Consider the following 922,746-nt stretch of genomic DNA (forward strand, 5'->3'; position numbering starts at 1 on the left):
AAATAGACCAACCATGAGAAACGCACTCGTGACCAACTTTCCCCACTGTTCAAGCTGCTCGTAACCCGTTTGCGATTTTGGGTTGCCAGTCAAGCATCTAGGAGGCTTTCAGCAATCTTAATTCATTGCTCTATTTACTCTATCTATCTTTATCTACTTGGGAGAATTGACATAACGGGCTGCCGGTTCTGTTTGGCTGATGCCCGATTGAGCATAGACCCGATCGGCGACCTGCGCGAGTCGGCGCATCGCCTCAGCCAGCTCCGACTCGGAGGCAGTCAGGCTGATCCGGAAACATTCCTGCGTGTGCGTCCAGTCCTCTTGCAGACCGGGGAAAAACGGGCTACCGGGTACGACGATCACTCCCGCCTGCTTCAGATGCTGATAAAACTCCCAATCGCTCATTGGCAAATCCTTGAGCCAGAGCCAAGCAAAGATCGCCCCTTCGCCCCGATGCAAGAACCAGGGCAAATTAGCGGGCATGGCCTCGTCTAGCGCAGCCTCTAGGGCGGCAAATTTCTGCTGATAGTGGGGACGGATGACCTGTTCAGAAATCGCTGCCAGCCGACCAGAGCGGATAGCGCGGGCGGCGATCGCCTGTCCATAGCGTGGCGAATGCAGGCAAAGATTCGTGAGAAATGCCTCCAGGTGTTGAATCACCCGCTCGTCGCCAATGGCTATGCCCACGCGCTCACCGGGCAGCCCTGCTTTCGACAGGCTCGTGCAGTGGACAATATTGGGGCCAAAAATCGGGGTCATCTCGGTGAAATTCAAACACGGGAACGGCGGCGCATAGGCCGAATCGACAAACACAGGCACATCGTAGGGTTCCGCCATTGCCGCGATTTTCCGCACCTCGTCATCCGTCAGCACGTTGCCCGTGGGGTTGCAGGGCCGCGAAAACAGCACAAACCCTGAGGTTTCGTTGATTTCAAGCTGGTCAAAGTTGGGGCGATACTTGAAGCGATGGGCAGTGGCATCAATCTCTAAACGGGGGCGATAGGCCCGCAGCGCTTCGGGAATCAGCGTCACACCGCCATAGCCCGTATAGTCGGGGCTAAGGGGCAGCACGATCTGCTTCAGCCGTCCGTCGGTGGTATAGCCGCCTAGCGCGTTTGCTGCCAAAAAGTAGAGCGACTGGCTACCGGGGGTGATGAGGATGTTGCGATCGCCCAAATTCAGCCCATATCGCTGGTTGTATTCCGCTGCCACTGCATCGATCAGCGGCTGATAACCCTGGCTGGAGCCATAGCGACATACCACCTCACCATATTCTGGGCTGTCCAACAGTTCCATCGTACAGTCGCGCCAAAGCTGTTCCACCTCTGGCAAAATCACCGGATTGCCCGCACTCAGGTTAATAAACTCGCGTCCCTGGGCAGTTCGCAGCGTTTCGATGATGTCTTTCATAATCGCCCGCACCCCGGTCAGGTGGGACATCTGTTCGCCAAACTGAGTGAGAGCAGGAAGCATAGGCGGGTATGGGATGAGGAAGATGGCTCCGAAACGCTGAGTTGGAAAGGGATCGACGGGATGTAGAGAGAGGCAAGGTGCAACGGATTCCTCGCGCCTGATTCTCGACTCCAGATTTATGTCCAGATTTATGTAATGTGCGCGACAAAAGGGCTTCTGTCAATCCGACAGTTGGGGCGATTTTTGGATGGAATTGTGCCAGGCGGCGGGCAAACTTGAGAGGGAAGAGGGCGATCGCCCCTGTTTCTAACCCAAACCGCCCAGCCCAGCCTGTTCCACCAAAGCGTAGGCCAGCAGGGCGCTGCCGATGGGCACGGTGAGATTATCGATGCCCCATTTTGAGAAAGTTTCAAGAACCGTAGCGGCGATCGCCACCAGGGCCGCCACGCCCCACAGCGCCGAGGTTCCCTGAGAAATTCCCAGCACCAGCCCGCCAATCACAAAGCTCACCAGCGCCATCGTCAGCGTGCCTTCCCAGCTTTTCTCGATGTCGCCAATTTTGTAGCGATGCTGCCCAAAGGACTGGCCCACCAGCGCCGCCAGCCCGTCGCCCCACGCCATGATCAAAATGCCGAGCGCAGCATAGTGCGGACGCGCCTGCCAGAACAGGGCAATCAGCACGCCGATGCTGACGGCATAGAAAAAAGTGCCTAGGCTCTTGCGCCCGACGCTGTTGATCCCAGGCAGAATCGGGAACCGATAGGACACCAGCGCCACCAGGCTAAACAACACCGAAAAGCTCAGCCCCACCCAAGGCGGAATCTTGAGCCACCAGGCAATCAGAATCACGTTACCGGTGCCGATGTGGACGATTTTGCGGACGGTTTCCGGCTCGACTAGCTGAAACCGATTTAGCCCTTCTGCCAGCAGCGTAATGCCCGCCACCCACAGCGCCGCCGCCGCCAGTTGCAGCCACAGCGGCGGAGCAGATGCATACCAGGGGAGGGCACTCAGCAAGGGTTATCCTTTGGTGGAATATCTGGTGGAGTATCCATCCGGCGAGCCACGCGGCAACTAGGCCATGACCTGATGGGCGATCGCCTCCACCACGTTCGTCAGCGGGTTGTTGGGATACTTCATTGTAAAAATACCCGTGCTGGCCAGCACCATCATGTCGTCCGAGTGGGGCAAAATGCCTGCCACAGGCGCATCGTAGGTTTCTTCAATGCGCTGTTTAAGCTGGTTGAAATCCAGCACTTGTGGAGCCTTGTTGACCACGATCAGCAGCTTGGGGACTTCTAGCTTGCGGGCAACGTCTACCGTCACGGCAGTTCCCTGATAGTCTTGCTGGTCGGGACGCAGGATCAGCACCAGCACATCGGAAATCGTAATCGACAGCAGCGTTTCCTCGTTTAAGCCGGGGTGCGTGTCAATAAACAGATAGTCGAGCTTTAGCGTTTCGATCAGCTCACGAAAGCCCTCATTCAGCAGCCCCACGTCGTAGCCCTCGCGCAGCACGCGGGCGATTTCTCCTGCTTTGACGCTGGAGGGAACGAGGTAGACCTTACTGCGATCGCCCCCTTTGCCCTCCAGCACCGAAGTTACGTCATGGGCAACATCCGAAATCGAGCGCCGCCCCCACAGATAGTCGTTGAGCGATCCTTCTATGTCGTCTTCGCCAAAGCCAAACAGGACGTGGATTCCGGGAGACTGAATATCGGTATCTACAATGCCCACGCGATAGCCCTGCCGCGCAATCATGGTGGCCAGATTAGCGGTCGTGTTGGACTTTCCGGTGCCGCCTCGATAGGAGTGAACGGAAACCACTTTGGACATGAAAAACCTCGAAAGAAATCGTCTGCGGAGCGGATAGAGGACGGGTTAATGCTGCTAGTATCCGTCTGATTCGGCAAGGTGGAGGGTTTGACCTTGATAATTTTCTAGCCAGTAGCCCTGCTCGTCGGCGTGAACCTGAGTCTCCCAAAGGGGAATCTTACCCAGCTTCGTGGTGACGATATATTGCGGTACGGCAAACCCAGTGGTATGACCCAATAATCCTCGCATGATTTCCCGTCCTTTTTCCACACTGGTGGCAAAGTGCGATACGCCCGTCACGTTGTCGCAGTGATAGAGATAGTAAGGCCGGACGCGGATTTTGAGCAGTTCGTGCAGGAGCGATCGCATGGTTTCCAGGTCATCGTTGATGCCCTTCAGCAGCACGCTCTGATTTTGCACCGGAATGCCGTGCCGCAAGAGGCGATCGCACGCGGCTGCCGCTTCTGGCGTGATCTCCTTGGGATGGTTGAAATGCGTATTCAGCCAGATCGGGTGATATTTCTCTAGCATGGCGCAAAACTCTGGCGTAATCCGCATCGGCAGCAGCACCGGATAGCGACTGCCAATCCGAATAATCTCTACGTGGGGAATCTTGCGTAATCGGGAAATAATCAGCTCTAGCTTTTCGTCAGAATAAGTGAGCGGGTCGCCGCCCGTCAGCAGCACATCGCGAATTTCGGGGTGGCTGGCGATGTATTCAAAATCCTGCTCCCAGGAGGCGGCTTCGCTGGTTTCAAAGTAGGTGCCTTCCAGGTCGGTGGTGTGAAACTTGCGGGTGCAGTGGCGGCAATACACGGCGCAAACCTCCGTCACCAGCAGTACGATGCGGTCGGGATATTTGTGAACGACGCGGTTGGTTTTGCGGTATTGAGTATCGCCCACGGGGTCTGGGTCTGCGCCAGGAAAAGACTGAAACTCTTGTAGCGCAGGCACCGACTGGAGGCGGATTGGGCAGTTTGGGTCGTTGCGATCCATCAGTGAAGCATAGTAAGGCGTGATGCTCCAGCGATATTTCCCCGCCGATGCCTGGATTGCCGCTGCCTCTTCGGGTGTGACGTTGATCCACTGCTGCAACCCTTCGAGGGTGCTGATGCGGTGCTGGAGCTGCGATCGCCAGTCTGACCAAACCAAATCCTGTGTTTTCGGCATGGATGAATTCCCCCGATTTCAGCCAAAATTTACGACAAGGAGCTTTAATCACGCAGACTTGCGCGGTTAATCCCTGAAAATCGAAATTTCTACACTTTGCTGCCCTGTCGCTTAGCCTGTTGCTTTTAGAGAGACAGTCGAGCTGTGAGCGTGTGTTGGAGAGCCAGCGCATCAGCCTGATTGGCCGCCAGAATGGCGTAGCCGATTTGATGCCGGGCTAGCCCGGCGCTGTTTGTGATCACCACGCCCCAGCCCGACAGGTTTGGAAACAGCAGATCGGCGATCGCCCGCTCCAGCTCGGCCCAATTTCCCACCGCAGGACAGGGCGCACTGGTGCAACTGAGCAGCGTCGCCGTTTGCGCCCGCCGCTCTCCCAGCAAAAACTGGGCCAATTCATACACATGCGTTCCCCCGGTGCGCCGAGCGTTGACCTCCAACAGGTATAGGGTTCCCGCATCATCCACAATTCCATCGAGATCGAAGTGCCCAATGTAGCCCATCGCTCGAAGTTTTTGAGCAACTTCTAGGGCGGCCGCGCTCAGGTCGGCATACCAGGGCGCGTTTCTCCAGGCCGGGCTGACCATTTCTCCGGCATAGGCCCCCGACGGCAACACCTGCTGAGCGCAAATGGCAATTAGGTAGGGCGGTTCCGACGGGTTAGCAGGCACAACCACCTCCGCCGAAGGCGAAAGCCCCTGAGCGCTGGGAATGAGCGCTTCTACAATCAGCAGATCCCCAGCGTAGTAAGGGTTCTGCTGGAGGGTGGCGCAAATTTCCGCTAGTTCGAGAGCAGCTTCCGGGCGAAACACCGTATGCCCAATGCCCAAAAAGCCCGTATTGGCCTTGACGATGCAGCCCTGACCGCGCTGAAGAAAGGTGTGGGCGATCGCCCCCGCTTCTTCGACACTCCGCGCCGCATAGCCCTCCGGCAGCCGACCCGCCAACCACTGCCCCACCAGCATCCGAAAGCCCAGCTTGGTTTGCACATACTCCCGCAGCCAGAGCCGATCTGGGGCAGGGCTTTCCGGCAGATACACCGTCAGCCCGTGTTCTTGCCGCAGCGCATCGGCTAGCTTGTGAACCGCAGGCGTGGTGGCGTAGGGAACGAGCTGCACCGCGCCCGCATCGCCCGCATAGTTTACTATCTTCTGGAGCAGGGCAGGTTCTCGCAAAATGTCAGCACAAATGGAGTCTGAAGGACGCTCCGGGCAGGCGTGCTGAAGCTGTGAGTAGCCCAGCCGATCGCGCAGATAGTCTAGATGAGCGATGGGTGCTTCGGTGATCACCAGCTTGCGATCGCCCAGCCATAAGAGCGATCGCTCATTTGCCACCCGAAACCCACGAATCAGCACCTCCCGCTGCGCCAGATCTGGCTCTCGATATAGCAAGTAGCCGTTTGCCTCCAGCGTGTTGCCGAGAATGACCAAGGGAGGGGGAGATGCCAGCATCATCTGGATTAAGCAGGTGAATGGTAATGCAACAACAGAGATGCCCCCATCATTTGGATTCAGCAGGGAGATTCAGCAGGGAGATTCAGCAGGGAGATTCAGTAAAGAGACTGTGACGCAGCCCAGCCACACAACCATTCACATCCGTCACATCCGATTGATTTCACATCGGATTTTATTTTTCCATTGGCCGATTTCGCAGCTTCCGCGCCTTAACGACCAAATCCTGAAAGAAATCGGTTTCCACAATTTCTTTCACCTGCTTTCGGCGTTTTACCTGATCAATTTCGATTTTGAGGCTGGCGACCTGCTGTTTGAGGGATTCTTCCCGTTGGCGCACCTTATCCACCATGAGTTGAAACACGCGGGCGAGGGTAGAAATTTCGTCTTGAATGGCGCTTTTGCTGAGCGTGTTGAGATCCTGACTATAGTCGCCTTCGCCAATACGCTCGGCAGCGGCGGCTAGTTCCTTTAGCGGGCGCGACAAAATGCCCGACAGCAGATAGACCAAGCCGAACAGCGTGCCGTAGGTTGCCAAGAACGACAGCAGGAGGCGATCGCGCAACTGCTGCTGTACCTCAAAGACATGGTCGGCTTCGATGTCGGCTCCCAGCACGGCGACGATTTTTCCGCTCTTGTCACGAATCGGGGTGTAGGCAGAAATCCAGCTTCCCCACTGGTCAGTGTAGAGGTCGCGGTTGACCGTTTCACCCTGCTGAAAGGCCCGCAGCGAATAGGGTGAAGGCTTGTCGGGTTCCAAAAACGGCAGCGCCCGTTCTGGCAAAAATCGCCAGAGGGAATCGACCAGATATATCACCTCCAGTTCATCACCTGTCGTGGCCGGTTTTCCGATGCGGCGGTTTTCGCTCGGCTTGCCCAAAATGAAGCTGTAGGCGTAGACGTTGGGGGAAATGCGGTGGGCGGTTGCAAACCATTCCAACTGGTGCAGGTAGCGTGGATCGTCTGAAAAGCCCTCTGCGTTTCGCTGCCCGGTCTGATACAGCGCCAGCAGTTCCTCGGCATTGACACCATAGGCAGTGCCGATGGCGGTGCTTTCCAGGTCTTGTTTGAGGCGGGCGATCGCCTTTTCGGTTGAAAAGTTATAGAACCACCAGTACACCACTGCAAAAACGGCGCTGAATACGAGCGTAAAGCCCGTGAGCAGTTTCCAGCGGAGGCTCCAAAAGCGCTGTTTCTCCGCCAAATTGGCAGCAGATGCAGAGGAGACAATCTGGCTCATGGCAACCTTTTGCACGCTAAAACTCCAGTTTATCGAGGACGCTCTTGCCTCGCTGACGACGCTTTAGCCGCCAGTTGAGCAGGCTTTTGTCATACACGGCTCGCATTTGCAAAACGGCCCATAGCGATAGCAGCGCCATCAGCCCCGCAACGCCCAGATATAGCAGGTGAGAGGGCAGGCGATCGCCCCCTCCTAAACGCCCCACTAGCAAGATAGTTCCCGTAATCAGCGCCCCAAGAATACTGCCCAGGGAAACCAGATAGCTGTCCAGAAACAGGCTGACTCGCCCCCGCCGCTCTTCGGGAACCAGTCCGGCAAAGGCTTTGCGGGCAGTTTCGTCGATGCTGTACTGGGGCAGCTTTTGCAGCGATACGCCAGCGATCGCTCCGCCCAGCCCCGGAGCTGCCAGCATTGTCGAAGCGCCCAGCAAACTGCTGACAGGCTGAATCAGAAACAGGTCTTTAAGCTGGAGATTGGCAATGAGGCGCTGAGTAATGAACGTCTGGATGCCCAGATAGGCGACGGTGCGCCCCAGCGTGAACAGGCTGAGGAAGGTTTGGTAGGTGCCTGCATCGGCGATCGCCCCGCCCGACACGGTATAAAATCGGTATTCGACAATCGTCTCGCTGACAATCATCGCCAAAATCGAAATCATCAAATAGCGAAACGCAGGCACCTGATTCACAAACTCCCATCCTTCAGACAAGGCTTCGCGCATGGTTTCTGGCTTTTGATGAGTTCGCCGCAGCTTGATGTCCTTTAGCCCAATTTCCAGCCCCACATACATCAGGAAATAGAGCAGGATATTCAGCATTAGCAGCTCTTCCGGCTTGACCTGCAAATGCACAAACAGCCCCGGCGACAGCGCTGTAACCCCGATTCCCACCAGGCTGCCCGCAAAGCCCAAACTGCCCAGCAGCGGAAACAGGCGCTTGCTCTGCGCCACGTCGAACACATCGCTAGACAGCACCCAAAACGCCATCGGAAAGAAAATCAACTGCTGATCCGACAGCAGGTAAAACAGCCCGTAGTTTAGCCAGCCAGGGGTTCTCAGCAAAAACATCAGCCGCAGCACCATAAACGACAGCGCCAAAATTGCGCTGATGCCGCGTACCATCGTCAGCCGATCAAACCGATCGACCCAGAGGGACTGCAAGCCCGTCATAGCAATGGTGACCAGGCTGCTGAGAATCAGCACCACCAAAAATTGCGACGGCCCCACATCCACCAGAAAATTGCTGAGGGAGGCGATTTCCGAAACTTTTTGAGCGAGGGCATTGGCAAACAGCGCAAAACCCAGCATCAGCACCAGCCGGGTTTCGTCGAGTCGCACGTTCAGAAATTGATTAATGTTCAAGGGCATGGGTGATTCCGCAGGGCTGGAAGAATAGGGATGCACCCCTCTCATCGCGACGCTGCGTGTTGTGCGGTTCGCAGTCTTTCTTATTTCGTAGGTTTCCCGGAATCAGAGAGAGTCCACCAGCCGATTGACAAGCTTTCGTGAAGGAACACGGCCTCAGGAGGGATGGTTTAAGGACTGCTATTTGAGGACTGCTATTTAGAAATTGGTTTAGAAATTGGTAGTTTGGAGACTCCTTGCCGATTTCAGCCAACTCCACAGGCGCGGATCGGTGAAGTCCTGAATCACCAGCCGCGTGCCCAACTGGCTCAGCTCCTCGGCTGAGTGGGTCGCCGCCACGCCCACCGTGGGAATGCCCGCCCCCACTGCCGAGCAAATGCCAGAGGGTGAATCTTCAAAGGCGATCGCCTCTGTCGCTGACACGCCCAGCCGTTCCAGCGCCGTTTGGTAGGGCAGCGGATCGGGCTTACCTTTGGGCAACTCGTCGCCCAGCACCACCACAGGAAACAGCGGCTTTAGGGCCAGCGTTTGCATCAGGAATTCTGCATTTTCCACGGGTGCATTCGTCACCACGGCCCGCCGCAACTCATGATGCTGCATCCAGTGCAGCACGTCCCACAGGCCCGGCGTTGGCTCTAGACTCGTTGCCTGCTGGCGAAACCGCGCTTCTTTTTCAGCACTCAGCTTTGCGCCCTCTTCTGCCGACAGGTGCGGCAGCAAATCGCGGACAATTTGCTCATTTAGCCGCCCGCTGAAGTTTGCGTCATAAAACTTGCGGTCGATTTCCATGCCCAACTCCGCCATCACCGCTTTCCAGGTCTGGTAGTGCAGTGGGTCTGTGTTGGCCACAGTTCCATCTAGATCGAACAACAGCGCTTTCAACATGCCAAACGTCCTTCTGCCTGCGTCTTGTCACCCGCAGTATGACAGAAAGAAGAGGGATTAGAATTTTGGGATTTTGGATTTTGGCGAGGCGAGTCCGCAATCCAAAATCCAACATTAGGAATCTAAACTCCAAGCTCCTTCACGCTTCGCTGGAGTCGGCCAGCACGCCGTGGAGAAAGATATCGGCGATGCCTTCGGCCATTTCCTGCATAGCGGCGGGGGAAGACTGTTCGGGCATGATAGTATCGCGGCTAAAGCCTGCCACCGTGAACATTCCCAGAAACACTTGCGCGACGGTGCGCGGGTTCATGCGGCGATAGATGCCATTGTCCATTGCGGTTTGAAAGAAGGCTTCGGCGACATCGGTCATTTTGCTGATGACTTCGGTCTGGATGCGATCGCGCAAATCGGGGTGGAACTGTGCTTCCAAAAAGCACACCCGCAGCATGTCGGCGTTTTGATGCAAGTTGAGCATTCGCTTTCGCATGACCTGGGCGATCGCCCTAGAGCTGCCCATTTCGCTCAGTTCCGTCAGCAAATCAGTGAGCAGTTCCACCCAGCCCTGCGTTACGACTTCGACCAAAATTGCTTTCTTGTTTTCGAAGTGTCGAAACAGCGTCCCCTCGGCCACACCTGCTTCGATTGCCAGATCGTGTGTCGTTGTGCCGTCATAGCCCCGCCGCGCAAACAGCCGCTGCGCCGCCCGCAGGATGCGCGTGCGCGTTTCGCCTTCGGTCTGGGGGGGTCGCTGAAACAGAGGCATAGCGCCAGTCGGAGGGGACGGGGAGCGGGGAGATGGAGGGAGTCGCGGGGTAAGTGGTCAAGAAATGGAAGACGGAAGGGCGATCGCCCCACCGCTTACCGCTTATCCGTATGCAACATTGTCGATCGGGAAACCCAGAAAAGACGCACCTGTTACAGAAATTAGAGATTAGGGCACTGATAAAGCCGCTTCTCCTCAATGTATTCACGCACGGCATCGGGGACGAGCGTGTCGATAGGCAGACGATCGCCCACGCGCTGCCGAATTTGGCTAGAGGAAATGTCTAGCGGCGACAGGTCGAGCTGCTGCCAGCGGATGTCAATTCCCTGGGACTGGAGAATCTGGATGGTGGCAGCGGGAGTGGCAGCGGGAGTGGCAGCGGGGCTGAGGGGACGGCGCGGCGCAACCAGCCAGGTGCAGCGGGGAATGAGATCCCGACGACGATACCAGCGGGGCAGCGTGGCAAAGGCATCCTGCCCGATAATCCAAAACCATTGATTATCGGCAGATCCGATTTCATGATTGTTACTTATATATTGCGTGTATTGCGTTTCTAGTTGGTGGAGCAGGTCGATGGCGTAGGAGCGATCGCCCGCTGTTTTGGGATCGACGCAGCAGAGCGCAAAGGACTGGTGAGGCGCGATCGCCCGCTTCACCAGTTCCAGCCGATGGGCGATCGCCAGCACGTCCTGTCCCTTGCGATGCGGCGGCACCACCGCAGGAATCCACAACACCTGGTCAAGCTGCACCTGGTGCAACGCCGCCTCCGCAATGTGCAAATGCCCCCAATGGGGCGGGTTAAACGTGCCGCCAAAAATGCCCAGGCGTTGCATAGAGGGTTGAAATTGCAGACAAAGTTTCAGAGGCAGAGTTTCAGAGGCAGAGTTTCAGAGGCAGAGTTTCAGAGGCAGAGTTTTAGGGGCAGGTTGTTTCTAGCCTGTTCGACTTGTCCCGAAATCAGGGGGATGCGCGGTGTATTCATAGGGTGTACTCATAGGGTGTTAGTAAATTGCAGCGCCGCCGAACGGTGGTTCAACCCACGCCTGCCGTTATCAGAGTAATGGATGGGTGTAACGGATAGGCGTAATGAATGGGTGAGTCGGGTCGAATCCCATTGCTTTGCAGCCAAGTGCATCAGGGCGATCGCCCAATCAAGTCGCATCACCAAGTCTCAGCGCACTCCAAGACGCGCTCAGGAATCAGTGATTTCAGTAATTACTGTAATAAATTCGGAATCTTAAGTAAGATTGTGTAAATTCCAGGCCGGCTTTGAACAATCAGCAGTTTTTCACGTCTTTGTAGTGTAACGAAACAGTGGTGTAACAAAACAGTGGTGTAACGAAACAGTGGTGTAACGAAACAGTGGTGTAACGAAACAGAATGCTCTAAAGCAGAGTTCTCTGGTAGGTTTCCCAAAGCATTAGGGGTTGCATCAGATGTCAGCTTAATCGGCGATGCACAATTCATGCATGGTTTCGGAGTTTACTGAATTAGGGACTGGGAAGATTGAGCAAAGCTGATTTTAATCCGCTTCGTAGGGGCAAAAATCAGAGCAAACTTTCATTGACTTGAATGTTTGTTAATCGCTCTATCACTCACCAGCCAAGAGCTGCAAATGGCTTGTCGAGGCTGACTTTATGCTGATTTTATAAAGTGTCTGGCTCGGACTGAATGAGTTTATGAACTAGACTTTTTGCAGTTATTCAAGGCAATATCTAAAGGCAAGTTTTAGAGCAGCAGGCAGGCGCTTTACTAGACTCTGTTTACACAATCCTGCAACTTGGCAGTCATGCAATGAGGGGCTAACCGACTCAGTTCTCGCAGACGATTTATCCATTTCAATTATCACCCCCTTTGGCTTGCAAAATTAATCAATCGGCCATTTGAGCCATTCAGCCTCTCGATAAACACCTCTGGACAGGATGCTGGACAGGATGTGAATTATCACCTTAGCTATCCCGAAAAAGTAATTCTTGCTATGATATCGCGTGACATTGTGTGGTGTGGTGTAGAAGGAGTGAGGACGTTGAATCCTGTTGATTTTAGCGGTATGCCGTTCCATTTCATTGGCATCGGCGGTATTGGCATGTCGGCGCTTGCCTATATCCTAGCCAAGCGAAACCTGCCTGTTTCTGGGTCAGATATCTGCCTGAACGACATTACTCGACGATTGCAGGCAGAAGGCGCTCACATCTTTTTGAGCCAAGATGCTTCTAACCTAGAATTTTTTGGAGCGGATGCCAACGGCAAAGCAGTGGTGCGGGCTGTTCCCGAAGAAGCTGGCAATCTGGCCGTTGTTAGCATTGGTGCAGAACCCGTTGCTCGTGGGGCGATCGCCCCGCATCCCTTGCCTGTTTCCCATCTGTTGCCGCAGGTCATCTGTTCGACCGCAATCAACCCCAATAACTCTGAATATCGGGCAGCGCTGGACTTGGGCTGTCCGATTTTTCATCGTTCTGACCTGCTGGCGGCGCTGATGCAGGAGTATCGGGGCATCGCCGTTGCGGGCACCCACGGCAAAACCACCACCAGCAGCATGATCGGCTATCTGCTGCTGCGGGCAGGAATTGACCCGACGATTGTGGTCGGGGGCGAAGTTAGCGCTTGGGAAGGCAATGCGCGGTTAGGGCAGGGCGAATATCTGGTGGCTGAGGCAGATGAGTCGGACGGGTCGCTGGTGAAACTGGCGGCTGAGATCGGTGTGATTACCAATATCGAGCTGGATCACCCCGATCATTACGCTACGGTGGATGAGGTCGTCAAAACCTTCCAGGCGTTTGCTAACAATTGCAAGGTGCTGGTGGGCTGCTGGGACTGTGACCTGCTGCGGGCAGAAGTGCCGCCCCATATCAGCTATAGCCTCAATCCTGCATCGGGCGCTGATTACACCGTGGATCAGGTGATGTATGGAGCCGCAGGGACGACAGCCCGCGTATGGGAGCGGGGCACGCTGCTGGGCACGTTGAAGCTAACGGTGCTGGGTCGCCACAACCTGAGTAATTCGCTGGCGGCGATCGCCGTGGGTCGCTATCTCAATCTAGAGTTTGATCAGATCGCCACAATCCTCAAGAGCTTCCAGGGGGCGCGTCGTCGGTTCGAGCTGCGCGGCGAAGCCAACGAAATTCTCTTTATCGACGACTATGCCCACCACCCCAGCGAAATTCAGGTGACGCTGGCAGCGGCGCGGCTGCGGGTCGAGTCGTTTGCCAGCGAGCAGCGGCGCGTGGTGGCAATTTTCCAGCCGCACCGCTACAGCCGTACCCAGGTCTTTTTGGAGGAGTTTTCCCGCTCCTTTAGCGATGCAGATCTGGTCATTACAACCGACATCTACAGCGCAGGCGAAGTCAACACGACGGGCATTTCTGGAGAAGACCTGGCAGGGGCGATCGCCCAACACCATCCAAATGTCATCTACCAGCCCACGCTCAACGATGTGTCAGCCTTCCTCACCCGTGCCCTCAAGCCGGGAGATCTGGCGCTATTCCTGGGTGCAGGCAACTTGAATCGGATTATCCCAGAACTGGTATCTGCCCATCAAACCCTGGAAACCCAAAACGCTCTGGCAACTTACCAGTCTGCCTAGCAATATCGTCTGCTAGCCGTACAACGATCGATGCTGGTGCAGATTTTGGGAAATTCTGGGTGCAGATTCTTGCGGGGTGGTTTGAATCCGGCCCAATCCGGGTTCAATCCCGATTTAAACTGATAGGCGGCACAATCAGGACGGTATCGCTAGAAACCGCCTGCGCTTGGGCCGCGCTCGGAGTGGTATGCGCTCTAGCACCCGCACTGCGTTTTTTCAGGTTATGACCTTGGCCAACCCCGTTCCTCAGTCCAGTTTTGAACATCGCCTCTCCTTTACGCCAGTCGGCGCGACCTGTGCCGTTCGCCCACTGGTGTCGCTGGCAGGGTTCACCTCTTACCGAGTGGGTGGGCCAGCAGAATGGTTTGTCTCGCCGCGCACGCTAGACGATTTGCGGGCCTGCTTTGCCTGGGCCACATCAGAAGGGCTGCCCATCACGCTGCTAGGGCTGGGGTCTAACCTGCTGGTGAGCGATCGCGGCTTGCCGGGATTAGTAATCTGCACACGCCGCTTGCGCCAGACTCAGTTCGATGACGCAACGGGGCAGATCATTGCGGCGGCCGGAGAGCCGATCGCCCGTCTGGCCTGGAAAGCAGCCAATCGGGGCTGGGCGGGGCTAGAGTGGGCCGTGGGCATTCCGGGAACCGTGGGTGGCGCAGTAGCCATGAACGCGGGCGCACACCAGGCTTGCACCGCCGATATTTTGGTGAAGGCTCAGCTGGTGACGCAAACGGGTGAAACGCAGGAACTCTCGCCAGCGGATCTAGGCTTTCGCTATCGTACGTCCATTCTTCAAGGCGACACCAGCCGCCTAGTGACCCAGGCAACCTTCCAGCTTCGTCCCGAGGTAGGCGCAGCGGCGGTGACGGCTGAAACTCGCGCCTGCCAAGAGCGCCGCCACTCTACCCAGCCTTACCACTTGCCCAGTTGCGGTAGCGTCTTTCGCAATCCAGAGCCGCATACATCGGGCTGGCTGATCGAGCAAACGGGGTTAAAGGGGTTTCAAATCGGTGGAGCGCAGGTGTCGCCCATGCACGCGAACTTCATTGTGAATTTGGGCAATGCCACCGCCAGCGACGTGTATCGCGTGATTCGGCACGTCCAGGAAAAAGTGTCTCAGCGCTGGGACATTACGCTGGAGCCAGAAGTGAAGATTTGGGGAGAATTTTAGCGGCTCGCGACACGCTAGAACCCGTCAGGGTCGGTCGGGGCGATCGCACTCTTCAGCGGCGACGGCAACTGCGGATTGGTTGCACCGGGCAGCCCATTACCCAGATCAGGATTTGCAGTGCGGATCTGGCGCATCAGCGTCGCCATCTCGATCGCGCTCATGGCGTAGTCCCAGCCCTTATTACTCTTGATGCCTGCCCGCTCTAGCGCTTGCTGCATCGAGTCCGTTGTCAACACGCCAAACACGACCCGGCACACCCGTTTGAAAACGAGGCAGCCGCGATGCCCTTTGACACTTCTCCTGCCACATAGTCAAAATGCGGCGTTTGCCCTTTGATGACTGCGCCGATGCAGATGATCGCGTCATAGCGGCGAGTTAGCGCCAGTTGCCGAGCCACCTGCGGAATCTCAAAAGAACCCGGCACCCAGGCATAATCGACCTGAGTGCCCTGCGGATCTGGATTAATGCCGTGGCGCTTCAGGCAGTCCTGACAGCCCTCCAGCAGCTTACCCGTCACCAAATCGTTGAACCGCCCAATCACGATAGCAAAGCGCAACGACTCGGTTTGGGTAAACGTTCCCTCAAAAACGGCCATGAATTTACCAGACTTGGTTTTCTACACCACGAAATAATTTAAGACACCGACCACAATCACCAGCGCCACCCAGGCAAAAGACCCCAGAAATAGAAGCTGCTTGGACTGATCCCAGTTGCGGGGCGAAGCGTAGGCCACAGGCACGCCCACCACCATCACAAACGACAGCAAGACCAGAGCCGCAAGCGCAAGCTGGAACAAAATGGACATCGCGTTTCCTCCCAACACAGCTAAAGATGAAATGTTATAAGGCAGACTAGAAGCAAACCCCGTGCCCCAATAGCCCCAGTAGTTAAGCTATCAGAAATTGAACCCTCATGGATCTCATCCTCTGCCATACCACGGCTGATTTTGACACGCTGGGTGCGGCGGTGGGCCTGTCGCGGCTGTGGGCAGGGGCGCGGATCGTGCTGACGGGGGGCAGTCATCCTGCGGTCAAACAGTTTCTAGCGCTACACCGAGATGAGTATGCGCTCATCGAGCGGCGGGCGGTGAACCCGCAAAATATTCGGGCGATCGCCGTTGTAGACACACAGTGGCGCGATCGCCTCGGTAAAGCAGCAGAATGGCTGGATCTCCCGGTTGAGATTACAATTTACGACCATCATCCAGAGGGGGGCGGCGATATTCCCGCCAAAACACGGCTGGTCGAGGCCGTCGGGGCAACCACGACGCTGATCGCGGAAGCTTTGCAGCAGCGCCAAATTCGCCTCACGCCTGCGGAAGCAACGGTCATGGCGCTGGGGGTTCATGTCGATACGGGGTCGCTGACCTACGACCATACCACCGTGCGCGATGCGGCGGCGCTCACCTGGCTGATGCAGCAGGGAGCCAGCCTCCAGGCGATCGCCGCTTATGTGGAACCGGGTCTGTCGCCCCAGCTTCAGGACTTGCTGGCGATCGCCCTCGAGCAGATCCACACCGAAACCGTGCAGGGCTACCGATTGGCGTGGGTGCTGCTGCCCACGGCAGACTATATTCCCGGCCTCTCCAGCCTGGCCAGCCACCTGACCACGCTGACGGAAAGCGACGTGCTGCTGCTGGCGGCGCAGTATGGCCAAGTCGAATCGGGCAGGTCGGAGGAACACCTGAACGAGTCGCGTCTGACGGTGATCGGGCGCAGTCGCGGCGCAGTGGCAGACCTGGGGGCACTGTTCAAGCCGCTGGGTGGCGGGGGGCATCCCACGGCAGCGGCGGTAACGCTGCGAACGAGCGCTCCTCAAGCCACGCTAACGGAACTGGTGCAGCAGCTACGCACTGCGATTCCAACCCCGCCCACGGCCCGCAGCCTGATGTCGTCCCCCGTCCGCACCATTCGTCCCGATGTCACCATTGCCGAAGCCCAGCGAATTCTGTTGCGCTACGGGCATTCTGGTCTGTCGGTGGTAGACGAGCAGGATCGGCTGGTGGGCGTGATTTCTCGGCGCGACCTGGATATCGCCTTTCACCACGGCTTTGGCCACGCCCCAGTGAAAGGCTACATGACCACCAATGTCAAAACCATTACGCCCAGTACGCCGCTGCCAGAAATCGAGTCGCTGATGGTGACCTATGACATTGGGCGGCTGCCCGTGCTGGATGAGGGACGGCTCGTGGGCATCGTCACCCGGACAGATGTGCTGCGACAGGTGTGGCAGCAGCGAGAAGCAGAAGCACTGAACGGCGCAGTCGGACGCGGCGGCCTATGCCCGCTGCCGGATGCGATTTGGGAGATGCTGGGCGATCGCCTCGTGCCTGCCCTGTGGGATATTTTGCGAGACACAGCCGACCTAGCCGCAGCGCGGGGCTGGCAGCTCTACATGGTGGGCGGGTCGGTGCGCGATTTGCTGCTGCAAACCGATGGGCCGCTCCTGTTGCCAGACATTGATCTCGTGGTAGATGGCTGCCATCAAGCGGCGGATCAGGCGGCGGGCGTGGAACTAGCGCGATCGCTCCAGCAGCAGCACCCCGAAGCCCGCCTCCAGGTCCACGGCAAGTTTCAAACCGCCGCCCTCACCTGGCATCACCATCCCCAGCTTGACTCCCTCTGGATCGACATCGCCACCGCCCGCACCGAATTTTATCCCTACCCCGCCGCCAACCCCGAAGTCGAAGCCAGTTCCATCCGCCAGGATCTCTATCGCCGCGATTTCACCATCAACGCAATGGCAATTCGCCTGACCCAACCGCGCCGGGGAGAATTGCTCGACTTCTTTGGCGGTCTTCTCGATCTGCGCGATCGCCAGATTCGAGTCCTCCACGCCAACAGCTTTATCGAAGACCCCACCCGCATCTATCGAGCGGTGCGCTTTGCTGTGCGTCTGGGGTTCACCCTCGACCCACAAACGGAGGCGCAAATTCGCCATGCGATCGCCAGCGGCGTGTATTTCCGCATTCAGGAAGAAATGAACCGGGCCCCAGCACTGCAAACTCGGCTGCGACGCGAACTCAAGTTCATCCTAGAAGCGCCCTACTGGAAAGCCGCAATTCGGCAACTGGCTGACCTGGACGCGCTGCGCTGCCTGCATCCTGCCCTGACGCTGGATGCAGAACTGTGGCGACAACTGCGGCTGGGCGATCGCTGGCTGACCCGATTTGACCCTAACCATCGGCTAGAACACTGGCTGCTGCTGCTAGAAGTGGCGATCGCCCACCTGCCCGCCGACTCCTCCACAGACCCACCAGAACCCGCCATGCCAAATGATCCGTCCAGCGTCCGAGAGCGGATCGCCACTGGCCTTCAGCTTCCTGCCGACAGCATCCAGCGCCTCGCCAGCCTGCACGCCATTGAAACTGCCCTGTCCAACTTCGAGCAATTGATGCAGCACGCTACCGAGCCGCCACGTCCCAGCCAGATCGTGCGCCATTTCGCCGCCTATGACCTGCCCACGCTGGCCCTGCTAACGGTTCGCAGCCCCCGCCCCCGCCGCCGCCTGATCTGGCACTATCTCACCGTCTGGTCGCAGGTGAAGCCGCCCCTCGACGGCAACGACCTCAAGCGCCTTGGATACAAACCCGGCAAGCAGTTCAAGCCGATGTTAGACAGGCTGCTAGCAGCGACCCTGGATGGCGAGTTGCAGGGCGACCCAGAAACCCTGCGCCAACAGGCAGAACATCTCCTAGCTCGCCAATTTCCCCAGCGCTAGCGCTGCAAATCGCTGTAAATCGCTGTAAACATAGGAGCATCCCGGTCACGGTAGGATGGTAGGGAATGGTGAAGTATTCTAAACAACACGGCGGCTGTCCTTCACAAGCAATCCATGTCCATCCTCTGGAAATGACTACCTAACAATCCGCAGTGATCCTCCCCACCACTCCGCCTATGACTCCACCTAACGACTCTGGCTCCAATCCCATCCCCTTATCCGACAGCCTCGACGTAGAGATGAACGGCAGCGGGGCCAGCCGCAATGGCAGCCAGTTGCCTCAGGAGCCATCTCAGGAAACGCTCCAGAAAACGCCTCAGGAAACGGCTCAGGAAAGGACTCAGGCAGCCTCCCAGAAGCCACATGAGAAGCTGCATCAGGGGGCGATCGCCCATGCAACAGGTAGAAAGCCCAAAACGACGATTATAGTTTCGCCAACCAATGCTTCTCCCTCGCCTGGCAAGGGCAGACAGGGCTGGCTAATCGCGTCGCTGCTGCTAACCTCTGTGGTCGCGGGGTTGGGGGGGGCAGCCTTGGGCTGGGCCATCCGCCACCAAGCTCAAAATCCTCATGCCGGAGAGCCACCGGCCTTGCTCGATCCGTTCGTGAATAATGAGCAATCCTTTCCGCCGATCGAAGGCTGGGTGGGGGATGATCCAGTCAGGCGGTATTCCCCAGAAGCTTTTTCGGAAGAGGTGCTACCCGAAGCGCCACCGCACACAGCACCAATTCGAGAACGACAGTTCCAGGAATCTCCTCCAATCCAAAGCCGTCGCCAGATTCCGGAGGAGTTCGCCGACCCGCTGAGCCCTCCCCCGGTCGATGAACCGGCCTGGACTGCTCCAGATGCGGTTCCCGTAGAGCCACCTTCTCCAGTTTCACAGCCCCCAACCCCCGCCGGCTTTTCGTCTGAGCCTGCTCCACCTGAACCTCCCCCTCCTGTGCAAGCACCTCCCCTTTCAGAGAGCATTCAAAAAAACAAACCCAGTTCTGACATACCCGAACCCCCTCGACAAACTCAGTCCGTCGAAATCCCGGTTTTGCCAGCCCCCTCGTCGCCGCCATTCCCCTAGCCCCTCCGGCCCCTGCCTTTTTTGGACTGCTCAGAGAGAGTACGCAATTGCCACAAGCTGGATGTTCGGGAAATAACAACGAGTGGATGCTCTGGGATTCGAGTTTTTCGCGGACTATTCTGTTAAACGGTTGAAAAATCGGGCATCTTAAGTAGTGAGATCCATCGCCAGATTCAGCACATCCCAGCGCTGGCCTTCCTAGCCTGGATTGAGACCTGGATCGAGATTGTGCCAGTTATGTCCTTAGACTTTTTGCCTCGCAGCGCTCGCTTTAGCTACTCTCCTTCACAGCCTCGCCATCCTTTTATGAGCCTCCAATTCAAGCTCATGCTGGGCTTTGCGATAGCTAGCGGGCTGGTTTTTGTCGGGTTATACGGCTGGCTTTATAGCAAAGCGCTAAATCGGGTGAGGGAGGGGCTAAGGCAGGACATGGTGAATACGCTCGACGGGGCGATCGCCGGTGTTGATGCGACCGAGTTTTCCCAGCTTTCCCAGTTGCCTGTGCCGCAGGATGAGCCAGTACCCGCCTCAAACCCCCTCTATCAGCGCCATCAAGAATGGCTGATGAGAATTCATAATGTAGAGCCACGGGCTAATCCCTATACCCTGGTGAAGGGAGCCAAACCCTACGAGGCTCTTTGGATTGGGGACAGCCTGCGAGTTTTGCAGCCGGAGAACGCCACGAGCTTTCGGGAAGCCTACCTCGCCACACCGGACAAAACGCGCCTCTATCAGGGATTTTCGGAAGTGACGCTGACGCTCTCGCCCTACACCGACGCTTGGGGAAGCTGGATTTCTGCCTATGGCCCGATTAAAAATGCTGAGGGGCAGGTGATTGGGCTGCTGGGGATCGATTTTCGGGCCGACGAGATCCGAAATCTTGAGCGAGAAGTTCGCAGAAGCTTAGCAATCGCCTTTGGCAGCACCTATTTGCTGCTGCTGGGTCTGGTGGTGCTGCTGGCCCGCTCCTTTACGCGACCGATTATCGACCTGACCGATGCTACTGAGCAAATGAGCCGGGGCGAATATGATCGGGCGCTGACGCAGTTTCATCGTCGCTATGTGCGAGATGAGATTAGCCAACTGGCAAGCAGCTTTGAGCGAATGGTAGAGCAGGTGCAGCAGCGCGAGGCAGACCTGGCCAGTGCCAACAGCAGTCTGGAAGAACAGGTGCGGCAGCGCACTCAGGAGTTAGTAGACAACAACGCTCACCTCGAACAGGCTTTGCAAGATCTTAGGGCAACTCAGTCGCAACTGATTCAAACGGAAAAGATGTCGAGCCTGGGACAGCTTGTGGCAGGGCTGGCCCATGAGATTAACAATCCCCTTAGTTTTATCCGCTCCAATTTGCTCCACGCTCAAGAGTATATGCAGCATATTCTAGAAATGCTGCATCTTTACCAATCCCATGTTCCTGATCTGCCTGCTGCTTGTGAAAAGGCAGAGGAACTGGGGCTGGAATTCATTCAGGATGATCTGCCCAAGCTGCTGGGGTCAATGCAGGTCGGCACGCAGCGGATTAGCGAAATCGTGCGATCGCTCCGCGTGTTTGCCCGACTGGATGAGTCCGAGGTGAAGTCTGTCGATTTGCACGAAGGGCTGGACAGTACGCTACTTTTGCTCAACAGCCGCCTCCGGGGTACGCCAAACCGCGCCGATATCCGCATTGTCCGAGAATATGGCGACCTGCCGCTTGTCGAGTGCTACGCCGGACAGATCAACCAGGTGTTTATGAACCTTCTGAGCAACGCAGTCGATGCTCTGGAGCCGATGAGAGAACAGGCAAATTCCAGCAATACCGCTGGAGAGGGTGGAAATCTGGCCTATTGTCTGGACTGTGCCAAGGATTTATTGCTAGAAGAACACGACGAGATTCCCACCATCTGGATCAGAACCTGCCTGGTCGAAGGGGATCGCGTCTCTGTGTGTATTACAGACAACGGTATAGGCATGACGACGGACGTGCAGCAGCGCATCTTTAATCCCTTTTTCACCACCAAACCTGTGGGACGCGGAACCGGCCTAGGGCTATCGATTTGCCATCAGATTATTGCCGAGCGTCATGGTGGCACGCTGAAATGCACCTCAGCTCCAGCGGAAGGGTCGGAATTTTGCTTTGAGGTCCCTCTGAAGCTGCCCTCCAACCAGCCCCAACAGGCCCAGGCTTAGTCAAAGGCACAGAGTAGAGAGTTCGGCTCACTGAGGGAACTCTGAATTAGGCCGTAGCTGCTCAGGCTTGCTAAAAGATGAGCAATCAGATTAACAGGCTGTCGGCGCGGCTCATTCCCTCTACTTTGGAGACATTGCTATGGGTTTGTTCGATCGAATGTTTGGCGTACAAAACACAGTTCAGGAAACCTTTAGCCCCGCCGAAGCCTACGCAGCGATCGCCCTGGCCGCAGTTGCTTCTGACGGCTATCTGGCAGACGAAGAGCTGTCGGGGCTGATGAGTACGCTGAACCGGATGCAACTCTTCCGCAGCTATTCGAGCGACATTATGCGGCGGATGTTTGACAAGCTGTTTAGCATCCTACGGCGAGATGGGGTTGGGGTTTTGTTTGCGATCGCCAAAGACTCTCTCCCCTTTGAACTGAAGGAATCGGCCTTTGCCGTTGCCACTGATCTGGTTTTGGCCGATGGTCTTGTCACCCAGGAAGAGCGGCAATTCCTCAATGACCTCTATCAAGCCCTGGACATTTCCGACGCTGTGGCCGAGAAGATTGTAGACGTGATGCTCATCAAAAATCGCGGCTAGTGCTATGTCACAGCTAGAACTTAGGTTGGTAGTAAGCGCTTTAGCGCTGAAGCGCTTACTACGAGCCAAGGCATCACTTCCAAACAACGATCTTGACTTCATGGGCGTTGAGGCGCTGAAGCGCTTACTACGAGCCAAGGCATCACCCTAAAACTAAACCATGACACCACTGCACTAGGTTGTAAGTCGGTTCATCGTGAGAGGCGATCGCTTGGCGCAAGAGGCGATCGCCCTTTTTCATCGCTCTACTCCTGACACCCGGCTGCACGAAACTGCTCCATCAGCGCTGCGGGCCAGGTAGGGGCGATCGCAGGCGGACGCTGGGCAGCATACACCTGCATATTTCCCGTTGGCTCCACCGTTGCCAAAAACTCGCTCTCGTAATCCATCACCGGCGCTTGCCGCAAGAGCGATCGCGCAGATTGCGTGTTGCTGGCCAGCAGTTGCCCCTCCACCACCTGCGCCACAGAAAATTCCAGCGGCGTGTCATACACCTCAAACGGCACGGTTACGGTTTCCTGCTTGCTATAGCGCACCAAGCACACGCGCCCTGGTACTTCCGACGGAAACACCGTCATAAAGTAATGGGGCAGCATATCCCACTCTTTTTCCCAGGTTCCCAGAAACGGTGCAATGTCTGGGTCTGTTTCTGCCCAGGTCTGTCGGTAGGCAAGCAAATCTGGAGAAATCGGCGACCCCACCGAGCCGATCTTGCCCAAACCCAACAAGTCCAGATCAGCCTGAATCCGCTGCTGCATCTCGGCTTCTGCCTGACGGAGCGCGGCTTCTGTCAGCGGCGGCCGCAGCGGTGCATCTACCGGATGCAGCACCACATCAGGGTCGGGAGTAGCTGGGTTGGGCGCAGACGGCGTACACGCTACGGCTGCCCCCAGTCCCGCCGTCAGCACCAGGGCCGCCGCCCACTTCACCCGCATTGCACAAGTCATCCATCGTTTCACCATAGACCTCATAACCCAGACCATCAATCTCTGGGGCCTTCTCTATAAGGTCTACAATTCCTGACATCAGGTTCCGCACCCCAAAAAAGCCCCACCTCACCCATCGGGAAGCGGGGGCAGTCTGTTCTATTTGAGAGCCAACTTGTTAAGAGCCAACGTCCCTCAGACTTAGACAGACGGGCAGGTGCCTGGCTTGAGACAGTTGTTAGTAAGGACGCAGCACGCCGCGCAGCTCGCCTGCCCGGTTGCGCGTGGTGTGAATATCCAGATAGAGATTGCCGCTTTCCAGCGCTTGCCGTTGTTCTGGCGTGAGGGTGTATTCTCCCGCAAAGCGACCGTCGCGATCGCCCCTCATCGTCACCGTCAGCGCGTACTGGAAGGGGCCGTTGGCTGTGGGTTCGCCCCGGTGAATGTGAACTGCTGAGGTGATGTTGGGATTGGGCGGATCGGTGGGGTCAACCGTGTAGTCGCGCAGGGGGCCGGCCAGGTTGCGAAAGTCCCCCCGCACCACCAGGCGATCGCCCACCAGTACGGCTCCGGCCGCGCCCGTCGCCCGCCCAGAAGGAGACGCGCCCACCACCGCATCTCGGCTCAAGGTTGCCGCAAAGCGCTGGAAAGAGCGACGGGTCATGCCCTGGGCCAGCAGCACGGTTTCTGCCTGACGCACTTCTGCAATAAGGGCGGGGTCGGCTGGACGCACCCACCCAAAGACGGCTTGGGCCAGGGACGGCGTAGACAGACCCACCAGAGACAGGCATGTCAGCACACCCAGCATGAAATGGAAAAGAATCTTTTTGGAGTGAATCATGGCTTTGAAGCTTACGATAGCGCTTGCAGTGTCGCGATGAATCCTAATGAACACTACGCCCAATGCCGAAGCTTGGATTCATGATTCAATCCTCCAGCTTGAATTTGCGCCGGAAATCTGTACCCAGCCCGACAGAATTTATCAAAAGACGGGGGATAATGCTCTCTGTTCTGGGTGAGGCGATCGCCAGTATTTGAACCCATCACAACTGGTCGTGCGCTACTCAAGCAAAGGCGCTGCTTAGATTTAGGAAGGCTGCTCATGAAAGTGCAAGATTTAAAGGGAAAAACCGTCGCGTTTGCCGGGTCGGGCGGGCTAGATAGCTGCACCATTACGCGCTGGCTGACAAATCAGGGTGTGAATGTGGTGTGCTTTACAGCCGATCTGGGGCAGCCGGATGAGGAAGACATGGATGCCGTGCGCCAGCGGATGCTGAAGGCGGGTGCGGTGGATTTTGTGCTGTTGCCCGTGCGAGAGGCGATCGCCGAAGATGGTCTGAAGGTGATCCAGTCGCAGGCCTGCTACGAAGGGCGCTATTGGAACACGACGGGAATTGCGCGGTGTTCCCTGACCAAAGCGATGATCTTGGAAATGAAGCAGCGCGGGCTGACAGTGTTTAGCCACGGCGCGACCGGACGCGGCAACGACCAGGTGCGGTTCCAACTCATCACCAATATGCTGGCTCCAGAGTTTGAAGTCTACGCCCCCTGGCGAGACGAGAGCTTTCTGGCGCGGTTCCCCGGCCGCAGCGAGATGATTGATTTCTGCGAGGAAAACGGGCTGCCCGTCACGGCGACCAAAGACAAGCCCTACTCCACCGATGCCAACCTGCTGGGGCTGACACATGAATCGGGAATGCTGGAGTCGCTGACCACGCCCGCCCAGTTCGTAAAGCCGATTATGGGCTGCTACCCGCAGGATGCGCCCGACTCGCCAGAAGCCTTTACCGTGCGGTTTGAAAAAGGTCGCCCGGTGAGCGTGAATGGAGAATCGGTGAATCTGGTGGATGCGTTTTTGAAGACGAATGCGATCGCCGGAAAGCACGGCATCGGCATCGGCACGCACCTGGTGGAAAACCGCTTTGTGGGCATCAAGTCACGCGGTGTGTACGAAAGCCCCGGCGTAGAAACCCTTGGCACTTGCTACGCTTACCTGCTGCAACTGATTCTGGATCGGCGGGCGCGGGAGTTTTATGACCAGCTTTCGCTCCTGGTGGCCAAGCAAATCTATCAGGGCTACTGGTTTGACCGGGCAACGCAGATGATGCTGGCGGCGATCGCCAACACGGCCGAACTTGCCACCGGAACCATCGGCGTGTCGCTCTACAAGGGCAATATCTCGTTTGTGTCTGCCGACGACGTGCCCCACATCCTCTATTCCGAAGAAAACGCCTCAATGGAGGGCGTGGGCGACTATAACCACGGCGACTCGGAGGGGCTGCTGCGGGTCTTTGGCGTGAGCGCCCGCGTGCTGGCCACCAGCGGCCAGGTCGGTCTTTGAAGAACTGGGGACTGCGTTGAACGTGGCCCGAAACTGGGATGCGAGTTGATTGTTCGTGTGCGACGCACCCAAGCAGTCAACTCGCATCTCCGGGGACTTGCGCTTTGGCAGGCAAAACAGCAGCAGGCGAAACCCTAACGTTTTAGCACAATCCGATACCGCGCCTTGCCCGATACCAGATGCTCAAGGGCTTCATTAAGCAAACTAAGCAAACGGTGAATGAAGAACTGGAGTGGTGGATAAATCACCAAACAGATGAACAGGATTCACCCATGCTGCCGCTGATGATAGGGGCTTTCTAGGGTGGCAACAATCCTATGTCTGGGTGATTCCGTATCCTCTGCGCCTTGTCGATCCCCAGTTGGGCGGCTAGAGTCTTAATGAGTGCATCCAGCTTGGGCATTTTGCAGATGGGGATGGAGTTGCGCGATCGCCCCTTGGTAGGATAAACACGAGGGCGATCGCCCCCTCAAAACCCTGTCGGATGGTTCTCCTAAGCCCTCATTGCATGGTTCGTTGCATAAGATGCACAGGAGATGCATAGGACTGTCGAATTCATTGGCTGTGAATCCGTAATGGCGTTTGGGTAACTTGAAAGAAGTTGAGTCAAACGCATCGCCCTGTTTCTATCTGGAACTGCCATGAGTGCCCCTTCCTCGCATCTACATTCCGCGTCCTCCCCATCGGCCAACCCGCTTGATGGGGACAATGCAACGGTTACGGTAGAGGTGGAGGTAGAAGTCCTCGCCGATGGTTCGAGTGATGGGCAACTGACTGGGCGATCGCAGCCACCAGAATCACCCGCTTCCCCCCCCGTCCCTCCCCCCAATCCAAACAGCGATCCAAACGCCACCAGCCCCTCCAGCAGCGCCAACCCCGGCAGCGCCCTGGCCACCACCAAGGGATCTTTCTCGTCCTTTCTCGCGCCGCTGACCCAGGATACGTTCAAGCAGGTCGTCACCGATGTTGAGCAAAAGCTAAGAGTGGTCAATCAAACCCTCTCGATGCTCGACAACCTGATGGATTCTCAGGGATTTGATGCCATCTTGAACGAGATGCTGCATTCCATCACCCTAAAAACCGGGGAACTGCTGAATGCCGATCGCACCACAATATTTTTACTAGACGAAGAAAAAGACGAACTCTGGGCGATCGTCGCTGAAGACGAAAACGGCAACAACCTGGAACTGCGAATCCCCAAGCATGTTGGCATTGCAGGCGAAGTCGCTACTACCCGGCAGGTCGTCAATATTCCCTACGACTTTTATGACGACCCCCGCTCTGAGGCGGCTCAGGCGCTCGACAAGAAAAACCACTACCGCACTTACACCATGCTGGCCATGCCCCTGCTGAACGATCAGGGCGACTTGGTAGCAGTGGTGCAGTTGATTAACAAACTCAAGCCCAACTGCGACCCGCAGGCCCATCTCGACGAGCGCATCGACCTGAGCGGCTTTACCGCGCAAGACGAGCAGGTGTTTGAAGACTTTGCACCCTCGATTCGGCTGATTTTGGAATCTTCTCGCTCGTTCTACAAGGCAACCCAGCAGCAACGAGCCGCCTCAGCGCTAATGAAAGCGACCAAATCTCTCAGCCAGAGCAGCCTGGATTTGGAAGAAACGCTGAGCCGCGTGATGGAAGAGGCTCAGGAGCTAATGCAAGCAGATCGCAGCACACTCTGGCTACTGGATCGAGAGCAGCACCAGCTCTGGACGAAGCTACCCATTAACGGCGTGCTGCAAGAAATTCGCATTCCGATGGATGCAGGCTTTGCGGGGCAGGTGGCGATGTCGGGTGAGCCAGTCCTCATTCCCTACGACCTCTACAACCATCCCAACTCCGACACTGCCAAGGAAACCGACAAAAAGACGGGCTATCGCACATGCAGCATGTTGTGTATGCCCGTGTTCAACGCAGATGGCGAACTGATCGCCGTCACTCAGTTGATTAACAAGAAAAAGCAGGGCGACCATCCACCCTATGACCCGGCAAACTATCCGGAAGCACCTGAGATCTGGCGTGCCAGCTTTAATCGCAATGATCAAGAGTTCATGCAGGCGTTCAACATTCAAGCCGGGGTGGCCCTGCAAAACGCCAAGCTGTTTGCCACGGTGAAGCAGCAGGAACAGCTCCAGCGCGATATTCTGCGATCGCTCTCCAATAGCGTCATTTCCACCGACAAAGAAGGTCGCATCATCGCCGCCAACGAAAGTGCCCGCAAACTGCTGGGGCTAAGCGACACCGATCCGCTGGAGGGACTGCACGCTGAGGAACTGATTGGGCTAGAAAAAGGCGATTTTTCCAAGTGGTTCAAAATGGCGCTGGCTCCGACAGATGAAAAATGCCGTCAGCAATACTATCCTGATCAAACGCTGAACGCGGCTAAGGGTGTAGAGCAGCACAGCATTAACCTGTCGATTAACACGATTGCCGATGCTAGCGACCCGGAGCAAGTGTCGGGGGCGCTGGTGGTAATGGACGACATCAGCGGCGAAAAGCGGCTAAAAAGCACGATGTCGCGCTATATGTCGCAGGAAGTCGCGCAGTTGCTGTTTGAAAACCCCGACGCGGCCAAGATGGGGGGCGATCGCAAGGAAGTCTCCGTTCTCTTTTCCGACATTCGCAGCTACACCACGCTGACCGAAAGCATGACTGCCGAAGAGGTCGTCGAAATGCTCAACCAGTATTTCGAGAGCATGGTGGACGCTGTGTTTACCCACAAGGGCACGCTGGATAAATACATCGGCGATGCCATTATGGCGGTGTTTGGTTCGCCCTTGCCCCTGGATGACCACCAGTGGATGGCCGTGCAAACGGCGGTCGAAATGCGGCATCGCCTGGCTGCGTTTAACGCCGAGCGAGTCGAGCGCCAAAAGCCACCGATTCGCATTGGCATTGGTGTCAATTCTGACATCGTAATCAGTGGCAACATCGGCTCTAGCCGCCGCATGGAGTTCACTGCGATTGGCGACGGAGTAAACCTGGGATCGCGCTTGGAAAGCGCCAGCAAGCAATACGGCACCGACATCATCATCAGCGAGACCACCTACAAGCCCTGCGCCGATCGGATCTGGGCACGAGAGCTAGACTGTATCCGGGTAAAGGGCAAGACGCAGCCCGTCAGTATTTACGAACTCGTCGGGCTACGTGACGAAATCGTTCCCGATGAGAAAAAGCGGCTGATCGATCTTTATCACGAAGGGCGAAAGCATTACCTGAACCGCGATTTTGTCAAAGCGATGAGCGCTTTTGCCACGCTGCTGCAAGACGTGAACAACGAAGACAAAGCCGCCAAGCTCCACCTCGACCGCTGCATGCACTGGCTCAGCCATCCGCCCAACGACGAAACCTGGCAAGACGGCGTGTGGACGATGACGGAGAAGTGAGGATTTAAGGGGTCAGGAGCCAGGGGTTGGGGGCTAGGGATTCGGGCATTCACCTAGCACCTGAAACCTGATCCCTGAAACCTGAAACCTGCCCCCTCAATCCTCTTCTTCTAACGGGGTAGGCAGCGTCAGGTTGTAGCGCAGCGCCAGCATTCGGAGCAGGACAATGGTGCAAAACCCGGCGACGGTGGCGATCGCCACATCGACCTGCCAAGCCACCAGCAGCAGATAGACCCAGCAGCCAACAAACGCGCAGGTGGCGTACAGCGTGGCGGTTTTCCGGAATACGACTGGAATCTCCACCAGCAAAATGTCGCGCAGCACGCCGCCCACTACGCCCGTAATCACGCCCAGCAGCGATGCAGTAAACGGCGGCATCCGATATTCCAGCGCAAAGGCCGTACCCGAAATGCTAAACAGCGCCAGCCCAAACGCATCCAACAGCGCAAAGACTCGATAGGCAGGCGCTTTGACCGGCCTCAGCAGGCGCGACCCATAGACATACAGCGCCGCCAACAGCAGCACCAGCACTGCATAGCCCTCATAGCGCACCCAAAAGAACGGTCGCCGATCCAGCAGCACATCGCGCAATGTCCCACCCCCGAAGGCGTTCACAAAGGCGATCGCATACACGCCCACCAAATCCAGCCCCTTCTTGCGGGCAGCGATCATCCCCGACAGCGCCGAGGTGATCACGGCCGACACTTCTAGCGGAGGTAGTGCCATTAGGTAAAGGATGGGGAAAAATCAGTTGTTTGCTCTCGTTGCAGTTTCTCTCGAATCTTTTGGTTGTAGTGATGGATGAAGTTCCAAATCGCCCCAATGTGATTTTCGAGCTTCTTTGAAAATGACAAACTCCGTCGCACTAACCGGGAGATGCGCTGGCGCAACGTATTATTTAATCGCTCAATATGACTCGTTAAACCCGAATCTTTATCCACTGCAAAATGCCGTTTACTGGGCAGTACACTCCTATAAGCCTCCCAATGGTCGGTGTAAATCCGTGCATACTGACGGTATTGACGAGGTAGAGACTGCCATAACGCTTGTGCCGATTGAGCAGAACGGTTTCCCACATGACACCCGATAATTTCACGGCTTGCTCTATCAATCGCCAGCCAGCCCCAGTGTTTGTTGCCCTTCTCATCCACAAATGAGCACAACTCATCCATCTGCACCACCAGTCGGCACGTTGGTTTGGCAACCACCTCCGCTTGCTGAGGTACCTCGGCATAGCTAGCATTCACGTACTGTTGCAACCAACTCTCGGACAATTGCAGCACCCGGGCAATGCCAGCAAGGGGAATGCGTTCGAGCAGCATGCAATCAATCAGCGCACAGGTGTCCTTGTCTTTCGGTTTCCATTGAGGATTCTCCACAAACTGACGACCACAATCGCGACATTTATAGTTTTGTTTGCCCCGACGAGTTGTGCCATTTTTCATGATGTCATCGGAATCACAGCTCGGGCAGAGGAGATACGGCTTCATGATGGATCAAGTTCGTGAGTGGGTACACAATCAGGGCTGCTCTATGATATCGACTCCTAATTTTCTCCGTCCTTTATTAAAAGGCACTACCCATCACTCCGTAAGCAAGTGCTGTATCGAGCTTTTCTCAACAAGCATCCATATCTTTCAAGGCTCCTCAAATTTAGTGACGCTGAGTAATGCTCAGCCCTACAGAGCTTTGTTCAGTAGAGGATTGAGTTAGGATTTATACCTGGATTCCCGCTAGTAGAAGCGTCGAGTTAAATCTCCTTTTGACACAAAATTTAAGAAGATAAGTAACACTACTGACCCAGTGTAATCACGTGTCCTGAGAAAGGCTTCATCAAATCTTCATGAAAAATTGGCTAAGACTTTATAGTTGAGTGTCGCTTCGCTTCTTGCTGCTCCTTATCGTTCCTCAAGTCTTCTCAGAGGGGATGAGTTAGGCAAGATTTGCGCTGAAATTAACGAGTAGGATGTAAGCGTATGTTTTAGTAGTCGCAGGACGTGGGGTAAGCGTGACACATCTCGAGATGTCCCTAGAAACGGCAGTTGTTTTAGATCATCTGGAAACCGAGTTTGCGGCGTTGACCGAAGCGATCGCCGATCAGCTTTTGCCGGAGGAGCAGTTTACGCTGGGGCTAAATGCCGAACAGAGCCAGTTTGTACGGTTTAACCACGCCCGCGTGCGGCAGACGGGGGGTATTGTGGACTGCCAGGTGGGGCTGACGCTAATGGCAAACCAGCGCACCGCATCCTGGCGGTTTCCGCTGACGGGCCATTGGGACACAGACTGGGCGATCGCCGCCGATGCGTTGGCCGACCTGCGGGCCGACTTGCCTCATTTGCCGCTCGATCCCTATCAGGTGTTGCCGTCGGGCAATGCCACTAGCCGCGAGGTGCATTCCGGTCGCCTGCTCGATCCGAATGCGGTCGTGGATGCTGTACTGCCGGAGGTCGATGGGCTGGACTTTACGGGCATCTACGCAGGTGGGCGAATGCTGCAAGCCTATGCTGACTCGGTGGGGCAGCGGCACTGGTTTGCCACGGAGTCTTTCTCGCTGGATTATTCACTATTTACCGCCGACGGGCAGGCTGTGAAGGGCACAATGGCAGGCAGTGAGTGGGATGCGACGGCCTACACTACCAAACTAGCCGATTCTAAACAGCAACTCGATCGCCTCGCCTGCACCCCTAAACCCATTCCCAAGGGCGGCTATCGCGTTTATCTGGCTCCAGCGGCCTTAGCAGACATTGTGGCAATGTTCTCTTGGGGCGGGGTCAGCGAGGCATCGCTACAGCAGGGCGAAAGTGCCTTGGGCGCGTTGCAGCGGGGCGATCGCACGCTGTCCTCTCAGTTCACCCTGGGCGAAAACTTCGCTTCTGGTTTGGTGCCCCGATTCAACCACTTGGGCGAAATTGCGCCAATGGAGTTGACCATTATCGACCGGGGCAAGCTGGTGAATACCCTGGTCAACTCGCGCACGGCAAAGGAATATGGCAAAGCCGCCAATGGTGCAAACAGTGCCGAATCGCTGCGATCGCCCGAAGTGCTTCCGGGCAGTTTGCTGGCTGCCGATGTGCTGAAGGCGCTGGATACAGGGCTATACCTGTCAAATTTGCATTATCTAAACTGGAGCGATCGCCCCACGGGCCGCATCACAGGCATGACCCGCTACGCCTGCTTCTGGGTGGAGCAGGGCGAGATCGTTGCTCCGATTGAAAACCTCCGCTTTGACGAAAGCCTCTATCGCTGCCTCGGCGACAACTTGGTTGCTCTGACACAGCAGTCTGAATTTATCGCCGATGTGGACACCTACAATCGTCGCAGCCTGGGTGGCGTGCGGGTTCCCGGTGCGCTGGTAGAGGATTTCACCTTCACACTTTAGCGGGTTGTCGATGGGGCTTCATATCGATTCTTGCCCATATCGATTCTGGATTGTGGACTTACTTTTGGCTTGCCTGTTGGAGATTTGCAAGGCTTTCAGCCATCTCACTTGTGGCTCTGCTCAGAAGACTTGACATCAGAAACTGCAAAAGACACTACGAACGTTAGCGAGTCTCTGGGCAGAGCAGCCCACCAGCGACTATTTGGGCAAAAGTAGAGACTTTCTGGCTCGTATCTTTCACAACATGGCAAACCCATCGCGCTGGCTTAGACTAGGCGCTAGTTTTTGCACCGTTTCACAGTAGATTAAAACACTCCAAAAGCTTTGAGAGAATTTCCGCTTCTTCTGGTTCAATGCTATGGGAAGCGCAACGTGTAACCTTCACGTCCATTTTACGAATTGCGAATTCACGAAATTATTTGAGGATTAATCACTATGGCGGCGATCGCATCCATTAAAGCCCGCGAAATTCTGGACTCTCGCGGCAACCCAACGGTAGAAGTAGACGTGACGCTGGAGGATGGCAGCTTTGGGCGGGCGGCGGTGCCGTCGGGGGCTTCAACGGGTATCCGCGAAGCGCTGGAACTGCGCGATGGCGACAAGAGCCGCTATGGGGGCAAGGGCGTGCTGAAGGCGGTGGCAAACGTGAACGGGGCGATCGCCGACAAGCTAAAGGGCGCAGATGCCTCCAACCAGCAGGCGATCGACCAGGCCATGCTGGATCTAGACGGCACCGAGTTCAAGAGCAATCTGGGGGCAAACGCGCTGCTGGGCGTGTCGATGGCGGTGGCGCGGGCCGCGGCCGCTTCGGCCAAGCTGCCGCTCTATCGCTACCTGGGCGGCGACGCGGCGGTGCTGCTGCCGGTGCCCTGCTTCAACGTGCTGAACGGCGGCGCACACGCCGACAACAGTGTGGACTTTCAGGAGTTCATGATTGCGCCGGTGGGAGCAACAAATTTTCGCATGGCGATGGAGATGGGAGCCGAAACCTATCATGCGCTGAAGTCGATTCTCAAGGGCAAGGGCTACAGCACGGGCATTGGCGACGAAGGCGGCTTTGCGCCCAACCTGAAGTCCAATGTGGAAGCGGTAGACCTGATTCTGGAAGCCGTCACGAAAGTGGGGCTGAAACCCGGCGACGACATAGCGATCGCCCTCGACCCCGCCACCAGCGAGATGTATCGCGAAAACGGCACCTACCTCAACTTCAAGTCAGACAACGCGACTCGCACCACCGAAGACATGATTGCCCTGTGGGAAAGCTGGGTGGCGCAGTATCCCATTGTGTCGCTGGAGGACGGTCTGGGCGAGCAAGATTGGGAAGGCTGGAAGGAACTCACCAAGCGCCTAGGCGACAAGATTCGGCTAGTCGGCGATGATGCCTTTGTGACCAATCCCGCCATCATCAAGCAGGCGATCGCGCCGACGGCGTGGGCAACTCCTCGCTGATCAAAGGTAAACCCAGATCGGCACCATCAGCGAAACCCTCAGCGCCATTGAGCTGTCGCGCAGCGCGGGCTACACCGTGATGATCAGCCACCGCTCCGGCGAAACGCCCGACGACTTCATCGCTGATTTGGCCGTCGCCACCAACGCCGGACAAATCAAAACCGGCGCACCCTGTCGGGGCGAGCGTCTGTCGAAGTACAACCAGCTTCTGCGGATTGAGGAAGACCTGGGCGATCGCGCTCAATATCCTGGGATTGCAGCCTTCAAGAAGTAGCAATGGCTGAAAAACTCTGCCAACATCTCTCAGCTATTGCTACAAGCTATTTCTACAATCGGCTGACTAAAAATTATTCCGTCCCTGTTCTGTCCCTATGCGATGGACACAGGGACAGAATGCCTCTAAGCCCACTCAACCTGTGCTGCCGCCAAATTCTAGGGAGACGACCTGGGATGTGGCTGACAGCACGGGTCATTTTTGTGGAGTATGGGGGAAGATCCGAAAACTGGAGCGCCCCTCAATGCCTTTAGCTGCTCTTGTAGCAATACGCAGGTTAGTTAGGACGTTTGCAATGAGGACTTAAGTCCTCACTACTAGCCTCAACAGCAACTATGTCCGTCCCATATGTCCTAACTAATCCTAACTAACAAGTTAGCTACCATAGCTTTGACAAGCCGTCTTTTGACAAGCTTTCAGCCGATTTTTATATTAGACATGAGTGGCTTTGTAAACTTTTGTATAGCGCCAGCCTTGAATTATGAAAAGCGTTAGGTGTGTAGCGGCTGTTATTTTGGCAATTGTTTTGAGCGTCGCCTTTCCCCAGAAGGCTCTTGCGAGTGATTTGGCTCGTGGGGCACAGCTCTTCTCTGCAAACTGTGCTGTATGTCACTTGGGCGGTGGTAACAGCATCATGAGCATTAAAACCCTGAAAAAAGATGCCTTGGAAAAGTTTCTGGCAGGCTACGGCCCGAACCACAACGAGAATGCAATTGTGAAGCAGGTCACCTATGGCAAGGGCATGATGCCAGCTTTCAAAAATCGTCTAACAGAAGATCAAATTGCTGACATTGCAGCTTATGTACAGTCCCAAGCCGAAAAAGACTGGGAGGGATAAGTAATTTTGTAAGTCGGTAACGTTAGCAACTTTTAAGCAACTTTACATTTACAAATCAATCAATTTTCCATCGCCGCCGCCAACTTGTGGTCGATTCTAGCGGAGCCTGCTGCTGCTCCTGATAGTGTCGCGTCAGGATGGCGGCGGCGCTGTCGTTGAGGTTGGGATCGCGGTAGGGCACAGCGGCGCGGGTGTGTAGATGCTCTTCCTCCATCGGCGAGAGAGGCGGCAAGCCATCGGGCAACCAGGCGGCGACCGTCCCCTGGGACCACTCGTGGGGACGGCGTGCGGCTCCGGCGGGCAGGGGAATGTTGCCCAGATGCAGTCCAGCGGTTCGCATCGCCGCTCGCACCGAGGCCGAGCGCGAATAGGTGGCTAAAATTCCCGTCGGGCTGAGGCATTTTGCCACCTGTGAGAAAAATTCCACCGTCCAAAGCTGGGGGCAACGGCGCGGCGAAAACGGGTCGAAGAAGATTGCGTCTGCCTGGAAGCCCTGTGTCGCCACATGCTGAATCGTCTGCCGGGCATCGCCGATTAGCAGGCGGGCACTGAGTCGAGAATCCTGGAATTCGCACGTCTGGGCGATCGCCCTCAGCACGTTTTGCACTGGGGGCGACCAGGCGGTGAGCAGATCCGGGGCGATCGCCGCCTGGGGCACGGTCGGGTCTAGCTCTAGGGCGATCGCCTCCACTCGACAGTCCGGATTCTCTGCCCACAGCGTTTCCAGCGCAGCGGCCGTGTTGTACCCCAGCCCGTAGCACACATCGAGCAGGCGGATCGGCGGCGCAGCAGGTTCGGCAAACTGCCGCGCCAGCAATGCCAGCCGCGTCACCTGGGCAAACTTTTCAAACGCCTCGGCCCGTGCGCCCAGCCGACTGTGAAACGTTTCGCCAAAGGCTTCCGAAAAAAAGGTAAACGAACCGTCTTCGGTGCGCTGGGGCACCCAAGCTGGTTCCTTTGGCAGGCTGTCAGTCGGCTGCAACGCTCGTCAATCTGGGAAAAACTGCCTGGTGAAAAACTGCCGCTAAACCCGCGCTTCCATCGACTGGAGCTTGAGAAACTCGGTATTCACGCCCGACTCACGCACCAGGGCGATCTTGCCCGTGCGGGCCACTTCGCGGATGCCAAATCGTCCAAGCTGCTGCACGATTGCCACCATTTTGCCAGGGTCGCCTACGACTTCCAGTGTCAGTGAGTCTTCGCCCACATCCACGACCCGCGCCCGGAAAATCTGCGCCAGCTCGATAATTTCCGACCGGGTGACGCTGGTGGCGTTGACCTTGAGCAGCATCAGTTCCCGCTCAACACAGGGCGTTTCAGTAATATCTTGCACTTTGAGGACGTTGACCAGCTTGTAAAGCTGCTTGGTCAACTGCTCGATAATCGCGTCGTCGCCAGGAACAACCATCGTAATGCGCGAAATGCCAGATTGTTCCGCCGGGCCAACCGCCAGACTTTCGATGTTGAAACCCCGTCGGGCAAACAGGCCCGCAATCCGGGTCAACACGCCCGCTTCATCTTCGACCAACACAGAGATAGTATGCTTCATGGGATGCGATGGGACTGCGAACCGCCACCAAGGTTAGCGTTTAGGAATTGGATTAAACGTAGTGTTTATCAATGGGTTTATCAATCTTAGCCCGACCCATGCGCTCTATTCCTGTCTGAACGTTAAGGGATTGCGAGAATTTTTGCACCAGTCTATTCAGAGCGAGTTCAGAGCGTATGATGAAAAGATGTTAAGAAATACAGGAACACAATCTCATCCGCGTTTTGGATAAGCTGTCTTAAATCACTCTTACGTAATCACTCGTCTTGAATACCCGTCTTAGAATAACCCGTCTTAAATAGGTTGAGAGACCCCTCTATCGAGCCTTTTTCGCAACTACTCATCTCAAACGGCGACGGCGTATGCATGGGGACGCACTCAAAGACCTCTACGGGTTGGGGCAGATCCAGCCTGCTGACCGAACGGAGGTCGGAGACAAAGCCTACTATTTGGGACTGCTGGAGCAGCGGGGATTCCCGGTCTTGCCGGGGGTTGTGGTGGGGGCGCGAGTGCTGCGGCGGTTTCTGTCAAGTTTGGACTGGCAGGAGCCGCTATTTGCGGATTTGCCTGATTCGTCGCTGCATGTGGATGTCGATCGGCCGCAGCAGCTTCAGGCGATCGCCCAAACCATTCGCCAGTCTATTCTCTCTACACCGCTCTGGGACGACTGGCTGGCGGGGGTCGAGGCGCAGGTACGGCAGTGGCAGTCGCCGATGGTGATTGTGCGGCCGTCGCTGGGGCTGGCGGCAGGACTCGACCCGACCTTCAGCGGACGGATGCGGGGGCTATTGGGGTCGCAGATTTGTGAGGCAAACCGAGGGGCGATCGCCCTGGCGCTGCGGCTGGTGTGGGCAGAGCTGTTTCGGGCCAAAAGCCTATTCGTTTGGCAGCGATCGCGCCTCCAGCTTCATCAGCTCCATCTGGGCGTGCTAATACAGCCGATTTGCGACGGGGTGGCGGCAGGAACGGCTTGCGTCAGTCCGACAAACTGCGAAATTCAGTCGATTTGGGGATTGGGAACCGCTCTGACCTGGGGAGAACTGGTTCCGGATCGCTTTTTGTTCACAAACCCTCCTGTCAGCCAAGAACCCGCCGCAGAGGCAACTGTCAATCGAAAACTTCTGCCAGTGGTTCGGCAGGTTCACCCCAAGCCCTATTGCTATCGGCTGTGTCAGAAGTCGTCTGCTTCTGTCCCCAGCAGCCTGCGCTCTTCTGCATCGGCTCTACGGATCGAACTGCTAGAGCCGTCCCAACAGCATCAACCTAGCCTGAGTGACTCGCAACTTCAGGCATTGCTCGCACTGTCGCACCAGATTCAGCAAACGCTTGGCAGTAGCGTCGATCTAGAGTGGACGCTGGGGCCGCTTGAGTCGGGCGAACTGCCCCAGTTTCAACTGACCCAACTAAATGTTGTATTTCCCCGTGCAGTGGGGACTGCTCCGGGGTCGTCTATTGCCACGACTGTTCTAGCAATCGATGCTCAAGAGACTAATGCTCAAGAGACTAATGCCCAAGCGACTGAACCATTACCATTGTGCGGGCTGGCGGCGGCAACGGGTCGGGTTTCGGCTGAGGTCTGGGTGGTGGAGGATGTGAATCAGCTACCGCCAGACTTTCCAGCAGGGCAACTGTTGGTGATGTCGCATGTGCCGCCGAGGTGGTTGGGGTTGATACAGCGGGCGGGTGGCATTGTGACAGAGCAGGGTGGCATGACCAGTCATGGCGCGATTTTGGCGCGAGAACTCGGCATTCCGGCAGTGGTGGGCGTGGCGGGCGTGACGCAGATTTTGCGGACGGGCGAATGGGTAACGGTAGATGGCGATCGCGGTTTGATTCATCGCCTCCCAGTTGCACCCAATGAGTTTCAGGAAACACGCTATCCAGAACTGGCCCCAGTGTCTACGTCTGACCTGGATGCCCTAGGAGCCTCCCCTCTACCCAGGACTCACACGAAACTGCTGCTAGCGCTAGGGCACGCTGCTGATTTGAATACGCTCACAAACTTGCCCAGCGAGGGGGTTGGGTTGCTGCGGGCAGAGCATCTGCTGATGCCGCTGTTGCATCAATGGAGCAGCCAGACCAGGCGCGAGGGGACGATTCCTCAAGGTGAGAGAGCGCGCGCTGAAATATCCGCAAACAGGACTGGCGCGTTTCCGGCAGAATTCGGCAAGGAGGTGGCAGAGGAAGTGGCAGAGGCGATCGCCCAAAAAATCCTTCCCATTGCCGCCGCCTTTGCGCCCCGCCCCGTGTTTTATCGGTCGCTAGACGTGCGATCGCAGGACTTTCTGGGTGCTTTCTCCAGTTCCCAGCCTGGTTCTCCGGAGCCAAACCCAACCCTGGGAATGCACGGTGCCTTTAGCTACAAAAACAGCCCCGCCTGGTTTGAGGCGGAGCTTTTGGCGCTGCGACAGGTACAGCAGGCTGGCTATGCCAATCTTCGACTTATTTTGCCCTTTGTGCGCGGGGTCGAAGAGGTGCGCTTTTGCCGCCAGCGGACGCTGGAAGCGGGGTTATGGAATGCGCCCGACTTTCAGCTTTGGAGCATGGCAGAGGTGCCATCGGTGCTGTTTTTATTGCCGGAGCTAGTGCAGGCCGGGGTGCAGGGCATTGCCATTGGCAGCAATGACCTGGCGCAACTGCTGCTGGCGGCCGATCGCGACCTGCCGCACCTCTCCGAGGCGTTTCCGCCGCGCCATCCCGCTGTGCAGCGTGCGATTCGACACTTGGTTCAAACGGCTCGCCAGCTTGGGATTCCCTGCACGCTCTGCGGCGAATTGCCCAGTCAGCATCTTGATCTGGTAGAAGAATGGGTGCGCTGGGGAATCACCGCGCTCTGCGTAGCGCCGGGTGCAGCCCGCAGTGTGCAATGGGCGATCGCCCGCGCCGAAACCGTCATCGCAGAGCGCGAACTGCTGGGATGAGCGTGAACTGAGGCAATTCACTGGGGCAATCGGAAGGTGCAATCAGACGAGATGCAGGCGGACGGTGCCATTCGGTGCAATTAGATGCACTTAGAAAGTGCAGCTAGAAAGCGACGGAGTGACGGAGGCGCAAAATCGCTTCAGCAACTTGCTCTAGCCCTCCAACACTCCAATCACTCCAATCACCCAACGCTACTCTTGCGCTCGACTATACTTCCTGATTCAGCTTTTCCTCATGCTTCATCACGGCCCAGAGTCCGTGAATCGCCCCCGGCACAAAGCCCAGAAGCGTCAACAGGATATTGATCAGTAGCGTGGAGCTGAAGCCATAGGTCAGATACACGCCGACGGGGGGCAACAGAACCGATAGGAGAATGCGTACTAATTTCATAAGCCACCTACTCAATCAAGGGAAACGGAAACGTTGCTAGAGCAGTCGTATGAACCTGTGGCCCATGATTTTAGAGCCAAGTTCAAGACTTCAGAAATCTAAAGAACTTTGAACAACAGGTGCAGTGAACTGTACTTTTCCATAGTAGCGAACTATTATCTTTGGAAACGGTTCCAAAAGTAGATTTAGCGGGTAAAATCCGAACCTGAATGTTACGGAGATCACATTCATTAATTTCGTGATTATTCGTTTCTATTTCTTTAGAAGTGGATGGTCGGTATTCTCTTATGTCAAAGGTCGGAAATTACCCTTTTTAGCGGTTCGGCTGCGAATGATTAATGTGCTGAGTTTTACATTGTGGAGTTTTAATATTCGTCAATATTCATCGAGCGATCGCCCGAAAAAAGCTCTAAGTCGCTTTAATGGCAAGCTTTTTGAGGGTCACTTCGCAGGCAGGATGTGGAGATCTGAGAGTAATAAGCATAAATTTTGACGTTGTGTGATTGGAAACAGGTCGTATTTTCTAAATCAATTGAGTAGAGATGACCATAAAGACAGATGCTTTAGTGTGAAATTAATCGGTACTATACTGAATCTATGAGATGAAGTGACGTGAATGGAGTGAATCAAACGTTCACTAGTCAATGGTTATCCACACCAGTTATCCGTCTAGTTATTCATCCTGTTGAACCATTGCGATCGCAGGATGTACGAGATAACAAAAAGCAGATAACAAAAAGCATTAGTGAAACGGCGGTTCACAGATTCGATGAAGGCTTCAAGTTGTTTTGATTCAACCTGGATGGAACTGCTATGTTGGGATACTTGTTGACGACTTTGATTACAGCCCTGAGCCTGCTGGTGGTAGACATCGTAGTGCCAGGGGTAACTTTGGCTAACTTTCCTGCGGCCCTACTCGCTGGGGTGTCGATTGGTGTGGTGAACACGCTGGTTAAACCGGTTCTGTCGCTGCTGTCGCTGCCAATTAACTTCTTGACGCTGGGCCTATTTGGCTTTGTGGTCAACGGGTTCTGCTTCTGGCTGGCATCGCTGTTTGTGCCTGGATTTGCGGTCAGTGGTCTGCTGGCCTTCCTGTTGGGGCCGGTGGTACTCACCTTCGCCAGCACCTTGCTAAACCGCTACTTTGCTGAGAAGCAAGCGGCTAAGACGCTGAATGCTGGCTCTACGCCTGCGGTGACGCTGGAAACCAAAGAAGTTGAGAAGGCAAGCTAGACCACTGTTCTGGCAAGGGGTGAAGCGTTGAGTGGGGGCGATCGCCCTCCCTGCTTCCCCAGCTTGAGGATTCGCGATAAAGCTGAAAAGCGGGATGGTTCGAGGCGCTGTGCCTGGCCGTCCCGCTTTTCGTTCCCAAGTTTTAATTCTCCAACTCGAATCGCTAAACCAGCGTCACCTGCTTCAGATGCTCCGCCAGACGGATGGCCATTGCTGCCAGCGTCAGCGTTGGGTTGGCGGCGGGCGACGAGGGAAATACCGACAGGTCGCAGACATAGAGATTGTCGTACCCCAGAAACTTGAGGTTTGTATCCACCACGCCATCGTTGAGCGCTACACCATCCTGTGTTTCGCCGCTCATTCGCAGCGTGCCGACTTCATGGGCAACGCCGCCCAATCCGGCGGGCTTGAGGCTGAGGTCGTTGCCCACCAGCGGCTGTCCCCCCAGCGCGGCAATCAGCTGATCTTTGAGTCGATTCATCTCGGCAAACAGCGCCCCATCCACCGGGCAGGGCTGCATCTGCACCACAGGTCTGACGTAGGACGGCCCCAACTGCCGCACGGTATTTTGCTCCATCAGCGGCGCATCCAGCAAAAACACGATTTCGCAGAGCATGACGTTGCCCCGCTCGCGCCGATGCCGCTCCAGTAGTTCCAGATCCACATAGCGCCCCTGGTTAAAGTCCGCGCCAAACTCCAGCACGATATTGAACGGATTGGGCCCTTCGCGATATTGACACAGCACCTTGCTGGAAGAGGTGGGGTCGTAAAGCTCGGCAGTAGCAGGCAGGACAAAATGCGTGAAGAAAATGGGATGGTCGGTGATGCCAACGCCGATTTTGCCGTTGGGGTCGCTGAGTCTGCTGAGTTGGGCGATTTTAGCGCTTTCGATTGTCCCTGCGGCAAGCACCACTTGCTTTGCTTGATAGCGGCGCTCTTGCTGGGCGATGAGGTCGTAGGCAACCACCTGCGTGACCGATGTGCCTGCCGTTTCGACCCGCACCACGGGATGGTTGAGGTTGATGGAGAGGTTTTGATTGCCCTGGGGACCGTTGGTTAGCATCGACTCCATCAGCAGATCTGCCGTAGAAAACATGCCCGTGGGAATAGTGCTGAGGTCTTGCGTGTTGGAATATTGCACCGCCATTGGCGCGTCGAAATGGTTGAACTGGTCGAGGGTCTGCTGCAAAAAGCGCTTGACCCGGCGGCGGTAGGGCGTAGGCGGCAGGGGCACGCGGTTCATCAGGTCTTCGGCCTGCTGATAGCCGCCGTCTTCTAGGAACCAGCGGACGCTGCGGGGCCAGGACTCCATTTCCCAGGTGGTCATGCGCGGAATCAGCCCGCCCCAAAAGAGCGATCGCCCGCCCAAGCTAAAGGCTTGCCCTCCGTCGAACTGGGAGCCGTAGCCGTTGGCGTAGTTGGTGACTTTGAACTCGTCGTAGAGGCTCCAGACGTGCTTGTCAAACTGGCCGATGCGATGCTGGCGTGGCAGGTTGGCGGTATGCGTAGGAAACAGATAGCTGCCCGCCTCCAGCACCAGCACATCCATGCCGCGATTGGAAAGCTGATCGGCCAGGATGCCGCCGCCAATGCCAGAGCCAATCACAATCACGTCAAATAGATGGGCTTCGTCCAGGTTGGGCGGAAAGAACATCTGCTGGACATGACCGTTTTCCACGACCATTTCCTGAATCGGCGGAAACTGAATGTCTGGCTCTTGATAGAAAAAGTCGCTCCCCGCTTGGGGCTGGATGAACCGATCGGCTCCAGTCATCCAGTAGGTGCGCTCTAGCACAAACTTGAAGGTGAGTCCGTTGGGGTAGCGGGCTTCCGGCAGCTCAAACCGCCATTCGCCGCTGTCATAGATGCCGGGGAGGTCTTTGTCCCAGCCGTCGATGTTGTTTCGCAGCGTAATCAGGCGATCGGGGCGATAGTTAACGGTTCTAAAGCGGATGGTGAACATGGGGGCTTGTTTCCTCTAAGGGGGCTTGCATAAAAAGGCGGCGCTAGCCAGCGACGAACCCTTTCATGCAGATCTCCAGCGCGATCGCCCCAAAATCCTGAAAGATAAGATAGGTCTATGTCAAAAAGCAAAGACATTAGATCGACCCCAGCCTCAGGAGATTGCTCAGCGCTGCACAAAGGGGCGATCGCCCTTCCCAGACCTCCCGGATATTCTTATCCCACAAAATTGGGCTGAGAAAATCGTGCTAAAAAATATGGGGCGGTGATGCTTGGCGATCGCCCGTCCTATGCTGTAATACATTGCGCCATAGCTGTCGTGCGAGCAGCTTGTTTTCCCCCGAAATTTTGGTCGTTTAGTCACTTACGGCGCTGGCAGGTGCGACCAACACCCACCAACGCCTGACCCCTCGACAGATCCAGGCTGTCTCAGGGCTGCGTCCATTGTAGGCCGCCCTGTCCCAGCGCTTCACCTCCGGGGGCGGCCAACATTTCGGGGTTTCCTACCCCACTTGTTTCCAGGAGGAAACCCCAAATGCTAACAATTCAATACACCTGGTCGTCCCCACGCTCGGAGGCGACCCAGTTTTCGCTGCCCCCGCTCACCTGCGAACTGCCCCACCGTCGCCGCCTGCGCCACTACATCATCGGCCTGCCCGAAGACGCGCAACTGGCGATCGACCGGCTGCACCTGCTCCGCTACGCCGAACGCTTCGAGTGGACTCGCGCCCTGGAATTCCCACCCAACGGCATCGTCCTCAACGCCGAGCAACCCGGCGAAGTGCTGCGCTGCCTGCACCGCGAAATGCGGAGCAACCCTGGCGTGAATGAGTAAGAACAGATAAGGGAGATTTTGGGTTTTGGATTTTGGTGGTTCAATCCCCCAATCCAAAATCCAAACTCCCCAGTCTAAAATCCCCAATCCCCAATCGAAAATTTCAAACAGGTTACACAGGGCATCTCTGCCATTGCCTCTCCAGCTACAGGCTTGATGCCAAAATGCCCGGAGTTTGTCAAGCTTACTGATAGTCAGGTGATTTGAATCTTCCTTAGCTATTAGCGATTTTTAGAGAAGTTCTAGGATTACGATTTAGGCGGATCTGTAGGCTTCGGCTCTCGTGCCGCGGGTCGAGGTTCAGAAACAGCGCCACTCCGCTCCCGTGTCGTTGGTGTAGGTGTCCCTCCCTGAGCGGCCATCGCAACTGCTTCTAAGCTGAGGCTGGCATTGATGATTGCCCCTGCGATGGAGACGTTAGTCGGCAAACTTGATAACTTAACCGCATTATCCAGCTTGGCTTGTCCAGCTTCCAATGCCTTGAGCGCCTGATCGGGTTGACTGGCAGGTGCAGCGGACGCATCGCCGCCAGGAGGTTTTGCAGACTCCCCTGGCTTGGAGGCATCTCCCGGCTTGGGTGTATCCCCAGTTTTAGCTGGAGCGGGCGGTGGAGCCAGAGCAGACTCAGTCGCTTTGAGTGCAGCAGCGGCACCAGCGCTACTGGCGGTGCTAGTGCTCTTACCTAAATCTTGAGCCAGACCTACAACATTCGATAGGCCGGATGCATCGCGGAAGAGGTTGGCTGTTGCTAACGCCTGGATTGCAGCAAAGTTTGGATCAGGCATAGCAGAAGGGTTGATGAGGTTAATCGCGGGGGTGCCAACTGCCCAGATGTGGTGTTGTCTGCGATCGCCCGACTACCTGGTTTAATTCCTTCAATGTTAGGGGCTTGGATTGGAATCGGCGAGTCCTGCCAGTTCCAGAAGCGAGTCAAATCCAGTTTTTCTGACGCATTAAATCGACCTAGCACTGCTTCGGCAAAAGTACCCCCTGTCCCAATTGCCACCGTTGACTGCTCAATTTTGGCAAAGTCAACATGTTTCCTCTTCCAGGCTTTCCACTTTTGTAGATCTTGCTTTTTCTCATCCGACAAGGCATCCATCTCGGCCTTGGTGTAGCTGGCATCATCAAAATGATAGGGAAACACCAAATAATTGCCGTAAATAGTCAGAGAGAAGCATTAAATCTTAAGGGATTCCAGACTTCCCCAGCCGCTATGCCAAAATAGGCTCTGATAGCGGCGCTGGTTGCCCGTTAGCCTGGTCTGGAGGTCTTTATGGAGCCGAAACGAGAATTTCCTGCGTCTACCGTATTGGGGCTGGTGGCGATCGCCCTGCTGCTGGCGGTGGCGGGCGTAGGCGTGGCGCTTTGCAAAAGCCTGTTTGGCGCGGGCACGGGCGCAGAGATCGAAACGCTGACTGCGGGCAATCTGTTGGGAATCCTGCTGCTGGCGCTGGGTTTGCTGGCGGCGCGGGGCTTTTTGACGGTGCAGCCCAACCAGGCGGTGGTGCTGGTGTTTCTCGGCAAATATATCGGAACCGTGCGAAAAGAGGGCTTTTGGTGGATCAATCCGTTTGCGGCGCGTCGATTTGTGTCGCTGCGGGTGCGAAACCTGAACAGCGATCGCCTCAAGGTGAATGATTCGGTGGGCAACCCGATCGAAATCGGCGCGGTGGTGGTGTGGCGCGTGGCGGATTCGGCCCAGGCCGTGTTTGACGTAGACAGCTACGAAAAATTTGTCGAAATCCAGAGCGAGACGGCCATCCGCACGCTGGCGATTCGCTATCCCTATGATGCGGGCGATGCCGACACGCCCTCGCTGCGGAGTAGCCAGGACGAAGTGGCGATCGCCCTGCGCGAAGAACTGCAAGCCCGCCTGCAAGTGGCCGGAGTCGAAGTGATCGAAAGCCGCTTATCTTATCTTGCTTATGCGCCCGAAATTGCTCAGGTGATGCTGCGTCGTCAGCAGGCGCAAGCCGTGGTCGCCGCCCGCCAGCAAATCATCGAAGGCGCACTGGGCATGGTAGAGCTGTCGCTGCAACGCCTCAACGACGGCAACCTGATCGAACTCGATCCTGCGACTAAAGCTGCCCTGATTAATAACTTACTGGTAGTGCTGACTTCCGAGCAAAACGTACAGCCCATCATCGATACGCGAATTTAGCTGATTGCTGAGAGAGATAAGATAAGCTTGCGCTAAATCGGCACCTGCACTCGCGTTGTTACCGTAGTCATGGGCGGTGCTTCAGGGGCTTGCTCATGCTGGGTAAATTTCCAGCCGACGATCGCCCGATAATCGACCATCATCGTCAGCAGACCAATGCCGGAAGCGGTGTGTTCGTCGCTGAGGGCGTTTTGCTCTAGCTGCTGGATATAGAGTTCCAGCGGTTGGGCCGCGAGAATTTCCTGGATAAAGCGCTGAAAGGGGGCGATCGCCTCTGGTTTGACGCTGTTCGTCACCCAAAACACCAGGCGATCGGGGTGGAGTTGTAGCTTGATGCTGATGGGTTGGCGGGAAGCGTCGTCGTGAAACTTCATCGCGTTTTCCAGCAGCTCGTTGGCAATGTAGCGGACGGCATCCTGCATTTCGGTGCGGCGGTTCAGCGTTTTGGGGTCGCGCTCGTCGGCAGGAAAGAACGTCACCATGTAATCCGCCAGAAAATTAGCGGACAGCCCGTTATTGCGCCAGCGCTGGCGAATCGATTTGGCGCTGGGCGAAAAGCCCAAAATCAGATATTCCTGATTGGGCTGTAAAGCGTCGTCAAATTCTCCAAAAATTTGATTCATGCAGGAGGCCGGGGGCGGATCATTGAGGACGAATCATGCAGGAGCAAGTTGCAGGCTCATAGGCAAAGTTACCAAATCCACAGAAATGAGCAAAAATGAGGAAACACGATCGGAATGAATGCACAAAATTCTAATTGGCTTTTTCGATTTTGATCCACAAACAAGCGGGATTTAGCGAACTATCAAGCAGCCTCCTAGCGCTGTTTCACAATTAAAAGCGTGATGTCATCAAACACTTTTTGCTGTCCGATGTGACGACGCACATCGTCAATCACCGCCTGCCGAATCTCAATGGCTGAGCGCTGCCAGTGCTGGCTAATCACCTGACACAGCCGCTCAATGCCATATAGCTCATGGATTTCGTTGGCGGCTTCGGTGATGCCGTCGGTATACAGCACCACGCCATCGCCCGGTTGCAGGTGAATGTGGGTGTGGGTGATGAAGTCGGAAATATCTTCCACTAGACCCACCGGAAAGCCCAGCGTCATGGTGTTAATCGACTCGATTTCGCCATTCGCCCGCACGACCAACACTTCTTCATGCTGTCCGCTGAGGCGCAGTTGTCCGGCTTCGTAGTCCAATAGGGCCAGGGTTAGGCTGCGATCGCAGTTCATGCGCTGCACGTTGTCGTAGATCACGCGATTGAGCGTGCTGAGAAAGCGCACTGAGTCGGTTTCCTGCGTGGAGAGCAGCGTTCGCACTGCCGTCTGCACCATGAGCATCAGCATACCGCTTTCCAATCCGTGACCCGTGATATCGCCAATCCCAATCTTGACCGCGCCGTTGTCGTGCAGCACGTCATAATAGTCGCCGCCAACTTCATCAGCGGGTTCCATAAACCCAGCAATTTCCAATCCTTCGATTTGATCTAGCTCGTGATCTTTGGGCAGCATCATTTGCTGAATTTGGCGGGTAATGGCCAGTTCTGCGCCCATTCGCAGGTTTTCTGACTGCAACTGCTGGTTCAGCAGCGTAATTTCGTCGTTGGCGCGGGCAAGCTGGGCGGTACGCTCTTCAACTTTTTGCTCTAGCGTGCGGTAGAACTGGGCATTTTCCAGGGCGATCGCCGCTTGCGCCGAGAGAATATTTAGCACCGTCACCCGCTCTGGTGTGAAGGTATCGGTGGCCAGGTTGTTTTCCAGATACAGCAGCCCAATCAGATTGCCCTGGTTCAAAATGGGCGAACACAAGACAGAACGCAACTGGTGCTGCACGATATATGGATCGGTGGTGAACAGACCCTCCTCCACCGCATCCCGCAGCACCACGTCTTCGCGGGTGCGCTGCACATAATAGATCAGCGACAGCGGCAGGGTTTGCTCGTCGGGCGATCGCGACTGCACCCGCACCAATTCCTCCTCCTCCAACTGTCCTTCTGCCTCAATTCGCAGTTCATCGCCCTGAAGCAGCAGCAGACAGCCCTTCTGTGCGCCTGCATTTTCGATGGCCAGCTTTAGCAACTTCTCCAGCAGGTTCGCCAGCACAATTTCCCCAGAAATCGCCTGCGCCGCCTTGATCACCGTATCCAAATCCAGGTTTAGCCCCTGAGTTCCGCCTGTAGAACTGCTCGACCCCAGCACTATTGTTTGGTTCATTAGCTCAGTTCTGGACGAGGCTTCCATCCGTCGGTCCAGCAGTTGCGGATAGAGCGTGTTGAGCGCGTCTACTTTGTAAGTTGCGCCCCAGCGCAGGTAAGTATAGCGGGCATCGATTAGATAAGATTGGGCCAGTCGTTCTTTACCTAGCGCCAGATAAAACTTGCCCGCTAGCTCCTGGGCTAGCGCCAGGTCGTTGATAAAGTTATTGTCTTTAGCAGCCTGAATTGCCTGATCGTAGGCATCGATGGCTTCGGCCGTGCGCCCCAGCACCCGCAGCCGCTCGGCTTCTAGCAGCAGATGGCGATGCAGGTAGTTGGCAGGGCAGTAGGTCGCCCAGCGTTTGGTCATTCGCAGAAATTTGTTAATCTGGCGCAGATATTGCCGCTGCACCTTGGGCGAAACGCTGTTGTAATGCGCCAGGTAGGCCAGCGGCCAATAAAAATAGAAGAGGGCATAGAGGGAGGTCATGGGCGACGATTCTTGATATGCCACAGCCTGTTTTCCGGTTTTGATCGCCGTGGCATAGTCGCCGATGTGATACGCCCAGATCACCTTGGCAATAGAGCCGTAGAATAGTGGCACTCCCAGTTGCCTGTCTATAAACTGGGGCATCATTTCGTCTTCGTTGTAGATGCTGCCAACCAGGCGATTCGCGTAGTGATCTGTTCCAGAATCGCCCTCGATACCCTGGCCGCGCAGGTGCAGCACGAGCTGATGCCACGGCAGCATGGAATAGACCACCTGCTCCTGTCCAAAGCTGAGAAGCTGGGTTTCATATTGCTGAAAGGCTTCGGCCACCTCATACAGCGGTTCGCCCAGCAGCAGTTGGTGAAAGCAGTAGACCGAGGCAGCCAGCGAAGCCGCCTCCTGGTTGCCCAGTTCCAGCCCTTCGGCATAGGCGGCGAGGAGTTCAGGGGGCGATCGCCGCAGCGGTTCTTTCCAGTGGCGCAGGCAGGTTTCAAAGCCGACAATGACGATCGTTTTGAACTGGCGGGCGTTGAGCCGTTCTACGACGCGCAGACTGAGCTGGCCAAAGTCATAGGCCCGGTCAATATCGCCCAGCCCTGCCCGCAGCATCACGCCATAGGCCACGCCCTGTGCCGCCGTTTGAGGCGAGCTGCCATATTTCACCATCAGGTTGATCACGCGCAGCGCCGTGACTGCAATCAGATAAGGGGCAGCATTGGCAGCCGCCATGATGGGTGAGCTAACGAGCCGCATGATGCCTTCTTTGACCGGATCGGTCATCGGCGGCAGCGCTTCCAGATCGCGAGAGGAGCGATTGCCAATCACCCAAAAGCGCGTCCGCATTAGCTCCAGCCCGACCTGGAGGCGGCTGGGATGGCGCGGAATTTTCAGCCCCAGGCGATTGATCGCCGTCACGAAGACATCGAGCGCCGCGTCCATGTTGTTTTGGGCGGAATAGGCGGAGATTTGCGTTTGGTAAGCCTTCACGGTGTCTAGGTTGGCGCGGGCGTGATGCAGGATCATGTCGGCAAGCTGGTTGACCAGATCAAAATCGCCTTTCAGGTAAGCGGCTTCGGCAGCCTCTTCGTACAGCGCCAGAGTGAGTTCGTATTGATTTTGCCAACTGTGCTGGTCGAGCAGGTCGGCTCCGACCCGCAGATAGCGCAGCGCCGTGTCGTAGGCGTTGGATTCTTTGGCTTTGGTGCCTGCTTTCAGGTTTAGCCGAGCCAACTCGTGCCGCTCGACGGGGTTGGCAATCAGCCCGATGCCTGTGTTCAGGTGATTCACGATGTCAAACAGGCGCTCCTCCTGCTGGTCTGCGGAACTGTGGGTGAGGAGCGATCGCCCAATGCGATAGTGGATCGTTTCGCGTTCGGCTTCGGGAATTAGCGAGTAGGCCGCCTGCTGCACCCGGTCGTGTAGAAATCGAAACACCAGGTCGCGATTCCACGCCGGATCGCTCTGCAACTCGTCTGCGCTGGACGACTCCTGCCCATTCTGCTCCAGGCTGGCAAACGGATAGCCACCGCCCAGCGGCATCACCAGCCCTTCCTGCACACTCTGCCAGAGGTCGGCCGCCACTGCGCTCTGGGACAAGTCGGCGGCGATCGCCAGTGTAGGCACGTCGAACTGGTTGCCCAGGCAGGCCGCCAGCCGCAATACGCGCTGGGTGTCTGGCTCTAGCTTTTGGATCTTGTCGGCCATCAGCTCAACGACATCTTCGGGTAGCCCCGTATCGCGAATCTGGCTCAGATCCCACTGCCAGTTTCCCGACGACGCATCGTAGTTGAGTAGCCCTTCGGCATACAGCGACTTGAGAAATTCCGTCAGAAAAAACGGGTTGCCTTCGGTAATTTGCATCACATAGTTGGCCAGGGGGGCGATCGCCTGGGGCGCGACACAGCACGTATCGGCCACAATCTGCTGCACGGTGTCTGCATCCAGCGGAGCCAAGTCGATCTGGCTAATCCGCACGCCCTCCTGCCGAATCTGATCCAGCGTCAGCATCAGCGGGTGGGCCGGGCTGACTTCGTTGCTGCGATAGGCCCCCACCAGGAAAAGATAGCGGCTATCCGGCGCAATCAGCAGGCGCTCGATCAGCTTCAGCGAGGCCACATCTGCCCATTGCAAATCATCCAGAAACATCACCAGCGGGTGTTCTGCCTGGGTGAACACCTGAATGAAATTTTGAAACACCAGGTTAAAGCGGTTTTGGGCCGCCTGGGGAGCCAGCAGCGGCACCGCTGGCTGTGGGCCGATGATCAGCTCCACTTCGGGAATCACCTCGATCACCACCTGTCCGTTGCGCCCCAGCGCCTTCGACAGCAGCGTTTTCCAGCGGTCGATCTGCGTCTGGCTCTCGGTCAGCAGTTGCCGCATTAGCTCTTGAAAGGCCTGAATCAGCGCGGAGTAGGGAATATTTCGCTGAAACTGGTCATATTTGCCCGCGATGAAATAGCCCTTGTGGCGCGTAATGGGTTTGTAGATTTCCTGCACCAGCGACGACTTGCCGATGCCGGAATAGCCCGCCACCAGCATCACCTCGCTGCGTCCGGCGGCCGTCATCGCGGCCCGTAGCGCTGGCAGTTTGGACGGAGTCATCGGCTCTCCGTCGAGGACGCGCCCCCGCTCTGCGGCTCCGGCGGCGATCGCCTGCCCCGCTGCCACCCGCTCAAACCCGTCGAGCAAAAGCTGCACCTCTCGCTCTCGCCCGTAGAGCTTTTGGGGAATCTGGAAGCGACCGGAAGCGTCGTCTTGCCCCAGCGGAAAGGGGGCGATCGCCCCAGTGGCCCGCAGGTCTACCAGACAGCGCTCCAGATCGGTTTTGAGGCCATAGGCGCTCTGGTAGCGGTCTTCAGCATTTTTGGCCAGCAGCTTTAGCACGATCTGCGACAGCACAGGCGGCACGGTTGGGTTGACCTCGTGGGGCGGGTCGGGCTGCTTGGCCAGGTGGCTATGGATTAGCTCCATTGGGTCAGACGTGCTAAAGGGCGGATTGCCCGTCAGCAGTTCATACAGGGTCGCCCCCAGCGAGTAAAAATCAGTACGATAGTCTAGCGAGCGATTCATCCGCCCGGTCTGCTCTGGCGACAGGTAGGCTAGCGTGCCCTCCAGTCGATTCAGCGTTTGCAGGGTGGGGTTTTCGCGCGACAGCACGGTGGCATTGCCAAAGTCGATCAGCCCAATGCGGCCCGTATCTGCGTCATACACCACGTTGGCAGGGTTCACGTCTTTGTGAATCACGCTGGCGGCATGAACCTGGCCCAGAATCTCCGCCAGGGCGATCGCCACCGACAGCGCCTCTGGCACATCGAGCGATCGCCTCAGCAGCAGCCGTTGCAGCGACTCGCCGCCAAAGTCCTCCAGCACCAGCACCACGCCGCTCTGGTGTGGCTCCAGTCCATAGACGCGGCTGATCCCGTCCACCGCCGACAGCCGATTCAAAATCTCATGCTCCAGCCGAAACCGCGCCAGCTCCTCCAGGCTGGGATATTCCGACTGAGTTGCTTTAAGAATCACAGGCACTCGATCCAACTCGCGCTCAGCCCGATAGACCACCGAGCGACTGCTCATGTGGAGTTGGGTCAGCACTTCATAACCTGCAATTACGACCATGCCGGATAAGCGCTAAAACAAAAACTGGGTTCTCAGGATGATACTGTAGACCGGCGGATTTTCGCTGAAATTATTCGGGTTAAACGACACAAAAAACATCGGCACCAGCCCCACATTGTCATTCAGCGGAAAGTAGTAGCTGGCCAGCACATCGACCTGCGTGCCGCCATCGCCATAGCCCCCTACCAGAAACTCCTCACCATCCGTCACGTCAAACGGAATCGTCGCCGCCAGCGTGCCCAGCGCTCCTGGCTTGCCCAGGTCAGGAAAGGCAAAGCCCAGTTGGACCGCCTGCACCTCCACATTGCCGCCGTCGCGCAGGGGATTGATCGGGTCAATCTCCGACGTGCTAAAGGAGTAGCGCCCAAACACGGCAAACCCCGGCGACAGGGCCCAGTCAAAATTCAGCACAAAATTGTGGGCGATGATGTCGTCTACCGTGCCGCCGAAGCCGTCATCTACCGCGCCCCGCAGCGAAGTCAGCAAAAAAGGAAACACCGCCAACCCTTCGGGCACACCCGGAAACGGCGGCGGCGCTTCTAGCCGACTGCGGTTATACAGCAGGCGAATGTTGGCGTTAAAGCTTGGGGAATAGGTCAGCTCCGCCAGGATGTTGTTGTTGCCGTTGAAAAAGCCCCGGCTGGGGTTGGCTGAGCCGTCGCCACCGGGGGAAATAAAGGGTTCGTCAAAAATTCGCTGCGATCGGTCATTGCGAGACAGATAGCCTGCCCGCAGCAGCCATTGGGGGCTGAGCGTCCATTCAAACAAGCCGCCCGCCCCCGACAGCCCGTTGCCCGCCAGCGTGCTTTGGTAGAAATTTAGCCCGCTGGAGCCGAAAACGATGTTGGTAAACGGGTTTTGGTCGAAATGGCGAAACGGCAGGATTCGGGGCCCCACCACCAGCCGAAAGTCTTCGCTAAACAGCGGAAAGGCGTATTTTAGCTCAAATAACCCGACGGAATTGGGCGACAGCGGCGTAACGGGGTTGGAATCGGCGTAGGGGATGCCAAAGCTGCTGGTGAATCCGGCGGAACTAAAGGTGCTGGCGGGCGGGTCGCCGTTGCCCATTGCCAGGATCATCGTCAGTTCGTCGGTCTGCTGAAAAGACCCCGTAAAGACGAAGTAGGTCGAATAGCTGAAGGTGGTGGAGGGATCATCTCGCACGGTTTCCACCACCGGGTCGCCAAACTGCCCCGTTTGCAGGTCAAACTGGCGGGCCGGTCGCCGAGATGCCGGACTCACGCCGGGGACGGTGATGCCTTCGGCCAAAATGTCGCCACCCGCAAAGGACTGACTGAAGTTAAAGGAGGCCAGCGTGTTGAACCGCAGCGTGGTGGAAAACTGATTGGCTTCCAGTTCAGAGGCGGCGGCCTCTAGTTCATCCAGGCGATCGCCCAGGGTGGCCAGTTCGGGTGCAAACTCGCGCTGGAGGGCTTCGATGCGGGCGATCGCCTCCGGATCAAGCTGCTCCAGTCGCCCCGTCACTGCGTCCAGACAGGCCGCCAGCCCCGCCGCAAACTCGTAGCGCGTCATCGCCTGCCCGCCTAGATACCGCCCGCTGGGGTATCCCTCCAGACAGTCCAACCCGCCCTGGGCTTCGTCATTGGACAGGTAGGCCAGCGCCTCGTAGGCCCAGTCGCCCGGACTCACGTCCGCAAGCTGCGAGACAGCAGTGACCTGTGCCATCTGGTCTACCGAAAACCCGTCCAGCCCTGGGTACAGCGCGGTTGGTTCGGCAGCAAAACCAGTTTGCTGTGCTGTGTCGTCGAGGAAGACTCCATCAAGGGTTTGCGAGAGGGCGGGAACCCCCAGCGCCACCAGTCCAAGCGACAGTCCCAGCGGCACCAAAAATTCGTGGCAATGTCGAGGGGCGAGTTGATGGCTAAGGGGTGTACCAAGGTGGGCGATCGCCCGCTGTGTCGAGACCAGAGCAGAATTTAAACCCACGACCTTAAATCCTCACACACTTCAAAATCTGATTCAGAACTCCCTGCAAAGACCTGTTCAAATACTGTTCAAATATTCAAATCAAATATTCAAATCAAATGTTCAGATACTATTCAAATACTGTTCAAATACCGTGCAAACACCGTGCAAACACCGTGCAAACACTGTTCAAATGCTATTTGAATTTCTTGGAAGGATTTCTGCAAAAGTTCCTGCAAAATCAGTGTGAGAAGCCATTAAAACCAGGTTTGGGGCTACATTTACAATCTTGTTCGGAATAGCTAGACCAAGTGCCATGTGGCTTTCCAACTCAGTTTCGTAGCCAGCATTTGCGGTCTCACTAAAACCTTGTCCAACTCTGGTCAATCTCTGGTCAATGATCACACTCTGCACCACGGCAGACTTTAGAAACGCCTCTAAACCGCTCTACATACGCAGATGCACACTTACCGCCGCAAATTTTCATTGCAGACGAATAATCTACGAGTACTATATAGTAAGTCCGAGTCAAAAACTAGCCGTCTATCAAAATGGGATTCTAAGTAGAACCTTGTGAGTCTAGCCTGGCTGTTTATCCCAATCTCTCTGGTGGCGCTGAGCATAGCAGGCGGTTATTTTCCTCAGTTGCGCCGCGCTGTGGCGGAGTTGCCTCGTCCCCGGACGGTTCAAACCGATGCCGAATGGATCACTGCACCGCCGCGGATTTCGGTGGTGATTCCGATGTACAACGAGTCCGAAAATCTGGCGGGCTGCATTCGCTCGGTGCTGGACTGCACAAGTTTGTCTGCCGATTATCTCCGGGTGTGGGTGATTGATGACCAGTCTACCGACAGCACACTGACGCAGTTGTATGACCTGCAAGCCCAGCTTGCTGATCCCCGGCTGCATATCCTGGCGGGGCAGCCCCAACCTCCCGACCAACGCTGGTCGGGCAAAAACTGGGCCTGCTTTCAGGCGGCACAACACGCAGACGGCGACTGGCTGCTGTTTCTTGATGCAGACGTGCGGCTAAAGCCAGGGGCGATCGCCTCGATGGTGCAAACGGCGATCGCCCTTCATGCAGACCTACTCACCTGCATTCCGCAAATTGTCAACGGGTCGTTGGTGGAGTGGCTGGTGCAGCCGCTGATGTTTGTCAACGCGATGGTCACATTTAACTCTGAAGTCGTGCGCGATCCGAAATCGCCGACGACCTACGCGCTGGGCCCCTGCCTGCTGTTTTCGCGGGAGAGCTACGGAGCGGCAGGTGGCCACGGCAGCATCGGCGCAGAGGTTGCGGAAGATGTCGCTTTTGCCCGCAGGCTAAAGCATCAGGGCTTTCGAGTGGTGCATGTTATCGGCCGCGACCTGCTGAGCCTGCGGATGTATCGCTCTTTTGGAACCCTCTGGGAAGGCTGGACGAAGGTGCTATACGTCGGCGCAAACTACAGTGTGCCGCTGATGCTGCTGCTGGCGCTGGTGATGCTGTCGATTTACACCGTGCCCTGGCTGGCGCTGGCGATCGCCCTTGGTTCTCTGCTCACGGCTGGCAGTATTGCTGGCTGGATATTGCTGCTGCTGGCGATCGCCGGCCTGGGGCTGCAATATGCCATTCGCGCTATCGGAGCCCATGCCCTGGGCACAACGACGCGCTACTGGTGGCTGCATGTCCTCAGCGGCCCGCTCATCACCGCGCTGGCGATCGCCTCTATTGTCAAAGCCGAAACGGGCTGGGGCTGGACTTGGCGGGGGCGATCGCTGAAGCCGCTGCGCCGATAGCTGGGGGAGAGAGGGAGGGAGGGGGGAGAGGGAGAGAGGGGGGAGAGGGAGTGACGGGGTGATGGGATGATGGGGTGACGGGGTGATGGAAACCTATCTGAACCTAGATTGTTGGCAATCCAAAATCGGCAATCTAAAATCCAAAATCAGCATCACTCATTCAGCAGCAGGTAATACAACTGCCCTGGATGGTTGATCAGCCCAGCGCGATCGCCCGCCCGTTGCCCGCTGCCCATGTAGATATCGACGCGGCCGGGCCCGCGAATCGCGCCGCCGGTGTCCTGATCCAGCACATAGCGGCTGACGCGGCGCGGTGTGAGCTGTCCTGCTGCCTCGACCTGGGGAATGTCCGTGCGGATGAGCGCCAGGGCACCGGGCGGAAACACGGTCTTGTCGGTGGCGATCGCCCGCTCAGCGGTGACGGGCACATTCAGCGACCCCAGCGGTGGCGCACTGGCCGTTTCTCGGAAAAACACAAATCGGTTATTGCGCGGAATGTAGATATCTAGCTCCGCTGGGTTGCGCCGAAAATAATCCAGCACCACGGGCAGGCTCAGCCCCGCTTCGGGCACTTTGCCGTCGTTAATCAACTCTCGCCCCAGGCTGGTGTAGGCATAGTCCGTGCGGCCGGCGTAGCCAATGCTGAGGGTCGTGCCGTCAGTGAGTTGCAGCCGCGCCGACCCCTGCACCTGGATCAAAAACGCTTCTAGGCGATCGCGCAACCAGGCAATTTCCAGCCCCCGCAGCGGCCCGACCGCCCCCTGCAAGCCGTCGATTCCCTCTAACTGGGCGCGGGTGGGGTGGGGCTTGGGCCAGCGGTCGAGGTCGGGCGGCAGGCGATAGACGGGATAGCGAAACTCGGCAGTGGGGCGGCGGCTGGCGGTGTAGGTCGGCTCGAAATATCCGGTGAAATCGACCGTGCCCTGGCCGTCGCGCCCGATGGATTGATACAGCGAAAACTCCCGCAGCACCGCCGTCCGCAATTCTTCGGCAGAACGGGTGGATTGCAACAACTGGCGAAACCGCACCAGGCTGCGCCGGACGCGATCGCGCGTGAACTCTGGCACAGCAACGGTGCGATAGGCTTCGGCCGCGGCAGGCGTGTTCAAATACCGCAGCGAATAGTCAATGGCGCGAATCATCGCCGGGCGATCGCCCCCAAATCGCCGCAGTTGCTCATCCAGCGTCGCTGCCGCCTCTAGCTGCGCCGCTTCCACCCGCCGCAGCGGCACGGTCTGCGCCGCCGCCAGTTCCCCGCCGCCCAGCCACAGTCCCAACGTCAGCGCTCCACCCGCGATCAGGTTTCTCCAAAACCGGGGGCGATCGCCCCGCTGCCGCTCCACCACCAACCGTTCCATCACTATCCCACCCAACTCCAGCGCAACGTCCAGCCTAAAGCGGGTCACAAGACCCAACCTTTAGACCAATTATGACCCCCTATTTATAACGTCAAACCTAAACACAAGGTTCCACCCGCCCCTCACCCCCAATCCCTAACCCCTGAAACCGAATCCCCAACCTTGGGCATAATGGAGGGTGCTGATGCAGAGAGCTATGGCATGACTTCAGAGCCGTTTTTGACGATTGATGATCAGCCGATCACCGTATCCCAGGTGTTTCGCTACTTGCAGGCGGGGGGCAAGCTCGACGGGTTCATTGGTGAAATCGTGCGGCAGTACGTCATCGAGCGATCGCTCACCCAGGAACCCGACCTCCAGCCCAGCCCCGCCGTGTTGGAACAGGCCGTCGTCGATTTTCGGCTCAGCAATAAGCTGACGGATGCCCAAGTCTTCCAGCAGTGGCTCAGCACCAACGGGCTAACCTACGAAGCCTTTCACGAGCGCATTGCGATTGGCTTCCGCATGGACAAGCTGCGGCAAAACGTGACGGAGCCGAAGCTCCAGGAATATTTCATCGAGCGCAAGATGTTTCTGGATCGCGTGGTGCTGTCGCGCATTATTGTAGACAGCAAAGATCTGGCAGAAGAACTGCGCCTGCAACTCTCGGAGGGAGCCAGCTTTGAGCAACTGGCGCGGGAGCATTCGCTGCTGGAAGACCGCGTGATGAATGGCATGATGGGGCCCGTCAGTCGGGGCAGTATGCCGGATCTGCTGCGGGCGGCGATCGACCTGGCAGAAGCGGGGCAGATCGTGGGCCCGCTTGAGATAGAAGGGCGCTGGGCGCTGTTTCGCGTGGAGGAGCATCTGCCCGCCTCGCTGGAAAATCCCCAGGTGCGCCAAACGCTGCAAAATGAGCTATTTGACCAGTGGATCGCCGAAAAAGTTCAAACCCTGCCCATTAAAATTCAAATTGAAGAATAATGCCCCAAGACCTCCTCGCCAGCATTCCCTGGGATGCCCCTCCCCTGTGCTGGCTCAATGCAGATCAGCAAATCTCTGTCAAAAACCAGGCCGTCGTTCGCTCTTATAAACTGGGCGAGGTGATCTGGTCGGCCGATGCGCCGGGGGAGCAATATCTGGTGCTGGTGGGCAATGTGCGGCTGGTGCCGGAAGATGGCAAGCCGACGCTGCTAAAGCCGGGAGACTGGTTTGGCGATTTTCCCAGCCTGACGGGCCCGTGGAAAGCGCGGGCGGCGGGCAAAGAGGTGCAGGTGCTGGCGTGGAGCAGCGACCTGTGGGATGAGGTGTCGGCGCGGGTTCCCGAAGTGCGCCAGTTTTGGCTGGAGGGGCGATCGCGCTATCAGCCCGACTATTCCGACGCGCCCCAGCCCGTGGCTGGCTATCCCTTTGTGGGCGGCGTCAATTCGGCGGCGGCCTGTCTGACGATGGTCGCCCAGGTGCTGAATGCGCCGACGCAGATCGACTGGGTGCAGCGGCAGCTCCGGGGTCAGCTCCCCAAGGATTTGATCAACGCGGGCGAAAAACTGGGCCTGCAAATGAAGCGGCTGCTGCTGACCGAGTGGCGCGACTTGCAGACCGTCAGCTATCCGGCGCTGATGCTGTGGCATCGGGAGCATTGGGTGGTGGCCTACGGCGTGAAGGGCGATCGCCTGCTGATTGCCGACCCGCTCGACCCCGACCGTACCTGCAAAAGCGTCCCCAAGCCCGTCGTCCAATCGGCCTGGGACGGGCAACTGTGGACGGTAGAACCCGTTCAAAAGCAGGACAAATTTAGCCTCAAGTGGTTTTTGCCTGCGGTCTGGAAATATCGCGTGCTGCTGGGGGAGGTGCTGTTTGCCTCGCTGACGCTGCAACTGCTGGGGCTAGGGACACCCGTGATTACGCAAGTAATCATCGATAAGGTGATGGTGCAGGAAAGCATCCCCACGCTGGACGTGATGGGCATCGCGCTGCTGATCATCGCCGTGTTTGAGGCAGTGCTGGGCATTCTGCGGCTATTTATCTTTACCCACACGACCAATCGGCTGGATATGGCGCTGTCGGCGCAACTCTTCCGCCATCTGCTGCGGCTGCCCTTATCTTACTTTGAGGCGCGGCGCGTGGGCGACACTGTGGCCCGCGTGCAGGAGCTAGAGGAAATTCGCCAATTCCTCACCAGCACGGCGCTGACGGTGATTCTGGATAGTATCTTCTCTGTCGTGTATCTGGGGATGATGGCGTACTACAGCATCAAGCTGACGGGCATTGCGCTGGCGGTGATTCCCCTGTTTGCCATCCTGACGCTGATCAGCACGCCAATCCTCCGCAACTGGCTAAACGAAACCTTTAACCGCAGCGCCGATAGCCAGTCTTATCTGGTGGAAACGATGACGGGGATTCATTCCGTCAAGGCCCATGCAGCAGAACAAACCACGCGCGATCGCTGGGAAGGGTTATACGCTCGCTTCGTCCGCACTGGCTTTCGCGCCACCACCACGGCAAACATCAGCAACCACCTGGGCGATTTTCTCACCAGCCTGTCGGCGCTGCTGATCCTCTGGTTTGGCGCACGGCTGGTGATCAATCAGGATCTCACCATCGGTCAGCTCGTTGCGTTTCAAATGTTGTCGGGTCGCGTTACGGGGCCGCTGCTGCGCCTGATCCAGCTCTGGCAAAACTTGCAGGAAGTGCTGCTGGCGGTCGATCGCATTGGCGATATCCTCAACGTCGCTCCCGAAGCAGAACCCGGCACAGGACTTACCTTACCTCCCCTGCGCGGCGAAGTCGTGTTTGAAAACGTCTTTTTCCGCTATCAGCCCGACCAGGAAGCGATTCTCAAGGGCATTTCTTTCCGCGCTGAGCCAGGGCAGTTTGTCGGCATTGTGGGGCGCAGCGGCTCCGGCAAAAGTACCTTATCTAAATTAATTCAGCGACTATATCCGGCAGAAGCAGGACGAATTCTGGTAGACGGCTTCGACATCAAGAGCGCTGACTTATCTTCCTTGCGCCCGCAGATTGCTGTGGTGCTGCAAGAAGATTTCTTATTCAACGGCTCTGTGTTGGAAAACATTACCCTGGGCAATCCCAATGTCACAGCGGAGCAGGTAATCGAAGCGGCAAGACTGGCGGTGGCCCACGATTTTATCTGCGATTTGCCCCACGGCTACGAAACCAGCGTCGGCGAGCGGGGCACGGCCCTCTCTGGCGGACAGCGACAGCGCATCACCCTGGCGCGGATGTTCCTGTCGGATGCGCCCGTGCTGATTTTGGACGAGGCCACTAGCCACCTGGATGCGGAAACCGAGCAGCAGGTTCTCGAAAACCTGAAGCAGGTGTCGAAGGGACGGACGCTGTTTCTGATCGCTCACCGCTTTGCGCCGCTGAAACGCGCCGATTTGATCCTGACGATGGAAAAAGGCGTGATCGTCGAGCGGGGCACGCACGATTCGCTGTTGCAGGAAAAAGGGTTGTATTACTCGCTTTATCAGCGCCAGCAAATGTCCGTCTAGACCCGTCGTGCGACGCACCCCAAGAGTATCTCAAGGGCGTTTCAAGGGATTGCACAGCGGTGGCACGAATTTCAAATTTTGCTGATTCTTGATTGCTAATTGCGTTTGCAAATCGAGGAGCGATCGCCCTGCTTTGGTCGCATTCGCAAATAATCCCGCACCCATTCACACCCCGCGTCTAGGATCTGTTCCATATCGAATACCCGATCGAGTTGCCAGAGAATCACCACATTATCCAATCCCGCAGATGCCAGTAGTGCCTTTTGATTTGCAGCAGCAGGATAAAATGCCACATCTAGCGCTCGCTCTTCATGTCCTTCTAGCGTGTGCAATAGCGTTCCGTCTAGCTTCCAAAGCTTAATCGTTTTATCCCAACTGGCAGAAGCAATGACGGTGCCCCACGCTGCCGGGAGTCCAGAATTTGCGGGAATAAAGGTGAGCGCATTGACGCGATCGCCATGTCCTTTTAGCGTGTGAATCAGCGTTCCATCTAGTGTCCACAGCTTGATCGTATTGTCTTCACTGGCGGTTGCCACCTGTTGCCCATCCGGGCTAAAAGCCACATCCCAAATGGTGTCTTCATGACCGCTCAGCGCCCGCTGCGGCTGAGACGAAAACTGCCCATTTGCACCGCGTTGCCACAGGTAAAGGATCTGATCTCGACCGCCCACGGCAAGCCACTGATTGTCGGGACTAAAGGCAACTGCATTGAGGCGATCGCTGAGTTTGTCTAACGACGGTTCCGTGCTTTTTTTCAGGGTTTGCATCAGCGTGCCATCCAACTGCCACCGTTTGAGGGTGCCATCCCAGCCCACAGACGCAATTTCGGTGCCGCCGGGGTTAAACGCAACATCAAATGCTGTTTCTGCATGGGCATTGATCGTTTGGATGAGGGTGCCGTCTGGGTTCCACAGCGCCAGGGTGCCGTCGTTGTGGGCAGTGACCGTCATTTGCCCATCCGGGCGGGTGTCCACGGCCCAGACTTCGCCACGGGCAGCGGGCAGCGTTTGCAACAGTCGTCCCTGAGGCGTCCAGCGCTTAATCGTGCCGTCGGTGCTAGAAGACCACACGACTGGTTCTGCTGCTGGAGCAGGGGTGCCATTAGGGGTGCCGCGAGGGGTGCTGCGATTGGGCGCAACCGTGACGCTCCACACAGAGGCGCGATGGCCCCGCAAGACCGTCGTAAAACGAGAGGACAACTGCCAAACCCGAACCAGATCATCTTCTCCCCCGGAAATCAGGCGATCGCCATCCGGGCTAAACGCCAGCGCCAGTGTGCCGCTGGGATGCCCTGGGAGCGATCGAATCACCGTTCCTTCTAGATTCCACAGTTTGATGGTGTTGTCCCAACTGCCCGACGCCAGGGTTTGCCCATCGGGGCTAAAGACCAAATTTCCCACCGCATTGCGATGCTCGGACGTAGTGTTGAGTAAGGTGCCATTCGGGTTCCACCAGAGGATGTTGCCATAGGAATCGCCTGCCACCAATTTCGTACCGTCGGGGCTAAAGGCAACGCTCAGGAGTCGATTTTCCCCGTCGGTGGAAGGCGTGGGATTGCGGAAGGTGCGACGGGGAGTGCCGTCCAGATCCCATAGCATCACCGTGTTGTCGGCACTGGCCGAAGCGAGCGATCGCCCATCCGGGCTAAATGCCACCTTCCAGATCACCCCCTGATGTCCGCTCAAGGTACGGACAAGTTTGCCGTCGATGTGCCAGAGTTTGATCAGCTTGTCTTTGCCAGCCGAGGCAATCCACTGTCCATCGGGGCTAATCGCCACCGACAGCACGCGATCTGAATGTCCTTTGAGCGTTGCCAGGGGTGTGCCCTCGGCGCGCCACAGCCGCACGGTGGCATCGTCCATTGCCCCCACCAGGGTTTCACCATCGGGGCTGAAGACAACCTCCCGCGCCTTTTCTGGAATCGTGTTCAAGGTCGTCCCGTTAGGGTTCCACAGGACGATAGTGGACTGATCATAGGTTGCGGCAATGCGCTGACCATCAGGACTGATCGCCAATCCCCGCACTCGCCCTTTGTTGGCGTTTAGGCGATCGCACTCCACCACTTGAACGGTGTTGCGGTGCAGCTCTCGCTCAACTTGGGTCGCTAGTTCGGCGGGCACCCGGCCAATCCGGTCTAGCTGCGTATAGGCTTGAATCGACGTGACGAGTGCATCCAATCGATTGCCCGAAGCAAATTGGGCCTCGGCGGTGTTGGCGATCGCCTCAATTTCACGCAGCGAGGCCTGCCGTTTTTGGGCAGCGGCATACAGCCCCAAGCCACTGGCAATCACAAATGCAGCGCTGATCGTGCCCAAGAGCCAGCGCTGCAAGCGCAGACGCTTCTCCGCTTCGCGCAGTCGTCGAGTTTCCTCCTCCCGTTTGAGCGTGTCGAGGTCAGTGCTGGTGCCAAACCATTTGACAATAGTCCCCGCCCCATCGCGAATGGGAATGGCTCGGTTGAGAAACCAGCGATAGGTTCCCTCAGCGTCCATCATCCTGAGCTGAAGTTCATAAGGTTCGCCGGTCTCTAGGGAATGCTTCCAGGCAGCCAGGCTGAGGGGACGATCTTCGGGATGAACGATATCCAGGCGTTTCCAATCTTGCACATCGCCTAGCGTTAGCCCTGAAAAGTCGTTGCCCTGCTGGTTGGTATAAGACAGGCTGCCGTCGGGTTCCACAATCCACACAATCTGCGGCACCGCTTCTGCCAACTGGCGAAAGAAGCGCTCGCTCTCGGCTTTGGCGGTGAGCTGCTGCTGAATAGACTGCCGCTCCATATCCTGGCTCGCTGCCAAAAATTGATAGTCCAGGTCGCTGAGGCTTTTATTCCGGGCCCATTGCTCCACCTCTAGCAAGGTTTGCCCGCGCAACAGGCAAGCGTTGTCCTGTCGTCCTGACTCGACCCAGGCATCCAGGTTGACCGCGTAGGGGCGCAGCCGGTGCAGTTGTTGCTTGACCCAAGCCGGGGTAAACACCTGGCGATAGATGCGGTTTTTGATGGCGAGCTGATTGTCCCGCCGCACCACCAACCCCGACAGCAGCAGGTCGATTTGCTCGCGACTGTCGTCGGTGTAGACGGGCTTTCCTTGCAGCAATTGCTGATACAGTCCGAGCAATCGCGCAACGCGGTTTTCGTGCCAAAACAGATGGTCGTGAATAGTACGCAGGTGGATGGGTTCGTCCTGCGATTCCCAATGGCTGAGGATGTGCGATCGCACGAGTTCGTCGATCCACATATCCGCCGCGCCCACAGGCAACCGCAGTGGCAGCGTTTCCGCCTGTTGCGCCTGTTTGACGACAAGCTGGCACAGCTTTTGGGTCAAAAACGGTTGCCCGCCTGTCCAGCTCAAAATGGCTTGCAGCACTGCGGCAGGATGGTCTACAAACGGCTCTAGTCCCGGCAGTAGCGGGGCGCTTTCGGCGAAGGTGAACCCCTCTAGCTGAATCGCCTGACCAATGTTGAACGGCGTAAGCTGCTTGTCGGCAATTAAATCGGAGGGGGTGGCGACGCCAAACAGCGCAAAGGTCAGGCGGTGATACTGCTCATCGTGCGATCGCTGGTTATAGCACGCCCGCATCCAGGCAAAAAACGCATCGGTGGAAAACGGTAGCCCCAGCAGGCTGTCGATTTCGTCAATCAGTATATAAATGGGGCGATCGCCCCCCGACGGTAAGATCACCTCTTCCACAAGCTGGCTCAGGCGCTGCATCAGCGGCAGGGCTTCTCGCGCTTTCCACCAGTGCAAAAAATCAACCTGCGGCGGCAGTTTCAACCCCTGAATCAGGCTAATCCCAACGCCTGCAATCCACTGCTGCTGGGTAAGATCGGTGCCACCCAGGCGCGTCATATCGAGATAAATGCAGCAGGCTCCCTCGGCTTGCAGTCGCTCCTTCACCCGCACCAGCAGCGACGATTTCCCCATTTGGCGCGAACTAAAGACGTAGCAAAATTCGCGCGATCGCAATGCGTCGTACAAATCTGTATCTGCCTGGCGTTCCACATAATTGGGAGCGTTGGCATGGAGGCAGCCGCCAACTTTAAAGCGGGGGGAGGTAATCACTGGGGGATGCCCTGATTTGCTGTTGCCGTTGCCCTATTATGAACGACTTCTTGAACCAGGGCATCGAAATCTCAGGAAAACGCATCACTCGGCCAGAATATAGCGTTTCAAATAATAGCGATACAACTCGCAACTGAGTCGCCAACCGTTGGGTGTTGGGGTGACTAATCCTGCGCCTTCTAACTTAAACGCCAGCAGGGGGGTCTAAACACTCACGCCTTGAGTCTGAAGCAGGGGACTTTAGCGGCTCCATCGTCCAGGGCAGCTCTTGCAGCGGGGCAAACATTGTCTGTAAATATCTCTGGTACACCCCTTGAGGCGTTGTAGCGGCCTCTAGAAACACATCTAACGAAGACCGTTGATTGGCAATGTGGTAAATCGCGAGATGCACCAGGGTGGGATGTCCGCCAACCCATGCCATCAGCCGATTAGCGTCTGACTCACTCCACGACAGGGCATACTGCTGCGCTAGCTCCAACACTTGGTCTGGCGTGAATTCGGGCAGTGCCAGCGGCAGCCCAACATTAAACGGCGAAAAGATGATGTCGAGCGGCAAGTAGCAGTCGGTGGCATAGGTGACGACGAGGCGCAGGTGTTGCCAGACGGCATCATGTCCGGCTTCCTCATGCCAGGAGCGCAGCAGCGGCAAGAAGGCTTGTGCAGTGGCAGGATGAGCAAACACGCGATCGATCGCGTTGATCGCCAGCAGCACGGGACGCTGAATCGAAGACAGGAGTTGATCTCGCACATAGAGCGTAGTGCTAAAGCTGATGCCGATCGCCTCTCCCCAGGGGTTTTCGGGAGGCGGCACCAGCCCCAGCTTCATCGCCAGCGACCTGCTAAACCATTGCAAAAATTGATTGGGATTTTCCAGAATGTCGGTTTCGGCTTGCTGGAGGTCGATCGAGGCGATCGCATATCCCAACTGCTGAGCCTGGTCGAGCATCCGCAGCAGCAGCGACGTTTTGCCAAAGCCCGGCGGCGCTTTGATCCGCACCACACAGCCAACTTGGGTGATTTCGCGAAAGGCTAGCGCTTCGATCGGCTCTCGGTAAATGTAGAGCGATGACTGGAGCGGCAAGGGCCCGCTGGGATAGCGGCGGAGCGATCGCGCTAAGGAACCGTCCGCCTGCGGTTGGGAAAGCGCCTGGGAAAACGGTTGGGAAAGCGTTGCTGGACTAAAACCGTCAACCGGCTGGAGGTCGGCATCTGTAAGCGTCAACCCAAAGGTGCTGAAAATCTTTCGCAGTGTCTTTTGATCCACCCCCGCCTGCGCCGCCCACAGCCGACGAATCGACGATGGAGACACGTCCGCCAGTTCGCTCAACGCTTCGGCACTGTAGCGATCGCCGCCGTTTTTCTCTGCCTCAAGACGGGCGATCGCCGCTTGCAAACGACTCAGCCCATGCTCACTCAGAACGATCCCGCGTTTGCGTTTAGCAATTCGCCGTTTTTCAAGATCTTGTTTTTCAGGATCTCGGTTTTCAGGATTCATAGTGTGTCCCTTACCCTCATTGAGGATACACGCTCATCCAGCAAAAAATCGTCCAACTCAAGCCGAGTTCGACTTACTTAACATCGAACTTCCTATCGAACTTCTCGATGCTGAAGCTGCTAATTATAAAGACGATCGCTAAAGTCTGGTTTTGTTTGATGATTATTGATGATCAAGACTGAACCATTGGATGTGATTCATTTGAACTAGATACTGTCTAAAGTCAGTTAGCGCTTAAACATTACTCGTTAAATGATTTAGCAGTGATTCTTGAGGCTTTTTAGGCAGATCCAATCCAGATAAACACTGATTGAACATTTTTTTATACCTGGAAGAAGCTGTTTCTAAGTAGTTTTATCTGAGAACTAAACAACTTGCCGCTTTATCTGAAATACCTGAATTCATTGAGTTTGGCTTAATTCTTAAACTCAGCTTTAGAACCTTGTAAAGGTCAGACTTGGCTGATATACTCCATCCCAGATTGATAGTTGATTGGCGAAATACATGGGGCATCATTGCTCGAAGATGCGAGCCTTCTTTTTTGAGTTGATCTACAGCGTAAACAATCAATCGTTTGACATTTGACACTCACGGATACGTGTTAGAGCATGAAAGTTCAAATCGTTTTATTATCAGCAGCAACATCCTTAATGACGCTAGGGTTGGGTTTAGCTGCCAAAGCCGATACCGTTCCTGCCCACTGCGATCTCTACGCACCGGGCGAAGACTACGCTTCCCTTTCTAGTAATTGCACCTTTTCTCAGCGACAAGGCTATATCGGCATTCAGCTACAGGCCAACGGTCGGCGGTACGAGTTGTCGCCCGTGCCAAATAGCCAGCCGGGAAACTTTACGGATCAAAATGGCAACCGCGTCTATCGTCAGAGCGGGCTGGGCAATAACGGGCAGATCTTTCGACTGGGCGATGGCTCGGCGCTCTATGTTTATTGGGACACCAGCAGTTCCTACGGCAGTGCGCCCGTGCAAACCACCGGACAGCGCATTGGCACGCTAGTCGCGCATGATCGCGGCTCACAGATCAATCTGCGGAGCGCGGCGACGGTTCGCTCTCGCGCAGTTGGCTATGGACTGGCGGGCGATCGCGTCAACATTTTGGAATGCGTGCAAGATACCGACACAGCAGGCAGCACGTTCAACTGGTGCCGGGTGCAGTTTTTAGAATCAGGGGCGATCGGCTGGATTCGTAGTGACTTTATCGTTTTCCCTAGCGATGGACTGTAGGCTGACTTGATCCAAAGCTGACCGTTAATCACAACCCATCTTTTTGCAGACCAAACCACATGAAAATTCAGATTCCGCTCTTGGCAACTGCCTTACTTTTGGGAGCGTCCAGTTTTGGGCTGACTGCCCACGCTGACAGCCTGGGTGCCGCTCCGGTTCAACTAGCGCAGAGTGCCACACCAGAGCGCACCTACATGACACCTCGCAATGCCGATCAAATTGCCGTCCAAATTTCGGATGGAGAGTTCTTCTTTCGGGGCATCCTCACCCGCAGCTCTGGCAACTTCTACATTGCTCAGGATCGACAGGTGCGCGTGATGTATGACCGCGAAGTCGGGCGGGTGGTGGTCATTAACGTGGTGACGGGGACTGAGTTTTATAACTATCCCTATCGCGATAATCAGCGCAACACGAGTGAAGGGGCGCTATAGCCTGCGCTGTTGCGATACCAATCAGGTCATTGTGATTAGCATCCCGACGGAAAGCGAGTGCTATAACGACTTCTTTTCCACTGCAAAGGAAGCCGCTCTCTAAATAGAGATACGACGATTCACTGCTTGTCAAAGCGCTCACTGATGTTTGATTTTGAGGTCTTTTATAAAGGTGAACATGATGAAAATGAGATCAAGTTTTGCTGCCTTGTTTGCGATGGTTGCATCCGGATTCATGATGGTCGGTATTGCTCGTGCAGCAGGTATGCCACAGCTCAACTTTACTTGCCCCACAGGTATTGACGTACATGCCGATGAAGGAGGTTACGTCTATATCAATGGAGAGGAGGCAAGGGTTCAGAAATTCAACGATAACTATTACGAGGCGAGGCTCCGGGGTATTACTGTTTCTATCACTTTAAATCCTGATGGGACTGCAACTGTGACTTACACAAGGCGGAATGGGGCTAATGGCATCTGTTCCCCTCGCTAATAGCCGACCGTTTCAGTGCTATGCCTTTCTCACCTCTCACATGAATTCTTTTCTGAATTCCTTGACTTGTTGGGTTTGAGAGAATTGGATTGATTTTGATTGTGTGTAAGAGGATGTTTGGAAAGTCCTACTGTTTGTAGCAAAGCGTGCAAGATCCCCCTAAATCCCCCTTAAAAAGGGGGACTTTAAGGCGGTTTCCCCCCCTTTTTTAGGGGGGGCTGGGGGGGGATCTCTGAGTGCTTAACATTACAGGCGATACCTTTTCAAACATCCTCTAAATGCGTGGGGAATGCTTGTGTCTACATACAATCCCTACATTCCGCAGGTTGAGACTGAGCGAAAAGTGACAGCCTGGAAGCCTTGCTCACCAAGCATCCCAGAAATCTTGCTCACCAAGCATCCCAGAAATACAGCTTGTCTCACGGGTGAGACAGTCTTGAGACTCAGGCGCTTATTTAAAGCTAGCTGAAAGTGGCTGAAAGTCTTTTCAGACAAAGCTTTCAAAAATCAAATTTCTTAAAAACTCTGTCTCACCTGCGGAACGTCGGAATCTGGACAAACTTGAGATTTAACAATGAAAATTCAGTACCTTCTTGTTGCAGTAATAACTGCCGTTGCGTCTGCGATTCCCTTTGCAGCAAAGGCGGATACGGTCGATGCCCGTTGCGATATTTATCCCCGTGGTGAAGATCGAGCTTCGGCGGTGACGGCCTGCACCTTTTCCCAGCGCCAGGGCAATGTGGGCATTCAACTGCAAGACGGGCGGCGTTATGACCTGACCCCCGTGGGCAACCAGCCCGGAAACTATGTGGATCAAAATGGGCAGCCGGCCTATCGGCAATCGGGATTGGGCGATCGCGGTCAAATCTATCGCTTCGCGAACGAGTCGATCTACGTGTATTGGGACACCGCAGGCATTCCGTCTGCCAGCGCCAGCACCAGCGGCAATCCCGTTACTTACACCACAGTCATTGACTACAACCACATCAACATTCAGATTACTGAAGGCGAATTTCGCTTCCGAGGCACGCTGACCAAGCTGCCAGGGCCCGATTATTCTGGCACCGATGGGCGTGTGCGCGTGGTGCTGACTCCCAGCACAGGTCGGGTGCTTGTCTTTAACGAAGTCACCGGAACGACTTTCTACGACTACACCATTCCGCCGGTGTCGGTTGGCGAAGACCCCAGCACCATGTGCGACCCGACCCGCGAACCCTGCTAGAGTTCCGGTCACCCAAAAGCGCTCAGCCTTTGACTGAGCGCCTTTTTTGCTACTTTTTCAGACTTGTTCGCGTCGGCGTTGCCTCTATCCAACTGAGCCATGTTAAATCCAGCCAACCCGCAGCCTCAGGCTCCAGACTATGAGGCTCCAGACTATGTTGCCAACTTGCAGGCGATCTACGGCCCTCCCAGTCAGGCTGGATTTGGCAGCGCTGTATTCTATGAACCTCTCAACAATGCAAGTGCGCTAGAGCAGACGGCGCTCAAATACTATCGATATTTCGTGGGCGACCTCTGGGAGCGCTGGGGCGAAGCCGCTTGGATGATGCCGTGGAAACAGGTCTATCGCCGACAGCCAGGGGATGCCCACCAGATTATTGCGGAAATGCAGGCGATCGCCCCCTCGGACGCCGCCCAGTCATTGTCGCTGGTGTTGACCAGTGGTGACGACTTTGAAGCGACCCACCGAGCGCTGTCGGCCGCCTACGACGATGCAACAGTGACGGAGTTGGTCATCTACACCCTGGGGGATGGTGCCGCCATGTCGGGTGTGTTGGTGGCCGGATACCGTGAAACAGGCGACGCGACGTTTCTGACCCTTTTGCTGGATTAATGCTGGATTGATGCTGGATTGATAGTTTCGCTTCATCAGCCCTATCGCTTTATTCCCTATCGCTTTTATCCATACTTTCTATACTTTCTATACAACTTATGCAGCGAAACTTTTCTATTGTTCTGATGGCGATCGCCTCGATTTCTACAGGAATTGCTGCCTGCCTATCGACTCAGCCACGTGCGATCGCCCAAACCTCCCGCCCCTATCCCACCACCGAAATCCCCTGCCCCACGGTGCTGCCCCCCAACGAAGTGGAAGGCGAAACCATCACCTGCGGCATTCTCACGGTGCCCGAAAACTACGCCCAGCCAAACGGTCGCCAGATTGACCTGACCTACGCTGTGCTGCACAGCCGCAGCCTTTCCCCTGCGCCAGACCCGGTGATGGATCTGCGCGGCGGGCCGGGGGGCAGCACTCTGGAGTCGAGCGCGTTGGAAGTGCGGACGAAAATCTACGAACCCCTGCGCCAAACCCGCGACATCATTGTGCTGGATCAGCGGGGTACGCAATTCTCCAATCGGCTGGGCTGTGCCCCGGTGGTGCTGGTCACCACTAAGGTGCTTTTGGATCCCAATAGCCAGTATGCGGGCACGCTCGATCCGCTGCGGGAGCAAATGCGCGCCCGCTTTCCCAATGCCAGTGACGACCTCATCACGCTCTATGCCGCCTTCGATCTCTGCGCCCCGCATTTTTAGAAAACCACGGCAACGACCTCAGCAACTACAGCACCCCCAACAGCGCCCAGGATGTGGTGAACCTGACCGCTGCTCTGGGCTACGACCAGATCAACCTCTACGGCATTTCCTACGGCACTTACCTGGCCCAGCGGATTATGGCCAACCACCCCGACCGGGTACGCAGCGTGGTGCTCGACTCCACCGTGCCCGTGCAGGCCAATAAGTATGAAGCGATCGTCCGCGACCTGGAGGTCAGCTTTCTCAACCTGGTGGAAGACTGCGAGGCCGATGCCGCCTGCCGGGCCGCCTACCCCAACCTGACGGATCGCACCGTCGCCCTGCTCAACCAGCTCGATCAAGCTCCCCTGCCCCTGGACGAGCCGATCACCCCCCTGGAGCGCACCACCCCCATCGAGCGCGTCACCGCCGCCGAGTTTGCCACGCTGATCGAGCTGATGAACCACCACCCCGGCCAGATTGCCCCCTACCTGCCGCTGATTATCCAGGAGCTAGAGCAGGGCATCACCACTACCTTTGCTGGGGTGATCACCGGGGCGCTGTTCAGCAGCGAGGCTAACACACCCGCTTTTGAATCCTCGCCAGAGGCCTACCGCCTGCAAGCCCGCGATTTTGAGGCCAAGGCGGAAGATATTCTGCGGGCCAGGGCCACCGCGGCCGAAACCCGCCGCCCCGCCAGCCGCTGGGTACAGCAGATCCAGGCGATCGCCAACACCCTGCCCGAATCGGAGGGGGTGCTGCTGTTGGTCAACCTTTTGGGGGTAGGTTATACCGATGCCCCCCGCAACCGGGAAACCCTGCTCGCCTTTGTGGCCGAAGAATTTGAGGGCGACACCGCTGCCACCTTGACCGAGGCTGTCAACGCTATGTCTGAGGTCGAGGTGCGCCACGTGTACGACGTGGTATCGGCCCTCACCGACTCCTTCTCCGGGGTCGATGCCGACATCACCACAGGCATGTTTCGCAGTCTAGACTGCCGCGAACTAGTGCCCTTTAGCGACCCGGCCCAAACCCAGGCTAACTACGAGACCCTGCTGATGCCCCAGCTCGGCGCAGGTCGGTTGGTGGCCGCCCAGCAAGCCTACGACCTCTGCTCCTTTTGGCCCGTCGAGCCTGCCCCCGCCAGCGAACACGCCCCGATTAACAGCAGCATCCCTACGCTGGTGCTGCAAGGTCGCTACGACGTGCAAACCAACACCGAAATGGGCATCGGGGTAATGGAAGGGCTACGCAACGGCACCTTTGTAGAGTTTTCCAGCACGGGCCACGGGGCGATCGTGGCCTCCCAGTGTGCCAAAGACATTGGCGTGGCGTTTGTGAATCATCCCACCCAAGTCCCCGACACAAGCTGCACCGCTGATTTATTTCCGCAGTTTGTGCTGCCACCGGCTGAGTAGCGATCGCCCGCGTTCACATCACATCTTTACCAAGCAGAACACACATGAATCACTATATTGCCCGTTATGCTGCCCGTTTTTGGGGTTTCACTGTTCTGACCGCGGTGGCGATCGCCATTCCACATCCAGCGATCGCCACTCCCCCCACCAGCCCCGCCTGGGAATCTACCGACTGCTCCACCTTTGGTCTGAACGCGCTGCTGAGCGCCATGTCTGACTGTGGCTATGTCACCGTGCCCGAGCGCCACAGCCAGCCCGATGGGCCGACCATTCAGGTGGCGGTGGTGAGAACCCGCAGCATTGGCAACAACCCTGCCCCCGACCCCTTGTTTATGGAAAATGGTGGCCCTGGCAGCACTACCATTGACACCTTTGCGGTCGGTGTGTTGCCCAATTGGCCGGTGTTGCCCGCCTTGCTGCAAGGGCGCGATCTGGTGTTTGTCGATCAGCGCGGCACTGGGCATTCACGCCCCTTCTTTAACTGCCCCGAGAAAACCGGGCACAATATAGCGGTGGCTCGCGACGAGATGGCCCCGACCGATACCCAGTGGATGGTGGCCTGCCGCGATCGCAGCCTGGCCGAAGGCATTAACCCCAACGCCTTCAACACCATCGAAAATGCCGCCGATATCTATGCGGTAGCCGAAGCCCTGGGCTACGACCAGTTTAATTACTACGGGGTATCCTACGGCACGCTGCTGGGGCAATACGTGCTAGAGCAGGCGGAAGAACACACCGCCCAACTCCGCAGTGCGATCATCGACGGGGTGGTGACGACGAATATCGACTTTAACCTGGCCGCCACCTATACCTTGAGCGGGGCACTTCGCAACCTGTTTGCCGCCTGCGCCGCCGATGCCCAGTGTAATCAGACCTATCCCAACCTGGAAACCGTTTTTCTGAGCGTGCTGGATCATCTAGAGCAAACCCCCGTGCCGCTGACGCTCAAAATCCCCGGCACCCAGGAACCCCTGGAAACCACGCTAGATCGAGACGAATTCTTGATGTTTTTTGAACCCTATATCGCCAACAGTGGGAATGCCTCAGCCCTGCCCCAGAACATTTACCAGGCGGCTGAGGGAGATTTTAGCTGGGCCGTATCCGAACTCTCGAAGGCGCTCCGGGACGATGATAGTGCTACAGGCATGTATCACGCGGTGCTCTGTTCGCGGGTCGATTCCATAGCAGTAGATCCGTCTACCGTGTTTCCCGCCCCCTACGAGCAGCTGATCGCAATCGGGGAGAATGAGAGTGCTTCCTATCAGCACTTCTGCGACCTGCTTCAGGTTGAGCGAGAGCCAGTCTTCGCCTACGACAACACCGAGATTCCCGTCTTAGTTCTCAATGGCGGCTACGACCCGGTCACGCCCCAACGCTACGGCGAGACTGTTGCCCGCAATTTTCAGAATGCCCATGCCTACACCTTCCCCGGTGTGGGTCACGGCTCGATGCTGGCACCAGCGGGCACCCCAGCCGCGACCTGTGTGGAGGCGATCGCCCTCGATTTTCTCTCCGACCCGAAGCAGAGTCCTGACGGTCGCTGCCTTGCCGAGGTCAAGCCCATTTTTGTGTACGAATAAATGCTTTGTTACTGAGCGCCATCTGTATGGGAGACGTGCCAGGCATGTCTGATTATGGGGGGCGCACCCCACTCAACCAAAAATTTCCGCCGGAGTCAGCGCAAAGGCAGGCACCACCGTCGATTGAATGGCTTCTGCGTCACTGTAGACCCGGTCTTCGTACTGACCATTCACCCAGAGGCACAGCGTCACCTGTCGGGTTTCAGGATCGACAATCCAATATTCCGCGATGCCGCGTGCTGCGTATTCCGTGCGTTTGTGACGATAGTCGCGGTCACGGTTGACCTGGCCCGGGCTGACCACCTCCACCACCAGCGCCGGGGGCGGCATATCGCGGGTCAGGGTGGCGCGGGAGGCAGCCGCCACAGCCGCTTTTGAGTCTGCCGTATGCACTAGCAAATCGGGAATTCGAGCTGTGGCCCGCCGCCCGGTCACTTCGATTTCTGTGTCTTTGTAGGCTAGAAGCGCGATGGGCAGATGTTTCGCGAATTCAAACAACAGCCTGCGGGCGATATCGTTGTTTGCTTCAGATTCTGGGGGCATTTCGACCAGCGCTCCGTTGACCAATTCGTACCGAGTATCTGTGCCGTCGTTATGGCGCAAATAGTCCTCAAAGGTCAGGCATTGGGATTGGGTGGAGGTGGCTTGGCTCATGGATGCAGCGCTCCGCTTGCACAGGATCGTTGGGGCTATTTTAACGAGATTTCTTAAGCGTCGGGCGATCGCAGCATCGCATCTCCTGTACCGCTGTTTATAAAATTGCTCGCGCTTTTGGTATCCCTATCGAAGATCGGGTAGAAATTCTGGAAGAGTAGACTTGCTGCCTCTGTCCCGCAGGGTTCCCTCCAGGGCAACGATTGCCCGTCGGGGCGATCGCCTTAGAGACAGCTTCATCTCGCCGCGCTGCGAGCGCATCGCCCCACACTCCTCCCTCACTACCCAATCAGTTAGGCAAAGCCCCAGCGCCAGCAGCACCCCGCCGACCCCTGCCACAAACACGCCCAGCGAAAGCTGAATCAGCCAGTTCGCCTGCACCAGCGTCCGCAAGGCCAACAGCAGCGTGCTGGAAACCAACAGTAGCAGCGATCCGTGGGCAACTAGCAGGCTCACGGCAACCATCTGGTGGTGTCGCTTGAGACGGCGATTGCTCCGCCGCAGCGCCAGCAGTGAGCGCTCGGCCCCCCGACCCCACGACTGTTCCAACCGCCAGGGGCGATCGCCCAATCCCTTCAGATCATCTCGCAGCACCTCTCCCCCTGCCCCCCGCAGCAGACTATCCAACCACACCCAGCGCAGCATCAACCCAAGCCACACTGCCGCCCCCACCGCCACCATCAGCACGCTGTTCAAAATCAGTTGGATGAGTTGGGTTGTTTGCTCAATGCTCATTGGCTTGTCGGGAATTGAGGGTTGCCAGGAATCAGGGTTTGTTGAAAATCTGAGAGCAGGAACCTCTGAGAGCAGGAACGAGCCGCAAAACTGACGAAAAAGGAGCTAGGATGCTGACTTTGCCTACCCTTGACAGGTTTAAGGCAGCAGGCAGGCGCAGAAACGAGAGCGAAAACGGAAAAATAAAGTCGGCCTCTGCCTGAGCAAAAACCGACTGTGGCAAGAAGTTGGTTAGTTCAATAGTACTACTCAACTTCAAGTAATGCAACTGTTTTTAGGAACCAGGATCAAGCCCTAAGTTCCGTATTCTAGAGCCTGGATTCTAGAAAAAGGCGGGCTGATGGCGGATCAAGCTGAGGAATTCTTCTCGCGTGCGCTGATCTTCCTGGAACACACCCAGCATGGCGCTAGTGACTGTCCAGGAACCAGGCTTTTGCACCCCGCGCATCACCATACACATATGAGTCGCTTCCATGACCACCGCCACGCCCTGGGGTTCTAGAATGGTTTGCACCGCTTCGGCAATCTGGCGAGTCAGGCGTTCTTGCACCTGGAGGCGGCGAGAATACATTTCCACGATGCGGGCTAGCTTGCTCAGCCCCACCACTTTTTGATTAGGGATGTAGGCGACATGCACCCGACCCATAAAGGGCAGCATATGGTGTTCGCACAGGCTGAAGGCGTTGATATCGCGCACCAGCACCATTTCGTTATGTCCTTCGTCAAAAATTGCGCCGTTCACCAGTTCTTCGAGCGACTGGTTATAGCCACTGGTGAGAAAGCGCATGGCTTCGGCGACTCGCTTGGGGGTCTTGAGCAAGCCTTCCCGCTCCGGGTCTTCGCCTACGCCCAGCAGCATCGTTCGCACTGCGTCGATCATGTCCTCTTGCGACACTTCGGTATGCTCTTGGGCATAGGAGGTTGTGCGATCGGGGCGCACTTCCAGCGTTAGCGTTTCGCCCTGCTTGGGTGTATCAATCGTAGTGGGTGAGGAGTTGGCTCCATTAGATCCGTTCGTAAATCCGTTAGAAGAAGCAATCGTCATAGGTCTTGGGATAAACTCTCCAAAGAAAACAATGAAACTGTTGAAAGAATCAGCCAGTGCCGAACGGCTTGTTCAGCAATCTCTCTGTAAAGCAGTCCCGGTAAAGCAGTCCCGGTAAAACCGTGCTGCTTGGGGGCTGGCTCGGATCTTCACAAGGCTCCCGCACTGGGAACCAGCGTGATTTCTTCAATCACTGCACCAGGGGGGAGCAGGGCAGTATGCACAATCGACTGGGCGACCACGTCGGCAGTGAGCATACGAGAGCGATCGAAGTCGGCTTGCACCGTATCGGTGTCCCAGATTGGCGTATTGACCGATCCGGGCGAAAAGGTGACGACGCGAATCCCGTGGGAGCGCTCCTCGGCTGCCAGGGTTTTGGATAGGGCGATTAGCCCCGCCTTGCTGACGTTGTAGGCTCCCCATCCGGGAAACGCATGGTAGCCTGCGATGGAGGCGATGTTGATAATCACACCCTGGCCGCGATCGCGCATGGTTGGCAGCACAGCCTGAATGCACTGAAAGGCGCTGGTGAGGTTGAGATTGATCACCCGCTGCCAGTCGGCGAGGGGAGTCGTCAGCAAGTCTCTGGTGTAGCCGATTCCGGCGTTGTTCACCAGAATGTCGATGGGGCTGGCGGTGGCGATCGCTCCAATTTTTTCGGCAACCTGATCCAAAACTTCCAGGTCAATGGGGTAGCTGTTGGCCTCTACACCCAGTTCCCGGGCCGCAGCGGCAACTGGCTCCAGCGATTCGGCGGAGCGGGCCACCAGAGCTAGGTTTACCCCCGCTTTGGCAAAGGCGATCGCCGTGGCTGCGCCAATGCCCCGACTGGCTCCGGTGATCAGGGCGCGGGTGGGAAGAGCGTGAGACATGAGTAAAATCCTGAACTGATGGATCAGCGTGAATGGAATAGAAAAAAACAATGGTTAAGCCAGCCTGTAGCCAAAACTTAAAATCGCAGGTGGGTAGCGAACTGGGAGAAACTCCAGTTCCAAGCAGCGGTATGAAGCGGTTGATTAAAGGAACGATTGGTTAAAAGCAGTTGGGTTAGCAGGTGGGTTAAAAAAGTTAGAAAACTGGATTGCTAGCGTCAAAGAGTCCCGAGCTCAAGTCAGGCGTGGGTCTTGGATGAAGCGGCATCTGGCTAATCCGTGCCGTCAGGCATTGCAGTGAGGCGATCGCACGGCGAGTGTCCAGAAGCCAGACCGAATCCATCAGCAATAACTCTATCCAAATCAAAGCCAAGCCCTAATGCCTATGATTAGCATGACCGAAACAGGGCCCTATTAACGAGTATTAAGCGCTACACACCAGAATCGGCTCCAAAATATTAAAAAATGTTACGGATTTGATTTTAACACTCATAAACCGGACTCGACCAATTTCCTCTGCTACGCTAACTGATTTTGTCAAAGGGAGCAGTGGGCAAATCCGTCCTGCCATCTGGCTCCAGGTTCATTCAGAAATCGGGGGGCTGGGCCTATCAGTTCAGCCTCCCCAACTCCTTCCACTCGCTCAAGCCGACATCTCCTGAAAGATTCCAATCTTGCGAAACTTTTGGTAACGCAGGTCACGCCGCTGGGCGTTGGTGAGGCTATCAAGCTGGGCCAGGTTTTCTAAGATAGCGGCCTTGAGAGTAGCGGCAGCCTGAAGCGGGTTGGCGTGGGCCCCGCCCAGCGGCTCCGGCAAGATTTGATCCAGAATGCCAAGCTGTTTCAAATCTTGGGCGGTAATCCGTAGCGCCTCCGCCGCCTGAGGCGATTTGGCTGCGTCTTTCCACAGGATGGCGGCGCAGGCTTCGGGGCTGGCGACCGTGTAGACCGAATGCTCGAACATCATCAGGCGATCGCCCACGCCAATGCCCAGCGCCCCGCCCGAACCGCCCTCGCCGATGACAGTGCAGAGGATCGGCACGTCCAGCCGAAACATTTCGCGCAGGTTATAGGCGATCGCCTCCCCCTGGCCCAGCCGCTCTGCCTCCAGCCCCGCGTAGGCCCCCGGCGTGTCGATAAACGTCAGAATGGGCATCCCAAACCGATTGGCGTGGTTCATCAGCCGCATTGCCTTGCGATAGCCCCCCGGCGAGGCCATGCCAAAATTTCGCGCTACGTTGTCTTTTGTGTCGCGCCCTTTTTGATGCCCTAGCAGCACCACGGGCCGTCCGTCCAGCCGCCCAATGCCGCCCACCAGCGCCCGATCGTCTGTCCCTGTCAGGCGATCGCCATGCAGTTCGATCCATTCATCGGTCATGGCCTGAATATAGTCCAGCGTGCTGGGTCGGCGAGGATGCCGCGCCACCTGGAGCCGCTGCGCTGGGGTCAGGTTTTGAAAAATCTCCTGCCGGAGCTGATCGGCCCGCTCCTCTAGCTTTTGAATCTGATCGGACACGTCTACCTCACTTTCCTCTGCCAGGTCACGGATTTGCTTGATACGCTCCTCCAGATCGACTAGGGGTTTTTCAAAATCCAGCAGCAGGCGACGTTCCGATGTGGGCATGGCTCAGGGTTAGAGGTTGAGAACTAGCTTGGGGTTGAGAACTGGGCTGATCACCCAAGGGTTCATTTTAGCAATCCGTCGTTCTCCACAGTTGCCCCAACAGCTGCGCCAAGGGATTTCAGACATCAAAACTATTGAGCTTTCCTGAGTTGGCCCCAGAAAAAAATTGATGGTAGGACTTACGCAGTTGGACGATTTTTCGCGGGCGCAGCCGGCGAGAAATCGTCCAAAACCTAGAAAACTTATCGCAAGTGCGTAAGTCCTGGATGGTTCTAATGGTTCTAGCTGAGGGATCTGCGGATTGTTCCACGCCGTCCCCTCTTACCTGATTCCCGTTCACCCAATCGGGTGAGCCAGGTAGGTGAGGTAAGGATTGGGGCGATCGCCCTACGATAGGCACGACACTTCTGACAGCTTGGCTAGAGGAGGCAAAGCAGATGCTCAAACACAGCGGCGTTCGTACCATTCCAAATATTCGAGTCGTTGTGGTTGCTTTTGTCGCCGGCCAGTCCCAACGTCTCCAAACTAAAGTTCAGATCTTTCTGATCATTCAGATTTTGCGGCAGTTGCCCATTCTGCGGCAGTTGCTCAGCCCCCCACGCGGAATGCAGCCGGGGCTGCTGATGCGACGAAGCGGCCGATGGGGCGCAGCAAGCTTTTCCAAAGCCCTTTTCAAAGCCTCTGGGCTAAAGGGCGCGGAGGAGTTTGCCCATTGCGGATAGCCCGCGAATAGTCCGTGCAATGGTTCAGCGTTTTGTTTGGGATCGCTGGGCCCTGCGTCCCCTCAGGCGACTTCAAGATTTAGCCAGGTCTAGAGGCTTCTCTGACCTGCATTTGCTTCCGGTTTTAGACACGGTTTGGCGCTTCATCCGCCGTGCCCGCAGGTTGGTTTATAGGCGGGCGGTTGAGGAATCGGCGTTGGGGCAGTTGCCAGAACAGTTGCTAGAGCAGTTGTCGGAACGGTTATAGGAACACTTGTCGGAACGGTTACTGGAACAGTTGTTGGAACGGGCAGGGTGAGTTTGGTTTGCCAAAAGCGGGCGATCGCCCTAGCTCATGCTCTAAATATTCGCCCCCGTTCAAACTCTGGTTGATGCCTTTACCGGCCGCATCGCGGTTACCTCTGGTGCTTCGCTAGTCGAGCCTTGCCACCGCAGCGTGAGCCAAGTTTCGCAGCACATGCAGTGCCCGCAATAGGTTCCTGATACTCTCTACAACTCCGCAGCGCGATCGCCCTAGTGGTGTTTGCCAAGGTTCCAACCCGCTGATTTTACCTCCTCTGAGGGTGCAGATCAGCATTTCCCTCGACGGATGGCGATGGTTTGACCCGGTTTGAGGTTTGACCCGATTTAACGACAGCGACGGGCAGGCAAGCTGGCTTTTGCTGCACCGTGCCCAAAGTCGCCCCTTCATCTCACCATTCACCCCTGGAGTCTTGCTCATGAAAACGATTCATAAACCCGGCGACCTAGAGCCGAAGCCGGGTTCTGCAACCAGTCTGGCAATTGACGGCAGTTGTTCCCGCAGATCTCGCTGGGCAAGGCTCTGGGACAGCTTGCTGGATCATCTATTGAGTCCTCTCCTGAGCTATGCAGGCGACCCTGGCGAACCGCGTGTTTGGTTCGAGCGCGATCGCAATGGGGAAAGCTGGTGGTGTGCCCATGACCCGGTGACGGGCGATCGCGTCCGCTGCCACACGGGCACAGAACTCCGTGCCTGGTTGGAATCTCGGTACAATCGCCCCTCTAGCCGCTCGACTCACACCGCCCGCAGCATCGTGCCACCGATTCATCGCTGGTAGGCTGCTGGGAGATGGGAACGCAAGCGTCAGGACTGAAGGCCCTGATCCGTGACGCTTGCGCCCAACTCTTCCCGGCTTCTATTCACCCAACGGCGGCCATCGCTCGACCTCCCCATCTTTGAAATTTCCAGAATTTCCGCAATTTCCAAAATCTCCGAATCTCTGACACCCAAATCTCTCAAACCTATGAAACCCTGGCTTACGAAAAACACGATTTCAGCCGAATCGCGGGAGTTATTTTGGCTGGCGCTGCCGCTGGCAGGGGCGCAACTGTCGCAGTCGGCGACGGGCTTTGTCGATACGGTGATGATGGGTCGGCTGGGCAGCGAGTCGCTAGCGGCGGGCGGGTTGTGTGCGACCTATTTTGTGGCGCTGCTGCTGCTGGGCGGGGCGATCGTGGCGGCGGTCAGCCCGCTGGCGGCGGAGGCCTACGGGGCGAATAATCCACAGCGGGTCGGCGCGGTGAATCGGCAAGGACTCTGGCTGGCGCTGCTGCTGAGTCTTCCCATGACGGTGCTGATCTGGCATGGCGACGCGGTGCTGAGCCGCACGGGGCAGTCGGCAGAGATGCTGGATCTGGGGCGGCCCTACTTGCGGGCGATCGCCCTCGGCTATCTCCCCGGTGTGGGCTTTGCGGCGCTGAAAAGCACCGTGTCGGCCTTGTCGCGCCCCCGGCCGATCATTCTGATCATGCTGGGCGGAATGCTCATCAACATGACGCTAAACTATACGCTAACGCTCGGTAAGTTTGGGCTGCCGCAGTTGGGGCTAGCAGGCATTGGCTGGGCCAGCGCGATTTCGCTGTGGAGCATGTTTGGGGCGATCGCCCTCTACATCCTGCGGCAAGCGTCGCTGCGCCCCTACGCCCTACTCAATCATCTGCATCGGTTTGAACCCAAGCTGTTTCGGGAACTGGTGCGAATTGGGTTCCCCATCGGCATTCTGGCTGCCATCGAGGTGGGCCTGTTTACCGTTACCACGTTTCTGATCGGGCAACTGGGAACCGTGCCGCTGGCGGCCCACCAAGTAGCGCTGCAAACGGCCGCCGTCACGTTCACCATTCCGCTGGGGATTTCCTTTGCCACGACCGTCCTCGTCGGTCAACGCCTCGGCCAGCGCCAGTTTCCTCTGGCTAAGCTGGCCGGATACCTGGGCATTGGCATGGGCAGTCTATTTATGGCCATCATGGCGCTGATTTTCTGGCTGATGCCGGAAACCATCGTGTCGCTTTATATCGACGTGCGCGACCCGGCCAACAGGGAAGTGGTAGAACTTGCCAAAAAGCTGCTCTGGGTAGCGGCTATGTTCCAACTGGTAGACGGCATCCAGGTCACGGCGACGGGCGCACTGCGGGGACTGAAGGATACGCAAGTTCCCATGCTGATTGGGCTGCTTGCCTACTGGGGCGTAGGGCTGACCAGCGGCTACTGGCTGGGTATCCAGGCGGGATTGGGAGCGGTTGGTCTGTGGTGGGGGCTGGCCTTGGGGCTGACCGTCGCGGCGATTATCCTGCCCTGGCGATTTAGCCGCGCCAATCCGCTCAAGCTAGAGGACGGTCTGGCGAGTTCAGGCTCCTGAGGCGATGGCGGATTACGGCTCTACGCGCACGGGCGTTCCCACTTCCACCAGGGCATAGAGCGCCAGCACGTCTTCGTTTCGCAGGCGGACGCAGCCGTTGGATGCCGCCTGCCCGATGGAGGAAACCGTCGGCGTGCCGTGGAAACCGATCACGCCGTTGGGCAGTTCTGCAAAGCCAATCCAGCGTAAGCCCAGGGCGCTGTCTGCTCCTGGCTGGCGAATTTCGCCTGTCCAGGGGTTCTGCCAAGTCGGGTCTTCGATCATTTCAAAAATGGTGAACTCGCCAGTTGGGGTGGGGGTGCTGGGCTTGCCAACCGCAACCGGAAAGCTGCCTAACATGGTGTCGTATTGATAGGCAAACACGCGCCGCTGGCTGATGCTGAGGACAAGATGGGTCGCTTTGGTGCGGGGTGCGGGCGTGAACTGCTCCACATCCCACAGCGGCGGTAGCTCCGGCAGCGTCGTGTTGTAATAAATTGGCAGGGGAGCAGTGGGAATCGCTTGACCGGAGGTCGGGCCACTGGTGGAAACGGGATAGGCTTCAGCGGCGGGTTTGCTGGCAGCAGGAGAGGAAAGGAGGGCGATCGCCCCCAACACCAGCGCACTTGATAACCCCCTGCCTCCTCGCGATCTGATCCACCGCGGGCTATTCTGTCCAGATCCCCAGCCTGGTTGATTCCAATGCATAACACGCTCCTCATTCCACACGTTCACACTATCCTGCCCAGGAATTCGCAAAAGATTTCGCTGCTACGCCGCTGGACGGGAATCATGGCACAGGATTTCTGCACAGGATTTCTGTACATGATTATGGTCAAGAATCAGCGATGCTGCCAAGAGCAAGGGGCTGCCAAACACAGGGGTTCGGCGGTCAAGAGTATATCGATTTTGGATTTTGGGTTTTGGGTTTTGGATTTTGGCTTGCTAGTCAACTGTCTATGGGGCCTCCAGTCATTTCATTCGTGGCGCTGCTCAGGAACATTGATGTTACAGATCAGCGATTTTGGATCAAGAATGCAACAAAGCTGTAAGCTTTCAGGTCAAACGGGGGCGCTGCCTGTATAATTTCAAGACTCGTCAGGCTTAAGGTGTTTAAGGCGGGTAAATGGAGAATTGCAAGGGCGATCGCCCGCAGTTCGCGCTAGTTTTTTAATTTTTTCTGCTTGTTTTTATTTGCTTGTTTTTATAGGCTATGAATCACGACCCCTTTATCGTCAAACCCGGTTCAAAAGTTTCTTTGAAAAAAGACTACGACCCTGGCTATACCGGAGACTATACCGAAAAAGCCGCAGCACAGGAAAAGCTGAAAAAAGGCGTAGAGCGGCTGGCAAAATATCAGGATGTCCTCTATGCCCAAAATATCTATGCGCTGCTGCTGATCTTTCAGGCAATGGATGCGGCTGGCAAAGACAGCACGATCAAACACGTCATGTCGGGGGTCAATCCCCAGGGTTGCCAAGTCTATAGCTTCAAGGCTCCGTCAGATGAGGAACTCGACCACGACTACTTGTGGCGATCGTTTAAGGCGCTGCCAGAGCGGGGACGGATTGGCATTTTCAACCGATCGCACTATGAAGAGGTGCTGGTGGTGCGGGTGCATCCCGAAATTTTGCAAAAGCAGCAGTTGCCCAAATCGGCCCTCACGAAAAATATTTGGAAGCAGCGGTTTGAGGAGATTAATAACTTTGAAAAATATCTGGTGAACAACGGCATTATTGTCCTCAAATTTTTCCTAAATGTGTCCAAAGAGGAGCAGAAAAAACGGTTTCTGGAACGTATCGAGCGTCCAGAGAAAAACTGGAAATTTTCTGCGGCGGATGTCAAAGAGCGGGGGCTTTGGAACGACTATATGCGGGCCTACGAGGAGATGTTTTCCCACACCAGCACCGAACACGCGCCCTGGTACATTATTCCTGCGGATCACAAGTGGTTTACGCGGCTGGCGGTGGCAGAAATTATTGGCGATCGCCTCTCACAACTCGATCTGCACTACCCCGTGCCCACAGACGTTCACATGAAAGATCTGCTAGAAGCTAAAAAGATTCTCGACGCAGAAGAGTAACCCACCCCATGCCCACGCTCCTCCTGGTTGACGGCCACTCCCTCGCCTTCCGCTCCTACTACGCCCATGCCAAAAACCGCGACGGCGGGCTGCGAACCAAAACGGGCATTCCCACCAGCGTTTCCTTCGGGTTTATGAAGGCGCTGCTGGACACAATGGAGCAGGAAAAGCCAGACTATGTGGCGATCGCCTTTGACCCCGGCGAACCCACCTATCGCCACGAAGCTGACCAAACGTATAAAGAAGGGCGACCCGACGCGCCGGAAGATTTTCTGCCGGATTTATCAAACTTGCAGGAACTCTTGCAGGCGCTGAAGCTGCCTGTGATCGCAGTTCCCGGCTATGAAGCCGACGACGTGATCGGCACCCTCAGCCGCAAGGCCGTGGCCGACGGGTTTCGGGTGAAGGTGCTGACGGGCGATCGCGACTTGTTTCAACTGATCGACGACGAGCAACTTACCGTCCTCTACCTCAGCACCACCTTCGGCAAAGGCACACCCCCGCCCCGCGAGTTTGGCCCCCAGCAGGTGAAAGACAAAATGGGCATCACGCCGCAGCAGGTGGTCGATTACAAAGCCCTCTGCGGCGACGCTTCCGATAATATCCCCGGTGTCAAGGGCATCGGCGACAAAACCGCCGTCTCTCTGCTGACCGACTTTGGCTCCCTCGCAGAAATCTATAGCCACCTCGACGACCCCCGCATCAAAAGCGCCGTCCGCAAGAAGCTAGAAGAGGGCCGCGATGCCGCTCTGCATTCACAATACCTGGCACAAATTCACCTGGACGTGCCCCTCGCTCTCCGCCCCGAAGACTGCAAACTGCAAGCCTTCGACGATGCCGATGTCGTCCCGCTTCTAGAAAAACTCGAATTCCGCTCCTTCCTCAACCGCCTGCAAAAGCTCCACAGCCAGTTTTCTGGTGATGGCGCGACCCAGCAGCCTAGTGCCCCAAACGCCGCCCCAGCGCTCCAGCACTCCAGCACCCCAGCCTCCTCCGAAGACGACGATCTCTGGTTCTTTAGCGCCGAAGACACTGCCACCTTCCAGGGCTACGCCACCACGCCCGTCCAGCCGCAAATCATCGACACGCCCGACAAGCTCAGCGCCCTGGTGAACACGCTGCAAACCTGCACTGACCCCGCCGCGCCCGTCGCCTGGGACACGGAAACGACCGCCCTGGAACCCCGCGATGCTGTGCTGGTGGGAATTGGCTGCTGCTGGGGGCCGGGCGAGGCGGACGTGGCCTACATTCCCACCGGGCACGCCCAGGGAACAAATCTGGATGTGGCAATAGTGCTAGAGGCGCTGCGCCCGATTTTGGAGAGTGCGGACTATCCCAAAGCCCTGCAAAATGCCAAGTTTGATCGGCTGGTTCTGCGCTGTCAGGGCATTCACCTGGCGGGTGTGGTGTTTGACACGATGCTGGCTAGCTACGTGCTGAACCCCGAAGGCAGCCATAATCTGACCGATCTGGGGCGCAAGTATCTAAACCTAAACGCTCAGAGTTACGATGACCTAGTGCCCAAGGGCAAAACCATTGCCGATGTCTCCATTCCCAAGGTCGCCAACTATTGCGGCACGGATGTTTACTCTGTGTTTCACCTTGTCCCCAAGCTGCGGGCAGATCTGGCGCAAATTCCCCGGCAGACGGAACTGCTGGAAACCGTGGAGCAGCCGCTCGAACCCGTGCTGGCAGAGATGGAATACACAGGCGTTCGCATTGACCAAGACTATCTCAAGGCATTTTCCAAAGCCCTGGAGCAAGACCTGAAGCGGATCGAGGAGCAGGCTTACGAGGCAGCGGGGCAAACTTTTAATCTGGGGTCGCCCAAACAACTGAGTGTGCTGCTCTTTGACACGCTGGGGCTGGACAAGCGCAAGTCCAAAAAGCGGGCGACGGGCTACTCCACGGATGCCTCTACGCTCGAAAAGCTCCAGGGTGACCATCCCGTGGTAGACCTGATCCAGGAACACCGCACCCTGTCGAAGCTGAAATCGACCTATGTAGACGCGCTGCCCAGCCTGGTGCGCCCCGACACGCAGCGAGTGCATACCGACTTCAACCAGACGATTACGGCAACAGGGCGGCTGTCGTCGTCGAACCCCAATTTGCAAAATATCCCGGTGCGAACGGAGTTTAGCCGCCAGATTCGCAAGGCGTTTATTCCGGCCGAGGGTTGGCTGCTGGTGGCGGCCGACTATTCGCAGATTGAACTCCGCATCCTGGCGCACCTGAGTAGCGAGCCGATTCTGATTGAAACCTACCAGAACAATGGCGATGTGCATACCGTCACCGCCCAACTGCTGTTTGAAAAAGAGGACATCACACCGGACGAACGGCGGATGGCCAAGACGATTAACTTTGGCGTGATTTACGGCATGGGGGCACAGCGGTTTGCGCGAGAGTCGGGCTTTAGCCAGGCCCAGGCAAAGACGTTTATCGATCGCTTCTATGAACGCTACTCCCGTGTGTTCGGTTATTTGCAACAGATGCAGCAAGAGGCGATCGCCCGTGGGTATGTGGAAACCATCCTCGGTCGCCGCCGCTATTTCAACTTTGGCAGCGAAAGCCTGAAGGCATTGCGGGGAAGAAGCCCCAGCGAGATCGATGTAAACAAAATTCGCCTGCGCGACCAGTACGACGCACAGTTGCTCCGCGCCGCCGCCAACGCACCGATCCAGGGGTCTAGCGCCGATATCATCAAGCTCGCTATGATCCGGCTGCACAACCTGCTAACGGATCGCCGGGCCAACCTGCTGCTGCAAGTGCATGATGAACTGGTGTTTGAAGTGCATCCCGACGAGTGGGACGACTTGCAGCCGCAAATCCGCGCCGCGATGGAGTCTGCGGTTGACCTGAAAGTGCCGCTCAAAGTGGAAATGCACGCCGGACAAAACTGGATGGAGGCGAAGTAAATCTGCGGTAGGATTCTGCAAGATTTTTCCAATTCACCCACCCCATCCACGACTTAAAGAGATTGCACTAATGGGCAACGGCTGGAAACACTGGCAACGGCGATATCGAGCAGCTTTGGCAGGGGCGATCGCCCTTCTGGGAATCACCACCTCCGCCCAGGCAAACCCCACCAGCCATCTCAGACCTGTTGAACTGCGCGGGGTTTGGCTTACCAATATCGACAGCGAGGTGCTGTTTTCCAGCCGCAACCTCGTTGTGGGGCTGCGTCGCCTGTCTCGCCTGCATTTCAACACGGTTTATCCCACCGTCTGGAACGGTGGCTACACCCTCTATCCCAGCCCCACTGCCCAGGCGACCTTCGGGATTGCCCTCGATCCCTATCCTGGCTTGCAGGGGCGCGACATGCTGGGCGAGGTCGTCGTCGAAGGTCGTCGGCTGGGCATGGCGGTGATTCCCTGGTTTGAGTTTGGGCTGATGGCTCCGGCGGGGTCTGAACTGGCGGCCCAGCATCCCGACTGGCTCACCCAGCGGCAAGACGGCACGCAGGTTTGGATGCAGGGCAACGAACCCCGCGTCTGGCTCAATGCCGCCCATCCCGGCGTGCAGGACTTTATGGTGAATCTGCTGTCGGAAGTGGTGGAGCGATATCGCGTAGACGGCATTCAGCTAGACGACCACTTTGGGATGCCCGTGGAAATGGGCTATGACCCCTACACCGTGGCGCTCTATCGGGCAGAACACAACGGCGCAGACCCGCCTGCCGACCCCGAAGACCCCGACTGGGTGCGCTGGCGAGCCAACCATATTACTCGCCTGTTTCGCCGCATCGTGGCCGAGGTGAAGGCGCGAAACCCCAACGCGATTATTTCTCTGTCGCCCAATCCCCGCGAGTTTGCCTACGAGCGCTACTTGCAAGACTGGGGCACCTGGGAGCGGCGCGGCCTGGTCGATGAGCTAATCGTGCAGGTCTATCGCAATGACCTAGGGCGCTTTGAGATGGAGCTAGACCGACCAGATGTGCAGGTGGCGCGGGAGTATCTGCCCGTCAGTATTGGCATCCTGGCGGGGCTGAGGGGGCGCATCACGCCGATCCGCCTGATTCAGCGGCAGGTCAGGGAAACGCGCGATCGCCACTATGCTGGGGTCGCTTTCTTCTTTTATGAAACCCTGGGCGATCGCGACCGAGAATTTCAGCGCCTCTTCCCCTTTCCTGCCCGTCGCCCCATCCCGCCAGATTTGGGATTTTGAGGATTAGTGGCGGTAGGGCTTACTCCGAAAACCCTGGGCCGACTCTCCAACCCCGAACCCCAAACCCCTAAACTGAGGAAAGTACGCAAGAACATTACGCTGGGAGCAGACCCGATGCTGTCGAAGGGCTTTGAAATCGAGATGTACACAGGCACGCCCCAAGGCGACATTGTGGGATTCTCTGACAAGATTGTGGCTGCCCTAGACGGGTTTATGCGAGAACCAGACACGCGCAACGTGGAATACACCACGCCGCCGCTGCATCGCTACGAGCGGCTGCTATGTGAGCTGGTTCGTCCTCGGCTGCGGCTGCGATCGTTTCTCAAGCGGCTGGGCAACTACACGCTGATTCCCGGCAGCACCCTGTCTCTGGGTGGCAGCGACCAGTTTCACCGATCTGATCCGGCTAACCCCTACCACAGCTTTATCGAGCGTACCTACGGCACAACGGTTGTCACGGCTAGTGTGCATATCAACGTGGGGATTGCTGATCCAGAGGTGCTGATGCGGGCCTGTCGCCTGATTCGCGCCGAGGCTCCGCTGTTTCTGGCGCTGAGTGCTGCTTCCCCATTTCTAGACGGACAGCCGACAGGCAACCACTCTAGCCGCTGGCGCGTGTTCCCCAAAACGCCGCAAGAGGTGCCCCTGTTTGAAAGCCACGCCCACTACATCCGCTGGACAGATGAACAGCTTAAGCTAGGCACTATGCAAAACGTGCGCCACCTGTGGAGTTCGGTGCGGCCGAATGGCGATCGCCGTCCCTATTCTCTCAATCGGCTGGAACTCCGTATCTGCGATCTGGTGAGCGATCCGGTGGCGCTGCTGGCAATTTGCGCCCTGCTGGAAGCCCGGATTCTTCAGGTCATGGAAAATCCCGACCTCGACCCACTGGTGCAAAGCGACCTGCCCAGCGCCACGCGGGCCGCCGACCTGGTAGAACTAGCCGATGCCAACGAAGACGCTGCCGCGCAACACAGCCTGGATGCGGAACTGCGGCACTGGCAAGATGGGCGGGTGCTGCTGGCGCGAGACTGGGTAAGCCTGCTGCTCGAAGAAACCCTGCCCACAGCTAAGCAAAACGGCTTCGGCTGCTTCCTCCAGCCGATTCACAAAATTTTGCGGGAGGGCAACGAAGCCCAGCGCTGGCTGCGGCTGGTCGATCAGGGCTGGGATGCACGTCAGGTGATGGTGCAGGCGATCCGCGACACCGAAGCCGTGGAAATGGCACTGGCGGAGGAGTTGTGCGAGCCGGGCGTAGATCTCAGCGTGCCAGACGATGAGCCGTGTCTGGCGCTGGTTCCTTAGGACACGACCGAGTCATTGCTAATCCAGATTGCGCCCGGTCAGCTCCACAAAGATATCCTCCAGGTTGGACGGGCGCACCATCATCCCGGCTTTATTTGGCTGCGCTTCAAAAAAGGCGTTGGCCTCTGCCATTGTGGGAAAGAACTTGTAATCCCAGCGATCGCCATCCTGTTTCATCACCAGCCCCTCGCCGTGCTGGTGGCGCAGTTCTTCCAGCGTGCCCAGAGCGATTAGCTTGCCGCTGTCCATAATGCCGATGCGGTTGGGCACGGCGTAGCTGCCAAAGCTGGAGCCGCAGAGATATTCCACCTCTTCCATGTAGTGCGTCGTCAGCAGAATCGTCATGCCCTGCTGATTCAGCCCTTTGATGATTTCCCAGAGGCGGCGGCGGGTTTGTGGATCGAGTCCGACAGTCGGCTCGTCCAGAAACAAAATGCGCGGCTCGTGCAGCAGGGCGCGGGCGATTTGCAGTCGGCGCTTCATGCCGCCAGACAGCGTTTTCACCAGGTCATTGCGGCGATCGCTCAGTTCCACATACTCCAGCCAGCGGTCGATCTCGCGCTGGCGGCGGGGATTGGGGATATGGTGCATCCGACCGTGAAATTCCATGTTTTCCCACACGGTCAGATCCACATCCACGCTCATCTGTTGTAACACCACGCCAATTTGCTGCTTCACCAGCACGGGCTGCTGCGCTACGTCATAGCCTGCCACTTCGATGCGTCCGCTCGTGATTCGCGTCAGCGTGGTCAACATACGAATCGTGGTCGATTTGCCCGCGCCGTTTGGCCCCAGCAGCCCAAAGATTTCCCCCGGCTGAATCGTAAAAGACAGGTCGTTGACCACAGGCGTATTGCCGTAGACCTTGGTGACGTGTTGAAGGGCGATCGCCGCTGTCATAGTTCAGGGTTGGAAGTTGAAGATTGGAGGTTGGGCAGGAAACATGATGCGCGTCAGCGTTTCTTTACATAAGGTAACATCCCTAGTAGCCTCAAATCCTGGCTATAAAACCCTGACAATTTGGCAAAATTTCTCAGGCTGGGGGTTGACGAGGTTTTGCAAACTTCGTTACAGTTAGCGATAAGTTGAAATGAATTCAACTTGCAAGCATCTCGTTTTCAAACATCTTGTGCTGAGCAACCTGGTTCTACAGCTACTGAGCTTTGTTATGTCGATTCAAGTCCGCTACTTTTACTTTTGGTTTAGCAAGGTTCACCTGGGGTGAGTCCAGCTTGACCTGGAACCTTGGGTGAACCGCAGAGCGCAACCTCTGCGGTTTTTGCATTTTAAGCGGTCTTTCTTAAGCAGCCAGTCTCCCCTTGCATCCCCAACTTACGTTCAAACCCATGAGCCATACGCCCCGCTACTTTTACTTTTACTTTTTTTGGACCAGGGAACGCCCCGGGTAAGTTGCTCATGCGCGATTATGCGACCATGCAACCCGGGGCCTCTAGAGGTTCCGGGTTTTTGTTTTGGACTTTAGATTTTGGGGTTTGGATTTTAGATTTTAGGTTTTGGATTTTGGTTCGCTCCCATTTACGGTCTAGTTCTCTTCTCATCTTTTACGTCTAACCAGGAGATTCTTCCCATGCAAAAAGCAAAGCTGACCCTTAAGACCGAACCCAGCCACAGTAGCGTCATTCAGATTTCCGACCAGGTTTCGGCGGGCGGGTCAGAACTGCTCCTCATCGGCGGGCCCTGTTCCGTCGAAAGCCGTGCCCAGATGGATGCGGTCGCCAGTCGCCTTTCGGTGGCGGGCGTGCAGGCGCTAAGGGGCGGGGTCTACAAGCCGCGCACCTCGCCCTACGATTTCCAGGGCATGGGACGCGAAGGGCTAGAAATTTTGGCGGCAGTGCGCGATCGCACGGGAATGCCCGTCGTCACCGAAGTCATGGCGGTTTCCCAGATCGAAGAAATTGCCGCCTATGCCGATGTGCTGCAAGTGGGCAGCCGCAATATGCAAAACTTTGACCTGCTGAAGGCGCTGGGTCAGGTAGACAAGCCAATTTTGCTGAAGCGGGGCCTAGCGGCAACCATTGAAGAATTCGTGATGGCGGCGGAATATATCCTCGCCCACGGCAACGAGAAAGTGATGCTGTGCGAACGCGGCATCCGCAGCTTCGACACTTACACGCGCAACGTGCTGGATCTGGGGGCAGTCGTGGCGCTGAAGCAAATCACCCACCTGCCCGTGATTGTAGACCCCAGCCATGCCGCTGGAAAGCGGGAACTGGTGCCGAACCTGGCCCTGGCGGCGATCGCCGCTGGAGCCGACGGGCTGATTATCGAGTGCCACCCCGACCCCGAAAAATCTGTTTCCGATGCGCGTCAGGCATTGTCCTTCGATGAGATGGTGACAATTGTGGAAAAAGTGAGAGCGATCGCCCCCGTTGTCGGCCGCACCCTTCCCCCCGTTCAGGAGCCGCTGCCGCAAATTGTCGTTGCATAGTCAGGAAAAAGAGAGAAGAACGAAGAGGGAAAAACGAAGAGGTTCTGTTTTTCGTTCTTCGTTCTTCGTTCTTCGTTCTTTCCGCCCTATCACTCTCCCACCACCGTCACATCCACCAGCGTATTGTCGCTGGGACGCGCAATCCCGCTATCTAGGGCTGGGCGGAACTGCAAGCCAGCCTGCGCTAAACATTGCACCAGCTCCGTGTAAGCATAGTTTGTGGGCGCGGGCTGCTGCACCTCGGCGCGAGACACGCGCCCGTCTGCCTCAACCGCCAGCCGCAGCGTCACGGGTGCGCCAAAGCCCGCCACACTGTCGGGAAACAGTGGGCAGGAGTTGGGCTGAGTCGGGTCGGCGAGGACGCTGATGCGGCTGGTCAGCAGTTCGGCATTTTCTTCGGGGATGTCGGCTGTTTCCTGCGGCGACAAGTGGCGCACGGTCACCACGCTCAGCGTCAGGCTAGTAGGCGTGGGCTGGCGACCAATCACCACTTCGCCCAGGTCGTCTTCTGGGCCGGTGTCTGGGCCGCTGGCGGGTGTGTCGATGCCCGGTGCGCCACTGCCCGGAACCGGATTTGCAGCCGCGTCTCCAGGGTTATTGACCGGGTTGCCGCCCTCAGTTGGGTTTTGTCCTGGCGTGGGGAAGGGTGGCTCGGTGGACTCGCTGGGCTGGCTCACGTCAGGAAAAGGGCGTGGAGGCGGCAAAGGCTCTCGCCCCAAGACGGGCGGCGGCTCCGGCGGAATAAAGGGAGACGGCTGCACCGGGACGGGCGACGGCCGCTGGGGCGCTGGCGTGGGGATGGGCGTAGGTGTTGGGATGGGCGTTGGAGGTGACACCACTGGAGGTGACGCGATCGGGCTAGGCGGTGGTGTTTCCACGGGCGTAGGGGCAGGGGCAAGCACCGCAGGCGGGATGGCAGCAGGCGCAGGCGGCGGTGGGTTCACCGGAAGAGGGGACGGCGCTGGTGTCGCAGCAGGGGGCGGGGCAGGCACTTCAGCCGGGGCTGGGGCGACAGGGCTGGCAGGCACGGTTGCAGGATCAGGAGTCGTATCTGGGGCGATCGCCCCTACATCCACCAGCTCGATCGGGGTCGCCGTGCCTCCCCCTCTAGACTGCTCAGCGACAGTCTTCAGCGAGGGCAGCACTGCTAGCAGCAAGAGAACATGCAGCACCACCGACCCCGACCACACCCGCGACCACAGCCCAGACGGGTCTTCATGTCGCCGCTGCACGGGTACTGGAAACGGAGAAAAATCGCTGGTGGCGGGGGAATGCGTCATGGGGAATGCAGGGGGCGTGCATCATCTGGGAAGTGTAGGAGGGCGATCGCAAAACGCTTCAGCCGAATCACTTAAATGCCCAGCATCGTCAAACTGGAGCTTCAGGACGAAAAAGGAGGCTGCAATGTCCCAGCCGATCATAACGAGTTGTAACAAAATAGACGGCTTGTCGGCTCAAATGGCTTCACCGAGCTTTTGCCTGCATCGGGTGTATACTACGGAGCCGGAGCAGGACAGGACTTTGCGATTGCTCGCGGCTGCCAAAAATCTTAAAAAACAGTTAATAACCTTTAGAAATATAAATGCATGTTATCGAGAGGCCAAGAAGTTTCAACTTTTAGCTTATTGAATCGGTTTCATTCCCTGATATATTTTGTCTTGAACCCGTGATCAGGGCAGTTTGCAGGTCGCTCAACGTCAAGTCTGTTCAACCCTTTGCCCTGAACATAAAGACTTTGTTAATGCCAGTCCGCTGCGCTGAGATTATGCCCTGAGAGCGCGGCTAGCGGTATGTCGCCTGTGCCGTATTGCACAGGCAGGGTTTTGTACGCTCTGAAAACAGTGATTCACAGGAAGGGAAACGATGTCTTATTCGCAAACCAAGACCCAGGCAAAAGCTGGGTACCAGGCTGGGGTTAAGGACTACCGCCTGACTTACTACACCCCCGACTACACGCCCAAAGACACGGACATTCTGGCCGCCTTCCGGGTCACCCCTCAGCCCGGTGTGCCGCCCGAAGAAGCGGGTGCAGCCGTTGCGGCTGAGTCCTCGACTGGCACCTGGACGACCGTGTGGACTGACCTGCTAACTGACCTCGATCGCTACAAGGGTCGTTGCTACGATATCGAACCCGTTCGCGGTGAAGACAATCAGTTCATCGCCTACATTGCCTACCCTCTGGATCTGTTTGAAGAAGGCTCTGTTACCAACATGCTTACCTCCATTGTGGGGAACGTATTTGGTTTCAAAGCTCTGAAGGCCCTGCGATTGGAAGACTTGCGAATCCCTGTAGCCTACCTCAAGACTTTCCAGGGACCGCCCCACGGCATCCAGGTCGAGCGTGACAAGATTAATAAGTACGGTCGTCCCCTGCTGGGCTGCACCATCAAGCCTAAGCTGGGTCTGTCGGCAAAGAACTACGGTCGTGCAGTGTACGAGTGTCTGCGCGGCGGTCTGGACTTCACCAAAGACGACGAAAACATCAACTCTCAGCCCTTCCAGCGCTGGCGCGATCGCTTCACCTTCGTCGCTGAAGCTATCCACAAGGCACAAGCTGAGACTGGTGAAATCAAGGGGCACTACCTCAATGTGACCGCCGCCACCTGCGAAGAAATGCTGAAGCGGGCTGAGTATGCGAAAGAACTCAATATGCCCATCATCATGCATGACTTCTTGACCGCAGGCTTCACAGCTAACACTACTCTCTCCAAGTGGTGCCGCGATAACGGTGTCTTGCTGCATATCCACCGTGCCATGCACGCTGTGATCGACCGCCAGAAGAATCACGGGATGCACTTCCGCGTACTGGCAAAATGCTTGCGGATGTCCGGTGGTGACCACATCCACACCGGAACCGTGGTGGGCAAGCTAGAAGGCGACAAAGCCGTGACGCTTGGCTTTGTGGATCTCTTGCGTGAAAACTACATCGAGCGTGACCCCTCAAAGGGCATCTACTTCACCCAGGACTGGGCCTCCATGCCGGGTGTGATGGCAGTTGCTTCTGGCGGGATTCACGTCTGGCATATGCCCGCGCTGGTGGAAATCTTCGGCGACGATGCCGTGCTTCAGTTTGGCGGCGGCACGCTGGGTCACCCCTGGGGCAACGCACCTGGTGCAACGGCAAACCGTGTTGCTCTGGAAGCCTGCTTACAAGCTCGCAACGAAGGTCGCGACCTGATGCGCGAAGGCGGCGACATCATCCGCGAAGCTTGCCGCTGGTCGCCCGAACTGGCTACCGCTTGCGAACTGTGGAAGGAAATCAAGTTCGAGTTTGAGGCGGTGGATACCGTCTGATGAGAAGGGCTGACAGGTGAGGAATAGGGAATGGAATTGATGCTTGGTTTACGCTCTCAACCCCGAATTGAGGGTATAAGTATTAGCACTCATTCTTTATTCCTCAGCGTTCAACCTTTCACCCCCTCGGGGTCAACTGCATGGATCTTAGACAGATCGCAAAGGAAACGAGCAAGACGCTAATCAGCTACCTGACGTTTCAGGCAATGCGGACGGTGATGGCTCAGCTCAGCGAGACTGATCCACCCCGTGCCCTACGGCTGCATGAGTTCTCTCGCCGCGAACGGATCGAAAACAGTGAGTCCTACCTCCAGGCTCTGTTCAAAGAGGATCAGGCCCTTGCCTTTCGGATTTTGACCGTGCGAGAGCATATTGCCGAGGAAATTGCTGACTTTTTGCCAGAGATGCTTCGTACAGGCATCCAACAGGCAAATACGGAGCGACGCTGTGAGCAGCTTGAGCGAATGACGCAGCTTGACCCCGGTGCTACAAGTACCCATCCAGAACAAGATTCAACGTCTGAAGACTAGAGAATAGAGGAATCCATGAAGACTTTACCCAAAGAGCGCCGTTACGAAACCTTTTCCTATCTGCCTCCGTTGACCGACGCACAAATTGCCCGTCAGATCCAGTACACGCTCGACCAGGGTTATTTCCCTTGCATCGAGTTTAATGAAGATTCTGCGGCTGAGATGCACTATTGGACGATGTGGAAGCTGCCATTGTTTAATGCGACTTCTCCTCAAGAGGTGCTGAATGAGGTGCAGCAATGCCGTTCAGAATTCCCGAACTGCTATATCCGGGTGGTTGCGTTTGACAATATCAAGCAGTGCCAGGTGATGAGCTTCATTGTTCATAAGCCTGGTAACAACAACAACTACGGCGGTGGCTATCGCTACTAATGCTGGATTGGTCAATGCCTGGTTGATTGGTGGCTAGAGTTGCGAATTGGTAGAGAGGTGTTGCGTGGGTTAGTCCATGCAGCACCTTTGCTTTTGTGGAGCGACATCGCCCCACGATCGAACGCTCCTCATCCCACCGTTACATCCAGCACCATCATCAGCACAAAGCCCACCATCACGCCGACTGTTGCGGCTTTTTCATAACCCAGACGGTGCGATTCGGGAATAATTTCATCGCTGATGACAAACAGCATCGCGCCCGCTGCAAAGCCCATCGCCAGCGGCAAGATTGCTGAAAACAGAGAAACCGCCATTGCCCCCAAGATGCCACCTACCAGTTCCACCAAACCCGTGAGCAGGCTGATGAATAGCGCTCTGGGCTTGGAATAATTTTCAGACAGCAGTGAAATAGCGACCACCAGTCCTTCTGGAATATTTTGCAGCGCGATGCCCAGCGCTAGCGCAATGCCGTTGGAAATATCGTCGCCGCCGAAGCCGACACCCACTGCTAAACCTTCAGGAAAATTGTGAATGGCGATCGCCATCACAAATAGCCACACCCGCTTCAGGTTCACAGCGCTGCTGCCCTCGCGCCCCTTAAAAAAGTGTTCGTGCGGAAAGTAACGATGGCTCAGCCAGAGGAAGAGTCCGCCCAGCCCGATGCCCAGCGACACAATCAGTGCCGCGTAGGCATTGCTACCCGTCCTTTCAGTCGCCGCCTCCAGCCCTGGAATCACCAGCGAAAATGCCGTTGCCGCCAGCATTACGCCCGCCCCAAAGCCCAGCATGATGCCCTGGGTGTTTTTGGTGATTTTTTCAAACAGGAAAATGGGCAGTGCGCCTAGACCTGTAGCGAGGCCCGCGATGCCGCTGCCAAGGATACCGAGGGTAATGGTGTCGAGGGAGTCGAGCATGGGAAAGAACGGTAGAGATTGAGGAAGGCAATGGGGCGATCGCTGTTGGTCATTTCAGCCTCTCCTCGTCATTCCAACACCTCAAATCTCTGTCACTCGTACCGTCGGCCGCGCCATTGTGTGGGTTTGCGGCTGGCAGAGCGGAGGATGCGGAGGGCAGCCAGCGGATCGGCGAGGGGCGAAAGCCAAAAGGCAAGGGGGAAACGGCTGCCGGGGCGATCGTAGGCGGTGCGGATGCCGAACTGGGTGCCGAGGCGCAGCAGGAGCAAACAGAGGTTGAGTGCCAGCAGTGCGAGGAACGTTGGTGAGGCAGCGGTGGGACGGATAGCCAGAATCGTTAGCACAGTCGGAACCAGCAGCCAGGGCAGCGCCTGCACCACAAGCAAAAATGCCACGTCGCTCCAGGTTTGGGCGGGGGTGCTGGCATCTTTGAGGTCGAGCGATCGCCCCCATTCGCGCCAGGTTTCGCCTATACCCTCGTACATACGGACTTTTAGCACACTGGAGCCGTCGAGAAACCCAACCTTTGCGCCGCGTCGTGCTGCCTCGCGCACCAGCGTCACATCATCACAAAAGGACTGGCGGGCGCTGGTGTAGCCGTCGAGGGATTCCAGGAGCGATCGCCGAATCAGGCAACACTGACCATTCGCCATCGTGCGCTCAGGCCCGTCTGCTGGACTTCCCGCCGCCCCAAACCGATAGATCAGCGTCATCAGCAGCGCGGGTTGCAGCCACCACTCCCCAGGCTGCTTCAGGATAAATTGTGGCGCGAGAGTAATCAGGTCGTAGCCCTGTTCCTGAGCGGCGTGAAGCAGAGCAGGAATCAGCCCTGGCTGCGGCTGCGTGTCGGCATCGATGCCGAGAACCCAGTCGCTCTGAGGGCTACTGTGGAGAAATCCGGTGTGCAGCGCCCAGGGGCGACCGACCCAATCCGCAGGCAGCGGATCGTCATACACGACGCGAAATCGCGGGTCTCGCTGAGCCGCCGCTTTCACCAAATCCACTGTGCCGTCCTGAGAATGGCTATCGACGACGATCGCCTCTCGCAGCTCATAGCCCTGGCGCGTCAGCCCGTCGAGGCAAGGCTGGAGGCGATGTGCTTCATTCAGTGTGGGAATGATGACGCTGACGGTTCCCAGCATGGCAGGCGTGGCGTTCTGGGGACGCAGCGGGGAAGCGCGACGGGCAGCGCTGAGCAGACGGGTCAGCAGCAGCGCCAAGGCTGGAATCTGAACCACGAGAAGCACGAGGGCGATCGCCCCCAGCCAGCCCGCCAGTTCAGCTTGCGACGGTGCCAGGTTCAGATCGCTCAATTGGCACTTGCTCCGACGCGGACTGAAGACTTGAGGGAGGCCTCGGCGGCTGCCGATTTTTCACTTAGCAGATAGCTCTGCCGCCAGCACAACACCGCCGGAATCACGCCCAACAAAATGCCCAGCAGCACTGGAATCCAAAACCCAAAGGCGAGGCTCATCACCATTGCAAAGGCAAAATTGCCCAGATAAACCGTCAGCGGAAAGTTCAGTTGGATCGCCTGAGGCTTGGCGACGTTCCGCCCCCAAAGCAGCACTGCAACCGTCATAAACACCGCCCCCGTGCCGAGCCAGCCGACAAAGTTCTGGTACGGCATTCCAAAAAACGCACCGGGCTGATGCCAGTACCAAAAGGGCATGGCGGTCTGACTCATGGCAGGATCTAGCACAAAGTCCCAGGAGGTGAGCAGCAGCGCACCCAAAAACACGGCCGCCGCGCCCCGTGCAACGGTCAGCAGTCCAGAAGTCGGCTTGTCGGTTTCCAGCCCAGCCCGCGCCAGCAAATAGGACGACAGCCCCAGGTAATACCAGGACAGGGGAATGGTGAAGGGAACCAGTCCGTTGATTTTGTAGCCCAGTCCGCTGAGATAGCTGTAGTGCCCAAATGGAAAGCCCGTGCTGGTGCCCAGCAATTCACTGGTGAGAGACAACCCCACAGAGCAGACCAGGAACGTGAGCCACGCCCGCAGACCCAGCGTGCGATAGGCATAGATCGAAACGGCGATCGCCCCCAGCAAGATGTACACCACACCGCCGCCCGCCATGCTCCAGCGAAACAGCGTTTGCCCAGCAGGCACATGGGTCAAAAATTCGGGATGGGGCATGACCAGCAGCAGCCCTGCCAGCCCAAACGCCATCGCTACAAGATGCCCAATCAAACACGCCCGCTCAATTCCAACCAATCTCTGCATAGTTGCTCCGTGTAGGCTTGCGCTCAGTCTAGTAGGCTTAACGTACTGCTTGAGCTAATCAATCGACCATCAACTGAACCGATAGAGTACGCAAGAATCCGCCGTCTACCAAATCCTAGAATCCAAGCAGCGTGGGCGGATTACAGCGCTAAAGAATTCTGGAGGGAATACGGGACGCAGGAAATCTGACACTTACGATTCTGCGACTACGACTTTGAAGATTTAGGGACAATTGATAGCAATAACAGCTTTTATAAAAATTAAAAAATTAGGAATTCCGAGTGCATCCTAACGCAGAATAATAAGGTTTGTAAATTTATCTCTGACCTAAGACGATTGCTTCAAGGAACCGGGGTTGTCCAGTCTTCTGGTGTAGTCTTCTGGTGTAATAGTCTGAAGAGTCTGAAGGGCGATAGTTGGGAGCATGACGGACGTGGGAATCATCACAACGGGATTGGGGATTGCAGCAGGGCTGGTGGGACTGGGGGCGATCGCCTGGGAGGCACAGTTTCGCCGTCGTCCGGGCAATGCACTGGTACTCACTCCCGGCGAGTGGAACCTGGATGTCTACGAGCCGGATCGCTACGTGCTGGTGGGCGATGTGGAGTTTCGCAACCTGACCGAGCGGCTGGAGATCATGGTGCCGCACGTAGAAGCCGAGGTGACGCTGCTTTCCAAAGACTCCCTCGACGGCATCACGCACCGCATCTGGGTCACGCCGAAACACGCCGACGCGCCCGCCCGCGCCGATGGCTACTGGTTCGGCTATATCGTCAAAGTGGGCAAGACCACCCACGCCGAAGTAACGCTGGAAATCAAGGGCCCCGACCTCAGCAGCCTGCAAGCCGCCTGGGTACGCATTCACTATGTCACCTACGGGCCGCAGGGCCGCATTCCCAAAGTGCGCCATATTATGGTGCCGCTGAAGTTTCCCAGCAGCGAAGACTCGCACCGCTGGCGACCCACCGCCGCCGCCGACGTGCTGCCCATCCGCACGCACCTGCTGACGCACCTGGACGACCCCATAACGGTGGTGAAGCGCTATGTCATGCCCCACGCTCAGCCCGGCGACGTAGTGACCATTGGCGAAACGCCCGTCGCCATTATGCAAGACCGCTTTCACCATCCCTCGGACATCAAACCCGGCTGGCTGGCCAAGCGCCTGTGCTATTACTTTTTGCCCACCTCCAGCCTGGCCACCGCCTGCGGAATGCAAACGCTGGTGAATATCGTCGGGCCGTGGCGCGTGGCGGGGGCGTTTTTGGTGGGGGCGATCGCCAAAAAATTCCTCAAGAAACCCGGTCTGTTTTACCAGCTTGCGGGCGAACAGGCGCGGCTGATTGACGACGTGACGGGCACGCTGCCGCCCTACGACCAGTTCATCGTGCTGGGGCCCGAAAATCCGCAGCGGGTGGTTGACCAGATCAAGCAAGAAACCGGACTCTCAGCGGCGATCGTAGACGTAAACGACCTGAAAGCCGTAAAAGTGCTAGCCGCCACCGCCGGACTCACCGATGAATTTCTGACGCAAGCGCTGATCAGCAACCCCGCCGGAAACGCCGACGAGCAAACCCCCGTCGTCCTCATCCGCCCCATGAAAAGCTAGTTGAGTGCTGTATCTTGTCAGTATTGCTGTATCTTATCGGTATTGTTATAAACACAGTAAGTGAACAGAACTTGATCGAAGTTCATAGTCTTCACCAAGTCCTATGATATCAGAAGTGTTGAATCTCGATACACAACTTTACAAACCTGGAGATTTTTGGCGAGTTTGAGCTTCTGTTAATGAGAATGGGGTCAGTAGTCAGACCAATTCGGTATCACCAGCACCAACGCACAACTTGGCACTACCCGCCAAAATCTTAAGATTCAACACTTGTGCTATGATATGTCTACTCCAAGACATACAGCCTTGATCACATAGAATAATCAAGTAGATTCATTTGACCAGAAATTGTGTTTTTAGAAAATACAGCCAATCAACCACCAGGGCTGTTTGGTCTGAAATATTCAAATAGGGATTTTACTCAGAAGAAAGCCTGGGGGAAAAACTGCTTCAACTCTTCTCTACCTGCTTCTCTTTGTGCATATTTGCACAATCGCAGCTTGGAAAATATATACATTAAGCTCAATTCAAGTCTAAGGGTTGAACATTCAAATATCAGCACATCTAGCTTTTACGGAATCGATCCACAATCGGAAGATCTTTTTTATGCGTTTGAGGCTCAATTTACACCTTATCAACAATATTTAATTGGAACACTTCCAGGAGTTGACCTGGTTACACAAGCGAGGGAAGGAAGGACGAGTGCATCCCACTTTTGCGATGAGTAAAAGTGCTTAGTTCTAGACTTTGGCGATAGCGATAAACTTTGAGTATTGTACTTTTACCCGATACCTGTCATGGACGCTGAGAAAAAAGCCCAAATCCAAGCCCATGCTCGTGCCCTTGCCGCTCTGCTATACGAGGAAACTGACCCAGAGCAAGTGAAAACGTTGGCAGGGATTGAGGCGGCAGTGCGAGGACATCTGCTCGAACATGTCAGCCCAGAGATCGGGGATTTTTTATTGCAACAAGTAGCGGCACGACAAGTGGACGAAAGCGTCGCATCGAGAGCATCCTTGGACAACTGCAAGTGAGTGAGAAACAAGCTCAAATTCTGGAGGTGAAAGCGTACACACGATGGAGTCCTTACCTGGAGCGGTGTTGTTTGTTGGTGAGTGCCAATGAATCGTATGAGCGGGCGGCAGAAGACATTGAAGTGTTGACTGGGATAAAGGTTTCTCACAGTACTCAACAGCGATTAGTGCATCGTCAAATCTTTGAGTTACCGCAAGTGGAAGAAACGGTTGAGGAGATGAGTATCGATGGAGGTAAAGTGCGATTGCGAACACCCGAAGGAGAACCGAGTGAATGGCGAGATTACAAGGCAGTGAATCTGCACGAGTCCTGTGTTGCTGCCTTCTTTCAAGACAATGAGCAGTTGGTCAACTGGGTCAATGTTCAGTCTTTATCTGACCCATTGACTTGTATTGGAGATGGGCATGATGGGATCTGGAATGTCTACACCCAGATTGGCAACCAGACCCAAAGACGGGAGATTTTGGACTGGTATCACTTGGTTGAGAATTTGGGCAAAGTGGGTGGTTCTGTGCAACGTTTAGATGCCGTGGAAACCTGTTTGTGGCAAGGCGATGTCGAGGGCGCAATTGCACAGTTTGAGGATTGGCAACACGAGCGGGTTACGAATTTCGTTAGCTACCTTAACAAGCATCGACAGCGGATTGTCAATTATGGCTACTATCAAGCTGAAGGAGTCTCCATTGGTTCCGGGGCAATTGAATCGACCGTTAAACAACTTGGGCGGCGAATCAAGATATCGGGGCGCAGTGGGACAAAGATAACGTTCCGCAGGTGCTGAAGCAACGTTGTGCCTACCTCAATGGGCAATTCTCAACATGAGTCTTGCAAAATTGGGATGCACTCAGGAAGGACTTGCTTACAGGCAATAGAGATCAAGCTAACAGCCTTACCTGATAACACAACCTGTGACTTATCAGAAGATTTTTACGGTTGCGAAATCGTTGTAAGACCAGATAGCATTGTCTACTTGGCTTGTAGTATTGCAGAAACTTTTAGACACTCTCCATCTTATATGAAGGATCTTATAGGAGAGCATTTTTCAGGAGTTTCCGACTGGACAGAGCCAGATTGTGTCATACCCTATATCCCACAGATGATCAGTGTCATAGACTCAATAGCTCTTTCGATTTTGGATAATCAAAAGCCTTTTTTGATGCAGCCTATATGGAAGACTGAGGGGAAATCATCTAAGCTTTCAGAGAATTGTTTAGATGTTTTTGTTTGGAGCAATCTTGCCTTCACAAGATTATTCATCGACTTAGCCAAGCTAGAGTTAAGGACATTTGGCCGAATACGATTGATTGCAAGACACACTCGAACTGTTGTTTGGCTATTTAGAATGCTGTATGACTTCAGTACTAATGGCTCATTCAGCCACAGAAGAATTATAGATGCATTGTCGTACAACACTAAGAATGACAAGGCATTTGCGGTGAGTGGTAGAGTCACTCATGCCTACATGAAATCTGAAGCACTAAGACGACCAAGAATTCAAAAAAGTGAAATAAAAAGAATTATTTTAGGTGGAGGTCAAAATCTCTTAAGTCCTGAGAGAAGACTTGATGCTATAATTTATGGCTCTCCTGACTTGTTTAATTAGCAGAGTGGATTTCTAAATTGTGATTCTTTAGTGATGAGAACAGTAGACTTATTCTGTGGCTGCGGGGGTTTGTCACTTGGATTTCAAAACGCTGGATTTGATATAGTTGCTGCTTTTGATTCTTGGCTTCCAGCAATTGAGGTCTATAAAGATAACTTTCAACATCCTGTATTTAAGAAAGATCTTGCAGAAACCGAAGCACACCTGGATATAGCTAAATTGAATCCAGACGTTATTATTGGTGGGCCTCCATGTCAAGATTTTTCAAGCGCAGGTAAAAGAGATGAGAGCCTTGGTCGAGCAGACTTGACTCTAAGTTTTGCAAATATTGTTTCGCAGGTCAAACCGCGTTGGTTTGTCATGGAGAACGTTGAGAGAATTGCAAAAAGCCATGTTTTAAAAACAGCTTTAGAGATTTTTAGAGCGGAAGGATATGGCTTGACTTGCTCAATTTTGAATGCCAGCTATTGCGGTGTCCCCCAGGTTAGAAAGAGGTATTTTTTGATTGGGCAACTTGGCAGTGAAGATAGCTTCCTGGATTCCTATTTAACCAAGAATCAGTCAAAAAAACCTATGACTGTTTTTGAATACTTGGGTCATAGTTTAGGAATCGAGCATTTTTATCGCCATCCAAGAAGCTACAAGAGAAGAGCTGTTTTTAGTATTTACGAGCCTAGTCCAACAATACGAGGTGTAAACCGTCCTATTCCTAAGACATACAAGAAGCACCAAGGGGATGTTTGTGAAATCAATGAGAACTTACGTCCTTTAACGACAATCGAGCGAAGTTACATCCAAACATTTCCCAACAACTTCAAATTTAGAGGCAGTAAATCAGATCTGGAACAAATGATTGGCAATGCGGTTCCCGTGAAGCTCAGCGAATATGTTGCCCGCTGTATACTTGAGTACATTGAGGACTCTTCCAGGAATGCTTATTCTTTACCTCCGGTTCAGTTAAAACTATTTGAGAAAGCATCCAACTATCAGGGTACGTTTGCAATTTAGAGACTTTCAAACAAGGGTTGAATTTAGATTTTGCAATAAGCAACGCTATTGTAGATAGCATAAAAGCGGCATAAAAGCTTGGTGATGAGATTTCAAGATCACCTCCTGAGCAACTCACTGTTAGTGAATATAGTGAATACTATTCAACAAACTTTATGCTCTCTGCCAGTGGTTCAAACAGTTGCCGCGCTTCGGGTGTGCCGACGTAGCGCCAGTGCCAGGGTTCATAGTTTACGCCCTGCGGGTTGTTTTCAGGAAAAGACAGCTCAAAGCCGAACTCGGCGGCGCGGCGCGTCAGCCACGCATAGGCCGCTGTTTTGCCAAAAGCCTCGCTGATGTCCATCGCCCGCGCCAGCCCGTCTGACAGGTCAACGGCGTAGCCTGTGTGATGCTCACTGTGGCCAGGAGGAGCCACCGCCCGTGCTGCTGCTTCGGCTGAGCCGTATTGCTGCGTTTTCAGGCGAAACAGGCGAGTTTGCCGCTCATAATCCCGAAAGCCTGACACGGGCACAATCCACACGCCATCCAGCCGGGCCGCGTCGATCATCTTCAGCAGTGCCAGCCCCGCGTCGGTGTGCAGTTGCTCAAACCGCTGGGCTACATCCTGGGAATAGCTGGCGACGACCATCAGATCGGCTGGGTCGGCTTCGGCAAAGGCGAAGTGTCCGTAGCGGGGCAGCGGTCGGGGGGCCCGACCTTCGTCACGGTCTTCGGTCAGATCTCTGGCAGGATTCGCTGAAGTGGAAAGGGCGATCGCCCCTTCTGCCCCTTGCATCACGGTCTGACCAGTCTGGCTCTCCGACCAAGGCAGACGACCAACGTGCAGCGCCAACGGATTCCAGACCGAGGGGTTCCCCAGCGAATGCAGACCCAATGCCCCTAGCAAAACCCCTAGCCCCAGCAACAGCGGCAGCCAGAACCGCCTAACCCACCGCCTCAAAGCATGGGGCGATCGCCCCCAGAACCAGCCCAGTGGTCGCGAGCGCACCCAGACAGTCGGCTTGGGCGGTTCAGCAGTGGGTTGAGAGGAGGAGGTTGCAGGCTGAGTCATGACATATTCCAGGAATCATGGGGGGCAGGAATCATCGCGGAACAGAATCCAGCGGCGCAGTGCCCGGTAAAAACGCGGTGAGGGCATCCAAACAGCGATCGCGCCCATTGCAAGACGGCTCGGCAGCGGCCGTCGGAAACTCACCACAGCCTTTTGCCATCCAGGTTTCGACAGGCGGAAACAGAGCAACCACATGGGGCACAGGGCGCGGCGTATAGTCCACCAGCAACTCATCTCCGTAGGCCAGCGACGCGCTCGCGCCGGAATCCAGCATCACCACCTCCCGCAGCCCCGCCCGACTCAGCAATTCACCCAGCGCCACGGAATCGATCCGCTCCTTGGACACGCCCACCACGGGTTGCCCTGCCTGGTCGATGCCCCAAAATGCCCGGTGGCGGGGCACGTCAAACCCAAACAGGTCGCGGAACGTTTCGGGCGATCGCCCTTTGCCGTCTTTCACCAGCCACGCTCCGGCGACAAACGCATCCGTCACGTCGGGCATCAGCTTGCGAAGGCCTGCCAGCGTGTTGTGCTGCTGCGGGTCAAAAGGCACAAATTTCACCGCATCAGGGCTAACCAGCACCAGCGGTCGCCCGACGATATTGGCGAGATCCCAGGCGCTTCCTGGCACAAACTGCCCCGTGTTTTGGCTGTAGACCGGGCCGATCATGATGTTGGAATCGAGCTGCTTCATCGAAAAGAAGCCGCCATCTACCGCAGCAACGGCGGGCGTGTCGGCAATAATTTCAGACACTTGATAGCGGCTGTCGGCGTGGAGCGTTACCGGGCGACCGCCAGCAAACAGCACCAGCGATACGCCATCCAGCGCGATCTGCCGCTTGCGAACCGGAGCCGTGAAGTTAAAGGCGCTGCCCAGTGGCGGCAATGGCGCACCGCCATCGGCCTGGGCGATCGCCAGCGACAGTTTCGACTGCCCCAATCGGTCGATGCTCAGCAAATCCGCCGACTCGCTGGCAAACCGATCGACCTGGTTGCTCATCGTCAGCGCCGAGCGATAGCCCGCCCGCCGCACGGCTGCCTTTACCCGCTCGTCGTAGTTGCCTTCGGGATAGACAAAGTGCTTCACCGAAACGCCCAGCTTTTCTTCCAGAATGCGCTTGGATTCCGTCACTTCCCAGCGCAGTTCGGAATCGTCCAGGTCGGCCAGATTTTTGGGATGGGTAACGCTGTGAGCGGCGATCGCCACCAGCGGGTCGGCTGCCATCTCCCGCAATTGCGCCCAGGTTAGTCCCGGTCGCCCATAGTTGCGCTCAACCTTGCCCGTGTAGATCGAAAACACGCCCGGATAGCCATACTGCTTCAGCAGCGGATAGACATATTCGTAATGCCCCAAATAGCCGTCGTCAAAAGTCAGCAGCACGGGCTTCGGTGGCAGCGGTGCGCCCGTGGCCAGGTGCGCCACCAGTTGATCTAGATGAATCGGAGTCAGCCCATTGTCCCGAATCGCTCGCAGGTGCGCTTCAAACTCTGCCGGGGTGACATCAAAAAACACTTCCTTGCGAGGCAGCACGTCATGATACATCAGCACAGGCACACGCCCCAGCCGCACCTGCGGGTGAATTTGGGGAAAGGGAGCCGCCAGCGGCAGCGCCGTCAGCACGTCACCCAAACTAGAGAATAAAGGCCCAGCATCAGCCGCAGAGTCAGCCCTGAGACGTGCCAAATGCCTTGGATTCGCTTCTGGGTTCGCTTCAGTGTTTTGGGCAACTAGCGCTTGGGCAACGAGTTGATCCACCGGGCACTCAGTTCTAAACCGCTGCGCTTCTGTCTCTAGTGCCCTATCTGACGGCTCCGCAGCGCTGCCTACGCCCAGCCCACCCAGCGACAGGCTGCCCGCCAAGGGTAGGGCGATCGCCCGCGTAATCCATCTCCGTGTCACTCCTCGAACCCTGGCCAGGGAGCGATCCCTCAGCCCAACGAACCCGCCACTCCCGCGAGACCGCGCCATAGAGATTGAATGATAAAAAGACCTCTGCCGCTATGTGTAACGGATTGCGAAGCAGATTCTAGGTGCGCTAGCCAACATCCATCAAAGCTTCACCTGTTGCTAATTTTTTCTTAATCTTTTTCAGAAATTGCTGATTCGTGGCTTTTCGGTATGTCTACTGAATCTAGATTGCATTCGTTAACAATCGAAACTCATCGGGCATTCTAGGGCTGTGCTGGCGTAATTCGCGCATGACTAAGTGACATGAATGGGTATAGCCAGATACACCTGAATCAATTGCGTGCGATCGCGCTAGGCGAATGCAACCGAGTAAAATGCGAGAGGCTTGAATGAACGTCGTTCCGACCGAAATTCCCGACGTGCTGATCCTGGAACCCAAGGTGTTTGGGGACAGTCGCGGCTTTTTTTTTGAGAGCTACAACGAGCAGGTTTTTCAGGATAAAACCGGGCTAAACGTTCGGTTTGTGCAGGACAACTATTCCCGCTCCGCCAAAAACGTGCTGCGGGGAATGCATTATCAAATTCAGCAAACTCAGGGAAAGCTGGTGCGCGTTACTGTGGGCGCTATTTTCGATGTGGCGCTGGACTTGCGGAAATCATCGCGCACCTTTGGGATGTGGGTAAGCTGCGAACTGAGTGCGGAGAACAAGCGCCAGCTTTGGATTCCGCCAGGTTTTGCCCACGGGTTTGTGGTGGTGTCAGACGTTGCCGAAGTGCTGTATAAAACGACAGACTATTATGCGCCGCAGCACGAACGCAGCATTTTGTGGAATGACCCTGATTTGGCGATCGCCTGGCCACTGGATGGTGAACCAATTCTCTCTGCCAAAGACCAGGCAGGCACGCCGTTTTGCAAGGCGGAGGTGTTTGCATGAGCCGGATTTTGATTACGGGCGCAACCGGGCAGGTGGGGCAAGAACTGGTGCGATCGCTCGCGCCCATTGGTGACGTGATTGCGTGCGATCGCACTCGTATAAACCTCGCCGCGCCAGACACGCTCAAGCAAACGATCTACGAACTCCGGCCGGACGTAATCGTGAATGCGGCTGCCTACACTGCGGTAGATAAAGCAGAACAGGAAACGGATTTGGCAAATACCATCAACGGCATGGCTCCAAAAATCCTGGCGGAATGCTGCAAGGAAATAGGTGCATCCCTCATTCACATTTCCACAGATTACGTATTTGACGGCACGAAGAATACGCCCTATCTCGAAACCGATGCGCCCAATCCCGTTGGTGCGTATGCCAAGTCGAAGCATTTAGGAGAGGTAGGGATTCAAGACGTACTGGGCGATCGCCCCAATCAGTACATGATTTTGCGAACGGCCTGGGTCTACGGTGTATCTGGCACTGGGAACTTTGTGAAAACCATGCTGCGCGTGGGCAGTAACCGCGAAGAACTGCGCGTAGTCATGGATCAAATCGGCAGCCCCACCTGGGCAGCGGATCTGGCAAGGGCGATCGCAGGTTTCACCGTCCGCGCCCTCAATGCATCTACCGTACCCCCCGCAGAACCCATCGGCGGCATCTACCACGTTACGAATACGGGCGTGATTAGCTGGTATGACTTTGCGGTTGCCATCTTTGAAGAAGCCGAAGCCCTGGGCTATCCGCTCACCGTGCAGCGCGTCGTCCCCATCACCACCGACGAATATCCCCTGCCCGCGCCCCGCCCTGCCTATTCCGTGCTGTCGGGCAAAAAGACTGCCGCCCTGCTAGGCGACTACCTCCCCTACTGGCGGCAAAGCCTGCGGCGAATGCTGGTAGATCTGCACGCTTCTGTTCCCGCTCATTCCTGACCCCCATTCCTAACCTTTGGTGAACCCCATGAAAGCCATCGTCCTCTCTGGCGGCAAAGGTACGCGCCTGCGACCGCTGACCTACACGGGTGCAAAGCAACTGGTTCCTGTGGCAAACAAGCCGATTCTCTGGTATGGACTGGAGGCGATCGCCGCCTGTGGCATCACAGAAATTGGCATCATCATCAGCCCCGAAACGGGTGAAGAGGTGAAAGCCAAAACGGGCGACGGCAGCCAGTTTGGCGCACAGATCACCTACATTCTGCAAGATCAGCCTGCGGGTCTGGCCCATGCGGTCAAAATCGCCCAGCCATTTTTGGGCGACGCACCGTTTGTCATGTACCTGGGCGACAACCTGGTGGAAGGCTGCCTGGGTGGACTGGTGGATCAGTTCAAGACCAACACGCTGGACGCGCTGACGCTGCTGTGCGAAGTGCCGAACCCGACCGCCTTTGGCGTGGCAGAAGTGGATAGCAACGGACGCATTATCCGGCTGGTGGAAAAGCCCAAAGTTCCCCCGTCAAACCTGGCGCTGGTAGGCGTTTACCTGTTTTCGCCCAAGATTCATGAGGCGATCGCCCAGATCCAGCCCTCAGCCCGTGGCGAGTTGGAAATTACCGATGCCATCCAAAAGCTGATCGATCTGAATCATAAAGTCGAGGCCTTTAAGCTCCAAGGCTGGTGGCTCGACACTGGGAAAAAAGACGACCTGCTAGAAGCCAACCGCCTCATTTTGGACAATTACTTGCAGTCCAGCATTCGCGGCGCTGTGGATGAGAGCAGTCAGATTTCCGGTCGCGTTGAGATTGGCGAAGGTTCCAAAATCGTGAACTCTACCATTCGCGGGCCGGTGTCTATTGGCAAGAATTGTCATATCGAAAACTGTTTCATCGGGCCATACAGCAGCATTGCCGACGGCGTAACGCTGGTCGAGACCGATCTGGAACACAGCGTTGTGCTGCAACAGGCAAAAATCGTGGGCATTCACCAGCGCATCGTGGATAGCGTTATCGGACAGCGAGCCAACCTGCGCGTTGCGCCCCAGCGTCCCAAAGCCCTGCGGTTTATGATTGGCGACGATTGCCAGATCGACCTGGCTTAGTGAATTGATAAGGAAATGATGAGATAAGGCGATGATGAGACGTACTCACTCGGCTCCTCATCACCCCCTCCCCTCATCCCTCATCCCTCCCCTCATCCCTCATCCCTCATCCCTCATCCCTCCTATGACCTCTACCCCTCGCTCTCCCCGCCGCATCCTGATCACTGGCGGTGCTGGCTTTATCGCGTCAAACCTGGTCTACCACTGGGCGGAAAAATATCCGGGCGATCGCCTCATCGTTCTAGACGCACTCACCTACGCGGGCAACCGCAAGACTCTAGAACCGCTAGAGACCAATCCAAACTTCCGGTTTGTGCAGGGCAATATCTGCGATCGCCCTTTAATCGATTCACTGTTGCGAGAAGAGGCGATCGACACGGTGGCGCACTTGGCAGCGGAGTCCCATGTCGATCGCTCGATTTTGGGGCCTGGCGCGTTTGTGCAGACTAATGTGGTCGGCACGTTCACGCTGCTGGAGGCATTTCGGCACTATTGGGACGGTCTGGGTCAGCCCGAACACTTTCGATTTCTGCATGTTTCGACTGATGAGGTGTATGGCAGCCTCAATCCCGATGACCCGGCGTTTAGCGAAACCACGCCCTACGCGCCCAACAGTCCCTATTCTGCTTCCAAAGCGGGCAGCGACCATCTGGCGCGGGCTTATTTTCATACCTACGGGATGCCGACGTTGATTACCAACTGTTCCAACAACTACGGCCCGTTCCATTTTCCCGAAAAGCTGATTCCCTTGATGTGCATCAACATTTTGATGGGGCGATCGCTGCCGGTGTATGGCGATGGGCAGAACGTGCGCGACTGGCTGTATGTGGGCGACCACTGCCGGGCGCTGGATACGGTGATTCACAATGCCGCGCCCGGTGAAACTTACAACATCGGTGGCAATAATGAGGTGAAAAATATCGACCTGGTGCATAAGCTCTGTGACCTGATGGCAGAACTCGCGCCCAGCCTGCCCGCCGATCCCCGTTCGCTGATTACTTTTGTGAAAGACCGTCCGGGGCATGACCGCCGCTATGCGATCGATGCGACCAAAATCAAGTCTGAACTGGGCTGGCAACCCGCCGAAACCCTGGAAACCGGACTCCGCAAAACCGTGCAGTGGTATCTGGACAACACCGCCTGGTGGCAGCCGCTGCTCTCGGCTGAGTATCAAAACTATTACCAAAAGGTATACGCAGCAAGGCTCGTGCAGGCGGGCTAGGATGATTTAGGCTGGCAGCAAAGAACAAGATAAGAAAGGCAACATGCAGGGTTTGCCGTAACGCTGTAGTGGCGGTGAGGGTTTGCCCTGAGTAAGGAACTCCCGCACTGCCACACGGTGCTTTTCACATTCAATGGACTATTGCCTCAGCTTGGGATGGTTTCGCAGTTGTTTGTGAATTTGCTTCCAGCGTTGTTTTTCGGCGAGTTGGGCTTGCTGATCTTGTCGCCGTTCCAGATAAGCTAGCTCGCCTTGTAGCTTTTGGTAGCTGGCGAGCCGTTTGGGGTCAAGCGTTCCGCTGGCGATCGCCCCTTGCACTGCACAGCCCGGTTCCTGATCATGCCGACAGTCGCGAAAGCGGCACTGAGTCGCCAGCGCTTCAACATCCTCAAAGGTTTGGCTGAGGCTGTCTTCGGTGGCCCAGGGCTGCAATTCACGCATTCCTGGCGTATCCAGCAAGAGCGTGCCAGAGGGCAACAGCCAGAGCGATCGCCCAGTGGTGGTGTGTCGTCCCCGGCTGTCGTCGGCGCGCACGGCTTGCGTGGATTGGACAGCGTGGGCTAGCAAACTATTGGTCAGCGTAGATTTGCCCACGCCAGAGGAGCCAAGCAGCGCCACCGTGTGTCCGGGTTGCAGGTAGGGGATGAGCGCATCAATGCCCTCGCTATGCAGAGCGCTGATGGCCACGATCGGCACGCCAAACGCCACCTCTTCTAGCTCAGCAAGGCGATCGCCAAAGTCAGGACACAGATCTGCTTTATTTAGCACGATCACAGGCCGTGCGCCGCTATCCCACGTCAACATCAGGTAGCGCTCCACCCGCCGCAGGTTAAAGTCGTGGTCTAGCCCAGTCATGAGAAACACGGTGTCTACATTCGCCGCGATCACCTGTTCCTCGGTTTTGCTGCCAGCAGCCTTCCGCACAAACTCGCTCTGGCGAGGCAGCACGGCGTGGATGATAGCGTGACGGTCTGATGAGGAAGCGATGCCGTCTGGCGAGGCGAACGCCAGCGCCACCCAATCGCCCACCGCCGGAAAGCTGCGCGGACTCGTTGCCAGATGGCGAAATTTGCCGGAGACTTCAGCCGAGTATTCTCCTGTTTCGCAATAAACTTGATAGCGGCCGCGATGCTCTTGAACCACGCGAGCAGGCCCATAACCCGCCGCTCGATACGGCGAAAAGTGGGGCGCAAAGCGATCGCTCCAGCCCAAGGCTGGAAGTGTCAATTGAGTTGTCATTGGATTTCTCTGTGATTCTGAGATTCTGAACGTTGAAGTGATGGTTCAAACCATCAGAGGTAAAACATCAGAGGCTCACAGAGGACAAGTCCAATCGCTTGAAAATCCAATCGCTTGGAGTTTGGGTTCCTCTAGAGCCTGTATGAAAGCTGTGTAGTGCGATTCCATACTGACTCAGGCATACCTGACATCCTCCAAACGAAATTTTCTATGCAGCTCAAGCTAAGCTTCTATACCAATGTAACACGCTGTAATACAAACTGACAACACAGAGTTGCCGTCCAGGATTTCAGCAGATTGTATTCAAGCAAATCAATCCCAAAAAATAAGGATGCGCCGCATGATACGCAGCACATCCTTGTTTCATACTTAACTTCATGTCACTTCACATGAGATCTCTTGCATGAATGCTTTCATGAATGCTTTGTCTGAGAGCGTGAAACGCTGAGCAGCGGTGCCACCCAACGATTCACGCAAAAGGTCTATAGTTGCTTCAACGGTCTTCAGCGGCACTCCGCCCGAAGCTGACGTAGCTTAAACCTGCACCTCAAAAGAGAGGCTCAAACAACCTCTCAAGAAAACGGAGCAGGACTCTGGATGGGAAAAACCACCTCAAAACCCTACCCCGACCCGGATATTGCGCTCTCGAAAGGAACGTCTGATTTAGATATAGCAAGGTCTCCGGGAGGGAACTGTGTTGTGAGTCACGATCTGAGGGCGATCGCCACTCCTACAATCCACCAGCAGTCTGCCTAGCCAACCTTGACCTGGCTGCTGTCTACTTCCGTTGCGCCATTCACGCCACGAGCAATCGACACAGCACGGCTCAGGAAGTCCTGGCTGGGCACTTCACCCTTCAGCACGACCTTGCTGCCTAACTGCGCCACCCACAGGCGACCCAGGTCATCCAGTTGGGGATCTTCGTCGAAGGCCAGCGCCACACGCTTTGCCAAACCGCTCTCATCGAAGGCACCATCCAACCCAACTTTTTCGGGAGGGATGCCAACCTCTGCGGGCGCAGGAGAAGCAGAGGCATTTGCGGGCTTCTTGCTGCCGGGGAAAAGTCTATCTAGCCAACCCATAGTCTAGGCCTCTCAAAAATTTCAAAAGAGTTCAATTTCAAGTGAATTCACGGCTTCTGGAAATATCCAAAGTCGATTATGGGGTGAGTCCTCTGTTTTTGGGAGGGAAGCAAGGTTAATTTAATAATCTGTGCCAGTGTCCATCAGGCTTTGCAATCTGAAGGAGTGTTTTTCAGTGTTCAAGCAGGCTTGCTGAAAGTAGAGAGTTTCTGATATGCACGATTGGTTTTGAAACTGAGATATTACGTTGTTTGAAGTTTTTCGAGGGTTTTCTGAATCTGGCAAAAGCGCTGCTGTAAACTAGTTTCGACTGCAAAAGGTTATGGTTCGGTCTGGTCAAGGGATTCAGCGTTTTGCGATCGCCCTGCCACAGCCCGAACAGCATTACTCTGATATAACCCTGTCGCTAGATCGTTTGGAGCCTCTATATCCATGTCGCATTCAGTCAAAATTTACGACACCTGCATCGGCTGCACCCAGTGCGTCCGCGCCTGCCCGCTAGACGTTCTGGAAATGGTGCCCTGGGACGGCTGCAAAGCCGGACAAATTGCCTCCTCGCCCCGCACCGAAGATTGCGTTGGCTGCAAGCGCTGCGAAACGGCTTGCCCGACTGACTTCCTTAGCATCCGCGTTTACCTGGGTGCAGAAACCACCCGCAGCATGGGGCTGGCTTACTAGGTTCTACTGATTCCGCTAGAGTCTTGTTACAGCATTTTCTTGCGGGGTGAGGCACATGCTGCCCTCACGAGGCAAGGACTTATTGACCATCCGTGTGCCTCACTAGCTTCAAAAATGCTGTAGCTGGATTCTAGTTAATCAGGTTTTGTCTAGTTAATCAGGTTTTGTCTAAAACTTGTCTAAAGCAGGTGGTTTAAGGGGCATTGCGCCCGCTCCATCGGTTTTTGGATACGCATAGCAACCACGTGCAGGAGGGCGATCGCCCTCCTGTTTTTGTTGCCGATGGCTCCTAGCGCGATCGCCGGTCAAGCGATTATGACCAGCGCTGCATCCCTAGCTGCACTTTCTCCTAAACTAGATTGAGCATTATGAGCATGGGCAACCCCAAACACGTTCGGACAAGCCAGGAGACCAAAAACCATGTGCGGAATTGTGGGCTATATCGGGACGCAGACAGCCAGCGGCATTCTCCTGGAAGGACTCCGAAAGCTGGAGTATCGGGGCTATGATTCGGCCGGCATTGCCACCGTGTGGGAAGGGAAGCTGCATCGCGTGCGGGCCAAAGGGAAACTATTTAACCTCCAGTCCAAGCTGGAGGGCGAAGAATTGCCAGGATTCGTCGGCATTGGGCACACCCGCTGGGCCACCCACGGCAAGCCCGAAGAACACAACGCCCATCCCCATTTCGACATGGCAGGGCAAGTGGCAGTGGTGCAAAACGGCATCATTGAGAACTACCGCGAACTGCGCGAAGAACTGAAGCAGCGCGGCTATGAATTCGTCACCGAAACCGATACGGAAGTGATTCCTAACCTGATTGCCGAGTGCCTGCAAACGATGCGGCAGAGCGGCGAAGCAGAAAGACTGTATTCTCCGCTGACAGAAGCCGTGCGGCGCGTGGTGCAGCAACTAGAGGGCGCGTTTGCCATTGTGGTTTTGGCAGCAGACTATGCGGATGAGATTGTGGTGGCGCGACAGCAGGCTCCGCTGGTGCTGGGGTTTGGGCAGGGCGAGTTTTTCTGCGCGTCGGATGTGCCTGCGATTTTGCCCTATACCCATGCCGTCGTGCCGCTGGAAAATGGCGAAATGGCAACCCTGTCGCCACTGGGGGTGGAGGTGTATACCTTCGCGGGCGATCGCCTCAAAAAGCATCCCCATCGTCTGGCCAGCACCGCCCTCACCACCGAAAAGCAGGGCTTCAAGCACTTCATGCTCAAGGAGATCTACGAGCAGCCCAGCGTCGTGCGAACCTGTTTGGAATCCTATGTCAACAGCGCGTGGACGGCCGCCAGCAGCACTAATCCGATTAACCTCGGCTTGCCGGACGATCTCTATACTGACCTGGAGCAGATTCACATCGTCGCTTGCGGCACCAGTTGGCACGCCAGCCTCGTCGGCAAGCACCTGCTTGAGCAACTGGCGCAGGTCCCCAGCCAGGTTCACTACGCCTCAGAATTTCGCTATGCCCTGCCGCCGCTGACACCCAATACGCTGCTGATCGGTGTGACGCAATCTGGCGAAACCGCCGACACACTTTCTGCTATCCACAGCGAAAAAGACCGTCGCGCCAGTTTGTCCGAAGCCTACCAGCCGCGCTTGCTGGGCATTACCAACCGCCTGCAAAGCACCCTCACGCGCCTGGTCGATAGCGTCATCGATACCCACGCCGGAATCGAGATCGGGGTCGCCGCCACAAAAACCTTTATTGCACAATTGATGGCGTTTTACTGCCTGTCGCTGGATCTGGCCTATCGCCGCCAGACCGTTTCCCTGACGCGACTGGAGGAGTTGCTAAAACAACTCTGGCAACTACCTGCCCAGCTAGAGGCGCTGCTGGAAACCCAGGAAAAGCGGATCGAGGAACTGGCCCATGAGTTTGTGGAAACGCAGGACTTTATCTTTTTGGGGCGCGGCATTAATTTCCCAATCGCCCTAGAAGGCGCACTAAAGCTGAAGGAAATTAGCTACATCCATGCGGAGGGCTATCCCGCTGGCGAGATGAAGCACGGCCCGATCGCCCTGCTGGATGAAAAAGTGCCCGTGGTGGCGATCGCCATGCCTGGAAGCGTTTACGAAAAAGTGCTGTCTAACGCGCAGGAAGCCAAGGCCCGCGATGCCCGACTGATCGGCGTGATGCCGCCCAGCGATCCGCACGCCGCCGAAGTGTTTAACGACCTGCTGCCTGTACCGGAAGTGGATGAACTGCTATCGCCGCTGCTGACGGTGATTCCACTGCAATTTCTCGCCTATCACATTGCTGCCCGCCGGGGGCTGGACGTAGACCAACCGCGCAACTTGGCCAAGTCGGTGACCGTGGAATAGTCACGGAAAGCGTCACGGCTCAGAGCCTGGAACCGGAGCGTCATTTCACGGCGACTTAACGGCGACTTAACGGCGACTTAACAGCGACTCCTGCGTCTGCGTTTGCGCTAACTCAGCGGCGAATGGTCAGGCCTGTCTCGAATCCAGACGGGGCGCGATATTGCTCCGCAACGCTGGCGCGATCGCCCCCAAAATTCCGCCCAACCCGCTTCCCCAATCTCCCTTGCCACGCCTGTCCCCTGGTTTTGCAGCAGCACCGTAAACGCGCCCGCCCCCAGCCCGCCTTGAGGAAACATGCGGTAGCAGGGCACCTCCGCCAGGCACGACTGAAACGCCGCCAGCGGGGGCACTGACACAGGCGCAAACTGGGGAAACCGTTCCAGTAACCAGTCCATCACGCCCTCATTTTCGGCGGGAGAATAGGCGCAGGTCATGTAGGCAAGGTGTCCACCGGGGGCGACTAGCCGCGCTGCATTTGCCAGAATCCGCTTTTGCCGATTGGCATTTTTGTTGATGGAAACCGGATGGAAGCAGCCCGGTGCGGTTTCGCCCTTTGCCAGGAGCGACTGCCCCGTGCAGGGCGCATCGACGATGACCAGATCCGCCGCCTGGGGCATTGCTTCGGCGAGCGCTTGCGAATCCAGGCTGACGGCGGCCACTCGCTGCGGCGCAGTGTTTTCGGCGGGGGTAAAACATCGCCGCAGGTTCGACACCAGGGCCCCCATGCGCTTGCCGATGGTTTCGTTGCTCAGCAAGAGTGCGGGTTGCAGCGTTGTGCCTGCAAAGATGCCCTTGCCGCCAGGGGAAGCGCAGAGGTCGATGATGACCTGGGGCGGCCCACCTGCCTGCTCCCTCAGCAGCGTGATGGGGAAAATAGCGAACACCGACGAAAAATCCAGGCAGTAGAAATACCCCGCCTCGTGCCACGGATGAGCGCCCGGCCGCTCTCCCAGCGCCAGTCGATCGACCAGGGCAGGCTGCCAGGACACGGTGGGGGCGATCGCAAACGGCAAGGCCTCCGGCCGCGGGCGACACCAGAGAATGCACGGGTGAAACGGCTGCGGCTGCGTTAGCGCAGTGACAAAGCGCCCCTGCTCCAGCGGATCATCAAATAACTGGCGGCTGAGCTTGAGCAGAAGGTTTGAGGGCTTTTCCACGGTGTCGATTTTGGATTTTAGTTTGGATTTTAGATTTTGGATTTTTGGGTTGGGCATTTTCAGGGCTTCTGGCAATTTTATTTGTAGGAGAACCTATTCGGAGAACCGACAATCCTGACGACATGCCAACCAAAATCCCCAATCCGAAATCCCCAATCCAAAATTAAGCATTGGGAGTCACAGCGAGGTTGGCAACAGCAGACGGATCATCCAAAACCGTAGCGGGTAGGGTGCGGGCGAAGGTCAGGAGGCGATCGCCACATTCATCTGCCGAACAGCCAGCTACATCAATGGGATAGCGAGGAACGGAACGGCGCGTCAGGTCGTAGGTGTAGGTTTTGTCGTAGTAGGTGAGCAGCAGGTCGAAGGCTTCGGGGAGCCGCCGCGCTTGCAAGAGGGCGATCGCCTCTTGAGTTCGTAGTCCGCCCAGGCGCTTGCGGATGCGCTCGGTGGCGGCGATCAGGTCGTTGGTAGAAAAATCGCCATAGTCTCTGACCAAAATTTCCAGCCGCTCTGCTTTGGGGCGCACCAACTCCAGCACGGCTGCCCGATCCATCTGGCGAAACAGCGCCTCCGGCACTCGGCAGAGTCCAATGCGCTTGCTTTCGGCTTCGATCCACACGGGGCGTGTGGGGTCAAACGCCGCCCAGCGCACAGCAATCTCGTTTTCAAATTGCTCATTGGTGGGCTGGGGCGGCTGTCCCAACATGCCGAAACTGCTGCCCCGGTGGTGGGCGATCGCCTCCAAATCCAGCACTTGTTCGCCGCGTTCCGCCAGCGCGTGCAGCACGGCCGTCTTGCCTGTGCCGGTCATGCCGCCCAGAATCCAGATTGGCCGCATCCATGCGGGAACCGTCAGCGCCCACCGCCGAAAGGTTTTGTAGCCGCCCACCAGCGTCTTCACGGACAGCCCCCCCATGCCCAGCACCCAGGCCACGGCTTCACTCCGCATTCCGCCGCGCCAGCAGTGCAGCCGCACCGGGCCACTTCCGGCGAGCGATCGCGCCTGGGCAATAAACCCAGCAAACTTTGGCCCCGCCAGGGCAAAGCCCAGTTCCACGGCAGCATCGCGCCCCTGCTGCTTGTAGCAAATCCCCACCTGCGCCCGCTCGTCATCGGTAAACAGCGGAAAGCTGATTGCGCCGGGAATGTGTCCCTGGGCAAACTCGGCCGGGCTACGGACATCGAGCAGCACTCCGGGCACAGCCAGAAAATCGGATAGAGCAAGCGCTTGGGTCATGAATACAGCTCAAAGGGAGCCAGAAGAAACCTGAAGGGGGAGCAAAAAGAGTCGCAAAATCCAGAGAATACCTGGCATTTTGTCCAGATGCCTGCCATACTTCCAAACCAGATTGGAAGTGGTATTATGCCGGAGTTCTTAAGCAATTTTATCGGAGCTTTTATATGTCGTTTTCTCCTGAGGAAGGTGCGGCGATTCTCAAGGCGGTGACCATGAGCGGCATGGCAGTGGCGATCGCCGATATGGGAATCGTGTCTACAGCAATCGAAGCGGCGGCTCTAGCAAAGGAAGTCGTGGGTGCAGCCGCCAAGTACCCAACAAACTCGATTATCCAGGGTGTGTTTACCGAAGAAGCGCTGAAGACCTTCAAGCCCGAAACGCCTAAAGACGTAACGCCCGACAATGCGGTAGACATGGCGATCGCCGCAGTGAACGACGCTCTGACGACGCTAGAATCCAAAGCCACTCCTGCCGAAATCGCTGAGTACAAACAGTTTATCTACAGCGCCGCAACCCATGTGGCCGAAGCCGCTGGCAGCGGTCTGTTTGGCTCTGGAGCTAACAAGATTAGCCCTGAGGAAGCTGCTACGCTGGCGAAGCTCAAAACGGCGCTGGCGATTTAAGCTGGCAATTTGCTAGCAATTTTATAGAAAATTGCTGAAAGCCTTACAGACACTTGACTGGCAATCCAAACAAAATCACAAATCTAAAATCGGGAATCGCTAGCAGATTACACTTGCTTGATCGCCAACTCGCTACAGGCCGCCATAGATCGATTGCAATAGCCCCGATTCAGAGGACTGTCCTAAAATCTTTTGCTGCAATAGGCTGATTTGCCAGGCATAGCGCGATCGCCCTTGCTCAAGCGTGCCATGAGCTAACTGACCGACCTGCGCCAACAGACTCGCGGCGGCCGTGGGGTCGCGTTGCATCCAGCCTGCCAGCGGATGCTCCCAGGTTTGCAGAAACTCCGTAACCTGATAGCGGGCATCCGCTGCGGCTTCGTCGTCGGGGTTGCCTGCTGAGACGTAGAGATCCACAGCGGCGGGTTCCAGCGGCATCTTCAGCGCGGATTCTCGAATGGCTTGCCAAGTGGGCGCAAGGAGCATCGCCAAAATATGCAGGGCGTTGGGCGTTTTGAACTCCTCTGGATCGAGCGAAAGGTCGCCAAGCTGCGTGTCGCCTGTCTGCTCTAGCCAATATTCACCCAGCGCGGCGATAAACGGCTCGACGACTTCCCGCAGCACAACCGCACAGAGCGATCGCCCCACGGCAGCATAATCGGCAGCAGCATAATCGGCATAATCCGCTGCGGCAGCGTCCGTTTCTCCCCCAGACTCGCCCATCAGCCGTTGAGCCGTTTGTAAGTCCTGCTGGCTTTGGGCATTGAGGCAATACCAGACTTTCTTGCCAAGGTGCGCTTTTATGTTTTTGGGAAATGCAGGTTTGGGGAAAGCAGGTTGAGGAAAGACTGGGGCGCTGGGCGTTGGGCTTGCAGAACCCGCCTGCTGATTCGGTAATGCAGATTCCAACGCAAATTCCGCCGAGACCGCATCCTGCATTGTGTCGATCATTGTGTCGATTTGGGCTTGCGGTTGTGGGATGGTGGCTGGTCGGCGCAGTTGATTTTCGGCGTGATCCGGTTCGGCCTCGGTCTGGGAGCGCGGAGTCTGCGGCTGTTCGGCGGAGAGACGGTCTAACTGCTGCTGCAAATGGGCAAGCTGCTGGGTGAGCGCGTTGATGTGCTGGTCTTTTTCAGCTAGGAGTCGATCTTTTTTTTTAAGCAGATCGGTCTTTTCCGCGATTTCCAGCGCGTTGAGGGCGGCGCGAATCAGGTTGAAATAGTGCGGCTGGGAGACATCCACAGGTTGAGCCTCGGCACGGCTCTTGCCCAAAAATCCCCAGGTTTCTTTGGGGCGAGTGGCCAAAAGCTGCCCTTCAGGATTGTAGATGTGCAGTTCCCGCTGGCCCTCTACGGTGGTGATGTGGCAGGTGTAGGTGCGGTTGTTGAAGGGGAAGGCGAGTCCAGCAGGAGGGGAGAGTGGGCTGGGCTGGGGTTCGGCCGAGTTAGGCGGAGGGGCTGGCAAATCTGGGATGGGAACGCCGCCAGGAAGACGGATGCCGATGAGTTCTAGCTCGACATTGACCTGACCGTTCCACTCGTTGAGGCGGAGGCGGTAGGCGATGTCAATGGGACTGGGTAGGGGGCAATATTCGCCCCAACGCCAGGCGATCGCCTTCATGCCGGACTCGTCATCGTCCTGGGACACAACGACGCGCAGATGGGAGCGGTCTTTGCCGATCACCTGCTGTTCTACAACGCGGACATTGGGAGTCCAAAATACGGGGTCGGGGTTGCCGATGCCGCAAGGGTGGAGCCGATCAATCTGCTGATACAGGTCGAGGGTGAGGTCGCGCAGGTTGGCCTGGGCATCGACTTCGATCAGCGGGCGCAGGTGCTGGGGTTGCAGGTGCATGTTGGCGAAGATTCGCAGGCGCGATCGCACGTCCTCCAAGTTCTCTGTGGCCAGGGAAAAACCGCCGGCCGCCCGGTGTCCGCCAAACTTGTCGAGGATATCGGCGCAGCATTGCAGCGCGTCGAACACGTTGAATTCGGGGATGCCCCGCGCCGAGCCGCGAATCCGCGTCGAGTCGCCTTCTTCATAAGTGCCAATGAACACGGGCACGCCGTAGCGCTCCACCAGCCGCGATGCGACGATGCCAATCACCCCATGATGCCAGCCGTCCTTCACCAGCAGCAGTACGCGGTCGTTTTGCAGGTTTGGCGCGTAGGCCTCGGCAAGGGCGATCGCCTCCTGTTCGATCAGTTCGCACAACCGCTGCCGCAGTTGGTTTACTTCTTCGCACTGCATCGCTCGCTCCAGCGCCACGCCCGGATCGTCTGTCGTCAGTAGGTCGATGACGATATTTGGGTCGGCAATACGCCCCACGGCGTTGATCCGCGGCCCCAGACGAAACCCAATGGCTTCTGGCTTCAGCGCGTCCTGCTCTGGATTCACGCCAGCCACCTGGATCAAAGCCTGTACGCCTGCCAATTGCGACTTGGGTAGTCGCCGCAGCCCCCGTTGCAGCCAGCGCCGATTTACCCCCGTTAAGGGCGCTAGATCGGCGATTGTGCCCAGGGTAAATAGCTCCAGCAGTGGCCCGGTAAGATCCTGGGTTTGCCCTAGCGCTTGCGCCAATGAGATCGCTAGGATGTAAGCCACGCCCACGCCGGCCAGCCCTCGATAGGGCGAACTTTCGGCGATTAATTTGGGGTTGAGAATAGCATGGGCGGGGGGGAGTTCTGGCGGAATGTCGTGGTGATCGGTGACGATGACGCGCATTCCCAGATCGCGGGCAAAGCCAATGGGCCCCGCCGCCGCGATGCCGTTGTCTACAGTTAAAATCACCCGCACGCCCTGGGCATGAAAGTCTTCGACGATGCGATGGTTGATGCCGTAGCCCTCTTTCATGCGGCTGGGAATTTCTGACTGGACGCGCCCACCGAGCGATCGCAGCGCCCGCAACAATAGCGCCGTGCTGGTCATGCCGTCGGCATCGTAGTCGCCGCAGATGGCGATTCGCTGCTGTCGGGCGATCGCCTCCTGCAAAATGCTCACCGCCTCTGCCAGGTCAGGAAACTCGTCCATTGGCGAGGCCAACTGCATCAGTTCTGGATTGAGAAATACCTGCGCCTGATCGGGCGTGTCGATATCCCGATTCAACAAGACTTGCCCCAGCACGGGGCTGAGGTCGGCCACTGCCGCCAGCCGCGCCGCCCGCTCCGGATCGGCATCCGCAATTTGCCAGCGCTGGCTGGGAATGCGGTGGGAGCGGGAATGGAGGGGGGAGGGGGAGGACACGGTGGGGGAAGAGGGAAGAACGAAGAGGGAAGAACGAAGAGGGAAGAACGAAGAGGGAAGAACGAAGAGGGAAGAACGAAGAGGGGAGAACGAAGAGGGAAGGGGGAATTGCGGGGGGGCGATCGCTCTCCCTGCACCTCATCTTTATCCCAAGGGTACAACCCTATGATCTGAAATGGACTGATTTTTGATTCTGGAAGGTTGCCAGGGGTGCTGATGCGGCGATTGAGGGCGATCGCATCTTTCTGCGTCCCAAAACCCAGAGGTGATAATTAAGAAGAGAATGGTTGATCAAGCTGTTTTTCCCCTTCTCCTTGAGCCTCTTGCAATCTCAAACTTCCTCTCTTCCCCTAATTCTCGGTGTCACGGGCGCATCTGGGCTGATCTATGCCGTGCGATCGCTCAAGTTTTTGCTTCAGGCAGATTATGCCGTCGAACTGGTTGCGTCCAAATCGACCTATATGGTGTGGCAGGCAGAACTGGGCATTCGGATGCCTGCGGAACCTGCCCAGCAGGAGGAGTTTTGGCGGCAGCAGGCGAGCGTAGAACAGGGGGGCAAATTGCGCTGTCATCCCTGGGGGGATGTGGGAGCCAATATTGCCAGCGGCTCCTTTCGCACGGCGGGGATGCTGGTAATGCCGTGCAGCATGAGTACCGTGGGCAAACTGGCGGCGGGCCTCAGCTCTGACCTGCTGGAGCGGGCCGCAGATGTGCAGCTGAAGGAAGGGCGTAAACTAGTAATTGTACCCCGCGAAACGCCCTTTAGCCTAATTCATCTCCGGAACCTCACGACCCTGGCCGAAGCTGGAGCGCAGATTGTGCCAGCGATTCCGGCCTGGTATCACCACCCGCAGACGGTAGAAGATTTGGTAGATTTTGTCGTGGCGCGGGCACTGGATCAGTTTGGCATTGACTGTGTACCGCTCCAGCGCTGGGAGGGACATTAGGGGTCGGGAGGTGGGGCAAGCCTACGCAGGCTGAGGCAAATGCGCGTCCAAAAAGCCCTCAATCCGCTGCTTGTTAACCACACCCTCGATCGCCTCCACGGGCTGTCCTGCTCGAAACAGAATCAGGGCGGGCACGCCTTCTACCTTGTAGCGGGCGACCGCTTCGGGATTGGCATCGACTTCCATTTTGACAATTTTGAGGCGATCGCCATACTGACTGGCTACCGACTCCATCATTGGCGACATCAGGCGACAGGGCCCACACCAGGGGGCCCAAAAATACACCAGCACGGGCTGGTCGGTTTGCAGAACGGTCGTTTCAAACTCAGCGTCAGAAATGACCACCACACTGCTACTCATAAAATGTCTAATCAGCTTGCTAAAGTGTTTGGGTTGATTGCCGCAGGACAGGCACTTATCCATCGTGCCATACACCGGGTAGAACCCCCAGCAGCCGCGTAAAACTCACAAAACTCTGCCGAAGTTGTCGTTAAAAAGCGAGATGAGCCTGAAGAATACTCCCGCATCATCTCGCCTTAAATTTTGCCTTGGATTTTGCCTACAGCATCTCTGCTGACGCATTAACGCTGCATTTTGCTGAAAATCGCCCAACCCAGTCCGTTAAAGCTGGTCAAGCTGGGTTTTCAGTTGCTCTAGCTCGGCATCCACCGAAGCATCGGTTGTGGTGGTGCTGGGGGCAGACGCAGGCAGTTGGCTCTGAGCGGGCGACGCGCCGCCGATCAGTTGTGCCTTCATGGCTTCCAGTTCAGCATCCACGTCTGTACTCGACTCTAGCTGAGCAAACTGCATTTCCAGGTCGGTTCCGGCTAGCTCGGCAGCAGCCTGGGAGCGGGCTTCCATTTGCAGCACCTTTTCTTCCATCCGCTCAAATGCACCCATTGCGGTGCTGGTGCCCAGCTTGCCGACGGTGTTTTGCAGTTGCTCGTTGGCTTTGGCGGCGCTGGCCCGCGCCTTGAGCATGTCTTTTTTGGTTTTGGCTTCGGCGATCTTGCCTTCTAGGGCGATCAGGTTGCGCTTGAGCGTGTCAACCGTGGCGCTCTGCTGATCAAGCTGGGTCTTTAGCGCGGCTGAGGTGTCAAGCTGCACTTTCTTGCGGTTTAGCGCTTCGCGGGCAAGGCTTTCGTCGCCTTTTTGCAGCGCCAATTGGGCCCGCTGCTGCCAGTTGTTCGCTTCGGTCTGCGCCTGGTTGTATTGCTGCTGCATTCGCTTTTGGCTGGCGATCGCGCTGGCCACCGCCTGACGCATTTGGATCAGGTCTTCCTGCATGTCGATCAGCGCCTGATCCAGAATCTTTTCGGGGTCTTCGGCAGAGCTAACGGCGGCGTTGAGGTTGGCTCGCACCACCCGGCTTACACGATCAAACAGTCCCATGAGAATCTTTTCCCTTTGCGGCAGTTCCACCTTATTTTAGGCATTACTTCAGCACAGATGACAGGGTAAAACCTCGCCTGGGGGAAATCAGTAGGTATAAGAAATGCTTAAATTAAGAAATGCTTAAATTTGGTTTTCTTAAGTCTTCGGGTCAAAAGATTTAGTGCAATATCGGGATACGGCGTTTTTGCAGCTAGTGAGGCACACAGATGGTCAAGAAGCCCTTGCCCTGGGGGGGCTGCCTGCGCCTCACCTCACAAGAACCTCACCTCACAAGAAAATGCTGTATTAGCATGGTTGTAGACTCTGGATGGAGTCTGGTTATCTACTGGTTCAAGTCCGTTCATTTCGCTGCCGTTCATTTCGCTGCAAGGTCTGAACCGGGCGATTTTACTTTGCCCTCTTTAAGAATCGCGTCACTGAACTTCTCCACAAAATTTTCCATACGCTCATAGTGTGTAGGTGTGTAGAACCATATGTGTAGAACTTACGCCGTAGATGCCTCTGAGTCAGGTTCTTTAAGGCTCGACGAGCGAAGGCTCGACGAGCGATCGCCCCACGCTTTGGATCACCTTTTATCTGCGCTTCCAAACGCTGCCCTTCGATCTGGCGTGCTAGGTGTAGTGCTGGGTTCTATGGGGGCGATCGCCCTCGCCTTCGGTGCTGGTGTGGAAACTGCCGCGGCCTTCAGCTTCAACTCGCGCCAGTCTGCCTATGACCTCAGTTTCAGCCAGCCCGACTTTGCCGATGCGCTTGCGTCCTACCGCATTACCTACGAGACCGATGCTCAGCGTGGCAACCTGATTACACTCGATACTCAGCTAAAAACCAACGTCCAAAATTTTGTGGGTCTGCCATCGGGTAGCAATAGCATCGCCAGCGTTACTCAGTCTGGCAATGTGTTCACCCATTTCATCGTGTCGAGCGGCGGCCCAGGCAGCTTTGAGATTCGCTACGACACCCCCGTTGCGACGGCTCCCGGTGAGGGCTTTGACGAAAGCTGGCTGGTGCGCTCCTTTGACGGAGATGCCTGGGATCTGGAGTTTCTGGGCGGTGGCTCCAATACTGGGCTGATTCCGCCAGACTATGAACTGGCGATCGCCATTCCCGGCAACTGGTCAACCCAAGGCACCAACCCCGGTCAGCTAGAGTTTCGAGGCATCCAGCCGGGCTACACCATCCTGGACAATTTTTCTTATAATCCAGCCACCAACCTCACCACGTTTAAAGCGGTAAACAACAGTTGGGATGGCTCCTCACCCGACCTTAACTTTGTGTTGCATGGCGGAACGCCCCAGACCACACCAGAACCCGGCATACTCTTGGGGTTGGCAGCGCTCGGCGGAATGATTGTTCGTTGGCATCGCCCGCGCTTATCGCGCTAGCAACTGGTGACAGATCCGAGCCAAGTCGCCATATCTAAGCTGGCTAGATTCAGAATCCTGCGACTCAAGTTGTCTGAACTTCAAAAATTAAGTTAAATTTAGTTAAGATTCGTTCTCAGAAATAGAAGTTCCTCAACGCGACCTGGCTGTTCTGCTCGATAAGCCTTTCTAAGGGCTTTGCTGTTGGGTAGACGCTACTTCCCTTATAGTGTTGACTTATTTTTATAAGCGCTAGCTATAGGCGCTGGCTGACTGGTTCTCTTCAGCCTGCTGAGCCTCTCTCTGAGTCTTCGAGTCCTTGGCATCATCGAGTCTCAAGCCTTTGAGTCTTTAGTTCAAGTCTATTAGTTGCAGTTTTTAGAGGCACCTGGCGTTATGAAACTTTCCTGGAGAGTCATCCTCCTTTGGACATTGCCAGCCCTGGTGGTCGGCTTCTTCTTCTGGCAGGGTGCGTTTACCACCTCCCCGATGGATATGGGGCGAAACACCGCCAGCACCCGTATGACCTACGGCCGTTTCCTGGAATATCTGGATGCGGGCCGCGTGACCAGTGTGGATTTGTATGAGGGCGGTCGCACGGCCATTGTGGAAGCCGTTGATCCAGAGTTGGATAATCGCATTCAGCGGTTGCGGGTTGATTTGCCAGGAAATGCGCCAGAACTGGTTTCCAGGCTAAGAACCGACCATATTAGTTTTGACGTGCATCCGCCCCGCAACGATGCTGCAATTTGGGGACTGCTGGGCAATCTGCTGTTCCCCATCCTGCTAATTGGCGGATTGTTCCTGCTATTCCGCCGCTCTAGCAATGTGCCGGGTGGCCCTGGGCAGGCGATGAACTTTGGCAAGTCTCGCGCCCGCTTCATGATGGAAGCTAAGACCGGCGTGATGTTTGACGACGTAGCAGGCATCGAAGAAGCGAAGGAAGAACTGCAAGAAGTCGTTACCTTCCTGAAAAAGCCGGAGCGCTTTACTGCTGTCGGTGCCAAGATTCCCAAGGGCGTGCTGCTGGTGGGCCCGCCGGGAACCGGCAAAACGCTGCTGGCGAAGGCGATCGCCGGAGAGGCAGGCGTTCCCTTCTTCAGCATTTCTGGCTCAGAATTTGTGGAAATGTTCGTCGGCGTGGGTGCGTCTCGCGTCCGCGACCTGTTCAAAAAAGCCAAGGAAAACGCTCCTTGCATCATCTTCATTGATGAAATTGACGCTGTTGGCCGTCAGCGCGGCGCGGGCATCGGCGGCGGCAATGACGAGCGGGAGCAGACGTTGAACCAGCTACTCACCGAGATGGACGGCTTTGAGGGCAATACGGGCATCATTATCATCGCTGCTACGAACCGCCCCGACGTGCTAGATTCGGCGCTGCTGCGTCCCGGTCGCTTTGACCGACAGGTCGAGGTGTCGCCGCCAGATATCAAGGGTCGTCTGGAGGTGCTGCAAGTCCATGCTCGCAACAAGAAGCTGGCAAAGGAGGTGTCGCTGGAGGCGATCGCCCGCCGCACGCCCGGTTTCTCTGGTGCGGATCTGGCCAACCTGCTGAACGAAGCCGCCATCCTCACTGCTCGCCGTCGTAAGGACGAAATCACCATGCTGGAAATCGACGATGCGGTCGATCGCGTGGTGGCTGGCATGGAGGGCACACCCCTGGTCGATAGCAAGAGCAAGCGCCTGATTGCCTACCACGAAATTGGTCATGCCATCGTCGGTACGCTGGTGAAGGATCATGACCCGGTGCAGAAAGTGACGCTGATTCCTCGCGGTCAGGCCCAGGGCTTGACCTGGTTTACCCCTAGCGAAGACCAGGCGCTCATCTCCCGCTCACAAATCCTGGCCCGCATCATGGGTGCCCTGGGCGGACGCGCTGCGGAGCAGGTGATTTTTGGCGATGCTGAGGTCACCACCGGCGCAGGCAACGACCTGCAACAGGTGACGGGCATGGCGCGGCAAATGGTGACGCGCTTTGGCATGTCGGATTTGGGCCCGGTGTCGCTGGAGAGCCAGCAGGGTGAGGTGTTCCTGGGTCGCGACTGGATGACCCGATCGGAATATTCCGAAGAGATTGCGGCTCGGATTGATGCTCAGGTTCGCTCTATCGTGGAGCATTGCTACGAAGAAACCTGCCGCATTATTCGGGACAACCGCGTGGTGATCGATCGTCTCGTGGATCTGCTGATCGAGAAAGAAACAATCGATGGCGACGAGTTCCGCCGCATTGTGGCTGAGTATGTGGACGTGCCGGAGAAGGAGTCCTACGTGCCTCAGTTGTAGGGCGGTCTACAGGACGTTTTGAGGACGTTTTGAGGACGTTTTGAAATCTGCTTCAGTTCTTAAAAAGAGGGCTGCTGTGATGTCACAGCAGCTTTTTTGTAGGTATTGCTCCGAATCACTTGGGTGGCCGAAATTCCCTGACGACTCGGGGAATCAGGCAGGCGTGGCGACCTTCTGCGGCAGTTTTACCTCATCCTTGAGGGGGTTGCCCTGCTCAAAGTCGCTGATGCTAGTGATGGTGGTGGTGGTGATGTCGTTCAAGGCTTCGCGAGTGAAGAAGGCCTGGTGTGCCGTGACGACGACGTTCGGGAAGGACTGCAAAAGCTGGAAGGTGTCGTCTTGAATCACGGTGTCGGAGAGGTCTCGGAAAAATAGCTCCTCCTCTTCTTCGTAGACATCGATGCCTAGATAGCCGATTTTGCCCGATTTAATGCCTGCGATCGCCGCTTTGGTGTCAATCAGCTTGCCCCGGCTGGTGTTGATCAGCATGACACCATCTTTCATTTGGGCGATCGTGGTGGGGTTAATCAGGTGATGATTTTCAGGGGTTAGCGGGCAGTGCAGCGAGATGATGTCTGAGTGAGCCAGGAGTTCTGGCAAATCTACATAGCGGGCATCTTCCAACGCTTCAAACTTGGAGTTGGGGTAGGGGTCGTAGCCCAGCAGGTGGCAGCCGAAGCCGTGCATAATCTGGGCAAAAATCACGCCGATTTTGCCCGTACCCACTACGCCAACCGTTTTGCCGTGCAGATCAAAGCCCAGTAGCCCATTGAGCGAAAAATTGTCGTCGCGCACTCGGCTATAGGCCCGGTAGAGCTTGCGATTGAGCATTTGAATCAGCCCGGCCGCATGTTCCGCCACGGAGTAGGGAGAGTAAGCAACCACCCGCACGACTTTCATGTCCAACTCGGCGGCCACTTCCAAATCGACGTTGTTATATCCTGTGCAGCGCAAAGCGACGAGGCGGGTTCCTCCGTCTGCCAGGGAACGGAGGGTGTCAGCACTTACGTCATCGTTCACAAACACGCAGACGGCGGGAAAGCCAGCCGCGAGAAGCGCTGTTTTGGGTTCCAGACGGACATCAAAATAAACGAGTTCGTGAGGCGACCCGGCCGCCGCATTGGCAGCATCCAAAAACTTGCGATCGTAAGGCTCGGTACTAAAAACAGCAACCTTCATGCAGTTTCTCCCAAAAAGCTGAAGTTTATGCGAGATGCAGGCACGGTCAGTTTCTTAAATTTTGAAGCTTATGATATCGGCAAACCCGAAAACTCCGGGCTATTCTGCGATACATTGGCAGCTAGATGGGCTTGTGAAGCCAGAGGTTTGAACCCAGGTTTTAACTGAATGGCGAGTTCGATGTCAGGACTGCCATCAAGTCCTATGCAAGACATCATGTGCAAAGACATCGAAATATTAGAACCCAGAAATATTAGAACCCAGAAATATTAGAACCCGCTTTGCTCCGCAGACGTTAGCAGGAAACCCGTGACCATGCCGCAGATTGCCCCCTTTGGCTCTTGGAAATCGCCCATCACCTCAGACCTGATTGTGGCGGGAAGCTTGCGCTTGGGTGAGGTGCGGCTGGATGGTGGCGATGTTTACTGGAGTGAGGGGCGACCGACGGAGGGTGGGCGGAATGTGGTCGTGCGGCGATCGCTCTCGGATGCTTCGCAGCATTCCACGACTGATCTCACACCGATACCGTTTAACGTTCGCACTCGTGTTCATGAATATGGCGGCGGGGCATATATTGTGGATGACGGCACTGTATATTTCTCGAACTTCGCCGACCAGCGGCTGTATCGCACAAGGACTGACGAAGCGCCTCAGCCGATTACCCCTGAAGGTGCATTTCGCTATGCCGATGCCGTGTGCGATCGCGTGCGAAATCGGCTCATCTGCGTGCGCGAAGATCATTCCCAAAATGATCACGAACCCGTGAATACGATCGTGTCCGTTAGCCTTTCATCCTCAGATGGAGGGCTGGATGCAGGGACGGTGCTGGTGTCGGGCAGCGACTTCTATGCGTTTCCCCGGTTGAGTCCTGATGGGTCGCGGCTGTGCTGGATCGAGTGGAACCATCCGAATATGCCGTGGGACGGCACGACGCTGTGGGTGGCAACGGTCAACGCAGACGGCAGCCTGGGCGAGCCGCAGAAAATCATTGGTGGCGAAACAGAATCGATCTTTCAGCCGGAGTGGTCGCCGGATGGAGAACTGTACTTTGTCAGCGATCGCACCAACTGGTGGAACCTCTACCGCTGGAATTTTGCCACCGCCACACCAGAGCCGCTCTGCCCCAAAGCATCGGAATTTGGACTGCCGCTGTGGGTGTTTGGCATGACCACTTACGGCTTTGAGTCGGCAGAGTCGCTGATTTGCACCTACAGCGAGGATGGAATTTCCAAGCTGGCGCGGCTGCACACGCGCACGCTAAAACTCACCGAGATTCCCACGCCTTACACCAGCATCGGCGGCATTCGGGTTTTGGGTTCGTCGGTCGCGTTTGGCGCAGGTTCGCCGACGAAACCAGGGGCGATCGCCCATCTCGACCTATCTACGGGGCAAATCACAGAATTGCGCCACGCCAGTACGCTTGAAATCGATCCTGGCTATATTTCCATACCGCAGGCAATTGAATTTCCAACGACCCATGGCCTCACCGCCCACGGCTTTTTCTACCCGCCCCAAAATCAAGACTTTGCCGCGCCCGCAGGCGAAAAGCCGCCGCTTTTGGTGAAAATCCACGGCGGCCCCACCGCCGCCACCAGCGCCACCTTCAGCCCCAGCATTCAATACTGGACGAGCCGAGGCATTGCCATTTTGGACGTGAACTATGGCGGCAGCACGGGCTACGGGCGCGACTATCGCGAACGACTAAAGGGCAACTGGGGCATTGTGGACGTGGATGACTGTGTAAATGGTGCCAGGTATCTTGCCGAGCAAGGACTGGTGGATGGCGATCGCCTCTGCATCGACGGCGGCAGCGCGGGCGGCTGTACCACGCTGGCAGCGCTGGCGTTTCGCGACGTGTTCAAGGCGGGAGCCAGCCACTATGGCGTAAGCGATCTGGAAGCGCTGGCCAGAGACACTCACAAGTTTGAATCGCGCTATCTGGACGGGCTGATCGGCCCCTACCCTGCCCGCCGCGATTTGTATATCGAGCGATCGCCTATCCACGCCATCGATCGGCTCAACTGCCCGCTGATTTTCTTCCAGGGCGACGAAGACAAAATCGTGCCGCCCAACCAGGCAGAAATGATGGTCGATGCGCTGCGAGAAAAGGGGCTGCCCGTCGCCTATGTGCTGTTTCAGGGCGAACAGCACGGCTTCCGCAAAGCAGAGAACATTAAACGGGCGCTGGATGGTGAACTCTATTTCTATGCGCGGGTGTTTGGGTTTCCGCTGGCAGAGCAGATGGAACCCGTGGCGATCGCCAACCTCTGAGCTTGCAATTGAGCTTGCAATCAGTCTGCAAGATGATGCAAGAGGCAAGGTTGCATGAAAGCTTGCAGGCGGTGCTGCGTTCTATCAACTCTATTTCTATCAACTCTATAGGGAAACTTAAAACAACCTCGCGTGCATTCATGGAACTCAGACATTTAGGGCGGGCTTTTGATGGGGCAGTGGTATCAACTGCTTTCAGAATCTGTGTAATTTCACGAATGTCCCGTACCAAAAAGTTAAGAAAATGATGAACCTGTCTCTGTAAAGTCATCAAAAACCGCACACGAAATTCTCTTTAACTGTCCGGGTAGCCCGCTACTTTACTTGATCTTCACTTCAGATCCTCGAAATTTTACGAGCATTCCTGGGCATCTACCTTAAAAATAAGCTTAGAGCGTTTACACAGGGTAACCCTATGAAGGCAGTCATCCTAGCTGGAGGATTGGGGACTCGCTTAAGCGAGGAAACCACCGTCAAGCCAAAGCCGATGGTGGAAATTGGTGGACAGCCAATCCTCTGGCACATCATGAAGATCTACTCTGCCCACGGCATTAATGACTTCATCATTTGTTGCGGCTACAAGGGTTACGTCATCAAAGAATACTTTGCAAATTACTTCCTGCGAATGTCGGATGTCACGTTTGACATGCGATTTAATCAGATGAATATCCACTCTGGCTATGCCGAACCCTGGCGCGTCACGTTGGTAGATACGGGTGACAACTCCATGACAGGGGGGCGTCTGCGTCGCGTTCGAGAGCATATTGGTAACGAAACCTTTTGCTTCACCTACGGCGACGGCGTGAGTGATGTCAACATTACCGAATTAGTGGAGTTCCACAGACAGCAATCGACGCTGGCAACGCTCACAGCAGTGCAGCCACAGGGACGTTTTGGGGCGATCGCCCTTGGCGAAGAGCAGACCAAAATCACCCAATTTCACGAAAAGCCTGTTGGCGACGGAGCCTGGATTAACGGTGGCTATTTTGTTTTGGAGCCAGAGGTCATCGACTACGTTGAGGATGACTCGACCGTGTGGGAACAGGAGCCACTGCAAAAGCTGGCGCATATGGGTCAACTCTCTGCCTACAAGCACGCAGGCTTCTGGCAGCCCATGGATACCCTCAAGGATAAGAACTACCTGGACGAACTTTGGAAAAAGGGGAAAGCCCCTTGGAAGACCTGGTAGGGGCGTTTTGGGTTGGGTTTCTGAATCCATACTGCTGAAAATTGACGCAACGCCTGAACCGTGTCGAACCCAGTTCGGTGTGTTCTGAAGCGACTAAGCGACTGATGGCTCATCCTGAGGACAAAAATTCATGTACGATTTTGCAATTATTGGCGGTGGCATCGTTGGTTTATCAACGGCAATGGCGCTGGGCCGCCGCTACCCAGATGCCAAGATTGTCCTTTTTGAAAAAGAGAGCCGCTGGGCCTTTCACCAGACAGGTAACAACAGCGGCGTGATTCACTCCGGGGTTTACTACAAGCCAGGCAGCTTCAAAGCAAAGTTTTGCCGCGACGGCTGCCAGTCGATGGTGGCGTTTTGTCGCGAACATGACATCCCTCACGAAGTTTGCGGCAAAGTAATTGTGGCAACCGAGGAACACGAGCTGCCGCTGCTGGAGAATCTCTATCAGCGGGGTCTGCAAAACGGCATCCAGGTTGCCCGGATTACAGCCGAGGAGGTGCGGGAAATTGAGCCGCATGTCAACTGTCTGGCTGGGGTGCGCGTGTTTTCGACGGGCATTGCTGACTATAAGCAGGTCTGCCAGAAATATGCAGAAATCGTGCGATCGCAAGGCGGTGAGTTATACCTCAACACCAAAGTAGAACGCATTGTCGATCGACCCAACAGCAAAGTGGTGGAAACCACGAACGGCACGTTTGAAGCGCGGCTGGTGGTGAACTGTGCTGGACTGCATAGCGATCGCGTCGCTAAGATGGGCGGCGTTGATCCCGAAGCGAAAATCGTGCCCTTCCGGGGTGAATATTACGAACTCACGCCCGAAAAGCGCTATCTGGTGAAAGGGCTGATTTATCCCGTGCCCAATCCTGACTTTCCCTTTTTGGGTGTTCACTTTACCCGCATGATCGACGGCAGCGTCCACGCTGGCCCCAACGCCGTCCTCAGCCTCAAGCGCGAGGGCTACAAAAAGACCGACTTTGACCTCAAGGACTTTGCTGAGGTGATGACCTATCCCGGCTTCTGGAAGCTGGCAGCTAAGCACGCTGACGAGGGCATCCAGGAAATCATCCGTTCGTTTAGCAAGGCTGCGTTTGTGCGGAGCTTGCAGCGGCTTATCCCTGAAGTGCAGTCTGAGGATCTGGTGCCGACCCATGCGGGCGTTCGGGCCCAAGCGTTGATGAACGATGGCAAGCTGGTGGACGACTTTTTGATTGTGAAGGGTCAGAACTCGATCCACGTCTGCAATGCGCCCTCTCCGGCGGCGACCTCCTCGCTGGAGATTGGCAAGGCCGTCACCGAGCAAATTGCCGAACAGTTTTTGCCTGCCACGTCCCCTGTGCAGGCGGTTTAAGGGCGATCGCCCCCTGCAAATTCCCCTTTTGTTCACACCTTCTCGTCCCTTCTGAGCAGCCCAAGCCAGTCCCGGAATGTCTGGCATATCAGCGTTTACAGTACACACAACACAGGAATCCACAGCATGAAAGTATTGGTCACTGGAACCGAAGGATATCTGGGCAGCCTTTTAGCACCGCTGTTGCTAGATCGCGGCTTTGACGTGATTGGCGTAGACACAGGTTTTTATAAAGTCGGCTGGCTCTATAACGGCACAGATAAGACTGCGAAAACCTTAAACAAAGATATCCGCCACATTACGCTAGAAGACCTGGAAGGTGTAGAAGCCGTGGTTCATATGGCGGAACTGTCCAACGACCCCACGGGCCAGCTTTCCCCCAACATTACCTACGACATCAACCACAAGGGGTCTGTCCGCTTGGCAGAACTGGCCAAGCAAGCAGGGGTGCGCCGTTTTGTGTACATGTCCTCTTGCAGCGTCTACGGGGTCGCCTCGGCGGACGTGGTGACGGAGGAGACTCCGGTCAATCCCCAAACGGCCTACGCCGAATGCAAAACGCTTGTGGAGCGCGATGTCCAGCCGATGGCAGATGACAACTTCTCGCCCACCTTCATGCGGAATGCAACCGCCTTTGGTGCGTCGCCCCGGATGCGGTTCGATATTGTGCTGAACAACCTGTCGGGTCTGGCCTGGACGACCAAAGAAATCAAAATGACCAGCGACGGTACGCCGTGGCGTCCGCTTGTTCATGCGCTCGATATTGCCAAATCCATCATTTGCGCCCTGGAAGCTCCGCGAGACCTTGTTCACAACCAGATTTTTAACGTGGGCGATACGGCGAACAACTACCAGGTCAAAGAAATTGCCGAGATCGTGGCAGAAACGTTCCCTGGCTGCACCCTCAGCTTCGGCGACAACGGCTCAGACAATCGCAGCTACCGCGTGTCGTTTGAAAAGATCAACACCCAACTTCCTGGCTTTAAGTGCGAGTGGGACGCGCGGCGCGGGGCTGAGCAACTGTACAAAGTGTTTAGCCAGATCGACATGACGAAAGAGGTATTCGAGGCTCGCGGCTTTACCCGCCTGAAGCAGCTTGAGTACCTGATTCGCACGCAGCAAATCGACAAGGATTTCTTCTGGAGCTAGTCATGATTTTTACCGAAACCAAACTCAAGGGCGCATTCATCATCGACCTGGACTATCGCGAAGATCATCGCGGCGCGTTTGCTCGCACTTTCTGTGCCAAGGAATTTGAGGCGCATGGGCTGAAGCCGACGGTGGCGCAGTGCAACTTGTCGTTTAACCACAAGGCGGGCACTTTGCGCGGAATGCATTATCAAATTCCTCCGGCTGCGGAAACCAAGCTGGTTCGCTGCACGCGGGGCGCGATCTATGACGTGATTATCGACATGCGGCCCGATTCACCGACCTATAGGCAGCATATCGGCGTGGAGTTGACGGCTGAGAACCGACGTGCCCTGTACATACCAGAAATGTTTGCCCACGGCTATCAAGCGCTGACGGATGGGGCGGAGGTGGTGTATCAGGTTGGGGAATTTTACACGCCTGGCTATGAGCGTGGTCTTCGCTACGATGACCCGGCCTTTGGCATTGAGTGGCCAATGGAGGTGACCGTTATTTCCGAGAAAGATGCCGCCTGGGCGCTATTTGAGAACGTTGCAGTAGGAGTATAGGAATGCTGTACATCATAGACACCGCATTAAAGGCTCGCCAGGAAGCGGGCAACCCGATTCGAGTGGCGATGATTGGCGCGGGCTTCATGGGTCGCGGCATCGCCAACCAGATTGTGAATTCTGTTCCGGGTATGGAACTGGTGGCGATTTTCAACCGCGGCGTAGAGGGTGCCGTTCGCGCCTATGGTGAGGCGGGTCTGGACAATATCCGCACGGTGAAGACGCTGGGTGAACTGGAAGATGCGATCGCCCAGGGCGTTCCCGCCGCGACGGACGACGCGATGCTGCTGTGTCGGGCTGAGAGCATCGATGCCATTATCGAGGTGACGGGCGCAATTGAGTTCGGCGCACAGGTGGTGCTAGAGGCGATCGCCCACAAAAAACATGTCGTGCTGATGAACGCTGAGCTGGATGCCACCATCGGCCCTATCCTCAAGGTCTATGCCGATCGCGCAGGGGTAGTACTGTCGGCCTGCGACGGCGACCAGCCCGGCGTGCAGATGAACCTCTACCGCTTCGTTAAGAGCATCGGCCTCACCCCCCTGCTCTGCGGCAACATCAAGGGGCTGCAAGACCCCTACCGCAACCCCACCACTCAGGAAGGCTTTGCCAAGCAGTGGGGACAAAAAGCCCACATGGTCACCAGCTTTGCCGACGGCACCAAGATTTCCTTTGAGCAGGCGATCGTCGCCAATGCCACGGGCATGACCATCGCCAAACGCGGCATGTATGGCTACGACTTTAACCGCAACGCCGACGCACTGATTGAGCAGTTCAACCTGAAATACACCGGGCATATCGACGATTGCACCAAGCTGTATGACGTGGATGAGCTAAAGTCTCTGGGTGGCATTGTGGATTACGTCGTGGGCGTGCGTCCGGGCCCCGGTGTGTTCGTCTTCGGGACTCATGACGACCCGAAGCAAAAGCATTATCTCAACCTGTACAAGCTTGGCGAAGGGCCGCTCTACAGTTTCTACACACCGTACCACCTCTGCCACTTTGAGGTGCCGCTGTCCGTTGCCCGCGTGGTGCTGTTCCAGGACGCGGTTCTCGCTCCTACAGCAGGGCCCAAAGTGGACGTGGTAGCGACTGCCAAGATTGACTTGAAAGCTGGCGAAACGCTGGACGGCATCGGCTACTACATGACCTACGGCCAGTGCGAAACGGCTGAAATCACGCAGGCACAGCGCCTACTGCCGATGGGCTTGGCGGAAGGCTGCCGCCTGAAGCGAGACATTCCTCGCGATCAGGTGCTGACCTACGATGATGTGGAAATTCCGGCGGGTCGCCTGTGCGACAAGCTGCGGGCCGAGCAAGATGCCTACTTTGCTCCGGCAAAGGTTCCGGCGCTGATTTAAGCTGATTTAAGTAGCAAGCTGTGACTAAACCGAGTGTCTTGCGGACTTGGAGGCTATTCTCCTGGAAAGCAAGACACTCGAGGTTTTTAGGCTCAATTTTCACGCTTACAGCATTTTTGGACAAGGTAAGCTACGCGCTGCCCTAACGAGGCAGTGGATTCTTGTCCATCCGCGTACCTCGCTATCTTCAAAAACGCCGTCTTGGATTTGTAACTGGCAGCCTGAGCGATTCGAGCGTTGCGATCTTGCTTTTAGAAAAGGACTGCTATATTAATGTTGCAATAATGATACTAATTCTTTTTTTAGATCGTAAGTCTTAGTCACTACGGCTTCTGGGTTGGTTTTTCTCTTTAGTTCGGCGATCGCCCCCCTTTGCTCCCCTGCTATTTCTCGCCTGCCATTTCTCCCCTGCTTTTACTGCCCGTCATCCTGTCCATCCCTGACAACGCACAGTTAGGTTCACCCTGAGGTCTGGTTGGATATGCTGTTTTCTTGTCCTGAAACGTCGTTTGCCCCCCGTCAGCCCAAACGACCCCAGCAAGCCCCTCGTCGGATTGTGCGGGCGATCGCCTTTGGGCTGGTGATGCTCTACACTGCCCCCGTTCTGGCGCAGACCGCCATTCCATCTAATGCCAGCGCCAATGTCCAGCCTGCCGCACCGATGCCGCCGGAGGGCCGCCCACTGCCGCCCAACTACGAGTCCGATTATGTCCTGGGTGCAGGCGATGCAGTGCAAATTGACATTTTCAACGTGCCCAACCTGAGCGGCGAAAATGCCCGCTACTCGGTGCTGGTAGACGGTTCGCTGAACCTGCCGTGGATTGGCAAAGTCAATGTGCGGGGACTGACGCTGCAAGAGGCATCAGATGCGATCGCCAGCCGCTATACCGAGTTTATTCGGGAGCCGATTGTGACGGTAACGCTGCTCACACCGCGCCCCATGCGAGTGGCGATCGTCGGCGAAGTGAACCGTCCTGGAGCCTATACAACCGGACAAAGCGTGGGAACCGGCCCAGCCGGACAGACCACGCTAGAAACCCGTGGCGAAGCCAGAGCGGGAGAACTTCGCACGGTTATTGAAGCGATTCAGACCGCAGGCGGCATTACGCAGCTTGCAGACGTGCGAAATGTGGAAGTTCGTCGCCCGCGCCTGAATGGCACTGAAGAGGTAATCCTGGTTGACCTGTGGGCGTTTTTGCAGTCTGGCAACTTGCAGCAAAACGTGACCCTGCGGGATGGGGATACGGTGATTGTGCCCACAGCAACGGCGCTGAACCCCGATGAAAGCCAGCGTTTGGCTGCTGCTAGCTTCTCTCCCGACACGATCAGCGTCAATGTGGTGGGTGAAGTCGTTCGGCCGGGCACGGTTTCTGTTAGCCCTAATACGTCTCTCAATCAGGCAATTTTGGCGGCAGGCGGGTTTGACGATGTTCGGGCTTCCAAGGGCAGAGTGACGCTAATCCGGCTAAATCCGGATGGAACCGTGGCTCGACGCGAAATTCCGGTAGATCTGTCGGCTAACCTGAACGACGAAACCAACCCCATTCTGCGAAGCAATGACATTGTGGTGGTTAGCCCTTCGGGTCGGGCCAGGGCAACCGATGTCCTGGGGGTAATTGGTGGGGCGGTTGGCGCAGTGCTGAACCCGATTGGCGCATTGTTCAATATTTTCCGCACGGTGGATGATATTAACCGCGATTAGGGCTGCCAGCGGGATAGCAGCCGGATCGAATATGCCTTTCGGTGAACTAGGAAACCCTCCGTTTCCTGCACAATGGCGGGGTTCGGAGGGTTTCTGAGGGTTTGCGTAGCATAGAGCGTGTTTTGTGGCTAAAGCATTTTGTGGCTAAAGCTAAGAAGCCTGCGGGGCAAGGATCACGGCTGCGATCGCTGCACCACCATCAGCAGCAAGTACACTGCCAGCAGGTAAAAAGCAGCCAGGATAGGAATCGTGAGCGGAATACCGAAGGAAGCCATGGCGAACCATTCCATTAAACATTACGGTTTACAGGAAAAATATAGGGAAAGGGTCGAAAGACCCATAAGCAAATCAAATCTAAGCAAAACAAGTCACTGCGCTGCCGCAAGTAAGTCTTGCATCCAGCCAGTGAGCCGTAACCAGGCCGACCGTAACCCAACCAGAAGCGACACCTGACCAAATACCACCGAGGGCGATCGCCCAAAAGCAATTGCCTCTGGTTTGGCAGACATCACTCGTCCCCGTCTAGAGTCGAATGCCGCAACCCACAAGCCTGATAAACTCCAGACCGCTCAGCGATGCATCCGGCTGATCCAACGAAACATCAAGAGCAAGCCGAAGCTAGCTCCTTGACCCAGATGGTCAATATCTGAATCAGAATCTAAATCTGAATCAGAATCTAAGACAAGACGCAGGTAGCGAATGCCTCGTGACCAGATCTGGAACAACATCTGTACAACAAATGCTGTCCCATTCACAGGATCACCAAGGTCATGTACCCTGAACCCAGCAGCACCGGAAGCGGCGACCAAAACTCTTGGCGAAAACAGAAGACCCGAAGATCTTCAGAAAGATCCGTGACTTAGCGTTCTCGTACCGGAGCTTTGAAGACAGCGATCGCCGCCTGCTGCACCAACCTTCCAAAAGCAACCTGCCAGATAGAGGTCGCCGGGTAGACACGCTCATAAGCTGCCAGGCAAGTAGCAGTCCCGGAGCCGCCCTTTAGGTGGCGCTTCTAGCAAAAACTTCCAGAGGAAGGTTCTCAAAATATTTAATTGTTGGATACCTTGTAGCTATAAGAATAACATATCAGTCGAGTTCATGAGAGAATGTTTACAAAACTGTAATAATCCTGAAAGGCTTATCAGTTCAGTGAACTCTGGCATTTCTATCAAGAATTTCATCCCACAGATGGGAGGGGGTAGCTTAGAATAAAGGCAAATATGTAAAATTTCGTAACTAAGTATATCGCTGCGTCTCCATGACCTCAGTCACCTCTCTCTTTGCACCTGTCGATGCCGATCTCTGTCAACTGACGGATAACTTGAAGCAACTGGTCGGTGCTCGCCATCCCATCCTCTACGCGGCGGCGGAGCACCTGTTTGGGGCGGGTGGAAAGCGTCTGAGGCCAGCGATTGTGCTGCTCATTTCCAGAGCCACCAGCATCCCCGACATCACGCCCCGGCATCGTCGCTTGGCTGAGATCACCGAAATGATCCACACCGCCAGCCTGGTTCACGACGATGTGGTGGATGAGGCGGAACTGCGGCGGGGTGTGCCGACGGTTCACAGCAGCTTTGGTAATCGGGTCGCGGTGCTGGCGGGTGACTTTCTGTTTGCACAGTCCTCGTGGTATCTGGCAAATTTGGACAACCTGGAAGTGGTGAAGCTGCTGTCGCAGGTGATTATGGATCTGGCTGAAGGCGAGATTCAGCAGGGGCTAAATCGCTTCGACACGGGAACCAGCCTGGAAGCCTATCTCGACAAGAGCTATTACAAAACTGCGTCCCTTATTGCCAACAGTGCGAAGGCGGCCGGCGTACTGAGCGATGCCTCGCCAGAAACCTGTCACCATCTGTATAGCTATGGTCGCCATATCGGTCTGGCCTTTCAAATCGTGGATGACCTGCTAGATTTTACGGGTTCTGCGGATGCCCTGGGCAAGCCTGCGGGTTCCGATTTGCGAAGCGGCAACCTGACCGCTCCAGCGCTCTATGCCCTTGAGGAAAAACCCTATCTGGAAGTGCTAATCGAGCGGGAATTTGCCCAAGAGGGCGATCTGGAGCAGGCGCTAGCGCTGATTGAAGATAGCCGAGGCTTAGAGCGATCGCGCGAGTTGGCCAGCCACCATGCTCAGCTTGCAGTTCAGCATATTGGCATTTTGCCCGCTTCAGAGTCCCGTCAGGCGTTGATTCAGTTGGCTGACTATGTGCTAAGCCGCAGCCATTGAGCGATCGCGCTTGGCGATCGCCAATCTACTGAGCTTTGGCTCATGGGGCGTTTGTGCGATGAAGCGCTGTGCAGATTAGTCGCTGTACCGCTCTTCTGCCCAGGGTTCCCCCCGGCGGTGATAGCCGTTTCTTTCCCAAAAGCCTAGTTCCTCATGGTCTAAAAATTCCAGCCCGTTGAGCCACTTCGCACTCTTCCAGGCGTAGAGATGGGGAACCACTAGCCGAACCGGCCCCCCGTGTGGGACAGGCAGAGGCTCGCCCGCCAGCGTGTGAGCCAGGAAGTTCTCTTCTCGCAAGAAGTCAGCTAGCTCCAGATTCGTGGTGTAGCCACCATAGCTGTGCTGCATGACGTGGGTAGCGCTGGGATTAAGATTGACCCGCTGCATCAGATCGGTCACCTTAACGCCTGTCCACTGGACATCCAGCTTTGACCAGGTGGTGACGCAGTGAAAATCAGCGGTGAATTCCGTCTGCGGCAAGCTCAAGAGGTCTGAATAAGTCAGCGTCAGCGGTTCGGCAAGCCCCCAAATCTTTAGCTCCCAAACATCACTGGGAATGTCAGGAGTTGCTCCGTAGGTCAGCACTGGGAAACCGCCGGCAAGATGTTGCCCAGGCGGAACGCGATCCCGTTGCTCTGGTGCGGGGGGCTTAAAAAACTTGCCTAGCATAGAGTCCGCTTAGGTGGGTTTTAGTTGGGTTATAGATTCACACCAATAGGGGCGATCGCCGCTTCCCAGATTAGTGTGCTGACAGCATGAATCATGCTCAAGAGCGCTAATGCGGGGGCATGACGATCTGCCACCATCAGCCTCGTTTTTACTCTTCTTCTTCGTCAGGTTGGGGATAGACAAAGCCTGTGGAGCGGCCAGTCAACACTGACTTGCCCAAAGACAGCGCACGCTGAGCTTGCAGAGCGGCCTTGCGCTTCCAAGTAGCTTTGCGCTGATCGCGCTTGGATTTGGAGGTTTTCTTCTTAGGAACTGCCATAGCTGCCGACGGTTCAGATTTTTACAACCTTTCTATGGTAATGCAAAAGCCCCTGAGTTGAGCAGGGCTGCGTGTAAATCGGTATTTTGAAAAGTTTGTTGATTCAAGAAGCTTGTGCTACATTAAAAGACTGCGGGCGATTAGCACAGTGGTAGCGCACTTCCTTCACACGGAAGGGGTCACTGGTTCGAATCCAGTATCGCCCATCCACCAGGAAACCCCTCTCCAGTTCGAGGATTTTTTTTCAAGCAGCATTTCTTACTATGGTTTTGAGCGGAGTCTTAGTTGTCATGCGAGGGTAGCCGCAGCCAGAGTGACATGCGATTGCTTCCCTCATACTCAACCCTTCTAAGGATCTAAAGAAGCCCTCTAACTCAATGCTGGCAACGGGTAGGATCACTTAAGTTTTTACCAAAGCTTCTCGAAATCATCCTGCTCTGATTGAAGGAAACGCAAAAACTCTTGGTTTTTTGAATCGGGCTGGTCTGGAAATAACGTGGTTGTCCAGCTTTGTCATGAGAAATCGCGCGAAATGTGCTGTGGCGGATAGTTCCCTGAATGTAGCGAGCGTTCCACGCTCGATCAAACCGCAGCAGCAGCTTGGCAGGGCGCTAATAGTCAAACCCCCAAGCGTCATCTAGCGCCGTTTGCACACCCTCTGGACTGGGCAAGGCATTGGTCTAGAAGGCGGCCCGCAGCGCTGGGGGAACCAGGGGCGTTTCCCAGGTTAAAACTTTGAGCGATTCAATTCGATCCAGACGATAGTTCCGCCAGTCGAACGGGCTGCTTGCCTTTGGGTGGTCCACTGGGTCGACAAGTGGCGCATTGGGCACGTTTCCCCGGGCACACAGGTAGGGAGCACGCTGATAGTAGTAAATGCACACGGGATACACCACTAGCGCGATCGAGGATGACTGCCCTGCGCTGCGATAGAGGATTTGGAGGGGCGGCACTGGAGTTTGTTGCCAGAGTGCCTGTAGCGGGTGCTGCCACTCATCCACGCGGTCGATTTTCTCCAGCGGCACGACATATTCCAAATGAATGAAAAAGCGCCGCTGACCGCTGATGGCGTGGGATAGATTGTCAGCGATCGCCACCAAATCTGGCTGAGTCAGAAAGTCAGACCGGAGGGACGAAGCGTGAGCGGTTTCCTCCCATAGCTCTACCGAAACTAGATGGCTAGGAAACTCGCTTACGCGGCGATAGCGTTGCCCGACCTGCCGCAGAAAGCCTTTTGCCAACCTCACCTGAGGGCGATCGCTCTGATTCACAGCACTCTTGAGGAAACAGTGGAGGTGCTACAGACAGAACCTTACCTTGAACTGGTCGCTGGCCCCCGGACGACTAGCACATCGCCAAACATCCCTGGCATTCTTCTCGCTGAGACATTAAGCCGCCGTTTTCCCTTCATGAACTTTGCATATTAATCCGGTTCTGAGTCCTTGACAGCGTAAACAGCAGAAGAAAGCGTGCCCCCCTTACGGTTTTTTCGGATAACTTCCGTAAACGCTGGTGTCTTTTCTGCCAAGTTCCTGCACCGGTGGCATTCAATCGACCGTTAAACAAATTGGGCAGCGAATCAAGATATCGGGGGCGCAGTGGGACAAATATGCAGTGGGACAAAGATAACGTCCCACAGGTGCTAAAGCAGCGTTGTGCCTACCTCAATGGGAAATTCTCAAGATGAGTCTTGCAAAACTGGGATGCACTCGTTCAATAGCTTGGATTTAAAAGCACTTTATCCGGATTTCTGATTCTTTTTAAGAAAGATTACTTAACAGACTTCAAGCCATAGGATTTGGGCACTGGCTTGATCAGAGTTGTTTCATAGATAGCCATCTGGCACATAGAGACCTTAATGCATAGTTAGTGGATTAAGAGTTAAACAGTTCAAGAACAATAGTTCGGAAGATAGGAGTAGAAGCAAAACAGAACTGAGGGCGATCGCCACCTGCTGCAATTGAGCTTCTATCAGTAGAGATACATACAGAAGCAAAATATCAGTCTTACTGCTAACAATACGAGGCCATTCATGACCTACAAAAAGCACGCACTGATCACCGGCATCACAGGACAAGACGGGTCATACCTAAGCGAGTTGCTACTCGAAAAAGGCTACGAAGTCCACGGCATCATCCGCCGCACCTCCACCTTCAACACCGACCGCATCGACCATATTTACGAAGATCCGCACAGCGAAAGCGCCCGCCTGTTTCTGCACTACGGCGACCTGACCGACGGCACCACCCTGCGGCGCATCCTCGAACAAGTGCAGCCCCACGAAATCTACAACCTAGGTGCCCAATCCCACGTGCGCGTCAGCTTCGATGCCCCCGAATACACCGCCGATGCCGTCGGCATGGGCACCCTGCGAATCCTGGAAGCCCTGCGCGACTACCAGCAGCGCACCGGCAACGAAGTGCGCTTCTACCAAGCTGGCTCCTCCGAAATGTACGGCAAAGTGCAAGCCGTGCCGCAAACCGAAACCACCCCCTTCTATCCCCGCAGCCCCTACGCCTGCGCCAAAGTCTACGCCCACTGGCAAACCGTCAACTACCGCGAATCCTACGGCTTATTTGCCTGCAACGGCATCCTGTTCAACCACGAATCCCCCCGCCGGGGCGAAACGTTTGTCACCCGCAAAATCACCCGCGCCGTCGCCCGCATCGTCGCCGGACAGCAACAGAAACTCTACATGGGCAACCTAGATGCCAAACGCGACTGGGGCTACGCCAAAGACTACGTGCAAGCCATGTGGCTGATGCTGCAACAAGAACAGCCCGACGATTACGTCGTCGCCACCGGCGAAACCCATGAAGTGCGGGAATTCCTCGAACTCGCCTTCGGCTACGTCAACCTCAACTGGCAAGACTACGTCGAGTTCGACGAACGCTACCTGCGCCCCGCCGAAGTTGACCTGCTGATTGGCGACCCCAGCAAAGCCAAAGCCAAACTCGGCTGGCAGCCCAGCGTCAGCTTCGAGCAGTTGGTCTACCTGATGGTGGAAGCCGACCTCAAAGCCCTGGGACTGATCCCGCTCAACGGCAACAGCGCCCAGCCCGCGCTCGATACGGCCACCATTCGGCAAACCGCAGGCAGCAGCACGTCGCTGTAAAGAAAGAAGAACGAAAAACGAAAAACGAAAAACGAAAACCCGCTCTTCCCTCTTCCTTCTTCGTTCTTCCTTCTTCCTTCTTCCCTCTTCCTTCTTCGTTCTTCCTTCTTCCCTCTTCCCTCTTCCCTCTTCCCTCTTCCCCCCATGCCCCTCTCCTTCTCCAACCAACGGATTCTCGTCACGGGCGGTGCCGGGTTCCTCGGCAAGCAAGTGGTTGACCAACTCATCAAAGCTGGAGCTGACCCCGCCAAGATTACGGTGCCCCGTTCTCGCGACTATGACCTGACTCAGATGGAGGCGTGCCGTCGCGCCGTTGACCAGCAGGACATTGTGATTCACCTGGCGGCTCATGTGGGCGGCATCGGGCTGAATCGCGAAAAGCCTGCGGAACTGTTCTACGACAACCTGATGATGGGGGCGCAACTGATTCATGCGGCGTATGAAGCGGGGGTCAAAAAGTTTACCTGCGTGGGCACGATTTGCGCCTATCCCAAGTTCACCCCGGTGCCGTTCAAAGAAGACGACCTGTGGAATGGCTATCCCGAAGAAACCAATGCCCCCTATGGCGTGGCCAAGAAGGCGCTGCTGGTGCAGCTTCAGGCGTATCGGCAGCAGTATGGCTTTGATGGCATCTATCTCCTGCCGGTGAATCTATATGGGCCAGAGGATAATTTTGACCCGCGCAGTTCTCATGTGATTCCGGCGTTGATTCGCAAGGTGCATGAGGCGCAGTTGCGGGGCGATAGGACGATTCCGGTGTGGGGCGATGGTTCGCCGACGCGGGAGTTTCTCTATTCCACTGATGCGGCGCGGGGCATTGTCATGGGGACGCAGTTCTATGAGGAGAGTGAGCCTGTGAATTTGGGCACTGGCTATGAAATCTCTATTAAGGACTTGATTACTCTGATTTGTGAGCTGATGGGCTATGACGGGGAACTGGTTTGGGAGACGGATAAGCCCAATGGGCAGCCCCGCAGGTGTCTCGATACGCAACGGGCGATGGATAAGTTTGGCTTTGTGGCGGAGGTGGAGTTTAGGGAGGGACTACGGAACACGATCCACTGGTATCGAAATCATGCCAGTAGAATTACAGGTTAACTGGATATAGGTTGATTAAGATTCGGTAAAGTTTAGCTTGAGGTCTGTAGCTTAAGGTCTGTATTGCTAGAACAGCCTAAAGCAGGCGCGAAAGATTGACACGGGAAGAATCCGACGTAATCGGAGTCTATCCAACGGGCACTGGATACTGTGATCCCTTTCAGGATATTTGCGTAATGTAAATTGTGTAAAAATAGCGGAGTCAGGTGAAACTTCGAGCTTTTTTCTGTAGAATTACGGAAGTATCTATCAAGCTATCTTTACAAGAGCAAGGTCATCTCCGCTGGTTTCATTCACTAGGGTTATCTATCCAGTTTCCTAATCTTGGGATCTTCCTGTATCTACCGCTTCATCTCTCTTGTAAACCGTTTCAGATGTTGTGCTAGCAAGGTTGTCGATCGTGCGATCGCCCTATTCAGAAAGCTTGAGATTTTTTGAGCGGTTTTGAACCTAAAGTAAAAGCGCCGCCAGCATTTACCTTATAAAGCATCTGCCCTATAAAGCATCTATCTCTACATCAAGCTTTGGCTGCTTTTTCAATGCCTGCCGCATCTGCCAGTCGTGAAGGGGCTTATATCAATTCTCGATTTTAGATTTGCGATTTTGGGATTGCCGGTCAAGCGTCTGTGGAGCTTCCAGTAATTTTATTCGCAGCGCTACGGGCGAAAGTTGATCATTGAGCATTAACCGGGTCTTGAACCTACAATGAGCGCTCCATCGCGCATGAAACTACATGAAGTCATGAGCAAGCGGCTCCTGCTTTTCCAGTAGCTCTACTGACTTATTTTCATTTACCGCTCTCTTTAGTCATCTACTACTCTCGCTCATCTACCACTCTACTGAGAGTTATCAGATAGGGAAAGCTTTGTCATTTCATTTTGATAGGCCCATCTAGCTTTGGTTGAATGCAAAGCGCCTTTTAAGCGCCCAATCGGATCAGGGAATTACTGCAACTGGATAGTGAGCATCTCCACATCAATTCACGAAGTTCAGTCTATCCTGAAGTGTTAAATTATGATGTCCCCAATAAAGCCTCCGACACAGAATGTGATTGGGTTTCCAGTTACATCTCTTAGCTTTCATGAACAGATAGATTGGATGCTGGAATGGGCCTCGCAGCGCTTGAGTAAGACTGTCTGCGTTGCCAATGTGCATATGCTAATGGAAGCAACTTGGAACAAAGAGTTTGGCGCTATTTTGTCGGGCAGCGATATGGTAACGCCAGATGGAATGCCGCTCGTTTGGTTGATGAGCTGGATGGGGCGCTATCGGCAAGACAGAGTGGCTGGCATGGATATTATCTTGAGGCTTTGTGAGCGATCGCCCTCTCGAAACGTCAGCATCTTTTTCCTGGGTTCTGACGAAAACACCTTGCAAAAAATGTGCCAACGGCTGCGCCACGAATTTCCAAATCTGGAGATTGCAGGCATGGAGCCGTTACCCTTTCGCCCGCTTACTCCTCAGGAAGATGAAAACATTACGCGACTAATCAACGAGAGCGGTGCAGGGATCGTGATGGTGTCGTTGGGCTGCCCAAAACAGGAGCAATGGATCAGCAATCATAAGGACAAAGTGAACGCCGTGATGATTGGGCTGGGCGGGGCATTTCCTGTCTATGCAGGGGTGCAAAAGTGGGCACCGGAAATAGTTAGGCGATCGGGCTTTGAGTGGCTCTATCGCTTGATTCAAGAGCCAGGACGATTGTGGAAACGTTATGCAAGGACAATTCCGCCATTTGCAGTTTTAGCACTGTTGCAAGTTGTGAGTACGCTGAGTCGTGAGGACATGAGCCTGCAAACCCGCAGCAGATAGCTAGGAGGATTTGTCAGACGCTATCAGCCAACGGTTCGGTGCAGCAGGTGCAGCAGCAGTTGTCGCAACCTTTAGCCTGGCCCAAGAATCCAGCCCAAGCGGTTTCAGGTAGCCAGATGGTTATGACACGCTGCGACGAACCGGGCCGCTACCTCCGGCCGCGCTCCCCAGTGGACATGCAGATAAGAGGCGTGCAGGGTGGGCGACTGCCAGCCTTCGAGAACGGCAGGGCTTTGGGGGGCGTAGGGTCGCAGGTGATAGAGCGGGTTTTCGGATGAGTGAGTCAGGTGTGATCGGTGAAACTCGTGCCCCCAAAGCGTTTCGCCTTGGCGATAGAGAAAGGTGTTTTGCTGGGCGATCGCCCGTCGATAGCCCAGTGTCAGTTGTTTGCCCATGACCGCTGCTGTCGGCAAAACGCCCGCCGTCTCCCAAGCGTTTCCGTCAAAATCCACAATGCTCTGGCTCAGATACATTAGCCCGCCGCACTCTGCATAGGTTGTCAGCCCTGACTGAATTGCGGCCCTCACTGCTGCCAGCGCCGCTGCGTTTGCTGCCAATTCTGCGGCAAACACCTCCGGGAACCCGCCACCGAAGTACAGCCCACCTACGCCCTCTGGCAAGGCGGTATCTTGCAGTGGACTCCAAAACACCAGTTCAGCGCCCAACTGCTCCAGCAGTTCCAGGTTATCGGCATAGTAGAAGCTGAAAGCGCGATCGCGGGCGACGGCCAGCCGGGTTTTAGATTTTGGATTTTGGATTTTGGCATCGACGGCGGGGCATTGGCCAGGGCGGCGTTTTGTCTGGCTGGTTTTGAGTAGGGGGCGTAGTTGGTTCCAGTCGAAGCTGGTTTCTGCTAAGGATGCGAGGCGATCGCACAATTTTTCCCAACGCTGGCAGTTCGTCTGTGGGCACGAGTCCCCAAGTGGCGACCGGGGAGGGGTGATTTCGTCTTGGCGACGCAGCACGCCGAGGATGGGCAAGCCCAGCGGCTCCAGTGCCTCTTTGAGCAGGGTGAGATGGCGATCGCTGCCCACCCGATTTAGCACCACGCCTGCTATGTGCAAACGCAGGTCAAAGCTGCGATATCCGTGGGCGATCGCCGCTACGGAGCGCGACATGCGGGCACAATCCAGCACCAGCAGCACGGGCAGGTTCAGCAGCCGCGCCATTTGGGCCGTGCTGGCTACGTCTTCGCGGCCGCTGACCCCATCGAATAGCCCCATCACCCCTTCGATCAGGGCAAATTCTGCGTCCTGACTTGCAGCGGCAAAGCACTGCTGCACATAGGTTTCGGAGGTCAGCAGCGGATCGAGATTGCGGCAAGCGCGACCGGTAATAAACTGATGAAACATGGGGTCGATGTAATCTGGCCCCACTTTGAACGACTGGACGCGATCGCCCCACCGGGTCAACGCCGCTAGCAGTGCCATCGTCACCGTGGTCTTGCCTACGCCGCTGCGTTCTCCCGCCACCACTAGCGCCATTGTTACATCCCAGCTACGTCACTATAGCGTCATTTTAGCGTTCGGTAGATGGGATGGCGGGCGTGCGCCTTTGCATCTTTAGTCGATGTTTTGGAATGATTCATCCCGACGAATTTCCAGGGAATAGCAAAAGCGATCGCCCCGTGAAATGGTTTCCCCGTAGGCAATGGGGCGATCGCCCGTGGTAAAGGCGGTGTGGCGATAGACAATCAGCGGATGTCCCAGTGGAACCTCTAAATGCAGGCTCTCTTCTGGATTGGCATAGGTGCATTCTAGGATGGCTTCGATGCGGGCGATCGCAATGCCGTGCTGCTCCAGCACTGGAAACGTCATTTGATGGGTTGAAGCGACTGCAAAAAAGGTTTCAAACGACGGCGGCACATAGGTCAAGTCCAGCGCTCCGGGTGCGCCGTTAATTTCCAGCAGTTTCTTTTGAAAATAGGCGGTGGGCGTTTCAAACAAGTGCTGAGCGACGACAGGAACCTCGACCAAACCTGCCTCCAGCCGCTTCGCCAAAAACGAAATGCCCTGCTGCGCCATGTCTGCTTCCAAAAACACCATCGGGCTAGACAGGGAGTAGGTGACCTTGCGCCGCTCCGTGACAAACACGCCCTTGCCCTGACGAGAAACGACAAGTCCCTGGCTGATGAGATTGGCGATCGCCTGTCGAATCGTCGTTCGGCTCACTCCAAACCGCTCCACTAGTTGGTATTCGCTGGGCAGTTGCTCTCCAGGCGGATAGTCGCCACCGAGAATTTGACGGCGAAGTTGTTCGGAAATCGCAAGGTGCAGCGGAGTGGACATGCTGTCAGCTGGGTAGATCGGTATGCAACCAGTCTACGAAACCAGCCAATCTACGCAAGAACAGGCCTGCAAAAAATCTGGCGGAGTGCGCCAGCTATTCTGGGCGAGTTGATTCTGGATGAGTTGATAGAAATTCCGCGATTAAACCAGATATAGAATCCTGTTTTTGTTTCGCTTTCTTTTGAGAATTCTGAATGCTTCGTATGCCGCCCGCCACCAGTAAGCCCGATAGCGAACCCCCCAAAATGCAAAGCCCAATATTTCGCACAGCAATGTTTCGATATTGCTCTTTTAGGGCCAATTCTTGCGTGGTTGCGGCTGAGGTCAGCGTGTTATCGTTCGTTACAACCGTCACAGATAGCCCAAAGACAACACCAGCCGTTAGCAACGAGGGAATCAAGATTGTTTTGATGGGAGACTGGTTCATTTTTGATACACTTCGACGGGAATTTATCGACAGAGATTTTTCGCTTTCTTGCTCAGGAATGCAGTGGCTTTGGCTATATCGACAATCAGCTACAGCATTTTTGAAGCTAGTGAGGCACACGGATGGTCAATAAGCCCTTGCCTCGTGAGGGCAGCGTGTGCCTCACCCCGCAAGAAAATGCTGTATACGGCTGAAAATCTAACATCGCACTGCTGCAACGCTGGGGTCTAACTAAGCATGTTGCTAAGCGTAGTGTAGTAATTAGCTCAGCACAATGACTGTTTTTGATGGTTGAGTTAGCCAATCTTTACAAGAAAAACAGCAGCATAAAAACTAGATGATCAATTACTCAATCTTTGCTAAATCTTGATTAAAAGCTTCCGGTTAAACTATGGTTCTGCCTGCTTAAAACGCTCAATTTGCAGTCAATCCACTTTCCGGATCTAAGGCTCTTGAGTTGAAAAAGCTATTAAACAATTAAACATTAATGGAGATCTATGATGGGGAGGCACAGCTTTGTCTGCGAATAGATTTGATGCTCTCCTGAGATAAGTTGCTTAATTTACACGACGTATTGAGAGTCGCAAGATACCGTCCTTGTTCACAGGCGTTGTTCCGAAAAAGTGGCGATCGCCCCCCATGTTCTAGCCTTATGAAGACAAGATTTAGCTTACTGATCGTGATGATTTTGGGAACTACGGCAGCCATTCTAGGTATTCCTGGACTCCGAGCATTCCTGTCGGGCTTTGCTCGCCCAGAGCCATCTAGGATAGGAGTTTCCAAAACAGTTTCTCTGGCTCAGCGAGTGCAGGGGGGCAATCTAGAGCGCCTGAAGCAGACGCGCAAGTGTCCCCGCTGCAACTTGAGCGGTGCTGACCTAAGCGGACTCGACCTGAGCCGGGTTGACCTGCGAGAGGCAAACCTGACGGCCACCCGGTTTGACAACACCAAGTTAATCAACGCTCAACTGGCTCAGTCCAATTTGACTGATGCCAGTCTGCAAAGCGCCAATCTTCAGGGTGCAGATTTGCAAGGCGCGGTACTGAATCGCACCAACTTTCGGAACGCTCAGATGATGCACGCTACGCTGGAAGAAGCAGACTTGCAGCAGGCAACGCTGACCGGAGCTGAGATGCGGGCCGCCAACCTGACAGACAGTCGCATGGAACGAGCCAACCTGAGGCAGACCAGTCTCTACGGCGCATTGCTGAGCCGGGCAAATCTGGCGATCGCCGACCTAAGCGATTCCGATCTGCGCTACGCCAACTTCCTGGATGCCAATCTTCAGGGCGCGAACCTCAGCAACGCCCAGCTAGAGTTTGCCATCATGCCCAACGGCAGAACTTATCAGGGCACAGTGCCCTACTAAATGCCTTATTGATCTTGCGAAAACCGGATTGAAACAGACACCAGATATATTCTGTTTAGCTGAGTTATCATGTTAATTTCTATATCACCGCTACGAGGTCGGCTGCGTTCGCTAAACCATCGCACTGCTCGACAGTTTCTACAGGCTGGCGCGGTGTTGGCAGCAGTCTTACTCTTATCTCGCTTCTGTCAGCCGGGACAGTTTTCGCTGGGTTCTCGAAATGATATTGATCTGCAACTCAGCGTGTCGTCAGAGGGTTCCGGTGTGTACGCGATCGCTGGTACAACTAATCTTCCTGATCATGCTCGACTGGCGATCGCCGCTGTTCGCTATCTAGAGCCAACTCAATCGTCCAGTCTCTCCTCCGAGGCGAAGCCCAGCTATTCTATCCTGGCCTATCAGACGACCACCGTGACCAATGGTCAATGGCAGGCTCAGCTTAACCTTTGGCAGGTTGCGGAGGACGGTCGCTACCAGGAATCGTGGCAATTTGAGCAAGCAGCCCTGCGGCTCAATCTGGAACCCAGCCAGGACGTGGTCTTTTTGGCAACGCTGAACCCAGTGGGCAAAGTCGAACCACTACCTGCGCTGGAACGGCAGCTTCGCAACAAAAGGCTTGCAATCAGCGGCAAACATCTCTACACCGCAGCGGACGGGCAACAATATGTGCAGGTGCAGCAAGTGCAGCCCGTTGCTCTACCCACCGACCGCACCAGTCCGCCTGCTCGTCGTCCCGAAGACCTGAATGGCGGCTGGGGTGAGCGCTATTTGATGCCCAGTGAGCCGCCCAATCCCTACGTGCTAGAACAGCCGACAGAACGACAGACGGATGCCCCGATGCGCCGCGAGGAATTTTTGTGGTGAGGGTGTCGGATTTTGGATTTTAGATTTTGGATTTTGGGTTGCCGATTTTGGTCTGCTCGTTTAGCTAAAGCCAGTTGCCCAGCAGCACGTAGGATGCCCAGAAGCGGGGCGCGTCGTAGTTTGCCCGCAGCAGGCTCAGCTGGGCCTGGCGCAGGGCTTCGGCTTTGGAGATAGGGCTGCGCGTCAGTTGGTGATAGAACTCGATCATCAGGTCAGCTCCGGCTTCGTCGTCTACGCTCCAGAGCGAGGCGATGGTGCTGCGGGCCCCAGCGCGAACGGCTACTCCCGCAAGGCCCAGGGTGGCGCGGCGATCGCCCTCGGCGGTGCGGCAGGCGCTCAACACCAGCAGTTCAATCGGTTCTGGGCTGTCTAGCTCCTGGACTTGCAGCAGGCTGCTGAGGTCTTTCACATTGACTCGGCTATCCCACGCCAGGATGAAGGTGTCGGCGGCGTTGGAGCTAAACTCGCCGTGGGTTGCGACGTGGACAATCGAGGCGGGTGCGGCGCTTAGAGAATTCTGGAAATTTTGCTGGGTAAAGCTTGTGTTGAGCAGCATGCGACTGGGCAGGGTTTTCTGGATTTCCTCTAGCTCCTTTTCTACATTGGGCAGGGCAGGAAAATTGTCTCGTGCTTCCGTCAGCCCGGCCATTAGGGCGCGAAACTGACGCTGCTGGAGCGGGCGCGGGTCGGGCAGTTGCAGACCGGGGGCCAGCGCCACGCTGTAGTGTTCGATCAAATACTGGCGACCGTCGTGCAGGGCTGCCATCGGCACGTTGCGTAGCGCCCCGTCTAGCACGAAAACAAGCGTCTGGTTTTCGGTTAACTGGTCTGCAATGGGGCGAATCAGCCAGTCGTAGACCTGCTGGGACAGGGCCAGTCCTTCTGGGGAGGGGTAAGCGCGATCGCGCAATTCTCGCAACAGGTCTTCGGACACGCGCTCGACGGTTTCTTGGGCGACGGGCGTGGTGTAGCGGCGGAGGGGCTGCTGGGGCTGCTTCAGGATGACTTCAATCCGGTCGGGCAGGACAATGGTATACAGCACGGCGGCGGGCAGCGTAGACGAATCCACCACCCGGTCTAGCTGAAACTGCGTATCCAGGCAGGCTTCTCGAAAGAAGTTGTCGAGTTCTGCCACTTGCAGCCCCTCGATCACGTCCCGCGCCTGCACCAGCCGCTCCAGGTCGGGGGTTGGATTCTGCGGATCGAGCAGCAGGTCAGCCAACTGGCGATAGACTGGCTCCACGCTCTCGCGGAAGGAAAACTGCACGTCTCGGTCAATCGCTACCAGGTCACCCCGAATCGCTTGCAGGCTTTGCACGGACTGGCGGTAGGCAGCGATCGCCCCCGTTCTGTCGCCTTGCACCAGCAGCAGTCGCCCCAGTTGCCACTGCCAGCGATAGGCAACATCGGCGGCGGCGATTTGCTGCGCCAGGTTGAGCGCCTGCTGAGTGAGGGTTTGGGCTTCGCGCCATTGTCCTGTTTGTTCGTAAAGATGCCCCAAGCTGCCCAGGGCAAAGGACTCTGCCCGCAAGTCGCCCACTTCCCTCGCCTGCTGCACCGTTTTGGACAAGCGACGGGCGATCGCCTCTAGATCTGGCTCTCCACCGCTGGCTTGGGACAGGGTTGTCAAAAGCTGCGCCAGCTCAATCTGGCTGAACAGCGTCGGCCGACTGGGGGGCAAGAGGTCGAGTTGCTGCTGAATTGCCGAGTAGTGCGATCGCGCCTGCTCCCACTGGGCAGTTTCCACCAGCAGGCTCAGCTGGTTCAGCGCCGCCTGAAGCCGCAATTCTGCTGAGGGGGACAATTGGGCAGCCTCGGTATACAGCCTCAGCACGGTTTCCATCTGCTGCAAAAAGGTGGTGGCGATGCGCTGCTGATGCTGTTCGTAGGCCCGCCGAGCGCGATTGTCTGATAAGGGTGTATTCACTCGCCGCACCGCCTCTGTAGGGGTCATGCCGGCCTGGCCCAGCGCGGCGATCGCCCTGGCCCGGCCTAGGTTCGCCAAGCTGAGCGTAATGGCGGCGATCGCCTCCTGGGTGGCGGGCGTGGGCGACTGGGCGTACAGCGCGGCGACAATGCTGCGGCTCTGCTCCAGGGCTTGACGGGCCGCGTCTAGATCGCCCGCCACGCGCTGAGCATCCCCCAGCGTCCGCAACACTTGCGCCTTGGTCAGGGAATCGGGTACAGCAGTCAACTGCTGGTCGATGGCAGCAAGCTGGGCGATCGCCCGCCGATATAGCCCCAGCGATCGCAGCGCCTGCGCCTGGTTCATCTGCGTGTCGATGGCGGCCAGGTCGCCCACCTGCTGAAACAACGCTGTGGCCCGCTCCCAGGACTCTAGCGCCGTATCTGCCTGCCCCCGTGCAAATTGGAGCCGCCCCAAAATGGTCAATGCCTGCGCCTGTGCCCGCTGCACGGGTTGGGTGCGCGGCGGGAGGGAATTCAGCAGTTGCACTGCTTCAGTCATGTGCCGTTCTGCCGCCGCCCATTCCCCAAGCTGCTGATGTGCTAGCGACAGGTTTGCCAGCGTCAACCCTTCGCGGAGGCGATCGCCCGTCTGCCGATAGTCGATAAGCTGGGTTTCTAACTGGGCGATCGCCTCTCGATAGCGACCCGCTTCGTAGAGCAATCGGGCGGACTGCGGGTCGTCTGGGGGCAGGGCTTGGGAAGAACGAAGAACGAAGAACGAAGAACGAAAGGGGAATGTGGATGGGGGCTGCGCTAGAAATCCAGAAAATTGCTCGGTGCTTAAGCTCTCTGGCTGGACGGTCGCGGGATGGATGGAAGCGGTGTGGAGTGCTGGCGATGGGGGCAAATTGGCTGGAGGCGTGCCTGTGGCAGAATAGGCCAAACCCAGTGCCAGCATTAGCCCCAGGAGCAGCGCCGTGGCCCATTGCCGGGTTCTGTGGCGATAGAAGACGCGGTGGGAACTGGGGCGGGGCAGTCGTGCCAGCGTTGCGGAGCAATATTGCGTAAGTGTTGCTGAGTAACATTGCCCAATCGCCTCAAACTGCTGCCGGAGTTCGGCAGTGAAACGCGCTTGTCTCCATCGACGGCTCTGGCCCATCGTCCCTTCGCCCTGCAAGTTGGACTGAGTGTACTCTAGATTTTCGCCAGATTCTTGCCTGGCCGCAGTCCCCTCCAGGAGAAGATTCGTGAAGCGCTGCTAAATCGGGCTGACTAGCCAGCCGCGCATAAAGTAGTAGACCGAAGACAGATATTCATCTACCACGCGGGTCGTCAGCGCCAGTGCGTCTACGTTGGGAACGAGGTCAGCTACGCTGGCAATCAGGCGGCGATCGTCCAGTTGAAACAGGAATTGGTCAGTGGGCAGGCCCAGGGTTCGCAGGCCGCGGCTGGCAAAGGTAGCGCGGGCGCGGCTGACGTTGAGCAAGGGCACCACTAGCAGCAGGCTGTCGGTTTCTTTTTGGTAGCCCAGCGGGGTCAAGATACGCTCGATGGCTACCGCGTTGCTGTAGAGATCGGTCCCTTCGGTGTCGATCACGATGCGATCGCCCTGCACGCCCGCACTGGTCAAAATGCCCTGCACGGTCTGGATGGCGATCGCCCGCGCTTCCTCCGATGCATTCAGTCCCAGTTGCGACCCCAGGCTGACGATGACCAGCGGGTTCCGACCCTGCTCCAATTCACCGCGATAGACGCGAGCCGCAAAGAACAGCCGCGAGGCCAGCACATTGGTAAACCCGTCGCGATCGCTGCTAACCTGGGTGCGGCTGCGATAGGCCGGATCGGCCGGGTCATTGCTGTCGCCCAACACCACGATCGCCTTGACCGATGCTGGGTTAAAGTCCACTGGCCGCTGCACCGTCGGGCTGTAGGCTAGGGTGCGGGCTGCCTGCGAAGTCAGCCAGTAGGCCACAATCGGCGTACTCGTCAGCAGCAGCACCAGCACCGCCGCCAGCACTAGATTACCGTCCACGCTTTTGGCCCCTTTTTTCAGCGAACTCAACAGCAAGAAGAACACCAGCCCCAGCGGTTTCAGTGGCAGCGACAACACGCTCCAGACGGTGCCCACGGTGCTGTTAGTGGGGTCGATAAACGCCAGGATGACGAAGGCAAATAGGATGATGCCGCCCAGCCACGTCAAATAGACCCTGGGAATGAACTTGCTGAACACGTACCAGAGGATCGTGCCAATCAGCAGCCAGAGCAGAATTCGGGTGAGCAGTTCAAACATGGTTGACAGGCATGGTTGACGGGTCGCCCGCTGGAGGTCGATGCCGGGGGGCAAAACGGTCTAGTCCAGTGTAATGCGCGATCGCCCACCCGGTGACGGGTTTCTTGGGGCTATAGGCTGGTGAGCTGCGTCCAATACTGGTCGTAGAGTTCCGTTGCGTCGCCGATGGGGGAAATGCGCTCACATTTTTGCAGCGCCGCCTGGTCGGGATACAGGTTGGGATTGGACTTGAGGGCGTTGGGCAATAGGTCGATCGCCGCCTGGTTTGCCGTAGCGAACCTCAGCCGCTCCGATGCCTGTGCCAGCACATCTGGCTCCAGCAAGAAGTTAATCCAGGCATAGGCCGCCTCGGGGTTGGGCGCAGCCGCCGGAATCACTATCGTATCGGTCCACAGGGAGGAGCCGCTGGCGGGAATCAGGTATTGGATATCGGGATTTTCTTCGGACACCTGGAGCGCGTCGGAGGAATAGGCCATGGCGATCGCCAGGTCGCCCGTGAGCATCTGATCGCGCCAGCCGTCGGTCGTAAAGTTGGCGATCGCAGGCTTGAGCTTTTGCAACTGCCGGAACGCCGCCTCCAGTTCCTTTGGGTTGGTGGAGTTGTAGGAATAGCCCAGCGACTTCAGCGTTGCGCCCATCACCTCACGCACGTCGTTAAACAGCGTCACCCGTCGCGCCAGCTTGCTCTGATTCTCCCAGAGATAGTCCCAGTCCTGCGGCGAGGGGTTGAGCTGGGTGCGGTTGTAAACCAGGCCGGTCGTGCCCCACACGGCGGGAATGCTGAATTGGTTGCCGGGGTCGTAGGGCGGGTCTTGGAACTGGGGCAGCAGGTTTTCGGCTCCGGTGATTTTGGTTTTGTCCAGTTCTGCCAGCAGGTTGAGTTCCTTCATCTGCTCCACCATATAGTCGGAGGGGTAGATGATGCTGTACTCGTTGCCGCCGCCGGCCTGCACCTTCGCCAGCATGGTTTCGTTGGAGTCGAATACGTCGGCGATCGCCCGCACGCCTGTCTGCTCCTGAAACTGGCTCAGTAGCTCGTCGTCAATATAGTTTGACCAGGTGTAAATCCGCAGCGTATCGCTGCCGCCCGCGCCGACCTGTACGTTGCTATAGCCGCCCCGACAGCTTGCCAGCGCCACGGCTGACAGGGCCGCGCCTGCCCCCTGAAGAAACTGCCGACGGGTTTTGCGGCTAAACGGAGCAGTTGGCCGATTGGGCTGAGTCATAGGTCAGGGATTGGGGTCTGGGATGGAGATGAGAACTTTCCCAATTATCCCCAGTTCTGACGCAAAAGCGACATTGTGTAGCCAGCGCTACACCTTGACACGGCAATCTGAATCGACCGGGCAACCTAAAGTAGAACGGAGAGGGGGGGATTCGAACCCCCGTTGGGTGTGACCCCAAACTTGATTTCGAGTCAAGCGCATTCAACCACTCTGCCACCTCTCCAAAGGGGCATTATCGTATTTTACAGGACGAACGGCGCTAATCGACGGGGGCGATCGCCCGAAACCCGGTTTTTGGAGTCCACTGAATTGCGCCCTGCTGAGCGACCACATGCAGGGGAATGGCCTGGGCGCTGAACCAGGCTTCGGCAGTGTCGTTGGGCGGACGAGTGGCGATCGCCTGCTGGGGGCGGATCGTGCTGAGCGCCTGGGCATCTAGCTTTCCCCCGTCCCACCACAGCACAGTCGTCAGGGTTGCCAGTTGCGGCAGCAAGGGTTCCAGGGAAGCGGTTCGCAGCCCGCGTATCAGCAGCCAGATCTGGTCATCAATTTGAAACCGCAGCGCCAGGGGTTCCTGACTCACCTTTCGCACGGCAACATCGCCAAGCTGCATCGCCTGATTCAGCGGCAGCGGATGAATCTGCCCGCCCCGCACCTGGATTTGCTGAATCAGGTGCTGCTTGTCGGGAAGGGTTGAGTTTTTCGGGGCTGGGCAAGCGCCAGGAGCAAAGTAAAACGACTGGACTGGGATGTGCTGTACGAGTTGCATCCAGCCTTCGGTATGGCAAGTGGTGAGGTCGGGGGCGATCGCCCAAGTCACCCGGTTTACCCCCTGCTGTCGCAGAAAGGGCAGCACGGTAAACTGCGCGTCCTCTGGGCTGAGGTTGCCAATTAGCCCCACGCGGCTGCGGTGTTGCACGATCAGCATCGGCTCGTCGGACGTGTCTAGCACGGTCACCGCCAGCCGCGACATCACCGCCGCCCCCGTCGGAATGGCCACCAGCCCAAGACACACGATCGCCGCCAGCCACCAGCGCCGATGCAGCCCCGCTACGCCCCACACCAGCAGATAGATGGCATACAGCGCCATCACCTGACTAGGCGCGATCGTCCCTGCTGCGTAGGCACTGCCTGGAAGCTGGTTGGCAAATTCCACCAGCGCCATCAAAAGCTGGGTCGGCCACAGGAGCAACTGGGCGATCGCGCTGCCCCCCACGGGCAAGACCAGCGCCGCCAGCGCACTGAGGCCACTGCCCAGGCTGATGCCCGTAATCAGCGGCGCAGTCAGGATATTTAGCACCAGGCTGTAGGGCGACACCACGCCAAAGACGTGCAGTTGCAGCGGAATCGTCCACACAAAGGCGGCGAGGGGCACGGCCACCAGCGGGGCGATCGCGCTGGGCAGCCAGTCCAGCCATTTTGTCAGCACCGGCGCTGTCACCAGCAGCCCCAGCGTCGCCAGCACGCTGAGCTGAAAGCCCAAATCCCAAATCCAGATCGGATTCACCAGCAGCAGCAGCGTCGCCGCCAGCAGCAGCGAGTGGAGCGGGTTGACCTTGCGCCCCAGCGTGATTGCCACCAGCACCGCCAGACCCATCACGCCCGCCCGCGCCACCGACGGCTCTAGCCCGGTCAGCCCGATGTAGCCCAGCAGTAGGGCCGTGGAAAGAAAAAAGCTGACCTGAGAGGGGAGCGATCGCGTCAGGCTGAGCATGATGCCAATCAGCAGCGACACCTGAAAGCCCGATGCTGCCAGCGCGTGAGCCAGTCCTGCATTCGCAAAGCTATCACGCAACTCGAAGGGAACATCTACACCGCCTTTGCCCAGTAGCATGGCGCTGACGAGTGCGCCTGGTCGCGGATCGGGCTGCCCGTTTTGATCCTTAACGGATAGGCCTGCTGCCTGCGATCGCACGATGCGCTGCCGCACCTGCCAGAGTGTTTGCTGGAGCCGGGAGGAGAGCGATCGCCCCCCACGTCCACTGTTCCCGAAATCGCCCCTCCGTTGCGGGAAAAATCAACGGTTTTACCCGCTAGTCCCGCAAACATACCGCGCTGCGCCAAGTATTGCCCGAAAATCAAAGCCGCCGGGGGTTCCTGGCAGGCTTGGGGCGATACAGCGACCCCGACACCGTAAGCATCTGTCCTGGATGCAGATCTTCCTTGAGCTTTAGCGGCAGCGTCACATACAGCCGCCCAGACACTGCCGCAGCGCGAATGGGCTGTTCGGCTTCGTCCACTTGCTGCACCCGAAACGGCACTAACTCAAGCTGGAGCTTGCTGCTGCGGGTTTGTCGCGGGGGCGAGTCGATGAAGCCATGCACCGTTACGGCTAAGTTAGTCTGCTCGGCTGCTGCGTCGGGGTTGCTTAGCAGAGCGCTGATATCCGTTTCCGCAGGTTTGGGCAGGCGCACCTGAAAGTAAAACGCTGCCAACAGTCCGACCCATCCCGCTACCATCCAGACCTTGGCGGAAGGCCCCGTCCGCCAGAGGGCGAGGCGCGATCGCCCCTGCCAGCAATCCCCAACACCGGAAGGGCGATCGCCCCCCACTGAGATGCCCCATACCTGCACCGAAACCCCGGTCAAAAGCAGGCCCAGCCCATAGGCTAGGCACAGCATTACACCGCCCGCTGCGCTCATAAATTTTGCTGTTTGATACACCCTGATGAACAGCAGTATTCCCATCGGGTTTGCCCGATTACCAGATGCCCGATTACCAGATGCGCGATTACCAGATGCGCGATTACCAGACGCGGGGAAGATATCCGGGCCGATTGACCAGCGCCGGCCGCAGCAGATGCCAGATCTGGATAAACCAGCGGCGGACCTCTAGGGTGGAATGGCCGCGATAGCGATAGAGGAGGCCGGATTGGAGGCGGGTAGCGGCGTATTGAAGGGATGGGAGGGGGCTAGAGGAAGCTACGGTGGGGATGAATTGGCAGGTTTGGGGGAGAAGGTCGGCAGAAAAGTTGGGCGACTGGCTGGCCAAGGATAGCGAAACTGGCGACGACGGGGGTAATCGTTCAGCCCGTGGGGGACTGCTCAGCGGGGCAGCACCGCCGAGGATCTGCTGCGGATCGACCCAGAGCAGCGTTCCGTCTTGCCAGACCTCTGTGTGCGATCGCCATTGGCCGCTGGCAAACCCTTCGCCCCGCGCCGTGCGTCCCAGCCGGGTGATTTCCCAACCCAGCCACAGCGCGTCTTCGTCTAGATCTACCCGCAGCCGCTGCCGATAGTCGGCTCCGTCGAACACGATGGTTTCCTGAGGCAGCCATTCTAAACAGCCGCCCGCTGCAACGCGGAGGTGGGTCATCTGCTCAGCGACCTGGCCATTGCTGCGGTAAATCTTGCCAGCGGTGGCGGTGGTGGTCAGCGCGTGCGCGTTTTGCGCCAGATGAACTTGAGTCGAGAGGCGATCGCCCCCCACCACGCCGCCCGCCGTGTGCAGCGTCACCACATGACAGACGCGATCGCCCTCCGGGAAAAACGGCCGCTGCACCTTCATCGGAGCCTGCACAAAACTTCGCCCAAGTCGCGTTCCGCCCGCCCGCGCCACAAATTCCAGTTCTAATCGCCCCTGCCAGCCCGGCCCGTCCGCCCCCATCCACCGTCACTCCATCATGCTGTCGCCACCGCTTCCTCAAGCCTGCCCAATCTCCAGCACATTCCCATCGGGGTCGCGAGTGAACAGGGCGGGGCGACCCGACGCGCTCATTTGCACAGGGTAGCCCTGTTCAACCAGCCGCGTTTTCATGGCATCCAGGTCAGGGGTGGCGATCGCCAAATGGGGATTCCGGCCCCACTTTTCCGCCTCCGTCAGCAAAACCTGAGTGCGCGGATCGACCATCAGGTGAATCTGCACCTCGCCTAGCTGATACCAGGCTCCGGGATATTTCAGAGGGCGATCGATTTTGGTCAATCCCAGCACGGTGCCATAGAACTGTTCTGCTTTATCTAAATCCGACACCAACAGCGCCGCGTGCAAGAATCGGGTCAGCATAGGGGCAATTCGCGAGGCGATCCTTACGGGAATCGCGCAATTACGTCACCCTGATTCTAGGACAGGTTTCGAGCCGCATCGCAGCGATTTTCAGCCATTCTGATGCTTCAAGCCGGTCATTCAAACTGCATTCCAATGCTACCAGCCCCAATATTTCTCCGAAGTAACGCTGCGAATGAAATGGCTGCAAGCCTGATGAGTGCTGAATGAGCCATCTAAAATCGCCAATCCAAAATCAATCGTCCTCAAACCACACCGCGCACCAAAATTCCGGTATACACGCCCTGCACGTCCACTTCTTCCACGTCAAACACAGTTGGCTGATAGGCGGCGTTGGCGGGCTGGAGCGTTACCGTTGTTTCCGAGCGCAGGTAGTGCTTCAGCGTCGCTGCATCACCTACGCGAGCCGCCACAATTGCCCCATTTTTCAGCGAAGCCGGGGTCTGGGGGTGCGGCGCAGCAAGATCACGTCGCCGTCCAAAATGTGGGGACTCGATCATGCTATCGCCCTGGACGCGCAGGGCAAACAACTGGGACAGGTCGTAGGGCGATCGCCGCGCCAGGTTAGGAAACAGTTCCAGCGGCAGATAAATTTCTGGCTCGTCTACAAAGGTGGTCTTGGGGCTGTGGGCTGCGATGCCACCCAGGAGGGGAATGCCCTGGGGCAGCTTGCGCCGACTCCTGGATTTGGGCGAAGCCTGCTCTAGCGCTGCCCAGGGAGAAGTGGCGGATGGCTCTGGCATAGCCTCGACAGTCGAACCCGTGCCCGTGGCCTCGGTCGGAACAAGCTGGAGCAATCGCCCGTTTTTTGCCCCGTTCACCTGGCTCGACTGAACCACCTGAATGGCGCGGGCTTTGTGGGGCTTGCGGGTGATATAGCCCTTGTTGCACAAAGCATTGAGGAGCGATCGCACGGGGTCTTTAGAGCGATAGCTCAGCCCGACGCGAATTTCTTCATAGGTGGGCGAAATGCCCTGCTGCTGGATGAATTCCGTCACCCAATCCAGGCATCGCTGCTGCTTGACGGTCAGCGGCTTGGGGATAGACTGGCGGGTGGATTGCCTGACTGTAGACCGTTTGGCGGTGGGTGGCTTGGCCGTAGGCATGGCTGCAATAGTTTATTTATACTAAATGCTAACATCATAGTTCACTCGTTCTATACCGAATCAAAAACTTTTTATTTGCCTTAATTTGCCGCCTGCCGCTTCACAATTTCTACATCTCAGGGCAATATCTCAAGGGCGATATTTTCAGGACGATCCGGCGAGGTGCATCATGGGCGTGCGGGCAGAATTTCGGGAGTATCGACGGGCATTTCGACGGCCGCTGATGACTGCCCACGGAGTCTGGAGCGAGCGGCGGGGAATTTTGGTGAAGCTGACGGATGCAGGGGGCAGGACGGGGTACGGCGAGATTGCGCCCCTGCCTTGGTTTGGTAGCGAAACGCTGGAGGCGGCGATCGCCCTCTGCCAGTCGCTTCCCGAATTCCTCGATCTGGCGGGATATCCGGGGCGATCGCCCCCACGCTGCCTGCCTGCCAGTTTGGGCTAGAATCTGCTTGGGATTCGCTGATGCAGCATGACCTCGGAAAGTCTGACCCGCCCGACTGGGAGCCGTCCGACCTCAGCGCCCTATTGCCTGCGGGGAACAGGGCAATTTCTGTCTGGAAGCCGCTTTGGGACATGGGACACCGCACCTTTAAGCAGAAAATCGGTGTGAGCGAGTTGACCGCAGAACTGACAGAATTCAAGGCGCTAATTGGGCAGCTTCCGCCCAATGCAAGGCTGCGGCTGGATGCCAACGGCGGGCTGGATTGGGACACAGCCTGCCGCTGGTTGGAGCAATGCGCGGCCCATCCCCAGGTAGAATTTTTGGAGCAGCCCCTCGCGCCGTCCCAGTTTGACGCGATGCTGAAGCTGGCCGAGCGCTTTCCCACGCTTCTGGCGCTGGATGAGTCTGTCGCTACGCTGGCCCATCTGCACACCTGCTGGCAGCACGGCTGGCGCGGCGTGGTGGTGATCAAAGCGGCGATCGCCGGATTTCCCAGCCAGCTTCGCGCCTTCTGTCAGCAGCGCCCGGTCGATGTCGTCTGGTCGTCTGCGCTGGAAACTGCCGTGGCCCGCCGCTATATCCAGGCGCATCTGGTGCAACTAGAGAATTGGGGGAACCGACCCAATCGCGCCCTGGGCTATGGCGTTGCCCACTGGTTTTGCGACCCTGCGTTTGAGCAAGATTCCGCCGCCGCCCTATGGCAAACCCTGACTGCCTCCGCGATATCTTAGCCGACTGCCTGCATCGAACCTGGCTAGTTGGCCTCGATCCTGCCGCCTTTGCCCAGCAGGTTCAGTCCCGACAGGCGGCGATTCGCGAAGCGATCTCTACGGGAATCACCCCAGCGCTGCGGAGCCACATCGCCCACCCCCTAGCTCCGTGGGAAACGCGCCCCCTGGCAACGCTGCTGATTGCCGAACCCGACCCGCTGAACTTTCTGGCCAGCCTTTGTGCGGCCATTTTGTCGGACTGCCTAGAGGGATGGGCGATCGCCCTTGGCAACCCCGCCTGGGGCGTGCAGGAATGGGATCAACTCCAGCACCACCTGTCCCCTTTGGTCATTCTTACCCCCACCGCTCCCTATCCCGTGCTTCCTCTTGATCCGGTACAGGCTCCGGCTCTCCTTGCTTCTGCGGGTGAGGGAAGAACGAAGAACGAAGAACGAAAAGGGAGGGCAGCACAGCCTCCAGATCTCCTCATTCCTACAGGCGGCTCCTCTGGCCAGCTTCGCTTTACTCACCATACGGGAGACACGCTTCTTGCCGCTGTCCAGGGCTTTCGCCAGTTTTTTCAGCCAAAACTCGCCAGCGGGCCGGTGAACTGCTGCTGTGTGCTGCCGCTGTATCACGTCAGCGGGCTGATGCAGGCGTTGCGGAGCGCGGTGTCGGGTGGGCAACTGGCGCTGCATTCCTTCAAGGCGCTGGAGGCGGGAGACTTTCCGGCGATCGCCCCCGAATGCTTTTTCCTCTCCCTTGTGCCCACCCAACTCCAGCGATTGCTTGACTTGCCAGGGGGGGCAGACTGGCTGCGCCAATTTCACACAATCCTGCTGGGCGGTGCGCCGGCCTGGGATGACCTGCTCATCCAAGCGCGACAGCAGGGCCTCCGCCTCGCCCCCACCTACGGCATGACCGAAACTGCCTCGCAAATTGCCACCCAGCGGCCAGCGGAATTTCTGGCGGGGGAAACGGGCTGTGGGCGGGTGCTGCCCCACGCGCTGGTGGACATTGTGGACACAGCCGGAACGCCGCTGCCTGCCGGAGAAGTGGGGCGAATTCAAATTCGGGCGGCTTCGCTGGCGCGGGGCTATTGGGGAGCGTCGGATTTTGGCGGCCAGTTTGTGACCGATGATCTGGGCTGGCTGGATGGGGCAGGACGGCTGCACATTGCTGGCCGCAGCAGCGACAAGATTATCACGGGCGGCGAAAACGTGTTTCCCGCCGAAGTAGAGGCGGCGATTCGGGCGACGGGGCTGGTGCAGGATGTGGCGGTGGTGGGGGTGGGCGATCGCCACTGGGGGGAAGTGGTGACGGCGCTCTACGTTCCCGCCAATTCCCAGGTTTCCCCAACACGGCTGGAAGCTGCGCTGCAAGACAAGCTCAGCCGCTTCAAACAGCCCAAATGCTGGGTTGCCACCGACCACATTCCCCGCAGCGCCCAGGGCAAGCTCAATCGTCGCCAGCTTGCGGAATGGTTGCAAACCGCCCAGCCGCCAGTCGGCGATGGGGGCTGCCCAAAAGACCTGCCCTCTCCTGAAACTGCGCGAAATGCGTAAGTCCTGTTAAAGTTTTGGATGACGACAATCGTGCCTCAGTCCACCGAGGCATACACTTTGAGACACGGGAGGAACGTCCATGAGCGGACGGCTGCTGCTGGTCGATGATGAACCTGGATTGCGCCAGGCTGTGCAGGCGTATCTAGAAGACAGCGGCTTTGTTGTAGAAGTCGCCAGCAACGCCCGCGAAGGCTGGGAAAAGGTTCAGCAGCTTTTACCCGATCTGGTCATTTCCGACATCATGATGCCCCAGGTCGATGGCTATCAGTTTCTTAAGCAACTCCGGGAAGATCCCCGCTTCGAGACGCTGCCCGTTGTGTTTTTGACGGCGCGAGGCATGACCTCCGACCGAATTCAGGGCTACAACGCGGGCTGCGATGCCTACTTGCCCAAGCCGTTTGACCCAGAAGAACTGGTGGCTATCGTATCTAGCCTGCTGGAGCGTCGATCGGCGATCGCCCGTGCGGGTGGCGACGACGAAAAGACCGACCTGGCCGACATCAAAGAGCAAATCGCCCAACTGCGGGCCCTGCTCTCCCAAAAAGGGACAATCGCCCAAACCCCCGCCCCGATTCACCTTGACTTTACGCCCCGCGAGCAGAGCGTGCTGGAACTGGTCGCCGAAGGGCTGATGAACAAAGAAATTGCCCGCCGCCTCGACACCAGTGTCCGCAATGTGGAGAAATACGTCAGCCGATTGTTTAGCAAAACGGGCACCAATAGCCGCACGGAGCTCGTGCGCTATGCCCTGGAGCATGGTTTGACGAAGTGAACAATGCGGAGCTTAGGGGAATTTGCCGAATCAAAGATTGCGAAGTATTACTTTTCTTTAATTTAGCGACATCTTTCGTTTCACTCCTCAAGAGACTGTTATCTTCATTCTCTAATGATGTAATGGAGAAAACACCCATGCAGACTTCTAAGCACCTGGGACAGTCCCTTGGATTTATGCTGCTTTTGGCGATCGCCTGTGCAGGCATGGTAGGGCTAATGACATCCCAGGTCGGCGCTATGCCCTAGCGTCGATGCCCGTGTTTCCTGAGAAGGGGTGTTTCTATTTGTAACCTAGTGCTTGTAACGCTAGTTCCAGATGTATTCCTGGACGGCAGTAGGCTCACGGATCTCTGGCGGATTGGTGTACAGCCATGCACTTGCAATGCACTCGCAATGCACTTGCAATGTACTCGCAATTTACGTACCAGCATTGTGCGTACTCGCAATGTACTGAGCAAATCGAGAATGCATTCCTACGCATGGCGATCGCCCCGCCCAGAGGTCTTTTTTTGCCATTTTCTCGAACCGCTCGAACCGCTCGAACAGAATGGGCCCAACCCGCCCTAGAGCCGCTGCAACAGGTCTAGCCCGTGGGTGTCGGTGCCGCAGGTGTGCAGCAGACCCAGGCGATCGCCCAGTTGCCTCACTTCCTCGGTTTGGCGGGGGCTGGGCTGCCAAGGCAAGGGGTTGTTGTAGGCATAGTAGGTTTCAATGCCGTCAATGCCCAGGTCGGCAGCGGCGGGAATCAACTCTTGGGGCGATCGCTTATATCGCGCCGGGTGCGCCAGCACCGCCAGCCCGCCTGCCCGGTGAACCGCAGCAATGACCCGCCCGGCCTGTCGCGCTTCCCCTTCGACCGACTGCCCCTGCTGATAAACGTGCAAGTCTGGATGCGCCGGGTCAAAGGCATAGCAGAGAATATGCACTTCGTCAGCCAACAGTTCCGCGGTCACCTCCATGCCCGCCCACAAGCGGGGCAGGGGCTTAGACGCAGGGTTCTCTCCCTCGTCCACCCACTCTGGCTGGAGATTGCTCAGCCACTGCTGCGCCCGAAAATAGCCGCCCGTGGAATGGTGATCCGTAATTGCCAAGTCTGAAAGTCCAATGGCGATCGCCTGCTCCATAAGCTGCTCCGGCTGGAGTTTGCCATCTGAGCAAACTGTGTGCATGTGAAAGTTGTAAAACCGGGGACAGCTTTCGGCTGTAATCGTTTGAAACACCTGCCGCAGTGATGCAGCATCCTGTGCCCCTGAGGACTGAGCATTCACCCCTGGGGTGAGACTAACCGCCATAGTCTACGCTTCATGATGTTTTACATCCGCAATTCTAGGGTTTCTGGAAACTTATTGCCAACCAAGAGGGGCGATCGCCAGGGCAAACGCACATTAAAAATTAGAAGGATGGAAACGCTAGGGTCGGGGAGCTATTGCTTCGCAGGGCTGCCGCCAACGCTTGATTTTGTGGCGATCAGTTGGATTCCTAGGTGATCGGCCAGCGCTCTGCCGCCTTGGTTCATCACGGCATTGTGGTTCCATTCTAGGATCGGCCTGGCCAGGCGGGCTGCCCAATTCATCCAGCGCCCAGAAGTGCGAACTGTCCAGCTATAGCGCACCTGACAGCCTTCTGGAATGGGCGATAGTTCCCATAGTCCGCGCCCCTCTACGTCCCCTTTGGCGATCGCCTCCATCAGCATTGGAGCCTCTAGGCGCACGAGCTGCGTATTAAACGCGAGTGTATAACCAAGGGGCATTTTCCAAACAAAGCGGCTGATGTGTCCGATGCCAGTTGGGTCACCGGCCTCTAGTTCTTCGACGGATTGCACCGCCTGCCACCAGGTTGGCCAGTCCTGCGTTTGGGTAATCGCATTCCACACGGACTCGATTGGCGCAGCAAACTGCCACAGCGTTACAAAATGGTATTCGGCCATGGGTTTACGGTAGGAGACAGGACGCTTGGGATGGGAGCAAACCGTTTTGCATCATGCTATTTGCTCCCTGCCTGTTTAATCTTACGGTGACCCTTAAACCAGTGGATGTCTTGGGGATGGTTGCCGTGGGTGAGCTTATGTACTAATACGGGCGATCGCGCTAGGATGGACAAGCGTTGCAAATCGTTCTCAGCAGATTCTCTGAATCGCTCCGGTGAACCAGCCGTGCGCCCGTCCAGGAGCGGTAGAATGTTAAGAATGGTTTCGCCAGTGGTTTCGCCTGCCAGCCCCAGCCCCTATGCCTCAACGTGCCGACACTGCCAAGCGCCGGAAAAAAGTCGATTCTTCGGGCGAGTCTGCAAATGGGCACGCTCCGGTTTCCCAAGACCTGTCTGATACAACCCGGCTGGCGGAAATCGCCCAGCCCGGATCTCCAGCGAATCCCCAAAACACGATTCGGATTCGCGGCGCTCGTCAGCATAATCTGAAGAACGTGGATCTGGATTTGCCGCGCGATCGCCTGATCGTGTTTACGGGCGTGTCGGGGTCGGGCAAGTCGTCACTGGCCTTTGACACAATCTTTGCCGAGGGGCAGCGCCGCTATGTGGAGTCCCTCAGCGCCTACGCCCGCCAGTTTCTCGGCCAGGTAGACAAACCCGATGTAGACGCGATCGAGGGCCTCAGCCCCGCCATCTCCATCGACCAAAAATCGACTTCCCACAACCCGCGCTCCACCGTCGGCACGGTCACCGAAATTTACGACTATCTGCGGCTGCTCTACGGTCGAGCCGGGGAGCCGCATTGCCCCCAGTGCGATCGCTCTATCGCACCGCAGACGATCGACCAGATGGTGGATCAGGTGATGACCCTGCCCGATCGCACCAAGTTTCAGATTCTTGCGCCCGTGGTGCGCGGCAAAAAAGGGACGCACAAGAAGCTGATATCGGGGCTGGCGGCAGAGGGCTTTGTGCGGGTTCGCATCGATGGCGAGGTGCGCGAACTGAGCGACAACATCGAACTCGACAAAAACCAGTTCCACAACATCGAAATCGTCGTCGATCGCCTGATCAAGAAAGACGGCATTCAGGAACGCTTGGTAGACTCGCTCTCGACCTGTCTCAAACGGTCGGAGGGCATCGCCATCATCGACGCGACGCTGCCGGAAGTGGATAACGTGGTGCAGTTTCCCACCAATCCTGACCTGCAACTGCCCGTGCTGCCGGGGATGGCGGCGGAGCCTGCGGGCCGCTATGGTGTGGATTCGGAGCAAGACGCACCCAAAAATCAGCTAGAGCTGCTGTTTTCCGAAAACTTCGCCTGTCCTGAACATGGCGCGGTGATGGAGGAACTGTCGCCCCGCCTGTTTTCCTTCAACTCGCCCTACGGAGCCTGCCCCCACTGCCACGGACTGGGGTCGCTGCGGACTTTCTCGGCAGAACTGGTCGTCCCTGACCCCAGCCTGCCGGTGTATGCGGCGATCGCCCCCTGGTCGGAGCGAGACAACACCTACTACTTCTCGCTGCTCTACAGCGTCGGGCAGGCCTTTGGCTTTGAAATCCAGACCCCCTGGGAAAAGCTGACCCCCGACCAGCAGCACGTCATTCTGCACGGCAGCGATGAGAAGATCTACATCGAGTCGGACTCGCGCTATCGAGACACCAAGGGCTATTACCGCAAGTATGAGGGCGTGCTGCCTATGCTCGATCGCCAGTATCGAGAGTCCACATCGGAGCAGTTCAAGCAAAAGCTGGAGCAATACCTGATCGACCAGCCCTGCGAAGTGTGTGGGGGCGATCGCCTCAAGCCCGAAGCTCTGGCCGTCCGCCTGGGGCAATATCGCCTGAAAGACCTGGTCAGCGTCTCGATTCGCGAATGCCTGAATCGGGTCAACCAGATGCAGCTTTCGCCTCGGCAGGCGCAAATCGGCGACCTGGCGCTGAAGGAGATTCGGGCGCGGCTGCAATTTTTGCTGGACGTGGGGCTGGACTATCTGACGCTCGATCGCACGGCCATGACCCTTTCTGGCGGCGAGGCGCAGCGGATTCGCCTGGCCACACAGATCGGCTCTGGCCTGACGGGCGTGCTGTATGTGCTGGACGAACCCAGCATCGGGCTACACCAGCGCGACAACGATCGCCTCTTGCACACGCTCACCCGCCTGCGCGACCTGGGCAACACGCTGATCGTGGTGGAACACGACGAAGACACCATCCGCGCTGCTGATTACCTGGTGGACATTGGCCCTGGCGCAGGCGTTCACGGCGGCAACATCGTGGCCCAAGGCTCGTTGCAAAACCTGCTGGAGGCAGAGGATTCGCTGACGGGCGCGTATCTGTCGGGGCGGCGGGTGATTCAAACGCCCGCGGAGCGTCGCAAGGGCAATAGCCGCAGCCTCAAGATCCGCAATGCCCGCCGCAATAATCTAAAAAACCTGGATGTCGATATTCCGCTCGGAAAATTCGTCTGCGTCACGGGCGTATCAGGTTCTGGCAAATCGACGCTGATCAACGAACTGCTGTATCCGGCGCTGCAACACCACTTTGGGCGCAAGGTGCCCCAGCCCAAGGAAATGGCGGAAATACAGGGACTTGCCGCCCTCGACAAGGCGATCGTTATCGACCAGTCGCCTATCGGCCGCACGCCGCGATCGAACCCCGCCACCTATACGGGCGTATTTGATGTGATTCGCGATCTGTTTGCCGAAACGATTGAGGCCAAGGCGCGGGGCTACAAAGCGGGGCAGTTTTCCTTTAACGTCAAGGGCGGCCGCTGCGAGGCCTGCGGCGGGCAGGGCGTGAACGTGATTGAGATGAACTTTTTGCCGGATGTGTACGTGCAGTGCGAGGTGTGCAAAGGGGCCCGCTATAACCGCGAGACGCTGCAAGTAAAGTACAAGGGCAAGTCGATTTCCGACGTGCTAAACATGACGGCGGAAGAGGCGCTGGAGTATTTCGAGAATATTCCCAAAGCGTCGGCTAAGCTGCAAACGATGGTGGACGTGGGGCTGGGCTATGTGCGGCTGGGGCAGACCGCGCCGACGCTCTCTGGCGGTGAGGCGCAGCGGCTGAAGCTGGCGACGGAACTCTCGCGCCGCGCCACGGGCAAGACGCTATACCTGATTGACGAACCGACTACCGGCTTGTCATTCTACGATGTTCACAAGCTGCTGGACGTGCTGCAACGCCTGACGGACATGGGCAACACAGTGCTGGTCATCGAACACAACCTGGACGTGATCCGCTGCTGCGACTGGGTGATTGACCTGGGCCCAGAGGGGGGCGATCGCGGTGGTCAGATTATTGCGGTGGGCACACCGGAACAGGTTGCTGAGGTTCCAGAATCCTACACGGGACAATATCTGAAAAAAGTGTTGGCCCAGCATCCCCCTGTGAAGTAAGCGCCCTGGTGAGCATTGTAGTGTAATTGCCGGATATCTTACTTTTCAGATTTCTTACTTTTCGGTCGCAATAATGTGCAGATCGATGTGCTGCTGATGGATGCGCTTCATCAGCTTTTGAGTAAAGGAGCCTTTGATCAGACGTTTCCAGGCGGGCTGCTGGCTTTCGCCGATGACGATTTGGGTGATGTGATACTCGTCGGCAACCTGGGCGATCGCCTGCGGGACGTTTTGTTTATCAATTCGTAGAAACGTACCTTCAAATTCGCGGCACAAATTTTCACAGGTTTCGATATGCAGAGACTCTTCGCGGGTCAAAAAGCGATCGGGGTCTGCCACAAACACCACGTAAAGCGGCGCATTCATATAGTTTGCAATTCTTGCCCCTCGACGCAGCAGTTGCACCGAGTTTGGATAGGTCGAAACACAGACCAACACTCGCTCGTGGATATTGCAGGACTGACCATTTAACTCGCCATTGTTGGCTTCTTCCTCTACGGTGTCGGCCACTTCTCGCAGCGCCAGTTCTCGCAGCGCGATTAGGTTGCGCCGCTGAAAGAAATTTGCCAGCGATTGCTGAATCTTTTCCTGCTCGTAAATCTTGCCGTCACGAAGTCGCGCTTCCAAAGTTTCTGGCGTAACATCGATCAGCACAACGGCATCTGCTTCATCCAGCAGGCGATCGGGAATGCGCTCCCGCACCACCACACCCGTAATCCGAGCAATGATGTCGTTTAGGCTTTCAAGATGCTGAATATTGACAGTGGAATAGACATCAATACCAGCGTCTAGAATCTGTTCGACATCCTGGTAGCGCTTGTCGTGGGGCAAGCCAGGAACATTGGTATGCGCCAGTTCATCAATCAGGACGAGCTGGGGCGATCGCCCTAAAATCCCGTCTGTGTCCATTTCCTCCAGAACAGTGCCCTCATGGGACACGCGCAGCCGAGGAATAATCTCTAATCCTTTTGCGCGTTCTGCGGTATCTCGTCGTCCGTGGGTTTCCAGGATGCCAATCACCACATCGACGCCCTCAGCCTTGAGCTGATGCGCTTCCTCCAGCATCTTGTAGGTTTTGCCGACACCGGGAGCCATGCCGATGAAAATTTTATGCTTCCCCCGCTTGCCGCCAGGATTGCCATATAGCCCGTCCGACGGCAAAGAAGAGTCGCTCTTTGGGTTATACATGATGGGGTTGGGAGGTCAGGTCTACAGCGCATCCAGCGCCAGATTCAGTTTCAGGACGTTTACACCCGGTTCGCCAAAAATGCCCAGAAATCGACCGTCTATGTGCTGCGCGATGAGGGGTTCTAGCTGGCTTGCGTCCACGTTGCGAGCGGCAGCGACCCGTTGAATCTGAGCCTGGGCCGATTCTAGACTAATGTGCGGGTCAAGGCTGGAGCCAGAGGTGTAGACCAGATCGGCTGTTGGGGGAATCCCTGACCGTCTGAGCCGATCCACGTCGCCCTGGATGCGCTCTAGCAACGCGGGATTGCTGGGGGCGAGGTTGCTGGCTCCAGAAACGCCTGTTTGCAAGACTGCTGCCGTGGCCTCGTCGTTGGGGTCGCCCGTGCTGTAAGTGGTCGTGCTGGGGCGGCTCCAAAAGTAGCGATCGCCCTCAAACGGTTGCCCGATGAGCGCAGAGCCGACGGGTGTGCCCTGAGCATTGGTAAGCAGGCTGCCGTTTGCCTGGAACGGAAATACGACTTGCCCGACAGCAATCATTGTGAACGGATAAAGGATGGCGGTGAGGAGCCAAAGTGTCAGGGTTGTGCGAACAGCGCGAAGAAATTCACGAGTCATTTTTTGGAATAAATAAGAAACGTTTGCTTGATACGCTTGAGAGCCTTACAGCACAGTCTCGGAAATCAGCTGGAAGATAGCTTATGGTGTTCTGGTTCCCATCAAAACTTTTCGGGCTGGAACATCACGGCGAACAGATAAATCGACAGTGCAGCAATCACTAGACCCAGCAGGGCGATCGCATAAGATTGTCCCCGCGTCAGCGTATCGCCTGTAGCTGCCATAACGGCAGGTGCAAGCAACAGACCAGCGGTTAACAGCAAAAATAGAGATGTTGGAGTGAGACGAAGCATAGTTTCAGCGTCATAAGTGGGCAAAAACAAAACCGATCAGCTGACCGAAAACGAAACAGCCACTACGCCAGACCCGTAGCAGAGATGAGCAGATCGATTACCTTGATTGCAGCAAACGGAGCCACCACACCGCCCAATCCGTAGATCAGGATATTGCGACGCAGCAGTTGATCTGCCGTGAGGGGGCGAAACTGGACACCTTTTAGCGCCAGAGGAATCAGCGCCGGGATGATCAGCGCGTTGTAAATCAAAGCAGACAGCACAGCCGACTGCGGGCTAGAAAGCCCCATAACGTTGAGCCTGCCGATGCCGATGGCAGCAAAGAGGGCGGGAATGATTGCAAAATACTTAGCCACATCGTTTGCAATCGAAAAGGTGGTGAGTGCGCCACGGGTAATAAGCAACTGCTTGCCAATCGTCACAATGTCGATCAGCTTGGTGGGGTCAGAATCCAGGTCTACCATGTTGGCGGCTTCCTTAGCGGCTTGCGTGCCAGAGTTCATCGCCACACCGACGTTTGCCTGGGCCAAAGCCGGTGCGTCGTTGGTTCCGTCTCCCGTCATTGCTACCAGTTTTCCTTGGGCTTGCTCGGCGCGAATTACGTCGATTTTGTCTTCAGGCGTGGCTTCGGCGATGAAGTCATCCACGCCTGCCTCAGCCGCAATCACCGATGCCGTAATCCGGTTATCACCTGTGAGCATGATCGTGCGAATTCCCATCCGCCGCAGTTGATCAAAGCGTTCTCGAATCCCGGTTTTAATAATGTCTTTGAGATAGATCACGCCCATCACGTCGCTATCCTGACAGACGGCCAGCGGCGTTCCGCCCAGCCGCGAGACTCGTTCATAGGCAGCATCTAGATCGGCTTGAGTCTGCCCACCGCGCGATCGCACGAATCCTTTGATTGCCTCGACTGCGCCTTTGCGGATCTCGGTGCCATCGGGCAAGTTGGTGCCACTCATGCGGGTACGAGCAGAGAACTCAATCCCTTCAGCGCGATCGCGCTGGAAATTGACCCGTGCGCCCAGATCTTCTGCCAACCGCACAATTGACTTGCCCTCTGGCGTTTCGTCGAACACGCTGGCCGCCAGCGCCACTTCGGCAACCTCCGATAGCGTGTGGCCATTCACCGGGATGAATTCCTCTGCCAGACGGTTCCCCAAAGTAATTGTGCCCGTCTTGTCCAGCACCAGCGTATTTACGTCGCCGCAGGCTTCTACTGCGCGTCCAGAAGTGGCAATCACGTTGAACTGTGCCACCCGATCCATCCCAGCGATGCCGATGGCGCTGAGCAGCCCGCCGATGGTGGTGGGAATCAGCGCCACCAGCAGCGCAATCAACATGGCAATGCTGACCGGAGCCTGCACGTATCGGGCGATCGGGGGAAGCGTGGCAATCGCCACCAAAAACACCTGAGTTAACACGGCCAGCAGCACTGTCAGCGCAATTTCGTTGGGGGTTTTGCTGCGTTCTGCCCCTTCCACCAGCGCAATCATCCGGTCAATAAAGCCTTTACCCGGATCGGCCGTGACGCGAATCAGCAGCTCGTCGGAAATAATCCGCGTGCCACCCGTAACGGAACTGGCGATGTCCGTCCCTGGTTGCTTCAGCACGGGAGCCGATTCGCCCGTGATGGCCGACTCATCCACCGACGCGATGCCGCCAATCACCTCGCCATCCGCCGGAATTACGTCGCCCGCCACCACGCGAATCTGGTCGCCCCGCTGGAGCCGAGTGGAGCTTACTTCTTCGACAGAACCATCAGATAAGATACGATGGGCGATCGCATCAGTTTTAGTTGCCCGCAGCGCATCTGCCTGCGCCTTGCCGCGTCCCTCGGCCACTGCTTCGGCAAAGTTGGCAAACCAGACTGTGAAAAATAAGATTAGCGTGATCAGCCCGTTAAAGAATCGCTGATTTTCGCCCGGCACAGTGCCAAATAGACCAGGGTTGAGGGTGAGCAGCGCCGTGATAATCGTGCCGATCCACACTACAAACATCACCGGATTGCGAATCATCACACGCGGATTGAGCTTTACAAACGCCTGCTGAATCGCCCGCGAATAGAGTCCGCTCATTTCAGCTTTGGGCGTGTGCTTCCGCTGTTCTCGAAGCTTTGTAGAGAATGCCATGTAGTAGGGGTTAGGGGTTAGGTTGAATTACTATGCGCCTGATGCAATCTGAAAAGCTTCTGCGACTGGCCCCAGCGCTAAGACAGGAAAGAAAGTCAGTGCGCCAAGAATCAGGATCACGCCCGCAGTGACGCTAGTAAAGAGAACGGTATCGGTTCGCAGCGTGCCTGCGGTTTCGGGAACGGTTTGTTTGCGAGAAAGCCCATCTGCCAGCAGCAACAGTGACACAATCGGCACGTAGCGACCCAGCAGCAAACTGATGCTGGCGCTCAGGTTCCACCACAATGTGTTGTCGCCCAGTCCCTCAAAGCCAGACCCATTATTTGCAGCCGCTGAGGCATACTCGTAGATCACCTGAGACACGCCGTGAAACCCAGAGTTGCTAATGCCAGAGAGTGTGTCTGGGAACGCTAGCGTGATGGCTGCGGGAAGCAAAATGGCAAAGGGATGCACTAGTAAAATGACGCTGGCAAGCACAATCTCTTGCTTCTCGATTTTGCGTCCCAGAAATTCTGGCGTGCGTCCCACCATTAACCCGGTGAGGAACACAGCCAGGATCAGGTAAACAAACAGATAGGCGGTTCCTGTTCCCTGTCCGCCCCAGACAATTTGCAGGAACATGTTGAACAATGTAGAAAAGCCGCCCGCAGGCATTAGTGAATCGTGCATTCCGTTCACTGCACCGCACATGGTGCCTGTGGTCATAACTGCCCAGAGCGCAGTTTGTGCCCAACCAAAGCGCACTTCCTTACCTTCCAGATTTGGGGCGACGCTGCCAAGTATCCCATTGACGGCTGGATTGCCGTGATATTCGCCGACCGCAGTCAGGATAATTAACCCGACGAAAATGGCAAACACCATCCAGAAAATGAGCCATGCCTGTTTGAGGTTGTGGGCAAAGGCTCCATAAGTGAAGATAAGAGCAGTGGGAATGCTCATCATCAAGAGCATTTCTAGCAAGTTCGTAAACCCGTTGGGGTTTTCAAACGGATGGGCAGAGTTGATGCCAAAGAAGCCGCCGCCATTTTCGCCTAGCTCTTTGATGGCTTCAAAGTGAGCCACGGGGCCGCGGGCGATCGCCTGCTGCGCCCCGTCCAGCGTTGTGACCACTGCCGGGCCTGCCAGCGTTTCTGGAACCCCAGCCAGCAAGAGCAGCAGCCCGCCGACCACAGAAATGGGTAACAAGATGCGAGTAATCGACCGGATCAAGTCTGCATAGAAATTGCCCAGGGGCCGCCCGGTTAGCCCGCGAATGAAGGCGATCGCCACCGCCAGCCCTGTCGCCGCCGAGGTAAACATGAGAAATCCCAGCGCCCAAACCTGGCTGGCGTAGCTGAAGGTGGTTTCGCCAGAGTAATGCTGCTGGTTGGTATTGGTGACGAAGGAAATCGCCGTGTGCAGCGCCAGATCCCAGGGGGGTGCGCCCAGTCCTGTTGGATTAAGCGGCAGTGCCCCTTGCAGCATCAAAATCAAAAACACCCAGATGCCCCATTGCCAGATTTGCTCCACAGCACTGCGCGGGGCATATTGCCAGCCCCGTCATGTCTGCTCGCTTGCGGAGGCCGCTGAGCCGATAAACGAGGTTCTCAACAGGATGCATTACCGGGTCGAGCCGTGACGGATGGTAGGTATACACCCGCGCCATATAGGCCCCAAAGAACGGGGCGATCGCCACCATCAGGGCGAGGGTTAGCGCGATTTGAAAAACACCTTGTAACATGAACTCGCCTATTCCTTGAAGCGTGACTTCGGCTTATCTTAGTGTGTGACGAAACCTGGTCTCAAACCATTCCACAGGCGGTATAAGTTTCTGTTTGGAAGTTGCAGCAGAGTTACAAACTGTTTAGACGGATCTATACCTCATGATATAGCCGAGATAGAGAACGCCTGCGTGCTTTGGAACAGGCAAGGCAAAATAGGAAAGATTCAGAATGAGATTGTGGTGAATGCCAAAGTCAGATATCGCACAGCGTGACCGGGATTTGTCGATTCGGGGCTTAATCATTGGGCTATTTGCGATCGCCCTGGTGCTGGAGTACATTACGCCGCCAGAGTTTGTCTTTGGCTATTTCTACATTGGCGGGATTTTGCTGGCTAGCGCCCGCCTCAGCCGTCGAGAACTGGGCTGGGTGACGGCTACGGCGATCGCGCTAACCCTTTCAAATGTGTGGATTCCCCATGAACAGCCCTGGTCGCTCACGATTTTTCTGAATCGTATGATTGCAACGCTGGCGCTGGGAATCACGGGCTGGCTCAGTGATCGCATTCGGCGGAGTGAAGAGGCGATCGCCCGACAGCAGGCCCAGTTTCAGGCGCAGGCGCAGCTTGCGAAACTGCGAGAAGACCTGGCCGCCACGCTGACGCACGACCTGAGAACGCCGCTGCTAGGGGCGATCGAAACCCTCAGCGGGCTAGAGCAAGAATATTTCGGCCCGGTGTCGCCCGCGCAGCAAAAGATTTTATCTACGATGAAGCGGAGCCACCAAACCAGCCTTAGACTGGTGGAAACGCTACTGGATATCTATCGCAACGACGCAGAAGGCTTGTCGCTGCAACTGGCTCCGGTGGATCTGACCGCACTGACCGAAATGGTGGCAGGCGAACTCAGCGGACTAGCCGCCAGCCGCCAGGTCTATCTGGCGATTCGCCACAGCGAGTCCGATTTTCGGCGATCGCTCTGGGTGAATGGCGATGCCTTTCAGCTACAGCGTGTGCTGACAAACCTGCTGAGCAATGCGGTGAACCATTCTCGCCGGGGCGATCGCGTGGAAATCTTGCTGGAATCTCAGTCCGACTCTCATGTAATCAAAGTCCTGGACAGTGGCGCAGGGCTGCGCCTGGAGGAGTTGCCCCATTTGTTTGAGCGGTTCTTTCAGGGACAGAGCGATCGCCAATCTAAGGGTGCTGGGCTGGGACTTTACCTCTCTCGCCAGATCATCACCGCGCACGGCGGTACAATTTGGGCAGAGAACCTTAACCCTACAGGCGCTCTGTTTGCCTTTCGGCTGCCCGCCTACCCAATGCCTGCTGCAATATCATAACCGAGTATACATAACCGAGTATGACCAAGCCGCTACGTCTCTTGCTCGTAGAAGACGATGAGCTGTTTCGCTTAGGGTTGCAGGTTCGGATGCAGCAAGAGGCGGGCATCGAAATCGTGGCAGAGGCAGAGGATGGCGAAACGGCGATCGCCCTGGTCTCGCGCCAGTTGCCCGATGTGGTGCTGCTGGATATCGGACTACCCGGCATCGGCGGACTGGAAACCTGCCGCCAGCTCAAGCAAGTTGCCCCAACCCTGCCCATCCTGGTGCTGACTTCCCAATCTCAAAAAACTCTGATTCCGCAAATCATCGAAGCGGGCGCACAGGGCTATTGTCTCAAAGGCATTGGAGCCGAAACGCTAGTGCTGGCTCTGCGCTCGGTGGCGGCGGGTGCATCTTGGTGGGATGCCGCTGCGACAGAGGAAATTCGCACTGCGCTCGATCACCGCGCCACGCCTCCTGCTGCTGTGCCGTCTGTGCCCGCTTCCAATCCAACTCAGCTATTGGCAGCTTCACTGACCCAGCGCGAATTAGAGATTCTCACGCTTATGTCTAGCGGCAAAAATAACCAGGAAATCGCCGCTGCGCTTCATATCACACCTGGAACCGTGCGCGTGCATGTTCATTCCATCCTGCAAAAGCTGGACGTGCGCGATCGCACTCAAGCCGTATTAGCCGCGATTCAACAACACCTGGTCTGAGGCAAAGTCGCGGGTACAAGTTGGGTTCCGTTACTCTTTGGTTCCGTTACTCTACAAACCTCAGCACCTTGACCTGGGGTTCTGGAAGTTCGGCATACTGCGTCGCCTTTTGCTCAATTTTGGAAAGCTGCCCCAGGGCAAGGCTACAGGGCATTCCATATTTGGCCTGGACGCGATCGCTGGCAATGTGCAACGCGGTGCGCGATCGCTCCAAAAAGTCTGCCAAAGGATAAACCTGATCTGGGGTAAAGTAGTCCTTAATGACCAGCGACGGCGAATAGCAAAGCTCCTGGGAGCCGTCTGGCCACTCGATTTGAAAGCGAAGCTCAGGCATTTGAAGAAAGTCAGGGGCGGAAAATTAGAGATCTAAAAATTAGAGATCTAAAGGCTGGACTGAAGCTGCCGAACGAGCAAGCCAGATGGGCATCTAGTAGCAGTCTTGTCATACACATATCGCATTCACCCAGCTCTATCTGTATCACAAGGTTCAGGGCGTGAATGACCTCCCTAGCATTGTGAGGTGCTGTCGGGCCCGGCTGTGATGCACCACTCCGCAGGACTTTGATGCATTGCGCTGGCGCGAATCCCTCCGACAGGATTGGCTTCAGTTCCCCCGAATCCACTCCGTTACGCCGCCAGGTTTGTCGATGAGCGTGATGCCCAGGGCGTTTAGCTCGTCTCGAATGCGATCGCCCTCGGCCCAGTTTTTAGCCCGCTTTGCCTCAGCCCGCTGCTGCACCAGCGCTTCGATTTCTGCATCACTGAGTCCATCGGGTGCTGGTGCTGCGTCTGGCGAAACGGCCAGCCCCAGCACCTCTGCCAGCGCCACCAACGTTTGCCACTGGGCTTGCAGCGCAGCCGGGTCTGCCAGGGTTTTGCCGTCGTGGGTGAGGCGGTTGCCCTCTTTTTGCAACTCTTTGGCCAGTTCAAACAGCACCGACAGCGCCACAGGCGTATTCAGGTCGTCGTCCATTGCCGCCTGAAAGCGTTGCACTGCGTCACTTTCAGCAGAAATGTTGAGCGTCGCTGGATCGTCAAGCGCTGCACCATTCTCAGCCGCAAAGCCCAGCGCTGCACCGTGCTTATAGCCAAACCGCAGCCCTTCCGTCAGCGTGTCCCAGGCATTTTGAGCAGAGGCGATCGCCTCTTCGGTAAAGTCAATCGGCTTGCGATACTGCGCTTGCAGCACAAACAGCCGCAGCACCATTGGGTCAAAGCCGCTCTCCAACATCTGGCGAATCGTGGTGAAATTGCCCAGCGACTTCGACATTTTTTCGCCGCTAATATTCACAAAGCCGTTGTGCAGCCAAAAGCGCGACAGCGGCTTCGCCAGCGCCGCCTCCGACTGGGCGATTTCGTTTTCATGGTGCGGAAAGATCAGGTCTTGCCCGCCCGTGTGGATGTCGATGCTGTCGCCCAGTTCCTCGCGCACCATCACCGAGCATTCGATATGCCAGCCGGGTCGTCCCTTGCCCCAGGGCGAGTCCCACTCCGGCTCACCGGGCTTTGCCGCCTTCCATAGCGCAAAATCCAGGGGATGGTGCTTTTTCACCGACTCTTCATCTACCCGGCCGCTGGCTCCGGCTTCCATCTGGTCTAGCTTGCGGCCAGACAGCTTGCCATAACTGGGAAACTTCTCCACCGCGTAATACACGTCGCCGCCCGACTCGTAGGCATAGCCCCGGTCGATCAACGTCTGGATGAACTGCACGATTTGCGGCACGACTTCCGTTGCCTTGGGATACACGTCAGCGCGACGAATATTCAGCCGATCCATGTCGTCCAGATAGGCCTGGATGTAGGTTTCGGTAATCACGTTCCAGGGAACATTTTCCTGGTGCGATCGCCGGATAATCTTGTCATCAATGTCGGTGAAATTTTGCACATATTTCACCGCATAGCCGCGCCACAGCAGATAGCGCCGCAGCGTGTCCCAGGCAATATAGTTCCGCGCATGACCCACATGCGAATAGTCGTATACCGTCACGCCGCAGGCATACATCTTAACCACGCCCGGTTCCAGCGGCTCGAACGGCTCGACACGTCGCGTCAGGGTGTTAAATAAACGGAGAGGCATGGAAGGCTTGATCGCAGGACATCTCAACCATCAAATTGTATTGCAGATAGAGCCGTGCCGTAGAAAACAGCCGCAGGGATAAAACCTATGCGCTTGAGCCAAACCCTGAGAACCTGCTACGGTGCAATAGAGTATGCAATTAGGTTTCTAGCCAAGTGTTTTAGCCCATGTCAATGAGCCAAATCTTTCTGGCGATCGCCTCCGTTCTTGGTGGGCTGTCCGTCGCCGCTGGGGCCTTCGGCTCCCACGCGCTGCGACCCAAGCTGAGCGATCGCATGTTGGAAATTTTTGAAACGGGAACGCGCTATCAGATGTATCACGCGCTGGCGCTGCTGCTCGTCGGCTTTTTGCTGCTGCGGGCCGAGTCCGGTCAGGGCTGGCTCACTGCCTCAGGCTGGGCATTTATCGCGGGGACGGTGATCTTTTCTGGCAGCCTGTATGGACTCAGCCTCAGCGGGGTGAAAGTGCTGGGAGCCGTTGCGCCAATTGGCGGCACTGCGCTGATGGTGGGATGGGGTTGCCTGGCGATCGCCGCCTTCAATCTCAAATAGCGTCCAATCAAAACGCGCCCTAGGGGTGAACCGCAGAAATCGCGCCCTCGAAGCGTCGGGCCGCATCTGTCATGCCAGCATAATTCAGGATGGGTTCCTCTACGATTAGCTTGCTAGGAAACACAAACTCAGCCGTTTCGTAATACTGTTCTGTCAACTCCGCCCGCTGCGACATCTGATCCATGTAGCCCACGAAGTGGCCCACCAAAAAATACACCGCGACCAGCGCCGCTGCTGCCATCGACACCAAAAAGCCCGCCAGCATCAGCGAAAACTCTTTACGGTCAAGCGCTTCCTGCATGAGGTGCAGTGCCCATGCCACCAGCGCTACGACGATGAACAGGATAAAGATCATTCTTATAGGAATGTAACGTTTTGTAATATTTCACATTGTAACAGTTCCTCAGAAAAGTGTCTCTAAAGGCAATCTAGAGATTTGGAATGATTGGTATCGAGTTGTACAGAACGCGCCGATTCGATTACCCCCTGACGGTCACCTGGTTCTCCCGCAAATACTGCTTGATCTCTGCGACGGTGAGCTGGCCATAGTGCAGCAGCGATGCCAGCAGCGCCGCTTCGGCCCTGCCCTCCGTCAGCGCTTCGTGAATGTGGGCGCAGGTGCCCGCGCCGCCAGACGCAATCACCGGAATCTGCACCTGCTCGGCGATCGCCCGCGTCAGCGCCAAGTCATAGCCCGCCTGCGTGCCGTCTGCGTCCATGCTGGTCACCAGCAGTTCCCCCGCGCCGCGCTGCTCCACCTCCTGGGCCCAGCTCAGCGCATCCAGTCCCGTATTCTCGCGCCCGCCGCGCACGTACACATCCCAGCCCGGATTTTCGGGGTCAGCCCGCCGCCGTGCATCGATCGCCACCACAATGCACTGATTCCCAAAGCGATCGCTCGCCCGGTTCACAAAATCTGGGTCGCGCACGGCTGAGGAATTGATACTCACCTTATCGGCCCCCGCCCGCAACAGTTGCTTGATGGTGTCTAGGGAGCTAATGCCGCCGCCCACCGTCAGCGGAATGAACACTTGCTCCGCCGTGCGATACACCACGTCGTAAATAATGTTTCGGTCTTCGTGGGTGGCGGTAATGTCCAAAAACACCAGCTCATCCGCCCCCGCATCGTTATAAACCTGCGCCAGTTCCACGGGGTCGCCCGCATCCCGCAGATTGACAAAGTTCACGCCTTTCACCACGCGCCCCGCCTTCACATCCAGGCAAGGCAAGATTCGTTTTGCCAGCATTGCGATCGCCCAATAGAAGATTCAACGAAAATTCAGCAAACATTCAACGAAATTTCTCTGCCCAGACTTCAGCCCTACACTGGCCTGAGAAAAAGCGCCACCAAGTCACCACAATATCGCTTAAATGGGGCGCAATACAGCGCAATAGACTGATACACTGGCTAATTGTTTGCCGATCGTTGAGTGTCGAGATGCAAATTGGTCAAAAGGTTCGGGTTCGTCGGTTGCGCGATCGCACGGGTCAAGCCGTTGTGAAGCACCTGGGGCAAGTGGGCGAGGTTCAAGATTTCAAAATGACAGATGGCAGCGGGGTGGGGGTTGTGGTCAAGTTCGACGACCAGTTTGCTACCTGGTTTTTTGAAGACGAGCTAGAGGTCGTTTCTTAGGGAGACGCATGAGTTTCATCCTGACGTTTTTGGGCAAAGGCGGAACCGGACGCACCACCGTGGCGATCGCCGCTGCAAAGCGATTTGCGTTGCAAGGCAAGCGGACGCTGCTGGTGGGACAAGACCCTGGCCCCGCCTTTGGTTTGCTGCTGGGCGCGTCCGTCGGCGCAACCCCGCAGGACATCGGCGCGAACCTGAGCGCCGTCCATCTGCAATCTACGGCGCTGATGGAGGCCAGTTGGGAAGAACTCAAGCGCCAGGAAGCGCAATATCTCCGCACGCCCATTCTAAAAGCCGTCTACGGTCAGGAATTGGGTATTTTGCCTGGTATGGACGGAGCGCTGGCGCTAAATGCCCTGCGCGAATTTGACGGCAGCGGCAAATACGATGTGATTGTTTACGATGGCGCGGGGGATCTGTCCACGCTGCGGATGCTGGGAATGCCGGAAATCGCCACCTGGTATTTCCGCCGTTTCCGCAAGGTGGTGGCAGAGTCTGACCTGTGGAAAGCGGTGTCGCCCTTTGTGCAGCCCGTCGCCGCTGCGGTGCTAAATGTGAACTGGTCGGGCGATGTGTTTGACCAGCCCGCCATGCAGCAGAGCAGCAACCTGATGGAGCAGGGCAAAGCGGCGGTTAATGATCCCAGCCGCGTCGCCGCCTATCTTGTCACGACACAAGACACAGCGGCGATCGCCACCGCCAAATATCTCTGGGGCAGCGCCCAGCAGGTCGGGCTGACCGTGGGCGGCGTAATTCTCAACCAGTCTACCGACAGCAGCGCGATCGCCCTAGAGTTTGCGCCGCTCTCTATCACCGCCCTGCCCAACTATCCCGGTCAAGACTGGCAGCCGCTGATCGAAGCCCTGCCCGACTTTACCCAGGCAGCCCAGGCTCCCAGGGCGATCGCCGTGAATATTGCCGAGCGCAAAGTCGCCCTCTTCCTCCCCGGCTTCGACAAAACCCAGGTCAAACTTATCCAGTCTGGCCCCGAAGTCACCGTCGAAGCAGGCGACCAGCGCCGCAACATTTCCTTGCCGCCCGAACTCAGCGGCCGCCAGGTCACGGGCGCAAAGTTTCAGGACAGCTTTTTGATTATTTCGTTTTAGGGTTGGCTCTAAAGTGCTGCGCTCTGAGTCGTTTTCTGGATAGTTGGGTTGATCAACCGAAACTTTCGGCTGCGTAGAAAGAGGAGTCGTAATCACTGCTGACGAATACCAGGTCAGTACTTCCTTCTGCCTCCACAAGCTGCCCTTTGGCGATGCTGCGGTTTAGAACGCGGATTAGCAATCCTGGAAGGCAAACACCGTCAAGCCTGGATTGCGCCGCAGCATTTTCATGACGGTGTCAAAAATCGGCTGGGGGTAGCCATTGATGCTCAAAATGGCGCAGTTGTTTTCAAAGTGAACGTTGTTGCTAATCAGCATTTGGGCGATCGCCCCCAGCCGTGGTTCGCCCTGCATCTGGGGTTGCCGTTCGCAATGTTGAAATTACCATGAGATGGCCCCGAAAAAATCGGCTCTGGAAAATGCAATCCGGCTCGATGATACAGCATTTTCTTGCGGGGTGAGGCACACGCTGCCCTCACGAGGCAAGGGCTTATTGACCATCCGTGTGCCTCACTAGCTTCAAAAATGCTGTAGCAAGCTCCGATGGCCGCCGCTACTGCAAATATCGCTGAGGGCCGTGACTCCTGGCGCAGGGCAATTGACGGGGGCGATCGCATCCAGTACAATCGTCCATCAAGCTGTGAATGACCCCAAGTCAGCGCGGCTTACCTTTCCCCCGAAATTTTGGTCGTTTAGTCACTCACGGCGCTGGCAGGTGTTCGCAGCACCCACCAACGCCTGACCCCTCGACAGTCACCGCCTGTCTCAGGGCTGCGTCCATTGTAGGCCGCCCTGTCCCAGCGCTTCACCTCCGGGGGCGGCCAACATTTCGGGGTTTCCTACCCCACTCGTTTCCTGGAGGAAACCCCAAATGCTGACAATTCAATACACCTGGTCGTCCCCACGCTCGGAGGCGACCCAGTTTTCGCTGCCCCCGCTCACCTGCGAACTGCCGCGCCGTCGCCGCCTGCGCCACTACATCATCGGCCTGCCCGAAGACGCGCAACTGGCGATCGACCGGCTGCACCTGCTCCGCTACGCCGAACGCTTCGAGTGGACGCACGCCCTCGAATTTCCGCCCAACGGCATCGTCCTCAACGCCGAGCAACCCGGCGAAGTGCTGCGCTGCCTGCACCGTGAAGTCCGGAGCAACTCTGGCGCGAATGAGTAAGAACAGATAAGGGCGATTTTGGGTTTTGGATTTTGGATTTTGGCCGGTCAACCTCCCAATCCAAAATCCAAACTCCCCAATCAAAAATTTCAAACAGGGCAACTGCACCTAACGCTGCATCGCGCCTATTCATCAGCCCCACTTATCTGAAGCCTTTGTAAAGCCATCTGCCTAATTCCCAGAATCAGGGATATTATGCGGATTATCGTCTGCCTATCTACCCAATTTGGGATCTTAGACAGATCTCAATCAGCCTATCTACCCAATTTGGGATCTTAGACAGACGGATTTCAGCCTAATTGCCCTCTGCGGGGTAGATAGGCAGACGGGATCAGTCTAATTACTAGTTAGCCCTCAGCGTTCTGGTTCTGTCAGCTTGTCGGTGGGTAGGCGATTCGCCCCCCACTTGCAGAGGCTCGGTTCTTCGAGATCCGGGTCAAGCCGCACACTCCCAACAGCTTTCGGGTTAGCCGCAGAGGTTGAGTAGCGACAGACTTCGGTCAGTGTGCAACGCCCCAAAAGGTATCCGGGGGGCGATCGCCGAAAGGTTTGGGTGCTGAGAGAAACGGGCGATCGCCCAGAGGTGTTGGTGTTGGGAGATGAAGGGCGATCGCGAAGGCTAACACCTCGCTGCAACGGACGGAGCAGAGATGCTGGTTGAGACCAAGAGCCACTGACCGCCGTTGAGCTTCACCGTTCGACTGCTTCATGTTTTCGGTGAGACAGCAACTTTAAGCATATCTGTGAGTACCCAGTGTTGAGGTTGTACGAATTTTCTCAGTAGTTGCATTGCATAGTGATGAATAATGTGCTTAATATTGAAGCAATCACTGAGTCCTACGTACAAAGGTAGGTTTTTGATATAGCTGCATTCTCTATTTGATCTCTGAACAAATCCATCAGCGATATAATTTCATGGTGCAATTCCATATACTGATCGAACTCAATTAGTAGATACTGTCCATGCGCAATTTCGTTTCTAGAGCGAAGCAATGTCTCATCAATAATTTTTTCTTTTGTTTCGTAGAGAGAGTAGTCTAGCCCCAAAATACATATGATATCTTTTAAGACTTCAGAATTAAGATTTGATTGTGTCTTAATTGCATCATCCCACTGGATTAAGCACTTAGATTCCAACCCTGTTATTAGAAAATCTACAACTTTGGTAAATATAACGGCTCTGTAACTGCTTTGAGCTTCGTTAAGTTGTTTTTTAACAGCTAAAGCTAAGAAGTTAGGTGCTAATTCTGAGTGTTTTAAATTTTGTCTAGAAACAAATTCTACATAAGATGTTGCCGCATTTTTAACAAAGCCTTCCCAGTGCGCGTACAGAATTGCAGTACCGCTCCTAAGCAAGGTGGATTGAACAGTTCGATATCTATTTTTCTCAATTAAAGTTTTGATGTATATTAACTCTTTTTTTCGCCATGCAATTTCTTCAGAAAGCTGATCGCTTAGCTGAGATACAGTCCGAATCTTAGTCATGGTTTGAATAAATCCCTTCCCAGAGGAACTATTCTTGGCATCCGCAAACTAGCTGTTTTTCCAGAACCAATTCTTTTCAGGAAGTCTTTGTTTCCCCATAACTTTTTAATCCGTTCTAAAATGTCAAAACTCCCTTTAGTATCTAGAATGGCTTCATAGTTATATCCAACACCAAGGGCAACTGCTTCAAACGCGGACAGTAAAAATCCGCCTAGAAATCTTTGTTTTTGAATGTCATATCTATGGAAGCAGTCTGCCCCTATAGTTTCATTTAAGATAGTGAAAGTAATTTTAAATGCCTTGGCTTCCTGATCAAAGTTGAAATTAGGATTCCTTGCAATCTCCAACATTTTATCGGTCACAAACTCATTAATGTCTTTTGCTTTCTTGACTTCTTCAGCATCAAGCGTTCTAAAGACCACAAATCGAAGTGCAAGATCCATATCGTATTGTTCTTCTTTTGCACGATCTGTCAAAACAATACATTGCTCAAATCCTTCATCTTTGGATAGTTCAGATAACCAGGAAAACATTCTACGATTTTCCATGATTAGAATGCAATTTCTCAATTCCTGATCCGAAAGTGGTGAACCTCCGGTATTCAATCTCTGAAACAATTCATATTTACTTTTTTCATCACTTTCTTTCAATATGATTTTGACATCTAGTTTGGAACGCTTGATGAAGAGCTTCTGAGCTGCAGTGAAAGCATTCTCCGGATCTTCAGGGTTATCCCATTTCTTTTCTCTGAGAGAAGGCAGGTACTTTGTTTCCTCCAGAGTTAGAGGCTCAACTTTTTTCTTGTCTTCATCAAGAAGAATGCCCATGAACTGAAAAATAGTGGATAATCGCTGTAGTCCATCTACAACATCCCAAACCCCATCTTTCCTCTGAGATACAAAGATAGGCGGAAGGGGAATCCCTAAAAGGATGGATTCTATTAACTTGGTTTTTTGTAAAGGAGACCAGCGGTAAAAACGCTGAAACTCTGGATGTATATCTATTTCTTCATCTTGGTAGAGGTTAGTCAACTCACCAATTGACATCGAGTAGCTATCAGACTTGACCTCGGTACTTCTTAAGTCAATCTCATCTTGTAAGGTCATCTAGATATCCTCTTACCTTTGCCAGATCTTTGGAGTTAAAATGAATCAGCGGTTGGCTTTCATTGTAGAAGATTTTTAGCACGGTCGCGCAAATATCCTAATATCAGAAGGCAATCCCACCTGGATTGGTATAGACTACCTCGAATCGTGGAGCCAGCAGTCGAACAATACGTTGGTGCGGACGGAACGAAGGTTTTCTGTGGGAGTTCGAGTTTGTCTGCCGCCGCACAACTTCACCGTTAGCCCTCAGCGTTCTGGTTCAGTCAGCTTGCGGGTGAGTGGGCGATTCGCCCCCAATTGCGAAGGTGCAGTTCTTCAAGAACTCGGTCAACCCGAACACTCCCAACAGCGTTCGGGTAAGATGCCAACGTTGAGCGGTGATAGGTTTGGGTCAGCCGTTTGAGGTTCCGAGCGGTGTCGGGGGGCGATCGCCGAAAGGCGTGGGTGCTGAGAGATGAAGGGCGATCGCCCAGAGGTGTTGGTGTTGGGAGATGAAGGGCGATCGCGAAGGCTAACACCTCGCTGCAACGGACGGAACAGAGATGCTGGTTGAGACCGAGAGCGATAGACCGCCGTTGAGCTACACCGTTAGCCCTCAGCGTTCTGGTTCTGTCAGCTTGTCGGTGGGTAGGCGATTCGCCCCCCACTTGCAGAGGCTCGGTTCTTCGAGATCCGGGTCAAGCCGCACACTCCCAACAGCTTTCGGGTTAGCCGCAGAGGTTGAGTAGCGACAGACTTCGGTCAGTGTGCAACGCCCCAAAAGGTATCCGGGGGGCGATCGCCGAAAGGTTTGGGTGCTGCCAGATGAGGGCGATCGCCCAGAGGTGTTGGTGTTGGGAGATGAAGGGCGATCGCCCCTCCTAGAGTCCGCGTATGTGAGCAGTAAGGCTATACCCAAAACTCAGGCTGCATCAGGTCGATGGCGATCGCCAGCAGGTTTGCAAAATCAATCCGCAGCCAGAGCCGCCACAGGCGCAGTCGTTCGCGCGATCGCCGCTCGTTGCCAATCCACAGCAGCCGGATCAGTTGCAACAATAGCCCGCCCCAGGGATAGCTACTCCGAAGCATCCATAGCCAAAGACAGCACGAGGAAGATTTCATATTCGATTTCATATTCATAGTGGTCTCCCCAGGCTTGAAACCCTGCCCAAAACCTGGCTCATTGTCTATCTTCATCGCCCCAACACGCCCTCCAGCGGCAGCCCCAACTCTGCCCGCCACTGGCGCACGGGCTTTTCCCATGCCTCCTCCCAGCGCTGTGCAAAGAGGGGCTTTGCCTGCTCTCCCAGTTCCCAGCCGAGAGCGATCGCCCGCAGTAGGTCAGGCATGGCTTCGGGGGTCAGCAGCGTCGTGCCGATGAGCGCATTGGCGACCAGCATTCCCGCCAGCGGCAGCCGAAACTGTGCCAAATAGAAAGCTTGCAGCCCAATTTCGCTAATTTCATCTGTGCCAAAGCCTGTGACAACGTGCCAGAGGTCGTGGGTCTGCTGCCAGCGATATTCCACATAGGCGGTGTCGGTGGTCAGATCCAGCGGCATCTCAATACGCTCGAAACCGCTGTCTTGCAGCATCGCTGCGTAAACTTGCCCCAGAGAGCCGATTGGATCAGTAATCAAACGATCGAGGTCGTGGGCGGGCGGCTGGTAGCGCTCGTGGATGAGCGCGGCAACGTCTGGATCGCGCTGCATCTCAGCCACGGCCAGCCGATAGGCATCGCTATCGACTAGCGACAGGCTCAGTTCGTCCACGGCTGTCAGGTCAGCATCGGCATCGGCCGCCAGCAGCGAAAAGAAAGCCTTGAGCATCGTCAAAAACTGGACATTGCGATCGCGCTCGCTGGACGGAAAAGGGCTGGTTGCCAGAGATTGGCGGGTCTCGGTGATCGATGGATACGCAGAGGTCAGCGGTTTCATAAAAAACTCCTGGAAAAGGTCAATAAGGTCAATGTGGAGAGGTCAGGATCGCAAGGTCGAGATTGCAAAGTCAGGATTGACGCTGCTTCAAAAAAAAGTGAGCAGCAAAAAGTGAGCAGTGTTCATGTTTATAAAATACGAATGATGTTCATGTTTTGTCAAGCCGTTGTCCCCTAAGATTTTGAAGGAGCGTTTCTCAAGCGCTGCTCCACTGTCGTCTCTTTTGGTCTTGCGATGACTGCCCTCCCGTCCGATGTGCCCCTGCCAGATATCCCGTCTGGCATCATGCGCCGCCAGCCCAAGCAGGCCCGCAGCCAGGAGCGGGTCAGCCAAATTTTGAACGCGGCTGAGGCGCTGTTTATCGAGCAGGGCTATGAACAAACCACCACCAGGGCGATCGCCACTCGTGCCCAGGTTCCGGTCGGGTCGCTCTATCAGTTCTTTCCCGACAAAGCGGCGATTTTGAAGGCACTGGCCGATCGCTACATGCAGCAAGAATACGAACTCTTTGCCAGCCTCCATGCTGCCGTGTCAGAACCCATGCCCCTGGCGGATTATGTCGATCGCGTGGTGGAAGCGTTCGACCATTTCATGACTCACCAGCCAGGCTATCGAGCTGTGTTTGAGCAGGTGCTGGGGCTGATGACGGCGGGGGCGATCGCCGAAATGGACACCTACGAGGCCCGCATTGTAGATGACCTAGCAGACTTTTTGGGGCGGCTACGGCCAGGGCTGGATGCAGCACAGCGGCGGGCAATCGCCCTGGTGGTGGTAGAGTCCGTCGGCAATTTGCTGTGGCTCTCGCTCAAGGCCGATGCACCCTTTCGCACTCGCCTGATTGCTGAAACCAAGCGCCTGATGACCCACTATCTCGCCAGCTATTTGGGCGAAACGATTGGCGAAGCAGGATAAGCGGGCGTTAGCGCAACATTCCAAAGAAATCGCCCACTTCCCCCGAATCAACGCTAATCAATACTCACGCCGCGCGCGGTCTTGGGGCGGGGGCGGGCGGCCAGTGGCGCTTGCTCGATTTCGCGGGCGCGGATCTGGTGAGCCTGGAAGTGCTGCTGCCAGAGGGCGGGTGCGTCTAGGGTTTCGCCGCCGTGCGTCGTGTGGCGCGATCGCACACGACACAGCACGGGCGTATTGACGCAGGCTCCCGACACGATCACCTGGCCCTTCGTCAGGGCGGGCAATTCCTTCAGCAGGTCGCGCCCCGCCGCCTCCACGCCATATTTCAGGCTGTCCTGATCCACCGGGTTGACAATCCGCATAATGAACTGGCTCATGCACTGCGACAGCACATCGGAATCCAGCTTGCCTGGCCGCTGCGTAATCAGCCCCACCCCCAATCCAAACTTGCGCCCCTCGCTGAGGATCGTCCGCAAAATGGTTTTGCAGCGGGAGGGGTCGTGGGCCGGGGCAAAGCGGTGCGCCTCTTCCAGCAGGATGAAAACCGGGTAGGGCAGATAATTTTCGTCATCGGGCGTGAGGTTGCCTTTTTGAGTGTTCATGCGGGCGTGGTTGGCCTGCCGCAGCACGGCGGCGCAAATCACCTGCTGTTCTTCCTGGCTGATTTCGTTCATTTGTAGCACGGTCACTTGGCCCGGTTGGAACAGGTCGCGGGGCGACAGATGCTCGTAGGTATGGAAATAGGGCGATCGCGCCAGTTTTTCCAGCTTCCATTGCAGCGCCCCGGCGGAGCTGCCGATTTTGGTGTTGCCGTCTTCGTCGGTGGCGGTGTCGGCCTGTTCCACGGCGGCATAGAGGTCGTTGATCGTCCAGCGATAGTCGCCCTTGCGGTGGCTGTGCAGCAGCGAAAACGCCTTGCTGAGAATCGCCTGCTGGCGATCGCTCATCTCCGGCAGCAGCGCCAGCACGTCGTAATAATCCAGCGATGACACCCGAATCCGCACATCATCCGGGGTCAACACCCGCACCTTGGGCGCATAGCCGTCTTCGCCTGCAAAGGTCGCATGGCCCTGCATTTCCGCCAGGGTGCTGTATTCCCCGTGGGGGTCAAAAATCAGCACCGCGGCCCGGTTTTGCGGCGACAGCAGTTCTTCGACCAGCACCCCCGCCAGATAAGACTTGCCCGACCCCGTGCCCGCCAGAATTGCCATGTGGGTGCTAACCAGTTCTTTTACATCCACCACCACGGGCACTGCCCCCGACTCGCGCAGCAGCAGCGATCCCAAATGCGCCGCGCCCACGTCGCCAAGCTGCTTTTTGTTCAGCACTTGCCGCAAACATTCATCGCTGGCAAGATAGACCTTTGCGCCGGGGTCGGGGGCTTGGCGCGGGTTAATAAAGCCCAGCGCCTTGTGAAAATAGCCAATTACCTCGACGGTGACTTCGTAAATTTCGGGATTGGCGTAGGAAAAGCCGACTAGCGCGGCGATCGCCTCTGGGCTGATTTCGGTGTCGGCAAAGATGCGGTCGGGCAGATGGTCGATCAGGCGGCGGTCGGAAATCTTGCCCAAAATTTGCAGCCTTGCACCCTCATCGGCGATCGCCTCGTAAAATACAAACTCGCCCACTTTTACATAGCGATTGTCGGCGGTGATGAACACGTATTGCGTCGATGCCTCACCCGGCCCCTTGACCGTCCCAATCGCTTGAAGCGCAGAAAAGCAGTGTTGTGCAAATGTCATAGGGGAGGGAAGGGGGAGGAGGGAAGAACGAAAAGGGAAGAACGAAAAGGGAAGGGGCAGGGGTGGGGAGCGGGGCGATAGGGGGATGGATGGGTTGTTTTGGGATGGGGGCTTCGATCAGCGGTCTGGAAAGTGGTCTAGAGTCATTTTACGGGGATACATGCGTTCTAGTACACTTCTTTAAAGACTCAAAAAACTTAACCTGTAGATTTAGATAACCTGCGGGCGATCGCCCCGAATCGCAGGGAAATCACGGATTCTGCTGTTCCATCCACCGTGTAATCTGGAGCAAGCCACCGCAGTTTTTAGAAGCCAGTTGGTGATTATTCTCAATCAATTTACATTTCTCTGATTTTCCAAATCTTTCTTGAATGGGTGAGTGGCTCGATCCTATGATGGGCTACTTCGGCATTTGCCCTTTTATGTCTTCCAACCTACAAATTGCGACAGGTGTGGCAGTTCTGGTGGGTTTACCAGGCTTGAAGCGTCAAGTAGCATCAGGCAATTAATGTCGAGTAATGTAATGTCGAGTAATGTCGAATGAATAAGGGCTGCAAACCACTCAAAAGGCCGATGAAAATCGGAGTTGCCTCGTTCTAATCAATTAAACTCCCTCGTTCTATCCGGGCTGCATTTCTGCACGGTAATTTTTCAAAAGGTGGCTGAATTGACGATGGCGAAGCGTTTCCCGCTATCCCAACATGACGATGCTCCAACCACAGCATCCTTCGAGTCAGCTTCCCCTAGCGATTCGCGAAGCGATCCCTTCGGGAATCGCCTAGACGCAGCACCAGACTGGCTCCAAATAGTGGTGGACAGTGCCTCCTCCGAAGTAGCGCTCGGTCAATTGCTAACGGTTCTTGCCCAGCGGCTTGGTGCAAGTGCCTGTGCAGTAGGCATCCTGAGCCGCAGCCAGGGCTTGACCCAAGCCTTCTACTGGCAGCCAGGACAGCCCCCCACTTTGTCTCGTTCGCTGCGGCCGCTGCTGGATCTGCTAGAATTGCCCGCCGTGCGATCGCCCCTCGCCAGAACGGAACTCCTGTCGATTTCAAACTTCTCCACCCTCAAGCAATCTTCCCCGCTGCCCCTGCCCCCAAACGCCGGGGAAGAGTCAGACGACATCCTGGAGCAGTGGCTGCCCCGATTTCAAACCCAATTTCAGGACAGCGCCAAACCTCTTCCGGTTCATGTCGCCGCTGATGCCAGCCATTTGCTGGATTGGTCAAATCCTGGGGCGATCCTGGTTAGCAAAATCCGGTTTCAGGGATGGACGAATGGCGTACTCGTCATTTTGCGATCGCAGCCTTACGTATGGACGGAATTAGACATGCAGCTACTCAGAACGGTTTCTAGCCAGGTTTCGGTCGCCATCTCTCAGATGCAACTCCAGCAGCAGGTGCAGCAGCAGCTTCAGGCTCAAACGCTGGTCGAGCGGCTCACTAGCGCGGTTCGCAACGGCTGGGCGACTGAGCGAATTTTTCAACTGGCGCTGGAGGGGGCGATCGCCACGTTGCAGGTCGAACGAGGTCTGGTAGCGCTGTATAAGTATAAAGACCCGCTCCACAAGGGCCGCGCCAACTCTCATCGGTCGGGCGTGCGAATCACGGTGGAAAGCCTGTTTCCAGTGCCCTCATCCACTGCGCCAGTGTCCTCGACTTCCGTGGCATCTTCCAGAGCAGGGTCTGAGGAAGAAGTCTCCTCCAAACCCTCATTTCAGCTATCGGACTGCGGGCTGTGTCAACAGGTATTTGCCCACCCCGATCTGGCGATCGCCCTGCCCAGCTATTCCGAATCGCAGTGCGGCGTGGCCAATTTGGCAGAGCCGATTCAGGCGGCGGAGGTGTTTGACCTGGCCACCCTGCCCAGCGTTTTGCTCGTTCCGCTCGAAAATCAGGGCACGGTCTTGGGCATTTTGGTGGTGCAGCAGCGCCAACCCCGCTACTGGCTCCCGGAAGAGGTCGCTTTTCTGCGGATGGTGGCGGCCCAGATCAGCACGGCAATTATTCAAACGCGCACCCTGCGCCAGGTCAACTCGCTGGTGGACGAGCGCACGGCCCAGCTTCAGCGCAGTCTGGACGTGCAGGCCAAGCTCTACGAAAAGACGCGCCAGCAGGTCGAGCAATTGCGGCGGCTGAATCAGGTGATGGAGGAATTTCTCAGCACCGTTAGCCACGAACTGCTGACTCCACTGACTAGCATGAAAGTGGCGATTCGGATGCTGCGGGAGGCAAATTTGGCTCCGGAGCAGCGCGATCGCTACCTGGAGATCTTAGAAGCCCAGTGCGCTCAGGAAACACGCCTGATTAACGACCTGCTGACTCTGCAAAAGCTGGAGTCGCAGTCCGCTATGGCGCAGTTTCAGCAGCTTGATTTGCAATATGTCCTACGCGATTTGCAGGAAGCCTGGGCAGATAGCCTGGCCGAACAGCAAATGACGCTGGAGGTCGAGGTTCCGGGGCGATCGCTGATGATTCGCACCGACCCCGACAGTCTGCACCGCATTCTCACTGAGCTGCTGACTAATGCCAAAAAATATGGTGAGGTTGGCAGCAAAATCCTCCTCAAAGCGACTTTGGAAGTTTTGGAATCTATGCCTCAGGTGGTGGTCAGCCTGACCAACACGGGCGCAGGCATTGCGCCAGAGGAAATTCCGGTGATTTTTGAAAAATTTCGCCGGGGCCAGGGCGCAACGCAAAAGGCAATTCCTGGCATTGGGCTGGGGCTGGCGCTGGTCAAGGGGTTGGCGGCTCATCTTAGCGGGGCGATCGCCGTTACCAGTCAGCCGCTCTCTGGCACCGATCTCTGGAAAACCTGCTTTACGCTTACGCTGCCCCAGTCTCCTGACCTAAGCCGTTGAAGCTCCATCCAGTTGGACACTCGACCCTTGCCCTCAAAGACAGATCAAATCCCTGACGAATCCTTGATAAGATGCCTTCAGGATTTTGTCTGGGTCACTTGGAGCCTGCATCGTCCACTCGCCGCGAAGCACACCTGCCATGTCTAACGCCGATCTCGACCTGGAACCCCTTGCCCTGGAGGACGAACGCCTCGATCTGGAGCCGTCCCTGTGCAGCGCGGTGGCCGTTGAGGTGGTGCCCGTGGGCGATCGCACTCGGCAGATTTCGGCAACCATCCAGATTCCCCAACCGAGCGATCGTGTTTGGCAGGTGTTGACAGACTATGACCACTTGGCAGATTTTATTCCCAACTTGCAGCAGAGCCACCGCATCCCGCATCCCAATGGCGGAATTCGCCTAGAGCAAGTGGGCGCACAATCGCTCTGGAAGCTGAAATTTAAGTTTTGCGCCCGCGTAGTGCTAGATATGGTGGAGAACTTTCCCCGCGAACTGCGCTTTCAGATGGTGGAGGGAGACTTCAAAGAATTTTTCGGCGCTTGGACTCTCCGGCCCATCACTGACAGCAGCACCGATTTGACGTACACACTGACGGTGCAACCCTCGCGCATGATGCCCGTTGGCTTGATCGAGAAGCGCCTGCGCCGCGACCTGGAAGTGAACCTGGCCGCCATTTATCAGCGCGTCGAGGCGATCGCCCGCCAGTCCTAACGTCTTGTCTAGCTTCTGGGCGGATGAGTCCGCTCCAAGACAATTCGCAAGGCGACCCTAGAACCGATGCCCGATGCCCAGTTGCATGTGCATATTTTCCGTTGCAGCGGCCGGGCCAGGGCGATAGCGCACGTCGCCATAGATCACCACGCGCCGACCCACCGAGGCTTCAACGCCAGTGGTAATCACCACGCCATCTCGATCGCCCAGCGGCGTTTGGGCCCCCGGCCGCACGATGGCATAGCCTGCACCTGCATAAACGTTTGCTGCATTGCCAAGGGGCAGGTCATAGGTGAGGCTGGGCATCACCGCTTCGATATCCTGGTTCAAAATCAGTGTGCCCCGAAGAGAAATCGGCGAATTGGGCAAATCGAGCCGCCCGTGAAACTGAGTGTCGGGGGCGGTGGTTTGCCCTGGCGCGGGTCTGCCTGCATTCATGGCTTGCTCCATGAGCCAGGCCGCCGAACTGCCCGACAGCGCGACCGACTGGAGGCTCGATTCAAATTCGTCGGGGCTTACCACCGACCCTACATAGCTCCCTGTAAAGCCTGTGGGGTTTGCCCAGACCGAGGCATTGGCAAACCAGAGCGGCGCGATCGCCCCACAGAGACTCGTGACCCAAAATCGAGCCAAGCCAGATCGAGTGGAAAGGTTCATGCGTTTAACCTGGAGAGCTTTCAAGAAACGAAGCATGATTGAGAGAGGGCTGTGTTGTCTTTACAGCCGCAAGAACTTTTCCTCCGGGAACCTTTGAGCCAAATGTGCGATCGCTAACCGTCAGATTCCATATTTTGTTGAGCGTTTTGTTGCGCCTGCATGGCTGCCGCCCAGAGCCGGGGATACACCAGCACAAAAAAGCCCATCCACGCCAGCACGGGCACAGACACCAGTCCCGTTAGCCAGACGCGATGCAGCAATAGCCAGCTTCCGCCGATCAGCCCCGTGCCCGTCAGCACAATCGACCACGGCTGACACCACCAGGGCTTGACCTGCCACACGCTTTGGGGAGCCGTCAGCGGAGCCGTTGAACCATTTGGGGAATCGCTCATCGCTCAGTCTGCGCTAGTTTTGCTCAATTTGGCGTTCAATTCGCTGCTTGGCTGCCTGTTCAAACCAGGCAACGACCTGGGGCACGGTCAGGGTTTCGATGGGCTGGTCGGCTTCGGTGGCGATCTGGTGCAGCGGCTTGAGCGAAGAAATGACCAGCCGCCCAAAAAACACCTTAAAGGCATCGTCGAAGCCTTTTTCGGGCGAGAGGCTGGGGTCTTGCTCAACCCAGTGGGCGATTTGCGGGGGGCTGAGGTCGGCGATCGCCCTGCCGGTTTGCTGCGCGATTTGCTGGAGGCAGCGGAGGGAATAGATTGCCACACGGGCCGAAAAGCGATCGCTCGCGGTCATCATGGCGCGGTCTACTTCAGCACATTCCTCCAGCGTGAGGAACTGATCAACGGGTTGAGCAGGATCGGGAGTTGGCGTTTGATCAGACACAATCAACGGGCAAAAATCGTCTCTCCCATTATGTCCGCTGAATCCAGTTTGGTGGGTGGGGTTTTGGTGGGGGCGATCGCCCTCGATCGTTGCTTTGCCAAGGCTAGTTGCTTTGCCAGGGCTAATTGCCCTCTTTTGGCAAGATTCACCCAAACTCACCGCCTATCATCCCCCGCACAGTATCCGAAAACCGTCCACTCCCCGCCTGTAAACCGTCACAGGGACAACCCCCTAAAATCTGGCACGCATGGCACACTAAAAAGCGTGGTGTGGAGTCTTTACTGTTCTTAATGAGTTGCTATGAGCGCGATCGCCCTTGCTATTGCTTTTCTAATCGCCTTTATCTTTGCCAGCTTCGTTGAATACTGGGTTCACCGCCTAATGCACTTCAAGCCCAACAGTGTCGGCAAGCGACATGTTGACCATCATCGCCGCAATGAAGGCCAGGGCGTAGTCTGGGAGTTTTTGGATTATGTCAAAGGTAGTGCGATCGCCATGATCGTACCCTTCTTCTTCTCAGCCGCCTGGGCCCCCGGCTGGGTTGCGGGCGCACTCGCCTTCGCCGCATTCTCTGCCTACGCCCACCAGCTTCAGCACGAAAACCCCACCAAGGTGTTCTGGATGAAGATGCCTGTCCACTATGTTCACCATAAATATGGTCAATGGAACCACAACTTCGGGCTAGCTGTCGATTGGTGGGATCACATCTTCCGCACCTACAAGCCAACCGAGTGGCTGACCGAAGAAGAACTGAGCCGTCCTGAAAGAAACTACCTTCAACTCCGCTGGTGGTAACAGGTTTGGACTGCTTACAGGGTTTGGCTAATCCCCTTCCATCCCGGTTCAGGCTCAGCACGGTTTTAGCAGTCTGGGCTTTGAACCTGTTTTTGTTGTTTGCCAGGGGTTTCTCATCGGACAGGTTGCCAGGAAAGATGGACAGCAGGTGGATCAACTGTCCACTATCCGTCACTCCAGCCCAAACTCTGTGGTAATGTGTGCTGCAAGCTCTTAACGAGTGCTTCAAGTTACTTAGGCTAAAGACACTCTGAAGATTTTCTAAGCAGTCACCGCCTCCTGGCAAAATCGCGAGACATTCTTTCTAGACATTCTTTTTCCTAGACATTCTTTCGCAGCCAGTCTTCCTAGACATTTTCTAGAGAGTTGCTGAGGAATGATCTGTGGTTTTCGTCTGAACAACCACTGGTAAATCTTTTTCTTTAAAAAATTGGCGGTGTGAGGTCACTACCCCTATGCGTGTTCTGCTCCTATATCCTACGTTTCCAAAAAGCTTTTGGTCTTTCGAGAAAGCGCTGGCCCTCGTCGATCGCAAAGCACTCCTGCCGCCGCTGGGGCTGATTACCGTCGCCGCCATTTTGCCGCAGGACTGGGAATTTAAGCTGGTTGATCGCAATGTCCGCGCTGTTACTGAGGCGGAGTGGGATTGGGCAGAGATGGTGATCATCTCCGGCATGATTGTCCAGGCGGACGACATGATGGATCAGATTCGGGAAGCCAAGCGGCGCGGCAAATCGGTCGCAGTAGGCGGCCCCTACGCCACGTCGCTGCCCCACGAGCCGCAGGGCGCAGGCGCAGATTTCTTGATTTTGGACGAGGGCGAGATTACGCTGCCGATGTTTGTGGAGGCGGTGCAGCGGGGCGACACCCAAGGCGTGTTTCGTGCCAATGGCGAAAAGCCAGATGTCACGACTACGCCGATTCCCCGGTTTGAACTGCTGGATCTGGATGCCTATGACAACATGTCGGTGCAGTTTTCACGCGGCTGCCCGTTTCAGTGCGAGTTTTGCGACATCATCGTGCTGTATGGCCGCAAGCCGCGCACCAAGGAACCCCAGCAACTCTTGGCAGAACTGGAGCGGCTGTATGAACTGGGCTGGCGGCGCACAGTGTTCCTGGTGGATGACAACTTCATTGGCAATAAACGCAACGTGAAGCTGCTGCTGAAGGAGTTGAAAGTATGGATGGAGGAGCATCAGTATCCGTTCCACTTCAACACAGAAGCGTCGGTGGATCTGGCCAAAGACCCCGAACTCATGGAAATGATGGTGGACTGCAACTTTAACGCCGTCTTCTTGGGAGTAGAAACGCCGGATGAAGACAGCCTCGCCCTGACACAAAAGTTCCAAAACACCCGCGATTCGCTGTCGGATTCTGTGGATGCGATTATCGCAGCAGGGCTGCGGGTGATGGCAGGTTTTATTATCGGGTTTGATGGTGAAAAGCCAGGAGCGGGCGATCGCATCGTTCGGTTCGTCGAAAAAACCGCTGTGCCCACGGCCCTGTTCAGCATGTTGCAGGCGCTTCCTGACACTGCCCTGTGGCATCGACTGGAAAAAGAAGGGCGGCTGCGAGGCAAGGTGGCGAATATCAACCAGACCACGCTGATGAACTTTGTGCCGACGCGCCCTTTGGAGGAAATCACGCGGGAATACGTGAATGCGTTTTGGGAACTCTACGACCCGATGACGTATCTGAACCGCACCTATCGCCACTTTCTGAAGCTGGGCACGCCGAAGCACAAGTCCAAGCTGCGATCGGTGTCGTGGACGGTGATTCGCGCCATGCTAATCGTGTTCTGGCGGCAGGGCGTGGTTCGCAAGACGCGCTTCCGCTTCTGGGCAAACCTGATTGGCATCTTCCGCCACAATCCCCGCGTGTGGGATCACTATTTGTCAATCTGTGCGCTCAATGAGCATTTCCTGGAATATCGCCAGATTGTCAAGGACGAGATCGAGTCGCAGCTTGCGGAGTTTTTGGCCGAAGAAGCCCGGATTCAGGCGGAGCAGGCAAGACAAACCGCAGCTGCGTAGAGTTCGGCAATGAAGCATCTTGGCGGCTACAGGCTATGGCATGATGAGGAATGGAAAAGCAGATGCGACTTTCCTACCCCATCACGCTGTTATAGCCTGAGTTATAGCCTGATCGCTTTTCTAGCGACCTAATTCCGCAGGCTATTGACGGACGTTGACCGGGGTGGTGATCGCCTCCACGATACTCCGCACCGCAGCGACCATTGCCACTTCGCTATTGAGCTGGTTGATGGCAGACCCCACGCCCACGCCTGATGCTCCAGCGGCGATCGCCAGTGGAGCCGTCACGCTCGACAGCCCCGACGCACACAGCACGGGCACCCTCACCGCTTTGGAGATTTCATAGGCGGCGGCAAGGGTAGGGGCTGCTTTTTCCATCAGACCCAGCGTGCCGGGGTGGGTAGGCTGGCTGCTGGTGCCGCCTTCGGTCTGGATCAGGTCGGCTCCAGCGTTGACCAGTTCTTCCGCCAGTTGTACCTGTTGATCCAGTGTCAGAACATGGGGCACCGTGACGGAGAGTGTGACCTGGGGCAGCAGGGCGCGGGTGCGGCGGGTCAGTTCCAACACTTCCGCTGCTTCAAACCGACGACCCTGGGCATAAAATGCATCGAAGTTGCCGATTTCGATCAGGTCGGCTCCGGCTTCGACGCAAGGCACAAAGGCTTCGGGATCAACGGCGGACACGCACACGGGCAGCGAGATCAGCCCTTTGACTCGGCGTACTAAATCGGCGCTGGCAGCGATATCCACAAACGTCGCGCCGCCCTGTTCCGCTGCACGCACGATAGCACAGACGCGATCGCCCTCAAAGTTGGTCAGTCCGCTAATTACCTTCAGCGCCGTCCGCTGCTGGAGCGCCGTTTGAAGCGTGGCATTCGTGGTCATAAAGTCTCTCTACTTCGGCAAACAGTACGGTTTATTGTGCCACAGGTGGGGGATCGGCGGGGCGCTGGTCTATTGGCTTTGGGCAATGCGGCTTGGTCTAGCTTTTGCGCTCTACACCAAAGCCAATCAGGTCAATCACCGTCGGCGTTTCGCCTGCGAGCGGACGCTGATAGGTGACGATGGTTCGCATCCGCACGTCTGGCGCAATAAACCGCATCTGATCCACCGCCACAGAGCGGTTATAAAACGTCGTCATTTCTAGGGTCTGGCGAATGGGCTGATAGGTAAATCGGCCGGCGATCGCCCCCGCCTCAGAATAGCCCTCATCCCGCAGATAAAAGCCCTGGATCACCTCGCTCTCCGGAGCCATAGACACCTGTGCCGCCGCGGGCAGCGCCAATCCCTGGTAGCGTTCGTCGGCATGAAGCACCAGCGCGTCGGGCACAAACAGCGCCTTCAGGCTCATCGACACCTTTTCGCCCCGTTCTGATTCCGTATCAAAGGAAATGGCAAAGCCAGGACAGTTGTGACCCAGGGCCGCCTGATCGAGATCCAGCCGAATTCCAGCCAATTCACCCGATGGCGAAGCCGTTTTGAGAATTTGCTGCTTTTGCGCTGCATCGAGAGAGTCTGCCCGAAACTCTGTATAGGAGCGTTCAATATCGCCCTTCAGCAGGAAATGATAAATCCGTTCCGTCTTCCAAAATCCAGCGCAGTCTGTGAAGAAGTCTTGAAAATTCAACATACGCGGTCAGCCACACTATTCAACGCTTATTTCGAGGCTTATTTAACGCTCAGTTTAAGCTCAGTTTAATCTGAAATGCTCGCCCTGAATGGGGCTGCCATCCCAGATAGGGGCATATTACTGAACATCTGGACATTGAATCTAGGCACGGAATCTAGGCATTGAATCTGGGCATTGGATAACAGAAGGCGATCGCCTCTGATTGCAAAGGAAGTCGTTCGATTCTCAATGCAACATCTTCAATAATCAGCGCACAATGGAGGAATTCCAGCAATATTCGCCGTATGTTCGCCGCGTACTCGCTACATATTTTCTAAACCATACTTCTGATGATTTCTCAGCAATTCTTAAGGCAATCTAAAGCGGGAAACCCGTCGGTGTCCCTACGATTTTCCGCCCCCTGGTGTAAACATTTCAGTACACGTTGCTGTTAAGCCTGGAACTCATGCAGATAAGGGCAATTGTTATCAGGATCACGCCTACAGAGATCGCTGAAACCCTTGAGTCTCTGCACGAAGCCCCTTGATTGATGAATTTTCCAAACGTTAAATGATTCAGGAATAAATGGAACCTATGGACAAGCCTTTCATAAGATAGACTCATACTCAGTAAAAGGGAACAGGCGTCATTATGGACTCTTTCCAGGAACAAATTGTCGAGTTAAATGCGAAGGTTGACGCACTTCACCAAGTTATCGAGCAGTTGAGCAACAGAATTACAGAAGTCTTTTCGGAGGTGTTGTTGGTTGATCGCGGTCAGCGATCGCCCGCAGGGGCGACTTCAGCACGTCAATCCTACAGTCAGCGCTACGGCTTGGACACAGAAATGGATCACAAAGATGTGCTGTCAGACGACAACTTCCTAGAGTCGGATAGCCACAGCGGCGAGCGATCGCTCTCTCCAGAGGTGCAAATTCAGCGGCTTACGGCGCAACTCACAGCCGCGTATAATCGCATCGCTGCCCTTGAAGAGCAACTGCTGTCTCAGCGCATCCATTAGGCTTGGGGATAAGCTAGACTTAGGGATGAGCGTTTGTTGAGCATAGGTTCAGAGCATAGGTTCAGAACATAGCTTCAGAGCATAGCTTCCAGATTTCATAACTTCCAGATTTTTAGCCGCGAATCGAAAGAGGCAAATCAGGACTGAATGTGTGAGCAATTGGGGCAGTGCTGCTTTGCCAAACTAGCTCCAAATGAAAGGGGTTTTTAAGAGATTCAGCGAGCGCAATCTGGACCTGTGCCAAGTGGTTGAGCAGAGAAGGTATTTTGTGGAGCGCGGTTGCGGTAGGAAGCTGAAGTGAGACTTGCTCCAGGATACAGCGATCGCCCAGATGCTCTAGCGGCAGGTCAGGACGTGCGGGTGATTGGGCGGGTATCACTGCCACAGGCGACAGAAAAAACAGCGGCAACTCCACTGCACCGGGGGGCGTGAAGATTGGCAGCGTTGCACCGGAAGGCAAAAAGGGGGCTGCATAGCTCCAGGTTTCCGAAGACAGCGTTTCCGGTGTGCCCGCCTTCGGCCGCAAGCTAATGCCGAAGGAACAGGCTCCGGTTTGCTGCCAGTGCAGCCGTTCCCACAGCCCCAGTGGGGCCACAAGGGGCGATCGCACCTCCGCCTCATCATGAAGCCCTAGCAATTCTAGATAGGCATTGTTCATCTCCTACTGCCTGCCCGATCACTGCCCCATATTAGCGGCTATAAGGGATACAGGAGCGGCGGCTAGCTCAATTGCCATTTGTGCCAGCGCCGTCGGCATGTTGCGGCCCTTACGTTTCCTTGTTTCGATTAAACAAAGTTATTGCTGAACCGTCTGACCGAATCTTCTCCTAAAACCTGGCTCTGGTCGTTTTGTATCTGCGCCGGAATGCTGGTGTATTTTACTCAAGTGACGGTGCTATTTCCGGTACTGCCGCTGTATGTGACCCAGCGCTGGCAGGACGTGGGCGTGGGGTTCGTGGTCGGGGCAATGGCGGCGGGACTGCTGCTGTTTCGTCCGCTGATTGGCTGGCTGATTGATCATTGGGGACGGAAGCCCGTCCTCTGGCTAGGACTGGGGCTGATGGTCGTGGTTTTGCCGCTGTATGGGTGGTCGCCTGATCCGACCTGGCTAATGGGGGCACGAGTGCTGCACGGCATCAGCCAGGCCGCCTTTGCCACGGCCTCGCAAACGCTGCTGGTAGACGTGGTGCCAACCCATCGCCGCACGGCGCTGCTGGGCTATCTGGCTATGTCCAATACGATTGGATTTTCGCTGGGGCCAATGTTGGGGGCGATCGCCTTTGCACATGCAGGCTTTGTGCCTGTGATTGGAGCAATGGCGGGGCTGACGCTGCTGGGATTTGTGCTAACCCTGCCGTTGCCCTGGAAGACGGCTGCAAGTTCAGAAGCATCATCCGCTGCCGTCTCAAATAAATCAAGTAAATCAAGCAGGTCAAGTAAGTCAAGCAGGTCAAGTAAGTCAGGCGAGCTTGCTCCAGAAAAGGCAGCTTTTCCGTGGAACGTGATTTTGCAGTTTCCGGTGCGCGATGCCACGCTGCTGTTCTTCACCGGGTCATTTTTGCATGGTGCAGTGGTCACGTTTTTGCCGCTGCTGGTGTCCAACGCGGCCGTATTTTATAGCCTAAACGCGCTGGTAGCAGTGTTGGTGCGGTTTGCGCTGGGGCGCTGGGGCAACCGCGTGTCGCCGCGCTGGGTGGTGAGTGTGGGAATTCTGTGTTCTGGGATAGGGCTGGTGGGCGTGGCGATCGCCCCCACCTTTCTGATCCTCTGGTCAGTCGTATACGGCTTGGGATTTGGCTCGCTGTTCCCGGTGCTGTCTTCCATCGTGTCCTTTGCAGCACCGCTCACGGTGCGAGGACGAGTCTACAGCGTTTTCCTAGCGGGGTTTGATAGCGGCATGACCTTGGGTGGAGCGGGGGTTCAGCCGCTGTCTCAGATCTTTCCGCTGAGCGTTCTGTTTCTGATGCTGGGGGGACTGGGTTGCAGCATCAGCGGACTTGCATTTCGCCAGTTCTCTAGACCGATTGAACGAATCTAGAACGCATCATCCTAACATTCTAATTATCATTCAAGATGTGATTCACCTCTTCTGCCAGCTAAATACAGAATTGAAAAGTTAAGCAGAGTTAAGGTTGGCGAAATTCCATAACTTTTCTATATCGCGCCTCTAGGGGCGATCGCCCTATAACAGAAGTATCAAGCCCCCAGTTCACACCAAGGATACCCATGATGCAACTGACCTATCGCGGCATTCGCTACACACTCTGCACAAAACTCCCCAGCACCAAAACAATTAAAGGCAGCTATCGCGGCATTCCTATGACGCTATATTACTCGTCTGTCATGCCGATTCAGCCGTTTATCAACCTGAGATATCGCGGCGTAAGCTATCGTCCAGTGCTGGTGATGCCGCTCAGGCGGGCCAAGAGTATTGCTCTGTAGTCACCCAAAGCGAATCCAAACGACCTAAATTAACCCTCTGCAAGAGAAGCGATGGGAACCGTTAGCCGACCATTTGTTGACGCAGGGTTCGCAGTGCAGCACCCGTCCCCTGCGTCGCGGCAGCCTCCAGAACCTGAGTCAACAATGCAGGTAAGTCAATTGCCGGAAAATAGCGGCTGTGGGATTGCAGTTCATCGCTTTCCGCTTGCAGGGCGTAAATCTTTAGACCGCTTTTTTTGAATAGCCACACTTCGGGGACACCATAGGGCGCGTAATCCTCGGCAGCGGTGTAGGTGGTCACGTCAATTTCGATCACTAGGTCAGGCGGTAGATCAGTTTGCCAATTGATGCGGTCTTTGCCTGCTGCCGCCTGCCAGTGGTCGATATAGAAGCAATAGTCGGGTTCAATTCCACCCGATTCAGGAATATCCATCGTAATGGGCGTAAAGGCCTCGTAGTTGCGCTCTTCGCTATCTAGGAGAACTTTAACAACATCTGCCAGAATATTGGCTTCGCGGCCGTGGCGGGGTAAAGGACTCATCAGCAAGATTTCTCCATTACGAAACTTGATGCGGGGGATAGAGCCATCGCCCCGGCTTTCGCGCAGGGCGCAGTAGTCTTGCCAGGTTCCGGGCATCCGCACCACGCTACCGGGAGGGAGGTGTATCTTTTCACGGGAGATGACAGCATACATAGGGCAATTCCAGAGATAGTTCCAGGAGATGTTCCAACCAGGGTTCAAAAGCGTGTCAAACAGGCAGATCGATTCTGGCGATCTAGCGTTGACGAAGGCACTAATATACTTCACGCAGCAATTTCAGCCCTCACCCTAAATCCCTCTTCCGGAGCGGGAGAGGGACTTCAACCTATGTCTGGCTCCCCCTTCTCCCAAAGCGGGGAGAAGGGGTTGGGGGGATGAGGGCAGTAAGTTTGCTGTCTCAAGTATGTCAGTGCCTTGACGAACGGGTTGATTCCTCATTCTAGGTTGCTTTTCCGGTGCGGTGCAGCAGGGACTCCACGGCGCTGAGCAAGTCGGCATTGTGCCAGCCCAGCAGGTGAGCGGCGATCGCACATCCCCCGGCTCCCACCCCTTCTTTGACATAGCCCTGCTCGTAGGCCCGCAGGCTGGCGTAGCGTGAGGTGGCGAAACTCAGCGGTGTGGCCAGCAGCGGCGCATTCAGGTCGGTGGCCAATCCTGCTGTGTCGCCCGTGGGGTCTTCGGCGACCCAGCGCGTCGTGCCCACTGCCACCTGTTCTGCGTTCCAGTCCAGCCCGTGATGGCGCTGGAGCGATTGCATCAGCGCGTAGACCGCTAGCATTTGCGTGCCGCCTGCCAGCAAGACTCCGGTGACTTGACTGGCGGCGATCGCCATCCCTGCGACGGCAATCTGCATCGGGTCGCCCACGGCCGCCGCCACGGCTAGCGGGTCGGGATTATCTGGTGCGAGCGTTCCCTGTTCCAATGCCCGATTTAACCCGGCGGATACGATATCCCACTTTTGGGCATGGTTGCAGGTAGGATGGCTGCTGTTGACCTTACCTGCGGCGGCCCAGCCTAGTCCCGTCAGCACCGAGAGCGCAGTGGTGGTGCCACCCACAACGCATTCGCCAATCAGTAAGTAAGCATCGGGTTGTGCTTGAGCGAGGCGATCGCCCCAGTCCAGTCCCGCTTGCAGCAGCCGCAGCACCGTTGGTAAATCCAGCGCCGCACCAGTCGATACGCAGCGGGCCGGCATGCCGCCCAGGTCGATGCAGGGAACGGTCGGCGCGTGGCGCAGTCCGGCGTTGAGCAAATGCAGCGGTACGTGAAAGCCTTCCACCACCGCCCGCGAAATCAGCGTCGGCGATGCGCCCGCCGTCAGGGGCGGCAGCGGAAACTGGGGATTGGGCTGAGGCCCGTGGTAGAGAAATTCGGCATCGGCGATCGCCGTCCATTCTCGATCGGCGGGTGTAGCGCCCGCAGCGGAAATGCCCGGAATCAGACCCGTCTCGGTAAACCCTAGCACGCAGGCAAACTGCGATCGCGCTCCCTGAAACTGCCGAAGCCAGCGATCGCCCTGTGCGGTGTTTCCGTAGCAGCGTGGCCAGGTCAACCCAACCCCCATCGCCCTCATTGCCAAATTGCGCTTCGGTTTCACAGGCTCAGCACAAGCTGCAACCCCGGCTCTGGCTGGGCCTCTTCGGGCAGCGGTTCGGGATTGGCGCGGGCGGCGGGGCAATAGCGGGCATAGGCGCAGCGATCGCACTGTTCACCCGGAAACGGAGTCCAGGAACGGTCTTGCCGCAGTTGCAGCGCTAGTTTGCCGATAATCGACTCCACCTGCTGGCGATGGTCGGGCGTGACTGTGTAGCTAACCTTCTCGCCCGTCCGTAGATACAATAAGCTAAGTTGCTTCAGGTGCTTTTGATAGCGCTGCTCCAGTGCCAGGTAATATAACCCGATTTGCAAATCGATTTCATCGGGTAATAGCGCCTCACTATCCTTGCTGGATTTATAGTCGATTAGCTCCAGCCCGTCCTCCAGCCAGTCGATTCGGTCATAGCGACCCGATAGCGTAAACTCCAAATCCTGCACCCGCAGCGTCCCCTGGATGCGCCCTTCTACCGCTAGCGGCCGCCGAATTGCGCTTTGATTTGCAATAAAGCCGTTATAGTAGCGTTGCAGGATGCGTCGCCCTTCGCTCGCTTGGGCTGGTGTTAGGCCGCTGCTGTGCTGGTTCCAGCAATACTCCACCCAGTCCAAGCGGGGAATCGGGTCTTGATAATGCCAGTCGTCGTAGATTTGCGCTAGGGCCTGATGCAGCGACGTTCCCAGCGCTGCGGAGCTAAAAAACGCCGCCCCCGGCAGCTTGCGCTCATAGCGAAAGTAGTAGGCGAGCGGACAGCGGTAGTAGCTTTGCAGCTTGGCAGCGGAGAGCGAGTAGGTCATGCGGACTGTAGAAATGCGACAGAAACTCAACAGACCCAGAGGGTTTTTATATGATGACACTAGATATGGGTTTTAGGTAGAGTTCGGATGCACTAGGGATAGAGTAGAGAGGGTAGGGTAGGGGTAGAGGGGGGAGTTCGTTGGTCATGCCAAGGATGCCAAAGGTAACGGCTCGGCAGTGGAGCATTTTTATTCTGGTGCTATCAAATGTCATCTGGGGTTCTACCTTTCCGCTGATTAAGACTTCGCTGGGGACGCTATCGCCGTCGGTGTTGGTGATGGCGCGGTTTGTGGTGGGGGCGATCGCCCTCTCACCCGTTGTAGCAATGCGCCTGCGTTCTGTATCGCGGGCTGATGAGGCAGCAGCTCCCCCATCGCGCCTCAGTCAAGGACTGGTTCTCGACGGCATTGGGGTGAGTGTCATCATGTTTGGCGCATTTTTGACGCAGGCGATCGGGTTGGAAACGGCTCCAGCCAGCCGAGCGGCGTTTATTACTAGCCTGAACGTGATTTTAGTGCCAATTTTTGCGCGACTACTGGGGCGCAAGATTTCGATCCGGGTGGCGATCGCCGCTGTTCTGGCTTTGGCTGGGGTAGGGCTGCTGTCCTGGGAGGGTGGGTCGCTGGGGGTGGGCGACCTGTGGGTGCTGGGCTGTGCAGCCTGCTGGGCGGTGTATATTCTGCGAGTGGAGCGAATTGTGCAGCGGTATAGCGCAACTGCCTTGACGATGGTGCAACTGGTGGCGATCGCCCTCCTGAGTCTACTGTGGGCCGCCCCGCACATCGCCCTGCAAACCGCCGCCCTGATTGCCAGCGCCGCCGTGGTGCTGTATCTAGGACTCTTCGCCACTGCACTGACCACCTGGACCCAGGCCAGCGCCCAGCGCCACCTGTCCGCCACCGAAGCCGCCATTCTTTACACGCTAGAACCTGTCTTTGCCTCGCTGTTTGCCTTCTGGTGGCTGGGCGAACGCTGGGGCCTGCGCGGCTGGCTGGGGGGTGGGGTGATTTTGGCGGCCACGCTGCTGAGCCAATTGCGCCCTAGAGCATGAACTACCTCGCTCACCTGCTGCTCTCCGAACCCGACCCGCTGGCCCGTCTTGGCAACCTGGCGGGCGATTTCCTCAAAGGAGCAGACGTGCGATCGCTCCATCCCACCATTCAGCGAGGCATTGCGCTGCATCGCCAGATCGACACCTACACCGATCGCCATCCCATCGTCCGCCAGAGCAAGGCGCGGGTAGAGCCGCCCTACTGCCGACTGGCGGGGGTGCTGGTGGATGTGTTCTACGACCATTTCCTGGCGGTTTACTGGCAAACCTATGGGGTAGGAACGCTAGAAGCGTTTGTGCAGGGGGTCTACGCCGATTTGCAGCAGTATCAAGCGCTGCTGCCGCCGTCGCTCCAGCGGGCGCTGCCGTTTATGGTGACAGGCGACTGGCTGACTGCCTATCGGCAGGTGTCGGGCATCGCGATGATTTTGGAACGGATGGCAAGGCGATCGCGGCGATCGCCCCTCCTTGCCTCCAGCATTTGCGTCTTGCAACACCACTACGATGCGCTAGCGCAAGACTTTCACCAGTTTTTCCCGCTGCTCACCCACGACGTGCAGCAGAAAATCGCCAGCCTTAACGCTTGCGACCAAATTTTGCCTTAAGGTCTTCCAGCGTTGCGCCAGTTTTCGGTTCAGCATTGGTCGGCTGTGACACTTGCTTTGTGCCCTTGGGTTGGGGCTTGCGGTTTGGCGGTGGGCTGCTCCTAGAGACCCCTTCGGTGGAACCTGCATCGGAACGCATCGACAGGCTAATGCGCTTCAGCGCTTCGTTCACCTCCAGCACGCGCACGGTGACGATCTGCCCCACTTTCACCACCTCTTTCGGATCTTTGACAAACCGATCGGCCAGTTGCGAGACATGAATCAGACCGTCTTGGTGAACGCCGATATCCACGAATGCGCCAAAGTTTGCGACGTTGGTGATCACGCCTTCGAGCGTCATGCCGACCTTGAGATCGCCGATTTCCTGAATGTCTTCGCGAAAGGTGGCGTAGGTGAATTGGGCACGCGGGTCGCGGCCAGGTTTTTCTAACTCTGCAAGGATGTCGCGCAGGGTAGGTTCGCCGATGGTGTCGGTGACGTAACGCTGGAGAGAGAGAGTTTTCAGACGTTCTCCTGCCTTGGTCACTTGATCTAGCGGGATGCCGAGATCCTTGGCGATCGCCTCTACAACACCATAGCTTTCAGGATGGACGGCCGTATTGTCCAGCGGATTGTCGCCATTGCGGATGCGGAGGAACCCGGCTGCCTGCTCAAACGCTTTGGGGCCCAGCTTAGAGACTTTTAGCAGTTCGCGGCGATTGCGAAACGCGCCGTTTTGGTTGCGATATTGCACGATGTTGTTGGCAACAGCGCTGGAAATGCCGGAGACGTAGCTCAGCAGTTCTTTGGAGGCAGTGTTGAGATCCACGCCCACGTAGTTAACACAGCTTTCGACCGTTTCATCCAGCTTTTTCTTGAGCAGCTTTTGATCCACATCGTGCTGATATTGACCCACACCGATAGACTTGGGGTCGATCTTTACCAGTTCTGCTAGGGGATCTTGCAATCGGCGGCCGATGCTGACGGCTCCACGCACCGTCAGATCCAGATCAGGAAATTCGGCGATCGCCACCTGACTGGCAGAGTAAATCGATGCACCAGCTTCGTTCACAATCACTTTCACAGGCTTGTGATCGAGCGACTTCACCACTTCATTCACAAACGCATCCGTTTCGCGGCTGGCAGTACCGTTGCCAATGGCGATTAGCTCAACCTGGTATTTGCGAATCAGGTCAAGGAGCGATCGCCCCGCTTTTTCCCGCTGCCCCTCGCCTGTGTGGGGAAAGATGGTCTGATATTCCAGAAACTTACCCGTCTGGTCAATCACCGCTACCTTACAGCCCGTGCGAAAGCCGGGGTCAATGGCCAGCGTCGGCTTCATGCCCGCAGGGGCCGCCAACAGCAGTTCCCGCAGGTTTGCCTCAAAGGTTTTGATGGATTCGATATCCGCCCACTGCTTCTTCTCGGCAATCACTTCACTGGTGAGGGAGGTCTGCATCAGCCGCCCAAAGGCATCCCGCAGCATCGCCTGATAAAACTCGCGCACGGGCTTGGCCTTGGTGCGAATCACTTCGCGCTCTAGGTAGCTCTGCACCTCGTCTTCGTCGAAGGTCAGGTTCAGCGTCAGTACATCCTCGCTTTCGCCCCGCAGCAGCGCCAATAGGTTGTGTGGCTGGATCTTACTCACGGGCGCGGCGTAGGTACGATACATCTCGAATTTGGTGCTGCCTTCGGGGAAATCGGGTTTGATGCGCGACTCGAAGCTGCCGGAATTCAGGAAAAATTGCCGCAGGTGCGATCGCAGGTCGGCCCGATCGGCTACTGCTTCTGCCAGGATATCCGACGCGCCCTGCAACGCTTCCTGCGGCGTTTTCACGCCTTTTTCAGAATCAACATACTTCGCGGCTTCGGCGGCTAAATCTGCCTGGGGCGCGTTGGGATGATTCAACGACTCAATCCACTGGGACAGCGGCTCTAGCCCCTTTTCGCGGGCAATGGTGGCGCGGGTGCGGCGCTTGGGGCGATAGGGCAGATACAGGTCTTCTAGCTCGGTTTTCGATAAGCACTGCTCGATCTGTGCCTGGAGGTCGTCGGTGAGTTTGCCCTGGTCGGCGATCGCCTTTAGCACCGTCTGCTTGCGTTCTTGCAGTTCCGTCAGGTAGGCATGGCGATCGGCCAGTTCCCTGAGCTGAATCTCGTTCAGTTCGCCCGTGCGCTCCTTGCGATATCGTGCCACAAAGGGGATGGTTGCCCCTTCTGCAAACAGCGCCAGCGCATTTTCTACCTGAAATGGCTTGAGCGATAGCTCCTGGGCGAGCAGTTTGGGAATATCGATCATGGGTGAACTGTGAAGAAACGCGACGTGCATTTCTCACTATACCGAAGTGTTGAGCGGAGGCAGGAGTGGGGGGGGATTTGGGATTGGGGATTGGGGATTGGGGATTGAGGATTGGGGATTGGGGGTTATCGACACAGCATGATTCAAGTCGTCTGTATCATGCATTATCATCAATCGTGCTTGAGGGAGTTCTCAGAAATACACCGACCGAAGCGCGGTATACTCCACTGTGGGGTTGGGAAGCTGAATTCCAGTCAATGAAGTCTGAATCACGCAGGTTACAAGCAGAGACTACAGAAAGCTAGGCAGCATGTTAGCGGTAGCAATTTTGGCGGCGGGCCGGGGAACGCGAATGAAGTCAGACCTTCCGAAGGTGCTGCATGATTTGGGTGGGCGATCGCTCGTCGAGCGGGTGTTAGACAGTTTGGCAGCGGTGCAGCCCGATCGCCAGTTGGTAATCGTGGGCTATGGGGGCGATCGCGTGCGAGAGTCTCTCAGCGCGGTTCCAGGGGTGGAGTTTGTAGAGCAGCGGGAACAGTTGGGCACGGGCCATGCGGTGCAGCAGATTATTCCCCATCTCGACGGGTTTGCTGGCGACGTGCTGGTGCTGAATGGCGACGTACCGCTGCTGCGCCCGGAAACGCTGAAAAATTTGCTGGATACCCATCGCGCAGCAGAGAATGCCGCTACCCTGTTAACAGCGCATCTGCCGGAGCCGAAGGGTTATGGACGGGTATTTTGCGATGGCAGCAACCCGCGTGACGCAATTGTAGAAGATCGGGACTGTACGGCTGCCCAAAAGCAAAACCGCCGCATCAATGCCGGAGTCTACTGTTTTCGCTGGGCAGATTTGGCGGAAGCGCTGCCCAAGCTAAGCGCTGATAACGATCAGCAGGAATATTACCTGACGGATGTGGTGAGTATGATGTCACCCGTTATGGCCGTGGATGTAGATGATTATCAGGAAATTTTAGGAATTAACGATCGACGGCAGTTGTCTACTGCGTATGACATCCTGCAAACGCGAGTGAAGAACGCCTGGATGATGGGAGGCGTGACGCTAATTGACCCCGCCAGTATCACAATCGATGACACAGTGACGCTCGGCCCAGATGTCGTTATTGAACCCCAATGCCACCTGCGGGGTAAGACCACAATTGGTGCGGGCAGCCGCATTGGACCTGGTAGCCTGATCGAAAACAGCACGCTGGGCGATCGCGTGACGGTGCTATATTCCGTTGTGTCGGATAGCACCGTGCAAGCAGACACCCGCATTGGCCCCTACGCGCACCTGCGGGGCCATGTACAGGTGGGCACCGGCTGCCGCATTGGCAACTTTGTGGAGCTAAAAAAGTCCACGCTGGGCGATCGCACGAATGTCGCACACTTATCTTACCTGGGTGATGCCACCCTAGGTACGAAAGTGAACATTGGCGCAGGGACAATCACCGCTAACTACGACGGCGTAAAGAAGCATCCGACGGTCATTGGCGATCGCACAAAAACTGGGTCAAACAGCGTCTTGGTTGCGCCTGTGACGGTAGGAGCCGATGTGACCATTGCCGCTGGATCGGTGATCACCGAAGATTTGCCGGACGATTGTCTGGCGATCGCCCGCTCGCGCCAGGTGGTGAAACCGGGCTGGCGGCTCACGGCTGCCTCGGATGCGCCAGCACCCTGAGCTAAGGAATCCCAAGATTCTGCTCCGTGAATGATCCGGAGGCGCGATCGCTGGGAAGAATATCTGTATAAACCCTGGTGGCGGGTGGACATTCCGGCACGAGTTCCCCCACCGTTTTCACCAGAACCGCCGAGTTCACCCAGGATCAAAAGCAGGCGACTATGCAGGCGACACTTTCCCCCAGCGATCGCACGACTGACCCTTCCACGACCGAGATTTCTCTCTCTGTCGAAGAGCTAGGCCGCACGCTAGAAGCCTTTTTTCGCCAGCGTCAATTGGCCGTTGCAGTGCGCTGTGCCCTCCAGGGCGATCGCCTGCTGGTGGTGGGCAACCACCGCACCGATATGTCGCTAGACCCGCGCCAGGTGTTGCAGCTTCTCGAAGCCCGCATCCACGCCCTCCAGATTCGCTCGATTCAACAGGTCGGGCTGTATCTGCGGATTGTTGGCCAGCCCAAACCCTACATGCGCCGACAGTTTTTCCTCAACCAGCCCCTACCCAAGCCCGTGCTATCGGGGCTTGCTGCCCGTGCCATTCCGGGAACCGGGGCAATCGCCCCACCAGCGACCATTCCTATTCCCAAGCCCGCGTCTGTTGCACCGTCTGCCCACACCAAGGCTCAGCCAATCCCGCCAGCCACCAGCCGCCCCCTTGTTCAATCTGTTCAAAAAACGGTTCCACCAGCCTCTAAATCTGCCCAGACTCCTCACCAGACTCCTCAAAGGAGTGCCGATGCAGGAGCAGACCATCGCCTGCTGATAGCGGGCATTGGAGCCGTCGGATTGGCGCTGGGCAGCTACGTGCTGACGCAGCCCTGCACCCTCGGCGCGTGCCCCCAGTTGGAAACGGCGGAATCTTTGGGCAGCAAGTCGTTTACCGTTGTCGCGCAGGCCCCTGCTTCACCCGACCTGGCCGCCGCCCAGCAGTACCTCACGGGGGCAATCGACCTGCTGGACACCGTGCCCATTTGGTCGCGCCATCGGCAAACCTCCAGCAAGCTGCGCCAGCAATATCAGCCGGAAAATGAGGTGCTGAGTAGGCTGATGCAGGCAGAGCAGTGGGCGATCGCCGCTACCCAGGCCAGCGAAGCTCCGGTTCTCAGCCTCCAGACTTGGCAGTGGATTTGCAACCAGTGGGAAGCCGCGATTCAGCAGCTTGAAGCCGTACCCGTTGCCAGCCCGTTTTATGCAACAGCCACCGCTAAACTTCAGGACTATCGGGATCGGCTAGCCCTGGCGCAAACCCGGCTTCAGCAAGAGGAGACAGCCGGACAGCGCCTCGCCGAAGCCAAGCAGTTGCTAAAGCTGGCCTGGGAGCGGCAGCAGCATGCCATTCGTCAGAAGCGCCCTGACCTGGCCGAAGCGGTGGTCGCCACCTGGGAAGCAGGCCTGGCGCGGTTGCGGCAGGTGCCACCCAACACCAGCGCCATGTTTGAAGCAGAACGCCTGCTAGCCCTGTATGAGCCGCGGGTAGAGAAAATCAAAACGGACCTAGAAGCGGCGATCGCCCAAGCCGCCAATCAGCCCGCCCAGCCCATGCCTCAAATCGCAGACCCCTCTGCCGCGCCCGACACCCAGCCCGTCACGCAGCCCACGCAGGCGATCGCTCCGCGACCCATCCCACAGCAGGTTCCACAGCAAATTCCGCAACAAGCGCTGACTCCCCAACAAATGGCGCAATACCAAATGGCCCAGCAGCAGATGGCACAACGGCGGATGATGCAGCAGCAACTCTTGCAACAGCAAATGCTCCAGCAGCACATCATGCAGCAGATGCAGGGACAGCCCATCCTCCCGGTGCAAACGGTTGGACAGTAGCCGTTTCAGGAATTTTGAATTGCCGCAGGAGACTGGAAATGAGCCTCAAACGCGACGCGACCGCTGAAATTGCTGGAAGTCCCGCAGACGTTTGACTGGCAAATCCAAAACTGCAAATCCAAAACCGCAAATCCAAAATCAATCTCACTTACCAATGCAAAAACGACTAAAGATGCGATCGAGGACAGATTCGGTCACGTCTTCGCCCGTGATTTCACCCAAAGACTGGATGGCGATCCGTAGATCAATGCTCCAAAAGTCCAGCGGGAGTTGCTGAGCAATGGTATCTTGCACCTGCTGGAGGGCAGTTTTGGCGCGGGTGAGCGCAGCAGACTGGCGCTGGTTGATTGCCAGGTCGAGGTTCGCGGCCGTGAGCTTGCCAGCCTGGGCAATGGTCAGAATCGCTTGCTCCAGTGCGTCGATGCCGTGATTTTGGGCGGCAGCGGTGTAAACCGTGGGCAGAGCGGGCGGGGGCGGCGGAAAAGCGCGATCGCTCCAAAACTCCGCCACTCCGCCATTCCCAGCCACCAGATCAACCTTGTTTACCACCAAAATCAGCGATCGCCCCTTGACCTGCTCATAGATTTCCTGGTCTGCGGCCGTCCAGCCCTGGGCAGCGTCGATGGTCAGCAACACCAGATCGGCGGCTTGGGCGGCCTGGCGCGATCGCGCTACCCCAATTTGCTCAACCACATCTTCGGCCTCGCGGATGCCAGCGGTGTCGAGCACCTGGATGGGGATGCCGCCGACGACCAACTGCGACTCGACCACATCACGGGTCGTCCCCGGAAGCTCCGTCACAATGGCGCGATCGCTCCGGCTCCAGGCATTCAGCAGGCTAGATTTGCCGACATTTGGGCGACCGACAATCGCCACTTTTAGCCCGCTCCGCAACAGTTCGCCCCGGTCTGCCGTGTCGAGGAGCGCCGTCACTTGGGCAAGAACTTGCGCCAGTTGGGTTTTAATTAGGGCTTCATCCAGCGGCGGCAGGTCGTCTTCAAAGTCGATGCGGGCTTCTACTTCGGCCAGAATGTCGAGGCAGGTCGCCCGAAGCTGGCGGATGGGCTGGGCGAGCTTTCCTTGCAGGCTGGCGAGGGCGGACTGGGCCGCTTGGGGCGATCGCGCTCCCACCAGATCGGCAATGCTCTCGGCTTGCGTTAGATCAATGCGCCCGTTGAGAAAGGCCCGCAGCGTGAACTCTCCCGGCTCTGCCAGCCGCGCCCCACAGTCCAGGCAAGCCTGCAATACCTGCTGCACCGCCATCATGCCGCCGTGACAGTGAAACTCCACCACGTCTTCGCGGGTGTAGGAGCGCGGAGCCAGCATCAGCAATAGCAGCGCTTCGTCAATCACCGTCTGGGTCTGGGGCTGGCGCACATAGCCGTAGAGGATGCGGTGGCTGTCCCACGCCTGCTGTCCTGGTGCGTGGAATAGGGTACGGGCGATCGCCACTGCCTCGGCTCCCGACAGGCGCACAATGCCCACGCTGCCCTGAGCGGGAACAATTGCTGTGGCGATCGCCGCGATCGTGTCTTGTTTCAGAGCAGGAGCCGTCATGACGTGAAATCGAGGGACGCTCTCTTCAATCTACTGGCACTTGCCCCCAAACGCGCAAATGGGTGGATTAACCTGCGATGAACCGCTGTGATGCGCTACTCGACTCCTATCGACAGCTTGACCTCCATCGGCAACCGGATGCAAAACTCCGTCCCCCAGCCCATCTCAGATTGAACGTCCAGGCTGCCGCCATGCTTTTCGACGACAATTTGACGGGCGATCGCCAATCCTAGCCCCGTTCCTTTACCGACTCCCTTGGTCGTAAACAAATGATCAAAGATCTTGTCTCTGATTGCCGCAGGAATGCCATTCCCATTGTCTCGAATCCGAATTTCGATTGCATTGGATTGCGTTAATGCGGTTTGAATGGTGATGGTCTGCGGCAAGGATTCCAACTCAGCAAAAGTCCTCTGTTGCGCGGCTTCATCCAGCGCATCAATGGCATTGGCCAAGAGGTTCATAAACAGAAGTGTTGAATCCAGATAGAAAACTTTACATTTTAGCTTACAAGAGTCATACGAGTGTTTCGGGCAGCAGATCGTAGCTCCAATGAACCATTGAGCAGCGACGGCTCAGTTCCAGTTGTAAATACCGAAACTTGTCGAGCAATTCACTGCCATAGAATGCTGGAATTTCGATTAACAATAAGATTAAATACGTGATGAGCACCATATAAATCTGAATACTCACCCCATTCACATTCTTGGTGATGAGACGATCGAGCTTTAAGTGCATCTTGAGAAACTTCCATAACACCTCAATTTGCCAACGATGCCGATAGGTATCACTGATTTCTTCGTCGCTCATCTCATTGACATTAGTTGCCAGACGAAACTCGCTCCGACTCTCCAAATCACAGAACCAAACCACGCGGTAACGGTCGTGGTCAAGTTCAGTCTTCATATTGTTCTTGATTCGCACCACAAACTTTGTTTGAGTGAGACTCATTTGGTCGAGAAATTCCCAGCTTGCGAAGCCTCTATCCATGATGCCGATGCCGTTTTCGGGAATCATCGTGCTAATCGAATCGGCAAACTTTGCATCATGTCCTTGCCCAAAATGAATCAAGCATTCACTCGAATATCCTTGCTCTAAGTTGATTCCATTCAGTAATTTAACTTGGTGATATCCTTGCAGCCAAAATAGCTTGCTGGTAAGTGTAACGATGGTTGAATCAATCGGAAAAAGTATCTGAGCCGCGGTCGGCTGTTTGCGCTTTACTTGCTCAATCAACTGTGCATAGATTCGACAAAAGTGCCCATCCGTTCGAGTTTTGCAAGCTTTAGAAAAGGTGGATATATCGACCTCAACACCTGTACGATTTAGGCGGTAAAATAAGTCTCTCATGCTGGTTAAGCCCTTGTCCAACACAAAGGTCAACCAGATTTCAAAGAACAAGCGCGAGTTCAAAACGGGATAGTCATGCGGACAAAGCTGCATCAAGATCGATTTGACAAGCTTCGGAAATGAGGCTATCATCAGGCATCATTTTTTGTTTACTAGGGGACAGAATACTGCATTCTGTCCCTTTTTTCGTCGCTTAATCTATCTTTCAACACTTCTGGTCTGAACGAGCAGTATTAACCCGAAGCAGCGACATCATCTCTAAAAGTTCCCTTTTAGAGGGCGATCGCACCATAATCGTCCAAATTCTCTTGCTTTGGACTGCTGGAATGATCCCTTTTTCGCCCAGGTTAGGGGTTGCAGTAGGCACACTGAGCGGGGTCGGCAAAGTCCTGCCCATCGGGATAGCGCACGGTTTCAGTAAAGCCGCACTGGGCGCAGCGGTAGAGGGCGGCTAGCGTCAGGTTCGTGGGCGCGTGGCAAAGGGCGCAGGGCAATCCGGGCTGGCGATCGCCCACATCGAAACCGGGCGCATGGCACTGGGGGCAAGTCTGTTGCAGCTTGCGGATCAGGTCTTGCGTCGCGAGGGCGATCGCCTTCATCCGCGTGGGGTTCATCATGGCCCGCATGTCGGTTTCCAGATGGGCGCGGCCGTGGCGCTTGAGGGTCGCGGTCACGATTTCTCGGAGCTGGTCTTCCTGCGTGATGCCCTTATGGATCTCCGTGGGGTCGCTGCCCTCTGCCGCAGGCATCACCACCAGCCCGTGACTGGGAAACCCTGCCGATTGGGCAAATTTCAGCGCTGCCTCCAGGCTGTCTACCTGCTGATAGCTATAGTTGGTGTCTGGCGTAGCGGCGTGGCCCGCGATCTCCAGCCCATGCCGCCGATCGACCAATAGCACCAGTTCTCGATTGAGCGGCATGTAGGGCATCAGCGGATGGGGCCCAAAGCTGCCCTCGCTGGCAATCGCCAACTCTGTTCCCAGCGCTGCCCCCAGATGTTCCAGCGCGTGCATTGCCTTGAGCCGTGCCGTCGCTAGCTGATCTGCCGGCCGCTTGATATCGCGGGTAAACGTACCAAACTGGTCGCTGTCAAACCCATCGGGAACCACGATTTCTAGCGCGAAGGCGGACGTGAGGAGAGGGGCGATCGCCGCCTCCTTGCGATGCATGGTCGCCAAAATGGCCGTGCGTCCGGTAAACCAGTGGGAAGACATCGGGAAGCATGGGAGAAGGAGTGAAGTCCTGAGGCATTATTTTACCTTACCTGCCCCGCTATGACCGATCCCGCCAGTCCCCATTATTGGGCCACCGTCACCGGAAACCGCAGTTCAAACGGCGTAAACGTCCCCGACGTGACGGGGCGGCCGCGCAAGACTAGCTCGTAAGCGCCAGCGCGAGGGAAGGTGACGGTGGCTCCGGGAATGCCCTGGCGACCTTCGGTGGAAACGGCTTGCAGCGTGGGCGACAGAATGGGCGCATCCCCTTGGCGGCGCGGGCGGGCGTAAACCTCAAGCTGGCAGGTGCAGGCGGAGAGGGGAATCGTCTGGCCGCCGCGTCGCGCCAGCGCAAACCAGACCTGGCTGGCAACTCCGGCGCGGGGATTGTCTCGCGGCTCGATATGTACCATGCCGCCGACCTCGCCCGACACCTGCACCTGATGGGCACTGGCCGGATCGATGGGGGGCAGACCAATCCTGCCTGCCGCCATCGACAGACCCAGCAGCGCTAGCAGGCTTGCATTACGAACGACGAGAGCAGGATTCTGCATACCATTCCTCCTGACCAAACCCTTTCCAGACCCAGCGGCCGCGCAGCAGCAAGACGCTGAGGGTTGCCCCGCTGAGGGCGATCGCCCCTGCCCAGTGCCAGCCTGTGGCCGACACGCCCAGGTAAGTCGAACCAATGGCGATCGCGTGAATCGTTGCCAGCAGCAGGGCAGTAACCGAAAGCAGGTGCAGTGGCCGCCAGGTTTCCCCCAGCCACTTTTGCGCCCGGTCGAAGCTCGTCAAGGCGGCGGGGAGCATCGCCAGCAGGGCAACCGCTCCAACGGCGATCGCCCCTTGGTGTTGTGGCAGCATGAAGGCGATCGCCTGCCAGTTCCAGCCCCAGGTATGTTCCGCCATGTGCAGCGTGTGCGCCGCCGCCAATATAAACGCCCCCACGCCCAGCGCCCGCCGCACCCTTAGCAGCCCACCCCACAGGCGGCTGAGGGGTCGGGCCACCAGCGCCAGCATCAGGCAGAGCAAACTGGCGTGGCCGGCGAAGTCCGTCATCGCGTCGCCTGTCCGCAGCAGCGTCACAATACCAATGCTCAGCGTCACCCAGCCGCCCAGTCGATAAAACTGGCTGCGCTGATCGGCGCTCAGCCACGCCGCAGACGTGCCCACACCCAGCATGGTCGGCAGCGTCCCCAGCCCAAAGGCTAGCATGGTGGCGCTGCCCAGCCAGGGATTGCCCGTGTCGGCCGCCTTGATCTGGGCTGCGTAGAGAAATCCGCAGGGAAACAGACCCCAAACCGCGCCAAGCAGCAGGGGTGTAGCCACATGGGAGCGTTTGCCGAGTCGCTGCATCAGGCGACCGAGCCGCTCGTGCAGCCTGCCCGCTATCAGGGGATGCAGCAGCGGCACCCTGGGCAGCAGGCTCGGCGCAATCTGCACCAGCCCAAACCACACCAGCAGTCCGCCCGTGAGCAGCGCCATCAGCCGCCTGAACAGACTACCTACGCCCGCGATTTGCCCGCCAGCCAGCACGACCGAGCCGACTGCACCGATTGCCAGCCCCACCAGCGCATAGCTGAGAATGCGCCCCATGTTCAAGAGGACGTGAAAAATAAACTGCTGCCAGGGGGTCGGGGGCTTGTCCTGCACCTTTGCCAGGGAAAACGCCGCCGTCAACGGGCCGCACATTCCCACACAGTGTCCAAAACTCCCCAGAAACCCCAGGGTCATGACTAGCAGCAGATCCACCATGCCTGCTCAACGAAACCTGTATGCTGCAACGAAATACATTCCGAAGTGCTAGCAATTCCCAAGGCACCAGAATTTCATGGCTCCAAACATGAGGATTCTAGACGAGAGAACTCTAGACATAAGGCTGATGTCAGGTGAAAGGGGCCAAACGGCGCGATCGCCCTTGACGTTTCGAGGCTCTTCTACCCTAACGACCGTCCCGTGGGATGTCAAAAGACGAGCTGTCAAAGTTAGACGGCTAGACGGCGGGGGGAAATTAGCTGGGGCAGTTCCCCGTCCAGCAACCGTGGTGAGGCTGAGGCTGCTGCGAGATATCTTCCTGTGGATCGGCAGCGGTAAGATGAAGAAATATTGCTAACTTGAGGCAACCTATGACGGCGAACGTTGAAATTTACACTTGGAGTACCTGTCCGTTTTGCATTCGCGCCAAGGCTCTGCTGAATAAGAAGGGCGTGGACTTTACGGAATATTGCATCGACGGCGATGAAGCCGCCCGCGCCGAAATGGCAGACCGTGCCAACGGTCGCCGTTCCCTGCCGCAGATCTTCATTGATGGCGTTCACGTTGGCGGCTGCGACGACCTGCACGCGCTGGATCGGCAGGGCAAGCTAGACGCAATGCTGGCAGGGGTCTGAGCAAGAGAGGCGGAGGGGCAAAGCGCTGGCTTGATGTCTGGGCGATCGGCCACCCCGCTCTCTTGCGCTCTGCCGCTGCCTCGCGCTGTTCTGCCCTTCGGTTCACGTCCTCAATCCCCGACTTGATTTCCCGACTTCATTTATGAAACTTGCTTTCATCATTGATCCAATCCACCGCCTCGATCCTGGCCACGATACCAGCGTGGCGCTGATGGAGGCGGCGCAGCAGATGGGACATGAGGTGTGGATTACGGAGGCGAATCGGCTGTCGGTGGTGGGCGGCAGGGCTTATGCTCAGCTTCAGCCCGTGTGGTTGGTTCCGGTCGAACTGGTAGAAGGGCGCTGGGTGGCGGCGGAGGCGTGGTTTGAACTGGGCGATCGCCAGTTTTTGCCGCTAGACAGCCTGGATGCGGTGTTCATGCGGACTGATCCGCCTGTGGATATTCCCTATCTGTATGCCACCTACGTTCTAGACTATGTGAATCCAGATAGGACGTGGGTGATCAATTCCCCGGCGGGGCTGCGGGCAGCTAATGAAAAGATGTATGCGCTGCAATTTACGGGAGCGATTCCTGAAACCATCGTCACCGCCGACAAGCAGGTGATTCGCGAGTTTGTGGAGCGGCAGGGCGCAGCCGTGATGAAGCCGCTTGGAGGCAAGGCAGGCGAGGGGATTTTGTTTGCCGAACCGGGCGATCGCAATCTAAACTCGCTGATCGAAATCAGCACCCAGCAGTTTCGCTTTCCGATCATGGTGCAGGAATATCTGCCTGCGGCAAAAGACGGCGACAAGCGCGTGATTTTGCTGAATGGCGAACCGATTGGAGCCGTCAACCGCATCCCCACAGGCAAAGAATTTCGCGGCAATATGGCGGTGGGCGGGCGCGTAGCAGCGGTGGAGATTACCGAGCGCGATCGCCAAATTTGTGAACAGCTTGCCCCGGCTCTGCGCCGCGACGGGCTAGTCTTCGTGGGCATCGACATCATCGGCGGCCACCTTACCGAAGTCAACGTCACCAGCCCTACTGGCATTCGAGAAATCGATCGGCTCAACGACGTTCGCCTGGGACAGCAGGTCATGGACTGGCTGAGTCGGCAATTGGGCACAGAACGTTAGCTCGTCCTGATAGTAGTCTGTGATTTCTGCATTACCACACCGCTATCTCTAGTATCCCAAACTACAATCCGGGGTGATGTGTTCTAGTAGGGTCAAATATTGGGATTTGTAAAGCTCCTGGCTCTAAAGGGCTGAATATTTTAGAAACAGGGCATTTTTTCGGAGTATGCAGCAGTTACCCAGATTTTGTAGTACGCCTGTATGGGTTATTCTGTTTCCGTTCGCTCAATTTTGTTAGCAATGAGGTGAGTTGGATGAGTCAGTTGTGGTATCCGTCGGGGCGATCGCCCCTGAAACGACGCAAGTTTTTACAGTATGGGGCGATCGCCGCTGGCACAGGTCTTGTTGCTGCCTGCGCCTCTCAAGCACCAACCTCGACCGAAGCGCCGGCCAGTCCTGCGGCTGGTGCTAGCCCTGCGTCCGGTGAGCTAACCAAAATCACCTACGGCACCAACTGGTATGCCCAGGCAGAACACGGCGGCTTCTATCAGGCGGTTGCCACGGGCTTATACAAAGATGCAGGGCTGGATGTAACCATTAGCATGGGCGGGCCCCAGGTCAACGGCACGCAGTTGCTCATGGGCGGCGCGATCGACTTTTTTATGGGCTACGCCGCCGATGCCATCAAGGCCGTCGAAGAGGGCATCCCCAAAGTCACTGTTGCCGCCATCTTCCAAAAGGACCCGCAAATCCTGATGGCGCACCCCGGCACGGCCGACTCGCTCGAAGACCTGAAGGGTCGCCCCATTTTTGTCTCCTCTTCGGCAAACGTGACCTATTGGCCGTTTTTGAGAGCCAAGTTTGGGTTCACCGACGACCAGAAGCGACCCTACAATTTCAACCCCGGCCCATTTTTGCAAGACAAGCAAACCGCGCAGCAAGGCTATCTCAGTTCCGAGCCGCTGGCGATTAAAAAAGAAGGCGGCTTCGACCCCGTGGTATTTCTGATAGCAGACTACGGCTACGAACCGTATTCCACAACCATCGAGTGCAAGCGCGAACTGGTCGAAAGCAACCCCGACCTAGTGCAGCGGTTTGTGGATGCCTCCATCAAGGGCTGGTACAGCTATCTCTATGGCGATCCATCGCCGGGTAACGAGCTGATCAAGAAAGATAACCCGGAGATGACCGATGAGCAAATCGCCTATGGCATTGAGAAGATGAAGGAATACGGCATTGTCGATTCGGGCGACGCACAGGTGAAAGGCATCGGCGCAATGACCGAGGAACGCTGGAAATCCTTCTTTGACACGATGGCAGCAGAGGGTGTGTTTAAGCCAGAAACCGACTATACCCAGGCCTACACGCTCCAATTTGTCAACAAAGGCCCGGATGCGTATAAGGTCTAAGTCGAGTACGGTGTAAATGAAGCGCAGCAGGTGTAGCGGATCTGGCGCAACTGGTTCCGCTGCCCTGCCGCCTAACTAGGCTTATGCAACTGGTCTCGCTCCACTAGTTTTAAGGAACCCCATCGCATGAACACCCCAGCGGCGTTTACGCTTAGCGATGTCAGTAAGGTCTATTCCAACGGCACGGTGGCGCTGCAAAACCTCGACCTGACGGTGCAGGAGGGGCAGTTTGTCAGCCTGTTGGGCCCGTCGGGCTGTGGCAAAAGCACCGTGCTGCGGATGGTAGCAGGGCTGGGCAAGATGAGTTCGGGTAATTTGTACTGGGGCGGCAGTTCCCAGCGGAAGCTGGCCTACGTCTTTCAAGAGGCGGCGCTCATGCCCTGGGCAACGGTGGAAGACAACGTGGCGCTGCCGCTGAAGCTGTCGGGCCTCGAAAAAGCGCGGCGCGGGAGGCGGTGCAGGAGGCGATCGCCCTGGTGGCCCTGCAAGGATTTGAAAAAGCCTACCCGCGAGAACTCTCTGGCGGAATGCGGATGCGCGTCTCCATCGCCCGCGCCCTGGTGACAAAGCCGGAAATCTTGCTGATGGACGAACCCTTTGGGGCGCTGGACGAAATGACCCGCAGCAAGCTCAACAGCGACCTGCTGAACCTCTGGGAGCAGAAGCAGTGGACGGTGGTGTTTGTGACCCACAATATCTACGAAGCGGTGTACCTGTCGAATCGCGTGGTGGTGATGGCGGCGCGTCCGGGGCGCGTGGTGGCAGACGTGGCGATCGCCGCTCCCTATCCCCGCACCGAAGAGTTTCGCACTACGCCGCTGTTTAACGACTACTGCCGCGACATTTCCCACAGCCTGTCTCGTGCCGCTGGTCAGCCTTCGACCTTGCATCCCAACGGCAGCGTTTCACCCAGCGTCGTGAACCAGCCTGCATAGCGCTAGCCCGATTTCGCGCCAACCTGATTTCATAAGGCAGCATTCCGATGGCCAATCTGTTTGACGTATCTCGCCAGCCCGAAGCCTCTGCCCCATCCTCGGAGTTTGGTCAACCGTCCCAACTGCAACGCCTGCTCTCGCCCGATATCCTGGCTCCGATTATCGTGGGCCTGTTGATGCTGGCGCTGTGGGAAATTGGCGTGCGCCTGACTAACACACCGCCCTACATCCTGCCAGGGCCGATTCTGGTGCTGCAAACGCTGGTGCAGGAATGGGGGACGCTGTTCCCCTCGCTGCTGATCACGATGAAAATCACGCTGTTTGCCTTCCTGGCAGCGGTGGTGTCGGGCCTGCTGGTTTCTGTACTGTTTACCCAGAGCAAGTGGATCGAGCGCAGCTTCTTTCCCTACGCGGTGATTTTGCAGACGACCCCGATTGTGGCGATCGCCCCGCTAATCATCCTCTGGGTGCGGCAGTTGGTTCCGGGTAATGCGTCTACCTTTGTGTCTCTGGTCATCTGCGCGTGGCTGGTTGCCTTTTTTCCCATCCTGTCGAACACCACGCTGGGGCTAAACAGCGCCGACCACAACCTGATTAACCTGTTCCAGCTCTATCGCGCCTCGCGCTGGCAAACCCTGCGCTATCTGCGGCTGCCCAGCGCCCTACCCTACTTCCTCGGCGGTCTGCGAATCAGCGGCGGACTGGCGCTCATCGGCGCGGTGGTGGCAGAATTTGTCGCGGGCACAGGCGGCACTAGCTCTGGGCTGGCCTACCAAATCCTGATCTCCAGCTTCAACCTCCAGATTCCCCGCATGTTTGCTGCCCTCTTGCTGACCACCGTGCTGGGCATCCTAATTTTTGTCTTGCTAACGATGCTTTCCGACCGCCTCCTGCGCCACTGGCACGAAAGCGCTGTCCGCCGAGAAAATTAGCGCAGTGGCTCGTAGTAAGCGCTTCAGCGCTAAAGCGCTTATTACCAACCTAAGTTCTAGCTGTGACGTAGCACTAGGATGATGTTTTCAGTGGCTCGTAGTAAGCGCTTCAGCGCTAAAGCGCTTATTACCAACCTAAGTTCTAGCTGTGACGTAGCACTAGGATGATGTTTTTGGGGGCAGCCAGTAGGCAGAGCCGTTGCGTTCCCGCTGGAGCAGGCCATGTTCAAACAGTTCGCGGCGGAGTAGAGCCGGGTCGCAGAACGTGTGATGTTCATTGAGGAGCTGGTTTACCTCGCGTTCGGTGTAGGTTCTGCCCGCAGCGAATTTTTCAGCCAGATACCACAGTACCAGCGTTTGCACCCGCGCTCGATTGCGCTTGGACGGCCAGCGCGTCACCCGGCCCTGATCATCCAGGTAGGGCTGGAGTTCTGTAAAGTCGATCATTTCATCCCGCTCCTCCGTCTAATTTGGGATTTTGGATTGGCGATTTTGGCGCATGATCTAAAGGGCACCTCGAAACATACCAATCCTGCGCTCCCAAGCAATCCTACACGCCTAAGCAACGATATCTCGTCGATTGGAGTAGTTCAACTGCCCCGATCCCGGATTTATCGAAGTGCCCTAAAGCTGGTTTTGCGATAGTTGCGATAGTTTTGCGAACTGCCAGCCAATCCTCAATTTCCTAATTTCTACACGATGCCGCACCTCGATTTCGCCCGCCTGAATGAACCGCACTACTGGCTGTGCAACGCCCATGTGCCCCGGCCGCTGCTGCCTGATTCGCTGGTCTTGCCCAAGACGGCGGGCATTCTGGCGCAGGATAACCTGGCGCGGGTGGATCTGGAAATTTTGGATGGCGCAATTCGCGGGATTCGCCCCAGTGCTAATGCAGCGGGTGAGGCAGGAGGAGAACCTGTGCCGACGGTTGACCTGAAGGGCGGCATGGTGTGGGCTGGGCTGGTCGATCTGCATACGCATCTGGACAAAGGGCACGTCTGGGGGCGATCGCCCAACTATTCTGCAACCTTTGAGGATGCGCTGGAAATCATTCGCGCAGATGCCAGCAAACATTGGGACGCAGAGGACGTGTATCGCCGTCTTGAGTTTGGGCTGAAGTGTAGCTATGCCCACGGCACCACCGCCATCCGCACCCATATCGACTCCTTTGGCGACCAAGCGGCCGTGAGTTGGAGCGTGTTTAATGCACTTCAGCAAGACTGGGTCGATCGCCTGACGCTGGAGGCGGTGTCACTGGTGACGCTGGACTACTATTGCACACCAGAAGGCGAAATTCTGGCTGACCTGGTTGCCGAGATGGGCGGTATCCTGGGTGGCGTGACGATGATGGGGCCCGACCTGGAAGCCCAGCTCGATCGTCTGTTTACCCTCGCCATTGATCGCGGGCTGGACATTGACCTGCACACCGACGAAAGCGGCGACCCCAACGACATTACCCTACGCTACGTGGCCGAAGCCGCCCTGCGCCACGACTTTCGCGGGCAGATTGTCTGCGGCCATTGTTGCAGCCTGGCCGTGCAGTCTGACGACGAAGCCCAGAAAACCATCGACTTGGTGAAAGCTGCCCGCATTGGCGTGGTCAGCCTGCCTATGTGCAATTTGTATTTGCAAGACCGAAATCAGCGCTCAGCCCTCAGGGGGCAGGCGGCGGCTTCGTCTCCCCCTTGCGCTCACCCACCTGCCCTGCGACAGGCTCCCACCCGCACCCCCAGATGGCGTGGCATTACGCTGCTGCACGAACTGAAACATGCAGGCGTGCCAGTGGCGATCGCCAGCGACAACTGCCGCGATCCGTTCTATGGCTTTGGCGACCATGACGGGCTGGAGGTGTTCACCCAGGGCGTGCGGATTGCTCAGCTCGATGCGCCCTATGGCGACTGGAGTCGCGTCGTCACCACAACACCCGCTGACCTGATGGGCTTGCCGGATGCAGGCCGCATTGCGCCGGGGCTACCCGCCGATCTGATTCTCTGCACAGCACGCTACTTCAGCGAACTGCTGGCCCGTCCCCAGGGCGATCGCACGGTATTGCGCCAGGGCAAACCCATCGACACAACGCTGCCCGACTACGCAGAGCTAGATGATCTACTGCTGAAGTAGCGCTGACCCAGGTTGCCCAGGGCAGAACTGACCCAGGGGGCGACCTGCCACGAGTGCCGCCTGCGAACAATGCTTGTGATTTTTCAATACTAAAAACTTATCGCCTGGGGAAAGGGCTTGCCTGTAGTAGAGGGGGATACAGTTCTCAGCCGTCTGTCCGTCTTAGCATCAGCGCATTGACTAGGACGTTGACCGCTCACGCACCTACAGGTTTTCCTTCAAATTCCTATGACAGCCACGTTCGCCCTGCCTCGGGATTGCACCTTCAGCCCTTCTGACTGGGAGGCTCTGGCTCCCTTCTGGTATCCCGTTGCCTTTGCCCACGAAGTTGCGGATAAGCCCATTGGGGTGCGCCTGCTCGATGAGCGACTAGTGCTTTACCGGGCAGGCGACGGCGGCGTAATGGCGGCAAAAGACCTCTGTCTACATCGCGGCGCTCCCCTGAGCATGGGCTGGGTCGAAGATGGCGAACTGGTCTGTGCCTACCACGGCGTTCGGTATACCCAGGATGGCCAATGCGTCTGCATTCCGGCTGCCCCTGATGCCGCGATTCCCAAGCGTCTCCGCCTCACAACCTACCCGGTGCGAGAACAGTACGGACTCATCTGGGTACGGCTGGTGGACAATGGCCCGGTTCCCTTCCCTGAATTTGATGCCTGGAATGACCCCGACTATATCCAGATCATTCCTGACTCAGTTTATCTAGACGCGGCGGCGGGTCGTCAGATCGAGGGTTTTCTAGATGTCAGCCACTTTGCCTTTGTCCACAAAGACTCCTTTGGGGAACGGGATAATCCTGAAGTGCCCGACTATCCCGTTGCCTTTACGGAAGGTGGGTTTACAGCAGATTATGTTAGCACCGTCAGCAATCTGCCCCACGGCTACAAACACCTCAGCCCGCCTGGGTTTCAGTGGCGGCGGCTGTTTCAGGCCTGGCTGCCGTTCACGGTCAAGCTCTCGGTCACCTTCCCCAACGGAATGCTGCATATTCTGAATGCGGCCAGCCCCATTTCAGCCCGCAAGACCCGCGTATTTTCGCCCCTCTGCCGCAACTTTGATAAAGACGCACCGTTGGAAGAAACGCTAGCGTTTAATCACCAGGTTTTTGGCGAAGACAAGGCCATCGTTGAAGAACTCTGGCCCGAAGATCTGCCCATCAACCTGGCAGATGAAGTTCACATCGCGGGCGACAAAAGCTCTATTACCTACCGCAAGCTGCTGGCCAAGCTGGGGCTGGGGCGAGCGTTTACGAGCTAATTGATTCGCAAATGCACTTGCGTAAATCGCGCTAAATCGCGCAAGTTAGATCGCCTGCCCGCTGGCTAAAGCGGAGATTTTCGCTGTAGTCGATGGGGCAGTCAATAATGGCGGGCACATCTTGCGCCAGGGCTTCTTTGAGCGTGGGGATAAAGTCGGTGGTTGCGGAAATTCGGTAGCCTTTCAGCCCCATGCTTTCCGCCAGTTTCACAAAGTCTGGATTGGTGAATTTGATAAACGCCGACTCGCCGAAATGATTGTGCTGCTTCCATTCGATCAGTCCATAGCCGCCATCGTTAAAGATGATGGTGACAAATGGCGTACCAATACGGAGGGCGGTTTCGAGTTCCTGGTTGTTCATCATGAAGCCGCCGTCACCTGTAACGGCGACCACCTTGCGGTTTGGGGCAACCAGCTTGGCGGCGATCGCCCCTGGAATGGCAATCCCCATTGCCGCGAAGCCGTTGGAGATAATGCAGGTATTGGGGCGATCGCAGTGATAGTGTCGCGCCATCCACATCTTGTGCGCCCCTACGTCCGAAATGACGATATCTTCGGGGCCCATCACTGTTCGCAAATCGTGGATCAGCTTTTGTGGCTTGACGGGAAAGCTATCGTCCTTGGCGTGTTCCTCATAGTCGGCCAGAATGTCTTTTCGCAGGTGAATGGCGTAGGGTTCGGGCTTGTCTTGGCGATCGCTCCGCCGCAGAATTTCTTCCAGCGAATCAGAGATATCGCCGATCACCTCCGCCAGCGGGATGTAGCTGCTGTCGATTTCTGCTGGCGTGGCGTTGATGTGAATAATTGGGATCTCACCCGTGGGGTTCCAGCGCTTGGGCGAATACTCGATCAGGTCATAGCCAATGGCAATCACCAGATCCGTATTGTCAAACCCGCAGCTAATGAAGTCGCGCTGCTGCAAGCCAACAGTCCACAGCGCCAAGCGATCGGTGTAGGGAATCACACCTTTGCCCATGAAGGTATTGGCGACGGGAATATTGAGCGATCGCGCAAAGTTCGTCACCGCATCACTGGCATGGGAGCGAATCGCGCCATTGCCCACGAGAATAATGGGATTCTTCGCTTGCGAGATAGCCGTTGCCGCCCGTTCAATGCTGTTAAACGAGGCATACACTTTTTCGATCGCCTCTTTTCGCAGTGGCGTTCCTTCTGCTGTCATCGCGGCGATATTTTCTGGGAGATCGATATGTACTGCGCCTGGTTTTTCACTTTGCGCGATCTTGAACGCCTTGCGAACAATTTCTGGGGTAATGCTTGGTCGCACGATTTGCGCGTTCCATTTCGTCACGGGTGAAAACATCGCCACCAGATCAAGATACTGATGCGATTCAATATGCATCCGATCCGTGCCCACTTGCCCGGTAATGGCTACTAGTGGCGCACGATCGAGATTCGCGTCTGCCACGCCCGTCATCAGGTTCGTCGCGCCGGGCCCTAGCGTAGACAAACACACGCCCGCCTTGCCCGTCAGCCGCCCATACACATCCGCCATAAACGCCGCGCCCTGCTCATGCCGCGTGGTGATGAACTTAATGGACGAATGCTTCAGTGCTTCTAGGACATGCAGGTTTTCTTCGCCCGGTAGACCGAAGATATATTCCACGCCTTCGTTTTCCAGGCATTTCACAAGCAGTTCGGCAGTGTTGAGAGAGGTCGAGGTCATAGGGGTTTCTTGTAGGGATGAGGAGAGCAAAGAGGGGAATGAGGGTGGGGAAGAAAGAACTTGATCCGCCCTTACTTAATCCAGACGGTTTTGACGTTGACAAACTCCAAAATGCCTTCGCGGCCGAGTTCGCGGCCGTAGCCGGAGCGCTTGATGCCGCCGAAGGGGAGGCGCGGGTCAGATTTCACCATGCTGTTGAGGAAGACGCTGCCCGCTTCCAGTTCCGCGACGAGGCGATCGCCCTCTTCTGGGATTCGCGTCCAGGCGCTGGCTCCCAGACCAAACGGGGTGCTGTTGGCCAGGCGGATGGCGGCATCTAGGTCAGCCACGCGGAAGACCATAGCCACCGGGCCAAAAATTTCTTCCTTGGCAACGGGCGCGTCGGGCGGCACATCGACGATGATCGTGGGCGGGTAGAAGTTACCCTGACTGAGTTTGGCATCGGCTTTGGTGGGCACGTCGTCCGGGTCGCCGCCGATCAGCACCTTGCCGCCCGCGTCGATGCAGGCTTCGACCTGGTGATGAACCTCATGCAGAATGGCGGGCGTGGCCAGTGGCCCGATTTGGGTTTCGGGCAGCAGCGGATCGCCGATTTTCAGCGCTTTGTACTTCTCGACTAAGGCTTGAGTGAATGCATCAGCGATCGCCTCCTGCACGATAAAGCGCTTGGCGGCGATACAGGATTGACCGTTATTGATCATGCGAGCGGTCACGGCCATCGACACGGCGGCATCCAGATCGGCGCTCTCCATCACGACAAACGGATCGCTACCGCCCAGTTCCAGCACCGTTTTTTTGAGGTACTTTCCAGCGGTGGCGGCCAGGCTGGCTCCGGCGGGTTCGCTGCCCGTCAGCGTGGCGGCTTTGATGCGATCGTCCGCGACGATTTGCGCTACCTTATCTGCGCCGATCAGCAGCGTCTGAAACGCACCTTTGGGAAATCCAGCCCGCTCGAGAATGTCCTGAATTGCCAGGGCCGACTGGGGCACATTGGAGGCGTGCTTGAGCAAGCCCACGTTGCCCGCCATCAGCGCCGGAGCCGCAAACCGAAACACCTGCCAGAAGGGAAAGTTCCACGGCATCACTGCCAGCACAATGCCCAGCGGTTGGTAGGTCACGTAGCTGTGGCTGGCGTCAGTTTCGATGGGCACGGGCGCAAGGAATTTTTCCGCATTTTCGGCATAAAAGCGGCAGACCCAGGCGGATTTTTCCACTTCGGCAATCGATGGGCCGATGGGCTTGCCCATTTCCAGCGTCATCATTTTGCCGAATTCTGCCTTTTCTTGTTCTAGAATTTCGGCAGCGGCGTAGAGCCACTGGGCCCGCTGGGTCAAGGGGGTGTGGCGATAAGACTCGAACGTGTGTTGGGCAGCGTCGATGGCGCGGGCGATCGCCCCATCGGTTATTGGATCAAATGTCTGTAGCGTTTCGCCAGTCGCCGGGTTTACTGTAGCGATTCCCATGACTAAACCTCCTCTTTTTGCAAGGAGCAGACGCGCAAGCGCCTCAACCTTCTCAACTCTAACGTGCTGGTTTTGCAACGCCCGCTCGATTGTTGTCGAGTTGTTGCGGTTTTCTGACAGGGCGATCGCTTTCGTCTAGCCCCCTGCTCAGCACCGAACCCTGCTCAAATCCCTGGCTCAACCAGGCTTCTTCCTTTCTAGTCTTCCAAGAAAAATCGGCAGGCGGCGCAGAACGTTGGAAATGTTGACAAAGTGTGACGAATTTAACAATTTCAGTCTTCCCTCTTTGCCTTGGCAATGGTGGACTGAAGCTCATGCAGAAATCCATAGAAAAAATGCTTTTCTTGACAACCTTGTAATAGACTAGAGTCTATAAGAACTGAGAATTTCCGTCTCATCCACCCATCCCTTCATCTGCGCTCTTGACCGCGCTTTCTTTACAAGGAGGCTCTTGTGATTCACGCGACGCTGCATCAGCTCAAGGTCTTTGAAGCAACGGCCCGGCACGGCAGCTTTACACGGGCGGCAGAGGAGCTATTTCTGACCCAGCCCACCGTGTCCATGCAGGTAAAGCAACTCACTAAAGCAATCGGTCTGCCCCTGTTTGAGCAAGTCGGCAAGCGATTGTTTCTGACCGATGCAGGACGGGAACTGTTTTCCACCTGCCAGGATATTTTTGGCAAGCTCGAACAGCTTGAAATGAGCATTGCTGACCTAAAGGGCATGAAGCAGGGCCGGCTGCGGCTGGCAGTGATCACAACGGCAAAATACTTCCTGCCGCGTCTGCTTGGCCCCTTTTGCCAAAAATATCCCGGTGTCGATATTTCCCTCACCGTCACCAACCACGAGCGCGTCATCGAGCGCCTGGGCAACAACCAGGACGATCTATATGTGATGAGCCAACTGCCCGAAAACCTGGACATCGTAGCCCATCCGTTTCTAGACAATCCGCTGGTAGTGATCGGCCCCAAAACTCACCCCCTGGCAAAAGAAAAAAATATTTCCCTCAAGCGCCTCGCCGAAGAAACCTTCATTATGCGGGAGCCAGGATCGGGCACGCGCCGAGCCTTTCAAAAATTGCTGGATGACCACGATCTGTCGGTGCGGGTGCGGCTAGAACTGGGCAGCAATGAGGCCATCAAGCAGGCGATCGCCGGAGGGTTGGGGCTGGCAGTCCTGTCGTCGCACACCATCGCCCACGACGGCTCCATGGGCGAACTGATGGCCTTCGATGTCGAAGGCTTCCCGATTCCCCGCAAATGGTATGTTGTCCACCTGTCAGGAAAGCAGCTTTCGGTCGTCGCCTCCACCTTCCTCGACTATCTGCAAGTCGCCGCCGCCCAAATGGAAGAAACAGGCGTAATTCCCACGCTGGTCTAGAATTTCTACACTTGCCCACCTGCGGAGCAACTGCCTTCTAAGCAATCGGTCAACCCGCAAATTTGTCCCAATCCCCAAATCCAAAATCTAAAATCCAAAATCTAAAATCCAAAATCTAAAATCCCACCCAGCGCCACACCCCAGATTAAAATCAAGCTTGCTCCTCAACCCCCTCGGTGCGTATGGCGGATATTTTGGATGGCAAAGCGCTGGCTCAAAAAATTCAGGCAGAACTGGCTCAGCAAATCGCAGCGATCAAAGCAGCCGGAGGGCGATCGCCCGGTCTGGCGGTGCTGATGGTGGGCGACAATCCCGCCAGCGCTGCCTACGTCCGCAACAAAGAACGCGCCTGCGAGAAACTGGGCATGGTGTCCCTGGGTAAGCATTTTCCCGCCGATACGACTCAAGCAGAACTGTCGCGGGTCATCGACGAACTCAACCATGATGATCGCGTAGACGGCATCTTGGTGCAGCTTCCCCTGCCCGAACACCTGGATTCCGTTGCCCTGCTCAACCAAATTCACCCCGACAAAGATGCCGACGGGCTGCACCCCATGAACCTGGGTCGCCTAGTGCGCGGCGAAGTGGGGCTACAAAGCTGCACCCCCGCAGGCGTAATGAAACTGCTGGAGGAATATCACATCGATCCCAGGGGCAAACACGCCGTCGTCATCGGGCGTAGCATCCTGGTTGGCAAGCCCCTCGGCCTCATGCTGCTAGCCCAAGATGCCACCGTCACGATGGCTCATTCCCGCACACCCGACTTGGCTGCTGTTGCCCGCTCTGCCGATATCCTGGTCGCCGCTGTCGGCCGCCCCAACTTGATCACTGCCGATATGGTCAAACCTGGGGCCGCTGTGATTGACGTGGGCATCAACCGCATCACCGACGACGGCGGCAGTCGTTTGGTCGGCGACGTAGACTTTGTATCGGTCAAAGACGTGGCCTCCTGGATCACGCCCGTCCCCGGCGGCGTTGGGCCGATGACCGTAACGATGCTAATGGCAAATACGGTGTGGAGTTATTTAAGGAGAGTGGCGGAGTGACGGACGGAAAAAACGAAAAACGAAAAACGGAACTTCTTCGTTCTTCGCTCTTCGTTCTTCGTTCTTCTCTCTTCCCTTACTCCAACACTCCATCACCCCTATCCCCTGACCCCTAATCCTTGGCCCCTAATCTGTACATTCCGACCCTCATCCGGGGTACATTGGATTGCGTCTAGATTAATGTGCTAGATCCGTTCAGTTGGCCGAAGATTGGCCAACTTATCACCCTAACTAAGGGCAGAATTCCAGGAAATTGGCATGGTGGCGACTCAAGTTTTTGATTTATCGGGTTATTTGGCAGAGCGACAGGCAATCGTAGAAGCGGCGCTGGATCAATCCCTTCCAGTGGTCTATCCCGAAACGATCTACGAGTCGATGCGTTATTCCCTGATGGCAGGGGGCAAACGGCTGCGGCCGATTTTGTGTTTGGCGACTTGCGAGATGCTAGGCGGCACGGTGGAAATGGCGCTGCCGACGGCCTGTGCCCTGGAGATGATTCACACCATGTCGCTGATTCATGATGACCTGCCCGCGATGGACAACGACGACTATCGCCGGGGCAAACTCACGAATCATAAGGTTTACGGCGAGGACATCGCGATTCTGGCGGGTGACGGGCTGTTGACCTATGCATTTGAATACATTGCTGCAAGAACGGCGGGCGTGCCGAGCGATCGCACGCTTCAGGTCATCGTTCACCTGAGTCGGGCGGTCGGCGCGGCGGGTCTGGTGGGCGGACAGGTTGTGGATCTGGAATCGGAAGGGAAGCCGGACGTGACCCTGGAAACGCTGACCTGGATTCATCGCCACAAGACCGGGGCGCTGCTAGAAGCATCGGTCGTCTGCGGAGCGATCCTGGCAGGCGCTTCGGCAGAAGATCAGCAGCGGCTATCTAGATATTCGCAAGATATTGGGCTGGCGTTCCAGATCGTGGACGATGTGCTGGACTTGACGGCTACGCCGGAGGAACTGGGAAAATCGGTAGGCAAGGACGTGCAGGCGCAGAAGGCTACGTATCCCAGTTTTTGGGGCATTGAAGAATCGAAGCGGCAGGCGGCGCAGCTGATCGCCAGCGCCAAGGCAGAGTTGTCGCCCTATGGCACTCGCGCCCAGCCGCTTTTGGCGATCGCCGACTATATCACTGCCCGCACGCATTAAGGGGAGCGACCTCATGCAGGATTTTGGTCTAGTCTTTCAAAACGTCGTGCTGTGGGTTGCGGTTGCGGCCTGTCTTATAGCCCAGGTGCTAAAGCTAATCGTAGAGTTGGCCCGTCATGGCAAGGTTAGCTTTCGCACGGTTGTCAACACGGGCGGGATGCCCAGCGCCCACTCTGCATTCGTCACGGCGCTCGCCTGTGGTGTGGGGCAATCTTCCGGCTGGGACAGTCCTGAGTTTGCGGTGGCGGTGGTGTTTGCCATCATCGTGATGTATGACGCGGCAGGCGTGCGGCAGGCGGCCGGCAAGCAGGCCCGCGTGCTGAACAAAATCGTGGGCGAATTTTTTGAAGATGCCGAATTTCACGAAGAGCGGCTCAAGGAACTGCTAGGACACACGCCCGTTCAGGTGATTGCGGGCTGTGCGCTGGGCGTTGTGGTCTCCTGGCTGGCGGCGAAGGCCTACTGAGTCCTGTCGATGTCTTGATTTTGGATTTGCGATTTTGGATTACCCGTCAAGCCTTGGCAGGGTTTCCAGCGATTGCATTTATAACGCCACCGAAGAGAACAGATCTTGCAAGGCAAACTGCCTGTCTGTGGGCTGTCCGCCGACCGGGCGGAGTCCTGTAATTTGGCGACTATCGACGATCAGGGTGACAAAGCCGCGATCGCTCAAATCTTTTAACAATCCAGCGGCGATCGCCCAATCATTGGTGCTGGTTACCAGCAGATGCGGGCGCTGGTCGTAGGTGACAACCGTGACGCGGCGACCCGTAACCTGCTGCACCTGATCCAGCAAATCCGGGCGATTGTAGTGGTTCACCAGCACGGCGTAGCTAATAGGGCCCGGCTGCGGCGTGGGGTTGGGCGCGGTGGCGACGGTGGTAAAGGTACGATAGCCAAACGCTCGATTCAGGTAATCCGCCCAGTCGCGGGCCAAGGCAGGCGTAGCAAAGCCGCCAATGCGGGTGACGTTTAGCCCCAAATAATCGCAAACCGTCAGGCTGGCGTTGCGCGGCACCACAGACCGCAACTGCTCCAGCGTGTTGGGGGTTTGATTTAGCACCATCACCAGCGTTTCGCTAGATTGGGGTGGCAGGCAGGCGGGCAGTCCTTGGGCGATTCGCGAAGCAATCCCTGCGGGAGTCGCCCCCGACGGCACTGGACGAGCCTGCGCCCAGGCCCCCGCACCACCATTGCCCAGAATTGCTAAACTGCATAGCGCCACAGTTCCCCAAACCCAACCCCAATCCCGCATAACCCGCTCAATCCTTACGCTGCAACGCTAATCTACTACAGCAGCATAGCCCGCTCCAACCGGATTTTTTAAACTAGGCCTCCTTCATTTCTTTACAGAATCTTTACAGATAAGCCTTTTTCTCCCATTTGCCCATGCTTCCCCTCACGCTCATCATCGGCAACAAAAACTACTCCTCTTGGTCTTTGCGCCCGTGGCTGGCGATGCACCAAATGGCCGTGCCTTTTACTGAAATTCGGCTACCGCTAGATACGCCAGAGTTTTACGCTCAGATTGAGCGCTACTCCCCATCGCGGCGGGTTCCTGCGCTGCGGCAGGGCGATTGGGTCATTTGGGAATCGCTGGCGATTTGTGAGTATGTTGCAGAACTGTTTCCCGATCGCCCTTGGTATCCCGCCGATCCTCAGGTCAGGGCGATCGCCCGTGCGGTGAGCCACGAAATGCACGCTGGATTTGCCAAACTGCGGACTCATATGCCGATGGACGTGCGATCGCGCTATCCAGGCAAAGGCCGCGCTCCGGGCGTGCAGGCTGATATCGACCGCATCACATCCCTGTGGCGCGAGTGCCGCAGCAACTATGGCAGCGAGGGTGAGTTTCTGTTTGGTGGCTTTGGCATTGCCGATGCAATGTATGCCCCGGTGGTATCGCGCTTTGTCACCTATGGAGTGGCGCTTGATCCGGTATGCCAGGCCGATGCCGATGCCGTGTGGGCGCTGCCGAGTATGCAGGCATGGATTACAGACGCTCAACAAGAAACCGAAGTCCTGACTCACCCATAAGCAGTACGCGACAGAGATGACTCCTTCGCTAGGATGAGGCAGTGTAGAACCTCAGACAGGGCGTTTCATCCTCAGGGCGGACTAAAATCATAAGTAAATCTGATACTCTTCAGGGATTCTTCGATTGACGACTTATAATTTTGGCTGTTACTGTAAAGAAAAAGTTAAAGAAAACATAGACTCCTTCATACTTATGGTTGCCCAACGGGTCACCCAATCTGGGCGCTTGACCTCCATCCAAGGACTCTTCGCAATGCGATCGCTCTCCGGACTTACCCTCTTCTGCGACTTCGACGGCCCCATCATCGACGTTTCCGACCGCTACTACGAAACGTATCTCCTGGGTCTGTCAGATGTGCAAACCTTCTATCAAACTCGCGGTGTCTCGGTGCCCGTACATCGCCTCAGCAAGGCGCAATTTTGGGACATGAAGCAAAACCGCGTGCCCGACGTAGAAATTGCCCTGCGATCGGGGCTACGGGGTGACCAAATTGAGGTGTTCCTCAAGCGCGTGGTGGAAATTGTGAACCGTCCCGACCTGCTGCAAAAAGACACCCTCCAGCCGGGGGCGCGGTGGGCGCTGTCGCTGCTGCGGGCACAGGGGGCGCGACTGGTGCTGGTGACGCTGCGCTGCCGCGACCAAGCGACGCAAGTTTTGGAAAGCCACGGCCTGCTCGACCTGTTCAATGGCATTTGGGGAATGCAGGATGCGGGCGCGGCCTACGCAAACCAGGCAGAGCATAAGACTGGGCTTCTGGCAGAGGCGATCGCCACGATGGGCAGCGGCTCCACGGCCTGGATGGTGGGCGACACCGAAGCAGACGTGATCGCCGGACAGGCCGCAGGCATCGCCACGATTGCCCTCACCTGCGGCATTCGCAGCCAGTCCTACCTGAAAAAGTTTGAACCCACTCGCCTTCACAGCGACCTGCTTTCGGCAGTTCACTACCTGGTCTATCAGAGCGAAAACTGCTCGATGTCGGTCGCCTAGAGCATTCGACCAGTCCCTCACGGGCAGTGCTTCACGGGCAGGCTCTCACCGCAGGGAACTTCAGGCACAGCATTGGCGTAGAATTTCGCTAGGATCGACTTGGCTGCGTATCTTTACCTAACGAACCATGTCTCTCGACAATCTGCGCGATCTCTACCAGCAGGTCATCCTGGAGCGCTACAAAAAGCCCCGCTATAAAGGTAAAACCAATCCCATTGATCGTTATCAAAAGGGGCATAACCCATCCTGCGGCGACACCATCGAGCTAACGCTACACCTAGAGGACGATCCGCAGGGCGGCTCCCGGATTGCAGACGTGAAGTTTGAAGGGGAAGGCTGCGCGATTTCCATGGCCTCGGCCGATCTGATGGCCGAAGCGCTGCGCGGCAAGACCACAGACGAAGCGCTGGAGATGGTGCAAAAGTTTCAAGCCATGATGCGCGGTGAGGCCGAGTTTCCCACCGATCTCCGCAAGCTCAACGTCATGCAGGGCGTTGCCCAATTTCCTGTGCGGATCAAGTGCGCGAACCTTTCCTGGCATACGCTAAAAGCTGCACTGGAAGCTGCTCAGGGCGAACAGCCCGAATTTGTCAGCAACGAGGCCGAGGGATAAGGGAACTGGGGAGGGGACGGCTAATCTTCTAAGGGGGCCATCGCCCATCCGCCTCACCCCTTTAACGCCTAAGATCCTCGGATTTGCTGTATTACAGGAGTCCTTGCTTGGAGCAGTGTTGTTTGTTGGGGAGTGCCAACGAATCCTATGAGCGGGCAGCAGAAGACATTGAAGTGTTGACTAGGGTAACGGTTGCTCACAGGACGCAACAACGGCTCGTGCATCGTCAAACCTTTGAGTTGCCGCAAATGTGAGTCGCCGCAAATGGAAGGAACAGTTGACCAGACTCAAAGACGGGAGATTCTCAATTGGTGTCACCGGGTTGAGAATTTGGGCAAGCTGGGCAGTTCTGTGCAACACCTGGCTGCTATGAATTAATCGAGGTTCCCCTCCGTCATTTCGGATGTTTGATAGCTATCCACTGGCTTCCAGCCCCAAGCGGGCACGTAGTAACTTGCAACGATCGCCAGCATGAGCCACCAGAGCGTGCTGACCTGGGGGCGATACCATACTGTGTCTACGAGTCCGTGGAAGAGCATTCCGACCACGGTGGCGATCGCCCCCACTAGCCAAAATCCATCCGGGTTTGCGGCGGCGCGGAGGCGCTGGAGTTGCGTCCAAGCTTGGTGAAACGTGACCAACAGGAGCCAGAGAAACACGGTTAACCCAACGACTCCCGTTTCCACCAAAATTTCCAGCAGGATGGAATAGGCGCTGAGTGCTGAAAAGCCCGCCCGCTGATAGCGTGGATAGACCTGGTTGAAGGCATCGTTTCCGGGGCCGATGCCCAAAATGGGGCGATCGCGGATCATGTCTTGTACCGCAGCCCACACGTTAAGCCGGAAATTGTTGCTGCTGTCTTGCCGCCCCATGAACATACTAAGGACGCGATCGCGCAGGGGATCAACCGCTGCCACTGCCAGCACGACGAACGCTGCCGACACTCCCAACACCAACGGGATAGCCCAGCGTCGCCAAAATGGTGGCAGATGGCGGCTAAACCAGTGTGCCAGCAGCAGCACCAGCGCAAACCCTGCCATCACAAAGCCAATCCAGCCGCCCCGGCTAAAGGTCAACACCAGGCAGGCGGCATTCAGTCCCGTCATCAGCAGCGCCAGCGCCTTGGGGAGCCATCGCCGCCACGCAAACACCGCCGCCGCGCTCAGCATCACTGCTGGCAAAATGTAGGCCGCTAGCAGGTTGGGGTTGCCCAGGTAGCTGTAGACGCGGGTCGTTTTTGCCAGGGTGGACCCGGCATCTACCCAGGTGGCCAGGGCAGGAGCGCCAAAGAACCACTGCCGAATACCTTCCACGCTCACTGCCAGCGCCGTCAGCAGGTAAACCGCAATTACGCCAGCGCGAATCCGGGGCGATCGCAGCACTCGCGCCAGCAGCGCAAACAGCAGCATATACAGCGTCAGCTTGATCAGCCCTGAAATGGCCGCTGTCCGCACGGGCGAAAGCGCCGTCGCCGCCACCGACACCAGCCAATACAGCAGCACCAGCAGATGAATCGGCGTTAAACCCAGTCCTTCATCGTCTGACAGCGTGAGCAGAAGCCAGTAGCCGCCGCAGGCAATCAGCAGTACGCCAATCAGCGCCGTAGACACAAACGGAGCCAGCCCAAACACAATCGCCGCCAGCACTGCCCCGATTGGGTCTGCCCACTGCATGAGCCAGCTTCCTCTGCGCCAGCCCCGCAGCGCCCCGACCCAACTGTGTAGCAGGCTAGAGCGAATCCAAGTCGGCAGGGGCGTGGTCGTCAGCGTGAGTTGGTTCCAAACGTTCATGGGAAGTGGGGGCGGAGTTATTTAAGGAACAGACGATTCTAAGGAACAGACGATTCTGCAAACTCTACAGCATTTTTTGCAGGGTGAGATCGCGCTGTCCTGCAAAGACGAAAGTTTCGTAGCTTTCTGCGTAGCTTCATAGTTTCAAAAGCTTCTTCGAAAGCTTCAAAAATGCTGCATCAGGTCTATAGTGCCACCTGAGGAAAAGTTTTGATCGCAAGAAATTTTTCTCGCTTGGGCAGACTAAAATGAGCGCACAAGCTGAATCCTGCACGCTCGACAAGTTGTAAGGTTCATTAAGATACTAAGCCGCTAGCCCATTTCAGAGTGAACCGCTAGTTCATTACAGAACGAGACAAGCTGCGACGAGTCTGGTCAATGGTAGAGCCGACCCTGCCAAGGACGACCCTCAGGCTGGCGCAAAACGCCATCCTAGTGCTGCGTCAACGTTATAAATCAGGGTTTGTAGTGAGCGTTTTAGCGCTAAAGCGCCGACTACGAACTGAGGGTCAACCCTAAAATCAGGCTTTGACAAAGCACTAGTCGTCCAGATCTAGCACGTCGTCGTCATCATCATCCAGGTCGTAGCTGTTGTCTTCGCCCGCCATCAGCTCGTTGATTTCTTCTTCGTCATCTGAGAAGTCGAAGTCGCCGCTTTCGCGAGCCAGCAGCCGCCCCGTTCCTTCCAGCCAGTCCAAAATAGACGCATCGCGCTGGAGGGGAATCACTTCGGCCGGTTGGTTGCGGGGAATTTCACGCAGAGCAGGGTTACGCATTGTCTTTTCAAATCTCTATATACTCTTTAGTGTAATCCGTCACGGATGAGACGGATGGAACTTGGCTAAAACGATGAGTTTTGGATAGCTTAGGCGATCGCCCTCGTCCCTTTCCCCATCAGCCTTTCAGCATCAAAGCATTTACTTAGCAGGCGCACCCATGACCCTTGGCAAAGCGGAACTCTTGCAGGCGATCGCTGGCAAAAATCGGGGCCTGTTGGCATCCGAAGCAGACAACTTGGCGATCCTGGCGGCAGTGGCGCGGCTGGAAGAATTTAACCCCACGCCGCGACCGCTCGAAGCCGCAGACAAGCTCGACGGCAACTGGCGCTTGCTTTACACCACCAGCACTGAACTGTTGGGCATTGGGCGCTTTCCCGTCCTGAGGCTGGGGCAAATTTATCAGTGCATCCGTGTCAAAACGCAGCAGGTGTTTAACATTGCCGAAGTGACTAGCCTGCCGCTGCTGGAGGGCTTGGTCAGCGTCGCCGCTCGGTTTGACCCCGTGAGCGATCGCCGGGTAGATGTAGGCTTCGAGCGGGGTATCTTTGGGCTACAGCGGCTGATCGGCTATCGCAACCCCAGCCAGTTCATTCAGGACATCCAGAGCGGCAAGCGCTTCGCCGCTGCCGACTTTCGCATCGACCCCACCCGGCGCAAAGGCTGGCTGGAAATCACGTATCTGGATGACGACCTGCGGATTGGGCGCGGCAACGAGGGCAGCGTGTTTGTGCTGACCCGAGTTTAGGGGATTTGCAGGTTGATGGGTCGCCAGGATTGAAGGGAGGCACTATGGGGCGATCGCCCGTCATGCGGATTTCTCAGGGACAGCTTAACCTGCTGGATCTGTGTCCACGCCAGTTTCAGCACGTTTATCTCGATCAGCTTGCTGCGCCCCCCAGCCCCGACCAGCAGGAAAACCTCGACTGGGGCAGCCAGTTTCACCTGCTGATGCAGCAGCGAGAACTGGGGCTGCCCATTGCCGCGCTGACTCCGGCCGATCCGGCCTTGCAGCAGTGCGTGTGGGAATTTGTAGAAGCTGCGCCAGACGTGTTTGCGCCCAATCCCAACCAGCAGCGCCAGAGCGAACACCGCCGCAGCCTGCTGTTTCAGGGCTATCTGCTGACGGTGGTGTATGACCTGCTAGTGCAACAGCCGGGCAAAGCTGAAATCCTGGACTGGAAAACCTACGGCAAACCCAAGCAGCCGCAATGGCTGGCGCAACACTGGCAAACGCGGCTCTATCCCTTTGTGCTGGCGGAAACCAGCGACTATGGGCCAGAGCAAATCACGATGACCTACTGGTTTGTGCGGGCCACGCCGCCGGGCGCATCGACCCCGCAGCCGCAGCGGTTGGCGTTTCCCTACAGCCGAGCGGCCCATGAGCAAACTCGTCAAGACCTGAGCGAACGATTGCAACGCCTGACCCGCTGGCTAGAGCGCTACGACCAGGGCGAGCCATTCCCCCGCCAGCAGGATTCGCGAAACGACTGCGCCCTCTGTGGGCCGGGCATCCGCTGTTGGGGAGATTCCCAACCCACCGCCAGTCCGTCGCTGCCCCTGCCAGACCTGAGCGCGATCGCCGAAATCCCCCTAGATTTTTGAATAGACGTGCCACGCGGCGGATCGTTCGTCAAGGTTCAGATACAAAAGTTTGTAAATTTTGGGCAATGTTGTTACAGTGCAGGTATAGAAAGGGCTGGGGGTTAGGAATTAGGAGTTTGGGAGAAATCCGCACAACAGCGGGTTTGTCACCTGACTGCGGTTCTTCCTTGTGGCTGCCTTTTGGTTCCTCCTGCTCACCTCACACAACTGCACTGCGCTATGCGACTTTTTGGACTGATTCCCACACCGCCGCCGCTCCGTCCGAAGTCCAACGTCTACGATTTGAAAGCTCGATTGGACTGGGGCGAGCCTGCGCTGACGATTATCGACGTGCGCGATCGCCCAGAGTTTAACGCTGCCCATATCGAAGGCGCAGTCTCGATTCCCACGGCTGAGCTGGTGGACACGGCGCTGGTTTATCTGGAGTTGGAGCGCGATCTCTACGTGTATGGCTATACCGACGAAGAAACGGCGATTGCCGCTGCCCAGCTCCGCGCTGCTGGGTTCCTCAACGTGTCGGAATTGCGCGGCGGGATGCCCGCATGGAAGGCGGTTGGTTTTCCGGTAGAAACCGCTAGAGCGATCGCAGCGTAGCAAAATCTGTCATTACGCCGTAGATTCCCCAAATCGCCATTGCCCGCAGGTAGTGGCTGGCGCGAAACGTTCCCGCTGCCGTAATCGCCTCTGGTGTGCGAAACTGCAAGCCGTTGTCGTAGATCTGACACACGACGGCTTCCGCCAGCCGCAGGGCTTCGTCCCGCAATCCCGTCTGCCACAAAAACGCCGCCAGCCCAAAGTTGATACCCGTCCACACTTCCAGCGGGTGCGTATCCTTCGGGTTCATGGGCGACCCGTCCGGCCGCAGCCCGTTGGCTGCACCAAACTTGCCGTCGTGAAACTTCAGGAAACACGCTGCATACACTGTCTTCAGCGCCGACCGGGCACAGTCCTCCGGCACTACATCCGGCAGCCCCAGCAGCCGCGCATAAAACTGCCCACACAACTGATCTGCCATTACCACGTCCGAACCACTGCCGCTGTCGATCTGGTAATATTGCCCGTTCCACAGCGTCGGGTGGAAGATGGCGCGGGATTGGGTGAGCCATTCTTGCCATCGGGTTTCGGGGGAATCTGTGGGAGGGGGAACGTTTGGGTTGGAGTGCTGACCTCTGCACTTCGCGAGGGCGATCGCCCCTTCCAGTGCCGCAATCCACAGCCCGCCGCAGTAGGCGCTGATGCCCTGCAAACGCCAGTCATCGAAGGTTTGGTCGGGTGCGCCGGAGTTTTCGGGAATGCCGTCGTGGTCTAGGTCAAAGGTTTTCAGGTAGTCCAGGGTGGCCACGACGGCGGGCCAGCAGTCTTCAAGAAACTGCGTATCGGTGCTGCCCGTTAGCACAAAATCTCGATAAACCTGGAGGACAAAATCGGCACCCAGGTCTTTCCAGAGGTTGCAATCCTGATAGCTGGTGTAGTTGGTCTTTTCCCAGGGGTGTTCGTTGGGTGCGCCGAGGTCGTGGGGCGTGGCTCCGGCTAGCTTGCGGGGAACCAGCGGACTTTCCGTTCCCTGAGTGGCGTAGTAGCCGATTTTGCGAAGCGTGGGGTCTTCTGCGGGGATGGCGCGGGCAAAGGCTCGCAGCACGGCTTTATCCAGTTCTGGAAACAGCATCAGCAGCGCAAAGGAGCCGTATAGCCGCACGTCCAGGCTCTCGTACCAGCGGTAGTCCAGGCATTCCACCACGGCAAACTGACCGACCGGATCGCGCTCCGTCGCCGCACTCCACAGCGTCGCCCCGTCCGTCAGGGCGTAGAGTTCGTTAAACAGGGCCATTTTGAACCAGTCGGGCAGGTCGCCTCGGTCGAGGATCGGCTGCTGCCACTGCTGAATCTGCGCTTGCCAGGTACGATACTGTGCCAGCGCAGTGCGGGCGATCGCCCAGGCGTTTTGCCCCGTTGTGCCAAAGAAATCGGTGTAGCGCCGCAGATAAGTTACGCCCTCGGCAAACTCCGTCACCGGAAAATCCCACGCCAGCGCCATCGGCATCTCCCGCGTTTCGCCCGGAGCCAGGGTAACCCGGAGGGCGATCGCCGCCGCAATTCTTTCTCCGGCTCTGGCGGGGGTTTCGTCGCACACATTGGGCAGCGAGCCGTCTTTTGAAAAAGTTGCCCACAGGTCGCTGCCGTCGCCCGTCGGATTCCAGCGGGTGTGATAGAAGACTTCCGCCTGGGAGGTCTGGCCAGCAATCTTGCTCCGTAATAGCGCGATCGCCCACTGACCCTCCCCCTCGGCGGGCGGCGCTTCCAGCCTTCGCCCCAGCACGCAGCCTGCGGCATCTCCCTCAGTGCGCCACTGGTTAAAGTTCCCCTCGCTCTCGCCAATGCGGGGCTGATATTCGTAAACCGGGCTGCCATCATCGCGCACCTTCACATCCGGCGACTTTAGCGTGTTGGTAAACCAGCCCGTCATGTTTTCCCAACTCAGCATTAGGCTCAGCGTGATCGGCGCATCCGTTGGGTTGTGCGCCGTCCACACAAACACCGCCACCGGATAGCTCGGTTCCTGGTAGTTGTGGGCCCAGATCGGCGAAAACTGTTCGCAGACCAAATTTGCCTGAAGCCCGCCATCATAGGCAAACCAACTGCGCGGATACAGCGCGTGATACGTGCCAGGATTTTCGGGCAGCGGCGCGACGGCCGGAGGGCATAGCCCGCGCTCATCTGCTTCCTTTACGAGCGCATAGGCCCAGGTGCCCTCGGCCGACTGCTCGAACACGCTGAACTGGCAGGCGGGCATGGATTGAAACCAGTGTTCGCCGCCGTCGATATGCCACAGGTTAAAGTCGCCCCGGGGCGATCGCCCAATGCAACCCGCCCCAAAGCCCCCCAGCGGCATCCCGTGCCAGGGGCCGTCGTCCAGGTTGCTGGCATAGCGGACGGTGTAGGGCTTGTCCCAGCCTTGCCCGATGGGGCGCGTCCAGGCGGCGGTGGGGATAGTTGGGGAACCGGGGAAATTTTTCATTTCCCGATTCTACACCTGCGGTCAGGGCGATTGTGGTCAGGGCGATTGGGGTCAGGGCGATTGGGGTCAGGGCGATTGGGGTCAGGGCGATCGCCCTTAATTCTGCAAGTCCCTGCACCTTTGGGCGATCGCTCCGACTTCGCTATCCTGTAAGCAGCATCCCGCAACCTCCAGCCCTCCCATGAGCAAACGTGCCCTCATCTTTGTGAATCGCAATGCCCGCAGCGGGAAGAAGCGCCTGGCTCAAGCGGTTGACATCTTGGATGAACTAGAGTTTGAGTTGGTGCTGGTGCCCTCCAAACGATCGGGCGAACTCGTAGATCTGATCCGCAAGCACCGAGATGAGTTGGATTTGGTGATTATTGGCGGCGGCGATGGCACCCTCAATCGAGTGGTTGATGTGTTGGTGGAGACTCAGTTGCCGCTGGGAATTTTGCCGCTAGGTACGGCGAATGACCTGGCGCGTACCCTCGGACTACCGCAAAGTGTCCCAGATGCCTGTCGCGCGATCGCCCAGGGCAAGCGTCGCTCTATCGACCTTGGTTGGGTCAATGGCAAGTATTTCTTCAATGTTGCCAGCCTTGGCCTCAGCGTCAAAATTACCCGTCGCCTCTCCCAGGGCATGAAGCAGCGCTGGGGCATATTGGCCTATGCCATTTCCGCTGTTCAAGCCCTCACCCAACTGCACCCCTTCCGAGCCGAGATCCGGGTGGATGGGGAGACAATCGCCGTCAAAACGCTCCAAATCGCAGTCGGCAATGGTCGCTACTACGGCGGAGGGATGGCGATCGCTGAGGATGCGGCGATCGATGACCAGCGACTCGACCTCTACAGCCTGGAGGTGAAGCACCTGTGGCAGTTCATTCCCCTGCTCTGGAAGATGCGCCGGGGCCAGCAGACCAGCCTTCCCTGGGTGCGCGGTTTGCATGGTCAGGAAATTGAAATTTACACCCGCGAACCCCACGCGATTAACACTGATGGCGAGATCACCACAGCAACCCCCGCCACCTTTCGTGTCATCCCCCAAGCACTCACCGTTCTGGTGGCAGATTAGGGACTGCTTCAAGAGTGAGAGGCAGATTAACTGACAAATCCCTTCTCGTTGCGATCAAGCCTTTGCAAGAGTAGTGCCCAGATTCGCAATGAATTCACCACCAGCATCCTAATCTCCCTGCCGCAGCCCCAACGAGTATGAGTACACTGAGATCATCGCAGTCGAGGGGTAGACTGGCATGGGTCAACGTTGCCCTGCAAAGGAGCCTTAGCCAATGGTGAATACCTTACCCGCACCGCAAAACCTGGTCACCGATGCGTGGGTCAAAGCGAGTTGGGAGACGTTTCTGGCGCTGGGCGATCGCCCTGAACTAGAACAAGCCCGGTTCTATTACGACGCTGACTCGATGAGGATTGAGACGATGCCGATTGGGGCTGGACACGGACGAGATAATAGCCTGCTGGCCCAAACGGTCAGTCTCTACGGCACGGTCAAAAATATTCGGATTGTCGGTTTGACCAATGGCAGTTTTCGCAAACCAGGCGTGCGCGAGTGTCAGCCTGACCTGGCGTATTACATTGGTGCCGCGTTCCGCATTCCACCCAAATCTTCTCAGCCCATTGATGTCAACGAGTTTGGCGCGCCGCAGTTGGTGATTGAAGTGGCCTCTACAACCCTCAGCGATGACCTCGGACGCAAGCGCCTGCTCTACGAGCGGCTGGGGGTGCAGGAATACTGGGTGGTGGATGTGGAGCAGGGTGAGGTGATCGCCTTTGCAGTGGCGGATGGGGGCAGTCGGCAAATCCGCGAGTCGGAGGTGCTGCCAGGACTGGCGATCGCCCTTGTGGAAGAAGTCCTCCAGCGCAGCCAGACGGAAGAAGACGGCGAGATTAACCGCTGGCTGCTCCAGGTGTTTCATAGCCAACCGCAGCAGGCAAGCCAAGCGAGTGAAGAACAAGCAAAAGAATGACAAGACTGATGGCTGATGTACAAGAGGCGCGGGTTGGGTGGGGATGGCTCAACTACACCCGGAGGCAAGGTTGACCATGACGACCACACCCACAACCCCAACCCCTCTCCCAGCGCGGGAGAGGGGCTTCTAGCCCAGTGCCCGTCTCTGGCTCCCCTTCGCCCCATTTGGGAGAAGAGGCTGGGGATGAGGGAAAGGACTGTCCGACCGGATGCCGCTATACAAACTGAAACGAGCTGCTGTTGAGGTTGAGCCTGCTGCCGCCCTGCACGACGGCGATTAGCTCATCGGTTTTGCCCGTTTCCAAAAAGATCGCCGTGCCCTTGCCCGTGGGCGATGCGCCCAGGCGATAGTCCGACGCTTTGCCGTGGAGTTGGATGGCGTCTTGCTTGCGGTTAAAGTCTTTGATCAGCGCGTAGTCCTGGAGTCCGGCGCGGCTGCGATTGCCGTCGTTGTAATAGACCCGTTGGCGATCGCCCAGCACGAACAGATCGCGTCCGCCACCGCCCGTGAGTTGGTCGATTTCATTACGTCCTGGCGTGCGGGTGTTGGGATTCACACCGATTAGAATGTCGTGCCCGCCGCGTGCATTGATGCGGTCATTGCCTCGCAGCCCCACCAGCATCTCGCCTGCATTCGTTCCGGTGAGCGTATCTTTGCGGTTGCTGCCGCGCAGGGTTCGCAGGCCTGGCACGGGTGGCAGAGACGGATCATCGACCGACGGCAATCCCGGCTGGGGGACGGGGCGGTTGCCACCGGGCGGCCGGGTGTTGGGGCGATCGCCACCCGGTGGGGTGCCGCCTGGCGGATTCCCCGGTTCGCCGCCCATTGGCTGGTCGTCATCGAGAATCGTCACCGTTGTTTGCGTGTTGCCGCGCAGGAGGCTGCGACCGCCAGCCACCTCCACCAATCGCAGTTCCAGCGTTTCATCACCTTCCACCAGCCCGTCTTGCACAATTGGAATCTGAATCGTTTTGTGAGATTCGCCGGGGCGAAAGTTGACAAACTCAGCATTGGGCAGCCTGTAGTCCTGTCCGTTGGTTGCTGTGCCGCCCGCCACCTCCAGCACCACGCTAGAGGCAACCTGCAAGTTGCCCGTGCGGGTGATAGTGACTTCTGCGCCCACCGGAGCACCATCTTCCCCAATTGTGTAAATCGGCTGACCAAAAGACACCTCCGCCGCCACCTCAAACCGCTGAGCATAGATGTTGTACTTGTTCGTATCTTTCGACTCGCCCTGCCAGGTGACGACAAAATCGCCATCCGGCTGCATGGCAACCGTGGGGAAGGATTGATTCCCCTCAGTGGTGGAATTGACCAGGAGAACGTCGCTGAGGGGCGTGCCGTCGGCACTAAAGCGGCGAACGTAAATCTCAGCCGTCGATTCATCGTCTCCTTCTAGCCAGGTCACCACAAAGTTTCCGGCTGCATCCATATCTAGGCTGGGCAGGTTAGCTTGCGGGGTGGAGCTGACTGAAATTTCGTCGCTGAGTGGGCGACCCGCTGCGTTGAACCGCCGCGCCACGATGCCTTTGACCCCGCAATCCCACACGACGACGAAGTTACCCGCCGCATCCATACTGATGGTTGCTTGATCTTGCTGTCCTACAGTCGTTTGGTTGACTGGAATTTCTGCACTGAGCGCCTGCCCTGCTGCATTAAACCGACGGGCATATACGCCATAGTTGCTGCCGTCTTGCTCAAAGCTAGACCAGGTGATTACAAAATTGCCTGCTTTGTCCACAGCGATCGCTGGATTGAACTGATCCTTTTGCGTCGTGACATTCACCAGAAATTCAGTGCGGGCAGGCGTTCCGTCAGCGTTAAACAGGCGGGCATAGATCCCAGTTCCACTGCCATCCTGACCGTTGCTAACCCAGGCGACGACGTAGCTGCTGTCGGGTCGGATGGCGATCGCCGCATCATCTTGTGTGCCGGAGCGTTCTACAGCAAAGAAGCCGGGCGGGCGTTCACCAGCTACCCCAATCTGAGACACCAAAATATCCGCACTATTGGTCTTTTGATTTTGGAAGGTTTGGGCGATCGCAATCTGTCCATCGGGTCTGAGGACAATTGCAGGCTGCTCGGCATAATCAAATACAGAAAGCGGGTTGCCCAACGGTGTGCCATCCTTCTGAAATCGACGGGCATGAACACTTTTACGATTGTTCAAGAATTCTTCCCAAGCGATCGTAAAGTTGCCGTCACGGTCAACATCTACAACTGGTGAAAACTGGTTGCTGACCGAGTTTGGCGCAATGCGTAACTCTTCTCCAGCTTTGATCACTGACATACTGCTTACTCCTAAAAACGCAGGTCAAATGCGGTAAAAACGGTAAAAATTTGAAAAAATAGGATACTGGGCTGCATCGATTCATCTGTTTCCGATTCGTGCAGCCCTGTGGTTTACCGATCTAGCGACTGATGGTGCCGATCGAGCCAGGCATACAAGCCGTCTTCTGTTTTGAAGCAGTACCAGTTCCGAGTGGCAGGATCATAAACTTCCCAATATTCATCACCACACTTGAGCTTGACGTGGCGCACCCTCAGTTCATTTGATCCTTTGAGTAGCTGAACAAGAGCGTTCCAGGCTGAATTCATCATTCCTTTCATAGAGCCTTTCCCTTTAGCATTCTTGACTGCGTGCAGCATGGCGGACTGAGACTTGAGATTGACCATGTAGAGTTTCATAGTGAAAGCCTCCTTCTGAAGGTGAAATAGGGATAAAACAGGCAGCACATATCGTTGTGTAGCGGCAAAAAAAGACAATGATCCTCTGTGCGCCTGCTGAGTGCTGGCGCGAAATCCTGGCTGCGCGGAATGTTGCAAATTTTAGATTCAGCCGGAGCAGACGCATTGCTGCCCCCGCCGACTTGTCTTAGGTAGTCAATCGGGCCATCATCAGCACGTCGGCATATCGGCCCGCCCGAAAGCCGTAGTCCTTCATCACGCCCTCCGGCACGAAACCAAACTTTTTGTAGAGGGCGATCGCCGCTTCATTGTCGGTATAGACGACCAGCTCCAGCCGATGCAGGTTTAGCACCTGGTCTGCCAGATCAACCGTCGCCTGCATTAACGCTGTGCCAATGCCCTGTCCTTGAAAGTTGGGATGCACAGCCACCGCGCCCAGATGTCCTACATGGCGCAGACGCGGATGCGGGCTGACATCCAGCCCCAGCGTGCCCGCCACGCAAAAATTGCTAATGGCAACCAGGGTAGAGTGCCCCTCTGCTGGGTGCATCACCCGTTGATACATGGCATCGCTCGTCACGTAGGGCAGTTCGTTGGTATGAGCCACAATTTCAGGAAGGGTCAGGAGCTGGTGTAGCTCACTCACGTCTTCTATCTGGGCGTGGCGAATCGTGACTGCGCTGGCTGCTGGGCGGGCGGGCTGCTGAGCGGGAAAGTAGGAGGAAATCTCTGAGGGAGCGATCGCCCGAAAGGAATTTGATTTGGGCTGAGTAATCATGATTGTTTCTATGGTTAAGTATTTAGGATTGATGGTGAGTATGAAGTCGCGGTGGGCGGCTTGTGAACGTTCCCAACCATCAAGCAGAAACGTTCACAAGCTTTTTGAAGTTGAACAATTGCCAGAAATTTGGCATTCATAAATGGTGTGAGCTGATTAAAGCTCAATGCGAAATTATGCAGAAACTATGCAGAAACCATGTGAGAACTATGCAGGTTTTACAAAACAGTTGAAAACTGCTGGATATAAGAATTTCCCAAAAATCGAAGAACCACAGGCTGGGAATATTCCGGTGCTAGTTCGACCGCATGAGCCACTGGAATAGCGTAGGAAATTCCTCGATATCGAGCCAATTTCATCTCGGTGCTGCTTGCACTTGCCACGCTAGAAAGTGGGACATCAATCTGGCTATAAGATAGTCCACGATAGATCAGTTGCATGATAGAAAATCTCCTGAAGATTCAAGATTACAGGGTCAAAATTGCAGCGAGTCACGGTCGATTATCAGAAGAATATTCCCAGTGATTTGGAGCTGTAGAATTAGCTTTTTAGAGCCAGTTCTATGAAGCCGTTCCTGTGAAAATTGCCTCTGATGTCTCTAACGATAGGGGTAAGTTTTGAGCCTGTCTTTACAGAAAAGTATGGACTCAGGTATGGAGTTCCCAAACCCAAAAGTATGGTGCAGGACATCCTGCTGTGCCCCAAAAGCCTCCCACTGGAGGGCAATCCCCGCTAAAATCAATTAGTTGTGATAGAAAATAGCACCGGGTATCGTTCCTGAAATATCAGTTCCATGGAGCTTGAGCAGGTCATCCCCAGCATCAACGCCACCTTGCTGTCCAGCCACCACCGCTGCCTAACAGAGCTAGAAATCGAGCTATTGCGGGGAGCCTGGGAAAGCTTGACCTACGACGAAATTTCCGCAGCATCAGGCTATTCCCTCAACTACTTGCAGCGCGACATTGGCCCCAAGTTTTGGAAGCTGCTAAGCGATACTTACGGCCGCAAGCTCAACAAAACTAACGCCAGAGCTATCCTTACCCGCTTCGCGCAAGAGGCGAAAACGCCCCCCAATCAGCCACTTCAGGACTTGCTCTCCTCCTTTTCCCCGCCGAACCCACCCAAAGCCGACTGGGGTGAAATCATTGACGTGTCCACCTTCTATGGACGCACCGATGAGCTAGACACGCTGACAGGCTGGATTCGGGGCGATCGCTGTCGGCTGGTTGCGCTGGTGGGCATGGGCGGCATTGGCAAAAGCTCCCTGGCGGCGAAGATTACCCAAATCCTGCAAGACGAGTTTGACCTGATTATCTGGCGATCGCTCCGCAATGCCCCGCCACTGGAGTTGCTGCTGGCTGAATTGGTGCCTTTCCTGTCGCAGCAGCAAGACACCCAGGCAAAGCCAGAAAGATTGCTCCATTGGCTCCGCACTCATCGCTGTTTGCTGATTCTGGACAATGTGGAAACGATCATGCAGGCGGGCGATCGCGCCGGATATTACCAGCCAGATTATGAAAACTATGGCGATCTATTCCGGCTGCTGGGCGAAACATCGCACCAGAGTTGTGTGCTGCTGACCACGCGAGAAATCCCAGCAGAGGTAGGTATGCTGGAAACGTTGGACGGGCCAGTGCGCCTGCTGCCGCTGAAGGGGTCAGCAGAAATGGCGCTGGCGCTGCTAGAATCTCGCGCCCTGATCGGCACTGAGGATGAGAAACGTCAGCTTTGCGAGTTTTACAATTGCAGCCCACTAGCAGTTAAGCTAATTTCCTCCTCAATCCAAAGCCTGTTTGACGGCAGCATTTCAGCATTCTGGCGCGAGGAAGTCAAGGTTTTTAACGGCATTCGTCGGCTTCTAGAGCAACAGTTTGAACGGTTATCTTACCTAGAGCAAGCAGTTATGTACTGGCTGGCGATTAACCGCGAGTGGGTGTCGCTGGATGAACTAATGGAAGACCTGGTGCCGCCTGTGTCGCGGGCGAGCCTGCTGGAGTCGCTGGAGTCGCTGAGCTGGCGATCGCTCATCGAAAAAAATCAGGGACGCTATACACAGCAGCCTGTAGTCATGGAATATGTTACGTCTCAGTTCATCCATCAGGTTTCGACGGAACTAGTTACGTGCCGATTGAACTTCTTTGCTCGATTCGCGCTGGCGAAAAACTCTATTCGTGACTACATTCACGAAAGCCAGGTTCGCATCATTCTGCAACCTGTGCTCAATCACCTCCAGACAGCGTTCAGCCAGCCCGACTTACTGCGAGATCAGTTCTGCAAAATTCTGAAGCAAGTCCGGCAAGGATGCTGCTATCCCAACTGCTATAGCGCAGGTAACTTACTCAATCTCATGGGTCAATATGACCTGGATTTGACGGGATATGATTTTTCTGGCTTGACGCTGCGCCACGCCCATTTGCAAAAGCGCAATCTGCACAAAGTTAACTTCACCCAAGCGCAGTTTATTGACCCTGTTTTTACCCACACGTTGACTTCTATTTTTGCTGTTGCTTTCAGTCCTGATGGAACGCTGCTTGCCACAGGAGAAAGCACGGGCGAGATTCACATCTGGCGCACAGGCGAAACGCAACCGCTCTTGGCGCTGACCGGCCACGCGAATCGGATTCTGTCGGTCAGCTTTAGCCCGGATGGATGCTGGCTAGCCAGCGCCAGTGCCGACAGCACCATCAAGCTGTGGGATTTGGACTCTGGGGCGATCGCCGCGACGTTGACCGGGCACACGAACGGTGTTTGCTCAGTACGTTTTAGCGCCGATCAGTCCCTGCTAGCCAGCGCCAGTCTAGACGGCACGATTCGCCTGTGGGACGTGCAAACGGCGCAATTGCTTCGTGTGCTGGATGGACATACCGACTGGGTGTGGGGCGTGTGCTTTAGCCCGATTGCGGGCCCCCCACTGCTGGCTAGCGGCAGCGCTGATGCTACTGTCAAACTCTGGGATGCGGCATCGGGACAACTGCTGCAAACGCTGGAAGGGCATGGCGATCGCATCTGGTCGGTGCAGTTTAGCCCAGACGGCCGCCTGCTGGCCAGCACCAGCGAAGACTGCACGATTAAGCTGTGGGACGTGGCAACGGGTCAGCTTTTGCGGACGCTGGCGGGGCACAGCAGCATCATCTGGTCGGCCAGCTTTAGCGCCGATGGTCGCCTGTTGGCCAGCGGCAGTTCCGACCAAACGGTGCGCCTGTGGGATGTGGAAACGGGGCAACTGATGCGGGTGTTGACAGGACACACCAATCGCGTTTGGTCGGTGCGATTTAGCCCGTCCGTCGAGCATTTGCCCTTTGACTCACAAAGCCTGCTGGCCAGCGGCAGCGCCGACTGCACCATGAAGCTATGGGATGCGGCATCGGGGCAGTTGCTCAAGACCATCCAGGGCTATACCAACGGCGTGCGATCGCTCGACTTTAGCGATGACGGGCAGACCCTGGCGAGTGGAACCATTGCAGACGACGCGGTTCGGCTCTGGCACGTACCGACGGGCACCCTTCTAAAAACGCTGACGGGGCATACCGATTCCATTCATACAGTTCGCTGTTACACTGCACCCGACGGACAGGAACGGGTGATTAGCGCCGGGTCTGACCATACGATTCGGCTGTGGAACGCGCAAACAGGACAACTGATGAAAACGCTGCATGGACATACTGACACGATCTGGTCGATTAGCGTTGCGCCACAGTTGAATTGGTGTGCCAGTGCTGGAGCCGACAACACAATCCGGCTGTGGGATTTGGAAAGCGGTCGCTTGCTCCATACACTGACAGAAACGAAAGGATGGGTTTGGGCAGTCACCTTTAGCCCCGACGGTCGCCAGATTGCAACGGGCAGTGCCAATTGCCTGGTCAAGCTGTGGGATGTGGCATCGGGCAAATTGCTGAAAGCCCTAGAAGGACACACAGCCTGGGTGCGATCGGTCAAGTTCAGCCCGGATGGATTGCAGATTGCGAGCGGCAGCGCCGACTGCACAGTGAAAGTATGGTGTGCCCAAACGGGTGAATTGAAAATGACATTAGCCGGACATGATAGCTGGACGTGGGAGGTCAGCTTTAGTCCTGATTGCAGAACGCTGGTAAGCAGCAGTACGGATGGCACTCTGAAGCTATGGGATACGCAAACTGGAACATTATTGAACACGCTGAAAGGACATACAGGCGAAGTTTGGTCAGCACGCTTTAGCCCCGATGGAAGCCTGCTGGCTAGCAGCAGCGCCGATGAAACCGTGCGCCTGTGGGATGCCAAAACGGGCGAATGTGTGCAAGTGTTGAGGAGCGATCGCCCCTACGAAGGCATGAACATTACCGGCGTGATGGGGCTGACGGAGCCACAAAAAGCCGCACTAATCGCCCTCGGCGCAGTAGAAAATGGATCTGTTTGACCAGCACCGACAGCAACTCACCGCCGCCGAAGCGCCCCTAGCAGCTCGGATGCGGCCGCGCACCCTAGCAGAATACATCGGGCAGGAGCATATCCTGGGCGAAGGGCGACTGCTGCGCCGCGCCATTCAGGCAGATCAACTCTCATCGCTGATTTTTTATGGCCCGCCGGGAACCGGTAAAACGACGCTGGCGATGGTGATTGCCAACACGACCCGCGCCCGCTTTCTGTCGATTAATGCAGTGCTAGCGGGGGTGAAGGAGATTCGAGAGGCGATCGCCCTTGCCCAGGAAACCCGTGGTATGTATGGACAGCGCACGATTCTGTTTGTGGATGAGGTGCATCGGTTCAACAAGTCTCAGCAAGATGCGCTGCTGCCCTGGGTGGAAAACGGCACGGTGATTCTGATCGGCGCAACAACTGAAAATCCTTACTTTGAGGTAAATAAGGCGCTGGTCAGCCGTTCGCGAGTGTTTCAGCTTAAGCCGCTGACGGAACGGGATCTAGAACGAGTCATCGATCAGGCGTTGCAGGATGGCGATCGCGGCTATGGAAAGCTCAAAATCCAAATCGATCCAGATGCTCGCACGCACTTAGTCAATGTGGCGAATGGCGATGCCCGCACGCTGCTGAACGCGCTGGAACTCGCCGTCGAAACCACACCTCCGAATGCAGACGGAACGATTCATATCACCCTGGAAGTCGCCGAAGAATCTATTCAAAAACGGGCGGTTTTATACGATAAGGAAGGCGATGCCCACTTCGACACCATCAGTGCCTTTATCAAAAGCCTGCGCGGTTCCGACCCGGACGCGGCACTCTACTGGCTGGCCCGCATGGTCTACGCAGGCGAAGATCCGCGCTTTATCTTTCGGCGGATGCTGATCCTAGCGGGGGAAGATGTGGGCATGGCCGACCCAAACGCAGTGGTGGTTGTCTACGCTTGCGCCGAAGCCTTTGACCGCGTGGGAATGCCGGAAGGGCGCTATCCGCTGGCGCAGGCGGCGCTGTATCTGGCGACTTGTCCCAAGTCGAACAGCGTGATGGCTTTCTTTGATGCGCTGTCGTCCGTCGAAGCCGAACGCGAAGCCGAAGTGCCCACCCATCTGCGTGATGCTAATCGAGATCAGGATGGATTTGGGCACGGCAAAGGTTATCTTTATCCCCATTCTTATCGCGAACACTGGGTAGCGCAGCAGTATCTTCCGGGCAGCTTGCAGGGGCAGGTGTTTTATCAGCCGTCGGATCAGGGCTATGAGGGGCAAATTCAGCAGGCGGTAGCGCGACGACGCGAGGCGCAACTGGCGGCGCTGCTGGAGGGCGTGGGCGTGGCGCTGCTGGAAGTGCTAACCTTTAGCCCGGCCGATGCGGGGGTGGATCGCTGGCTGCAACGGACGCTGAGCCAGTCTGGGGAACGGCTGGCCCAGATGCGCGATCGCCTCTTTGCCCTGGCTCCGCCCCAGCGCCACCACCTGATTCTCGACCTAAATGCGGGCAGCGGCTTGTTGACCTGGGAAGCCGTGCGGCGCGTGCCCGAAGGCGGGGTCTATGCCTGTGCGCCCCAACCCCAGGATGCTGAAGCGCTGCGAGAACAGGCGGCTGCGCTGCCGGAACTGTTGCGTCCCGTGGTGCTACACAGCGCGATCGCCAATTTACCCGCTGTACTGAGTGCCGAGTACCCAAACTTGCGATTTGATCGGCTCATGGGTCGGAATGTGTTTTTGAATGCGATCGCCCCTCCCGACACATGGCTCCAAGCCTGGAAATTGCTGCTGCAACCTGAAGGGTATCTGCTCCTGGCAGAGACAATGCCTCGTCATACGCAGCGCCTGCACCAGCTCATTCCCTCAGACCGCATTCCATCCAGGCTACTGAACCGCTGGCGCAAAGCGGAGGAACAGCTTTACGAAAGCGCCGCGGTCTGGAGCATGACCTGGGATGTACAAGACCTGGAAACGCTATTTGATCAAGCAGGGTTCACCGCAGAGATTGCGCTGGAACACACGCAAACGGAACTGCTGATTTCACCCGCGCTGATTGACCGCTGGTTTGCATCTGCCAGTGCCAAACCCACCTATGCGGAACAGATCCGCGAATTCCTCTCGGATGCGGATCTGAACCAGATTCAAATGCTATTGCGCCAATGCTTGAGCCACCAGACGGTGCAGTGGCAGGGGCGATCGCCCTTTGTCAAAGCCCACCCCAAGCTCTCACCAAGTCTCTAGGGCTGGCCCGCAGGCGGTAGCGCTGGAGCACCGGGGGACGACTGACCTGCGCCAGCGCTGCCCGGCTGTGCAGGACTGCCACCATTGCTGCGAGGCAGCGGCGCAGAAGGCGTTCCGAGTGGATCGCCCGGCACAGTCGGCAAGCCAAAGGGATCGAGCGGCGTTGCCGGATTGCCCAGACCGGGATTGCCCAGACCGGGATTATTCAATCCCGGCGCTCCACCGGGCGTTGAGAAGCCAGGCTGACCGGGTGCAATTTGCTCAGTTGGATTTTGAGTTGTGGGTGTAACGGCTAACGCAACGCGATCGCCCCCCACAGCCCGCAGCAAGTCCAACACCCGCACCACGCTGTCATAGCTGGCGTAGGGCGGCGCATTTAGCACGATCGTTCCATCAGGCGACTCTTGCTGAAACTGCTGCACCAACTGCACCAAGCGCGACTCATCTACGGGGTCTTCATCCCAATACAGCGTACCGACCGGATCGATCGTCACAATTTTGGTTTGTCGCATTTGGGCCACGCCTGTAGAGGCGCTGGGCAAATCGGTGTTGATTGCAAACTGGCGCGTCAGCGACACCGCTGCCAGGATAAAGAAAGTCAGGATGCAAAAGATCACGTCGATTAGCGGAATTAGCTCGATCCGCACGTCGTCTTGCTGCGATCCGGGGTTGAGGATTTTCATAGCCAGCGGTTTGGAGAAACGTTAGGGAGATGGGGTGAGACGGCCCCTGTGCTGAAGCGGGCGGGCTAAAACCCTCAGGACGGCTCTGCGGCTTCGGCGCTGGTGCCCGAAGGGTCTGGGGCGATCGCGCTAGAGTTGGCTCGTTTGGCGAGATGTCCGGCATTCTGCCCGCTCCAAGTCTTGCGATAGAGCAGTTCTAGTTCATTGCCTGCTTTCTGGAAAATCTTGGCTTGTTGAGCAATCAGCCCCTGAAACACGCGATAAAACGCCAGCGACACAATCGCGATAATTAGCCCAGTGGCGGTAGTAATCAGCGCTTCAGAAATGCCCAGCGTCACGTTTTCTGTCGCCGTCGTGCCCAGATCGCCCAGCCGAATCGAGCCGAGAGAATTAATCAACCCCAGCACCGTTCCCAGCAGGCCCAGCAGCGGGGCGATCGCAATCACGGCTTCCAAAATCTTGTCGCCCTTGTGCATGGCGGCGAGTTCTTCCTGAGCGCTGGCTTCCATCGCCAACTGCACCACGTCCGGTTCCTGGTCTTTTAGCTCTAGACCCGCATTCAAAAAGCGTCCAATTGGCTGATCGATGGCACTGCGAGCCAAATCTCCCGCCGATCGCCAATCGCGCTGGGCTGCTTCTAGCACCCGTCCGGCAGTTTCTCGTTCACGGGTCAAAATTTTCCACCAAAAGAGGACGCGCTCGATCACCACCGTTAGCGACAGGATCGAGAGCAGCAGCAGCGGCCACATCACAAAGCCGCCCTTAGAAAAAAGCTCACCAATATTCACAGTATTTTTTGTCCTCCATCCATGACTGGTGGGTGCGCGAACTGGGAGGGGTTCTGGCTTAAAATCCGGTATCCGCTCCAGGCCGTTTCAATTTTAGAGAATTTTCAGCAACCTTTCCCAATCTGGTTCCGCGAGATCTGCTGAAAAGCGCTGGAAGGATTGATTTTCCATTGATTTTCTGGATCTGATATCCGTCAAACAGGGCTTCCCAAATCCTCCTTAGCCCCTCCCTACTGCAAGACGTAACGCAGGGGGACTGAGTTCTGGGTTAGATAGACCCTTTAAGATTTTGGACAAAGCTGGGCACTCTGGAGAAAACTCTGGGCGTGGGTGGAGCCTGACTGAATTTGAGAATCATGACTTGACTATTACTTGTATGATTTGACCGTTCACTTGACCATCCCCCCTTCAGCATCTCCCCTCGACCATTGCCAGATGTGAAACGGTCATTTGCTTACTAGACTTGCTCCCATACAAATCACCACTACTAAAAATCGCCACTACTGAAATCGCCACTGCTGAAATCACCACTACTGAATCCTGTGGAAAACCGCGATGCATCGAGCGAAACGACTTCATCCTGCTCATCTACCGTCCCAGCCTCTCCTGTCTCAGCCTTTAACACGCCAGCCACTCTTGGCGCGATCGTCCCATCAAACACACCCTCTGGCACACCCTCTGGCACACCCTCTGGCACACCCTCTGGCACACCCTCTGGTGCAGCGGCTGGCGGTGCGCGGCTCCCTGCTTGCGGGTCTGGTGGTGCTGTGGGCTGGCAGCCTGGGATTTGCAGGGGCGATCGCCCAGACTGTGCCCCAAGCGGCACAGCGGGCCTACAACAGCGGGGTTGCCAAGCTCAACAATCGCGACTACAGCGGCAGCATCGCCGACTTTACCCAGGCCCTCAGCTTTAGCCCCACCAGCGCCGCCATCTACGCGATGCGGGGCGCAGCCTACGCTGGACTGGGCCAGTTTGAACCCGCGATCGCCGACTACACCGCTGCGCTGCAACTCGACCCTACCTACGCCGATGTCTATTTCAATCGCGGCGTGGCATACTACAGCGTCGGCAATGCCAGCGCCGCCCTCAGCGACTTCAACCAGGCCGCCCAGCTTACGCCAAACCGGGCTGAGGTATATCTCTTCCAGGGGCGGGCTCGGGCGGCAACGGGCGACCTCGACGGGGCGATCGCCGCCTTGAATCAGGCCATCGCGCTCCAGGCAAATTATCCCGAAGCCTACCTGAATCGCGGCGTGGTGCGGGCGCGACAGGGCAACCACGACGCGGCGATCGCCGACTATGACCAGGCGATCCGCCAGCGCTCGAACTATGCCGATGCCTACCTCAACCGGGGCAGTTCCCGCTTTGCCCAGGGCGACCTAGAAGCGGCCCTGCGAGACTTTAACGAGGCCGTCGCCAAAGACAATACCTCCGCCGTGGCCTATTTCAACCGGGGCTATGCGGCAGTAACCCTGGGCGATCGCCGCGCTGCCCTGTCCGACTTTAACCAGGCGATTCGGCTTGATCCGGGCTATACGGCCGCCTACCTGAATCGCGGTATGCTGCGGGCCGCAGGTGGCAATATGGACGGAGCTATGAGCGACCTCAATCAAGCTGTGTCACTGTCGCCAGACGATGCCCCCGCTTACAAAGCCCGCGCCGATGTGCTGATGCAGATGGGCGAACCACAGCGAGCGATCGCCGACTATACCCGCGCCATCGAGCGCCAGCCCGACAGTGCCAGCCTGATGATGGCCCGCGCCGCCGCTCGCCTAACCCAGAACGATTTCTCTGGCGCAAATCAGGATTTGACTCAGGCGATCGCCCTCGAACCCAACAATGCTGAGGCCTATGGCAGGCGCGGCGCGGTGCGGCTGCGGCTGGGCGATGCCCGCAGCGCCCTCAACGACCTCAACCAGGCAACCCGACTCAATCCGCAAGATGCCGACAGTTTCTATCACCGGGGCATTGCCAAAAGGCGACTGGGCGATCGCACGGGGGCACTGGCCGACCTGCGCCAGTCTGCGGCGCTCTATCGCCAGCAGAGCCGCGCCGAGGGCTACCGAAATGCGATCGCCGAAATGTCGTCCCTCCAGTGAATCTAAGGGTGGGGGATTATTTTTCCCCTCCCCTACAGAGGAAAACGCCTCCGTCCCTCCAGTCATTTGAGCGTGGGAGGATTGCGCCGCAGCGCCGAGCCCAGAGGGACAGAAAGCTAGCCCGCTGAACGGTTCAGCCAAAAGGCTAGCAACCCAATCAGCCCCATGTGGGCGGGATAAAACCAGTAGAACCATCGCGCTTTGGGGCCGCGCTCATGACTGGCACAGGCGAAGATCGGAGCAGCAAAACCCGCGAGAAACTGGAGATTCCCCGGCATGACCAGCATTGTCAGAGCGGTGAAAATGCACCACACCGCCCACCACAGTGGCGTTGGCTTGTAGTTGCCGATCAGGGCGATCAAAGCAATGCCGTAGGCATCGTAGTTAAAGTTTGCCAACTCAGCAGCGATCGCCCCCACCAGCCAGATCAGCACTGCCCAGCGGGGCCACTGCCGCGCCGCCCGCAAACACAGCAAGCCCAGCAGCAGCGTAAATAAGATGTTGAAATCCTCAAACAGCGCAATCCCAAACGTGAACTGATAAATCGGCTGCGACAGGACTGCCATCCCTAGCAGCCGCAGCGCATATTGGCGAAAATTTTGCGTGTGAGCTTCTCCCTGCACCAGCAGCCACGCAAACAGCGGAAAGCTGAGCCGACCCAGCCCGTAGCACAGCATTTCCCAGTCAGTCTCACGCAAAAAGACGTAGCCGACATGATCAATCACCATTAGCCCCGCTGCCAGCAGCTTGATCTGATAATTGCTCAGTGTTGCAAAACGTGCCGAAAGGTCTGAAGACACAGTGCTAGATCTAGATTTACCTGAGCGTCCCCAATCTGAAAGTCTGGCAAGGAAATTAGGGGTTTTGCTACTAGGCAACCTCAAACAAGGCTGCTAGTGTATACGTGGACTTGAGGAGCGATAGTGAAACCCTAAGTTCAACCTGATTTTGACCTAAATGCACCCTTCTGGTTTGACAATGCGCCCCTAGAACAATATGAGTAAACAACTTTCTGATCAGGCTAACAAACTCTGGACGTTGATTACGGAACCCAGCACCGCAAAAACCTATCGAGAAGCGCTGGATGTATCCTGGAAAATTTTAAGGGAAACCGGAAACTTTTTGTGGTTGGTGTTGTGTCTGGCGCTGGTTGGCATTGATTGGTTTTTAGAGAATTCCATCGCGGCTGGTCGAAAAACCCGCGCTTGGGTGAACGACCTAACCACCGCCGAAAAACCCTTGCCAGAGCAGCTTTTGACCCCCTGAGACAGGCAAAAACTGCTGGATTCGGGCAAATCGACGCTGGAGTCGGTGGTCGCCGCAGCCCGCAAGCAGTTGGGATTGTCCGAAAAGCCACCTGAACCTGTAGCGCCGCCTAGCCCGCCTGTTGCTGGGTCTAGTGCGCCCTCGGTGGTTGCTCCGTCGCCTGTTGTGGTTTCAGCCGAGAGTGTTGCTCCTGCCGAAAGTAAACCACCTGCGGCGATCGCCTCTACCGAAGAGTAGGGCATCAGAATCGCTTGCTGCTTCAAATTTTTCTGGCAGGACTGGGATTCAAGCTGTTACAATAGAGAACGCTGTCTAAATCAAAAGGTGAATGTGAGTATTCATGGCTAAGAAGAGCATGATCGAGCGTGAGAAAAGGCGTGAAAGGCTAGCGGCAAAGTATGCTGCTAAGCGGGAAGCCCTTTTGGAAGAATTTTCAAAGGCTGAATCGCAGCAAGAAAAGCTCGAAATTCACCGGAAGATCCAGCAGCTTCCTCGCAACAGCGCCCCCACTCGCCAGCGCAACCGCTGCTGGATGACCGGCCGCCCTCGGGGCTATTATCGCGACTTTGGCTTGTCGCGTCATGTCATTCGAGAAATGGCGCACCAGGGTTTGCTCCCTGGCGTGGTGAAGTCAAGCTGGTAAGGTGTGTTGGGGTTTCTCCTGGATATTCAGCTTGACGGATAGCGATCGCAGCGCTGCTAAGCTAGGCTCTCCTAGCTTGACGCTGATAAGCAAAACTCACGTCAATCTGCACACCAGCTTCTAATGCTATGTCACAGTTAGAACTTGGGTTGGTAGTCGGCGCTTTAGCGCTGAAACGCTGACTAAGAGTCAGCTCATGGCGCTGCCCTAGCTATTAATCAGACGGCATTCTGTAGTCTCTTATACGGTTTTAACCGTAGATCCGGGAGAGCCTTGAGCTAGGCCACCTTAATTAGACTCAATTAGACATAGACTCAATTAGACATAGACCCAGTTAGAGACCCAATTAGACCCAATTAGGCAAAGATTTCATAGCGCAAGTTTTGAATCAGCATCCACTCCAGCCTGGACAGATCTTTTCAAGTCCAGGCTGTTGCTATACCTATCGCATTCTGGGCCCCTGCTGTCGCCTATTCGACCGGGAAGAGTTGCCCTACCCCTGCTGTCGGCTAGAGTGGCGCGGCAAAGAACCAAGCTGGCGGCGCATTGGGCGACGGCTGGTGCCAGATATGGGGGCTCGCTCTTCGCCCTCCTACGTGGTGGAAATCCTGGGTCAGGAACACGCCAATGAACCGTTTGTGGTGACCCTGTACTGGCTCAAGCTGTCGCCGGAGCAGCGTGAGTGGTGGTATTCGCGCAAGTTAAAATCCCCAGCCCCTCCCGAATTGGTGTCGCAAACTAATTCACCCAGTTGCGAGTCTCCTTCGTGCTAGCACTGTGGAGCCGCAATTCCCAGAACCTGCTGGGCGATCGCCTCTAGCGTCTCCACTGGAGCCGACGACACCAGCGTAGACGGGTAGACTGCTGTCCCCAGGCGGGGATGTAAAATCACGCGACAGTTGCCGCAGCGATCCGTTGAGTAGCCCAGGGCCGCTCGCGCTACGGCCACATCGTCCAGCGGCAGTGTGCCCCTGGCAGAGAGAATCGGCCAGCCCGTGCGCGGGTCGAAGAGGTCTGCCAGATGTCCCTGCTGCTGGAGCGCCAGGGCGATCGCCCTCCCCTGGTTCAGGAAGTGCGATCGCAGCTTTTCCTTTTCTTGCTCTGTGTCGAGCGTCCGCTCTAGCAGCGCAAACTGGCTGGGTTGCAGCATCACTAGCACCGACGCAATAGCCTGCGACCAGGCAGGAAGCAGCCGCGACTGGTGCTGCAAAATATAGTCGCTGGGCGGATGGATGGAATACTGCACAAGACTTTCTTAAACCCGTCTTTACCAAAAGGGTCAGACAAACCCGTTAGGATTCAGAACGCTGGGCTACGCCATTTTAGGCGAATCACTCACCCTACTGCACGGGTCCCCCAAAGGCACGGGCTGAGCGTCTTTAACGGCTGGAGAACAAGCTACCAAGCTACAAGTGAATTACTAACTTATGAGCGAACTAATTGTCGTGGTGTTTGACCAAAAGCTGGCAGCCGACCATGCGCTGCTGGATCTGCTGAAGCGCGAGCAGGCCCATCTGGCAGATTTTGAAGATGCGGTGGTCGTGACCAAAAATGTACAGGGAAAAATCCGGGTCAAAGCCTACCACGACCTGCTGGAGCCTGTGGGCGAACTGAGCAACGACCTGTGGGGCGGCATCCTGAGCGCAGTGGTGTTTCATCGCTCGCTGGCGATCGCCCAGGAAATCTTTAACCCCGCTTTCCTCCTCCGAGTTGAAGAGGCACTCCAACCCAATTCGTCTGCGCTGCTGGTGCTGGTTCACGCCGAAGCTGTAGATCGCGTCGTCGAAGAACTGTTTGCGCTCAGCCCCATCGTCATCAAAACGCCGCTGCCCGATGCCAAACGCGAAGCGCTCAAACAGTCGATGCCATAAAGACTTCTATCCCTGAAAGCCCCACAGACGCTTCACCGACCATCCAAAATCGCCAATCCAAAATCCAAAATCGAAAGCCCCACAGACGCTTGACTGGCTATCCAAAATCGCCAATCCAAAATCATCGATGTCAAAAAACGGGTTTCGGAAACGCAGCCTATTTAAGGCAGCTTATTTAGGGAAATTGGGCAGGTCGATGGCGGCCAGCGACGACAGCTTTCTGGCAGGGCGTGTGGGGTAAACCACGGGGGCAAGATTCGCTGCGGCTTCGGGATCTGTCGCTTCGGGATTGCTGCGATCTTGGCGAGCCGGAGCCGCGGACTCTATTGCCGTAGCGGCCCAGCGATGGGTTTCAAAGGGCATGGTCAGCAATTTGGGTTGTACGGGCACCGGTCGGGGCGGCATGGGGGGAATCGGTGCCGAAGCAGCAGATCGAGATACCGAATCGTCTGACGGGGGCTGGAGTTGGGATTCCTCAGCGCCATGCAGCGCGGGGGGTGGCGTGTTTGGGAAGGGTTTGTCTGCGGGCTGCGTGGGATGGATTTCGCCATCGGGGGCGATCGCCTCAGTTGAAAGCGCCGCCAACTGGTCAATCAGCCCCGCCTGCACCAGGTCTTCGGCGGAAACCTCCACCAGCTTTGCCAGGTCTTGCCAGAGGGTTGTTTCTGCATTCGGGTCTGTGCTGGGAGCGCTGCCGACTTCGTTTACCAGGTCGGTGAACTCTCGGAACAGAGAGCGCACATTGTCCGCAACCGAAAGTTCAGCGGACGAAAGTTCAGCCGTCCGCAGTTCTGCACTGGCTTGGGGAGGCGGTTCCGAAGCAGCCGCGTTCGCGGGGTCTGGCGCTGGCGACGCACTGGCCGCCGCTAGCGTGGAGTGGCTTGCTCCTGATCCAAATTGAAACGCAATGACGTTCGTGGTAACGGTTGCAGCATCACCATCTTCGTCCAGGGGAGCGACAGACTCCGTTTCCTCACCATTGATCAGGTTTGGATCAATTCCTTCTTGAGCAAGGCTGGAATCTGGCAGGGACATACGGTCCCTCTCTGCGTCGTTGGTCAAAAGGGCATCTGCGGAAACCACATCACCCAGCCACGCCGCTGTTTCCTCCGCATTTTTGGGCTGGCTAGCCAAGACATTGACCAGTTTGGGGGGAACTGTTGATTCGGCGGATTCTGCTGACCACGGGCGGATCGTCGCCGCTTTGGGCAACAGCGACGGAGCCGAGAGCAGTTCGGCGGCGGCAGGGGCCTGCCAGGGCTGGGCTGTGGGCTGGGCGATCGCCTCTCCGGGTGCATCCAGCAGGGCTGCCGGAACCTCCAAACAACGCTCCAATGCCGCCTTGAACTGGAGCGTATAGCGCTGTTGCCGCTGGAGCCGCGTTTGCAAGTCTCGTACCAGTGCTTCGCTATGAGCTAGCCGCTGCGCTTGCTCTTCGTAGCGCTGCTGGGCGAGATGATTCTCTTGCTCAAGCTGCGTAATCCGCTCTCGGCTCAGCGCTAGCTCCTGGGTCACGGTTTCTGCCAATACCTGCTGTCGATGGCTCAGTTGCTGGGTCGCTTCCAGTTGCTCTGTAAGCTGGATAATTTGCTGTTCCAACGGCTGAATGGTGGCCTGCACCTGATCAGCGGCGATCGCCGTTGCCGCACGAGCCTGCTGCTGTTCCAGGGCATCCTCCAGCATCGACACGCGATCCAGCAGCGCGTTGTTGCACTGGTTCAGTTCTTGAATCAGGCTAATCAAATCGGCAACGTTGGGAGAAGCGGCCTCCGGTTCGCTGACGGCTGGAGCCACCACATCCCAACTGGGGCGCTCTGGAACAATGCGGCGCGTGGTCGGTGGCACTGATTGGCCTGATTGAGGCACTGCATTGGGCGAACTAGGACTGCGCGATTCGGTATTGCGCTGGGGCTGGATAAAATGCGATCGCCCCGGCTGCGGCTGACCCGACTGCGGCTGACCCAACTGCGGACTCGCTGCCTCGCCCTGTGCAGCCTCGCCGTATACAGACTGCCGCTCGATCGCGTCTGCGCTGATGGCGTTTGGAAAATTCACAGGCTGCCACTCTTCCCAAGACCCGACCGAGGATGATGCCGCCTCAGGGTTAGAAACAGTCGGAACATTACTCGGAACATGATGAACACGATTCGGAACGTCCGGGTCTGCGGGCGCGGATTCTGGTGCGGCTTCTACGGGCGGCTCCGTCGAAAACTCTGCCCAGCCCGCAAACCAGCTTGAAGGGGAGGGCGGATTTGCCGAGTTTTGGGCTTGTTCGTTTTGAGAAGAGTTTGGCTCGCTCATCGATTTGACCTGGCAGGGCGGGAGGCATTAAATCAGACTTACTCTTAGTAACACAGAAATCGGAGTTGAGAACGTTTTTTTACCAGGTTAGCGCCAGAATACTGGATTAGATTCAGTATCAGGCCAGGGCAGCGCTGCTGCATATCCTTCGAGCGGATCGGGTTCCCATGCGCCTGCGGATCTGCGGCGCTCCGGCAGGCGTAAATCGGATTGTGCATGAGCTACATGTCCTGCACTTTGCCCAGGCGGGCGAGTGGAGTCCGCCGCTGCCGTTGCCTGTGGAGGGTGAGGTGATTCGGATTTTGGTGCGATACTTCAAGCCAGAGTGAGGGGAAGCGCGATCGCCCCTCCTACGCTCCGCCCCATAGTCCCTGCAACCGCAACGGGCGAGAACCTGCCCAAATCTTCTTGCAATCTTCAGGGTTTACCCCCTGGAATCCTGATGATCCCCATTGCATACTACTAATGATGTGTGCTGCCTGCTAGAAAAACGCTTTCTGCCCCAGACTTTCGAGCCATGATGGGTTTCGAGTTTGGCTAGGAGGCGCAGCATAGCAGGCTCCAGGAGACTCAAGGAGACTCAATAGGAGGCTCAGACTTTTGAATACTCTTCCCTTTTCGGACTCGATGGCTGGGCTAGCGGCAAACGACTTCCGGCATCTCCCCAAGGCCGAGCGCGATCGCCTACTACGGGGCGAGATTTTGATTACGCCGCATCCCATTGACCTGTGGGGGACGGGCGTGACGGCACAGATGCACCTGCCCCTGTCGCCTGACTGCGCCTGGAGCCAGTTGACCCAATATCCCCGCTGGGTAGAGTATTTCCCGGACATCTCCCAGAGCCAAGTCTTGCACGAATGCACTGAGTCGCAAATGAAAACGCTGTTTCAGGCAGCCAGCAAGACGTTTCTGATGCTGTCGGTGCAGGTGGAGGTGTATCTAAACGTGATCGAGCGGATGCAGGGCGATCGCCGTCAGATTCGCTTTCAGCAGGAACGGGGCAGTTTTGAGCGTTTTCTGGCGGAGTTGGTGATCGAGCCGCTGGGCTTTGGCACGCTGCTTTCCTATAGCGTTGAGGCCGCGCCCTCGCTCCCCATTCCAGCCCCGCTGATTCAGGAGGCCGTGCGCCTCGATCTGCCGCGCAATATGCAGCAAATGCGGCGGGTGCTGTGTGGCGATGTCCGGGGTGGGGCGTTGGGCGATCGCCAGGCTGCCTAGCTCTAGCCCATGTGCTACGTTTGGGAAGTTGGATATGGAACAGTTCCCGCACAGGCCTCAATATTCCAAGACATTCCTCAACCTTCCTGAACCATGCCCTGGACTCTTCCCAAGATTTTCCCCGCACTGACGGTTTTGAGCGCCCTCGCGCTGCCCAGTCTGGCTCTCCAACCCGGATTTGCATCCGATCCGCCCTCGCCCCAACGCAGCAGCGCCCTGCAACGCCTAGGGCAAATGTTTTCGCCGGAAATCCAGTCCACCATTGGAGCCTGTCTGGAGCAGGGCAAGGTCGATGTGGCCGCCGGGCCGACCAGCAGCGGCGCGGTGCGCTGTGGCGATGGGTCAACAACCAGTGTTCCCTATGCTGCCTATGTCGCCACCGTGTCGGACGTGCTGACGGCCAGCAGCCTGGTTGGGTTTCGGGCGGTTTTGCAGTCCAATTCGGGCGTGTCTCCGGAGATGCTACGGATGTTTGTGAACAGCCCCCAGGGTGGAATCGTGCTGCGTCAGGCCGTGCAAACTGCAATTACCCAGAGCGAACTGCTGCCTGCCACGGCGACCGCATCTACCGACATCCTCACCGATGCCGTCCTGACGCGGCTATTGCCCAGCCTGCAAGACCCCACAACGCTCGACACGCTGCTGGGCACCCCAGAGCAATATAGCCAGGTGGTGCGGGAGTTTTGCACGGCTCCGGGCATGTCGGTCGAACAGGCAAAATCGCGCCTGCCGCTGAATGAACTCCAGCTTTATGCCATTTGCATTCAGGAGTCGGGCGTGGCCGACGAAGTGCTGCGGCTTGGCGGCCGATAGGGCTTGGAGGCTGGGCAGACAAGCATGACGGTGGTGTTGACCAATGACGACGGGATTGACGCACCGGGGCTGCTGGCGTTGCAGCGGGCGCTGGATCAGAAGTGCGTGATTGTCGCGCCGCAGCAGCCCTATTCGGGCTGTAGCCACCAGGTGACGAGCGATCGCCCGATTTCGGTCGAGAGGCGATCGCCCCACGCCTTTGCCGTCGGCGGCACGCCCGCAGATTGCACCCGTCTTGCCCTGCGGCATCTCTGCCCAGAGGGATCGCTGGTGCTATCGGGGGTGAATGCGGGTGGCAACCTGGGCGCAGATATCTATGTGTCGGGGACGGTGGCAGCCGTGCGCGAGGCAGCGCTGCATCGCGTTCCGGGCATCGCCTTTTCACAATACAAGCGGCGCGGGCTGGAGATCGACTGGGAGATGTCTACGCGCCTAGTGCGGCTGGTGCTGGATCGCTTGCTAAATGCTCGCACGCTGCCGGGAACGTTTTGGAATGTGAACCTGCCCCACCTGGAACCGGGCGCACCCAACCCCACGCTAGTATTTTGCCCGCTCTGTACGCAGCCCTTGCCGACGGATTATCGCGTAGAGGGCAACACGTTCATTTACGCAGGCAACTACAACCAGCGCCAGCGCGATACAGGCGCAGATGTGGACGTGTGCTTTGCGGGCAATATCGCCATTACGCAGCTCCGGCTGTGGGAAGGATGATGGCGATTTTAGATTTTGGATTGAGCCAGGATGTAGGCTACAGGGCGTGGCACGGTATTGGTATAGGCTGCAAGTAGAGCGATCGGTCGAGACGCGCCTTGCAAGAACGTGGGTGGTTATGGCGAAAGCTTGCTCTTTAACTTGTGCCATGCAGCCAATCTTCTCCAAATCTCCTTTATCCTTGCAAGCAGGAATATATAGACGGGCAACGATTGTTAAGGCTTGAAAAAATACTGAAGCTATGGCTAGAAACTGGGCAATTGTCGTTGGCATCAACCAATACAGCACGTTCCTGAGTCCATTAAAGTATGCGAAGCAAGATGCTGAGTTAATGTGCAATCTATTCAAAGAATTAGAATTTGATGAAATCTGTCTGTTCACAGAAGATTCTCCGCCTCAGCGCGTAGGACACAGACTCTTGCCCACCTATCCATCCTACGGTTACCTGCATGGATTCTTATTGGAAGTGTTCAAAGAGCCATTTCTCTCTACTGGAGATAACTTATGGTTCTTTTTTGCAGGTCACGGGATGCAATATGCTAATCGAGATTACTTAATGCTCGTTGATACTCATCCTAGTAACGTCGCTGCAACTGGAATTTCGGTCGATTATATTCAAGAACAATTAGTCCGATCTGGTGCCGATAATGTAATTCTTCTTCTAGATGCCTGTCGCAACCAAGGACACAGGGGCGCAAGCCAAATTAGTCGCGAAGCAAGGCAAGGGGTGATCACAATTTCTTCTTGCAGTCCAACAGAAGTCTCGTGGGAAGTTGATGAGCTTCAGCACGGTGTATTTACATATTGCCTTGATGAGGCATTGAACCCAAGAAAGGAAAATTTAGAAAAATTGAGATGTGCTACAGTCGAGGGATTAAATAATCACTTACGTAGACGTGTACCCTTCGTTTGCGAATGGTATAAGAAGTTTCCAGCACAAAATCCTTTCACAAAGATTGCCCCACTGGAAAAATCCCACCTTATCTTATTTCCCAAATATGCCCGTTTAGAAGACGTAAAAAGGCTTCAGGAAGACGCTCAAGAGGCCTTCTCAAAACGAAATCTAGATTTTGCTGAACAACTCTGTATTCGAGCTAATGAAGCAGCACAGGGTCAAAATAAAAGCGTATTAGATCTTCTTAATCAAATTCAACAAAAGCGGCTAAAAATTAGCAATCTCGCATTGCCGCAAATTCCTCTAAGCCAAATTATAGGCGAGTTTAATGGATTGAGAGATAGTCGATCTACACAGCTTTCTGAATTCACAAAACAAGCATCCCAAGCCGTGACAGATCAGCTTCATGATCAATATCTGGGATTCAGAGGATTTCTAACACCAAAAATTCAATCCGTTGGACGTGCTTTTACAAGTATCTCTACTCGGAATCGCAAAAAAACTCTAGGCTGTCTAGGGTTGATAGGGTTGGGCTTTTTAAGCCTGGCAGTCTTGCGAGATGTATCTAGCAATCACACTCCCTCTCATTCTAGTTATCAGGCTTTAGAGAGTTTTCTCAGATCAGGCAACTGGATTGCGGCCGATCAAGAAACAGTGAATCTGATTTTACAAAATGTTGGAAAGCCGTCTCTGATTTCGTTGGTTCCAGGTGATGTAAATCAAGTCCCGTGTGAGGTTTTGAGTGACATCGATCGATTGTGGGTTCAGAATAGCGCAGGCAAGTTTGGATTTAGCGTCCAAAAGAGAGTATTTTTAGACATAGAAAAGCTTGCGCCAACGCTGGAGCGAAATACTATCCTATCCGCATTTAACACGCAAGTTGGCTGGAATTCAAATGAAATTTGGGGTTCAGATTCGCGCCCAATTAAGTCAGGAGAATTTCCGGCAGGACACTTCCCAAAAACTTCGTTTAGAGTGGGTTTTTCAAATTTGATCCAAAAGCTTTCTACCTGTCAGTTTTGAATTGAGGAAATTGGTTTCTCAAGTTTCATACAGTCTCTAGCAGTTTGAGTCGATAGTCAACACCGTGGACGGGTTCTTCTTCGGGAAGTTCTGACGATAATTCAGATTTGCGCCATTTATTCTGGCAGCTTTTTAGGGGTCTATGCCCTGCAATCGCAAATACGCCTCCAAACGTTCCCTAGCCCGCCGCTCCTGCTCTTCTGCACTCAGATGATCGATGATTTGGGAGTTTGTCGGCACGGGGCTGAGCCTGCTGGCGTTGGGGTTGGGGCGAGAATCGGGAATCTGGGCGATCGCCGGAACTGAACCCGGCAGCGGCCTGGGGCTGCTTTGCGTCCGATGTGCTGTTGGCATCCTGTTGATTGGCGTTAGTAGCCTCAAAATTGCTGCATTTCGAGAGGCAGAAACGCGGATTTCCGACTGCGACTCAGTACAAAACAAGGCGGGCGATCGCTGACCAGCCTTCAATAATCCCGATTACGCAAGCGCTCTGACAGGTTACCAGAATTTTGTTTGAAGAGTGCGAAAATTTGCTTCCTGGAAATTGCTCTAAAAATTGCCCCCAAAATAAATTGCCCCCAAAATCGCCCAGATGGTGGTATTTGCAATGCAAAACCTGGCTCTAGCATGAGCAAAAGCTTTGCCTTAAAGCATTTCTACTCCAAAGCCTTGCCTTTGAATTTTGTGAATCCAAAACCATCTCTCGGCTCCGTTTCGCCCAGGCTAAAATCAGGCCTAGTCTACGCTTTGCTAGCCTACACAGCGTGGGGATTGCTGCCCATTTACTGGAAAGCGTTTGGTTCTATTTCTTCTGTGGAAGTATTGAGCCACCGTTTTTTCTGGTCGGCGGTGTTTTTAATCAGCGTGCTGATCGTGCAAGATCGGCGGGCAGAGTTGCAGACCATTGGGCGATCGCCCCACACGCTGGGCATTCTGCTGGTGACGGCACTGCTGCTGGCGTTTAACTGGGGGCTTTATATCTACGGTGTCAACAGCGATCGCGTCGTGGAAACCAGTCTGGGATATTTTATTAACCCGCTGGTCAGCGTGCTACTGGGCTTTGTAGTGCTAAAGGAACGGCTCCACTGGGGGCAGCAGTTGGCCGTGGCATTAGCGACACTGGGAGTGATTTATTTTATCTGGCAGCTTGGTACAGTGCCCTGGATTGCTCTGTTCCTGGCGTTTTCCTTTGCGCTGTATGGACTTGTGCGAAAGATCGTCCCCGTTTCGCCTGTGGTCGGGCTGACGGTAGAAGCGTTGTGGATCGCTCCGGCAGCTATCTTATTTATCAGCTTTGGCGACGTAACGGGCGCGGGGCATTTTTCTGATAGCCTGGGGCTGATGCTGCTGTTTATGGGCTGCGGCATTGTCACGTCGTTTCCGCTGCTGTGGTTCAACAATGCGGCCAAGCGGCTGCAACTTTCGACGCTGGGGTTCATGCAGTATCTCGCGCCCAGCTTGCAGCTTCTCCTGGGCGTGTTTCTCTATCGCGAACCCTTTACATCTGCCCATGCGGTCACCTTTGGCTGCATCTGGCTGGCGCTGCTGATCTATTCCGCGACCTCCTGGCTGAGAACTCGAACACAGGAATATGAGCAATCCTGACCTCCGCATTTGCTTTGTCGGCGACTCGTTTATAAACGGCACGGGCGATTCGACGCTGCTGGGCTGGACGGGGCGCGTCTGCCAGTTTGCCAGCCAGCGGGGCGTGCCGTTGACTTACTACAACCTGGGCGTGCGGCGAGAAACCAGTGCCGACATCGGCGTGCGCTGGCAGTTTGAGGTGATGGCGCGGCTGCCAGAGGGCTGCGACGGGGCGGGGTGGTGTTTTCCTTTGGGGCAAACGATACGACCTGGGAGCAGGGCGGCGTGCGGGTAAAGACGTCGGACTCGCTGCGGCACACGGGCATGATTTTGCTGGTGGCCAAGCGGCAATATCCGGTGCTAATGGTCAGCCCTCCGGCGATCGCCGATGAGGCACAGAACGAGCGCATCGCTGAATTAGTAAACTATCAGCGGCAAATCTGCGAGGGCTTCGAGATTCCCTACCTGGACGTGTTCACACCCTTGCGGCGATCGCCCGTGTGGATGACGGAAGTGCGATCGGGCGACGGCGCGCATCCCAACGCGGCGGGCTATGCCGAACTGGCGCAACTGGTGCTGAGTTGGCCAGCCTGGTGGAAGCTGGAATAGTGCTGCCAATCAATTTTTAGCGTTTAATAAAAAAATCACTCAGACTGCGGATTGAGCTTCAGTTTAGCCCCAGGAGAAGCCATGCCCCCCACCGCTAAGGCCCGCTGGACTCGCCAGAACTTTCGTGCCCTGATCCGACAGGAATTGCAGCCTGGCCGATTGATTCCAAGTCTCACGGCAGGCATGATTGCAGGCATTTTTCTAGTGGTTTACGCCGTTTCGTTTGGCGCATTGATCTTTTCCGGTGAGCTAACGCCGTTTGTGTCAGCGGGCATTGGGCTGGTTTTATTTACTGCGATTACGGTCAGTATTATTGTTGCGTTAGGTAGTTCGCTGCCTGGAGTTTTGATTATTCCGCAGGACGGCCCAGGCGTGATCCTAGCGCTGCTGATCAGTGCAATGGTCACGAAGCTGTCTGGGTCGGCTACGCCAGTAGAATTGTTTGCAACGGCGGTGATGGCGATCGCCACAACCTCTCTACTCACGGGGGCTGTGTGCTACTTGTTAGGAGCCTATCGACTGGGCAACCTGACGCGATTTGCGCCCTATCCAGTGATCGGCGGCTTTCTGTCTGGCACAGGATATCTGATAGCTCAAAGTGGCTTTAGTTTACTGAGCGATCGCTTTTTTAGCCTGTCTGAACTTGATGTTCTCCTGCAACCTCAATTTCTAACTCGCTGGGTTCCGGGAGTGGTGTTTGGCCTGATCTTGATTTGGGTTTTGCGTCATCGTAATAGCGTATTCATTGTGCCTGGAATGGTGCTGGTTGGGTCACTAATCTTCTACGCTGCGCTGTTTCTTACTCAGACGAATATTGCCGAAGCGCGGGAGCTAGGGCTGCTGCTGCCAGAGTTTCCAAGGGGCACATTGTGGCAACCCCTGAAGCCAGATCTGCTGCTGCAAGCACATTGGCAATCGATCTGGGAGCAGTTTCCTCGCATCGTTAGCATTGTCCTGGTTACAGTTATGATGTTGCTGCTCAATTCCACTGGAATTGAACTTGCAAGCGGGCAAGATATTGATCTGAATCAAGAATTGCGGGCTGCTGGACTGGGGAATATAGTTGCAGGTTTGGGCGGCGGGATTATTGGATTTCATGGATTAGGATTATCCACGCTTTGTTCTGCAAAAATTGGTGCAAAAAGCCGAGTTGTCGGAATTTTGGCTGCGTTCGTTTGTGTTTTAGTTTTATTCGCTGGAGGTTTTGTTTCGCTGCTGCCAAAAGCTGTTTTAGGCGGCATGTTGATATTTTTAGGTTTCGGCTTTTTGGTGGAATGGATCTATGACGCTTGGTTCAAGCTGTCGAAGTCTGAGTATGCGCTGGTACAGATTATTTTGCTGGCGATCGCCCTGGTGGGTTTCTTAGAAGGTGTGGGGTTAGGGTTAGCCATTGCAATGGTGCTGTTTGTGGTGAGCTACAGCCGGACTCGCGTGGCAAAGCACATACTGTCGGGCGTAAACTATCGCAGCCGCGCAGGGCGATCGCCCGCCGAGCAGCGCACCTTGCGCCAAGAAGGAGAACAACTTTATATTCTTGACCTCCAGGGATTTCTCTTTTTTGGCACAGCCAACCTGACCCCTAACCCCTGATCCCTGATCCCTAGACAGGCTTCAGCCCCAGCAGCCCCTCTTCCTTTAGCTTGGGGTCAAAGCGGATGGGGGTCGTCACGCCGCGATCGCCCAGCGCTTGCAGTACCTCCGCCTCGACCCGTCGTGCCACCTGTTTCAGGGTTTTGATTTTGCCGTGGTCGTCGGCGCTGGCATAGTCGGCCTGCTCCTGCGGGGTCATGCGGACTTTGGCATCAATGGGCTGATTCCACTGCGCTTCTTCATCGCCGTTGCCAGGGGGCGTTGCGCCGCTTTCGGCAATCCACTCGCTGCGGATGGTTTCTAGCAGGGTGCGGCTGGGGCGATCGCACGTCCACACCTTCACCCAATGGCAGCCCTGCGGCACGCGCACGAGATGTTGCAGCAGGCTGGCTGTGATGTCGCGAGAATAGCCGATGTATTGCAGAGCGTGATCGGCATCGAAAATGGCGTAAGCGCCTACTTTTCCGTCAAATTCGTGGATAATTTCGCCCTGGTCATCCAGGTAAGGCGAAAAGGGTAGTTCTGCGAGGGGAGGCATGGGCAGGGGGGTGGGTGATTCGCTGAGGCTTTGGAGATCCCCCCTAGCCCCCCTTAGTAAGGGGGGAACCAGATCGGAAGTCTCCCTTATTAAGGGGGATTTAGGGTGAAGCCGGATCGAAAGTCCTCCTTATTAAGGGGGATTTAGGGAGGAACCGGATCGGAAGTCCCCCTTACTAAGGGGGATTTAGGGGGATCGCACGCGGACAGCGAGCTACGACATTTGCTGGAGATAAGACTGATATCCTACCGCATCGAGCTTCGACTGTTTCTCTTGCACCCTATCGCGCAGGCTCTGTCGGTAACGCTGCACCTGGGCAAGCAGGTCGGGCTGCTGGCAGGCGAGGATTTGCACGGCGAGGAGTCCGGCATTTTGGGCATTGCCGATCGCCACGGTGGCCACCGGGATTCCGGCGGGCATTTGCACGATGGAATAGAGCGAGTCCAGCCCTTGCAGGTGGCGGCTGGGCACGGGCACACCAATCACAGGCAGCGGCGTGAGGGCAGCCACCATGCCCGGCAAGTGCGCCGCCCCGCCAGCCCCAGCGATAATCACTTTAAGTCCTCGCTCGTGGGCGGTTTGGGCGTAGTCTACCATGCGCTCCGGGGTGCGGTGAGCGGAGACGATCGCCACTTCGCAGGCGACCTGGAACTGTTCGCAAATGGCGATCGCCCCTTGCATCGTGGGCAAGTCAGAATCGCTGCCCATAATAATGCCCACCGCAGGGTGGGCGGCGGGCGATGGTGTGGATGGTTGTGTCATGTCAAGCAGGAAATGGATTCAACGAGAAACACAGAGCAAATGCGCCCTTACTCATCGTCCATTAGACCAAAGATCACCGCGCAAAACGCAAACGCCAGCACCAGCGGCATCGGCGACTGAAGATAGACCCCCAGCCCCGCCGAAACAACGGCACCCGCCCAGGCAGCGCCACACCACAGACGCTCCTGCGGGCTAAAGCCCTTTTCGGCTTTGATGGCCACCAGCGCCTCTGACGGAATGGGAAGTGGCATCACGGCGTGGGGCGGAAACGCCCAATATTCACGGCGCTCCTGAAACAGATCCGTCCAACCGTTTTGGAGGCACCATTCTTGAATCCATTCAGTACAGTACTTGTTCATAGCCACGGCGGATCGATCGACAAAAGAGGTTAAAAAAAGCGAAGATCCCGAAGAATGCTGGATAGCATCAACCATTCGGAACCCAAAGCAGCGCTAAAAGCTAAGAAAAACTAGAAAAAGCTCGATGGCAAAGCTCGACTGCTTGCTATGTTTGTAGACTAGCAGAGCGGAGTAAATGCCCGATTGACAAGACATCAAATGTTACTTAACAACCAGTTAGAATAGAAGGCTGCTGGGTTGAAAACAGCGTCAATTCAAGCGGTTCAACGGATTTTCCACTGGGTTTCAGTATGGGCAGCACCTTTGGGCATTTGTTTAGAATTACAACATTTGGCGAGTCGCACGGCGGCGGCGTGGGCGTGGTGATTGACGGCTGCCCGCCCCGCGTGGAGATCTCCGAAGCCGAGATTCAAACAGAGCTAGACCGCCGCCGCCCCGGCCAGAGCCACATCGTCACGCCGCGCAAAGAAGAAGACCGCTGCGAGATTTTGTCGGGCGTGATGGACGGTAAGACGCTGGGCACGCCGATCGCCATTTTGGTAAGAAACAAAGACGCGCGATCGCAAGACTATGACGAAATGGCGGTGAAATATCGCCCCTCCCATGCCGACGCAACCTACGACGCGAAATACGGCATCCGCAACTGGCGCGGCGGCGGGCGCTCCTCCGCGCGGGAAACGATTGGGCGCGTGGCAGCAGGGGCGATCGCCAAGAAAATTTTGCACCAGGTCGCCGGTGTCGAAATTATCGGCTACGTCAAGCGGATCAAAGACCTGGAAGGCGTAGTTGATCCCAACACCGTGACGATGGATCAGGTGGAAAGCAACATTGTCCGCTGCCCCGATGGCGAATGTGCCGAGCGGATGATCGACCTGATCGAACAAACCGGGCGATCGGGCGACTCCATCGGCGGCGTGGTGGAATGCGTCGCCCGCTCCGTCCCCAAAGGACTCGGCGAACCCGTATTCGACAAGCTCGAAGCCGACCTAGCCAAAGCCGTCATGTCTCTGCCCGCCAGCAAAGGCTTTGAAATCGGCTCTGGCTTTGCCGGAACGCTGCTCACCGGCATTGAACACAACGACGAATTCTACATCGACGACCAGGGCGAAATTCGCACCGTTACCAACCGCTCCGGCGGCATCCAGGGCGGCATCTCCAACGGCGAAAACATCATCCTGCGCGTGGCCTTCAAACCCACCGCCACTATCCGCAAAGAGCAGCGCACCGTCACCACCGACGGCGAAGAAACCGTCCTCGCTGCCAAAGGTCGCCATGATCCCTGTGTGCTGCCTCGCGCCGTGCCAATGGTCGAAGCGATGGTCGCCCTCGTCCTCTGCGACCACCTGCTGCGCCATCATGGGCAGTGCGAGTTGTTCTAGGAGTGGAGAATGAAGGGGTGGATTCGACCCATTGTGCTGTGCTTGTTTCGACATCAAGACCGCATCCTCGTTTCCCGCGACTATGATTCCGTCAAGCAGTCTGATTATTATCGACCGCTGGGCGGCGGCATCGAATTTGGCGAAACCAGCCGCGATGCGCTGATCCGCGAGATGCGCGAAGAACTGGATGCAGAAATCGAGCAGTTGACCTGGCTGGGCACGCTAGAGAATCTCTTTACGCTGGAGGGTGAGCCGGGCCATGAAATTGTGCTGATTTATGATGCCAAATTTTGCGATCGCACGCTCTATAACCACCCCACACTCATTGGCTCCGAACAAGGACTTCCCTTCACCGCTGAGTGGAAATCTCTATCGGAGTTTGGAGAATCTGGACTCCACCTCGTCCCCGAAGGACTCAAGAACTTCATTTTGAAGCATAGCCATGATTAGAAACCTGGCCAAAGATCCTAGTCGGTTCTGCTTCAGCTTCTCAAAAAAACAGGTATCGCCTCTATCTTTAGCCCTATTCCCTTAGCCCTATTCCTAACGCTGGATGCCCCTAATTCTGACATCGCTAATAATAAATTCGCTAGTTCAAAATTTCCTGGCGAAAAAACTATGGCAAGCCCTATTGAATTCAGTTTGTTTGCACCTTATAACGAGGCAGTATCGCTCGTCGGCTCCTTTTCAGATTGGGATGAAATCCCCATGAAAAAGGGAAAAGACGGCTTCTTTCGGGTTAGCGTGGATTTAGAAGATGGCGTTTATAACTATAAGTTTCGAGTTCAAAGTAAGTCCTGGTTTTTTGAACCGAACCAATGGGTCGATGTGACCGATCCCTATGCCACCGATGTAGATGGAAAATCTTCTGAAGAAAATGCGATCGCCCGTATCAAAGATGGCAAACGGATTGTCGATACCTACGTTTGGCAATATGACGACACGCCGCTGCCTGCTGACCACGAACTCGTGATTTATGAAATGCACGTCGCGGACTTTTCGGGTGGTGAAGACGACCCCTACGCCCGCGGACAATATAAGCACGTTGTCGAAAAGCTGGATTACCTATGCGAACTGGGCATCAATGCCATCGAGCTAATGCCCGTAAAGGAATATCCCGGCGACTATAGCTGGGGCTACAACCCGCGCCACTTCTTTGCCACCGAATCAAGCTACGGCTCCACTGCTGACCTGAAACGGCTGATCGACGAGTGTCACCATCGGGGCATTCGCGTGTTCATGGACGGGATTTACAACCACTCAGAAGCGTCGTCGCCGCTGACGCAGATTGACCACGACTATTGGTATCACCACGAGCCGCGTGACCCCGACAACAACTGGGGTCCCGAATTCAACTACGAACATTACGACGAAAATCTGGAAACCTATCCTGCCCGCCGCTTCATTGGTGACACGGTGCGCTACTGGGTGCGTGAATACCATTTGGACGGCATTCGGTATGATGCGGCGCGTCAGATTGCGAACTATGATTTCATGCACTGGATCACGCATGAAGCCAAAGAAACCGCAGGCGCAAAACCATTCTTTAACATTGCTGAACACATTCCCGAAACCACCAGCATTACCAACGTGGACGGGCCGATGGATAGCTGCTGGCACGACAGCTTTTATCACACGGTGCTGGCCCACATCACGGGCGATACCTTTGACTTGGAATCGTTGAAGGACGTGATCGACGCCAAGCGGCAGGGCTTCATGGGCGCAACCAATGTGGTGAACTATCTGACCAACCACGACCACAATCATGTGATGGCGGAATTGAGCGATCGCCAAATTTTTGACGAAACCGCATTCCGTCGAGTCAAGCTGGGTGTGGTGCTGCTGATGACGGCGATGGGCGTGCCGATGCTGTGGATGGGCGAGGAATTTGGAGAGTACAAGTATAAAACTCCTGACCCTGCCAAGATTGACTGGCCACTGCTGGGCAACGACCTGAACCGGAGCTTGTTTGAATACTACAAAGGGCTAATCGGCCTCCGCAGAACCAATGCGGCGCTGCACACAGAGAATGTCGAGTTTTTCCACGAAAATCCCGATACCAAAGTGCTAGCCTACACCCGCTGGAATGACGAAGGCTCCCGCGTAGCCGTAGTGGCAAACTTCTCCGACCAGTTTCTCGCAGGTTACACCGTGCCCAGCTTCCCCGCCAACGGCACCTGGCACGAATGGACGGGCAACTATGAAGTGCAGTCTGGCGACGACCAGTTGATGACCGACCTGGGTGAGTTTGAGGCAAAGGTGTTTGTTTGGAAGGGATAACCCTCAGCCTTTGCCGCTGCCCATCAGGTAGAGCAACGCCATCCGCACGGCCACGCCGCTCGTCACCTGTTGCGAAATCAGGCTAAAGTCGGGGTCATCCATTAGTTCGGAGCTAATTTCTACACCGCGATTCACTGGGCCGGGGTGCAGCACTTTGACGCTGGGTTTGCAGCGCTGGAGGCGATCGCCCGTAATGCCAAACTGCTGGTGATATTCGCGCAGGCTGGGCAGCAGATGGCTGGTCATCCGCTCTTTTTGCAATCGCAGCGTCATTACAAAGTCGGCGTTTTCGAGCGCAGGATCGAGTTCCCAGTGGAGGGTCGGCGGAATGATAGCGGGGTGGGGGAGTGGGCTAGCCTTCTCCCCTGCTTTTTTCGACGGCGATTTCACAAATTCTGCAAACCAGCGGGGCAGCAGCGTGGGCGGGCCGGCCAGGTGAACCTCTGCGCCGCTGGTGGTTAGGCTCCAGAGATTGGAGCGAGCCACGCGGGAATGCAGAATATCCCCCACAATCGCAATTTTCTTGCCGCGCAGCAGTTCCACGCGGGGATGGTTGTGATCCAGCAGCGTGCAGAGGGTAAACAGGTCGAGCAGCCCTTGCGACGGGTGTTCGTGCTGGCCGTCGCCTGCATTTAGCACGCCGACGTGAGTATTGAGCCGATCCATTTCCTGGGCGATCGCCTGGGGCACGCCTGCTTCTTTGTGGCGAATCACCATCATGTCCGTGCCCATTGCCAGGTAGGTCTTCGCCGTGTCGAGGATGGTTTCGCCCTTGGTGAGGGATGACGTGCCGGGGGCAAAGTTGAGCGTGTCAGCAGAGAGGCGCTTGGCGGCCAGTTCAAAACTGCTGCGGGTGCGGGTGGAGGACTCAAAAAACAGGTTGGTAATCACCTGCCCCTGGAGGGCGGGCACTTTTTTGGTGCGGGTGGACAGCACTTCGCGGAAGCTGGCCGCCGTTTGCAGCACAGTGTCGTATTCCGCTGGCGAAAAGTCGGCCAGCGAAAGGACATGGCGGCGCGTCCAGTTTGGGGTCACCATAATGGTCATATGCAATACGATTTAGAGTTTAGACCATTGCTCTACTTCCTCCGCACCCGATTCGGCAGAATCCGCAAAGTTTGGGGCGATCGCCCTTCTCAGCCGCACTCCCGCTGCCGAACCCTGCTGCTCGAGCCGTCTAGAACCCTGTCATGAAATTTCCTGTATGAAACCGAAAGTGCTGAAACCGGGGATGAGCCGGATGCAAAGGGCGATCGCCCCACCCCGCCAACTTTCTGCCTGCCTGCTTTTCCTGCTGACTGTACTGCTTCTGGCAAGCTGCGGCAGCCGCACAACTGCCCCACCCGACTCTGCATCGCCCCAGTCGCCAAGCCGCACACCCATCGCGGCATCTTCCCCAAACAGCCCCAGCCCTGGAAGCGCCGATAAACCTGCCGCGCCTGCCGTCAGCCCCGCCGCGCCCCAATCCCTCGCTGCGCCAATTTCTCCCGCCGCCGCCCCCCGGCTGACCACCGTCACGGTTTATCAGGCCGATGACCAGTGTGTGAACTTTGTGCCAGAGCAGGTGCAGGTGCCCGCCGACCAGGCGATGCAGGCAGCCGTGGGCAAGGTGCTGGAAAAACAGGGGGATGGCGACTTTGACCTGGGCGGCTATCGCGTCAGCCTGAATGCCCAAACGGGCGAAGCCACGGTCGATCTGCGCCTAGTGCCGGGGTCAAAGCGGCAAATCGTTTCCCTGTCGGCGTGCGAACAGTTTGCGCTGTTTGGCAGCCTGCGCGAAACCCTGATGAAAAATTCTGCCTGGAATGTGAAGTCTGTCCGCTTTACCGAACGCGGGGAGGAGATTGTATTGTGAAAGACGCGGAAGTAAACTGTCGCAGCATACTAAGGCAGAATCCTAAGTCAGTGTTAGCGCCAATTTCTACGTCACTCAAGCATCCTGTTTCTAATTGCTCGATTCCCCAACCATTCCTCCCATGCCTAAAGCCCCCATCCTCCAGCCTGATCAGTCTTACACGTTTGCAGATTATTTCAGGCTCAACTTTGCGCCGAGGGATATTCTGGCTCATTTTGGGGTGACGCTCCAGAAGCGGGCGATCGCCTTTTCGCCTTATAGAGGAGAACTGGATCGACTGGACAGCCTGCAACAGCGTATTGAAGAGAGTCTCCCCCGACTCAGCCTGACCAGTGAAGCGGCGCGGCGCGAGTTTTTGATTGCCCCTGTGCTGACGGATGTGCTGCACTACACGCAAGCATTGCTGAATGTAGAATACCCAGTGGCGGTGAGCAATCAGCTTAAGGGATCGCTGGACTATTTTCTGCAAACGGACGTGACAGTTTTGGTAATTGAAGCCAAAAACGAGGACTTGGAGCGGGGATTTGTGCAGCTAGCAGTAGAGCTCATTGCGCTGGATCAGTGGATCGAGTCGGAGCAAGGGGTGCTGCCGGGGGCAGTATCGACCGGGAGCATCTGGCAGTTCGGCCAATTTGACCGACAGACACGACAGGTAACGCAGGATCTTAGCCTGTACCGGGTTCCGGCAGATCTGGAAGCGCTGCTGCGAATCCTGGTGGGCTTGCTGAAGCCTGCACCGGGCGATAGCGTGGGGGCAGAACCTTAGCGCCTAGCCCAAATCACTTATGTCTCAAGTTCATGTGGCGATCGCCATTCTGCATCAAGACGGTCAGTTTCTCCTGCAACTGCGGGACGACATTCCGGGAATCTATTACCCTGGGTGCTGGGGTTTCTTTGGGGGCCACGTCGAGCCAGATGAAGCGCCTGCGGCGGCGGTGCGGCGGGAACTGCTGGAGGAAATTGGCTACGCGCCGCCTGTGCTAGAGCCGTTTGCCCGCTATGAACTAGAAGACGTGGTGCGGCATGTGTTTCATGGTCGCCTGGATGTGCCCGTAGATCGCTTGCAGTTGAATGAAGGCTGGGACTTGGGGCTGCTCAGCCTGGAGGATATTCAGCGGGGCGATCGCTACTCGGCACGGGCGGGTCAGGTGCGGCCGCTGGGCCAGCCCCATCGCAAAATCTTGCTGGAGTTTGTGGAACGGGGTTTTCTGAAGTCGGCTTGATTCAGAATTTTCGTGGATTAGACAAGTTTTTATGAGCGATGCGTTTAGCCAACAAAGAGAGCGGGGCGCAATGGGCCATCAGGGGGCGCTGGGTGCAGACACGGCGGGCAATTCTCTACCCCGTTCAAACGGGAGTTCAAACGGCTTAGACTACCGCATTCGCGTCAGCAAGCGGGCCAAAAACATCAATATTCATGTCTCGCATTGGGGCGACGTGGAAATCGTCATTCCCCCCAGCGTTGACCCGCGCCAGGTGCCGGAGATTGTGGAGCGGCGACGGGAATGGATCGTGCGGACGCGACAGCGCTTTCTGGATCGCCAGGAAACCATGCCGCTGGACGTGGTGCAGCCCTTGCCGGAGGAAATTCAACTGCGATCGCTCCCCGAAACCTGGACTGTCATCTACGCGCCTGCCCCTGGAACCCAGCTCACGACCACCACCCGCAGCCCTCGCCAGCTTCACGTCCACGGCCCGACGGAAAATCTAGAAAGCTGCCAATCGCTCCTGCGGCGCTGGCTCAACCGCAAGGCGACCTACCACTTTTTGCCCTGGCTGCGGCAGGTGAGCCGCGAGATTGACCTGCCCTACACCAGCGCCTCTGTCCGCCAGCAAAAGACGCGCTGGGCAAGCTGCTCCAGCAAACGCACCATCAGCCTGAATGCCAAGCTGCTGTTTTTGCCTGCGCCGCTGGTGCGCTACGTGTTTATTCACGAACTGTGCCACACGGTTCACATGAACCATTCCGCCCAGTTTTGGGCGCTGGTGGGCAAAAAAGAACCCAACTATGAACGGCTAGACCAGGAACTGCAAAAAGCCTGGTGCTATGTGCCTGCCTGGGTGGAGCGATCGCGCCCCACCAGCGCCACCCAATAACCCAATAAACTCACCTCAAAGTCTATGTTAGAAATTTTGAAAACTGGAGTATCATGACACAGCCAAAGGACGCAAGCCGTGAATTGGGTGCCTCAGGAATCGACTCCAGTGGATTGCCGGAGGCCTGTTCTGGCGCTCGGAGGGAAAGGGCGATCGCCCTGCTCACCAGGAATCCCCGTGAAACCACAGCCGCACCCCGGATCAAGCCCATGTCATTATATTTTGTATAACCTTGCCTAAAAGGCGGTTCCCATGAGGTGTCCCTTCTGTCAATTTACCGACAACCGCGTTCTGGAATCTCGCTCGGCCGAGTCGGGGCAAAGCGTCCGGCGGCGGCGCGAGTGCCTGAGCTGTGGGCGACGGTTCACCACCTACGAGCGCATTGAATTTGTGCCCGTGATTGTGGTCAAGCGGAATGGCGCACGGGAATCCTTCGACCGCTCCAAGGTGCTGCGCGGCATCATGCGGGCCTGCGAGAAAACAGGGATTCCCCATTTAGAACTGGAAAATCTGGTAGACGAAATCGAGGCCGAGCTTCAGCAGCGGTCGGTGCGCGAAGTGCCCAGCCAGGAAATTGGCGAACTGGTGCTGGATCGGCTGCAAGACCTGAATGAAGTCGCCTACATCCGCTTTGCCTCGGTCTATCGCCAGTTTCGCGGCATTCGTGATTTCGTAAACACCCTCAACCAACTTCAGGGCGCATTGGGAAACGGCAGCGAGTCTGAGCGCAGAGGGGCGATCGCCCCTGCGGTTCTAGACCCCTCTGAGCAGGAAGATGAGCTGGGTGTCTTATGAGGCAAGCCACGGTCACCCATTATTCTGCTGCAAATTTGGGGCAGCCAGCCGCTCAATGAAGCCCTCTTTGCACGAGTTTCAGCCAGACAGAACCCCACATGCGAGAAAATTGCAAAGTTATACAAGAATTCCGCAAAAGTCTGGCTACCTGAAGGGCGACCGTGGGGTATGATAGATCTCCTAGGGTTAGCAACAACTTCGATGCTGCGCTTACAATAGAAGGCGGCTGGAATGGCAGCGTCTAAAACACAGTATCTCGAAGTATCTGGTTACGCCCCTTTGGGTGTACATCTGTCAGTCCAGCGCTAGCGGATGCCAGCGGCGGTCGGGCATGTTGTGCATTAGCTTAAGGAGAATGTCGGCCCAACAAAAACTACGGAGACGAACACTAGGAAACGATTAGCATGGTCAATCAGGAAAAAGTAGACATTGGTTTTACGCACGAAGACTTTGCCGCTCTTCTCGACCAGTATGACTATCACTTCAGCCCCGGTGATATTGTGGCGGGGACAGTGTTTAGTTTGGAGCCGAGGGGCGCTCTGATTGACATTGGCGCTAAGACGGCCGCCTACATCCCCATCCAGGAGATGTCGATCAACCGCATCGATACGCCGGATGAGGTGTTGCAGTCCAACGAAACCCGTGAGTTTTATATCCTCACCGACGAAAACGAAGAAGGCCAGCTAACGCTGTCGATTCGTCGGATTGAGTATATGCGAGCCTGGGAGCGTGTTCGTCAGCTTCAGGCAGAAGACGCAACGGTTCGCTCTGCCGTGTTTGCGACCAACCGGGGCGGTGCCCTAGTGCGGATTGAAGGGCTACGCGGCTTTATTCCAGGCTCCCACATCAGCACCCGCAAGCCCAAGGAAGACCTAGTGGGCGAAGAACTGCCCCTGAAGTTTTTGGAAGTGGACGAAGAGCGCAACCGTCTGGTGCTGAGCCATCGTCGCGCCCTGGTAGAGCGCAAGATGAACCGCCTGGAGGTGGGCGAAGTAGTCGTGGGAACAGTTCGTGGACTGAAGCCCTACGGCGCTTTCATTGACATTGGTGGTGTGAGCGGTCTGCTGCATATTTCCGAAATCTCTCACGACCACATCGACACGCCGCATAGCGTCTTTAACCAGAACGACGAAGTGAAGGTCATGATCATTGACCTAGACGCTGAACGGGGTCGGATTTCGCTGTCTACCAAGCAGCTTGAACCCGAACCGGGCGACATGGTGAAAAACCCCGATGTGGTTTACGAGAAGGCAGAGGAGATGGCTGCCCGCTGGCGAGAGCAAAAGCTCCAGCCCGCGCAGTCGGCTGATGCTGGGCTTCCAGAGACAGCAGACTACGAAGTGGAAGAAGTGCTGCTGGCTGCTGAGTAAGCGTCTAGCGTTTGGAGTACTACCGCTTGAGACCATAGGCTCAGTGCAGTAGAACGAATAAATTGATTAGAACATGTTAATCGTTGGCGTTTCAGATGGAGACGCTTCTGACTGAGGAGGGGTTGTCCCTCCTTTTTGTTTGTTAGGACTGACGCAGTTGGTGTGCTTGTGGGGCAAGGATGCTGATTCGGTGTGGCTCGGTGATGTTTCCAGATGTGCAGGCGGTGGTCTTCGATAAAGACGGCACGCTGGCAGATTCAGCACATTTTTTGCGGATGCTGGCCCAGCGGCGATCGCGCTTGATTGATGCCCGCGTTCCCGGTGTGGAAAGCCCCCTCCAGCTTGCCTTTGGGCTGGACGGGGATCAGTTAAATCCGGCTGGATTGATGGCCGTGGGCACCCGCCGCGAAAACGAGATTGCAGCCGCCGCCTATGTTGCGGAAACGGGGCGCGGCTGGCTAGAGTCGCTGGCTTTAGTACAGTCGGCGTTTCTAGAGGCGGATCAGTCTTTTTCACGCAAGGCCGATCATACGCCCTGCTATGAAGACGGGGCAGAAACGCTGCAAAGATTGGCAGCCGCGGGTCTAAAGCTGGCAATTTTGTCATCGGATACAACGGCTCAGGTGGTGGACTTTGCCGACCGCTACGAACTCACGCCCTATTTGCAGGTGTGTCAGGGAACCGAGGAGGGGCCGAGCAAGCCTGACCCAGTGTTGCTAGCGCAGGTTTGCGGAAAATTGGGCGTGTTGCCAGGACAAACGCTGGTCGTGGGCGATTCTCAGGCGGATGTGCAGTTGGCGATCGCCGCTCGAGCGGCTGGATGTATTGGCATTGCCCGCAATCCGGCTGCTGTATCCGGCTTGGCAGGAGCCAGCAGCGTAATTGAAAGTCTTCAAGAAATCCGTCTCTGATGCTGTCCAAATAAAAATGCTGTCCAAATAAAAAAGGAGCATAGAACCTGAGTTCTACACCCCTTACCTTAAAAAAACAGAGTCTCTAGCGCGGGCCTAGTCGAAAGCGACCCAATCCATCGATACCCAGCCGCCATCGGCCAGGCGACCCCAGCCGCCAAAGATTTCCACGATATCGATGTAGGTTCCATTGGCGAGTTCGTCGATATCGATGAAGCCAGTGCCAGGGCCACTCCGGACAATCAGCGTACCGCCATTGGTGGAGACATAGTAGCCGCCGATGCCGCCACCGCCGCCGCCACCACCGCCACTGCCGCCAGCACTCAGCCAGTCCATCGACACCCAGCCGCCGCCAGACAACCGACCCCAGCCACCTGACACTTCGACGATGGTGACCGAGGTTCCGTTAAACAGTTCATCAATAATGGCAAAACCCGTGCCGGGGCCATTGCGAACCAGCAGCGTGCCGCCGTTAGTGTCAACAAAATAGTTGCCAGTGCCGCCGCCACCGCCGCCACCGCCACCACCGCTACCGCCAGGGCTAAGCCAGTCCATCGACACCCAGCCGCCGCCAGACAACCGACCCCAGCCACCTGACACTTCGACGATGGTGACCGAGGTTCCGTTAAACAGTTCATCAATAATGGCAAAACCCGTGCCGGGGCCATTGCGAACCAGCAGCGTGCCGCCGTTGGTGGAGACAAAGTAGTTGCCGCCGCCGCCGCTAGTGCCGTCACCATCATCACCACCGCTTTCGACGGTCCAGTCTCGTGAGATCCAGCCGCCGCCTGAGATGTTATACCAGCCGCCAGAGGAACCCACCACGCGAACCACCGTGCCGTTCGACAGATAGTCGATGGGCGCAAACCTAGTGCCTGGGCCGTTGCGGACAGTCAGGGGGCTGCCATTGGTAGATACTCTCACAAAATCGGGGCCGCCGTCGTCAGGGGGACCGCCAACGCCGCAACTAACGCCCACGTTGTAAATTGAACCGCTCAGGCCGAGGCTGCTTGCAGTGGCTGGGCCGACTACGCCATCAACAGCAAGACCCTTAGACAATTGAAACCGTCTGACGGCGGACAGCGTATTGGAGCCAAAAACGCTGTCGATAGAACCGGGGCTGAAGCCTGCCGAAGCGAGAGCGCTCTGCACATCTCCCACTTGGGCACAGGTGTCGCCAAAGCGAACCACCGCTTGGGCTTCTGGCGCAACGCCGCCAACAGCAGACACGACGACTGCGGTAGAGAGAGTTCCCAGCCAGACCGAGCTAGGAATTTCCAGGCTTACCTGAAGTTCAGGAGCCGGATTCGGGTCTTCGTAGGCAACCGCAGCATGAATATATGCTAGTGATTCCATAAGTCTCCTCACTCGTTTAACACGAGTTTTTCATGTTTTTAGACAGAACCGAGGCTCAGGTTTAGTCAGGTTAAAACCCAAAAAAATCGACGCTTCTTGGGGCTATTTAAACCCAGGCTATTTCTCTCTAGAGGGCACCCGCAATATGAGAATCTGCGTGTTCTTGGAAAGAAATGGACGGCGAAGAAGGGCAGCTTTAAACCTAAACTATTTCCTGAATTATCCTACGAACTCTGGAAATCGCAAAGTGGATCGTGCAAAAATCTGGATCTAGCGAGGAGGCGATCGCCCTGAGTATTTCCAAATACGGGCAAACGGGTGATCGCAACAAATCTGTAAACCAGGGCTGATTAAGAAACCTACTCAGGAAAGGGCAAAGTCTGCCCGCGACATATTGTGTCGATCCGCTACATTTTGCCACTAAACTTCTAAAGAAATTCTGAAAACCACTAGCCCCAAAAGCCCCTGCCTTGTAGTACAAAAAGACTGATTTGCGTTTTTTTAATTTGTCCGATCTGGTGATGAGAATTATGGGTTTGCTTTTTAGGTCTAGTGGCTCAAGGTGATGCAGCATACAAATTCTCACAATGATTCGACCCATCGCTTCAATTTGCCCGACTCTCCTTTAAGACCTAACGCTGAATCTGTTGTGAAAGCAACCCTCACATTCTCCCTATGGATCTGGCAACAAGTCGCTCTAAAAATCCAAACTGCGATCGCGATTTTGCCTGATCTTTGTCTGACTGGATAGGGCGGATAGCTGAGTTGAGACGGGTTGACCGTGAGATGCTGATTGGCAAGCAAGATTCCCAGAATAGAGCCTCAGAAGAAGCGATCGCCTTGCAGGTTGAAAGGTCTCTCAGCTTGCTCCCTTGCAGTCGAATAATGCCCTCAAGAACCTGCTGATCCTGGTTCCTAAAACCAGATTTAGAGGATTTGCAAAGCCGAAAATGACGATGAATAGGGCGCTGTTTTACAAGGACGGGAGATGCGGACTAAGGGCGATCGCAGCTTCATTTGCAAAGAAAACTGCAACAGATTGAAACGGATATTTGCGTTAGCAAGCGGCAACGTTCATCCCTGCTGGGATTGCGCTACGATTGCGAGAGAAAGAAAAAAGTCAGGCAAGTAAAAGGAAACATCGCTTCATGTTCGACGAAATTGACAAGTCGATATCCTTCGATGGCAGGGATATTCGGCTAAAGGTGGGGCTGTTGGCTCCCCAGGCAGGCGGCGCAGTGCTCGTGCAGTCAGAAGATACCGCCGTATTTGTGACCGCGACCCGTGCCTCAGCGCGAGAGGGAATCGACTTTTTGCCGCTGCTGGTCGATTACGAAGAGAGACTCTACGCAGCGGGGCGGATTCCGGGTGGTTTTTTGAGACGGGAGGGGCGGCCCCCTGAAAAGGCAACGCTCGTGAGTCGATTAATCGATCGCCCCCTGCGCCCCCCTGTTTCCCGGCTGGTTGCGGGACGACATCCAGGTTGTGGGCCACTACGATGTCGATGGATGAACGAGTACCGCCCGATGTGTTGGCTGTCACGGGTGCTTCAATCGCCACGCTGCTGGCCAAGATTCCCTTCAATGGCCCAATGGCGGCGGTGCGTGTCGGGCTAATTGGCGACGACTTTATTATCAACCCCACCTACAAAGAGATTGAGGAGGGTGATCTGGATCTGGTGGTCGCAGGTTCGCCTGAAGGCGTGATCATGGTGGAAGCGGGCGCAAACCAGCTTCCAGAGCAGGACATGATCGAGGCGATCGACTTTGGTTATGAAGCGGTGCGTGACCTGATTCAGGCGCAGCTTGACCTGATGAAGGAACTGGGCATCGAACTTGTGAAAGAAGCGGAGCCAGAGGTCGATTCTACACTAGAAGACTTTATTGGCGATCGCACCACGCAAGCGATCAAAGAAATCCTGACGCACTTTGAATACACGAAGGGCGAGCGTGATGCCAAGCTAGACGAGGTGAAAGCCGCCGTCGCCGCCGAAATCGCGGAAATGCCGGAAGACAGCCCCATCCGCATGGCGGCGGAGGCCAACCCCAAAGCCCTGCCCACTGTGTTCAAGAGCTTTACCAAGAAGCTAATGCGGAAGCAGATTATCGAAGACGGGGTGCGCGTAGACGGGCGCAAGCTGGATGAAGTCCGCAAGATTAGCTGCCGCACGGGGGTTTTGCCCAGTCGGGTTCACGGCAGCGCCCTGTTTCAGCGGGAGCTAACCCAGGTGTTGTCGGTGGTGACGCTGGGCACCCCAGGCGACGCGCAGGAAATGGACGACCTGCACCCTGATGAAGAAAAGCGCTACATGCACCACTACAACATGCCCCCCTATTCCGTGGGCGAAACAAAACCGATGCGATCGCCCGGCCGCCGCGAAATCGGCCACGGAGCCCTGGCAGAGCGGGCGCTGGTGCCAGTTTTGCCCGAAAAATCGGACTTCCCCTACGTGATCCGCGTCGTATCCGAAGTGCTATCTTCCAACGGCTCCACCTCAATGGGGTCGGTCTGTGGCTCCACCCTAGCGCTGATGGATGCGGGCGTACCCATTTCCAAGCCCGTCAGCGGAGCCGCCATGGGGCTGATCAAAGAAGGAGATGAAGTCCGCATCCTGACCGACATTCAGGGCATCGAAGACTTCCTCGGCGACATGGACTTCAAGGTGGCGGGCACCGACACGGGCATCACGGCGCTGCAAATGGACATGAAGATTACGGGGCTGCCCGTCTCCGTCGTAGCAGATGCGATCAACCAGGCCCGCGCCGCCCGACTGCACATCCTTGAAAAAATGCTAGCCGCCATCGACAAGCCCCGTGCAGAACTGTCGCCCTATGCACCGCGCCTGCTGACCATCAAGATTGACCCCGAATTTATCGGCATGGTGATTGGCCCCGGCGGCAAGACCATCAAGGGCATCACCGAGCAAACCGGAGCCAAGGTCGACATCGAAGACGATGGCACCGTCACTATCTCCGCAATTGATGGCGAAAAGGCCAAGGCTGCCCGCGCCATTATCGAAGGCATGACCCGCAAGCTCAGCGCAGGCGATGTCTATGTGGGTAAGGTAACGCGCATCATCCCCATTGGGGCATTTGTGGAATTCCTCCCTGGCAAGGAGGGCATGATCCACATTTCGCAACTGGCGGACTATCGCGTGGGCAAGGTCGAAGATGAAGTCGCTGTTGGCGATGAGGTAATTGTGAAAGTGCGCGAGATCGACCAGCGCGGCCGGATTAACCTGACTCGTCTCGGCATTCATCCCGATGAGGCAACCGCTGCCCGTGCCGCCGCCGCGCAGTAGATGAGCAGCCGATATCAATTAGCAGCCGATATCAACTGGGGGTCAGGTTTTAGAGCTTGGAAGGGCGAGGTGTTCAAACCAAGCTACTCTCCAGCCGTTGAAATTTAGCACCTGACCCCTAAAGCTTCAAACGGGTTCCTTGGCAGCAGGCAAGATACCCCGGCGGCTGAATCCATTATCCAGGCGGTTCAGAAGCTCCAAATCCGCTTCGGGCAGGGCAGCCGATGGCGTGCCCGCTGCTGGGAGCGGCTTTTCTAGGAAGGTAAAGGCACGGCGAAACTGGCGCGAGTCTGCCAGTAGCGGCGCGTCTAGATGGCAGGGCAGAATGCGGTGAAAGTCCCAGCCTGCAACTCTGGCTGCCCAATCCAGGGTTTCCTGGGGGGCACGGTTGAGGATGAGCTTTTGCAGAATGGGGGCGACGAGTAGCCGTCCGTCTTGGCGCAAGGCATCAAAGGACTGTTCCCAGCCGGGTTTCCAGCGAAACGGATAGAGGCCGAAATAGTTGCGCCGAGAGCGATCGCCCACCTGGGTTGCCTCTGCAAACACCTCACCCCACGGCGGCACCTCCAGCGCTCCGGGGCTAAAGTAAAAGGCAAATAGCGCAATTCGCCGCCAGCCCTTGAGGCGGTTGGCGGGTGTGTCTTCGGGAACTTCCGAAGCGCGATCGCGGGCATGGAACAGCAGCGGAAATGGGTCAAGCTGCACCACAGGCGGCGGCTCAGCGGGAATTGAGACAATGGAATCGGTGAGCAGGAGGGAGTGCGATCGCCGATGAAAAAACGCCACCTCCTCAAACGGGCCAACGCCCAGATGAATCGGCCCCAGCACGGCATAGTCAAACTCATCGGCAAAGGGCGCATCTTGTGGAGTCTTGGGCAAGGGCTGTGTCCGGCCCAGCGGCAAGCCAAGCCAGCTCAGCGGCAGATTGAGCGGAAAGCTCCACTGATGTGGCGCGACAAACACCTGGGCCGCGCGGAACTGCCGCGCAAACGGCCCGACAAACACCTTATGCTCGATGCCCGATACCGTGGGCAGAATGATGTACTTCACTGGGCCGTGTTGTGCTTCTAGCTCCCGCAGCAGACGCACACATTCTCCAGTGGGGGCGATCGGCGCGTAGACCAGCAGCCCGCCCGCGACCAGTCGCACCACCGTCATCCGAATCGGCACCACCACATAAAAAATGCCCTGGACTTGGTCAAACGTCCAGACTGTATCTTTCACAATCTCAGTTCGCAGGGTGCGCCGATTGCCGTAGGGATACAGCGGCACGAGGGGCCAGAAGGGCCAGCGCCAGTCTGACGAATTTTCAGACGAATCTTCAAAAAATACGCGCTGCGGCAGGCCCGAGGCCGGTGCTGGCTGCCGGCTGCCGCATCCATTCAGAGTGGAATCATCCACAGTTGTTAATCCAGCAATCAAAAAGACAGGGATAAGACGGAAACCTTCATCCTATCCCTATCTAATCGCCAAACCAATCGCTTTAGCAATCCTGAGCCGCGTTTCTAGATGACCCCATGCTGCCTAAACCAGTCCTGCATTCGCTGCCAGCCATCGGCGGCGGCTTCGGGGCGATAGGTGGGGCGATAGTCGGCATGGAAGCCGTGGGGCGCTTCGGGATAGATGATAATTTCGCTGGGCGCGTTGGCGGCCTTGAGTGCAGACTTCATTTGCTCCACGCTGTCCAGGGGAATGCCGTCGTCCTTTTCGCCGTACAGTCCTAACACAGGAGCCTTGATGTCTGCTGCCACATCCACCGGGAATTGCGGCTGTAGCTCGGTCGGCGTGCCCACCAAACGACCATACCAGGCAACGCCCGCCTTGAGTTGGGGATTGTGAGCGGCGTAGAGCCAGGTAATGCGCCCGCCCCAGCAAAAGCCCGTAATGCCCAGTCGGGTCGAGTCGCCCCCTGCGGTGGCTGCCCAGGCGGCGGTCGCATCCAGGTCGGACATGACCTGAGCATCGGGCACCTGGGCCACGATGGGCCGAATCGCGTCGATATTGGGAAGCTGCGTTACGTCGCCCTGGCGCTCGAACAGACTGGGGGCGATCGCCAAATAGCCCAGTTGCGCCAGCCGACGGCATACGTCCTGAATGTAGGCATGGATGCCAAAAATCTCTTGCACCACCAGCACAACGGGAAAGCCCGTGCCCGTGCTGGGCATGGCTCGATAGGCGGGAATGTCGCGATCGCCCGCGGGAACCGAGACAAACCCAGCCGTCAGACCCGCATCGCTGGTGGTAATGGTTTCAGCCGAGATGGGGCGCACGGCCACCGCGAAGCCCGCCGCCAAAGTGCCTAGCAGCAGGTCGCGACGACGAATGCCCAGCGGCAGACGAGAGTTGGAGGCGTTAGGGGACATAGGCTTTAATTAAGTTTTGTAAACTGCGTCTGGGTGGATTGTATCGCCTTGGGGGCGATCGCCCGAATCCCTCTCCAGATAGACAAACCTCGTCCCCTGCAAACCTTGCCTAGCTAATCAGCCCAGAGCGCAGCGCCAGCACCGCCGCCTGGGTGCGGTCATCCGCACAGAGCTTATTGAGAATGTTGCGGACGTGGGTTTTGACCGTGCCCACCGTGATGAACAACTGCTCGGCGATCGCCGCATTGCTGTAGCCCGCCACAATTAGCTCCAGAATTTCCAGTTCCCGCTCGGTGAGTGGAGAATTTTCCAGCAGTTGCTCCACTTCAGGCTTTACGGCGCTAATCGTGACCGTCTTGGTTTCCACACCCATATTGTCAGGAACGGCTTGCCGCATCTGGCGCAATACAATGCCCGCAATGGTTGGGTCGATCCAGGAATTGCCGCCGTGGGTTGCGTGCAGCGCTTCTGCCAGCTTGTCGATGCTAATGTCCTTCATGCAGTAGGAATCGGCTCCCGCTGCAAATGCTGCCAGCACCGACTCTTCGCTATCGTGCATGGTGAGAATCAGCACCTTCGTCTTGCGCCCGTCTTCCAGCCCGCTCTGCTGCTCACGAAACTTGCGCGTTAGCTCGATACCATCCATATCGGGCAGGCCAATATCGACAATGGCCACGTCTGGCCGAGCATCTTGCAGCATTTGCAGCCCGCTGGCCGCATTTGCCGCCTCGCCCAAGACCCGAATCCCGGCTTGCCGCTGGAGCGCCGCCCGCAAGCCGACACGGGTGAGGTCGTGGTCTTCGATTAGCGTCACACTAATTTCGGTCGCTGTATCGGTTTGCATATTGTCTTGCTCTAGTGCCATAGGTTTCAGTGTCACAGTATGGATGAACAGTGTGGGTGAACAGTGTGGATGATTAAACGTTTCGCTGATACGTCTAAAAGATGAGTTGGGAAGATGCGCTGGGAAATCTAGTTGGAACAAGCTTGCCTGGAAAGGTTTATTTCAAAGAAATTGCTTAAACCTATTTTCTCTGAACTTCTGCTCTGAACTTCTGCTCCGAAAATCTGAGAGATTTGAGTCTGAGCGAATCTGCTCAAATCCGACCAAACTAATTTGAATTCAATTTTGAATTCAATAAACCTATCCAAACGAGCCTGACTGATTTATCCGAAACATTGCCCTAACAAATCTCACCTCGTCTGGTTGCATTCCGTCATGCGTCAGCCGTTCTACTCATCATGAGCGTAATTCGTCAAAGTGAGCCTTAGTAAATCCCAGAGATGATCTCTGTCAGCTATGTTGCCCAATGCAGCCATGTTGCCCAGTGCTGTGTTGTCCAATGCTACGATGTCCAATCACGTTATCCAGTTATGTTGTCATCTAGCTTGCTGTCTAGATTTTTCGTTCTAAACCGCAAGATAGGCAGCATTATGGTTGGCAGCCTCTACCCGCGTCATCCGTCAGTGGAGAGAGACTAAACTTGCGCGGGATGAAAAAGATACTACCCAAGACATAGCGTTGAGAATCCACTGAACTGCCAAGATTAAGAGTAGTTGCAATGTGAGGAATAGACGACGTAGTTGCTGAACCCTCTGAGACAGTGGCTCAGCCTCGGCAGCTATGAACCTAAGAGGAAAGGCATGAGGCGTGGTAAGGATCAGTGTTCCATCTTGAATCGGCAGGTGTTTAGCAACTGGTCGAGGCTGCCAGTTTCTTACCGAGGGGCCGCGATCGCCGCGATTCCGGCAACCTGTCTGGCGATCGCCCTTGGGTCTTGGGTTTGGTCGATCAACATGTTAAGCGGCACTCGGAAACAGATCGAGGCAACGCGGGACGTGATTGCCGCCACCGACAATGTGCTGATTGACCTGCTCAATGCGGAAACAGGTGTCCGGGGCTACGGAATTACGCGCAACACCAGCTACCTTGCTCCCTACGAACGCGCCAAAGCAAGCCTAGATGAGAGCCTGAATCGGCTGGAAGTGAGCTATCAATACGGGGTTTCTGAGGCGGAGCGCGATCGCCGCAGTCAAGAAGTGGCTCAGCTAAAGCAACTGGTAGACCGGAGTGTGGGGCTGTTGGATGACAAGGTTAATGTGCTGATCAATCAGTCCGATGTCCCGATCACTGACCCTTTATTCGTTAACCTGCTAGACGAGGGCAAAGGTACGGTCGATGCGACGCGGGCATTTGTCGTCCAGTTGCAAAAGCGAGAGCAGTCTCGGTTGGATGCCTACACGATTAAGCGTTCTCGATTGCTAGACACCACCTCAACCATCATTGGGCTGACGGCGGGGCTGAGCCTGATGGCTTCTACGGCTGCGGTGTACCTGTTTCGCCAGCTCGACCGCGACCTGCGGAGTCGAGAACAACTGCTACAAGAGAGCAGACAACTGCTTCAGGCGATCGTGGGCAATGTGGTGGATGGCGTGGTGACGCTGGACGAACACGACGAAATCGAGATTTTCAACACTGCTGCGGAACAACTGTTTGGCTATCGGGCTGAAGAGGTGGAGGGACAACCGCTAGATGTGCTGCTAGCTCCGCCAGAGTTGCCCGCGTCCGAAGCTGTCAGCCCTGAGACGACCAGCCCTGAGGCGGTTATATCTGGGACGACCAGCCCTGAGACGGCCAGCCCCGAAGCCGCCAGCCCCGAAACTGCGAATAACACCCTCTCGCTAATTCAGCCAGGACAGCCCCATCGAGTGATCGGGCGGCGACAAGATGGCTCTCATTTTCCGTTGGAGATTTCCATCAGCGAGATTCAGTTTGAGAATCGGCGGATTGCGATTATTCGGGACATCACTCAGTTTTTGGAAACGGAAGCCAAGCTTAAGGCGCGGGCAGATGAGCTAGATCGTCTGACGCATGACCTCGCAGAGACGAACGAAATGCTGGAAGATCGCAACCGCGAGCTGGAACAGTTCGCCTATGTTGCATCCCACGATTTGAAGGCTCCGCTGCGGGCGATCGCCAACCTCTCAGAGTGGATCGAGGAAGACCTGTCGGGACAACTGCCCCCAGAAAACCAGCAGCAGCTTCACCTGCTACGGGGGCGCGTGCATCGTATGGAAGCGCTGATCAACGGGCTGCTGGAATATTCCCGCGTTGGGCGTGTGGAGTCTCCGGTGGAGCGAGTGTCCTTGTCGGTGCTGCTTGACGAGGTTATTGATTCTATCGACCCACCCGACACGTTCACCATTACGATCCCGCCCGACCTGCCGACCTTGATTACCAAGCGGCTGCCCCTGCGACAGGTCTTTGCCAACCTGATTAGCAACGCGGTCAAGCATCACGACCGGACGGATGGGCAAGTGCGAATCGGGGTCAGAGATTTGGGCGATCGCTACGAGTTTTCGGTAGCCGACGACGGTCCAGGCATTGCGCCGGAATATCACCGCAAGATTTTCATGATTTTTCAAACGCTCCAGGCCCGCGATGTGAAGGAAAGTACGGGCGTGGGGCTTTCTATCGTAAAGCGCATCGTAGAAACAGAAGGAGGGACGATTCGCCTAGATTCGGAAGAGGGCGCAGGCACGACCTTTTACTTTACCTGGAATAAATAGCTGTTTAGAAGCGTTTTAGAAGCGTTTACAGCATTTTCTTGCGGGGTGAGGCACACGCTGCCCTCACGAGGCAAGGGCTTATTGACCATCCGTGTGCCTCACTAGCTTCAAAAATGCTGTAGAAGCACTACATGTCTAGCCCTGACTACCTTACAGGGCATTGGGCTTGATGCTGACACGCCCGAAAGTCATGACTCCTTCAGGAATCCGGGCTAATTGCGGCAGGTACATTTGGATACTGTCCCCTCATAAATAAAAAACTCTAACCCTAGGATGACGGCAGAGATATCATGGCTTATATAAAATTTAGCTACGGTAGTAAAGGCTTGCTGCTTTTGGCTAGTGTGGCTTTACCCCTAGGTTGCACTGATTTTGCAAAAGCGCAAACCTTCTGAGTTAAGACTGTGCTGCTCTTGATCGCTGTGCCCTCCGCAGCAGTCGCATCGCCCCCGGATGTGCAGCAGTTTTCAGCAGAGTTCGGAAATGTCCGCTAATACAGCATTTTCTTGCGGGGTGAGGCACATGCTGCCCTCACGAGGCAAGGGCTTATGACCATCCGTGTGCCTCACTAGCTTCAAAAACGCTGTAGCGTGACGGAATGCTGATATGGCGGGTTGCTGAATGATGGAGGGCTTAATGATGAGAGGGCGATGTGATATCGAGTTTATTTCGAGTCGCGCATGAATGGCGATCGCTCCTCACTAGCCTGACTCGCCTACAGGTTAGAGATGGAGTGCTGCTAGTTCAAATTCCTTCTTATACTGGCTAAACTCGTCAAAAGTTTAGGAAATTAACGGATCTCTCAGGCTTTGGGGAGGTGGGTCAGGCATTAAACTACTAGTTCAGTAAGGTTTAGTCAAAGTTCTCCAGATTTCAACGTTCTTCAGGGTCTTAGAGGGCGATGGGTTAGAAGGCGCTAGGTATCCAGACTTTACCCTGTCAAAATCTTTGGTCTGTCAAAGCCTCACCGGAGTGTCGAGAGGGTTTCAAGTTAGAAGCTTTCTTTAAAAGTTAGAAGCTTTCTTTAACAAGAAGCTTTTCTGAAAATCAAAAAGGAGGGGGTTCACCTCCGAATTGTTTTACGAAACTATGTTTGCAGTTTTGCAATGGGTTTCACTTCTGTTAAAAGACTTTTGAATAGAAAAATCTAGAGATTTCTAAGAGTTAGTTTAGTGTGTCACGAGCTATGCAAGTTCAAGAGCGTGTGATTAACATTCTCCTCGTAGAAGATGACGAAGTGGATGTCATGAACGTCCGTCGAGCGTTCAAGAAAAACAACATCACCAACCCACTGTACGTTGCAACGAACGGAATCGAAGCCCTTTCAATGCTGCGAAGCGAGGGTGGCAATCCAGCCATCGTGCCGCCGACTCGTCGGCTTATTTTGCTGGATCTAAATATGCCCAAAATGAGCGGGATTGAGTTTTTGCATGAGCTAAGAACCGATCCGGAATTGAGAAAAACGCCAGTCATCGTGCTGACGACTTCCAACCAGGATAAGGATCGAGTTGAAGCTTACAATCTGAACGTGGCGGGTTATATTTTGAAGCCCGTTACGTTCACAAACTTTGCTGAAACAATGGCCACGCTCAATCGCTATTGGATGCTGTGCGAGTTGCCCTAATCAGCGGCGCTTTACAGACGGTCTAAGGGTTCTGCTAGCGGATTCCTCTAGCTGATTCTTTAGCGTCTTTTGAACTGACCCTCCCTCGATCGAGAGGTGCGTGAATCATGTCTTTGAATGCTGCAACGGATGCGCTACGGCAGGGCAGTCTCCCGGATGCCCCATTGTCTTTGCTCGTGGTGGATGACGACGAGATTGACCGGATGGCCGTGCGGCGATCGCTCCGAAACGCGGGCATCAACATGATCCTAACCGAGGCGGGGGACTATGCAGCGGCGATCGCCGCACTCCAGGAGCGCACCTATGACTGCGTGTTTTTGGACTATCGCCTACCCGATCGGGATGGGCTGGCGGTGGTGCAGGACGTGCGGGGGCGGGGCGACAAAACGCCGCTGATCGTGCTGACGGGGCAGGGCGATGAGGAAATTGCCGTGGAACTCATGAAGGCTGGCGCGTCAGACTACCTGCCCAAGTCGAAAGTGTCACCAGAGGTGCTGGCGCGTATTCTCCGCAACGCCCTCCGAATTCATCAGGCAGAGCAGGAAGCCGAGTTGGCCAAGCGTCAGCGAGAACAGCTTGCCCGCCAGCGGGAGGACTTTGTTTCGCGCTTGACCCACGATTTGCGAACGCCGCTGGTGGCTGCCGACCGAATGCTGAAGCTCTTTCAGCAGGATGCCTTTGGTTCGATTACGCCAGAAATGAACGACGCGATCGCCATTATGATCCGCAGCAACCAAAACCTACTGCAAATGGTCAACACGCTGCTGGAGGTCTATCGCCACGACGCGGGCGAGAAGACCATGCTGTTTGACCCATGCCGCCTGCCGGAGATCTTGCGCGAGGTGTGTCAAGAACTGATGCCCTGGGCACAGGATAAGCAGCTTGCCCTGGAGATGGTGGATAGCACAGAGGGCAGTGGGGTGGTGATGGGCGATCGCCTAGAACTGCGCCGCCTGTTTACGAACCTGCTCGGCAACGCCATTAAGTTCACCGACAGGGGATCGGTGACCGTGCGTCTCAGCCGGGTCGTTGCCAATGCAGACGCCTCTGCCGCCAACGGCGAGGCCCCCCGCCGGGTTTTGGTGGAGGTGCAAGACACAGGGCCCGGCATTCCGCCTGATGACCAGAGCATTCTGTTTGAGCGTTATCGCCAGGGCAACCACAAGCGGGCAGGCAGCGGGCTAGGGCTGTACCTGTCGCGGCGAATTGTGGAAGCGCATGGCGGGGCGATCGCCGTCCGCTCGACGCTGGGGCAGGGGAGCGTCTTCAGCGTGTGGCTGCCAGAGAAACGGTGAAGGAACGCTTCTAGCTTCCCTTAAAGGCTCAGCACTCTGCTGCTCTATCCCGCCTCAGCCCCTCACAATAGGCTTTGACCTGCAAATCAATGCCAGTAATTGCCGTGCCCACGACGACCGAAAACGCGCCGAGGTCGAGGGCTTTTCGAGCCATAGCGGGGGAGGCGATGCCGCCTTCGCAGATAGTGGGGATCGATAGCGTCTCGCACAGTTGGCTGAGCAGATCAAAGCCCGGTGGCTTTAGGTGGCGCGTCTCGGCCGTGTAGCCGTAGAGCGTTGTGCCCACCAGATCGGCTCCGGCGGCGGCGGCGGCGATCGCGCTTTCCAGCGTATCCACATCCGCCATCACAGGCTTGCCCAGGTCGGCATGAATTTTCTGGATCAGGCTTGCAACCGATTCTCCGTCGGGACGGGGACGCAGCGTGGCATCAATGGCAATGATGTCGGCTCCTGCCTGGGCGATCGCAGCGGCGTGCTGAAACTGCGGTGTAATGTACACGTCGCAGCCGTCAAATTGACGCTTCCACAGCCCGATAATAGGAACCTGCACCCGCTGGCGCACAGCGGCAACATGGGCGGGTGTGTCGATGCGAACCCCGACGGCTCCCTGGTTTTGTGACGCAAGGGCGATCGCCGCAATCACGCTTGGCTCATGCAGCGGCGAATCCACTGGAGCCTGACACGACACCACCAGTCCTCCCCGCAGCGCTTCTATCACCGAAACTCCAAACATGCTCTGCGCCCCATTAGTTGCTCCTCTTCCTGCAAAGCCTACCGCCTGCAAAGGCTACCGTGTTTGAAATGCCTCATCAAACCGGCGCGTAATCGGCTCAATCAAGAAGGTGAGAATCGTCCGCTGGCGGGTCACGATTTCCGCTACGCCCGCCATGCCTGGGGTCAGGTCTACCAGTTGTCCATACACGGCCACCTGAGTCCGGCTCAGGCGAATCGTCGCTGGGAACACCGGGCCAAGCTCCTGGTCGATGGTGGCGTTGGGGCTAATCTGCACCACTTCCCCCTCAATCGTGCCAAATTCCTGATACGGGAAGGTGGCCAGTTTTACCTTAGCCCGCATTCCTGGCGCAATAAAGCCGATATCGCGGTTGAGAATTTGCACCTCTAGCAGCAGTTCGCTATCCTCCGGCAGGATGGACATCAGTTCTTTACCTGGCTGCACAGTGCCTTCCGCCAGCGTTACCTGGAGATTGTAAACAGTGCCCGTCACAGGGGCGCGGATCGTGTCTTGCTCCTGGGCGCGGGTCGCCTGGGCAAGCTGTCCTTCGATCGTAGACAACTCCTCGCGCCGCTGGTTGAGTTGCGCCAGAATCTCACTCTGGCGTTCAGAACTGAGGCGATCAGCGGTTTGACGGGCACTGCGGTAAGCTTCTTCCGCCCGCCGGATGGCCTGGGTCTGAGCCACGATTTCTTGCTGGAGTGAGGCGATTTGATCTTGCGCCTGGGTTAGCCGATCCTTCGCCTCCAAATAGTCAAACCGGGGCACGGCTCCAGTGCCAGGTTCCACCAGCGGCCGCAGGCTGCGCTCTCGTTCTTCAGCATTGGCCAAGCTGGCGCGGGCGCTGCTCAGGTTTTCTTGCAATCGGGCTAGGCGGGCCCGAGCTTCGGCGATCGCCGCCTGTTGTCCCTGCGCCTCGGCCTCGGCCGCTGCTCGCCGTCCCTCAAACTCGCGCCGCCGCGCGGCCAGCAGTTGGTCTTGCAGGGCGACCCCCGTTTGCGCTTGCCCCGTGCGCTCGGCCTCCAGTCGGGCAATGTCCTGGCGGATGAGCGTCGCGGCTTCCCGCAGGCGGTCAATTTCGGCCTGGCTCACCTCGGTCGATTGCTCCAGCAGCACGTCGCCCCGCTCGACGCGATCGCCCTCCTTCACCAGAATGTTCTCAATCTTGCCGCCCTGGAGCGCCTGAATTGGGCGAATTTGTTGTGCGGGGATCAGCGCCCCCTGCGCCGTCGCCACCTCATCTACTTTGCTGAAATGGGCCCAGGCGATCGCCCCCAACACCAGCGCCGACAGCGTTCCCGCCAGCAGCCGGGTATATAGCGGCGGCAACTCCTGCACTGCCTTCCCCAACTCATAGGACAGGTAATCTTCCGGCGTGGCAAACTGTTGCCGTGCCTGTCGGGCCTGGGCAGGAGAGATAGGCTGAATCATAAGGCTGGAGGGAGGGTGAGAGGGGCGAGTGTCTTAGAGGGTTGGAACAGAGATTGGGGGTCTACAGCCCTGGATCAGCCTGCCCGTTCAATGAGCCGGAATAGACCAGACCGCGCTGGATATCCAGGGTCAGCAACGTGCCGTCGCGGATGACCTGAGCCGCATCTTTGACACCGACGATGACGGGAATGCCCAGGCGGAGGCCGATCACGGAGGCATGGCCCGTGAGACTGTCGTCTTCAGTCACAATGCCAGCGGCTTTGCGGATGGCATCGAGATATTCGGCTCCAGTGTTGGGCACGACCAGGATTTCGCCAGAGTTGAAGTTGCTCACTTCCTTGCTACTGCGGGCAACACGGGCGCGGCCGCTGATCAGCCCTTGCCCAATACCGATGCCGCGCCCCAGCACAGCCGTCACGACTTCGACCTTAATCAGGTCGGTAGACCCAGACACTCCCTGTAGGGTGCCCGCTGTCATGACGACGAGATCACCTTCTTTGAGAAAGTTTTTTTCTTGGGCGACGTTGAGCGCAGCCTGGAAAGTTTGCCCCGTCGAGGGCAGGTTTAGCACCAGCAGCGGGCGCACGCCCCAGACTAATTGCAACTGCCGCGCCACATCGACGTGGGGCGTGACGGCCAGAATGGGCGTGCTAGGGCGATATTTTGACACGTTGCGGGCGGTGGCTCCCGTTTTTGTCAGGGTCATGATGGCGGCGGCCTGGAGTTGTTCAGCAATGCGCCCGACCGCCTGGCTGATGGCGTTGGGGATGGAGTGCCCGCCGGAGTTGCTGTCTACGTTGCGGGCGATCGCCAGATTTTGCTCAATCTGCACCGCAATCCGCGCCATTGTCTCGACGGCCTCTACCGGAAACTTGCCCACCGCCGTTTCGTTGGACAGCATCACCGCGTCCGTGCCGTCCAAAATCGCATTCGCCACATCCGAGATTTCGGCGCGGGTCGCACGGGGATTGCTCACCATGCTGTCGAGCATTTGGGTAGCGGTGATCACGGGAATCCCGAAACGATTCGCCGTAGCGATCAGCCGCTTTTGCAAAATGGGGACTTCTTCTGCGGGCAGTTCTACACCCAGGTCGCCCCGCGCCACCATCACGCCATCACAAAGCGACAGCACAGACTCCATCTGCTCGATCGCCTCGTGCTTTTCGATCTTGGCGATCACAGGCACGTCTTTGCCAGCGCTGGAAATAATTTCTTTGATTTCCAGAATGTCCTGCGGATTGCGGACAAAGCTGAGGGCAATCCAATCCACGCCCTGGTCTAGCCCAAACATCAGGTCAGTCTTGTCTTTGTCGGTCAGTGCTTTGATCGACAGATATACACCAGGGAAATTCACGCCCTTGTTGTTAGACAGCACGCCGCCCACCACCACGCGGCAGTGTAGCTCGCGCTGGTCGAGGTCTACCGCCTCCACCCGCATTTCGACCCGCCCATCGTCCAGCAAAATCGTCGCGCCGACAGGCACTTCTTCCGCCAGTGGCTCGTAGGTCACGGAGCTAATATCCTGCGTGCCAAGGAGGGGGCGGCTGGTGAGAATGTAGGGATCACCCTTTTTGAGCGTGATGGGGCCCTGCTCAAATTTTCCCAGCCGAATCTTGGGGCCCTGCAAATCTTGCAAAATCCCTACAGGCTGGTTAAGTTCAAACGACACCTGGCGGATGGTGCGGATGTTGCGCTGGTGGTCTTCGTGGGTGCCGTGAGAAAAGTTCAGACGCAGCGTAGTGGCTCCCGCTTCAATCAAGCTGCGTAGAACTTCAGGGCTGCTGGTGGCAGGGCCAATCGTGGCGACAATTTTAGTACGACGCAGGTGTTGATGCGGTGGCATGGGTTCTCGAACTCTCTCAAGGAATACTCAGGGTACAAACTCTCGGCTCAAAAGCTAGAGGAGCGGTCAGGGCTGGTCGCTAGCGGCAAAAACCGGCGTAAGGTTCGGTGTGCAAGAGGCACTATCAAGCGTGGCGATCGCCCCCGGAATAGTGCTCTTCGACCGTTCCCCCTCGTTTCGCTCCTATTCTTAGCTAAACTGCTTTGGGCCCGGCCCTTCCATAATTTAGGGTAAATGTAATCATCTCCGATCAAGATTTCTCAGAGCCGCTTCCCAAATTTGCCAGCTCAGCCACAATGGGCGATCGCCCAAACACAGCTTCTCCCAAGGCAAATTCCCCTTAAGACGAGTCTTCTCAAGGCAATTAAAGCCTCCCCCAAAACTCGCCCCTCCCTCTTCGTTCTTCGTTCTTCCCTCTTCCCTCTTCGTTCTTCCCTCTTCCCTCTTCCCTCTTCATTGAGGTTGCCCCGAAAACGGTTCCGGCGGATTCGTCCAGTTAAAGTCGTTAATCCGAATACCCAGCGATCCCACCTCTCGGTCGGGATTGACCCGCAGAATGATGGAATAGGTGCGGCGACTATATTCCAGGAAAAAGGTCGTGTCAAAATCTTCCCGCTTGTCAAGGTTAATTGACGTTTGAAAGCCTGCTCGAATCGGCCCGTAGATTTGTTGCAGCAGCCCAAAGGACAGAACCTGAGGATCAGCAATCCGGTCAAATCGAAACGGAGATTCTCCCTCCACAATCGCATTAGAGTAGGTGACGTTGAAGCGGGTGTAGTCCAGAAAATTTCGGGAGAACCGCCCAAATTGTCCCTGGAGGCTGGCAAAGGCCGTCAGACTGCTCTGAGTGTCTTCGCTGGTGTAGTAGGCGGTGGTGCCGCGCAGACCTACGACGGCTACCAAATTGGGTACGACAGGGGTAGCCGAATACCGCAGTCCTTCTTCGGCGGTGGGCGGCAGGGGCGGCGCAGACCAGAGCAAAAAGGCCCGCGTTAGCCCCGCGCTGGCTTGAAATCGACCCAGTGTGACGCGATCGTTGCGGCGCTCTAGCGGCGGGTCGAGCAAATCCAGTCGATCGGTATTGGCATTGATCAACTGGGCGCTGACCTGATAATTGAGGTTAATGCCAGAGGTGCCTAGCGGAATGTTGGGTGAGGAAAAGACAGCACCCAGGCTGCTCTGCACGTTCTGAAACCCAAGGGTGCCGTTAAACAGGCGATCTCGGTAGCTATATTCCAGCGTCAGTTGGTGAATGCCCACCTGCTGCCGCAGCCGCAAACTGCCCCGCACCTTGTTTTCTAAATTGCCCAAATCAAGCGTGCCAAAGGTCGCCGTGCCCACCAGCGACGTGGAGGGGCCGAGGGTGGCATCAAGCTGAGCCAAAAGCCCAATGCTGCTGGGGTCAAAAAAATTAAAATTGTTGTCTGTCACGGCTCGCTGAAGCAGAATTGCGGGCGCAAGCACAAACTGCACGCGGGGCTGGTTGATCACCGTCAGCGGCGCTTGCACAAATAGCCCCCCTACCTCTTCGTCGTAGCCCAGTCGAAGCAGCGGCGGCTGGCGGCGGCGATTGTCAATCACCACCCGGTTCTGCAAAAAGGGCAGACTAAAGCGCCGGTCGAACACGAGCCGGGGGTTGCGGGCGCGGACTTCCGCCTGGAGCGGGTTGAACTGGGTGTAGGTGAGTTCGGGGGTGCGGAGTTCCAGTTCGGGGGGCGAAAAGGGGTCGTTGGTGAGGCGCACATTTTGCGCGACCCAGCCGTCGGGAAAAAACTCGATGGATTCGGCCTCGAAGCGAAAGCGGGTGAGTTCGCCTTCGCGCTGCCCCGTGAGCGCCAACCCCTGATCCAGGTTTGCCCCCACTTCTACCAGGATGCCGCCAGGACTGGAAACAGGGGGCGCACCCGGAGGACGGGGCGTAGGGCGAGGTCGTTCAGCGCCCGCAGCGGCTTCCTCCAGCGGCGATAGCAGGGTGAGATCCGTGCCGCTGGAGGGCAAGAAGATTTCGCCCCTAGCTCCGTCCACCGTGCCTTCGCTCTGCACAAAGTTGTAGACCAGGCGATCGCCCTGGAGAATCTGCGCTCCTCGCACTAGTTGCACGTTGCCCTCAGCGACGGCAATGCGGTTTTGCAAATTCACCTGCACCCGATCTGCCGTCAGCACCGCCCGCCGGAAACGCATTTCCACATTGCCCTCCGCCGAGAAGACCTCGCGCAGGGTGTCAAAATCCTGGCGATCGCCCCGAATTTCTACCAGATCGGTCAGGCTGACTGATGCCTCTGAATCCGAATCCGCCGTGGGGGGGCGGGGAGAGGCAGGCAGAGGAGGGGAAGCGGCCGGCGCATCGACCGGGGCCTCTCCAGATGGCGGCGGAACCGCTGGGTCAGTCCCGTCTTCTGGGGGAGGAATCAGCAGAATTTGCCGACCCGATTCGGGATCTTGCTCCAGGGTTTCTGGAAACGGGATGGGCACAGGCAGGTTTGGGGCGCTGTCTGGATTAGAGGGTTGGTTCGACGGGGGGGGAGCCTGGGCAACGGTACTTGCGTCGCTGCGGCTGGAAAGCTCTGCAAGCAAGGGAATGGGATTGCTGGAAACAGCCCAGGTCTGGCTGGGAAGCTGGCGCTCGGCAGGAACAGACAGGGGGCGATTCGCGAAGCGATCCCTGCGAAAATCGCCCTCCATCAGCCACATTTCCCTTCCTCCAATCACCTCGGCACTCAGGATTGAGGGACGAAATGACAGCGAGGACGGCGTAATCGCAGGCTGTAGGGATGCAACGGGCGATTCAATTGGCTGCCGGAGTTCTCCCAACAGTTGCCAGTCATCAGCCGGGTGCAGCGGTGCAGAGCGGAATATCGTTGTGTCGGAGGGCTGTGCGGCTAGCAGAGTCCCCGGTGTCAGCACGGGAAGGTATTCTGGGACGGATGCGAAACCAGATTCCACAACAGGAAGCGTCACCGTTTCGTCTGTCCCTGGAGCAACCGCTGGGGCGACGTTAACCGACAGCGGCATACCCAGGGCTGCGGCGGACTGGGCATGGGCGACGGCAGGCAGAGGCGGCGGCGTGGCAGGCAGACGGCCACTTGGACGCACGGGACGAGTCGTGAAGCGATCCCTGCGGGAATCGCCCGACGAAACCGAACGGCGATCCAGGTCGCTTCCCTGATTCGATGTGGGAAGGGACTGCGCCGTAGGGATGGGATCGGCTGGCTCGACAGCGGCGACAGGAGCAGCGGGGCGATTCACAAAGCCATCCCTGTGGGAATCACCAGCTATCCCGTCCTGACGAGTTTGCAGCCATTGTTGGGCAGGACGAGTCGGCGAGGCGCTGGCTTCTGGGGTGCGGAATCGTGAAGCCGCATCCGCAACCGACCCAGGCGATGATGCGCTGATCGACTCGACTGTTGATCCGGGCGTAGATCCTCTGGGCGCAGATCCATCGGGCGTAAATTCTTTGGGCGGAACTTCAGCGGTCGATGGGGCTGATCCGGTGCTTGCAGACTTTGACCGTGGTGACCACCGAACCCCTGAACCTGGCTCTGGCAGAGGAAGCGAATCCAATGCGATCGCAGATGCATCGGCAGACGGGCGATCGCGCTCCTGAACCGGGGCGGCAGGTGCAATATCGACAATCGCAGCAGGGGGAGGTGGGAAGCTAGGGGGCGGAACCGGAACGGGCATACGCAGCTAAAACTAAGTCAAACCATCAGGTCGAGCAAGCAGCCCTGAATGCGAGCAGCCCTGGGGGTCGGTCACGACGCTTGACGACGCTTCCCACGATTAAGTGCCCTGCCGCGGCTGGGGGCAGAGGGTTGTTCAGACAAAAACTATTCGAGATCTCGGCGATTGGGGTTGCGCGAGGGGTCATTAGACAGGAAGCCAAACACGAACAGGCTGATGAAAAACAACACGACAATGTAAACAATCACTTTAAGCGTCAGCATGGCTATTCTGGCGGGGTTTCAAAAACAAGCTCCATTATCATATCGAAACGATGTCCCCTTTTTCGACCCAGGATTGGCGCTCTTTTACTCGGTTTTTTCCGCAGGATGCAGAAGGATAGCTTGGCGATCGCCCCTGCCCATTTTCCCCCGCCCGCTTGCTAACCTGACAAACCTCCAGCCGCGTAAAATCCTCTCTCGATAAATCCTGTCGGCCCCCATAGGCTCAATCGAATCATCTGGGCTAAAGTCTTATTGAACCTGTTGAACCTGCTCTTTGAAAGCGTCCTGCTGTCATCGTGAATTCACCTGAGCCACCCGCCGCGCCGCAGCCGCCTCGTCCGTCCCGTCGTCGTCTCCGCCTGGCCTGGCGACCCGTTGCCCTGGGGTTGGGGCTGGTCGCACTGGCAGGTGGCGTGGGCGGAACGCTGTGGGTGCGAAGTTTTTTGCGAAACGATCTGGCTCCGCTGCTGTCTACTACCCTGAGTGAGACGATCAACCGCCCCGTCCAGGTGGGGCCGCTGCAAGGCATTGCGCTCAACTGGCGCGGACAGGGCGAAATTGTGTTTGGCGAATCAGTCTTGCCGCCGACGGAGACCGATGGCGATCGCGCCACGGTGCAGCAAGTCCGCGCCCGGTTTAACCTGCTGGATCTGCTCCAGCGGCGGCTGGGGCTGGTGCTAACGCTCCGCAACCCCGACATTTTTCTTGACCAGACCGACGACGGCAAGTGGATCGCCATCGAGCTTGCCGAGCGCGAGGAAGAAGCCCCGCTGAAGGTCGAGCTGCGCCAGCTTTTGATCGAAGACGGCACAGTGACGGTGGCTCCCTCCGCGCAGTTGATGATCGAAGCCGAAAAGCCAGGGGTGCGCCCCGATTCGGATCTGTCGGTGCGGATGGAGCAGGTCAGCGGCGAAGTGAATCTGGAGTCGATTGAAATTGCCGATGCCAGCGGCGCTCCGCTAGAAGGGCAAAATATTCGCTTTGATGTCAACGGCAACCCCGTTCGGGGCGGAGCGCTGCGGCTGCGCGGCGAAGGCGTGACCGTGCCCGATTTTCAGATGAATCTGGTAGTGCAGTCGGATGGCGTGGCGGTGCAGGATGTGGGGGCGCTGCTGGCGATGCCCGTGGCGCTGGAGTCAGGGCAGATGTTTTCTAACCTGGAACTGCGGTTTGCTGATGAGACGGTGGCAGGATTCAACGGCACGGCGCGGTTTGCCGATGTAGATTTGGCGATCGCCAATGTGCCCAAGCGCATTACCCAGGCCGGGGCCCAACTGCGGTTTCGCAATCGGCTAATCACCATCGAAGAGGGGCGCGTCACCTACGGCACGATTCCGGTTGAAGTCGAAGGAACCTACGACCTGCGTGAGGGCTACAACCTGTCCACTCGCGTCCGCAACGTGGATTTTCGCCAGATCGAAGAAACGGCAGATGTGACGACTCCGATTACCCTCGCTGGGGCCTTTGATGCCGATGTGACGGTGACGGGGCCGCCTGATGGGCCGATTGTGGCGGGCACGGTTCGCAGCAGTCGCCCCCTGCTAATTGACAAAGTTGCCATTGATCGCCTTAGCACCCGCTTTTCGCTGGTGAATGAGCGGGTTGATTTGACAGATCTGGTGGCACAGCTTGCGGGCGGTGGCGTGGTGACGGGAGGCGGCGTGCTGGGGCTGGGCCAGGAGGCGACGGTGCAGGCGCGGGTGCAGGCGCGCAACCTGCCCGCCGATGCCCTGGCGCGAACCTACGGCGCAACGCTGCCGCCAGAAATCGTGCTGGGACGGGTTAATGCAACCGCGCAGGTAGAGGGGCCGTCCAATGCACTCCGCACGGCGATTCAATGGCAGGCGGCGGAGGCGACCTACCCAGCGCGGGGGGAACTGCTGATTGCGGGCGAGAATCTGCGGCTGCAAAACACGACGCTGGAGGTCGCGGGCGGGCGCGTGAGTGCGGAGGGCGACCTGGTGGGCGATCGCTGGCAGGCCGTGGTGCGGAGCCAGGGGGTGGGGCTGCGGTCGTTTTCGCCGGAACTGGCGGGCACACTGGATGGCACGGTGCGGCTGGCGGGCACGCTGGCCGATCCGACGCTGGCAGGCATTCGGGCAGAGGGCGATGTGCGGCTGTCGCAGGGCGTGTCGCTGCTGACGGGGCCGCTGACGGCAGACTTTCGCTGGCTGGGCGATCGCCTCGTGCTGGATCGGGCGGCGGCTCCGGGCTTCCGCGCCAATGGCACGGTCTTTGCCCGAACCAGCGGCAACACGCCAGAAATCTCTAGCTTTGATCTGGCGCTAGAGGTGCAAGATTTTGACCTGAATCGGCTGCCAGTGACCCTGCCGCCCCAGGTGCGTGTGGCTGGGCGGACGGACTTTTCCGGTCGGGTGTCGGGCACGCCTGCCGCGCCGGCTGTGAACGGACTGCTGGCGCTCAACGGGCTGGCCATTAACCAGCGCCAGTTTGATCCGCGCCTGGCCGGGCCGGTGCAGTTTGCGATGGGTCAGGGCGTGCGGGCTGACCTGACGGGCCGCCGCGATCAGATTTCGCTGGATCTGGATGGCGACTATCTGCCGCGCTCGTTTTTGCTGGTGCATGACGGGGCACGGGCAGAGGGCACCCGGCGGAATCGCACGCTGGTCACCACATTAGAAAACCTGCCCCTCGACTGGCTTGCCCTCACCCCGGCTGCCGACCTGGGGCTGGGCCCGGTGACGGGAACCGTATCTGTCAATGCGGACGTAAACCTGGACACCTACGCCACCGAGGGCAGCTTTACGGTCGATCGCCCTGGCATTGGCTACCTGTTTGCCGACCAGTTCAGCGGGCGCATCACCTACCGCAACGATCGAATCGAGCTAGAGGACGGGCTGCTGGCGCTGGCATTGCCCACCGAGCGACCACCCCTGGAACAGCCCTACAGCACGGTCGCAGTGAACGGCAGCGCGACGCTGGGCAACGATCCGCAGTTTGAGGCGACCTTGAAAACCGACAATGCCCGCATTCAGGACGTGCTAAATACCCTGCGCTGGTATGACTTCGACGATGTGGCGCGGGGGCTGCGGCAGCCACCGACGGCCCGCTCCGCCGACCTGGACACGGTGCCTGTGCAAACGGGCGATCGCCCCATTTATCAGCAACTCCAGCGCTATTCCGAAATTCTGGCGCTGCTGGATCTTCAGAAACAGCAGGACGAAGCCGCCAATCCCCTGCCTCGGCTGGCGGAACTGCAAGGCAACTTTGCAGCCACGCTCAACCTGTCTGGCTCAGTGCAGTCGGGCGTGACCGCAGACTTCAACCTGGAGGGAGAAAACTGGCAATGGGGCGAGTTTAACGCGCAGGAGGTGATTGCCCAGGGTACGCTCCAGGATGGGGTTCTGGAACTACTGCCCCTGCGGCTGGGGTCTGACGATGCCTTCCTCAGCTTCAACGGGCAGTTTGGCGCAGACGAGATTTCGGGCCAGCTTCAGGCGCAGGAAGTGGATATCACGCCGCTTCAGGACATCGTGCGGCTGCCCATCAGCATCACGGGTCGGGTGAATGGTAATGCCTTTTTGCTGGGCAGCCTGGGCGACCCGGAGGTGCGCGGCGAGGTAAACTTGTCCGATGCCAAAATTCAGCAGCAGTCGGTTCAAGGTGTCCGAGCGCTATTCAGCTACGACGATGCGCGAGCGCGAATTATTGGGCAAATGAGCGTCAACGAAACAGAACCCCTGCGCCTGCGGGCCGATATTCCCTACGCCTTCGACTTTATGGAAATCGAACCCGACAGCAACGAAATTGCCATCAATGTAAACGTTAAAAACGAAGGGCTGGAACTGCTGAGCCTATTTACCAACCAGGTGGCCTGGGCGGGCGGCGAGGCGGATGTCAATCTGGACATTACGGGCACGCTGAACGCGCCGCTGGTGACGGGTGCGGCCGAGTTTAACGGAGCCTCGCTGAGCGCACCCGTCCTGCCAGAACCACTCACCAACATCACCGGACGCGCCCAGTTCAACGCTAGCTTTGTGGATGTAGAAGGCATTCGCGGTCAGTTTCGTCAGGGCGAAGTGGTGGCGCAGGGCATATTGCCAATTTTTGACCCAGACGATTTTCCCAGAAGCGAAACCGCCGTCAATCAGCCGCTCAGCGTCAGCCTTAATCAGGTGGTGCTAAACCTGAAGGGTCTATACAGCGGCGGCGTTGATGGCGCAGTGCAAATTACGGGCACTGCCCTTGCGCCTGTCCTTGGCGGCGACATTGCGCTCACCAACGGTCGAGTCCAGTTGCTCAGCGGCGATGCTCCACCGCCCGAAGACCCCCCCATCGACCCCAACGACATCACCATTCCACCCCGGTTTGACAACCTGCGATTGAGCTTAGGGCGCGGGCTGCGAATTACGCTCGATCCGCTGCTCGATTTTTTGGTGGCGGGCGAGCTGCGGGTCAACGGCACCGTCCGGGCCCCCCGCCCAGAGGGAGAACTGCAAGTTCGTCGGGGCGTCGTCAACCTGTTCACCACGCAGTTTAACCTGGTGCGGGGCTACAACAACACCGCCCAATTTACCCCGCAGCGGGGACTCGATCCCTACCTGCAAGTGCAGCTTTTGGCCTCTGTGCCAGAGGTGACCCGCACGCCCGTTACGACCTCTAGCGGAGCCGCTGAGATTAACGAAACCCTGGTGACAGACCTGGGCAGCCTCAGCAACGTGCGCGTCATTGCCACCGTAGACGGCTACGCCAGTGAAATGCTGGATGGATTTCTCACTGGGTCAGACACCTTTGTCCTGAGCAGCAGCCCCGCCCGCAGCGACAGCGAAATTATTGCGCTGATTGGCGGCGGTTTTGTTAATACGTTTGGGCAGGGCGACAGCACGCTGGCGATCGCCAACTTAGCCGGTTCTGCGTTCCTCCCCGGCATCCAGGGTGTCATTAGCGAAGTGCTAGGACTGTCTGATTTCCGGCTGTTCCCTACGCTGCTGCCCTCCGAAAACGCCTCCAGCACCACCCTCGAACTCGCCGCCGAAGCGGGCATCGACCTGTTTGGCACCGACCTCTCCGGCTCTGTGCTGGCCGTCCTTACTGCCGACGCGCCCGTGCAGTTCAACCTGCGCTATCGCATCAACGACCAGTTCCTGATCCGCAGCTACATTGATACCGATGGGGGAACCGGGGCGATTTTGGAGTTTGAGACGCGGTTTTAGAAGCGTTGGGCTGGGAACCCCTCATCACTCCGTCAACACATCCCGCCCGTTCGGGGTGACCAAAACGTCATCCTCAATGCGAATGCCGCGCACATCGGCAAACTCTGCCAGACGCTCCCAGTTCACCATTGCGGAATAGCGATCGCGCTTTTCTGGGTCTTGCAGCAGGGCAGGAATTTGGTAGAAGCCGGGTTCCACCGTCACCACCATGCCCGGCCGCAGGGGGCGATCGAGCCGCAAATAGCATAGCCCAAAGCGATCGCTCCTCGTTCGCCCCGGTGCATAGCCCGCGAGGTCGCCCAAATCTTCCATATCGTGGACATCCAGCCCCAAGAGATGCCCCACGCCATGCGGGAAAAACAGCGCGTGGGCATCCTGCTCGACCAGTGCGTCTGGCGCACCGCGCAAAATGCCCAGGCTCACCAGTCCTTCAGCCAGCACTCGCGCCGCCAGCAGGTGAATCTCGCGGTATTCCACGCCGGGGGCGATCGCCTCGATGCAGCGGCCGTGAGCAGCCTGCACAACGTCGTAGATATCGCGCTGGGTTGGTGAAAACTGACCCGACACAGGCCAAGTGCGCGTCATGTCGGCTGCCCAGCCCAGAGGCGTTTCAGCCCCCACATCCGCCAGCAGCAGGTCGCCCGGTTCCAGCGCGTGCCCGTAGTGGCAGTTGTGCAACACCTCCCCATGCACCGTGACGATGCTGCTGTAGGCAGGGGTCATGTCTGCCGCCAGAATTACCTGCTCCATTGCCGCCCGCACCTCGGCTTCGGTGGTGGCGGTGGCGATCGCCGCTCTGCCTGCCTCATGCGCCTGCTGCGTCACCTGGGCGGCCCGCCGCATTTCCGCCAGTGCCCACTCATCGTGGCACAGCCGCACTTGAACGATCGCCTCCGCCAGCACTCGATCTAGACCCTCAGAGTGTTTGGGGGTAGCGAGCGATCGCCCCAAGAGCCTCTCTTGCTGCTGCCGAGTGGCGCTGTCCTGCACTGCAATCGTTGCTGCGCCCGCACAATACCGCTCCAGGTCAGCCAGGGGCCGTGCGTCATCTGCGCCGATTTGTTCTGCAATCTGCGATCGCGTCGGGCCAGGCCCGTGCCACAGCACCTCGGCGGGGGTTGGCTGATCCCAAAACAGCGTCAGGTGGGAACCCTGGAGGGCGATCGCCGCATTGGGTAAGTTCAACCCCGCGAAGTACAGAAAATGGCTGCTGGCGCGAAACGGGTAGGTATTCGCCGGAAAATTGCGCGAAGGACTCTGCCCCGACCACAGCACCACAGGAACAGAAATCAGGGCTGCAAGCCTCTGTCGCCGCTGGCGCAGCGCTGCTGCAAGCGTTCGAGAAGCAGACCCAGATTCGGCTTGCAGGAATTCGGCTAGCATGGCTCAAAGACGAATAAAATACAACCTGATTCAAGCATTTTTTGAACCCAGGAGGGCGATCGCCCGCCCATAACTTACTCGCGACTGCGCTGCAAATATCGCAACACATCTTCCGGATCGGGCCGGATGATGATGCCGCGTTCTGCAACAGAGACGGCGCGGCTCCACTCAAAGCGTTCCGCATAGCGGAGCAGGTGCAGCCGATCGACCTCCTGCTGCGTATCGGCAAGAGAGCCAACTAGATAGAGGCGCAGGCGGCGACGACGGGGCAACTCGCAGGTCAGCGGCGGCAGCGAAAACTCGGTCGCCTTCGAGCATGGGGACGACCGGTTGAATTTGCAGCATTTGAGGTTTCCCCTTGTGAAGTAGGTGGAGGGAAACCCCGAAATGTTGGCCGCCCAAAGACGTGAAGCGCTGGGACAGGGCGGCCTACGATGGACGCAGCCCTGAGACAGCCCGTACTGTCGAGGGGTCAGGTGTTGGTGGGTGCTGGTGACACCTACCAACGCCGTAAGTGACTAAACGACCAAAATTTCGGGGAGAAAGCAAGCTGCTCGCACACAGCTATGGCGCAACACTATAGGGCAGAACCACAAATTGTGCATTAGCTGGGCAAAATCTCAAAGTTTTTCGTCTTAAACTCTTTGGGGCGATCGCACACCCAAAAATTCTGTACCAGCGCAGACCGAAGGCATCAAAAAAATAAGAAAGCGAGAATCCTAAAGGGCAGAACTCTCGCTGTTGCAAAGATTTAGTTGTCCTGAAGATGTCCTGAATGCGTTCTGAATCCGTCCTGAAATAACTCCTGAAACATGTCCCAAAAATACTGCTAGCCCCCAGGACAGAGGGGGCGGCATGGACACTGGGCAAAGCTTTTTGACGGGTTACTTCAAAACACCGAAGTAGTAGGCAGCCACCACAAAGTTAATGCCGAGCAGCAGCAGGGCCCATCCGGCGCGGAAGGTATAAGGGGGTTTGCTGGCGGGTTTGGTTTTAGAAGTCATAGCAATTCCTAACAGCGATAAACAGCAGAGAATCTAATCGTTCATTATTAACCACAGCGGGGGACTTGGTAACACCCTGCTTGGTAAAACGAAACATTAACTCGGCTAAAGATTTTTGACTGAGCGCAACTGGGTGAAGCGGGCGTGGCTTTGGCGCTAACGTACTTGACGCAGCATTTGTACTATGGATAATAGTGAGAACGTGTGTATTATGGCATTAAGAACGCATGTATTGTCAAAGATGGGGAACTCGGCACATGCTGCGAATCGTGATGCATGAATGCTGATGTGAACGGGTTATGGAATTGGAAAATCCATTAGGGTCTGTGATTCAAGGCTCCCTCAGCCAAGGGCTGGAGGTGCGGCTGCACGCGGATGTGTCCGTCGAAGATATGCGCGTGGGCAAGTTTCTGGTGGTTCAGGGGCGGCGATCGCGCTTCTTTTGTATGCTCACCGATGTCTCTCTGGGCACGTCCAACCCGCGCATTGTGTCCAACCCGCCCGATCCCAGCAACACGTTTTTACACGAAGTCCTGGCGGGCAGCGGCACCTATGGCACCATCAACCTGTCGCCGATGCTGATGTTCACGCCGACAGACGCACAAACTCCCCCCTCCCAAACCCAAAATCCCCAGGCCAACACCAGCGCCATCGAACTATTGCCCGTCAAGACGATTCCCAGCCACTTTAGCCAGGTGTTTGACGCGAGCGATCGCGACTTTCGCGCCGTCTTTGGCTGGGAAGACGATCCGCATCGGCGCAACTTTTCGGTGGGGCAGCCCATCGATATGGACGTGCCCATTTGCATTGACCTGGATCGGTTTGTGGAGCGCAGCAACGGCGTGTTTGGCAAGTCGGGCACGGGCAAATCTTTTCTGACGCGGCTGCTGCTGTCGGGCATCATCCGCAAGCGGGCAGCGGTAAACCTGATTTTCGACATGCACTCGGAATATGGCTGGGAGGCCACCAGCGAGGGCGGCTCCAAGTCTCGCGTGTCGATGGTGAAGGGGCTGCGGCAGTTGTTTCCCGGTCAGGTAAAAATCTTCACGCTTGATCCCCAATCGACCCAGCGGCGGGGCGTGCGCGATGCCCAGGAGCTATTCATCAGCTATGACCAGATCGAGGTGGAAGACCTGGCGTTGGTGCGCGGCGAACTGAACGTGTCGGAGGCAGCGCTGGAAAACGCGATTATTCTCCGCAACGAGTTTGGCAAGGCCTGGATTTCTCGCCTGTTGTCGATGAGCAATGAGGAAATTCAAGAGTTTTGCCAGGTGAAAATGGGCAGCCCCGCATCGATCATGGCGCTCCAGCGCAAGCTGACCCGGCTGGATGACTTGAAATATCTGCGGCCGGTGTGTCCGCATAACTATGTGAATCAAGTGCTGGAGGCGCTGGAGTCGGGCAAGCATGTGGTGGTGGAGTTTGGCTCCCAGTCCAATATGCTGTCCTATATGCTGGCGACAAACATCATTGCGCGGCGGATTCATGCCAGCTACGTGCTGAAGGCGGAGCGCTTCTTGCAGACCAAGAATCCGGGCGATCGCCCCCACCAGCTCGTCATCACCATCGAAGAGGCGCACCGCTTTCTTGATCCCGCCACCGTGCGGCAGACCATCTTTGGCACGATCGCCCGTGAAATGCGGAAGTATTTCGTAACGCTGCTGGTGGTCGATCAGCGCCCGTCGGGCATCGACAACGAGGTGATGTCGCAGATCGGCACGCGCATCACGGCCCTCTTGAATGACGAAAAAGACATCGACGCAATCTTTACGGGCGTGTCTGGCGGGCAGGCGCTGCGCTCAGTCCTGGCGAAGCTCGATTCCAAACAGCAGGCGCTCATCCTGGGACACGCCGTGCCGATGCCCGTTGTCGTCCGCACCCGCCCCTACGACGAAACTTTCTACGCCGAAATTGGCGAAACCGCCTGGGACGAAATGCCGGATGCCGCCGTGTTCCGCGTTTCCGAAGCCGCCAAAGCCGATCTAGGCTTCTGATCGCAGCGCAGCCACCTTCTCCCTCGCCCAGGCCCGCAGCGCCAATTCTGCCTCCACTTCGTCCTGCTGTGCCTGCTCCAAAAAGCGGTAGAGGTCGTCTTTTTCCACCCAGCCAAAGGTAGGGCTATGGCCCTGCTCGACATACTCGCCCGCTTGCAGTTGATAAATCCGCCACTCGCGCCCGTTGTATCGCCAAAACTCTGGCACGCCGAGGCTGGCATAGAAGCGATTCTTGTTGATGTCGGTGTGGGTGATATCGACTTCCACCACGAGGTCGGGCGGTGGGTCGGTGGCAAAGTCTACGTTGCGCCCAGCGACCTGCGGCTGATGCTGAATGTAGTAGGCGCAGTCGGGTTCTGATCCTCGATTCAGGTCTTCCCGATTCATAGTGGTGGAACCCATCGTCTTGATCTTCATGCCCAGTTCCACTACCAGAATGATGATGAAACGCTCAATCAGTCGTAGCGCAAATTCGTGATCTTCCAGTGGCATGGTAATTTCGAGCATTCCCTGGTCGTAGGTGAGACGGGCGGCGCGGCTCTGGGGCAGCGCATCCAGAATTTGCAGGTAGCCGTCCCACGTCAGCCCGTGCAGCGTGACGCGCTTTTCGCCCAGAGATGGCGGAAGGGCGATCGCCGTTTCGAGTTCACCTGTTGCCTGAGTTGCAGCATCCACCATAAAAATCACCCCATTAAAATCATCTTTTTTATCGATTGATCTACGCTGCCACCTCCAAATCCGACCCTATCCAATTAGTTCGGTTTTCCCCCCGTACTAGCCGAACCTGATCTCTCCATAAATCACTAGATGATAGGGAAACACGGTGAACATTTGTTTTGATTTCTCCGTCCTTTGTTATGTCAAAGGCTGATCTCCCAGTCTCAAAGATCCTTACGATTCTTCACCTGAAAGCGCCACCCAGCTCTCTCGCCGTTCACCCGCAAAGTTCACCCGTTTGGATGAATGCCTAGCCCTTTACGCAAGCCTAAACTTGTATTATAGTTTTCGTACAAGAGTGAACTCATAACGACTTCGCTTTTGTGGCTCATCTCTCGCTTCTTTCTCTTCTAGTTTTGCCTTTGGGCTTTTGTTATGTTGGGTTCCAACGCTACGCCCAATCTGTCAAGCGCTTTGACCATCTTGTTTGACCATTTTGACTGTTAGAAGTATCGGTCTTAAGAAAGGGTTACTACTTTTCCGAAGAATGCCGCTAGTCGTAGTAGTATCTACATTCAACTCGCGTTTAAGCTGTTTCTAAAGCTGCCCTGGGTTGGTTAAGGGGGAGTCGTCCAGAGAGACGCACCTGGGCAACGGCTTAGAGATTTCACCATTTCACCTGTTTTTGCTTCACCTGTTTTCGTCTGAGCGTCGCTTCTTTCGTTCGGATTTTCAGTTCCTAATTCGGATTTGTTTACCAGCCCTAACATTGCTCCACTGGGTTTCTCAGTGGGCACAATCAAGCCTCTCTCTGAAGCGGTTTTCTGACAAAGAAGCTGCCTCGAAAGCTGGCTCACAAGTCAGTCTCTCTCTAATCTTTCCGGGGCTGATAGAGCGTCTGACCACCCAATTTACGTTTCCTGTTCGATTCAAGATTGTTCAACGGAGTCTCGCATTCATGGCAACCGCAAACACCACAGCTAAAACCACGAAACCGCTGTTTACCGCAGATATGGTACGAACCTATCTGCACGAAATTGGTCGGGTGCCGCTGCTGACCCATGAGCAGGAGATCGTCTATGGCAAGCAGGTGCAGCAGATGATGGCACTCCTGGAGGCGAAAGAGGCTCTGGCCAACAAGCTGGAGCGGGAGCCTTCGCTGGCAGAGTGGGCAGCCGAGGTCAACCTGACGGAAGCCGAGTTGAGCCAAGCCCTGCGCGTGGGTCAGCGGGCCAAGCAAAAGATGATCGAGGCAAACCTGCGCCTGGTGGTGGCGATCGCCAAGAAGTATCAGAAGCGAAACCTAGAGTTCCTCGACCTGATTCAGGAAGGAACGCTCGGTCTGGAGCGCGGCGTGGAGAAGTTTGATCCCACGCGGGGCTACAAGTTCTCGACCTATGCGTACTGGTGGATTCGGCAGGCGATCACGCGGGCGATCGCCCAGCAGGCCCGCACCATCCGCCTACCCATCCACATTACCGAAAAGCTCAACAAGATCAAAAAGGTGCAGCGCGAGCTGACGCAAGAGCTGGGTCGTGCGCCCACGCCTGCGGACATCGCCGAAGCGCTGGAGCTAGAACCAGGACAAATCCGCGAGTTCCTGCTGATGGCGCGGCAGCCTGTGTCGCTAGATCTCAAAGTTGGCGACAACCAAGACACCGAGCTACAAGACCTGCTGGAAGACGACGGCGCATCGCCCGAAACCTTCACGGTGCAGGAGTCGCTGCGGCAAGATATCCAAAACCTACTGGCAGAGCTAACGCCCCAGCAGCGGGAAGTGCTGGTGCTGCGCTTTGGGCTGGAAGACGGCAACGAGCTATCGCTGGCAAAAGTCGGGCAGCGGATGAACATCAGCCGCGAACGGGTGCGCCAGCTTGAGCGGCAGGCGCTGGATCATTTACGTCGTCGCAAAGTCAACGTTCGTGGATATTTGGCCAGTTAATTAAACTGTCCGTTGTCCGCGTTTGTTTAACTTGCTTCATGGGATGAATAGAGGTGGAGAGGTGCATAACCCCTCCGCCTCTATTTGTTATGTGGTGATGTGGGGCTTAGAGCGGAAGATTAACTTTCTAAACGCTCTATGCCATCTCAGGGTCATCGGTTTTTTGCTGCGTTCGTGCCCCCACCTGTGGTGATTAAGATCACCCGCTTAGGTGAGCGAATCGGGTGATTTAACCCTCACTCTCGCTCTATAAAGTAAAGCCATAGCGATTCAAATTCTCTCGTAGGGTTACGCATAGCTTCTGCCATCTCATTCTCAGGCTTGATCTCAGCGTCCTGTGGGCTGGGCTAAGCTTCTTTCAAAGCTTTTGGGTTGCCTTCAAAAATGTTCAGTAGGGAACTTTTCTAAAAAGTTTTGCAATTTTTTGAAGCGGAATCTGGAATCTGAAGGTTTGGCAGTGTAGCTGTTCAGAGCAACGGTGGACGTTATCAAGCTCTCGAATTAGCCCCTTTTTCTTCAAGAGTTGTAAAGTCTATCGAAAGCGTTAAATCGAAGCTCGTAAGCTCTATATATGGAGCAAAATATAGAGCGAATTTCTAACCGTAAATCTTCTATATAATCTTTAGTTTTGTGAAGGAGGACTGCAATGCTGAGCTTGACCAACCGTTTCCCCCAAACGTCGCAGTCCTTTTGGAATCGTTTTGAAAAGCCCTTTACGGCGCTGTTTCTAACATTAGGACTGGCGGCTGCGGCACTGGCTCCGGCACATGGTCTCGAAGCATCCCGGTTGACGCAAGCAAGCGCCGAAACGGTTGCCCGTTTGGAAGGAGCGATTAGCCAGCGGTTTCCCAATGGCGTTTATTTGTATGGACAGTCGCAGCAGCCGGATCAGCTTGGCTCTGCCTACATGGTGTTTGAAGTCACCGAGAATCAAGTCGTGGGTGCGTTCTATATGCCCCATTCCTCCTTTGATTGCTTTTACGGCGAGGTGCAAGCCCAGGAATTAGCGCTAAATGTGATTGATTCCTACGAGCAGACGGTGCATCCCTACTCGGTGGCGCTTCAGAGCAATGCGTCGGTTGCGGCGACGGGCGGAGAGGCGATCGCCCCTCTGAGTTTGGAAGGGTTTCACCAACTTTCCGCGCTGAGCGAAAACGACCAGCGCATTCTCAACACCTGCAAGATTGGCTCTGAGCGGGTGAATTAGAAGAAAGAAAAAAGAAGAACGAAGAGGGAAGAATGTTTTTTCGTTCTTCGTTCTTCTCTATTCTTTTTTAAAAGACCGTTCCATCACTTTGAATCGAGATTGGAGGATCGCCACTGGGACGCAGTTCAGCGGCGATTTTTCGGCCGGCTGCCCAGGTTCCGCCTTCCAGGACTTTCACGAGCGGCAGTTCAGTGGCGCTGAGGCCGAGTTTGGCGCGGATGGCATCGGCGATTTGGTCGAGCAGAACTAGCGTGAGCGATCGCCATTCCACAATCACCTCGGAACTGGGCAGGTGCGGCCCGCGCAGTACGTCAGCGTGCTTTGGCTCCAGTAGCCCCAGATCTACGCAGAGGCCGCCGTTGCGATATTCTGCCAGCCCGGTGAGCTGGTCGAGATGGGTAATTTCTAGCCCCAAGTCTTGCAGCGGTTCTAGTAAGGAATAGGTGAGCCACTGCGACAGCTTGTGAAACGGGACGAGGTTTGACCCCGGCTCGGTGTCGGGCAGGGCGGAGTGCGGCCAGACATCGCCCAGGTTCACGCCCTCCAGGGTGATGCGGCCGGGCCAGATGTCGCCCAGCCCTTGCAAGACGGCTTGCAGCACCGTGGGCGCGGGCAACTGCTGCTCCTCAGCTTGCGCTAGGAGATAATCGACCAGGTTGCCGGGGCGCGGGGTGTGACTGCCAAAAAATTCCGGCTTTTGGGTGAGGGTGTGGCCAAGCTGTTGCAGCAGGGCGACGCGACCCGACAGCCCCACGAGTGGGTTTGCGTCCGTGACCTGGAAGCCGTGGGCCAGGTCCGTTTCGCTAAGCTGCTGGAGGGCGGTGGCCGTCGCCTGGAACGGGGCAGCGCGATCGCCCGAAAATGCACCTTCGCAAAACATCCAGAAGCTCGCCACCGCCAGCCCCTCCGACCGCTGAAAGATCTGACCGCTGCTGGCTTCCGCATAGCGCCACGCCGCGCCCGCGCCCGCATCCAGCAGCACGCTGAGGATCACCAGATCGAACTTTGCCCGCGCCTGGGCCACGGGATCAAGCCCAGCCAGCCGCGTTTGCAACTGGGTAGCGCGATCGATACCGCCGACGCTGAAGTGTCGCCAGCGGCTGTGAAACGGCACGTTCAGGTCGGGATAGTTTTCTCGCATGACCTGAAGCACATAATCAGCCGTGGGCTGGAGGCGATCGCCCCGATAGCGAAAGTGCGTTAGCTTGTCGGCGCGGGCTAGTTCAAAAAGCTGCTGAGTGCGATCGCGGATGGCCTGCGGACTCTGGAGGTAAATGGCGGTGGGCATGATGCAACCGGTAGCGGCAAATGCAGATGAGCGTTTAGCCCCATCAGCTTAACGTTTATCGCGCTAGCCAAGGATGCGAGACATCGGATTACCCTTGCAAGTGTGTCAGAATTTATAACTGCTGCTGTTCAGGACATTTGCCCATGTTGACCACTACGCCGATCGCCGATCTGCCCTTTTTGGGCGAAGAGGTTGCCGCCGACTATGACGCGGCGCGGGTTGTGATTTTGCCGATTCCCTACGAGGCGACGACGACCTATCGCAAAGGCTGTGAACACGGCCCGGCGGCGATTTTGGAAGCGTCGCATCAGGTGGAATATTACGACGAGGAGCTAGAGCGCGAGATGTGGCCCGTCGGCGTGTATACCCACGGGGCGATCGCCGATACGCGCAGCGGCCCGGTATCTGCTGAAGAAATGCTAAACGTGACGCAAGAAACCACCGCCAAGCTGATTGCGGACGGCAAGTTTGTCATCGGGCTGGGCGGCGAACACAGCATCACCACGGGCTTGGTGAAGGCCTATCACGCAGCGGCGACGGAGCCGTTTACAGTGGTGCAGATCGATGCCCACGGCGACCTCCGCCATGAATACGAAGGCTCGATCCACAACCACGCCTGCATCATGCGCCGGGTAGTAGACATGGGCATTCCCACGGTGCAGATCGGCATCCGCAGCATTTGCAAAGAAGAGGCGGATTTGATCAAAGAAAAGAACCTGGCGGTGTTTCGGGCGCGAGAAATCGCCACCCAGCCCGACTGGGCCGAGCGGGCACTGGCTGCCATCCCCACCCGCAACGTCTTTCTCACCATTGACCTGGACGGCATTGACCCGACGCTGATCCCCGGCGTGGGCACGCCCGAACCCGGCGGGCTGAACTGGTATTCGCTGCTGGGCTACTTGCGGTCGGTGTTTGAGCAGCACCACGTCCTCGGCGCAGACATTATGGAGCTTGCGCCTGTCAGCGAGTCGGTGGTGTCGGAATTTACTGCCGCCAAGCTGGCCTACAAGCTGATTGGCTATCAGGCGATCGCCCAGGGCTGGAGCTAGATACAGAATGCAGTCCCCCGACCCGTCGCCCCTTTCCCCAAGCGAACCCGCGATCGCCCAGAACGTTGCCGCGCTGGGGTTTATTTCACCAGAAGTTCCCCCCGAAGTGTGGCAGCGCCACCTCGCAGGCGCACCGCTGCGACTAGGCGTGCTGGCCTCTGGCAGCGGGTCGAATTTTGAGGCGATCGCCCAGGCCATCGCCCAGCGCCAGCTCAACGCCCAAATCCAGGTTATGATCTACAACAATCCCCAGGCGAAGGCGGCAGCGCGGGCCGAACGTCTGGGCATCGCCGCAGAACTGCTCAACCATCGCCAGTTTCCCAGCCGCGAGGCGCTCGATCAGGCGATCATCGACCAGCTTAGGCGCTATGAGGTGGAGTGGGTGATCATGGCGGGCTGGATGCGCGTAGTGACGGACGTGCTGATCAACGCCTTTCCCGATCGCATCTTGAACCTGCACCCCAGCCTGCTGCCCAGCTTTCCCGGTGCCCGCGCCGTTGAGCAAGCCCTTGCCGCCGGGGTCAAGGTAACGGGCTGCACCGTCCACTATGTCCGCCTGCAAGTAGACAGCGGCCCGATTATCATGCAAGCCGCCGTGCCCGTGTTGCCCGACGACACGCCCGACACGCTGCACCAGCGGATTCAGGTGCAGGAGCATCGCATTTTTCCGAGGGCGATCGCGCTAGCGAGCAGCGGGTGAGGAAAGAGGGATAAGGGAAGAACGAAGAGGGAAGAACGAAGAACGAAGAGGGAAGAGAATTTATTCAGAGTTGATTTTTATTTTTCGATTTTCGTTTTTCGTTTTGCATCTGTGGTGGGGAAAAGTTGCAGGGCGGCGGGGTGGATGGCGAGTTGAACAGTTGTGCCGGGGGCGAGGAGCACGGCCCCGTTGGCGGCCGAGGTTCGGTCGGCGGGGATGCGGGCGTAGAGCTTTTTGCCGCTGGGGGTGAGCAGCGTGTAGCGATAGTCGCGGCCGAGAAACTGGCGATCGCCCACTGTCACCGTTCCCGACGCGCTGGGCTGAAGTTGAATGTCTTCGGGACGAATCATCAAATCGGCGGTGCCGCCTGCCGAAAAATCGTCTGAGATGCTCGATTCGAGGCTAAAGCTGCCGATTTCTGTTTCCCAGGTTTGCCCAGTCCACCGGGCGGGCAGCACGTTTGCCTGGGTGACAAACTCCGCCACAAAGCGGGAGGCGGGCGCTCGATATAGCGCCTCCGGCGGCCCCTGCTGCTCGATTTGCCCCTGCCGCATGACGGCAACCTGATCGGCGATCGCCATCGCTTCTTCCTGGTCGTGCGTCACAAAAACCGCTGTGGTGCCCGTTGCCTTTAGAATTTCCCGCACTTCTTGCCGTAAATATAGCCGCACCTGCACGTCCAGATTGCTCAGCGGCTCATCCAGCAGCACCACCGACGGACGCGGAGCCAGAGCGCGGGCCAGGGCGACGCGCTGCTGCTGCCCGCCAGAGAGTTCATGCGGATAGGCGAGTTCGTAGCCCACCAACCCGACGAGGGCGATCGCCTCGGCTACTTGCGTTTGCCGCTCGTTGCTGCGCCCCAGCCCAAAGCCAATATTCTCCTGCACCGTGAGATGGGGAAACAGCGCAAAATCTTGAAACACCATGCCCACCGAGCGCTGTTCTGGCGGCATCATGCCGTCTGCATTTGCCACCACGCGGCCGGCGATCGCCACTACTCCCTGCTGGGGCTGCTCAAAGCCCGCAATCAGCCGTAGCAGCGTCGTTTTGCCGCAGCCCGACGGCCCCAGCAGCGCCAAAATTTCACCTGACTCTAGGCTAAGGCTGACGCTGGAAACGGCAGGGGCAGGGCGATGGGGAAACTGGTGCGTTACCTGCTCAAGCTGCAAAACGGGTGAGGAATTCATGCTGGCGCTCATAGAAAGTCCGCTACAGGGCATTATTGAGACCTAGAATCAATTAATATCTTCTCAGCAACTCGGCGATTCGAGCGAACAGTGCTGAGAAATATCAGTCAAATGCAGGTCAACCCTCTATCATGCCATGAGCTTTGTTGCAAAACCGGAGAACGTTTCTGCCTTTAAAGATTTGCATCTTACTCGCAGTAAGTCCAGGCTAGATCTGTGGACGCTGGCGGTGGGGGCGATCGCCCTGCTGATCGCCGCGCCTGTGCTGGTGGTAGCAGCCAGCCTGTTCACACCCGCCTGGGACGTGTGGCAACACCTCGCTTCTACTGTGCTAGGGCGCTATGTAGCCAATTCGCTGGCGCTGATGCTGGGCGTAGGCGCAGGGGTAGTTGTGCTGGGCACTGGCACGGCCTGGTTGGTAACGATGACCCAGTTTCCGGGACGCAACATTCTCAGTTGGGCGCTGCTGCTGCCGCTGGCGTTTCCCGCTTACCTCCTGGCCTACACCTACACAGAACTGCTGGAGTATTATGGCCCGGTGCAGTCGGGGCTGCGATCGCTCTTCGGGTTCCAGTCGGCGCAGGACTACTGGTTTCCGCCAATTCGCTCCGTGGGTGGGGCGATCGCGCTGCTGGTGCTGACGCTCTATCCCTACGTCTACCTACTGGCGCGGGTGGCCTTTGGGGAACAGTCGGTCTGCACCCTAGAAGCCAGCCGTAGCCTGGGCTGCAATCCCTGGCAGAGCTTTTGGCGGGTGGCACTGCCGCTGGCCCGGCCGGCGATCGCGGCGGGCACCGCGCTGGCGCTGATGGAAACCCTGGGCGACTTTGGCACGGTGCAATATTTCAGCGTAGACACCTTCACCACGGGCATCTATCGCACTTGGTTTGGCATGGGCGAACGGGCGGCTGCGTCTCAACTAGCGGCGCTGCTGATGCTGTTTGTGCTGGCGCTAATTTTGCTGGAGCAGTGGTTTCGCCGCCAGGGGCGGTATTACCAAAAACGCGGCAAATCCCAGAGCCAGAGCCGCTTTCGGCTGACAGGCTGGCGCAGCGGACTGGCAATCGCCGCCTGCACGGTTCCCATCCTGCTGGGCTTTCTGATTCCCGCTGGGCTGCTGCTGCACATGACCCTGCGAAACTTGAACCAGCTCACTGACCCGCGCCTCTGGGGCTATGCGCGAAACAGCTTTTTGGCGGCCGCGCTGACGGCAGGGCTGGCCGGGGCGATCGCCCTCCTGCTGGCCTACGGCGTGCGGCTGCGGCCGAACTGGTGGATGAACCTATCGCTGCGAACGTCTGCCCTGGGCTATGCCATTCCCGGCTCGGTGATTGCGGTCGGCGTGCTGGTGCCCCTGGGCGCGTTCGATAATTCCGTCGATGCCTGGATGCAGCGCACGTTTGGCATTTCCACTGGGCTGCTGCTGAGTGGCACGATCGCCGCGCTGGTGTTTTGCGTACCTCGTGCGGTTTCTTTCTGGCGGTGGCGCTGAATTCAGTCGAGTCGGGTCTAGAGCGAATCAAGCCCAGTTTAGACAATGCCGCGCGATCGCTCGGCGAAAATTCTCTCGGCGTGCTGCGGCGAGTCCATGCACCGCTGATGGGCGGCAGCCTGCTGAGTGCGGCGTTGCTGGTATTTGTGGATGTGATGAAGGAACTGCCCGCCACGCTGATCGTGCGCCCGTTTAATTTCGATACGCTGGCGGTGCGGGTCTACCAGCTTGCGTCCGACGAGCGGCTGGCAGAATCTTCGGCTGCTGCGCTGGTGATCGTGGCCGTTGGCATTGTGCCCGTGATTTTGCTCAGTCAGCAGATTGCGGGGGGCGATCGCAATGAATAGAGGCAAGTAGATAGACACAATAATATCCAGCGCTGCCCAGCGCTGGCGCTGGGTTTAAGAGCTGCTTTTTAATTGGATCTGCCTACTTAGATGCAATCTATCGCAGCCCCCTCGCTGCCTTCACGCCCCCCGCGACTTCCCCACAATCCCCAGCAATAGACGGCTGTATTTCATTGCGCGGGCTAATAAGCTACTCTGTAACAGATGTTTTGAGTGGGCGTATATGGCTCCCCTCGCGCCAAAAAATCCAACAATTAGCGCACCGTTTTCCCCGGCTAATCCTTGTAGCCAGGAAGGGTGCTGAGGGCGATCGCCCCTCAAACTTTCAATCACTTCAGTAAAGCATTAGAGAGCATTATGTCAGAGCGGAAACGGGCACTGATCACAGGAATCACAGGACAAGACGGGTCGTATCTGAGCGAGTTACTTTTAGAAAAAGGATACGAAGTCCACGGCATCATCCGCCGCACCTCCACCTTCAACACCGACCGCATCGACCATATTTACGAAGATCCGCACAGCGAAAGCGCCCGCCTGTTTCTGCACTACGGCGACCTGACCGACGGCACCACCCTGCGGCGCATCCTCGAACAAGTGCAGCCCCACGAAATCTACAACCTAGGTGCCCAATCCCACGTGCGCGTCAGCTTCGATGCCCCCGAATACACCGCCGATGCCGTCGGCATGGGCACCCTGCGAATCCTGGAAGCCCTGCGCGACTACCAGCAGCGCACCGGCAACGAAGTGCGCTTCTACCAAGCTGGCTCCTCCGAAATGTACGGCAAAGTGCAAGCCGTGCCCCAAAGCGAAAGCACCCCCTTCTATCCCCGCAGCCCCTACGCCTGCGCCAAAGTCTACGCCCACTGGCAAACCGTCAACTACCGCGAATCCTACGGCTTATTTGCCTGCAACGGCATCCTGTTCAACCACGAATCGCCACGCCGGGGCGAAACGTTTGTCACCCGCAAAATCACCCGCGCCGTCGCCCGCATCGTCGCCGGACAGCAACAGAAACTCTACATGGGCAACCTGGATGCCAAACGCGACTGGGGCTACGCCAAAGACTACGTGCAAGCCATGTGGCTGATGCTGCAACAAGAACAGCCCGACGACTATGTCGTCGCCACTGGCGAAACCCATGAAGTGCGGGAATTCCTGGAACTCGCCTTCGGCTACGTCAACCTCAACTGGCAAGACTACGTCGAGTTCGACGAACGCTACCTGCGCCCCGCCGAAGTTGACCTGCTGATTGGCGACCCCAGCAAAGCCAAGACCCAACTCGGCTGGCAGCCCAGCGTCAGCTTCGAGCAGTTGGTCTACCTGATGGTGGAAGCCGACCTCAAAGCCCTGGGACTGATCCCGCTCAACGGCAACAGCGCCCAGCCCGTCCTCGACCACGCCACCATTCGGCAAACCGCAGGCAGCAGCACGTCGCTGTAAAGAAAGAAGAACGAAAAACGAAAAACGAAAAACGAAAAACGAAAAACGAAAACCCGCTCTTCCCTCTTCCTTCTTCGTTCTTCCTTCTTCCTTCTTCCCTCTTCCCTCTTCCTTCTTCGTTCTTCCTTCTTCCCTCTTCCCTCTTCCCTCTTCCCTCTTCCCCCCATGCCCCTCTCCTTCTCCAACCAACGGATTCTCGTCACGGGCGGTGCCGGGTTCCTCGGCAAGCAAGTGGTTGACCAACTGGTCAAAGCTGGTGCTGACCCCGCCAAGATTACGGTGCCCCGTTCTCGCGACTATGACCTGACTCAGATGGAGGCGTGCCGTCGCGCCGTTGACCAGCAGGACATTGTGATTCACCTGGCGGCTCATGTGGGCGGCATCGGGCTGAATCGGGAAAAGCCTGCGGAACTGTTCTACGACAACCTGATGATGGGGGCGCAACTGATTCATGCGGCGTATGAAGCGGGGGTCAAAAAGTTTACCTGCGTGGGCACGATTTGCGCCTATCCCAAGTTCACCCCGGTGCCGTTCAAAGAAGACGACCTGTGGAATGGCTATCCCGAAGAAACCAATGCCCCCTATGGCGTGGCCAAGAAGGCGCTGCTGGTGCAGCTTCAGGCGTATCGGCAGCAGTATGGCTTTGATGGCATCTATCTCCTGCCGGTGAATCTATATGGGCCAGAGGATAATTTTGACCCGCGCAGTTCTCATGTGATTCCGGCGTTGATTCGCAAGGTGCATGAGGCGCAGTTGCGGGGCGATAGGACGATTCCGGTGTGGGGTGATGGTTCGCCGACGCGGGAGTTTCTCTATTCCACTGATGCGGCGCGGGGCATTGTCATGGGGACGCAGTTCTATGAGGAGAGTGAGCCTGTGAATTTGGGCACTGGCTATGAAATCTCTATTAAGGACTTGATTACTCTGATTTGTGAGCTGATGGGCTATGACGGGGAACTGGTTTGGGAGACGGATAAGCCCAATGGGCAGCCCCGCAGGTGTCTCGATACGCAACGGGCGATGGATAAGTTTGGCTTTGTGGCAGAGGTGGAGTTCCGCCAAGGCTTGAAAAATACGATTGAGTGGTATCGGCTGCACGCGGCGTAGTTAGGGAGCCTCAAGGCTAGCAGCCGACACCCCTTTGCGTGAAGACTAGGAAGCGGGGGGCGATCGCCCTCCAGCATCTCCCGTGATTTCACAGAACCGCTGATTCGGCTGGTTGGGCTAGGGTCTGAATTGGAAGCTCATAGTGGGTGCGTCTGCCAAACCCACGTCTTCCAATCAGTCACCCCAATTTATGCAAAACGACTATAAGCACGCCCTCGATCGCCCGTCTGTGGCGATCGCCCCTCGCCCGTCGTCTGAGAATCGTTTCCCGCAGTCTTCTCCAATTGCCCAGTTCGCTCGCCGTGCCACCCGCGCTGCTAGTCTGACCGTCGGACTGTTGCCCCTGTGGTGGGCGATCGCCCTGCCTGCCCAGGCCACCGTCTCGGCCTCTGTGGGGGAGTCCGTCGAGTTTTCCTGCCAGGACTCAGAATCTGTTGTGCGACAGAAAGGCGGGCCGGTAGTCACAATTGGGCGATCGCGCATCTACATCGGCTATCGTCAGGTGTCTGCCAACAACAAAAACCCGATCGTTGTCCGGTTTAACCGGGGGCAGCGAGCTTGGTGCCGCGCAGATTACGAAATCACAGCCGACGATGGCGAGGGCTACGGGCTGCTGTGGGACGGCAGCAGTGCGCTCTATGCCGTGTTTAGCGCTACCGGAACCCAGGGCACGCCCAGCCAGGACTATCGCCGCTTTACCAGCCAAGGCTGGCTGAACAGCTACGGCAGCGGCGGCGGCCCCAAGGTCGCAGTGCTGGCCCGGCTCAACCCCACCAACGGCGCACCCAACGCCGGAACGTTTCTGACCGCGCAACTGAGCAGTGGCCGCAGCAACTCCCTGGAAGTTACTGGACTTTCCTGGACAGGCTCTCGGCTCGTCGTCACGGCAAACTCCTGGTTTTCACCCCGCCGCGCCAACCGCCAGCCCATGACCTGCAACGGCTCGTCGCCCTTCTTTTACCGGGTTGTGTTTTCGGGAAATCTACGCCAGGTCTTTCGCACCCAGAGCGATCGCTGCTCCTAGAGTTTCAGGTTCTGTTCGAGAGTTTCAGGTTCCGTTCGGGCGCGTTGTCCAGGAACTGAACCGCCGCTCAATCCACCGCTGCTCAATACATGGTCTGCATTAACTGTTTGCGATAGCTGCGGGTCAGCGGGTGGTCGTCGCCCAGCAGGTCGAACAGCACGATCATTGCCTTGCGGGCCCCGTCTTGCCGAAACTTGCGATCGCTCGCCACGATTTCCAGAAAGCCCGTAAACGCCGCTTCGTAATTGCCTTCCAGCGCGTGCTGTTCTGCCTGACGGTACTTCGCCTCCAGTTCGCCTGGTTCCGCAGGACTAGTCAAGTCTCGATGAAACGCAATTAGCCCGCGCACCGCCTGCGCTCGACGAAACAGGTCTTTATCGGTTTCGGGAATCGGCGACAGCAGCTTTTCGGCAGACTCGATTTGCCCCTGGCTGACCAAAAACTCCGCCGCCTCCAGCATCAGCCGCGCATCGGTCGGATAAGCCTGAATCAGGTCTGCGAACCGTTGCTTCACCTGGTTTACATCGCCCGCCGCCCTCGCCGCCCGAATCTCTGCCAGCCCTTGCTCCAGCGTCGAGTGCAAATTCAGCTTGCCCAATAGCTCGCGCAACTGCGGTTCTGGCAGCACGCCGACAAAGCCATTCTGCATCGCGCCGTCCACCACAATTCGCACGTCGGGCACGCCTTCTACACCGTAGGCATTCGCCAGGTCAGGATTTTGGTCAATATCCACCTTTGCCAGCACAAAGTCATACTCCTGCGACAGCTTTTCGAGCATCGGCTTGAGCAATTGACAGGGCCCGCACCAGGTTGCAAAAAAGTCCACCAGAACGGGTTTTTCGTAAGATTTTTGCACAACTTCATCAGCGAAGTTGGCAGCCGTAATGTCAACAGAAGTGCCCATAAGCAAGCGGTTAAGAGAGTGGTAGGGTGTTGAAGGTACATCTTCTCGCCTGATCATGCCTGAGAATGGAGCCATGACCGAGCAACCTTATGTTTTTTTAGCAGGCGCTAGCCGGGGCGTTGGGTTTGAGCTGGCGTGCTGGCTCTTGCAGCGGGGCATTTCCACCCGGACGCTGCTGCGGCTGCCGCCGGATACGGATGGCGAAGCGTCGCCTGCGCGGGCAGAATTGGAGTCTTTGGGAGCGGCGATCGCCATTGGGGATGCGCTGGATGCCGATGCGGTGAACCGCGCCATGCAGGATGCCCCCTTTAATGCGCCGCCGTGGGCGGTGGTGAGTACGATTGGCGGGGTTGGGCCGGACGGGCGGCGGGCTGATTTTTTGGGCAACAAAGTGCTGATTGACGCGGCGGCGCGGGCGGGCGTGCAGAAATTTGTGCTGGTGTCGTCGATTGGTGCGGGAGAGAGTGCGATCGCCCTGCCGCCCCAGGTCTTGCAAACGCTGGGGCCGGTGCTGGCAGAAAAAGAGCAGGCAGAGCAATACCTGATAGCCAGCGGGCTGCCGTATACCATCGTGCGGCCGGGCGGACTGAAGTCGGAACCCGCGACGGGAAACGCCGTGCTGACACCCAATGTGGCGATCGCCGGGAGCATCCACCGGGCCGACGTGGCGGATCTGGTGGGGCGCTGCTTATTCTCTGATCGGGTCAACGGCTGCATCTTGTCGGCCGTCGATCGCGGGCTGCTGTATGGCACTGCGGAGTTTGAAATCATACCGCTGGAAGACTTCAATCCTAGGGGCTGAATTGCTCCCATAATTTTTGCAAAGCTTGTTTTTACAATCTTTCGATTACCTAAAGTGGGATATTGATCAAGCCCCTTTCGGGTGAATCTTAAGGCTATTATTTAGGGGATTTAAACTCACGGATCATCAGGTATTAGTTATTTTGTCGATTTTAGAGATTTCCGGTAATCTATCTGGGAGGATGCCGATTATTTTCAAACAAAACTTGAAAAAGGCTTGGAGCCAGCCTGCTGGATGCGCCTTGTAAAGACTCAAGTTTTTCGGTCAAAGACTGCCTCATTATTCAACCCGCAATGATCTTTTCAAAAAGTCCGATCTTTTCAAAAAGTTTAGAAATTAAGGTGTTTGGGTGATGCAGAAAGGGTCTGCACTGCCCAGAATTCTTATTTGGAAGATATTCTCTATATTGGTCTAGGCTGTTTCCTATTTGCGAGAAGGTTATGCGATCGCTCTCATTTTTTTTGTCTGCTACCGTTAGCGTTACCGCGACCCTGTTCTCTGCCGAAGCCATCCGCGCTGAGGCCCAGCTTCCGTCCCAGCCATCCCTGGAGACTGCATCGGGGAGCGCGCCTGATGGTGGCGAAACCTCCCAGTCCCTAGCCCCGTCTCCCTCGGTTCGACCCGCGCTAGCGCGACGCAGGCAGCAGGCAGACCGAGCCGCCGCTTGGGACACTCTGGCAGAACTGGCAGGGGTTCGACAAGACGCTTTAGGTGCAAGAGGCGTAAGCGAGACAAACGGAACGATGGCGATCGCCCAGCCCGCTGAACCCCAAAAGGCGATCGCCCGGCTGGCTGCTGGTAATCGACTCGATGACGAGGGGCGATCGCCAGCCGCAACCACATCTGAAACGCCTCTACAGGTTGCCCAGACCGAGCCAGTTCCCTTTCCCCCCGCCGCAGATCCTGAGCCTGCTCCGGCTCAACCCATCGCTCCTGCTGAAGTTCCAGCAACTCCAGCAGAACCAGACACTGAAGCACGACCCCTCCAGCCCATTACGAATACTTTTACAGATGGCTTCCCGGAGAACCTGGAACCCCGTCCCAATCCTCTGCTGTTTCCCACTCGCCCCGAAGAAGTCCGCACTGGCGAACCGCAGCCGATTACCCTCCAGCAGGCGATTGAGCTAGCCCGACGCAACAACCGCCAGCTTCAAATTGCCGAACTGGAGCTAGAACAGGCCCGGGCGCAACTTCAAGAAGCCCGCGCTGCCAACTTGCCGACTGCTCAGCTTGAAGCCGACTTGACGTTTACAGAGAACACCGATCGCCCTCAGCCCTCTATCTTTAACCCCAATCCACCCCAGGAATCGGATATCACCACCAGCTTGGGAGGGAGCGTTCGGATTGACTACGACCTGTTTACCTCTGGGCAGCGCTCTGCGACGATTCGGGCAGCCGAAGGTCAGGTGCGACTGCGAGAGCTAGAGGTCGAGCGCCTATCTGAGCAACTACGCCTAGATGTGAGCAATGACTTTTACGATGTGCAGGAGGCGGATGAAAACGTCCGGATTGCTCAGGATACGGTGCGGCAGGCAGAGCAAAGCCTGCGGGATGCGCTGGCGCTTGAGCAGGCTGGTGTAGGGACTCGGTTTGATGTCTTGCAGGCACAGGTTGAGCTGGCCAATGCTCAGCAAGAACTGGTGCAGGCGCTGAGCGATCAGCAGACCAATCGACGGCGACTAGTACGCCGACTTGACCTGTCCCAAACGGTGAATCTGGTGGCGGCCGATGCGGTGGCTCCGGCCGAGGACTGGACGCTATCTCTGGAGGAGAGTATTGTCCTGGCCTACAAAAATCGAGCAGAACTGGAGCAGCAGTTAGTTCAGCGCGATATTGCCCAGCGGCAACGGCGGGCGGCTTTGGCTACGTTGGGGCCTCAGGTGGCGCTGTTTGGTCAATATCAGTTTGAAAATCCCACCAACGATCAAAACTCAGATTTTAGAGATATTTACCAATTTGGGGTACGGGCTTCGATGACGCTGTTTGATGGCGGCCGGGCCAGGGCGCAGGCTCGTCAGCAGGAACTGAATATGGCGATCGCCGAAGCGTCTTTTGCCGACAACCGCGATGCCATCCGGCTGGAAGTAGAGCAATCTTTTTACTCGCTTCAGGCCAACAGAACCAACATCAGTACCGCCGAAGCGGGTGTGGAACAGGCGCGAGAATCGCTGCGACTGGCGCGTCTCCGGTTTCAGGCAGGCGTGGGCACTCAGACTGAGGTGCTGCAAGCCCAAACTGATCTGACGCGGGCAGAGGCAAACCTGGTGCGGGCAGTGTTGGGCTACAACCGCTCTTTGGTCGCGCTCCAGCGGGCGATTAGCAACCTGCCCGACGGCTACCTGGCCGAAGATCCCCTGGGGCGGGGCGATCGCATTCGGAATACCCGATGATCGCTTCGCAATACCCGGTGATCGCCTATTTCCGCTGCCATTCGGCAATGTTCCAAGTGTTCAGATCCCACGGGGTCAGGTTTACCCCAGCAAGGCGATCGCCCACCCCGGCGGTTTCCGCCCGATGCACCAGAGGAATGACCGCGATATCGTTGACCAGCAGATCGTTCATCTGGATAAAAATTTGCCGTCGCGCGTCCGGGTCGAGTTCGCTAGACACTTGCTGCCACAGGGCATCGTAGGCAGGGTTGCAGTAGCGAGAAACATTATCTTTGGACCAGTTATTGGCTTTTTGGGCGATTTCGCTGCAAAGGTAGGTTTTCATGTAGGAACCAGGGTCGGGGTTGGTGTTGCCCGTGGTGTACATTTGCAGGTCAGCGTAAAAGTGCCCCGTGTTGTCGGGGTTGGTGGGGCTGCTGTCAAAGAAAACGCTGGCATCAATGCTTCTTAGCTCCACCCGAAAACCGATAGATTCCCATGCCTGCTTCAGGATTTCCTGGGTCTTTTGGCGCAGCGGGTTGACGGAGGTCTGAAACAGCAGTTGCAGGGGCACGCCGTTTTTGTCGCGGATGCCGTCGCCGTTGGTGTCTGTCCAGCCCGCGTTTTCGAGCGCCTGCTGAGCGGCCGCTAGGTCAAACTGGTAGGCGGTGTTGGGGGAACTGAAGGATGCTGGGGCTACCAGGAAGTTAGCTGTGGGTTTGCCTGTGCGGCCATAAAGTTGGGTGGCGATCGCCTCTCGATCAATTGCCAAGCTCAGCGCCCGCCGCACGGCTGGGTCTGTAAGAAACGGGTGGGGACGGCTGACGTGCGATCGCTCTCCGTCCACTTCCGCATTTGGATCAGAAAAGTTGATTAAAATCCGCTCCATCAGCGAACCAAAATTCGCCACCACCTCGCCGCGCCCTGCCGCTGACAGTTGTTCCAGAATCGGCGCTTCCACTTGCAGGTTATAGGCAAAGTCCACGTCGCCCGTTTGCAGAACCGCCCGCGCCGCCGACACCGCATCGCCGCCCCCCTTCAGTTCGATGCGCGAAAAGCCCAACGAATCTGCCCCGCGATAGTTTGGGTTTGGCTCATAAATCACTACGTCGCCGGGTTTGAATTCCACCACGCGGTAGGGACCCGTGCCCACAGGCATCAGGTTGGCCGGGGCTTCGCGCGATTTTGCACCCAAGTATTCGGCAAACGAGTGGCGGGGCAGCACCATCCCCTCAGTGCCCACAAACACGTTACTCCAGGCAGGATTCGGCTCTTTGAAGGTGATCTGAACAGTCGTCTGATCCAGCGCCTCCACCGACTCGATGATTTCGTAGGTCGCCGCCGAAATCGCCGCCACGTCTGGATTGGTAATGAACTGGTGCGTAAACACTACATCCGCCGCCGAAAATGGCTCCCCGTCTGACCATGTCAGCCCCGGCTTGAGTTTCCAGATGACGGAGCGGCCGTCTGCCGCCACGCCCCCATTTTCTAGCGTGGGCACTTCTGCCGCCAACACCGGAATCAGATTCCCCTCGGCATCGTAGCTGGCCAGCGGCTCTAGCGTAATGCGACTGGCCTCCGAGTCTTTGAACCCATTAGACAGATGCGGATTCAAAATCGTCGGTGCTTGCCAATAGAGCAGCTTGAGCGTAGTCGCAGAGGCATCTGCCGCGGGGCTAGCCGTTGGGCTTTGGGAGGCGGGTGGAGAAGGGTCGCAGGCGATCGCCAGCCCCAGGCACAGCAGAGCGCTACACAGAAATGGCAGCAGACGGCGCTGCCAGCGTTTTGGGAACATGGGGTGTTGAGGTGTTGGAGCGCAGTTTCTATCGCAGTTTCTATCAGAGAAGCATGGTTTCTGGAGCGCTGCGGTTAAGGCGAATACGCTCTGAGCGCTCAGGCAGAGGCAGGCAGCGCCGTCTGCTTCAACTCAGCGGGCGAATAGGTCGCCAGTTGCGATTCGATTTCATTTCGGACGATCGCCCGATAATCTAGAAAATGCTCCAGGTGGGCGCAGTTGATCAGGTAGTGGTCATACACGCGGGGATTGTGGCGCAGGATAGAGAAGAGTTGTCGCCAGAACTGCCAGCGGGTGCTGCGCTTGATGCCCTGCCGCCAGAACAGGATGAACATGGCGCGGATCTCAATCGGCGTGAGCATGGTCGGCTTTTTCTTGCGGTTAGGGCTGGGGCGCATTTCCAGAAAATGGCGATAGACCCGCGCCAAGTAGCGATGCGGGTCATACAGCTCCCAAAAACAGCGGATATATTCCTGCGCGATGTCCTCGATGGGGCGCGTGGGCACAAAGTTGATCAGCGTGGTCTGGTGGATGCTGGCGGTTTCGTCAGGATTAATCAGCCGCCCTTCTTTTTCGAGCCGTTGGGATAGAGCGGTATTGGGCAAGGCCTGCAACATGCTGAACAACGCCTGGGGAATGGCAGTGGCTTCCACAAAGTTGATGATGCGATCGCCCGCCCCCGGTTTTTCGCCATCAAACCCGATGATGAAGCCCGCCATCACCCGCAGCCCAGAGCGGTTAATCGTTTTCACTGCGTCAATCAGCGGGTTGCGGGTGTTTTGAAACTTTTGCGTTAGCGAGAGGCTATCGGTGTCCGGTGTTTCAATGCCCAGAAACACCGCGTTGAAATTCGCCGCAATCATTAGATCCAGCAATTCCTGATCCTGCGCCAGATCGACTGATGCCTCAGTGACAAAGCTAAAGGGATAGTCGCGCTCCTGCATCCAGGGCACTAGCTCCTTGAGCAGCAGCTTGACGTTGCGCTTGTTGCCGATAAAGTTGTCATCCACAATGAAAATCGACCGCCGCCAGCCCTGGTCATACAGCGCTTGCAGTTCCGCTAAAAGCTGGGCGGGTGTTTTGGTGCGCGGCTTGCGGCCATACAGCACAATAATGTCGCAGAATTCGCACTGGTAGGGACAGCCGCGCGAAAACTGAATCGACATCTCGCTATAGTCGTCCAGATTCAGCAGGTCAAAGCGAGGAATTGGTGTAGTGGTGACATCGGGCTTTTCACCGTTGGCGCGAAAAATGCCGGACGGTTCACCCCGCTCCAGCGCTTCCACAAACATCGGCAGGGTAATTTCGCCCTCATCCAACACCAGATAGTCCGCGCCTGCCTCCAGCGCCGGGTCGGGCACCGAGGTGACGTAGGGCCCGCCAACCGCGACAGGCTTGCCGCGCCGTTTTGCCTCCCGGATCAAATCCAGCAGGTCATCTTTTTGCACGATCATCCCGGAGATGATCACCAAATCTGCCCAGTCCCAATCGGCTTCGGTTTCGGGGCCTGCATTGCGATCGACCAGGCGAAATTCCCAGGTTTGGGGCAAAATCGCCGCAACGGTGATCAGGCTGAGCGGCGGCAAAGACACCTTGCGCCCAATCAGTTCCAGCGCTTTGTCGTAGGACCAGAAGGACTTGGGAAAGAGCGGATAGAGCAATAAGGCACGCATAGCAGTCGGTTCAAGATGGACAGTGCTAGCAGACTGGGAAAGCCAACTTTCCGAAGTTTCCAACCAGGGTTGGGTTGCAAGCCTAGTCGCAGCATACCCCACCTGCTCAGCAGGGGACAACCGCAGCCGAGACAGACTCGACGGGAACCGCTATCGCGTGAATACTATAAATCGACATATCGACATATCGATAAATCGACAAATCGACTATCAATCGATATTGACATTAAACTTGGTCGATTGACCGCCTGATTCAGCCTTAATGCGCTCTCCTTCTGTTTCTAGCTTCGATACTTGGCTTCTATACATCGTCGTGGGCGAAGCGGTTGTAGAGGAAATCCAGCGCATAATTTCGCAGCTTGTAATATTCGGGATCTTCCATAATCAGGTCGCGATCTCTGGGACGCACAAAGGGAATGGTCAGAATTTCGCCGATTTTCGCAGCGGGGCCGTTGGTCATCATCACCAGGCGATCGGCTAGGAACAGCGCCTCGTCAATGTCGTGGGTGATCATCAACACCGTGCAGCGATGCTCATTCCAGATCGTCAGCAGTTCTTCCTGCAATTCTTCTTTGGTGATGGCATCCAGTGCGCCGAAGGGTTCATCCAGAATCAGCACCTCTGGGCGGGTGGACAGGGCGCGGGCGATCGCCACTCGCTGCTTCATGCCGCCAGAGAGTTGGGGCGGCTTCTTCTCCATCGCGTCGGACAGCCCCACCATTGCCAGGTGGTCACGGGCGATCGCCCGTTTCTGGGCCTCAGGCTTTTCAGGATAGACTGAATCCACTGCCAGATAGACATTTTCAAACGCCGTCAGCCAGGGCAGCAAAGAATAGTTCTGAAACACCACCATCCGATCGGGCCCCGGTTTCACAATTGGTACACCCTTGAGCAACACGCTGCCCGTCGTTGGCGTGCTAAATCCCGACACCATATTCAGCAGGGTTGATTTTCCGCAGCCTGAATGACCAATGACACAGATAAATTCACCCGCCTGAATCGACAGGTTCACGTCTTCAAGAACGGTGTAGGGCCCGTTAGGCGTAGGATAGACCTTACTAATGTTTTCAAGGGATAGAAGCGGCATATCTCTAGCAATGGAATGAATTTTGGAAAGCGGCGAAGAACTGGTGATAACTTGCATAGGGAGCTTGATCGAAATGTGAAAGGACAAAGAGAGGACTCATTTGGAAGTTCTCTTGACAAGAGGTTAGGACAAGAGGTTAGGGAGATCAGCCACCCATCTCTAAGCCGCAACGAGCGGGCGCGAATCGATTGCGACTTCGGCAACGCTGAAGTCACGCTTGATGTCGAGACTGTTTAGATAAGCAATCGGATCTTCGGCATCAAACGTCATGCCATCAAATAGGGTGATTGGCCCGCGATGATACTTGATGTCCAAAATGCCCAGTTCGCGGGCGGCAGTGCTGAATACACTCACGCGACAGACGCGCTCCAGAATTTCCATCCAGTTGCGTGGAAACGGAATTTCGCCCCAGCGGGCCATTTGCGTCATCATCCACAGATGCTCAGTCCGGCTGGGCCGATTCACACCGTCACCAAAAAACAGGTGATGGGCATACTCGCGCATGGGCCGATCTAGATTGCAAACGAATGTATTGGGGTCGCCCAAATGGATGTAGTCGATGTTCGTGCTGATATATTCCCGACGGGCCAAGAGCGATCGCACTTCTGGTTCATGATCTGGATTGGCGCAATACCGACAGGCTTCCAAAAGTGCTTTCGCCAGCGCAATGTGCGTGTTCGGATGCGTATTCGCCCAGTCTTCGCGCACGCCTAGCACTTTGCCGGGATGCCCCTGCCAAATTTCCAGGTCGGTCGCCACAGTGAAGCCCGCGTCTTCGATAGCAGCCCGCAGATTCCAGGGTTCGCCCACGCAGTAGCCGTCGATCGTTCCGGCTTTCAAATCCGCAATCATCTGCGCGGGGGGAATCGTCTTCAGCGACACGTCGCGATCCGGATCGATGCCACCGGATGCCAGCCAGTAGCGCAAGAGTAAGTTATGCATCGAGGACGGATGCACCATGCCCAGGGTGTGCTGCTGCTCGGTCGATTCCAGCAGCATCCGCTTAAAGTCTGCCGCAGTATACACGCCCTGTTCGTAGAACTTTTTGGCAAGGGTGACGGCGTTGCCGTTGCGGGTCATCGTGAGCGACGACACAATCGGCAATGGCGTGTCTTGATGTCCGCCGACCGTCAGCCAGACGGGCATTCCCGCAGGCATTTGAGCCGCATCCAGATAGCCGCCCGCGATGCCGTCCACAATGCCGCGCCAGCTACTTTCGCGCACCAGCGACACCTCGTCCAGCCCGTGCTTGGCAAAGAAGCCCTTTTCTTTAGCCACCACCAGCGGCGCACAGGCCGTCAGCGGCACAAAGCCCACTTCCAGGTTGACCTTTTCTAAACCATGACGGGCGATCGCCGTCGTTTTCTTCGCCCGCAGCTTCTTGATCCGTTTCTGCTGATTCAGGAAGTAAATGATTTCCGACCGCAGGCTGTAATAGCTGGGGTGATTCACCACGTCCATCCGGCGGCGCGGGCGGGGAATGTCTACCTCCAGGATGCCGCCAATTTTCGAGGCGGGGCCGTTGGTCAACATGACAATGCGATCGCTCAGCAGCACCGCTTCATCCACGTCATGTGTCACCATCACCGCCGTCACCTGGTTTTCCTCGCAGATTTTCATCAACTGCTCTTGCAGATTGCCGCGAGTCAGCGCATCCAGTGCGCCAAAGGGTTCATCCAGCAGCAGCAGCTTGGGACGGATGGCCAAGGCACGGGCGATCGCCACCCGCTGCTTCATCCCACCCGAAAGCTGCGCTGGAGGCTTGTCGGCTGCGTGCTGCAACCCCACCAGATGGATATGCTGTTCAATAATCTCCCGCCGCTCTGCCTTGGGCAGATCCGTCAGCACCTCATCCACCGCCAGCGCAATGTTTTCACGCACCGTCAGCCAGGGCAGCAGGGAATAGTTCTGAAACACCACCATGCGATCGGGCCCGGGGCGAGACACCTTCTGCCCCTCCAGCGTCACCACACCATCGGTCGGCAAATCCAACCCCGCAATCATATTCAGCAGCGTAGACTTGCCGCAGCCAGAGTGCCCAATCAGCGAAACAAACTCACCTTTTCTGATTTCCAAATCAATGCCCTTCAGCGCGACATATTGCCCGCCACCGGAAAGCGAAAAGACCTTTTCGACCTGATCAACTGCAACGAAGAGAGCCATAGGACGTTGTAAGAAATGGTGAGAAATGGGTATTAGGGTGTTGAGAGGTTAAGGCAACAGCAAGTCAGAATATCGCCAGATAAGATTGCGCCATCCTGCCCTCTCGCTGGAACCCAAACCCCGGAAGTCAGTCATCAAAAACCTCTAGGCACTTGGCACAATCTTGCGCTGAATGAAGGCCATCAGGCGATCGAGCGCCAGACCAACCGCGCCAATGTAGATTACCGCCACAATGATTTCAGTCACGTAGTTCTGTTGGTACGCATCCCAGATAAAGAAGCCAATTCCTGCCACACCTGACATCACAATTTCTGCGGCAATAATCGCCAGCCAAGCCAGACCGATGGCAATCCGCAACCCGGTGAAAATATAGGGCAGCGCCGACGGCAGCAGCACCTTAAAGAAATACTTTTGCTTAGAAATTTGCAGCACGCGAGCCACGTTTTTGTAGTCTTGAGGAATTTCGCGCACGCCGACCGCCGTGTTGATCAAAATCGGCCAGATTGCCGTAATAAAAATCACAAATAGCGCGGCAGGCTCGTTTTGCCGGAGTGCCGCCAAAGCAATAGGAACCCAGGCCAACGGCGCCACCATTCGCAAAAACTGAAAAAGGGGATCGAGCGACTTATCAATTACCTTGTTGCTGCCCACGATGATGCCCAGTGTGATTCCGACAATCGCCGCTGCAATATATCCCCTTGCCACGCGGCCCAGGCTGATCATCGTCTGCCGAAACAAGCCCTGATCCAAATCACTGTTGTAATAGAACGGGTGCGTAATCAGATAACGACTGCGTTCATCCGTGATCACCTGAAGCGGCCCCGGTAGGGCAATCAAGCCAGTGCTGGAAAGAATCTGCCAAACGATCAGAAATGCCAAAATACCCAGAACAGGTAAGATAAAATTTGACGCAGAGCCTTTCATCAAAGACTGCATCGCTTTTTGCCAACCCGTAGCACGAGAGCGAGAATGAATACCAACCGCCATAAAACCTCCTGATGGAAACCCTAGATTGACGAAAGGTGCCTCAGATCTATCGCTAATCCAAAGGCGCGAGAATGCTCGACTACAGCATTTTCTTGCGGGGTGAGGCACGCACAGTTCTAACGAAGCAAACGCTTCTTGACTATCCACATATCTCACTAGTGCTATGTCACAGCTAGAACTTAGGTTGGTAGTAAGCGCTTTAGCGCTGAAGCGCTCACTACGAGCCAAGGCATCACCCTAAAACTAAACCATGACACTGCACTAGCCTCAAAAACGCTGTAGAATGCTTAAGCGAATACTGGTACGAAAGTACTGGTATGAAAATAGATAGAACAAGACGAAACAAGGACAATCGAAAATTAGGGGTCAGGGTTTTGCTTTTCGTTTTTCACTCTTCCATTTTTCTAGCTCGTCCACCCCAACCCCTAACTTCTAAGCAGCCTTGATCTTGAGGCTCTTGAGGTAGGCTTCGGGATTCTCCGGATCGAATTTCACGCCGTCAAAGAAGGTTTCGACTCCTCGGCTGGTGCTACTGGGCACGTCTGCGGTGAATCCAGCTTCCTGGGCAGCCTCGCGCCACAGGTCTTCGCGGTTCACCTCGTCGATCATGCGCTTGGCCACATCCAGATCTGTCAGCGCGTTTTTGTGGAAGCCCCAGCGCAGCGATTCTGTCAGGAACCACAGGTCGTGGCTCTTGTAGGGGTAAGAAATGCTGTTGCCGTTGGGGTCTTTCCAGTAGAGTGGGCCAACGTTGATGTCGTCGAAGTCTGGCTTGCCATCGCCCATCTTGTACGCGCCTTTGTAGGGCGGCGTGAGAATTTCGCTCGTGGTGTTAAAGAACTCGCGGCCCGCACAGATGGTTACCAGTTCCTCGCGATTGGCAGGGTCATCACACCACTGCTGCGCCTCCATCACCGCCTTGAGAATCGCCTTGGTGGCCTTCGGGTGTTTTTCAACCCAATCCGCCCGTATAGCCAGATACTCCTCTGGGTGGTACTTCCATATTTCATGGGTCAGCGTTGCCATAAAGCCAATCCCATCGCTGACAATGCGATAGGGCCAGGGGTCGCCCGTGCTGAAGGCATCCATTGTGCCGTTCCGCATTCCCTGTACGGTTTCTGCCGGAGGCACAGCCAGTAGCTCAATATCCTTATCTGGGTCTACACCGCTAGCCGCAAACCAGTAGCGAATCCAGAAATCCTGGTTCACATTGGGGAAGGTGTGGGCTGCTTTGAACTTGCGCCCGTTTTTGGACTGGAAGCTTTTGACGTAATCCAGGTCATTGATTTTGAGGCCCATGCCCTTGCCCTGATGCAGACCCGCAACGGCGATGCCATTCCCTTGTGTATTGAGTTGGCACAGCACTGCCATCGGCACTTTCTGATTGTTCAGCGTGATTATGCCTTCATGAATTAGGTGGGGCATGGGCATTTGCCACTGGCCCCCCGTCAATGCCGCCTGCTTCAGAACCGATGGTGACGTTATCCGCGCACCGGCCCAGTTGGCCTGCTTGGCGACGGTCACCTCGGTCATTCCATACTTATCGAAAAAGCCCTTTTGCTTCGCAATAATTAGCGGTGCAGATTCCACAATCGGAATGTAGCCGAGGACGGCTTTGGTGGTTTCGGGCGCATCGTTGGCTGCGACGGGGCTAGGCGCTGGCGATGCGCCAGACCCCGCAGTCGGGTTAGAAGATGACGATGTTGTGCAGCCTTTGAGTAATACTGCACCAGCGGCTGATGCGCCAGCGGTGAACAGAAACTTCCGACGAGACAAGCCAGAGAAATGAGACATAGATCCTCCTAAGACGATTGTGAAAATCGTCACTTTGCGAATGTTGAGATGAACTTTGGGTTGAACGTTTAGCCGAATGGAGATAGCTCAATCTCAGGTACTCTGCGTTCAGAGTAAAGAGACCGGGCAATCGCCTGGGTAATGGATCGAGCGATGGCGAAAGTGTGGACTGTTCCTCAGCTCAGCCCTCCTGAGAACCAGGACTTGCCTTGCTTGCAGAAAACAAGCATTAAGCTAAATCGACAAAGCTGCGGAATACTAATTGAAGTCAGGTAAGACAAGCAAGAATCGATAGAGCCATCGGTGTAGACACGCACTTCTGGTCGAAGCCAGTAGCGCCTGTGCAACTTTCGATGTTGAATTGAGTGTACTCTGTTTTTGCGACAATCATATATATAAACTTATGATTCTGGATATAACGATAGTCTTATAGCTATGATTAACCCAACTCCCTGCCTTTCCCCGAAAGCCCTCTAAAGTGAGCGAATTCCTTGATGGACGGTTTTTTGAACCTGCATAAGCCCGCCGGACTAACTTCCCATGACTGCGTGGCGCGGGTGCGGCGATCGCTCAAACTAAAGCGCGTGGGGCATGGCGGCACGCTCGACCCGGCGGCCACGGGCGTATTGCCGATCGCCCTCGGTCGGGCGACGCGGCTGCTGCAATTTTTGCGGCAGGACAAGGCATATCGGGCGATCGCCCGCTTTGGGCTGACCACCACTACTGACGATCTAGAAGGCGAAATTCTCGCTCAAACCCCCGCCGCCCACCTCACCCGCGATCAGATCGAAGCACTGTTGCCCAAGTTTCTCGGCACAATTCAGCAAGTGCCGCCCGCCTACAGCGCCATCCAGATCGGCGGACAGCGGCTCTATGACCTGGCACGAGCAGGCGTTGCCGTAGACGTGCCTGTGCGAACCGTCGAGGTTTACCAGATCGACCTGCTCGACTGGCGACCGGGCGACTTTCCTGAAGCCGAACTGGCGATCGCCTGCGGAGCCGGAACCTACATCCGCTCGATCGCCCGCGACCTGGGCAATCTGCTGGGTACAGGCGGCACGCTGGCTAACCTGATTCGCACCCAGAGCCACGGATTTGACCTGGCAGACAGCCTGACGCTAGAAGATCTGGCGGCACAGGCCGAAGCGGGGATTTTTGAACCCATTCCGGCGGCGATCGCCCTCGCGCACCTGCCTGCCCTCACGCTGGCTCCACCTGACGCACTTCGCTGGACGCAGGGCCAGCCCATCGCCACAGACCCCGTGACCGACCTCGACGCACCGCTGCGAGTTCACGATAGCTGCAACAAGTTTCTGGGCATTGGCAAATTTCGCGCCACCCAGCAAGGCATTTGCCTGGTGCCGTGGGTGGTGCTAGCAGGACAGATGGACTAGCGCCGCTACACGTTGCCGTAGACCGGGATCACTGCCCCCCGCAAATCTTGCGCTGCTTCCGAAGCCAAAAAGCAGATCACCTGCCCCAGCGATTCTGGCTTCACCCACTGGGCGGCGTTTTCTGACCCCATCGCGGCTCGGTTTCCCGGCGTGTCGATGATGCTGGGTAGCACGATATTTGCCGTGATGCCCGTGCCTCGCGTCTCGTCGGCGATCGCCCGCGTCAGCGCCAGCACGCCCGCTTTGGAGGCGCAATAGGCCGCAAGCTGTGCGCCTGGCTCCACTGCACCCCGCGACCCCACCGTGACAATCCGCCCGTAATCTTGCTCCAGCATTCGTCGCAGACTGTGCTTACACACCAAAAACGTCGTGCCCAGGTTCAGGTCAAAATCGGCTTTCCACTGATCATAGGCATACGTATGAGTCGGGCCCATTGAAAATCCGCCGACGAGATGGATCGCCGCATCCACCCGCTGCATTCCGTCTAGCAACTGCTGCACCGACTGCTCATCGCCCAGATTCGCCGACACAAACCGAATCCGCGCCAAATCTGCCGGAGACAACAGCCCCTTCATCCGCTCCACTTCGCGGGCGCTCACATAGGGAATCGTGATCGACGCTGCACCCTGAGCCAGCAAAACGGGCGTTACGCCCTGTCCCAGCCCGCCTGTGCCACCCGTTAACAGCACTTCCTTACCCGTCAAATTCATAGACGCTTCTCGCTTAATGTTTATTAATGTTTCTTCTTTGATAATTTCCGAAACCTGCTGAAAAGCGTAGCGCCTCAAGATGACAGCAGGATTAAAATCGGAGATAGTGCATTAGCTCGGCAACCAGGCCCGGCGGCAAAGCAAGTCGCTGCTGAAAATCTGCCAGGTTTCGATAGGGGCCGTAGCGCTGGCGGTGGTGCAAAATTGCCCGTGCCAGAAACAGGTCTATGGCAGGAACGCGGATCAGAGCCTCTAGCGATGCAGTGTTGGGGTTGGTGGGCTGGAGGGCGCAAAGACTTTCGGGGTCATAGTAGCAAAATTGCAGCACGGGTTCTAGCGGGCGGAGGCGCTGCACAGGCAGGCTGAGGGCGGCGGCGATGTCTTCTAGGCAGTGAAGCTGAACGCCAGACTGGGTGAGGGCTGAGAGCGATCGCGCTTGGTGAATCGATAGCCCTGGTAGCCGCAGCCAGTCATCTACACTCGCCTGGTTCACGTCAATCGCTACGCCGAGCCGCGCCGCAAGCTGCAATTCCTCTACGGACTGAAAGCGGTAGTAGGGGTCTTTGGCCAGGCGCGATCGCAGCGCTTCCTGAGCGCTATTCCTCAAGCCCATCGACCACCAGTTTCCGCTCATTCGCTGCCTGCTGTCGGGTATTAGTCGGGTACTAGTCAATTTGATCGAGCAGCCGCCGCCGCTTTTGCTCAAATTCGTATTCAGAAATTAAGCCGTCCTGCCGCAGCCTGTCGAGCTGGCGCAGCGCATCGGCGATCGCCCCCACTTGGGCCGGGTCAATCCGGGGCGCAGCGGGCTGGGGTGGCAGCGGAGTGCCCCCGTTAAACGCGGCATCAAACGCAGTTTGCCCCTGCACCAGAAACCAGATTCCTTCAAATAGGCTGGCAATTCTGGGAATGCCGCTCCAAAAGAACAAAAGATAGGCAATGCCCCAGCCGCGCTGCCCCAGATAAAACTTGTGTAGTCCTGGAACGACGATACCAGCAAGGGCAAGCAGGATGGCAGTGCGGCGATTTCGGGGCGGATAGGTTTGGCTGAGCATTGCTGGGATTTGGGCGATCGCAGAGAACTCGCAGACTCCTAAAACCTCTCCATCATATCGATTCTGGCAGGCAGCGGACACAATTTCTGCCCACCTGCCTTCATCAAGTCTTTGCGGAATGCTCAAAAAGACTCTATACGATAGCGATGCTTTGGCCTATGCCTCGCCCCTGGAAATCGCCATAATATTGAGTAGCCATTGAGTAGCCCCCAACCCAATAGACTTAAACGGTCAGATTTTTTTGAGTCCCGTGCAAATTTCTGATCGTGTATCTCGTCTACATTTCTGTCCTCAGCAATTCCAGGACTTCTCTGAGGCCCTGACCATGCCCTAATCATGCCCTGACTATGCTCTGATGGAGGTCTGTCTTCGGTTCCCGCTCGTCTTGGTCAAATTATGGCGGCAAGATATAAAGGCAAGATCAGTATCCGGGGTAACGTAGTCCCCGTAAAAATACTGATGCCCTAGAGATTCGGCAGGACAAAATTGCGTCACAAACGGGTGTCTGCCGCCTCTTGGCTGTCTGAGTGGGGATTTGTTCTCCCAAGAAATACGGGTGGGAGGCTGCTATCCTTTACTAAGAGGTAACTCTGCGGCGTATCTAAACCAAGAGCGAACTCTAGGTTGATGGGCAACTCCGGTAGCCCAATCTCTGTCACTGGTGGTTGATTCAGGTGCATCTGAGCCTCATTAGGGTCAAACGAATTAGGGTCAAACGATAGGGAATAGGCACACAGTTACGCTGTGCTGCTGAGGTATATGTGATATCCGAACTTTGCTGAAGAGACGCACTTGAATGTCGCAGAGGTCTTTTTCACCCGACTGGCTGACGCAATTTACTGACCCCTACGCGGTGCTGGGGCTGTCGGTGACTGCGGATGAGCGGCGTGTTCTCAAGCGCTATCGGGCGATCGCCAAGCTGCTGCATCCCGACAGCTTTGCCCAGGCCGATGCCGCCAATCGCGAACTAGCCACTCAGCTATTTGCGCGATTGGTCAGCCCGACTTATCAAAAAATTAAACAAGACAAGGGGCGGGCCGAGCATCTAGCGCTGCTGCGGTTTCGGGTGCGCCGCATGAGCCGAGAGGAGCCGATGCATCCCCAGAGCGCGATCGCCCAGGCTCTCATCAAAACCTCTTTAGCCAACATTGACGTGTTTTATGAGCAGGCCGTCACCGACTTGGCTGCCAAGCAATACACGCCACTGGATCAGTTTGAGTCTGTCACCGAGCAGTTAGGCGAACTGAATCTGGTTTACCTGCGGCTCAAAATGGGTGAGCCAATCATTCGGGAAAAGCGCACAGGGATTGTTTCTACGGCTGCGCCCACGCCCGCTGCCTTTGCTCCTGCCCCACCCACCGACGAGGAGAAACCCGCCATTGACTATGCCCAGCGCCACTATCAGCGGGCACAGGAATATGTCCGCAAAAATAATCCGGGCTTGGCGGTGCGCGAGCTAAAGGATGCCATCAAAATTGACCCCAAAAAGAGCGAATATCATGCACTGCTGGCAGTGGCTTATTTGATGCAAGATCTGCCCACGATGGCCAAGGTTCACTGCCGTCAGGCGCTCAAGCTCAATCCAAAAGACCCCCTCGCGCTGCGCTATGCGCCCCGTCTCAATATTCCTCTCGAAGCGCCCGATGCGCCTGATTCAAAGCCTAGAACCCAGGGTGGTGGTCTGTTTGGGCTATTTGCCCGCAAGCGCTAAGTTCTGAATCTTTGAAATATCTCTGGAATAAGTCCTGCAAGACTGCCGAACTCGTGATTACTGAATTCGCTCGGTGTTGCCCGCTTTGACCCAGCCTTCGCTGCCGTCGTTCAGGCGCACCCGCAGCCACCCGCCGTCGGCGCTGGTTTCCAGCACAGTGATTTCCTGGTTATAGTCGATGCCGCCAATTTGCGCGGAGTCCAGGCCGGGGCCGTCTCGCAGCACAATCCCAACTGCCGGGAGAACGCGGGCAGTGTAGACCTCTCCAGACGCAGCAGCCTGGACAGGTGTGGTGTCTGGCGGTGGCACAGTACCATCCGCAGCGGGCACTGCACCTCCAGGGGGGGCGGTGTCGTTGGGGAAGACGGGTCGAGGCGGCAGTTCGGTGAGGCGGTTGATTAGATAGCGGGCCGCGCTGACCCCTGCAAAAAACAGGATGGCGATCGCCAGGGAAACCCCAATTACGCCTTGTGCCAGTCGTTGCAAACCCATAGTGCGACTCATCTTTGGAACTTGAAAATCTTTGGGGAAACTGTTCGAGTGGGACACTGTTCGACGGGAGACTGTTTGAGTGGGAAACTGTTCAAGGACGCTTGCAGGATACCTGAGCCAGTCAGAGGATGAACACAAAACCTCGCAGGAATTTAACAGCAAGGCTAGGAAGATTGGGACTGGGATCGCAGAAATAAACTGCCCTGGCGAGAGGCCAGGCGGGCCCGCCCTTCGGCGGCAAAGCGCTGGAGCTTTTCGATTTGCTCTTGGGCAGTCCGCGCTAGGGGAATCATCTGGCTGGCCGCCTCCAGCACGTCGTCGGTTGTAAAATCGCGCCCCTGGCTAAAGCCAAGATGCATCGCCTCGGTCAGGATTTGCTCAATCTCTGCCCCAGAGAATTCCGGCGTTTCATAGGCCAGCCGCTCTAGGTCGTAGCTTTGGAGGTTGTGCGGCCGTAGGCGCGTTAAGTGTACCTCAAAAATCGCTTTACGCTCTTCCTGGCTGGGCAGCCCCACAAAGAAAATCTCGTCAAATCGTCCCCGCCGCTTGATTTCGGGTGGCAGCGCCTCAATGTCGTTGGCGGTAGCGACCACAAACACGGGCGAAGTTTTTTCTGCGAGCCAGGTGATGAAGGTGCCAAAGACTCGGTTGCTGGTGCCAGAGTCGCCGCGTCCGTCCAGCCCAGCAAAGGCTTTGTCGATTTCGTCGATCCAAAGGACGCAGGGTGCCAGCGCCTCGGCAAGCTGAATCATCTGGCGGGTACGTGATTCGGACTCGCCCACCAGTCCAGCAAACAGGCGGCCCACGTCTAGCCGCAGCAGAGGCAGGTGCCAGTGATGGGCGATCGCCTTTGCGGTTAGCGATTTGCCCGTGCCTTGGATGCCAACTAGCAGCAGCCCGCGGGGGTGCGGCAATCCGTACTGTCGCGCTTTTTCAGAAAACGCGCCGCCGCGCCGTAGCAGCCAGTCTTTGAGGTTATCCAGCCCACCAATGTCGGAAATGCGCTCGGTGGCGGGATAAAAATCGAGAATCTGCGTCTGGCGAATGGTCTGCCGCTTTTCTTCGAGGATCAGATCTACGTCTTCGGCTTGCAGTTCGCCGTGGGTGGCGATCGCCCGCGCCAGCACCCGCCGAATCCGCTCCATCGACAACCCTTGGCAGGAACGCACCAGATCATCCAAGACCCGGCTATCGAGCGATCGCCCGGTCGCCATCGTCAGGCGCTCCAGTTCTTGCCGGATTTCGCTAGCGGTGGGCAACGGAAAATCCAGCACCGTCAGCACGTCGCTGAGGTCATCGGGAATCGTCACCTGCGGGGAAATCAGCACAATATTTTTGGGCTGAGACTTGAGCAATCGCGCCAGATTTTTGAGCTTGCGGGCAACGGCAACATCGTCTAGAAAGCGATGAAAATCTCGCAGCACAAAGACGGCGGCGACGGTCGGCGGCAGCTTTTCAACCAACTCTAGTGCCTGCACGGGATTGCGTTTACCAGAGCCAGCATCGTTGGGGTTGCCCTGATAGCCATCGACAAAATCCCACACATAGAAGGAGCGGTTGCCCTGCTTGGCGCATTGGGCGATCGCCCCTTCCACGCGCTCCTCTTCGCGAGTCGGCACGTAGATCAGCGGGTAGCGGGCCCGCAGCAGCAGTTCAAACTCTTCTGCAAAACTCATGCCTCGGCCAACCCCCTTCGTTTCATCTGCTGCACTCAGTTCAGCATTTGCTTTTTCAGGGCTTCTAGCGATGCCCATCGATGATCGACATTCACCGTCGGCACGGGCAACTCATCGCTTAGCTCAATACCTGCACACTTGGGGTCGCAGAGCTTGCGCGGAGGAATTTCCAGACAAAGCTGCTCGTAGAGCCACTGATCCGGCTCAAAATAGCCCCGCGGTGGCAGCGACTCAATCAGCCCCTCCGTCGAGCTTAAATCCTGATCAAACAAATCCTCTTCGGCTGTGGGAGCCGTCTCTTGCAGCCAGATTATTTCCGACACGTCGATCGAGAGGCGATGGTTATACTGCTGCAAACAGCGATCGCACGTCAGGGTCACAATTGCCTCCGCCTTTGCAGACACGTCCAGATAGTTGCCCTTGTGCATCACGCGAATCGTGCCCTGCACGGGCATTAAGGTATCCAGGTCGGGCAAGTGATCCTGCACCTCGATCGTTTCAGTCTGCTCAACCGCTCTCAGCAGTTGAGGAATATGAATTGCCTGCATCATAGCCGCCTCCTCTCGCACTCATTGCGATTGACGCTACGGAAAGAATAACCCGTTCTCAGTCCTGGCACTGTAGCCTAGGCCGCCCCACCCAAGAGGATCGGCTCATCAAGCAACTGCCAACCAGAAGCAACTGCCAGCCAGCCGCATTGACCCGGCTACTTTCGACGCACCACCAGACGGCGATCGGGTTCCTGACCACGACTGGAGGTTTCCAGATCCTCATAGCCTTTAAGAAAGGTGTGTACCTGTCGCCGCTCAGCCGCCGACAGCGCCACCATCTCAAACTCTTCCCCCGTTTCGCGCACCTTTGCCGCCGCCGCTTCGGCCAGGGCCAGCAACTCCGCCTGACGGCGATCGCGATATCCGTCTAGCTCCACCGTAAACGGCTGCTGCTCACCCTCTGGCTTGCCCATGTTCAGCGTGGTGTTGAGCAAATACTGGATCGAGTCCAGCACCTCGCCGCGATCGCCCTGCAACGCCTGAATTTGCTCGGTCGAGAGCGCATCCGACGAGATCGTCAGCCAGCAGCTTTCATCCTCACGAATGGCCACACCGTCAGCCTCCACAGTGGCCGACAACCGAGCCAGACTCAACAGCTGATTTAGCCACTCGCGACCTTGCTGCTGTTGCTCCACGCTTGCCATCCGCTATCCCGCCTTTTTCTTAGAACGTCCCGGCTCAAATGGCAGCGCCTTCCGCCCGCTCTCTCCACTCGACTGCTTCTCCTGCTCGTCCAGAATCTTTTGCAGATTCTCCGGCAGCGGCTCTCGCGACAAAATAAAGGTTTGCAGTGTCTGGAAGAGGTTGGCAATCACCATATACATCAACACACCCGCAGGCAGGGGGAAAAATAGAAACATCCCCGAAAACAATACTGGTGTTAGCTTATTCACCGTATCTTGCTGAGGATTGTTGCTGGGCCCCTGACCCGACAGAAGCTGGTTCACATACAGGCTCAGACCAAAGAAAATGATCATGCCTACGATGTCCCAATGAATCGTGCCGTCGGCATCCCTCGCACCCACGCGACCCAGTTTGTCGATAAACAAAAAGCCCTTATTCGCCGCCAAGCCCTGCACCGTGCCCTGAATCGTGACATCCCCCGGCTTAATGGCCTGAATGTTACCGTCTTCGTCAATCTGGATATTTTCAGCGCCCTTGGTCACCTTCCAAACCGGATCAATTACTGTGTCGGGATACTCTGCCAGCACGTCCCGCAGTGGCTTACCCTCGGTGGTCTGGAAATCGATGCGAGTTTTTTCGCCCACTGCTAGACGAGTTCCGCCTGGAACAACCGCCGCCACTGGCACATGCACCCCATCAGAAACGTAGATATTCTGAGGATTCGTGAGGTAGGCCTGGGGCTGAATCTGCTCAATTTGCTCCTGCGGCAGAATTTGCAGATTCACGTTGTAGTTTACATCAGAGAATGGCGACCCCCGCAGCGTGGCAAACAGGGCAAACAGAATCGGCATCTGTACGAGAACGGGCAAGCAGCCCGACAGGGGATTGCCAAACTCTTTGTAAACTTTGCCCATTTCCTCCTGCTGCTTAGCAGGATCGTCCTTGTAGCGCTCCTGAATTTCCTTAACCCGCTTTTGCATTACCGGGTTGGCAACCCGCATCCGGCGCATATTGCGGATTGACCCGGCGCTGAGCGGATACAGCGCAAATCGAATCACCAGGGTCAGAGCCACAATAGCCAGCCCATAACTTGGCACGATCCCGTAGAAGAAATCCAGGATCGGCAACATGACGTTGTTGGAGAGAAAACCGACACCAAAATCCATGTGCTTGTGGGTACCTTGTGGCTCTGAACGTTTACGGCGTGACTAAATCTGGCAAGAAACCAGCTAGCTCCTCGATGCTGGGCTTCGCTGGACACAACCAGACATCACCAGACATCATTGTACGCTGCAAAACCGGTTGATTGCAGCAGAATTGAGTGTCTGGTTATCGGGTTAGTTATCGGGTTAAACGTCTGGCTGCGATCGCCCTAGTTTGTACCCGCCTTCAGATCAGCATTAGATCAGCGAGAGAAGCAGAATAGCTAAACCGAAGCTGGGACTCAAACAGGTAGACTTAAACTCTGGATAGATCCACTGAGTCTCACAGGTCTAACAGTCCAGCTCTAGGTGCTGGCTTTTTTAGAAGCCTTGGCTGCGATTCGCTCGCTGATGTAGTTGGCAACTTCTCGGAACTTGGGCATGGCGCGTAGCTCCAGACGGCTACCGTCTTTTAGCGTAATAACCATATCTCCCCAACTGCCCAGCCCGCGAGGTACGGCAATCACGCTCGCCATTTCGGAATAGATGACATCCGAGCGATCGCGCCCCATCCATCCACCCGTCACGGAAACCCGTCGGTCAGTGATGCGGTAGCGCAGCCAAATGGCGCGAACGATCGCCCCCACCGTCAGCGGCAGGCACACCACCGTTAGCCCTAGCAGGCAGTTGAGGATCAAATCCCCAATATGGGGGCCGCCTTCATAGTACACATCTTCCCGAATGCCCATCGAACACCTCGGCCTCTATCAGCAACTGCTTTAATTCTTGCAGAATTTCTTTATAGTTGCACTTTATCGCGACGGGTTGCACGATGACGACAATCATCCAGCCTGTCGCAAACTCAGGCAGCATCTCGCGCAGAGCTGCCCGGATGCGTCGCTTGATGCGATTGCGAACCACAGCTCGCTTGCTGACCTTGGTGCTGACCGTGATGCCAATGCGCGTGGGCGATCGCCCTGGCTTTTCTGCATCTTGAGCAGAACTAGAACCATCGGAATCGGGCAAACGCGGCTTCCCCTGACGAACCGGAAACTGCCGCAATGCTCTTAGCGTAAAGTTTCGAGTGCTGCGCCTCACGCCAGCCTGATAAACCTTGCTGAATTCTTGCCGACGCTTGAGTCGATGGACTTTCGGGAGAGCCACAACACATCTATTCTGTACGCCAATCTATACGCCAATGAGTCCATAAGCCTATCTATTCCAATCAGTCCCTACGCAAACAAGCTAGCTCCAGGCAAACTGGTGGCTAGCTCGACCCCCTATCTGAACGGGACGCAGACAGAAACTAGGAAACAGACAGACGAACCCGACCCTTACGACGGCGTGCCTTTAGCACTCGTTGCCCGTTTTTGGTACGCATCCGTGCGCGAAAGCCAGAGGTGCGGCGGCGCTTACGAGAGGTTCCACCCAAAGTACGTTTCGTCATAATTTAGCTCTCCAACCGTTGCAGAAGGGGATGATACAGAATGTGAACTGCGAAAGCCACGGTCTACTATCGTATCACTCGCTGAATAACACAGGACAGCAGCAAAAGAAAAAACCCCGAAGGCGAACCTCCAGGGCTTGAATCAGGGTGCATCTACCATTCGTTTCTACGTCCGAGGATAGAGAGCATCCGGAGAGGTTAAGCAACTTCTGGAGAACTTCATCTCTTCTTCAGGCTGGCTCTCTACGCTTCACAAGTAATGAGGCTCAAGTGGCACAGGCTTAAGCGGCTCTCCGGTCTTAGCCTCCCCAGTCATCGCGAGGAACCTTCGACTAGAGGAACCCTTGACTAGCGGTTCCTAGCGGCTTGTGCCGGATCAGCCAGGGTTCTGAGGACTGCAACGGCCTGCGATCGCGTCATGCCGGGTCGAAGCTGCGGATGGTAGAGCATCCGAATCAGCGTGCGATCGATTTCGGCATACTCGGTCACATCCGTCCAGCCCTGATAGAAAATGCTGTTGGGATAGCGATTGGAGTCGCGCATCAAGCCCAAGACCTGAGTCAGTTCTTCCCGCAGCAGGTGGCTCCGCTCTCGCTGCGTGACGCGGTTTGTGTTGGTAATCAAAATTCGGGCGTAGTTAATGACGCTACTATTCCAGCGCACCCAGAAAAAGCCTAGATTTCCCGGCACATAGTTGGGTTCTAGCTGGCGAAACTGGCTCTCTGGCGCGTAGATAATCTCGACATTGGGATTGCGGTCGTCGCGGACGAGCTGCACGCCACTGCCGTTGAGTAGCTCGTTCAATTCTTGCATCACCTGGCGAATCGTCGCGTCATCCTCCGCAGTACGGGTTCCCGTGACGCGAATTCTCAGGTTTGTATTCCATCTACGAATTAGCGGTGCGTTATTTCCCCATTCCGAGCCAAGCGCGACTTCCGTGAAGTAATCAATGTCTGCTTGCGTGATGGCTAGTGGGGCTGGCCCAGGGTTTAGAATCGCACCCACGCGATCGCCAATGGCACTAATCCCACCCACGATGCGATCCACCAGTCCTGGCGAATCAGGGGGCTGGGGGCTGGGTAGGGGCTGGTTCACCGCAGGGTTCGCCGTTCCCTGGGTGATGTCGCGCTGCCCCTGCTGATCGACCACGACTTCACGCGAATAGCGCGGGAGATTGGTCTGCCCATTGGTTGGCACTCTGACAGGCGGCACGGGTTGGACAGACGGATTATATGCAGGCAGATCAGACGTGGGGCTGGGCAAATCGCCGCGATTGGGCGCACTCGCTTCTGGGCGGGTTCCAGGACGCATCAGCGCCCCAGAGGACGGGTCGTAGATCGGCGCATCGGCCGCGGCATTCTGGAAGCCTGCGGCTTGCTGGGCGGGGGGTTGCGGTGCAGCAGGCGAAGAGGCGATCGCCCCAGTCCCGTCTGTCAAGCGCACCAAATCGCCTCGCACCCAGCCCTCAGCGCCATTGCCCAGCCGCACCTGATACCAGGTAAACCCGTCACTCCCAGCCGATTCTTGCAAGACCAGCACGGGCATATTGGGCATACCCGTAGACACCACGCTAGACTGCACCCCAGGGCCGCTGCGGATATTGATCCAGGCTTGTGGGTCGCGGGCGCTGAGTACGCCGGGTCTGCCCGTGGCGGCGGCTGTGGCGGTGCTGCTGAGCAGGTGAATACCCGGTTGTGCGGTGGGTTCGTACCCCTGAGAACCAAAGGCTTGTGTAACACCAAGCGCTGCCAGACTAAGGGCCGCCAAACTAAGAGGAAATGGAATGTTCATGAATCGCTTCCGAAGCAACGTGAGGGAACAGGCCGAACAATGCGAGGCAGATGCGGTTTGCGAATCAAGCTGCTGGCGACGCGAGAGGTGGGGCGATCGCCATGCTGCAAGCCCCCCCCAATTCACTCGATGGATGCGCGGTTTGGTGCGCTTTCTGAGCGGTCTCTAACAAGATGTCTTAAAGATGTCTTATGACAGGACTGTAGACCGGGACAGCGGGTTCCTGATTCCAAAAGAATAGAGAAGCGGCCGATTAAAGTGAGCGATTCACGGAAGATTCCACAGAAATTTGGCGGCAGCCACTCAGTTCCACACACTCAGTTCCCCACTATTATTCCCTATAACCTTCCAAGAATCGGTTTGCAAGATAGGTTTTAGCCAGACGAGATAGGGCATATTTTTGCTTCTTGGCAACCATTGTTAAATCGGCTCTGACATTTTATTGTACTTTTGTACTATAAAAACCGTGCGGAGATCCATCCCAAATGCCATCAACGGGAAGGCTGCCCTAAGCTAGGATCGGGATATGTCGCGGTCGGTGACCAACTGATCAGCTTGAGCCATCTTCATTCAGGCGTTTTTTAGGCATTCTTTTAGGCGTTCTTTCTTTTAGGCATTGGTGCAAAGGGGAAAAATCGGTGAAACCAAGGCTCAGCCTTTGCATGATTGTGCGAGACGAGGCGGAACGGCTGGGGCGCTGTTTGCAGAGCGTGGCGACTGTGGCTGACGAGCTGATCGTGGTCGATACAGGCTCGGTGGATGACACCGTGGCGATCGCCCAATCCTTTGGGGCAAAGGTCTTTTCTACCCCCTGGCAAAACGATTTTGCGATCGCCCGCAACGAGTCGCTGCGCCACGCCACGGGCGACTGGGTGCTGGTGCTGGATGCCGACGAGACGCTGGTGGCAGATTGCGTACCGATGATGCAGCAGGCGATGCAGCGCGACGAAACGCTGGTCATCAACCTGCTGCGGCAGGAGGTGGGCGCGGTGCAGTCGCCCTATTCGCTGGTGTCGCGGCTGTTTCGGCGGCATCCAGCCCTGACCTTTGCGCGGCCCTATCACGCCACGATCGACGATGCAGTGGCGGCGCTGCGGCAGCAGGAACCGGGCTGGGGTATTGTGGACTTGCCGCAGGTGGCGATTTTGCACGATGGGTATGATCCCGTGGCGATCGCCCGCCGCGACAAGCTAGAAAAAGCGCGAACCGTTATGGAGGGCTACTGGAAAGTCCACCCCGACGACCCCTACGAGTGCAGCAAGCTGGGGGCGCTGTATGTGCAAATGGGCGAGGTGGAGCGCGGCATCCAGCTTTTGCAGCAGGGGCTAAAATCGCCCTTGTTGAAAGCGTCGCAGACGGATGCGCCCGTGCGCTACGAGCTGCACTATCACCTGGGCATTGCCTTCACCCGGCTGAATCAGCTAGAGCAAGCCGCACAGCAGTATCAGGCCGCGCTGCAACAGCCCGTGCTAGAGCCGCTGAAGCTGGGAGCCTACAACAATTTGGGCAGCCTGTGCAAAACCACGGGCGATCTGGCCACTGCCCGCCAGCTTTATGAACGCTGCCTCGCCATCGACCCCAACTTTGCCGCCGGACACTACAACCTGGGCACGACGCTGCGGGCGCTGGGACAAATTACCAACGCAGTAGCGCACTATCAGGCGGCGATTCGGCTCCAGCCCGACCACGCCGAAGCCCACCAAAACCTCGGCGTGGCGCTGATCAAGCTGGGCCAGGTGGAATCGGGGCTGGCCTCCTTTGGGCGGGCGATCGCCCTGCATTCTCAGAGCAACCCAGAGCAGGCGGAGCGGCTGCGCCAGGGCCTCAAGGAAATGGGGTTTGCGATTTAGCCACAGGTTGCTAGCTCAACGAGCGATCGCTCGGTGTGTGCTGCACCAGCCAGAGGTGGATCAAAATCATGGCGATCGCCAGCGGCAGCATTAGCACCGGAATGCTCTCTAGGCTGGTAGCATCGGCAATCCAGCCTGCGCTGGTGGGAATCACCGCCACGCCAAAGCTGGCCGCGCTGGTCGCAAAACTAATGCCGCCGGGGACGAGTTCCGCAGGTAGTCGCTGGGGAACCAGCCAGATCGTCGCTGGAAAGATCGCCGCCAACGCCAACCCGATCATTGGCAGGCTGAGCCACTGATCCGGCAATTGCCACCAGGCAAATAGCCCAATCAGCAGCAGCGTCAGCGACAGGCTGATCATCCGCACTGCCCCCACCCGCCGCAAACAATAGTCCAAACCAAACCGCCCCACCGTCAGCCCCAGCCAGTAGGCCGCCACGCCATAGCCCGCCGCCATTGCAGGCATATTACGCCCGACGGATTGCACCGTGTACGCCCAGTTGCCGATCGCTGCTTCCGTGCCCACATACACCAGCAGCAGCAGCCCCGTCAGCAGCACCGCCGGATGCCGCAGCGATCGCCCCAGATTTTGCGCCGCACTTGCTCCCTCGGAAGTGGCCACACCTCGAAGATGCATCGGTGGATAGCGAATCACCAACACCGCCAGCAGCGCCACAATCAGCAGCCCCACAATTCCCGTCAGCACGCCATACACCTGTCGCCAGGTCACGCCCATCGCCAGCAGCGTCGTGGCGATCGCCGGGCCCGACAGCGCCCCCACGCCATAGAATCCGTGCAGCGTGCCGATTAGCGATGCGCCGCGTTCGTCCTGCACGATGTAGGTGTTCACGCCTGCGTCGATCAGCCCGATGCCCAGCCCCAGCAGCGTGCCCGCCGCCACCATCAGCGCCCATATCGGCGCGGTGGCATAAATCGCCAGCGCCAGCGTCAGCGTGCCCGCCGCCATCAGCAGCATCCGCGCCAGCCCCAGCCAACTGCTGATCAGGCTGCTGGTAAACGCCGCAAAAATGTAGCCCGTAATCTGGCTGACGAATAGCAGCGTGACGCTGGCAGGGGTCAAATTGTATTCTGTAAGAATCGATGGCAGCAGCACCCCCAGCCCGCCCTCAGCAATGCCAATGGCGATAAAGGCATAAAAGGCGATCGCCACCCCAATCCAGCGCGGAGACGGTTTAGAAGACAGTTGCGCCATGAGAGATTCTGAAAAGAGAGGGGTGTAGAACTCAGGCGGGAGAAATTTGGATCAGCAGGGCCGCTTTAGCAGCCGGGCAAAGCCTCCGGAGCATCCACAATCCTGGAAGCCCAGCCCAGCGCTCAACATGAACCCTCAAATTCCAATCCCTGCTCCTCTGCTGCCCAAGCACTTCCGGCATTGTGACGCAACTCGATAAGTCTCTGCTTAAGGCCTGCTTAAAGGAAAGGTAAGACTGAGTGTCCAAGACAGCGCTTGGTATGACAAAGCTGTTCTAAGACAGGTCTAAGACAGATGGTTATTGAACGGGTCAATCCTCTGCTAGCCTTTACTCTCGCGCATTTGGCGCACAAACTGCTCAAACAGATAGTCTGCATCGTGGGGGCCGGGGCTGGCTTCGGGGTGATATTGCACCGAGAACATGGGCAAGGTTTTGTGGCGCAGCCCGGCCACCGTGCGATCGTTCAGGTTCAGGTGGGTGATTTCTACGTCAGCGTCGGGAAGCGACTCCTGGGCGATCGCAAAGCCGTGATTCTGGCTGGTAATTTCCACCTTTTGCCGCAAGCCCGCGGGCTGGTTTAGCCCGCGATGGCCAAACTTGAGCTTGAAAGATTCGCCACCCATCGACAGACCCAGAATCTGGTGGCCCATGCAGATGCCAAAGACGGGCTTCTGGGCCTTGAGCAAAGCTTTGGTGGTTTCAATGCCGTCGGTGTTGGCGGCGGGGTCGCCGGGCCCGTTGGACAGGAAAATGCCGTCCGGGTTGTAGCTCAGGATGGTTTCGGGGGGCGTGTCGGCGGGCACCACAATGACTCGACAGCCGTAGCTGGCCAGCCGCCGCAGGATGTTGCGCTTGATGCCAAAGTCGATCGCGACCACGGTCAGCGGCTCTGCCGATTGTGAAACCCCTTCGCTAAATTCCCACTCTGGCGGGGTCGGCTCGTTCCATTCGTAAATTTCCGTCGTGGTCACGTCTTTGACCAGGTTCAGCCCGGCCATGCTGGGGGCTTCCTGCACCTGCATCAGCAACTCTGCTGGGTCGAGAATTTCGGTAGAGATGCCGCCGTTCATCGCGCCGACGGAGCGCAGCTTGCGGGTGAGGGCGCGGGTGTCGATGCCGTAGATGCCGGGGATGTGGTGCTGCTTGAGGTAGTCGGGGAGAGACTGGGTGGAGCGCCAGTTGCTAGGGCGGGAGCAAATATTGCGGGCGATCGCCCCCTTCACCTGGGGCCCCGCCGATTCCTCATCCTCCGGGTTCACGCCCGTATTGCCCAGTTCGGGATAGGTAAAGGTGACAATCTGCCCGCGATAGCTGGGATCGGTCAAGACTTCTTGATATCCCGTCATGCCCGTGTTGAACACTACCTCGCCGATGCTGGTGCCCGACGCGCCAAAAGAAAATCCGCGAAACACCGTGCCATCCGCCAACACCAGCAGCGCCGGGGGAGCCGTTACCAAACCCATATCCCTTCTCCCAAACAAGACCGAAATTCCAGCAAATCATACACCGGGATCATCGGTTTGTGATAATCGCTGCAAAATGATTGATGCTGCATTGATGCTGCAATTTGAGACTGCTTTGGAGATATTTGAGACTACTTTGGAGATAAACGAAACAGGAGGTAAACCAAACAACCACCGCGCTGCCCAAAAGCGGTTCAGCAATAACACCCAAGCTGATTTAGCCCTCTGAAGACAAAGTGACCGGGATATCCTTCATGCCGTGTGCCAGTTGCATCTTCTCGTACTCCCGCGCTTGCTCTTCAGTCACATCTTCTTTTCGCTCCCCAGCAGACAGCCCGAACCAAACACCCACCAAGTCATTGTCACATTTGTAGCCATTTGCAGTGAAGTAGTAAAAATTCATCTCCTCCTCGTTAAAGTAGCAAACCTTTGTAATAAGAAATGCAGCGGGGTTAGGGGTATCGAGATCTTTTTCTAGGACTAGAAAATGCTTCATGTCTTCCTTGACTCTTTACAAAATTCCCACAGGACTTACGCACTTGCGATAAGCTCTATTGGGTCTTGGAGGATTTCTCGCAGGCGCCGCCCCCAAGAAATCCTCCAACAGCGTAAGTCCTATCCCAGAATAGCCCAAGCATGTCTCCAAAGCGCCCCTCAAACATCGCAGCTCATGCAGGTAGCCCCCCCAAAGCGCTACAGCACCTTTAACAGATTTTTGCGATGACGATGATAGCGGCTGGCGGCCCAGGGCAATGCCCATAAAGCCCCCACAGAATCATGCCAGACAGCCCCAGCATGACGCTGCTGAAGATGAACTGGAAAAACACCGCTAGCGAAATGCCCCGCGCGGCGCTGGCAACCGAGTCGGCGCGAGCAGCAGAATCTTTGAACAGACTGACCAATAGGAAAATAACTCCCCCCAAATAGGGCAGCGCTCCTGCCCAGCCCAGCGTGAAGAAAATGTCGAGAATGGCGCTGTCTAGCACAATCATTTCCAGCTTGCCGTTGCGCTCATTCACAATCCACGTACTGCCCATGCCGCGCCCCAAGACTCGCGTAATGGCCACGTTGAAATCGCGGTCGTGGTTTCGAGAGCGATCGCGGAAACTCTGGTCGCGGGCGAGGTTAGAAATCGACTCAACCCGTTCGCTAATGACCTCGTCAAACGGCTCCATCACCGTCAGCGGCGTGACGCACAGCACCAGCACCAAAATCGTGACCACCAGCCGCATTTGATACTTGGGCGTGGTAGACGCAAAGGCCGCCAGCAGCCCCGCCCACCCCAGCCGCCCCAGGCCCGAACGCACCATACTGAGCAGAATCGACAGGTAGCCGCTGACGGCTGCGGGAATGCCCAATACGCTGCGCTCAGAAAACAGCAGCAGCAGCCCTGCCATCATCACCACGGCAAACGGGCCAGGCGAGTGCATGGTACTCCAGACCCGGATTTCAAACGGCTCTGGTTTGCCAAAGCTGACGAGCTTGGTGCGAATCAGCCAAAAACCGTCCCACGGCGGCGCAACCATAAACTGGTAGATGCCGTAGAGACCTGTGAGCAAGACACACCAGAGAAATACGCGCTGGACGTTTCTGCGGTAGCTGGGATAATCGTGCCAGTTTGCAAACAGGTGAAAGCCAAATAAGATGGGGCAAATCCAGTCCAGGAAGGAACGGATCACCGCAAGCGGTGGATTATCGAGAATGAGTCCGATCAGAAAGGCATAGACCACGCTGGCGATCGCCAGCACAAAGGGCAGTCCACCCATTTTCGGCGTGCGGGGCAGATAGCGCACTAGCGTTAGCACACTGACGAACGTGACCAGGTAAGGCGCAAGCAGAATCACGCCCTTTTCGTCCCAAAAGCTGTTGTAGTCGCTGATGCGCCGGAGGAGGGGCGTGAGGAACCAGATCCACCAGGCAAACCCAACGTAGAGCAGCGGATAGCGGAAGTAGAGCAACACCGCCACCAGCAGCGCCGAGGCTGGAAAAAACAGCCGCACCAAACCGCCTGCCCCAACTAGCGCCCCCAGCGTGGCAATGCTAAACACTCCGGCGATCGCAATCCATCCGGGTAGGGACTGGTTGCCAGTCGGCTGTGGACTCGAAATGACTTCCATGCGTTTAAGACGGCGAATAAAACAGCGAAACTCTAAAGCACAAGAGACCCCTCAGTCAGCGCCTCAAACGCTTAAAGCAGTTACTCAAGGCACAGCCAAACCCAAAATCCAAACCCCTCTTCCTACCCTCTCAGTCCCCATTCCTGTCCTCCAACCCCTGCCTTGGGCCCCCGCTTCCGGCTGGCCCACCAGGTTTGAATGCCCTGCCATCGCCCTTGCATGGCTGCCGCCCACTGACGCATGGCCAAGTCGCGCTGCTGGGGAACATATCGGACTAGCTGGGCCAGCCCAAAGGCATCCCGATGCCCCAGCAGCAGGGCATAGAGCAGGAATATTGCCTGCTGCACAGGTGAAAAGTGTTCCAGCAGGGCTAGAGTTTCGTTGTGAACCGCGTTTTGGCGGGCGATCGCGCTGAACTGGTGGCGCTGGTCTTCGTCATGCCGGGGGGCGGGGTAGTGATCGACCAACACGGCTGGATCATAAACTAACCGCCAGCCGTCGCGCCGCAGCGCCAGACTCATGGCCAGTTCAAAATGAGCCTGGGCCCCCGTGCCGCGCATTCGGGTATCGAACGGTCGATGGGCGATCGCCGTTCGGCGGAAGCTCATGTTCACGCCTTTGAGAATATCGACCTCTCGCGCTGCGCCCATGCCCAGATGATGATTGCCAATGGGCCGACCAAACCATTGCAGCTTTCCCACGGTGCAGGGTCGTCCGGCCAGAGATTCGGGCAAGTGCTGGATGCGATCGCGCCCGCCCAGCCCGCCCAGGTGAGGATCGGCCAGGAAATGCTGCTCGATGCGAGCCAGCCAGTCCGGGTGAGGCGCAGCGTCGTCGTCTGTAAAACAAATCACGTCTCCCTGGGCAGCTTCCAGGCCCCGGTTCATTGCCGCCACTACACCCGGAGCAACCACGCTTATGGTTTGCAGCGGCAACCCCGGTGGCACACTCGTTTCCAAAAACTCCCAGGTGTTTCGATCCGTATCGCGCACCACCACGATCACCTCATCAGGCGATCGCGCTTGCTGGGCCAGGGCCGCCAGACAGCGCCGCAGGTCGTCAGCGCGGCAGTAGGTGGGAATGATGACGGTGAGTTTCATGGTCGGCAGTTTGGGGATGATCAGCAGCGACAGGGCAGCACATCGCGTCAAACAAGTCCAGATATTGCTGAGCCATTCCGTCCCAGGTGTGGGCTTCGGCGCGACGGCGGGCTGCAAGCCCCATGTGCGATCGCCGCGTGGGGTCAGCAATCAGCGCGTTCAGCGTTTGGGCCAGCTGATCCACATCGTTGGGGTCGGGCAGCACCACGCCGCAATCGGGGGTGACGATTTCTGCGCCGCCCGTGGTTGCCGCAGTCACCACAGGCAACCCGGTGGCCAGGGCTTCTAGCAGCACGAGCGAACAGGCTTCGTAGCGGGATGGAAAAATGAACAGATCGACAGCTTTCATCAGGTCTTTGAGGTCGCGGCGATAGCCCAAAAAATGAACGCGATCGCCAACGCCGAGTCCCTCTGCCAGTTTGGGATAGGGGCTGCCCTCTGTGTCGCCTGCGACTGCCAAATGCAAAGCTGAAACCTGAGTCAGAGCGTGCAGCACAGTATCCAGGTTTTTTCTAGGGGTTTTAATATCTCCAGCAAATAGTCCCAACGGCACTTCTGCGGGTAGGTTCCACAAATCGCGACTGACCTTGCCGGGTGAAAACTCTACCGTATCGACCCCATTCAAGATGAGCCGAATCTTTTCTTCTGGCACTCCAATACTTAATAGGCTTTGTTTGACCTGCTGAGAAACTGCAATCAGAAGCCCAGAGCGACGAAACGCCCGCTTTTCCCAATGGGCATTGAGTGCCGTATAGAGCCGCTGATATAGCCCCCGCAGACCAGAGGTGTGATTGGCGGGCGATTCCCGCAGGGATCGCTTCGCAAATCGCAGCCAGTCATGGTGGACAAAATGCACGGCATTGATGTCTGCCGGAAAATCAGTAATCGCGCCATTGAGCTTGACCAAATCGAACTCAACGGCGTGCTTTGCCAACCAGCGCCGACTCTGCCAGGAAAACATCAAGTTTCTCAGCAACTCGGTCGGCAGACCATTGACCGGAATCGCCACACCCAAGCTAATCCCTGGATGCTGCACCAGGTCTGGCGCAACCTCGCTGGCCAGCAGCGTCACCCCAATGCCCCCGCCGCCAGCGCGTGCTGCACAACCGCATAGTTGACGCGCCCCTGCCCGTCCCCTTTCAACACTCGATGCGTGACAATGCAAAGTTTCACTCGCGCTGCCTCCAAGAATGCTAACTAAAGCGGCAAATAGCGGTGTTTAATGCAGCCGTAGAGTTCGCCGCCGCGCCAGCAGCCTTCCATCAGCACCTTACACAACAAAGCGCGATCGCGCAGCGAACCGATCAGGCGAACTGGAAACAGGGCAACCGTTTTGGCAATCGACTTCCAACTCAAAATTTGGGGCATTCCCCGGTCTCGATGTTTTTGATAAAGGAACGGCTCAGTGTATCCAAACTTGAAGGCTCGACGACACACGCTCCGAATACTGCCGCGCAGCCGAAAGTGAACAATCGCATCAGGCGCATAGCTCAGCTTAAATCCAGCCTGCTGAACGCGCCAGGAATAGTCCACATCTTGAAGTCGCAGCAGCGTTTCATCAAACCCGCCTACCGCTTCATGAACAACGCGACGAATTCCCAAATTACACCCGCTGGCAAACTTTAGGTATCCCGATTCAAACAGCTTCAGTCCGCTTTCATAACCGTAGGCCCGCACTAGCCACGGTTCATTCAGCCGCCAATACTCCATATATCCCCCCACCAAATCAGACTTTTCCAGAGCTGCGACCATCGCGGCAACCCAGCCCGCACCTACCTCATCATCTCCATCGCAAAACAGCAAAAACTCGCCGCGTGCTGCTGCTGCTGCCATGTTACGGGCATGGGCGCTGCCGCCGATTCGGGAAGCATCCAATACACGCAGATTGGGGAGGCGATCGCCAAACTGTTCCGCAATTGCCACGGTTGCATCTGTAGAGCCATTGTCTGCCACGATCACTTCCCACGGCTCTGCATACTGTTGGGCTGCCAAGGCCTCAAGTTGTATCGCAAGGGTAGACGCATTGTTTAGGCAGGGGATGATCACGCTAACTTTCATGGCCAGAATTCGTGAGTAGGGTAGATGCTTAAGAGTAAATCTTTCAAAACAGGCAGAGGCTTTGGACTCAGCAGGAGCTAATGAGTAGTGTGATCAAAGGTGTTTTGAATGCTCTGAGAGATCTGGTCGACTCAACTTGATCGAGGCTCAGAAAGTGATCTGAATCGTCTTAGTGCGATCGCTCTATTAGCACCAACGAACACACCAGGCTCAACAGCAGCGCAACCAGAGTTCTCAAACTAAAAAACCGACCCCTGAACGATTGGAACAGGTGAAGTCGCGCTTCTGAAGGACGGTTTGCTAACAACAGCCCGATCCCCAATGTGGTTTGGGCATGTAGCAGCAACTTCTTGAAATGAAATCTAAATGGGCGAAGATTATGGTCTTGAACAAAGCGCTGGTAGCAGAAGATTTCTACTTTGGCTTTAGAAATCTTGGCAGGGCCGTTTCGTCGTCCACTCAAAAATGTATCGGCGTTTGAATGTTCCCGATGGTAAACCAGCTTGTCTGCAAGGTAGTAGGCGGCCTGCCCGTCTTTGCAGCACAGGTACGTGATGTAAAGATCATACATCCTACCTACTCCAGGTGAAATACTAGCCCAATCTATCGACTCTCTGCGAATCACGGCACCTGCGACACTGGGAATAGATTTATAAACCAAGCCGATTTCTATAAAGGGTTGATATAGTCCGCTTTGGAGGCGATCGCGTCGATAGTTTTTTGTCGTCTTTCGAGTAACTTGAACATTAATATCCCCTGATTCATCAGTTATAAACTGATCGCAAAATGCAATCGTTGCCTCAGGATATTGCTCTAATGCTGGAACCAGATTCTCTAAAAAACGGGCATCCCACTCATCATCATCATGTAAGAATGAAAGGTATTTCCCACGTGCCAAGCTGACTGCCTTCATGGCATTTCCAAACAGTCCCAGATTGGTTTCGTTGCGCCAAAATCGAATTCGAGAGTCGCAGAATGAATCGATCAGGGCCTGAGGATTTTCGGGACTGCAATTATCAGAAACAATAATTTCAATATTCCTATAAGACTGCTGCAATGCACTTTGAATAGCCACCCGCAAAAAATCTGGGCGATTGTAGGTTGGCATAATAACGCTCACAAGTGCATTTTGGTCAGTCATGGTTCATTGATTGAAGGAGGCTTGCAAGAAGACTGGGCTAAATTACATTGCAATCGTCTTGAAATTTCACGATGCCTGCTGAATTTGGTAGTATCTCCAGAAGCGATCGCGCCGATCAATCAGTTCTCGATAGCCACCCTGCTCGACAATTCTTCCTTGTTCTAGCACCACAATTTTGTCTGCGCCTGAAATGGTCGAGAGCCGATGGGCGATCGCCAACACGGTTCGGCCCACCGAAAGCTTCTCCAACGCTTCCTGAATCAGTCTTTCAGATACCGAATCCAGAGCGCTGGTGGCCTCGTCCAGAATCAGAATTTCAGGGTTTCGTAACAAGGCGCGGGCGATCGCAATTCGCTGGCGCTGCCCACCCGATAGCCGAATGCCGCGATCGCCCAGCGTGGTTTCAAACCCCTCCGGCATCTCTAGAATAAACTCCAGCGCATTTGCCAACCGTGCGGCTTCATACACTTCGGTATCAGTCGCGTGTTCTGAACCATAGGTAATGTTGCTCCGCACAGACGCATTGAAAATAAACGTATCTTGACTCACAATCGCCAACCGATGGCGAACGGAATCGATCTCGAACTCTCGTAGATCAACCCCATCTAAAAACACCCGCCCAGCAGTCGGATCATAGAAGCGAGAAATCAAATCTGCTAGCGTAGATTTGCCAGAACCCGATGCCCCAACCAGGGCCGTAGTCTTGCCTTTTTCGATGCAAAGATTGATATCTTTTAACACCAGATGATCGGGGTCATAGCCAAAATCGACATCTACAAACTCAATCGCATGAGATAACCCTGGAAAAGTGCGCGTACCGTTTTCAAAAAATTGCTTGCCTTCGTCGCTCAAGAGCCGCTTGATATTTTCTACAGACCCCATCATGGTGCTGAGATGAGAGAACACCCCCAGCAAGTCCTGACTGTAGGGAACCATGCGAAACAGAATGAATAAAAACGTTAGCAAGGACGCAACGGGCATAATGCGATTGGTGAGCGCCAGGATGATCATGCCCACTAGCACAAACGTAGCCGAGGCTTCTGCAAGAGGACGCACCAGACAAGACAAGCGATAGACCGTTTTCCATTCCTGAACAAGTCCTGAACTGGCCTGATAAAACCGCCGTCGTTCAAAATTTTGAGTGGAAAAGGCTTGCACAGTGCGGATTCCATTAATAAATTCAACTGCAATAGAAGTCAGTCGTCCGCTGGCTTGAGAGGTTCTGGTGCTGCGCCGCCGTACCCGTTTGTTCAGCTTAGAAAACCCAAAGGCTAGCCCGCCAAAGAGGAAAATTGAGATTAGCGAAAGTTGCCAGGATAATAGAAGAATGGCGATCGCATATACCAGCAGCGTAAAGGCACGAGTCATTAGAAACGACATCGCCCCAAACGCATTTCTAATCCGCTCCATCTCGCTGGTTAAGATGTCTACCAGTTCTCCTGATCGCGTTTGAGAGAAGTAGCTGAGACGCTGGGATTGGAGCTGCTCAAACACCCGCTTGCGGAGCCGATCAATGAGGGTGACTTCACTCGTCAGCGTGTAATATTGCGCCAGATAATTGAACACAGCCCGGATGCAAGTCGCGGCCACAATCAGCCCTGACACGCGATAAAGCCGCTGGTTAACTGGGGCGTTAATGCTCAATATCCAAACGTCAAACCATTCAATTCTGGTTTGAACAGGCGGTGCCTCCGGTGAGGTAAGGCTTTGCAAAAATGCCAGCAAAAAACCCAGCCCAAACCCTTCTGTAACGGATGCCAAAAGCGCAAAGCAAACTGCGGCGATCGCCAGCCAGCGAAAGCTTTTGAATTCCCTCAAGATCAGGTAGTTTTCTTGCCAAAACTGAGTTGCTCTGAGGGGCTTGCGAACAAGTTGCAGCAGCTTTAGAAACATAGATTGAGCAATGAAACGGCTTAATTATTCAGGATCTCGATTCCGTCGTTTAAAGCTTGTTATCCTCCCTTGCTAAGCAGCATCTCGTCCGGCTGACTCGGCAGCGTCGCGGTTGGAAACGGACTCAGCAAACAGCGCCCCCAGTCCCGACGGGCAACCATAGGCGACCTGAGCGCCCTTGACATTGTTGGCAATCATGCCAATCACGTTCAAACCGTTGAGCGCCGTTGCTGCCTGAATCAAGCTGGCTTGGGACACGCTGTCGAGGCGAGCGACAACGGCAACCCCCTCACACAGCGAGGCAGTTTGAATCGCATCCACAACGCCCAACACCGCGCAGGAGTCCAGAATCACCAGGTCATAGTCTTTTTCAAACGCTCTGATCCAGTCCCGCAGTTCGTCGGAACTCAGCAGACGCACCGGGTCGCTGGACAGCGGGCCCGCCGTTAGCACATCGGTATTTGCACCAATGCTGTGCAGCAGGGGTTGTCGATCTTCGCCGCTGAGCAAGGTGGAGAGTCCCTGGCGGTTGGGCAGGTTGAGCTGGTGATGCAGGCTGGGCGATCGCAAATTGGCATCGATCAGCAGCACCCGCTGATGCAGTCGCGCGGCGCTCAGCGCCAGACCAATCGACACCAGTGTTTTACCCTCATTTGCCAGCGCAGAGGTAACGGCGAGCGATCGCAGCGCCGACGCAGGACTGCTGCGCCGCAGGCTCTTGTAGACCAGATCCATCGACTCCCGAAACAGCGGCCACTGGGCGGCTTGCAGCATGGGCAGGGCAGCGGGCGATCGCCCAGATGGTGACCACTGAACCCCCAGCGGCCAGCGCTGACCGACAATGCTGCGCGGTAGCTTAGGCACGATGCCCAGCGGCGGCAGGGCCACGGTCTCTGTCAGCTTTTCGGGCGAGTGGATGACATCGTCCATCGACTCGCGCAAGAACACCGCCATCGCGCCCAAAAATAGCCCCAGCACCGTACCCAGTAGTAAATCGGTCAGCACCCTCGGGCCCGTTTTGATGCCCTGTTCCGGCGCTTCCACCACCTGCCAGTTATAGCCGCCGCGCCCGATTTCAATAGCCAACTCCTGACGCGCCTTCAAAAGCTGCTGGAGGGTTTCGCGCTTGGTGGTGATGTCGGGCTGGAGGCGGTTATATTCGGCAATCAGTTGCGGAAACCGGTTTAGCTCGTTGCGAAGCTGAGTTTCGGCTCTGGCCAGACTTTGATCGCGGGCCTGCAAGCCCATCAGATTGGTCTGCGTTGCCACCAACTGCCCAGCCAGCCCCATTTCCACCTCGCCCATTTGGGCCTCGGTATACAGCTTTTCTTCGGACAGTTCAGCGCGATCGCCCAGGATGCGCCTAGCTTCTTGCTGGAGCAGCACCCGCTCCCGTTCAAGCTGCTGAGTCAGGCTGCGAACCGTGGGCGATCGATCAGTATAGGTTACCAACTGCTCCGCCAGCGCTAGTTCAGTCTCTTGCAGCGAGGTCAGCAGATTGCGAAACCGCTGCGACTGGCTCAAACGCGACGCGACGATCGCCCCCTGAGGCGTGCGGGCAAGCTGCTGCTGGAGGTCGCGAAACCGCATCTGATTGTCTTGAAACTCAGCCTGGATGGCGCGGCGCTGTTCGGCGATCGCATTCAGCGCCTTCGCAAACTCCGTAGCCTGCTGCTCTGGGTCGATAATGCCCTGCCCTTCGCGGAAATCTTCGAGCGATCGCTCTGCCTTCGCCACCTCCTCACGCACCGTAGGCAGTTGTTCGTCGATAAACGACAGACCGTTGCTCAAACGGAGCTTCTGCTGTTCCAGGTTATAGGCCAGATAGACATTTTTCATCACCTCCAGCACCCGCTGCGACCTCAGCGGATCGCCGCTGGTATAGTCTACCTGGAGAATTTTCGTCTCAATCTTGTCTTCGGTTTCCAGCACACGGCTCACCGCCAGACCCCGCTTCAAGTCCTCCAGTCCCAGGTCAGGATACTCAGAGCGCAACGCCTCCACCGCCCGCCCCAGCAGGATTGGACTCTGCATCAGGCGAATTTGCGTGGCATAGTCAATTTCGACCGCAGCCGGAGCCGTGAACAGTGTCTCTGGCACAGCCCCCCGCAGATTCGCCTTCTGCTCGTAGTTCGACTCCACCAAAAGCTGCATTGAACTGCGATAGGTCGCGTCCTTGCGGGCCGACAGCAAGGTTGAAACCGCCATCGTACTCAGCAGCACCCCCAGCAGCAACAGCCGCCGCCGCATCAGCGTGGCAAAAAGCTGCCCATAGCCGAGTTCCGAGTCGGCTGCCCCATTCAGTTTCGCCTCAAGCATGATTCTTCATCCCGCATGAACTCAAAATCTGGAACTCCGGTAGTGACCTTGATAACCTATCTGAAACCTATCTAAACGAACACTCTGAATGAACCTGAATGATGAATGAATACTCTGGACGAATAGTCTGGACGAATCCTCTAAAGCACAGGTTGAAACGAACCTGCTGCGCCAGACTCATCGAGCCAGACTCACTGAGCTAGACATAACCGTTCGGCGATCGCAAAATTCGTCAATAATCTGCCCAATCTTGTCAAAAAAGACCTTCTTCGTAAACCGACTCAGCGCGTGATCCCGAATCCTAGAATAGTCCCACTGCATCTTCACCGCCTCCAGCAGCGTCGCCTCCAGCGAGGCGGCTGTCTGCTCCTGAAAGAATAACCCCGTTAGCCCCGGAATCTGGGTATCCAGCACACCACCCGCGCCATAGGACACCACTGGCGTACCGCTGGCATTCGCTTCCACAGGCACCAGCCCGTAGTCCTCCAGTGCCGCCACCACCACCAGCTTCGCTCGCGCCAGCAGGCTGGCCCGCTCTTCATCGCTGACGTAGCCCAAAAACTGGATATTTCTGGCGCTCATGCTCTCCAGGCGCTTGCGGTCTGGCCCCTCCCCCGACACCAGCAGCGGCCAGCCCAGCTTGCTAAATGCTTCCACAATCACATCCACCCGCTTGTAGCCCAGTAGCCGTGCCGAAGCGAGATAAAAGTCATCCTTCTCGGCGGAAAACCGAAACAAGCTAGCGTCGATCGGATAATTCACTGTCACCGCTGGGCGGTTGTAAAGTGCTTCAATTCGTCGAGCCACCGTACTGGAGTTGGCTATGTATAGATCCGGCTCTTGAGCGTAGGCCAAGTCCGCCTTTCTCAGCACCTTAAAAACGATGTCAATGGCGGGATAAAACGTTTGAAACTCTCGATATTCACGCAGATAGTTTTGTGTATCCCAAAGAAATCGAGGGACGTTGTGACAAAAGCAAATGTGCTTCGCGTGGGGCCCTTTTCGCACAGCTTTTGCAAAGCTGGTGCTACTGCTCACGATCAGATCATAATCTCGTAAATCAAGCGCTCGAAAGGCTGGGTAATAAAACGGAGCTAGCAGCCTGAAATATTTAGAGGCGTTGGGCATTGCCTGCAACAGAGTTGTCCGCACCTCGCGATCGCCCAGTTCAATCGTGCGCTCCGGGTCATACAAAGACGTGTAAATATCTGCGTCTGGAAAATATCGGCATAGCAGTTCAAAAACCCGCTCCGCCCCACCCCGCTGAGTTAGATAGTCATGCACCAGCGCAACTTTCATGGTTAGAAACTCTGTATCTAGCTAGTTTGATATTCCAGCCATAAGCAAAATGGGAAGCATCTACATAACAGTCAAGGCATCGATAAAATACGGATTTTTCAACCCCAATCAGCAACCTGACTGATTTCAATATTTTTTAAGTCGTCAAAGTTTTAGATCACCATTTAGAACGCTATTGGAACCCCGATTTAGACCATTAAGGACAGCGTCATAGAACCTGCACAGTAGGCTATAGAACAGATGCACTTTCCAGCATTATTTCCAGTATTAATATCATTTGGTGCTAGAAGTTATGTAGACTAACCGGAACTCGTAAAAGTACGATGTCGTCGCCAACAAAGGTTTACATAATCTTCATGCATAAGGGCAAAATCATGAATTTTTCATGAAGTTATCAAGAAGGTACGACTCTCTTTAGAGGTTCAAAGTCCTGAGAACAGACACTTTCAGCTCCTATCACTAGTTTTTATCTTTCAGTCTGAAGTTCATGTTTTTTTAACGGGAAACGATCGGGTATATCCGAGTAATTACTGATATCATCAGATACATCCTCGATGGCGATCGCCCCAATTTTCTAGTTTTGTACTAGTCCAATGCATAGCCCATACAAAAGCGGCCAGGGAAAACCGTCTGCTCCCCGGCCGCTTTTTGGCACTGTTTTTGGCACTGTTTTTGACAGTGTTTTTGACAGTTATTCTGAGTTACTAATCGCTGCCGTATCCTATCCAGAACATTAGGAAAAACCTGGCGATCGCCATCCGATACAGCATTTTTGGCAGCCAGAAATTCTCACATTCAAAAGTTCTCATCTTGCAGTCATCACTCCCAGACAAAACATCTACAAAACCGGCTCGCAGTCAACAACCTTGCTAAGTTTAGAATAGTCTCTCTAGGCAAAGTAATTGCCGACTGACAATACCCCTGCCTGGGCATCGCCCGGACTCAAGACGATCGCCGTAACGTTGATTAGCAAATCACGACCAGCAGAAAAGCCCGCTTGATTATCGTTCACCGAAAGATAGGTACGGTTTCGCCATTCAAAGAAGACCGCTTGGTTTGCCAGAAGCCGCTGGTTGCTGCGCCGGGCCTGGTTTTTGTCGAGATAGGCGGATTCGGCCGCTTCCTGGAGCGATCGCCCCGTTTGCACCCCAGCATTAAACAGTTTGCGGGGCAGGTTGGGCGTGGTCAGGTTGTTGTCAAAGTCTAGCTGGATGCGATCGCCCTCTGCCGCGTCGAAATCTCGAATGCGATCGAGGTTTGCTAACTGCGATTGGCTAAATGCAGCCCGCTGCGTGCGTCCAGAATAGACAAAGCGATCGGCTCCTGCGCCGCCTGTCAAAATGTCGCCGCCTTTGCCGCCGATCAGCGTATCGTTGCCGCCAAAACCCAACAGGCGATCGCGCCCACCCCGGCCTACCAGCGTATCGTCGCCATCGCCGCCCTGTAGCAGGTCTCTGCCGTCGCCGCCTTGCAGGATCTGGTTCACCGGAATCTGGGCGCTGGCGACTGTCAGCCCCACCAGCCCCGTGCTGCCGTCGCCCACGTTGCCCAGCAGCGTGGCCGCGCCCGTACCCAGGTTGATGCTGTAGAGACCCGTCGTGCCGCCCACCGTTAGCGCGGCGATCGCCTCCCCGGTGGCGGGCGCATTTGCCGCTGTCACCCGCACCGAGGCGGGAATATCGAACCCGTTGACGCTGGTAAAGTCGAGCCGCGCCCCGTTCAGCGTGATCGCCAGCGGGCTGGTTTGCACGCCGTTGTTGGGCGGGTTTTGGATAAACAGCGTGTCGCTGGCGGCATCCAGCGTGTATTGCGTGGTGACGGTGGTTCCAGCAAAGTTGTTGGTATAGGCCGTGGCATCGACAGTCGTCGTGCCGCCGCTAATTGCGCCGTCGGGCTGCACGCCAGCCGCTGCTGTGTTGCCGTCTACGATCGCCCCAGTGTTGGGGTTCATGCGGAAATTCAGCCCTGCATCGGTGACGATTCGCACCCGATCAACCGTGGGGTTAAAGTCCAGCCCGAAACTGTTGCCCTGGATGGCGATCGGGTTGCCGCCTGCATCGCTAAATTGCTGAAAATCGGTTGTCAGGAACGTCGCCGCGCCTGTCTGCGGGTCAAGAATCGCCAGCCGCACGCCCGTTCCGTTGCTGGTCAGCGCAAACAGTTGCCCCGTCGCCGGGCGAAAATCGATCCCCACCACCCGTTCGCCAGTGGTCAGCCCCGTAATCGCCACGCTAACTGGGGAGCCGGGCGTGGTGCTGTTCAGCCGCAGCAAATTATTGTTGGTGTCCACCGCCACAATCGGCAGACCACCGCCGCTCTGGTTTGCAAAGCCCTGCACTGGAACTGTGCCAGTGCCAACTCGGCCCAAGAACGTCGCAGCCCCGGTCGATAGCTCAATGGCGTATAGCCCTGTCACTCCGCCCACCGTTAATACAGCTAACCCTTGCCCGGTCGCAGGTGCGTTGGAGGTGGACACAGCGACGCTGGGGGGAATATCGAACCCGTTGGCAGCGGTGAAATCTAGCGGGCTACCGTTGAGCGTGATTGGCAGCGCTGCCGTTTGCGTGCCTGCGTTGGGCGGATTCTGGATAAACAGGCTGTTGGTGACGGCATCCAGCGTGTATTGCGTGGTGGCGGTGGTGCTGGGGAAGCTGTTGGTGTAGGCTGTGGCATCGACCGTCGTTGTGCCGCCGCTGATTGCGCCGTCAGACTGAGTTCCTGGGGCTGCCATGTTGCCATCCACAATCAGGCCGGTGTTGGGATTCAGCCGCAGGTTAACGCCTGCATCGGTGACGACGCGGATGCGATCGACGGTGGGGTTAAAGTCAAACCCAAAATTGGTGCCTGCGATCGGCTGGTTGGAGGAGCCGTCGCTGAGCTGCACTGGGGCATTGGTGAGCGGCGTGGCAACGCCCGTTCTAGGGCTGATGACGTAGAGCCGGATACCGCCTGCGCCGTTGCTGGTGAGTCCATACAGCAGCCCGTTTTGGGGGCGCACGTCAATGCCGACCAGGGTTTCGCCCGCGCCCAGCCCGGTGATGGCGATCGCCGGAGCGGAGTTACTGGGGTTAGATGTGTCAAAGGCGATCAGCGTGTTGTTGCTCAGCACGTAGCCCGTGCCAAAGGTGCTTGCGTAGCGCTGCTGGAGAACAGGAGAAAAGGCCAGACTGGCGGCGATCGCCCCAATCTGCCGATCCAGCCGCCAGTTGCCCTTGCCCACGGGCTGACTTGCAGCGGCGATGCTGGCTCCCGTCAGGGTGTGCAGCGCGTTCACCAGACCCAGCCCCTCCGCCGCCACCCGGCAGCCATAGAGCAAGATATTCGCGCCCTGGGCGATCGCCCCCCGCCACTGGCCCAGCCGCGCCGCATACCGAGGCAGCGTCTCCAGGCTCAGCCGCGAGTTGCCCAGATATAGACAATCGGGGCTGCCGTGCGCCACCAGGTGAATTTCGCAAATGTTCTGTTCTTGCTGAAGCACCTGACTAATTTGTTCAATCCCGTCGCGATCGCGCTCCAAAAGCACCACGCGGCTCTCCGGTTTGGCGTGGGCCAGCAGTTGGGGCACGTCACAAACCTGCCGATCAATGAAAATGTAAGACGTTCCTTTCATGGGGCAACCTTAGTGAATTCCTCGCGTTTTCTTAGACTTGCCTTGTCGTGAACGTGCGTTTTTTTGCCTCAAGGAGGCACGCCCTAGCGACACAACACGGCGGCACGCAGCACGATCTGACACTGCTGCACGCTTGTCAGCGCACAACAATGCCAGAATCAGGTAAAGCAGTAGCTGATCTCCGGTTTTTCGTAAAACCAACGCTACCGAGTGAAAATACGCAGGAATTTCAAAGCTAGATTTTTCTACAGCGTTTTTGGAGCGCGTGAGAGACGCAGGTGGTTACGAAATCCGTGTCTTTATGCCGCAATGCGCTCTGACAACTGAGGCGATCGCCGCCCTTTCAGCTTGAAAAGAATTTGTATGCACACTGGACTTCTGTTAAAATGGAGCTTCGTCATCTTGGAGAGATGGCTGAGTGGTCGAAAGCGGCAGATTGCTAATCTGTTGTACGGTTCGAAAGTCCGTACCGAGGGTTCGAATCCCTCTCTCTCCGTTCTGGGTCACGAGCTTGATTCACGAGTTTTGAGCGTTTCCTTAGGCGTTTAACTTCTTAGACATTTAACTGGCTTAAGCGTTTAGTTAAAAAGCCTGCAACTGACGGGTGGAACCCTCCCTACGGGGCAATCTCACGGGGCACTGCTCCGGGAATATGCCATTCGGCATAGAGCATAGCCGAGAAAGGGGGGCGATCGCCCCTAGCCGCCAAACCCGATGCCCTACCTTGGTATCAAGCTGGATACCAGGCTTTTTTGCATTAAGCTTTTTTGCACCTTTCGTTACATTTATTGACCATGTCAACATTGGGTACCGTTCCGGGATAGCCTAGATCAGGCAATGGTAAAACCCGTATGCAGCATTAGTGCTGTAGGTGTTTCGTCGATCGTTTCCCCTTACGTTTAGCGACTGTTCTTTTTCCATCATGGCAACGTCTTCCTCCCCTGAAACGACCTCTCCATCTCCAAGTTCTACCTCTACGAAGGACACGGTTAATGTGATGCCCCCTGCGGACTCGCGGGAGCGCGTTAGCACTGCGCTGAAGGCGCTGCAAGACAGCATTTGTCAGGGGCTAGAGGCGCTGGATGGCGAGGGCAAATTTCAAGAAGATAGCTGGGTGCGCGAAGAGGGTGGCGGCGGGCGATCGCGCGTGCTGAAGGGCGGTCGCGTGTTTGAGCAGGGCGGCGTGAATTTTTCGGAAGTGTGGGGCAAGGATCTGCCGCCGTCGATTTTGGTGCAGCGCCCAGAGGCAGCAGGGCACGGCTTCTATGCCACAGGCACATCGATGGTGCTGCATCCCCGCAACCCCTACATTCCCACCGTCCATCTCAACTATCGCTATTTTGAGGCAGGCCCGGTGTGGTGGTTTGGCGGCGGCATCGACCTCACGCCCTATTACCCTACCCGCGAAGACGCAGCCCATTTTCACAAAACAATCAAAGCAGCGTGCGATCGCCACCATCCGCACTATTACCCCGCATTCAAACGCTGGTGCGATGAATACTTCTACTTAAAACATCGCGGCGAAACACGCGGCGTGGGCGGCATCTTCTTTGACTATCAAGACACGCAGGGCATCCTGTATCCCATTTCTTACCCCGGCTCTCACGGCGACACACCCGCCGCCGACTACAGCAAACAGGTCGGGCCTGTGCAGGGGCGCACCTGGGAAGACCTGTTCGCCTTTGTGCAGGACTGTGGGAACGCCTTTTTGCCTGCCTATGTGCCCATTGCCGAACGGCATCAGCATCGGGAGTATGGCGATCGCGAACGGAACTTTCAGCTTTATCGGCGCGGGCGCTATGTCGAGTTCAACCTAGTGTATGACCGGGGCACAATTTTCGGACTGCAAACCAACGGTCGCACCGAGTCGATCCTGATGTCGCTGCCGCCGCTAGTGCGCTGGGAATATAACTACCAGCCAGAACCGGGCACACCAGAAGCAGAGCTATACGAAGTGTTTCTGAAGCCGCAGGACTGGGCCGAGTGGGCTGGCTAGGGCATTAAAAGCTGGGCATCTCCGGGGCGCGGCTCTAACGGTAGGGGCTGGGTAGAGCCGCGTCCCACAGGCGGCGCATCCTGTTGAGGCTGTTCGGCAGCCATGCCAGAGGGCGTAAGCTGGGGCGGCGGATTCAGCACGCTGGGGTTAAAAAAGGCGACAAGCGTATTCACCAGTGCCTCGCGCTGGGTGCGGGTGAACTGGTTGACAATGGCGGTGTCTGCCTCCAGAGGATTGGTGGTCAGGTTGATAGCACCGGGGTAGGAACCGGGAACCATCGGTTCATTGATGCCCAAGTAGTCGGCAAGGGTGAGCTTCCAGTCAAACCGGGAGATGGGCGATCGCCCCTTGATCAGCGTGTGGTATCGGATCATCCGGCTCAGGAAGGTATCTTCAGGGTCGACGGTTCCAGTGCGCTGCGAAACATACTCGTTGGCCAGCGGCATATCCGGCAAGCGGCGATAGATTTCCTCTGCTACGCGGCTGGGAATGGGAATGCCATATTGCTGGGCGATCGCCCGTTGTGCCCCCAGCGGCGTACTGGCATAGCGGGTCTGCGTCGGCGCAATTAGCCCCAAGGCCAGCAAAACGCTTGCTGCCATGAGCAGGGCGGCAATCAATCGAGAGAGCAGCCGAATCCGTGCCTGTCGGCGTGAGCGCGATCGCATGGTTCCCCTCCAAATCCCTTCCAACTGGGCTTGCGCTATTCACCAATAATTTCTGGCTGAGTTAGCTCGTCCGACATTTCAATAATGGCGCGAATCACAGGCTTCATCTTGGGATCATCCAGGCTGTCAAATTCCTCGAAGCGACGGCGCTGAGCGCGGTTAGCCACCTGTACCGTGATGCGATACCGATTGGAAGCCGCATTGATCAGATCCTCAGCCCGACGCATCAAGTGGCTGGAATCAAAATGAGACCGTTTCATAGCTGCCAATCCTTAGAACGAGTAATACAGAACAAGTAAACAAGTCAAAGCACAAACCATCTGACGTACTCCAGTGTAGCCAATCGGGTGGCGGTTGATGCCGACATCAGAGCAAAGTTGCCCTCCAAACCGTACCGGGTTGATCAATCCATCGCTCCATTCGCAAATTCTCTGGGCAAATTCTCTGGGCAAATTCTCTGGGCAAATTCGAAGCGGGCATAGTTTCGGAACCTGACCGCATGTTAAGATATGCACCAATTATGAGATCTGTGTTGGAGAGGTTATTTCACCTATGGAAGCGGCTCTGTTGTTAGCGAAACTGCCCGAAGCCTACGCAATTTTCGATCCCCTGGTAGATGTGCTGCCGATTATTCCTGTATTCTTCTTTTTGCTGGCGTTTGTGTGGCAAGCTGCTGTGGGCTTCCGCTAAGCTGCTTTACTTTCACGAAGGTTTTGTACAAAGGTTTTGGTTTTCTAAAGTTCTTTGAAGAGGGTGGGGACAGGCTTCGTCTCCACCTTTTTCATGCCCTATTTTTGCCCTATTTTTTGCTCAGTGGGCTTAACGGTTCCCCCTTTAACCTCGTGGCGTTCACCCGATTCACCCTATTGGTTCATAAATTGGTTCATGAAAAGGAGCTTAAAAGGAGCTTTATAATCCGCTAGATGATCCGCTAATGGTCGTCTGCCCCAGTAGCCCGTCAGGGAATGTTGCGTTTATATGCCAGTTTTGAGCGCCCAACGCCTGAGAAAAGTGTATCGAGACAGGAAGGTAGAAGTGCCCGCCGTGCGAGACGTATCGCTGGTGCTGAATGCGGGCGAGGTGCTGGCGTTTTTGGGCCCCAACGGGGCAGGCAAAACTACGACCATCAAGATGATTGCAGGGCTGATTTTGCCTGATGCCGGACAGGTGCAAATCGTCGGGCGCGATCCGCATCGAGACAGTCGGGCGCTGCGATCGCTCGGTGCGGTGCTAGAAGGCAATCGCAACCTCTACTGGCGCTTGACCTGCGAGGAAAACCTGGAATACTTCGGCGTGCTGCGGGGGCTGTCGCGGCGGGTAGCACACCAGCGAGGCAAGGTGCTGCTAGAGCGGTTTGGGCTGACGGAAAAGCGTAAAACTGTGGTACAAGCCCTATCGCGGGGGATGCAGCAAAAGCTGGCGATCGCCGTTTCGCTGATTCACGACCCGCAACTGCTGCTGTTGGATGAGCCGACACTGGGGCTGGACGTGGAAGCGACGCAGGCGGTGAAAGCCCTGGTGCGAGAAATTGCCGCCGAGGGCCGCGCCATCCTGCTGACCACGCACCAGCTCGACATTGCCGAAGAACTATCCGATCGCGTGGCCATTATCCGCCAGGGCGAGATTGTCGCAGAGGAAGCCACCCCCGACCTGATTCGCCAGTTTTCTGGCTCTGCCTATCACATCGAGTTGGAGAGTCCGCTCACGGGCGATCGCCTGCGAAAGCTAGATGCGCTGGGCGTTTCAGTGCAGCATTGCACCCTCACTGTACCCGATCCGGCCCTGCTGTATCCCGTCCTAGACATCCTGAAACCCCTGCCCCTACTGAGCATCACCCGAGACGAAGCCAGCCTCACCGATATTTTTCTTAAGCTCACCCGCCTCAAAGCCTGAGTAGAGATTTGTTCTGGGAGCCGACCCCCCCGCTCATTACACACCAGCAAAGGGGCGATCGCCCACTGTCGTTTTTTTCCAGAAAGTGCCCAACAGCCTTTAGACAAAAGGAGACAAGCGCCTGTGCTGTTATAGCAATACGCAGGTTAGTTAGGACGTTTGTAGTGAGGACTTAAGTCCTCACTACGAGCCTCAACAGCACCTAAGTCTGTTCTATATGTCCTAACCAACCAGTTAGCTGCTATACATCCAGACACAGCTTTCACTAATTCTTTATGGCACTCCTGAGAATATCTTCAGCATTCATCCCGCATAACAGTAATTGGAGTAAGTAATTGGAGGCGCTTGAATTGGAGACGCTTGGACCCCCTTCAGAATCCCCCCGGTTCCAAGCATCTGTAGCTGATACTGATTGCGGTTGTTGACGCGGCTACAGCGTTTTTGAAGCTAGTGAGGTGCGCGGATAAACAAGAATCCCTTGCCCCATGAGGGCAGCGCGTGTCTCACCCTGCAAGAAAATGCTGTATCAGCCATAGCAGCCAATTGCCGTGAAGGTACAGATCAGGATTATGTAGAAGCTCATCAGCCCTGAACAGGCGACCTTTTGGCCCCTTGCATCAGCATTTCGGCGCAATCTCCCCGACCCTTAGCACCCGACCCCCAAAATTCTGTTTTGCTATGACGACTTCCGTGCTAATTCCGCCTGTGCAAGCCATCTCTTCCCCTATCCCGCTTACTGACCTGGCGCTGCTGCACCGATCGCTCCAGCCCCAACTCGAAGCGGTGCTTCAAGCAGCCATGCTTCAAGGAGACTTTGTGTTGGGTGGGGCACTGCTCGATTTTGAAATTGCCTTTGCCCGCGCCTGCGGAAGTGAATACGGTGTTGGTGTCGGCTCTGGGACAGATGCAATTACCCTGGGGCTGCGAGCCTGTGGCATTGGGCAAGGCGACGAGGTGCTGCTGCCTGCAAATACCTTTGTGGCGACGCTGATTGGCGTGTTGCAATCGGGCGCAACGCCGGTGCTAGTAGACTGTGACCCCGACACGGCGCTGATGGATCTGATCGCAGCCGAAAAGGCGATCACACCCTGCACACGGGCTATTATCCCGGTTCATCTCTACGGACAAATGGTGTCACCCCGTCAGTTGCTCGATTTGTCTAGCACCTACGACCTGATCATTTTTGAAGACGCGGCCCAGGCACACTTGGCAGAGCGCGAGGGCTATCGCGCAGGTTCCGTTGGCATGGCGGCTGCTTTTAGCTTTTACCCCAGCAAAAACCTGGGGGCGCTGGGCGACGGCGGCATGGTGGTGACGCGAGAAGCCCAGATTGCCGAACGGCTGCGATCGCTCCGCAACTACGGCGCACCCTGCAAGCACTATCACACCGAGTTTGGCGTAAACAGCCGCCTAGACACGCTGCAAGCCGCCGTGCTGGGCGTGAAGTTGCCCCACCTGCCCCACTGGAACCGCGATCGCCTGCGGATTGCCCAGCGCTATGATGAACTGCTGGCCCCCCTCCAGTTTGCAGGACTCTATCCCATAACCAATGTCAGCGGCAGCGGCCACGCCTACCATCTCTACGTGGTGCGCGTGACCGATGCCTGCCCGCTGGAGCGCGCGGCGTTGCAAGCTGCGCTAGAGTCTCGCCGCATCAGCACGGGCATCCACTACCCTGTTCCCTGCCATTTGCAACCTGCCTTCTGCTACCTGGGCTATCGACTGGGCGATTTTCCCAATGCCGAGCGCCTGAGTCATCAGGTGCTATCGCTGCCGATTTACCCTGGCATGACCGATGTCCAGATTCAGCGTGTAGTCGGGGCAATCGAGGCCGCGGTGAGTGCGCCGTTTTCGGTGTCGTGCTGAGCGATAGGGGATGGCGTTTTAGGGCGCTAGAGTAGTGGAGTATTGGGCAGTGGGACGTTGGAGCGTTTAGAGATTGGAATGTTAGAGTAAACTTCTGAACTTTGCCCCTTACGCTCGTCGCTGCATCACTTCCCTCACGGGCACTACCATGCATTCTCCCCATTCTGGTTCTGGCATCTGGCGATCGCCCTCTCGATTTCAGGGCTGGCTGTTGCTGGGGCTGCTGGGGCTGCTTTATGGGCCCTTGCTGCTGCACTGGGCAGATGGCTGGCTGAATAAGACCATCAGCATTGAGCATGAATACTATAGCTACGGGCTGTTGGGACTGCCGCTGGCGGCGTGGCTGGGGTGGCAGCGGCGGGGCGATTGGGAGGCTCTGCCAGAACGGGGCATAGGCTGGGCACACGGGCTGGGGCTGGGGCTGCTGCTGCTGGGAGTGTGGCTCTATTTTCACCCCACTGCCACAGCCGCGAATCTATCGCTACTGCTGGCGCTGGCGGGGCTGTGCCTCTGGCTGAGAGGTGGGGCGGGGCTGCGGCTGATGGCGTTTCCGCTGCTGCTGGTGGCGCTGGCCACACCGACGGCGTTTCCGTATCTGCTGACCCCTTATATCCTGCCCTTGCAACGGTTAATTGCGATCGCCGCTGGGTTTCTGCTGTTGCAACTGGGCATGGATGTGCAGGTCGATCAGATACATGTGTATGTGAACAATCAAGTGGTGGAAATTGCGCCCTACTGCGCGGGGCTAAAGCTCTTGTTCACCGGGCTATACGCAGGGCTGATTGTTCTCTACGCGACTGAGGGCTGGCAATCGCGCTTCAAGACAGCCCTGTTCCTGCTAGGGATTGTCGGATTGACGGCGATCGCCAACATCCTGCGAAACACGATGCTAGCCTATCTGCACGGCACCGAACAAAAACTGGCCTTCGACTGGCTGCACGAAGGCTGGGGCGGCGACTTCTATTCCGCGCTGACGCTGGGCGGGCTGCTGTGGGTTTGGCGCGGGGTCGAGTGGCTGGGCGATCGCTGGCAGCCTGCCCCAGTAGAACAGACTCCTCTGGCTGAAGGGCCTCGTTCAGAACCGCTGCTGCCGCGCCGTTAGGAGAAATCGCCGTGAAATCGCCCCCTGCCAAACTCACCCTATCCCGCTCGTGGCGCGGCTGGGTGGCGCTGCTGCTGCTGGCGATCGCTCTGGCCGCTGCCCTTCCCGGCTACTTTGGCAAGCCCCGGCCCTGGGCACAGCCACCTCAAATGGCGAAGTTGGCACAAATTCAGGCATTGCGGCAAAGCGGGCTGAGTCTTCCTGGATGGCAAACCGAGAGCCGCGAAGAGATTCGCATCGGCGTGCGACGCTGGTCAATGCAAACGCTAGGGCGGGAACCGTCTAGCCCTTTAGCCACACCATCGAGCGAGTCTCCTGAATCTGCAATTCTGCTGCTGCGATCGCCCATGCGGTCAGAAGATGCACCTGAAATCGATTGGGTCAGCTTTAGCGGCGAGTTTGGGCTGCGGGTCGATTCGCGGCGAAATTTGCGCTTTTCTGTCAACGCTTCTGATGGTCAGCCCATTCCAGTTAATACTCGATTTTCGCGCCACTGGAACGCCGAGCAGACCTACGCCGTCGTGCAGTGGTATGCCTGGCCGAAGGGCGGCAGTGCCGATCCGGGGCGATGGTTTTGGGCCGACCAGCGAATGCAGTGGACGCAGCAGCAGCGGATGCCCTGGGTGGCGATCGCCCTGCTGGTGCCGATGGAGCCACTGGGTAACCTGGAGGAAGCCCGCGCCGATGCCGAGTTGCTGGCTAAGGCCGTACAATCAGCACTGATGGCGGGTGCATTCCGATGAAGATATAGTCAAATCTCATTAACACGAGCCAGAACCGATCCTGCGTCAATCTGGCTTGGGTGGACTTTATCCTGCGTGTTTATGACCGCTCCCGCGACCTGTTTCTCTTGGGCGATCGCCCGCCTATCATGTTGGGCTAGCCTGCCCCTAGTCTTGCTGACTGTTTGGGGCGCTCCTGTGGCCGCGCAACCTGTAGATATCCCCGTGCCGCCACCCTCGCTCGACCAGCTTGATATTAAAAAAGACCCGCCGCCTCCGCCCCCCAGCCCCCCGCCCAATACCCCGCCCGCCGCCCGCACTCGCCCGCCCGCCCGCCCCGCGCCCCTTGCCGATTTCAACCGCTATCGCCTGGGGCCTGGTGACTCAATTTTCGTGAACGTGCTGCGGTTTCCCGACCTCAGCTTTCAGGGCACGCTCGACCTAGAAGGAAACCTGCTGGTGCCGCTGGTGGGGTCGCTGCGGCTAGAAGGGCAAACCCTCAATTCCGCACGATTACAGATTCAACAAGAACTCAACCGCTTTGTGGTGAATCCGCAGGTAGACGTGATTTTGGTGGCGCAGCGGCCCGTCCGGGTGACGGTGTTGGGCGAGGTGTTTCGTCCGGGCTATTACCCGATGGAAAGTCCGCAACTCTCTACGGCGCTACTGGCATCGGGCGGCACGACGCGCCAGGCCGACCTGCGGCGCGTCACCATTCGCCGGACTGCACCCACCGGAGCCGCCCTAGAGCGCACCTTTGACCTGTATACGCCCCTGCGCGACTCGACCGCGCTCCCCGCCGTGCGCCTCAGCGATGGCGACACCATCATCGTGCCAGCCCTCACCGCCGCCAACCGAGAGGGCTATGACCCTGACCTGACCGCCCGCTCGACCCTCTCCCAGCCGCAGATCAACATCCGCGTGCTGAACTATTCCAACAGCCTGGGCGGCCGCAGCGGCGGACGGGCGATCGCCAACATCGCCCTGCCCAATGGGAGTGATTTTTTGGATGCGATCGCCGCTATCGGCCCCAACCCCGACACCGCCGACCTGCGCGACATCGCCCTGATTCGCTACGACCCCGACCAGGGCCGCGCCATCCGCCTCGACTTTAACGCCCGTCAGGCCCTGCGCGGCGACCCCGAAGAAAACCCCCGCCTTCAGCACAACGACGTGATCATCATTGGGCGCAACCTGATTAGCCGTGTCACCTACGCGCTCAATGTCTTCACGCAGCCTTTCCGCGATGTGCTGGGCTTCCTGCTATTTTTCGATCGGCTCACCGAAGCGTCGGAAAGCCTCTTCGAGCCATAATCCAGCCTGAGACTTCCGTCTGATGCGTTACGGTGGGTATATCAAATTGAACGTCCTTGAACGTCCGATTTTCGCAGATGCCGCAGATGCCGCAGGAATCCAACACCCACCTTCATCTCTCGTCCCTCATCCCCAACCCCTGATTCCTCAATGGTTTCCCCTGTCATCAAGCGATATCTCGTAGCGCTAGACCGCCACAAGTGGGCCGGGCTGACGGGGTTTGCGCTGGTAATGGGGCTATCGGGCGTGGCTGCACTCCAGCCCGCCCCGCCGACCAGCTATATCTCGCGGGGGATGCTGGGCTATGCCGCGCCGCCCGTCACCGTTAGCCAGACCAACACCGCCCTCCAGCAGCAGGCCCAGGTGATGACGGCAGAAACGTTGCTATCGGACTTTGTAGTAGAAACCGCAGTGCAGCAGCTTGCCACCCAACAGGTGAGGACAGATGCTTTTATCATTCGGCGCAACGCTGCGGTAGTCGTTAATCCCCGCCCCGAAGGAGAAAATCGCAATCGGAATGCGGAGGAAGTGGGGCTGCGGGTGCTGGTGCAGTATCGCGACCCAAATGATCGCGTAGCCCAGGCGACGGTGGTGGCACTGATGCAGGCAATGGTAGATCAGAGCCGCCTGTTTAACCGCCAGCAAATCCAGCAAATCATCGACAACCTGAATCGGCTGCTGCCTGTGGTGACGCAGGAGCTACGGCTAGCGGAGCGCGACCTGGAAGAATATGTGCGCGTCGAAGGGCCCGCAATTCAAGCCGCGCAGGATGGGCAACTGGTGGGCGCAATTACCGCTAGCCAGCAGCAGCAGCGCCAGATCCGGCTGAATTTAGAGGCGATCGCCGCCCAAATCCGCAGTCTAGAGTCGCGCCTGGGACTTTCCGCCGACCAGGCCTATACCTCTGCCGCCCTCAGCGCCGACCCCATCATTGCCGACCTGCGGGCCAAGATTTACCAAAACGAGCTACAAACCCAGTTGCTCTCGCGCAACCTGCGCCCCGAACATCCCACCATGCTGGACTTGAAGCACCAGCAGCAGTCCTTCGAGGCGCTGTTGCAGCAGCGGGTGACCGAAGTGATCGGTGGCAACCAGCTTGCTGCACCCCTAGCCAGCCTGTCCATGATCCGCCAAGGCAGCAGCCTTGACCCCGCCCGCCAGCAGTTGGCCAATACGCTGGTCAACCTGCAAACCGAACGAGAATCCCTCGCGCAGCAGCTTGAAGCCCTCCGCGCCGCCGAGCAGGAACTCCGCCAGGAATATACCGCCGTGCCCAACCGTCAGTTGGAGCAATCGCGGCTGGAGCAGCAGGTCGTACTGAAGCGAAACTTCTACGACCAGATCCAGGCAAAGCTGGCGGACGTGCGGCTGGCGGCGGAGGAAACCGTCGGCAGTCTAGTAGTCGTGCAGCCGCCTCAGACGGAGATCGCCAACGCCGAAGGGCGCAACAGTCTGGCGATTTTACTGGTGGGCGGGCTGGTGGGGCTGCTGGTGGGGGGCGGGCTGGTGCTGCTGCTAGATTCGCTGGATGCCACCTTTCATACGCTGCCTGACCTGCAACTGGCGCTGCGCCAGCAGGAAGTGCCAATTTTGGGTTTACTACCTGATTTGTCTGGAGTTGCCGATATGGAGGACATGCCGCTGGTGCTGAAGGCAGATTCGCCCTACCTGGAGCCGTATGAGCGGCTGCGGGGCAATCTGCGGCGGGCAGCGGGCGCGGGCGGCTTGAAATCTGTCGTGGTGACCAGTCTGCTGGGCGGCGAGGGCAAAACGGTAACGGCTTACAACCTGGCGATCGCCTCTGCCCGCGCTGGCAAACGGACGCTGCTGATCGAAGCCGATCTGCGATCGCCCTCCCAAGCCACCGCTCTGCGCGTTGCGCCCAACCCCGACAGCCAGCTAGAGCCGCTGCAACACTTCGACCGGGGTGAATTTAGCTTGGTGCCTGAGATTGAAAACCTTTACATTTTGCCAAGCCCCGGCCCCCAGCGACAGGCAGCCGCTATCCTAGAGTCGGGCGAGGTTAAACGCCTGCTCGAAGATGCCTGCGGTCGATTTGACCTGGTGGTGATCGACACGCCTCCCCTCAGCCGCCACACCGACGCGCTGCTGCTAGAGCCGCATACTGACGGGCTGCTGCTGGTGACCCGGCCCGGCATGACGGAAGACGGTCTGCTGACCGAAGCGGTCGATCAGTTCATCGAGTCAGAAACGATCCAGTTTCTAGGTGCGGTGATCAACGGTGCAGACGTGCCTGTACGTTCCTTCAGCCCCACAGAACCAGAGCTTGAGCCAATTGAAGATCAGCCCGACCTGTTTCCCCCCGCCGCCGACCCCAACCCGCTCTCTACCCGCCTGATCCGTGCCGGAAAGCGATAGCTTCGCCGCTATCTCAGTATCCCAAATCGTCAATCCAAAATCTAAAGTCTAAAATCTGCTCGCCCCACTATTCATTCCTGCGGTGACGCTATGCTGAAAAAACTTTTGTTCGTTGTGATGCTCGTCTGCTGTCTGGTCTGCGTTTCCGTTGCTTCCGCCCAGGCCCAAGCCACCCTCAGCGCCGATTCTCGCGTGCAGCTCAAGGGCGTTGGTCCGGTGCGCGTGGGCATGACAGTCAACGAAGCCAAGCAGGTGGCGGGCATCCCTCTGGTGCGGGCCGAAAATGCCTATAGCGAGGGAGATACCTGTTATTTTCTGAATGCTCAAGGAATCTCGGATTTGGGCTTTATGGTTACCGACGGGCGGATTGCACGAGTGGACGTGGGCAGAAACAGTCCTATCAAAACCCTCAGCGGTGCGGGAATTGGCAGCACTGAGGCGCAAATTCAGCAACTTTATCCGGGTCAAATCGTCTCTAATCCCCATGAGTACTTTGACAATGGCAAGTATCTGACCTTTGTACCGAAGGATGAAGCGGATCAGAGCTTTCGGGTGATTTTTGAAACGGATCGGGGGCGCGTAGTGGAGTATCGCGCAGGTAAGCTGCCTGAGGTGCAGTATATCGAGGGCTGCGCGTAGTCGAGAGCGTCGTTGGGTCGTTGTGAGAGTCGTTGTAACTTCGGGTGATCGTGTGACTTTGGGTGATCATGAAAATGATGCAGCTTAGGCAGCGTGAACAGATTCGTCGGAGTGTAGGCGTGGCTCTGGCAACCTGCATGGCGATCGCCCTATCCGCAGGGGCCGCCCTGGCCCAGATCGGGCGCGTCACCATTGACGGACTTAGTGTTCGCACTGGGCCCGGCGAGAGCTATCCCATGACTAACGTGTTTCGGCAGGGCGATCGCGTTGAGGTGATTCGCCGCGATGGGGATTGGGTCTATGTGCGGGGCGATCGCGGGGCGGGCTGGGTGCAGCGTCGCCATCTGTCGGTCGAGGAGGGCAGTTCCTCTAGCAGCCGTCCGCCGTCTAGCTCAGACGTGGTCTATGAATCGCGGGGCCGCATAGAAACCCGGCGCTACCGCACGTCTGGCGTGGCGGAAATCATTCGTCTTCGCCGCGACAATGAGGTGAGCTTGCGGCTCCGCAGCTCCCGCGCTGTGCTGGAATATGTCGGAGAGGTAGGAGAAACCCTGGGCGGCGACTCGGTGCTACGGGTTCGCTATTTTCGCTCATCGGAATTGGGCGATCGCTATGTGCCTGCCCGTGGCACCTGCGATTTGCAAACCCGCGATGACGATCGCAGCCGCGATCGCATCCGAGAAATTTACTGCGACGTGCAGCCCGACGATCGCTACAGCGAATACTGGGAATACGCCGCTAGTCGGTTTACAACACACTGAGTTCGATTTTGGGTTTTGGATTGCCGATTTCAGCCGGGCTATCCAAACTCTAAAATCCAAAATCTAGAATCCAAACTCTGAAATCCAAAATCCAAACCCATCCGCCATTCTACCCAATTTCCACCATCAGCCCTCCAACGCGCCCTGGCGGAGGGCGATCGCCAGCCCAACAAATACAATCAGCATCACCACCAGCGAAAACGCCGCACCCAGTGGCCAGTTATAGGACACGCCAAACTGGGACGAGATGACGTTACCCAACATAATGCCGCTGGGACTGCCTACCAGACTCGGCGTGATGTAGTCGCCCATCGTCAGCGCGAACACGCTGATAGAACCCGCAAACACGCCCGGTGTCACTAGGGGCAGAATGACTCGGCGAAAGGTTGTGAGCGGCGGCGCGTTTAAATCAGCGGAGGCTTCTAGCAAGTCCTGGGGCAATCGCTCGAAGGCGGTGATGATAGGCAAGATCATGAACGGTAGCCAGACGTGAACAAACGTGAGCACGGTCGAAAACGAGTTGTAGAGGAACACCGTGCTGGGTTCCTGAAGAATGCCCAGCGACAGCAGCGCCGTATTCAACACGCCGTTATAGCCCAGAATGATTTTCCAGGCAAACACCCGCACCAGATAGCTTGACCACAGCGGCAGGATGACGAGGATCGTCAGGAGCGATCGCCACTTGCCGCCAAACCGCGCAATAAAATAGCCCAGCGGCAGGGCCAGCACGATATCAATCAGCGTCACTCCCAGCGCCGTGCCCACGGTTCGCAAAATCACCGTGCGATAGGCGGCATTCGTGAAAATCGTTTTGAAATTGACCAGGCTAAACTCTTTGACAATATCAAACGCCTCCAGCCGCCACACGCTGTAGGAAATCAGCAGCGCCAAGGGGACAAAATAGAGCAGCGTCGTCCATACCAGCGGCGGCAGCAGCGAGGCGTATAGCCCCACTGGGCGGCGGGTGCGGCGCGGGGAAAACGCCTCAAGTTCTACTACCATCCGTTACTCCTTCTTACATCCGCTGCATGATTTTACGAAAGGCCTGCTCTCGATCCGTGCTGGCGATCGCCTCTAGTATATTGGCAGCCAGATGGGGCGCGGCCATCACCACCCCCAAATGCACCCGCCACTTACTCCAGTTTGTGAGCGATCGCCTCCAGGGTAGGACATGCCAAAAGCGGTTCACCGAGCAAACCGCTCCCTGCCCCAGACTCGTAACCTCATGCCACCAGCCCGCAGGCAGAAATAGCGCCTCACCTTCCTTCAGCACCGTCTGCTGGCAATGCTCAAGCGCTTCACGATAGCGCGGAAATGCCTCAAAATCAGGGCGATCGGGATAGACCTGACTGTAAACTGCACGCCGCTTCATGCCGTGGCGCACATAGTTGAATAGGGAAAACGGGTAGAGGTTATAAAGCTGGGACGGCGGAAACAAAATGACCCGCTTTTCACCCTGAAGCTGCATCAGCGTGCCGTCCATTGGATCATAGTGCAAGCAAGACGTGTGCCCTCCTGGCCCAACCCAGAGATTAATCGCCGTTGCGGGCAGTCGGAGTCCCAGCTTGGCTTCGGCCGACCGGATCTGCGGCGCAGCCTCCAGCGGCGTTCCCTCGAGCGAACAGCGCCCCAGATAGGCATCTCTCTTCAGCGCTTCGCCCGATTTCAGCATTTCAACATAGCGCGAAAAGTTGAGGCTTTGCGTCGGTACACCGCTGCCAGTGTCTTGCCAAGTGCGCTTGTCTTGCTGGTAGCGATCGCGCCCATACTGCCGCACCGGAAAGGTCAAATTGCCCAAATGTTTCAGCAGGAAGTCTAAGTTCCAATTCAGCCCATCCAGCAACCCTGTGACCACAACGGGCTTTCCGGGTGCAAGATGCTGTTGTCGAAACTGCCTCTGTGTCAGATTTTGTGCGTCTATTCGGGGAACTGGCTTGACAAATGTTTGGAGATCAAAATCTTGAGGGTCAAGATGGTTGAGGAATGAGTTTGGTTGAATCATTAGGATCAATACGCTACGTCACACCACAGTTACAGAATGCGTTCAGGAATGCTTTTAAGAATGCGTTCTGCACGCAAGGCGCTGAAATTGCAAACCGCTGAAAAGCATTTCATAACCATTCATATTGGAACGCTGCTAGACGGATATACGAACTGAAACGACATTCCAGCGCACCCGAAACGAGATTACGCCCGGTCAAAACTAAATCAATCGCGCAATCGCGATCAAAAGCAGCCCTCGGAACAGCAAAGTCAAGAAAACAGCAAAGCGCCCATTGGTGATGACCTCTGGGTGCGCCGGTATGTTTCAACCTTAAATATTTGCTGCGAAGCTTGCAGCAGTCTAGAAAACAAGACTGCGAAACTTAACCATAAAAATACCAGCTTATGAAAAAGTATTCGAGGGCGATCGCTATACTCTTGAGACTCTTGAGCTTTACTCCATCTGTATATTTCACATGCAAATCGTCTGCTGATCAGCATTGAGGGCGATATCTTATTTTGAGGCGGTCAGATGAGTCCATCAAAATGGAGTTTCGTATGCACAGAAATATCGAGCCACAGCGCAATTGGATAGTGAGCGCTGGGCTGGGACTGGTGCTGGCAATGGGGGCCGGATCGCGGGGGGCGATCGCCCTCCCAGTCTTGCTCAGCAGCGACGAGATAGCCCGGCAAATGCAGGATCTATCTGACTGGACCCTGGCAGGACAGGAAATTTCCTGCACCTACTCGTTTGGGAATTTTGTAGAGGCGATCGCCTTTGTGAATCGCCTGGTGGGATCTGCCGAAGCCGCCGCCCACCACCCCGACCTGACGATCGCCTACAACCGCGTCACGCTGCGGCTCACCACCCACGACGCAGGCGGACTGACGGCTCTCGACTTTCGCGTTGCCCAGGCTGCTCGCGCTGCGACCAATCCTGGCGGCTCGCCGCTGACCTGTGCTGCGATGGAATAACGTGAGTGATGCAGAGATAGGGTAACTGACTTCCACAGCCCCGCCCGCTTACCAGGCATCCTGCAAGCTATACAGACTAAACATCCCCCGCAGATACCACGGGCGCAGGTGGGGCAGCGGGAAGCGGCGGAGAGGCTGGCGGAAGGGGGTTGCCAGATCGGTTTCTGAAATCTTGCCGATTAGCAGATGGGCGATCGCCCGGCCGCTCCAGGTGGCAGTGGCCACGCCGTTGCCGTGATAGGCCAGCGCGTAGAAGAGCGTGGGATCATCGGCAAGCTGCCCGACATGGGGCACGAGCGCCCTAGAGCCGCAGAGCAGCCCGCTCCAGTAGTGGGAAATTTCTACGTCGCGCCAGGCGGGAAACATTTCGCCTAGCCTCCGCCTCATCCACTGGCGATAGCGGTCGGCTTCTGGCGGGGTGCCTCGCGTGCCGCCGCGCGTGCCCAGCAGAAATCGCCCGTCTTTCAGCAAGCGAAAGTAAAACAGCAGATTGCGCGTGTCGTAGATGGGGGTTTCGGTTTTCCAGCCCTGAGCAGCGAGTTCGGCGGCGGTCAGGGGGCGCGTGGTAATGATATTGGACATGACGGGCAGCAGGCGGCCAGACAGGGCTGGATGGAGGGGGTCTTCGGTGTAGCCGTTGGTGGCGATAATGACCCGCTGGGCCCGCAGCGTTCCCTCCGGGGTGTGCAGCCGATGCCCGCTGCCGTCGGTTTCCCAGCGCTGGACGGGGCTATGGGCAAAGAGGGCAACCGATTTCTGCTGGAGGGTGATCGCCAGCCCCCGGCTATACTTCATCGGATTCAGCCCAAACCCCACGCCAACATGCAGCGCCCCGTGCGCTTCGGGGCTGCGGTAGGCCCGCTCGGTCAGTTCCCTGGGCGACCAGAGTTCGCAGGGATAGCCCGCGATCTCGCTGAAAAACTCATAAGCAGCTTCGAGCGATCGCCATCGGTTGGGGCGATGGGCCACTTCGATCTCGCCATCACCCTGCGCGTCCAGGTCGATGCCCTCCTCTAGCGCCATCTGGCGGACGAGTTCGGTTCCGTCTCGCTGCTGATGAAAAAAGCGCCCCACTTCTTCTCGCCCAAACTGCTTCAGCAATTCGTCTCGATCGAGCCAGGTCGCCCCCACACAGCAAAAGCCACCGTTTCGCCCCGACGCGCCCCAGGCTGGAATCCCCGCCTCCAGCACACACGCCTCGACCCCGGCCCGCGCTAGGTGCAGCGCCGCCGACAGCCCCGTAATGCCGCCGCCAATGATGGCAACCTCGCAAGTGCGATCGCCCATCAGCGCCGATCCGCTCACCGGGTCTACGGTGGTTTCCCAAAAGCTGCCCACAGGACGAGTGCGATCGTAGAGGAACGGGGTATACATGAGCTAATGGAGTGACCAGGTGATGAGGTGACAGAGGTAACCGGAGCAACAAGGTAATAGAGTGACGGGGTTGCTTGAGTCTTATTCCCGTACCCCAATTCCCCAAAAGCGTCCCTCCAAAAAACCTGCTATTCTTGTGGATGCTAACCCAAACCATTGTATTCGTGTGTTCCTGACAAACTGAGCGTCGGCTGCGGGGTTCCGATGAAAACTCTGTATCGAGCATTACGAAACTGGCTGGGAGCGCCCTCTCTTAGGGACGCTAGCTTGAGATTCATAGGTACTTTGCCACGCAAGCCATCTAAACACTGCTCGATGTGGGATTTCGGCGCTCCCGTGTCAACTCACCTGCGTAGTTACCGAAATCTGATGAGTGTTGGTTACTATGGCAGGGTTTCTGGATTTTGGGCATATTTGCTTTGCTGGAAGATAGGCTGCAACGATGTCATGTGCTGAGGAGAGTCCGTGTAGTGAGTCAAGGGAATTTGCCTCAGAATTCGCAGCCTTCGGTTTCAGCACATCCAGCCAACAAGCCTCCTCAGGGATACATCGAGCTGGAGGCGGCGCTGGATCGGGTTGAGCAGTTGCTGTTGCGACTGTCGCCAGAGCGTCTTGCTGAGGGGGAGGAGCAGCAGCAGGATCGGGGCGATCGCCCAACCAGTTCCAACGCTTCCAGTACCAAATCCTCTGGAGCCAAAGCCGCTAGCGCCAGATCCTCTCAATCAGCTAAACTCTCTCAAGCCTCTGACTTGCTGCCTGCATCGACCACCACACCACAGAATATGGACTTTGCAGACGCGCTGTTGCAGATTCGCGCCAGTTTGTCGCGCGTGCTAGATAGCTACGATCATCAGGTTGAGCAAATTCAGCAGCAGTCGGCCCAGTCGCACTCGGTCGCCAGCATCACCCAGCGAATTCGTCAGTCGCTTGATCCGGGCGAAATTTTGAACAGCACGGTGATCGAGGTGCGTCAGGCGCTCCAGGCTGACCGGGTGGTGATTCACAGCTTTGAAGACGATGCCGGGTCGGTGATTGTGGCAGAATCGGTGGTCGCGCCGTGGCCATCGCTCTTAGGAGAGCGAACCAGTCAGGCGATCGCCGAACAGCGCATTGCCTACTTTCGCCAGGGCCACTACCGGATTGTGGATGATATTGAAACGGGCGACTATTCGCCGGAACTGCTGGCCATCTTTCGCCAGCAGCAGACGCGGGCAGTATTGGTCGCGCCGATTCTGCGGGATGACCAGCTTTTGGGGCTGCTGTCGGTGCATCAGTGTTCTGGCATCCGCCACTGGCTGCCCCACGAGGTGGATTTGCTGCGCTATCTCAGCGAACAAGTGGCGATCGCCCTCCAGCAGTCGCGGCTTTATCAACAGGCACAGCAGCTCAATGCCGACCTGGAGCAGCAGATCGTGCGCCGCGCCGAGCAGATGGAGCGCGTGCTGAAATATGAATCCATGCTGAAGCGCATCACCGACAAGGTGCGCGACTCGCTGGACGAAAGCCAGATCTTGCAAGCTGCTGTGCAGGAGCTGACCCTCGTGCTGGGGCTGGCGGGCTGCAACTCGGCGCTGTATGACCTGGAAGAAGGCACCTCCACCATCCGCTACGAATATACCCACTCCATCCCCACGTTCTACGGTCGCGTAGCCCAGATGGACGATTCACCGGACATCTACCACCAGCTCAAGCAGGGGCTATATTTCCAGTTTTGCTCGCTCTATCCCAACCCCCAGCGGGGACGGGTGGCCATGCTGGCCTGCCCCATTTTCGTCGATGCCAACTCGTCCGAGGGTATGGAGCAGGCAGTGCTGGGAGATCTCTGGCTGATTCACCGCAAGGAGTACGTGTTTAACGAGTTTGAGATCCGCATGGTGCAACAGGTGGCAAACCAATGTGCGATCGCCATTCGCCAGGCCCGCCTCTATCAGGCAGCCCAGGCCCAAGTCACGGAACTAGAGCGGCTCAACCAGCTCAAAGATCAGTTCCTTAGCACGGTTTCCCACGAACTCCGCACCCCCATCGCCAACGTCAAAATGGCGATCCACATGCTGAAAACCGCCCCCAGCGAAGAGAAGCAAAAACAGTATCTCAGCATCCTGGAAAGCGAACTGGCACGAGAGGAAGAACTGATCAACGACCTGCTAGACTTGCAGCGGCTAGAGGAATCCGTCTTTCCCATCACCGTCGAGCGCATCGACCTGCCCAACTGGCTGCCCGCCCTCGTGGAACCCTTCCGCACCCGCATCGCCAACTCCCAGCAAACCCTCGAAGTCTCTTGCCCCGAAGACTTGCCGCCGCTGGTGACCGACCCGACTATCCTGCGGCGTATTCTGGCGGAGCTATTGAACAATGCCTGCAAGTATACGCCCAAAGGGCTAAGCATCGCCCTAGAGGTATCGCTCCAGCCGCCTACCGAGGAAAACGGATTCACCGCTCACACGATTTTCCGGCTCCAGAATCAGGCCGAAATTCCCAAGGCCGATCTGCCCCATATCTTTGAAAAGTTCTATCGCGTCTTGCAAGTCGATCGCTACAGGCACGGCGGCACGGGGTTGGGGCTGGCGCTGGTGCAAAAGCTGGTGGAGCAACTGGGCGGCACGATCAGCGCTGACAGCGCCGACGGCTGGACGAGCTTTACGGTCAGAATTCCGTCTCGCTAGCAGGGCACGGCTGAGCAAACCCTAGTTGAGATTGAGAATTTCGCAGTGGAGAATTTTGCAATTGTGAATTCTGCCCGTCGAGTCGGCTCTACATTCCTGAAATCAACCCGGCACTGAGGCGTTGAATAGCGCGGTTGGCTACATCGCGATAGCCCAGCTTGCCGCAGAGAATTTGCCCCATCCGCTCCGTGGCAGAGGGCCGCTTGATGCCCAGCCGATAGCCCAGGCTGGGAGCGGCGTAGAACGCATTGGCCAGCCGTTTTGCCCAGATCATTTCCTGGCCCCACTCTTGTTGAATGGTGTGGGTATAGCCTTCGAGCGCTTCTAGGTTGCCGCTCAGTGCCGCATGAATTGCCTCCGCCGCCTTCACGCCCGTAAAGATCGAAGGGCGAATCCCTTCGGCTGTCATGGGATCAACCACGCAGGCAGCTTCGCCAGCCAGCAGCGCGTTTTGAGTATGCAAGATTTGGTCGCCATCCCACAGGCAAAGGGGATGCCCGTGTTGCTCGGTGGTTGCAAAATCAACATGAAATAGTCTGGAGTATTCCGTCAGGATGTGCTTGAAATCCTGTGCTTCGCCGCCCCGAAAAGCGCCAATGCCAATGGAGTAGCCGTCTGCCTTAGGAAAGTTCCAGATGTAGCCGTTTTTGACCATACCAAACTCGAAGTGGATGGTCTGGTCATCGGCAATGGGCTGGCGGGCCTCTGCCTCCAGCGCACCGCCCAGTTTCCGCTTGCGGTTGCCAAACCCCAGCCACTTTGCCATGCAGCCCTTTGCTCCGTCGGCAGCGATCAGATAGGTTCCTAGAAACGGGCCCTGCGCGGTGTTGACCTGCCAGCCGTTGCCTCGCCATTCAATACCCGATACGGCGGTACGCTCTTTGAGCGTTGCGCCCTGCTCCTGAGCTTTTTTGACCAGGAAATGGTCGAACACGTCGCGCCGCACCATCCAGATCGGCTCTAGGTTTTCAAGCTGAGCCACCACCGGATCGTCCATGTTCCAGGTGTAGCGGAGGGTGTTGACCTTGAGCGAAATCGCCGGGCTAAAGTCAAAATCAAACCACTCAGCCACCTGGGGCGACACGCCGCCGCCGCAGGGTTTGTAGCGGGGCAGGGATTCCTTTTCTAAAAGCAGCACCGAGCGATCGCGCTTTGCCAGGTGATAGGCAGCACTCGCGCCCGCAGGCCCAGCGCCCACGATGATGCAGTCATACATGAACAGGTCACTCCTGAACGCGGGTCATAACCTCAGTCTTGCAGTGCAGACTAGGGTCAAGCGCAATGACACAAACTAGACCCAATCTCGATGTACCCATCAAAACCCTGATGCAAGCTGGATGCAAATTTGACGCAAATCCAACGTAAATCTAACGCTAGACCGTCGTGATATCGGTTTCCTTTTCTTTGAGCAGCGCGTCGATTTTGGCCACATACTTATCAGTCAGCTTTTGGATGCTGTCTTGCAAATCCAGCGCAGTGTCTTTGGGTAGGTCGCCGTCTTTTTCTTGCTTGCGAACGCTGTCCACAGCATCCCGCCGGATGTTGCGAATCGCTACCTTACCTTCTTCGGCGTATTTGGCGGCGATTTTTACCAATTCTTTGCGGCGATCGCTCGTCAGGGGCGGAATATTCAGCCGCACCACAGAGCCGTCGTTATTCGGCGTTAGCCCCACATCAGACATCTGGATCGCCTTTTCAATCAGGTTCAACGTGCCCCGGTCATAGGGCTGGATCAAAATCGTGCTGGCATCCGGCGTACTGATGTTGGCCAGAGACTTTAATGGCGTGGGCGTGCCGTAATATTCCACCTGCACCTTGTCGAGGATGCTCGCATTTGCCCGCCCTGTGCGGATGGTGTTAAACGACCGCTGAGTGGCCTCAATGGTCTTCTGCATATTGCCTTCAATTTCAGCTAATTCCACAAGAGCCTCCAACAAGTGTGCCAATGGGTTCGCCCATCAAGGCGCGGCGAATATTGCCTTCAACCGCTAGGTTAAACACCATGATAGGGATATTGTTATCTTTGCACAGGGCGATCGCCGTTCCATCCATCACCCGCAGGTCTTTTTCCAGCGCATAGCTGTAGGTCAGCGTTTGGAACCTGCGGGCATCGGGGTTCACCTTCGGGTCAGCATCGTAAATGCCATCCACTTTTGTCGCCTTGAACACCACCTCTGCGCTAATTTCCGCTGCTCGCAGGGCCGCCGTCGTGTCCGTCGTAAAGAAAGGATTGCCAGACCCCGCACCAAAGATAACGACTCGCCCCTTTTCCAAATGGCGAATAGCGCGGCGGCGAATGTAGGGTTCTGCGACTTCCTGCATCTCAATCGCCGTCAGCACACGAGTTTGCACGCCCTTTCGCTCCAGCGAGTCTTGCAGCGTCATCGCGTTCATCACGGTGGCAATCATGCCGATGTAATCCGCTGTCGCCCGATCCATCCCCGCCGCTGCGCCCTTGATGCCGCGAAAAATATTGCCGCCGCCCACGACGACGGCCACTTCTACGCCCGTATCGACTACATCTTTAATCTCTGCACAAATTGCATCCACCACTGCCGGGTCAATCCCATAGGAGAGATCGCCCATCAGTGCCTCGCCGCTCAGCTTTAGCAAAACCCGCCGATACGTGTTCCCCATAGGTCGTGACAATTCTCTAGAACTTTAAATTGTTTCCAACCCAAGATAACAGTAGACCGGAAAAATCCGTCAGCGCCAAGCGGCCGGTTTGCCACCAGCTCCAGCAGACAGATAGGCATCGCAAAAGGACATCGCAAAAGGGCATCGCGAAAGGGCATCGCAAAAGGGCATCGCGAAAGCCGCAAACCCTGCATTCGACCCCAGGGATTTCGCTAAAATTGTTAAGTAATGTTTCAGAGTCCTCGGATTAATCCTGGGTTAACACTATGACTGCCGCTTCTGCATCTATCTACGACTTTTCAGCCACCAGCATCGACGGCAAGCCCGTATCGCTCGATGCGTTCAAAGACAAGGTGCTGTTGATTGTGAACACGGCCAGCCAGTGCGGCTTTACGCCCCAATATCAGGGGCTTCAGTCCCTCTACAGCAAATACGCCGATCGGGGTCTGGTGGTGCTGGGCTTCCCGTGCAATCAGTTTGGACAGCAGGAACCGGGAACAGCAGATCAAATCCAGGCGTTTTGCGAAACCCGGTTTGGGGTGTCGTTCCCGCTATTCCAAAAAGTAGACGTGAACGGCAGCAACGCCCATCCTCTGTTTCAATACCTGACGAAATCCGCCCCCGGTATCTTTGGCACGGAGGCGATTAAGTGGAATTTCACCAAGTTCTTGGTCGATCGCCAGGGCAACGTCGTGAAGCGCTACCCGCCCACCACCAAACCAGAAGATCTGGAGGCTGATATTCAGGCATTGCTGTAGCGCGGTTCCTAATTTCTTAATAATGATCGGCTAAGGCAAACGATCGGCCACGGCCGACACGGGACATTCTCGCTATCCTTCTGTCTCGCTATCCTTCTGTCGGCTGTCGCCATTTTACGGAGCAACCGATAGTGTGCGTGTGGGTGTCGGCGATCGCAGTGCCGGAGAGAATGCTGGCGATCGCCTCTTTCAAATAAGCCTTCTGAACCCCGTCAGGATTCTGCGGGCTATCGTCAATTGCCCCGTTATACCGGAGAATGCCCTCGCTATCCAGCAGGTAAATCTCCGGCGTGCGCTCTGCGCCAAACGCCTCGGCCACCTCCTGCGTCACATCGCGCAGGTAGGGAAAGTTGATCGCCTGCTCGATGGCAAAAGACTTCATCTTGTCGAAACTATCGTCGGGGTAGCGCGTGTCGTCGTTGGGATTGATGCCGATCAACGTCACGCCCTGCCCCTGAAAGTCGTCCTGAATTTGCTTGAGGCGATCAATATACAGCCGCACATAGGGGCAGTGGTTGCACATGAAAACCACACAAACCGCCCGATGGGATTTCAGATACCGAGCGAGATGATGCACCTCGCCATCTACACCGGGCAGTTCAAAGTCGGGCGCGTAACTACCAATCGCGGTTCCAGTCATACAGCAAGGAAATTTGCAGAGAAAATTTGCAGGAGACACTAGCCATCATACGCGAATCCTTTAGGGACGCTCATTTGCAAGATGGCCGATTATTTGCCGATGATTTGCAGCCTACTTGCTTTGTAGAGCCGACAGACTCAGGGTATGGTGACTAGGGGCAATCTGAACCACTCGACAACCCAGTTCCCTGCCGCAACCCCATTCACACAATCAACCATTTCTCAGCCCTACTCACCGAGGACGCAGGCCATGCTAGAGCTTTATCAATTTGAGTTATCCCACTACTGCGAAAAGATTCGGCTAATTTTGGACTATAAGGGCTTGCCCTATCACAAGGTGGAAGTGACTCCTGGTGTCGGCCAGCTTGATCTGTTTCGGATGTCTGGCCAGCGCCAGGTGCCCGTGCTGAAAGACGGCTCCACCATCATTGCCGACTCCACCGAAATTGCCGAGTATCTGGAAAAGACCTATCCCGATCGCCCGATTATTCCCACTGACCCCAAGCAGCGCGGGCTGTGTTTGTTAATGGAGCAGTGGGCCGACGAATCCATTGGGCTAAATGCCCGCAAGTGCATGATCGGCGCACTGGGCAAAGACCAGAGCTTCCGCCAGTCGTTTCTCCCCAACACGATTCCTGATTTTCTAAAAACGGTCGTTAGCTCTGTGCCCAATGAGCTATTTAGTGTCCTGGAACTGGGCGTGGGGTTAACCCCAGATGCCCTTAAAGAAGCCGAAGCATCCATGAAGCGGGATCTGGCGGCGCTCTGCTTTATCTTGCTCGATCAGCCCTACCTGATCACCGATCATCCCACCCTGGCAGATTTTGCTGTGGCGGGGCTGACGATGTACGTCAAGTTTCCTGATGGCGACTACCTGGATATTCCCCAATCGCTGAAGGGCAAGGGCGTTCCGGGTATCGCTGACGTGGGTACGTTTGCGCCGTTTTTTGAATGGCGCGATCGCCTCTACACCAACTTCCGCAAAACTGGGACGACCAGCACCAGCAGCAGCGCTAGTCGCCCCACCTCGATTCAGATCGACTAAATTGACTGGGCGTTTGGAATCAGGAGTCAGGTTTTGGGTTCCATCCTGATTCGCACCTGACACCTCCTCCCTAATCTCTCTCTAGCCTCCATAACCTGCCCATAACCGCCAAACGTACCCTGTTTATGGCACTCTGGAACGTAGAGCCTTGTGAAGGATAGCCTAGTGGCTTTCGCACTGGCTGTCAGTCGCGGTTTCTGCTTTCCAGATTCTCCATCGCCAATCTTTACTCACGCCCAAGGGTATGCAAACGCTTCCTAATCCTGTCAATGCGCCCACTCCTCCGTCTGCCCCTGCCGATGCCAACGTGGGCATTGTGCGCCGCAAAACACGCCCGGTTCCCGTGGGCGACATTACCATCGGCGGCGACTATCCGGTGGCGGTGCAGTCGATGATCAACGAAGACACGCTGGATATCGAGGGTTCCGTGGCGGCAATTCGGCGGCTGCATGAAATTGGCTGCGAAATTGTGCGGGTGACTGTGCCCAGCATGGCCCACGCCAAAGCGATGGAGGAAATCCGCGATCGCCTCTACAAGTCCTACAAGCCCGTGCCGCTGGTGGCCGATGTGCATCACAACGGCATGAAAATTGCCTTGGAAGTGGCGAATTATGTGGATAACGTGCGGATCAATCCGGGGCTGTACGTGTTTGAAAAGCCCAAGAGCGATCGCACGGAATACACCAGCGCCGAATTTACTGAAATTGGCGAAAAAATCCGCGAAACCCTGGAACCGCTGGTGATCAAGCTGCGTGACCAGAACAAGTCCATGCGGATTGGCGTGAATCACGGCTCTTTGGCAGAACGAATGTTATTCACCTACGGCGACACGCCCGAAGGCATGGTCGAGTCGGCCCTAGAGTTCATCCGCATTTGCGAATCGCTGGATTTCTACAACATTGAACTATCGCTGAAAGCCTCTCGCGTACCCGTGATGATTGCCGCCAACCGCCTGATGGTGAAGCGCATGGACGAGCTGGGCATGGACTATCCGCTGCACTTGGGCGTGACGGAAGCCGGAGACGGCGAATACGGCCGCATCAAGTCTACCGCGGGCATCGGCACGCTGCTGGCCGAGGGCATCGGCGACACGATCCGCGTCTCGCTAACGGAAGCCCCGGAGAAGGAGATTCCGGTCTGCTACGGCATCTTGCAGGCGCTGGGGCTGCGGCGAACGATGGTGGAATATGTCGCCTGTCCGTCTTGCGGACGCACGTTGTTTAACCTGGAAGAGGTGTTGGCCAAGGTTCGCGCTGCTACAAATCACTTGACCGGGTTAAATATCGCCGTAATGGGGTGCATTGTCAACGGGCCGGGCGAAATGGCCGATGCCGACTATGGCTATGTCGGCAAGCAGGCGGGCTACATTTCGCTGTATCGGGGACGTGAAGAAATTAAGCGCGTTCCGGAAGATCAGGGGGTGCAGGAGTTAATTAACTTGATCAAGGCAGATGGACGCTGGGTTGAGCCGTAGGGTCTAGAGAGCGAGAGCGCGATCGCCCTCATTCCACCCTGGACATCTCAGCCAACGTCGGTTTTGCTCAGTTCCTCACTCCGATTGGGCGAACTTTGACACGCGAACTTTGACACAGGGATTTTCTCGTCAATGCTTCTGTTGCCAATGCTTCTGTGCTTCTGTAATGATTAAGCAGACCGACCCAAGATGCCTGTGCTAGATTGGGCATACCCTCGTCGTGACCTTCTCCTCCTATCGCTATGGATATTACAAAACGCGGACTCGTTTTGGGCAGCACGGCATTTGCTGTCGCAGCAATGACCGTTACCGGGGCGGGGATGCACCTGTCCAAAGGGCAAGCGTTCTTCCAGGAAAGCCCGAAGGAGCTAATTGACGAGGTTTGGCAACTGATCAATCGCACCTACGTCGATGCCACGTTTAACCAGGTTGATTGGCAGGCAGTCCGGCAAGAATATCTAGAGCGCAACTACACGAACCGTGAAGAAGCCTACGCTGCCATCCGCGAGATGCTGGAGCTATTGGGTGATCCCTACACGCGGTTTATGAACCCGGCTGAGTTTCGGGATATGCAGGTAGACACGTCGGGCGAATTGACGGGGGTCGGCATTCAGCTTTCCCAAGACGAAGAAACCAAAGAACTGGTGGTTGTCGCGCCGATCGAAGACACGCCTGCATCGCAGGCTGGCATCCTGGCTAGAGATGTGATTACCAAAATTAACGATCAGACCACTGAAGGCATGGATGTGAACCAGGCAGTGTCGCTGATTCGCGGCCCGGTCGGCACTGAGGTTACGCTTACCATTCGTCGGGGCGATCAGGAGCTAGAGTTCAAGTTGCAACGGGCCCGGATCGAGCTACATCCAGTTAGGTACTCTCTGCAAGACTCCTCGCTGGGCAAGATCGGCTATATCCGCCTGAACCAGTTCAGCGCCAACGCCTCAGAAGAAATGAAAGAGGCAATTCAAGATCTAGAGCGGCAGCAGGCAACGGGCTACGTGCTGGATCTGCGCTCCAATCCAGGCGGACTGCTCTACGCCAGCATCGACATTGCCCGCATGTGGCTAAATGAAGGCGTGATCGTGTCCACCGTAGACCGCCAAGGCATTGCAGAACAGGAGCGGGCCAACGGCAGCGCCCTGACAGACAAGCCGCTCGTGGTGCTGGTGGACGGTGGTTCGGCTAGCGCCAGCGAGATCTTGTCGGGCGCGCTGCAAGACAATGGTCGTGCGGTGCTGGTGGGAACGCAGACTTTTGGCAAGGGACTGGTGCAGTCGGTGCGGGGACTGGGCGATGGCTCTGGGCTGGCGGTGACGGTTGCCAAATATCTGACCCCAAGCGGGCGCGACATCAATAAGCAGGGAATCGAACCCAATGTGCTGGTCGAGTTGACCGACGAACAGCGGGAAACCCTAAGCCAAAACCGGGATCAAATCGGTACGCTGGCTGATCCGCAATATGCGCGGGCACTGGAGGCCCTGCGGCAGGAAATTGCGGCCCATCGGCAGCGCCGAGCCGAATCGCTGCCCTAGCGCGACACTTTGCGAGACAACTGTTCTAGCCATTCGATCCCGACTATCTTTAACGCGGCAGACTTTAACGCGGCAGACATTTTCCAGCGCGAATCAGCCCTACCCGACGGGCGATCGCCTCGCTTTGGGACGCAAACGGCCCCCACTGCTGGATTTCGGTGTCTCCTGCGGTCTGCGACGGGCTGGCAAGTTCAGGGTTCAGATCGGCCGCAGTCACGATATCGCAGTGGCCTTCGGGCTGCTTGACGATGTACCAGTCGGTAGGAGCATTGGTTGATCTATTCGTCGCTTCGTGGGTCGATGCATTCATAGGGGCAATGGCTTCTGGAGTAGGGCAAGATGCAGGGAAGGGCGATCGCCTGCGATCGCTTCCTGGCGCTTCAATCCTAGCAGCGTCCCTACAAAAATCCCCCCTTAGCCAATAACAGCATAGAGGGGGGATTTTTTGATTAGCCAACCGATTGACTAGCCAACCGACTCCGTCCAGCAATGACAGTCGGCAAATAATTTAGCGGCTACTTCGTGGATTCTACGCGCTCAGACAGCGGATCACCTTCGTAGGGCTGCACGCCCGTTTTTGGATATTCGTCTCGGTCAGGGCTGAAAATCTCCGATGCTCCTTCGGTAAGGAATTGAATCGCCTGTCCAATGACCTTAAAAAGATTCATAACGCTGGCCTCAGCAACGAGTGAACGAGGAGCGAGTCATCTGGATAGAGCGGAAATCGAAAGGAAATATAAACTATCCTTAACTTGCTCCACTTCAATCATAGGAAATACAAGGCTTTTTTTGTTGCGCTCGCTACCATTCTTTACAGGAAGCGCAAAAGCCTTAGCCCTAACCTTAGCCCTGAAACAGCGACAGGCAAACTAGAACCAGCAGCACGCCAATTAGATAGAACCGCCCAACCACCTGAGTTTCTGACCAGCCGGTCAGTTCCAGATGATGATGCAGCGGAGCCATCTTGAAGAGACGCTTGCCGATACCGTTTTCATCTTTCGTGGCTTTGTAGTAGCCGACTTGAGCAATGACGGACAACGTTTCGACCAGGAAGATACCGCTCAGAATTAACAGACCAAAGAGCGACTGGCTGACGATCGCCGCAGCCGCTAGCGCTCCGCCCAGCGCTAGGGAACCCGTATCGCCCATAAACACGCGGGCGGGGTTATGGTTGTGTACCAAAAAGCCCAAGTAGCTGCCGCCCATCGCCGCACAGAAAACGGCTAGCTCAGGGTGATCTGGGGCAACGAGTGCCGCCAGACCGAGCAGGGCGATCGCCCCGGTGCCGCCCGCCAGCCCATCCAGCCCGTCGGTCAGGTTGGTGGCGTTGCTCTCGGCCACTAGCACAAACCACGACACCAGCCAGAACAGCGCCCCCAGCGGTAGCGCCAGTCCAAAGGGCAGCAGCACCGTGGTCATACCTGGAAATGAGTGGCTAAAAGCCCAGAGGCAGAACAGTCCCCCAAAGCCGATTTGCAGCGCCAGCTTGGTGCGGGGAGAAATGCCCTTATTCGACTTGCGGCGGAGGATCTGCCAATCATCAAGCCAGCCGATAAACCCATAGGCGAGGGTCAACGCTGCAACCGCCAACACGGTCGGGTGAAACCCGGAGAGCAGCAGGGCGATCGCCACGCCGACGGGAACAACGAAAATGCCGCCCATCGTCGGAGTGCCCGCCTTTTTCAGGTGCGCCTGGGGCCCATCTTCGCGAATCACCTGGCCCGCTTTCCACGCGCGGAGTTGGGGCACAGCCGCATAGCCCAACGCTCCGACCCCCGCCGCGGACAGGGCAAAGGGCAACGTCAGACTAGCCGCTTGCCAGGGCGATCGCCCCGCAGCCACATCCAGCGCCGCCATCAGACAGACCAGAATCGCGGATAACGTCAGGAGCAAGGTGCGCCCCGTTACTGAAATTGACCGACCTGGAGAAATCTTTGCATCCACAGTTTGCGCCTTCACTCCTCACCACAGCCTCTTCTCGCTGCTCAAACCCTCAAAACCTAGACCCAGAAGCCAAAGCAACCTACTTTCGCCTGGAAGCCGACAAAATGTTTCGAGAACCTAAACCCCAGAAGAGTTATCTAAATTCTGGATTACTCAGGGTAATGCCTGATGCACGATTTGAGCCAAAAATCTAGAAGCTGATATCAAACTTCAAACTCAAACCCGACGAATCCAGAAATCGTAAGCAAACGTCACACCACAAGTAATACAGAACAAATAATACAGACGGGCAGGCTTTTTTCCACCCCTCATTCGGAAATTTACATTAGTTTACGGCGATCGCGCGTCATTTGAGTCACACATTTGAAAAATAAGCCTTAGAAATGAGCCTGGGAAATTAAGCTCGAAAAATCAGCCCAAAGAAATCGTCCGAGTCGCACGAGAACCCAGGCTGAGCAGAAAACAGAAAGACCAGCGGTTTAGAAAGCGCGTGGCTCCAGCCCAGAAAATCCGAATCTCGCACAGGTTCCAATCTCACGCAAAATATAGAAGTAGTCCTCAAACAGGAGGCAAAAACAATGTCCCACATTTTGGCGCTAGTCGTCGCCCTGGGCAGCTTTGGGCTGTATATGTCGGCGTTTTTTCTGCCAGAGGTCTACCGCAAAAATGACTTTATCTGGAGCGGCGTGGGCATGTTCTATGCCCTAGTGCTGTGGGTGTGCGCGGGTCGCATCACAGGCGGCGTGCTGCTGGGACAGATAGCCAGCGTCGCCCTGCTGGGCTGGATGAGCTGGCAGTTGATCGAATCGCGGCGACTGCTTACACCCTACGACCAGCAAACGCGGTTGCCCGGATCATCGCGCAACTTGGGCGATTTGCTAAAGCTGGCGGCCGAGGAACTGCCGGGCCGCCTCCAGACCCAGTTCAAGGCTCTGCCGCAGCAAGCATCGGGCTGGATGAGTCAGGTGACGAGTCACGTCGGTAAATCGCCCAAGCTGGCGGGCAAACCCGTGCGATCGCTCCCCAAAGCCAGCCCCAAAGCCAGCCCCAAAGCCGTCCCACCCCAGCCCGCGCCTGTCGATGCGTCCAGCGCTCCCCCTGCGCTCGCTACCCCGGCCGCTGCCAGAACTCGACAACCTCGCCCCCCAGCCAAAACCACCCCTGCGGTCGCTGCCTCCAGCGTTACACCAACTGTGCCCGGGGAATCGCCGACCCCATCCGTAGAAGGGGCTGAGCCGCCAGACCAAGCCGTTTCATCGACCGCCCAGCCTGCGGAGCCAGAGGCAACACCAGCCGTATCTGATCCCCTCGCTCCTGCCCCATCGACTATCCCATCGACCGCTCCATCGACCGCCATCGCTGCATCCGATCCTGCATCCGATGCTGAACCTGGGAGGACTCTGGAACAGGTCGCTGTTGACGAAACCTCGGAGCCAGCAGCGTGGGTAGAACTGGCTACAGACTCAACAGACTCGGCTTCTCCAGACGCATTCCGGCCCGCGACTGAGGACTCGTTTACGCTGGACGAGGTGCTAGTAGAGCTAGCGACCGGGGAAATGTCGGGCGAAATGTCTGTTAAAGTGCCTGCCGATCGCAGCCCTCCTGATACCCCTATTCCCTTCTCGGCTACACCCGAAGCGCTGGTTGAGCAGCAGCCAGAGCCGTTTGAACTGGAGCCTGATGCGCGAGCCACGCAGCCCAGTTCTCCAGCGCCTCTGCCAGATTTACCAGATTCAGGTCTATCAGATCCATCAGATTTATCTGATGTGCGGGCTAATGTGCAGCCTGATGTGCGGACTGATGTACAGCCTGAAAACTCTCAGACCGAGAATCAGCCCCAGCCTCAGATTCAGGACTTGATTGAGTCCGCCGATGGGTTATTCGAGTTGGCAACGGAGCCTGAACCCGACTCGTCGCGTCTGGATGCGCCTGTGGAGAAATTGCCTATGGAGGAATTGTTGGATGCGCCGCGATCGCTCGATGTGCAGCCGCTGCCTGCTCAGCCCGAAGACGCAGCCTGGGAGTTTGACTGGGACCTGCCATCACTAGACTCGCCGGGGTCAGGCTCTCCAGCGCCGGATTCGCCAGCGCCGGATTCGCCAGCGCCAAATCTGCAAGACTCAGATTTGCAAAACTGGACAGACGAGGCCGGGGCGATCGCCCAAAACTGGCAGGACGAGTTTGACGACGACTTCAGCGACGACTTTGATCTCGAACCAGAAAATGCTGGGGAAAATGCAGTAATCGTCTCCATCGAGCGCCTTGATTTATCGCCAGCGCTGGCAGACCCCATTGAGCCGCGCCCCAACGAAGCAGCCTCTACCCCACACGTCAACGCCGCCGAAGCGACTGAGGATCTGGAACCCACGAAATCAGAGCCGTCCTTTGCCGATGAAGACCCCAATGACGATTTGCTGATCTAGGATATCTCGCTATCCCGTCCCAATTATTCCCAGCCCAACCCGAACCCCCGATTCTGAATGTCCCGTTCCTCCGCCCTCCGCAACTACGTCCTCTCGCGCCTGCTGCTGGCTCCGCTGATGCTGCTCACCATCACGACGCTGGTGTTTCTGCTGCTGCGGGCCACGCCCGGCGACCCGGTGGACGCAATCCTGGGGGCACGGGCACCGGATGAGGTGAAGGAAGCCATGCGAACCCGACTGGGGCTAAACGACCCGCTGTGGCTGCAATACGTGAACTATTTGGGGAGTCTGCTGCGGCTAGATCTGGGCACCTCGCTGACCACGCAGGGGCAACCCGTCTGGCAGATTATCCAGCAGCATTTTCCCGCCACGGTAGAGCTAACCGTATGCAGCATGGTGGTGTCGGCGCTAGTCGGGATCACCATTGGGTCGCTGGCCGCGTCGCGCCCCAATTCTCCGCTGGATGCGGGCGGGCGGCTCTTTGGCATCCTCACCTACGCGGTGCCGATGTACTGGTTTGGGATGCTGCTGCAATTGCTGTTTGCAGTGCAGTTGCGCTGGTTTCCCATCGGCACCCGCTTTCCGCTGGCAGCGACCCCGCCGCCGCGCATCACGGGGCTATACCTGTTCGACAGTTTGCTAGAGGGAAATCTGGGGCACTTCTTCACCACGATCTATTATCTGACGCTGCCCAGCCTGACGCTGGGGATCTTGCTCAGCGGCGTGTTTGAACGGATCGTACGGGTGAACCTGAAGCAGACGCTGCGGTCGGACTACGTGGAGGCGGCGCGGGCGCGGGGCGTGCCAGAAGTGCGGATCGTTACAGCACACGCGCTCAAAAATGCGATGATTCCGGTGATCACTGTGCTGGGGTTGATGGTGGCCTCACTGCTGGGCGGCGCGATTCTGACGGAAGTCACTTTCTCCTGGCCCGGCTTGGCAAATCGGCTGTATCAGGCGATCGAGTTTCGCGATTATCCCGTGGTGCAGGGAATTATGGTGTTTTTTGGGGTGATTGTGGCGATCGCCTCCATCTTGATCGACATCTTCAACGCCTGGGTCGATCCGCGCATTCGATATTGATGAATGGATGAATTGATGAATTGATGCAAATTGCTCCGAACGGTATTGAGCCAAACGGCTAAATCGAATCCAACCGATGGTCTAATATCAAAAATTGTATCAAAAGGCACGGAATGCGCCATTTGCATGGTAAGGCGATGATTCCCGCATGGCGCTTCTCCGTTCGCTCAAGACAGACGATACACTGACGGAAACGGGGGTCAGGTTGCTTACGCCAACCCTCCAACGCCTCATTCACTCATTTCCTTTCTTCCTTCTATGCAAACTCCCCTCGGCAAAGTCTACCTAGTTGGCGCGGGCCCCGGCGATCCGGGCTTGTTTACCCTGAAGGGCAAGACCCTGCTGGAACATGCAGACGTGGTGGTGTACGACGCGCTGGTGAGTCCGCAGATTTTGGCGATGATCAACCCGAAGGCGGAGCAGATCAACGCAGGCAAGCGGCGCGGGCGGCATTCGCTGGTGCAGGAAGAAACGACTCGCCTGCTAATTGCAAAGGCACAGACCCACGCGATTGTGGTACGGCTGAAGGGCGGCGACCCGTTTGTGTTTGGGCGGGGCGGCGAGGAAATGAAGGATTTGGTAAATGCGGGTGTGCCCGTGGAGGTGGTTCCGGGGGTGACATCGGGAATTGCTGCGCCGGCCTACGCCGGAATTCCGCTGACCCACCGCAGCTACAGTTCCTCTGTGACCTTCGTCACGGGGCACGAGTCGGCGGGCAAATATCGCCCAGAGGTAAACTGGCGGGCGATCGCCCAGGGCAGCGAAACCATCGTCATCTACATGGGCGTTCACAATCTGCCGCATATCGTCGCAGAACTCCAGGCAGGCGGACTCTCCCTCGACACGCCGATCGCCCTCGTCCGCTGGGGCACGCGCCCAGAGCAAGAAGAACTGCTGGGCACGCTAGGCACGATCGCCCAACAGGTGGAAGCAACGGGCTTCGAGGCTCCGGCGATCGCCGTCATCGGCAACGTGGTGCAGCTCCATAGCCTGTTAGCAGGCTGTCGTCCCGCTATTTACCCTACGCTCTGAAGCAAAAGCTGGGTAAGGGGAATCGGGATGTTGGGAAACGCAAGCGGGGCGATCGCCGCATTCACTGGTTGCGTGTTCAATTGCCGATAGCCGTCCGGAGTTGGCTCCCGAAACACCAGCACTTCGCGGCGATTCACATCCAGAATCCAGTAGTCTGCAATGTCTGCTCTGGCGTAAATTTGTGCCTTAATCTGGCGATCGCTCAGCAGGGTTGAATCCGCGACTTCGATCAATAACAAAATATCGCTGGCAGCAGGATGGCGATCGCCATATTCATTCGGGTCATGGGAGTTTAGAAAAAAAGCGATATTAACTTTCTGATGATTAACTTTCTAACGCAAAAGGGGGTGCGGATACCGATCCACGCCCCCTCTGAAAATTTTAGGTAGAGGTTCAGTCAAAGAATCCTAGGAAAGGCTAAGCCAATTGCAGGCTTAACACACGGGTTCGCGCAGATTCAAACCAGAACCAAACGCCCAACCCCCAACCCTCTAGCCTGCCAGGTTGCCAAACGTTTCAAACACGCCCGACTTGAACACCTGGAACACGAGATAGGCGAAGGCTGCGCCGCCGATGCCGCCCACCAGGAAGCTGCCCGCAAACTCACTCCAGCCTTCAGAAGTTGCCAGCGCTTCTGGCGGGTTGGGCGTGGTCACCGTGGCGATCGGCTTCTTCACGCCAACGCTGCTGTAGAGCGAGAGGCACACCGTCAGAATCACCACCAAAATTACCGCTTCGATCAGCCCCACCAGATCACCCACGCCAGAGTTGCGAAACTGGCTGGTGTAAGCAAAGGGGCCAAAAAGCAAATAGCCATGCGCCATGCCTACTTCTAGCCCACGCCGCTGAGCCGACAGCCCAGGACGATAGGCAGGCAGATTATTGATCAGCGCTTTGGTAAAGCCGGAGGAATTGATCGGGGTTGCCAGGTTGCCGATCTGGGGATCGCCAGCAGGCTGTACTACGTCTGTCATGTTCGAGAATCTCCAAGAAATTTGTAACGGTGCATTGCGATATCCGAGAATGAGGAGAAGAAAGCCTCAGATAGGGTGTGAGAAAGTCGGGCAGAGTCAATTACTCGTCACGCTCGATATAGATGAACAAAAGTGCCATCGTCACAGCGGGAAACACCCAACCAACAATGGGAACAAAGATGGAAGGCAAATAAGAAGCTGCCATATCAAATTTCCTATTGGGAACTACAAGCGGTTCAGAACCGAATGTACTGCGAATTGTGATGCAATGTCGAAACGCTAAGAATTTTTAACAAAATCTGCTCAAGTCAGGCTGGTGGTTCCACTTCTGTAGTAATTCGATACACTAAAACCGTGCGTTTGACTGTGTATTTGTGTAATTAAAGAAGCACGGTGATTATCCAGTCTGAGCGAGTGCTAAAGACATCTTGAAACATTTGTTTCAGCCTGCTTTTCAGGGTGTGATGCTGGCCTGAGTTCTGACCGAAAGCTGACCGAAAGCTGACCGAAAGCTGACCGAAAGCTGACCGAAATTTAGTATTTTGCGTTTCCCCCAGTCCTGGCAAGAGGTTCTGATGGCGTTTTGGGAATTTCTGATTCAGCAGGAGGGCGATCGCTCGTGGTTGCCGCTAGAGTCTCCCGATGTGGAGGTTTTAGAAGGGCGCTATCGGGTGGTGGCCCGTTCCAGCCGGGTGAATACACCCGTCGAAATTTCTATTATTCAGACCATCACCACCGAGCATCCACCCCGACGGCGCGTCCAAAAGCGGATGGGGCAGACCAATCCTGACGGGCTGCTGGTGGTGCTGCCTTTTACTCGGCTGGAGCCGGGGGCGTGGGAGTTGCGCTGTGTCGGCGATCTCATGTCCGACCTGGTGGGTGAGGGCTGGGGCTATGGGGTCAAGCTCCAGGTCTTGAGCCATGAGATGGATGCAGACGGGGACGATGACCTGCTGCCCGAAGATTGGCACAGCCACATCGCCGTGACGGATCAGGTCGCGCCTCATGGCACAGAGCGGGCGGCCGAGCGAGCAACCGAGCCTCCGGATGCAGAGGAACTGCTGGAAACCCAAAGCCTGCAAGAGGCGGCGAATGCGGGCGATCGCCCTCCAGACTCACCCGCGATCGAGCCAGCCGAACCAGCCGCCGCCGAAGACGATTTCCTGGCGACGCTGGCGGCGATCGAGGCAGAACTGAACCTGCCCGAATCGGCTGAACCTGCATCTGAACTCATGTCTGAATCTACGCCAGATGTGCCCAATGCGGAGGCAGACCTGGGGGCGATCGCCGCTGGGGCAGAGGACGGCGATCGCCAGAGCGATCGGTCGGCAATGGTTCCAACTCCGGTGGCTGCAATGGTTCCAACTCCGGTGGCCGCCGTCGCTTGCGCTGCCGACTTGCCGCCGATGCGGCTGGTGCTGCATCCTGACCACTACACGGCGCAGTGGGGCGGTACGCTGCGGATCACTGGCCAGGTGGTTGCAGCAAATCACGAATTAGCCCAAGACTCTACACAAGGGGTTCCTGCCCTCTACCTGGATCTGGCTCTGCGCGATCCGCAAAGCGGCGAACCGCTGGCGCAAGTCAGGCATCATTTGCCAGGTGGCACCCTGCCCTGCGTGGTGGACTGCGCGATCGACATTCCCGATGTAGACACCACTCGGCTGATGCTGGGCGAAGCAACGCTGTCCGCGCCTCAAGGCGAACCGCAGGAGCCATTTTTGCTGGCGGCCCAGAGCTTCACGGTGACGGCGGCGCTGGATGATCTGCTAGAGGCGATCGCCAACGACTTTCCGGGCGACCTCACCTCGCCGTTTGTAGACGAAAAAGACCTAGATCTGTCCTTGCTCAACCTGGTGGATGGCACACCCGCCTCCGCCGCGCCATTGCCAGAAGTCCGCCCAGCAGGCGATCAGGTGTTGCCGCCACAGATCTTTCAGCCTGCGGCTGCGGCCGATGCGCCGACCGCCAAGCCTGTGGAGCTACCGCCCTGGGGCAATCCGCTTCCTGGCTTTGAAAACGGCATCAACCTCTGGCAGTTGGCAGCCGCCGTTTCGACTGGGCAAACCCCTTTTACTCGCCTCGACAGCAGCGCCCCGCCGCCCGACCCATCCCAAACGGACGAATCCCCATCGACAGCGAATCAAACCGAGGGCGAATTGACCCATCGCCTGCTTCCCGACGATCAAGCGGCGTGGGTTGAGGAGGTTGCAAATTTTGCGGACTCCGACGCGGCAACTCCAGAATCGCCTCCCCCGCCCCTCGCCGCAGCAGACGATGCCGACCTCTCGATTTATCTGACTCACGTCAATCGCGCCAGTCGGTCAAAGCCGCCCGTCGAAATCCCCCCGGACGAACCCAGAGCCGCCGTTCGAGAGGTGTCCCCAGCAGAAGCCGACCCTTTGGAGGCAGGCAGTTCCAAAACCGCAAACCTGGAAGCCGCAGGCTCAGAGCCGCAATCTGACCAGATGCCGCCCGAATCGGCGATCGCCGATTCGGCAGATGCCCCGCTGGAGTGGAACCACGAAGCACTCTCTTTGGGGCAGCCTGCGCCGTTGCCCAAGGGCACACCCCGGTTTCTGTCGCCGGAAGATCGAGCATTTCAGGCATTGAACTTGCAGCGTCGCTTTTTGTCCCGGTTGACGGCACTGGCGACCGATCGAGAGTTGGGAGCGCTGATGCAGCCCGGTTCGCCGCCGCTGGGGCGCGACCTGGGCTTGACCACCGACGAAATCGTGGTGGACGATGCGCCCCTGCCACCGCCCCAGCGCTCTAGTCTATACCGCCCCGAACACGCACCAGAACCGCCGCCTGTAGTGCTGCCTGCGGAAGACCCTGTGCCTTCACCTGTAATGGACGTGCCCCAAGGCGAACTCACGTCTGGTCAGCGCATCGAAATTGGCATTGCGCTGCCCGACTTAGAACCCCGCTTTTACGTCAAGCTGTGGCTGCGCGATCGCCAATCTCGCACGATTTTGGACGGGCCGCGCTGGGTGATGAACTTTGCACCCGATGGTCAGGGCTATCAGATTGCCTATACCCAGGTCACCGTGCCCTTTGGCTGCGTGGAAACGCAATTCGAGGCGATCGCCGTTGAAATGTCTACCCAGCGCGAGAGCCGCAAGGTCGTTCAGTCACGCCGCGTTGTGCCGCCTGACCTGCCCCAGCTTGATTTGAACGATCTGGGCATTTAGTCGATTCTTGATTTTGGATGGGCGATTTTGGATCGTTACTCATCGTTACTCAAGCGTCTGGAGAGCTTCCAGTCATTCCGGCAGACCAGGAAGCGCTGATCTGACCCGGACTGACCCAGCGCGACAATCCCGCAGCCACAGCCGGATCGCCTGCGCGACCACACCCTCGCTGCTGTCGCGGGGCGGGCTAGCGGGCTGTCGCTGAGGATAGCTCCCCCAACTCGACAGCAGGCCCACCAAGTGCCACTGGTCTGCCTGCTGCGTCAGAAACAGCCAATAAAACCCTTGGAGTTGGGCATAGCCGCCGTGGCCATACTGCCGCTCCAGCGTGGTGAAAAAGACCTGCTGGGGCTGATCCTCAGGGGCGATCGCCCGATATTCTTCCAGGCCCAGTTCTTCTGGGCTTGCGGGCAGGGGGCGATAGTCGGGCGACCCCGCCAGCAGCACGTAGCTCGGCGGCAGGTCAGTGGCGCGGCTGCTGGAGCGCGATCGCGCGATGACTCGATTGGCATAGCTGGGCAAATCGCGCAGCAGTAGCGGCATCAGGGACTCCAGCGTATCAGGACAGTAGCTTTGCAGCACGCGCCGGGATGGGGCGCGAGAACGCTGCGCCAACCGCAAGGACTCTATCGGGTGAATCCGTGTCCCAGTCGCGCCCGCCAGTTCTGGAGGACTAGCAACAGGTTGAGCGATTGTTATTGGCGCAAATAGGGCGATCGCCCACCATCCATTCCCCATAAAGTTCTACAAGCCCTAAACAAAAAGCCTTAAACAGCCTCAAACACCAGGGTATTTGAATATCCAGCCCCAATTCTCGACCCTCAGCCCTGCATAAATTACACTTCATTGCGATTCGCAAACTGTGTAAACCCATCATGCTACGGTCGATACTGTTAATGAAACCCATGTATTCGAGATATCGCAGGCACATGAAGGAGAACATTCTGATTTCTTCGACTGAATCCATCGCCGCTCCCGCCCTGAGGGAAGACTTCAGCGAATACGTTGCACATCTTCAACTTCACATGGCCCTGCACGCCCGCAAGCTAGTTCCCAATCTGAACAGCACCGATGGCAGCCGCCAGCAGCTGTTGCACCAGACGCAGGCCGACTTCGAGAAGTTTGTATCTCGCCAAGGTTTGTAGGCTGGCATTCCGCGGGCTGGCCTTTTCAAGCGCTTTCCTTCAGAAAATCCAGGCGACACAGGAGACACAGGAGATACAGGAGATTCTGCCAGCAGGGAGGCTCCATCCAGAGACTCAGTTCAATCAACACTCAGTTCAATCAACTAGGATGCTCACCACTCCAGTCGCTAGGTCGTAGTAGGCTCCTACCACCTTGAGTCGTCCTGCGCTCACTGCCTGAGATACGACAGGGGATTGGGTCAGCCGCTGAGTTTGTAGCCGGACGTTTGCTTTCACCGCGCGGGTGAGGCGATCGCCCGGTTTTAGCATTTTGTTGGGCTGTTCACATTGCAGTTGGGCCAGTTCTGCATCCGCAAGGGCGATCGCAGGCTGGATTTGGCGGATCAGGCTATCCAGCGCCCCTGGCAGCTTGCCACCCTGGAGCGCTGCCGTTACCGCACCGCAGCCCGCATGGCCCAGCACCATGACCAACGGCGTATGCAGCAAGCCAATTGCATACTCCTCGCTGGCCACGTCCTCCAGCGCCGCCACGTTGCCCGCTACCCGCACCACGAACAAATCGCCAATGCCCTGATCAAACACAATTTCTGGCACCACCCGCGAATCGGCGCAGCTCAAGATTGCCGCAAAGGGAGACTGAGTTTCTGCAACCTCTGTCAGTCGGGATGTATCTTGATGGGGCAGCCGCCGCCGCCGCGCAACGAACCGCCGATTTCCTGCAATCAGTTCTGCCAATGCCTGATCGGGCGTGGTGGGCACAGGCGCAGCCGCCTCTGAAATCAAGCCCTTTTCCGAGTTGGCTGTCACTTCACCTGATGTAACCAATCTATAGCTAGAGGACGGTCGCTCGGTCGAAACCAGCGAAAGAGGAGCGATCGCCAGCCCAGTTCCCACCGAAACGCCACCCAACCCCTTCAAAAACTCTCGCCTGGAAACCGTCAACCCTTGCGCCCTCAAAAATCCTAAGCCCCAACCTCTAACTGCTTCAGCTTCCAAGTGCCGCTAGAAATCAGGTTCGTCACAATATGCGCCACAATCGGCACCAGCAGGTTGCCCGTCAGCAGCGCACTAGCCCCCAGCGCCGCGCCCACTAGCGTTGCCCAAATCACGTAGGCCCACTGTTGCGACCCGCTGTAGTGCAACACGCCAAAGCACAGGCTGCTGATCAACAGTCCAAACCAATTTAGCCCGATCGCAGGCAACATCACGCCGCGAAACAGCAGTTCCTCGCTCAGCCCTGGCAGCAGCCCCAGCCAGATCAGGTCAACCCAGGTCAGCGGCTTGATTACCAGCGCCAGGTAGGTGTCTGCACTGGTGCGATAGGCCGGCCAGAGGCGATAGGCTCCCTCACTGGCCAGACTAATACCCAGCGCCAGCGCCACCCCAAGTCCCACCGCAGACGGACGAACGCTGACGGGCAGCATGTCTACCGTGTCAAACGTCAGCCAAAACCGGGACACGATCAGCAGCACCAGCGCCGTGATGCCCATTGCTGTTAGCACCTGGGTGCGATCGAGGGGTTCGAGTTGGGGTTGCGTGGGGGTGGGCACGGTGGAGTAGGGCTAGGGTGCTGATGATGGGCTGGGGTCTTGGAGGGTTAGGGAATTAACAAGGGGACAGGGGCTTCTGAACATCCCGTTGCGCCTGATCTTAATTATCCACTTTCTATTACTCCATCCCGTCTGCTACTCCATCCCGTCTACCTGTTGCCGAATTCTCTCAGGCTAGCATTTTGGGGAGGTTTGCCGTGAGGGATTCCAGGCTGCCGGAAGGGGCGAGCGCCCGCAAATTCTCCGCCGTCGGCGATAGAGCAGCGGGGTCGAGTCCAGCGCGGTGGGCGACCAGCACGCCGAGGGCTTCCAGATAAGACTGGACGGCGATCGCCCGAATGCCCATTGCCTCAGCGGTAGCCTGCATCCGCGTCGTGTTGTCCGCCACGGTGATGATTTGGGTGTGGGTTTGCCCTAGGCTGAGAACCGCACTGCCGCCGCAAGCCGTGGCAGGAATCACCAGCGCATCGACCTGATTGGCCCAGATGTCCTGGCTCAGTGGGTTCTGATTCGTCTGGCAAACAAACTGCGGGGCGCGGCTGAGGCCGACTAGCACGCAGGGAAGAAACGTGTGCCCCAGTTCCTCAGCAGCAGACTTGGGAGAAAGCGTCGGATCGAGGGGCAGCGGCGACAGAGCGGGCGCGTGGGCGCAGGGAACCTGGAACGTCCGCACGACCAGATGGCTGATGATGGCTTCGGCTCCGGCCAGAGGATCGACCCCCTGCCCGTGACGATAGGCGTTCAGTGCGTCGCTGCCCTCGTCGTCGGGAAAGCGGGCCACCACGGCGATCGCCTCTGCCTTGGCCTGCGTAATCAGTGTTTCAACCCCGCGCAGCAGGCTGTCGGGATGTTGCAGCGTGCCCCAGGTTGCGCCCGAGTCCGCCGTTTGCAGGCTCACGCCTAGCGGCGCATCTGTCACGACATATTCCGTCAGGCTCAGCCCCAGCGTCGCCCGCGCTGCGTCTGCCGCCTGCAAGTGTCGCCAGCGCAGATCCGGCTCAATGCCCGCATCCAGCAGCAGCCCCACCCGGTTCTGGCGCACGGGCCGCAGCCCCCACTGTCCTGCGGCAAACTGATCCAGTCCATAGCCCTCGACGTACAGCGCGTTGGGCAGCGGCCAATACAACTGCGCCCCGTTCAGCACGTTGGGATGGGTAATCAGCCGATCGGCCACCTGGGCGATCGCCCTTGCCACGGGCAGCGCGTCCCCCGCGTAGCCGCCAATTGCCGCGCCCACCCCCGTCGGCACTATCAGCATCACAGTATAGGGGCGATCGCACATTGGGTTCATAGGAATCAGGCTTTGAGGATTAGGATTCAGGGAGTAAAGCTCCACACTAGCCACAGTAGCAACTGATTATAAATCAGGGTGCATCTGTATCCAGAGGGGATTCAAAGTAACTCGAATTGCGGTTTTTTAAGGATCATCCAGAAGTCCATCTGCCCAGGTTTCTGAAGATTCTGGGTGGTTGGGCGTTGGCTGAAAGACGGCGATCGCCCAGCGCAGTTTGGTACAACGGTCTTACGTGGGTTTGCATCGACTTTGCATCGACTTTGCATCGACTTTGCATCGACTTTGCATCAGTTTTGCAGCTTTGCATTAGTTTTGCATACGTCTTGCTGCGTCTGAATTATGTCTATTTGTGCAGCCCAAGCTGCGACCCAGATAATTTTAATTCAGATAGATATTAGTGATGCCAGACCTCACTTACGCTTCATTGCCCGATACCTTGAGTGCTGACTTACCCGGCCTGTCTTCAGGCTTTCACTTGTCTGGACTGCCAGGCACAACCGATGGCTTTAGTCGCGTTGGCAGCAAAGCATACCCGCAGCAGACCGCCTTAAGTTCCAGATACGATCTAGATGCGTTCAAAAACTTATCCGATATCGATTCAATCTCAGGTTCAAGAGTCCGTTCGTTATCGTTTAATTCATCTATACCGAGTTCAAATATCTGGAATAGTTCTCGGTTTGTATCCAGTAATCTCTTTAGTGGATACTTTAACGGACAAGAGGAGGGCGATCGCCCGTCTTTCTCGAATTCCCAACCCGGTCAGCGCCATACCTCAAAGCCAGACGCGCTAACGGGCCTCGCAGACGAGGACGGACTGGTCGCCACAGCCACCCGAAACCGCAGATCGGGCGGCGTGAATGCTCAGCAAACCATCCACGAATCGCTTTCACGCTGGGATGCCCGCAACCCTACTCGCCCCAATACTTACAAAGATGACTACAGGCTGCAAAGCACAACAGGCGGACAAGTACAGCTAGACCTGACTTCCGGCGCGTTTGATGCATACCTGCAAATCGTCGATAGCCGCACGGGCCGGGTCATTGCCGCAAACGACGACGGGGGCGGCGGCACAAACGCCCGCCTGACGCTCAATCTGCAAGCAGGGGTTGGCTATATCGTCCGCGTCACCAGCTATTGGGCCAACGAAACGGGGAACTACTCGCTGACGCTGAGTACGCCCAATGCTCAGCCCCCCGCCAACGGGTTCAACAGCACCTACGGCTATGGCCTGGTCAATGCCGCTGCGGCCGTCGCGCAGTCGATCGGTCGCACGCCGTTTACCCCCGTGGCAGACGCAGGCCATAGCTGGAGCAATAACCTGGTGAATGCGCCAGAGGTGTGGGCACAGGGCTACACCGGGCGCAACGTGGTGGTGGCTGTGGTGGATACAGGCGTGGACTACACCCACAGCGACCTGGATGCCAACATCTGGCGTAATACGCGGGAAATTGCGGGCAACGGCATTGATGACGACGGCAACGGCTTTGTAGACGATGTGCGCGGCTGGAACTTTGCCAACGGCAACAACAATCCGATGGACGTGAACGGGCACGGCACCCACGTTGCCGGGACGATTGCCGCAGAGAACAACGGCACAGGCATTACCGGAGTTGCCTACAATGCCCAGATTATGCCCGTGAAGGTGCTGGGAGACGACGGATCGGGCACGAATCTGAGCGTGGCGCGGGGGATTCGCTACGCGGCCGACAACGGGGCAAACGTGATTAACCTGAGCCTGGGCGGTGGCTATAGCAGCGATATTGAATCAGCGATCGCCCATGCCGTTTCCAAGGGGGCGATCGTGGTTATGGCGGCAGGCAACGAAGGCGCAGCCCGCCCCAGCAACCCAGCCAGCCTTGCGATTCAGTATGGTGTCTCCGTCGGGGCGATCGACAGCAGCGGCAACCTGGCATCCTTCTCCAACCGCGCCGGAACCGATAGCCGAATGCAGCATGTCGTGGCACCGGGGGTAAATATTCTCTCGACCCGTCCGGGTGGCCGCTATCAATCCCTGAACGGCACGTCGATGGCTACGCCCCACGTCGCGGGTGTGGTCGCCCTGATGCGTCAGGCAAACCCCAACCTGACCGATGCCCAGGTGCGCCAAATCCTGACCAGCAGCGCCATCCGCGCCAGCAGCAGCCTGTCCAGCCCGGTCGATCCTGCGTCTCTGACGCTGACGCTCGTACCCCGGCGATCGCGCCGTTAGGGGATTCCCGAACCGGGGGCCTGCCCTCCTGGTTCGTTTTGGAAAATTTTCCTGAACTCTGCGGGCTACGCCCAGACGGTTTGGCCTCTGGCGTTTCGACCCACTGGGGGGTTAATTTAGGACAAAGCTAGACCTCTACCCCCCTCCCTTGTCTTATGAACCTCCCAACCTCGCAGGTCTATCCTGTGATTTGGCAAGACGACCATGTTTGGCTAATTGACCAAAACCGACTGCCGACCGAATATGACCTGGTGCAGATCAGTCGCTGCGACGACATGGCGATCGCCATTAAAACCATGATCGTGCGCGGGGCCCCCGCGATCGGCGTGGCGGCTGCCTACGGGATGTATCTGGGAGCCAGAGAAATCGAGACGGGCGATCGCGATCAATTTTTGCGCGAGCTGGAATCTGTGGCCATGAAGCTGCGGGCTACCCGGCCCACCGCCGTTAACCTGTTTTGGGCCACAGAGCGGATGCTGAAGGTGGCACGGCAGACCATCGGCCCGGTGGACTATCTCAAAACGGCGCTACTGCAAACGGCGCAGGCGATTCAGACCGAAGACCTGACAACCTGTCGGGCGATCGGCGACCACGGGCTGGCCGCGCTGCCCACCACGCCCCACAAGCTGCGCCTGCTGACCCACTGCAACGCCGGGGCCCTGGCCACCGCAGGTTACGGCACGGCCCTGGGGGTTGTGCGCTCCGTGTGGCGAGAAGATCGGCTGGAGCGGCTCTATGCCGACGAAACGCGCCCCCGCCTGCAAGGGGCCCGCCTCACTGCCTGGGAATGCGTGCAGGAAGGTATCCCCACTACGCTGATCACCGACAGTATGGCCGCCCACTGTATGCAGCGCGGACTAGTGGATGCCGTCGTGGTAGGCGCAGACCGCATCACCGCCAATGGCGACACCGCCAACAAAATCGGCACCTACAGTCTGGCGCTGGTGTCCCGCGCCCACAATATTCCCTTCTACGTCGCTGCGCCACTCTCCACAGTGGACTTCAGCCTCAGCGACGGCAGCAAAATCCCCATCGAGGAGCGTGATCCAGTTGAGGTCTATCAAATCGGCGAAACGGTGATCGCGCCGGAAGGCTTGGACTATTACAATCCCTCGTTTGATGTCACGCCTGCGGAGCTAATTACGGGCATCATCACCGAATATGGCGTGGTGAAACCTGCGGACTTGGTGGGTCTGCAAGCCAAGCAGGTGAGTTAGCTCTCTGAACCTCTGCCGAACTGCAACGAAATTGCGTTGAACTGCGCCAAACTATGCCAAACTGCGCCGAGATGCGCTGAACTACGCTGCTGCGCCATTATCCTTCACCTTTGCCCTGATATTCCATGCCGTTCGCCTCGGCATAGCGATTCATAAATCGCATAAACCGCGCCCAATGTTCCTCGCGGATTAGCTCAAAGCGGCATTCCACCCGCTTTAGCTCGTCACCTTCGTCGCCGCCAAAGATAAACTTCACGCTGTCGGGTTCGATCTCGATGCGGCCTTCTTCGTCTGTCAGGCGCAGGGCTTTGTTAAAGCGACTGGTAAAGCTCTGAAACCGCTCAATGGACTTAAGCTGCTCGAAGGTCATGACGACAAACTGAGCGCCCGTCGCGCGATCGCGCCTCAGGCTCACGCCGCTCAGGTCTTCGGGAATGCCTTCAAAAAATTCAATCGTCGGTAGGGTCATGAGGATTGGGGATTGGAGATTGGGGAATTTGGCGCAGAACATCTAGCAACTTGCCCGCCTTACAAGCTCCCATCTCTATCATCAACCATCCCATTGGGAAAAGAATCCGTCTGGGGGCAACCCCCAGCATTTGATGCGCCGCGCCACCACGTATCAAAAACCGTAACGTCGCTCTGGGAGAGCGTTTCCCAGCTTAGATTAAGAGTGTTCACTCCTCATGCGCTCAGCAGCTTCGTCGGGTTCGTCGGGGCTGCTGTTTATTTCTAAGGGATTTACAGAGGGATTTGCACCTGAGACTGGCGCAGCGATTCCGATGCTGTAGTCGAACTGGCGGGGGCAGTTATCTCCCCAACGGCCAGACCTGGAGCAGTCGGTTTGCGGGAGCAGGCAGCGTCGTTTCAGCCGTCCACCCAATCGACAAGCCAATGACCGAAATCGCAGTCAGCACGCCGAGGGACTGCCAGCGGCCTAGCTTGGCCTGCTGCAAATCGAGCCGTGCCAGAATCTCCGCCGCAACTACCACCAGGATGTATTCAAAGACGTGATACCAGACGAGGATGACGGCGATCGACATTGCCCCCAGCAGCACCAGCGAAAAATAGCCCAGGCTGGACCGGAGCCAATTTCTGATGAAGCGCCGCAGTCCCCGTGACCAAGTTGTAAGCAAGAGTGCCTGCCCAAGTGCAAAGATCATCGCCAGCGCCCAAGCGACCCAGTTTTCGGTGTTGTGATAGAGGAACCAGCTAAAGCTAGTGTAAGCTGCCAACAGCAGCGGTAGAGAAACCCAGAGCATGAGCGATGGGGTAAAACGCTGAACCACGTTTCTACAGGTTACCTACAGATTAGTGGAGATTGCCTGCACCGGGCAGGCAGGGATGCACTGTTCACAAACAATGCAGCGCGATCGCCCGAAATTGAGCCGGAAGGTCTGTGGGTCGAGGCTCAGCGCTTCCGTTGGGCAGACCCCCGTGCAGAGGCCGCAGTGGACGCACAGGTCTTCATCAATCAGGATTTCGCGGCTGGCGGTGGAAATGCCAATATCCTGCGATCGCAGCCAGTCCAGCGCTGCATCCAGCTGATCAATATCGCCCGACAGCTCCACTACCAGCGTCCCGATTTGATTCGGCGCGACCTGGGCGCGGATGATGTTGGCAGCCACGTTGAAATCCTTTGCCAGCCGATAGGTGACGGGCATGTGAACCGAGCGCTTGGGAAAGGTGAGGGTGACGCGCTTTTTCACAGATCTTTCACAGGTGACTCCCTAGCCTCGATTAGGCTAGGCCGGAGCAGACAGCTTTGCGGCCAGTTCTTCGGCAGTGGTGTTTTCGTAATACTCAAAGGGCTGATGAATCCAAGGGTTGTCTTCCAGGTAGTCCACGTAGTAATCCGGCTGGAAAATGGAGCAGGCTTTGTACCAGAGAACGCCAGTCCGCATCTCGTCAATATAAAAGCCGTAGTTGTGATTCAGCCATTCGACGCTGCGCTTAAGGCTGACCCCCGAATCGACCAGATCATCGACCAGCAGAACGTGGCTGCCCAGGTTAGGCGTGGTCATGGCCAGGTCGCGAGAGAAGGTGATGGCTCCGCGCGATCGCCCGCCTGGCCCATGATAGGAAGCCGTAGACAAAATCGCCAGCGGCAGGTCAAACACCCGCGACAGCAGATCGCCAACTCGCAGACCGCCCCGCGCAATGCAAACAATCTGGTTAAACTCCCAGTCGGATTCATAAACCTTAACGGCAAGCTGTTCGATCAGGCGATGATAGTCGGGCCACGAGACGTAGAGATCTGACATGGGAAAAAATCAGAGGATGAGTGGGATGAAAACGAGCAGACGGGCAGGTTTACTTTAGGATTAAGGTTGCATCATGGCAGCCTGCATACTAAAACGGCTTGCCTAGAACCGCTTCCTCAGACAGGCGATCGCCCGCCACATAAGGCCTAGATGATGAGCATCCTACAATTTGCTGGCTAAAATCAAGCTGCCAGCGAATTCCCTCAGCGTAATTTTATTCCCCGTTTCTCAGGTTTTAGAGCCGATGAGCGAGTCTGCATCCAAACTGCCTAAATCCGCCGAAGACACCCTCAGCTTTGGCACCAAGCTGGCCTATGGGGCTGGGGATCTGGGAACTGCCATCACGGCAAATATCCTGGCCGTGTTTTTGCTGGTCTTTTTTACCAGCGTGGCAGGCATTCCAGCGGGTATCGCAGGCAGTATTCTGCTCGTCGGCAAAATCTGGGATGCGGTGAATGATCCGATAGTAGGTATTCTGAGCGATCGCACTCAGAGCCGCTGGGGCCGCCGCTACCCCTGGATTGTCGCAGGCGCAATCCCCTTCGGCATTTTCTTCTTCTTGCAGTGGATTGTGCCCCGCTTTTCCGACGATCCCACCACCAACCTGTGGGCGCTCGTGGCCTACTACATCGCCGTTTCCGTGCTGTTCAACGCTTTCTACACCGTCGTCAATCTGCCCTACACCGCCCTCACCCCCGAACTCACCGACGACTACGACGAGCGCACCAGCCTCAACAGTTTTCGCTTTATCTTTTCCATCGGCGGCAGCATTCTGTCGCTGGTGATCGTGCTGGCCATTTTCAACGCCATTCCCGACGACATCGCCCAGCAATATCGGGCGATCGGCGCAATTTGTGCAGTGATTTCGGTGCTGCCCTTTTTCTGGTGCGTGTTTGGCACTTACGGCCATGTGACGCGGCGGCAGCAGGTTCGCGGCGCAGTCGAAACCAGCATCCAGGAAATGCCCATTCTTCAGCAGCTTAAGGTGGCCTTTGCCAATCGCCCCTTTTTGTTTGTCATTGGTATCTATCTCTGCTCGTGGCTGGCGCTGCAAAACACCGTCACCATCATTCCCTACTTCGTGCGCGACTGGATGGGTCTGTCGAATGCGGTCTACACCCAGGTCGTGATGGCGGTGCAGGTAACAGCGCTGGCAATGCTGCTGGTGTGGGAGCGAATTTCGCGGCGCGTGGGCAAAAAAGCAGTCTACATCCTGGGCATGGTGCTGTGGGTGATTGCAGAAATTGGGCTGTTTTTTCTTCAGCCGGGGCAGGTGGGCTGGATGTATTTCCTGGGCATTTTGGCCGGAATGGGGGTGTCTACGGCTTACCTGATTCCCTGGTCGATGGTGCCCGACGTGATTGATCTGGACGAACTGCACACGGGGCAGCGGCGCGAGGGCGTGTTCTATAGCTTTATGGTGTTTTTGCAAAAAATGGGGCTGGCGATCGCCCTCTTCTTGGTCGGGCTGGCGCTCGATGCCTCCGGCTTTATCGAAAGCACCGCTGGCGAGGCGACCCCCATCCAGCCAGATTCAGCCCTCACCGCTATCCGCGTGATGATTGGCCCGCTGCCGGCCATCGTGCTGCTGCTGGGCATGGGGCTGGCCTATTTCTATCCCATCACCCGCGAAGTTCACGCCAACATTTTGCTGCAACTGCATGAGCGCAAGCAAGCGCTAGAAAACCCACAAAATTCCGACCCAGATCTACGCTGAAATTTTGACGTAGCTGATGATTTCAGGTGATTTTGCGAGCAGTGGGGCACACTTCGCCAGCGCCGACTGCACCGCCTCCCCTGCCAGGTGAGTGGCGATCGCCGCTTCATCCTGCCATTCTTCCATCGTCACAAATTCAGTCGAGTCCGCCGGATTTTGAAACAGGTCATAGCGAATGCATCCCGGCTCTTGCCGAGTTTGCTCAACCAGTGCCAGCAGCGCCGAGCGCAAAGCCTCCTCGCAGCCAGCCTGCGCGACAATCCGGGCAACCACATGCATAGTCGGTACCGTCATCACGAAAACCCTTGATACTTCAATGTTTCAGCCTGCTGAGTTGACCATCAGGCCAAAAATTTACCGTTAAAATAGCTAGTATCCTTCATTAGGCTGTCTGGCGCTGCGCCATCCTCTCATGGCTCCCGTTCCGTCCGAACCTCAGCCCTCTGTTCCCCAACTGTCTCCATCGGGCGTATTTTCTGAAACACCAGATAGCGCCAATCTGCCTGCCAAGTCAATTTGGGGCTGGGGTCTGGTGGGTCTGGCTTTGCTGCTGATACCCATCGGGATTGGCTCAATTGCAGTACGGGAGTTGCTGCTGCTGCCTGCGCTGCCCCGCTGCTGGAATGTTGCTCAGAGCAGTAACTCCGGATCGACTCGCGTCTATTGCGCCGAGATCTTGGCGAATAAACAGACGGTCGAAGATCTACGACGCGCCATTCAGTTGATAAATCAGGTCGATGCCGATGACCCGCTGCGCGACAAGAGCGATCGCCTGATTGAGCAATGGACTCAGGAGATTCTGCGGCTGGGGGAGGCAGAATTTCAGGCAGGCTCCCTCGATCGGGCCCGCGATATCGCCAAGCGCGTTCCGTTTCACGTCGCCACCTATGCGACAGCTGAGGCAAAAATCAAAGAATGGGAAGCAATTTGGGCAAAGGCTGAGAAAATTTACAGCGAGGTCGAAGCCGAAATCGATCAGGAAAACTGGTTTGCGGCAATGTCTGCGGCCCGAATGCTGCTGACCGTGGGCAATCAATATTGGGCAACGACTCAGTATCAAGCACTGATGCGGCTGCTGCAATCGTCTCGCGAAAGTGAAGCAACCGCAAGGCGATCGCCCAATTCAGCCAACAAGGGAGGCGGGCTGAACGATCTGATCCGTCAGTGGGAAACCGAGCAAACCAAGACAGACACAGAACGGTTAAAGACGGCCCAGGAACTGGCGCAGGGCGGCCGCGTTGAGGATTTGCGGGCCGCAGTCGATGCCGCAGAGCAGGTACTTTATGGCACGCCGCAATATGACCAGGCCCAGTCTTTGATCAACACCTGGCGACGGCAAATTGAAGCGATTGAAGATCGCCCCCGGCTGGCTCGTGCAGCTGAGTTGGCTCGCCAGGGCGATGTGCGATCGCTGGAAGCAGCCATCGACGAGGCAAACCAGATTACCTGGGGGCGATCGCTCCATGAAGAAGCTCGCGCTCAGGCCGATCGCTGGCGACAGCAGGTGCATGAGCTACGGCTAAAAGAACAGGAAGAGATGCTGCGCCAGCTTGATCGATCTGCTAGCACGGCTCCTCCCCCTTTACCTGCATCCCCACCGCCCGTTATCCCTGTCATGCCGTCCGCGCTGCCAGTATCCGAGCCCGTACTAACGCTGCCCGCAGAGGAAACGCCGCCTGCGCTGCCTGCAACGGACAGCAGGGCTTTGCCGGGCGATCGCTCTACCCCAGACGCACTGCCTTAGCCTACCAAATCTCGTCGATTTCACTCCAAAAGCAGAGCCGCAAGGTCAATCCGCAGATAGATGTCGATTCCCAGAAATCATAGAAGATAGAGTGATATCGATTTTTGATTCTGGATTTGCGAGGTTAGATTGCCTGTCAGTCGGCTGCGGGGCTGCCGGCACTCTCATGCAGATTGACGTGTTATAGCAGCTAACTGGTTGGTTAGGACATGTAGAACGGACATAGTTGCTGTTGAAGCTCGTAGTAAGGACTTAAGTCCTTACTACGAACGTCCTAACTAACCTGCGTATTGCTATAGACCGTGTTAGTGTGTTCCTGCTGGAAGAATACTCCCTTCTTTGTGATAGGTCTCTCATGCAGATTGCCGTGTTAGACCGTGTTAGACCGTGTTAAACACTGACGGTCAGTAATTTCTACCACTTGACATACAGGGGCGGAATTTAAGTAACGGATGCCACATGTATCATCAAAAGTTTCTAGAAGGCGTTAAAAGTTGTAAGAAGTGGTATTAAGTTTTCGTGAAGAACCGGAATGATCGAGTGTGACGCTGAATACCATTGGATGTAATAATTTCAGATTCAGCCAGCAGAGATTCGTTTCAGGCTCTCTTTCTCTCTTTCTAGGTTGCCTTCTCAACTGCATCAAGGGCGATCGCCAGAGATACGTAGCTCAAAGCACATACTCCAATCCGTAGCATTACGCAGATCTATCGATACTGGTATAAAATGATTCCCAGGCTTGCAGCCGATCTGGGGGTGAGGGGTTAGACCCTGCAACTACTAATTTTCTAAAGCTTTTGCTCAACCTTGCCCCGCGACTACAGAGTCAAAATTTCAGCACAAATACTTATAAAAATCAGGATATTCGGCTATACTGTCGGGTATAACTGGTGAATCTACTGTATGTCATTAGGTTCTATGGGTAGCTCCTCCAAGTTTGCAAATCCAGTCTTGCTAGCAGTTGCGCTTTCCGTGACGGCAACCTTTTCTGCGGCTGCTCAATCGATAGACCATCAGGCTGCCCACCATGGCAACACAAATGGCAGCGTATTAAGCACTCTATTCAATGTCAGCCTGCTAGCGTCCACTCATCTGAATTCGCCGGGTGCTGCGGCTTCGTTGCAGAACTCTCCATTGGATCGGGTGCGAAACCAGATTGAGCCTCAAAACTCGTCCTATGATCCACCCGTGCAAGGGGGCCCCCAGAGTTCGCAGGGTTCTGGAACTCGGTAGACGTGCAGGGTGGGCACAAGTCCTTGACGTAGGGCCTGATGCCCGGCTTTGTGGAATGTCCCATCAAGACTCAATTAAGGCCCGACCGGCGACTTCCACCAGCGCTCAGCTTGAATTAGCGTGTGGGCTTGCCAATCTACATTGTCCGAATGCGGATAGTCTGAGCGATAGTGTCCGCCCCGGCTTTCGGTTCGGAAGGCGGCACTTTTGACTAGTAAGTATGCTACGTCCAGGAGATTGCGTGTTTCTCCCCCAGGCTCTAACCTGACGGGGGGGTAAGCCCTATGTTTTCGAGCGAGACAGAAGCTTCTAGGTCTAGAGAACAGCGGCTGAGAAACTGGCTCAGCGGCAAGTCGGAAAGCTGGAGCCGCCATTTCTGAATTTGGGCGATCGCCCCTTCCAGTGACTGCTGTTCTCGACAGATGCCTGCTGTTTGCCACACCAGCAGCGGCAGGTTCTGGCGAATGGTTTGGAGGGTCGAGTGCTGAGACTCCCAATTAGCGATCGCGCTGTTCGGAGGCACCTCCGGCGAGTTCCCTGGACTGTGGGTGCAGGGGGCGATCGCCTCCGGTACAATCCCCTGTATTCCGTTTGCGGGCAGCACCAGATGCTTGAGCTGTGCCCCAAACACCAGGCACTCCAGCAGCGAGTTGCTAGCCAGCCGATTTGCCCCATGTACACCCGTGCTAGAGGTTTCGCCGACGGCATACAGCCCCGCAATCGAGGTCTGGCTGTGGAGATCCGTCAGCACGCCCCCCATCCAGTAATGAGCCGCTGGCGCGACGGGCACGGGCGCTTGAAATACATCCACCCCCCACTGCCGACAAACCTGCACGATGTTGGGAAAGCGCCGCTGAATCGTTTCAGACGGAATGGGGCGCAGATCCAGCCAGACATATCCATGCGCTGGGTCAGGATGATGAGTTTGCAGATAGTTAAAGATTGCGCGGCTCACCACATCTCGCGGGGCCAGTTCGCCCTCAGGATGATAGTCAAAGGCAAATCGCCGTCCCTGGTCGTCGATCAGGTGGGCCCCCTCGCCGCGCACGGCCTCGCTCACCAGAAATCGTGGCGCACCGGGCTTTGTAAGCGCCGTTGGATGAAATTGGACAAATTCTAAATCACGCAGCACTGCCCCGCCCCGCCAGGCCATTGCCACACCGTCGCCTGTGCTGAGGGCTGGATTCGTAGTTTGGGCAAAGACCTGTCCGCCGCCGCCCGTCGCCAGCACCACGGCTCCAGCGGCTATCCGACAGACTTGCCCCTCTACTATCGCTACTATACCCAGACAGCGATCGCCCGCCGCCGTCAGCCATAGGTCAAGCGCAAAGCTCTGGCTCATGACGTGAATGTTCGACCGCTGAATCACCTGTTCCGCCAGGATAGACACTACAGCCCGTCCAGTGGTGTCGGCTGCGTGTAGCACTCGCCGTCGCGAGTGGGCCGCCTCCAGCGTCATAGCCAGGTCGGCTCCATGTCGATCAAACAAAACCCCCATAGTCAAAAGATCCCGAATACAGTCGGGAGCCTGTTGCACCATGAGGGTCACAGCTTGGCGATCGCACAGCCCTGCGCCTGCCCGCAGCGTGTCTTCGATGTGTAGTTCTGGCGAGTCATCTGCCGCCATTGGCGCAGCAATGCCGCCTTGTGCCCATTCACTAGCCGAGGTGAGCAACTCGTCTTTGGTAATTAGTCCGACGCGAAAGTGGGTCGGTAAACACAGCGACGTGTAAAGTCCGGCTGCTCCCGCGCCAACGACTAAGACATCAAACTGGCGAGCAAAAGAAGACGACGAGGACAACTGCGGTCTGCCTAGCGGTAAATGCCGTTGTTAAAGCGATCGCCCCCTTCTACAAGCGCATCGAGTGGCGGGCTAACCGCAAAGTTGCTGAGGTTGTTCTTCAGAATTTCTTTTTGCGCCTCGGTCAGCCCCGGCATTTTCAGCACGTCTTCCACGCTGTCAAAGGGGGCATTCTTGAGAATCATCCGGGCCAGAGTCGGGTACATGCCAGGATACTGCATGAACGCCCGGACGTTGGTGTTATTCAAGTCAATTTTTTTGCCAAAGTCGGTCGCCAGCTTGTCGTCCATCGCATTGCGGAATTGCTGTTCTGCCAGCACAGGCGATGGATTGAAGGACAGGGGGCTGAGCGAAGCTGCGATCGCCGTCTGAGGCGAACCCAGCCACCCCCAAGAGGTGAGCATTAGACCCAGAATCATCAACACGCCAACCAGTCGCTTCATCAGTCGAATCCCTTCCAACTACAGTTCTCCAAAGTTCTCCAAATCAGCAGTCCAATGAGAGCTACTTCATAGCTCTCAACAACACAGCTTTAACAGCCTCATAATTAGAGACTACCACTTTGGGGGGAGTATCGCCCTAGATCTTGCTGCTCAGCTTCAAAAACGTATCCAGATCGGTGAAGGAGCCAGCATAGGTGACGGTCGGCGTGTCGTAGCCCTTGAGGCTAACGGTGTATTGCTTAAACAAATTGGGGTTGGCGATCGCCCCGGCCAGGTATTGATACGTCGTTTCACCCAGAGCCACGTCCATACCAATTTGCTTGGTAGACGATTCCAGTCGGAAGGCGGCATTCACCGTGTCGCCTAGGGCGGTGTAGTCGGGGCGATCGCCCGTGCCCGTGTTGCCCACCATCGCATAGCCCGTGTTTAGCCCCGCACCCACCCGCAGTGGAAACGGCAGTGGATAGCGCTCGTGCAAGCGGCTGGTCATTTTGTGCAGGGCGCTGAGGGCGCGGGCAATTCGCACCATTTCGTCAGGCGTGATGCCCTGCGCCCCGTGAATCCAGACCGCCATGATCGCATCGCCGATATATTTATCGACCCAGCTTCCGTATTCGCGAATGATGTCGCCCGCGCAGCGAAACCAGGTGCCGATCACCTCTGAGAGAATTTTTTCGTCAAGCTGGCGTGTCATCACTGTAAAGTCGCGAATATCGACCACTAGCACCGAGATGAGCCGCCGGACGTGGAGGGTGGCAGTGGCGGTAAATTCCTGCGAGTCTACGCCCACGGAGGAATCGTGCAGATGCGACAGTTCGGGAGAGTAAAACTCCAGTTCGGTCTGCCCAAAAGTGAGGCGATCGCCATTATGCAACGTTACCGGCACACTCACCCGCCGACCATTGACAAACGAGCCGTTGCGGCTACCCAGATCAATCAGGTAAAACTCACCTGTCTCCATGCGTTGCAGCATGGCATGGTTGCGCGAAATCCAGCGATCGGGCAGCACAAAATTGTTATCGTCTCCTCGTCCAATCGTCCAACAGTTGTTGTTCGTAAGTGAGAGGTAACGATTGCCAGCGTCGGTTCGTAATATCAGATGGGGAATGGGTTGGGCAGTCACTGACAAAGATGAGAAACCGCTAAATCTTTCCCAAAGAGATGCATCCTGGTAAGTCTGGCACGCTGTGTCAGCGAAGGGCCAGCCGAGCCAGAGGCGCTCCAGAAACAACCTTGCAGATGTTCTGTAGAGGCTCCATCGAAGCTCTAAATCACCCTGAGTGAGAACCGCCAGTGGTCTTAGCCCGTTTGCACCATGTCAACAAACCCCAAGTCTCTTAAAGAGGCTTAAGAGAGGCTTGCAGCACTCTGCCAACGATGCGCTGCAATTGAGGACACCCATTTGCCTGGAAACTTCGCAACATCCAGCATTTGCGCCCATAGACTGCAACGACAATTGGCTAACTCACTCCTGCAACTCAACCATGCGACCCTGGTAATGCTACCAAAGCCACACTACTAAGTTAGCCCAGGATACTCAAATCATATCCTCAGTCAGGCAGCAGTCGCCGCTAACCAGAATAAGCCATCTACCAAAAGAGTGCTCAAAATGGCTCCTCCAAAGCTCCACCCGTGGAGTGATCGCAACCGTAAAGGCGCGAACCCCAGCATCACCAGCAGCCCCACCAGCAGCAGCGCGAAGCCACCACCCCAGGGCGTATACATCTGATGAAGGGCTGCCTGGAGAACCGTTCCGGTGGCACTCGCGTCTGACTGCATTAATTGTCGCCAATAGGGAACCAGATCGACCAGGTAGAAATACAGATCCGTAATTGCGGTTCCCAGCAGCGACCCCAGGTAGAACCAGCGCCCTATTTTATGTTTTGCCCTATGGAGGCCAGGCAAGATGAATGGCAGACCCAGCGCCTCGACGGGGAGATGGTAAAACGGCTCCCAGCGCAGCCAGCCCCAATAAATTGAACCGGCAAGCCAGGTCCAGGCAAAGCCAATCAGCAAGTCACCCCAAAGTTTTGTGGTCGGCTGGCGCAAGAGCGATCGCCCCAGTCCAACCCAGAGCAGTGTCATCCCCAGGCTCAGCCAGGGAAATAACTGCACCAGCGGTGCCTGAAAAAACACCGGAACCGAGACTAAGAAGATAGATGCCGAAAAAACTGCGAGATGAGCCGTGTAGTCGGCTTGACGCTCCGCTGCTTGAGGTTCTGCGGCAAGATCGCCGGGGAGGGCAGCAGGCAGACCCGAAGGCACGAACGGCAAACGAACCGGCAGAATCGCTGATTCAGCGGCTGAGTCGGCAGTAGATTCAACAATGGACTCGGCGAGGTAAAGAGAGCGATCGCGCGGTGTAATGGAAACCAACTTTAATACCAACGATTCTTAATGCTTTTCATTTAGTTTACGTTATTTAACACATTGAGGAAAGCCTTGGAGCGATGTAGACAGAGGGTTAGTTGAGGCAGATTATTGAGTTTAGCCAGGATTTAGCCCTCGCGATCACGGCCCTAGTGCTGGCACTTTGTGCAGGATTCTATCCAGGACTTTATAAAGGATTTACTGAGATTTACAGCCTGTTTACCAAGCAAGGGGACTGGAAGCCGAGGAATCGCGCTTGACTCGGCTAAGATGTGGTGGAGTTTTAGAGATTAAGCGCATGGAGTTGATTAACCTGCCTCTGCTTTCAGCCTGGCGTGTGTTCCCACAGGGTGGACCCTTTGCAACAGTCTCAGGCGTTTCTCAAGGGATGCAGGCAGGAGTCGCAGGCATTGTACAGGGCTGGCCCCCGCTGGCGATCGCCCAATCTGCTGCTCCAGATGCCGCTGCGGAGCCAGGTCTGTTGACCAGTACCTTCCAAGCCATTGTGCTGGGGCTGGTGCAGGGAATCACAGAATTTTTGCCCATCAGCAGCACCGCGCATCTGCTGATTTTTACAAAAATCTTGGGCTGGTCGGCCGTAGGCGAAAAGTATTTCGTAGACGCAATCCAGTTTGGCAGCGTGATTGCTGTGTTGATGTACTTCTGGCAAGACATTCGCCAGATTCTCGGCGGCGCGTGGACTGCCCTCCAGCAAAAGGACTGGCAGCGCGAGGAGTGGAAGATTCTGGTGGGGATCGCTGTGGGCACGATTCCGGCACTGGTGTTTGGCTACCTGTTTCGCGATGCCATTCCCGAAAGTGCGCTTGTGATTGCGGTGGTGTCGATTGTGATGTCTTTGCTGTTGGGCTTGGCCGAGAAAATTGGCAGCCGCAAGCGCGGGTTCGATAATTTATCGATTTTGGACGGGCTGCTGGTGGGATTGGGGCAAACGCTGGCGCTGGTGCCCGGTGTGTCTCGCTCTGGCTCCACCCTGACGACGGGTCTGTTTCTGGGGCTAGAGCGACAGACCGCTGCCCGCTTCTCCTTTTTGCTGGGTATTCCCACGCTGGCGATCGCCACGCTCTATCAGTCCACCAAAGCCTTTGACAACGTCGATCGGCTGCTGCCGCTGGTGGCGGGGATCATTTCCACCTTTGTGTTTTCCTATCTGGCAATCGCCTGGCTGCTGCGCTATCTCCAGCGCAAAAGCACCTGGGTCTTCGTCTGGTATCGCCTCGCCTTTGGGGCCACGATTTTGCTCTCGCTGGTAGCAGGGCTGATTCGAGAATAGGGGCGTGAATCAAAGGGAGCGGCAGAGAATGGTGCGATCAGGGGATGATGGGATAAAAGGGATCATGGAATGATCAAGAGCGGGGTTAATCTGCCAACCCCCCTTGCACGCCACCCTTCCTTCTCTCAACCTGCCATGAGCGACGCTGCCATCAAGCCTGCCCTGATTACCCGCGTGCTGCCCGACTCGATCGCCGCAGAGATTGGGTTTGAGCGGGGCGATCGCCTTGTGTCGATCAACGGACAGGCTCCCCGCGACCTGATCGACTACCAGTTCCTCTGCGCCGATGAGGTGCTGGAGCTAGAAGTGCTGGACGCTGCGGGCAAGACGCACCAGATTGAGATTGAGAAAGACTACGACGAAGACCTGGGGCTGGAGTTTGAGTCGGCACTGTTTGACGGCCTCATCCAGTGCAACAACCGCTGTCCCTTCTGTTTTATCGACCAGCAGCCGCCTGGAATGCGGCAAACGCTCTACCTCAAAGACGATGACTATCGCCTCAGCTTTCTCTACGGCAGCTACCTGACGCTGACTAACCTGCCCCAGCGCGAGTGGGATCGCATCGCCCAACTGCGCCTGTCGCCGCTCTATGTGTCGGTTCATGCGACGGAGCCAGAAGTTCGCGTTCGCCTGCTAAAAAATCACCGAGCGGGTCAAATTCTCGACCAACTGCGCTGGTTCCAGAAAAATCGGCTGCAAATTCACGCTCAGGTTGTGGTGTGTCCGGGCATCAACGACGGCGTGCATCTGGAGCAGACGCTGCGAGATCTGGCTTCGTTCCACACGGGCGATATTCCCGCAGTTGCCTCTGCTGCGGTCGTCCCCGTCGGTCTCACCCGCTTTCGCCCAGCAGATGACGAGCTAATTCCCGTCACACCCGAACATGCCCGCCGGGCGATCGCTCAAGTGCAGGCGCTCCAGACAGAGTTTCGCGCTAAATTTGGCTCTAACGTCGTGTGGCTGGCAGATGAGTGGTTTCTAATTGCAGGACAAGACCTGCCGCCCGAATCCCACTACGAAGACTATCCGCAGATTGGCAACGGCGTGGGGTCGATTCGTCAATTCCTGAAGCAGTTCAAAACAGCCGCCCGTAGGTTGCCCGAATCTATGAGTCCGCCGCGCCGCTGGGTGTGGGTGGTGGGCAATGCCGTTGAGCGAGCCTTTCAGCCGATTTTGAAGCGGTTAAACGAGGTAGATGGACTGACCGTGGAGATGGTGGCGCTGCGAAGCGACTATTGGGGGCAGGCAATCACGGTGACGGGGCTACTAACGGGACACGATCTGGCCTTGGCGCTGGCCGGGCGAGATCTGGGAGATGGCGTGCTGCTGCCGTCGCTGATGCTGAAACATAGCGACACGCGGTTTTTGGACGATACGACAGTGGCAGATCTGGAAAAACGGCTGAAAACACCGATTTACGTCGTCTCTGGTATTGAGGGGCTGTTGGAAACGGCTGTGCAGTCTCCTGTGCTGACCGCCCGATAGTCGCGATTCTTCGATTTTGGATTTTGGATTTTGGATTTTAGATTTTGGATTTGGGATGCTTCGTCAAGCGTCTGCGGAGTTTCCAGCAGTTTTATTCGTAACTCTACTTCGGAGAATGGAGACAAGTCACAAAAAAGGGATGAAAGCATTGCTCTCATCCCCCGCAATCTCTAGGAGACATCAAATCTAGAAACGAAACATCCAGCAAAGCAGAGGCGCTGAGCCAACTGGCCTAGTGCTGTGTCACAGCTAGAACTGAGGTTGGTAGCAAGCGCTTTAGCGCTGAAGCGCTTACTACGAGCCAAGGCATCACACGCTGATTGACTTTCGCCCCGGTGAAGATGTGCTTAGCGCTGAAGCGCTTACTACGAGCCAAGGCATCACCCTAAAACTAAACCACGACACTGCCCTAGTTCAGCGGTTGGCGATCGCCCGCAGGAGGCAAGCCCCGCTCCGACGCAGGCGGCAGGAAGCTATCGTCAAACACGTCGCTAATCGGCGGCGGCGTGACCTCAAAGACCTCGGCAACTTGGGCGATTGTTTTCTCAAAGCGGGATGGCTCAATGCCGCCCAGACCATTCGCCTCAGTCTCCGGAGTAACCCACAGCCGCTCCAGGGCAATCTTCAACCGCTGCTTTTCCGAGGCCTCTTCCATTAGGGAATCGCCCGCCTTCATCACCGATGCCAGCCCCGCAGCCGGATCTTTGATCACGTCCTGCATTCCCCGGAAATAGGCCCGCAAGAAGCCCCGCACCACGTCGGGGTTCTGCTCCAGAAAAGACTTTTTGACCACGATGGCATTGCCGTAGAGATCCAGCCCAAAGTCGTTATAGTAGAACATCGTCAAGTCAGACTCCTGCTTGCCTGCTTTGGAGAGCGCAGGCAGGATGCTGGTTGAAAATCCGCTGACAGCATCGACATCGCCCTTAACCAGAAACGTTTCCCGCAGCTTCGGCTCCATGGTGATCCATTCCACCGAATCGGCAGGAATACCCACCTGCTCTGCAAAGACCGGCCACAGCTTACGCGGCGCATCTCCGGCGGGTGCGCCCAGTTTCTTGCCCTGGAGGGCTTTGGGATCAGCGATGCCGTTGGCAGACAATGTGGCGATCGCAAACGGAGAACGGTTATAGGGCACCGCCACCGCCACCACCGGATCATTCGGGTTCTTCGCGTTGAACTCGATCATCGAGTACATATCGCCAAAACCAATCTCCACCGTCCCTGCTGCAACATCGGTGATGGTCTTCGCAGAGCCATAGCCCCGCTCAATCATCACGTTCAACCCCTTCCTCTGCAAAGTAGCCCCTCTCGCTGGCCAGCGTAATCGGCGCATTGTCTCCTTGTAGCAGCCCAGGAGGGGTTGACCTTGATCGTCCGCAGTTCGGACGGAGCCGTTGGGGAAGAAGCCGTCGTTGCCGCTGGCGATGCCTCTGGAGCAGTCGCCTCTGGAGTGGGCGTTTGGCAACTGCTCAGCAGCATGGGGGAAGCAACCAAAGCAATGGAGAGAAATCGAGACAGCCAATTAAGTTTCATAGTGCGCTTTGAGCATTAACTTGCACCAGGCAATGCTATAAGTTGTGGACCTCAGAGCATCTGAAAAACGCTGAATCTAGCTGGTTCAGCGGAGTAGTGTAGAGTGTACTGTATACACATCTGCATCGATGAAACGTGACTCAGACTACAAAATTGCGATCGCCAACTTTTGAAATTTATTAAGAACCTTGTCAAAATCGCTGCCTTAAAAACTCTTTGCCTTTATGACCAGGTTTTGTGTCAAAAACTACAGAATCCTCTCCTGCTTAGCTATCCAAATGGAGGGCATCTTGAATAGGTCAAGGGTTTTCTCATCATGGTTCAATCCGAAGCAATCGACAGTGCTGCAAAAACTGATAAGCCTGTCATCTTAGAGTTCGACCGCATTGGTCTAGAATACCAGGTCGATGGCAGTCCGCGACGCATTATTGACGAGATTTCGCTGAACATTGCCGAGGGCGAATTCGTGTCGTTTGTTGGGCCGAGCGGTTGCGGCAAAACGTCGATTCTGCGGATGGTGTCGGGTCTGTCGCCTGCGCCCCTGGGAGAAATCCGATTTCGCGGAAAAAAGATTACCCAACCGCTGAAAAACGTTGGCATTGCCTTTCAAAACCCAGTGCTAATGCCCTGGCGAAATACGCTGGCAAACGTCATGCTGCCGCTGGAAGTCGTGGAGCCGTATAAGCAAGAAATTCGCAATCCTAGCCGTAAGGCGATTCATGCCCGTGCTGCCGAAGAACTACTGGCTACGGTGGGGCTGAAGGACTTTGCAAAGCAGTATCCCTGGCAGTTGTCGGGCGGAATGCGCCAGCGGGCTTCGCTATGTCGGGCGCTGATTCATAAGCCCGAAATATTGCTGCTGGATGAGCCGTTTGGGGCGCTGGATGCCTTTACTCGTGAAGAGATGTGGGTAATGCTGCAAGAGCTATGGATGCACAATCGCTGCACCTGCATTTTGATTACCCACGACCTGCGAGAAGCAGTGTTTTTGTCTGATACGGTGTATGTCATGGGGCCACGACCTAGCTCGATTATCTACAAGGTGGACGTGTCTCTGCCGCGCCCCACTACATCAGACATGATGCTGTCGGATGACTTCAACCATATTGTGGCTGGCCTGCGCCGCCATATCCATCGCAACTAGCACAGCGTTGATTTTTATTATTCCGCTTATATTCCGCTTTGCATCCGCGACTTTTGCTTTTACCATTCTTCTGGCTATCATGAATACGCTCGATCGCCTTGAAAAATTCTCTCGCACAAAATCCGCCAGCGTCCTGTTTCCGGTGATAGCGACGGTGCTGCTGTTTGTGCTTTGGGAGCTGATTGTGCGGTTGCTCAACATTCCTAGCTACAATCTGCCCGCACCGTCTGCGATTTTGCAATCGGCGATCGCCCGTAGTTCAGCTTTATGGGAAAATTCGATGCAAACGCTGTTCACAACCCTGGCAGGATTTTTACTGGCAATTGTGGCAGGTATTATCCTCGGTTTTGTGATTGGCTATTCGCGGATAGCGTACATTGTGCTATATCCGCTGCTGGTCGGATTCAATACCATTCCCAAGGTGGCACTAGTGCCGCTATTTGCTCTGTGGTTTGGCATTGGCACGATTCCAGCGATTCTTACAGCGTTCCTGCTAGCGTTCTTCCCAATTGCAGTAAATGTGGCGCTGGGACTGGACACGGTGGAACCGGAGATGAAAGACGTGATGCGATCGCTCGGCGCATCCCAGTTCGAGATCTTTCAAAAAATTGGATTTCCCCACGTCATGCCCTACATTTTTGCATCGCTGAAGGTGGCGATTTCGCTGGCGTTTGTGGGTGCAGTGATTTCGGAAACCGTCGCCTCCAACAAGGGCATCGGCTACCTCATCGTTACTGCTAGTTCCAACTTCGACGTGCCGCTGGGGTTCGCTGGCCTGATGGTGCTAGCGATTATGGGGACTGCACTCTACGGCTTCTTTGCGGCGGCTGAAAAATACTTAATCTACTGGGCCCGATAGTCCGGCCCTGCTCAACCACCTGCTGAAAGTGGGCGACGGTGTCCAAAGTGTCCCACGGAACGATTCCCTGCGGCCCAAACCAGCGCTCAAACAACTGCGTTGCTGCTGTTTCTCCAGATAGCACGCCTTCCATAAAGCGGGTTAGGCTTTGATTGACCTGGGCGCGAAACGGCAGATCTTGTTTGGGCAGCAGACAGCCATAGACCTCTCGGCTAAAGGGTTGCGGCGGAATGACTTCGTAAGCATCGGCATCGGGTAGCGATCGCCGCAAGCCCTCCAGCAAGATGCCGTCGCTAGCCAGCGCATCAATCCGTCCCTGTTGCAGCAAAGACAGCCCCTCAGCGCGATCGCCCACGGGCACAATTCGCGCCAGCGGCAGCCGCCTGCGAATTAACTCTGCGTTAGTTGTGCCCGATACGCCGCCAACTCGCAGCCGATTGCCCGAAAGCCCCCTGCCCCCCGCGCCAGCAAAAACTGCGTCCCCGTGACAAAATAGCCCACCGAAAAATCCACCAGCGACTCGCGGCTGAGGGTAATGCTGCTTGTGCCACAGGCTATGTCCAATGCGCCCTGGCTAACCTGGGCAAACTGCTCTGCTGCCGTCGTAGGCACCAGTTCCAGTTGAATCGTCCGCCCCAGGCTGCGAGACAAATCTGCCTGCATTCGCCGCAGCAGGTCAACCGGATATCCCATCGGTTCGCCCGACTCATCCAGCGTGCCAAACGGTGCAGCATCCGTGCGAACCCCCGCCCTCAGCACACCCGTCTGCTGAATTTTCTCCAGACGCGCCTCTGCCCAGGCGGGAGCCAGCATCCCCAGCCACAGCAGCAGCCCCAAGCTCGCCAATCTACCCCGCCTCGCAGCCCTGCGTTTGTTTCGAGACATCCGCCTCTCCTAACTCCAATCCTCAGCCTTTCGCCAGCTTCAAAATTTTCTCGGCAACCGCCTCGTCTACCGGCATCACCGATAGGCGATTGCCCTGGCGCACCACCAGCAGTTCCTCTGACGAAAAGGTTTGCCGCAGTTGTTCCAGCGTCACTATCTGAGGAAACTGCTCCACAAACTCGACCTGCACCGTGCGCCAGCGGGGGTTGTCCTGCGGCGATTTGGCATCATAGTACTTGCTTTTGGGGTCAAACTGCGTCGGGTCTACGATGTCTGGCTGAGACACCTGCATCAGCCCCACAATTCCTGGCGGCGTGGCGTTGGAGTGATAGAAAAACGCGCGATCGCCCACCGCCATTGATCGCAAGAAATTTCGCGCCTGATAATTTCGTACGCCATCCCAAATCGTCTGGCGATCGCGCTCCAGGTCTTCGATGCTATACACATCCGGTTCCGATTTCATCAGCCAATAGCGCATCAGAGGTTCGAGGTCAGAGGTTCGAGGTCAGGGGTTACGGGTTAGGGGTTAGGGGAATGCGAAGCAGGGAAAAAGCGCATTCCCACAATGCTTTGACCCTTCATGAGTGCAACGCTCCCCCACGGCAACGATCCCTCACGGCAACGCCCCCTCGACCCCAGTCTCCGGCAGCGGCCGCACGATGGTTCCATTGGGGGGTGCTTCGGGATTCGCTTCAACAGTGCTATCGACAGGAGTCCCATCCACCGGAGCATCTGCAAAGATGGCATCGAGGGCCTGCTGGAGCGTTTCCGCCATGACGATGCGGTTTCCATAGGCGACGATGACCCTTGTGAGGGTGGGCAGACGGTTTTGATCTGCCTGGAGGTACAGCGGCTCGACATAGAGCAGCGAGTCCTCGACGGGAATCACCAGTAGATTCCCCTGGATCGCCTGCGAACCCTGCCGATTCCACAGCGAAATCTGCTGAGAAATCAGCGGGTCTTGGTTAATGCGGGCTTCGATTTGCTCTGGGCCAAAGATCAGCCGCTGCTTGGGGAAGCGATAGAGTAGCACCTTGCCATAGTTTTCGCCATCGGAGCGAGCCGCCAGCCAGCCAATCAGGTTTGTGCGCTGGGAGGGCGTGAACAGGCGCAGCAGGACAAATTCTTCAGTATCGGCGATGGGCAGCTTGGTAATCAGGTAGTAGGGCGCGACGATTTGCGACTCGTTGGCATAGATTTCGTTGGGTTCACGCCACTCGTCTTCGCGGTTATAGAAAATTTGCGGATCAGTCATGTGGTAGGTCATGAGCTGATTCGACTGCACCTGATAATAGTCCTGCGGATAGCGAATGTGACTGCGGAGAGCGGGGGGCATCGAGTCGAACGGACGGAACATCTGGGGCAGCAGACGACTCCAGGATTGAATTATCGGGTCGCTGGGATCGGCAATGTAAAAAGTGACGCTGCCGTTGTAGGCATCGACGACAATCTTGACGGAGTTGCGAATGTAGTTGAAATCGTTGTTGCGCGGGTCGGAATAGGGGTAGCGATCGCTCGTTGTGTAGGCATCGATAATCCAGTACAGCGAACTGGGCGGCGAGTCGGTGTTGCTCGTCTGCACATCAAACTCGACCGCGACGGGATAGGGGTCATGATCGAAGCGGAGAAACGGGGCGATCGCCTGCACTCGCTTGACGATATTGCGGCGATAGAGCAACTGCGATTCGCCCGTCAACTGGTCGCTAAACAGCATTCGCCAGTCGTTGAGATGCCGCGCAAACAGCAGCCGCCGCCAGTAAGACCCGATGGGAATTCCCCCGCTGCCGCTGTAGGTGTTGTAGACGTTTTCGCCGCCGCTGGGATAGTCCAACTCCAGGGCGCGGGTGCGCGTCAGCACGAAGTTATTGGTCAGTTCGCCAAAATAAATGCGGGGATTTGTCGGGTCGGCAGCAGGGCAGGAATGCGCGGATCGTTTACAACTTGCTCCACGCCTTCGACAAAGTAGCTGGGTAAGCCACCCTCATCGGCGGTGTTCACTGGGCTGACCGTAAAGCCATAGCCGTGGGTGTAAATGAGGTGCTGGTTCACCCAGGTTTGGGCATCGGCGGGCACGCCACTATAGTCTAGTTCGCGGGCCGCGATCAGGACTTGCCGTAGGCCAATCGTGCCCTGGGTGGTCGGAAGCTGGTAGCGGTCGAGATCAGCATCGGGAAATTCGTAGTAGGGGCGGATGCGCTGAAGCTGGCGGTTCGTCTCCAGCAGCGGGCGCGAGTCCCACAGGCGGATGTTATCGATGGTGAGGTCGTTTGCTTGTAAATCCGCCCGCGTCAGGTCGGTCTGGGGGTCAAAGATATCGTCCTGAATGACCTGTAGGTTAAACGCATCTCGCGTCAGGGCAATGGTGCGCTGAATGTAATGCGTTTCCAGCGCCAGTTCGTTGGGCTGCACGACGAAGCTTTGCACAACAAAAGGAATCAGCGTCGTGGCGATCGCCGCAACAGCTAGGTGCAGCATCGGCCCCCAAAACAGCGGCGGCACTCGACGCGGCAGCAGCGCCACGGTTTCCTCTGCTCCTCGCCCAGAGCGCAGCGGCAAATCTACGGCAGTCCCCGACCACTGGGCATATTCCGCAATTCGTTCTTCGCGCGATCGCCAGCCCCGGAGCAATAGAGCAGAATCCGCCGGAGCCGATGGGACGCGACCGCGAGACTGCGAAGCGGACGGGGGCAACCCTGGTGTCGCTGCGGTTCGAGAAACAAAGCCCCGATTCGGCAGACTGGCCGCCGCCCCCCGGAACGGCGCAGCCGACACCGCCGGAACCGCCCGCCAGCGATGAGAGGCGATCGCCTGCCATAGCAAAATCACTCCCAACACCAGCGCCGCTACCGCCAAAACGCTATGAATCGGCAGCCGCACATGGACATTCGTAAACCCTGCGCCATAGGCTACGCCGCTGGTGGAATACAGCAGCCCGTAGCGGTTGAGCCAGTGCGCCAGGGCGATCGCCAGCATCAGCGCCCCACCCAGCCCGCAGAGATGGCGCAACTGTGGCAGCGACCAGCCCAAAAATTTTCCCTCACTGAGGCTGTCGCCCGCCAACAAGTAAACCAGCACCACCGACAGCAGCCCCAGCAGCGTCAGCCCCATCGCCCAGTAAGATAGCAATTCCAGCGCAGGTAGCCGGAATACATAAAAGCTAATGTCGTGCCCAAACAGCGGATCGGCTCGGTTAAACGGCGTGGGAGAAGCGGCCAGCAGGAGTTTGGCCCAATATTCCGACAGCACCAGCCCAAAGCCCAGACTGGTGAGCAGCGCCCAGCCCCACAGCAGCACTCGCGGATACACCAGCAGCCCCACCGCCAGCCCCAGAATAATCAGCGCCAACCACGGCTGCTGGAGGCTCTGGACGAGCAGTTGCCCCAGCGTTTCGGCTCGAAATCGCACGGGGACTTGAGCAGCAGGTGTATAGACGCTGAGGGCCGGCCGCCAGTGGCTAATCGCCACGCCCGCGTGATAGGCCAGCGCCGCACTCATCCACAGGCTGATGCCCGACACCAGCACCGCCAGTGGACGCAGCCGCAGCCCCCCAAACCGGGGAATCGGGGTCAGGTTGAGGTGTGGGTCAGAATGTCGATGGGCGATCGCCAAATTTCCCCACAGAAATACCAGGCTCAGCCCAAACCCCAGCAGCCCCAGCCCTCCCTGCACACCCAGCCGCAGCCAAAACACCCGCAGATGCGCCACCCGCTGAAACCACAGCCCCTCTGCAACTAGCAGCCGCAGCAAATCGAGCAGCAGCAAGCCTCCCACCACGGCCAGCGGGATGGCATAACGGCGCGGGAGTCGGAGCCAGCGGGGGAGGGGCATAGGAAAGCAGCGGAAGAAACAGCAATGAGGAATCAGTTATCAGGGGACGCGACCAGCACGCTAGGCTGGAGTCTCAGTCTTAAACTAACTCTCATCCTGCCAGTCGAGGAGTTGTCGCCATTCGCGAACGGCAAAGGGAGGAATCGTCAATTCGAGCGATCGCCCTTCTTCTAACGGTAGCGCCAACCGCAGGGGCATGTCGGTTTGCAGACGTAACATTGTGTCTCGAAAATCGTACTCACCGACATTTCCTGCCAGGTCATCATTCAGCCGAGATGTGCCAAAGACATCGGGCGCAGTCCAGGCTTCGCCATACCCGGTAGAAATGGTTAAGGGCTGGGCATGGGCTAAGTAGGCCGCACCCGGATAGCCCACCAGCCGCAGCCGAAAATCTACCACCTGTCCGTCCCGCACCCGCTTAAAAAGCACTGCCTGCCATGCATGATCCGACTCGTCCCGCAGGGTTTGGAGCGATCGCACCATCACCTGCCCCGCCCCCTCCGGATAGGGATGAATCAGGGCGATCGCAGGCAACGCCCACCCCAACCACAGCACAACGCTACACAACAGAACCAAACTCCAGCGCCCCAGCCGTCGAATTCCCATAAGCCAGTCTCATATGATGCTCTGGTTCTTATATAGCAGGGAGCCGGGGATTCCGGGGGGATTGGTGCTGCTGTTCGTGAACTCTCCCAACAACGGAATCTCGATTTTAGATTTTAGATTTTCGTTCTTCGCTCTTCGTTCTTCGCTCTTCGTTCTTCGCTCTTCGCTCTTCGTTCTTCGTTCTTCGTTCTTCGCTCTTCGTTCTTCCTTCTTCCCTCTTCCTTCTTCCCTCTTCCTTCTTTCCTCTTCCCTCAGCTTTGCAGATATCGCTCCCACATCTGTTCATAGGCGCGTTCCATTTCGCGGGTAAACTGGCGGGCATTCCACAACGGCGAGGTTTGGCGCGATCGCCGCAATTTGGCTTGAATCTCTTCGCGCAACTTCGCATCTTTACCCAGTCGCACGCCCCATTCCACATACTCTTCGGCGGTATGGGCGATGCCTTCGGTAATGCCTGCGTTCATCATCATGCCGTAGCTGTTGCGGCTGGCAAACTGCTTGCCCACCTGCGTCACCATTGGAATGCCCATCCACAGGGTTTCCATCGTGGTCGTCGCGCCGTTGTAGGGGAACGTGTCGAGTACCACATCGGCGATCGCCAGATTGGCCCGGTGGTCTAGCTCCGTCTTGTCGCGGCTCAGGAAACGGAGGCGATCGCCCGCCACGCCCTCTTCTTCGGCAATCTGTAAAAACAGCGCCCGCACCGACTCCGAATCCCCTGCACCTTTGATCAAAAAGTAGCTATTGGGAACCTCGCGGATGATTTGCATCTGTCGCCGCACGGTGTCCGGATGCCGCTTGTAGGCAATCTGAGCGCTGAGATAGATAACAGCATCGCTGGGAATTCCTAAATCGTCGCGCCGCAGTGTGGGCACACCCACCTCAAAGCCGTCCACCGCCAAATACGTCTGCGGCAAACGCCAGATGGTCTCGGCATAGTATTCGTCAGCATCGTCAGGCACGACGTAGGAATCGGCAATGAAGTAATCCACCGCCGGTAGCCCCGACGCATCCAGCCCCAGCCACGTTACTTGCACGGGCGCAGGCTTCAGCGCCAGCACACCGATATTCAAATCGGAGGTAATGCTATCCAAATCGACCAGAATATCGATTTCGTCCTCGCGGATAGTCTTGGCAATGCCCAGAATGTCGCCTTCGATGGCGTAAGCGCTATCGGCTTTGCTGGCAAACCATTCGCGCCCAAAGGCTCCTGGCTCGATTTGCTGATTAAACAGGACGTGAATCTCGAAGCGGTCATGGTCGTGATGATGCAGCAGCCAGCGGCTCAGCCAGCCGACCGAGTGCGCCCGCATACAGCGCGAGATGTATCCTACTCGCAGCTTTTTGCGCTCGACGCTCCGCACTAAGGGCGCTTGGGGATAGGGAATGTAAAGGTCACTTTTCTGTTTAATAGATGCCGTGAGGTCGTCCTGATAAAGCTTTGCGACTCGATTTTGGAGCGATCGCGTCTCTCTGGGTGAATCGCTGACATACGGGTAAAAGTACATTGACGCAGTCAAGATCGAGGCATCTAAAAGCTGGTCGTCCTTTATCTCATACTCCGCAAGAAATTGCTCTGTGAGCGCTGTAATTTCTTGCAGCGTTGCCGTCACTCGTTCCCACTGTCCACCGCGAATCATCAGCCCCCGCAGCAGCATAGAGGTTCCCATCCACCGCTGCATTGTTGTTTGAGTGCCCGCCAAAAACCGCTCCGCAAAGTCAATTCCTTTGTCGTATTGCTCACTGTCCTGGTAATAGGCGCTCAGCCGCAGCAGCGTGGCGGAATGGTATGGGTCAATTTGATGGCACAGTTCCGCATAGGGGATGGCGCGACTGTAGTTAATGATCTTGGAAGAAATGTTGTAGGCTGCGTCCAGCAGCGGGTCGATCCAGTCGGCTGGCTGCTCCACTCGTGAAATAAATGCCTGCACCAAGGCAATCACAGCATTTTCGTAGGGAATGGTTTCCAGCAGTTGCTTGACGAGGGTAGACAGATGCTCCATCTCTGCGGCAGTGGGCTGCACTGTCTGGAGCCACTCAATTAAGCCCAACTCCTCCAGACTGTTTGCCTGGAACTGCTTTAGCTCTAGTTCGAGTTCCACCAGATGCAGCGCATTTTGCCAGTCTGCTGGATTGACTTCGCGCAGGTGGCGGCGAATCAGCCAGGCCACTTGCGCCTGTCCTTTGCGCTGCTGGCGCAGGGCCTCGGTGTGCAGGAGGTTCGATAGCTCTGTCGTCCAAGGCTCAAGCTGGTCTGGCGCTGCCTCAGACATCATCATTGTCCAGAGCAGTTGCGCTTCTTCTTCCTGTTTTTGCAAAAGCCGCACCAAACCCAAATGCCAGACAGCCGAGGGAATTGCAGCATTTTCCTCGATCAGTTGCTCCAGCGCCACGGCGGCTGCGTCATAGCGCTCAGCCCGAACTAGGGCGATCGCCTCTTGCAACCTGGGATCGACAGGGGCGGCGCTATCAGACACAGGCTCGGAACTCAACGTCAGCTCTGTCATAGGAATCGGGGGGTGTCTTGCAAGGGAAAAAAACTGGGGCAGATGCGAACTTGCAGAGATCTTGCAGGGATCTTGCGGGGATCTTGCGGGGATTTAGAGAGCGATCGCTCTCTTGGCTTTACGCTGATAAGCAAAACTCATATCAATCTCTCACCAGGTTCTAGTACTCTGCCACAGCTAGAACTTGGGTTTGTAGTCAGTGCTTCAGCGCTGAAGCGCTGACTACGAGCCAGGGCATCCCCCTAAAACTAAAATCAGACGCATTCCGTAGTCTTTTATACGGCTTTAACCGTACATCCGGCAGAGCCAGAGCGATCGCACGCAATATAGCAGCTAACTGGTTGGTTAGGACACGTAGGACGGACATAGTTGCTGTTGAGGCTCGTAGTGAGGACTTAAGTCCTCACTACAAACGTCCTAACTAACCTGCGTATTGCTATATTTGCAGTATTTGCAATGTTTGCAGCATCAAGACTCTGTATCGATTAGGTTACCCAATCCACAGTCAAAAATCGAAAAGAGCGGGCATCTTCCAAAACAAAAAGCTGTCGGGAAAATTCCTGACAGCCTTCTATTGCAGAATGTCACACCAGTTGCGAATCGAAAGATAGCAGCACTCAGGGCCAAATCATCTCTATCGCAATCAGGCTTACATCCAAGCCCTACGGGCAGACGGTACCTGTGATCGTGGGGACGCTGCCAATGCCGCCTTCGCACAGCAGCGCCAGGGTGGTGGCGCTACCATCAGAAGCAGGTGCAATCCAGACCTTGCCAGCATAGCCCTTCAGCGTTGCAGTCGGGGTAGCGGTGGTGGTTGCCACTGCGCTTGTACCCGCACCTGTGCCGCTAGAGGCGTAGGTGTAGTTCTTGGTGTTGCTGATGCCCAGTTCTAGGTTGCTGAGCGCACCGAAGGTGTTCTTCTCCAGGAAGTAGGCTTGCTGACCGCGGTTGATGGAACCAACGTAGGTTTGAGCTTCAGACTGGCGAGCCTTGTTGGCTTGGTTCAGGAAGGAGGGCAGTGCGATAGCGGACAGGATACCGATGATGATGATCACCACCAGCAGTTCAATCAGCGTGAAGCCTTCTTCGCCCTTTTTCTTATCGATCAGGTGCTGCAAAAACTTCGCTTTCAGTTCAGTCTTCATAGGGTAGAGTCTCCTTGAGGTTGCGGGATACTGGGTTTCTAACTCCTAGCGTTAATTTGCCCAGCTTGCGTTAGTTTCATATCAGGGGTCTCAAAAATTTTCTGGGATTTTCTGAGAAGCTGAAAGCCTTGCAGTGTCAGGAATCTAACTCGGTGAGTACGTATAAAAACGCATCAAGTCGGTTCAACAAGTTTTGTACCCTGGCAAATGCAGTGTTCTCACTGAGTGGCTCCAGGGTTGCCCAGTCTATGGGCTGAATCTGTTGCCAGCGCTGGGTTAGGGCGGCGACGGTCTGGGGCCCGTCCCACAGGGGCAGCAGGCAAGCGGTTTCCAGGGCAGTCAGCAAAACGGGTCCCATTGCGGGCAGGTCGATGTAGCGGGTTAGCTCGAAGGGTTGACTGGTTTCAATCTGGGCGATCGCCGCTTCTCGGATCGGCGCAGCCCGCAACACCGGATGCAGGTGAACCCGGGCCCATCGCCATGCTTCATCGTCCCAGGCATCGACAGGAATCCCCGGCGGGTCAGCATCCACCCGCACACACCAAACATCCAGCAGGCGATTCACGGGATGGAGGAGTTCATACATCCGCAGTTGATCGGACGGCTCAGCAGCCATCAGGCTCATGCCCCACAGCGCGGGCAGGTCGTCGCAGTCCTTAAACAGGTCGGGCACTTGCCAGTGCCGCCAGTTCACCATGCTGAGAAACTCCAGCTTGGCCGCACCCAGCAGGTCAAACACATCGGGAATTGTGAAGCCTTTGTCCCCCGTCAGCAGATGATTTGCCAAAATGCTGCCGTCGCTTTCGGGGCATTCATATTCAGGCTTCCAGGCGTGCTGCTTCAGCACCACATCCGGCTTTAGGGCTTTCATCGTGTTGATCACCACCTGCACGGCCTCGCTCTGGGAGGTTTCTGGCTTCATCAGCCCGATCGCCCGAAAGAGCTCTTGCGCTCGATAAAACGCATGGCGCTGGAGGGCACTGTGCAGGTTCACCCGCAAAATGCCGTCGGGCTTGAGGACGCTGGTCATAGCCTGTAATGCTGCCAGCGGGTCGGGCACCAGATACAGCGTCTCGTCGCAGTTGATGTAGTCAAAATGGATTCCCAAACTGGGCAAATCTTCGATCAGCAGCGTGTAAAACTCTGTGTTGGGAATTTGGTGATAGTCGAGCCGCTGCCTCGCCAGCTTGACCGACTCTTCCGACAGGTCAACGCCGATGATCGTCGCCCCCGGATTGGCGATCGCCAGCAGATGCGCCTTGTAGCCCGTCCCACAGCCCGCGTCCAGAATCACCTTGCCTACGGTATCCACCGCCCGCCGATAGCGCAGGTAGTAAGGCGTGACCATGCTATGCACAAACTGCATATCGTAATCCGCCACGGGTGATTGGTCGAGCGGAATCCGGGGATAGGGCGCGTTGTCAAACTGGGCGCGGAGTTCGTCGAGGGGGGAGAGCATAGAGGTATCGGGATGTGGCGGGGTGATGGGTTAGCGGACTGGTGGGGTGGCAGGGGTGGCGGGGTGGCGGGGTGACGGGGTGACGGGGTGACGGGGTGGTTTACTCCAACACTCCAACACTCCAACACTCCCCCCTCTCCCCCCTCTCTCTCCCTCCCCCTCCCTCGCGCTAAGACTCAACCAGCACAAACAAACACCGCTCTAGTCGCTTGATTAGCTCCACGATTTGCCCCAGGGCAGTGTCTGCGGTCATAGGTTCCAGGCTGGGCAGTTGGACGGGGTGGAAGCGCTGATATTGATGGGCGATCGCCGCGATGGAGTGCGGCCCGTCCCACAGCGGCAGCAACGAGAGTGCCTGACTGCTGCTCAGCACCACGGGCGTTGGCGAAACCTGGCTGAGGTGGCGATTTATTTCAAACGGCTGAGAAGCCTGACACGCCGCCAATAGTGCCTGACGCACTCGCTCGGTGCGGAGTTGGGGGATGCAGGTGCAGGGTCGCCCGCTGCCAGTCGCTCAGCGCCCAGTTTTGCAATGTCCGGTCTGGGGGCGAGTCGGGCGGTTCCGCTTCGGTGGCAACGCCGCACCAGGCATCCAGCAGGCGATGCACCGGATTCAGCAGTTCGTAGAAATAAAGCTGGTCTTCGATCGAGCAATTGGGCACCAGTTGGTTCCACGGCTCCGGCAGTGCATGGGGATTTTGGAACAGGTCGCGCAAATCCCAATGCAGCCAGTTCACCATGCTGATCAATTCTAGGTCTGCCGACTTTAGCAACCCGAACAGATCAGGAATGGTATAGCCCTTGTCGCCCAGCAGCAGATGATCGACCAGCACACCCTCTGGCTGCTGCTGATAAATTGGGTGCCAGGTGGTGGTTTTCAGCACGACGTGATCCTTGAGGGCGTTCATGGTTTCATGCACCAGTCCCACCTCCAAATCCGTTGGATTGTCGTCCATCAGCCCCAGCATCTGAAACAGGGCTTGCGCCTGATAGTAGCGGCGGCGCTGATAGGCGCTGTGCAGGTTTACCCGCAAGATGCCGTCAGGTTTTAGCACCGACCGCATTGCCTGCAACCCTGCCAGCGGATCGGGCAGCAGATACAGCACCTCATCGCAGTTGATGTAGTCGAACTGTATCCCCGAGGTTGGGCAAGTCTTCGATCAGGGCCGGCGTAGCACTCTACCTGATCAAACCCGTGATGCGCCAGCCCGTTGCTGAGTCATCTCCACTGACTTTTTCCGACAAGTCCATGCCCACAATCTTTGCGCCCGGATTTGCCTCCGCCAGCATCAGGCACTTGTAGCCACTGCCGCAGCCCGCATCTAAAATCAGCCGATCTTGCGGATCGATTACTCGACCTTCGCGGCGGTAATACGCCGTTATCAGGCTGTGCTTGAATAGGGAATTTGGATCGTCCTTGGGCGACTGATCCAGCGGCACACGCGGATAGGGCGCGTGGTCAAATTGCTGGCGGATTTTGTCCAGGGCTTTCGGGGGGGGAGCATTTGGAGTGCTGGGGGTGTTGGGGTGTTAGGGTGTTGGAGTAAGGGAAAGGTTACTTTAACTGAACAAAGTCGCTTCTAATCCAGCCGACAGCGCCTGATACTGGAAATTTGACCTTGTACCAACTTTGACCGTCCTTACCAATTGTGTTGTCCAAAATCAAAACTTCGTCACCAACTAGACCATAGCGCCGGGGTTGGAATATCTGTGCTTGGTACTCTCGCAGATTAATTCTGGCTGATGCATCCTCAGCCATCAGAATTCCAGTCGAACCGCCATGGGGAGTTAGGGCCGATATCTCACCAACTTGGTTTATGGAACGGGGTTGACCATCGCAACCAGCATACTCAGCGGACGAAAATTTTGCTTCGTAATGTACTAGCAGTTGCTCTAAGGGAATTGTGTAGTTGTTAGCTGCATACACAGACTGAGCAAGCCGTGCTGAGTTGCCTGAATGCTCTAGAATTTCCTCGCAAGCATAACGAAGTGCAATTTCAACGCCACCCCTGAGCCTCCCCAATTTTGTATGGTTTTGCGGGCGTAACTAGATACGCTACCCCGGTTGACGATTAATTACTTCGTAGAATCTTTCACGGAAGCGTTCCTTGCTAGAGCTGGCTTTAGGGCTTGCAGGCATTGCTGCGGATTCTGGGGATGGCGATTCTACTGGCTGAGATGGTGGGGATGCTTGAGCCTGCTGGACTGTGGTTTGTACTGCGGTCTGAGTGGAAACGTTTTGTACGTTAGAGCCATTAGGTTCTATAAAGCGACCAATGAGAACCCAAGGTAAAATTCCCATTGCTGTTGCAAATGCTTTCTCGTTTCTTCCCAGCTTTTTTGCAAATAGCCATGTCAGTGGAATTCCGAAATATGGCATCAGAAAACTAAAAATTGACCAAACAATGGTGCCAGTTAGTTTGGTCTCCTGCTCGGCTGTGAGTTTTTTGGGTTGATCGGGTGAATGCTGCTCTGGGTTCATGGCAATAATTGCTAAAAATCTTAAGGTTGCTTAGGCGCTAAGTTTTCTGCTGAAGAAGTTGCTCCTCAGCAGTTGACTTTGTAATTAGGTTTCCCAGAGAAGAAGGAAATGCGCTGTAAACCAAAGATTCACTCAAATTTTGCCAGAAGCGGTTTTAATCGTGAATCTACGCTTTATTTGCCTTTTCATAAAGCTGTTTCAAAATTGGAATCTTGCGGTATTGATCGGGCTGGACGGCTGCCCAGTTGATGCCAGTGGGTTTTGGGAAGGTGTGATGAGTAGCGATCGCCCCTTCTGGTGTCACAACCCAATCCAGCGGCCAGTCGTGGGGTTCTACAGGCAGTTTATCCGCATCCACAAGTTGCAGCGGGTGGATGGTAGTGACGATTTGCGTGTCGGGTTTTAGCAGGTTGAACTGTTGCAGCATAGCCAGTTCCAGGTCGGCGAAGCCTGCACCTTTGCCTGTGCGCCCGCCTGCGGTCGTAGCGGCGACGCTGCCCACGACGACCAGATCAATCGGCTGCATCTCGTCAAAGCTGACCAGTCGCCCGTGGATTAGCGCCTGACGCATGGCGGCCACCTGCTTGAACGGGATGCCCTGCCGTTGCAGTGTGGCAGGGTCGAGTTCCACAAAGCACTGGCGGCGGGTGAGGCGCGGCACGGCCATATAGAGTCGCTTGCCGTCTTGCAGCGCCCGCAGCCGCACGGGGGCTTGCGGTCGGTCGGGGTTGCACTTGACGACCTGCGCCTGCTGCCAGATGGGTAGGGCAGCAAGCTGCTCGGCGGCGGCTTCGGCTCCGGCAAAGTGGGGGATGTGGCCCACTGGGTCGCGGAGGGCTGCGCCGCTGTCTTTCAGGCTTTGCCAGACCGAGTTCCGCAGTTGGGCTTTGGCGGGATGGCGATCGCCCCATTCCACAGTAGGCAAACTGGCGCTGGAGTCAGCAGGGGTATCCATTACCCGCTCGACCCCAGCATGATGATGAGCTGTACGCCGGAACTGTCGATCTGGTCGCGCAGTTCTGCCATTGTTTTGAGGGTGACAGGTTCTACCCAGTCGGGCGCGATCTCTGCCAGCGGCCACAGCACAAAGGCGCGATCGCGCATTCGGGGATGGGGCAGTTGTAGGGTCGGCGTGTTGACCATGCGGTTGCCATAGAGCAAGAGATCCAGATCCAGCAGCCTCGCCCCCCAGCGCTCTCGCCGCACTCGCCCAAACTGCTGCTCAATTTCCAGCAGCACGCTCAGCAAGGTATCGGGTGGCAGCAGCGTGTAAACCAACATGCAGGCATTGATATAGTCTGGCTGGGGCGGGCCGACGGGGGCAGTTTTATACAAATGCGATCGCTCGATGAGTTGCACACCAGGAACGCGGGCGATCGCCTCAATTGCCGACTCGACAATTGCGATCGAATCGCCCAAATTGCTGCCGAGGGCGATCGCCGCCCGCACTGCATTCGGCAACTCAAATTCATCAATCATGGAAAACTATGGAAATGAATCAGGAGAATTACCAAGTGGGGTCAACGTAGAGGTTGATGGTGAGCTGGGTCGCCCCTGCGGGAACTGCACTAATGCAGGCACACACCGACTCGTCGCCATTCACCTCCACTTCGCAAGCATGACAGGACCCCATCAAACAGCCTGTGGGAATCATCACACCCGCCCGTTCTGCCACTTCCAGCAGCGGCTCACCAGGGTCTGCCTGCACCGTCACGTCGTCGGGCAAAAAGTGAATCTCTACACTCATGTCTAAGCTCGGGGGCGACTTGGATCAGCTATCTAAATTGGATCAGCTATCTAAATTGGATCAGCTATCTAAATAAGACGACAGCGCCGATAAATCCAGATAAGACTCAAAGGCATCAGCCAGTGAGTCTAGCATAGACTCTCGCTGCTCTCGATAGTTAGAAACGCCCGTTGGTAGAGACTTGAGACCACGCTGCTGGCGCAGCCGATTCAGCCAGGCCCGCCGCCACGCGCCATTGTCGAAAATGCCGTGCAGATAAGTCCCCCAGAGCGACTGGGTAGAGTCCACCAGCCCTAAATTGCGATCGTCAAACAGCGGTTTGAAAACAGGCCCCTCCGGGTCCTGGTCGGCATCGGCCAGATGGGTGCGTCCCTGGTGAATTTCGTAGCCCAGCACCGGCAGCCCCACCTGCGGAAAATTAGACGTGACCTGTCGCTGCCGCGCTACTTTTTGCCCTGTAATTACCGTCTTAATCGGCAGCAGACCCAGCCCCTTATAGCGACCTTCCTGACCTTCCACACCTTCTGGATCAGCCAGCATCGTGCCCATCATTTGATAGCCGCCGCAAATGCCTAACACCGTTCCGCCCGCAGCGGCGTATTTCTGAATCGCCTCGGCCAGCCCCGTGCGCTGGAGGGCGATCAGGTCGGGAATGGTGGTCTTGGAACCGGGCAAAATCACCGCGTCGGGATAGCCGAGAGAATCTTTCAGTCCGATATATTTCACTGAAACAGTAGGTTCCGCCTCTAGCGGGTCAAAATCGGTAAAGTTTGAAATGCGCGGCAGGCGAATCACGGCAATCGTCACCTCGTTGCCGCCGCTCTGTTGCCCCCGGTCAAACAACGAGAGCGAGTCTTCTGCCGGAAAGGAATGCTCCATCCAGGGAATCACCCCCAGAACCGGAATGCCCGTCCGCTCCTCTAGCCAGGTGAGTCCGGGGTCGAGCAGCGCCTTTTGCCCACGAAACTTGTTGATAATGATGCCTTTCACCAGGGCGCGTTCCTCTGGCTCCATCAGCTCTAGCGTGCCGACGATCTGGGCAAACACGCCCCCTCGTTCAATATCGGCAATCAGCAGGGTCGGCGCGTTGAGGTGGTTGGCCACGCGCATATTGGTCAGGTCACGCTCTTTCAGGTTAACCTCGACGGGGCTGCCTGCACCCTCGCACACTATGAGGTCGAATTCTTCGCTCAGCCGAGCCAGAGATTCTTCGATCGCCTGCCAGCCTGGCTCGAAATATTCGGCGTAATAGTCAGCCGCACTGACCCGCCCGACCGGCCGTCCCTTCAGCACCACCTGCGAAGTCATATCGCCCTGGGGCTTGAGCAAGATGGGGTTCATCTCCACGCGGGGCGCAACACCCGCTGCCCAGGCTTGCACTGCTTGAGCATGACCAATTTCTCCACCTGTCGCTGTGACGTAGGCATTGAGCGCCATGTTTTGCCCCTTGAAAGGCGCAACCCGCCAGCCCCGGCGACTCAGGATGCGGCACAGGGCCGCCGTCAGCATAGACTTTCCGACATGAGACGCGGTTCCTACCACCATGATGGCTTTCATCCAAGACCTCCGAAAGAGCGTAGGCGAGCAGGGGCGATGTGCGTGAACAAGGTGCGAAGCAGGGTACGGGCGCAGGAATAGATAGTTTCGAGATGTTTTGACTCGCTGTTTTGATTTACAGCCTATGAAGCAAGAAAACCTGAAAGACTGGCGGAAATCTTCGGAGCGGAGATGAGCTATTGGAGCCAGGCAGGTGGACGAAACCAGCGAGATAGCAGATTGGCGAGGCGATCGCCTAGGGTTGGGGCAGGAATGCGGCTACGCTCGACCCACTGGTCTACCAGAATGCGGCCCAGCGGCGTGAGCCGAAAGCTATCGGTGAGTCCCTGTCCATCGACCTCTCGCCGCAAGACACCCACATCGATGAGCCAGAGCAGCGCATCTTCGGCGGCGAGTTCGGCCAGCGGGCGGCGAGTGTAGCGCTGCTGCACACCCGATGATCCGGCGATCGCCCTCAGCGACACCCCCTCCTGGCGCATCGTGGCGAACAGCGGCAGCAAAAAGGGGGAACAGGCGACTGCCCGCCGGGCCCGCTTAAGCGTAGACAGCGGATACCTTGGAGCAGATTGGTCAGGGGTCGCAGCGCGGTCGGGGGGCTGAATCGCAGTCATAGGCGCAAAAAGGCTAGACGCAAAAAAAGGCAGGGGCGAAACGCAGAGCAAGCGAACACGAGGCAGCCTGACAGAGGCTGGAAGACAGAGGCTGGAAGACAGAGATTGGAAGACAGAGATTGGAAGACGGTGCGGCACTCTGCGTGAAATGACAGGCGGGCAACAACGGGCGTGAAATCCATGAGTCTACGACTCAGGCAGGATGATGGGGCTAGCAAAACCCAGAGCGTCCTACCAGAACCAGGCTCGAAACGTGGCTTTCGCAAACAACGCTTTGTTTATTCTAGGGCCCGATAGAAAGGACGGGGCGATCGCACGACGGTCTGACTTCCAGAATGCCCTAATTTGCCCTGAAAGCAACAGAAACACAGGACTGGCCAGTTTGGAGGGTTTCGCCACTGTAGCCCAAAAGAAGCCGACTCACCCGATTCATCAGTTCTGTCAATCCTGAACTGACTGCAAGCGTTCAAGCCCAGGATCAAGAGACATAGACAAAAGGGTTGACGGATTTAGTACATAAGTACTATTTTGAGCTACCATGAGGGGTATGCAGCAGGAAGTACTTACGTACTAGCTCGGATCATCTTTGATTTTAGTGCATTTGATTTAGCGCATGATTTAGCGCATCTGAGCAAGCGCTCCGAGTCAACGGAGCAAGACCTGAGCAAATCGCTCCACTCACTGCTCTGCGCTATCCCAGGTTCTCAGACTGTCAGCACGCTTCAGGAGTTGAACGCATGAAGGAATCCCCCGCCGCCCAACCCACATCTATGCCCACCAGCCAGGTCGAGATTCGCGCAATTCAGGAGCGGCTCCAGGCCATTCGGGCTGGACAAGTCGCTGTCTCGTCGTCCCCCGCCTCTCGTATGGTGGAAATGTTTCCCGCCCAGAGCGCAGCGATAGGACGGATGAGCGCGATTCGCGAAGCGATCCCTACGGGAATAGCCCCGTCAGAGCGCCCTTCAGAAAAACCTCCAGAGCGCAATTATGCTGGCGTTGCGGCGCAAAATCGCCCTACAGATGCCGACGTGACCGCTGCTGTGCGCGAGGCCGCCGCCGAAGCCCAGCAAGCCGCCCAATTTCGGCAGGCAGCCGAGTCACTGCGGGCAATGTCGGCGGCGTTGACCTCAACTTTTGTAGCCCCTGCACCCGCCAGTGCGCCCTCCTCGCCCTTTACTGCGGTGGCTGCACCTGCTGAGTCTACATCGCCCAGACCCCCAGTCGCCGCTGCATCGGGGCGCAAGTCTCATCCCGAAGCGCCGACCCGTCATGAGTTCCCAGCGGCGGAAGTGATGCGCCTGCTAGAAGTGAAGGCAGACGAAATCAACCAGCTCTCTGCTGCCCAGGAAGCCGCCATGCTGGAGCTAAAGGCGATCGCCCAAAAGCTAGAACGCGACTGGAAAGACATGGACACCCAGCGGCACATCTTTGCAGGCGAGGTGAGTGATCTGCCTGCCCTCTGCGAATACCTAGACACGGAGGTGCCCCTCGTGCAACGAGACGAACGAGGCGCATTTGTGGTCACCAAGCGTCCGATTGACCTGTTCCAGGCGGAGCGCGATGCCGAATGGATGGCCCAAAGTCTGCGGCATCGGAGCGATGGGCGCAGCACAGGTTCGGCTCGCCAGGGGCAGCGATATCGCTCTACGGGGCTTACGCCAGCGCCCTCTTCAGCAATCGCGATCGCACTGACAACGACTCAGCGGGCGCTGCGGGGCTTGCTGGCGCTGGTCAACCAGGTGCTATTGCCGAGCGATCGCCAGAGGACGGCCCGCTCAAGGCAGCGGCAAAGCACCACCGCCACAGCAGGTCGGTCGCCCATGACAGCAGCCCCCTCGATGCAGGCCTCTGCGGTGCTGCTGATTGGCGCGGCGATCGCCCGTATCGGCGCAGACTGGCTGCTGGCAATGAATGCAGGCTTCTGGCTACCCGTTGCCCTCCTAATTGTCGCTCCGGCAGCCCTAGCCATCTATCGCACCACCGTCGCCCCCCACACCAGCATTACCTGGGGCTACCGCATTTTTCTTATCTTCCTTGGGCTATTGATTGGAGGGCGCGTGCTATGACCTCAGTTTTACTTGGAGTAATATGGCTCCTGATTGTCTTCAGCGGCCTGGTGATGGTCGGGGAGGGTAGCAACGATGAAGCGCCGTAATCTAGAGCATCACAGTCTAGATCGACCCACGCTAAACCCGGTGCTACTGGGCGGTATGGTAATTGCAATGGCGGGGCTGCTGGTCGATTTGCGTGGCATGGTGTCGCCGGTTGCCTCCAGTGGGCATCACGAAGCCTGCCAGGGCACAGTGAATCAGCAGGTCGCCCTCTCCCGCGAACAGCTTGCCCAGTTGCTCACGGTGCCCGAACGCGACAGCCGCGATCGCATTACGCAAATTGCGGGCGCTCCCTATTGCCAACTGCAAAACATTCAGGTGAGGGCGGGCGTGGCCGCCGAGCGCCAGGTCTATCCGCTCGCTTTTGACCCGCAGACTCGCCTCGTCATTCTCTACGAGGGCAACGAGTATGCCGGGTATCGCTTTAGCTTCCAATAACCCTCCTTTCAAGGGATGCTGGTGCAAAACCTGGGTGAGCCTGATGGCGATCGCCCTGCTGGGGACTGCCTGTTCCCAAGCCCCTCGCCCAGTGCGAACCGTGCCAATTCAGCAAAGCTGGGAATTGCAGCTTGGCAGCACCGTCGGCAAACACCGCATCGTGGGCGGGCTGGGCGACATCTCCATCGAGATGAAGGGCGATCGCGTCTATCTCCCCTTTGATGGCGAGGTACAGTCCAACGACGTACCAGGCTGCTACATCTACTCCACACCCGACGTGCCTGCTTACTTGTTTCGCCTGTGCGGCCTCAAGTCTGGCAAGACCGGGCGCGTTCGCAGCGGTGACACCCTTGGCTCTGCTGACTACCTCCACTTCGCCGCCCTCCGCCGCCAGCCCGACGGCACTTGGGCCCTGGTGGAACCTTCCAAGGAAATGCTGGAGCGGATGCTTAGTAAGTAGCGGCAAGACTCACCGGCAGAATCCCCCAGTCCCCCCCCAACGCCCTACAAAAAGCCCATTTTCTCTCTCATGAATCGTACTCTTTTGCTGCTGGGCGCGGTGGCGATCGCCCTGGGTGAATCGACCGCTGCCCATGCCGATGACCTGGCGCTGAGTTTTGAGATGGCGGTGGTGCAGCCGTCATCGGTAGAGCCGTCTGCGAGCGCAACTCCAACGGCTATGCTGGAGCCGCCGCTGGATGTGCCCCTGCAAGTGCCCGCGAATGCGACCGAGCCACCGATGCAGGAGGCTTCGCGGGCCAATCCGGAGTTGCCGCCCCCGCCGCCGACGGGCGGCTTCGAGGCAATTGCTCAGCCCTTTCCTCAGCCCTTTCCCCAGCCCTTTCCCCGACCTGCGAACCCCCGTCCGTCTGCGGCTCCGGCTCTGGTGGCGACGAGTCAGCCCGCCTCTCCTGAAGAATCCCTGACCCTACCCATTGCGCCATCAGGGTCAAAATCAGTTGAACTGCGGTTTGATGTGCCCGCTGGTCATCTGGCCCAGCAAAAAGACGAAGAACCGCAGCCTTTCCCAGTAAATCAGGCAGTAGATCAAGCGATAAACGGTGCAGCGCGGCTACTCGGCCTTGCTCCGCCAGTTCCAAAGCCCGCCAACGGCGAACTGGCAGCCCTGTTTCACGGCGGCGCAGACTCCCTGGTGGCGCGGGTTGTGGGCAGCGCCGAAGGGACTCGCGCCGCCGACGGCCAGCGCACCAAAGCCTATTACGGCCACACCGACCCCGGCAACGGCGTGTGGAATCTGGGCAGCTTTTCCTATCAGCACGGCGCAAGCTCCCCAGAGGAGGCCGACGAACGCCAGCTTCGACGGCTGCAAAAACAGGCCGACCTGCTCCAGCGCAAGGCAGCCAGCCACGGCATTTCTCTTAGCCTGGAGGAATTGCTAAACGGCATCGACCTGGCAAACCAGGCCCCCGTGGCCGCGCTCGATCGGGGCGGCTATATCGACTGGCTAGCCGAAGCGCGGCGGCGGGGAATGCAGGGCGAATCGGCAATTCTGTGGGCCCGTACCCGCGCCTTCATCGACCCCGATACGCAGCAGTGGAATGCGCCCGGACTAGGCAACACCGCCGACCGCATTTCCCGCGACCAGGATCGCCGCATGAGGGCGATCGCGCTAGCGTTGCGGAGCAGTATCGCCCGCGCCCACGAACACTACCGCACCCAAACGAACCAGCCCGTTGCCCTCAATTCACCGACTCCGCCGCCCAACGCCCCAGCCACCAACCTAGCCGTGGGTGGCGATTTGCCCAGCCCTTCTAGCCCCTCCCTCGGCCAGCCCCCACCGACTGAGAAATCCACTGAAAAATCAGGCGTTCTCGACTCGCTGTTCAGCATTAACCTGCCAGAATTCGCCTTTTAGCAAGTCCCTTTTAGCAAGTCTTAGAGGGGCTAACTTGTGGGGCGATTCGCGAAGCGATCCCTACGGGAATCGCCCGTTAAATTGGGGACTTGCCTGAGTTCACCGGATTAGCCAATTCTAGAAAGAGCAGATCCAGGCTGAAGTCTAACCTAAGCTAGGCTGATCCGCCTTTTCATCGCCCCAAACCTCGCTTCGTCGCAAGGCCGCATCCACCGCCATCTGCTGGTCGCGCCGGGTGATCCAGCGGTGATAGGTGCGCGTGTGAACGGCGACGGAGTGACCCATCATGCGGGCGGCGACGGTGTCGGGTAGCCCCACATGGATGGTTCGCACGGCCCAGGCGTGGCGCAAATCGTAGGGCGAGAAGGGCAGGTCATAGCGGCGAAACTGAGTGGCGACCTGCTGCCCGATGCGCTGGAGCGTGGTCTGGCGCAGATCGGTGCCGATCGGCGGCAGTATCACCTGGCGCAGTTGGAACCGATCGACCCATTCCACCGGGAAGGGCCAGACTTGATGTGCGCCCGTCTTTGTCTGGTCTTGCACCTCGATCACGGCGCTGGAGTCGCCTGTTCGTAGCGCGTCGTAATCGCAAAAAAACACCTCATGGTTTCGCAGTCCGTAGGTTGCCATAATGCCAAACACAAAGCGCCAGGCGGGGTTAGGAATTTGCTCGTAGGCGGCGAGGATGTCGGCTTCGGTCGGCAACTGGCGCAGTTGGGTTTTGCTGTTGCCGTAGTTGCCCCAGTAGGTTTTTAGGTTGATGGGTAGCTCGATGTGCAGAAAGTCTGCCAATGCGCCGAGGGCGGTGCAGCAGATTTGGCGGCTGCGGGTGTTGGGTTTGGTCGATTGCACGGTGGCGTAGATGGCTTCGGCGAGGCTGAGGTTGGGGCGAGCTTGGGCGATCGCCTCCAGCTTCTTCAAATACGGCGCGTAAGCCTTCTCCCACGTCGTCCGCACCGAAGCGGGATTTGCTGCGCCCTCTTGCCGCGTCCAAAACGCCTGCTGAAATGCCGCCAGCTTTTCGGACAAATCCATCTGGCTCAGTCGCCCACCGCCTTTGACGGGTAGATAGTTATGCCAATCGAAGCAGTTTTGCAAAAGCTGGGCGGCGATAATTTTGGCTTCGGTTTCCGCTTGCTTCAGTCCATCATGGGTGGCGGGAAGGTTCAGGCTGATGCGCTGCTGGTGCGGATTCAGCCGATGGCTGCCCGGTCGTGGCGGCAGCGTCCCCCGCAGGCTCAGCTTGTCGCCCCGCCGCTCAACTTGCAGCCCCATTTTCGCAGCTTTGAGGCGCTGGTTGGTTTGCAGGATGCGATCGTCGAGGCTGGGCATTTGGAGGGGTTGGGGGTTAGGGGTTGGGGGTTAGGGGTTGGGGGTTAGGAGAGGAATGGGGGCGATCGCCCTTGAGGGATTGGACTATGACGGCATTAGCCGCTAAGTTTCTTATATACCGTGTTTGTAAAACAAAGATTTGCCTGAAACCCTCGACTTAGATTCGGATAGACAGATTTGCTAAAAGATTACGAAAGTTTAAGCTTTTGGAGTTCGGTGTAGTTGAGAAAGTCTCTCAGGTTGAATCGTTGTTAAAATCAGTAACAAATATTAAAGCCAAGGGAAGCCGTAGTCACTATGGGTCGTGTTGGGGTTTTGCTATTAAACCTGGGAGGGCCGGATCAGCTAGAGGATGTGCGCCCGTTCCTCTATAACCTGTTTTCCGACCCGGAAATTATTCGGCTGCCGTTTCCTTGGCTGCAAAAGCCATTGGCCTGGCTAATCGCCAATAGCCGCACCCGCAAGTCTCAGGAAAACTATCGCCAGATCGGCGGCGGCTCTCCGCTGCGCCGCATCACTGAGGAACAGGGGCAGGCGCTGCAAGCCGAGCTTCAGCAAAAAGGACAGGAGGCGCAAGTCTACATCGGGATGCGCTACTGGTATCCCTTTACTGAAGAGGCGATCGCCCGCATCAAGCGCGACGGTATTGATCGGCTGGTGATTCTGCCGCTTTACCCGCAGTTTTCCATTAGCACCAGCGGTTCCAGTTTCCGCCTGCTCGAAAAAATTTGGTCGGAAGATCCAACGCTACGACGGATTGACCACACGGTGATTCCGTCCTGGTACAAGCGCCCCGGCTACCTGCGGGCAATGGCCGACCTGATTGCTCAACAGCTTGACCAGTTTGAAAATCCCAGTGAGGTTCATATCTTCTTTAGCGCCCACGGCGTGCCGCTGAGCTATGTCGAAGAGGCGGGCGACCCCTACCAGCGCGAAATTGAGGAATGCACCGAGCTAATCATGCGGACGCTGAATCGCCCCAATGCTCACACGCTGGCTTATCAGAGCCGCGTCGGCCCGGTGGAGTGGCTGCGACCGTATACCGAAGATGCGATCGCCGAACTCGCTGCTCAGGGCGTTCAGGATCTCCTGGTCGTGCCCATCAGCTTTGTGTCGGAACACATCGAAACGCTGCAAGAAATCGACATCGAATACCGCGAGATTGCCGAAGAAGCGGGGATTCACAATTTTCAGCGAGTGCCTGCCCTCAACACCCATCCTGTGTTTATCAACGATCTGGCAGAGATGGTGGTTGATGCACTCAATTCACCCAACCTGACGCTAGACCAGATCGCCCGCCCTTCCGAAACCACCAAGATCTACCCGCCAGAGCGCTGGGAGTGGGGCATGACGACGGCTGCGGAGGTGTGGAATGGGCGACTGGCGATGCTGGGCTTCCTGGCGCTTCTGGTAGAGCTGATCAGCGGACATGGCCCGCTCCATTCTCTAGGACTGCTGTAAGGAGACTGCTGTAGGGGGACTGCTGTAAGAGGGCTACGGCAGCTTCACGTAAGCTTCACATTTCTTTGGCAGCTTCGATAAGCTAGGGGCGAGTAGCAAACGCTGCTTGCTCCTGGATGTTTTGCACTGATGCTGGTGTGAACTGGTCGCAAGGTTCATCCAGGTCTTCTCGTAATCGGAGGTTTAGCCATGATCAAAAACCTGAGCGGGATTGCATCGCTGGGGCTAATTTTCTGGATAACGGTGGTGCCTGTGGCCGCCCAAATGCCCGTGCAGGTGCGAGTTGCCGAAGCTAGCCCAGAAGAATTGCTTCGGCTGGGGCATCAAGCAGCCGATCGCGGCAACTTCCGCGAGGCGATCGCCGCCTACACGCGGGCACTCCAGCAAGATCCCAACCTCACGGCCGCCTATCTGCATCGTGGGCAGGCACATCATGATGTGGGCAACTTTGACGGGGCGATCGCCGACTTTGAGCAAGCTCTCCGGCTAGAACCAGACAACGCCAGGGCTATCTATGGTCGCGGCGAGGCGCAGATCGATCTTGGCAACCCCCAAACTGCGATCGCCGATCTGAGTCAGGCAATCGAACTAGACCGCGGCTATGCCCAAGCCTATGGCGATCGCGCTGTGGCTTACCTGATGTTAGGTAATCTTCAAAATGCCCTGCAAGACTTTGACCAGGCTATTGCGCTCAATGCCCAAAACGCAGACTTGCACTACAACCGGGGCAAGGTGCAAACAGCGCTGGGAGATTGGCGTGGGGCACTGAGCGATTATGATCAGGCGATCGCCCTGAATCCCAATTTTGCTGAAGCCTACGGCAATCGTGGGCTGCTGCGGTTTGAGCAGGGCGATCGCCAGGCCGGACTAGACGACCTCCAACGAGCGCTAGACCTCTTCCAGCAGCAGGGCAACCGGGAAGGCTATCACTTTACCCAAACGCTAATTCGCCAACTAGAAGCAGTAGAGTAGTCCATGCTGCAATCTCTAGGTTTTTTCATTCTGTCAGGGCTGTGCGAAATTGGCGGCGGCTATCTGGTTTGGCTGGCCGTGCGCGAAGGCAGGCCATCGGTGCTGATTTTGGTGGGCACGGTGCTGCTGACGGTGTATGGCTTTGTGGCAACGCAGCAGCCTGCGAATTTTGGACGGGCCTATGCGGCCTATGGCGGCGTGTTCATCGTGCTGTCGCTGCTGTGGGGCTGGCAGGTCGATGGTCTTGCTCCCGATCGATTGGACTGGCTGGGCAGCGCCATTGTGCTGTTGGGCGTTTGCGTGATGATGTATGCGCCGCGTTCTTAGGTTTAGCAGGCGGGCGCAAGTGCTAGGGTGAGAGCTGGACTCGCTTTTGCTGCTTCACGATGGAATTTTCGGGTTTTGATTTTGACCTTGCGCCGACTCGTCTCGCCCAGCAGATCCAGTTTGTTCTGGAAATCGACAAGTTGAAAGGCGTGCTGCGCCAGACCTTGCTGACCGATGCCTCGCGCCGAGAAAACAGCGCCGAACATTCGTGGCATCTAGCCCTGATGGCGATCGCCCTGGCAGAATATGCGCCCGCCCCCATCGACCTGTCGCGGGTGGTGCAGATGGTGCTGCTGCACGACCTGGTAGAAATCGACGCGGGCGACACCTTCGCGTTTGACATGCAGGCTAATCAGGACAAAGCCAATCGAGAGCAAGCCGCCGCCGACCGCCTGTTTGGGCTGCTGCCGCCCGACCTGGGACAAACTCTCCGTAGCTGCTGGGAAGAATTTGAAGCAGCGAAGACACGGGATGCCCAGTTTGCCCACGCCCTCGATCGGCTCCAGCCGTTTTTGCACAATTTGCAAACCGAGGGCGGCACTTGGAAGCAGCATGGCGTGACGCGCGATCGCGTTTTGTGGCGGATGCAGGCGGTGCAGCAAGGCGCTCCCGCGCTCTGGCCCCTGGTAGAAGGCTTGATTCAGCAGGCGGTTTCGGCGGGATACTTGTTACCAGGAACCGATAACCAGCCCTAGGGCGTGCTTTAAAACCCTTTGATCCCCCCTAGCCCCCCTTAAAAAAGGGGGGAACCGAGCTGAACCACTCCGGGAGTCTCCTTGTTTCTAGCGCAGCGGCGCGTAAGCGCGGGGATTTAGGGGGATCGACCCAAGGCAATCAACGACCCAGAAAGTTCTAAAACACTGCCTAATCCCCAACCCCTAACCCCTAACCCCTAACCCCTAACCCCTACTGATACAGCGACATCACCTGCGACAGCGGCAAGCGAGACTGCACGCCCAGCGTCAGCGGCGAGGTGTGCCCGTGCTTCAGGTGGTCGGCAGCGGCGCAGGCGATCATGGCGGCGTTGTCGGTGCAAAACTTGAGCGGTGGGAAGAGGACGCGCAGATTTTCTGCCTCAGCCGCTTCCTGGAGCCTCAGCCGCAGGCCGCTGTTGGCCGCCACACCGCCTCCAACGGCGATCGCCCCCAGTCCATAATCTTTGGCGCAGGCGATCACCCGTTTAGTGAGCGATCGCGCCACCGTGTCTTGAAAGCTGGCGGCCAGGTCAGCTACAGGCAGCGGTTTAGACGAGTTTTGCAAACTTTGGGTCAGCCGCAGCATCGCCGTCTTTAGGCCGCTAAAGCTGGAATCGTAGGGATGATAGCCGCCCTCTGGCAGGGAAATTTTGCCCTCCGGCAGCGCAAACGCCTGCGGATTGCCGTCTTTTGCCAAACGATCGATCACTGGCCCGCCCGGATAGCCCAGCCCCATCAGCCGCGCCACTTTATCAAAGGCTTCTCCAGCGGCATCGTCGCGGGTTTCGCCCAGCGTTTCATACTGGCCGCAATCTTTGACGTAGATCAGGCTCGTATGCCCACCCGACACTAGCAGACAGAGAAACGGCGGCTCTAGCTGCGGTTCGCTGAGATAGGAGGCATAGATATGCCCTTCCAGATGATGCACGCCAATAAACGGCTTGTTGTGCAGCATGGCCAGCGTTTTTGCAGCCGTTAGCCCCACCAGCAGCGCCCCCACCAGCCCCGGCGCACAGGTGGCCGCCACACCGTCGATGTCTGCCCAGCCCAGCCCACTATCGGTCAACGCCTGGGCGATCGCCCAGTTCATTGCCTCCAGATGCTGCCGCGAGGCCACCTCCGGCACCACACCGCCATACTGCTGGTGAACCTGGATTTGTGACGACACCACATTGCTCAACAGATGGCGATCGCGCACCACCGCCACTGCGGTTTCATCACAACTTGTCTCTAACGCTAAAACCGTTGGCATCTCAAGCTTGGTTCCTAACTCGAATACTCCACTTCCCGCCCAACCCCAAATGTAGAGTTCTTTGAACTTTTGTAGCGCCTGTACTCGCTTCAAGCTAATATCAAAAGTCGTCAAGAGCTAATCCTACCAAGGCTTCTGGCAATTGCCAGCGATTTTCCTTGAGCGCTTGTCAATTTTCTAAAAGCTTAACGTGGTCACGCTTCGCTTGCGGAGTATGATCGCTCCAAAGCGTGAATGCTGTTCTAAAAGCATCTTAATTGTTTGTAATAAGTCGTTGCATTTTGTAACAAGGGAAGCAATTCCATGCGCAAGTTGTTTGCTCAGCTATTTGCCCTCGTATTGGCGGTTTCCTTGTGGGGAGGATTTGCTGCCCCCGCCTCCGCCTATAACCTGACCCCCTGCGCCGATTCGCCAGCGTTTCAGGCGCGGGCTGCCAAGGCTGTTACTGCCCAAGCCAAAGCCCGGTTCCAGTCCTATTCCTCCGTGCTGTGCGGCGAAGATGGTCTGCCTCATCTCATCGTAGACGGCAGCCTTTCCCATGCGGGCGAGTTTCTCATTCCTAGCATTTTGTTTCTCTATATTGCCGGGTGGATTGGCTGGGTCGGTCGCGCCTACGTGATTTCGGTGCGTGGCGACAAAGAGCCTGAAATGGCCGAGATTATCATCGACGTGCCCCGTGCTGTGAAATTCATGACGACCGGGCTGCTGTGGCCGCTAGCTGCGGTGCAGGAGTTTACCACGGGTAAGCTGACTGCCCCCGACAACGAAATCACGGTGTCCCCTCGCTAGGCGCTCTTGCCTTGGTGTGGCCCGCACATCTCGCGTTTTTACAGGATTTCAACCAGGTTTTCAACGGTCTCTCAAGCTAACGTCTCTCACGTTTCGGAGCATTGTTCATGCAGTATTTCTTGAAGTACCTCTCGACCGCCCCCGTGCTGGCAACGATCTGGATGTTCATCACGGCTGGCATTCTGATTGAGTTCAACCGCTTCTTCCCGGATCTGCTGTTCCACCCCTAGTGCGGATCTTGATTAGAGGCCTGTGGCGCTCGATCGTTCCAGGCCTTGCTTTCGACCCGTTTGCTACTGCGGCTCGTGCGATCGCACAAAGGCTACACCGCCCAGGATCACCCGCAGGGAACCTAACGTTCAGGCCGCTTTCTGCTGAGGAAGCGGTCTTCGTTTTTATCTCTTACGGTAAAATCTGCATTACATCCCTGCCAATTGGCTGCGTTGCTTTGATGAGTTGTATCTAGAGTCCGCTTGCATGGCTGCACCGCTGTCTTGGCTGCACTGCTGTAACGCCTTGTGGGGTGATGGGAAGCAGTCAATTTGGATGGGGGGCATTTATACTGAGGTGCATGGCACTTGTTCTGACACATCTCGCAAACTGGAGCGTCTTGCCCAGAACTTGCTCAGGAATAGTATTCGGAGCAATGGTATTCGGAGCAATAGTATCCGGAGTGCTGTGAATTTATCCGGAGCTTTATGCAGTCATGTCATAAAGTCAACTGGATGGACGGGTAAATCTGTGCATCCCATGAGCCAAACTGGTTAAATCAGGGAATGCTAAATCTATTGCTGAGGCTCGACTTGGGTGAATCGGTCTGGGGCAATCGCCCACTGAGGCTCGACTCATGACCCAGCTGCTCTCGTGCGACACATCCTCGGCAAGGCCCGTACGTTTGACCTCCCATGTCCGGTTTTAATATTTCCTCGGTTGGTTTCTATGCGGTCGCGGACACTCCTCAAGTTATGCAGATAGACCCCCAAACCTTTACGGTTAAATTTTGGGGCGTTCGCGGCAGTGTGCCCACGCCAGGTGTTGAGATGGTGCGTTATGGAGGCAATACGCCCTGCGTAGAGATGCAAGTCGCTGGGCGGCGAATTATTTTCGACGGAGGGACGGGACTGCGCCTGCTGGGCAAGCATCTGCGCGATGAAATGCCCGTCGAAGCGCACCTGTTTTTTACCCACACGCACTGGGATCGTATCCAGGGATTTCCGTTTTTTGCGCCCGCATTTGTATCAGGAAATTGCTTTTATATCTATGGGGCGGCTGGCCCGAATGGCGCATCCATCAAGCAGCGCCTCTCAGACCAAATGCTGCGCCCCAATTTTCCCGTGCCGTTGCAGGTGATGCAGGCGGATCTCAAGTTTGTAGATATCGTGCCGGGGTCGGTGATTCCAATTGAGGATGTGACGGTGGAGGCAGTGTCGCTGAACCGCCCGAACGGAGCGCTGGGATATCGCGTCACCTGGGGCGGCTATTCGGTGGTCTATGCCACAGATACCGAGCGATCGCCCGATTCGGTAGAGCAAAACCTGAAATATCTGGCGCAGGATGCTGACCTGCTGATTTACGACGCAGCCTACATCAGCGATCACGCCCTGGTTGACCCCGAAGCAGCCACCGGAGAACAGAACCACGGCTGGCAGTCAGGAATCGATCTGGCGATCGCCGCCAGGGTTAAACAGGTCATTATGTTCCATCACGACCCAGCCCACGAGGACGATTTTCTAGACACCATCGAGCAAGACGTACAGTCTCGCTATCCCAACGTAAAACTAGCCCGCGAGGGCATGGTGCTAGACGTGACGCAGTTCAGAAATGATTGCTTGGCGTAGAATGGGGCGCGAGGATGGGCAGTCCACCGCTGCCCATCCTCGCCCTTTTAGACCTATCTCTTTTGAGCTATCCCAGCCCTTTAGACGTGAGTCAACTGCCGCTTCATCTCGTCGGCATACTGGTCTGCATTTAGCCCCACCAGCACATGCAGCTTGTGGTCAGTCAGGTGCATCACGCCGTTGGCTCCGGCCGCGCTGAGGGCCGAGTCATCTACCGCGCTGTCGTCTGCCACCTCGACCCGCAGGCGCGTCAGGGCAGCAGGCTCCACACTGCGGATATTGCGGCGGCCCCCGAGGGCGATGATCAGGTTTTCGGCCTTTTCGGCGGCCATTGGGTCGCGGGCCGGAGCGCCGCTGCCCACCGCAGCCTCTTCGACTGTTTCGGCTTCACCTGTAGCCGGGGTGTAACCTAAATCCGCTTCCGGGCCAGCCGTTTTCAGATACTCGATCATGTCGGTTTTGAGGTTTTCTGAGCGTGGGCCAAAGATCGCCTGCACACTGTTGCCCACCTCCAGCACGCCCGAAGCGCCTAGCGCCTTGAGCCGCGCCTTGTTTACCTTGCTCTTATCCTTGACGGTAATCCGCAGGCGGGTGATGCAAGCGTCCATAACCTCAATGTTGCCGCGTCCCCCAAAAGCCTGCACCAGCCCCAGCGCCATGCCGCCTGCCGCCGTGGGTGCCACGGTCATCCCGTCGGGCAGTTCCTCTTCAACTTCGCGACCCGGCGTTTTGAAGTCAAACATCCGAATTGCGGCGCGGAACACGAAATAGTACACCGCCGCTGCTACAATGCCGCCGCCGATGATCAGCTTCCACACATCGCCCTTGTTGCCGTTCCAGTTCCCAAGCTGATTGAACAGGGCAAAGTCAATAAAGCCCTGGGAGAAGGTAAAGCCCATGCGCCCGCCCAGCGCCACAAATAGGAAGTCGCAAATGCCCGCCATGACTGCGTGGATCGCGTAGAGCGCCGGAGCCACAAACAGGAACGAGAATTCTAGTGGTTCGGTAATGCCAGTCAAAAACGAGGTCAGCGCTGCCGACACCATCAAACTGCCTGTAACGGCGCGGTTTTTGGGCTTTGCCGACTGCCAGATGGCCATGGCCGCGGCGGGCAGCCCGAACATCTTGAACCAGTAACCCCCGCCCAGGATGCCCGCAGTGGGGTCGCCTGCAAAGAAGCGGTTGATGTCGCCGCGCACCAGTTGGTTGGTCACGGGATCGGTGTAGGAGCCAATCTGGAAGAAGAAGGGCACGTTCCAGACGTGGTGCAGACCGAAGGGTAAGAGCGATCGCTCAACCAGCGCATACAGTCCAGCCGAAAGTGGAATGTTATTCCCGCTGGCGGCAGCGTTGGCAAAGCTGTTGATCGCACCGCCGATGGGGGGCCAAATCAGGCTCATGAGGGCCGCAACGGCGATCGCCGTCAAGGACGTGATAATCGGCACAAACCGCTTGCCCGCAAAGAACCCCAGATATTGCGGCAGCTGAATCCGAAAGAAGCGGTTGAACAGGTACGCCGCAATGCAGCCCATGATCAATCCGCCAAACACGCCCGTATCGAGCGTCAAAATGCCGAGTACGGGCTTCATCCAGATAGTGGGCGTTTCCTGCCCCTGCTGGATCAGGTCTTGAATTTGCGCCTCGGTGACAAAGCCCCGTGCGGTGCCAAACGCACCCAGCGCCGCAATGAACACCATAAAGCCAACGGTTGCTGCCAGCGCTGAAACGCCGTCGTTGCCCGTGTAGGCGATCGCCACCGCAACGGCAAAAATCAGCGGCAGCACACCGAAAATCGCGTCCCCCGACGCTTTTATGATCGTCGCCAGCCACTCCGGGATAAACCCAAAAGTTGTTTTCGTAATCGTGCCGCTGGCCAGGTTCTGAATCTCAATCAGTCGGGCGCTGCCCAACCCTAGCAGCAGCCCCGCAATCGGCAAAATCGACACAGGCAGCATTAGGGCCTTGCCCATCTGCTGCGCGAGCGCGAAGAATTTTTTCCACATAGTTTTTTGAAGAGGAGAGTATTGGGGAGTGAATTGGGGAGTTAGCGGAATAGCGTTGCACCATTGCAATAGCACCATTGCGGTAACACCATTGCAATAGCACGATTGCAATACATGATTGCAATATCTGACGCGATGGCTATGAAGCAATGGAGCGAGCGGGCGTGCTTCAACCCCCTTCGCTCTACCGCCATCCCATCGGCCTATCGCCCTAATCCTCCGCCAGGGGCACTAGTTCACGCACGGCTTCGGCCGTATCCGCAGCAAGGGCTTGTTCTGCGAGGCGCTGGCAATCGGCCAGGCTCAGCGTGCGAATTTGAGCTTTGACACTGGGAATCGTAGGCGCACTAACGCTGAGTTCCTTCACGCCCAGACCAATCAGAATCGGCACAGCCTGCGGATCGCCTGCCACGCCGCCACACACGCCACACCATTTGCCATGCTTATTCGCAGCGCGAGCCGCCATGCCAATCAGCCCCAACACACCGGGATTCAGCGCGTCGGCGTAGGGAGCCAGCTTGGGATGGCCGCGATCCATCGCCAGGGTGTACTGCGTCAGGTCGTTGGTGCCAACGGAGAAGAAGTCTACCTCACGGGCAAACTGTTCTGCCATGACTGCTGTCGAGGGCACCTCCACCATGATTCCAGCTTCAATCGGGGCAACCCCAAGGGACTGACGCTCCTCTTCCAGCATTTGCTTGGCCATGTGCCATTCTTCCAGGCGAGCGATCATGGGGAACATGATGCGAACCTTGCCTGCCTCGGAGGCGCGGAGGATGGCGCGGAACTGGGTGCGGAGAATTTCTGGGCGATCGAACCCAAGCCGGATGCCGCGTTCGCCCAGGAAGGGGTTTTCTTCGTGGGGAATGGGCAGGTAGGGCAGGGGTTTGTCGCCACCTACATCCAGCGTGCGAATAATCAGCGGACGACCGTCTAGCGCTCTGGCAGCAGCGCTGTAGATGGCGGTCTGCTCGTCTTCGTCGGGGGCGCTGTCGCGCTCCATAAACACCAGTTCCGACCGCAGCAGCCCCACGCCCTCGCCGCCGAATTTGACCGATTTTGCGCCCTCTTCGGCATTGCTAATGTTGGCCACGACCTCAATGCGGTGTCCGTCTGTTGTGATTGCAGGTTCAAACGCAGTTGCCAGTTCTCGCTGGCGGCGTTCTTTGACACGGGCAATGCGCTGCTGAGTGCGCTCCATTTCCTCCGCAGAGGGGTTCAGCCGCAGCCGTCCCTTGCTGCCGTCTAGGATAACGGGGGTTCCTTCGGGCAGTTCCAACACTCGCGGCTCCGTGCCTGCCATCGAGGGAATATCCATCGCCCGCGCCAGGATGGAGACGTGGGACGTTGCGCCCCCTGCTACTGTACAGAAGCCCACGATTTTCGTCGGATCAAGCGTGGCCATGTCCGACGGGGTGAGGTCTTCCGCCGCCAGCACGGTATGTTCGGGATAGGTGACAACTTCGGCAGTGACCCCGGTGAGAATTCGCAAGACGCGATCGCCCACATCCCGCAGATCATTTGCCCGTTCTGCCAGGAGTGCGTTATCTAGCTTAGACAGCATTTCGGCTTGGCTGGTATAGGTCTGCTTCCAGGCATAGGCGGCACTCTTGCCCTTGTCGATGGCGCTGACTGCCGTGTCCATCAGTTCTGGATCGCCCAGAATTTCCTGATGCGCGGCAAAGATAGCGGACTTTTTCGGATCGCCCTGGCCGTGGACTTTGGCGCGCAGTGCTTCCACATCCTGGGCGGCTTTGGCGATCGCCTGCTCTAGTTTGCGCCGTTCCTCGTTGGGCGTGCCGCCATGCTCCGAAACAGCGATTTCTTGCTGCTGCACCCGCCGCAGATAGCCGACCGCCACCCCCGGCGACGCGGCCACCCCCAGAACGACGTTCGGATCTTCCGAGCGGGGTCGGGGTGCAGGTTTAGAAATTTCTGGTTGTTCGATGCTAGCCGCCACGGCTATGGGTTTTGCGCCTTCTTCGCCCAGGCCGGTACGGAGGGCTTCGCTCAGTTCGGCGATCGCCGCTTCGGCATCGGGACCGCTGGCTTCGAGTTGCACTGTCGCGCCATTGCCCACTGCCATGCCCATCAGACCAATCACGCTGCGGGTGTTGGCAGATTTGTCGCCATACTTAAGGCGAATGTCGGATTTATACTTTTTTGCCAGCGTAGACAGCACCGCAGAGGGGCGGGCGTGTAGCCCCGTCGGGTTGGGAATGACGATCGGTTCCGAGGCAACCGTCACCCCGCCAATGACCGTCCCATCTTCCGAAACGTCGCCCAGCGCCAGATCTAGCGCGATGTCTTGCCCGGCAACCACTGAACCCAGACGCGGCTCAAACTTGGCCACGCGATCGCTGTTGGTGATCACAATCTGGGTCAGCAGGCTGCGGGCGTGGGTGGCTACAAAATCCGCGTCGAAATTAATCAGCGGGTCGCCCACCTGGACGCGATCGCCCACCTGCACTCGCGGCACAAACCCTTCCCCGCGCAGCGTCACCGTGTCCAACCCAATGTGCATTAACACTTCCAGTCCGTCCGCTGTTTTCACCGTCACCGCGTGGTTAGACGGGTGAAGCTGAATCACCTCGCCATCGCAGGGGGCCAGCAACGTCTGACTAGTCGGGTCAATCGACACGCCATCGCCCACCATTTTTTGAGCGAATACCGGATCGGGCACCTGCTCAATCGGAACCAACTGACCTGACAATGGGGCAACCAGCGCCACCATGCTGCGAGTCTCTGCTGGCGCTACAGCATAGCTCATTCGTCAATCTCCTGATTTGATATCCAAGATGAAATGTTTTGAACCGTAAAGAACTTTTCAGTATTCCAATCCAATCTGCACAGCCTAGAGCGGGCGATCGCAACCCGATGACTCTTTGAAAAGCAAAAAACTGAAAACCAAAAAACTGCGCTCACACCAAAAACAGCCCGTGAAAAATCACACGCAAAGAATCACCCGCTAGACATCACCCGCGATTGCAGACCTGTGCAGACTCTCAACTCCTGGCTTGCCAGGAACCAAACGATAGACCCTATCCTCACAGGGATCAGCAAGGTGCTGGAATTTACGAATTAAAAATTTAAGCTTTGACCCGCCAAATATTACCAAACGCTTTACAAATAAGGGCGATCGCCCATTTTTGGCGGTTATGCAAAATACATCGACAACCAGGTCGGGATCACAAGATTTGGGATTAGAAACTTTGGGACTAGAAATTAGAGTTCGACCCCGAACCCTACTCTACGTACCTAACTCTACGTGATTAAACACCGTCATCATGAGCAAGAGTGCAACCCCCACCAGCACTGCGCCCTGGAGATTAACGCGGGTGGGCGATCGCCGATAGGGCGGCTCTAGCCAAAACGTCAGCAGCCGCGACACCAGCGGCATCACGCCCCAGGTCAGAATTGAGCTGGTAATCAGGTTGTTCACCAGCATGGCGCTGCCCGGCGGCCAGTCTTGCATAATGCCCAGCGCCCCAAACACCAATGATTGAATCATCACGGTGGGGTATAGCCCCATCACCACCGACAGCACTTGCTTCCAGGGCGCAGGCCCCAGGGCGGGCCGCTCTGTGCCCGATGCCTGCGAAAACCAGCCCTCTAACCCCGTTGTAAAAGATTTAAAGCGATATTCCTGCAAAAAGCCCTGCCCCGCGATCACCAATTCTTTGCGATCGCTCGACTGCACCCACTCATTCAAATGCTCTGGCGTATCAAAGTGCATCACCGAATACCACTTCACCACGCCATCCCGACACACCAGCGGCGGGCATAGATCCGTCCGGATATAGCCCGGAAACTGCCGAGCGCGATGCAGCAGTTCCGCGTGCCACCGCCGAAACGGCAGTTCCTTACTGCGCGGCACAATGTGTTCAATCATGACGCTGGAATAGAAGACTGGATCGGCTTGCAGGTCTGACATGATTCACGGTTGAGTGAGAGGGAAAGGGCAACCGAGAATCATTTACGCACATTCATAGCGGGTGTAGCGTCTATCGCGATGCCAAACTCTGCGCGATGCCAAACTCCAAAAGCTCAGCGCCTATCCTGGCACATCCTATCCCTTCACTTGCGCTAGCGTAGAGTTGACGAGTTTTCAGCCGGTGAATCGAGACTGTGACTGTTGTGCTGAGGGGAAAACAAATCGCCATCGGGCTGCTGATTAGCACGGTGCTGCCGCTGGCGGCTTGCAGCGCCGATTTTCAGCGCCGCCTTGCGCCTGATCCAGCGCTGATCAATGGTGCAGGAGAGGAGCCGGGGCTGCCCAATCCGCCTGCGTCGCCGGAGGACACGCCCTCGCCCACCGCGCCAGACTCTCCGGGGGCGATCGCCCCGCCCGCTTCCCCATCCGAATCGCCCGCCGCCTCTGCGTCGCCTCGCCCCGCCACAAACTGGCGACCCAGCCCGCCTAGCGCAGCGGCCAATAGCCCAGGCTCCCTTAGCACGGCACCGCTGCGCTTCACCGACCTGGCCCAGGCCCCAACCGATTTGCAGCCCTACATCACCGACCTGGCAGAATTGGGCGTTCTTCAGATTACGCCTGCTGCGTCTGAATTCAAGCCAGGTCAAACCATTACCCGCCGCGAGTTTGCCCGCTGGCTGATGGCTGCAAACAACGCAATTTTTGCAAACCAGCCCGCTAACAAAATTCGCCCCGCGTCTCCCTCAGAAGCGCCCGCCTTTCAGGACGTGCCCAGCAGCGATCCAGATTTCGCAGTAATTCAGGGGCTAGCCAGCGCTGGCCTTGTCCCCAGCCCGCTATCGGGCAACAGCACCATCGTCACCTTTCGCCCCGACGCACCCCTCACCCGCGAAGACCTGATCCTCTGGAAAACGCCGCTGGATCTGCGTCGTTCGCTGCCTAACGCCACGCTAGAAGCTGTGCAGCAAACCTGGGGCTTTCAGGACGCTGCCAGCATTGACCCACGGGCCCAGCGGGCGGTGCTGGCCGATTTCCAAAACGCCGATCTGTCGAACATCCGTCGCGCCTTTGGCTATACCACCCTGTTTCAGCCCAAAAAGCCCGTGACGCGGGCAGAAGCGGCGGCTGTCCTCTGGTTCTTTGGTACGCAGGGGAATGGGCTATCGGCCCGGGAAGCCGGACAGCAGGCAACCGAACCCACCAGCAGCCAGGTAACCGAACAAGTTGGGGGGCAGTAACAAGCAATGGTCGCCCTATCGGAACCGCTTGTGTTGCAGCCGTCTGCTCTGTGGCAATCCGCATGGCGGCGATTTCGGCGAAGCTGGACGGCGATGCTAGGGCTTTGGCTACTGAGCCTGTTGGGACTGGCAGTGCTGGTGGGGCCGTGGGTCTACCCTGTCTCGGCAACAGCGATTGACTTTGGGCAGGCGGCGGCTCCGCCCAGCCTGGTTCACCCTTTTGGCACCAATGATCTGGGGCAAGACCAACTGGCGCGGGTGCTGGTGGGTGGCCGCATTTCTCTGGCGGTGGGGGTGGCGGCAATGGCGCTGAGCATTGGGTTGGGGGTAGGCATTGGGGCGATCGCCGGATTTTATGGCGGACTGATCGACACGCTATTAATGCGACTGACTGACCTGTTTCTGGCGCTGCCCCAACTGCCCCTGCTGCTGCTAGTCGTCTACCTGTTTCGCAACACTGCACGGGCGATCGCCGGTCCAGAGTGGGGCATCTTCCTCCTCGTTGTCTGCGTCATTGGCGGGCTGAATTGGATGAGTACGGCGCGGCTGGTGCGGGCCGGGTTCCTCTCCTTGCGAAACCGCGACTTTATCGCCGCAGCGCGGGCAATGGGGGCGCGTCCGGGCCATCTCATCTGGCATCATCTGCTGCCCAATGTGCTGAGTCCAGTGATTGTGTCGGCCACGCTGGCGATCGCCACTGCCATTCTCACGGAATCTACCCTCAGCTTTTTGGGACTCGGCTTTCCGCCCGACGTGCCCACCTGGGGCCGAATGCTGTTCGATGCCTACAACCGCATCGAAACTGCCCCCCACATGGCTGTCTTCCCTGGTCTGATGATTTTCCTCACCGTCCTCAGCATCAACTACATCGGCGACGGTCTACAGGATGCGCTTGATCCGCGCCGAGAAGTCTGAGGCAGCGTGTTGGAGTCTTGGAGTCTTGGAGAAAGTCTGTGCAGCGATTCCAACCCCTATCACCCGACCCCTCGCCGCTTCGTCAACCCATCAACCCATCCCTCCATATGCCCAACCCCTACGACGACCCCTACGACCCCCAACAGCTCAAGCGAATTCGCATGTTTGTCTATCTGGTGCCTGTGCTAGGCTTGATTCCGGCGATGTGGGCGCTGTCGGTACGAAAGGGCGATTCGCAAAGCGATCCCTACGGGAATCGCCGCGAACGGCAGGCGGCGCGGCTGTCCACAACGCTGGGGTTAGGCTGGCTGATGGGCTACATAGCGCTAGCCGCAGGGGCCCATGCCGCCGATACCTCTGCGATTCCGCTCCTCGTCGCCAACAGCGCCCTTACCTCCGGCTATTTCGTCGTCATGCTCTGGCTGATGCTACGCCTGTGGCAGCGCAAACCGCTGCGGCTACCGGGCATTAGCGAGATGAGCGATCGCCTGCCCTAGACCAGTTCCAGAGATCTAGATCTACTCACACTCCGCATCGTCCATTCTGCAAAATCGTTGCTAAGATGCTGCATGAAGCGTTGGAACTCACCCCACCGCCACAGTCGTCAACGCCTTCAGCGACACGTTCATTCTTAGACCCGTTTTCCCTCGTGACATCCCCAAAGGCTCGATCTTCCTTGTCTCCTCAAACCCAACCCCTGCCACCCAGAAAAATCAAACTCCACTGGCTATTGCTGGGGTTGCTGGGTGTGGCAACGGTTTCCGCCGGGGCAGGAGCGCTGCTTGCTATGACGTTGGCCAGCACGCCGCTATTGCAGAGCCAGCTTTCACCAGAAGAGTCCAAAGTCTTCGGCCAGGGAGAGATCGCGACCGGGCTAAACTTTCGTCTGCCCCGGCTGACGCGCCCCGTCAATATCCTAGTGCTGGGAATTAAGGTGCTAAGTTCTGACGTAGACAACCCGCCGCCCGAGGTTCGCGATCTGGGCTATCACGCACTGGTCAACTCCTTCGAGGGGCTATCCGACACCATGCTGATGCTGCGATTCAGCCCCGAAACGGGCAAACTCGTGGTGCTATCGGTGCCGCGAGACACACGCACCCGCGTCGCTGGGCTGGGCGTAACCAAGCTGAACGAAGCCAATGCCTACGGCGGCCCGGCGTTGGCGGCTCAATCGGTTAGCAATCTGCTAGGGGGTGTACCTGTTGATCGGTATGTGCGGATCAATGTGCAGGGGGTCGAAAAGCTGATCGATGCGCTGGGCGGCGTGACGGTCTATGTGCCCAAGGACATGAAATATACCGACCATTCCCAGCATCTTTATATCGACCTGAAGCAGGGCGAACAGCACCTCAATGGCGAACAGGCGCTGCAATTTCTGCGGTTCCGCTACGATGCCTATGGTGATATTGGGCGGGTGCAGCGGCAGCAAACTCTGATGCGGGCGTTGGTCGAGCAGACCCTCAGTCCGGCCACACTTACGCGCATTCCACAAATCCTCTCGGTAATTCAGGAAAATGTTGACACAAACCTGACCGTCGAGGAACTGGTAGCGCTGGTAGGCTTTGCAGCACAGCTCAAGCGGGCTGACTTGCAAATGCTAATGTTGCCGGGAGAGTTTAGCGGGGCTGGAGATTATGAAGCTAGCTACTGGCTGCCGAGCCGTTCCCGCATTCTGGAGATGAGCAGCGAATACTTTGGACTCCATTCGGAGCTAGGCGACGCAGTGGCAGATCCTTACGCTGAGCCGAGCGTTGATTCTGTCTCTTCTGAGACAGATTATGGTATCAGGATTGCGATTCAAGACTCTACGGGGAACTTGGCGGCGGCTGAGCAACTGCTGTTTGCGCTGCGGGATGCTGGATTTTATAACGTTTACATTGACGAAAACTGGAGCGAACCCCTGCGCGAAACCCGCATTATTGCCCAGAGCGGCGACCTTGGGAAGGCTGAGGCGGTGCGGCGATCGCTCGGACTTGGCGAAGTGCGCGTCGAAGGAACTGGCAACCTGCAATCGGACGTGACGGTTCAGGTGGGCACAGATTGGCGAGTGGAGTAGAAGAGGTCAGAGTATCGGGATACGCTCACGCCATTATGCCACTACTCTGACGCCGCTACTTTTTCTCTGCCTCCTTCTCTGCCTCCTCAATTGGCACTAGCGTTACGTCCGGCGCAAGCTTTCGCAGTTCGGTCAGCAGGTGATGGGCGGGATAGTCGTAAAGCTGCACATAGATAGTGCCAGGCAAATTTCGGGCAAAGGCGTTGGCAGTTTTTAGGTTTAACCCTGAGATGCGGTGCAGCGTAATGCCAATCTCGCTGAGATTGCCTTGGTTGAGGGGCTTGCCCATGCTAAGCCGCCAGGGGCGCGGGGCCCGCATCTGTCCGCGCTCGATGCGCCGCAGCCCGTCGATGGTAGACAGGACAATGAGGCGATCGCCCGCTTGCAGCATCCAGGTTTCCGACGGCATCAGGCTATCGCTGTTGTCGAGCATCCGCCGTTCACTGTTGCGCTCATAAAAAATCGGCACCACGCCGTAGCCGTAGGATACTTGCGAGAGCAGCTTACCCACCAGCGTATCGCCTGCTTCTACCAAAAATTCTGTCACCAAAATTGTCTGTTCATTAAGCCGAAACAGGCTCAGGATATTTTCGCCAAAGGCCGAACCCACAAATGCCTCTGCGGCCAGTGCCGAAACGGCCATCACCCGAGCATTGGGGATCAGCGTCGCCAAGCTAGTGCTAAACCGCTGATTATACGAACGAATCACCAACTGTAGTGGCTGCTTTTGCTGGCGGGTCAGTTCTCGCGCCGTGAGCGCCACTTCCAGATTCAAGATTTGGTCGTCTGTGACGACGACCAGGCTTTTGGCAGTTTCAATATTGGCGTGGTGGATCTGTTGAATCGGGTTCCCCACAATGATTGGGATTTTTGGAAAGAGCGCCAGATTGTCCGCCACATCGGTCAACACGATGAAGGGCTGGCGAAACGTCTGAAGCCAGGTTGCCACCTGCTGGCCAACGCGCCCAAGCCCAACCATTACAACATGACCCTGCTTGGGCATCGGCGGTCGTCGTTGAAGAAAGCTGAATCGGGCACTGAGCAGGTTATCCGCAATAATGCCCACCACGCCCAATACAAACAGCAAGCTGATAATCGTGATCAGCAGGCTGACAAAGTAAACCCAGCCGGGAACGGGGTCGTTTTCTAGACCGCCAAATACATCGCCATAGCCCCCTAACAGCAGCACTGCACCGGAGGCGATCGCCTTTGTCCACGACAAGTCTGGCACGGTCATCTTGAGCATGGTTGCCCCCAGCACCCACAGCACCAGCGCTGTGACCAGACCCATTGCAACCAGCGGACGGGTTCGATTAGCCTGCATCCACATCTGCACTCGCCGAAACCACGGCATGGGTTGCTCTTTTAGCACGGCTTGCAGCCCAGCCCGCCAGCGCGATCGCCAGTCACCGCCTGCCTGCTGCTGGGTATAATCTGGCGCGTCTGCGATTTCTATGTAGGCAATGGTATCGCCCGCCTGAATGCGGGTGTCTATCTGCCAGTGATAAAACGCCCGGTTTGGCGAGGCGGGGATTTCTGCCTGGGGACGGTGGCTAAGCAGTCGGTAGGATTTTTTGTGCTGAGCCACCGCACGCGAATCGTCAAACCGGGGATCGCGGGGCTGCACGGTTTGTTCCACCACCTGCAAGCGCGTGTCCCCAATGTTGAAGCTGCCCAATAGACCCACCTGTAGCCCCGCCATCGCAAAAGCAAAGGCAGGCATCTCCATCGGGTCGTAGGCGTTGAAGTTGCCGAGCCGCAGCTTGAGCAGTTCGTTGAGGCTTTGGCGAGACGAGCGAACCACCAGCCGCACGTCTGGGTTGAGTTGACGAATGGCGATCGCCGCTTCAATATTCACCGTTTCATTGCTCGTAACAATCAGCGCCGCCCGGCACTGCTGCACGCCTGCCTTGAGCAGCACGGGTTCATCCCGGCAGTCCCCGATCAGCAAATCCTCCGCCAGCAAATCAGTCAGATTTTCGACTTCCCATTCCTCAGGGCGCTGTCGGTCGATTGCTGTAACGTAGACCGTCGTTCCCTCTGTCGCAAACCGCTGCAAGTGATAGACGCAATATTGTCCCAGGCTACCCAGCCCACAGACCAAAAAGCGGTCTACTCGCGGCGAGGAACCCATTAGTCGCTACACACAAAGACGCTCTCGCCATCCATGATGACGCGGCTGCACCGGGGGCTAACGCCGCGCTCACCCACGACCTGGCTAAATTCGCTGCTCTCCATCCCAGCCAGTTCTGCCGCCTTAGCAAAAGACAGCATCTCTTGGGCGTAGAGGGCGATCGCCAGCTCTTTGAGCAACACCTGTTCAAGATGCTGCTCCGGCAACCGCATCGACTTGAGAACAGAATCTGGAATCGTCAGTTCAACACTCATTGGATTGTCCCACTCGTTCACTCAACAAAATCAAAAAACGCTTAATCAACCACGCTTAGCAAACACCGCCTTGAACAGGTAACTTGGCTCTCGCTGAAATCCCGATGCTTTGAGAATTCGGCATTTTTGCAGCCAGTCCAGCAAGCTCACCCCCGCCGTCACCCTGCGTGCCCCCTCAAGATTTAACGTTCCCCAGACAGGACAACGATTGCTCAGTGCCGTATCAGCCAGGTGCAATCCGCGCTCACCCCGCACCCTATCGCCACCGCCCCCGCTCCAAAAGCCACTTGCTTCGGGTAGGGGGCGGCTGCCCGGTTTTGCCCTCACACATCACAGCCCAGGTAATCGGTGTCACCTCTCCTGTCGCATCCAGATGGTGCGATCGCTGAAACGCTAACACAGCATCCTGGGTGTCATGGTCAAAGCAGTCTGTGCGACGAACCCGATAGCCATAGACCTGCAACAGCCCTTGCAGTTCCCTCACGTCTGACCCACAGTAACCTAATCGCATGGTTCGCGACCCTGGCTTCACCCTCGAGAGCAGGAGCGCCCAAGTGCGATCGCCTACAATACCATCCACTCGCAGACCGTTGCGCCGCTGAAAATCTCGCACCGCTGACTCAGTAATCCAGCCAAAATCTCCATCTGGTCTGAGTCGATAGCCGCAGGCACCCAAAAGCTCCTGCAAGTGGGCCACCAACGCCCCCTGGCTCCAGGGATAAAGACGACTCAGCTCGATGCGATCGCCACCATCAGGGAAGAGTGCAAACTCCGATGTCGCGTCCATGCGCCTTTCGCTCAACCTTAGTTCTAATCATAGAACCTTGCCCCCAAGATGCCGAAGAGATTTAGATTTCGATCCAATTTCTCAGCATCCCCATTGCTCACTCTCAAAGCGGAGCCACGTCCCCCAGCTCAATATTTCAACCTGAGTCATCAAACTAAAGTTTTATTTCCACAATTTAATCGACTGTTGCGCTCGATACTTCCTATCTCTAAAGCAATCTGCGACTATCTTCTTGCCTATGGATCTTAGAAATCAAAGCGCGACTTTTTAGTTTTAATTTAGTTTCAATCTACCTTCCAGCGCTTTTTGCTCAAGTCAACTCTCCCAGAAGTTAGACTTTCTACTTTTTTAACTTTTCTGACATCTTTTTCAAGGTTTGATAGCATTTCACCGCTGAACGCCCTCAACGGCTTCTACCAAGCAGCTAAAAGAACTTAATCTGACCTTAAAACCACCTGATCGTCAGTTTTTTTAGAACGAGTGCTGCTTCGGAAACGTAGCTGATTCAGGTCTGTGCTTGAGTTTCCGTTCAGCCCTTTAGTGAAAACCTAAAGAGATGCTATGCAATCTAAACAATCTGTGGTTTTTAGCTGAGAGTTATTTCATCCGAAGTTTCGTTTGCTTTCAGTTTCCAGCTTGACCGTATTTGTCCCGCTCTACATTCAATGCGTTTGAGAGATAACGAGCTTATGGTAGCTTCCTCCGAAAGACCCACCACCGAAACCTCAATCAGCAGCTTTGGACTCGCCCGCTCCACGGTGCAGGGCACCCCCCTCAGCCCTGATGAGCTGTGGAAAATGCACGCTTTTTGGCGTGCTGCAAACTATCTGGCGCTAGGCATGATCTATCTGCGCGACAACCCACTACTGCGAGAACCACTCAAGGACGAGCATATTAAGCAGCGCCTGTTGGGGCACTGGGGATCTAGCCCCGGCATCGCGTTTCTCTACACCCACCTCAACCGCATTATCAAAAAATTTGACCAAGACATGCTGTTCATGGTCGGGCCGGGTCACGGCGCACCCGGCTTCCTCGGCCCCTGCTATTTAGAAGGAACCTATTCCCACTACTTCAGCCATTGCACCGAAGATGTTGAAGGAATGAAGCGCTTCTTCAAGCAGTTTTCGTTCCCCGGCGGCGTTGGCAGCCACTGCACTCCCGAAACACCTGGCTCCATTCATGAAGGCGGCGAGCTGGGCTACAGCATTTCTCACGCTTTTGGCGCGGCTTTTGATAATCCAGACCTGATTGTGGTGACAATGCCTGGAGATGGTGAAGCTGAAACCGGCCCCCTGGCAACCTCCTGGCATTCCAACAAATTCCTCAATCCGATCCGCGATGGCGCAGTGCTGCCCGTGCTGCACCTAAACGGCTACAAGATTAACAACCCGACCATCCTGGCGCGGATTAGCCACGAGGAGCTGGAGGCGCTGTTCCGGGGTTATGGCTGGACACCCTACTTTGTCGAAGGCTCTGAGCCAGAATCCATGCACCAGGCGCTAGCGGCTACGCTAGATCATTGCGTGTCTGAAATCAAGCGGATTCAGCACGAGTCCCGCAGTAGTGGCGTTGCAACTCGCCCCCGCTGGCCGATGATTGTGCTGCGAACCCCCAAGGGCTGGACTTGCCCTGGTGAGATCGATGGGCACAAGGTCGAAGGATTCTGGCGATCGCACCAGGTGCCGATGAGTTCTATGCATGGCAACGAAGAACACAAGCGCATCCTCGAGGAATGGATGCGGAGCTACAAGCCGGAAGAACTTTTTGATGAAAACGGCAAGGTCTTCCCCTACATCCGTGAGGTCGCGCCTGAAGGCAACAAGCGCCTTGGCTCGACTCCCTACGCCAACGGCGGCTTACTGCGGCGCGAGCTAAATATGCCCGACTTTCGCCAGTACGGCATTCCGGTCGATCGCCCTGGCGTGGTCGAAGCCGAAAACACCCGCCCGCTGGGCGTGTTCCTGCGAGACGTGATGAAGAACAACATGAATAACTTCCGCGTCTTTGGCCCTGACGAAAACACCTCCAACAAGCTGAACGCGGTCTACGATGTCAGCAAAAAGTTCTGGATTGCAGAATTCCTGCCTGAGGATCTAGATGGCGGTGAGCTATCTCCTGACGGTCGGGTCATGGAAATCCTCAGCGAACATACTCTAGAGGGCTGGCTGGAAGGCTACTTGCTCACGGGTCGTCATGGCTTCTTCTCGACCTACGAATCTTTTGCCCACGTCATCGACTCGATGGTCGGCCAACACGCCAAGTGGCTGGAAATTTGCAACCATATCAACTGGCGTAAAGAGGTGTCGTCGCTGAATCTGCTGATTACTTCGACAGTGTGGCGGCAAGATCACAACGGCTTTACTCACCAAGATCCGGGCTTCCTGGATGTGATTCTGAATAAGAGTCCTGAAGTTGTTCGCATCTACCTACCGCCGGATGTCAACTCGCTGCTATCGGTGGCAAATCATTGCCTCAAGAGTGAGAACTATGTGAACGTCATTGTGTCAGACAAGCAGATGCATTTGCAGTATCACGACATGGATGCCGCTGTTCGCAACTGCACAAAGGGCATCGACATTTGGGAATGGGCTAGCACTGATGCAGGCGAGGAGCCAGACGTGGTGCTGGCGACCGCAGGCGACATTCCTACCAAGGAGTCTTTGGCTGCTTCGGTGATGCTGCGGGAAGCTTTCCCCGACCTGAAGATCCGCTTTGTCAATGTGATCGACTTGTTCAAGCTGACGCCCGCCACGGAGCATCCCCACGGCCTGAGCGATAGCGACTTTGATAGCTTGTTCACAACAGATAAGCCGATTATCTTTAACTTCCACGGCTACCCCTGGCTGATTCACCGCCTCACCTATCGCCGCACCAACCACGAAAACCTGCATGTGCGCGGCTATAAGGAGAAGGGCAACATTAACACGCCGCTGGAACTGGCAATTTGCAACCAGATTGACCGCTTTAGCATTGCCATTGATGTGATTGACCGGGTGCCCAAGCTGAAAAATGCAGGTGCCCACGCCAAAGAGCAGCTCAAGGACGAGCAGATTGCCTGCCGCAACTATGCATTTGAGTACGGGATTGATCGTCCCGATATTGTGAACTGGAAGTGGCCTTACTAAGGTCTTTGAGTTGATGCTGAGCGGTCTATTGCCTACTGATTTAAGGTTTCGGGCAATAGACCGCTTGGCTTTAGGTCTGAGATTCCGCCTTTTGGGAGCGCAGTCTTGAGCAGTCTTGAAATATCCCTGGGACGGGCGATCGCTCTGCTAACCACCTTGTTTGCTGGCAGCATTTTCCGAATTTCAGGACTTTTTTCTCTTATTGCCCCCCTCAATCCTCCAAGCCGTAGAAATATCCAACTCACCCAGAATTTTTACCATGCAGACGTTACCCACCCCCCCTTCCGGCTCGGTGCAAATTGAAGACGATCGTACTGGGCTATCGATTGAAACCCTAAAACGAGCGTTTCTAGACAACTTGTTCTATATCCAGGGCAAATTTCCAGCCCTCGCCACCAAAAACGACTACTACATGGCGCTAGCTTACACCGTGCGCGATCGCCTCCTGCGCCGCTGGCTCAACACCGCCGAAACCTACACCAACACCCAAGCCCGCACCGTCTGCTACCTCTCCGCCGAATTCCTCATGGGCCCGCACCTGGGCAACAATCTGATTAACCTCGGCATCTACGACCAGATCAATCAAGCCATGACCGAACTGGGGCTAAACCTCAACGAACTACTCCAGCAGGAAGAAGAACCCGGTCTGGGCAACGGCGGTCTAGGTCGCCTCGCCGCCTGCTATCTCGACTCTCTAGCCACGCTAGAAATTCCTGCTCTGGGCTACGGCATCCGCTACGAATTTGGCATCTTTGACCAGGAAATCCGCGACGGCTGGCAGGTCGAGATCACCGACAAATGGCTGCGCTACGGCAACCCCTGGGAAATTGCTCGTCCCGATTGGGCCGTTGAGGTGAAATATGGCGGCCACACAGAATCATTTATCGATGAGCATGGTAACTACCGCGTCCGCTGGGTGCCCTTCAAAGTCGTCAAAGGGCTTCCCTACGACACCCCGATCCTGGGCTACAAAGTCAACACCGCAAACACCCTCCGCCTCTGGTCTGCCGAAGCCACCGAATCTTTTGACTTTGGCGCGTTCAACTCTGGCGACTATTTCGGCGCAGTTCATCAAAAGAGCAACTCCGAAAATATCTCCAAAGTCCTCTATCCCAACGATGAACAATACCAGGGCAAGGTGTTGCGGCTAGAGCAGCAGATGTTCTTTGTCTCCTGCTCTCTGCAAGACATGATTCGCATCCTCCAGGTGCAGAAGATGCCGCTGGAGCAGTTTTCTGAAAAATTCTCGGTGCAGTTAAATGACACCCATCCGGCGATCGCCGTCGCAGAACTCATGCGTCTGCTCATGGACGAACACGGAATGCAATGGGACACAGCCTGGAGCATCACCACCCGCACCTTCGGTTACACCAACCACACCCTCCTCCCAGAAGCCCTAGAGCGCTGGCCCCTAAAGCTCTTCTCAGAACTGCTCCCCCGCCACATCGAAATCATCTACGAAATCAACCGTCGCTTCCTCGACGATGTACGCATCAAATTTCCCAACGATCCCAGCCGCCTCAGCCGTCTCTCGCTCATCGACGAAAGCGGCGAAAAGTATGTCCGCATGGCCAACCTCGCCTGTGTCGGCAGTAGCGCCATCAACGGGGTTGCCGCACTCCACAGCGAACTGGTCAAACAGACCGTGCTAAAAGACTTCTACGACATGTATCCGGAGAAATTCACCAACGTCACCAACGGGGTCACTCCGCGTCGTTTCGTCGTACTGAGCAATCCCCGCCTCACAAACCTCATCACCAGCAAAATCGGAGACAACTGGATTAAGCATCTCGATGAACTGCGCCACATTGAGCAGTTCGCAGACGATCCCGGATTCCGCTACGAATTCCGACAAATCAAGCAAGCCATCAAACAAGACCTGGCAAACCACATCAAGTCGGAAACAGATGTCGAAGTCGATCCTTCATCTTTGTTCGATATCCAAGTAAAACGGATTCACGAATACAAGCGGCAGCACCTCAACGCACTCCACATCATCCACCTCTACAACCGCATTAAGGCAAATCCCAGCGCTGAAATCACGCCCCGTACCTTCTTATTCGGCGGCAAGGCAGCTCCGGGTTACTACATGGCCAAGCTCATCATCAAACTCATCAACTCCATCGGAGAAGTGGTTAATCGCGATCCCGATGTCGCCGGACGGCTTAAGGTCATTTTCCTCAAAGACTACAACGTAAAATTCGCCCAGCGAGTCTATCCAGCCGCCGACCTCTCAGAGCAGATCTCCACCGCAGGCAAAGAAGCCTCAGGCACAGGCAACATGAAGTTCTCAATGAATGGAGCGCTCACAATTGGCACGTTAGACGGCGCTAACGTCGAAATCCGTGAAGAAGTCGGAGCCGAAAACTTCTTCCTATTTGGTTTAACCACGGAAGAAGTCGCCGCCAAAAAAGCAGCCGGCTATAGACCAATGGATTACTACGAAAGCAATGACGACTTGCGCCAAGTCATCGACCGCATCGCCTCTGGCTTCTTCTCACACGGAGACACAGGTCTTTTCCGCCCACTCGTAGACAACTTGCTCCACAAAGACGATTACCTACTCCTAGCAGACTATCAGTCCTATATCGATTGCCAAGAGCAAGTCAGTCAAGCCTACCGAAATTGGGATCACTGGACTCGCATGTCCATCCTCAACACGGCCCGCATGGGCAAATTCTCGTCCGATCGCTCAATCCGCGACTACTGCCAAAACATCTGGAAAGTGCAGCCGGTTCCTATCAAGCTAAAAGACTACACTCAAAGCTAACAGAACCCTGACAAAGCTCCCCGACTTCTTGTTGAGGAGCTTTGTTCAGACAAACAAAACCCCCTCGGATGATTAACTCCGAGGGGGTTCTTATTATCGCCCTGGCACCGAGCTATTTTTGCAGGCAGCTACCCACCAACTATCTTCGCCGCAGATGCGTTTCACAACTCAGTTCGGGATGGATGAGCGTGGTTCCACACCGCCATAGGCACCAGGAAACTTATTGGGCTGTCTAGACTCTCTTCCACTCGAGAAGCCCTCTTGCAAGAAGAGCTTCCTAGAAGAGAGAACCCAGAAGGCTGCATAGAAAATCATCCAGACATCAAATCATACAAGATACGAAAATGAGGTCAAGCCCTCGGTCTGTTAGTACTCCTCGACTTCATACATCACTGCACTTCCATCTAGAGCCTATCAACCCGTGTTCTGCGGGTGACCTTACTGGCTTATGCCATGAGAGTACTCATCTTGAGGTGGGCTTCCCACTTAGATGCTTTCAGCGGTTATCCACTCCGCACTTGGCTACCCTGCGTCTACCGTTGGCACGATAACAGGTACACCAGCGGTGCGTTCTTCCCGGTCCTCTCGTACTAAGGAAGAATCCTCTCAATACTCTTACGCCTGCACCGGATATGGACCGAACTGTCTCACGACGTTCTGAACCCAGCTCACGTACCGCTTTAATGGGCGAACAGCCCAACCCTTGGGACCTTCTCCAGCCCCAGGATGCGACGAGCCGACATCGAGGTGCCGAGCCTTCCCGTCGATATGAACTCTTGGGGAAGACTAGCCTGTTATCCCCGGGGTAGCTTTTATCCGTTAAGCTACGGCCCTTCCACTCGGGACCGTAGGATCACTAAGGCCGACTTTCGTCCCTGCTCGACCTGTCCGTCTCGCAGTCAAGCTGGCTTATGCCTTTGCACTCTACGGCGGGTTTCCATCCCGCCTGAGCGAACCTTTGCGCGCCTCCGTTACCCTTTGGGAGGCGACCGCCCCAGTCAAACTGCCCACCATACACGGTCCCTGACCCGGATTACGGGCCTAGGTTAGAACGTCGAGCACTCAGGGTGGTATTTCACCGTCGGCTCCAGCAAACCCGCAAGTCCGGCTTCTCCGCCTCCCACCTATCCTACACAATCAACACCCGAACGCAATGCCAGGCTACAGTAAAGCTCCACGGGGTCTTTTTGTCCTGCTGCGAGTAGGCCGCATCTTCACGGCCACTTCAATTTCACCGAGTCCCTCGTCGAGACAGTGCCCAGATCGTTACGCCTTTCGTGCAGGTCGGAACTTACCCGACAAGGAATTTCGCTACCTTAGGACCGTTATAGTTACGGCCGCCGTTTACCGGGGCTTCGATCAAGAGCTTCGCCTTGCGCTGACCCCCATCACTTAACCTTCCGGCACCGGGCAGGCGTCACACCCTATACGTCCACTTTCGTGTTTGCAGAGTGCTGTGTTTTTGATAAACAGTCGCCAGAGGCTTTTCACTGCGACCTAGTTGCCTAGGCACCCCTTCTCCCGAAGTTACGGGGCTAGTTTGCCAAGTTCCTTAGCGAGGGTTCTCCCGCGCGCCTTGGTATTCTCAACCACCCACCTGTGTCGGTTTAGGGTACGGGCAATAGGCAGTTAACGTGTTTAGAGCTTTTCTTGGAAGCCTGACATCACACACTTCGGGGACGTATCCCCTCGTACTCACGCCTCAGCTCGGAACGTTTTCGCCGCTCCTCATCGCCTCGGACGCTTGAACCAGTAACCAACCTCTGGCTGTGTTAGCCTTCTCCGTCCCTCTGCACAACTGCATATCGGTACAGGAATATTAACCTGTTGTCCATCGACTACGTCCTTCGACCTCGCCTTAGGACCCGACTAACCCTCCGCGGACGAGCCTTCCGGAGGAAACCTTGGGATTTCGGGGCATTGGATTCTCACCAATGTTTGCGCTACTCAAGCCGACATTCTCACTTCTGCTTCGTCCACACCTGCTTCCGCTGATGCTTCTAACTACTACAGAACGCTCCCCTACCGATACATCGATAGATATATCCCACAGCTTCGGTACATCGCTTAGTCCCGTTCATTTTCGGCGCAGGAGCGCTTGACCAGTGAGCTATTACGCACTCTTTTAAGGGTGGCTGCTTCTAGGCAAACCTCCTGGTTGTCTATGCACTCCCACCTCCTTTGCCACTTAGCGATGATTTGGGGACCTTAGCTGGTGGTCTGGGCTGTTTCCCTCTTGACGATGGAGCTTATCCCTCACCGTCTCACTGGCAGAGTGTACACGGGGTATTCAGAGTTTGACTCGATTTGGTACCGCTCTCGCAGCCCGCACCGAATCAGTGCTTTACCCCCCCGCTATAATCTCTACCGCTGCGCCTCAACACATTTCGGGGAGAACCAGCTAGCTCCCGGTTCGATTGGCATTTCACCCCTAACCACAGCTCATCCGCTGATTTTTCAACATCAGTCGGTTCGGACCTCCACTTGGCTTTACCCAAGCTTCATCCTGGCCATGGTTAGATCACCGGGGTTCGGGTCTATAAACACTGACTTTCGCCCTTATCAGACTCGCTTTCGCTTTGGCTTCGCCATTCTCGGCTTAACCTGCCAGTGCCTATAAGTCGCCGGCTCATTCTTCAACAGGCACACCGTCACCCGTTTAATCGGGCTTCGATTGCTTGTAGGCTGACGGTTTCATGTTCTATTTCACTCCCCTCCCGGGGTTCTTTTCACCTTTCCCTCGCGGTACTGGTTCACTATCGGTCACACAGGAGTATTTAGCCTTTCGAGGTGGTCCTCGATGATTCAACCGGAATTCCACGTGCTCCGGCCTACTCGGGATTCAGCTAGTATCTTTAAGCTTTCGACTACAGGACTTTCACCTTCTCTGGTGCAGTATTCAGCTGCTTCGTCTAGCCGCTAGAGTCCATATCGCTGTCCACAACCCCAGGAGTTAAAACCCCTGGTTTAGGCTGTTCCCCGTTCGCTCGCCACTACTGAGGGAATCTCGGTTGATTTCTTTTCCTCCGGGTACTTAGATGTTTCAGTTCCCCGGGTTCGCCTCCCGCACCTATGGATTCAGGGGATACCCCTGGGGGTTTCCCCATTCGGACATCGCCGGATCGAAGCTCGTTGCCAGCTCCCCGGCGCTTTTCGCAGGTAATCACGTCCTTCATCGCCTCTGTGTGCCAAGGCATCCACCATGTGCCCGTTCTATCTTGACCACTTTTTCGCTTTTGTCTTGCTTACATTGGTGTCTGTGATAGTGACAGCTTCAATCGACGGCAGGCTGTCGCTCTTCCGCCAACTTTCGCTGTCTGCTACCTGACAATTTTCTATGCAGTTTTCAAGGTTCTGGCTGGTCTAACCCAGCAGGCTCTCTTGATTCAGATTTGACCTCTCGGTTCCTATCTAAACAAAAGACGTTGCTGAATTATCGCAAGTTGAAGAAGTTGGAGCTTACTCAGTGGAGGTTAGCGGACTCGAACCGCTGACATCCTGCTTGCAAAGCAGGCGCTCTACCAACTGAGCTAAACCCCCAGGCGAAAATCAAAAAAATGAAGAACGAAGAAAGAAGACCAAATAATGAAAAACAAAAACAAAAGTTGCTGAAACCTAGTGAAACCTAAACGATTCTCAAGGCTCTAAGCAAAACTCAAAGACCCGTTACAGAACAGACTTCGTTACAGAAAAGTCTTCGAAACTTCGTTACAGAGGCTTTACCTGCTCCTGTCCTTTTACCTTATTCTTCGCTTTTCTTTTTCAAAGGTGGGCCATCCTGGACTCGAACCAGGGACCTCACCCTTATCAGGGGTGCGCTCTAACCACCTGAGCTAATAGCCCATAAACCGAACCCAAATAGTTTGGAAGCCCATCTGTAATCCGAACGACCTTGGGATGACCGACTCTGAATCTATTTGCACTGTGCGTTCGACTCTAGAGTGGGTAGGTCTCCCTAAAAGGAGGTGATCCAGCCACACCTTCCGGTACGGCTACCTTGTTACGACTTCACCCCAGTCATCAGCCCTGCCTTCGGCGTCCTCCTCCCGAGGGTTGGAGTAACGACTTCGGGCGTGGCCAACTCCCATGGTGTGACGGGCGGTGTGTACAAGGCCCGGGAACGTATTCACCGCAGTATGCTGACCTGCGATTACTAGCGATTCCTCCTTCATGCAGGCGAGTTGCAGCCTGCAATCTGAACTGAGCCACGGTTTATGGGATTAGCTTGCTCTCGCGAGCTTGCAACCCTTTGTCCGCAGCATTGTAGTACGTGTGTAGCCCAGGACGTAAGGGGCATGCTGACTTGACGTCATCCCCACCTTCCTCCGGTTTGTCACCGGCAGTCTCTCTAGAGTGCCCAACTAAATGATGGCAACTAAAAACGAGGGTTGCGCTCGTTGCGGGACTTAACCCAACATCTCACGACACGAGCTGACGACAGCCATGCACCACCTGTGCTCCAGCTCCCGAAGGCACCCCCTCCTTTCAGAAGGGTTCTGGACATGTCAAGCCCTGGTAAGGTTCTTCGCGTTGCATCGAATTAAACCACATACTCCACCGCTTGTGCGGGCCCCCGTCAATTCCTTTGAGTTTCACTCTTGCGAGCGTACTCCCCAGGCGGGACACTTAACGCGTTGGCTACGGCACTGCCCGGGTCGATACGGGCAACACCTAGTGTCCATCGTTTACGGCTAGGACTACAGGGGTATCTAATCCCTTTCGCTCCCCTAGCTTTCGTCCCTCAGTGTCAGTGCAGGTCCAGTCAGGCGCTTTCGCCACCGGTGTTCTTCCCAATATCTACGCATTTCACCGCTACACTGGGAATTCCCCTGACCCCTACCGCACTCTAGTCGTCCAGTTTCCACTGCTGATATGCGGTTAAGCCGCACGCTTTAACAGCAGACTTGAACAACCACCTACGGACGCTTTACGCCCAATAATTCCGGATAACGCTTGCATCCTCCGTATTACCGCGGCTGCTGGCACGGAGTTAGCCGATGCTGATTCGATAGGTACCGTCAGAGCTTCTTCCCTATCAAAAGCGGTTTACAACCAATAGGCCGTCCTCCCGCACGCGGTCTTGCTCCGTCAGGCTTGCGCCCATTGCGGAAAATTCCCCACTGCTGCCTCCCGTAGGAGTCTGGGCCGTGTCTCAGTCCCAGTGTGGCTGATCATCCTCTCAGACCAGCTACTGATCGTCGCCTTGGTAGGCTCTTACCCCACCAACTAGCTAATCAGACGCGAGCTCATCCTCAGGCCATAAATGTTTCACCTCTCGGCACATCGGGTATTAGCAGCCGTTTCCAGCTGTTGTCCCCGTCCTAAGGGCAGATTCTCACGCGTTACTCACCCGTCCGCCACTAGGTGCCGAAGCACCCCGTTCGACTTGCATGTGTTAAGCAGACCGCCAGCGTTCATCCTGAGCCAGGATCAAACTCTCCATGTTGTTGAGTTGAATGGCTCCAGAACTCTCGTTCCGGACTCATTAGCTTAAGTACTCAAAAGCCTAGGCTCTATAGCCCAAACTCTATCTGTATACTCAAGTCCTGAGATTTTTTGTTTCGTTAAACCTAGGTCAGTCTCTCTAAAAGGCTTCGGCTTCCTAAAAAGCTCACGCCTCTTAAGAAATTAACTCCCTAGCAATTGCATTAACGGGTCACAGATGTTATTCTGGCTTCCAAACTATTATCTTTTCTAGGTTCGGGCGACGAGACTTTAGCCTTGCTTCGCTTCTGCTCCGCTTCGGCTGTCCTCCCGACCGCTTTACTAATGTAGCCCCTTCTCCCTATAACTGTCAACTACTTTTTCTAAAACATTCTCGGAATCCTGAAAACCCCCAGTAGATAAGACTTTTGGAGTCTGGAAGGGGGCGATCGCCCATGATTCCCTTTGACATCTTCCAAAAATCTAGAAGCGGATAGCTAGGTTCAGAGTCTCTCCATGCTCTTGCCAAGGCTTTAGGTTGAGTTCCCTGAACCCAAAGAAGAGATTGGGATTAATGGTCGTGATGCAGAAAACGGCTGAATAATCCCAGAGCTTATCTGGTTCTCCAGCCGCCTCAAGCTTTGTGCAGGCAATGTGATTAGAAGAGATTAGAGCAGACTATTTAACCGTTGCACTTGAGTATCCGTCTTCCGCTGCTTGATGTAGCGATAGGTTTCTGCAAGTTCCAGAGCGAACTGATCCTCGATGGCTTCGGCGGCCTGACGATTTGGGTAGGCGATGAAAATTGCGGCTCCTCGTTCTGACTGGAAGAGTGTGGTTGACAACTCTTGAAGAAGAGACTCATCAAAGGCTAAGCAGCCGATCCCCATTGATTCGGCTTCTAAGACTCTCATTTTGGCTTTGTGTCGAATAAATGCTCGAACTGGGTATGAATCGCTCGCAAGTTCCATAGGTCGTGAGGAGGGTCTGTGAAAATGGCTGTCGCGTTAGGATGCAACTGTTTCAGCTTGAGAGCTAGATTTTCTATCGCCTCAGAATGAGTAGGGAATTCGTGCGAGAAAGTAGCGTTCTAAGCTGCTGCGATGCCTTGATCAATAGCTTAAGAGAAGCTTAAGAAGTGATCAGGATAACAGCTAGATTGCCCAGTGTGTCGATGGCGATCGCATTCAGACACAAAAATTAATAGCTGTGTCTTGTATCAGTCTTTAGAAAAAATTTGCTCTTATGCTGTTCCTCTCTCACGTCTAGCTCTATTTTTAGAGCAAGGTCGAGCCTCAACCCCAGCTTCACCAGTCCTTATCTATAGATCTACAGCCTTGGATTCCCCGTTTGAGGCACAGGCAATATTCAACAGCCACAACAGTTAGGTTGCTTGTGCGATTGCAAAAAAACTGGTAGGTCACGAAGACCTACCAGCGAGTTCAAGCTTCAGGAGTACCCCTTAGTGCAGGTGGCTAGCTCACATGCTCTGGGGAAATGGTACGAACCAATCGCTTAGACCTCTTTGTAGACTTGCAGCAGCGTGCCTGCAATGTAGCCGTAGCCCAGAATGAACTGGCTGCATTCGTGTTCGGCAGGGCCAATTTCGGCTGTGGCGGAAACCACATATAAACCGGGGGTGAGGCCTGCTTTTTTGGGCACTTCAGACAGCTTCACTTCGTACTCGTAGACATCCTTCTGGGTTGTAATTTCCGCTAGAAGGTCAATTTCCGTAGCCTTGCGGCCTTGGCCTTCAAAGTGGAAGTTCATCGAGATCTGGGTGCCCAGGCACATCAGCAGCGATGATAGGGGGGTTCGGTTGAATACGATTTTCACGCTTGAAACGAACTCTTCATCAGCCGCGATGATGTAAGGAGACTGTCCAGGCGCGACGTAGGTGGGGGGCACAGGCAGATCGGCCGTCCCTTCTACACGCAGCTCAGACAGTTCAAACATCACTGGGCCCAGAATGCTACGGGAGTAGGTTTCTGTTTCTGCGTATTGGGGAGGTTGGGCCCCGACCGGAGACGCAACAGCCGCAGCAGCCTCAGCACGCATTGCTTTGGAGGGAGAACAAACAGTAGCCATAATTAAAGTTCCTCAACAGGTTGATAGTGTATAGTTGAAAGCCCTGGCAGATAAACGTTCTGACGTTCTTTTACCCTGGCTTGCTCAACTGAAACTAATATGGCACTGACGGTTGGACGATACATTCCCCTGTCAAGGTACTGTTTTGGGAGTGTCGTTTGGAGTGCCGTTTTAGCTGTGTAGTTTTGAACGAGATTTCGTAAGCTTTCGAGAGGTTTCGAGGGGGCTACTGTTTTCAATCCAGCCGAAATCGGCTAATTATTAACGAGTGTTGATCTGCGTTGACGAAAGTCAACGAGCGTGGATCAGCTTGCAGTCTGTTCTAGATTGAACTGTGATTAGCTTTAAAACTTCTAACTCTGTGGCGGCGATCGCCAGCCTTTTTCTCTCTCTGCCTATTGCTGGCTTGGTCAACACTCCTCTGGCCATCGCCCAGGCTGAAAATTCTGGCAGCACGGCTCAACAACTGACTCCTCAGCAGCGACAGGAGCAGAGTCGGCGGGTCAACGAGCTAGTGCGGCAGGGGCGCGATCTGATGCGATCGCGCAATTTTAGCGAGGCGATCGCCGTCTACGAGCAGGCCGCAGCGCTAGAGCCAGACAACGCCCGCATCCACTCTGCGATTGGCTTCGCCCATGCCCAGGAGCGTAACTATGCGGCAGCCGTGTCGGCCTATCGTCGGGCGATCGAGCTAGATAGCAACAACGCCAACTTTCACTACGCGCTTGGCTTTTGTCTAGCCAACCTAGGAGACAATAGAGGCGCGGCTGAATCCTATCGACGAGCAACCACACTAGAACCCAATAATCTAGACGCTAATTTGGGCTTGGGCGTAGTCTTATCTCGCTTGCAAGACTACGAAGGCGCACTGGCTGCTTATCAAAGAGCAGTCACATTGCGGGGCGCAAATGCGGCCCGCATTTATGAATCGATGGGCGAGGTGCTGTTATTGGCAGCTCGCTATCGAGAAGCCGCAGAAATGCTGCAACGAGCCGCAGATCTAGCTCCCAGGCGGGCCGAGGTGCAGGCAAATCTGGGAGTGGCGCTGGTAAATTCGGGGCGGGTGCAGGATGGGTTGAGTGCGCTGCGCCGAGCCGCCGAACTGGAACCTCGGAATGCCAACATTTTTCTGCAAATTGGAGACTTGTATCGCGCCCAAGGAAACCTTCAGGAGGCGATCGCCTTTTATCAGCGGGCAACGTTTGCAGAGCCAAATTCAGTTGATGCCCATGCGACCTTAGGCAACTTATTGCTGGAGCAGGAGAATTATCTCCAGGCGATCATTACATTCCGGCGGTTGACAGAGCTAGAGCCTGAAAATGGAGATGCATTTTACAAGCTTGGTGTGGCGCTGAGGGAGCGCGATCGCCGGAACGAGGCCCTCGCAGCCTTTCGCAGCGCCCTCCGGCTTTATGAGCAGCAGGGCAACACAGAGGGCGTGGCACAGGCCGAATCGATGATCAATAAGCTGAATTAAACCTTCAAAATCAAGCCTCCTATTAGACCCCACTAGATTAGGACCAGCTAGATTAGTCCCAGCTAGATTAGTCCCAACTATAAAAGGTGGGACGCAAAAGGGGTGAGACGCAGTGCCCCTCACCCCTTATCACTCATTAAGCTGCGACTTAACCCGTTAAGTGCTGAACTAGTTCAAGACAATAGCAATGAACCACTTCGCGGATGAGTCCCCGCTTCGCCTCAGGACACGGCACCCGATAGCACCGTCTGATCAAACGCAGCCCGATCAGCAAATACTTCAAACACCTGATCCATACTGGTCAGCTCGAATAGAATTTTGACTTGTTCGCCAATCGAGCAGAAAGACAGCCGCTTGCCAGCGGTTCTTACCTTTTTATGGGCACTTGCCAAAGCGCCCAGCCCAGAACTGTCCATAAACGTTACTTTCTCTAAGTCCACCAAAATAACAGAAGCCCCAGCCGCTAAAGCCTCGCTAATTTGCTGATGGAAGGCATCTACCTGGGTGCCATCTAGAATGCCAGAAAGCTCAATAACTTTAATCATGTTTCCAGTTTGACAGGGGTTTAAGAATTGAGGCGTGCAGTTGCCAGGGCGCTAACCAAAATGCCCATAGTCTCTGCAAGTCTTAGGAGATGCAGAGTCAGAGCGTTAAATTTTGGTGAACCCGTGCTGCAACGCCAGCATACGCAACGGGCGAGAGCGCAGAACCATAAACACAGGAGAATACGGATCTGTGGGTGCGTGGCTCATTCAGCACTCCTCTAAACTGGCATAGCTGTGAACGAATTGCCACTAAGTTCGATACAGTCCCCTACGTGTTGTTACCAAAATGATTTTTTAGTGACGGTCAAATGCTTGATGGACAAGGCGATCGCTAAAATTAAAGAGTTGGTAAATAGACCTTCAAATTTATGATCTCAAAGCCTGGGGCGCGGGTGATAGGCTACGGTTGGAGGCGATGGGTCAGGGCGATCGCCCTGCTTTTTCTAGTCGGCTTGTTAACCGGGTGCAGCGCAACGGCTGCCTCTGGCCCAGAGTCTTCTGGCGTACACACCACCACCCTTCAGAACTCCTCTCATCTCCCATCAGCCCCCTCTAGCTCCTTTGGAACATCTACACCGCTCCCGGTAGAAGTCGCAGCCCGCATCAAGACCACGCTAGCGGAAAAGACGGGTCTTTCGACAGCACAAATGACGCTGAGCAACGTCAGCCCCCAAACCTGGAATAATGCCTGCCTGGGTGCGGCAGAACCTGACGAGGTTTGTGCTGAGGTCATGACTCCTGGCTATAGGGTCACAGTTTCCACGCCTCAAGGGAAATATCACGTCCACACCGATCAATCTGGCAGCAGGGTGCGGGTTGAATGAAGCTGACCTGGGAGATATGCAGAACAGAGTGCATGAGCCAAACGCAGCCCATGCACCCTGCTATAGATTTATTTTGCTGGAGCCTCTTTAGGGAGTGATAGGCTGCCCGCCGTTAGACGGTGCAACAGGAACCACGTCGGGAACGGGAACAGCCGTCGTCCTCGGAGACACAGCACTGGGATTGGCAATGTCAGGAATGTCAATGACTGGACGATCCAGCGCGATCATCAGTTGAGAATCGGACTGGGAAATCACGTTGACATGCGGGGAAAGATAGCTTGGAGCCACCACCGTCGTCACTGCGCCCGCAAACAGCGCCGCCGCTGCTGCCATGCCGCCCCAAGCCATTCTGCGCTTGGGCTTCTGCTCTAGCCGATGCATCACCTGGCTGACTGTCTGCTCGACAGGGCGCTGAGTGGGAACGGGAAGGGTGCGTAGCCCGTGCAACCCCTGGCGGAGTTTGAGCAAACGAGCGTAAAGCTGTTGTGCTGAGGGATCGCTGGCGAGCCACGCCTCAATCTGGCGGCGATCGCTCGCGGAGACTTCGCCATCTAGATAGGCGCTCAATAACTCAAAGCGATCGCGCTTTAAGTGATCTATCGGTTCTACAGGTGAACGGTGTGCCCATTCTTGGGGCAGACCGCCCCCAGACGCAGGGCGAGAGGCACGCTGCCAGGGAGTTTTACCGTCGTTTATATCAGGCATCATGGTCAAATCAATCAAGGACTCAGAATCGAGAGCAAACCGCTAAACCGATGAGTCAGTACACAGAGTGGATACACAAAAGACGTGCGATTGTGAAAGTCCGTAGCTCAAACCATGTTGATCATAAGGGAAATATAGTAAAGCTAGCCTCAGCCTCCAGTCGCACAAATCACATGTGAAACCAGAAACCTGATGCGATCGCCAACTATTTCCCTTGCTGAAGCAAGGCCTGGGCGGGGTCGCCCTTTAGCCATCCAGATAGGTCTGGAGCTGAGATTGAAGCCGCTGACGCGCTCTGGCAATTCTAGACTTCACCGTGCCCAGAGACACACCCGTAATTTCAGCGATTTCTTCATAAGCCATGCCTTCGATCTCCCGCAGGACGATCGTCGTGCGAAAGACTTCGGGCAAATCGGCGATCGCCGCCCGTAGCTGGTCATAGAACTCGCGTGTGACCAAATCTTCAGACGGGCCGGGCCCATCCGACGCAAGCTCCCAATCCATCTCGCCATCGTCTAGCGTGCGCGGCGCGTCGAGCGAGAGAGGGCTATCGACCCGCTTGCGCTTCCGCAGCTCGTCATAAAACAGGTTGGTCGCGATTCGGCTGAGCCAGCCACGAAACTTTTCTGGCTCTTGCAACCGCTTGACGTTGCGATAAACCCGAATCCAAACCTCCTGTGCCAGGTCCGCCCGGTCTGACCAGTCGGGCGCAAGGTGGTATAGCACTTTGTCTACATGAGACTGGTAGCGTCGAATCAGTTCCGCAAAAGCCGTTTTGCTAGGCCGCAGCCCCGCCTGGCATTGCAGGATCAAATCGTAGTTCGACAGAGACTCTGCCGGAACCTTGGCCTGGGGCGCAGGGGCCCCAATGGCAGACCAGGACGCAGACATAGACTCGCTCATGGGCAACGCTTGGCTTTGGGAGATGACACTTCTAGATGACGCTTGCATATCGGTGATGTTCCTACCGGAGTTGCAAAAGTTGCTTTGGCTTGGGTCAGGAGTGCAGGGTTCCACAGGCAAAGCGATGTAAAGGGCAGCGATCGCACTGGCTTCAAAGTCCTTGTATATCAATGACTGTAGCCTTCGCAGCCTTAATCTACCGCGATCGCCCCTGGCACAAATTGCCCGATGGACGGATTCTCAATCTGCACACCCTGGTTCCCCAATTCGCATGTCTCTCTCATCCGCACCGTTATTTGCCAAAACCGGATCTTTTTAACGCAAAGTTCTGTATCGATTGCCTGGGGTGAATCCGCCTGCAAAACGGCTGGAAATCTTACAAACCGTGGGGTTGGCCATCTAAAATCATTAATCTAAAATCCCAAATCGACACGGACTGCCTGAGTTCAAGCGCCAGGGTTCAGGGTGTGAAATTTTCTTTCGCGCACAGGCAACCGTAGGACAGCCGCTGTTGCTGTCCCATGAGCCGAGCGTCGATCGCCTTTCAGAAAAGATACGGACTCTGGAGTATAGATTATTGCGCGATAGTGCGACGAAAACTCGCAAAAGTCGTCTTTTGAGATTCACCCAGTCAGCGCGTCAGTAGCGAGGAAGGCTGGGATCGACGGCGATCGCATAGGCTTCAATGCCGCCCGTCAGGTTTTTGACATTTTGGAAACCTTGCGACAGCAGCCAGCCGCACATCTGCGCCGATCGCATCCCGTGGTGACACATGACGATGGTTTCTGCCTCCGGATCTAGGCGGCTGTGGATATCGGTTGACCATTCGCCATATTGGCTCAGCGGCAGGTTGATAAAGCCGTCGAGTTGGGCGATCGCCAGTTCCTCTGGTTCGCGCACATCTACCAGTTGCAGTGCCTCGCCTTGTGCCAGCCGCTCGGCCAGCTCCGTTGGATGAATATGAGGCAGTTGAGACATCGAGTGCATCGTAGGATAAAGCAGTTTTACAAAAGGGGAATGACTGCATGATCCCACAAACGCCGACCGACTCGCCGCTGGACGGGCTGTGCATTCGCCCTGCTACCGAAGCCGACGTGCCCGGAATTCTCGCTATTTATAACGACGCGATTTTGCACACAACTGCGGTCTACGACTACGAGCCGCACACGCTGGACATGCGCCAAGCCTGGTTTGTCGCTCGACAGGCAGAGGGCTATCCCATCCTGGTCGCCGCTGCCGACTCAGCCGAATCGGACGAAGCCGAACCTCCCGAAATTTTGGGCTATGCTGCGCTCGGCCCCTTCCGCGCCTGGGCCGCCTACCGCCACACCGCCGAAAGCTCGGTCTATGTGGCGGCTCACGCTCGCGGGCGCGGCATTGGTCAACGCCTCCTTGCACCCCTCATCGAAGCGGCCAAAGCTCGCAGCCTACACACCCTGATTGCGGGAATTGATGCCGACAACGCCGCCAGCCTGCGGCTGCACCAGCGCTTTGGCTATGCAGAAGTCGGGCATCTGCGACAGGTGGGCTACAAGTTTGACCGCTGGCTAGATTTGAAGTTTTTGCAGTTGTTGCTATGACTGGCGCTTCAACCCGGCATCACTTCAGCACAGTATCACTTCAACCCGGTGTCACTTACCCGGCATCACTTCAGCACGGCATCACTCTACCGCGCCCAGCATCCGCAGGGTGGCCCGCTGTGCGTCGGTGAGTCCGGTGACTTGGGCGATCGCCATTCCTTCGTAGGGTCGCGGCACGCGCAGCACCCAGGAAGCTTCGGGTTGCCGCAGGTGCGAGGCTGGCGGGAAAGCGCTTGGGGACGCGCCTTCATCGCAACACCCCTGCTCCTCAAATCCTAGCTCCCAGAGGCGAATTGTCTCATCCTGCCCGCAGCTTACCAGGGTGTTGCCATCGGGGCTATAGGCCAGGAAGCGCACCCAGCGGTGGTGTCCGTGGAGCGTGTGCAGGCAGGTGGCAGCACCAGAATCCCAGAGCTTGAGGGTGGTGTCGGTGCTGCAACTGGAAAAGTGGCTGCCGCTGGGGTGAAAGGCGATCGCCAGCACGGGCCCACGATGGGCGGCGAGGGTGTGCAAACAGGCCCCGTCTTGGATGCGCCAGAGTTTGATTACGCCGTCGGCGCTGCCGCTGGCGAGGAGTTGTCCATTGGGACTGAGGGCGATCGCCCGAATCCAGCTTGTGTGCCCGGTCAGCGTTTGCAGACAAGTTCCGGCTTCCAGATTCCACAGGCGCAGGGTTTGATCCTGGCTACCGCTGGCCAGCAGGCGACCGTCGGCACTCAGCGCCAAACACCACACGCCGCCTTCGTGCCCTGCCAGCGTGCGGCGACATAGCCCCATCTGGGCATCCCAAAGCTTGATTGTGCCGTCGAGGCTGCCGCTGAGCAGCGTTTCGCCCGTGGGGCTGTAAAGCACCGATAGCACCGCGTCGCGATGTCCTTCCAGGGTTTGCATTAGCCGCTGCGTCTGAAAGTTCCACACCTTGAGGCTGTGGTCTTCGCTGCCGCTGGCCAGGAGGGGCTGTGTTGGGTGAAATGCAACCGACCAGATCCAGCGCGTGTGACCCTGCAAGCTGCCGAGGAGTTGCCCCGTTTGCCGATCCCACAGGCGCAGGGTGCGATCCTGGCTGCCGCTGGCGAGGGTGTGCCCATCGGGCGAAAACGCCACCGACCATACGCCATTGCTGTAGCCCTGGAGCGTTCGCAGGCAGAGGCCGCGACCGTCCCACAGGCGCACGGACTGGTCTTCGCTGCCGCTGGCGAGGATGCCGCTGTCTGGGCTGAAGGCGATCGCCGAAATCCAGCTCCGGTGCCCTGTTAGCACGCGCCGACAGTCGCCCTGGCGATAGTCCCACAGGCGCAGCGTGCCGTCGTCGCTACCGCTGGCGAGGGTGCGTCCGTCGGGGCTAAAGGCGATCGCCCGCACGGGTTGCCGGGAGCCTTGCAGGGGGGGGTGCGCGGTCGGCATCACAGCCCTCGAAGTTCCGGACGATTCCACCATCCACAAGCGCACCGTGCCGTCGTCATTGCCGCTGGCAAGGGTGTGGCCGTCGGGTGAAAACGCCACTGACCAAACCCAGGGTAGCGCCCCTGTCGCAAGGGGGTCTGGGTGTTTCAGGGTGGCAAGGCACGCACCGCTGCTGACATTCCACAGGCGTACCGTGCCGTCGTAGCTGGCGCTGGCCAGCAGAAAAGCGGGAGATTTGGATACAGACTTCGCGGTCGTCCCCTGCCGCAGCGGGGCAGGCGAAAAGGCAACGGAGCGAACTTCATGGGTATGGCCCGCCAGGGAATGCAGGAGGGTTCCCGATCGCACATTCCAGACGCGCACCCAGTGGTCTTCGCTGCCTGTCGCCAGGTATTGTCCATCCGGTGAGAAAGCCACCGAAAAGACGCGATCGCTATATCCCTGGAGCGTCTTCAGGCAGGCTCCAGTTTGCAAGTCCCACAGGTGGACGCTGCGATTGGCGCTGCTGGCGAGGGTGCGCCCGTCGGGTGAAAACGCCACCGACCAGACCCAGCCTTCATCCACTCGCAGGCTGAGCAACTGCTTGCCGTCGGAAACCTGCCAGATGTGGATTTCGTGGTTCACGTCGCCCGTTGCCAGCAGCTTGCCATCGGGACTAAAGGCGATCGCCAAAATCTGGCTAAAGGTTTCGGTAAACACCGATCGGGTTAAATTTGCCCCGGTGAAATCGACCCGATGCAGGTTCACACCGCGCAGATACGCATTCCACACCGCGAGTCCCGAAAAGTCCCAACCCGCCAGATCTGTGCCCAGTTGCACCAGCAGATTTAGCAGGTTTCCGGCTGTGTAGCTAGACTGCGCCTGAGGCGTGTAGCGGAGGTGCGCGAGGTGCGATCGCACTCGTTCTTCTAGCTGGGTCTGGGTCTGGTTTTCCAGCAGGCGCTTTGCCAGGGGCGCAAGAATCATCCGAGTCTGCGTTTCGCGGATATAATCCTTTGCCTGGGGCTGGAGGACTGCGTGGGTATACAGCAGGTTGCTTGAAATCACAGAATGGTCACTCGCGCATTCAGCTTGAGCAGCACCAACGTGACCAATCTCCTCCTGAAGCCGTTCAATGAGTTGTTCCGTCACATATTCCATCACGGCGGGCTGGAGCGTGAACCTTACCTGCGATTTTTCGGTGAGGCGCGGTGCGGTTTTCTCAATCAGGCAGCGCCGCTCTAGGGAACAAATTGCCTCCAGCAGCGCCCCCAACGCCACGGGTGGCACTAGCCACGATCGCAGACTGGACAGCGTAACGGGTTTGCGGGCGATCGCCAGCCAGTCCATCACCTGTCGCTCTAGCGGCGAGAGGCGGTTTACCTGCTGCGCCAATAGATCGCGGATATCGCCGAAGACCGAGGTTCCCGTTTCCAGACAGTCCAGAAAGTCTGTAAGCTGCCCGTCGAAGAGGTCCTGAATCACCGAGGCAACCATTTGCAGCGCCAGAGGATTGCCCGCATAGTGGCTCACCAGCGTTTGCCACTCGGCATCTGTGCCGCTAAATTCGCCCTTCAGTGCCAAGAGTTCCTGCCCAATGTCTGGCGGCAAGCCCGACAGCCGCAGCGAGCGAATCGGGAGATGCGACCCTTCGCGCACCGCCAGGTTTCCCGGCTTTTCGCGGCTGGTGAGGAGGATGGTACTCTGGTGTTCTGCTTCGCCCAGGGCTTGCAGCAGTTGCCCATAACCCTCGTAGCCGAGTAAGTAGCCGCCGCCGCGATCGCCCTGCCGCATCACCGTTTCGGCGTTGTCCAGAATAATCAGACAGCGGTGCTGCCGCAGATAGTCCAGCAGGCGGCGAATGCGCCCGTCCAGCGAGTCGGGCAAGTCGGCATCCCTGCGATGGGAGAGAACCTGGATCAAATCTGCCAGCAGTTCAAGGACGGGCGGCGCATTGCGGAGCGATCGCCAGAGGGTGAACTGAAACGGCGCAGAGTAGTCGTCTGACTTGACGGCTTGCTGCTCCGACAGCCGCTTTGCCAGCTTGACGGACAGCGTGGTTTTGCCGATGCCCCCCATGCCCAAAATCAGGATCAGCCGACAGCGATCGCCCATGATCCAGTCTTCAATTTGCTGCAACTCGGCATCGCGTCCATAGAAGGCGGGCAGATCCACCGCATCGCCCCAATCGGTCACGGGCGCAGGCAGGGAAGCAGCCGCGGGAACGGGAGGGGCGATCGCCACGCGGGTTTCGAGCAAGGTGGCGACCGAAGCAGGCGGCAGCAGAGCAGAACTTCGCGGCAGCGGCTCTCGATTTACGCCAGGTTCAGCCTGTTGCGCCAGCACAGCCGACGGATCTGAAGTCATGGGTTCTAAGGCAACGGGGTCTGATCGCTCCAGGTCTGAAACCGTGGCTTTCACTCGTGGAGCCTGCCGCTTTAGCACAACCTGCAAATTGTGCTTAGTGACTTTTTCCTGAAACGTATCCGACAGCAGTTGCCAGAGTTGGGAACCCGTCTGCTTTATATAGCCCAACTCATAGCCATAGCGACGAGCAATTTCTAGATAAGATTGCTCCTCCCATGCCTGACAAAACACCGCACGTTGCAGCTTGCTCAGGCGATTGTCCCGCAGGGCGAACTCAACTATGGCTAGGGCTTCTTCGGAGTTCATAACTGTTTACAAAAAAGACTCGAAATTGCCCGCTATCAGGGCGATCGCGCTCATTGCTCCCCACTGCGGCTCCCCGCTGCGTATCAGCGATGCTAACGGTTTGGGCGATCGCCCTTTGTAGCCCAAGGCACATTATGTTTGTCCCAGATAGAACCTTTTGCGAACCTTCCCCACACCTTTTAGAACCCTATTTCCGGCGCGGCTTTGATAGGCTTTGGTCTAACTTCTAATCGCCCCAGTCAGGATGGCTTCAGGGTTTTTCGAGCCGCCGCAATCTGGGGATTCAAAGTTTCAAGAGTTTCGAGATTAGGATTTCACCGCAAAGGTTTCGTCACCAGGTTTTGTCGCTAAGGGAGCTGGCACTGTGAGCAAAGCAACAGGCAGGAAACGAATTTTGAACGTGTCTCGTCGGCAGGTGATTCGAGGGCTACTCGCCACCAGCGCGTTTGGACTGACAGCGAAATTGGGAACAGCGTGCAGTCCCGCTGGCTCTGGCAGCACCGATACTGCGGCTGAAGGCGGCGCAACTGGCGGCGGCGACCCACTGACCATCGGCTTTATCTACGTCGGGCCGAAGGACGACTACGGCTACAACCAAGCCCACGCCGAGGGCGCAGCGGGCATGGCGAAGAAGTTTAGCTGGGTGAAGCTGGTGGAAGAGGCAAACGTGCCCGAAACCACCGCCGTTGCCGAGTCAATGCGGAGCATGATCGACATCGACGGCGCAAAGGCAGTTTTTCCCACGTCCTTCGGCTACTTTGACCCGCACATCCTGAAGCTGGCGGAAGAATATCCCGACGTGCAGTTTTTCCACGCGGGCGGACTGTACCAGGAAGGGAAAACGCCGAAAAATATTGGCAGCTACTTTGGCTATATCGACGAGGCGCAATACGTTGCGGGCATCGTTGCGGCGCTCACGTCTAAGAGCGGCAAGCTGGGCTTTGTAGCAGCAAAGCCGATTCCCCAGGTGCTTCGTAACGTGAACAGCTACACCCTTGGCGCTCGCAGCGTCCGCCCCGATGCCACTACGCAGGTTCTGTTCACGGGCAACTGGGCCGAGCCGATCAAAGAGGCCGAAGCCACCAACAGTATGGTGGATCAGGGCATTGATGTCGTCACTTGCCACGTCGATAGTCCGAAAGTGGTGATGGAAACTGCGGAACGGCGCGGCATTTTCTGCACAGGCTATCATGCCAACCAAGCGGCCCTGGCTCCTAAGGGCTACCTCACAGGAGCCGAGTGGGACTGGACGAATATCTATTCCAAAATTGCTGAAGACATCTACGCAGGCAAGTCGCTGCAAGATGGCACGATCGACCACATTCTGCGGGGCGGCTTGAGTGACGGCTTCTGCAAAGTGTCGGACTATGGCCCCGCCGTCAGCGCCGAAGCCAAGGCCGCCGCAGACGAAGCCAAGGCCAAGCTAATGGATGGCAGCCTCGTCATCTACTCCGGCGAGGTGAAGGACAACAAGGGCGGCACCGTCGTTGGTGCGAGCGAAAAGCTGGAGCAAAAAGATCCCAAACTGGAGCAGATGGATTATTTGGTGGACGGCGTGATCGGGTCGGTGGGAGGCTAGAGAACAATGGCTCTTTCTCAAACCTGGCGCAGGACGCTGGAATCTCTTTGTCTGTCGTTTGGGGCCATCTTGGCCGGAATCTTGCTGTTTGGAATTTTTTGTGCGCTGGTGGGAACGAATCCCTTCGCCGTGTATGCCTCGATTTGGAAGGCGGCGTTTGGCCAGTGGAGTACCTTCCAAAATACGCTGGTGCGGGCGGCTCCGCTGATGTTGTCTGCCTTGTGTACGGCGCTGCCCGCCCGACTGGGGCTGGTGATCATTGGCAACGAAGGCGCACTTGTGGTTGGTGGACTGGCAGCCGTTTCGATGGGTCTCGCTATGGGAACGGCTTTCCCTCCTTTTGTTGTGCAAGTGGGGATGGCGATCGCCGGAATGGTGATGGGCGGCATCTGGATCGGCGCGGCGGGCTGGCTGCGGCACTATCGCGGCGTGAATGAGACGATTAGTAGCCTGTTGTTGAACTACGTGGCGATCGCCCTGCTGAATCACCTCGTTGGCGGCCCCATGCGCGACCCCAGCTCCCTCAACAAGCCCTCCACCTTTCCGCTGGCGGAGGTCAACATGCTGGGCAACATTCCCGGCACGCGGGTTCACTGGGGCTTGCTGTATGGGCTGATCGCCTGCGTCATTGCCTATTTCCTGATGCAGCGCACCACCTTTGGCTTCGCTGCCCGCACCGCTGGTGGCAACATCCGCGCTGCCAAGATTGCGGGTCTGCCCGTCGGCAAACTGACCGTGATGATCTGCTTTTTGGCGGGTTCTTGCGCGGGTCTGGCGGGCATGGTAGAAGTCGCCGCCGTGCAGGGCGCTGCCAACGAATCATTGAATGTCGGCTACGGCTATGGCGGCATCCTTGTTGCCTTCGCCGCCCGCCACAACCCCCTCGCCGCCGTGCTGATTTCCCTCCTAGTCGGGGGCATCCTCGCCAGCGGCGGCATCCTCCAGCGGGCCCACGGACTGCCCGATGCCACCGTGCTGATCTTCCAGGGACTCGTCTTCTTGATGGTGCTTTATAGCGACTCGCTCTACGGCAAGTTCGGCCTCTTCAAGGAAAAGCCCATCGTTATCGAACCCCCCGCACCGCCGCCGCCGAGTCCCGGACAGGAGCCAGTGGTCACGGTTTGAGCCAGACGCGATGAGGCGGTGGAGCAGCAGAGCGATCGCCCTCACCTCATCAGAAGTACCCCAACACCCCAACACTTCAACTATGTCAGAACCTTCACAAGCAATCGGCTGGCTTGGCGTTCCCCTGGCAATCATTGCGGGAACCATGCGCGGCGGCACGCCCTTTCTGTTCGTCAGCCTGGGCGAGTGCCTGACGGAAAAGAGCGGCAAAATTAACCTGGGTCTGGAAGGGACGCTGCTGACGGGCGCGATGGCGGCCTACGCGATCTCCTATCTCACTGGCTCACCCTGGCTGGGTGTAATCGCAGCAGGGCTGGCGGGAGCGTTTCTCGGCGCAATCCACGGCTGGCTATCGCAGCAGTTTCGCGTCAATGATGTGGCAGTGGGCATCGCCATGATTATCTTTGGCAGCGGTGTGGCGTTCTTTTTTGGCAAGCCTTTTATTCAGCCCAAGGCTCCCCAACTGCCGACAATCAACCTGGGCAACTGGAGCGAGATTCCCGCCCTGCAAGCCGCCCTGCAAATCAGTCCGCTGTTTTTGATAGGGCTGGCGATCGCCCCTCTGATGGCCTGGTTTTTCCGCTCCACCCGCTGGGGACTGTTTATTCGCGCCGTGGGCGACAGCCCCGAAGCCGCTCGTGCAATGGGCGTGTCGATTTTCAAAGTGCGGATGCTCAGTGTCATTGCCGGAAGTTTCCTGGCGGGCATCGGCGGCGCGGCACTGTCGCTATATTATCCCGGCCTGTGGACGGAGCGTATCTCCAGCGGTCAGGGCTTGATGGCAGTAGCGCTAGTCATCTTTGCCCGCTGGAACCCGATCATGTGCCTCTGGGCATCGCTGCTGTTTGGCGGCGCACAGGCCCTCGGCCCGGCGCTGCAATCCGTCGGCATCAAGGAAGGCTATTACCTGTTCAACGCCGCGCCCTACGTGCTGACGCTGCTGATCATGATTTTCACCTGCTCACCCAAGCGCACGCTCAGCGGCGTTCCCGGTGCCCTTGGAACCGATAGCTGATTCAGGAGGTTGATTATGGGACGTTTTGTAGAGGCCGATCCCTATCCCTATCCGTTTAATGGCGAACTGCATCCCGAAAATACGGCGGTGCTAGTCATCGATATGCAGATCGACTTTTGTGGCCCGGGTGGCTACGTAGACAAGATGGGTTATGACCTATCGCTAACCCGTGCGCCGATCGAGCCAATCCAGTCTGTGCTGGCAGCCGCACGGGCGCAGGGCTATCACGTCATGCATACCCGCGAGGGACATCGCCCTGACCTGTCGGATTTGCCAGAAAACAAACAGTGGCGATCGCGCCAAATTGGAGCGGGCATTGGCGATCCGGGGCCCTGCGGCAAGATTCTGGTGCGCGGCGAACCGGGCTGGGAAATCATCCCCGAACTGGCCCCACTACCCGGCGAAGTGGTAATCGACAAACCCGGCAAGGGTTCCTTCTACGCAACCGATCTAGATCTTGTGCTACAGCGCAATCGTATTCAAAATATCGTCCTTGCCGGAGTCACCACTGATGTCTGTGTGCATACCACCATGCGAGATGCTAACGATCGCGGCTATGAGTGTCTACTGCTCTCGGACTGTACTGCTGCCACGGATTATGGCAATCATCTGGCCGCCCTCAAGATGATCAAAATGCAGGGCGGCGTGTTCGGCGCGGTATCCGATTCACGTTCCTTCATCGAGGCGATCGCCTCATAGCGTCTCATCATCAGTAGATTCATTGATAGATTCATTAATTAATACATTTCCTCTGCATATCGCATCTCAAACAGCCCCATCTTCAACCTTGGTTAACCTCTAACCCCACAACCCCTCATGACTTCCACCGCCACAACTAGCCCAACCCTCCAAGTCGAGCGTCCGCCCGATCTCCAGGTCACGGGCATGTCCAAGCACTTTGGCACACTCATCGCGCTGGATAACGTATCGCTGCATCTCAAACCTGGCAGCTTTCACGCACTACTGGGCGAAAACGGCGCGGGCAAAAGCACCCTAGTCAAGTGCATCATGGGCTTTTATTCCCCCACCGCTGGGGCCGTGCTGATCGACGGCAACCCGGTGAAAATCGCCAATCCCCGCGATGCACACCACTACGGCATCGGCATGGTGTATCAGCATTTCACCTCCGTTCCTGCCATGACGGTCGCCGAAAACCTGGTTCTGTCTCGCTACGAAAGCAAGGCGCTAATCAACTGGAAGGATGAACTAGAGGAGCTTCAAGCCTTTATGGATGCTTCGCCCTTCCGCGTGCCGATCGACGTGCCGATTGCCCAACTCGCCGCCGGACAAAAACAAAAGCTGGAAATTCTCAAGCAGCTTTACCTGAAGAGCCGCATCCTAATTCTGGATGAGCCGACTTCGGTGCTGACCCCCGCCGAGGCAGACGAAGTGCTGGGTCTGCTGCGCGAACAGGTCACCGATGGCAAGCTGAGCGTGCTGATGATTTCGCACAAATTCCGTGAGGTGATGGCCTTTACCGACGAGATCACCGTCTTACGTAAGGGCAAGTTTGCGGGCAGCGGCCTGGTGAAGGATCTGACCGTGCCAGAGATGGCAGAAATGATGATGGGCGAGAAAAAAGAGCCAACACCCGTTAACAAAGTTGACGACTTGGAAAAAGCCCCTGTGCTGGAAGTGCGGGATCTGCACGCCAACAAAGACAACGGCGTAGAGGCTGTCTCAGGCGTGAACTTAACCGTTCACAGCGGCGAGATTGTTGGCATTGCAGGCATTTCGGGGAACGGTCAGCGAGAACTAGTAGAAGTGTTGGCAGGACAGCGCGAACCCACGTCTGGCGAGATTTGGGTCAACGGTGAACCCTACGGCGCGACCCGTGCTGAAATGTTCAAACACAAGGTTTTTGCCCTGCCGGAGGAACCACTGAAGAACGCTTGCGTGCCGCACATGAGCGTCGCAGAAAACATGGCCCTGCGAACCTTTGATCGTCCACCCCAGGCAAAGGGAATCATGCTAATTCTGAACGCAATTCGGAACATGGCAGTGGGACTGATTCACCAGTTTTCCGTCAAAACGCCATCACCCGAAACGCCCGTCGGCAATCTCTCTGGCGGAAACGTACAGCGTGCGGTTTTGGCACGGGAATTGTCTGCCGATCACATCAAGCTGCTGATTGCGGCAAACCCCTGCTTTGGTCTGGATTTTAACGCGGTGGACTTCATCCACACTCAGATCGTAGATGCCCGAAACCGAGGCGTGGCGGTGCTGCTGGTGAGTGAGGATCTGGACGAGCTGCTGAAATTGAGCGATCGCCTCATTGTCATCAGCGGCGGCAAGTTTGTATACGACAGCCCAACGAGTGAAGCAGACTTTGGGGCGATCGGCACCAGTATGGCTGGCCATTAGCCGCACATCCAAAATCCAAAATCCGAAATCCAAAACTGACCTGCTGGAGAACACCAATCATGGGTCTAACCATCACAGCGCTTCCTTACGAATACACCCTGCCAGACGACCTGAGCAAACTGGCACTGGTCATCATCGACATGCAGCGCGACTTTATGGAACCGGGCGGCTTTGGCGATGCGCTAGGCAATGACGTAACGCGGCTCCAGGCGATCGTTCCAGCGCTGAAGGAACTGCTGGCAGCGTTTCGAGCGCTGGGTTTGCCTGTGATCCACACGATCGAGTGCCATCAGCCCGATCTATCCGACTGCCCGCCCGCCAAGCTCAATCGGGGCAAAGGCTCACTGAAAATTGGCGACGAGGGCCCAATGGGGCGAATTCTCGTGCTGGGGGAACCGGGCAACGGCATTATTCCCGACTTGGCTCCGCTGCCGGGTGAAGTCGTCATCACCAAGCCAGGAAAAGGCGCATTCTATGCGACACCGCTGGGCGCAATTTTGGCAGAGCGCGGCATCACCCACCTGCTGGTGACGGGCGTGACGACGGAGGTGTGCGTGCAGACGACGATGCGCGAAGCCAACGATCGCGGTTACGAATGCCTGATGGTGGAAGATTGCACCGAGAGCTATTTTCCAGAATTTAAGCAAGCAACTCTGGACATGGTGCGGGCGCAGGGCGGCATCGTCGGCTGGACGGCTCCCTCCGCAAACGTGCTGGACACATTCGCTGCATTCCGAGCGTCAGAGGCTTCTCCTGTCTGAGTCATCGCTTCACCCTAAATCGGGCAGAGAACCTCTGCATAGCCGCCTGTGAATTCAGCCCCGCAGGCGGTTTTTCTTTTCGGCTTGCACGTCGGCTCGTAGGTCAGATTTCAGACCCACTTGCTGCCTAAAACTCAGCACTGAGTGGCGTGCGGGGGAAGGGGATGACATCGCGGATATTTTGCATTCCCGTCATGAACTGCACCAGGCGCTCGAAGCCCAGCCCAAAGCCCGCGTGGGGCACCGTGCCAAACCGTCGCAGATCGAGATACCACCAGAGATCTTCGATGGGCATTCCCAAATCCTGGATGCGTTTTTCTAGGACATCCAGGCGTTCCTCACGCTGTGATCCGCCAATAATTTCCCCAATACGCGGCGCAAGCACATCCATTGCGCGAACCGTCTTCCCATCATCATTCAGTCGCATGTAAAAAGCTTTGATTTCAACTGGGTAATCCGTGACAATTAGCGGTTTCTTAAACAATTCCTCTGCTAGGTAACGCTCATGTTCCGATTGCAAGTCTAACCCCCAGGAAACGGGATATTCAAACGTGCGATCGCTCTTTTCCAGCAGGGCGATCGCCTCTGTGTACGTCACTCGCGCAAACTCGCTGTTGATAATGTTCTCCGCCGTTTCCAACACCGTGTTTTCAATGCGCTCATTAAAGAACGCCATGTCTTCTGGGCAGGTCTCCAGTACATGCTTAAACACATACTTCAGGAAAGACTCAGCCAGTTCCATATTGCCTAGCAAGTCACAGAACGCCATCTCTGGCTCAATCATCCAGAACTCCGCCAAATGACGCGACGTGTTGGAATTTTCGGCACGAAACGTGGGGCCAAAAGTGTAGACGTTAGAAAACGCCATTGCCATAATTTCCGCCTCTAGCTGGCCGGAGACAGTGAGATAGGCGCGTTTGCCAAAGAAATCTTGCCCAAAATCAACCTCGCCTTCTTTCGTCTTGGGCGGATTTTTCAAATCCAGATTGGTGACGGTGAATAACTCTCCCGCGCCCTCACAGTCGCTGGCGGTGATGATCGGCGTGTGAACCCACAAAAAGCCGCGTTCCTGGAAAAAGTGATGCACCGCCTGAGCCGCCGCGTTGCGGACGCGGAAGACGGCTCCCAGCGTGTTGGTGCGCGATCGCAGGTGGGCAATCGTCCGCAAAAACTCAAACGAGTGGCGCTTCTTTTGCAGCGGATAGGTTTCGGGATCTGCCTCGCCGTAAACCGTGACCGACTCCGCCCGTAGCTCAATCCGCTGCCCCTTGGCAGGTGACTCCACCAGCACACCTGATACCTCCACCGCCGCGCCCGTGTTGATGCGGGCGATCGCCTCGGCATATCCCGGCATGTCTTGATTTGCCACCACTTGCAGCCCCGCCATCGAGGAGCCATCGTTCACTTCGATAAAGGTGAATTCCTTTTGTTCACGTTTCGTCCGCACCCAGCCGCGCACGTTTACGGCATCGTTGGGCTGGCCCTGGCGAAGGAGGTCAAGAATGCGATTCGGCATATTAGGGGTCAGAGGTCAGGGGTCAGGCGCAAAAGTCCTTCATTAAAAATAGCGGGTTTGGGGCGATCGCTCCCACTCTTTCACCACGTTTATCGCCTAATCCCACCTTCCTAACCCAAAAAAGACTATTTGCTACAGAGCAGCAGCTTCGTAGCACTGCACAAAACCTATGGGATTGCCCCTCTGACAATTGCAATCCCAACACCGACACTTCTGGGCGATCGCCCTTCATCTCCCAACACCAAAACCTCTGGGCGATCGCCCCCCCGACACCTCTCGGAACCTCGAACTGCTGAACCAAGCCTATCACTGCTCAAGGTTTGCAGCTTATCCGAACGCTGTTGGGGCTGGTTTGCAATGACCGAGATCTCGAAGAACTGCACCTTCGCAATTGGGGGGGCGTTGGCGTAAGCCCTGCGGGAGCAGCCATCGCCTACCCACCCGAAAGCTGACAGAACCAGAGCACTGAGGGCTAACGGCTCAAATCAGCGGCGGCAGATGCCTTCAACTCTAGCACCAGTATCTTTCAACCATCCGCTGCATTTGAATTGTTGGGCTGCGAATGTAAGCTGAAGTTAGGTTTCCTAAATTTATTTAAGGGAATAATCCTCAAATATGATGGGGTGAACTGGGTAAACCCTTAATCAGACACAATCGCTAGGGCGAGTAAGTATGGGCACTGACTGCACAGGCTGCATACATAGCAGACCTTCTGAAGCAGGCTTCTGGGAAAAACCAGGGAGGTGGAAATGGATAACGGCACTGAAAAAGTAACGAAACTTCACTTGCAGGCTTTTGGTCTTTCTGATTATGCAGTCAAGCAGCTCGTAAAGGGGCTAGATGCTGCATCAATGAATGGTGGATTGAAAGAGTATTGGGCATCTGACATAAAAGGCTCTGTCGAAAAGAGATTAAAGAACCCTAAAGTGCAAGCCGCAAATCAGGCAAAACTTCAAAGGGTTCTACAGCATTTTCTTGCGGGGTGAGGCACATGCTGCCCTCACGAGGCAAGGGCTTATTGACCATCCGTGTGCCTCACTAGCTTCAAAAACGCTGTAACTTGGCTAGATGGTGAATCGAATGTTATCCCAGTTGATTTTCTTAAGGGATTGACTCCTGAGAAGAGGATAGAAGTACTTCGTGCGCGTATTCACGAGTTGGAGATGCAAGAACAGACTCTTACAGAAGAAACAGCGCAACTTCTGGCACAAGCGCGAAGGATGGTAGCAAACAAGTGAAAATCTATCCAATTTGTTTGGATGCAGGACTTCAGGAGATGAAATCATTGGAGTACCCGCTTTAATTTTGTGCAAGAAGTTTTGGCTCAACAAATAGCTTGAATGCTATAGCCCTCACCAAAAGCATCAGCAGCCCAACAAGTGCTATACCATCAAGGTCTATCCTCTTGTTCTCTGAGGTTCTGATGCACGACTGGCAATGGCGTGACTGGCGCGGCGCGTCTTACCTGACCTGTAGTTTGCTGGACGGGTTTGATCACGGCTTTTTTACCCGGCAGTTTGCGCCGTGTAGCCCAGAAGACCTAACCCTGGCGCTGAAGCCGGAGGCACGACTGCTGCGGGTGAAGCAGGTGCATGGCAATCGGGTGTTGGGCGCGGCAGAGATTTTAGCAAAAGAGTCCGCAGGTCTGGGCGTGGCGGATGAGTCGGGCTGGCCGCAGGCCGATGGCAGCGTGACGGATGGGACGCTGGAGGCGGCGTGGGTCTGCTCGGCAGACTGTGTGCCTGCGCTGATTGCGGACGTTTCGACGGGGCGGGTGGCAGCGGTTCATGCGGGCTGGCGAGGCACAGCGCTGGAGATCGTGCCCGTGGCGATCGCCCGGTTGCAGGAGCGTGGCAGTCGGCTGGCAGACCTGCGGGTAGCGCTGGGCCCGGCGATCGCCGGCGAGGTGTACCAGGTTTCAACAACCGTTGCCGCCGAAGTGGGCGCGACCGTATTGCCGGAATTTGCCGGACGCTGGCGACAGGACGCTGCCCCGCTCGATCCGCAAGCGCCGTCGAGCGATGTGCCCGATCCGGCCAAACCGCGACTGCCCGATGAAGTGGCTGAGGCCATTCTGGAAACGCTGGGGTCGCTGCCCCATTCGCCGCTACATCCCGACCCACAGCCCGGTCGGGTGCGGCTGGATGTGCGCCGGGTCAACGCGCTGCAACTGCTGAATCTGGGTCTATTGCCAGAGCAGGTGGCGATCGCCCCCTACTGCACCTATCAAACGCCGGAGCTTTTCTTTTCCTATCGGCGAGAGCGGCGAAAGCAGGTGCAGTGGTCGGGAATTGTCAGTCGGTAAGCGTCTGGTAAGCTGGTGGGACGCAGAGCATCAGGCATCTGAGTCAGTGTTGAGAAAAGTAACCTTTGTGGGAATTCTGAATAAGAAGCATTGGGCGGAGAATTTTCTGGCGGCAGATGCCCCGTGTTTCATCTCCCATGTTTCGCCTGGTGTGTGAGCGATGGTTAATCAGCGTCAATGATTAGGGTGGAACCGATCGATAGAGTCAGCAGCGTTAGAGTCAGCAGCGTTGTGGACAGTTGGGAGCAGCAGGGATCGATTCTGGACGCGGTAAGCGTCGGAGTGGTGGTCTGTGGACGGCGGGCCGAGATACTGTTTTGCAACCAGATAGGGCGATCGCTCTTGGGGCGGACGGGCGATTTGCCACCGGATAGCCCGCTCGAATGCCTGACTGAAGGCTGGATTTGTGAAGCGGGGTCGAAGCTATCGGTGGCGCAGTTGGTTCAGCAGGCGATCGCCACTGGCGCGACCCTGCAAGCGGTGGTGGGGATACCCCAGGCTGGGCAGAATGGTGCTTTCGGAGGGTCTGTTACCTGGCTCAGGCTGAGCATCCAGCCCTTGCCTCCGAGCACTTCTGCGTCAGGGGCGGTTTGCACACTGATCGACCTCACCGAGCAGCGCCCCGCAGCGCAACAGGGACGATTTCCGCAGGGATTGCGTTGCGAATCGCAGCGTGATCAAGTCGCAGACCTAGTGCTGGCCCGGCAAGAATTGATGCGGCGCACCGAGCAGCTAGAGGCGATCAACCGCGAGCTAGAGTCCTTTTCCTACTCGGTGTCGCACGATTTGCGGGCCCCCCTGCGCCATATTTCGGGCTTTGTGGCGGCCTTGGGCGATCGCCTAGCGGCCAACGGCTGGCTGGATGACCCCAAAGTGACTCACTATCTGGACACCATTCGCAACAGCAGCCGCAAGATGGGCTTGCTAATCGACGGATTACTCGATCTCTCGCGGGTGACGCGGCGATCGCTCGTGCAACGTCCCGTCTCGCTGCGGCCGCTGGTCGATCGGGCGATCGCCCTGGCCACGTCCGACGAACAGCCCGGTTTCCCCGTCGAATTTGTGATTGGGGATTTGCCAACGGTGTCGGGCGACGCGACCCTGCTCCAGCAGGTGTTTGCCAATCTGATCGACAATGCCGTCAAGTTCAGCCGCCCCACGCCCCAGCCCCGCGTCGAAATCGGCTGCCTGCCTAACCATACGCTGTTCGTCCGCGATAACGGCGTGGGCTTTCCGCCCGAATTCACTGATCAGATCTTTGGCGCATTCCAGCGGCTCCATCCGGAGCAGGAATTTGAGGGCATGGGCATTGGGCTGGCGCTGGTGCAGCGCATCATCCTGCGCCACGGCGGCAAAATCTGGGCAGAGAGCCAGCCTGGGCAGGGCAGCACGCTCTATTTCACCCTCCAGGAGGTTCAGATATCCGGAGACAGTGAATCGGAGTCAGGATTGGAACGCGGCAGGTGAGCGCGTGAGACAAAAGCGCTACCATAATTGCCTTCCCGACCCCTGATTATGGATATATACAGGGCTGACGCGCTTGCGATGAATGTTCTGGATTTTGGATGATTTCTTGCGGGCCCAGTTTGCGAGAGAGCATCTTGCGAGACATCACCCCACTGCGTCAGCCTGAATTCAGTCCGATATATAGTCCGAAGTCCGAATTGAGTTGCTGAACCCCTTGAGTAAATTCCATGATGCTAACGACTGAGAGTCGGGTTGCCATTCTGCTGCATGAGGGAACGCAGGGTTCCCACGGGAAAACAGGGCTGTCGCTGCTGCGCTATAGCGACATTCCGATTGTGGCGGTGATTGACCAAGCGGCGGTGGGGCGATCGCTGCCTGAAGTGACGGGCATCAACCGCGATGTGCCGATCGTGGCCTCGGTGCGCGAGGCGCTGGCCTATGCTCCAACCGTGCTGACCATTGGCATTGCGCCGTCGGGTGGGGCGCTGCCCGATGCCTGGTGGCAAGAGGTGAAGGACGGCGTAGCGGCGGGGCTGTCGGTGGTCAACGGGCTGCACACGCCAATGGCGACGGCTCCCGACTTGCAGGAGCTGGTGCGCGACGGGCAGTGGATTTGGGACGTGCGGCAGGAGCCAGCGGGGCTGACGGTGGGCAGCGGCAAAGCGCGATCGCTCTCCTGCAAGCGGGTGCTGACCGTGGGCACCGATATGAGCGTGGGCAAAATGTCTGCCAGCCTGGAGCTAGACCGGGCCTGTCGGGAGCGGGGGCTGCGATCGCGCTTCATCGCCACCGGGCAAACGGGGCTAATGCTGGGGCACGACGGCATTCCGCTGGATGCAGTGCGGATTGACTTTGCTGCTGGAGCCGTCGAGCAAGCCGTGCTGCGGAATGCGCCCAACCAAGACATTCTGCACATCGAGGGCCAGGGTTCCCTGATGAATCCCGCCTCCACGGCCACGCTGCCCCTGATGCGCGGCAGCCAGCCCACCCACCTCGTCCTGGTTCACCGCGCGGGCCAGACCGAAATCCGCAGCTTCCCCGATTTCCACATTCCGCCGTTACCGGAAGTCATCCAGGTTTATGAAACCGTCGTTCGTGCAGGTGGCACCTTTGCCCCGACCAAAGTGGTGGCGATCGCCCTCAACACCTTTCACCTCGACGAAGCAGCGGCAAAGCGAGCGATCGCCCAGACTCAGGACGAAACCGGACTGCCCTGCACGGACGTAATCCGGTTTGGAGCGGAGGGGATTTTGGAGGCGATCCTAGAGTAAGGTAAGAATGAGAGCAACGTTTCTGAAGTGATCTTGCTTATTCTATCACCTTGGCTACGGGACGCTCGTCCACCGTCTGCACCGTCTGCACCGCTGCCAAAGCCGCTAACTGCGCCTCAAGCTGTGCCTTCACCACATGGCGATATTGGAAGAAATGCTCGCCTGTGCCGAGGGCGACGAGGTAGTCGTAGAGCAGGCGCGGCTTGGTGAGGGCGATCGCCAGCAGTTGCCACCAAAAGCGGAAGCGGGTGGAGCGCAGCACGCCCTGTCGCCAGCAGAGGGCGCTAAACAGTCGCCACTCGGTGCGGGTAAAGGGGCGATCGCTCTTGGCCCGCCAGCCATTCATCATGCGGAAATGGCGAAAGGTGCGCTTCATGAAGTTCATCGGGTCATAGATAGACCAAAAGGCATCGATATATTCGCGGGCGATTTCTTCCACGGGGCGCGTCGGCACAAAGTTCATGATCGTGCCCTGATGGAAGGTTCCCAGACCATCGGTGAGCCGCCCCTCCTGCTGAAGTCGGTTCCACAGGGCCGTATTGCGGAGCGCCTGCAAAATGCTAAATTGCGCCTGAGGAATTCCGGTTTCTTGAATAAACTCACGCACGCGCCGCCCCGCCCCCGGACGTTCGCCATCAAAGCCGATGATGAAGCCTGCCATGATTTGCAGCCCGGCCCGCGTGACCTTGTGGCAAGCATCGATCAGCGATTGGCGCGTGTTTTGTAGTTTATTAATGCCCACCAAGCTCTCGGTATCGGGCGTTTCAATGCCCATGAAGACAATCGTAAAACCTGCTTTCACCATGAGTTCTAAAAGTTCGTCATCTTCTGCTAGGTTCAGCGAGGCTTCGGTAAGTAAGATAAACGGATACTGGTGCGCCTCCATCCAGGGAATTAGTGCCCGCAGGAACACCTTGGCATTGCGCTTGTTGCCGATAAAGTTGTCGTCTACCACAAACACATAGCGCCGCCAGCCCAGGTCATACAGGCGATCAAACTCCGCCAGCATTTGCTCTGGTGTCTTGGTGCGGGGCTTGCGGCCATAGAGGTTAATGATGTCGCAGAACTCGCACTGAAAGGGGCAACCGCGGGAGAACTGCACAGTAATCGCCAGGTAAGCTTCTAAATCCAGCAGGTCAAAGCGGGGAATCGGCGTTTGCGTGACATCGGGCTTTTCGGCAGAGCGAAAGATGCCGCTGGGTTCATGGCGGGCGATCGCCTCCAGAAACAGAGGAATCGTGCATTCTCCCTCATCCAGAATCAGATAATGTGCGCCCGCCTCCAGCGCCACATCTGGATAGGATGTGGGATAGGGGCCGCCCACTGCCACTTTCTTACCCAGCGCCACGCCCTTGCGAATCAGCGCTTGAAAGTCTGCTTTTTGAATCACCATTGCTGAGATCATGACCAGATCGCACCAGGCCCAGTCGTCTTCCGTTTCAGGACGGACATTGCGATCGGCAAAGCGCAGGTTCCAGTCCTCCGGCAGCATCGCCGCCACCGTAATCAGGCCGAGGGGCGGATTGGTCGATCGCAGTCCCGCCAGATTCAGCGTTTCCTGATACGACCAGAAGGAATTGGGCATCACAGGCCAGAGCAGCAGCACGTTCATAGGCACTCCAGGGGCGAGGAGAATCCGTGATGGCAAGGCGTTAGGAATTGGGAATTAGACGTTAAGGGCTGGCGGAATGGTCAGCGCTGAAAAGAGGGTCATCAATTTGGCCTGTCCGACATTTACCTGTCCTAACTGGCTTGCCAGGGGCTATTTCATGTCCCCTTAACCTACGCCGATTCATAACATTAGGGATTATCTATTCACGATTCGTTTCATTTTCCGTTAACTTCCGTTACGCTCTGCGATCCCGTTCCGGAAAGTTCTGCTTCCGTTAACTTCCGTTACGCTCTGCGATCCCGTTCCCGAAAGTTCTGCCGACTGGGACCGGGTGTCCCCAAAATGCCCTCCAACTGTACCCAGTTGTGCCCATTGCAACCGTACAAGTTCGCTATTTTGAAAAAATCACCGTATTCTTGAAGTTAAGCGTTCTGAAAATGAGGAAAGACGAGCAATCACCTGGCTTGCCAAATTTTCTAAAACTGTCAACCCGGAGCAGTTTGCTCCGGAATCGGGTGACCTTCCCAGCCGCACCAGATTCTACCGCTGGCTCAGGCGTTCACTATGGGGAAATATGCCCTGCTGATTGGGGTCAGCAACTACCAAAATCAGGATGCCGTCCGCCCATCTCCGAGCGCCCGAAACGATGTCAACGCGCTGCGGGAGGTTTTGCTGCATCCAGAAATCGGCGGCTTTGATGAAGCCCCGCAGGTGTTTGACCCTGACCGGATGGAGCTAGAGGAGCGCATTGAGGAATTCTTTCGCAAGTGCAGCGCCAACGATCTGGCGGTGATGTACTTTTCGGGGCGGGGGCTGCGCGATGATTTGGGACGGGCCTACTTCGCGACCCGTTCTACTCGCCGAAACTCCGACGGGCAACTGGTGAAAGCGACTGCTCTGCCTTTGGGGTTGGTGCGCGATCTGTCGGGCAGCAGCCGCTCGCGCCAGCAGGTGATGATTTTAGACTGCGGCTTTAATGCACAGGTTGACCCAGCCGTTGCGGCGCGGGCAAACGGTTCCTTTAGCATTGGGCATCAGCTTGGGGCGCAGGGGCGGGCGATTTTGCTGGCAGCGGACGATGCGCCTGTGGTGTTGGATGCCTGCGATCCGGATCTGTCGTTGTATACGCATCATCTGGTAGAGGGTATGACCACGGGTGCGGCAGATCAGGATGACGACGGCAAGGTGTCGGTGAAGGAGCTGCACACCTACACGAGCGATCGCGTGCGGCTGGTGTTGCCCACCATGCAGCCGGAACTAATCGCGCTGCGGGATGAAGACGGGGCGATCGCCCTCACCCGCGTTTTTCGTCAAGACCCCCGCCAGCGCTATCGGGAAGCCGTGCAGCGACAGCTTGGTTCCGACGGGCGGCTGGCTCCCGCATCGGTAGCGATTTTGAAACGGCGGCGATCGCAGTTTGGGCTGTCGGATGCCGATGCGCTCAGCATCGAGGCAGAACTGATGCAGCCGTTTCGAGAACACGCCGAGCGCCTGCAAGACTATCGCCAGACGCTCAGCGCCGAACTGGCCCAGGCGTATCCGCTGTCTTCAGCACAACTGGATCGGCTGAGGGAATTGCAGCAGGTGTTGGAACTGTCGGAGGAAGAGGTGGAGCCAATCCACGAGGCGCTGATGCAGCCCTACGCCGAGCGCGAAGCCGCCTACCGCCTGCACCTGATTCAGTATGAGCAAGCCCTGACCAAGGCGCTGCTGCAAGCCGACCCGCCTAGTAGCGCGGTGCGCGATCGCCTGCAACAGCAGCAATCTGTCTGGGGGCTGGCCGACGCAGACGTGACCGCCATTGAACGGCGTGTGCAGCAGCAAATTCAGGAACGACGCGAGCGCGATCGCCATAATTTGCTGCGCTACGAACAGGAGTATGAAGCAGCACTGCGGGCTAGCGAAACCCTCGGCCCCGCCGATCGGCTCAAGCTAGACAAGCTGCAACACGCGCTCGACCTGCGCCAGGTGCAAATCGACCAGGCAGAACAGCGCGTGCGGGCCCGCTTGCAGAGGGAACGAGACGAGCAGGAAGCGCGGCGACAACAGTATCGAGCGGCGTTTTTGCAGGCGATCGCCCAGGAGCCGACCCTGCGAAAATCCGAGCGCGATCGCCTCCAGTCCTTGCAAACGCGCCTCCAGCTTAGCGATGCCGAAGTGGAAGCCCTAGAGCAAGACGCGCTGCACCAACTCCAGCAGCAGCAGCACCAGCAAAATCTGAAACGCTACGAGCAGGCGGTTGCCCAACGCCTTAGGCTAGAGTATCCCTTAAACGAATCGAGCCTATCTGAACTAAAACTGATTCAGGAGTCTCTCATGCTGACGGATGAGGAAATTGCCGCGATTCAGCGTAAGCTAACGGCCCTGGCCGAAGCCCAGCGCCGCGCCCAAGCAGAAGAGCAGCCCCGCCCTTCCACCGCTGCTACACCGCCCGTGCCGCCAGCCGTGGGCAATGCTGCCAGTCCCCCGCCCCCACCACCGCTGCCGCCGCCTACCGGACAGCCCGCACCGCCCCAAAGCTTTTTGCCTCAGCCCGGTTCGGTTGGCCCAGAGCCGCTCAATTGGGGGGCAAATTTGGGAACAACCCCGAATTTGGAGGGGAATTTGGGGGCGATCGCCCCCCTCCCCCCACCCTCAATAGCCCCATCAACAGCCAAGCCTACAAAACGCCCCCCCGCCGAACTCGCTGCACCGTCCGCCAGTTCACCCATCAAGCCTGCAACGGCTCCGACTCCATCCCCGCTGCTGCCTGACCCGTGGGAAACGTCGCCAGAGGATTTGCCCGCCGCAGCCGCTGAGTCCACATCGGCGGGCAATGGCGCGGGCCAGGGCGCAGAGGTTGATAACCCCGCAGCACCTCCCCTTCCAGATGAATTCACCGACACCACGGCCAGCGACCCGCCTCCACCCACCGCTGCCCCCCAATCTGACACAGAACCCCCTGCCCCTCCAGCGCCCGTGGAATCGGGCACGATGCCGCCCCCGCCGCCAGATTCCGAAGCGCCGATGGCGGATCTGCCAGAACCGCAGCTTCCAGAACCGCAGCTTCATGTTGAGGCGTTTGTGGTCGAAGGTCTAGGACAAACACCCCCAGACCCCGAAGCGTCACTGCCATCTGTGTCTGCCCCGCCAGCAGTGCCACCAGAACCCACCGACCCTGGTTCTGCTGCCTCTAGTCCTGCGACAGCACCCGCTCCCCCTGAACCCACCACCAAAGAGACTTGGCCGGAAGACATCTCCACCAACATGCCCCAGCCGCCCCTGGATCTGGTGAATGGCATCGGCGGCAGCCTGGATACCCCCGCTCCGCCTGTAGACTATCCAGAAGAGGAGCCAGAGGACTTGGGAGAACTGCCGCTGCCCGAAGGATGGTCAGCCGGAGCGCCGCCGGAACTCGCTCCTCCAGGAGAGCCTGCAAATGGCGATCGCGCAAGCGTTGCGGAGCAACATCGCCCCCTCACTGATGCGCCCCTGACCGATGCGCCAAACGCCATGCCGCCAGCGGGCATCCCAGCCTGGAACAACGGCGCAGCCCCCTTTCCACCCAACCTGCCGCCGGGCCAGCCCATCACAGCCCTCGACCCGCCGCCAGAAATCGTTTCGGGAGGTGGTATGGCTCCTGTTCCACAGCCCATCCAGGCTCCGGCCGACTTGCTGCCCTCCGAGTGCGGCATCGACTACACCGGGCTGCAAGGACTGTTGCAAGAACGGCTCTGGCCCGAAGCCGACAGATTGACCTACCATCTAATGCTCTTAGCCGCAGGTCGCCAAAAGCAGGATTGGCTCAGCCCAGAGTCCCTGGCTCGGTTTCCCTGCGTGGATTTGAACACGATCAACAGCCTGTGGCAGAAGTATAGCAACGGTCATTTTGGCTTTACGACGCAGGAGCGCATCTATCAAGGACTGGGCGCTGGACTGCCCCACTCGCGGCGGGCGTTGGACTTTGCGGTGCTGGTCGATTGGGCCTGGAAAGGGGTGGGCGGTTCCTACGCGATGTTCAAGCCCTACGGCCAGCTTACCTTTGGGCTGCACGCACCACCGGGACATCTGCCCGCGCTCTGGTACTGGAAACTGGACCTATGGTCTGGGTTCCGGTCTGGTTCGCTGGGCAAGATGCGCGATTTTGGGGGCGAGGACGAAATCCAAATGCTGGCGGCACTGATGGGGCGACTGTCGGACTGCAACATTCGCTAGACAGTGCAGGCGCTCTGAGCAGATGCGTCTGCCGCATTTGCATCTGCCGCAAGAACATTGGGATGAGGGGGTTTCCCGTCCTGCTAGGTCAACCCCTCAACCCTGTCCCCCGAAGCCTGCTACACTGTGATGCTTGGAAGTTGGGACTTTGCAAACCGCACTTTCCAGCGATCCGTGTAAGCAGCACTTTTAACCAGAACAAAGGGCATGAGCGCAATTCAGGCGATTCGGGGAACGCGAGACATTTTGCCGGAGGAAGTGGGCTACTGGCAGCAGATCGAGGCGGCAGCCCGACAAATCCTGGGCAATGCGGGCTATCGCGAAATCCGCACGCCGATTTTTGAGCAAACCGAGCTATTTGAACGCGGGATTGGCGAAGCCACCGATGTCGTGGGCAAGGAAATGTATACCTTCACCGATCGGGGCGATCGCTCGATTACCCTGCGCCCAGAGATGACGGCGGGCCTAGTGCGATCGCTCATCGAACACAAACTCTACGCAGCGGGCAACGCCCAGCGACTCTGGTGCGTCGGCCCCGTGTTTCGCTATGAGCGGCCCCAGGCCGGGCGACAGCGCCAGTTTCACCAACTGGATGTAGAAGTCATGGGCAGCGCCGACCCCCGCGCCGATGCCGAGGTGATTGCCCTGGCAACAGATTTGCTGCAACATCTGGGGCTAAAAACGCTGACGATGGATTTGAACTCGGTGGGCACGCCCGCTGACCGTCAGCAGTATCGCGCCGCCCTGGTGGACTATTTCACACCGTTTAAAGCCGAGCTAGACCCGGATTCCCAGGATCGGCTGACGCGCAACCCAATGCGAATTTTAGACAGCAAAGCGGCCCGCACCCAGGAAATCGTCCAAGACGCACCCAGCATTCTCAACTACCTCAGCGCCGAGTCGCAGCAGCGCTTCGAGGCGGTTCAGCAGCGCCTGACCGACCTGGGCATTGCCTACCAGGTAAATCCCCGTCTGGTGCGTGGGCTAGACTATTACACCCACACCGCGTTTGAGATTCAATCTGCCGATCTGGGCGCACAGGCGACTGTCTGCGGAGGCGGACGCTACGACGGGCTGGTGGCAGAACTGGGCGGCCCCGAAACGCCTGCGGTCGGCTGGGGGTTGGGCATGGAGCGGCTGGTGCTGCTGCTGCAAAAGCTGCATCCGGCAACCGAAGCCCGCGTCGATTTTTATGTGGTGTCTAAGGGCGATCGCCCCGAAGCGCAGTCGCTCCAGATTGCCCAAACGCTGCGTCGGCTCGGCTTTTCGGTCGATCTTGACCTGAGCGGCAGCGCCTTTGGCAAGCAGATGAAGCGGGCCGACCGCAGCGGCGCGGCCGCCTGCCTCATCTTGGGCGATGAAGAAGCAGAAACCGGCACGGTGCAAGTGAAATGGCTGGCATCGGGGGAGCAAGAGGCGATCGCCCAGTCCGACCTTGCCTCTAGGGCCGACTTGCTGCGTCAGCGCTTACAGAACCTACGCAGTTAGAGGTGCCGACCTTGCCAGACTTCCGCCAGAAACAGTCGCCCATACACTCGCTATGATGAATCTGCCAGCCCTCTACCCCGGTTCTCCCTGACCTCCAACCCCTCCTCTCCTGCCCATGCGCCCGATCCTGCTTTTCCTCTTCATTGCCCTACTCGCCATCGTGGTGCTGCAAAACCTCTCGCCTTCGGTGGCGCTGACGTTTTTGGGAATGCAGACGGTGGCACTGCCGCTGGCGGTGTGGCTGGTGGGGGCGGTGCTGGCGGGGGCCATCACAACGGTCTTGGTGGCTACGCTGATTCGGTTTTTGGCGAAAGGGCGATTCGCGAAGCGATCCTTACAGGAATCGCCCCGTCGCATGGCCCGTCGCCCCAGCCGCAGAAAACCGGGCGGGCAGGGCGAACCCTGGACACCGCCCCCTTGGACCGGCGGCTGGACGAAACCGCTTGATCCGGAACCTGTGGATCGGGCGGGCGGTGCGTCTCGCCCCAGCGAGTCGGCCTGGGCTGCCGCTGAGGACGATTGGGAAAACCCCCGCTCTGGCAACGAATGGGACGACTGGGACGATGCGCCGCCCCGTGCCTCAGCAGCAGGCAGCCGCACGGTGATTCAGGACGTGCCTTATCGAGAAATTTCGCCGCCGATTGAGCCGGAGCCAGCGTATCAGGAGCGGCCTTACGAAGCGGCAGAAGCGGCCTATCAATATCGCCCTTATGAAGCGGAAACGGCGGAGTCGTCCTATCAATATCGTCCCTACGATGTTGTTGAGGAACCATCGGAACCCGACTATTCATCTGGCTATCAATATCGGCCGTATCTGGACGAGGAGCCAGAGCCAGAAGAGGAGCGCGAAGTGTGGGACGACTGGGAAGAAGAACCGCCTGCCAAGCCCGCCCAGCCCAGCCCGCCAGAGGAGCCACCCGCCGAGCCTCGCCGCCCGATTGTAGAGATTAACCGAGAGCCGGAGACGGGCTATCGGGCGGGCACGGTCTATTCTTTTAGCTATCGCCGCGCCGAGCCAGACACGCCGACCGACAATATCAAGGCTCCCCCAGACGAATCGCCCAAGGTTTCCTCTGACGCGGGTGCGCCTGGTTCAGGCTTGCCCGGTTCAGGTGCGACGGGTTCGGACTCGGCCAGTTCAGGATTGGCAGATTCGACAACCACCGAGCCGACCGATTTCGCGGCTGATTCGCCCGCCGATTCACCTGCTGATTCGCCTATCGATTCGCCGGACGATTCACCCAGCGCAGATACCGCCAAGGCTCGTTCAATTTACGAAGCCGATTTTCGCGTGATCGCGCCGCCCAGCTATCCAGACGAGGAGCCGATCGCCCCGATGGAGGCTGACGACGAGGAAGCTTGGGAAGCAGAGCGCGATCGCTCCTTTGATTTCGACAGCAGTGATGACAGCGGTAATGGCAGCGGCGAAGTGTGGGACGACGAAAGCTGGGGCGACGCGGCGGACGAGCCAGCGGCGCGGCGGGGACCGCTGAATCGGGAAATTTGGGACGACTGGGACGACGAAGACGAGCCGAATGACGGGGGCGATCGCCCGGATGCTGGCTCTGGCGGGTCGGGGCGATCGCCAGAGGGCAATCCGCCGCTGCGGTTGGGATAAGATTAATTTTTACAGAGTCGCTGCTGGAATTTTTGCGGGTCATCTTCGCCGACTTCTCGCCGCCCTTGTTGCACCATGAACGACACGCCGCCCAACGGCAAACCCACCGAATCGGAATCGCTGCTGCTGCGCCTATCCACCGATCACACCATTCCCGCCGATGCCAAAACCACCGTGCGGCGGCTCCGGCGCACAAACCTCTATCTGGTGGGCATGATGGGCTGCGGCAAAACCACGGTGGGCCGCCTGGTGGCGCAAAAGCTGGGCTATCAGTTTTTTGATACCGACGCGCTGGTGGAGGCGGCGACCCATCAGACGGTGGCGCAGGTGTTTGCAGAGCGCGGCGAAGACGGATTTCGCGACTTGGAAACGCAAATTTTGGCGGAGCTGTCGTCTTATGCCTACGGCAGTCTGGCGATCGCCACGGGTGGCGGTGTGGTGCTGCGGCCCCAAAACTGGAGTTATCTCCACCACGGCATTGTGATCTGGCTGGATGTACCCGCCGAGCAGCTTTACTATCGCCTGCGCCACAGCACCACGCGCCCGCTGCTGCAAGACCCCGACCCGCGCCAGCGCATCCAGGAATTGCTCGATCAGCGCCGCCCGCTCTATGCCCAGGCAGATGTCCATGTCCAGCTTCGCGGGCGTGAATCGCCCGAATTTGTTACGGCGCGGGTGCTAGAGGCGATCGCCCAGACCATCCGCCCCGCAGCCGAAGACCCTGAGGCCGAAGCAGAATAGACCCGCCCTGCCCGTTTCCCCCTGAAATATTTTCCAAATATTTTCCCCTCACTGAAGCCAGCTTTCCATTGGGTCTGTAGACTTCACGCGATGCATACCCGCTGCGGCAAAGCGCTCATAGGCAGCATCGGCCGCTTCGGTAAAGTCCACCACGCCAGGAACGACGACGGGCGAACTGCAATCTTCCAGCAGGTAAATCCGGTCGGTCAGCTTGGGATGAATCGCCTGAATTTCCGTCAGCAGGTCATCGATCGTCCAGGCGACGCAGTGGCTCTTGGCCTGTCCCGCAATCAGCACCGCGTCAAAATCCAGCAGCATAGAAATCAGCGGCAAGTTCTTTTGGGCGATCGCCCGCTGCTGCGCGTCTTCAGTCACTTCGGGCTTTAGCACAGAGTAGTTTTCTGTCAGCGGATGGCCGCCCTTGAGTTCAAACAAGGTCTGCGCCTGACGGGCAATGCTGTGAAAAAAGCAGGCTTCCTCCACTGCCGACACCAGCGCGTGCCCAATGCCGCCCAGCATGGAGTGATAGGGCCAGATGGTGAGCGGGTATTTGCCATCCTGGCTCAGCTTGCGGACATAGTGGAGCGCGTAGGCTTGCAGACTGTCTGCCGTGCCGTAGGCAACGTTGGGAGCGATTGCCGGATTCACGCGCCACACGCCCGTTTCTACATCCTCCAGCGAAATCATCGTCATCGCGGGCGGATGCTCGCCAGCCTCGTTGATCCAAAACACCGCGTGAAAAATCTGGGTTGCGGTGTGGGTATCCATCGTGGCGACGATCGCCGTAATGCTGCCCAGGTTGCGATAGATAAACTCACACAGCCGCACATTGTCTTCCACCGCACCCCGGCCCGATCGCCCGCCCACAAACAGTTCAAACTCAGGGATACAGAACGTATTCTGCACATCGATCGCCAGCAGACACACCCGCGTCTCATCCATCACCGCTGGCGTTAATTCATGCTCTTTGGCCCACAGCGCCGCCTGGGCCGCCCGCATTTCGTAGGGCACACGCCAAACCTCACCCACGCGCTGCGGGTCAAAAAAGGTTGGAACAGGGAGGGCAGAAGACATGGGAGGGGTTAAAGACATCGAGGGATCAAAGCTTTGGGGTATGAGAGCGGAATGCAGACTAAAAAGTGATCGTCCGCCGTCATGCCGTCACTCTATCACGCGAAACTCTCATACGCGGGCAAACGACATCCGGCTGAGAAACGCCCGCAGGCGATCGCTCTGGGGATAGTCCAGCACCTGCCGCGCCGGGCCTTCTTCTTCGACCTGGCCCTGGTTGAGGAAGAGGACGCGATGGGCGACTTCGCGGGCAAACTGCATCTCGTGGGTGACGATCACCATCGTCATGCCCTCTTCGGCGAGTTGCTGCATCACCAGCAGCACTTCGCCCACCAGTTCTGGGTCGAGGGCGCTGGTGGGTTCATCAAACAGCATGATTTTGGGCTTCATGCAGAGGGCGCGGGCGATCGCCACCCGCTGCTTTTGCCCGCCAGAGAGCATTTCGGGATAGACCTCGGCTTTTTCGCCCAGGCCCACTTTCTCTAGCAAGATCCGCGCCGTCTGCCGGGCCTCTTTATCAGACAGACCCAGCACCTTGCGCGGGGCCAGCGTCAGGTTATCCAGCACGGTCATGTGAGGAAACAGGTTGAACTGCTGAAACACCATCCCCACCTGGGCATGGAGCAGGCGCAGGTCTGCCGCGCTGAGGGCGCTGCCCGCTGACAGGTCAATGCCGTTCACCACCAAGCGCCCAGCGTTGATCGTTTCTAGATGGTTAAAACAACGCAGCAGCGTGCTTTTGCCGCAGCCCGACGAGCCAATCACCGCCACCACTTCGCCGGGGTTGATGTGGCCGCTGATGCCGCGCAGCACCTTGAGCTGACCGAAGCTTTTCTCAACCTGACCAAACTCGATAGCGGGCGTGGCGGTGGTATTGGGCGCAAGCAGGCTGTCGTTCATGGGCTGCGTGGGCTTGGGGGTAACAGAGCTAAGGGGACAGTAATGGTGCTGTAGGCAACGGAATTTCGTCAGGAGTCGGTAGACGATGCTGTTCTAGCACGGGCGATCGCTTCTACGTAGATGCCACGGCTACGGTCGGCTATTTTTTTAGGTCTGATTTTAGGTCTGATTTAGGTCTGATCTGGTTATGTTTCTGGCTAAATCTTTTGAGCAAATTGTTTAACGATCTGTACCATCTTTGCGCGAGAAATGGGCGATCGCCTGTACAATTCAGTCTCTCAGGGCAAGCTCTGACATGCTGCATCCTGTTGGTATTTTGTAATCTTTTGACCCTCTAACTTTTTTGAAACCTTAGGTTTAGGAGCGTTCGATTCTCATGCTGAGATTGACTCGTATTCGCTGGCGGGCGCTGGTGCTGGGGTTGTTGAGTCTGATGTGCGTGGTGCTGTTTGCGGCCTGCGGCGGCAGCACACCCACCGCCGACGGCAGCTCCCCGTCAACCGCCGACGCGGCCCCACTCAAAGTAGCGCTTGATCCCACATTTCCGCCATTCCAATCCCAAACGGGCGCGGGCCAGTTTGAGGGCTTTGATATTGACCTGATGAATGCTGTGGCCGAGGCGGGCGGCTTCACGATGAACATGGAAGGGCTACCCTTCGACGGCATTATCCCGGCACTCCAGGCGGGCACGATTGATGCCACCATCAGCACCATGACCATCACCAAAGAGCGGGCGGAAGTGGTGGATTTTTCGCGGCCGTATTTCAAAGCAGGGCTGGCGATCGCCGTTCAAGACAGCAACACCGACATCACCGGCTTTGACTCGCTCAAGGGCAAGAAAATCTCTGCCCAGATTGGCACGACGGGCGAAGCCGAAGCCCGCAAATCTGGCGCAAGCGAAGTCCGCACCTTCGACAGCACGCCGATCGCCCTGCAAGAACTGTCGAACGGCAACGTTGATGCCACCATCAGCGACGCGCCGGCCATTCTCTACGCCATTAAGAGCGGCGGCGTGCGCGGCGTGAAGGTCGTTGGCGAACTGCTCACCGAAGAGTTCTACGGCATCGCCACGCCCAAAGGATCGCCCAATCTGGCAAAGATCAACACAGGCTTGCAAACCATCATCGCCAACGGCAAATACAAAGAGATTTACCAAAAATGGTTTGATGGCGAACCGCCGGTGTTGCCCGAAGCCGCGCCGATTTAGTTGCTCAATGTGAATTGCGGGCCTATTGCGTCCGCGATTCACCATTAGATTCCCAATGATTCGTGTACTGTGATTCGTTTACTTGTTTTTAGGAAAAACTTTAGGAAAAACCGTGCAGCGATCGCTCGAAGTCATTCTCAACGCGCTCCCCAGCCTTTCGCTTGGGGCTATTACGACGCTCCAACTCACCATCGTCTCGATTCTGCTGGGGCTGGCCCTGGGCACGCTGCTGGCTGTTTTGCGGCTGTCGCCGTCGCGGCTGGTGCGGCTGGGGGCGATCGCCTATATCGACTTCTTTCGAGGAACCCCGCTGCTGGCGCAGTTGTTCATGATTTATTTTGGGCTGCCCAGTCTGCTGCAAAGCATGGGCATTGGGCTGAAGTTTAACCAGTGGACAGCGGCGATCGTTACACTCAGCCTGAATGGAGCCGCCTACATTGCCGAAATCGTGCGGGCGGGCATCCAGTCGATTGATCTGGGGCAGCGAGAAGCCTCGCAATCGCTGGGGCTGGGCCCCATGCAAACCCTGCGCTATGTGGTGTTTCCGCAGGCGTTTCGCCGGATGATTCCGCCGCTGGGGAATGAGTTTATCAGCCGCCTGAAAGATACCAGCCTGGTGGCAGTGATTGGTTTTGAAGAACTGCTGCGGCGGGGGCAGTTGGTCGTCGCGCAGACCTATCGGGCATTTGAAATTTACTTTGCCGTGGCGCTGGTTTACCTGGTGCTGACGCTGCTATCGTCGCAGTTTTTCAGCTTTTTGGAGCGCTGGATGAATCCGGTGGAAAAGCTAAAACGACAGGCATTGCGGGTTCAGAAACAAGAAAGCTGAGCGAGGCTGAGGTCGTTGGGCGTTTTGGAGCGAGTTTCAACATTTTTTGCAATAGCTTAAAAAATGCTGGCAGTTCTGATAACTTGAACAGAACCCGTTCCCAAATAGAACCCGTTCCCAAATTTGGACAGGGCTGAGGTCTACCGTTGCAAAATCTCTGCCCAAAATCCAAAATCCAAAATCCCGCTTTCAGCCCCCCAGCGCCAGGAGACGTTGTTGCAATGGTTTTTCCTGAGTTCTTCCGGTTATCCCGATTCGCGCGATCGCTCTTTTTCATCCTGCTGGGTCTGACGTTCGCGTTTGCGATCGCCGCCTGTAGCACCCCCACGCCACAAGCAGTTGCGCCCGGTTCGACGATGCGCGTCGCAGTTGTGCCCAACTATCCGCCGTTCGCCTCTAAGACGGCTGACGGACAACTTCAGGGCTTTGAGATTGACTTGATGAATGCCTTTGCCGAAGCCACCCAAACCCAGGTGGAATACGTGCCACTGCCGTTCTTCGACGATGTGATGCGGGAGCTATATGGCAACGATGTCGATATGGCGATCGCCGCCATCACCATTACCCCCGAACGGCAGCGCGTCGCTGATTTCTCTCGTCCCTATTTCAAATCGGGAATGGCGATCGCCGTGCGCCAAGGCGAAACCCGCATCACCAACCTCGACAGTCTAGCAGGCAAGCGCATTGGGGTCGAAACGGGAACCGTTCAGGCCAGCATCGCCCGCACCATTCCTGATACCACGGTCGTCGGCTACGACAGCAGCAAAACCGCCTGGAGCGAACTGCTGCAAGGCAAGGTCGATGCGGTCATCAGCGGCGAAACTGTCGCCTCTTACGCCATCCAAACCGGCAGCGTGCGCGGCATGAAGCTAGTCGGTGACCCCTTTACCGATGAATTCTTGGGAATCGCCCTGCCTAAAGGCTCCCCCAACCGGGAACTCGTCAACAATGGACTAAAGTCGCTCATCGACAGCGGCAAATACGCTGAAATCTATCGCAAATGGTTTGACCGAGAGCCACGCCCGCTGCCCGAGAAGATTGAAGGCGTTGGATCGGACGGCGCACCCGAACCTCCCTCGCCCCGACACCCCGCCCGCTGGAAAATTCCCAAAGCGGCCTAATCACCCGTTTGCATGAATCGCCACTGCGTTCCAATTCATAAAATCTGACCATTCAAATTTGGATGGTGCAATGCCCACTTTTGTGGCCCCGCCCAAAGTGGAACAGTTGTGTCAATTTCCAGGTCTTATGAATGATAGATTGGCCTGCATCCTACGGGATGAATACTTGTAACGTGGTGTGAGTTGCGAATTCATGGGGAGTCTTTTGCTGTCTTTGGTGAAGGCTGTTGCGCGTCGGACAAAAAATCGGTTTGTAAAACAGACCAAGAATGTCGCAGCAGTTCAAGAAAAGTTTTTACTGGACTTATTACGCTGCTATCAGGACACAGAACTGGGGCAGCATCTGGGGCTAGCGAAGATCAAAAGCGTAGAGCAATTTCGGCAGCAGGTGCCGATTTCGTCCTACACAGTTTATGAACCCTACGCTCAGCGCGTTGCTCAGGGCGTTCCCAATGTGCTGACCCCCGACCCGGTGGTGTATATCAACATGACCAGCGGCACGACAGGGCGGCAAAAGCTGATTCCGGCGACGAAGCGTTCTCGCCAGATGCTCTCGAAGGCAAATCATGTCAGCATTGGCTTTATGGCAGCGGCAGCGGCGGAGCGCGGTTTGCCCCTGGGCAAAATGCTGATGACGAGTTCAGCACGCACGTTTGGCAAAACCGAAGGTGGCATTCCTTATGGTCCAGTAAGCGCTGGTACGGTGCTGCTCAGCGGCTGGATACACAAGCAGATTTTTGCCCATCCTTATGAGACTCTTTTGATTGGCGACAGTCTCTCTCGGCATTATGCCTGCCTTCTGTTCGCGCTGCGGGATGCAAATTTGACGCTATTGGCAGCCACATTTCCTGTGATGGCACTGCAATTGTGCGACTATCTGGAGTGCTACGGCGCAGAGCTAGTGGAAGATTTGGACAAAGGGGCGATCGCCCCCTGGCTTGATATAGAACCGCATCTCCGCATCCAGCTAGAACGCCAGCTCAAGCCCGCCCCCAAACGTGCCGCCCAACTGCGAAACATCCTAAAAACCCACGGCAAGCTCACGCCCAAACTCGCCTGGCCCAAGCTTTCCCTGATTGTCACCGCCCGCGGCGGCACCTCCAGCTTTTACATGGAGCGCTTCCCCCACTACTTTGGCAATACGCCCGTCTTTGGCGGCATCTATTCCTCCGCTGAGGCCACCTACGGCGTGTATCACGACATCGACCGCGATGGCACCGTCTTGGCCATCGAAAGCGGCTTTTTTGAATTTCTCCCCGAAGACCAGTGGGGCTTGGAAAATCCTCAAACCTTGCTGCCCCATGAGGTGCTGCTGGGCAAGCGCTACCGCATCGTCGTCACCAACTACAACGGGCTATATCGCTACGACAATGGCGATGTCGTGGAAATTCTCGGCTTCTACAACCAGGCTCCGATCGTTATCTTTCGCCATCGACTGGGCGGGCTGCTGTCTTCCACAACCGAAAAAACCACCGAATTTCACGCGGTTCAGGTGATGCAAGCCCTCCAACACGAATTTGACCTGTCGCTAGAAAACTTTTGCATCACCCTGTCCGAGCATGAGGTGCCGCCCCACTATCTGGTCAACATCGAATTAGCATCAGGGCAAACCCTAGCAGACCCAGAGCAATTCTTACGGCGGTTCGACGAAATTTTGAAAGAGGTGCATCTGTCCTATGCCAAGAAGCGAGCAGATATAGTGCCGCCACCGCGTTTGCGGATCTTGGCATCGGGCAGCTTTGAAATGCTTCGTCAGCGCTTGCTCCAGCGGGGTATTCCCGAAGCGCATCTCAAGTTTCCCCACATTACTGAAGACCGCCAATATTTGGCAGGATTAACCGTAGAGCGCGAAATCCGCCTGGCGGAAGAACGAGTTGGCCTGAGGGGATAACTACGGAGTCAATCATCAAATATCACTAAGCACTATGGGAAGCGCGTTAACGGAAGTCGTCAAGTTTATCGAGAGCAAGGTTCCGGAGTACTCGATCGTCGGCGAGTCGGTGTTCTTTAGTAAAGAGCAGTTTCCCTGGGCCGAGCGCTTGGAAGCAAACTGGCAGGTGATCCGCAAAGAACTGGATCAGGTGATGGAATATGCTGATGTACTGCCCAACTTTCAGGACATTTCGCCCCGCCAGCACCGCATTGCCAACGACGACCGCTGGAAAACCTTCTTCTTTTGGGCGTTTGGCTTTCGTTCCGAGCCAAACTGTCAGCGCTGCCCCGAAACCGTCAAGCTGCTGGAAACGATTCCGGGGCTAAAAGTCGCTTTTTTCTCGATCCTCGCGCCAGGCAAGCACATCCCGCTGCACCGGGGCAAGCACAAGGGACTCATCCGCTATCACCTGGCGCTAAAGGTGCCCGAACCCCGCGAAAACTGTCGCATTGAAATTAATGGGCAGACCGCCTACTGGGAAGAAGGCAAAAGCCTGATTTTTGATGACACCTACTATCACCAGGTCTGGAACGACACGGATGACTATCGCGTGGTGCTGTTTCTCGACATTGCCCGCCCGCTGCGCTTCCCCATGTCTCTGGTGAACTGGACAGTGAACAGCATTCTCGGCTACACACCCGTCATTCAGGTAGCGCGGGGCAACCATCAGACCTGGGAGAAGCAGTTTGAGCAGATGTTGAAGTAAGAGGGGAAGAGGGAAGCGGGAAGAACGAAGAGGGAAGAGGGAAGAGGGAAGAGGGAAGAGGGTGGGATGATGGGGGAGGGGAATCGACGACCCCGGTGTTCTAATACTCCCAATTTCTGATGAACCGACTTGCGAATGCTCAAAGCCTCTATCTGCGGAAGCACGCGGAGAATCCGATTGACTGGTGGCCGTGGTGTGAGGAGGCGATCGCCCTGGCGCGGCGGGAGAATCGACCGATTTTCCTGTCGATTGGCTACTCAAGCTGTCACTGGTGTACGGTGATGGAGGGCGAGGCGTTTTCTAGCCTGGAAATTGCTGACTATATGAATGCCCACTACGTTGCCATTAAGGTCGATCGGGAAGAGCGGCCAGACGTAGACAGCATCTATATGCAGGCGCTGCAAATGATGACGGGGGCGGGCGGCTGGCCGCTGAATGTGTTTCTCGACCCTGAAACCTTGCTGCCGTTCTATGGTGGTACGTATTTTCCGGTGGAGCCACGCTATGGGCGACCGGGCTTTTTGCGGGTGTTGCAGGAACTCAGGCGAATTTACGAGAGCGATCGCCCCCGTCTGCAATCGGTGCAGGCGGAGATTCAGAGTCGATTTCAACAGACCGCAGCCATATCAGCGGCAGAAACGCTCGACAATGCGCTGCTGCAACAGGGCTTGCAATACTGCGCGGGCATCCTGTCGGCCAGAGACATGGGCCCTAGCTTTCCGATGATTCCCTACGCGGAGGCGGCGCTGCGGGGCATCCGGTTTGCCGATTCGGAGCCGCCGGAAGGTTCAACCGTCCGCTATAATGCGCGAGAGCAGTGCCGTCAGCGGGGGCTGGATCTGGCGCTGGGCGGCATTTTTGACCATGTGGCGGGCGGCTTTCATCGCTACACCGTAGACCCGACCTGGACCGTGCCCCATTTTGAAAAGATGCTCTACGACAACGGGCAGATTGTGGAGTATCTGGCGAATCTGTGGGCGGCGGGAATGCAGGAGCCTGCCTTTGAGCGGGCGATCGCCCTCACCGTGCAGTGGCTCCAGCGGGAAATGACCGCGCCGGAGGGCTATTTCTACGCCGCCCAGGATGCCGATAGCTTCGTGACCCCAGACGATGCTGAACCCGAAGAGGGTGCATTTTACGTCTGGCGCTATGCCGATTTGGAAGCGCATCTCTCTGAAACGTCCCTGCTAGAACTGGCGGAACACTTCACAATCACGCCAGCGGGAAACTTTGAGGGGAAAAACGTCCTCCAGCGGCGACAACCGGGAACGCTACCTGAGTCGGTTGAGCAATCGCTGGCAACGCTGTTTGCAGTTCGCTATGGCAGCGCTCCGGGCGTTGCCGCCTTTCCGCCCGCCCGCAACAACGAAGAAGCCAAAACCTATGCCTGGCCGGGCCGCATTCCCGCCGTCACCGACACCAAAATGATCGTCGCCTGGAATAGCCTGATGATTTCTGGGCTGGCCCGCGCGGCGGCGGTGTTTCAGCGAGAGGACTACTTTCACCTGGCCAACCGTGCCGCCGACTTTATCTGGCAGCATCAAATTGTCGGCGATCGCCTGCATCGGCTGAACTATGACGGCGCGGTGAGCGTGCTGGCTCAGTCCGAAGACTATGCCCTGCTGATCAAGGCGCTGCTGGATCTGGATCAGGCGGCGTTGGCACTAGCCTCGCGGAGCGATATCGCCCTCGCCCCGATTGCCGCCAGCGCACTTCCCACCGATTTCTGCGATCGCGCCCTGGCGCTGCAAGCCGAATTTGACGCACACCTGGGCAGCGATGAAGGCGGCTATTACAACACCGATGCCCGCGATGATCTAGTCATTCGCGAACGCAGCTACGACGACAGCGCCATTCCTGCGGCCAACGGCGTGGCGATCGCCAACCTGATTCGCCTGTTCCTCCGTGCCGGGCGGCTGGACTATCTGGAGAAAGCACAACGGTCACTCCAGAGCTTTGGCAGCGTCATGGAAAAAACGCCGCAGGTCTGCCCCAGCCTGTTCATTGCGCTGGACTGGCTGCAAACCTATACGCTAGTCAAAACATCAGGCGATCGCCTGCCGTTTCTGCTGAGCCAGTACCATCCCACAACGATGTTCGCCGCAGAATCCAACCTGCCCGGCGAGTCTATCGGCCTCGTTTGCCAGGGGCTTAGCTGCAATGAGCCAGCCCGCAACATGGAGCAACTGCTGGAGCAGCTTGGGCAAAGTGAGAAACGGGGAGTGGAAAAGAGCGAAGAACGAAGAACGAAGAATGAAGAATGAAAAGTAAATCGTTTTTCTCTCTTCCTTTTTTCTCTCTCTTCCTTTCACCCCGCCTTTACCCCGCACCCCAGGGCTTCCACTAATCGTCGATTCTCCTCCACTGTGCGGACGGCGACGCGGAAGAAGCGATCGCCCAGTTCGGGAAAGCTGGTGCAGTGGCGAATCAAAATCTGGTGCTGCTGAAGCAGGTGGGTTTGCAAGTCGGTGGCAGAGCCGTCGGTTTGCACCAGGAGATAGTTGGCAGCGCCGGGGAGGGGATGCAGACCCGGCAGAGCCGCGAGTCCGTCGAAAAGCTCCTGACGAGCAGGAGGCAGCCAGTTCCAGGTGCGCTGCTGAAAAGACGTGTCGGCCAGGGCGGCGATCGCCGCTGCGGAGGCGAGAGAATTCACGCTCCAGGGGTCGCGCCACTGCTGCCAGCGGCGCAGTCGGTCGGGATGGGCGATCGCGTAGCCCAACCGCAGTCCCGGCAGGCTATAGAACTTGGTGAGCGATCGCACAATCACCAAATTCGGATATTGCTCTACCCATTCCAGCAGGCTCGCTTGGGACTGTGCTTCCGGCAGTAAGAAGTCCATAAATGCCTCGTCCACCACGACCAGCGGCGACTCGTCTAGCAGCAACCGGATATTCTCGCGGGGGAGCAGGGTTCCGGTGGGGTTGTGGGGGCTGTTGAGCAGCCAGCCGGAGTGAGGGTGGGGGCGTAGGCGGGTGGGGATGGCTTGCTTTAAGGCTCCATCCACCGCCAGGCTATCCATCGTCAGGGGGATTTTCTCTACAGTGGCTCCAAAAGCCCGTAGGGCGCGGAGATAGTCGCCAAAGGCAGGCGTGAGCAGACGCACGATGTCTAGCGCAGCCAGGTCGCGGGCGGCCCAGGTGAGTAGTTCGGCGGCTCCGTTTCCGGGCAAGATCCACTCAGGAGAGAGGTGATGGAAGGCGGCGATCGCCCGTCGCAGATCTGCATAGCTGGGGTCAGGATAGTGGCGCAGGTCGCCCAGGTGAGCCTGAATAGCGGCGATCGCCGACTGAGGCGGCCCCAGCGGATTGATGCTAGCCGAAAAGTCCAAAATTAAATGGGGAGAACAACCCGCCAGAGCCGCAGCCCAGGCAATGTTCCCCCCATGTGCAGGTCGAGCAGCCCCAGGATGCTGAGAATCTGAGCGCTGCGATTTGGATAGTGGCAAATTGAGGTCTTGCCAATCTTGCAACGAATCTTGCACGAGACCGCTTGCTATTTTGCCACCAGGTCTTTGAACAGCTTGCCAGCAGAAAAGGCAGGCACCTTGGTTGCTGGAATTTTCATCGCCTCACCCGTTTTGGGGTTGCGACCTTCCCGCTCCTTTCGCTCGCGGGGTTCAAAAGACCCAAACCCCACCAGCGTTACCTTTTCACCCTTCGACACCGCTTCCATGATCGAATCAATCGCAGCAGACAGCACTGCGTCAGCCTGCTTCTTCGTCACGTTAGCCTTTTCGGCTACGGCATCGACCAATTCACCTTTATTCATGAGAATCTCCTTCGATTAGATTATCCAGGATTCAAAATCTCTCAAATCTCACAGATGCAGCCTGAGCAGGTGCAATCTGAACAACTTTCATCTGGAGACTGAGTAGATAGACTCGATCGGCTTCAGGGAAAATCGCTGAAACCCTTGTCAACTCGAATTTTCAATGCCCTATTCTAAGGGCAACTCAGGGGTTCTGGATCGTTGAAACCTTTAATTTATGTGGATTTGAAGGTTTTTTTTGGGTTTTCCATCCCACAAATCGCTCGCAAAGCAGTCAAACCAATCCTGGAGGCGGGTTAGGGAACCGATGCACCCCCTCCAAACAAGCCGAAAACTCGGTATTCACCGCTAGCGTCTCCCCCGCTCCAAAATCTGCTGGACATCGCGGCTGGGCACATAGCGATAGCCAAAGGTGGACGTATCAGAATCGTCGATGATCTGTGGCGTGAGCATGACGATCACTTCTTGTCGCTGATTCGTTCGCTGGGTTCGGCGGAACAGCGCACCCAAAATGGGAATATCGCCCAAAATGGGGACTTTCGTCACTTCAGCGCGATCGCTGTCTTGAATAATCCCCGACAAAATTAGAGTTTGCCCATCCCGCACCCGCACCAGCCCAGAAGACAGCCGCCGAATGGCTAGCAGCGTCACGCGAAGCACAGAGTCTTGAATCTCGAAGGTCTCCACACGAGAGGGAGACGAAATTGTTGGTCCAACCGAAAGCGTCACAAAGCCATTATCGTCAATGCCTTCAACCCGTACATTCAAAATCAAGCCAGCAGGCGTGGTTTCTACAGTAATCGTCTGCGTTCTGTCTTCTCCCGTCCCTTCTGTCTCAATCTCGAAGTTTGTAACCACGTCCTCTGTCAACTGAACCTGCGCTTCTTGTCCCTCCTGCACCACCAACGTTGGGTCAGTCAGAATCTTAGCGTTGCCGCTAGTCACCGCAAAGCGCAACTGCGCCAAGAAGTTTCGCGTAAAGTTAAACGCATTGGTTGGTTGACCGACAATCAGTCCTCCCAACCCAGTAATTTCAGAGACCGGACTCAAAATGCTGCCAGGTGTTCTGCCAGTGTTCGGCCCACCAGAGCCAAAGTTAATAACCACTTGTCCGCCGTCTTGAATGACGCGAGTATCATCAATACCAAAAGAGAAACTGGTTCCAGCCCGATCGATTCCTAGCAGGTTCACATCGATCACGCGGACATTAATCGCAACTTGGCGCTGGCGAACATCGAGCTGCGAGAGCTGAGCCGTCGCAATTTCAATTTGCCGGGGGGTGCCAACCAGCGTAATAGAGCGGGTGCGCTCATCACCAATCACCTGCAACCCTCGCAGCAGCGGCGTTGCGTCCTGATAGTCTACACGCTGCACCTCGATTCGATCTTCCTCGGTCGTTTGCACCTGAGTTGGCCCAGCAGCAGCCCCAGCGCCAATATCACTACCTTGCACTGGCACAGCAAGCGCCGTAACCACCTGACGACGACGGCTAACGGCGGTTTCTGCGCCCAAGCCCACCAGAAAATTCAGCGCTGCGCCGACGCTGGCCTGATTCAGCCGGAGGGTACGCGATACGATGGAACGGGCGGAGTTGGGCAGGCGCGTGCCAACGAATACCGTCCGTCCGACCAAATTGGCATCCAGCCCGCTAATCCGCAGCACGTAGTTAAACACGTTCTGCACGGGTTCGTTTTCGATGTCCAGCGAGATGCGGGCGTTGGTGGCAGTGGAGGTTTCTTGGGCGGATTGGGCATCGACCCCTTCGGTCTGAGAAGGCTGATCTAGATAGGCGACGTTTAGCCCCGCAGCACGACCCAGCAGCGACAGCACATCCCGCACGGGCGCATCCCGCAGCACCAAGCGCGGCACGATTTCCGAGGTTCCTAGATCAATAACCGTGGGTGAAACATCGGTCGTGGCGACGGCAATATCCCCGACAGGCGGAGCCACTGCACGCGGCAGCAGCGGCGGCACCTGCCCTGGAAACGCGCCGGACGGGCTGACAGGCGTGCCATTGATCGAAACCTGCGGGTTTGGTACGAGTACCTGAGATGGGGGAATGGCGGGGTTAGACGGGAAGGTGCTGCCGCCGGGAAGTGTTGGCGGCGGAACTTGGGCCGAGGGAAAACTAGGCTGGCTAGGCAGGCTTCCGACACCTGTGCCGTCAGCAGTTAGGCTAAATACAATGGCGGTGCCGTCTTGCCGCACCTGGTTTGCTGGGGGAGCCGCCGTACCCATAACCGCGACGCGCACGCTGTTGGGGTCGAGTTGCGTCACCATGACCGAGCTAATGCCGGGGGCGGGGTTGTTTTGCAAATAGCCGTTGCCTTCGGGGAGGCGTAGCTGGGCGTTGGTGATATCGGCAACGAGGGTATTGCCGCGATTGACGGTAAAGACCTGGGGGCGATCGCCATTTCGCGTTTGCAGCACTAGCTCCATCCCAACGGCGGTTTGAAATACCTGCACACCTGTAATTTGGGTTGCAGCAGCTTGGGCTGGCTGGCTCGCTATCAGCACTACTGCACCACTCGTCATCAATCCAGCCAATCCAAGATGCGGTTTCACAGGTCACTCCTCCTTAACAAACAGGCGAATCTAATCGTCAAGTCTTCAAAACAACAAAAGCGGTCATCAGCAGGGGTTAGCCAGAACACTACTGCGCGGGCGCGTTCGGATCAGCAGGCGGCGCGGTCGGAGTCGGCGGCTGGATCGGAGCGGGCATGAGTGCCTGCACCTGAAAGCTGGTCCGCAGCCGAGGCTCCGTATTCTGATTGGGCAGCGGCCGCCCCTGCTGATTGAGCCGCAGCGTAGGTGGGTCAGTCGGCTCAGACTTAAAGTTCCGCAACACCAGCAGTGGCTGCAACCGCTCAATATTGCGAATCACCGACTGCGCCTGAGCAAAGCTGCCCTCCATCTCCACGTTGTAGAGGCGCTGGCGCAATTTGTTATTGACCGCAGCGCCAAGAGAACCATCGGTGACCAGATCGCTAGGTTGACCATCTGGGCCAGCGGGGGGCGGCACCAGCTCAAACTTTGACAGAGTGGCACGACGATCAGGATCGGCAATGCGGGCATTTGCCGCCTGCACTCGCTCATTCACGTCAATCAGCAGCGTATCCAGCCCTTCCTCATCGGCAAACAGCGCCAGCACGTCTGCCCGGAGTTGCTCGGCTTCTGCTAGCTTGGCGCGGGCTTCCTCAATCTGCTGCTGAGCCTGTCCCTGGTTTACCAACTGCTGCTCTTTTGCGGCGATGTCCGCCCGCAGTGCGGCGTTTTCTTCCCACTTGGGCAGCACGGCATTAAACAACAGATAGCTAGCGCCCAGCAGCCCCGCCAGCGCTAGCAATATCCCATTGACACGGGGCGTAAGCCGCATCCCAAAGACGACGGGATAATTCGGCTCCTCTAAAGCGCCGTACTCTTCTCCAGGAATATAATCTCCACCCACGGTCATGGTGTCACAACCCCCAGTTTGCGAAGCTGATCAATTCGAGCAGGCAAGCCCACCGACAGCGTGTTTTCCATGTCTTGAAGCAGTTCTGAAGACGGGCGCGGCGTGAGTCCAGCGGTGATTTTATACTGAACAACCTTGGGCAACTGCACCTCCAATCCCTCAGGGCGATCGCCCTCCCCTACAAATTCCGTCTGAATCGGGCTATCCACCAGACGCGCATCCACCAGCCTCACCTCGCGACTGTCTAAAAACGGCGACTGCTGAAGCAGCAGCATAAAGTCATTCGCTTCAGCAAAGGTCCGAGCATTACCCGAAATTTCCAGCCGAGAAGGCGGCACCTCTGGCGGCGGCGGAGCAGGCTGGCTGGGGTCAGCAGGGGGAGGCGGCGGCGGAACAGCCTCCGGAGCCAACTGGGTCACGTTGGTCAACTGCACACCCGCCGGAACCCGACCGCGAATGTCCTGCAAGATTGCCGACCAGGGAATAATTCGATCAAAGACTTGAGCTAGCGCCTGGTTTTCAGCATTCAACTGCGCGACCTGGGCTTCCACATTTTGCACTTCCTGCATTGCCTGTTGCAGCGTTGCCAGCTGGCTGTCTAGCTCTGCCTGTCGAGCCGTCAGCGAGGACGTCTGGCTTTGTAAAAAGAGCCAAAACCCGCCCACTAGCGCCGGGAGCAGCACCCCGATCGCCGCCCCCACATACATCGGACGCGGGTCATCCTGCACAACAGATCTGCGGGCCGCAACCCCGCTCCCATCAGTCGGGCGTTCTATACGGTCATTGAGAAAGTTGACATCCAGACTATACATCTCACCACGCCTCCCGTAAGCCCAAGCCCAACACCACCCCTAGCCCCGGACGCTGCAACTCTGGGATTTCCTGATCGACCTCCAGCGACAGCGCCGAAATCGGATCGACCTGACTGGCAGGCAGACTAAGCCGCTGCGAGAAAAACTCGTCAAGCTGCCCAATTGCCCCGCCCGGCCCTGCCAGCAGCAGTTGCGCTACCTCCAGGTTGTCGCCCTGATTCAGATAAAAGTCGATGGAGCGGCGCAACTCATCCGCCAGTTCACCCAGCACTCGCAGCATCGCCGCCGTGCCAGGGTTGGTTCCCGGTGTCTTGGGAGTGCCCATGCTGTCCATCGGGGCGATCGGCACCGTCATCCCCTGAAGCAGTTCCGTGTTGCGTGAAGGGGGCAGGTTCATGGCGCGGCTCAAGGCAGATTGGATTTGGTAAGTGCCAATCGGAACCGTGCGAGAAAATTGGGGAACTCCATCCACCACGATGGAGATTTCAGTATTTTCAAATTCGATATCGACAATAGCAGCGGCCTCTTGGGGGGTGAACTGGCGCAACTGTTCTCGGATCGTGCGAATCAGCGCGAAGCTACTGATTTCAAGGACATCCACGTCTAGCCCTGCCTGCTGAAACGTTGTCAAATAGGAGTCGGTTACTTCTTTGCGGGTGGCCACCAGCAGCACTTGCACCTTCTCGATGCCGTCTTCATCCACAAAAAAGCCAAGCTTCTGGTAATCTACATCCGCTTCTTCGCGGGGAAAGGGCAAGTATAGCCCAGCTTCCTGGTTTAGCACCATTTCGCGCAGTTCCCGGTCGTCTAGCTCGGCGGGAACCGGAATGATGCGAGTCACGGTGTCTCGTCCGCCCGGAATTGCGGTCGCCGCATTCTTGACCTTAAGCTTGCTTTCACTCAGCACAGACTGAATGATTTCAGACATCGCGGCAGTGTCCAGGATTTGCCCTTCCTGGTAAATCCCTTCTGGCACCTCGGCAGAGGCCAGCATCGTGAGCTGAAAGCCTTGCCCTTTCCGCTTCAGGCGGGCAACGTTGACGCGCTCAGGGGTCAATTCAATGCCGACACCCTTTGTCTTTTTTGAAAATAATCCCTTGACGTTGCTAAACACAGTTTTAGGAATGAGGGTGGAGAGGGTCAGTATGGAAAGTGCCTGCAAACTTAGACCGTATCAAACTGCAAAACTATGTCCGAAAACGAACATGACCCGGACTATTAACTGAGACTAAGTTTGGAGATCCTGAACACACATGCTACCCAATTTAATTCAGAATCATGCAGCCGAACACAAGAATATAGGCTTTCAAGCTAAAAAACTGAAAAGATTGCCGATCAAGCCAGAGAAATGGGTCTAAGTACCCCAGTTAAACCTCTCTTAATAGCTTGCCCTTCATCGTTCAAGCAGCAACGACCTACACAAACCGACACCCTGAATTGTTGAATCGGCTAACCCAAACTGACCTGCTGAACGAAATTTTTGAATCAAGTTGGCGATCGCCCCACCAAGGGCACCAACCCGCCTCTCAATCGACAGCGGAGAAATCTCCTGATGTAGCTACACTTAGCCAGCAATGGTACACGCAATTTAGAAAAATGGCACAGTTTATCTACGATTTGTGGAAAACCTGCGGAAACGACAGGCTATATTTTGAGCAAAGGTTTAGAAAAAAACTACCAGAACGCTTTCAGAGGGCTGTTTCCTGGGAGTTTGTGCGCGATTTTTGCTGGGGTAGCAGTGGCGGCGGGGCAGATTCGGTACGCGGCGACGGGCGCTTTTGGCGATCGCGCTTACGCTAGCTCACCCTGCAAGGGGCGATCGCCCAGGAACTTTGCTACGGTAGCGCAATCTACGATAGGGTGAGCAATGCAGCAATCGAAACCTGCTCTAAACCACTGCCCTGAATGACCATGTACCTACGACACCCCTGGCGAAAACCCTGGAAATCTTTGAGCCTGATGACCCTGTTTGGACTGGTTTTGACCTGGGTCATTAGCTGTAGCCCCGGCGCACCGCCAACCGCGCGATCGCCCGAAGTCGAGTTTTGGACCATGCAGCTCCAGCCGCAGTTCACCGACTACTTCAACGAATTGATTGCCCGGTTTGAGCAAGAAAACCCCGGCGTTCAGGTCAAGTGGGTAGACGTGCCCTGGGGCGACATGCAGAGCAAAATTCTAACGGCCGTTTCCGCAGGCACTGCGCCCGATGTGGTTAACCTCAACCCCGACTTTGCGGCACAGCTTGCCGGACGCAACGCCTGGATGGCGCTCGATGACCAGGTGCCCGCCGAAGCCCGTCAGCAATATCTGCCCAAGATCTGGCAGGCAAACACGCTCGATGGCAAAACCTTTGGGCTACCCTGGTATCTCACCACCAGCATCGCCATTTACAACCAGGATTTGCTTAATCAGGCCGGCGTGCAGCAGCCCCCGGCAAACTTTGCAGAACTGGCCCAGGTGGCTCGCCAAGTCAGAGAGCGCACAGGCAAGTACGCCACCTTTGTGACCTTCGTGCCGACTGATTCAGCAGAAGTCCTGCAATCCCTGATTCAGATGGGCGTAACGCTGGTAGACAACAGTGGCAAGGCAGCCTTCAATACGCCCGAAGGACGCGCCGCCTTCCAGTATTGGGTGGACTTATATAAAGAAGGTCTGCTGCCCCAGGAAGTGCTAACCCAGGGACACCGCCGTGCTATTGAGCTATATCAGGCTGGTGAAATCGCCATCTTAAACTCCGGCCCGCAGTTTTTGAAGACTGTGGAAACCAATGCACCGGCGATCGCCCAAGTCTCCGCTGTTGCGCCCCAAATCACCGGAGACACAGGTAAAACCAACGTCGCCGTGATGAACCTCGTCGTTCCCCGCAGCACCGATGTCCCCGAAGCTGCCGTCAAGTTTGCCCTGTTTGTCACCAATCCCGAAAATCAGCTTGCCTTTGCCAAAGCCGCGAACGTGCTACCTTCCACGGCGACCTCGCTGACCGATCCCTACTTCAGCACTGCCGCTGAAACATCTGCCTCTACACTCGACACTGCCCGCGCCGTCAGCGCCCGCCAGATGCAGTCTGCCGAAGTGCTGCTGCCCCGAATGGAGGATATCAAGGAACTGCAAAAGATTATCTACGACCAGCTTCAAGCTGCCATGCTGGGCGAAAAATCGGTCGATCAGGCAGTCAATGATGCAGCTGCGGCTTGGGATGCCCGGTCATAGGGAGTGGCAATCCAGAACTGAAACGCAGCAAATGGGCACTCAAGAATAGTCGAAATTCTTAACATTTCGCAATCAAAACCTCGCCTAAACCCTAGGGAGTGTCATCAATTAGATAAGCTGTAATCAGCAGTGATTCAGCTATCTGACGATTATGACAACCCGACGCTACGCCCTGCGCGATGACCAATGGGAACGGCTCCAAGATTTGCTCCCTGGACGAGCGGGGCGGTAGGAGTCACAGCAAAGGATAATCGTCTGTTTGTCGAGGCAGTGCTATATCGATATCGAGCCGGCATTCCCTGGCGAGACTTGCCAGAGCGGTTTGGTCATTTTCGCAAGGTTCACACCCGCTTTCGGCGCTGGGCAAAGACGGGCGTATGGCAACGGGTGTTTCAGGTGCTGTCTGAAGATGCAGACAACGAATACGCCATGATCGACACCACGATTGTGCGTGCTCATCAGCATAGTGCTGGGGCAAAGGGGGGATGCCAATGCCCAAGCCATTGGTCGTAGTAAAGGGGGATTGAGCACCAAGATTCATGCGACTGTCGATGCACTGGGCAATCCGACAGGCTTTCACCTCACACCCGGGCAGACCTGTGACCTTGATGGGGCTGATGTGCTGCTAGAGAATATTCAAGCTGATACAGTCCTGGCTGACAAAGGATATGACGCAGACCAACGGGTGATTGAGCGACTCCAACAACAGGGCAAGACGGCTGTGATTCCGCCCAAGCGAAACCGCAAGACACCGCGTGATTACGACAAGGAGCTATACAAAGCGCGGCATCTGATTGAGAACTTCTTTGCCAAACTCAAGCAGTATCGAGCGATTGCGACACGCTATGACAAGTTAGCCGAGACGTTTCTGAGTGCAATTTACATGGCGGCTGCCCTTATTTGGCTTAATTGATGACACGCCCTAGCAATCTGCGTCAGTTCATCGCAAAATAGAAAACAAAGATGAGAGCCTTTCACAAAACTTATAGGGGAGGATATCGACTATGGACTGGCGTGTTTTGATTGTGCTGTTGCCTGTGATTCTTGCTGGTAGCTGGGCGGTTTACAACATTGGCCAAGCTGCCCTCCGTCAAGTCAAAGGGTTCATGGCCAGCAAGTAAGCTTGAGCGAGTGAGCTTCAGACGTTGGTTTCTGCTAGAAACCTATCTATACTTCGCTCTAAGCTTTGCTAACTTCTTTGAATCACCCATTACTTTGAATCACCCATTAGAAGAGGTAGCTGCAAATTCTGAGGCAGTTGCCTCTTTTGTTTGTGCCTCTTTTGTTTACCGTTTAGCTTGAATCGCCAATCCAAAATCGAGAATCTCCCCTCCTAACGCGGCACCTGCTGAAGCAGTTGGGCAGCGCTGTTGGCCCACTGGGCGTTGCCCTGAGAACTGTAGAGATCGCGGGCGTGCTGCAAGACGCGCTGGGCTTCGGCATAGTTTTGCTGCTGAAGAAACACCAGACCTGCGCCATAGTAGGCATTGGCGTAGGTAGCATTGGCATCGGTCGAGCGGCGGAAGGCATTGAGGGCGCTGCCGAGGTCGCCCTGCTGCATGAGAACAGACCCCAGGCTGTAGTAGGCTTCTGCATAGCGGGGGTTGATGGCGATCGCCCGCTGAAAGGCCTGGGCTGCTAGCGCCAGCTGCTGCTGATCCTGATACGTCAGTCCCAGGTAGTAGGACGGTTCTGGCGAGGTAGGGGTAAGCTGGGCAGCCCGCTGAAAGCTGGCAATCGCTGCTGCCGCATTGCCCCGTCGCCGCTGCACTAGTCCCAGGTTGTAATACGCTAGCCCCAGATTTGGATCAAGCTGCACCGCCCGCTGGAGATACTGATTGGCAATGTCGAGATTGTTGCCCTCTAGCAGCGCCGCACCCAGGTTTGCAAAGGCCAGCGCAAAGCCAGGATCGGCCTGAGCAGCGCGATAGAACGACTCCGCCGACGCTTGAAGCTGTCCCGTTTGTCGCAGCGCCAGACCCAAGTTATAGTGCGCGGGAGCCAATTGTGGATTGACCTGCACTGCCTGCCGAAAGGCGGCGATCGCCCCTTCCACCTGCCCAGACTGAATCAGTTGCAGACCCCGGTTTAGCTCTGCCACACCTGCCTCTGCTTGCGCGATTTGTTGCGGGGTTTGCTGCGGAGCTTGGATGGAGCGCTGTATGGGGCGCACTTGCGCCACTGTGGATGTCGCACCTAGGAATGTCGTGTCTGGTGATTCCAAACCTGGTGATTCCAAACCTGTAGATGCCGCACCTGTAGATGTCGCACCCAGCCACAGGAAACTGCCTAGAAAAAAACTGACTGATCTCGAGGAAACACACATAGTTACAAACTCTAAACAGAAAGCAGAAAGCACCCTAAAGGTTTTATCTCAAATCGTTCCGTCTAAAGGTATAGGCTTAGACCATACAAAGGGAATGTTCTCAGGATCACAGACATTGGGGAACAGCCTTGATAAATCATTCTTTGGACTCAGCTTAAAAGGGCTAAAACCATCTTTTGGGTTAATCAAGCAGCACCCAGATCAAAGCTTAAATCTTGACGGGGAACGTCCCTGAGCAGCCCGGTGCGATCGCCTATAATGCAGTTTTGACCAAGCATACCTGCGCTCATGGATAAATACTTTCGGATCGAGCTGCTGGAGCAAACCCCCAACCCCCAGCGCCTCATCTGGCGGTCGGCTCACCAATGCGTTTGCGAGGGCCCAGCGATTGACGACCCTGCCCCCGACGAAGAAAAAGCCGGGGAATATGCCGTAAAGCACCTCCTGGCGGGCGATCGCGGTCACTGGAGTCCCTTTGAAGCACCCCAAATTTCGCTGAACGTCATCGGGTTCAATCATCGCACGATGCAGCAGATTACCCGCCACCGCGTCGGCGTGCATTTTTCGGTGCAAAGCCTCCGCTATACTAGCGTCCGGTTTTGCGAATTTGCCCAAAATCCTACCGCCGAAGTCCTGGAATCGCTCGTGTATTTTCGCCCGGTGGGGGAGTACCGCGATCGCCAGGGCAAGCGCTACACCTACACCGAGGGCGATCGCCAGGCCGACATGGAACTGGCCACCCAAATGCTCCAGCACTATGCCCGTAAGATAGACTCAGGCTATTCCGAGGAACACGCTGCGGGGCTGCTGCCGATGGACACGCGCCAGCACTGGGTGATGAGCTTTAACGTGCGATCGCTCTGTCATCTGCTCGACCTGCGCTCCAAAGCCGATGCCCAGCTCGAAATTCGCCAGCTTTGTGAACTGGTCTGGCCCCATTTTGAAGCCTGGGTTCCGGCGATCGCCCACTGGTACAAAACCAACCGCTGGGGCAAAGCCAAGCTATCGCCCTGAGGGTTTCCTAATCGCAACGATTACGATTTCAAACTGCGTTTGGGGACAGAATCCTTTAATCTGAATATCAGATTGTTAACTTCAGATTGGGATTTTTGGCGATGCTGATTTTGCCGGGTTCTGCGGTTCGCGTAACAAATGTAGACGACACTTACTACGGCTTTCAGGGATTGGTGCAGCGCATTAGCGACGGCAAGGCAGCGGTGCTGTTTGAAGGCGGAAACTGGGACAAGCTCATTACCTTTCGCCTGTCGGAGTTGGAGCTAGTAGACGCAACAGCAGGCCGCAAAAAAGGGAAATAAGCGCAATGTTCTAGATAGGATTTTGCACAGAAACAGTGCAGGTAATGAGGCGGATGCTGCTCAAATCCTGGATAAACTTGTACAAACTCGCCTAAAAAAGTGCATTTGTACGCTAGTTGCGGTATGAATGAGAAAGATTCTGGACGCAAGTTTGAAACTCAAGTTTGAAGCTTAAGTCCAGAGCATTCGTTCATGCTTGAACTCTGGATGGTTGACCGATGCGCCTGCCGCTGCCGGATGCTGCCAATCAAACGCGATCGCCCGATTACCTGGCCGAAGTCATCGAAACCGCCACAACGGAGTTTTTGGCCCAATGCCTGGAGCCGGACGACCTGAGCTTTGCCGTCATGCCGCCCTTCGGCAGTTGGGTCAAATCTAGCGACGAAGAATCGGGCAACCAGATCTACGCGGTGGTCTATCACGCCACCACCAGCCCCATCGATTCTGTCCACCGGGCGCGAGCGCTGGGTCTTTCCCTGGCTGAACTGCGCGAGCAGCAGCCGCAAATCTTCGCCATGCTGAAGACGGAATTTCGGGCGGCGATCGTCGGCTTCCGCCCCCGTACTGCTGGGCGCAACGGCAAAACCCGCCTCAGCGAAACGGTCTATCAGCATTTGCCGCCACGCCCGCCCCAGATTCACCAAGCGGTCTATGCCTGCACGCCCGCAGAAATCATCCACTTCAGCGAACAGTTCGACTTTTTGCGGACGCTGCTGCAAGTGAGCAATGCCCCCGTCGAGGCGCTGATCGCCGCCGCCATCCGCGATATTTATCAACTGCGAAAGGGCGATCGCCCTTGGTTGGTACAAGCCGGCCGCAGCCTCAGCCAAATCTTGAAAGACGACTACGATCGCCTACGGATTATCCTCAGCCAAATCTATCTACAACCCACAGAATGAGGGGATAATAAAGCGACTAAGAGCAGCCGTTCTCGCCCTGATTGACTGTCCGCATTGCGCCCAATAGCGTTTCAATCACCACACAACGCCGTACTCCCCCAGTCGCGGGCACTGTCACCGTAATCGAAATGGGCAAGTTGGCAGCAGGTGTAATGTCCTGAGGGCCAGTAATAGGGCCACCTGTAGCCCCAAACGTAATCGTGGTCGCAGCAGTGGGTGTAACCGTCATCCCGACACTACCCTGACCAACCCTTCGCACTTCATTCAGCACGTTGATAGTTGGGTTAGCCCCTGTAGTCAGAGTCACCTGCTGGGGATAGCGTGTCCGAATGGCTTCATCCTGCGCCTGTCGGAGCGCTTGCAGCACGTCGTTGGTGGCATTGCTTAGGCGCTGACGATTCAGCAAGGCCACCCAACTCGGGGCGGCGATCGCCGCCAAGACTGCAATCATAATCACAACTACAAGCACTTCAGTCAGGGTAAACCCTGCTGTTGTCTGGCAACCCGGTTGATTAGACCTTGAGGGCGATCGCCCAAAAGACCGCTGCAAAAACCACTTCATCACGCGCCTCCTGAGACTGGGATACCGCTCACACTGAACCGAACTGAGAAAACAGAACAAACCTTGCGCTAAGGCCCCGCACTAGACGGATTCCGTTCCAGCACAGCACGACCCAACACGCGCGTTTGCAATGTCGTTGTAAACTCGCGGTCTGAATTAATGCCCGGTCGCCCAAAAGCATTCCCCCGAATAAACAGCGAAACGTCCCGGAATTGACTGGTCAACGTTTCATTCGTCACGCAGGCATACAGCCCACCCCGGTAGGTTGTGGTGGCAGACTCTGGAGAAATGTTATATCCAGTTGGACAGTTCGGTGCAGGTATACCCAGCGCATTCGCCGCTTGCCCGTCATCCACAAAATCCACCAGAACTGCTGAATTACCCTCCAGCGTCTCTCCTGCAACAGGCTGCCACGAGGCAAACGCACCACTTGCTGGAGCCGTATAGCCCCCCGTTTTACGCCAGTTTGCGCCCGACCCCGTAAACTCCGGCAGAACATAGCGCACAATTCGCGCCCGACCTCGCCAGATTCCCGTCGGATTGCTAGTAGTTAGTGCATACACAATCAGAGAATAGGAGCTACCCGTCACGCAAGGCACTGGATAATTGCCTGCGGCAACCTGGGTGGTTCGGCAGCGCTCTCGCAGAGCATTGGGCAGGGGGTCCTGCTTCCAGAAGCCGATAACGGGTGTGCTATTCGCTGGCAGCACAGCGTTCAGCGCATTTTGCAGCCCAGGGCAGCCTGGTTCCGGGGGCACAGCAACCGGATTGGCCGCGATACCCGCGCCCAAACAGCGTCCTCGATAGACAAACGTCGCCTCGCGCAGTTCCGCAGAAATGTAATCCAGGGGCTTGCTGCATTTCTCGCTGGGTTTCAGAGCGGGGATGCCTCGCGCTGATCAGCGGTCAGCAACTCCACCACCAAATACATCAGCCCAGAAATAATAATGCTGCTGATAATTGCGACAATGAGCAGTTTCTGTAAGGGTAAAGCCCGCCGTCGAAAACGTTTGACCGACTTCGCCGCCGCTTCAGCAATTCCTTGACTCGTTCTACCAGCCGGTCGCCCATCCCAGTTCTTGCTCCAGTTCCTACCATAGTTGCTGCTCTTCTCAAACCGTTTGGTTGCCTTTAACCCAGCATCCCCAACGTGACACATCAGTTGTCCAACTTCAGCCGAGCGATCCTGCCTACGAACACACTTAGGAAACTTCAACCAGAAGACCTCGACAATCTTCCTTGAATAATCCGAAATAACCTGAAATCAAAAATCTGAAATTAAACTCTGCGCCTAGGCTTAGTTATAAATGCTCGCTATGAACGCCTAGCAAATCTGGTCGGTTTCAGGTTTCATTTCGATATCGTTAGGGGCAGGGAGTCCCTCCCTGCTGATGAAGCTGGCAAAGCGTTGTTCCCTGGTCGCTCCAGGTCATGCGCGGATACAGCGCCACCAGCGGCCGCACTCGCTGACTGCCCGTGCCAGAGGTGATGTTGAGCGCCGCAGGCTGCACCGGAGTCGCCATGCTGCCAAAGTTTGGCCGAGCAATGACTGAATAAACCCGAACGCCCAGAATGAAACTGTTTTGACGGTTGCCGCCAGGTGCGGTGTCATTCGGGCTGACGCTGCGAAACACCTGCATATAGAACTCAGGCGCACAGGGGTCGCCGTTTACCGTGATGCCGTCGATATCTATCGGGATAGCCTGGAGTGCACCTACCCCAGAGCCAGTGTATTGATTGGCCAAGCCCGTATCGACACATTTCCGCACACCCGCAACCCCTGTCGGCGGGCCAACGGTTGCACCGTTTGTGAATGCTCCCGCTGAGGCAGGCAGATTTGTGGCAGTGTGTTGTCCACTGGCGACCAGAGTTTGAATGCGATCGATTTCGTCCTGGGCAATTTGGAAGGCTTGCTCAGCCCGACGATTCTGCACTCGCGATGCCGACGCGATAAACAGCGGCGGTAAGATCAGGGTTGCTGTGATCGCAATCACCGCAACACCTATTAGGCATTCCAGCAGCGTCACGCCTGATTCGGAGGAGCGGCTCGAGGGAGCCGCTGCTTGTGCTAGCCGACCCCGCTTGCTCAGCGCTTTAGCAGACCAGCGAGCTGTTGCGGTCGGTTTTTTGGAGTCGAGCGTCGGAGAGTTCGCAGTTGAGAATTTCATAGGGGGTTGACCTCTCAATTACGCAGGACAAGAACGACGGTTGGCAGGGGGCAATGCGCCTTGAATCGCATTACAAAGTTGCCGAATGTAAGGGTCGTTAGCGGGCGGCTCGCTATAGAACTCGCTGCGGATCGAGCGAACGGTGACAAATCGCTGGGCGATTGGCCCGGCTGGTGCCAGTTGTAGACCCACGTCATACCCCCAGCGTCGCAGAGGCGGTACGTAATAGCGAATTGCCTCATTGACCACTGGGTCTGTCCCAACTTCCCAAGCATCCTGGTCATAGGGACCAGTGGCTTGCTGACTAAAGCTCAACTGGAGCAGCGAACCCGAAATGAATAGGGGCGAGTTGTTTGTCCAGTCTTCATTAAACCGAGGGAAGTTGTGCAATCCTCCGTAGGACTGGTTTGCACGAGAGGGCACCAGCCCGCTAATGATAATGGAGTTTACCCGCGTATTTGGCAAGGCTGGAATCAGCGGGCGGTCGCTCGTAATCGGATAGTAGGCTCCCGTGTAGTTTCGTGAGTTGCTGCTAGCTGCTATTCGAGGAAGACGAGGTACTCCGTTACGTCCTACGATAATCGGAGAATCTCCTTCCTGGGGTTTCAAAGTGGCTGTTGTCAACGTTCTAAACATGCTGTCTGCGTAGTTGGTTCGCATCCAGCGTGCAGTTGGGTTGCCATTTTGATCTCGAACCACATCTCGCGTATTGGGTGCAGGGTCTGTGGTACCTGTTTGGAAAGGGGCAGATGCGTTTCCTGCGTCGCTGGGGCGTGAGAAGTTGAGGTAAGTAGTACGATTGCCATTTCCCTGGCAGCCATATCGGGCATCGCCATTACGCGCATCAGCCAGGGTTGCGGTCTGTGCAACCCCAACGGTCAAGAAGACATCCTGCATACTGCCGTCACAGGAGTTGTCCGACAGGATGGTAATTGCGTCTGCTAGAACCTCGCTGGGCCGCCACAGATCCCCTGCACGGGCGAAGTTAGTATCAATTTGAGCCAAGGTGCGGCTGTGGAAGTTGGCATACCGCTGCTGTCCGTCATAAGTCAATAGGGTTGTAAACTCTTGAAGTTCAGTTCCAGCAGCATTTTGGTGCAAGTTGAAGTTGCCCTGGATGTAAACCGGGTTGTCGGAGATGAAGGACAAGCCGCGCCCATTATCTCCGGGGCGATCGAGCCGAGAACCGTTTTTGAGACGGAAGCCATTGGGACGCCGATCGGGGTCGGGGTAATAGTCCACAGGTTTAGGTGTTACAAAGTTGCTTTCATTTAATGGCGGGTCAGTTGATCCGAAAGCACTCACATCCCCTGTATTCATCCGGCAAGTGGCTTCTGTACGGAGGCTTTCTTCAGTGTTGCAGCTTGGCCAATCAGCCGGGGACGGACGAACAATGGTTGCTTCCGAGACCGCATCTTCACGAAAAGCGTAGACAATCCCTGCAGCAGGAAGCCAGCGATCGCCCGTCAACCCGTTCCCGGCACGACGCAGCAGATCGAGATTGACATCTAGCACGCGCACGCTGAGCAGCTCACGACCGTTCATCAGGGCAGCATCTTTGAAGCCAACCCGGCGGAAGGTGCCGTTGGTCGGATTGCCTCCTAAGCTGTAGCGAGAGCAATTATCCGTTATGCAGACCTTAATCAGCGTATCGCGGTTGTTGTTCGGCGTTGATTCAGCCGTGCTGCCCGCAGGAGCCGCAGTCAGGTTCTCAAAGGGCAGCACCCAAGTTGCAGGCGGACGAGGCAGCAGCCGCACCGCTTCTGGGCGTACGGGCTGATAGATTACGCTGGCGTTGCGAGCTAATAGATAGGCATCGTTTGCTGCGTCGGCGTGGTCGCGGGCTGCTCTGCCCCCGCCGCTGGCCAGTGTCCCTGCTGCGTCGGGATGGGCACCTGTACCAGGCTGCTCCTCGCGCGGTGCTGGAAACAGGTTATAAAGTGCAGGGTAGAAGGGACGATTTGAACAGAGATACTTGATGGGATCACCAGAGCCAACCCCGCTGTTCTCCCACATCTGCCGGCAGGTTTTGCCATCCCCGTAGAAGCCTGCAACCTGGACGGCTGTAGCCGGTGTCCGAGTGGCATAGGCTACGTTCGCATCACCCAGATTATCGTAACCAAAGAAGCCCCACTGGCGATCGCGCGCCACCTGTTCTTTGGAGATGATCATTTGAGCCAGCCGGATGTAGTCGTTCATCTGGTCAGCCGTCAGGGTTCCACCGCCATTGGGGAAGCTGTAGGGCGTTCCAGATGCAACTATCTGATCGCGCCACTGCTGCATCAGGGCAATGACGGTTTCGGGCGATCGCGGACGGTCGAGGTTGCCTCGATCCTTCACCATGATGATAAAGTCGTTGCTATTGGCTGCCGAAAGCGGGCCAAAGGGGCTGACTCCGCGATCGAGGGCGCGAATGACACCCCGAAGCCCCGCGTAGAACTGGGCAGACAAGGCTGGATTGGTGAAGGCCGTGTCTTCGTCTGCCTGAGTTGCATAGGCATTCCCCAGTGGCACGCCCGCCGCATTCGGATCAAATTTTTCTAAATAGTCAAGCTGATAGGCTAGCATCCCCATCGTGCAGGCAGAGGTGTACAGCGTAGACTTATCTGCCGGGCTAAGGTTGGCGAAGGACGTACCTGCCGCCATCCGAGCAATGACTCGACGCAGAATTGAGAAGTCGCCCCACATCGAGAACCAGGGGTAGGGGTGAACCTGCTGATCTTGAACAGGCGTGAAGGATGGTGCGCCGCCGCGCGGATCGCCTGCGAAGTTTGCTAGGTTTTGCAGCGCCAGCATGGTCGGCGTATTTAGCGCACTGAATGCATTGGCAGGCGGGAGGTTGTATTCCCAGCCGTTGGTGCCGCGCCCTCGCAAAAAGTCAGAAATGACTGAACCTGGGGTGTCATAAGGCGCTGAAAATCCGGACTCAAGATTGAGGGCCAGGTTCTCGAAGGTGGCACTGCGGTCAAGCGTGCCTGCTGTGCCAGGATGAACCGTGAGGGCAAGACAGGCTGCAGGGCGATCGCGATCAGCAGAGGTCTCTGCCGCAGCCCGATGGTAAATCGCGGCTCCCTGCACTGCGGGAAGGTTGTCATAGAGCGATCGCCGCTGTCGAGCTTCATTACAACGACCTGCATTCTGCGCAATGCAACCTGGCCAGGGCTTCAGGGGTTCAAAACTAGCTGTGTCGTTTGGGAATGGGCCACCCCAACCTGCGGCATCCCCCAATTCTAGTCGCTGGCCGACGATAATCCGCATTCCCTCGTTGCGAGCGCGGCGTTCCCAATAGCCATCCAGACCCACGGCACTTTCGTCTTGCCCAACCCCAGGCGTATTGCCGACGAGTCGAGTTTCGGTAGTTGGAATCTGCTCCCCGATCAACCCAGGAATTGAGGTTGCTGGGTCGTCCTCACGTCCACCGTAGGTTGGCTTGGGCCCATAGCGGTCATCAGCCCGATAGGAGTCGTCCACATAGGGCGGGTTTTCTTGGGGCGGCTGAATCAGTCGTCCCTGACCATTGCGGTTGAGGGCTGTGCCTGCCCAGCCAGGGCGAGAAGCCGTGGGGTTTGCTACGCCCCGTGACGCGGAGCGGGCCTCCGTCTGCAAGATAACCGGGTCTAGCGCGTAGTCTACGGGTGCAGTTGACCCCAAGTTGACCGAGTGCGTCCCCGGGGTGAGGTTTGCGTTGCTGGGGTTAATCCCATAGCCCTCATACAGTTCAAACGTTGAGGTGTCTCCAGCAGTGCTGCTGTTGTTGTTCAATTTCGCAGCTAAAAATTGCCCCCTAAAATCGATTTGCCCCGCAGCGTTTTTGGTTTCCACCGTACTCACCTCTGAGGCATCGGCGCTGTAGAGGCACGAGAACCGAGAGCTAATCATGTAGCTCCGGAAACTACCGTTGCCAATGATGATGTTGCCCTCAGAGTGCATCGCGCCGTTCCAGTTAAACGCAGGACCAGGGAATATCTCGAGGTCGTTGCGGAACCAAGCTCCCCATTTATTGCCCTGCTCCACCGTGCGGTCTTGCTGAAACTCCAGCGCTGCCACAGGTCGGTTGGGCGTATTGGGCTGTACGTATACGTCAACCTGGAAGTTTTTCCGCAGCAGGGAGGTATTGTTGCCATCCGGTAGCCAGCCCCGTCCTACACCATCAGCAGTTGCAGCGACGGCTCCGGTAGAGCAAGCATTATTTTGGGAGCTGTTGTTGCTCAGCGGGCCGTTGCGAACCTCCTGGCGACTCGCCCGTCCTGGGTTTGTGCCGCTGCCGCGAATCGCGGTGTCGCTGGTATCTTGAATATTGGCCAGGTCGGTCTTGTAGAGAATCGAGTAGGCAACTGTGGCATCATTGGTGCCATCGCCATCGGTGTCGGTGGGATAGCGCCACGCATTGTCCACAATGCCGTCTCCGTCCAGGTCAATGCGCGTTTCACCCGGCAGTGTGTAGGGGTCGAAGGTCGGGTTCGCCAGGCTAGAAGGATGGCGAGGGACGGTAACGGTCGTTCCAGGAACGGTTGTACCTGTGTTGAGCATCATGCCCAGCAGCCAGGTTTCCGACGGAATGCCGCTGGGGAAGCGGGGGTCGCGGCGGGGGTCAAACAGGTACTCTAGCTTTGCCTTGGCACGGTCAATCGTGGGCGTGGCAGCGTTGTAAACCACGCGCTGCTGCCGTTCCCCAATCGTCTGCACGGTGCGCGTGTAGGTGCGGTAGCCAATCGAGCCAACCGTCAACAGCACCACCAGCAACAGCAAAATAGTTGTTGGCAACACAAAGCCCGCCTTAGCTGAGGCGCGATTTAGGCTGAGCCAGTTGTGAAATAGCCAGAGGACACTGCGCCGAATGCCTCGCTGGATGCGCTGGGTGACGGCACGACTGACCTGATTCAAGCCGCTGTGGATGGCCCTGGTGAACTTGCGGGTTGACATAGCTGCCTTCCTCTTACCTTCCTTGTGGGACGGGTTGGTAGATAAACGTTGGGATTCATGAAACGAGATTGACTGCGCCTAAAGCCGAGGACGACAGGAACAGAGACACTGCCGTGGAGAAATCGGATGAGGGAAGCCATTCAGGGAAATACTCTGAAGGGGACACACGCTCTAGGAAGCGCTGACGCCGACTCCAGGAACACGCTGGACGCTGAGAAAAGCTGGCTGGGCGATCGCCCTTGACCACACTCCAAGCCCAAAGCGGTAGCTTAGAAAACAACTCAAGAAACCACAGTGTTAACAATTGAACCGCGCAAAATCAACAGGGAAAACACGAAAATTTGCCAACGCGAACCCGAATGAGCATCAGTACAGATCTCTAAAGCCAGTTATGAATAACACCAGGCATCAGTGATATCAGAGTTTAATATATCAAATCGACAGTGTTAAGGAATGTGGCCGCAGAAACCTCCAAACTTGTTTGGGCAGCTTGCACAAGCCAATTGCACAAGCCAATTGCACAACCAAGCTGCATAAGTAGAGCTTGTTTTGGGCTTTAGGGGACAACGACAGAACTAGTTTCAAACTTCTTTTGAAAATGCCAAGACACCAAATGCAGGTCGCGCAATTTCCCTCTCACAAAGGTTTGGGACTGCATTCGATTTAGCTTGGCAAGCAAAAGAGTACCCTCCTAAGGGTAAAAAACGATCAGTCTGGGGAGGAAAACTTGAGAGCAGACCCGTTTCGCTATGACCCTGGCTCTACTGGCGTTTTGAGGGAAAGCGGAAAGGCACTGGATGAGAACGGAGTCGCAGCAGAGGGCGGCAGGGGTTGACCCATCCCATAGGTCAGCGCGTAGCTGCGAGAGAGGAGCCACAGCCACAGCGACGGATATCGCGGCTCTAGCCAGGGCTGGATCTGGCGGGCAAACCCTGGTAGCCATTGAAATAGCCAGCTCAGGAGGGCGGCGAGGGTAAAGCTGAGATAGCTGCCAACCCAGCGCAGCAGGTCTGCTGGACCTGCCAGTTCCCAAATCCAGAGCAAGAGTGCAGGATTGGTACGAGCTGCTTTGAGGGCCATGCGGTTAAACGGCACCCAGCCGGCGCGGTCTTTAATAAAGCGATCGCTCACCTCAGGATCTTCACCCGCCAAAATGCCAAAGAAAGTGTTAAGCATGGCGTTGACCCGCTGCGGTGCAATCCATTTCCCTGTGGGCACCATCATGCCTTTAGAAAATAGCCAGGTGACGGCGATGTTGCTCTGGAAGGCGCGGATTTGCTCCAGGTGGCGGGCCTGCAATAGGTCGTGGCGCAGGGCAGTGCTGAGCAAATCCGTTAGCCGGGGCAAGTTTCGCACCAGGGAGCCAAACCCTGTGAACACTAGCGGCGACTGGAGCGACGCGGCATCGCCAATGGCAATCAGGCGGTCAAAGGCCACGCGGCGATCGCTCTTGATCCCGCTGAAGTGGCCTGGAATGTACCCAAAGGTCGCCTTGCGCCAAGTCAGCTTATCTAAATCACAGCGGCGATACTCTGGCAAGATGGTGAAGAAATCCTCATACATTTCCAGCAGAGAGCCAGGATTCTCTGGATGCACCTGATGGTAGTGGAACAGGTAAAACGTCAGCTCCTCCCCACGACCCGGAAACAATTCCCAAATCAACTGCCGCCCGCGGGAAATGTCGCCGTGGCTAAACAGCACATCGCCATAGCGGGCATCCCATACGCCTGGTTCAAAGCCACGCTCGACCACTGCGCCTACGGTGGGACACACGCTGTCAAACGTGCGATCGCCATTCAGTTGCCACGCGATGGGGGAAGCCGTGCCCATTGCGTCCACCAGCAGCCGCCCAGTTGCCGTGCGGGATGTGCCCGTTGGCAACTGCTTTGCATAAACCGTCACGCCACCAGGCGCAACGTCCACCCGCTCAAACTCGGTTTCGTCCCAAATTTCGCCGCCTGCTGCCCGCAGTTTGTCGCCACAGATTTTCAGCAGCTTTTCTGCATCAATGCCCACATTTAAGACCGTCGGCGTGTGCAGCACCGGCGCTTTTGCCTGGGGCGGATTGTTGGCATCAAAGAACTTGCTGAAGCCGTCTATGTACTCCCGCGCAATTACGCTCTCAAACTCCGCAGGTGTGAACAGTTCCAGGTCGATCAGGCTTTGAAACTCGGCCCGCGAAATATTCCACTCGCGGTTCATCCGGCCAAAGGGCAGCCGCTCGATCAGCAGCACCCGATAGCCGCGTCGCGCCATCACTGCCGCGTGAATAATGCCCAGCGCTCCGCCAATGTAAATCAGGTCGTAGGCAGGTTGCGTCCCTGTATCTTCGACCGCTTCGACTGCTTCGACCGCAAACACAACCTGCTTGGGCTGCTGGGGATTTCTCACGCTCTCGCGCCAGCGCTGCTCCCACCAGTAGACCCGGTTCAAGTCATACTCCCCATTCGGAATGCGCTGAAAATATTTCACCGTCTGGGGGTAATGGGGCGCTAGGGCCTCAAAGATAGATTGATGAGACAGGTCAACCTGAGGCGGCGCGGGGTAGCGCTGGGGAAACTGGGCCCGGAGCGCCTGGGTCAACTGCTGTAAAACAGCTTTCTCACCAGGAAAGGGGCGATCGCCCCAGCGAAACACCTTAAGATACGTTGTACGCTGCACCGACCAGACAAACCCAGACAGCACTGGCGCGTCGAGGAAGTTATCTCCCAAGTTGCCACTGGAACCACTTCTGGCGACAGTTTCGGCTGTGATCAGGAACCCATCGGGGGTAGAAATGGTGTTGCCAACGGCGGGCTGAAACTGGTGCTGAAGCCAGCGACGCACAGCATCCAGGTCAGGCGTAGGCACCTCTAAATAAAGTAGCTCTGTTAAAGAATCTTTCATCCGATGACGTTGATAACGGCTGGCGAATTCACTGGGCAAGCTCACTGGGCAAGCTTACTGGGCGAATTCACTGGGCAAGTTCATTAAGGAGGCAGAGTTGACAGAATTGAAAATTGCGCTACACTTCACCAATACAATCAGAACGCTTGAAGAAAGTTTAAGACTTCTCATTTTACCTTCTGACCTGCCAGCCATTTAAGGCTTCACGTCATAAGGCTTCTAAGCTCTGAGAACCTCAAGTCTGAGAACCTCAAGCCTGAGAGCGTGCCTTGTGATTACCTGGGGCATTTCTGCCTGACTATGAATTATCCCATTCCGAGTAGTTCTCAAGAAGTCGTTGCCCTCCGCCAGCAGCCTGTAGACGATGAGCTGGTGGCAGCGGCGATCGCCGGAGTCATCTACGTCGCGCGATCGCAAGGACAAACGCTGGAAGATCTCACTGCCGAGGTCATGGCAGACGATCGACTGCTGGATACCGATTTGCGGCGCTGGCTCAGCGATATCGTGTCGCAGGCGTGGGATCAGCTTGCCTAGCGCCCAGAGGTGCTTCGTCTATCGTCCCTGCGCTTTAAGGAATAACCGTTCTGTTTTACAGAGCCACTTTGTTTCACAGGCTGTTTACAAGTTCTGTTTGTAACACCTGTTTGTAACAGCATCCCGTTTGTAGCAACATTCTGTTTGTAACCAGAGGGAATACGCTATGCTGAGTGCTTGAACCTCTAGCCAGGATGCAGGCTCATGGGCAGCAACGGTCGCAGCACAAACGGCAAAAGCCAACCGCTCTACGCAACCCGGATTGATCTTTCCTCCGAAATTCGCACAAAAGTCATTGCTATTTTGAATCACTCCCTTGCTTCCACACTGGATTTGAAAACCCAGGTCAAGCAGGCTCATTGGAACGTCAAGGGATTGCAGTTCTACCAACTGCACGAGCTATTCGACGAGATGGCGTCCGAGCTAGAAGAGTACGTGGACATGGTGGCAGAGCGCGTCACGGCGCTGGGCGGGCTAGCCGTTGGCACTGCTCGCACTGCGGCAGCCCAGTCTATTCTGCCAGAGTATCCCTTCGACATTTTAGATGGCAAAGATCATGTCATCGCGTTGGCAGAGCGCTATGCTGCCTACGGAAAGCTGGTGCGCGAATCCATCGACGCGACCGATGATCTGGGCGATGCCGATACGGCTGACCTCTACACCGAGATTTCGCGGGATATCGACAAGCGCCTCTGGTTCTTGGAAGCCCACCTGCAAACTGCGGTCGAGGAGGTCGTGTCTGCTACCGCCGCGTCTGAAGTGGCGGAACCCAAAGCCAAGAAAACGGCGAAAGGGGCAAAGTAAGCGGCGGTTCAGGGGGGGGACTAACTTGCCCAAGTTTTGCAATGACGCATTGGCAAGGGTCGGAAGAATGGTGCGGGCTGCCCCATCCCTCCACTATTCCTCTTTTGCCTCTGGCTTCAGCAGCGGGAAGGCAATCACATCCCGGATGCTGGCAGAATCGGTCAGCAGCATAACCAGGCGGTCTATACCTGTGCCCATGCCCATCGTGGGCGGCAGCCCATATTCCAGCGCCATCAGAAAGTCTTCGTCTACGCCGTGGGCCTCCAGATCGCCTGCGGCTTTGCGGGCTGCCTGGGCTTCGAGGCGCTGCCGCTGGTCGATCGGGTCGGTCAACTCAGAATACCCGTTCGCTGTTTCGCGCCCCACGATGAATAGCTCGAATCGCTCCACCAGTCCGGGCTTGCTGCGGTGGGCTTTGGCTAGCGGCGAATTTTCGACCGGGTAATCGGTTACGAACGTCGGCTGAATCAAGGTCGCCTCTACTTTTTGCTCGAAGGCTTCGACGAGCAAGCGACCGATCGAGTCGCACTTGTCGAGGTCTTTGAGTCCGGCGGCGATCGCCCCTTCTTTTGCCTCCTCCAGCGTGGTGAACTGGGTAAAATCTAGCCCGGTATGTTCCTGCACCAGGTCATGCATCGTGACTCTGCGCCAGGGTGGAGTCAGGTCGATTTCCTGTCCCTGGTAGGTAATTTTCAGGTCATCGAGAACTGACTTGGCAGCAGCGACGATCATTTCTTCTGTTAGCGTCATCATCTGCTCATAGTCGCCGTAGGCCTGATAAACCTCGATGGAGGTAAATTCTGGATTGTGGCGCGTCGAAACGCCCTCATTGCGAAAGATGCGCCCAATTTCAAACACCTTCTCAAAGCCACCCACCACCAGCCGCTTTAGGTGCAGCTCGGTGGCGATGCGGAGATACAAATCCATCTCCAGCGTGTTGTGATACGTGATGAACGGACGGGCCTCGGCTCCGCCTGCCTCCGATTGCAGGACAGGTGTTTCGATTTCGATAAAGCCCCGGTCAGTCAGGAATCGGCGGATAGCGGTCGTGATGAGCGATCGCCGTCGGAAGGTCTCTCGCACCTCTGGATTCACAATCAAGTCCACATAGCGCTGGCGATAGCGCTTTTCCACATCCGTCAGCCCGTGCCACTTGTCGGGCAGGGGTTGCAGCGACTTGGTGAGGATGGAATAGCGCTGCACGTTAACTGACAATTCGCCCTTCTCAGTTCGCTTAACAGTGCCCGTTGCACCCAGGATATCGCCTACGTCCGTCAAAGTCTTTAGATGGTCAAACGCCTGCGGGTCGATGTCTGCCATGCCCGCTTCGACCGTTTTTTTGTCCAGATAAAGCTGGATCGTGCCCGTTTCGTCTTGCAGCGTAAAGAAAGCCAGCTTGCCAAAGACGCGACGATTCATGACGCGCCCCGCCACTGACACATTCACTTCAACCGCTTCCCCCGCTGCCAGATCAGCATACTTTTCCTGCAACTCAGCGGCGTGGTGCGTCACATCCCAGCGATAGCCATAGGGATTGAAGCCCAGGGTGCGGAGTTGGTTGGCTTTTTCGAGGCGGGCAGCGCGGAGATCGTCGGACGACATTAGGAGATGTAGGGGTTAGGAGGTTAGGAAAGAATTTAGGATGTGGCGTTTGGGTTTCTAGACGCTAGTCTCGCTGGTGGGAGAATTGGTATGCGCCGATGGCGGAGAGGGCGATCGCCACTGTCAGCAACACCGGAATACTGTACCAGGGAAACTGGCTCAGCGGCAGATAGGCGGCGGCGCGGAGTCCAGTGCTGGTGTAGGTCAGCGGCAGCAGATAGACGATGAGTTTGAGAATAGCAGGCAGAGTCTGCGGATCAAAAAAAGTCGCGCCCAGAAACGACATGGGCACAATCAGGAAGTTGTTTAACAGACCCACGCCTTCTAGAGATTTCACGTTCAGCCCGACGATCACGCCCAGCCCAGAAAACACGGCACAGTTCAGCACCAGCACCAGCAAAAACAGCGGGCTGATGAAACCCAGATTGCGGGTAAACAGCAGCGCGATCAGAATCACCGAGGCGGAGGTCATCAGCCCGCGCAGCACGCCCGCCATCATCTTGCCCAGAAACAGCGCCAGCGGATGCACCGGGCAGCAGCAGGATTTTCCTCAAACGTCTTGGTGTAAAGCCGTTCGCCGCAGATGGAAAACGTCGTGCCGCCGAAGCTAATGGTCATCGACGACAGCGCCACCATCCCCGGCAGGATGAAGTCCAGATAGCTGTTGCCAACGGGCGGCTTCATCGCTGAATCAAGTGCGCTGCCCAGCCCCAGCCCAAAGGCGAGGATGTAGATTAGCGGGGAAACCAGACCCGATGCAGCAACCTGGGCAATCCGGACTCGCAGATCGAGCCAGTCGCCCCAAAAGACAGTGAGTGCATCTTGCAGGATATTGCTTGCAAGAGACGTTTTGCGAATTTGCCCAAATTCCAAAGAGGGTTGCGCGGTCACGGCTGCGTGGGTGAATGCTACCCCTAAATTTTACATTTCTTAGGACTTCTTAGTCTGACTTTGGGTTTTGGATTAGCGCTACTGAGGAACCAATTCGGTATTAATTTCATTGACGGTGCGGCGCTTTAGCTCAGCGGATTGCGAACGCGGCAGCAGGTCAAAGACCTCCCGCAACACGTCGTCGATGCGCTCGTAGGGGATGACCCCCGATTCATTCAACACGACCTGGCCGGCCTTATCAAATACCACCGTTTGCGGTGCGTAGCCCGTCAGATAATAGCCAGGTTCACTGGGGTCGTATTTGTCTTTGACGGGGGATAGAGTCGATGCTGATGGGCAGGATGTCGGCAGCACGACCATAGAAGGCATCGAGTTGGGGAGATGACGGGGGCAAACTGTTTGCAGTCGGTGCTGTCGTCTACGTATAGCACCAGGATGGCGGGGCGTGTGGGTTCGCAGCGAATCGGACAGCTTGAGGCTGGGGCGGCACGAGGGAGCCGTTGCCTGCATAGAGCGGGAAGATGTTGCCGTCGTAGTGGTCGTCTGTGAGTCCGGCGATCGCCGGATGTCCCCCCCAACAGCACCCACATCAGAGTGACAGCCACAAGGAGCGATCGCCCCCTTGCGCTTTGCCCAGGCAGCCCCAGCCAGACTGAGCAAGCCCTGAACTCACCATTTATGTTTTGAAAGATCTTTTTCAAGCTGCTTCTATAGCCCATCGCACGTTCTACATCTTTTAACGTTCCGAAATATCCTGTCCTATTGTGACATCGAGTGACGTTCAGTGACGTGAGAGGCTGGCGTGAGGTGGGGGCGATCGCCCCTCTCTGCCGCCAGACCCAGGAATCTAGCCAGGTCTAGCTACCTGCCTGCTGTTCTTGAAAGCTCTGGATCACCTGTTGCAGCGTGGGCTGGTTTTTTTCAAAATCGGCGGGTGGTGTCCAGGCGAGGATCTGGGCAAAGCGGGTCGGCGTTTCCACCACCGTATGCAGATACAGCACGTCAATGTTGTTGAGCGAGCCGCGCACCTGATACTGCACGGCCGGGTTGCCGCCGACCTGGGAAACATTCGTTGGGCCACTAACTTCGGATTTTTCTAGTCGCCGCGTCAGGTAGCCGCGAGTAATTTCTGCATAGGTCTCACGCTGCATTCCGCGAAACTCTGCCTTAGGCTGGGTCAGCACGATGAGATACATCTGCGCTGCCCGATTTGACGCTTCCAGTTGGGCGCGATCGTTTAGCTCATCGTCTTTGACCCAGCCCGACGGCAGCGTAATGGCAATCTGTCCGTCATCGGAAATCAGCCTGTCCTGCGTCGGCAGCGGCAAATTCGCCGGGGGCGGCGGCAGCGTCAGCACGATTTCCTCGGGCTGCGGCTCTTTCTCTGGAGGGGTAGGCGTGGGAACCAGAGTCGCGGCGATCGCCAGTCCGCCCAACAACACCAGCGGCACACTTCCTTTTACCCGATGGGAAATGTCTTTTAGTAAAGTATGATTCAGTCTCAAAATTACCGCCCCCGGCTCCGCCCATACCGTCGCTCTTGGCGATCATAGCGTCCATCCTGCACAACATTATTTACGCCTTTGATAATGCCGCGCCCAATTAGTCCAATGCCCCGCCCGATCACCTCCGTCAGCACATAAATTACGCCGCTGCCGATGACGGAGATGACCGACCGCAATCGAGGGGCGATCGCATCTCGCGTTTCCAGCGCCAGCGTGACCGCATAGGGCAATCCCGACAGTTGCTCTAGCTCATCGCGGCGCGGCGCATAGACCGATTCCTGCTCAATGCCCCGCAGCCGCAGCACAAACAGGCGATATTGACTTTCAAAAATATCCTTCGGTTCTGCAAAATAGCGCTGCATCCGGTAGCGCCAGGACAGATCATTGCGAAATCGCTCAATGCCCCGGCTGGAGAGCAGCCGACGGTCGTAAAACGACTGTTTGATGTCTTCCACATCGGCAAAGCGATTGAGCAACGGCTGCACAACCGCATTGGCAATCTGAATCATGGTGTGGCTGAGCAACAGGCCGGCCCGGCGCACGGCTTCGGGGGTTCCTGCTGCGTAGGGCACACCATCAATGACCAGCGGAGCCTGCACCAGCAAATGCGCCAGCAGGTCGCTGAATAGCGGAATCTTGCTGAGAATATCCGCCTGCACAATGGTCTGGTCAGCCAACAGATAGGGCGCGATTTCCACCTCCTGACCCGATAGCGACAGGGTACGATAGCGGCCAAAAAATTCCACCGTCGTTGCCTGCCACAAATCTGCCAGCAGTTGGGGCTGCATATCTGACAATCGCTGCTCTGGCACTTCCGCCACTCGCAGGTCATCCAGCAGGTCGTCCAGCTTTCGCAGCACCAGCCCAAACAGTTCGCGCTTGCGATCGCTCCGCAAAATGTCTGTTTCCAGGGGCAAATCGGTGAGGTTGTCCAGATTGCCCTCCAGCGTCGCCAGCACCCGGTTAAATAAAACAGCCCGCATTTCACGAGAGACTTGGGCCGTGGCCGGGGTCAGCGCGGGCTGGGGTGTGGCCGCCAGAGCCGTGGGGCGATTTCCCTCAGGAACCGATTGACCCACAGAGGCACCAGATGCAGGCTGGGAGCGGCCAGGGCGCGACGAAGATGCGGGACGGGGGATTCCCGTAGGGGTCGCTTCGCGAATCGCCGCTGGTGTAGCAGGGACACTGAGGCTGGGCACGGGGTCTGGAGACACAGCATCCAGGGGGGTAGGAACCGTGGGCAGCGAAGGCTCCGAGACGGTTTCCAGCAGTTCCGGCGTGGCCAGCATCCGCAGCACGATCCACCGCGCCGCCCGCAGCTCTCGCCTGCGCCCCAGCAACACCTGCCGCTGCAAAAAGGACAGGCGACGACTGCGGAGTTGTGCAGTGATCAGGGCGATCGCCTGATCGATTTGCTCTAGCCCCGACTGGCGCAGCGTCCGCTTTAGATAGCTAGCTTGGGACACGCGACGCGACGGCACCGGCCCGCGAGCCGCCGTTGCGCCACCACCCGCCAGCCCAGAGGAAGCCATCCAGTAGGGTTCCCCCGCGGCCACCTGCCGCAGGCATTTGGCGATCGCCCCTGGTTCTGCCCCCTTCAGGCAAAAACCCTGCGCCCCCGCCCGCCGCACCGCATCCACCAAAATCGGCTCTGCGGTCGAACTCAACACCAGCACTGGGATTTGCGGAAACATTGCCCGTAACTGCTGACACAGCGCCAAGCCCTGCACCCGCGCCGGATTCGTGCGTCCCAATTCCAAATCTAGCAGCACCAAATCTACCGTTTCGCCCCGACTCGTCCCGGTGTCCAGGCGCGTCCGAATCAGCGATAGTGCATCTTCCCCCGTGCCAGACTCGATCGCCACCCGAAATTCTGGAAACTGCTCCAGCCACAGCCGCAGCCCGCCGCGAAACACTGCGTCATCGCTGATCAATGCAAGCTGGAGCGGGCGGGTGAAAAACACATCGGCAGAGCGCGGGGTCATGGGCAGGGCGAGAGGATGGGGGAAGTGGGAAGCTTAGTAAACTTTAAGGCATAGTTTAGGCGATCGCCCTGCCGAGTTTCAGTTCGGCAGAGACAAGTTCGGGATTAAGGCTCATCCGCTCTCTCACGCCCTTACCGCACATAAATTGCGCCAGATACCAGCGTCAGCACGACGGAGAGCCAAAAGGCGATCGCCGCTCCAGGCATATTCATCGTCAGCGGGCAGATCAGGAGGGCGATCGCCGCGATCTGGCTGACGGTTTTTAGCTTGCCCCAAAGGTTTGCGCCGGAGATGGTGGGTTGGCTGACCCGCCACCCGGCGATCGCCAGTTCTCGCGCCAAAATCAGAAACACCGCCCAGGCGGGCACCTGCCCAAGCTGGATCAGCATCAGCAGCGGAGCCAGCACCAGCAGCTTGTCTACCAGCGGGTCAAGAAATTTGCCCAAATCCGTCACCTGATTCAGCTTGCGGGCCAGGTAGCCGTCGAGCCAGTCGGTGCCTGCTGCGACAAGGAAAATCACCAGGGCAATCCAGCGCGATCGCTCGGTGGGATTTTGCAGCAGCACCAGCAGCAGCGGCACGCCGAGCAGCCGCGAAACGGTGATCCAGGTGGGGAGGTTCATGGTGGGAGGAGAATTTTGGGCTTGCAGAGGTTTCAAACGAGGTTTCAAACGATGCAGCCGATTGTATCGCGGCTAGATGCGCGAAGCTTCCCCCAAAGGCAATGCTAGGGCGTGTTTTATAGCTCCTTAATTGTCCCCTCATAGCTCCTCTTGAAAGGGAGAACCGAACCGAACTGTTAGCCCGAATTTTTTATCCCAAATTCTTCCCTGCTCGATGGACCTCAGCGCGTCCTGAGGAGATCCATCAGCGGATTATTGCTTTGCTGATTTGAGAGAATCTCTGGTGAAGGGGCTATCTGATTTTGATTTGGCTGTTGCTCCTGTTCGCGTTTTCTCTGCTCCTCTCGTTGGGCTTCTTCGGCTTGCCGACGTTCGCTTTCAATCCGTTGCCACTCGGCTTCCTGGCGGCGATACACAAGGAAACTATTAAGATGGACTATTCAAGGGCGATCGCCCATCTGCAAGCGGCTGACCCCATCCTGGCAGCGACAATCGAGCGCAGCGGCCCCTGCACTCTCTGGCACGATCGACAGACAGGCAATTTGCTGGAGTCTCTAGCGGAATCCATCATTTACCAGCAGCTTTCCGGCAAAGCCGCAGGCACCATTCACCGCCGATTTCTGGCGCTTTATCCGCATACGCCCCACCCCACCGCCGCCGAAATTCTCGCTACGCCGGACGAACTGCTGCGCGGTGCGGGGCTATCTCGTGCCAAGACGCTGTATGTCAAAGACCTGGCACAAAAGGTGCTGGACGGGCTGCCCAGCCTGGAAGACCTGGAACAACTGGACGATGATGCGATTATCCGCACGCTGACCCAGGTTAAAGGCATCGGCAAATGGACGGCGGAAATGCTGCTGATCTTTCGGCTACACCGCTGGGACGTGCTGCCCGTAGACGACCTGGGCATCCGCAACGGAATGCGCCTGCTCTACGCCCTGCCCGATCTGCCCGACAAGAAAACCATGCTGCAAATCGCCCGAACCGTGGTGGCGACCCTACCGCACGATCGCCGCTTGGTATCTGTGGCGCAGCGTGGATATCAAAGCGATGGGGGAAGGCATGATAGCGGCGGCACATCGGGAAGGGAGATGCTGAGCAGCTTGCTTCAACCCGCTCCCTTACTCTTTTACACGCCCAACTTCTCTCTCACCACCGCCTCTGCATCCCGAAACCCCACCATGACCGCTTTGCCGTCTTTTACAAACAGCGGTCGCTTCAGCAGCATGGCATCTGCGGCAAAGGCTTTGGCCCAGTCTGCGTCGCCCCAGGTGTCTTTTTTCTCGCCCAGCGCCCGGTAGGATTGCCCTGAGGTATTTCGCATCGGTTTTGACCCCAGCGCCGCGATCCAGTCCTCAATTTGCGCTTGGGTGGGTGGGGTTTCCTTAGTGTTGATAAACTCATACTCGACCCCGTTGCGATCGAGCCAGGCGATCGCCTTTTTGCAGGTTCCGCAGTTGGGAATTCCGTAAACCTGAAGCGCCATTACTGATTGACTTTCTGAGTGCCTTTGATATCGATTTTGGATTTTGGATTACCAATTCAGCGTCTTCGGGACTGCGGCAAATTTTATCCAGAGGACCTTTCAGCCACGCTGATATGGGGTTCAAGATTTTAGACTAGCAGGCTCCGGCTGGCAGTCCTCTGCAAAACATCAGATTCAGAACATTCAGAGCATCAGGTCAGTGTCCATTTCCTTCAGGTTCAAAAGGTGAAGTTGGGATTGGGCTTCGGTCTGAGTTGCCAGCAGGATCCCCGTGGTGGCGAACAGGGCGATCGCCACGGGTGCAGCGGGCCCTTGAAACCGTCCAACGGGCTGCCCCAAGTCATCTAGCAGCAGCAAATCGCCCGCGGCGCTAGCCAGCACATAGCCCCAGTTTGCGGCAGCAAGCAGCGCGGGCGCAATTTCCACGCCCAACCGCGCCACGCGAAACGGCTTCAGGTCGATGATGAGTAAGGCGTTGGGGTCGTCTGCGTCGCAGGCCACCAGACGATAGGGGTCGGGGGCAGAGATGATGCAGCCTAAACGCACAGGTAGCGTCAGGCAGCCCAGGCGATCGCCCCGTCGGTTAAACACTTCTAGCCAGGTTTCAAGGTACTTCTCGCCTCTCAAAATCTGCGACACCAGCACCAGATGCCGCCCATCCAGCGCTGCCAGATACAGCAATTGCCGACGACAATCTGTAGGAACTGGCAGCGGAATAGGATTTGGTGCAGTCCACAAAGAGGCTGAATCCTTTACTACTAAAGTGGCTCTATCGGGTAAAGTGGCTCTATCGGGCAGCGGCCGCAGCGTGAGAAACCCGACCCCGTCCTCTACTGGAGAAGCGGCGATCGCCAGCCAGCGACCCGCCGCCTCGATCGCCACCAGACACTCTGATCCTGCCTCAGCAATAGTTTCACTCCTCCAGGGCTGATTGACATCCCCAGGCGGCGCGTCCAGGAGGTAAACCGCCTGAGCCGCAATTGCGAAACAGCCCTGCGGCCGCACCTGCAACGCTCGAATGGGCTGGGGCAGTTGCACAGAAACCAGTGGACTAGCCGCTACTGTGGCGCTGGGCTGAGTCTCGGTAAGGTGGGACTGGAAGGTGACGTGATCGCCGCTGGCCCTATAGATTTCTACGATTTCTGGGAAAGGCTGGAAGAGGGGCATCCCCCGACGAGGGGCGATCGCCAGCGCGGTGGTCGGCTGCTCCAGAGTCACAACGGAGCGCGATCGCCACGGCAGGGGGTTTAGGGGCTTGACGGGGGAAACGGTGGGCAGTGCAGGAGAAATCATCATCGAGCGCGATTCGCGAAGCGATCCCTGCGGGAATCGCCCCTCCCAGTTGAGATTGCCTAACCCATAGTCAGTGGCAGCCTGCACGAGCGATCGCCACATCTCGCCCGCCTTCTGAAACCGCCTTGCTGCCAGCTTTTGCAGCGCTTTCGACAGCAGCGGATGAAAGACAGCAGGAATTGAGTCCGGCAGCACCAGCGGCCGATTCAGATGGGCTGACATTAGCTCCGTCGGCGTGCCTGAAAATGGACGATAGCCCGCCAGCAGTTCAAACAGCAAAATGCCGACGGAATAGAGATCTGCCGCAGGGGAATATTGTCCGTAAAATCGCTCCGGAGCCATGTAAGCGGGCGACCCTGTGTTGCCGCCACCTGATGGCGACTCTGCCAGTTCCTGTCGCAGCCGCGCAATGCCAAAGTCTGAAATGCGAGCCGTCCAGCCCCACCGCTCGACGCTAAGCAAGATATTTTCGGGCTTGATGTCGCAATGCACAATGCCCTGGCTGTGGGCGTGTTCCAGCCCCGCCAGCATATCCGCCACCAGTTTCAAGCTTTGAGCCGGATGCAGCCGATGGTCTTCACCCAGCAAGCTGCGGAGCGTGCCGCCTTCGCAATAGTCCATCACCAGATAGCGCCCTGTGGCGGTGTGTTCCAATGCCTGACAGGTGACGATGTTTTCGTGCTGAAGCGTCAGCAAAAAGCGCAGTTCGCGCAGAAACTTATGGGTCGGGAAGCGCTCTCGCTCCAGGTTTTTGAGGGCAACCAGTTGCCCCGTTTGCCGATGCACCGCGCAAAACACCCGACCGAATTGCCCCTGCCCAATCAGCCCTAACTGGCGATATCTAGAGCGCTGCTGCTCTCTTTTGGAAAAGCTGGCCACGGATCACGCGGAAAAGAAGGGTTGAAACACAACAGGAACCCGAAGAAAATTCAGGTTCCCTGGAGAACTGGGTAGGCTGCAACAGCGTTGGCTCTCAAATCAGTTACGGATAAAGCGCTGGAGGACATTTGCTAGACATTGCAAACTAGACATTGCAAAGCTGCTGCATAATCGCCTCGTGGTCGAGATTGGTCACCATCGTTTCGGCTGGCTCCAGCCGTTTGGGTAGCCCCAATACGAAGCGATTGCAGTCTGCGCCCATCGACTCGCAGGTTGTTTGTACGCAGTGCAGCTCTCGCCCCGTAATCTGGCTAAAGAAAGAGGCCAGAACACCCGCTTCCAGATGACACACGGGCTGGTCTTTGCGAGGAGCCAATCGCGCAAAGGGCGAGTTCCACGTCTTTACCACCAAGAAGCCGCGATGATGATAGGTTTGATCCAGGTCAATCTTGCCCCAGCCGTGAGTAATCCAGCACTGCTGGAGGCTCTGCAAAAACTCCACCATCGGCATATTCGACAGCGGCGTGCCATAATAGTCGGTCAGTTCTTCCGAAAAGCGGCTGTAGAAGGTCTTACCCCACCAGCGCCCGCAGTTATATAGCACTAGGCGAGAGGCTTGACCAGTTTCCTTTTCTAGCCCGCTGTAGATTGCCTGAATTAGCGTTTCAGGGAGGGCAATCAGGCGATCGCCCTGACGGTTTTCCAGCAGCCCCATTTCCAGATCGCTGCGGACGTAGGCATCGGTAGCAAAGTAGCTGCTGGGAATGCGGTTATTAACCAGTAAATCAGCGACGGAGATCATAGGTGTGTAGGGGTCAGGGATTGGGGATTGAGGACTGGGGGGTGGGGGTCAAAAGGGAGGGCGCAGGGCAGGACGCAAGATTTTTGGATTGGAGCAATTCTTTAGCTGAACTATCTGATCGCTGACCCCTTTGACTCTTAATGCCTAAAACAGGGCAGCTGCGGTGAGCGGTGCTTCGCCCGAAAGGTGCAAATCGGTCTGGGCGATCGCCAGCATCGGCAGCAAAAACGTCATCTGCTGGGGCGCAAGGTGCTGGCTGAGGGACTGGTTCAGCAGGCGAAACAGCGCCGAGTCGATGCGCTGGCTGTTGTAGGTCTGGATCAGGCTGGCCACGGGTTGCAAGCGATCTTTGAGGAACGGCTCATCGTTCATCAGCATGGCTGTAGCGCAGTGGCGCAGCACCAGCAGCGCGTTTTTGATACTGCGCTCCAGGGTTTCGGTCGATTCGCCGGGCAGTTCTGCCACCAGCCGATCGGCGGCTTGCTGCATGATGGTGATTTCGCGGTCGCGCAGGCTGCAATAGGCATCCAGGCGGGCGGGCAGCGACTCGACATACTGACTCAGCACGGCCAGTTCTTCGGGCTTGAGGTAGCGGTTTTCGGCTTCGTCGAAGAGTGCGTCGATTTGTGGGTGCATGGTGAGGGAAGAGGGAAGAGGGAAGAACGAAGAGGGAAGAGGGAAGAACGAAGAGGGAAGAGGGAAGAACGAAGAGGGAAGAGGGAAGAACGAAGAGGGAAGAGGGAAGAACGAAGAGGGAAGAGGGAAGAACGAAGAGGGAAGAACGAAGAGGGAAGAGGGAAGAACGAAGAGGGAAGAGGGAAGGAGTTTGGGTTTTCGTTTTTCGTTCTTCGTTTTTCGTTCTTCGTTCTTTATAAGGTGTGGGGAAAAGAGAGCTGACCTAGATATGGCGGGTTAGAAGAGGTCAGAGAAGTCGTCGAGGGTGAAGGCGTTGGTGGCGGGCTGGGGTGGCTCGCTGGAGAGGGACAGATCGACTTCGGGGGCGATCGCCCTGCTGCTGGCTGTGCCGTCCCAATTCACGGAGGTAAAGAACTGGCGCACTGTCAGCATCAGGCTTAGCGGGCCGTCGCTGCTGGTCGCATCCAGGCGCACCTGCTCCACTTCAGGCGGGTTGTCGTCCCAGTTGATGCTGCTAAAAAAGCTGTGGGTGGTTTGGTGCAGCCAGGACGCGGGTTTGGGTTCGGTGCTGGCGGGCTTGCTAAATCCGTTGCGTTCCATCAGGGCAGTGGGGTTCATTTCAGCCGATCTCCTGAGCGCAGCCGTTTTTCAATGTCTCGCGCCGTTGCGCCTTCGTTCATCCAGAAGGTGGCAGCGTCGATCCGATCTTGTCCGCCCAGCAGAAACTTGCAGTAGGTTTCGCCCATCGAGTAGCACTGGATTTCGATGCAACTGAGCTGCTTTTTCACCAGTTCGGTAAAGAAGCCTGCAAAGAGTCCTGCGTAAAGATAGCAGACGGGTTTGCCCACGTCGCCCAGCGTCCGCGCTACGGCCGAGTCAAAAATGTTGATGAACATGAAGCCCTGCTTGCGATCGCCCATGTCCACTTCCCAGCGCCCCCAGCCCTGCGAGGTAAAGGGCCACCACCAGGTTTCCAGCAAAAACAGCAGATTGGTCTGGCGAATGTTGCGGTCGAATTCTTTTTCAAACCACTTTTCAAAGAAGAAAGCGTCTTTTTGTCCCCATTCGCATCCAATCGTGTACATCGTGGCGGCAGACGCATCGCCCACTTCCTCCTCCAGCCCTTCCACCAGACCAATGATGAAATCTTCGGTGGTGAGCAGGTTCTGGCTGCCGTTCCAGTCCACAATCGTGCCCTTGTCGGGGTCAAACTGGAAAAAGTCGCGGAAGCCGTAGTGGTTGTGCTTCTTCGGGTTCCGCTGTTTGGTTGGGTTCTGAATGGCGTTCACCATAGTGGATTGCGGGGAGTAAGGGGGAACAGGAATCAGATCCGGCACATTTAGTAAAGGTTATACAGCGTCCGAATTTGATTTTTGAATTGTAATGTTGTGTGTTGTTTGCAACGGGGCTAAATCAGGACATACTGACTTGCTGCTGACTGGGTTGCAGCACGACTGACTCCAGCGCTGAGTTGCTTTGAGCTTAATGTTCCCACCAAGGGCTGGAACTAACGAGGGCGATCGCCCCCTGGGTGTAGAGATTTGTGAAGAGCCTCGTTAGGAGTGACGCTGGGCAGATGGGCTGGGCGATCGCCCCTCTGCCGCATTTGGAGCGGGCGAGCTAGAAGGCTCAGCGCTGCCTTGAGTGCCGTCCTGATGCGCTTCACCGTCTTCAAACGGGTGGTTAGGCAACTCTTCGTGGGCGTGGGGGCTGCGGAATAGCTGCTGCGGCATCCCGATGTCAATGCCGTTTTCTTCAAAGGCGATTCGCACGCGCAGGCGAAATTCGCGCCCCACCGCGAACTGCTGCATGGGCTGCGTGTCTAGCCACACGCGAATAGAAATGCCTTCATGCGACAGCGTTTCTACGCCCAACACCTGCGGCGGGTTATAAAACTTATCGCGCCACTGCGGGTCGTCGTACAGGCCTTGCGCTACATCGTGGATGACCGACAGCACATGCTCGATATTGCTGTCGTAGGCGACCGTGATGATTAAATCTACCCGCGACCACAGGCGCGTCTGGTTTTCGACCCGATCGACCATGCTGTTGGGAATGGTGATCAGCCGCCCATCGCCATTGCGAAGCTGCGTCACGCGGAGATTCATGTTTTCCACCAGTCCGGTGGAGTTGCCAATCGTGACGACATCGCCAATGGCGTATTGATCTTCGGAAATAATCAAAAATCCGTTGACCAAATCGCGAATCAGGTTTTGTGAGGCCAGCGACGCGGCAAAAGCCAGCACTGCACCAAAGGTCAACACAGACCCCACGGGCAGCCCCAGCACGCTAAAGGCCCAGCCCAGCCCCATGAGGTAGACCAAGAAGGTTTTCAGCCCTTTCATCGCGGTGACGATGGTGGAAATACGGAGCGATCGCCGCTGGGCTTCTTCCGGGGTAAATAGGTCATTTTCTTGCCAGGCGTTAGAGAGTCCGTTGATCAGCGCGTCGCCCAGCCGATTCAGCAGACCCACCAAAAACCAAATCAGCAGCAGGCTGAGGGGCTTGAGCCAGATCGATTCTGTCAGGGTGTAGGTGCCCGGAAAGCGAGACACAATTAGCACGATGCCACCCAGCCAGATTAGGATTTGTCCCCAAAAGGCGAGCCATTGTAGAAAGGAGACGGCGCTAAGTCGTCGGTCGAGGGTGAAGAGGCGGCGGAGGGCATCGAGCCAGGAGGGAGAATACGGGGGGGAGGCTGGCAGAGAAGAGGAAAGGGGTTGGGGCGATCGCTCTAAGGAGTTGTTGTCAATCAGGGGATGGGCGGAATCGTCTGAGTGTCTGCTGTCTCCCTGGCGGTCTAAAGGAGCGTAGCGCGTAGATAGGGGGTCTGCGTCAGCGGTGGGCGCAGCGGGGTCGGGCGCAGGCAAATCGTCCTTCAGATTTACCGTGGCAGCGGCAGCATAGGTGACATCGGCCCGCATGGCGGTTCTGGCGGCCTTGCGGCGGGCTTGCAGGCGATCGCGGCGGCGTTTCAGCCAGCGCTGCACCAGCCATAGCAAAAAGCTAGAAACGACCATCATCAGGGCGATCGCCTGGGCAATCAGGGTTTGTCGCTGAATTGCCGCTGGCTGCCGAATTTCAAGCGCCTGGGTGAGTTCCTGCTGCAAAATTTGCTGCCATTCCTCTACCAGTTGTGGTACGCTGCGGCGGTGAAACTGGGCATCCAGTGGGGTGACCGTTAGCAGCGGCTGCGGCAGAGAGTTGGCATCGCGCACCGTCAGCACGGTTCCGTCGCGCAGGGAATCTGCCTCGACTCGCAGCGTATTGGGGTCGAGGGTTGGGGTTTGAAAGAGCCATGCCATGCCTGCGCCGCCCCGTTCGGTCGGATTGCTGGCCAGCACCCATCTCAGGTTGGACTGAATCGTAGCAATGCGGTCTTCGACGGGCACCCGGTCGCCCGGATTGCGGCGATCGCGCACCGTCAGCCCCGTGACTGCAAACAGGGGTTTGCCTTCAAACCGCACCATGCCCCATTCCAGATTTCCCACGCGCTCTACCGAATCCGGCGGGCGAGTGGGGTCAGCAGCCGTAGAGGTAGTGGACAGGGGAACCTGGGCCGCGGCGGGCGCAAACACGCTAGGGGCGATCGCCAGCGCCAAGCCAAGCAAACTCGCCAGACACAGCAAGACTGCCCGCCGCAAGCTGCGCCGAGAGAACTGAAACGGGCGATCGCGCTGGGTCAGATATCGCCGCACAGATTGCCATCTAGATTGCCACATGAATTGCTGCATGGGCCAGAGTTGCCGACAAATCAGCGCGACCTTAGCCGCCGATTCGCAGCAGTTCTACATCAAAGACCAGCGTGGCATTGGGGGGAATCACGCCGCCCGCGCCCCGTGCGCCATAGCCCAGTTCGGGCGGAATAATCAGTTGGCGACGGCTGCCGACGCGCATTGTGCTTAGCCCTTCGTCCCAACCGCGAATCACCTGACCTACGCCCAGCCGGAACGAAAAAGGCTGGTTGCGATCGCGCGAACTGTCGAACTTGGTGCCGTCTTCCAGCGTGCCCGTGTAGTGGACGATGACGGTTTGCCCAGCCTGAGGCTGTGCGCCTGTCCCTTCGACCAGATCCACATACTTCAAGCCCGATTCGGTCGTCACTACCGCCGCATCGTCTCCCAAAGGTGCGCTCACAGAATCTTCTCCTGGGTTGATAAGATCAGCCGCGCCCGCTTGAGCCAGCAGCACAGTGTCTGACTCTACAATGCCAGACTTTGCTGCGGCAGGGGCAGACGGCTGGGCAGAGTCGGCGATCGCCGCTTGCCGCGACCCAGTGAACTGCGCCACCAGCAGCACCACACAGCACAGCACCATCACCCCAAAGCTAATCAAAATCTCTCGCATAGAACCCTCCCGCAGCAGGATTACCAAGTCAGCCACTCCCCAGTGTATACCGATCGCGGAGGGGGCGATCGCGGAGGGGGCGATTGCGGAGGGGCGATCGCGGATATAGCGACTGCGGAGGGGCGATCGCGCTAGGAGACGGGAATCGGGCTTCCAAGATACAGAGCGAGGTCAGAACGCCGATATTGCCAAAACTTCACTATCGCCAGAGCTTGTTTTCCAGGTCGCGCACCTGCCGCTCTAGCCGATCGAGCCGTCCGCGCAGCTCGTCCATTTCGTTTTGCCGGGGCACACCGAGATCCTGCAAAACCTGCCGCATCTGCCGCTGCATCTGTGCTTCAAAGTTTCCCTGCTCCGACTTGATCTGCTGCATCAGGTCGTTCATCAGCCCGTTGACCTGATCAGGGTTAAGCCGACCTTCGCGCACCCACTCATCGCCGACTTCCTTCAGCTTCTCGGCAACCAGAGAGGTAGTGCCAATACCAAGCATCAGCAGTTGTTGGATCAGGTTGTTATTGTCCATAGTTTTTAAGGGTTATAACGCAAAGATTTCGCAGGGATTTTAAGACCAGCAGCAAACCCAGCAGCGCAACAGAACTCTATGCAACGGCAGAAAGCTGGCGACGGCAAAAAAAGCTGGTTGATCATCCTGCTCCATTCTGTCAAACTTGCTGTGGCGTTCGGGTGAGGTTAGCCTCCCCAATTTTGCAGGAATACCGTCCGTGGTGCAGACTTCATAACAGACTTCGCAGTAGACACCCTAATGTTCATCCTGGCACGCCATTACCCTAAATTGGTTCAGAAGTGGCTCAAAGGAACGATTCACATCAGACGCATCCCTTCACAATTCATCCATTCAGAAGAGTCTCTAGACCCGTAATTTCGCTAGGTTAGTTGCAGGCAAAAACAGCTTAACTGGGTCTGTCTGGAAATAGGCCATCCAGACAATATCCCCGGTCAATCAAAAATGATGAAATTTGAAGGTGACAGCGTGGTTATTGAATGGTTGCGGTTTGACGTGTCGCCTGAAGCGCGGGAGCGGTTTGTGCAGCAGGATGCCGAAATTTGGACAACGGCATTATCGGAATATGGCGGCTTTTTGGGAAAGGAGGTCTGGATCAGCCCTGAGAATCCGCGGGAAGTGATTACGGTGGTTCACTGGGAAAGCTTTGATCAGTGGTATTCCATTCCCGAAGCTCGGCTGGCAGCGGTAGAGGCTCGTTTTAGCGAAGCGATGGGCCAGAACACCTATCAATTGCTAGAGTCAAAGGCATACCAGGTGCGAAAGTTTGCTCGCGTACCCGCGTGTTGAAGCGCCTGCCGACCCTAATGCCTGCTTGCTAAGCTGCTATGCCAGAGTGTCCCAAATGCCGCCAGCCTGTCGAGACGACGGCGATCGCCTGTCCCCATTGCCGCACGACGCTGAAGGCGTTTGGGCATCCAGGCGTGCCGCTCTATCGGGCGGAGGGCGAGGCGGCGCTGTGCGACACCTGTGTGTATCACCACGACGATTCCTGCAACTATCCCCAGCGGCCCCATGCGCGGGAGTGTACGCTCTATACAAACCAACTGCGACCGCTGGACAACGCCATCTATCGTCCCAGCGCCAGCAGTTTGGTAAAACGCTGGCTTCAGCAAAATTTGGCGTGGGTCATTTTGGGGGCGATTTTGCTGATCAGCGTGCTGCTGGCGCTGCGCGGCTAATCAAGCGGTTTATGCGGCTAATCAAGCGATTTTATGTGGATCAGGGCGTAATCACGATCTCGCCGACCATGCCCGCTTCGGCGTGCCCCGCAATTACGCAGCGCAGGTCATACGTCCCCGGACGCTGTGGCACAAACACCCACTCCGCCACGGCTCCGGGCTTTAGCTCTAGCTCGTGAATTGCGCCTTTGATTTCTACATTCCCGGCCTCTACCTTCTGCGTCCACACGCTGTCGGCAAAGTCTTTGGCGGTGAAATAGTGCTTCTGAGAGCTGGGATTATCGAGAACGAGCTTGTATTTTCGTCCGGCGGTAAATTCCAGATGATCGGGCACAAACTTTAGCGCCTCTGATGCATCGCCCAAATGGACAGGAATCTCCGTTACCAGGCCGACGTTGGCGGGACTGGCGATCGCCCTCGCTTGCGGCGTTAGCACCCCCAGCCACAGCACCCCGCCCAACAGCACACTCAGCAGCCCGCTCAGCAACCCACTCAGTGCGATTCGCAAAGCGCTCTCTGCGGGAATTGCCCCCACCCCCTGCCAGACCGACCTTTTGCCCCAGTGTTGTTCTCCAAACGGTTTGCCAGCCATCCCAAAACTCTCCTTCACAGCGCGATACTCCCTACTTTATTCACAGCCGGCCCCATTTCTCAAATCTCAAATCTCATTTCTCAAGCAAATCTGCCTTTGCTGCGGAATCGTATCGCAAGCGGGTAAAATATTCGAGCTTCTATACAATTCTCATGCGGGGCGCTATGCGTGGAATGTCCGCACGCCCCGTAGACACCAGACTGGCAATCCAAAATTCCCAAGCCAAAATCCCCAATCCGAAATCCAAAATCACTAAGCATGGCCCGTCTGGGGCTGGCTCTACAATCCAAATTTTCACTATGGCAGCCAAAATTCCCGTCACGATCATCACCGGATTTCTCGGCAGCGGCAAGACCACGCTGATTCGCCACCTGCTGCAAAATCATCAGGGGCGGCGCATTGCCGTGCTAGTCAACGAGTTTGGCGAATTGGGCATCGACGGCGACCTGCTGCGCGACTGCCAGGTGTGCGATGAGGAGCCAGGGCAAGCGGCAGACGAGTCCAGCGCAAATATCGTCGAGCTAACCAACGGTTGTCTCTGCTGCACGGTGCAGGAAGAGTTTTTGCCGACGATGCAGGAGTTGCTAAAGCGGCGCGATCGCCTTGACCACATTTTGATTGAAACCTCCGGACTGGCGCTGCCCAAGCCGCTGGTGCAGGCGTTTCGCTGGCCCGAAATTCGCAATGCGGCGACGGTGGACGGCGTGGTGACGGTGGTAGACTGCGAAGCCGTTTTGACCGGGGCGCTGGCCCATGACCCGGATGCTGTCACTGCCCAGCGGCAGGCAGACCCCAGCCTGGATCATGAAACGCCGCTGGAGGAACTGTTTGAAGACCAGCTTGCCTGTGCCGATCTGGTGGTGCTGAATAAGACCGACCTGGTAACGGCGGACGCAGTGAACCAGGTGGTTGACCGGGTGCAGGCAGAGCTACCCCGCGCCGTGAAGCTGGTGCAGAGCGATCGCGGTCAGTTGCCCGCTGACCTGCTGCTGGGCTTCAACGCAGCGGTGGAAGACAACCTGGAAGCTCGTCCCAGCCACCACGACCACGAAGAAGACCACGACCACGACGACGAAATCGACTCCACCCACGTCATTTTGAACCGCGAGTTTGATCCAGACGCGTTGCGGCGATCGCTTGAAACGCTGGTACAGTCCCAAGAAATCTACCGCATCAAGGGCTTTGTGGCCGTGCCCCAAAAGCCGATGCGGATGGTGGTGCAGGGCGTGGGTAGCCGCTTTGAGCAGTTCTACGATCGCCCTTGGCGGCCAGACGAGGCGCGGCAAACGCGGCTGGTGTTTATCGGGCGGGCGGTGGATGCGGGGGCGATCGCCCAGCAGCTTGCAGCGATTTAGGGGATTTTGGATTAGCGATTTTGGATTTTGGATTGCTCAGTTCAGCGCTTTGCGAGGCTGTGGCGCTTGGTGTGTGCGCTATGTCCCAAGCAGGTTGACCGCTAGACAAAATCGCTCAGGCTGAGGTTTCGCACGTCTACGCCCGTCAGCACTGCCAGCACGTCGGGGCCATAGCGAATCACCGCATCTGCCCCCCGCTGACGCAGCCTCAGGCTTTCTATTGCTACATCGCCCAGCACGGTTAGCGCGTCGCTGCCGCTGCGATAGTCGGTAATGGTCGCAAACCCTCTGCCCACTGCGAGCGCAAACAAGTCTGAGCCTCTGCCGCCCGTCAGCAGTGACCTGCCCAGCCCGCCAAACAGCACGTCTGCCCCTGCGCCGCCCAGCAGTTCATCGTTGCCATTGCCGCCCAGCAAGATGTCTGCGCCGCCCAGCCCCAGCAGGCGATCACTCCCGCCGAGGCTGCTCAGAATATTGCTGGCGCTGCTGCCCCGGAGCAGATCCGCTGCGCGATCGCCCAAGTCTAGCTGAGCAAGCCCAGTCGAAAAGTCGTCGAACACATCGCTGGCGATCGCCCGCACGCGCTTTGCTAGTTCGCCCCAGTCACTCGTGTCAATAGAGTCGTTAAACAAATCTTCTATGTCCACTGAGCCGAGGAGTTGATCCAAATCTTTGACCAGCCGATTCAGGCTGAGGCCTCCTAGCACGTCCTTCAGCAGCGCATCAAAGTTAACGTCGGACAAGTCCACGCCGCCAAACAAATCGTCGATGTTCTCAACCAGTTTGGTAAAGTTGAAATCTTTGGAAAAGGTGTCGATCGCGCTTTCTAGGCCACTCCGCAGATCGTCCGTCCAATCTTCGAGCGAGAGATTGCCAAACACATCGCCCAGATTAATATCAGACAAGTCCAGATCCTGAAGAAAATCAGCAACACTTTTTGCCAGGTCACTTTCCAGCAATCGGTTGGCCAGTTGATTGGCAACGCGGTTTAGTCGAATAGCCATAGCCTGTCTAAGGGGAAAAAGTAGCTTTGGATTTCAGATCTCAGTATTTCAAGCCGGAGCGAATTGCGTGGATTGCATGAATCGTGGATTGCATGAATCGCAATGCATTCAGCGCCGCCCGATGCTCTAGCCAAAGTCCTTGAACAAGGGAATCTGACGGATTCAGTCAGAAAAGGTTTCAGTTAGGTTCAGTCAGATCTGTCAATCTGTCAAACAGGTCTGAACAATCTTTAGTCAAAGTTCAACAGTCAAAGTTCAACCCAAAAGTGCATCCGTTGGCGTGCATAACATAACACAAAAATCGTGCCTGACCTAATTCGTCAGACACGATCTCACTTAAATCTAACCTTAGACAGATTCTGGACAAATTGAATGCAAATGCGCGATCGCCAGAAATCCATTCGCCGTGATTTGTCAATGAACAGATTACGGTCGTTTTCGTTCTCGGTTTTAGTTCTCAATCGCTGAGTAGCGTCGGGTCTTTCCCTCAATCCAGCGCAGCGCTTCTATTTCCGAGAGAAAACTTTCTGCGCGTCCAATCATTGGATCGTAGACGTGCCAGACCTGTTCGCCATTGCGTAGCTGCTGAATAGAAACCTTGATTTCGTCTCGTGCCATTAGGGTGCGGGCGATCGCCCAAAATGCGTTACTAAATAATGCGGCAAAGCCGTAATTTCTGTGGGACGAGAGGGTGGCTTGGAGGGATTCTGAAGAGAGCGTTTTAGCGTTCATTGGCTTGCTCCAAATACTATGTGAATCACTATGCGTAATCTAAGTACAGATGTTGAGCGCTGAGTGTGGCAGAAGCTTACAAATACCTAGCTGATTGCTCCGTCTCGTTGCTCTATCTCGTTGTTCTGCATTGCTGGTTGCTGTATGAAAGCTAGAATAGGCGATCGCCCAAGGGCTGTCGTTACAGAAAAGTTCAGGAGTTTAGCCCACCCGCGTCTAAAAAGTTAAGGAAATCTTCCAAATGGCCGAAGCGCGACCAAAACGCAGGACACGACTAAACGGCTGCCAATTGTTAATCACGTTGTTAATCATGTTGACAATGGGCTAAATCCCTGGCTCACAAGGCATTTGAAGCATAGCCCATTAGAGAAATTTGCTGGCTGCAAAACCGGACAAAACGCAGTCCAAGATTCGGAGCAGGAACGATGTGGCCTGCAATACTAAGCCCTATTTGTATACTCTTCTTGACACAAAAACTCGATACAGTTTGATACAGATTTTGTCTACTCAAGCTGCTAGAACTGGCTGGTAAACCTTATGACAAATGTTAAAGAATCTGCCCCTGCTGCGAAGTCTGCCGTTAACCTGAGCGACCCACAATACTACGCTAATCGTGAGCTAAGCTGGCTGGAGTTTAATCGGCGGGTGTTGCACGAAGCGCTAGACGAGCGCACGCCGCTGCTGGAACGTCTAAAGTTTCTGGCGATTTTTAGCTCTAACCTGGACGAGTTTTTTATGGTGCGGGTGGCGATTGTGAAAGACCAGCTTGAGGCAGGAGTCACTACGTTAACACCAGACGGGCGCACCCCCCAACAGCAGCTTGAGGAAATTAGTCAAACCCTGCGGCCTATGGTGGAAGAACAGCACCGATACTTTGAAACCGTTTTGCGCCCAGCGCTGAAAGAGCATGGCGTGTTCCTCCTGGACTACATCGACCTCAGCCAGGAGCAGCGGAACTACGTGCGAGATCATTTTGAGAAGCGGATTTTTCCGGTGCTGACCCCGCTGGCGGTCGATCCGGGGCATCCGTTCCCGCGCGTGTCAAACCTCAGCCTCAGTCTGGCGGTGCAGGTCAAAGATCAGCAGACGGGCGAAGAGCATTTTGCGCGAGTCAAGGTGCCCAGCAGCCTGCCCCGGTTTCTAAAGCTGCCCTCAGAGCCTAGCCAAGAGGGCGGCAAAAAGGCGGTTTGGGTTGGTATTCCAGTAGAGCAGGTCATCGCGCACAACCTGGAAATGCTGTTTCCCGGCATGGCGATTCAGGAATATTCCCTCTTCCGGCTGACCCGCGATACAGAGGTCGAGTTGCGCGAAGAAGTGGCGGAGGACCTGCTGCAAGCGATCCAAGACATGGTGAAAAAGCGGCGGATGGCAGAAGCGCCTGTACGCCTAGAGATTCAGTCCAATGCGTCGCAGTTGATCAAAGACACCTTGATGGATGAGCTGGAGCTAAAACTCCACGAGGTTTATGAAATCGACGGGCTGCTCAACCTGAAGGATTTGTTTGCACTAACGGGGTTGCCGCTGCCTGCGCTCAAGGATGCGCCGTTTTCGCCCATGCCACCGCGCCAGTTGCGGTTTACGGGGGAGTTGCTGCCCGCCAATGCCGAACGGGAAGATATTTTCTCCATCATTCGCCGCCATGATGTGCTGGTGCATCATCCCTACGAATCCTTCAGCGGTTCGGTGGAACAATTTATTGCCCAGGCGGCCCGCGACCCCCAGGTTCAGGCAATCAAGATGACGCTGTATCGCACATCCGGCGATTCGCCGATTGTGAAGTCGCTGATCGAGGCGGCGGAAAACGGCAAGCAGGTCGCAGCGCTGGTAGAGCTAAAGGCGCGGTTTGACGAAGAGAATAATATTAACTGGGCGATGCAGCTTGAGCAGTCGGGCATCCATGTGGTCTATGGTCTGGTGGGGCTAAAGACTCATACCAAGGTGGTGCTGGTGGTGCGTCAGGAAGGCGACGAGATTCGCCGCTATGTCCACATTGGTACAGGCAACTACAATTCCAAGACGGCCAAGCTCTACACCGACCTGGGCCTGCTGAGCTGCCGCGAGGAACTGGGCGCAGATTTGAGCGATTTGTTTAATTACCTGACGGGCTATTCACGGCAGCACTCCTATCGCAAGATTTTGGTGTCGCCTGTGAATATGCGCGATCGCATGACGGCGCTGATCCATCGCGAAATTGAACATGCTAAAGCAGGCAAGCCTGCCAAGATCATCGCTAAGATGAACTCTTTGGTCGATCCGGGCATGATTGCCAAGCTGTATGAAGCCTCTCAAGCAGGGGTCGAGATCGATCTGATTGTGCGAGGAATTTGCTGCCTGAAGCCGGGAATTCCCAATGTCAGCGAGAACATTCGGGTAATTAGCGTCATCGGGCGCTATCTAGAACACTCGCGCATCTTCAACTTCCACAACGACGGCAACGCAGAATACTACATTGGCAGTGCGGACTGGATGCCGCGTAACCTCGATCGCCGCGTGGAAGCCGTGACTCCCATTGAAGACCCTGCGCTGAAAAAACTGCTGCGGGAGATTCTCGATACGACGCTGAGTGATAACCGTCAGGCATGGGAGCTTCAGCCAGACGGCAACTATACGCAGCGCCGCCCTAAGGAAGGTGAACCCGTGCTGAGTTCCCAGGAGATCTTTATGCAGCGGGCAATCGAGCAGAGCAAGCCCTAGAAGCGCTCCTTCAGACCCCTGAACTCTAGCTCAGCGCTGCAACAGACACGCGGGCTGCAATCTGCTGGGCGATCGCCCTCAGGGCCCCGGCCGAAGCCGAGTCGGGGTATTCCACCACAATTGGAATGCCGCGATCGCCCCCCTGCCGCAGCGGAATCTCCAGCGGCACACAGCCCAACAGCGGCAGATCCAGTTCCTTTGCCGTTTTTTCGCCACCGCCCGAACCAAAAATATCGTATTGGCGATCGGGCAGGTCGGGTGGGATGAAGTAGCTCATGTTTTCCACAATGCCCAGCACGGGAACTTGAAGCTGCTGAAACATCCGTAGGCCACGCCGCGCATCTTGCAGGGCCACCGTTTGCGGCGTGGACACGATCACTGCGCCCGCCATCGGCACGGCTTGGGCCAGCGTCAGTTGTGCGTCGCCCGTGCCGGGGGGCATGTCTACCAGCAGATAGTCCAACTCGCCCCACTGCACCTGATAGAGGAACTGGCGGATAATGCCGTTTAGCATTGGCCCACGCCAGATCACGGGCTGATCCGGGTCGATCAAAAAGCCCATCGACACCAGCTTTACGCCGTAGTTAAACACGGGTTCCAGGATTTCGCCCTGGGGCCCCGGCTGCACCTTCACCGCTGCCTCCGTCAGTCCCAGCATCGTCGGCGTGTTGGGCCCATAGATGTCGGCATCCAGCAACCCCACCTTTGCGCCCGCCTGAGCCAGCGCTACGGCCACATTAACCGTGACGGTGCTTTTGCCCACGCCGCCCTTGCCGCTAGAAATGGCGATGATATTCTTCACACCGTCGATGCCTGTGCGATCAGGCAGCGCTTTTTGCTGAGGCGTTTCGGCTGTCACGTCCACCACCACCGCCTGAACACCGGGCAGTGTTTTCACCGCTCGCTCACAGTCTTCTACGATGAACTGGCGCAACGGGCAGGCGGGCGTTGTTAGCACCAGCGTAAACCGCACCTCACCCTCTGCCACGGTGACGTTGCGGATCATGTTTAGCTCCACCAGGCTTTTGCGTAGCTCTGGGTCTTGGACGGGGCGCAATACCTCCAGAACGGCATTGGCATCAAGGGTATTTAGCATTCGAGATACAGTTTAGGAATCCTTAACGCGATCTTACCGTTAGCCGCACCCCAGACTCATAGGCGATCGCCCTCGGTATCCTTGAGAAACTGTAGGGAAATCATCAGGATCTATCGCATCTAGTCACGCTGACCGGAGGGGCGATCGCCCCTCTGGCGTTTCAGAAATGGATGGAGACGAGCGCCGGAAAATGGATGGAAAAGTTTTCCGAAATGGCGATCGCCCGGCAAACTGGGCATTCTGAAGCTAATGCGGCAAACTGACTGTAAACGCTCAATGAGTCGATCTCGCCCCCCGATCTTGTCCCGATCTCGCCCCCGATCCCGCCCCCAAGCTTGCCCCCGATTTCGCCCCCGAAGCTCGCTGCCGATTTTCCGCTGAGTCTCGCTGTGAACCTCCGGTCAACCTCTACCTGCGCTGTCGCTTATGTCTTTGGGAATTGCTAGCACCATTCTGCTCGGCGGACTTGCCTTTTGGTGGGGCATTCGGTTTGGGCGGCTACTGTTGCGAAAGGGAGCAACCGCAAACGACCTGTTTAAGGGAAAAACCTCCGTATCGCTGGCTTTTTTAGGAATTTACATCGCTCTACTGCTGCTGGCGCTGTATGTTCCCCAATGGCAATGGCTACCGCTGGCGTGGCGCGTATCGGGAATGCAGGTGTCCTGGGCGGCAATGCGGATTATCCTGCTGGGCATCTGCGGTGTGGCGTTTGTGGTGAGCTGGCACACGCGCCGTTTGCAGGTGATTGCGGTCGTGCTGATTGGGCTGATTGGGCTGGGCAGCTTTACAGCGGCCGAGGCCTATCTGCTGGCTCCGATTTATTCCACGCTGGATGATAACTTGCGCCCCAACGGGGTGTTTCAGCAAACCGCCACCAGCAGTTGCGCGCCGGCTGCGATGGCCACGGTGCTGCGCCGCTGGGGGCTAGACGAAACCGAATCGAGCGTGGCAAAGCTGGCAGGCACCAGCCGCCTGGGAACCTCTATGCCGCAGTTGATTACCGCCGCCCACCAGCTCCAGATGGACGGGCTGGAGATCACGGGCGCAACCTGGGAGCAGATGCAGCGAATTAATCGGCCAGGTGTGCTGGCAAGCTGGCTATTCAACCCCAGCGGACGGCGATCGCCCCACGCGATTGCGCTGCTGTCCCTTAGCGATGACACGGCCACCATTGCTGACCCTGCCTGGGGGCGGATCTATCGCCTCAATCGCCAGCAGTTTCAGCGGATCTGGCGACGAGAATACGTCCCGTTCTTTCGCCCAGAGGAGGTGGTGCTGTCTGCGGCGCAAGTGCGGGACTACCTGACGCGCCTGGGCTATCTGAACCCTAGCAGCGCGATCGCCAACGATACCATCGACCATGCCACCAACCATGCCACCAACCATGCCACCATTAACGCAGCGCTTCGCCGATTTCAGCAGTCCGTTGGCCTCAGCGTCACTGGAACCCTGGATGCCAAAACGGCGCTGATGCTAAGCGGGCCGTTTTTGACAGAAGGGCCGAGTTTGAAGGATGAGATTCAAGGGTGAGCGGGGTGCTTGCTTTCAGGCTCCCCCATGCTTCTGCTGCCTTACCCTCGATAGATCGCATACATCCCGCCAACATAGAGCAGCAAAATCGCCACGCCGTCCCAGGTCAGGTGTAGGCGCGATCGCTTACTGGCTCGATAGATCAGCCCCACCAGGGCGATCGCCGTCATCATAATGGCAATGACGGTGGTGAAGGCATGAATGGGGTGGTTGATTTCGCCAAACAAACTGCCTCGCAGATAGGCCAGGTCGTAAATGCCCAGAATCGCCAAATTGAACAGGTTAGAGCCAAAAATATTGGACACCGCCAGGTCAGCGGCATTCAGGCGAATCGCCGTCAGCGACGACACGACTTCGGGTAAGGAGGTGGCCGCCGCCAGCAGCAGCGCCCCGACAAAGCTCTCCCCCCAGTCCCCGTAACCACAGCCACGCGATCGCCCAGGGCAGCCAGCCAAATGCCCAGCACTACAATGGCGATCGCCAGCAGCCCAAAGGTGCCATAGGCCTGCCGCTGCGAGATATGACCATACTGCAAGGTTTCGGCTTCCTCCTCCAGCAGTTGGGTGCGGCGGCGCAGTTCAAACTGAGCAATCAACTGGGCACTTACGGCATATAACAGCAGCAGCAGCACACTTGGCAGCGCTACCCACCCCAGCGTCAGATCCACGCCCCGCTCCGCCAGCAAAATACCCGCTGCTGCTGTGCCCAGCATGACGCAGCCCAGACCCGCCGACAGCCCATGACTCACCTGCACCTGTCGCAGCAGCGGTTCTGGCCCTGTAAAAATGTCCACAATCACTAAAATCAGTAGGTTAAACAGGCAGCTTCCCAGCACGCCGCCCACCGCCAGATCGGGGACTCGAAACAGCACCACTGCGCTGATGCCACTGGCCAGTTCTGGCAGCGAGGTCGCCCCTGCCAACAAGATCGCGCCGACCCAACTTCGCCCTAGCCCGGTCTTTTCTGCCAGCACATCGGCACTTTGCGACAGCCGCGCCCCCACCCACACCACCAAGCTGACGCAGAGAATGACCTGGAGAAGGAGCAGCATAGCAGGATAAGACAAACAAAAAAGGCGCAGGCGCTCTTTTCAGCGCTCACGCCCAACTGTAGCAAGGATTCGCCCCTGTGCCTTGAGAAAGCTAGAAGCGAACATTTGCAGCCAGAACGTTAGAAGTGGAACTAGAAGCGGGTGATGTCCTGAAAGGCGGATGGGGCTGTGGCTGTGCTAGAGACGAAGAACTCAATATCTAAGGTGCCCAGCCGCACAATGTCGCCATCTTGCAGCGGGATGCGCTGCATGGGGAGGACGCGACGACGGTTAACCCAAGTGCCGTTGCTGCTGTTGAGGTCGGAAATGTAAAGCCCTTCTTCGGGGTGATAGCCAATCACCGCATGGCAGCGCGAGACGGACGGGTTATCGAGGGTGATCGCACAGGTGGAACTGCGACCCAGCGACCAGACCGTACCTGGCTCGGTGGACTTCGACGGGTTGTGCAGCAGGTTTGTCATCAAAATCGTCTTGCGTCCATTTTGAAGCGCCTGTATGAAAAATTGGCTAACCTGGCACCTCGATTGGGTGGATGCCAGCATCGCTTCAACAGAACAGGTGTCGTCAAAACTAGTTCCATAGTCTGCCAACAGCGAATCTTTGAGATGGGGACTAGATTCTCCGACAGGCGGCAGGGGGGCTGCTGTGGTGTCGTGAAATTTTAGATCTAGCATGACTTCCAGGTTTGTGTCGGGTGGGCAACTGAGCGAATGCAAGCGTCAAAAGAGTGTGATATGTCAATATGCCGAAGAGGCTGGGCTAAACTGCTTGAGCCAAGCTGTAGCGAATACTTCTCACCACAACTCTCAAACTCGATACAGACAAATTTAGATACGGACAAAATAAACGCTGGCTGGAAGATTGATGCTGGGCTGCGAAATCCTACCGGGTCAACTCCCAAATACCTTGACTGAATACCTTGACTAGAAGCAATTCGGACTCGTGGAATCCGTTGTTGAGCTTAACGCTCCGGCCAACCCTTTCACTCCTCAACCGACTCCAAGCTGTGAGCCTAGTGTGAACTTAGTATGAAGCCGCAGCCAATACTGTAGCCAGGTTGCTAAACCTGCGATCGCCCCGCTCAAAAGACAGGCAATCGAGCGCTGCAAACTAAGATACTGCATTGAGGGAACAAATTGGGGAGGGGTCTGATCAAGGTTGACAAACAGGATTGAATCTGGCGATTTACCGCTGATGGGGGGAAGCTGTGAACTCAGGTGAGAACTCAGAACTCATACGCAAGTGGCAACTTGGCAGATATCAACAAATCTCTTACGAGAGTTTTCATAAACTCTCCTAAACGCAAAGTTCATCAAGTGCTTGTCAAAAGTATAGTCAAAGGCTGGTGAAAAACTGCACGCCTAAAACTAGCACCCCGGCTAATAACCTCGACTCCAAGCGCGGCCGCCCTGAACAAAACCAGAGTTGGCTCTGAAAGGCAGCAAAATGTGTCGATGTCGAGAAGACCAGTGAAGCAATCAAACAGAGTGAGTAGGCTCTATTGCTTAGACATTAAATGGTGCTGAGAGAGCATTCGACAACAGGCAGATGAATGAAGTTCATAGAAGATTCATATAGCTATGTTGCAAGAACATTTCTTTGAAAGTTCGTTAAAGATTCACCGCCAGAAGCGGTATAAACTAACACGCCATATCCGTACAAGCCACCACTTTTATGTGAAGTGCTGATGGCGATTTGCAAGATTGGTTTCTTCAGATGAATCCGCAATTAATCCACGGGCAGGTGGGTGCGATCGCAACAAGTTTTTTAGGGCTGCGGTTTCGAGAAATCCGACAACTGCGGAAGTCCTAAAAGAATGGGGAAAGAATAGGGCTAAAATTAGGCACGACACTGAATACAGTTGTCTGTATACACTTCGGTCAAAGCTTTGATCAAGGCTTGGCTGGGTTGCATAGTGTTTCCCAGAGATGGGCCCACTCAGACAACGGCATTGGTGAGGTGCGTCGCTTCCAGATTATTCCCTTGAGCGATCGCAGGAGTGAGTAGAGTAGACAGACCCCAAAACGCTGTAGGGAGAGACGATCGCTATCCATGCAACGTCAATCTGGGCGATCGCCTATCTACTAAGCAGACCTGGGCATGGGCACGTCACAAAGTTCTCTCAAGATGCCATCGGCAATCCTGATGAGAAGGGAGAATATTTTGGGCTGAATGGGAATATGGCTTTCAATTGCAAGGAATCATGAGATCTTATCTAGCGGCAGCAGTGCAAATGAACAGCGTGCCAGACCTGGAGAAAAATCTGGCTCAGGCAGAGGATCTAATCGACCTGGCGGTGCGCCAGGGGGCAGAACTGATTGGGCTGCCGGAGAATTTTTCGTTTTTGGGCGATGAAGACGCGAAGCTGGCCCAGGCAGAGGCGATCGCCCAACGCAGCGAAAAATTTCTGAAAACCATGGCCCAGCGCTATCAGGTGACGCTCTTGGGTGGCGGCTTCCCGGTTCCCACAGGCACAGGCAAGGTCTACAACACGGCTCTGCTCGTAGACCCCAGCGGCAGCGAACTGGCCCGCTATGAAAAAGTGCATCTGTTTGATGTGAACCTGCCCGACGGCAACACTTATCAAGAGTCGAGCATTGTGCTGGCGGGGACGCAGTTGCCGCCAGTCTACCCCTCCAAAGAGTTTGGCAACCTGGGGCTGTCGGTCTGCTACGACGTGCGCTTTCCCGAACTCTATCGCCACCTAGCGCAGATGGGGGCCGAGGTGCTGTTTGTGCCTGCTGCCTTCACCGCCTACACGGGCAAAGACCACTGGCAGGTTTTGCTCCAGGCGCGGGCGATCGAAAACACCTGCTACGTGATTGCGCCCGCCCAAACGGGCAAGCACAATGCGCGGCGACAGTCTCACGGACACGCGGCGATTATCGACCCGTGGGGGCTGATTTTGGCAGAAGTAGAAGAAAAACCCGGCGTGGCGATCGCCTCCATTGAACCCTCTCGCCTGGAGCAAGTGCGGCGGCAGATGCCATCCTTGCAGCACCGGGTGTTTATCTAGGATGAACATTTGCGGCTAACGTGCCAGGCCGCTGCTAGCGCTACTGCTATAGAACTTCTATAGAACTTCTTTATGTTTGTTGGTGAAAAAATCCAGGGTTTAGTTCTGCTAATTGCCCACTTTGGTAAGTTTTATCGAAGCTTGTGAGGCTCTAGGATTCGTAATTGTCTGGAGATCTTGAAGAAAGTCGGCGGGCGATCGCTGTTTTACGCAGGAACACTCACGGTAAAGTAAACAGGACGAGTCGTGTCAAATGAATGCTGAGTCCGGCTAGTTTATTCCATTCGTTCGATTTAGACATTTCCGACCTGTGGCTGAATTCCATCGCCCCTAATGCTTTTTCGCTGCTTGCTGAGTCTGGTTCCGCAGAAGAAGCGACGTTCGTTCTAGGCGGTGTTTTGCTCAGCCTGATTGTGGTCTACCTGGCGGCCAAAGCAGGCGGCGAACTCTGCGTCCGCGTGGGGTTGCCCCCTGTGCTGGGCGAACTGATTGGCGGCGTGGTTGTGGGGGTGTCTGCCCTCCACCTGCTGGTGTTTCCCGAAAGCGGCTTCCAGGAGTCTGGCTCACTGGTTATGCGCCTGATGGAAGCGACGAGCGGTGTCAGCCCAGAATCCGCTGGCGGCATTTTCCAGGCAGAGAGTGAGGTCATCTCCGTGCTGGCAGAGGTAGGAGTCATTATCCTGCTGTTTGAAATTGGGCTAGAGTCCGATTTGAAGGAACTCATCCGCGTCGGTCCCCAGGCAGCAGTTGTCGCTGTGATTGGGGTCGTGGTTCCCTTTGCAGCAGGCACCGCCGGACTCATGCTGCTGTTTGGGGTGCCGACGGTGCCCGCCATTTTTGCCGGAGCCGCGCTAACCGCAACCAGCATTGGCATCACTGCTAAAGTGCTGGCAGAAATCCAAAAGCTCAGTTCGCCCGAAGGGCAAATCATCATCGGCGCAGCCGTGCTAGACGACGTGCTGGGCATTATTGTGCTGGCGGTGGTGGCCAGCCTGGCCAAAACGGGCGAAGTGCAGATTGGCAATGTCATCTATTTGGTGGTCAGCGCAGCCGTATTTCTGGTCGGCTCTATCTTTTTGGGGCGGTTGCTCAGCCCCTTCTTTGTAGCGCTGGTCGATCGGCTGAAAACGCGGGGGCAGTTGCTGATTGCCTCGCTGATTTTTGCCTTTGGACTGGCCTACATCGGCGCGGCAATCCAGCTTGAGGGCATTTTGGGCGCGTTTGCGGCGGGGCTGATTCTGGCGGAAACCGAAAAGCGAGAGGAATTGGAAGAGCAGATTATTCCGATCGCCGATATGCTGGTGCCCATTTTCTTTGTGGTAGTCGGTGCGCGAACCGATGTCAGCGTGCTGAACCCGTTTAACCCTGAAAACCGTGAAGGGCTGATTATCGCGATTTTCTTGCTGGTGGTGGCGTTTTTGGGCAAGCTGGTGACGGGGTTGGGCGTGTTTGGCAAGCCGGGGATTAACCGACTGGCGATCGGCGTGGGCATGGTGCCTCGCGGCGAGGTGGGTCTGGTGTTTGTGGGCGTGGGTTCCGCAACGGGCGTGCTGTCGAAGTCGCTGGAAGCCGCCATTATCGTAATGGTGATCGGCACAACCTTTATTGCGCCCGCTCTGCTGCGGATTGTCTTTAAGGAGCCAGACTCGCCTTCTGAAGGGACGGCGATCGCCCCAGAGAGTGCAGAAGCGGGCGCAGTTTCAGCCGAATAACCCTATTTTTAGATAACGAAAATTTTCCGGTTTCTCTGACGTTGAGGAACCGGATTTTTCGTATGATCGTCGTTTAAAATATTGCCTGAAAAAACGATGAAGCAACAAAGACCGTTGGCGGTGCTCCTGTCTTTCGTGCTGACGGGATGCGGTTTTGCAGGTGAGGTGGTTCCCGAAGTCGCACCGACCGTAGGCGAGTTTTCCCTAGAAGAGAACAACCTCTACGGCTGCGGCATGGTGCTGTGGAAGCCAGACCGCACTGCACAGGGGCAGTACGTGTTTTTCAACGGCATTGAGGACGGCTCGATGCGAATGCTGATTGACGACGAACTGGTGGAATTTAGCCGGGTAGACGGCAGCGGACAAGATTTCTACGGACAACAAACGACGCAAACCTTTCGCAGCGCCGACGGAATGATCACGGCATCCGTGACGGTGACGCTGGGCGAAAAGGGCGAAATCGAAAGCGTGGCGATCGCCAACGGCACAATTCGGGTTGAGCGGGATGGGGCGACGGTCGAGGTTCCGGTCGTGGGCGATGCCGGGTGTTAGATAGGCGAGATTTAGAGGCGATCGCCCCTCTCCGCATCAAACCAGTGCAAATGCTCCGGCGGTAAGGACAACGCAATTTCTTCTGAACTCCACGCCGCATCGATTGGCAGCAGGGCGCGTAGCGTGCGATCGTTTGCGCCGGGAATGCGGACGCTGACGAGATTGTTCATGCCCAGGTGTTCGGTGAGGAACACGCTGCCGTTGATTAGAATGCGATCGCCCGTTCGAGCGAGGCGAACCTGTTCTGGACGAATGCCGAGGGTGACGGCAGAAAGAGACTTAAGGCGATCGGGCAAGGGAATTTTGGCATCGTTGAGCAGGGCAAACCCGTTTTCGCAGGTCAGGTCAAACAGGTTCATTTGGGGACTGCCGACGAAGCCTGCCACAAAGCGATTGGCAGGATGGCTGTAGATTTCCGCAGGCGGCGCAAGCTGCTGAAGTTCGCCATTATTCAAAACCGCCACTTTCGTTGAAAGGGTCATGGCTTCGGTCTGGTCGTGGGTGACGTAGACGACCGGAGCCTGCTGCGCCGCAAAAAGCTGCTTCAAGTCTGCCCGCACCTGCTCTCGCAGCAGCGCATCCAGGTTGCTGAGCGGCTCATCCAGCAAAAACACCTCCGGCTGCCGCACCAGCGCCCGACCCAGGGCAACCCGCTGCCGCTGCCCGCCCGAAAGCTGTCCTGGCTTGCGGTCTAGCAAGTTGCCCAGCCCCAGCACCTCGGACGCAGACGCGACCCGCTGCCGAATTTCTTCCGGTGGAACTCGTCGCAGCTTTAGCCCCGACGCGATGTTGTCAAACACCGACAGGTGCGGATAGAGCGCGTAGCTCTGGAACACCATCGCGATGTTGCGATCGCCCGGTGGGATGTTGGTAACGGGGCGATCGCCAATCACCACCTCGCCCCGCGTCGGCTGCTCCAGCCCCGCAATCATCCGCAAAATCGTAGACTTGCCGCAGCCCGACGGCCCCAGCAGCGTCAGAAACTCGCCGTCTCCCACTGCTAGGCTCAAATCTTTCACAGGCACTACGCTGGCGCTGTAGGTCTTGTTGAGGTGTTGCAGTTCGAGTTTAGACATGGGAGTTAGGAGTCAGGTGTCAGGTGCCAGGGGTTAGGGGTTAAATGCTGAAGGTTGCGTTTTGCTGAATAGCGTCAATCCTTTTTCAGGGTTGAGTGAAGGTTTAGCTGGGGGCAATGTTTTGCCACAATTCAGCGGATATGAATCTCGATAGATGACCAATATTTGTTGTTGCTATGACCACCTCTGAGCTAACAACAGTCATTGCTTGAGCGACTAAGATCACGTCGCCATCGATCGTTTTGTCGCCTGCGGTTGGTTGTCCTTGTTGGCGAGCTTGCGCCCAAAGTTGTGCTGCTTGGCGCATTGTAATAGTTGTAATAGGCAAATACTCAAGAAACTTGGCTAAATCATCTAAACGAGCGATTCCTTTGTGTTTATTGGCTCGCAATAGTTCGCGTCGAACCTCATAATCTGCAATTTCCGGAATAACAATCTGACTGCCTGATGTGATGTGCAACTGAAGCCATTGAGTACAAGCCGTGCTTTCCGCGGAAAGCTTCGGCTTGGTCACTAAACCCAATGGCCCGGTGTCTAACACAATGACTCGGCTCACCAGGTAATTCCCTTCAATTCAGGTGGAAACAGTCTGCGATCGGATAATCGATCATTGTCCAACATTTCAACCAAATATTGCCCTGTTTCCTGCTGCTCTTCCGAATCCTCGTCATCGATCCAAGACTGGAGCAATTGAACGGCCTCGGCTTGCCGCTGCTTCAACAAAATGGATTTCGTTAAAAGCTGTAATACCAATGCCTCAATTGAAAGCCCTTTTTGACTGGCTTCTTGTAAAAGGTATTGCTCTAATTCTGGTGATAGATTAAGAGTTAACGTCATGAGTCTAATGGCGACATATTTTACATTTTAATTGCTGGGAATTCGTTGTCTTGTTCTTGTCTCTAAAACAATTGTCTTGACTAGCCTTTGACTGCGCCGGAGGTGAGGCCCTGGACGATGCGGCGCTGGAACAGGAGGACTAGCACGACCAGCGGCAGGGTGCCGACGACGGTAGCGGCGGCGAGGGGGCCGTAGGGCACTTCAAAGATGCTGGTGCCGCCGATTTGGGCGGCGGCGACGGGGACGGTTTTCATCGACTCGCGGGTGATGAAGGTGAGGGCAAAGATGAACTCGTTCCAGGCGAAGATGAATGCCAGAATGCCCGTGGTGAAGAGGGCGGGAGCGGTGAGCGGCACGAGAATTTGGGTGAGCATTTGCCCTGTATTGTAGCCATCGACCTTGGCGGAGTCTTCTAGGTCGCGGGGAAGCTGCTGAAAGAAGCTCCGCATCACCAAAATCGTCAGGGGCAGGTTGATCGCAGTGTAGGGAATGATCAGCGCCAGGTAGTTGTTGCCCAGTCCGGCGGCCCGCACTAGCTCCAGCAGCCCCAAAAACAGCAGGATGTAGGGAAACAGCGTGACGATCAGGATTAGCGACAGCAGCACATTTTCGCCAGGGAGCTTCAGCCGGGCCAGGGCGTAGGCGGCGGGTGTGCCGATCGCCAAACACAGCACCGTGGAAATCACCGCGATGAAAAGGCTATTCAGCATGTAGGTGAGGAAGGGGCGGCGGCTGAACAGTTCCGCGTAATGCTGGAGCGTGAAACGGGTGGGAAAGTAGACATTTGGGACGGCAGAGATGTCGGCGTTGGTCTTGATCGAAGTCAGCACCTGCCACAAAATCGGCGCGAGGCTGAGGACGACGACGAGGGCGATCGTCCCCACCGTTCCCACCTGTCGCCACGAAATGCGATCGCGCTGAGGGTTAGTCGAAATCGGCTGAGTCGTCATCGCGTTTCTCCAGAGGCACTGCGGGCTTTGGACAGAAGGATAGTGGCGATCGCCACCACCGCCACCAGCAGCAAAAACGTCACCACCACCAGCGCCGCGCCATAGCCAAAGTCCAAATAGCGCATCACCGTGGCGTAGATATAGACGGACACGGTTTCCGTTGCGCCCGCCGGGCCGCCGCCCGTCATCACCTGCACCAGGTCAAAAATGCCAAACGCCTGAGCAAACCGAAACAGCGACGCAATCACAATCTGCGGCATCAGCAGCGGCAGCGTAATCTGGCGGAAGCTTTGCCAGCGGGTGGCTCCGTCCATGGCGTGCGCTTCATATAGGTCTTGCGGGATGGATTGCAACCCCGCCAGCAGCAAAATCGCCACAAAGGAAGTCGTCTTCCACACGTCCGCCGCGATCAGCGCCAGCATGGCCAGCGTCGGGTCGCCTAGCCAGTTCACGCCCGATTGCAAAATGCCCAGCCGCATCAGGATGTCATTCCACACGCCGTATTGGTCGTTGAAAATCCACACCCAGCCCAGCGCAATCAGCGCCGTTGGCAAGGCCCAGGGCAAAACGGCGATCGTCCGCACCCAGCCCCGCCCGCGAAACGCCTGATTGAGTACCAGCGCCATGCCCATGCCCAAAATTAGCTCCAGCGCCAGCGAAGACAGCGTGAACACCGTCGTATTGCCCAGGCTTTGCCAGAAGCGCCCGTCGGTTGTCATCCGCCCCAGGTTCTCGAAGCCCGAAAACACGGGCTGAAGCTCCGTCCCCAAATTCTGGGTAAACAGCCCCAGCCAAAACGCCCGCAGAATCGGATAGGCATACACCACCGCCAGCAGCAGCAGCGCCGGAGCGACTAGCAGCCAGCCCGTGCAGCGATCGCGTTGTTGGAGAGTTTGGGGAGACATAGGGAGATGGTGGGATGAGGAGTGGGGGTGATGAGGAGTGGGGGTGATGAGGAGTGGGGAGAGCGGGTCTCATCATCCCCTCATCTCATTATCCCCTCATCTCTCCGTCACCTCCCTAACAACCGCCGCGTCTCCACCGCCGCCGCCTGCATTGCCGCTTCGGGCGAGCTGCGGCCGGTGATGGCGGCGCTGAGGTAGCGCTGGAGGATGTCGGAGGCTTGGGCATATTGGCCGATAGGGGGACGCAGCACGGTGGCATCGAGGACAGGCAGTAGGGCGGGATAATGGCTGAATTTTTCGACGATGGCGGGGTCGGTGAAGAGCGATCGCCTTGTGGGGACGTAGCTGCTTTCGAGGATGAACTGGCGCTGGGCGTCGATGCTGGTGAAAAACTCGATGACGCGCCACGCTTCGTCGGGGTGGCGGCTGGTCTGGGAAATGCCAAAGCCCCAGCCGCCCTGGCACGCGCCGCTGTTGTAGCCGGGGGCGTGAACCATCGGCTTGATGCCAAACTTGCCGCGAATGACGGAATCTTCGGTATTGCTGAGGGCCCAGGCGTAGGGCCAGCTTCGCATGAAGACCGTGTTGCCGCTCTGGAACAGGCGCAGGGCTTCGTTTTCTTGGTAAGTTGTCACGCCGGGGGGCGAAATGCCCTCATCGATGGTGCGCTTGAGGAATTCCGCAGCGGCGATCGCCCCTGGGGAATCCAGCCCCACTTCTCGCGTCTCCGGATTCACCCAAAACGCGCCGAAGCCTTCCAGAATTTCCACAAACATCGCAGCCAGCCCTTCATACTGCCGCCCCTGCCAGACGTAGCCCCAGTCCGCCAATCCGGACTGCTTGGCGGCGCGGGAAATCTCCAGTAGCTCATCGAATGTGTCTGGTGGCTGTGCGCCAAGCTGCTCCAGAATGTCCGTGCGATAGTAGAGCATTCCAGCGTCGGAGCGCAGGGGAATGCGGTATAGCCCGTCGCGATAGCGGCCGCCGTCTATGTCGGTGGTCAGAAAATCACTCAGGTCGCTTTGGGCAGCGCGATCGCTCAAGTCCATTAGCCAGCCCGCCGCTGCAAACTTCGGCACCCAGACGATATCCATGTACACCAGGTCGTAGGGCGAGTCGCCCAGCAAAAACGACGAAGTGTAGAGGTCTTCGACCAGATTAGTGGCGTTGGGGCCTTCGATCACATCCAGCTTGATGTCGGGATTTTGCGCCTCGAATTCTTGAATAAGCGAGGCCCACTGCGTGCCCTCTAGCGCCTGAATCAGCACCGAAACATGGGTCGGCTGCTGCGTCAGCCCCATTCGTCCAACTGCCAGAAGGCTGATACAGAGCGCGATCGCCAGCCCGACCCAGCGCCAGTTTAGCCGTCTTCTGCCAGACCCCAGGGGCGATCGCCAAAACCCATTCATTCCATCGCGCACCGCTCAAAATCCCCAATCACAACAGCGCCGCCCGGTGAAGAGAAAACTCCAGGCCGCATTCATTCCCTTTCAAGAAACCACAGGATTGCGGCGATCGCCCGCCAAAGGCTCAGATTTGAAACGAAACTTAAAGCGATCGCCAGCAAGGGTTCAAAGCGCGATCGCCACTTTTACTAATTTCGATAAAATACTAGTCCCCAATATTAGTCCCAATATTAGCCACAAATACTAGTCCCAAATACAGCGTTTTTGAAGCTAGTGAGGTACGTGGATAGTTAAGAAGCGTTTGCCTCGTCAGGACTGTGTGTGCCTCACCCCGCAAGAAAATGCTGTATTAGCCCCACTCAATCTAGATAGGTCGCATTTCTAGAATCATTCAGTTGGACTTTTCTGACCCCAACTTCAGTTGCACATCGTGCCCTGATCATCCTTCTAAACTTTGGTCAAAAAGGGAGACTCGTATATGCTATCAATCTCGAAATCTATACTGGTAGCTCCGTTTTCCCAAACAAGCTTGTGAACTTTAATGTCTGCATGAGCAAACCAATCCTCATCCACCAAAGGAATGGGAACATCTACTGGAACAATTCTATATCCCTCTTTTTGGGCAGAATATCTCTTTCCCTTCTCAAGTTGAGAAGGATAGCCTTGAGAAGGCTTTAACTTTAGGATGCTATTGACTTCACAGGGCATTCCCATAATTTTTTCTTCAAGCTATTATTTCAGGACTTATGCACCTGCGATAAATTTTCTGGGTTTTGGAGGATTTCTCGCTGGCTGTGTCCGCGAGAAATCCTCCAGATGCGTATGTTCTATGGTTACAGAAAGACTTTGTATTGACCAAGATGCCAGCTAACAGTCGCGTGCAGACTGCTTAAAGATCCTTCGATAATTATCAGGACGCTGCTGGTCAGAGACGGCGTCGAACCGAGACGGGATGCTGGAGGCGGGTGCCAGCGTGTTTTTATCCAAGCCCTATGCCGTAAACGACTTGCTGCAATGCGCCTATGACATCACCCATCCCTGAATAAGCCTTAAGAGGTGGGCGATCGCCTTGAAAATTAGGGATAATTAGGTTAAACATAGGTTAAGAACTCGTTAAGCCCTCAAGGAGGCATTCATGGCTGATTGCTCTAATTTCTTCGCGCCGCGCAGCCGCTACTACGGCCCGGTGAAACCCGAAAACCTGGTGTTCAACGCCAACCTGCAAGAGTTTTCCCACCGAGTCAGCCTGCTGTGCGGTCTGGAAACTAACGGCAAACTCTCTCCTGAAGAAACCTACCAGGAGATTAAAGCGCTCTGGAAGCATCTCAAACAGTCTAAGAAAGCGCTGGGCATTGGGCAGGTTCCGAGTGCTGCCGACGACGATCACTGACTGGGCATTCCAGTCTTTCAAGAGTCCCAAACAACAGTTCAAATGGGGAGTTCAGACCGCTGGACTCCCTTTCTGCTTTCTAGTCTGGAGGCGAGGGATGCGGAACCAATTAATCAACCCCCAAATACTCGTTCACATCCTCTAGCAGGCGCGTCAGTTCTGCTTCGGTCGTTAGCCGGATGCGGTCGTCGCGCACCGTCACCAGCACCTTCGCTGCAAAGGGGCTGGGCCAGATGTTGGGGTTGCAGAAAATTTCTAGAAACACCTCGCCCGTATGCTGATATTCCATCGGCGGTTTCGGGCTGGGACGACCGCCAGTGCCGCTAGACGATACAGCTTTCAGGTTTTCCATCAGCGTGGCGATCGCCCCCTTTAGCGCTTGCGCGGCTGCTGGCGAAAAGCTAAACGACACCGACCCTTCCACCAAATTTAATCTCAGTTGCGTCATCAAAAGCCCCACTTGCGTTTCACGCCTACATCTAGATGCAGAATATGCCGTCGGTTGCCCGCATAGATGCCCAGTCCGCCTGGCCACCAGCCCACCAGCATTTTCGCCAGATCTGCCCCCATATAGCCCTGCACGACAATATCCACCGCCCCCCCGCCGAGGTGCTGGCTGCGCCGCGCTCCGCCTGCTTTGGAGTTGAATGGCTCTGGACGATACCAAGAGGTAATCCGGAAGGGCTTGCCGATTTGCTGGCGGGCTTTTTCAAGCTGCGTCGCCAGTCTTACCATATTCTCTACATGCTCAGCCGTTTGGGGCAGTCGCGTGCAGTTGTGGGTCGCCTCGCCCCAGGTAAAGGAACCATTGGGAATAATCGGCTGGTCAGAATAGACTGTACCCCGATTTCCAACTAGCTTGATCTCCTTGCCAGAGAAGGTTTTGGGTGCGGCTGTCGGAGCCGCCGCAGCGGTCGCCATTGCCACCGCCGGAGCCGCCACCGGAATCGGATACACTACTTTGTCATCAAATTTTACCTGGGCGTGTTGATCAGACACATGCCACAGGCTGATGCCGCGAATGTATTGCTCTGGATTGTTGATGGCAAAGCGAATCTGCCCTTTGAGTGTGCCGCTGGGGTCAGCATAGGCGTAGGAGTGCAGGTCAAAGGTCATGCCTTTAGGGACTTTGAAGATTTCTTCTTCGGTCAGTTCTTCGACGGGCACAGGGCGGCGCTTGATGACTGTATCTTGGGTAATTTCCAAAATCTGCGCGGCGGTTTGCTCCTCGATGGGATACACCACTTCGCCGTCTGCAACCACTTCGGCAAAGCGGTTGTAGATATACCAGGTGTTGAAGCCGCCGAGGTTGCCTTCCTTCAGCGCAAACTTGATGTGTTCATCAAAATCGCCTGCCGAGTCGGCATAGGCATAAGACTGAATCTCATATTCTGCGCCCGCTTCGACTTTGAATTGCTCGTTTGGCGGTAGATGACCCGACGTAAACGGACGACGCTTTAAAACTGCACGGCTGTCGGTGATTTTGATGATTTGCTTCGTCATCGGAAGATCCTTGGGATAGATGCGAGGGGTGAGATGCAAGGGGGCTAGTTGCAACTGGCGAACCGCAAGCGAGACGGGATGTTCTGACAGGATGTTCTGACAGGGAGAGGTCGCTTGCAGGAAATCCAGTGACCCGGTTCAAGGAACAAGAATCATTGCTCTGTGATAGTTAAAAGGCGACTCAGCCAAAAGCCGGACAACCAGAGCCGGAGTTTGCAGTCAGAGTTTTCATCTGGTTGCAAGATTGCCCTGATCATATCAATCAGAAGGCGATCGCCTCCTTGCCAGAGCATTACGTTTCTCAAAGTATTTTGGCTTCCAACGTGCTTTGACCCTCAAAATAGTCCAGGTGTTTCGGTTCTTTTGCTGATTTGCCGCTTTTACTTCTTTGCAATCACCGCCATGACTCGCCCAGACCCTCGCGCCACGGTGCGCCGCGTACTGCTGATTACGCTGGTATTAAATTTGCTGGTGATGGCGCTCAAAGCCACTGTTGGATTTTTGACGGGTTCCCTCAGCCTGCTGGCCGACGCGCTGCACAGCGTTACCGACTCGGCTAACAACGTGCTGGGGCTGGTGGCCAGCCATTTCTCGTCGCCCCATCCCGACCGCGACCATCCCTACGGGCACCAAAAGTTTGAAGCGGTGGGGGCATTGGGGATCAGCGCGTTTTTGGGCATTGCCTGTTTTGAAATCTTGCAGGGAGCCATCACTCGCATTTTGGGCGGCGGCGAACCGTTGACCCTGGAGGGCTGGGAGCTGTGGCTTTTGCTGCTGGTGCTGGGGATCAATATTTTTGTCGCGTTTTACGAACGACAGGTGGGAGAGCGCATTGGCAGCCCCATCCTGCTGGCCGATGCCCGACACACCATGAGTAATGTCTGGGTCACGATTACAGTCATCGCTGGACTGCTGGGCGTGTGGGTGCTGGGGGTGCAGTGGCTGGATGTGGCGCTGGCGTTTCCGGTGGCGCTGCTGGTCTTTTGGAGTGGTTGGCAGGTCTTGAAGGAAAACTTGCCCTGGCTAGTGGATGAAATGGCGATCGCCCCCGAAAAGATTTACGCCATCGTTACCCAGGTTGCGGGTGTGGTCAATTGCCACAGCATTGCCTCACGGGGGGTCGTGGGGCGGCAGGTGTTCATTGAAATGCATCTGGTGGTCAATGCTGGCGACGTGGAAACCGCCCACGATATCACCGAGGCAGTCGAAGCAGCGCTGGAAGACGCTTTTAGCCCCGTGCGAATTACGATTCACGTCGAGCCACAGAGTTATGTATCAAACCACCTGACCTACGATAGGACAGGAGAGGAGTAGAGCGATCGCCCTACTCCTCTAAGCTAGCTATGGATTTTACAAAATCGGTTAAGCACGCGCTGGCGATCGCTACACCAGCCACCTGATGCCAGCTACCTGATGCGGCCACCTTACGCCAGCCACTTTGCACTCAGCACGATTGTCAGCCCGATAAACAAAACCGTCAGCGTCCAGGTGACCCGATTCAGCGTCGTCTCGGCGCTCTTGGTGCTGGTAAACAGTTGTGCCTGTCCGCCCAGCCCACCCAGCCCGTCGCCTTTGGGGCTGTGCAGCAGCACTAGCACAATCAGTCCAACGGCGGAAATCGCCCAGATTGCTTGAACAATAGAAACGAGGGTCATGAGGGGTTAGGGGTTAAGGATTAGGGGTTAGGGCGAATCAATCGGCACGCTAGAACGGTGCAGGACGATTCCACACGTCACCCTTGAAAACAAGTCGTATTCTATTCTATCGAGAGTTTGGCGCGGTGAAAACCGTCTGCGGTTAGGGCGATCGCCCAAGCTGCACCCTTTCACACCTACCCCTACTTTCTCTACAGCGAAACCCGCACCGGAGTCCGATTCTGGCGCACGTCAAAGCCGACGGGTTCAATCAGCGACCGCCCCGTCATTTCCACAGGCTGGGGAATCCGCAAAATTTCCAGAATAGTTGGCGCAATGTCTGCCAGGATGCCGCCGTCGCGCAGGGCCACGTCGGTGCCGTGGCCAGGAATCTTCCGCTTTTCGCCCTCGACTAGGATGAAGGGCACGGGATTGGTCGTGTGGGCCGTCCAGGGCCGTCCATCCTCATCCAGCATGACTTCGGCGTTGCCGTGGTCGGCGGTAATTAGCGCAGTGCCGCCCGCTCTGCCAATGGCTTCGAGCAGTCGTCCGACACAGCGATCGACCGTCTCGACCGCCTGAACCGCAGCCTCCATTTTGCCCGTGTGCCCCACCATGTCAGGATTGGCGTAGTTGATGACGATCAGCGCGTAGATGCCTTGCTCAATGGCGGCGATCGCCCCATCGGTTACGGCTTCGGCCGACATCGTAGGCGCACTGTCGTAGGTGGGCACCTGGGGACTGGGCACCATCGCCCGGTCTTCGCCCTCAAAGGGTTCCTCAATGCCGCCGTTAAAGAAGTAGGTAACGTGGGCGTATTTCTCGGTTTCCGAGGTGCGGAACTGGCGCAACCCATTGCGAGAAATGACTTCACCCAAAATATTGCTGAAATCTTGCGGCAAGAAGGCAACCAGCACCGGGAAGGTGGGGTCGTATTGGGTGAAGGTGACAAACGTCAGGTTAGGAATTTGCGTCCGCTCGAACCCGCTGAAGTTGGGATCTACAAAGACCTGAGTCAGTTGACGCGCCCGGTCGGGACGAAAGTTGTAGAAGATGACCCCATCGCCCTCGCTGACGGCCCCAGGTGCAATCCGCGTCGGTTTAACAAACTCATCCGTCACGTTTTCAGCGTAGAAGGCTTTCAGCACTTCTAGCGCTGTACGACCGTCGCCCTCGCCGTCCTGGGTCATTAGGTCATAGGCGGCCTGGGTGCGCTCCCAGCGGCGATCGCGATCCATGCTGTAATAGCGTCCGCTGAGGGTGACAATACGCCCTACCCCAATTTCGTCAATATAGCGCTGGATCGTTTCCAGGGCAGCGAGTCCATCCGTTGGTCGGGTGTCTCGCCCATCGGTGATGACATGAATGCACACCTCGGAAATGTTCTGCTCCTTGGCTAGCTCCAGCAATCCTGACAGATGGCTGATGTGGGAATGCACGCCGCCATCGGAACATAGCCCGACAAGATGCAGCTTGCCCCCGCTCTGACGCACGGCTTCACAGGCCTTGAGCAGGGCAGAGTTGCTCAGAATCGTGCCGTCTTCCACCGCGTCGCTGATACGGACGAGTTCCTGAGGGACAACGCGCCCTGCGCCAATATTCAAGTGCCCCACTTCGGAGTTGCCCATTTGTCCTTCGGGTAGCCCAACGCTTTTGCCGGAGGCTTGCAGCAGGGTATGGGGATAGGCCGCCCAGAGGCTATCCATTACGGGCGTTTGGGCAGTGGCGATCGCATTGCCGTCATCGCTGGGACAATAGCCCCACCCGTCTAGAATGACCAGAACTACTGGAGAGATTGGCGCTTGTGCCATGAGAATCGCCTGAATGACAACAGATTAGGAACGGAATTCAGTGCTTAAAACAATTAAACAATTGAGTATGTAAATAGTTACATGAGTGATGCAAATTTTCCAGCAATAATATCACCCAATTCTTAAAAATCACCTAACTCTATCAGGAAAAAGATTTTTATGGAGCTTATGTAAGGAATTGAGTAGTTTTCCTGAGTAATTTCACCCAGGTGAATTAAGGATGACTCTGCCGCGTCCCGCTACCAGTTCAGACAGGGTTCTCAATTCTCAGCGCACTCAGAAAATACTGCGATACCAAAGTTTTGAAAAGCTGACATGCTCTCTAGGTCTAGGGTATTAGCCCTTGTCCTGACTTAAGGACTGGTTAAGAAACCTGGTGTGAATCCTCACGTTTCTCCGCATGTATGGGGCATTACAAAACTAGCTAAACCGATAAAGCGACACTCTCGATCTCGGTTTTATCCTGGAGATTCTCAGGATCAAGCTGACTTGGATTTCCTGCCACAAAACCGTTGAGCTTCAAGCACAAGAAACTGTTATTCAACCGATTAGCAATCATTAGCAATCATTAGCAATCATTAGCAATCACTGACAATCAACTGTAGCAATTAACGGTCAATTCGCTACGGATTGCGATCCCCAGTTTGTCCAGATTCTTGAATTGCGTCATGTTCATCTCTGATCCCTGTACTGATGCCCTCTATTTCATTTAGGCGGAACGCAACCTCACGACTCGCACCTTTACAGTGGCGATCGCCCTTTCAAGACGATTCTTTTTTGGCTTTCATTTTCTGTTTCTGCTTGTCGCGCTTGGCGGCGGCTTTGGCAGCTTTTTCGGCGGCGATCGCCTCCAGTTTGGCGCGTTCTCGCTCCTCCGCCACCTTTTCCAGGTAATAGTGATAATCGCCGCGATAGAGCCGCAGTTCTCCGTCGCGCACCTCGACAATTTTGGTCGCCACCTGGGAAATGAAATAACGGTCGTGCGACACCACAATCAGCGTGCCGTCGTAGTTTTGAATGGCTTCCTCCAGCATTTCCTTGGCGGGGATGTCGAGGTGGTTGGTCGGCTCATCCAAAATCATCAAATTCACCGGACGCAGCAGCATTTTTGCCAGCGCCAGCCGCGCTTTTTCGCCACCGCTGAGGGCTTCCACCTTCTTAAACACCATGTCCTTGCTAAACAGGAATCGCCCCAGCAACGTCCGCACTTCTTCGTTTGTCCAGTCGGGCACTTCGTCGTGAATCGTTTGCATCACGGTCTTGCTGAGATCCAGCGCCTCAGCCTGGTTTTGCTCAAAATAGCCGGGGATCACGTTGTGGTCGCCGAGGGACACTTTGCCATCGGTGGGCTGCTCCATGCCCATGATCAGCCGCAGCAACGTGGACTTGCCGCAGCCGTTGGGCCCCAGAAACGCAATGCGATCGCCCCGCTCGATCAGCAGGTTTGCGCCCAAAAACAAAATTTTGTCTTCGTAGGTGTGGGTCAAGTCCTGGATCATCACCACTTCGCGGCCACTGCGGGGGGCGTCGGGAAATCGAAACTGGAGCGTCCGCACGCTGCCCGTCGGCGCTTCGATCCGCTCGATTTTTTCAAGCTGCTTTTCGCGGCTTTTGGCCTGGGTGCTGCGGGTGGCGCTGGCGCGAAACCGATCGACAAAGGCCTGCTGCTTCTCCAGTTCCTTTTGCTGTCGCTCGTAGGCAGAGAGTTGCGCCATCTGGGCTTCTTCTTTTTGCTGGAGATAGGCAGTGTAGTTGCCCAGGTAGGTGGTGGACACGCCGCGCTCGGTTTCTACAATCTGCGTGCAGAGGCGATCGAGAAACTCCCGGTCGTGGGAGACGATCACCATCGGCGTGGTCAGCCCTTTGAGATAGGTTTCCAGCCACTCGATGGTTTCCAGGTCGAGGTGGTTGGTCGGCTCGTCCAGCAGCAGCAAATCGGGCGATTGCAGCAGGATTTTGCCGAGGCTCATCCGCATTTGCCAGCCGCCGCTGAAGGCGCTGACGGGGCGATCGCCATCTTCGGCAGTAAAGCCCATTTCCGGCAGGATTTTTTCAATCTTGGCTTCTAGCCCGTAGCCGTCCATCGCTTCAAACTTGCGCTGGAGCCGATCAAGCTGGTGGATCAGGTCGTCCAGTTCCTCTGGCGAGGCGGTCTGCATCTGGTGCTGCACGTCTGCCAGCCGTTCATGAATCTGATTCACTTCGGCAAAGGCCCGCCAAAACTCGTCGCGCACCGTGCGGTTCGGATCGACCTCAAATTCCTGGGTCAGGTAGGCAATGTGCAGACTGGCGGGGCGAATGATTTCCCCAGTCGTTGGCTCCATTTCGCCTGCGATGATCTTGAGCTGGGTGGATTTGCCCGCGCCGTTGACCCCTACCAACCCGACGCGATCGCCCGGTTTCACTTCCCAGTTGATATCCTTCAGGACTTCGCCCGTAGGATAGATTTTGCTGATGTGTTCCAAACGCAGCATGGGTGACCTTGTGATAGGAGCGCGGTGATAGGAGCGCGATGAACCTGGCCAACACTCATCCGTTACAGTCGGTCATGAATTCGTGTAAAGCTCTCCATAATCTTAAGCATTTTTTAAGCATTATGGTTCGCTCTGCCCAGAAGGTTGGAGCAGCGACCAGAGAGTCGTCCTGAGAAAGATGCGAGAAAGATGCAGCCGTAGCGTTTGCCCGTCACCAAATCTTTTCGAGACGCAGCACAAACCCCGGCAGCACAGGGTCACCCCTGAGCGTTTCTGGATTTTCCAAGACCTGTACCGGGCGATCGCGCTGATACACATACACCGTGCGACCAGGGCGATCGATCAGCCAGCCCAGGCTTGCGCCGTTGTCGAGATACTCCTGCATCTTGTCTTGCAGCAGGTTGAGGCGATCGCTCGCAGACCGCAACTCCACCACAAAATCAGGGCAAATCGGGGCAAAGGAGGCCTGTTGTTCGCCCCTCAGCGCGTTCCAGCGATCTAGCCGAATCCACGCCGCATCGGGCGATCGAATAGCTCCATTGGGCAGCGTAAACCCCGTACTGGAATCAAAGCATTCTCCCAATTCTGTCTCGTCATTCCAGTTGCAAAGCTGCTGGCTGATTTTGGCGTTTCGGTTTCCACTATCAGAAAACGTGGGGGGCATAATCATTACGACTCCGGTGGCGCTGCGCTCGATTCGCAGGTCGGGGTTGGCACGGCATAGCTCATGAAACTGCTCCAGACCTAGCGACATCTGAGCAGGCAACTCCACGGTCAGCGGTGTCAGTTCAGCGTGAATGCGGAGCGTCGTCATAGGGTACTCATGGGGTACTCATGGAGTTCTCTGGGTTTCGGCGGAAAGCGGACGGTTGAGGCCATTGTAGTGCGACTGTAGTGCAACAGCAGAGCCAGGGTCAGAACCCCAAATCCATCCCAACTTCTCCAGTTAGAATCCCCAATCCAAAATCCAAAATCCCCCCAAGCCATCACCCAGAGTTATCGTTGGTCAATACTAGAGATGAGAGGTCTGGACGGCTGGGCGTTGCTCGCTTCTAAGCTAGCTTCCCCAACCAGGGTTTTCAGTTCCACCAGCAATTGCTCCTCTTCGCGGTGCAGTTCCGTCAGCCGGGTGAGAATCTGGTCAAGCCGCTGGGTAGAGTTGTCTGAGTCGGCGTTGCTGGAGGGTCGGGTCGAAGAAGAGTGTGACAGCCTCTTTGCAAGCTGGAATCCGCCGCCAAAAATAGACGCAAATAGCCACAGCGGCATCTGAAACAGCCGCAGCCAGAGGTTTTCTGTGAGTCGCCCGATCGCGCCGAAGAGACCCACCAGCAGGGCGATCGCCCCGATGACCAGTCCCAGGGTCCACAGGGGATGTGTTACCAGCCATTGCGCGATTGGGTGTGCGACTAGCCAGGTTTGCAGTGGGGTGCTGAGGGATTTCAAAAGGCGATCGCCCAGTCCATCCAGCAGGGATTGTCCAAACGGGTTCATGAGAAATTAGGGGGAGAGATCCAGACAGCGCAGGCGGCAAACGGCATCGCAAAAGACACCTGCATAACGTGCATAATCAGAGTCTTCACGATAACCGCAAATTTCTAACCCCTGACCCCGCTGCCCAAAATCCCCAAGCCTAACCCCGCCCCGGCGCGGCCAGGTTGCGGAAGCGGGTAAACTGTGGCTCAAACAGCAGCTTCACTGTGCCCACCGGGCCGTTGCGATGCTTGGTGATGATAATTTCAGAAATGCCGCGATCGGGTGTGTCGGGGTTATAGTATTCGTCGCGATACAGCATGATAATCAGGTCAGCATCCTGCTCAATCGCGCCAGAGTTATGAGAAACCAGTCCATCGGCCATCCAAGAAGCTGGACCAGGAACCGTCAGATCGTAAACCATCTCCTCGCCTGCTGGCTCAATAGAGGCTATCTCATCCCAAAATAAATCGGATGTTGCAATGTCCTCCAAGGCTGTGTTGTTCAGAACATGAGCATAGCTGAGAACGACGTCGCGAGTGGGAGAAAACTTGAAGTGTGCTGAGCCAGCATAGGATGTTCCTCTCAGGGATGCCATCTGGCGTTGAGAAATGCCCTGATCTTTCATGTCTTGCTTAATCTGTTCAAAAACCTGTGCTGGCAGCGTATCTCTGTTGGGATTCGCTTTGCCTCGATGCGCCAGTTCTCGCATCACCACGGCCGCAGGTTCGACCCTAGGCCCAAACGCGCCTACAGTTTCTAGAAACTTGAGTTGTTGAGTTTTACCGTAAATCTGAACGTTATAGCAGTTGGATTTTGTCCAACGGATTTGGCTAAAAATTCCTAGCCGCAGCAGAAGAGCCGCTACGTCTCGGGCCAACCCTTCGCTTACCGTTGCAAAGAAAATGGTGGCCTTGTACTTACGTCCATCAGGACTTAAAGAACTGCTGATGCAGCCATCAGTTGCCCAGAGATGGCGCAAAAACAGCGCAATTTGCTCATCAGGAAGTTGAAAAATCGCCTGAGGAATCCGCTTGCTTGCTGAGCGCTGCCCAAAAATTCCTAAGGCTTTTAGCCACTGCCCCACCCCCTCTGGATGCCAGCGATTGCCATTGCCTGAAATGACAAGCTGATGCCAATTTCCCCGCCCTGGATGGCGATTGACCTGACAGCCAAACGATTCAGCGGCAGCTTTTACAATTGCTGAGTTTTCTTCTGAGCCTGTTGTGTAGCGCAAGGGCTGATGGGAAACGTAGCTACCGTCTCCAAGCAAATGGGCCAGTAAGGCCACCTGGAGATCTGTCCAGGCGATCGCCGCTTGAGTCAGACGAGGCATATGGTTTGCAAGTGCGAGGCGATCGCCCACCCGCAAATCCTGAAGCGGTTGCCAGCCATCAAATGTGTAAAGCCTGTGCTTACCAGTTGCTCTAATCGTTCTACCCGTTGCAGTCGTCAGTTTGAAGACGGGCTTAACCCCAACTTCCCAGACTAAATCTGCCTTAGCAGCCACTAGGCGACCCTGGTCACCGAGACTAATCACCTCTGGGGTTTGACCGACCAACTCCCGGATCGGGATGCGGCGACCATCCGCCAGCCACACCAGCGTTTCGCCCGTTACGCATTCCCGCAAGTCGCTCATCATCGGGCGCTTGTTGGTGCGCGATTCCACTCCCCGACTCAACTGCGACAGCGCGATCACGGGCACGCTCAATTCCCGCGCCAGACCCTTCAGCGCCCGCGTCACGCGGGAGAGTTCCTGCACGCGGTTTTCGCTGCCACTGCCCTCCATTAGTTGCAGATAGTCAATCAGCACCAGCCCCAGCGCCCCGCCCTGCTCTGCCTGGAGCCGCCGCACCTTCGAGCGCATCTCGGTGACAGAAATATCGGGCGTGTCGTCGATGAAGATCGGCATCTGGGACAGGGCGCTAATCGCGTAGCCCAGCGGCTCCCACTCATCCTGGCTGACCCGCCCCGCCCGCAGCCGTCCGCTCTCGATCTGGGCTTCGCTTGACAGCAGACGATAAACCAACTGCTCCTTCGACATTTCCAGGCTAAAAATGGCAACGGGCAGCTTGTGAAAGGCGGCAATGTTGCGGGCGATATTGAGGCAAAAGCTGGTTTTGCCCATTGCGGGTCGCCCCGCAGCGATGATCAAATCTGACCGCTGAAAGCCCTGGGTCATCGCATCCAGGTCATAGAAGCCGCAGGAAATCCCCGGCAGCACCAGCCCCAGAGAGCGGCTTTCGATGTCGGAAAAGGTGGACGTGAGGATATCGGAGGTGGCGGTGAGGCTCTGGTTGGGGCGGGATTGCGTAATGTTGAAAATCTTTTGCTCAGCCTGGTCTAGCACCTGCTCCAGAGGGGTGCTGGTTTCGTAGCCCAGATAGGCGACCTCGTTGCCAGCCTGAATCATCCGGCGGCGCAGGTATTTGTCCATTACAAGGTGGGCGTATTGGTCGATGTTGACGGCGCTGACCGTGCGATCGACCAGTTGGGCAATACGGCTCTGCCCGCCGATTTTGTCGAGCTTGTTGTGGTCGTGGAGGTAGCTGGTGACGCTCATCAGGTCGGTGGGTCGCCCCTCGCTCTGGAGCGCTAGGGCGGCGCGATAGATTTCCTGGGTGGGCGGAGATGTAGAAGGCTTTCGGGGCGCAGCAACTCGGCGACGCGACCCAGCGCCTCCGGGTCGAGCAAGATGCCGCCCAAAATGGCTTCCTCTGCGTCGATGTTTTGAGGCGGGAGGCGATCGCTGTAGGCTTGAAAGTTCAGTTCTTGAACCATAGGGCAGGCGAGGGAGGCAGGGCGACAAGCAGAGCAACGAGAGCAGGCTTAGAGACGTGCGGCTAGAGATGAGGCTTGAGAGACTGTCTGGAAGATAGTATCTGGAGTCTGCTATCTGGGAGCATCTGGAAGATACTACCGGTAGGAGGCGATCGCTATTGTACCCCTATAGGTAGAGTCGGCAAGGGGGCGATCGCAAAAAACAGGCTGGACTCAGGGCTGGATTTGGGGGCAATTTAGCAGGTTTCCTCAGGGACTCTCCGCCGATCTAGCCAATGCTTATGGCAACAACCTGGGCAGAGTATTTACAAAAGCACTTACAAAAAAGTACCCTGCAACTATTCTTGCAGAGTACTTGCGTACTATTCAATAGACTTCTCCAAATCTTTACGCCTCTGCGTCCGCAGGCACCACCTCAATGTCTACCGTTGCGGTCACTTCAGGATGCAGCTTGATATCTACCCGGTAAGTCCCCAGCTTGCGGACTTCGGGCACCGTAATGCCGCGCCGATCCACTTCTTGACCGATGGCTGCTTGCAGCACCTCTGCCACTTCTCGATCCGTCACCGAGCCGAAAATTGCGTCCTTTTCCCCAACCTGTTTGGCAATCGTCAGGCCAGAGAGCTTTTCCAGCTTGGCTTTGATTACGTCTGCCTCTTTCTTTAGCTCGATCAGGCGCTGACGCTCCAATTCGCGCCGCCGCTCAACCTGCTTTAGAATGCCGGGGGTCGTATGTACGGCCAAGCCTTGTGGCAGCAGGTAGTTGCGGGCATAGCCAGGAGCCACGTCCACCAGGTCGCCCGCCTTGCCCAGCTTGCTGACATCTTGATTAAGAACTAACTGAATCCGTTTCGCCATGAGCCTTCCCAAATAGTCCAGTCTGCTATTGTACCGAAATGTCAGGAAGAGTGTAAAGGAAGAGAGAAGAACGAAGAACGAAGAACGAAGAACGAAGAGGGAAAGGAGAAAAAAGAAGAGAAAAGAGCAACATCAGATCGTCCATCCTCCAACACCCCGTCACCCCGTCACCCCGTCACCCCATCACCCCGTCACCCCAACACTCCGTCACCCCATCACCCCATTACTCATCCACGCGCTCCTAGGTAGTAGGATCTGAATCGACCTCTCACCTGACGTTGAGCCTGTGAACTTTCAGTCTGTTATTGCAACGCTGCATCAGTTTTGGAGCGATCGCGGCTGTTTAATCGTGCAACCCTACGATACCGAAAAGGGCGCAGGCACTAAGAGTCCGCATACGTTTTTGAGGGCGATCGGGCCAGAGCCGTGGTCGGTTGCCTATGTAGAACCCTGCCGCCGACCCGGAGACGGGCGCTATGGCGAAAACCCCAACCGCGTGCAGCACTATTACCAGTATCAAGTGCTGATCAAGCCCTCGCCCAATAACATTCTGGATGTTTATCTCGAATCGCTGCGATCGCTCGGCATTCAGCCCGAAGACCACGACATCCGCTTTGTGGAAGACAACTGGGAAGACGCGGCTGTGGGCGCATGGGGGGTAGGCTGGGAAGTGTGGCTAGACGGCATGGAGGTGACGCAGTTTACCTATTTTCAGCAGTGCGGCGGCATCGACTGCCATCCCGTGTCGGTCGAGATTACCTACGGGCTGGAGCGGTTGACCATGTACCTCCAGGGCGTAAATTCAATTTTCGACATCCGCTGGAACGACACGCTGACCTACGGCGATGTGCATCTCCAGGGCGAAATCGAAAACTCCACTTACAACTTTGAAGCGTCCAATCCTGATCTTCTGTTCAGCCTGTTTACTCAGTTCGAGCAGGAGGCCACCCGGCTGATGGAAAAGGAACTGGTGCTGCCGGCTTTTGACTATGTGCTGAAATGCTCCCACACGTTTAACCTGCTAGAGGCGCGGGGCGTAATCTCAGTCACCGAACGGCAGCGCTACATCCTCAAAATTCGTGGGCTGGCGCGGCAGGTTGCCCAGCTTTATCTAAAACAACGGGAGGCACTGGGCTTTCCCCTTCTGAAGAAAGACCCCTGCCCCGTTTGATAGATAGAGCCGCGGCGCGTCTGTTGTGCAGGGGATAGAATTTTAGGCGGGAGATTTGGCGCTGGGAGATTTGGCACTGAAAGACTTCCGCCAAAGCGCTTCATATTCCGTAGCAATATTTTACTTGCGCTGGGCGATCGCCTCTACTACAATCTTCCATCAAGCTGTAATTTTTCCAACACGCAGCTTATTCCACTCCCCGAAAATTTGGCCGGTTCGTCGTTTACGGCATTGGTAGATGTTGACACCACCTACCAACGCCTGACCCCAGGACAGAGATAGCTGTCTCAGGGCTTTGCCTATTGTATGGCCGCCTTGAAACCTGCTTTGCGTCGTTTGGGCGGCCATCTTTTCGGGGTTTCCCTACCTCGTTTCCAAGGAGGAAACCCCAAATGCTAACAATTCAATACACCTGGTCGTCCCCACGCTCGGAGGCGACCCAGTTTTCGCTGCCCCCGCTCACCTGCGAACTGCCCCACCGTCGCCGCCTGCGCCACTACATCATCGGCCTGCCCGAAGACGCGCAACTGGCGATCGACCGGCTGCACCTGCTCCGCTACGCCGAACGCTTCGAGTGGACGCACGCCTTGGAATTTCCGCCCAACGGCATCGTCCTCAACGCCGAGCAACCCGGCGAAGTGCTGCGCTGCCTGCACCGTGAAGTCCGGAGCAACTCTGGCGCGAATGAGTAAGAACAGATAAGGGCGATTTTGGGTTTTGGATTTTGGCGGCCGAGTCTGTCAATCCAAAATCCAAACTCCCCAATCGAAAATTTCAAACAGGGCAACTGCGCCTAACGCTGCATCGCGCCTATTCATCAGCCCCACTTATCTGAAGCCTTTGTAAAGCCATCTGCCTAATTCCCAGAATCAGGGGTATTATACAGACAATCGTCTGCCTATCTACCCAGTTTGGGATCTTAGACAGATCTGAATCAGCCTATCTACCCAATTTGGGATCTTAGATAGACGGATTTCAGCCTAATTCCCCTCCTGGGGGTAGATAGGCAGACCGGATCAGTCTAATTACTAGTTATGCCGCGATCTCTTTTGTCGGCAAGTTAGGGAGTTCTCGGCTAACTTTCTAGGTAATGGGTTCGAGGAATAGCCAAATATCCTAAAATAGGATAAAGTATTAAGGGTCATCTGGTCTGTGAAACGATAAGAAAAATACATGGGTCTACCTGAGCCTTCGCATAGCCTGTCAAGTATAAAGAAGAATAAAGCGACAAGCACTGTTGGTCGCGGAAGGACTGTCCAACTCACGGAGAAACTTGCTTTTTCAGCTTGGAATAACAGCAATGTCAGTCTGATACTTGGTAATAGCATTGAACATTATGATTCCTGGGAGCAACCTACAGTAATAGTTTCAGATGGAGGCTACGGTATTTTAGGTTTTGAAGGAGATACGTCAGATCATCTTGATCTACCTGAATGGTATGAACCCCATGTAGAAGCTTGGTCTAAGTTTGCCTTGCCAAGTACAACTCTTTGGTTTTGGAACTCAGAAATTGGCTGGGCTGTGGTACATCCAATACTTGAGAAATTTGGTTGGCGATATGTTAATTGCAATATATGGAATAAAGGCAAAGGTCATATTGCGGGTAATGTCAACACAGAAAAAATAAGACGTTTCCCGGTTGTTACAGAGGTTTGTGTTCAATATGTTAGAGAAGTCAAAATTAATAATTTAACCCTTAAAGAATGGCTCCGAAAAGAATGGCTAAGATCAGGATTGCCTCTACGTCAAGCTAACTTAGCTTGTGGAGTCGCAGATGCAGCAACAAGAAAATATTTTGATCAGGGACATTTATGGTATTTTCCACCGCCCGAAATGTTTGAGAAATTGGTTTCCTATGCAAACGAACATGGAAAACCAGAGGGAAGACCCTATTTCTCTAATAATGGGAAGCACCCTTTAACAGGTGAAGAGTGGAAGAAGATGCGCTCTAAATTTAATTGCCCACATGGTTTTACAAACGTTTGGGATCGTTCTGCTTTACGTGATGATGAACGAATTAAGTCTGCTGATGGTAAAGCTGTTCACTTAAATCAGAAACCACTTGATCTGATGAAACTAATTATTGAAGCCTCAAGTGAGGAACAAGATGTTATTTGGGAGCCATTTGGTGGACTTTTCAGCGCATCTCTGGCTGCTAATATCCGGAATCGAAAAGCTTTCGCTTGTGAAATTGACGAAACTTATTTCTACTATGGAATCAAAAGGTTTAGTCAAGTAGTTCATCAATATTCCCTTCTTTGATTCCAAGATGTTCTCTCAAAGCAGATTTAATTAACTCCTCCTGACGACTTGCTAAAAGCCTATTCCACTGTCCAACTTCCATTCCAGAGAACTGTGTTCTGTAGACACGCTTCTTGAAATCTTCAATTCCTGGATGTACAATCCTGTCCATTTTCGCAAAATTGGTGTCTAATCTGTATTTGAAGCGAGTGATCAGTTCCCGCAAAAGTATTTGATACTCTTGCGTGGGCATATAAATCCTTCCACCATCGCCCCAAGAATTAACTATTTCTTCAGCTTCAAGCAATTCCTCACTCGTTCCTTGAAATTTGTATCCGTTAGTATTTGTTTGCTGTAAATTCACTGTCCTTTCGGTTGTGTCTTCAGGTTCTAAAACAAGGTAATCGGGAGGATTATGATAATGGTCATCTCTTGCTTTAGCCACTGAAAAACCAGAGACAACGCATACGTCCAGAATCTTCGGTTTTCCATAAATCACTGCTTCAGGTAACCAAGCTATTAGAGCAACGTATGTTTGATCAAACCGGAAATGATTCTGACTATCTTTGAAACGGGCTGTTATTTCTGTGGCTAATGGAAACCATGCTTTGATCTCTAATCCTGGAGTAGGATGTATGCTGCCAATGAAGACAGTATCGGGAAATCCTGGGTCTTGCCTTTTCCATTCACCAAACTGTGCGAATACTTCCTGGTTATTTAAAAACTCAACAGTGTTAAATTCAATCAGGTTTCCCAATAATGGTGATAGTTTTGAAATTACTTTGGCTAAATTAACTGCTGAATCAACTGATATTGGCTTAGAAATATCTAGCAGGTCAAATGTATGTCCAGACAAATTATCTAAATATTGTGCTGCAAGGCTAATCACGTCTTGTGTATTCATCCCTGTTCCTCGAAAGATGTAGATCTACAAGCTTGCTCAACTTGTCTTAGAATTTCACAAGGATCTACGCCAATCGCACGGCTGACTAGGAGGAATTCAATGACATCTAATCTTCTTTCGCCATTTTCGTATTTTGCAACGAAGGATTGAGGCTTTTTGATCGCTTTAGCAAGGGTTGCTTGAGTTAAATTCGCACCCCTTCGAGCAGCGATCATGCATTGACGAAAGACATCGTACTCTGGGCTAGAAATAGATTTCATCGTGCCTTACTGAGCACAATAATTACCAGAGACAGGATAAACCCATTTTCGGATAATCCCAAAATGGGATTTTTGGATATCGGTAGCTATTTGATCTGCATAATGAGAACGTTTTTCCGCTAGGGAGTGTCATCAATTAGATAAGCTGTAATCAGCAGTGATTCAGCTATCTGACGATTATGACAACCCGACGCTACGCCCTGCGCGATGACCAATGGGAACGGCTCCAAGATTTGCTCCCTGGACGAGCGGGGGCGGTGGGAGTCACAGCAAAGGATAATCGTCTGTTTGTCGAGGCAGTGCTATATCGATATCGAGCCGGCATTCCCTGGCGAGACTTGCCAGAGCGGTTTGGTCATTTTCGCAAGGTTCACACCCGCTTTCGGCGCTGGGCAAAGACGGGCGTATGGCAACGGGTGTTTCAGGTGCTGTCTGAAGATGCAGACAACGAATACGCCATGATCGACACCACGATTGTGCGTGCTCATAGCATAGTGCTGGGGCAAAGGGGGGGATCCAATGCCCAAGCCATTGGTCGTAGTAAAGGGGGATTGAGCACCAAGATTCATGCGACTGTCGATGCACTGGGCAATCCGACAGGCTTTCACCTCACACCCGGGCAGACCTGTGACCTTGATGGGGCTGATGTGCTGCTAGAGAACATTCAAGCTGATACAGTCCTGGCTGACAAAGGATATGACGCAGACCAACGGGTGATTGAGCGACTCCAACAACAGGGCAAGGCTGCTGTGATTCCGCCCAAGCGAAACCGCAAGACACCGCGTGAATACGACAAGGAGCTATACAAAGCGCGGCACTTAATTGAGAACTTCTTTGCCAAACTCAAGCAGTACCGAGCGATTGCGACACGCTATGACAAGTTAGCCGAAACGTTTCTGGGTGCAATTTACATGGCGGCTGCCCTGACTTGGCTTAATTGATCACACGCCCTAGTCTTCGGTAGGGATGCAAGCTGAAAATCGTCTGTGAGACAACAGGCAAAAGGTACGGCGATCCCTACTTCCAAGTAGTACAAGTGAATGAATTCAGGAGCTAAGATCTCAAAAAACCCTGCATTTAGTGTTAAAGTCTGTGAGCAAAACGCTAAATCTGTAATAGCCTTTGAGTTCCAATACACCTGGAGAAATATGGTTAAAACCGTTAACGAAGCCTTCAGCGTTTTCTTGAGAGACTATGTAAACCTCGATCCAGATGAAACTCAGCGAGCTAGAAGCAGTCGTGATTGGCTTTTATCCCAAATTCATCTATTTCCCGATAAAGACGCAAACTTCCCGAGGCTTTACTCAGAAAAAGACATATTCTTTGGTTCTTTTGCCAGACGTACCAAAAAAAGACCGCTTGATGACATTGACATGATGATTGCCCTGAGTGCCGAAAGCGGGGTTTATCACGAATTCGCGGATAGAATCGAGATTTACGTTTCTGAGTCTGCTTATAAACTGAAAGCCCTCTGCTTTGACAACACAACTACCCTCAGTTCTCGAAAAGTCATCAACAAGTTCGTTAGCCTGCTCAAGCAAGTTCCACAGTATGAAAAAGCCGACATCAAGCGCAATATGGAAGCTGCAACTCTTAACTTAAAGAGCTATCCCTGGACATTTGATCTTGTGCCTTGCTTTTTCACGCAAAAGGACTGGCTTAATAGAGATTACTACCTGATTCCTGATGGTCAGGGACATTGGAAAAAGACCGATCCAAGAATTGATCGAAAGCGAGTCAATGATATTAACCAGCTTCACGATGGCAATGTGCTGAATGTCATCAGATTAATGAAATATTGGAATAGAAGACCAACCATGCCGTCAATGTCCTCATACCTGATTGAGAACATGATTCTAGACTTCTATTCCACACAGCACATGAAAGCATCTGGATATGTAGATTTAGAAGTTCCCAAAGTATTGCAATATATCCAGGCTTCGATCTTCTATCAAGTCAATGATCCGAAAGGAATTCAAGGCAACATCAATCAACTGAGCCGTGAAGAACAAGATAAAATCTCCAAGAGCGCATATTCGGATTATTTGAAATCCTTGGAAGCCAGAGCTTTAGAAGAGAAAGGTGAACACAAGTTGTCTATTGCAAAGTGGAGCGAGGTCTTTGGATTGAATTTTCCAATCTATGCTTGAGAAACTATCTCAAATTTAAGAACGAGATGAGTATCCATGAATAACATTCCCCAAGCGCAAAATACGCAACGGAGCTTAGACCTATTAGCCGCTCAGCGTCAACTGTATTCTGACGCGAAAGGCCTACAAATGGTCAGTGTGATCATGAGTGTCCCGGTAGTGATTGCATGGTCAATTCTAGTTGCTTTATTTCCTCCACTTGCAGTTTATGCTGCTTTATGGGGTATTGTTGCTACGCTCCTAGAACTTCTTTTCTTCTCACGGTTACAAAAATCTACTCAGGAGAAAGCCGCAAAGATTCAACAGATATTTGATTGCGAGGTTCTACAGTTCAATTGGGCAAGTCTAAACTGTGGAGTCCGTATTGAACCAGAGACAATCGTTGATGCTTCTAATAGATACAAGCGTAAAAAACGAAATCTTACAAAACTCCAAAATTGGTATCCAATTAGTGTTGGTCAATTGCCAATCCACCAAGCACGAATTATCTGCCAAAGATCAAATGTCTGGTGGGATGCCCAACTGCGTCGTCGTTATTCTAAATGGATAGTTTTCGTCTTATTTGTCCTAACAGTTATTGTTCTTCTGATTGGTTTAATTGGGGGATTAACTCTTGAAAAGTTTCTGTTAGCTGTTCTAGCCCCATTAACTCCAGCCTTTGTCTTTGGATTGCGCCAATATACTGAACATAATGAATCTGCTGTCAGATTGGATCGGTTGAGAGAAAACGCAGAAGCTCTTGTCCAGGAAATAATCAATGGAAGGTATACTCCGCAAGACCTTGAAAGAGAATCGTATAGTCTGCAAACGCAGATTTTTGATAACCGTCGGCGCAGTCCGCTAATTCTGGACTGGCTTTATTCACGATTGAGGAACGAAGATGAGGAAAAGATGAATAAAGGTGCTGAAGCTTTAGTTCAAGAATTGATTCAAAAGCCTTAGTCTAGGCGATCGCGGCGCGGCATAACAAATCGTTGCAGCGGCGGAATGAAGATGATCGGTGGTGATGCCTAAGTTATCTACCGCCGCTGAACTCAGTCGTTAGCCCTCAGCGCTCTGGTTCAGTTAGCTTACGGGTGAGTAGGCGATTCGCCCCCAATTGCGAAGGTGCAGTTCTTCAAGAACTCGGTCAACCCGAACACTCCCAACAGCTTTCGGGTAAGATGCCAACGTTGAGCGGTGATAGGCTTGGGTCAGCAGTTTGAGGTTCAAAGAGGTATCGGGGGGCGATCGCCCAGAGGTCCGGGTGCTGCCAGATGAGGGCGATCGCCGAGAGGTTTTGGTGTTGGGAGATGAAGGGCGATCGCCCCCTCATGCAGTTGACAGTATTCATCGACAAGTCGAATTGTGGATCGAGCCTCTCTCGAAGCAGATATAAAAGACTAATGCAGTTCTGCACTGTGCTACGTTTCGCATAATGCGGTGAACTGTTTGGGCATAGTCTCCAGCCGATGGTAAGCGGCACTGGTAAACTACCAGGACTTACGCAGTTGGATGATTTCTCGCAAGCGCAGCCTGTGAGAAATCATCCAAAATCCAGAAAACATATCGCAAGTGCGTAAGTGATGACTACTTCTGCTCTGGGTGGGCTTTTTCGGGCGGCGTTGCACCGAGGCGGTTGATGATGCGGATCATCTGGTATAGCCGCCCCAAGTCGCGCTGGTTGAATTCAAACACCAGCCGGGGCAAGTGGGCAATTTCTACTGCGTCGGCTTCCTGGGGCAGCGCGGTCATTTGGGCGATTTTGCCGCGCACCAGGATATCGCTGAAGTTTGCGTTGAGATAGTCCAGTTCTTCTTCTGAAAGCGCCTGATTCAGCCGCAGCACCAGGTTGGGGCCGACATAGCGACTGGAGTGATAGACCCGATAAAAGCTGGCGATCGCCTCACAGGCGGCATCCACCCGGTCGGTAATGGTATACAGATGTAGGTCGTCGGCGCTGATCAGCCCTGCCTCCAGCAGTTGATCTTTGATGTAGCTTTCCCAGCTTTGCCAATAGTCATCTCCCGGCGTTTCCAGCAGCACCAGCGGCAGCAAGCCCGACTTCCCGGTTTGCATCAGCGTCAAACATTCAAACGCCTCATCCTGCGTGCCAAAGCCGCCAGGAAACAGCGCCAGCGCATCGCTCTCCCGCAAGAAAAACAGCTTGCGGGTGAAGAAGTATTTGAAATTCACCAGCTTGTCGCCACCTTCCAAAATTGGGTTCGACCCCTGCTCAAAGGGAAGCTGGATATTTAGCCCGAAGGATTTGTCTGTGCCTGCGCCCTCGTTGCCGGCCTGCATAATGCCTGGCCCGCCCCCCGTAATCACCATAAAGCCGTAGAGCGTCACACAACGGGCAAAATCCATCGCCATCTGATAGGTCGGGCTGCTGGGCTTAATGCGGGCAGAGCCAAAGATGGAAATTTTTCGGACATGGCGATAGGGGTGAAACAGCTCAAACGCTCGCCCCATATCTTGCAGCGCCGCGCTGAGGATCTTCCAATCGAGGCGGTCGGCATCGGTGCGGGACAGTTGCACAATGGTCGAGAGCGCCTGCTGAATCAAATCTCCATGCTCCATAGAAGGTAGGTCGTGGAGCAGTTGCTCAATTTGGCGCGACAGCGACTCCGAGGCAGCGGACTTGGACAATGAAGACATGCAACTTTCCAAACAGCGCGAATCCCTATTTTACGAGATCTTTGTGACTCGCGGGCGTTGCGGCTATGGCGGGGAAAGGGAAGAGCGAAGCGGGAAGAACGAAGAGCGAAGAGCGAAGAACGAAGAACGAAAAAATAAAAAGAGATGGTTATCTTCTTTATGGCTCTTGTAGCTGCCGTCGCAGCAGATCTAGGGCGCTGCATACGCTCAGCCAGCGAATCCATTCGCGGCCGCGGCTTGCGCCGAAGAGGAAGCGGTGGCTTGTAACCTGGCTTTTGGGCCCGGCGAGGCCGATGTAGACCAGGCCCACGGGCTTTTCGACGCTGCCTCCGTCTGGCCCGGCGATGCCTGTGATGCTGAGACCCCACGTGGTGCCCAGGCGCGATCGCACGCCCTGGGCCATTTGTTCCGCCACCGTCGCGCTGACGGCTCCAGAGTTCGCCAAATCGTCAGGATTGACCCCCAGCAAGGAAACTTTTACTGAGTTGTCGTAGGAAATCACGCCGCCCCAAAAGTAGCGGGAACTGCCGGGAACGGTGGTCAAAAAACTGCCCAGCCCGCCGCCAGTGCAGGATTCTGCGACCGAGAGCGTCTGGCAGGCGATTTGCAGAGACCGCCCCACCACCGAGGCCAGGGTGTCATCGTCCTGACCGTAGTAGTCGGCCCCAGCAATTTGCTGGATTTGCTCAACGACGGGGGCGATCGCCGCCATTGCTGCCGCCTCGGACTCGGCCTTGGCAGATACGCGCAGCCTTACCTCGCCCTTGCCCGCGTAGGGTGCAACGGTGGGATGGGTGAGGTCAAACAGGGGGGCGACTTTCTCCGCCAGGGCAGATTCCGTAATGCCCCAAAAGCGCAGCGTGCGGCTGTAGATGGGCGCTTGCCCAAAGCCGCGACTGCGGAGAAACGGCACCGCCACTTCTCGCCACATCGCCTGCATTTCGCTGGGCACGCCGGGAAAGGTAAGGATGATTAGCCCCGGACGCGCCTCCCAAATCATGCCGGGGGCTGTACCCGTGCGGTTTGCCAGCACTGCCGCTCCTTGGGGAAGCAGGGCCTGCTTGCGATTGTTGTCGGTCATCACGCGGCCGCGGGCGGCGTATTTTTGCGTGATGTCGTCCAAAACCTCTGGCCGTTCCACTAGGGGGGCCTGGAAAAAGTCAGCGATCGCCTCGGTGGTCAAATCATCCGGCGTGGGCCCGAGTCCGCCCGTGAAAATCAGCAAGCGCGATCGCTCACAGGCAATGGCGATCGCCGCTTGGAGCCGCCGCACATTGTCCCCCACCACGGTCTGGTAGTAATGGGGAATGCCCAGCGCCGCCAGTTCTTGAGCCAAAAACTGGGCATTGCTATTGAGAATTTCGCCGAGCAGTAGCTCCGTGCCAACGCAAATGACCTCCGCCCCAAAACTCTGGGCAGGATGCGCCGCACCAGCCGAAAGGTCACTCATGAACCGTCCTTAACCACACTATCCTTGGGAGCGGGCGTGTTTGCGAGCCTGCCATGCTGCGTAGGTGAGCAGCAGCGTGGCCACGATGGCATAGGCTAGCCCGCTGGGGATTCCAGAAAACGCTAGCGCCAGACTGCCCACCCAAAACGTCAGCGCGTAGATCACCAATACCGTCATGCGGTGAGGCAGTCCTGCCTTCAGCAGGCGGTGATGCAGGTGGCGCTTGTCAGCCTTGAAGGGCGACTTGCCGCTGCGGATGCGATCCAGAATCACTGCCGACATATCCAGAATCGGCACAGCCAAAATCACGTAGGGCAGCAGCACCGCCACCGTCGTCACGCTTTTGACCAGCCCAATCACGCCAACGCCAGCCAGCGTAAAGCCAATAAAATACGCACCGCCATCGCCCATAAAAATCTGCGCTGGATTGAAGTTGTAGCGGAGAAACGCGAAACTCGCGCCGCCGAGCGCTGCCACAATCAGCGCTGCCGCAGGCTGGTTCATAAATAAACACACCACCAGCATCACCATCGAAGCAATGCCCGCCACACCGGCCGCCAGCCCATCTAGCCCGTCGATCCAGTTAATCGCGTTGGCCATGCCCACGAGCCAGAGGACGGTAATCGGCAAACTCAGCCAAGGCGCTAACCCCACCAGCCCATCGAAGGGAACAGACAGAAAATCAATTTGCACACCTGCAAACCAGGCTGCCGTGGCAAAAACCGTTTGCAGGACGAGCCGCACGCTGGGCGACAGGCAGAACAGGTCATCGGCTAGCCCAACCAGGAAAAAGGCCAGGCCGCCGATGACCACGCCCCATACTTCGTACTCCTTATCGGGCGGCAGCACCCCAAACCCGCCCATCAGCCAAACCACCACCAGCGCGGCGACGGTTCCCAGAAAAATGGACACGCCGCCCAGTCGCACCATCGGGCGCTTGTGAACCTTGCGGCCACCTGGCATATCGACTCGCCCGCTGCGGATGCCCAGGTTTTTGACGATCGGCGTTGAAACGAGGACAACCGCGACAGCGACGAGAAACGCGATCAGATGATAGTGAATATAAGGCGGCATCTGAAGTTTGGGAGGCGAAGTGCAAAAGGACTTATGGTTAACCTACGCAATGTTTTACCCCAAAACTGGGCATATCAAAAAACTTTCGAGTGAGCGCCGCCAGGACGCATGTGTTAGAGGAGGTGAGGGCGATCGCCCTCATTGAGAAGGTTGAGAGACAGGCTGAGCGACAGACTTGCTAAAACATCATTCAGAATACCGCATCCCACTCAGATTAAGACATTTAAACTTACTTCGCTCTAATTAAACTCTAATTAAGCTGGCATTGCCCAAAACAACATCGCCCCAAGAGCAACTCTCAGGGCGATCGCCATTCGGCATCCTTTCTATCTGTTCTATTGAGTCTGTTCTATTGAGTCTGTCCAAAGGTGCTGGGCTGTAGTCCAGGCAATGGCGACATCGCAAAACTTTATTCAGGTAGGACTTACGCACTTGCAATTAAGTTTTTTGGGCTTTGGACGATTTCTCGTGGGTGCAGCACACGAGAAATCGTCCAACTGCGTAACTCCTATCAGGATTCAGGGTGATTTGGGGAGATTCGAGGGCAATTCGGGGGCGATCGCCCAAAAAAACCAAAGCTTTACTCAGGGTTGGACTCTGGATGATGGTTTCGGATTTGCTCCGCCTCCGGGCAATCTTCCGACACCAGCGGTTCCGAATCGCCTCGCGGCACCGTCGCCAGCTTTTGCATCACCGAGCCAATGCTTTCCAGCCGAATCATTTCTTCCCACGAACACATCTCGTCTTCTTCTTCCGTTTCGTAGCGCAGCGTCACCAGATCGCCTTCGATGTCGAGAATTCGCGCTCGTTCAATCCATCGCTGCTGATCCCGCAAGAAAATCCAGACTTCCCGACCATCACAACAGAGTTGATAGATCTTGCGGTGTAGCATGAATCGCTTCTCCTGAACTGATAACAATCGAACCGTAACCCTGCCGCAACCTCATCTCTAGGTCACAGCCCCTACATCAAGCTAGCAGGTTAGGCTGGTACAGCCCCAATACTCACTCAGGCCCAGACCCCAGCCAGATATTCCTACCATCTGAAAACTTTTAATTACGGGCTGTCTGTTCATCTCGATGCAGTTTTGCAAAAAGAACAGCCGCGAAAATCCTAGAATCTTTGGACGCAAAGGAGGATGGAGAACTTGCCCAGTCCAGAAAATTTTTGAGTTGGGGTAGACCATTAAACTTTACCAATGCCCAAGGCCAGGTCTTGTTAATGCAAATTAAAGCCTGAACGTCTGCACTTGTGAAGAGGGCGAAGTCACTAAGTATCGCTCTTTGCTGTTCTTCCCACTATTTTAGCGATTGTTTGCCAGAGTGAGAGGTCAGTTGGAAAACCGACCTGAAATCCAGCTTAATCCGCTTGGGGACTGAATCCGAGCCAGTTCTCAGGTTCTTTATCGCATCCTTAAAATTCCAGAAATTCCAGAAAGACCCGACCAATCCCTACGCTCAGGACTAACGCGCTTACAGCTAGCGTTCCAACTCCAATCATCCCTTCTGGGCTAAAACTGCGAGAAGTCACCCAACTGTATCGGTCTTAATCCCTACTCCTTAATAGACTCCGGCAGCATAGGGCGGTTTTCGTAGGGCAGCGGAATGTATTGCACAGTGGGGCGGCCCATCGACGGCTGCGGATAAAGATCCATCAGGTTATAAATGATCTTGGGTAGCCCAGCAACGACGTGCAGCCCAAGTTCCTGAGCTTCTTCTACCGAAATCGGGTAGTCGTGCGTCACCTGCCCCGTCGTCAGCGCCTCGATAATGCGGTCAATTCTTTCAGGCTCGATTTTACGCTTGGGCACACAGTCTTCGAGCAGCGCGCGGACAAATTTCTGCACCTGGCGGATGGCTTTGCGGGCGATGTCGGCGGTCACGATGGTCTGGTCGTCAATTTCGCTGATGGGTTTGTCTTCTAGCACTTTCAATACGCTGGCGGCGGGTGTGCTGCCCAACTGCGGATCGACCGGGCCCAGCACTGCGTTTTCGTCCATCACGATTTCATCGGCAGCCATCGCCAGCATCGTGCCGCCGCTCATGGCGTAGTGCGGCACAAACACCGTCACCTTGGCCGGATGGCGCACCAGGGCGCGGGCAATTTGCTCGGTCGCCAGCACCAGTCCCCCTGGGGTATGCAAGATCAGGTCGATGGGCACATTGGGTGGGGTCAGCCGGATCGCCCGCAGCACTTGTTCAGAGTCTTCGATGCTGATGAAGCGAGACACGGGAACGCCTAGAAAACTAATGGATTCCTGGCGGTGGATGAGCAAAATGACCCGACTGCCGCGACTGCGCTCGAACGCCTGGATCGTCATCAGCCGCCGCCGCTCGGTTGAAAACCGCTGAATTAAAGGGGAAATGGAAGAGATTAGAAAAAAGACGATTAGAAGATTAACAAGACTCATGGGAGGAAGCTTGGGGGGCGAAGGAGACAGAAAACTGGGGATTTCGCAGGCTGAACGCCAGAACTTGAAAGTCAGACATCTGGATGTCTCCGAGCAATTTGCCATTTCAGTCTGCCATTTCAGACAGTTTGCCAGATAACCGGATGAATTAATTCTCACAGGCTATTTTGTAACGAGGTGGAACCCGGTGCGTGTCTCATCGGTCATAGCGGGGGTGAAAGAAAAAATAAACCTGCCCAGAATCAGCGCTATGGATGGCAGCACAGATGGCAGACGGGCGATCGCCCCACCCCATCACCAAGCCCCAAAACCCAGCCTCAAAACTCAGCCCCTGGCTCTTTTACAACCACACGACACCATGAATCCTCTCCATCCGATTTACGAAATTCTGGCTAAAGAAATCGTCGCGGTATATGACAATCCTCAGTTTCAGCCGCAGATTGATCTATTTCTAGCGCAGGCAGGCTATACCATTGACCAAATTTTCAACGACCCCACGACGGGCTTTCAGGCATTGGGGTTGAAGTCCACCACGCCCGGGAAGCCACCCGTGCTGGTGTTTCGGCAGACGAACGAACTGTTGGACGATTTGGCCAACCGAGATCCGAACGGCGTTGGATTTGCCCAGTTTCAAGCCAATCAAGCCGATTTGGAAGACTGGCTGCTAGCCACCTTTGCGGCGACGGGCGGGCGGCCCGATATTATCGGCCACAGCTTGGGCGGCGGCATTGCCCAAATCGCGGCCGCTGAGCTAACGGATTTGGTCGGGGAAATCGTCACGTTCAACTCGCCGGGAACCAGCGGGGCGATCGCCGCTCAGTTCCTCGCCGCAGGCGGCGCAGACAAGACCGTCACCCATTACGTGGTCAAAGGCGATTTTGTGTCGCTGGGCGGGCAGGCGTTTATCAACGGCAAAGTCGTCTTGCAGGCCTACACCGACCCTGCGATTAACGCCATCACCCTGCTCGACAAGCATGGCCAAATCCGCCGTCTGCTTAGCACGCCACCCGCAGGTTACACCACGACAGACCTCTCCGTCGCCGAACTCAGCAGCCCCGCGTTTGGCTTCATTGGCGATTCCGATTTCAACGAGTTTCTGGCAGCGCTCAATTTTGTCAATCCGGGGCTGGCGGCTCAACTGGTATCTCGTGCCAGCGTGGAAGCCCTCCGCACCTCGCCCAACTTCTCCTTTTTAGGGCTGGTGCTGGGCGCACGGGCGGCGCTGGCTCCAGAGCAAGATAATTTTTTGGTGGGCGACGATGCCGACAACACGGCCAACGGCGCAGGCGGCAATGACCAGATCTTTGGCAACGGCGGCAACGACCTGCTGCAAGGCGGCGCAGGCAACGACACAATTTTCGGCGGCGCGGGCAACGACACCTTGCTGGGCAACAATGGCAACGACTCGTTGAATGGCGGCAACGGAGCCGATCAGCTGGTTGGCGGCGCAGGCAGGGATACGCTGATTGGCGGCAACGGAGCCGACACGCTGATTGGCGTGACCCCAGACTCGCAGCGGCCCGGGCGGGGCGAGGTGGATGTTCTCAATGGCGGCAATGGCCCGGACTTGTATGTGCTGGGCAACGCCAGGGGCGTGTTTTATGACGACGGCAACCCCAACCAGGCGGGGCTAAACAATTACGCGCTGATTACGGGATTTGGCACGGGCGATCGCCTCCAGCTCAAGGGCAAAGCCGCCGACTATCGCCTACAAAACCTGGGCATCAGCACGCAAATTTTCCTCCGGCAAAGCAGCGGCCCCGACGAACTCATTGCCATTGTGCAGGGGGCACGGCTCAACCTCACGAGCAGCCAGTTCACCTACGTTGCCTGAGGGCCCGAAAATCAAGAACGGCGGCGGCCCCGCTTGGGGAGTTGGGTGGAGAGCAGCAGGCAGACCATGCTGACGGCAATGGCGACGAGTAGCGCAATCTTCATGCCTTCGACGGCGGCCAGGCGGGCCACATCGGGAAGCTGCGCCATCACGGGTTCGGGCAGCACTCTAGCCAGTGCCTCGCGGCGCTCTTGCTTAGAAAAGGTCTGCACCATCCGCTGCAAAGCGGTAATGGCGTTTAGTCGCTGCTCGCTCGAAAGGCTCAGCCCCATGAGTTGCGCGACCTGATCCACCACGTCAATACACGTCAATAGAGGCCGAGGTAATCAAAATCGTGCCCAAAATGCCGCGCCCCAGGGAACTGCCCAACTGCTGGCACGGGTTGTAGATCCCGGTTCCTTCGGGTTTTTCCCGCTTTGAGGTGGTGGCGTAGGTGAGCCTGCCAATATAGACCGAAAACAGTCCCGACCCCACGCCCATGAGCATCAGCGCGGGCAGGATGCTGAGGGTCGTCATGTCGGGGGCGATCGCCCAATACATCGCCAGCAATCCCACAATCAGCAGCGATAGCCCAATATGCACCAGGTATTTGGGGAACAGTTGCTGATCGATTTTCAACCGCTTGAGCAGCAGCACCACGACCACCACCATCGTCAGGGTGTAGGGCAAAACGGCGATCGCCGTCTGAAATGGGTTGAGCGGCAGAATGATCGGCAGCGATTGATATAAGTTGAACTGAATGCCAGACGTGACCAGCGTATGCAGCATCGCCGTCAGCAGACCGTTCACAAACACGACGTTTCGCAGCAGCCCCACGCGCATCAGCGGAATGCCAGCGGGCTGTTGCTGCTGCTGTCGCTGCCAGACGGCAAAAAAGCCAAGGCAAATCACCCCCCACCGAAATCAGCGTCGGCACAATTGACACCGCAAAGGGCGGAATTACCAGCCCCGCAATCGAAAAGACCTGCTTGGGCTTCCACCAGCCATATTCCCCCGCCAGCCCTACGCCCAACAAAATGCTGCCAAAGCCCAAAAAGGACACCAACCCGCCCCACCCCAATCGATCGGCACCTTGCGGGGAACCCGAGGTAGAGGGCAGGGTTCTGCCCATCACCAGCACCAGCACAAAGACAATAAGCGACGGGGTAAACGACCAGCGCCAGCCAAAATGAGACGCGATGAAACCGCCCAGCAAACTCCCCGACAGACCGCCGATTACCGAGGCCAGGATGAAGGAAACGGTGGTCTGCTCCTCCTGTTTGTCGTCGTAGGCAAAGTCCATAATGCTCCAGGGAGCGCTGACCAAGGGGGTCGCCGCCAGCCCCGTCAGCAGCGAAAAGCTGACCACCCAGAACCCAATCGTGGGGCTGAGGGCCATGGCCACAATGCCGAGACCATAGAGCAACAGTCCGCCCAGAAAGATTCGCTCTCGCCCATAGAACCGACACAGGTTTTCGCTCGTCGGCGCAAAGGACGCAGTGACCAGTGAAAACAGCACCAGCGCACTCTGGATATAGCCGATGCTGGTGTTCAACTCCCGCACTAGGAGGGGCATGACGGGCGAAATGACGCTGATGTTGTAGGCAATCAGAAACAGCGTTAGCCAGAGCGCCCAAAACTCTTTTTTGCTAAGGTAGCAGTTACTATCCCTCTGTCAGATGTCGATAGATATTGAAATAGATATCGAAAGTTTTCTAGCTTAACTGCACGACGGCTTGATTTTCGGTGAGGGTGCGGTTGGTGAGCAGGTCATCGACGGTGATGCGAAGGAAGCGATCGCCATCCACCCAGAACTGCACCTTGATGCGATCGCTCCCTGGAGAGCCAGGTGGGTCGAGGCGGGCAATGGTGCGGGCGCGGTCGGGTGTCGTTCAGCGGCTTCACCTGGGCCGTGCCCCCCCGTGACGCGGGGTGACAAGGCGATCGCCCTCAAAGAAGACTTCCGTCGTGGTGGTGTCTGCGCCCAGTTCGCCAATGATTAGCTCGATGCTGGGCTGGTTGTCCCATCGACGCGCCGAGGGGTTAGCTCGACGGGCTTTTTCCATTGGGGTAGGGGCTGTCCTTCGCGGATAATGGGATGCCAGCCGTGGCGACGGTTGCGCCGATCCCAATAGCGCACGCCGTAGCTGTGGTAAAGGTAATCCTTCACCTCCACGCCCTGGGCAATTTGCAGCGCACCGTGGGCGATCGCCTCGAAGGGCTTCTCCGAGCGGATTTTGTCGGCGGGGAAATATTGCTGCACCCAGGCCTGCACGGCGGGAATCTGGGCCGTGCCGCCCACCAGCAGCACCGCGTCGATGTCGCCGCTTTCCAGTCCCTCGCGCCGCGCCTGCTGAAGCACCTGACTCATCGCGTCGTCCAGTCGGTCAAAAAAGCCGTTTGCTTGCAAGATCTCCTGGAGGCGATCGCGGCTCAGGTGTAGCTCCCACGCTCTCCAGCGTTTCGTCGTTGAAATAGGCCCTCCGTCGCCTCTGGTTGTTTCCGAAAGCTGAATCTTTAGCCGTTCTGCCAGCCGCAGCGTCAGCGAAGAACGGGCAGCCCCTGCTCGGTCGCAAAGTGATCCGCCAGCCAGTTGTCAATATCTGCACCCGCCCAGGTTTTGCCCTGCTTGGCCAACACGCGAGCCGTTTTGGACTTTTGCCCCGATTCTGCCAGCGTCTTTTGTCCCCACTTCAGCAGCACGCCCAGAGGTTTCGCACCACTCGGCGACTTCTCCAGCCGCACCAGCGACAGATCCAGCGTGCCGCCGCCAAAATCTACCACCAGCAGCGTGCTGCCACCCGCCAGCCCATAGCCCAGTGCCGCCGCCGTCGGCTCGTCTAGCATCCGCACCTGCTGCACGTTCAGCGACTCACACGCCCGCGCCAGCCACAGCCGATAGGCCTCAAAGCTATCCACAGGCACGGTGAAGACCAGCGTCTCTAGGTCAGGGTCAGTGTGCTGAAGCTGCCCAATCACCTGCGCCAAAAACCACTCGCCCACTTGCTCAAAGCTGACGCTGCGCCCGTCCAGATCCGGCAAAAAGCCCTGAATCTCTGCCCCTACGCCCCGCTTGAAGTTGCGAAAAAAGCGCGGGTCGCGAGACAGATCCAAGCCGCGATCGCGCACCGTTTGTCCTGCGAGCGTCTTGCCCGCCGCCGCATCTTCGACATACAGCAGGCTGGGCACCAGCGGCGGATTGCCCCCTAATTGCAGAGAAAGGCGGTCTAGAACAACGGTTTCGGGTTGCTGCGTGGCGGCATTCCAGCGGGCGATGACGGTGTTGCTGGTGCCAAAGTCGATGGCGTAGGGCATTGAGCGAGGGTCAGGAGTTGGGTGTTTGGGATAATCACTCCAAAATTGAGACTACCAATTAAAGAGAGCTGGTGCTAGGGCTTATGTTGTCTAGTGCAAGCCGTCCTTCAAAACGTCTGCAAAGCCTGCAATTTTTTCTAGCGCGGGGCGATCGCACTCATGGATCGGGTTGACTGACAAAACGAGCCGGCAACATAGCAGTACGCGTGTATTTTGAACCCGATTCGATAGGTGCGCCGCTCGTGCTGTTTGCGAGATGCCATAGCAGGTTCGGAAGATCCGTTTGCTGCCCTTGCTGTGGCTTCTAGGAGGCGATCGCGCTGTGTAGCATGAGGTATTTGAACCGTCCTTTATACTTTCTTGTTTCCTTTCGCATTAGCGTACCGCTGCTTAAACAGGGCTTGTCGCTTTTTGTGATCAACAATCGGTGCAGGATAGTTGCAAGAACGGCGATCGCCCGCATCAATATTCCCGGTCACCAGTTGTGCAGTTTCCAGCCCGCGCAATTCCGGCAGCCATTCGCGGATGTATTCCGCCTCCGGGTCAAACTTTTGCGCCTGACTGGCGGGGTTGAAGATCCGCAGCGGCTTCGGGTCCATGCCGCTGGAGGCGCTCCACTGCCAGCCGCCGTTGTTCGCTGCCAGGTCGCCATCAATTAGCCGCTGCATGAAATACTTTTCGCCCCAGCGCCAGTCGATGATCAAATCTTTCGTCAAAAAGCTGGCGACGATCATGCGGCAGCGGTTGTGCATCCAGCCCGTTTCGTTGAGCTGGCGCATGGCTGCATCCACAATCGGATAGCCCGTGCGCCCCTCACACCACGCCTGGAAGTGTTGCTCGTTGTTTTCCCAGGGAAAGGCTTTGAACGGTTCGCGGTAGGGGCCGTCGGCCAGTTCGGGGAAGTGATACAGAACGTGTTGATAGAACTCGCGCCAGGCCAGCTCTTGCCGCCAGACGCGGATACCCTCTTGGGCTTCGTCGCTGCGGGTCTGTTCCTGGGCGGTTTGCGTAGCGGCCCAGACCGTGCGGATGCCGATCGCCCCAAACTTGAGCGCTGCGCTCAGTTTTGAAGTGCCGTCTACAAAGGGGAAATTGCGCTGCTCCTGATAGTCGGTCATGGCGCGATCGCAGAATTCTGTGAGCCGCGCTTGGGCCGCTGCTTCGCCCGGTTCTAGAACAAAGCCTCCATCCCACACCAGACCCAAATCCTTGAGCTTGGGCAGGGCGATCGCCCCCGCTTTGGTTGCCGCATCTTTTTCAGAATCCGTCAGCCCTTCGACATTTTTCAAATCTGCTACAGGTTTGGCTTTGGACTTGCTGCTCCAGTTTTTCCAGAAGGGCGTGTAGACCGTGTAGGGCGTGCCGGAGCCGCTGAGGATTGATTTGGGATCGTGCAGCAGTTGATCCCAAAACGCCTGATATTCTACGCCTGCTTCCTTGAGGGCGGCGGCAACTTGGCGATCGCGCTCTCGTCCGTAGGGTTCCACATCGCGGTTCCAGTAAACTGCCTGGGCCTTCAAGGCTTGGGCCAGGCGAGGCAGCGCCTTTGTCGGGTCGTCGTGCAAAACCAGCAGTTGGCTGCCTGCCTTGGCATATCGCGTTTGCAAGTCTTGCAGGCATCCCAGCAGATACGCCACGCGCACCGGAGCCACATCGTCGCGCTGCAAAATGCCTGGATCGAGGCAAAACACGCCGACGACCTTAGCCGAGCGCGATCGCCCTTCCGCCAGCCCTACATTGTCCGCAATTCGCAAATCGCGGCGATGCCAAAACAAGATTAATTCGCTCATAGCCTGCCTGCTGGACGCTACTCATCACCTTACTGCATCCCGTCTAGAGAAATCTTAGGGCGCGTCATCAATTAAGCTCAGAAACCTTAAGGGGTCAGCAATATCGCGCCCGCCCAAACAAACCAGGCTAGGGGCTGAACCTCCCAGGAAACCTGATGTTGAGCAGACAATTGATGACAGCCCCTAGTTTTCAAAAAATTTGCTCAGCCAGGGAGGTTGGGCTTTGGGTTTTGGGTTTTGGGTTTTGGGTTTTGGAATCGGCACAAGCGGTTCCAGCAAACTGGGACTGCCGCTCGTCTTACTGATTCCGAAACTGCCATGCGGCCTCTAGCGCCTACACCCAGCGCTTTTGCACCTGCTTGGGGGTGCAGCGGAGCGCCTGGGCGATCCATCGAAAGAGGCGATCGCCCCTTGCCGCGCACTCCATAGCGCCGGGTTGTTGGAGCTAATCTGAAGATTTTCAACAGAGCAAACTCTGCACAATCATGATTAGGATATGGTTTGAGAGAGGCGATCGCCTTCTTCAGAGAAAAATTAGAGAAAAATCATCTAAGCAGGATATCACAGCAGCGTCGATTAGCAGTATCCATCAGCGGCATCCCCCCCATCGCACTCCTTTACAATCGCACCCCTTCATATCAGACGAGCAGAGCTAAATGGCACGGATTGTTTCTATTCACTCTTTTCGAGGCGGCACGGGCAAATCGAACACCGCAGCCAACCTGTCGGCCCTGCTGTCCAAACACGGGCAGCGCGTCGGCGTGATTGACACCGATATCCAGTCGCCGGGGATTCACGTCTTGTTTGGGCTGGAACCCAGCCGCATGAAAAACACCCTCAACGACTATCTCTGGGGCGATTGCACCATTGCCGAAAGCGCCTACGATGTCACGGTTCCAGACTTCAAAACCGGAGAAGGATCAGTCTATCTGGTGCCGTCCAAAAGCTCCGCCGAAGACATCGCCCGCGTGCTGCGCGAAGGTTATGACGTGCGCTTGCTGAGGAGCGGGCTGCAAGACCTGGTGAAAGCCTACAACCTGGACTACGTGCTGATCGACACGCACCCCGGCTTGAACGAAGAGACGCTGCTGGCGCTGGCCATGTCAAACCTGCTGCTGCTGGTGCTGCGGCCCGACCAGCAAGATTTTCAGGGAACGGCAGTGGTGCTGGATTTGGCGAGAAAGCTGCGCGTCCCCAAGATTTTGATGCTGATCAATCGAGTGCTGACCAGTGTTGATGTCGAAGACCTGAAAAAACAGGTCGAGTCGATTTATAGCAACGAAATCGGCGCGGTTTTACCCAACTGCGAGGAGATGATGCAACTGGGCAGCAGCGACCTGTTTACGGTTCGCTATCCCAACCATCCCCTCTCGCAAGAAATGGATCGCCTGGTGCGCCAAATGCTGTCTTTTGAGTAGGAGGCTCGGTGGATAGTCGTCTTCTGCTTCGAGATGAGTTGCAGCCTAAGAACCTGTCGGCCAGCCTGGTGGCGGGGCTGGTGGGCGGGCTGGTGTCGGTGTTGACGGGCATCGTGCCGATGGCGGCGCTGGTGTTTTCGGACGAGCTAGAGCCGTTTTTGGCGGCGGGGATCGCCATTTGCTTGTTTAGCTCGGTGGTGGTGGGGGCGGTGATGGCGCTGCGGAGCAGTTGCCCTGAACTGCTGGCTTATCCAGTAGCCGAGGAACTGGCGACGCTCTCGGTGACGACTGCGGGCGTGATGGCGGCGCTGCCTGCTGACCTCGCGCCGGAGGCGAAGTTTATCTCGGTGGTGGCGGCGATCGCCCTCTCTTCCCTGCTGACGGGCGTTTGCCTGCTGGTCATGGGGCAGTGTCGCTTGGGAGAACTGATCCGCTTTTTGCCATATCCGGTGGTGGGCGGGTTTCTGGCGGGGCTGGGGGTGCTGCTGTCGCAGGGATCGCTGCGAATCATGACCAACCAGGGGCTATCGCTGGCGACGCTGCCATCGTTTCTCTCGCCGGAGTTGCTGCTGCGCTGGGTGCCGGGCCTGCTGTTTGCGATCGCCCTCTTCTGGCTGACTCGCCGCTTTAGCCATCCGCTGCTGATCCCCGGCTGTTTTGCGGTGGCGATGGCGCTGTTTTATGGCGGGCTGGCGGCTACGGGCACATCAATCCAAACGGCGCTCGATCAAGGTTGGATGCTGGGGCCCTTTCCTGGCGGTGGCGGCTGGCGACCCTTTATCCCGCTCCAGTGGGCCTAGGCAAACTGGCCGGTGGTTCTGTCCCAACTGCCCAGCATGGCGACGCTGGTGCTGATTACGGCGCTGTCGCTGCTGCTGGTATCTACGGGGATTGAACTTGCCACCGAGCAAGACCTGGACTTGAACCGCGAACTCAAGTCTGTGGGCATTGCCAGCCTGCTGTCGGGGCTGGGCGGTGGCATGGTGGGCAGCCACGCCGTGACGACGCTGCTGGTCAGCAATATGGGCGTTCGTAGCCGGGCGGTGGGCATTTTTGCGTCGCTATTGTATCTGGCGGTGTTGCTGTTTGGGCTGTCGATGCTGTCTTATTTCCCGCGTTTTATGATCGGCGGGGCGCTGCTGTTTATTGGGCTTCAGCTTTTGTATCAGTGGGTGGTGGCTTCGTGGGCCAGGCTGCCCCGGCTGGATTATGGGCTGATCTGGCTGATTTTGATCATTGTGGCGCTGAAGGATTTCTTGACGGGCGTGGGCGTGGGGCTGCTGATTGCGTCGCTGCTGTTCATCCTCAGCTACAGCCGCCAGCGCGTGGTGAAGTATGTGCGGTCGGGCGCGGCCTATCAGAGCCATGCGGCGCGATCGCTCCAGCAGCAGCAGTTTTTGCGCCAAGAAGGGCAGCAGATTCAAATTTTTTCGCTCCAGGGCTATCTGTTTTTGGGCACGGCAACCGCCCTGCTAAATGGACTGGGTGATGCACCTGCTCAGCGAACAAGTCATCCACGCCAAAGCAGAAATTCAAGAGCTGTTGCAATAGCGCCGCTCTCGCGTCAACTTTTCCCAAAAGCTTGCAAAATGCCTGGAGATTTGTGAAGACAAGCGGTATGGTTTAGGGACATGCTCCACAGTTTTCTTCGGACTTGAAATTCGGACTTGAAATTATGCAGGAGCCTTGTTCTGCCCCAGCTTCAGATCTCTCTGTCGAGCAGGCGCTGCGACTGGAAATTGCTCAGCTCCGCGCCGAACTGGAAACCCTCCGCCAAGAAAAATCTGACCTGGAAATCTTGCTGGAGATGACTACCGAACACTCCGACACTGTGGAGGCGGAGCTTCAACGTGAGGCAGAGGCAACGCTGCGCGAAAGCGAACATCGACTGGCCCAGTTTCTTGAGGCGGTGCCCGTGGGCGTGTTTGTGGTGGATGGGAGCGGCCGCTCCTATTACGCCAACCACATGGCGCAGCAAATCTTGGGCGATACGCCCCAGGCGCAGGTGACGACCGATCAACTGGCAGAAACCTACCAGGTGTATCAGGCCGGCGCAGAGCGGCTGTATCCTGCGGAGGAGCTACCCATCGTGCGGGCGCTGAAGGGCGAGAGCAGCACGGTGGATGATATGGTGCTGTGTCAGGGCGATCGCACGGTGCCGCTAGAGGTGTGGGCCAGCCCGATTTATAACGAAAAGGGGCAGGTTGTGTACGCGATCGCTGCCTTTCAAGACATCACCGAGCGCAAGCGGGCCGAAGACGCGCTGCGAATCGCCGAAGCCAACTATCGCAGCATTTTTGAAAACGCCGCCGAGGGCATTTACCAGACCACGCCCGACGGTCGCTACCTCAACGCCAATCCGGCGATCGCCCGGATGTATGGCTACGATAGCCCCGCCGAGCTCATGGCCAGCGTCGGCGATATTACACAGCAGGTATATGTGAACCCCCAGGAGCGCGATCGCTTTCGATCCCTGCTCACCCAGCACGGCGAAGTCAAAAACTTTGAATACCAGGTGTATCGCCGCGATGGCACCGTGATGTGGCTACTGGAGTCGGCGCGGAGCGTGTGCGATGGCGCGGGCAGAGTCCTCTATTACGAGGGCATGTGCATCGACATCACCCAGCGCAAACAGCAGGAACAGGCCCTCCAGCAGCGGGTGCAGCAGCTTCAGATCGAAATCGACGAGGCCAAACGCCAGCGCCAGGTCGCTGAAATCACCCAAACTGACTATTTTCGCCAGATTCAGCAAGAAGCCGAACAGTTCAAACGGCGATTGGCCGAGTAGGGCTGTGAATGGAGCTGCATGTAAGGCTGAAATAAGGCTGGAATAGCTTCTAGATTGACACCGCCCGTCATCCTCTCCAACCCCTATCCGCTTCGATCAAAATCCGCTTCGATCAAAATCCGCAGAAATCCGCCTCGATTAGAAATCCGCTTTGATAGAAAAGTTCACGAGAAAAGCTAAATTGTCCTCACGCGAAAAAATGAGAGAATAGTGGCCCAAATAGCACCCCAGTTTCAGATGAAATGCTACATAACCCGTACACGCTACGGTGATCACAACCCGCCGTAGCCGCAAATCGGAGATGCAGCAGGTGCGAATCGGGCATCAATCCGGTGTGAATCCGGTCTTTGTCATCCAGTCGAGGTTTCTGTGGCCAAAATTGTTTCGATTCATTCCTACCGGGGTGGCACAGGCAAGTCCAACCTCACCGCAAACCTGGCCACGGCGATCGCCCTCCAGGGCAACCGCGTCGCCGTCATCGACACCGACATTCCCTCACCCGGCATCCACGTCATCTTTGGGCTAGACGATCAAAAAATCGACAAAACCCTCAACGACTACCTCTGGGGCCGCTGCACGATTGCCGATGCTGCCTACAACGTCACGCCCCCCTTCTCTAATCCCAGCGGCGGCCAGGTGTTTCTCGTCCCCTCCAGCGTCAACGCCGACGAAATCGCCCGCATCCTCAACCAGGGCTATGACTTCCGCCTGCTCAACGACGGCCTGCGCCAGCTCGTGCGCCATCTCGACCTCGACTATCTGCTAATCGACACCCACCCCGGACTGAACAAAGAAACCCTCCTGTCGATCGCCGTTTCCAACCTGGTGCTGCTCATCCTGCGGCCCGACCAGCAAGACTTTCAGGGCACTGCCGTCACAGTAGACGTGGCCCGCCAGCTCGATGCCCGCCAAATGCTGCTCATCGTCAACAAAGTCCTCAGCAGCATGGATCAAAACGCCCTCAGAGAACAGGTCACCCAAACCTACAAAGTGCCCGTTGCAGGCGTGTTCACCCTGTCCGAAGAAATGATTTACCTGGCCAGCAACGGCATCTTTTTCCTGCGCTATCCTGATCATCCCTTTAGCCAGGAACTCCGTCGCGTCGTTGCCCAGGTGATCGGTTAGTCATCAGTTAATCATTGGTTTAATGCTGCAAATCTTTGGTGATTTTCAAGACGACTATCCCCCCAGCCAGGAGTTCCTGTCGCTGGCCTTTTCCCCCAGTTCTGCGCCCATCCGCCAGCGCTGGCGCGTAAACGGACTCTCGGCCGATTTCGTGGCCGACTACATGACGACCTTCTTTCCCGGCGAAGATGATTTATCATCTCCCTCTCAGCAAGATAAGGTTCGCGATGCCGTAAGCTTTATTGCAAATGAACTGCTGGAAAACGCAATGAAGTTTAGTGACGAAACCTCCGCTTTTCCAATTCAGATTCAGCTCCATTTGCACAGCGACGCGCTGGTTTTTTTGTCACAAACAGCATCAAACCCGACGGCATCACCCAATTTCAAAAGCTGATTCAGGAAATTGTTTCCAGCGATCCCGACGAGCTTTACATCCAGCGGCTAGAAGCCAACGCACTGGATGAAAGCAACTCCGGTTCGGGGCTAGGGCTATTGATTATGCTGACCAACTACGCCGCCCGCCTGGGATGGAAGTTTGAAACCCTGCCCGCAGAGCCAACCCTCACCGCCGTCACCACGATGGTCAAAATGCCCGTTTAGGCAGCAGGGTGGACAAGCTACGACAGACAATAGATGCATTAGAATCAGCAAAGATTAAGTTGAGCGCTATGGAACTCCGGGACGACGACTATCAAATCTGGTATAACGCAGAGACGCAGACATTGACCTGCCAGGGGGCGCTGCGTCTGGGCGGGCCAGACGAATACGCGCCGATCGCTCAACTATTGGATGAAGTGGTCAAGCAGGAACCTCAAAATTTGGAGCTTGATTTGCGGAAGCTGGCGTTTCTCAATAGCTCCGGGATCAACACATTGTCTAAATTTGTGATCAAAGTGCGACAAAATAGCCAGATTCAGCTTGTGATTCAGGGATCAAACGAAATCCCCTGGCAAACTAAATCATTGCCGAACTTGCAGCGATTGCTGCCTACGCTCAAGCTCCAGTTTGATTAAGGGATTCGCTCTACAGGTTCCGGCTTACGCTGTTCGATTCACGCTTTCGGTAGAACATTATGGGCCAGTCCGCACCGCTTTCTGAGCAGGCTTCCGACCCGCTGCCGTTGGAGGTGGCGGCCCTGCAACAGCAAGTCGCACAGTTGCGTCAGCAGCTTTTGCAAACGCAGCAGGAAAAGGCTGACCTGGAGGTTTTGCTGAACACGGTGACGGGCCATTCTGACCAGATATTGTCGGAAGTGGAGCAGGAAAAGACGGATCTGGAAATCTTGCTGGAAACTGCAACGGAGCATTCGATGCTGGTGGAAACCGACTTGCAGCAGCAGGTCGAGGAAGAGCGACGGCAGCGGGAGGAGCAGTTTCAGTCGATTACGGCGGCAACGCCTGTGGGGCTGCTGATTGCTGAGGTGGAAAAGGGACAAATTCTGTATGCGAATGAGCGACTGGGCGATTTGCTGGGGCTGTTGCCTGAGGCGCTGTTGGCCCAGTCTACAGTGGATTTCTATGCTCAGCCGACGGAGCGAGTGTCGGTGCTGGAGGCGATCGCCCAAAACCAGACCTACCAGGGGGAACTGCTGTTTCGGCGGGCCGATGGCAGCGTGTTTTGGGGGCTAATGTCAATACGGCCGTTTGGGTTTAACGGGCAGCAAACCCTGCTAACGGCAATTCAAGATATCAGCGATCGCAAACAGGCCGAAGACGCGCTGCGAATTGCTGAGGCAAAATATCGCGGCATTTTTGAAAACGCAGTGGAGGGCATTTTTCGGACATCTCCCTATGGCGACTATCTGGAAGTCAACCGGGCGATGGCGGGCTTATTTGGCTATGCCTCTCCGAGCGAAATGCTGGAGGCGGTTCAGGGCAAAACGGCTCAGCTTTATGTTGACCCGGCACAGCAGCGAGACTTGTGGCAGCGCCTTGAGTCCCAGGATGAAATCAAAGACTTTGAATACGAAGCCCGTCGCCAGGACGGCAGTCGCTTTTGGGCATCGGTCTGGGCGCGGGCAATCCGCAGCGAATCGGGTGAATTGCTCTACTACGAAGGGAGCTGCATCGACATTACCCAGCGCAAGCAGCAGGAAGAAGCCCTGAAACAAGAAATTCGCAAACTGCGGATTGAAGTCGATCAAACCAAGCGCCAAACAGAAGTCGCGCAAATCGAGCAAACCGACTATTTTCAATGGCTGGTGTCTCAGGCCGATGATCTGCGCCTGTTCAAAGATGCGCCACGGCAAGACGAGGGATAATCCGGCCCCGGATCAGATCGGAGATATATCGGATATAACGGATATAACGGAGGAAAATCTGCTTCTCTTTTCCCCACAGCGCTATGGTTGACCCGCTTTCTATCACGGCTGGAACAATTTTGGCCTATGCCCTGCCCAAACTGCTCGATGCCAGCCTGGAAAAGGTAGGCGAACTCCTCACCGAAGAAGCCATAAACCAGGCGAGGCAAAAGGGGCAAGCGCTGCGGCAGGCGATTTTGCGGCGACTCAATCCCGAAAAGCAACGGCAGCTAGAACAGGCCATGGCCGCCGCAGAAACCTCACCCGACGAGCGCCAGAAGCTAGAGGGCTGGCTAGAGCGGATGATGCAGCAGCATCCAGACTTTGCGGAGGAACTGCGGAAACTGGCGCAGGAAATTCACCAGATTATTAACATCGATAAGGTTCAAGGGCGAAACGTTCAGCAGGTATTTGGAGGACAAGGGCTTCAGGTAAACGACCCAAACCAGCCCGTATTTCAAATTCAGGGCAATCCGACTTTTAATCTGGGAAACCAACCCCCGACCCAATGACTGGAGCCGCCCGCTGGGGGTCGGGCAAAGTTCCCCCCACCGACGGGTTATGCAGGCAGCGACCTGCTGCCCACGCTGACCTACTGGCAAGGCCGGACTCAAGAGCAGGCGCAACTCCACACCTGGCTCAACGACGCTGCGATTCCGCTGATGGGGGTTCACGGGCTGGGGGGCTTTGGCAAATCGACGCTGGCAGCGCGGGTGTATGAAGACAGCAGCCAGTTTGTCGGGAAGTTTTGGGCAGACCTGAGCCAGACGCTGGGCTTTCCCGATGTGGCCCGACGGGCCTTGTTTGCGTGGGGAATGCCCGCCGAGCGGGTCGCCGCCCTCGAAGAACCGCAGCTCGTACCGGCGCTGGTGCAACAGCTTCAGGCTGGTTCCTATCTGCTGGTGTTGGACAATTTGGAAAGCGTGCTGACGGAGCGCGACGAGTGGCAGAGCATCACCTATCAACAGTTTTTTGAACGGCTATTGGGGACGGCGACAGCCAGCAAGGTGCTGCTGACCAGTCGCCATCGCCTGCCCGGACTGCCCGCCCGCTGGCTGCCGCTGACGGAAGGGTTGACCCCAGTGGAAGGTGCGGCGTTGCTCCGGCAAAAGGGAGTTTTGGGCAGTGATGTAGAACTGCAATCGGTTTCGGGGCGCGTGGGCGGCTATCCGCTGTCGCTAGTGCTAATTGCGGGGTGGCTGCTGACCGAAGAAGCCGCCGATCCGCAGGTGCGCTATTTGCCGGGCGATCTTTGGGCGCTGGAGGGGCGCTATCAGGGGGCGCGCCAGCTCAGCGTGGAGGAGGTGTTTGGCTGGAGCGCGGGACGGCTAGAGGAGCGCCTGCGGCAGATGCTCTGGCAGCTCAGCATTTTGCGGCAGTCCTTTAATGCGACGACAGCGGCGGCCGTGGCCGCCGACCACCGCCCAACCGAAGCCGACCTGCGCCAGCTCGACCGCCGATCGCTGCTGCAACTGCTGCCCGGCCAAGACCGCCACGGCCAGCGTCTTTTTCGCTGGCAGCCGCAGGTGCGCGAACTGGCCCAGCGCCGGGCCGGCGACCAGACCGCCGCCCATCAGCGCGCCATTGCTCACTTTGCCGAGCAGGTGCAGCCCTTGCAGCAATCGGCACAGGCTCAGCGGCAGGCAGAAACTGACCTCCTGCAAGACTATTTGGAGGTGTTTCATCATCTCTGTGAGCTGGGGGAATATGGCAGGGCACTGGGCTGGCTGACGAGCGAAACACAGCCAGGCGAGCGGTATAGCCAGTGCGACTTTTGGATGCAGCTATCGGGCTATAACGACCTGCTTGAGGCGCTGTATCGCCGCCTGGTGGACGAGTGGCAGCCCCAGGACGAAGAACGCTGGGGCTATGGCTATGCTCAGGAAAAGCTGGCCGATGTGCTGCAATTTCTCGACCAACGGGAAGCGGCGATCGCCTTGTATGACGAAGCGATCGCCACCTATCAGCAAGTGGGCGATCGAGTGGGCTATGCCAATGCGCTAAAAGCCAAAGCCGATGTGCTGCAATTTCTCGACCAACGGGAAGCGGCGATCGCCTTGTATGACGAAGCGATCGCCACCTATCAGCAAGTGGGCGATCGAGTGGGCTATGCCAATGCGCTGAGAGCCAAAGCCGATGTGCTGCAATTTCTCGACCAACGGGAAGCGGCGATCGCCTTGTATGACGAAGCGATCGCCACCTATCAGCAAGTGGGCGATCGAGTGGGCTATGCCAATGCGCTAAAAGCCAAAGCCGATGTGCTGCAATTTCTCGACCAACGGGAAGCGGCGATCGCCTTGTATGACGAAGCGATCGCCACCTATCAGCAAGTGGGCGATCGATTGGGCTATGCCAATGCGCTAAAAGCCAAAGCCGATGTGCTGCAATTTCTCAAACAATGTGATGCGGCGATCGCCTTGTATGACGAAGCGATCGCCACCTATCAGCAAGTGGGCGATCGATTGGGCTATGCCAATGCGCTAAAAGCCAAAGCCGATGTGCTGCAATTTCTCAAACAATGTGATGCGGCGATCGCCTTGTATGACGAAGCGATCGCCACCTATCAGCAAGTGGGCGCTCGAGTGGGCTATGCCAATGCGCTAAAAGCCAAAGCCGATGTGCTGCAATTTCTCAAACAATGTGATGCGGCGATCGCCTTGTATGACGAAGCGATCGCCACCTATCAGCAAGTGGGCGATCGATTGGGCTATGCCAATGCGCTAAAAGCCAAAGCCGATGTGCTGCAATTTCTCAACCAATGTGATGCGGCGATCGCCTTGTATGACGAAGCGATCGCCACCTATCAGCAAGTGGGCGCTCGAGTGGGCTATGCCAATGCGCTACAAGCCAAAGCCGATGTGCTGCAATTTCTCGACCAACGGGAAGCGGCGATCGCCTTGTATGACGAAGCGATCGCCACCTATCAGCAAGTGGGCGATCGAGTGGGCTATGCCAATGCGCTAAAAGCCAAAGCCGATGTGCTGCAATTTCTCAACCAATGTGATGCGGCGATCGCCTTGTATGACGAAGCGATCGCCACCTATCAGCAAGTGGGCGCTCGAGTGGGCTATGCCAATGCGCTAAAAGCCAAAGCCGATGTGCTGCAATTTCTCAAACAATGTGATGCGGCGATCGCCTTGTATGACGAAGCGATCGCCACCTATCAGCAAGTGGGCGCTCGATTGGGCTATGCCAATGCGCTAAAAGCCAAAGCCGATGTGCTGCAATTTCTCAACCAATGTGATGCGGCGATCGCCTTGTATGACGAAGCGATCGCCACCTATCAGCAAGTGGGCGCTCGATTGGGCTATGCCAATGCGCTACAAGCCAAAGCCGATGTGCTGCAATTTCTCGACCAACGGGAAGCGGCGATCGCCTTGTATGACGAAGCGATCGCCACCTATCAGCAAGTGGGCGATCGATTGGGCTATGCCAATGCGCTGTGCGGCCGCGCCAGCCTGCTGGAAGATACCTCAGCAGCGCTGGAGGCATTTTTGCAGGCGCAGCAAATCTATCTCGCAATTAATCATCCTTACAGCCAGGCTCGTAATTTGATTTTGTACATCTCGCCAGCTCAGGCGGCGCTGGGGCAAGTGGATGCGGCGCTAGGGTCGCTCCAACAGGCCGCAGAGATTGGCCAGGCGATTGGCGTAGACATCCTTGTGCAATATGCACAGCAGAGAATGGCGGAGTTGCAGGGTTGAGATTTTGGATTTTGGATTTTGGAATCGGCGCGAGCGGTTCTAGCAAACCGGGGCTGCCGCTCGTCTCACTGATTCCGAAACTGCCATGCGGCCTCTAGCACCTGCACCCAGCGCTTTTGCACCTGCTTGGGCGTGCAGCGGAGGGCCTGGGCGATGGCCGTGTCGGGTTGCCGCTGCATTTTTAGCCGCAAGAGCTGGCGCTGGTCAGCGGTTAGCTGCGCCTGAAACGCCTCCCACTGGTGCTGGGGCATTCCCAGGTTTTGATCCAAATCGGCACCAAGCCACTGGTGGACGAGTTGCCAGCGGTGAGAGCGCGAGAATTTTTCGACGTGATACTTAAATCGCTGCTGCAAATAGTCGCGCTGGCGGGGCGACAGGCCGAGGATTTCGTCGATTTCGGGGGCGGTGAGGTCCTGCATTTTTAGGATGAGATAGTCGATGCAGTCCTGCTGCTTTTGGGATTCTAGGTATTGCACCAGTTCTGCCACGACGCGATCGCGCAGGACGGAATCTGACGGGTCTAGCGCTTCGGACACCATCTGTTCTCTCACCTGCTGCACCACGGGCGATCGGCTGTGGATGTCGGCATCGTCGCCCCGCGCCGATTCTACCGCCAGATCCAGATCGACGGACGTTTCGGCGGGCTGGCGACGGGCAAACCCCTGCGCCCGCAGCACAATGAGCTGCTGGTTTCGGCGGCCGGGCAGGTTGATGCGGCGCTTGGCATATTGCTCCATAAAGGCCATGTATTCCGCCAGTTCTAGCCGGGTCTGGGGGCGATAGTCTTCGGGCAAAAAGTTCTCTTTGCGAAACGCCTTCAGCACTTCGATGTAGAAGATTTGCATGAAGTCTTCGATCATCTCGTAGCGGGCCTGAAAGCCAAGCTGGGCGCGGCTGCGCGTGATGTGGCGATAGACAATGGCGCTGAGGTGGCTGTGTAGCTCCACCCGACCGCGCCGCGACCCCAGCCGATAGTAGGTGAGGCACTTTTGCAGGCGGTGTTGGGCCAGCGTCCACTGCCAGGTTTCGACCTGTCCTGAAGACTGGATGCGATCGCTCTTGGTGCAAATCCGCTCGACTTCGGCCACAATCCGCCGCATCACCGTGTCGGCGCTGGTTGGCCGCTTAGCCAGTGCGGATTCCAACTCGTTTACCAAGCGCTCCACAAGCTGGAGGTTCTGAATTTCGGGCGGCTGGGCGGGTGGGAGGGCTGCATCGTTTGTGTCGGTCGATAGGGAGGGGGAGTTGGAGGGGGCGATCGCCAGCGATTCTGTATCCACCTCCGCCATCAGATCAACAGAATCTAGCAGCGGAGCAGAACTCGACCCGGCTGCCAACAAAGCATCCACAGAATCCGTAGAATCCGTCGCTTCTGAGCGATCCGACGAAAAGGCCGCAGATGGCGACGCAGTGTGCGTATCGTGGGGACGAGGTTGATTAAAGTCGGCAGAGACGACCGGAGTATGAAAACCAGAAGCCGTAGACGCAGGCGTGGCACAAGTGGGGAATTTGGCGGGTTCGAGATTCATGACGATGTGGGTGATGCACGGGTTGGTAGAGCAACTGCCGCAGGGCGCGGAGCAAACTGCAAGGCGGTGTCGCCCGCTGGATGCCACCGAACTCAGCAGTCATAATCAGGTCTACACGCTCCCCCGGAGGGAGTACGGCTTCGTCCGGATGGGGCTATGTCACTTTTTATGCTGGTCTTGCGGGGTAAGACGCGGAGCGGGGTTCACCCGTATTCACCAAACCGCTGAATTTTGCAGGAACTCCAGACGAATCGGGCAGACGACGGGTGGGTAGCTGTCCCTGAGGGAATCGAACCAAAGGGGGTGCCAGTTGACCAGGTGGCTAAATTTTGGTTTAGTCCTGATCGGGCGAATGAATCGGGCAAATGAATCGGGCGTGTGACCGGGGTCGGGGTCTTCGCAAAAAGCGGGCTTTCCGAAAACGCCTGCGCTGCAAGGGGGGCGGCGCGACTCTCAGATCTCCGGCAAGCGGCCCAAGCGGGCGTGGCTCTGGCGGGGGGCTAGTCCGGTTCTGGTTCTCCCACCAGCCCGATAACCGCCTCTACTCCTAGACCCTTTCGCAAGAGAATAGGTTCCTCTCCCGTCAGATCTAGCATGGTAGACACCTGATATCCCACGCGAGAATCGTCGTCGATGATGAGATCCACCAACTTATCAAAGCGGTCGAACAGTTCAGGTTTAGAAATGTGACTGGGGGGAGCGGGCGACTGAGAATCAAACGCTGTGGTTGCAGAGGTGGAGATAATCGGGTTGCCCAGCGTCGTCAGCACCGCCTGACAGACCGTATGATCCGGAACTCGGATGCCCGTTGTTTTGCGTTTGGGGTCCATGACGAGCCGGGGCACGAGCTTGGTGGCGGGCAGCAAAAAGGTGTAGGGGCCGGGAATCAGCCGTTTGATCAGTCGATAGGCGGCATCGCTGACATAGGCGTAGCTGGCGATGTTCGACAGGGATGAGCAAAGAAAGGTTAAGGGTTTGTCGCTTGAAAGCTGCTTAATTTTGCGGACGCGCTCGATGGCCGATTTGGCGTTGAGGTCGCAGCCAATTGCGTAGACTGTATCGGTGGGATAGAGCAGCACAGCCCCGTCCTGAAGCGCATCACAGACCTGATCGACCTTGCGCTTCTGGGGAGTTTCAGGATGGATGCTGTAGACGATTGCCATGCAGGTGTTCTGTAAAGGGGTGCGGCGTTCTGATGGAGCTTGCCCCAATTACGTCCGTGGAACTACGGGCGCGGCTGCTTTATCCGCCAGCCAGGGCATCAAACTATCGTACTCTTGCGGACGGTGAATCGTGGGATGGGGGTTTTTAATTCAGTACGAGATGAATTTCTCCTGATTTTTGGGCAAGGGGCGATCGCCCGCCAAAGTTTGGAGTATCCTGGTAAATCCCGCGCTCTGTTTTGAGAGACACGGCATCACTGGGAGCGTTTGGCTTGTGTAGCTCCACTGAGGTTTTACGCAAAACCCACTGGGGAACCTACCGACTCCAAATTTCATCTGAGTCACTCAACCTGCAAGCATCAAGCTGCTGGAATCGAAAGGCTAACCTAATCGCACTTGATTCAAAAAGTTCGATGAAGAAAATCTAAAGCCTTGGTAGTTGGTCGTAATTCCATCGGTGGGTGCTGATAACAGTAGTAAACTGGCAGGCTGGTGTTTCCAGCCGCAGTCTGATGGTTTTGGCAATGGCTGTTTGCTGCAAGCGCCACTTCTGGCATGGGATATTTCCAATCAGGCAGTGCGCTTGAAACGATCCTGATTTCAGAACTGGCTTCAGGACGAACCGACGAAAAGACGCAGGAAAGATTGCTGGAATCTGCATTGATTCAGTGTTCTGCCCAACTTACCATTCTCGTTAATTCAGCAAATCAGCAAACTCTTCAAATCCACAAAATCCACAAACAACCCCAAGGAGGTGAACCTGCTATGACCCCGCTGACCTATGCAAGACTCATCAAGTTCTTGCGCGAAGAACTATCGGTGCCGGATGCGTCGATTGCGATCGCCCAGAAACACCTGGAGCATGACCCGGGCCCGCTGCCAATGATCCTGTGGCAATACGGCCTGGTGACGCTGGAACAGCTCGACCGCATTTATGACTGGCTCGAAACCGCCTGACTGCTGCCTGCGGCACTTGAAGCGGACACTGGAAGCGACCACTGGAAGCGACCACTGGAAGCGACCAACGTTAGGGCTGCTGCAAGATTTGCCGACATTCCTCCAAGGTCGTTGGGCGGTTGATGGTACTGCCAATCCACGATCCAAAAAACAGCATTAGCAGGATGATTAGCACGATTGGGCTGGGATCGCCCCATCCATCAGGATTGCCAGGTGGCTCAATTTTGCTCATGGCGATCGCCTCACAGAACTTTTCACACTGAACTTTTCACACTGAACCGTTAACGCGGCATATTGACGCGGCATGAGGCGCACCGGAGTGCGTGAATCCCTCATTCCTCCACTAGGATATCTTTTCCAACGCTCCGTCACCCGTGTACTCGTGGATCTAGCCAGCCGTATAGCAAATCGGCGACCAGGTTTAGCAGCACCACGAGGACGGAGAAAATAAAGGCGATCGCCATCACCACGGGCGTATCGCTGCGGCTGATGGACTCGATCAGCAGCGCCCCTATCCCCGGCACACGGAAGACCTGTTCCACCACCAGCGACCCGGTAAATAGGCTGGGCAAATCCAGCGCCACCAGCGTCACCACGGGAATCAGCGCATTTCGCAAAGCATGAGCCAGCACGATGCGCCGTTTTGACAAACCTTTGGCGTGGGCCGTGCGGATGTAGTGTTGTGGCAGTTCGTCGAGCATGGCGGCCCGCACAAACCGCATCAGCACCGCCGTTTGAAACAACACCAGGGTAGCGACTGGCATCAGCGATTGCTTGAGTTGCAGCAGGAAGCTGTTCCAATCCCGCACGACCAGGGTGCTGTCGTAGATGAAGGGCAGCCACCGCCGCTGCACGCTAAACACGATAATCATCAGCAGACTGGTGACGAAGGTAGGCAGCGAAAAGCCCATTAGCACCGCCGAAGTGAAGACCTGATCGGCGACGGAATCGCGCCGCAGGGCAGAAAAGACCCCCAGCGGCAGGGCGATCGCCACGGAAATCAGGTACGACAATCCCGCGATCCACAGGGTCGTCGGCAGCCGCTGCAAAATCAACCCGCTGACGGGGCTACGACTGGTGAAGGAATAGCCCAGGTCGCCGCGCAGCAGTGCCCCCAGCCATTTCACGTAGCGGACGGGCAGGGGTTGGTCGAGGCCGAGCGATCGCCGGATGTTTTCCCGCACCTCTGCGGTGATGGCTGGATTGCTGGCAAATTCCGACATCGGATCGCCCGGAGCCACCGCCAAAATCGTGAAAATGACCAGGCTAATCGCCAGCAGCGTCAGCCCTAGCCCCAGCAGCCGCATCGCCGAATAGCGAATCATTGCCTAGTCTCCCAGCAGCGAAAGCTGAGCCGGGTTAGCCGCCTCTAGCACTGCCGCCCGCGCCAGTTCTCCCACCGCCCGCTCTACGTCGCCCCGACGATAAAGCAGCGTGCTGCTGCGGCCCCGCGCCACCACTTTCCCTTCAATTCCCAGGGACATTAGCAGTTTGGCGGCTTTCTTTTGCCGCTGCCCCAGCAGTTGCGCCGCATATTTCAAGGGCATCACCTGACGCGCAAACCGGGCCAGCAGCACCCTATCCTCTTCGTTGCAGAGTTCTGTCAGCAATCGTTCGGCTAGCAGCCAGCAGGCTAGGGTATCCGCCGCTGCCCGGTGCGACGTGTCGATGGGAAATTGAAAATGCTGCACCAGCTTGGGCAGACTGCGCGAGGGCAAATCCGGCAACATCAGCCGCGATAGCTCTACAGTGCAAAGCTGCATCCACTCAGGGCGCATAAACTCTACGCCCAGCCGTCGATATTCCGCCTGCAAAAAGCCGTAGTCAAATTCCAGATTGTGGGCCGTCAGCACGCCCGTTTGCAGCAGCGGCAAAAAGTCGGGCAGCGCTTCGGCCGCTGTAGGAGCCGTTGCCACCATTTCTGGCGTAATACCCGTAATCCGCACAATCTTGGCAGGAATCAGCGCTTCCGGATTCAGCAGCGTAGACTGCTGACGCTGCACTCCCTCCTCCAAACTGGCGTGCAGCACCGATAGTTCTGTCATGCGATGCTTAAACGCCAGTCCGCCCGTCGTCTCCACATCCACCACCGTCAGCGGCTGTTGGCTCAGTTGGCGATAGTGCTGTAGCAGTTGGGGAGAGAGCATGGGTGGGGGTAGGAAAGGAGAGCAGAGACCACGTTGATTAAGATATGCAATTTTGGAGAGTGTCGATGGCAATGTTGTTGAGTGCCCAGTCAAGCAGATTGTGGACTGATTCTTCATTGGGGAAACACCCCTTGGTCTTGAGCCACTCACGCAATGAACGATTGAGCGACTCAATCGCATTGGTGGTGTAAATCACGTTGCGAATGTCTGGTGCATCGTCAGCGCAGTAAAGAAGACGAGGATGTTGTCTCGGTGGCGAAACCAGATTTGGGAAATCGTCGGGTAATGATTGTCCCACTTGTCAGCGAAGTTTTCCAGTGCCGTCTCAGCTTTCTCTATCATTGCAGCTTGATAAATCGGTTTGAGGTCGGCTATCACTTCGGCTTGACTCCTCCAGGGTATATAGCGCAGAGCGTTGCGAATCAGATGCACGATACACAACTGCACCCGTGTTTTGGGAATGACCGCAGCAATTGCCTCTGGCAACCCTTTGAGTCCTATAGCTTCGCCCCGCCTTTGGCGAACGACACAGGCAATGAAAATGTCTTCCACGGTGCTTAAACCCTGGGCGTACATTGCCATGATCTGGTCATCCAGACCGCTCAAGCGCTGCTCCCAGACTCTCACTTCCCGTCTTTATCCGTCTTTGGTCACTCTAACGTCTTCCAGCTTCTTAGTTTTGTCAGCCAAATGGGGATGCCAAGTCAGTCAATCTCTGTCGTGGGGCGCGATTCGGCTTCAAACCTTTGATGGAGGGGTGTTCAGCGGTCAAGGTGATAGGTTGACACTAGCCTTTGATAAACCGAAGCAAGCACTGATATGCAATACCCTCACTCCACTCAATCTTTCTGGATTGATTCGACTCAAACTCTTGCGCCTTACGCCAATCTAATTAGCGAAACCTTTAACGGAGTTACGGTCGATGTCGCCATTGTCGGCGCGGGCATGGCTGGACTGACTGCCGCCTACCAGCTTGCCAAGTCGGGTAAAACCGTTGCCGTGCTTGAGGCAGGAGCGATCGCCGCTGGGGTGAGTGGGCACACCACGGCAAAAGTGACCTCCCTGCACCAGCTCATTTACGCGCAACTGATCAAAGATCTGGGCGAAAATAAGGCGCGGCTCTATGCCGAAGCCAATCAAACCGCTGTGGAATTTGTGGCACAACTGGTGGAGCGGGAGCAAATTGACTGCGACTTTAGCCGCCAGACTGCGTACACCTTTGCAGAATCCGCCGACCAACTCCAGTCCATCCACGATGAGGTCGAGGCGGCACAAACGCTGGGGCGACCTGCCAACTTCGTGACCGAAACGTCGCTGCCATTCCCCATTGCTGGAGCAGTGGCGTTTAGCAACCAGGCCCAGTTCCACCCGCGCCGCTACCTGGCGCATCTGGCAAGAGCGATCGCCGCTGATCCCAACAACTATATTTTCGAGCATTCTCGCGTTCTGGAAATTAACGAGGGCGAACCCTGCCAGATTGTGACCGCGCAGGGCACGGTTCACGCTAAGGACGTGCTGGTGACGACGAACCTGCCATTTTTGGATCAGGGCTTGTTTTTTGCCAAGTCCTACGCCAAGCGGTCGTATATCATCGCTGCGCCGATTGAGGGCGATCGCGCACCGCAGGGCATGTTCATCGGCACAGGCGAGGGCTATCGCTCTATCCGCACCACGCCCTATCAGGATCGGCTACTGCTGCTAATCGGCGGCGAGGGTCACAAAACGGGCAGCGACGAGGCCACTGAGGAACGCTTTGAGCGGTTGGAGGAATACGCGCGATCGCGCTTTGGCGTGCGGGAAATCGCCTATCGCTGGTCGAGCCAAGATTTCGTCTCGTTCGACAAGGTGCCCTACGTCGGCAAGCTCACGCCCATGACAAACCATCTCTATGTGGCGACGGGCTTTAGCCTGTGGGGGATGACCAACGGCACGGCGGCTGGGCTGGTATTGGCAAACACGATTCTGGGCATCGAAAATCCCTGGGCAGATCTCTACGACTCGCTGCGGGCTACGCCGTTTGTCACCACCGACTCGCTCAAGAATAACCTGGAGACAGGGATTCACTGGGTGGGCGATCGCCTCAAAGCGCTCCAGCACCACTCCTTTGATGATGTGGCTGCAGGCGAGGGCAAGCTCATCACCATCGAAGGCAAACAGCTTGCCGCCTACCGAGACGAATCCGGACAAATCCACGCTGTGTCCCCCGTCTGCACCCACCTAGGCTGCATCGTGAACTGGAACGCCGCTGAGAAAAGCTGGGACTGCCCCTGCCACGGCGGCCGCTTCAGCTGCCAGGGCGAGGTGCTACACGGGCCGCCCGTCGAAAACCTAGAGGTCTACCCGGTGTCTACCACCGAAACGGTCGGAACTCGATAGAGAACTCGATAGAGTAAGAAGCAGATAAGAAGCGCGATAAAAGTAAGGTCTCGACGTGCGGTGTAGGAAGGCTATGCCGCACGTTCTCCATTTGCAGCGTCCAATTATTTATCTATCAATCGGACGGTTGAAACGCAAACGGTGCTGCGGCCACAAACTGACTGGAGACTTCGCCAGAGAAGATCACCTGCTGTCTGTCGCCCAGATCCAGCGTTCTGACCCCAGAACTAGGCGAAAAGTCTACCTTTTTCAGGTCTACCCAAAACACATTGGGCGAAATTGCCGACTCAAAGTAATACAGCTTGTCCTTGTGATCCGCTACGACACGCCAGCGCGTGGTAGATAGGTTAGGTTGATCAGATACGCTGATGCCATAGGGAACCGACACATTTCGCATGACGCTGAATACAGACGCAGCGGCAATGCGCGGATCGTCAGTTTGGGGAATGGCGTTGATATAGAAGCTAGCGCGGGCAAAGCGGTCGGTGGCGCGGCTGGTTCCGGGCAAAAAGCTGAGTCCGTCTATCTGTTGCCAATAGGATGTGATCGCAAGCTGTTCTGCAAACACTGGCTCGTTGGTCATGACCTGATAGTCGCGGCTGTGGTGAATTTGCAACTCCCCATCTACCCATTCCAGAATGGCGCTGTCGCCCGTTGCATCCGACAGAGACAGGTGAATTGTTGCCAGTCGCCCCGGTTGACCGGGCACTTCGCCTGCCCCTACGTGAAACGGGTTAGCGCGGAGATGCTCAACCGCTTCGGTCACAGTGGCAAAGTTATCTAGAAAATATTGCGCCCAGATGGATAGCGAAAGGCGCGGCGTTCTGCCGTCGTTTTCGGGATATTTGGACACGGCTAACCACAGGGCATTAACCACTAGTCCCGGCTCGTTCATGCCGTCTACGGTGGCAATGTTATAGCCGCTGACGACTACGCTGCCGTATTTGGAAGTCCAGCGCATGGAGGTGGGGCCAGCCGCACCGCTGCGCTCCATGCCCCGTGGAAAAATCCACAAATTGCTGAGAATTTCGAGCTTCCAGTCCATACTGCGCCCGGTGAGGACACGCCCTGCGGGGCCTTGATAGACAGCCCGCGTGCAGGCTTCGGCGGGTGCTGCAACGAAGAGCGTTGTGGAGAGTAATAGAGCAAACAGAGCCTTTGGGATACGTTTCATAGTGTATCGATCATTACTAAATTGAACATGTTATGACTTGCGACGTATCCTATCTCGATTGCCCCCTGCGTTTCAAGATCAGCAGACTGCAAGCCTGAGCGTTCATTTTGGGGGCACCTGTAAAACTTTGCGACTGCCCCATCGCTTCCAATATCAGCAAACGATGACAAGTCCGACCTAGAGCGTATCTGAAGCTACAAACCTTATCTACTGCTCTTGTTAATCTCCTGCTAACTCAACAAAAGCATTTAGCTTCTAGGGTTCCGGCTTGTAGAGCGTTGATTTTAACGTTCTGCGTAAGCGACTGGTTCAAGAGAGGCAAGCTGGTTTCAGAGCATTTCACCACTGAGATCTCTGCCAGTTCCACGGAGGGATAAAAGCCCGGGAGACGGTTGCCTTGTGCGGCCTGTCTTCTGGGCTTTGTTGTTGCATCCAGATTGAATGAGTGCATTGAACAGGCGTTATGACGAACGAACCCAATTTTCAGGCTCCCAATTCTTCCAGTTTCGAGGCGCAGCGGGCGCTAGAGCGCGAGGCTCGGCTACCGCTGACGGGCTGGCAGCAGGAAGTGTCCAAGGGGTTGGAGTATGGGCTGGAGGCGGCAGACAGCATCCGCGATCGCTCTATTCCCACCTTCTCTCGTGGCGAACTACCCCACTATGCAGGCATCAACACCTTTTTGAAAGCGCCCTACCTGGAAGACGTGCGGAAGGTGGGAGAGTATGACGTGGCGATCGTCGGCATTCCCCACGACTCTGGCACCACCTACCGTCCTGGCACGCGGTTTGGGCCGCAGGGCATCCGCCGCATCTCCGCCCTCTACACGCCGTATAACTTTGAACTGGGCGTAGACCTGCGGGAGCAAATTACGCTGTGCGACGTGGGCGATGTGTTTACCATCCCTGCCAACAACGAAAAGTCGTTTGACCAAATTTCCAAAGGGGTCGCCCATGTGTTTGCGTCGGGGGCCTTCCCGATTCTGCTGGGTGGCGACCACTCTATCGGCTTTCCCACGGTACGCGGGGTGTGTCGGCATCTGGGAGATAAGAAAGTCGGCATTATCCACTTTGATCGCCATGTAGACACGCAGGAAACCGACCTGGATGAGCGGATGCACACCTGCCCCTGGTTTCACGCAACCAATATGGCAAACGCCCCCGCCAAAAATCTAGTGCAACTGGGCATCGGGGGCTGGCAGGTGCCGCGCCAAGGGGTGAAAGTGTGCCGCGATCGCGCGACGAACATCCTCACGGTGACTGACATTACGGAAATGGGAATCGACGCTGCCGCAGAATTTGCCCTAGAGCGGGCCCTCGACGGCACTGATTGCGTCTGGATCAGCTTCGACATCGACTGCATCGATGCGGGCTTTGTCCCTGGCACGGGCTGGCCAGAACCAGGCGGGCTGCTGCCGCGAGAAGCACTGGCCCTGCTGGGCAAGATCGTCCAGCGTGCGCCCATCTGCGGACTGGAGGTAGTAGAAGTTTCGCCCCCCTACGATGTCAGCGACATGACGGCGCTGATGGCGACTCGCGTAATTTGCGACACGATGGCGCACTTGGTGATTTCGGGGCAACTGCCGCGTCAGGAAAAGCCCGCCTACATTCACACCGAAGCAAATATGGCGGTGGATCAGGCGTGGTCGTAGCAGGGGGGAACCTGTGCATGAAATGATGCGCTTAACGTCTGTTTCTAACGTCTATTTCTATTGTCGTGAAGCGTGTTATGGGGCGATCGCCCTCCCTCTCAATTGCCATCCGTTTCTAGTTCCACGCAGCGTTCTCGCTTTACTCCTCCGTTAATCCGATATGCATGAAACCGACATGACCAAAGCGCTCATCCTGACAGTCAAAGACTGGTGGGAATCGCAGCCCGATCGCCCCACCATTCACCGCATCCATCTGATCGTCGGGCAATTTACCTGCGTCGAACCCGCCAGCCTGCGGTTTGCCTTTGAGGTGCAGACCCAAAACACCTTCCTGCACGGTGCAGAGCTAGCGATTCAGGAAACGCCCCTGATTGCCTTTTGCCACACCTGCCAGCAGGAGTATGCGCCGGAGATTGGGCTGCAATATGCCTGCCCCACCTGCCACGCGCCGATGGACGACATCCGCTCTGGGCGAGAACTCAAAATTGACCGGATTGAATACGCCGCCGCCCACAGCGCCGACCTAGCACCCATCGGTAAATAAGGCATTTTGTCTTTTACTGACTCAACTAAAACGCTTGACTAACCGACTCGACACACTCTCGATACCCACCGTTGAACCACCATGCACCTGACCCACGACGCTGCAATTGAAATGAACCTGCTCCACGCCAACCAGGCCGGAGCCGACCACAACCGCGCCCATTTTGACGAATGGGGCATCACCTGCCTGAACCTGATGAGCAGTCCCGGCGCGGGCAAGACGGCCCTGCTGGAGCGCACCCTAGAGCAACTTGCGCCCCAAATCAACATTGCCGTGATTGAAGGCGACATGACCACAGAACTCGATGCCGACCGGCTTCGCCAGCATGGGGTTCCAGTGGTTGCCATTAACACCGGGCGATCGTGCCACCTGGACTCGCGCATGGTGGCGGGCGGCATTCACCTGCTGGAACACCAGTGCAATCCAGCAGCGCTCGACCTGGTGCTGGTAGAAAACGTGGGCAACCTGGTGTGTCCAGCGGAATTTGAAGTGGGAGAACACGCTAAGGTCGCGCTGCTCAGCATAACCGAGGGCGAAGACAAGCCGCTGAAATATCCCATTATGTTCCGCGAAGCCAATTGTCTGCTGATTACCAAGATGGATCTGGCTCCGCATCTGGAGGTGGATCTGGAAAAGCTGGTGGCGAACGTGCGCCAGGTCAATCCGCAGGTGGTTATCTTACCCGTTTCCGCCAAAACTGGGGCAGGGCTGGAGGCGTGGTTTGACTGGGTGCGATCGCAGCTTGGTTCACCGGACGAATCACAGCGTCATTCACTAGGCTGTTCGCAATACCATTCAGAAAACAAGGTTCAAAACCATTCGCAACACCCTGCGACCACTTCCCCAATGGCGATCGCCCCTTAGCAGATTTTGCGCTCAGGGACTTGATTTAGGGTATTGCATCAGGCGTGCATCGACGCACACAAAAGGTAGCAGTGGAGGTGGGGGACACCTCCGGCCAGAGACATGACCCCGCCCCAACTGGCTCCCAGATCGACCGAAACCAAATCGATGACAGCTTAATCCACTGTCAACCGTTCACTCTATCGACCAGGAACAACTCATTATGGCAGAACATATCTTTTTCTGGGGGATTATCGTATTCCTCCTGGGAACTTTGGGCGTTGGTGTTTGGGCCTCCAAACAGATCAAAGGCGACAGCGTCAATTATCTCGTTGCAGGGCGAGGACTCGTCTTGCCCCTGGCGGCGGCAACCCTCATGGCCCAGTCTGTGGACTCAAACGCCACAATGGGCAACATGGATCTTTCGTCCCAGTTTGGCTTTTGGGCGGGCGCGTCCCTACCGCTGGGGCTGGCGCTCTGCCTGTTTCTCACGGCGCTGTTTTTTGCCAAGCCGATGAACCGCATGAAGCTAATCACGCTGCCCGATTTCTATCGAGTCAAGTATGGTCGGCGCGTTGAGATCGTCGCCTCGGTGATCATGGTGCTGAGCTTTGCCTTTTTGTTGGCGGGCAACTTGGTGGCGGGCGGCTTCTTGTTTCAGGGATTTTTGGGTACCAGCTACACAGCCGGCGTGCTGCTGATTGCCACCATTGTCTTTGCCTACACGGCTAGCGGCGGGCTGTTTGCCGTAGCCTACACAGACGCAATTCAGGTGGCGATCGCCTTCTTGGGAACCCTGGCGCTGTTGGGCTTTATGAGCAGCAGCTTTGGGCTAAACGTGCCCGAAGGCATGGGGCCGCTGGCCCTGGGACAGTTGACAGACCCCGGACAGGGAGCCGCCGTGAACTGGGCTACCCTGCTGGCGCTGGGGCTGGGCGATATTGTGGCGATCGACTTTATGGCGCGGGTCTTTGCCGCCGACAGCCCCGAAACGGCTCAGCGGGCCTGCTTAATTGGCTCTCTAGGGACAGTAATCATCGGCGTTCCCTTTGCGATGATGGCGTTGGGCGCACCGGGCATCCTGGCAGGATTGGGTGTGGAATCGGACGGTCCCATCCTGCTGTCGCTCCTCAAAAACGTGGCACCGCCCCTGCTCAGCCTGCTGGTCATCGCTGCGATTCTATCTGCGTCTCTCTCCACCGCCGATGGCGCAATTTTGGGAACCTCGTCGGTAATTGCCCACAACATTCTGGGCATTCGCCACACCGACCACAACGCCGGGGGCGATCGCCTGCTGGCTCTTACCCGAACAATGGCACTGGTCATCACCATCCTGGGCGTAATCTTTGCCCTGCTAGTACCCCAAACGGGCATCTTACTGCTGCTGGCGTTTGACCTAGGCTTTGCGGGGCTGCTGGTGCCGCTGGCGGGCGGGCTATATTGGCCCAAAGCGACCCGCTACGGCGCAATGGCCTGCATTTTAGTGGGCACGGCGGCGCGACTGCTGTTTTTTGTGCTGATGCCCACCATGTTTGGCGCAGACAACACGTTGCTCTACATTCCCAACCCTATCTTCACCGCCGACTTTGACGGATTCCCCACGCTGATCAGCCCGCTGCTGGGGCTAGCCGCCTTTGTGATCGTGTCGCTGATGACCCAGCGCAGTCGCGGCGCAGCGCCCGAAGTTGTTGAATTGGAGGCTATGCAGCCCGTTGAGCGGTCGTAGAGTAAAAAACGAAGAACGAAGAACGAAAAACGAAGAGGGGAAAAGGCGTGCTAAGGGGGTGGAGAGTTGACGGGTTGGGATAGGCGGGTTGGGATAATGGAGGGAATCTTCGGACGCAATCTCGCAATTCCACCCCTCGATTCCTCCATCCCCCCGCCCCATGCCCTACCAAGTCCTCGTCTGCCAGAGCAACGCCTGTCGCAAGGCAAAAGCGCAGCAAGTGCTGGCGGCATTTCGAGCGGCGAGTTTAGAGGGAATCGAGGGGGTAGAAGTAGTGGCGAGCGGCTGTTTGGGGCAGTGCGGCAACGGGCCGATGGTGCTGGTGTTGCCAGACGAGGTGTGGTATTGGCGCGTGCTGCCAGAGGAAGTGGGGGCGATCGCCCATCAGCATCTCCAGTTGGGGCAACCCGTCGAAGCGATGCGCCTGCGTGGGGTATAAAGGGAAAAAAAGAAAAAACGAAAAACGAAGAACGAAAACCGGAGAGTGTCAATTTTTTTGTGTAAGGCTTAGAACTGAGGAAAGCGATCGGGGAACTCAATGGCAAAACGCATGAGTGCTGCTTTCCAATCGCGGATCGGCATCGTCCACTTTTTGGCAATATTGTTAAGCGCCAAGTAGAGCAGCTTGTAGACCGATTCCTATTGGGGAAGCATCCCTTTGTCTTGAGCACCTTACGCAACGAGCGATTGAGCGACTCGATTGCATTGGTGGTGTAAATCACTTTGCGAATGTCTGGTGGATAGTCAAAGAAGGGGATGATGTTGTTCCAGTGACGCAACCAGATCTGGGAAATCGTGGGATAGAGCCTGTCCCACTTATCAGCGAAGTTTTCTAGTGCGGTCTCAGCCTCCTCTACCGTGGCCGCTTGATAAATCGGCTTGAGGTCGGCAATGACTTCGGCTTGGCTGCCCCAGGGCACATAGCGCAAAGAGTTGCGAATCAGATGCACGATACACAACTGCACTCGTGTTTTGGGAAAGACCGCTGCAATCGCATCGGGGAAGCCTTTGAGTCCATCTACACAGGCGATGAAAATGTCTTCTACGCCGCGATTCTTGAGGTCGGTCAGCACTTTGAGCCAAAACTTTGCCCCTTCATTGGCAGACATCCATAGCCCTAGGACTTCCTTAATCCCGTCAAGCGTTACACCTAAGACAACGTAAACGGCATGATTGCTCACCCGCCCGTCTTCTCGCACATGAACGTGAATGGCATCGAGGTAAACAATCGGATACAGCTTAGCCAGCGGGCGGTTCTGCCACTGACGCACCTCGTCACTGACCGCATCGGGTGACTTGGCTAATCAACGTGGGAGAAACCTCCACCCCATAGAGTTCCTCCAGTTGCGCTTGAATATCTCGAGTGCTCAAGCCTCGGGCATACATTGCCATGATTTTGTCATCCAGCCCACTCAAGCGTCGCTCTCCTTTGGGCACCAAAATCGGCTCAAAGGTGCTGTTACGGTCGCGGGGAATCGAGAGTGCCAATTCTCCACAGTCTGCTTTGACGGTTTTAGAGGAGTACCCGTTACGACTATTGCGACGCTTGCTGGAACTGGTTTCTTCAGGAGGCGGAGCTTGGACTTCGGTTTCCAGGTGATGGCTCAATTCTGCTTGCAGTGCTCGTTCCACCAGTCGTTTGGTCAGTTGTTTGAGCAGTCCTTGTTCTCCCAGGATTTGCTCGGGGGTGGAGTAATCGGCAAGCAGCTCATCCAGCAGGTGGTCTACTTTATCTTGGGGGCGACGACGGCGAGGCATGGGCGGTCTCCTGATGTTTGAACTAATTTTGACCGCTTACACAAAATAATTTACAGTCTCAAAACCGAAAAACAGAAATTTTCCTTCTTCCCTCTTCGTTCTTCGTTCTTCCCTCTTCGTTCTTCCCTCTTCGTTCTTCCCTCTTCGTTCTTCGTTTTTCCCTCTTCCGTCTTCCCTCTTCCCCAAATGCCCTCCCCTATCACCCAAGTCCAACCCCCGCTGGAGTTTATTCCGCCCGATTTTGACCCGCTGGTTTACCGGGGGATGTGTGCGGTGCTGCCGTCCTGGATGAAGCTGCGAGTGGCGATCGCTGATGTGGAGGTAGAAAACGCCAAGCAACTGGTTGAGTTGTTTCAGCAGTTTCAGGCAGGAAAGACGCGATTTTTGCTGGCGTTTCGGCATCCCACGCCGGATGACCCGTTTTCGCTGCTGTGGCTGCTGTCGCGGTCGGTGCCCCAGACGGCGCGAGAGTTGGGCGTGTCGCTGCAAAAGCCAGTTCACGCCCACTTTATCTATGACCGGGGGATTCCGCTGTGGGCGGGCAAGTTTGTCGGCTGGCTATTGCCCAAGATGGGCTGTGTGCCTGTGAAGCGGGGCAAGGCAGATCTGGTGAGCCTGAAGGCGGTGCGCGATCTGTTTGCCAATGGGCAGTTTCCCATGGCCGCGTCGCCGGAGGGCGGCACCAATGGACACAACGAAATCGTTAGCCCGCTGGAGCCGGGAATTGCTCAGTTTGGCTTTTGGTGTGTGGAGGATTTGCAAAAAGCTGGGCGCACTGAATCGGTGTCGCTACTGCCGGTGGGCATCCAGTATCACTACATCACGCCGCCGTGGCGATCGCTCGAACAGCTCCTTCTGGATTTGGAATCTGACACGGGCATTCGGGCCAGCGTTTCGCCGACGGCCTATCTGGGTCTGCAAGACGGCACAGAACCCTCGCCAGAGCAACAGGCTCAGCTTTATCAGCGGCTATTAAACCTGGGCGAAACGTTGTTAACGCAGATGGAGAATTATTACAGCAAATATTATGGGCGATCGCTCGTCACACCCGACCTGCCCGCCGATGCCGACCCCAACACCCGCCTCGCCGCCCGCCTGAAGTCGCTGCTCGATACGGCGCTGAAGGTGGCAGAAGAATTTTTTGCGATCGCCCCCAAAGGCAGCCTCACCGACCGCTGCCGCCGCCTGGAGCAAGCCGGGTGGGAGCGCATCTTCCGCGAAGACCTGAACCTGGAGGCGCTGTCGCCCGCCGAGCGCGGCCTGGCCGACCGCATCGCTGAAGAAGCCGACCTGCGGATCTGGCACATGCGCCTGGTAGAAAATTTCGTCAGCGTCACGGGGCGCTATGTCATGGAAAAGCCCACCGCCGAGCGCTTTGCCGAGACGCTGCTGCTGTTGCGAAATATGGTGAACCGACTCAAGGGCGAAGCACCCAAACCGCCCCTCCGCCTCGGCCCCCGCCGCGTCGTGATGACCGTCGGCACGCCGCTGTCAGTGAGCGATCGCGCTGAGCAATATCGCGCCAACCGCCGCGAGGCCGTCTCGCAGTTGACCCAAGACCTGCAAACGGCGATGGAAAGCCTGATCAGGGGTTAGGGCTGAGTGCCGGATCTATCAAAACTAATAATTTCAGGCTTTTTTGATTTTAGGGGTGGCGCAACCAGAAAAGGTGCAACCCCCTGGCTGATGAAACAACCGGGATTTGCACCTGCGGACTGGGCCAACTTAAACTTGCGCTGAGCTAGGGAAGATTGCTGCGTTTCCTCTTGCTGCTTCAGCCGAATTAGCATCATACTGCGGGTGATTTGATTGGCGATTCCGTCTGGCTCCAAGCCGCACTGACACTCAAGCTGAAAGTTTCGGACGGCGGCCTCAGTGTTTGAGCCATAGTTCCAATCGATCGCTCCTGTGAAATCGCCTAGGCGGGTAAGTCGCTCTTGCAGCGTGCCTACACTTTGCTTGATGTCTCCTGGCTTGACTGGCCCCCAAGGCAGACCATCCGACGGCCGTGGCACAGGGATGAGACCCAGCATGACCTGGGTCGCTTCAGTGGCTTCGCCCGTTGCAGGCAGCCCCACAACCTGTTTTTGAAACTCTGCAACGGCAGCCGCAGTTTCCTCGTCATAGCGATTCCCATAGCGATCGCCCTGATCAATTGGGTAATCCGCCCGCAGATGTCCTCTTCTGATGAGCTGTTGATGAATCTGCCTCACTCGGAAGCCGCGATCGCCCAGCTTCAGCGTAATGGAGTTTTGGGGGCTGGAGTCTGTCGGAGCGGGTGACGGGATAACTAGCCCACCGGAAGGCCGTAAAGCTGCTGTCGGAGAAGGGGCAGGGTCTGTAGTCGGGTTGAGAAACTGTGCTGGTCCACAGCCCGAACCCACAGCAGCCATCAGGCCAAACGTGGTTACGAGAGTTGCTTTTGAGCGGAACTGCCGAGCCATTGCAGGGGCAGAACTCCAAAGCTTGAACGCGGGAAAAACGGGTGTCATGAGAGAGCGATCGCCCCTTAAACGCAGGCAGGACGAGACTTGAGCAATCAACGCGGAACGGGCTTGAGCAGAACCAAGCGAACCAAACGTTGTAGGTTTCATGGGAGGTAGTAGAAATACAGCTTTTAGATATCATATTTTGATATCTACCTTGATGATATCATAAACTGATATTGCAAAATTGACAAGTCCCCACCAGAAAAATTTCCCATCCTCACCTAACCCCCAACCCCTCATTAAACAGATGTTGCAGAAACCTTAAGAGAGATTGAGGACTTCGGGCGATCGCTCAACTCAAGCTTTACGCTTAGTCCATTAGTTTTATACGCTTCAACTTGCGTTGCCTTTTGGGGTCAGTGAGATGCGCCTCACTGGGCGATCGCCCGAGCCGCCGCAATGCAGGTTTGCCAACCACTCAAGGCTAAATGGGTTAACGGTCATGAATATGGAAAAATATCGCGTCACTTGCACGCTGTCTTTCGGGGATATTTACGGTCAGGTAGTGGTCTGGCTGGTGGTTATTTTCCTCAGCCTGGCCAGTGCGCTGGCGCTGATGGGCACGAGTCGCCCGCTATTTGCCCTGGTCACCGTAGGGCTGATTTTGGTGCTGTCGCTGCCGTTCCTGCTGTTTGCCTTCGTCACCACGCTGCTCAACCACATCGAGTTTTCGTCGGTCGATCCGGCCACAGAAACCGCCAGCAAAAAGGTGACCGTCTCCGGCCAGCGACCCGCCCAGAGCCTCAGCTAGCCGCCCGTCTCCGCTTAAGTAAGAAAGTTGGTACTTGCTGTCGCTACTTTCTAAAGAAGTTCCCTGCTAATCGGTGGGGAACTTTTGTTTTGCGTCACCATAGAGAACAGGAGAACACCGACCCAGCACATTAGCATGATTGATCACGACGTTGTGATTGTGGGCGGCGGACTGGCCGGGTGCCGCGCCGCTGTCGAAATTGCCCGCAGGAATCCATCCCTCAGCGTGGCCGTAATTGCCAAAACGCACCCGATTCGCTCCCACTCGGTTGCTGCCCAAGGCGGCATGGCGGCCTCGCTCAAAAATGTCGATAGCGAAGATTCTTGGGAAGCCCACGCCTTCGACACGGTGAAGGGTTCCGACTATCTCGCTGACCAGGATGCGGTGGAAATCCTCACCCGCGAAGCGCCCGACGTGGTGATCGACCTGGAACACATGGGCGTGCTATTTTCGCGCCTACCCGACGGACGCATCGCTCAGCGGGCCTTCGGCGGCCATTCCCACAACCGCACCTGCTACGCCGCCGACAAGACGGGTCACGCCATTCTGCACGAACTGGTGAACAACCTGCGGCGCTACGGCGTTTACATCTATGACGAGTGGTACGTCATGCGCCTAATTTTGGAAGAGGAACAAGCCAAGGGACTGGTCATGTTCCGCATTCGCGATGGGCATCTGGAAGTGGTGCGGGCTAAGGCGGTGATGTTTGCGACGGGGGGCTATGGGCGGGTATATAACACTACGTCCAACGATTTTGCCTCGACGGGCGACGGGCTGGCGATGACGGCCGCCGCCGGATTGCCGCTGGAAGATATGGAGTTTGTGCAGTTTCACCCAACGGGCGTGTATGGCGTGGGGGTGCTGATTTCAGAGGCGGTGCGCGGCGAAGGGGCCTATCTGGTGAACTCGGAGGGCGATCGCTTCATGAAAACCTACGCCCCCAGCCGCATGGAGCTAGCGCCGCGAGACATTACCTCACGGGCGATCGTGAAAGAGATTCGGGCCGGACGCGGCATCCACCGAGACGGCAGCGCGGGCGGCCCCTTCGTCCATCTCGATGTACGCCACCTGGGCCGCGAAAAAATCATGAGCCGCATTCCCTTTGCCTGGGAAGAAGCGCATCGGCTGCTGGGCATCGACGCGGTGCATGAGCCAATTCCCGTGCGTCCGACCGTGCATTATTCGATGGGCGGCATTCCCACCAACACGGATGGGCAGGTGCGGAGCGGCGATGAGAATCTGGTAGAAGGGTTCTTTGCGGCGGGGGAAACAGCCTGCGTGTCGGTGCATGGCGCAAACCGCCTGGGCAGCAACTCGCTGCTAGAGTGCGTGGTGTATGGACGGCGAACCGGAGCGGCGATCGCCCGCTATGTGCAAAACCGCAAGCTGCCCGACGTGAACGAAACACGCTACCTCAGCGAAGCCCGCCAGCGCATTCAAGAACTGCTCGACCAGCGCGGCGAACACCGGATCAACACCGTGCGGCAAGCCTTTCAGGACTGCATGACCGACCACTGCGGCGTGTTTCGCACCGAAGACGTGATGCAGGAAGGGCTGCAAAAGCTGCAAACCATCCGCCAGCAGGCGGGCAATATCTTCCTAGACGACAAAGGCAAGCTGTGGAACACGGAACTGATCGAAGCTCTAGAACTCCAAAGCCTGCTCACCGTCGGCGAAATCATCCTCACGGGTGCGTTGAACCGCAGGGAAAGTCGGGGGTCGCACTGCCGCGAAGACTACCCCGATCGCGACGATGTGAACTTTCTCCAGCACACAATGGCCTACTACTCGCCTGCGGGCATTGAGCTACGCTATCGCCCAGTGACCATCACTCAGTTTCAGCCCCAGGAGCGGAAATATTAACCGTTAGGACTTACACAGAGCGATCGCCCTTCATCTCCCAACACCCACACCTCTGGGCGATCGCCCTCATCTCTCAGTACCCACACCTTTCGGCGATCGCCCCCCGATACCTCTCGGAACCTCGAACGGCTGACCCAAACCTATCACCGCTCAACGTTGGCATCTTACCCGAACGCTGTTGGGAGTGTTCGGGTTGACCGAGCGCTGGAAGAACTAAATCTTCGCAACTGGGGGGCGAATCGCCCACTCACCCGTGAGCTGACTGAACCAGAACGCTGAGGGCTAACGGTGAAGTTGTGCGGCGGCAGATATCCTCGAACTCTCATCGATAACCTCTGTACCGTCCGCACCAACGCAGTGTTAGCCTGCGCCGCCACTATGACGCAACTGCAAAATCTGTGTACTGTCGCATCTTTGGCTCATGAAATGCCAACACAATATCCTCTCTAGGAACCCCTGCACTAACTAAATCAGTAGCGATACCGTCTTCAGTCCAATCCTCTTCAATCCAGAATTTACCGTCCCTAATCCGCACATAGACTGTCATCCCAGTAACACGTTCTCCATTCTGCCAACCAAGATTCATCCATATATAGTGAGCTTTTGCCTCATCTACAATCAAAAAAGTCTCAATATCTGGATTAGGATGGCGGTTACTCAGTTCCACATACTCAGTCAGAATGCGCTTAATTAAATTTGAATACTCAATTAGTTTATCCATTGCATAATCTCCTCTGTTCCTATGTCTACAACAATGATTGGAAGTTGATGTTTATTGAGAATGAGCTGAGTTACGTCCTGAGTAAAAAAGGTATTGTATGCAACGTTGCTGATAGCGATGTACAACTTACGGTCTGGGGCTATTTCCTCTAGAAGGTAGCGGTAGATGTCATACTGACCGAGAGCCTCTTTTAAGTCTTGTATTTTTGATGCGCCGATAAAGCTTTTCACCTCCACGACTAGCTTCTGCCCGTCTCGTTCAGCCGCTATCGGACGTTCAGCACCAAGATCGGCGTACAGCATAGTTTTTCGATATTGGATGACGTAAGGGTCATCTGTAATCGACCAGCCATCTTTTATCAATGCGTTTTTTACTGCATTGTGGATAATGTCTAACTTGGGCATAGTTTAAGTATAAATCAGCCCACAAGTGTTGAATCTTAAGATTTTGGCGGGTAGTGCCAAGTTGTGCGTTGGTGCTGGTGATACCGAATTGGTCTGACTATTGACCTCATTCTCATTAACAGAAGCTCAAACTCGCCAAAAATCTCCAGGTTTGTAAAGTTGTGTATCGAGATTCAACACTTCTGATATTTGAGGAGTCTCTATATTTTCTTCGTGCCCAATTACGGGAATACCATAATTTTTGTTGCTTCTTGTATTGATATGTTTAGCAACTAACTCAATAGCACTGTCAGGTATCTCTTTTCTGGGCATATCTAGTTTTCAGCACTTTCGTCTAGAGCAATTGTACCCATTAGCTTTAAATGATGCGCACCTATGGGATCTTGCACACCCCAGTTCCGGCTTTTCACCCTCAATGATAGCCCTACTAGCAGTTTCGAGGTACAGTCTTACCAGTACCTTTACGCTCAATTTGCTCTAGCTACTAACAGATATGGTTCGGGCTGTACCCCACCGTTGACCCAGCAGGCTAACGGCAAAACGCAGCGGCGGCAGATAACCTTGAACTAAGACCAGAGGCTTTCGTCCGTCCGCTGCCGTGAAGTGTTAGCCCTCTGTTGTGGGCTACAGTTAACCATCATCTGGGTTGTTGCTTAGGTGGTTTCTTATAAGGACGACGAAAGTTATCGGCTTTTGCCTCTTCAGCATTGCCAAAGCACCAATAAACCTCGACACCTGCTCTTTCATCTGGGTAATAATAAATGCCTCGTGCATCTGAATCATTAAGATTAGCAGTAGCCCGGATTGGGAATTGAGCTGGACATCTGTAATTGTCTACAGGGGGCACACCGTTTCGCAATCCTCGCTTATTGCGCTCTTGGTGAACATATTGCCAGTAAGTTCTTTTTTCCTCCTCTCTTCGCGCCTGCTCACGAAGTCTTTGCTGTCTATCTTCTTCCTCTTGAACTCTTCGTTGTTGTTTCTTGATACTGTATAGTCCTTGAGCCTTTCTGCTTCCGACGTTGACTTCTCGGAATGCTTCAGAAATTTCAGGATAACGCCTTAATAAGTTTGGAGAATCAGACAGATATTTTGCAATTATTTCTGCTGCTTCATTATGTACTTGAATAGCTCTCTCTAATTCCATCTCTCCTAAAGAGTTCAGCTCCTCCAAATTCTCATGAGTAAATCTGTTGAAAAGTACCATTGCAGGTTGTAAACCTATCCACTCAGATGGAACAGAGTAGATAGAAGATATAGCAGGTGCAATAGCAGATAGTATGATGCCAGCTAACAAGATTGAATAGAAGAGCAAGAGCTGTTTCAATGTGATGTAGCCACAAAGCCATAAGAGAAAAATCACTATGCAAATCTTTAGAACATCTCTTAGTGCCTTAATACCTATTACGGTTACAACTACAATCTTCTGAACTCGTTCAGGTAGCCGATTAAAGAACCTCGTCAGTGCGAATGGATATTTTGATGTTTCACCACTAAGATCAGACGCAACCTGAGCAATCAATCCAGATCTTTTTTTTTGATTATTGGGGTCATCTCTTCACCAAGACCCTCAATTTGAATAGCACTACGCCCATATTCATGGGCAATGTCGTATGCTTCACCAGAAGCAATAGCAAAGTAGAAGCCGCGTGAGTACTCGATAGCAGCTTTATCTCCGAGTTCTTGTCTCATGGCTGCTACGTATTTAATACGATTGGCTATCCCTTCTGCTTGAGAAATTGAGTAGCAAGCATTAAGTACTACGCATTCTACATAATTTGCACATAATCCAAACAACGTTGCAAGGGCTTCTGTCGTAACAGGTTTTGCCCTTCCATTGATGTCCTCAAATATTAAGCCCTGATTCCCAGCACCATGACCACAGAAATGAACAATTTGTGGTCTGTTGTACAGAATTTCCTGTTGTATGTCTTTTGTACGAACTGCTGTTGCGATAACGAGGTCAATATTTTCGCGATTTCTAGACTTTTGAATAGCTTCTCGGATCTCTCGCACCTCCTGATCCAGACGTAATCTATCAGTCCCTAAAGGATTCGCCGATAAGATCAGAATTTTCTTGACAGACTGCCCATGAATCATTTGGTAAATGCAGGAGAGAAAATTATTCTCTAGTATAACTTTACATTTCTAACGTTGAAACATACACAGAAAGCTTTGAGGGTGCGGGGGTAAGGAGGGCTAACGGTGAAGCTCAACGGCGGTCAGTGGCTCTCGGTTTCAGCCAGGATCTCTGTTCCGTCCGTTGCAGCGAGGTGTTAGCCTTCGCGATCGCCCTTCATCTCCCAACACCAACACCTCTGGGCGATCGCCCGTTTCTCTCAGCACCCGCACCTCTGGGCGATCGCCCCCCGGATACCTTTTGGGGCGTTGCACACTGACCGAAGTCTGTCGCTACTCAACCTCTGCGGCTAACCCGAAAGCTGTTGGGAGTGTGCGGCTTGACCCGGATCTCGAAGAACCGAGCCTCTGCAAGTGGGGGGCGAATCGCCTACCCACCGACAAGCTGACAGAACCAGAACGCTGAGGGCTAACGGTGAAGCTCAACGGCGGTCAGTGGCTCTCGGTTTCAGCCAGGATCTCTGTTCCGTCCGTTGCAGCGAGGTGTTAGCCTTCGCGATCGCCCTTCATCTCCCAACACCAACACCTCTGGGCGATCGCCCGTTTCTCTCAGCACCCGCACCTCTGGGCGATCGCCCCCCGGATACCTTTTGGGGCGTTGCACACTGACCGAAGTCTGTCGCTACTCAACCTCTGCGGCTAACCCGAAAGCTGTTGGGAGTGTGCGGCTTGACCCGGATCTCGAAGAACCGAGCCTCTGCAAGTGGGGGGCGAATCGCCTACCCACCGACAAGCTGACAGAACCAGAACGCTGAGGGCTAACGGTGAAGCTCAACGGCGGTCTATCGCTCTTGGTCTCAACCAGCATCTCTGTTCCGTCCGTTGCAGCGAGGTGTTAGCCTTCGCGATCGCCCTTCATCTCTCAGCACCCACACCTCTCGGCGATCGCCCTTCATCTCCCAACACCAACACCTCTGGGCGATCGCCCTTCATCTCTCAGCACCCACGCCTTTCGGCGATCGCCCCCCGATACCTCTCGGAACCTCAAACTGCTGACCCAAGCCTATCACCGCTCAACGTTGGCATCTTACCCGAACGCTGTTGGGAGTGTTCGGGTTGACCGAGCGCTGGAAGAACTAAATCTTCGCAATTGGGGGCGAATCGCCTACTCACCCGTAAGCTAACTGAACCAGAACGCTGAGGGCTAACTAGCAATTAGACTGATCCCGTCTGCCTATCTACCCCGCAGAGGGCAATTAGGCTGAAATCCGTCTGTCTAAGATCCCAAATTGGGTAGATAGGCTGATTGAGATCTGTCTAAGATCCCAAATTGGGTAGATAGGCAGACGATAATCCGCATAATACCCCTGATTCTGGGAATTAGGCAGACAGCTTCAGTAAATCTTCAGATGAGAAAACCTCATGGAATGTGGTTGAGCGTTGGCGAAACCTTGCGGAGCAATATCGCCCTCCACTACACCAGAAGTGCGTTTGCGAAGCCTTGCGGAGCAATAGCGCCCTCCCACACACGCAAGAAGGCGATCGCCAGATAAAAAAAGAGCTTGGGGGGCGATCGCAACTGGCCCCCAAGCTCGTTCATGTCCTGCTGATGTCCTATCAAACTGTGACGACAGCCATCACAGCTCAGACACTTAAATCAAACACTCAAATCAAACACACCTACACTGCTACAAAGTCGCGTCCGAGGAACACATTGGTTGTATCGCGCACCACCGCAATTAGGTCAGAGCCTCGATAGACCAACGTATCGAGGGACGCGCCACCTTCCAGGCTGCGGGTCTTATCCAGTCGATATTGGCTGAGAGCGCCCTTAACTTGGAACTTATCTAGCTGGAAGGCGCTGAAGTCCGTGATGCTAGCGTACGAGTTGCCGGCCGAGTTCAGGTAATAAGAACCTGCGCTGCTTCCCAGTTCAAAGGTGTCTGCTCCGACTCCACCCGTCATGATGTCCCGCTCACCTGCGTTGAGTGCCGTGGTGCCGCCGCGCAGTCTGTCGTTGCCGTCGCCACCCAGCAGCGTATCTGAGCCAGCGCCACCCACTATCGTATCGTTGCCGCCCAGACCGCTCAGCACGTTGTTGCCGCTGTTGCCAACGATCACGTTGTCTCGGAAGTTGCCCGTGCCATTCAGGTTGGCGGCTCCAGTCAGGGTCAGGTTCTCAAGGTTGACAGACAGGGTGTGGCTAACGGAGGCAATAACCAGGTCAATGCCGCCTGCTACTTCCGCTGCAACGTCGCCCAGTGAATCGACGATGTAGGTGTCGTCACCCAGTCCGCCGTTCATGTTGTCGTTGCCCGCGCCACCGTGCAGGTAATCGTTGCCATCGCCGCCGTTGAGGTTGTCGTTTCCTGCCAGACCAAACAAGAAGTTGTTGCCAATGTTGCCGTTGATGACGTTGTTTAGCCCGTTGCCTGTGCCGTTGATGTTGGCACTGCCGAGCAGGGTCAGGTTTTCGACGTTTGCGGGCAGCGTGTAGCTGACAAAGGATCGAATCTCGTCAATGCCCTGTCCGACCAGTTCGACCACCGCATCTGAAGCAGAATCGACGATGTAAGTATCGTTGCCAGTGCCGCCGCGCATGGTGTCAATTCCGACTCCGCCATCGAGATAGTCGTTGCCTGCGCCGCCGTTGATGGTGTCATTGCCTGCCAAGCCAAACAGGAAGTTGTTGCCGCTGTTGCCAGTGATGATGTTGTCTTTGGCGTTACCTGTGCCGTTGATGTTGGCTGCGCCAGTCAGGGTGAGGTTTTCCAGGTTGGTCGATAGTGTGTGGCTGACGGAGGCAATTACCAGGTCGATGCCGCCTGCGACTTCGGCTGCAACGTCGCCTAGCGAATCGACAATGTAGGTGTCGTTGCCGATGCCGCCGTTCATGTTGTCGTTGCCGATGCCGCCGTCCAGATAGTCGTTGCCGTCGCCGCCGCTGAGGCTGTCATTTCCTGCCAGTCCAAACAGGAAGTTGTTGCCAGTGTTGCCAGTGATGACGTTGTTTAGTCCGTTACCCGTGCCGTTGATATTGGCTGTTCCCAGTAGCGTCAGGTTTTCTACGTTTGCGGGCAGCGTGTAGGTAATAAAAGAGCGGACTTCATCAATTCCTTGATTTGGCAGTTCAACAACAATGTCACTAGGAGAATTGACAATGTAAGTATCATTTCCAGCGCCGCCGCGCATCGTGTCGTTGCCTGTGCCACCGTCGATGTAGTTGTTTGTGGCGTTGCCGATTAAAAGGTCGTTTCCACCTAATCCAAACAGTGATTCGTTGAACAGTGTTGCGATTAGTGTGTTGTTGAGATTATTACCAACAGCCATGATCGATTTCTCCTTTCGAGGGCTTAATTGTGAAACTCAATTTGCTGAGTCAATTGGTTCGATGTGAAGAGGCTGAGCTGATGTTTTATGGGGTGTGCCGCTGTGGGGTGTTGCCCCTCGCTTGACCTCTGGAGAGTTATCGGTAGGGGTGCGAGGAATTACGCAGGTTGTGCGGATTTTTACAAAAAAAATCCCCCGCCTGGGTAAAACGGGGGAGTGATCTGGGTTTATCTGTTGGATGTAGCAGGTGATGAGGAGGGGTGGAAGTTTGGGGCGATCGCCCGATTCCAGCCTCGCTATTCCAGCCCTAGTTCTCGCTTGAGCAAGCTGATGGATTTTTCACCGATGTAGTTCTCACAGCATTCGATCTTGGGCGGGCGAATGATGTGGTCGCGGGAAAGCTGGATGGCGGCTTTGACGCTGGGCAGGCTGGCCTGGTCGCAAATGATCACCTGGGCACTGCGGACCATTGCGCTCAGCTTGTAGGCATCGTCTGCTTTGGCGGTCATGATCAGCAACTCCTCGCCGCGCAAGCTGTGAATGATGACTTCGGCTGCCCGTAAAATGCCGGAGCTGAGGCTGACAAAGCCGATGCAGGTGTCTTTGGGCAGCCCCTTCATCAGCTTTAGCTCTTTGCCGTAGTCGTAGATATCGACGGGGATAACGCGGACAGATTTGGGAGAGGCGATCGCCTCTGCCTCGCCGATGAAATAGCGACTGGTGACGACTGTGCCGCCTCGCGCCTGATCCAGCACGCTGCTCAGTTCCTCCATCGGCACCAGCTGGACGGGAATTTGCAGCGCCTGCTGAAGCTCGCGCACCATCAGCTCGCCTGCGCCGATGTCGTAGCTGGGAGCCGTGACTAGCACCCGCGCACTGCACCGCAGCCGCCAGTCGATTTCTGCCAAAAATAGCTCCCGCGCCTGACTGAGGGAACAGCCCTGATTGAGCAATTCGTCTAGGCTTTTTTGCACGAGCTTGTAGGCCTGGGGATGCTTTGCCAGCACAGGCGACTGGTTGCCTTTGGTGCTGCCTTCGTCGCCCTGCGATTTCACAAAAATGCCCGCGCCCGCCTTGGCATCTACAATGCCGTCGTCCTCCAGCATCCGATAAACTTTGCTGATGGTGTTGCGGTGTAGCCCGGTTTGCATGGCGAGGGCGCGGGGTGCTGGGGAGCCGCTGTCCGGGGGGGAAACTGGCGTGAGGCGATCGCAAAGCGGATCTGGTTGTAAAGCTGCGTTGAGGCGGGGATTTCGCCGTCGGGCTGGATATGAAACTCGACCATAACCATCTCCAGGGGAGTATTGAGAAGCTTGAGACAGAGGCAGGGGCGATCGCCGCCAAGCCGTGAACTTGAACACGCTCAGAACTTTAGCAAGGCAGGCTGAGAAAACAGGCTGAAAAAACAGACCGAGAAAACAGGCTCAGGAAGTCGTTTCAGGGTCACCCCTGCTGAAAATGCTATTAAGACCTGTCTGATCCACACTACGAAAAGTGTCTACACGCTGAATGTGACAGTTTCCAGAATACACAGCCTGAGAAAGTTTGAACCTTTTGCCAAATATTTTTTGAGGAAGCCGCTGTGAGAAGACATCCCAAGAAACGCGCCCTATAGTCCTTGCAGACGCGCATCTCCGGCTTGCGGCATGTGGAAGGACTCCATTCATCTAAGACAATGGAGGGAATGCGCTAGGCTAGGTCGCAAGCCTGGGCACCTTCAACCCCGGTTAATCTTCTTGCCATGTTGCCGCTGTTGACTGTCACGCTGTTTGTCATTTGTGGGTCTGCGCTTTGTTCTTGCACCGAGGCAGCCCTGCTGTCGATGCCGATCCTCAAAGTGCGACAACTGGCGCAGTCTTCTAACCGGGCTTCTGCCAGGGCGCTGCTGGCGATTCGAGAGAAGATGAATCGACCGATTGCCACGCTGGTAATCTTCAACAACCTGTTCAACATTTTGGGTAGCATTGTCATCGGCTCGCTGGCCGCGTCTGTGCTAAGTAGCACGATGATTGGAATTTTTTCTGGCGTTTTAACGTTTTTAATCATTATTTTTGGGGAAATTTTGCCAAAAACCATTGGCGAACGCAACGCCGAGAGCATTTCCCTACTGGTAGCCATTCCGCTTACTTGGCTGACGCGAGCGTTTACCCCCGTAGTGTTGCTGCTGGAGCAGGTGACGGCTCCGTTTGTCGGCAACAGCCATCGCCCTACGACCAATGAAGCGGAAATTCAGCTTTTGACCATCATTGGCCGTGATGAAGGCGTAATCGAAGACGACGAGGCAGAAATGATTCGCCGTGTGTTTGCGCTCAATGATGCTACGGCGGGCAAGCTGATGACCCCCCGCGTGGCGATCACGTATCTAGAAGGGCAGCAGACGCTAGAGGCTTCTAAGCCCGATATTGTTGATTCGCAGCATAATCGCCTGCTGGTGATTGGTGAGACGATCGATGAGGTGCTGGGGATTGCGCTGCGACATGAACTGCTGACGGCGCTGATTGAGGGGCAGGGCGATCGCCCTATTTCCTCCTTTGTTCGCAAAGCCTGGTTTGTGCCCATGAGCCTGCGGGCCGATCGCCTGCTGCGATCGTTTCAAACCAGCCGCGAACATCTGGCCGTGGTGGTCGATGAATATGGGGGTGTGGCGGGCGTGATTACGCTGGAAGATGTGCTGGAAGTCATTACGGGTGAAATCGTGGATGAAACCGACTACATCATCGACATGCAAGATGTGGCCCGTCGCCGCCGCGCCCGCATTTTGAACGAAAATCCCAGCCTGCTAGATTAATGAGCCAATTATTAATGAGCCAATTATTAATGAGCCAATTATTAATGAGCCAATTATTAATGAGCCGACTACTGTTGCCGTGGAAAAGATCGTGAACTCTGGGCTGGAGCAGATCCGCATTGTGCTGGTGGAACCTGCTGGGCCGCTGAATGTAGGGGCGATCGCCCGCGTCATGAAAAACTTTGGGCTGCGGCAGTTGGTCTTGGTGAATCCGCAGTGCGACCCGCTCAGCGCCGAAGCGCGGCTGCTGGCCGTCCACGCCGCCGACCTGCTAGAGTCTGCCCACCCGGTCGCAACGCTATCGGAAGCGCTGACGGGCTGCCAGCGAGCGGTTGCCACCACCGGGCGCGATCGCACGACGTTGCCCATCCATCTAGAGTCGCCGCGAGACTGCCTCCCCTGGCTGCGATCGCCCCTCTCTGACGGCACGCTGCCCGCCGCCGCCCTCATCTTCGGCCGCGAAGACTCTGGCCTCACCAACGCCGAACTCAACCTGGCCCAGCGCTTCGTGCAAATTCCCACCAGCGAGGCCTATGCCTCTATGAACCTGGCCCAGGCCGTCGCCGTCTGCTGCTACGAACTGTCTATAGGTCGCCAGTCCGCAGTCCGCAGCCCGCAGGCAGGAGGTGGCGACGGAATCGACAAAGGAATTGATAAAGCAATCAATCCAGCAATCAACAAAGTCGCAGCAGGCGAGAGCAACCCCCACTCTGCAACTGCGCCGACTGCCTCCCTCGACACCCTGGAAGCCTACTTCAACCAGCTCGAAGCATTGCTGCTCGACATTGGCTACCTCTACCCGCACACCGCCGCCAGTCGCATGGAAAAATTTCGCCGCCTGTTTCTGCGGGCCCAGCTTTCAGAGCCAGAGGTGGCAATGCTGCGGGGCGTGCTAAGCCAGATGAAGTGGGCGATTGGGCAGGGGAGCGGTGAAGTCAGGGAATAAAGTTAGGGAGTCAGAGAAACGGGTTCTACGATTCCAACCCCTGTCACCCCGTCCCCCCGCTACTCTGACCCTGATCCTTGTTGATGCAGCCAGGGCGCTTGGCATACTGACAGACGCGAGTCCAGAGGGTGGCGCGAGTGCCCGGTGGGCCGGCAGAAAACAGGACGCGATCGCCCGTGATGCCGCCGGGGGCAATCTTGACCCCGCAGGCAGGACAAACTTTCAACCCAGATGATTCAGCAGACGCAGACATAGAAACGGCTCCTCATGCAAAGGGGAATAACTTACCTTTCAGCGCGACGGGCCTAATTTACTCAGGTCGATAGAAAACGTTAACTTTGGAGGTTGCTGCCTATCGGTAGCCGCTCTAGCGTAGAGATGTGCTGAGGTGTGTGCCATATCCGGAGTAATTGACGAAGTGGCTGACAACAGTTGTCGCAGAAATGCAGGTGGCAATTAACAATGCTGAAAAATAAACATTTTCAGCGGTTTCACGGAATGTTTTAGGCATGGTGTGGGCTATTAATGAAAGCGTGGAATCAGATCGGGTGCCTCGTTCTAGCAGATCTGGTCATGTTCATTAGCCATTTTCTCTGTTAGGATCTTCCACCCATTCTTTTAATCAGGGTTTCTGAAAGATCGCTCGCTGGACTTCTCTACCGTCCACTCTAGACTGCGTTTCTTAGTAATTGCTTGGGGTGTTAATTTACGCGGTCTACTCGCTTTCCTTATCCCCTAGTCCAGACTTTTGGGTGCTTTTTGATTCGTTTCTTGAATGCTTCTTGCATCGTAAAACAAGACGAAGTTCGTATCCCATTTCATATTTCGAGCAGTCAAGAATTCCCGTTTAATCGTGAGTTCTTGAATCATTACTCTGCGTCTGGGGCATCATCCAGGATTCCTGTCTCAGTATTTTTACGGCAATTTTTGCAGGATCTTAATTGAGTTGAGATTGAGTTGAGCAGGGCGATCGCCATTTCGTTTTATCGTGAACAAAATCCTGCGCTTTGCGTCTACCCAATGAACCCAGTCACGTTCTAAAGACCGATTTGGTGCAATTTAATTTCCTGAAATTGAAAGAACCGAATCTGGAATGATGAACGCTGCATTTTTGTTTGCAAAAGCGATGATTGATTCGTTCCCGTGTCAGTGACAAAAAGTTCAACATTAATACAGAATCTTCCTTTGTCAAGGAAAACGATGGGCAGGCAAATTGACCGTCTTCTTGCCTGCCTTCTGGATGAGCATGGATGTTCTGACAGAGTGAATCAAAGTCTGCATCATCCTCTCCCTTTTGCGTCTCCTGTCCTGGCTGATTGGTTCCCATACATATTCATGAATTTATCTGCTAAGCCTTTGCTTTGACATTCCTCAGGACGATTTCTAGCGTGTCAATCTCTGGTTGCACCCTTTCCAGCTAACCCTCAGAAAGGAAACATTCATGTCTACAATCATCACGGTGACCACGACCGCTGACAGCGGTGCGGGATCTTTGCGGGCGGCGATCGCCCAGGCCACCAACGGAGCCACCATCCGCTTTGCCGCCAGCCTCCAGGGAAAGACCATCACCCTGACCAGCGGTCAGCTCACCATCAACCGCTCGATCACGATAGACGGCTCAGCAGCCCCCGGCATCACCCTCAGCGGCAACCGCACCAGCCGCATCTTGCAGGTTGGGGACAACGCCAAAGTGACCGTGCGGGATCTAGCTTTCAAGCACGGGCGTGCGACAGGCAATACCGAACAATCGGGCGGCGGCGGCGCAATCTTGACGAGCAATAGCAGTGAACTGACGGTAATTCGGTGTCGCTTTCAGGAAAACGCAGCTGGCTTTGGCGGGGCAATCTACACCGGATTTCGCGGGCGGACGCTCGTACAGGGCAGCACGTTCATCGCCAATGACGGCACGCTCGCCAGAAATGAACGAGGCGGGGGGGCGATCGGCACCAAAAGCGGCGGCGTGCTGACCGTCCGCCACAGCCGGTTTCTCCGCAATCGCGGCATTAACGGCGGCGCAATCAATAGCCTCCTCGGTGAGCTAACCGTTGAAAATTCGATCTTTCGTGGCAATGACTCCACACCAGGCGCATCTCAACGGGGTGTCAGCGGCTACGGTGGTGCGATCTACACCGACGGGGCCAATGCCTCTGGCCCGAATGGCAGCTATGGCCCCATTGGCGGTCAAATCACACTCCGTAACAGCCGCTTTGAAAACAATCGCGGCGCGGCCCAAGGCGGCGGACTGTTTCTCTTTGCCTACCCGCCCGACAAGGTGCTGATTGAAAACTGCGCGATTGTCGGCAAATACTGTGATTCCTGGGTGCTGATGGCGAGGCGCTGGGCGGCGGCGGGCTGCGCCACGGCAACGCCGAGTTTGACCCTACGGAACAGCACACTGGCCAACAACACCGCCCAAGGCCAGGGGGGCGGGCTATGGGTGGGCGAGTCATCGCCAACGACCATCGTGAACACAACTTTTTCGGGCAATCGCGCCGACGATGGCAACGGCGGCGGGCTGGGCGGCGCAATCATGTTTGGCAACCGCACCACGTCTGCCACAACGCTGACCCATGTCACCGTTGCCTACAATCACGCTGGGTTCCAGGGTGGCGCGTTTTGGATGGGCGACCAGTCCATTACGCTCAAAAACTCCATCGTTGCGTTCAATACTGCCAGCAATCCCTGGAAGACTCGCGTTCAAACGCGCAGACCGCTGATTGACGGTGGCGGCAATATCGAATTTCCAGGGCTGCAAAGTAAAGACGATCCGCGTGTTGTGGGCAACTCTCGCATCATCGACCCAAAGCTCGGTTCCCTCCAGGCAAACGGCGGATTGGGGCAGACCCACGCACTGCTAGCCGGTAGCCCCGCCATCAACACAGGAACGGGCGCAGGCGCACCTCGGACAGACCAGCGGGGGCTGAGCCGGGATGCCCAGCCTGATGTCGGTGCGGTCGAGTTTGGTCGGGGGCTGCGGTGGGAAGGCAGCGCTGGAGACGACTGGCTGGTAGGTAGCACGGGCAGCGACACGCTGCTGGGCAATGACGGCAACGATCTGTTGTGGGGTGGTGCGGGCAAAGATGTGCTGACGGGTGGTGCGGGCGCTGACACATTTGTCTACGTTGGAGCAACCCTCAAATCGGCGCTGGCGGGCACGCGGCTAGCCAGACCAGATCGCATTACCGATTTCAGTCCTGCTGAGGGCGATCGCCTCCTGATCGAAGTCAACGGCGAATCGGTGTTGCCCAAGAACCTGTTCCATGCGGGGAACCGTGCAGGGGCAGCACGCTGAGGGGGGCGATCGCCGCTGCCTACGCCGACAAAAACCAGCAACAGGCGGGCAAGCAAGCCCTGGCGATTGGAGAGGCGGTGCTGTTTTCTTGGGGCAGCCGCACGCTGCTCTCGATCAACGCAGAGGGCGCAGGCTTTGGGGCAAAACAGGATGGCGTAATCGATCTGACGGCGATCGCGCTGTCGCAGCGCCAGCAGCGGGCGGGTGTGCTGCCTGTGCAAACAGTTTTCACTTAGGTGAAAAAATGATGAGCCGGTTGGCAATTTTTCTGAACGAATCGAAGCGTTTATGGAAAGCCAATTAGGTTCATGTTGCCTGGTTCAAAGTTGTGTTTCCTGACTCGGTTGATTAGGTTCCATGTGCATCTACTGATTGATCTGAATTTGATCTGAATTTGATCTGAATTTGATCTGAATTTGATCTGAACCATCAGATCAGCGTTCACGTTCGCGTACTTCAGATTGATTTCTCGCTGGTTTATTTTTGTGCATTTCGCGTGCATTTCCTACAGCTAACCATCAGATAGGGAACACTCATGTCCACGATCATTACGGTTACGACGACGGCCGATAGCGGTGCCGGGTCTTTGCGGGCGGCGATCGCCCAAGCCACCAGCGGCAGCACGATTCGCTTTGCCAGCAGCCTGGCCGGGCAAACCATCACCCTCACCAGCGGCCAGATCAACATTCCCGCTGGCAAAAATCTGACCATCGACGGCAGCACTGCGGCTGGGCTAAAAATTAGTGGCAACAACAAGTCACGCATTTTTTAACCTGCAATCGACCTCGGGTGCAGCCCACCAGCCTGTCAGTGAAAAATCTGACCCTGACCAACGGCTTCACGACCGAGCGCGGCGGGGCGATCGCCACGGAACACCAGGGCCGGCTGACGCTGGAAAACGTCGTCTTTACCAACAACGTGGCCAACAAGGGCGGCGGCGCGGTGTTCAGCGCCTTTGAAGGCTCGCTGACGGTGACGGGGCAGCAAGTTCACAGGCAACAAGGCGACTGCGGGGCAATGATGAGCGCGGTGCTGGGGCGATCGCCTTTTGGGGCCCCGGCCCGCTGACGGTGAAAAACAGCGAGTTTGTTAACAACCAGGGCATCAACGGCGGCGCGATCAACAGCCTCAACGGCAAGCTCACAATTGAGAATTCCAAGTTCCTCAACAACAGCACCACGGCTGCTTTTTACGACACAGGCAAGCCCAACCCGTTTTTGCGGGGGTTTGGCGGCGCAATCTACACCGACCGCGCCAGTTCCACCAGCGAAGCGTCCGGCTTTATCCGCATCACAGGCAGCGTGTTTGAGGGCAACAAAGGCAAGGGCGAAGGCGGCGCAGCCTACCTCTACACGGGCAAGCAAGATAGCGTCACCATTACGGGCAGCCTGTTCAAAGACAACTCGGTGACGGCACTGCCCCAGGGTAACGGCGGCAACGGCGGGGCGATCGTGGTCATGAGCAACGATCTAAACCGGGGCTTGACGATCAGCACCACGGCGATCGTCGGCAACAGCGCCACGGGCCAGGGCGGCGGCATCTGGACGATGAAAGCGCCCGCCACCATTACCAACAGCACCTTTTCTGGAAACGCCGTCACGGGGCGCAGCTCCAGCAACGTGGGGGGCGGCATGGCGCTGTATAACAACGCCACGATCGTCAACACTACGATCGCCCTCAATACCGCAGGCTGGGTCGGTGGCGGCGTTTCGGTGGCAGGCGGCAACACCGCTACGCTACGAAACACCGTCTTTTTTAACAACACCGCAGCCAACGGCGGCAACAGTTGGAATATCCAGCAGCAGAGCAGCGGCACGTTTACTAACGGCGGCGGCAACCTGCAATTTTCCACCTTTGCGGGCGGCTCAAGCAGCAGCAACCTCGTGTTTTCTGGCATCCGCATCGCCGACCCCAAGCTGGGCGATTTGCAGCAAGCGAGCGGCGGGTTTCTGCTGTTTCACCCGCTGTTAGACGGCAGCGCCGCGATCAACACAGGCACCAGTTCCGGCGCACCGACCACCGACCAGCTTGGCCGCACCCGCGACAGCAAGATCGACATTGGCGCGGTGGAGTTTGGCGCTACGGGCACGCCGCTCGATCCGCCTACTGAAATCACGGGCACGGCGGCAAATGACATCCTGCTGGGCACTGCGGGGACAGACGTTCTGCGGGGCGAAGGCGGCGGCGACATCCTGCTGGGCAGAACGGGCGGCGATACGCTGGTCGGCGGCACAGGAGCCGATTGGTTTGTCTATAGCGCGGGGGCGGCAGGGCAAGGGCGTTCAAGCAGTCGAGAATCACTGCGCCCGATCGCATTCTGGATTTCAATGTGCTGGAGGGCGATCGCCTCGTGTTCGACTTTGACAACAGCTTGACCACGCTAAACCGTCCTAAGGCGTTGTTTAATGCAGGCCGCATCAAGGCGAAAACCCTGGAAGATGCCGTTAAGCTTGCCTACGCCGACAAAAACCACAAGCGAGGCGGCCGTCAGGCGCTCAAAGCCAACGAAGCGGTGATGTTTCGGTGGAAGCGAGAGCTATACCTGGCCGCCAATAATGGCTCCGCCAGCTTCAGCGCCAAGGATGACCTTGTAGTCAATCTCACTGGTGCATCTCTTGCAGAAGGACATGCAGCGCTGGGCGTATTGCCTGGCGCCACCTACTTTGCCTAATCTCGGTTTGTTTTCCTAATCTAAAATGCTCCCAAGGCGCTGCGCGATAGACATTCCTCGCACAGCGCCTTGCTTTATGAGCGTTCGATATGGAGCATCAGCCTATCATCATTTAAGTTTGTCGTCCCTACTTCAGCGGGCTGACTGAAGTCAGCACTACAAACAGTTTTCTAATCGTCCCTTAGTAAGGCGAGAAGGTGTAGACCAGGCCCAGCGTTGCGCCCACGTCAAAGCTGTCAAACAGCCCAAAATTGATGCCCGTCGTCAGCGCCAAAGAAGACGTGACGGGGATATCGAAACCGCCCGTCACCAGCAGGTCTACTTCGCTGTCGTCGCCAAAGGAGAAGGCAAGCCCTGCGCCAACGTAGGGAGCCAGCGTTGCGTATCCCGTCCGAATGGGTTCTAGGTCAAAGGTAACAGGCAGCAACACTTCTACGTCGTCTTCAATTAGCAGCCCTGGACGAATCGACAGCGTGCGGCCCAGGGCAAACTTGCTCAGGATGGCAAAGCTGGTGTTACCCAGCGCAGAGTCGCCGCCGATGCCCAGGTTTGCCCCCAGCGCCCAATGAAGCTGGGGGGTTGACGCGGGACCTGCGGCCAAGCGCATCAGCCGTGCCGCCGACCGCATCTTGCACATCGGCGATTGTGGGGACGACGCACACCACAGCCCGACGGGCGCTAAAGGTGTAGCCCAACCCCAGCAGGATGCCAAAGTCTACTTCATCGCCGAAGGGTGCAAGGTTGGCGGATGCCGTCGCCACCAGCGAACTGTTGATCGGAAAATCTAGCCCGCCCGTTAGCAGGAAGTCCACGTTGTTGTCGTCGCCCGTGGAAAAGGTGAGGCCCAGCCCCCGCAAAAGGGCGCAATGCCCCGCGCCTGGCCCCGGCAATGCCAAAGTCGTAGGTAACAGGAACAAGAACGCTCACATCGTCTTCGATCAGCAGGGCTGGGACGCAGGGAGAGGGTAGGGGATTGAGGGGCAATTTTGCTGAGGACGGCAAAGCTGGTGTCGCCGATGGCGGCATCGCCCGCAATGCCCAGGTTGACCCCTACACCGATGTAGCTGAAGACATAGCGGACTTCGCGGGGGGCCCGTTTGAGCAAATTTCGATGGGGGGCGGGAACTGAGAAGCCGGGATCGGGATAGGTCTGGATCAAGCTCTACATCGGTATTGGCGATCGCCCGATTGGTGGGCATCGGTTCCCAGATCTGCGGCAGTGCCCGTCGGAACCTCAATTTCGGCAGCTTCGATAGACCCCGACTGCGGCGCTCTCGACTAGGGGGAGTGACAGGTGCAGTAGTGAATTCGGTAATCGGTTCGGCAACAAGTCCTTCTTCTGGAGTAACTCCGCTTGCGGGTGCAGGAGAAACAGTCGTTTCAGTCCCAACTTTGACGGATTCCAGCCATTCGCCAGGCAGATTTTCGGCATCCAGCGAGCGATCAGGAGGAGTAGTTGAAAGTGCGGGAGTCATGCTATCAACCGGGGCGGCTGACTCAGTGGCGATCGCCCGAATGCCAGATTTACTGATCGATTCTGCGGCAACTGACTCTGTAGTAGTCGGTTCTACGGCGATCGCGGCCGCGGCGACGGCCACCTGTCCACCCACAATGACCGTAGACACTAGCACACTGCATGACAGCAATAGGCGCTGCCATCGACGGGTAGATTGCAGATCGGGTTGCATATACTCACTCCTCAGAAGACTTTCCTCAACACTGGATGCGATCGCCGCACGACTCAAAGGCGCATTGGCAGGTAAACCAGCGGAAATCTACTAATGGCAATAAACCACATTATGAATTGTGGAAGAAATACACCTGAAGTCAGGAAGTATTGCAAAGAATGGCTCAGCCTTGCGATAGAAATAGCCGGAGGTCAGCCAATTTGCGCCTTTTTTGGGCTGCTGCTTTCAAGCATCGCTTCTCGCAGAATTTTACAAGGTGATACATATCTTCGCCAGATGTGCTCGATACTTTACTGACAAATTTCACTTACACTACGGATGTTTTGACGAGCAATCTCAAGGGCGATGCTCGCATGGAGATAGACCCTTTTGAGGATTACGTTTAGGAATTTGGTTTAAGAATTGAGAGCCAAAATCGACTGACCCAGGTCGCAAATTTCAAGTTCAAAGGTCTGCATTTGAATTCTTAATTGAGTCGATTGAGAGATTGAGATACTTATGGGGTATAACTTTCGTGGTTTTCGAGGGGTGAGAGAAGGGGCGATCGCCCAGTTCTTGCCACTGCGGCGGATGTTTCATCGTCCTTCTGTGAAATTAGGCGTAGGACTGGGCGTGGGGCTGCTGCTGAGCCTACTGCTCAACCTGCTGATGATTCATCGCGTCAGCGCCGCCCAAACGGTGATTCTCCAGTTTCGAGATCAGCGGCTGTCGGTTCCCTATGCCGAACTCGCCACCTTCGCAACGCAGAAAACCCTGTCCGAGCCGACTCAAGCGTTTCTAACTGCGGCAGATATCGACCCAGAAGATCTGCACCGCTGGCTAACGCGAGAGACGGCGATCGCCAACCTGGATGCCTTGCCAGAACGCAGCTTCATCTTCCTCCAGGTCAACAAAACCCTGGGCGACCCCCTCGGCAGCGAACGGCTCAACGACGTTGAAACGGCCTTTCGTCGCGCTCTGCGAAACGACGGTCAGTTCTCGGTGCTGGAGCTGCTGCAATACTATCCCCAGCCCGCCGTGCGGATGGAAGTGGGACGGCTGGAACAAGCCTACACAGACACAGAGCTGGTGGTGGATCGGCTGCTGCCCGTGCTGCGGGTGGTGGAGGCGGTGCTGCCGGAGATAGTGTGTGACTGCAATGCAGACCGCGCAACGACCCAAGCCAGGGCCCAGGTAGAGAGGGCGTTTGCTAATTTGAACAGGGCGATCGCCCCGTCAAAATCGGCCGAGCCGGATGCAAAACGGGTTGCTGCTCTGGCTGCTGCTCCTGCCGCTGCGCCCCAGTCTAGGGCGGCTACCGTTCAACTGGCTCAAGCTGCGCCGCCGCTGCCCAACTATGCCAATCGGCGGCTGGTGATTGCGCTGGGGCCGCTGCGCCCGTCGATTAGCATTGGCGACCTCACCACCTTTGCCGAAACGGGCTATCTTTCGCCGGGCTGGCGGTCGATGCTGCGAATTGCCAGGATTGCCCCCGATGAACTGCGGCAGGCGCTCAGCCACAAAGTTGCTGCCAGCGCCACAGACCTGGATGAAGACCTGAATTCTCTGCTGGGTGAATACGTGCTGTTCAAGATTGGCGACGTGATTCAAACCCCGTCCGACCGCGCCAATATCCAGGCGTTGCGGTCTATGCTGGTGCTGTCGGCTGCTGGCGATAATCAGTTCACCCTGCTGGAGCTGTTGCAGCGCTACCCGACCTCGCAAATTGTGCTAAACGGGGGACGGCTGATTCGCATTAGCAAGCTCGTTCAGCGGGCGATTTCCGAATCAGAAACTTCGGAAGGGGCGATCGCCTTCGAGTCGTGGCTGCTGAATCTGCAAGCTTCGGCCGCAGAAATCGTCTGCGATTGCGACACGGCAGCGCCAAATCCATCCGTACCCGAAGTGGCGATCGCCCCCGAAAAAGTTGCCGCCTTTTTGCCCGCCAACTGGCAGCCCGTCCCTGCCCATCGGGAAGAGCGCGGCTTAATCAAAATCGTCTGGCTGGCAGGAACTCCCTACGACATGGGCTATCAGCACGGCTCTCTACTGCATGATGAAATCGCCAGCATTGGGGAGCGTCCGCTGCGGATTGCTCGGCTGGCGGGCGTAGGTCTGGGACTGGGGCGACTGGCCAAAAACCGAGCCTTTCCAGAACTACTGGAAGAATGTCGGGGCATGGCCGATGCGGCCAGCGATATCGGCATGGATACGGACGTTTGCATGATGATGTCCTATGCCGATGTGTTTCAAGAAATTCTCGGCTACACGCTGCCGCGAGAACTGTTTTGGGAAGGCTGTAACCAATTTGTGGCAACCAACGCCGCCACGAAAGACGGCTATCTCTATCACGGCAGCAGCGTTGACAACGATAAGAAACCCGTCGATTATGTCGTTTACAATCCGGTGCTGTTTGTGCGCCAGCCAGACAACGGCTTGCCCCATGTATTTGTCACCTATCCAGGGGTCATCTGGCCCAATTCTGGGCTAAACATAGCAGGGATTTCGTTGGGATTGGATACTGCCCACGCCGCCGACACTCGCGAACTGAGGCTGGAGGGTCGCAGCAATGTGCAAATCATGGGGCAAATCTTGAAAACGGCGACCAGCTTTGCTGAAGCCCGCAGCCTCATGGAAACCCAGCCTCGTGTGCGGGGCAATATTATCATGATTACCGATGGCAAGTCGCGGGAGGCGGGCGTGTTTGAGTTTACGGGGCAGCATCTGGGCGTGCGTCCCCTCCAGGACAATGGCGTGCTTTACACGACCAATCACTTTGTTTTGCCGGAGATGTTTGAGCGGCAGCCCTTGCCAATCAATATTTCCAGCGATCGCCGCTTTAGACGACTGGCGCAGCTTTTAGAGCCAGATGGCATTAGCTCTCGCTATGGCGAAATCGATCCGACTGGGGTGGCAGAAATTTTGCGCGATCGCACTCATCCCGACACGATGGAAGCCAGCCCCTTCAATCTGTTTGACGACGATGCCAGTCCTGGCGGCAACGGCGCATTGCGGCAGGCCATCTTCGACCCCATGCGGCTCAAGGTTTGGATCGCGGCAGGCGATCCGCCAGTGCCCCAAAATCCGTTTCGCTGTTTTGCGGTTGGGCAACTGCTAGGATTTCCCGACGCGGCGGGCTGCAACGCACCGAGCATCCCGTAGACTGGAGCCTTGCCAGCGGCTTTGCGCTGCCTAAAAAATTGCAACCGCGAATGTACGCAGGAAACCTACACAAACAGCAGGGTTTTCCAGTATCCTGCTTTAATGCATACGGAAATTACTGAGATCTTTAAAGACTCCTGCTGGTGTGGTTGGATTTATCCTCAGAAAACAGGTTGTTTTGCAGTTGGTTTTCTGGGGCGCAGCTAGAGGAAACGTTTGAGGAAACAATTATGGTGCAACAATATTTTTCAGAAGAGGAGTGGGCTGTTTTAACGCAAGCGCCTATGCAGGCAATTATTGCGCTGACGCTGGCCGACAAGACCGATCCCGTCTCTTTTATGAAAGAAGTACAGGCGGGTGTTCAGACTCTCGCTGCTGAGCAGCAGCGTCAGGATCTGCCGCCCGATGGGCTGGTCAATTCAGTGGTCTCAGCACTCAACGAATTGGATCTGGCCGACGGCACTCCGGCTGATTCGCTACTGCTGAAGAAGGAGTTTCAAATTCTCCGCTATATTCGTGATTTGAAAAACGCATCCGAAGGACGAAATGCGGCGATCGCCCATTTTGATAAAGTCAAAGCGGTGCTGGACTCTAAGGTGACGGGTGTGCAGGCGAATGAGTACAAAGACTGGCTATTGGCGATCGCCATCAAAGTTGCCGAAGCTGTAAAAGAGGGTGGCTTTCTGGGCATCGGCGGTGAGAAGATCAGCGAAGCCGAAGCCTCGGTACTTCGCAAGCTAGAAGATGCGTTAAAGTCTTAATTCTTTACCAATTGAGGCGCTAAATTGGTGAGATTATTGGCATAGCATACGACAAGTTTCAGCTAGAAAAAAGGCTCGTTTTGCAAATTCTCTAAAGCTGAAAGATTGCAGGCAACCACCTGTTTTTGAGACAACTTTAATCAAGTGAGCTTTGATTGTTCGGTTCCACTTTGTCTCTTGAGTTGATTTCTGACCTTCTGATTTAATGAGTCTCTGGACAGTAGATTTGTAGGAGTGATTATGATTGGACTTTTAATTTCAATTTTGGTGCTGGCAATCAGCCTGCTGATTATTTCTAAGCTGCCTTTGGGTATTGATATTGATAACCCTGGTGCTGCCCTATTTGCAGGGGCGATTATCGGACTGCTCAATGGCATCTGGTATGCGTTTCCGCAGTTTATTCGCACGGCTTCCTGGCTGTTCACGCTGGGCATTGTGCCGCTGCTGGGTTCGGTGATTGTGTTTGGTCTGGCAGCGCTGCTGACTCAGGGCTTTCGCTTGCGCTGGGGCATTGGTAGCGCCATTCTGGGGGCGATCGCCCTGGCCATTGTCAGCTCCATTTTGAACTCAATCCTGGCGGCAACGGGTCTGCTGCCTGCGGGTGCGGTGTAGGTTATCCCGGTTCAGTCGGTTTCACGACGCGATAAAGCCCGTCACAAGATAAAGCCAATCACCAATAGCGATGCCAGTCCTGCCACGATCATCAGCAGGGCTGGCATTGGCTTTCGGGTTTTCATCCAGCGCATAATAAAAACGACCACCAGTGCCCCAGTGATCAGCGCGGCCAAACCCCGCGCCCAGGGTATGCCCGCCGCCTGCAAGATTCCTGACAAAAGGAGCAGCACACCGCTGATGCCGCCGGAGATGAGCGAGGCCTGGCTGCCCGCCTGTCGATAGCCAAGGATGCCGCCAACCAGCGTCAGGAAGCCATAGGCGATCGCCGCAATTGCGCTGGGAGTAAGCACCATTGGGAAAATTCATCTCTAAAAAACTCTGGCGAGCAATAAGCGGCTGGCGATCGCACGCTCCCCAGCTCGATCTCCAGCTGCTTACTGCCTGCTTAACAGTATTACAGCGTTTGGTGACAAATCCCTGCGGTCTGTAACGCTTGTTTATTATGATTTGCCGCCATAAAAGAAAGCAATTTCTTTATCTTTCAGTGGGGCAAAGTCGGCCGCGATTAGCATTTGGTTTAACTCTTCCTGGGGAATATGCTTTGCGCCAATGCGGACAATGCGCGATCGCATCGTATTGCTCACGCCGCTGCGCTGCCGCCCCGCTTCCAGCCCCATGACTCGGTTGTATAACTCAAGCTTTGGCTGAGGAATGGGCGACCCGTCAAAATCAATGCCACGGGCGATCGCCTCGTCTACCGCGTCAGCCCCCGCATGATGAGACGTTTCTGAATTGCACATTTCCGGGCTAGCCATAGAAAAGGATGTAGTTTTGGTTATCTGTAGGCATTTTATCAACCGATGTCGCCCATTCTAAGCAGACTGGGCACTCTGAGCTTAAGGAATTCAGAGAAAGTCCGAAGAACCACCGAAGCAGAACCTTAGACTTGTGCTGCGTTTCGGTCGGCAGTTCTGCCTTGCCATGAGTTCGCCGCTTCTCGATTTAGCCCCCACGGGATTTAGAAACCTTGCTCCGCTGTTTCTCAAGCCGCCCCTTATACATGCGAGTTCCGCTTCCAGTTAGCATTTTCTTGGCTCTCGGAGGAATAACCACTCTGCTGTTTGTCAGTTCATCGACAATTCTCCTCAACAGCGCCCGCCAGGTTGAAAAACTATCCCTCACCAGAAACCTAAACCAAGTCGAGCAAGCGCTTCAAAATCAAGTCAACATTCTTGGCAATGCTGCGACAGACTATGCGACTTGGGACGATACCTACGCCTATGCCCAGGGTCAAAAGCCAGGTTATGTTAGCAATTCGATTGGCGATGTGACTTTTACATCGACCCAAGCGGACTGGCTGGCGATCGCCCGCGACTCCCAAACACTGCTCTACAGCGCCACCTACGACTATTCCAGCGGACAAATTACCAGCCCTGCCGACGAAGTCTTTGAGGATGCGTTGCTTGCGCTGCCCAAGTTGCTTCAGGCAGGACGCGAGCCGTTAAATCCTCAGGGTGTAGTATTGATTTCTGGCCAGCTAACGCTGCTCGTCAGCCGCCCCATCCTAAGAAGCAATGGCAGCGGCCCGGCTGTAGGCAGCTTCATTTTTGGACAAACACTGGATGCCGATAAGCTTGCCAAGCTCTCCAAATCGACTCAACTGTCGCTATCGCTGCATTCACTGACACCAGCCTCCACAGCCCATCAGCAAGTTCTGGCTCGGCTCAAGGCAGGCGAGCCAGAGATCATCATGCCCCTGACGAATCGCGAAATCGCTGCCTACCGACTCATCTACGACTTGCACCGTCGGCCTGCAATGCTGCTGCGGATCGATGCGCCCCGCCCCGTGTATCAACAAATGCTGCTGGGCCTGCGCTATCTGGCCCTGTCGCTGCTAGTGGCAAGCACAGTGTCGGGACTCATTATCTGGCGACTGCTAGAGCGATCGCTCCAATATCTGCGCGAGCGCGATCACATCCAGCAAGTCCTCCAGCAAGAAGCCGCCCTGCGTCAATCGGAACTGCGCTATCGCGAAAAAGCCGAAGAACTCGAACTCACCCTCCAAGCATTGCGAGAAACCCAGGCCCAACTGCTCCACAGCGAAAAAATGTCCAGTCTGGGGCAACTCGTCGCAGGCATCGCCCACGAAATCAACAATCCCATCAGCTTCATCTACGGCAACGTCACCCATGCCCGCCAATACGCTCAATCCCTACTCGACCTCATCGCGCTCTATCAGCAGCACCTTCCCCACCTTCCACAGCCTATCCAAGACGCGCAAGCCAGCCTAGACCTGCCGTTCATCACTGCCGACCTGCCCAAACTCCTCAATTCAATGCGGGTCGGAGCTGAGCGCATCCGCACCATCGTCCTCTCACTCCGCACCTTTTCCCATATGGACGAAGAGGGGCTAAAACGAGTCGAAATTCATCACGGCATTGATAGCACGCTGCTGATCTTGCAGCACCGGCTTCAGACTTCTGCTAACGGCACTGCCATTCAAGTCATAACCGACTATGGCAATCTACCGCCTGTAGAGTGCTACCCCAGCCAACTCAACCAGGTGTTTCTGAACATCCTCAACAACGCCATCGATGCTCTCCAGTCCCCCCATGCTCCCAACGGATTCCTGGCAGATTCCTCTCCTTTCCTGATCCATATCCAGACTCGGTATCTGGAAAACGAAGAGGGAAAAAACAGCAAAGAGGGAAAAGGGGGCGATCGCACCGACGGGCAGATCCAAATCTGCATCGCTAACAACGGCCCCGCCATCCCCGAAGATCTAAAACCCCGCCTGTTCGATCCCTTCTTCACCACCAAGCCCGTCGGACAGGGCACAGGTCTCGGACTCACCGTGTGCTACCAAATCATCGTCGAAACCCACCACGGCATCCTCCGCTGCAATTCTGTCCCAGGACACCACACCGAATTCATCATCCAAATTCCTGTATCCCAGACAACCAAACGCTTTAAGGCATAAAGAAAATCTTTGATGAACTGCCCTTTTTGAAAAACTTGTCTACTCTGATAAAGAGCAGACAGTCCCAAAATCTACTGAGAAATCTACTGAAAGCCTTAGGGTTATGTAGGCCGTGCCTGTATCCGTCCTCTATAAGGCAATTTGGAATTTGGTTCGGCGTTGTCCAGCAGTAAGCAAATAGGCAGAATCTATGGCACAGAGCTTTGGTCTCATTGGTTTGGCCGTGATGGGCGAAAACCTTGCACTCAACATCGAGCGCAACGGCTACTCAATGGCGGTTTACAACCGCACTGGTTCGGTTACAGAAGAATTCATGAGAACGCGGGCCGTAGGGAAAAACTTTGTCGCCTCCTACACCCTGCCTGAGTTTGTGCAGTCCCTGGAGCGCCCCCGCAAAATCCTGATCATGGTCAAGGCAGGCGGCCCGGTGGATGCCGTGATCGAACAGCTAAAGCCCCTGCTCGAACCCGGCGACATGATCATCGACGGCGGCAACTCGCTCTACGAAGACACCGAGCGCCGCGTCAAGGATCTGGAATCTACCGGGCTACGCTTTATTGGCATGGGCGTGAGCGGCGGCGAAGAAGGCGCGCTCAACGGGCCGAGCCTCATGCCCGGTGGCACCGAAGCTGCCTACCGCGAAATCGAACCCATCGTTACCAAAATTGCCGCCCAAGTAGACGACGGCCCCTGCGTCACCTACATTGGCCCCGGCGGATCTGGGCATTACGTCAAGATGGTTCACAACGGCATTGAATATGGGGATATGCAGCTCATTGCCGAAGCCTACGACCTGCTGAAAAATGCAGGCGGACTGACCAACGAGCAACTCCACGCTGCTTTTGCCGAGTGGAACACCACCGACGAACTCAACTCGTTCTTGATCGAAATTACTGCCGACATCTTCCAGAAAATCGACCCCGATACGGGCAAGCATTTGGTCGATTTCATCCTCGACGCTGCCGGACAAAAAGGCACGGGTCGCTGGACGGTGATGAGTGCGCTGGAACTGGGTGTCAGCATTCCCACCATCATCGCAGCGGTGAATGCCCGCATCATTTCTTCCATCAAAGAAGAGCGGGTTGCTGCATCAAAAGAACTGACGGGCCCCAGCGGACTATATGAAGGCGACCAGCAAGTCTTTACCAACATGGTGCGCGATGCACTTTATTGCTCCAAGATCTGTTCCTACGCACAGGGTATGGCGCTCCTAGGCAAGGCTTCGCAAGAGTTTAATTACAACCTCAATCTGGGTGAAATAGCCCGCATCTGGAAGGGTGGCTGCATTATCCGCGCAGGCTTTTTGAACAAAATCAAAAAAGCCTACGATGAGAACCCCGCACTGCCTAACCTGCTACTGGCTCCAGAGTTTAAGCAGACGATCCTGGATCGGCAGGCAGCCTGGCGCGAAGTGATCATGACCGCTGCCAAAGTCGGCATTCCTGTGCCTGCTTTCAGCGCCTCGCTGGACTATTTCGACAGCTACCGCCGCGCCACCCTGCCGCAAAACCTCACCCAGGCTCAGCGCGACTACTTTGGAGCACATACCTACCAGCGCATCGACAAAGCAGGCACGTTCCACACCGAATGGGCCCCCGAAGCGCCTGCTCTGGCTAGCGTCAGCTAAGGGTTAGAAGCGCTTTTCCTGCAAGAAACCGCCGCTTGGGTTGCCAGGCGACGGTTTTTTAGTTCTCAAAATTTTGAGACTTGTGGCACAGTAATTCAGACACTCGTAGCAGTCAGGATTACTAGAAACCCTGGAAGTTTTGACCAGGCTAACTTTCGTCCCTAATCTCTGACTTCTGCCATCCAGCCATCCAGCAACTATTCCACCACACCCAGAACAGGGGTTTTGGCACTGGAAACAACTCCATTGAGCAATCCGCCCGCATAAGTTGAGGAATGCGTGAGCGCAAACTGCTGGTAGGATGTTTGCATTTGAGCATTCACGGCAACGGTCTTGGCATCATACATCTGCATGGCAGGTCTTGGATACAGCCCGATGGCCACAATCAGCGCCAAGAAGCAGACAGCGATGAACAATTCTCGCGGCTTGGCATCCTCGAACTTGGCATCTGCTGGCAGGACGCAGTTGGTTCCAAAACAGGCAGCCTGCTCGTTGCCCTGGCGCTTCAGTTCAAAATCGCCCAGGTCACAGGACGGAATTACGTCGCACATTAGCTCAGCGCTCGTGCCGAAGAAGACCTGACGCAGCATTGACAGCAAATAGATTGGCGTAAGGATTAGGCCAACTGCGGAGAGAAACACTGTTACCGTGCGGAAGGTAGAACCGTAGACATCGCTCGTCGTCATGCCCATGAACACAGCGATTTCTCCAGCAAATCCGCTCATTCCGGGCAGTGCCAGTGAGGCCATTGCGCCAGCCGTGAATAGGGCAAATACGCGAGGCATCACCTGGCCGATACCGCCCATCTTGTCCATCATCATGGTGTGGGTGCGGTCGTAGGTTACGCCAGCTAGGAAGAACAGCATCGAAGCAATCAGCCCGTGGGAAATCATTTGCAGCATTGCGCCGCTGACGCCGATATCGGTGAAGGAGGCAATGCCCAGCAGTACAAAGCCCATATGGGAAATGGAGGAGTAGGCGAGGCGACGCTTCATGTTTGTCTGCCCGAAGGAATTCAGCGCACCGTATACGATGTTGACCGCACCGAGAATTGCTATAACCGGGGCAAAATAGACATGGGCATTGGGCAGCAGCTCCATATTCAGGCGGATCAGCCCGTAGCCGCCCATCTTTAGCAGCACGCCTGCCAGAATCATCGATACCGGGGAAGAGGCTTCGCCGTGAGCATCGGGGAGCCAAGTGTGCATCGGGAAGACCGCCAGCTTAACGCCGAAGGAGATTAGCAGCCCTGCGTAGAGCAGCAGTTCCATTGGCAGGGAGAAGTCCTTGAGGCGGAGGGCGGCAATGTCAAACGTAGTGGTGACACCAGAGAAGGCCATCGCCAGACCCGCAACGAGGATGAAGATAGAGGCGATCGCCGTGTACATTAGAAACTTCGTCGCCGCGTACCGACGGTTTTGCCCACCCCAGATGCACACCAGCAGATACACCGGAACCAGCTCTACTTCCCACATGATGAAAAACAGCAGGAGATCCTGAGCCACAAAAACGCCTACCTGCGCCGCGTACAGCACCAGCATTAGGGCATAAAACAAGCGCGGTCGCCGATCGACACCCCAAGCGGCAAACATTGACAGCGTGGTGACAAAGCCAGCCAATAGCACCAGCGGAACCGACAGACCATCGACCGAAACCGTCCAGCTTAGCCCAAGCTGCGACATCCACCCGAAGGTTTCCACCATCTGAAAGTCGGCAATGGTGGGGTCATAATGAGTCCAGAAGGCGAAACACATGAGTACAAAGTCCGCCAACCCCACAGCCAGGGCATACCAGCGGACGACTCTGCCGCCTTTGTCGGGCAGCAGTGGAATCAGGAGCGCAGCCGCCAGGGGCAGTAGAACGATGGTGGTTAACCAGGGAAAGTCGGTCATGGCGATGAAGCGAATGTGATGAGAATAAATACCTATTGGTCTTGTAAAGTTATCTTACTAAACTTTTAGACCTGCACCTGCCTAATTTTTCAAGAAGAATCAGTATTAGATTTTGGGTCAACCTTAGAGAGAACTCTAGGTTTTGGTCAGAGCTGGGGAATTTCTCTCTCAAAACATTCCTCACCCCAAGATTCCCCTATTGTCTTCAAATGCCCCAAATGGGATGGAATTCAGACAGAGAGAGCCTATTTCATAAAGCTTTTATGTAAAGCTAGGGCAGTTGCCCCCTGTTTTGGGCATCCTGAATCAAGATCAGGAAAGATAGTGAGAGACTGTAAATTATTTTGTGTAAGCGGTCAAAATTAGTTCAAACATCAGGAGACCGCCCATGCCTCGCCGTCGTCGCCCCCAAGATAAAGTAGACCACCTGCTGGATGAGCTGCTTGCCGATTACTCCACCCCGAGCAAATCCTGGGAGAACAAGGACTGCTCAAACAACTGACCAAACGACTGGTGGAACGAGCACTGCAAGCAGAATTGAGCCATCACCTGGAAACCGAAGTCCAAGCTCCGCCTCCTGAAGAAACCAGTTCCAGCAAGCGTCGCAATAGTCGTAACGGGTACTCCTCTAAAACCGTCAAAGCAGACTGTGGAGAATTGGCACTCTCGATTCCCCGCGACCGTAACAGCACCTTTGAGCCGATTTTGGTGCCCAAAGGAGAGCGACGCTTGAGTGGGCTGGATGACAAAATCATGGCAATGTATGCCCGAGGCTTGAGCACTCGAGATATTCAAGCGCAACTGGAGGAACTCTATGGGGTGGAGGTTTCTCCCACGTTGATTAGCCAAGTCACCGATGCGGTCAGTGACGAGGTGCGTCAGTGGCAGAACCGCCCGCTGGCTAAGCTGTATCCGATTGTTTACCTCGATGCCATTCACGTTCATGTGCGAGAAGACGGGCGGGTGAGCAATCATGCCGTTTACGTTGTCTTAGGTGTAACGCTTGACGGGATTAAGGAAGTCCTAGGGCTATGGATGTCTGCCAATGAAGGGGCAAAGTTTTGGCTCAAAGTGCTGACCGACCTCAAGAATCGCGGCGTAGAAGACATTTTCATCGCCTGTGTAGATGGACTCAAAGGCTTCCCCGATGCGATTGCAGCGGTCTTTCCCAAAACACGAGTGCAGTTGTGTATCGTGCATCTGATTCGCAACTCTTTGCGCTATGTGCCCTGGGGCAGCCAAGCCGAAGTCATTGCCGACCTCAAGCCGATTTATCAAGCGGCCACGGTAGAGGAGGCTGAGACCGCACTAGAAAACTTCGCTGATAAGTGGGACAGGCTCTATCCCACGATTTCCCAGATCTGGTTGCGTCACTGGAACAACATCATCCCCTTCTTTGACTATCCACCAGACATTCGCAAAGTGATTTACACCACCAATGCAATCGAGTCGCTCAATCGCTCGTTGCGTAAGGTGCTCAAGACAAAGGGATGCTTCCCCAATGAGGAATCGGTCTACAAGCTGCTCTACTTGGCGCTTAACAATATTGCCAAAAATGGACGATGCCGATCCGCGATTGGAAAGCAGCACTCATGCGTTTTGCCATTGAGTTCCCCGATCGCTTTCCTCAGTTCTAAGCCTTACACAAAAAAATTGACACTCTCGATAGTGAACCTCCGAGCTATGGCTTCTTCTGACTCTTCTAACCAAGTCAGGACTTACGCATTTGCGATAGGCTCTTTGGGTTTTGGACAATTTCTCACGGGCTGCGCCCGCTAGAAATTGTCCAACTGCGTAAGTCCTACAAGTTTCGTCCCAAGTTTCGTCTGAGCAGGCTGCTAGCCGCACGCCTGACCGCTTTCGCCCGGCGACCGATTTCCCCAGAGACGTTTCCCAACTTCAGCGGGCAGAGCTAGAGCGCACCTACCTGGAAATGCGAGAGTGCCTGATTTTTACAAACCGCAGCCGGGGGCAACTGCTTCGCCGCAACGAGGAGCATAAGCAAACGTCGCTGCAACTCAGAGCAGATGTTGCCAAACTGCAAGTGTCTATCCAGAAGCTGGCGCAGGAAAAACAGCAGCTTGCCGCTTCGAGCCAGGAGTTGCTGCAAGGGATGGAGCAAGAACTAATGGCGATGGGCAGTCGCTTGGAAACGCTGTCGTCTGCCTTCGATGCGGTGGCGGATGTAGAAACGGTAGATCGGATGCAGTGGAGCTTTTTGACGCTGCCCCAGCGGTTTCTAAACTTTCTGAATGCGGTTCGCAGCATCGTGTCCTGGTGGCGCGAGGAGCAGGGCATTGAACCCACGCCGCCGCAGCCTGCGCTGCCTTCTACGGAGCGAAAGCTAACGCCCGAAGAGGAGGCAGAGGATCGACGGGAGAATCCACAGAAATATAGCGATACGGCTTCAGTACAGAAATCGCTCCTTGATCGATAACTCTCATGGGCAAGAAGCGCATCAACCAACTGCTGAATCAGCTTAAGGAAAACCAGCAGGCCGAACTCCGCAACGCCGCTGCGATTTACACCGTGGCGCAAGTTGCAGTGAATGAACTGGAGGCGATCGCCACTGCTGATTTGCCCAAGCCAGAACGGGCGATTCCCGCAGGGATCGCTTCGCGAATCGCCCCTACGACTCCAGCGCCCGCTTTGCCTGCGGCCGTGCCGACCCAGCTCACTCAGGCAGAACTGCTGCAACGCTACGGTTCTTACAACGGCTGTCGCAGCGCGGCCAAAAAGTTGGGCATTCATTTTCCTAAAAACCCTAGCTGGCCCCAACTGATCGCTGCCTTTTCCTATATCGCTGCATTTCGCCAACTAATTCACGACTACGCGCAACAGCAGGAGATTCGCAATCTTTCTGGTGTCCGGTTCACAGTTACGTTGGAATAAGCCAGAGCAACCCAGATGAGAACTCTGTGTATGTATAAAGTAAACCCTTCACCCTAGTAGCTATCCGGATTTCTGCGGTTCGCATTTGTTTCTCTCTATATCGAGTCGCTGAGGCAGACAGGCAGAAAATGGACAGATTAATCGTAAAGCTGATTGGGCTGGCACTTTTAGTAGGCGGAATCTACTTCTTGGGCAAGAACGTGTTTTTTGCAACTAGCCTGGCCTTTTATTGGCGCAATCTCCCAGCCACGGGTTCGCTGCTTTGCCTAATGGGTGGTGTAGCGTCGCTGATTTTCTTTCCTCGGCAAACTGGGAGTTTAGGCTGGGGTCTGCTGGCCGTGGGCATTTTGCTGGTCTTTTTCAGCGGGGGTGCATACTTGTTGCCGACCAGCCTATGGCATTTTGTGGTGTCTTTTGGGGCGATCGCCGCTGGTTTCAAGCTCTTCACCGAGGAGCGTGTCCGGTTTTAGCATTCCTGTCTTTCGGGGCCAATCGAGGTTCAGCCATCGCTAACTCAGCGAAAAAACAGGCAAAAAACAGCAGTGGGGCAAGAAACTAGCTTTCTCACCCCACTGCTTAAAATTTATGTCCCATGCGTACATCACATGTACACATGAAGTATCAGACTAAGTCTCAGCCTTAAACCTGCGATGCAAAGACTTGCTGCAAAGACATATCGAGGCTTAACACTAAACTCGTAGCTGATGCCCAAACCTAGCGGAAACGGCGCTTCCGACGAGCCATAATCGCCTTGCGCTTGCGCTTTTCCAGAGGAGTCTCGAAGTGACGGTGGCTCTTCACATCGGCCAAGATCCCCGCCTTGGAAACCTGACGCTTGAACCGTCGCAGTGCCGACTCAATCCCTTCGTTTTCTCCTAAGACCACCTGGGTCATGCAAAACACTCCTTAACTGATTGCAGAAAATGGTTTAGTCACTTTTCTAAGAATACCGCGTTTTATCCATCCTGTGCTACCCTTACCGCGCAGTTTGAAAGGTCAAGACAGGAAGGCGCTGATGGAGAACTGAACAAAGCCGGAAACCCAAAGCAAAGTTGTAGCTTGAGGTCAAGAAACTAGGTCAAGAAGGACAAATCGACAGAGCCGAAATTAACGCTGAGCGCTACGTTTAAGTTCTCTAGCGCTTCAATTAGCCAGCTCACCGCATCACGAGAACAGGATTCGTAATGACTAAACAAAATTGAGAAGCGCCGCTCTAGCGCGGGCTTGACCTTGCGGCACAGCAGCACAATCTTAAGCAATAGCCCCGTTGTCAGCATCGGGCCAAGATTAGTCAGCAAATCTACAAACACAAAGTGTCTAGGATGCTGGGCGTTATCCACGACCAAGAAGTTTAGCAGATGGCTACAGGTGCGGACGAGCAAAAAGTCATTGAGTCGCTGGTCGTCACTATCAGGCATGATGTCTTGTAGATAGCTATAGAGCTGATTGTTGAACTGTCTGCGCCCATACTCTGGATCGACGGATGACGTGATGTATTCGTACAGATCGTTCTTAAAATCGGCGAAGCAGTGCGTGTAGTTGGTCTGAACCAGAAAATTTTGAGCCAGATCTTTATAGCTGCGGCTACCCTCAATCTTGCCGGTATAGTGGCGCACCACGCGATTCAAGTCTTGATCTTCTAAGAGGGTGGGATTAGAGACTGGGTGAATCAGTCGAGGAGTCGAAGGCGTGGCGATCGCCCCCGCAACAGCACCTTCAGTCGCCCGACCCTGGCGCACCTGGTAGGTCAGATATTGCGACAGGTCAACCTCAAACTTGTGCTGCCGCTCAGCCCGAACCTGACGCACCGTATTCTGCTGCTCGCGGGTGCAGTCTTCGCTGATCAGGCAATGCTCGTAAAGGTAGGGATAGCGCGGAATTAGAGTGCCCAGCGGACGCTGCCCGCTACCGTGATGCGCCTCGGCTGCCTCGCTCAAAACTTGAGCCAAGCGGCGCAGCGTCAGATATTGCTCAGTTTCGGTGAATTGGCGAGTCAGTTCCCGCAGGCGGCGGAGCGATCGCGAGCGGTGGATGCTGATCTGGCTCTGGGCTTGGGCAGCATTGTTTTCAAATAGTTCAATCAGCTTGGGGATGGCCAACTGAGACTGCGATCGCGCCTGCCAGCGGTTAATTAGGATGTGGCAGCAGCGGTTTAAGACATAGCGAAATTCGTCGGCTGCAAGGCGAGAAGCGGTGACCTTGTCGAGTGCTGCCACAATAGCAGGATCACTATAGCGGGAGCCATCAATAAACAGCGCATGAAAGCGTTCGACCATCTGCTCTGGCGTTTCATGCTCAATCCAGTGCAGCAGATGGTCGTAGATCGTCTGCTCTTCCAGACTAATTTGCCGATAATAGTGATCAACTTGCGTGGTTACCACAACCTAATGCTCCCTTGTCAAACCCACCCTCAAACTCAGCCTCTGAACTCGCTGAAGCAAACTGTGACCGTAGACAAACCCCAAAGCCCAAGCAGCGATACCACAGCCAGACCTCAAAGATGAATCCGAAGTGCAAATTGAGAACTGTGCAAAGAAACACGTCAAGAGCGGTGTGACCCCCAGGCAATCCTTATGTCAATACCTCACGTGAACCTTTGCATAAACTCTGCATGTATTTACCCGATTGCATTAAACGCTATCAGAGGCTTCTAGGTCTTCGGTGTGACTGAAGTCACGCCAAGCTTAAAGCTTTGATGAACTTTTGCCGCTAGAGTCCTGACGGTTGTCGATGAACTCCACATCTCTATGTATCTGTGCTTTTAAGGGGAGTTATGCAAAAATATGCGCCACTAAATACTGAGTTTTCTAGCCAATGCCTATGTGTCAAGTTTTAGACCGGAATTCCGTAATAATCTGTATTTTTTAAATCTTTCATCAAGTTTTCAAGTTGAACTGTAACCCAAATTGGCAAGTTCTGTATAGAGGGGGCGAATGCTTTAGCCGAATAGATTCCACTCAGGCATCTATTGTTCCTCATCCTGATGGGCCTATCTGCCGCGCAGACAAACAGCATCCAGCACCATCCACGCCTCAGCCTGTAAGACCTGACAGCGGTTGGCGCGTCTTGCGAGAATAGGTTTTGCGGTTTGCAAGTTGGTCTGGGCTTCGGCTAGTGCTTCTGGGTATTGGCGAAACTTGAGCGCTTGCAGCGTGCCACGGCGAAACGTGGCGCGAGAAATCAGCCAGAAGTCGATGCTGTAGCGGTCGATCGTGGCTCGCAGCAGCGCCGGATCGCGGGTGTATTGGGCGCGAATCAGGTCGGTGGCCCGCTGGCGCATTTGTTGTCCGTAGGCTTTGTGGTAAGGAATGGCGTATTCTCGCCCGAACAAAATCGAGCGACCGGAAAAAACAGGAATGAAGTCGGCCTCGTCTTCTAGCGACGCAATTACGATGTCTTTCGGCTGTTGGGCGAAGAACTCGTACACTGCTGGCGCCTGCCCTACTCGAAACTCATCGGCGGGGAATGGCGTGATGTAGCGTGGATAGAACCAAACGCTAGCGGCGATCGCCCCGGTTCCCCCCAGCAAAACCATCGCAGGCAGCCACCGAACTTGTGCCCTATGCAGCCAGCGTAGCCCTGTATCCAGTAACAGCGTCAGGGCGATCGCCGCCGCAAAGCACAGCACAAACCGCAGCGTGTAGCCCGTATAGCGACTGGGCAAATGCAGCCGAAACAGCAGCGCGTGGGCGGCAAAAAACAGCACTAGCGCCGCCGCCACAATCCGCGGCAGCAGCCCCAGATGCTTTACCTGGCGCACCAGTGGCGTGGGCAGCTTCCACAGCAGCAGCGGCAAAAACACGCCCAGCCCCATTAGCGGCGGCTTGAAGGTGGGAAACAGACCGCTGCGGTGTCCCGATAGCCAGAACATTGTGACATCATCCAGGAAGAAACGGCCGCGCCCGTCGCCCAGAAACTCTGGGTCGTCTAGCACGTCGGCCGCCGTCAGCGCCGGGCCATAGGGGTTGTCTGCCAACAGGTAGGGCAGCAGCACCAACACTGCAATCCCCAGTCCGATGCCCAAAAACACCCAATCAGCGCGGTGGTGGGTCAGCCCTAGCCGTCCCTTTTGCCACTGCACCAGCGAGAACGCCAGCACGCCGCCGCACACCAGCGCATATTGCGGGTAGAACAGACCCATGAGGGCGATCGCCAGCCAACAGCCCCAGCTCCGCCGCAGCAAGGCATAGAGAAACGCCAGAAATAGCGGAATCATGAAGGCGCGGGGCGTGGCCGAGGCCAGGTCATCGTGAGACCAAAACGTCAGATTGAGCAGCACCGCCGCAAAAAAACCGCCAATCGGCACGGGCAGAAGTTGCATGGCCACGCCAAAGCCAAAGCCAGTGGCCACCAGCGCCAGCACAGGCGGCAGCAGTTTGCTCAACAGCAGCGGGTCGATGCCCAGCGCCGCAAACAGCCGATAGAGCGTGGTGAATCCCCAGGGCGCAACGGACTGGAAATAGTCGGCAATCAGGTCATTGGCAAACAAATCGGGATCGAAAAACCGCTGCATCCAAAACAAGTGCTGTCGCGCGTCGTCCTGCACGACATATTCGCCGCGAAAGGCGCGTTGCAGAACGAGGCTGCTGTAAAACAGCGACACCAGCAAACTTGCACCCAGCCAAAACCATCGACGGCGGCGCGTGTTTGCCAGGAGCGGATGCAAGAGCGTGTCAGCACGGGGCGAGTGCGTCACGCTTGCCTCCGCAGGCGGTTTAGCGTCAGCACGCAGTTCGTATCTATCACCTGATATTGCCTGTCTTCATAGCCGATGCAGCGCCGGGGAATCCGCGAAAGCGCTGGAACCAGTCCGGTTTCTATCTGCGCGGGCAAATCGCCGATGCGATCGCCATATTCCACCAGCGATGGGTTCAGCCGAAAATAGCCCGGACGAAAAGCGTTGCGCTGGAGCAGCCAAAAATCGACCTGCTGCTGCTGGATGAATTGTTTCAGCGCGTCGAGACTGGGGGTGTATTGCGCCTGGATCAAATCGAGCGATCGCCCTACGACTTCGTTGTAATAGCCCAGGTGATAGGGAATCGCGTAGCCCTTGCCGCCCACCACGAGCGATCGCCGCGTAAAGCTGGGCAAATTGTTCATCTCTGGCGCGATGGAGGCGATGCGGGTGTCTTTGGGTTGCGCCGCCAAAAACTCGTACAGTTCCGGTTGCGCCGTGCCGATCACGTAATCCGTAATCGGATAAGCATTTTCGTCAATTCGCAAAAACAGCGGATAGCCCAGTAGAAGTGCCGTCAATAGCCCTGCTAGCCCCAGCGGAGCCAGCCGCAGCCGCGCCGACTGGGCCCACCGCAGCAGCGCGTCGAAAATTAGCGCCAGCCCGATGCCTGCGGCAATCACCGCCACCACCCGAAAGGTATGCTCGGTGTAGCGATTGGGCAGGTGCAGCTTGAACCGGACGAGATGCGCCAGCACAAATAGACCCACCGACGCGGCGATCGCCTGCCCAAAAACAAAGCTATTGCCATTCACCCGTTGCGCCAGCGGAAACCGTCGGGGAAACCGCAGCAGCACAGGCAGCAGCAGCGCAAAAACCACCTGCGGCAGCCCAAAGCGCACGCGGCTAAGGTGAATGGGCGGCTGGGTCGGGTCGCCGTTGTCGGGATAGAGCCAGTTGAGCGGGCCATAATCTACCGAACACCAGTCGCCAGGCAGCATCCCCGCCCGCTTGCCGCACAGCCAATAGCGGACGTAATACTCGAACTGCTCGGAAATGTAAAACTCTGACCAGTTGGGTTCCCAGAAGGTGGGCATCTGGAGCGACTCGGCAGCGGAGACCGTCGGCCCAAAGCCGTGGTTTCGCAGCACGTAGGGCAGCAGCACCAAGAAGGCAACGGTTAGCCCGGCGATCGCCTGTCGATAGCGTTGGCGGTCATACGTTAGCCCCGGTCGCCAGCCGTCAAACCGCAGCAGCCGCACCAGCAAAATGCCGCAATAGACAAACAGCACCTGCGGATAAAACAAGCCCTGGAGCGCGATGATCCCCAGCAGGGGCAGCAATTTTTGCCGCAATAAGAAATAGAGGAACGCAAAGAAAAACGGGTAGACAAAAGCAACAGGTGTTGCCGATATGATGTCGTCCCGCATCCAAAAGCCCTGATTCAGCAGCAGTGCCGACAAAAATCCTGCAAAGGGCACCGGAAAAATCTCTAGCATAGTGATGAAACACAGCGCTGTCGTTGCCAGCGCCAGCACAGGCGGCAGCAGCTTGCTCAGCAGCAGCGGATCGATACCCAGCCTGGCAAAGACCCAATAGAGCGTGGTGTAACCCTTGGGCGCAACGGCTTGAAAATAGTCGGCGTGAATATCGTTGGGAAATAGCTCCGGATCGACAAAGCGCAGCATCCAGGTGACGTGCTGCCGCGCATCGTCCTGCACCACATAGGCATTGCCAAATGCCTGAGACAGCGCAGGCAGGTAATATAGCAGCGACACCAACAAGCTCAGCCCCAGCCAAAACCGGACATGCGGTTCCCGCAGGGATCGTTTCGCAAATTGCGGCAGTTTGTCTACTGCTGTCGTCAGCGCAGGCGCTTGAAATCGGAGTCGGGGAATTGACATGGCACAGAGAGTCACAAAACTTTGCGGACGCAACCCGGAGTAGTGTAATAGTACCTTAGGTTTTGACGGAAGCCATGAGCATCCTCGGCAACGATTTCGGCAACAATTTTGGGAAAGATATCCGGGCAAAGCTAGCGGCGACTCGCCCATTCTGGCTGCCTGTGCTGCTGCTGGTGGGTGTGGTCAGCCTGCGGTGTCTGCTGGTCGGCAACATGGGCCAGGTGAATGAAACCAACATCCTGCCCTTTGCCCGTCAACAGTTCAACCCAGACTGGCTTCCCCAGGACTGGTATCTGAATCAGCCCCCCGGCTATCGCGTTCCCTTCATTGCGATCTTTGGACGTATGGCAGATGCCTGGGGGTTCCTGCCCACGTCGATCATTGGCAGGCTGCTGGGCTATACCGGGCTATCGGCGGGGCTGGTCTTTCTCAGCCGCCGCATCGGGCTGAGTGTGCCGCTGCTGCTGCTGGCGATGGTTCTTTTTCTATACGTCAACACGGGCATGAGCGGCGCTTCGGGGGCGCAGGGCACGGTATCCCGCGAGTGGCTGTTTGGCGGCATCGAGCCAAAGATTCCTGCCTACACCTGCATTTTGTTTGCCCTTGGGCTGCTGCTGGAGGGGCGCATCGCGCTGGCGGGGCTGCTGCTGGGCGTGGCGACTTCGTTTCATACGCTGGTGGGCGGCTGGGCGTTTCTCAGTGCGGTGGCGTGGCTGGTGCTGTGGCGGCGCGACCTGCTCTGCAACTGGGGAAAAACGGTCAAAATGCTGGCGCTGTATGCGGTGGGCGCGGTGTTTTCGATTCAGCCTGTGCTGCAACAGTTGACCACGACAACGCCGGAGGGGCGCTTTTCAGAATCCTTTGTTTATGTCTTCATCCGCACGCCGCATCACCTGAACCCGCTGTCGTGGGACGGGGGCTGGTGGCTGAAGCCAGTAACGCTGTTGGCGATCGCCCTCGGCAGTGCCTACCTGCTGCGAAGCATTGCAAAACAGCGGCGGCAGTTGCACACTCCAACGCACCGGGCGCGGATGGGGCTGGCGGCGTTTTTGCTGTGCAGCCTGATTCCCTTTGCGGCGGGCTTACTGGCTGCGCCATTCGATGCGGAAGGCAAGTTTTTGCAATACTACCCGTTTCGGTTTGGCGACATCATGCTGCCGCTGAATGCCTGTCTGCTGGGCTGCTGTGCGCTGGAGCAGGCGTTTGGCCCTGGGCCAGCAGGACAGGCGACCCAACGACTGCGGCGCGTGAGCTTGTGGATTGTGGCGGCGGTGTGCGCGGCGCAGGCGGTGGTCTTTGGGCAGCAGGCGATCGCCCTGCAAGAGTTTCCCAGCCGCGCCCAGCGCATTGATGACAACGGCAAAGCGTTGTGTGAATGGATTCAGCAGAATACGCGCCGCGAGGATATCTTTGTCACGCCGCCGGTGGAGCTTGATAACTTCCACTGGCTGGCCGAGCGGGCGACGATCGCCAAGTTCAAGCTGGTGCCGCCCTCGTCGGTTGGCATTCCCGAATGGATCGATCGGCTGACTCGCCTGAGCGGGCGCGTCGATCCGTGGGTGGGCATCCGGCGCGACTCCGACAACAGCCTGCGAATTCAGCGGCGCATGACTCGCGGCTATCGCAACCTGTCCACCGAGCAGGCGATCGCCCTCATGCAGACCTACAACGCCGCCTATTTCTTGTCCAAAGGTTTACCCAAGCTGGATCTCCCCGTGATGTACCAAAACGAAAACTACACGCTCTACGCAGCGCCAAAGCAAAACACCCCGACCCAAGCTGACGCTCAGGTTACGCCACCCTGAGCTTTTCTCTCGCCCATTATTTCTATCAGGGTCTCTATGCACACAACCGAAACGCCGGTTTCCAAGGGTCAACTGCTGACCCCAAAAGTTCCCGTTTGGCTCCGTTATGCCGTCATCGCGCTGGTGATCGCTGGCATCGTCTTTCGCTTTGTTAACCTGGGCCAAAAGGTTTACTGGACGGACGAAGCGCTGACCTCGCTGCGATCCTCTGGTCATACCAGCGTGGAGTTTGTGGACGAACAGTTTACAGGGGCGGTGATTTCGCCGGAGACGGTGATGCGCTATCAAAGCCTGGAGCCAGAAAACGGCTGGGGGCACACGCTAGAGGCGCTGATGGGCAATGCCGAGCATACGCCGCTGTACTTTTTGGGTGTGCGCGGCTGGATGGAGCTGTTTGGCAGCGGAGCGGGGGCGGTGCGGGGATTGTCGGCGGTGTTTGGCGTGCTGGCGCTTCCCTGCGTGTTTTGGCTGGCGCTGGAGCTGTTTCAATCACGAGCGGCGGCGTGGGTCAGTTTGGGGCTGTTTGCCATCACGCCGCTGCATATTTTGTACGCTCAGGAGGCGCGGCCCTATAGCCTGTGGACGCTGTGCATCGTGATGTCGAGCGCGGCGCTGCTGCGGGCGCTGCGGGTTCGCAGTGGGCAGAGTTGGGCGATTTACGGGCTGAGCGTGGCGCTGGGGTTTTACACACAGCTTTTGTTTGCGCTGGTGGCGATCGCCCATTTTCTCTACGTGGTCGGCGTTGAGCAAGTGTTGGAAAAGCGACGACTGACGGCGAATGCCCGCGCATATGGGCTGGCAGCGGGGGCGGCGCTGCTGTCTTTGTCGCCGTGGATGGTGCTGCTGGTGCTGCGGGCTGACCGCATCCGCGACACGACCGCCTCGCTCAAGGAAGTGATTTCCCTTGACTACCTGATCAACCGCTGGTTTTTGGGGCCGAGTCGTTCCCTGGTGGGCATCGATCTGGCCGCTGCAAACCTGCTGCTGGTGCTGCTGGTGGTGTGGGCGCTGGTGGTGCTGTGTCGCCAGACAGTGCCGCGCTGCTGGCTGCTGGTGCTGCTGCTGGTGGCGGTGCCGTTTTTGGGGCTGGCGCTGCCGGATGTGCTGTTGGGTGGTTCGCGCACGATTCGCATCCGCTACCTGATTCCGTCTTATGTCGGGCTGCAACTGGCGCTGGCTTCCCTGTTTACTCAAGCGCTGGTGCGTCCCCAGTCCTGGCAAAACTGGCTATGGCGCGGGGTGCTGGGTATTCTCATGGCGATCGCCCTGAGCAGCAACCTCGACAGCGCCAACTCCGATCTGTGGTGGAACAAAAGCGTTTCCCGCAGCGCCTACTATCTGCCAGTGGCGGAGATGATTAACCGCGAGGCTAAACCGCTGGTGATTGCCGATCGTCATCCCAGCGCCATTCTCGCCTTTAACCGTCGGCTCGATGCCCATGTGCGCCTGCAACTCGTAAGAGATCGCGATCGCTTTGAGGTGGCGCGGGGCTATAGACCTGTCTTTTTGCTCAATCCTTCAGAAAAACTGCGAGATTCTCTAGAAAGTCGGGGCTATCGGCTCAAAGTCGCCTATCGCGATCCCCATGCTCCGGATACAGAGGGCGATCGCCTGTGGCGCGTTCAACGACCCGCTAAGTCGCAGCCCCTCCAGCAGAAGCCGTCCTCAGCCCCGACGAATCTCCCGCGCGACGCTGAGATATTGTCCGAGGAAGGGTAGGCCGGCGATCGCCGGAAGGAAATAGCGCGACGTACACAGCACCCCCAGCGCCGCCGCCGTCGCTGCGTTGAAATAAGGCGCATAAAACAAAATCAGCGCCGCGTCTCGCGTGCCCACGCCCGCAAACGTCAGCGGCAGCAGCCCCGCCAAAATCGCCAGCGGCGACAGCGCCAGGTTCGTAATGAACGGCACCCATGCCTTGAGCGCCAGAATGAAAAACCAGATTTGCAGCAGGTGCAAAAACCAGATGAAGATTGACATCGCTGAAATCTTGGCGAGCTGGCGGCGATCGCCCCAAAAGTAATCGTGCATCTCCTGCCAAGAATGGCTCAGCGTCACCAGCTTCTTACCCATCTTTTTCGGCGCAATCTGCTCTGCCTGCCGAAAGAAAAACTGGGCAAACTGCGGCCAGCCCAGCAGCAACAGCCCCAGCACCAGCCCGCCCAGCACGCTCACCGTCATCACCCAAAACAGCCAGTCTTTTTGTGGATAGAGCAGCAGCCCAAACACGCACCACAGCAGCAGCGACAGCATATCGCAGGCTTTTTCAAACACCACCAGCGATAGCGCCAGCGAACCCGTCAAATGCCCGCGATCGCGCATGAAGTACGCTTTGGCGATGTCGCCCATCTTCGACGGCAGCACCATATTCAGCGAACTCGCCGCCAGGATTAGCTGATTTGCCTCCCAAAAGCTGAGGCGGGCGGGATCGGGTTTCAAATCCCAGGGATTGGGGATCAACTCAGGCTCCGGCCTATGACCCTTACCCTCCATCCCAGGCATCAGCATTTGCAGTCGTCCCGCCGTCAGCATCGTCAGTGGAATCACCATGCCCAGGCTGATGCCCATCCACGGGCGATCGCACTCGCGAAACACGCGGATCAGCCCAGCGAAGTCAATCTTCCAGTAGATCAGCAGCAGAATCACGCCGCTAACGAGAATCGAAACCAGTCTTTTCATGCGTGCCTTATCATGCCTTGCCTAGCGGCAGCGTCTTGAGCGCTGATGCGACGAAGTTCAGTCGTACCGCAGCGCTCAGGCCCGCTTGATCCCGCTTGATTATGACATGAGCAGTTATCAAGTTTTGCACGCGCATTTTGCACACGCACCGCCACGACTGGGGAACCGTCAGAATCCTATGGTTTGCTGGGCTAAGCGGCGATCGCCCTTGCTAACAACTCGTTAGTTGAGGTAGCTTGCTAGAGCTGAGGCAGCTTGCTGGGCTAAGCGGCGATCGCCCTTGCGCCAATAAAGGATGCAAACTTGTCCATCAGGTCAGGATTACGCCACCCTTTGGACGTTTCCTCAATCATGATTTTCAATGCTTCTTCGGGTGAAAAGGCTGATTTATAGGGGCGCTCGCTAGTCAGCGCGTCGTAGATATCGATTAGCTGGAAAATCTGAGCCAGGTAGGGAATCTCATTGCCCTTCAGCCCATCTGGATATCCCGACCCATCCCATCGTTCATGGTGATGGCGGATAATGGGAACCACTCCCTGCATCGTTCGCAGCGGTTGGCAGATGCGCTCACCAATCAGCACATGCTGGCGCATGATAATCCATTCTTCGGGAGAAAGCTGACCCACCTTTAGCAGCACTGCATCCGGAATCCCGACCTTGCCAATGTCGTGCAGATATCCGCCCCACATCAGGTCGCGCACTTCCGTCCGCGAGAGGCCTAGAAACTCGCCAAACGCCTTGCCCAGTTGCACTAGCCGCTCGCAGTGGTCGCCCGTATTGGGATCTCGACTCTCAATCGTGCGGGCGATCGAAAATAGCACCTGCCCTGCATGATCCAGATCCTCGTTCAGCCGCTTTTGGCGCACCAAAGAATTCACGCGGGCCGAGAGTTCTAGCTGATCAAACGGCTTCGACAAAAAATCATCGCCGCCGGCCTCAATGCCTCGCAGTCGGGCGCGGCGATCGTTCAGCGCGGTGACAAAGACAACCGGAATCAGGCGGGTGTGTTCATCCTGCTTGAGATGGCGGCAAACCTCGTAGCCATCCATCCCTGGCATCATCACATCTAGCAGAATCAGGTCTGGATTGGCCTGTGCTACACAGTTCAGCGCGGCAGCGCCGCTGTCTGCCTCTAGCACGTCATAGCCTTCCACTGATAAAAGCGCAACCGCTGTCATGCGGCTGGACGGGTGGTCGTCTACAACAAGAATTTTAGGCTTTTCAGAATCAGAGTAGTTCACAGGAAGATCTCGCTTTCGCTCACTGGAGGGGCTAAGAAGATTTTGGAGCGCAGAGTTTCTATGTGTCGATCTTGGGCAAGACGCTCGAATAGCTCATGATTACTTTCAGTATGTTGAATGACTGAACACCAGAGATCAGGTTTTTTACGGAGATTTTCTGCACTTAAGGCTTAACAATACCGTCAGGGAGGTAACAAAATTTATAGTTCTAGACTGGAGGGCTAGACCGAAGCCTGAATTGTAGTCTGTGCAACGCTGAATTTTCCGAAAATCAGAAGGTTAAAGGGTTTTCGAGCTTCATACTGCAACACCAGGAAACAGCCGAGGGGCAGCTCCTCTCTGTAGGATTAATTAAAAAACTGATTGAAAACTCAAATGAAAGCGACGAGAACAGCAAGAAAAGCAAATCAATGTATCGCAGTCTTGAATGATATCTAAACTACGAATCTTCAATTCGCTGTTTTGGCTGGAAGCGTTTTTAATGCCCCAGCATGACCAGAGACGGGCGGGAGATGAACCACTTGTATTTTAGAGATTTCTTCTAAGTATCTGTCGAGGTGACCAGAGGTAACGGATTTGCGGCGAATCTCTGGGTGGCGATCGCCCCAGTTGCCGGTGCTCTATGCCTGTTTTATTCTATCTGTGCCCTGCCGATCGCCCAATGTACCCAACACCCAGGGTGTGCCCAACCAGATTTACCTCAAACAGAAAATATACATTTGAATGACTTGAATGACTGACGAGATTTCACGAAATATTTCACACGAGATTTCCCCCGATCCCGTTCCTATCCCTACCGCTATCGTGACCACAGACTGGCTGTTGGCTCATCTAGATGATCCGGGAGTGGCGATCGCCGACTGTCGGTTTTCGCTGATGGAGCCAGACCTGGGGCGGCGGCAATATCATCAGAGCCACATTCCGGGTGCGGTGTATTTTGACCTGAATGCTGACCTGTCGGGGCCCGTGCAGCGCCACGGCGGCCGCCATCCCCTGCCTCACCCAGACGCACTGGCGCAAACCCTGGCGGCAGCGGGCATTACTCGCGGCGAAACCTGGGTGATTGCCTATGATGACTCGCGGCTAGGCTTTGCGTCTCGGTTTTGGTGGCTGCTGCGGTATTTGGGGCACGATCGGGTGGCGGTGCTAGATGGCGGCTTCGCGCACTGGCAGGCAGCGGGACATCCTGTGACAGTGGCGACTGCGCCCAGTCCTCCACGGCAGGCAGGGCAGTTTGTGCCCGCGCTACGCCCAGAGATGGTGGTAGACATTGAAACGGTGAAGCAGCGCAAAGATCAAGCAGGCGTGGTGCTGGTGGATTCGCGGGAGGGCGATCGCTATCGAGGAGAGCGCGAACCCATCGACCCGATTGCCGGGCATATCCCTGGCGCAGTCAACTATCCCTGGCAGGGCGTGACAGATGATCGGGGCAGGGTACTCTCCGTTGAGGCGCAGCGTCAGCGCTGGCAGAATTTATCCAAGACCAAGACCAATGCCGATACCGATACCGATACCAACGAGATTGACGAGGTAGAGGAGATTATTGTCTACTGCGGCTCTGGCGTGACGGCTTGTGTCAACCTGCTGTCGCTGGAGATGGCGGGGCGGGGCAACCAGAGCAAGCTTTATGCTGGAAGCTGGAGTGACTGGTGTTCGTATCTAGTCGATGAATTTTAGTCGATAAATTTTAGTCGATGAATCAGGAACGCCACTGGGGTAGCAGCGGGAGAGCGGGCGATCGCCCTCCTCAGTTCCCCTCTATCACCTTCAGCATGTGCTTTCCAGATCGGCTGAGGTGTGTCACCTGTGTCTCAGGGCTGAATCTTGGGGCTAAGATGGGAAGTCATTCGGATTGCGCCAAATGACCGAAAAGACTCTGGGATAAGCTTTCCTAGGGTTTGCAGCAGACGCAAAGCTGACTTGGATAGGGCATTCCTGTACGTTGAAAAACAGCGGCGCTGGGCGCAGTTGCTATACTGAGAGCATTTATCAGCCCCCAGCTTTCTAGAAGTCTTTAAATTTTATTTATGCCGCTCAGGAATCTCCGCTGGAGTAGATTGTGCCTGCTTCGCTCAGCCCCTGACCAAAGTTAAGCCATAAACTCCAATTCTCTAAGCTCCCTAATTTTTAGGTTTTAACTTCTATGTCATCTGTTAGCCGCCTTTCGATTTTTGTTGATGGGAACAATATGTTCTATGCTCAACAAAAAAATGGCTGGTTCTTCGACCCGCGCCGAGTCCTGGATTATTTCACAAGTGATCCCGACGTAGAGTTAATCAACGCTTTCTGGTACACCGGGCTGAAAGATCCGCAGGATCAGCGCGGGTTTCGAGATGCGCTGATTAGCCTGGGATACACCGTGCGAACTAAAATTCTGAAAGAGTATTACGACGACAACTCCGGGCGCTATTCCCAGAAAGCAAACCTAGATGTGGAAATCGTAATCGATATGTTCAATACGGTCGATCAATATGACCGGGTGATCCTCTTTAGCGGCGATGGCGACTTTGAGCGGGCGATTGAACTGCTCCGCTCCAAAAGCACCCATATTACAGTCGTGTCTACTGAGGGCATGATTGCCCGCGAACTGCGAAATGTAACGGATAAGTACATTGACCTCAACGATATCCGCGACCAGATCGAAAAAGTGGATGGCTGAACAAAGTGGAGCATTGCACCAGGTAAAGCTTTCTCTGGTGCTGGGTTCTGGGCGATCGCAGACTTGACAGAACCCCCAGATCAAGTCCCTCCGGCAGGGATTTTGAACAGCCTTCTTGAACAGACCGCTTAAACAAACCCCTTCGATAGCATGTGAGGCGTGGCGCAATGGATCGATCTAAAGTGGTAGCGGTGATTACAGGGGCGATCGCCATTTTGCTGAGCATTGCCTACCTGCTGATCGTGCAACTGCTCGACTGGCGAGGCGAGATGATTCCTGCACCCGTCGATCTCTCAGCCCTACCGTTCGCAAACAGCAGCTGGGTGGAACGGATTCTCTCCTGCACGGTTTGGTTGGGCGGACGGCTCCTATGACGGCTCAGCCTGCGAATTTTTCTGTGGAAAGCGTGTCTGCTGCAAGCCTGCCCAAGCCAGTACCCCTTCGACCGACCGTGAATCTGACAGTGTTGGGGGCTGGAGCTTGGGGCGGCACTCTGGCCACGCTGGCAGAGCGTAATGGGCATCGGGTGCGGCGCTGGTCGCGGCGGTTTCATGCGCCCATCGAAGACAGCCTAATCGGGGCTGAAATTTTGGTGTCTGCGATGTCGATTAAGGGCGTGGTGGAATTGGCACCGCGTTTGGGACAAATCGGAATAGACCCGGCGACTATCCTAGTCAGCGCCACCAAAGGGCTTGATCCAGAAACCGGGCGCACGCCCACCCAACTCTGGCGGGATGCGCTGCCGCAGCAGGCGATCGCCGTCCTCTCGGGCCCCAACCTGGCCAAGGAAATCATGCAAGACCTCCCGGCGGCAACGGTAGTGTCTAGCAGTGATGCGGCAGCGGCGCAGTTTGTGCAGCGGGTGTTTGCCTCCGAGCGCTTCCGGGTCTACACCAATACCGATCCGCTGGGCACTGAACTGGGCGGCACGCTAAAAAACGTGATTGCGATCGCCGTGGGCGTGTGCGACGGGCTGAAACTGGGAACCAATGCCAAATCTGCCCTGATTACCCGCGCCCTAGCAGAAATCATCCGCGTCGGCACCTATCTGGGCGGCGAAACCGATACGTTCTTTGGTCTGTCGGGGTTGGGCGACCTGCTGGCCACCTGCAATAGCCCCCTCAGCCGCAACTACCAGGTCGGCTATCAGCTTGCCCAGGGGTTTTCTCTGTCGCGGGTGCTGGCAGACCTAGAGGGGACGGCCGAGGGTGTGAATACAGCAAACGTCCTTTTTGACCTAGCGCAGCGGGAGCAAATCCCCATGCCGATTGCCCACCAAGTCTATCTGCTGTTAAATGAGCAAATCACGCCGCAGCAGGCAGTGGAGGCGCTCATGGAGCGGGATTTGAAGTCGGAGGACTAGAAAAGACAGGGAGTTTGACCCATGCCAACGTCAGTTGTTCGTCAGCTTGTGGTGCAGCCCATTTCGGCGGAGGCATTTCGGCCGTTTGGACAGGTGATTTTTGCCAGTCCTGATGGGGCCCGATTCGGGCCCGAGGATGCTCAGCTTTGTTTGGATCGGGGCATTCCCCGGTTTTATATTATGCGGCTGCACCAGCGCGGACGGCAGTTTTCCCGCATTACTCGCCATCGGCAGTGTACCCAATGTCTGGGGGCGCTGGAGGGCAAGGATTGGTTCATTGCGGTTGCGCCGCCGTCGGAATTGGATCAGCCGGAACTGGAGGCGATCGCCGCTTTCCACATTCCTGGCACCTGCTTTATCAAGCTGAACCTAGGCACCTGGCACGCGGGCCCCTACTTCGACCAGGACACGGTGGATTTCTATAACCTGGAACTCAGCGATACCAACCTCACCGACCACCAGACCCACGACTTTCGCCAGAGCCACGGCATTCAGTTTGAACTGGTGGGCTAATTTCTCGATTTTGGATTTGCGATTTTGGATTTGCGGTTCATGGTGACGCAAATCACGCGATCGCCCTGTCACAATCACCCCGTTGGGTTCGCCCATGTCACTGGCTAAAAGGGTCGAACCCCGCATACTGAAGGACATAGACAACTAGCTAACAACCAAGCTCCTCGCCTAGCCAGAACGTCTATAAACCTCCTGAATATGCTCCTCAAAGCCACGCCGCGAGGGTGGCTTTTTTGTTGGCCCTCCAAAATCGCAAACCCAAAATCAAGAATCGAGACTACGCCTCAAACCGCCCCGGACTGAGATCCTCCAGCAGCGGATCGGGCTGTTCCACCAGATGGCGGGCATAGCGGCGGGCGAGCGGCGGCATGATCGCAAAGGGATTGCTAAACCCAGAGAAAAGATGAATTCCCTCCGCGCCAGGAACCGGGCCAATCAGCGGCAGGCGATCGCCACTAAACGCCACAGGACAGCGACTCCAGGTTCCCGGAACCTCCTTAAGGCTGGGCAAGAACCGCCCCACGGACTGGCGCAGCGCAGACTCGCTGGCCGCCGCATCAACCTCCGGCTCCAAGCTGCTGATCATGCGCGTTATCTGACCAATCCGAATCCGCCCGTCTTTGAACTGAATCACGCCTTCATCCAAAATGGGCGGCACGACTTCCTGATTGGGCTGATTCCACCGTGCATCTGCTGCGCCAGCCGCGGCCTCCTGCTCAAAGCGTTTTAGCGCAGCAGGCATGATCAGCGTGCGCGTTTGAGTCGGCGTATTCGGCGGTGTTTCAATTAGCTCTGCCTGAGAGAAGTAGATCCGCACTGATAGCCCTGCCTGGCGCAGTAGGGTGCGAGTCCAACCCCCAGCGCTGACGATGACCCCAGCAGCGCTCAGATTGCCTTCTGGGGTCGTCACGCCCGTCACGCGATCGCCCTCCCGCACAAAACCCGTCACCTGCGCCAGCCGCATCTCGCCGCCCAGCCGCTGAAACGCCTGCTGATAGGCCAGGGTCGTTGCCTCAGGGCTGACGTGGCCATGTGTGGTGTGCAGCGCTCCACCCAACGCCGCCGGGTTCAGCAGTGGCTCTAGTTCGCAGGCAAATTCTACGCTGATGGGCTGTGGCGGAATCCAGCAAGAGCGATAGGACTGGGCGATCGCCTCTACATCTTCTCCTGGCTCAATCACAAGCACCAGGTTGAGTTCACGAAACTGCGTGTCTCCCTCCAGCTCGTCCGACAACTGGCGATGAATCTCAACTCCTTCCTGGCAAAGCTGCTGAGTCAGGGGAGTATTACCCGACCAGTAGGCAATCCCACCATAGCTATAGCGTGTTCCATTCTTGGGCGCAGCAAACTGCTCTAGCAGCAGCACAGAACTCCCCAGTTTGACTAACTCGTAGGCCAGTGCCGATCCGGCAACCCCACTCCCAACCACAATCCAGTCGTACGTTGTCATGTGCAGTCCTGATCTGTCCTAATCTTTTCTAATCTTTTTTGTAGAGTCTTGGTAGCGTCCAGTTAATTCACATCCTGGCTTTTCAGAGTAGCGCGAGTTTCTCCAAACGCAAAATTCAACGGGCAAAACTCGACGCGCAACATCAGGATGCAACCCGATGGGTTCAAAGGGATACGTTCTACTTTTGCGAAAATTCTGCATTTTCGCCTAGCACAATCATTATTTTCGCGTAGCACAACACTCAGGATATGACAGGAAAAACAGCGTTTCTGAAATAAAGCGTTACGCCATCCTGCGGACGCGGCCAGAGCAGCATCGGCATCCGCAAATTCTGGATGCAATTTCTAACAAATTGCGGAAGTCACCTGACTATTAATTCGTACAAATCGATACCAATTTTGCGTCTTAAATGATACAAATTTTATCGCCTGAGCAATCCATTTTTTGCACATGACTTACAAATGCCAGATTTTAGTCGCAGCCTAGAGAGCAGACGCTCCAAACTCTATACAAAATATTTAAATCTTGCCTTAACAGGAGCAAATCAAGAAGCAAATCAATTGATGTTCAAAGCGTAAACTCCCATAACGAAGCTTGTAACATTTTCTTTAGAAGTCTTGCCCGTCTATTAATTATGTTCAACAATGATAAGTGGAGGACAGGACTGAGCATTATCTTGCGTGATTGATTCTTAGGTTGATTGTGAGATTGATCTCGATTGAACCAAATCGTATTTTTTATCTGTCAATCAGCCGTCTATCAACTAGCCTTCTATCGGCCAGCTAAGTCGAGCCATTCTGAAAAACTTCTATCCCTTGTCCTTTCTTATCCGTTTTCATCTTCATTGGAAATAGTCTGATTCTGGAATAGTTCAAGTCTAGGAAGTCAAATTTTTCTGACCAAGACTGCGAAATTAAGAACGCAAGACTAAGCTTGTGAGTCTCGGACTGCTTGGGGTTCGGCAGAGAGGGCGGTAATTCGCGTCCTTTAGAATCTTCCTCAGGGACGAACTCTGAAAATTCGATTGTGTTCCTCTAGAAACTTTTCAGATTTTTGTTAAACGCTAGACTTAAAGAGAAGGTTTTAGAAACATGCTGTTAGACACATATTGGACGCATTAGATTGGACGCATTAGACGCATTTCTTTATCGACCTAGCCGATTGAAGTGATGTTCGGCGAGAGCCAAAGAAACTTACTCGGACAGCTTCTTCAGGCAGATTTGAATCCTCATTGGCTCAATTTAATTAAGTCCTTACTAAGTCCTTAATTAAGTTCAATAAAAATCCAGGTGTGTTTCCAGGTGTGTTTATTGTGTGAGATGTTCGTGAGCATCTTGCCGGGTGTTGAGGAATTGAAGTCTAGGCTGGTGTTTTCTCTGGTTGTCTGCGTTTGTGCCTGCTTTATCTGTGTTTTCTGCATCCTGCATTCCTCGTTGTCTGTATTCCTCACTTCATAATTAAGCGCTCCTTATAAAGCCATGAACCTTTGCCCTTGCTGCTCCGAGCCTTTGTTGCGCCATGCGCGACACAATCGTGTCTACTGGTTTTGTACGCACTGCTGGCAAGAAATGCCAAACCTCGCAGATGTGATTCAGGCGCGGCAGCAAGTTCAGCTTGCTGCACCTGTGGCGTTGAGTCTGCGAACCAACCGTGTGCTTCAGTCGGTGTAGCCCAACTTGTGTTGCTTTACGTTGGGCTTGTCGCAGTTCGGCTTTGCAATTCGGCTTTGCAATCTGCGTCACGATCTGCATCACAGTCTGCGTCATCAGCGGCAGCGACAAGTTTGATGTATCATGCCGAAAAACTACGATTAAACTAATAGGCGGGCTTCCGGTTTTGGGGGCCCGCTTTTGGTTGATGTTTTTTCATAGGCTCTTGGTTTTTAATTTAGAGCGATCGCCCATTGGGGCAGGGTGAGGGGTTGCGCGATGAGTCTGCCGATCATTTTTGATATTACGCTTGGGGTCATTTTTCTATTTCTTATCCTCAGCTTGCTAGCCTCAGAACTTCAGGAACTTCTCAGCACGTTGCTGCAATGGCGGGCCGACCATCTGAAAAAATCCATTGAGATTTTACTGACGGGCAATGCAGAAGAAGTCACCACCTATCAAACCTTTATTGACAACCTGTACAGCAGCCCGTTAATGCGATCGCTCAACCAGGAAGCTAAAGGAACGTTACCCCGCTTATTTCGCCGGGTGTCTCGCAATATTGGGGCGCTCTATCGCAGCGTCACGGGCGCTCGCAATGTGTTTGGCAACCAGTTCAGCGGCCCTTCCTACATTCCGTCCAAAACCTTTGCCGATGCACTCCTTCAGCAGCTAGATGTCGAAAGCCTGACTCAAAAAATTAGCGACTACACGATGCGCCGATTGGGAGAAGAAAAGCTGGCACTAGTGGAAGACATCCTCAAATCGCTCCGCAACAGCGTCGGCGACGACTCACTCCTGGAAGCAGAATTTGAAGGACTGCGGCAGCGACTCCGCAACATTCGCGACGACTTTCGTAGCAACCGGATTTCGCTGTCTCGAAGCATGGATCTGGCTACGGAGCAGATTCGCCTGTTTATCGACAGCACCGAAGCGTACTTAAAAAACAACAACCATTGTCAGGACATCATCCTGGGGCGGCTGCCTTACCTGAAACAGGCCGTGCAAATGAAAAAGCTGGAGCCGACCATTGGCGAGGTGATGGCGCTTGTCTTGAACAATCGCGGCGATTTGCCCGCCGAGCTAGAGGATGCGGTGATTCAGGTGCGATCGCGCGTGAGTCAGCTTCCACCCCATCTCAAGCAAAACCTGATCATCCTAGCAAACCAGGCGCAGATGCGGTCGGACGGGCTTCAGGACGGGCTACGCAAACTCGAGCAAGAAGTAGAGAACTGGTTCAATCGTTCGATGGATCGAGCATCCGGTGTTTACAGACGCAATGCCAAAGGGGTGGCGATTATTTTGGGCATTTTGCTGGCGGCGGCGACCAATGCAGACACGTTTCTTGTAGTCGATCGCCTGTCGCGGGATTCGGCGATTCGGGCTGCGGTGTCCGAAAGCGCCAACCAACTTCTGAGCCAGTCATCCCAAGCGCCTACCCGGTTTCGTGAAGCCTTCCCACCCTCTGGACAGCCGTTGCCAATTCCAAATTCTCCCAATTTTGGCGAGTCCAGTTTTGACACGCTAGAACCTGGCGGATTGCCGCCCGATACAACGCCCATCGCACCCGCCGCAGAAGCGCCCAACCTTCAGCAAGAACTGGCAGATATTCGCGATGCCGTAGACACGGTGCTAGACGACATTCCTCTGCCCATCGGCTGGAGCGAGCGCAACCGCCTGCAACAGTTTCCGCCCAATACCAGTCTGTTTATTTCGATTCCCAAGCGAATTTTGGGCTGGCTGATTACAGGCATTGCGATTTCGATGGGGTCTTCTTTTTGGTTTGACCTGCTGAGCAAGGTGGTGCGCGTCCGCAACGCTGGCACACCATCTTTCCCAAATGACCATCGTGTTGAATAATCTTCACAGAGTACCCTACAGCGTACTTTGTGACTTTTTGTCCAGACTTGTTTGTCTAGGTTTGTAGCCAGGTTGCCTTCAGGATGCCCGAGGTGGTATGACGACTCATTTTTCTTCGCAAGATCCGAAACTGGTGCATCCAGCCGATGAGCATCCGGTGGATAGGCATCTGGTTGAGGGGCAACTGAATGGGGCAGAGAGCCACCCCCCTGCGCCAGCCCTTTCGGTGGTGGTGCCGATTTACAACGAAGTGGAGAGCCTGCCCCGGCTGATAGAGGCGATCGCCTCCACGCTCCGAGCCAGCGGGATGGACTACGAAATCGTCTGCGTTGATGATGGCTCCAAAGACGGCTCCACTGCCTTGCTGAAGCAACTAGCACAACAGCGCACCGACTTGCGGGCCGTGCTGCTGCGGCGAAATTATGGACAGACGGCAGCAATGGCCGCAGGCTTTAACCATGCGCGGGGCGCGGTGATCGTAACGCTGGATGGTGACCTGCAAAACGACCCAGCCGATATTCCCATGCTTGTGGCCAAGCTCAATGAGGGCTATGACCTAGTGAGCGGATGGCGCAAACATCGGCAAGATGCGGCGCTGACGAGGCTGCTGCCATCCAAAATTGCCAACGCGCTGATTGGCTCCGTCACGGGCGTAAAGCTGCATGACTATGGCTGTTCCCTCAAAGCCTATCGGGCTGAGGTGGTAGAAGATATGAACCTCTACGGGGAACTGCACCGCTTTTTACCTGCCCTCGCCTATATCGAAGGGGCGCGAATTACCGAAGTACCCGTGCGCCACCACGCCCGCCGGTTTGGTAAGAGTAAGTATGGGCTGGGGCGCACGGTTCGCGTGGTGATGGATCTGTTCACCATTGCCTTCATGAAAAAGTTTCTAACCCGCCCGATGCATGTGTTTGGGCTGTGGGGGCTGGTGTTGATGGGTAGCAGCACGCTCGTAGGACTGTATCTGGGCTTTCTCAAGTTTGGGCGGGGGCAAGACATTGGCGATCGCCCCCTGCTGATCCTCGCGGTCGTTCTCTTCCTGGCCGGGGTGCAGTTGTTTTGCTTTGGGCTGCTAGCAGAGCTGCTGATGCGAACCTATCATGAGTCCCAGGGTCGTCCCATCTACCGAGTGCGCGAGGTGGCTGGGGCGGGGTCGTCTTCCCTACGACAGCCGCCAGACTAATCAGACTAAGCCCCAGCGCGAGCCGTGTTCAAACCTTTCTCACAGCCAGTCTCCGGATCATTCCGGTGGGGTGAATGAGTTTCTTCAACCGGGCTTCTGTCCCAGATCGGAATAGTGACTACGTTCAGCCTAATCTGCTGGGTCTGGTGAGCAAGCTGTCGCTCTATGCCCGCAAGCGAATGATGCGATCGCTCCTCGATCTGGCCCAGCCCACCCCCGACACCACAGTCCTTGATGTCGGCGTGACGCTTGATCGCCGCGAAGACTGCAACTTTTTTGAAAAGGCCTATCCCTATCCAGACCGCATCACCGCCGTTGGGCTAGAGGATGCATCCTTCCTCGAACAGGAGTTTCCGGGTCTAACGTTTGTCCAGGCAAACGCGCTAGATTTGCCCTTTGCCGATCAGAGCTTTGACCTGGTGGTGAGCTTTGCCGTCATTGAACACGTCGGCAGTCGGGCACAGCAGCGGGCCTTTGTCCAGGAGCTCTGCCGCGTCGGAAAGCAGGTCTATATCGCCACGCCCAACCGCTGGTATCCAGTGGAATTTCACACCATCTTGCCGCTGATTCACTGGCTACCGCCCCACTGGTTTCGGAAAATTTTGCGGCTTTTGGGACACGATTTTTGGGCAAAAGAGGCTAACCTCAACTTGCTGACGCTCTCGGAGTTTAAGCAACTGTTCCCGCCCGACCTGACGCTTTACTATCGCCCAACCCGGCTGCTGGGCTGGGTGTCGAACCTGTCGCTGTTCGCCGTTCGCCGTTGATTTGGCTCAGCCAGCGTCTCAAACCACACGCGCAAGCCCTAGCAACTCTCAAGGAGACGGGGCAGGCCCTTTGCGCTTATAGGGAGCCATTTGATAGTGACTGACCTGAATCGGCTCGCCGACTTTCACCAAGCACAGTCCAAACTGCTGCATTTCCTTAGGGAATGAATCGTCTGTAAAACCCGCCGCCTCCAGCCACTTTCCCTCGACTGCGTAAATCGTCGGGGCCGCGAGGGCACGCCGAGTACAGCGAGGGCAGCGGGGCCGCGAGATTTTGGTCAACCGCTCCTGAGAATTTTTGAGATTTTCATCGCAAGACGCTGTCCAGTTCACGCTGGCGGGGGTGCAGTCTAGGTTTTCTGGATCAACCGCGCAGAATAGGTAAGGCCCGCCGGGTTGAGCAATAAACGCGGCAGGCGCAAGTGCCTGAAGCGGCTGGAGGCGGGCAATGGTGGACGGTGGTCGCTGGAAAGACAGCACGTTGGGCAGGGTGAAACTGGACACCAATGCTGTGCCCAGCAGCAGCAGCCCCAGACGACGAAACCAGCGGCCGCTGAGGGACTGCAAAAAACTGAGCGCCGCTAGCCAGAGCAGCAGGTATATCAGGACAAAATATCGCAGGCTGACGCGGTTGTGGTAGACCCAGGCAAGGCAGAGGAGCGCGGCAAAGCTGAGAATTGCGGTACCGAGAAAATAGTAGAACCAGGGCGAGAGTTGGAGGGCGTGCGATCGCCCCTTTATCCACAAGTACCCCATCGTTGCCACGCTGCCCAACACCAGAACGGCATGAATCCCCAGCAGAAACCCGTGCTGAAAGGTAAGCGTTTCCCAGGCGGCGATCGCCAGGTGCGTTGCGGCGGCCCAGATCTGGTCGGGGCTGCTCAGGGTGCCATAGTTCTCATTGCGGCGCATCGCTTGACTCTTGGCAAAGGCGACAAAGCCAATGCCGACCAGCGAAGCCAGACCTAATGCCAGCAGGTCGAGTCGGGATAGCCCAATACGCTGCCAGAAGGTTTGGTTAGCGGGTGTGGGGCGATCGCCCAGCCGGATCATTACCAGCACAACGGCCAGACAAAAAAAGATCAGCGCTGAAAAGTCGGAAATCCAAATCGCTAGAAACGCGCAGAGGGCGATCGCCGCCAGGGTCAAGGGCTGATTCAGCGGTTGACCGGGTCTCGCCTTGGCAAGTACTCGGTGGCACAGCAGCAGCGCAGCACCAACCATAAGGAACTGAGGCCCATAGGGATGGGCAGGCAGCACCAACTCGATAAAGGAGCGGAGTGGTAAAAACCAGACTAGTGCCAGAATTATGCTGATAAACGGCTGTTTGAAGAACCGGGCAAGCATCCAAAACCCAGCAGCCAGAATCGCATATTGAGCAATTGACAGCGCTACTACCGGGCGTATCGGTAAGAGTTTTAACAGGCCGTGAGCCAAGATTGGCAGCAGGCTGCCGAGACGATCTTGTCCCCAAAAGTAGAAATCCTCTGGCAATTGCAAGTCGTAAGCCATTAGCACATGAATGGCCTGATCCGAATTGAGGCGGGGCGAATAGTATGCTGAAAAGTTCAGCATAGAGAGGAGGGCAATCAGCGTGCAGAGGGCGATCGCCCAGAGCCACTGAGTTCTAAGTGACAAAGGTTGCGTGGGTCGTCGGATCGAGCCTGTTATCGAGCGCTGCATCGAGGGTTGTGTTAAGGAAACAGGTTTTGAGAACCAAACGGGGGCGGCTCTGATTTTCGCACCCGCTGTTTAGCTACGGTAGTCAGTATGAGTCAAAATGTGGGCCAAAACTTGAGGCAGGTTGCCCTGGAGGCGCTGCGGGACGTAGAGCGGGGCGCATTTGCCGATGCGGCGCTGGACAAACGGCTGCACTGGGGCGATCTGTCGGAGCGCGATCGCCGTCTGACCACCGAACTCGTCTACGGATGCGTGCGGCGACGGCGCACCCTGGATGCGCTAATTAGCCAGTTTGCTACGAAACCTGCCGACCAGCAGCCGCCCCTGCTCCGGCTGATTTTGCACCTGGGACTCTACCAAATCCGCTATCTCAGCCAGATTCCCGCCTCCGCCGCCGTCGATACGACGGTGGATCTGGCAAAGACAAACGGCTTTGGCGGCCTGGCAGGATTCGTCAACGGGCTGTTGCGGCAGACCCTCCGGCAAGCCGCAGAGCGCGAGTCGGGCGATCCGCTAGGGCTGCCCGCCGACCCCGTTTCGCGCATCGGCATCCTGCACAGTATGCCCGACTGGCTCGTGCAGCAGTGGATCGCGCAATTTGGCGAAGCTGATGCCGAACAGCTCTGCGCCTGGTTTAACCAGCCACCCAGCATCGACTTGCGGGTGAATCGGCTGCGGGCATCGGTGGAACAAGTGGAAGCCGCGATGCAGGCGGCAGGCGTGACCGTGGAACGGCTGGCGGGCTTTCCCCTGGCGCTGCGGCTGCGGAGCCATCGCGGGCCGATTCCGGCGCTGCCGGGCTATGCGGAGGGCTGGTGGTCGGTGCAGGATGCCAGCGCCCAGCTTGTGGCGGCGCTGCTCGACCCGCAGCCAGGGGAAACAGTGATCGATGCTTGCGCGGCTCCGGGCGGCAAGACGACGCATTTGGCGGAGATGATGGGCGATCGCGGTTTGATCTGGGCGGGCGATCGCAGTGCCAGCCGCCTCAAAAAAGTGCTGCAAAATGCCGAGCGACTGCAACTCACCAGCATCCAACTGTGTCCTGGTGACAGTCGCACCCTCACCCAGTTCACTAACCAAGCAGACCGAGTGTTGCTGGATGCGCCCTGTTCGGGTTTGGGCACGCTGCACCGCCATGCCGATGCCCGCTGGCGACAAACGCCCGACTCTGTGCAGGAGCTTGCCCAGTTGCAATCTGAACTCCTGCGCCATGTCGCCACCTGGGTCAAACCGGGTGGCACGCTGGTTTATGCCACCTGCACGCTGCATCCTGACGAAAACGAGCGCGTTGTGCAACATTTCCTGGCAACCCATCTCGATTGGAAAATCGATCCGCTGCCCAGCAACCATCCCGCTGCCCGGTTTCAACAGCCGGAGGGCTGGCTTCGCATTTTGCCCCATCGGTATGACCTAGACGGCTTTTTTATGACAAGACTAATTTCTTGCAACAGGTCGTTGCCTGCTGGCAGCCCAGACTAGGGTGATATCGCAAAATAACGCCGATCTCGGCGCGAATCACGGTTGCGTTTGACCTGCGCTGTTACGATTAACAAATAGTGAATGATTGTTGCGGCAGGGTATAGCTGAGCGTTATGGTTGAACGTCCTATCAAGAAATCTGAGCGTCAGACCCAGGAAGCGTCTGAGACTACTTCTAACACTTCTAACACGGCGTCTTCTAGCACTCCATCCGGGAGCAACAAGCCGCGCCCAGTTAAAAAAAGTGAACGCACTGGCCGAGATGAGTCGCCGCGTGAACGATCGGAGGATTCGCGGTCGGGCGATCGCCAGCGTCGGAAGGGCAAAGGCGGGCGTGATCGAGACGATCGCCCTTCGCCGTCGGTTAGCCCAGCCCTGATGCGCGGACCCAAGCCTACTCAGAAGAAACCCGTTGAAGAGCCGCCGTCAGAGGAAATCGCCGCCGAGGACGCATCCCTAGAAGCAGCAACAGAGGAAGTGGTCGCAGAAGAAGTCGTCGCAGAGGTGGTTGGAGCATCCGCACCAGAACCAGAATCCGCTGCTGAGCCTGAACCCGCTGCTGAAGCGCCTGCGCCAGAACCCGAATCTGAGCCGGAACCCGAACCCGAACCTGTTGCTGAGCCTGAACCTGTTGCTGAAGTGCCTGCGCCAGAACCCGAATCTGAGCCGGAATCTGTTGCCGAAGCACCTACGCCTGAACCGGAATCCGAACCTGCGCCTGAACCCGAACCCGAACCTGTCACCGAAGCACCTACGCCGGAACTGGAATCCGAACCTACGCCTGAACCCGAACCTGAGCTGGAACCTGTTGCAGAAGTGCCTGTGGCTGAAGAAACTGCGGAGCCTGAGGCCGCTGCCGAACCAGAAACCTCTAAGGCATAGTCAGGGATTGGCTAGATTATGACAGATTCTAAGGCGATCGCCCTCACTCGCGGTCAGGCTCATCGTCTGCTCAAGCAGTTCGATTGTCAGACTGCTGCGCCCACGCTATCCGCTGAGGAAAAGGCGAGGCTCCGCGAGGCGCTAAAGCTGGTCGCACAGCACTCGGATTATCAAATGCTGGGGGTTTGCGCCAGTTCTCAGCCAGAGGGCTGGAGGGCGCTGGAGCAATATGCGATCGCCCTTAGCTATGCACCCCAGCCGCCAGCGGTTTCGCTGGACGGCCCGGTCTATCTCAAGTTCAATCCCAAATCAAGCCTGTGCTACGTAGACACCTATCCTGGTGAGCATCGCGGCGTGCTAGTTTCCTGTCAGTCTGCCGATTCCGACGACATTAACGATCTCTATGGGCATCTGCCCTTAGATCTTTGGGACTAGGAACCTATGGGATTAGGGGCTGGATGGGTTCAGAAGATGCCCTGATCCCTAGCCTGACTCTCAATCTCAAAAACAAAAAGCCTCAGCACAATGCTGCGCTGAGGCTTTGCCGTTCAACTAATTAAATTAACCAGTCGGCGTGAGCAAGATATCCAGCTAGGGCAGCCCAACGGACTACCCCGGCCTCTTACGTTCTACTGCCCGGTCAGATACGAGGGCGACAGGCTCGACCAGGACTGCTTCACCAGGTCGGCATCTGCCGTCACGCTGCCCAGGTAGTTGCCTGCGGGCAAAGAGGGGAAGCGCTTATAAGGCACTACGTCTTCGCCAAAGTAGCGCGAGTATTCTGCGCTTTCCACCATCGCGTCTACGGCTGCTTTCAGACCACGGTCGGCCAGCAGCTTGTTGTATTCGCGGATCTCTGCCTGGGTGGCGGGGGCGCGGCCCAGCAGATGGCGGAACAGAAACTCGATCACCTTGGTGTTGGGATAGGGCGTGTAGAACCGCTTGCGGTAGATGTCCGAACCCGCTAGCGTCTTCACAAACTCGCGCACCGAGATCTCCCCATTCCGCAGCTTGCTTTCCAGGTCGCTGCGGCGGAACTCGGCCGGAACCTGACCGCTAAACACGTCCATCACCTGCACATAAATCGCATCGATCACCAGTTCCGTTTCGCCCCGCGTCATGCTAGGGTTCATGCGGAAGATCCGAGCAGGCTTGCGGCGAGAAGTTCCCACCCCAATCTCTACTGATTGTCCCTGACCTTCCGCCAGGAAGGAGCGACCCAGTTCCACAAACTTGGGCTTGGTGGGGTCGGGCTGACGAGCTTGGGTGGATAGATTGGCGATCGCCAGTCCAGTCAGCGGCAGCTTGGTCGGGTCTATCTTCGACTTCACCGGCTCAAAGCTGGGCACCACCAGCGTCTTATTCTGCTTGGTGAGCGTGTTATACAAGCGCTGCGTATTTGGGAAGTTGGCCGCAGGCAGCGTCAGGAAGCGGTTGTAGGGCACCGTATCTTCGCCAAAGGCCTGCGCGTATTCGGCGCTGTTCACCATTGCGTTGATAAAGCCCTTCAGCCCCTGCGATGCCAGGATCTGGTTATACTTGCGGATTTCTGCCTGATCCAGCGGCGCACGACCCAGGAAGTGCTTCGTCCCCAGCTCAATCACTTTGGTATTGGGATAGGGCGTGTAGAACTCCTTGATATAGAGGTTTGAGGTTCCCAACCCTTCGATGAACTCCTTCAGGTTGATCTCGCCATTGCCCAGCTTGCTCTCCAGGGCGGTGAACTCGTTCTGGACGATGTAAGGCGCGATATCCCGCTCAAACACCTGGCGATAAGCCGCACCAATCACCGTCTTCAGTTGGTTCACATCTGCTGCCGAAGTCAGCTTGAAGACCTTGGTTTGCTCCCGCTTCTTCGACACGCCCTGATTAGACCGGAACTGCACGTCTGGCTCCGTGCGGACTTCCGTCACTGCGCCTAGAGTCACAAAGCTTGGCGTTTCCTCAGCCACAGGCTTCAGCAAGCCCTTATCCACAATGCTGCCGACGCGGTTGGTTCGCAGCGACAAGCCCGCGGGTGTCAGATAGCGCTCGTAGGGCACCGTGTCTTCGCCAAAGGCCTCGCTGTACTCCAGGCTGTCGATCATGGCATCGACTACCGCATAGAAGCCCTTCTTCGCCGCAATGTCAAAGTAGGCGTTGATCTCTTTGCGTCCGTAGGTGGGGCGGCCCAATAGGCGGCGGTGGATATACTCGATCGCCTTTGTCACATACAGCGGTGTCCAGTAGAGGCTGCGGAACAGGTCAGATTTCGCCAAAATCCGCACAAACTCGCGTACCGTAATCTCGCCGTTTTCCAGCTTGATTTCGGCTACCTTCTGGCGCTGCCCCTCATACACATCGCGCCCAATCACTTGCAGGTAAATAGCGCGAATCACGGCCTGTGTCGAGCTTTCCGAATACTTAACGCTGATGCCCTTGGTGTCGCCGCCCTTCTTGCTGAAGGTGCCTGTATAGCTAGGAAGCTGATCCAGCTTGAACACTTTAGGCCCAAGCGCACCTGGCGCAACACCGCGTGCGCTTGGATTGCTCAACTGATTATTGATGCCGGGGCCGCGATTAATGAGAATCCGGCGAGTATCTTTGCCGAAGGGGGCAGGACTGGTGCTGGGGTTGCGGGTCTGTTTGGGGAAGATCGCGCCAAACTGGATTTCCAGGGGGTCGTTGCCAGAACCGTAGACATGCTGATCGGGCAACGGCTGGTTGTACTTGGCGAAGGTGGTAATAAAGTGTGGCACCTTGCGGAACGGGGCGCTGTACTTAAACAGGTCTTGCTGGGGGCCCCAGTTGCGGCACTCTTGTGCTTCCTGACCCAAACCACGCAGATAGGGCACCGTCTCTTCGCCAAAGTAGTCGGAATATTCCTGCGAATCGACCAGCGCATCCACCAACGCCGACAGACCGCCTTTAGAAACGATGCTGAAGTACTTCTGCACTTCTTCACGAGAGCTGGGCCCACGTCCCAGGATGTGGCGGAACGCCAGCTCCAGGGCGCGGCTGTTGATATACGGCTCGTAGAAATTCTTGCGATACAGCGGCGACTTGGCCAGACGACGAATGAACTCCTTCATGGAGATTTCGCCGTTTTTCACCTTGGATTCCAGGTCAGAAATGCCGAGGGAATAGGCGCGAGTGATGTCGCGCTCGAAGACCTGACGGTAGGCCGCTTTCACCACGTCGTTCTTCTCGGTAGAAGACAGACCTGGCTTCATGGCGTACTTGGGCCGACGCTCTGCCGCATTGAAATAGATCTGGGGCAGTTGCAGACCTTGCTGGTCGCCCGAAGGACGCTGACGCAGCTTGTTAGAGGGGCTGGGCGCAACGAACTCGTTAATCAGCACTTCAAAGTATTGCGTGACGATCAGCGCGGCATCGGCATCGTCGCGGAACAGCGTCAGTGCGCCGACCCGCATTTCTTGCAGCGCAACGATGGTCGCTTCGCCAGAGCAGGCGTTTTCGATGATTTCGCGCAGTCCGCGCACGTTCACCGAGATGATGTTGGGGTCGCCCGCCACGATTGCATAGGTGACGTAGCGCAAGAACCAGCTCAAATCCCGCAGGGACTTCTGCATATTCGCAGGGCCGTAGCGGGCGACGTTGATGGGGCGAAATCCGGGGGGAATTGGCCCCGCACTAGGGGTGGCAAAGAGGTTTCGCAGCCCCTCCAGTAAACCGCCGCCGCTGCCAGAAACGTAGGTGACGGTGCCTAGCTTCATGGCTTCTTCGGTGTCGAGGGCAACGCCGCCCATCGTCATCATGACGGGGACTTCTTCAGGGGGCTTTTCAAGAAACGCCATCGGGGAGCCGCCGACAAAGATGCGGTTGGCGGCGCGAGAGACGATGAGTTCGGAGCTTCTGGTAAGAGCATCGGCGATCGCCAATCGCTTGAGTCCAGAAGAGAAGAAACTGGTTAGTTCGGCGAGTTCACCCCGCCCCAGGAATCGGTCTTGCTGCTCCGCCTGGGAAATGGTTGAGACGGGTAGGGTTTGATAAAGATTTGGACGCGCAACAGAGCTTCCACCGCTTGCCGTGACACTCATTGGATTTCAAAAGCTCCCTTAATAAACAACTGCCTCAGGTGAGAAGTAGACGTTCCCAGTACGAAATTCAGAACGGCTTGAATAACGACACCCTTCGACGGGGCGGAAGAGATTGTCGCAAGCGATACTAAACAAGCGTTCTGGGGTCTTACAGATTAACTTTTAGATTAGAACGTTTAGGCCCCGTCATGCGGAATGTTAAAAAGCATGTCGAGAACCCTCTCTAGAGTGTCCCAAAAAACCCGATTCTATGGATGGAATCAGACTGAGAGAAGTAATAAGTTTTGTTGCAAAACAAAGAGATGCAAGAAAAAAGGAGGAGCGCTGGAGTTCTGTAGTGGCTCCATTCCCGCCCCCCTCCGTGACCCATCACTCTCCAACAGGCTGGAGCAGCATCTCATAAAGCTGATAGCGGGAGGCTGGATCAAGCTGCTGGAGACGGGTTTGGTTCCAGTTCGCCAGAATTTTCTGTTGGTTGGATTGCACCATGTGTCGCAGTTCCGATAACTCTATGCCTTTGGGCAGCACGTCGGACAGCAACTCCAGTAGCACCTGAATATCTTGCAACCTGCCGAGGCTGTCTTGTAGTGACTTTAGCCCAGCAATCCAGGCTTTGAACTGCGTGCCATAGAAACTAATGAAAAACTCTGCTTGATAGCGGACATGCTTACAGGCTTTGCGGAGGTCGTGCAGTGTGGGGGCGGTGTCTTCTGTTACCTCTTCGGTGGCGATGAGCCAGCCGGGGTGTAGCAGCGAGGTCGATAGTAACGGGCTGAGTAGGTCGGGCAGGACAGTCATAATTGGGACTTGAGCCAGCGATGTGAACTGGGGAGCGCTGAGCCAAGTTTCGTAGGCGGTTTTCAGGTCTCGATAGCGGCTCTGGCTGAGGATGTCGCGGGTGCCTGCAAGGGTTTTGCAGCGCTTTTGCTGGAGTGCGGCGATCGCCCTCTCTAGGTACGCCTGCTCTGGCTGGCTCAGATGGGGATGATAGTCGGTCTGGAGCGTAGCGATTTGCACGTCTAGGTCGCGCAATTTGCCCAGTGCCTTTGTGAGCGATCGCACGTGCTTGGCATGGGCCGCTCTAGGCAGCACAATGGCTGCTGCAAACACTTGTAGCGCCGTATAAAGCCGACGGCTATGAACGCGCATTTGGTGGAGATGTTCTGGGTCAGTATCTGCCAGAACGTGCTTTTCGTGCTTCACCATCTGGCGATACTGCTCACCCACGATGCAATGGGCGTACTCTCCTAAGGTTAACAGCTGGAGAGTTTGATGGCTGTGCTGGCTTTTTTGGCTTTGTTTCCCCTTGCTCCGCTGCTCAGTTTTCATAAGGGAATTTACCGTTTTCTAGTCTTATCTTAACCTACGATTTTTGCGGTCTATGGCTCGAAAACGACCTGGCCCTGTCGCAAAATGCTCCATCCCTCATCGGTCCATTTCACCACCGTCGAGGGAGTTCCAGAACCCGCATAGGTAGTGGACACCAAGAGCGATCGCCCCAGTTCGTCTAGCGCTGCTTCTGTCAGCGTATAGACATCGGGAAACTGGGCGTTGATGTCCGATAAATCTTGTAACGCGGGTTCTCCGGAGCGGTTAACGCTGGTGGTGGCCAGGGGGCCTGTCTGTGCCAGCAGATGTCGCGCCAGAGCATGATCCGGTACACGAATGCCGATGGTCGTTGGATCAGTCGGGTTCATGGCGCGGGGGAGGCGATCGCCCGCAGGCAACACCAGCGTCACCGCTCCCGGAAAGTAGCGCTCCGCCGCCGCCTGCCACTGCGCCTTTGCCGCCTCGTCGCCTGCAACAAACGCCCACAGATCTTCCACACTGCCGCCCATCAAAATCAGCGGCTTGCGCTCGTCTCGCTGCTTGGCGGCATAGATTAGCCCCGCTGCGTCTGGTCGCGTCGCCAAGGCTGGCACGGTATCCGTTGGGAAGCTAATCAGCCCAGCGCCTTGCCGAGCAATATCAACCAATTCAGCCAGAGACACTTGCGGCATCGCAGGAACCCCTTCACAGTTCAAAATAGAGGACTTTAGCTTATCTCAAACTCGCGCTATCCTACGGATTACAAGGGTTTAAGGCAACTTCTCTGCGCTAATTTTTTGCTAATTTTCTACTGCTGCCGCATTATCATGCCTGGCTGTTTATACCTTCACCTTATACCTTCACCAACGTCATTGATTTTGCAACATGGATAACCCGCCCGCTTCAGAGCCAACACCTGTACAGCAACAGTGTGCCAGCCTGCTCAAGACCTTTTGGCAAGCCAAATACGCCGCCTATCAGAGCGGGGAAGACACCCCTGAAGAAATGCCGCTGCGTCAGAATGCGATCGGCGGCATCGGCATCGCAGGCACGCCCCCCCTGCCCGCCACCGTTCAGGCTGCCTACGATTTCTATGATGAAAACGTGATGCAGCGCGACTGGGGTTCGGTGTCGGTTTCTCAAATGCCAATGGAGGGCGCACCCCACGGCGCAGTTTACGCAGTGGTGACGACGACCGACGGCGATGACGGCTGGCTGGAACTCTTCGACCTGGATGGCAATCCGCTGGGCGCAGCCCGCACGTATTTGGAACTGGTGTCCTGGGGCGATCCAGAAGTGCTGCGGGAGCAGGTGCATACGGGCGAGTTTCCTGAAGAGTTGCAGGCGCGAATGGACACGACGCTGTGGGGGAAGTGAGAAGGAAGAGGGAAGAACGAAGAACGAAGAGGGAAGAGCAGGTTTTCGCTTTTCTATCTTCGTTCTTCCTTTTTCCACTTTCGTTCTTTCTTGAAATCCCTATTGCCTATCTATCACCTCCTCACGCTGACGGCAAATCGCTCGATTCCGGCCAGGTCGGGATGAATCTGAACCGTGGTGTATTGTCTCGTTTTGCTGAGGAGTTGGGCGACGGCTGGGGCCTGGCTGACCATCATTTCCAACAGCAAGAGTCCGCCTGGTTTCAGGTAGCGGGGGGCGGTGTGGACAATATAGCGAATGCAGTCTAGCCCGTCGGGGCCGCCGTCGAGGGCGGTGGGGGGTTCGTGGCGAACGACCTCTGGGTCAAGATGGGGCAAGTCGTCCGTAGGGATGTAGGGCGGGTTTGAGACGATGCCCTGTAGCTGTCCGGCAAGGGGGGCTAGCGGCTCGAACCAGTCGCCTTGGTGAAACTGGATGCGATCGCCCATTCCAGCAGTATCGGCATTTTGTCGGGCGATCGCCAGCGCGGGTTCGCTCCTGTCCACCGCGTGAATCGTCGCTAGCGGAAAGACCGAGGCTAGCCCAAGGGCGATCGCCCCGCTGCCCGTGCCTAGATCAGCCCAGTGACTAGGTTCATTCAGGGGCAAGCCACATTGCAAAGCTGCCGATTTTGCCAGGTCAATCAGCAGTTCTGTCTCTGGACGCGGAATCAGCACCGCAGGCGACACGGTCAGGTCAAACTCTCGCCAGGGCACCCGGCCGACCAGATATTGCACAGGCACCCGGTCGCGGAGCCGCGCCTGCCAGAGCTGGGTCAGGTCAGCGAGGGAACGGTTGAGCGGGATTTCTCGTGAAAACGGTGGGCCAAGCTTTAGCAGCAGTGGCGCTACGCCAGCTCCATGTTGCAGCAGCCAATCGACCTCTGCTGGATTGACCTGATGGGCGATCGCCGACTGACGCGCAGCCTGCCGCCACTGCCAGAGGCGATCGCCCGCCACCGTCTCAGCCACCGTCTCAGCCACCGTCTCAGCCACCGTTTCAGCCACCGTTTCAGCCTTCAACCGCAGGCACTAGCGGGTTCTGCCGCCGCTATTGCGACCGCCTCTGGCCGGTGCTGCACCGCCATTCGGCTGCAACGTGCGAATATACTCCAGTGTCTCGCGAGGCGGCACCAGCACCACCTGATTCAAGTCCGGATCATCGCTGCTCTGAAAAACCTGGATTAGTGTTTCCAGGCTGGTCACTTGCACTCGCGTCCGGCCTGCAAGACTAGGCTCCTGCTGGGTAATGCGGCTCACCATGGCCTGCAAGTCCTGCTGGGTAAAGAAAATCGGAATTACCCGCTGGTTGCCCTGCTGAATGGTGAGATAGCCGCCGCCCTCTTGGGTTGATTCTAGAAAAAACAGCGGAACCCCCTCAAAGTTCTCAGGATTTTGCCGATTTTGCTGAAGTACGGTGCGGGCCGACTCAACCTGCTGACGCATGGGCACAAAGTAGAACCGCAGCCCATCATCGTTGTTTTGCTGACGCACCGCCAGTTCAAAAATTTCTGCCAGCGAAACGGTTGTCACCTGCACCGAGTTGCCAAGCTGGGGATTGCGAGATTTCAGTCCTTCGACAAACTGCTGCGCGTCTTGACGGCTGATGAAGACCCCTGCGACGGGGGTGGTATTTTCGCCATCTCCGGTCGTCGCAACGAGCGGCGTGCCATCGGCATCGGTAACTGCAAACACAGGGATGGGGCGGAGTCGCTCTACGACTTGCTCAGTGGTGAGCGCCAAGACGCGCAGTCCACCCGCCAAAAGACCAGTCAACGCGATGCCACCTGCGACTGCGATCGCCGCACTCCGTTGAAATAGTGACCTCATAACGACTTAATACTCCTTAATTACAGGCCCAAACGGATGTTGCTTTGGGGCTTGTTTGGGTCATCGGGGGAAAGTTTAGACGGTTGCAGCAACGCCGCTCGTCAGAGATTTTTTCCCTGGCACCACCAGCGCCGAAAGTTGGATTCATTCTACAGGCAAGTGGGTCGAGTTAGCAGACTGCTTGTGCCAGAGGCAAGTTCCGCTACTGTCCGCTACTAAAAGGCACGTCTATGCCAAGAGGCAGAGTGGTTGGCGTGGTCGAGTGTGGGTTAAACGCTTGAAGCCAGTCACTTTGCATCTTCTACTAATCATCCGCCCTTCTCATCTTTTGTCCCTTTTCCCAATGTTCCTTGGAATCGACCTGGGCACCAGTTCCCTCAAAGTGCTGCTGATGAGCGCTGATGGAACCGTCATTGCTGAAGCCTCTCATCCGTATCCGGTCAATGCGCCCTATCCGGGCTGGGCCGAAAGCGACCCGCAGGACTGGTGGAACGCAGGGGCGATCGCCGTTCGCAAGGCAGTTCAGTCCTATGCCGCGCAGGTGCAAGCCATCGGGCTGTCAGGGCAAATGCATGGCGTGGTGGTCTGTGATGGGGTAGGAAACCCACTGCGGCCGGCGATTCTCTGGGCCGATGGGCGATCGCACCAGGCGCTAGCACTCTATCAAGCGCTGGGGGCTGAGGCGCTGCGGCCGCTGGCTAACCCGCTGACGGTGGGCATGGCGGGGCCGAGCCTGCTCTGGCTGCGGCAGTGGGAACCAGAGGTGTATCGCAGCGCCCGCTGGGCGCTGCAACCCAAAGACTGGCTGCGGCTGCGGCTGACCAGACGCGCGGCGACGGAACCCTCGGACGCTTCGGGAACCCTGATGGCGGATGTGGTAGCGGGAACCTGGGCGATCGCCCTGCTGGAGGCACTGCACCTGCGAACCGACTGGCTACCGCCAATTGTGGCTTCGAGGGCGATCGCCGGAACCCTGACCCGCAGCGCCGCCGAGCATCTGGGTTTGCCTGCCGATCTGCCCGTCGTGGCCGGAGCCGCCGACACGGCCGCTGCGCTGCTAGGGAGCGGGCTGACTACGGCTGGAGCCTGCCAGCTTACCCTCGGCACCGGGGCGCAAATCACCCTCCTGCGCGATTCGCGAAGCGATCCCTGCGGGAATCGCCCCATCCTTGACCCGCAGGGCTGCACCCACCTGTTTCACGCGGCCCTCCCGCATCAGTGGTATACCCTCGCCGCCATGCAAAATGCGGGGCTGGCGCTAGAGTGGGTGCGGCAACTGCTGGGCCTAAGCTGGACCGACCTCTACGACCAGGCGTTTACTGTGGAACCGGGCTGCGACGGGCTGGTGTGCTTGCCCTACCTCACTGGAGAACGCACCCCCCACCTCGACCCCACCCCTGCCGGCGCCTGGATTGGGCTGGGGCTGCACCACACCCGCGCCCACCTGGCCCGTGCCGCGCTGGAGGGCGTTGCCTTTGCCATTGCTCAGGGCTTTGCGGCAGTCCAGGCAACCGGGGCAAATCCCGATACCCTGTATCTGGCGGGCGGCGGCAGCCTGCATCCCCAGTGGCGACAGCTTTTGGCCGATGTGCTTCAGCGTCCGCTATGCAGCGTCGAAACCCGATCGGCTTCGGCCCGAGGAGCGGCTCTGTTGGCGGGCCGGGGAATCGGGCAAGATGGACCAGTAGGGGAAACCTGGACTGAGAAGCAGGCAATTCTTGGCGGGAGCGCAACGCAAATCGCCCCCTCCCCGCAGATTACCGTTCTCAACTCCCTCCCCTCTGCCCTGGAAGTCGCCCATCAGCGCTTTGCTCAACTTTATCCGGCAGTGCGATCGCAGCTTTGAAAGAAGGGTCAGGGGACAGAAGGCAGGGATTCGGAACGCACGCTCTGCCCGCTTTACTTTTCCCCCTGCCCATCCACAACCCAATCCTCTCCCATGCTCACCCCCGTCACCACCTGGTATCTGGAAATGCTCAGCCCAGAGTGGCTGCGCCCCACCACATCCAGCCGTGCCGATCTCGTGGTAAGGCAGGCCGAGGTGCCGTCGCCAGAGTTTAGCCGTTTCCTCTATACAGCGGTGGGGGGCGACTGGTACTGGCTCCAGCGGTTGTCCTGGAGTTATGAGCAGTGGTTACGCTATCTCGATCGCCCGCAGGTGCAAACCTGGGTGGCCTATGTGTCGGGTACGCCAGCAGGCTATATAGAACTGGAGGCGCAGCCCGATGAGAATGTGGAAATTGCCTACTTTGGGCTATTGGGGCAGTTCATGGGGCAAGGGCTGGGCGGACACTTGCTGACGGTGGGCACGCAGCAAGCATGGAACATGGGGGCAAAACGGGTGTGGGTGCATACATGCAGCCTGGATGGCCCCTACGCGCTGAAAAACTACCAGTCACGCGGGTTCAAGCTGTATGACCAGCAGGTGCATTCCGAGGATCTGCCAGAGCAACCGCCTGGGCCGTGGACTTGAGCAAGCGTTGGTTGCTTAGAGTCAATGCTCCAGAGTGGGCCACGGATAAAATCACTAGAAGCCCGCAGATGCGTGACTGGCAATCCAAAATCGCAAATCCAAAATCCAAAATCACGGTTAGGTTCGTCATGCCCGAAACGTCAGTCTTCCCAGTCGGTTTTAGCGTCGGTTTATTAGTCAAGTCTGAGCATTCGGGTTAGTTCTCTTTGGCGGCAGCAACGGCAGTGTTTCCCGGCTTAGCGACTGGCCCTGGGAGGTGAGGATTTTCCTCTGCGTTGATGATTGCTTCCAGTAGGGCCGGGGGTTCTTGGTTGAGCCGTCCTAGTTGCACCAGCTCATAGTAGGCGTTGGACTCTACGGCCAGCAGTTCCTTTCGCAGCGTCTCGACCCCCAACTCCGCTAGGGATGGGTCTTGCTGACACAATGCCTGACTCTGCTGCTGCAATTTGAATAGCTCGGACTCGATAGTGGCCCGCTCTGCGCGGAATGCTGTTGGATCGATGCCTGCGCTAGTACCCGGTTGCTGCATATAGTCCAGCACTTTTTGCAGCGCGGTTTCCCGTGAGATGAGTTCTAGATACTGCTGCTGGATTGGGTTTGCCTGGATCAGGTCGAGCGCCTGCAACAGCGGCTTGACCGTGATGCCCTGCACCAGGATGGTGAAAAACACTGTGCCAAACACCACCGCGATTAGGGCATCCCGTTGGGGTACGGTTTCGGGCACGCTGAGGGCCAGTGCCAGCGCCACACCGCCCCGCAGCCCGCTCCAGCACAGCATGGTCTGGAGGTTCCAGCCGATATCGACGGTGGTGATGCGGTTGCTGAGGGCTGTGAGCAGGGCGATCGCCACGACGCGAGTCCCCAACACAGCGGCGATCGCCACCGCAATGCCCGCCAGCCCCAACCATACCGAGTCGATCAGCAACTGGTCGCCAATTAGGAAAAACAGGATGGAGTTGAAGAAAAAGGCAATAAACTCCCAAAACTCGCTAACCACGACCCGCGTCCGGGGGTTCATGCCCACCCGCGACCCAAAGTTTCCCAGGATTAGCCCAACGGTGACCGTGCCGATTACCCCCGACCCGCCTAGGTTTTCGCCAATCAGGTAGGCGGCGTAGGCTCCCACCAGCGTCAAGGACTGCTCCACCAAGGGCAGGTCAAATTGTTTGGTGATTAGCGAAATGCCGAAACCTACCAGCAGCCCCACGCCCACACCGATACCAACGACGGAAGCAAATTTTACAATCAGGTTTTGCAGATCGAAGGTTTCAGTGCCCGTCGCCAGACCTAGCAGCAGGCTAAAGGCGACCACGGCCGTGCCGTCGTTGAACATACTCTCGCCTTCGACCAAGACCTTCAGCCGCGAGGGTGCGCCCAGTTCTCGCAGCAGCGTGCTGACTGCCACCGGATCGGTTGCGGACAGACACGCCCCCGTGAGCAGCGCCACCGGCCAGAGAAAATCGGCCCATTGTGCCAGGGCGAAGGCAATGCCCAAAATTGTCACCACGACACCCAGCGTGGCATAGAGCGCGATGGGAACCAGGTTGCGGCGGAGTTCGCCCCAGCGGATATTCCAGGCGGCCTCAAACAGCAGTGGCGGCAGGAAGATCCACAGAATTAGCTCTGGCGAGGGCGAGAAGAAGTGAATATTCAGCAGCGCCAAACCCATGCCCGCGATCACCAGCAGCACCGTGTAGGGCAGCTTCCGCATCCAGGGGATGCTCTGCGGCAGCACGGCGATAATCAGCGCTGCTGAGATCACCAGCAAAAACTGCTTTAGGTTTTCTTCAATCGAGACGGGTTCAACCAGAGATTCCATAGCGCAAACACATGAACCGACAAATGCGACAAGTGTGGTTTAGTGTAGCGTCTTTTCTCTGAAAGCCCGGTACTACAGGACTCACTAACGCTTTTAAGACTGTTTAAGACTGATGCAGTTTCGATCCGTTTTCTGGCTTTGATTGGGGTTTTACAGGTTGTTGGGCGAGTTGGGGCGATCGCCCGCCCAGCCCCGTCATCAGCCGCAGCGCCAGAAATCGCAGTGGCCGCAGCCCGCCCATCAGCCGCAGCGCCAGCCGTCGCGCCAGCACCAGCGGTCGCCAGCGGTTGGAAAAGGTGCGATCGAGCAGGTCGGTAAAGCCCAGAATCGTTAGGTTCTCTAGCCTGCGCCAGCGCTCGTAGCGCTTCAGCACGGGCAAGGTGCCCAAGTCTTTGCCTGTGGCGTGTGCCTGGGTTAGCACCTCCGCCAGCGCCGCTGCATCCCGAATGCCCAGGTTTAGCCCTTGCCCGCCGACGGGATGGCAGCAGTGGGCTGCGTCGCCCACCAGCGCCAGCCGGGGCTGCACATAGCGATCGCTCTGCATCAGCCGCACGGGGAATAACGCGCGATCGCCCACCAGTTCCAGCCGCCCCAACTGCCCGCCATAGCGTCGTTCTAGCTCTGCCAGAAATGTGGTTTCATCGATTTCGAGCAGCGCTGTTGCCTCGGCATGGGGAGCCGTCAGCACGATCTGGCAGCGGTTGTCGGGCAGCGGCAGCGTGGCAAAGGGGCCGCTCGTCCAAAAGTGTTCGCGGGCCACGTTGCCGTGGTCTTTTTCGGGGCGAATTACCGCTGTCACGCAGGACTGCCAGTATTGCCAGCCGTGGGTGCCGATGCCCGCCGATTCCCGCAGGGGCGATCGCGCTCCGTCCGCCGCCACCAGCAGTTGCGTGGTGAATGTCCGCCGTTCGCCCTCCTGCTCCAGATGCAGATTGACGTGATCGGATTCATAGTCCACCCCCGCCAGCGTTGCGGGGCAGTGCCAGGTGAGGTTGGGCGCGTTGTCCAGGGCTTCGTAGAGCGATCGCAGCAAGACGTGATGTTCTCCCACATAGCCCAGTTCCGCTGTGCCTAGGTCTTGGGGCTGGAGCGTCACCACAGCGGGCGAGTCTTCGTCTGCCAGCCGGATCTGGCGAAAGGTAGTAATTTGCGGCAGGATTTTGTCCCACAGCCCCAGTCCAGCAAAAATGCGCCCCGTCATCAGCGTCAGCGCGTAGGCCCGCCGCCAGGAAAAGCCCGCCTCGATGGGCTTTGCCTCGATCACCGCCACTCGCAGCCCGGAATGTTTCAACGCGCAGGCCAGGGTTAGCCCGACGATGCCCCCGCCGGCGATCGCCACGTCATAATCCAGCCGGTGGGTAAAACTGTCTACCAGAGAGTGTTGGGAAACGCTCTGCTGACCCAAAATTTCTAAAACCGAGCCAGCGTGGTCAACCAAAGAACGCGAATCTAAAACCATGTCGGAGCGCAAAAGGCAGATGAATAATGGAAATTAAAAGTGTTAAGTAATTTAACTAATTCTATTGTGACGCGATCGCCCGCTTCCTTTCAAGCCAGCAAACCGAAATCGCAGCGGGCAGACCCAGCGTTCACCAAACTTCCACCCCGCTACGAGTCCAACACCTGAATGTGATAGCTATAGCCCTGCTCTGCCAAAAAAAGCTGGCGATGGCGGGCAAAGTCTTCTTCGCAGGTGCGGAACGAAACGAGCGTAAAGAACTGGGCGCTGCGACCGTCTGCCTTGGGCCGCAGCACTCGCCCTAGCCGCTGTGCCTCTTCCTGGCGGGAACCATACTTGCCCGACACCTGGATCAGCACGTCCGCATCGGGCAAATCCAGCGCAAAGTTGCCCACCCGCGACAAGATCAGCCCGGCAACTGTGCCAGCGCGGAACTGTTCGTAAAGTTGGTCGCGATCGCGCTGCGAGGTTTTCCCGGTCACAATCGGTAAATTCGTTAGCTCTGCCAGGTGCTTAAGCTGATCCAGATATTCGCCGATGATTAAAATCCGGTGTCCGGCTTGCTGCTGCAACAGCGACATCACCACCTCGGCCTTGCGCGGATTTTCGGCGGCGATGCGAAACTGTTGGCGTTTTTCTGCCAGGGCGTATTCCATCTGGCGGTCTGAGTCTTGGGGCACGCGGATTTCGGTACATTCTGCCGCCGCGATGAAGCCCCGTCCTTCCAGTTCCCGCCAGGGCACGTCATAGCGCTTGGGCCCAATGAGCGCAAACACATCGCCCTCCTTGCCATCTTCACGGATCAGCGTCGCAGTCAGACCCAAGCGGCGGCGGGCCTGTAGCTCAGCCGTGATGCGAAAAATCGGCGCAGGCAGCAGATGCACTTCGTCATAGATGATCAGCCCCCAGGAGCGGGCGCTAAACAGTTGAAAATGGGGGAAGTCGCCCGTTTTATGGTCGTGGTAGCTGAGGATCTGGTAAGTAGCCAAGGTAATCGGGCCCGTTTGCTTGGTTTCGCCGCTGTATTCGGCGATCGCCTCTGGCGGCAGCGTGGTTTTGTCGAGCAATTCCCGCCGCCATTGGCGCACCGAGGTGAGGCTGCTAGTTAGCACTAGCGTATTTTCCTGGACAGCGGCGATCGCCGCCATGCCCACCATCGTCTTGCCCGCGCCGCAGGGCAGCACAATGACCCCACTGCCACCGCGCACACTGCCCGCCTGGTAGAACACCTCGGCGGCCTCTTTTTGATAGTCTCGCAGGGAAAACGGCTGCCCAGACTGGCTGACCGAGCGCAGCTCAATAGACAGCGCATCACCTTCTACATAGCCCGCCAAATCTTCCGCCGGATAGCCCGCCCCTAGTAGGGCCTGTTTCAACACGCCGCGATCGCCCGCGTTCACCTCAAACACCAGCGCCGAGCGGCGATCGCCCAGAAACTTAGCCACAGACTCGTTGCGGCTGAGCAGTTCTGCCAGGGGTTGGTCTGCCATCTTCAGCAGCAGGCAATCGCCCTCCCGCTCGATCACTGTCAGCCCATAGCGGCTGCCCAGGGCTTCGATTTCCTGCGCCACTGCATCGGGCATAGGATATTTGGCGTGTTCCCGTAGGGCGGCGATCATGTCTGCGACGGGCATTCCCGCTGCCCGCGCATTCCAAATGCTGAGGGGCGAAATCTGGTAAGTGTGGATATGCTCCGGGCTTTTGACCAGTTCAGCAAAGGGGGCGATCGCCTCCCGCGCCGCCTCTGCCCTAGGCGAGTGAACCTCCAGCAAGACCGAGCGATCGCTCTGAATAATGAGGGCGTTGTCGGCAACGTAGACCATTGCAAGATTTTGGATTTTGGCTTGGGGATTTTAGATTTTGAATGCGGGCAGCGGATTAGCCCAGTCCAGGTAGGCTGTAGCCAAGCTTTTTGAGGGCGTTGTTGAATTTGGTTTCAGATTCTAGCGGCACGATCAGGTAGGTTGCCTGACCAGCGGCGATCGCCTGGGGCTGGTCTGCCAAAAAGCAGTAAGCCTTGGTGCGAGAATCATTGGCAATTTGCATGGCCAAGGCTGCATCGGCACAGCGAATCACGCGGGCAGTGCTGAGGGGCTGCAAGCGGGTGGTGCGGCTTTGCAAATCGCTGAGAAATTGCAGCACGGTCTGGGGCAACGCCTCCACGCTATTGGCTTCGAGGAACGCTTGCAGTTCTTCAACGGTGCGTCCTTGGGCGATCGCATCCAGCAGTTTCGCCTGCTCCAACTGCCACACCGAGTCCGACACGGGCTGCAACAGGCTGTCCAGCATCAGGCGATCGGCCCGGCTGAGCGTTTGCAGGGCCACCACTTCTCGATTGGGCAACACGCGCAGCACTTGTTTTTGCGGCAGAGCCGCGGGCACGTAGCGATCGCTCAGCCCCAACACATAAGCACCCAACGGGGTCAGCCGAAAATAGCTCAGTCCGTCGTAGCGGCTTAAACAGTTTCTAGTGTGGAAATCTCCAAACGGACTATCGTTGCTTAAAATCTGAATGACTTTGGACAACGCCGTTTCCCCGTCATCGTCGTCGGTATTTTCAGCGACTTTATCAGGGTTGAGCAACCCTCCCTCAAGAGACCACTGAAACAGGGCATCATCGGGATGAACGTAAGCAACATCGATTAGTCCTAGCGTTGCGGCATATTCAAACAGGAAAGCCGCCACATAGCGGGCTTCCAAAATCACAAAACTGGCGGAATAGATGGGGCCGTGGTCTTCTAGCGTTAGGCTTTCTGGATTGCGGCTCACCTCAAATTCATAGCCTGCCGCGATGATATAGCGCAAAAAGTGCATAAGCGACACCCATCGCCCCACCGGGCAATCTTTCAAGGCTTCGACAATTTTGCTGCGTCGGCCCGCAACGGCGGTCAGACTGCGCTTGGCTTTGCCCGTTTGCCCTTTGATGCTCTCGACTCGGCGCAACTCGTCCAGCAGGGTGTTCTTTAACCAGGCTTTCCAGAGGGTTTGCAGGGTTTTTTCGGGTGGGTCGCCGAGGGCCTTTTGCCCCGCTTTGGTCAGGCTGAGCCGCTTGCCATTGAGTTCTACAAACTTGGCCGCTTGCAGCAGCATCACCCAGGCAAAGGGCTTGATGAAGCCGATGTCGTAGCTATAGCGCCAGCCGCCCGGTGATTCTTTGGCGGGCCAGGCACTATAGTAATCGCCCGCTTCTAGCACCTCGGCGATCGCACTCAGGGTTGCAGTGGTTGGGAAAAACGTCTTGTCGCTCACCGACACTTTGCCCAGATCTACCAGCCTGAGTACCGCCTGCAAGTCCCGACGAGCGATCTGCTCGGTATCTTGAAGCTTCTGCGGCAGATGGAGGGTGTGAATCTTGGGCTGCCGTTGTCCAGATTCGTAGCGCCGCTGTTGGGCGGGCTGGGTGTCTCCCACAGTCTCGACGGAGGGGATGGGCGTTGGCTCTGGCGGCGGCACAAAGGCCTTGAGTCGTGCCTTCAAATCCTTCGGCATTGTCCCCGCGTAGAAAAACAGAGACAGCACCGACGGCTTGAAGTGATAGGAATAGGTGGAACCCGTGCCCCACTTGGGCGACTTGCCGTATTTGCAGGCAAAGCGGGTTTTGTTAAATCGATCGTCTTCTGCGTGAACCACTTCGGCGATCGCCGCTCGTTGCAGCAAATCACAGCGCTCCCAGAGTCGGCGCAGCGCGTCCCCCTCCATCCCTTGGAGAACGAAATTGACCAGCTCTGTTTTACGAAGGGGTGGCTTGTCCTCCGACACCAAACCTGCCAAGCTCTTGATCTGATCGACCGTGAGATGGTTTAGCGCTTCAGACAGGCGGGGAATCGAGTCGGGCTGACTGTAGTAAGCCATAGGACACACAGCCGAAAGGTCAGAATCAGGGGTAATCTCTGCATCCTAAAGGAAACGATGAGAAATGCAAGGAGTCTTCCCGGTAAAATAAGAGCTTTGCGGATGCCGAAATTACAAAACCGTTACAAAGCCTCACGCGCCACGCCGACCTCAACCTTACACGCTCAAATAAGATGCTTAAAGTTAAGACGCTTAAAGTTAAGACGCTTAAAGTCGCTCTCAATTCAACGCTCTAGCTCACTATGCAGCCACTCAGCCCCACCGAACGCCTGATCAAAGCCTACGTAGACCTGGGCAACACGCTCTATCGCCAGGGCGACTTTGCCCAATCGCTGTCCTATTTTCAGCAGGCGCTCGACGCTGCGCCAGACCTGGGCGCGTTTCAGAAGGCGCGGCTGCTCTACAACATCGGCGTGTCGTACCTGAATATGGGGGAGCGCGATCGCGCTATTGGCTACTTCCAGCAGGCGCTCGAACTCTGCCCTGACCTGGCCCCAGCCCGCGCCGAATTGCAGCGGATTGCATACCAGGATGACGTTCAAGCCAAGGGCTACGAGTTTACTCAGGACTGGTTTAGCCGCAACGTCTGGCTCTGGCAAGAACAGCTTCAGCCATTAGCGGGTCGGGAAAACCTGAATGCGCTGGAGATCGGCAGTTGGGAGGGGCGATCGGCCTGCTGGCTCCTGGAAAATGTGCTGACCCATCCCACGGCGCGGCTGACCTGCGTCGATACCTTTGCGGGCAGTTCCGAAAATCTGTCGCTGGATCACGACACCGAGGGCATCGAAGCCCGGTTTGATGCAAACATTGCCCGCACCGGGGCTGCCGAAAAAGTGACCAAGCGAGTCGGGGTATCCAAGGATGTCGTGCGATCGCTCCCCCTGGACTCTTTCGACTTTATCTATGTCGATGGCTCTCACCACGCGCCCGACGTGATGACCGACGGCCTGCTAAGCTGGCTCGTTCTCAAACCCGGCGGCATCCTCATCTTCGACGACTACGACTTTGGGCTAACGGGCTACGGCACCAAAGAGGCGATCGATGCCTTTCTCGCCACTTTCAAAAGCCAGCTTGAGCTATTGCACCAGTCCCACCAGGTCGCCGTGCGGAAGAAGGCGTGAGGGGTTGGCTGAGAGCTAGGTCAGACCTCTACCTCCACGCCATCTAGCACGCGCCAGACTTCCTGAAGTAGGGCATCCAGACCCACTTGGGCCACGGCAGAAATCTGGAACACGGGCAGTCCACTGAGGCGGTGCAGTTCAGCGGCGATCGCCCCCACCCGCTCTCGCTCACCTCCCAGCGCATCCACCTTGTTCAGCGCCAAAATTTGAGGGCGATCGGGCAGTCCGCGGCCGTAGGCTTCCAGTTCATCCTGAATCACTTGGTAGGCGGCGATCGGGTCATCCTGCGTTGCGTCAATCAGGTGCAGCAGCACGCGCGTCCGCTCGATGTGTCGCAAAAAGTCGTGCCCCAGCCCCGTGCCCAGGTGTGCCCCCTCGATCAGCCCTGGAATGTCGGCAAACACCGTGCCGTCGCCCGTGGGCTTGCGGACAACCCCTAGGTTGGGCACCAGCGTCGTAAAGGGATAGTCGGCAATTTTGGGTCGCGCCGCCGACAGCGCCGAAATCAGCGTAGACTTGCCCGCATTGGGCAGACCAATAATGCCGACCTCCGCCAGCAGCTTTAGCTCCAGGCGAATCATGCGGTGTTCGCCAGGAAGACCAGGCAGGGCTTTTTCCGGGGCGCGATTAAAGTTATTGAGAAAATGCTTGTTGCCCAGCCCGCCCTTGCCACCCTTGGCGACGACAAGCCGCTGGCCAGGCTGCACCAAATCGCCCAGTTGTTCGCCGGTTTCGGCATCGTAAACCATCGTGCCGCAGGGGACACGAATCAGGCGATCGCTCCCCGAAGCCCCGGTCATATTCTTCGGGCCGCCGCGCTGACCGTCTTCTGCCTTAAACTTGCGGGCATAGCGAAAGTCGAGCAGCGTCTGTAAATCCGTTGCTGCCTCCAAAATCACCGAGCCGCCGTGCCCGCCGTTGCCGCCCGACGGCCCGCCCGCAGGCACGTATTTCTCCCGGTGAAAGGCCACCAGCCCATCGCCGCCTTTTCCGGCCTCAACTTCGACTTCCGCCTGATCGATAAATTGCATTCCCACTCTTGCCAATCCGCTTTTCTGATGGTATCCGAATCCTTGCAAGTCAAACACCTCGGCGAACAGGGCCTGCTCAGCCGCATCCAAACCTTTTGCCCAACAGGGGTGATTGGCGACGATGCGGCGCTGCTGACGGTTTCGCCAGGGCGATCGCTCGTTGTCACCGAGGATCTGCTGGTGGATGGCGTTCACTTTAGCGTGGGGCTGGCTTCACCGGGCGTGATCACCACGTCGCCTGCGGATGTGGGCTGGCGGGCGGCGGCAGCAAATTTGTCAGATCTGGCGGCGATGGGCGCAGCGCCGCTGGGCATCACTGTGGGGCTGGGGCTACCGGGTGATTTGCCCTTAGATTGGATCGAGCAGCTATATCAGGGCATGACAGATTGCCTGAACCGCTATGATACCGCCATCGTAGGCGGCGATCTCTGCCGATCGCCCGTGTTTACCGTGGCGATCGCCGCCTTTGGCGAAGTAGACCCCAGCCGCGTCCTGCGTCGCTCCACCGCCCAACCCGGTGATGCCATTTTGGTCACAGGCCCGCACGGAGCCTCTCGCGCTGGGCTGGAACTTTTGCTGCATTCTGCAACAGGCGAGGGCCTGACGGGGGGCGATCGCGCTGCCCTGATCCGCACCCATCAACGCCCGCTGCCCCGACTAGATGTGATTCCGCTGTTGTGGGCGTGTGTAGAAGCAGGTGAACGAGAGACGCAGGGAAAAGAATCCAACCTCCCCCCTTCCCCGCTCACTGCAATGGACAGCAGCGACGGACTTGCCGACGCGGTGCTGCAAATTTGTCGAGCCAGCGGCGTAGGAGCAGTCCTGCATCGTCGCCAGATTCCTCTGCCCGCTGGGCTAGTGGACTGGGTAGGGGAACCGCAGGCGATCGCCTGGGCGCTCTATGGCGGCGAAGACTTTGAGCTGGTAATGTGCCTACCAAGGGCGATCGCCCAGGCGCTCCAGTCTTGTTTGCCGGGGGCTGCCATCATCGGCGACATTGTTCCGGGTTATGAGGTCATCTTGCGGGACGAAACCAGCGAAACCCCCGATGAACAGCTCAGTCTCGACCGGGGGTTCCAGCATTTTGGAGATTAGGGATTGCCCCCCTCCTCCCTATTCAATTCCACTCAGCCTGGTTGATTCTCATTTCCACCGGCCCTTGCGCGAAGATAAGAACAGACAAAAACGGGTTTGAATTTCTCTGGTGAACTGGTTTAGGACAGATTCATGGCTAAAGGCATAGAAAAAGGAGAGTTTATCAGCGCGGCGGCTCCGGCTGCACGGCTGGGGCTGCCTACGATGGTTCGTCTGGGGCTGTTTCAGATGGGCCTGGGCATCATGTCCCTGCTGACGCTGGGCGTGCTGAACCGCGTCATGATTAAAGAACTGGCGCTGCCCGCTACAATCGTCGCGGCGACTATCGCAATGAACCAGTTCGTGGCTCCGTCGCGGGGTGTGGTTTGGGGCAAATGTCCGATTCCAAGTCCATCGGCAGCAGCCACCGCACGGGCTATGTCTGGCTGGGGGCGGCGCTGTTTACGATGGCTTCGTTTTTGGCGGTGCAGGTTGTGTGGCGGCTGAACGATAGTATCCAGGCGGCGGGCTGGGGCTTTGCGACCTATGGCTGGATTGCGCTGCTGGCGCTGGTGTTTGCTCTGTATGGGCTGGCCATTAGCGCCAGTTCTACGCCGTTTACGGCGCTGCTGGTGGATGTGTCGGATGAGGACAATCGCCCCAAGCTGGTGGGCATTGTCTGGTCGATGCTGATGGTGGGGATTATTGTGGGAGCGATCGCCTCTAGCGGGCTGCTGCGGCAGATCGAGTCCGACGCGCCGCTGGAACTGGTGCGGGCTTCTATCAACCGGATTTTTCTGATCATCCCGGCGATCGTCTTCGGCTTGACGCTGATCGCCACCTGGGGTGTGGAAAAGACCTTTTCGCGCTATCGATCACGCTCGATGATTGCCGACCGGGAAGACAGCATTACGCTGGGGCGATCGCTCAAAGTGCTAACCGCCAGCCGCCAAACGGGGCTATTTTTCAGCTTCTTAATGATGATGACCCTCAGCCTGTTTTTGCAAGAGTCGGTGCTAGAACCCTACGGCGGCGAAGTGTTTGGCATGTCGATCGCCGAATCGACGCGGCTCAACGCCTTTTGGGGACTGGGCACGCTGATCGGCATTGCCACGACGGGCTTTCTCATCGTGCCGCGCATTGGCAAACACCGCACCGCCAAGCTGGGCTGCTATGCTGTCGCCGCCAGCTTTTTGCTGATTATTCTGGCAGGCTTTTCGGCCAATCCTAAAATGCTGAACCTGGCCATGCTGATTTTTGGGCTGGCTTCTGGCGTGACGACCAACGGCGCGATCAGCCTGATGCTAGACCTCACCGCTGCGGAAACGGCGGGCACCTTCGTCGGCGCGTGGGGACTGGCGCAGGCCATGTCGCGGGCGGTGGCGGCGGTGCTGGGCGGCGTGGCGCTGGATGCGGGGCGGGCGCTGTTTGGGTCGCCGCTGTTGGCCTACAGCTTTGTGTTTGCGCTGCCTATTTTCGGAATGCTGTTCGCCGTGCGCCTGCTCGATCGGGTGAATGTGCAGGAGTTTCAGCTCAAAGCAAGAGAGGCGATCGCCGCTGTGCTTCAGCAAGAGCTGGATTAGGGCTTGGATGGTGTGTTTGGAGCGTGGGAGTGAGGGAAGAGGGAAGAGGGAAGAACGAAGAACGAAGAGGGAAGAGGGAAGAGGGAAGAACGAAGAACGAAGAGGTTCCGTTTTTCGTTCTTCGTTCTTCGTTTTTTGGTTTCGTTCCATCATCTCATCATCCCTTCCCCCCCCTGTCACCCCATCCCCCCTCCCCATTTCCCTTTTCCTATGACCCCCTCCCCAATTGTTTGGCTCATTATGGGTGTAGCAGGTTCCGGCAAGACCGTCGTAGGGCGGCGGCTGGCGCAGTGGCTAGAGTGCGATTTTCTGGAGGGCGATCGCCGTCATTCTCCTGCCAATATCGCCAAAATGCAGGCCCAGATTCCGCTCGACGAGGGCGATCGCCGCCAGTGGTTGCTGGATATGCAGGATGACATTCAGCGGGCGATCGCTCTCCGCCGCGAAACCGTGATCACCTGCTCTGCCCTCAAACGCGCCTACCGTACCCAACTCGCCGCGCCGGGTGGGGTACAGTTGGTCTGGCTGGATGTGCCTCCAGCGGAGCTAGAGCGACGGCTATCCAACCGCCTGAACCACTACATGAAGCTGGAAATGCTGAAAAGCCAGCTTGCCGCCTTTGAATCGGTGGACGCTGAAGAGGCCGTCATCCGAATCGACGGCAGTTTGCCCCCCGATGCCATCGTGGCAGACTGGCTCCGTCAGGCAACCCAGCAGTTTCCGGCTCTCAATCTCCCCTGGTGGCAGCGCCTTCACCCAGAGAGTCCCAAACGCGACCCATAGAGATTTCCTATGAACCGGAAAAGTCTGCGAGAATCGAAGCAAGAAGTCTTGCACCACTGCCAATCGCCAGGATGCTAACCGGATCAATCTTGCAACAGTTGAGGGATGCTCACCAAGGGAGCCAGTCTCAGGGCAAGCGCCCGCTCAACTTTGGGGTTTATTACAAAAACACGCTCGTCGCCCTGTGCCACGCGCTAGAAGACTCGATTTTGGAGCATGACTACTCGCCGCTGATGATTACAGCATTTCAGCGGGGCAAGTGGTATCTGCAAGAGGCCGACCGCTACGGGCAAATCGCCGAAAAGTCTCCGCAAATCGTTATCCTAGCGGCGGACGACGCAGGCTTTGCCGAACACCCTACCAGCCAGCGAGACAACGTGGCGCTGGTCAGACTGGACGATGCCGACCCCGTGGCGCAGGAGTGGCACCTGATCATCCTCTCGCCCGACTATACGGCAATGGTGCTATGTCAGGAGCTTGCCGAAGCGGACTATCTCAAAGCGGGCTTTCCAACACACGACCTGGAGCGCAAGTTCTACGGGCTGTGGACGTTTGAGCCGTCGCTGGTGTTGGAAACGGCGGAACTGGCGATCGCCCACATTGGCCGCTATAATCCCCAACTTCAGCAGCAGTTGACCCAGCAACTCAGCGCGATCGCCCCTCAAGTGCAGCAAGCCGACGCGCTCTGCGGCTCTCCCACGGCAGATAATCTGGGCGACATCGTGACGCGGGTGGTAGACTATCTGCAAACGCACCACGCCAACGACCCCCAGGCAGACTTTCGCGATCGCTTTTCGGTCAACGACAACCTAATTTCCAACGAACTGCAAGCCTACCTGCGAATTGCTCAACTGATTGACCTGACAGACCTTAGCAATCCGATGGCAGCGGCCGAAGTGGCCACGCTCACCGAGGCAATGGGCAATTTGCTCGATCTTCCCGCCTGGCAACTGCATCGGCTCCAGTTGGCCAGCCTGCTGCACCGCATCGCGCAGATCGACTCGGGCAGCACCGTTCTGAGTCCGGGCGTGTCGTCCCGCTATGACGAAGACGCAACGGTGCCCCTGTCCTGTCCGCTGATTCCAGGAACCCAATTGCTGCGGCGGATGAACCGTCTAAAGGCGATCGCCACCATCCTCACCCACCACACCGAGCGCTGGGACGGGCAGGGCTATCCCGCTGGGCTACGCGGCGACGAAATTCCCCTGGAGTCGCGCATCCTGGGGCTGGCGATCGCCTTTCAAGCCCGCGTCACCCAGCTAAACGCCCAGCCCAACGCCGACCCGCTGCAAACCCTGACCACCGCCCTCGACCAATGCAAAGCCGAACAGGGCCAGCAGTGGGACCCCAAACTGGTCGAAACGCTGTCACTGCTAATTGCCGGAATCCAGCAAGGCTTCAGCCTACCTGCCGTGCTGCCCAAAATCGCCTCCGGTCTGTGGCTACTCGACTCCCACTCCGAAGAGGATGTGCTGGGGCTGTCGCGCTCAGCCAGTCCTGTCGAAGCGCCCTAGTGTCCGGTTTGAACGCTCTGAACCTCCCATGAACATCAAAGAAATTCACGCCGGAACCTTGAAGCAGCTTGCTGGAGCCGACCTGCAAGACGAAGACCTGGCGGGCGCAGACCTGTCGCGGGCGAATTTGGCCGGAGCCAACCTGACCGGAGCCAGCCTCACCGAGGCCAAGCTGAGTGGGGCCCGGCTCGACGGCGCAACCCTCATGGGCAGCGACCTCAGCCGCGCCGACCTGCGGGCAAACTTCCTCGGCGCAAACCTGATGCAGAGCAACCTCAGCGAAGCTGACCTGCGCGGCAGCAATCTGCGCGGCGCAAACCTGATGCAGGCAAACCTGACTCGTGCCGTGTTCACGGGCGCATTCCTCAGCGGCGCAAACCTGATGGGTGTCAACCTGAACGGCGTTGATTTGCGGGGAGTCGATCTGCGCGGCGCAAACCTCAGCAATGCCAATTTGCAACATGCCAACCTGCGGCAGGCTAACCTGCAAGGTGCAGTCCTCACCGAAGCGAACCTGGAATCTGCCGACCTGCAAGATGCGAACCTGGCAGGAGCCAACGCGGTTGGCGCAAACCTGCTCTGCGCCGAGCTAGAGGGCGCGAATCTGGACGGGGCCAATTTGTCGGGAGCCTGTGTGCGGGGGACGAGGCTGGATGAGCAGAAGAAGGGAAGAAGGGAAGAGTGAAGAATGAAGAACGAAGAACGAAGAGTGAAGAATGAAGAGTAACAAATGACTGTTCTCCATCCTTCTCGTGAAACAAAACTGCGTGGGTTGCTGCAAAAGCTGGGGCTGTCTGCAATGGCTCCGGTGAACTTGGGGCTGCTGGACCAGGCGCTGACCCATGCGACGGCTTCGACTAGCAAGAACTATGAGCGGCTGGAGTTTGTGGGCGATGCGGTGGTGAAGCTGGCGGCGGCGGAACTGCTGTATGAGCTGTATCCCAAATTGCCAGAGGGGGAACTGTCGGCGTTTCGGGGCATCATGGTGAGCGATCGCACGTTGGCCACTATTGCCGATCAGTACAACCTAGAGCGCTATCTACTGATGGGAGCCGCTGCCCATGCAAATCCGGTTGGACGAGAGACCCGCTTGGCAGACGCGCTGGAGGCGATGGTGGCTGCTTTTTACCTCAGTACCCAAGACCTCAGCCTGATTCGCCCGTGGCTAGATGGACACTTTCGGGCGATCGCCGCTGACATTGCCCAAGACCCCACCCGCCAAAACCACAAAGGCGCACTGCAAGAAATCACCCAAAGTCGCTATCGCGCCCTGCCAGAATATCGCGTGACCGAAGTAGGGCAAGACTATGGTGATCCAGAACGCTTTATTGCAGAAGTCTGGATTCAGGATCAGCGCGTCGGAATTGGCAAGGGACAGTCCAAAAAAGCAGCGGAGCAGGCTGCGGCGCAACAGGCCTACCTGAAGCTAAGCCAACAGCCTCCGCTTTAGCTGGATCAGACCCATCGCATTCAGCCAGAGGCATAACCCTTCCGCCTGCACTCAATAGGTACTTGAAACTTGCACCGCAGGTTTCGAGAATTTTGATTTGGAGGAAGTCGTATGAATCCGATTCGCCAACCCTGCGAACCGCCCGCGAAGCCGCCCGCTGGGTCAACTGGGATATCGACCCAACCGACTTTGCCATAGAAACCTGAGCCACCGATCGCAAAATGGCGATCGCAGTGTAAAAAACATCCAAAATTTTTACCGAAACATCTCCCAAAATTCACGGAAGTTTTTCACGGAATCCCCTGGCAAATGCCTGAATGGATTCAGTGGAGTTCTGTAGATGTGCAGGTGCAATCATGCCTTATCGAAAATCGTCGATCGGTTTACTAGGGCAAGCTTTGAGGCGAATTTTGGGGCTGCGGCGGCGCTTCGTGTCGAGCCTGCTGGTCGGGTTTTGGGTGGTGTTGGTGATGGGGGCAGTGGCGCAGGTGTCGGAGGCGCAGACCAGCGTCATGCGCGGCACGATTACGGAGGTGCTGGATGGCAATCAGGTATTTATCCAAAACCGACAGGCACGGGTCAACGATGTAGCCAACCGGGGGCAGCAGGTGCGGACGGGTCGCGCCCGCGCCCAGGTGAATTTTAATACTGGCGCTGTGGCGCGGCTGTCGAATACCTCGGTGCTGACGGTGGGGCAATGCGCTCAACTTCAGCGCGGCGTGCTGCTGATCAGCGGCGCGGTGAACGGCTGCACCTCGTCTGTGACTGCTGGGGTGCGCGGCACGACCTACATTCTGGAGGTAGACGACGACGGGCGCGAAGAAATCAAGGTGCTGGAGGGCGAGGTCGTGGTGACGAAGAACGACGCTGGCTTGATTGAACCTAGCAATTGGATAGAGCGGCGATTGCCCCCTCGTCTACGGGGCAAGCAGCTTTCGATTCCCCGCGTGCCGGGAGTCAGAATTCCCTCGACCAGACCCAGTCCGTCGCCCAGTCCGTCACCCAGTCCGTCACCCAGTCCGTTGCCCAGTCCTAGGCCTGGGGTCGAGTCAGACAATCCGGGCAATAGAGTCGTGCTGTCGGCGGGGCAAAAGGTCGCCACTCGGCGCGGTTCACCGCTGGGCCCCGTCGAAGACCTCACGCTGGAGGAGATTAATGCCATTCTGTCGGGCAGTCTGTTCAACGGCTATTTGCAATCGCTGCCAGGTTATGCCGCAATTCAGAGTACGCTTCAGCGAATCTATCCGGGGCTGTCGCTGCCGGGAGTGCCGGGGCTGCCCGTGCGAATCCCGTTTTTCTAAATCCCGTTTTTTCTGAAAAGCCATGCTTTTTGGCCACAAAATCCAGCGCGTGATACCAGCAGTCGGCCAGCGCCGTTTCCAGCATATCGTGGGGCAGGGTTCCCCGGTTTGCTTGTCGAATTGCGTCAAATACAGGTTCCAGAAGGGCGCTGCCCGGTTCGTCGGCGGCGCTGAGGCAGTTGTCCAAGTCAAAAATGATGGCTTTGATCATGGTCTGATCTTCTAGCATTGCTTGAGATTCGGACAGTTTGCTCCAACACCGTTGCCCTCAAAGGCTTGCGCTGCTGCTTGTTCGCGCTGATGCACTCCGCATCGTTCTCATTTTAGAAGTAGGGGTTCTTTACCATGCTGCAAAAGTTGCGCCGCCAGAAACCCATCCCCACCCCTCGCCCAACGGCGGCCCCGGCCGAGCAAAGAGACCCAGGGCGATCGCCCTGGCAGATTTTGGGGTACGGGCTAATCAGCCTGTGGGCGGTGACGGGGGCGATCGCCACGGGGATTAGCCTAGGCACGGTGCAGTGGATGGAGCGACAGGCGCAGGTGTTGTTCTTTCGGCTGCGGGGCCAGGTAGAGCCACCCGCCAATATCGTAATCTTGGCGATTGACCAGGAATCGCTGGCGCGGGGAGCAGACGTGCAGGCAGACCCCGACCGCTATCCCGAACTGGCTCCAATTAAGATTTGGCCCTGGCAGCGGGCAGCCTATGCCCAAGTGATCGATCGGCTGCTAGACAACGGAGCGCGGGCGGTGTCTGTCGATCTGGTGCTGACCGACCCCAGCCTCTATGGGACTGAGGATGATCGCCAGCTTGCGGCGGCGCTGCGGCGGCATCCGGGCAGAGCCGTACTGGCAGCAAACTATGAGGTGTTTGGCACGCCCGACGGCGGCGAGCAGAGCCAAATCGTCATGCCCAATTCCGACTTTGGCGCGGCGATGACGCAAATTGGGCTGATTAACTTTTTGCGCGATGCCGACAAGCGGGTGTATCAGTTGTCTGACAATCTGATTGCCGAAGTGCTGCAACCCCAGGGCATGAGCGAGGGGCTGGATTCCTTTGCGGTGGCGACGCTGCGGGCAGCGCAGCTTGAAATTCCGGCAGTGACCACGGGCGACATTTTCTACTACGGCCCACCTACGACGTTTCGGCGGGTTCCCTTCTGGCATGTCCTCGACCCCACAAACTGGGCCGTTCACCAGCGCCAGGGTACGTTTCGAGATGCAATCGTGCTGATTGGGCCGCTCTCCAACGATGTCGGCAACGATTTCATCCCCACACCCTTTTCGGAAACGATGCCAGGGGTGGAAATTCACGCCAATGCGATCGCTACGCTGATGCAAGACCGCGTGATCCAGAACGCCTTGCCGACGGCGCAGGGGCGGGGTTGGTTTGTGCTGGCGCTGGTGGGCGGCGGCGGGCTGGCGCTGATGGCGCTGATTCGGCAGCCCGTGATGCAAATGAGTCTGGCAGTGGGGGCGATCGCCCTCTGGGGCACAATCGGCTACCTCAGCTTTACCGTAGGTCAGCAGATTTGGCCCGTAGCCGTGCCCTGCCTGGGCCTCTTCCTCAGCGGTGCCACCTGCCTCACCACAGGCACGATCCATACCCAGCTTGAGCGTCGTCGCCTGCGAACCACCCTGGAGCGCTACGTCGCCGCGCCCATCGTGCAGGAAATCTTGACACACCACTCCAGCGATTTTCAATCCCTCCTGAAAGGGCGGCGAGTGCAGGCAGCGGTGATGTTTTGCGACATTCGCAGCTTCACCACGCTCTCGCTGGAGCTAGAGCCAGAAGCGCTGCTTGAGCAGCTCAACGAATATCTGAACGCAATGGTGGAGGCAATCTTGGCGGCAGGCGGCACGATTGACAAGTTCATCGGCGACGCAATCATGGCGGAGTTTGGCTCGCCCATTTCCCACGGTGCAGAAACCGATGCGCTGCATGCGATTCGGGCGGCGCTGGCGATGCGGCGATCGCTCTCCGCTCTGCAAGCCGAGTGGCAGCGGGCAGGCAAACCGATCCTGTTCAACGGCATCGGGATTAACTTTGGCGAGGCGATCGCCGGAGACATCGGCTCCATCCGCCGCCGCGAATTTGCCCTGATTGGCGATGCGGTGAACATTGCCAGCCGCGTCGAAGCCCTCACCCGCAACTTCTGGACTGACATCCTGATCACCGATTCGCTCTACGCCCTGGTGCAAGATCAGGTGGAAGTCGTCCCCATTGGCGCACAGGAACTCAAAGGGCGCAAGGACGAGAAGGTGATGCTCTACAGTCTGGTGGGCTTCAAAGGCGACGACCCAACGCTGTATCACACGGTTCACAAACGGCTGCGGGCGTTTAAGGGGTTTGAGGAGATGCGGAGTTAGGGGGGGAGAGATGATGAGATGATGGAACGAAAACCAAAAAACGAAGAACGAAAAACGAAAACCTATTCTTCCCTCTTCGTTCTTCCCTCTTCGTTCTTCGTTCTTCCCTCCTCCCTCTTCCCAATGCCATCTATAAACCTCCGCCCCAAAGATTTCCTCCGCTGGGCCATTTTCGGCGGGGCGCTGTTCTTTTTGGCGCAGGCGGTGCGGCGACACTGGGCAGAGGTCGCGCAGATTCGGATCGAGGGGGCGGGCTGGGGGCTGCTGGCGATCGCCCTCCTAGTCACCCTCATCGCGCATCTCTGGACAGGCTGGGTTTGGGGCTGGATTTTGGGCGATTTGGCTCAGCCCGTTCCGGCGCTGTGGGCCACGCGCACCTATTTAAAGACCAACATTGCCAAGTATCTGCCGGGAAACGTCTGGCATCTCTATGGGCGGGTGGTCGCGTCGCAGGAGCGTGGCATTCCCCTGGGCGCGGCAACGCTGAGCGTGCTGCTGGAACCGCTGCTGATGGCGGCGGCGGCGCTGATGCTGGGACTGGTGGGCATTCGGCAGGCAAACTGGGGCGTGCAGGCGCTGAGCTTGGTCATTGTGCTGGCAGGGATGCATCCCCGCGTGCTGAATCCGGTGCTGTCCGTGCTGCGGCAACTCAAGGGCAGGGGCAAAAAGACGGCTGATGCCGCCACAGATTCAGCAGATTCTGCGCCGTCTTCTGTGCCATCTGAGGCTAAACCCTGGCAGCTGAAGCGCTATCCCCTGCGGCCGCTGCTGGGTGAAATCGGATTTGTGGCGCTGCGGGGGCTGGGGTTTGTGGCGATCGCCCTAGCCTTGCAGCCCGTTGCACCGGCCCAGTGGCTGCCGCTAATCAGCGGGTTCAGCTTTGCGTGGCTGCTGGGGCTGGTGATTCCTGGCGCACCCGGCGGCATTGGCGTGTTCGAGGCAACGGCGATCGCCCTCCTGGGCAATCAGCTTGCGCCCGCCATTCTGCTTAGCGTTGTCGCCCTCTATCGGCTGATCAGCACGCTGGCAGAGGCCATCGGCGCAGCGCTGGCGTGGCGAGAACTGGGAGTCCAGCGCCCACACTAGCGGGGCAACCCAGACGGGCGATCGCTCGGTAATCATCTTTCAACCCCAGCAGCAGCTAGAATTGTTTCGCCAAGACGACTGGATGCAAGCGGGAGTGTGCTACGGGCAGCGGCGACCCTGTGCATCCAGCACCACGCATCAACCGTTGTTCACGCTGATGCGGCTATTGGCACCCGCCACGTCATCAATGGGAACAACGGGCGTAAAGTAAGGCTCATCCTCAATCGGCATGGCGGAAAGCGGCTCGTCGTTGAGCAACAAGTCCGGGTCGCGGCCCGTCGGAGTCGTGCTGCCGCCATTGCTGCCAGGATTGTTAAGAGAGGGCGGACGGGACATCGGACTGACTGGATTGGGCGCAGCAGCCGGAGGACGAGTCGAGTTGCCACACAGTCGATTCAGATCCAGCACTTGCCCGCTGCTGGTTTCCATATAGCAAGACAGGTCGCGGTTATCAAGCGGATTGCTGAGGGTGGCTTGCGGAAGAAGGGCGATCGCCCCAGCACCAGACAGCACTAACAGGATGTGTTTCAGCATAGGAGTTTGCTCAGAATTTACTCACGATGAAATTGCGGTCACGTTCTCAAAAATTCGGTCAAACAATCGTCAAAACGATCTCCGAAAATCGCCAATCCAAAATCCAAAATCACCCTCACAGCAATAGCTGCGTAAGCGCCTTGAGCGAAATCCCCACGCCCAGCAGCGTAATGCCCGCCGCGCTAACCAAGGGTAAGATATGCGTCCACTGCTGGGGGGCAGGCACTCGCCGAAACCAGTGCTTGGCCCGCACCAGCAGCAGCCCCAACCCCGTCAGCATGCCTGCCAGCCCCAGGCTAAAGGCCCGCACCAGCACTAGCCCAAACCCAGTTTTACCCAGGGCGATCGCGCTCAGCAGCAGCACCAGCGCCGCCGGACAGGGCACCAGCCCCCCGAAACGCCAAGCGCTACCAGACTGCGCCAGGTCACAGGTTCACCATCCGCACTGGGCGGCAGATGAGAATGTTCGTGGGAATGCTGATGAGAATACCTGTGGGAGTGTTCATGAGAATGCCCCTGGGAGTACTCATGAGAATGTCCGTGGGAGTGTTCATGAGAATGCCCCTGGGAGTATTTATGGGAATGCCCGTGGGAATGCCCGTGGGAGTGCTCATGAGAATGCTCATGGGAATGCCCGTGAGAGGACTCCTGCAAATGCTCATGAGAAGGCTGGTAAACAGGCTCATTTGGGTACTCAAGAATATCCTCGCGAGAAGACTTATGGAAGTTCTCATACGGATGTCCATGAGAATGCTCATGGGAATTTCCATAGGCATGGCTATTAGGATGCTCATGAGAATGTCCTTGCTCATCCTGAGAAACACAGTGGAAATGTTCAGGAGAACGGCTATGGGGAAGCCCACGCGCATTTTTTTGCAGCCTGTAGGAACTGTGAGCATGAGCCAGGGCAGGCACACGAACTAAATTCTGCGAATGATAATGATCTTCTGAATACACCTGATTAGGCTCGGCAGACTTATGAGACTTATGAGACTGAGAATGTGAATGGAAATGACTGCTAGACGGCGATTTGGAACTCAAGCTGGAACGCAGATTATGATGCACTAGGTCATGCTGATGCGAATAGGGTTTTGAACGCAGCCGACGACGCAGCAGATTCAGACCAATCCCAACCACCATCGCGCCCGATGCCAGACTTAGCCAGGGATAAAGCTGCTCTGGCAGCACGTACTGAGCCGCGAACAGCGTCGCCAGCCCCAGCGCAAACACGCCGAGGGTGTGGGTGATGGTGGTCGTCAGCGCTAGGAATACCGCATGTTTGGGCGTGGCGCGTTCGCCTACCAGATAAGCGCCGACGATCGTTTTGCCGTGCCCTGGCGACATGGAGTGAACCGCGCCCCAGAGAAACGCTCCGGCGATCGCCAGCAGCAGTTCCCCTGTGCCGAGTCCGGGCAGTCCTGGCGCGAGGGCCAGGGTTTGTTGCCTTGGGGTAAACAGAAACGTCCGCAGCCGCCCGTTTTGCAGAATTGTGGTCAGGCAGCTTGCCGTAGGCACATCGGGCAGGAACAGTCCATAGTGAATTTGCACCCCCTGGACAGGCTGGGGCCAGGCAAAGGTAAGGCGTAGCGTGCTGTGGGTGGTGTTTGGCGCGAGGCGGACGCTGTTGGGCACAGGTGCATTGGCTTCCAGCGGTTCCAGCGTGAGCGTCCCGGGGCGGCGATCGCCATCCAGCATCCGAATCTGGCTGCCCAAAAACGCCTGTAGCGCCGGGGCATGGTCGCGTACTTCCTGGGCAGAGAGTTGACCATTGCGATCGCCATCGGCAAACGCCGTTAGCCCGGTTGGATAGGTGAGCGTCATTTCCACAGTGGATTCTGCCACGCGCACTTCCGCAACGGACAAATCTGCCCAGTGGGCTTGTCCGGGAGCCGCCAGCCCCAGCCAGAGCAGCACTGTGACAACTCCGGAGAACAACGCCCAGGATAGGGAGCGACCCAGTTTACGCATGAGTTTATTCATAGATTGATGCATGAATTCATGCAGTAGAAGAGAATAGGACTGATCCGCAAATACGAACGGTGAACGTCACTTCGCTAGCCGCCCAAGCCTATGCCTAGACCAACAGCATGACGTGCGTTTTGATCAAATTGGGGATCGATCTCAAGCATTTGCTGGCGATGGGCGGCGGCCTGCGCTGGGTTGTCCAGGGCTTTCTCAATTTGGGCGGCGCGATCGCACAGTGCTGCATCACGAGTGCCGAGGGCGATCGCCGCTTGAACTACCTCCCTAGCCTCCTGCCAGCGCCCCATCTGTGCCAGCGCCCAGGCGTAGGTATCGAGCGTGTCTGCGTCGCGCCGCTGCTTGACCTCCGCTTTCATCAGTGCCAGCGCCTCGGCGGTGTCTTCTGGGTGGCCCCGCTCCAGCAGCAATCGCGCCAGGTCGCGCCGATGCCCAAAGCCAAAGGTGCTAGAACCCGCCGATGTCTCTGCCAGCGTTTGCCGTAGTTGCAGTTCGGCGTTTGCCCAGTGGATTGCTGCCTGGGCGGGCTGGTTTTGCAGGTGCTTCAGTCGGGCCTGTCCCCGCTGCACCAGCGGTTCGTAAACTGTTGCGGCGCTGCCCATGTCCTCGACTTGGTGATAGTATTGTGCCGCCAGCCCATAGCGCCCCTGCCGCAGCGCCAATTGGGCCAGGTTCAGGCGGGCAGGCAGGTAACTCGGCAAAATTCGCAGCGCCTCATGATATAGATCCCGCGCCAAATCGAGCTGTCCCCGTTCGTAATAGAACCGGCCGAGCAGCGTGCGCGTGCGGGCCGCACTGCTGAGGTCGCCTGCTTCTTCAACTTCCAGAGCATATTGGAAACTTTGCAATGCGCCCTCATCGTTGCCCTGTGCTGCCCGCACCAGCGCTTGTTGGGCAAAGGCAGCCGGACTCAGGGTTTGATCGACCAGGCGATCGCCCGCCTCAGCCGCCGCCTTCAGGTTGCCTCTTGCCAGATGCACTGCTGCCTGGACGCTCAGCGCCTCTTCTGATCCGTCCAGTTGTGCTGCCAAGACCAGCGCCTGGTCAAAGTCGTGCTGCGCCTCGGCAACCCGTGCTAAGACGGCGATCGCCTCTGGATGGTTTGGCATTGACCTGAGCGCCTCCTGCGCCGTCTGGTCTGCCAGCAGATACCAGTGGCTTTGCCCCGTCAGCCGCGCCATCTTTAAATAGCCAAGCGCCAGCGCCGACTGCTCCAGTCCTTGCGCCACGCTCTGGGCAGGCATCTGCCGGACGCGCTCCTGAAAATGGGCAATTTCCTGCTCTAGTCGCGCCGTTGCGCCACCGGACGTGCTGACGGAAAACGGGTAGCGGTAGGGGGCATCGAGATGGCGAGAAGGGCGATCGCCCAGTCGATTGAGCGCCGGCCCGCCTGCCTGCGTGAGCCACAGCACAGCACTGGTGGCCGACAATCCCACCACCGCCAGCAGCCATCCCCGCCCGCCGGATCTCAAACTATTCAATGTGTTCATTAGAATTCCTTTAGCTTGAAAAGCGTCCCTGGTTCAGGGGTTGGGGAATCTTGTCCGGTGAGAACAGGAATCGAAGCTTATCAGGAGAAACACCTTAACTCCCTGATCTAGCGCTGAGAGAGAAACTCTCACCCTCACCCCTAACCTCTACAGGACTGATCGCAAGTTCGTCAGTCTTACTCTAATTGGGTGGCGCTAAATAGGGGAAAGCGGTCGCCAGCGGTTGATGCCCCTGCGCCGGATTGCCGGGTGTGCCGTCGTAGGAAACGTTGTCGGTGGTAATGGCTCCGTTGGTGACGATATTTAGCGACGCATCCACTACGTCATCCAGCAGCCGCCGGCCTGCTGCTGGGGAACCCAGCGCATTGAACTTGTTGCCATAGCCACTGGGGACGGTGGTGTCGATCCGCATTACGTCTGGCAGCAGCGCCCGCACCAGCGCGTTCGCCCGCGTGTCGTTGTTGCCCACCAGTTTCAAGACGGCTGTGATGTTGTCTCGAATCACGGTGCTGTTGGATGAGTTAAACCGAGCGGGCTGCGTCCGATTATAGGTTTCGTAGATGCTTTGCGAACTGGTGGTCAGCAGTTCATTAATCCCCGGTCGAGCGATCTGCTCCACCTGGGTAAATTGGCCTGTGCGCGGGTCGCGAATGTTGATCGTGCCCCATAGGTCAAAGGTATTGACATTACTGCCGCCCGCCAAGACCTGCTGCGGCACCCGGACGACGATGGTGTTGACGTTGTACCCCTTGGTGAAGTCGATGGCGGTGTCGGGTGAACGGAAGCCCGCCGCCGGGCCGAAACCTGCAACCGCCGCCCGCACGCGGAAATAAGCCTCCACGTCAAAGAAGAAGGGATCTTCGCGCAGCCCTGCAAAAAGGGTGAGATTCACACCCCGTACCCGCACGGTGTTGAGCCGCGGCGCGGCATCGGTGATGGCCGTCGTGAAAATGCGGCCGCCGCTGGTAGTGGTGTTGGTGCTGCTTTGTCTGTTGCCGTCAATAGTGGTCAGGGTAACGACTTGGCGATTGCCTTTGTTGGGCGGCGAGAAGGTGAACCGCAGCGTCAGATCGGGCTGAGGCACGGGGGCGTTGTTGACGTTGGCAACCCGCGCAATCTTGATGTCGTATTGAGCGTTGCTGCTGAAGTAATATGCTGGCGAGCGAGAGCGATCGCGGGTTGGTGTTTAGCACCAGTATTAAATCGCCCGCGCGGGCCGCCGAGTTTTGGTCAATTTCCCGAAAGACGTAGAGATCGGTCAGGCTGAGGGCGCGGCTGCGAACGTCAATATCGCCGTCGTCATGGTCAGAGGCTTGTAGGGGTGCGGGCTGCAAGCCACTGGTCAGACCCAGTGCGGTGATTGAAAGGCAGCCTGCGAGCGTGCTGAGGGCGATCGCCCGCCTTAGCACAGATCGGCGGGGGGTAAGCCGCTGCAAGAAAGTGCGAACTGCGGTCTTAGCGGGGGGTTCCATAGTTTAATTGACTCCTAATGTGCCTAGAGCAAGGCTTATAAAAACGCCTATCCGGGGGAGGGGGTTGGCGCTCTAGACACAAATACGGAGGTCAAAGCAGAACGGATCTCACAGACCCCAAATTTATTTCTTGAATTCTAAAATTTCCTGACGTGTAGCTTCTAGCTTTAGTTGGTAGTAAGCGCTTTAGCGCTGAAGCGCTTACTACGAGCCAAGGCATCACCCTAAAACTAAACCATGACACTGTACTAGGCAACGTTCGCAGAAACGTTCGCGGCCTTCAGCATGTGATAAGTAATCAGCAGTTGAGTAATCGCAAGTGGATAGCTTTGCAGCGTCTCTCCGGTCGTGCCAATCAGCTTGCCAATTCCAGGATTGCCCTCCAGGCTGCAAAACTGACCCAAATAGGGTACTTCCTGGCACAGACTGCGCTCCAGTTCACGCACCTGCTCCGCCGTGGCGTGGGCATCGATTTCCATCACGTCTACGGGTTTGCCCATGTCGCGATCTAGCCCCAGTCGCACCGCACCGCCTGCGTGTTCTCCATCGCCAATAATGCTGCTGAAATCTGGATGGGGAATCGTGGGACGCAGCACCAGCCGCACCGCCAGCAGCAGTTCATCCTGCGTCAGGTTGTCGCTGGGCGGATAGAAGCTCACCACCACATCGGCCCACTGCCGCTGCGGGCGAATAAAGGCTTCTGAGTCCGACTCGCGCTGCTGGATTTGCTTGATCACTTGCTCACGAGTATAGCCACGCTTGCGGGTATCGCGGTTTATCTTCCAAGTGTGGCGCAGGTCTTCCGGCGGAGCCAAATAAACTTTGACATCGTAGCTGTCGCGCATTCCTCGCGTGGCATAGCCCAGCAGCCCTTCTACAATTACAAATCGCTTGGGTTTGATATACTCTGGCGGGTCGAAGGTGCCGCTGCTGTGGTTGTAAATCGGCTTCAAAATCGGCTGCCCCGTTCGCAACAGCGAGAGGTGCTGCTGAATGATGTCGAGATAATTGCAGTCGGGATGCAGGGCAGAGATTCCCAACTCAGACCGCTGTTTGCGGTCGTAGCGGTGATAGTCGTCGGTGCAGATAACGGTCACATCGTTTTCACCGAGCACCTGTGCGATGCCACGAGTCAACGTCGTCTTTCCCGCGGCACTATCGCCAACAATGCCAAGAATGATGGGTCGGTGGGACATGGAGCCTCCTAAAAGCGCAATCACCAGCCCCCACCAACGTCTTGCGCCAGTGACCGAAGCTGGGCGATCGAGTTCACGAATAGCCCCAATTATTAGCGTCTGGGGGACTCAGCGCAAGGCTTCTGTGGAGATAGGTAAGATTTTGCAACGTTCCTCTTGAGAGGTAGTGTGAACGGTAGCAAATGTATAAAATTGCTGCAATCCAATAGAAAATACCTGCGAAATACTGATTCCGCAGAAACACTCACCCACAGAAGCGTATTGCATTGGCGCGTACTGTTTTCCGCCTTTCTCTAAGCTTTCCGCCTTTCTCTAAGCCTGTTTTTTGCGGCCGCGAGTCGAGGTTGTAGAAGCGGTCTTCGTCTTGGTCGAAGTGCGGGGAGACTTGGTTTTAGCGGCGGTAGTGCTGCGTGTGCTGCTGGTGCGGGGGCCGCGCTTTTTGGGGGTAGCAGCGGGTTCTTCAGACGCAGCGGGTTCGACCTCTGGCAGCGCGGCAGCGGCCTCGGTCACGGCTTTTTTCTGAACAGCGGTGCTGCGGCGGCGGCGAGTTTTGCCTGCGGTGCCCGATTTGTCCTTTTTGGTAGACGCAAGATAGCGCTTGAGGGAAGAGACGCTGATCTTGATGTTCTTATCGGCCAGCAGCGCAGCAATTTCCTCGTGGCTATAGCCACGATCGAGCGCGGTTGAGATGGAGTCTTGCAGCAGGTCGATAGCTTCCCGCAGAGACCAAACTTCTTTGGGCTTTTCGGGGAGTTGTTCAAGCAGACTGGTGGCCTGTTCGATAGATTCTTGCTGAACCAGAACCGTGCCGGGGAGGCGTTTTTTGGTGGTAGTCATAATGGTACAGGTTGGGTCAATAAGCGAGTGTTTCTGCGGTCAGGCAGAGGGTCAGAGGTAATCAGAATCGATTCACCGCTCTATTCAGCAGTTCTATTCGTACGCTATTTGTACGCTGTTCGTACTCTGTTCGTACTCTGTTCGTACTCTGTTCGTAGAGTCGGCGATTCCCAGTTGAGCAAGTTGCAGTGGGCTTGCAAAGTGGATAACTTAGTGTATCCAAAAGCGAACAATTTCTATCAATTTTCCTGACCCAATCTTGATCAGTTTGCTTTTTGCCGTGTTAGCCCTGCCTCTTCTTCACAGTCTCGTTGCTGAAGCAAGGCTATTCCTTTCGCAGGGCATAGGATGTCTAAGGTACGCTGTGATCCGTTCGCGCCCGTGTTCAACAAAATGGTAACAAGGTTATCTCTTTCGCTTTTTGCGTTTTTGCCTGGAGGTTGACGACTCCTGATTTGGGGTGGCATCGGTCGCTACGAGCGGGGGCGTTTCGGGTTCATCGAGCAGATAGGCGATGACATTTTCGACAGAACGGTTTGTAGCAGAGTGGTTTACAGCGGGGTGGTTTGCAGCGGCTTCTGTGAGGGGTGCGGGGTTTGGGGTTGAGATCGCAGGCGTGGCGGGGGCGATCGCCCGGATATGCTGCTTTGGCTTTGGCGTGCGAGCAGGCTTTGAGGAGGGTGGTGCAGACTGAGACACAGCCGACTGCTTGAGCCGGGACAGATAATAGCGCAAAGACGACGGGGAGACGGGAATCCCTGCCTGGTTGAGCAGCGCGGCGACGTCTTCCTGGCTATAGCCCTTGTCGAGGGCGGCGAGGATCACGTCTTGCAGCAGGGCGATCGCCTCTCGAATCGACCATTCCTTCGCGGGTTCGGGTGGTTTGGCGGGGAGCGCGGTCAACACCTGGCTGGCTCGCTTGAGCGATCGCCGAGGCACCGCAGCCGGAGAGGTTGCGCTACTTGAAGATGATTTGCGGGCTGACTTGGTTTTTCGAGTCACGCCAAAACCCAGAGACACAGGAGAGAAACTGCCCCTTACGTTAACGCTGAATCCTGAAATTGTGAGAGGTTAAGAGGGGTTTATTTGCAATTCTCAATAATGTTGTCGGGATATTGCGAGGCAAGGAATTCTATCGATTCTTGATTTTGGATTTGCGATTTTGGATTGGGGGGCTGGCATCTGCGGGGCTTCCAGGCATCTCATTCTTGGCGCTACTCAAATGAATTGATGCTGGAAAGCCCGCAAGGAGTGATTGATCGCGTATAGACATCCGTCTTGTCCTTGTTAAGCCGTAGCGTGGTTAAGCCGTAGCGTGGAGCGCAAGCAGCGTGATTTGGATTGTGATTGCCAGTGGATTGTCCCTGTACGTTGCCTGGAACCTAGGCGCGAACGATGTGGCGAATTCGATGGGCACGTCCGTTGGCTCGGGTGCGGTATCGCTGCGGCAGGCATTGGCGATCGCCGGAGTGCTGGAGTTTTTTGGGGCGGTGCTGTTTGGGCGGCGAGTGGTGGGCACGTTGGCCAGCGGCGTAGTCAATCCAAATCAGTTCACCGATACGCCTCAAGTTTTGCTATTGGGCATGGTGTCGGTGCTGATGACTTGCGGGCTATGGCTTAATCTGGCCACGCGGCTGGGGCTGCCCGTCGCGTCGTCTCATGCGGTCGTAGGGGCGATCGCCGGGTTTGGCTGGGCGGCTTCCGGTCTGCATTCCGTAAACGGATCGCTGCTGGGTCAAATTTCCCTCACTTGGCTGGTCACGCCGCTGGTAAGTGGGGCGATCGCCGCTGGGTTTTATACCGTTCTGCGGCGCGGCGTGTTGCAGTCTCCGCAGCCACTCCAGCAGATTTATGAATGGCTACCCTGGCTGAGTTTGGGGCTGGTCAGCGGGTTTGGGCTGATTGTGCTGCCTGTGCTGCAACCCGTCATTTCAGCCCAAATTTCAGGCCAAATTTCAGCCCAGATTCATCTGCCGCCCCACACACTGGCGCTAATCATCGGGGCGATCGCTACGCTGGGCATTAGCGCGATCGCCGCTCGCCCTGTGGCGCTGCCCGATTCGCCGAATCCAACAGGAGAAGATAGGGAGGCGACTGCCGCCAAGCTTGCCAATCCCATTGAGCAGATTATGGCGCGATTTCAGTTGGTCAGCGCTTGCTTTGTCGCCTTTGCCCACGGCTCAAACGATGTCGGCAATGCGATCGCGCCTTTGGCGACGATTGTCTATCTGACCCAGCCTGCTGGAGATGAAACGGCCCTGCCGCTGTGGATTTTAGTCCTAGGGGCGCTGGGCATTGTGGGCGGGCTGGCGGTGTGGGGCGGCCGCGTCATCACCACCATCGGCGAAGGTATTCTCGCGCTACAACCCAGCAGCGGCCTCTGTGCAGAACTGGCTACTGCCGCGACGGTGCTGATCGCTTCGCGGGTGGGACTGCCCGTGTCTACGTCCCACGCGCTGGTCGGCGCAGTTGTGGGGGTTGGTCTCTCTCAACGCAGCAGCCCGATTCACTGGAGCATGGTGCGTCAGATCAGTCTGGCGTGGGTGGGCACGATTCCGCTTTGTGGCGGACTGGCCGCTGCAATTTTTTGGGGGCTAATCTGCCTAACGCATTGACGCAGCCTAGTTCACCCTCATTCTAAATCCCGCTCTCAGAGCGGAAGAGGGACTTCGATCTGGCTTCCCGCGTGGCAGATCTGATTCCCCCACCTCTTCAACTACTCACCTTGATAAACGTCAGGCAAATCGTCAAACCCGCCCAGCAGGTAGTCGGGAAACAGGGTCGGCGTGGTGTTGGGGCGATCGCCCTGCGATTCTAGCGGCGTGAGGTCGGTGGGGGGGCGATCGCTGCTCCAGGCCCACCACGCAGTGCCGCAGGCGCAGTGATAAAACTCCTGCCACTTGCGGCGGTGGTCGTGGGTAAAGACGGGCGATCGCCGATTAATCCACACTTGCTGCGCTTCAGTACAAGACAAGCGGCAGGTTGGACAACAGAACTCAACGGCGTGAACCGCCGCCTCTGTCCAGTCGGGCGGCACGAGAGCAAAAGCGTCCATGAGCAGGTGCGGGAAAGGAATACCCCTATCCTATCCGACTCGTCAAGCGGCTAGATTTTCGACGAGCCAGCATAGAAATTTTTATCCCTTTCCCCCGGTCTTATGTAAAATCCAAGGCGAGGCCGTCAGCAAATTGCCCCCTTCGGAATAGCGCGACCCATTGCGTGAGCGGTTCGTCCTGATCGCTCCCTCAGTTTGCGACCGAGCGACCGATTGCGAGTGACCGATTGCGAGTGACCAATTGCAAGTGACCAATTGCAAGTGACCAATTGCGACCGAGTTGGTGACTAGGCGTAGTCTAATCGCTCTCTATCGCTGCATAAGCTGCATAACCATGACGACCCGGATTTACCTCAGAGAGGACAAAGTCAAATGTCGATTCTGAATTTAATCTCCTTTGTTGGAATTTTCGGGCTGTGTGCAGTCGCCTGGCTGTTTTCCGAAAACCGCGATCCCAAGTATTTTCCCTGGCGTGTGGTGATTTGGGGCATCCTGCTCCAGCTTATTCTGGGCTTTTTGGTGTTTGCCTTTCCGATTACGCAGCTTTTTCTGCAATGGTTTACCGATTTGCTGAACGTTATTTTTGATGCAGCCGACGCGGGCGCACGGTTTGTATTTGGCAATCGATTGGTTCCCATACCAGGTCAAGAGCCGCTGGTGCTGTCCCCGCTGCCTGCATCGGGCACCTGTGCGCCAGCGCAGCCAGGAGAGGTGCTGCCGGGGCTGTGCGGCATTCAGTTGGGCTATATCTTTGCATTTCGGGCCCTGCCAGCGGTCATTTTCTTTTCGGGGCTGATGGCGCTGCTCTATAACTTGGGGATTATCCAGGTCGTTACAAATTTCTTTGCCCGGATCTTCTACCGCGCCATGCGCCTGAGCGGAGCAGAATCCCTCAGCGGCGCGGCGAATATTTTTGTGGGCATTGAGGCGGCAATCGTAGTGAAGCCGTTTCTGGCCAGCATGACCCGCAGCGAACTACTGGCGATTCTGGCGTGCTGCTTTGGCACGGCGGCCTCGTCTACGCTGGCGATTTACGTGAGTTTTCTGAAGCCTGTGTTTCCGAATATTCTGGGGCATCTGGTGTCGGCCTCGGTGATGGCAATTCCGGCGTGTTTTGTGCTGTCGAAGATTTTGCTGCCGGAAACGACCGTGCCGGTGACGGCGGGCGGCATTCCCGACGAGCGATCGCTCGATCAGGCGCTCAACGAAGAAGTGGAAGACTTTGAGGCAGGTGTAGCGCGGACAGAACCCGTGCATCAAGAAACCGTGGCAGGGGAACCGATCGAGCGGGTGAGTCCACTGGATGCCGCCATTGTGGGCGCACTGGACGGCGTGAAAATGGCCGTGGCGATCGCCGCTGTGCTGATTCTGATCCTGGGTTTGGTGTATCTGGTCAACCAATTTTTTGGCGCTCTGGCTAGTATTCCCGGCCCCATTGGCAGCGTCTTTCAGGTGATTACGCTACAAAACATTTTGGGGGCGCTGTTTTTGCCGCTGACGGTGCTAACGGGTGTGTCGCTGGACTGGAGCGAACTCTGGGCTTCGTCAGTGATTATCGGTCGTCGCCTGTTTGAAACGGCAATTCCGCCCTACCAATCGCTGGCGGCTGCCTCGCGGGATGGCGTATTGGGCGATCGCGCTCTATTGATCGTCAGCTATGCCCTCTCTGGCTTCGCGCACCTCGCCTCGGTTGGCATCTTTGTCGGCGGCACTACGGCGCTGATTCCCTCTCGCCGCAAAGACATCTCTGAACTGGGCTGGAAGGCGCTGTTTGTGGGCACGCTGGCCACCCTGATGATCGCCTGCGTGGCGGGCGTATTCGACACGGGCAACCCTGGCATTCTGGGCACGCCCGACGAACCCGCGCCGCAGACTGCCCCCGCCAGCCCTGCCGCGCCCAGCCCAGCGGCTCCAGCGCAGACCATCCCTGCGCCCCTTCCTGCCAGCCCCTCGCCAACCACGCCCTAGCAGAAGACTTTTCGAGGTTTCTGGGAAACGTTGACTTGATTTCCAGCCAAGCGGAAACCCAGTCGCAGGTTTCACGCCAGATATCGCGCCCACTGACTCACAATTTCCGGCGAGCCGTACCAGAGTCGTCCCGGTCGCGGCGAATGAACGACATCCGGCAGGGTAATATTCTCCGCGCCTTCCAGGTGGGCTGCTTCGATGGGCGTAATGCCGTCGCCCCAGCAGCCGCCCACACCGCAGGTCATTTCGTAGCTGCTGTGGGCAAACCAGGCGCCCGGTCGCCGCTGCCCATACACAGCTTTGCCCGCCACGCACACATAGCGCACCTGCGGATAGAATGCGCCCGGATAGTGCGTTTTCACAAAGTCTAGGTTGCGCCGCGTCCAGCGCTCCTGGCTGATGTGGGGGGTGCCCAGGGTGACCAGTGTTGCCACCGATGGATGGGCCTTCCAGAGACAAGACTTGCCCGCGTCGCTGGGGTGAATCTGGTACGGCACTTCGCCCAAATAGATCCGAGCAATCCAGCCGCCTGCGGAATGGCCGACCAAATTGAGGCGATCGCCCCCTGTTTCCTGTTGCACCTGGCGCACCGTCGCATCCAGCTTTTCCAGAATCGGAGTCATCGAGCGGCCGCCCAGCGTTGGCACCCAGTCTCGTCGCCGCAGGGGAACGGTCTTGGCCCAAATGCCCAGCCCTTCGAGCGCCTGCTCCATCTCGCGATAGGGCGCAGCATCGGCAAAGTACCCCGGCAAAATGACGGTTGGCAAGCTCATTCCCGGTTCCCCGCGCTCAACCAGTCCAGCAGCAGCCGATTCACCGTGTCGGGGCACTCGTCGTGGGGGCAGTGGCCGGCCTCCGCAATGGGCGTATACTGCACGCGGTCGGGTTCAGCGGCCGCCAGTTCGCGATAAATTTTGGAGCCTGCAATCGGAGTCCAGGGGTCGGCATCGCCCCATAGCACCAGAATCGGCTGCTGCACATGGGGCAACAGTTCCGCAGGGCTGGGGCCGGGCGGAGCCGTGAGAATTGAGGCAAAGACCTTCTGTGCGCCCGGATCGCAGGAGGGTTCATAGATTAGGTTCACCAGTTCATCGGTGACGGCGGTGTGGTCGCGGTAGACCTGCATGAGGGTGCGGCGAATGCGAGGCTTTTTGCGGACTTGCTCAAACAAAAACGGGCCCACCAGGTCAGAACTGACTAGCTGGGTAAACACGCCCATGACCAGCCGCAGCGGTGGGTTTAGCTCCTCTGGGCGATGGTTCAGCCCGCCTGCTGCGTTGAGCAAAACGACGCGCTGCACTAGGTCGGGATAGTCGGCGGCCATCATCAGGCTGAGCAACGCGCCGATGGAGTTGCCGACGAACACAGCGGGTGCGCCAATGTGTGCCGCCCAAAAGTCTCTCAGCAGATCTTGCCAGAGTTCCAAACTGTAGGCGATCGCCGGTTTACTCGATCCACCAAAGCCCAGCAAATCCAGCGCAAACACACGATAGCCCGCCGCCGCCAGCACAGGGATATTATTTCGCCAGTGCCCAATAGCCGCGCCAAAGCCGTGAATTAGGACAATCGGCTGACCCGTGCCCTGCACAGTGTAGCGGATGGTGTGGCCCTGCCAGTCCCAGTTGAGATGTTCGAGGGGTTGGGGTGCGGTGAGTTGAGAAGTCACAGATAAGAGGCTACGGAGAATATTGAAGTTTTCTTAACTTCTTTTATCATAAAGGCTTTATCGCCCAGCCACGTCCTCACTAGTTTTTGCAACCTTCCCTCTTCCTTCTTCCCTCTTCCTTCTTCCCTCTTCCCTCTTCCCTCTTCCTTTTTCCTTCTTCCCTCTTCCCTCTTCCCTCTTCCCCCTTCCCTCTTCCCCTCATCGCCCAGCCCACTTCCTCACCAGCTTCTGCAACTCTACTGCCCAAAAGCCGATCGTGCTGCCCCCTACGCAGGCCCACAACTCAACGCCTGTAAGCGGCTGAGTTTCAAACCAGCGCTGGAGAACTGGCAGTGTCATCACCAGCATTTGCAGCCCAAAGGTGAGCAGCACTGCGCCTAGCATGGGCTTGTTGCTCAGCAGCCCAATTCGCGCCAGCAGGCGGTTTTCGGAGCGCATCGCCAGGGCCAGCCAGATCCGAGAAAACGCCAGCGTTGCAAACACCATCGTCTGCCAGTTGGGACGGCCCGTAGACCAGGCCCAATAGCCAAAGCCCAGAAACGTAATGCCCATAAGGATGCCGATCCACACAATATCGCGCCCCACGCCCCGGCTAAACACACTTTCGCCTGGTGGATAAGGCGGTCGCTGCATCACATTTTTCTCGGCGGGTTCCACGCTCAGCGCCAGCGCCAGCAGCCCGTCTGCCAGCAGGTTAATCCAGAGAATCTGAATCGGGCGCAGGGGCAGGGGCATGGCGATCAGCGGAGCCAGCAGCATCAGCACCACGCCGCTGACGTTGCCCGTCAGGTTATAGCGGATGAACTTGCGGATGTTGTCGTAGATGACGCGCCCCTCTTCTACTGCCGCAACGATGGTGGAAAAGTTGTCGTTGAGTAGCACCATATCTGCTGCTTCTTTCGCGACATCGGTGCCCGTAATGCCCATTGCCACGCCGATGTCAGCCTTTCGCAGGGCGGGCGCATCGTTTACCCCGTCGCCCGTCATGGAGACAATTTCGCCGCGATTTTTCAGGGCTTCCACAATCTTTAGCTTTTGCTGTGGTGAGACGCGAGCATAGACCGACACCTCGCCCACCTGCTGCTCTAGTTCCTCGGTGGAAAGCTGGTTGAGCTGCTGCCCGGTCAGGTATTTGTCGTTGGTGGCAATTTCCAGATCGCGGGCGATGGTGCGGGCCATCAGGGGATGGTCGCCCGTGATCATGACCGTGCGGATGCCTGCTGCGTTGCAGGTTTGCACGGCGGCTTTGGCTTCGGGGCGAGCCGGATCGAGCATTCCCACCAGCCCTACCATCACCAGGTCTTGCTCGACTTCTAGTTCCTGACCAAGGGGCGGCAGCTCGTTGAGCAAGCGAAAGGCCACGCCGAGGACGCGAGTGCCCATACTAGCCAGCCGGTCGTTATCTTGCAAAATGCGATCGCGCATGTTGGCATCAAGCGGCTTTTGCCCGTTGTCCCAAACGTGGGTAGACACCTCTAGCATTCCGTCGATCGCCCCTTTGGTGAGGGCAATGTAGGGGGCATTGGGCAGCTTGACTAGGCTCAGCACCAGCTTGCCCACATCGGAAGACTCCCACCCCTGGCGATCGCCCCACTGGTGGATCGTCGTCATCCGCTTGCGGTCGGAATCAAACGGTGCTTCGGACACGCGGGGCAGCAGCACTTCTAGTTCTTCTTTGCTCAGGCCTAGACGATCGGCTGCGACCACTAGGGCGATTTCTGTCGGGTCGCCCAGGGCCTTGTCGTTGCCATTCTCATCTTCTTTGACCAGGGCGTTGTTGCAGAGGGCGCTGCCGCCCAGCGTCAGGGCGATCGGCGCACTCAGCGGCACGCCATCGCCAGGGCGAAAGATGGACTTATTGCCATCTAGCCGGGAGGTAATTTCGGCAAAGGATTCGCGCAGTTCCACCTGTTCGCCGGCCAGCGCCAGGATTTTCACCGTCATGCGGTTTTCCGTCAGCGTGCCCGTTTTGTCGGAGCAGATCGTGGTGACGGAGCCGAGGGTTTCTACCGCAGGCAGCTTGCGGATCAGGGCTTGCCGCTTCAGCATCCGCCGAGAGCCGATGGCCAGGGCGATCGTCACCACGGCAGGCAGACCTTCGGGAATAATCGCCACGGCCAGGCTGACCGCCGTCAGGAACAGATCTTCTACATTGCCGCCCCGCGCCAGACCAACAGCAAACATGAGGGCCACCAGCGCCAGAGCCGCAACTGCCAGCCGTTTGCCCAGTTGGTCGAGTCGCTTTTGCAGCGGCGTTTGTTCCGCCTCTACCGACTGGATCGAGTCGGCAATTTTGCCCAGTTCTGTGTTCATGCCCGTTGCGACGACTAAGCCGCGCCCGCGCCCATAGGTGACGACCGTGCCCATGTAGACCATGTTGCGGCGATCGCCCAATGGCAAGTCTTGCCCGTCAATCTTCGCCACCTGCTTTTCTACCGACTCTGACTCGCCCGTAAAGGCAGCTTCCTGAGTCCGCAGGTTGGTGCTTTCTAGCAGGCGACAGTCTGCCGGAACCTGGTCGCCGTCCTCAAGCTGCACAATGTCGCCTACCACCAGTTCTCGCGCCAAGATCTGCTGCCACTCGCCATCGCGCCGCACCCGCGCCTTGGGAACCGCCATTTTTCTCAGCGCTGCAAACTCTTTGCCGGCCCGATATTCTTGCGTGAAGCCCAGCACCGCGTTGAACACCACGATCGCCAGAATCGCCAGCGCGTCTTCAAAATCGCCCAGCAGCGCCGAGGCGATCGCCGCCACAATCAGCACCACCACGGTCGTTGCGGTGATCTGTTCCCACAGCATCCGCAGCACGCTTTTGGGTGGCGGCTCGGCCAGTTCATTTGCGCCATTTTGAGAGAGGCGATCGCTTGCTACAGACTGACTCAGCCCCGTGCGTGGATCGGTTCCAAGCTGGCTCAGCGCTTCCTGCGGCTCCAGCGCATACCATCGCGTCTCCTCTCCAGTTCTCGTTCGCTCCAGCGCATGATCCGGTCGATTGCCTTTATTCATGGAAAGCCTGCACCATTTGCCCTATTGGCAGTAGACGTTAGTTCAAGAAGTTATTCGAGAAGTCGGTTCGAGGCGCTAAGAAAACGGATACCACCCTACTGAAGTCAGGACTACAACACCCCTACGAACGGGAATTAGGGCGACTGAAGTCACCACTACGAACAGTGAGGAGGGATGGCGGCTGCCTGATCTGGCAACGTCATGGTATCTGACACTCATATCTCATAGCATCAATCCGCATTCATAGCATCAATCAGCAGATTGAGGGAGTATTTGACAAGTCATGGCTCAAACAATTGGGTGTGAAACAGGCGTGCCCCATCGTTCAACGGCGTGCAAATGGGGCGGGAACCGTGAACGTCATCGGCTGCGTGTGGGTGGGGTGCAAAAACGTGAGCTGGTGGGCATGCAGGCAATAGCCACAGTCGCCCGGCGCAGGCAGTTTTTCGGCAGGTTCGGTTTGGGAGTTAGGCAGACGGGGCGTGCCATCGGGAAGGTAGAGCGGGTCGCCCAGCAGGGGATAGCCCACCGTCGCCAGGTGAATGCGAATCTGGTGGGGGCGGCCAGTGAGGATGGTCATCTCGACGAGGGTGCGATCGCCCCACCGCTGCAACACCTGCCCTTCACTGTAGGCCGGTAAACCATCGGACATAGCGCCATACACGTATCCGAGAACCGGATGGCGCAATTTTCCGATGGGCTGAGTGATTGTAAAGCGATTGGGCAGATCAGTAGCGCCAATTAGCGCAAGATAGGTTTTTTGCAAGGGGCGATCGCCCAAATCTCCAGTCCGACGCACATCATCCGTATGCCAGCCCGAATATAAGTGTGAATGTATTGGAGAGCGTAAGTGCGAATGCGACTCTGCAAGCGATTTCAACAAGATCTCCGCCTGCTGCGTCTGGTCGCGCATCTGCTGGCTGAGGCTAGACCTGGCAGCGGGCGATCGCGCCAGCAGCAACAGGCCAGACGTGCCCCGCCCCAAGCGATGCACGGGTGTTGGCGGGTTCTGTGGATAGCGCTGCTGCAACTGACCCAGCAGCGTATGCTGCAAAAAGCCGCCCCCCGGCAGCACAGGCAAGCCCGACGGCTTGGCCACCACCAGCACGTCCGTATCTTCATGCAAAATGTCGAACTCTAGCGGTACGTCGGGTTCCTGCCACGGGGGGCGGTGATAGGCAAGCTGCTGCCCCAAACACAGCAAATCCTCCGCTAGGGCACACTGTCCATTTACCAAAATCTGTCCTTGGGCAATGCGGCTTTGCCACTCGTCGCGGCTGGAGTGTGGATAGCGCTGGCTGTAATAATCCAAGAGCGATCGCCCCACGTCGCGCTGCGTCACCTGCTCCCGATAGACCCAACCCTGGTTCATCAATCGCGCTGCAAGCCGCTAAGCAAAGGACGAAACCGCCCCAAACACCACACATCCCAGCAAAATGCACACCGCCAGCGGCCACTTGCACAGCGCCCCACTCACCACCGCCAGCGTCGCCAGAATCGTCGCCACCGTTTCTAAGGGCTGGCTCCCCAGACCCATTACGCTCGCTGCTGCCATCGCCAAAATCACCGCCAGCGGCAGATAGGTCAGCCACCGGGTGGGAACCCACTGTTCGGGCAGCCATACGCCCGCTGTTCGCATGAGAAATGTGCCAATACCTGCAAGCAGGATGAGGAGGGGGAGGGACATACAAGGATGAGAGATAAGACCAAGATGGGGTGTGGTGTTGATTTTGGATTTTGGATTGGCGATTTTGGATTGGCGATTTTGGATTGGCGATTTTGGATGGCCAGTCCGAGTGTCTACAGGGCTTTCAGCGACTCGGCTTTCAGCAATTTATTTACAGCAGCATTTGGAAGGACTGGTATGAGGCGCAAGGTCGGCGCTCTCCTCATCCTATTACCTCTCCAAGTCTTCAACCCAAAATCCAAAACCCAAAATCTAAAATCCCTCACTTCATCAATCTGTCCGTTCCATATATGCTCGCCACCCGCCATACTCCGTAATTTCCCGTTGCCCTTCGCACAGGTACGGCTCTCCTAGCACACCCAGCACGTCTTCGCCGTCGTCTAGCCTAAGGCGGCCGATGCAGAGGCCGGGGGGTTCTTGCAGCAGGAGTAGACCCAGACCGTCTAGGGGAACCTCCCAGACTTCGACGGCGATCGCCCGGCCGCCCTCGCGCACCCGCAGCATCGCTGGATGGCGATCGCCAATGCTCCACAGGCGATAGGCAGGCTCCGTTTTGGCTTCGCGGACGAAGATAGCTCCCACCGCAAGCAGATTGCCATTGAGCGCCAGCCCCCGCATCAGCGTTCCATTAACCGCAAGGAGAATTCGTTGCATAGGATACTGTGGCTCTCTTCAAGGTTTTCTCTAAGATCCCAGCATTTATCCAGGGCTTAACGGATGTTTGTGGCAGAATAGCGGACTGACCTCACCAACTCTTAGCAGAACTTTTGGCAGAACTTTTGGCAGAATAGGGCTGGCGGGGATTATTCCCAATGCGAATTTATTCTGGAAGCTGGCGATCGCCCCCTCACTCGATTTCACTATTCGCCCGCCTCATTCTTAGTCGCCCGATCACTCTTAGTTGTCCGAGTAGCAGAATAGTTCCAAAAAGCACTTGCAACGCTTGCACCCTGAAACGCACTAGTGCTATGTCAGAGCTAGAAATTAGGTTGGTAGTAAGCGCTTTAGCGCTGAAGCACTTACTACGAGCCAAGGTATCACCCTAAAACTAAACCATGACGCTGCACTAGCCCCTTGAACCGATGAATCAAATGCGGATTTTTTTATCACCCTCTACGCTGCTCGTGGCGCTGTTGGGCGCGGGAATTGTCTCCGAAAGCAGCACTGCTGAGGCGCGGGTTTTCCAAAATGCTGCGCCACGTTCCGTCTTGGACTCGTCTGCGCTATCCCGTCCGGCCTTCGACCCGCCCGTTCAGATCGCGCAGCTAGGGTTTAGCGTGCGGCAGTCTCGCCCCGTCCGCAATCGCATTGGCGGCATCACGCGGGGCGGCCAGGCGTGCAGTCCCGATGGAGCAACAGTGGTGCGGCTGCTGCCCCTGGTGCCGCCCACCGACCCGACTGCTGTCGAGCAGGGCAAGATCAACATTGAGCCAACAGTTTCCGAGCAGCCGATGGTGTTTGTGTATGTGCCGCAAACGGTGGCTCGGCAGGCGCAATTTTCGGTGGCGATCGCCACGGATACCCCTTCTGGGCGCACGGTAGAAGAAACGCTCTATGAATACCGCCTGCCACTACCCCAACAGCCCAGTGTTATTGGCATTCCGCTGCGGCCGCTGGACGAAGGACGGCTCTATCGCTGGGTGTTTCAACTCCAGTGCGACCCGACGGGCGATCGCTCTGGAGATGCGCTGACAGACGGCTGGCTCCAGCGAGTCGCCCCCAACAGCAGTCTCTCACTGCGGCTCAACCGCGCCACACCGCAAGAACTGCCCGCCCTCTACGCCCGGTCGGGACTGTGGCAAGACACGATAACCAGCCTGGGAACCCTGCGAGCCGCCACGCCTGGTGATGCAGCCCTGCTTGCCGACTGGGCCAGCCTGCTGACCTCTATCAGGCTAGACGACCTGGCCAACGTGCCGCTGCTATTTCCCCCGGTGGAATCCCGCTCCCTGCAAGAATAAGACCAGAATCAGAAACGCTGGGATGGCAGTTCTTTAGGCTTGCCCGATTACCCGCGTTGACTGCAAACGTAAAAGCAATAAACATTCTGCCAGTCCCCTCGCCCTGTCCCACTATGTCCTCCGTTCTCACGATCACGGCCGACCAGATCAATCGCCTAGACCTTTCTCCTGCGACGGCGGCGATCGCCCCTTGGCTGGCTCAGCAGCCCAGCGCCGCGGCCCAGCCCAGCCTCCAACTCCAGTTCAAGATCGACATTCCCCGCGATCCCGACGACCCGCGAGAGCTGTCGGAAATCCCGGAGGTGCGCCTGTGGTTTGTGCGGCTGGATGCGAGCTATCCCTGGCTGCCGCTGGTGCTGGACTGGGAAGCGGGCGAATTGGGGCGCTATGCGGCGATGCTGGTGCCGCACGAGTTTAGCCGCACCGAGGGCATTCGGTTCAACCCGGAGGCGCTGGAGCTGTTTGTAATGAGCAAGATCTTTGCTGTGGCGGACTGGATGCAGCAGCACGGCGGCATCAGCCCCACCCGACTCAAGTTTATGACCCAACTGCTGGGCTATGAGCTAGAGGACGATTTTTTTGCGCTGCTCTAGGCTGCTTGCGTGCATGGTGGCAGGGCGGTGCTGCATGACCAGACCAGTCATGCTTTTAGTCACACTTGCAGCCCGGCGGTCTTTTGCAGGCACACTGGACAGGCACAGCCTGAGTGATGCTGAAGGGCAAGGCGGCGGAAATCGCCTGGCGCAGCTCAGATTCAGCCTGAGTCAGATGATTTCCAAATCTTTCAGCCGCGCATTCGCAGCCACTGAGGGCATATCACCAGCATATTCCTTACTGCATATTTCTTATCTAAGTGAGCCGATGAACCTCTTGGATAAACCTCTGCGCGATTCGTCCTGCACACAGGCAGCGCCAACGTACTTTACGCTCCGTAGCAAAATTTGGCTTGCGCCGAGCAAACGTATCCTGTACGAGCGTTCCTCAAGCTGTCAAGCAGTGAAATTTCCACTGATCGCAGCTTGTTTTCTTCCCGAAAATCTGGCCGTTTCGTCGTTTATGGCATTGGCCGATGGTCGCAGCACTCACCAACGCCTGACCCGTAGACAGGCTAAGCTGTGTCGGGGCTTTGCCTATTGGTGAAGTGCTGCGCTGTTTGCGGCGAGAGGTGCGAGCTAAAGTGAACAAGCACTAACGTAGAGGTTTTGGGTTTGGGTAAGACACCCGCTCAGGCAAAACCCCAAAATTTAAACCCCAAAATTCAAACTCCAAAATCCAGCCTCGCAGACTGGGTATTGCCTCAGTGGGGATGTTGCCCCTTGTGGGCGGCGGCCCGCTCTTTGGCCAGCCGATCCACCGTTTCGCCTAGGGCGGCCGTCAGGCTCTTGCGGGTTTGGTCGTGGTCGGTCTGCTCGGCCCGGAGCGCTTGGGCCAGGCGATCGCACTCTACTAGAGCTTGCGCCAGGGCTTGCTGCAACGATTCCAGCGTATTCAGACTGGCGATTTTTTGGGCGATCGCCGGGGGCACGTCGCCATTGAGTTGGGGTAGAGGGTTGCTCTGGGTCATTTGCAGGCGCTCTTTCAGATCGGCGATCGCCTGCTGTGACAGCTTGGTTTCGGTGCGCCGCTGCTGAGCCTCGGTTTCGTATAGCCGCCGCCAGTTGGCCGCACTGCTCAGCGCCTCGTCTCGCTCTTTATAGGCGCTCTCCAGCTTGTGCTGCAAATGCTTAATTTCAGCTAACCACTGCCGGACATCCTGACTCATGACTCAACGGCTCCTCCAACCTGAGTAGTAAATGAGTGAACAAAAAGAAGACGGACATCGCCTTGTTTAATCAACGGGCAGTGCAGCATCAAAACCGCAAAGAACTAAAACCAACTAGGGTACACCAATTTTCTATCCAGCGATACCCAAGAGCTGTGCCAAACTGGGCGGCGGCGGCAGCAAGATGACGATCAGCAGCGTCAGTGCAGCCAGCCCCAAAAAGTCGCGCAGGTTGTCCAATTCGCTCACATCATTGAGCGTTGGCGCATCCACCGCAGGTAGTAAAAATAACAGCACCGCCCACAGCAGGAGTTCTTGCTGCACCAGCGACAGCAGCAACACCAGCAGTCGCGCTACCTGCCCGATCAAAGCGCCCATCCGCTGACCAAACATGGCATGAACAATCTGCCCGCCATCCAGTTGTCCCACAGGCATCAGGTTGAGCGCTGTGATCACGATCCCAATGCACCCCGCTACGGCCACCGGATGCAGCCGCAGTGCCGTATCTGCGGTAAACGCGCTACCCAGCGCCAGCTTGCTCAGCACCGCCAGCAGCAGCGAACCGTGGGGATTAAACGACTCGAACCGGAAAATACCCGACTCGGCGGTGCGTTGAATCGGCTGCGACTGCGCCAGCCCCCACAGCAAGATCGGCAGGCTGATCAAAAAACTGACCATTGAACCCGTTAGCCCGATGTCGAACAGGGCACGACGATGGGGAACGGGCGATCGCCGCTGGAGCAGCGCCCCAAACGTACCGAAGGGAAACACCGCCATCGGCGGCACAGGGATGAAGTAGGGATAGGACACCCGCAGCCCATAGCGACGCGCTACCCAGAAATTTGCCAGTTCCCGCCCGCCCAAAATCAGCAGAATGGCGATCGCATAGGGCAGCCCCGTCAACAGTGTCGGCAGGTCGAAGCTGAGATTGCTGGCCAGCGGCTCATCTGCGGCTGCACCTGTGGTAAAGCGCTCCATCAGGATTGCCCCGCCCAGGCAAGTGGTCAGCAGCGTGGCCGCAAACAATCCGAGCGATCGCCCCAGTCGTCGTTCGGGTTTTCCGTCCGCTTGGTCTGCTGGGTCGCGCTGGGCCTGGGCATTGGGCACGAGGGCAAAGAAGGGTTTGCCGTTCAGCCCTTCTTGAAACAACACCAGGAAGCGATCGCCAAACTGAGCTTCAATATTCTCGCGAATCGTGCGATACGCCACCTCCGGCGAACTCCGCAACTGTCCGCGACAGATCAGCGCCTGCGGCCGATACTCCAAATTCTGTAAGTAATAGACTGACCAGGGAAAGCAATTTTGCAACGTGGCTTCTTCCTGTCGATCAATCGGGCGCAGTGGCGCTTTGGGGTCTGGCTCTGGCTGTTGCGGAGATGGCTCGGCAGCGGCCTCGGCTGTGGCGGGTCGAGGCGGGCGGCCCCACTGCACCAGTAGCCAATACAGCACCGGGCTAATCAAAAATGGCCCAAACAGTAGCGCTGCGGGAATTCGAGCATCTGGCCCATTCAGCAAAATCCATCCCGTCCAGACTAGCGCAGGCAGCATCATCACCAGCCATAGCAGCCAGATGGGGATGCGCGTGATACTGGACACGCTTCTCTGCACGATGTAGTAGGTAAATAGCCCAGTGATGCTGAGCAGCAGCAGCCAGAAAATCATAATGGGCTTCTCAGAAGCAGTAAAAAAACGCTTGTGAGCTTTCAAAGCTCTGGTAGACTCAATGGTTTAACTTGCGGTTTTCACGGGTAGATCTCCAGGATACTCTGGATTCCTCGGTCTCGTGAAACACGATTCGAGTCACGCCAGGGTAGAAAAACAAATCGTTTGAGCTAATTTTAAGGATTCCGAGCGCGATGCGCGTTCCGTCTTTAGGCTTCCCAGAAGAAGGGTCTCGCCAACCCACTGCTTTGGCTGCCCAGATTCCACGCGCTGCGCCTAAGCCCCCCAAGGATTGCTGGAAACTACAAAAGATTGTAAAAAGACTGCAAAAAATTGCGAAAACCTTTGAAAGGCTGCAAAAAATCGCCTGGGCGTGCATCCCTCGCCGCTTCGCTCGCAGCTTAGTCCTTAAAATTCCATTGCTACTATCCTAATTTTTACCCTATGTCTATTACGTCTATGGCTGCTCGTCCTGCTGCCACCAAGCCGCCGCGCCTCGTGCTGCCGGAGATCTGGGCGTTTGCACCCAATCGGGATGCCCTCGGCGGCACGGCCTATCTGCTGCAAACTCCCGACGGCAACCTGCTGATCGATTGCCCTACCTGGGACGACACCACCCGCCAAGCCTTGGGAGAATTGGGCGGTGTGCGCTGGCTGGTGCTGACCCATCGGGGGGCGATCGCCCATGTCTCTGACTTCCACAAAAGCTACGGCTGCGAAATCCTGATCCAGGAACAGGAAGCCTACCTGCTGCCGGGGCTGCCTGTCACGCCGTTTCAGCAGGAGCATGAGATCAGCCCTGCCGTTCAAATCCTCTGGACACCCGGTCATTCCCCTGGTTCCGCCTGTGTGTACACCCCGATGCAGGGCGGTGTGCTGTTTTCCGGTCGGCATCTGCTGCCCAATCGCCAGGGCAATCCCGTGCCACTGCGCCTGTCCAAGACCTTTCACTGGCCGCGCCAGCTCCGCAGTGTCGAAAAATTGCGCGATCGCTTTTCATCCGACACGCTCCAGCATCTCTGTCCGGGCGCAAACCTCGGCTTCCTGCGCGGCCAGCCCACCATCACCCCCGCCTACGAAAGGCTCGCCGCCCTCGACCTCAATGCCCTCCGCACCCAGCCTCCCGGCTTGTAGGTTGGGAAAATGCCTTAGTTGCTGAGCGATGAACCGACCCAGCCGGGAAACGCTCCGGCAAATTGCGCCAGAGAGATCAGGTGAATTTGCGGGTCTTGCTGGGCGGTGTCGCGCTCAGCGGCGGTGTTGTAGCCCCAATCTGCCAGAAATAGCTGGACGGCTGCCAAATCGGGCTGGAGCTGAATCGCTTGCAGCGTCTTCAGGCGATCTTCTACAAACCAGATGGTGGGCGATGTGCCGTCTTGTGTGTGCTGTTGGAGCAGGTCACGCAGGGTTTGCGCCTTGGGCTGGCGAATTTCTTTACCAATCAGGCGATCGCCCGGAAAGTCCACCCCCTGCTGCGCCAAAAGCTGCCGAATAAAGCGCGATTCCTTGGTGCTGATGATATATACATCCACGTCACTGCGAAGCACCTGCGCCACCCGTTCCACCACGCCCGGATAAAACCGATGCTGGGCTAGCCAGGTGTCCAGATCGGCGGCGATCCACTCGTCGCGGCTGCCATCTAGGGCGGCGCTGAGGTCGGCCGGGTTCAGCCCTTCCCGCTCGATCTGTTGCTTAGCCAGCGTGCCCCAGGTTGCCAGGATCTCGTCCTCGGAGATGCCCTGCAAGAGCGATCGCACGATCAGCGGCATTTCCCAGCCCGTTTCCACCACGGGCCGCGTACGATAGAACGATTCCGCCAGTCCCGCAGGCGGCGTTTTCTCCTCTGGCGACCAGATGCGGCAATAGCCCCGCCACGCCGTTTGAAAATACTCGATTATGCCATCACACAGCACCCCGTCAAAGTCGAGCGCCAACAGCGTCGGCATGGCATCGGCTAGCACAGGAATAGACATAGGGCTTACCAGAGAGATGACGGGTTGAAGCAGCCTGGGCTTGCGGACAGTCGCAATATGCTGGGTTTGTCACGAAACCAGAACGCTACGCCGAAAGCGACCGGATGCAAACTCAAGCGTCAGTCTATCGCAGATGAAATTGGGCATTGCGTAGTCAGGCAAACTGTGTTGAGCCAAAACTCATGGCAAAGTAGGAGAAATTCGTTGATTTTAAGCTATGTGGGTGTTAAGTCGAGGTCAATTTTGATTTAAGGATCGACATTAAGGATCAATCAAGGTGCTGTGTGCGAATGCTGCGGAAGCGGGCGATTTGGGCTGGCTGAGGGCTGTTGGTCACCGGGCGATCGCCCCAGAACAGCAAGAACGGCTCGCGATTCTTTAGAACTGCAAGCGCAGCGCAAAGCTTCAGAACCTCGCAAAACGCTGTAAAATCTGAAGTCTTCGCTTTGAATTCTGGAGTGACGCAGCCAGAGCTTGTAGATTAAAAGGCTATTCGGAATTATCGAAACGTGGTCGAATAATTGCCGGAGGTTTGGCAAACAAACCCCTCTCTGCGCTATGGTTTCTGGGCTTGACTATCTTCGGGCACTGCGAGACTGCTGCCAAGACGAAGCCGCCTTTGAGCGGTTAAAGGTGCTGCTCAACCTGGCAGATGGCTCTGCACAGTTACCTCTAGACGCTCATTCTGCGGAACAGCGCTATCGCGCCATGCTGGATGCCATTCCCGATCTGATGTTTCGGCTCGATCGTCAGGGTTATTATCTAGATTTTGAGGGCAAGCAGGTGCTGACGCTGCCCCGCGAGGCAATTATTGGCAAGCACGTCACTGAGATTCTACCGCCGGATGTGGCGGAGGTCTGTTTGGCGGCGATCCGGCGGACGCTGGAAACAGGGCAGCTACAGACCTGCGCTTACCAGCTTTGGGTGGATGGAGCATTACGAGACTATGAGGCGCGGCTAGTGGTAAGTGGAAAAGACGAGGTGCTGTCGGTGGTGCGGGATGTGACCGAGCGCCAGCGCGTAGAGACAGATTTGCAGACGAGTGAAGATCGGCTCCGCTGCTTTTTTGAAGCGACCTTTGAGGCGGTGATCATTCACAACTTTCAGCAGATTTTGGACGTGAACCCGGCAGCGGTGGAACTGCTGGGATACTCGGCAGACGAGCTGATTGGGATGCCCGTGATTGATCTGATCGCGCCAGAGTCGCGGGAGATGGTGCGCGAAAAGTGGCGATCGCTCACCCATCCCGACGATTCTTACAGCTACGAGGCGACGGGCATCCGCAAAGACGGCAGCCGCTTCTTTGGTGTGGTGTTTGCCAAAGGGATTGAATATCGCGGTCAGCAGGCGCGGGTCGCCAGCATTCGCAACATCACCGCCCGCAAGCAAGCCGAGCTGCGCTATCAGGCGATGCTCAACGCGATTCCCGACCTGATGTTTCGGATTAACCTGGACGGGATTTATCTCGACTGCAAAGCCGAGCATGACAGCGACCTGCTGATTCCCGCCAGCAGCATGGTGGGCAAATCCATCTATGACGTGCTGCCCCACGACGTGGCAGAGCAGCGGATGGAGTTTGTGCGGCGGGCGATCGCCACGGGCGCAATCCAGGTCTTTGAATATCAACTGCGGCTCAAGCATCCGTCGAAATATGCGGATGCCCAAAAGGATTGCGACCCCTATCTACGAGACTATGAAGCGCGGGTCGTGGTCAGCGGCGAAGATGAAGCGCTGGTCATCGTGCGCGACATCAGCGATCGCAAAAAATCCGAAGCAGCGCTGCGCCAGTCCGAAGAAAAATTCTCCAAAGCCTGGCGCTCTAGCCCCAACCCCATGAGCATCGCCACACTACTGGGTGGACAGATGATCGACTGCAACGACGGCTTTTTGGAGGTGATGGGCTATCGTCGCGATGAGGTGATCGGGCGGCAGGTGCATGACCTGAAGCTGTGGGCCCGACCGGGCGATCGCGACAAAATGGTCGCCATGCTCCAGCGCGATGGCTCGGTACATAACCTCGAACACTACTTCTGCACCCGCAGCGGCGAAGTCCGCGAGGGGCTATTTTCTGCTGAGATTATTGAGATCAACGGCGAACAATGCCTGATCGACACCATCGTAGACATTACCGAGCTAAAGCTGGCCCAGGCGCAACTGCTGGCCGCCACCGAGCGCGATCGCCTGCTGGGAGAAATCGCCCTCCGCATCCGCCAGTCGCTTGATCTGGAGCAAATCCTGAATACCACAGTGGAAGAAGTACGGCGAGTCCTCAAGGCCGATCGCGTCACCATTGGTCTAGATCTGGAAGATCGGCGCGGACAGATTGTAGCAGAATCGGTTGATTCGCGCTGGCGCTCGATGAAAGGGTTAATCATCGAAGATACAGCGTATCTCGAAGAAACGCGGCGGGGTTTTACCCAGCACGAGGTCGCAGTGGTGAACGAGGTAGCCACTAGCAACCATCCCCGCGCCACCAGAGCGCTGACGGAGTTTCAGGTGCAGGCGTGGCTGGCGGTTCCCATCATGCTCGACAACGACTTTTTTGGGCTGCTGGTGGTCGATCAATGCGACGGCCCCCGCCAGTGGCAATCTGAAGAAATCGAGTTTTTGGCGCAACTGGGCACCCAGGTCAGCATCGCCATTCAGCAGTCCAAGCTCTATGAGCAGGTGCGCGAACTCAACACCGGGTTAGAGCAAAAGGTGCGCGAACGAACGCTAGAGTTACAACAGAAGAACGAGGAACTGCTGGAGCTGAACGCGCTTAAGGACGAGTTTTTGAACGCCTTTTCTCACGACCTGCGAACGCCCGTGATGGGCATCTCGCTGGTGATCAACAACCTGCTGAACCAGCCAGGAGATACGATTCCCCTTAGCCGCGCCATGCTGGAGCGAATGCTGCAAAGCAATGATTACCAGCTTCAGTTGATTAAGTCGCTGCTGGAGGCGCACTCGGCCGAAACGCGGGGCGTGACGCTGAACTACGAGCTGGTGCAGTTGAGCCTGCTGGTTCAGGTGATTGCCGAAGACCTGGAGCCGCTGGTCGCCAAAAACCACGCCACGCTGCGAAACGAGGTGCCGCCCGATTTGCCGCTGGTGAATGCCGACTCGATGCAGATTCGGCGCGTGTTTGAAAACCTGATCACCAACGCGCTGAACCACAATCCCCCTGGCATTTGCATTACGATCAACGCTGCGGTCGAGGGCGATCTGATCCGCTTTACGATTCAAGACGACGGCGTGGGCATGGCTCCCGAAACGTGCGATCGCCTCTTTACTCGCTATAGCCGGGGGCCAAACTCGCGTCATTCCACGGGTGTCGGGCTAGGGCTATACCTGGCGCGGCAAATCATCACCGCCCACGGCGGACAGATTGGCGTGACCAGCACCCCCGGCAATGGTGCAACCTTCTGGCTGACGCTGCCGCTGGCCATTCCCCCTGGCGCAAACCCGACACCAGAAGATGAATTAGATGTGAATTAGATGTGAATTAGATGGAGTTAGCGTGACCTACGCTCGCTCGGTCATGCGCGTGGTGCGGAAGGTGACATTCACGCCTTCATTGGATTGCTCCAGCACCAGCAGCGGCGTGGGTTTTGCTTTTTGATCCCAGTGAATCGAGGCAATGCGCCCTTGAATCGTCGGCTGCCAGTTGTCATCAGCGTGCTGGCTCATGTAGGTTTGCAGGCAGTCGATAATCTGGTTAATCGTGACGGAGGTGGGCTGGGTGGGCAGCTTCGCCAGCTTGATCTGGATGCGAAACAGCACGCCTTTCTTGCCACCGGGAATGTCCGTCAGGTCGTACTGGACATCGAAGATTTCATCAACCTGGCGGGGGGTGCTGGCAATGCCCAACGTTCCTTGCTCTGCTTGAGGCGGGCGCAGGGCAACGGTAATTTTTTCCTTGATCTTGATCTTGATCTGGTTGACGATGGCGAAATGGAATTGTTCCTCTTCCATTCGCAGCCGCAGATAGTCGAGGTTGAACTCGCGGGAATGCACCAGATCGGGATTTTTCTCCATCTTGCTGATAGTGTTGAGCGCCAGCTTCAGCTTTTTCTGAAGTTCCCGATTCTTGTATTCCTCAAAGCGCTTTTCTTTGGTGATTTTATCGTAAGCGAACTTGCTGTAGGCTCCCAGCCCCACTAGCAGTAGCAGCAGACCGCCGGACGTGTACATCCAAAACTGTCCGGGCTGAGACGGCTGCGCGTTAGCTTGGGCAAGCGTCGGCTGAATGACGATAGACTGGGATGAAACGTGGGCTGACATGGCAGGGCTAAATACAGGGCGTAAGGGATATGCATCGTGTCCTATTGGTTAGAATGCCCCCCGGCTGTGGCAATCGCGCTATCAAGCATCTCTCTTTAAGCTTCTACATCTTCCAGCTTTAGATATTCCCACTTTGGATATTCCCACTTTGGATATTCCAGCTTAAGAAATTCCCGCTTTAGATATATTGAAAGCGTCTACGAGCTTAGAGTGCCCAGCTTTGGGCGAGAACCTGACAGCAGGCGATCGCCAGATGGAGTTGACGGATCGACCTCAAGCTATCTCAGGGACGACTCTCAGAGATTAATCTCAGTATGGATTAAACAGAACCCGGTTCGCAATGCCACATCGCCATCCCCCTGCGCCAGCCGCCATTTCATCCCCGCTCCAGGCATTTAATTTGCAATATACCCACGCCCACGGGCGGCTGTATCAGGGTGACTCAGCAGCCTGGCTAGCATCGCTGGCCGCAGAAAGTGTAGATCTGGTGTTTGCCGATCCGCCCTATAACTTGAAAAAAGCAGCGTGGGATAACTTTGCCAGCCAGGAAGCCTATATCGCCTGGTCGCTGGGATGGATCTCGCAGGCGGCGCGAGTGCTAAAGCCCACTGGCTCGCTCTATATCTGCGGCTTTTCGGAAATTTTGGCAGATTTGAAACACCCAGCCTCGCGCTATTTTGCGGGCTGTCGCTGGCTGGTGTGGCACTACAAAAACAAGGCAAACCTGGGGCAAGACTGGGGGCGATCGCACGAAAGCATTATCCACTTTCGCAAGAGCAACCGCTTTCGGCTCAACCTGGACGACGTTCGCATTCCCTACGGCGCACACACGCTCAAATATCCCGCCCATCCCCAAGCCGACAGCAGCGCCTATGGCCGCAAGGTGGATAAGGCAGGCAAGTCCCGCGCCTGGTTGCCCCACCCCAGCGGCGCAAAGCCCAAAGACGTAATCGAACTGCCCACCACCTGCAACGGCATGGGCGAAACCACGCCTCACCCGACCCAAAAACCCGAGGAGCTGTTGCGGAAGCTGGTGCTGGCAGCATCGAATGCGGGCGATGTCGTCCTCGACCCGTTCTCAGGCTCCGGCACAACGCTGGTGGCAGCGGAGCAACTCAACCGCCGCTGGCTCGGCTGCGACCTGAATGCAGAGTATAACCAGTGGGCCATTCGCCGCCTCGAAGCAGTGGACTGTCGATCGCCCCAGATGTGGATTGAGCGCGATCGCAAAACTGCCGAACGCCGCGCCTCTATCCGCTAGCGCCCACTCCACAAAATCACGTATCGGGCTTTTAGCGTATAACTTCTAGCCTATCCAAGGCGATTTGGCGCTGCACGGCCGCCGCCAAGTCCTTCATACTCCGTAGCAAAACTTTGCTTGCGCCGCCCAATCATCTCTACTACAATCGTCCATCAAGCTGTGATTTTCCAACTTTCGCAGCTTAACTTCACTCCCCCGAAATTTTGGTCGTTTAGTCACTTACGGCGCTGGCAGGTGTTCCCGCACCCACCAACGCCTGACCCCTCGACAGTACCGGCTGTCTCAGGGCTGCGTCCATTGTAGGCCGCCCTGTCATCAGCGCTTCACGTCCTTGGGCGGCCAACATTTCGGGGTTTCCTACCCCACTCGTTTCCTGGAGGAAACCCCAAATGCTCACAATCCAATACACCTGGTCGTCCCCAGCTTCGGAGGCGACCCAGTTCTCGCTGCCCCCGCTCACCTGTGAGTTGCCGCGTCGCCGCCGCCTGCGCCTCTATCTCGTCGGCTCCCCCGCCGACACGCAGCAGGAGGTCGATCGCCTGCACCTGCTCCGCTATGCCGAACGCTTTGAGTGGAGCCGATCCGTCCCCATTGCAGAAAATGGCATCCTCATCCAGCCCGACGCAGGCGACGTGCTGCGCTATTTGCAGCGCAACAGGTAAGATAAGCTAGCCGATTTTGGGTTTTGGACTTTGGTGAGAAATCGCTGAAATCCAAAATCCAAAATCTACAGCCCAAAATCTTTTTCTAGCTCATCCATCCAGTTCATCCATCCAGCGGACTCCGCACCCCTCGCCCGCCCCGATTTAGCACATGGGTATAAATCATCGTCGTCTTCACATCCTTATGCCCCAATAGCTCCTGCACCGTGCGGTAGGAGTAGTGTTTGAATCGCAGCGTATCCCGCACCTGATCCAGTAGCTTTTTAGGACGTGCTTCCACAAAACCCAATCTTCTTCAGTAGAACGTCTGTATAGAAAGCTACCACGATACATTTGTTCTTTTTATATGAAGCTTTACTGAAGCTGTCTGCCTAATTCCCAGAATCAGGGGTATTATACAGATTATCGTCTGCCTATCTACCCAATTTGGGATCTTAGACAGATCTGAATCAGCCTAACTCCCCAATTTGGGATCTTAGACAGACAGATTTCAGCCTAATTGCCCTCTGCGGGGTAGATAGGCAGACGGGATCAGTCTAATTACTAGTTAGCCTGCTACACCTTGAAGAAATGTAGCCATAAGGTTGTATGTGCGAAAAAGGCTCATTCTGGGCAGCCTATAAGATATGCGGATTATAATTCCAGTTAAGTAAGGTCAAGAATCATGCTAGTGCGTCTGCAAGAAGGTTATCTCAAAACCAAGTTTGGCACTTTCTTAGAAGTTCTCTACTACGATGGGCAAAAGGAATCGGTTGCCTTAGTAATGGGTGACATAAGCAATTCGGAAAACGTTTTATGCCGTATCCATTCGTCATGCTTATCTGCTCATGTCTTCAATAGTATAGAGTGCGACTGTAGAGAGCAGATGGAAATGGCTCAATTTCTTATTGAGCAAGAAGGCAGAGGAATCATTATTTGGTTGGAACAAGAGGGAAGAAATAATGGTCATCTAGCACTTCTTAGTACTTCAAAATTGCGTGCGAACGGAATGTCATCTACTGAAGCATACCTTAGTCTTGGATTTAAAGAAGATGCAAGAGACTATAGATGTGCAGTAGAGATACTGCAAGACTTGAAAGTTGCTTCAGTCACTCTACTCACCAATAGTCCTCAAAAAATTGATAGCTTAAGGAATAGTGGTATTAATGTTGCTGGCAGTAAACGTATAGCAATTGATGCAAGCAATAATGAAGAATTAGAAAAAACTTACAAGGATAAGATCATGAGAGGTCATCTCATAGATTTGTAAGTACATAATTTTGAGCCATTAGAATGATCAGATATTGCCTTAGAGAATTATGCTTGCTATTATTTTCGGAGTTTCAGGTGTTGGCAAATCATCGTTAATACAGAATTTAAGAAACGAGTTTGGCTGGTCATCTATACCTACATATATGACACGTTCCTTAAGGCCAGGGGAAACCGAAAAAATATCAGTTAGTGAAGCAGACTTCGCTAAAATGGAAAATGAAAACCGTTTTGTTTGTGTAAATCAAATCTTTGGCAACAAATACGGCACTCCTCGTAAGGAGATTGAAATCGCTATCCACGATAAAGAATCCTATTGGGTGTTGGATTTTCCTATTTTAAAAATCGATTTACTAAGTGCTTATAAGTATGTAGGTTTCGTAGTTTTACCTCAAGATGAAGATCAGTTAGTAAACCAAGTAAAGAGATCTGATCGAGCTGAGAGATTGCAATTCATCTTGCAGGATTACAAGGAAAATTATGCTAAATACCACAATCAAAGACAAGAAGATGCTTCGCTAATTGCAGTCATAAACGCACCCGGTAGGTTATATGAAACATCTCAACTGATTTATTCTCTGGCAAGCAACCTAAGCCTATGAGTATTTTAAGTGATCAAGATATAAAGTATCTCTTAAACAAAGAAATTGTCATATATCCGTATGGAGAAGATTGCATTTCTCCCTTGGGTTATGATTTAAGAATTGGTTATGCAATAAGTCTTACTGAACATAAAAGCACTATAGATCCTGATGGTGGAAAAATTTCAATTCCTGCAAAAACATCGGTTTTTATCATTACAAAAGAGCACGTTTATTTGTCAAGAAGAATTGCTGGAACGCTACACGCTAGAGGTTCACTTGCCGCTAGAGGACTTTATATTAATTCCACAACTGTCGATCCAAATTGGGGCGGACAAATGACGTTCCTGATCCATAATATTAGTGAAAAGCCAGTAGAGTTGGATGTGGAGTCTAGATTCGTTACCTTGATATTTCATCGAGTGAATACTCCAACATTCAATGCTCCTTCCGGTAATCCTATATCTGTCGCAAGACAATATGGTGAAATTTATGGAGATTATTTTGCTAATAGTCTTCTATCATATTTATCTGACAATAATAATCTTTCTCTAAAAAAGGTTTTCGAGGACTCAGTTCAAGAGGCAAGAAAGCCAACTCTATCTGATCTTCTTACAGGAAGAGTTATATTTCTGATTACCTCATTCCAAGAATTCGCACGAAGTAGGCTTTCTAATCTTGTCACTAGAATACTTTTAGTTATTCCGATTGGGCTAATCATAATGGGTTTGACAGCCCAATGGTATTGGAATTGGTTGCAAGTACAACTGAACTTAAATGCTCCCTATGGATTAAATATTTTTATGTGGCAGGTTACTACTGTTGGGGTAGGAGTTTCTTTACTTGTATCTTTGCTTAATTCGATGAAGCCTAAGTGATGAGAAGTTTTGTAATAGTTATTCACGCAGGCTAACAACCCTGGTGCAGCGGACGGTATCGAGATCTTGGTCGTGATGCAAAGGTGATCTGCCGCCGCTGACCAGGAACGTTATACTGCTTTGCACTTTGACGGAGGCATAGACTAAAGCTACCCGGCTTATATCTAAATCAATGTGTTACGATGCACAGACCAAGAAATGTCATTGGGGTATTCAGAGTTTTAGCCTGCCGTTTATTGCTTAGTGTGTAAGTTCAGATTCAGATGAAGAGACTGGAGTTTTTCATCTGGTTGAAGGAGGTTCAAGATAATATTTCCTCTTCAATTAGTGGTTGTAGCCCTAGAGCGTGGAATGAAGATCATATAAGCTATACATGGCTTCAAAATATAACGTCTACCTTTTCAAAAGTTTTGATTACTGGTACTTCCAGTCACTTCTCTATCGCATGGGATGCTTACAAAGCTGAAGGTGCTTTTGAGGAAGACAATGGTGATATCGCTGTTCTTGTAAGACTGACTTTCCCAGAGAGAAAAACATTAACTGGTGTTGCATTCCTTGAAGCAAAGCGTAGTTACAGTGAAGCAAAGCGTAGTTACAGTAAATCAAGATATCGAAAGCTAAAATGGTCACAACTTGAATATCAATCTTCGTTGGTTTCAAACCATAGAGTTTTATTGTACGACAAAGAACCAATTAAAGATTGCATAGCTAATCTTGTAAAGCAAGGATATTCTCTTGGCTCTGCACAAAATCTGTTCCAGGAAGTTAACGCTGTTGTTGTTCCAACTCCTCATGTTTTAGCTCTTCGTAGTCGTGCAAAAAACTTAAGCGCAATGGGATTGCCTTTAGCTTATCAACTCTGCTGCCGTTATTTACAGGGATTAGATTTAGATTTCTCAAGCCAGTTAGTATCAGCAGTGCGTGCGGGGGTTGCAAGTGGAGTCAAGTATCTATTAGTTGTTCATGTTGTTCAAGAAAATGAAAACATAGCATTTACTGATAATATTGAAATTGATCAAGAATATTACAGAAGAATTCACTCCCAAAATTGGGATGAGTGAGTGACGCAGTATAACAATTCTGGTGCAGCGGACTGATGAAAAACTTTGGTGGGGATGCAAAAGTCGCTGGCAGCCGCTGACCAGACCCGTTAGCCCTCAGCGTTCTGGTTCAGTTAGCTTACGGGTGAGTAGGCGATTCGCCCCCTGATTGCAAAGGTTCGGTTTTTTGGAGGTTTCGGTCATTGCAACCAGTCCCAGCAGCTTTCGGGTAAGATGCCAACGTTGAGCGGTGATAGGTTTGGGTCAGCCGTTTGAGGTTCCGAGAGGTGTCGGGGGGCGATCGCCGAAAGGTTTGGGTGCTGAGAGATGAGGGCGATCGCCCAGAGGTGTTGGTGTTGGGAGATGAAGGGCGATCGCGAAGGCTAACACCTCGCTGCAACGGACGGAACAGAGATGCTGGTTGAGACCAAGAGCCACTGACCGCCGTTGAGCTACACCGTTAGCCCTCAGCGTTCTGGTTCAGTTAGCTTACGGGTGGGTGGGCGATTCGCCCCCAATTGCGAAGGTGCAGTTCTTCAAGAACTCGGTCAACCCGAACACTCCCAACAGCGTTCGGGTAAGATGCCAACATTGAGTGGTGATAGGCTTGGGTCAGCAGTTTGAGGTTCCGAGAGGTATCGGGGGGCGATCGCCGAAAGGCGTGGGTGCTGAGAGATGAAGGGCGATCGCCCAGAGGTGTTGGTGTTGGGAGATGAAGGGCGATCGCGAAGGCTAACACCTCGCTGCAACGGACGGAACAGAGATCCTGGCTGAAACCGAGAGCCACTGACCGCCGTTGAGCTACACCGTTAGCCCTCAGCGTTCTGGTTCTGTCAGCTTGTCGGTGGGTAGGCGATTCGCCCCCCACTTGCAGAGGCTCGGTTCTTCGAGATCCGGGTCAAGCCGCACACTCCCAACAGCTTTCGGGTTAGCCGCAGAGGTTGAGTAGCGACAGACTTCGGTCAGTGTGCAACGCCCCAAAAGGTATCCGGGGGGCGATCGCCGAAAGGTGCGGGTGCTGAGAGATGAGGGCGATCGCCCAGAGGTGTTGGTGTTGGGAGATGAAGGGCGATCGCGAAGGCTAACACCTCGCTGCAACGGACGGAACAGAGATCCTGGCTGAAACCGAGAGCCACTGAACGCCGTTGAGCTTCACCGTTAGCCCTCAGCGTTCTGGTTCAGTTAGCTTACGGGTGAGTAGGCGATTCGCCCCCAATTGCGAAGGTGCAGTTCTTCAAGAACTCGGTCAACCCGAACGCTCCCAACAGCTTTCGGGTAAGATGCCAACGTTGAGCAGCGATAGGCTTGGGTCAGCCGTTTGAGGTTCCGAGAGGTATCGGGGGGCGATCGCCCAAAGGTATCGATTCCGGGAGATGAAGGGCGATCGCCCAGAGGTGTTGGTGTTGGGAGATGAAGGGCGATCGCGAAGGCTAACACCTCGCTGCAACGGACGGAACAGAGACTCTGAGCAAGACCGAGAGCAACCGACCGCCGTTGAGCTACACCGTTAGCCCTCAGCGTTCTGGTTCAGTTAGCTCACGGGTGGGTGGGCGATTCGCCCCCAATTGCGAAGGTGCAGTTCTTCAAGAACTCGGTCAACCCGAACACTCCCAACAGCGTTCGGGTAAGATGCCAACGTTGAGCAGCGATAGGCTTGGGTCAGCCGTTTGAGGTTCCGAGAGGTATCGGGGGGCGATCGCCGAGAGGTGCGGGTGCTGAGAGATGAGGGCGATCGCCCAGAGGTGTTGGTGTTGGGAGATGAAGGGCGATCGCGAAGGCTAACACCTCGCTGCAACGGACGGGAGCTATGTTTATTTGTGGTGTATGCCTAAAGGAGAAGAAACGGCGTATCCTGCTGGATAAGGAAAAAGACCAGACGAGGATACACCATGAGTAAGGATAATGTTATTGCATTTCAACCGTCAGAAACAGCCGCATTTTTCAGCGATGCCTTGAGTGAACTAGTACGCCAGGGTGCTCGCCAAATCATTGCTCAAGCTGTTGAAGCAGAGTTGAAAGAGTTTCTCGCCCAGTACCAGTCCCTTAAAGACGACCAGGGACGACAGGCGATCGTTCGCAACGGCTACTTACCAGAGCGAACAATTATGACAGGGGTTGGGGAAGTTGAAATTCAAGTGCCGAAGGTGCGCGACCGCAGTGGCAGCGGTATCAAGTTCAACTCATCGTTGTTGCCCCCGTATCTCAAGCGTTCCCAGAGTGTCGAGGAAGTACTGCCTTGGCTATATCTCAAAGGCGTCTCAACGGGGGATTTTGCAGAAGCGTTGGCATCGTTGCTAGGAGCCCAGGCAAAAGGTTTGTCGTCCAGTACGATTAGCCGACTGAAAACGCAATGGATAGAGGAGCATCAACAGTGGCAGAAACGCTCCCTGATCGGTAAACGCTACGTTTACATTTGGGCAGATGGCATCTACTTCAATATCCGCAACGAGGATGACCGCCAGTGCATTCTGGTTATCATCGGTGTCACCGATACCGGAACCAAGGAACTGCTGGGGTTGGAAGCAGGATTTCGAGAATCTGAATTGAGTTGGAAGCCGTTGTTGTTACGGCTGCAAGACCAAGGGCTGAAAGAAGCTCCAGAGTTGGCAATTGGCGATGGAGCATTAGGGTTTTGGAAAGCGCTAGCGCAAGTCTTTCCCACCACTCGTGTGCAACGGTGCTGGGTGCATAAAACTGCCAATGTGCTCAACAACTTGCCGAAGAGTCAGCAACCGAAAGCCAAATCTGCCTTGCATGAGATCTACATGGCAGAAACCAAAGCCGATGCACAGACAGCATTTGAGCGATTTATCAAAACCTATGATGTCAAGTATCCCAAAGCGGTCGAGTGCTTGTCTAAAGACCGTGATGCGCTGTTGGCATTCTATGATTTTCCGGCTGAACATTGGGTGCATATTCGCACGACCAATCCCATTGAATCGACCTTTGCAACGGTGCGTTTGAGAACGGATAAAACACGAGGTTGTGTTTCACAAGACAGTATTTTGTCGTTGGTGTTCAAGTTGGTACAGAGTGCTCAAAAACGCTGGCTTAAGATTCGAGGGTTTAAGCGACTAGGGGAGGTGATTGAAGGAGTGAAGTTTAAAGATGGGATTCGTGCAGATCAAAAAGACGATTCAGCCGCTCGCCAGGACGCTGCTTAATTCTTCTTCATACACCAGATTTGACAATAACTCCTTGTAGAACAAGCTCTTAAATTTGGAAAATGTGTTCTTCTACATGATGCCAAACCAGATTACGGCTTTGTGGCACTGGTCTTCTAACGGATGAGGGAGGCAAAGCCTCGGGTTGTCAGCAATTCAAGCATTGAGATCGGGCGATCACAGTATCCCATTGCCATTGCTGGAGTCGTATCTTTTTTCAATCCATGATGGGGGCGTACCCAGTTATGCACCAACCGCTGCACGTCTAACACTCGTTGTAAGGCTGCGACTCGCTTGGCATACAAATTCTGTCGCCGTCGATAGGCACTTGCCCGTCGTCTCAACGCACTATTGTGCGCCTCATTATGATTGGCGTGGACTTCATGCTCAGGGCTAATCGCGGTAAACGGATGCTCGACTTTCACCCACTCAACTCGCTTCTGACCTTGCGACCCCTTAATCTTCATCGCCACCTCCAACCCCTCACGCCACACTTTGCGTCGCCCATAATCGGGGTGTGCCTCACCAGAAGCAAGCGTCACACTGGCAAGTTGCCATAACATAATGCCGTAGCGCCGTTCTCCATCACTAAACCAACGAATAAACTGGGCCGCAGATGCCCACGTCCATGCCGCCTTTGTCCCTTGGCGAAATAATTTATCCCGTTTTTGTCCCGCTTGTGCGGCGATCCAGTAGCGTGTCTCTCGTTCGATGAAGTGGATCGTCCATCCTTCGCACTCACTGGGGGGGAAGGTTCTCGCCCACGCGAGTGTAGACCTCATCTCCTTCGACTGTGAGGTCTGCTGTTTCTGGTGCAGTTGGTGACCATTCGCTGAGTTGGTTGGCTAAACGCTCTTCCCATCGCAGGATGGTGGAGTGAGATTTGCCAAAAGACCGTCCAGTTGCTCGTACCCCCATTCCTTCAGTGCGGACATTCATTGCCAATGTCACAATCGTTGAGGAGGTTCGCAGTCGCGCCATCGGGGTGCCAGTGCGGTCGTTGAATTGCTTGCGGCAGGCTTTGCATACATATTTCTGCACAACAGCACCGTCTTGCAGGGTAGCCTTGCCGTTTTTGACGACCTGCTGACTTTCACATTTTGGGCAGAGCATCGCCTCTCATCCACTCGATGCAACCATTTTACACATCACTCCTTAGCAGACCAGTGCCTAATGTTTCGGCAAACCTTGTAGAACAAGCTCTTAAATTTGGAAAATGTGTTCTTCTACATGATGCCAAACCAGATTACGGCTTTGTTGATCGTGCAAATACAGATCCGGGTGTACCTGCTGAAATTTGGCGACAATTTGAGCAATATGGATTACGCCCTCGTGAAGTACCTAATGTGACACGAGTTGGATTTTACGGCTTGTGTGATCCTAATAGTGTACAAACGGTTATTGGCTTTCGTGCTTCAGATTTTTCTCCGGAAATTCTTGCAAGTCTATTTTTCCCTTATTCAAATGAGCAGAACCAGTTTGAAGGATTTGCAAATGCTGCACATGCCCTCCGTGAGCAAGTTGCTAACGGTAATCGTCAATTCTATTCACTAGATGATATTACTTCTGAGGTCGAAAGACGGATTGACAATGCCCTGCCACCTCTTGAACAGATAAACCAGATGGTGGGAAGTGCCATTCTTAGAAAAGTTGGTATGCGTCGGCGTGGTATGCCTTGGTTAGACGTGATTGGGCAAAATATCAGGCAACAGCCAGCTAATCGATTGAGAGGTTCCAGTTTAGATGGTAATCGTCAGCGAAGTGTTACAGCGTTTAGTCTTGAAGCATTTGTTCAATCTGGGAAATTGATTGTAATTGACTACTCACAGATGGATGAACAATCCTATGCTTTGATTCTTTCCTATTTTCTGCGGATCTGCCAGCAATATCGTAAACGTCCCGGACAAAACTCAGTGGGAATTGTTCAAATGGTAGATGAAGCTCACCGGATTTTTGATAATGACTCTCGACACAGTTCTGCATTAGAACGTGCATTTGAGCGGGTAATGAGAGAAGGAAGATCGGTTGATCACTCAATCATTTTGAGTTTGCAAAATACCTCGCAGATTCCTCAGCGTGTTATGAACAACTTGAACACAAAATTTGTCATGCGACAGAACAGTAAGGCTGAGGCAGATGCTGCAACTCAAACGATGGGTAAGGAATTTTCTCCACAAGCAATGAGATTGGGTACTGGGCAAGCTCTTGTTTCGATATATGAGTCAAAGGCTACAGTTTTAGCACAAATGGCTCCAGCACCATTTGAACTGATGAGAACAGATAACACAGGTGCTAGGATTAACCATCAGCCAGGAGATTTAGTAGCTGTAGGAGATGAAATTGATTTCTAAAACTCAAAACAAAGCTGCGGAATTCTTAACTAATGGTCATACTTCTTCACGGCTTGAGATTTCTGGGAATGGATCTTTGCAGCACCAGAAAAACGGAGCAGAGGATCTTCTAAGCCAGTTTCAGAATGCAGTAGATAATAATTCTTTTTATGAGACTGCCGAACTCATTTTTACTAAAATTTCAGATCCCATAGAACTTGCACAATGTGCTGAACTTGCTTGTGAAAGAGAGCCGGGAGGAGCATTTTATCGTGCGAAGTTATGGGCTAGAGTTTCTCAGATAATTGAGGCTCAGAGAGAAGATAATTCAAATGAGTTGAAACTTAGTCAAGTCTGTAATCAAGTTGGTGTTAATCCAGCAAGGGCAAAGGGTTTTGTCGCTCAGGGTCAAGCTATTATCAATGTTGAAGATGCGGGCGTAGACTCAACTATTTTGCGTAAGGCTTCTCCTCTGCTTTTTCAATATGCCCAACGTCAAAGAACTGGGGCGAAAGAGTATTTAATTGAAGCCATCAAATTTCTTGAGGATAATTCTGAAGCAACATACACCCAAGTTCATCGGAATTGGTGCCAAAAGAATGGGAGTATCAAAGCTAACCTTGATATCATAAAACCTTCAGACTGGTGGGCTTTTAGCCATCCAAAATGGAGAAAAGAAGAAGACTTCCCAGGATCAATTCCTGGGGAGGTCTATGCAAATGCACTCTATTACTTTGCTCCTCAATCAGGCATTGCAGTTGATCCAATGGCTGGTAGTGGAATGTTAAAACGTGTTTATGATGACCGCGATCGCTGGCAGAAAGATTCCAACTTTAAATTAAAAATTAAGTTGTTTGATTTATATCCCCGCCGTCGCTTTATTAAAAAGCACGATGCGAGAAAGCCTTTACCAGTTAAAGCTGATTGGATCTTCATCGATCCCTCATACTACGGACAGTCTAGCCACTTATTCGCTGATCAGTTAGCATCCACTGATAGTTACGATAACTATCTTTCTATCATGAAAGAAGTAATAGCTGCATTAGCTGAATCGTTGAACCCTGGCGGAAGGCTATGCATCTTTTTACCTAAGTGGAGTGGGCTTAGACCTGAAGATCCAAATCATGATATTCCGTCAGATGTCTATTCAATGGCAACTGCTTGTGGCTTAAGTTGGCTAGATACTGCTTATGTCTCTCGCGGTCGGCAGCAAGAGCCTGGCAGCGCAACAAAAAACAACATGGCAAAGCGCGATCGTAGAATGCGATCAGATACCTGTGTTCTCAATGTATTTGAAAAACGGGGAAACGATAATGTCTAGTATGTTCCGTGAGCTAGTTCAAGGCTCTAGACGAATTAGTCGTGATGAGTTTGCCACAACTTTTGGTGGTATTGCAGATGATGTTATTGAGATGCTTGATAGTGAGCAAGCGCGGGAAGCTACTCGACAGGCTAGAGAGTATATGGAATTGAGGGAATCGCTGCCTGGAGGTAGACCTCGGTTACGTGAAGTTGAGTTTGGTCTTTTTAGTAGTGCGCCTGAATTAGAAAGAGGTGAGGTTGCGGCTGTAGATGGAACACCCGCTCTTCCTCTACAAATGTACTCATCAGGGCAAGCATTGTGCGTAGGAATTGGAAGCATTTCCCATCGTCGCCCCTTACAAGATTCGCTGCATTATTGGTCTGGCAGAGTTTATCTTAGTGATTCTAGAGATACCAACGATTTTCTTGCACGACAAGAACAAGCTCTTTTTGGTATTTCGTCAACTGCTTATCTTAGATACTTTGAGGTGAGGCATGGTTTAGAACTTGAGGAGCCTTATATATTTTTTGATGGAACTTTAGTTTATGAATGGCTTGTTGCTCTTCAAGAAGGCGTAGATCTTTATGCAGAGCTATTTTCAGGTGATAAACAATGTATTGGGGTTATGAAAAATATTAAGGCAAACGTAGTATTCTCAACCTTCGCCCGCGCCTTAAGAACAGGAGAGCTGTATATTGTAGAAACTCTTGAGGATCACTTGTTAAATAGTAATGTTCCTAATAGAAACCAGGGTGAGCAATCTAGAGGAACCTTGCCATCCTTTCTTAACAATTACGCTCCTCGGATCTTAAGAGGCATTTTTAAGCCAAGAAATAAAGTTTTTGGCTTTGAGGTACATGAGGAGCATCTAGAAAATATGCTCCGTATAATGACTGCTGATTGCCAGATGAATCATGCCGGACACGAAATACCATTTTTACTCAACCGTGTGGATGAGGAAGTCCGTAGAAACTTTAATTCAAGAATTTTGCAAGACCGCATAGCATTGCGAATGGCAACTCAAAGCGAAGAGTTGTTTTTTGAGGAAATGAATGAACGGGCTTTTCGATAGATGCTGATTTTATGGAGGTTTCTTCAAATGTCAAAGCTACTTGAACGAATTACAGTAAATCCCAGGCAATGTGGTGGTCGTCCCTGTATTCGTGGGATGAGAATTCGAGTATCTGATGTTTTAGATTTGTTCGCAGCAGGTTTAAGTGCTGAAGAGATTTTAGAAGACTTGCCAGATTTAGAAATGGATGATCTACGAGCCTCCCTAACCTATGCAGCACGTAAATTGAACCATCCTATATTGGTGGCATGACAACCATTTGGATCGATGCACATTTGTCTCCGGCGATAGCAACCTGGATCACAGATACCTTTGGGATTACAGCGTTGGCGTTACGGGATCTTGGTCTACGAGATGCAGAAGACCCTGAAATCTTTGAGGCTGCAAAGGCTCAAGGAGTAATTTTTATGACGAAAGATAGTGATTTTGTAGATTTAGTTGAGCGATTGGGATCACCACCGCAAATTATCTGGTTGACTTGCGGCAATACCTCAAATGCGAGGCTAAGGGAGATATTGAGTTCAGTTCTACCAGAAACACTAGAGTTGCTACGTTCTGGTGAAAAATTAGTAGAGATCAGTGGGGATTAGCACGGCGGCATAACAACCCCAATGCACCCGACCGATGAGAGGTTGTCTGTAAGCGTTCGAGGTTATTTGCGGCGGGTGATTGGGAACGTTAGCCCTCAGCGTTCTGGTTCTGTCAGCTTGTCGGTGGGTAGGCGATTCGCCCCCCACTTGCAGAGGCTCGGTTCTTCGAGATCCGGGTCAAGCCGCACACTCCCAACAGCTTTCGGGTTAGCCGCAGAGGTTGAGTAGCGACAGACTTCGGTCAGTGTGCAACGCCCCAAAAGGTATCCGGGGGGCGATCGCCCAGAGGTGCGGGTGCTGAGAGATGAGGGCGATCGCCCAGAGGTGTTGGTGTTGGGAGATGAAGGGCGATCGCGAAGGCTAACACCTCGCTGCAACGGACGGAACAGAGACTCTGAGCAAGACCGAGAGCAACCGACCGCCGTTGAGCTTCACCGTTAGCCCTCAGCGTTCTGGTTCAGTTAGCTTACGGGTGGGTGGGCGATTCGCCCCCTGATTGCAAAGGTTCGGTTTTTTGGAGGTTTCGGTCATTGCAACCAGTCCCAGCAGCTTTCGGGTAAGATGCCAACGTTGAGTGGTGATAGGTTTGGGTCAGCAGTTTGAGGTTCCGAGAGGTATCGGGGGGCGATCGCCGAAAGGTGCGGGTGCTGGGAGATGAAGGGCGATCGCCCCAAGGAAACCCCCTGTCGAAAATGCTGTTCCCCCGGAAAAATCATCCTTGGACGGGTGCTTGCCCAAAGGCAAAGGGGTTGGAAAAGGGCTGTCCGTAGGGGCGATCGCAGATGCAAGCCTAAGGATATGCCTTGTAAAATAGCCCAATCCTATGGAATTTACTGAGAGGCGCTCGATTAACCTCCAGCCCCCTTTACCCAACCGGGGGATATTTGCAAAAATGCCCCCCAGTTGCTCAACCCTGGTTGATAATAGTTTCGATAAACCCCAGTTCTTTTCACCCTGCAACCGCCGTGACAGCGACAGAACCCGGAAGCTACAAAGATACGGTCAACTTGCCCAAAACCCAATTCGACATGCGGGCCAACGCCACCCAGCGCGAGCCAGAAATTCAGAAATTTTGGGCCGACAACCGGATTTACGAAAAGCTGTCGCGGTTCAACCCTGGCGACCCCTTTGTGCTGCACGATGGCCCGCCCTACGCCAATGGGGCGCTGCACATCGGGCACGCCATGAACAAAATCTTGAAAGATACAATCAACAAGTTCCAACTGCTGAACGGGCGAAAGGTTCGCTACGTCCCTGGCTGGGACTGTCACGGGCTACCCATTGAGGTCAAAGTTCTGCAAGCCATGAAACCCGAAGAGCGGCGCAGCCTGACCCCGATTGAATTACGTCGCCGCGCCAAAGCCTGGGCCCTGGAACAGCAGCAGCAGCAGTGCGCCAGCTTTATGCGCTATGGCGTGTGGGGCGACTGGCAGCATCCCTACCTGACCCTCACACCCGACTACGAAGCTGCCCAGATCGGCGTGTTTGGGCAAATGGTGCTGAAAGGTTACATCTATCGCGGCTTCAAGCCTGTCCACTGGAGTCCCAGTTCCCGCACTGCCCTAGCTGAGGCCGAGTTGGAATATCCCGAAGGACATGTTTCCCGCAGCATCTACGCTGCCTTTCCGGTGATCAGCTTGGGCGACGGGGCGACAGCACTGCAACCTTACTTGGGCGACTTGGGCGTTGCGGTGTGGACGACGACCCCCTGGACGATTCCTGCGAACTTGGCGGTAGCCGTCAATCCTGGACTGACCTATGCCGTTGTCAGGGATGAAACCGGCAAGCTCAAAGACGAACAGGGAATCCCGTTTTCGCACCTGATTGTCGCCAAGGATCTGGTGGGACGACTGGCGCAGGTATTCGGTGTAGAACTCAGTGTACAGACAGAAATTTCGGGCAAGGCGCTGGAGTTTTCCACCTATCGCCATCCGCTGTTTGACCGGGAAAGTCCGATTGTCATTGGCGGCGATTATGTCACCACAGAATCTGGCACGGGGCTGGTGCATACGGCTCCGGGGCATGGTCAGGATGACTTTATCGTGGGACAGCGCTATGGCTTGCCGGTGCTGTCGCCTGTGGACGATGAGGGCAACTTTACGGTGGAGGCGGGGCCCTTTGCCGGATTGAATGTGTTGGGCGATGCCAATACCGCCGTGATCAAGGCGCTGCGAGACGCGGGGGCTTTGCTGAGGGAAGAGGACTATGGGCACCGCTATCCTTACGACTGGCGCACGAAGAAGCCGACGATCTTCCGGGCGACGGAGCAGTGGTTTGCGTCGGTCGAGGGTTTCCGCGAGGAAGCGCTCCGGGCTATTAAAGAGGTCGAGTGGATTCCAGCGCAGGGCGAAAACCGGATTACGGCGATGGTGGGCGATCGCTCGGACTGGTGCATCTCGCGCCAGCGCAGTTGGGGCGTGCCAATCCCCGTTTTCTATGACGAGGAAACCAACGAGCCGCTGCTGAATGCCGACACCATCAGCTATGTGCAGAAAATCTTTGCTGAACGCGGTTCCGATGCCTGGTGGGAGATGTCGGTCGAAGAGTTGCTGCCGGAACCCTACCGCAGCAATGGGCGCAGCTACCGCAAGGGCTTCGACACGATGGACGTATGGTTCGATTCTGGATCTTCCTGGGCAGCCGTTGCCCAGCAGCGCGAGGGTTTGCACTATCCCGTAGAAATGTACCTGGAAGGCTCAGACCAGCACCGGGGCTGGTTTCAGTCGAGTCTGCTGACTAGCGTGGCTGTAAATGGTCACGCGCCCTATAAGACTGTGCTAACCCACGGCTTTGCGCTAGACGAGCAGGGCCGCAAGATGAGCAAGTCTCTGGGCAATGTGGTCGATCCGGCCATCGTCATCGAAGGCGGCAAAAACCAGAAGGAGGAGCCAGCCTATGGCGCGGATGTGCTGCGGCTGTGGGTGTCGTCGGTGGACTATACCTCGGATGTGCCGCTGGGCAAAAACATCCTGAAGCAGATGGCAGACGTGTATCGCAAGATCCGCAACACCGCCCGCTTCTTGTTGGGCAACCTGCATGACTTTGACCCAGCGACTCATGCCGTGGCCTATGACGAGCTTCCCGAACTCGACCGCTATATGCTGCACCGAATGACGGATGTGTTTGCCGACATCACGGATGCCTTCAAGACCTACGAGTTTTTCCGCTTTTTCCAGACGGTGCAGAACTTCTGCGTGGTGGACTTGTCGAATTTTTACCTCGACATTGCCAAGGATCGGCTCTACATTAGCGCTGCCGATGCGCCCCGCCGCCGCAGTTGCCAGACCGTGCTGGCCGTAGCAATCGAAAATTTGGCGCGGGCGATCGCCCCTGTCCTGTCTCACTTGGCAGAAGACATCTGGCAATTTCTGCCCTACAAAACCCCCTACCTGTCCGTCTTTGAGTCTGGCTGGGTAAAGCTGGAAGCATCTTGGGAAAATCCCAAACTGGCGGCGAAGTGGGAAAAATTGCGCGATTTGAGAACCGAAGTTAACAAGGTGCTGGAGCAAGCGAGAAACGACAAGGCAATCGGCTCGTCGCTTGAGGCTAAGGTGCTGCTTTATGTAGCCGATGCCGACTTTCGACAGCAGCTTGAGGCACTCAACCCCGCCAGCAGCCTCGGCGGCAACGGCGTAGACGAGTTGCGCTATCTTTTCCTGGCATCTCAGGTCGAGCTGCTCGATGCTCCTGGCATTTTGGCAGACCTGAAATATAGCGCGGAAGCAGGTGACCTGAGCATTGGCGTAGTCGATGCTGAAGGCAAAAAGTGCGATCGCTGCTGGAATTATTCCCCGCACGTTGGCGAGTCTGCTGAGCACCCGCTGCTCTGTGAACGCTGCATTCCGGCGCTGGAGGGAGAGTTTTAGGCGGCGCAGGGTGGGCGATCGCCCCAGTTTCGCTGTGGGTTCCGAGCAAATTGCAGAAATTTTCCAGCGGGCGATCGCCCTAATCTACCAGTCAGGTATGCTATGTTAATGAAGGCTAAAAATTAGAATGCTGTTAGTCCGGTAAACCCAAGCAGGTAGAACCAATCTTGCTAGTTAGAACTGGCTTAAGGCGTTCGATCGCAGCTTTTCTGGCTCAGTAGCTCAGTGGTTAGAGCAGGGGACTCATAAGCCCAAGGTCGCAGGTTCAAATCCCGCCTGAGCCATTTTCTGAAAATGGTCATGCCACCGCCCAACTATCGTCGCTGTCTCAGTTGCCGAAGACTTGCACCCAAGACAGAGTTCTGGCGAATCGTGCGGGTATATCCGTCTCAGACGATACAATTAGATTGTGGGATGGGTCGCTCGGCTTACCTGTGCCCGACGGCTAGCTGCTTGCAGGCAGCCCAAAGGAAAGATAGGCTAGGGAGGTCATTAAAAGTATCTGTACCTGAAGCCGTTTATCAAACGCTGCGGCAGCGTCTTGCTGTGGACTCCACTCAGAAGCCAGACTCGCTGGGGCAAGCCCGGTGATTGTCCCAGGAACTTTCTGAAAGTTGTTACTCTAGGGAAGAGGTCTGTCGCAATCTCAGTGTCAGATACTGAAGTTAGATATGGGCCCGTTAGCAGCCACAGAGATTCAATGACCGATACGAAGACACTTACCACTGATCAAATCGGCTGGATGCCAGACTTTAGGTGCCAGACTCTATGTTGTGATGACTTTAAGGGAGAACGAGCCTTCAACCACTAAGCATTTTGGGCAGCCTTGGCCAGATAAGGGCGTGCCTTCAACCCAGGAGAGCTTTGTTTTAGTTTTGTGTTCTGCTCTAGTTCGGGGTTTTCTTGCAGATGCGGCAAGAGACATTTGTAGAACCTCAACCTGATGGGCAGTGAATTCTCGCAGCCTTAGCGCTAGAACAAGGACTGGAAACAAAAGTCAACGCAGCAAGTCTGAAGCTGTTTTTGTCTGGGCTTTAACTGTCGAGCATTGTAAACGTCGTCTTGTCACGTCGTCTCGTTAGGAAAGCGAAGCAACATTATGTGAAAATCTCAGTTGGCTAAGAAGGGGAGAGTGGATGAACGGTAAGGTGAGAATTTACGAGTTGTCAAAGGAATTGAATCTGGATAATAGAGAGATTTTGGACGTTTGCGAGCAATTGAATATTCCGGTCAAGAGCCACAGCAGCACTATTTCCGAAGCTGAGGCAGCCCGTATCCGCTCAGCGGCCGAGCGGCTTGCCCACAGCCCTTCTGCATCCCATACCCCTCCTGTTCACCGGCCTACCTCAACGCCTTCTTCTATGCCTCAACGAAAACAGAGCGCCGTGCAGCCGCCTGTTAAAAAGCAACAAATTCTTGAAGTCCGTCGCCATCGCCCTGCGGTAGAGCCACCTAAGCGGCCAGAAGTTCAGCCTGCTCCGACCCCGCAGCCCACCTCATCTGCGCCGGTGCGTCCGGATCGTCCAGCAGCAGAGCCTGCTGAGGCACGGACAGTTGAGCCTCGGCCAATTGCCACTCCTCCTGCTGTTCAAAAGCCTGCGACTCCCGTTTCGGAAGCACCCAAATCGGAAGCACCCAAAGAAGTAGAGCCTCCTCCAGTTGAAGCGCCCCAGCCGCCTCCTGTGCGCCCTGAAGTGGCTGAGTCTGCACCATTGCCCGAAGAGCAGCCCTCTTTGATGGGGCCGCCTTCTAAGCCTGTGCGGACAGAGTCTGTGAGTTCCGTGAGCCGCCCAGTTCTGAAGAAGGCGAGCGATCGCAGTGATCAGGTGGTAATGCGAGTGGGAGGCGATGGCCAAGGGCTTCGGCGATCGCCCACTGCCTCTCGCCCAGAGTCCCGCTCTGGAGAAGCCAGCGAGTCCGCCCCCCGTCGCATTGGTATTACAGAAACTTCTGAACCGCCTGTATTGCGCGCTAAGCCAGTGCTGGAGCTACGTCGCAAGCCCGTTCGTCCGACGGCTCCGGGCGCGTCCGAAGAGTCCAGCGCAGCCGATACCCGCAGCGCGGTCAGTATGCCTATCCTGGCAGAGCCGCCCACGCTCAAGCCCAAGCCTACGCCACCGACTAAGGTGGCGAAGCGCGGTAAGGAGTGGGAAGAGGAAGACGAGGAAAATCCCAACAAGGTAGCTAAGGCCGGTGTGAAGTCCAAGCGGCGATCGCCCAATGTGTTGGACGACGACGAAGACATCGATTTGGATGAGGTGCTAGATGGAACCGACAGAGATGATTCGGCCCCAACCGCCCTCAGCATTTCGCTGATGCGCCCGCCCAAGCCCAAGAGCCAAAAAGCTCCAGCAAAGCCCGTGGCGGTGGCTGCACCGACGCAGCGGCGGCGCGGGGGTTCTAGCAACGAGCGCTTTAGTCGGCGCGATCGCCGCGAACAGCAGGAAACTCGCCAGCGCCCCGAAATCATTACCCTCACGGGCAGCCTGACGGTGGCAGAACTCGCTGATATGCTGGTTGTTCCCGAAACCGAAGTCATCCGCGCCCTGTTTATGAAGGGCATCATGACCACGGTAAACCAGGTTCTCGACATCCCCACCGCGACGATGGTGGCGGAAGAGATGGGCATTTTGGTGGATACCGAAGCGCCTGAAGCAGAGGCGAAGAAAGTCACAGAAATGCTTGATGCAGGAGATCTGGAAAATCTCCAGCGCCGTCCGCCTGTGGTGACCATTATGGGTCACGTAGACCACGGCAAAACCACCCTACTCGACTCGATCCGCAAGACCAAGGTGGCTCAAGGCGAGGCAGGGGGCATCACGCAGCATATCGGCGCGTATCACGTTGATGTGGAACATAACGGCGAGACGCAGCAGGTCGTGTTCCTGGATACGCCGGGTCACGAAGCCTTTACCGCTATGCGGGCGCGGGGTGCGCGGGTCACGGATATTGCGATTCTGGTGGTGGCGGCAGACGACGGGGTGCGTCCTCAAACCATCGAGGCGATTAGCCACGCCAAGGCGGCTGAAGTTCCCATCGTGGTCGCCATTAATAAGATAGACAAGGAAGAAGCCCAACCCGATCGCGTGAAGCAAGAGCTAACTGAATATGGGCTGGTGGCTGAAGAGTGGGGCGGCGACACCATTATGGTGCCCGTTAGCGCTCTGACGGGAGAGAACCTGGACACCCTGCTGGAAATGATCCTGTTGGTGTCTGAGGTGGAAGACCTCTACGCCAACCCCGATCGCCCCGCCAAGGGCACAGTAATCGAGGCGCATTTGGACAAGGCGAAAGGCCCAGTGGCGACGCTGCTCATTCAGAACGGTACGCTGCGTGTTGGCGATATCCTGGTGGCTGGCTCGGTCTTTGGCAAAGTCCGCGCAATGGTGGACGATCGCGGCAAGCGGGTCGAGGAGGGCAAGCCGTCCTTTGCCGTTGAGGTGCTGGGTCTGAGCGACGTGCCCGCTGCGGGCGATGAGTTCGACGTGTATTTGGATGAAAAAGAAGCACGAGCGATCGCCAGCAACCGCACCGATCAGCAGCGTCTTTCGCGTCTGCAACAGGCAATGTCGTCTCGTCGCGTCAGCCTGAATACGATTTCCAGCCAGGCCCAAGAGGGCGACCTGAAAGAGCTGAACCTGATCCTAAAAGCAGACGTGCAGGGTTCGGTCGAAGCTATCCTGGCAGCACTGCAACAACTTCCCCAAAAAGAAGTGCAGGTGCGGGTGCTGCTGGCGGCTCCGGGCGAGATCACTGAAACCGACGTAGACCTAGCAGCCGCCAGCAGCGCCGTAATCATCGGGTTCAACACAACCTTTGCTAGTGGGGCACGTCAGGCAGCCGACCAGGCTGATGTAGACGTGCGCGACTACACTGTGATCTATGCTTTGCTGGACGACATCCAGGGCGCAATGGAAGGTCTGCTGGAACCCGAACTGGTGGAGGAACCACTGGGCCAGGTAGAAGTCCGGGCTGTGTTTACCGTGGGCAAGGGAGCCGTTGCAGGCTGCTATGTCAAGGAAGGCAAGGTCATCCGCAACAGCAAGCTGCGCGTGCGTCGCGGCGGTGAAGTGATCTTTGAGGGCAACCTCGACTCGCTGAAGCGGATGAAGGAAGACGCGAAGGAAGTCAACGCAGGCTACGAATGCGGCATCGGCGTAGATAACTTCAAAGATTGGCAGGAAGGTGACATCATCGAAGTCTACCGCCTAATCACCAAGCGTCGGACGCTCTCTGCGTAGCGAGCCTGCTGACCCCTAAACTCATAAAACTAAGGCACTGGTGGACTCCACTTTGATCTCCCCAGTCCACTTATAATGAAGACATCTGGAAAAACTCCTTGCTGTCTTGATTGGGAGGGCTGGGGAAATCGTTATGTCGGTTCCGCTGGCATACTTCAGAATCTGTTGATAGAGTGCGCCCTGTTGCCGAAGGCTTCAACCCCTCTCCCACAGGATGAGGGCAAATTTGCAAAGCTTGCTTTACTTAATCCGTTGCATTAAAGTTGCATTAAAACAGTTGCGTCACGGCTTGTGATTGCTCCGCGGGTTTCTTCATAAATCTGCCTTCATCAGGCTCTATTTTCCAATCCGTCCATCCTAGATGGCGATAGAACCCAACTGCACGAGTGCCTTCGTTCGGATCAGTCGTCAACCATATCTCCTTCCACCCCTCAGAAAATAGCCACTGCTCAACCAAATTGAGCAGCCGTTTGCCAATTCCCTTTCCCTCAAATTCTTCGAGGACGGCAATTACCCACATTTCTCCGCTGCTTTGATTACCCATCGCGAATCCTACAATGCGGGAATCAACTTCACAGAGCCAGCCTCGATGGGAGGTTTTCAACAGATTCCGCCCTGACTCATGAGTGATTCCTAACTGTGCTAATTCTTCGTATCCTCGATCGTTGTGCCAGGTCGCTATCCGCACATTAAAGATGGCTTGGATGTCTTCTGGAAGGATTTCTCGAAAGAGAATAGAGCTGCTCATGGCAGTTTTCATTGGTTTCTACTGAATAGTCTTGAAGGCGGCGCGTAACTAAAGATGCCGCTTCTTGCCAGCCTTTAACTCCGATTTCGCCTGGGCTTGGCTACAGTTTTAGTTCTAGAGTCTTGCTGGCGGGATGCGGCCTGAGCCAGCAGCGAGTCGGCAAAGGCGATCGCCTCTTCATTCCCACCCACGAGCTGAGCCAGCTCATGGCGGCGCTGATCATCGCTCAGTTGGGATACGCGCACCACCGTCCGCACGTCTTCAGATCTCTCCGGCAAATCCGTATCTACTTGCTCAGGATCTACTGGCTCAGGGGTCGCTTTGGCCTTCTTGCGGCCATTTTTGCTGGCGGATTCTGCGGCTGGGTCAATCACCTGCTTATCGACCCGAAAGTGGGTATGGGCCATGGCGGCAACGAGCGGCTGGTGCGTCACGCAGAGTACCTGATGGCGGCTGCCAAGCTGGTGTAGCTTATCGGCGATCGCCTGGGCCACGCGCCCCGACACACCCACGTCGATCTCATCAAAGACCATTGTGCCGATTGGATCGACCTGCGAAAAGCACACCTTCAGCGCTAGCAAAAAGCGGCTCATTTCCCCACCAGAGGCGATCGCCGTCAGCGGTTGCAGCGGTTCGCCAGGGTTGGGGCTAAACAGAAACGTGATGCGATCGCCCCCGGCCGCTGTTGGATTCACCGGCGTAATCTCCACCTGAAACTGCACCTTTTCCATTGCCAGCGGCTTCAGTTCCTCAATTATTCGAGCTTCCAGCGTATGGGCGGCGACGCGACGCAGTTCCGTAAGCTGGGCACAGGCAGCGGCGAGTTCTTGCTGGCGCTGGGCATACTGGGCTTCCAGCGCTTCTAGCGATTGTCCGCCATCGCTGAGCGCGTCCACATCTGCCTGCACCCGCTGCGCGTAGGCGATCGCCTCGGCGAGTGTTGGGCCATACTTCTTACAAATCTGCTTAAGCTGGATAATTCGCTGCTCGACCGCTTCCAGGCGCTCCGGGTCGGTTTCTAGCCCCTCACCGTAGGTGTTGATCTGCCGACCCGCCTCCTGTATCCGCGCCAGCGCTTCTGACACCATGTCCAACACTGGCTCCAGATCTCGGTCATAGCGCACCATATCCGTCAACCAATTTTCCGCTTTGCCCAACAGATCTGCCGCTGCATTCCCACCCGTATCGTTCTGGTAGAGCGCCTGATACACCTGATAGCTCTGTTGCTGTAGCTCCACCGTATGGCTAAGGCGCTGGCATTCCTGCTCCAGCTGCTCCAACTCTTGCGGATCGCTGAGATTTGCCGCCGCCAGCTCCTTTGCCTGATATTCAAACAAATCAAGCTGCTGCTGGCGCTGCTGCTCCATCTGACGGCGTTTTTCCAGCGCTTGTGCCGCCTGCTGAAAGGCGGCATAGGCGGCTGCGACGACTTCTCGCTGCTGCATCAGGGCAGCGCCACCAAAGCTATCGAGCCAATCGCGCTGGAGGCTGGGCTGCCCCAGTTGCACGGTTTGCCCCTGGGCGGTAATTTCCACGAGGCGATCGCGCAGGTCTTCCATCTGTTGCTTGTTCACCACCACCCCATTTACCCGCGAACGGCTGCGGACGCTGCCCTGCCCCAGCGTCATCTCGCGGCTACACACTAGCGTGTCGTCCTCCAGCGGCTCAAGATCCTGCGCCGCCAGCCAGTCTTGCAGCACAGGCTCCATCGCAAAGGTCGCCTCGATTCGCGCCGAATCCGCCCCCGTTCGCACCGCCCGCCCCGATACCTTGCCGCCCAGTGCCGCATCCAGCGCGTCGAGAATAATCGATTTACCCGCGCCCGTTTCCCCCGTCAGCACGTTCAAGCCCTCGCCAAACCGAATCTCTAGGCGATCGACCAGGGCAAAGTTCTCAATGTTGAGAGAAATTAACATAGGAGGGGCAAAGAGAACACCTGGATCAACATATAAAGATCAAAATACGGATCACTCTAATGGCTCAACTATCAGGGGCTAGAATCCTAGAGTAGAACATTTGAATTACTACTCGGCCACACATTTCAGTGTATAGCAGGCAAATGGCGCATCAAAATCTTTGGGACATCTTCGAGTCTGTAAATAGTCTCAAAAAATAGTCTCAAAATTTCATATCTCAAAGTCTCAAGGTCTCAAAATTTCATGTCTCAAGGTCTCAAAATTTTCTAGCGTTCAGCCCTGAACTCTACTCCTTGACCTCCAAGTCCCGTCACAGAGCCTATTCTAGAGTTAACGCCAGCGCAAAGAGCCACCGTCCAATGACCCACTTCACCATTGATCTGAGTGCCATGACTGTGCTGACTGACGCTCAGTTTGATGCGCTTTGTACCAACAATCCCGACATCAAGTTTGAGCGCACCCCCAACGGAGAGCTCGTCATTATGGCTCCCACTGGCGGAGAAACTGGAAAAGATAATGCAAAATTGACTGCTCGCTTTGTTATCTGGAATGAAAATACAGATCTAGGCGTGGTGTTCGACTCGTCTACCTGTTTTCGGTTGCCAGGTGGGGGCGATCGCTCTCCTGATGTAGCCTGGGTTGAAAAGGTTCGCTGGGAAGCCTTATCAGCCGATCTCCGTCGGTAGAAGTGCTAGATGCGCCCACTAGCCTGTCCGGTGAACCCGTTCTGCCGGGGCTAGTTTTGCAATTGGGCTGGCTGTGGAAAGCCGCGGTGAAGTAATGCTCCTACTGGAGCGTCATCGGCGCATACTGCCAATCCGGACGCAATTCTGCCGCATCCCGCAGGTAGGCATGGCGGACGCGCACCTCGGCGGGTAGATTGATTTGCAGCAGCAGACGGATGCAGCGCGGTAAGCTGCCTTTCACTGCCATTTGCTGTAGATCTAGCAGCGGCACATCGTTCCAGCCAGGACGCTGGCGGGCAATCTTAGCCGGAAACACGGCATCCAGGTCTGGCGTGACGGAGAAAATTAGATTAACGATTTCGTCCGGGTCGAGGACTCCGGGGTTGAGCCGTTCCAATTCTTCTAATAGCTCGATGACCGCTTCGGCGATCGCCCCTTCCGTGTTCTCTGCAACCGTCGTTGCGCCCCGAATTGCCCGAACTCGCCAACCCACAGATTTGTCCTCCCGTTTTGAGTATTTGGGGAATGGAGCGCGTAGAAGGATTGGGATTTGGAGAAGGGTTACTGCTCCGCCATGCCATCACTTCGTGACTCCATCACCCCGCCTATGGCCGATACATCCACAGCGGCACGCCGCTCGTCGCCAGTTCAAATTCAATCCAGTCTGTAGCCGAAGATAGCCTGTGGGTAAGCAAACTGCCAAGGCGATCGCCCTGCATTTCACTCCCCGTTCGCAATCGGCGGAGCAAGCTCTTTTTCTCCTCGATGTTGAATGTGCGAGTCTTTTCTGGATCGAGGCCAGCTAGTTCGCAGGCCCAGCGACGGGCATCTTCCTCTGTCCCCAGGCGATCAACCACACCCAGTTCCAACGCCTGTTGCCCGGTGAAAATCCGTCCATCGGCAAACCCCCGGACGGTTTCAACCGCCAAGTTCCTAGCTTCAGCCACCGTTTGCACAAACTGGCCGTAGCTCGTGTCAATCAGCTCTTGCAGAATATGTTGCTCTGGTTCCGTTAGTTCTCGATCAAAGGCCAGAATGTCTTTATACGGGCCAGATTTAATCACCTTAAAGGATACGCCAATTCGCTCCAGCAGGCGTTCCAGATTATTGCCCCGCAGGATGACACCGATACTGCCTGTCACGGTGCCTGGGTTTGCCACAATGTGCGGTGCGCCCATGCCGATATAGACACCGCCAGAGGCTGAGATATTGCCAAAGCTGGCGACGATTTTGATTTTTTCAGCCAGTCGCTTGAGCGCTTGATAGATTTCCTGCGAATCACCCACCGTTCCACCAGGGCTGTCGATCCGCAGCAGCAGTGCGGGAAATTTGCGCTCTTCGACTTGCTTGAGGGCTTCCAGGACGCGCTTGCGAGTGTCGCTGGCGATCGCCCCTGCAACCTCAATCCGGGCAATTTGCTTGCGAAAAGACGGCTTAAAGAGCCTCACCATAGGTTTTCTAACTAACAAAAATTACGCTCAATTCTACGATTCTAAAGCGGAATTGCAGGGGCCCTCAAATTCGCAATCAGGATGCCCCCCTGAGAAGCCCTAATCCTGCAACCATCCTCTATGATCAGAAAATCTATGCCTCTTTTGCGCCTCACGTCTTCTGGAGGAACCCTGGTTTACACTCGTCCCCTCGCCCGCCTAATCGAACAACTGCAACGGCTTCCTGGCGTTGGGCCCAAATCAGCCCAGCGACTAGCGTTACATATCCTGAAGCGGCCAGAAGAAGAAGTGAAAGCCCTGGCCCAGGCACTGCTAGAGGCAAAACAACAGGTCGGGCTATGTTCCGTTTGCTTTCACCTATCGGCCGAACCCGTCTGCGACATTTGCAAAAACCCCAGCCGAGACCCAAAGCTCATCTGCGTGGTGGCAGATTCTCGCGACGTAATTGCCCTGGAAAAAACCCGCGAATACAAAGGCAAGTACCACGTTTTGGGCGGCTTGATTTCTCCGATGGAGGGCATTGGCCCCGACCACCTCCACATTTCGCCCTTGGTCAAGCGGGTAGCCCAGCAGGGCGTTGAGGAAGTGATTATGGCCATCAGTCCCAGCGTGGAAGGAGACACGACCACGCTCTACGTTGGGCAACTGCTAAAGCCGTTTACTAAAGTTACTCGCATTGCCTTTGGGCTACCGATGGGCGGCGATTTGGAATATGCTGACGAGGTGACGCTGGCGCGGGCGCTAGAGGGCAGGCGAGAGTTGGAGTAACGAGAGTGAAAATCAGCGCAACACAGCGACGTTTAGCTGACGGTTACTAGTTGACGGTTCCTTTAAGCCTTGCCACCGCCTTTCCAGACCGACTCAAAATCGGGGCACTGCTCCCCTTCCCAGCCAAACGGGTGCATTCCGCAGACCAGCATCGTGCCGCCGTAGACCTGTCCGTGGTAGTTGCGGCAGCCGACGCAGGCGGAGTGGCGATTGAGAATGGGGTCAACCGTCTGGTTAAAGGGCTGCACGGTTTCCTGGATGGTGCTTTCTACGCCCATCACTGCATTCATAAACGGAGCTAGCCATTCCTCCATCTGGCGATCAATCTGGTCGAGATCGGGGGCGATCGCCTCATTCAGCCGCTCTGCCACCTCGTCCGACCATTCAAAAATTGCATCCACCGCTTCATTCACGTCACGGTTAATGTCTTCCAGAAACTGTTCTACTTGTTGGGCGATCGTCTCAAACATAGGTTTCAAGGGTTGGGACTCAAGTTTCAAAGGTCAGGGTCGAGCGGCAGCACCAAGAGGCAGTATCAAGAAAAAAGTTGGGATTAATACGGAACCTGGAATCAGCGCGATCGCAGCCCTGCCAAGCGGATACCCCGCCGCTCTTTCTCCCCAATTCCGAATCCCCAATCCCTAATCCCGTTTCAACCGTCTTAGCTCCTCTTGCAGTTTGGCGACTTGCTGACGCAGGTCATCCGCCGTTGACTGGCTAGGCGACCGTCCCGATGTTGCAGAGCTTTCGGCGGCCGGCTGGCTAGCAGACTGGGTTGGCTCTTCCTCATCCGTCAGAATTTCGATGCGGCGCGGCTCTGCGGGCTTTTCGGGTTCACCCGCGACGGGCTGCTGGGCGCGGTTCATCATCTCTTCCACCATGCGGCGGGCTTCTTCGGTGCTAATTTCGCCACGAGCGACCATTTCATCCGCCAGCTTTTGCGCCTGCACCCGCAAATCTGCCAGAGTGCTGCCCGCTTTTTCGCCCGCGTAGGAGGCTAACCCGACACCCAAATAAAATGCCTTTTGAACCAAATCTCCAAAGCCTGCCATAGCGATGTGGCTCCTCTGCCAAGCGTCTAGATATTGCGTTAGAAGTTAATCTGGCAAACGCCCAGAGCTACACGAAATAGCGCACGAAATAGCACTGAAAGCTTGCAGCCATCTGGCGTTTTTCCAGTGGTCAATACTACTCAGCATAGCGGTATAGCGAGGTGGTTAACCGGGTGGGATTTCCAGACACCCAAGTACGGACATTTGTGACGGACATTTGTGACGGACATTTGTGACGGACATTTGTGACAGACATTTGTGACAGACATTTGTAGCGGAAGGGCCCAGCGATCCTGCTCTCATCCTCCAAGCCCCATCCCTCCGATTACTGCTGCCAGTATTTATACGCTGCGTAGGCCATCGTTACCACACCCGTCACGATCGCCGTTTCGTCTACATGAAACTGGGGATGGTGCAGCGGATAGTTGGGCTTGTCAGCCAAGGCTACACCCAGGCGAAACATAGTGCCAGGAGCATGTTGCAGATACAGTGAGAAGTCTTCTGCACCGAGGGAGGGTTCTAAAAGAATTTGGACGCGATCGCCCCCCCAGGCTTCTGATGCCGCCGACTCCATAATCTGCGTCAACGCCGGATCATTTTGTACCGAAGGCACACCCCGGCGATAGTTCATCGTGTACTTTGCCCCATAGCTCTGGCAGACATTCGCCACGATTTGCTCAATCCAGGCAGGCAAACTGGCGCTGGTTTCAGGATGGAGCGATCGCACCGTACCCAGCATCCGCACCTGATCCGCAATCACATTCGGTGCCCGTCCTCCCTGGATTTGCCCAATTGTCAGCACCACCGGACGTAGCGGGTTTTGCGTCCGGCTAATCGCCTGTTGCAGCGTCGTCACCACCTGCGATGCAATCCAGATCGCGTCGATCGCCTCATGCGGCCGCGCCCCATGCCCCGACTCCCCCATGATCACCAGTTCCAGATCATCCGCCGCCGCCGTCAGCGCCCCATAGCGAATCCCCACCGATCCCCCCGGAATCGTCGGAAACGTGTGAACCCCAAAAATAGCCGTCACGCCCTCCATCACCCCATCGCGAATCATCCAGCCTGCGCCCTGCGCCGTCTCCTCCGCAGGCTGAAACAAAAACCGAGTCGTGCCCGGAAACTGAATCCCCAACTGCGCCAGCACCATCGCCGTCCCCAGTCCCACAGTGGTATGCACATCATGACCGCAGGCGTGCATAATTCCCGGCTGCCGCGAAGCAAATTCCAGTCCCGTGCGCTCCTGAATCGGCAGCGCATCCATATCCGTGCGAATTGCCAGCATTCGGGAGTCTCTATCCGTGCCGCGCAGTTCTGCCACTACGCCGGTCTTGCCGACTAGTTCCTGCACATGCAGTCCACAAGACGACACCACACCTGATACATAGGCGGCTGTCTGGTATTCCTGTCCGCTCAGTTCAGGATGGCTGTGCAGATGGCGGCGAATTTCAACCAGTCGAGGGGCAAGGCTCGCAGCAAGATCTTTAATTTGGCTCAGCATGGAGACAGACAAGGGTAGAGGTTAACCTCATAATAAAGAGTTGTTAAGAAAAGGTTCTACTGGCCGCCTCCATCACCTCATCACCCTATCACGGTTCATCCGTACCAAATCCCGCCACAAAGGATACATTAGAGGAACAGTCTCTTCTCTCTAGTCTTTTCTCTCTAGTCTTTCTCTCTACTCTCTTCTCTCTAACGCTGCTTTGGAGAATCGCACCCTATGGAGTCCATCGTTGCTGCCCTTGCTCTCCTCATTGTGGGTTACACTGTCGGCTCCGTCAGAATCATCAATCAGGGCACCGAGGCGCTAGTAGAGCGATTGGGGAAGTTTCACCGCAAGCTCGGGCCGGGACTAAATTTTGTGGTGCCGTTTCTCGACACAATTGTTTTAGAAGAATCCACCCGCGAGCGCGTGCTGGATATCGAAAAGCAAAAAGCCATTACTGGCGACAACGTATCAGCGGACGTAGACGCAGTGGTCTACTGGCGAATTTTGCAGCTAGAGCGCACATTCTATGCCGTGGAAAATATTGAGGAAGCGCTGGAGAGCTTAGTGACGACGACGCTCCGTTCCGAAATTGGGCGGATGAGTCTAGCTCAGACCTTTTCCTCTAGAAACGAAATCAACCAGGCCTTGCTACACCAACTCGACGAAGCAACCGCAACCTGGGGCGTGAAGGTGACTCGAGTGGAGGTGCAGAGCATTGAGCCTGCCCCAGACGTGCTGCGAGCAATGGAGCTAGAACGCGCTGCCGAAAGTAAAAAGAAGGCAGCCATTTCTGAAGCGCAGGGCAAAAAGCAGGCGGCAATTGAAGAAGCCGAGGGTGCGGTGCAGTCGATGAAAATGATTGCGGATGCGCTAAAGTCTCAGCCCAATAGTCGGGAGATCATGAAATATTTGGTCGCACAACGATACGTCGATGCCAGCTATCGACTCGGCGACAGCCCAAACTCCAAAATTGTGTTCATGGATCCGAAGGCGCTGACCGAAGCCCTGAGCGAGCTAATCGATCCGAATGCGCCACCACCCAGTCAGCATCCACTAAACCCGCCTAGGGAGGGATGAATCACTCCTGACTCTCGCATCCCGAAAAAACCAGCCGGGAGTTGAGGCACTAGGGTTTATCGAGCTTTGACGCGCCTCAGTCAGGCTTGCATCAAGAAGCCGCAGCTAGTTCCTCTAGTCGCTCTTGCTGGTCTTTGGAAATGCAGGACTGAATCAATTCTTCCAAATCACCTTCAAGGACAGCGTTTAGACTAAAGTTTTGGTTTAGGCGATGATCAGTGACCCGATTGTCCTTGTAATTATAAGTCCGAATTTTTTCCGAGCGTTCGCCCGTACCAACCTGAGACCGGCGCATTGAGGTGACGGCTTCTTGCTGTTCTCGCAGCTTGATTTCGTAGAGCTTGGCTCGCAAGATTTGCATGGCGCGTTCGCGGTTTTGAAGCTGCGATCGCTCTTCGGTGCAAAATACGCGGATGCCTGTTGGCTTGTGGATCAGGTCAACGGCGGTTTCCACTTTGTTTACGTTCTGTCCGCCCGCGCCACCCGATCGCGCCGTTTTCATCTCAATGTCCTTTGGGTCGATTTCCACTTCTACATCATCGACTTCCGGCATGATAGCGACCGTCGCCGTCGAGGTGTGAACCCGCCCGCCTGCTTCCGTCACGGGGACTCGCTGCACTCGATGAACGCCAGCCTCAAATTTAAGCTTGCTGTAGACCTGGTCGCCCTGAATTTCCAAAATGGCTTCTTTGAAGCCGCCCATATCCGCCAGCGACTCACTAACCATTTTGACCCGCCAGTTTTGGCTTTCGGCGTATCGAGAATACATCCGCAGCAGATCCCCGGCCCAGATGCTCGCCTCGTCGCCACCTGCACCCGCCCGGATCTCCAGCATGATGTTCTTGTCATCGTTGGGATCTCGCGGCAGCAGCAGCACCTTCAGCCGATTTTCCAGGTGCGCGATTTTTTCTTCTAGCTCGTCCACTTCCAAAGCCGCCATTTCCCGAAGTTCTGCGTCGCCGCCTGCGTCTTTCAAAATCTGACGCGCCCCTTCTAGGTCACTTTGGGCTTTTTTCCATGCGTCAAAGGTCGTCACCGTTTCTTCTAGTGACGACCGAGTTTTAGCAAGCTTCTGGAACTCTGTGGGATCGGTTGCAATGTCGGGATCAGCCAACCGCCGCGTCAGTTCGTGAAAGGTTTGCTCTACGGAATTAAGTTTGTCGAGAAGATAGGCTTCTGCCATAACAATGGGAGTGAGGAAGAACGATAGGTGAGGCGAAGAGTTCGCCACCCGTGAGGGTCAAAATTCAGAAAATGAAGGCGATCGCCAGTTTTCCTATCGCTACTTCTTCTTATCCGCTGCTGCACCGTCGCCCGTGCGCGAGTCGGTCATCCCATACTTCCGCAAGAAGCGCTCCACGCGACCCTCAGTGTCGATAATCTTCTGAGTGCCCGTATAGAAGGGATGGTTGCCAGACCACACATCGACGTGCAGTTCGGGCTTAGTAGAACCAACGGTCATGACCAGTTCACCGTTGCAGTAAACCTTGGCTTCGGGATACCAAGTGGGATGGATGTCAGGCTTTGGCATAACAGTCTCAAGTCTGTTGCTTTTCAAGGGTTGTCAAGGATTGTCAAACAGTCAATGCAGGCAATTGGGCAAGGTGCAGCCTACGTCGCCCCTACAGCCAGTCTAGCGCTTCGAGTATTGGGGAGCCTTGCGGGCCTTATGCAGACCGTACTTCTTCCGCTCTTTAGCACGGGGATCGCGGGTCAAATAGCCTTCAATTTTCAGCGGCTTGCGGTTCTCAGGGTCTAGCTCGCAGAGCGCCCGCGCTACACCCAGGCGGATTGAGTCTGCCTGGCCGGTCAGTCCACCACCCGTTGCATTCACCAACACGTCGTATTCATTTTCCAGTCCCAGGGTTTCCAGCGGCGCTTTGGCGATCGCCAGGTAGGAGGGGTTGAACTGGAGATATTCTTCACCGGGGCGGCCATTCACGATCAGCTTGCCCGTACCAGGCACTAGGCGAACACGGGCGATCGCCGACTTGCGACGACCCGTCCCCCAGTACACAACGCGACCAGATTTCTCAGTAGCTTGCATTCTTACTTCTCTCCAGGAATTGTTTTAAGGGTCAAAACTTCAGGCTGCTGGGCTGCATGAGGATGGGTCGGGCCCGCGTAGACTTTGAGCTTGGTAAACAACTGGCGACCCAGGGAGTTCTTCGGCAGCATCCCCTTCACGGCTTGTTCTACAATTCGTTCTGGCAGGCGAGACTGAAGCTTGGTAAAGTTCTCCACCTTCATGCCGCCGGGCCGCCCAGAATGACGACGGTAGAGCTTTTGGGTGCGCTTTTTGCCCGTCACGTCTACTTTCTCAGCATTCACGATGATGACGAAATCACCTGTGTCCAGATGCGGCGTAAAGGTCGGCTTGTTTTTGCCGCGCAGCACATTGGCGACTTCGCTAGCCAGTCGTCCGAGACGCTGATCAGTTGCATCGACGACATACCACTTGCGCTCAATTTCGGTTGTGGGAGGGAGATAGGTCTTGTTCATAATGTTCTATCGGGTTCCAGGAGGGTCAAAGGGTTGAGAAAAAGGCTCACAAGAGGCTTAGATATCAGAGGGGAGGAACTTGACTGAGAACTAGCCAGAAGAGGCAACGGCGATCGCTGGTTCAGTCAGCGGCAAGAGGAACTGGGGCTGCGTGTCATACCAGAGGCTCGGCTCAAAGGGCGAATCAGGATAGCCTACGCGCAGCAAGCAGAGTCCCTGCGGCGGAGCGGCATACTTTACCTGATCCCGGCGCTGCTCTTGCCAGAGGCGGGTAAACTCGGTGGGCGATCGCTCTCCCCGTCCCACGTCAACCAGCATTCCTACCAGCAGGCGCACCATGCCGTAGAGAAACCCGCTCGCCTGAATCTCTAGCTGCACGAACGGCCCGCGTCGGATGCACTCCACCGCTTGCACATCGACCCAGGAATGGGCCCGCTTCGAGCCAGCCCGATGAAATGCTGCCAGGTGTTGCCGCCCCAACAATGGGGTCAGCGCTGCCTGCATGGCTTCAACATCCAGCGGCGCATGATAATAGTGCCAGCTAAAGGGGCGGACGAACAGATTAGGGCAGGCATCGGTGTAGAGCGTATAGCGATAGCGTCGCCAAATCGCTGAAAACCGAGCGTGCCAGGAGCGATCTACCGGGGCCGATGCTCGAATTAGCACGTCTTCTGGCAGGCGGCTATTGAGAATATCGCGCCACCGATAGGGCGGGATCAAGGTCGCCGCATCAAAATGAGCCACCTGAGCGGCTGCATGAACGCCAGAATCGGTTCGCCCTGCGCCGTGCAGCGTCACAGAATGCCCCAGCACAGTAGCGATCGCCCGCTCAATTTCTTCCTGAACGGTGCGATGCTGCGCCTGCCGCTGCCAGCCATGAAACCGAGTGCCCAGGTATTGAATGACCAGGGCAACCCGTTGTGAGTCTACCGAGCAGTTTTCCCCTGAACTAGCAGCCTCCTTTAGCGTTGGCAGCGCGATCGCCATAGCCAGATGCCTACATCCTCAGGTCAGTTCGATAATCGCCATTTCAGCGTTATCGCCCCGGCGGCTTACGGTTCGCTGAATGCGAGTGTAGCCTCCATTGCGATCGCCATAGCGCTCCTTCGCACCCTCAAACAGGGCGTGAACCAGCTGCTTGTCATAAAGGTAGCCCAGAGCCTCGCGGCGGGCGGACAGAGAGCCGTCCTTTGCAAGCGTAATCATTCGCTCTGCTTCGGAACGGACTGCCTTGGCCCGCACCTTGGTCGTTGTGATGCGACCGTGACGAATGAGTTCGGTGGTCAGCGCTCTGAGGAGAGCGCGCCGCTGATCTGCGGGCTTACCCAGTTGTGGAACACGACGACGGTGACGCATATCACTTAGAAATTAAACTAAACAGCAAAACGAAAGCAGCACGGTAAAGTCCCTACCCAAAGTCCTTACCCCCTTGCCCAGCCCTAATACGGCCCAGCAAGCCAGAACCCCAACGACCTTAACTAGTCTTGGCAGGCTTTTCATGGGGCAGGGTAATCCCCATGCGAGTTTGAAGCGCCTCAATCACCTCTTCGGCAGACTTCGCACCAAAGTTTTTGATTTCTAACAAATCTTCTTGGGAATACTCCAATAAATCCGCCACCGTATTGATCTGGGCCCGTTTCAGACAGTTGTAGGCGCGAACCGAAAGATTCAGTTCCTCAATCAAGATCTGGTTGTGGGGATCTTCATCATCCGAGAAGATGGGCCCAATGTCATCAATCGTGATGTCTTTCAGCGGTGTAAACAGATCAACCAGAATGCTGGCGGCCTGGCTCAGCGCATCCTGAGGAGTAATGCTACCATTCGTCCACACTTCCATGATTAGGCGATCTTTTTCTAGAGATCCGCCAACCCGTGCATCCTCAACGGTATAGTTCACCTTACGCACAGGCATGAAAATTGAGTCGATTTGCAAATAATCAACCGCCGAAGAGTCATCCCGGCTCCGATCAATGGCCCGATAACCGATGCCCTTCTCGATCTTGAACTCCATCTCCAGCACAGAACCTGCGGAAACCGTCGCGATGTGCTGAGTTTCATCCACCACTTCAACCTCAGACGGAAGATCAAAGTATGCAGATGTCACCTCTAGCGGCCCTTCAACGCGAAGCCGACCGATCTGGGGCTGAGAAGAGTAACTCTTCAGCACGACTTCCTTCATGTTCAGCAGGATGTCGAGGGCATCCTCTTTCACACCTGGAACGGTCATAAACTCATGCGTCACCCCTGCAATGCGGACTGCCGTAACCGCAGCACCCTCTAGGTTCGACAGCAGCACACGTCGGAGTGCATTTCCGACCGTCGTACCCTGACCCCGCTCCAAAGGCTCAAGAACAAACTTGCTGTATAGACTCTGGTTTTTCCCTGTTTCGGACTCTATGCACTCAACCTTGAAATGTGCCATAGACCAACCTCTCTTCTCCTTAGCCACAGAAGGCAGGCAACCTTCTTATGTTTTCAATGTTCTCGTCTGCCAGCGCTCTATCCCCTTGCTCTGGAGAAACAAAACCTAACTGGTCAGCCTAGCAAAGATATCAACCGTCGAAACAAAAACCAGCACTTTATCCTTCAACTGAATTCGCTCGACTCCCTGCTTGCTGAGCTTCCGGCAGTCCTTGCTCCAACAAAGCAGGAAAGATTAAACTCGCCGCCGCTTGGGAGGGCGACAGCCGTTGTGTGGGATAGGCGTCACGTCGCGGATTAGTGTGATTTCTAGTCCAGCGCCCTGGAGCGCCCGAATGGCAGTCTCCCGTCCTGACCCAGGGCCGCTGACCATCACCTCAATCTGACGCATTCCCTGATCCATAGCACGACGAGCCGCATTTTCAGCAGCAGTCTGAGCCGCAAAAGGGGTTCCTTTCTTGGCCCCTTTGAAGCCGCTGGAGCCAGCAGAGGCCCAAGAAATCGCCTCTCCATTTGCGTCCGTGATCGTCACGATCGTGTTGTTGAATGTGGACTGGATATGGGCAACACCGCTGGGGATGTTCTTCTTTTGCTTCTTGGGGCCAGTTCGTTTCGTAGGTTGTCGAGCCATTTTTCTTCGCTAAGTCTAGGAATAGGGTTTACTTTGTCAAACTGCAAGGATAGTCAAACTGTAGGACAGCGAAACAAATTAGAGGGACGAGGGGGACAGGGTGGATATTTGTGGATATCTATGGAAGATTGGACTGACAATCTCTGAGAGGAACGTAGAAGGGCGATCGCACTCAAGCAAGCCCTAGGTCTAAGACTCAGACCCTTCCCGCCTCCAAATATCTTGAGCGCCAAGCGATCGGGCGGGGCAATCAGACGCAACCACGCCGAAGAGGGAACAAAATCAACGCGCTAGTTCACCCTTTGCGAAAGCATCCTGACAAAGCTATCTGTGCAGTGGTTCACCCAAGTCTGCCAGCACCACTCTCAGCCTAATTGTCTACTTCTTGCCAGGTGCCTTCTTCTTGCCAGCCACCGTGCGCCGACCGCCGCGACGGGTTCGAGCATTCGTGCGAGTCCGCTGTCCGCGAACAGGCAGACCCATCCGGTGCCGCCGGCCGCGGTAGGTGCCGATGTCCATCAGGCGCTTAATGTTCAGGGATTCCAAACGTCTGAGGTCACCCTCGACCTCATAGTCAGACTCCACCGTTTCGCGCAGGGCTGCAACATCTGCGTCGCTCAGATCCTTAACGCGAGTATCGGGGTTCACACCCGTCTTCGCGAGGATTGCTTTGGATCGGGTCAGCCCGATGCCATAGATATAGGTCAAACCGATCTCAACACGCTTATCGCGAGGAAGATCCACTCCGGCAATTCGTGCCACGCTTTGTACTCCTACTTCTGCCGCTCAGCAATGAACTCAACTTCAAATTGACCTAAGATAGGTCGATTCAACCACTCAACGTACTAACCCTGCCGTTGCTTATGCTTGGGGTTAGAACAAATCACCATAACTCGGCCGCGGCGACGGATGACGCGACACTTCTCACAGATTTTCTTGACGGATGCTCGGACTTTCATGCCCCGAAATGTCCCAAATTTGACTACTGACTACAAACCCAATATGTTATCAACTTTTTAGATAAAATGTCAAGGAAAAGTCTCAGATTAAACATCTCGCCCGTGGGCAGGCGATCGCGCTAAACGCCATTAACAGCTACTAACACTTGAATGCAGTGCCTCTCCTACTTCTTATTTCGGAGGCGATAGGTAATTCGCCCTTTGGTCAGGTCGTAGGGTGTTAGCTCGACCTTGACGCGATCGCCCGGCAAAATTTTGATGTAATTTCGGCGAATCTTGCCCGAAATATGGGCCAAGACATTAAATCCGTTGTCTAAGTCCACGCGAAACATGGCGTTGGGCAACGAATCCGTCACCGTTCCTTCCATTTCAATCAGATCCTGTTTAGACAATGCATCCTCCTAAACTACAAGTAATTCAAACCAGTGACTGAGACCAGCGATCCAGACTCCATCGCGCTTTGCAGCGTGATAATGTGCAGCCTAGAGCGATTCTGCCTCTCTGATGTTCAAAACGGGTATTCCAGACATATCCATCACAAAGGGCCTTGAAGCAAACCGCTCTAATAACCCAGGAACCGTTGAGTACCCTAAACACCTAAAAAATGCACCATCTATCAGATTAACAAATACTCAAAAAACCTGCGTGTGTCGGCATATGCGGCACGACCAATGGGCTTGGGATGGTTATCCAAACGTGTTTTTTAAGCCAAGCCACGCTGCCTAGCTGCTAATCAACTGGCGTAGTGCTGCCCCCACATGCTCAATGGATTGGTTGCCATCGATTGAAACCAACTGCTGGCGATCGCGATAAAAGTCAATCAGCGGCGCAGTTTGATTGCGGTATACCGCCAGACGAGTACGAATCACTTCCTCGTTATCGTCTGTCCGCCCTCGACCCAAGAGGCGGGCCACCAAAACCTCATCGGGCACTTCCAAATTGACGACACAATCGCAGGACTGTTCAATTTCTGCCAATAGTTCATCGAGAAACTTGGCCTGCTCAACATTGCGAGGAAAGCCGTCCAAGATCCAGCCCTCTTGAGCATCTGGCTGGCTGAGGCGATCGCGCACCAGATCCAGAATCAAAGCATCCGGCACCAGTTCCCCGCGATCCATGTAGGACTGAGCCTTTTGCCCAAGCTCGGTTCCACTTGCCACAGCAGCCCGCAGAATATCCCCCTGTAGAAACATGAGGAATCGAAGCGCTAGCCCGCTAGTTCGGCTGCCTGAGTTCCTTTGCCCGCTCCGGGAGGTCCTAAAAATATCAGTCGTGCCACTATTGCTTCACCATCCCTTCATAGCGCTGCGAAATTACATAGGTCTGAATCTGTTTTGCTGTGTCAATGGCGACACCCACCAAGATCAGCAGTGACGTAGCACCCAAGCCCTGAAAAGTCGTCACGCGGGTCGCGCCTTCAACAGCAGCCGGAACAATCGCAACCAATCCCAGGAAAATCGCACCCAAAAAGGTCAGTCGGTTCAGCACCCGTTCAATATAATCGCTCGTTGCCTTACCAGGACGAATCCCCGGCACGCTCGCGCCCATCTTCTTCAGGTTCTGGGACATGTCTACTGGATTGACCACCAGCGATGCATAGAAGTAGCTGAAGAACAAGATCAGCAGCAGCAGCACCAGCACGTAGACCCAGGTGCCCGGCCGTAGGTAAGACAGCACCCGCGTCACCATCTCGTTATCCCCAAAAAACTGCGAGAGGTAGATCGGGAGAGATAGAACCGCCGTGGCAAAAATAATCGGCATCACGCCGCCCTGATTGAGGCGCAGCGGCAGATAGCTGCTCTTCTCAAGGTAGAGTTTGCGCCCGACCTGGCGACGGGCAGAGATGATGGGAATACGCCGGGTTCCTTCTTGGACAAAGACGATGCCGATGATCATTGCCAGGAATACCAGGAGCAGAATAATCACGCCGCTAACCACGCTGCGATCGCCACTCTGGGCAAGGTCGATGGTTTGTCCGAGCGATCGCGGCAGGGTCGATACAATGCTGACGAAAATCAGCAGCGATGCACCATTGCCCACACCCCGCTCCGTGATCAGCTCACCCACCCACATCACAAACATCGAGCCAGCCGTCAGCGCCAGCACCATTTGTGCAATGAACAGCGGCCCCGGCGACTCAGCAAACTGGTTCACAAAAATCGCTAGACCCAGGCTTTGAATAATGCCCCAACCCAGTGCAACGTAGCGCGTAATTTGAGCAATCTTGCGGCGGCCCGCTTCTCCCTCTTCCTTTTGCAGTTTCTCAAGACTGGGGAGCGCAGCCGTCAGCAGTTGCAGAATAATAGACGCATTAATATAAGGCAAAATACCCAGTGCAAAAATACCCAGCGTCGAGAGGCCTCGACCCGTAAACACATCTAAAAAGCCAATGATGGCCGATAAAGCGCCGGTCTCTGTGGCTGCCTGAAAGGCCTGTCGATTGATGCCAGGGATCGGGATAAAGACACCCAGCCGTACCAGAATCAACATTCCCAAAGTCAGCAAAAGTCGCCCTCGCAGCCCTGCCGCTTGGGCCATCTGCAAGAAGGTTTCCTGTGCTGTGGGTGTCTTATCGCGCACCATAGTCTCAATACCTCTCCCTCTATAAAACTAAGCAGAGCAGGAGAGCTAACCACTCACCGCTCTGCCTTGCTGCAAAGTCGCTCCATATCTTAATCTAGCAGGTTGCAGCTTCCGCCTGCGCTCTCAATCTTGCGCTTCGCCGATTCAGTAAAGGCCGCAGCCGTTACCTGAAGTGCAACACTCAGTTCACCGTCGCCCAAAATCTTCAATGGGCCATCGTTTTGTGTCACAATTCCCGATTTCATCAATGAGTCGAGGCTGACCTCTGTCCCTTCGGGGAGTTCAGCCAAATCTCCTACATTCACAATGGTGTAGGAAATCCGGTTGATCAGGGGAAAATGCTTCAGCTTCGGAATCCGACGGTAGAGAGGCAGTTGCCCACCTTCAAATCCAGGACGAGTACTGCGTCCAGAGCGCGACTTTTGTCCCCGCATTCCGAAGCCGCCGCTTGCACCCTGCCCGGCGGAAATGCCTCGGCCAACTCGGCGACGACGCTTCTGAGAACCCGGTTTTGGAAATGTGTCTGAAAGTCTCATAGTTCGTCAGGAATAGAGTTTTTCAATGGGAACATCGCGTTCCTCTGCTACCTCAGAGAAGGTACGGAGGGCAGAAAGGGCATTTGCAGCGGCCCTGGCGTTATTGAGCGGGTTACCCGAACCCAACTGCTTTGCCAGAACGTTCTTCACACCCGCCAGTTCCAGCACGGTACGCACAGAACCACCTGCAATTACACCAGTTCCCGGAGCGGCGGGACGAATCATCACCTTCGCGCCGCCGCCTGTGCCGTTGGTTGGGTGAGGAATAGAGTCAGACTTAGTCAGGGGAACCTCGACCAAGTGCTTCTTGCCGTCGGCAACGCCTTTTTTCACCGCGCCAATTACATCAGCGGCTTTACCAACGCCAACCCCAACCTGTCCGCGCTCGTTGCCGACGATCACGATCGCCCGAAAGCTGAGCTTCTTACCCCCCTTAACCACTTTGGTGACGCGGCGGATTTGAACAACGCGCTCCTGCCATTCAGTTTCTTTTTCTTTGACGCGACTTGTCTTGGTTTTCTTCGCCATAGCTTGCTTGTCCTGGATAGTGTGCTTGTCCTAAAGATGAATCTGAAAGGCTAGAAGCTTAGACCACCTTCACGAGCGGCATCTGCCAAAGCCTTGACGCGGCCGTGATACAGCTTACCGCCCCGGTCAAACACGACTTGCGTAATCCCCTTCTCGAGCGATCGCGCTGCAATCAGCTTACCGACTTCTACAGACGCATCACAGTTCGCACCTGAAGTGAGCTTTTCGCGCAGCACAGGCTCCAGCGTCGATGCAGCAGCAAGCGTTCGATGCTGCGTGTCATCAATGACCTGGGCATAGATATGCTGATTAGAGCGAAATATAGCCAGACGAGGACGTTCAGACGTGCCAGAAACTGTCTGGCGGATGCGGACGTGACGACGCTGAGTCGCTTCCTTACGAGTCAGTTTCATAGGTTATTTCTTCCCTGCCTTACCGGCCTTACGTCTGACAACCTCGCCAGCATAGCGAATGCCCTTGCCCTTGTAGGGTTCTGGCGGACGAACTGCGCGAACCTGAGCCGCAATATTACCGACAATTTCCTTATCAATTCCGCTGACTAGAATGTTGGTGTTATTCTCAACGGCAAATTGAATCCCGTCAGGTGGCTCGATCAAAACTGGATGGCTATAGCCCACAATCAGGTTCAGGTTGCGCCCCTGTATTTGGGCCCGATAACCAACCCCCTGGATTTCAAGCTTGCGCTGAAAGCCCTGAGATACACCCTCTACCATATTGGCAACCAGCGTTCGGCACAACCCATGGCGCTGGCGGGCAGCGCGGGACTCATTGCGACGATTCACCGTCAACGTATCGCCCTCTTGCAGAACCTCAACCTCTGGCGGAAGCGTGCGCGAGAGTTCTCCCTTGGGGCCTTTGACAACCAGGGTTTGACCGTCAAGGGTAACGGTCACCTTCTGAGGGACACTAATAGGACGTTTTCCAATGCGAGACATGACAAGTCACTCCTGGACGATCTTGCTGGCTTTCAAGCGATGCGCTTACGACACAAGCGCCACCAGGCAAACACAAAGCAAACACAAATAAAATGAGAGGCTAGATTTAGCTTTGACCCAAGCAGCCATCCGCTCAGATCAAGTCAGATCGAGAAAAATCCTTACCAGACGTAGCAGAGAACTTCTCCTCCCACACCCTGACGACGGGCATCTCGATCCGTCATGATGCCGCTGGAGGTTGAAACAATGGCAATTCCAATGCCACCCAACACGCGAGGCAGATCGCGGCAGTTTGAGTAAACTCGCAGTCCAGGTTTGCTGACCCGCTGTAGCGCATTGATAATCGGACGGCGGCCTTTGCCCTTATATTTCAGAGCAATTACCAGTCGCTTCTGCGCTCCTTCGCCTGTCTCAGAAAACTCGCTAATAAATCCTTCTTCCAAGAGCACACGAGCAATGTTGCGCGTCATCTTGGTAGACGGGACTTCGGTTGTTTGATGCCGAGCGAGATTCGCGTTGCGAATGCGGGTCAGCATGTCTGCAATTGTGTCGTTAGACGCCATAATTTCCTCTTTGTCAGCCTGCCTCAGTTATCGCGAAAGGGCATTCCCAGTTCCTTTAACAGGGCGCGTCCCTCTTCATCTGTGGTTGCCGTAGTGATGATCGAAATGTCCATGCCCCGAATCTGATCAATGTTGTCGTACTCAATTTCGGGGAAAATGAGTTGTTCACGAAGCCCCAGAGTATAGTTACCACGACCATCAAAGCTCTTGGGGCTGATGCCGCGAAAATCTCGAATCCGAGGCAGCACCAGGTTTATAAGGCGATCCAGAAAGGCATACATGCGCTCCGAGCGCAGGGTGACCATGATGCCCACTGGCATTCCTTTACGAATCTTGAAACCGGCGATCGCCTTCTTGGCTCGCGTCACCACTGGCTTTTGACCTGTAATCACCGCAATTTCCGCCAAGGAAGCTTCCAGCGCTTTTGCGTTTTGAGCAGCCTCGCCCATCCCTCGGTTCACGGTCACCTTGACCACTTTGGGAACCTGATGAACGTTTTCGTAGTTAAACTGCTCAACCAATTTTGGAACCACGGTCTCCTGATAGTAGGTTTTTAACCTAGGACTTGCCATAACACTCTCCTGATAGATTCCTGGGCTTGGTCAGGAATAAAACATGAAACGTGAATCTAAAACGCTAGTCAATGATCTCGCCGGTTTTCTTCAGCATTCTGACCTTTCGGCCGTCGGCATTAAAGGTATAAGAAATTCGACTAGCAACCTTCTGCTTGGTGGAATAGGGGAGAACATTAGAGCTATGAATCGGGGCCTCAAAAGTCTGAATCTGACCAGACTCCCCTTCTTGCTGAGGTTTGACGTGCTTCGTCCGCACGTTAACACCTTTGACCACCACCTTGCTGGTTTCAGGATAAACGCGCAAAATCTCACCGACTTTGCCTTTGTCACTCCCCGAAATCACCTGAACCGTGTCGCCCTTCTTCACATGCATTTTGTAGCGCAGCTTGCCCATCACAGCACCTCCGGAGCTAGCGAGACAATCTTAGTAAAGTTCTTATCGCGCAACTCCCGCGCAACGGGGCCAAACACGCGAGTTCCTCTGGGGTTGCCATCATTGTTGATGATGACAGCAGCGTTGTCGTCAAACCGAATGCTCATACCGCTATCGCGCCGCAGCCCCTTCTTGGTTCGCACAACCACTGCGCGTACCACATCAGACTTTTTAACCGCCATGTTAGGGATGGCATCCTTGACAACGGCAATGATCACATCCCCGACACCTGCGTAGCGACGGTTGCCTCCCAGCACTCGAATACACATCAGCTTACGAGCGCCGCTGTTATCCGCCACGTTGAGATAAGTTTCTTGTTGAATCATGATGTCTCTCCTCCGGGGTGGACTAGCTCTCTGAAGTCTGACTTAGGATGTCCACGACTGTCCAACGCTTTGTACGGCTGAGCGGACGGGTTTCTTGAATCCGAACGCGATCGCCCGTCTTGCACTTATTTTCTTCGTCGTGAACCTTGTAGCGCTTCGTTCGCACCATAATCTTGCGATACTTCGGGTGAGGGGCACGGTTCTCCACCGCGACGACGACCGTCTTTTCCATCTTGTCGCTCACCACGACTCCAACTCGCTCTTTGACTGCCATTGCCCCTTACTCCTTCTCTGCATCCGCTTGTGCGGCTGCCAGTTGCCGCTCTCGCTCCACGGTCATCAGTTGCGCCAGCCGATGGCGGACATGTCCAAACTGATGCGTTTTGTCCAGCCGCCGCGTCGCCTTTTGAAAGCGCAAGTCAAATAACTGCTTCTTGGCGGCTACAATTTGCTCACTGAGTTCCTGATCGCTGAGATCACGAATCTCTGAAATCTTAGGCAGAGCCATCTCTACGACTCCTCCACTGCTTGCTCTTGTTGTTCCTTAACAATGAACTTGGTCTTAATTGGGAGTTTGTACTGCGCCAATCGCATCGCCTCACGGGCTGTCTCTTCCGGCACGCCAGCAATCTCAAACAAGATTCGACCCGGCTTCACCACTGCCACCCAAAACTCAGGGTTGCCCTTACCAGAACCCATCCGCGTTTCAGCCGGACGCATGGTAACCGGCTTATCTGGAAAAATGCGAATCCAGATTTTGCCACCTCGACGGATGTATCGAGTCATGGCTCGACGGCTAGCCTCAATCTGACGGGAGGTAATCCAGGACGGCTCCATTGCCTGAAGCCCAAAATCACCAAAATCAATATTGTTGCCGCGAGTTGCCCGCCCTTTCATGCGGCCGCGCTGCTGCTTGCGGAATTTAGTTCGTCTTGGACTTAACATGGCTCACTACCTTGAAATTGAAGCTAGGGTTAGGTTGGGAGATGGAAGCACTGGTCTGATTCAGCTTTCGCCCTTCAGCCCGCCTTCCCTATCCTTCGTTAGAACGATCCTCAAACTGGCGGCGACGCTGCTGACGGCGACGGGGTGGCACATTGGGAGCGGCTTCTTGCGTCACTCGCTCCTGCCCAGGAATGATCTCGCCTTTGAACACCCACACCTTGATCCCCAAAATGCCGTAGATCGTCTGTGCCGTGGTGTAGGCGTAGTCGATATCTGCCCGCAGCGTATGAAGCGGCACCTTGCCTTCGCGAGTGTATTCAGTGCGGGCAATTTCTGCGCCGTTGAGCCGACCACTCACCTGGATTTTGATACCCTGCACCCCTGATTTCTGAGCGCGGGTAATCGCCTGACGTACAACCCGACGGAACGAAACCCGCTTTTCAAGCTGCTGCTGCACATATTCAGCGATCAGCGCAGCATCAGCGTCCACGCGAGCAACTTCAACCACGTTGATCCGGATCTGGCGGCTGGTATCTCCCAACTCTTTCTGAAGACCTTCGCGCAATTTCTCGATTCCTGCGCCGCCGCGACCCACAACCACACCTGGTCGGGCGGTCAAAACCTGGAGGTCAATTTGATCGGCCTTGCGCTCAATGCGAACCTCAGAGATCCCTGCACTGCTCAACTCTTTGGCAACATACTTGCGGATTTTGTAGTCCTCTTGCAGTAGCTTAGGGTAGCGACTGGAGTCAGCAAACCAAAGAGAGCGGTGCTCCTGGGTGATGCCGAGGCGGAAACCAACTGGATGAATTTTCTGTCCCACAATGCGTCCTCAGAAAAGGCAAGAATTTGAGTGAAGGGTATAAAATAAGGGGCGATCGCCATTCAACAAGCTCGAACGGGGTCTCACTTACTCTTCAGCACCCGGCGCAACTGCAATCGTAATGTGACAAGTCGGCTTGCGAATCTGATAAGCCCGACCCTGAGCGCGGGGGCGAAACCGCTTCAGCACAGGGCCTTGATCAGCGTAGGCAGTCGTCACCATCAGATCGGCAGGCGCATAGCCCTCGTTATGCTCAGCATTGGCAACGGCAGACCGCAGCACCTTAAGCACCGGATCGCAAGCGCGGTAAGGCATAAACTCTAGAATAATCAGCGCCTCCCGGTAAGAACGCCCCCGGATCTGATCCAGAACCCGACGCACCTTATGAGGCGACATGCGAATGTAACGGGCAACAGCTTTTACTTCGTCTGCGGTCGTAATTGCCATGATGATTTCCTCTCAAGTGTCTTGCAGCAGTCTTTTAGAGTGATGAGCAACAGCAAGCACTAAATCCTAATATCTGTGAACTACTGCGAACGTCCTGGACAAACCTGACTCAACCCTAACGACGAGACTTCTTATCGCTTTTGGCATGTCCTCGGAAGGTGCGAGTCGGTGCAAACTCACCCAACTTATGACCCACCATTTGCTCCGTCACATAAACCGGAACATGCTGGCGACCGTTATGAACAGCGATCGTATGCCCGATCATCTGAGGCAAAATCGTTGACGCGCGAGACCAAGTTTTAATCACTTGCTTATCGCCCTTCACATTGAGTGCCTCAACCTTCTTGAGCAGATGATCAGCTACGAAAGGGCCTTTCTTGAGTGAGCGAGACATAACCGACTTACCTCTACCAATTGACCAAACGTGTGAAACTCAGCGAACCGTAAACCCTGTAAACAGATCGGAACCTTAAGACTCACGGCCCCCGCGACCCCGCTTAGACGTGCGGCGGCGACGGCGAACAATCAGCGCATTACTTGCCTTCTTCTTCTTCCGGGTCTTCATACCCAACGCTGGCTTGCCCCAGGGGGTCACAGGGCCAGAACGACCGATCGGCGCACGTCCTTCGCCACCGCCGTGGGGGTGATCGACTGGGTTCATGACGCTGCCGCGAACCTCCGGACGACGGCCTAGCCATCGCTTGCGCCCCGCCTTACCCAGGCTAATATTGCGAGACTCAGCGTTGCCCACCGCACCAATCGTGGCATAGCACTCGCGACGAATCATCCGAACCTCTGTGGAGGGCAAGCGAAGCGTTACAAAGTCACCTTCTTTCGCCACGATTTGCGCCGAAGCACCTGCTGCACGAACAATCTGTCCGCCCTTACCAGGAACCAGTTCCACGTTGTGAACCGTCGTACCTAGCGGCATACTGCCCAAGGGCAGTGCGTTACCGACCTCAAAAGGAGAGTCCTCACCCGCGATCACAGTTGTACCGACCGTCAAGCCAGCAGGACAAAGGATGTAGCGCTTCTCGCCATCCTGATAATAAAGAAGCGCAATCCGGGCGTTGCGGTTGGGATCGTACTCGATTGCTGCCACTTTGGCAGGAATGTTTCGCTTGTTGCGGCGGAAGTCAATCACCCGATACAGCCGCTTATGCCCGCCACCCCGATGGCGACAGGTGATTACGCCCCGATTGTTGCGTCCCTTCGGACGATGCACCGAGCGAGTCAGGGACTTTTCTGGTTCACTACGAGTGATCTCAGCAAAGTCAGCAACGGAGCGCTCTCGCGTGCCAGGTGTATAAGGTCGGTATGTACGAATGCCCATGGCTTCAATCTCTCAAGGGGATGGCTTTCAGACGTTACACTTCGGGGAACAGGACGATGGAATCACCTGTTGCCAGGGTCACAACTGCCCGCTTGTATTGGGGCTTGTGTCCAGCAAATCGACCGACTCGACGATGCTTCTTCGGGGGCTTGCTGGTGTTCACACCAACCACCTTCACCTCAAACAAAGATTCAATAGCGGCCTTGATCTGCGGCTTTGTTGCGCTGGGAACCACTTCAAAGACGTACTTGTTTTCCTCAAGAAGCTGAGTTGCCTTTTCAGTCACTAGGGGACGGCGAATCAGATCTGCCAGGTTGCGCGAATCAAACTTAGTCACCGTATACCTCCTGCACTTTTTCTAGGGCAGACGCAGTTGCCACGATCTTGTCAGCCGCCAGCAGATCAAAGACGTTGAGATTACCAGCAGAAATTAGCTTGATGGAGCTAATGTTTCGAGCCGACAGATAAACCATCTCATCTCGCTCAGAAACAATTAGAAGAGCCGTCTCATTTTCCCCCACACCCCAGCGAGCGAGCGCCTGCGCCAGTTCCTTGGTCTTGGGACGGGGCAACTCATTTGCGAAATCTTGAACCACAATCAGGTCTTCGGCACGGCTTTGCAGCGCGGTTCTGAGCGCCAAGCGCCGCTCCTTGCGGTTCATCTTGACCGAGTAATCTCTAGGCTTGGGACCAAAGATAACGCCGCCACCGCGCCATAGAGGAGAGCGAATCGAACCCGCGCGGGCGCGACCTGTGCCTTTTTGCCGCCAGGGCTTGCGTCCACCACCTCTAACCTCAGAACGAGTCTTGGTAGAGGCAGTGCCCTGTCGAGCATTATTCAGCTGGCGCACCAAGGCCCGATGAACGATATGGGGCGCATTGTCTTCGTTAGCAACGCGCAGATCTAGCGAGGCGGTGCCAGCGCTTTCACCCTGCCAATTTTTAACTACACACTCAATCATGGGTCTGTTTCTCCTCGTCGGGGTGCTGGCTCACTGCTCCAATCACCAAAATCGCAAAATCTAAACGCTCAGCAAGTTCTCAGTTTGCTTTTCCGACCTGCTTGGCAGGAACAATATTGACCAAGGCACCAGGTTTTCCAGGAATTGCCCCCTTGATCAGGAGCAAGTTGCGATCGCCATCCACCCGCACAATTGTCAGCTTCTTGATCGTGGTTCTCGTGCCACCCAGACGACCTGCCATGCGCTTGCCAGGATAAACGCGACCCGGCGTAGTGCCCGCACCCGTAGAACCAGGAAGACGGTGGTTCTTGGAACCGTGAGCCATCGGACCCCGCTTGAAGTTGTGGCGCTTTTGGTAGCCCGCAAAGCCACGTCCGATACTCGTTCCAATTACGTCCACCTGTTGCCCTGGCGTAAAGATATTTGCTGTCAACTGCTGCCCCAACTGATAATCAGCAGGACTGTCGAGGCGATATTCCTTTAAGTGGCGGAGGGGAGACGCTTCAGTTTTTTTGAGGTGTCCGAGCTCAGGCTTGTTCAACGCCTTTTCGGTAACCTCGCCAAAACCAACTTGGACAGCACTGTAGCCATCCACCTCTGCTGTTTTAATTTGCGTGACTGTGCAGGGGCCAGCCTGGACGACGGTCACAGGAATAGCCTTCCCTGCCTCATCAAAAACCTGGGTCATCCCCAGTTTGGTGCCAAGAATTCCAACAGACACGGTTAATCGTCTCCCTATTTACAAGCTGCAAGGGTGCCAGACAAAACTTGCCTCGCAAACTTCATAAGACACCAATCTGTTTTTGTCGAACACAATCAATCTGCTGTCAGCCCAAAGGCGTACAGATTCACAGATGTTCTACAATCTTGCAGACAGACTAACTAGCTCAAATAAATGGCTTCTGCCTGAGTCGCCGGGACTTGAGCAGATCAACCACCCAGTATCCGTAAGGGCTTCCGGGCACTATTCCTGCCGAGAAGGCACTCGCAAACACGCACGGCCCGATTTTGGCGACAATTTCAAATTATAAACCAATCAACACAAGCTGTCTAGCAAGTTGCAGACAGAACTTTCGAGGACAATCTGCAAGCTGTGTTAGAAATTTGTGCCTTGTCTAGGATAACGCATAAAATCAGCATCGTGAAAAAATCTTTTACAGGTTTCGCGACCCTTAAAGAGATGAGATGGGCAAAGTTCAGGGAGTGGAAGCGGCGGGATAGGGACTATGAATATTCGACTCGCTGAAGAATCAGATCTGGCTGAACTGGCGGCGCTGTATCAGCACACCGTCTTGCAGCACGGGCCGCAGCATTACAGCCTGGTTCAGACGCAGACTTGGGCATCCTTTGCCGAAAATCTGGATCTCTTTCGCCACTTTATCTTGGACGCGACGACCTATGTGGCGACTGATGAAACCGGAATTGTGGGATTTGCAGGTATTGAGACCAATGGCCACATTCGCTCAACCTATGTGCGGGGCGATCGCCTGCATCAGGGCATTGGGTCTGCGCTAGTGCGGGTGCTATTGGACTACGCAGCAGCAGAACACCTGACGCGGCTTTATGCAGAAGCCAGTGAGTTTAGCCTGGGTCTGTTTCAAAAATTCGGCTTCCGGCTGTATGGCACTGAGGAGGTGGAGCGTAGCGGCGTAGTATTCACCCGATACCTGGTAGAACAGAATTTGTTGGAACAGAATGCAGCGCCATGAGTTAGTCCAACGAGAGGGTTCATGCAGCTCACCTGCCTGCCTTATCGGAGCAAGTCGCGGCTTTGACGCAATCGCCGTCCCTAAAATCGCGATTGGAATAGCGATCTAGGCGCGAATTTCATCCGCGAAGCTAGCCCAGCGGACAAAGTGAAACGGCCCCGCGACGGAACCCCAGATATGCTCGTCTGTTTCGGGATCGCGGCCCCGGTCGAGGCTGATGAAGATCTGATCGTCGATTTCAAACTCGCTGTCTAGATAGGTTTCCTTGCCGCGACGAGTCACCATGCAGGCTTTGCCAGGTTCCACTTTGCCGCGAAAGCTGTGGCCTGTCCATTCCACAATCATGTTGCAGCCTGGTAGTTTTTCTAGGCGATCGCCCGTCAGCTTGCTCAACTGAGTCAAGTTGCGAGATGCACCGTAAAACTCTGTCTCGTCCTTGACGGTGTAGTTTTCAATCTCGATATGGTCGCCTGCGTTCACTAGCTTCAGCACCCGCAGCCGATAGGGATCGTTTAGCGCGTAGTCGTAGGCTTGCTCCACAAACAGGCTAATGCCCGACAGCAGTTCCACGGGCAGCGGCCGCATACAGACCCGGATATGGGCGAAAAAGGGGGGGTTTTCAAAAGCCTGTTCCTGGTTGCTAAAGTCGGCAGCCATCCAGCGGGCCAGGGCGGTGAGGTCGGTCGAATGAGTCATAGGCGATCGCATTTTGAAGCATTGCAATTTATTGTAAGGGAACGAGGGGCAGGGATTTGGGAATGGCTCCGCAGCGCCAGCGGACGGGAAGCAGGAGTGAAGCACTAACCTCGAATTCCGAGGACTTCGACCGAATTCCGACTGACCGAATTCCGACGTAGAGTATTGAATAAACAAGGGTATTCAGTAAACATTTGACAGGACGGGGTTTGGAATGAGTCCGGGGTTTGATTCGACTCAGCTTTCAATTGGCGACCAGGTGACGGCAGCCCGCAACAGTGTCGTAGTATACGATGCCTCCGAGTGGGGGCGCATTGTGGTGTCGGATGGCGATCGCCTGCGATTTTTGCACAATCAGACAACGAACACCTTCCAGACGCGCCAGCCAGGAGAGGGCTGCGACAGCGTGTTTGTCACCTCGACGGGGCGGACGATCGATCTGGCAACAGCCTACGTGCAAGACGATTCCGTGCTGCTAATGGTGTCGCCTACCCGCCGCGAGTTTTTGATGGATTGGCTGGATCGGTTTATTTTCTTTGCTGACAAGGTGAAGTTGGCGGACGTGACCGCAGAGACCACTGCACTGGTGCTGATTGGCCCAGAGAGCGATCGCCTGATTGAAGCGTTGGGAGCGGGCGATCGCGCAGGACAGCCCTACGGTAGCCACGCCCTCTATCCCATCGCAGGGGCAGAGGTGCGGGTTGCGGTAGGCAGCGGACTGGGGCTACCAGGCTACACGCTCATTGCTCCAGTCGCAGCAGCAGCGTCTCTCCGAGCAGCGCTACAGGCGGCAGGCGCGACGCAGATCGAAGAGACCGCCTGGGAGCGACTGCGAATCGAGCAGGGACGACCGATGCCTGACCACGAACTGACGGAAGACTACAACCCGCTAGAAGCAGGACTTTGGCACACCATTTCGCTGAATAAAGGCTGCTACATCGGGCAGGAAACCATTGCCCGCCTGCACACCTACCGCGGAGTCAAGCAGCAACTATGGGGCGTACAATTCAGTGCTGCCGCGCCGCAGAAGACGGTGCTAACCTCCGGCGAAGAGAAGGTTGGGCATGTGACCAGCATGGTAGAAACCGAGTCAGGGGCACTGGGGCTGGCCTACATCCGCACGAAGGCAATCGAGGCAGGGTTGGGGACAGTGCAAGCGGGCAACGTAGTGGGGACACTGGTTCCGCTGCCTTTCCTCAGCCACGAGTATTTGTAGTGCAACTCAAAAAGTGCCGCACACTACGACCAGCTAGTAGAAGCGAACGAGCAAAGGCGATTTCGCCAGGCTCCGTAACTGCCTCACTAGAAGCTATTCTGCTCCCGGCGCTTGCTTGGGAACCGTAACAGTCGGCAACGCTGCCTGATCCTCAGGTGCATTGGATGCCGCTGCGGTCTCAACCTGGGGCGTGGCCCGTTCGGCCAGCTTGCCAAAATCCTGGAGTCCCTTTACCAAAAATTCGGACTCCGGTTTTTCAACCTTGGTTGCCGGAGCCGCCAGAGCCAGCTGAACGCCGTTAAACAAGTTGTTTAGCGCAGTTTGCAGCACCAGGCCCGCATCCAGCGCCACCCAGCCCTGCGGGGTCAGTTCGCGAAACTCAAAGTGGAGGTGCGGCCCAGTGGACAGGCCCGTGCTGCCAACCCGGCCAATCACTTCACCCTGCTCGACCGTTTGCCCCGCCTGGACGAAGAGTTCCGACATATGGGCATAGAGCGTCTGCTCACGGCCGTTGTTGTGATTCAGCACAACTGTCAGACCATAGCCGCGCAAATAGTCAGCCGTTTCCACACGACCCGAAAAGGCAGCCAGCACCGGAGTTCCCGTTGGGGCGGCCAGGTCGGTGCCATAGTGGAAGCGAGCATCTCCCGTGACCGGATGCACCCGCCAGCCAAAGGCCGAGGAAATGGCGGCGGGAATAGACAATGGGAACATCAGGCTGGTGTTGCCATTGCCGCGCAGCGCCAGGGGGCGAATCGTGCGGTTGTAGAAGGATTGCAGTGAGGCAACCGACAGGCTGAGGGCGCGACCACCGCCCGTAGGGGCACTGGTCGCTACAGTTCCAGGGACACTGCCAGGGGCGATCGCCTCTGTGCCTGCGATCGGTTTGCCCGTCTCTGGGTCAATTTGGACAGTCGTGACTCTGCTTGCACCCGCACTGGGAGCGCACACGCTGTTGGGTACGCCTGCGCCGGGTTGTAGCACAACCTGGCAGCCCGTAGACCGTTCCGAGAGGACAACGGGTGCTTGTCCACTGCGGGTCGAACCAAGGTCGTATTGCGGCGTGTCGTCGATGTAAACGTTGGTGTAATCCTGCGGGTTGAGGGAGGGCTGATTCGCCGCAGGCTGGCGCTCAGCGTCAACAGGCGATTCGCTGCTAGCATCGCTTGTGCCAGTGGCGCGGGGCTGAACCGGAGCTGGCAAACGCTCTGGCGCGGGGCGCTCAATCACGGGCTGGGGCAGCGGCGCAGGCTGGGCAACCGGAGACTGGGGCGCGGGCGTTTCTCGATTCAGCCGGGGAACGCGGGCAGGTGAGGCGGACTCTGGTGAAGCCGGGGACGGGGGCGGCGAGAGCAACTCTTGGGCGCTGGGCACCTCATCGGCACTGTCTGCCGTTTGGGCGATCGCCACTGCGCTTGGCAAGATTCCGGTGCTGCCCAGAATGCTTAGTCCTAAAACCACCGACAGGGAGTGGCCCACGCTATCCACTTTCGCGGAAGAGTTCTTTGCAGAGGTAGTGTTCCGATTCTGAGTCATCACCATTCCTAACAAACGAGTCCTGACAAATGCGAGTCCTGACAAATGATTCCGCGCCAACCGAGTCTTGACAAAACAAGCCTTGAGAAATCAATAGTTTTCGCCATTTTTTGCGCCGTGGTGCGCTAGGGCGACGCTCAGCAGTCTAAACCTGCGGTTCTCTGCACGACTTCGTAAACAATCCTAACCAACAATCCGTGATCCTCATGGAAGTAAAACTGAGCTTGATGACGACTTCATCAATTCATATAAATTTCGTATCAAGGAAACCAATATTGTCCTTTCTTAACATAGAGCAGAGCGGCATGGCTGTCGTCGGGATGCTTTACGGACGGCTGGGAGTGCCAGAATTCCTGCGTATTGCCTGACCCAGCTTCAGATTGCTTCACTCCGCCAATCCCCACAGCGAAATCTATCGAAATCTATGTCATTTCCCAGTGCCGCCTATACAGGTTGCCCACTTTTCTGATGAACAGCGCGAATCGTCGCCGAAAACCGGCAGAACCACAGCACCCTGGAAATTCTTCATCCGCCAGAGCAATCGCTCAGAAAAAGTCGGGCAATCGCCCCGCCGCCTTAGACCGTCAGTCTTCAGAACAAGTTCCCGCTGGATAGCCCAACTGGATGCTGCCAGGGGGCAACAGACGCTCTGAAAGCCCAGAGGCATGGTTCGCCTGGACGCACAGTTGCCCGTCTAAGCCGACCCCTACGATTTCTACAGTTTCACCAGGGGTTTCAGCATCCCCCACCAGGGTAATTGTCTGCCCGCGGTTGCTCAGCAGCGTCTCGTATTCTCTTCGCAGTGCCTCGATGCCACGCCGCTGCCAGGATGCGTATCCTAACCGCAGCCCTTGCAGGGCGATCGCCCCCAGGTCTTCTAGGGACGCAATTTTCAGGGCATATCCCTGATCTCGTAGCGTGTTCAGATTAATACCCGGTTCCGGTACAGGATTCGCCCAATTCAGCCCCACGCCCACCACAGCCTGACTGATGTGCCCCTGCTGCACTCGCGTTTCCGTCAGCACGCCCCCTAGCTTGCGACCCGACACCACCAAGTCATTCAGCCACTTAAGCTGCACGGGTACACCCGCCTGACGCAGGGCGATCGCCACACCCCAAGCGCTCCACAGGGTAATCTGGGGCGCGTGTTCTGCTCGCAGCGACGGACGAAAGCCCCAGGACAGATACAAGCCACCCGGAGGTGACTGCCACTGCCGCCCCCACTGCCCCCGCCCTGCCTGCTGCTGTTCGGCGATGACCACGACCTCATCTGCGGGATGCTGCGCCAAATGCGCCCAGGCGGCCCGGTTGGTGGAATCCAGCACCTCGTAGACCTGAACGCTTAGCCCCGCCAGATCTGGGGGACTGGAAACGTTGGCATGGGCGATCGCCGGAAGCGCGTTACAAAACCGATCAAGGCTAAAGGGCATCGAGGCACTTGGGTTCGCTAGCAGCGGTTATAGAGCAAGAAAAAAGCTATAGAGCAAGAAAAAATGTGGGAGAGCCGTGGTTCAGCTTCCCACACTGGGTTGAGTGATTCAAGGCAAAAGCAAAAGGCGACAGGCTAAAACACAGCCACTCTCTGCTTTCCAAGACTTAAGTCCCTAGCCCTACAACCCGGACTAGAGTTCCTTTACGCCAGCAACAAGCTGCATCACGACATCCTTTGCGCCGCCAAACAGCATCAGCGTTTTGTCCTGATAAAACAGTTCGTTTTCGACACCTGCAAAGCCTTTGTTCATGCCGCGTTTGATCACGATGGTGTGGTTTGCCTTTTCCACTTCCAAAATCGGCATTCCGTAAATTGGGCTTTCCGTGTCGTGGGCAGCGGCAGGGTTCACCACGTCGTTTGCGCCGATCACCAGGGCCACATCGGTATGCTCGAATTCAGGGTTGATCGCGTCCATGTCGTAAAGCTGGGGATAAGGCACATTGGCCTCTGCCAGCAGCACGTTCATGTGACCGGGCATCCGTCCGGCAACGGGGTGAATGGCATATTTCACGTCTACGCCCAGCCGCTCTAGCTGGTCAGCCAGTTCCCGAACGGCGTGCTGCGCCTGGGCCACCGCCATGCCATAGCCAGGAACGATGACAACCGACCGCGCATAGCCCAGCATCATCGCCGCTTCTTCGGTATCGACCGAGTGAACCGTCTTGTCGGCGATCGCCCCTGCTGCACCACCCGCCGCTTTTTCCTTTGCCTTGCTAAAGGCGCTAAAGAGGACGTTGGGCAGCGATCGGTTCATCGCTTTGCACATAATCTGCGTCAGGATGATCCCCGACGCACCCACCAGTGCGCCGGAGATGATCAGCATGTTGTTGGACAAGACAAAACCAGCCGCGCTGGCGGCCAGCCCAGAAAACGAGTTCAACAGCGAGATCGCCACGGGCATGTCTGCACCGCCGATGGGAATTGCAAACAGCACGCCCAGAATCAGCGAAATGCCCACCAGCACTAGGAAGATGGTGGGATCGTTCGGTTCTGCAATCAGCAGCACGCTGCCCACCAAAAACAGACCGATGAGTCCAATGCTGACAAACCGCTGGAGCGGAAAGATAATCGGCACGCCGCTCAGCAACTCTTGCAGCTTGGCAAAGGCGACCAAGCTGCCCGTGAGCGTGATGCCACCGATAAAGACGCTGAGGATAATCGTCAGCACGCTTCCCAAAGGCAGCGCCTCGCCTGTGCCCATCAGTCGCCAAAATTCTGCGATCGCCACCAGGGTCGATGCGCCGCCCCCCAGGCCGTTGAGCAAGCCCACCATTTGGGGCATGGCGGTCATTTCTACCTTCTGCGCCATCACCACGCCCACGGCCGAGCCAATCAGGATGCCCACCGCAATCAGCGTGTAGTCGATAATGCCGCGATCTAGCAGCGTGGCGGCGATCGCCACTAGCATCCCCACCGCCGCCAGCACGTTCCCCCGTCGGGCTGTGGCGGGCGATCCCAGTTGTTTCAAACCCACAATGAACAGTGAGGCTGCGGCTAAATAAGCAAGCTGGATGCCATTGAGCAATAGGCTATCGAGGGTGTTGTTCATGAGCGCCGTGCCTCTTTTTTCTTGAACATTTGCAGCATCCGATCGGTCACCAGAAACCCGCCGACCACGTTGACGGTGGCCAGGGCGATCGCCGCCACCCCCAGCACCGTTGTCACCGTTCCGTTGCCGCTGCCGGCCACCAGCAGCGCCCCCACCACCGCAATGCCAGAAATCGCGTTGGAACCCGACATCAGCGGCGTGTGCAGCGTCGGCGGCACTTTATTAATCACTTCAAACCCGACAAACGAAGCCAACACAAACACCACCAGTCCCATAATTAGACTGTCTGCCATGCCGTTTTCTCCCGTATTACTAAAAATTGCTGGAGCCGTTGCTGGAGTTGTGGAGCATAGGAGGACAGGGACTCGGAACTGAATCCCCCTCATCCCCTTACGCCTTCACACGCCGCCGCCAGCGCTGCCTTCACGCGCTCATTGCGAATCTCGCCCCCGTAGGCAACGCAGGCGCTGGCGATGATATCGTCCTCAAAGTTGAGCAGCAGTTCACCGTCCTTCACCATCAGTTGCAACAGCGAGGTGAGGTTTTTGGCATACATCTGGCTGGCGTGAATGGGCAACGACGACGGCAGGTTAATCGGGCCCATAATGGTCACGCCGTTTTTCACCACGTCTTTGCCCGGTTCGGTGCAGGTGCAGTTGCCGCCCTGCTCAGCCGCCAAATCAACCACTACGGAGCCAGGTTTCATCTGGGCGACCATTTCCTCGGTCAGCAGGATGGGCGCAGCTTTGCCCGGCACTTGAGCCGTGGTGATAATCACATCAGCTTGTTTAACGTGTTCGGTGATGACCTGGCGCGATCGCGCTTTGGCCGCCTCCGAAATCTCCTTGGCATAGCCGCCCTCAGCCACGGTATCCTCTTCCAGGTTCACCTCAACGAACTTCGCCCCCAGGCTTTGCACTTCTTCCTTCACCGCTGGGCGAATGTCAAAGGCTTCCACCACCGCCCCCAGACGGCGACAGGTGGCGATCGCCTGCAAGCCTGCCACGCCCGCCCCCATCACAAACACCTTTGCAGGTGGAATCGTCCCCGCCGCCGTCGTCAGCATCGGGAAAAACTTGGGTAGCGCTGCCGCACCCAGCAGCGCCGCCTGATAACCCGCCACACCCGCCTGGGACGACAGCGCATCCATACTCTGGGCGCGGCTGGTGCGGGGGATCATCTCCATGCTGATTGCTGTGACCCCTCGCTCAGCAAGCCGCTGAATTCGGGACGGCTCCCCCAGCGGGTTCAAAAAGCTAATCAGCACTGCACCAGGACGCAGCCGGTCAATTTCGGATTGTCCATCTTCTCGCTCTCGCGGCGGACTCACCTTTAGCACCACGTCTGCTTCGCCCCACAGCCGCGCCCCATCGTTCAAAACCTGCGCTCCGGCAGACTCATAGGCTGCATCAGAAAAATGAGATAGGTCGCCTGCTCCCGCTTCGACCCACACTTCCAAGCCCTGTTTCACCAGTCTCCCAACCACATCGGGCACAAGCGCAACTCGACGTTCTCCAACTTCAATTTCCTTTGCAACTGCTATCTTCATTCATTCTCCTGGATGACACGATTCAGTAAACGCTGTTTATTCTGAAAACCTCACAAAAAATGCGCTGAATTAAAAACTCAGACGCAACCCCTCCGTGCAATCAGAATGCAATTTTCAGAATGAAATTTTGCAATTTTTTGCAATTTTAATGACTGGTTTCTAATCTAGACTTCAAAACTGAAAGCATGACTTAAAGCTGGGAAGATAAACTCTAGTAGCAACCAAGTGACCCATACAAACCACACAGTTCATGAGCGCTTCACAGGCTACAGCTTGGCTCACCTCAATCCCTTGCTCAACTTCCTGAAATTGCGCTGCGCCACTCCGAACAGATTGACAGCACCCAATCAGGACTGCACCGACCTCATACCCAAAAACAAGCACCTTTCGATTGGCCCTTTCAACTATCACCTTAGCAACTAGTACTTTTAGGGTTTTGCAATGAGCCTGGTGCCCTACAACTTGCTGACTCGCAACTCACCAAACTTCAACTTGCATCCTACAAGCTTCCGAACCGGAACTGGCTCATCTTCAGGTTAATTTATGGATCACTTGTGAACGATGAAATTTTCTCCTCATGAGATGATTACTCAGTTTGTGATTACTCAAATCATCAACCCAAACACAAGCGCCAAGAAGCACTCACCCTCTAGCCTATAAAAACTCCAGGGGTTCTGGAAAGAATGTAAACATCTGGATGTGTTTTGAAATATTTTTTGAAATATTTGAACATATCTGGATTAAACATATTTAAGAAGTCGGTCGAGATATTTAGGAAGTCGGTCGAGGGCGATCGCCCAAAGCAAATCCTGCACCCGCTCTCAAAGCGCATTGCCCCAAGAGAAATATGGCTACCTCGCCAGGGCACTTTTTCAGCAAGCTGTGCGTCCGGAGTGCCTGATGTTCCGTGTTCTGATGCCTCCGCCCCTGAATCCGAGAAGCGTAGTGTATCCTGAGAGGAGCATTAAACGGTAAAGTTTAGTGATGGTTCGAGAAGTCATGTTACTCAAACGCAGAGCTATGGTGTCAGCTATGGTGTCTAAGTCCTCAATTCTCCGAATGCTTTCGGCAGTGGCAGTGTCTGGATGTGTAGCAGCAGGACTGGCTCCTGTAGTTCATGCACAAGGACTGCCGGGCCTGGTGATTTTCAGCGGTGTAGAACGTGAAAATCAGCTGAACTATCGGTTGGACTTCAACGGCAGACCTTTTCAGACAGATCGATACCGCCTGCGGATTTCTCGCCAAAAGATGCGCTCAGACGTGTACGAGTTTACGGTGACCTATCCCGATACCTACCAGGGCACGTTCGACGAGAATCGGATTGAACTGCGGGTGAGAGGAAACTCGGTTCCGCTGAATGAAGTGATCTGGAATCGCGAAACTCGTGAAATTACGATTTACCCCACCGAGCCAGTTCCGGCGGGTTCCCGTGTAGAGATCGTTCTGTCAAACGTGCGGAATCCCCGGAACGGTGGCACCTTCTATTTCAATGCGCTGGTTCGGGCGACGGGTGACGTGCCCCTCCGTCGCTATATTGGCACCTGGATTATTGGAATTGGCCGCGAATAATCCGCGAATAGTCCGCGAATCATCGAAATTGCCCATCAAGACAAAAATCTAGTCCGGAGCAAGATCCCTTCGCCTCGCTCCGGGCTTTGCCCTTGTGGGTTGCCTTTCACCCAGTTTGCTTTTCACCCAGCAAACGGTTCCTGACAGACTATTTCAGTGGATGATGCTCCACCAGCAGCCGCTCTATCCGTGCCTCATCGACCCGTGATGCCAGTTTTTGCGCTTCGTGAATATCGCGGGTCGTTTTCGACAGGCTGATGGTAGATCCGACCGTAAAGGCCAACCCCATGCCAAAGTAGGCCTTCACCCAGCCATTGACAGGTAAGTAGCAAATCCCCAGGCTCGTCGCTCCCAGCGAGATGATAAATGCTGCCCACGTTTGAAACACCCAGGCAGAACTGTGCGTGGGGGAAACCATCAAATCCTTTGCCTTCGTCATTGCTGTTCTCTCCTTACGATTCAGGTTTACGATTCAGGTTCTTGAACAGCATCGTAAGAGGACTGATGCAGCAGATTTTATCCAGCCAGACACTTTCCAGAACTGTCTTGGGAGAAACCAATCCGCAGCAACAATTTTCACCAATTTTCTAAGCTGGATCTGCGGTTTAGGCTGAAAGCCAGGAGTCAGTTGCCCAAACCGGATGAACAGGTGTACTGCTAACTATTGTTGCTAATTATCGAGACTTTAGCCCACTCCACAGTGCTTTTATCTCACGCCACAGTCCCGACTCGCCGCCTGTCCTCGTTCGCGGTTGGGTAAACACGCCCTGGCTGGGGCTAAACAGCAGCGCGAGGAAAAACAGAGCCGAGGACACCAAGACGATCGCCGGGCCAGAAGGCAGGTTGAAATAATAGCTGAGGTACATGCCGCTGATGCTGGAAACCACGCCCAGCAGAGTGCCCAGCCCCATGACCTGATGAAATCGCGGTACGAGGAGATAGGCCGTCGCCCCTGGGGTGATCAGTAGCGCCAGCACTAGCACTACGCCGACGGCCTTCATGCTGGCCACCACCGTCAGCGCGATCAGTAGCATCAGCCCCAGGTTCAGCAAGTTCACGGGCAGTCCTGCTGCTTGCGCCCCCAGGGGGTCAAAGCTGTAGAACAGTAGCTCTTTGTAAAGCAGCACCACGCAGGCCAGCACCAGCACGGCAATCAGGGCTATATCGCGGACTTCTCCTGGCGTAACGCTGAGAATATTGCCAAATAGAAAATGGTTTAAGTCAATCTTGTTTTCTTTTTGGATTAGCGTAATCAGCGTGATGCCAAGCGCAAAAAAGGACGATAGGACGATTCCCATCGCTGCGTCTTCTTTGATGGGCGATCGCCGATGAATCCAGGCGATCAGCACCGTACTCAGCACCCCTGCCACAAACGCGCCTACGTAGATATTGATGCCCAGCCAAAAGGCGATCGCCAATCCGGGCAGCAGCGAGTGGCTAATGGCATCGCCCAGCAGCGACAGTCGCTGCACTATCAGATAGCTGCCCACCACCGAGCAAATGACCCCGACGATGACCGCCACCAAGAGCGATCGCTGCATAAAGCTATAGCTGAGCGGGTCGAGCAGGAAATCCCACATTTGAAACGGGTCAGGTGGACGGGGTGAGGCGTTGGGGTTTGACGGCAGGGATCGCAAGGCAGATGCACACGCAATTATGCGGCTTGCGAGAAGAACTGAACCGAGGTTCCGTAGGCGCGGCGCAGGTTTTCGGGCGTGAGGACGTGCGATCGCGGGCCGGCGGCGATCAGTTCACGGTTGAGCAACACAATCTGGTCAAAGTTTGCAAGCGACTCGCCTAGGTCGTGGTTTACCACCAGGACAAGCTTACCGTCGGCTGCAAGCTCGCCAAAGATGCGGAACAGCACTGCTTCCGTCGTTTGATCCACGCCGACAAAGGGTTCATCGAAGCAAAACAGGTCGGCTTCTTGGGCTAGCGCTCGTGCTAAAAATACGCGCTGCTGTTGCCCGCCAGAGAGAGAGCCAATCCGGCGATCGCCATAGGCCGCCATGCCCACGCGCTCCAGTGCAGCGGCAGCAATGCGGCGGCTAACCGCAGAATAGCGCTGAAACCAGCCCGTTTTTTGGGTGCGACCCATCATCACCACGTCCCACACTGTTGCCGGAAAGCTCCAGTCAATTTGCGATCGCTGCGGTACGTAGGCGACGCGATCAAGCTGGTGGTTAAGGGGGCGATTCCCAGAAGCATCGCTACTCGAATCGCCCCACAGCACTCGCCCCGTGACCGTCGGAATCAGCCCTAGTGCAGCTTTGATCAGCGTGCTTTTGCCCGCGCCGTTGGGGCCAAAGATGCCCACCAGTTGCCCCGATTCCAGCGTCAGGTTGATATTCCGCAAGGCCTGGGTGTCGCGGTAGTTCACGGTGAGATGGTCGATGATGAGGCGAGTCATGGAAGTCAGGAGTTTGAGAGGTTCAGAGATGGGCAAATATTCCGAAAAGTTGAATGTCTCGCCTTGCCAAACCTCAAGAAGAAACATCCAGCAAAGGCGTATAGAACGTGACTTAAAACAAATGAGAAAAACAAATGAGAAACAAAATTATGAGGCAATTATGAAAAGCCTCTGGAATCATCATACCCGAAATTATGAATCGATTATGAAAGTCAGGTAGAGTGAAAAATGAAAAGACTATGAAAGTACTGTAGCGAGTGATGCAAAACCCTGGGACGCAGATTTTTTCCTGGACACTGGGGCGGCGGGGAGTGGCTGCCGTTTTGGGGGCGATCGCCCTTGGCTGGATGGCAGGCAGTTGCCGCACCGCTTCAGTGCAAACAGGGGATTCTGAAAAACCAACCGTTGTGGCGACCAACACGATCCTGGCAGATTTGACGCAGCAGGTCGGCGGCGAGGCGATCGCCCTGGTCAGCATCCTCAAGCCCGGAGATGATCCCCATGTTTACGAACCCGTGCCCATCGACACGCAGCGGCTAGAAGACGCGGACTTGATTTTATACAACGGCTATAACCTGGAGCCGGGGCTGATCCGACTGGCAGAGTCGGTCGGCGTGCAGGGGCGCAGGGTCGCAGTGGGCGAAGTCGTGCCCCCGCTGGAGCTAGCGGAAAAAGGCAGCACCGTACCCGATCCGCATGTCTGGGGCGATGTTCAAAATGCCATCCAAATGGTGAACGCGATTCGAGATGAGCTAATTCGCCTGTCGCCGGAGGATGCAGCCATCTTTACCCAAAATGCCGCCGACCTGGTTGCCACGCTGGAACCGCTGGACAGCTGGATCATGCAGCAAATCCAGACCATTCCGCCTAGCCAGCGCCAGCTTGTAACGACGCACGATGCGTTTCAATACTACGCTAGAGCCTATGGGTTGACGGTGCTGGGCACGCTAATCGGCATTAGTACCGAAGAACAGCCCAGCGCCCAAACCCTGCAACGGCTGGCAGACGCAGTGAAAGCGGCGAATGTGCCCGCGATTTTTGCTGAAACTGCGATTAATCCCCGGCTGATTAATACCGTTGCAGAGGAAGCAGGCGTGCCCCTGGCAGACGCAAAACTCTATGCCGACTCCATCGGCGGGCCGGGTAGTGGTGCGGAGAGCTATGTGGCTATGATGGTGGCCAACACTAGGGCGATCGCCCGCAACTTGGGCGGCACTCCGGGCGACTGGCGCAAGTGAAGAGCGCTTAGCTAAATTGCTGGCTCGACTGCCCTTCAGACTCCAGGTTAAACAGCGTACACAGGGTTTCCATCGCCCGTCGCCGCGCCTCGATGTCTTGCTGCGCCCGCAGTTGCACCATCGGATCATGCAGGATTTTATTGATAATCCCTTTGCTCAGCGCTTCGATAATGCCCTGGTGCTTGTCGGCAAACTCTGGGCCCAGGCGAGACAGTGCCTTCTCAAGCTCCTGGGTGCGGATGCTCTCCATCTTGTCTTGCAGACACTTAATTGTGGAGACAGTTTCGAGCGATCGCATCCAGTTGTTAAAGGCTTCAATCTCTTCATCCAAGAGTGCTTCAGCCTCCAGCGCCATCTGGCGACGGCTTTCCTGGTTCTGCGCCACAACCGCCTTCAGATCATCCACATTAAAGACATGGACATGGGGCAAATCGTTGACATCCGAATCTACGTTGCGCGGCACGGAAATATCGAACAGCATCAAATGCTGACCCGGTTCCATCATGACTTCTAGCTTGGCTCGATTCAACAGTGGTTCCGTTGCGGCTGTGCTAGTGAACACAATGTCAGAGTCGGCAATGACTGCGCCCATTTCATCCAGCGTGTGCAGTTGCAGGTGTGCATCGGGGAATTGCTTGGCTAATTCTTCCGCACCCGACAGCGAACGGTTCACAATCGCAATTCGGTGGGCCCCTTTCGACAGCAGATGTTGCACAAGCAATCGCGCCATTTTGCCTGCGCCCAGGATTGCAACTCGACTGGCAGCCAAGTTTTGCACCTTGATCTGCGCCAGTTCGACCGCAGCAGAACTAATGGATACTGCGCCCGTGCCAATGCTGGTTTCGCTGCGGACGCGCTTGCCCGCCTCCACCGACTTTTTAAATAGATGATTCAGCACGCGCCCAATGCCATTGCACTGCTGCCCTAGCTTGTGGGTGTGCTTCACCTGCGACAAAATTTGCCCCTCGCCCAGCACCAGGCTGTCTAGCCCCGACGACACGCGCATCAGGTGCATCACCGCGTCTTGGTGCAGCAGCACAAACAGGTGCTGGCGCAGGTGTTGCAGCGGCACCTTGCCGTATTCCGAGAGAAACTGAGTGACCTCGCGGATGCCGTTGTCGGTTTCGCTGGCAACGATGTAGATTTCCAGCCGATTGCAAGTGCTGAGGATGGCGACCTCTTCGACGTGAGGATAGCTGCAAAGCTGGGCGATCGCCGCTTCGGTTTGGGGCGTGGGGATGCTCAGCTTTTCTCGAACTTCTACTGGGGCTGTTTTATGACTCAGGCCCACCACCGCAATGTTCATAATCCTCCCAAAAGTTTCTCATCTAGCGCAGACGGTCAAAACCCGCCGAACGCCCAGTTTTTGTTATCTCCCGTAGTGACGACCACGGCTCATCCAAAAGTCTATCAATTCGCGGCCGCCCGGTAGATCTGCCAGCAACAGGCAGTTTGAGGCACTTCCAGACAATGTAACGAGGGTTTGTAACAGACAGGGATGGGGGGCGATCGCCCGCTTAGGCTCTTGAAACCCTTGTCATTCGGTCATGTTTGCCCTGGTAGCAGCGCAGCGCCCCATCGCTACCGTTAGAAATCTTAAGTAAATCCAAGATTTGCTTTACAAAACGCAACTAAAAGTTTAGGATTATACACAGGTTAGGCAATCAACCCTAGCTGTTTCATTTTCTACAAACACACTTGTAGTTTTTACGGACTCATTAGCAATGACGACTACCCTACAACGCACCGAGCGTGCAAGCGTATGGGAACAGTTTTGCAACTGGGTGACCAGCACCGAGAACCGCCTGTATGTAGGCTGGTTCGGCGTGTTGATGATCCCCACCCTGCTGACTGCCACCGCTTGCTTCATCATCGCCTTCATCGCTGCTCCCCCCGTGGACATCGACGGCATCCGTGAACCCGTTGCAGGTTCCCTGCTGTACGGCAACAACATCATCACCGGCGCAGTGGTTCCTTCCAGCAACGCCATCGGTCTGCACTTCTACCCCATCTGGGAAGCCGCCTCTCTCGACGAGTGGCTGTACAACGGCGGACCCTACCAGCTCGTCGTCTTCCACTTCCTGATCGGCGTATTCTGCTACATGGGACGTGAGTGGGAACTCTCCTACCGTCTCGGTATGCGTCCTTGGATCTGCGTTGCCTACTCTGCCCCCGTTGCAGCCGCAACCGCAGTGTTCCTGATCTACCCGATCGGGCAAGGCTCCTTCTCCGACGGGATGCCCCTGGGCATCAGCGGCACCTTCAACTTCATGTTCGTGTTCCAAGCAGAACACAACATCCTGATGCACCCCTTCCACATGCTGGGCGTCGCAGGCGTGTTCGGCGGCTCCCTGTTCTCCGCTATGCACGGTTCCTTGGTGACCTCCTCGCTGGTGCGTGAGACGACCGAAGTTGAATCGCAGAACTACGGCTACAAGTTCGGTCAGGAAGAAGAGACCTACAACATCGTGGCTGCTCACGGCTACTTCGGTCGGTTGATCTTCCAATACGCCAGCTTCAACAACAGCCGTTCGCTGCACTTCTTCCTGGGTGCATGGCCTGTGATCGGCATCTGGTTCACGGCGCTGGGCATCAGCACGATGGCATTCAACCTGAACGGGTTCAACTTCAACCAGTCCATCATCGACTCTCAAGGTCGTGTGGTGAACACCTGGGCAGACATCCTGAACCGCGCCAACCTGGGTATGGAAGTGATGCACGAGCGCAACGCTCACAACTTCCCCCTCGACTTGGCTGCTGGCGAAGCTGCTCCTGTGGCTCTGGTTGCCCCTCAAATCAATGGCTAATTCTGGCTGTGGCTTAGCTTCGGCTTCGCTGTTGCTGAGTCTGTCTGATTAGCTTCTCTCTGAGCGCCTCCTGCGGGAGGCGCTTTTTCGTGGTGGGATGGTGTGGGCTTATTTTATTGGCAACAAGGCAATAGGCATTGGCAGCTAGCAGTGATAGGGTGAAGTTCGGCCCATCTGCGATGTGTTCTAGAAAACTATGCGACGGGCGTTTTCTCGTACCTTTAGCAGTTGTATGTCCCGACACCCGACTATTCCAACTCTTTCGACTGAAGCTAGTTTGACCGACGCGATCGCCCCTCTAATCTCAGAACCAGCCCTGGCTTCCAGCAAATTTGACGAAAACTCCGCGCCCCTATCTTCTCCAGGATGGTGTCTGAACAGGCGTGATCCCGGCTTTATTCGGGCCTGTTTGCCCTGGTGGGAGTGGGCCTATCGCTATTATTTTCGAGTGCAGACCGCTGGCTGGGAATCTATTCCTGCGGTTGGACAGGTATTGATTGTGGGGTCACACAATGGCGGTTTTGCAGCGCCCGACATGTTCATGATGATGCTGGACTGGTTTTGGCGTTTTGGCGTGGAGCGTCCTGCCTATGGGCTGATGGATGCCAATGCGTGGAAACTGCACCCGTCTCTGTCGGAATCGGCAGCAAAGCTGGGGGCGGTGGTGGCCCATCCCAAAATGGCGATCGCTGCTTTAGATCACGGGGCCAGCGTGCTGGTCTATCCTGGCGGCGTGCGAGATTTGTTTCGTCCTCATTATCTGCGCGATCGCATTTGCTTGTTCAATAACCAGGCGTTTGTCAAGTTGGCGCTGCGCTACGAATTGCCAATTATCCCGGTGATTTCTCACGGGGCCCACGATACGCTAATGGTGCTGGGCGATGCTTATCCGCTGGTGGAGCAGTTGCATCGATGGGGGCTGTTTCCCTGGGTCAATGGCGTAAATCCGGGCGTATTCCCGGTTTATCTGGGGCTACCGTGGGGAGTAGGATTGGGGCCGCTACCTAATCTGCCGCTCCCGATGACGATTCATACGCAGGTGTGCCAACCCGTCTGGTTTTCCCGATATGGGGCTGAAGCGGCGGGCGATCGCGCTTACGTCAACGCTTGCTACGAACAGGTGCAGAACCACATGCAGCGATCGCTCGACCATCTCACTGCAAACGTTTCCTGACTGCCAAGCATGATAAGATTGAGATTCTGTGCATTTAGCATCTCAGGAATTGCGCGTTGCAGGAAGGCTATTTTGCATTGCGCCACGCCTGAACTTGCCCACAGGTCAGATTTTTCCACCCTCCAATCCTAAATCACTGAACTCAGTCAATCCTTACAAAACGAGGTCAAGAATGGCTAAGCGCCGCAACCAGAAAAAAGAAAAAGCACTCCGCAACCAGGCCTACGCCCGCAAGTTCCGCAAGCGCACGAATACTGGACGCTTTGGTCGTCGTCGTCCGGGCTTTGGTGGCTCTCAGGTGGACGAAGAAACGGATCAAAACCGGAGCGGCACGGGCGCAGAAGAAGGCGTAGAATAATCCACCTCTGGCAACGGGCGGCTTTCTAGCAGTGCGTTAATCGCTTCGGCAGCCGCAATGCCCGATCTCAGGGCCTGTTCAAAACCAGGATTCGGGTTTTCGTCAGGGCTACACCAGTCGCCTGCCAGTGCCAGGGGCAGGGGTTGGGGTGCCGACAGATGAGTTTTGGCAGCGGGCGATCGCACCGTTGCATAGCGCCAGCGATGCACTTGCAGAACCTGGGGTTGGGTCTTAGCCAGCGGCAGCCCAGCCCAAAGGCGCGTTTTTACATCGTCTAGCAGTGCCATTCCAACGGGCATCAGGTCGGCTTCATCGAGGTGTGCTGCTGCAAAGGCGGCGCTACTCTGGATTACTAGGGCAGGACAATCGGGATTGCGCCCCTTGGAGCTTTCTCGCGAGATCCAGGCAGCAGGAGCCTCTGGGGAACCCTGCACCGCTGCCCAGGGCAGCGTTTCAAACAGCGCCCGTTCAGCCTCGGAAAAGCAGGCGATCGCCGTAATACAGGGATTAAACTGCACTCCGGCCAGCGTTTCCAGCAAGCCTGAACCTAGGACGGGGCTGAGCGGTTGCAGCAAATCGAGCGCTTGAGGAGCCGGGATTGCCATCACCAGCGCTTTTGCAGAAAGCGTCTGCCCATCGCCAGCCAGCGACTCTAGTCTTAGATCCCAGCCCTGGGCCGTCGGAGAAATTGCCACTACCCGCTGACCCCGCCAGATTTTCAGCCCTGCGCCTAGCTGCTTTGCAACAGTGGTTATGCCCTCGGCAGCAATGTAACGAGGAGAGGAAGGGAGCGGCACGAGTTCCCCCGCTTGCCAGCGGTAGACTTGTGCCTCCCAGGGCTGTAACCCTTTTCCCAAAAGGGACTGAATTAACTTTCGCGACTGGGGCCCCTGTTCCTCTAACCAGCGTAGCCCGTGGTCAGCGCAGGTGTCGGGTAATCGCCGCGTCGCCATGCGGCCGCCGAGTCCCCTTGATTTTTCGAGAGCCACAACCCGATAGCCAGCCCCATGCAAGCATTGAGTGCAGACGAGGCCAGATAGCCCTGCGCCGACGACCGCAATGTCGGCAATATCGCCAATGTTGCCTGGAATGTTGCCTGGAATGTTGCCTGGAATATCACCTGGACTGGAGAGTTCAGCATTTTCTGAAACGGGCATTGATTCTGTCATTGAAGTTGAATTTGGCAGGTTGAATTGGGTGTGAAGTTCACTAGAGTGATTGTGGCGATTTTACGCGGGAAAAGCTGTTCAGACGCGACTTTCCCAGGATTCGCCAATCCGCGATCCCCCTGCGGTACTACACTAAGTTTTGGCATGACTTTTGGCAAAACTTTCGCTGGTGTGGGTTCATGAAGGCTCGCTCGTTTTACCTGGCGCTGGGTTCGGTGGCGCTGACGCTGCTGCTGCTGGCGATCGCAGGATTTTACTGGCTGGTGGGGCAGAGTCCGCTGCGGCTGTTGCAGGGAGGGCAGGCGGCCAGCCCTGAGGCGGCGATGTTTGTGCCCAAACAGGCTCCGGCAATGGTGTCGCTGCTGGTGAAACCGGAGCAACTGCGGGCGTTTCGGCTGGCGGTGTCGTCGCTGGGCGATCGCCGCAAAGCGCGGGAAGAACTGGAGGCGCTAGAACGTGCCCTGCTCACCAGTCGCGGGCTGAGCTATGACGCAGACATTAAGCCCTGGCTGGGGAACGAAATCACCCTGGCGGTCACCAGTCCCGACATCGACCGCTCCCCCGCCAACGGGCAGCAACCGGGCTATTTGTTGGCGCTGGAGACCGAAAATCCGCAGCAGTCCAAGGAGTTTGTGCAGCTTTTTTGGCAAAAACGGGCGATCGCTGGCAGTAATCTTGTGTTTGAGCAGTATTCCGGTGTCAAAGTCATTTACGAGCAGGGGTCAGGGGCAGAATCGGCAGGGAGAGGATCACTAACCCCGACGCTGGCTAGCGCAGTGGTGGGCGATCGCTTCGTGTTGTTTGCCAACTATCCCAAAGTGCTGCGCGATGCCATCAACAACGTGCAAGCGCCAGACCTAAGCCTGAAAAGCAGCCAGAAATATCAGGAGGCGCTGGAGGCACTGCCAGCGCGCCAGATTGGGCTGACGTTTGTAAACTTGCCGCAACTGGGCGCTTGGCTGGGCGGCCGGAATCCGCTGGGCAGGCTGGGCGGCGAGAACAATCGACAGTTTGAGAGTCTGGTGGCGGGCATTGAACTGGCGCGGCAGGGGCTTTTGGCAGAGACGGCGCTGCTGGCGGCTCCGGGGCAACCGCTGATGGCTCACAAGCCCGCCCTGACGGAACCCGTCGGCGCGTTGCAGTTTATTCCCCCTGCTACGCCTTTTTCCGCATCGGGGACGGACTTGAGCCAGCTTTGGGGACAACTGACCGAGGGCTTGCAGGACTATGGCGTGCTGTCGGCCCTACTGGGCCAGCCGATCGCCGCGCTGGAAGATCAATGGGGTGTGACCTTTGAGGAAGACCTAGTGCCCTGGGTGAATCGGGAGTTTGCGCTAGGACTGGTGTCGCCGCCAGGACGAGAGCCAGAGTGGGTCTTTGTGGCAGAGAAATCGCCGGAGACCGCTGCGGGGATTGAGAAGCTGAATGCGATCGCCCAGCGACGCGGCCTCACAGTCGGCCCAATTACCCTGGAGGATCGCCGCGTCTACACTTGGACGCAGCTTTCGCCCAGCAGCAAGCGGCGGGGCGCAGAACTCCAGGTCGACGTGCAGGGCGCTCACACCATGCTCGATAAGTACGAAATTTTCACAACTTCGGTCGAGGCAATGGACGAAATTCTGAAGCATCCCCAGAAGTCGCTGGTGACTGCCCGATCGTTCCAGGAGGCGATCGCCCCCCTCGCACCCCAAAACGACGGCTATCTCTATCTCGACTGGGATAGCGTCCGCAAGCCGCTAGAGCGACGCATCCCAGCCCTCAAGCTGGCAGAACTGGCAGGCAAGCCGTTTTTCGATCATCTGCGCTCGCTGACCATCACCAGCTACGGCAGCGATACCAAAGTGCAGCGCGGTGCAGTCTTCGTACGGTTGAAAAACACCTGACTTGAGCTGACCAGATCTCAACGGCGCTCAGGATGCACCGGCAAAAACGGGCGGCGCGTAGCCAGAACGATGCCGCTGGCCCAAGCCAGTTTGGCGATCGCCCACTCGCTCCGCTGTTCTAAATCAGCAATCAGTGCGGCTACCTTGGGCGCGTGCCCTTCTGACCAGTTTGCCTGGGGCAACATGTCGTCGATGAGGTACAGCCCGCCTGGTTTCACCAGCGAAAGCACCAGATCCAGATGGGTATATTTGCCGGGCCAGGTGTCGGCAAAGATCAGGTCAAAAGACTCGCCCTGCTGCGCCAGCATCTCTAGAAATGGGCCGCCGTCTTGCACGAAAAAAGACACACGCGGATCGGCGGCAAGGTGAGCCTGGGCGATCGCCACCAGCCCTGCCTCGCAATCCACCGTCCACAGCGTAGACCGGGCATCCATGCCGTCCAGCATCCAGGCCGTCGCCGCACCCGTGCCCGTACCCAGTTCCAGAAATCGCCCGCCCGGCTTGCTGGCACAGAGCGATCGCAGCAGCGCTCCGGTCAGCGGCTCCGAAAGCATCTGAAAGTTGAGCGCAGCTGTGTCTGCCAAAATCGCATCTAGCACCGCAGGCGATTTCAGGTTTGCCAAATCGTTCATCTGCCAGCCTCTAAAACTGGAACGTCGTCCGCAGCGTGCCGATGACAAAAGAATCAAAGCGATCGCGATTTTGCTCCGGAGCCGTAATCACAATCACGCTCGGCATAATCGAAATATTATCCGTAACGCGAATGCGATAGAAAGCTTCGATATGCAGCGAGGTGTCGTTTCCCAGCCCCAAATCGGCAAGCGTATACTGACCGCGCAGCCCGGTAAGATAGGGTTCCACGCCCACCATCACGCCCCCCAGATTGCCTGCGCCAAACAGGTCGGGAAGGGCCAGCCCTAGCCCGTAATACCAGATATCGCCGCGCCCAGTTTCCAGCAGCGTCAGGTTGGTATAGCCACCAAAGGCGCTGAGGCTGATACTGGAACTCACGCGCCAAGCGAGTTCCAGTCCATAGGAATTGGTGACCGCAGGTACGCCCAGTGCGCCGTGCAGGGCGTTGGCGGGAACCGTGCCTGTGAAGAAGCGGCCGCGGTCGCCACTCTGTCCTAGATCATAGAGATCATAGATAGCATTGGGTGTGGAAATGCCGCCGTTGGCAACTTCTGTATGGTAGCCGTTGACATAGGTTAGACCAATACTGAAGTCCTGGCTAGGCGAGAAGGTGAGTTGCCCCAGCGCGGCGTAGTCGCCATTGAAGAAGCCGCTGTCTTCGCTAGGATTGGCAGCGTTGTCGGCCAGATAGCCGAGGGACAGAGCCAGCGTGCCCGCGTCGTCAAAGCGGTAGTTGAAACCAAACCCCGCACCGCCGCCGATGCGGTAGATGGGGCTGTATTGGCTGAAGGGCGACAGGGAACCGTTGCCGCCGTCGGCATCATCGAAGAAGGGGGTGAGGGTGCTGTGGACGTAGGCCTGGTGGGTGCCACCGATCGCCGCGACATAGGCACTCAGGCGTTGCCCCAGATTAAACCCATAGGTGAGCCGATCCACCTGCACATTGCCTGCACATTGCCTGCACATTGCCTGCACATTGTTAGTGGTGTCGCCCCCAAGGGCCGTGATGAGCAGTCCTTCTGCGGTTCCCCGCGGTACAACGTTTGGAGCCAAACTGCGCCGACCTAAACTGCCGACCACTCTTCGAGCGGTTCGGTTGCCCGCGGTCAGTCGAGTTTGCAGCAAATCAGCGCCGCTGAAGCTGGTTTGAAAATTGAGGCGGGCGCGATATTGAAACACTGTAGTGTTGCCGACCGCCTCAAGCTGATCGCCGAATAGATCGCTGATGTCGAAGATCGCCTCGCCTGCCAGCCGCGTAGTGATGGAAAACTGATTGGCTTCGAGTTCTGCCGTCCGGTCTTCCAAAGCATCCACGCGACCCCGCAAATCTGCCAACTCACGGGCAAATTCTCGCTGCAACGCCTCGATTCGCGCTAGGGCTTCTGGGTCAAGATTGTCTAGCCGCCCGATGACAGCATCTAGACAGGAGGCCAGACCGGCTGCAAATTCGTAGCGGATCAAGGCCCGTTGCCCACGAAAAGCGCCGTCTGGATAGCCCTCCAGACAGTCTAATCCACCCTGCTGTTCGCTGTTCACCAGGTAGGCCAGTGCTTCATAGGCCCAATCGCCGGGGCTAACGTCGGCAAACTCGCTGACGGAGGTGACCTGAGCCATCGAGTCACCTTCTAGAAAAGGGGATTGGGCGATCGCCGCTTTGGGTTGGGCTGACAGCCCGGCCGTTGCCAGCAGCAGCCCGCTGAGTTTCAGGGCAGGAAGCGTTTTGGAGGAAGGAAGATGCGAGGTTTCTAGCGTGAAATGGTAGTTGTGGAACAGACCGTCATCAGGATGGCGATAGGCTCCGGGCGTGGTCAGGTTAAATCGATCGTCGGGATTTGCGTTCTGATTCTTTTTCGTTCTCAGTCGTTCGCCAACGGGCGAGAGCGTACTGCTGGGAATGCCGTTTTCTAGTTGAAATAGCTCTCGATCCAGGTTGCCAAACAGTCGATTGTCAATGGGAAAAAGCTCTCGCGATGATAGCGATAGGTGCCGCTGGGCTGGGCTGCGCCGTTATCTAAATCCAGCTGAATTTCAGTTTCGGCATTCACTCCGGGCACGCCGCGAAACCATTGGTCAAAGGTGCTTTTGCTGGTAACGGTATGACTGCGGGGCGATCGCGCTTCGTTAAACACGGGCTTATTGTCTTCACCCAAAATGGGCAGCACTAGCCCCGTTTCTAGAGGAGTTCGTTTATTTTCAAAATCGGGATGATCGGCTCGGAAATCTCGAACTTTCGCGGTTAGCTGAATGATAGCCATAGTTTAGTTGCGCCCTTCTTGATGACAGGTATTGAGTACCAACCGCGACTCCGAGAACTCGCTGAATACCTTGCAGTTTCTACACCGCTTTTGTACAGCTTCTACATGGAGCAAGTGTCTGCGGGGGATGCAGCATCGCTTTGAGCAACTGGCACAGGTGACTACAGTAGTGTCACAATTTTCTCCGGATATGCCAAATAAAAAAGTGTCGATTTACAACAAATCCCTCCCGGAGGGATTCTTGTTAGAGCAGGCTGCTCTGGCTCAGGCAATCGGGTGAATGGGTTGAGTGGTGGGGGCTTTGGGGCGATCGCCCTAAACATGAACCCAGACCCTAGGACGACAGAGAATGTGCTATAATTTGATATGCCGAAATGCTTGATTTCTAAGCCTTTCGGGCACTTTCTAAGTCCTCATCTAGAACCCGGTCAGCTTACTTAATGAATGCGGTAATGCGATCGGAAGCAGAGCGATGCTGCATTCATAAAGAAGTATATAGATTCATCCCCTTAGACCTGGGTTGACGGGATCAATCCAGAACTCAATCCAGCCTGCCATTCAAAACTGCGTGCAGAACGGTGATCCAGAGCGCGGGTCGTAAAGCTCGGCTTCAGTCCCCTTATCAACCTTTTCGGAGCGTTTCAATCTATGACCTTCTCCTCGGAGTCGCCCCAAGACCGGATCGTGCCCACAGACCTCCGCACGGAAATGTCCCGGTCATACCTGGAATACGCCATGAGCGTGATTGTAGGGCGGGCACTCCCCGATGCGCGAGACGGTCTTAAACCCGTTCATCGTCGCATTCTCTACGCTATGCATGAACTGGGCCTTGCGCCCGATCGCCCCTTTCGGAAATGCGCCCGCGTCGTGGGTGATGTGATTGGTAAATATCATCCCCACGGCGATACTGCCGTGTATGATGCGCTGGTGCGGATGGCGCAAGATTTCTCGATGCGATCGCCCCTAGTAGACGGGCACGGCAACTTCGGTTCTGTGGACAACGACCCGCCCGCCGCCATGCGATATACCGAGTGTCGTCTGCGGGCCATTACCACCAACGCGCTGCTGCAAGACATCGAATCAGAAACCGTCGATTTTGTCCCAAACTATGACGGGTCGCAGCAAGAGCCGCTGGTGCTGCCTGCTCGTATCCCTCAGCTTTTGCTCAACGGCTCGTCCGGCATCGCCGTCGGCATGGCTACCAACATCCCACCCCACAACCTGGGCGAACTGCTAGACGGGCTGGTGGCGCTAATCGCCAACCCAGACATGACCGATGCCGAACTGATGCAGATCATTCCTGGCCCCGACTTTCCCACCGGCGGTATTATTCTGGGTACGAGCGGCATCCGCGAAGCCTACGCCACCGGGCGCGGCTCCATCACCATGCGCGGCGTAGCCACCATTGAAACCATCGAGCGGCGCGGCGCACCCGATCGCGAAGCCATCATCATCACCGAACTGCCCTACCAGACCAACAAGGCCGCGCTGATCGAGAAAATTGCCGAAATGGTGAACGAGCGCAAGCTGGAGGGAATCGCCGATATTCGCGACGAGAGCGATCGCGACGGAATGCGAATCGTCATTGAGCTGCGCCGCGATGCCTATCCCCGCGTCGTCCTCAATAACCTCTACAAGCAAACGCCGCTGCAAGCCAATTTTGGAGTCAACACGCTCGCCTTGGTGAACGGCGAACCGCAGCTTTTGGGATTAAAAGAATCCCTCCAGGTGTTCCTCGATTTTCGCATCGAAACGATTACGCGCCGCACGCGCTATGAACTGCGAAAAGCAGAGGAACGCGATCACATTTTGCAGGGCTATCTGATTGCCCTGGCGAACCTGGATGAGATCATCGCGCTAATTCGGGGCGCAGCCGACACGCCCACCGCAAAGCAAGAGCTGATGGAGCGCTATAGCCTGTCGGAAGCGCAGGCCGACGCGATTCTGCAAATGCAACTGCGCCGCCTCACCGCGCTAGAAGCAGGCAAAATTCAGGCAGAACACGACGAACTGCAAGTCAAAATTGCCGACCTGCGAGACATCCTGGCGAATCGGGAGCGCATTTTACAAATTATTCGGGACGAAGCAGTGGAGCTAAAAGCAGCCCACGCCACCCCGCGTCGCACGGTAATCGAACCCCTCGATGGCGAATTGGGCGATATTGACCTGATCGCCAACGAACGGGCCATCATTCTTGTAACGGAGCAGGGCTACATCAAGCGGATGCCCGTCAGCACTTTCGAGGCGCAAAACCGGGCGACGCGGGGCAAGTCCGGCACTCGTATGAAGGAAGATGATGGCATTGATCACTTCCTGACCTGCAACGACCACGACAATATCTTATTTTTTAGCGATCGCGGCGTGGCTTATTGCCTGCGGGCCTATCAGGTGCCCACGGGGTCCCGCACGTCTCGCGGCGTGCCCATCGTGCAACTGCTGCCGATTCCTGTGGAGGAGAAAATTACCTCTGTCGTTGCAGTGACCGAATTCACCGATGATCTTTATCTGGTGATGCTGACCCAGAAGGGCTTCATTAAAAAGACGCAGCTTTCGGCCTTTGGCAACATCCGCACCAATGGGCTGATTGCGATCTCTCTGGAAGACGGCGATCAGCTACGCTGGGTTCGCCTGACCACCGCAGACGACAGCATCATCATCGGCTCTCGCAAGGGCATGACGATTCATTTCCGCACCGATCATGAGCAACTGCGCCCCTTGGGTCGCCCCACTCGCGGCGTGCGAGCCATGAGCCTGCGCGAGGGCGATGAGCTAATCAGCATGGATATCTTACCTAGCCAGGTGGTGCAAACCATTGCCGAGGGCGACGACACCGATAACGATGGCGATCTGGCCGAGGAAGAGTGCAGCACGGCTCAGGGGCCGTGGGTGCTGGTCATTACCACGGGTGGGCTGGGCAAGCGCGTCCCGGTGAATCAGTTCCGGCTGCAAAAGCGGGCTGGCATGGGGCTGCGGGCAATTCGCTTCCGCAAGGCGGGCGATGAACTGGCGGCGCTACGCGTGGTAAACGAAGATGATGAAATGATTTTGGTGACGAGCCGTGGCATTATCATCCGCCAGGTGGTAAACGCGATTTCCTGTCAGTCGCGGGCGGCGACGGGGGTGCGTGTGCAGCGATTGGATGAGGACGATGCGATCGCCGATGTGGCGCTAGTGCCGCCCTCTGGTGAAGCGGAAGACCCAGATGCTGAGGACGAAGCCCCCGAAAGCTAAACCTGACAGCTAAACGCAAGAGAGCGTCTTCAGTGCAGACCTGGAAGTTTTAGCGCAGGGCTTGGGGATTTTGGCGGTGGGGCGATCGCTCTAGGGGCAGCTGAATCTTCAGGCTGAGCCGCTGGGGTTCGCATTCGGCCCAAATCATGCCGCCCAGATATTCCACCCGTTTTTTGACCAGCGCCAGCCCCAGCCCTGTGCCGCCGTGTTTCCAGGGATCGAGGTTGGGAATGCGATAGAACCGCTCAAAGATGCGATCGCACTCGGTCGCGGGCACGTCTACCCCCGTATTCGCCACGCAAAGATTCAGGAGCATCGCTGTTGCTGTGGCTGAAACTTCAATCCCCTCCCCTGTGGGGGTGTATTTGCAGGCATTGGTCAGCAGTTCGCCTAATATCCGCTGGAGCAATGACGCATCAGTAGTCACGGGCGGCAAATCCGGCGATATTGACAGGGTTAGCCGCTGCTGTTGGCGCTGGGCCCGATTCAAAAATGGCTCCAGCACATGGGGCAGCCAATCTTGCAGAGTGAGGGGGCTGAGGATCAGTGGCTCTGCGTCTGCATCAATGCTGGTTAGGTCAAGCAGGTCATTAATCAGGCTGATTTCACGCTGGCCTTCGTCTTTGAGAATCTGAAAATATTGGGCTAATTGAGTGGGGGCGGGGCGGTCTGACTCTGGCAGTAGCCCCGATTGCTGGAGGTGAACTTCGAGCAAGTCGGTGGCCAACTTGATGTTGGCCATGGGCGTACGGAGTTCGTGGGACACGGTGCTAAGGAAATGGTCTTTGAGCCGATTTAGCCGCTCTAGCTCTGCCACCTGGGTCTGAGCCGCCTGAAACAGCCGCGACTGGCGGAGGGCGATCGCGCACTGGTTGGCCACCTGCCGCACCAGCCGAATTTCGGGTTCGCTAAACCACTGCTCGCGCGGTCGCAGCAGCCAGACATCGCCCAGACAGCCCTGATCATCGAAAATTGGTTGCGTGAAAATCGTAGAACTGCACATCAGTTCGCGGCTTATCTGACCCCCAATGTCGCGAAAGCAAAACTGGTGCCCAATGCCCTGCAAAAGCTGAGTGTAAATTTCAGGATGGTCATCCATCGAGAGAATCATGCCCTCTGCGGACTGATCCGCTGACACGACATATTCGCAGTAGATTGTAGAGGTGCGATGCTCCAAATCATAAAGGGCTGTGTCGCAGCAAAGCACCCGCAGCGTTTGTCCCAGTTCTTGAACCACGGCTTGCAGGATTTTGCGTTCGTCCAGGCTGTCGCGCACCTTGTCGGTGATGCGCTTGAGCGCGGCTTCAAAGTCTAGCGCTTGCTGGAGTTCGGCAGTGCGCTCCTGCACCTGCTGTTCTAGCGTGGTTGCCCATTGCTGAACCTGCTGGTGCAAGTTAGATTGCTGGATGGCGATCGCCAACTGATTAGCAACCTGTTGCAGCAAGTCCGCTTCTTCTGGCTTCCAAACTCGCGGCTGGGCGCAGGCATGAGTCATCAGCAGCCCCCAGGTGACAATGGAGCCATCCTCTAGCGTTTTGGCAATGGGCGCAACCAGGTTTGACTGAACTGCTATTGGCTCCATCACCTCGCGCCAATCTCCCAGTGCTGTCTCTTTCGGACGCTGAGCATCGTTTGGGGTATCGGCTGGGGCATCGGCTGGGTTCCAGTCTCCAAAAAAGCTGTCGCCATCCCGCCGCAGGTTAAGCATTCGGTTCAGCATCGGGGGATACTCTGGTCGCACGGCTTCTTGAATGACAACCCCCTGACGATCGCCATCGAGCCGGAGAACAAGCGTGCGATCGGCTTGCAGGGTACGCTGCACTTCTTGCACCGCCGTCTCCAAAATTTGCTTCAGGTTCAGGGTTTCGCGGATGTGTTGGGTAATCAGCCGCAGCGCCCGTTCTCGCTCGGCTTGGGCAGCAAAGGCATTCTGGACTTGTCTTAGGGTGGTAATGTCGCGGGCGACGACCAGCACCGATGTAACAGACCCGTCAGCCGCTAGTTCTGGCACAATGCGAGCGTGAAAGGTAAAGACTCCACTGGGCAAAGTCATGTCATATTCTATTTCTACAGCCCGATCTTGCCCGGTAGTAAAGACTTGCTCCATGGCATCCATCCAAAGGGCGACCAGCGCTTTAGGAAAGTCTAGCTCTTGAGGAGTTAGCCCCACCAACTCGGCCGCTGGAATGCCTACAAGCTTCTCTACCGTGGGGTTGACATAGAGAAAGCGAAACTGGCGATCGCACCGCAGGATGCTGTCAGGCGCGTTTTCGGCTAGCGTGCGAAACTCTTGTTCTTGCTGGCGCAGGGCGGCTTCGGCGGCTTTCAAGTTGCTAATATCCAGCACCACGCCATACCAAGCAATCTCCCCGTTGTCTCGCTGCCGGGGGCGAGAACTGCCCTTCAGCCACTTCACGCTGCCTGATGGAGTCACTACGCGCCACTCGCAGTAAAACGGCCCCAGCGAAGCGAGGCTCTGTTCTACAGCGGCTTCGTAGGCTGCTCGGTCATCGGCGTGAATACATTCGACCAGCAAGTCTGGATTTTCAATCACCTGAGCCACAGAGTATTCCAGAATCTCCTCAATAGCCCGGCTCATGTGTTCGACATACCAGGAGCCATCCTGTCTCCGCACTAAAATGTAGATATTGGCCGGAGACGAGTTAGAAATTTCCAAAAACCGCAGTTCGCTCTGGCGCAGGGCAATTTCGGCGGCTTTGCGGGCGCTGATGTCAACGTGGGCGATCGCCACTCCATAGTTCTTCAGCGGAATCGGCGCAGCGCTGACACTTACCCAAGAAATCGAGCCATCCGACCGCCGAATACCCTGCTCTTGCCCAACGATGGTTTGCCCCGCCCGCAGTGACCTCACAGCGGCACACTCTTCTGGCGGCATGAGGCTGCCGTCGCAACGGAGCATCTCCCAAGTGGGCAAGTCATGCACCCGCTGGGCATATATCCCAGTGTATCTGTCAACCGAAAGCCCTAAAATCTGCTCAAAGGCCGGATTCACTTCGATTATCTTGCCTGCTCCATCGGTAATCGACACGCCCACTGGCAAGATTTCAAACAGGGTTCGATACTTTTGCTGGCTCTCCCGTAGAGATTCTTCCAGACGCTTGCGCTCAGTGATGTCTACATGAGTGCCGATCATTCGCAGCGGCGCACCCGTTGCATCTCGTTCCACCACCTTGCCCCGGTCGAGAATCCATCGCCAGGTTCCATCTCTGGCTCGCAAACGATATTCGCTGCGGAATAGGGGCGTGCGCCCGGCCAGGTGGATTTCTGTTTCCCACAGAACCCGATTTCGATCTTCAGGATGAAGCCGGTTGCTCCATTCCTGCAAGCGATCCCCAATTTCGTCTGTCTCGCAATCATAGCCCAGCATCCTTTTCCACTCGCCAGACAGCCACAGCGTTCCGGTCGGAACATGCCAATCCCACACGCCATCTTCAGCACACTCCAGCGCAATTTCAGCCCGCTCTCGCTGTCGGATCTCGGCTTGCAGTTGTTGATTGGTGGCTTGCAGCATGGCGTTGGCTGCCAGCAAGTCTGCCGTGCGCTGCTGAACCTGTCGCTCCAAATCATGGTTCAGGGCTTGCACCTGGCGCTCTAGCTGGCGGCGCTCGGTCATGTCCCGCAGCACCGATAAATGTCGATGGGGCACAAAGTGGGCGGTGGCGGCGTATTCCACCTCGCGCACGGTACCGTCAGGGCGCACCAGAATAAATTCTCCCCGCTCGTGTCCCTTCTCTAGAAACTGTTGCCAGGCGCTTGGGAAATCAAACTCGACCTGGGAAAAATCGGCAATGCAGCGACCGAGCAAATCGTCCAGAGAAACGCCAAATAGCTCACACGCGGCGGGATTGGCATCAATATAGTAGCCGCTGTCGTCGGCGATCACCATCGCGTCCATCGCTTCCTCAAAGAAGGCGCGGAGATAGGGCAACGCGGCCGGGTCGGTGTCTGGGGCAGGGCGATCGCCTGATTTAAAACCACCAGACTGAGAGATTAGCGGCCGGGGCAGCAGCAACCGATCCCGATTTGCCTCGTTGTCCGACAAATCAACCTGGGGAAAATCATCGGAAGGTTGGGACAGCATACAGTTAACAGAATGACACTTGCTGACAGATGCAGTGACCAAATCCAGGACTATCCCTACGTTATCTAAACCCTACGAAGTTTCTTGCTGCTACTCCGTCAACAGTCATGATTCGGGCACAATTTGGAGCCTACTTGAAATTCTAGAATGCCCCCAAACTGCCCCCGTCAAAATAATTTACGCAGATTTTTTATTTCCCAAGTCCAGCAAATCTATTGCCCTGTCCAGGCCGATTCAAAGAAATCCAGTTCGCACTGCATCGCATAGCGATAGGTCGCTTGCACCAGCGGCGTCAGCGTAGCGTACTGCTCCGACAAGTCGGCAAGCTGCACCGTCAGCGGCTCAAACTCGGCGCTACTGTAGGTGCGAATCCAGTCGGCGTAGGCATGGGTGGGAATGCCCGACGCTGCTAGTGCTTGCCCCAAAAATGCGTAGAGCTTCATGCAGGGCAGCATGGCCACGGCTGCAACCCCGACCGTTTGGCTCCAGGCCGTGGCCAGCAAAAAGTCGGTATAGCGTCGCGTGGCGGCTCCCGGCTGCACCGCACGCAAATCCACTCCCCACTGTGCAGCATAACCCTCGTGCAAGTTTAACTCATGCAGCACGCCGCCCGCCAGATTGTGAAATACCTGGAATCCCTGCCAGTCAGGGGCTTTGGCAGCGGCAATGCTGTAGGCGCGGGCAAAGGCTTCTAGAAAAAAGGCATCCTGCCCGACGTAATAGCTAAATTTTGCCTTGTCCAGAGAGCCGTCGCCAATGCCCTGCACAAAAGGATGGTTCAAACAGGCGATCGCCAAATCCTGGTTTTCTTGCCACAGTGTCTCTGCCAGCGCCATCTCCCGTTTCTCCCAAACTCCAAAAAATCAGCGTCCCCAGACCCAGCCCAGGAACGCCAATCGTAAATCCTAAAAGTCGAGCTTCATTGCTTAAATTGTCTAATTGGAGCCAGCCTTTGCCGCCAGCATCGCATCCGGCGAGGTCAGCTTCTCGTAGGTGGCCCGCATCTTCAGACCCACCAGCACCTGGAACAGACCACTGCCATTCGACGAGCCTGGATACTCCCGGTGCTTCAGCAGCAGTTCAGTCAGTTCCCCGTAATATTTGGTAGACAGATTGCTCAGGTGGCTTTCAATGTAAATCACTTCATCCAGACGATCAAACTGGCCGTCTACCTCCAGCACCGATACCGGATTGCCATAATAGCTATCGGGCCCGTAGAACAAGCGAATCCCTGGGTAGGAGCAGGTCAGTTTGCGACCGCAGGGAATCCAGTCGATGGTCGAGCCTTCATCAAACAGATAGGCAGGCTCAAACCCTTCCACACCTTCCTTTTGAACCATACGAACCCGCAGCACCTTGCGCTCCGTATCGTTGGGGATGAGCTTGGTCGGCAGGATCTGAATGACCACATCGGCGTACTGCTTTTGCGGGTCAATGTAGGCCTCAAAGTCGGGACGACGCGAGTTAATGGCAGCCAGCACATCTTCGTAGGTATGACCACGCTCTGCCATGTCGCGCTGGATCTTCCAGGCGATTTTCACTTCGTCGTCAATGTCGAGATAGACGCTGAAATCAAGGAGCGATCGCACTCGCTCGTCATACATCGGGTGCAGCCCCTCAATCACCACAATATGGTTAGGATGAACCGTCTCCGGCGGGTCAATCATCCCCGTTTCGTGGTTATAAATTGGCTTCTCAATCGACTTGCCTTCCTTCAGAGCCTTAATCTGCTCGTACATCAAGTCGAAGTTATTTGCCTTAGGATTCAGCGCCGTCACGCCCACTTCTTTGCGCTGCTTACGATCCAGACTGTGATAGTCGTCTAAGCAGATGACGGTCATCATGTCTTCGCCGAAAAGATCTGCCAAGCGGCGCAGAAAGGTGGATTTGCCGCACCCAGAATCACCGGCAACGCCAATTAAAACTACACGGTCTGGCTTATTGGTCATAGCTTTCCTCTAAAACAACTGTCCTCTTAACTGTCCTCTTAACTGCCCACGACTCCCACATGCCCACAAGTCCGGCTCGATCACTCCAGGCAGTACCCAAAACGCTAAAAGCACCTGTCCACCTAACAAGCACCATAGGTTCTGAGTTTAAGTAACACCTGTAGAATGACTACACATGACTTCTCAGGCACGTCGCCTTTTCAAGCACATTACGCTGCTAGCAAGACCGCTGGCACCATGCGCCCGCTGAATACTGATGGCACACCAGACCGGTGAAACATCCAGTCGGATACCCGGCTCTCAAGCGCTAACTAGTCGCCAACTAAGTATTTACTACTAGCGATACTAGAAATCTTACCAGAGAATCCCCGCAACCTACAAGGTAAGCGGGTTATACCCAAGTTCCTGATCTCTATGCTAAGGGGAATGGGGACACCTGGGAATATGAAATTGCTGTGAAATTGAAACGGCTTTAACAATCTGCATCTGGGCGGCTCGTCTATGGTTAGAGCAGATCGGACAGGGGCTATTCCTGTCTGGGGCTTCAGTGAGCGAGGCAACCCCTGCAATGCTACGCTATATAGCAAAACGGGAATCGCCTGGGATGCGGGTTCGCAGATGCCGGAATTGACAAGCCTGGAAGCAACCACCAGACCGTCAACGCTCATCCGCACTCGCGCTCAACGTTCCTCATCCATTGTTGGTTCAGAGAGCATTGATATAACGATGTATAACCCTAGCGCAGCAGGTGGCGCTGCCAACTCACCATCCGGGAGTCGCCTCTTCCTCTACGAGGTTGAAGGTCTACGCCAAAACCAGGAAACCGATAAACAAGACTTCCCCATTCGGCGGAGCGGCAGCGTGTTTATCACGGTGCCCTACTCTCGCATGAATCAGGAAATGCAGCGGATTACCCGCTTGGGGGGAAGGATTCTTAGCATTCGTCCCCTGACTATCGATAGCGAAACCAACGGTAAGGCTGCTCCCGCCCCTGAAGCCCCTCCCGCCGCAGCGACCCCTGCTGCTGTGGCCGAGTCGCCAACTCCTGAAGCGGAAGGGAAGAAACCCATGACCCAGGCTAAAGAAAAAGAAAAGTCTACGATTCCGGTTAACATTTACCGCCCGAATGCCCCGTTTATTGGTAAGTGCCTCTCGAACGAGAAGCTGGTCGGTGAAGGCGGCATTGGCACGGTGAACCACATTACGTTTGATTTGTCGGGTGGCGACCTGCACTACTTGGAAGGGCAGAGTATTGGCATTATCCCTGAAGGGACGGATGACAAAGGTAAGCCCCACAAGCTGCGCCTGTATTCCATCGCCTCGACCCGTCATGGCGACAAGATGGATGACAAAACCGTATCGCTCTGCGTTCGCCAGTTGGAATACAAGCACCCCGAAACGGGTGAAACGGTCTACGGTGTTTGCTCTACTTACTTGTGCAACCTGGAGCCAGGGGCAGACGTAAAGATTACTGGCCCTGTTGGCAAGGAAATGCTGCTGCCGGACGACCCTGATGCCAAAATCATCATGATGGCGACAGGTACAGGCATTGCGCCGTTCCGGGCGTTCCTGTGGCGCATGTTCAAGGACAACGAGCGGGCGGCGAACCCAGACTATCAGTTCAACGGGTTTGCCTGGCTGATCTTTGGGATTCCGGTGACACCGAACATCCTTTATAAGGAAGAACTGGAGGAAATCCAGGCCAAGTATCCTGAAAACTTCCGCCTGACCTACGCCATCAGCCGCGAGCAGCAGAACCCGAAAGGCGGCCGGATGTATATCCAAGATCGTGTTGCAGAGCACGCGGATGAGATCTGGGCGATGGTTAAGGATGAGAAGACTCACGTCTACATCTGTGGTCTAAAGGGCATGGAAGATGGCATTGATGCCGCCATGGCTGAGGCTGCGGCGAAGGAAGGCGTGACCTGGAAGGACTATCAGCGCTCGATCAAGGAACGCTGGCACGTTGAGACCTACTAGGTTCTAATTTCTTTTTCACGGCTTGGATCAATGAGGTGCGATCGCCCGGTAGTATTTCTGCTGGGCGACTTGCGTTGGAAAGAAGGAAAAACGAAGAAGGAAAAACGAAGAAGGAAAAACGTAGTGTTTCGGCTGGGTGAGTTGTTTTGTGAGGTTGGTGCTGAGCCGTTTTGGGATCTGGTGTCTGGTTTAATCCCCCTGATTTAATCCCCCTGGGGGGAATTCCCCAAGCTGGAGGGCTGGGTGGTAGGATGCTACCAACTTTTTCAGCCGGGGGAGGCGCTAGGGAAGTATCCGATGGATCGTGTAGGGACGCTATTGCTAGGGCTGGGGCTGTCTTTATTGGGCGGCTATTTCAAGATGCCAGGGGCGATCGCCCAGTCGCTTGACCCTCGCCCCCAGCCGCCGTTGCCACCTCTGCCAGCGGATCTGCTGCTTCAGCCGCCTGCGCCGCCCCAGCCGCCGTTGCCCGCGGAGCCGCTGCCGCCTCTGCCGCCGCCAGAGGAACTGCTGCCGCCAGTCAATCTAGAGCCGCCATCGCAAGACCTGCCTGCGGAAATCCCTGAGGCGCTGCCGATCGCCCGATTTGTAGTGCAGGGTAGCAGTGTGTTCAGCGCCGAAAAGCTGGCAACGGTGGCGAAGCAGTCCGTAGTGAGCGGCGTGTCGGGAAGCGTGGCAGAAAACGGGGGCGATCGCTGTTCCCGCAGGGTAGACTCACCGGATGTTTTAATCGCACAACCGCTCACCTTTGCCCAGGTGCTTCAGGCACGGGCGGCCATCACCCAGCTTTACATCGACTGTGGCTATATTAGTTCGGGGGCGATCGTCCCGGCTGATCAGGTCTTGCCGCAAACGCCCGACGGCTACGTCGTCACGATTCAGGTCATCGAGGGCAGCCTAGAAGCCATCAACGTGACGGGGCTAAATCGGCTAGATGGGGACTATATTCGCGCTCGGCTGCGGCGGGCCGCAGGAACACCGCTCAACGTGAACGAGCTGCTGGAGGGGTTGCAACTGCTCCAGCTTGACCCACTGATTCGCAGCGTGTCTGCTGATCTGCAAGCGGGAACGCGCACCGGAACCAATGTGCTGCAAGTCGTCGTGCAGGAAGCCGACCCGGTAAGCCTGAATGTAACGCTGGATAATGGGCGATCGCCCAGTGTCGGCAGCTTTCGGCAGCGGGTGCAGCTCACCCACGCCAACCTGCTGGGCTATGGCGACGGGCTGAGCATCGGCTATACGCGCACCAGCGGCAGCAACGAAGTTTCGGGCAGCTACACGATCCCGCTGAATCCGCAAAACGGCACGCTGCGAATCGCCGCCGGAACCACCCGCAGCGACGTGATCGAGGAGCCATTTGACCAGCTCAATATTTCCTCGCGATCGCCCTATGCTGAGGTGGCGCTGCGACAGCCTGTGGGGCGATCGCCCAACGAAGAATTTGCCCTCGGCCTCACCCTCTCCCACCAGCGCAGCCGCACCACCTTTGAAATTCCAGATGAGCAGGGCTTTCCCTCGCCTGGAGCCGATGACCAGGGGCGCACCCGCGTCACCGCCCTCCGATTTGTGCAGGAATGGACCCAGCGCGATCGCCAGCAGGTTCTCGCCGCCCGCTCACAGTTCAGCCTGGGGCTGGATTGGCTGGACGCAACGGTAAACGATGGCGAACCCGATAGCCGATTTTTTGCCTGGCGCGGCCAGGGGCAGTGGGTTCGACTGCTGGCGACCGACACCCTATTTCTGCTGCGGGGCGACGTGCAGTTGACGGGCGATTCGCTGCTTGCGCTGGAACAGTTTGGGCTGGGCGGAGCCGAGAGCGTGCGCGGCTATCGCCAGGATGCCCTGCTGACCGATAGCGGAGCGCTGCTCTCAGCCGAGGTACGGCTACCGATTCTGCGGGTTCCTGAAATTGACGGACTGCTGCAACTGGCTCCCTTTATCGATGCGGGCACGGTCTGGAACGCCGACAGCAGCCAGCGCAACGACAATCAGCCAGATACCCTGGTCGGCGTTGGACTTGGGCTGCTGTGGCAACAGGGCGATCGCCTATCTATCCGGGTCGATTGGGGCATTCCGCTGGTGGAGCTATCCGGGTCAGGCGACTCGCTCCAGGAAAGCGGCATCTACTTCTCGGTACTCTATTCGCCATTTTGAGGGCTGAGGACGCTGGACGGTTCCAGAGCGGCTGAGGGCTGTTCCGTGAGTGCTTCGGGTACAGTACCCTCTGGCAGTTGCGATAAATCATCGCCAAATCCCGATGATGTTGGAGACGGCAGGCTTTGCCCAATCAGGACACTCAGCAATAGGCTCAGCAGCACCATGCCAAACCCGGACAACCATAGCCAAAAGGCCTGCCGAACCGACTTTCGACCCCAGCGCATGATGAAAAACACCAGCGACGCAAACGGCACCAGCAGGTAGGCAACCCCCCAAAGAACATGATCGCTGAACGCCAACACCAATCCCCAAAGCCCACCAATAAGACTTAAAATTGAACCCAGGAACAGTAGCGCCAAAACAACGAATGACATAGGTTAAGCCCTCCGGAGAAACTGTGAAGTAAGAAATTGCGAGGCGAGAAACTGCGAAGCGAGAAACTGCAAAGCGAGAAACTGCGAAGCAAGAGATGGTTTGAAGCCAAAAACCTTGAAGACTCTAATCACCAGAAGTCTTGACTAAATCCTGACTAAGAATTGAGCCGATGCAGATGAAGTCCACTGCGCCGCTATGGGAGCTTAATAAAGCCCTATTGAGCCAAGCGGTTTACCTATTCTTGCTGCTGATGGCTGGGTTACAGACCTGAGAGATATCCAGCCCCCCCTCCCTGGCAAGAAACCTAAGAAATCTCTAGTAAATCCTTGTGAAGCGAGTAGAGCGGCTTCAAGGCGATCGCACAACAACTGGAACCGTCGTCCGAAAGGAAGCGTAGCTGATGAAACGATTAACACCCTGGGTTATGGACTGACTACATTGCCATGAAGGGATATTCCAGTGATTCCCCATCAGGGACTGCGTAAATTTCTATTGCAGCAACCAAGCGCCCCAGAAATCAGCACATTCGGCAGAGCGCGTTTGATCGCGCTTTATTCAGTGCGTCCTGTTCAAAGATTTTTCGCTATCCTTATGGGCACGCAGTTCCTCCCTTGCTCTTGGTAATATGGGTGAACTATATTGAACCCAGATCAAGCTGTCCGTAATGAGCCGTGATAAGCCATTGGTTCAATCTACCTGTTCGCTTCCTATTCGCTTTTAGCTTGCCCACTGCTCCGGGAAAATTTAGAAAACCACTGGGAGATAGTTTTGGTGTACACGTCGCAACAGTCCTCCACTCGCAGCACGCCTTCTGTAGATACGCGGGTTGCCGATCGCCCCGAACAGATTGACTTTTCGGCACTGCTTGACCCTTCACTGCTGCAAGCCGCCCGCCACATCTATCGCACCTACTACGAAGTGCATCCCGACCAGGTGCAGCGCCCGATTGGTATTGCGATCGACCGCTTTACGCACCGGGGCAAGCTGATTTTTTCTGGGAAGCCCATTCTATTGCCGCAGGAGTGCTTTATTCCTGTGGGACAGCTTGAGGCGGATTTGTATTAGGTATTTGCACTAGCCAATCTTGGTGACCAATCTTGGCGACGTTGATTGGTGACGTTGATTGGTGACGTTGATTGGTGACGTTGATCTGTGGCTCTGATCGGTTGCTTTTTTATCCGAATCTACTGTCGTCGGAACCAGTCGTAGAGTCCGAGAGAGAGGGTCAGCCCCGCAAAATGGGCAGCGACTAGGTGCAGGTTTGCCGCTACCACTTGCAGGTTGAGGATTCGCACAAATCCCTGCGTGTTTGCCAAAGAAGATGAGGTTTCAGCCTGGGTCATCAGCGTTGCAATGCTGACTTCCGCGCCGACCAGCGTGACCAGCGCCCCAACCAAGCCCAATACAATGCCCACACGCAGCAGTCTGACTAGGGCGATGGTCTTGGGGTGTTGTTCCAGGTCGAGTCGGCGAAGACGCTGGGAAATGCGAATGTAGCGAAAAGCATTGGCGATCGCCACCAGCAGCAGCACACAACCACACACTGCCCAAAAGATACCAATACCAATACCCCGCACAGGCGGCTCATCCAGCACCAGATTCGAGCGCGACGTAGACACCAACGCCGCCGCCGCCGCCGCGCCCAACCCCACTTGCAGCAGCACACTGAGCAAACCCACCCACCAAAAGGCGCGAGACAGGTCTAGGGCCCGATTGGCGGGCGATCGCAGGTCTGGCTTGGTTTGCATCACTCAAACATTCGCTACACCGACTCCGGCGACAGTTGCTCGGTGCGGCTACCCAGCGTCAGCGGCAGCTTCACCACAAACGACGTGCCTACGCCCTCGCAGCTGGTAAAGTAGATTTCGCCCTGATGCTGCAACACACACTGATAAACAATCGCTAGCCCCAAGCCCGTGCCGCGAATGGCGTTCACATTGCTGGCCCGGTGAAACAGGCGAAACAGGCGGGGCTGGTCTTCATCCGGGATACCAATGCCGTAGTCGCGGATCTCAAACGTTGCCACTTGATCAAAACAGGACAGGTCAAATTCCACGACGCCACCTGCTAGGGAATATTTCACCGCGTTGGAGATCAGATTGCTCAGAATGGATCTGAGGAGTTTGGGGTCGAGATAAACCAGTTCGCAGGAGCCGTAGCAATTCAACACAATCTTGTGAGATGCGCCAATGCTCATCCGCATCTCTTCTACCACATCATGACAAAACGACTTCAGATCAATCCAACTGGGGCTAAACTCTAGCCGACCGGCCTCCGCCTTGGCGCTGACCAACACATCCTCAATCAATTGATTCATCGTGGTAATGGCGGCACGGCTCCGCTGGAAATATTTCTCTCGCTTTTCCTCCGGTGCAACGTGCCCGTATCGTTCCAGCAGTTCCAGCGACGTGCGTAACACGGTGAGGGGGGTTCGCAGTTCGTGCGACACCATCGACACAAATCGCGACTTTAGCTCACTCAGCTCTCGCTCTTCTTTTAGCGCCAGTCGAATTTCGTCTTCAGTTCGCTTGCCTTCCCGAATCATCTGCTCGCGGATGCGGATGCTGTTCACCATGCTTTTGAACACTTCCGCCAGCGTCGTCATCTCATCGGGAAAAGGATTTTTTTCGGCAAAGGATAAGTCCAGGCTGTAGTCACCACTGGCAATTTGCTGGGCGGATCGGGTCAGGCTGGCCAGTTGCCGAGTCAATATGCCCGACAGCATGTAAATCAGCACAAAAAAGACTGCATAGGTGATGATGAAGGCAAATAACATGCGGTTGCGAATGGCCTGTTGCAGCAGCCGGACGTATTGGGCGTCGATATCCAAACCCACAACCAAAATGATGTCGTCCCGCTGGCTCTTGACCGGGGCAGCAGCAGAAATCCAGGTGCCCCATCGGTCGGTATAGATTTTGTCGCTTTCCTGAATGCCGCCTTGCAGCTCGATACGCCGAGCCAGTAGTCCTGCGTGGTCAGATTCTAGAAACTTGGCTGCCTTGGTGGGGTCATTCAGCGCCCAGAGGTCTACCAGATAAATAATTTCTCTCTCGCCAGGGCCAACGGCGGGTAGGCCAACGCGGCGATTGGTGTCGGCATTGCCAATGATATAGGAGTAGAGCCAGACCCTCGGCTCGATATTTTGAACTGTCTCAAACCAAGCAAGCTGACTCAGGTAGCGGGGGTCGTCCGAAAAGCCCTCAGCATTGCGCTCTCCCTCGGCGTAGAGGCCCAGCAAGTCATCTGGGTTTACGCCCGATAGGGCCCCGATGAGCGTAGAGCGCATGTCGGCCCGCAGGCGAGCAACGACCTTTTCGGTTGTATAGGAATAGAACCAGTAGAAGGCTCCCGCAAACACCAGGCTAAACACCACGCTGAAACCCACCAGTAGCTTGACGCGCAGGCTCACTGGTCTGACGAGTTTTCTAACTGCCGGCGACATTGCCCGGCCTAGCATCTGAGACGTTTGGCGCAAATTTACCTCGAGGGCAAATGGGTTAAGAGTGTAGAGATGACTGAAGATGCCCCCGACTTAACCTAATTTAAGGCAATCTTAGATCAACCGTCGATGTCGGCTTTATAGATTGCAGAGAGAGTTCTGTAAGTTGCAGAGTGCGTTTTGAAAGACTGGCTCTAAAAAACTGGCTCTGAAAACCAACTCTGATCGGCGGCACTGATCCTGAAATCGCTTTTCCTGAAATCGCTTCTATCCCATTCAATCGGGGTTGACCCATTTCAGGCAAATGGGCGATCGCCCCCTGGTTGCGTTTCCGGGGACTTTTTTTCTTCAGCGCATATCTTTTCATCCTAGACGGAATCTATTGATTCCCATTCTGCAACTTGACTCCCTATGCATAGCTACATTCCGCCTGACCGCTTTTTCCCATACCTCACCTGGACAGATATTCAGCAAATGCCCCATCCAGAGCAGGTCGTGATTTTGCAGCCGATTGGGGCGATCGAGCAGCACGGGCCACATTTGCCGCTAGTGGTGGATGCGGCGATCGCCACTGCCGTTGTGGGCAAGGCGCTCTCGCAACTGTCGCCCAGCATTCCAGCCTATGCACTGCCGACCCTCTACTACGGCAAGTCTAACGAACACTGGCACTTTCCGGGCACGATTACCCTCAGCGCCCAAACGCTGATGGCCGTGCTGACGGAGGTGGGTGAGAGTGTGTATCGGGCAGGTTTCCGCAAATGGGCGATTGTCAATGCCCACGGCGGACAGCCCCAGGTCATCGAGATCGTGGCGCGGGATCTACACCAGAAGTATGACGACTTTTGGGTGTTTCCCCTATTTGTTTGGCGGGTGCCCAACGCTGCGCCCGACTTGCTTACGCCCAGGGAGTTGGAATATGGCATCCACGCAGGCGATGCCGAAACCAGCCTGCTGCTGTCGCTGCTGCCCGACCAGGTGCAGCTTGACCGGGCTGTGCCGGAATACCCCGCCAAGTTACCTCAAAACAGCCTGCTGAGCATGGAGGGCGATCTCCCCTTTTCTTGGGTCACTCGCGACCTCAGTCAGAGCGGCACCCTCGGCGACCCCACCGCTGCGACGCGGGAAAAGGGCGATCGCATTTTGGACTCTCTGGTGCAAAGCTGGGTGCAGGTAATTGAGGATTTGTATTGGTTTCAGCCGCCGCGTGCGTGATGGGGTAGCAGCACACCAGCCTCCTGGTTCCCTTACGCCTTCACGCCCTCTTTCCCATACCAATCCCCACACACACTGCCCTCTGGCCCGCTGGGATGTAGACCACAGCAGAGCCAGTGAATGCCCGTGCTGCCCTCGTAGGCATAGCCGTGGTAGTGGGTGCAGCCTTCGCAGGCGGGTGGACGGGGGCGGGGACGCAGGAGATCCTGGCTTTGGGCGGTGGCTTCGTGGTTTGCCTGAAGAAAAATTTGGTAGAGCGGGTTGCTGCGATAGGCGGGGTCTTCGGAGACGTACCAGGTGACGAGCAGGTGATGGTCGGGAGCGATCGCCTGGCCCCACGCCACCACAGGCACCTCTAGCTGCACCAAGAGGCCGCCCACAAAGTCAGGATTGGGGTCTGGCAGTTGCGATAGCACTGAACCGCGCACCAGAAAAGCATCTTCTAGCACCAGTCCAATCGCCGGGGCGATCGCCGCTTTTGCCCCATCTGCACTGGCAAACCGCACCATCACCCGACCGCGATAGCGATTTTGGTGGGCCTGGTGCTGAATCCAGCGATCGCCCACCTGTAGCTCGATTTGGCGATCGATCGATTGAACCTGGGCAAGTCCACTGCGGCTAAAGCGCCAGATTTGGTCGGTGGGGATGGGCTGAACGCAAGACATAATAAGGCTTGAAAATCAGGGTTCAGGAGTCCGGTTTCAGGGCTGAAATCTTTCTCTTGAGGGGCCAGGTGAGCGGGGTTTGGGCCGTCAGGCGATCGCCTCCGATTCTTCTCGTTCTTCGATGGCGGGCGCGTTTTGCTGATAAAACACCTGTTTGGAGTGAATCGCGCAATCTTGATTGAGCCAGACCAGCGATGCCTGAAAGACTTTGCCCTGCCGCAGCGTGACGAGAGAAAAGTTTCGCAGGCAATCTTCTTCAATAGACACAATGCGGGGCACACAGGCGGCATTGAGGTAAACCGTTCCAGCGGGGTCGATATGCAGCGGGCGGCGAAGCTGGGTTTTGGTGTGGCGCAGGGAGTGGTGCATGTGCCCAAAGGCGACCAGGGGAACGGATTTGCCCAGGGCGCGGGTGCGGGCGATCGCCGCTGCCAGATCCGGATCGCCGTGGTCGCCGCCGATGGGTTTCCAGTCTTTGCCGCAGGGATCTTCTGGGGCGCTGCCCAATCCCAGAGGTCCACAGTGACCAATGAACAGAATAGTGTTATGGGCCGCAGCCTGCGCCGCAGCAACAATGCGCTCGGTAGATTCCTGGAAACTGCGAACCCCGTAGCGGCTGGCATAGAAATCTTCATTTTTCCACTGGGAGCCGCCCCAGCTAAAGGGTCGCCCGCCGACGACCGATAGCCCCAGCGCAGGAAAGTCCAAATAGCTGTAGCCCACATGGGTTTCGCCCAGCAGGTCTAGCTGCTGCTGCACGCGGTCTTCTACCTTAGGATCGTAGGGGCGCTTGCTGCGGCCCCAGTCGGTGGCAGTGTACCAGGCATCATGGTTGCCGAGGATAACGGCCTTGGGAATCGACATCGCGGCGATCGCCCGCACAATGCCCACCGCCTCGTTGCCAAAATCCCCCACCAGCAGCACCAGATCCACCCCCATCCGCCGCAGCGCCCGCTCATCCTGCGCGTCCCACTGGTCATGCACATCTCCCACCACGGCGATCGTAAGCGTCTCAGGCATTCCCGATGCGCTCCCCTGCCCTTGCTCTGTCATAGCTGCGTCCTCGCTGGTCTCCATTACCAGAATATCCAGCTTTCTGCCCCCAGCAGGCGGCCTCGATGCCTGCCTTATTGAATAATCCGCCCCATATAGTCACCCCAAAGCTGGGCGGCCTGACCGCTGCTGCCCCCGGTGGGCGAGTTGTCGTCGTTGCCAAACCAAATTCCGGTGGTGATCTGGCGACTGGGCACATAGCCCACAAACCAGAGGTCGCGGTTGTCGTTGTTTGTGCCCGTTTTCCCCGCTTCGCCCAGTCCCAGATAGGCTGCACGACCCGTGCCGTTGGACACCACGCCTTGCAGCAGGTCGGTCATGGTGCGGGCAATGTCGGCAGGCAGCACGGCTGTATTCGCCTGGGGCGTTTTGCTGGCATCGTAAATCACGCGGCAACTTTGCACATCGTTGGGATCAGTGCAATCGCTGCTGTCTAGAATGCGCCGAACTGCGTGGGGGCGATTGCGAACGCCCTGATTCGCCAGCACAGCGTAGGCCCCAGTTAGCTCTAGCAGCGTCACTTCGCTCTGCCCCAGCACCAGGCCAGGCACAGGATTCAGCGGCGAGGTGATGCCCATGCGGCGGGCCGTCTCCACGATGTTATTCAGCCCAGCCTCGCGCCCCACCCGCAGCGCGATCACATTTTCTGACAGCGCCATGCCCGTATACATATCCGCACTGCCGCTGCTGGTGCGTTCGCAGCCGCGAAAGGATTGCCCCTGCCAGGTCATTGGTTCGCAAGAAAAGGCGGTGTAGGGTGAGATGCCCTGTTCTAGAGCAGCGGTGTAGGCAAAGACTTTGAAGGTAGACCCCGGCTGTCGCAGGGCTTGAGTGGCTCGGTTGAACTGGCTCTCTTGAAAGTCTACGCCGCCCACCAGCGCCAGCACTTCGCCCGTGCGGCTATCCAGCGTGACCAGTGCGCCCTGGGAAAAGCCGGAGCCTGCGCCAACGGATTCAACCGTGCTGCGGAGGAGCCGTTCGGCTTCGCGCTGATAGCCCGGATCGAGGCTGCTTTCGACCACAAAGTTGCCTTCTTGGGCCAACTGGCTGCCCAGGAGTTCTTCTAGTTCGCTGAAGACGTAGCTGGTAAAGTAGGGCGCAATGCTGCTGCGGAGTTCTTCCAGGGTTTCGGGGTTGATTTCGATGCGCGATCGCCGGGCCCGTTCTGCCTCTTCTAAGCTAATTTTGCCCTGGGCGGCCATGCGGTTGATGACGCGATCGCGCAATTGCACCGCTGTTTCATAATCCTGCACTGGGTTAAAGCTGTTGGGCGCGGGCAAGATCCCCACTAGCGTTGCTGCTTCCGAAAGCGTCAGTTCTTTAGCAGGCTTGCCGAAATAGTATTGAGCAGCATCTTCAAAGCCGTAGATGCCGTTGCCCAGATAGACCCGGTTGAGATATTCCAGCATTAAAAAGTCTTTGCTGTAGAATGTCTCCAGCTTGAGGGCGACGACGGCTTCCCGCAGCTTGCGTCCGGCGGAATCGGACGTGCCGACGTAATCCCGAAAGATATTGCGGGCAAGCTGCTGGGTGAGGGTGCTGCCGCCTTCGCGAATGCCGCCGCCGAGGATGTTGGTGACCAGGGCCCGCAGGATGCCAATTGGGTCGATGCCCAAATGCCAGTAATAGCGGCTATCTTCGGAAGCAATAAGCGCGTCGGGCAGGTAGCGCGAAAAGTCAGAGAGGCGATCGCCCGTGGTGTGGGCCCGGGCCCGGGTCGGCGTAAGCGGCGTTGCGCCATCGCGGGCCATCACCATGACTGGCCCCTGCACCGAGGCAGGCAATGGACGCACCGAAAACTTCTGCCACTCCAGCCCAATCCACAGCGCCGTCAGCGCCGTCAGCCCAGTAAAGCCATACATGCCGTAGCGGGCTGCTTTGACGTAGACAGGCGGCGGATCGACATACTGAATCCGCACCGCAGAGGCCAGATCCGGCGGCCCCAGCGTAAACACATCGCCATGCCGCAGGGGAATTTTCGTCAGCCGTCGCTTGCCCCGATAGATGCCGTTGGTGGAGTTTTCGTCCTTCAGTACGAAGGCATACTTTCCCCGGCGGCTGTCGCGGGTCAGGGACAGATGCATCTGGCTGACGACCGGGTTTCGCACCACGATGTCGCAGGAGCGAGAACTGCGCCCCAACAGGTAGCGATCGCCCAGCAGCGGATAGGTTTCAGGATCGGGGCTGCCGCTCTCTGGGTCTTGCACCCACAGTTCGGGCACTCGCGCATTGGGCTTCAGTTTCAGCCGAGAAAAGTTCACCCTGGCTTGCTGCACTGCCCGGGTAATCGTGGTCAGCAAGGTTTTGGGTGGGGTGGGCGGCGGCGGCGATTGAGTCACGTTGACGTTCCTGACAGAGCAACGCAGTTATAAAGAGGATGAGCCGGGGAAAGGCGGACTCTGGAGAACCTTGAAAGACTAGAGAAAAAACAAAGCAAATTGAGTCAAAAGCAAAAATCGAAACTCAGGATACGCCCGCCAATGAAGCCGCAAATCAGCCGCAAATCAGCCCCAAATAGCCCCACTTTCTGATCTCTGATGGCTGCTTCCGGGATTCAAACTTGTCGCAAGGCCCCTTGTAGATAACATAGCGAATCTTAGAGATTCCAGAAATTTTTGGACGCAGTTTTGATTGGCGTGCAATTTAGCGGGATGATTGGGGCGATCGCCCTTCGTCCGCCTGATCCAAACCCGACCGATTCAGCCAAGTCCGGTAAATCTCAGGCAGAGGGCTTTGCTCGAAAGGTCAGCGTGATACCGCCGCTTGTGCCCAGTCGCCCACCCGTGCCCAGCAGATTCACCTGACCCTCGCCGCTCACCTCCACCGACAACACAATTTCCTCTAGCTCCATGCCTGCCACCTCCGTTGCGCTCTGGCGGGCCCGACTCAGCACCCGCCCCATGCGCGACAAGAAGCTCGACATATTTTGCTCCAGCGCGTCTGTGGAAACGGGCGTGCGCTGGGTGCGTCCTGCAAAGCCAGGTTCGCCAAAGGGATTGCTGCCCCAACCACCGCGCTGCCCGTCGGTTTGGGCGCTGGGAGATGCGGGCGCTTCTGTGACCACCCAAATGACATCGGGATCAGCGTGGAGCGGGATGGCACTTTCTAGGGAACTGTCTAAGGGAGAACTGTCTGAGGGGGAACTGTCGGAGGCGCGGTTAGCAGAAGGATCAGGAAAGTCCGCAGGCATAGGGATTAAAACTCGATTTCTCCCATTTTATGAGGGATCTTTTTAGGAGGAATCTTGAGCAGGCAGTTGGGTCGATAAATTTGCAATCTGCTGTGTAAACCAGGCAGCAGCGCGGGTGCTGGTTCGATGCTGAATCTATCGCAGGGTGCGGGAGAGAATGAGATGATGGGATGAGGCGAGAAAGTCGCGGGGCAGTGAGGTGACAGAGGTTGCCCCAGCAATTTGCTCCTATTGCTCCTACAGTTCCTCCCGATCGTCTTCGACTCACTTCTCGAATGTCTACAGTTCCCGATTTCTCCATCCCCATTGCCCTGACGATTGCTGGCTCCGACAGCGGCGGCGGCGCGGGCATTCAGGCTGATCTGCGAACCTTCGCATTCCACAAAGTCCACGGCACTAGCGCCCTGACCTGCATCACAGCCCAGAATACGCAGGGCGTGACGCGGTTAGACGCGCTGCCTCCGGCGGCTGTGGTTGCCCAAATTGCCGCAGTAGTGGTCGATATTGGCGTGCAGGCGGTGAAGACGGGGATGCTGCTAAACCGCGAGATTATTGCCGCCGTGGCGCAGCAGGCGGAGGAACTGCCGCTGCCCAATCTGGTGGTTGATCCGGTAATGGTGTCTCGCACAGGGGCGCAGTTGATTGCCGACGAGGCGATCGCCCTCCTCTGCACCGACCTCTTGCCCAAGGCCCGCCTGATCACGCCCAACCGCTACGAAGCGCAAATTCTGGCCGACCTGGAAATTCACACGCTGGAGGATATGAAGCAGGCCGCCGAGCGCATCTTGCAGACGCACCAGCCCGGTGCAGTGGTGGTGAAGGGCGGCGGCATGACGGGCGAGTTGCGCGGTGTGGATGTGTTTGCGGATGAGACGCGGCTGGCGGTGTTACAAACGCAGACCGTCCACACCGCTGACACCCACGGCACAGGCTGCACCCTATCGGCGGCGATCGCCGCAAATCTGGCCCTTGGTCATGACCTGTTTGCTGCCGTGCAGCACGCAAAGAATTACGTCACCCACGCGCTCCAGCACTCCCTCCGCATCGGGCACGGGCAGGGGCCCGTCGGGCATTTCTACCCCCTGTTGTCGTTGGGCAGGTAGTCTGGCATCTGGCACATAGACGCAAGAATTCATATAGACGCAAGAATTATAGACGCAAGAATTATTGGGCAGCCGCCATTCTTCCTTATCCCGCCATTGGCTCGGTTTGCAGCATCCCTGCCGATCCGTTCAGTTCAGGGCTTTGCTGAGAACGAGGAATGCGAATTACGAAGCGCGAGCCTTCCCCCGGAGTCGAGAAACACTCCAGCGTGCCCCGGTGCTTTTCGACAATGATCTGATAGCTAATCGACAGGCCCATCCCGGTTCCTTTGCCCACGGGCTTGGTCGTGAAAAATGGGTCAAAGATTTGACGCTGAACCTCCTGAGGAATGCCGCCCCCATTGTCGGCGATCGCAATTTCCACCCACTCAGCATCGACCAGCGCCGTAGAAATTTCAATCTTGCTGGGGTCTTGCTGAATTGCTTCCGTCGTCCGCTCTGCGTCCCTCGCTTCCAAGGCATCAATGGCGTTCGCCAGAATATTCATCAAGACCTGATTCAAGGAACCTGGATAACACTCCACCTCTGGCAGGTCTGCATACTGCTTGATCACCTGGATGGCGGGTCGAGCTCCCTTCGCCTTAAGGCGATGCTCCAAAATCAACAGCGTGCTGTCAATACCCTCGTGGAGATCCACCGCTTTGAACTCAGCCTCATCCATGCGGGCAAAATTCCGCAAAGACAGGACAATCTGCCGAATCCGATCCGTGCCCGCCCGCAAAGAATTGAGCAACTTGGGTAAATCCTGCTGCAAAAATTCCAGGTCGATTGCGTCGGAGGTTTCTTGAATTTCGCGGGGTGGCGCTGGATAATGCCGCTGGTAAAGCTGAATCAGATCTAGCAGGTCGCTAACCGATTCTTTGAGCGGCGACAGGTTGCCGTGGATAAAATTTACTGGATTATTGATCTCATGCGCTACGCCAGCCACCAACTGCCCCAGGCTAGACATCTTTTCGCTTTGCACCACCTGTGCCTGTGTTTGCTCCAACTCCTCCAACGTTTGCTTGAGTACTGCGGTGCGCTCCTCTACCCGACTTTCCAGATCAGAATTAATCTGCTCTAGTTCTGCGTTGGCGTGTTCTAGGTTGGCAAACAAAAGGGCAATTTGCGTGGTCATGTGGTTAAACGACTCGCCCAGCGCTGTAAACTCTCGAATTGGGCTAGTGGCTTCGATTTGGCAGGTGAGTTCTCCGCTGGCCATGCGCTGGCTGGCTTGATTGAGGCGCTCAATGGGGCGAGCAATCCAGTGGGAAGTCAATAGCCCCGTCGTTAGGGAAATGACCAGCACAACGGCACACAGGAGGATGTTGCGTCGGGTGTCGGCATTGATTTCTGCCATGAAGTCTGATTTTGGCAGCACAATCACCATCAGCCAATCGAGTCCATAGGAATCGCGCCAGGGCTTGATGTAGACAAACTGCCGCTGCTGGTTGTAAGCAACTTCAATTTGGGTTGCTGACTGGATGGCGTGCAGATTGCCAAATTGCGACTGAATGGCCTGGCTCACGGCCCGAATTAAGGGATCGGGACTGTTTAAGCTGTTAAATCGCTGGAGTGCCTGGTCGCCATTTGACAGCATGGGAGACTGGCTGGAACTGCCAACCATCAGGCCGTTTCGCTCCATCAAAAAGATTTGACCTGATGGACTGGCCTGGATACTTTTGAGGAAGTCGCTAATTCCGGTCAGCTTCAGATCGATATGGGCCACTCCCAGCAAATTACGGTTGGCATCATAGACAGGTGCTGCCACACCAGCCGCCAGGTAATAGCCCGTCTCGCCAGGTTGGGCACTGCTCTGGGGCTTGAGAGTTTGGCCCGTTGGGGTAAGCTGGAGGGCTAGATTTTCTACAGCTTCGATTTCGCTCCAGATGGGCTTTCCAGCGGCGATCGCCTCTGGATACCAGGAGGCTTCTGGCGGGTTGTTTTGCTCCTGTTGCAGCCGCGTGGCGCGGTTGCCCTGAAGATCCACAGTGTAATAAGCCGCAGGTTCCGGGGGACGGTTTTCGTAGAGCAGCAGACCCAGTCCCTGCGCCAAGCGCCGCGCCCCAAGTTCGCTGCCATCGGGACGGGCAAAGCCAGTGTAGGCAATGGTTGGGAAGGCCCTCGCCTGCCGCCAAAAGTAGCGTCCAATGGCAGCAGGATCGTCTAGCCGGATCTCACCGTTGGCGATCGCCCCCGCATTAATCTGCACCAGCCGCATCGGGGTAGACAGATAATCGCTGAGCTGAGTATCGACGCGCTGACTGACCTGATCGGCCACTTGCGCCACCAGGTTGCTGACCGCCTGTCGCTCGTTTCTAAAGGCAATGTAGCCGATGAGCAGTCCAGCACCGCAGGTTTGTAGCGCAAAGGGCAACACCAGCATGAGTTTCAGGGGAATCCCCCGACGGCAGCGAGTTGGACGAGTGGACGAAACCTTTGGCGCGAGCGGAGAAGCACTGGGAGTCCGGAGCGAGGAGACTTTAGCCTGGAAGTAGGATTTCATGTACGGCGAAGAAGTAGGCAAGGCGGGAATTTTGGCTCAGCAACAGTTTCTATTGCCTTTGTCCAGCGCTGGACAGGCCCAAAACAAGCGCAATGTTTTCAGACGAAATATTCTCAGACGAAATATTCTCAGACGAAATATTCTCAGGCGAAATATTCTCAGACGAAATATTTTCAGAATTTAAGTATTTCTTAATTATTAAGATGCCCTCAATGCTCTGGCCTCTATCTCTGTCTAGGAGTAGAACTTTGGCGGGGAGCCACTAGAACCAGGGAGGGTTGGCGGCGATTCAGGCAGAACTTCACTCCAGCAAAACCGGATCTCCGGTGGAGAGAGCGCCCGCAACGGGAGGCTCCGCAAGTCGGGTGTTGACAGTCAGCCGATAGAAATGGTTGAAGCGCGATCGCTCGGCCCAGGCTGGCAGCGTTTCTTGCCGCTTTGCCACAAAGGTTTTTTGAAAGCCCGGATCGGCAACGCCCGTTTTGGAATTGCGTGTGGGCACGATGCAGCGCTGGCATGGGTTCACGCCCAGTAGCCGGACGTTGCCAATTTGAAACGCTACAGTGCGATCTTCCTCGGCAAAGAGCCGATCTTCCCAGAAGGCGGGCACACCGGCAACTTCAATATTGGTACGGAAGCGGGCGCGAACCTCGTCTACGGTTAAGTGGGGATACCAAGTGGCGATCGCCTCCAGCGTGGCCAGACTCACAATCGTTGGGCCCGGCGACTGCGTATCGTCTGGAAAGCCTATCTCCAGGTTTTGTCGGAGGTAAACCGGAAAGCCAAAGTATTCACTCAGCCATGCCTCTAGCTCCTTCTGCTCCGGTTCAAGCGGGAAGGTGCTGGGCGTGATATTTCCGTTCGATGCGGCATCCGAAATGCGGAATGAAACAGTGTTCGCTGCGATGTCAAACTCGGCCCGGAGAGCGTGTATTTTTGCGTGTCGTTTGCCGTTTACAACCTGTCCCGCCTGGTCGAACAGGGCAAACTGGCGATCGCCCTTCAACGCGCCGCTACTCAGCACATCAACAGACTGAATGCCCACGCCATCCAGTGACTTGATTGGATAAATGAAAACTTGCGAAACGTGGGGAACTGTTGTCATCCTGTTCCGGTATAGCTGAAATAGCTGGCTCCCAGATTGAGCCGTTGCGTTCCCTCCACAATACCAATTAACTCGTCCTGGCGATTCAGCACACTGTTTCTGTCGGTGTCCAAAAAGATGCCCGTGCCCCGAATCCGGCGAATCGGCGACGCGCCCAGCAGATATTGGCTACGGTTGCCGTGGATTTGAATCATGTCTTCACCAGGTCTGAAGTCTTTGATCAGCGCGTAGTCTCTCAGTCCCGGCTGGTCGGGCTTGCCGTCGTCGTAAAAAACCGTCGTGGCATCGCCCAATAAAAAGCGATCGCGCCCGGTTCCCCCAATCAGCACATCCACGCTGTTGCGCCCGCTGCTGTCGCCCACGCCGTTGAGGATGTCGTTGCCGCCGCGCCCGTCCAGCCGGTTGCTGCGAAAGTCGCCCACCAGCACGTTGCCCAGCCGCGTGCCCAGCAGCACGTCCGTTTTTGCCAGACGCGGCGGCAGTCGCAGACCCAGCGCTTTGACAATTTCTCGATCGAGAATCGGCTGATTGCCCTGCCATTCGGCAAAGCCAAAGTTGCTGTCTACATAGCCCCACGAGGCCCAGCCAATGCCAAATTCCTCCAGCACGGTGCGCGTGTCTCGCATCCAGCGCGTGCGATCCAGGGCAGAGGAATTCGCGGCATACACGCCAAACTCGGTGCAAATGAGCGTCACGCCGTTTTGCCGGGCCCACTGCGCCGCTTCGCCAATGCGCGATCGCAGTTTGTTAATATCCCACTGCTGCTGCCCATAGTCCAAAATTGCTGCCCGCGCCGCTGGATCGCTTACCTGCTGGGCGATCGGGCGCACATTTTCAACATTGGCAGGGTACGGCACGTTCCGCAGCTTGCTCTCAAAGCTGTCGCCGATCCAGGGTGCGCCCTGATGGGTAAAAATAAACGGTTCGTAAAAGTGAAAATCGTAAACGACGCTGGCATCGGGCAGCGGCTGCAACTGCACGAGCGTTGAAATGTTTTGCCAGAATGCGCTAACGGCAATCAGCGTGTGCCGGGGCGCGACCTCGCGGATGCTGCGAAAAAGGGCTTGCTGAATTGGCTCCCAGGCTTTGGGATTGTCGCGAAAGACGGGTTCGTTCATCGGCTGGATGAACGTCAGCTCAGGATTCGTCGTCTTGTGCAAATGGGCGGCGAGCGATCGCCAAAACGCCGTAAACATCCGCCGAAATTGCGGATTTTCCAGACTTGCAGAATAGTTGTTCTGGCTGCCGTCGATCAGCGGCGTGCTGTGCAAATCGACGACTACGCCCAGTTTTTGCGACTGTGCCTGGGCGATCGCCCGATTCAGCCGAGTCAGCGCTTTGCGATTCAGGCGATCGGGCGTGGTGTCGCTATATAGCACCGAAAAGTCGATGGGAATCCGCACATAGGTCACGCCCATCTGCCGCATCAGCGCAAAGTCTTTTTTGCCGTAGGGGTTGGGGTCTGACCGATCGGGATACCAAAACCAGTTGGCCAGGTTCACCCCCCGTGCCAGCACGTCAGCGCGAGCCATAGCAGGATTGCAATAATGGGCGATAAACGGCGAGGTTGAAACGCCAGAGAATACGTAAATCACCCCTACACGGCTGTATCAAAGCTGCGTCCGTGCATCAGGATAGTTTCATATTCTCAGTTTTCTCTTCGCCTAAAAGCCTGCCGGACTCACCCCTACAGAACTTTCACACGCGATTGACCTGCTTTAAAGCTTCTGTGACTGGAGTTGGGAAACTAGCGAACGGGATTCTCAGCAGGGCACAGACCGCAACTAAGGAACTGGCGTTTCGCTGGCTGCGGGGGCGGGGGGCAGAGCGTCTGGCTGGGCTTGTTGCTGCTGCTGTTCCAAAATGGCTCGCTGGCGCGCCCGAAATTGCTCAGCCGCGGAGTTGATATTTTGCTGCTGCTGGCGACGAAACTCTTCTGGAGAGCGAATAGAGCCGTAGTTGAGCTGATGAATCAAGTCGTGAATGCCGCTCATCGGGTTGTCGTTGCGGTCTGAAAACAGATCTCGGCTTTCATTCTGCGACGGCGTAACGAGATCGCTAGCAGTAGACTGGGCAGACGCAGAAATTGTCCCCAGAGCTACCATAATGACTGCGCTAGTGGTTCCCAGAGCAATTTGCCGAACTAAGCGGGTGACGAATGAATTCATGACTTGCTACTCCAGATTTCACACCTGCGGGTGATAGGTCTTCGATGGTTTCTGATAAATCTCTAGAACCAAAACTTCAAGAACTGAGTACTTCAGACGCAACACTTGGCGAAAATGCTCCCTGGCATCATAACAAACCTGACCAGCACTAGCAGCATCGCCACCCGCCTCTTGCTCAGGCAAAGCTGCGGCTGAGGAGCGATCGCACGCCCACCAGCGCCACCGCGCCAAACCCCGCCAGCACCAGCAGCGCTCCGCCCATCGTCACGTCGCCAAAGGGCGCATTCATGACCACGCTGCCCAGCGACCAGTCCGCGTGGTTATATACATAGCGGATCGGCTCGATGGCGTAACTCAGCGGGTTCAGTGATGCCACCCACTGCAACCAGCGCGGCATAAAGCTCAGCGGCGCGAGGGCGGTGCTGGCAAACAGCAAAGGCAGGTTGGTCACAAAAATCACCGCAATCAGCTCAATGTGCCCCGGCAGCGCAAAGGCCAGTCCCAGGCTGATCGCTGTCACCGCCACTACCAGCAGCAAGATAATCGCCGCCACCAGCGCCAGCCCGCCTACGCCAGGAAAGCCCGCACCCAGAAACGCGCTCATGGCGACGATTACCGCCGTTTGCAGCACGCTTAGCGTGGTGATGAAGATGGCCGAGGCGGCGACGATGGAAAACCGCGACACCAGCGGAGCCACCAGCAGCCGATTGAGAAAGCCAAACTCTCGGTCAAACATGACGGGCAAGCCTGCATTCAGCGCCCCGCCAAAGGCAGTGAACACCATCACGCCCGCGCCGAGAAACTGCCCATAGTTTTCGCTGCCGCCAAACAGGCCCGGCGGCACATTTTGAAACAGCGCCCCAAACAGCACCAGCCACATGACGGGCTGAATCAATCCAGCAATTAGGGTCGTCGGGCGGCGCTGGAGCTGGATAAACAGGCGCTTGGTCAACGCGGTCGTTTCTTGCAGGAAGTCGCTGAGCGGGGAAGAGGCAGGGGCGATCGCCGCTGTGCCTCCATTTGGACGCAAGCTTTCCAGGTTAGGTTGAGGCGGGGTAACGGTCTGGCTCATAGGTCACACAGTCGCTACGAAGTTTTGAGGCGGAAGCAGCACGAATTTTACGAATTGCTTAGCCCACCTAGTCAATAGCGTAGCGTATTGCCGAATTTCAGTTTTGGTGGACAAGACTTTGTGATGTTGCAAGCAGTGTATAGGTGTATTTGGAGGTGTACAGGAAGCAACGTCTAGTGGTGTAGTAGCCCTGATTAAGGCATTCCTACAAGATTGCCGCCAAGCAGCCTTGCCATGTAGAATTGTAGACTGTGTGAAATTTATGGCAGGACGACCATGCCCAAGCTAAAAACTCGGAAAGCGGCTGCTAAGCGCTTTGAGCGCACTGGCAGCGGCAAGATTCGCCGCCGCAAGGCCTATCGCAACCACCTGTTGCAGCACAAGACTGCCGCCCGCAAACGCCGCCTCGGACAAAAGGCCGACGTGCATGAGCGCGACGCAGAAAACGTAGAACTGATGATGCCTTACCTGTAGGGACAACCTCGCAGGTAGAGCGCATTTCTATGTGCTTTATGCATTTCTATGCGCTTTATAAGCTTTATAAAAGTGCTTCTTCTGCTTTTCGGCATCTGCTGCTTTTCAAAGGGTTGGGCGCACGGCCTGGCATTACCTACCGCCTGCGACTGCCCGATGACCGACTCAACTTTTAACCAAGTGTAGGGACTGAACTTATGACTCGTGTAAAACGCGGAAACGTGGCGCGCAAGCGTCGGAAAAAGATTTTGAAGCTTGCCAAGGGCTTCCGGGGGTCGCACTCCACCCTGTTTCGCACTGCAAACCAGCAGGTGATGAAGGCGCTGCGGAACGCCTACCGCGATCGCCGCAAGCGGAAGCGCGATTTTCGCCGCCTCTGGATCACCCGCATCAACGCCGCCGCCCGTCAGCACGGCATGAGCTATAGCCAGCTCATCGGCAGCCTGCACAAAGCCAACATCGAGATCAACCGCAAGATGCTGGCGCAGATGGCGATTCTCGATCCGGCGGGCTTTGGCAAAGTGATCGAAGTGGCAAGCAAGGCAAAGGGCTAGGTAGACGCTTGATCAAGCTGCGAGTTGCGGGTTTGATCTTAGGAATCTGGGCGGGGGTGCAGGGTGCTGTGCCCCCGTTCGTTCATGCGGCAGACCTGGATACAATTCGGCGGCGCGGCTACTTGATTGTGGCGGTGAAAGACAACCTGCCGCCGCTGGGCTTTCAGGACCCGTCAGGCACGCTGCAAGGGCTGGAAATCGACCTGGCGCGACAGCTTGCCGCCGAGCTGTTGGGTCGCCCAGACGCGGTGGAACTGCGCCCTGTGAGCAATCAAGAGCGGCTGGCGGCGCTGCTGGCAGATGAGGTAGATGTCGTCATCGCCCGCATGACGTTGACGGCTTCGCGGGCGCGGCTGGTGGACTTTAGCGAAACCTACTACTTGGACGGAACGGCGCTGATTACCCGCGACAGCACGATCCAGCGCACCGCTCACCTGCGTCGGCGGGCGATCGCCGTTCTGGAAAACTCCAGCACCATCGCCGTCGTGCGATCGCGCTTGCCCCAGGCGCAGCTCGTCGGCGTGAGATCCTACCAGGATGCGCTGACGCTGATGGAATCTGGCCAGGTCGCCGCCTTTGCCGCCGATGCCAGCGTGCTCATCGGCTGGGCCCAGGGCAACCCCAATTATCAGGTCTTACCAGAGCGGCTGTCGGGGGAACCGCTGGCGATCGCCATGCCGAGGGGACATCGCTATCAAAGCCTGCGGCAGCGGGTAAATCAGACCGTCCTGCGGCTCAGGGAAACGGGCTGGCTGGGCGATCGCATTCGGTTTTGGGGCCTTTAGCATGGGGACTTTAGCAACGGAGAGCAAGCGCCATGAACTCGGATCAGAATTCACAGCAAAACCCACAGCAGAATTCGCAGCAGCATCCCCAGCCCGATCTGCAAAACGGTCGCCCGGCCGTGTTTCTCGACCGCGACGGCGTGCTGAATATCGAAGCAGGCTACATTTACGAACTGGAAAATCTAAACCTGATTCCCGGCGTAGCGCAGGCGGTGCGGCGGCTGAACGATCGCGGTCTGTTCTGCTGTCTAGTGTCCAACCAGTCGGGCCCCGCGCGGGGCTACTATCCGCGATCGCACGTCGATAACTTGCACGAACGCCTCTGCCGTCTGCTACATAAAGAAGCGGGCGCACGGCTCGACGCAATTTACTATTGCCCCGACCTCAGCCCGCCCGAAGGCGGCACGGTGGCAGAATTTGCCCGCTGGACGGCCTGGCGCAAGCCCAACACGGGAATGCTCGTCGCCGCCGCCTGGGAGCATAATCTGGACATTCGCCGCAGCTTTATGGTGGGCGACAAGGCGACGGACGTAGATCTGGCCCACAACGCTGGGTGCAAAGGCATCCTGGTGCAAACGGGCTATGGCGATCGCGTCCTATCGGGAGCCTATCAGCACCAGACCCAGCCCGACCACGTGGCCGAAAATCTGGCCGCCGCCGTCGAGTGGATTTGCGCCGCCTAGCACTAATTTTGCAACTGGATTTTTGAGACTGGTTTTAGACTGGCAATCTAAAATCGCCAATCTAAAATCCAAAATTAATCGAGGCTATTCCATCACAATCCAATCGCCCGACACCCACTCGCCAAACCGCTCTAGCTGCACCCAGCTACCGCTGCGTCGCCCCGTCAGCGCCACCCGACTGCCATTGGGAATCGTGCCTACGACCGGCCCGCCAGGGCTACTGCGGACATTCAGCGGGCTGCCGTTGGTGCGGACTCGTCCAAAGGAAATATCGCCGCCTACATTCCCAGAGGGGTCATTGACCAGCCAGTTATCGGATACCCAGGTACCATTGGTGCGCTCGACCCATTCGCCGCTGCGGCGACCCGTCAGTTCGACCCGGCTGCCGTTGGCCAGCGCCCCGATGACTGTGCCACCGGGCGCATTGCGGACATTTAGCGGGCTGCCGTTGGTTGCGACAAACTTGGTGCTCCGGTCACCCCCAATCGGCGGCTGTGGCGTGGGGGGTTGGGGCGTAGTCCCCGGATTGGTCGTAATCCAATTGCTCGAAATCCAGGTGCCGTTGGTGCGCTCGACCCATTCGCCGCTGCGGCGGCCCGTCAGTTCCACCCGGCTACCATTGGCAATCGACCCGATGACTGCGCCGCCGGGGGCATTTCGCACATTCAGCGGGCTACCGTTGGTTCGCACAAAGGCGGTGCTACTGCCTGCGCCCACACCGGGGTTGGGGGTGGGGCTGGGTGGAGGAGTCGTGACGGGCGGCTGGCTGTAGGTAATGTAGCGGCCATCGACCCAGGTGCTATTGGTGCGTTCCAAAAAGCCGTTGCTGGAACGACCCGTCAGTTCGACTCGCGTGCCGTTGGGCAGCGTGCCTACAATTGCTCCGCCAGGCGCACTGCGGACATTCAGCGGCTCTCCCGAAGTATTCACAAAGCCCACTGCTCGGTCGGTACCGCTGGGGGGCTGGGTCGGGCTGGTATTGCCCACCGCAACCCAGTCGGCGGAAACCCAGGTGCCGTTGGCCAACTCCAGATAGTTGCCGCTGCGGCGACCCGTTAGCTCGACCCGTGCGCCGTTGGGCAAGCTGCTGACTACGGGCCCGCCCGGTGTGCTGCGGACGTTCAGCGGGTTGCCATTGGTCTGCACAGTGCCCGTGGCGGCCATCGCAGACCCCGCCGTGCTGACGACCAGAGCCGCTGCCAAGACCTGCGCCGAGAGCCACGCTGCGCTGGTCGGCGAGGGCAGCAGCTCGCTCAGGTCGCGCAATTCGGGCGCTGGCTCGGTGCTTTCGTAGAGGAGGGCAGTGTGGAGATAGGCGAGGGATTCCATAGCGGTGTGACCTTTGTTTTACAGGATCTCTTACAGATGATTTGGAGCAGGTAATCGGGGGGTGAATGATGCCGGGGATGATATCGATTAATAGACGAGGGGGCGAGACGTGAGGGGCGATCGCCAAGCTCTACAACGGTTTACTCATAAGCGATACAGCTTATGGTACTACGATTTCGGAAAGGGCTTATTTGAGAGAAAATTCGCAGATTTTGCAAAATCTTCCCGGTTTAAGGAGCATAGGTGGAAACGTGAAAAATGAGGTGACCAATCATTGCGGAAATCGCGGCCTGCTGAGTTTGGATCAACGCTGGGGCTGAAAATTGATACATGAAGATTTGAGAAAAAAAATTGAGAAAACTTGACTCGCAGAACCGGACTATTAGAGCTTGGTTCTGCAAGACGAATTTACGACCGCAAAAGTGCCCAAGGTTTGATTTTTAGTCCGGAGGAGAGTTTGGCTGGGTTTGAATTTTAGCCAGGCCTAAGTCTATGCACCTTCTGTTTTTTTCTGGGGTTTATCCTGGTGATTTTTTGGGGCATCGGGTGCGCTATGGATTCGCAACTTAGGGAATTTAAGCAGTTCAAGAATTTTGAAAGAACCGTGAGACTGTCCCAGATTGTGGGCATCTTAAAACCACTCGCTTGAGTTTGTACACGAGTTGAATCAGGTGCAAAGCCATCCGTTTGGAGCCGTGAAGTAACCTAACTTTCCGAAGCAAAACCTAAAAGGGCGATCGCCCATCTTGCCTCAGGGGTTCACAGCCTAGGTGCCTATCACAAAAATTATAGGTGCTTAGCACAAAAGTTAATTGATAGATTAGCTGCAAGAATGACTGAGCGCAGAGACAACGCCTGCCGTAGGGCAGATTGAGGATGTGTCGTGGGAGACTGTTGAACCCCTCATGCCCTTGTGTTCGTTTTGATTCGATGGATTAGGCAAATTCGGTGTCTTGATCACTTGATCAGCGGCAAGCCGCATTGCTTGTCAGGAAGCCCGCCCATGAGCCTAAAATCTCGGTCGAAAAAGACCCCGCCCCAATCCAACTCGGAGGAATCGCTGTCGGACAATGCGCCCCTTTTCGAGCGCCCTGCTCCGGCATCTTCTTGTCCGTCGGCGGAGAATTCTGAACGGAACTGCGAGAATAGACACTGCACCGGGTCCAAATCTTTGTCAGGCGGTTCCCATTTGAGCAACAGTCATGCGCGATCGCACTCTTCTCCTGCGCCACCGAGCGATGGTTCCGCTGCCTCATCGTCCGCGATCGCTCAACCCCTGCTCAAGTTTGACAGCCTGGAAATTAGCAGCCTGGAAGCTAGCAGTCTGAAAGCTAGCAGCCCGGCGGATTTCTCAGATGCGCTGCCGCCGTTCATTCAACCGCTGCTCACGCTGATTTCTGACCTAGTTTATGTCTATGACCGGGTGGCGCACCGCCTCATGCTGATGAACGATCGGACGGCGGCAGTGCTGGGGGATTGCCTGGAGGGACTACAGTCGCCTAGTATCGCCGCCCTCTCTGCACGGGTTCATTCAGAGGACTGGGCACGGGTGCAGACGTATCTGGCTCAGATGTTGGGCGAGTCGAGCGATGAGCATGAGGTGGAATTTCGCCTGCGGCAGAGCAACGGCGAGTGGCGCTGGCTGCGATCGCGCGATCGCCTGTTGTCTCGCACGCTCGATGGACTGCCCTGGCAGCGGTTGGGCCTTTTGACTGATATTACCCACCAAAAGCAAACAGACTCTACCGCCCAGCCAACGTCCCTGGTCGAGCAGCAGATGGCGCTGGTTTCCAAACAAGCCACCCACTTTGCCCGGATGCTGAGTCAGTCTTTGGATTTGAAAGACATCCTGAATACGGCTGTAGATCAGGTTCTACAGATCTTTCAGGCAGATCGGGTGCTGATCTACCGCCTGTTTGAAAATGGCACAGGCAGCATCATCGTAGATGCGATCGCCGCAGGGTGTCCACCGATTGCGGGGCATCCGCCGCCAGAGAGCATCTTTCCTATAGCCGATCGCCCGACTAGCAACGCGGGCTGGGTCTACAGCCTGGATAACCTAGAGGCGGAATCGCTTTCAGAGCATTCTCGCAGCGTTTTGCGACGGCTGGGCGTTCGCGCCATGCTGGTCGTGCCGATGATGCAGCAAGATACGCTGTGGGGCTGGCTGGTGGTGCATCAGTGTTTGGGCGATCGCACCTGGCAGAAGTGGGAAACTGACCTGATTACCCAACTTGCGGGCCAGTTAGAGCTGGCCATTGCCCAATCGGAACTCTATCAGCAGGTGCAGCGCCTAAATGTTGATCTAGAGCGGCAGATTCAGGCCCGCACGGCCGAACTGCGGCTAGCGTCGAACTTTGAAGCGACGCTCAAACGCATTACCGACAAGGTGCGCGACAGCCTCGACGAAGATCAGATTTTGCAAACGGCAGTGCAGGAATTGGCGATCGCCACCGAGATTAGCTGCTGCAATGCCGCCCTCTATGACCTGGAAGGGGGCACCTCGACGGTTCGCTACGAGTACACCACCACCGTCTCCCCCTACCAAGGACGCACCGCCGATCTAGCGGCCTTCCCAGAGATCTACGGCCCATTGCTCAACGGGCAGAGTCTACAATTCTGCTCTCTTGTGCCCAACCCGGTGCGCGGGCGCGTGTCCATGCTGGCAACGCCCATTATGGACGACCAGGGCGTGCTGGGCGACTTGTGGATGATCAACCACGCCTTCTATGCCTTTGGCGAACAGGACTTGCGGATGGCGCAGCAGGTGGCCAACCAGTGTGCGATCGCCCTCCGCCAGGCCCGGCTGTTTCAAGCTGCCCAAGCTCAGGTGCGAGAACTAGAAAGACTCAACCAACTCAAAGACGACTTCCTCAGCACCGTCTCCCACGAACTGCGAACGCCCATGTCCAATATCAAAATGGCCATTCAAATGCTAGAGTTAACCCTCCGGCAGGCGGGCATTTTGGACAGCACCACAGAGCCAGAGCCAAACCGGGTCAACCGCTACTTCAAAATCCTGCGGGAAGAGTCGCAGCGCGAAATCAGTCTGATCAACGACCTACTTGACCTGTCGCGGCTCGACGCGGGCGCAGATGCGCTGCATCTCACCACAATCAACCTGGCCAGCTGGCTAATACCACTGCTGCGCCCGTTTGAGGAACGTGCCCGCAATCACCAGCAATCTCTACAAATTCGCCTGGACGCAGCTAACCTCCCACCCTTGATCACCGACCTGGCTAAGCTGGAGCGCGTGGTTACAGAACTGCTGACCAATGCCTGCAAGTACACCCCTGCGGAGGGCGAAATTTGGGTCGAGGTAACGAGTCTGGAATCGGGGGTTCAAGCGCAGGAGGAGGGAAGAGAGAAGAAGGAAGAAGGAAGAAGGAAGAGAGAAGAGGGAAGAGGGAAGAGAAAAATACTTGCTTACTCCAGCGCTCCAACTCTCCAGATCCGCGTTACTAACACTGGCACGGAAATTCCGCTCATCGAGCGCGATCGCATTTTTGAAAAGTTCTACCGCATCCCCAATAACGACCCCTGGAAATATGGCGGCACTGGGCTAGGGCTGGCGCTCGTGAAAAAGCTGGTCATGTGCCTGCAAGGTACGCTAGAGCTAGACTGCGGCAATGGACAGGTTCAATTCACGGTCACGCTGCCGCTTCAGCCAACAGTTGACTAAACTCCTATCCCCAACCCCTGCCTTACCCGATTACGCCATCACGCCTCAACGCTGCCAATAACCCGCCACAGGCATCCATCAGCAGGTCAATCACATAGTTAAACCCCTCCGTCCCGCCGTAGTAGGGGTCGGGCACTTCGCGATCGCCATAGGTTTGGCAATAGTCGCACATTAGCTTCACCTTGTGGCGATATTGCCCGCTGCGGTCGAGGCGCAGAATATTTTCGTAATTCTCTTTGTCCATTGCCAGGATCAGGTCAAACTCCTCAAAATCGTCGGGATGAAACTGGCGGGCGGTTCCCTCTAGCGTAATGCCCAGCTTCGCCTGAGCAGCGGCGTTCATGCGGCGATCGGGCGGGCTGCCGACGTGCCATGCGCCCGTACCCGCCGAGTCGCAAATAATCTGCCCGTCTAGCCCGTTTTGTCGGATCAGCAGGTTCATAATGTTTTCCGCAGAGGGCGATCGGCAAATGTTGCCAAGGCAAACAAACAGCAGCTTGTAGGGCATGTCTCCAGTTCCAGGTTTAAAGTGCTATACTCTCTGAGTGGTGATTGGCGATCGCTCTAGAGTTTACTATTCTAAGAGTCTGCTTAGGAGTTCACTTTAAGAGTTCGCTAGGAAGCCGAGGGGAAGCCGAGGGCATGTAGCTCAGTGGATAGAGCATCAGATTCCGGTTCTGAGGGTCGGGGGTTCGAATCCCTCCATGCTCGTTTGATGCATACTCTTTTGATGCATACTCGTTTGATGAGTAGTGATAGCGTGTAACGACAAGCTCATCTCTAGTTGCCCATTTCTGTCAGGCATTCGGCTTGGTTAGTTAAAACCTGGGCTAACGTTTAGAAATCAGCCGTGCCCCAGCCAGGTGCTTTCTGGGCCGATCGCAGAATGAAGGCCGATAGCTTTTCGACCTGCGCCTGGTTCATCCAGTCTTCCGAAACGCGACGACACTCCAGCGCTTCTTCGGAGCCGTCGTAGGTTGTAGGGGATCGCAGAAATGCCACCAGGCTGTTAATGGTATCGCGGGGCGGAGTTGCGCCTTTTAGCGCTGATAGCGACAGCGGCACGGTCGGGTTGGGCAGGGTCGAACCACCGACGTGGCAGTTTTTGCAGTTTTCTTCAAACAGGCGCTTGCCTGCGGTTAGGTCGATTGCCGAAAACGGCTGGGTGGCGTCTGCATCGAGCGGCAACTCCACTGGCTCGGAGGCATCTAGAAATCTTGCGACATAGGGATCAACGGGCCCGGCGATCGCCCCTTGCGGCATCAGCGCGATCGCCCCCATCCAGCATCCGATGACCAGCCATCCGACAACCAGCCGTCGAATCTCTAACCAACGGTTCCGCTGACCTGCCCCCTGCGTGCCTTTCCGCTTAGCCTGCTGCATTGCTATTTCTAAAAATTTCTAAAGTTGATTACCTTTTTTACTCTAGCGCTGGTGGACTACGGGTAGGCTGCTCACGGGTTACTGGCCAGCTACAGCCAGCGACAATCTCCTGTCCTAGCCAACGCCCCATTTTTCCTCATAGCGCTGCCTTGAGTCCCGTTTCTGGCTGGTTGCAGCCTACCAGAATTCTCTCTCACCTTCTTTGTAAACCAGGCTTAACCAACGAAACGAAAAGCAGGCCCTTAGAATGGATCAGGACTACATAAAGCTATGAATAAACCCTGGTATAAAACTAAAAATAGCGGATAAAACCAGAACCCCGTTGAATTCGTAAATTTTTAGAGGCTGGCTTAGCGCGAAGCGAGCCCCTGGATGAGGTCAGAATTTAGTCCGAAAATTGGTTTGATTTGATCAACGACTCGGTGTTCGAGGAGACGAAAAATGTTGGATTTTTGGGGTCGGCATTCACGCCGTGGCGCGGAAGAATGGGTGCAGCCCCTCGTGGAAACCTATCAGGCCATTAGCTCTGCTTCGGTGGATGCCCTCTGGCAGCGAGTCATTAACCTGGCTGATGTTTCCTGGCATCCGCTAATCGCCCGCACCAACGTCCCCAAAGGACTCATCCCCAAGCCAGGGCTGATTTATCAGGCAGTTTCGCGCCTGTTTTTGCCGATTCCGATTCGGATTTTTGTCGAGCGGGTGTCGCCCCGTGAGCTGCTGAGCGTTCGCATTCTGGCGCTGCCAGGGATAGAGGAGCGAGTCACCTATCGCGTCGAGTCTACGCTCTGCGGCACACGAGTCTCCTACTCTGTCACGCTCAAGGGCTGGCTGTCGCCGCTGATTTGGTCGTTTATTCGCCCCTATGCTGCCCGTGTGGCCACTGAGCTAGCCCATGCCGCTGAGCAAGATTTGGAACGGGCGGCCTGTCCCCGCCCGTCCCGTCGCGCTTTACCCAACATGAATGCCGATCTGTTCGGGCTGCTGCTGCTCGTCTGTAGTCTGTCTCCTCCGCTTCATTCCTGATGGGCGAGCGTGCGTCTGACCGCATCTGCCTTGCATTACACCCTGCATTACAAAAGTCTTGGTTACAAAAGCGATCAAAGGTTTTCTGGCGGGACTCTGCTCAAAAAGAGAAGTCAGGCTGACGGTCGAGTCTGGCTTTGAGAAGATCTCTTGAGGGCGATCGCCCCAGACTACCCACGAGTCCCCCAAAATATGGTTTTATACTTTTGTGAAGCATTGCACGTGAAGCGTCAGCTAAACTGCACTCTCTTGATTTGTCTCTTCTGAAAGTGCTTTTAAAGTGCTTTTTAGAATGTTTCTCAGAGCGTGTCTAAGGGCCTTCCAACCCAGCTTCCAACCTAGCCATTAGCCAGTTTCCCTTCAGCAAGGAGCCGTCCATGTATATTGTGCAAGTTGCCTCTGAGTGTGCACCAGTGATCAAAGCCGGGGGGCTGGGCGATGTGGTCTATGGGCTGAGCCGAGAGCTAGAGATTCGCGGCAACACGGTCGAAATCATCCTGCCCATGTATGACTGCATGAGGTACGACCACATCTGGGGGCTGCACGAGGCCTATCGAGATTTGTCGGTGCCCTGGTATGGCGCAGCGATCAAGTGCGACGTGTTTTGCGGCTGGGTGCATGGTCGTCTCTGCTTCTTCATTCAGCCCAAATCCCAGGATAATTTTTTCAACCGGGGTATTTACTACGGCGCATCAGATGACAACATGCGCTTTGCTTTCTTTAGCAAGGCAGCGCTGGAATTTCTGCTCCGCACCAACAAGCGCCCCGACGTGATTCACTGTCACGATTGGCAGACTGGGCTTGTGCCAGTTTTGCTGTACGAGATTTACAAGTGGCATGGCATGGCCAATCAGCGCGTGCTGTTCACTATCCACAACTTTAAGCACCAAGGCATCGGCGGCGTGGATATCCTCTGGGCGACGGGACTGAACAACGAGGCCTATTACTTTCAGTACGATCGCCTGCAAGATAACTTCAATCCTTTCGTCCTCAACTTTATGAAGGGCGGCATCGTCTACGCCAATCACGTCAACACGGTTTCGCCTCACCATGCCTGGGAAGCTCACTATGGCAGCGAGGGCTATGGCCTGGGGCACACGCTGCACACCCACAGCTACAAGTTTAGTGGCATCCTCAACGGGGTAGATTACGACATTTGGAACCCAGAAATTGACAAATACATTCCGGCAAAATACACCGCCGAAACGCTAGAGAACAAGGTTAAGAATAAAAAAGCACTGCGCGATCGCCTGGGTCTGCGCCATGATCCCGAAAAGCCCCTCATCTGCTATATTGGTCGGCTAGATGAGCAAAAGGGCGTGCATCTGGTTCACCATGCGATTTATCATGCGCTGCTGCGGGGTGTCCAGTTTGTGCTGCTGGGGTCTGCCACTGAGCGCGGTATCAACGACTGGTTCTGGCACGAAAAGAACTTTCTTTACAGCAACCCAGATGCTCACCTAGAGCTTGGGTTTAACGAAGAACTCTCCCATCTGATCTATGCCGGGGCAGACATGATCGTGGTGCCCAGCAACTTTGAGCCCTGCGGGCTGACGCAGATGATTGGACTGAAGTATGGCACAGTGCCCATTGTGCGGGGCGTAGGCGGACTGGTCAACACAGTGTTTGACCGCGACTACGACGAAAACCACCCGCCCGAAAAGCGCAATGGCTATGTCTTTCAACATACCGATTTTCAGGCGCTAGAGTCGGCGATGGATCGGGCGATTGGGCTATGGCGCTACTATCCCGAAGAGTTTGAGAAACTGGTGCTGCAAGGCATGGCCTACGATTACTCGTGGAAAGATCCAGGCGCAGCCTACCTGGGTGTGTACGAGTATATTCGTCACCGATAGCTATGTTCGTCACCGATAGCTATGAAGTGTAGCTATGAAGTAACTATGAAGTGCTAACTATGAAGTGCTTCGCTATGAAGTGCCTCGCTGCGAGATACCTCGCTAGTAGCGGGCAGGATCTAGCGAACTGAAGTTTAGACTAACGGCAGGCGAGAACGACCCAACTCTATGCAGGAATTGAGAGAGACGGCAAAATCAAAGTAGTCAGAGATTAAGCAGACTTTTTGTTGTTCGCTTTGGGCTTGCGAAATCGTTTTCTGACGGTTGGATAGCGAATGCGCCGAGAACGGGGTTGACCTGGAGTCCAACCCGGTGACTTTCCACGGGGTTTGGGTGCAGGGGCATGTTCCAATCACGACTAAAACTTGTGCAAACGCATTTGCTGTGCGACCCGGTGAGAGGTTGGGTAGGATTTTTGCCAGGGCAGAGGTGAATCTTGCACATCCGGTCGGGCTAACCATAACTGCCAAGTCAGCAGGGGCATTAAGTCGCTCCAACGTTGCGAGGCTTCCGGGGTGGACAACTGGGGCAGTGTCCAATGTAAGCGTTGTTTGGCAAAGCGATACCAATGATCAATCGCAAAGCGACGCAAGTATTGCTGCCAAAGCGTTGCTAGTTGGGGGAATTCTAGTCCTACCCAAATCAGCCCACAAGGGTTTGAGCGAGCTATCCTTTGAACTGCTCACTCGCTCAACGCGAATCAAGGACAATCCCTGCTTTGCTGCCTGTCTCAAATGCAAGCCATGCCAGATTTGTAATCGCAGTTGTCCCCATTTTTCGTCCTCTACCGATTGTGCCTCATCGGGTTGCCACCAACTGGTCGGCTCATTGAGCTTGAATTTGTCGCCATGTTTGCGGGGTCGTCCGATGCCTGTGTAAGGGGGAGGCGCACCATAGAGCACCCGGTTTGAGCGCAGTCGGATCAACTTGTCACAACTCAACTCAGCCGTTTTCAATAGGAAGGGGGCACAGCCATACTCGGCATCCCATAACGACAAGGGGCGAGTTGTTAATTTCTGACAGACCTGAGCCAGTTGAGTGGCGGCCTTTTCAATGGGTGTGTCGGCACTGGTAATGCGTTCATGCAGCAACGGGAGTGCCCAACTGCCTTGAGTCTGGGGAATCCAAGCAATCGTGCTATAGCCCTGTCCTAATGTCACGGGTTTGGCTCCACGCATTGGGGTTGCCTGGTGTTCATAGGTGCGTTCTCGCAGGGTTTCTGCCTGCAGTCTTGACCATGCCGTGTGGTCTCCGGCTAACACGATCTGCTCGTCTTGCGGCATCTGCTCCAGGTACACGTCCATCAATTGCTGTCGTGGCGGATTGCTATCTTGCAGCGATTCATACAAACTCGACCACTGCCGCCGAAACACGGGTGATAACGACAGTTCTGCAAATGAATAAACACTCCGGCTGACCAACACTGCATCCATCAGGTCAAATAGTGCATCTATACCATTGCCGATCAAGGTGTAGGCTTGATGTCGAAATGCTCGAAGCTTGTCAAAATGACTCATAGTCAAGTGATTTGATACGTCCTTGACTATTAAGCGACTAGGTCGTTAGGTCTGGTCGCTTTTCTTAACCTTTTAGTCTAAACTCCAGTAACTACATTTACGCATTACATTACGCATTACATTTACGCCCTGTTGCGTCTTACAAACTCTCTGCTGTTTCAGCAAGAACCCTTAGCAACAAGCAGCCCATCGCATTAAAACTTTAATATACGACCTGCCTTGTTGGAGCGGCAGCCGAGATCGAGGAAGGGGCGATCGCCCCTTTGATCCACGCGATCTGCAACAATCTGTCTTTGCCCGTCTCCGCCCCGTTCCATCAAGCAAGCATAAACCCTGCCTCAGTAATATTGCGGATTTTTGGCACTGGTGATTTGCTAGAGCGATTCCGTAGATTTACAGGGCTTTAGACCAACGTTTTAGACAGGGCTTTGACAGGTATGACTGAGGCAGATTTGGCTTTGGCAAAGGCATTCTTGCTATTTTCAGTAGCGGGGTATACAATCACGGCGGCCAACGCCTATTCCCAACCCCACTCTGTTCCGCAGGTGGTGGCTGGTTGGGCAGACTCGGTGATGACGGGCATGAGGGGCGATCGCGCCACTAAGGTTCCGTCATCAATTCCGTCATCCATCCGGTCGTCGATGCTGGCAAACCGGAGTGGTGATATCTCCTCATCGTTTTCGCTATACCTGAGCCAGCGCCCGGCCCTGTTCTTAGACCGTGGGAAATTTCTCAACCCTAATGCGCCAGTCTCGCAGGGTGCGGCAAACTCGCCTCAAGGAGTTTCTAGGTTTCCAGCTCAACCGCTGACCTTGCCGCCCGTGCTGACGAAGGCCGAATTCCAGTTTCAGCTTTAGTGCTGCTAGATTCAAGTCGAGCGTTTTGCCGATCTCTCAGTTGCAGCCAGGTGCAGACCGGCTAGATGGAGTAATACAGCGGGAACGCCTTGGCATCTTTGGGTTTGACATAGACTCGCTGATTGGGCTGTAGCTGTAGCTCATCGAAGCGATCGCGCGTCAGGTGCGCCGTCAGCACTTGCCCGTCGTCCAGCGTCAGTTCTGCCTGGATTTCCCAGCCCAGATGAATAATCCGGCTGACGCGGGCGGGAACCGTCGTGCCATTGGGCTGCACTTCTACCATCACGTCCTGTGGGCGCAGAAAGACTTCCGGATGGGGCGAGTCGAAGCCGTTGCCCTGGAAGATATGCGAAGTGCTGGGCAGCACGTTCACCGGCCCAATGAAGCTCATCACAAAGGCGCTGGCGGGATGGTCATAAATCTCCGCAGGCGTACCCATTTGCTCCACCCGTCCCTGGTTCATCACCACAATTTCATCAGAAACTTCCATCGCCTCTTCCTGGTCGTGCGTGACGAAGACCGTGGTGACGTGAACCTCGTCGTGGAGCCGCCGCAGCCAGGCCCGCAGGTCTTTCCGCACCTTGGCATCCAGCGCCCCAAAGGGTTCGTCGAGCAATAGCACCTTGGGTTCTACCGCTAGGGCCCGGGCCAGGGCCACACGCTGCCGCTGCCCGCCTGAAAGCTGAGATGGATAGCGATCGCCCAGTCCATTCAACTGCACCAGATCCAGCAGTTCCTCAACCCGCCTTTTTACCTTGTCTTTGGGCACTTTTTGGAGTTCTAGCCCAAAGGCGATATTTTTTCGCACGGTCATGTGCTTGAACAGGGCGTAGTGCTGAAACACAAAGCCGATGTTGCGATCCTGAACGCTGGCGTAGGTGGCATCTTTGCCCGTCAGCAAGATGCGCCCCGTGTCAGGCATTTCCAACCCCGAAATCAGCCGCAGCAGGGTGGATTTGCCAGAGCCAGACGGCCCCAGCAGCGCCACCAGTGACCCTGTTTGGATTTCCAGGCTGACCTGATCGACCGCGCAAAAGCTGCCGAAGCGCTTGGATACGTTTTCAACAACAATCCCCATTGTTCAAAGATCCCCCAAAACTGGTGAAGCGGAGTGCAGCCGGGTGGTAGGTTAAGGAGGCTGGGCGATCGCCCCACGACTCGTCAGAATATCACCCCAAACAGTGCTTCAGTGAGCATAGCTCAATGCTCAATGACGGATGAAAGTCCGGTTTTCAGATGTACTTTCTGTAGATTACAGCACTCCCCGAAAGACTGCAACGATTTTAGAGTGCGATCCCAGCCCAACGGTTCAATAGACTATATGAACTTTTCTCGATGAAAAACCGTCTAGAGAGAGTCTGGAAATTCTTTTGGAAGAATCGAAATGAAAGGATTGAAAAAAATGTTGCGACGGGTTTTATGGGTAACTGCGCCTGCCGCGCTGTTGGTAGGATTGGCAAGTTGCTCAGGTGGGGTTGATCCAGCGAATACAGCCCGTGCGCCCGAAGTGGCTACTGCGGAGGGTCAGCCTGCCGCTTCATCAGAAACTAGCCTGACAGCCGCCGCATCGGGTCAGGATTTGACCGTTCTGTTCAGCCGCGTGTGGCGGATGACGCAAGCCCCGTCAGAACCCGCACCGGGCAGCATCTATGTATTCCTGCCCAATGGCACCTTTTTACAGACCTCCTGCGTGGAAACCTACGCCCTGTCGGGCTGGACAGTTGATAAAGACGCGCCAAACGTGCTGAAGGTGAGCGAGAATGGACAGGTCGCCCTGACTGCCGAGATTTTGGAACTGACCAACACCACGCTGAGGCTGCGGCAAACCCTGGTTCGTAGTGGTGATACGCAGGAGGTGACGCTGAGTGCGATAGAGGACGAGTTTATCTGCCCCGATTTTCCCCGATAGCGCCCAAGGGCGATCGCCCTGAGGTTCCAGTCTAAGCAGAGTTTCCGGCGTTTTCTCAGGCATTTTCTCAGACGAGCGTTCATGACAAGAGGATTGCTGTGGCTGCCCCTGCTGGCGGTGTTTTGCTGGCTGGCCTGGGCCGGCTGGAATGAGTATCAAAAGCTGGAGGCCTATCGCCAGTGGGCCGCTCAGTTTGAGCGGGCAAAGTACGACATTCTGGCTGCGCTGGGGCAGCGGGGCGATGAGCTAGTGTGGGGCAAGCCGACGCGCCAAGGGCCAGTGGCGCTGCAAACCGTGAAGCTGGGCGATGTGAGGGCGATCGCCCTACAGGTTGATGGC

The 922,746-nt window shown here is 56.3% G+C and carries 811 protein-coding genes, 7 tRNA genes, 3 rRNA genes, 16 pseudogenes and 1 riboswitch (1 of these 838 only partly in view); of the genes and pseudogenes, 382 read left to right on the top strand and 455 right to left on the bottom strand.

Annotated elements, in window-relative coordinates; translation table 11 throughout:
- Positions 1-153: 153 nt before the first annotated feature.
- The 11 genes from O77CONTIG1_RS05905 to O77CONTIG1_RS24210 form a co-directional block, all read right to left on the bottom strand.
- Positions 154-1,473, bottom strand: coding sequence for a valine--pyruvate transaminase (locus O77CONTIG1_RS05905; RefSeq protein WP_068508859.1), 1,320 nt, complete (start codon positions 1,471-1,473; stop codon positions 154-156).
- Positions 1,474-1,719: 246 nt separating this feature from the next.
- Positions 1,720-2,430 carry a diacylglycerol/polyprenol kinase family protein gene (locus O77CONTIG1_RS05910; RefSeq protein ID WP_068508861.1) on the bottom strand — a complete coding sequence of 237 codons (711 nt, stop codon included), beginning with the start codon at positions 2,428-2,430 and terminating at the stop codon, positions 1,720-1,722.
- A 57-nt stretch (positions 2,431-2,487) separates the two neighbouring features.
- Entirely contained in the window at positions 2,488-3,249 is a 762-nt protein-coding gene (locus tag O77CONTIG1_RS05915; RefSeq protein ID WP_068508863.1) for a MinD/ParA family protein, read from the bottom strand.
- A gap of 54 nt (positions 3,250-3,303) precedes the next feature.
- Positions 3,304-4,398 carry an arginine 2,3-aminomutase gene (gene blsG, locus O77CONTIG1_RS05920; RefSeq protein ID WP_068508865.1) on the bottom strand — a complete coding sequence of 365 codons (1,095 nt, stop codon included), beginning with the start codon at positions 4,396-4,398 and terminating at the stop codon, positions 3,304-3,306.
- Between the two features lie 125 nt (positions 4,399-4,523).
- The gene (locus tag O77CONTIG1_RS05925) at positions 4,524-5,849 is read right to left on the bottom strand and encodes a hypothetical protein (protein WP_068508867.1); all 1,326 of its coding nucleotides are present in this window, start codon (positions 5,847-5,849) and stop codon (positions 4,524-4,526) included.
- A gap of 172 nt (positions 5,850-6,021) precedes the next feature.
- Entirely contained in the window at positions 6,022-7,101 is a 1,080-nt protein-coding gene (locus tag O77CONTIG1_RS05930) for a HAMP domain-containing protein (RefSeq protein WP_068508868.1), read from the bottom strand.
- 1 nt (position 7,102) lies between these two features.
- Positions 7,103-8,449 carry a hypothetical protein gene (locus O77CONTIG1_RS05935; RefSeq protein WP_068508870.1) on the bottom strand — a complete coding sequence of 449 codons (1,347 nt, stop codon included), beginning with the start codon at positions 8,447-8,449 and terminating at the stop codon, positions 7,103-7,105.
- Between the two features lie 207 nt (positions 8,450-8,656).
- Complete coding sequence (locus O77CONTIG1_RS05940) at positions 8,657-9,331, bottom strand: HAD family hydrolase (RefSeq protein WP_068508872.1); 675 nt, start codon at positions 9,329-9,331, stop codon at positions 8,657-8,659.
- Between the two features lie 139 nt (positions 9,332-9,470).
- A complete protein-coding gene (locus tag O77CONTIG1_RS05945) occupies positions 9,471-10,094 on the bottom strand; it encodes a TetR/AcrR family transcriptional regulator (protein ID WP_068508874.1) in 624 nt (207 codons plus the stop codon).
- 161 nt (positions 10,095-10,255) lie between these two features.
- Entirely contained in the window at positions 10,256-10,927 is a 672-nt protein-coding gene (nadD, locus tag O77CONTIG1_RS05950) for a nicotinate (nicotinamide) nucleotide adenylyltransferase (RefSeq protein WP_068508876.1), read from the bottom strand.
- A gap of 158 nt (positions 10,928-11,085) precedes the next feature.
- Positions 11,086-11,256, bottom strand: coding sequence for a hypothetical protein (locus tag O77CONTIG1_RS24210; protein WP_156434968.1), 171 nt, complete (start codon positions 11,254-11,256; stop codon positions 11,086-11,088).
- A gap of 864 nt (positions 11,257-12,120) precedes the next feature.
- On the opposite strand from O77CONTIG1_RS24210, the gene murC reads away from it, so the two are divergent.
- On the top strand, positions 12,121-13,677 hold the full coding sequence (gene murC, locus O77CONTIG1_RS05955; RefSeq protein WP_317134214.1) for a UDP-N-acetylmuramate--L-alanine ligase: 1,557 nt from the start codon (positions 12,121-12,123) through the stop codon (positions 13,675-13,677).
- A gap of 223 nt (positions 13,678-13,900) precedes the next feature.
- Positions 13,901-14,848 carry a UDP-N-acetylmuramate dehydrogenase gene (gene murB / locus O77CONTIG1_RS05960; protein WP_084782982.1) on the top strand — a complete coding sequence of 316 codons (948 nt, stop codon included), beginning with the start codon at positions 13,901-13,903 and terminating at the stop codon, positions 14,846-14,848.
- A gap of 14 nt (positions 14,849-14,862) precedes the next feature.
- On the opposite strand, the gene O77CONTIG1_RS27780 is transcribed toward murB, so the two are convergent.
- Genes O77CONTIG1_RS27780 through psbZ form a run of 3 tightly spaced genes read right to left on the bottom strand, consistent with a single transcriptional unit; the run spans position 14,863 to position 15,653 of the window.
- The gene (locus O77CONTIG1_RS27780; RefSeq protein ID WP_317134215.1) at positions 14,863-15,093 is read right to left on the bottom strand and encodes a 6,7-dimethyl-8-ribityllumazine synthase; all 231 of its coding nucleotides are present in this window, start codon (positions 15,091-15,093) and stop codon (positions 14,863-14,865) included.
- Positions 15,078-15,443 (bottom strand): 6,7-dimethyl-8-ribityllumazine synthase, encoded by a 366-nt coding sequence (ribH, locus tag O77CONTIG1_RS05965; protein WP_317134216.1) that lies wholly within the window; start codon positions 15,441-15,443, stop codon positions 15,078-15,080. The genes O77CONTIG1_RS27780 and ribH overlap by 16 nt, the downstream gene beginning before the upstream one ends.
- A 21-nt stretch (positions 15,444-15,464) precedes the next feature.
- Positions 15,465-15,653 (bottom strand): photosystem II reaction center protein PsbZ, encoded by a 189-nt coding sequence (psbZ, locus tag O77CONTIG1_RS05970; protein ID WP_068508879.1) that lies wholly within the window; start codon positions 15,651-15,653, stop codon positions 15,465-15,467.
- 107 nt (positions 15,654-15,760) lie between these two features.
- Here psbZ and O77CONTIG1_RS05975 point away from each other — a divergent pair, with 107 nt between their 5' ends.
- The 4 genes from O77CONTIG1_RS05975 (at position 15,761) to O77CONTIG1_RS05990 (ending at position 22,396) form a co-directional block, all read left to right on the top strand.
- Positions 15,761-18,568 (top strand): CBS domain-containing protein, encoded by a 2,808-nt coding sequence (locus O77CONTIG1_RS05975; protein ID WP_068508881.1) that lies wholly within the window; start codon positions 15,761-15,763, stop codon positions 18,566-18,568.
- Positions 18,569-18,744: 176 nt separating this feature from the next.
- Positions 18,745-19,641 (top strand): hypothetical protein, encoded by an 897-nt coding sequence (locus O77CONTIG1_RS24215; protein ID WP_156434970.1) that lies wholly within the window; start codon positions 18,745-18,747, stop codon positions 19,639-19,641.
- 306 nt (positions 19,642-19,947) lie between these two features.
- Positions 19,948-21,810 (top strand): sensor histidine kinase, encoded by a 1,863-nt coding sequence (locus tag O77CONTIG1_RS26010; protein WP_068508885.1) that lies wholly within the window; start codon positions 19,948-19,950, stop codon positions 21,808-21,810.
- Between the two features lie 139 nt (positions 21,811-21,949).
- A complete protein-coding gene (locus O77CONTIG1_RS05990) occupies positions 21,950-22,396 on the top strand; it encodes a tellurite resistance TerB family protein (RefSeq protein ID WP_068508887.1) in 447 nt (148 codons plus the stop codon).
- Between the two features lie 245 nt (positions 22,397-22,641).
- Here the strand turns inward: O77CONTIG1_RS05990 and O77CONTIG1_RS05995 are convergent, their stop codons facing one another.
- Both O77CONTIG1_RS05995 and O77CONTIG1_RS06000 read right to left on the bottom strand, forming a co-directional pair.
- Entirely contained in the window at positions 22,642-23,358 is a 717-nt protein-coding gene (locus O77CONTIG1_RS05995) for a hypothetical protein (protein WP_225894696.1), read from the bottom strand.
- 202 nt (positions 23,359-23,560) lie between these two features.
- Positions 23,561-24,163: a CHRD domain-containing protein gene (locus O77CONTIG1_RS06000; RefSeq protein ID WP_068508891.1), complete on the bottom strand. Its 603-nt coding sequence runs from the start codon at positions 24,161-24,163 to the stop codon at positions 23,561-23,563.
- A 261-nt stretch (positions 24,164-24,424) separates the two neighbouring features.
- On the opposite strand from O77CONTIG1_RS06000, the gene argG reads away from it, so the two are divergent.
- On the top strand, positions 24,425-25,663 hold the full coding sequence (gene argG, locus O77CONTIG1_RS06005) for an argininosuccinate synthase (RefSeq protein ID WP_068508893.1): 1,239 nt from the start codon (positions 24,425-24,427) through the stop codon (positions 25,661-25,663).
- Positions 25,664-26,304: 641 nt separating this feature from the next.
- The gene (locus tag O77CONTIG1_RS06010; protein ID WP_084782260.1) at positions 26,305-29,049 is read left to right on the top strand and encodes a GAF domain-containing protein; all 2,745 of its coding nucleotides are present in this window, start codon (positions 26,305-26,307) and stop codon (positions 29,047-29,049) included.
- Positions 29,050-29,145: 96 nt separating this feature from the next.
- Here O77CONTIG1_RS06010 and O77CONTIG1_RS06015 read toward each other — a convergent pair whose 3' ends face one another.
- Together O77CONTIG1_RS06015 and O77CONTIG1_RS06020 are read right to left on the bottom strand one after the other, a co-directional pair.
- Entirely contained in the window at positions 29,146-29,775 is a 630-nt protein-coding gene (locus O77CONTIG1_RS06015; protein WP_068508895.1) for a trimeric intracellular cation channel family protein, read from the bottom strand.
- Positions 29,775-30,539: an IS1 family transposase gene (locus O77CONTIG1_RS06020; protein WP_068508896.1), complete on the bottom strand. Its 765-nt coding sequence runs from the start codon at positions 30,537-30,539 to the stop codon at positions 29,775-29,777. The genes O77CONTIG1_RS06015 and O77CONTIG1_RS06020 overlap by 1 nt, the downstream gene beginning before the upstream one ends.
- Before the next feature lie 533 nt (positions 30,540-31,072).
- Here O77CONTIG1_RS06020 and O77CONTIG1_RS06025 point away from each other — a divergent pair.
- The 3 genes and pseudogenes from O77CONTIG1_RS06025 (at position 31,073) to O77CONTIG1_RS06035 (ending at position 34,989) form a co-directional block, all read left to right on the top strand.
- Positions 31,073-32,428 (top strand): TldD/PmbA family protein, encoded by a 1,356-nt coding sequence (locus O77CONTIG1_RS06025; RefSeq protein ID WP_068508899.1) that lies wholly within the window; start codon positions 31,073-31,075, stop codon positions 32,426-32,428.
- Between the two features lie 435 nt (positions 32,429-32,863).
- Positions 32,864-34,151: pseudogene (gene eno, locus O77CONTIG1_RS06030) on the top strand (phosphopyruvate hydratase).
- Positions 34,152-34,665: 514 nt separating this feature from the next.
- Positions 34,666-34,989 carry a c-type cytochrome gene (locus O77CONTIG1_RS06035; RefSeq protein ID WP_286132565.1) on the top strand — a complete coding sequence of 108 codons (324 nt, stop codon included), beginning with the start codon at positions 34,666-34,668 and terminating at the stop codon, positions 34,987-34,989.
- Between the two features lie 55 nt (positions 34,990-35,044).
- Here O77CONTIG1_RS06035 and O77CONTIG1_RS06040 read toward each other — a convergent pair whose 3' ends face one another.
- On the bottom strand, positions 35,045-35,932 hold the full coding sequence (locus O77CONTIG1_RS06040; protein ID WP_225894697.1) for a tRNA (5-methylaminomethyl-2-thiouridine)(34)-methyltransferase MnmD: 888 nt from the start codon (positions 35,930-35,932) through the stop codon (positions 35,045-35,047).
- Positions 35,933-36,013: 81 nt separating this feature from the next.
- The gene (gene ilvN / locus O77CONTIG1_RS06045) at positions 36,014-36,538 is read right to left on the bottom strand and encodes an acetolactate synthase small subunit (protein WP_068508903.1); all 525 of its coding nucleotides are present in this window, start codon (positions 36,536-36,538) and stop codon (positions 36,014-36,016) included.
- A 362-nt stretch (positions 36,539-36,900) separates the two neighbouring features.
- Between ilvN and O77CONTIG1_RS06050 the strand changes: the two genes are divergently transcribed.
- A complete protein-coding gene (locus O77CONTIG1_RS06050) occupies positions 36,901-39,459 on the top strand; it encodes a putative PEP-binding protein (RefSeq protein ID WP_068508905.1) in 2,559 nt (852 codons plus the stop codon).
- A gap of 208 nt (positions 39,460-39,667) precedes the next feature.
- Here the strand turns inward: O77CONTIG1_RS06050 and O77CONTIG1_RS06055 are convergent, their stop codons facing one another.
- Positions 39,668-39,850 (bottom strand): YqaE/Pmp3 family membrane protein, encoded by a 183-nt coding sequence (locus O77CONTIG1_RS06055; RefSeq protein WP_068508908.1) that lies wholly within the window; start codon positions 39,848-39,850, stop codon positions 39,668-39,670.
- Between the two features lie 837 nt (positions 39,851-40,687).
- On the opposite strand from O77CONTIG1_RS06055, the gene O77CONTIG1_RS06060 reads away from it, so the two are divergent.
- The gene (locus O77CONTIG1_RS06060; RefSeq protein ID WP_286132566.1) at positions 40,688-41,083 is read left to right on the top strand and encodes a phage holin family protein; all 396 of its coding nucleotides are present in this window, start codon (positions 40,688-40,690) and stop codon (positions 41,081-41,083) included.
- Between the two features lie 163 nt (positions 41,084-41,246).
- On the opposite strand, the gene O77CONTIG1_RS06065 is transcribed toward O77CONTIG1_RS06060, so the two are convergent.
- Positions 41,247-43,046 (bottom strand): GMC oxidoreductase, encoded by a 1,800-nt coding sequence (locus tag O77CONTIG1_RS06065; RefSeq protein WP_068508912.1) that lies wholly within the window; start codon positions 43,044-43,046, stop codon positions 41,247-41,249.
- 25 nt (positions 43,047-43,071) lie between these two features.
- Between O77CONTIG1_RS06065 and O77CONTIG1_RS24220 the strand changes: the two genes are divergently transcribed.
- Positions 43,072-43,314: a hypothetical protein gene (locus tag O77CONTIG1_RS24220; protein WP_156434973.1), complete on the top strand. Its 243-nt coding sequence runs from the start codon at positions 43,072-43,074 to the stop codon at positions 43,312-43,314.
- A 266-nt stretch (positions 43,315-43,580) separates the two neighbouring features.
- A complete protein-coding gene (locus O77CONTIG1_RS06070; protein ID WP_225894698.1) occupies positions 43,581-43,880 on the top strand; it encodes a hypothetical protein in 300 nt (99 codons plus the stop codon).
- Positions 43,881-44,128: 248 nt separating this feature from the next.
- Here O77CONTIG1_RS06070 and O77CONTIG1_RS24225 read toward each other — a convergent pair whose 3' ends face one another.
- Both O77CONTIG1_RS24225 and O77CONTIG1_RS06075 read right to left on the bottom strand, forming a co-directional pair.
- Positions 44,129-44,665 carry a hypothetical protein gene (locus O77CONTIG1_RS24225; protein ID WP_156434975.1) on the bottom strand — a complete coding sequence of 179 codons (537 nt, stop codon included), beginning with the start codon at positions 44,663-44,665 and terminating at the stop codon, positions 44,129-44,131.
- Positions 44,629-45,030, bottom strand: coding sequence for a hypothetical protein (locus O77CONTIG1_RS06075; protein WP_068508914.1), 402 nt, complete (start codon positions 45,028-45,030; stop codon positions 44,629-44,631). Before O77CONTIG1_RS06075 ends, O77CONTIG1_RS24225 begins: the two co-directional genes overlap by 37 nt.
- A gap of 126 nt (positions 45,031-45,156) precedes the next feature.
- On the opposite strand from O77CONTIG1_RS06075, the gene O77CONTIG1_RS06080 reads away from it, so the two are divergent.
- Entirely contained in the window at positions 45,157-46,044 is an 888-nt protein-coding gene (locus O77CONTIG1_RS06080; RefSeq protein WP_068508915.1) for an SPFH domain-containing protein, read from the top strand.
- A 32-nt stretch (positions 46,045-46,076) separates the two neighbouring features.
- On the opposite strand, the gene O77CONTIG1_RS06085 is transcribed toward O77CONTIG1_RS06080, so the two are convergent.
- From O77CONTIG1_RS06085 to O77CONTIG1_RS24230, 4 genes are all read right to left on the bottom strand, one after another.
- Positions 46,077-46,667 carry a slr1658 superfamily regulator gene (locus tag O77CONTIG1_RS06085; protein WP_068508917.1) on the bottom strand — a complete coding sequence of 197 codons (591 nt, stop codon included), beginning with the start codon at positions 46,665-46,667 and terminating at the stop codon, positions 46,077-46,079.
- 194 nt (positions 46,668-46,861) lie between these two features.
- Entirely contained in the window at positions 46,862-52,348 is a 5,487-nt protein-coding gene (locus O77CONTIG1_RS06090; protein ID WP_068508919.1) for an AAA family ATPase, read from the bottom strand.
- Positions 52,349-52,360: 12 nt separating this feature from the next.
- On the bottom strand, positions 52,361-54,295 hold the full coding sequence (locus O77CONTIG1_RS06095; RefSeq protein ID WP_156434977.1) for an iron uptake porin: 1,935 nt from the start codon (positions 54,293-54,295) through the stop codon (positions 52,361-52,363).
- 168 nt (positions 54,296-54,463) lie between these two features.
- A complete protein-coding gene (locus tag O77CONTIG1_RS24230; RefSeq protein ID WP_156434979.1) occupies positions 54,464-54,679 on the bottom strand; it encodes a hypothetical protein in 216 nt (71 codons plus the stop codon).
- Positions 54,680-54,847: 168 nt separating this feature from the next.
- Between O77CONTIG1_RS24230 and O77CONTIG1_RS06100 the strand changes: the two genes are divergently transcribed.
- Positions 54,848-56,053 (top strand): glycosyltransferase, encoded by a 1,206-nt coding sequence (locus O77CONTIG1_RS06100; protein WP_068508923.1) that lies wholly within the window; start codon positions 54,848-54,850, stop codon positions 56,051-56,053.
- 152 nt (positions 56,054-56,205) lie between these two features.
- Here O77CONTIG1_RS06100 and O77CONTIG1_RS06105 read toward each other — a convergent pair whose 3' ends face one another.
- The gene (locus tag O77CONTIG1_RS06105) at positions 56,206-57,459 is read right to left on the bottom strand and encodes a murein transglycosylase A (RefSeq protein ID WP_225894699.1); all 1,254 of its coding nucleotides are present in this window, start codon (positions 57,457-57,459) and stop codon (positions 56,206-56,208) included.
- 123 nt (positions 57,460-57,582) lie between these two features.
- Between O77CONTIG1_RS06105 and O77CONTIG1_RS06110 the strand changes: the two genes are divergently transcribed.
- Both O77CONTIG1_RS06110 and O77CONTIG1_RS06115 read left to right on the top strand, forming a co-directional pair.
- Positions 57,583-58,374 carry a peptidylprolyl isomerase gene (locus O77CONTIG1_RS06110; protein ID WP_286132568.1) on the top strand — a complete coding sequence of 264 codons (792 nt, stop codon included), beginning with the start codon at positions 57,583-57,585 and terminating at the stop codon, positions 58,372-58,374.
- Positions 58,374-60,902, top strand: coding sequence for a peptidase domain-containing ABC transporter (locus O77CONTIG1_RS06115; RefSeq protein WP_156434981.1), 2,529 nt, complete (start codon positions 58,374-58,376; stop codon positions 60,900-60,902). The genes O77CONTIG1_RS06110 and O77CONTIG1_RS06115 overlap by 1 nt, the downstream gene beginning before the upstream one ends.
- Positions 60,903-60,997: 95 nt before the next feature.
- Here O77CONTIG1_RS06115 and O77CONTIG1_RS06120 read toward each other — a convergent pair whose 3' ends face one another.
- Positions 60,998-64,963 (bottom strand): AAA-like domain-containing protein, encoded by a 3,966-nt coding sequence (locus O77CONTIG1_RS06120; protein WP_197673332.1) that lies wholly within the window; start codon positions 64,961-64,963, stop codon positions 60,998-61,000.
- 184 nt (positions 64,964-65,147) lie between these two features.
- A complete protein-coding gene (locus tag O77CONTIG1_RS06125) occupies positions 65,148-66,458 on the bottom strand; it encodes an AAA-like domain-containing protein (RefSeq protein WP_068508927.1) in 1,311 nt (436 codons plus the stop codon).
- Positions 66,459-67,108: 650 nt separating this feature from the next.
- On the opposite strand from O77CONTIG1_RS06125, the gene O77CONTIG1_RS06130 reads away from it, so the two are divergent.
- The 7 genes from O77CONTIG1_RS06130 (at position 67,109) to O77CONTIG1_RS06165 (ending at position 74,132) form a co-directional block, all read left to right on the top strand.
- Complete coding sequence (locus tag O77CONTIG1_RS06130; protein WP_225894700.1) at positions 67,109-67,699, top strand: SH3 domain-containing protein; 591 nt, start codon at positions 67,109-67,111, stop codon at positions 67,697-67,699.
- 59 nt (positions 67,700-67,758) lie between these two features.
- Positions 67,759-68,130, top strand: coding sequence for a hypothetical protein (locus O77CONTIG1_RS06135; RefSeq protein WP_068508931.1), 372 nt, complete (start codon positions 67,759-67,761; stop codon positions 68,128-68,130).
- Between the two features lie 1,067 nt (positions 68,131-69,197).
- Positions 69,198-69,845: a hypothetical protein gene (locus tag O77CONTIG1_RS25390; RefSeq protein ID WP_197673333.1), complete on the top strand. Its 648-nt coding sequence runs from the start codon at positions 69,198-69,200 to the stop codon at positions 69,843-69,845.
- A 99-nt stretch (positions 69,846-69,944) separates the two neighbouring features.
- A complete protein-coding gene (locus O77CONTIG1_RS06150; RefSeq protein ID WP_197673334.1) occupies positions 69,945-70,457 on the top strand; it encodes a hypothetical protein in 513 nt (170 codons plus the stop codon).
- 98 nt (positions 70,458-70,555) lie between these two features.
- Positions 70,556-71,155: a hypothetical protein gene (locus tag O77CONTIG1_RS06155; RefSeq protein ID WP_068508933.1), complete on the top strand. Its 600-nt coding sequence runs from the start codon at positions 70,556-70,558 to the stop codon at positions 71,153-71,155.
- A gap of 56 nt (positions 71,156-71,211) precedes the next feature.
- On the top strand, positions 71,212-72,552 hold the full coding sequence (locus O77CONTIG1_RS06160; RefSeq protein WP_156434983.1) for an alpha/beta fold hydrolase: 1,341 nt from the start codon (positions 71,212-71,214) through the stop codon (positions 72,550-72,552).
- Between the two features lie 44 nt (positions 72,553-72,596).
- Positions 72,597-74,132: an alpha/beta fold hydrolase gene (locus tag O77CONTIG1_RS06165; protein WP_068508936.1), complete on the top strand. Its 1,536-nt coding sequence runs from the start codon at positions 72,597-72,599 to the stop codon at positions 74,130-74,132.
- A gap of 72 nt (positions 74,133-74,204) precedes the next feature.
- On the opposite strand, the gene O77CONTIG1_RS06170 is transcribed toward O77CONTIG1_RS06165, so the two are convergent.
- From O77CONTIG1_RS06170 to O77CONTIG1_RS06190, 5 genes are all read right to left on the bottom strand, one after another.
- Positions 74,205-74,786 carry a Uma2 family endonuclease gene (locus O77CONTIG1_RS06170; protein ID WP_068508938.1) on the bottom strand — a complete coding sequence of 194 codons (582 nt, stop codon included), beginning with the start codon at positions 74,784-74,786 and terminating at the stop codon, positions 74,205-74,207.
- 126 nt (positions 74,787-74,912) lie between these two features.
- Complete coding sequence (locus tag O77CONTIG1_RS06175) at positions 74,913-75,521, bottom strand: hypothetical protein (RefSeq protein ID WP_068508941.1); 609 nt, start codon at positions 75,519-75,521, stop codon at positions 74,913-74,915.
- A 322-nt stretch (positions 75,522-75,843) separates the two neighbouring features.
- Positions 75,844-76,566 carry a GTP cyclohydrolase I FolE gene (folE, locus tag O77CONTIG1_RS06180; protein WP_068508943.1) on the bottom strand — a complete coding sequence of 241 codons (723 nt, stop codon included), beginning with the start codon at positions 76,564-76,566 and terminating at the stop codon, positions 75,844-75,846.
- A gap of 149 nt (positions 76,567-76,715) precedes the next feature.
- Positions 76,716-77,438 (bottom strand): SDR family oxidoreductase, encoded by a 723-nt coding sequence (locus tag O77CONTIG1_RS06185; protein WP_068516118.1) that lies wholly within the window; start codon positions 77,436-77,438, stop codon positions 76,716-76,718.
- 643 nt (positions 77,439-78,081) lie between these two features.
- On the bottom strand, positions 78,082-79,062 hold the full coding sequence (locus O77CONTIG1_RS06190; protein WP_068508945.1) for an acetyl-CoA carboxylase carboxyltransferase subunit alpha: 981 nt from the start codon (positions 79,060-79,062) through the stop codon (positions 78,082-78,084).
- Between the two features lie 437 nt (positions 79,063-79,499).
- Here O77CONTIG1_RS06190 and O77CONTIG1_RS06195 point away from each other — a divergent pair, with 437 nt between their 5' ends.
- Both O77CONTIG1_RS06195 and O77CONTIG1_RS06200 read left to right on the top strand, forming a co-directional pair.
- Entirely contained in the window at positions 79,500-79,784 is a 285-nt protein-coding gene (locus O77CONTIG1_RS06195; RefSeq protein ID WP_068508949.1) for a hypothetical protein, read from the top strand.
- Positions 79,785-79,803: 19 nt separating this feature from the next.
- Positions 79,804-80,031 (top strand): hypothetical protein, encoded by a 228-nt coding sequence (locus tag O77CONTIG1_RS06200; protein WP_068508951.1) that lies wholly within the window; start codon positions 79,804-79,806, stop codon positions 80,029-80,031.
- A gap of 165 nt (positions 80,032-80,196) precedes the next feature.
- Here O77CONTIG1_RS06200 and O77CONTIG1_RS24235 read toward each other — a convergent pair whose 3' ends face one another.
- Complete coding sequence (locus tag O77CONTIG1_RS24235; RefSeq protein ID WP_156434985.1) at positions 80,197-80,505, bottom strand: hypothetical protein; 309 nt, start codon at positions 80,503-80,505, stop codon at positions 80,197-80,199.
- Here O77CONTIG1_RS24235 and O77CONTIG1_RS06205 point away from each other — a divergent pair.
- Both O77CONTIG1_RS06205 and O77CONTIG1_RS06210 read left to right on the top strand, forming a co-directional pair.
- Entirely contained in the window at positions 80,504-80,863 is a 360-nt protein-coding gene (locus tag O77CONTIG1_RS06205) for a hypothetical protein (RefSeq protein ID WP_068508953.1), read from the top strand. The genes O77CONTIG1_RS24235 and O77CONTIG1_RS06205 overlap by 2 nt on opposite strands.
- Before the next feature lie 186 nt (positions 80,864-81,049).
- Positions 81,050-82,441: an MATE family efflux transporter gene (locus O77CONTIG1_RS06210; RefSeq protein ID WP_068508955.1), complete on the top strand. Its 1,392-nt coding sequence runs from the start codon at positions 81,050-81,052 to the stop codon at positions 82,439-82,441.
- A gap of 12 nt (positions 82,442-82,453) precedes the next feature.
- Here the strand turns inward: O77CONTIG1_RS06210 and O77CONTIG1_RS06215 are convergent, their stop codons facing one another.
- Entirely contained in the window at positions 82,454-83,128 is a 675-nt protein-coding gene (locus O77CONTIG1_RS06215; RefSeq protein ID WP_084782267.1) for a L,D-transpeptidase family protein, read from the bottom strand.
- Between the two features lie 505 nt (positions 83,129-83,633).
- Between O77CONTIG1_RS06215 and O77CONTIG1_RS06220 the strand changes: the two genes are divergently transcribed.
- The 4 genes from O77CONTIG1_RS06220 to gshA all read left to right on the top strand — a co-directional run bounded on the left by O77CONTIG1_RS06220 (position 83,634) and on the right by gshA (position 89,972).
- Entirely contained in the window at positions 83,634-84,503 is an 870-nt protein-coding gene (locus O77CONTIG1_RS06220) for a polyphosphate kinase 2 family protein (RefSeq protein ID WP_068508959.1), read from the top strand.
- An 8-nt stretch (positions 84,504-84,511) separates the two neighbouring features.
- Entirely contained in the window at positions 84,512-87,418 is a 2,907-nt protein-coding gene (gene polA / locus O77CONTIG1_RS06225; RefSeq protein WP_068508961.1) for a DNA polymerase I, read from the top strand.
- A 70-nt stretch (positions 87,419-87,488) separates the two neighbouring features.
- Positions 87,489-88,667: a glycoside hydrolase family 10 protein gene (locus O77CONTIG1_RS06230; RefSeq protein WP_068508963.1), complete on the top strand. Its 1,179-nt coding sequence runs from the start codon at positions 87,489-87,491 to the stop codon at positions 88,665-88,667.
- A gap of 114 nt (positions 88,668-88,781) precedes the next feature.
- Positions 88,782-89,972: a glutamate--cysteine ligase gene (gene gshA / locus O77CONTIG1_RS06235; RefSeq protein WP_068508965.1), complete on the top strand. Its 1,191-nt coding sequence runs from the start codon at positions 88,782-88,784 to the stop codon at positions 89,970-89,972.
- Between the two features lie 18 nt (positions 89,973-89,990).
- Here the strand turns inward: gshA and O77CONTIG1_RS06240 are convergent, their stop codons facing one another.
- Positions 89,991-90,872 carry an ABC transporter ATP-binding protein gene (locus tag O77CONTIG1_RS06240; RefSeq protein WP_068508967.1) on the bottom strand — a complete coding sequence of 294 codons (882 nt, stop codon included), beginning with the start codon at positions 90,870-90,872 and terminating at the stop codon, positions 89,991-89,993.
- A 688-nt stretch (positions 90,873-91,560) separates the two neighbouring features.
- On the opposite strand from O77CONTIG1_RS06240, the gene aroF reads away from it, so the two are divergent.
- Positions 91,561-92,421, top strand: a complete 861-nt coding sequence (gene aroF, locus O77CONTIG1_RS06245) for a 3-deoxy-7-phosphoheptulonate synthase (RefSeq protein WP_068508968.1) — start codon at positions 91,561-91,563, stop codon at positions 92,419-92,421.
- Between the two features lie 89 nt (positions 92,422-92,510).
- Here aroF and O77CONTIG1_RS06250 read toward each other — a convergent pair whose 3' ends face one another.
- Entirely contained in the window at positions 92,511-93,701 is a 1,191-nt protein-coding gene (locus O77CONTIG1_RS06250) for a hypothetical protein (protein ID WP_068508970.1), read from the bottom strand.
- Positions 93,702-94,284: 583 nt separating this feature from the next.
- Between O77CONTIG1_RS06250 and O77CONTIG1_RS06255 the strand changes: the two genes are divergently transcribed.
- The 3 genes from O77CONTIG1_RS06255 (at position 94,285) to O77CONTIG1_RS06265 (ending at position 96,617) form a co-directional block, all read left to right on the top strand.
- A complete protein-coding gene (locus tag O77CONTIG1_RS06255) occupies positions 94,285-95,715 on the top strand; it encodes a form I ribulose bisphosphate carboxylase large subunit (RefSeq protein WP_068508972.1) in 1,431 nt (476 codons plus the stop codon).
- Positions 95,716-95,855: 140 nt separating this feature from the next.
- Positions 95,856-96,245, top strand: coding sequence for a RuBisCO chaperone RbcX (rcbX, locus tag O77CONTIG1_RS06260; RefSeq protein WP_068508974.1), 390 nt, complete (start codon positions 95,856-95,858; stop codon positions 96,243-96,245).
- Between the two features lie 15 nt (positions 96,246-96,260).
- A complete protein-coding gene (locus tag O77CONTIG1_RS06265; RefSeq protein ID WP_068508976.1) occupies positions 96,261-96,617 on the top strand; it encodes a ribulose bisphosphate carboxylase small subunit in 357 nt (118 codons plus the stop codon).
- A gap of 128 nt (positions 96,618-96,745) precedes the next feature.
- Here the strand turns inward: O77CONTIG1_RS06265 and O77CONTIG1_RS06270 are convergent, their stop codons facing one another.
- The 3 genes from O77CONTIG1_RS06270 to cruF all read right to left on the bottom strand — a co-directional run bounded on the left by O77CONTIG1_RS06270 (position 96,746) and on the right by cruF (position 99,755).
- Positions 96,746-97,531, bottom strand: a complete 786-nt coding sequence (locus tag O77CONTIG1_RS06270; protein ID WP_068508979.1) for a ZIP family metal transporter — start codon at positions 97,529-97,531, stop codon at positions 96,746-96,748.
- A 92-nt stretch (positions 97,532-97,623) separates the two neighbouring features.
- Complete coding sequence (gene cruG, locus O77CONTIG1_RS06275; protein ID WP_317134217.1) at positions 97,624-98,844, bottom strand: 2'-O-glycosyltransferase CruG; 1,221 nt, start codon at positions 98,842-98,844, stop codon at positions 97,624-97,626.
- Complete coding sequence (cruF, locus tag O77CONTIG1_RS06280; protein ID WP_068508981.1) at positions 98,841-99,755, bottom strand: gamma-carotene 1'-hydroxylase CruF; 915 nt, start codon at positions 99,753-99,755, stop codon at positions 98,841-98,843. Before cruF ends, cruG begins: the two co-directional genes overlap by 4 nt.
- Before the next feature lie 424 nt (positions 99,756-100,179).
- On the opposite strand from cruF, the gene O77CONTIG1_RS06285 reads away from it, so the two are divergent.
- The 5 genes and pseudogenes from O77CONTIG1_RS06285 to O77CONTIG1_RS06305 all read left to right on the top strand — a co-directional run bounded on the left by O77CONTIG1_RS06285 (position 100,180) and on the right by O77CONTIG1_RS06305 (position 105,007).
- Positions 100,180-101,361, top strand: a complete 1,182-nt coding sequence (locus tag O77CONTIG1_RS06285; protein WP_068508983.1) for a F420-0:Gamma-glutamyl ligase — start codon at positions 100,180-100,182, stop codon at positions 101,359-101,361.
- Positions 101,362-101,711: 350 nt separating this feature from the next.
- On the top strand, positions 101,712-102,089 hold the full coding sequence (locus tag O77CONTIG1_RS28325; RefSeq protein WP_156434987.1) for a HindVP family restriction endonuclease: 378 nt from the start codon (positions 101,712-101,714) through the stop codon (positions 102,087-102,089).
- A 69-nt stretch (positions 102,090-102,158) separates the two neighbouring features.
- Positions 102,159-103,218, top strand: a pseudogene (locus O77CONTIG1_RS06295) (ISKra4 family transposase).
- Positions 103,199-103,999, top strand: coding sequence for a HindVP family restriction endonuclease (locus O77CONTIG1_RS06300; protein ID WP_084782274.1), 801 nt, complete (start codon positions 103,199-103,201; stop codon positions 103,997-103,999). Before O77CONTIG1_RS06295 ends, O77CONTIG1_RS06300 begins: the two are co-directional and overlap by 20 nt.
- Before the next feature lie 69 nt (positions 104,000-104,068).
- Positions 104,069-105,007, top strand: coding sequence for a DNA cytosine methyltransferase (locus O77CONTIG1_RS06305; protein ID WP_286132569.1), 939 nt, complete (start codon positions 104,069-104,071; stop codon positions 105,005-105,007).
- Between the two features lie 139 nt (positions 105,008-105,146).
- On the opposite strand, the gene O77CONTIG1_RS25395 is transcribed toward O77CONTIG1_RS06305, so the two are convergent.
- The gene (locus tag O77CONTIG1_RS25395) at positions 105,147-106,058 is read right to left on the bottom strand and encodes a D-alanyl-D-alanine carboxypeptidase family protein (protein WP_197673335.1); all 912 of its coding nucleotides are present in this window, start codon (positions 106,056-106,058) and stop codon (positions 105,147-105,149) included.
- 31 nt (positions 106,059-106,089) lie between these two features.
- A complete protein-coding gene (locus O77CONTIG1_RS06315) occupies positions 106,090-107,958 on the bottom strand; it encodes a polysaccharide deacetylase family protein (protein ID WP_225894701.1) in 1,869 nt (622 codons plus the stop codon).
- Between the two features lie 398 nt (positions 107,959-108,356).
- Here O77CONTIG1_RS06315 and rfbC (O77CONTIG1_RS06320) point away from each other — a divergent pair, with 398 nt between their 5' ends.
- The 4 genes from rfbC (O77CONTIG1_RS06320) (at position 108,357) to rfbB (ending at position 112,152) form a co-directional block, all read left to right on the top strand.
- Entirely contained in the window at positions 108,357-108,902 is a 546-nt protein-coding gene (gene rfbC / locus O77CONTIG1_RS06320) for a dTDP-4-dehydrorhamnose 3,5-epimerase (RefSeq protein ID WP_068508990.1), read from the top strand.
- Complete coding sequence (rfbD, locus tag O77CONTIG1_RS06325; protein ID WP_068508992.1) at positions 108,899-109,828, top strand: dTDP-4-dehydrorhamnose reductase; 930 nt, start codon at positions 108,899-108,901, stop codon at positions 109,826-109,828. Before rfbC (O77CONTIG1_RS06320) ends, rfbD begins: the two co-directional genes overlap by 4 nt.
- Positions 109,829-109,856: 28 nt before the next feature.
- On the top strand, positions 109,857-110,930 hold the full coding sequence (locus O77CONTIG1_RS06330) for a glucose-1-phosphate thymidylyltransferase (RefSeq protein WP_068508994.1): 1,074 nt from the start codon (positions 109,857-109,859) through the stop codon (positions 110,928-110,930).
- 124 nt (positions 110,931-111,054) lie between these two features.
- A complete protein-coding gene (rfbB, locus tag O77CONTIG1_RS06335; protein WP_068508996.1) occupies positions 111,055-112,152 on the top strand; it encodes a dTDP-glucose 4,6-dehydratase in 1,098 nt (365 codons plus the stop codon).
- A gap of 138 nt (positions 112,153-112,290) precedes the next feature.
- On the opposite strand, the gene rsgA is transcribed toward rfbB, so the two are convergent.
- Together rsgA and O77CONTIG1_RS06345 are read right to left on the bottom strand one after the other, a co-directional pair.
- A complete protein-coding gene (gene rsgA / locus O77CONTIG1_RS06340; protein WP_286132570.1) occupies positions 112,291-113,391 on the bottom strand; it encodes a ribosome small subunit-dependent GTPase A in 1,101 nt (366 codons plus the stop codon).
- A 752-nt stretch (positions 113,392-114,143) separates the two neighbouring features.
- Positions 114,144-114,473, bottom strand: a complete 330-nt coding sequence (locus tag O77CONTIG1_RS06345; RefSeq protein ID WP_068508997.1) for a BON domain-containing protein — start codon at positions 114,471-114,473, stop codon at positions 114,144-114,146.
- A gap of 432 nt (positions 114,474-114,905) precedes the next feature.
- On the opposite strand from O77CONTIG1_RS06345, the gene psaC reads away from it, so the two are divergent.
- Positions 114,906-115,151 carry a photosystem I iron-sulfur center protein PsaC gene (gene psaC, locus O77CONTIG1_RS06350; protein ID WP_012307203.1) on the top strand — a complete coding sequence of 82 codons (246 nt, stop codon included), beginning with the start codon at positions 114,906-114,908 and terminating at the stop codon, positions 115,149-115,151.
- A 420-nt stretch (positions 115,152-115,571) separates the two neighbouring features.
- Complete coding sequence (gene glmS, locus O77CONTIG1_RS06355) at positions 115,572-117,473, top strand: glutamine--fructose-6-phosphate transaminase (isomerizing) (protein WP_068509000.1); 1,902 nt, start codon at positions 115,572-115,574, stop codon at positions 117,471-117,473.
- A gap of 107 nt (positions 117,474-117,580) precedes the next feature.
- Here glmS and O77CONTIG1_RS06360 read toward each other — a convergent pair whose 3' ends face one another.
- Positions 117,581-118,687, bottom strand: coding sequence for an RsmB/NOP family class I SAM-dependent RNA methyltransferase (locus tag O77CONTIG1_RS06360; RefSeq protein WP_197673336.1), 1,107 nt, complete (start codon positions 118,685-118,687; stop codon positions 117,581-117,583).
- 106 nt (positions 118,688-118,793) lie between these two features.
- Positions 118,794-119,870: a tRNA 2-selenouridine(34) synthase MnmH gene (gene mnmH / locus O77CONTIG1_RS06365; RefSeq protein ID WP_084782280.1), complete on the bottom strand. Its 1,077-nt coding sequence runs from the start codon at positions 119,868-119,870 to the stop codon at positions 118,794-118,796.
- 164 nt (positions 119,871-120,034) lie between these two features.
- Between mnmH and O77CONTIG1_RS06370 the strand changes: the two genes are divergently transcribed.
- Positions 120,035-120,493: a hypothetical protein gene (locus O77CONTIG1_RS06370; protein WP_068509002.1), complete on the top strand. Its 459-nt coding sequence runs from the start codon at positions 120,035-120,037 to the stop codon at positions 120,491-120,493.
- 132 nt (positions 120,494-120,625) lie between these two features.
- Here the strand turns inward: O77CONTIG1_RS06370 and recJ are convergent, their stop codons facing one another.
- On the bottom strand, positions 120,626-123,736 hold the full coding sequence (gene recJ / locus O77CONTIG1_RS06375; protein ID WP_197673337.1) for a single-stranded-DNA-specific exonuclease RecJ: 3,111 nt from the start codon (positions 123,734-123,736) through the stop codon (positions 120,626-120,628).
- A 323-nt stretch (positions 123,737-124,059) separates the two neighbouring features.
- On the opposite strand from recJ, the gene O77CONTIG1_RS06380 reads away from it, so the two are divergent.
- Positions 124,060-124,683, top strand: a complete 624-nt coding sequence (locus tag O77CONTIG1_RS06380) for a flavin prenyltransferase UbiX (RefSeq protein ID WP_068509004.1) — start codon at positions 124,060-124,062, stop codon at positions 124,681-124,683.
- 21 nt (positions 124,684-124,704) lie between these two features.
- On the opposite strand, the gene trxA is transcribed toward O77CONTIG1_RS06380, so the two are convergent.
- Positions 124,705-125,106 (bottom strand): thioredoxin, encoded by a 402-nt coding sequence (trxA, locus tag O77CONTIG1_RS06385; protein ID WP_286132572.1) that lies wholly within the window; start codon positions 125,104-125,106, stop codon positions 124,705-124,707.
- Positions 125,107-125,304: 198 nt separating this feature from the next.
- A complete protein-coding gene (locus O77CONTIG1_RS06390) occupies positions 125,305-126,075 on the bottom strand; it encodes a PspA/IM30 family protein (RefSeq protein ID WP_068516133.1) in 771 nt (256 codons plus the stop codon).
- Positions 126,076-126,551: 476 nt separating this feature from the next.
- Between O77CONTIG1_RS06390 and O77CONTIG1_RS06395 the strand changes: the two genes are divergently transcribed.
- Both O77CONTIG1_RS06395 and ftsH2 read left to right on the top strand, forming a co-directional pair.
- Complete coding sequence (locus tag O77CONTIG1_RS06395; protein ID WP_156434989.1) at positions 126,552-127,460, top strand: hypothetical protein; 909 nt, start codon at positions 126,552-126,554, stop codon at positions 127,458-127,460.
- A gap of 375 nt (positions 127,461-127,835) precedes the next feature.
- Positions 127,836-129,722: an ATP-dependent zinc metalloprotease FtsH2 gene (gene ftsH2 / locus O77CONTIG1_RS06400; protein ID WP_068509007.1), complete on the top strand. Its 1,887-nt coding sequence runs from the start codon at positions 127,836-127,838 to the stop codon at positions 129,720-129,722.
- Positions 129,723-129,875: 153 nt separating this feature from the next.
- On the opposite strand, the gene O77CONTIG1_RS06405 is transcribed toward ftsH2, so the two are convergent.
- On the bottom strand, positions 129,876-130,901 hold the full coding sequence (locus O77CONTIG1_RS06405; protein ID WP_068509009.1) for a 2-hydroxyacid dehydrogenase: 1,026 nt from the start codon (positions 130,899-130,901) through the stop codon (positions 129,876-129,878).
- A 315-nt stretch (positions 130,902-131,216) separates the two neighbouring features.
- Between O77CONTIG1_RS06405 and O77CONTIG1_RS06410 the strand changes: the two genes are divergently transcribed.
- The 7 genes from O77CONTIG1_RS06410 (at position 131,217) to O77CONTIG1_RS06440 (ending at position 140,472) form a co-directional block, all read left to right on the top strand.
- Positions 131,217-133,172 carry a S9 family peptidase gene (locus O77CONTIG1_RS06410; RefSeq protein ID WP_068509011.1) on the top strand — a complete coding sequence of 652 codons (1,956 nt, stop codon included), beginning with the start codon at positions 131,217-131,219 and terminating at the stop codon, positions 133,170-133,172.
- A 415-nt stretch (positions 133,173-133,587) separates the two neighbouring features.
- Entirely contained in the window at positions 133,588-134,361 is a 774-nt protein-coding gene (rfbF, locus tag O77CONTIG1_RS06415) for a glucose-1-phosphate cytidylyltransferase (RefSeq protein ID WP_068509012.1), read from the top strand.
- A gap of 130 nt (positions 134,362-134,491) precedes the next feature.
- The gene (lhgO, locus tag O77CONTIG1_RS06420) at positions 134,492-135,712 is read left to right on the top strand and encodes an L-2-hydroxyglutarate oxidase (protein ID WP_068509014.1); all 1,221 of its coding nucleotides are present in this window, start codon (positions 134,492-134,494) and stop codon (positions 135,710-135,712) included.
- Positions 135,713-135,838: 126 nt separating this feature from the next.
- A complete protein-coding gene (locus O77CONTIG1_RS06425; RefSeq protein WP_068509015.1) occupies positions 135,839-136,861 on the top strand; it encodes an NAD-dependent epimerase/dehydratase family protein in 1,023 nt (340 codons plus the stop codon).
- A gap of 2 nt (positions 136,862-136,863) precedes the next feature.
- The gene (rfbC, locus tag O77CONTIG1_RS06430; protein ID WP_068509017.1) at positions 136,864-137,409 is read left to right on the top strand and encodes a dTDP-4-dehydrorhamnose 3,5-epimerase; all 546 of its coding nucleotides are present in this window, start codon (positions 136,864-136,866) and stop codon (positions 137,407-137,409) included.
- A gap of 2 nt (positions 137,410-137,411) precedes the next feature.
- Positions 137,412-138,770: an NAD(P)H-dependent oxidoreductase gene (locus O77CONTIG1_RS06435; protein WP_286132573.1), complete on the top strand. Its 1,359-nt coding sequence runs from the start codon at positions 137,412-137,414 to the stop codon at positions 138,768-138,770.
- Between the two features lie 481 nt (positions 138,771-139,251).
- Positions 139,252-140,472 carry a polysaccharide biosynthesis/export family protein gene (locus tag O77CONTIG1_RS06440; protein ID WP_068509019.1) on the top strand — a complete coding sequence of 407 codons (1,221 nt, stop codon included), beginning with the start codon at positions 139,252-139,254 and terminating at the stop codon, positions 140,470-140,472.
- A 368-nt stretch (positions 140,473-140,840) separates the two neighbouring features.
- Here the strand turns inward: O77CONTIG1_RS06440 and O77CONTIG1_RS24240 are convergent, their stop codons facing one another.
- Positions 140,841-140,981 carry a hypothetical protein gene (locus tag O77CONTIG1_RS24240; protein WP_156434991.1) on the bottom strand — a complete coding sequence of 47 codons (141 nt, stop codon included), beginning with the start codon at positions 140,979-140,981 and terminating at the stop codon, positions 140,841-140,843.
- Positions 140,982-141,730: 749 nt separating this feature from the next.
- Here O77CONTIG1_RS24240 and sds point away from each other — a divergent pair.
- Entirely contained in the window at positions 141,731-142,699 is a 969-nt protein-coding gene (gene sds / locus O77CONTIG1_RS06445) for a solanesyl diphosphate synthase (protein WP_068509022.1), read from the top strand.
- A gap of 75 nt (positions 142,700-142,774) precedes the next feature.
- On the opposite strand, the gene O77CONTIG1_RS06450 is transcribed toward sds, so the two are convergent.
- Both O77CONTIG1_RS06450 and rpmF read right to left on the bottom strand, forming a co-directional pair.
- On the bottom strand, positions 142,775-143,368 hold the full coding sequence (locus tag O77CONTIG1_RS06450) for a sulfite oxidase-like oxidoreductase (RefSeq protein ID WP_068509024.1): 594 nt from the start codon (positions 143,366-143,368) through the stop codon (positions 142,775-142,777).
- A 148-nt stretch (positions 143,369-143,516) separates the two neighbouring features.
- On the bottom strand, positions 143,517-143,687 hold the full coding sequence (gene rpmF / locus O77CONTIG1_RS06455; RefSeq protein ID WP_068509026.1) for a 50S ribosomal protein L32: 171 nt from the start codon (positions 143,685-143,687) through the stop codon (positions 143,517-143,519).
- A 134-nt stretch (positions 143,688-143,821) separates the two neighbouring features.
- Between rpmF and O77CONTIG1_RS06460 the strand changes: the two genes are divergently transcribed.
- Positions 143,822-143,893 (top strand) — tRNA-Val (locus tag O77CONTIG1_RS06460).
- 474 nt (positions 143,894-144,367) lie between these two features.
- Here the strand turns inward: O77CONTIG1_RS06460 and O77CONTIG1_RS06465 are convergent.
- A complete protein-coding gene (locus tag O77CONTIG1_RS06465) occupies positions 144,368-144,958 on the bottom strand; it encodes a TIGR03985 family CRISPR-associated protein (RefSeq protein ID WP_068509028.1) in 591 nt (196 codons plus the stop codon).
- A 761-nt stretch (positions 144,959-145,719) separates the two neighbouring features.
- Here O77CONTIG1_RS06465 and gmd (O77CONTIG1_RS06470) point away from each other — a divergent pair.
- From gmd (O77CONTIG1_RS06470) to O77CONTIG1_RS06480, 3 genes are all read left to right on the top strand, one after another.
- Positions 145,720-146,802, top strand: a complete 1,083-nt coding sequence (gmd, locus tag O77CONTIG1_RS06470; RefSeq protein WP_068509030.1) for a GDP-mannose 4,6-dehydratase — start codon at positions 145,720-145,722, stop codon at positions 146,800-146,802.
- A gap of 144 nt (positions 146,803-146,946) precedes the next feature.
- The gene (locus O77CONTIG1_RS06475) at positions 146,947-147,900 is read left to right on the top strand and encodes a GDP-L-fucose synthase family protein (protein WP_068509032.1); all 954 of its coding nucleotides are present in this window, start codon (positions 146,947-146,949) and stop codon (positions 147,898-147,900) included.
- Positions 147,901-149,022: 1,122 nt separating this feature from the next.
- Entirely contained in the window at positions 149,023-149,712 is a 690-nt protein-coding gene (locus tag O77CONTIG1_RS06480) for a WecB/TagA/CpsF family glycosyltransferase (RefSeq protein WP_286132574.1), read from the top strand.
- Positions 149,713-149,816: 104 nt separating this feature from the next.
- Here the strand turns inward: O77CONTIG1_RS06480 and O77CONTIG1_RS06485 are convergent, their stop codons facing one another.
- The 3 genes from O77CONTIG1_RS06485 to O77CONTIG1_RS06495 form a co-directional block, all read right to left on the bottom strand.
- On the bottom strand, positions 149,817-151,196 hold the full coding sequence (locus O77CONTIG1_RS06485; protein WP_068509036.1) for a cobyrinate a,c-diamide synthase: 1,380 nt from the start codon (positions 151,194-151,196) through the stop codon (positions 149,817-149,819).
- Between the two features lie 78 nt (positions 151,197-151,274).
- On the bottom strand, positions 151,275-152,000 hold the full coding sequence (locus O77CONTIG1_RS06490; protein ID WP_068509038.1) for a GntR family transcriptional regulator: 726 nt from the start codon (positions 151,998-152,000) through the stop codon (positions 151,275-151,277).
- Positions 152,001-152,094: 94 nt separating this feature from the next.
- Positions 152,095-152,427: a hypothetical protein gene (locus tag O77CONTIG1_RS06495; protein WP_068509040.1), complete on the bottom strand. Its 333-nt coding sequence runs from the start codon at positions 152,425-152,427 to the stop codon at positions 152,095-152,097.
- A 682-nt stretch (positions 152,428-153,109) separates the two neighbouring features.
- Between O77CONTIG1_RS06495 and O77CONTIG1_RS06500 the strand changes: the two genes are divergently transcribed.
- Together O77CONTIG1_RS06500 and O77CONTIG1_RS06505 are read left to right on the top strand one after the other, a co-directional pair.
- A complete protein-coding gene (locus tag O77CONTIG1_RS06500) occupies positions 153,110-153,796 on the top strand; it encodes a pentapeptide repeat-containing protein (RefSeq protein ID WP_225894702.1) in 687 nt (228 codons plus the stop codon).
- Between the two features lie 69 nt (positions 153,797-153,865).
- Entirely contained in the window at positions 153,866-154,660 is a 795-nt protein-coding gene (locus O77CONTIG1_RS06505; RefSeq protein WP_156434993.1) for a hypothetical protein, read from the top strand.
- Between the two features lie 64 nt (positions 154,661-154,724).
- On the opposite strand, the gene O77CONTIG1_RS06510 is transcribed toward O77CONTIG1_RS06505, so the two are convergent.
- From O77CONTIG1_RS06510 to lexA, 9 genes are all read right to left on the bottom strand, one after another.
- Complete coding sequence (locus O77CONTIG1_RS06510) at positions 154,725-157,727, bottom strand: CHAT domain-containing protein (protein WP_197673338.1); 3,003 nt, start codon at positions 157,725-157,727, stop codon at positions 154,725-154,727.
- A gap of 99 nt (positions 157,728-157,826) precedes the next feature.
- A complete protein-coding gene (locus O77CONTIG1_RS06515; RefSeq protein WP_156434995.1) occupies positions 157,827-158,912 on the bottom strand; it encodes a YdcF family protein in 1,086 nt (361 codons plus the stop codon).
- A gap of 56 nt (positions 158,913-158,968) precedes the next feature.
- Positions 158,969-160,084 carry a spermidine/putrescine ABC transporter substrate-binding protein gene (locus O77CONTIG1_RS06520; protein WP_068509050.1) on the bottom strand — a complete coding sequence of 372 codons (1,116 nt, stop codon included), beginning with the start codon at positions 160,082-160,084 and terminating at the stop codon, positions 158,969-158,971.
- A 136-nt stretch (positions 160,085-160,220) separates the two neighbouring features.
- Positions 160,221-160,307, bottom strand: a tRNA-Ser gene (locus tag O77CONTIG1_RS06525).
- 36 nt (positions 160,308-160,343) lie between these two features.
- A complete protein-coding gene (locus O77CONTIG1_RS06530) occupies positions 160,344-162,014 on the bottom strand; it encodes a ComEC/Rec2 family competence protein (RefSeq protein ID WP_068509053.1) in 1,671 nt (556 codons plus the stop codon).
- Between the two features lie 148 nt (positions 162,015-162,162).
- A complete protein-coding gene (locus tag O77CONTIG1_RS06535) occupies positions 162,163-162,771 on the bottom strand; it encodes a ComEC/Rec2 family competence protein (protein WP_084782286.1) in 609 nt (202 codons plus the stop codon).
- A gap of 58 nt (positions 162,772-162,829) precedes the next feature.
- Positions 162,830-163,690: an urease accessory protein UreD gene (locus O77CONTIG1_RS06540; RefSeq protein WP_068509057.1), complete on the bottom strand. Its 861-nt coding sequence runs from the start codon at positions 163,688-163,690 to the stop codon at positions 162,830-162,832.
- A gap of 36 nt (positions 163,691-163,726) precedes the next feature.
- Positions 163,727-164,086, bottom strand: coding sequence for a VOC family protein (locus O77CONTIG1_RS06545; protein ID WP_068509059.1), 360 nt, complete (start codon positions 164,084-164,086; stop codon positions 163,727-163,729).
- 245 nt (positions 164,087-164,331) lie between these two features.
- A complete protein-coding gene (lexA, locus tag O77CONTIG1_RS06550; protein WP_068509061.1) occupies positions 164,332-165,192 on the bottom strand; it encodes a transcriptional repressor LexA in 861 nt (286 codons plus the stop codon).
- A gap of 169 nt (positions 165,193-165,361) precedes the next feature.
- Between lexA and O77CONTIG1_RS25400 the strand changes: the two genes are divergently transcribed.
- The 4 genes from O77CONTIG1_RS25400 (at position 165,362) to O77CONTIG1_RS06570 (ending at position 168,684) form a co-directional block, all read left to right on the top strand.
- Complete coding sequence (locus O77CONTIG1_RS25400; protein WP_068509063.1) at positions 165,362-165,637, top strand: hypothetical protein; 276 nt, start codon at positions 165,362-165,364, stop codon at positions 165,635-165,637.
- Positions 165,638-165,657: 20 nt separating this feature from the next.
- Positions 165,658-166,368 carry an o-succinylbenzoate synthase gene (gene menC, locus O77CONTIG1_RS23360; protein WP_286132575.1) on the top strand — a complete coding sequence of 237 codons (711 nt, stop codon included), beginning with the start codon at positions 165,658-165,660 and terminating at the stop codon, positions 166,366-166,368.
- Positions 166,335-167,912, top strand: coding sequence for an AMP-binding protein (locus O77CONTIG1_RS06565; RefSeq protein ID WP_068509067.1), 1,578 nt, complete (start codon positions 166,335-166,337; stop codon positions 167,910-167,912). Before menC ends, O77CONTIG1_RS06565 begins: the two co-directional genes overlap by 34 nt.
- 79 nt (positions 167,913-167,991) lie before the next feature.
- The gene (locus tag O77CONTIG1_RS06570; protein WP_068509070.1) at positions 167,992-168,684 is read left to right on the top strand and encodes a response regulator transcription factor; all 693 of its coding nucleotides are present in this window, start codon (positions 167,992-167,994) and stop codon (positions 168,682-168,684) included.
- A gap of 565 nt (positions 168,685-169,249) precedes the next feature.
- On the opposite strand, the gene O77CONTIG1_RS06580 is transcribed toward O77CONTIG1_RS06570, so the two are convergent.
- Both O77CONTIG1_RS06580 and O77CONTIG1_RS06585 read right to left on the bottom strand, forming a co-directional pair.
- The gene (locus tag O77CONTIG1_RS06580) at positions 169,250-169,978 is read right to left on the bottom strand and encodes a PHP domain-containing protein (protein WP_068509073.1); all 729 of its coding nucleotides are present in this window, start codon (positions 169,976-169,978) and stop codon (positions 169,250-169,252) included.
- 131 nt (positions 169,979-170,109) lie between these two features.
- Positions 170,110-170,613: an SRPBCC family protein gene (locus O77CONTIG1_RS06585; protein ID WP_068509075.1), complete on the bottom strand. Its 504-nt coding sequence runs from the start codon at positions 170,611-170,613 to the stop codon at positions 170,110-170,112.
- Between the two features lie 298 nt (positions 170,614-170,911).
- Here O77CONTIG1_RS06585 and uvrA point away from each other — a divergent pair, with 298 nt between their 5' ends.
- Positions 170,912-174,010: an excinuclease ABC subunit UvrA gene (uvrA, locus tag O77CONTIG1_RS06590; protein ID WP_068509077.1), complete on the top strand. Its 3,099-nt coding sequence runs from the start codon at positions 170,912-170,914 to the stop codon at positions 174,008-174,010.
- A 54-nt stretch (positions 174,011-174,064) separates the two neighbouring features.
- Here the strand turns inward: uvrA and O77CONTIG1_RS06595 are convergent, their stop codons facing one another.
- From O77CONTIG1_RS06595 to O77CONTIG1_RS27785, 6 genes are all read right to left on the bottom strand, one after another.
- Positions 174,065-175,198, bottom strand: a complete 1,134-nt coding sequence (locus tag O77CONTIG1_RS06595; protein ID WP_068509079.1) for a universal stress protein — start codon at positions 175,196-175,198, stop codon at positions 174,065-174,067.
- Positions 175,199-175,219: 21 nt separating this feature from the next.
- On the bottom strand, positions 175,220-175,813 hold the full coding sequence (kdpC, locus tag O77CONTIG1_RS06600) for a K(+)-transporting ATPase subunit C (RefSeq protein WP_068509081.1): 594 nt from the start codon (positions 175,811-175,813) through the stop codon (positions 175,220-175,222).
- Positions 175,814-175,914: 101 nt separating this feature from the next.
- Positions 175,915-176,037 carry a K(+)-transporting ATPase subunit F gene (gene kdpF, locus O77CONTIG1_RS26020; RefSeq protein ID WP_225894703.1) on the bottom strand — a complete coding sequence of 41 codons (123 nt, stop codon included), beginning with the start codon at positions 176,035-176,037 and terminating at the stop codon, positions 175,915-175,917.
- Positions 176,038-176,168: 131 nt separating this feature from the next.
- Positions 176,169-178,184, bottom strand: a complete 2,016-nt coding sequence (gene kdpB / locus O77CONTIG1_RS06610; RefSeq protein WP_410503502.1) for a potassium-transporting ATPase subunit KdpB — start codon at positions 178,182-178,184, stop codon at positions 176,169-176,171.
- A gap of 84 nt (positions 178,185-178,268) precedes the next feature.
- Complete coding sequence (gene kdpA, locus O77CONTIG1_RS06615; protein ID WP_286132577.1) at positions 178,269-179,747, bottom strand: potassium-transporting ATPase subunit KdpA; 1,479 nt, start codon at positions 179,745-179,747, stop codon at positions 178,269-178,271.
- Entirely contained in the window at positions 179,677-179,958 is a 282-nt protein-coding gene (locus O77CONTIG1_RS27785) for a potassium-transporting ATPase subunit KdpA (protein ID WP_286132578.1), read from the bottom strand. The genes kdpA and O77CONTIG1_RS27785 overlap by 71 nt, the downstream gene beginning before the upstream one ends.
- A gap of 226 nt (positions 179,959-180,184) precedes the next feature.
- Here O77CONTIG1_RS27785 and O77CONTIG1_RS06620 point away from each other — a divergent pair, with 226 nt between their 5' ends.
- Both O77CONTIG1_RS06620 and O77CONTIG1_RS06625 read left to right on the top strand, forming a co-directional pair.
- Complete coding sequence (locus O77CONTIG1_RS06620; RefSeq protein WP_068509087.1) at positions 180,185-181,279, top strand: sensor histidine kinase; 1,095 nt, start codon at positions 180,185-180,187, stop codon at positions 181,277-181,279.
- A 20-nt stretch (positions 181,280-181,299) separates the two neighbouring features.
- Complete coding sequence (locus tag O77CONTIG1_RS06625) at positions 181,300-181,980, top strand: response regulator (RefSeq protein WP_068509089.1); 681 nt, start codon at positions 181,300-181,302, stop codon at positions 181,978-181,980.
- 46 nt (positions 181,981-182,026) lie between these two features.
- Here the strand turns inward: O77CONTIG1_RS06625 and O77CONTIG1_RS06630 are convergent, their stop codons facing one another.
- Positions 182,027-182,314 carry an MSMEG_0570 family nitrogen starvation response protein gene (locus O77CONTIG1_RS06630; RefSeq protein ID WP_068509091.1) on the bottom strand — a complete coding sequence of 96 codons (288 nt, stop codon included), beginning with the start codon at positions 182,312-182,314 and terminating at the stop codon, positions 182,027-182,029.
- 270 nt (positions 182,315-182,584) lie between these two features.
- Entirely contained in the window at positions 182,585-184,057 is a 1,473-nt protein-coding gene (gene cysS, locus O77CONTIG1_RS06635) for a cysteine--tRNA ligase (protein ID WP_068509099.1), read from the bottom strand.
- A 173-nt stretch (positions 184,058-184,230) separates the two neighbouring features.
- Here cysS and O77CONTIG1_RS06640 point away from each other — a divergent pair, with 173 nt between their 5' ends.
- Positions 184,231-184,608 (top strand): DUF423 domain-containing protein, encoded by a 378-nt coding sequence (locus tag O77CONTIG1_RS06640; protein WP_068509101.1) that lies wholly within the window; start codon positions 184,231-184,233, stop codon positions 184,606-184,608.
- A gap of 19 nt (positions 184,609-184,627) precedes the next feature.
- Here O77CONTIG1_RS06640 and O77CONTIG1_RS27790 read toward each other — a convergent pair whose 3' ends face one another.
- Both O77CONTIG1_RS27790 and hisF read right to left on the bottom strand, forming a co-directional pair.
- Entirely contained in the window at positions 184,628-184,963 is a 336-nt protein-coding gene (locus tag O77CONTIG1_RS27790; RefSeq protein ID WP_197673490.1) for a hypothetical protein, read from the bottom strand.
- A gap of 124 nt (positions 184,964-185,087) precedes the next feature.
- Positions 185,088-185,855, bottom strand: a complete 768-nt coding sequence (gene hisF, locus O77CONTIG1_RS06650) for an imidazole glycerol phosphate synthase subunit HisF (RefSeq protein WP_068509102.1) — start codon at positions 185,853-185,855, stop codon at positions 185,088-185,090.
- A 191-nt stretch (positions 185,856-186,046) separates the two neighbouring features.
- On the opposite strand from hisF, the gene O77CONTIG1_RS06655 reads away from it, so the two are divergent.
- Both O77CONTIG1_RS06655 and O77CONTIG1_RS06660 read left to right on the top strand, forming a co-directional pair.
- Entirely contained in the window at positions 186,047-186,241 is a 195-nt protein-coding gene (locus O77CONTIG1_RS06655) for a DUF2862 domain-containing protein (protein WP_068509104.1), read from the top strand.
- 8 nt (positions 186,242-186,249) lie between these two features.
- On the top strand, positions 186,250-187,347 hold the full coding sequence (locus O77CONTIG1_RS06660) for an ArsA family ATPase (protein ID WP_068509106.1): 1,098 nt from the start codon (positions 186,250-186,252) through the stop codon (positions 187,345-187,347).
- A 174-nt stretch (positions 187,348-187,521) separates the two neighbouring features.
- Here the strand turns inward: O77CONTIG1_RS06660 and O77CONTIG1_RS06665 are convergent, their stop codons facing one another.
- Positions 187,522-187,701 carry a hypothetical protein gene (locus O77CONTIG1_RS06665; RefSeq protein WP_068509109.1) on the bottom strand — a complete coding sequence of 60 codons (180 nt, stop codon included), beginning with the start codon at positions 187,699-187,701 and terminating at the stop codon, positions 187,522-187,524.
- Between the two features lie 517 nt (positions 187,702-188,218).
- Between O77CONTIG1_RS06665 and O77CONTIG1_RS06670 the strand changes: the two genes are divergently transcribed.
- Positions 188,219-188,518, top strand: coding sequence for a hypothetical protein (locus O77CONTIG1_RS06670; protein ID WP_225894704.1), 300 nt, complete (start codon positions 188,219-188,221; stop codon positions 188,516-188,518).
- Positions 188,519-188,872: 354 nt separating this feature from the next.
- On the opposite strand, the gene O77CONTIG1_RS24245 is transcribed toward O77CONTIG1_RS06670, so the two are convergent.
- From O77CONTIG1_RS24245 to O77CONTIG1_RS06690, 7 genes are all read right to left on the bottom strand, one after another.
- The gene (locus O77CONTIG1_RS24245; protein WP_156434997.1) at positions 188,873-189,154 is read right to left on the bottom strand and encodes a hypothetical protein; all 282 of its coding nucleotides are present in this window, start codon (positions 189,152-189,154) and stop codon (positions 188,873-188,875) included.
- Between the two features lie 201 nt (positions 189,155-189,355).
- The gene (locus O77CONTIG1_RS06675; protein ID WP_068509111.1) at positions 189,356-190,003 is read right to left on the bottom strand and encodes an MAE_28990/MAE_18760 family HEPN-like nuclease; all 648 of its coding nucleotides are present in this window, start codon (positions 190,001-190,003) and stop codon (positions 189,356-189,358) included.
- On the bottom strand, positions 190,000-191,109 hold the full coding sequence (locus O77CONTIG1_RS06680; RefSeq protein WP_068509112.1) for a DUF262 domain-containing protein: 1,110 nt from the start codon (positions 191,107-191,109) through the stop codon (positions 190,000-190,002). Before O77CONTIG1_RS06680 ends, O77CONTIG1_RS06675 begins: the two co-directional genes overlap by 4 nt.
- 327 nt (positions 191,110-191,436) lie before the next feature.
- Positions 191,437-191,637, bottom strand: a complete 201-nt coding sequence (locus O77CONTIG1_RS24250) for a hypothetical protein (RefSeq protein ID WP_156435000.1) — start codon at positions 191,635-191,637, stop codon at positions 191,437-191,439.
- A gap of 67 nt (positions 191,638-191,704) precedes the next feature.
- Positions 191,705-192,007 carry a hypothetical protein gene (locus tag O77CONTIG1_RS24255; RefSeq protein ID WP_156435002.1) on the bottom strand — a complete coding sequence of 101 codons (303 nt, stop codon included), beginning with the start codon at positions 192,005-192,007 and terminating at the stop codon, positions 191,705-191,707.
- A complete protein-coding gene (locus O77CONTIG1_RS06685; protein ID WP_068509115.1) occupies positions 191,998-192,210 on the bottom strand; it encodes a hypothetical protein in 213 nt (70 codons plus the stop codon). Before O77CONTIG1_RS06685 ends, O77CONTIG1_RS24255 begins: the two co-directional genes overlap by 10 nt.
- Positions 192,211-192,281: 71 nt before the next feature.
- Positions 192,282-193,022 carry a Coq4 family protein gene (locus O77CONTIG1_RS06690; RefSeq protein ID WP_084782289.1) on the bottom strand — a complete coding sequence of 247 codons (741 nt, stop codon included), beginning with the start codon at positions 193,020-193,022 and terminating at the stop codon, positions 192,282-192,284.
- A gap of 234 nt (positions 193,023-193,256) precedes the next feature.
- Here O77CONTIG1_RS06690 and O77CONTIG1_RS06695 point away from each other — a divergent pair, with 234 nt between their 5' ends.
- The gene (locus O77CONTIG1_RS06695) at positions 193,257-193,934 is read left to right on the top strand and encodes a TetR/AcrR family transcriptional regulator (protein WP_225894705.1); all 678 of its coding nucleotides are present in this window, start codon (positions 193,257-193,259) and stop codon (positions 193,932-193,934) included.
- Between the two features lie 53 nt (positions 193,935-193,987).
- Here O77CONTIG1_RS06695 and O77CONTIG1_RS06700 read toward each other — a convergent pair whose 3' ends face one another.
- Positions 193,988-195,676, bottom strand: a complete 1,689-nt coding sequence (locus O77CONTIG1_RS06700) for an ATP-binding protein (protein ID WP_068509117.1) — start codon at positions 195,674-195,676, stop codon at positions 193,988-193,990.
- A 673-nt stretch (positions 195,677-196,349) separates the two neighbouring features.
- On the opposite strand from O77CONTIG1_RS06700, the gene O77CONTIG1_RS06705 reads away from it, so the two are divergent.
- Both O77CONTIG1_RS06705 and O77CONTIG1_RS06710 read left to right on the top strand, forming a co-directional pair.
- On the top strand, positions 196,350-198,533 hold the full coding sequence (locus tag O77CONTIG1_RS06705) for a GAF domain-containing protein (protein ID WP_068509119.1): 2,184 nt from the start codon (positions 196,350-196,352) through the stop codon (positions 198,531-198,533).
- A 139-nt stretch (positions 198,534-198,672) separates the two neighbouring features.
- A complete protein-coding gene (locus tag O77CONTIG1_RS06710) occupies positions 198,673-199,242 on the top strand; it encodes an SRPBCC family protein (RefSeq protein ID WP_068509121.1) in 570 nt (189 codons plus the stop codon).
- Positions 199,243-199,299: 57 nt separating this feature from the next.
- Here O77CONTIG1_RS06710 and O77CONTIG1_RS06715 read toward each other — a convergent pair whose 3' ends face one another.
- The 3 genes from O77CONTIG1_RS06715 to O77CONTIG1_RS26025 form a co-directional block, all read right to left on the bottom strand.
- Entirely contained in the window at positions 199,300-199,899 is a 600-nt protein-coding gene (locus tag O77CONTIG1_RS06715) for a hypothetical protein (protein WP_068509124.1), read from the bottom strand.
- 113 nt (positions 199,900-200,012) lie between these two features.
- Positions 200,013-200,291: a DUF6737 family protein gene (locus O77CONTIG1_RS06720; protein ID WP_197673339.1), complete on the bottom strand. Its 279-nt coding sequence runs from the start codon at positions 200,289-200,291 to the stop codon at positions 200,013-200,015.
- A 13-nt stretch (positions 200,292-200,304) separates the two neighbouring features.
- Entirely contained in the window at positions 200,305-200,889 is a 585-nt protein-coding gene (locus O77CONTIG1_RS26025) for a hypothetical protein (RefSeq protein WP_225894706.1), read from the bottom strand.
- Positions 200,890-201,030: 141 nt separating this feature from the next.
- On the opposite strand from O77CONTIG1_RS26025, the gene O77CONTIG1_RS06730 reads away from it, so the two are divergent.
- Together O77CONTIG1_RS06730 and O77CONTIG1_RS06735 are read left to right on the top strand one after the other, a co-directional pair.
- Complete coding sequence (locus O77CONTIG1_RS06730; protein WP_068509126.1) at positions 201,031-201,525, top strand: sterol desaturase family protein; 495 nt, start codon at positions 201,031-201,033, stop codon at positions 201,523-201,525.
- Positions 201,526-201,980: 455 nt separating this feature from the next.
- The gene (locus O77CONTIG1_RS06735) at positions 201,981-203,558 is read left to right on the top strand and encodes a B12-binding domain-containing radical SAM protein (protein WP_068509128.1); all 1,578 of its coding nucleotides are present in this window, start codon (positions 201,981-201,983) and stop codon (positions 203,556-203,558) included.
- A 141-nt stretch (positions 203,559-203,699) separates the two neighbouring features.
- Here O77CONTIG1_RS06735 and O77CONTIG1_RS06740 read toward each other — a convergent pair whose 3' ends face one another.
- Together O77CONTIG1_RS06740 and O77CONTIG1_RS06745 are read right to left on the bottom strand one after the other, a co-directional pair.
- Complete coding sequence (locus tag O77CONTIG1_RS06740; RefSeq protein ID WP_068509130.1) at positions 203,700-204,443, bottom strand: DUF561 domain-containing protein; 744 nt, start codon at positions 204,441-204,443, stop codon at positions 203,700-203,702.
- Positions 204,444-204,540: 97 nt separating this feature from the next.
- Entirely contained in the window at positions 204,541-205,188 is a 648-nt protein-coding gene (locus O77CONTIG1_RS06745; protein WP_068509133.1) for a phycobiliprotein lyase, read from the bottom strand.
- A gap of 630 nt (positions 205,189-205,818) precedes the next feature.
- On the opposite strand from O77CONTIG1_RS06745, the gene O77CONTIG1_RS06750 reads away from it, so the two are divergent.
- Entirely contained in the window at positions 205,819-206,187 is a 369-nt protein-coding gene (locus tag O77CONTIG1_RS06750) for a hypothetical protein (protein WP_068509136.1), read from the top strand.
- Between the two features lie 112 nt (positions 206,188-206,299).
- On the opposite strand, the gene O77CONTIG1_RS06755 is transcribed toward O77CONTIG1_RS06750, so the two are convergent.
- Positions 206,300-206,845 carry a hypothetical protein gene (locus O77CONTIG1_RS06755; RefSeq protein ID WP_068509138.1) on the bottom strand — a complete coding sequence of 182 codons (546 nt, stop codon included), beginning with the start codon at positions 206,843-206,845 and terminating at the stop codon, positions 206,300-206,302.
- 141 nt (positions 206,846-206,986) lie between these two features.
- Between O77CONTIG1_RS06755 and O77CONTIG1_RS06760 the strand changes: the two genes are divergently transcribed.
- Together O77CONTIG1_RS06760 and O77CONTIG1_RS06765 are read left to right on the top strand one after the other, a co-directional pair.
- Positions 206,987-208,225 (top strand): MFS transporter, encoded by a 1,239-nt coding sequence (locus O77CONTIG1_RS06760; RefSeq protein ID WP_156435005.1) that lies wholly within the window; start codon positions 206,987-206,989, stop codon positions 208,223-208,225.
- A 188-nt stretch (positions 208,226-208,413) separates the two neighbouring features.
- Entirely contained in the window at positions 208,414-208,629 is a 216-nt protein-coding gene (locus tag O77CONTIG1_RS06765; RefSeq protein WP_068509142.1) for a DUF4278 domain-containing protein, read from the top strand.
- A 61-nt stretch (positions 208,630-208,690) separates the two neighbouring features.
- Here the strand turns inward: O77CONTIG1_RS06765 and O77CONTIG1_RS06770 are convergent, their stop codons facing one another.
- The 3 genes from O77CONTIG1_RS06770 to O77CONTIG1_RS06780 form a co-directional block, all read right to left on the bottom strand.
- Positions 208,691-209,323: a Uma2 family endonuclease gene (locus O77CONTIG1_RS06770; protein ID WP_068509145.1), complete on the bottom strand. Its 633-nt coding sequence runs from the start codon at positions 209,321-209,323 to the stop codon at positions 208,691-208,693.
- Between the two features lie 286 nt (positions 209,324-209,609).
- Positions 209,610-210,767, bottom strand: a complete 1,158-nt coding sequence (gene cobT, locus O77CONTIG1_RS06775) for a nicotinate mononucleotide-dependent phosphoribosyltransferase CobT (protein ID WP_286132579.1) — start codon at positions 210,765-210,767, stop codon at positions 209,610-209,612.
- The gene (locus O77CONTIG1_RS06780) at positions 210,764-211,588 is read right to left on the bottom strand and encodes a PD-(D/E)XK nuclease family protein (protein ID WP_317134220.1); all 825 of its coding nucleotides are present in this window, start codon (positions 211,586-211,588) and stop codon (positions 210,764-210,766) included. The genes cobT and O77CONTIG1_RS06780 overlap by 4 nt, the downstream gene beginning before the upstream one ends.
- A gap of 116 nt (positions 211,589-211,704) precedes the next feature.
- Between O77CONTIG1_RS06780 and O77CONTIG1_RS06785 the strand changes: the two genes are divergently transcribed.
- Together O77CONTIG1_RS06785 and O77CONTIG1_RS06790 are read left to right on the top strand one after the other, a co-directional pair.
- The gene (locus tag O77CONTIG1_RS06785; RefSeq protein ID WP_084782292.1) at positions 211,705-212,610 is read left to right on the top strand and encodes a DMT family transporter; all 906 of its coding nucleotides are present in this window, start codon (positions 211,705-211,707) and stop codon (positions 212,608-212,610) included.
- Positions 212,607-213,215 (top strand): ACP phosphodiesterase, encoded by a 609-nt coding sequence (locus O77CONTIG1_RS06790; RefSeq protein ID WP_068509153.1) that lies wholly within the window; start codon positions 212,607-212,609, stop codon positions 213,213-213,215. The genes O77CONTIG1_RS06785 and O77CONTIG1_RS06790 overlap by 4 nt, the downstream gene beginning before the upstream one ends.
- Here the strand turns inward: O77CONTIG1_RS06790 and O77CONTIG1_RS06795 are convergent.
- Positions 213,187-215,493, bottom strand: coding sequence for a Tex family protein (locus O77CONTIG1_RS06795; RefSeq protein ID WP_068509156.1), 2,307 nt, complete (start codon positions 215,491-215,493; stop codon positions 213,187-213,189). The genes O77CONTIG1_RS06790 and O77CONTIG1_RS06795 overlap by 29 nt on opposite strands.
- A gap of 310 nt (positions 215,494-215,803) precedes the next feature.
- Here O77CONTIG1_RS06795 and glmU point away from each other — a divergent pair, with 310 nt between their 5' ends.
- Together glmU and O77CONTIG1_RS06805 are read left to right on the top strand one after the other, a co-directional pair.
- Entirely contained in the window at positions 215,804-217,174 is a 1,371-nt protein-coding gene (glmU, locus tag O77CONTIG1_RS06800) for a bifunctional UDP-N-acetylglucosamine diphosphorylase/glucosamine-1-phosphate N-acetyltransferase GlmU (RefSeq protein WP_068509158.1), read from the top strand.
- Positions 217,175-217,251: 77 nt separating this feature from the next.
- Positions 217,252-218,991, top strand: a complete 1,740-nt coding sequence (locus O77CONTIG1_RS06805; RefSeq protein ID WP_156435007.1) for a hypothetical protein — start codon at positions 217,252-217,254, stop codon at positions 218,989-218,991.
- A gap of 144 nt (positions 218,992-219,135) precedes the next feature.
- Here the strand turns inward: O77CONTIG1_RS06805 and mnmE are convergent, their stop codons facing one another.
- The 6 genes from mnmE to O77CONTIG1_RS06835 all read right to left on the bottom strand — a co-directional run bounded on the left by mnmE (position 219,136) and on the right by O77CONTIG1_RS06835 (position 224,864).
- Positions 219,136-220,548 carry a tRNA uridine-5-carboxymethylaminomethyl(34) synthesis GTPase MnmE gene (mnmE, locus tag O77CONTIG1_RS06810; RefSeq protein WP_068509162.1) on the bottom strand — a complete coding sequence of 471 codons (1,413 nt, stop codon included), beginning with the start codon at positions 220,546-220,548 and terminating at the stop codon, positions 219,136-219,138.
- A 95-nt stretch (positions 220,549-220,643) separates the two neighbouring features.
- Complete coding sequence (locus O77CONTIG1_RS06815) at positions 220,644-221,009, bottom strand: sensor histidine kinase (RefSeq protein WP_068509164.1); 366 nt, start codon at positions 221,007-221,009, stop codon at positions 220,644-220,646.
- A gap of 52 nt (positions 221,010-221,061) precedes the next feature.
- On the bottom strand, positions 221,062-222,027 hold the full coding sequence (locus O77CONTIG1_RS06820) for a transposase (protein WP_084781952.1): 966 nt from the start codon (positions 222,025-222,027) through the stop codon (positions 221,062-221,064).
- A gap of 215 nt (positions 222,028-222,242) precedes the next feature.
- Positions 222,243-223,109, bottom strand: a complete 867-nt coding sequence (locus O77CONTIG1_RS06825; RefSeq protein WP_068509166.1) for a DUF6671 family protein — start codon at positions 223,107-223,109, stop codon at positions 222,243-222,245.
- A gap of 83 nt (positions 223,110-223,192) precedes the next feature.
- Positions 223,193-223,663 carry a hypothetical protein gene (locus tag O77CONTIG1_RS06830; RefSeq protein ID WP_068509168.1) on the bottom strand — a complete coding sequence of 157 codons (471 nt, stop codon included), beginning with the start codon at positions 223,661-223,663 and terminating at the stop codon, positions 223,193-223,195.
- Positions 223,635-224,864 carry a sulfite exporter TauE/SafE family protein gene (locus O77CONTIG1_RS06835; protein WP_068509170.1) on the bottom strand — a complete coding sequence of 410 codons (1,230 nt, stop codon included), beginning with the start codon at positions 224,862-224,864 and terminating at the stop codon, positions 223,635-223,637. The genes O77CONTIG1_RS06830 and O77CONTIG1_RS06835 overlap by 29 nt, the downstream gene beginning before the upstream one ends.
- Before the next feature lie 371 nt (positions 224,865-225,235).
- On the opposite strand from O77CONTIG1_RS06835, the gene grxC reads away from it, so the two are divergent.
- From grxC to O77CONTIG1_RS06860, 5 genes and pseudogenes are all read left to right on the top strand, one after another.
- A complete protein-coding gene (grxC, locus tag O77CONTIG1_RS06840; RefSeq protein WP_068509172.1) occupies positions 225,236-225,499 on the top strand; it encodes a glutaredoxin 3 in 264 nt (87 codons plus the stop codon).
- A gap of 142 nt (positions 225,500-225,641) precedes the next feature.
- Entirely contained in the window at positions 225,642-226,616 is a 975-nt protein-coding gene (gshB, locus tag O77CONTIG1_RS06845; RefSeq protein WP_068509174.1) for a glutathione synthase, read from the top strand.
- Between the two features lie 254 nt (positions 226,617-226,870).
- Positions 226,871-227,965, top strand: coding sequence for an ABC transporter substrate-binding protein (locus O77CONTIG1_RS06850; RefSeq protein ID WP_068509176.1), 1,095 nt, complete (start codon positions 226,871-226,873; stop codon positions 227,963-227,965).
- A gap of 126 nt (positions 227,966-228,091) precedes the next feature.
- A pseudogene (locus O77CONTIG1_RS06855) lies at positions 228,092-228,900 on the top strand (ABC transporter ATP-binding protein).
- 47 nt (positions 228,901-228,947) lie between these two features.
- Entirely contained in the window at positions 228,948-229,832 is an 885-nt protein-coding gene (locus tag O77CONTIG1_RS06860; RefSeq protein WP_084782293.1) for an ABC transporter permease, read from the top strand.
- Positions 229,833-229,991: 159 nt separating this feature from the next.
- On the opposite strand, the gene O77CONTIG1_RS06865 is transcribed toward O77CONTIG1_RS06860, so the two are convergent.
- Positions 229,992-230,279, bottom strand: coding sequence for a DUF2087 domain-containing protein (locus O77CONTIG1_RS06865; protein WP_068509178.1), 288 nt, complete (start codon positions 230,277-230,279; stop codon positions 229,992-229,994).
- Between the two features lie 252 nt (positions 230,280-230,531).
- On the opposite strand from O77CONTIG1_RS06865, the gene O77CONTIG1_RS06870 reads away from it, so the two are divergent.
- Together O77CONTIG1_RS06870 and O77CONTIG1_RS06875 are read left to right on the top strand one after the other, a co-directional pair.
- Positions 230,532-231,953 (top strand): cytosine deaminase, encoded by a 1,422-nt coding sequence (locus O77CONTIG1_RS06870; RefSeq protein WP_068509180.1) that lies wholly within the window; start codon positions 230,532-230,534, stop codon positions 231,951-231,953.
- 228 nt (positions 231,954-232,181) lie between these two features.
- Positions 232,182-233,210, top strand: coding sequence for an aromatic ring-hydroxylating dioxygenase subunit alpha (locus O77CONTIG1_RS06875; protein ID WP_068509182.1), 1,029 nt, complete (start codon positions 232,182-232,184; stop codon positions 233,208-233,210).
- 31 nt (positions 233,211-233,241) lie between these two features.
- Here the strand turns inward: O77CONTIG1_RS06875 and O77CONTIG1_RS06880 are convergent, their stop codons facing one another.
- Complete coding sequence (locus tag O77CONTIG1_RS06880; RefSeq protein ID WP_068509184.1) at positions 233,242-234,894, bottom strand: acetolactate synthase large subunit; 1,653 nt, start codon at positions 234,892-234,894, stop codon at positions 233,242-233,244.
- 71 nt (positions 234,895-234,965) lie between these two features.
- A complete protein-coding gene (locus tag O77CONTIG1_RS06885) occupies positions 234,966-236,357 on the bottom strand; it encodes an NAD-dependent succinate-semialdehyde dehydrogenase (RefSeq protein ID WP_068509185.1) in 1,392 nt (463 codons plus the stop codon).
- 453 nt (positions 236,358-236,810) lie between these two features.
- On the opposite strand from O77CONTIG1_RS06885, the gene O77CONTIG1_RS06890 reads away from it, so the two are divergent.
- From O77CONTIG1_RS06890 to O77CONTIG1_RS06905, 4 genes are all read left to right on the top strand, one after another.
- The gene (locus O77CONTIG1_RS06890) at positions 236,811-237,737 is read left to right on the top strand and encodes a LysR family transcriptional regulator (RefSeq protein WP_068509188.1); all 927 of its coding nucleotides are present in this window, start codon (positions 236,811-236,813) and stop codon (positions 237,735-237,737) included.
- Positions 237,738-237,919: 182 nt separating this feature from the next.
- Positions 237,920-238,783, top strand: coding sequence for a bifunctional methylenetetrahydrofolate dehydrogenase/methenyltetrahydrofolate cyclohydrolase FolD (gene folD / locus O77CONTIG1_RS06895; protein ID WP_068509191.1), 864 nt, complete (start codon positions 237,920-237,922; stop codon positions 238,781-238,783).
- Positions 238,784-239,041: 258 nt separating this feature from the next.
- On the top strand, positions 239,042-239,941 hold the full coding sequence (gene crtE, locus O77CONTIG1_RS06900) for a geranylgeranyl diphosphate synthase CrtE (RefSeq protein ID WP_068509193.1): 900 nt from the start codon (positions 239,042-239,044) through the stop codon (positions 239,939-239,941).
- A gap of 13 nt (positions 239,942-239,954) precedes the next feature.
- The gene (locus O77CONTIG1_RS06905; protein ID WP_068509195.1) at positions 239,955-240,407 is read left to right on the top strand and encodes a divergent PAP2 family protein; all 453 of its coding nucleotides are present in this window, start codon (positions 239,955-239,957) and stop codon (positions 240,405-240,407) included.
- Positions 240,408-240,485: 78 nt separating this feature from the next.
- Here the strand turns inward: O77CONTIG1_RS06905 and O77CONTIG1_RS06910 are convergent, their stop codons facing one another.
- Positions 240,486-241,196 (bottom strand): hypothetical protein, encoded by a 711-nt coding sequence (locus tag O77CONTIG1_RS06910; RefSeq protein WP_068509197.1) that lies wholly within the window; start codon positions 241,194-241,196, stop codon positions 240,486-240,488.
- 134 nt (positions 241,197-241,330) lie between these two features.
- Here O77CONTIG1_RS06910 and O77CONTIG1_RS06915 point away from each other — a divergent pair, with 134 nt between their 5' ends.
- The 4 genes and pseudogenes from O77CONTIG1_RS06915 to O77CONTIG1_RS26030 all read left to right on the top strand — a co-directional run.
- A complete protein-coding gene (locus O77CONTIG1_RS06915; RefSeq protein WP_068509199.1) occupies positions 241,331-241,978 on the top strand; it encodes a glutathione S-transferase family protein in 648 nt (215 codons plus the stop codon).
- A 193-nt stretch (positions 241,979-242,171) separates the two neighbouring features.
- The gene (locus O77CONTIG1_RS06920) at positions 242,172-242,969 is read left to right on the top strand and encodes an HAD family hydrolase (RefSeq protein ID WP_084782296.1); all 798 of its coding nucleotides are present in this window, start codon (positions 242,172-242,174) and stop codon (positions 242,967-242,969) included.
- 127 nt (positions 242,970-243,096) lie between these two features.
- Entirely contained in the window at positions 243,097-243,582 is a 486-nt protein-coding gene (sufU, locus tag O77CONTIG1_RS06925) for a Fe-S cluster assembly sulfur transfer protein SufU (RefSeq protein ID WP_068509201.1), read from the top strand.
- A gap of 98 nt (positions 243,583-243,680) precedes the next feature.
- A pseudogene (locus tag O77CONTIG1_RS26030) lies at positions 243,681-243,827 on the top strand (ISKra4 family transposase); the annotation flags it as partial.
- A gap of 129 nt (positions 243,828-243,956) precedes the next feature.
- Here the strand turns inward: O77CONTIG1_RS26030 and O77CONTIG1_RS06930 are convergent.
- Together O77CONTIG1_RS06930 and O77CONTIG1_RS06935 are read right to left on the bottom strand one after the other, a co-directional pair.
- On the bottom strand, positions 243,957-245,372 hold the full coding sequence (locus O77CONTIG1_RS06930) for an IctB family putative bicarbonate transporter (RefSeq protein ID WP_068509203.1): 1,416 nt from the start codon (positions 245,370-245,372) through the stop codon (positions 243,957-243,959).
- Between the two features lie 539 nt (positions 245,373-245,911).
- Positions 245,912-246,148, bottom strand: a complete 237-nt coding sequence (locus O77CONTIG1_RS06935; protein WP_068509204.1) for a DUF3134 domain-containing protein — start codon at positions 246,146-246,148, stop codon at positions 245,912-245,914.
- 160 nt (positions 246,149-246,308) lie between these two features.
- On the opposite strand from O77CONTIG1_RS06935, the gene O77CONTIG1_RS06940 reads away from it, so the two are divergent.
- The 3 genes from O77CONTIG1_RS06940 to O77CONTIG1_RS06950 all read left to right on the top strand — a co-directional run bounded on the left by O77CONTIG1_RS06940 (position 246,309) and on the right by O77CONTIG1_RS06950 (position 248,347).
- On the top strand, positions 246,309-246,896 hold the full coding sequence (locus tag O77CONTIG1_RS06940) for a PAP/fibrillin family protein (protein WP_068509206.1): 588 nt from the start codon (positions 246,309-246,311) through the stop codon (positions 246,894-246,896).
- 29 nt (positions 246,897-246,925) lie between these two features.
- Complete coding sequence (locus O77CONTIG1_RS06945; protein WP_197673340.1) at positions 246,926-247,753, top strand: PD-(D/E)XK nuclease family protein; 828 nt, start codon at positions 246,926-246,928, stop codon at positions 247,751-247,753.
- Positions 247,754-247,972: 219 nt separating this feature from the next.
- Positions 247,973-248,347: a rhodanese-like domain-containing protein gene (locus tag O77CONTIG1_RS06950; RefSeq protein ID WP_068509209.1), complete on the top strand. Its 375-nt coding sequence runs from the start codon at positions 247,973-247,975 to the stop codon at positions 248,345-248,347.
- Here the strand turns inward: O77CONTIG1_RS06950 and O77CONTIG1_RS06955 are convergent.
- Positions 248,328-250,769, bottom strand: coding sequence for a GH116 family glycosyl hydrolase (locus O77CONTIG1_RS06955; RefSeq protein WP_068509211.1), 2,442 nt, complete (start codon positions 250,767-250,769; stop codon positions 248,328-248,330). The genes O77CONTIG1_RS06950 and O77CONTIG1_RS06955 overlap by 20 nt on opposite strands.
- Before the next feature lie 32 nt (positions 250,770-250,801).
- Here O77CONTIG1_RS06955 and O77CONTIG1_RS24265 point away from each other — a divergent pair, with 32 nt between their 5' ends.
- The 3 genes from O77CONTIG1_RS24265 (at position 250,802) to O77CONTIG1_RS06965 (ending at position 252,733) form a co-directional block, all read left to right on the top strand.
- The gene (locus O77CONTIG1_RS24265; protein WP_156435013.1) at positions 250,802-250,954 is read left to right on the top strand and encodes a hypothetical protein; all 153 of its coding nucleotides are present in this window, start codon (positions 250,802-250,804) and stop codon (positions 250,952-250,954) included.
- Positions 250,951-251,823 carry a lipid kinase gene (locus tag O77CONTIG1_RS06960; RefSeq protein ID WP_068509214.1) on the top strand — a complete coding sequence of 291 codons (873 nt, stop codon included), beginning with the start codon at positions 250,951-250,953 and terminating at the stop codon, positions 251,821-251,823. Before O77CONTIG1_RS24265 ends, O77CONTIG1_RS06960 begins: the two co-directional genes overlap by 4 nt.
- 214 nt (positions 251,824-252,037) lie before the next feature.
- Positions 252,038-252,733, top strand: coding sequence for a Uma2 family endonuclease (locus tag O77CONTIG1_RS06965; RefSeq protein WP_068509215.1), 696 nt, complete (start codon positions 252,038-252,040; stop codon positions 252,731-252,733).
- A 217-nt stretch (positions 252,734-252,950) separates the two neighbouring features.
- Here the strand turns inward: O77CONTIG1_RS06965 and O77CONTIG1_RS06970 are convergent, their stop codons facing one another.
- The 4 genes from O77CONTIG1_RS06970 to O77CONTIG1_RS06985 all read right to left on the bottom strand — a co-directional run bounded on the left by O77CONTIG1_RS06970 (position 252,951) and on the right by O77CONTIG1_RS06985 (position 256,642).
- On the bottom strand, positions 252,951-255,026 hold the full coding sequence (locus O77CONTIG1_RS06970; protein ID WP_068509217.1) for a Calx-beta domain-containing protein: 2,076 nt from the start codon (positions 255,024-255,026) through the stop codon (positions 252,951-252,953).
- Between the two features lie 113 nt (positions 255,027-255,139).
- Positions 255,140-255,424, bottom strand: coding sequence for a hypothetical protein (locus O77CONTIG1_RS06975; protein WP_156435015.1), 285 nt, complete (start codon positions 255,422-255,424; stop codon positions 255,140-255,142).
- A gap of 187 nt (positions 255,425-255,611) precedes the next feature.
- A complete protein-coding gene (locus O77CONTIG1_RS06980; protein WP_084782299.1) occupies positions 255,612-256,202 on the bottom strand; it encodes a GNAT family N-acetyltransferase in 591 nt (196 codons plus the stop codon).
- 218 nt (positions 256,203-256,420) lie between these two features.
- Positions 256,421-256,642, bottom strand: coding sequence for a DUF4278 domain-containing protein (locus tag O77CONTIG1_RS06985; protein ID WP_068509220.1), 222 nt, complete (start codon positions 256,640-256,642; stop codon positions 256,421-256,423).
- A gap of 353 nt (positions 256,643-256,995) precedes the next feature.
- Between O77CONTIG1_RS06985 and O77CONTIG1_RS06990 the strand changes: the two genes are divergently transcribed.
- Positions 256,996-260,595 (top strand): NB-ARC domain-containing protein, encoded by a 3,600-nt coding sequence (locus O77CONTIG1_RS06990; protein WP_068509221.1) that lies wholly within the window; start codon positions 256,996-256,998, stop codon positions 260,593-260,595.
- The gene (locus O77CONTIG1_RS06995; protein WP_068509223.1) at positions 260,582-262,819 is read left to right on the top strand and encodes an AAA family ATPase; all 2,238 of its coding nucleotides are present in this window, start codon (positions 260,582-260,584) and stop codon (positions 262,817-262,819) included. Before O77CONTIG1_RS06990 ends, O77CONTIG1_RS06995 begins: the two co-directional genes overlap by 14 nt.
- On the opposite strand, the gene O77CONTIG1_RS07000 is transcribed toward O77CONTIG1_RS06995, so the two are convergent.
- From O77CONTIG1_RS07000 to O77CONTIG1_RS25135, 3 genes are all read right to left on the bottom strand, one after another.
- Positions 262,816-263,502 carry an ExbD/TolR family protein gene (locus O77CONTIG1_RS07000; protein WP_068509225.1) on the bottom strand — a complete coding sequence of 229 codons (687 nt, stop codon included), beginning with the start codon at positions 263,500-263,502 and terminating at the stop codon, positions 262,816-262,818. The genes O77CONTIG1_RS06995 and O77CONTIG1_RS07000 overlap by 4 nt on opposite strands.
- Before the next feature lie 74 nt (positions 263,503-263,576).
- Positions 263,577-264,290 (bottom strand): MotA/TolQ/ExbB proton channel family protein, encoded by a 714-nt coding sequence (locus O77CONTIG1_RS07005; RefSeq protein WP_068509227.1) that lies wholly within the window; start codon positions 264,288-264,290, stop codon positions 263,577-263,579.
- A 487-nt stretch (positions 264,291-264,777) separates the two neighbouring features.
- Positions 264,778-264,999 carry a hypothetical protein gene (locus O77CONTIG1_RS25135; RefSeq protein ID WP_172799641.1) on the bottom strand — a complete coding sequence of 74 codons (222 nt, stop codon included), beginning with the start codon at positions 264,997-264,999 and terminating at the stop codon, positions 264,778-264,780.
- An 8-nt stretch (positions 265,000-265,007) separates the two neighbouring features.
- On the opposite strand from O77CONTIG1_RS25135, the gene O77CONTIG1_RS07010 reads away from it, so the two are divergent.
- Positions 265,008-266,390, top strand: coding sequence for a tetratricopeptide repeat protein (locus tag O77CONTIG1_RS07010; RefSeq protein WP_068509229.1), 1,383 nt, complete (start codon positions 265,008-265,010; stop codon positions 266,388-266,390).
- 116 nt (positions 266,391-266,506) lie between these two features.
- On the opposite strand, the gene O77CONTIG1_RS07015 is transcribed toward O77CONTIG1_RS07010, so the two are convergent.
- Positions 266,507-267,190, bottom strand: coding sequence for a TraX family protein (locus tag O77CONTIG1_RS07015; protein ID WP_225894707.1), 684 nt, complete (start codon positions 267,188-267,190; stop codon positions 266,507-266,509).
- Positions 267,191-267,386: 196 nt separating this feature from the next.
- Here O77CONTIG1_RS07015 and O77CONTIG1_RS07020 point away from each other — a divergent pair, with 196 nt between their 5' ends.
- The 4 genes from O77CONTIG1_RS07020 to O77CONTIG1_RS07030 all read left to right on the top strand — a co-directional run bounded on the left by O77CONTIG1_RS07020 (position 267,387) and on the right by O77CONTIG1_RS07030 (position 269,072).
- Positions 267,387-267,656 (top strand): hypothetical protein, encoded by a 270-nt coding sequence (locus O77CONTIG1_RS07020; RefSeq protein ID WP_068509232.1) that lies wholly within the window; start codon positions 267,387-267,389, stop codon positions 267,654-267,656.
- Between the two features lie 45 nt (positions 267,657-267,701).
- Entirely contained in the window at positions 267,702-267,893 is a 192-nt protein-coding gene (locus O77CONTIG1_RS24270) for a hypothetical protein (RefSeq protein WP_156435016.1), read from the top strand.
- A 103-nt stretch (positions 267,894-267,996) separates the two neighbouring features.
- Positions 267,997-268,299: a 30S ribosomal protein S14 gene (gene rpsN / locus O77CONTIG1_RS07025; RefSeq protein ID WP_068509234.1), complete on the top strand. Its 303-nt coding sequence runs from the start codon at positions 267,997-267,999 to the stop codon at positions 268,297-268,299.
- Between the two features lie 383 nt (positions 268,300-268,682).
- Positions 268,683-269,072: a hypothetical protein gene (locus O77CONTIG1_RS07030; RefSeq protein WP_197673341.1), complete on the top strand. Its 390-nt coding sequence runs from the start codon at positions 268,683-268,685 to the stop codon at positions 269,070-269,072.
- Here the strand turns inward: O77CONTIG1_RS07030 and O77CONTIG1_RS07035 are convergent.
- The gene (locus tag O77CONTIG1_RS07035; RefSeq protein ID WP_068509239.1) at positions 269,069-269,545 is read right to left on the bottom strand and encodes a methylmalonic aciduria and homocystinuria type D protein; all 477 of its coding nucleotides are present in this window, start codon (positions 269,543-269,545) and stop codon (positions 269,069-269,071) included. The two genes, O77CONTIG1_RS07030 and O77CONTIG1_RS07035, sit on opposite strands and share 4 nt — an antisense overlap.
- 181 nt (positions 269,546-269,726) lie before the next feature.
- Between O77CONTIG1_RS07035 and O77CONTIG1_RS07040 the strand changes: the two genes are divergently transcribed.
- Positions 269,727-270,170, top strand: coding sequence for a DUF1269 domain-containing protein (locus O77CONTIG1_RS07040; protein WP_068509240.1), 444 nt, complete (start codon positions 269,727-269,729; stop codon positions 270,168-270,170).
- Between the two features lie 171 nt (positions 270,171-270,341).
- On the opposite strand, the gene O77CONTIG1_RS07045 is transcribed toward O77CONTIG1_RS07040, so the two are convergent.
- A complete protein-coding gene (locus tag O77CONTIG1_RS07045) occupies positions 270,342-272,471 on the bottom strand; it encodes a hypothetical protein (protein WP_068509242.1) in 2,130 nt (709 codons plus the stop codon).
- Between the two features lie 167 nt (positions 272,472-272,638).
- Here O77CONTIG1_RS07045 and O77CONTIG1_RS24275 point away from each other — a divergent pair, with 167 nt between their 5' ends.
- From O77CONTIG1_RS24275 to O77CONTIG1_RS07085, 10 genes are all read left to right on the top strand, one after another.
- Positions 272,639-272,800 carry a hypothetical protein gene (locus tag O77CONTIG1_RS24275; RefSeq protein WP_156435018.1) on the top strand — a complete coding sequence of 54 codons (162 nt, stop codon included), beginning with the start codon at positions 272,639-272,641 and terminating at the stop codon, positions 272,798-272,800.
- 271 nt (positions 272,801-273,071) lie between these two features.
- Positions 273,072-273,689, top strand: a complete 618-nt coding sequence (locus O77CONTIG1_RS07050; protein WP_225894708.1) for an SRPBCC family protein — start codon at positions 273,072-273,074, stop codon at positions 273,687-273,689.
- Between the two features lie 93 nt (positions 273,690-273,782).
- Positions 273,783-274,502 (top strand): hypothetical protein, encoded by a 720-nt coding sequence (locus O77CONTIG1_RS07055; protein ID WP_068509246.1) that lies wholly within the window; start codon positions 273,783-273,785, stop codon positions 274,500-274,502.
- Positions 274,503-274,526: 24 nt separating this feature from the next.
- Complete coding sequence (gene surE, locus O77CONTIG1_RS07060; RefSeq protein WP_068509248.1) at positions 274,527-275,213, top strand: 5'/3'-nucleotidase SurE; 687 nt, start codon at positions 274,527-274,529, stop codon at positions 275,211-275,213.
- A 241-nt stretch (positions 275,214-275,454) separates the two neighbouring features.
- Positions 275,455-277,131, top strand: coding sequence for a GUN4 domain-containing protein (locus O77CONTIG1_RS07065; RefSeq protein WP_068509250.1), 1,677 nt, complete (start codon positions 275,455-275,457; stop codon positions 277,129-277,131).
- Positions 277,132-277,348: 217 nt separating this feature from the next.
- Positions 277,349-277,588: a hypothetical protein gene (locus O77CONTIG1_RS07070; RefSeq protein ID WP_068509252.1), complete on the top strand. Its 240-nt coding sequence runs from the start codon at positions 277,349-277,351 to the stop codon at positions 277,586-277,588.
- Between the two features lie 290 nt (positions 277,589-277,878).
- Complete coding sequence (gene rarD / locus O77CONTIG1_RS07075; protein ID WP_286132583.1) at positions 277,879-278,736, top strand: EamA family transporter RarD; 858 nt, start codon at positions 277,879-277,881, stop codon at positions 278,734-278,736.
- Positions 278,723-279,010, top strand: coding sequence for a hypothetical protein (locus tag O77CONTIG1_RS26700; RefSeq protein ID WP_286132584.1), 288 nt, complete (start codon positions 278,723-278,725; stop codon positions 279,008-279,010). The genes rarD and O77CONTIG1_RS26700 overlap by 14 nt, the downstream gene beginning before the upstream one ends.
- The gene (locus tag O77CONTIG1_RS26705; protein WP_286132585.1) at positions 279,001-279,324 is read left to right on the top strand and encodes a GDSL-type esterase/lipase family protein; all 324 of its coding nucleotides are present in this window, start codon (positions 279,001-279,003) and stop codon (positions 279,322-279,324) included. The genes O77CONTIG1_RS26700 and O77CONTIG1_RS26705 overlap by 10 nt, the downstream gene beginning before the upstream one ends.
- 81 nt (positions 279,325-279,405) lie before the next feature.
- Positions 279,406-280,914: a SulP family inorganic anion transporter gene (locus O77CONTIG1_RS07085; RefSeq protein ID WP_068509255.1), complete on the top strand. Its 1,509-nt coding sequence runs from the start codon at positions 279,406-279,408 to the stop codon at positions 280,912-280,914.
- Positions 280,915-280,924: 10 nt separating this feature from the next.
- Here O77CONTIG1_RS07085 and O77CONTIG1_RS07090 read toward each other — a convergent pair whose 3' ends face one another.
- The 3 genes from O77CONTIG1_RS07090 to O77CONTIG1_RS07100 form a co-directional block, all read right to left on the bottom strand.
- On the bottom strand, positions 280,925-281,452 hold the full coding sequence (locus O77CONTIG1_RS07090) for a GIY-YIG nuclease family protein (protein WP_068509258.1): 528 nt from the start codon (positions 281,450-281,452) through the stop codon (positions 280,925-280,927).
- A 213-nt stretch (positions 281,453-281,665) separates the two neighbouring features.
- Positions 281,666-282,214 carry a 5-(carboxyamino)imidazole ribonucleotide mutase gene (purE, locus tag O77CONTIG1_RS07095; protein WP_068509260.1) on the bottom strand — a complete coding sequence of 183 codons (549 nt, stop codon included), beginning with the start codon at positions 282,212-282,214 and terminating at the stop codon, positions 281,666-281,668.
- Positions 282,215-282,261: 47 nt separating this feature from the next.
- A complete protein-coding gene (locus O77CONTIG1_RS07100) occupies positions 282,262-282,573 on the bottom strand; it encodes a hypothetical protein (RefSeq protein ID WP_068516176.1) in 312 nt (103 codons plus the stop codon).
- Positions 282,574-282,863: 290 nt separating this feature from the next.
- Here O77CONTIG1_RS07100 and aroC point away from each other — a divergent pair, with 290 nt between their 5' ends.
- The 3 genes from aroC to O77CONTIG1_RS07115 all read left to right on the top strand — a co-directional run bounded on the left by aroC (position 282,864) and on the right by O77CONTIG1_RS07115 (position 286,232).
- Complete coding sequence (aroC, locus tag O77CONTIG1_RS07105; RefSeq protein ID WP_068509262.1) at positions 282,864-283,952, top strand: chorismate synthase; 1,089 nt, start codon at positions 282,864-282,866, stop codon at positions 283,950-283,952.
- 9 nt (positions 283,953-283,961) lie between these two features.
- On the top strand, positions 283,962-284,402 hold the full coding sequence (locus O77CONTIG1_RS07110; RefSeq protein ID WP_068509263.1) for an NUDIX hydrolase: 441 nt from the start codon (positions 283,962-283,964) through the stop codon (positions 284,400-284,402).
- A gap of 168 nt (positions 284,403-284,570) precedes the next feature.
- A complete protein-coding gene (locus O77CONTIG1_RS07115; protein ID WP_068509264.1) occupies positions 284,571-286,232 on the top strand; it encodes an alpha-amylase family glycosyl hydrolase in 1,662 nt (553 codons plus the stop codon).
- Positions 286,233-286,235: 3 nt separating this feature from the next.
- On the opposite strand, the gene O77CONTIG1_RS07120 is transcribed toward O77CONTIG1_RS07115, so the two are convergent.
- The gene (locus tag O77CONTIG1_RS07120; protein ID WP_068516178.1) at positions 286,236-287,270 is read right to left on the bottom strand and encodes an aspartate carbamoyltransferase catalytic subunit; all 1,035 of its coding nucleotides are present in this window, start codon (positions 287,268-287,270) and stop codon (positions 286,236-286,238) included.
- 166 nt (positions 287,271-287,436) lie between these two features.
- On the opposite strand from O77CONTIG1_RS07120, the gene O77CONTIG1_RS07125 reads away from it, so the two are divergent.
- The 7 genes from O77CONTIG1_RS07125 (at position 287,437) to O77CONTIG1_RS07155 (ending at position 293,260) form a co-directional block, all read left to right on the top strand.
- The gene (locus O77CONTIG1_RS07125; protein ID WP_197673342.1) at positions 287,437-288,087 is read left to right on the top strand and encodes a hypothetical protein; all 651 of its coding nucleotides are present in this window, start codon (positions 287,437-287,439) and stop codon (positions 288,085-288,087) included.
- A 121-nt stretch (positions 288,088-288,208) separates the two neighbouring features.
- Positions 288,209-288,853 (top strand): hypothetical protein, encoded by a 645-nt coding sequence (locus tag O77CONTIG1_RS07130; RefSeq protein WP_068509269.1) that lies wholly within the window; start codon positions 288,209-288,211, stop codon positions 288,851-288,853.
- A 19-nt stretch (positions 288,854-288,872) separates the two neighbouring features.
- Positions 288,873-289,310 carry an NUDIX hydrolase gene (locus O77CONTIG1_RS07135; protein ID WP_068509270.1) on the top strand — a complete coding sequence of 146 codons (438 nt, stop codon included), beginning with the start codon at positions 288,873-288,875 and terminating at the stop codon, positions 289,308-289,310.
- A 31-nt stretch (positions 289,311-289,341) separates the two neighbouring features.
- On the top strand, positions 289,342-290,184 hold the full coding sequence (locus O77CONTIG1_RS07140; RefSeq protein ID WP_068509272.1) for a M48 family metallopeptidase: 843 nt from the start codon (positions 289,342-289,344) through the stop codon (positions 290,182-290,184).
- 252 nt (positions 290,185-290,436) lie between these two features.
- Positions 290,437-290,979: a transcriptional regulator NrdR gene (nrdR, locus tag O77CONTIG1_RS07145; protein ID WP_084782309.1), complete on the top strand. Its 543-nt coding sequence runs from the start codon at positions 290,437-290,439 to the stop codon at positions 290,977-290,979.
- Between the two features lie 404 nt (positions 290,980-291,383).
- A complete protein-coding gene (locus tag O77CONTIG1_RS07150; protein ID WP_068509274.1) occupies positions 291,384-292,349 on the top strand; it encodes a 30S ribosomal protein S1 in 966 nt (321 codons plus the stop codon).
- 179 nt (positions 292,350-292,528) lie between these two features.
- Positions 292,529-293,260, top strand: coding sequence for an HAD family hydrolase (locus O77CONTIG1_RS07155; protein ID WP_068509276.1), 732 nt, complete (start codon positions 292,529-292,531; stop codon positions 293,258-293,260).
- A gap of 96 nt (positions 293,261-293,356) precedes the next feature.
- On the opposite strand, the gene O77CONTIG1_RS07160 is transcribed toward O77CONTIG1_RS07155, so the two are convergent.
- On the bottom strand, positions 293,357-294,616 hold the full coding sequence (locus O77CONTIG1_RS07160; protein ID WP_068509278.1) for an SH3 domain-containing protein: 1,260 nt from the start codon (positions 294,614-294,616) through the stop codon (positions 293,357-293,359).
- 1,148 nt (positions 294,617-295,764) lie between these two features.
- Here O77CONTIG1_RS07160 and O77CONTIG1_RS07165 point away from each other — a divergent pair.
- A pseudogene (locus O77CONTIG1_RS07165) lies at positions 295,765-297,917 on the top strand (polyribonucleotide nucleotidyltransferase).
- 126 nt (positions 297,918-298,043) lie between these two features.
- Here O77CONTIG1_RS07165 and O77CONTIG1_RS07170 read toward each other — a convergent pair.
- The 3 genes from O77CONTIG1_RS07170 to O77CONTIG1_RS07180 form a co-directional block, all read right to left on the bottom strand.
- On the bottom strand, positions 298,044-299,318 hold the full coding sequence (locus O77CONTIG1_RS07170; protein WP_317134222.1) for a DUF4336 domain-containing protein: 1,275 nt from the start codon (positions 299,316-299,318) through the stop codon (positions 298,044-298,046).
- A gap of 104 nt (positions 299,319-299,422) precedes the next feature.
- A complete protein-coding gene (locus tag O77CONTIG1_RS07175) occupies positions 299,423-300,280 on the bottom strand; it encodes a dienelactone hydrolase family protein (protein ID WP_068509279.1) in 858 nt (285 codons plus the stop codon).
- A 109-nt stretch (positions 300,281-300,389) separates the two neighbouring features.
- On the bottom strand, positions 300,390-301,145 hold the full coding sequence (locus tag O77CONTIG1_RS07180; RefSeq protein WP_225894709.1) for a response regulator: 756 nt from the start codon (positions 301,143-301,145) through the stop codon (positions 300,390-300,392).
- A gap of 779 nt (positions 301,146-301,924) precedes the next feature.
- Here O77CONTIG1_RS07180 and O77CONTIG1_RS07185 point away from each other — a divergent pair.
- From O77CONTIG1_RS07185 to O77CONTIG1_RS07195, 3 genes are all read left to right on the top strand, one after another.
- Positions 301,925-303,850, top strand: coding sequence for an ATP-binding protein (locus O77CONTIG1_RS07185; RefSeq protein ID WP_084782312.1), 1,926 nt, complete (start codon positions 301,925-301,927; stop codon positions 303,848-303,850).
- 1,186 nt (positions 303,851-305,036) lie between these two features.
- Positions 305,037-305,474 (top strand): response regulator, encoded by a 438-nt coding sequence (locus O77CONTIG1_RS07190; RefSeq protein WP_068509283.1) that lies wholly within the window; start codon positions 305,037-305,039, stop codon positions 305,472-305,474.
- 107 nt (positions 305,475-305,581) lie between these two features.
- Positions 305,582-306,769: a hybrid sensor histidine kinase/response regulator gene (locus tag O77CONTIG1_RS07195; RefSeq protein WP_068509285.1), complete on the top strand. Its 1,188-nt coding sequence runs from the start codon at positions 305,582-305,584 to the stop codon at positions 306,767-306,769.
- 28 nt (positions 306,770-306,797) lie between these two features.
- Here O77CONTIG1_RS07195 and O77CONTIG1_RS07200 read toward each other — a convergent pair whose 3' ends face one another.
- The 5 genes from O77CONTIG1_RS07200 to O77CONTIG1_RS07225 form a co-directional block, all read right to left on the bottom strand.
- Entirely contained in the window at positions 306,798-307,502 is a 705-nt protein-coding gene (locus O77CONTIG1_RS07200; protein ID WP_068509288.1) for an N-acetylmannosamine-6-phosphate 2-epimerase, read from the bottom strand.
- 54 nt (positions 307,503-307,556) lie between these two features.
- Positions 307,557-308,933, bottom strand: a complete 1,377-nt coding sequence (locus O77CONTIG1_RS07205) for an HlyD family type I secretion periplasmic adaptor subunit (RefSeq protein WP_068509289.1) — start codon at positions 308,931-308,933, stop codon at positions 307,557-307,559.
- A 61-nt stretch (positions 308,934-308,994) separates the two neighbouring features.
- On the bottom strand, positions 308,995-310,776 hold the full coding sequence (pyk, locus tag O77CONTIG1_RS07210) for a pyruvate kinase (protein WP_068509291.1): 1,782 nt from the start codon (positions 310,774-310,776) through the stop codon (positions 308,995-308,997).
- A gap of 453 nt (positions 310,777-311,229) precedes the next feature.
- Positions 311,230-314,457: a DUF3769 domain-containing protein gene (locus tag O77CONTIG1_RS07215; RefSeq protein WP_084782315.1), complete on the bottom strand. Its 3,228-nt coding sequence runs from the start codon at positions 314,455-314,457 to the stop codon at positions 311,230-311,232.
- A 146-nt stretch (positions 314,458-314,603) separates the two neighbouring features.
- Positions 314,604-314,720: a photosystem II reaction center protein I gene (locus tag O77CONTIG1_RS07225; RefSeq protein ID WP_068509295.1), complete on the bottom strand. Its 117-nt coding sequence runs from the start codon at positions 314,718-314,720 to the stop codon at positions 314,604-314,606.
- A gap of 296 nt (positions 314,721-315,016) precedes the next feature.
- Here O77CONTIG1_RS07225 and O77CONTIG1_RS07230 point away from each other — a divergent pair, with 296 nt between their 5' ends.
- Positions 315,017-319,894 (top strand): translocation/assembly module TamB, encoded by a 4,878-nt coding sequence (locus O77CONTIG1_RS07230; protein ID WP_156435020.1) that lies wholly within the window; start codon positions 315,017-315,019, stop codon positions 319,892-319,894.
- Positions 319,895-319,918: 24 nt separating this feature from the next.
- Here the strand turns inward: O77CONTIG1_RS07230 and O77CONTIG1_RS07235 are convergent, their stop codons facing one another.
- From O77CONTIG1_RS07235 to psaX, 3 genes are all read right to left on the bottom strand, one after another.
- Positions 319,919-321,277: an aminopeptidase P family protein gene (locus tag O77CONTIG1_RS07235; RefSeq protein ID WP_084782317.1), complete on the bottom strand. Its 1,359-nt coding sequence runs from the start codon at positions 321,275-321,277 to the stop codon at positions 319,919-319,921.
- A gap of 74 nt (positions 321,278-321,351) precedes the next feature.
- Complete coding sequence (locus O77CONTIG1_RS24280) at positions 321,352-321,783, bottom strand: hypothetical protein (protein ID WP_156435022.1); 432 nt, start codon at positions 321,781-321,783, stop codon at positions 321,352-321,354.
- A gap of 378 nt (positions 321,784-322,161) precedes the next feature.
- On the bottom strand, positions 322,162-322,281 hold the full coding sequence (gene psaX / locus O77CONTIG1_RS07245) for a photosystem I protein PsaX (RefSeq protein WP_068509300.1): 120 nt from the start codon (positions 322,279-322,281) through the stop codon (positions 322,162-322,164).
- Positions 322,282-322,580: 299 nt separating this feature from the next.
- On the opposite strand from psaX, the gene O77CONTIG1_RS07250 reads away from it, so the two are divergent.
- Positions 322,581-324,275, top strand: a complete 1,695-nt coding sequence (locus tag O77CONTIG1_RS07250) for a helicase HerA domain-containing protein (RefSeq protein WP_068509303.1) — start codon at positions 322,581-322,583, stop codon at positions 324,273-324,275.
- Here the strand turns inward: O77CONTIG1_RS07250 and O77CONTIG1_RS07255 are convergent.
- Positions 324,264-324,953 carry a Uma2 family endonuclease gene (locus O77CONTIG1_RS07255; protein ID WP_068509307.1) on the bottom strand — a complete coding sequence of 230 codons (690 nt, stop codon included), beginning with the start codon at positions 324,951-324,953 and terminating at the stop codon, positions 324,264-324,266. The genes O77CONTIG1_RS07250 and O77CONTIG1_RS07255 overlap by 12 nt on opposite strands.
- A 937-nt stretch (positions 324,954-325,890) precedes the next feature.
- Between O77CONTIG1_RS07255 and O77CONTIG1_RS07260 the strand changes: the two genes are divergently transcribed.
- Complete coding sequence (locus tag O77CONTIG1_RS07260) at positions 325,891-326,874, top strand: RNA polymerase sigma factor, RpoD/SigA family (protein ID WP_068509309.1); 984 nt, start codon at positions 325,891-325,893, stop codon at positions 326,872-326,874.
- A 646-nt stretch (positions 326,875-327,520) separates the two neighbouring features.
- The gene (locus O77CONTIG1_RS07265; protein ID WP_068509311.1) at positions 327,521-328,081 is read left to right on the top strand and encodes a hypothetical protein; all 561 of its coding nucleotides are present in this window, start codon (positions 327,521-327,523) and stop codon (positions 328,079-328,081) included.
- A gap of 67 nt (positions 328,082-328,148) precedes the next feature.
- On the opposite strand, the gene O77CONTIG1_RS07270 is transcribed toward O77CONTIG1_RS07265, so the two are convergent.
- Positions 328,149-329,369, bottom strand: a complete 1,221-nt coding sequence (locus O77CONTIG1_RS07270; RefSeq protein ID WP_068509313.1) for a URC4/urg3 family protein — start codon at positions 329,367-329,369, stop codon at positions 328,149-328,151.
- 143 nt (positions 329,370-329,512) lie between these two features.
- On the opposite strand from O77CONTIG1_RS07270, the gene speB reads away from it, so the two are divergent.
- Positions 329,513-330,418, top strand: a complete 906-nt coding sequence (speB, locus tag O77CONTIG1_RS07275) for an agmatinase (RefSeq protein WP_172799642.1) — start codon at positions 329,513-329,515, stop codon at positions 330,416-330,418.
- A gap of 7 nt (positions 330,419-330,425) precedes the next feature.
- Positions 330,426-331,118 (top strand): phosphoribosylglycinamide formyltransferase, encoded by a 693-nt coding sequence (purN, locus tag O77CONTIG1_RS07280; RefSeq protein ID WP_084782319.1) that lies wholly within the window; start codon positions 330,426-330,428, stop codon positions 331,116-331,118.
- A 77-nt stretch (positions 331,119-331,195) separates the two neighbouring features.
- On the opposite strand, the gene O77CONTIG1_RS07285 is transcribed toward purN, so the two are convergent.
- Entirely contained in the window at positions 331,196-332,317 is a 1,122-nt protein-coding gene (locus O77CONTIG1_RS07285) for an ABC transporter ATP-binding protein (RefSeq protein WP_225894710.1), read from the bottom strand.
- A 124-nt stretch (positions 332,318-332,441) separates the two neighbouring features.
- On the opposite strand from O77CONTIG1_RS07285, the gene O77CONTIG1_RS07290 reads away from it, so the two are divergent.
- The 5 genes from O77CONTIG1_RS07290 to O77CONTIG1_RS07305 all read left to right on the top strand — a co-directional run bounded on the left by O77CONTIG1_RS07290 (position 332,442) and on the right by O77CONTIG1_RS07305 (position 337,715).
- On the top strand, positions 332,442-333,797 hold the full coding sequence (locus tag O77CONTIG1_RS07290) for an ABC transporter permease (RefSeq protein WP_286132589.1): 1,356 nt from the start codon (positions 332,442-332,444) through the stop codon (positions 333,795-333,797).
- The gene (locus O77CONTIG1_RS27800) at positions 333,788-334,144 is read left to right on the top strand and encodes an ABC transporter permease (RefSeq protein ID WP_286132590.1); all 357 of its coding nucleotides are present in this window, start codon (positions 333,788-333,790) and stop codon (positions 334,142-334,144) included. The genes O77CONTIG1_RS07290 and O77CONTIG1_RS27800 overlap by 10 nt, the downstream gene beginning before the upstream one ends.
- A gap of 357 nt (positions 334,145-334,501) precedes the next feature.
- On the top strand, positions 334,502-335,584 hold the full coding sequence (gene gmd, locus O77CONTIG1_RS07295; protein WP_068509317.1) for a GDP-mannose 4,6-dehydratase: 1,083 nt from the start codon (positions 334,502-334,504) through the stop codon (positions 335,582-335,584).
- A 165-nt stretch (positions 335,585-335,749) separates the two neighbouring features.
- Positions 335,750-336,691, top strand: coding sequence for a GDP-L-fucose synthase family protein (locus tag O77CONTIG1_RS07300; protein ID WP_068509319.1), 942 nt, complete (start codon positions 335,750-335,752; stop codon positions 336,689-336,691).
- A gap of 190 nt (positions 336,692-336,881) precedes the next feature.
- A complete protein-coding gene (locus tag O77CONTIG1_RS07305) occupies positions 336,882-337,715 on the top strand; it encodes a hypothetical protein (protein WP_156435024.1) in 834 nt (277 codons plus the stop codon).
- 82 nt (positions 337,716-337,797) lie between these two features.
- Here the strand turns inward: O77CONTIG1_RS07305 and O77CONTIG1_RS07310 are convergent, their stop codons facing one another.
- Positions 337,798-338,619, bottom strand: a complete 822-nt coding sequence (locus tag O77CONTIG1_RS07310; protein WP_068509321.1) for a tetratricopeptide repeat protein — start codon at positions 338,617-338,619, stop codon at positions 337,798-337,800.
- Positions 338,620-338,692: 73 nt separating this feature from the next.
- Here O77CONTIG1_RS07310 and O77CONTIG1_RS07315 point away from each other — a divergent pair, with 73 nt between their 5' ends.
- Positions 338,693-339,421 (top strand): SDR family oxidoreductase, encoded by a 729-nt coding sequence (locus O77CONTIG1_RS07315; protein ID WP_068509323.1) that lies wholly within the window; start codon positions 338,693-338,695, stop codon positions 339,419-339,421.
- A gap of 440 nt (positions 339,422-339,861) precedes the next feature.
- Positions 339,862-341,811 carry a TolC family protein gene (locus O77CONTIG1_RS07320; RefSeq protein WP_068509324.1) on the top strand — a complete coding sequence of 650 codons (1,950 nt, stop codon included), beginning with the start codon at positions 339,862-339,864 and terminating at the stop codon, positions 341,809-341,811.
- A 25-nt stretch (positions 341,812-341,836) separates the two neighbouring features.
- Here the strand turns inward: O77CONTIG1_RS07320 and O77CONTIG1_RS07325 are convergent, their stop codons facing one another.
- The 6 genes from O77CONTIG1_RS07325 to O77CONTIG1_RS07350 form a co-directional block, all read right to left on the bottom strand.
- Positions 341,837-343,585: a peptide ABC transporter substrate-binding protein gene (locus O77CONTIG1_RS07325; protein WP_068509326.1), complete on the bottom strand. Its 1,749-nt coding sequence runs from the start codon at positions 343,583-343,585 to the stop codon at positions 341,837-341,839.
- A gap of 98 nt (positions 343,586-343,683) precedes the next feature.
- The gene (locus tag O77CONTIG1_RS07330) at positions 343,684-345,258 is read right to left on the bottom strand and encodes a B12-binding domain-containing radical SAM protein (protein ID WP_068509327.1); all 1,575 of its coding nucleotides are present in this window, start codon (positions 345,256-345,258) and stop codon (positions 343,684-343,686) included.
- Between the two features lie 301 nt (positions 345,259-345,559).
- On the bottom strand, positions 345,560-346,402 hold the full coding sequence (locus O77CONTIG1_RS07335) for a nitrate ABC transporter ATP-binding protein (RefSeq protein WP_068509329.1): 843 nt from the start codon (positions 346,400-346,402) through the stop codon (positions 345,560-345,562).
- Positions 346,403-346,504: 102 nt separating this feature from the next.
- Positions 346,505-348,508 carry a nitrate ABC transporter ATP-binding protein gene (locus tag O77CONTIG1_RS07340; protein ID WP_068509331.1) on the bottom strand — a complete coding sequence of 668 codons (2,004 nt, stop codon included), beginning with the start codon at positions 348,506-348,508 and terminating at the stop codon, positions 346,505-346,507.
- 144 nt (positions 348,509-348,652) lie between these two features.
- Positions 348,653-349,495, bottom strand: a complete 843-nt coding sequence (ntrB, locus tag O77CONTIG1_RS07345; protein WP_084782322.1) for a nitrate ABC transporter permease — start codon at positions 349,493-349,495, stop codon at positions 348,653-348,655.
- Positions 349,496-349,927: 432 nt separating this feature from the next.
- Positions 349,928-351,289, bottom strand: a complete 1,362-nt coding sequence (locus O77CONTIG1_RS07350; protein ID WP_084782324.1) for a CmpA/NrtA family ABC transporter substrate-binding protein — start codon at positions 351,287-351,289, stop codon at positions 349,928-349,930.
- A gap of 494 nt (positions 351,290-351,783) precedes the next feature.
- Here O77CONTIG1_RS07350 and truB point away from each other — a divergent pair, with 494 nt between their 5' ends.
- A complete protein-coding gene (truB, locus tag O77CONTIG1_RS07355; protein WP_068509333.1) occupies positions 351,784-352,683 on the top strand; it encodes a tRNA pseudouridine(55) synthase TruB in 900 nt (299 codons plus the stop codon).
- Between the two features lie 5 nt (positions 352,684-352,688).
- Here the strand turns inward: truB and fabG are convergent, their stop codons facing one another.
- The 3 genes from fabG to O77CONTIG1_RS07370 form a co-directional block, all read right to left on the bottom strand.
- Positions 352,689-353,393 carry a 3-oxoacyl-ACP reductase FabG gene (gene fabG, locus O77CONTIG1_RS07360; protein ID WP_286132592.1) on the bottom strand — a complete coding sequence of 235 codons (705 nt, stop codon included), beginning with the start codon at positions 353,391-353,393 and terminating at the stop codon, positions 352,689-352,691.
- Between the two features lie 91 nt (positions 353,394-353,484).
- Positions 353,485-354,027 (bottom strand): ComEA family DNA-binding protein, encoded by a 543-nt coding sequence (locus tag O77CONTIG1_RS07365; RefSeq protein ID WP_068509336.1) that lies wholly within the window; start codon positions 354,025-354,027, stop codon positions 353,485-353,487.
- Between the two features lie 31 nt (positions 354,028-354,058).
- Positions 354,059-354,574: an NINE protein gene (locus O77CONTIG1_RS07370; RefSeq protein ID WP_286132593.1), complete on the bottom strand. Its 516-nt coding sequence runs from the start codon at positions 354,572-354,574 to the stop codon at positions 354,059-354,061.
- 670 nt (positions 354,575-355,244) lie between these two features.
- Here O77CONTIG1_RS07370 and O77CONTIG1_RS07375 point away from each other — a divergent pair.
- The gene (locus tag O77CONTIG1_RS07375; protein WP_068509341.1) at positions 355,245-356,159 is read left to right on the top strand and encodes a J domain-containing protein; all 915 of its coding nucleotides are present in this window, start codon (positions 355,245-355,247) and stop codon (positions 356,157-356,159) included.
- A gap of 57 nt (positions 356,160-356,216) precedes the next feature.
- On the opposite strand, the gene O77CONTIG1_RS07380 is transcribed toward O77CONTIG1_RS07375, so the two are convergent.
- The 9 genes from O77CONTIG1_RS07380 to O77CONTIG1_RS07415 form a co-directional block, all read right to left on the bottom strand.
- Positions 356,217-356,651, bottom strand: coding sequence for an SH3 domain-containing protein (locus tag O77CONTIG1_RS07380; RefSeq protein ID WP_068509343.1), 435 nt, complete (start codon positions 356,649-356,651; stop codon positions 356,217-356,219).
- A gap of 164 nt (positions 356,652-356,815) precedes the next feature.
- The gene (locus O77CONTIG1_RS07385; RefSeq protein ID WP_068509345.1) at positions 356,816-358,327 is read right to left on the bottom strand and encodes an AAA family ATPase; all 1,512 of its coding nucleotides are present in this window, start codon (positions 358,325-358,327) and stop codon (positions 356,816-356,818) included.
- Positions 358,328-358,362: 35 nt separating this feature from the next.
- On the bottom strand, positions 358,363-358,878 hold the full coding sequence (locus O77CONTIG1_RS07390) for a YceD family protein (RefSeq protein ID WP_286132594.1): 516 nt from the start codon (positions 358,876-358,878) through the stop codon (positions 358,363-358,365).
- A gap of 155 nt (positions 358,879-359,033) precedes the next feature.
- The gene (locus tag O77CONTIG1_RS07395; RefSeq protein WP_068509347.1) at positions 359,034-359,522 is read right to left on the bottom strand and encodes a protein jag; all 489 of its coding nucleotides are present in this window, start codon (positions 359,520-359,522) and stop codon (positions 359,034-359,036) included.
- Positions 359,523-359,525: 3 nt separating this feature from the next.
- Positions 359,526-360,668, bottom strand: a complete 1,143-nt coding sequence (yidC, locus tag O77CONTIG1_RS07400) for a membrane protein insertase YidC (protein WP_068509349.1) — start codon at positions 360,666-360,668, stop codon at positions 359,526-359,528.
- A 341-nt stretch (positions 360,669-361,009) separates the two neighbouring features.
- Positions 361,010-361,393 carry a PH domain-containing protein gene (locus O77CONTIG1_RS07405; protein WP_068509351.1) on the bottom strand — a complete coding sequence of 128 codons (384 nt, stop codon included), beginning with the start codon at positions 361,391-361,393 and terminating at the stop codon, positions 361,010-361,012.
- The gene (rnpA, locus tag O77CONTIG1_RS07410; RefSeq protein ID WP_068509353.1) at positions 361,365-361,808 is read right to left on the bottom strand and encodes a ribonuclease P protein component; all 444 of its coding nucleotides are present in this window, start codon (positions 361,806-361,808) and stop codon (positions 361,365-361,367) included. The genes O77CONTIG1_RS07405 and rnpA overlap by 29 nt, the downstream gene beginning before the upstream one ends.
- Before the next feature lie 142 nt (positions 361,809-361,950).
- The gene (gene rpmH, locus O77CONTIG1_RS23365) at positions 361,951-362,091 is read right to left on the bottom strand and encodes a 50S ribosomal protein L34 (RefSeq protein ID WP_084782327.1); all 141 of its coding nucleotides are present in this window, start codon (positions 362,089-362,091) and stop codon (positions 361,951-361,953) included.
- A gap of 348 nt (positions 362,092-362,439) precedes the next feature.
- A complete protein-coding gene (locus tag O77CONTIG1_RS07415; RefSeq protein WP_084782330.1) occupies positions 362,440-363,882 on the bottom strand; it encodes a DUF2927 domain-containing protein in 1,443 nt (480 codons plus the stop codon).
- A 662-nt stretch (positions 363,883-364,544) separates the two neighbouring features.
- Between O77CONTIG1_RS07415 and O77CONTIG1_RS07420 the strand changes: the two genes are divergently transcribed.
- A complete protein-coding gene (locus O77CONTIG1_RS07420) occupies positions 364,545-365,732 on the top strand; it encodes a glycosyltransferase family 2 protein (protein ID WP_068509357.1) in 1,188 nt (395 codons plus the stop codon).
- A 10-nt stretch (positions 365,733-365,742) separates the two neighbouring features.
- On the opposite strand, the gene O77CONTIG1_RS07425 is transcribed toward O77CONTIG1_RS07420, so the two are convergent.
- From O77CONTIG1_RS07425 to O77CONTIG1_RS07480, 12 genes are all read right to left on the bottom strand, one after another.
- Positions 365,743-366,945 carry an MFS transporter gene (locus O77CONTIG1_RS07425; RefSeq protein ID WP_068509359.1) on the bottom strand — a complete coding sequence of 401 codons (1,203 nt, stop codon included), beginning with the start codon at positions 366,943-366,945 and terminating at the stop codon, positions 365,743-365,745.
- A 321-nt stretch (positions 366,946-367,266) separates the two neighbouring features.
- On the bottom strand, positions 367,267-368,409 hold the full coding sequence (gene carA, locus O77CONTIG1_RS07430; protein ID WP_068509361.1) for a glutamine-hydrolyzing carbamoyl-phosphate synthase small subunit: 1,143 nt from the start codon (positions 368,407-368,409) through the stop codon (positions 367,267-367,269).
- A 217-nt stretch (positions 368,410-368,626) separates the two neighbouring features.
- Complete coding sequence (locus tag O77CONTIG1_RS07435; RefSeq protein WP_068509363.1) at positions 368,627-368,905, bottom strand: hypothetical protein; 279 nt, start codon at positions 368,903-368,905, stop codon at positions 368,627-368,629.
- 208 nt (positions 368,906-369,113) lie between these two features.
- Positions 369,114-370,526, bottom strand: a complete 1,413-nt coding sequence (locus tag O77CONTIG1_RS07440) for an O-antigen ligase domain-containing protein (RefSeq protein WP_197673344.1) — start codon at positions 370,524-370,526, stop codon at positions 369,114-369,116.
- A gap of 122 nt (positions 370,527-370,648) precedes the next feature.
- Positions 370,649-371,626, bottom strand: a complete 978-nt coding sequence (locus tag O77CONTIG1_RS07445; RefSeq protein ID WP_068509370.1) for a glycosyltransferase family 2 protein — start codon at positions 371,624-371,626, stop codon at positions 370,649-370,651.
- Positions 371,586-372,698 (bottom strand): glycosyltransferase family 4 protein, encoded by a 1,113-nt coding sequence (locus tag O77CONTIG1_RS07450; RefSeq protein WP_197673345.1) that lies wholly within the window; start codon positions 372,696-372,698, stop codon positions 371,586-371,588. Before O77CONTIG1_RS07450 ends, O77CONTIG1_RS07445 begins: the two co-directional genes overlap by 41 nt.
- A 125-nt stretch (positions 372,699-372,823) precedes the next feature.
- Positions 372,824-373,618 carry a glycosyltransferase gene (locus O77CONTIG1_RS07455; protein WP_286132596.1) on the bottom strand — a complete coding sequence of 265 codons (795 nt, stop codon included), beginning with the start codon at positions 373,616-373,618 and terminating at the stop codon, positions 372,824-372,826.
- A 235-nt stretch (positions 373,619-373,853) separates the two neighbouring features.
- Entirely contained in the window at positions 373,854-374,825 is a 972-nt protein-coding gene (locus O77CONTIG1_RS07460; protein WP_068509373.1) for a glycosyltransferase family 2 protein, read from the bottom strand.
- Positions 374,826-374,891: 66 nt separating this feature from the next.
- Positions 374,892-376,718: a heterocyst formation ABC transporter subunit HepA gene (gene hepA / locus O77CONTIG1_RS07465; RefSeq protein WP_068509375.1), complete on the bottom strand. Its 1,827-nt coding sequence runs from the start codon at positions 376,716-376,718 to the stop codon at positions 374,892-374,894.
- 72 nt (positions 376,719-376,790) lie between these two features.
- A complete protein-coding gene (locus tag O77CONTIG1_RS07470) occupies positions 376,791-379,037 on the bottom strand; it encodes a GumC family protein (RefSeq protein ID WP_068509376.1) in 2,247 nt (748 codons plus the stop codon).
- A 177-nt stretch (positions 379,038-379,214) separates the two neighbouring features.
- On the bottom strand, positions 379,215-380,336 hold the full coding sequence (locus O77CONTIG1_RS07475) for a glycosyltransferase (RefSeq protein ID WP_068509378.1): 1,122 nt from the start codon (positions 380,334-380,336) through the stop codon (positions 379,215-379,217).
- Between the two features lie 889 nt (positions 380,337-381,225).
- On the bottom strand, positions 381,226-383,946 hold the full coding sequence (locus O77CONTIG1_RS07480; RefSeq protein WP_068509380.1) for a DUF4394 domain-containing protein: 2,721 nt from the start codon (positions 383,944-383,946) through the stop codon (positions 381,226-381,228).
- Between the two features lie 404 nt (positions 383,947-384,350).
- On the opposite strand from O77CONTIG1_RS07480, the gene O77CONTIG1_RS07485 reads away from it, so the two are divergent.
- Positions 384,351-384,442: transfer RNA gene (locus O77CONTIG1_RS07485), tRNA-Ser, on the top strand.
- A 501-nt stretch (positions 384,443-384,943) separates the two neighbouring features.
- Positions 384,944-385,942, top strand: coding sequence for an oxygen-dependent coproporphyrinogen oxidase (gene hemF / locus O77CONTIG1_RS07490; protein WP_068509382.1), 999 nt, complete (start codon positions 384,944-384,946; stop codon positions 385,940-385,942).
- Here hemF and O77CONTIG1_RS07495 read toward each other — a convergent pair.
- Both O77CONTIG1_RS07495 and O77CONTIG1_RS07500 read right to left on the bottom strand, forming a co-directional pair.
- A complete protein-coding gene (locus O77CONTIG1_RS07495) occupies positions 385,939-386,610 on the bottom strand; it encodes a hypothetical protein (protein WP_068509384.1) in 672 nt (223 codons plus the stop codon). The genes hemF and O77CONTIG1_RS07495 overlap by 4 nt on opposite strands.
- A gap of 35 nt (positions 386,611-386,645) precedes the next feature.
- Positions 386,646-386,870 carry a DNA-directed RNA polymerase subunit omega gene (locus tag O77CONTIG1_RS07500; protein WP_068509385.1) on the bottom strand — a complete coding sequence of 75 codons (225 nt, stop codon included), beginning with the start codon at positions 386,868-386,870 and terminating at the stop codon, positions 386,646-386,648.
- A 292-nt stretch (positions 386,871-387,162) separates the two neighbouring features.
- On the opposite strand from O77CONTIG1_RS07500, the gene O77CONTIG1_RS07505 reads away from it, so the two are divergent.
- The 9 genes from O77CONTIG1_RS07505 to O77CONTIG1_RS07550 all read left to right on the top strand — a co-directional run bounded on the left by O77CONTIG1_RS07505 (position 387,163) and on the right by O77CONTIG1_RS07550 (position 397,286).
- Positions 387,163-387,300: a photosystem II reaction center protein K gene (locus tag O77CONTIG1_RS07505; RefSeq protein ID WP_068509389.1), complete on the top strand. Its 138-nt coding sequence runs from the start codon at positions 387,163-387,165 to the stop codon at positions 387,298-387,300.
- A gap of 288 nt (positions 387,301-387,588) precedes the next feature.
- Positions 387,589-388,503 (top strand): ABC transporter ATP-binding protein, encoded by a 915-nt coding sequence (locus O77CONTIG1_RS07515; RefSeq protein WP_068509393.1) that lies wholly within the window; start codon positions 387,589-387,591, stop codon positions 388,501-388,503.
- Between the two features lie 678 nt (positions 388,504-389,181).
- The gene (locus O77CONTIG1_RS07520) at positions 389,182-390,369 is read left to right on the top strand and encodes a DegT/DnrJ/EryC1/StrS family aminotransferase (protein ID WP_172799644.1); all 1,188 of its coding nucleotides are present in this window, start codon (positions 389,182-389,184) and stop codon (positions 390,367-390,369) included.
- A gap of 148 nt (positions 390,370-390,517) precedes the next feature.
- Positions 390,518-391,471 (top strand): cyanoexosortase B, encoded by a 954-nt coding sequence (crtB, locus tag O77CONTIG1_RS07525; protein ID WP_068509395.1) that lies wholly within the window; start codon positions 390,518-390,520, stop codon positions 391,469-391,471.
- Positions 391,472-391,482: 11 nt separating this feature from the next.
- Positions 391,483-392,214 carry a cyanoexosortase B system-associated protein gene (locus O77CONTIG1_RS07530; protein ID WP_068509397.1) on the top strand — a complete coding sequence of 244 codons (732 nt, stop codon included), beginning with the start codon at positions 391,483-391,485 and terminating at the stop codon, positions 392,212-392,214.
- An 81-nt stretch (positions 392,215-392,295) separates the two neighbouring features.
- Entirely contained in the window at positions 392,296-393,507 is a 1,212-nt protein-coding gene (locus O77CONTIG1_RS07535) for a polysaccharide biosynthesis/export family protein (RefSeq protein WP_084782335.1), read from the top strand.
- 150 nt (positions 393,508-393,657) lie between these two features.
- Entirely contained in the window at positions 393,658-395,886 is a 2,229-nt protein-coding gene (locus O77CONTIG1_RS07540; protein WP_068509401.1) for a polysaccharide biosynthesis tyrosine autokinase, read from the top strand.
- 90 nt (positions 395,887-395,976) lie between these two features.
- Entirely contained in the window at positions 395,977-396,525 is a 549-nt protein-coding gene (locus tag O77CONTIG1_RS07545; protein ID WP_068509402.1) for a hypothetical protein, read from the top strand.
- A 119-nt stretch (positions 396,526-396,644) separates the two neighbouring features.
- Positions 396,645-397,286, top strand: a complete 642-nt coding sequence (locus O77CONTIG1_RS07550; protein WP_172799645.1) for an SH3 domain-containing protein — start codon at positions 396,645-396,647, stop codon at positions 397,284-397,286.
- 126 nt (positions 397,287-397,412) lie between these two features.
- On the opposite strand, the gene O77CONTIG1_RS07555 is transcribed toward O77CONTIG1_RS07550, so the two are convergent.
- Together O77CONTIG1_RS07555 and O77CONTIG1_RS07560 are read right to left on the bottom strand one after the other, a co-directional pair.
- Complete coding sequence (locus tag O77CONTIG1_RS07555) at positions 397,413-398,288, bottom strand: ABC transporter permease (RefSeq protein WP_068509406.1); 876 nt, start codon at positions 398,286-398,288, stop codon at positions 397,413-397,415.
- Positions 398,289-398,301: 13 nt separating this feature from the next.
- Positions 398,302-399,141 (bottom strand): cupin-like domain-containing protein, encoded by an 840-nt coding sequence (locus O77CONTIG1_RS07560; RefSeq protein WP_286132599.1) that lies wholly within the window; start codon positions 399,139-399,141, stop codon positions 398,302-398,304.
- A gap of 686 nt (positions 399,142-399,827) precedes the next feature.
- Between O77CONTIG1_RS07560 and O77CONTIG1_RS07565 the strand changes: the two genes are divergently transcribed.
- Entirely contained in the window at positions 399,828-400,244 is a 417-nt protein-coding gene (locus O77CONTIG1_RS07565) for a 4a-hydroxytetrahydrobiopterin dehydratase (RefSeq protein ID WP_225894711.1), read from the top strand.
- Positions 400,245-400,292: 48 nt separating this feature from the next.
- On the opposite strand, the gene O77CONTIG1_RS07570 is transcribed toward O77CONTIG1_RS07565, so the two are convergent.
- Complete coding sequence (locus tag O77CONTIG1_RS07570; RefSeq protein WP_068509408.1) at positions 400,293-401,618, bottom strand: NAD(P)/FAD-dependent oxidoreductase; 1,326 nt, start codon at positions 401,616-401,618, stop codon at positions 400,293-400,295.
- Between the two features lie 470 nt (positions 401,619-402,088).
- Between O77CONTIG1_RS07570 and O77CONTIG1_RS07575 the strand changes: the two genes are divergently transcribed.
- The gene (locus O77CONTIG1_RS07575; protein WP_068509410.1) at positions 402,089-404,281 is read left to right on the top strand and encodes a sensor histidine kinase; all 2,193 of its coding nucleotides are present in this window, start codon (positions 402,089-402,091) and stop codon (positions 404,279-404,281) included.
- An 88-nt stretch (positions 404,282-404,369) separates the two neighbouring features.
- Here O77CONTIG1_RS07575 and O77CONTIG1_RS07580 read toward each other — a convergent pair whose 3' ends face one another.
- From O77CONTIG1_RS07580 to pyrH, 3 genes are all read right to left on the bottom strand, one after another.
- Positions 404,370-405,497, bottom strand: a complete 1,128-nt coding sequence (locus O77CONTIG1_RS07580; protein WP_068509412.1) for a geranylgeranyl reductase family protein — start codon at positions 405,495-405,497, stop codon at positions 404,370-404,372.
- A 157-nt stretch (positions 405,498-405,654) separates the two neighbouring features.
- Complete coding sequence (gene frr, locus O77CONTIG1_RS07585; protein WP_410503489.1) at positions 405,655-406,176, bottom strand: ribosome recycling factor; 522 nt, start codon at positions 406,174-406,176, stop codon at positions 405,655-405,657.
- A 13-nt stretch (positions 406,177-406,189) separates the two neighbouring features.
- A complete protein-coding gene (gene pyrH, locus O77CONTIG1_RS07590; RefSeq protein ID WP_068509415.1) occupies positions 406,190-406,918 on the bottom strand; it encodes a UMP kinase in 729 nt (242 codons plus the stop codon).
- A 266-nt stretch (positions 406,919-407,184) separates the two neighbouring features.
- On the opposite strand from pyrH, the gene O77CONTIG1_RS07595 reads away from it, so the two are divergent.
- Positions 407,185-407,676, top strand: a complete 492-nt coding sequence (locus O77CONTIG1_RS07595; RefSeq protein WP_068509417.1) for a glutathione peroxidase — start codon at positions 407,185-407,187, stop codon at positions 407,674-407,676.
- Positions 407,677-407,764: 88 nt separating this feature from the next.
- Here the strand turns inward: O77CONTIG1_RS07595 and O77CONTIG1_RS07600 are convergent, their stop codons facing one another.
- Entirely contained in the window at positions 407,765-408,316 is a 552-nt protein-coding gene (locus tag O77CONTIG1_RS07600) for a thioredoxin family protein (protein ID WP_068509419.1), read from the bottom strand.
- Positions 408,317-408,565: 249 nt separating this feature from the next.
- Here O77CONTIG1_RS07600 and O77CONTIG1_RS07605 point away from each other — a divergent pair, with 249 nt between their 5' ends.
- From O77CONTIG1_RS07605 to ctpC, 3 genes are all read left to right on the top strand, one after another.
- Positions 408,566-409,360, top strand: coding sequence for a glutathione S-transferase family protein (locus tag O77CONTIG1_RS07605; RefSeq protein WP_068509421.1), 795 nt, complete (start codon positions 408,566-408,568; stop codon positions 409,358-409,360).
- Positions 409,361-409,604: 244 nt separating this feature from the next.
- Positions 409,605-410,834: a (E)-4-hydroxy-3-methylbut-2-enyl-diphosphate synthase gene (gene ispG / locus O77CONTIG1_RS07610; protein ID WP_068509423.1), complete on the top strand. Its 1,230-nt coding sequence runs from the start codon at positions 409,605-409,607 to the stop codon at positions 410,832-410,834.
- 242 nt (positions 410,835-411,076) lie between these two features.
- Complete coding sequence (ctpC, locus tag O77CONTIG1_RS07615) at positions 411,077-412,366, top strand: carboxyl-terminal processing protease CtpC (RefSeq protein WP_068509426.1); 1,290 nt, start codon at positions 411,077-411,079, stop codon at positions 412,364-412,366.
- 64 nt (positions 412,367-412,430) lie between these two features.
- Here ctpC and O77CONTIG1_RS07620 read toward each other — a convergent pair whose 3' ends face one another.
- The 3 genes from O77CONTIG1_RS07620 to mraY form a co-directional block, all read right to left on the bottom strand.
- Complete coding sequence (locus O77CONTIG1_RS07620) at positions 412,431-412,676, bottom strand: hypothetical protein (protein ID WP_068509427.1); 246 nt, start codon at positions 412,674-412,676, stop codon at positions 412,431-412,433.
- A gap of 205 nt (positions 412,677-412,881) precedes the next feature.
- Complete coding sequence (locus O77CONTIG1_RS07625; RefSeq protein WP_068509430.1) at positions 412,882-413,034, bottom strand: isochorismate synthase; 153 nt, start codon at positions 413,032-413,034, stop codon at positions 412,882-412,884.
- 175 nt (positions 413,035-413,209) lie between these two features.
- On the bottom strand, positions 413,210-414,325 hold the full coding sequence (gene mraY, locus O77CONTIG1_RS07630) for a phospho-N-acetylmuramoyl-pentapeptide-transferase (protein WP_068509432.1): 1,116 nt from the start codon (positions 414,323-414,325) through the stop codon (positions 413,210-413,212).
- 563 nt (positions 414,326-414,888) lie between these two features.
- Here mraY and O77CONTIG1_RS25410 point away from each other — a divergent pair.
- From O77CONTIG1_RS25410 to cobA, 3 genes are all read left to right on the top strand, one after another.
- Positions 414,889-416,733: a Ycf66 family protein gene (locus O77CONTIG1_RS25410; RefSeq protein WP_068509434.1), complete on the top strand. Its 1,845-nt coding sequence runs from the start codon at positions 414,889-414,891 to the stop codon at positions 416,731-416,733.
- 57 nt (positions 416,734-416,790) lie between these two features.
- Positions 416,791-417,816, top strand: a complete 1,026-nt coding sequence (locus O77CONTIG1_RS07640) for an ABC transporter permease (RefSeq protein ID WP_068509436.1) — start codon at positions 416,791-416,793, stop codon at positions 417,814-417,816.
- 258 nt (positions 417,817-418,074) lie between these two features.
- Entirely contained in the window at positions 418,075-418,848 is a 774-nt protein-coding gene (gene cobA, locus O77CONTIG1_RS07645; protein WP_068509438.1) for a uroporphyrinogen-III C-methyltransferase, read from the top strand.
- Here the strand turns inward: cobA and O77CONTIG1_RS07650 are convergent.
- The 3 genes from O77CONTIG1_RS07650 to psaI all read right to left on the bottom strand — a co-directional run bounded on the left by O77CONTIG1_RS07650 (position 418,833) and on the right by psaI (position 420,027).
- Positions 418,833-419,087, bottom strand: coding sequence for a Uma2 family endonuclease (locus O77CONTIG1_RS07650; RefSeq protein ID WP_286132601.1), 255 nt, complete (start codon positions 419,085-419,087; stop codon positions 418,833-418,835). The genes cobA and O77CONTIG1_RS07650 overlap by 16 nt on opposite strands.
- Before the next feature lie 252 nt (positions 419,088-419,339).
- Positions 419,340-419,822 (bottom strand): photosystem I reaction center subunit XI, encoded by a 483-nt coding sequence (locus tag O77CONTIG1_RS07655; protein WP_068509441.1) that lies wholly within the window; start codon positions 419,820-419,822, stop codon positions 419,340-419,342.
- Between the two features lie 100 nt (positions 419,823-419,922).
- Positions 419,923-420,027, bottom strand: coding sequence for a photosystem I reaction center subunit VIII (psaI, locus tag O77CONTIG1_RS28330; RefSeq protein ID WP_068509443.1), 105 nt, complete (start codon positions 420,025-420,027; stop codon positions 419,923-419,925).
- 370 nt (positions 420,028-420,397) lie between these two features.
- Between psaI and O77CONTIG1_RS07665 the strand changes: the two genes are divergently transcribed.
- The gene (locus tag O77CONTIG1_RS07665) at positions 420,398-423,016 is read left to right on the top strand and encodes a hypothetical protein (protein WP_068509445.1); all 2,619 of its coding nucleotides are present in this window, start codon (positions 420,398-420,400) and stop codon (positions 423,014-423,016) included.
- Between the two features lie 72 nt (positions 423,017-423,088).
- On the opposite strand, the gene O77CONTIG1_RS07670 is transcribed toward O77CONTIG1_RS07665, so the two are convergent.
- The gene (locus O77CONTIG1_RS07670) at positions 423,089-423,754 is read right to left on the bottom strand and encodes a hypothetical protein (protein WP_156435028.1); all 666 of its coding nucleotides are present in this window, start codon (positions 423,752-423,754) and stop codon (positions 423,089-423,091) included.
- Between the two features lie 191 nt (positions 423,755-423,945).
- Here O77CONTIG1_RS07670 and O77CONTIG1_RS07675 point away from each other — a divergent pair, with 191 nt between their 5' ends.
- Positions 423,946-424,161 carry a hypothetical protein gene (locus O77CONTIG1_RS07675; RefSeq protein WP_068509448.1) on the top strand — a complete coding sequence of 72 codons (216 nt, stop codon included), beginning with the start codon at positions 423,946-423,948 and terminating at the stop codon, positions 424,159-424,161.
- A gap of 135 nt (positions 424,162-424,296) precedes the next feature.
- On the opposite strand, the gene O77CONTIG1_RS07680 is transcribed toward O77CONTIG1_RS07675, so the two are convergent.
- From O77CONTIG1_RS07680 to O77CONTIG1_RS07690, 3 genes are all read right to left on the bottom strand, one after another.
- Complete coding sequence (locus O77CONTIG1_RS07680) at positions 424,297-425,103, bottom strand: carbonic anhydrase (protein WP_225894712.1); 807 nt, start codon at positions 425,101-425,103, stop codon at positions 424,297-424,299.
- Positions 425,104-425,123: 20 nt separating this feature from the next.
- Positions 425,124-425,711 (bottom strand): CPBP family intramembrane glutamic endopeptidase, encoded by a 588-nt coding sequence (locus O77CONTIG1_RS07685; RefSeq protein ID WP_068509452.1) that lies wholly within the window; start codon positions 425,709-425,711, stop codon positions 425,124-425,126.
- Positions 425,712-425,880: 169 nt separating this feature from the next.
- Positions 425,881-427,047, bottom strand: a complete 1,167-nt coding sequence (locus O77CONTIG1_RS07690) for a DUF3326 domain-containing protein (protein WP_317134224.1) — start codon at positions 427,045-427,047, stop codon at positions 425,881-425,883.
- 811 nt (positions 427,048-427,858) lie between these two features.
- On the opposite strand from O77CONTIG1_RS07690, the gene O77CONTIG1_RS07695 reads away from it, so the two are divergent.
- Together O77CONTIG1_RS07695 and mtnA are read left to right on the top strand one after the other, a co-directional pair.
- On the top strand, positions 427,859-429,214 hold the full coding sequence (locus tag O77CONTIG1_RS07695) for a S8 family peptidase (protein ID WP_068509455.1): 1,356 nt from the start codon (positions 427,859-427,861) through the stop codon (positions 429,212-429,214).
- Between the two features lie 155 nt (positions 429,215-429,369).
- On the top strand, positions 429,370-430,431 hold the full coding sequence (mtnA, locus tag O77CONTIG1_RS07700) for an S-methyl-5-thioribose-1-phosphate isomerase (protein WP_068509457.1): 1,062 nt from the start codon (positions 429,370-429,372) through the stop codon (positions 430,429-430,431).
- A gap of 97 nt (positions 430,432-430,528) precedes the next feature.
- On the opposite strand, the gene psb28 is transcribed toward mtnA, so the two are convergent.
- From psb28 to O77CONTIG1_RS07720, 4 genes are all read right to left on the bottom strand, one after another.
- A complete protein-coding gene (gene psb28 / locus O77CONTIG1_RS07705; RefSeq protein WP_068509458.1) occupies positions 430,529-430,900 on the bottom strand; it encodes a photosystem II reaction center protein Psb28 in 372 nt (123 codons plus the stop codon).
- Between the two features lie 340 nt (positions 430,901-431,240).
- The gene (locus tag O77CONTIG1_RS07710; RefSeq protein WP_068509460.1) at positions 431,241-431,693 is read right to left on the bottom strand and encodes a hypothetical protein; all 453 of its coding nucleotides are present in this window, start codon (positions 431,691-431,693) and stop codon (positions 431,241-431,243) included.
- A 42-nt stretch (positions 431,694-431,735) separates the two neighbouring features.
- Positions 431,736-432,140 carry an NIL domain-containing protein gene (locus O77CONTIG1_RS07715; protein ID WP_068509462.1) on the bottom strand — a complete coding sequence of 135 codons (405 nt, stop codon included), beginning with the start codon at positions 432,138-432,140 and terminating at the stop codon, positions 431,736-431,738.
- A gap of 36 nt (positions 432,141-432,176) precedes the next feature.
- The gene (locus tag O77CONTIG1_RS07720; protein WP_068509464.1) at positions 432,177-432,695 is read right to left on the bottom strand and encodes a phosphoribosyltransferase; all 519 of its coding nucleotides are present in this window, start codon (positions 432,693-432,695) and stop codon (positions 432,177-432,179) included.
- A 244-nt stretch (positions 432,696-432,939) separates the two neighbouring features.
- On the opposite strand from O77CONTIG1_RS07720, the gene O77CONTIG1_RS07725 reads away from it, so the two are divergent.
- Positions 432,940-434,412, top strand: coding sequence for an MFS transporter (locus O77CONTIG1_RS07725; protein WP_068509466.1), 1,473 nt, complete (start codon positions 432,940-432,942; stop codon positions 434,410-434,412).
- On the opposite strand, the gene O77CONTIG1_RS07730 is transcribed toward O77CONTIG1_RS07725, so the two are convergent.
- Positions 434,404-434,706 carry a putative quinol monooxygenase gene (locus tag O77CONTIG1_RS07730; RefSeq protein ID WP_084782344.1) on the bottom strand — a complete coding sequence of 101 codons (303 nt, stop codon included), beginning with the start codon at positions 434,704-434,706 and terminating at the stop codon, positions 434,404-434,406. The genes O77CONTIG1_RS07725 and O77CONTIG1_RS07730 overlap by 9 nt on opposite strands.
- A gap of 118 nt (positions 434,707-434,824) precedes the next feature.
- Between O77CONTIG1_RS07730 and O77CONTIG1_RS07735 the strand changes: the two genes are divergently transcribed.
- On the top strand, positions 434,825-436,156 hold the full coding sequence (locus tag O77CONTIG1_RS07735; protein ID WP_068509470.1) for a hypothetical protein: 1,332 nt from the start codon (positions 434,825-434,827) through the stop codon (positions 436,154-436,156).
- Positions 436,157-437,463: 1,307 nt separating this feature from the next.
- Here O77CONTIG1_RS07735 and O77CONTIG1_RS27805 read toward each other — a convergent pair.
- From O77CONTIG1_RS27805 to O77CONTIG1_RS07755, 5 genes are all read right to left on the bottom strand, one after another.
- Entirely contained in the window at positions 437,464-437,763 is a 300-nt protein-coding gene (locus O77CONTIG1_RS27805; RefSeq protein ID WP_286132604.1) for a hypothetical protein, read from the bottom strand.
- Entirely contained in the window at positions 437,649-439,190 is a 1,542-nt protein-coding gene (gene nadB, locus O77CONTIG1_RS07740; protein WP_286132605.1) for an L-aspartate oxidase, read from the bottom strand. The genes O77CONTIG1_RS27805 and nadB overlap by 115 nt, the downstream gene beginning before the upstream one ends.
- Before the next feature lie 11 nt (positions 439,191-439,201).
- Complete coding sequence (psbU, locus tag O77CONTIG1_RS07745; RefSeq protein WP_068516217.1) at positions 439,202-439,633, bottom strand: photosystem II complex extrinsic protein PsbU; 432 nt, start codon at positions 439,631-439,633, stop codon at positions 439,202-439,204.
- 136 nt (positions 439,634-439,769) lie between these two features.
- A complete protein-coding gene (locus O77CONTIG1_RS07750) occupies positions 439,770-440,756 on the bottom strand; it encodes an adenylate/guanylate cyclase domain-containing protein (RefSeq protein WP_068509472.1) in 987 nt (328 codons plus the stop codon).
- A 431-nt stretch (positions 440,757-441,187) separates the two neighbouring features.
- Complete coding sequence (locus O77CONTIG1_RS07755) at positions 441,188-442,021, bottom strand: DUF3120 domain-containing protein (protein ID WP_225894713.1); 834 nt, start codon at positions 442,019-442,021, stop codon at positions 441,188-441,190.
- A gap of 370 nt (positions 442,022-442,391) precedes the next feature.
- On the opposite strand from O77CONTIG1_RS07755, the gene O77CONTIG1_RS07760 reads away from it, so the two are divergent.
- Together O77CONTIG1_RS07760 and O77CONTIG1_RS07765 are read left to right on the top strand one after the other, a co-directional pair.
- Entirely contained in the window at positions 442,392-443,294 is a 903-nt protein-coding gene (locus O77CONTIG1_RS07760; RefSeq protein ID WP_084782347.1) for an undecaprenyl-diphosphate phosphatase, read from the top strand.
- Between the two features lie 135 nt (positions 443,295-443,429).
- On the top strand, positions 443,430-444,779 hold the full coding sequence (locus tag O77CONTIG1_RS07765) for a TIGR03279 family radical SAM protein (RefSeq protein ID WP_068509474.1): 1,350 nt from the start codon (positions 443,430-443,432) through the stop codon (positions 444,777-444,779).
- A 409-nt stretch (positions 444,780-445,188) separates the two neighbouring features.
- On the opposite strand, the gene O77CONTIG1_RS07770 is transcribed toward O77CONTIG1_RS07765, so the two are convergent.
- On the bottom strand, positions 445,189-446,079 hold the full coding sequence (locus O77CONTIG1_RS07770) for an ABC transporter substrate-binding protein (protein ID WP_172799647.1): 891 nt from the start codon (positions 446,077-446,079) through the stop codon (positions 445,189-445,191).
- A 63-nt stretch (positions 446,080-446,142) separates the two neighbouring features.
- On the opposite strand from O77CONTIG1_RS07770, the gene O77CONTIG1_RS24295 reads away from it, so the two are divergent.
- The 3 genes from O77CONTIG1_RS24295 to O77CONTIG1_RS07780 all read left to right on the top strand — a co-directional run bounded on the left by O77CONTIG1_RS24295 (position 446,143) and on the right by O77CONTIG1_RS07780 (position 448,318).
- A complete protein-coding gene (locus tag O77CONTIG1_RS24295; RefSeq protein ID WP_225894714.1) occupies positions 446,143-446,334 on the top strand; it encodes a hypothetical protein in 192 nt (63 codons plus the stop codon).
- A 297-nt stretch (positions 446,335-446,631) separates the two neighbouring features.
- On the top strand, positions 446,632-447,459 hold the full coding sequence (locus tag O77CONTIG1_RS07775; protein ID WP_068509476.1) for an ABC transporter ATP-binding protein: 828 nt from the start codon (positions 446,632-446,634) through the stop codon (positions 447,457-447,459).
- A gap of 79 nt (positions 447,460-447,538) precedes the next feature.
- Positions 447,539-448,318, top strand: a complete 780-nt coding sequence (locus O77CONTIG1_RS07780) for an ABC transporter permease (RefSeq protein WP_068509478.1) — start codon at positions 447,539-447,541, stop codon at positions 448,316-448,318.
- Here O77CONTIG1_RS07780 and O77CONTIG1_RS26720 read toward each other — a convergent pair.
- From O77CONTIG1_RS26720 to O77CONTIG1_RS07865, 18 genes are all read right to left on the bottom strand, one after another.
- Positions 448,251-448,679 (bottom strand): transporter substrate-binding domain-containing protein, encoded by a 429-nt coding sequence (locus O77CONTIG1_RS26720; protein ID WP_172799648.1) that lies wholly within the window; start codon positions 448,677-448,679, stop codon positions 448,251-448,253. The two genes, O77CONTIG1_RS07780 and O77CONTIG1_RS26720, sit on opposite strands and share 68 nt — an antisense overlap.
- A gap of 29 nt (positions 448,680-448,708) precedes the next feature.
- A complete protein-coding gene (locus O77CONTIG1_RS26725) occupies positions 448,709-449,203 on the bottom strand; it encodes a transporter substrate-binding domain-containing protein (RefSeq protein WP_084782354.1) in 495 nt (164 codons plus the stop codon).
- 22 nt (positions 449,204-449,225) lie between these two features.
- On the bottom strand, positions 449,226-449,681 hold the full coding sequence (locus O77CONTIG1_RS07790) for an EVE domain-containing protein (protein ID WP_068509481.1): 456 nt from the start codon (positions 449,679-449,681) through the stop codon (positions 449,226-449,228).
- 135 nt (positions 449,682-449,816) lie between these two features.
- Positions 449,817-451,061 carry a UPF0182 family protein gene (locus O77CONTIG1_RS23375; protein ID WP_286132606.1) on the bottom strand — a complete coding sequence of 415 codons (1,245 nt, stop codon included), beginning with the start codon at positions 451,059-451,061 and terminating at the stop codon, positions 449,817-449,819.
- An 11-nt stretch (positions 451,062-451,072) separates the two neighbouring features.
- Entirely contained in the window at positions 451,073-453,031 is a 1,959-nt protein-coding gene (locus O77CONTIG1_RS27810; protein WP_286132607.1) for a UPF0182 family protein, read from the bottom strand.
- Between the two features lie 84 nt (positions 453,032-453,115).
- On the bottom strand, positions 453,116-453,637 hold the full coding sequence (locus O77CONTIG1_RS07800; protein ID WP_068509483.1) for a DUF3122 domain-containing protein: 522 nt from the start codon (positions 453,635-453,637) through the stop codon (positions 453,116-453,118).
- Positions 453,638-453,888: 251 nt separating this feature from the next.
- Complete coding sequence (locus O77CONTIG1_RS07810) at positions 453,889-456,144, bottom strand: hypothetical protein (RefSeq protein ID WP_068509487.1); 2,256 nt, start codon at positions 456,142-456,144, stop codon at positions 453,889-453,891.
- 662 nt (positions 456,145-456,806) lie between these two features.
- Complete coding sequence (locus O77CONTIG1_RS07815) at positions 456,807-457,289, bottom strand: type IV pilin-like G/H family protein (protein ID WP_068509489.1); 483 nt, start codon at positions 457,287-457,289, stop codon at positions 456,807-456,809.
- A gap of 136 nt (positions 457,290-457,425) precedes the next feature.
- Positions 457,426-458,748, bottom strand: a complete 1,323-nt coding sequence (locus O77CONTIG1_RS07820) for a class I SAM-dependent methyltransferase (protein ID WP_068509491.1) — start codon at positions 458,746-458,748, stop codon at positions 457,426-457,428.
- A gap of 169 nt (positions 458,749-458,917) precedes the next feature.
- Positions 458,918-459,208, bottom strand: a complete 291-nt coding sequence (locus O77CONTIG1_RS07825; protein WP_156435035.1) for a hypothetical protein — start codon at positions 459,206-459,208, stop codon at positions 458,918-458,920.
- Positions 459,162-459,854 carry a hypothetical protein gene (locus O77CONTIG1_RS07830; RefSeq protein ID WP_068509496.1) on the bottom strand — a complete coding sequence of 231 codons (693 nt, stop codon included), beginning with the start codon at positions 459,852-459,854 and terminating at the stop codon, positions 459,162-459,164. The genes O77CONTIG1_RS07825 and O77CONTIG1_RS07830 overlap by 47 nt, the downstream gene beginning before the upstream one ends.
- Positions 459,855-459,927: 73 nt before the next feature.
- Positions 459,928-460,188, bottom strand: coding sequence for a methyltransferase domain-containing protein (locus O77CONTIG1_RS26735; RefSeq protein ID WP_068509497.1), 261 nt, complete (start codon positions 460,186-460,188; stop codon positions 459,928-459,930).
- Positions 460,189-460,804: 616 nt separating this feature from the next.
- Positions 460,805-461,230: a hypothetical protein gene (locus O77CONTIG1_RS24300; RefSeq protein WP_156435038.1), complete on the bottom strand. Its 426-nt coding sequence runs from the start codon at positions 461,228-461,230 to the stop codon at positions 460,805-460,807.
- Positions 461,231-461,396: 166 nt separating this feature from the next.
- Complete coding sequence (locus O77CONTIG1_RS07845) at positions 461,397-462,185, bottom strand: 5-formyltetrahydrofolate cyclo-ligase (RefSeq protein WP_068509501.1); 789 nt, start codon at positions 462,183-462,185, stop codon at positions 461,397-461,399.
- Complete coding sequence (gene folK / locus O77CONTIG1_RS07850; protein ID WP_156435040.1) at positions 462,185-462,709, bottom strand: 2-amino-4-hydroxy-6-hydroxymethyldihydropteridine diphosphokinase; 525 nt, start codon at positions 462,707-462,709, stop codon at positions 462,185-462,187. The genes O77CONTIG1_RS07845 and folK overlap by 1 nt, the downstream gene beginning before the upstream one ends.
- A gap of 28 nt (positions 462,710-462,737) precedes the next feature.
- Complete coding sequence (locus O77CONTIG1_RS07855; RefSeq protein WP_068509504.1) at positions 462,738-462,977, bottom strand: 2Fe-2S iron-sulfur cluster-binding protein; 240 nt, start codon at positions 462,975-462,977, stop codon at positions 462,738-462,740.
- Between the two features lie 60 nt (positions 462,978-463,037).
- Positions 463,038-464,534, bottom strand: a complete 1,497-nt coding sequence (cobQ, locus tag O77CONTIG1_RS07860; protein ID WP_068509506.1) for a cobyric acid synthase CobQ — start codon at positions 464,532-464,534, stop codon at positions 463,038-463,040.
- A gap of 176 nt (positions 464,535-464,710) precedes the next feature.
- Positions 464,711-465,145, bottom strand: a complete 435-nt coding sequence (locus O77CONTIG1_RS07865) for an Npun_F0494 family protein (protein WP_068509509.1) — start codon at positions 465,143-465,145, stop codon at positions 464,711-464,713.
- 737 nt (positions 465,146-465,882) lie between these two features.
- Here O77CONTIG1_RS07865 and O77CONTIG1_RS07875 point away from each other — a divergent pair.
- The 4 genes from O77CONTIG1_RS07875 (at position 465,883) to O77CONTIG1_RS25415 (ending at position 469,570) form a co-directional block, all read left to right on the top strand.
- The gene (locus O77CONTIG1_RS07875; protein WP_068509514.1) at positions 465,883-467,211 is read left to right on the top strand and encodes a hypothetical protein; all 1,329 of its coding nucleotides are present in this window, start codon (positions 465,883-465,885) and stop codon (positions 467,209-467,211) included.
- A 75-nt stretch (positions 467,212-467,286) separates the two neighbouring features.
- The gene (locus tag O77CONTIG1_RS07880; RefSeq protein WP_068509516.1) at positions 467,287-467,694 is read left to right on the top strand and encodes a hypothetical protein; all 408 of its coding nucleotides are present in this window, start codon (positions 467,287-467,289) and stop codon (positions 467,692-467,694) included.
- A complete protein-coding gene (locus tag O77CONTIG1_RS07885) occupies positions 467,666-468,154 on the top strand; it encodes a hypothetical protein (protein WP_084782358.1) in 489 nt (162 codons plus the stop codon). Before O77CONTIG1_RS07880 ends, O77CONTIG1_RS07885 begins: the two co-directional genes overlap by 29 nt.
- 69 nt (positions 468,155-468,223) lie before the next feature.
- A complete protein-coding gene (locus O77CONTIG1_RS25415; RefSeq protein WP_068509522.1) occupies positions 468,224-469,570 on the top strand; it encodes a hypothetical protein in 1,347 nt (448 codons plus the stop codon).
- A gap of 144 nt (positions 469,571-469,714) precedes the next feature.
- Here the strand turns inward: O77CONTIG1_RS25415 and O77CONTIG1_RS07895 are convergent, their stop codons facing one another.
- Positions 469,715-470,902, bottom strand: coding sequence for a site-specific integrase (locus O77CONTIG1_RS07895; protein WP_068509525.1), 1,188 nt, complete (start codon positions 470,900-470,902; stop codon positions 469,715-469,717).
- Between the two features lie 297 nt (positions 470,903-471,199).
- Between O77CONTIG1_RS07895 and hemH the strand changes: the two genes are divergently transcribed.
- The 4 genes from hemH (at position 471,200) to O77CONTIG1_RS07915 (ending at position 474,357) form a co-directional block, all read left to right on the top strand.
- Positions 471,200-472,363 carry a ferrochelatase gene (gene hemH, locus O77CONTIG1_RS07900; protein WP_068509528.1) on the top strand — a complete coding sequence of 388 codons (1,164 nt, stop codon included), beginning with the start codon at positions 471,200-471,202 and terminating at the stop codon, positions 472,361-472,363.
- A gap of 189 nt (positions 472,364-472,552) precedes the next feature.
- On the top strand, positions 472,553-473,335 hold the full coding sequence (locus tag O77CONTIG1_RS07905) for a tetratricopeptide repeat protein (protein ID WP_068509530.1): 783 nt from the start codon (positions 472,553-472,555) through the stop codon (positions 473,333-473,335).
- 3 nt (positions 473,336-473,338) lie between these two features.
- Entirely contained in the window at positions 473,339-473,662 is a 324-nt protein-coding gene (locus O77CONTIG1_RS07910) for a YnfA family protein (protein WP_068509534.1), read from the top strand.
- A 59-nt stretch (positions 473,663-473,721) separates the two neighbouring features.
- Positions 473,722-474,357, top strand: coding sequence for an HD domain-containing protein (locus tag O77CONTIG1_RS07915; protein WP_068509536.1), 636 nt, complete (start codon positions 473,722-473,724; stop codon positions 474,355-474,357).
- A 211-nt stretch (positions 474,358-474,568) separates the two neighbouring features.
- Here O77CONTIG1_RS07915 and tsaD read toward each other — a convergent pair whose 3' ends face one another.
- The gene (gene tsaD / locus O77CONTIG1_RS07920; protein WP_068509539.1) at positions 474,569-475,609 is read right to left on the bottom strand and encodes a tRNA (adenosine(37)-N6)-threonylcarbamoyltransferase complex transferase subunit TsaD; all 1,041 of its coding nucleotides are present in this window, start codon (positions 475,607-475,609) and stop codon (positions 474,569-474,571) included.
- A gap of 303 nt (positions 475,610-475,912) precedes the next feature.
- Here tsaD and O77CONTIG1_RS07925 point away from each other — a divergent pair, with 303 nt between their 5' ends.
- The 3 genes from O77CONTIG1_RS07925 to O77CONTIG1_RS07935 all read left to right on the top strand — a co-directional run bounded on the left by O77CONTIG1_RS07925 (position 475,913) and on the right by O77CONTIG1_RS07935 (position 478,236).
- Positions 475,913-476,398, top strand: a complete 486-nt coding sequence (locus O77CONTIG1_RS07925; RefSeq protein WP_068509541.1) for a Photosystem I reaction center subunit III — start codon at positions 475,913-475,915, stop codon at positions 476,396-476,398.
- Between the two features lie 107 nt (positions 476,399-476,505).
- On the top strand, positions 476,506-476,628 hold the full coding sequence (gene psaJ, locus O77CONTIG1_RS07930) for a photosystem I reaction center subunit IX (protein WP_068509544.1): 123 nt from the start codon (positions 476,506-476,508) through the stop codon (positions 476,626-476,628).
- 735 nt (positions 476,629-477,363) lie between these two features.
- The gene (locus O77CONTIG1_RS07935) at positions 477,364-478,236 is read left to right on the top strand and encodes an MBL fold metallo-hydrolase (RefSeq protein ID WP_068516228.1); all 873 of its coding nucleotides are present in this window, start codon (positions 477,364-477,366) and stop codon (positions 478,234-478,236) included.
- Between the two features lie 80 nt (positions 478,237-478,316).
- Here O77CONTIG1_RS07935 and O77CONTIG1_RS07940 read toward each other — a convergent pair whose 3' ends face one another.
- The 3 genes from O77CONTIG1_RS07940 to O77CONTIG1_RS07950 form a co-directional block, all read right to left on the bottom strand.
- Positions 478,317-480,206: a PTS transporter subunit EIIC gene (locus tag O77CONTIG1_RS07940; protein ID WP_286132609.1), complete on the bottom strand. Its 1,890-nt coding sequence runs from the start codon at positions 480,204-480,206 to the stop codon at positions 478,317-478,319.
- 244 nt (positions 480,207-480,450) lie between these two features.
- On the bottom strand, positions 480,451-483,009 hold the full coding sequence (gene ptsP / locus O77CONTIG1_RS07945) for a phosphoenolpyruvate--protein phosphotransferase (protein WP_068509549.1): 2,559 nt from the start codon (positions 483,007-483,009) through the stop codon (positions 480,451-480,453).
- 480 nt (positions 483,010-483,489) lie between these two features.
- Entirely contained in the window at positions 483,490-484,173 is a 684-nt protein-coding gene (locus O77CONTIG1_RS07950) for a hypothetical protein (RefSeq protein ID WP_068509551.1), read from the bottom strand.
- 203 nt (positions 484,174-484,376) lie between these two features.
- Between O77CONTIG1_RS07950 and O77CONTIG1_RS07955 the strand changes: the two genes are divergently transcribed.
- The 4 genes from O77CONTIG1_RS07955 (at position 484,377) to O77CONTIG1_RS07970 (ending at position 488,382) form a co-directional block, all read left to right on the top strand.
- The gene (locus tag O77CONTIG1_RS07955; protein WP_286132610.1) at positions 484,377-485,411 is read left to right on the top strand and encodes an S-layer homology domain-containing protein; all 1,035 of its coding nucleotides are present in this window, start codon (positions 484,377-484,379) and stop codon (positions 485,409-485,411) included.
- A 6-nt stretch (positions 485,412-485,417) separates the two neighbouring features.
- Positions 485,418-486,326: an ABC transporter permease gene (locus O77CONTIG1_RS07960; RefSeq protein ID WP_068509558.1), complete on the top strand. Its 909-nt coding sequence runs from the start codon at positions 485,418-485,420 to the stop codon at positions 486,324-486,326.
- A gap of 38 nt (positions 486,327-486,364) precedes the next feature.
- Complete coding sequence (locus O77CONTIG1_RS07965; RefSeq protein ID WP_197673347.1) at positions 486,365-486,823, top strand: hypothetical protein; 459 nt, start codon at positions 486,365-486,367, stop codon at positions 486,821-486,823.
- Between the two features lie 179 nt (positions 486,824-487,002).
- Positions 487,003-488,382 carry an LCP family protein gene (locus tag O77CONTIG1_RS07970; protein ID WP_225894715.1) on the top strand — a complete coding sequence of 460 codons (1,380 nt, stop codon included), beginning with the start codon at positions 487,003-487,005 and terminating at the stop codon, positions 488,380-488,382.
- Between the two features lie 55 nt (positions 488,383-488,437).
- Here O77CONTIG1_RS07970 and O77CONTIG1_RS07975 read toward each other — a convergent pair whose 3' ends face one another.
- The 3 genes from O77CONTIG1_RS07975 to O77CONTIG1_RS07985 form a co-directional block, all read right to left on the bottom strand.
- On the bottom strand, positions 488,438-490,516 hold the full coding sequence (locus O77CONTIG1_RS07975; RefSeq protein WP_068509562.1) for a potassium channel protein: 2,079 nt from the start codon (positions 490,514-490,516) through the stop codon (positions 488,438-488,440).
- The gene (locus tag O77CONTIG1_RS07980; RefSeq protein WP_068509563.1) at positions 490,516-490,770 is read right to left on the bottom strand and encodes a UPF0175 family protein; all 255 of its coding nucleotides are present in this window, start codon (positions 490,768-490,770) and stop codon (positions 490,516-490,518) included. The genes O77CONTIG1_RS07975 and O77CONTIG1_RS07980 overlap by 1 nt, the downstream gene beginning before the upstream one ends.
- Before the next feature lie 256 nt (positions 490,771-491,026).
- Entirely contained in the window at positions 491,027-491,557 is a 531-nt protein-coding gene (locus O77CONTIG1_RS07985) for a peptidoglycan-binding domain-containing protein (RefSeq protein WP_084782363.1), read from the bottom strand.
- Between the two features lie 689 nt (positions 491,558-492,246).
- On the opposite strand from O77CONTIG1_RS07985, the gene O77CONTIG1_RS07990 reads away from it, so the two are divergent.
- On the top strand, positions 492,247-494,682 hold the full coding sequence (locus O77CONTIG1_RS07990) for a phosphoketolase (RefSeq protein WP_068509566.1): 2,436 nt from the start codon (positions 492,247-492,249) through the stop codon (positions 494,680-494,682).
- 259 nt (positions 494,683-494,941) lie between these two features.
- Entirely contained in the window at positions 494,942-497,452 is a 2,511-nt protein-coding gene (locus O77CONTIG1_RS07995; RefSeq protein WP_068509569.1) for a glycogen/starch/alpha-glucan phosphorylase, read from the top strand.
- Between the two features lie 99 nt (positions 497,453-497,551).
- Here O77CONTIG1_RS07995 and rrf read toward each other — a convergent pair.
- The 7 genes from rrf to O77CONTIG1_RS08030 form a co-directional block, all read right to left on the bottom strand.
- Positions 497,552-497,668: ribosomal RNA gene (gene rrf / locus O77CONTIG1_RS08000) — 5S ribosomal RNA — on the bottom strand.
- A gap of 130 nt (positions 497,669-497,798) precedes the next feature.
- Positions 497,799-500,676 (bottom strand): 23S ribosomal RNA (locus O77CONTIG1_RS08005).
- Positions 500,677-500,919: 243 nt separating this feature from the next.
- Positions 500,920-500,992 (bottom strand) — tRNA-Ala (locus tag O77CONTIG1_RS08010).
- A 229-nt stretch (positions 500,993-501,221) separates the two neighbouring features.
- A tRNA-Ile gene (locus O77CONTIG1_RS08015) sits at positions 501,222-501,295 on the bottom strand.
- Between the two features lie 115 nt (positions 501,296-501,410).
- Positions 501,411-502,898, bottom strand: a 16S ribosomal RNA gene (locus O77CONTIG1_RS08020).
- Together the 16S, 23S and 5S rRNA genes with 2 tRNA genes alongside form the textbook arrangement of a ribosomal RNA operon.
- 646 nt (positions 502,899-503,544) lie before the next feature.
- On the bottom strand, positions 503,545-503,847 hold the full coding sequence (locus tag O77CONTIG1_RS08025) for a hypothetical protein (protein WP_068509572.1): 303 nt from the start codon (positions 503,845-503,847) through the stop codon (positions 503,545-503,547).
- Between the two features lie 544 nt (positions 503,848-504,391).
- Positions 504,392-504,964, bottom strand: a complete 573-nt coding sequence (locus tag O77CONTIG1_RS08030) for a hypothetical protein (protein WP_225894716.1) — start codon at positions 504,962-504,964, stop codon at positions 504,392-504,394.
- A 334-nt stretch (positions 504,965-505,298) separates the two neighbouring features.
- Here O77CONTIG1_RS08030 and O77CONTIG1_RS08035 point away from each other — a divergent pair, with 334 nt between their 5' ends.
- On the top strand, positions 505,299-506,441 hold the full coding sequence (locus O77CONTIG1_RS08035) for a tetratricopeptide repeat protein (protein ID WP_068509578.1): 1,143 nt from the start codon (positions 505,299-505,301) through the stop codon (positions 506,439-506,441).
- A 221-nt stretch (positions 506,442-506,662) separates the two neighbouring features.
- Here O77CONTIG1_RS08035 and O77CONTIG1_RS08040 read toward each other — a convergent pair whose 3' ends face one another.
- Positions 506,663-506,986, bottom strand: coding sequence for an STAS domain-containing protein (locus O77CONTIG1_RS08040; protein WP_068509580.1), 324 nt, complete (start codon positions 506,984-506,986; stop codon positions 506,663-506,665).
- Positions 506,987-507,354: 368 nt separating this feature from the next.
- Between O77CONTIG1_RS08040 and O77CONTIG1_RS24305 the strand changes: the two genes are divergently transcribed.
- Entirely contained in the window at positions 507,355-507,810 is a 456-nt protein-coding gene (locus tag O77CONTIG1_RS24305) for a hypothetical protein (RefSeq protein ID WP_156435045.1), read from the top strand.
- Between the two features lie 87 nt (positions 507,811-507,897).
- On the opposite strand, the gene O77CONTIG1_RS08045 is transcribed toward O77CONTIG1_RS24305, so the two are convergent.
- The 3 genes from O77CONTIG1_RS08045 to O77CONTIG1_RS08055 all read right to left on the bottom strand — a co-directional run bounded on the left by O77CONTIG1_RS08045 (position 507,898) and on the right by O77CONTIG1_RS08055 (position 510,396).
- The gene (locus O77CONTIG1_RS08045; protein WP_225894717.1) at positions 507,898-508,518 is read right to left on the bottom strand and encodes an anti-sigma factor family protein; all 621 of its coding nucleotides are present in this window, start codon (positions 508,516-508,518) and stop codon (positions 507,898-507,900) included.
- A gap of 243 nt (positions 508,519-508,761) precedes the next feature.
- The gene (locus tag O77CONTIG1_RS08050; RefSeq protein ID WP_286132614.1) at positions 508,762-509,406 is read right to left on the bottom strand and encodes a sigma-70 family RNA polymerase sigma factor; all 645 of its coding nucleotides are present in this window, start codon (positions 509,404-509,406) and stop codon (positions 508,762-508,764) included.
- Positions 509,407-510,057: 651 nt separating this feature from the next.
- The gene (locus O77CONTIG1_RS08055) at positions 510,058-510,396 is read right to left on the bottom strand and encodes a rhodanese-like domain-containing protein (protein WP_084782366.1); all 339 of its coding nucleotides are present in this window, start codon (positions 510,394-510,396) and stop codon (positions 510,058-510,060) included.
- Positions 510,397-510,443: 47 nt separating this feature from the next.
- On the opposite strand from O77CONTIG1_RS08055, the gene O77CONTIG1_RS08060 reads away from it, so the two are divergent.
- Complete coding sequence (locus O77CONTIG1_RS08060; RefSeq protein WP_068509589.1) at positions 510,444-510,998, top strand: GNAT family N-acetyltransferase; 555 nt, start codon at positions 510,444-510,446, stop codon at positions 510,996-510,998.
- 81 nt (positions 510,999-511,079) lie between these two features.
- Here O77CONTIG1_RS08060 and O77CONTIG1_RS08065 read toward each other — a convergent pair whose 3' ends face one another.
- Positions 511,080-515,054, bottom strand: a complete 3,975-nt coding sequence (locus tag O77CONTIG1_RS08065) for an AAA family ATPase (RefSeq protein ID WP_068509591.1) — start codon at positions 515,052-515,054, stop codon at positions 511,080-511,082.
- A 364-nt stretch (positions 515,055-515,418) separates the two neighbouring features.
- Between O77CONTIG1_RS08065 and O77CONTIG1_RS08070 the strand changes: the two genes are divergently transcribed.
- The 6 genes from O77CONTIG1_RS08070 to O77CONTIG1_RS08095 all read left to right on the top strand — a co-directional run bounded on the left by O77CONTIG1_RS08070 (position 515,419) and on the right by O77CONTIG1_RS08095 (position 521,898).
- Entirely contained in the window at positions 515,419-516,633 is a 1,215-nt protein-coding gene (locus O77CONTIG1_RS08070; protein ID WP_225894718.1) for a BMP family ABC transporter substrate-binding protein, read from the top strand.
- Positions 516,634-516,639: 6 nt separating this feature from the next.
- On the top strand, positions 516,640-517,758 hold the full coding sequence (locus tag O77CONTIG1_RS08075; RefSeq protein ID WP_068509596.1) for an ABC transporter permease: 1,119 nt from the start codon (positions 516,640-516,642) through the stop codon (positions 517,756-517,758).
- Between the two features lie 82 nt (positions 517,759-517,840).
- Complete coding sequence (locus O77CONTIG1_RS08080; RefSeq protein ID WP_068509600.1) at positions 517,841-518,773, top strand: ABC transporter permease; 933 nt, start codon at positions 517,841-517,843, stop codon at positions 518,771-518,773.
- Positions 518,774-518,788: 15 nt separating this feature from the next.
- Positions 518,789-519,472, top strand: coding sequence for a cysteine hydrolase family protein (locus tag O77CONTIG1_RS08085; protein WP_068509602.1), 684 nt, complete (start codon positions 518,789-518,791; stop codon positions 519,470-519,472).
- A gap of 117 nt (positions 519,473-519,589) precedes the next feature.
- A complete protein-coding gene (locus tag O77CONTIG1_RS08090) occupies positions 519,590-521,137 on the top strand; it encodes an ABC transporter ATP-binding protein (protein WP_068509604.1) in 1,548 nt (515 codons plus the stop codon).
- Positions 521,138-521,196: 59 nt separating this feature from the next.
- Positions 521,197-521,898, top strand: coding sequence for a cysteine hydrolase family protein (locus O77CONTIG1_RS08095; RefSeq protein WP_068509608.1), 702 nt, complete (start codon positions 521,197-521,199; stop codon positions 521,896-521,898).
- Between the two features lie 127 nt (positions 521,899-522,025).
- Here O77CONTIG1_RS08095 and asnS read toward each other — a convergent pair whose 3' ends face one another.
- Positions 522,026-523,414 carry an asparagine--tRNA ligase gene (asnS, locus tag O77CONTIG1_RS08100; RefSeq protein WP_068509610.1) on the bottom strand — a complete coding sequence of 463 codons (1,389 nt, stop codon included), beginning with the start codon at positions 523,412-523,414 and terminating at the stop codon, positions 522,026-522,028.
- Between the two features lie 749 nt (positions 523,415-524,163).
- Between asnS and O77CONTIG1_RS08105 the strand changes: the two genes are divergently transcribed.
- The 4 genes from O77CONTIG1_RS08105 (at position 524,164) to O77CONTIG1_RS08120 (ending at position 528,457) form a co-directional block, all read left to right on the top strand.
- Positions 524,164-524,400, top strand: coding sequence for a hypothetical protein (locus tag O77CONTIG1_RS08105; RefSeq protein ID WP_068509613.1), 237 nt, complete (start codon positions 524,164-524,166; stop codon positions 524,398-524,400).
- Positions 524,401-524,819: 419 nt separating this feature from the next.
- Positions 524,820-525,719, top strand: coding sequence for a peptidoglycan editing factor PgeF (gene pgeF / locus O77CONTIG1_RS08110; protein ID WP_317134225.1), 900 nt, complete (start codon positions 524,820-524,822; stop codon positions 525,717-525,719).
- A 231-nt stretch (positions 525,720-525,950) separates the two neighbouring features.
- Positions 525,951-527,186 (top strand): ATP-binding protein, encoded by a 1,236-nt coding sequence (locus O77CONTIG1_RS08115; protein WP_197673348.1) that lies wholly within the window; start codon positions 525,951-525,953, stop codon positions 527,184-527,186.
- A gap of 227 nt (positions 527,187-527,413) precedes the next feature.
- Complete coding sequence (locus O77CONTIG1_RS08120) at positions 527,414-528,457, top strand: DUF1611 domain-containing protein (protein ID WP_068509621.1); 1,044 nt, start codon at positions 527,414-527,416, stop codon at positions 528,455-528,457.
- A gap of 37 nt (positions 528,458-528,494) precedes the next feature.
- Here the strand turns inward: O77CONTIG1_RS08120 and O77CONTIG1_RS08125 are convergent, their stop codons facing one another.
- Positions 528,495-530,069 carry a B12-binding domain-containing radical SAM protein gene (locus O77CONTIG1_RS08125; protein ID WP_068509624.1) on the bottom strand — a complete coding sequence of 525 codons (1,575 nt, stop codon included), beginning with the start codon at positions 530,067-530,069 and terminating at the stop codon, positions 528,495-528,497.
- Between the two features lie 564 nt (positions 530,070-530,633).
- Between O77CONTIG1_RS08125 and O77CONTIG1_RS08130 the strand changes: the two genes are divergently transcribed.
- The 4 genes from O77CONTIG1_RS08130 to O77CONTIG1_RS08145 all read left to right on the top strand — a co-directional run bounded on the left by O77CONTIG1_RS08130 (position 530,634) and on the right by O77CONTIG1_RS08145 (position 538,110).
- Positions 530,634-534,263, top strand: a complete 3,630-nt coding sequence (locus O77CONTIG1_RS08130) for a GUN4 domain-containing protein (RefSeq protein WP_068509626.1) — start codon at positions 530,634-530,636, stop codon at positions 534,261-534,263.
- Positions 534,264-534,470: 207 nt separating this feature from the next.
- The gene (hisS, locus tag O77CONTIG1_RS08135; protein ID WP_068509629.1) at positions 534,471-535,751 is read left to right on the top strand and encodes a histidine--tRNA ligase; all 1,281 of its coding nucleotides are present in this window, start codon (positions 534,471-534,473) and stop codon (positions 535,749-535,751) included.
- A gap of 115 nt (positions 535,752-535,866) precedes the next feature.
- The gene (locus O77CONTIG1_RS08140) at positions 535,867-537,369 is read left to right on the top strand and encodes a LapA family protein (protein ID WP_068509633.1); all 1,503 of its coding nucleotides are present in this window, start codon (positions 535,867-535,869) and stop codon (positions 537,367-537,369) included.
- A gap of 75 nt (positions 537,370-537,444) precedes the next feature.
- Positions 537,445-538,110: a shikimate kinase gene (locus O77CONTIG1_RS08145; RefSeq protein ID WP_084782371.1), complete on the top strand. Its 666-nt coding sequence runs from the start codon at positions 537,445-537,447 to the stop codon at positions 538,108-538,110.
- Positions 538,111-538,158: 48 nt separating this feature from the next.
- On the opposite strand, the gene O77CONTIG1_RS08150 is transcribed toward O77CONTIG1_RS08145, so the two are convergent.
- Together O77CONTIG1_RS08150 and O77CONTIG1_RS08155 are read right to left on the bottom strand one after the other, a co-directional pair.
- Positions 538,159-539,184: an isochorismatase gene (locus O77CONTIG1_RS08150; protein ID WP_068509635.1), complete on the bottom strand. Its 1,026-nt coding sequence runs from the start codon at positions 539,182-539,184 to the stop codon at positions 538,159-538,161.
- A 108-nt stretch (positions 539,185-539,292) separates the two neighbouring features.
- Positions 539,293-540,081 carry an amino acid ABC transporter ATP-binding protein gene (locus O77CONTIG1_RS08155; RefSeq protein WP_068509636.1) on the bottom strand — a complete coding sequence of 263 codons (789 nt, stop codon included), beginning with the start codon at positions 540,079-540,081 and terminating at the stop codon, positions 539,293-539,295.
- Positions 540,082-540,457: 376 nt separating this feature from the next.
- Between O77CONTIG1_RS08155 and O77CONTIG1_RS08160 the strand changes: the two genes are divergently transcribed.
- From O77CONTIG1_RS08160 to O77CONTIG1_RS08185, 6 genes are all read left to right on the top strand, one after another.
- Positions 540,458-541,288: a basic amino acid ABC transporter substrate-binding protein gene (locus tag O77CONTIG1_RS08160; protein WP_225894719.1), complete on the top strand. Its 831-nt coding sequence runs from the start codon at positions 540,458-540,460 to the stop codon at positions 541,286-541,288.
- 112 nt (positions 541,289-541,400) lie between these two features.
- Positions 541,401-542,117, top strand: a complete 717-nt coding sequence (locus O77CONTIG1_RS08165; protein ID WP_068509640.1) for an amino acid ABC transporter permease — start codon at positions 541,401-541,403, stop codon at positions 542,115-542,117.
- A gap of 221 nt (positions 542,118-542,338) precedes the next feature.
- Positions 542,339-543,238: a basic amino acid ABC transporter substrate-binding protein gene (locus O77CONTIG1_RS08170; protein ID WP_156435048.1), complete on the top strand. Its 900-nt coding sequence runs from the start codon at positions 542,339-542,341 to the stop codon at positions 543,236-543,238.
- A 193-nt stretch (positions 543,239-543,431) separates the two neighbouring features.
- Positions 543,432-545,129: a GH3 auxin-responsive promoter family protein gene (locus O77CONTIG1_RS08175; protein ID WP_068509646.1), complete on the top strand. Its 1,698-nt coding sequence runs from the start codon at positions 543,432-543,434 to the stop codon at positions 545,127-545,129.
- A gap of 34 nt (positions 545,130-545,163) precedes the next feature.
- On the top strand, positions 545,164-545,877 hold the full coding sequence (locus O77CONTIG1_RS08180; protein ID WP_068509649.1) for an aspartyl/asparaginyl beta-hydroxylase domain-containing protein: 714 nt from the start codon (positions 545,164-545,166) through the stop codon (positions 545,875-545,877).
- Positions 545,878-545,996: 119 nt separating this feature from the next.
- Complete coding sequence (locus tag O77CONTIG1_RS08185; protein WP_286132615.1) at positions 545,997-548,141, top strand: thioredoxin domain-containing protein; 2,145 nt, start codon at positions 545,997-545,999, stop codon at positions 548,139-548,141.
- A gap of 44 nt (positions 548,142-548,185) precedes the next feature.
- Here the strand turns inward: O77CONTIG1_RS08185 and cobD are convergent, their stop codons facing one another.
- The 6 genes from cobD to pilM form a co-directional block, all read right to left on the bottom strand.
- On the bottom strand, positions 548,186-549,205 hold the full coding sequence (gene cobD, locus O77CONTIG1_RS08190; RefSeq protein WP_317134226.1) for a threonine-phosphate decarboxylase CobD: 1,020 nt from the start codon (positions 549,203-549,205) through the stop codon (positions 548,186-548,188).
- A 164-nt stretch (positions 549,206-549,369) separates the two neighbouring features.
- Positions 549,370-549,645 carry an HU family DNA-binding protein gene (locus tag O77CONTIG1_RS08195; protein ID WP_068509653.1) on the bottom strand — a complete coding sequence of 92 codons (276 nt, stop codon included), beginning with the start codon at positions 549,643-549,645 and terminating at the stop codon, positions 549,370-549,372.
- A 348-nt stretch (positions 549,646-549,993) separates the two neighbouring features.
- Entirely contained in the window at positions 549,994-552,210 is a 2,217-nt protein-coding gene (locus O77CONTIG1_RS08200) for an AMIN domain-containing protein (RefSeq protein WP_286132616.1), read from the bottom strand.
- A gap of 88 nt (positions 552,211-552,298) precedes the next feature.
- Complete coding sequence (locus O77CONTIG1_RS08205; protein WP_068509658.1) at positions 552,299-553,099, bottom strand: hypothetical protein; 801 nt, start codon at positions 553,097-553,099, stop codon at positions 552,299-552,301.
- On the bottom strand, positions 553,096-553,911 hold the full coding sequence (locus O77CONTIG1_RS08210; RefSeq protein ID WP_068509660.1) for a PilN domain-containing protein: 816 nt from the start codon (positions 553,909-553,911) through the stop codon (positions 553,096-553,098). Before O77CONTIG1_RS08210 ends, O77CONTIG1_RS08205 begins: the two co-directional genes overlap by 4 nt.
- 1 nt (position 553,912) lies before the next feature.
- Positions 553,913-555,025 carry a type IV pilus assembly protein PilM gene (gene pilM, locus O77CONTIG1_RS08215; protein ID WP_068509663.1) on the bottom strand — a complete coding sequence of 371 codons (1,113 nt, stop codon included), beginning with the start codon at positions 555,023-555,025 and terminating at the stop codon, positions 553,913-553,915.
- 272 nt (positions 555,026-555,297) lie between these two features.
- Here pilM and O77CONTIG1_RS24310 point away from each other — a divergent pair, with 272 nt between their 5' ends.
- The 4 genes and pseudogenes from O77CONTIG1_RS24310 to O77CONTIG1_RS08235 all read left to right on the top strand — a co-directional run bounded on the left by O77CONTIG1_RS24310 (position 555,298) and on the right by O77CONTIG1_RS08235 (position 558,242).
- Positions 555,298-555,711, top strand: a complete 414-nt coding sequence (locus tag O77CONTIG1_RS24310; RefSeq protein WP_156435050.1) for a hypothetical protein — start codon at positions 555,298-555,300, stop codon at positions 555,709-555,711.
- Between the two features lie 111 nt (positions 555,712-555,822).
- Complete coding sequence (locus O77CONTIG1_RS08220; protein ID WP_068509666.1) at positions 555,823-557,121, top strand: ABC transporter substrate-binding protein; 1,299 nt, start codon at positions 555,823-555,825, stop codon at positions 557,119-557,121.
- Positions 557,122-557,272: 151 nt separating this feature from the next.
- Positions 557,273-558,034 (top strand): annotated as a pseudogene (locus O77CONTIG1_RS23390) (IS5 family transposase).
- 91 nt (positions 558,035-558,125) lie between these two features.
- A complete protein-coding gene (locus O77CONTIG1_RS08235; protein WP_068509668.1) occupies positions 558,126-558,242 on the top strand; it encodes a photosystem II protein Y in 117 nt (38 codons plus the stop codon).
- Positions 558,243-558,454: 212 nt separating this feature from the next.
- On the opposite strand, the gene O77CONTIG1_RS08240 is transcribed toward O77CONTIG1_RS08235, so the two are convergent.
- A complete protein-coding gene (locus O77CONTIG1_RS08240) occupies positions 558,455-559,303 on the bottom strand; it encodes a tetratricopeptide repeat protein (RefSeq protein WP_068509671.1) in 849 nt (282 codons plus the stop codon).
- 25 nt (positions 559,304-559,328) lie between these two features.
- Between O77CONTIG1_RS08240 and O77CONTIG1_RS25140 the strand changes: the two genes are divergently transcribed.
- The 4 genes from O77CONTIG1_RS25140 to O77CONTIG1_RS08255 all read left to right on the top strand — a co-directional run bounded on the left by O77CONTIG1_RS25140 (position 559,329) and on the right by O77CONTIG1_RS08255 (position 561,662).
- The gene (locus O77CONTIG1_RS25140) at positions 559,329-559,682 is read left to right on the top strand and encodes a hypothetical protein (RefSeq protein ID WP_172799607.1); all 354 of its coding nucleotides are present in this window, start codon (positions 559,329-559,331) and stop codon (positions 559,680-559,682) included.
- Positions 559,683-559,735: 53 nt separating this feature from the next.
- Positions 559,736-560,461 carry an FAD-dependent thymidylate synthase gene (thyX, locus tag O77CONTIG1_RS08245; protein ID WP_068509673.1) on the top strand — a complete coding sequence of 242 codons (726 nt, stop codon included), beginning with the start codon at positions 559,736-559,738 and terminating at the stop codon, positions 560,459-560,461.
- Positions 560,462-560,565: 104 nt separating this feature from the next.
- Entirely contained in the window at positions 560,566-560,763 is a 198-nt protein-coding gene (locus O77CONTIG1_RS08250; RefSeq protein ID WP_068516242.1) for an NAD(P)H dehydrogenase subunit NdhS, read from the top strand.
- Positions 560,764-560,981: 218 nt separating this feature from the next.
- On the top strand, positions 560,982-561,662 hold the full coding sequence (locus tag O77CONTIG1_RS08255; RefSeq protein WP_068509675.1) for an HAS-barrel domain-containing protein: 681 nt from the start codon (positions 560,982-560,984) through the stop codon (positions 561,660-561,662).
- Positions 561,663-561,678: 16 nt separating this feature from the next.
- On the opposite strand, the gene O77CONTIG1_RS08260 is transcribed toward O77CONTIG1_RS08255, so the two are convergent.
- From O77CONTIG1_RS08260 to O77CONTIG1_RS08285, 5 genes are all read right to left on the bottom strand, one after another.
- Positions 561,679-562,224: a Tfp pilus assembly protein FimT/FimU gene (locus tag O77CONTIG1_RS08260; RefSeq protein WP_084782375.1), complete on the bottom strand. Its 546-nt coding sequence runs from the start codon at positions 562,222-562,224 to the stop codon at positions 561,679-561,681.
- 68 nt (positions 562,225-562,292) lie between these two features.
- Positions 562,293-563,015 (bottom strand): hypothetical protein, encoded by a 723-nt coding sequence (locus tag O77CONTIG1_RS08265; protein ID WP_068509679.1) that lies wholly within the window; start codon positions 563,013-563,015, stop codon positions 562,293-562,295.
- Positions 563,016-563,588: 573 nt separating this feature from the next.
- Positions 563,589-564,392, bottom strand: a complete 804-nt coding sequence (locus tag O77CONTIG1_RS08275) for a type II secretion system protein (RefSeq protein ID WP_068509684.1) — start codon at positions 564,390-564,392, stop codon at positions 563,589-563,591.
- Positions 564,393-564,410: 18 nt separating this feature from the next.
- Entirely contained in the window at positions 564,411-569,315 is a 4,905-nt protein-coding gene (hpsA, locus tag O77CONTIG1_RS08280; protein ID WP_068509686.1) for a hormogonium polysaccharide biosynthesis protein HpsA, read from the bottom strand.
- Between the two features lie 747 nt (positions 569,316-570,062).
- A complete protein-coding gene (locus O77CONTIG1_RS08285; RefSeq protein WP_068509689.1) occupies positions 570,063-572,201 on the bottom strand; it encodes an NAD(P)/FAD-dependent oxidoreductase in 2,139 nt (712 codons plus the stop codon).
- 300 nt (positions 572,202-572,501) lie between these two features.
- Between O77CONTIG1_RS08285 and O77CONTIG1_RS08290 the strand changes: the two genes are divergently transcribed.
- Complete coding sequence (locus tag O77CONTIG1_RS08290) at positions 572,502-572,735, top strand: hypothetical protein (RefSeq protein WP_068509692.1); 234 nt, start codon at positions 572,502-572,504, stop codon at positions 572,733-572,735.
- Positions 572,736-572,939: 204 nt separating this feature from the next.
- Positions 572,940-573,539, top strand: coding sequence for a DNA starvation/stationary phase protection protein Dps (dps, locus tag O77CONTIG1_RS08295; protein WP_068509694.1), 600 nt, complete (start codon positions 572,940-572,942; stop codon positions 573,537-573,539).
- Positions 573,540-573,632: 93 nt separating this feature from the next.
- Here dps and lysS read toward each other — a convergent pair whose 3' ends face one another.
- The 7 genes from lysS to pgsA all read right to left on the bottom strand — a co-directional run bounded on the left by lysS (position 573,633) and on the right by pgsA (position 580,145).
- Positions 573,633-575,141, bottom strand: coding sequence for a lysine--tRNA ligase (gene lysS, locus O77CONTIG1_RS08300; protein ID WP_068509697.1), 1,509 nt, complete (start codon positions 575,139-575,141; stop codon positions 573,633-573,635).
- 64 nt (positions 575,142-575,205) lie between these two features.
- Positions 575,206-575,670 (bottom strand): ABC transporter permease, encoded by a 465-nt coding sequence (locus O77CONTIG1_RS27815; protein WP_317134227.1) that lies wholly within the window; start codon positions 575,668-575,670, stop codon positions 575,206-575,208.
- Entirely contained in the window at positions 575,637-576,032 is a 396-nt protein-coding gene (locus O77CONTIG1_RS27820; RefSeq protein ID WP_317134228.1) for a hypothetical protein, read from the bottom strand. The genes O77CONTIG1_RS27815 and O77CONTIG1_RS27820 overlap by 34 nt, the downstream gene beginning before the upstream one ends.
- A 78-nt stretch (positions 576,033-576,110) precedes the next feature.
- Positions 576,111-576,692, bottom strand: coding sequence for a hypothetical protein (locus tag O77CONTIG1_RS23395; protein ID WP_225894720.1), 582 nt, complete (start codon positions 576,690-576,692; stop codon positions 576,111-576,113).
- A 197-nt stretch (positions 576,693-576,889) separates the two neighbouring features.
- Positions 576,890-577,483: a hypothetical protein gene (locus O77CONTIG1_RS08315; protein WP_068509701.1), complete on the bottom strand. Its 594-nt coding sequence runs from the start codon at positions 577,481-577,483 to the stop codon at positions 576,890-576,892.
- Positions 577,484-577,539: 56 nt separating this feature from the next.
- The gene (locus tag O77CONTIG1_RS08320) at positions 577,540-579,522 is read right to left on the bottom strand and encodes a DUF3685 domain-containing protein (RefSeq protein WP_068509702.1); all 1,983 of its coding nucleotides are present in this window, start codon (positions 579,520-579,522) and stop codon (positions 577,540-577,542) included.
- 131 nt (positions 579,523-579,653) lie between these two features.
- Positions 579,654-580,145, bottom strand: coding sequence for a CDP-diacylglycerol--glycerol-3-phosphate 3-phosphatidyltransferase (gene pgsA / locus O77CONTIG1_RS08325; protein ID WP_068509704.1), 492 nt, complete (start codon positions 580,143-580,145; stop codon positions 579,654-579,656).
- Between the two features lie 431 nt (positions 580,146-580,576).
- Here pgsA and O77CONTIG1_RS27825 point away from each other — a divergent pair, with 431 nt between their 5' ends.
- Positions 580,577-581,446, top strand: a complete 870-nt coding sequence (locus O77CONTIG1_RS27825) for a DNA-3-methyladenine glycosylase family protein (protein ID WP_317134229.1) — start codon at positions 580,577-580,579, stop codon at positions 581,444-581,446.
- Here O77CONTIG1_RS27825 and O77CONTIG1_RS08335 read toward each other — a convergent pair.
- From O77CONTIG1_RS08335 to O77CONTIG1_RS08350, 4 genes and pseudogenes are all read right to left on the bottom strand, one after another.
- Positions 581,365-581,631 (bottom strand): annotated as a pseudogene (locus O77CONTIG1_RS08335) (arsenate reductase family protein); the annotation flags it as partial. The gene O77CONTIG1_RS27825 and the pseudogene O77CONTIG1_RS08335 overlap by 82 nt on opposite strands.
- 183 nt (positions 581,632-581,814) lie before the next feature.
- Positions 581,815-583,803: a serine/threonine-protein kinase gene (locus tag O77CONTIG1_RS23400; protein WP_084782378.1), complete on the bottom strand. Its 1,989-nt coding sequence runs from the start codon at positions 583,801-583,803 to the stop codon at positions 581,815-581,817.
- A gap of 145 nt (positions 583,804-583,948) precedes the next feature.
- On the bottom strand, positions 583,949-584,605 hold the full coding sequence (locus tag O77CONTIG1_RS08345) for a V4R domain-containing protein (protein WP_068509709.1): 657 nt from the start codon (positions 584,603-584,605) through the stop codon (positions 583,949-583,951).
- Between the two features lie 144 nt (positions 584,606-584,749).
- Entirely contained in the window at positions 584,750-585,241 is a 492-nt protein-coding gene (locus O77CONTIG1_RS08350) for a hypothetical protein (RefSeq protein ID WP_068509711.1), read from the bottom strand.
- Between O77CONTIG1_RS08350 and O77CONTIG1_RS08355 the strand changes: the two genes are divergently transcribed.
- Positions 585,240-585,521 carry a hypothetical protein gene (locus O77CONTIG1_RS08355; protein WP_068509713.1) on the top strand — a complete coding sequence of 94 codons (282 nt, stop codon included), beginning with the start codon at positions 585,240-585,242 and terminating at the stop codon, positions 585,519-585,521. The two genes, O77CONTIG1_RS08350 and O77CONTIG1_RS08355, sit on opposite strands and share 2 nt — an antisense overlap.
- Here the strand turns inward: O77CONTIG1_RS08355 and O77CONTIG1_RS08360 are convergent.
- From O77CONTIG1_RS08360 to O77CONTIG1_RS08380, 6 genes are all read right to left on the bottom strand, one after another.
- The gene (locus O77CONTIG1_RS08360; protein WP_068509715.1) at positions 585,518-585,859 is read right to left on the bottom strand and encodes a hypothetical protein; all 342 of its coding nucleotides are present in this window, start codon (positions 585,857-585,859) and stop codon (positions 585,518-585,520) included. The two genes, O77CONTIG1_RS08355 and O77CONTIG1_RS08360, sit on opposite strands and share 4 nt — an antisense overlap.
- Positions 585,856-586,533 (bottom strand): V4R domain-containing protein, encoded by a 678-nt coding sequence (locus tag O77CONTIG1_RS08365; RefSeq protein WP_068509716.1) that lies wholly within the window; start codon positions 586,531-586,533, stop codon positions 585,856-585,858. The genes O77CONTIG1_RS08360 and O77CONTIG1_RS08365 overlap by 4 nt, the downstream gene beginning before the upstream one ends.
- Positions 586,534-586,797: 264 nt before the next feature.
- Positions 586,798-588,963: a mechanosensitive ion channel family protein gene (locus tag O77CONTIG1_RS08370; protein WP_172799650.1), complete on the bottom strand. Its 2,166-nt coding sequence runs from the start codon at positions 588,961-588,963 to the stop codon at positions 586,798-586,800.
- A 43-nt stretch (positions 588,964-589,006) separates the two neighbouring features.
- Positions 589,007-589,588 carry an FKBP-type peptidyl-prolyl cis-trans isomerase gene (locus tag O77CONTIG1_RS08375; RefSeq protein WP_068509719.1) on the bottom strand — a complete coding sequence of 194 codons (582 nt, stop codon included), beginning with the start codon at positions 589,586-589,588 and terminating at the stop codon, positions 589,007-589,009.
- A gap of 28 nt (positions 589,589-589,616) precedes the next feature.
- Positions 589,617-589,745, bottom strand: a complete 129-nt coding sequence (locus tag O77CONTIG1_RS26740; RefSeq protein ID WP_286132618.1) for a hypothetical protein — start codon at positions 589,743-589,745, stop codon at positions 589,617-589,619.
- 42 nt (positions 589,746-589,787) lie between these two features.
- Positions 589,788-590,111, bottom strand: coding sequence for a phasin family protein (locus O77CONTIG1_RS08380; protein ID WP_068509721.1), 324 nt, complete (start codon positions 590,109-590,111; stop codon positions 589,788-589,790).
- A 468-nt stretch (positions 590,112-590,579) separates the two neighbouring features.
- On the opposite strand from O77CONTIG1_RS08380, the gene O77CONTIG1_RS08385 reads away from it, so the two are divergent.
- Both O77CONTIG1_RS08385 and O77CONTIG1_RS08390 read left to right on the top strand, forming a co-directional pair.
- Positions 590,580-590,900, top strand: a complete 321-nt coding sequence (locus O77CONTIG1_RS08385; RefSeq protein ID WP_068516245.1) for a TIGR03792 family protein — start codon at positions 590,580-590,582, stop codon at positions 590,898-590,900.
- A 38-nt stretch (positions 590,901-590,938) separates the two neighbouring features.
- On the top strand, positions 590,939-591,292 hold the full coding sequence (locus O77CONTIG1_RS08390; protein WP_068509723.1) for a hypothetical protein: 354 nt from the start codon (positions 590,939-590,941) through the stop codon (positions 591,290-591,292).
- 40 nt (positions 591,293-591,332) lie between these two features.
- Here the strand turns inward: O77CONTIG1_RS08390 and O77CONTIG1_RS08395 are convergent, their stop codons facing one another.
- Entirely contained in the window at positions 591,333-591,884 is a 552-nt protein-coding gene (locus O77CONTIG1_RS08395; protein WP_225894721.1) for a hypothetical protein, read from the bottom strand.
- A 299-nt stretch (positions 591,885-592,183) separates the two neighbouring features.
- Between O77CONTIG1_RS08395 and cobW the strand changes: the two genes are divergently transcribed.
- The gene (gene cobW, locus O77CONTIG1_RS08400; protein WP_068509725.1) at positions 592,184-593,239 is read left to right on the top strand and encodes a cobalamin biosynthesis protein CobW; all 1,056 of its coding nucleotides are present in this window, start codon (positions 592,184-592,186) and stop codon (positions 593,237-593,239) included.
- Positions 593,240-593,340: 101 nt separating this feature from the next.
- Here the strand turns inward: cobW and O77CONTIG1_RS08405 are convergent, their stop codons facing one another.
- Positions 593,341-594,243, bottom strand: coding sequence for a calcium-binding protein (locus tag O77CONTIG1_RS08405; RefSeq protein WP_068509727.1), 903 nt, complete (start codon positions 594,241-594,243; stop codon positions 593,341-593,343).
- A 450-nt stretch (positions 594,244-594,693) separates the two neighbouring features.
- The gene (locus tag O77CONTIG1_RS08410; protein WP_068509729.1) at positions 594,694-594,975 is read right to left on the bottom strand and encodes a hypothetical protein; all 282 of its coding nucleotides are present in this window, start codon (positions 594,973-594,975) and stop codon (positions 594,694-594,696) included.
- A gap of 537 nt (positions 594,976-595,512) precedes the next feature.
- Here O77CONTIG1_RS08410 and ppk1 point away from each other — a divergent pair.
- Positions 595,513-597,669, top strand: coding sequence for a polyphosphate kinase 1 (gene ppk1 / locus O77CONTIG1_RS08415; protein WP_068509731.1), 2,157 nt, complete (start codon positions 595,513-595,515; stop codon positions 597,667-597,669).
- A gap of 25 nt (positions 597,670-597,694) precedes the next feature.
- On the opposite strand, the gene O77CONTIG1_RS08420 is transcribed toward ppk1, so the two are convergent.
- Complete coding sequence (locus O77CONTIG1_RS08420; protein WP_068509733.1) at positions 597,695-598,765, bottom strand: Mrp/NBP35 family ATP-binding protein; 1,071 nt, start codon at positions 598,763-598,765, stop codon at positions 597,695-597,697.
- 426 nt (positions 598,766-599,191) lie between these two features.
- Here O77CONTIG1_RS08420 and O77CONTIG1_RS08425 point away from each other — a divergent pair, with 426 nt between their 5' ends.
- The gene (locus tag O77CONTIG1_RS08425) at positions 599,192-600,295 is read left to right on the top strand and encodes a cysteine peptidase family C39 domain-containing protein (protein WP_197673349.1); all 1,104 of its coding nucleotides are present in this window, start codon (positions 599,192-599,194) and stop codon (positions 600,293-600,295) included.
- 41 nt (positions 600,296-600,336) lie between these two features.
- On the opposite strand, the gene O77CONTIG1_RS26745 is transcribed toward O77CONTIG1_RS08425, so the two are convergent.
- The 3 genes from O77CONTIG1_RS26745 to O77CONTIG1_RS25425 all read right to left on the bottom strand — a co-directional run bounded on the left by O77CONTIG1_RS26745 (position 600,337) and on the right by O77CONTIG1_RS25425 (position 602,020).
- Entirely contained in the window at positions 600,337-600,645 is a 309-nt protein-coding gene (locus O77CONTIG1_RS26745; RefSeq protein ID WP_410503493.1) for a hypothetical protein, read from the bottom strand.
- A complete protein-coding gene (locus O77CONTIG1_RS08430) occupies positions 600,633-601,346 on the bottom strand; it encodes a sodium:calcium antiporter (RefSeq protein WP_197673351.1) in 714 nt (237 codons plus the stop codon). The genes O77CONTIG1_RS26745 and O77CONTIG1_RS08430 overlap by 13 nt, the downstream gene beginning before the upstream one ends.
- A gap of 131 nt (positions 601,347-601,477) precedes the next feature.
- Positions 601,478-602,020, bottom strand: coding sequence for an FHA domain-containing protein (locus tag O77CONTIG1_RS25425; protein ID WP_068509735.1), 543 nt, complete (start codon positions 602,018-602,020; stop codon positions 601,478-601,480).
- 1,529 nt (positions 602,021-603,549) lie between these two features.
- Between O77CONTIG1_RS25425 and O77CONTIG1_RS08440 the strand changes: the two genes are divergently transcribed.
- The 3 genes from O77CONTIG1_RS08440 (at position 603,550) to O77CONTIG1_RS08450 (ending at position 606,626) form a co-directional block, all read left to right on the top strand.
- A complete protein-coding gene (locus O77CONTIG1_RS08440; protein ID WP_068509736.1) occupies positions 603,550-604,362 on the top strand; it encodes a carbon-nitrogen hydrolase family protein in 813 nt (270 codons plus the stop codon).
- Between the two features lie 257 nt (positions 604,363-604,619).
- Positions 604,620-606,074 carry a cation:proton antiporter gene (locus tag O77CONTIG1_RS08445; RefSeq protein ID WP_068509738.1) on the top strand — a complete coding sequence of 485 codons (1,455 nt, stop codon included), beginning with the start codon at positions 604,620-604,622 and terminating at the stop codon, positions 606,072-606,074.
- A 96-nt stretch (positions 606,075-606,170) separates the two neighbouring features.
- Positions 606,171-606,626, top strand: coding sequence for a hypothetical protein (locus O77CONTIG1_RS08450; RefSeq protein WP_156435052.1), 456 nt, complete (start codon positions 606,171-606,173; stop codon positions 606,624-606,626).
- Positions 606,627-606,637: 11 nt separating this feature from the next.
- On the opposite strand, the gene O77CONTIG1_RS08455 is transcribed toward O77CONTIG1_RS08450, so the two are convergent.
- The 7 genes from O77CONTIG1_RS08455 to O77CONTIG1_RS08485 all read right to left on the bottom strand — a co-directional run bounded on the left by O77CONTIG1_RS08455 (position 606,638) and on the right by O77CONTIG1_RS08485 (position 612,514).
- Positions 606,638-607,702 carry an ABC transporter ATP-binding protein gene (locus tag O77CONTIG1_RS08455; protein WP_068509742.1) on the bottom strand — a complete coding sequence of 355 codons (1,065 nt, stop codon included), beginning with the start codon at positions 607,700-607,702 and terminating at the stop codon, positions 606,638-606,640.
- 103 nt (positions 607,703-607,805) lie between these two features.
- Complete coding sequence (locus tag O77CONTIG1_RS08460; protein WP_172799651.1) at positions 607,806-608,258, bottom strand: nuclease; 453 nt, start codon at positions 608,256-608,258, stop codon at positions 607,806-607,808.
- Positions 608,255-608,539: a hypothetical protein gene (locus O77CONTIG1_RS08465; RefSeq protein WP_068509744.1), complete on the bottom strand. Its 285-nt coding sequence runs from the start codon at positions 608,537-608,539 to the stop codon at positions 608,255-608,257. The genes O77CONTIG1_RS08460 and O77CONTIG1_RS08465 overlap by 4 nt, the downstream gene beginning before the upstream one ends.
- Before the next feature lie 80 nt (positions 608,540-608,619).
- Complete coding sequence (locus tag O77CONTIG1_RS08470; RefSeq protein WP_068509745.1) at positions 608,620-609,489, bottom strand: carbohydrate ABC transporter permease; 870 nt, start codon at positions 609,487-609,489, stop codon at positions 608,620-608,622.
- Positions 609,486-610,394 (bottom strand): carbohydrate ABC transporter permease, encoded by a 909-nt coding sequence (locus O77CONTIG1_RS08475; protein WP_068509746.1) that lies wholly within the window; start codon positions 610,392-610,394, stop codon positions 609,486-609,488. The genes O77CONTIG1_RS08470 and O77CONTIG1_RS08475 overlap by 4 nt, the downstream gene beginning before the upstream one ends.
- Before the next feature lie 107 nt (positions 610,395-610,501).
- Complete coding sequence (locus O77CONTIG1_RS08480) at positions 610,502-611,815, bottom strand: ABC transporter substrate-binding protein (RefSeq protein WP_286132622.1); 1,314 nt, start codon at positions 611,813-611,815, stop codon at positions 610,502-610,504.
- 432 nt (positions 611,816-612,247) lie between these two features.
- Entirely contained in the window at positions 612,248-612,514 is a 267-nt protein-coding gene (locus O77CONTIG1_RS08485; protein ID WP_068509749.1) for a DUF2584 family protein, read from the bottom strand.
- 421 nt (positions 612,515-612,935) lie between these two features.
- Between O77CONTIG1_RS08485 and O77CONTIG1_RS08490 the strand changes: the two genes are divergently transcribed.
- The gene (locus tag O77CONTIG1_RS08490) at positions 612,936-613,190 is read left to right on the top strand and encodes a hypothetical protein (RefSeq protein WP_068509751.1); all 255 of its coding nucleotides are present in this window, start codon (positions 612,936-612,938) and stop codon (positions 613,188-613,190) included.
- A 109-nt stretch (positions 613,191-613,299) separates the two neighbouring features.
- On the opposite strand, the gene O77CONTIG1_RS08495 is transcribed toward O77CONTIG1_RS08490, so the two are convergent.
- Complete coding sequence (locus O77CONTIG1_RS08495; RefSeq protein ID WP_068516257.1) at positions 613,300-613,638, bottom strand: hypothetical protein; 339 nt, start codon at positions 613,636-613,638, stop codon at positions 613,300-613,302.
- Positions 613,638-614,693 (bottom strand): D-Ala-D-Ala carboxypeptidase family metallohydrolase, encoded by a 1,056-nt coding sequence (locus O77CONTIG1_RS08500; RefSeq protein WP_068509754.1) that lies wholly within the window; start codon positions 614,691-614,693, stop codon positions 613,638-613,640. Before O77CONTIG1_RS08500 ends, O77CONTIG1_RS08495 begins: the two co-directional genes overlap by 1 nt.
- Before the next feature lie 402 nt (positions 614,694-615,095).
- Here O77CONTIG1_RS08500 and O77CONTIG1_RS08505 point away from each other — a divergent pair, with 402 nt between their 5' ends.
- Positions 615,096-616,007, top strand: coding sequence for a cation diffusion facilitator family transporter (locus O77CONTIG1_RS08505; RefSeq protein WP_068516260.1), 912 nt, complete (start codon positions 615,096-615,098; stop codon positions 616,005-616,007).
- A 110-nt stretch (positions 616,008-616,117) separates the two neighbouring features.
- Here O77CONTIG1_RS08505 and secG read toward each other — a convergent pair whose 3' ends face one another.
- The 8 genes from secG to rplI form a co-directional block, all read right to left on the bottom strand.
- Positions 616,118-616,348: a preprotein translocase subunit SecG gene (secG, locus tag O77CONTIG1_RS08510; protein ID WP_068509756.1), complete on the bottom strand. Its 231-nt coding sequence runs from the start codon at positions 616,346-616,348 to the stop codon at positions 616,118-616,120.
- Positions 616,349-616,539: 191 nt separating this feature from the next.
- On the bottom strand, positions 616,540-618,138 hold the full coding sequence (gene gpmI / locus O77CONTIG1_RS08515; RefSeq protein ID WP_068509758.1) for a 2,3-bisphosphoglycerate-independent phosphoglycerate mutase: 1,599 nt from the start codon (positions 618,136-618,138) through the stop codon (positions 616,540-616,542).
- A 761-nt stretch (positions 618,139-618,899) separates the two neighbouring features.
- Positions 618,900-620,612: an ABC-F family ATP-binding cassette domain-containing protein gene (locus tag O77CONTIG1_RS08520; RefSeq protein WP_068509759.1), complete on the bottom strand. Its 1,713-nt coding sequence runs from the start codon at positions 620,610-620,612 to the stop codon at positions 618,900-618,902.
- Positions 620,613-620,823: 211 nt separating this feature from the next.
- Positions 620,824-621,426 carry a Uma2 family endonuclease gene (locus O77CONTIG1_RS08525; protein WP_068509761.1) on the bottom strand — a complete coding sequence of 201 codons (603 nt, stop codon included), beginning with the start codon at positions 621,424-621,426 and terminating at the stop codon, positions 620,824-620,826.
- A gap of 182 nt (positions 621,427-621,608) precedes the next feature.
- Positions 621,609-622,103 (bottom strand): hypothetical protein, encoded by a 495-nt coding sequence (locus O77CONTIG1_RS08530; protein WP_068509763.1) that lies wholly within the window; start codon positions 622,101-622,103, stop codon positions 621,609-621,611.
- A 139-nt stretch (positions 622,104-622,242) separates the two neighbouring features.
- The gene (locus tag O77CONTIG1_RS08535) at positions 622,243-624,696 is read right to left on the bottom strand and encodes a replicative DNA helicase (RefSeq protein ID WP_172799756.1); all 2,454 of its coding nucleotides are present in this window, start codon (positions 624,694-624,696) and stop codon (positions 622,243-622,245) included.
- Positions 624,678-624,863, bottom strand: a complete 186-nt coding sequence (locus O77CONTIG1_RS26750; RefSeq protein WP_172799757.1) for a DnaB-like helicase N-terminal domain-containing protein — start codon at positions 624,861-624,863, stop codon at positions 624,678-624,680. Before O77CONTIG1_RS26750 ends, O77CONTIG1_RS08535 begins: the two co-directional genes overlap by 19 nt.
- A gap of 387 nt (positions 624,864-625,250) precedes the next feature.
- Positions 625,251-625,721, bottom strand: coding sequence for a 50S ribosomal protein L9 (gene rplI, locus O77CONTIG1_RS08540; RefSeq protein ID WP_068509765.1), 471 nt, complete (start codon positions 625,719-625,721; stop codon positions 625,251-625,253).
- A 286-nt stretch (positions 625,722-626,007) separates the two neighbouring features.
- Here rplI and glyQ point away from each other — a divergent pair, with 286 nt between their 5' ends.
- The 3 genes from glyQ (at position 626,008) to O77CONTIG1_RS23405 (ending at position 629,154) form a co-directional block, all read left to right on the top strand.
- Positions 626,008-626,892, top strand: a complete 885-nt coding sequence (glyQ, locus tag O77CONTIG1_RS08545) for a glycine--tRNA ligase subunit alpha (protein ID WP_068509767.1) — start codon at positions 626,008-626,010, stop codon at positions 626,890-626,892.
- 392 nt (positions 626,893-627,284) lie between these two features.
- Complete coding sequence (locus O77CONTIG1_RS08550) at positions 627,285-627,584, top strand: hypothetical protein (protein WP_225894722.1); 300 nt, start codon at positions 627,285-627,287, stop codon at positions 627,582-627,584.
- Between the two features lie 481 nt (positions 627,585-628,065).
- Entirely contained in the window at positions 628,066-629,154 is a 1,089-nt protein-coding gene (locus O77CONTIG1_RS23405; RefSeq protein ID WP_084782380.1) for a DNA methyltransferase, read from the top strand.
- On the opposite strand, the gene O77CONTIG1_RS08555 is transcribed toward O77CONTIG1_RS23405, so the two are convergent.
- A complete protein-coding gene (locus O77CONTIG1_RS08555) occupies positions 629,120-630,037 on the bottom strand; it encodes a hypothetical protein (protein ID WP_068509769.1) in 918 nt (305 codons plus the stop codon). The genes O77CONTIG1_RS23405 and O77CONTIG1_RS08555 overlap by 35 nt on opposite strands.
- Complete coding sequence (locus O77CONTIG1_RS23410; protein WP_084782382.1) at positions 630,034-630,297, bottom strand: helix-turn-helix domain-containing protein; 264 nt, start codon at positions 630,295-630,297, stop codon at positions 630,034-630,036. The genes O77CONTIG1_RS08555 and O77CONTIG1_RS23410 overlap by 4 nt, the downstream gene beginning before the upstream one ends.
- Before the next feature lie 179 nt (positions 630,298-630,476).
- Between O77CONTIG1_RS23410 and O77CONTIG1_RS08560 the strand changes: the two genes are divergently transcribed.
- The 3 genes from O77CONTIG1_RS08560 to O77CONTIG1_RS08570 all read left to right on the top strand — a co-directional run bounded on the left by O77CONTIG1_RS08560 (position 630,477) and on the right by O77CONTIG1_RS08570 (position 633,389).
- Positions 630,477-631,238 carry an IS5 family transposase gene (locus O77CONTIG1_RS08560; RefSeq protein WP_068509771.1) on the top strand — a complete coding sequence of 254 codons (762 nt, stop codon included), beginning with the start codon at positions 630,477-630,479 and terminating at the stop codon, positions 631,236-631,238.
- A gap of 99 nt (positions 631,239-631,337) precedes the next feature.
- Entirely contained in the window at positions 631,338-632,447 is a 1,110-nt protein-coding gene (locus O77CONTIG1_RS08565; protein WP_197673352.1) for a hypothetical protein, read from the top strand.
- Between the two features lie 36 nt (positions 632,448-632,483).
- Positions 632,484-633,389 (top strand): S-4TM family putative pore-forming effector, encoded by a 906-nt coding sequence (locus tag O77CONTIG1_RS08570; protein WP_068509773.1) that lies wholly within the window; start codon positions 632,484-632,486, stop codon positions 633,387-633,389.
- A gap of 187 nt (positions 633,390-633,576) precedes the next feature.
- On the opposite strand, the gene O77CONTIG1_RS24320 is transcribed toward O77CONTIG1_RS08570, so the two are convergent.
- The 6 genes from O77CONTIG1_RS24320 to O77CONTIG1_RS08595 form a co-directional block, all read right to left on the bottom strand.
- Positions 633,577-633,780 (bottom strand): hypothetical protein, encoded by a 204-nt coding sequence (locus tag O77CONTIG1_RS24320; protein WP_156435054.1) that lies wholly within the window; start codon positions 633,778-633,780, stop codon positions 633,577-633,579.
- A 236-nt stretch (positions 633,781-634,016) separates the two neighbouring features.
- Complete coding sequence (locus O77CONTIG1_RS08575) at positions 634,017-635,087, bottom strand: LOG family protein (protein WP_068509775.1); 1,071 nt, start codon at positions 635,085-635,087, stop codon at positions 634,017-634,019.
- A gap of 157 nt (positions 635,088-635,244) precedes the next feature.
- Positions 635,245-636,537: a competence/damage-inducible protein A gene (locus O77CONTIG1_RS08580; protein ID WP_068509777.1), complete on the bottom strand. Its 1,293-nt coding sequence runs from the start codon at positions 636,535-636,537 to the stop codon at positions 635,245-635,247.
- Between the two features lie 18 nt (positions 636,538-636,555).
- Complete coding sequence (locus tag O77CONTIG1_RS08585) at positions 636,556-637,611, bottom strand: MraY family glycosyltransferase (RefSeq protein WP_068509780.1); 1,056 nt, start codon at positions 637,609-637,611, stop codon at positions 636,556-636,558.
- A gap of 580 nt (positions 637,612-638,191) precedes the next feature.
- Entirely contained in the window at positions 638,192-638,503 is a 312-nt protein-coding gene (locus tag O77CONTIG1_RS08590) for a DUF6679 family protein (RefSeq protein WP_068509782.1), read from the bottom strand.
- Between the two features lie 660 nt (positions 638,504-639,163).
- Positions 639,164-640,021 (bottom strand): SDH family Clp fold serine proteinase, encoded by an 858-nt coding sequence (locus O77CONTIG1_RS08595; protein WP_068509784.1) that lies wholly within the window; start codon positions 640,019-640,021, stop codon positions 639,164-639,166.
- A gap of 358 nt (positions 640,022-640,379) precedes the next feature.
- Between O77CONTIG1_RS08595 and O77CONTIG1_RS08600 the strand changes: the two genes are divergently transcribed.
- Positions 640,380-641,855, top strand: coding sequence for a hypothetical protein (locus O77CONTIG1_RS08600; protein WP_068509786.1), 1,476 nt, complete (start codon positions 640,380-640,382; stop codon positions 641,853-641,855).
- 11 nt (positions 641,856-641,866) lie between these two features.
- On the opposite strand, the gene O77CONTIG1_RS25430 is transcribed toward O77CONTIG1_RS08600, so the two are convergent.
- From O77CONTIG1_RS25430 to O77CONTIG1_RS26050, 3 genes and pseudogenes are all read right to left on the bottom strand, one after another.
- Complete coding sequence (locus O77CONTIG1_RS25430; RefSeq protein ID WP_197673353.1) at positions 641,867-642,166, bottom strand: hypothetical protein; 300 nt, start codon at positions 642,164-642,166, stop codon at positions 641,867-641,869.
- Complete coding sequence (locus O77CONTIG1_RS26045; protein WP_225894723.1) at positions 642,153-642,746, bottom strand: MFS transporter; 594 nt, start codon at positions 642,744-642,746, stop codon at positions 642,153-642,155. The genes O77CONTIG1_RS25430 and O77CONTIG1_RS26045 overlap by 14 nt, the downstream gene beginning before the upstream one ends.
- A gap of 64 nt (positions 642,747-642,810) precedes the next feature.
- Positions 642,811-643,410, bottom strand: a pseudogene (locus tag O77CONTIG1_RS26050) (MFS transporter); the annotation flags it as partial.
- 160 nt (positions 643,411-643,570) lie between these two features.
- On the opposite strand from O77CONTIG1_RS26050, the gene O77CONTIG1_RS27830 reads away from it, so the two are divergent.
- Positions 643,571-643,837: a hypothetical protein gene (locus O77CONTIG1_RS27830; protein ID WP_317134230.1), complete on the top strand. Its 267-nt coding sequence runs from the start codon at positions 643,571-643,573 to the stop codon at positions 643,835-643,837.
- On the opposite strand, the gene O77CONTIG1_RS27835 is transcribed toward O77CONTIG1_RS27830, so the two are convergent.
- The 3 genes from O77CONTIG1_RS27835 to O77CONTIG1_RS08615 all read right to left on the bottom strand — a co-directional run bounded on the left by O77CONTIG1_RS27835 (position 643,834) and on the right by O77CONTIG1_RS08615 (position 646,939).
- A complete protein-coding gene (locus tag O77CONTIG1_RS27835) occupies positions 643,834-644,427 on the bottom strand; it encodes an Hsp70 family protein (protein ID WP_317134260.1) in 594 nt (197 codons plus the stop codon). The two genes, O77CONTIG1_RS27830 and O77CONTIG1_RS27835, sit on opposite strands and share 4 nt — an antisense overlap.
- Complete coding sequence (locus O77CONTIG1_RS27840) at positions 644,376-645,149, bottom strand: Hsp70 family protein (RefSeq protein WP_317134231.1); 774 nt, start codon at positions 645,147-645,149, stop codon at positions 644,376-644,378. The genes O77CONTIG1_RS27835 and O77CONTIG1_RS27840 overlap by 52 nt, the downstream gene beginning before the upstream one ends.
- Before the next feature lie 350 nt (positions 645,150-645,499).
- Complete coding sequence (locus tag O77CONTIG1_RS08615; protein ID WP_068509788.1) at positions 645,500-646,939, bottom strand: FAD-binding domain-containing protein; 1,440 nt, start codon at positions 646,937-646,939, stop codon at positions 645,500-645,502.
- 656 nt (positions 646,940-647,595) lie between these two features.
- On the opposite strand from O77CONTIG1_RS08615, the gene O77CONTIG1_RS08620 reads away from it, so the two are divergent.
- The 9 genes and pseudogenes from O77CONTIG1_RS08620 (at position 647,596) to O77CONTIG1_RS08665 (ending at position 658,273) form a co-directional block, all read left to right on the top strand.
- Complete coding sequence (locus tag O77CONTIG1_RS08620; protein WP_068509791.1) at positions 647,596-648,357, top strand: MinD/ParA family protein; 762 nt, start codon at positions 647,596-647,598, stop codon at positions 648,355-648,357.
- 119 nt (positions 648,358-648,476) lie between these two features.
- Positions 648,477-649,964 (top strand): annotated as a pseudogene (locus O77CONTIG1_RS26055) (SulP family inorganic anion transporter).
- Between the two features lie 68 nt (positions 649,965-650,032).
- A complete protein-coding gene (locus O77CONTIG1_RS23415) occupies positions 650,033-651,145 on the top strand; it encodes a PAS domain-containing protein (protein ID WP_084782386.1) in 1,113 nt (370 codons plus the stop codon).
- A gap of 369 nt (positions 651,146-651,514) precedes the next feature.
- Positions 651,515-652,270 carry a MinD/ParA family protein gene (locus O77CONTIG1_RS08640; RefSeq protein WP_068509797.1) on the top strand — a complete coding sequence of 252 codons (756 nt, stop codon included), beginning with the start codon at positions 651,515-651,517 and terminating at the stop codon, positions 652,268-652,270.
- Between the two features lie 22 nt (positions 652,271-652,292).
- A pseudogene (locus O77CONTIG1_RS28335) lies at positions 652,293-652,870 on the top strand (slr1658 superfamily regulator).
- A gap of 68 nt (positions 652,871-652,938) precedes the next feature.
- Positions 652,939-653,283 (top strand): slr1659 superfamily regulator, encoded by a 345-nt coding sequence (locus O77CONTIG1_RS08650; RefSeq protein ID WP_068509799.1) that lies wholly within the window; start codon positions 652,939-652,941, stop codon positions 653,281-653,283.
- A gap of 59 nt (positions 653,284-653,342) precedes the next feature.
- The gene (locus O77CONTIG1_RS08655; RefSeq protein ID WP_068509800.1) at positions 653,343-654,530 is read left to right on the top strand and encodes a PAS domain-containing protein; all 1,188 of its coding nucleotides are present in this window, start codon (positions 653,343-653,345) and stop codon (positions 654,528-654,530) included.
- An 83-nt stretch (positions 654,531-654,613) separates the two neighbouring features.
- Positions 654,614-655,081, top strand: a complete 468-nt coding sequence (locus O77CONTIG1_RS08660) for a hypothetical protein (RefSeq protein ID WP_068509802.1) — start codon at positions 654,614-654,616, stop codon at positions 655,079-655,081.
- A gap of 150 nt (positions 655,082-655,231) precedes the next feature.
- A complete protein-coding gene (locus tag O77CONTIG1_RS08665) occupies positions 655,232-658,273 on the top strand; it encodes a tetratricopeptide repeat protein (RefSeq protein WP_068509806.1) in 3,042 nt (1,013 codons plus the stop codon).
- A 65-nt stretch (positions 658,274-658,338) separates the two neighbouring features.
- Here the strand turns inward: O77CONTIG1_RS08665 and O77CONTIG1_RS08670 are convergent, their stop codons facing one another.
- Positions 658,339-659,802 carry a HetZ-related protein gene (locus O77CONTIG1_RS08670; RefSeq protein WP_225894724.1) on the bottom strand — a complete coding sequence of 488 codons (1,464 nt, stop codon included), beginning with the start codon at positions 659,800-659,802 and terminating at the stop codon, positions 658,339-658,341.
- Here O77CONTIG1_RS08670 and O77CONTIG1_RS24325 point away from each other — a divergent pair.
- Positions 659,801-660,076: a hypothetical protein gene (locus O77CONTIG1_RS24325; protein WP_156435056.1), complete on the top strand. Its 276-nt coding sequence runs from the start codon at positions 659,801-659,803 to the stop codon at positions 660,074-660,076. The genes O77CONTIG1_RS08670 and O77CONTIG1_RS24325 overlap by 2 nt on opposite strands.
- Positions 660,077-660,302: 226 nt before the next feature.
- Here O77CONTIG1_RS24325 and O77CONTIG1_RS08675 read toward each other — a convergent pair whose 3' ends face one another.
- Positions 660,303-660,965 (bottom strand): L-threonylcarbamoyladenylate synthase, encoded by a 663-nt coding sequence (locus tag O77CONTIG1_RS08675; RefSeq protein WP_068509808.1) that lies wholly within the window; start codon positions 660,963-660,965, stop codon positions 660,303-660,305.
- A gap of 39 nt (positions 660,966-661,004) precedes the next feature.
- Here O77CONTIG1_RS08675 and O77CONTIG1_RS26065 point away from each other — a divergent pair, with 39 nt between their 5' ends.
- Positions 661,005-661,208 carry a hypothetical protein gene (locus tag O77CONTIG1_RS26065; protein ID WP_156435058.1) on the top strand — a complete coding sequence of 68 codons (204 nt, stop codon included), beginning with the start codon at positions 661,005-661,007 and terminating at the stop codon, positions 661,206-661,208.
- Positions 661,209-661,730: 522 nt separating this feature from the next.
- Complete coding sequence (locus tag O77CONTIG1_RS08680) at positions 661,731-661,922, top strand: DUF2949 domain-containing protein (RefSeq protein ID WP_068516276.1); 192 nt, start codon at positions 661,731-661,733, stop codon at positions 661,920-661,922.
- Between the two features lie 70 nt (positions 661,923-661,992).
- Here the strand turns inward: O77CONTIG1_RS08680 and O77CONTIG1_RS24335 are convergent, their stop codons facing one another.
- The 4 genes and pseudogenes from O77CONTIG1_RS24335 to O77CONTIG1_RS08695 form a co-directional block, all read right to left on the bottom strand.
- Positions 661,993-662,154 carry a hypothetical protein gene (locus tag O77CONTIG1_RS24335; protein ID WP_156435060.1) on the bottom strand — a complete coding sequence of 54 codons (162 nt, stop codon included), beginning with the start codon at positions 662,152-662,154 and terminating at the stop codon, positions 661,993-661,995.
- A gap of 136 nt (positions 662,155-662,290) precedes the next feature.
- Positions 662,291-663,247: an ABC transporter permease gene (locus O77CONTIG1_RS08685; protein WP_068509810.1), complete on the bottom strand. Its 957-nt coding sequence runs from the start codon at positions 663,245-663,247 to the stop codon at positions 662,291-662,293.
- Positions 663,248-663,250: 3 nt separating this feature from the next.
- Positions 663,251-664,069, bottom strand: a complete 819-nt coding sequence (locus O77CONTIG1_RS08690; RefSeq protein ID WP_084782388.1) for a PolC-type DNA polymerase III — start codon at positions 664,067-664,069, stop codon at positions 663,251-663,253.
- A gap of 67 nt (positions 664,070-664,136) precedes the next feature.
- Positions 664,137-664,618 (bottom strand): annotated as a pseudogene (locus O77CONTIG1_RS08695) (transposase); the annotation flags it as partial.
- A 270-nt stretch (positions 664,619-664,888) separates the two neighbouring features.
- On the opposite strand from O77CONTIG1_RS08695, the gene O77CONTIG1_RS08700 reads away from it, so the two are divergent.
- Positions 664,889-666,445 (top strand): FAD-dependent oxidoreductase, encoded by a 1,557-nt coding sequence (locus O77CONTIG1_RS08700; RefSeq protein WP_068509814.1) that lies wholly within the window; start codon positions 664,889-664,891, stop codon positions 666,443-666,445.
- Between the two features lie 115 nt (positions 666,446-666,560).
- Here O77CONTIG1_RS08700 and O77CONTIG1_RS08705 read toward each other — a convergent pair whose 3' ends face one another.
- Positions 666,561-667,619, bottom strand: a complete 1,059-nt coding sequence (locus O77CONTIG1_RS08705; protein WP_084782391.1) for a linear amide C-N hydrolase — start codon at positions 667,617-667,619, stop codon at positions 666,561-666,563.
- A gap of 244 nt (positions 667,620-667,863) precedes the next feature.
- A riboswitch (guanidine-I (ykkC/yxkD leader) is annotated at positions 667,864-668,009 on the top strand.
- Between the two features lie 73 nt (positions 668,010-668,082).
- On the opposite strand from O77CONTIG1_RS08705, the gene O77CONTIG1_RS08710 reads away from it, so the two are divergent.
- The 5 genes from O77CONTIG1_RS08710 to O77CONTIG1_RS08730 all read left to right on the top strand — a co-directional run bounded on the left by O77CONTIG1_RS08710 (position 668,083) and on the right by O77CONTIG1_RS08730 (position 672,819).
- Positions 668,083-669,267: an agmatinase family protein gene (locus O77CONTIG1_RS08710; protein WP_068509817.1), complete on the top strand. Its 1,185-nt coding sequence runs from the start codon at positions 668,083-668,085 to the stop codon at positions 669,265-669,267.
- A 160-nt stretch (positions 669,268-669,427) separates the two neighbouring features.
- Complete coding sequence (gene hypA, locus O77CONTIG1_RS08715; RefSeq protein ID WP_068509818.1) at positions 669,428-669,811, top strand: hydrogenase maturation nickel metallochaperone HypA; 384 nt, start codon at positions 669,428-669,430, stop codon at positions 669,809-669,811.
- An 81-nt stretch (positions 669,812-669,892) separates the two neighbouring features.
- Entirely contained in the window at positions 669,893-670,675 is a 783-nt protein-coding gene (gene hypB / locus O77CONTIG1_RS08720) for a hydrogenase nickel incorporation protein HypB (RefSeq protein ID WP_084782394.1), read from the top strand.
- Positions 670,676-670,877: 202 nt separating this feature from the next.
- Positions 670,878-672,380: a sodium:solute symporter family protein gene (locus tag O77CONTIG1_RS08725; protein ID WP_068509819.1), complete on the top strand. Its 1,503-nt coding sequence runs from the start codon at positions 670,878-670,880 to the stop codon at positions 672,378-672,380.
- Positions 672,381-672,540: 160 nt separating this feature from the next.
- Positions 672,541-672,819 carry a (2Fe-2S) ferredoxin domain-containing protein gene (locus tag O77CONTIG1_RS08730; protein WP_068509820.1) on the top strand — a complete coding sequence of 93 codons (279 nt, stop codon included), beginning with the start codon at positions 672,541-672,543 and terminating at the stop codon, positions 672,817-672,819.
- A 68-nt stretch (positions 672,820-672,887) separates the two neighbouring features.
- Here the strand turns inward: O77CONTIG1_RS08730 and O77CONTIG1_RS08735 are convergent.
- Positions 672,888-674,138 (bottom strand): annotated as a pseudogene (locus tag O77CONTIG1_RS08735) (IS256 family transposase).
- 186 nt (positions 674,139-674,324) lie between these two features.
- Here O77CONTIG1_RS08735 and O77CONTIG1_RS08740 point away from each other — a divergent pair.
- On the top strand, positions 674,325-675,734 hold the full coding sequence (locus O77CONTIG1_RS08740) for a lysophospholipid acyltransferase family protein (protein WP_068509823.1): 1,410 nt from the start codon (positions 674,325-674,327) through the stop codon (positions 675,732-675,734).
- Here O77CONTIG1_RS08740 and O77CONTIG1_RS23420 read toward each other — a convergent pair.
- Positions 675,731-676,531, bottom strand: a complete 801-nt coding sequence (locus O77CONTIG1_RS23420; protein WP_172799653.1) for a peptidoglycan-binding domain-containing protein — start codon at positions 676,529-676,531, stop codon at positions 675,731-675,733. The two genes, O77CONTIG1_RS08740 and O77CONTIG1_RS23420, sit on opposite strands and share 4 nt — an antisense overlap.
- 460 nt (positions 676,532-676,991) lie before the next feature.
- On the opposite strand from O77CONTIG1_RS23420, the gene O77CONTIG1_RS08750 reads away from it, so the two are divergent.
- Together O77CONTIG1_RS08750 and O77CONTIG1_RS08755 are read left to right on the top strand one after the other, a co-directional pair.
- Positions 676,992-677,378: a hypothetical protein gene (locus tag O77CONTIG1_RS08750; protein WP_317134232.1), complete on the top strand. Its 387-nt coding sequence runs from the start codon at positions 676,992-676,994 to the stop codon at positions 677,376-677,378.
- Positions 677,379-677,513: 135 nt separating this feature from the next.
- On the top strand, positions 677,514-679,241 hold the full coding sequence (locus tag O77CONTIG1_RS08755) for a succinate dehydrogenase/fumarate reductase flavoprotein subunit (RefSeq protein WP_068509829.1): 1,728 nt from the start codon (positions 677,514-677,516) through the stop codon (positions 679,239-679,241).
- Between the two features lie 376 nt (positions 679,242-679,617).
- Here O77CONTIG1_RS08755 and O77CONTIG1_RS08760 read toward each other — a convergent pair whose 3' ends face one another.
- The 4 genes from O77CONTIG1_RS08760 to O77CONTIG1_RS08770 form a co-directional block, all read right to left on the bottom strand.
- Positions 679,618-679,962 carry a XisI protein gene (locus O77CONTIG1_RS08760; RefSeq protein WP_068509831.1) on the bottom strand — a complete coding sequence of 115 codons (345 nt, stop codon included), beginning with the start codon at positions 679,960-679,962 and terminating at the stop codon, positions 679,618-679,620.
- The gene (locus O77CONTIG1_RS08765; RefSeq protein ID WP_068509833.1) at positions 679,950-680,366 is read right to left on the bottom strand and encodes a XisH family protein; all 417 of its coding nucleotides are present in this window, start codon (positions 680,364-680,366) and stop codon (positions 679,950-679,952) included. Before O77CONTIG1_RS08765 ends, O77CONTIG1_RS08760 begins: the two co-directional genes overlap by 13 nt.
- Positions 680,367-681,003: 637 nt before the next feature.
- Positions 681,004-681,888: a hypothetical protein gene (locus tag O77CONTIG1_RS25440; protein ID WP_197673355.1), complete on the bottom strand. Its 885-nt coding sequence runs from the start codon at positions 681,886-681,888 to the stop codon at positions 681,004-681,006.
- Positions 681,885-682,466: a CHAT domain-containing protein gene (locus O77CONTIG1_RS08770; RefSeq protein WP_068509835.1), complete on the bottom strand. Its 582-nt coding sequence runs from the start codon at positions 682,464-682,466 to the stop codon at positions 681,885-681,887. Before O77CONTIG1_RS08770 ends, O77CONTIG1_RS25440 begins: the two co-directional genes overlap by 4 nt.
- A gap of 163 nt (positions 682,467-682,629) precedes the next feature.
- On the opposite strand from O77CONTIG1_RS08770, the gene O77CONTIG1_RS24345 reads away from it, so the two are divergent.
- The 3 genes from O77CONTIG1_RS24345 (at position 682,630) to O77CONTIG1_RS24355 (ending at position 683,565) form a co-directional block, all read left to right on the top strand.
- Complete coding sequence (locus O77CONTIG1_RS24345; protein ID WP_156435065.1) at positions 682,630-682,911, top strand: hypothetical protein; 282 nt, start codon at positions 682,630-682,632, stop codon at positions 682,909-682,911.
- A gap of 67 nt (positions 682,912-682,978) precedes the next feature.
- Complete coding sequence (locus O77CONTIG1_RS24350) at positions 682,979-683,260, top strand: hypothetical protein (RefSeq protein WP_156435065.1); 282 nt, start codon at positions 682,979-682,981, stop codon at positions 683,258-683,260.
- A 77-nt stretch (positions 683,261-683,337) separates the two neighbouring features.
- The gene (locus O77CONTIG1_RS24355; RefSeq protein ID WP_156435067.1) at positions 683,338-683,565 is read left to right on the top strand and encodes a hypothetical protein; all 228 of its coding nucleotides are present in this window, start codon (positions 683,338-683,340) and stop codon (positions 683,563-683,565) included.
- Positions 683,566-683,919: 354 nt separating this feature from the next.
- On the opposite strand, the gene O77CONTIG1_RS26760 is transcribed toward O77CONTIG1_RS24355, so the two are convergent.
- The 4 genes from O77CONTIG1_RS26760 to O77CONTIG1_RS27845 all read right to left on the bottom strand — a co-directional run bounded on the left by O77CONTIG1_RS26760 (position 683,920) and on the right by O77CONTIG1_RS27845 (position 687,060).
- Positions 683,920-684,045, bottom strand: coding sequence for a hypothetical protein (locus tag O77CONTIG1_RS26760; protein ID WP_286132628.1), 126 nt, complete (start codon positions 684,043-684,045; stop codon positions 683,920-683,922).
- An 80-nt stretch (positions 684,046-684,125) separates the two neighbouring features.
- The gene (locus O77CONTIG1_RS08775) at positions 684,126-685,775 is read right to left on the bottom strand and encodes a calcium-binding protein (RefSeq protein ID WP_068509837.1); all 1,650 of its coding nucleotides are present in this window, start codon (positions 685,773-685,775) and stop codon (positions 684,126-684,128) included.
- A gap of 296 nt (positions 685,776-686,071) precedes the next feature.
- The gene (locus O77CONTIG1_RS08780) at positions 686,072-686,926 is read right to left on the bottom strand and encodes a GntR family transcriptional regulator (RefSeq protein WP_286132629.1); all 855 of its coding nucleotides are present in this window, start codon (positions 686,924-686,926) and stop codon (positions 686,072-686,074) included.
- Entirely contained in the window at positions 686,857-687,060 is a 204-nt protein-coding gene (locus O77CONTIG1_RS27845; RefSeq protein ID WP_286132631.1) for a hypothetical protein, read from the bottom strand. Before O77CONTIG1_RS27845 ends, O77CONTIG1_RS08780 begins: the two co-directional genes overlap by 70 nt.
- 456 nt (positions 687,061-687,516) lie before the next feature.
- Here O77CONTIG1_RS27845 and O77CONTIG1_RS08785 point away from each other — a divergent pair, with 456 nt between their 5' ends.
- Together O77CONTIG1_RS08785 and O77CONTIG1_RS08790 are read left to right on the top strand one after the other, a co-directional pair.
- Complete coding sequence (locus O77CONTIG1_RS08785; RefSeq protein WP_068509840.1) at positions 687,517-688,563, top strand: hemolysin family protein; 1,047 nt, start codon at positions 687,517-687,519, stop codon at positions 688,561-688,563.
- A 79-nt stretch (positions 688,564-688,642) separates the two neighbouring features.
- Positions 688,643-689,509: an RNA methyltransferase gene (locus O77CONTIG1_RS08790; RefSeq protein ID WP_286132632.1), complete on the top strand. Its 867-nt coding sequence runs from the start codon at positions 688,643-688,645 to the stop codon at positions 689,507-689,509.
- Positions 689,510-689,552: 43 nt separating this feature from the next.
- On the opposite strand, the gene O77CONTIG1_RS08795 is transcribed toward O77CONTIG1_RS08790, so the two are convergent.
- Entirely contained in the window at positions 689,553-689,762 is a 210-nt protein-coding gene (locus tag O77CONTIG1_RS08795; protein WP_068509842.1) for a hypothetical protein, read from the bottom strand.
- 1,188 nt (positions 689,763-690,950) lie between these two features.
- Here O77CONTIG1_RS08795 and O77CONTIG1_RS08800 point away from each other — a divergent pair.
- The 6 genes from O77CONTIG1_RS08800 to O77CONTIG1_RS08825 all read left to right on the top strand — a co-directional run bounded on the left by O77CONTIG1_RS08800 (position 690,951) and on the right by O77CONTIG1_RS08825 (position 695,472).
- A complete protein-coding gene (locus tag O77CONTIG1_RS08800) occupies positions 690,951-692,801 on the top strand; it encodes a choice-of-anchor Q domain-containing protein (protein ID WP_068509844.1) in 1,851 nt (616 codons plus the stop codon).
- A 77-nt stretch (positions 692,802-692,878) separates the two neighbouring features.
- Positions 692,879-693,037 carry a bluetail domain-containing putative surface protein gene (locus O77CONTIG1_RS24360; protein WP_156435069.1) on the top strand — a complete coding sequence of 53 codons (159 nt, stop codon included), beginning with the start codon at positions 692,879-692,881 and terminating at the stop codon, positions 693,035-693,037.
- Between the two features lie 299 nt (positions 693,038-693,336).
- Positions 693,337-693,573, top strand: coding sequence for a hypothetical protein (locus O77CONTIG1_RS25445; RefSeq protein ID WP_068509847.1), 237 nt, complete (start codon positions 693,337-693,339; stop codon positions 693,571-693,573).
- A gap of 17 nt (positions 693,574-693,590) precedes the next feature.
- Complete coding sequence (locus tag O77CONTIG1_RS25450) at positions 693,591-693,869, top strand: hypothetical protein (RefSeq protein WP_068509849.1); 279 nt, start codon at positions 693,591-693,593, stop codon at positions 693,867-693,869.
- A gap of 2 nt (positions 693,870-693,871) precedes the next feature.
- On the top strand, positions 693,872-695,176 hold the full coding sequence (locus O77CONTIG1_RS25455; RefSeq protein WP_068509851.1) for a choice-of-anchor Q domain-containing protein: 1,305 nt from the start codon (positions 693,872-693,874) through the stop codon (positions 695,174-695,176).
- On the top strand, positions 695,131-695,472 hold the full coding sequence (locus tag O77CONTIG1_RS08825) for a bluetail domain-containing putative surface protein (protein WP_156435071.1): 342 nt from the start codon (positions 695,131-695,133) through the stop codon (positions 695,470-695,472). The genes O77CONTIG1_RS25455 and O77CONTIG1_RS08825 overlap by 46 nt, the downstream gene beginning before the upstream one ends.
- A 181-nt stretch (positions 695,473-695,653) precedes the next feature.
- Here O77CONTIG1_RS08825 and O77CONTIG1_RS08830 read toward each other — a convergent pair whose 3' ends face one another.
- Entirely contained in the window at positions 695,654-696,073 is a 420-nt protein-coding gene (locus O77CONTIG1_RS08830) for a hypothetical protein (RefSeq protein ID WP_156435073.1), read from the bottom strand.
- Entirely contained in the window at positions 695,988-696,368 is a 381-nt protein-coding gene (locus O77CONTIG1_RS24365) for a hypothetical protein (protein WP_156435074.1), read from the bottom strand. Before O77CONTIG1_RS24365 ends, O77CONTIG1_RS08830 begins: the two co-directional genes overlap by 86 nt.
- A 77-nt stretch (positions 696,369-696,445) precedes the next feature.
- Between O77CONTIG1_RS24365 and O77CONTIG1_RS24370 the strand changes: the two genes are divergently transcribed.
- From O77CONTIG1_RS24370 to O77CONTIG1_RS08845, 5 genes are all read left to right on the top strand, one after another.
- On the top strand, positions 696,446-696,601 hold the full coding sequence (locus tag O77CONTIG1_RS24370; RefSeq protein ID WP_156435076.1) for a hypothetical protein: 156 nt from the start codon (positions 696,446-696,448) through the stop codon (positions 696,599-696,601).
- A 344-nt stretch (positions 696,602-696,945) separates the two neighbouring features.
- Positions 696,946-697,254: a hypothetical protein gene (locus tag O77CONTIG1_RS24375; RefSeq protein WP_156435078.1), complete on the top strand. Its 309-nt coding sequence runs from the start codon at positions 696,946-696,948 to the stop codon at positions 697,252-697,254.
- 404 nt (positions 697,255-697,658) lie between these two features.
- Positions 697,659-700,301 carry a C45 family autoproteolytic acyltransferase/hydolase gene (locus tag O77CONTIG1_RS08835; RefSeq protein ID WP_068509859.1) on the top strand — a complete coding sequence of 881 codons (2,643 nt, stop codon included), beginning with the start codon at positions 697,659-697,661 and terminating at the stop codon, positions 700,299-700,301.
- Between the two features lie 230 nt (positions 700,302-700,531).
- Complete coding sequence (locus O77CONTIG1_RS08840) at positions 700,532-701,062, top strand: hypothetical protein (protein WP_068516282.1); 531 nt, start codon at positions 700,532-700,534, stop codon at positions 701,060-701,062.
- 240 nt (positions 701,063-701,302) lie between these two features.
- Positions 701,303-701,674, top strand: coding sequence for a phage holin family protein (locus O77CONTIG1_RS08845; RefSeq protein WP_068509860.1), 372 nt, complete (start codon positions 701,303-701,305; stop codon positions 701,672-701,674).
- Positions 701,675-701,715: 41 nt separating this feature from the next.
- On the opposite strand, the gene O77CONTIG1_RS08850 is transcribed toward O77CONTIG1_RS08845, so the two are convergent.
- Positions 701,716-702,030: a TMEM14 family protein gene (locus tag O77CONTIG1_RS08850; protein WP_068509863.1), complete on the bottom strand. Its 315-nt coding sequence runs from the start codon at positions 702,028-702,030 to the stop codon at positions 701,716-701,718.
- Between the two features lie 147 nt (positions 702,031-702,177).
- The gene (locus O77CONTIG1_RS08855; RefSeq protein ID WP_225894725.1) at positions 702,178-702,492 is read right to left on the bottom strand and encodes a DUF4090 family protein; all 315 of its coding nucleotides are present in this window, start codon (positions 702,490-702,492) and stop codon (positions 702,178-702,180) included.
- A 275-nt stretch (positions 702,493-702,767) separates the two neighbouring features.
- Between O77CONTIG1_RS08855 and O77CONTIG1_RS08860 the strand changes: the two genes are divergently transcribed.
- Positions 702,768-704,657, top strand: a complete 1,890-nt coding sequence (locus O77CONTIG1_RS08860; RefSeq protein ID WP_172799654.1) for a CHASE4 domain-containing protein — start codon at positions 702,768-702,770, stop codon at positions 704,655-704,657.
- A gap of 190 nt (positions 704,658-704,847) precedes the next feature.
- Positions 704,848-706,284 (top strand): NADP-dependent phosphogluconate dehydrogenase, encoded by a 1,437-nt coding sequence (gndA, locus tag O77CONTIG1_RS08865; protein ID WP_068509868.1) that lies wholly within the window; start codon positions 704,848-704,850, stop codon positions 706,282-706,284.
- Positions 706,285-706,481: 197 nt separating this feature from the next.
- On the opposite strand, the gene O77CONTIG1_RS08870 is transcribed toward gndA, so the two are convergent.
- Positions 706,482-708,176 carry an NAD(P)H-quinone oxidoreductase subunit 4 gene (locus O77CONTIG1_RS08870; protein ID WP_068509870.1) on the bottom strand — a complete coding sequence of 565 codons (1,695 nt, stop codon included), beginning with the start codon at positions 708,174-708,176 and terminating at the stop codon, positions 706,482-706,484.
- Between the two features lie 388 nt (positions 708,177-708,564).
- Here O77CONTIG1_RS08870 and O77CONTIG1_RS08875 point away from each other — a divergent pair.
- The 4 genes and pseudogenes from O77CONTIG1_RS08875 to O77CONTIG1_RS08890 all read left to right on the top strand — a co-directional run bounded on the left by O77CONTIG1_RS08875 (position 708,565) and on the right by O77CONTIG1_RS08890 (position 711,538).
- Positions 708,565-709,813 (top strand): annotated as a pseudogene (locus O77CONTIG1_RS08875) (IS256 family transposase).
- Between the two features lie 296 nt (positions 709,814-710,109).
- Positions 710,110-710,613, top strand: coding sequence for a DUF948 domain-containing protein (locus tag O77CONTIG1_RS08880; protein WP_068509872.1), 504 nt, complete (start codon positions 710,110-710,112; stop codon positions 710,611-710,613).
- 5 nt (positions 710,614-710,618) lie between these two features.
- Entirely contained in the window at positions 710,619-711,068 is a 450-nt protein-coding gene (locus O77CONTIG1_RS08885) for a hypothetical protein (protein WP_068509873.1), read from the top strand.
- A gap of 128 nt (positions 711,069-711,196) precedes the next feature.
- Positions 711,197-711,538: a hypothetical protein gene (locus tag O77CONTIG1_RS08890; protein ID WP_068509875.1), complete on the top strand. Its 342-nt coding sequence runs from the start codon at positions 711,197-711,199 to the stop codon at positions 711,536-711,538.
- 244 nt (positions 711,539-711,782) lie between these two features.
- On the opposite strand, the gene rpsU is transcribed toward O77CONTIG1_RS08890, so the two are convergent.
- The 4 genes from rpsU to O77CONTIG1_RS08910 all read right to left on the bottom strand — a co-directional run bounded on the left by rpsU (position 711,783) and on the right by O77CONTIG1_RS08910 (position 717,647).
- Positions 711,783-711,962, bottom strand: coding sequence for a 30S ribosomal protein S21 (gene rpsU, locus O77CONTIG1_RS08895; protein ID WP_058881784.1), 180 nt, complete (start codon positions 711,960-711,962; stop codon positions 711,783-711,785).
- Positions 711,963-712,141: 179 nt separating this feature from the next.
- Complete coding sequence (locus tag O77CONTIG1_RS08900) at positions 712,142-713,449, bottom strand: hypothetical protein (RefSeq protein WP_068509877.1); 1,308 nt, start codon at positions 713,447-713,449, stop codon at positions 712,142-712,144.
- A gap of 608 nt (positions 713,450-714,057) precedes the next feature.
- The gene (locus O77CONTIG1_RS08905; RefSeq protein ID WP_084782400.1) at positions 714,058-715,764 is read right to left on the bottom strand and encodes a hypothetical protein; all 1,707 of its coding nucleotides are present in this window, start codon (positions 715,762-715,764) and stop codon (positions 714,058-714,060) included.
- Positions 715,761-717,647, bottom strand: a complete 1,887-nt coding sequence (locus O77CONTIG1_RS08910) for a hypothetical protein (RefSeq protein ID WP_084782402.1) — start codon at positions 717,645-717,647, stop codon at positions 715,761-715,763. Before O77CONTIG1_RS08910 ends, O77CONTIG1_RS08905 begins: the two co-directional genes overlap by 4 nt.
- 74 nt (positions 717,648-717,721) lie before the next feature.
- Here O77CONTIG1_RS08910 and O77CONTIG1_RS08915 point away from each other — a divergent pair, with 74 nt between their 5' ends.
- Together O77CONTIG1_RS08915 and O77CONTIG1_RS08920 are read left to right on the top strand one after the other, a co-directional pair.
- Entirely contained in the window at positions 717,722-719,452 is a 1,731-nt protein-coding gene (locus tag O77CONTIG1_RS08915; protein WP_068509878.1) for a DUF6798 domain-containing protein, read from the top strand.
- Between the two features lie 36 nt (positions 719,453-719,488).
- Positions 719,489-721,171, top strand: a complete 1,683-nt coding sequence (locus tag O77CONTIG1_RS08920) for a glycosyltransferase family 39 protein (RefSeq protein WP_068509880.1) — start codon at positions 719,489-719,491, stop codon at positions 721,169-721,171.
- On the opposite strand, the gene O77CONTIG1_RS08925 is transcribed toward O77CONTIG1_RS08920, so the two are convergent.
- Positions 721,118-722,131: a lysylphosphatidylglycerol synthase transmembrane domain-containing protein gene (locus O77CONTIG1_RS08925; RefSeq protein WP_068509881.1), complete on the bottom strand. Its 1,014-nt coding sequence runs from the start codon at positions 722,129-722,131 to the stop codon at positions 721,118-721,120. The two genes, O77CONTIG1_RS08920 and O77CONTIG1_RS08925, sit on opposite strands and share 54 nt — an antisense overlap.
- A 263-nt stretch (positions 722,132-722,394) precedes the next feature.
- Positions 722,395-723,372: a two-component system response regulator gene (locus O77CONTIG1_RS08930; RefSeq protein ID WP_068509883.1), complete on the bottom strand. Its 978-nt coding sequence runs from the start codon at positions 723,370-723,372 to the stop codon at positions 722,395-722,397.
- Positions 723,373-723,948: 576 nt separating this feature from the next.
- Here O77CONTIG1_RS08930 and O77CONTIG1_RS24380 point away from each other — a divergent pair.
- The 6 genes from O77CONTIG1_RS24380 to O77CONTIG1_RS08955 all read left to right on the top strand — a co-directional run bounded on the left by O77CONTIG1_RS24380 (position 723,949) and on the right by O77CONTIG1_RS08955 (position 727,907).
- Entirely contained in the window at positions 723,949-724,095 is a 147-nt protein-coding gene (locus tag O77CONTIG1_RS24380) for a hypothetical protein (protein WP_156435080.1), read from the top strand.
- An 81-nt stretch (positions 724,096-724,176) separates the two neighbouring features.
- On the top strand, positions 724,177-725,049 hold the full coding sequence (locus O77CONTIG1_RS08935) for a sulfurtransferase (RefSeq protein ID WP_286132635.1): 873 nt from the start codon (positions 724,177-724,179) through the stop codon (positions 725,047-725,049).
- Between the two features lie 466 nt (positions 725,050-725,515).
- Positions 725,516-726,031, top strand: a complete 516-nt coding sequence (locus tag O77CONTIG1_RS08940; protein ID WP_068509885.1) for an NYN domain-containing protein — start codon at positions 725,516-725,518, stop codon at positions 726,029-726,031.
- A 167-nt stretch (positions 726,032-726,198) separates the two neighbouring features.
- Positions 726,199-726,405, top strand: a complete 207-nt coding sequence (locus O77CONTIG1_RS08945; protein ID WP_068509887.1) for a hypothetical protein — start codon at positions 726,199-726,201, stop codon at positions 726,403-726,405.
- Complete coding sequence (locus O77CONTIG1_RS08950; protein WP_084782410.1) at positions 726,402-727,394, top strand: NAD(P)H-dependent glycerol-3-phosphate dehydrogenase; 993 nt, start codon at positions 726,402-726,404, stop codon at positions 727,392-727,394. Before O77CONTIG1_RS08945 ends, O77CONTIG1_RS08950 begins: the two co-directional genes overlap by 4 nt.
- Positions 727,395-727,415: 21 nt before the next feature.
- Positions 727,416-727,907 (top strand): ureidoglycolate lyase, encoded by a 492-nt coding sequence (locus O77CONTIG1_RS08955; RefSeq protein WP_068509890.1) that lies wholly within the window; start codon positions 727,416-727,418, stop codon positions 727,905-727,907.
- 277 nt (positions 727,908-728,184) lie between these two features.
- Here O77CONTIG1_RS08955 and O77CONTIG1_RS08960 read toward each other — a convergent pair whose 3' ends face one another.
- A complete protein-coding gene (locus O77CONTIG1_RS08960) occupies positions 728,185-729,357 on the bottom strand; it encodes an NAD(P)/FAD-dependent oxidoreductase (RefSeq protein WP_068509892.1) in 1,173 nt (390 codons plus the stop codon).
- 1,928 nt (positions 729,358-731,285) lie between these two features.
- Between O77CONTIG1_RS08960 and O77CONTIG1_RS08970 the strand changes: the two genes are divergently transcribed.
- The 3 genes from O77CONTIG1_RS08970 to O77CONTIG1_RS08980 all read left to right on the top strand — a co-directional run bounded on the left by O77CONTIG1_RS08970 (position 731,286) and on the right by O77CONTIG1_RS08980 (position 734,819).
- On the top strand, positions 731,286-732,866 hold the full coding sequence (locus O77CONTIG1_RS08970; protein WP_068509897.1) for a hypothetical protein: 1,581 nt from the start codon (positions 731,286-731,288) through the stop codon (positions 732,864-732,866).
- Between the two features lie 97 nt (positions 732,867-732,963).
- Positions 732,964-734,052, top strand: coding sequence for a glycosyltransferase family 2 protein (locus O77CONTIG1_RS08975; RefSeq protein ID WP_084782412.1), 1,089 nt, complete (start codon positions 732,964-732,966; stop codon positions 734,050-734,052).
- Between the two features lie 74 nt (positions 734,053-734,126).
- Positions 734,127-734,819 carry a class I SAM-dependent methyltransferase gene (locus O77CONTIG1_RS08980; RefSeq protein WP_068509898.1) on the top strand — a complete coding sequence of 231 codons (693 nt, stop codon included), beginning with the start codon at positions 734,127-734,129 and terminating at the stop codon, positions 734,817-734,819.
- A gap of 48 nt (positions 734,820-734,867) precedes the next feature.
- Here O77CONTIG1_RS08980 and O77CONTIG1_RS08985 read toward each other — a convergent pair whose 3' ends face one another.
- Positions 734,868-736,457, bottom strand: coding sequence for a hypothetical protein (locus O77CONTIG1_RS08985; protein ID WP_156435082.1), 1,590 nt, complete (start codon positions 736,455-736,457; stop codon positions 734,868-734,870).
- Positions 736,458-736,589: 132 nt separating this feature from the next.
- Here O77CONTIG1_RS08985 and O77CONTIG1_RS08990 point away from each other — a divergent pair, with 132 nt between their 5' ends.
- The 3 genes from O77CONTIG1_RS08990 to O77CONTIG1_RS09000 all read left to right on the top strand — a co-directional run bounded on the left by O77CONTIG1_RS08990 (position 736,590) and on the right by O77CONTIG1_RS09000 (position 739,294).
- Positions 736,590-737,978, top strand: a complete 1,389-nt coding sequence (locus O77CONTIG1_RS08990; protein ID WP_068509902.1) for a 16S rRNA (cytosine(967)-C(5))-methyltransferase — start codon at positions 736,590-736,592, stop codon at positions 737,976-737,978.
- Positions 737,979-738,355: 377 nt separating this feature from the next.
- Positions 738,356-738,859, top strand: a complete 504-nt coding sequence (locus tag O77CONTIG1_RS25460; protein ID WP_068509903.1) for a hypothetical protein — start codon at positions 738,356-738,358, stop codon at positions 738,857-738,859.
- 18 nt (positions 738,860-738,877) lie between these two features.
- Entirely contained in the window at positions 738,878-739,294 is a 417-nt protein-coding gene (locus O77CONTIG1_RS09000; protein ID WP_068509905.1) for a DUF1824 family protein, read from the top strand.
- Positions 739,295-739,488: 194 nt separating this feature from the next.
- Here the strand turns inward: O77CONTIG1_RS09000 and O77CONTIG1_RS09005 are convergent, their stop codons facing one another.
- From O77CONTIG1_RS09005 to O77CONTIG1_RS09015, 3 genes are all read right to left on the bottom strand, one after another.
- The gene (locus O77CONTIG1_RS09005; protein WP_068509908.1) at positions 739,489-742,899 is read right to left on the bottom strand and encodes a phycobilisome rod-core linker polypeptide; all 3,411 of its coding nucleotides are present in this window, start codon (positions 742,897-742,899) and stop codon (positions 739,489-739,491) included.
- Positions 742,900-743,268: 369 nt separating this feature from the next.
- A complete protein-coding gene (locus tag O77CONTIG1_RS09010; RefSeq protein WP_172799655.1) occupies positions 743,269-744,126 on the bottom strand; it encodes a CHAD domain-containing protein in 858 nt (285 codons plus the stop codon).
- A 152-nt stretch (positions 744,127-744,278) separates the two neighbouring features.
- Complete coding sequence (locus tag O77CONTIG1_RS09015; protein ID WP_068509911.1) at positions 744,279-744,899, bottom strand: L-threonylcarbamoyladenylate synthase; 621 nt, start codon at positions 744,897-744,899, stop codon at positions 744,279-744,281.
- A 193-nt stretch (positions 744,900-745,092) separates the two neighbouring features.
- On the opposite strand from O77CONTIG1_RS09015, the gene O77CONTIG1_RS09020 reads away from it, so the two are divergent.
- Complete coding sequence (locus O77CONTIG1_RS09020) at positions 745,093-745,584, top strand: hypothetical protein (RefSeq protein ID WP_068509913.1); 492 nt, start codon at positions 745,093-745,095, stop codon at positions 745,582-745,584.
- Positions 745,585-745,697: 113 nt separating this feature from the next.
- Here the strand turns inward: O77CONTIG1_RS09020 and prmC are convergent, their stop codons facing one another.
- Positions 745,698-746,645 (bottom strand): peptide chain release factor N(5)-glutamine methyltransferase, encoded by a 948-nt coding sequence (prmC, locus tag O77CONTIG1_RS09025; protein WP_286132637.1) that lies wholly within the window; start codon positions 746,643-746,645, stop codon positions 745,698-745,700.
- Positions 746,646-746,654: 9 nt separating this feature from the next.
- Complete coding sequence (locus O77CONTIG1_RS09030; RefSeq protein WP_084782415.1) at positions 746,655-747,452, bottom strand: Tic22 family protein; 798 nt, start codon at positions 747,450-747,452, stop codon at positions 746,655-746,657.
- Between the two features lie 343 nt (positions 747,453-747,795).
- Here O77CONTIG1_RS09030 and xylB point away from each other — a divergent pair, with 343 nt between their 5' ends.
- The gene (gene xylB, locus O77CONTIG1_RS09035) at positions 747,796-749,298 is read left to right on the top strand and encodes a xylulokinase (RefSeq protein ID WP_068509917.1); all 1,503 of its coding nucleotides are present in this window, start codon (positions 747,796-747,798) and stop codon (positions 749,296-749,298) included.
- Positions 749,299-749,391: 93 nt separating this feature from the next.
- A complete protein-coding gene (locus O77CONTIG1_RS09040) occupies positions 749,392-749,925 on the top strand; it encodes a GNAT family N-acetyltransferase (RefSeq protein ID WP_068509919.1) in 534 nt (177 codons plus the stop codon).
- 196 nt (positions 749,926-750,121) lie between these two features.
- Here O77CONTIG1_RS09040 and O77CONTIG1_RS09045 read toward each other — a convergent pair whose 3' ends face one another.
- The 4 genes from O77CONTIG1_RS09045 to O77CONTIG1_RS09060 all read right to left on the bottom strand — a co-directional run bounded on the left by O77CONTIG1_RS09045 (position 750,122) and on the right by O77CONTIG1_RS09060 (position 757,055).
- Positions 750,122-751,744: a cation:proton antiporter gene (locus tag O77CONTIG1_RS09045; protein WP_084782418.1), complete on the bottom strand. Its 1,623-nt coding sequence runs from the start codon at positions 751,742-751,744 to the stop codon at positions 750,122-750,124.
- A 103-nt stretch (positions 751,745-751,847) separates the two neighbouring features.
- The gene (locus tag O77CONTIG1_RS09050) at positions 751,848-753,182 is read right to left on the bottom strand and encodes an FAD-dependent hydroxylase (RefSeq protein ID WP_286132638.1); all 1,335 of its coding nucleotides are present in this window, start codon (positions 753,180-753,182) and stop codon (positions 751,848-751,850) included.
- Between the two features lie 170 nt (positions 753,183-753,352).
- Positions 753,353-755,026, bottom strand: coding sequence for a DNA repair helicase XPB (locus tag O77CONTIG1_RS09055; protein ID WP_068509921.1), 1,674 nt, complete (start codon positions 755,024-755,026; stop codon positions 753,353-753,355).
- Between the two features lie 55 nt (positions 755,027-755,081).
- A complete protein-coding gene (locus O77CONTIG1_RS09060) occupies positions 755,082-757,055 on the bottom strand; it encodes a helicase-associated domain-containing protein (protein WP_068509923.1) in 1,974 nt (657 codons plus the stop codon).
- A gap of 242 nt (positions 757,056-757,297) precedes the next feature.
- Between O77CONTIG1_RS09060 and O77CONTIG1_RS09065 the strand changes: the two genes are divergently transcribed.
- Positions 757,298-758,176, top strand: coding sequence for a class I SAM-dependent methyltransferase (locus O77CONTIG1_RS09065; RefSeq protein ID WP_068509925.1), 879 nt, complete (start codon positions 757,298-757,300; stop codon positions 758,174-758,176).
- Between the two features lie 20 nt (positions 758,177-758,196).
- Here the strand turns inward: O77CONTIG1_RS09065 and obgE are convergent, their stop codons facing one another.
- The gene (obgE, locus tag O77CONTIG1_RS09070) at positions 758,197-759,207 is read right to left on the bottom strand and encodes a GTPase ObgE (protein ID WP_068509927.1); all 1,011 of its coding nucleotides are present in this window, start codon (positions 759,205-759,207) and stop codon (positions 758,197-758,199) included.
- A 27-nt stretch (positions 759,208-759,234) separates the two neighbouring features.
- On the opposite strand from obgE, the gene thiL reads away from it, so the two are divergent.
- From thiL to O77CONTIG1_RS09120, 9 genes and pseudogenes are all read left to right on the top strand, one after another.
- Positions 759,235-760,302 carry a thiamine-phosphate kinase gene (gene thiL / locus O77CONTIG1_RS09075; RefSeq protein WP_068509928.1) on the top strand — a complete coding sequence of 356 codons (1,068 nt, stop codon included), beginning with the start codon at positions 759,235-759,237 and terminating at the stop codon, positions 760,300-760,302.
- Between the two features lie 279 nt (positions 760,303-760,581).
- Positions 760,582-761,864 (top strand): annotated as a pseudogene (locus O77CONTIG1_RS09080) (BCD family MFS transporter).
- A gap of 210 nt (positions 761,865-762,074) precedes the next feature.
- A complete protein-coding gene (locus tag O77CONTIG1_RS09085) occupies positions 762,075-762,647 on the top strand; it encodes a gluconokinase (RefSeq protein WP_197673357.1) in 573 nt (190 codons plus the stop codon).
- Positions 762,648-762,718: 71 nt separating this feature from the next.
- Positions 762,719-764,161, top strand: a complete 1,443-nt coding sequence (locus O77CONTIG1_RS09090; RefSeq protein ID WP_068509930.1) for a DICT sensory domain-containing protein — start codon at positions 762,719-762,721, stop codon at positions 764,159-764,161.
- Positions 764,162-764,189: 28 nt separating this feature from the next.
- On the top strand, positions 764,190-764,846 hold the full coding sequence (locus O77CONTIG1_RS09095) for a pentapeptide repeat-containing protein (RefSeq protein ID WP_068509932.1): 657 nt from the start codon (positions 764,190-764,192) through the stop codon (positions 764,844-764,846).
- Positions 764,847-764,891: 45 nt separating this feature from the next.
- Positions 764,892-765,611, top strand: a complete 720-nt coding sequence (rnc, locus tag O77CONTIG1_RS09100; RefSeq protein WP_068509934.1) for a ribonuclease III — start codon at positions 764,892-764,894, stop codon at positions 765,609-765,611.
- A 356-nt stretch (positions 765,612-765,967) separates the two neighbouring features.
- Positions 765,968-766,912, top strand: coding sequence for a FecR domain-containing protein (locus O77CONTIG1_RS09105; RefSeq protein WP_172799656.1), 945 nt, complete (start codon positions 765,968-765,970; stop codon positions 766,910-766,912).
- 345 nt (positions 766,913-767,257) lie between these two features.
- The gene (locus tag O77CONTIG1_RS09115) at positions 767,258-769,279 is read left to right on the top strand and encodes a CHASE2 domain-containing protein (protein WP_068509940.1); all 2,022 of its coding nucleotides are present in this window, start codon (positions 767,258-767,260) and stop codon (positions 769,277-769,279) included.
- 123 nt (positions 769,280-769,402) lie between these two features.
- Positions 769,403-770,365: a lysylphosphatidylglycerol synthase domain-containing protein gene (locus O77CONTIG1_RS09120; protein WP_068509942.1), complete on the top strand. Its 963-nt coding sequence runs from the start codon at positions 769,403-769,405 to the stop codon at positions 770,363-770,365.
- A gap of 138 nt (positions 770,366-770,503) precedes the next feature.
- Here the strand turns inward: O77CONTIG1_RS09120 and O77CONTIG1_RS09125 are convergent, their stop codons facing one another.
- The 8 genes from O77CONTIG1_RS09125 to O77CONTIG1_RS09160 all read right to left on the bottom strand — a co-directional run bounded on the left by O77CONTIG1_RS09125 (position 770,504) and on the right by O77CONTIG1_RS09160 (position 778,876).
- The gene (locus tag O77CONTIG1_RS09125; protein ID WP_068509943.1) at positions 770,504-770,899 is read right to left on the bottom strand and encodes a hypothetical protein; all 396 of its coding nucleotides are present in this window, start codon (positions 770,897-770,899) and stop codon (positions 770,504-770,506) included.
- Between the two features lie 115 nt (positions 770,900-771,014).
- The gene (locus tag O77CONTIG1_RS09130) at positions 771,015-771,284 is read right to left on the bottom strand and encodes a hypothetical protein (protein WP_068509945.1); all 270 of its coding nucleotides are present in this window, start codon (positions 771,282-771,284) and stop codon (positions 771,015-771,017) included.
- Positions 771,251-772,879, bottom strand: coding sequence for a hypothetical protein (locus tag O77CONTIG1_RS25465; RefSeq protein WP_197673358.1), 1,629 nt, complete (start codon positions 772,877-772,879; stop codon positions 771,251-771,253). Before O77CONTIG1_RS25465 ends, O77CONTIG1_RS09130 begins: the two co-directional genes overlap by 34 nt.
- A 74-nt stretch (positions 772,880-772,953) precedes the next feature.
- Positions 772,954-774,369, bottom strand: a complete 1,416-nt coding sequence (locus O77CONTIG1_RS09140; protein WP_068509949.1) for a tetratricopeptide repeat protein — start codon at positions 774,367-774,369, stop codon at positions 772,954-772,956.
- Positions 774,370-774,550: 181 nt separating this feature from the next.
- Positions 774,551-775,492 carry a DUF4331 family protein gene (locus O77CONTIG1_RS09145; protein WP_286132690.1) on the bottom strand — a complete coding sequence of 314 codons (942 nt, stop codon included), beginning with the start codon at positions 775,490-775,492 and terminating at the stop codon, positions 774,551-774,553.
- A 597-nt stretch (positions 775,493-776,089) separates the two neighbouring features.
- Entirely contained in the window at positions 776,090-777,037 is a 948-nt protein-coding gene (locus tag O77CONTIG1_RS09150; RefSeq protein WP_068509954.1) for a phosphoribulokinase, read from the bottom strand.
- 312 nt (positions 777,038-777,349) lie between these two features.
- A complete protein-coding gene (locus O77CONTIG1_RS09155) occupies positions 777,350-777,874 on the bottom strand; it encodes a hypothetical protein (protein WP_068509956.1) in 525 nt (174 codons plus the stop codon).
- Between the two features lie 405 nt (positions 777,875-778,279).
- Positions 778,280-778,876 (bottom strand): hypothetical protein, encoded by a 597-nt coding sequence (locus tag O77CONTIG1_RS09160; protein ID WP_156435088.1) that lies wholly within the window; start codon positions 778,874-778,876, stop codon positions 778,280-778,282.
- Between the two features lie 329 nt (positions 778,877-779,205).
- On the opposite strand from O77CONTIG1_RS09160, the gene O77CONTIG1_RS09165 reads away from it, so the two are divergent.
- On the top strand, positions 779,206-780,489 hold the full coding sequence (locus O77CONTIG1_RS09165; RefSeq protein ID WP_068509960.1) for an inorganic phosphate transporter: 1,284 nt from the start codon (positions 779,206-779,208) through the stop codon (positions 780,487-780,489).
- A 101-nt stretch (positions 780,490-780,590) separates the two neighbouring features.
- Here O77CONTIG1_RS09165 and O77CONTIG1_RS09170 read toward each other — a convergent pair whose 3' ends face one another.
- Positions 780,591-780,929 (bottom strand): hypothetical protein, encoded by a 339-nt coding sequence (locus O77CONTIG1_RS09170; protein ID WP_286132639.1) that lies wholly within the window; start codon positions 780,927-780,929, stop codon positions 780,591-780,593.
- Between the two features lie 372 nt (positions 780,930-781,301).
- Here O77CONTIG1_RS09170 and O77CONTIG1_RS09175 point away from each other — a divergent pair, with 372 nt between their 5' ends.
- A complete protein-coding gene (locus O77CONTIG1_RS09175) occupies positions 781,302-782,897 on the top strand; it encodes a NupC/NupG family nucleoside CNT transporter (RefSeq protein ID WP_068509961.1) in 1,596 nt (531 codons plus the stop codon).
- Between the two features lie 71 nt (positions 782,898-782,968).
- Here the strand turns inward: O77CONTIG1_RS09175 and O77CONTIG1_RS09180 are convergent, their stop codons facing one another.
- The 6 genes from O77CONTIG1_RS09180 to O77CONTIG1_RS09205 all read right to left on the bottom strand — a co-directional run bounded on the left by O77CONTIG1_RS09180 (position 782,969) and on the right by O77CONTIG1_RS09205 (position 789,910).
- Complete coding sequence (locus O77CONTIG1_RS09180) at positions 782,969-783,727, bottom strand: lipase (protein ID WP_317134234.1); 759 nt, start codon at positions 783,725-783,727, stop codon at positions 782,969-782,971.
- Positions 783,667-784,563, bottom strand: coding sequence for an alpha/beta fold hydrolase (locus tag O77CONTIG1_RS09185; RefSeq protein ID WP_068509965.1), 897 nt, complete (start codon positions 784,561-784,563; stop codon positions 783,667-783,669). Before O77CONTIG1_RS09185 ends, O77CONTIG1_RS09180 begins: the two co-directional genes overlap by 61 nt.
- 198 nt (positions 784,564-784,761) lie before the next feature.
- Complete coding sequence (locus O77CONTIG1_RS09190; protein WP_084782427.1) at positions 784,762-787,569, bottom strand: cation-translocating P-type ATPase; 2,808 nt, start codon at positions 787,567-787,569, stop codon at positions 784,762-784,764.
- Between the two features lie 325 nt (positions 787,570-787,894).
- Positions 787,895-788,941: a pseudouridine synthase gene (locus O77CONTIG1_RS09195; RefSeq protein WP_068509968.1), complete on the bottom strand. Its 1,047-nt coding sequence runs from the start codon at positions 788,939-788,941 to the stop codon at positions 787,895-787,897.
- Positions 788,942-788,959: 18 nt separating this feature from the next.
- The gene (locus O77CONTIG1_RS09200; RefSeq protein WP_084782434.1) at positions 788,960-789,256 is read right to left on the bottom strand and encodes an AzlD domain-containing protein; all 297 of its coding nucleotides are present in this window, start codon (positions 789,254-789,256) and stop codon (positions 788,960-788,962) included.
- A gap of 270 nt (positions 789,257-789,526) precedes the next feature.
- Positions 789,527-789,910: a glutamyl-tRNA amidotransferase gene (locus O77CONTIG1_RS09205; protein WP_068509972.1), complete on the bottom strand. Its 384-nt coding sequence runs from the start codon at positions 789,908-789,910 to the stop codon at positions 789,527-789,529.
- Between the two features lie 437 nt (positions 789,911-790,347).
- Between O77CONTIG1_RS09205 and O77CONTIG1_RS09210 the strand changes: the two genes are divergently transcribed.
- The 3 genes from O77CONTIG1_RS09210 to O77CONTIG1_RS24385 all read left to right on the top strand — a co-directional run bounded on the left by O77CONTIG1_RS09210 (position 790,348) and on the right by O77CONTIG1_RS24385 (position 792,357).
- Complete coding sequence (locus O77CONTIG1_RS09210; RefSeq protein WP_172799657.1) at positions 790,348-791,217, top strand: DUF928 domain-containing protein; 870 nt, start codon at positions 790,348-790,350, stop codon at positions 791,215-791,217.
- 113 nt (positions 791,218-791,330) lie between these two features.
- Entirely contained in the window at positions 791,331-791,810 is a 480-nt protein-coding gene (locus tag O77CONTIG1_RS09215; RefSeq protein WP_068509976.1) for a CRR6 family NdhI maturation factor, read from the top strand.
- Between the two features lie 49 nt (positions 791,811-791,859).
- A complete protein-coding gene (locus O77CONTIG1_RS24385) occupies positions 791,860-792,357 on the top strand; it encodes a hypothetical protein (protein ID WP_156435090.1) in 498 nt (165 codons plus the stop codon).
- Positions 792,358-792,514: 157 nt separating this feature from the next.
- On the opposite strand, the gene O77CONTIG1_RS09220 is transcribed toward O77CONTIG1_RS24385, so the two are convergent.
- Complete coding sequence (locus O77CONTIG1_RS09220; RefSeq protein WP_068509977.1) at positions 792,515-792,979, bottom strand: hypothetical protein; 465 nt, start codon at positions 792,977-792,979, stop codon at positions 792,515-792,517.
- 132 nt (positions 792,980-793,111) lie between these two features.
- The gene (locus O77CONTIG1_RS09225) at positions 793,112-794,641 is read right to left on the bottom strand and encodes a site-2 protease family protein (protein WP_068509980.1); all 1,530 of its coding nucleotides are present in this window, start codon (positions 794,639-794,641) and stop codon (positions 793,112-793,114) included.
- 444 nt (positions 794,642-795,085) lie between these two features.
- Here O77CONTIG1_RS09225 and O77CONTIG1_RS09230 point away from each other — a divergent pair, with 444 nt between their 5' ends.
- The gene (locus O77CONTIG1_RS09230; protein WP_225894726.1) at positions 795,086-795,775 is read left to right on the top strand and encodes an MBL fold metallo-hydrolase; all 690 of its coding nucleotides are present in this window, start codon (positions 795,086-795,088) and stop codon (positions 795,773-795,775) included.
- Positions 795,776-795,789: 14 nt separating this feature from the next.
- Here the strand turns inward: O77CONTIG1_RS09230 and O77CONTIG1_RS09235 are convergent, their stop codons facing one another.
- Positions 795,790-796,614, bottom strand: a complete 825-nt coding sequence (locus O77CONTIG1_RS09235; RefSeq protein ID WP_068509985.1) for an HAD family hydrolase — start codon at positions 796,612-796,614, stop codon at positions 795,790-795,792.
- Between the two features lie 558 nt (positions 796,615-797,172).
- Between O77CONTIG1_RS09235 and O77CONTIG1_RS09240 the strand changes: the two genes are divergently transcribed.
- On the top strand, positions 797,173-800,094 hold the full coding sequence (locus O77CONTIG1_RS09240) for a PAS domain S-box protein (protein ID WP_068509987.1): 2,922 nt from the start codon (positions 797,173-797,175) through the stop codon (positions 800,092-800,094).
- A gap of 27 nt (positions 800,095-800,121) precedes the next feature.
- Here the strand turns inward: O77CONTIG1_RS09240 and O77CONTIG1_RS09245 are convergent, their stop codons facing one another.
- Positions 800,122-800,880: a hypothetical protein gene (locus O77CONTIG1_RS09245; protein ID WP_068509989.1), complete on the bottom strand. Its 759-nt coding sequence runs from the start codon at positions 800,878-800,880 to the stop codon at positions 800,122-800,124.
- 340 nt (positions 800,881-801,220) lie between these two features.
- Here O77CONTIG1_RS09245 and O77CONTIG1_RS09250 point away from each other — a divergent pair, with 340 nt between their 5' ends.
- Positions 801,221-802,141, top strand: coding sequence for a DNA-methyltransferase (locus O77CONTIG1_RS09250; RefSeq protein WP_068509991.1), 921 nt, complete (start codon positions 801,221-801,223; stop codon positions 802,139-802,141).
- 211 nt (positions 802,142-802,352) lie between these two features.
- Here O77CONTIG1_RS09250 and O77CONTIG1_RS26075 read toward each other — a convergent pair whose 3' ends face one another.
- Entirely contained in the window at positions 802,353-802,538 is a 186-nt protein-coding gene (locus O77CONTIG1_RS26075) for a hypothetical protein (RefSeq protein WP_156435092.1), read from the bottom strand.
- Between O77CONTIG1_RS26075 and O77CONTIG1_RS09255 the strand changes: the two genes are divergently transcribed.
- On the top strand, positions 802,531-802,803 hold the full coding sequence (locus O77CONTIG1_RS09255) for a hypothetical protein (protein ID WP_084782437.1): 273 nt from the start codon (positions 802,531-802,533) through the stop codon (positions 802,801-802,803). The genes O77CONTIG1_RS26075 and O77CONTIG1_RS09255 overlap by 8 nt on opposite strands.
- A 103-nt stretch (positions 802,804-802,906) precedes the next feature.
- On the opposite strand, the pseudogene O77CONTIG1_RS09260 reads toward O77CONTIG1_RS09255, so the two are convergent.
- Positions 802,907-803,023 (bottom strand): annotated as a pseudogene (locus O77CONTIG1_RS09260) (tyrosine-type recombinase/integrase); the annotation flags it as partial.
- 444 nt (positions 803,024-803,467) lie between these two features.
- Here O77CONTIG1_RS09260 and ribA point away from each other — a divergent pair.
- From ribA to O77CONTIG1_RS24395, 4 genes are all read left to right on the top strand, one after another.
- A complete protein-coding gene (gene ribA / locus O77CONTIG1_RS09265) occupies positions 803,468-804,052 on the top strand; it encodes a GTP cyclohydrolase II RibA (protein ID WP_084782439.1) in 585 nt (194 codons plus the stop codon).
- A gap of 49 nt (positions 804,053-804,101) precedes the next feature.
- Complete coding sequence (locus O77CONTIG1_RS09270; protein ID WP_084782442.1) at positions 804,102-804,653, top strand: hypothetical protein; 552 nt, start codon at positions 804,102-804,104, stop codon at positions 804,651-804,653.
- A complete protein-coding gene (locus O77CONTIG1_RS23440; RefSeq protein ID WP_084782444.1) occupies positions 804,650-805,510 on the top strand; it encodes a dCTP deaminase domain-containing protein in 861 nt (286 codons plus the stop codon). The genes O77CONTIG1_RS09270 and O77CONTIG1_RS23440 overlap by 4 nt, the downstream gene beginning before the upstream one ends.
- Before the next feature lie 263 nt (positions 805,511-805,773).
- The gene (locus O77CONTIG1_RS24395; RefSeq protein WP_156435096.1) at positions 805,774-806,571 is read left to right on the top strand and encodes a hypothetical protein; all 798 of its coding nucleotides are present in this window, start codon (positions 805,774-805,776) and stop codon (positions 806,569-806,571) included.
- Positions 806,572-806,689: 118 nt separating this feature from the next.
- Here the strand turns inward: O77CONTIG1_RS24395 and O77CONTIG1_RS24400 are convergent, their stop codons facing one another.
- The 5 genes from O77CONTIG1_RS24400 to O77CONTIG1_RS24420 all read right to left on the bottom strand — a co-directional run bounded on the left by O77CONTIG1_RS24400 (position 806,690) and on the right by O77CONTIG1_RS24420 (position 808,345).
- Entirely contained in the window at positions 806,690-806,950 is a 261-nt protein-coding gene (locus O77CONTIG1_RS24400) for a hypothetical protein (RefSeq protein WP_156435098.1), read from the bottom strand.
- A 148-nt stretch (positions 806,951-807,098) separates the two neighbouring features.
- Positions 807,099-807,299 carry a hypothetical protein gene (locus O77CONTIG1_RS24405; RefSeq protein WP_156435100.1) on the bottom strand — a complete coding sequence of 67 codons (201 nt, stop codon included), beginning with the start codon at positions 807,297-807,299 and terminating at the stop codon, positions 807,099-807,101.
- Between the two features lie 67 nt (positions 807,300-807,366).
- Positions 807,367-807,648: a hypothetical protein gene (locus tag O77CONTIG1_RS24410; RefSeq protein WP_156435103.1), complete on the bottom strand. Its 282-nt coding sequence runs from the start codon at positions 807,646-807,648 to the stop codon at positions 807,367-807,369.
- A 148-nt stretch (positions 807,649-807,796) separates the two neighbouring features.
- On the bottom strand, positions 807,797-807,997 hold the full coding sequence (locus O77CONTIG1_RS24415; RefSeq protein WP_156435105.1) for a hypothetical protein: 201 nt from the start codon (positions 807,995-807,997) through the stop codon (positions 807,797-807,799).
- A gap of 84 nt (positions 807,998-808,081) precedes the next feature.
- Positions 808,082-808,345 carry a hypothetical protein gene (locus O77CONTIG1_RS24420; RefSeq protein ID WP_156435107.1) on the bottom strand — a complete coding sequence of 88 codons (264 nt, stop codon included), beginning with the start codon at positions 808,343-808,345 and terminating at the stop codon, positions 808,082-808,084.
- Between the two features lie 94 nt (positions 808,346-808,439).
- Here O77CONTIG1_RS24420 and O77CONTIG1_RS09275 point away from each other — a divergent pair, with 94 nt between their 5' ends.
- On the top strand, positions 808,440-809,714 hold the full coding sequence (locus O77CONTIG1_RS09275; RefSeq protein WP_068509997.1) for an IS256 family transposase: 1,275 nt from the start codon (positions 808,440-808,442) through the stop codon (positions 809,712-809,714).
- Between the two features lie 116 nt (positions 809,715-809,830).
- Here the strand turns inward: O77CONTIG1_RS09275 and O77CONTIG1_RS23445 are convergent.
- A protein-coding gene (locus O77CONTIG1_RS23445) for an IS1 family transposase (RefSeq protein WP_410503494.1) occupies positions 809,831-810,827 on the bottom strand; the annotation gives its coding sequence in 2 pieces (ribosomal slippage) (positions 809,831-810,454 and positions 810,456-810,827; 996 coding nt in all).
- 53 nt (positions 810,828-810,880) lie between these two features.
- Here O77CONTIG1_RS23445 and O77CONTIG1_RS24425 point away from each other — a divergent pair.
- Genes O77CONTIG1_RS24425 through O77CONTIG1_RS09305 form a run of 5 tightly spaced genes read left to right on the top strand, consistent with a single transcriptional unit; the run spans position 810,881 to position 815,009 of the window.
- Positions 810,881-812,065 (top strand): ATP-binding protein, encoded by a 1,185-nt coding sequence (locus tag O77CONTIG1_RS24425; RefSeq protein WP_156435111.1) that lies wholly within the window; start codon positions 810,881-810,883, stop codon positions 812,063-812,065.
- Entirely contained in the window at positions 812,049-813,365 is a 1,317-nt protein-coding gene (locus O77CONTIG1_RS09295) for a hypothetical protein (protein WP_156435113.1), read from the top strand. Before O77CONTIG1_RS24425 ends, O77CONTIG1_RS09295 begins: the two co-directional genes overlap by 17 nt.
- Entirely contained in the window at positions 813,331-814,419 is a 1,089-nt protein-coding gene (locus tag O77CONTIG1_RS09300) for a hypothetical protein (RefSeq protein ID WP_225894727.1), read from the top strand. Before O77CONTIG1_RS09295 ends, O77CONTIG1_RS09300 begins: the two co-directional genes overlap by 35 nt.
- A 27-nt stretch (positions 814,420-814,446) precedes the next feature.
- The gene (locus tag O77CONTIG1_RS23450) at positions 814,447-814,671 is read left to right on the top strand and encodes a DUF433 domain-containing protein (protein WP_084782999.1); all 225 of its coding nucleotides are present in this window, start codon (positions 814,447-814,449) and stop codon (positions 814,669-814,671) included.
- Positions 814,668-815,009, top strand: a complete 342-nt coding sequence (locus O77CONTIG1_RS09305; protein WP_068510006.1) for a DUF5615 family PIN-like protein — start codon at positions 814,668-814,670, stop codon at positions 815,007-815,009. Before O77CONTIG1_RS23450 ends, O77CONTIG1_RS09305 begins: the two co-directional genes overlap by 4 nt.
- A 95-nt stretch (positions 815,010-815,104) precedes the next feature.
- Here O77CONTIG1_RS09305 and O77CONTIG1_RS24430 read toward each other — a convergent pair whose 3' ends face one another.
- Complete coding sequence (locus O77CONTIG1_RS24430; protein WP_156435118.1) at positions 815,105-815,386, bottom strand: hypothetical protein; 282 nt, start codon at positions 815,384-815,386, stop codon at positions 815,105-815,107.
- A gap of 150 nt (positions 815,387-815,536) precedes the next feature.
- Complete coding sequence (locus O77CONTIG1_RS24435; RefSeq protein WP_156435119.1) at positions 815,537-815,725, bottom strand: hypothetical protein; 189 nt, start codon at positions 815,723-815,725, stop codon at positions 815,537-815,539.
- A gap of 249 nt (positions 815,726-815,974) precedes the next feature.
- Between O77CONTIG1_RS24435 and ileS the strand changes: the two genes are divergently transcribed.
- The 5 genes and pseudogenes from ileS (at position 815,975) to infB (ending at position 823,116) form a co-directional block, all read left to right on the top strand.
- Complete coding sequence (gene ileS / locus O77CONTIG1_RS09310; protein WP_084782446.1) at positions 815,975-818,875, top strand: isoleucine--tRNA ligase; 2,901 nt, start codon at positions 815,975-815,977, stop codon at positions 818,873-818,875.
- A gap of 211 nt (positions 818,876-819,086) precedes the next feature.
- Positions 819,087-819,159: transfer RNA gene (locus tag O77CONTIG1_RS09315), tRNA-Met, on the top strand.
- A 16-nt stretch (positions 819,160-819,175) separates the two neighbouring features.
- Positions 819,176-819,466, top strand: a complete 291-nt coding sequence (locus O77CONTIG1_RS23455; protein WP_084783000.1) for a YlxR family protein — start codon at positions 819,176-819,178, stop codon at positions 819,464-819,466.
- 545 nt (positions 819,467-820,011) lie between these two features.
- Positions 820,012-820,098, top strand: a pseudogene (locus O77CONTIG1_RS28340) (translation initiation factor IF-2 N-terminal domain-containing protein); the annotation flags it as partial.
- A 138-nt stretch (positions 820,099-820,236) separates the two neighbouring features.
- Positions 820,237-823,116, top strand: coding sequence for a translation initiation factor IF-2 (gene infB, locus O77CONTIG1_RS09320; protein ID WP_410503503.1), 2,880 nt, complete (start codon positions 820,237-820,239; stop codon positions 823,114-823,116).
- A 268-nt stretch (positions 823,117-823,384) separates the two neighbouring features.
- On the opposite strand, the gene O77CONTIG1_RS09325 is transcribed toward infB, so the two are convergent.
- Together O77CONTIG1_RS09325 and recN are read right to left on the bottom strand one after the other, a co-directional pair.
- Entirely contained in the window at positions 823,385-823,876 is a 492-nt protein-coding gene (locus tag O77CONTIG1_RS09325) for a GNAT family N-acetyltransferase (RefSeq protein WP_068510010.1), read from the bottom strand.
- A gap of 62 nt (positions 823,877-823,938) precedes the next feature.
- Positions 823,939-825,780 (bottom strand): DNA repair protein RecN, encoded by a 1,842-nt coding sequence (gene recN, locus O77CONTIG1_RS09330; RefSeq protein ID WP_068510012.1) that lies wholly within the window; start codon positions 825,778-825,780, stop codon positions 823,939-823,941.
- Positions 825,781-826,169: 389 nt separating this feature from the next.
- Here recN and O77CONTIG1_RS09335 point away from each other — a divergent pair, with 389 nt between their 5' ends.
- A complete protein-coding gene (locus O77CONTIG1_RS09335) occupies positions 826,170-826,466 on the top strand; it encodes a Uma2 family endonuclease (RefSeq protein WP_317134235.1) in 297 nt (98 codons plus the stop codon).
- Between the two features lie 100 nt (positions 826,467-826,566).
- On the opposite strand, the gene aroH is transcribed toward O77CONTIG1_RS09335, so the two are convergent.
- Positions 826,567-826,959, bottom strand: coding sequence for a chorismate mutase (gene aroH, locus O77CONTIG1_RS09340; RefSeq protein ID WP_068510017.1), 393 nt, complete (start codon positions 826,957-826,959; stop codon positions 826,567-826,569).
- 112 nt (positions 826,960-827,071) lie between these two features.
- Entirely contained in the window at positions 827,072-827,917 is an 846-nt protein-coding gene (gene sppA / locus O77CONTIG1_RS09345) for a signal peptide peptidase SppA (protein ID WP_068510018.1), read from the bottom strand.
- Between the two features lie 171 nt (positions 827,918-828,088).
- Between sppA and recR the strand changes: the two genes are divergently transcribed.
- Positions 828,089-828,685, top strand: coding sequence for a recombination mediator RecR (recR, locus tag O77CONTIG1_RS09350; protein WP_410503504.1), 597 nt, complete (start codon positions 828,089-828,091; stop codon positions 828,683-828,685).
- A gap of 62 nt (positions 828,686-828,747) precedes the next feature.
- Here recR and O77CONTIG1_RS09355 read toward each other — a convergent pair whose 3' ends face one another.
- The 3 genes from O77CONTIG1_RS09355 to O77CONTIG1_RS09365 all read right to left on the bottom strand — a co-directional run bounded on the left by O77CONTIG1_RS09355 (position 828,748) and on the right by O77CONTIG1_RS09365 (position 831,238).
- On the bottom strand, positions 828,748-829,155 hold the full coding sequence (locus O77CONTIG1_RS09355; protein WP_068510023.1) for a hypothetical protein: 408 nt from the start codon (positions 829,153-829,155) through the stop codon (positions 828,748-828,750).
- Between the two features lie 171 nt (positions 829,156-829,326).
- Positions 829,327-829,737: a phasin family protein gene (locus tag O77CONTIG1_RS09360; protein WP_068510025.1), complete on the bottom strand. Its 411-nt coding sequence runs from the start codon at positions 829,735-829,737 to the stop codon at positions 829,327-829,329.
- Positions 829,738-830,062: 325 nt separating this feature from the next.
- Entirely contained in the window at positions 830,063-831,238 is a 1,176-nt protein-coding gene (locus O77CONTIG1_RS09365; RefSeq protein WP_068510027.1) for a M20 family metallopeptidase, read from the bottom strand.
- Positions 831,239-831,457: 219 nt separating this feature from the next.
- Between O77CONTIG1_RS09365 and O77CONTIG1_RS09370 the strand changes: the two genes are divergently transcribed.
- Positions 831,458-832,303 (top strand): SPFH domain-containing protein, encoded by an 846-nt coding sequence (locus tag O77CONTIG1_RS09370; RefSeq protein WP_068510030.1) that lies wholly within the window; start codon positions 831,458-831,460, stop codon positions 832,301-832,303.
- 91 nt (positions 832,304-832,394) lie between these two features.
- On the opposite strand, the gene prfA is transcribed toward O77CONTIG1_RS09370, so the two are convergent.
- The 31 genes from prfA to rplC all read right to left on the bottom strand — a co-directional run bounded on the left by prfA (position 832,395) and on the right by rplC (position 850,514).
- Positions 832,395-833,486, bottom strand: a complete 1,092-nt coding sequence (prfA, locus tag O77CONTIG1_RS09375) for a peptide chain release factor 1 (protein ID WP_068510032.1) — start codon at positions 833,484-833,486, stop codon at positions 832,395-832,397.
- Positions 833,487-833,585: 99 nt separating this feature from the next.
- On the bottom strand, positions 833,586-833,834 hold the full coding sequence (gene rpmE / locus O77CONTIG1_RS09380) for a 50S ribosomal protein L31 (protein ID WP_068510035.1): 249 nt from the start codon (positions 833,832-833,834) through the stop codon (positions 833,586-833,588).
- A 102-nt stretch (positions 833,835-833,936) separates the two neighbouring features.
- The gene (gene rpsI / locus O77CONTIG1_RS09385; protein WP_068510037.1) at positions 833,937-834,350 is read right to left on the bottom strand and encodes a 30S ribosomal protein S9; all 414 of its coding nucleotides are present in this window, start codon (positions 834,348-834,350) and stop codon (positions 833,937-833,939) included.
- Positions 834,351-834,352: 2 nt separating this feature from the next.
- Entirely contained in the window at positions 834,353-834,805 is a 453-nt protein-coding gene (rplM, locus tag O77CONTIG1_RS09390; protein ID WP_068510039.1) for a 50S ribosomal protein L13, read from the bottom strand.
- A gap of 90 nt (positions 834,806-834,895) precedes the next feature.
- On the bottom strand, positions 834,896-835,792 hold the full coding sequence (gene truA / locus O77CONTIG1_RS09395) for a tRNA pseudouridine(38-40) synthase TruA (protein ID WP_068510041.1): 897 nt from the start codon (positions 835,790-835,792) through the stop codon (positions 834,896-834,898).
- An 18-nt stretch (positions 835,793-835,810) separates the two neighbouring features.
- Complete coding sequence (gene rplQ / locus O77CONTIG1_RS09400) at positions 835,811-836,161, bottom strand: 50S ribosomal protein L17 (RefSeq protein WP_068510043.1); 351 nt, start codon at positions 836,159-836,161, stop codon at positions 835,811-835,813.
- A gap of 118 nt (positions 836,162-836,279) precedes the next feature.
- Positions 836,280-837,227 carry a DNA-directed RNA polymerase subunit alpha gene (locus tag O77CONTIG1_RS09405; RefSeq protein WP_068510045.1) on the bottom strand — a complete coding sequence of 316 codons (948 nt, stop codon included), beginning with the start codon at positions 837,225-837,227 and terminating at the stop codon, positions 836,280-836,282.
- A gap of 234 nt (positions 837,228-837,461) precedes the next feature.
- Complete coding sequence (gene rpsK / locus O77CONTIG1_RS09410) at positions 837,462-837,857, bottom strand: 30S ribosomal protein S11 (protein WP_068510048.1); 396 nt, start codon at positions 837,855-837,857, stop codon at positions 837,462-837,464.
- Between the two features lie 378 nt (positions 837,858-838,235).
- Positions 838,236-838,619, bottom strand: coding sequence for a 30S ribosomal protein S13 (gene rpsM / locus O77CONTIG1_RS09415; protein ID WP_068510050.1), 384 nt, complete (start codon positions 838,617-838,619; stop codon positions 838,236-838,238).
- An 83-nt stretch (positions 838,620-838,702) separates the two neighbouring features.
- A complete protein-coding gene (rpmJ, locus tag O77CONTIG1_RS23460; RefSeq protein ID WP_006618079.1) occupies positions 838,703-838,816 on the bottom strand; it encodes a 50S ribosomal protein L36 in 114 nt (37 codons plus the stop codon).
- A 164-nt stretch (positions 838,817-838,980) separates the two neighbouring features.
- Positions 838,981-839,208 (bottom strand): translation initiation factor IF-1, encoded by a 228-nt coding sequence (gene infA, locus O77CONTIG1_RS09420; protein WP_058881950.1) that lies wholly within the window; start codon positions 839,206-839,208, stop codon positions 838,981-838,983.
- A gap of 330 nt (positions 839,209-839,538) precedes the next feature.
- Positions 839,539-840,009 (bottom strand): adenylate kinase, encoded by a 471-nt coding sequence (locus O77CONTIG1_RS09425; RefSeq protein ID WP_286132641.1) that lies wholly within the window; start codon positions 840,007-840,009, stop codon positions 839,539-839,541.
- Between the two features lie 85 nt (positions 840,010-840,094).
- Positions 840,095-841,399, bottom strand: coding sequence for a preprotein translocase subunit SecY (gene secY / locus O77CONTIG1_RS09430; RefSeq protein WP_068510053.1), 1,305 nt, complete (start codon positions 841,397-841,399; stop codon positions 840,095-840,097).
- Positions 841,400-841,488: 89 nt separating this feature from the next.
- Complete coding sequence (rplO, locus tag O77CONTIG1_RS09435) at positions 841,489-841,935, bottom strand: 50S ribosomal protein L15 (RefSeq protein ID WP_068510055.1); 447 nt, start codon at positions 841,933-841,935, stop codon at positions 841,489-841,491.
- A 6-nt stretch (positions 841,936-841,941) separates the two neighbouring features.
- Entirely contained in the window at positions 841,942-842,463 is a 522-nt protein-coding gene (gene rpsE, locus O77CONTIG1_RS09440) for a 30S ribosomal protein S5 (RefSeq protein WP_068510057.1), read from the bottom strand.
- 50 nt (positions 842,464-842,513) lie between these two features.
- Positions 842,514-842,876, bottom strand: coding sequence for a 50S ribosomal protein L18 (gene rplR, locus O77CONTIG1_RS09445; RefSeq protein WP_068510059.1), 363 nt, complete (start codon positions 842,874-842,876; stop codon positions 842,514-842,516).
- Between the two features lie 3 nt (positions 842,877-842,879).
- Positions 842,880-843,419, bottom strand: coding sequence for a 50S ribosomal protein L6 (gene rplF / locus O77CONTIG1_RS09450; protein ID WP_068510061.1), 540 nt, complete (start codon positions 843,417-843,419; stop codon positions 842,880-842,882).
- A gap of 161 nt (positions 843,420-843,580) precedes the next feature.
- The gene (gene rpsH, locus O77CONTIG1_RS09455; RefSeq protein WP_068510063.1) at positions 843,581-843,982 is read right to left on the bottom strand and encodes a 30S ribosomal protein S8; all 402 of its coding nucleotides are present in this window, start codon (positions 843,980-843,982) and stop codon (positions 843,581-843,583) included.
- 23 nt (positions 843,983-844,005) lie between these two features.
- Positions 844,006-844,554 carry a 50S ribosomal protein L5 gene (gene rplE / locus O77CONTIG1_RS09460; RefSeq protein ID WP_068510065.1) on the bottom strand — a complete coding sequence of 183 codons (549 nt, stop codon included), beginning with the start codon at positions 844,552-844,554 and terminating at the stop codon, positions 844,006-844,008.
- Between the two features lie 64 nt (positions 844,555-844,618).
- The gene (rplX, locus tag O77CONTIG1_RS09465; protein ID WP_068510066.1) at positions 844,619-844,951 is read right to left on the bottom strand and encodes a 50S ribosomal protein L24; all 333 of its coding nucleotides are present in this window, start codon (positions 844,949-844,951) and stop codon (positions 844,619-844,621) included.
- Entirely contained in the window at positions 844,951-845,316 is a 366-nt protein-coding gene (rplN, locus tag O77CONTIG1_RS09470; RefSeq protein ID WP_068510068.1) for a 50S ribosomal protein L14, read from the bottom strand. Before rplN ends, rplX begins: the two co-directional genes overlap by 1 nt.
- A gap of 22 nt (positions 845,317-845,338) precedes the next feature.
- Complete coding sequence (rpsQ, locus tag O77CONTIG1_RS09475; protein ID WP_068510070.1) at positions 845,339-845,590, bottom strand: 30S ribosomal protein S17; 252 nt, start codon at positions 845,588-845,590, stop codon at positions 845,339-845,341.
- 6 nt (positions 845,591-845,596) lie between these two features.
- Positions 845,597-845,824: a 50S ribosomal protein L29 gene (rpmC, locus tag O77CONTIG1_RS09480; protein ID WP_068510072.1), complete on the bottom strand. Its 228-nt coding sequence runs from the start codon at positions 845,822-845,824 to the stop codon at positions 845,597-845,599.
- Between the two features lie 2 nt (positions 845,825-845,826).
- Positions 845,827-846,261: a 50S ribosomal protein L16 gene (rplP, locus tag O77CONTIG1_RS09485; protein WP_068510074.1), complete on the bottom strand. Its 435-nt coding sequence runs from the start codon at positions 846,259-846,261 to the stop codon at positions 845,827-845,829.
- A gap of 88 nt (positions 846,262-846,349) precedes the next feature.
- Positions 846,350-847,084, bottom strand: coding sequence for a 30S ribosomal protein S3 (gene rpsC / locus O77CONTIG1_RS09490; protein WP_068510076.1), 735 nt, complete (start codon positions 847,082-847,084; stop codon positions 846,350-846,352).
- An 87-nt stretch (positions 847,085-847,171) separates the two neighbouring features.
- Positions 847,172-847,531, bottom strand: a complete 360-nt coding sequence (gene rplV / locus O77CONTIG1_RS09495; protein ID WP_068510078.1) for a 50S ribosomal protein L22 — start codon at positions 847,529-847,531, stop codon at positions 847,172-847,174.
- A gap of 115 nt (positions 847,532-847,646) precedes the next feature.
- Positions 847,647-847,925 (bottom strand): 30S ribosomal protein S19, encoded by a 279-nt coding sequence (gene rpsS, locus O77CONTIG1_RS09500; RefSeq protein ID WP_068510079.1) that lies wholly within the window; start codon positions 847,923-847,925, stop codon positions 847,647-847,649.
- A 75-nt stretch (positions 847,926-848,000) separates the two neighbouring features.
- Positions 848,001-848,864: a 50S ribosomal protein L2 gene (gene rplB, locus O77CONTIG1_RS09505; RefSeq protein WP_068510081.1), complete on the bottom strand. Its 864-nt coding sequence runs from the start codon at positions 848,862-848,864 to the stop codon at positions 848,001-848,003.
- A 34-nt stretch (positions 848,865-848,898) separates the two neighbouring features.
- Positions 848,899-849,201: a 50S ribosomal protein L23 gene (locus O77CONTIG1_RS09510; RefSeq protein ID WP_068510083.1), complete on the bottom strand. Its 303-nt coding sequence runs from the start codon at positions 849,199-849,201 to the stop codon at positions 848,899-848,901.
- Positions 849,194-849,826 (bottom strand): 50S ribosomal protein L4, encoded by a 633-nt coding sequence (rplD, locus tag O77CONTIG1_RS09515; protein WP_068510085.1) that lies wholly within the window; start codon positions 849,824-849,826, stop codon positions 849,194-849,196. The genes O77CONTIG1_RS09510 and rplD overlap by 8 nt, the downstream gene beginning before the upstream one ends.
- A 79-nt stretch (positions 849,827-849,905) precedes the next feature.
- Positions 849,906-850,514 carry a 50S ribosomal protein L3 gene (rplC, locus tag O77CONTIG1_RS09520; RefSeq protein WP_410503505.1) on the bottom strand — a complete coding sequence of 203 codons (609 nt, stop codon included), beginning with the start codon at positions 850,512-850,514 and terminating at the stop codon, positions 849,906-849,908.
- A gap of 538 nt (positions 850,515-851,052) precedes the next feature.
- Here rplC and O77CONTIG1_RS09525 point away from each other — a divergent pair.
- The gene (locus O77CONTIG1_RS09525) at positions 851,053-851,535 is read left to right on the top strand and encodes a GNAT family N-acetyltransferase (protein WP_068510089.1); all 483 of its coding nucleotides are present in this window, start codon (positions 851,053-851,055) and stop codon (positions 851,533-851,535) included.
- A 105-nt stretch (positions 851,536-851,640) separates the two neighbouring features.
- On the opposite strand, the gene O77CONTIG1_RS09530 is transcribed toward O77CONTIG1_RS09525, so the two are convergent.
- Positions 851,641-852,231 carry a chromophore lyase CpcT/CpeT gene (locus O77CONTIG1_RS09530; RefSeq protein ID WP_068510091.1) on the bottom strand — a complete coding sequence of 197 codons (591 nt, stop codon included), beginning with the start codon at positions 852,229-852,231 and terminating at the stop codon, positions 851,641-851,643.
- Between the two features lie 214 nt (positions 852,232-852,445).
- Here O77CONTIG1_RS09530 and O77CONTIG1_RS09535 point away from each other — a divergent pair, with 214 nt between their 5' ends.
- A complete protein-coding gene (locus O77CONTIG1_RS09535; protein ID WP_068510093.1) occupies positions 852,446-853,447 on the top strand; it encodes a YgfZ/GcvT domain-containing protein in 1,002 nt (333 codons plus the stop codon).
- 93 nt (positions 853,448-853,540) lie between these two features.
- Here O77CONTIG1_RS09535 and O77CONTIG1_RS26080 read toward each other — a convergent pair whose 3' ends face one another.
- From O77CONTIG1_RS26080 to O77CONTIG1_RS09560, 6 genes are all read right to left on the bottom strand, one after another.
- Complete coding sequence (locus O77CONTIG1_RS26080; RefSeq protein ID WP_225894728.1) at positions 853,541-854,908, bottom strand: peptidoglycan DD-metalloendopeptidase family protein; 1,368 nt, start codon at positions 854,906-854,908, stop codon at positions 853,541-853,543.
- Positions 854,909-855,243: 335 nt separating this feature from the next.
- Entirely contained in the window at positions 855,244-855,372 is a 129-nt protein-coding gene (locus O77CONTIG1_RS26775) for a hypothetical protein (protein ID WP_286132643.1), read from the bottom strand.
- Positions 855,373-855,567: 195 nt separating this feature from the next.
- Entirely contained in the window at positions 855,568-856,413 is an 846-nt protein-coding gene (locus tag O77CONTIG1_RS09545; RefSeq protein ID WP_068510097.1) for a biotin--[acetyl-CoA-carboxylase] ligase, read from the bottom strand.
- A gap of 192 nt (positions 856,414-856,605) precedes the next feature.
- On the bottom strand, positions 856,606-858,024 hold the full coding sequence (locus tag O77CONTIG1_RS09550) for an NAD(P)(+) transhydrogenase (Re/Si-specific) subunit beta (RefSeq protein ID WP_068510099.1): 1,419 nt from the start codon (positions 858,022-858,024) through the stop codon (positions 856,606-856,608).
- Positions 858,021-858,317 carry an NAD(P) transhydrogenase subunit alpha gene (locus O77CONTIG1_RS09555; protein WP_068510100.1) on the bottom strand — a complete coding sequence of 99 codons (297 nt, stop codon included), beginning with the start codon at positions 858,315-858,317 and terminating at the stop codon, positions 858,021-858,023. The genes O77CONTIG1_RS09550 and O77CONTIG1_RS09555 overlap by 4 nt, the downstream gene beginning before the upstream one ends.
- A gap of 89 nt (positions 858,318-858,406) precedes the next feature.
- Positions 858,407-859,573 (bottom strand): Re/Si-specific NAD(P)(+) transhydrogenase subunit alpha, encoded by a 1,167-nt coding sequence (locus tag O77CONTIG1_RS09560; protein WP_068510102.1) that lies wholly within the window; start codon positions 859,571-859,573, stop codon positions 858,407-858,409.
- Between the two features lie 1,020 nt (positions 859,574-860,593).
- On the opposite strand from O77CONTIG1_RS09560, the gene O77CONTIG1_RS09565 reads away from it, so the two are divergent.
- A complete protein-coding gene (locus O77CONTIG1_RS09565; protein WP_225894729.1) occupies positions 860,594-861,142 on the top strand; it encodes a DUF2808 domain-containing protein in 549 nt (182 codons plus the stop codon).
- Between the two features lie 148 nt (positions 861,143-861,290).
- Here O77CONTIG1_RS09565 and O77CONTIG1_RS09570 read toward each other — a convergent pair whose 3' ends face one another.
- From O77CONTIG1_RS09570 to O77CONTIG1_RS09580, 3 genes are all read right to left on the bottom strand, one after another.
- Positions 861,291-861,581, bottom strand: a complete 291-nt coding sequence (locus O77CONTIG1_RS09570; protein ID WP_068510103.1) for a YiaA/YiaB family inner membrane protein — start codon at positions 861,579-861,581, stop codon at positions 861,291-861,293.
- 235 nt (positions 861,582-861,816) lie between these two features.
- Positions 861,817-862,779 (bottom strand): metal ABC transporter permease, encoded by a 963-nt coding sequence (locus tag O77CONTIG1_RS09575; protein ID WP_317134236.1) that lies wholly within the window; start codon positions 862,777-862,779, stop codon positions 861,817-861,819.
- Positions 862,780-862,796: 17 nt separating this feature from the next.
- The gene (locus O77CONTIG1_RS09580) at positions 862,797-863,552 is read right to left on the bottom strand and encodes a metal ABC transporter ATP-binding protein (protein ID WP_225894730.1); all 756 of its coding nucleotides are present in this window, start codon (positions 863,550-863,552) and stop codon (positions 862,797-862,799) included.
- A gap of 260 nt (positions 863,553-863,812) precedes the next feature.
- On the opposite strand from O77CONTIG1_RS09580, the gene O77CONTIG1_RS09585 reads away from it, so the two are divergent.
- Complete coding sequence (locus O77CONTIG1_RS09585; RefSeq protein ID WP_068510107.1) at positions 863,813-864,790, top strand: metal ABC transporter solute-binding protein, Zn/Mn family; 978 nt, start codon at positions 863,813-863,815, stop codon at positions 864,788-864,790.
- A 7-nt stretch (positions 864,791-864,797) separates the two neighbouring features.
- Here the strand turns inward: O77CONTIG1_RS09585 and O77CONTIG1_RS09590 are convergent, their stop codons facing one another.
- Entirely contained in the window at positions 864,798-866,096 is a 1,299-nt protein-coding gene (locus tag O77CONTIG1_RS09590; protein ID WP_068510110.1) for a glutamyl-tRNA reductase, read from the bottom strand.
- A 418-nt stretch (positions 866,097-866,514) separates the two neighbouring features.
- Between O77CONTIG1_RS09590 and psbA the strand changes: the two genes are divergently transcribed.
- The 3 genes from psbA (at position 866,515) to O77CONTIG1_RS09605 (ending at position 869,129) form a co-directional block, all read left to right on the top strand.
- Positions 866,515-867,597, top strand: a complete 1,083-nt coding sequence (psbA, locus tag O77CONTIG1_RS09595; RefSeq protein WP_068510112.1) for a photosystem II q(b) protein — start codon at positions 866,515-866,517, stop codon at positions 867,595-867,597.
- Positions 867,598-867,829: 232 nt separating this feature from the next.
- The gene (locus tag O77CONTIG1_RS09600) at positions 867,830-868,771 is read left to right on the top strand and encodes a glycerol acyltransferase (protein ID WP_225894731.1); all 942 of its coding nucleotides are present in this window, start codon (positions 867,830-867,832) and stop codon (positions 868,769-868,771) included.
- A 172-nt stretch (positions 868,772-868,943) separates the two neighbouring features.
- Complete coding sequence (locus tag O77CONTIG1_RS09605; RefSeq protein ID WP_068510114.1) at positions 868,944-869,129, top strand: hypothetical protein; 186 nt, start codon at positions 868,944-868,946, stop codon at positions 869,127-869,129.
- Here O77CONTIG1_RS09605 and O77CONTIG1_RS09610 read toward each other — a convergent pair.
- Positions 869,087-870,286, bottom strand: a complete 1,200-nt coding sequence (locus O77CONTIG1_RS09610; RefSeq protein WP_172799658.1) for an NAD(P)/FAD-dependent oxidoreductase — start codon at positions 870,284-870,286, stop codon at positions 869,087-869,089. The genes O77CONTIG1_RS09605 and O77CONTIG1_RS09610 overlap by 43 nt on opposite strands.
- Before the next feature lie 191 nt (positions 870,287-870,477).
- Between O77CONTIG1_RS09610 and O77CONTIG1_RS09615 the strand changes: the two genes are divergently transcribed.
- A complete protein-coding gene (locus tag O77CONTIG1_RS09615; protein WP_068510117.1) occupies positions 870,478-872,181 on the top strand; it encodes a DUF3352 domain-containing protein in 1,704 nt (567 codons plus the stop codon).
- A gap of 17 nt (positions 872,182-872,198) precedes the next feature.
- Here the strand turns inward: O77CONTIG1_RS09615 and O77CONTIG1_RS09620 are convergent, their stop codons facing one another.
- The 3 genes from O77CONTIG1_RS09620 to O77CONTIG1_RS09630 form a co-directional block, all read right to left on the bottom strand.
- The gene (locus O77CONTIG1_RS09620; RefSeq protein ID WP_068510119.1) at positions 872,199-872,813 is read right to left on the bottom strand and encodes an O-methyltransferase; all 615 of its coding nucleotides are present in this window, start codon (positions 872,811-872,813) and stop codon (positions 872,199-872,201) included.
- 10 nt (positions 872,814-872,823) lie between these two features.
- Positions 872,824-874,428: an iron uptake porin gene (locus O77CONTIG1_RS09625; protein WP_068510121.1), complete on the bottom strand. Its 1,605-nt coding sequence runs from the start codon at positions 874,426-874,428 to the stop codon at positions 872,824-872,826.
- Positions 874,429-874,718: 290 nt separating this feature from the next.
- Positions 874,719-875,069 carry a hypothetical protein gene (locus O77CONTIG1_RS09630; RefSeq protein WP_068510122.1) on the bottom strand — a complete coding sequence of 117 codons (351 nt, stop codon included), beginning with the start codon at positions 875,067-875,069 and terminating at the stop codon, positions 874,719-874,721.
- A 648-nt stretch (positions 875,070-875,717) separates the two neighbouring features.
- On the opposite strand from O77CONTIG1_RS09630, the gene gyrA reads away from it, so the two are divergent.
- A complete protein-coding gene (gene gyrA, locus O77CONTIG1_RS09635) occupies positions 875,718-878,300 on the top strand; it encodes a DNA gyrase subunit A (protein WP_068510124.1) in 2,583 nt (860 codons plus the stop codon).
- A gap of 49 nt (positions 878,301-878,349) precedes the next feature.
- Here the strand turns inward: gyrA and O77CONTIG1_RS09640 are convergent, their stop codons facing one another.
- The 3 genes from O77CONTIG1_RS09640 to O77CONTIG1_RS09650 all read right to left on the bottom strand — a co-directional run bounded on the left by O77CONTIG1_RS09640 (position 878,350) and on the right by O77CONTIG1_RS09650 (position 884,351).
- Entirely contained in the window at positions 878,350-882,402 is a 4,053-nt protein-coding gene (locus tag O77CONTIG1_RS09640) for a PAS domain S-box protein (RefSeq protein WP_068510126.1), read from the bottom strand.
- A 212-nt stretch (positions 882,403-882,614) separates the two neighbouring features.
- Positions 882,615-883,238, bottom strand: coding sequence for a TenA family protein (locus tag O77CONTIG1_RS09645; RefSeq protein WP_068510128.1), 624 nt, complete (start codon positions 883,236-883,238; stop codon positions 882,615-882,617).
- A 99-nt stretch (positions 883,239-883,337) separates the two neighbouring features.
- A complete protein-coding gene (locus O77CONTIG1_RS09650; RefSeq protein ID WP_068510130.1) occupies positions 883,338-884,351 on the bottom strand; it encodes a phosphoribulokinase in 1,014 nt (337 codons plus the stop codon).
- A gap of 726 nt (positions 884,352-885,077) precedes the next feature.
- Between O77CONTIG1_RS09650 and petH the strand changes: the two genes are divergently transcribed.
- Together petH and O77CONTIG1_RS09660 are read left to right on the top strand one after the other, a co-directional pair.
- A complete protein-coding gene (gene petH / locus O77CONTIG1_RS09655; RefSeq protein WP_068516324.1) occupies positions 885,078-886,331 on the top strand; it encodes a ferredoxin--NADP reductase in 1,254 nt (417 codons plus the stop codon).
- A 297-nt stretch (positions 886,332-886,628) separates the two neighbouring features.
- Complete coding sequence (locus tag O77CONTIG1_RS09660; protein ID WP_068510132.1) at positions 886,629-888,485, top strand: ShlB/FhaC/HecB family hemolysin secretion/activation protein; 1,857 nt, start codon at positions 886,629-886,631, stop codon at positions 888,483-888,485.
- Here O77CONTIG1_RS09660 and O77CONTIG1_RS09665 read toward each other — a convergent pair.
- The gene (locus O77CONTIG1_RS09665; protein ID WP_156435124.1) at positions 888,470-888,862 is read right to left on the bottom strand and encodes a hypothetical protein; all 393 of its coding nucleotides are present in this window, start codon (positions 888,860-888,862) and stop codon (positions 888,470-888,472) included. The two genes, O77CONTIG1_RS09660 and O77CONTIG1_RS09665, sit on opposite strands and share 16 nt — an antisense overlap.
- 772 nt (positions 888,863-889,634) lie before the next feature.
- Between O77CONTIG1_RS09665 and O77CONTIG1_RS09670 the strand changes: the two genes are divergently transcribed.
- A complete protein-coding gene (locus O77CONTIG1_RS09670; RefSeq protein WP_317134261.1) occupies positions 889,635-889,928 on the top strand; it encodes a hypothetical protein in 294 nt (97 codons plus the stop codon).
- A 119-nt stretch (positions 889,929-890,047) separates the two neighbouring features.
- Here O77CONTIG1_RS09670 and O77CONTIG1_RS09675 read toward each other — a convergent pair whose 3' ends face one another.
- Both O77CONTIG1_RS09675 and O77CONTIG1_RS09680 read right to left on the bottom strand, forming a co-directional pair.
- Positions 890,048-890,611, bottom strand: coding sequence for a DUF3611 family protein (locus O77CONTIG1_RS09675; RefSeq protein ID WP_068510136.1), 564 nt, complete (start codon positions 890,609-890,611; stop codon positions 890,048-890,050).
- Between the two features lie 14 nt (positions 890,612-890,625).
- Entirely contained in the window at positions 890,626-892,305 is a 1,680-nt protein-coding gene (locus O77CONTIG1_RS09680) for a sensor histidine kinase (protein WP_068516328.1), read from the bottom strand.
- Between the two features lie 408 nt (positions 892,306-892,713).
- Between O77CONTIG1_RS09680 and O77CONTIG1_RS09685 the strand changes: the two genes are divergently transcribed.
- Entirely contained in the window at positions 892,714-893,514 is an 801-nt protein-coding gene (locus O77CONTIG1_RS09685; protein ID WP_068510138.1) for a creatininase family protein, read from the top strand.
- Between the two features lie 32 nt (positions 893,515-893,546).
- Here O77CONTIG1_RS09685 and O77CONTIG1_RS09690 read toward each other — a convergent pair whose 3' ends face one another.
- The 4 genes from O77CONTIG1_RS09690 to O77CONTIG1_RS09705 form a co-directional block, all read right to left on the bottom strand.
- Positions 893,547-894,179 carry a hypothetical protein gene (locus tag O77CONTIG1_RS09690; protein WP_068510140.1) on the bottom strand — a complete coding sequence of 211 codons (633 nt, stop codon included), beginning with the start codon at positions 894,177-894,179 and terminating at the stop codon, positions 893,547-893,549.
- An 87-nt stretch (positions 894,180-894,266) separates the two neighbouring features.
- Complete coding sequence (locus O77CONTIG1_RS09695) at positions 894,267-895,232, bottom strand: TIGR04168 family protein (protein WP_068516332.1); 966 nt, start codon at positions 895,230-895,232, stop codon at positions 894,267-894,269.
- A gap of 74 nt (positions 895,233-895,306) precedes the next feature.
- A complete protein-coding gene (locus tag O77CONTIG1_RS09700) occupies positions 895,307-897,571 on the bottom strand; it encodes a PBP1A family penicillin-binding protein (RefSeq protein ID WP_068510142.1) in 2,265 nt (754 codons plus the stop codon).
- A 380-nt stretch (positions 897,572-897,951) separates the two neighbouring features.
- Positions 897,952-898,422, bottom strand: coding sequence for a hypothetical protein (locus tag O77CONTIG1_RS09705; RefSeq protein WP_068510144.1), 471 nt, complete (start codon positions 898,420-898,422; stop codon positions 897,952-897,954).
- 275 nt (positions 898,423-898,697) lie between these two features.
- Between O77CONTIG1_RS09705 and thiD the strand changes: the two genes are divergently transcribed.
- Positions 898,698-899,525, top strand: coding sequence for a bifunctional hydroxymethylpyrimidine kinase/phosphomethylpyrimidine kinase (gene thiD, locus O77CONTIG1_RS09710; RefSeq protein WP_068510146.1), 828 nt, complete (start codon positions 898,698-898,700; stop codon positions 899,523-899,525).
- Between the two features lie 85 nt (positions 899,526-899,610).
- On the opposite strand, the gene O77CONTIG1_RS09715 is transcribed toward thiD, so the two are convergent.
- From O77CONTIG1_RS09715 to O77CONTIG1_RS09735, 5 genes are all read right to left on the bottom strand, one after another.
- Positions 899,611-901,890, bottom strand: a complete 2,280-nt coding sequence (locus tag O77CONTIG1_RS09715; RefSeq protein ID WP_197673360.1) for an ATP-binding protein — start codon at positions 901,888-901,890, stop codon at positions 899,611-899,613.
- A 421-nt stretch (positions 901,891-902,311) separates the two neighbouring features.
- Positions 902,312-903,115, bottom strand: coding sequence for an MOSC domain-containing protein (locus O77CONTIG1_RS09720; protein WP_068510148.1), 804 nt, complete (start codon positions 903,113-903,115; stop codon positions 902,312-902,314).
- Positions 903,112-904,647 (bottom strand): cellulase family glycosylhydrolase, encoded by a 1,536-nt coding sequence (locus O77CONTIG1_RS09725; protein WP_068510150.1) that lies wholly within the window; start codon positions 904,645-904,647, stop codon positions 903,112-903,114. The genes O77CONTIG1_RS09720 and O77CONTIG1_RS09725 overlap by 4 nt, the downstream gene beginning before the upstream one ends.
- Before the next feature lie 252 nt (positions 904,648-904,899).
- Positions 904,900-905,283, bottom strand: coding sequence for a hypothetical protein (locus O77CONTIG1_RS09730; protein WP_068510152.1), 384 nt, complete (start codon positions 905,281-905,283; stop codon positions 904,900-904,902).
- Positions 905,284-905,458: 175 nt separating this feature from the next.
- Complete coding sequence (locus O77CONTIG1_RS09735) at positions 905,459-906,355, bottom strand: ABC transporter permease (RefSeq protein WP_068510154.1); 897 nt, start codon at positions 906,353-906,355, stop codon at positions 905,459-905,461.
- Positions 906,356-906,631: 276 nt separating this feature from the next.
- On the opposite strand from O77CONTIG1_RS09735, the gene rpmI reads away from it, so the two are divergent.
- The 4 genes from rpmI to O77CONTIG1_RS09755 all read left to right on the top strand — a co-directional run bounded on the left by rpmI (position 906,632) and on the right by O77CONTIG1_RS09755 (position 908,851).
- Positions 906,632-906,829, top strand: coding sequence for a 50S ribosomal protein L35 (rpmI, locus tag O77CONTIG1_RS09740; protein ID WP_068510157.1), 198 nt, complete (start codon positions 906,632-906,634; stop codon positions 906,827-906,829).
- A 197-nt stretch (positions 906,830-907,026) separates the two neighbouring features.
- Positions 907,027-907,383: a 50S ribosomal protein L20 gene (gene rplT, locus O77CONTIG1_RS09745; protein ID WP_068510159.1), complete on the top strand. Its 357-nt coding sequence runs from the start codon at positions 907,027-907,029 to the stop codon at positions 907,381-907,383.
- Between the two features lie 68 nt (positions 907,384-907,451).
- Positions 907,452-908,168 (top strand): transporter substrate-binding domain-containing protein, encoded by a 717-nt coding sequence (locus tag O77CONTIG1_RS09750; RefSeq protein WP_225894732.1) that lies wholly within the window; start codon positions 907,452-907,454, stop codon positions 908,166-908,168.
- A 32-nt stretch (positions 908,169-908,200) separates the two neighbouring features.
- Complete coding sequence (locus tag O77CONTIG1_RS09755; RefSeq protein WP_084782453.1) at positions 908,201-908,851, top strand: D-glycero-alpha-D-manno-heptose-1,7-bisphosphate 7-phosphatase; 651 nt, start codon at positions 908,201-908,203, stop codon at positions 908,849-908,851.
- 84 nt (positions 908,852-908,935) lie between these two features.
- On the opposite strand, the gene O77CONTIG1_RS09760 is transcribed toward O77CONTIG1_RS09755, so the two are convergent.
- Positions 908,936-910,180, bottom strand: coding sequence for an SH3 domain-containing protein (locus tag O77CONTIG1_RS09760; protein WP_068510166.1), 1,245 nt, complete (start codon positions 910,178-910,180; stop codon positions 908,936-908,938).
- A 1,003-nt stretch (positions 910,181-911,183) separates the two neighbouring features.
- Between O77CONTIG1_RS09760 and O77CONTIG1_RS09770 the strand changes: the two genes are divergently transcribed.
- Positions 911,184-913,862: a GAF domain-containing protein gene (locus tag O77CONTIG1_RS09770; RefSeq protein ID WP_084782455.1), complete on the top strand. Its 2,679-nt coding sequence runs from the start codon at positions 911,184-911,186 to the stop codon at positions 913,860-913,862.
- Positions 913,863-913,884: 22 nt separating this feature from the next.
- Here the strand turns inward: O77CONTIG1_RS09770 and O77CONTIG1_RS09775 are convergent, their stop codons facing one another.
- Entirely contained in the window at positions 913,885-914,370 is a 486-nt protein-coding gene (locus tag O77CONTIG1_RS09775; protein WP_068510172.1) for a low molecular weight protein-tyrosine-phosphatase, read from the bottom strand.
- A gap of 130 nt (positions 914,371-914,500) precedes the next feature.
- On the opposite strand from O77CONTIG1_RS09775, the gene O77CONTIG1_RS09780 reads away from it, so the two are divergent.
- Positions 914,501-914,573 (top strand) — tRNA-Arg (locus O77CONTIG1_RS09780).
- 126 nt (positions 914,574-914,699) lie between these two features.
- Here O77CONTIG1_RS09780 and psbV2 read toward each other — a convergent pair.
- A complete protein-coding gene (psbV2, locus tag O77CONTIG1_RS09785; RefSeq protein ID WP_084782457.1) occupies positions 914,700-915,245 on the bottom strand; it encodes a photosystem II cytochrome PsbV2 in 546 nt (181 codons plus the stop codon).
- A gap of 441 nt (positions 915,246-915,686) precedes the next feature.
- Here psbV2 and O77CONTIG1_RS09790 point away from each other — a divergent pair, with 441 nt between their 5' ends.
- Together O77CONTIG1_RS09790 and glgA are read left to right on the top strand one after the other, a co-directional pair.
- Positions 915,687-916,268 (top strand): SRPBCC family protein, encoded by a 582-nt coding sequence (locus O77CONTIG1_RS09790; protein ID WP_084782459.1) that lies wholly within the window; start codon positions 915,687-915,689, stop codon positions 916,266-916,268.
- 413 nt (positions 916,269-916,681) lie between these two features.
- The gene (gene glgA, locus O77CONTIG1_RS09795) at positions 916,682-918,124 is read left to right on the top strand and encodes a glycogen synthase GlgA (protein ID WP_317134237.1); all 1,443 of its coding nucleotides are present in this window, start codon (positions 916,682-916,684) and stop codon (positions 918,122-918,124) included.
- Positions 918,125-918,696: 572 nt separating this feature from the next.
- Here glgA and O77CONTIG1_RS09800 read toward each other — a convergent pair.
- Complete coding sequence (locus O77CONTIG1_RS09800) at positions 918,697-919,641, bottom strand: transposase (RefSeq protein ID WP_286132646.1); 945 nt, start codon at positions 919,639-919,641, stop codon at positions 918,697-918,699.
- A 428-nt stretch (positions 919,642-920,069) separates the two neighbouring features.
- Between O77CONTIG1_RS09800 and O77CONTIG1_RS09805 the strand changes: the two genes are divergently transcribed.
- On the top strand, positions 920,070-920,498 hold the full coding sequence (locus O77CONTIG1_RS09805) for a hypothetical protein (RefSeq protein ID WP_156435126.1): 429 nt from the start codon (positions 920,070-920,072) through the stop codon (positions 920,496-920,498).
- A 61-nt stretch (positions 920,499-920,559) separates the two neighbouring features.
- On the opposite strand, the gene O77CONTIG1_RS09810 is transcribed toward O77CONTIG1_RS09805, so the two are convergent.
- Positions 920,560-921,576, bottom strand: a complete 1,017-nt coding sequence (locus O77CONTIG1_RS09810; RefSeq protein WP_068510177.1) for a sulfate/molybdate ABC transporter ATP-binding protein — start codon at positions 921,574-921,576, stop codon at positions 920,560-920,562.
- 324 nt (positions 921,577-921,900) lie between these two features.
- Here O77CONTIG1_RS09810 and O77CONTIG1_RS24440 point away from each other — a divergent pair, with 324 nt between their 5' ends.
- Both O77CONTIG1_RS24440 and O77CONTIG1_RS09820 read left to right on the top strand, forming a co-directional pair.
- Positions 921,901-922,407, top strand: a complete 507-nt coding sequence (locus O77CONTIG1_RS24440) for a hypothetical protein (protein ID WP_172799659.1) — start codon at positions 921,901-921,903, stop codon at positions 922,405-922,407.
- Between the two features lie 81 nt (positions 922,408-922,488).
- A protein-coding gene (locus O77CONTIG1_RS09820) for a hypothetical protein (RefSeq protein WP_084782462.1) crosses the window boundary here: on the top strand, positions 922,489-922,746 show its 5' portion. 162 nt of this gene lie beyond the right edge of the window; 258 of the gene's 420 nt are visible here — the first part of the coding sequence; its start codon is at positions 922,489-922,491; its stop codon lies off the right edge, out of view.

This window comes from Leptolyngbya sp. O-77 (assembly GCF_001548395.1).
Lineage (GTDB): Bacteria > Cyanobacteriota > Cyanobacteriia > Elainellales > Elainellaceae > Thermoleptolyngbya.

Excerpts from the sequence above, each read along its gene's own strand:
- O77CONTIG1_RS05905 (WP_068508859.1), bottom strand. The coding sequence starts at position 1,473 with ATGCTTCCTGCTCTCACTCAGTTTGGCGAACAGATGTCCCACCTGACC.
- O77CONTIG1_RS05915 (WP_068508863.1), bottom strand. The coding sequence starts at position 3,249 with ATGTCCAAAGTGGTTTCCGTTCACTCCTATCGAGGCGGCACCGGAAAG.
- blsG (WP_068508865.1), bottom strand. The coding sequence starts at position 4,398 with ATGCCGAAAACACAGGATTTGGTTTGGTCAGACTGGCGATCGCAGCTC.
- O77CONTIG1_RS05925 (WP_068508867.1), bottom strand. The coding sequence starts at position 5,849 with ATGATGCTGGCATCTCCCCCTCCCTTGGTCATTCTCGGCAACACGCTG.
- O77CONTIG1_RS05935 (WP_068508870.1), bottom strand. The coding sequence starts at position 8,449 with ATGCCCTTGAACATTAATCAATTTCTGAACGTGCGACTCGACGAAACC.
- O77CONTIG1_RS05940 (WP_068508872.1), bottom strand. The coding sequence starts at position 9,331 with ATGTTGAAAGCGCTGTTGTTCGATCTAGATGGAACTGTGGCCAACACA.
- O77CONTIG1_RS05945 (WP_068508874.1), bottom strand. The coding sequence starts at position 10,094 with ATGCCTCTGTTTCAGCGACCCCCCCAGACCGAAGGCGAAACGCGCACG.
- nadD (WP_068508876.1), bottom strand. The coding sequence starts at position 10,927 with ATGCAACGCCTGGGCATTTTTGGCGGCACGTTTAACCCGCCCCATTGG.
- O77CONTIG1_RS24210 (WP_156434968.1), bottom strand. The coding sequence starts at position 11,256 with ATGCGACTTGATTGGGCGATCGCCCTGATGCACTTGGCTGCAAAGCAA.
- murB (WP_084782982.1), top strand. The coding sequence starts at position 13,901 with ATGACCTTGGCCAACCCCGTTCCTCAGTCCAGTTTTGAACATCGCCTC.
- ribH (WP_317134216.1), bottom strand. The coding sequence starts at position 15,443 with ATGGCCGTTTTTGAGGGAACGTTTACCCAAACCGAGTCGTTGCGCTTT.
- psbZ (WP_068508879.1), bottom strand. The coding sequence starts at position 15,653 with ATGTCCATTTTGTTCCAGCTTGCGCTTGCGGCTCTGGTCTTGCTGTCG.
- O77CONTIG1_RS05975 (WP_068508881.1), top strand. The coding sequence starts at position 15,761 with ATGGATCTCATCCTCTGCCATACCACGGCTGATTTTGACACGCTGGGT.
- O77CONTIG1_RS24215 (WP_156434970.1), top strand. The coding sequence starts at position 18,745 with ATGACTCCACCTAACGACTCTGGCTCCAATCCCATCCCCTTATCCGAC.
- O77CONTIG1_RS26010 (WP_068508885.1), top strand. The coding sequence starts at position 19,948 with ATGAGCCTCCAATTCAAGCTCATGCTGGGCTTTGCGATAGCTAGCGGG.
- O77CONTIG1_RS05990 (WP_068508887.1), top strand. The coding sequence starts at position 21,950 with ATGGGTTTGTTCGATCGAATGTTTGGCGTACAAAACACAGTTCAGGAA.
- O77CONTIG1_RS05995 (WP_225894696.1), bottom strand. The coding sequence starts at position 23,358 with ATGGTGAAACGATGGATGACTTGTGCAATGCGGGTGAAGTGGGCGGCG.
- O77CONTIG1_RS06000 (WP_068508891.1), bottom strand. The coding sequence starts at position 24,163 with ATGATTCACTCCAAAAAGATTCTTTTCCATTTCATGCTGGGTGTGCTG.
- argG (WP_068508893.1), top strand. The coding sequence starts at position 24,425 with ATGAAAGTGCAAGATTTAAAGGGAAAAACCGTCGCGTTTGCCGGGTCG.
- O77CONTIG1_RS06010 (WP_084782260.1), top strand. The coding sequence starts at position 26,305 with ATGAGTGCCCCTTCCTCGCATCTACATTCCGCGTCCTCCCCATCGGCC.
- O77CONTIG1_RS06015 (WP_068508895.1), bottom strand. The coding sequence starts at position 29,775 with ATGGCACTACCTCCGCTAGAAGTGTCGGCCGTGATCACCTCGGCGCTG.
- O77CONTIG1_RS06020 (WP_068508896.1), bottom strand. The coding sequence starts at position 30,539 with ATGAAGCCGTATCTCCTCTGCCCGAGCTGTGATTCCGATGACATCATG.
- O77CONTIG1_RS06025 (WP_068508899.1), top strand. The coding sequence starts at position 31,073 with ATGTCCCTAGAAACGGCAGTTGTTTTAGATCATCTGGAAACCGAGTTT.
- ilvN (WP_068508903.1), bottom strand. The coding sequence starts at position 36,538 with ATGAAGCATACTATCTCTGTGTTGGTCGAAGATGAAGCGGGCGTGTTG.
- O77CONTIG1_RS06050 (WP_068508905.1), top strand. The coding sequence starts at position 36,901 with ATGCATGGGGACGCACTCAAAGACCTCTACGGGTTGGGGCAGATCCAG.
- O77CONTIG1_RS06055 (WP_068508908.1), bottom strand. The coding sequence starts at position 39,850 with ATGAAATTAGTACGCATTCTCCTATCGGTTCTGTTGCCCCCCGTCGGC.
- O77CONTIG1_RS06065 (WP_068508912.1), bottom strand. The coding sequence starts at position 43,046 with ATGTTCACCATCCGCTTTAGAACCGTTAACTATCGCCCCGATCGCCTG.
- O77CONTIG1_RS06070 (WP_225894698.1), top strand. The coding sequence starts at position 43,581 with ATGCTAACAATTCAATACACCTGGTCGTCCCCACGCTCGGAGGCGACC.
- O77CONTIG1_RS24225 (WP_156434975.1), bottom strand. The coding sequence starts at position 44,665 with ATGCCTGATCCAAACTTTGCTGCAATCCAGGCGTTAGCAACAGCCAAC.
- O77CONTIG1_RS06080 (WP_068508915.1), top strand. The coding sequence starts at position 45,157 with ATGGAGCCGAAACGAGAATTTCCTGCGTCTACCGTATTGGGGCTGGTG.
- O77CONTIG1_RS06085 (WP_068508917.1), bottom strand. The coding sequence starts at position 46,667 with ATGAATCAAATTTTTGGAGAATTTGACGACGCTTTACAGCCCAATCAG.
- O77CONTIG1_RS06090 (WP_068508919.1), bottom strand. The coding sequence starts at position 52,348 with ATGGTCGTAATTGCAGGTTATGAAGTGCTGACCCAACTCCACATGAGC.
- O77CONTIG1_RS06110 (WP_286132568.1), top strand. The coding sequence starts at position 57,583 with ATGGAGGGTGCTGATGCAGAGAGCTATGGCATGACTTCAGAGCCGTTT.
- O77CONTIG1_RS06115 (WP_156434981.1), top strand. The coding sequence starts at position 58,374 with ATGCCCCAAGACCTCCTCGCCAGCATTCCCTGGGATGCCCCTCCCCTG.
- O77CONTIG1_RS06125 (WP_068508927.1), bottom strand. The coding sequence starts at position 66,458 with ATGAATCCTGAAAACCGAGATCCTGAAAAACAAGATCTTGAAAAACGG.
- O77CONTIG1_RS06130 (WP_225894700.1), top strand. The coding sequence starts at position 67,109 with ATGACGCTAGGGTTGGGTTTAGCTGCCAAAGCCGATACCGTTCCTGCC.
- O77CONTIG1_RS06135 (WP_068508931.1), top strand. The coding sequence starts at position 67,759 with ATGAAAATTCAGATTCCGCTCTTGGCAACTGCCTTACTTTTGGGAGCG.
- O77CONTIG1_RS25390 (WP_197673333.1), top strand. The coding sequence starts at position 69,198 with ATGAAAATTCAGTACCTTCTTGTTGCAGTAATAACTGCCGTTGCGTCT.
- O77CONTIG1_RS06150 (WP_197673334.1), top strand. The coding sequence starts at position 69,945 with ATGTTAAATCCAGCCAACCCGCAGCCTCAGGCTCCAGACTATGAGGCT.
- O77CONTIG1_RS06155 (WP_068508933.1), top strand. The coding sequence starts at position 70,556 with ATGCAGCGAAACTTTTCTATTGTTCTGATGGCGATCGCCTCGATTTCT.
- O77CONTIG1_RS06165 (WP_068508936.1), top strand. The coding sequence starts at position 72,597 with ATGAATCACTATATTGCCCGTTATGCTGCCCGTTTTTGGGGTTTCACT.
- O77CONTIG1_RS06170 (WP_068508938.1), bottom strand. The coding sequence starts at position 74,786 with ATGAGCCAAGCCACCTCCACCCAATCCCAATGCCTGACCTTTGAGGAC.
- O77CONTIG1_RS06175 (WP_068508941.1), bottom strand. The coding sequence starts at position 75,521 with ATGAGCATTGAGCAAACAACCCAACTCATCCAACTGATTTTGAACAGC.
- folE (WP_068508943.1), bottom strand. The coding sequence starts at position 76,566 with ATGACGATTGCTTCTTCTAACGGATTTACGAACGGATCTAATGGAGCC.
- O77CONTIG1_RS06185 (WP_068516118.1), bottom strand. The coding sequence starts at position 77,438 with ATGTCTCACGCTCTTCCCACCCGCGCCCTGATCACCGGAGCCAGTCGG.
- O77CONTIG1_RS06190 (WP_068508945.1), bottom strand. The coding sequence starts at position 79,062 with ATGCCCACATCGGAACGTCGCCTGCTGCTGGATTTTGAAAAACCCCTA.
- O77CONTIG1_RS06195 (WP_068508949.1), top strand. The coding sequence starts at position 79,500 with ATGCTCAAACACAGCGGCGTTCGTACCATTCCAAATATTCGAGTCGTT.
- O77CONTIG1_RS06200 (WP_068508951.1), top strand. The coding sequence starts at position 79,804 with ATGGTTCAGCGTTTTGTTTGGGATCGCTGGGCCCTGCGTCCCCTCAGG.
- O77CONTIG1_RS06205 (WP_068508953.1), top strand. The coding sequence starts at position 80,504 with ATGAAAACGATTCATAAACCCGGCGACCTAGAGCCGAAGCCGGGTTCT.
- O77CONTIG1_RS24235 (WP_156434985.1), bottom strand. The coding sequence starts at position 80,505 with ATGAGCAAGACTCCAGGGGTGAATGGTGAGATGAAGGGGCGACTTTGG.
- O77CONTIG1_RS06210 (WP_068508955.1), top strand. The coding sequence starts at position 81,050 with ATGAAACCCTGGCTTACGAAAAACACGATTTCAGCCGAATCGCGGGAG.
- O77CONTIG1_RS06215 (WP_084782267.1), bottom strand. The coding sequence starts at position 83,128 with ATGCATTGGAATCAACCAGGCTGGGGATCTGGACAGAATAGCCCGCGG.
- O77CONTIG1_RS06220 (WP_068508959.1), top strand. The coding sequence starts at position 83,634 with ATGAATCACGACCCCTTTATCGTCAAACCCGGTTCAAAAGTTTCTTTG.
- polA (WP_068508961.1), top strand. The coding sequence starts at position 84,512 with ATGCCCACGCTCCTCCTGGTTGACGGCCACTCCCTCGCCTTCCGCTCC.
- O77CONTIG1_RS06230 (WP_068508963.1), top strand. The coding sequence starts at position 87,489 with ATGGGCAACGGCTGGAAACACTGGCAACGGCGATATCGAGCAGCTTTG.
- gshA (WP_068508965.1), top strand. The coding sequence starts at position 88,782 with ATGCTGTCGAAGGGCTTTGAAATCGAGATGTACACAGGCACGCCCCAA.
- O77CONTIG1_RS06240 (WP_068508967.1), bottom strand. The coding sequence starts at position 90,872 with ATGACAGCGGCGATCGCCCTTCAACACGTCACCAAGGTCTACGGCAAT.
- aroF (WP_068508968.1), top strand. The coding sequence starts at position 91,561 with ATGCAAAAAGCAAAGCTGACCCTTAAGACCGAACCCAGCCACAGTAGC.
- O77CONTIG1_RS06250 (WP_068508970.1), bottom strand. The coding sequence starts at position 93,701 with ATGACGCATTCCCCCGCCACCAGCGATTTTTCTCCGTTTCCAGTACCC.
- O77CONTIG1_RS06255 (WP_068508972.1), top strand. The coding sequence starts at position 94,285 with ATGTCTTATTCGCAAACCAAGACCCAGGCAAAAGCTGGGTACCAGGCT.
- rcbX (WP_068508974.1), top strand. The coding sequence starts at position 95,856 with ATGGATCTTAGACAGATCGCAAAGGAAACGAGCAAGACGCTAATCAGC.
- O77CONTIG1_RS06265 (WP_068508976.1), top strand. The coding sequence starts at position 96,261 with ATGAAGACTTTACCCAAAGAGCGCCGTTACGAAACCTTTTCCTATCTG.
- O77CONTIG1_RS06270 (WP_068508979.1), bottom strand. The coding sequence starts at position 97,531 with ATGCTCGACTCCCTCGACACCATTACCCTCGGTATCCTTGGCAGCGGC.
- cruF (WP_068508981.1), bottom strand. The coding sequence starts at position 99,755 with ATGCAGAGATTGGTTGGAATTGAGCGGGCGTGTTTGATTGGGCATCTT.
- O77CONTIG1_RS06285 (WP_068508983.1), top strand. The coding sequence starts at position 100,180 with ATGACGGACGTGGGAATCATCACAACGGGATTGGGGATTGCAGCAGGG.
- O77CONTIG1_RS06300 (WP_084782274.1), top strand. The coding sequence starts at position 103,199 with ATGGGCAATTCTCAACATGAGTCTTGCAAAATTGGGATGCACTCAGGA.
- O77CONTIG1_RS25395 (WP_197673335.1), bottom strand. The coding sequence starts at position 106,058 with ATGACTCAGCCTGCAACCTCCTCCTCTCAACCCACTGCTGAACCGCCC.
- rfbC (WP_068508990.1), top strand. The coding sequence starts at position 108,357 with ATGAACGTCGTTCCGACCGAAATTCCCGACGTGCTGATCCTGGAACCC.
- rfbD (WP_068508992.1), top strand. The coding sequence starts at position 108,899 with ATGAGCCGGATTTTGATTACGGGCGCAACCGGGCAGGTGGGGCAAGAA.
- O77CONTIG1_RS06330 (WP_068508994.1), top strand. The coding sequence starts at position 109,857 with ATGAAAGCCATCGTCCTCTCTGGCGGCAAAGGTACGCGCCTGCGACCG.
- rfbB (WP_068508996.1), top strand. The coding sequence starts at position 111,055 with ATGACCTCTACCCCTCGCTCTCCCCGCCGCATCCTGATCACTGGCGGT.
- rsgA (WP_286132570.1), bottom strand. The coding sequence starts at position 113,391 with ATGACAACTCAATTGACACTTCCAGCCTTGGGCTGGAGCGATCGCTTT.
- O77CONTIG1_RS06345 (WP_068508997.1), bottom strand. The coding sequence starts at position 114,473 with ATGGGTTGGCTAGATAGACTTTTCCCCGGCAGCAAGAAGCCCGCAAAT.
- psaC (WP_012307203.1), top strand. The coding sequence starts at position 114,906 with ATGTCGCATTCAGTCAAAATTTACGACACCTGCATCGGCTGCACCCAG.
- glmS (WP_068509000.1), top strand. The coding sequence starts at position 115,572 with ATGTGCGGAATTGTGGGCTATATCGGGACGCAGACAGCCAGCGGCATT.
- O77CONTIG1_RS06360 (WP_197673336.1), bottom strand. The coding sequence starts at position 118,687 with ATGCCCAACCCAAAAATCCAAAATCTAAAATCCAAACTAAAATCCAAA.
- mnmH (WP_084782280.1), bottom strand. The coding sequence starts at position 119,870 with ATGACCCAAGCGCTTGCTCTATCCGATTTTCTGGCTGTGCCCGGAGTG.
- O77CONTIG1_RS06370 (WP_068509002.1), top strand. The coding sequence starts at position 120,035 with ATGTCGTTTTCTCCTGAGGAAGGTGCGGCGATTCTCAAGGCGGTGACC.
- trxA (WP_286132572.1), bottom strand. The coding sequence starts at position 125,106 with ATGGATAAGTGCCTGTCCTGCGGCAATCAACCCAAACACTTTAGCAAG.
- O77CONTIG1_RS06390 (WP_068516133.1), bottom strand. The coding sequence starts at position 126,075 with ATGGGACTGTTTGATCGTGTAAGCCGGGTGGTGCGAGCCAACCTCAAC.
- O77CONTIG1_RS06395 (WP_156434989.1), top strand. The coding sequence starts at position 126,552 with ATGTGTAGAACTTACGCCGTAGATGCCTCTGAGTCAGGTTCTTTAAGG.
- ftsH2 (WP_068509007.1), top strand. The coding sequence starts at position 127,836 with ATGAAACTTTCCTGGAGAGTCATCCTCCTTTGGACATTGCCAGCCCTG.
- O77CONTIG1_RS06405 (WP_068509009.1), bottom strand. The coding sequence starts at position 130,901 with ATGAAGGTTGCTGTTTTTAGTACCGAGCCTTACGATCGCAAGTTTTTG.
- O77CONTIG1_RS06410 (WP_068509011.1), top strand. The coding sequence starts at position 131,217 with ATGCCGCAGATTGCCCCCTTTGGCTCTTGGAAATCGCCCATCACCTCA.
- rfbF (WP_068509012.1), top strand. The coding sequence starts at position 133,588 with ATGAAGGCAGTCATCCTAGCTGGAGGATTGGGGACTCGCTTAAGCGAG.
- lhgO (WP_068509014.1), top strand. The coding sequence starts at position 134,492 with ATGTACGATTTTGCAATTATTGGCGGTGGCATCGTTGGTTTATCAACG.
- O77CONTIG1_RS06425 (WP_068509015.1), top strand. The coding sequence starts at position 135,839 with ATGAAAGTATTGGTCACTGGAACCGAAGGATATCTGGGCAGCCTTTTA.
- rfbC (WP_068509017.1), top strand. The coding sequence starts at position 136,864 with ATGATTTTTACCGAAACCAAACTCAAGGGCGCATTCATCATCGACCTG.
- O77CONTIG1_RS06435 (WP_286132573.1), top strand. The coding sequence starts at position 137,412 with ATGCTGTACATCATAGACACCGCATTAAAGGCTCGCCAGGAAGCGGGC.
- O77CONTIG1_RS06440 (WP_068509019.1), top strand. The coding sequence starts at position 139,252 with ATGCTGTTTTCTTGTCCTGAAACGTCGTTTGCCCCCCGTCAGCCCAAA.
- O77CONTIG1_RS24240 (WP_156434991.1), bottom strand. The coding sequence starts at position 140,981 with ATGTCTGCCAAACCAGAGGCAATTGCTTTTGGGCGATCGCCCTCGGTG.
- sds (WP_068509022.1), top strand. The coding sequence starts at position 141,731 with ATGACCTCAGTCACCTCTCTCTTTGCACCTGTCGATGCCGATCTCTGT.
- O77CONTIG1_RS06450 (WP_068509024.1), bottom strand. The coding sequence starts at position 143,368 with ATGCTAGGCAAGTTTTTTAAGCCCCCCGCACCAGAGCAACGGGATCGC.
- rpmF (WP_068509026.1), bottom strand. The coding sequence starts at position 143,687 with ATGGCAGTTCCTAAGAAGAAAACCTCCAAATCCAAGCGCGATCAGCGC.
- gmd (WP_068509030.1), top strand. The coding sequence starts at position 145,720 with ATGACCTACAAAAAGCACGCACTGATCACCGGCATCACAGGACAAGAC.
- O77CONTIG1_RS06475 (WP_068509032.1), top strand. The coding sequence starts at position 146,947 with ATGCCCCTCTCCTTCTCCAACCAACGGATTCTCGTCACGGGCGGTGCC.
- O77CONTIG1_RS06485 (WP_068509036.1), bottom strand. The coding sequence starts at position 151,196 with ATGGCGCTAGTGGTGGCGGGAGAACGCAGCGGCGTAGGCAAGACCACG.
- O77CONTIG1_RS06490 (WP_068509038.1), bottom strand. The coding sequence starts at position 152,000 with ATGTCCACTCCGCTGCACCTTGCGATTTCCGAACAACTTCGCCGTCAA.
- O77CONTIG1_RS06495 (WP_068509040.1), bottom strand. The coding sequence starts at position 152,427 with ATGAACCAGTCTCCCATCAAAACAATCTTGATTCCCTCGTTGCTAACG.
- O77CONTIG1_RS06500 (WP_225894702.1), top strand. The coding sequence starts at position 153,110 with ATGATTTTGGGAACTACGGCAGCCATTCTAGGTATTCCTGGACTCCGA.
- O77CONTIG1_RS06505 (WP_156434993.1), top strand. The coding sequence starts at position 153,866 with ATGTTAATTTCTATATCACCGCTACGAGGTCGGCTGCGTTCGCTAAAC.
- O77CONTIG1_RS06510 (WP_197673338.1), bottom strand. The coding sequence starts at position 157,727 with ATGGGCCAGAGCCGTCGATGGAGACAAGCGCGTTTCACTGCCGAACTC.
- O77CONTIG1_RS06520 (WP_068509050.1), bottom strand. The coding sequence starts at position 160,084 with ATGACTCAGCCCAATCGGCCAACTGCTCCGTTTAGCCGCAAAACCCGT.
- O77CONTIG1_RS06535 (WP_084782286.1), bottom strand. The coding sequence starts at position 162,771 with ATGGGAATACTGCTGTTCATCAGGGTGTATCAAACAGCAAAATTTATG.
- O77CONTIG1_RS06540 (WP_068509057.1), bottom strand. The coding sequence starts at position 163,690 with ATGGGGGCGGACGGGCCGGGCTGGCAGGGGCGATTAGAACTGGAATTT.
- O77CONTIG1_RS06545 (WP_068509059.1), bottom strand. The coding sequence starts at position 164,086 with ATGCTGACCCGATTCTTGCACGCGGCGCTGTTGGTGTCGGATTTAGAT.
- lexA (WP_068509061.1), bottom strand. The coding sequence starts at position 165,192 with ATGCCTACGGCCAAGCCACCCACCGCCAAACGGTCTACAGTCAGGCAA.
- O77CONTIG1_RS25400 (WP_068509063.1), top strand. The coding sequence starts at position 165,362 with ATGGGCGTGCGGGCAGAATTTCGGGAGTATCGACGGGCATTTCGACGG.
- menC (WP_286132575.1), top strand. The coding sequence starts at position 165,658 with ATGCAGCATGACCTCGGAAAGTCTGACCCGCCCGACTGGGAGCCGTCC.
- O77CONTIG1_RS06565 (WP_068509067.1), top strand. The coding sequence starts at position 166,335 with ATGGCAAACCCTGACTGCCTCCGCGATATCTTAGCCGACTGCCTGCAT.
- O77CONTIG1_RS06570 (WP_068509070.1), top strand. The coding sequence starts at position 167,992 with ATGAGCGGACGGCTGCTGCTGGTCGATGATGAACCTGGATTGCGCCAG.
- O77CONTIG1_RS06580 (WP_068509073.1), bottom strand. The coding sequence starts at position 169,978 with ATGGCGGTTAGTCTCACCCCAGGGGTGAATGCTCAGTCCTCAGGGGCA.
- O77CONTIG1_RS06585 (WP_068509075.1), bottom strand. The coding sequence starts at position 170,613 with ATGGCCGAATACCATTTTGTAACGCTGTGGCAGTTTGCTGCGCCAATC.
- uvrA (WP_068509077.1), top strand. The coding sequence starts at position 170,912 with ATGCCTCAACGTGCCGACACTGCCAAGCGCCGGAAAAAAGTCGATTCT.
- O77CONTIG1_RS06595 (WP_068509079.1), bottom strand. The coding sequence starts at position 175,198 with ATGTATAACCCAAAGAGCGACTCTTCTTTGCCGTCGGACGGGCTATAT.
- kdpC (WP_068509081.1), bottom strand. The coding sequence starts at position 175,813 with ATGACTCGTGAATTTCTTCGCGCTGTTCGCACAACCCTGACACTTTGG.
- kdpF (WP_225894703.1), bottom strand. The coding sequence starts at position 176,037 with ATGGCAGCTACAGGCGATACGCTGACGCGGGGACAATCTTATGCGATC.
- kdpB (WP_410503502.1), bottom strand. The coding sequence starts at position 178,184 with ATGAGCGGACTCTATTCGCGGGCGATTCAGCAGGCGTTTGTAAAGCTC.
- O77CONTIG1_RS27785 (WP_286132578.1), bottom strand. The coding sequence starts at position 179,958 with ATGTTACAAGGTGTTTTTCAAATCGCGCTAACCCTCGCCCTGATGGTG.
- O77CONTIG1_RS06620 (WP_068509087.1), top strand. The coding sequence starts at position 180,185 with ATGCCAAAGTCAGATATCGCACAGCGTGACCGGGATTTGTCGATTCGG.
- O77CONTIG1_RS06625 (WP_068509089.1), top strand. The coding sequence starts at position 181,300 with ATGACCAAGCCGCTACGTCTCTTGCTCGTAGAAGACGATGAGCTGTTT.
- O77CONTIG1_RS06630 (WP_068509091.1), bottom strand. The coding sequence starts at position 182,314 with ATGCCTGAGCTTCGCTTTCAAATCGAGTGGCCAGACGGCTCCCAGGAG.
- cysS (WP_068509099.1), bottom strand. The coding sequence starts at position 184,057 with ATGCCTCTCCGTTTATTTAACACCCTGACGCGACGTGTCGAGCCGTTC.
- O77CONTIG1_RS06640 (WP_068509101.1), top strand. The coding sequence starts at position 184,231 with ATGAGCCAAATCTTTCTGGCGATCGCCTCCGTTCTTGGTGGGCTGTCC.
- O77CONTIG1_RS27790 (WP_197673490.1), bottom strand. The coding sequence starts at position 184,963 with ATGATCTTTATCCTGTTCATCGTCGTAGCGCTGGTGGCATGGGCACTG.
- hisF (WP_068509102.1), bottom strand. The coding sequence starts at position 185,855 with ATGCTGGCAAAACGAATCTTGCCTTGCCTGGATGTGAAGGCGGGGCGC.
- O77CONTIG1_RS06655 (WP_068509104.1), top strand. The coding sequence starts at position 186,047 with ATGCAAATTGGTCAAAAGGTTCGGGTTCGTCGGTTGCGCGATCGCACG.
- O77CONTIG1_RS06660 (WP_068509106.1), top strand. The coding sequence starts at position 186,250 with ATGAGTTTCATCCTGACGTTTTTGGGCAAAGGCGGAACCGGACGCACC.
- O77CONTIG1_RS06665 (WP_068509109.1), bottom strand. The coding sequence starts at position 187,701 with ATGCAGGGCGAACCACGGCTGGGGGCGATCGCCCAAATGCTGATTAGC.
- O77CONTIG1_RS06670 (WP_225894704.1), top strand. The coding sequence starts at position 188,219 with ATGCTGACAATTCAATACACCTGGTCGTCCCCACGCTCGGAGGCGACC.
- O77CONTIG1_RS06675 (WP_068509111.1), bottom strand. The coding sequence starts at position 190,003 with ATGACTAAGATTCGGACTGTATCTCAGCTAAGCGATCAGCTTTCTGAA.
- O77CONTIG1_RS06680 (WP_068509112.1), bottom strand. The coding sequence starts at position 191,109 with ATGACCTTACAAGATGAGATTGACTTAAGAAGTACCGAGGTCAAGTCT.
- O77CONTIG1_RS06685 (WP_068509115.1), bottom strand. The coding sequence starts at position 192,210 with ATGAAATCTTCCTCGTGCTGTCTTTGGCTATGGATGCTTCGGAGTAGC.
- O77CONTIG1_RS06690 (WP_084782289.1), bottom strand. The coding sequence starts at position 193,022 with ATGAAACCGCTGACCTCTGCGTATCCATCGATCACCGAGACCCGCCAA.
- O77CONTIG1_RS06695 (WP_225894705.1), top strand. The coding sequence starts at position 193,257 with ATGACTGCCCTCCCGTCCGATGTGCCCCTGCCAGATATCCCGTCTGGC.
- O77CONTIG1_RS06700 (WP_068509117.1), bottom strand. The coding sequence starts at position 195,676 with ATGACATTTGCACAACACTGCTTTTCTGCGCTTCAAGCGATTGGGACG.
- O77CONTIG1_RS06705 (WP_068509119.1), top strand. The coding sequence starts at position 196,350 with ATGGCGAAGCGTTTCCCGCTATCCCAACATGACGATGCTCCAACCACA.
- O77CONTIG1_RS06710 (WP_068509121.1), top strand. The coding sequence starts at position 198,673 with ATGTCTAACGCCGATCTCGACCTGGAACCCCTTGCCCTGGAGGACGAA.
- O77CONTIG1_RS06715 (WP_068509124.1), bottom strand. The coding sequence starts at position 199,899 with ATGAACCTTTCCACTCGATCTGGCTTGGCTCGATTTTGGGTCACGAGT.
- O77CONTIG1_RS06720 (WP_197673339.1), bottom strand. The coding sequence starts at position 200,291 with ATGAGCGATTCCCCAAATGGTTCAACGGCTCCGCTGACGGCTCCCCAA.
- O77CONTIG1_RS06730 (WP_068509126.1), top strand. The coding sequence starts at position 201,031 with ATGAGCGCGATCGCCCTTGCTATTGCTTTTCTAATCGCCTTTATCTTT.
- O77CONTIG1_RS06735 (WP_068509128.1), top strand. The coding sequence starts at position 201,981 with ATGCGTGTTCTGCTCCTATATCCTACGTTTCCAAAAAGCTTTTGGTCT.
- O77CONTIG1_RS06740 (WP_068509130.1), bottom strand. The coding sequence starts at position 204,443 with ATGACCACGAATGCCACGCTTCAAACGGCGCTCCAGCAGCGGACGGCG.
- O77CONTIG1_RS06745 (WP_068509133.1), bottom strand. The coding sequence starts at position 205,188 with ATGTTGAATTTTCAAGACTTCTTCACAGACTGCGCTGGATTTTGGAAG.
- O77CONTIG1_RS06750 (WP_068509136.1), top strand. The coding sequence starts at position 205,819 with ATGGACTCTTTCCAGGAACAAATTGTCGAGTTAAATGCGAAGGTTGAC.
- O77CONTIG1_RS06755 (WP_068509138.1), bottom strand. The coding sequence starts at position 206,845 with ATGAACAATGCCTATCTAGAATTGCTAGGGCTTCATGATGAGGCGGAG.
- O77CONTIG1_RS06765 (WP_068509142.1), top strand. The coding sequence starts at position 208,414 with ATGATGCAACTGACCTATCGCGGCATTCGCTACACACTCTGCACAAAA.
- O77CONTIG1_RS06770 (WP_068509145.1), bottom strand. The coding sequence starts at position 209,323 with ATGTATGCTGTCATCTCCCGTGAAAAGATACACCTCCCTCCCGGTAGC.
- O77CONTIG1_RS06785 (WP_084782292.1), top strand. The coding sequence starts at position 211,705 with ATGCCAAGGATGCCAAAGGTAACGGCTCGGCAGTGGAGCATTTTTATT.
- O77CONTIG1_RS06790 (WP_068509153.1), top strand. The coding sequence starts at position 212,607 with ATGAACTACCTCGCTCACCTGCTGCTCTCCGAACCCGACCCGCTGGCC.
- O77CONTIG1_RS06795 (WP_068509156.1), bottom strand. The coding sequence starts at position 215,493 with ATGATCGATATTCCCAAACTGCTCGCCCAGGAGCTATCGCTCAAGCCA.
- glmU (WP_068509158.1), top strand. The coding sequence starts at position 215,804 with ATGTTAGCGGTAGCAATTTTGGCGGCGGGCCGGGGAACGCGAATGAAG.
- mnmE (WP_068509162.1), bottom strand. The coding sequence starts at position 220,548 with ATGACGGCTCCTGCTCTGAAACAAGACACGATCGCGGCGATCGCCACA.
- O77CONTIG1_RS06815 (WP_068509164.1), bottom strand. The coding sequence starts at position 221,009 with ATGAACCTCTTGGCCAATGCCATTGATGCGCTGGATGAAGCCGCGCAA.
- O77CONTIG1_RS06820 (WP_084781952.1), bottom strand. The coding sequence starts at position 222,027 with ATGATAGCCTCATTTCCGAAGCTTGTCAAATCGATCTTGATGCAGCTT.
- O77CONTIG1_RS06825 (WP_068509166.1), bottom strand. The coding sequence starts at position 223,109 with ATGTCTTCCCACTGGTTTACCGGACGCACGGCCATTTTGGCGACCATG.
- O77CONTIG1_RS06830 (WP_068509168.1), bottom strand. The coding sequence starts at position 223,663 with ATGCAGAATCCTGCTCTCGTCGTTCGTAATGCAAGCCTGCTAGCGCTG.
- O77CONTIG1_RS06835 (WP_068509170.1), bottom strand. The coding sequence starts at position 224,864 with ATGGTGGATCTGCTGCTAGTCATGACCCTGGGGTTTCTGGGGAGTTTT.
- grxC (WP_068509172.1), top strand. The coding sequence starts at position 225,236 with ATGACGGCGAACGTTGAAATTTACACTTGGAGTACCTGTCCGTTTTGC.
- gshB (WP_068509174.1), top strand. The coding sequence starts at position 225,642 with ATGAAACTTGCTTTCATCATTGATCCAATCCACCGCCTCGATCCTGGC.
- O77CONTIG1_RS06850 (WP_068509176.1), top strand. The coding sequence starts at position 226,871 with ATGAGTCAGTTGTGGTATCCGTCGGGGCGATCGCCCCTGAAACGACGC.
- O77CONTIG1_RS06860 (WP_084782293.1), top strand. The coding sequence starts at position 228,948 with ATGGCCAATCTGTTTGACGTATCTCGCCAGCCCGAAGCCTCTGCCCCA.
- O77CONTIG1_RS06865 (WP_068509178.1), bottom strand. The coding sequence starts at position 230,279 with ATGATCGACTTTACAGAACTCCAGCCCTACCTGGATGATCAGGGCCGG.
- O77CONTIG1_RS06870 (WP_068509180.1), top strand. The coding sequence starts at position 230,532 with ATGCCGCACCTCGATTTCGCCCGCCTGAATGAACCGCACTACTGGCTG.
- O77CONTIG1_RS06875 (WP_068509182.1), top strand. The coding sequence starts at position 232,182 with ATGACAGCCACGTTCGCCCTGCCTCGGGATTGCACCTTCAGCCCTTCT.
- O77CONTIG1_RS06880 (WP_068509184.1), bottom strand. The coding sequence starts at position 234,894 with ATGACCTCGACCTCTCTCAACACTGCCGAACTGCTTGTGAAATGCCTG.
- O77CONTIG1_RS06885 (WP_068509185.1), bottom strand. The coding sequence starts at position 236,357 with ATGGGAATCGCTACAGTAAACCCGGCGACTGGCGAAACGCTACAGACA.
- folD (WP_068509191.1), top strand. The coding sequence starts at position 237,920 with ATGGCGGATATTTTGGATGGCAAAGCGCTGGCTCAAAAAATTCAGGCA.
- crtE (WP_068509193.1), top strand. The coding sequence starts at position 239,042 with ATGGTGGCGACTCAAGTTTTTGATTTATCGGGTTATTTGGCAGAGCGA.
- O77CONTIG1_RS06905 (WP_068509195.1), top strand. The coding sequence starts at position 239,955 with ATGCAGGATTTTGGTCTAGTCTTTCAAAACGTCGTGCTGTGGGTTGCG.
- O77CONTIG1_RS06910 (WP_068509197.1), bottom strand. The coding sequence starts at position 241,196 with ATGCGGGATTGGGGTTGGGTTTGGGGAACTGTGGCGCTATGCAGTTTA.
- O77CONTIG1_RS06915 (WP_068509199.1), top strand. The coding sequence starts at position 241,331 with ATGCTTCCCCTCACGCTCATCATCGGCAACAAAAACTACTCCTCTTGG.
- O77CONTIG1_RS06920 (WP_084782296.1), top strand. The coding sequence starts at position 242,172 with ATGGTTGCCCAACGGGTCACCCAATCTGGGCGCTTGACCTCCATCCAA.
- sufU (WP_068509201.1), top strand. The coding sequence starts at position 243,097 with ATGTCTCTCGACAATCTGCGCGATCTCTACCAGCAGGTCATCCTGGAG.
- O77CONTIG1_RS06930 (WP_068509203.1), bottom strand. The coding sequence starts at position 245,372 with ATGAACGTTTGGAACCAACTCACGCTGACGACCACGCCCCTGCCGACT.
- O77CONTIG1_RS06935 (WP_068509204.1), bottom strand. The coding sequence starts at position 246,148 with ATGCGTAACCCTGCTCTGCGTGAAATTCCCCGCAACCAACCGGCCGAA.
- O77CONTIG1_RS06940 (WP_068509206.1), top strand. The coding sequence starts at position 246,309 with ATGACCCTTGGCAAAGCGGAACTCTTGCAGGCGATCGCTGGCAAAAAT.
- O77CONTIG1_RS06950 (WP_068509209.1), top strand. The coding sequence starts at position 247,973 with ATGCGACTTTTTGGACTGATTCCCACACCGCCGCCGCTCCGTCCGAAG.
- O77CONTIG1_RS06955 (WP_068509211.1), bottom strand. The coding sequence starts at position 250,769 with ATGAAAAATTTCCCCGGTTCCCCAACTATCCCCACCGCCGCCTGGACG.
- O77CONTIG1_RS06960 (WP_068509214.1), top strand. The coding sequence starts at position 250,951 with ATGAGCAAACGTGCCCTCATCTTTGTGAATCGCAATGCCCGCAGCGGG.
- O77CONTIG1_RS06965 (WP_068509215.1), top strand. The coding sequence starts at position 252,038 with ATGGTGAATACCTTACCCGCACCGCAAAACCTGGTCACCGATGCGTGG.
- O77CONTIG1_RS06970 (WP_068509217.1), bottom strand. The coding sequence starts at position 255,026 with ATGTCAGTGATCAAAGCTGGAGAAGAGTTACGCATTGCGCCAAACTCG.
- O77CONTIG1_RS06975 (WP_156435015.1), bottom strand. The coding sequence starts at position 255,424 with ATGAAACTCTACATGGTCAATCTCAAGTCTCAGTCCGCCATGCTGCAC.
- O77CONTIG1_RS06980 (WP_084782299.1), bottom strand. The coding sequence starts at position 256,202 with ATGATTACTCAGCCCAAATCAAATTCCTTTCGGGCGATCGCTCCCTCA.
- O77CONTIG1_RS06985 (WP_068509220.1), bottom strand. The coding sequence starts at position 256,642 with ATGCAACTGATCTATCGTGGACTATCTTATAGCCAGATTGATGTCCCA.
- O77CONTIG1_RS06990 (WP_068509221.1), top strand. The coding sequence starts at position 256,996 with ATGGAGCTTGAGCAGGTCATCCCCAGCATCAACGCCACCTTGCTGTCC.
- O77CONTIG1_RS06995 (WP_068509223.1), top strand. The coding sequence starts at position 260,582 with ATGGATCTGTTTGACCAGCACCGACAGCAACTCACCGCCGCCGAAGCG.
- O77CONTIG1_RS07000 (WP_068509225.1), bottom strand. The coding sequence starts at position 263,502 with ATGAAAATCCTCAACCCCGGATCGCAGCAAGACGACGTGCGGATCGAG.
- O77CONTIG1_RS07020 (WP_068509232.1), top strand. The coding sequence starts at position 267,387 with ATGAGTAAACAACTTTCTGATCAGGCTAACAAACTCTGGACGTTGATT.
- rpsN (WP_068509234.1), top strand. The coding sequence starts at position 267,997 with ATGGCTAAGAAGAGCATGATCGAGCGTGAGAAAAGGCGTGAAAGGCTA.
- O77CONTIG1_RS07040 (WP_068509240.1), top strand. The coding sequence starts at position 269,727 with ATGAGCGAACTAATTGTCGTGGTGTTTGACCAAAAGCTGGCAGCCGAC.
- O77CONTIG1_RS07045 (WP_068509242.1), bottom strand. The coding sequence starts at position 272,471 with ATGAGCGAGCCAAACTCTTCTCAAAACGAACAAGCCCAAAACTCGGCA.
- O77CONTIG1_RS24275 (WP_156435018.1), top strand. The coding sequence starts at position 272,639 with ATGCGCCTGCGGATCTGCGGCGCTCCGGCAGGCGTAAATCGGATTGTG.
- O77CONTIG1_RS07055 (WP_068509246.1), top strand. The coding sequence starts at position 273,783 with ATGCCCTGGACTCTTCCCAAGATTTTCCCCGCACTGACGGTTTTGAGC.
- surE (WP_068509248.1), top strand. The coding sequence starts at position 274,527 with ATGACGGTGGTGTTGACCAATGACGACGGGATTGACGCACCGGGGCTG.
- O77CONTIG1_RS07065 (WP_068509250.1), top strand. The coding sequence starts at position 275,455 with ATGGCTAGAAACTGGGCAATTGTCGTTGGCATCAACCAATACAGCACG.
- O77CONTIG1_RS07070 (WP_068509252.1), top strand. The coding sequence starts at position 277,349 with ATGATTTGGGAGTTTGTCGGCACGGGGCTGAGCCTGCTGGCGTTGGGG.
- O77CONTIG1_RS26700 (WP_286132584.1), top strand. The coding sequence starts at position 278,723 with ATGAGCAATCCTGACCTCCGCATTTGCTTTGTCGGCGACTCGTTTATA.
- O77CONTIG1_RS07085 (WP_068509255.1), top strand. The coding sequence starts at position 279,406 with ATGCCCCCCACCGCTAAGGCCCGCTGGACTCGCCAGAACTTTCGTGCC.
- O77CONTIG1_RS07090 (WP_068509258.1), bottom strand. The coding sequence starts at position 281,452 with ATGCCTCCCCTCGCAGAACTACCCTTTTCGCCTTACCTGGATGACCAG.
- purE (WP_068509260.1), bottom strand. The coding sequence starts at position 282,214 with ATGACACAACCATCCACACCATCGCCCGCCGCCCACCCTGCGGTGGGC.
- O77CONTIG1_RS07100 (WP_068516176.1), bottom strand. The coding sequence starts at position 282,573 with ATGAACAAGTACTGTACTGAATGGATTCAAGAATGGTGCCTCCAAAAC.
- aroC (WP_068509262.1), top strand. The coding sequence starts at position 282,864 with ATGGGCAGCACCTTTGGGCATTTGTTTAGAATTACAACATTTGGCGAG.
- O77CONTIG1_RS07110 (WP_068509263.1), top strand. The coding sequence starts at position 283,962 with ATGAAGGGGTGGATTCGACCCATTGTGCTGTGCTTGTTTCGACATCAA.
- O77CONTIG1_RS07115 (WP_068509264.1), top strand. The coding sequence starts at position 284,571 with ATGGCAAGCCCTATTGAATTCAGTTTGTTTGCACCTTATAACGAGGCA.
- O77CONTIG1_RS07120 (WP_068516178.1), bottom strand. The coding sequence starts at position 287,270 with ATGGTGACCCCAAACTGGACGCGCCGCCATGTCCTTTCGCTGGCCGAC.
- O77CONTIG1_RS07125 (WP_197673342.1), top strand. The coding sequence starts at position 287,437 with ATGAAACCGAAAGTGCTGAAACCGGGGATGAGCCGGATGCAAAGGGCG.
- O77CONTIG1_RS07130 (WP_068509269.1), top strand. The coding sequence starts at position 288,209 with ATGCCTAAAGCCCCCATCCTCCAGCCTGATCAGTCTTACACGTTTGCA.
- O77CONTIG1_RS07135 (WP_068509270.1), top strand. The coding sequence starts at position 288,873 with ATGTCTCAAGTTCATGTGGCGATCGCCATTCTGCATCAAGACGGTCAG.
- O77CONTIG1_RS07140 (WP_068509272.1), top strand. The coding sequence starts at position 289,342 with ATGAGCGATGCGTTTAGCCAACAAAGAGAGCGGGGCGCAATGGGCCAT.
- nrdR (WP_084782309.1), top strand. The coding sequence starts at position 290,437 with ATGAGGTGTCCCTTCTGTCAATTTACCGACAACCGCGTTCTGGAATCT.
- O77CONTIG1_RS07150 (WP_068509274.1), top strand. The coding sequence starts at position 291,384 with ATGGTCAATCAGGAAAAAGTAGACATTGGTTTTACGCACGAAGACTTT.
- O77CONTIG1_RS07155 (WP_068509276.1), top strand. The coding sequence starts at position 292,529 with ATGCTGATTCGGTGTGGCTCGGTGATGTTTCCAGATGTGCAGGCGGTG.
- O77CONTIG1_RS07160 (WP_068509278.1), bottom strand. The coding sequence starts at position 294,616 with ATGGAATCACTAGCATATATTCATGCTGCGGTTGCCTACGAAGACCCG.
- O77CONTIG1_RS07175 (WP_068509279.1), bottom strand. The coding sequence starts at position 300,280 with ATGTCCCCTAACGCCTCCAACTCTCGTCTGCCGCTGGGCATTCGTCGT.
- O77CONTIG1_RS07180 (WP_225894709.1), bottom strand. The coding sequence starts at position 301,145 with ATGGCACTAGAGCAAGACAATATGCAAACCGATACAGCGACCGAAATT.
- O77CONTIG1_RS07185 (WP_084782312.1), top strand. The coding sequence starts at position 301,925 with ATGAGGCGTGGTAAGGATCAGTGTTCCATCTTGAATCGGCAGGTGTTT.
- O77CONTIG1_RS07190 (WP_068509283.1), top strand. The coding sequence starts at position 305,037 with ATGCAAGTTCAAGAGCGTGTGATTAACATTCTCCTCGTAGAAGATGAC.
- O77CONTIG1_RS07195 (WP_068509285.1), top strand. The coding sequence starts at position 305,582 with ATGTCTTTGAATGCTGCAACGGATGCGCTACGGCAGGGCAGTCTCCCG.
- O77CONTIG1_RS07200 (WP_068509288.1), bottom strand. The coding sequence starts at position 307,502 with ATGTTTGGAGTTTCGGTGATAGAAGCGCTGCGGGGAGGACTGGTGGTG.
- O77CONTIG1_RS07205 (WP_068509289.1), bottom strand. The coding sequence starts at position 308,933 with ATGATTCAGCCTATCTCTCCTGCCCAGGCCCGACAGGCACGGCAACAG.
- pyk (WP_068509291.1), bottom strand. The coding sequence starts at position 310,776 with ATGCCACCGCATCAACACCTGCGTCGTACTAAAATTGTCGCCACGATT.
- O77CONTIG1_RS07215 (WP_084782315.1), bottom strand. The coding sequence starts at position 314,457 with ATGCCCGTTCCGGTTCCGCCCCCTAGCTTCCCACCTCCCCCTGCTGCG.
- O77CONTIG1_RS07225 (WP_068509295.1), bottom strand. The coding sequence starts at position 314,720 with ATGCTGACGCTTAAAGTGATTGTTTACATTGTCGTGTTGTTTTTCATC.
- O77CONTIG1_RS07235 (WP_084782317.1), bottom strand. The coding sequence starts at position 321,277 with ATGCTAGCCGAATTCCTGCAAGCCGAATCTGGGTCTGCTTCTCGAACG.
- psaX (WP_068509300.1), bottom strand. The coding sequence starts at position 322,281 with ATGACTTCTAAAACCAAACCCGCCAGCAAACCCCCTTATACCTTCCGC.
- O77CONTIG1_RS07250 (WP_068509303.1), top strand. The coding sequence starts at position 322,581 with ATGGAATTGGAAAATCCATTAGGGTCTGTGATTCAAGGCTCCCTCAGC.
- O77CONTIG1_RS07255 (WP_068509307.1), bottom strand. The coding sequence starts at position 324,953 with ATGGTGGATGCTGCAACTCAGGCAACAGGTGAACTCGAAACGGCGATC.
- O77CONTIG1_RS07260 (WP_068509309.1), top strand. The coding sequence starts at position 325,891 with ATGGCAACCGCAAACACCACAGCTAAAACCACGAAACCGCTGTTTACC.
- O77CONTIG1_RS07265 (WP_068509311.1), top strand. The coding sequence starts at position 327,521 with ATGCTGAGCTTGACCAACCGTTTCCCCCAAACGTCGCAGTCCTTTTGG.
- O77CONTIG1_RS07270 (WP_068509313.1), bottom strand. The coding sequence starts at position 329,369 with ATGCCCACCGCCATTTACCTCCAGAGTCCGCAGGCCATCCGCGATCGC.
- speB (WP_172799642.1), top strand. The coding sequence starts at position 329,513 with ATGTTGACCACTACGCCGATCGCCGATCTGCCCTTTTTGGGCGAAGAG.
- purN (WP_084782319.1), top strand. The coding sequence starts at position 330,426 with ATGCAGTCCCCCGACCCGTCGCCCCTTTCCCCAAGCGAACCCGCGATC.
- O77CONTIG1_RS07285 (WP_225894710.1), bottom strand. The coding sequence starts at position 332,317 with ATGAGCGCCAGCATGAATTCCTCACCCGTTTTGCAGCTTGAGCAGGTA.
- O77CONTIG1_RS07290 (WP_286132589.1), top strand. The coding sequence starts at position 332,442 with ATGAGCTTTGTTGCAAAACCGGAGAACGTTTCTGCCTTTAAAGATTTG.
- gmd (WP_068509317.1), top strand. The coding sequence starts at position 334,502 with ATGTCAGAGCGGAAACGGGCACTGATCACAGGAATCACAGGACAAGAC.
- O77CONTIG1_RS07300 (WP_068509319.1), top strand. The coding sequence starts at position 335,750 with ATGCCCCTCTCCTTCTCCAACCAACGGATTCTCGTCACGGGCGGTGCC.
- O77CONTIG1_RS07305 (WP_156435024.1), top strand. The coding sequence starts at position 336,882 with ATGCAAAACGACTATAAGCACGCCCTCGATCGCCCGTCTGTGGCGATC.
- O77CONTIG1_RS07310 (WP_068509321.1), bottom strand. The coding sequence starts at position 338,619 with ATGGGCACTTCTGTTGACATTACGGCTGCCAACTTCGCTGATGAAGTT.
- O77CONTIG1_RS07315 (WP_068509323.1), top strand. The coding sequence starts at position 338,693 with ATGACCGAGCAACCTTATGTTTTTTTAGCAGGCGCTAGCCGGGGCGTT.
- O77CONTIG1_RS07320 (WP_068509324.1), top strand. The coding sequence starts at position 339,862 with ATGCGATCGCTCTCATTTTTTTTGTCTGCTACCGTTAGCGTTACCGCG.
- O77CONTIG1_RS07325 (WP_068509326.1), bottom strand. The coding sequence starts at position 343,585 with ATGTTCCCAAAACGCTGGCAGCGCCGTCTGCTGCCATTTCTGTGTAGC.
- O77CONTIG1_RS07330 (WP_068509327.1), bottom strand. The coding sequence starts at position 345,258 with ATGCGTGCCTTATTGCTCTATCCGCTCTTTCCCAAGTCCTTCTGGTCC.
- O77CONTIG1_RS07335 (WP_068509329.1), bottom strand. The coding sequence starts at position 346,402 with ATGCAAGTTATCACCAGTTCTTCGCCGCTTTCCAAAATTCATTCCATT.
- O77CONTIG1_RS07340 (WP_068509331.1), bottom strand. The coding sequence starts at position 348,508 with ATGGCTCTCTTCGTTGCAGTTGATCAGGTCGAAAAGGTCTTTTCGCTT.
- ntrB (WP_084782322.1), bottom strand. The coding sequence starts at position 349,495 with ATGGCGGTTGGTATTCATTCTCGCTCTCGTGCTACGGGTTGGCAAAAA.
- O77CONTIG1_RS07350 (WP_084782324.1), bottom strand. The coding sequence starts at position 351,289 with ATGTCTCATTTCTCTGGCTTGTCTCGTCGGAAGTTTCTGTTCACCGCT.
- truB (WP_068509333.1), top strand. The coding sequence starts at position 351,784 with ATGGACGGTTTTTTGAACCTGCATAAGCCCGCCGGACTAACTTCCCAT.
- fabG (WP_286132592.1), bottom strand. The coding sequence starts at position 353,393 with ATGAATTTGACGGGTAAGGAAGTGCTGTTAACGGGTGGCACAGGCGGG.
- O77CONTIG1_RS07365 (WP_068509336.1), bottom strand. The coding sequence starts at position 354,027 with ATGAGCGGAAACTGGTGGTCGATGGGCTTGAGGAATAGCGCTCAGGAA.
- O77CONTIG1_RS07375 (WP_068509341.1), top strand. The coding sequence starts at position 355,245 with ATGTCGCAGAGGTCTTTTTCACCCGACTGGCTGACGCAATTTACTGAC.
- O77CONTIG1_RS07380 (WP_068509343.1), bottom strand. The coding sequence starts at position 356,651 with ATGGGTTTGCAACGACTGGCACAAGGCGTAATTGGGGTTTCCCTGGCG.
- O77CONTIG1_RS07385 (WP_068509345.1), bottom strand. The coding sequence starts at position 358,327 with ATGAGTTTTGCAGAAGAGTTTGAACTGCTGCTGCGGGCCCGCTACCCG.
- O77CONTIG1_RS07390 (WP_286132594.1), bottom strand. The coding sequence starts at position 358,878 with ATGATGCAGGCAATTCATATTCCTCAACTGCTGAGAGCGGTTGAGCAG.
- O77CONTIG1_RS07395 (WP_068509347.1), bottom strand. The coding sequence starts at position 359,522 with ATGGCAAGCGTGGAGCAACAGCAGCAAGGTCGCGAGTGGCTAAATCAG.
- yidC (WP_068509349.1), bottom strand. The coding sequence starts at position 360,668 with ATGGATTTTGGTGTCGGTTTTCTCTCCAACAACGTCATGTTGCCGATC.
- O77CONTIG1_RS07405 (WP_068509351.1), bottom strand. The coding sequence starts at position 361,393 with ATGGGCATTCGGGAAGATGTGTACTATGAAGGCGGCCCCCATATTGGG.
- rpmH (WP_084782327.1), bottom strand. The coding sequence starts at position 362,091 with ATGACGAAACGTACTTTGGGTGGAACCTCTCGTAAGCGCCGCCGCACC.
- O77CONTIG1_RS07415 (WP_084782330.1), bottom strand. The coding sequence starts at position 363,882 with ATGAACATTCCATTTCCTCTTAGTTTGGCGGCCCTTAGTCTGGCAGCG.
- O77CONTIG1_RS07420 (WP_068509357.1), top strand. The coding sequence starts at position 364,545 with ATGATTGTGCGAGACGAGGCGGAACGGCTGGGGCGCTGTTTGCAGAGC.
- O77CONTIG1_RS07425 (WP_068509359.1), bottom strand. The coding sequence starts at position 366,945 with ATGGCGCAACTGTCTTCTAAACCGTCTCCGCGCTGGATTGGGGTGGCG.
- carA (WP_068509361.1), bottom strand. The coding sequence starts at position 368,409 with ATGGGTTTGGTAACGGCTCCCCCGGCGCTGCTGGTGTTGGCGGATGGC.
- O77CONTIG1_RS07435 (WP_068509363.1), bottom strand. The coding sequence starts at position 368,905 with ATGAAGCATTTTCTAGTCCTAGAAAAAGATCTCGATACCCCTAACCCC.
- O77CONTIG1_RS07440 (WP_197673344.1), bottom strand. The coding sequence starts at position 370,526 with ATGGAAGTCATTTCGAGTCCACAGCCGACTGGCAACCAGTCCCTACCC.
- O77CONTIG1_RS07445 (WP_068509370.1), bottom strand. The coding sequence starts at position 371,626 with ATGAAACTCACCGTCATCATTCCCACCTACTGCCGCGCTGACGACCTG.
- O77CONTIG1_RS07460 (WP_068509373.1), bottom strand. The coding sequence starts at position 374,825 with ATGACTGACCAAAATGCACTTGTGAGCGTTATTATGCCAACCTACAAT.
- hepA (WP_068509375.1), bottom strand. The coding sequence starts at position 376,718 with ATGTTTCTAAAGCTGCTGCAACTTGTTCGCAAGCCCCTCAGAGCAACT.
- O77CONTIG1_RS07470 (WP_068509376.1), bottom strand. The coding sequence starts at position 379,037 with ATGCTTGAGGCGAAACTGAATGGGGCAGCCGACTCGGAACTCGGCTAT.
- O77CONTIG1_RS07475 (WP_068509378.1), bottom strand. The coding sequence starts at position 380,336 with ATGAAAGTTGCGCTGGTGCATGACTATCTAACTCAGCGGGGTGGGGCG.
- O77CONTIG1_RS07480 (WP_068509380.1), bottom strand. The coding sequence starts at position 383,946 with ATGAAAGGAACGTCTTACATTTTCATTGATCGGCAGGTTTGTGACGTG.
- hemF (WP_068509382.1), top strand. The coding sequence starts at position 384,944 with ATGCCCCCTGCGGACTCGCGGGAGCGCGTTAGCACTGCGCTGAAGGCG.
- O77CONTIG1_RS07495 (WP_068509384.1), bottom strand. The coding sequence starts at position 386,610 with ATGCGATCGCGCTCACGCCGACAGGCACGGATTCGGCTGCTCTCTCGA.
- O77CONTIG1_RS07500 (WP_068509385.1), bottom strand. The coding sequence starts at position 386,870 with ATGAAACGGTCTCATTTTGATTCCAGCCACTTGATGCGTCGGGCTGAG.
- O77CONTIG1_RS07505 (WP_068509389.1), top strand. The coding sequence starts at position 387,163 with ATGGAAGCGGCTCTGTTGTTAGCGAAACTGCCCGAAGCCTACGCAATT.
- O77CONTIG1_RS07515 (WP_068509393.1), top strand. The coding sequence starts at position 387,589 with ATGCCAGTTTTGAGCGCCCAACGCCTGAGAAAAGTGTATCGAGACAGG.
- O77CONTIG1_RS07520 (WP_172799644.1), top strand. The coding sequence starts at position 389,182 with ATGACGACTTCCGTGCTAATTCCGCCTGTGCAAGCCATCTCTTCCCCT.
- crtB (WP_068509395.1), top strand. The coding sequence starts at position 390,518 with ATGCATTCTCCCCATTCTGGTTCTGGCATCTGGCGATCGCCCTCTCGA.
- O77CONTIG1_RS07535 (WP_084782335.1), top strand. The coding sequence starts at position 392,296 with ATGACCGCTCCCGCGACCTGTTTCTCTTGGGCGATCGCCCGCCTATCA.
- O77CONTIG1_RS07540 (WP_068509401.1), top strand. The coding sequence starts at position 393,658 with ATGGTTTCCCCTGTCATCAAGCGATATCTCGTAGCGCTAGACCGCCAC.
- O77CONTIG1_RS07545 (WP_068509402.1), top strand. The coding sequence starts at position 395,977 with ATGCTGAAAAAACTTTTGTTCGTTGTGATGCTCGTCTGCTGTCTGGTC.
- O77CONTIG1_RS07555 (WP_068509406.1), bottom strand. The coding sequence starts at position 398,288 with ATGGTAGTAGAACTTGAGGCGTTTTCCCCGCGCCGCACCCGCCGCCCA.
- O77CONTIG1_RS07565 (WP_225894711.1), top strand. The coding sequence starts at position 399,828 with ATGCACAGAAATATCGAGCCACAGCGCAATTGGATAGTGAGCGCTGGG.
- O77CONTIG1_RS07570 (WP_068509408.1), bottom strand. The coding sequence starts at position 401,618 with ATGTATACCCCGTTCCTCTACGATCGCACTCGTCCTGTGGGCAGCTTT.
- O77CONTIG1_RS07580 (WP_068509412.1), bottom strand. The coding sequence starts at position 405,497 with ATGTATGACTGCATCATCGTGGGCGCTGGGCCTGCGGGCGCGAGTGCT.
- frr (WP_410503489.1), bottom strand. The coding sequence starts at position 406,176 with ATGCAGAAGACCATTGAGGCCACTCAGCGGTCGTTTAACACCATCCGC.
- pyrH (WP_068509415.1), bottom strand. The coding sequence starts at position 406,918 with ATGGGGAACACGTATCGGCGGGTTTTGCTAAAGCTGAGCGGCGAGGCA.
- O77CONTIG1_RS07595 (WP_068509417.1), top strand. The coding sequence starts at position 407,185 with ATGACTGCCGCTTCTGCATCTATCTACGACTTTTCAGCCACCAGCATC.
- O77CONTIG1_RS07600 (WP_068509419.1), bottom strand. The coding sequence starts at position 408,316 with ATGACTGGAACCGCGATTGGTAGTTACGCGCCCGACTTTGAACTGCCC.
- O77CONTIG1_RS07605 (WP_068509421.1), top strand. The coding sequence starts at position 408,566 with ATGCTAGAGCTTTATCAATTTGAGTTATCCCACTACTGCGAAAAGATT.
- ispG (WP_068509423.1), top strand. The coding sequence starts at position 409,605 with ATGCAAACGCTTCCTAATCCTGTCAATGCGCCCACTCCTCCGTCTGCC.
- ctpC (WP_068509426.1), top strand. The coding sequence starts at position 411,077 with ATGGATATTACAAAACGCGGACTCGTTTTGGGCAGCACGGCATTTGCT.
- O77CONTIG1_RS07620 (WP_068509427.1), bottom strand. The coding sequence starts at position 412,676 with ATGAATGCATCGACCCACGAAGCGACGAATAGATCAACCAATGCTCCT.
- O77CONTIG1_RS07625 (WP_068509430.1), bottom strand. The coding sequence starts at position 413,034 with ATGAATCTTTTTAAGGTCATTGGACAGGCGATTCAATTCCTTACCGAA.
- O77CONTIG1_RS25410 (WP_068509434.1), top strand. The coding sequence starts at position 414,889 with ATGTCCCACATTTTGGCGCTAGTCGTCGCCCTGGGCAGCTTTGGGCTG.
- O77CONTIG1_RS07640 (WP_068509436.1), top strand. The coding sequence starts at position 416,791 with ATGTCCCGTTCCTCCGCCCTCCGCAACTACGTCCTCTCGCGCCTGCTG.
- cobA (WP_068509438.1), top strand. The coding sequence starts at position 418,075 with ATGCAAACTCCCCTCGGCAAAGTCTACCTAGTTGGCGCGGGCCCCGGC.
- O77CONTIG1_RS07655 (WP_068509441.1), bottom strand. The coding sequence starts at position 419,822 with ATGACAGACGTAGTACAGCCTGCTGGCGATCCCCAGATCGGCAACCTG.
- psaI (WP_068509443.1), bottom strand. The coding sequence starts at position 420,027 with ATGGCAGCTTCTTATTTGCCTTCCATCTTTGTTCCCATTGTTGGTTGG.
- O77CONTIG1_RS07665 (WP_068509445.1), top strand. The coding sequence starts at position 420,398 with ATGGCGTTTTGGGAATTTCTGATTCAGCAGGAGGGCGATCGCTCGTGG.
- O77CONTIG1_RS07670 (WP_156435028.1), bottom strand. The coding sequence starts at position 423,754 with ATGGGGAATGGATGGTGGGCGATCGCCCTATTTGCGCCAATAACAATC.
- O77CONTIG1_RS07675 (WP_068509448.1), top strand. The coding sequence starts at position 423,946 with ATGAAGGAGAACATTCTGATTTCTTCGACTGAATCCATCGCCGCTCCC.
- mtnA (WP_068509457.1), top strand. The coding sequence starts at position 429,370 with ATGAACCTCCCAACCTCGCAGGTCTATCCTGTGATTTGGCAAGACGAC.
- psb28 (WP_068509458.1), bottom strand. The coding sequence starts at position 430,900 with ATGACCCTACCGACGATTGAATTTTTTGAAGGCATTCCCGAAGACCTG.
- O77CONTIG1_RS07710 (WP_068509460.1), bottom strand. The coding sequence starts at position 431,693 with ATGCTCTGGGTTTCTCTACCGCTGCTGTTGGCAGCTTACACTAGCTTT.
- O77CONTIG1_RS07720 (WP_068509464.1), bottom strand. The coding sequence starts at position 432,695 with ATGTCAGATCTCTACGTCTCGTGGCCCGACTATCATCGCCTGATCGAA.
- O77CONTIG1_RS07725 (WP_068509466.1), top strand. The coding sequence starts at position 432,940 with ATGAGCGAGTCTGCATCCAAACTGCCTAAATCCGCCGAAGACACCCTC.
- O77CONTIG1_RS07730 (WP_084782344.1), bottom strand. The coding sequence starts at position 434,706 with ATGACGGTACCGACTATGCATGTGGTTGCCCGGATTGTCGCGCAGGCT.
- O77CONTIG1_RS07735 (WP_068509470.1), top strand. The coding sequence starts at position 434,825 with ATGGCTCCCGTTCCGTCCGAACCTCAGCCCTCTGTTCCCCAACTGTCT.
- O77CONTIG1_RS27805 (WP_286132604.1), bottom strand. The coding sequence starts at position 437,763 with ATGGCGGCTCCAGCTTTCCGACTTGCCGCTGAGCCAGTTTCTCAGCCG.
- psbU (WP_068516217.1), bottom strand. The coding sequence starts at position 439,633 with ATGAAGCGACTGGTTGGCGTGTTGATGATTCTGGGTCTAATGCTCACC.
- O77CONTIG1_RS07760 (WP_084782347.1), top strand. The coding sequence starts at position 442,392 with ATGCAGGCAGGAGTCGCAGGCATTGTACAGGGCTGGCCCCCGCTGGCG.
- O77CONTIG1_RS07765 (WP_068509474.1), top strand. The coding sequence starts at position 443,430 with ATGAGCGACGCTGCCATCAAGCCTGCCCTGATTACCCGCGTGCTGCCC.
- O77CONTIG1_RS07775 (WP_068509476.1), top strand. The coding sequence starts at position 446,632 with ATGGTTCAATCCGAAGCAATCGACAGTGCTGCAAAAACTGATAAGCCT.
- O77CONTIG1_RS07780 (WP_068509478.1), top strand. The coding sequence starts at position 447,539 with ATGAATACGCTCGATCGCCTTGAAAAATTCTCTCGCACAAAATCCGCC.
- O77CONTIG1_RS26725 (WP_084782354.1), bottom strand. The coding sequence starts at position 449,203 with ATGTCTCGAAACAAACGCAGGGCTGCGAGGCGGGGTAGATTGGCGAGC.
- O77CONTIG1_RS07790 (WP_068509481.1), bottom strand. The coding sequence starts at position 449,681 with ATGCGCTATTGGCTGATGAAATCGGAACCGGATGTGTATAGCATCGAA.
- O77CONTIG1_RS27810 (WP_286132607.1), bottom strand. The coding sequence starts at position 453,031 with ATGCCCCTCCCCCGCTGGCTCCGACTCCCGCGCCGTTATGCCATCCCG.
- O77CONTIG1_RS07800 (WP_068509483.1), bottom strand. The coding sequence starts at position 453,637 with ATGGGAATTCGACGGCTGGGGCGCTGGAGTTTGGTTCTGTTGTGTAGC.
- O77CONTIG1_RS07810 (WP_068509487.1), bottom strand. The coding sequence starts at position 456,144 with ATGACAGAGCTGACGTTGAGTTCCGAGCCTGTGTCTGATAGCGCCGCC.
- O77CONTIG1_RS07815 (WP_068509489.1), bottom strand. The coding sequence starts at position 457,289 with ATGAAGACTGAACTGAAAGCGAAGTTTTTGCAGCACCTGATCGATAAG.
- O77CONTIG1_RS07820 (WP_068509491.1), bottom strand. The coding sequence starts at position 458,748 with ATGCTCTCCCCCCTCGACGAACTCCGCGCCCAGTTTGACAACGCGCCC.
- O77CONTIG1_RS24300 (WP_156435038.1), bottom strand. The coding sequence starts at position 461,230 with ATGAACCCAGAGCAGCATTCACCCGATCAACCCAAAAAACTCACAGCC.
- O77CONTIG1_RS07845 (WP_068509501.1), bottom strand. The coding sequence starts at position 462,185 with ATGGATACCCCTGCTGACTCCAGCGCCAGTTTGCCTACTGTGGAATGG.
- folK (WP_156435040.1), bottom strand. The coding sequence starts at position 462,709 with ATGATTGATGAATTTGAGTTGCCGAATGCAGTGCGGGCGGCGATCGCC.
- O77CONTIG1_RS07855 (WP_068509504.1), bottom strand. The coding sequence starts at position 462,977 with ATGAGTGTAGAGATTCACTTTTTGCCCGACGACGTGACGGTGCAGGCA.
- cobQ (WP_068509506.1), bottom strand. The coding sequence starts at position 464,534 with ATGAAAGCCATCATGGTGGTAGGAACCGCGTCTCATGTCGGAAAGTCT.
- O77CONTIG1_RS07865 (WP_068509509.1), bottom strand. The coding sequence starts at position 465,145 with ATGACTGCGATTCAGCCCCCCGACCGCGCTGCGACCCCTGACCAATCT.
- O77CONTIG1_RS07875 (WP_068509514.1), top strand. The coding sequence starts at position 465,883 with ATGAAGGAATCCCCCGCCGCCCAACCCACATCTATGCCCACCAGCCAG.
- O77CONTIG1_RS07880 (WP_068509516.1), top strand. The coding sequence starts at position 467,287 with ATGAAGCGCCGTAATCTAGAGCATCACAGTCTAGATCGACCCACGCTA.
- O77CONTIG1_RS07885 (WP_084782358.1), top strand. The coding sequence starts at position 467,666 with ATGCCGGGTATCGCTTTAGCTTCCAATAACCCTCCTTTCAAGGGATGC.
- O77CONTIG1_RS25415 (WP_068509522.1), top strand. The coding sequence starts at position 468,224 with ATGAATCGTACTCTTTTGCTGCTGGGCGCGGTGGCGATCGCCCTGGGT.
- O77CONTIG1_RS07895 (WP_068509525.1), bottom strand. The coding sequence starts at position 470,902 with ATGCCCAGCCTCGACGATCGCATCCTGCAAACCAACCAGCGCCTCAAA.
- hemH (WP_068509528.1), top strand. The coding sequence starts at position 471,200 with ATGGGTCGTGTTGGGGTTTTGCTATTAAACCTGGGAGGGCCGGATCAG.
- O77CONTIG1_RS07905 (WP_068509530.1), top strand. The coding sequence starts at position 472,553 with ATGATCAAAAACCTGAGCGGGATTGCATCGCTGGGGCTAATTTTCTGG.
- O77CONTIG1_RS07910 (WP_068509534.1), top strand. The coding sequence starts at position 473,339 with ATGCTGCAATCTCTAGGTTTTTTCATTCTGTCAGGGCTGTGCGAAATT.
- O77CONTIG1_RS07915 (WP_068509536.1), top strand. The coding sequence starts at position 473,722 with ATGGAATTTTCGGGTTTTGATTTTGACCTTGCGCCGACTCGTCTCGCC.
- tsaD (WP_068509539.1), bottom strand. The coding sequence starts at position 475,609 with ATGCCAACGGTTTTAGCGTTAGAGACAAGTTGTGATGAAACCGCAGTG.
- O77CONTIG1_RS07925 (WP_068509541.1), top strand. The coding sequence starts at position 475,913 with ATGCGCAAGTTGTTTGCTCAGCTATTTGCCCTCGTATTGGCGGTTTCC.
- psaJ (WP_068509544.1), top strand. The coding sequence starts at position 476,506 with ATGCAGTATTTCTTGAAGTACCTCTCGACCGCCCCCGTGCTGGCAACG.
- O77CONTIG1_RS07935 (WP_068516228.1), top strand. The coding sequence starts at position 477,364 with ATGCAGATAGACCCCCAAACCTTTACGGTTAAATTTTGGGGCGTTCGC.
- O77CONTIG1_RS07940 (WP_286132609.1), bottom strand. The coding sequence starts at position 480,206 with ATGGGCAAGGCCCTAATGCTGCCTGTGTCGATTTTGCCGATTGCGGGG.
- ptsP (WP_068509549.1), bottom strand. The coding sequence starts at position 483,009 with ATGAGCTATGCTGTAGCGCCAGCAGAGACTCGCAGCATGGTGGCGCTG.
- O77CONTIG1_RS07950 (WP_068509551.1), bottom strand. The coding sequence starts at position 484,173 with ATGTCAGACCTGCAAGCCGATCCAGTCTTCTATTCCAGCGTCATGATT.
- O77CONTIG1_RS07960 (WP_068509558.1), top strand. The coding sequence starts at position 485,418 with ATGGTCGCCCTATCGGAACCGCTTGTGTTGCAGCCGTCTGCTCTGTGG.
- O77CONTIG1_RS07975 (WP_068509562.1), bottom strand. The coding sequence starts at position 490,516 with ATGGGTTCCTCGCCGCGAGTAGACCGCTTTTTGGTCTGTGGGCTGGGT.
- O77CONTIG1_RS07980 (WP_068509563.1), bottom strand. The coding sequence starts at position 490,770 with ATGAGTGTTGAACTGACGATTCCAGATTCTGTTCTCAAGTCGATGCGG.
- O77CONTIG1_RS07985 (WP_084782363.1), bottom strand. The coding sequence starts at position 491,557 with ATGGACGCGACATCGGAGTTTGCACTCTTCCCTGATGGTGGCGATCGC.
- O77CONTIG1_RS07990 (WP_068509566.1), top strand. The coding sequence starts at position 492,247 with ATGGTAGCTTCCTCCGAAAGACCCACCACCGAAACCTCAATCAGCAGC.
- O77CONTIG1_RS07995 (WP_068509569.1), top strand. The coding sequence starts at position 494,942 with ATGCAGACGTTACCCACCCCCCCTTCCGGCTCGGTGCAAATTGAAGAC.
- O77CONTIG1_RS08025 (WP_068509572.1), bottom strand. The coding sequence starts at position 503,847 with ATGGAACTTGCGAGCGATTCATACCCAGTTCGAGCATTTATTCGACAC.
- O77CONTIG1_RS08030 (WP_225894716.1), bottom strand. The coding sequence starts at position 504,964 with ATGGCTACTGTTTGTTCTCCCTCCAAAGCAATGCGTGCTGAGGCTGCT.
- O77CONTIG1_RS08040 (WP_068509580.1), bottom strand. The coding sequence starts at position 506,986 with ATGATTAAAGTTATTGAGCTTTCTGGCATTCTAGATGGCACCCAGGTA.
- O77CONTIG1_RS24305 (WP_156435045.1), top strand. The coding sequence starts at position 507,355 with ATGATCTCAAAGCCTGGGGCGCGGGTGATAGGCTACGGTTGGAGGCGA.
- O77CONTIG1_RS08045 (WP_225894717.1), bottom strand. The coding sequence starts at position 508,518 with ATGATGCCTGATATAAACGACGGTAAAACTCCCTGGCAGCGTGCCTCT.
- O77CONTIG1_RS08050 (WP_286132614.1), bottom strand. The coding sequence starts at position 509,406 with ATGTCTGCGTCCTGGTCTGCCATTGGGGCCCCTGCGCCCCAGGCCAAG.
- O77CONTIG1_RS08055 (WP_084782366.1), bottom strand. The coding sequence starts at position 510,396 with ATGTCTCAACTGCCTCATATTCATCCAACGGAGCTGGCCGAGCGGCTG.
- O77CONTIG1_RS08060 (WP_068509589.1), top strand. The coding sequence starts at position 510,444 with ATGATCCCACAAACGCCGACCGACTCGCCGCTGGACGGGCTGTGCATT.
- O77CONTIG1_RS08065 (WP_068509591.1), bottom strand. The coding sequence starts at position 515,054 with ATGAACTCCGAAGAAGCCCTAGCCATAGTTGAGTTCGCCCTGCGGGAC.
- O77CONTIG1_RS08075 (WP_068509596.1), top strand. The coding sequence starts at position 516,640 with ATGGCTCTTTCTCAAACCTGGCGCAGGACGCTGGAATCTCTTTGTCTG.
- O77CONTIG1_RS08080 (WP_068509600.1), top strand. The coding sequence starts at position 517,841 with ATGTCAGAACCTTCACAAGCAATCGGCTGGCTTGGCGTTCCCCTGGCA.
- O77CONTIG1_RS08085 (WP_068509602.1), top strand. The coding sequence starts at position 518,789 with ATGGGACGTTTTGTAGAGGCCGATCCCTATCCCTATCCGTTTAATGGC.
- O77CONTIG1_RS08090 (WP_068509604.1), top strand. The coding sequence starts at position 519,590 with ATGACTTCCACCGCCACAACTAGCCCAACCCTCCAAGTCGAGCGTCCG.
- O77CONTIG1_RS08095 (WP_068509608.1), top strand. The coding sequence starts at position 521,197 with ATGGGTCTAACCATCACAGCGCTTCCTTACGAATACACCCTGCCAGAC.
- asnS (WP_068509610.1), bottom strand. The coding sequence starts at position 523,414 with ATGCCGAATCGCATTCTTGACCTCCTTCGCCAGGGCCAGCCCAACGAT.
- O77CONTIG1_RS08105 (WP_068509613.1), top strand. The coding sequence starts at position 524,164 with ATGGATAACGGCACTGAAAAAGTAACGAAACTTCACTTGCAGGCTTTT.
- O77CONTIG1_RS08120 (WP_068509621.1), top strand. The coding sequence starts at position 527,414 with ATGATGCTAACGACTGAGAGTCGGGTTGCCATTCTGCTGCATGAGGGA.
- O77CONTIG1_RS08125 (WP_068509624.1), bottom strand. The coding sequence starts at position 530,069 with ATGAACGTGCTGCTGCTCTGGCCTGTGATGCCCAATTCCTTCTGGTCG.
- O77CONTIG1_RS08130 (WP_068509626.1), top strand. The coding sequence starts at position 530,634 with ATGGGGAAATATGCCCTGCTGATTGGGGTCAGCAACTACCAAAATCAG.
- hisS (WP_068509629.1), top strand. The coding sequence starts at position 534,471 with ATGAGCGCAATTCAGGCGATTCGGGGAACGCGAGACATTTTGCCGGAG.
- O77CONTIG1_RS08140 (WP_068509633.1), top strand. The coding sequence starts at position 535,867 with ATGCGCCCGATCCTGCTTTTCCTCTTCATTGCCCTACTCGCCATCGTG.
- O77CONTIG1_RS08145 (WP_084782371.1), top strand. The coding sequence starts at position 537,445 with ATGAACGACACGCCGCCCAACGGCAAACCCACCGAATCGGAATCGCTG.
- O77CONTIG1_RS08150 (WP_068509635.1), bottom strand. The coding sequence starts at position 539,184 with ATGTCTTCTGCCCTCCCTGTTCCAACCTTTTTTGACCCGCAGCGCGTG.
- O77CONTIG1_RS08155 (WP_068509636.1), bottom strand. The coding sequence starts at position 540,081 with ATGAACGACAGCCTGCTTGCGCCCAATACCACCGCCACGCCCGCTATC.
- O77CONTIG1_RS08160 (WP_225894719.1), top strand. The coding sequence starts at position 540,458 with ATGCTGAGATTGACTCGTATTCGCTGGCGGGCGCTGGTGCTGGGGTTG.
- O77CONTIG1_RS08170 (WP_156435048.1), top strand. The coding sequence starts at position 542,339 with ATGGTTTTTCCTGAGTTCTTCCGGTTATCCCGATTCGCGCGATCGCTC.
- O77CONTIG1_RS08175 (WP_068509646.1), top strand. The coding sequence starts at position 543,432 with ATGGGGAGTCTTTTGCTGTCTTTGGTGAAGGCTGTTGCGCGTCGGACA.
- O77CONTIG1_RS08180 (WP_068509649.1), top strand. The coding sequence starts at position 545,164 with ATGGGAAGCGCGTTAACGGAAGTCGTCAAGTTTATCGAGAGCAAGGTT.
- O77CONTIG1_RS08185 (WP_286132615.1), top strand. The coding sequence starts at position 545,997 with ATGAACCGACTTGCGAATGCTCAAAGCCTCTATCTGCGGAAGCACGCG.
- O77CONTIG1_RS08195 (WP_068509653.1), bottom strand. The coding sequence starts at position 549,645 with ATGAATAAAGGTGAATTGGTCGATGCCGTAGCCGAAAAGGCTAACGTG.
- O77CONTIG1_RS08205 (WP_068509658.1), bottom strand. The coding sequence starts at position 553,099 with ATGACCGTGGGTGGAGATTATATTCCTGGAGAAGAGTACGGCGCTTTA.
- O77CONTIG1_RS08210 (WP_068509660.1), bottom strand. The coding sequence starts at position 553,911 with ATGTATAGTCTGGATGTCAACTTTCTCAATGACCGTATAGAACGCCCG.
- O77CONTIG1_RS08220 (WP_068509666.1), top strand. The coding sequence starts at position 555,823 with ATGTACCTACGACACCCCTGGCGAAAACCCTGGAAATCTTTGAGCCTG.
- O77CONTIG1_RS08235 (WP_068509668.1), top strand. The coding sequence starts at position 558,126 with ATGGACTGGCGTGTTTTGATTGTGCTGTTGCCTGTGATTCTTGCTGGT.
- thyX (WP_068509673.1), top strand. The coding sequence starts at position 559,736 with ATGGATAAATACTTTCGGATCGAGCTGCTGGAGCAAACCCCCAACCCC.
- O77CONTIG1_RS08255 (WP_068509675.1), top strand. The coding sequence starts at position 560,982 with ATGCGCCTGCCGCTGCCGGATGCTGCCAATCAAACGCGATCGCCCGAT.
- O77CONTIG1_RS08260 (WP_084782375.1), bottom strand. The coding sequence starts at position 562,224 with ATGAAGTGGTTTTTGCAGCGGTCTTTTGGGCGATCGCCCTCAAGGTCT.
- O77CONTIG1_RS08275 (WP_068509684.1), bottom strand. The coding sequence starts at position 564,392 with ATGAAATTCTCAACTGCGAACTCTCCGACGCTCGACTCCAAAAAACCG.
- hpsA (WP_068509686.1), bottom strand. The coding sequence starts at position 569,315 with ATGTCAACCCGCAAGTTCACCAGGGCCATCCACAGCGGCTTGAATCAG.
- O77CONTIG1_RS08285 (WP_068509689.1), bottom strand. The coding sequence starts at position 572,201 with ATGAAAGATTCTTTAACAGAGCTACTTTATTTAGAGGTGCCTACGCCT.
- O77CONTIG1_RS08290 (WP_068509692.1), top strand. The coding sequence starts at position 572,502 with ATGAATTATCCCATTCCGAGTAGTTCTCAAGAAGTCGTTGCCCTCCGC.
- dps (WP_068509694.1), top strand. The coding sequence starts at position 572,940 with ATGGGCAGCAACGGTCGCAGCACAAACGGCAAAAGCCAACCGCTCTAC.
- lysS (WP_068509697.1), bottom strand. The coding sequence starts at position 575,141 with ATGTCGTCCGACGATCTCCGCGCTGCCCGCCTCGAAAAAGCCAACCAA.
- O77CONTIG1_RS08320 (WP_068509702.1), bottom strand. The coding sequence starts at position 579,522 with ATGACCCCGCGCTCTGCCGATGTGTTTTTCACCCGCCCGCTCCAGCTT.
- pgsA (WP_068509704.1), bottom strand. The coding sequence starts at position 580,145 with ATGAACCTCCCCACCTGGATCACCGTTTCGCGGCTGCTCGGCGTGCCG.
- O77CONTIG1_RS27825 (WP_317134229.1), top strand. The coding sequence starts at position 580,577 with ATGGACTATTCAAGGGCGATCGCCCATCTGCAAGCGGCTGACCCCATC.
- O77CONTIG1_RS08345 (WP_068509709.1), bottom strand. The coding sequence starts at position 584,605 with ATGATCTCCGTCGCTGATTTACTGGTTAATAACCGCATTCCCAGCAGC.
- O77CONTIG1_RS08355 (WP_068509713.1), top strand. The coding sequence starts at position 585,240 with ATGGTGAGGGAAGAGGGAAGAGGGAAGAACGAAGAGGGAAGAGGGAAG.
- O77CONTIG1_RS08350 (WP_068509711.1), bottom strand. The coding sequence starts at position 585,241 with ATGCACCCACAAATCGACGCACTCTTCGACGAAGCCGAAAACCGCTAC.
- O77CONTIG1_RS08360 (WP_068509715.1), bottom strand. The coding sequence starts at position 585,859 with ATGAACCCCACTGCCCTGATGGAACGCAACGGATTTAGCAAGCCCGCC.
- O77CONTIG1_RS08365 (WP_068509716.1), bottom strand. The coding sequence starts at position 586,533 with ATGGTGAACGCCATTCAGAACCCAACCAAACAGCGGAACCCGAAGAAG.
- O77CONTIG1_RS08370 (WP_172799650.1), bottom strand. The coding sequence starts at position 588,963 with ATGTGGCAATCTAGATGGCAATCTGTGCGGCGATATCTGACCCAGCGC.
- O77CONTIG1_RS08375 (WP_068509719.1), bottom strand. The coding sequence starts at position 589,588 with ATGCGAGAGATTTTGATTAGCTTTGGGGTGATGGTGCTGTGCTGTGTG.
- O77CONTIG1_RS08380 (WP_068509721.1), bottom strand. The coding sequence starts at position 590,111 with ATGGACAATAACAACCTGATCCAACAACTGCTGATGCTTGGTATTGGC.
- O77CONTIG1_RS08390 (WP_068509723.1), top strand. The coding sequence starts at position 590,939 with ATGCCAGAGTGTCCCAAATGCCGCCAGCCTGTCGAGACGACGGCGATC.
- O77CONTIG1_RS08395 (WP_225894721.1), bottom strand. The coding sequence starts at position 591,884 with ATGGCTGGCAAACCGTTTGGAGAACAACACTGGGGCAAAAGGTCGGTC.
- cobW (WP_068509725.1), top strand. The coding sequence starts at position 592,184 with ATGGCAGCCAAAATTCCCGTCACGATCATCACCGGATTTCTCGGCAGC.
- O77CONTIG1_RS08405 (WP_068509727.1), bottom strand. The coding sequence starts at position 594,243 with ATGGCTATTCGACTAAACCGCGTTGCCAATCAACTGGCCAACCGATTG.
- O77CONTIG1_RS08410 (WP_068509729.1), bottom strand. The coding sequence starts at position 594,975 with ATGAACGCTAAAACGCTCTCTTCAGAATCCCTCCAAGCCACCCTCTCG.
- ppk1 (WP_068509731.1), top strand. The coding sequence starts at position 595,513 with ATGACAAATGTTAAAGAATCTGCCCCTGCTGCGAAGTCTGCCGTTAAC.
- O77CONTIG1_RS08420 (WP_068509733.1), bottom strand. The coding sequence starts at position 598,765 with ATGCTAAATACCCTTGATGCCAATGCCGTTCTGGAGGTATTGCGCCCC.
- O77CONTIG1_RS08425 (WP_197673349.1), top strand. The coding sequence starts at position 599,192 with ATGTCTTTGGGAATTGCTAGCACCATTCTGCTCGGCGGACTTGCCTTT.
- O77CONTIG1_RS08430 (WP_197673351.1), bottom strand. The coding sequence starts at position 601,346 with ATGCTGCTCCTTCTCCAGGTCATTCTCTGCGTCAGCTTGGTGGTGTGG.
- O77CONTIG1_RS25425 (WP_068509735.1), bottom strand. The coding sequence starts at position 602,020 with ATGCTAGATCTAAAATTTCACGACACCACAGCAGCCCCCCTGCCGCCT.
- O77CONTIG1_RS08440 (WP_068509736.1), top strand. The coding sequence starts at position 603,550 with ATGAGATCTTATCTAGCGGCAGCAGTGCAAATGAACAGCGTGCCAGAC.
- O77CONTIG1_RS08445 (WP_068509738.1), top strand. The coding sequence starts at position 604,620 with ATGCTGAGTCCGGCTAGTTTATTCCATTCGTTCGATTTAGACATTTCC.
- O77CONTIG1_RS08450 (WP_156435052.1), top strand. The coding sequence starts at position 606,171 with ATGAAGCAACAAAGACCGTTGGCGGTGCTCCTGTCTTTCGTGCTGACG.
- O77CONTIG1_RS08455 (WP_068509742.1), bottom strand. The coding sequence starts at position 607,702 with ATGTCTAAACTCGAACTGCAACACCTCAACAAGACCTACAGCGCCAGC.
- O77CONTIG1_RS08465 (WP_068509744.1), bottom strand. The coding sequence starts at position 608,539 with ATGACGTTAACTCTTAATCTATCACCAGAATTAGAGCAATACCTTTTA.
- O77CONTIG1_RS08470 (WP_068509745.1), bottom strand. The coding sequence starts at position 609,489 with ATGACGACTCAGCCGATTTCGACTAACCCTCAGCGCGATCGCATTTCG.
- O77CONTIG1_RS08475 (WP_068509746.1), bottom strand. The coding sequence starts at position 610,394 with ATGTCTCCCCAAACTCTCCAACAACGCGATCGCTGCACGGGCTGGCTG.
- O77CONTIG1_RS08485 (WP_068509749.1), bottom strand. The coding sequence starts at position 612,514 with ATGGGAATGCCCTGTGAAGTCAATAGCATCCTAAAGTTAAAGCCTTCT.
- O77CONTIG1_RS08490 (WP_068509751.1), top strand. The coding sequence starts at position 612,936 with ATGGCTGATTGCTCTAATTTCTTCGCGCCGCGCAGCCGCTACTACGGC.
- O77CONTIG1_RS08495 (WP_068516257.1), bottom strand. The coding sequence starts at position 613,638 with ATGACGCAACTGAGATTAAATTTGGTGGAAGGGTCGGTGTCGTTTAGC.
- O77CONTIG1_RS08500 (WP_068509754.1), bottom strand. The coding sequence starts at position 614,693 with ATGACGAAGCAAATCATCAAAATCACCGACAGCCGTGCAGTTTTAAAG.
- O77CONTIG1_RS08505 (WP_068516260.1), top strand. The coding sequence starts at position 615,096 with ATGACTCGCCCAGACCCTCGCGCCACGGTGCGCCGCGTACTGCTGATT.
- secG (WP_068509756.1), bottom strand. The coding sequence starts at position 616,348 with ATGACCCTCGTTTCTATTGTTCAAGCAATCTGGGCGATTTCCGCCGTT.
- gpmI (WP_068509758.1), bottom strand. The coding sequence starts at position 618,138 with ATGGCACAAGCGCCAATCTCTCCAGTAGTTCTGGTCATTCTAGACGGG.
- O77CONTIG1_RS08520 (WP_068509759.1), bottom strand. The coding sequence starts at position 620,612 with ATGCTGCGTTTGGAACACATCAGCAAAATCTATCCTACGGGCGAAGTC.
- O77CONTIG1_RS08525 (WP_068509761.1), bottom strand. The coding sequence starts at position 621,426 with ATGACGACGCTCCGCATTCACGCTGAACTGACACCGCTGACCGTGGAG.
- O77CONTIG1_RS08530 (WP_068509763.1), bottom strand. The coding sequence starts at position 622,103 with ATGAACCCGTTTGGACAATCCCTGCTGGATGGACTGGGCGATCGCCTT.
- O77CONTIG1_RS26750 (WP_172799757.1), bottom strand. The coding sequence starts at position 624,863 with ATGGTTCAAGAACTGAACTTTCAAGCCTACAGCGATCGCCTCCCGCCT.
- rplI (WP_068509765.1), bottom strand. The coding sequence starts at position 625,721 with ATGGCGAAACGGATTCAGTTAGTTCTTAATCAAGATGTCAGCAAGCTG.
- O77CONTIG1_RS08550 (WP_225894722.1), top strand. The coding sequence starts at position 627,285 with ATGCTAACAATTCAATACACCTGGTCGTCCCCACGCTCGGAGGCGACC.
- O77CONTIG1_RS23405 (WP_084782380.1), top strand. The coding sequence starts at position 628,066 with ATGGGTCTACCTGAGCCTTCGCATAGCCTGTCAAGTATAAAGAAGAAT.
- O77CONTIG1_RS08555 (WP_068509769.1), bottom strand. The coding sequence starts at position 630,037 with ATGAATACACAAGACGTGATTAGCCTTGCAGCACAATATTTAGATAAT.
- O77CONTIG1_RS23410 (WP_084782382.1), bottom strand. The coding sequence starts at position 630,297 with ATGAAATCTATTTCTAGCCCAGAGTACGATGTCTTTCGTCAATGCATG.
- O77CONTIG1_RS08560 (WP_068509771.1), top strand. The coding sequence starts at position 630,477 with ATGACAACCCGACGCTACGCCCTGCGCGATGACCAATGGGAACGGCTC.
- O77CONTIG1_RS08565 (WP_197673352.1), top strand. The coding sequence starts at position 631,338 with ATGAATTCAGGAGCTAAGATCTCAAAAAACCCTGCATTTAGTGTTAAA.
- O77CONTIG1_RS08570 (WP_068509773.1), top strand. The coding sequence starts at position 632,484 with ATGAATAACATTCCCCAAGCGCAAAATACGCAACGGAGCTTAGACCTA.
- O77CONTIG1_RS24320 (WP_156435054.1), bottom strand. The coding sequence starts at position 633,780 with ATGAATACTGTCAACTGCATGAGGGGGCGATCGCCCTTCATCTCCCAA.
- O77CONTIG1_RS08575 (WP_068509775.1), bottom strand. The coding sequence starts at position 635,087 with ATGTCTTCATTGTCCAAGTCCGCTGCCTCGGAGTCGCTGTCGCGCCAA.
- O77CONTIG1_RS08580 (WP_068509777.1), bottom strand. The coding sequence starts at position 636,537 with ATGAGTGACCTTTCGGCTGGTGCGGCGCATCCTGCCCAGAGTTTTGGG.
- O77CONTIG1_RS08585 (WP_068509780.1), bottom strand. The coding sequence starts at position 637,611 with ATGCCGCCTTATATTCACTATCATCTGATCGCGTTTCTCGTCGCTGTC.
- O77CONTIG1_RS08590 (WP_068509782.1), bottom strand. The coding sequence starts at position 638,503 with ATGCTACACCGCAAGATCTATCAACTCTGTTGTGATGGTCGGGAAGTC.
- O77CONTIG1_RS08595 (WP_068509784.1), bottom strand. The coding sequence starts at position 640,021 with ATGAGTCTTGTTAATCTTCTAATCGTCTTTTTTCTAATCTCTTCCATT.
- O77CONTIG1_RS08600 (WP_068509786.1), top strand. The coding sequence starts at position 640,380 with ATGAATCCTCTCCATCCGATTTACGAAATTCTGGCTAAAGAAATCGTC.
- O77CONTIG1_RS27840 (WP_317134231.1), bottom strand. The coding sequence starts at position 645,149 with ATGCCCTACGCCATCGACTTTGGCACCAGCAACACCGTCATCGCCCGC.
- O77CONTIG1_RS08615 (WP_068509788.1), bottom strand. The coding sequence starts at position 646,939 with ATGAGCGAATTAATCTTGTTTTGGCATCGCCGCGATTTGCGAATTGCG.
- O77CONTIG1_RS08620 (WP_068509791.1), top strand. The coding sequence starts at position 647,596 with ATGGCACGGATTGTTTCTATTCACTCTTTTCGAGGCGGCACGGGCAAA.
- O77CONTIG1_RS23415 (WP_084782386.1), top strand. The coding sequence starts at position 650,033 with ATGCAGGAGCCTTGTTCTGCCCCAGCTTCAGATCTCTCTGTCGAGCAG.
- O77CONTIG1_RS08650 (WP_068509799.1), top strand. The coding sequence starts at position 652,939 with ATGGAACTCCGGGACGACGACTATCAAATCTGGTATAACGCAGAGACG.
- O77CONTIG1_RS08655 (WP_068509800.1), top strand. The coding sequence starts at position 653,343 with ATGGGCCAGTCCGCACCGCTTTCTGAGCAGGCTTCCGACCCGCTGCCG.
- O77CONTIG1_RS08660 (WP_068509802.1), top strand. The coding sequence starts at position 654,614 with ATGGTTGACCCGCTTTCTATCACGGCTGGAACAATTTTGGCCTATGCC.
- O77CONTIG1_RS08665 (WP_068509806.1), top strand. The coding sequence starts at position 655,232 with ATGGGGGTTCACGGGCTGGGGGGCTTTGGCAAATCGACGCTGGCAGCG.
- O77CONTIG1_RS24325 (WP_156435056.1), top strand. The coding sequence starts at position 659,801 with ATGACGATGTGGGTGATGCACGGGTTGGTAGAGCAACTGCCGCAGGGC.
- O77CONTIG1_RS08670 (WP_225894724.1), bottom strand. The coding sequence starts at position 659,802 with ATGAATCTCGAACCCGCCAAATTCCCCACTTGTGCCACGCCTGCGTCT.
- O77CONTIG1_RS08675 (WP_068509808.1), bottom strand. The coding sequence starts at position 660,965 with ATGGCAATCGTCTACAGCATCCATCCTGAAACTCCCCAGAAGCGCAAG.
- O77CONTIG1_RS08680 (WP_068516276.1), top strand. The coding sequence starts at position 661,731 with ATGACCCCGCTGACCTATGCAAGACTCATCAAGTTCTTGCGCGAAGAA.
- O77CONTIG1_RS24335 (WP_156435060.1), bottom strand. The coding sequence starts at position 662,154 with ATGAGCAAAATTGAGCCACCTGGCAATCCTGATGGATGGGGCGATCCC.
- O77CONTIG1_RS08685 (WP_068509810.1), bottom strand. The coding sequence starts at position 663,247 with ATGATTCGCTATTCGGCGATGCGGCTGCTGGGGCTAGGGCTGACGCTG.
- O77CONTIG1_RS08690 (WP_084782388.1), bottom strand. The coding sequence starts at position 664,069 with ATGCTCTCTCCCCAACTGCTACAGCACTATCGCCAACTGAGCCAACAG.
- O77CONTIG1_RS08700 (WP_068509814.1), top strand. The coding sequence starts at position 664,889 with ATGCAATACCCTCACTCCACTCAATCTTTCTGGATTGATTCGACTCAA.
- O77CONTIG1_RS08705 (WP_084782391.1), bottom strand. The coding sequence starts at position 667,619 with ATGAAACGTATCCCAAAGGCTCTGTTTGCTCTATTACTCTCCACAACG.
- O77CONTIG1_RS08710 (WP_068509817.1), top strand. The coding sequence starts at position 668,083 with ATGACGAACGAACCCAATTTTCAGGCTCCCAATTCTTCCAGTTTCGAG.
- hypA (WP_068509818.1), top strand. The coding sequence starts at position 669,428 with ATGCATGAAACCGACATGACCAAAGCGCTCATCCTGACAGTCAAAGAC.
- hypB (WP_084782394.1), top strand. The coding sequence starts at position 669,893 with ATGCACCTGACCCACGACGCTGCAATTGAAATGAACCTGCTCCACGCC.
- O77CONTIG1_RS08725 (WP_068509819.1), top strand. The coding sequence starts at position 670,878 with ATGGCAGAACATATCTTTTTCTGGGGGATTATCGTATTCCTCCTGGGA.
- O77CONTIG1_RS08730 (WP_068509820.1), top strand. The coding sequence starts at position 672,541 with ATGCCCTACCAAGTCCTCGTCTGCCAGAGCAACGCCTGTCGCAAGGCA.
- O77CONTIG1_RS08740 (WP_068509823.1), top strand. The coding sequence starts at position 674,325 with ATGCCCTCCCCTATCACCCAAGTCCAACCCCCGCTGGAGTTTATTCCG.
- O77CONTIG1_RS23420 (WP_172799653.1), bottom strand. The coding sequence starts at position 676,531 with ATGGCTGCTGTGGGTTCGGGCTGTGGACCAGCACAGTTTCTCAACCCG.
- O77CONTIG1_RS08750 (WP_317134232.1), top strand. The coding sequence starts at position 676,992 with ATGCGCCTCACTGGGCGATCGCCCGAGCCGCCGCAATGCAGGTTTGCC.
- O77CONTIG1_RS08755 (WP_068509829.1), top strand. The coding sequence starts at position 677,514 with ATGATTGATCACGACGTTGTGATTGTGGGCGGCGGACTGGCCGGGTGC.
- O77CONTIG1_RS08760 (WP_068509831.1), bottom strand. The coding sequence starts at position 679,962 with ATGGATAAACTAATTGAGTATTCAAATTTAATTAAGCGCATTCTGACT.
- O77CONTIG1_RS08765 (WP_068509833.1), bottom strand. The coding sequence starts at position 680,366 with ATGCCCAAGTTAGACATTATCCACAATGCAGTAAAAAACGCATTGATA.
- O77CONTIG1_RS08770 (WP_068509835.1), bottom strand. The coding sequence starts at position 682,466 with ATGATTCATGGGCAGTCTGTCAAGAAAATTCTGATCTTATCGGCGAAT.
- O77CONTIG1_RS26760 (WP_286132628.1), bottom strand. The coding sequence starts at position 684,045 with ATGAACGAGCTTGGGGGCCAGTTGCGATCGCCCCCCAAGCTCTTTTTT.
- O77CONTIG1_RS08775 (WP_068509837.1), bottom strand. The coding sequence starts at position 685,775 with ATGGCTGTTGGTAATAATCTCAACAACACACTAATCGCAACACTGTTC.
- O77CONTIG1_RS08780 (WP_286132629.1), bottom strand. The coding sequence starts at position 686,926 with ATGCAAACCGGGCTACACCGCAACACCATCAGCAAAGTTTATCGGATG.
- O77CONTIG1_RS27845 (WP_286132631.1), bottom strand. The coding sequence starts at position 687,060 with ATGGTCGAGTTTCATATCCAGCCCGACGGCGAAATCCCCGCCTCAACG.
- O77CONTIG1_RS08785 (WP_068509840.1), top strand. The coding sequence starts at position 687,517 with ATGTTGCCGCTGTTGACTGTCACGCTGTTTGTCATTTGTGGGTCTGCG.
- O77CONTIG1_RS08795 (WP_068509842.1), bottom strand. The coding sequence starts at position 689,762 with ATGTCTGCGTCTGCTGAATCATCTGGGTTGAAAGTTTGTCCTGCCTGC.
- O77CONTIG1_RS08800 (WP_068509844.1), top strand. The coding sequence starts at position 690,951 with ATGTCTACAATCATCACGGTGACCACGACCGCTGACAGCGGTGCGGGA.
- O77CONTIG1_RS25445 (WP_068509847.1), top strand. The coding sequence starts at position 693,337 with ATGTCCACGATCATTACGGTTACGACGACGGCCGATAGCGGTGCCGGG.
- O77CONTIG1_RS24375 (WP_156435078.1), top strand. The coding sequence starts at position 696,946 with ATGCTATCAACCGGGGCGGCTGACTCAGTGGCGATCGCCCGAATGCCA.
- O77CONTIG1_RS08835 (WP_068509859.1), top strand. The coding sequence starts at position 697,659 with ATGGGGTATAACTTTCGTGGTTTTCGAGGGGTGAGAGAAGGGGCGATC.
- O77CONTIG1_RS08840 (WP_068516282.1), top strand. The coding sequence starts at position 700,532 with ATGGTGCAACAATATTTTTCAGAAGAGGAGTGGGCTGTTTTAACGCAA.
- O77CONTIG1_RS08845 (WP_068509860.1), top strand. The coding sequence starts at position 701,303 with ATGATTGGACTTTTAATTTCAATTTTGGTGCTGGCAATCAGCCTGCTG.
- O77CONTIG1_RS08850 (WP_068509863.1), bottom strand. The coding sequence starts at position 702,030 with ATGGTGCTTACTCCCAGCGCAATTGCGGCGATCGCCTATGGCTTCCTG.
- O77CONTIG1_RS08855 (WP_225894725.1), bottom strand. The coding sequence starts at position 702,492 with ATGGCTAGCCCGGAAATGTGCAATTCAGAAACGTCTCATCATGCGGGG.
- gndA (WP_068509868.1), top strand. The coding sequence starts at position 704,848 with ATGGCACAGAGCTTTGGTCTCATTGGTTTGGCCGTGATGGGCGAAAAC.
- O77CONTIG1_RS08870 (WP_068509870.1), bottom strand. The coding sequence starts at position 708,176 with ATGACCGACTTTCCCTGGTTAACCACCATCGTTCTACTGCCCCTGGCG.
- O77CONTIG1_RS08880 (WP_068509872.1), top strand. The coding sequence starts at position 710,110 with ATGCGAGAGTGCCTGATTTTTACAAACCGCAGCCGGGGGCAACTGCTT.
- O77CONTIG1_RS08885 (WP_068509873.1), top strand. The coding sequence starts at position 710,619 with ATGGGCAAGAAGCGCATCAACCAACTGCTGAATCAGCTTAAGGAAAAC.
- O77CONTIG1_RS08890 (WP_068509875.1), top strand. The coding sequence starts at position 711,197 with ATGGACAGATTAATCGTAAAGCTGATTGGGCTGGCACTTTTAGTAGGC.
- rpsU (WP_058881784.1), bottom strand. The coding sequence starts at position 711,962 with ATGACCCAGGTGGTCTTAGGAGAAAACGAAGGGATTGAGTCGGCACTG.
- O77CONTIG1_RS08910 (WP_084782402.1), bottom strand. The coding sequence starts at position 717,647 with ATGTCAATTCCCCGACTCCGATTTCAAGCGCCTGCGCTGACGACAGCA.
- O77CONTIG1_RS08915 (WP_068509878.1), top strand. The coding sequence starts at position 717,722 with ATGAGCATCCTCGGCAACGATTTCGGCAACAATTTTGGGAAAGATATC.
- O77CONTIG1_RS08920 (WP_068509880.1), top strand. The coding sequence starts at position 719,489 with ATGCACACAACCGAAACGCCGGTTTCCAAGGGTCAACTGCTGACCCCA.
- O77CONTIG1_RS08925 (WP_068509881.1), bottom strand. The coding sequence starts at position 722,131 with ATGAAAAGACTGGTTTCGATTCTCGTTAGCGGCGTGATTCTGCTGCTG.
- O77CONTIG1_RS08940 (WP_068509885.1), top strand. The coding sequence starts at position 725,516 with ATGTCATCTGTTAGCCGCCTTTCGATTTTTGTTGATGGGAACAATATG.
- O77CONTIG1_RS08945 (WP_068509887.1), top strand. The coding sequence starts at position 726,199 with ATGGATCGATCTAAAGTGGTAGCGGTGATTACAGGGGCGATCGCCATT.
- O77CONTIG1_RS08950 (WP_084782410.1), top strand. The coding sequence starts at position 726,402 with ATGACGGCTCAGCCTGCGAATTTTTCTGTGGAAAGCGTGTCTGCTGCA.
- O77CONTIG1_RS08955 (WP_068509890.1), top strand. The coding sequence starts at position 727,416 with ATGCCAACGTCAGTTGTTCGTCAGCTTGTGGTGCAGCCCATTTCGGCG.
- O77CONTIG1_RS08960 (WP_068509892.1), bottom strand. The coding sequence starts at position 729,357 with ATGACAACGTACGACTGGATTGTGGTTGGGAGTGGGGTTGCCGGATCG.
- O77CONTIG1_RS08970 (WP_068509897.1), top strand. The coding sequence starts at position 731,286 with ATGAGTCTGCCGATCATTTTTGATATTACGCTTGGGGTCATTTTTCTA.
- O77CONTIG1_RS08975 (WP_084782412.1), top strand. The coding sequence starts at position 732,964 with ATGACGACTCATTTTTCTTCGCAAGATCCGAAACTGGTGCATCCAGCC.
- O77CONTIG1_RS08980 (WP_068509898.1), top strand. The coding sequence starts at position 734,127 with ATGAGTTTCTTCAACCGGGCTTCTGTCCCAGATCGGAATAGTGACTAC.
- O77CONTIG1_RS08990 (WP_068509902.1), top strand. The coding sequence starts at position 736,590 with ATGAGTCAAAATGTGGGCCAAAACTTGAGGCAGGTTGCCCTGGAGGCG.
- O77CONTIG1_RS25460 (WP_068509903.1), top strand. The coding sequence starts at position 738,356 with ATGCGCGGACCCAAGCCTACTCAGAAGAAACCCGTTGAAGAGCCGCCG.
- O77CONTIG1_RS09000 (WP_068509905.1), top strand. The coding sequence starts at position 738,878 with ATGACAGATTCTAAGGCGATCGCCCTCACTCGCGGTCAGGCTCATCGT.
- O77CONTIG1_RS09005 (WP_068509908.1), bottom strand. The coding sequence starts at position 742,899 with ATGAGTGTCACGGCAAGCGGTGGAAGCTCTGTTGCGCGTCCAAATCTT.
- O77CONTIG1_RS09015 (WP_068509911.1), bottom strand. The coding sequence starts at position 744,899 with ATGCCGCAAGTGTCTCTGGCTGAATTGGTTGATATTGCTCGGCAAGGC.
- O77CONTIG1_RS09020 (WP_068509913.1), top strand. The coding sequence starts at position 745,093 with ATGGATAACCCGCCCGCTTCAGAGCCAACACCTGTACAGCAACAGTGT.
- O77CONTIG1_RS09030 (WP_084782415.1), bottom strand. The coding sequence starts at position 747,452 with ATGAGGTCACTATTTCAACGGAGTGCGGCGATCGCAGTCGCAGGTGGC.
- xylB (WP_068509917.1), top strand. The coding sequence starts at position 747,796 with ATGTTCCTTGGAATCGACCTGGGCACCAGTTCCCTCAAAGTGCTGCTG.
- O77CONTIG1_RS09040 (WP_068509919.1), top strand. The coding sequence starts at position 749,392 with ATGCTCACCCCCGTCACCACCTGGTATCTGGAAATGCTCAGCCCAGAG.
- O77CONTIG1_RS09045 (WP_084782418.1), bottom strand. The coding sequence starts at position 751,744 with ATGGAATCTCTGGTTGAACCCGTCTCGATTGAAGAAAACCTAAAGCAG.
- O77CONTIG1_RS09055 (WP_068509921.1), bottom strand. The coding sequence starts at position 755,026 with ATGGTCTACGTTGCCGACAACGCCCTCATTATTCAGAGCGATCGCTCG.
- O77CONTIG1_RS09060 (WP_068509923.1), bottom strand. The coding sequence starts at position 757,055 with ATGGCTTACTACAGTCAGCCCGACTCGATTCCCCGCCTGTCTGAAGCG.
- O77CONTIG1_RS09065 (WP_068509925.1), top strand. The coding sequence starts at position 757,298 with ATGCAGCCACTCAGCCCCACCGAACGCCTGATCAAAGCCTACGTAGAC.
- obgE (WP_068509927.1), bottom strand. The coding sequence starts at position 759,207 with ATGCAATTTATCGATCAGGCGGAAGTCGAAGTTGAGGCCGGAAAAGGC.
- thiL (WP_068509928.1), top strand. The coding sequence starts at position 759,235 with ATGGTATCCGAATCCTTGCAAGTCAAACACCTCGGCGAACAGGGCCTG.
- O77CONTIG1_RS09085 (WP_197673357.1), top strand. The coding sequence starts at position 762,075 with ATGACCCCCTCCCCAATTGTTTGGCTCATTATGGGTGTAGCAGGTTCC.
- O77CONTIG1_RS09090 (WP_068509930.1), top strand. The coding sequence starts at position 762,719 with ATGCTAACCGGATCAATCTTGCAACAGTTGAGGGATGCTCACCAAGGG.
- O77CONTIG1_RS09095 (WP_068509932.1), top strand. The coding sequence starts at position 764,190 with ATGAACATCAAAGAAATTCACGCCGGAACCTTGAAGCAGCTTGCTGGA.
- rnc (WP_068509934.1), top strand. The coding sequence starts at position 764,892 with ATGACTGTTCTCCATCCTTCTCGTGAAACAAAACTGCGTGGGTTGCTG.
- O77CONTIG1_RS09105 (WP_172799656.1), top strand. The coding sequence starts at position 765,968 with ATGCCTTATCGAAAATCGTCGATCGGTTTACTAGGGCAAGCTTTGAGG.
- O77CONTIG1_RS09115 (WP_068509940.1), top strand. The coding sequence starts at position 767,258 with ATGCTGCAAAAGTTGCGCCGCCAGAAACCCATCCCCACCCCTCGCCCA.
- O77CONTIG1_RS09120 (WP_068509942.1), top strand. The coding sequence starts at position 769,403 with ATGCCATCTATAAACCTCCGCCCCAAAGATTTCCTCCGCTGGGCCATT.
- O77CONTIG1_RS09125 (WP_068509943.1), bottom strand. The coding sequence starts at position 770,899 with ATGCTGAAACACATCCTGTTAGTGCTGTCTGGTGCTGGGGCGATCGCC.
- O77CONTIG1_RS25465 (WP_197673358.1), bottom strand. The coding sequence starts at position 772,879 with ATGAATAAACTCATGCGTAAACTGGGTCGCTCCCTATCCTGGGCGTTG.
- O77CONTIG1_RS09140 (WP_068509949.1), bottom strand. The coding sequence starts at position 774,369 with ATGAACACATTGAATAGTTTGAGATCCGGCGGGCGGGGATGGCTGCTG.
- O77CONTIG1_RS09150 (WP_068509954.1), bottom strand. The coding sequence starts at position 777,037 with ATGTCCCACCGACCCATCATTCTTGGCATTGTTGGCGATAGTGCCGCG.
- O77CONTIG1_RS09155 (WP_068509956.1), bottom strand. The coding sequence starts at position 777,874 with ATGACTACCACCAAAAAACGCCTCCCCGGCACGGTTCTGGTTCAGCAA.
- O77CONTIG1_RS09170 (WP_286132639.1), bottom strand. The coding sequence starts at position 780,929 with ATGGACGCTTTTGCTCTCGTGCCGCCCGACTGGACAGAGGCGGCGGTT.
- O77CONTIG1_RS09175 (WP_068509961.1), top strand. The coding sequence starts at position 781,302 with ATGTCGATTCTGAATTTAATCTCCTTTGTTGGAATTTTCGGGCTGTGT.
- O77CONTIG1_RS09190 (WP_084782427.1), bottom strand. The coding sequence starts at position 787,569 with ATGAATAAAGGCAATCGACCGGATCATGCGCTGGAGCGAACGAGAACT.
- O77CONTIG1_RS09195 (WP_068509968.1), bottom strand. The coding sequence starts at position 788,941 with ATGAACCAGGGTTGGGTCTATCGGGAGCAGGTGACGCAGCGCGACGTG.
- O77CONTIG1_RS09200 (WP_084782434.1), bottom strand. The coding sequence starts at position 789,256 with ATGTCCCTCCCCCTCCTCATCCTGCTTGCAGGTATTGGCACATTTCTC.
- O77CONTIG1_RS09205 (WP_068509972.1), bottom strand. The coding sequence starts at position 789,910 with ATGCAACGAATTCTCCTTGCGGTTAATGGAACGCTGATGCGGGGGCTG.
- O77CONTIG1_RS09210 (WP_172799657.1), top strand. The coding sequence starts at position 790,348 with ATGCGGATTTTTTTATCACCCTCTACGCTGCTCGTGGCGCTGTTGGGC.
- O77CONTIG1_RS09215 (WP_068509976.1), top strand. The coding sequence starts at position 791,331 with ATGTCCTCCGTTCTCACGATCACGGCCGACCAGATCAATCGCCTAGAC.
- O77CONTIG1_RS24385 (WP_156435090.1), top strand. The coding sequence starts at position 791,860 with ATGCTTTTAGTCACACTTGCAGCCCGGCGGTCTTTTGCAGGCACACTG.
- O77CONTIG1_RS09220 (WP_068509977.1), bottom strand. The coding sequence starts at position 792,979 with ATGAGTCAGGATGTCCGGCAGTGGTTAGCTGAAATTAAGCATTTGCAG.
- O77CONTIG1_RS09225 (WP_068509980.1), bottom strand. The coding sequence starts at position 794,641 with ATGATTTTCTGGCTGCTGCTGCTCAGCATCACTGGGCTATTTACCTAC.
- O77CONTIG1_RS09230 (WP_225894726.1), top strand. The coding sequence starts at position 795,086 with ATGTCTATTACGTCTATGGCTGCTCGTCCTGCTGCCACCAAGCCGCCG.
- O77CONTIG1_RS09235 (WP_068509985.1), bottom strand. The coding sequence starts at position 796,614 with ATGTCTATTCCTGTGCTAGCCGATGCCATGCCGACGCTGTTGGCGCTC.
- O77CONTIG1_RS09240 (WP_068509987.1), top strand. The coding sequence starts at position 797,173 with ATGGTTTCTGGGCTTGACTATCTTCGGGCACTGCGAGACTGCTGCCAA.
- O77CONTIG1_RS09245 (WP_068509989.1), bottom strand. The coding sequence starts at position 800,880 with ATGTCAGCCCACGTTTCATCCCAGTCTATCGTCATTCAGCCGACGCTT.
- O77CONTIG1_RS09250 (WP_068509991.1), top strand. The coding sequence starts at position 801,221 with ATGCCACATCGCCATCCCCCTGCGCCAGCCGCCATTTCATCCCCGCTC.
- O77CONTIG1_RS09255 (WP_084782437.1), top strand. The coding sequence starts at position 802,531 with ATGCTCACAATCCAATACACCTGGTCGTCCCCAGCTTCGGAGGCGACC.
- ribA (WP_084782439.1), top strand. The coding sequence starts at position 803,468 with ATGCTAGTGCGTCTGCAAGAAGGTTATCTCAAAACCAAGTTTGGCACT.
- O77CONTIG1_RS09270 (WP_084782442.1), top strand. The coding sequence starts at position 804,102 with ATGCTTGCTATTATTTTCGGAGTTTCAGGTGTTGGCAAATCATCGTTA.
- O77CONTIG1_RS23440 (WP_084782444.1), top strand. The coding sequence starts at position 804,650 with ATGAGTATTTTAAGTGATCAAGATATAAAGTATCTCTTAAACAAAGAA.
- O77CONTIG1_RS24395 (WP_156435096.1), top strand. The coding sequence starts at position 805,774 with ATGAAGAGACTGGAGTTTTTCATCTGGTTGAAGGAGGTTCAAGATAAT.
- O77CONTIG1_RS09275 (WP_068509997.1), top strand. The coding sequence starts at position 808,440 with ATGAGTAAGGATAATGTTATTGCATTTCAACCGTCAGAAACAGCCGCA.
- O77CONTIG1_RS09295 (WP_156435113.1), top strand. The coding sequence starts at position 812,049 with ATGAAATTGATTTCTAAAACTCAAAACAAAGCTGCGGAATTCTTAACT.
- O77CONTIG1_RS09300 (WP_225894727.1), top strand. The coding sequence starts at position 813,331 with ATGTATTTGAAAAACGGGGAAACGATAATGTCTAGTATGTTCCGTGAG.
- O77CONTIG1_RS23450 (WP_084782999.1), top strand. The coding sequence starts at position 814,447 with ATGTCAAAGCTACTTGAACGAATTACAGTAAATCCCAGGCAATGTGGT.
- O77CONTIG1_RS09305 (WP_068510006.1), top strand. The coding sequence starts at position 814,668 with ATGACAACCATTTGGATCGATGCACATTTGTCTCCGGCGATAGCAACC.
- O77CONTIG1_RS24435 (WP_156435119.1), bottom strand. The coding sequence starts at position 815,725 with ATGATTTTTCCGGGGGAACAGCATTTTCGACAGGGGGTTTCCTTGGGG.
- O77CONTIG1_RS23455 (WP_084783000.1), top strand. The coding sequence starts at position 819,176 with ATGCCACCGCCCAACTATCGTCGCTGTCTCAGTTGCCGAAGACTTGCA.
- infB (WP_410503503.1), top strand. The coding sequence starts at position 820,237 with ATGCCTCAACGAAAACAGAGCGCCGTGCAGCCGCCTGTTAAAAAGCAA.
- O77CONTIG1_RS09325 (WP_068510010.1), bottom strand. The coding sequence starts at position 823,876 with ATGAAAACTGCCATGAGCAGCTCTATTCTCTTTCGAGAAATCCTTCCA.
- recN (WP_068510012.1), bottom strand. The coding sequence starts at position 825,780 with ATGTTAATTTCTCTCAACATTGAGAACTTTGCCCTGGTCGATCGCCTA.
- O77CONTIG1_RS09335 (WP_317134235.1), top strand. The coding sequence starts at position 826,170 with ATGACTGTGCTGACTGACGCTCAGTTTGATGCGCTTTGTACCAACAAT.
- sppA (WP_068510018.1), bottom strand. The coding sequence starts at position 827,917 with ATGGTGAGGCTCTTTAAGCCGTCTTTTCGCAAGCAAATTGCCCGGATT.
- O77CONTIG1_RS09355 (WP_068510023.1), bottom strand. The coding sequence starts at position 829,155 with ATGTTTGAGACGATCGCCCAACAAGTAGAACAGTTTCTGGAAGACATT.
- O77CONTIG1_RS09360 (WP_068510025.1), bottom strand. The coding sequence starts at position 829,737 with ATGGCAGGCTTTGGAGATTTGGTTCAAAAGGCATTTTATTTGGGTGTC.
- O77CONTIG1_RS09365 (WP_068510027.1), bottom strand. The coding sequence starts at position 831,238 with ATGCTGAGCCAAATTAAAGATCTTGCTGCGAGCCTTGCCCCTCGACTG.
- O77CONTIG1_RS09370 (WP_068510030.1), top strand. The coding sequence starts at position 831,458 with ATGGAGTCCATCGTTGCTGCCCTTGCTCTCCTCATTGTGGGTTACACT.
- prfA (WP_068510032.1), bottom strand. The coding sequence starts at position 833,486 with ATGGCAGAAGCCTATCTTCTCGACAAACTTAATTCCGTAGAGCAAACC.
- rpmE (WP_068510035.1), bottom strand. The coding sequence starts at position 833,834 with ATGCCAAAGCCTGACATCCATCCCACTTGGTATCCCGAAGCCAAGGTT.
- rpsI (WP_068510037.1), bottom strand. The coding sequence starts at position 834,350 with ATGCAAGCTACTGAGAAATCTGGTCGCGTTGTGTACTGGGGGACGGGT.
- rplM (WP_068510039.1), bottom strand. The coding sequence starts at position 834,805 with ATGAACAAGACCTATCTCCCTCCCACAACCGAAATTGAGCGCAAGTGG.
- truA (WP_068510041.1), bottom strand. The coding sequence starts at position 835,792 with ATGGCGATCGCGCTGCCAACGCTAAAGGAGGCTGCTAGTTCAGGGGAA.
- rplQ (WP_068510043.1), bottom strand. The coding sequence starts at position 836,161 with ATGCGTCACCGTCGTCGTGTTCCACAACTGGGTAAGCCCGCAGATCAG.
- O77CONTIG1_RS09405 (WP_068510045.1), bottom strand. The coding sequence starts at position 837,227 with ATGGCACATTTCAAGGTTGAGTGCATAGAGTCCGAAACAGGGAAAAAC.
- rpsK (WP_068510048.1), bottom strand. The coding sequence starts at position 837,857 with ATGGCTCGACAACCTACGAAACGAACTGGCCCCAAGAAGCAAAAGAAG.
- rpmJ (WP_006618079.1), bottom strand. The coding sequence starts at position 838,816 with ATGAAAGTCCGAGCATCCGTCAAGAAAATCTGTGAGAAGTGTCGCGTC.
- O77CONTIG1_RS09425 (WP_286132641.1), bottom strand. The coding sequence starts at position 840,009 with ATGTTTCTACAGGGGGATATTCTGCGGGCTGCTGTGGCAAGTGGAACC.
- secY (WP_068510053.1), bottom strand. The coding sequence starts at position 841,399 with ATGGTGCGCGATAAGACACCCACAGCACAGGAAACCTTCTTGCAGATG.
- rplO (WP_068510055.1), bottom strand. The coding sequence starts at position 841,935 with ATGAGACTTTCAGACACATTTCCAAAACCGGGTTCTCAGAAGCGTCGT.
- rpsE (WP_068510057.1), bottom strand. The coding sequence starts at position 842,463 with ATGGCGAAGAAAACCAAGACAAGTCGCGTCAAAGAAAAAGAAACTGAA.
- rplR (WP_068510059.1), bottom strand. The coding sequence starts at position 842,876 with ATGAAACTGACTCGTAAGGAAGCGACTCAGCGTCGTCACGTCCGCATC.
- rplF (WP_068510061.1), bottom strand. The coding sequence starts at position 843,419 with ATGTCTCGCATTGGAAAACGTCCTATTAGTGTCCCTCAGAAGGTGACC.
- rpsH (WP_068510063.1), bottom strand. The coding sequence starts at position 843,982 with ATGGCGTCTAACGACACAATTGCAGACATGCTGACCCGCATTCGCAAC.
- rplE (WP_068510065.1), bottom strand. The coding sequence starts at position 844,554 with ATGGCAAGTCCTAGGTTAAAAACCTACTATCAGGAGACCGTGGTTCCA.
- rplX (WP_068510066.1), bottom strand. The coding sequence starts at position 844,951 with ATGGGCAAGCTGCGCTACAAAATGCATGTGAAGAAGGGCGACACGGTT.
- rplN (WP_068510068.1), bottom strand. The coding sequence starts at position 845,316 with ATGATTCAACAAGAAACTTATCTCAACGTGGCGGATAACAGCGGCGCT.
- rpsQ (WP_068510070.1), bottom strand. The coding sequence starts at position 845,590 with ATGGCAGTCAAAGAGCGAGTTGGAGTCGTGGTGAGCGACAAGATGGAA.
- rpmC (WP_068510072.1), bottom strand. The coding sequence starts at position 845,824 with ATGGCTCTGCCTAAGATTTCAGAGATTCGTGATCTCAGCGATCAGGAA.
- rplP (WP_068510074.1), bottom strand. The coding sequence starts at position 846,261 with ATGTTAAGTCCAAGACGAACTAAATTCCGCAAGCAGCAGCGCGGCCGC.
- rplV (WP_068510078.1), bottom strand. The coding sequence starts at position 847,531 with ATGGCAATTACGACCGCAGACGAAGTAAAAGCTGTTGCCCGTTACATT.
- rpsS (WP_068510079.1), bottom strand. The coding sequence starts at position 847,925 with ATGTCTCGCTCACTCAAGAAAGGCCCTTTCGTAGCTGATCATCTGCTC.
- rplB (WP_068510081.1), bottom strand. The coding sequence starts at position 848,864 with ATGGGCATTCGTACATACCGACCTTATACACCTGGCACGCGAGAGCGC.
- rplD (WP_068510085.1), bottom strand. The coding sequence starts at position 849,826 with ATGATTGAGTGTGTAGTTAAAAATTGGCAGGGTGAAAGCGCTGGCACC.
- rplC (WP_410503505.1), bottom strand. The coding sequence starts at position 850,514 with ATGACCCAGGTTTTTGATGAGGCAGGGAAGGCTATTCCTGTGACCGTC.
- O77CONTIG1_RS09525 (WP_068510089.1), top strand. The coding sequence starts at position 851,053 with ATGAATATTCGACTCGCTGAAGAATCAGATCTGGCTGAACTGGCGGCG.
- O77CONTIG1_RS09530 (WP_068510091.1), bottom strand. The coding sequence starts at position 852,231 with ATGACTCATTCGACCGACCTCACCGCCCTGGCCCGCTGGATGGCTGCC.
- O77CONTIG1_RS09535 (WP_068510093.1), top strand. The coding sequence starts at position 852,446 with ATGAGTCCGGGGTTTGATTCGACTCAGCTTTCAATTGGCGACCAGGTG.
- O77CONTIG1_RS09545 (WP_068510097.1), bottom strand. The coding sequence starts at position 856,413 with ATGCCCTTTAGCCTTGATCGGTTTTGTAACGCGCTTCCGGCGATCGCC.
- O77CONTIG1_RS09550 (WP_068510099.1), bottom strand. The coding sequence starts at position 858,024 with ATGAACAACACCCTCGATAGCCTATTGCTCAATGGCATCCAGCTTGCT.
- O77CONTIG1_RS09555 (WP_068510100.1), bottom strand. The coding sequence starts at position 858,317 with ATGGCAGACAGTCTAATTATGGGACTGGTGGTGTTTGTGTTGGCTTCG.
- O77CONTIG1_RS09560 (WP_068510102.1), bottom strand. The coding sequence starts at position 859,573 with ATGAAGATAGCAGTTGCAAAGGAAATTGAAGTTGGAGAACGTCGAGTT.
- O77CONTIG1_RS09565 (WP_225894729.1), top strand. The coding sequence starts at position 860,594 with ATGGTGTCAGCTATGGTGTCTAAGTCCTCAATTCTCCGAATGCTTTCG.
- O77CONTIG1_RS09570 (WP_068510103.1), bottom strand. The coding sequence starts at position 861,581 with ATGACGAAGGCAAAGGATTTGATGGTTTCCCCCACGCACAGTTCTGCC.
- O77CONTIG1_RS09580 (WP_225894730.1), bottom strand. The coding sequence starts at position 863,552 with ATGACTCGCCTCATCATCGACCATCTCACCGTGAACTACCGCGACACC.
- O77CONTIG1_RS09585 (WP_068510107.1), top strand. The coding sequence starts at position 863,813 with ATGCAAAACCCTGGGACGCAGATTTTTTCCTGGACACTGGGGCGGCGG.
- O77CONTIG1_RS09590 (WP_068510110.1), bottom strand. The coding sequence starts at position 866,096 with ATGAACATTGCGGTGGTGGGCCTGAGTCATAAAACAGCCCCAGTAGAA.
- psbA (WP_068510112.1), top strand. The coding sequence starts at position 866,515 with ATGACGACTACCCTACAACGCACCGAGCGTGCAAGCGTATGGGAACAG.
- O77CONTIG1_RS09600 (WP_225894731.1), top strand. The coding sequence starts at position 867,830 with ATGTCCCGACACCCGACTATTCCAACTCTTTCGACTGAAGCTAGTTTG.
- O77CONTIG1_RS09605 (WP_068510114.1), top strand. The coding sequence starts at position 868,944 with ATGGCTAAGCGCCGCAACCAGAAAAAAGAAAAAGCACTCCGCAACCAG.
- O77CONTIG1_RS09610 (WP_172799658.1), bottom strand. The coding sequence starts at position 870,286 with ATGCCCGTTTCAGAAAATGCTGAACTCTCCAGTCCAGGTGATATTCCA.
- O77CONTIG1_RS09615 (WP_068510117.1), top strand. The coding sequence starts at position 870,478 with ATGAAGGCTCGCTCGTTTTACCTGGCGCTGGGTTCGGTGGCGCTGACG.
- O77CONTIG1_RS09620 (WP_068510119.1), bottom strand. The coding sequence starts at position 872,813 with ATGAACGATTTGGCAAACCTGAAATCGCCTGCGGTGCTAGATGCGATT.
- O77CONTIG1_RS09625 (WP_068510121.1), bottom strand. The coding sequence starts at position 874,428 with ATGGCTCAGGTCACCTCCGTCAGCGAGTTTGCCGACGTTAGCCCCGGC.
- O77CONTIG1_RS09630 (WP_068510122.1), bottom strand. The coding sequence starts at position 875,069 with ATGGCTATCATTCAGCTAACCGCGAAAGTTCGAGATTTCCGAGCCGAT.
- gyrA (WP_068510124.1), top strand. The coding sequence starts at position 875,718 with ATGACCTTCTCCTCGGAGTCGCCCCAAGACCGGATCGTGCCCACAGAC.
- O77CONTIG1_RS09640 (WP_068510126.1), bottom strand. The coding sequence starts at position 882,402 with ATGCTGTCCCAACCTTCCGATGATTTTCCCCAGGTTGATTTGTCGGAC.
- O77CONTIG1_RS09645 (WP_068510128.1), bottom strand. The coding sequence starts at position 883,238 with ATGGCGCTGGCAGAGACACTGTGGCAAGAAAACCAGGATTTGGCGATC.
- O77CONTIG1_RS09650 (WP_068510130.1), bottom strand. The coding sequence starts at position 884,351 with ATGACCAATAAGCCAGACCGTGTAGTTTTAATTGGCGTTGCCGGTGAT.
- petH (WP_068516324.1), top strand. The coding sequence starts at position 885,078 with ATGTATAACCCTAGCGCAGCAGGTGGCGCTGCCAACTCACCATCCGGG.
- O77CONTIG1_RS09660 (WP_068510132.1), top strand. The coding sequence starts at position 886,629 with ATGGATCGTGTAGGGACGCTATTGCTAGGGCTGGGGCTGTCTTTATTG.
- O77CONTIG1_RS09665 (WP_156435124.1), bottom strand. The coding sequence starts at position 888,862 with ATGTCATTCGTTGTTTTGGCGCTACTGTTCCTGGGTTCAATTTTAAGT.
- O77CONTIG1_RS09675 (WP_068510136.1), bottom strand. The coding sequence starts at position 890,611 with ATGCAAACCAAGCCAGACCTGCGATCGCCCGCCAATCGGGCCCTAGAC.
- O77CONTIG1_RS09680 (WP_068516328.1), bottom strand. The coding sequence starts at position 892,305 with ATGTCGCCGGCAGTTAGAAAACTCGTCAGACCAGTGAGCCTGCGCGTC.
- O77CONTIG1_RS09685 (WP_068510138.1), top strand. The coding sequence starts at position 892,714 with ATGCATAGCTACATTCCGCCTGACCGCTTTTTCCCATACCTCACCTGG.
- O77CONTIG1_RS09690 (WP_068510140.1), bottom strand. The coding sequence starts at position 894,179 with ATGTCTTGCGTTCAGCCCATCCCCACCGACCAAATCTGGCGCTTTAGC.
- O77CONTIG1_RS09695 (WP_068516332.1), bottom strand. The coding sequence starts at position 895,232 with ATGACAGAGCAAGGGCAGGGGAGCGCATCGGGAATGCCTGAGACGCTT.
- O77CONTIG1_RS09705 (WP_068510144.1), bottom strand. The coding sequence starts at position 898,422 with ATGCCTGCGGACTTTCCTGATCCTTCTGCTAACCGCGCCTCCGACAGT.
- thiD (WP_068510146.1), top strand. The coding sequence starts at position 898,698 with ATGTCTACAGTTCCCGATTTCTCCATCCCCATTGCCCTGACGATTGCT.
- O77CONTIG1_RS09715 (WP_197673360.1), bottom strand. The coding sequence starts at position 901,890 with ATGCTGGTGTTGCCCTTTGCGCTACAAACCTGCGGTGCTGGACTGCTC.
- O77CONTIG1_RS09720 (WP_068510148.1), bottom strand. The coding sequence starts at position 903,115 with ATGACAACAGTTCCCCACGTTTCGCAAGTTTTCATTTATCCAATCAAG.
- O77CONTIG1_RS09725 (WP_068510150.1), bottom strand. The coding sequence starts at position 904,647 with ATGGCTCGCGCTGACGTGCTGGCACGGGGGGTGAACCTGGCCAACTGG.
- O77CONTIG1_RS09730 (WP_068510152.1), bottom strand. The coding sequence starts at position 905,283 with ATGAATTCATTCGTCACCCGCTTAGTTCGGCAAATTGCTCTGGGAACC.
- O77CONTIG1_RS09735 (WP_068510154.1), bottom strand. The coding sequence starts at position 906,355 with ATGAGCCAGACCGTTACCCCGCCTCAACCTAACCTGGAAAGCTTGCGT.
- rpmI (WP_068510157.1), top strand. The coding sequence starts at position 906,632 with ATGCCCAAGCTAAAAACTCGGAAAGCGGCTGCTAAGCGCTTTGAGCGC.
- rplT (WP_068510159.1), top strand. The coding sequence starts at position 907,027 with ATGACTCGTGTAAAACGCGGAAACGTGGCGCGCAAGCGTCGGAAAAAG.
- O77CONTIG1_RS09755 (WP_084782453.1), top strand. The coding sequence starts at position 908,201 with ATGAACTCGGATCAGAATTCACAGCAAAACCCACAGCAGAATTCGCAG.
- O77CONTIG1_RS09760 (WP_068510166.1), bottom strand. The coding sequence starts at position 910,180 with ATGGAATCCCTCGCCTATCTCCACACTGCCCTCCTCTACGAAAGCACC.
- O77CONTIG1_RS09770 (WP_084782455.1), top strand. The coding sequence starts at position 911,184 with ATGAGCCTAAAATCTCGGTCGAAAAAGACCCCGCCCCAATCCAACTCG.
- O77CONTIG1_RS09775 (WP_068510172.1), bottom strand. The coding sequence starts at position 914,370 with ATGCCCTACAAGCTGCTGTTTGTTTGCCTTGGCAACATTTGCCGATCG.
- psbV2 (WP_084782457.1), bottom strand. The coding sequence starts at position 915,245 with ATGCAGCAGGCTAAGCGGAAAGGCACGCAGGGGGCAGGTCAGCGGAAC.
- O77CONTIG1_RS09790 (WP_084782459.1), top strand. The coding sequence starts at position 915,687 with ATGTTGGATTTTTGGGGTCGGCATTCACGCCGTGGCGCGGAAGAATGG.
- O77CONTIG1_RS09800 (WP_286132646.1), bottom strand. The coding sequence starts at position 919,641 with ATGAGTCATTTTGACAAGCTTCGAGCATTTCGACATCAAGCCTACACC.
- O77CONTIG1_RS09810 (WP_068510177.1), bottom strand. The coding sequence starts at position 921,576 with ATGGGGATTGTTGTTGAAAACGTATCCAAGCGCTTCGGCAGCTTTTGC.
- O77CONTIG1_RS24440 (WP_172799659.1), top strand. The coding sequence starts at position 921,901 with ATGTTGCGACGGGTTTTATGGGTAACTGCGCCTGCCGCGCTGTTGGTA.